The organism is Stenotrophomonas sp. YAU14A_MKIMI4_1 (assembly GCF_003086855.1).
GTDB lineage: Bacteria > Pseudomonadota > Gammaproteobacteria > Xanthomonadales > Xanthomonadaceae > Stenotrophomonas.
In genome coordinates this window covers 856,814-1,760,332 of record NZ_CP025998.1, presented here as the reverse complement: position 1 = coordinate 1,760,332, position 903,519 = coordinate 856,814, and the positions used below count along the sequence as shown (strand labels likewise).

The 903,519-nt window shown below is 67.4% G+C and carries 844 protein-coding genes, 38 tRNA genes, 2 other RNA genes, 3 pseudogenes and 1 riboswitch (2 of these 888 only partly in view); of the genes and pseudogenes, 390 read left to right on the top strand and 497 right to left on the bottom strand.

Annotation, left to right across the window (positions count from 1 at the left end):
* Positions 1-93, bottom strand: the beginning of a protein-coding gene (locus C1931_RS08175; RefSeq protein WP_108755959.1) for an EAL domain-containing protein. The gene continues 2,754 nt to the left of window position 1, outside the view; the window shows 93 of its 2,847 coding nt (coding positions 1-93); the start codon lies at positions 91-93; its stop codon lies off the left edge, out of view.
* A gap of 254 nt (positions 94-347) precedes the next feature.
* Between C1931_RS08175 and C1931_RS08170 the strand changes: the two genes are divergently transcribed.
* The 5 genes from C1931_RS08170 (at position 348) to C1931_RS08150 (ending at position 4,480) form a co-directional block, all read left to right on the top strand.
* Positions 348-866: an RNA polymerase sigma factor gene (locus C1931_RS08170; RefSeq protein WP_234412775.1), complete on the top strand. Its 519-nt coding sequence runs from the start codon at positions 348-350 to the stop codon at positions 864-866.
* A complete protein-coding gene (locus C1931_RS08165; RefSeq protein ID WP_108755958.1) occupies positions 863-1,819 on the top strand; it encodes a hypothetical protein in 957 nt (318 codons plus the stop codon). Before C1931_RS08170 ends, C1931_RS08165 begins: the two co-directional genes overlap by 4 nt.
* Before the next feature lie 34 nt (positions 1,820-1,853).
* Positions 1,854-2,450 (top strand): YigZ family protein, encoded by a 597-nt coding sequence (locus C1931_RS08160; protein ID WP_108752829.1) that lies wholly within the window; start codon positions 1,854-1,856, stop codon positions 2,448-2,450.
* Entirely contained in the window at positions 2,443-4,215 is a 1,773-nt protein-coding gene (locus tag C1931_RS08155) for an ABC transporter transmembrane domain-containing protein (RefSeq protein WP_108755957.1), read from the top strand. Before C1931_RS08160 ends, C1931_RS08155 begins: the two co-directional genes overlap by 8 nt.
* A 70-nt stretch (positions 4,216-4,285) precedes the next feature.
* A complete protein-coding gene (locus C1931_RS08150) occupies positions 4,286-4,480 on the top strand; it encodes a hypothetical protein (protein WP_108755956.1) in 195 nt (64 codons plus the stop codon).
* Positions 4,481-4,687: 207 nt separating this feature from the next.
* Here the strand turns inward: C1931_RS08150 and C1931_RS08145 are convergent, their stop codons facing one another.
* The 3 genes from C1931_RS08145 to C1931_RS08135 all read right to left on the bottom strand — a co-directional run bounded on the left by C1931_RS08145 (position 4,688) and on the right by C1931_RS08135 (position 8,583).
* On the bottom strand, positions 4,688-5,812 hold the full coding sequence (locus C1931_RS08145; protein WP_108755955.1) for a prephenate dehydrogenase: 1,125 nt from the start codon (positions 5,810-5,812) through the stop codon (positions 4,688-4,690).
* Complete coding sequence (gene pdxY, locus C1931_RS08140) at positions 5,809-6,717, bottom strand: pyridoxal kinase (protein ID WP_108755954.1); 909 nt, start codon at positions 6,715-6,717, stop codon at positions 5,809-5,811. The genes C1931_RS08145 and pdxY overlap by 4 nt, the downstream gene beginning before the upstream one ends.
* A 666-nt stretch (positions 6,718-7,383) precedes the next feature.
* Positions 7,384-8,583 carry an MFS transporter gene (locus tag C1931_RS08135; RefSeq protein WP_108755953.1) on the bottom strand — a complete coding sequence of 400 codons (1,200 nt, stop codon included), beginning with the start codon at positions 8,581-8,583 and terminating at the stop codon, positions 7,384-7,386.
* 72 nt (positions 8,584-8,655) lie between these two features.
* Between C1931_RS08135 and C1931_RS08130 the strand changes: the two genes are divergently transcribed.
* Positions 8,656-9,453 (top strand): helix-turn-helix transcriptional regulator, encoded by a 798-nt coding sequence (locus tag C1931_RS08130; protein ID WP_108752823.1) that lies wholly within the window; start codon positions 8,656-8,658, stop codon positions 9,451-9,453.
* A gap of 150 nt (positions 9,454-9,603) precedes the next feature.
* On the opposite strand, the gene dnaJ is transcribed toward C1931_RS08130, so the two are convergent.
* The 4 genes from dnaJ to hrcA form a co-directional block, all read right to left on the bottom strand.
* Entirely contained in the window at positions 9,604-10,731 is a 1,128-nt protein-coding gene (dnaJ, locus tag C1931_RS08125) for a molecular chaperone DnaJ (RefSeq protein ID WP_108749336.1), read from the bottom strand.
* A gap of 154 nt (positions 10,732-10,885) precedes the next feature.
* The gene (dnaK, locus tag C1931_RS08120; RefSeq protein WP_108749335.1) at positions 10,886-12,808 is read right to left on the bottom strand and encodes a molecular chaperone DnaK; all 1,923 of its coding nucleotides are present in this window, start codon (positions 12,806-12,808) and stop codon (positions 10,886-10,888) included.
* 187 nt (positions 12,809-12,995) lie between these two features.
* Complete coding sequence (gene grpE / locus C1931_RS08115) at positions 12,996-13,511, bottom strand: nucleotide exchange factor GrpE (RefSeq protein WP_108749334.1); 516 nt, start codon at positions 13,509-13,511, stop codon at positions 12,996-12,998.
* Positions 13,512-13,574: 63 nt separating this feature from the next.
* Positions 13,575-14,639: a heat-inducible transcriptional repressor HrcA gene (gene hrcA, locus C1931_RS08110; protein WP_108752821.1), complete on the bottom strand. Its 1,065-nt coding sequence runs from the start codon at positions 14,637-14,639 to the stop codon at positions 13,575-13,577.
* 115 nt (positions 14,640-14,754) lie between these two features.
* Between hrcA and recN the strand changes: the two genes are divergently transcribed.
* Entirely contained in the window at positions 14,755-16,431 is a 1,677-nt protein-coding gene (gene recN, locus C1931_RS08105) for a DNA repair protein RecN (RefSeq protein ID WP_108755952.1), read from the top strand.
* A 222-nt stretch (positions 16,432-16,653) separates the two neighbouring features.
* Here the strand turns inward: recN and C1931_RS08100 are convergent, their stop codons facing one another.
* Entirely contained in the window at positions 16,654-17,571 is a 918-nt protein-coding gene (locus tag C1931_RS08100; RefSeq protein ID WP_108755951.1) for a LysR family transcriptional regulator, read from the bottom strand.
* 93 nt (positions 17,572-17,664) lie between these two features.
* Between C1931_RS08100 and C1931_RS08095 the strand changes: the two genes are divergently transcribed.
* On the top strand, positions 17,665-18,930 hold the full coding sequence (locus C1931_RS08095) for an SGNH/GDSL hydrolase family protein (protein WP_108755950.1): 1,266 nt from the start codon (positions 17,665-17,667) through the stop codon (positions 18,928-18,930).
* Between the two features lie 107 nt (positions 18,931-19,037).
* Here the strand turns inward: C1931_RS08095 and fur are convergent, their stop codons facing one another.
* Positions 19,038-19,445 (bottom strand): ferric iron uptake transcriptional regulator, encoded by a 408-nt coding sequence (gene fur / locus C1931_RS08090; RefSeq protein WP_108749330.1) that lies wholly within the window; start codon positions 19,443-19,445, stop codon positions 19,038-19,040.
* A gap of 103 nt (positions 19,446-19,548) precedes the next feature.
* On the opposite strand from fur, the gene bamE reads away from it, so the two are divergent.
* A complete protein-coding gene (gene bamE, locus C1931_RS08085; RefSeq protein ID WP_108749329.1) occupies positions 19,549-19,938 on the top strand; it encodes an outer membrane protein assembly factor BamE in 390 nt (129 codons plus the stop codon).
* 36 nt (positions 19,939-19,974) lie between these two features.
* On the opposite strand, the gene C1931_RS08080 is transcribed toward bamE, so the two are convergent.
* Together C1931_RS08080 and C1931_RS08075 are read right to left on the bottom strand one after the other, a co-directional pair.
* The gene (locus C1931_RS08080) at positions 19,975-20,232 is read right to left on the bottom strand and encodes an RnfH family protein (RefSeq protein WP_108752817.1); all 258 of its coding nucleotides are present in this window, start codon (positions 20,230-20,232) and stop codon (positions 19,975-19,977) included.
* 3 nt (positions 20,233-20,235) lie between these two features.
* The gene (locus C1931_RS08075; protein ID WP_108749327.1) at positions 20,236-20,661 is read right to left on the bottom strand and encodes a type II toxin-antitoxin system RatA family toxin; all 426 of its coding nucleotides are present in this window, start codon (positions 20,659-20,661) and stop codon (positions 20,236-20,238) included.
* Positions 20,662-20,718: 57 nt separating this feature from the next.
* Here C1931_RS08075 and smpB point away from each other — a divergent pair, with 57 nt between their 5' ends.
* Complete coding sequence (gene smpB, locus C1931_RS08070; protein ID WP_065722998.1) at positions 20,719-21,222, top strand: SsrA-binding protein SmpB; 504 nt, start codon at positions 20,719-20,721, stop codon at positions 21,220-21,222.
* Positions 21,223-21,454: 232 nt separating this feature from the next.
* Here smpB and C1931_RS08065 read toward each other — a convergent pair whose 3' ends face one another.
* Positions 21,455-22,027 carry a hypothetical protein gene (locus tag C1931_RS08065; RefSeq protein ID WP_108755949.1) on the bottom strand — a complete coding sequence of 191 codons (573 nt, stop codon included), beginning with the start codon at positions 22,025-22,027 and terminating at the stop codon, positions 21,455-21,457.
* A 228-nt stretch (positions 22,028-22,255) separates the two neighbouring features.
* On the opposite strand from C1931_RS08065, the gene ssrA reads away from it, so the two are divergent.
* Positions 22,256-22,609, top strand: a transfer-messenger RNA (tmRNA) gene (gene ssrA / locus C1931_RS08060).
* Positions 22,610-22,772: 163 nt separating this feature from the next.
* On the top strand, positions 22,773-23,252 hold the full coding sequence (locus C1931_RS08055; RefSeq protein ID WP_234412750.1) for a hypothetical protein: 480 nt from the start codon (positions 22,773-22,775) through the stop codon (positions 23,250-23,252).
* Positions 23,253-23,270: 18 nt separating this feature from the next.
* On the opposite strand, the gene C1931_RS08050 is transcribed toward C1931_RS08055, so the two are convergent.
* Positions 23,271-23,726: a methyltransferase gene (locus C1931_RS08050; protein WP_108755948.1), complete on the bottom strand. Its 456-nt coding sequence runs from the start codon at positions 23,724-23,726 to the stop codon at positions 23,271-23,273.
* A gap of 108 nt (positions 23,727-23,834) precedes the next feature.
* Here C1931_RS08050 and C1931_RS08045 point away from each other — a divergent pair, with 108 nt between their 5' ends.
* The gene (locus tag C1931_RS08045; protein WP_108755947.1) at positions 23,835-25,865 is read left to right on the top strand and encodes an alpha/beta fold hydrolase; all 2,031 of its coding nucleotides are present in this window, start codon (positions 23,835-23,837) and stop codon (positions 25,863-25,865) included.
* Positions 25,866-25,963: 98 nt separating this feature from the next.
* On the top strand, positions 25,964-26,818 hold the full coding sequence (locus C1931_RS08040) for an endonuclease/exonuclease/phosphatase family protein (protein WP_108755946.1): 855 nt from the start codon (positions 25,964-25,966) through the stop codon (positions 26,816-26,818).
* A gap of 16 nt (positions 26,819-26,834) precedes the next feature.
* On the opposite strand, the gene C1931_RS08035 is transcribed toward C1931_RS08040, so the two are convergent.
* The 7 genes from C1931_RS08035 to C1931_RS08005 form a co-directional block, all read right to left on the bottom strand.
* A complete protein-coding gene (locus tag C1931_RS08035) occupies positions 26,835-27,098 on the bottom strand; it encodes a hypothetical protein (protein ID WP_108749314.1) in 264 nt (87 codons plus the stop codon).
* A gap of 163 nt (positions 27,099-27,261) precedes the next feature.
* Entirely contained in the window at positions 27,262-28,677 is a 1,416-nt protein-coding gene (locus C1931_RS08030; protein ID WP_108755945.1) for an efflux transporter outer membrane subunit, read from the bottom strand.
* Entirely contained in the window at positions 28,671-29,408 is a 738-nt protein-coding gene (locus C1931_RS08025; RefSeq protein ID WP_108755944.1) for an SDR family oxidoreductase, read from the bottom strand. The genes C1931_RS08030 and C1931_RS08025 overlap by 7 nt, the downstream gene beginning before the upstream one ends.
* Before the next feature lie 66 nt (positions 29,409-29,474).
* Positions 29,475-32,645, bottom strand: a complete 3,171-nt coding sequence (locus C1931_RS08020; protein ID WP_108752810.1) for a multidrug efflux RND transporter permease subunit — start codon at positions 32,643-32,645, stop codon at positions 29,475-29,477.
* A 112-nt stretch (positions 32,646-32,757) separates the two neighbouring features.
* A complete protein-coding gene (locus C1931_RS08015; protein ID WP_199913916.1) occupies positions 32,758-33,981 on the bottom strand; it encodes an efflux RND transporter periplasmic adaptor subunit in 1,224 nt (407 codons plus the stop codon).
* 87 nt (positions 33,982-34,068) lie between these two features.
* On the bottom strand, positions 34,069-34,839 hold the full coding sequence (locus C1931_RS08010; protein WP_108749309.1) for an SDR family NAD(P)-dependent oxidoreductase: 771 nt from the start codon (positions 34,837-34,839) through the stop codon (positions 34,069-34,071).
* The gene (locus tag C1931_RS08005; protein ID WP_108755942.1) at positions 34,836-35,063 is read right to left on the bottom strand and encodes a hypothetical protein; all 228 of its coding nucleotides are present in this window, start codon (positions 35,061-35,063) and stop codon (positions 34,836-34,838) included. The genes C1931_RS08010 and C1931_RS08005 overlap by 4 nt, the downstream gene beginning before the upstream one ends.
* A gap of 146 nt (positions 35,064-35,209) precedes the next feature.
* Here C1931_RS08005 and C1931_RS08000 point away from each other — a divergent pair, with 146 nt between their 5' ends.
* Positions 35,210-36,238 (top strand): LysR family transcriptional regulator, encoded by a 1,029-nt coding sequence (locus C1931_RS08000; protein WP_108749308.1) that lies wholly within the window; start codon positions 35,210-35,212, stop codon positions 36,236-36,238.
* A gap of 180 nt (positions 36,239-36,418) precedes the next feature.
* Here C1931_RS08000 and C1931_RS07995 read toward each other — a convergent pair whose 3' ends face one another.
* A complete protein-coding gene (locus C1931_RS07995) occupies positions 36,419-37,114 on the bottom strand; it encodes an OmpA family protein (RefSeq protein ID WP_108749307.1) in 696 nt (231 codons plus the stop codon).
* 139 nt (positions 37,115-37,253) lie between these two features.
* Positions 37,254-38,669, bottom strand: a complete 1,416-nt coding sequence (locus C1931_RS07990; RefSeq protein ID WP_199913915.1) for a deoxyribodipyrimidine photo-lyase — start codon at positions 38,667-38,669, stop codon at positions 37,254-37,256.
* A gap of 105 nt (positions 38,670-38,774) precedes the next feature.
* On the opposite strand from C1931_RS07990, the gene C1931_RS07985 reads away from it, so the two are divergent.
* Positions 38,775-39,359 (top strand): hypothetical protein, encoded by a 585-nt coding sequence (locus C1931_RS07985; protein ID WP_108755940.1) that lies wholly within the window; start codon positions 38,775-38,777, stop codon positions 39,357-39,359.
* A 19-nt stretch (positions 39,360-39,378) separates the two neighbouring features.
* On the opposite strand, the gene C1931_RS07980 is transcribed toward C1931_RS07985, so the two are convergent.
* Genes C1931_RS07980 through C1931_RS07965 form a run of 4 tightly spaced genes read right to left on the bottom strand, consistent with a single transcriptional unit; the run spans position 39,379 to position 45,059 of the window.
* Positions 39,379-39,993, bottom strand: coding sequence for an inorganic diphosphatase (locus C1931_RS07980; RefSeq protein WP_108755939.1), 615 nt, complete (start codon positions 39,991-39,993; stop codon positions 39,379-39,381).
* 10 nt (positions 39,994-40,003) lie between these two features.
* Entirely contained in the window at positions 40,004-41,353 is a 1,350-nt protein-coding gene (locus tag C1931_RS07975; RefSeq protein ID WP_234412883.1) for a metallophosphoesterase family protein, read from the bottom strand.
* An 11-nt stretch (positions 41,354-41,364) separates the two neighbouring features.
* Positions 41,365-42,498, bottom strand: coding sequence for a phytase (locus C1931_RS07970; RefSeq protein WP_108755937.1), 1,134 nt, complete (start codon positions 42,496-42,498; stop codon positions 41,365-41,367).
* Positions 42,498-45,059, bottom strand: coding sequence for a TonB-dependent receptor (locus C1931_RS07965; protein WP_108755936.1), 2,562 nt, complete (start codon positions 45,057-45,059; stop codon positions 42,498-42,500). Before C1931_RS07965 ends, C1931_RS07970 begins: the two co-directional genes overlap by 1 nt.
* Positions 45,060-45,213: 154 nt before the next feature.
* On the opposite strand from C1931_RS07965, the gene upp reads away from it, so the two are divergent.
* Positions 45,214-45,846, top strand: a complete 633-nt coding sequence (gene upp, locus C1931_RS07960; protein WP_108749301.1) for a uracil phosphoribosyltransferase — start codon at positions 45,214-45,216, stop codon at positions 45,844-45,846.
* A 172-nt stretch (positions 45,847-46,018) separates the two neighbouring features.
* Here the strand turns inward: upp and C1931_RS07955 are convergent, their stop codons facing one another.
* The 6 genes from C1931_RS07955 to rsmD all read right to left on the bottom strand — a co-directional run bounded on the left by C1931_RS07955 (position 46,019) and on the right by rsmD (position 50,861).
* Positions 46,019-46,906, bottom strand: a complete 888-nt coding sequence (locus tag C1931_RS07955; RefSeq protein ID WP_108749300.1) for an MBL fold metallo-hydrolase — start codon at positions 46,904-46,906, stop codon at positions 46,019-46,021.
* A gap of 119 nt (positions 46,907-47,025) precedes the next feature.
* Complete coding sequence (gene ggt / locus C1931_RS07950; RefSeq protein ID WP_108755935.1) at positions 47,026-48,765, bottom strand: gamma-glutamyltransferase; 1,740 nt, start codon at positions 48,763-48,765, stop codon at positions 47,026-47,028.
* Positions 48,762-49,043, bottom strand: coding sequence for a YfhL family 4Fe-4S dicluster ferredoxin (locus tag C1931_RS07945; protein ID WP_108749298.1), 282 nt, complete (start codon positions 49,041-49,043; stop codon positions 48,762-48,764). Before C1931_RS07945 ends, ggt begins: the two co-directional genes overlap by 4 nt.
* A gap of 132 nt (positions 49,044-49,175) precedes the next feature.
* Positions 49,176-49,667: a hypothetical protein gene (locus tag C1931_RS07940; protein ID WP_108755934.1), complete on the bottom strand. Its 492-nt coding sequence runs from the start codon at positions 49,665-49,667 to the stop codon at positions 49,176-49,178.
* A 79-nt stretch (positions 49,668-49,746) separates the two neighbouring features.
* Positions 49,747-50,256, bottom strand: a complete 510-nt coding sequence (gene coaD / locus C1931_RS07935; protein ID WP_005409091.1) for a pantetheine-phosphate adenylyltransferase — start codon at positions 50,254-50,256, stop codon at positions 49,747-49,749.
* A gap of 26 nt (positions 50,257-50,282) precedes the next feature.
* Entirely contained in the window at positions 50,283-50,861 is a 579-nt protein-coding gene (gene rsmD / locus C1931_RS07930; protein WP_108755933.1) for a 16S rRNA (guanine(966)-N(2))-methyltransferase RsmD, read from the bottom strand.
* A gap of 603 nt (positions 50,862-51,464) precedes the next feature.
* Here rsmD and htpG point away from each other — a divergent pair.
* Positions 51,465-53,354, top strand: coding sequence for a molecular chaperone HtpG (gene htpG / locus C1931_RS07920; protein ID WP_108755931.1), 1,890 nt, complete (start codon positions 51,465-51,467; stop codon positions 53,352-53,354).
* A gap of 196 nt (positions 53,355-53,550) precedes the next feature.
* On the opposite strand, the gene C1931_RS07915 is transcribed toward htpG, so the two are convergent.
* Complete coding sequence (locus tag C1931_RS07915) at positions 53,551-53,850, bottom strand: flagellar basal body protein (RefSeq protein WP_108757694.1); 300 nt, start codon at positions 53,848-53,850, stop codon at positions 53,551-53,553.
* A gap of 129 nt (positions 53,851-53,979) precedes the next feature.
* Here C1931_RS07915 and ftsY point away from each other — a divergent pair, with 129 nt between their 5' ends.
* The 3 genes from ftsY to C1931_RS07900 all read left to right on the top strand — a co-directional run bounded on the left by ftsY (position 53,980) and on the right by C1931_RS07900 (position 56,791).
* The gene (gene ftsY / locus C1931_RS07910; RefSeq protein ID WP_108755930.1) at positions 53,980-55,296 is read left to right on the top strand and encodes a signal recognition particle-docking protein FtsY; all 1,317 of its coding nucleotides are present in this window, start codon (positions 53,980-53,982) and stop codon (positions 55,294-55,296) included.
* Positions 55,297-55,391: 95 nt separating this feature from the next.
* Positions 55,392-56,516 carry an A/G-specific adenine glycosylase gene (gene mutY, locus C1931_RS07905; protein ID WP_108755929.1) on the top strand — a complete coding sequence of 375 codons (1,125 nt, stop codon included), beginning with the start codon at positions 55,392-55,394 and terminating at the stop codon, positions 56,514-56,516.
* A gap of 5 nt (positions 56,517-56,521) precedes the next feature.
* Positions 56,522-56,791, top strand: coding sequence for an oxidative damage protection protein (locus tag C1931_RS07900; RefSeq protein ID WP_108755928.1), 270 nt, complete (start codon positions 56,522-56,524; stop codon positions 56,789-56,791).
* Positions 56,792-56,826: 35 nt separating this feature from the next.
* Here the strand turns inward: C1931_RS07900 and C1931_RS07895 are convergent, their stop codons facing one another.
* The 10 genes from C1931_RS07895 to C1931_RS07850 all read right to left on the bottom strand — a co-directional run bounded on the left by C1931_RS07895 (position 56,827) and on the right by C1931_RS07850 (position 63,831).
* Positions 56,827-57,276, bottom strand: coding sequence for a DUF6491 family protein (locus C1931_RS07895; RefSeq protein ID WP_108757693.1), 450 nt, complete (start codon positions 57,274-57,276; stop codon positions 56,827-56,829).
* Positions 57,277-57,426: 150 nt separating this feature from the next.
* Positions 57,427-58,140: a lipoprotein-releasing ABC transporter ATP-binding protein LolD gene (gene lolD / locus C1931_RS07890; protein WP_108755927.1), complete on the bottom strand. Its 714-nt coding sequence runs from the start codon at positions 58,138-58,140 to the stop codon at positions 57,427-57,429.
* Positions 58,133-59,374: a lipoprotein-releasing ABC transporter permease subunit gene (locus C1931_RS07885; RefSeq protein WP_108752791.1), complete on the bottom strand. Its 1,242-nt coding sequence runs from the start codon at positions 59,372-59,374 to the stop codon at positions 58,133-58,135. The genes lolD and C1931_RS07885 overlap by 8 nt, the downstream gene beginning before the upstream one ends.
* Positions 59,375-59,397: 23 nt before the next feature.
* Entirely contained in the window at positions 59,398-59,847 is a 450-nt protein-coding gene (locus tag C1931_RS07880) for a hypothetical protein (RefSeq protein ID WP_108755926.1), read from the bottom strand.
* Complete coding sequence (locus tag C1931_RS07875) at positions 59,798-60,046, bottom strand: succinate dehydrogenase assembly factor 2 (RefSeq protein WP_108752789.1); 249 nt, start codon at positions 60,044-60,046, stop codon at positions 59,798-59,800. The genes C1931_RS07880 and C1931_RS07875 overlap by 50 nt, the downstream gene beginning before the upstream one ends.
* Before the next feature lie 97 nt (positions 60,047-60,143).
* The gene (locus C1931_RS07870; protein WP_108752788.1) at positions 60,144-60,929 is read right to left on the bottom strand and encodes a succinate dehydrogenase iron-sulfur subunit; all 786 of its coding nucleotides are present in this window, start codon (positions 60,927-60,929) and stop codon (positions 60,144-60,146) included.
* A 66-nt stretch (positions 60,930-60,995) separates the two neighbouring features.
* Positions 60,996-62,786 carry a succinate dehydrogenase flavoprotein subunit gene (gene sdhA / locus C1931_RS07865; RefSeq protein ID WP_108752787.1) on the bottom strand — a complete coding sequence of 597 codons (1,791 nt, stop codon included), beginning with the start codon at positions 62,784-62,786 and terminating at the stop codon, positions 60,996-60,998.
* A gap of 30 nt (positions 62,787-62,816) precedes the next feature.
* Complete coding sequence (sdhD, locus tag C1931_RS07860; RefSeq protein WP_108752786.1) at positions 62,817-63,212, bottom strand: succinate dehydrogenase, hydrophobic membrane anchor protein; 396 nt, start codon at positions 63,210-63,212, stop codon at positions 62,817-62,819.
* On the bottom strand, positions 63,209-63,601 hold the full coding sequence (gene sdhC / locus C1931_RS07855) for a succinate dehydrogenase, cytochrome b556 subunit (RefSeq protein WP_108755925.1): 393 nt from the start codon (positions 63,599-63,601) through the stop codon (positions 63,209-63,211). Before sdhC ends, sdhD begins: the two co-directional genes overlap by 4 nt.
* 56 nt (positions 63,602-63,657) lie before the next feature.
* Positions 63,658-63,831: a DUF1674 domain-containing protein gene (locus C1931_RS07850; RefSeq protein WP_108752784.1), complete on the bottom strand. Its 174-nt coding sequence runs from the start codon at positions 63,829-63,831 to the stop codon at positions 63,658-63,660.
* A 39-nt stretch (positions 63,832-63,870) separates the two neighbouring features.
* On the opposite strand from C1931_RS07850, the gene C1931_RS07845 reads away from it, so the two are divergent.
* A complete protein-coding gene (locus C1931_RS07845) occupies positions 63,871-64,746 on the top strand; it encodes a folate-binding protein YgfZ (protein ID WP_108755924.1) in 876 nt (291 codons plus the stop codon).
* A gap of 553 nt (positions 64,747-65,299) precedes the next feature.
* Here C1931_RS07845 and ugpC read toward each other — a convergent pair.
* A complete protein-coding gene (gene ugpC / locus C1931_RS07840) occupies positions 65,300-66,382 on the bottom strand; it encodes a sn-glycerol-3-phosphate ABC transporter ATP-binding protein UgpC (RefSeq protein WP_108755923.1) in 1,083 nt (360 codons plus the stop codon).
* A gap of 354 nt (positions 66,383-66,736) precedes the next feature.
* Here ugpC and zwf point away from each other — a divergent pair, with 354 nt between their 5' ends.
* From zwf to C1931_RS07815, 5 genes are all read left to right on the top strand, one after another.
* On the top strand, positions 66,737-68,173 hold the full coding sequence (gene zwf / locus C1931_RS07835) for a glucose-6-phosphate dehydrogenase (RefSeq protein ID WP_108749281.1): 1,437 nt from the start codon (positions 66,737-66,739) through the stop codon (positions 68,171-68,173).
* Complete coding sequence (glk, locus tag C1931_RS07830; protein ID WP_108752780.1) at positions 68,170-69,177, top strand: glucokinase; 1,008 nt, start codon at positions 68,170-68,172, stop codon at positions 69,175-69,177. The genes zwf and glk overlap by 4 nt, the downstream gene beginning before the upstream one ends.
* Positions 69,174-69,896: a 6-phosphogluconolactonase gene (gene pgl, locus C1931_RS07825; protein ID WP_108755922.1), complete on the top strand. Its 723-nt coding sequence runs from the start codon at positions 69,174-69,176 to the stop codon at positions 69,894-69,896. The genes glk and pgl overlap by 4 nt, the downstream gene beginning before the upstream one ends.
* A 58-nt stretch (positions 69,897-69,954) precedes the next feature.
* Complete coding sequence (gene edd, locus C1931_RS07820) at positions 69,955-71,871, top strand: phosphogluconate dehydratase (protein ID WP_108755921.1); 1,917 nt, start codon at positions 69,955-69,957, stop codon at positions 71,869-71,871.
* A 237-nt stretch (positions 71,872-72,108) separates the two neighbouring features.
* On the top strand, positions 72,109-72,768 hold the full coding sequence (locus C1931_RS07815; RefSeq protein WP_108749277.1) for a bifunctional 4-hydroxy-2-oxoglutarate aldolase/2-dehydro-3-deoxy-phosphogluconate aldolase: 660 nt from the start codon (positions 72,109-72,111) through the stop codon (positions 72,766-72,768).
* A 309-nt stretch (positions 72,769-73,077) separates the two neighbouring features.
* On the opposite strand, the gene C1931_RS07810 is transcribed toward C1931_RS07815, so the two are convergent.
* The 3 genes from C1931_RS07810 to ispG all read right to left on the bottom strand — a co-directional run bounded on the left by C1931_RS07810 (position 73,078) and on the right by ispG (position 75,922).
* Positions 73,078-73,725: a response regulator gene (locus C1931_RS07810; protein ID WP_108749276.1), complete on the bottom strand. Its 648-nt coding sequence runs from the start codon at positions 73,723-73,725 to the stop codon at positions 73,078-73,080.
* Between the two features lie 201 nt (positions 73,726-73,926).
* Positions 73,927-74,676, bottom strand: a complete 750-nt coding sequence (locus C1931_RS07805) for a phosphatase PAP2 family protein (protein WP_108749275.1) — start codon at positions 74,674-74,676, stop codon at positions 73,927-73,929.
* Positions 74,657-75,922 (bottom strand): flavodoxin-dependent (E)-4-hydroxy-3-methylbut-2-enyl-diphosphate synthase, encoded by a 1,266-nt coding sequence (gene ispG, locus C1931_RS07800; protein ID WP_108755920.1) that lies wholly within the window; start codon positions 75,920-75,922, stop codon positions 74,657-74,659. Before ispG ends, C1931_RS07805 begins: the two co-directional genes overlap by 20 nt.
* A 114-nt stretch (positions 75,923-76,036) precedes the next feature.
* On the opposite strand from ispG, the gene C1931_RS07795 reads away from it, so the two are divergent.
* Complete coding sequence (locus tag C1931_RS07795; protein ID WP_108755919.1) at positions 76,037-77,263, top strand: ATP-binding protein; 1,227 nt, start codon at positions 76,037-76,039, stop codon at positions 77,261-77,263.
* On the top strand, positions 77,260-77,823 hold the full coding sequence (locus C1931_RS07790) for a response regulator transcription factor (RefSeq protein ID WP_108755918.1): 564 nt from the start codon (positions 77,260-77,262) through the stop codon (positions 77,821-77,823). The genes C1931_RS07795 and C1931_RS07790 overlap by 4 nt, the downstream gene beginning before the upstream one ends.
* A gap of 73 nt (positions 77,824-77,896) precedes the next feature.
* Here C1931_RS07790 and pgi read toward each other — a convergent pair whose 3' ends face one another.
* The 6 genes from pgi to pcnB form a co-directional block, all read right to left on the bottom strand.
* Positions 77,897-79,408 carry a glucose-6-phosphate isomerase gene (gene pgi, locus C1931_RS07785; protein ID WP_108755917.1) on the bottom strand — a complete coding sequence of 504 codons (1,512 nt, stop codon included), beginning with the start codon at positions 79,406-79,408 and terminating at the stop codon, positions 77,897-77,899.
* Positions 79,405-79,785, bottom strand: coding sequence for an aspartate 1-decarboxylase (gene panD, locus C1931_RS07780; RefSeq protein WP_004153087.1), 381 nt, complete (start codon positions 79,783-79,785; stop codon positions 79,405-79,407). Before panD ends, pgi begins: the two co-directional genes overlap by 4 nt.
* 142 nt (positions 79,786-79,927) lie before the next feature.
* On the bottom strand, positions 79,928-80,767 hold the full coding sequence (gene panC, locus C1931_RS07775; protein WP_108755916.1) for a pantoate--beta-alanine ligase: 840 nt from the start codon (positions 80,765-80,767) through the stop codon (positions 79,928-79,930).
* A complete protein-coding gene (panB, locus tag C1931_RS07770; protein WP_079221487.1) occupies positions 80,764-81,579 on the bottom strand; it encodes a 3-methyl-2-oxobutanoate hydroxymethyltransferase in 816 nt (271 codons plus the stop codon). The genes panC and panB overlap by 4 nt, the downstream gene beginning before the upstream one ends.
* A gap of 34 nt (positions 81,580-81,613) precedes the next feature.
* Positions 81,614-82,099 (bottom strand): 2-amino-4-hydroxy-6-hydroxymethyldihydropteridine diphosphokinase, encoded by a 486-nt coding sequence (gene folK / locus C1931_RS07765; protein ID WP_108755915.1) that lies wholly within the window; start codon positions 82,097-82,099, stop codon positions 81,614-81,616.
* A 3-nt stretch (positions 82,100-82,102) separates the two neighbouring features.
* Positions 82,103-83,479, bottom strand: coding sequence for a polynucleotide adenylyltransferase PcnB (gene pcnB, locus C1931_RS07760; protein WP_108749267.1), 1,377 nt, complete (start codon positions 83,477-83,479; stop codon positions 82,103-82,105).
* 50 nt (positions 83,480-83,529) lie between these two features.
* Here pcnB and C1931_RS07755 point away from each other — a divergent pair.
* Positions 83,530-83,604: transfer RNA gene (locus tag C1931_RS07755), tRNA-Glu, on the top strand.
* Positions 83,605-83,870: 266 nt separating this feature from the next.
* Here C1931_RS07755 and C1931_RS07750 read toward each other — a convergent pair.
* From C1931_RS07750 to xylB, 3 genes are read right to left on the bottom strand one after another with little or no spacing between them, the layout of a single operon-like run.
* Complete coding sequence (locus C1931_RS07750; protein ID WP_108752769.1) at positions 83,871-85,295, bottom strand: sugar porter family MFS transporter; 1,425 nt, start codon at positions 85,293-85,295, stop codon at positions 83,871-83,873.
* Between the two features lie 32 nt (positions 85,296-85,327).
* Positions 85,328-86,668 carry a xylose isomerase gene (gene xylA / locus C1931_RS07745; RefSeq protein WP_108755914.1) on the bottom strand — a complete coding sequence of 447 codons (1,341 nt, stop codon included), beginning with the start codon at positions 86,666-86,668 and terminating at the stop codon, positions 85,328-85,330.
* A gap of 23 nt (positions 86,669-86,691) precedes the next feature.
* Positions 86,692-88,185, bottom strand: coding sequence for a xylulokinase (gene xylB, locus C1931_RS07740; protein WP_108757692.1), 1,494 nt, complete (start codon positions 88,183-88,185; stop codon positions 86,692-86,694).
* A gap of 245 nt (positions 88,186-88,430) precedes the next feature.
* Here xylB and fdxA point away from each other — a divergent pair, with 245 nt between their 5' ends.
* A complete protein-coding gene (gene fdxA, locus C1931_RS07735; protein ID WP_108749264.1) occupies positions 88,431-88,754 on the top strand; it encodes a ferredoxin FdxA in 324 nt (107 codons plus the stop codon).
* Between the two features lie 148 nt (positions 88,755-88,902).
* On the opposite strand, the gene C1931_RS07730 is transcribed toward fdxA, so the two are convergent.
* Positions 88,903-89,448: a hypothetical protein gene (locus C1931_RS07730; protein ID WP_108755913.1), complete on the bottom strand. Its 546-nt coding sequence runs from the start codon at positions 89,446-89,448 to the stop codon at positions 88,903-88,905.
* Positions 89,449-89,480: 32 nt separating this feature from the next.
* Positions 89,481-90,374 carry a 4-hydroxy-tetrahydrodipicolinate synthase gene (dapA, locus tag C1931_RS07725; protein WP_108752765.1) on the bottom strand — a complete coding sequence of 298 codons (894 nt, stop codon included), beginning with the start codon at positions 90,372-90,374 and terminating at the stop codon, positions 89,481-89,483.
* A 165-nt stretch (positions 90,375-90,539) separates the two neighbouring features.
* Here dapA and C1931_RS07720 point away from each other — a divergent pair, with 165 nt between their 5' ends.
* From C1931_RS07720 to C1931_RS07675, 10 genes are all read left to right on the top strand, one after another.
* Positions 90,540-91,100, top strand: coding sequence for a glycine cleavage system protein R (locus C1931_RS07720; RefSeq protein WP_005409051.1), 561 nt, complete (start codon positions 90,540-90,542; stop codon positions 91,098-91,100).
* A gap of 79 nt (positions 91,101-91,179) precedes the next feature.
* Positions 91,180-91,659, top strand: a complete 480-nt coding sequence (locus C1931_RS07715) for a peroxiredoxin (RefSeq protein ID WP_108755912.1) — start codon at positions 91,180-91,182, stop codon at positions 91,657-91,659.
* Between the two features lie 81 nt (positions 91,660-91,740).
* A complete protein-coding gene (locus C1931_RS07710; RefSeq protein WP_108749260.1) occupies positions 91,741-93,141 on the top strand; it encodes a PhoH family protein in 1,401 nt (466 codons plus the stop codon).
* On the top strand, positions 93,138-93,635 hold the full coding sequence (locus tag C1931_RS07705) for a hypothetical protein (protein ID WP_108755911.1): 498 nt from the start codon (positions 93,138-93,140) through the stop codon (positions 93,633-93,635). The genes C1931_RS07710 and C1931_RS07705 overlap by 4 nt, the downstream gene beginning before the upstream one ends.
* Positions 93,636-93,653: 18 nt before the next feature.
* Positions 93,654-94,322, top strand: a complete 669-nt coding sequence (locus C1931_RS07700; RefSeq protein WP_108752762.1) for a YoaK family protein — start codon at positions 93,654-93,656, stop codon at positions 94,320-94,322.
* Positions 94,323-94,433: 111 nt separating this feature from the next.
* Positions 94,434-95,243 (top strand): bifunctional hydroxymethylpyrimidine kinase/phosphomethylpyrimidine kinase, encoded by an 810-nt coding sequence (thiD, locus tag C1931_RS07695; RefSeq protein ID WP_108755910.1) that lies wholly within the window; start codon positions 94,434-94,436, stop codon positions 95,241-95,243.
* Positions 95,240-96,166 carry an alpha/beta fold hydrolase gene (locus tag C1931_RS07690; protein ID WP_108755909.1) on the top strand — a complete coding sequence of 309 codons (927 nt, stop codon included), beginning with the start codon at positions 95,240-95,242 and terminating at the stop codon, positions 96,164-96,166. Before thiD ends, C1931_RS07690 begins: the two co-directional genes overlap by 4 nt.
* Positions 96,157-96,233: transfer RNA gene (locus C1931_RS07685), tRNA-Arg, on the top strand. Before C1931_RS07690 ends, C1931_RS07685 begins: the two co-directional genes overlap by 10 nt.
* Before the next feature lie 70 nt (positions 96,234-96,303).
* Positions 96,304-96,380: transfer RNA gene (locus tag C1931_RS07680), tRNA-Arg, on the top strand.
* A 32-nt stretch (positions 96,381-96,412) separates the two neighbouring features.
* Positions 96,413-96,489: transfer RNA gene (locus C1931_RS07675), tRNA-Arg, on the top strand.
* Positions 96,490-97,042: 553 nt separating this feature from the next.
* Here C1931_RS07675 and C1931_RS07670 read toward each other — a convergent pair.
* Complete coding sequence (locus tag C1931_RS07670) at positions 97,043-97,957, bottom strand: LysR family transcriptional regulator (protein WP_108755908.1); 915 nt, start codon at positions 97,955-97,957, stop codon at positions 97,043-97,045.
* Positions 97,958-98,096: 139 nt separating this feature from the next.
* On the opposite strand from C1931_RS07670, the gene C1931_RS07665 reads away from it, so the two are divergent.
* The gene (locus C1931_RS07665) at positions 98,097-98,798 is read left to right on the top strand and encodes a pirin family protein (protein ID WP_108752758.1); all 702 of its coding nucleotides are present in this window, start codon (positions 98,097-98,099) and stop codon (positions 98,796-98,798) included.
* A gap of 45 nt (positions 98,799-98,843) precedes the next feature.
* Here the strand turns inward: C1931_RS07665 and C1931_RS07660 are convergent, their stop codons facing one another.
* Complete coding sequence (locus C1931_RS07660) at positions 98,844-99,956, bottom strand: alpha/beta fold hydrolase (RefSeq protein ID WP_108755907.1); 1,113 nt, start codon at positions 99,954-99,956, stop codon at positions 98,844-98,846.
* Between the two features lie 232 nt (positions 99,957-100,188).
* On the opposite strand from C1931_RS07660, the gene C1931_RS07655 reads away from it, so the two are divergent.
* A complete protein-coding gene (locus tag C1931_RS07655; protein WP_108755906.1) occupies positions 100,189-102,567 on the top strand; it encodes a TonB-dependent receptor in 2,379 nt (792 codons plus the stop codon).
* Between the two features lie 8 nt (positions 102,568-102,575).
* The gene (locus C1931_RS07650; protein ID WP_108757691.1) at positions 102,576-104,684 is read left to right on the top strand and encodes a phospholipase C, phosphocholine-specific; all 2,109 of its coding nucleotides are present in this window, start codon (positions 102,576-102,578) and stop codon (positions 104,682-104,684) included.
* Between the two features lie 44 nt (positions 104,685-104,728).
* Here the strand turns inward: C1931_RS07650 and C1931_RS07645 are convergent, their stop codons facing one another.
* The 18 genes from C1931_RS07645 to rlmE form a co-directional block, all read right to left on the bottom strand.
* Positions 104,729-105,211: a LuxR family transcriptional regulator gene (locus tag C1931_RS07645; RefSeq protein ID WP_108752755.1), complete on the bottom strand. Its 483-nt coding sequence runs from the start codon at positions 105,209-105,211 to the stop codon at positions 104,729-104,731.
* Positions 105,212-105,312: 101 nt separating this feature from the next.
* A complete protein-coding gene (locus C1931_RS07640) occupies positions 105,313-109,980 on the bottom strand; it encodes an ATP-dependent helicase (protein ID WP_234412882.1) in 4,668 nt (1,555 codons plus the stop codon).
* A gap of 187 nt (positions 109,981-110,167) precedes the next feature.
* A tRNA-Ser gene (locus C1931_RS07635) sits at positions 110,168-110,260 on the bottom strand.
* Between the two features lie 78 nt (positions 110,261-110,338).
* Entirely contained in the window at positions 110,339-110,542 is a 204-nt protein-coding gene (gene csrA / locus C1931_RS07630; protein ID WP_108749250.1) for a carbon storage regulator CsrA, read from the bottom strand.
* Between the two features lie 150 nt (positions 110,543-110,692).
* Positions 110,693-113,341, bottom strand: coding sequence for an alanine--tRNA ligase (alaS, locus tag C1931_RS07625; RefSeq protein WP_108755904.1), 2,649 nt, complete (start codon positions 113,339-113,341; stop codon positions 110,693-110,695).
* Positions 113,342-113,450: 109 nt separating this feature from the next.
* Positions 113,451-113,942: a recombination regulator RecX gene (recX, locus tag C1931_RS07620; protein ID WP_108755903.1), complete on the bottom strand. Its 492-nt coding sequence runs from the start codon at positions 113,940-113,942 to the stop codon at positions 113,451-113,453.
* A gap of 111 nt (positions 113,943-114,053) precedes the next feature.
* Complete coding sequence (recA, locus tag C1931_RS07615) at positions 114,054-115,091, bottom strand: recombinase RecA (protein WP_108749247.1); 1,038 nt, start codon at positions 115,089-115,091, stop codon at positions 114,054-114,056.
* A 204-nt stretch (positions 115,092-115,295) separates the two neighbouring features.
* Complete coding sequence (gene lexA, locus C1931_RS07610) at positions 115,296-115,931, bottom strand: transcriptional repressor LexA (protein WP_108755902.1); 636 nt, start codon at positions 115,929-115,931, stop codon at positions 115,296-115,298.
* Positions 115,932-116,071: 140 nt separating this feature from the next.
* Positions 116,072-117,754, bottom strand: a complete 1,683-nt coding sequence (gene ubiB / locus C1931_RS07605; protein WP_108755901.1) for a 2-polyprenylphenol 6-hydroxylase — start codon at positions 117,752-117,754, stop codon at positions 116,072-116,074.
* Between the two features lie 35 nt (positions 117,755-117,789).
* Positions 117,790-118,284 carry a nicotinamide-nucleotide amidohydrolase family protein gene (locus tag C1931_RS07600; protein WP_108757690.1) on the bottom strand — a complete coding sequence of 165 codons (495 nt, stop codon included), beginning with the start codon at positions 118,282-118,284 and terminating at the stop codon, positions 117,790-117,792.
* A 62-nt stretch (positions 118,285-118,346) separates the two neighbouring features.
* A complete protein-coding gene (locus C1931_RS07595) occupies positions 118,347-119,654 on the bottom strand; it encodes an MFS family transporter (RefSeq protein ID WP_108755900.1) in 1,308 nt (435 codons plus the stop codon).
* A 163-nt stretch (positions 119,655-119,817) separates the two neighbouring features.
* Positions 119,818-121,128, bottom strand: a complete 1,311-nt coding sequence (gene hflX, locus C1931_RS07590; RefSeq protein WP_108752750.1) for a ribosome rescue GTPase HflX — start codon at positions 121,126-121,128, stop codon at positions 119,818-119,820.
* Between the two features lie 14 nt (positions 121,129-121,142).
* Positions 121,143-121,418: an RNA chaperone Hfq gene (hfq, locus tag C1931_RS07585; RefSeq protein WP_079221450.1), complete on the bottom strand. Its 276-nt coding sequence runs from the start codon at positions 121,416-121,418 to the stop codon at positions 121,143-121,145.
* A gap of 96 nt (positions 121,419-121,514) precedes the next feature.
* Positions 121,515-122,468, bottom strand: coding sequence for a tRNA (adenosine(37)-N6)-dimethylallyltransferase MiaA (gene miaA, locus C1931_RS07580; RefSeq protein ID WP_108755899.1), 954 nt, complete (start codon positions 122,466-122,468; stop codon positions 121,515-121,517).
* Positions 122,468-123,364: a dihydropteroate synthase gene (gene folP / locus C1931_RS07575; protein WP_108755898.1), complete on the bottom strand. Its 897-nt coding sequence runs from the start codon at positions 123,362-123,364 to the stop codon at positions 122,468-122,470. The genes miaA and folP overlap by 1 nt, the downstream gene beginning before the upstream one ends.
* Positions 123,365-123,930: 566 nt before the next feature.
* Entirely contained in the window at positions 123,931-124,119 is a 189-nt protein-coding gene (locus C1931_RS07570; RefSeq protein WP_108749239.1) for a hypothetical protein, read from the bottom strand.
* A gap of 94 nt (positions 124,120-124,213) precedes the next feature.
* On the bottom strand, positions 124,214-126,151 hold the full coding sequence (ftsH, locus tag C1931_RS07565) for an ATP-dependent zinc metalloprotease FtsH (RefSeq protein ID WP_164271596.1): 1,938 nt from the start codon (positions 126,149-126,151) through the stop codon (positions 124,214-124,216).
* 67 nt (positions 126,152-126,218) lie between these two features.
* Entirely contained in the window at positions 126,219-126,851 is a 633-nt protein-coding gene (gene rlmE / locus C1931_RS07560) for a 23S rRNA (uridine(2552)-2'-O)-methyltransferase RlmE (RefSeq protein ID WP_008265654.1), read from the bottom strand.
* A gap of 64 nt (positions 126,852-126,915) precedes the next feature.
* Between rlmE and yhbY the strand changes: the two genes are divergently transcribed.
* Positions 126,916-127,221, top strand: a complete 306-nt coding sequence (gene yhbY, locus C1931_RS07555; protein WP_108752746.1) for a ribosome assembly RNA-binding protein YhbY — start codon at positions 126,916-126,918, stop codon at positions 127,219-127,221.
* A gap of 12 nt (positions 127,222-127,233) precedes the next feature.
* On the top strand, positions 127,234-127,608 hold the full coding sequence (locus C1931_RS07550; RefSeq protein ID WP_108755897.1) for an Mth938-like domain-containing protein: 375 nt from the start codon (positions 127,234-127,236) through the stop codon (positions 127,606-127,608).
* 189 nt (positions 127,609-127,797) lie between these two features.
* Here the strand turns inward: C1931_RS07550 and C1931_RS07545 are convergent, their stop codons facing one another.
* The 4 genes from C1931_RS07545 to surE are packed head-to-tail and all read right to left on the bottom strand — an operon-like array spanning position 127,798 to position 130,667.
* Positions 127,798-128,583, bottom strand: a complete 786-nt coding sequence (locus C1931_RS07545) for a peptidoglycan DD-metalloendopeptidase family protein (protein ID WP_108752744.1) — start codon at positions 128,581-128,583, stop codon at positions 127,798-127,800.
* Positions 128,580-129,194 carry a YqaA family protein gene (locus tag C1931_RS07540; RefSeq protein ID WP_108752743.1) on the bottom strand — a complete coding sequence of 205 codons (615 nt, stop codon included), beginning with the start codon at positions 129,192-129,194 and terminating at the stop codon, positions 128,580-128,582. Before C1931_RS07540 ends, C1931_RS07545 begins: the two co-directional genes overlap by 4 nt.
* Positions 129,195-129,213: 19 nt before the next feature.
* On the bottom strand, positions 129,214-129,891 hold the full coding sequence (locus C1931_RS07535) for a protein-L-isoaspartate(D-aspartate) O-methyltransferase (RefSeq protein ID WP_108752742.1): 678 nt from the start codon (positions 129,889-129,891) through the stop codon (positions 129,214-129,216).
* Complete coding sequence (gene surE, locus C1931_RS07530; protein WP_108752741.1) at positions 129,888-130,667, bottom strand: 5'/3'-nucleotidase SurE; 780 nt, start codon at positions 130,665-130,667, stop codon at positions 129,888-129,890. Before surE ends, C1931_RS07535 begins: the two co-directional genes overlap by 4 nt.
* Positions 130,668-130,876: 209 nt before the next feature.
* Here surE and C1931_RS07525 point away from each other — a divergent pair, with 209 nt between their 5' ends.
* Entirely contained in the window at positions 130,877-131,416 is a 540-nt protein-coding gene (locus tag C1931_RS07525) for a Smr/MutS family protein (RefSeq protein ID WP_108755896.1), read from the top strand.
* Positions 131,417-131,680: 264 nt separating this feature from the next.
* On the opposite strand, the gene truD is transcribed toward C1931_RS07525, so the two are convergent.
* The 10 genes from truD to C1931_RS07475 form a co-directional block, all read right to left on the bottom strand.
* A complete protein-coding gene (gene truD / locus C1931_RS07520) occupies positions 131,681-132,712 on the bottom strand; it encodes a tRNA pseudouridine(13) synthase TruD (protein WP_108755895.1) in 1,032 nt (343 codons plus the stop codon).
* Positions 132,709-133,206, bottom strand: coding sequence for a 2-C-methyl-D-erythritol 2,4-cyclodiphosphate synthase (gene ispF, locus C1931_RS07515; protein ID WP_005409005.1), 498 nt, complete (start codon positions 133,204-133,206; stop codon positions 132,709-132,711). Before ispF ends, truD begins: the two co-directional genes overlap by 4 nt.
* Before the next feature lie 34 nt (positions 133,207-133,240).
* Complete coding sequence (gene ispD, locus C1931_RS07510) at positions 133,241-133,939, bottom strand: 2-C-methyl-D-erythritol 4-phosphate cytidylyltransferase (RefSeq protein WP_108755894.1); 699 nt, start codon at positions 133,937-133,939, stop codon at positions 133,241-133,243.
* Positions 133,936-134,286 (bottom strand): cell division protein FtsB, encoded by a 351-nt coding sequence (gene ftsB, locus C1931_RS07505; RefSeq protein WP_108755893.1) that lies wholly within the window; start codon positions 134,284-134,286, stop codon positions 133,936-133,938. The genes ispD and ftsB overlap by 4 nt, the downstream gene beginning before the upstream one ends.
* Before the next feature lie 4 nt (positions 134,287-134,290).
* Positions 134,291-135,583, bottom strand: coding sequence for a phosphopyruvate hydratase (eno, locus tag C1931_RS07500; RefSeq protein WP_108752736.1), 1,293 nt, complete (start codon positions 135,581-135,583; stop codon positions 134,291-134,293).
* A 53-nt stretch (positions 135,584-135,636) separates the two neighbouring features.
* Positions 135,637-136,029, bottom strand: coding sequence for a hypothetical protein (locus C1931_RS07495; RefSeq protein WP_234412881.1), 393 nt, complete (start codon positions 136,027-136,029; stop codon positions 135,637-135,639).
* Between the two features lie 31 nt (positions 136,030-136,060).
* Positions 136,061-136,417: a hypothetical protein gene (locus C1931_RS07490; protein ID WP_108755892.1), complete on the bottom strand. Its 357-nt coding sequence runs from the start codon at positions 136,415-136,417 to the stop codon at positions 136,061-136,063.
* Entirely contained in the window at positions 136,414-137,244 is an 831-nt protein-coding gene (gene kdsA, locus C1931_RS07485) for a 3-deoxy-8-phosphooctulonate synthase (RefSeq protein ID WP_108749223.1), read from the bottom strand. Before kdsA ends, C1931_RS07490 begins: the two co-directional genes overlap by 4 nt.
* An 88-nt stretch (positions 137,245-137,332) precedes the next feature.
* On the bottom strand, positions 137,333-138,997 hold the full coding sequence (locus C1931_RS07480) for a CTP synthase (RefSeq protein ID WP_108752734.1): 1,665 nt from the start codon (positions 138,995-138,997) through the stop codon (positions 137,333-137,335).
* Between the two features lie 399 nt (positions 138,998-139,396).
* Positions 139,397-139,633, bottom strand: a complete 237-nt coding sequence (locus tag C1931_RS07475; RefSeq protein ID WP_108751520.1) for a hypothetical protein — start codon at positions 139,631-139,633, stop codon at positions 139,397-139,399.
* A 160-nt stretch (positions 139,634-139,793) separates the two neighbouring features.
* Here C1931_RS07475 and parE point away from each other — a divergent pair, with 160 nt between their 5' ends.
* From parE to C1931_RS07460, 3 genes are all read left to right on the top strand, one after another.
* Entirely contained in the window at positions 139,794-141,683 is a 1,890-nt protein-coding gene (gene parE, locus C1931_RS07470) for a DNA topoisomerase IV subunit B (RefSeq protein WP_108749221.1), read from the top strand.
* A 168-nt stretch (positions 141,684-141,851) separates the two neighbouring features.
* Positions 141,852-142,427, top strand: coding sequence for a GNAT family protein (locus tag C1931_RS07465; RefSeq protein WP_108752732.1), 576 nt, complete (start codon positions 141,852-141,854; stop codon positions 142,425-142,427).
* Positions 142,428-142,548: 121 nt separating this feature from the next.
* Positions 142,549-144,042 (top strand): S10 family peptidase, encoded by a 1,494-nt coding sequence (locus C1931_RS07460; RefSeq protein ID WP_108755891.1) that lies wholly within the window; start codon positions 142,549-142,551, stop codon positions 144,040-144,042.
* A gap of 445 nt (positions 144,043-144,487) precedes the next feature.
* Here the strand turns inward: C1931_RS07460 and C1931_RS07455 are convergent, their stop codons facing one another.
* Both C1931_RS07455 and C1931_RS07450 read right to left on the bottom strand, forming a co-directional pair.
* The gene (locus tag C1931_RS07455) at positions 144,488-145,609 is read right to left on the bottom strand and encodes an inorganic phosphate transporter (RefSeq protein ID WP_108752730.1); all 1,122 of its coding nucleotides are present in this window, start codon (positions 145,607-145,609) and stop codon (positions 144,488-144,490) included.
* Positions 145,610-145,622: 13 nt separating this feature from the next.
* The gene (locus C1931_RS07450; RefSeq protein WP_079221423.1) at positions 145,623-146,249 is read right to left on the bottom strand and encodes a DUF47 family protein; all 627 of its coding nucleotides are present in this window, start codon (positions 146,247-146,249) and stop codon (positions 145,623-145,625) included.
* Between the two features lie 292 nt (positions 146,250-146,541).
* Between C1931_RS07450 and C1931_RS07445 the strand changes: the two genes are divergently transcribed.
* Both C1931_RS07445 and C1931_RS07440 read left to right on the top strand, forming a co-directional pair.
* Positions 146,542-147,846: a hemolysin family protein gene (locus tag C1931_RS07445; RefSeq protein WP_108755890.1), complete on the top strand. Its 1,305-nt coding sequence runs from the start codon at positions 146,542-146,544 to the stop codon at positions 147,844-147,846.
* On the top strand, positions 147,830-148,489 hold the full coding sequence (locus C1931_RS07440) for an exopolysaccharide biosynthesis protein (RefSeq protein WP_108752728.1): 660 nt from the start codon (positions 147,830-147,832) through the stop codon (positions 148,487-148,489). Before C1931_RS07445 ends, C1931_RS07440 begins: the two co-directional genes overlap by 17 nt.
* 88 nt (positions 148,490-148,577) lie before the next feature.
* On the opposite strand, the gene C1931_RS07435 is transcribed toward C1931_RS07440, so the two are convergent.
* From C1931_RS07435 to C1931_RS07420, 4 genes are all read right to left on the bottom strand, one after another.
* Positions 148,578-149,075: a pyridoxamine 5'-phosphate oxidase family protein gene (locus tag C1931_RS07435; RefSeq protein WP_108755889.1), complete on the bottom strand. Its 498-nt coding sequence runs from the start codon at positions 149,073-149,075 to the stop codon at positions 148,578-148,580.
* A gap of 69 nt (positions 149,076-149,144) precedes the next feature.
* The gene (locus tag C1931_RS07430) at positions 149,145-150,140 is read right to left on the bottom strand and encodes an LLM class flavin-dependent oxidoreductase (RefSeq protein ID WP_108755888.1); all 996 of its coding nucleotides are present in this window, start codon (positions 150,138-150,140) and stop codon (positions 149,145-149,147) included.
* A gap of 136 nt (positions 150,141-150,276) precedes the next feature.
* Positions 150,277-151,044 carry a sulfurtransferase gene (locus tag C1931_RS07425; protein ID WP_108755887.1) on the bottom strand — a complete coding sequence of 256 codons (768 nt, stop codon included), beginning with the start codon at positions 151,042-151,044 and terminating at the stop codon, positions 150,277-150,279.
* A 384-nt stretch (positions 151,045-151,428) separates the two neighbouring features.
* On the bottom strand, positions 151,429-151,794 hold the full coding sequence (locus tag C1931_RS07420; RefSeq protein ID WP_108755886.1) for a DUF6164 family protein: 366 nt from the start codon (positions 151,792-151,794) through the stop codon (positions 151,429-151,431).
* Between the two features lie 66 nt (positions 151,795-151,860).
* On the opposite strand from C1931_RS07420, the gene C1931_RS07415 reads away from it, so the two are divergent.
* Both C1931_RS07415 and C1931_RS07410 read left to right on the top strand, forming a co-directional pair.
* The gene (locus tag C1931_RS07415) at positions 151,861-152,295 is read left to right on the top strand and encodes an FKBP-type peptidyl-prolyl cis-trans isomerase (protein ID WP_108755885.1); all 435 of its coding nucleotides are present in this window, start codon (positions 151,861-151,863) and stop codon (positions 152,293-152,295) included.
* Entirely contained in the window at positions 152,282-153,529 is a 1,248-nt protein-coding gene (locus tag C1931_RS07410) for a TIGR03862 family flavoprotein (RefSeq protein WP_108755884.1), read from the top strand. Before C1931_RS07415 ends, C1931_RS07410 begins: the two co-directional genes overlap by 14 nt.
* A gap of 125 nt (positions 153,530-153,654) precedes the next feature.
* On the opposite strand, the gene C1931_RS07405 is transcribed toward C1931_RS07410, so the two are convergent.
* The 5 genes from C1931_RS07405 to C1931_RS07385 all read right to left on the bottom strand — a co-directional run bounded on the left by C1931_RS07405 (position 153,655) and on the right by C1931_RS07385 (position 158,801).
* Entirely contained in the window at positions 153,655-154,116 is a 462-nt protein-coding gene (locus tag C1931_RS07405; protein WP_108755883.1) for a GNAT family N-acetyltransferase, read from the bottom strand.
* An 84-nt stretch (positions 154,117-154,200) separates the two neighbouring features.
* Positions 154,201-155,823, bottom strand: coding sequence for an FMN-binding glutamate synthase family protein (locus C1931_RS07400; RefSeq protein WP_108755882.1), 1,623 nt, complete (start codon positions 155,821-155,823; stop codon positions 154,201-154,203).
* A gap of 55 nt (positions 155,824-155,878) precedes the next feature.
* Positions 155,879-157,165, bottom strand: a complete 1,287-nt coding sequence (locus C1931_RS07395) for a nucleotide sugar dehydrogenase (RefSeq protein WP_108755881.1) — start codon at positions 157,163-157,165, stop codon at positions 155,879-155,881.
* 123 nt (positions 157,166-157,288) lie between these two features.
* Positions 157,289-157,732, bottom strand: coding sequence for a BLUF domain-containing protein (locus C1931_RS07390; RefSeq protein ID WP_108755880.1), 444 nt, complete (start codon positions 157,730-157,732; stop codon positions 157,289-157,291).
* Positions 157,733-157,796: 64 nt separating this feature from the next.
* Complete coding sequence (locus C1931_RS07385) at positions 157,797-158,801, bottom strand: TraB/GumN family protein (protein WP_159095455.1); 1,005 nt, start codon at positions 158,799-158,801, stop codon at positions 157,797-157,799.
* 130 nt (positions 158,802-158,931) lie between these two features.
* Between C1931_RS07385 and C1931_RS07380 the strand changes: the two genes are divergently transcribed.
* Both C1931_RS07380 and C1931_RS07375 read left to right on the top strand, forming a co-directional pair.
* Positions 158,932-159,018 (top strand) — tRNA-Leu (locus C1931_RS07380).
* 22 nt (positions 159,019-159,040) lie between these two features.
* Positions 159,041-160,129, top strand: a complete 1,089-nt coding sequence (locus tag C1931_RS07375) for a DUF1176 domain-containing protein (RefSeq protein ID WP_108755878.1) — start codon at positions 159,041-159,043, stop codon at positions 160,127-160,129.
* A gap of 9 nt (positions 160,130-160,138) precedes the next feature.
* On the opposite strand, the gene hemN is transcribed toward C1931_RS07375, so the two are convergent.
* Both hemN and C1931_RS07365 read right to left on the bottom strand, forming a co-directional pair.
* Entirely contained in the window at positions 160,139-161,545 is a 1,407-nt protein-coding gene (gene hemN / locus C1931_RS07370) for an oxygen-independent coproporphyrinogen III oxidase (protein WP_108755877.1), read from the bottom strand.
* 44 nt (positions 161,546-161,589) lie between these two features.
* A complete protein-coding gene (locus C1931_RS07365) occupies positions 161,590-162,030 on the bottom strand; it encodes a group III truncated hemoglobin (protein ID WP_108757689.1) in 441 nt (146 codons plus the stop codon).
* A gap of 183 nt (positions 162,031-162,213) precedes the next feature.
* Between C1931_RS07365 and C1931_RS07360 the strand changes: the two genes are divergently transcribed.
* Positions 162,214-162,498, top strand: a complete 285-nt coding sequence (locus C1931_RS07360) for a hypothetical protein (protein WP_108749202.1) — start codon at positions 162,214-162,216, stop codon at positions 162,496-162,498.
* A complete protein-coding gene (locus C1931_RS07355; protein ID WP_108755876.1) occupies positions 162,495-163,538 on the top strand; it encodes a 4Fe-4S dicluster domain-containing protein in 1,044 nt (347 codons plus the stop codon). The genes C1931_RS07360 and C1931_RS07355 overlap by 4 nt, the downstream gene beginning before the upstream one ends.
* Before the next feature lies 1 nt (position 163,539).
* On the opposite strand, the gene C1931_RS07350 is transcribed toward C1931_RS07355, so the two are convergent.
* Both C1931_RS07350 and C1931_RS07345 read right to left on the bottom strand, forming a co-directional pair.
* Complete coding sequence (locus C1931_RS07350; RefSeq protein WP_108755875.1) at positions 163,540-163,776, bottom strand: hypothetical protein; 237 nt, start codon at positions 163,774-163,776, stop codon at positions 163,540-163,542.
* A gap of 326 nt (positions 163,777-164,102) precedes the next feature.
* A complete protein-coding gene (locus C1931_RS07345; protein ID WP_108757688.1) occupies positions 164,103-164,312 on the bottom strand; it encodes a hypothetical protein in 210 nt (69 codons plus the stop codon).
* Positions 164,313-164,390: 78 nt separating this feature from the next.
* On the opposite strand from C1931_RS07345, the gene C1931_RS07340 reads away from it, so the two are divergent.
* A complete protein-coding gene (locus tag C1931_RS07340; protein WP_233614986.1) occupies positions 164,391-164,831 on the top strand; it encodes a helix-turn-helix domain-containing protein in 441 nt (146 codons plus the stop codon).
* A 22-nt stretch (positions 164,832-164,853) separates the two neighbouring features.
* Positions 164,854-164,914, top strand: a riboswitch (Fluoride riboswitch).
* 82 nt (positions 164,915-164,996) lie between these two features.
* Positions 164,997-165,389 (top strand): fluoride efflux transporter CrcB, encoded by a 393-nt coding sequence (crcB, locus tag C1931_RS07335; RefSeq protein ID WP_108752712.1) that lies wholly within the window; start codon positions 164,997-164,999, stop codon positions 165,387-165,389.
* Positions 165,390-165,392: 3 nt separating this feature from the next.
* Here the strand turns inward: crcB and C1931_RS07330 are convergent, their stop codons facing one another.
* Positions 165,393-166,220, bottom strand: a complete 828-nt coding sequence (locus C1931_RS07330) for an AraC family transcriptional regulator (RefSeq protein ID WP_108755874.1) — start codon at positions 166,218-166,220, stop codon at positions 165,393-165,395.
* Between C1931_RS07330 and C1931_RS20615 the strand changes: the two are divergent.
* The 3 genes and pseudogenes from C1931_RS20615 to C1931_RS07315 form a co-directional block, all read left to right on the top strand.
* Positions 166,101-166,757 (top strand): annotated as a pseudogene (locus tag C1931_RS20615) (DUF6265 family protein); the annotation flags it as partial. The gene C1931_RS07330 and the pseudogene C1931_RS20615 sit on opposite strands and share 120 nt — an antisense overlap.
* Positions 166,758-166,808: 51 nt before the next feature.
* Positions 166,809-167,891, top strand: coding sequence for a lysophospholipase (locus C1931_RS07320; protein ID WP_234412907.1), 1,083 nt, complete (start codon positions 166,809-166,811; stop codon positions 167,889-167,891).
* A gap of 25 nt (positions 167,892-167,916) precedes the next feature.
* A complete protein-coding gene (locus tag C1931_RS07315; RefSeq protein ID WP_108755873.1) occupies positions 167,917-168,681 on the top strand; it encodes a thioesterase family protein in 765 nt (254 codons plus the stop codon).
* A gap of 12 nt (positions 168,682-168,693) precedes the next feature.
* Here C1931_RS07315 and C1931_RS07310 read toward each other — a convergent pair whose 3' ends face one another.
* The 6 genes from C1931_RS07310 to C1931_RS07285 all read right to left on the bottom strand — a co-directional run bounded on the left by C1931_RS07310 (position 168,694) and on the right by C1931_RS07285 (position 171,216).
* Entirely contained in the window at positions 168,694-168,963 is a 270-nt protein-coding gene (locus tag C1931_RS07310; RefSeq protein WP_108749195.1) for a hypothetical protein, read from the bottom strand.
* Between the two features lie 131 nt (positions 168,964-169,094).
* Entirely contained in the window at positions 169,095-169,646 is a 552-nt protein-coding gene (locus C1931_RS07305) for a DUF4124 domain-containing protein (RefSeq protein ID WP_234412746.1), read from the bottom strand.
* A gap of 90 nt (positions 169,647-169,736) precedes the next feature.
* Positions 169,737-170,654, bottom strand: a complete 918-nt coding sequence (locus C1931_RS07300; protein ID WP_108755871.1) for an ADP-ribosylglycohydrolase family protein — start codon at positions 170,652-170,654, stop codon at positions 169,737-169,739.
* 116 nt (positions 170,655-170,770) lie between these two features.
* Positions 170,771-170,844: transfer RNA gene (locus C1931_RS07295), tRNA-Cys, on the bottom strand.
* Between the two features lie 65 nt (positions 170,845-170,909).
* Positions 170,910-170,985, bottom strand: a tRNA-Gly gene (locus C1931_RS07290).
* Positions 170,986-171,140: 155 nt separating this feature from the next.
* Positions 171,141-171,216: transfer RNA gene (locus C1931_RS07285), tRNA-Gly, on the bottom strand.
* A gap of 35 nt (positions 171,217-171,251) precedes the next feature.
* Between C1931_RS07285 and C1931_RS07280 the strand changes: the two genes are divergently transcribed.
* Positions 171,252-171,758: a hypothetical protein gene (locus tag C1931_RS07280; RefSeq protein ID WP_159093570.1), complete on the top strand. Its 507-nt coding sequence runs from the start codon at positions 171,252-171,254 to the stop codon at positions 171,756-171,758.
* A 3-nt stretch (positions 171,759-171,761) separates the two neighbouring features.
* On the opposite strand, the gene C1931_RS07275 is transcribed toward C1931_RS07280, so the two are convergent.
* From C1931_RS07275 to C1931_RS07210, 14 genes are all read right to left on the bottom strand, one after another.
* Positions 171,762-171,837, bottom strand: a tRNA-Gly gene (locus C1931_RS07275).
* A 125-nt stretch (positions 171,838-171,962) separates the two neighbouring features.
* A tRNA-Gly gene (locus C1931_RS07270) sits at positions 171,963-172,038 on the bottom strand.
* A 375-nt stretch (positions 172,039-172,413) separates the two neighbouring features.
* Positions 172,414-173,040: a CDP-diacylglycerol--glycerol-3-phosphate 3-phosphatidyltransferase gene (pgsA, locus tag C1931_RS07265; RefSeq protein ID WP_108755869.1), complete on the bottom strand. Its 627-nt coding sequence runs from the start codon at positions 173,038-173,040 to the stop codon at positions 172,414-172,416.
* A 17-nt stretch (positions 173,041-173,057) separates the two neighbouring features.
* Positions 173,058-174,902, bottom strand: coding sequence for an excinuclease ABC subunit UvrC (uvrC, locus tag C1931_RS07260; RefSeq protein WP_108752706.1), 1,845 nt, complete (start codon positions 174,900-174,902; stop codon positions 173,058-173,060).
* On the bottom strand, positions 174,899-176,311 hold the full coding sequence (locus tag C1931_RS07255; protein ID WP_108755868.1) for a hypothetical protein: 1,413 nt from the start codon (positions 176,309-176,311) through the stop codon (positions 174,899-174,901). Before C1931_RS07255 ends, uvrC begins: the two co-directional genes overlap by 4 nt.
* The gene (locus tag C1931_RS07250; RefSeq protein WP_108755867.1) at positions 176,308-176,793 is read right to left on the bottom strand and encodes a low molecular weight protein-tyrosine-phosphatase; all 486 of its coding nucleotides are present in this window, start codon (positions 176,791-176,793) and stop codon (positions 176,308-176,310) included. Before C1931_RS07250 ends, C1931_RS07255 begins: the two co-directional genes overlap by 4 nt.
* On the bottom strand, positions 176,790-177,563 hold the full coding sequence (gene kdsB / locus C1931_RS07245) for a 3-deoxy-manno-octulosonate cytidylyltransferase (protein WP_108755866.1): 774 nt from the start codon (positions 177,561-177,563) through the stop codon (positions 176,790-176,792). Before kdsB ends, C1931_RS07250 begins: the two co-directional genes overlap by 4 nt.
* Positions 177,564-177,638: 75 nt before the next feature.
* The gene (gene lpxK, locus C1931_RS07240; RefSeq protein ID WP_108755865.1) at positions 177,639-178,658 is read right to left on the bottom strand and encodes a tetraacyldisaccharide 4'-kinase; all 1,020 of its coding nucleotides are present in this window, start codon (positions 178,656-178,658) and stop codon (positions 177,639-177,641) included.
* Positions 178,658-180,406, bottom strand: coding sequence for a lipid A export permease/ATP-binding protein MsbA (msbA, locus tag C1931_RS07235; protein WP_108755864.1), 1,749 nt, complete (start codon positions 180,404-180,406; stop codon positions 178,658-178,660). The genes lpxK and msbA overlap by 1 nt, the downstream gene beginning before the upstream one ends.
* Entirely contained in the window at positions 180,403-180,825 is a 423-nt protein-coding gene (locus tag C1931_RS07230; protein ID WP_108749183.1) for a biopolymer transporter ExbD, read from the bottom strand. Before C1931_RS07230 ends, msbA begins: the two co-directional genes overlap by 4 nt.
* 3 nt (positions 180,826-180,828) lie before the next feature.
* Positions 180,829-181,491, bottom strand: coding sequence for a MotA/TolQ/ExbB proton channel family protein (locus C1931_RS07225; protein ID WP_108749182.1), 663 nt, complete (start codon positions 181,489-181,491; stop codon positions 180,829-180,831).
* Positions 181,492-181,494: 3 nt separating this feature from the next.
* The gene (locus tag C1931_RS07220) at positions 181,495-183,903 is read right to left on the bottom strand and encodes a DNA internalization-related competence protein ComEC/Rec2 (protein WP_108755863.1); all 2,409 of its coding nucleotides are present in this window, start codon (positions 183,901-183,903) and stop codon (positions 181,495-181,497) included.
* A 59-nt stretch (positions 183,904-183,962) separates the two neighbouring features.
* Positions 183,963-185,315, bottom strand: a complete 1,353-nt coding sequence (locus tag C1931_RS07215; protein ID WP_108752699.1) for a HAMP domain-containing sensor histidine kinase — start codon at positions 185,313-185,315, stop codon at positions 183,963-183,965.
* A 1-nt stretch (position 185,316) separates the two neighbouring features.
* A complete protein-coding gene (locus C1931_RS07210; protein ID WP_108755862.1) occupies positions 185,317-185,988 on the bottom strand; it encodes a response regulator transcription factor in 672 nt (223 codons plus the stop codon).
* Between the two features lie 144 nt (positions 185,989-186,132).
* On the opposite strand from C1931_RS07210, the gene C1931_RS07205 reads away from it, so the two are divergent.
* From C1931_RS07205 to C1931_RS07190, 4 genes are all read left to right on the top strand, one after another.
* The gene (locus C1931_RS07205) at positions 186,133-186,906 is read left to right on the top strand and encodes a MipA/OmpV family protein (RefSeq protein ID WP_108755861.1); all 774 of its coding nucleotides are present in this window, start codon (positions 186,133-186,135) and stop codon (positions 186,904-186,906) included.
* 32 nt (positions 186,907-186,938) lie between these two features.
* A complete protein-coding gene (locus tag C1931_RS07200) occupies positions 186,939-187,229 on the top strand; it encodes a hypothetical protein (RefSeq protein ID WP_108755860.1) in 291 nt (96 codons plus the stop codon).
* Positions 187,230-187,379: 150 nt separating this feature from the next.
* Positions 187,380-187,610 carry a hypothetical protein gene (locus tag C1931_RS07195; protein ID WP_108755859.1) on the top strand — a complete coding sequence of 77 codons (231 nt, stop codon included), beginning with the start codon at positions 187,380-187,382 and terminating at the stop codon, positions 187,608-187,610.
* Between the two features lie 65 nt (positions 187,611-187,675).
* Positions 187,676-188,155 (top strand): hypothetical protein, encoded by a 480-nt coding sequence (locus tag C1931_RS07190; RefSeq protein ID WP_108755858.1) that lies wholly within the window; start codon positions 187,676-187,678, stop codon positions 188,153-188,155.
* 81 nt (positions 188,156-188,236) lie between these two features.
* On the opposite strand, the gene C1931_RS07185 is transcribed toward C1931_RS07190, so the two are convergent.
* From C1931_RS07185 to uvrB, 3 genes are all read right to left on the bottom strand, one after another.
* A tRNA-Val gene (locus C1931_RS07185) sits at positions 188,237-188,311 on the bottom strand.
* A gap of 84 nt (positions 188,312-188,395) precedes the next feature.
* Positions 188,396-188,470, bottom strand: a tRNA-Val gene (locus tag C1931_RS07180).
* Positions 188,471-188,573: 103 nt separating this feature from the next.
* Complete coding sequence (gene uvrB, locus C1931_RS07175) at positions 188,574-190,598, bottom strand: excinuclease ABC subunit UvrB (RefSeq protein ID WP_108755857.1); 2,025 nt, start codon at positions 190,596-190,598, stop codon at positions 188,574-188,576.
* Positions 190,599-190,750: 152 nt separating this feature from the next.
* Here uvrB and C1931_RS07170 point away from each other — a divergent pair, with 152 nt between their 5' ends.
* Complete coding sequence (locus tag C1931_RS07170; protein WP_159095454.1) at positions 190,751-191,263, top strand: GspH/FimT family pseudopilin; 513 nt, start codon at positions 190,751-190,753, stop codon at positions 191,261-191,263.
* 62 nt (positions 191,264-191,325) lie between these two features.
* Here C1931_RS07170 and C1931_RS07165 read toward each other — a convergent pair.
* From C1931_RS07165 to grxD, 11 genes are all read right to left on the bottom strand, one after another.
* Positions 191,326-191,402 (bottom strand) — tRNA-Asn (locus C1931_RS07165).
* A gap of 54 nt (positions 191,403-191,456) precedes the next feature.
* Positions 191,457-191,885 carry a type IV pilin protein gene (locus tag C1931_RS07160; protein WP_108752691.1) on the bottom strand — a complete coding sequence of 143 codons (429 nt, stop codon included), beginning with the start codon at positions 191,883-191,885 and terminating at the stop codon, positions 191,457-191,459.
* A 14-nt stretch (positions 191,886-191,899) separates the two neighbouring features.
* A complete protein-coding gene (locus C1931_RS07155) occupies positions 191,900-195,769 on the bottom strand; it encodes a PilC/PilY family type IV pilus protein (protein WP_108755855.1) in 3,870 nt (1,289 codons plus the stop codon).
* Between the two features lie 10 nt (positions 195,770-195,779).
* A complete protein-coding gene (locus tag C1931_RS07150) occupies positions 195,780-196,289 on the bottom strand; it encodes a PilX N-terminal domain-containing pilus assembly protein (RefSeq protein ID WP_108755854.1) in 510 nt (169 codons plus the stop codon).
* 4 nt (positions 196,290-196,293) lie between these two features.
* Entirely contained in the window at positions 196,294-197,460 is a 1,167-nt protein-coding gene (locus C1931_RS07145) for a PilW family protein (RefSeq protein WP_108755853.1), read from the bottom strand.
* Positions 197,457-197,933 (bottom strand): type IV pilus modification protein PilV, encoded by a 477-nt coding sequence (gene pilV, locus C1931_RS07140; protein ID WP_108755852.1) that lies wholly within the window; start codon positions 197,931-197,933, stop codon positions 197,457-197,459. Before pilV ends, C1931_RS07145 begins: the two co-directional genes overlap by 4 nt.
* Entirely contained in the window at positions 197,930-198,445 is a 516-nt protein-coding gene (locus C1931_RS07135) for a GspH/FimT family pseudopilin (protein WP_108755851.1), read from the bottom strand. The genes pilV and C1931_RS07135 overlap by 4 nt, the downstream gene beginning before the upstream one ends.
* 163 nt (positions 198,446-198,608) lie before the next feature.
* Complete coding sequence (gene ppnN / locus C1931_RS07130; RefSeq protein ID WP_108752685.1) at positions 198,609-199,997, bottom strand: nucleotide 5'-monophosphate nucleosidase PpnN; 1,389 nt, start codon at positions 199,995-199,997, stop codon at positions 198,609-198,611.
* Positions 199,998-200,249: 252 nt separating this feature from the next.
* Positions 200,250-203,444 (bottom strand): carboxypeptidase regulatory-like domain-containing protein, encoded by a 3,195-nt coding sequence (locus C1931_RS07125; protein ID WP_108755850.1) that lies wholly within the window; start codon positions 203,442-203,444, stop codon positions 200,250-200,252.
* A gap of 247 nt (positions 203,445-203,691) precedes the next feature.
* On the bottom strand, positions 203,692-204,465 hold the full coding sequence (locus tag C1931_RS07120; protein WP_108755849.1) for an SDR family NAD(P)-dependent oxidoreductase: 774 nt from the start codon (positions 204,463-204,465) through the stop codon (positions 203,692-203,694).
* On the bottom strand, positions 204,462-204,782 hold the full coding sequence (gene grxD, locus C1931_RS07115; RefSeq protein ID WP_108749163.1) for a Grx4 family monothiol glutaredoxin: 321 nt from the start codon (positions 204,780-204,782) through the stop codon (positions 204,462-204,464). Before grxD ends, C1931_RS07120 begins: the two co-directional genes overlap by 4 nt.
* 119 nt (positions 204,783-204,901) lie before the next feature.
* Between grxD and C1931_RS07110 the strand changes: the two genes are divergently transcribed.
* On the top strand, positions 204,902-205,480 hold the full coding sequence (locus C1931_RS07110) for a superoxide dismutase (protein ID WP_108757686.1): 579 nt from the start codon (positions 204,902-204,904) through the stop codon (positions 205,478-205,480).
* Positions 205,481-205,532: 52 nt separating this feature from the next.
* Here the strand turns inward: C1931_RS07110 and C1931_RS07105 are convergent, their stop codons facing one another.
* The 3 genes from C1931_RS07105 to purE all read right to left on the bottom strand — a co-directional run bounded on the left by C1931_RS07105 (position 205,533) and on the right by purE (position 207,620).
* The gene (locus C1931_RS07105) at positions 205,533-205,874 is read right to left on the bottom strand and encodes a carboxymuconolactone decarboxylase family protein (protein WP_108752682.1); all 342 of its coding nucleotides are present in this window, start codon (positions 205,872-205,874) and stop codon (positions 205,533-205,535) included.
* A 97-nt stretch (positions 205,875-205,971) separates the two neighbouring features.
* Complete coding sequence (locus C1931_RS07100; RefSeq protein ID WP_108755848.1) at positions 205,972-207,120, bottom strand: 5-(carboxyamino)imidazole ribonucleotide synthase; 1,149 nt, start codon at positions 207,118-207,120, stop codon at positions 205,972-205,974.
* A complete protein-coding gene (gene purE, locus C1931_RS07095; protein ID WP_079221357.1) occupies positions 207,117-207,620 on the bottom strand; it encodes a 5-(carboxyamino)imidazole ribonucleotide mutase in 504 nt (167 codons plus the stop codon). The genes C1931_RS07100 and purE overlap by 4 nt, the downstream gene beginning before the upstream one ends.
* A 58-nt stretch (positions 207,621-207,678) precedes the next feature.
* Between purE and C1931_RS07090 the strand changes: the two genes are divergently transcribed.
* The 3 genes from C1931_RS07090 (at position 207,679) to C1931_RS07080 (ending at position 209,861) form a co-directional block, all read left to right on the top strand.
* Positions 207,679-207,948, top strand: coding sequence for a Trm112 family protein (locus C1931_RS07090; protein WP_005408847.1), 270 nt, complete (start codon positions 207,679-207,681; stop codon positions 207,946-207,948).
* Positions 207,945-208,796 carry a carboxylating nicotinate-nucleotide diphosphorylase gene (gene nadC / locus C1931_RS07085; protein WP_108755847.1) on the top strand — a complete coding sequence of 284 codons (852 nt, stop codon included), beginning with the start codon at positions 207,945-207,947 and terminating at the stop codon, positions 208,794-208,796. Before C1931_RS07090 ends, nadC begins: the two co-directional genes overlap by 4 nt.
* A gap of 114 nt (positions 208,797-208,910) precedes the next feature.
* Positions 208,911-209,861, top strand: a complete 951-nt coding sequence (locus C1931_RS07080) for a DUF2272 domain-containing protein (protein WP_108755846.1) — start codon at positions 208,911-208,913, stop codon at positions 209,859-209,861.
* Here the strand turns inward: C1931_RS07080 and C1931_RS07075 are convergent.
* Positions 209,755-211,221 (bottom strand): PhoPQ-activated protein PqaA family protein, encoded by a 1,467-nt coding sequence (locus tag C1931_RS07075; RefSeq protein ID WP_159095453.1) that lies wholly within the window; start codon positions 211,219-211,221, stop codon positions 209,755-209,757. The genes C1931_RS07080 and C1931_RS07075 overlap by 107 nt on opposite strands.
* Before the next feature lie 261 nt (positions 211,222-211,482).
* Between C1931_RS07075 and C1931_RS07070 the strand changes: the two genes are divergently transcribed.
* The gene (locus C1931_RS07070) at positions 211,483-211,833 is read left to right on the top strand and encodes a DUF3301 domain-containing protein (RefSeq protein WP_108755844.1); all 351 of its coding nucleotides are present in this window, start codon (positions 211,483-211,485) and stop codon (positions 211,831-211,833) included.
* Positions 211,834-211,903: 70 nt separating this feature from the next.
* Here the strand turns inward: C1931_RS07070 and C1931_RS07065 are convergent, their stop codons facing one another.
* From C1931_RS07065 to C1931_RS07035, 7 genes are all read right to left on the bottom strand, one after another.
* Positions 211,904-212,356 carry a ClpXP protease specificity-enhancing factor gene (locus tag C1931_RS07065; RefSeq protein WP_108755843.1) on the bottom strand — a complete coding sequence of 151 codons (453 nt, stop codon included), beginning with the start codon at positions 212,354-212,356 and terminating at the stop codon, positions 211,904-211,906.
* Between the two features lie 84 nt (positions 212,357-212,440).
* Positions 212,441-213,076: a glutathione S-transferase N-terminal domain-containing protein gene (locus tag C1931_RS07060; protein WP_108755842.1), complete on the bottom strand. Its 636-nt coding sequence runs from the start codon at positions 213,074-213,076 to the stop codon at positions 212,441-212,443.
* 133 nt (positions 213,077-213,209) lie between these two features.
* Positions 213,210-213,959, bottom strand: coding sequence for a cytochrome c1 (locus C1931_RS07055; RefSeq protein ID WP_108755841.1), 750 nt, complete (start codon positions 213,957-213,959; stop codon positions 213,210-213,212).
* Complete coding sequence (locus tag C1931_RS07050) at positions 213,952-215,211, bottom strand: cytochrome bc complex cytochrome b subunit (RefSeq protein ID WP_108752673.1); 1,260 nt, start codon at positions 215,209-215,211, stop codon at positions 213,952-213,954. Before C1931_RS07050 ends, C1931_RS07055 begins: the two co-directional genes overlap by 8 nt.
* Entirely contained in the window at positions 215,211-215,831 is a 621-nt protein-coding gene (gene petA, locus C1931_RS07045; RefSeq protein WP_108749154.1) for a ubiquinol-cytochrome c reductase iron-sulfur subunit, read from the bottom strand. The genes C1931_RS07050 and petA overlap by 1 nt, the downstream gene beginning before the upstream one ends.
* Positions 215,832-216,066: 235 nt before the next feature.
* Positions 216,067-216,978, bottom strand: coding sequence for a lytic transglycosylase domain-containing protein (locus C1931_RS07040; protein ID WP_108755840.1), 912 nt, complete (start codon positions 216,976-216,978; stop codon positions 216,067-216,069).
* Between the two features lie 46 nt (positions 216,979-217,024).
* Positions 217,025-217,993: a WYL domain-containing protein gene (locus C1931_RS07035; protein ID WP_108755839.1), complete on the bottom strand. Its 969-nt coding sequence runs from the start codon at positions 217,991-217,993 to the stop codon at positions 217,025-217,027.
* Positions 217,994-218,076: 83 nt separating this feature from the next.
* Here C1931_RS07035 and C1931_RS07030 point away from each other — a divergent pair, with 83 nt between their 5' ends.
* The 9 genes from C1931_RS07030 to C1931_RS06990 all read left to right on the top strand — a co-directional run bounded on the left by C1931_RS07030 (position 218,077) and on the right by C1931_RS06990 (position 226,905).
* The gene (locus C1931_RS07030) at positions 218,077-218,697 is read left to right on the top strand and encodes a glutathione S-transferase family protein (protein WP_108755838.1); all 621 of its coding nucleotides are present in this window, start codon (positions 218,077-218,079) and stop codon (positions 218,695-218,697) included.
* A gap of 598 nt (positions 218,698-219,295) precedes the next feature.
* Positions 219,296-220,714 carry a tRNA (N6-isopentenyl adenosine(37)-C2)-methylthiotransferase MiaB gene (miaB, locus tag C1931_RS07025; RefSeq protein WP_108755837.1) on the top strand — a complete coding sequence of 473 codons (1,419 nt, stop codon included), beginning with the start codon at positions 219,296-219,298 and terminating at the stop codon, positions 220,712-220,714.
* A gap of 230 nt (positions 220,715-220,944) precedes the next feature.
* The gene (locus tag C1931_RS07020; RefSeq protein WP_108752669.1) at positions 220,945-221,931 is read left to right on the top strand and encodes a PhoH family protein; all 987 of its coding nucleotides are present in this window, start codon (positions 220,945-220,947) and stop codon (positions 221,929-221,931) included.
* On the top strand, positions 221,928-222,413 hold the full coding sequence (gene ybeY / locus C1931_RS07015; protein WP_108755836.1) for an rRNA maturation RNase YbeY: 486 nt from the start codon (positions 221,928-221,930) through the stop codon (positions 222,411-222,413). The genes C1931_RS07020 and ybeY overlap by 4 nt, the downstream gene beginning before the upstream one ends.
* A gap of 47 nt (positions 222,414-222,460) precedes the next feature.
* A complete protein-coding gene (locus tag C1931_RS07010; RefSeq protein ID WP_159095452.1) occupies positions 222,461-223,072 on the top strand; it encodes a hypothetical protein in 612 nt (203 codons plus the stop codon).
* A 71-nt stretch (positions 223,073-223,143) separates the two neighbouring features.
* Entirely contained in the window at positions 223,144-223,689 is a 546-nt protein-coding gene (locus tag C1931_RS07005; RefSeq protein ID WP_108757685.1) for a hypothetical protein, read from the top strand.
* A gap of 64 nt (positions 223,690-223,753) precedes the next feature.
* Entirely contained in the window at positions 223,754-224,635 is an 882-nt protein-coding gene (locus C1931_RS07000) for a transporter associated domain-containing protein (protein ID WP_108749147.1), read from the top strand.
* Entirely contained in the window at positions 224,632-225,876 is a 1,245-nt protein-coding gene (locus C1931_RS06995) for a DUF4105 domain-containing protein (RefSeq protein ID WP_108755834.1), read from the top strand. The genes C1931_RS07000 and C1931_RS06995 overlap by 4 nt, the downstream gene beginning before the upstream one ends.
* Positions 225,877-225,882: 6 nt before the next feature.
* Complete coding sequence (locus C1931_RS06990; RefSeq protein WP_108752665.1) at positions 225,883-226,905, top strand: magnesium and cobalt transport protein CorA; 1,023 nt, start codon at positions 225,883-225,885, stop codon at positions 226,903-226,905.
* 111 nt (positions 226,906-227,016) lie between these two features.
* Here the strand turns inward: C1931_RS06990 and C1931_RS06985 are convergent, their stop codons facing one another.
* From C1931_RS06985 to C1931_RS06940, 10 genes and pseudogenes are all read right to left on the bottom strand, one after another.
* The gene (locus C1931_RS06985; protein WP_108755833.1) at positions 227,017-228,381 is read right to left on the bottom strand and encodes an NAD-dependent succinate-semialdehyde dehydrogenase; all 1,365 of its coding nucleotides are present in this window, start codon (positions 228,379-228,381) and stop codon (positions 227,017-227,019) included.
* Positions 228,382-228,447: 66 nt separating this feature from the next.
* Complete coding sequence (locus C1931_RS06980; RefSeq protein ID WP_108752663.1) at positions 228,448-229,290, bottom strand: ABC transporter permease subunit; 843 nt, start codon at positions 229,288-229,290, stop codon at positions 228,448-228,450.
* The gene (locus C1931_RS06975; RefSeq protein WP_108755832.1) at positions 229,287-230,219 is read right to left on the bottom strand and encodes an ABC transporter permease subunit; all 933 of its coding nucleotides are present in this window, start codon (positions 230,217-230,219) and stop codon (positions 229,287-229,289) included. Before C1931_RS06975 ends, C1931_RS06980 begins: the two co-directional genes overlap by 4 nt.
* On the bottom strand, positions 230,216-231,352 hold the full coding sequence (gene potA / locus C1931_RS06970; protein WP_108755831.1) for a polyamine ABC transporter ATP-binding protein: 1,137 nt from the start codon (positions 231,350-231,352) through the stop codon (positions 230,216-230,218). The genes C1931_RS06975 and potA overlap by 4 nt, the downstream gene beginning before the upstream one ends.
* Positions 231,353-231,490: 138 nt before the next feature.
* Positions 231,491-233,032 carry an efflux transporter outer membrane subunit gene (locus C1931_RS06965; RefSeq protein ID WP_108755830.1) on the bottom strand — a complete coding sequence of 514 codons (1,542 nt, stop codon included), beginning with the start codon at positions 233,030-233,032 and terminating at the stop codon, positions 231,491-231,493.
* Positions 233,032-234,588, bottom strand: a complete 1,557-nt coding sequence (locus C1931_RS06960; protein WP_108749138.1) for a DHA2 family efflux MFS transporter permease subunit — start codon at positions 234,586-234,588, stop codon at positions 233,032-233,034. Before C1931_RS06960 ends, C1931_RS06965 begins: the two co-directional genes overlap by 1 nt.
* A pseudogene (locus C1931_RS06955) lies at positions 234,585-235,685 on the bottom strand (HlyD family secretion protein); the annotation flags it as partial. The pseudogene C1931_RS06955 and the gene C1931_RS06960, both read right to left, overlap by 4 nt.
* Positions 235,686-236,190: 505 nt before the next feature.
* Entirely contained in the window at positions 236,191-237,303 is a 1,113-nt protein-coding gene (locus tag C1931_RS06950) for a polyamine ABC transporter substrate-binding protein (protein ID WP_108755828.1), read from the bottom strand.
* Between the two features lie 90 nt (positions 237,304-237,393).
* Complete coding sequence (locus C1931_RS06945; RefSeq protein WP_108752656.1) at positions 237,394-238,791, bottom strand: glutamine synthetase family protein; 1,398 nt, start codon at positions 238,789-238,791, stop codon at positions 237,394-237,396.
* Positions 238,788-239,549 carry a gamma-glutamyl-gamma-aminobutyrate hydrolase family protein gene (locus tag C1931_RS06940; RefSeq protein ID WP_108755827.1) on the bottom strand — a complete coding sequence of 254 codons (762 nt, stop codon included), beginning with the start codon at positions 239,547-239,549 and terminating at the stop codon, positions 238,788-238,790. The genes C1931_RS06945 and C1931_RS06940 overlap by 4 nt, the downstream gene beginning before the upstream one ends.
* A gap of 199 nt (positions 239,550-239,748) precedes the next feature.
* Here C1931_RS06940 and C1931_RS06935 point away from each other — a divergent pair, with 199 nt between their 5' ends.
* Positions 239,749-240,987: an FAD-binding oxidoreductase gene (locus C1931_RS06935; RefSeq protein ID WP_234412906.1), complete on the top strand. Its 1,239-nt coding sequence runs from the start codon at positions 239,749-239,751 to the stop codon at positions 240,985-240,987.
* 178 nt (positions 240,988-241,165) lie between these two features.
* The gene (locus C1931_RS06930) at positions 241,166-242,746 is read left to right on the top strand and encodes an MASE1 domain-containing protein (RefSeq protein ID WP_234412880.1); all 1,581 of its coding nucleotides are present in this window, start codon (positions 241,166-241,168) and stop codon (positions 242,744-242,746) included.
* Positions 242,747-242,796: 50 nt separating this feature from the next.
* On the opposite strand, the gene C1931_RS06925 is transcribed toward C1931_RS06930, so the two are convergent.
* A complete protein-coding gene (locus C1931_RS06925) occupies positions 242,797-243,228 on the bottom strand; it encodes a hypothetical protein (protein WP_108755824.1) in 432 nt (143 codons plus the stop codon).
* A 285-nt stretch (positions 243,229-243,513) separates the two neighbouring features.
* On the opposite strand from C1931_RS06925, the gene C1931_RS06920 reads away from it, so the two are divergent.
* A complete protein-coding gene (locus C1931_RS06920) occupies positions 243,514-244,857 on the top strand; it encodes a diguanylate cyclase (RefSeq protein ID WP_108757684.1) in 1,344 nt (447 codons plus the stop codon).
* An 85-nt stretch (positions 244,858-244,942) separates the two neighbouring features.
* Positions 244,943-245,404, top strand: a complete 462-nt coding sequence (locus C1931_RS06915; RefSeq protein WP_108755823.1) for a bacteriohemerythrin — start codon at positions 244,943-244,945, stop codon at positions 245,402-245,404.
* A 6-nt stretch (positions 245,405-245,410) separates the two neighbouring features.
* On the opposite strand, the gene C1931_RS06910 is transcribed toward C1931_RS06915, so the two are convergent.
* Positions 245,411-246,691: an MFS transporter gene (locus C1931_RS06910; RefSeq protein ID WP_108755822.1), complete on the bottom strand. Its 1,281-nt coding sequence runs from the start codon at positions 246,689-246,691 to the stop codon at positions 245,411-245,413.
* A gap of 130 nt (positions 246,692-246,821) precedes the next feature.
* On the opposite strand from C1931_RS06910, the gene C1931_RS06905 reads away from it, so the two are divergent.
* Positions 246,822-247,478, top strand: a complete 657-nt coding sequence (locus C1931_RS06905; protein ID WP_108755821.1) for a hypothetical protein — start codon at positions 246,822-246,824, stop codon at positions 247,476-247,478.
* A gap of 220 nt (positions 247,479-247,698) precedes the next feature.
* Here C1931_RS06905 and C1931_RS06900 read toward each other — a convergent pair whose 3' ends face one another.
* On the bottom strand, positions 247,699-249,195 hold the full coding sequence (locus C1931_RS06900) for an aldehyde dehydrogenase (RefSeq protein ID WP_108755820.1): 1,497 nt from the start codon (positions 249,193-249,195) through the stop codon (positions 247,699-247,701).
* A gap of 119 nt (positions 249,196-249,314) precedes the next feature.
* Here C1931_RS06900 and C1931_RS06895 point away from each other — a divergent pair, with 119 nt between their 5' ends.
* The 8 genes from C1931_RS06895 to C1931_RS06860 all read left to right on the top strand — a co-directional run bounded on the left by C1931_RS06895 (position 249,315) and on the right by C1931_RS06860 (position 258,558).
* Positions 249,315-250,667 carry an aspartate aminotransferase family protein gene (locus C1931_RS06895; protein ID WP_108755819.1) on the top strand — a complete coding sequence of 451 codons (1,353 nt, stop codon included), beginning with the start codon at positions 249,315-249,317 and terminating at the stop codon, positions 250,665-250,667.
* Between the two features lie 63 nt (positions 250,668-250,730).
* Complete coding sequence (locus C1931_RS06890) at positions 250,731-251,609, top strand: plasmid replication/partition related protein (RefSeq protein WP_108755818.1); 879 nt, start codon at positions 250,731-250,733, stop codon at positions 251,607-251,609.
* Positions 251,610-251,680: 71 nt separating this feature from the next.
* Positions 251,681-252,967: a DUF445 family protein gene (locus C1931_RS06885; protein ID WP_108755817.1), complete on the top strand. Its 1,287-nt coding sequence runs from the start codon at positions 251,681-251,683 to the stop codon at positions 252,965-252,967.
* 347 nt (positions 252,968-253,314) lie between these two features.
* On the top strand, positions 253,315-253,707 hold the full coding sequence (locus C1931_RS06880; RefSeq protein ID WP_159091884.1) for a DUF4124 domain-containing protein: 393 nt from the start codon (positions 253,315-253,317) through the stop codon (positions 253,705-253,707).
* A gap of 263 nt (positions 253,708-253,970) precedes the next feature.
* Positions 253,971-256,181 (top strand): TonB-dependent siderophore receptor, encoded by a 2,211-nt coding sequence (locus C1931_RS06875; protein WP_108757683.1) that lies wholly within the window; start codon positions 253,971-253,973, stop codon positions 256,179-256,181.
* 105 nt (positions 256,182-256,286) lie between these two features.
* On the top strand, positions 256,287-256,607 hold the full coding sequence (locus tag C1931_RS06870) for a DUF3649 domain-containing protein (RefSeq protein ID WP_108755815.1): 321 nt from the start codon (positions 256,287-256,289) through the stop codon (positions 256,605-256,607).
* The gene (locus C1931_RS06865; RefSeq protein ID WP_108755814.1) at positions 256,604-258,232 is read left to right on the top strand and encodes a PepSY-associated TM helix domain-containing protein; all 1,629 of its coding nucleotides are present in this window, start codon (positions 256,604-256,606) and stop codon (positions 258,230-258,232) included. The genes C1931_RS06870 and C1931_RS06865 overlap by 4 nt, the downstream gene beginning before the upstream one ends.
* Positions 258,229-258,558, top strand: coding sequence for a DUF3325 domain-containing protein (locus C1931_RS06860; RefSeq protein WP_108755813.1), 330 nt, complete (start codon positions 258,229-258,231; stop codon positions 258,556-258,558). The genes C1931_RS06865 and C1931_RS06860 overlap by 4 nt, the downstream gene beginning before the upstream one ends.
* 284 nt (positions 258,559-258,842) lie before the next feature.
* On the opposite strand, the gene rlmKL is transcribed toward C1931_RS06860, so the two are convergent.
* A complete protein-coding gene (gene rlmKL, locus C1931_RS06855; RefSeq protein WP_108755812.1) occupies positions 258,843-260,981 on the bottom strand; it encodes a bifunctional 23S rRNA (guanine(2069)-N(7))-methyltransferase RlmK/23S rRNA (guanine(2445)-N(2))-methyltransferase RlmL in 2,139 nt (712 codons plus the stop codon).
* A gap of 145 nt (positions 260,982-261,126) precedes the next feature.
* Positions 261,127-261,654 carry a hypothetical protein gene (locus C1931_RS06850; protein WP_108755811.1) on the bottom strand — a complete coding sequence of 176 codons (528 nt, stop codon included), beginning with the start codon at positions 261,652-261,654 and terminating at the stop codon, positions 261,127-261,129.
* A gap of 72 nt (positions 261,655-261,726) precedes the next feature.
* Between C1931_RS06850 and C1931_RS06845 the strand changes: the two genes are divergently transcribed.
* Complete coding sequence (locus C1931_RS06845; RefSeq protein WP_108755810.1) at positions 261,727-262,293, top strand: N-acetylmuramoyl-L-alanine amidase; 567 nt, start codon at positions 261,727-261,729, stop codon at positions 262,291-262,293.
* Between the two features lie 296 nt (positions 262,294-262,589).
* Here C1931_RS06845 and C1931_RS06840 read toward each other — a convergent pair whose 3' ends face one another.
* From C1931_RS06840 to C1931_RS06830, 3 genes are all read right to left on the bottom strand, one after another.
* Entirely contained in the window at positions 262,590-263,492 is a 903-nt protein-coding gene (locus C1931_RS06840; protein ID WP_108755809.1) for a sulfurtransferase, read from the bottom strand.
* On the bottom strand, positions 263,489-264,292 hold the full coding sequence (locus C1931_RS06835; RefSeq protein ID WP_108755808.1) for a CoA pyrophosphatase: 804 nt from the start codon (positions 264,290-264,292) through the stop codon (positions 263,489-263,491). The genes C1931_RS06840 and C1931_RS06835 overlap by 4 nt, the downstream gene beginning before the upstream one ends.
* Before the next feature lie 122 nt (positions 264,293-264,414).
* Complete coding sequence (locus C1931_RS06830) at positions 264,415-265,116, bottom strand: FKBP-type peptidyl-prolyl cis-trans isomerase N-terminal domain-containing protein (RefSeq protein WP_108752639.1); 702 nt, start codon at positions 265,114-265,116, stop codon at positions 264,415-264,417.
* 166 nt (positions 265,117-265,282) lie between these two features.
* Here C1931_RS06830 and C1931_RS06825 point away from each other — a divergent pair, with 166 nt between their 5' ends.
* The 16 genes from C1931_RS06825 to rnt all read left to right on the top strand — a co-directional run bounded on the left by C1931_RS06825 (position 265,283) and on the right by rnt (position 279,551).
* Complete coding sequence (locus tag C1931_RS06825) at positions 265,283-266,077, top strand: enoyl-CoA hydratase-related protein (protein ID WP_199913914.1); 795 nt, start codon at positions 265,283-265,285, stop codon at positions 266,075-266,077.
* Positions 266,078-266,081: 4 nt separating this feature from the next.
* Entirely contained in the window at positions 266,082-266,435 is a 354-nt protein-coding gene (locus C1931_RS06820) for a hypothetical protein (RefSeq protein WP_108755806.1), read from the top strand.
* Positions 266,435-267,121, top strand: a complete 687-nt coding sequence (nth, locus tag C1931_RS06815) for an endonuclease III (RefSeq protein WP_108755805.1) — start codon at positions 266,435-266,437, stop codon at positions 267,119-267,121. Before C1931_RS06820 ends, nth begins: the two co-directional genes overlap by 1 nt.
* 779 nt (positions 267,122-267,900) lie before the next feature.
* On the top strand, positions 267,901-269,112 hold the full coding sequence (locus C1931_RS06810; RefSeq protein ID WP_108755804.1) for an OprO/OprP family phosphate-selective porin: 1,212 nt from the start codon (positions 267,901-267,903) through the stop codon (positions 269,110-269,112).
* Positions 269,113-269,307: 195 nt separating this feature from the next.
* Complete coding sequence (pstS, locus tag C1931_RS06805; protein ID WP_108749108.1) at positions 269,308-270,327, top strand: phosphate ABC transporter substrate-binding protein PstS; 1,020 nt, start codon at positions 269,308-269,310, stop codon at positions 270,325-270,327.
* Between the two features lie 397 nt (positions 270,328-270,724).
* A complete protein-coding gene (gene pstS, locus C1931_RS06800) occupies positions 270,725-271,813 on the top strand; it encodes a phosphate ABC transporter substrate-binding protein PstS (protein WP_108755803.1) in 1,089 nt (362 codons plus the stop codon).
* Positions 271,814-271,895: 82 nt separating this feature from the next.
* Positions 271,896-272,864 carry a phosphate ABC transporter permease subunit PstC gene (gene pstC, locus C1931_RS06795; protein ID WP_108749106.1) on the top strand — a complete coding sequence of 323 codons (969 nt, stop codon included), beginning with the start codon at positions 271,896-271,898 and terminating at the stop codon, positions 272,862-272,864.
* Positions 272,864-273,727 (top strand): phosphate ABC transporter permease PstA, encoded by an 864-nt coding sequence (pstA, locus tag C1931_RS06790; RefSeq protein ID WP_108755802.1) that lies wholly within the window; start codon positions 272,864-272,866, stop codon positions 273,725-273,727. The genes pstC and pstA overlap by 1 nt, the downstream gene beginning before the upstream one ends.
* Before the next feature lie 19 nt (positions 273,728-273,746).
* Entirely contained in the window at positions 273,747-274,577 is an 831-nt protein-coding gene (gene pstB / locus C1931_RS06785; RefSeq protein WP_108757682.1) for a phosphate ABC transporter ATP-binding protein PstB, read from the top strand.
* Positions 274,578-274,642: 65 nt separating this feature from the next.
* A complete protein-coding gene (gene phoU, locus C1931_RS06780) occupies positions 274,643-275,350 on the top strand; it encodes a phosphate signaling complex protein PhoU (RefSeq protein ID WP_108752631.1) in 708 nt (235 codons plus the stop codon).
* A 478-nt stretch (positions 275,351-275,828) separates the two neighbouring features.
* Positions 275,829-276,185, top strand: a complete 357-nt coding sequence (locus C1931_RS06775) for a hypothetical protein (protein WP_108755801.1) — start codon at positions 275,829-275,831, stop codon at positions 276,183-276,185.
* The gene (locus C1931_RS06770) at positions 276,172-277,047 is read left to right on the top strand and encodes a DUF692 domain-containing protein (protein WP_108755800.1); all 876 of its coding nucleotides are present in this window, start codon (positions 276,172-276,174) and stop codon (positions 277,045-277,047) included. Before C1931_RS06775 ends, C1931_RS06770 begins: the two co-directional genes overlap by 14 nt.
* The gene (locus C1931_RS06765) at positions 277,040-277,795 is read left to right on the top strand and encodes a putative DNA-binding domain-containing protein (RefSeq protein WP_108757681.1); all 756 of its coding nucleotides are present in this window, start codon (positions 277,040-277,042) and stop codon (positions 277,793-277,795) included. Before C1931_RS06770 ends, C1931_RS06765 begins: the two co-directional genes overlap by 8 nt.
* A 21-nt stretch (positions 277,796-277,816) precedes the next feature.
* The gene (locus C1931_RS06760; protein WP_108755799.1) at positions 277,817-278,317 is read left to right on the top strand and encodes a DoxX family protein; all 501 of its coding nucleotides are present in this window, start codon (positions 277,817-277,819) and stop codon (positions 278,315-278,317) included.
* 196 nt (positions 278,318-278,513) lie between these two features.
* On the top strand, positions 278,514-278,831 hold the full coding sequence (locus tag C1931_RS06755; protein ID WP_108755798.1) for an RcnB family protein: 318 nt from the start codon (positions 278,514-278,516) through the stop codon (positions 278,829-278,831).
* 135 nt (positions 278,832-278,966) lie between these two features.
* Positions 278,967-279,551, top strand: a complete 585-nt coding sequence (rnt, locus tag C1931_RS06750) for a ribonuclease T (protein ID WP_012510544.1) — start codon at positions 278,967-278,969, stop codon at positions 279,549-279,551.
* A gap of 288 nt (positions 279,552-279,839) precedes the next feature.
* On the opposite strand, the gene C1931_RS06745 is transcribed toward rnt, so the two are convergent.
* The 3 genes from C1931_RS06745 to C1931_RS06735 form a co-directional block, all read right to left on the bottom strand.
* Positions 279,840-282,866, bottom strand: coding sequence for a ligand-binding sensor domain-containing diguanylate cyclase (locus C1931_RS06745; protein WP_108755797.1), 3,027 nt, complete (start codon positions 282,864-282,866; stop codon positions 279,840-279,842).
* A gap of 267 nt (positions 282,867-283,133) precedes the next feature.
* Positions 283,134-284,534 carry an ATP-binding protein gene (locus tag C1931_RS06740; RefSeq protein ID WP_108755796.1) on the bottom strand — a complete coding sequence of 467 codons (1,401 nt, stop codon included), beginning with the start codon at positions 284,532-284,534 and terminating at the stop codon, positions 283,134-283,136.
* A 5-nt stretch (positions 284,535-284,539) separates the two neighbouring features.
* Positions 284,540-285,268: a response regulator gene (locus tag C1931_RS06735; RefSeq protein WP_108752624.1), complete on the bottom strand. Its 729-nt coding sequence runs from the start codon at positions 285,266-285,268 to the stop codon at positions 284,540-284,542.
* Positions 285,269-285,472: 204 nt separating this feature from the next.
* Between C1931_RS06735 and C1931_RS06730 the strand changes: the two genes are divergently transcribed.
* From C1931_RS06730 to C1931_RS06720, 3 genes are read left to right on the top strand one after another with little or no spacing between them, the layout of a single operon-like run.
* Positions 285,473-286,717: an efflux RND transporter periplasmic adaptor subunit gene (locus tag C1931_RS06730; protein ID WP_108755795.1), complete on the top strand. Its 1,245-nt coding sequence runs from the start codon at positions 285,473-285,475 to the stop codon at positions 286,715-286,717.
* Positions 286,714-288,672 (top strand): MacB family efflux pump subunit, encoded by a 1,959-nt coding sequence (locus C1931_RS06725; protein ID WP_108755794.1) that lies wholly within the window; start codon positions 286,714-286,716, stop codon positions 288,670-288,672. Before C1931_RS06730 ends, C1931_RS06725 begins: the two co-directional genes overlap by 4 nt.
* On the top strand, positions 288,669-290,111 hold the full coding sequence (locus tag C1931_RS06720) for a TolC family protein (RefSeq protein WP_108755793.1): 1,443 nt from the start codon (positions 288,669-288,671) through the stop codon (positions 290,109-290,111). The genes C1931_RS06725 and C1931_RS06720 overlap by 4 nt, the downstream gene beginning before the upstream one ends.
* A gap of 92 nt (positions 290,112-290,203) precedes the next feature.
* On the opposite strand, the gene rlmB is transcribed toward C1931_RS06720, so the two are convergent.
* The 3 genes from rlmB to rnr all read right to left on the bottom strand — a co-directional run bounded on the left by rlmB (position 290,204) and on the right by rnr (position 294,124).
* The gene (rlmB, locus tag C1931_RS06715) at positions 290,204-290,947 is read right to left on the bottom strand and encodes a 23S rRNA (guanosine(2251)-2'-O)-methyltransferase RlmB (RefSeq protein WP_107230358.1); all 744 of its coding nucleotides are present in this window, start codon (positions 290,945-290,947) and stop codon (positions 290,204-290,206) included.
* A gap of 93 nt (positions 290,948-291,040) precedes the next feature.
* A complete protein-coding gene (locus C1931_RS06710; protein WP_108755792.1) occupies positions 291,041-291,535 on the bottom strand; it encodes a GFA family protein in 495 nt (164 codons plus the stop codon).
* A gap of 123 nt (positions 291,536-291,658) precedes the next feature.
* On the bottom strand, positions 291,659-294,124 hold the full coding sequence (gene rnr / locus C1931_RS06705; protein ID WP_108755791.1) for a ribonuclease R: 2,466 nt from the start codon (positions 294,122-294,124) through the stop codon (positions 291,659-291,661).
* A gap of 128 nt (positions 294,125-294,252) precedes the next feature.
* Here rnr and C1931_RS06700 point away from each other — a divergent pair.
* A tRNA-Leu gene (locus C1931_RS06700) sits at positions 294,253-294,337 on the top strand.
* Positions 294,338-294,500: 163 nt separating this feature from the next.
* A tRNA-Leu gene (locus C1931_RS06695) sits at positions 294,501-294,585 on the top strand.
* 103 nt (positions 294,586-294,688) lie between these two features.
* Here the strand turns inward: C1931_RS06695 and C1931_RS06690 are convergent.
* On the bottom strand, positions 294,689-295,435 hold the full coding sequence (locus tag C1931_RS06690) for a sulfite exporter TauE/SafE family protein (protein WP_108755790.1): 747 nt from the start codon (positions 295,433-295,435) through the stop codon (positions 294,689-294,691).
* A gap of 98 nt (positions 295,436-295,533) precedes the next feature.
* Between C1931_RS06690 and C1931_RS06685 the strand changes: the two genes are divergently transcribed.
* Together C1931_RS06685 and C1931_RS06680 are read left to right on the top strand one after the other, a co-directional pair.
* On the top strand, positions 295,534-296,427 hold the full coding sequence (locus tag C1931_RS06685; RefSeq protein ID WP_108755789.1) for a LysR substrate-binding domain-containing protein: 894 nt from the start codon (positions 295,534-295,536) through the stop codon (positions 296,425-296,427).
* Positions 296,428-296,483: 56 nt separating this feature from the next.
* A tRNA-Leu gene (locus tag C1931_RS06680) sits at positions 296,484-296,568 on the top strand.
* Positions 296,569-296,754: 186 nt separating this feature from the next.
* Here the strand turns inward: C1931_RS06680 and C1931_RS20240 are convergent.
* The 5 genes from C1931_RS20240 to C1931_RS06660 all read right to left on the bottom strand — a co-directional run bounded on the left by C1931_RS20240 (position 296,755) and on the right by C1931_RS06660 (position 301,875).
* Complete coding sequence (locus C1931_RS20240) at positions 296,755-297,072, bottom strand: hypothetical protein (RefSeq protein WP_159095451.1); 318 nt, start codon at positions 297,070-297,072, stop codon at positions 296,755-296,757.
* Positions 297,073-297,141: 69 nt separating this feature from the next.
* A complete protein-coding gene (emrB, locus tag C1931_RS06675) occupies positions 297,142-298,728 on the bottom strand; it encodes a multidrug efflux MFS transporter permease subunit EmrB (RefSeq protein ID WP_108755788.1) in 1,587 nt (528 codons plus the stop codon).
* An 8-nt stretch (positions 298,729-298,736) separates the two neighbouring features.
* On the bottom strand, positions 298,737-299,915 hold the full coding sequence (gene emrA / locus C1931_RS06670; protein WP_108755787.1) for a multidrug efflux MFS transporter periplasmic adaptor subunit EmrA: 1,179 nt from the start codon (positions 299,913-299,915) through the stop codon (positions 298,737-298,739).
* 11 nt (positions 299,916-299,926) lie between these two features.
* Positions 299,927-301,420, bottom strand: coding sequence for a multidrug efflux transporter outer membrane subunit EmrC (gene emrC / locus C1931_RS06665; RefSeq protein WP_108755786.1), 1,494 nt, complete (start codon positions 301,418-301,420; stop codon positions 299,927-299,929).
* Entirely contained in the window at positions 301,417-301,875 is a 459-nt protein-coding gene (locus tag C1931_RS06660) for a MarR family transcriptional regulator (RefSeq protein ID WP_108752608.1), read from the bottom strand. The genes emrC and C1931_RS06660 overlap by 4 nt, the downstream gene beginning before the upstream one ends.
* Positions 301,876-302,021: 146 nt before the next feature.
* Between C1931_RS06660 and C1931_RS06655 the strand changes: the two genes are divergently transcribed.
* Together C1931_RS06655 and parC are read left to right on the top strand one after the other, a co-directional pair.
* On the top strand, positions 302,022-302,930 hold the full coding sequence (locus C1931_RS06655; protein WP_108749083.1) for a helix-turn-helix transcriptional regulator: 909 nt from the start codon (positions 302,022-302,024) through the stop codon (positions 302,928-302,930).
* A gap of 59 nt (positions 302,931-302,989) precedes the next feature.
* Positions 302,990-305,233: a DNA topoisomerase IV subunit A gene (parC, locus tag C1931_RS06650; protein ID WP_108755785.1), complete on the top strand. Its 2,244-nt coding sequence runs from the start codon at positions 302,990-302,992 to the stop codon at positions 305,231-305,233.
* A 342-nt stretch (positions 305,234-305,575) separates the two neighbouring features.
* On the opposite strand, the gene bfr is transcribed toward parC, so the two are convergent.
* Positions 305,576-306,064, bottom strand: a complete 489-nt coding sequence (bfr, locus tag C1931_RS06645; RefSeq protein ID WP_108749081.1) for a bacterioferritin — start codon at positions 306,062-306,064, stop codon at positions 305,576-305,578.
* Between the two features lie 148 nt (positions 306,065-306,212).
* On the opposite strand from bfr, the gene C1931_RS06640 reads away from it, so the two are divergent.
* Positions 306,213-308,543, top strand: a complete 2,331-nt coding sequence (locus C1931_RS06640; RefSeq protein ID WP_108755784.1) for a penicillin acylase family protein — start codon at positions 306,213-306,215, stop codon at positions 308,541-308,543.
* Between the two features lie 115 nt (positions 308,544-308,658).
* Here C1931_RS06640 and C1931_RS06635 read toward each other — a convergent pair whose 3' ends face one another.
* Together C1931_RS06635 and asnB are read right to left on the bottom strand one after the other, a co-directional pair.
* The gene (locus tag C1931_RS06635; protein WP_108755783.1) at positions 308,659-310,053 is read right to left on the bottom strand and encodes a cation:proton antiporter; all 1,395 of its coding nucleotides are present in this window, start codon (positions 310,051-310,053) and stop codon (positions 308,659-308,661) included.
* A 105-nt stretch (positions 310,054-310,158) separates the two neighbouring features.
* Positions 310,159-311,850, bottom strand: coding sequence for an asparagine synthase B (asnB, locus tag C1931_RS06630; protein ID WP_108755782.1), 1,692 nt, complete (start codon positions 311,848-311,850; stop codon positions 310,159-310,161).
* A gap of 354 nt (positions 311,851-312,204) precedes the next feature.
* Between asnB and C1931_RS06625 the strand changes: the two genes are divergently transcribed.
* Both C1931_RS06625 and C1931_RS06620 read left to right on the top strand, forming a co-directional pair.
* Complete coding sequence (locus tag C1931_RS06625; protein WP_108755781.1) at positions 312,205-313,083, top strand: tetratricopeptide repeat protein; 879 nt, start codon at positions 312,205-312,207, stop codon at positions 313,081-313,083.
* 97 nt (positions 313,084-313,180) lie between these two features.
* Positions 313,181-313,864 (top strand): pentapeptide repeat-containing protein, encoded by a 684-nt coding sequence (locus C1931_RS06620; protein WP_108755780.1) that lies wholly within the window; start codon positions 313,181-313,183, stop codon positions 313,862-313,864.
* A 64-nt stretch (positions 313,865-313,928) separates the two neighbouring features.
* Here C1931_RS06620 and dapE read toward each other — a convergent pair whose 3' ends face one another.
* Genes dapE through map (C1931_RS06595) form a run of 5 tightly spaced genes read right to left on the bottom strand, consistent with a single transcriptional unit; the run spans position 313,929 to position 319,911 of the window.
* A complete protein-coding gene (dapE, locus tag C1931_RS06615) occupies positions 313,929-315,056 on the bottom strand; it encodes a succinyl-diaminopimelate desuccinylase (RefSeq protein ID WP_108755779.1) in 1,128 nt (375 codons plus the stop codon).
* The gene (locus tag C1931_RS06610; RefSeq protein ID WP_108752600.1) at positions 315,053-315,418 is read right to left on the bottom strand and encodes an arsenate reductase; all 366 of its coding nucleotides are present in this window, start codon (positions 315,416-315,418) and stop codon (positions 315,053-315,055) included. Before C1931_RS06610 ends, dapE begins: the two co-directional genes overlap by 4 nt.
* 13 nt (positions 315,419-315,431) lie before the next feature.
* Positions 315,432-316,496 (bottom strand): 2,3,4,5-tetrahydropyridine-2,6-dicarboxylate N-succinyltransferase, encoded by a 1,065-nt coding sequence (gene dapD / locus C1931_RS06605; RefSeq protein WP_108755778.1) that lies wholly within the window; start codon positions 316,494-316,496, stop codon positions 315,432-315,434.
* The gene (locus tag C1931_RS06600; RefSeq protein WP_108755777.1) at positions 316,496-319,123 is read right to left on the bottom strand and encodes a [protein-PII] uridylyltransferase; all 2,628 of its coding nucleotides are present in this window, start codon (positions 319,121-319,123) and stop codon (positions 316,496-316,498) included. The genes dapD and C1931_RS06600 overlap by 1 nt, the downstream gene beginning before the upstream one ends.
* 2 nt (positions 319,124-319,125) lie before the next feature.
* Positions 319,126-319,911: a type I methionyl aminopeptidase gene (map, locus tag C1931_RS06595; protein WP_199912412.1), complete on the bottom strand. Its 786-nt coding sequence runs from the start codon at positions 319,909-319,911 to the stop codon at positions 319,126-319,128.
* Between the two features lie 229 nt (positions 319,912-320,140).
* Here map (C1931_RS06595) and C1931_RS06590 point away from each other — a divergent pair, with 229 nt between their 5' ends.
* From C1931_RS06590 to C1931_RS06485, 22 genes are all read left to right on the top strand, one after another.
* The gene (locus tag C1931_RS06590; protein WP_108752597.1) at positions 320,141-320,668 is read left to right on the top strand and encodes a spore coat U domain-containing protein; all 528 of its coding nucleotides are present in this window, start codon (positions 320,141-320,143) and stop codon (positions 320,666-320,668) included.
* Between the two features lie 13 nt (positions 320,669-320,681).
* Positions 320,682-321,419: a molecular chaperone gene (locus C1931_RS06585; RefSeq protein WP_108755776.1), complete on the top strand. Its 738-nt coding sequence runs from the start codon at positions 320,682-320,684 to the stop codon at positions 321,417-321,419.
* Positions 321,420-321,444: 25 nt separating this feature from the next.
* Positions 321,445-323,775: a fimbria/pilus outer membrane usher protein gene (locus C1931_RS06580; protein WP_108757679.1), complete on the top strand. Its 2,331-nt coding sequence runs from the start codon at positions 321,445-321,447 to the stop codon at positions 323,773-323,775.
* Positions 323,772-324,809: a spore coat U domain-containing protein gene (locus C1931_RS06575; RefSeq protein WP_108755775.1), complete on the top strand. Its 1,038-nt coding sequence runs from the start codon at positions 323,772-323,774 to the stop codon at positions 324,807-324,809. The genes C1931_RS06580 and C1931_RS06575 overlap by 4 nt, the downstream gene beginning before the upstream one ends.
* A gap of 283 nt (positions 324,810-325,092) precedes the next feature.
* Positions 325,093-325,902 carry a 30S ribosomal protein S2 gene (rpsB, locus tag C1931_RS06570; RefSeq protein ID WP_108749069.1) on the top strand — a complete coding sequence of 270 codons (810 nt, stop codon included), beginning with the start codon at positions 325,093-325,095 and terminating at the stop codon, positions 325,900-325,902.
* A gap of 126 nt (positions 325,903-326,028) precedes the next feature.
* The gene (gene tsf, locus C1931_RS06565; RefSeq protein WP_108752595.1) at positions 326,029-326,904 is read left to right on the top strand and encodes a translation elongation factor Ts; all 876 of its coding nucleotides are present in this window, start codon (positions 326,029-326,031) and stop codon (positions 326,902-326,904) included.
* A 292-nt stretch (positions 326,905-327,196) separates the two neighbouring features.
* A complete protein-coding gene (locus C1931_RS06560; protein ID WP_108752594.1) occupies positions 327,197-328,735 on the top strand; it encodes a GGDEF domain-containing protein in 1,539 nt (512 codons plus the stop codon).
* A gap of 120 nt (positions 328,736-328,855) precedes the next feature.
* Positions 328,856-329,584 carry a UMP kinase gene (gene pyrH / locus C1931_RS06555; RefSeq protein ID WP_108749066.1) on the top strand — a complete coding sequence of 243 codons (729 nt, stop codon included), beginning with the start codon at positions 328,856-328,858 and terminating at the stop codon, positions 329,582-329,584.
* Positions 329,585-329,681: 97 nt separating this feature from the next.
* Positions 329,682-330,236 (top strand): ribosome recycling factor, encoded by a 555-nt coding sequence (frr, locus tag C1931_RS06550; protein ID WP_108749065.1) that lies wholly within the window; start codon positions 329,682-329,684, stop codon positions 330,234-330,236.
* 5 nt (positions 330,237-330,241) lie between these two features.
* Positions 330,242-331,009, top strand: coding sequence for a polyprenyl diphosphate synthase (gene uppS / locus C1931_RS06545; RefSeq protein ID WP_108749064.1), 768 nt, complete (start codon positions 330,242-330,244; stop codon positions 331,007-331,009).
* Positions 331,006-331,851: a phosphatidate cytidylyltransferase gene (locus C1931_RS06540; RefSeq protein WP_108755774.1), complete on the top strand. Its 846-nt coding sequence runs from the start codon at positions 331,006-331,008 to the stop codon at positions 331,849-331,851. Before uppS ends, C1931_RS06540 begins: the two co-directional genes overlap by 4 nt.
* A gap of 2 nt (positions 331,852-331,853) precedes the next feature.
* Positions 331,854-333,044 carry a 1-deoxy-D-xylulose-5-phosphate reductoisomerase gene (dxr, locus tag C1931_RS06535; RefSeq protein WP_108752591.1) on the top strand — a complete coding sequence of 397 codons (1,191 nt, stop codon included), beginning with the start codon at positions 331,854-331,856 and terminating at the stop codon, positions 333,042-333,044.
* Between the two features lie 54 nt (positions 333,045-333,098).
* The gene (rseP, locus tag C1931_RS06530; protein ID WP_108752590.1) at positions 333,099-334,457 is read left to right on the top strand and encodes an RIP metalloprotease RseP; all 1,359 of its coding nucleotides are present in this window, start codon (positions 333,099-333,101) and stop codon (positions 334,455-334,457) included.
* 74 nt (positions 334,458-334,531) lie between these two features.
* Positions 334,532-336,895, top strand: coding sequence for an outer membrane protein assembly factor BamA (bamA, locus tag C1931_RS06525; protein ID WP_108752589.1), 2,364 nt, complete (start codon positions 334,532-334,534; stop codon positions 336,893-336,895).
* 424 nt (positions 336,896-337,319) lie between these two features.
* On the top strand, positions 337,320-338,342 hold the full coding sequence (lpxD, locus tag C1931_RS06520) for a UDP-3-O-(3-hydroxymyristoyl)glucosamine N-acyltransferase (RefSeq protein ID WP_108755773.1): 1,023 nt from the start codon (positions 337,320-337,322) through the stop codon (positions 338,340-338,342).
* Positions 338,339-338,794: a 3-hydroxyacyl-ACP dehydratase FabZ gene (gene fabZ, locus C1931_RS06515; RefSeq protein WP_108749058.1), complete on the top strand. Its 456-nt coding sequence runs from the start codon at positions 338,339-338,341 to the stop codon at positions 338,792-338,794. Before lpxD ends, fabZ begins: the two co-directional genes overlap by 4 nt.
* Before the next feature lie 19 nt (positions 338,795-338,813).
* Positions 338,814-339,605 (top strand): acyl-ACP--UDP-N-acetylglucosamine O-acyltransferase, encoded by a 792-nt coding sequence (lpxA, locus tag C1931_RS06510; protein WP_108749057.1) that lies wholly within the window; start codon positions 338,814-338,816, stop codon positions 339,603-339,605.
* Complete coding sequence (gene lpxB / locus C1931_RS06505; RefSeq protein WP_108755772.1) at positions 339,602-340,861, top strand: lipid-A-disaccharide synthase; 1,260 nt, start codon at positions 339,602-339,604, stop codon at positions 340,859-340,861. Before lpxA ends, lpxB begins: the two co-directional genes overlap by 4 nt.
* Positions 340,858-341,523, top strand: coding sequence for a ribonuclease HII (locus tag C1931_RS06500; RefSeq protein WP_108755771.1), 666 nt, complete (start codon positions 340,858-340,860; stop codon positions 341,521-341,523). Before lpxB ends, C1931_RS06500 begins: the two co-directional genes overlap by 4 nt.
* 267 nt (positions 341,524-341,790) lie before the next feature.
* A complete protein-coding gene (dnaE, locus tag C1931_RS06495; RefSeq protein WP_108755770.1) occupies positions 341,791-345,384 on the top strand; it encodes a DNA polymerase III subunit alpha in 3,594 nt (1,197 codons plus the stop codon).
* Between the two features lie 52 nt (positions 345,385-345,436).
* On the top strand, positions 345,437-346,303 hold the full coding sequence (locus tag C1931_RS06490; protein WP_108755769.1) for an ABC transporter substrate-binding protein: 867 nt from the start codon (positions 345,437-345,439) through the stop codon (positions 346,301-346,303).
* A 134-nt stretch (positions 346,304-346,437) separates the two neighbouring features.
* Positions 346,438-347,397 (top strand): acetyl-CoA carboxylase carboxyltransferase subunit alpha, encoded by a 960-nt coding sequence (locus C1931_RS06485; protein WP_108752582.1) that lies wholly within the window; start codon positions 346,438-346,440, stop codon positions 347,395-347,397.
* Between the two features lie 154 nt (positions 347,398-347,551).
* On the opposite strand, the gene C1931_RS06480 is transcribed toward C1931_RS06485, so the two are convergent.
* Complete coding sequence (locus tag C1931_RS06480; protein ID WP_108755768.1) at positions 347,552-348,007, bottom strand: CopD family protein; 456 nt, start codon at positions 348,005-348,007, stop codon at positions 347,552-347,554.
* Positions 348,008-348,159: 152 nt separating this feature from the next.
* Here C1931_RS06480 and C1931_RS06475 point away from each other — a divergent pair, with 152 nt between their 5' ends.
* Together C1931_RS06475 and phaZ are read left to right on the top strand one after the other, a co-directional pair.
* The gene (locus C1931_RS06475; RefSeq protein ID WP_108749050.1) at positions 348,160-348,750 is read left to right on the top strand and encodes a class I SAM-dependent methyltransferase; all 591 of its coding nucleotides are present in this window, start codon (positions 348,160-348,162) and stop codon (positions 348,748-348,750) included.
* Positions 348,751-348,843: 93 nt separating this feature from the next.
* A complete protein-coding gene (gene phaZ, locus C1931_RS06470; protein ID WP_108755767.1) occupies positions 348,844-350,151 on the top strand; it encodes a polyhydroxyalkanoate depolymerase in 1,308 nt (435 codons plus the stop codon).
* A gap of 546 nt (positions 350,152-350,697) precedes the next feature.
* On the opposite strand, the gene C1931_RS06465 is transcribed toward phaZ, so the two are convergent.
* Positions 350,698-351,675 carry a sensor domain-containing protein gene (locus C1931_RS06465; protein WP_108755766.1) on the bottom strand — a complete coding sequence of 326 codons (978 nt, stop codon included), beginning with the start codon at positions 351,673-351,675 and terminating at the stop codon, positions 350,698-350,700.
* On the bottom strand, positions 351,672-352,037 hold the full coding sequence (locus C1931_RS06460) for a PadR family transcriptional regulator (protein ID WP_108749047.1): 366 nt from the start codon (positions 352,035-352,037) through the stop codon (positions 351,672-351,674). The genes C1931_RS06465 and C1931_RS06460 overlap by 4 nt, the downstream gene beginning before the upstream one ends.
* A gap of 138 nt (positions 352,038-352,175) precedes the next feature.
* On the opposite strand from C1931_RS06460, the gene C1931_RS06455 reads away from it, so the two are divergent.
* Positions 352,176-353,078: a peptidylprolyl isomerase gene (locus C1931_RS06455; protein WP_108755765.1), complete on the top strand. Its 903-nt coding sequence runs from the start codon at positions 352,176-352,178 to the stop codon at positions 353,076-353,078.
* Positions 353,079-353,177: 99 nt separating this feature from the next.
* On the opposite strand, the gene C1931_RS06450 is transcribed toward C1931_RS06455, so the two are convergent.
* On the bottom strand, positions 353,178-354,050 hold the full coding sequence (locus tag C1931_RS06450; protein WP_108755764.1) for a DMT family transporter: 873 nt from the start codon (positions 354,048-354,050) through the stop codon (positions 353,178-353,180).
* A 115-nt stretch (positions 354,051-354,165) separates the two neighbouring features.
* On the opposite strand from C1931_RS06450, the gene C1931_RS06445 reads away from it, so the two are divergent.
* Positions 354,166-355,110, top strand: a complete 945-nt coding sequence (locus tag C1931_RS06445) for a LysR substrate-binding domain-containing protein (protein ID WP_108755763.1) — start codon at positions 354,166-354,168, stop codon at positions 355,108-355,110.
* A 69-nt stretch (positions 355,111-355,179) separates the two neighbouring features.
* The gene (locus tag C1931_RS06440; RefSeq protein WP_108749042.1) at positions 355,180-355,473 is read left to right on the top strand and encodes a hypothetical protein; all 294 of its coding nucleotides are present in this window, start codon (positions 355,180-355,182) and stop codon (positions 355,471-355,473) included.
* Positions 355,474-355,518: 45 nt separating this feature from the next.
* On the opposite strand, the gene C1931_RS06435 is transcribed toward C1931_RS06440, so the two are convergent.
* Positions 355,519-356,292: a DUF4349 domain-containing protein gene (locus C1931_RS06435; RefSeq protein WP_108757678.1), complete on the bottom strand. Its 774-nt coding sequence runs from the start codon at positions 356,290-356,292 to the stop codon at positions 355,519-355,521.
* Positions 356,293-356,446: 154 nt separating this feature from the next.
* On the opposite strand from C1931_RS06435, the gene C1931_RS06430 reads away from it, so the two are divergent.
* Complete coding sequence (locus C1931_RS06430; protein WP_108755762.1) at positions 356,447-358,255, top strand: DUF885 domain-containing protein; 1,809 nt, start codon at positions 356,447-356,449, stop codon at positions 358,253-358,255.
* 73 nt (positions 358,256-358,328) lie between these two features.
* Here C1931_RS06430 and C1931_RS06425 read toward each other — a convergent pair whose 3' ends face one another.
* The 3 genes from C1931_RS06425 to C1931_RS06415 form a co-directional block, all read right to left on the bottom strand.
* The gene (locus tag C1931_RS06425; RefSeq protein WP_159093565.1) at positions 358,329-358,958 is read right to left on the bottom strand and encodes a hypothetical protein; all 630 of its coding nucleotides are present in this window, start codon (positions 358,956-358,958) and stop codon (positions 358,329-358,331) included.
* 124 nt (positions 358,959-359,082) lie between these two features.
* Positions 359,083-360,915 carry a multidrug efflux ABC transporter SmrA gene (gene smrA, locus C1931_RS06420; protein WP_108757677.1) on the bottom strand — a complete coding sequence of 611 codons (1,833 nt, stop codon included), beginning with the start codon at positions 360,913-360,915 and terminating at the stop codon, positions 359,083-359,085.
* An 88-nt stretch (positions 360,916-361,003) separates the two neighbouring features.
* Positions 361,004-362,566, bottom strand: coding sequence for a serine hydrolase (locus tag C1931_RS06415; RefSeq protein ID WP_108755760.1), 1,563 nt, complete (start codon positions 362,564-362,566; stop codon positions 361,004-361,006).
* Positions 362,567-362,676: 110 nt separating this feature from the next.
* On the opposite strand from C1931_RS06415, the gene C1931_RS06410 reads away from it, so the two are divergent.
* Entirely contained in the window at positions 362,677-363,120 is a 444-nt protein-coding gene (locus tag C1931_RS06410; protein WP_108755759.1) for a VOC family protein, read from the top strand.
* Between the two features lie 12 nt (positions 363,121-363,132).
* Here C1931_RS06410 and C1931_RS06405 read toward each other — a convergent pair whose 3' ends face one another.
* Positions 363,133-363,747: a Pr6Pr family membrane protein gene (locus C1931_RS06405; protein ID WP_108755758.1), complete on the bottom strand. Its 615-nt coding sequence runs from the start codon at positions 363,745-363,747 to the stop codon at positions 363,133-363,135.
* Between the two features lie 78 nt (positions 363,748-363,825).
* On the opposite strand from C1931_RS06405, the gene C1931_RS06400 reads away from it, so the two are divergent.
* Positions 363,826-364,773, top strand: coding sequence for a DMT family transporter (locus C1931_RS06400; protein ID WP_108757676.1), 948 nt, complete (start codon positions 363,826-363,828; stop codon positions 364,771-364,773).
* A 239-nt stretch (positions 364,774-365,012) separates the two neighbouring features.
* Here the strand turns inward: C1931_RS06400 and C1931_RS06395 are convergent, their stop codons facing one another.
* The 5 genes from C1931_RS06395 to C1931_RS06375 form a co-directional block, all read right to left on the bottom strand.
* A complete protein-coding gene (locus C1931_RS06395; protein ID WP_108755757.1) occupies positions 365,013-366,083 on the bottom strand; it encodes a sensor domain-containing diguanylate cyclase in 1,071 nt (356 codons plus the stop codon).
* A gap of 86 nt (positions 366,084-366,169) precedes the next feature.
* Entirely contained in the window at positions 366,170-366,892 is a 723-nt protein-coding gene (locus tag C1931_RS06390; protein WP_108749033.1) for a pseudouridine synthase, read from the bottom strand.
* Positions 366,893-366,926: 34 nt separating this feature from the next.
* Complete coding sequence (locus C1931_RS06385; RefSeq protein WP_108755756.1) at positions 366,927-368,591, bottom strand: diguanylate cyclase; 1,665 nt, start codon at positions 368,589-368,591, stop codon at positions 366,927-366,929.
* A 117-nt stretch (positions 368,592-368,708) separates the two neighbouring features.
* Positions 368,709-371,126: an EAL domain-containing protein gene (locus C1931_RS06380; RefSeq protein ID WP_108755755.1), complete on the bottom strand. Its 2,418-nt coding sequence runs from the start codon at positions 371,124-371,126 to the stop codon at positions 368,709-368,711.
* A gap of 165 nt (positions 371,127-371,291) precedes the next feature.
* Positions 371,292-373,217: a DEAD/DEAH box helicase gene (locus C1931_RS06375; RefSeq protein WP_108757675.1), complete on the bottom strand. Its 1,926-nt coding sequence runs from the start codon at positions 373,215-373,217 to the stop codon at positions 371,292-371,294.
* A 258-nt stretch (positions 373,218-373,475) separates the two neighbouring features.
* Between C1931_RS06375 and C1931_RS06370 the strand changes: the two genes are divergently transcribed.
* Entirely contained in the window at positions 373,476-373,697 is a 222-nt protein-coding gene (locus C1931_RS06370; protein WP_108752563.1) for an RNA-binding S4 domain-containing protein, read from the top strand.
* A gap of 20 nt (positions 373,698-373,717) precedes the next feature.
* Here C1931_RS06370 and ubiM read toward each other — a convergent pair whose 3' ends face one another.
* The 4 genes from ubiM to C1931_RS06350 form a co-directional block, all read right to left on the bottom strand.
* A complete protein-coding gene (gene ubiM / locus C1931_RS06365) occupies positions 373,718-374,896 on the bottom strand; it encodes a 5-demethoxyubiquinol-8 5-hydroxylase UbiM (RefSeq protein ID WP_108755754.1) in 1,179 nt (392 codons plus the stop codon).
* 104 nt (positions 374,897-375,000) lie between these two features.
* On the bottom strand, positions 375,001-375,390 hold the full coding sequence (locus C1931_RS06360; protein ID WP_108749028.1) for an MAPEG family protein: 390 nt from the start codon (positions 375,388-375,390) through the stop codon (positions 375,001-375,003).
* A gap of 12 nt (positions 375,391-375,402) precedes the next feature.
* Positions 375,403-375,948 (bottom strand): DUF4019 domain-containing protein, encoded by a 546-nt coding sequence (locus C1931_RS06355; protein WP_108755753.1) that lies wholly within the window; start codon positions 375,946-375,948, stop codon positions 375,403-375,405.
* Between the two features lie 58 nt (positions 375,949-376,006).
* Positions 376,007-377,170, bottom strand: a complete 1,164-nt coding sequence (locus tag C1931_RS06350) for a hypothetical protein (RefSeq protein WP_108755752.1) — start codon at positions 377,168-377,170, stop codon at positions 376,007-376,009.
* A 547-nt stretch (positions 377,171-377,717) separates the two neighbouring features.
* Here C1931_RS06350 and C1931_RS06345 point away from each other — a divergent pair.
* The 3 genes from C1931_RS06345 to C1931_RS06335 all read left to right on the top strand — a co-directional run bounded on the left by C1931_RS06345 (position 377,718) and on the right by C1931_RS06335 (position 381,148).
* Positions 377,718-379,196 (top strand): AlkA N-terminal domain-containing protein, encoded by a 1,479-nt coding sequence (locus C1931_RS06345; RefSeq protein ID WP_108755751.1) that lies wholly within the window; start codon positions 377,718-377,720, stop codon positions 379,194-379,196.
* Positions 379,193-379,684 (top strand): methylated-DNA--[protein]-cysteine S-methyltransferase, encoded by a 492-nt coding sequence (locus C1931_RS06340; protein WP_108755750.1) that lies wholly within the window; start codon positions 379,193-379,195, stop codon positions 379,682-379,684. The genes C1931_RS06345 and C1931_RS06340 overlap by 4 nt, the downstream gene beginning before the upstream one ends.
* Positions 379,685-379,903: 219 nt before the next feature.
* Positions 379,904-381,148 carry an ectonucleotide pyrophosphatase/phosphodiesterase gene (locus tag C1931_RS06335; RefSeq protein WP_108755749.1) on the top strand — a complete coding sequence of 415 codons (1,245 nt, stop codon included), beginning with the start codon at positions 379,904-379,906 and terminating at the stop codon, positions 381,146-381,148.
* 151 nt (positions 381,149-381,299) lie between these two features.
* Here the strand turns inward: C1931_RS06335 and C1931_RS06330 are convergent, their stop codons facing one another.
* Both C1931_RS06330 and C1931_RS06325 read right to left on the bottom strand, forming a co-directional pair.
* Complete coding sequence (locus C1931_RS06330; RefSeq protein ID WP_108749022.1) at positions 381,300-381,479, bottom strand: 30S ribosomal protein THX; 180 nt, start codon at positions 381,477-381,479, stop codon at positions 381,300-381,302.
* A gap of 110 nt (positions 381,480-381,589) precedes the next feature.
* The gene (locus C1931_RS06325; RefSeq protein WP_108749021.1) at positions 381,590-382,003 is read right to left on the bottom strand and encodes a MerC domain-containing protein; all 414 of its coding nucleotides are present in this window, start codon (positions 382,001-382,003) and stop codon (positions 381,590-381,592) included.
* A gap of 133 nt (positions 382,004-382,136) precedes the next feature.
* Here C1931_RS06325 and C1931_RS06320 point away from each other — a divergent pair, with 133 nt between their 5' ends.
* The 5 genes from C1931_RS06320 to C1931_RS06300 all read left to right on the top strand — a co-directional run bounded on the left by C1931_RS06320 (position 382,137) and on the right by C1931_RS06300 (position 388,796).
* Positions 382,137-384,341 carry a TonB-dependent receptor gene (locus C1931_RS06320; RefSeq protein ID WP_108755748.1) on the top strand — a complete coding sequence of 735 codons (2,205 nt, stop codon included), beginning with the start codon at positions 382,137-382,139 and terminating at the stop codon, positions 384,339-384,341.
* Between the two features lie 226 nt (positions 384,342-384,567).
* Complete coding sequence (locus C1931_RS06315) at positions 384,568-385,134, top strand: TetR/AcrR family transcriptional regulator (protein ID WP_108752554.1); 567 nt, start codon at positions 384,568-384,570, stop codon at positions 385,132-385,134.
* Positions 385,134-386,804, top strand: coding sequence for an MFS transporter (locus C1931_RS06310; RefSeq protein WP_108755747.1), 1,671 nt, complete (start codon positions 385,134-385,136; stop codon positions 386,802-386,804). Before C1931_RS06315 ends, C1931_RS06310 begins: the two co-directional genes overlap by 1 nt.
* A gap of 10 nt (positions 386,805-386,814) precedes the next feature.
* Positions 386,815-388,011, top strand: coding sequence for an HlyD family secretion protein (locus C1931_RS06305; RefSeq protein ID WP_108757674.1), 1,197 nt, complete (start codon positions 386,815-386,817; stop codon positions 388,009-388,011).
* 119 nt (positions 388,012-388,130) lie between these two features.
* Entirely contained in the window at positions 388,131-388,796 is a 666-nt protein-coding gene (locus tag C1931_RS06300; RefSeq protein WP_108755746.1) for a hypothetical protein, read from the top strand.
* A 111-nt stretch (positions 388,797-388,907) separates the two neighbouring features.
* Here the strand turns inward: C1931_RS06300 and C1931_RS06295 are convergent, their stop codons facing one another.
* The 8 genes from C1931_RS06295 to creB form a co-directional block, all read right to left on the bottom strand.
* Positions 388,908-389,399 carry a Fur family transcriptional regulator gene (locus C1931_RS06295; protein WP_108749015.1) on the bottom strand — a complete coding sequence of 164 codons (492 nt, stop codon included), beginning with the start codon at positions 389,397-389,399 and terminating at the stop codon, positions 388,908-388,910.
* 34 nt (positions 389,400-389,433) lie between these two features.
* A complete protein-coding gene (gltX, locus tag C1931_RS06290; protein WP_108755745.1) occupies positions 389,434-390,837 on the bottom strand; it encodes a glutamate--tRNA ligase in 1,404 nt (467 codons plus the stop codon).
* 93 nt (positions 390,838-390,930) lie between these two features.
* Positions 390,931-392,487 carry a M20/M25/M40 family metallo-hydrolase gene (locus C1931_RS06285; protein ID WP_108757673.1) on the bottom strand — a complete coding sequence of 519 codons (1,557 nt, stop codon included), beginning with the start codon at positions 392,485-392,487 and terminating at the stop codon, positions 390,931-390,933.
* A 129-nt stretch (positions 392,488-392,616) separates the two neighbouring features.
* Positions 392,617-393,096 carry a hypothetical protein gene (locus C1931_RS06280; RefSeq protein ID WP_108755744.1) on the bottom strand — a complete coding sequence of 160 codons (480 nt, stop codon included), beginning with the start codon at positions 393,094-393,096 and terminating at the stop codon, positions 392,617-392,619.
* Between the two features lie 39 nt (positions 393,097-393,135).
* The gene (locus tag C1931_RS06275; protein ID WP_108755743.1) at positions 393,136-393,546 is read right to left on the bottom strand and encodes a hypothetical protein; all 411 of its coding nucleotides are present in this window, start codon (positions 393,544-393,546) and stop codon (positions 393,136-393,138) included.
* Positions 393,547-393,556: 10 nt separating this feature from the next.
* Positions 393,557-394,876 carry a cell envelope integrity protein CreD gene (gene creD / locus C1931_RS06270; protein WP_108755742.1) on the bottom strand — a complete coding sequence of 440 codons (1,320 nt, stop codon included), beginning with the start codon at positions 394,874-394,876 and terminating at the stop codon, positions 393,557-393,559.
* 81 nt (positions 394,877-394,957) lie between these two features.
* A complete protein-coding gene (creC, locus tag C1931_RS06265; protein WP_108755741.1) occupies positions 394,958-396,418 on the bottom strand; it encodes a two-component system sensor histidine kinase CreC in 1,461 nt (486 codons plus the stop codon).
* 2 nt (positions 396,419-396,420) lie between these two features.
* Positions 396,421-397,155: a two-component system response regulator CreB gene (gene creB / locus C1931_RS06260; RefSeq protein ID WP_108752544.1), complete on the bottom strand. Its 735-nt coding sequence runs from the start codon at positions 397,153-397,155 to the stop codon at positions 396,421-396,423.
* Positions 397,156-397,190: 35 nt separating this feature from the next.
* Between creB and rlmJ the strand changes: the two genes are divergently transcribed.
* From rlmJ to C1931_RS06235, 5 genes are all read left to right on the top strand, one after another.
* Positions 397,191-398,048 (top strand): 23S rRNA (adenine(2030)-N(6))-methyltransferase RlmJ, encoded by an 858-nt coding sequence (rlmJ, locus tag C1931_RS06255; RefSeq protein WP_108749009.1) that lies wholly within the window; start codon positions 397,191-397,193, stop codon positions 398,046-398,048.
* A gap of 106 nt (positions 398,049-398,154) precedes the next feature.
* Positions 398,155-398,700, top strand: a complete 546-nt coding sequence (locus tag C1931_RS06250) for a GNAT family N-acetyltransferase (protein WP_019659177.1) — start codon at positions 398,155-398,157, stop codon at positions 398,698-398,700.
* A 168-nt stretch (positions 398,701-398,868) separates the two neighbouring features.
* Positions 398,869-402,333, top strand: a complete 3,465-nt coding sequence (gene mfd, locus C1931_RS06245) for a transcription-repair coupling factor (RefSeq protein ID WP_108755740.1) — start codon at positions 398,869-398,871, stop codon at positions 402,331-402,333.
* Positions 402,334-402,415: 82 nt separating this feature from the next.
* Complete coding sequence (locus C1931_RS06240; protein ID WP_108755739.1) at positions 402,416-402,931, top strand: hypothetical protein; 516 nt, start codon at positions 402,416-402,418, stop codon at positions 402,929-402,931.
* 125 nt (positions 402,932-403,056) lie between these two features.
* Entirely contained in the window at positions 403,057-403,662 is a 606-nt protein-coding gene (locus C1931_RS06235) for an HD domain-containing phosphohydrolase (protein ID WP_108755738.1), read from the top strand.
* A 293-nt stretch (positions 403,663-403,955) separates the two neighbouring features.
* Here the strand turns inward: C1931_RS06235 and C1931_RS06230 are convergent, their stop codons facing one another.
* On the bottom strand, positions 403,956-406,049 hold the full coding sequence (locus C1931_RS06230) for a M13 family metallopeptidase (protein ID WP_108755737.1): 2,094 nt from the start codon (positions 406,047-406,049) through the stop codon (positions 403,956-403,958).
* A gap of 103 nt (positions 406,050-406,152) precedes the next feature.
* Here C1931_RS06230 and C1931_RS06225 point away from each other — a divergent pair, with 103 nt between their 5' ends.
* A complete protein-coding gene (locus C1931_RS06225) occupies positions 406,153-406,575 on the top strand; it encodes a hypothetical protein (protein ID WP_159095450.1) in 423 nt (140 codons plus the stop codon).
* Positions 406,576-406,701: 126 nt separating this feature from the next.
* Here C1931_RS06225 and gpmA read toward each other — a convergent pair whose 3' ends face one another.
* Both gpmA and C1931_RS06215 read right to left on the bottom strand, forming a co-directional pair.
* Positions 406,702-407,451: a 2,3-diphosphoglycerate-dependent phosphoglycerate mutase gene (gene gpmA, locus C1931_RS06220; protein WP_108755735.1), complete on the bottom strand. Its 750-nt coding sequence runs from the start codon at positions 407,449-407,451 to the stop codon at positions 406,702-406,704.
* A 207-nt stretch (positions 407,452-407,658) separates the two neighbouring features.
* On the bottom strand, positions 407,659-408,624 hold the full coding sequence (locus C1931_RS06215) for a cation diffusion facilitator family transporter (RefSeq protein WP_108755734.1): 966 nt from the start codon (positions 408,622-408,624) through the stop codon (positions 407,659-407,661).
* A gap of 201 nt (positions 408,625-408,825) precedes the next feature.
* Between C1931_RS06215 and C1931_RS06210 the strand changes: the two genes are divergently transcribed.
* On the top strand, positions 408,826-410,241 hold the full coding sequence (locus C1931_RS06210; RefSeq protein ID WP_108755733.1) for a diguanylate cyclase: 1,416 nt from the start codon (positions 408,826-408,828) through the stop codon (positions 410,239-410,241).
* 24 nt (positions 410,242-410,265) lie between these two features.
* On the opposite strand, the gene C1931_RS06205 is transcribed toward C1931_RS06210, so the two are convergent.
* On the bottom strand, positions 410,266-411,453 hold the full coding sequence (locus C1931_RS06205; RefSeq protein WP_108755732.1) for an MFS transporter: 1,188 nt from the start codon (positions 411,451-411,453) through the stop codon (positions 410,266-410,268).
* A 77-nt stretch (positions 411,454-411,530) separates the two neighbouring features.
* Here C1931_RS06205 and C1931_RS06200 point away from each other — a divergent pair, with 77 nt between their 5' ends.
* The 8 genes from C1931_RS06200 to map (C1931_RS06165) all read left to right on the top strand — a co-directional run bounded on the left by C1931_RS06200 (position 411,531) and on the right by map (C1931_RS06165) (position 418,861).
* Positions 411,531-411,959 (top strand): helix-turn-helix domain-containing protein, encoded by a 429-nt coding sequence (locus C1931_RS06200; RefSeq protein ID WP_108755731.1) that lies wholly within the window; start codon positions 411,531-411,533, stop codon positions 411,957-411,959.
* Positions 411,960-412,052: 93 nt separating this feature from the next.
* Entirely contained in the window at positions 412,053-412,388 is a 336-nt protein-coding gene (locus tag C1931_RS06195; RefSeq protein WP_199913913.1) for a DUF3649 domain-containing protein, read from the top strand.
* Entirely contained in the window at positions 412,385-413,974 is a 1,590-nt protein-coding gene (locus tag C1931_RS06190) for a PepSY-associated TM helix domain-containing protein (protein ID WP_108755730.1), read from the top strand. The genes C1931_RS06195 and C1931_RS06190 overlap by 4 nt, the downstream gene beginning before the upstream one ends.
* Positions 413,971-414,270, top strand: a complete 300-nt coding sequence (locus C1931_RS06185) for a DUF3325 domain-containing protein (RefSeq protein WP_108755729.1) — start codon at positions 413,971-413,973, stop codon at positions 414,268-414,270. Before C1931_RS06190 ends, C1931_RS06185 begins: the two co-directional genes overlap by 4 nt.
* A gap of 17 nt (positions 414,271-414,287) precedes the next feature.
* The gene (locus C1931_RS06180) at positions 414,288-416,495 is read left to right on the top strand and encodes a TonB-dependent siderophore receptor (protein WP_108755728.1); all 2,208 of its coding nucleotides are present in this window, start codon (positions 414,288-414,290) and stop codon (positions 416,493-416,495) included.
* Between the two features lie 67 nt (positions 416,496-416,562).
* On the top strand, positions 416,563-417,693 hold the full coding sequence (locus C1931_RS06175) for a metallophosphoesterase (RefSeq protein WP_108755727.1): 1,131 nt from the start codon (positions 416,563-416,565) through the stop codon (positions 417,691-417,693).
* A 163-nt stretch (positions 417,694-417,856) separates the two neighbouring features.
* Complete coding sequence (locus C1931_RS06170) at positions 417,857-418,069, top strand: ParD-like family protein (RefSeq protein ID WP_108748994.1); 213 nt, start codon at positions 417,857-417,859, stop codon at positions 418,067-418,069.
* A 9-nt stretch (positions 418,070-418,078) separates the two neighbouring features.
* On the top strand, positions 418,079-418,861 hold the full coding sequence (map, locus tag C1931_RS06165; RefSeq protein ID WP_199913924.1) for a type I methionyl aminopeptidase: 783 nt from the start codon (positions 418,079-418,081) through the stop codon (positions 418,859-418,861).
* On the opposite strand, the gene C1931_RS06160 is transcribed toward map (C1931_RS06165), so the two are convergent.
* Together C1931_RS06160 and C1931_RS20235 are read right to left on the bottom strand one after the other, a co-directional pair.
* Positions 418,858-419,526, bottom strand: a complete 669-nt coding sequence (locus tag C1931_RS06160; RefSeq protein WP_108755725.1) for a hypothetical protein — start codon at positions 419,524-419,526, stop codon at positions 418,858-418,860. The two genes, map (C1931_RS06165) and C1931_RS06160, sit on opposite strands and share 4 nt — an antisense overlap.
* Positions 419,527-419,703: 177 nt before the next feature.
* On the bottom strand, positions 419,704-419,880 hold the full coding sequence (locus tag C1931_RS20235; RefSeq protein ID WP_159093560.1) for a hypothetical protein: 177 nt from the start codon (positions 419,878-419,880) through the stop codon (positions 419,704-419,706).
* 126 nt (positions 419,881-420,006) lie between these two features.
* Between C1931_RS20235 and C1931_RS06155 the strand changes: the two genes are divergently transcribed.
* The 4 genes from C1931_RS06155 to C1931_RS06140 are packed head-to-tail and all read left to right on the top strand — an operon-like array spanning position 420,007 to position 424,652.
* Positions 420,007-421,356 (top strand): TolC family protein, encoded by a 1,350-nt coding sequence (locus tag C1931_RS06155; RefSeq protein WP_234412905.1) that lies wholly within the window; start codon positions 420,007-420,009, stop codon positions 421,354-421,356.
* The gene (locus tag C1931_RS06150) at positions 421,349-422,362 is read left to right on the top strand and encodes an efflux RND transporter periplasmic adaptor subunit (RefSeq protein WP_108755724.1); all 1,014 of its coding nucleotides are present in this window, start codon (positions 421,349-421,351) and stop codon (positions 422,360-422,362) included. Before C1931_RS06155 ends, C1931_RS06150 begins: the two co-directional genes overlap by 8 nt.
* Positions 422,347-423,534: an ABC transporter permease gene (locus tag C1931_RS06145; protein WP_108755723.1), complete on the top strand. Its 1,188-nt coding sequence runs from the start codon at positions 422,347-422,349 to the stop codon at positions 423,532-423,534. Before C1931_RS06150 ends, C1931_RS06145 begins: the two co-directional genes overlap by 16 nt.
* Positions 423,531-424,652: an ABC transporter permease gene (locus C1931_RS06140; RefSeq protein WP_108755722.1), complete on the top strand. Its 1,122-nt coding sequence runs from the start codon at positions 423,531-423,533 to the stop codon at positions 424,650-424,652. Before C1931_RS06145 ends, C1931_RS06140 begins: the two co-directional genes overlap by 4 nt.
* On the opposite strand, the gene C1931_RS06135 is transcribed toward C1931_RS06140, so the two are convergent.
* Both C1931_RS06135 and C1931_RS06130 read right to left on the bottom strand, forming a co-directional pair.
* Complete coding sequence (locus C1931_RS06135; RefSeq protein WP_108755721.1) at positions 424,649-426,034, bottom strand: hypothetical protein; 1,386 nt, start codon at positions 426,032-426,034, stop codon at positions 424,649-424,651. The genes C1931_RS06140 and C1931_RS06135 overlap by 4 nt on opposite strands.
* A gap of 129 nt (positions 426,035-426,163) precedes the next feature.
* Complete coding sequence (locus tag C1931_RS06130; protein ID WP_108755720.1) at positions 426,164-426,526, bottom strand: glycine zipper 2TM domain-containing protein; 363 nt, start codon at positions 426,524-426,526, stop codon at positions 426,164-426,166.
* A 154-nt stretch (positions 426,527-426,680) separates the two neighbouring features.
* On the opposite strand from C1931_RS06130, the gene C1931_RS06125 reads away from it, so the two are divergent.
* The 4 genes from C1931_RS06125 to katG all read left to right on the top strand — a co-directional run bounded on the left by C1931_RS06125 (position 426,681) and on the right by katG (position 432,939).
* Positions 426,681-427,085 (top strand): barstar family protein, encoded by a 405-nt coding sequence (locus C1931_RS06125; RefSeq protein WP_108757670.1) that lies wholly within the window; start codon positions 426,681-426,683, stop codon positions 427,083-427,085.
* Positions 427,086-427,195: 110 nt separating this feature from the next.
* A complete protein-coding gene (gene mutS / locus C1931_RS06120) occupies positions 427,196-429,787 on the top strand; it encodes a DNA mismatch repair protein MutS (protein WP_108755719.1) in 2,592 nt (863 codons plus the stop codon).
* A 168-nt stretch (positions 429,788-429,955) separates the two neighbouring features.
* Positions 429,956-430,555, top strand: coding sequence for a DUF937 domain-containing protein (locus tag C1931_RS06115; RefSeq protein ID WP_108755718.1), 600 nt, complete (start codon positions 429,956-429,958; stop codon positions 430,553-430,555).
* A 143-nt stretch (positions 430,556-430,698) separates the two neighbouring features.
* Complete coding sequence (katG, locus tag C1931_RS06110) at positions 430,699-432,939, top strand: catalase/peroxidase HPI (protein ID WP_108755717.1); 2,241 nt, start codon at positions 430,699-430,701, stop codon at positions 432,937-432,939.
* Between the two features lie 88 nt (positions 432,940-433,027).
* Here katG and C1931_RS06105 read toward each other — a convergent pair whose 3' ends face one another.
* Together C1931_RS06105 and C1931_RS06100 are read right to left on the bottom strand one after the other, a co-directional pair.
* Positions 433,028-433,435, bottom strand: a complete 408-nt coding sequence (locus C1931_RS06105; RefSeq protein ID WP_108752517.1) for an RNA-binding S4 domain-containing protein — start codon at positions 433,433-433,435, stop codon at positions 433,028-433,030.
* A gap of 9 nt (positions 433,436-433,444) precedes the next feature.
* Positions 433,445-433,684, bottom strand: coding sequence for a hypothetical protein (locus tag C1931_RS06100; protein WP_108755716.1), 240 nt, complete (start codon positions 433,682-433,684; stop codon positions 433,445-433,447).
* Between the two features lie 62 nt (positions 433,685-433,746).
* Between C1931_RS06100 and C1931_RS06095 the strand changes: the two genes are divergently transcribed.
* On the top strand, positions 433,747-435,204 hold the full coding sequence (locus tag C1931_RS06095) for an MATE family efflux transporter (protein ID WP_108755715.1): 1,458 nt from the start codon (positions 433,747-433,749) through the stop codon (positions 435,202-435,204).
* A gap of 80 nt (positions 435,205-435,284) precedes the next feature.
* Here the strand turns inward: C1931_RS06095 and C1931_RS06090 are convergent, their stop codons facing one another.
* The 10 genes from C1931_RS06090 to ffh all read right to left on the bottom strand — a co-directional run bounded on the left by C1931_RS06090 (position 435,285) and on the right by ffh (position 442,390).
* A complete protein-coding gene (locus C1931_RS06090) occupies positions 435,285-435,683 on the bottom strand; it encodes a DUF1801 domain-containing protein (RefSeq protein ID WP_108755714.1) in 399 nt (132 codons plus the stop codon).
* Between the two features lie 34 nt (positions 435,684-435,717).
* On the bottom strand, positions 435,718-436,149 hold the full coding sequence (locus C1931_RS06085) for a DUF1801 domain-containing protein (protein WP_108755713.1): 432 nt from the start codon (positions 436,147-436,149) through the stop codon (positions 435,718-435,720).
* A 24-nt stretch (positions 436,150-436,173) separates the two neighbouring features.
* Positions 436,174-436,545: a DUF6404 family protein gene (locus tag C1931_RS06080; RefSeq protein WP_108755712.1), complete on the bottom strand. Its 372-nt coding sequence runs from the start codon at positions 436,543-436,545 to the stop codon at positions 436,174-436,176.
* Positions 436,546-436,627: 82 nt separating this feature from the next.
* On the bottom strand, positions 436,628-437,029 hold the full coding sequence (gene rplS, locus C1931_RS06075; RefSeq protein ID WP_005408597.1) for a 50S ribosomal protein L19: 402 nt from the start codon (positions 437,027-437,029) through the stop codon (positions 436,628-436,630).
* A 154-nt stretch (positions 437,030-437,183) separates the two neighbouring features.
* Positions 437,184-437,942 carry a tRNA (guanosine(37)-N1)-methyltransferase TrmD gene (trmD, locus tag C1931_RS06070; RefSeq protein WP_108757669.1) on the bottom strand — a complete coding sequence of 253 codons (759 nt, stop codon included), beginning with the start codon at positions 437,940-437,942 and terminating at the stop codon, positions 437,184-437,186.
* Between the two features lie 8 nt (positions 437,943-437,950).
* Positions 437,951-438,463 (bottom strand): ribosome maturation factor RimM, encoded by a 513-nt coding sequence (rimM, locus tag C1931_RS06065; RefSeq protein ID WP_108748976.1) that lies wholly within the window; start codon positions 438,461-438,463, stop codon positions 437,951-437,953.
* A gap of 45 nt (positions 438,464-438,508) precedes the next feature.
* Entirely contained in the window at positions 438,509-438,769 is a 261-nt protein-coding gene (gene rpsP / locus C1931_RS06060; RefSeq protein ID WP_108748975.1) for a 30S ribosomal protein S16, read from the bottom strand.
* A gap of 165 nt (positions 438,770-438,934) precedes the next feature.
* Entirely contained in the window at positions 438,935-439,747 is an 813-nt protein-coding gene (locus tag C1931_RS06055; RefSeq protein ID WP_108757668.1) for an aminotransferase class IV family protein, read from the bottom strand.
* Positions 439,744-440,814 carry a nitronate monooxygenase gene (locus C1931_RS06050; protein WP_108755711.1) on the bottom strand — a complete coding sequence of 357 codons (1,071 nt, stop codon included), beginning with the start codon at positions 440,812-440,814 and terminating at the stop codon, positions 439,744-439,746. The genes C1931_RS06055 and C1931_RS06050 overlap by 4 nt, the downstream gene beginning before the upstream one ends.
* 199 nt (positions 440,815-441,013) lie before the next feature.
* Entirely contained in the window at positions 441,014-442,390 is a 1,377-nt protein-coding gene (gene ffh, locus C1931_RS06045; RefSeq protein WP_108752509.1) for a signal recognition particle protein, read from the bottom strand.
* 122 nt (positions 442,391-442,512) lie between these two features.
* On the opposite strand from ffh, the gene ccsA reads away from it, so the two are divergent.
* Positions 442,513-443,307: a cytochrome c biogenesis protein CcsA gene (ccsA, locus tag C1931_RS06040; RefSeq protein ID WP_108755710.1), complete on the top strand. Its 795-nt coding sequence runs from the start codon at positions 442,513-442,515 to the stop codon at positions 443,305-443,307.
* Between the two features lie 121 nt (positions 443,308-443,428).
* On the opposite strand, the gene C1931_RS06035 is transcribed toward ccsA, so the two are convergent.
* The 4 genes from C1931_RS06035 to radA all read right to left on the bottom strand — a co-directional run bounded on the left by C1931_RS06035 (position 443,429) and on the right by radA (position 450,021).
* On the bottom strand, positions 443,429-443,896 hold the full coding sequence (locus tag C1931_RS06035; protein ID WP_108755709.1) for a hypothetical protein: 468 nt from the start codon (positions 443,894-443,896) through the stop codon (positions 443,429-443,431).
* A 128-nt stretch (positions 443,897-444,024) separates the two neighbouring features.
* Complete coding sequence (locus C1931_RS06030; protein ID WP_108757667.1) at positions 444,025-446,331, bottom strand: tetratricopeptide repeat protein; 2,307 nt, start codon at positions 446,329-446,331, stop codon at positions 444,025-444,027.
* Positions 446,332-446,382: 51 nt separating this feature from the next.
* Positions 446,383-448,239, bottom strand: coding sequence for an ATP-binding protein (locus C1931_RS06025; RefSeq protein ID WP_108755708.1), 1,857 nt, complete (start codon positions 448,237-448,239; stop codon positions 446,383-446,385).
* 405 nt (positions 448,240-448,644) lie between these two features.
* Entirely contained in the window at positions 448,645-450,021 is a 1,377-nt protein-coding gene (gene radA / locus C1931_RS06020) for a DNA repair protein RadA (protein ID WP_108748968.1), read from the bottom strand.
* Between the two features lie 204 nt (positions 450,022-450,225).
* Here radA and C1931_RS06015 point away from each other — a divergent pair, with 204 nt between their 5' ends.
* Positions 450,226-452,283, top strand: coding sequence for an EAL domain-containing protein (locus tag C1931_RS06015; RefSeq protein ID WP_108755707.1), 2,058 nt, complete (start codon positions 450,226-450,228; stop codon positions 452,281-452,283).
* A gap of 629 nt (positions 452,284-452,912) precedes the next feature.
* Here the strand turns inward: C1931_RS06015 and cyoD are convergent.
* Genes cyoD through cyoA form a run of 4 tightly spaced genes read right to left on the bottom strand, consistent with a single transcriptional unit; the run spans position 452,913 to position 456,929 of the window.
* A complete protein-coding gene (cyoD, locus tag C1931_RS06010) occupies positions 452,913-453,254 on the bottom strand; it encodes a cytochrome o ubiquinol oxidase subunit IV (RefSeq protein WP_108748966.1) in 342 nt (113 codons plus the stop codon).
* Complete coding sequence (cyoC, locus tag C1931_RS06005) at positions 453,254-453,892, bottom strand: cytochrome o ubiquinol oxidase subunit III (protein ID WP_108748965.1); 639 nt, start codon at positions 453,890-453,892, stop codon at positions 453,254-453,256. Before cyoC ends, cyoD begins: the two co-directional genes overlap by 1 nt.
* Positions 453,889-455,886, bottom strand: coding sequence for a cytochrome o ubiquinol oxidase subunit I (gene cyoB / locus C1931_RS06000; RefSeq protein ID WP_108757666.1), 1,998 nt, complete (start codon positions 455,884-455,886; stop codon positions 453,889-453,891). Before cyoB ends, cyoC begins: the two co-directional genes overlap by 4 nt.
* A gap of 2 nt (positions 455,887-455,888) precedes the next feature.
* Positions 455,889-456,929: a ubiquinol oxidase subunit II gene (gene cyoA / locus C1931_RS05995; protein WP_108752504.1), complete on the bottom strand. Its 1,041-nt coding sequence runs from the start codon at positions 456,927-456,929 to the stop codon at positions 455,889-455,891.
* Positions 456,930-457,246: 317 nt separating this feature from the next.
* Here cyoA and C1931_RS05990 point away from each other — a divergent pair, with 317 nt between their 5' ends.
* The 3 genes from C1931_RS05990 (at position 457,247) to C1931_RS05980 (ending at position 458,754) form a co-directional block, all read left to right on the top strand.
* Positions 457,247-457,585, top strand: a complete 339-nt coding sequence (locus C1931_RS05990; RefSeq protein WP_108755706.1) for a hypothetical protein — start codon at positions 457,247-457,249, stop codon at positions 457,583-457,585.
* 414 nt (positions 457,586-457,999) lie between these two features.
* Positions 458,000-458,356, top strand: coding sequence for a hypothetical protein (locus C1931_RS05985; RefSeq protein WP_108755705.1), 357 nt, complete (start codon positions 458,000-458,002; stop codon positions 458,354-458,356).
* A gap of 38 nt (positions 458,357-458,394) precedes the next feature.
* Positions 458,395-458,754: a hypothetical protein gene (locus C1931_RS05980; protein ID WP_108755704.1), complete on the top strand. Its 360-nt coding sequence runs from the start codon at positions 458,395-458,397 to the stop codon at positions 458,752-458,754.
* On the opposite strand, the gene C1931_RS05975 is transcribed toward C1931_RS05980, so the two are convergent.
* The 7 genes from C1931_RS05975 to C1931_RS05945 all read right to left on the bottom strand — a co-directional run bounded on the left by C1931_RS05975 (position 458,724) and on the right by C1931_RS05945 (position 464,838).
* Complete coding sequence (locus C1931_RS05975) at positions 458,724-459,191, bottom strand: hypothetical protein (protein WP_108755703.1); 468 nt, start codon at positions 459,189-459,191, stop codon at positions 458,724-458,726. The genes C1931_RS05980 and C1931_RS05975 overlap by 31 nt on opposite strands.
* Positions 459,192-459,239: 48 nt before the next feature.
* Positions 459,240-460,511 (bottom strand): hypothetical protein, encoded by a 1,272-nt coding sequence (locus C1931_RS05970; protein ID WP_108755702.1) that lies wholly within the window; start codon positions 460,509-460,511, stop codon positions 459,240-459,242.
* 671 nt (positions 460,512-461,182) lie between these two features.
* On the bottom strand, positions 461,183-461,611 hold the full coding sequence (locus C1931_RS05965; RefSeq protein ID WP_108755701.1) for a hypothetical protein: 429 nt from the start codon (positions 461,609-461,611) through the stop codon (positions 461,183-461,185).
* Between the two features lie 79 nt (positions 461,612-461,690).
* Positions 461,691-462,230, bottom strand: a complete 540-nt coding sequence (locus tag C1931_RS05960) for a hypothetical protein (RefSeq protein WP_108755700.1) — start codon at positions 462,228-462,230, stop codon at positions 461,691-461,693.
* Positions 462,231-462,973: 743 nt separating this feature from the next.
* Positions 462,974-463,339, bottom strand: a complete 366-nt coding sequence (locus C1931_RS05955; RefSeq protein WP_108755699.1) for an Imm8 family immunity protein — start codon at positions 463,337-463,339, stop codon at positions 462,974-462,976.
* 382 nt (positions 463,340-463,721) lie between these two features.
* A tRNA-Thr gene (locus tag C1931_RS05950) sits at positions 463,722-463,797 on the bottom strand.
* A gap of 36 nt (positions 463,798-463,833) precedes the next feature.
* Positions 463,834-464,838, bottom strand: coding sequence for a 2-hydroxyacid dehydrogenase (locus C1931_RS05945; RefSeq protein WP_108755698.1), 1,005 nt, complete (start codon positions 464,836-464,838; stop codon positions 463,834-463,836).
* A gap of 194 nt (positions 464,839-465,032) precedes the next feature.
* On the opposite strand from C1931_RS05945, the gene C1931_RS05940 reads away from it, so the two are divergent.
* Positions 465,033-465,854: a FecR domain-containing protein gene (locus C1931_RS05940; RefSeq protein WP_234412878.1), complete on the top strand. Its 822-nt coding sequence runs from the start codon at positions 465,033-465,035 to the stop codon at positions 465,852-465,854.
* 11 nt (positions 465,855-465,865) lie between these two features.
* Positions 465,866-468,652, top strand: coding sequence for a TonB-dependent receptor (locus C1931_RS05935; RefSeq protein WP_108755696.1), 2,787 nt, complete (start codon positions 465,866-465,868; stop codon positions 468,650-468,652).
* Positions 468,653-468,778: 126 nt separating this feature from the next.
* Here the strand turns inward: C1931_RS05935 and C1931_RS05930 are convergent, their stop codons facing one another.
* The 7 genes from C1931_RS05930 to murJ form a co-directional block, all read right to left on the bottom strand.
* Positions 468,779-469,450, bottom strand: a complete 672-nt coding sequence (locus C1931_RS05930) for a lysoplasmalogenase (RefSeq protein WP_108755695.1) — start codon at positions 469,448-469,450, stop codon at positions 468,779-468,781.
* Positions 469,447-471,330 (bottom strand): M61 family metallopeptidase, encoded by a 1,884-nt coding sequence (locus C1931_RS05925; RefSeq protein WP_108755694.1) that lies wholly within the window; start codon positions 471,328-471,330, stop codon positions 469,447-469,449. Before C1931_RS05925 ends, C1931_RS05930 begins: the two co-directional genes overlap by 4 nt.
* 448 nt (positions 471,331-471,778) lie before the next feature.
* Positions 471,779-472,729 carry a 4-hydroxy-3-methylbut-2-enyl diphosphate reductase gene (gene ispH, locus C1931_RS05920; RefSeq protein ID WP_108755693.1) on the bottom strand — a complete coding sequence of 317 codons (951 nt, stop codon included), beginning with the start codon at positions 472,727-472,729 and terminating at the stop codon, positions 471,779-471,781.
* 27 nt (positions 472,730-472,756) lie between these two features.
* Positions 472,757-473,281 (bottom strand): signal peptidase II, encoded by a 525-nt coding sequence (gene lspA, locus C1931_RS05915; RefSeq protein WP_108755692.1) that lies wholly within the window; start codon positions 473,279-473,281, stop codon positions 472,757-472,759.
* Positions 473,281-476,112, bottom strand: a complete 2,832-nt coding sequence (gene ileS / locus C1931_RS05910) for an isoleucine--tRNA ligase (RefSeq protein ID WP_108755691.1) — start codon at positions 476,110-476,112, stop codon at positions 473,281-473,283. The genes lspA and ileS overlap by 1 nt, the downstream gene beginning before the upstream one ends.
* The gene (locus C1931_RS05905; protein ID WP_108755690.1) at positions 476,109-477,056 is read right to left on the bottom strand and encodes a bifunctional riboflavin kinase/FAD synthetase; all 948 of its coding nucleotides are present in this window, start codon (positions 477,054-477,056) and stop codon (positions 476,109-476,111) included. Before C1931_RS05905 ends, ileS begins: the two co-directional genes overlap by 4 nt.
* A 75-nt stretch (positions 477,057-477,131) precedes the next feature.
* A complete protein-coding gene (gene murJ, locus C1931_RS05900) occupies positions 477,132-478,736 on the bottom strand; it encodes a murein biosynthesis integral membrane protein MurJ (protein WP_108755689.1) in 1,605 nt (534 codons plus the stop codon).
* A 117-nt stretch (positions 478,737-478,853) separates the two neighbouring features.
* On the opposite strand from murJ, the gene rpsT reads away from it, so the two are divergent.
* A complete protein-coding gene (rpsT, locus tag C1931_RS05895) occupies positions 478,854-479,123 on the top strand; it encodes a 30S ribosomal protein S20 (RefSeq protein ID WP_005408560.1) in 270 nt (89 codons plus the stop codon).
* Between the two features lie 203 nt (positions 479,124-479,326).
* Here rpsT and cgtA read toward each other — a convergent pair whose 3' ends face one another.
* The 3 genes from cgtA to rplU all read right to left on the bottom strand — a co-directional run bounded on the left by cgtA (position 479,327) and on the right by rplU (position 481,164).
* On the bottom strand, positions 479,327-480,379 hold the full coding sequence (gene cgtA, locus C1931_RS05890) for an Obg family GTPase CgtA (RefSeq protein ID WP_108751495.1): 1,053 nt from the start codon (positions 480,377-480,379) through the stop codon (positions 479,327-479,329).
* Positions 480,380-480,573: 194 nt separating this feature from the next.
* A complete protein-coding gene (gene rpmA, locus C1931_RS05885) occupies positions 480,574-480,837 on the bottom strand; it encodes a 50S ribosomal protein L27 (protein ID WP_049467623.1) in 264 nt (87 codons plus the stop codon).
* A gap of 18 nt (positions 480,838-480,855) precedes the next feature.
* Positions 480,856-481,164 (bottom strand): 50S ribosomal protein L21, encoded by a 309-nt coding sequence (rplU, locus tag C1931_RS05880; protein ID WP_108748943.1) that lies wholly within the window; start codon positions 481,162-481,164, stop codon positions 480,856-480,858.
* Positions 481,165-481,467: 303 nt separating this feature from the next.
* Between rplU and uvrA the strand changes: the two genes are divergently transcribed.
* From uvrA to C1931_RS05860, 4 genes are all read left to right on the top strand, one after another.
* Entirely contained in the window at positions 481,468-484,461 is a 2,994-nt protein-coding gene (gene uvrA, locus C1931_RS05875) for an excinuclease ABC subunit UvrA (RefSeq protein WP_108755688.1), read from the top strand.
* Positions 484,461-484,868, top strand: coding sequence for a thioesterase family protein (locus C1931_RS05870; protein WP_108748941.1), 408 nt, complete (start codon positions 484,461-484,463; stop codon positions 484,866-484,868). The genes uvrA and C1931_RS05870 overlap by 1 nt, the downstream gene beginning before the upstream one ends.
* A 156-nt stretch (positions 484,869-485,024) precedes the next feature.
* On the top strand, positions 485,025-485,750 hold the full coding sequence (locus tag C1931_RS05865; protein WP_108755687.1) for an enolase: 726 nt from the start codon (positions 485,025-485,027) through the stop codon (positions 485,748-485,750).
* Between the two features lie 188 nt (positions 485,751-485,938).
* Positions 485,939-486,688 carry an enolase gene (locus C1931_RS05860; RefSeq protein ID WP_108755686.1) on the top strand — a complete coding sequence of 250 codons (750 nt, stop codon included), beginning with the start codon at positions 485,939-485,941 and terminating at the stop codon, positions 486,686-486,688.
* Between the two features lie 97 nt (positions 486,689-486,785).
* On the opposite strand, the gene C1931_RS05855 is transcribed toward C1931_RS05860, so the two are convergent.
* The gene (locus C1931_RS05855; RefSeq protein ID WP_108755685.1) at positions 486,786-487,220 is read right to left on the bottom strand and encodes a copper chaperone PCu(A)C; all 435 of its coding nucleotides are present in this window, start codon (positions 487,218-487,220) and stop codon (positions 486,786-486,788) included.
* Between the two features lie 34 nt (positions 487,221-487,254).
* Between C1931_RS05855 and C1931_RS05850 the strand changes: the two genes are divergently transcribed.
* The 4 genes from C1931_RS05850 to C1931_RS05835 all read left to right on the top strand — a co-directional run bounded on the left by C1931_RS05850 (position 487,255) and on the right by C1931_RS05835 (position 490,987).
* Entirely contained in the window at positions 487,255-488,031 is a 777-nt protein-coding gene (locus tag C1931_RS05850) for an enoyl-CoA hydratase/isomerase family protein (RefSeq protein WP_108755684.1), read from the top strand.
* A 172-nt stretch (positions 488,032-488,203) separates the two neighbouring features.
* Entirely contained in the window at positions 488,204-489,112 is a 909-nt protein-coding gene (tesB, locus tag C1931_RS05845) for an acyl-CoA thioesterase II (RefSeq protein ID WP_108755683.1), read from the top strand.
* A gap of 4 nt (positions 489,113-489,116) precedes the next feature.
* Positions 489,117-489,623, top strand: a complete 507-nt coding sequence (locus tag C1931_RS05840) for a pathogenicity-like protein (RefSeq protein ID WP_108755682.1) — start codon at positions 489,117-489,119, stop codon at positions 489,621-489,623.
* 146 nt (positions 489,624-489,769) lie between these two features.
* A complete protein-coding gene (locus C1931_RS05835) occupies positions 489,770-490,987 on the top strand; it encodes a sigma-70 family RNA polymerase sigma factor (RefSeq protein WP_108752480.1) in 1,218 nt (405 codons plus the stop codon).
* Positions 490,988-491,046: 59 nt separating this feature from the next.
* On the opposite strand, the gene C1931_RS05830 is transcribed toward C1931_RS05835, so the two are convergent.
* Entirely contained in the window at positions 491,047-491,616 is a 570-nt protein-coding gene (locus tag C1931_RS05830) for an EF-hand domain-containing protein (RefSeq protein WP_108755681.1), read from the bottom strand.
* 153 nt (positions 491,617-491,769) lie between these two features.
* On the opposite strand from C1931_RS05830, the gene C1931_RS05825 reads away from it, so the two are divergent.
* The gene (locus C1931_RS05825; RefSeq protein WP_108752478.1) at positions 491,770-492,525 is read left to right on the top strand and encodes an arginyltransferase; all 756 of its coding nucleotides are present in this window, start codon (positions 491,770-491,772) and stop codon (positions 492,523-492,525) included.
* Between the two features lie 38 nt (positions 492,526-492,563).
* Positions 492,564-493,778, top strand: a complete 1,215-nt coding sequence (locus C1931_RS05820; RefSeq protein WP_108755680.1) for an endonuclease/exonuclease/phosphatase family protein — start codon at positions 492,564-492,566, stop codon at positions 493,776-493,778.
* A gap of 71 nt (positions 493,779-493,849) precedes the next feature.
* Here C1931_RS05820 and purT read toward each other — a convergent pair whose 3' ends face one another.
* Entirely contained in the window at positions 493,850-495,037 is a 1,188-nt protein-coding gene (purT, locus tag C1931_RS05815; protein ID WP_108755679.1) for a formate-dependent phosphoribosylglycinamide formyltransferase, read from the bottom strand.
* 129 nt (positions 495,038-495,166) lie between these two features.
* Here purT and C1931_RS05810 point away from each other — a divergent pair, with 129 nt between their 5' ends.
* From C1931_RS05810 to C1931_RS05795, 5 genes are read left to right on the top strand one after another with little or no spacing between them, the layout of a single operon-like run.
* Entirely contained in the window at positions 495,167-496,048 is an 882-nt protein-coding gene (locus tag C1931_RS05810; RefSeq protein ID WP_108748929.1) for an SPFH domain-containing protein, read from the top strand.
* A 45-nt stretch (positions 496,049-496,093) separates the two neighbouring features.
* Complete coding sequence (locus C1931_RS05805) at positions 496,094-496,273, top strand: Arc family DNA binding domain-containing protein (RefSeq protein WP_100439285.1); 180 nt, start codon at positions 496,094-496,096, stop codon at positions 496,271-496,273.
* A complete protein-coding gene (locus tag C1931_RS05800) occupies positions 496,270-496,449 on the top strand; it encodes a DUF4177 domain-containing protein (protein WP_108748928.1) in 180 nt (59 codons plus the stop codon). Before C1931_RS05805 ends, C1931_RS05800 begins: the two co-directional genes overlap by 4 nt.
* Positions 496,450-496,478: 29 nt before the next feature.
* On the top strand, positions 496,479-497,072 hold the full coding sequence (locus C1931_RS20410) for a PH domain-containing protein (protein WP_199913912.1): 594 nt from the start codon (positions 496,479-496,481) through the stop codon (positions 497,070-497,072).
* A gap of 9 nt (positions 497,073-497,081) precedes the next feature.
* Positions 497,082-497,891: a M15 family metallopeptidase gene (locus tag C1931_RS05795; protein ID WP_199913911.1), complete on the top strand. Its 810-nt coding sequence runs from the start codon at positions 497,082-497,084 to the stop codon at positions 497,889-497,891.
* 405 nt (positions 497,892-498,296) lie between these two features.
* Here the strand turns inward: C1931_RS05795 and C1931_RS05790 are convergent, their stop codons facing one another.
* The 4 genes from C1931_RS05790 to C1931_RS05775 all read right to left on the bottom strand — a co-directional run bounded on the left by C1931_RS05790 (position 498,297) and on the right by C1931_RS05775 (position 501,926).
* Entirely contained in the window at positions 498,297-498,668 is a 372-nt protein-coding gene (locus C1931_RS05790) for a DUF423 domain-containing protein (RefSeq protein ID WP_108755678.1), read from the bottom strand.
* Positions 498,669-498,772: 104 nt separating this feature from the next.
* Complete coding sequence (locus C1931_RS05785) at positions 498,773-499,846, bottom strand: SRPBCC family protein (protein WP_108755677.1); 1,074 nt, start codon at positions 499,844-499,846, stop codon at positions 498,773-498,775.
* A gap of 233 nt (positions 499,847-500,079) precedes the next feature.
* The gene (locus C1931_RS05780) at positions 500,080-500,721 is read right to left on the bottom strand and encodes a response regulator transcription factor (RefSeq protein WP_108748925.1); all 642 of its coding nucleotides are present in this window, start codon (positions 500,719-500,721) and stop codon (positions 500,080-500,082) included.
* Positions 500,721-501,926 (bottom strand): sensor histidine kinase, encoded by a 1,206-nt coding sequence (locus C1931_RS05775; RefSeq protein ID WP_108752472.1) that lies wholly within the window; start codon positions 501,924-501,926, stop codon positions 500,721-500,723. Before C1931_RS05775 ends, C1931_RS05780 begins: the two co-directional genes overlap by 1 nt.
* A 150-nt stretch (positions 501,927-502,076) precedes the next feature.
* Between C1931_RS05775 and C1931_RS05770 the strand changes: the two genes are divergently transcribed.
* Genes C1931_RS05770 through C1931_RS05750 form a run of 5 tightly spaced genes read left to right on the top strand, consistent with a single transcriptional unit; the run spans position 502,077 to position 505,105 of the window.
* Positions 502,077-502,673 carry a GNAT family N-acetyltransferase gene (locus C1931_RS05770; protein ID WP_108748923.1) on the top strand — a complete coding sequence of 199 codons (597 nt, stop codon included), beginning with the start codon at positions 502,077-502,079 and terminating at the stop codon, positions 502,671-502,673.
* Between the two features lie 2 nt (positions 502,674-502,675).
* The gene (gene minC, locus C1931_RS05765; protein WP_108755676.1) at positions 502,676-503,470 is read left to right on the top strand and encodes a septum site-determining protein MinC; all 795 of its coding nucleotides are present in this window, start codon (positions 502,676-502,678) and stop codon (positions 503,468-503,470) included.
* A 35-nt stretch (positions 503,471-503,505) separates the two neighbouring features.
* Positions 503,506-504,315 carry a septum site-determining protein MinD gene (gene minD / locus C1931_RS05760; protein WP_108755675.1) on the top strand — a complete coding sequence of 270 codons (810 nt, stop codon included), beginning with the start codon at positions 503,506-503,508 and terminating at the stop codon, positions 504,313-504,315.
* A gap of 2 nt (positions 504,316-504,317) precedes the next feature.
* Positions 504,318-504,578 carry a cell division topological specificity factor MinE gene (gene minE, locus C1931_RS05755; protein WP_005408532.1) on the top strand — a complete coding sequence of 87 codons (261 nt, stop codon included), beginning with the start codon at positions 504,318-504,320 and terminating at the stop codon, positions 504,576-504,578.
* Positions 504,579-504,625: 47 nt separating this feature from the next.
* Positions 504,626-505,105: a hypothetical protein gene (locus C1931_RS05750; RefSeq protein ID WP_108755674.1), complete on the top strand. Its 480-nt coding sequence runs from the start codon at positions 504,626-504,628 to the stop codon at positions 505,103-505,105.
* 75 nt (positions 505,106-505,180) lie between these two features.
* On the opposite strand, the gene C1931_RS05745 is transcribed toward C1931_RS05750, so the two are convergent.
* The 3 genes from C1931_RS05745 to C1931_RS05735 all read right to left on the bottom strand — a co-directional run bounded on the left by C1931_RS05745 (position 505,181) and on the right by C1931_RS05735 (position 510,900).
* Positions 505,181-506,404 (bottom strand): DUF819 family protein, encoded by a 1,224-nt coding sequence (locus C1931_RS05745; RefSeq protein WP_108755673.1) that lies wholly within the window; start codon positions 506,402-506,404, stop codon positions 505,181-505,183.
* 132 nt (positions 506,405-506,536) lie between these two features.
* Entirely contained in the window at positions 506,537-508,615 is a 2,079-nt protein-coding gene (locus tag C1931_RS05740) for a S9 family peptidase (RefSeq protein ID WP_108755672.1), read from the bottom strand.
* A gap of 320 nt (positions 508,616-508,935) precedes the next feature.
* Positions 508,936-510,900, bottom strand: a complete 1,965-nt coding sequence (locus tag C1931_RS05735) for an oligopeptide transporter, OPT family (RefSeq protein WP_108752468.1) — start codon at positions 510,898-510,900, stop codon at positions 508,936-508,938.
* Positions 510,901-511,101: 201 nt separating this feature from the next.
* On the opposite strand from C1931_RS05735, the gene C1931_RS05730 reads away from it, so the two are divergent.
* Entirely contained in the window at positions 511,102-512,274 is a 1,173-nt protein-coding gene (locus tag C1931_RS05730) for a heparan-alpha-glucosaminide N-acetyltransferase domain-containing protein (protein WP_108755671.1), read from the top strand.
* 7 nt (positions 512,275-512,281) lie between these two features.
* Positions 512,282-514,036, top strand: a complete 1,755-nt coding sequence (locus tag C1931_RS05725) for an oligopeptide:H+ symporter (protein ID WP_108752466.1) — start codon at positions 512,282-512,284, stop codon at positions 514,034-514,036.
* A 24-nt stretch (positions 514,037-514,060) separates the two neighbouring features.
* Here C1931_RS05725 and C1931_RS05720 read toward each other — a convergent pair whose 3' ends face one another.
* Positions 514,061-516,046, bottom strand: a complete 1,986-nt coding sequence (locus C1931_RS05720; RefSeq protein ID WP_108755670.1) for a prolyl oligopeptidase family serine peptidase — start codon at positions 516,044-516,046, stop codon at positions 514,061-514,063.
* A gap of 172 nt (positions 516,047-516,218) precedes the next feature.
* On the bottom strand, positions 516,219-516,854 hold the full coding sequence (locus tag C1931_RS05715; protein ID WP_108748912.1) for a LysE family transporter: 636 nt from the start codon (positions 516,852-516,854) through the stop codon (positions 516,219-516,221).
* A 137-nt stretch (positions 516,855-516,991) separates the two neighbouring features.
* On the opposite strand from C1931_RS05715, the gene C1931_RS05710 reads away from it, so the two are divergent.
* The 15 genes from C1931_RS05710 to C1931_RS05645 all read left to right on the top strand — a co-directional run bounded on the left by C1931_RS05710 (position 516,992) and on the right by C1931_RS05645 (position 532,441).
* Entirely contained in the window at positions 516,992-517,897 is a 906-nt protein-coding gene (locus C1931_RS05710; protein ID WP_108755669.1) for a LysR family transcriptional regulator ArgP, read from the top strand.
* Positions 517,898-518,068: 171 nt separating this feature from the next.
* Positions 518,069-518,653: a hypothetical protein gene (locus C1931_RS05705; protein ID WP_108755668.1), complete on the top strand. Its 585-nt coding sequence runs from the start codon at positions 518,069-518,071 to the stop codon at positions 518,651-518,653.
* Between the two features lie 85 nt (positions 518,654-518,738).
* Complete coding sequence (locus tag C1931_RS05700) at positions 518,739-519,185, top strand: GNAT family N-acetyltransferase (RefSeq protein WP_108755667.1); 447 nt, start codon at positions 518,739-518,741, stop codon at positions 519,183-519,185.
* A gap of 172 nt (positions 519,186-519,357) precedes the next feature.
* Positions 519,358-521,055 carry a malate dehydrogenase (quinone) gene (gene mqo / locus C1931_RS05695; protein WP_108755666.1) on the top strand — a complete coding sequence of 566 codons (1,698 nt, stop codon included), beginning with the start codon at positions 519,358-519,360 and terminating at the stop codon, positions 521,053-521,055.
* A gap of 326 nt (positions 521,056-521,381) precedes the next feature.
* Positions 521,382-523,571 carry a TonB-dependent siderophore receptor gene (locus C1931_RS05690; protein ID WP_108755665.1) on the top strand — a complete coding sequence of 730 codons (2,190 nt, stop codon included), beginning with the start codon at positions 521,382-521,384 and terminating at the stop codon, positions 523,569-523,571.
* A 69-nt stretch (positions 523,572-523,640) separates the two neighbouring features.
* The gene (locus C1931_RS20230) at positions 523,641-523,793 is read left to right on the top strand and encodes a hypothetical protein (protein ID WP_159093556.1); all 153 of its coding nucleotides are present in this window, start codon (positions 523,641-523,643) and stop codon (positions 523,791-523,793) included.
* Between the two features lie 223 nt (positions 523,794-524,016).
* Positions 524,017-525,660, top strand: coding sequence for a malonate decarboxylase subunit alpha (gene mdcA / locus C1931_RS05685; protein WP_108755664.1), 1,644 nt, complete (start codon positions 524,017-524,019; stop codon positions 525,658-525,660).
* A gap of 10 nt (positions 525,661-525,670) precedes the next feature.
* Positions 525,671-525,991, top strand: a complete 321-nt coding sequence (gene mdcC / locus C1931_RS05680) for a malonate decarboxylase acyl carrier protein (protein WP_108755663.1) — start codon at positions 525,671-525,673, stop codon at positions 525,989-525,991.
* Entirely contained in the window at positions 525,988-526,896 is a 909-nt protein-coding gene (locus C1931_RS05675; protein WP_108755662.1) for a biotin-independent malonate decarboxylase subunit beta, read from the top strand. Before mdcC ends, C1931_RS05675 begins: the two co-directional genes overlap by 4 nt.
* Positions 526,893-527,603: a biotin-independent malonate decarboxylase subunit gamma gene (mdcE, locus tag C1931_RS05670; RefSeq protein WP_108755661.1), complete on the top strand. Its 711-nt coding sequence runs from the start codon at positions 526,893-526,895 to the stop codon at positions 527,601-527,603. Before C1931_RS05675 ends, mdcE begins: the two co-directional genes overlap by 4 nt.
* Positions 527,596-528,237 (top strand): malonate decarboxylase holo-[acyl-carrier-protein] synthase, encoded by a 642-nt coding sequence (mdcG, locus tag C1931_RS05665; RefSeq protein ID WP_108755660.1) that lies wholly within the window; start codon positions 527,596-527,598, stop codon positions 528,235-528,237. Before mdcE ends, mdcG begins: the two co-directional genes overlap by 8 nt.
* On the top strand, positions 528,234-529,091 hold the full coding sequence (mdcB, locus tag C1931_RS05660; protein ID WP_108755659.1) for a triphosphoribosyl-dephospho-CoA synthase MdcB: 858 nt from the start codon (positions 528,234-528,236) through the stop codon (positions 529,089-529,091). The genes mdcG and mdcB overlap by 4 nt, the downstream gene beginning before the upstream one ends.
* On the top strand, positions 529,088-530,008 hold the full coding sequence (gene mdcH / locus C1931_RS05655) for a malonate decarboxylase subunit epsilon (RefSeq protein WP_108755658.1): 921 nt from the start codon (positions 529,088-529,090) through the stop codon (positions 530,006-530,008). The genes mdcB and mdcH overlap by 4 nt, the downstream gene beginning before the upstream one ends.
* A 105-nt stretch (positions 530,009-530,113) precedes the next feature.
* Positions 530,114-531,481 carry an SLC13 family permease gene (locus C1931_RS05650; RefSeq protein ID WP_108752453.1) on the top strand — a complete coding sequence of 456 codons (1,368 nt, stop codon included), beginning with the start codon at positions 530,114-530,116 and terminating at the stop codon, positions 531,479-531,481.
* Between the two features lie 240 nt (positions 531,482-531,721).
* Complete coding sequence (locus tag C1931_RS05645) at positions 531,722-532,441, top strand: GntR family transcriptional regulator (protein WP_108755657.1); 720 nt, start codon at positions 531,722-531,724, stop codon at positions 532,439-532,441.
* A 246-nt stretch (positions 532,442-532,687) separates the two neighbouring features.
* Here the strand turns inward: C1931_RS05645 and C1931_RS05640 are convergent, their stop codons facing one another.
* Both C1931_RS05640 and C1931_RS05635 read right to left on the bottom strand, forming a co-directional pair.
* A complete protein-coding gene (locus tag C1931_RS05640; protein WP_108755656.1) occupies positions 532,688-533,002 on the bottom strand; it encodes a hypothetical protein in 315 nt (104 codons plus the stop codon).
* A 31-nt stretch (positions 533,003-533,033) separates the two neighbouring features.
* Positions 533,034-533,492, bottom strand: coding sequence for a hypothetical protein (locus C1931_RS05635; RefSeq protein ID WP_108755655.1), 459 nt, complete (start codon positions 533,490-533,492; stop codon positions 533,034-533,036).
* 153 nt (positions 533,493-533,645) lie between these two features.
* Between C1931_RS05635 and C1931_RS05630 the strand changes: the two genes are divergently transcribed.
* On the top strand, positions 533,646-534,593 hold the full coding sequence (locus tag C1931_RS05630; protein ID WP_108752449.1) for a nucleoside hydrolase: 948 nt from the start codon (positions 533,646-533,648) through the stop codon (positions 534,591-534,593).
* A gap of 4 nt (positions 534,594-534,597) precedes the next feature.
* Here the strand turns inward: C1931_RS05630 and C1931_RS05625 are convergent, their stop codons facing one another.
* The 5 genes from C1931_RS05625 to C1931_RS05605 all read right to left on the bottom strand — a co-directional run bounded on the left by C1931_RS05625 (position 534,598) and on the right by C1931_RS05605 (position 539,458).
* Entirely contained in the window at positions 534,598-535,857 is a 1,260-nt protein-coding gene (locus C1931_RS05625) for an MFS transporter (protein WP_108755654.1), read from the bottom strand.
* 151 nt (positions 535,858-536,008) lie between these two features.
* A complete protein-coding gene (locus tag C1931_RS05620) occupies positions 536,009-537,322 on the bottom strand; it encodes a HAMP domain-containing sensor histidine kinase (protein ID WP_108755653.1) in 1,314 nt (437 codons plus the stop codon).
* On the bottom strand, positions 537,319-538,059 hold the full coding sequence (locus tag C1931_RS05615; protein ID WP_108748893.1) for a response regulator: 741 nt from the start codon (positions 538,057-538,059) through the stop codon (positions 537,319-537,321). Before C1931_RS05615 ends, C1931_RS05620 begins: the two co-directional genes overlap by 4 nt.
* Positions 538,060-538,114: 55 nt before the next feature.
* Complete coding sequence (locus C1931_RS05610; protein ID WP_108755652.1) at positions 538,115-538,660, bottom strand: redoxin family protein; 546 nt, start codon at positions 538,658-538,660, stop codon at positions 538,115-538,117.
* Between the two features lie 3 nt (positions 538,661-538,663).
* On the bottom strand, positions 538,664-539,458 hold the full coding sequence (locus C1931_RS05605) for an alpha/beta hydrolase (protein ID WP_108755651.1): 795 nt from the start codon (positions 539,456-539,458) through the stop codon (positions 538,664-538,666).
* A 342-nt stretch (positions 539,459-539,800) separates the two neighbouring features.
* Here C1931_RS05605 and C1931_RS05600 point away from each other — a divergent pair, with 342 nt between their 5' ends.
* The 5 genes from C1931_RS05600 (at position 539,801) to C1931_RS05580 (ending at position 543,331) form a co-directional block, all read left to right on the top strand.
* Positions 539,801-540,445 (top strand): DoxX family protein, encoded by a 645-nt coding sequence (locus C1931_RS05600; RefSeq protein WP_108748890.1) that lies wholly within the window; start codon positions 539,801-539,803, stop codon positions 540,443-540,445.
* A 94-nt stretch (positions 540,446-540,539) separates the two neighbouring features.
* On the top strand, positions 540,540-541,016 hold the full coding sequence (locus tag C1931_RS05595; protein ID WP_108755650.1) for an EF-hand domain-containing protein: 477 nt from the start codon (positions 540,540-540,542) through the stop codon (positions 541,014-541,016).
* 55 nt (positions 541,017-541,071) lie between these two features.
* Positions 541,072-541,917 carry a DUF692 domain-containing protein gene (locus C1931_RS05590; RefSeq protein WP_108755649.1) on the top strand — a complete coding sequence of 282 codons (846 nt, stop codon included), beginning with the start codon at positions 541,072-541,074 and terminating at the stop codon, positions 541,915-541,917.
* Positions 541,910-542,644 (top strand): putative DNA-binding domain-containing protein, encoded by a 735-nt coding sequence (locus C1931_RS05585; protein ID WP_108755648.1) that lies wholly within the window; start codon positions 541,910-541,912, stop codon positions 542,642-542,644. Before C1931_RS05590 ends, C1931_RS05585 begins: the two co-directional genes overlap by 8 nt.
* Positions 542,645-542,695: 51 nt before the next feature.
* Positions 542,696-543,331: a ferric reductase-like transmembrane domain-containing protein gene (locus tag C1931_RS05580; protein ID WP_108755647.1), complete on the top strand. Its 636-nt coding sequence runs from the start codon at positions 542,696-542,698 to the stop codon at positions 543,329-543,331.
* Positions 543,332-543,342: 11 nt separating this feature from the next.
* Here C1931_RS05580 and C1931_RS05575 read toward each other — a convergent pair whose 3' ends face one another.
* From C1931_RS05575 to C1931_RS05550, 6 genes are all read right to left on the bottom strand, one after another.
* Complete coding sequence (locus C1931_RS05575; RefSeq protein WP_108755646.1) at positions 543,343-543,768, bottom strand: hypothetical protein; 426 nt, start codon at positions 543,766-543,768, stop codon at positions 543,343-543,345.
* 81 nt (positions 543,769-543,849) lie between these two features.
* Complete coding sequence (locus tag C1931_RS05570; RefSeq protein WP_108757665.1) at positions 543,850-545,013, bottom strand: metallophosphoesterase; 1,164 nt, start codon at positions 545,011-545,013, stop codon at positions 543,850-543,852.
* Between the two features lie 64 nt (positions 545,014-545,077).
* Positions 545,078-546,613 (bottom strand): TerC family protein, encoded by a 1,536-nt coding sequence (locus tag C1931_RS05565; RefSeq protein WP_108755645.1) that lies wholly within the window; start codon positions 546,611-546,613, stop codon positions 545,078-545,080.
* A gap of 43 nt (positions 546,614-546,656) precedes the next feature.
* Entirely contained in the window at positions 546,657-546,881 is a 225-nt protein-coding gene (locus C1931_RS05560; RefSeq protein ID WP_108748883.1) for a helix-turn-helix transcriptional regulator, read from the bottom strand.
* 13 nt (positions 546,882-546,894) lie between these two features.
* Positions 546,895-547,362 (bottom strand): DUF2975 domain-containing protein, encoded by a 468-nt coding sequence (locus C1931_RS05555; protein WP_108757664.1) that lies wholly within the window; start codon positions 547,360-547,362, stop codon positions 546,895-546,897.
* Between the two features lie 166 nt (positions 547,363-547,528).
* Positions 547,529-548,122 carry a hypothetical protein gene (locus tag C1931_RS05550; RefSeq protein WP_108755644.1) on the bottom strand — a complete coding sequence of 198 codons (594 nt, stop codon included), beginning with the start codon at positions 548,120-548,122 and terminating at the stop codon, positions 547,529-547,531.
* 130 nt (positions 548,123-548,252) lie between these two features.
* Here C1931_RS05550 and C1931_RS05545 point away from each other — a divergent pair, with 130 nt between their 5' ends.
* Together C1931_RS05545 and C1931_RS05540 are read left to right on the top strand one after the other, a co-directional pair.
* Positions 548,253-548,564: a metalloregulator ArsR/SmtB family transcription factor gene (locus C1931_RS05545; protein ID WP_108755643.1), complete on the top strand. Its 312-nt coding sequence runs from the start codon at positions 548,253-548,255 to the stop codon at positions 548,562-548,564.
* Between the two features lie 13 nt (positions 548,565-548,577).
* Positions 548,578-549,969, top strand: coding sequence for a DUF2867 domain-containing protein (locus tag C1931_RS05540; protein ID WP_108755642.1), 1,392 nt, complete (start codon positions 548,578-548,580; stop codon positions 549,967-549,969).
* Positions 549,970-550,004: 35 nt separating this feature from the next.
* Here the strand turns inward: C1931_RS05540 and C1931_RS05535 are convergent, their stop codons facing one another.
* Both C1931_RS05535 and C1931_RS05530 read right to left on the bottom strand, forming a co-directional pair.
* Positions 550,005-550,436: a pyridoxamine 5'-phosphate oxidase family protein gene (locus C1931_RS05535; RefSeq protein ID WP_108755641.1), complete on the bottom strand. Its 432-nt coding sequence runs from the start codon at positions 550,434-550,436 to the stop codon at positions 550,005-550,007.
* Between the two features lie 99 nt (positions 550,437-550,535).
* A complete protein-coding gene (locus C1931_RS05530) occupies positions 550,536-551,561 on the bottom strand; it encodes an AI-2E family transporter (RefSeq protein WP_108752436.1) in 1,026 nt (341 codons plus the stop codon).
* A gap of 91 nt (positions 551,562-551,652) precedes the next feature.
* Here C1931_RS05530 and C1931_RS05525 point away from each other — a divergent pair, with 91 nt between their 5' ends.
* Complete coding sequence (locus tag C1931_RS05525) at positions 551,653-552,054, top strand: hypothetical protein (protein WP_108755640.1); 402 nt, start codon at positions 551,653-551,655, stop codon at positions 552,052-552,054.
* Positions 552,055-552,096: 42 nt separating this feature from the next.
* On the opposite strand, the gene C1931_RS05520 is transcribed toward C1931_RS05525, so the two are convergent.
* On the bottom strand, positions 552,097-553,104 hold the full coding sequence (locus C1931_RS05520; RefSeq protein WP_108755639.1) for a LacI family DNA-binding transcriptional regulator: 1,008 nt from the start codon (positions 553,102-553,104) through the stop codon (positions 552,097-552,099).
* A 95-nt stretch (positions 553,105-553,199) separates the two neighbouring features.
* Between C1931_RS05520 and C1931_RS05515 the strand changes: the two genes are divergently transcribed.
* The 5 genes from C1931_RS05515 to C1931_RS05495 are packed head-to-tail and all read left to right on the top strand — an operon-like array spanning position 553,200 to position 557,835.
* Positions 553,200-554,252 carry a sugar phosphate isomerase/epimerase family protein gene (locus C1931_RS05515; RefSeq protein WP_108755638.1) on the top strand — a complete coding sequence of 351 codons (1,053 nt, stop codon included), beginning with the start codon at positions 553,200-553,202 and terminating at the stop codon, positions 554,250-554,252.
* A 27-nt stretch (positions 554,253-554,279) separates the two neighbouring features.
* Positions 554,280-555,497 (top strand): nucleoside permease, encoded by a 1,218-nt coding sequence (locus C1931_RS05510; RefSeq protein WP_108755637.1) that lies wholly within the window; start codon positions 554,280-554,282, stop codon positions 555,495-555,497.
* 12 nt (positions 555,498-555,509) lie between these two features.
* Positions 555,510-556,634, top strand: a complete 1,125-nt coding sequence (locus C1931_RS05505) for a Gfo/Idh/MocA family oxidoreductase (RefSeq protein ID WP_108755636.1) — start codon at positions 555,510-555,512, stop codon at positions 556,632-556,634.
* Between the two features lie 19 nt (positions 556,635-556,653).
* Positions 556,654-557,520 (top strand): sugar phosphate isomerase/epimerase, encoded by an 867-nt coding sequence (locus tag C1931_RS05500; RefSeq protein WP_108755635.1) that lies wholly within the window; start codon positions 556,654-556,656, stop codon positions 557,518-557,520.
* An 18-nt stretch (positions 557,521-557,538) separates the two neighbouring features.
* Entirely contained in the window at positions 557,539-557,835 is a 297-nt protein-coding gene (locus C1931_RS05495) for a cytochrome c (RefSeq protein WP_108755634.1), read from the top strand.
* A 9-nt stretch (positions 557,836-557,844) separates the two neighbouring features.
* Here C1931_RS05495 and C1931_RS05490 read toward each other — a convergent pair whose 3' ends face one another.
* The 5 genes from C1931_RS05490 to ssb form a co-directional block, all read right to left on the bottom strand.
* On the bottom strand, positions 557,845-558,594 hold the full coding sequence (locus C1931_RS05490; protein WP_199913910.1) for a DUF1080 domain-containing protein: 750 nt from the start codon (positions 558,592-558,594) through the stop codon (positions 557,845-557,847).
* The gene (locus tag C1931_RS05485) at positions 558,594-559,169 is read right to left on the bottom strand and encodes a gluconate 2-dehydrogenase subunit 3 family protein (protein WP_108755632.1); all 576 of its coding nucleotides are present in this window, start codon (positions 559,167-559,169) and stop codon (positions 558,594-558,596) included. The genes C1931_RS05490 and C1931_RS05485 overlap by 1 nt, the downstream gene beginning before the upstream one ends.
* The gene (locus C1931_RS05480) at positions 559,169-560,854 is read right to left on the bottom strand and encodes a GMC family oxidoreductase (protein WP_108755631.1); all 1,686 of its coding nucleotides are present in this window, start codon (positions 560,852-560,854) and stop codon (positions 559,169-559,171) included. Before C1931_RS05480 ends, C1931_RS05485 begins: the two co-directional genes overlap by 1 nt.
* Before the next feature lie 27 nt (positions 560,855-560,881).
* Positions 560,882-561,784, bottom strand: a complete 903-nt coding sequence (locus tag C1931_RS05475; RefSeq protein WP_108755630.1) for a TIM barrel protein — start codon at positions 561,782-561,784, stop codon at positions 560,882-560,884.
* A 202-nt stretch (positions 561,785-561,986) separates the two neighbouring features.
* The gene (gene ssb, locus C1931_RS05470; protein ID WP_108755629.1) at positions 561,987-562,589 is read right to left on the bottom strand and encodes a single-stranded DNA-binding protein; all 603 of its coding nucleotides are present in this window, start codon (positions 562,587-562,589) and stop codon (positions 561,987-561,989) included.
* 408 nt (positions 562,590-562,997) lie between these two features.
* Between ssb and C1931_RS05465 the strand changes: the two genes are divergently transcribed.
* Positions 562,998-564,029: a LacI family DNA-binding transcriptional regulator gene (locus C1931_RS05465; protein ID WP_108755628.1), complete on the top strand. Its 1,032-nt coding sequence runs from the start codon at positions 562,998-563,000 to the stop codon at positions 564,027-564,029.
* A gap of 226 nt (positions 564,030-564,255) precedes the next feature.
* Here C1931_RS05465 and C1931_RS05455 read toward each other — a convergent pair.
* Positions 564,256-565,607 (bottom strand): IS3 family transposase gene (locus tag C1931_RS05455; protein WP_108755627.1). Its coding sequence is split into 2 segments (ribosomal slippage): positions 564,256-565,160 and positions 565,160-565,607, totalling 1,353 coding nucleotides; the frame shifts between segments, so codons are not numbered across the junction.
* Positions 565,608-565,981: 374 nt separating this feature from the next.
* Between C1931_RS05455 and C1931_RS05450 the strand changes: the two genes are divergently transcribed.
* Together C1931_RS05450 and C1931_RS05445 are read left to right on the top strand one after the other, a co-directional pair.
* Positions 565,982-566,881: an ABC transporter ATP-binding protein gene (locus C1931_RS05450; RefSeq protein WP_108755626.1), complete on the top strand. Its 900-nt coding sequence runs from the start codon at positions 565,982-565,984 to the stop codon at positions 566,879-566,881.
* Positions 566,882-566,893: 12 nt separating this feature from the next.
* Entirely contained in the window at positions 566,894-570,469 is a 3,576-nt protein-coding gene (locus C1931_RS05445; RefSeq protein ID WP_108755625.1) for a M1 family aminopeptidase, read from the top strand.
* 222 nt (positions 570,470-570,691) lie between these two features.
* On the opposite strand, the gene C1931_RS05440 is transcribed toward C1931_RS05445, so the two are convergent.
* The 4 genes from C1931_RS05440 to C1931_RS05425 form a co-directional block, all read right to left on the bottom strand.
* Positions 570,692-571,072, bottom strand: a complete 381-nt coding sequence (locus C1931_RS05440; RefSeq protein WP_108752423.1) for an SseB family protein — start codon at positions 571,070-571,072, stop codon at positions 570,692-570,694.
* A 263-nt stretch (positions 571,073-571,335) separates the two neighbouring features.
* Positions 571,336-573,051: an alpha-amylase family glycosyl hydrolase gene (locus C1931_RS05435; protein WP_108755624.1), complete on the bottom strand. Its 1,716-nt coding sequence runs from the start codon at positions 573,049-573,051 to the stop codon at positions 571,336-571,338.
* Positions 573,051-574,538: an MFS transporter gene (locus C1931_RS05430; protein ID WP_108755623.1), complete on the bottom strand. Its 1,488-nt coding sequence runs from the start codon at positions 574,536-574,538 to the stop codon at positions 573,051-573,053. The genes C1931_RS05435 and C1931_RS05430 overlap by 1 nt, the downstream gene beginning before the upstream one ends.
* The gene (locus C1931_RS05425) at positions 574,535-576,727 is read right to left on the bottom strand and encodes a Six-hairpin glycosidase-like protein (RefSeq protein WP_108755622.1); all 2,193 of its coding nucleotides are present in this window, start codon (positions 576,725-576,727) and stop codon (positions 574,535-574,537) included. The genes C1931_RS05430 and C1931_RS05425 overlap by 4 nt, the downstream gene beginning before the upstream one ends.
* 235 nt (positions 576,728-576,962) lie before the next feature.
* On the opposite strand from C1931_RS05425, the gene C1931_RS05420 reads away from it, so the two are divergent.
* Complete coding sequence (locus C1931_RS05420; protein ID WP_108755621.1) at positions 576,963-579,017, top strand: glycoside hydrolase family 97 protein; 2,055 nt, start codon at positions 576,963-576,965, stop codon at positions 579,015-579,017.
* A gap of 222 nt (positions 579,018-579,239) precedes the next feature.
* On the top strand, positions 579,240-581,990 hold the full coding sequence (locus C1931_RS05415; protein WP_199912008.1) for a TonB-dependent receptor: 2,751 nt from the start codon (positions 579,240-579,242) through the stop codon (positions 581,988-581,990).
* A 624-nt stretch (positions 581,991-582,614) separates the two neighbouring features.
* On the opposite strand, the gene C1931_RS05410 is transcribed toward C1931_RS05415, so the two are convergent.
* Positions 582,615-584,228, bottom strand: coding sequence for an alpha-glucosidase (locus tag C1931_RS05410; RefSeq protein WP_108755620.1), 1,614 nt, complete (start codon positions 584,226-584,228; stop codon positions 582,615-582,617).
* A gap of 214 nt (positions 584,229-584,442) precedes the next feature.
* Here C1931_RS05410 and C1931_RS05405 point away from each other — a divergent pair, with 214 nt between their 5' ends.
* On the top strand, positions 584,443-585,441 hold the full coding sequence (locus tag C1931_RS05405) for a polyprenyl synthetase family protein (RefSeq protein ID WP_108755619.1): 999 nt from the start codon (positions 584,443-584,445) through the stop codon (positions 585,439-585,441).
* Positions 585,442-585,525: 84 nt separating this feature from the next.
* Here C1931_RS05405 and C1931_RS05400 read toward each other — a convergent pair whose 3' ends face one another.
* Complete coding sequence (locus C1931_RS05400) at positions 585,526-586,311, bottom strand: dienelactone hydrolase family protein (RefSeq protein ID WP_108755618.1); 786 nt, start codon at positions 586,309-586,311, stop codon at positions 585,526-585,528.
* 125 nt (positions 586,312-586,436) lie between these two features.
* On the opposite strand from C1931_RS05400, the gene C1931_RS05395 reads away from it, so the two are divergent.
* A complete protein-coding gene (locus tag C1931_RS05395; RefSeq protein WP_108755617.1) occupies positions 586,437-587,015 on the top strand; it encodes an SMI1/KNR4 family protein in 579 nt (192 codons plus the stop codon).
* Positions 587,016-587,049: 34 nt separating this feature from the next.
* Here C1931_RS05395 and C1931_RS05390 read toward each other — a convergent pair whose 3' ends face one another.
* The 4 genes from C1931_RS05390 to C1931_RS05375 all read right to left on the bottom strand — a co-directional run bounded on the left by C1931_RS05390 (position 587,050) and on the right by C1931_RS05375 (position 593,135).
* Positions 587,050-587,583: a hypothetical protein gene (locus C1931_RS05390; RefSeq protein ID WP_108755616.1), complete on the bottom strand. Its 534-nt coding sequence runs from the start codon at positions 587,581-587,583 to the stop codon at positions 587,050-587,052.
* 124 nt (positions 587,584-587,707) lie between these two features.
* On the bottom strand, positions 587,708-589,117 hold the full coding sequence (murD, locus tag C1931_RS05385; RefSeq protein WP_108755615.1) for a UDP-N-acetylmuramoyl-L-alanine--D-glutamate ligase: 1,410 nt from the start codon (positions 589,115-589,117) through the stop codon (positions 587,708-587,710).
* A complete protein-coding gene (gene murL, locus C1931_RS05380; RefSeq protein WP_108755614.1) occupies positions 589,098-590,450 on the bottom strand; it encodes a UDP-N-acetyl-alpha-D-muramoyl-L-alanyl-L-glutamate epimerase in 1,353 nt (450 codons plus the stop codon). The genes murD and murL overlap by 20 nt, the downstream gene beginning before the upstream one ends.
* Positions 590,451-590,540: 90 nt before the next feature.
* On the bottom strand, positions 590,541-593,135 hold the full coding sequence (locus C1931_RS05375; RefSeq protein ID WP_108752411.1) for a bifunctional aspartate kinase/diaminopimelate decarboxylase: 2,595 nt from the start codon (positions 593,133-593,135) through the stop codon (positions 590,541-590,543).
* A gap of 75 nt (positions 593,136-593,210) precedes the next feature.
* Here C1931_RS05375 and C1931_RS05370 point away from each other — a divergent pair, with 75 nt between their 5' ends.
* Both C1931_RS05370 and C1931_RS05365 read left to right on the top strand, forming a co-directional pair.
* Positions 593,211-594,083, top strand: a complete 873-nt coding sequence (locus tag C1931_RS05370; protein WP_108757662.1) for a PhzF family phenazine biosynthesis protein — start codon at positions 593,211-593,213, stop codon at positions 594,081-594,083.
* 97 nt (positions 594,084-594,180) lie between these two features.
* The gene (locus C1931_RS05365) at positions 594,181-595,059 is read left to right on the top strand and encodes a PhzF family phenazine biosynthesis protein (protein ID WP_108755613.1); all 879 of its coding nucleotides are present in this window, start codon (positions 594,181-594,183) and stop codon (positions 595,057-595,059) included.
* A gap of 40 nt (positions 595,060-595,099) precedes the next feature.
* Here C1931_RS05365 and C1931_RS05360 read toward each other — a convergent pair whose 3' ends face one another.
* Complete coding sequence (locus tag C1931_RS05360) at positions 595,100-595,531, bottom strand: OsmC family protein (RefSeq protein WP_108755612.1); 432 nt, start codon at positions 595,529-595,531, stop codon at positions 595,100-595,102.
* Positions 595,532-595,890: 359 nt separating this feature from the next.
* On the opposite strand from C1931_RS05360, the gene C1931_RS05355 reads away from it, so the two are divergent.
* From C1931_RS05355 to C1931_RS05340, 4 genes are all read left to right on the top strand, one after another.
* The gene (locus tag C1931_RS05355) at positions 595,891-596,289 is read left to right on the top strand and encodes an HU family DNA-binding protein (RefSeq protein WP_108748848.1); all 399 of its coding nucleotides are present in this window, start codon (positions 595,891-595,893) and stop codon (positions 596,287-596,289) included.
* A gap of 386 nt (positions 596,290-596,675) precedes the next feature.
* Positions 596,676-596,984 carry a DUF3861 family protein gene (locus C1931_RS05350; RefSeq protein WP_108748847.1) on the top strand — a complete coding sequence of 103 codons (309 nt, stop codon included), beginning with the start codon at positions 596,676-596,678 and terminating at the stop codon, positions 596,982-596,984.
* 55 nt (positions 596,985-597,039) lie between these two features.
* The gene (locus tag C1931_RS05345; RefSeq protein ID WP_108755611.1) at positions 597,040-597,582 is read left to right on the top strand and encodes a hypothetical protein; all 543 of its coding nucleotides are present in this window, start codon (positions 597,040-597,042) and stop codon (positions 597,580-597,582) included.
* A 79-nt stretch (positions 597,583-597,661) separates the two neighbouring features.
* A complete protein-coding gene (locus C1931_RS05340; protein WP_108755610.1) occupies positions 597,662-598,258 on the top strand; it encodes a DUF1439 domain-containing protein in 597 nt (198 codons plus the stop codon).
* A 226-nt stretch (positions 598,259-598,484) separates the two neighbouring features.
* Here the strand turns inward: C1931_RS05340 and C1931_RS05335 are convergent, their stop codons facing one another.
* Positions 598,485-598,952: an SET domain-containing protein-lysine N-methyltransferase gene (locus tag C1931_RS05335; protein WP_108755609.1), complete on the bottom strand. Its 468-nt coding sequence runs from the start codon at positions 598,950-598,952 to the stop codon at positions 598,485-598,487.
* 204 nt (positions 598,953-599,156) lie between these two features.
* On the opposite strand from C1931_RS05335, the gene C1931_RS05330 reads away from it, so the two are divergent.
* The 5 genes from C1931_RS05330 to C1931_RS05310 all read left to right on the top strand — a co-directional run bounded on the left by C1931_RS05330 (position 599,157) and on the right by C1931_RS05310 (position 604,450).
* On the top strand, positions 599,157-599,612 hold the full coding sequence (locus C1931_RS05330; protein WP_108748843.1) for an SUF system Fe-S cluster assembly regulator: 456 nt from the start codon (positions 599,157-599,159) through the stop codon (positions 599,610-599,612).
* Between the two features lie 18 nt (positions 599,613-599,630).
* On the top strand, positions 599,631-601,106 hold the full coding sequence (gene sufB / locus C1931_RS05325; protein WP_108755608.1) for a Fe-S cluster assembly protein SufB: 1,476 nt from the start codon (positions 599,631-599,633) through the stop codon (positions 601,104-601,106).
* 64 nt (positions 601,107-601,170) lie between these two features.
* Positions 601,171-601,935, top strand: a complete 765-nt coding sequence (gene sufC, locus C1931_RS05320) for a Fe-S cluster assembly ATPase SufC (RefSeq protein WP_108748841.1) — start codon at positions 601,171-601,173, stop codon at positions 601,933-601,935.
* On the top strand, positions 601,935-603,197 hold the full coding sequence (sufD, locus tag C1931_RS05315) for a Fe-S cluster assembly protein SufD (RefSeq protein WP_108755607.1): 1,263 nt from the start codon (positions 601,935-601,937) through the stop codon (positions 603,195-603,197). The genes sufC and sufD overlap by 1 nt, the downstream gene beginning before the upstream one ends.
* Entirely contained in the window at positions 603,194-604,450 is a 1,257-nt protein-coding gene (locus C1931_RS05310) for a cysteine desulfurase (RefSeq protein ID WP_108755606.1), read from the top strand. Before sufD ends, C1931_RS05310 begins: the two co-directional genes overlap by 4 nt.
* A 138-nt stretch (positions 604,451-604,588) precedes the next feature.
* Here C1931_RS05310 and C1931_RS05305 read toward each other — a convergent pair whose 3' ends face one another.
* Positions 604,589-605,239 carry a transposase gene (locus C1931_RS05305; RefSeq protein ID WP_108755605.1) on the bottom strand — a complete coding sequence of 217 codons (651 nt, stop codon included), beginning with the start codon at positions 605,237-605,239 and terminating at the stop codon, positions 604,589-604,591.
* Positions 605,240-605,464: 225 nt separating this feature from the next.
* On the opposite strand from C1931_RS05305, the gene C1931_RS05300 reads away from it, so the two are divergent.
* The 12 genes from C1931_RS05300 (at position 605,465) to C1931_RS05245 (ending at position 618,493) form a co-directional block, all read left to right on the top strand.
* Complete coding sequence (locus tag C1931_RS05300) at positions 605,465-606,004, top strand: GNAT family N-acetyltransferase (RefSeq protein WP_108755604.1); 540 nt, start codon at positions 605,465-605,467, stop codon at positions 606,002-606,004.
* Positions 606,001-606,333 carry a non-heme iron oxygenase ferredoxin subunit gene (locus C1931_RS05295; RefSeq protein WP_108748836.1) on the top strand — a complete coding sequence of 111 codons (333 nt, stop codon included), beginning with the start codon at positions 606,001-606,003 and terminating at the stop codon, positions 606,331-606,333. The genes C1931_RS05300 and C1931_RS05295 overlap by 4 nt, the downstream gene beginning before the upstream one ends.
* 196 nt (positions 606,334-606,529) lie before the next feature.
* A complete protein-coding gene (locus tag C1931_RS05290; protein WP_108755603.1) occupies positions 606,530-606,931 on the top strand; it encodes a hypothetical protein in 402 nt (133 codons plus the stop codon).
* A 140-nt stretch (positions 606,932-607,071) separates the two neighbouring features.
* Complete coding sequence (locus C1931_RS05285; protein ID WP_108755602.1) at positions 607,072-609,390, top strand: catecholate siderophore receptor Fiu; 2,319 nt, start codon at positions 607,072-607,074, stop codon at positions 609,388-609,390.
* Between the two features lie 49 nt (positions 609,391-609,439).
* A complete protein-coding gene (locus tag C1931_RS05280; RefSeq protein WP_108755601.1) occupies positions 609,440-610,117 on the top strand; it encodes a Fe2+-dependent dioxygenase in 678 nt (225 codons plus the stop codon).
* A 175-nt stretch (positions 610,118-610,292) separates the two neighbouring features.
* On the top strand, positions 610,293-610,685 hold the full coding sequence (locus C1931_RS05275; RefSeq protein WP_108757661.1) for a hypothetical protein: 393 nt from the start codon (positions 610,293-610,295) through the stop codon (positions 610,683-610,685).
* 144 nt (positions 610,686-610,829) lie between these two features.
* The gene (locus C1931_RS05270) at positions 610,830-613,256 is read left to right on the top strand and encodes a TonB-dependent receptor (RefSeq protein ID WP_108755600.1); all 2,427 of its coding nucleotides are present in this window, start codon (positions 610,830-610,832) and stop codon (positions 613,254-613,256) included.
* A 503-nt stretch (positions 613,257-613,759) separates the two neighbouring features.
* The gene (locus C1931_RS05265) at positions 613,760-614,398 is read left to right on the top strand and encodes a PepSY-associated TM helix domain-containing protein (RefSeq protein ID WP_108755599.1); all 639 of its coding nucleotides are present in this window, start codon (positions 613,760-613,762) and stop codon (positions 614,396-614,398) included.
* A gap of 29 nt (positions 614,399-614,427) precedes the next feature.
* The gene (locus C1931_RS05260; protein WP_108748830.1) at positions 614,428-614,946 is read left to right on the top strand and encodes a DUF2271 domain-containing protein; all 519 of its coding nucleotides are present in this window, start codon (positions 614,428-614,430) and stop codon (positions 614,944-614,946) included.
* Positions 614,947-615,062: 116 nt separating this feature from the next.
* On the top strand, positions 615,063-615,866 hold the full coding sequence (locus C1931_RS05255) for a DUF4198 domain-containing protein (RefSeq protein ID WP_108755598.1): 804 nt from the start codon (positions 615,063-615,065) through the stop codon (positions 615,864-615,866).
* 54 nt (positions 615,867-615,920) lie between these two features.
* On the top strand, positions 615,921-616,892 hold the full coding sequence (locus C1931_RS05250) for an FAD:protein FMN transferase (protein WP_108755597.1): 972 nt from the start codon (positions 615,921-615,923) through the stop codon (positions 616,890-616,892).
* Positions 616,889-618,493 carry a sulfite reductase subunit alpha gene (locus C1931_RS05245; RefSeq protein ID WP_108755596.1) on the top strand — a complete coding sequence of 535 codons (1,605 nt, stop codon included), beginning with the start codon at positions 616,889-616,891 and terminating at the stop codon, positions 618,491-618,493. The genes C1931_RS05250 and C1931_RS05245 overlap by 4 nt, the downstream gene beginning before the upstream one ends.
* Positions 618,494-618,764: 271 nt before the next feature.
* Here the strand turns inward: C1931_RS05245 and C1931_RS05240 are convergent, their stop codons facing one another.
* From C1931_RS05240 to C1931_RS05225, 4 genes are all read right to left on the bottom strand, one after another.
* On the bottom strand, positions 618,765-619,370 hold the full coding sequence (locus C1931_RS05240; RefSeq protein ID WP_108757660.1) for a HutD family protein: 606 nt from the start codon (positions 619,368-619,370) through the stop codon (positions 618,765-618,767).
* 22 nt (positions 619,371-619,392) lie between these two features.
* On the bottom strand, positions 619,393-620,106 hold the full coding sequence (locus tag C1931_RS05235; protein WP_108755595.1) for a murein L,D-transpeptidase catalytic domain family protein: 714 nt from the start codon (positions 620,104-620,106) through the stop codon (positions 619,393-619,395).
* 17 nt (positions 620,107-620,123) lie between these two features.
* The gene (locus C1931_RS05230; protein ID WP_108755594.1) at positions 620,124-621,206 is read right to left on the bottom strand and encodes a L,D-transpeptidase; all 1,083 of its coding nucleotides are present in this window, start codon (positions 621,204-621,206) and stop codon (positions 620,124-620,126) included.
* 335 nt (positions 621,207-621,541) lie between these two features.
* Positions 621,542-621,937, bottom strand: coding sequence for a helix-hairpin-helix domain-containing protein (locus tag C1931_RS05225; protein WP_234412307.1), 396 nt, complete (start codon positions 621,935-621,937; stop codon positions 621,542-621,544).
* A 129-nt stretch (positions 621,938-622,066) separates the two neighbouring features.
* Between C1931_RS05225 and C1931_RS05220 the strand changes: the two genes are divergently transcribed.
* From C1931_RS05220 to murU, 4 genes are all read left to right on the top strand, one after another.
* Complete coding sequence (locus C1931_RS05220; RefSeq protein ID WP_108748823.1) at positions 622,067-623,560, top strand: M20 family metallopeptidase; 1,494 nt, start codon at positions 622,067-622,069, stop codon at positions 623,558-623,560.
* A 70-nt stretch (positions 623,561-623,630) separates the two neighbouring features.
* On the top strand, positions 623,631-623,900 hold the full coding sequence (locus tag C1931_RS05215) for a GlsB/YeaQ/YmgE family stress response membrane protein (protein WP_108748822.1): 270 nt from the start codon (positions 623,631-623,633) through the stop codon (positions 623,898-623,900).
* A 57-nt stretch (positions 623,901-623,957) separates the two neighbouring features.
* On the top strand, positions 623,958-624,983 hold the full coding sequence (locus C1931_RS05210) for a phosphotransferase (RefSeq protein WP_108755593.1): 1,026 nt from the start codon (positions 623,958-623,960) through the stop codon (positions 624,981-624,983).
* Positions 624,980-625,684, top strand: a complete 705-nt coding sequence (gene murU, locus C1931_RS05205; RefSeq protein WP_108755592.1) for an N-acetylmuramate alpha-1-phosphate uridylyltransferase MurU — start codon at positions 624,980-624,982, stop codon at positions 625,682-625,684. The genes C1931_RS05210 and murU overlap by 4 nt, the downstream gene beginning before the upstream one ends.
* 239 nt (positions 625,685-625,923) lie before the next feature.
* Here the strand turns inward: murU and C1931_RS05200 are convergent, their stop codons facing one another.
* The 4 genes from C1931_RS05200 to C1931_RS05185 form a co-directional block, all read right to left on the bottom strand.
* Complete coding sequence (locus C1931_RS05200) at positions 625,924-626,403, bottom strand: hypothetical protein (RefSeq protein WP_199913909.1); 480 nt, start codon at positions 626,401-626,403, stop codon at positions 625,924-625,926.
* 358 nt (positions 626,404-626,761) lie between these two features.
* Entirely contained in the window at positions 626,762-627,469 is a 708-nt protein-coding gene (gene hda / locus C1931_RS05195) for a DnaA regulatory inactivator Hda (protein ID WP_108751488.1), read from the bottom strand.
* Entirely contained in the window at positions 627,469-628,641 is a 1,173-nt protein-coding gene (locus C1931_RS05190; RefSeq protein WP_108748819.1) for an AI-2E family transporter, read from the bottom strand. Before C1931_RS05190 ends, hda begins: the two co-directional genes overlap by 1 nt.
* Entirely contained in the window at positions 628,638-629,765 is a 1,128-nt protein-coding gene (locus C1931_RS05185) for a DUF2066 domain-containing protein (RefSeq protein ID WP_234412305.1), read from the bottom strand. Before C1931_RS05185 ends, C1931_RS05190 begins: the two co-directional genes overlap by 4 nt.
* A gap of 112 nt (positions 629,766-629,877) precedes the next feature.
* Between C1931_RS05185 and purM the strand changes: the two genes are divergently transcribed.
* The 6 genes from purM (at position 629,878) to C1931_RS05155 (ending at position 634,102) form a co-directional block, all read left to right on the top strand.
* Positions 629,878-630,936, top strand: coding sequence for a phosphoribosylformylglycinamidine cyclo-ligase (purM, locus tag C1931_RS05180; protein ID WP_108748817.1), 1,059 nt, complete (start codon positions 629,878-629,880; stop codon positions 630,934-630,936).
* A 20-nt stretch (positions 630,937-630,956) separates the two neighbouring features.
* A complete protein-coding gene (locus C1931_RS05175; protein WP_108755591.1) occupies positions 630,957-631,451 on the top strand; it encodes a hypothetical protein in 495 nt (164 codons plus the stop codon).
* Between the two features lie 7 nt (positions 631,452-631,458).
* Positions 631,459-631,896: a hypothetical protein gene (locus tag C1931_RS05170; protein WP_108755590.1), complete on the top strand. Its 438-nt coding sequence runs from the start codon at positions 631,459-631,461 to the stop codon at positions 631,894-631,896.
* Positions 631,893-632,546, top strand: coding sequence for a phosphoribosylglycinamide formyltransferase (purN, locus tag C1931_RS05165; RefSeq protein ID WP_108755589.1), 654 nt, complete (start codon positions 631,893-631,895; stop codon positions 632,544-632,546). The genes C1931_RS05170 and purN overlap by 4 nt, the downstream gene beginning before the upstream one ends.
* 66 nt (positions 632,547-632,612) lie before the next feature.
* A complete protein-coding gene (locus C1931_RS05160) occupies positions 632,613-633,416 on the top strand; it encodes a DUF3108 domain-containing protein (RefSeq protein WP_108748813.1) in 804 nt (267 codons plus the stop codon).
* A gap of 2 nt (positions 633,417-633,418) precedes the next feature.
* Entirely contained in the window at positions 633,419-634,102 is a 684-nt protein-coding gene (locus C1931_RS05155; RefSeq protein ID WP_108748812.1) for a DUF3108 domain-containing protein, read from the top strand.
* Between the two features lie 149 nt (positions 634,103-634,251).
* Here the strand turns inward: C1931_RS05155 and C1931_RS05150 are convergent, their stop codons facing one another.
* From C1931_RS05150 to C1931_RS05140, 3 genes are read right to left on the bottom strand one after another with little or no spacing between them, the layout of a single operon-like run.
* A complete protein-coding gene (locus tag C1931_RS05150; RefSeq protein WP_108748811.1) occupies positions 634,252-634,569 on the bottom strand; it encodes a hypothetical protein in 318 nt (105 codons plus the stop codon).
* Entirely contained in the window at positions 634,566-635,840 is a 1,275-nt protein-coding gene (gene murA / locus C1931_RS05145; protein WP_108755588.1) for a UDP-N-acetylglucosamine 1-carboxyvinyltransferase, read from the bottom strand. The genes C1931_RS05150 and murA overlap by 4 nt, the downstream gene beginning before the upstream one ends.
* Before the next feature lie 21 nt (positions 635,841-635,861).
* The gene (locus C1931_RS05140; RefSeq protein ID WP_108748809.1) at positions 635,862-636,092 is read right to left on the bottom strand and encodes a BolA family protein; all 231 of its coding nucleotides are present in this window, start codon (positions 636,090-636,092) and stop codon (positions 635,862-635,864) included.
* Between the two features lie 54 nt (positions 636,093-636,146).
* On the opposite strand from C1931_RS05140, the gene C1931_RS05135 reads away from it, so the two are divergent.
* The 17 genes from C1931_RS05135 to C1931_RS05055 all read left to right on the top strand — a co-directional run bounded on the left by C1931_RS05135 (position 636,147) and on the right by C1931_RS05055 (position 650,041).
* Positions 636,147-637,148 carry a KpsF/GutQ family sugar-phosphate isomerase gene (locus C1931_RS05135; protein WP_108755587.1) on the top strand — a complete coding sequence of 334 codons (1,002 nt, stop codon included), beginning with the start codon at positions 636,147-636,149 and terminating at the stop codon, positions 637,146-637,148.
* Positions 637,149-637,199: 51 nt separating this feature from the next.
* On the top strand, positions 637,200-637,748 hold the full coding sequence (locus C1931_RS05130) for an HAD hydrolase family protein (protein WP_108752380.1): 549 nt from the start codon (positions 637,200-637,202) through the stop codon (positions 637,746-637,748).
* Positions 637,745-638,320, top strand: coding sequence for an LPS export ABC transporter periplasmic protein LptC (gene lptC, locus C1931_RS05125; protein ID WP_108755586.1), 576 nt, complete (start codon positions 637,745-637,747; stop codon positions 638,318-638,320). The genes C1931_RS05130 and lptC overlap by 4 nt, the downstream gene beginning before the upstream one ends.
* A gap of 105 nt (positions 638,321-638,425) precedes the next feature.
* Entirely contained in the window at positions 638,426-638,941 is a 516-nt protein-coding gene (gene lptA, locus C1931_RS05120; protein ID WP_108748805.1) for a lipopolysaccharide transport periplasmic protein LptA, read from the top strand.
* The gene (lptB, locus tag C1931_RS05115) at positions 638,941-639,660 is read left to right on the top strand and encodes an LPS export ABC transporter ATP-binding protein (protein ID WP_108748804.1); all 720 of its coding nucleotides are present in this window, start codon (positions 638,941-638,943) and stop codon (positions 639,658-639,660) included. The genes lptA and lptB overlap by 1 nt, the downstream gene beginning before the upstream one ends.
* Positions 639,661-639,699: 39 nt before the next feature.
* Positions 639,700-641,130: an RNA polymerase factor sigma-54 gene (locus tag C1931_RS05110; protein WP_108755585.1), complete on the top strand. Its 1,431-nt coding sequence runs from the start codon at positions 639,700-639,702 to the stop codon at positions 641,128-641,130.
* Positions 641,131-641,188: 58 nt separating this feature from the next.
* The gene (gene raiA / locus C1931_RS05105) at positions 641,189-641,506 is read left to right on the top strand and encodes a ribosome-associated translation inhibitor RaiA (RefSeq protein WP_108748802.1); all 318 of its coding nucleotides are present in this window, start codon (positions 641,189-641,191) and stop codon (positions 641,504-641,506) included.
* 21 nt (positions 641,507-641,527) lie between these two features.
* Positions 641,528-641,980 (top strand): PTS sugar transporter subunit IIA, encoded by a 453-nt coding sequence (locus C1931_RS05100; protein ID WP_108755584.1) that lies wholly within the window; start codon positions 641,528-641,530, stop codon positions 641,978-641,980.
* Entirely contained in the window at positions 641,977-642,927 is a 951-nt protein-coding gene (gene hprK, locus C1931_RS05095) for an HPr(Ser) kinase/phosphatase (RefSeq protein WP_108748800.1), read from the top strand. Before C1931_RS05100 ends, hprK begins: the two co-directional genes overlap by 4 nt.
* 22 nt (positions 642,928-642,949) lie before the next feature.
* Positions 642,950-643,834 (top strand): RNase adapter RapZ, encoded by an 885-nt coding sequence (rapZ, locus tag C1931_RS05090; protein WP_164274231.1) that lies wholly within the window; start codon positions 642,950-642,952, stop codon positions 643,832-643,834.
* Between the two features lie 285 nt (positions 643,835-644,119).
* The gene (locus C1931_RS05085) at positions 644,120-644,512 is read left to right on the top strand and encodes a PTS fructose IIA subunit family protein (protein ID WP_108748799.1); all 393 of its coding nucleotides are present in this window, start codon (positions 644,120-644,122) and stop codon (positions 644,510-644,512) included.
* A complete protein-coding gene (locus C1931_RS05080; protein ID WP_108748798.1) occupies positions 644,505-644,774 on the top strand; it encodes an HPr family phosphocarrier protein in 270 nt (89 codons plus the stop codon). The genes C1931_RS05085 and C1931_RS05080 overlap by 8 nt, the downstream gene beginning before the upstream one ends.
* A 2-nt stretch (positions 644,775-644,776) precedes the next feature.
* On the top strand, positions 644,777-646,546 hold the full coding sequence (gene ptsP / locus C1931_RS05075; RefSeq protein ID WP_108755583.1) for a phosphoenolpyruvate--protein phosphotransferase: 1,770 nt from the start codon (positions 644,777-644,779) through the stop codon (positions 646,544-646,546).
* A 182-nt stretch (positions 646,547-646,728) separates the two neighbouring features.
* The gene (gene mgtE / locus C1931_RS05070) at positions 646,729-648,090 is read left to right on the top strand and encodes a magnesium transporter (protein WP_108748796.1); all 1,362 of its coding nucleotides are present in this window, start codon (positions 646,729-646,731) and stop codon (positions 648,088-648,090) included.
* 79 nt (positions 648,091-648,169) lie between these two features.
* Positions 648,170-648,436 (top strand): hypothetical protein, encoded by a 267-nt coding sequence (locus tag C1931_RS05065; RefSeq protein ID WP_108748795.1) that lies wholly within the window; start codon positions 648,170-648,172, stop codon positions 648,434-648,436.
* A gap of 70 nt (positions 648,437-648,506) precedes the next feature.
* Positions 648,507-649,304 (top strand): prolyl oligopeptidase family serine peptidase, encoded by a 798-nt coding sequence (locus C1931_RS05060; RefSeq protein ID WP_108755582.1) that lies wholly within the window; start codon positions 648,507-648,509, stop codon positions 649,302-649,304.
* Between the two features lie 245 nt (positions 649,305-649,549).
* Entirely contained in the window at positions 649,550-650,041 is a 492-nt protein-coding gene (locus tag C1931_RS05055) for a transposase (RefSeq protein ID WP_108757658.1), read from the top strand.
* Between the two features lie 129 nt (positions 650,042-650,170).
* Here C1931_RS05055 and C1931_RS05050 read toward each other — a convergent pair whose 3' ends face one another.
* Genes C1931_RS05050 through C1931_RS05040 form a run of 3 tightly spaced genes read right to left on the bottom strand, consistent with a single transcriptional unit; the run spans position 650,171 to position 652,164 of the window.
* Positions 650,171-651,121: an aspartate carbamoyltransferase catalytic subunit gene (locus C1931_RS05050; protein WP_108755581.1), complete on the bottom strand. Its 951-nt coding sequence runs from the start codon at positions 651,119-651,121 to the stop codon at positions 650,171-650,173.
* A 16-nt stretch (positions 651,122-651,137) separates the two neighbouring features.
* Positions 651,138-651,605 (bottom strand): Holliday junction resolvase RuvX, encoded by a 468-nt coding sequence (gene ruvX / locus C1931_RS05045; protein WP_108748791.1) that lies wholly within the window; start codon positions 651,603-651,605, stop codon positions 651,138-651,140.
* The gene (locus tag C1931_RS05040) at positions 651,598-652,164 is read right to left on the bottom strand and encodes a YqgE/AlgH family protein (RefSeq protein WP_108757657.1); all 567 of its coding nucleotides are present in this window, start codon (positions 652,162-652,164) and stop codon (positions 651,598-651,600) included. Before C1931_RS05040 ends, ruvX begins: the two co-directional genes overlap by 8 nt.
* Before the next feature lie 118 nt (positions 652,165-652,282).
* Between C1931_RS05040 and C1931_RS05035 the strand changes: the two genes are divergently transcribed.
* Positions 652,283-654,019 (top strand): DUF4153 domain-containing protein, encoded by a 1,737-nt coding sequence (locus tag C1931_RS05035; RefSeq protein WP_234412904.1) that lies wholly within the window; start codon positions 652,283-652,285, stop codon positions 654,017-654,019.
* Positions 654,016-654,561, top strand: coding sequence for a DNA-3-methyladenine glycosylase I (locus C1931_RS05030; protein ID WP_108755579.1), 546 nt, complete (start codon positions 654,016-654,018; stop codon positions 654,559-654,561). Before C1931_RS05035 ends, C1931_RS05030 begins: the two co-directional genes overlap by 4 nt.
* Positions 654,562-654,846: 285 nt before the next feature.
* Here the strand turns inward: C1931_RS05030 and C1931_RS05025 are convergent, their stop codons facing one another.
* Both C1931_RS05025 and C1931_RS05020 read right to left on the bottom strand, forming a co-directional pair.
* Positions 654,847-655,554 (bottom strand): YitT family protein, encoded by a 708-nt coding sequence (locus tag C1931_RS05025; protein WP_108748787.1) that lies wholly within the window; start codon positions 655,552-655,554, stop codon positions 654,847-654,849.
* A gap of 405 nt (positions 655,555-655,959) precedes the next feature.
* The gene (locus tag C1931_RS05020; RefSeq protein WP_108755578.1) at positions 655,960-656,172 is read right to left on the bottom strand and encodes a DUF4287 domain-containing protein; all 213 of its coding nucleotides are present in this window, start codon (positions 656,170-656,172) and stop codon (positions 655,960-655,962) included.
* Between the two features lie 340 nt (positions 656,173-656,512).
* Between C1931_RS05020 and C1931_RS05015 the strand changes: the two genes are divergently transcribed.
* Positions 656,513-657,409, top strand: coding sequence for a LysR family transcriptional regulator (locus tag C1931_RS05015; RefSeq protein WP_108748785.1), 897 nt, complete (start codon positions 656,513-656,515; stop codon positions 657,407-657,409).
* A gap of 107 nt (positions 657,410-657,516) precedes the next feature.
* On the opposite strand, the gene C1931_RS05010 is transcribed toward C1931_RS05015, so the two are convergent.
* The 4 genes from C1931_RS05010 to C1931_RS04995 all read right to left on the bottom strand — a co-directional run bounded on the left by C1931_RS05010 (position 657,517) and on the right by C1931_RS04995 (position 661,673).
* Complete coding sequence (locus C1931_RS05010) at positions 657,517-658,500, bottom strand: aldo/keto reductase (RefSeq protein WP_108755577.1); 984 nt, start codon at positions 658,498-658,500, stop codon at positions 657,517-657,519.
* A 103-nt stretch (positions 658,501-658,603) separates the two neighbouring features.
* Positions 658,604-659,209, bottom strand: coding sequence for a hypothetical protein (locus C1931_RS05005; RefSeq protein WP_108755576.1), 606 nt, complete (start codon positions 659,207-659,209; stop codon positions 658,604-658,606).
* A gap of 188 nt (positions 659,210-659,397) precedes the next feature.
* Positions 659,398-660,540, bottom strand: coding sequence for a PilT/PilU family type 4a pilus ATPase (locus tag C1931_RS05000; RefSeq protein ID WP_108748781.1), 1,143 nt, complete (start codon positions 660,538-660,540; stop codon positions 659,398-659,400).
* A 95-nt stretch (positions 660,541-660,635) separates the two neighbouring features.
* Positions 660,636-661,673, bottom strand: coding sequence for a type IV pilus twitching motility protein PilT (locus tag C1931_RS04995; RefSeq protein WP_108755575.1), 1,038 nt, complete (start codon positions 661,671-661,673; stop codon positions 660,636-660,638).
* 87 nt (positions 661,674-661,760) lie between these two features.
* Here C1931_RS04995 and C1931_RS04990 point away from each other — a divergent pair, with 87 nt between their 5' ends.
* On the top strand, positions 661,761-662,438 hold the full coding sequence (locus C1931_RS04990; protein WP_108755574.1) for a YggS family pyridoxal phosphate-dependent enzyme: 678 nt from the start codon (positions 661,761-661,763) through the stop codon (positions 662,436-662,438).
* A gap of 20 nt (positions 662,439-662,458) precedes the next feature.
* Positions 662,459-663,280 carry a pyrroline-5-carboxylate reductase gene (gene proC, locus C1931_RS04985; RefSeq protein WP_108755573.1) on the top strand — a complete coding sequence of 274 codons (822 nt, stop codon included), beginning with the start codon at positions 662,459-662,461 and terminating at the stop codon, positions 663,278-663,280.
* Between the two features lie 69 nt (positions 663,281-663,349).
* Here proC and C1931_RS04980 read toward each other — a convergent pair whose 3' ends face one another.
* Positions 663,350-664,222 (bottom strand): LysR family transcriptional regulator, encoded by an 873-nt coding sequence (locus C1931_RS04980; RefSeq protein WP_108748777.1) that lies wholly within the window; start codon positions 664,220-664,222, stop codon positions 663,350-663,352.
* A gap of 100 nt (positions 664,223-664,322) precedes the next feature.
* Between C1931_RS04980 and C1931_RS04975 the strand changes: the two are divergent.
* Positions 664,323-664,925 (top strand): annotated as a pseudogene (locus C1931_RS04975) (short chain dehydrogenase).
* Between the two features lie 17 nt (positions 664,926-664,942).
* Here the strand turns inward: C1931_RS04975 and soxR are convergent.
* Positions 664,943-665,377, bottom strand: coding sequence for a redox-sensitive transcriptional activator SoxR (gene soxR, locus C1931_RS04970; RefSeq protein WP_108748775.1), 435 nt, complete (start codon positions 665,375-665,377; stop codon positions 664,943-664,945).
* An 82-nt stretch (positions 665,378-665,459) separates the two neighbouring features.
* On the opposite strand from soxR, the gene C1931_RS04965 reads away from it, so the two are divergent.
* Positions 665,460-666,830 (top strand): MFS transporter, encoded by a 1,371-nt coding sequence (locus tag C1931_RS04965; protein ID WP_108755572.1) that lies wholly within the window; start codon positions 665,460-665,462, stop codon positions 666,828-666,830.
* A 91-nt stretch (positions 666,831-666,921) separates the two neighbouring features.
* Here the strand turns inward: C1931_RS04965 and C1931_RS04960 are convergent, their stop codons facing one another.
* Positions 666,922-668,940: a hypothetical protein gene (locus C1931_RS04960; protein ID WP_108755571.1), complete on the bottom strand. Its 2,019-nt coding sequence runs from the start codon at positions 668,938-668,940 to the stop codon at positions 666,922-666,924.
* Positions 668,937-669,914 (bottom strand): DUF4105 domain-containing protein, encoded by a 978-nt coding sequence (locus tag C1931_RS04955; RefSeq protein ID WP_108755570.1) that lies wholly within the window; start codon positions 669,912-669,914, stop codon positions 668,937-668,939. The genes C1931_RS04960 and C1931_RS04955 overlap by 4 nt, the downstream gene beginning before the upstream one ends.
* A 152-nt stretch (positions 669,915-670,066) precedes the next feature.
* Here C1931_RS04955 and C1931_RS04950 point away from each other — a divergent pair, with 152 nt between their 5' ends.
* Positions 670,067-670,486: a GFA family protein gene (locus C1931_RS04950; protein WP_108755569.1), complete on the top strand. Its 420-nt coding sequence runs from the start codon at positions 670,067-670,069 to the stop codon at positions 670,484-670,486.
* 265 nt (positions 670,487-670,751) lie between these two features.
* On the opposite strand, the gene C1931_RS04945 is transcribed toward C1931_RS04950, so the two are convergent.
* Positions 670,752-672,272, bottom strand: a complete 1,521-nt coding sequence (locus tag C1931_RS04945; protein WP_108755568.1) for an MFS transporter — start codon at positions 672,270-672,272, stop codon at positions 670,752-670,754.
* Positions 672,273-672,378: 106 nt separating this feature from the next.
* On the opposite strand from C1931_RS04945, the gene C1931_RS04940 reads away from it, so the two are divergent.
* Positions 672,379-673,272, top strand: coding sequence for a LysR family transcriptional regulator (locus C1931_RS04940; protein WP_108755567.1), 894 nt, complete (start codon positions 672,379-672,381; stop codon positions 673,270-673,272).
* A gap of 32 nt (positions 673,273-673,304) precedes the next feature.
* Positions 673,305-674,099 (top strand): hypothetical protein, encoded by a 795-nt coding sequence (locus C1931_RS04935; protein ID WP_108755566.1) that lies wholly within the window; start codon positions 673,305-673,307, stop codon positions 674,097-674,099.
* A 481-nt stretch (positions 674,100-674,580) separates the two neighbouring features.
* Here the strand turns inward: C1931_RS04935 and C1931_RS04930 are convergent, their stop codons facing one another.
* The 3 genes from C1931_RS04930 to C1931_RS04920 all read right to left on the bottom strand — a co-directional run bounded on the left by C1931_RS04930 (position 674,581) and on the right by C1931_RS04920 (position 677,714).
* Complete coding sequence (locus tag C1931_RS04930) at positions 674,581-675,468, bottom strand: LysR family transcriptional regulator (RefSeq protein ID WP_108755565.1); 888 nt, start codon at positions 675,466-675,468, stop codon at positions 674,581-674,583.
* Between the two features lie 38 nt (positions 675,469-675,506).
* On the bottom strand, positions 675,507-676,388 hold the full coding sequence (locus C1931_RS04925; protein WP_108755564.1) for an SDR family oxidoreductase: 882 nt from the start codon (positions 676,386-676,388) through the stop codon (positions 675,507-675,509).
* A 153-nt stretch (positions 676,389-676,541) separates the two neighbouring features.
* Positions 676,542-677,714, bottom strand: coding sequence for a ricin-type beta-trefoil lectin domain protein (locus C1931_RS04920; RefSeq protein ID WP_234412877.1), 1,173 nt, complete (start codon positions 677,712-677,714; stop codon positions 676,542-676,544).
* A gap of 369 nt (positions 677,715-678,083) precedes the next feature.
* On the opposite strand from C1931_RS04920, the gene C1931_RS04915 reads away from it, so the two are divergent.
* Both C1931_RS04915 and C1931_RS04910 read left to right on the top strand, forming a co-directional pair.
* A complete protein-coding gene (locus C1931_RS04915) occupies positions 678,084-678,857 on the top strand; it encodes a DeoR/GlpR family DNA-binding transcription regulator (RefSeq protein WP_108755562.1) in 774 nt (257 codons plus the stop codon).
* Between the two features lie 19 nt (positions 678,858-678,876).
* Entirely contained in the window at positions 678,877-680,007 is a 1,131-nt protein-coding gene (locus C1931_RS04910; RefSeq protein WP_108755561.1) for an MFS transporter, read from the top strand.
* A 3-nt stretch (positions 680,008-680,010) separates the two neighbouring features.
* Here C1931_RS04910 and C1931_RS04905 read toward each other — a convergent pair whose 3' ends face one another.
* The 7 genes from C1931_RS04905 to C1931_RS04875 form a co-directional block, all read right to left on the bottom strand.
* Positions 680,011-681,201 carry a VWA domain-containing protein gene (locus C1931_RS04905; RefSeq protein WP_108755560.1) on the bottom strand — a complete coding sequence of 397 codons (1,191 nt, stop codon included), beginning with the start codon at positions 681,199-681,201 and terminating at the stop codon, positions 680,011-680,013.
* Positions 681,198-683,498, bottom strand: a complete 2,301-nt coding sequence (locus C1931_RS04900) for a DUF5682 family protein (RefSeq protein ID WP_108755559.1) — start codon at positions 683,496-683,498, stop codon at positions 681,198-681,200. The genes C1931_RS04905 and C1931_RS04900 overlap by 4 nt, the downstream gene beginning before the upstream one ends.
* 14 nt (positions 683,499-683,512) lie before the next feature.
* Positions 683,513-684,595, bottom strand: coding sequence for an AAA family ATPase (locus C1931_RS04895; protein ID WP_108748761.1), 1,083 nt, complete (start codon positions 684,593-684,595; stop codon positions 683,513-683,515).
* Positions 684,596-684,630: 35 nt separating this feature from the next.
* Positions 684,631-686,160: a DUF5691 domain-containing protein gene (locus C1931_RS04890; RefSeq protein ID WP_108755558.1), complete on the bottom strand. Its 1,530-nt coding sequence runs from the start codon at positions 686,158-686,160 to the stop codon at positions 684,631-684,633.
* Positions 686,157-687,494, bottom strand: a complete 1,338-nt coding sequence (locus tag C1931_RS04885) for an SWIM zinc finger family protein (RefSeq protein WP_108755557.1) — start codon at positions 687,492-687,494, stop codon at positions 686,157-686,159. Before C1931_RS04885 ends, C1931_RS04890 begins: the two co-directional genes overlap by 4 nt.
* Before the next feature lie 134 nt (positions 687,495-687,628).
* Positions 687,629-688,069: a hypothetical protein gene (locus C1931_RS04880; protein WP_108755556.1), complete on the bottom strand. Its 441-nt coding sequence runs from the start codon at positions 688,067-688,069 to the stop codon at positions 687,629-687,631.
* 121 nt (positions 688,070-688,190) lie between these two features.
* A complete protein-coding gene (locus C1931_RS04875; protein WP_108755555.1) occupies positions 688,191-688,922 on the bottom strand; it encodes a class I SAM-dependent methyltransferase in 732 nt (243 codons plus the stop codon).
* Between the two features lie 550 nt (positions 688,923-689,472).
* On the opposite strand from C1931_RS04875, the gene C1931_RS04870 reads away from it, so the two are divergent.
* Positions 689,473-689,892 (top strand): hypothetical protein, encoded by a 420-nt coding sequence (locus tag C1931_RS04870; RefSeq protein ID WP_108757656.1) that lies wholly within the window; start codon positions 689,473-689,475, stop codon positions 689,890-689,892.
* Positions 689,893-690,213: 321 nt separating this feature from the next.
* Here the strand turns inward: C1931_RS04870 and C1931_RS04865 are convergent, their stop codons facing one another.
* From C1931_RS04865 to C1931_RS04790, 16 genes are all read right to left on the bottom strand, one after another.
* Positions 690,214-692,691 carry an SIR2 family protein gene (locus tag C1931_RS04865; protein WP_108755554.1) on the bottom strand — a complete coding sequence of 826 codons (2,478 nt, stop codon included), beginning with the start codon at positions 692,689-692,691 and terminating at the stop codon, positions 690,214-690,216.
* A gap of 302 nt (positions 692,692-692,993) precedes the next feature.
* The gene (locus tag C1931_RS20405) at positions 692,994-693,299 is read right to left on the bottom strand and encodes a DUF2158 domain-containing protein (protein WP_199913908.1); all 306 of its coding nucleotides are present in this window, start codon (positions 693,297-693,299) and stop codon (positions 692,994-692,996) included.
* A gap of 26 nt (positions 693,300-693,325) precedes the next feature.
* A tRNA-Val gene (locus tag C1931_RS04855) sits at positions 693,326-693,400 on the bottom strand.
* Positions 693,401-693,578: 178 nt separating this feature from the next.
* Positions 693,579-693,932: a PilZ domain-containing protein gene (locus C1931_RS04850; RefSeq protein WP_108748755.1), complete on the bottom strand. Its 354-nt coding sequence runs from the start codon at positions 693,930-693,932 to the stop codon at positions 693,579-693,581.
* Positions 693,929-694,885, bottom strand: coding sequence for a DNA polymerase III subunit delta' (locus C1931_RS04845; RefSeq protein WP_108755553.1), 957 nt, complete (start codon positions 694,883-694,885; stop codon positions 693,929-693,931). Before C1931_RS04845 ends, C1931_RS04850 begins: the two co-directional genes overlap by 4 nt.
* A complete protein-coding gene (gene tmk / locus C1931_RS04840) occupies positions 694,882-695,547 on the bottom strand; it encodes a dTMP kinase (protein ID WP_108755552.1) in 666 nt (221 codons plus the stop codon). The genes C1931_RS04845 and tmk overlap by 4 nt, the downstream gene beginning before the upstream one ends.
* Entirely contained in the window at positions 695,544-696,605 is a 1,062-nt protein-coding gene (gene mltG / locus C1931_RS04835) for an endolytic transglycosylase MltG (RefSeq protein ID WP_108755551.1), read from the bottom strand. Before mltG ends, tmk begins: the two co-directional genes overlap by 4 nt.
* Positions 696,606-696,773: 168 nt before the next feature.
* Positions 696,774-698,138, bottom strand: a complete 1,365-nt coding sequence (locus C1931_RS04830) for an aminodeoxychorismate synthase component I (protein WP_108755550.1) — start codon at positions 698,136-698,138, stop codon at positions 696,774-696,776.
* Between the two features lie 112 nt (positions 698,139-698,250).
* Positions 698,251-699,513, bottom strand: a complete 1,263-nt coding sequence (fabF, locus tag C1931_RS04825; RefSeq protein WP_108755549.1) for a beta-ketoacyl-ACP synthase II — start codon at positions 699,511-699,513, stop codon at positions 698,251-698,253.
* Positions 699,514-699,656: 143 nt separating this feature from the next.
* Entirely contained in the window at positions 699,657-699,896 is a 240-nt protein-coding gene (acpP, locus tag C1931_RS04820) for an acyl carrier protein (protein WP_108748749.1), read from the bottom strand.
* Positions 699,897-700,048: 152 nt separating this feature from the next.
* Entirely contained in the window at positions 700,049-700,792 is a 744-nt protein-coding gene (gene fabG, locus C1931_RS04815) for a 3-oxoacyl-ACP reductase FabG (RefSeq protein WP_107230029.1), read from the bottom strand.
* An 81-nt stretch (positions 700,793-700,873) separates the two neighbouring features.
* The gene (gene fabD, locus C1931_RS04810; RefSeq protein ID WP_108754738.1) at positions 700,874-701,818 is read right to left on the bottom strand and encodes an ACP S-malonyltransferase; all 945 of its coding nucleotides are present in this window, start codon (positions 701,816-701,818) and stop codon (positions 700,874-700,876) included.
* Between the two features lie 166 nt (positions 701,819-701,984).
* Positions 701,985-702,767 (bottom strand): serine/threonine protein phosphatase, encoded by a 783-nt coding sequence (locus tag C1931_RS04805; protein WP_108755548.1) that lies wholly within the window; start codon positions 702,765-702,767, stop codon positions 701,985-701,987.
* A 73-nt stretch (positions 702,768-702,840) separates the two neighbouring features.
* Positions 702,841-703,818 carry a beta-ketoacyl-ACP synthase III gene (locus C1931_RS04800; RefSeq protein WP_108748746.1) on the bottom strand — a complete coding sequence of 326 codons (978 nt, stop codon included), beginning with the start codon at positions 703,816-703,818 and terminating at the stop codon, positions 702,841-702,843.
* A gap of 91 nt (positions 703,819-703,909) precedes the next feature.
* Entirely contained in the window at positions 703,910-704,104 is a 195-nt protein-coding gene (rpmF, locus tag C1931_RS04795) for a 50S ribosomal protein L32 (RefSeq protein WP_004154640.1), read from the bottom strand.
* 117 nt (positions 704,105-704,221) lie between these two features.
* Entirely contained in the window at positions 704,222-704,731 is a 510-nt protein-coding gene (locus C1931_RS04790) for a YceD family protein (protein ID WP_108755547.1), read from the bottom strand.
* Positions 704,732-704,845: 114 nt separating this feature from the next.
* Between C1931_RS04790 and C1931_RS04785 the strand changes: the two genes are divergently transcribed.
* The gene (locus C1931_RS04785) at positions 704,846-705,418 is read left to right on the top strand and encodes a Maf family nucleotide pyrophosphatase (protein ID WP_108755546.1); all 573 of its coding nucleotides are present in this window, start codon (positions 704,846-704,848) and stop codon (positions 705,416-705,418) included.
* A gap of 132 nt (positions 705,419-705,550) precedes the next feature.
* Here C1931_RS04785 and C1931_RS04780 read toward each other — a convergent pair whose 3' ends face one another.
* On the bottom strand, positions 705,551-707,389 hold the full coding sequence (locus tag C1931_RS04780) for a glycosyltransferase family 39 protein (RefSeq protein WP_108755545.1): 1,839 nt from the start codon (positions 707,387-707,389) through the stop codon (positions 705,551-705,553).
* A 44-nt stretch (positions 707,390-707,433) separates the two neighbouring features.
* On the opposite strand from C1931_RS04780, the gene C1931_RS04775 reads away from it, so the two are divergent.
* The 4 genes from C1931_RS04775 to C1931_RS04760 are packed head-to-tail and all read left to right on the top strand — an operon-like array spanning position 707,434 to position 711,797.
* Complete coding sequence (locus C1931_RS04775) at positions 707,434-708,387, top strand: MoxR family ATPase (RefSeq protein ID WP_108755544.1); 954 nt, start codon at positions 707,434-707,436, stop codon at positions 708,385-708,387.
* Positions 708,384-709,334: a DUF58 domain-containing protein gene (locus tag C1931_RS04770; RefSeq protein WP_199912404.1), complete on the top strand. Its 951-nt coding sequence runs from the start codon at positions 708,384-708,386 to the stop codon at positions 709,332-709,334. The genes C1931_RS04775 and C1931_RS04770 overlap by 4 nt, the downstream gene beginning before the upstream one ends.
* Entirely contained in the window at positions 709,327-711,276 is a 1,950-nt protein-coding gene (locus C1931_RS04765) for a DUF3488 and transglutaminase-like domain-containing protein (RefSeq protein ID WP_108755543.1), read from the top strand. Before C1931_RS04770 ends, C1931_RS04765 begins: the two co-directional genes overlap by 8 nt.
* Positions 711,273-711,797 (top strand): Slp family lipoprotein, encoded by a 525-nt coding sequence (locus C1931_RS04760; RefSeq protein ID WP_108748740.1) that lies wholly within the window; start codon positions 711,273-711,275, stop codon positions 711,795-711,797. The genes C1931_RS04765 and C1931_RS04760 overlap by 4 nt, the downstream gene beginning before the upstream one ends.
* A 74-nt stretch (positions 711,798-711,871) precedes the next feature.
* On the opposite strand, the gene C1931_RS04755 is transcribed toward C1931_RS04760, so the two are convergent.
* The 4 genes from C1931_RS04755 to dnaX form a co-directional block, all read right to left on the bottom strand.
* Positions 711,872-712,231 (bottom strand): histidine triad nucleotide-binding protein, encoded by a 360-nt coding sequence (locus tag C1931_RS04755; RefSeq protein WP_108748739.1) that lies wholly within the window; start codon positions 712,229-712,231, stop codon positions 711,872-711,874.
* A gap of 66 nt (positions 712,232-712,297) precedes the next feature.
* Positions 712,298-712,897 carry a recombination mediator RecR gene (gene recR, locus C1931_RS04750; RefSeq protein WP_108755542.1) on the bottom strand — a complete coding sequence of 200 codons (600 nt, stop codon included), beginning with the start codon at positions 712,895-712,897 and terminating at the stop codon, positions 712,298-712,300.
* A gap of 139 nt (positions 712,898-713,036) precedes the next feature.
* Positions 713,037-713,357 (bottom strand): YbaB/EbfC family nucleoid-associated protein, encoded by a 321-nt coding sequence (locus C1931_RS04745; RefSeq protein WP_019659509.1) that lies wholly within the window; start codon positions 713,355-713,357, stop codon positions 713,037-713,039.
* A 6-nt stretch (positions 713,358-713,363) separates the two neighbouring features.
* On the bottom strand, positions 713,364-715,400 hold the full coding sequence (gene dnaX / locus C1931_RS04740) for a DNA polymerase III subunit gamma/tau (RefSeq protein WP_199913907.1): 2,037 nt from the start codon (positions 715,398-715,400) through the stop codon (positions 713,364-713,366).
* 141 nt (positions 715,401-715,541) lie between these two features.
* On the opposite strand from dnaX, the gene C1931_RS04735 reads away from it, so the two are divergent.
* From C1931_RS04735 to C1931_RS04725, 3 genes are all read left to right on the top strand, one after another.
* Positions 715,542-715,634, top strand: a tRNA-Ser gene (locus C1931_RS04735).
* A gap of 605 nt (positions 715,635-716,239) precedes the next feature.
* Entirely contained in the window at positions 716,240-716,581 is a 342-nt protein-coding gene (locus tag C1931_RS04730; RefSeq protein ID WP_159093555.1) for a hypothetical protein, read from the top strand.
* Positions 716,578-717,645, top strand: a complete 1,068-nt coding sequence (locus C1931_RS04725) for an OmpA family protein (RefSeq protein ID WP_108755540.1) — start codon at positions 716,578-716,580, stop codon at positions 717,643-717,645. The genes C1931_RS04730 and C1931_RS04725 overlap by 4 nt, the downstream gene beginning before the upstream one ends.
* 38 nt (positions 717,646-717,683) lie before the next feature.
* Here the strand turns inward: C1931_RS04725 and C1931_RS04720 are convergent, their stop codons facing one another.
* The gene (locus C1931_RS04720; protein WP_108755539.1) at positions 717,684-718,490 is read right to left on the bottom strand and encodes an isocitrate lyase/phosphoenolpyruvate mutase family protein; all 807 of its coding nucleotides are present in this window, start codon (positions 718,488-718,490) and stop codon (positions 717,684-717,686) included.
* Between the two features lie 144 nt (positions 718,491-718,634).
* On the opposite strand from C1931_RS04720, the gene C1931_RS04715 reads away from it, so the two are divergent.
* The gene (locus C1931_RS04715; protein WP_108755538.1) at positions 718,635-719,081 is read left to right on the top strand and encodes a hypothetical protein; all 447 of its coding nucleotides are present in this window, start codon (positions 718,635-718,637) and stop codon (positions 719,079-719,081) included.
* A 27-nt stretch (positions 719,082-719,108) separates the two neighbouring features.
* On the opposite strand, the gene C1931_RS04710 is transcribed toward C1931_RS04715, so the two are convergent.
* Both C1931_RS04710 and C1931_RS04705 read right to left on the bottom strand, forming a co-directional pair.
* Positions 719,109-719,519 carry a DUF3592 domain-containing protein gene (locus C1931_RS04710; protein ID WP_108755537.1) on the bottom strand — a complete coding sequence of 137 codons (411 nt, stop codon included), beginning with the start codon at positions 719,517-719,519 and terminating at the stop codon, positions 719,109-719,111.
* Positions 719,520-719,586: 67 nt separating this feature from the next.
* On the bottom strand, positions 719,587-719,904 hold the full coding sequence (locus tag C1931_RS04705) for a multidrug efflux SMR transporter (RefSeq protein ID WP_108752329.1): 318 nt from the start codon (positions 719,902-719,904) through the stop codon (positions 719,587-719,589).
* A gap of 300 nt (positions 719,905-720,204) precedes the next feature.
* Between C1931_RS04705 and ffs the strand changes: the two genes are divergently transcribed.
* Positions 720,205-720,301, top strand: an RNA gene (gene ffs, locus C1931_RS04700) — signal recognition particle sRNA small type.
* 120 nt (positions 720,302-720,421) lie between these two features.
* Here ffs and C1931_RS04695 read toward each other — a convergent pair.
* From C1931_RS04695 to C1931_RS04685, 3 genes are read right to left on the bottom strand one after another with little or no spacing between them, the layout of a single operon-like run.
* A complete protein-coding gene (locus C1931_RS04695; protein ID WP_108755536.1) occupies positions 720,422-720,811 on the bottom strand; it encodes a nuclear transport factor 2 family protein in 390 nt (129 codons plus the stop codon).
* On the bottom strand, positions 720,808-721,575 hold the full coding sequence (locus C1931_RS04690) for an MBL fold metallo-hydrolase (protein WP_108755535.1): 768 nt from the start codon (positions 721,573-721,575) through the stop codon (positions 720,808-720,810). The genes C1931_RS04695 and C1931_RS04690 overlap by 4 nt, the downstream gene beginning before the upstream one ends.
* On the bottom strand, positions 721,575-722,324 hold the full coding sequence (locus tag C1931_RS04685) for a 3-deoxy-D-manno-octulosonic acid kinase (RefSeq protein WP_108748728.1): 750 nt from the start codon (positions 722,322-722,324) through the stop codon (positions 721,575-721,577). The genes C1931_RS04690 and C1931_RS04685 overlap by 1 nt, the downstream gene beginning before the upstream one ends.
* 20 nt (positions 722,325-722,344) lie before the next feature.
* On the opposite strand from C1931_RS04685, the gene C1931_RS04680 reads away from it, so the two are divergent.
* Entirely contained in the window at positions 722,345-723,391 is a 1,047-nt protein-coding gene (locus C1931_RS04680) for a glycosyltransferase family 9 protein (protein WP_108755534.1), read from the top strand.
* A gap of 46 nt (positions 723,392-723,437) precedes the next feature.
* On the opposite strand, the gene C1931_RS04675 is transcribed toward C1931_RS04680, so the two are convergent.
* Together C1931_RS04675 and C1931_RS04670 are read right to left on the bottom strand one after the other, a co-directional pair.
* On the bottom strand, positions 723,438-723,842 hold the full coding sequence (locus C1931_RS04675) for a DUF6165 family protein (protein ID WP_108755533.1): 405 nt from the start codon (positions 723,840-723,842) through the stop codon (positions 723,438-723,440).
* A gap of 207 nt (positions 723,843-724,049) precedes the next feature.
* A tRNA-Ser gene (locus C1931_RS04670) sits at positions 724,050-724,140 on the bottom strand.
* A 167-nt stretch (positions 724,141-724,307) separates the two neighbouring features.
* Here C1931_RS04670 and C1931_RS04665 point away from each other — a divergent pair.
* On the top strand, positions 724,308-725,012 hold the full coding sequence (locus tag C1931_RS04665) for a protein phosphatase 2C domain-containing protein (protein ID WP_108752324.1): 705 nt from the start codon (positions 724,308-724,310) through the stop codon (positions 725,010-725,012).
* Between the two features lie 129 nt (positions 725,013-725,141).
* Here C1931_RS04665 and dnaQ read toward each other — a convergent pair whose 3' ends face one another.
* Genes dnaQ through C1931_RS04650 form a run of 3 tightly spaced genes read right to left on the bottom strand, consistent with a single transcriptional unit; the run spans position 725,142 to position 726,984 of the window.
* Positions 725,142-725,870 (bottom strand): DNA polymerase III subunit epsilon, encoded by a 729-nt coding sequence (gene dnaQ, locus C1931_RS04660; RefSeq protein WP_108748724.1) that lies wholly within the window; start codon positions 725,868-725,870, stop codon positions 725,142-725,144.
* A 4-nt stretch (positions 725,871-725,874) separates the two neighbouring features.
* A complete protein-coding gene (rnhA, locus tag C1931_RS04655) occupies positions 725,875-726,327 on the bottom strand; it encodes a ribonuclease HI (RefSeq protein WP_108748723.1) in 453 nt (150 codons plus the stop codon).
* 12 nt (positions 726,328-726,339) lie between these two features.
* Entirely contained in the window at positions 726,340-726,984 is a 645-nt protein-coding gene (locus C1931_RS04650; protein WP_108752322.1) for a methyltransferase domain-containing protein, read from the bottom strand.
* Between the two features lie 11 nt (positions 726,985-726,995).
* On the opposite strand from C1931_RS04650, the gene gloB reads away from it, so the two are divergent.
* Positions 726,996-727,760 carry a hydroxyacylglutathione hydrolase gene (gene gloB, locus C1931_RS04645; protein WP_108752321.1) on the top strand — a complete coding sequence of 255 codons (765 nt, stop codon included), beginning with the start codon at positions 726,996-726,998 and terminating at the stop codon, positions 727,758-727,760.
* Positions 727,757-728,959: a lytic transglycosylase domain-containing protein gene (locus C1931_RS04640; protein ID WP_108755532.1), complete on the top strand. Its 1,203-nt coding sequence runs from the start codon at positions 727,757-727,759 to the stop codon at positions 728,957-728,959. The genes gloB and C1931_RS04640 overlap by 4 nt, the downstream gene beginning before the upstream one ends.
* A 170-nt stretch (positions 728,960-729,129) precedes the next feature.
* On the opposite strand, the gene C1931_RS04635 is transcribed toward C1931_RS04640, so the two are convergent.
* Positions 729,130-731,082, bottom strand: a complete 1,953-nt coding sequence (locus tag C1931_RS04635) for a peptidyl-prolyl cis-trans isomerase (RefSeq protein WP_108755531.1) — start codon at positions 731,080-731,082, stop codon at positions 729,130-729,132.
* A 213-nt stretch (positions 731,083-731,295) separates the two neighbouring features.
* Between C1931_RS04635 and C1931_RS04630 the strand changes: the two genes are divergently transcribed.
* The 4 genes from C1931_RS04630 to C1931_RS04615 are packed head-to-tail and all read left to right on the top strand — an operon-like array spanning position 731,296 to position 735,212.
* A complete protein-coding gene (locus tag C1931_RS04630; protein WP_108755530.1) occupies positions 731,296-732,243 on the top strand; it encodes an NAD(P)-dependent oxidoreductase in 948 nt (315 codons plus the stop codon).
* Positions 732,240-733,397, top strand: a complete 1,158-nt coding sequence (locus C1931_RS04625) for a glycosyltransferase (protein ID WP_108755529.1) — start codon at positions 732,240-732,242, stop codon at positions 733,395-733,397. Before C1931_RS04630 ends, C1931_RS04625 begins: the two co-directional genes overlap by 4 nt.
* Complete coding sequence (locus C1931_RS04620) at positions 733,390-733,977, top strand: hypothetical protein (protein WP_108755528.1); 588 nt, start codon at positions 733,390-733,392, stop codon at positions 733,975-733,977. The genes C1931_RS04625 and C1931_RS04620 overlap by 8 nt, the downstream gene beginning before the upstream one ends.
* A complete protein-coding gene (locus C1931_RS04615; RefSeq protein WP_108755527.1) occupies positions 733,974-735,212 on the top strand; it encodes a nucleotide disphospho-sugar-binding domain-containing protein in 1,239 nt (412 codons plus the stop codon). The genes C1931_RS04620 and C1931_RS04615 overlap by 4 nt, the downstream gene beginning before the upstream one ends.
* A 105-nt stretch (positions 735,213-735,317) precedes the next feature.
* Here the strand turns inward: C1931_RS04615 and C1931_RS04610 are convergent.
* The 19 genes from C1931_RS04610 to C1931_RS04520 form a co-directional block, all read right to left on the bottom strand.
* Positions 735,318-735,394, bottom strand: a tRNA-Asp gene (locus C1931_RS04610).
* A 29-nt stretch (positions 735,395-735,423) separates the two neighbouring features.
* A tRNA-Asp gene (locus C1931_RS04605) sits at positions 735,424-735,500 on the bottom strand.
* 40 nt (positions 735,501-735,540) lie between these two features.
* Positions 735,541-735,617 (bottom strand) — tRNA-Asp (locus C1931_RS04600).
* 82 nt (positions 735,618-735,699) lie between these two features.
* Positions 735,700-735,776, bottom strand: a tRNA-Asp gene (locus C1931_RS04595).
* A gap of 79 nt (positions 735,777-735,855) precedes the next feature.
* Positions 735,856-735,932: transfer RNA gene (locus C1931_RS04590), tRNA-Asp, on the bottom strand.
* Positions 735,933-735,958: 26 nt separating this feature from the next.
* A tRNA-Val gene (locus C1931_RS04585) sits at positions 735,959-736,033 on the bottom strand.
* A gap of 11 nt (positions 736,034-736,044) precedes the next feature.
* Positions 736,045-736,317, bottom strand: coding sequence for an HU family DNA-binding protein (locus C1931_RS04580; RefSeq protein ID WP_004146343.1), 273 nt, complete (start codon positions 736,315-736,317; stop codon positions 736,045-736,047).
* A 218-nt stretch (positions 736,318-736,535) separates the two neighbouring features.
* On the bottom strand, positions 736,536-738,986 hold the full coding sequence (gene lon, locus C1931_RS04575) for an endopeptidase La (protein WP_108748714.1): 2,451 nt from the start codon (positions 738,984-738,986) through the stop codon (positions 736,536-736,538).
* A gap of 142 nt (positions 738,987-739,128) precedes the next feature.
* Positions 739,129-740,418 (bottom strand): ATP-dependent Clp protease ATP-binding subunit ClpX, encoded by a 1,290-nt coding sequence (clpX, locus tag C1931_RS04570; protein ID WP_108748713.1) that lies wholly within the window; start codon positions 740,416-740,418, stop codon positions 739,129-739,131.
* Positions 740,419-740,545: 127 nt separating this feature from the next.
* Positions 740,546-741,172 carry an ATP-dependent Clp endopeptidase proteolytic subunit ClpP gene (gene clpP, locus C1931_RS04565; protein ID WP_079220811.1) on the bottom strand — a complete coding sequence of 209 codons (627 nt, stop codon included), beginning with the start codon at positions 741,170-741,172 and terminating at the stop codon, positions 740,546-740,548.
* A gap of 76 nt (positions 741,173-741,248) precedes the next feature.
* On the bottom strand, positions 741,249-742,544 hold the full coding sequence (gene tig, locus C1931_RS04560; RefSeq protein ID WP_108748712.1) for a trigger factor: 1,296 nt from the start codon (positions 742,542-742,544) through the stop codon (positions 741,249-741,251).
* A gap of 189 nt (positions 742,545-742,733) precedes the next feature.
* Positions 742,734-742,818 (bottom strand) — tRNA-Leu (locus tag C1931_RS04555).
* A 75-nt stretch (positions 742,819-742,893) separates the two neighbouring features.
* Positions 742,894-744,228: a chloride channel protein gene (locus C1931_RS04550; protein WP_108755526.1), complete on the bottom strand. Its 1,335-nt coding sequence runs from the start codon at positions 744,226-744,228 to the stop codon at positions 742,894-742,896.
* Positions 744,229-744,293: 65 nt separating this feature from the next.
* Positions 744,294-744,623 (bottom strand): hypothetical protein, encoded by a 330-nt coding sequence (locus C1931_RS04545; RefSeq protein WP_159095449.1) that lies wholly within the window; start codon positions 744,621-744,623, stop codon positions 744,294-744,296.
* Positions 744,624-744,824: 201 nt separating this feature from the next.
* A tRNA-Lys gene (locus tag C1931_RS04540) sits at positions 744,825-744,900 on the bottom strand.
* Positions 744,901-745,050: 150 nt separating this feature from the next.
* Positions 745,051-745,126 (bottom strand) — tRNA-Lys (locus C1931_RS04535).
* A gap of 79 nt (positions 745,127-745,205) precedes the next feature.
* Positions 745,206-745,282 (bottom strand) — tRNA-His (locus C1931_RS04530).
* Positions 745,283-745,457: 175 nt separating this feature from the next.
* Positions 745,458-745,534 (bottom strand) — tRNA-Arg (locus tag C1931_RS04525).
* 39 nt (positions 745,535-745,573) lie between these two features.
* Positions 745,574-745,650: transfer RNA gene (locus tag C1931_RS04520), tRNA-Pro, on the bottom strand.
* 193 nt (positions 745,651-745,843) lie between these two features.
* On the opposite strand from C1931_RS04520, the gene C1931_RS04515 reads away from it, so the two are divergent.
* Together C1931_RS04515 and C1931_RS04510 are read left to right on the top strand one after the other, a co-directional pair.
* Positions 745,844-746,602 carry a Bax inhibitor-1/YccA family protein gene (locus tag C1931_RS04515; RefSeq protein WP_108755524.1) on the top strand — a complete coding sequence of 253 codons (759 nt, stop codon included), beginning with the start codon at positions 745,844-745,846 and terminating at the stop codon, positions 746,600-746,602.
* 73 nt (positions 746,603-746,675) lie between these two features.
* Entirely contained in the window at positions 746,676-747,308 is a 633-nt protein-coding gene (locus tag C1931_RS04510) for a flavin reductase family protein (RefSeq protein WP_108755523.1), read from the top strand.
* 3 nt (positions 747,309-747,311) lie between these two features.
* Here the strand turns inward: C1931_RS04510 and C1931_RS04505 are convergent, their stop codons facing one another.
* The 5 genes from C1931_RS04505 to grxC form a co-directional block, all read right to left on the bottom strand.
* A complete protein-coding gene (locus C1931_RS04505; RefSeq protein ID WP_108755522.1) occupies positions 747,312-748,214 on the bottom strand; it encodes a LysR family transcriptional regulator in 903 nt (300 codons plus the stop codon).
* A 52-nt stretch (positions 748,215-748,266) separates the two neighbouring features.
* A complete protein-coding gene (locus C1931_RS04500) occupies positions 748,267-749,010 on the bottom strand; it encodes a cysteine hydrolase (protein WP_108755521.1) in 744 nt (247 codons plus the stop codon).
* Between the two features lie 200 nt (positions 749,011-749,210).
* Positions 749,211-750,215 carry an isocitrate dehydrogenase gene (locus C1931_RS04495; protein WP_108748704.1) on the bottom strand — a complete coding sequence of 335 codons (1,005 nt, stop codon included), beginning with the start codon at positions 750,213-750,215 and terminating at the stop codon, positions 749,211-749,213.
* Between the two features lie 438 nt (positions 750,216-750,653).
* Positions 750,654-751,046 (bottom strand): carboxymuconolactone decarboxylase family protein, encoded by a 393-nt coding sequence (locus tag C1931_RS04490; RefSeq protein ID WP_108752308.1) that lies wholly within the window; start codon positions 751,044-751,046, stop codon positions 750,654-750,656.
* The gene (grxC, locus tag C1931_RS04485) at positions 751,043-751,333 is read right to left on the bottom strand and encodes a glutaredoxin 3 (RefSeq protein WP_108755520.1); all 291 of its coding nucleotides are present in this window, start codon (positions 751,331-751,333) and stop codon (positions 751,043-751,045) included. Before grxC ends, C1931_RS04490 begins: the two co-directional genes overlap by 4 nt.
* 133 nt (positions 751,334-751,466) lie before the next feature.
* On the opposite strand from grxC, the gene C1931_RS04480 reads away from it, so the two are divergent.
* The 9 genes from C1931_RS04480 (at position 751,467) to lpxH (ending at position 766,086) form a co-directional block, all read left to right on the top strand.
* The gene (locus C1931_RS04480; RefSeq protein ID WP_199912006.1) at positions 751,467-753,122 is read left to right on the top strand and encodes a M48 family metalloprotease; all 1,656 of its coding nucleotides are present in this window, start codon (positions 751,467-751,469) and stop codon (positions 753,120-753,122) included.
* A 116-nt stretch (positions 753,123-753,238) separates the two neighbouring features.
* A complete protein-coding gene (gene phoB, locus C1931_RS04475) occupies positions 753,239-753,928 on the top strand; it encodes a phosphate regulon transcriptional regulator PhoB (protein WP_108748700.1) in 690 nt (229 codons plus the stop codon).
* Between the two features lie 104 nt (positions 753,929-754,032).
* Positions 754,033-755,364, top strand: a complete 1,332-nt coding sequence (phoR, locus tag C1931_RS04470; protein ID WP_108755519.1) for a phosphate regulon sensor histidine kinase PhoR — start codon at positions 754,033-754,035, stop codon at positions 755,362-755,364.
* Positions 755,365-755,368: 4 nt separating this feature from the next.
* A complete protein-coding gene (gene ppk1 / locus C1931_RS04465) occupies positions 755,369-757,456 on the top strand; it encodes a polyphosphate kinase 1 (protein ID WP_108755518.1) in 2,088 nt (695 codons plus the stop codon).
* A gap of 1,179 nt (positions 757,457-758,635) precedes the next feature.
* The gene (ppx, locus tag C1931_RS04460) at positions 758,636-760,162 is read left to right on the top strand and encodes an exopolyphosphatase (protein ID WP_108755517.1); all 1,527 of its coding nucleotides are present in this window, start codon (positions 758,636-758,638) and stop codon (positions 760,160-760,162) included.
* Between the two features lie 343 nt (positions 760,163-760,505).
* Positions 760,506-763,433, top strand: a complete 2,928-nt coding sequence (locus C1931_RS04455) for a TonB-dependent receptor (RefSeq protein ID WP_108755516.1) — start codon at positions 760,506-760,508, stop codon at positions 763,431-763,433.
* Between the two features lie 160 nt (positions 763,434-763,593).
* Complete coding sequence (locus C1931_RS04450) at positions 763,594-764,739, top strand: glycosyltransferase family 1 protein (RefSeq protein WP_108755515.1); 1,146 nt, start codon at positions 763,594-763,596, stop codon at positions 764,737-764,739.
* Positions 764,720-765,259 carry a phosphatase PAP2 family protein gene (locus C1931_RS04445; protein WP_108752303.1) on the top strand — a complete coding sequence of 180 codons (540 nt, stop codon included), beginning with the start codon at positions 764,720-764,722 and terminating at the stop codon, positions 765,257-765,259. Before C1931_RS04450 ends, C1931_RS04445 begins: the two co-directional genes overlap by 20 nt.
* 80 nt (positions 765,260-765,339) lie before the next feature.
* Positions 765,340-766,086, top strand: coding sequence for a UDP-2,3-diacylglucosamine diphosphatase (lpxH, locus tag C1931_RS04440; RefSeq protein ID WP_108755514.1), 747 nt, complete (start codon positions 765,340-765,342; stop codon positions 766,084-766,086).
* Positions 766,087-766,180: 94 nt separating this feature from the next.
* On the opposite strand, the gene C1931_RS04435 is transcribed toward lpxH, so the two are convergent.
* Positions 766,181-767,434 carry a M12 family metallo-peptidase gene (locus tag C1931_RS04435; protein ID WP_108755513.1) on the bottom strand — a complete coding sequence of 418 codons (1,254 nt, stop codon included), beginning with the start codon at positions 767,432-767,434 and terminating at the stop codon, positions 766,181-766,183.
* A 225-nt stretch (positions 767,435-767,659) separates the two neighbouring features.
* Here C1931_RS04435 and C1931_RS04430 point away from each other — a divergent pair, with 225 nt between their 5' ends.
* Positions 767,660-769,126, top strand: coding sequence for a DUF2235 domain-containing protein (locus C1931_RS04430; protein WP_108757651.1), 1,467 nt, complete (start codon positions 767,660-767,662; stop codon positions 769,124-769,126).
* 181 nt (positions 769,127-769,307) lie between these two features.
* On the opposite strand, the gene C1931_RS04425 is transcribed toward C1931_RS04430, so the two are convergent.
* From C1931_RS04425 to C1931_RS04395, 7 genes are all read right to left on the bottom strand, one after another.
* Entirely contained in the window at positions 769,308-770,132 is an 825-nt protein-coding gene (locus tag C1931_RS04425; RefSeq protein WP_108757650.1) for a ferritin-like domain-containing protein, read from the bottom strand.
* Positions 770,133-770,142: 10 nt separating this feature from the next.
* Complete coding sequence (gene purF, locus C1931_RS04420; protein ID WP_108748690.1) at positions 770,143-771,609, bottom strand: amidophosphoribosyltransferase; 1,467 nt, start codon at positions 771,607-771,609, stop codon at positions 770,143-770,145.
* A 58-nt stretch (positions 771,610-771,667) separates the two neighbouring features.
* A complete protein-coding gene (locus tag C1931_RS04415; RefSeq protein WP_233614963.1) occupies positions 771,668-772,420 on the bottom strand; it encodes a CvpA family protein in 753 nt (250 codons plus the stop codon).
* A 46-nt stretch (positions 772,421-772,466) separates the two neighbouring features.
* Complete coding sequence (locus tag C1931_RS04410; protein WP_108755512.1) at positions 772,467-773,507, bottom strand: SPOR domain-containing protein; 1,041 nt, start codon at positions 773,505-773,507, stop codon at positions 772,467-772,469.
* A 79-nt stretch (positions 773,508-773,586) separates the two neighbouring features.
* Positions 773,587-774,858: a bifunctional tetrahydrofolate synthase/dihydrofolate synthase gene (gene folC / locus C1931_RS04405; protein WP_108755511.1), complete on the bottom strand. Its 1,272-nt coding sequence runs from the start codon at positions 774,856-774,858 to the stop codon at positions 773,587-773,589.
* 41 nt (positions 774,859-774,899) lie between these two features.
* Positions 774,900-775,544 carry a histidine phosphatase family protein gene (locus tag C1931_RS04400; RefSeq protein ID WP_079220782.1) on the bottom strand — a complete coding sequence of 215 codons (645 nt, stop codon included), beginning with the start codon at positions 775,542-775,544 and terminating at the stop codon, positions 774,900-774,902.
* A 193-nt stretch (positions 775,545-775,737) separates the two neighbouring features.
* Positions 775,738-777,900, bottom strand: coding sequence for a S46 family peptidase (locus C1931_RS04395; protein WP_108755510.1), 2,163 nt, complete (start codon positions 777,898-777,900; stop codon positions 775,738-775,740).
* A gap of 227 nt (positions 777,901-778,127) precedes the next feature.
* Here C1931_RS04395 and tdh point away from each other — a divergent pair, with 227 nt between their 5' ends.
* Both tdh and C1931_RS04385 read left to right on the top strand, forming a co-directional pair.
* Complete coding sequence (gene tdh / locus C1931_RS04390; protein WP_108757649.1) at positions 778,128-779,150, top strand: L-threonine 3-dehydrogenase; 1,023 nt, start codon at positions 778,128-778,130, stop codon at positions 779,148-779,150.
* A gap of 181 nt (positions 779,151-779,331) precedes the next feature.
* Complete coding sequence (locus C1931_RS04385) at positions 779,332-780,303, top strand: hypothetical protein (protein WP_159095448.1); 972 nt, start codon at positions 779,332-779,334, stop codon at positions 780,301-780,303.
* Positions 780,304-780,377: 74 nt separating this feature from the next.
* Here the strand turns inward: C1931_RS04385 and C1931_RS04380 are convergent, their stop codons facing one another.
* Entirely contained in the window at positions 780,378-781,070 is a 693-nt protein-coding gene (locus C1931_RS04380) for a TorF family putative porin (protein WP_108752294.1), read from the bottom strand.
* A gap of 198 nt (positions 781,071-781,268) precedes the next feature.
* On the opposite strand from C1931_RS04380, the gene kbl reads away from it, so the two are divergent.
* Positions 781,269-782,477: a glycine C-acetyltransferase gene (gene kbl / locus C1931_RS04375; protein WP_108748684.1), complete on the top strand. Its 1,209-nt coding sequence runs from the start codon at positions 781,269-781,271 to the stop codon at positions 782,475-782,477.
* A 191-nt stretch (positions 782,478-782,668) separates the two neighbouring features.
* Here kbl and C1931_RS04370 read toward each other — a convergent pair whose 3' ends face one another.
* The 4 genes from C1931_RS04370 to C1931_RS04355 form a co-directional block, all read right to left on the bottom strand.
* Positions 782,669-783,004, bottom strand: a complete 336-nt coding sequence (locus C1931_RS04370; protein WP_108752292.1) for a hypothetical protein — start codon at positions 783,002-783,004, stop codon at positions 782,669-782,671.
* Between the two features lie 86 nt (positions 783,005-783,090).
* Positions 783,091-783,900, bottom strand: coding sequence for a pseudouridine synthase (locus C1931_RS04365; RefSeq protein ID WP_108755508.1), 810 nt, complete (start codon positions 783,898-783,900; stop codon positions 783,091-783,093).
* 20 nt (positions 783,901-783,920) lie between these two features.
* On the bottom strand, positions 783,921-784,430 hold the full coding sequence (locus tag C1931_RS04360) for a hypothetical protein (RefSeq protein WP_108748682.1): 510 nt from the start codon (positions 784,428-784,430) through the stop codon (positions 783,921-783,923).
* A gap of 219 nt (positions 784,431-784,649) precedes the next feature.
* Complete coding sequence (locus C1931_RS04355) at positions 784,650-785,741, bottom strand: OmpA family protein (protein ID WP_108748681.1); 1,092 nt, start codon at positions 785,739-785,741, stop codon at positions 784,650-784,652.
* 358 nt (positions 785,742-786,099) lie between these two features.
* Here C1931_RS04355 and C1931_RS04350 point away from each other — a divergent pair, with 358 nt between their 5' ends.
* The 5 genes from C1931_RS04350 to C1931_RS04330 all read left to right on the top strand — a co-directional run bounded on the left by C1931_RS04350 (position 786,100) and on the right by C1931_RS04330 (position 791,522).
* Positions 786,100-787,116, top strand: coding sequence for a zinc-binding alcohol dehydrogenase family protein (locus C1931_RS04350; protein WP_108757648.1), 1,017 nt, complete (start codon positions 786,100-786,102; stop codon positions 787,114-787,116).
* Positions 787,117-787,312: 196 nt separating this feature from the next.
* On the top strand, positions 787,313-787,954 hold the full coding sequence (locus C1931_RS04345; protein ID WP_108755507.1) for a hypothetical protein: 642 nt from the start codon (positions 787,313-787,315) through the stop codon (positions 787,952-787,954).
* A 79-nt stretch (positions 787,955-788,033) separates the two neighbouring features.
* Entirely contained in the window at positions 788,034-790,064 is a 2,031-nt protein-coding gene (locus tag C1931_RS04340) for an NADPH-dependent 2,4-dienoyl-CoA reductase (RefSeq protein WP_108755506.1), read from the top strand.
* A 301-nt stretch (positions 790,065-790,365) separates the two neighbouring features.
* A complete protein-coding gene (locus C1931_RS04335; protein ID WP_108748678.1) occupies positions 790,366-790,824 on the top strand; it encodes a cell wall hydrolase in 459 nt (152 codons plus the stop codon).
* An 86-nt stretch (positions 790,825-790,910) separates the two neighbouring features.
* Entirely contained in the window at positions 790,911-791,522 is a 612-nt protein-coding gene (locus tag C1931_RS04330) for a glutathione S-transferase N-terminal domain-containing protein (protein WP_108752286.1), read from the top strand.
* A 106-nt stretch (positions 791,523-791,628) separates the two neighbouring features.
* Here the strand turns inward: C1931_RS04330 and C1931_RS04325 are convergent, their stop codons facing one another.
* From C1931_RS04325 to C1931_RS04290, 6 genes are all read right to left on the bottom strand, one after another.
* Positions 791,629-792,684 carry a suppressor of fused domain protein gene (locus tag C1931_RS04325; RefSeq protein ID WP_108755505.1) on the bottom strand — a complete coding sequence of 352 codons (1,056 nt, stop codon included), beginning with the start codon at positions 792,682-792,684 and terminating at the stop codon, positions 791,629-791,631.
* A 43-nt stretch (positions 792,685-792,727) separates the two neighbouring features.
* Positions 792,728-793,231, bottom strand: a complete 504-nt coding sequence (locus C1931_RS04320) for a hypothetical protein (protein ID WP_108755504.1) — start codon at positions 793,229-793,231, stop codon at positions 792,728-792,730.
* 164 nt (positions 793,232-793,395) lie between these two features.
* The gene (gene prpE / locus C1931_RS04315; protein ID WP_108755503.1) at positions 793,396-795,276 is read right to left on the bottom strand and encodes a propionate--CoA ligase; all 1,881 of its coding nucleotides are present in this window, start codon (positions 795,274-795,276) and stop codon (positions 793,396-793,398) included.
* A gap of 628 nt (positions 795,277-795,904) precedes the next feature.
* Positions 795,905-796,519, bottom strand: a complete 615-nt coding sequence (locus C1931_RS04300) for an RluA family pseudouridine synthase (protein WP_108755502.1) — start codon at positions 796,517-796,519, stop codon at positions 795,905-795,907.
* 76 nt (positions 796,520-796,595) lie between these two features.
* Entirely contained in the window at positions 796,596-797,582 is a 987-nt protein-coding gene (locus C1931_RS04295; RefSeq protein WP_108748672.1) for a malate dehydrogenase, read from the bottom strand.
* Positions 797,583-797,700: 118 nt separating this feature from the next.
* A complete protein-coding gene (locus C1931_RS04290; RefSeq protein ID WP_108748671.1) occupies positions 797,701-798,195 on the bottom strand; it encodes a peptidylprolyl isomerase in 495 nt (164 codons plus the stop codon).
* A 221-nt stretch (positions 798,196-798,416) separates the two neighbouring features.
* Between C1931_RS04290 and typA the strand changes: the two genes are divergently transcribed.
* From typA to C1931_RS04275, 3 genes are read left to right on the top strand one after another with little or no spacing between them, the layout of a single operon-like run.
* Positions 798,417-800,264 carry a translational GTPase TypA gene (gene typA, locus C1931_RS04285; protein ID WP_108748670.1) on the top strand — a complete coding sequence of 616 codons (1,848 nt, stop codon included), beginning with the start codon at positions 798,417-798,419 and terminating at the stop codon, positions 800,262-800,264.
* Positions 800,265-800,275: 11 nt separating this feature from the next.
* A complete protein-coding gene (locus C1931_RS04280; RefSeq protein ID WP_108752281.1) occupies positions 800,276-800,743 on the top strand; it encodes a DUF2127 domain-containing protein in 468 nt (155 codons plus the stop codon).
* A gap of 41 nt (positions 800,744-800,784) precedes the next feature.
* Entirely contained in the window at positions 800,785-802,407 is a 1,623-nt protein-coding gene (locus tag C1931_RS04275) for an amidase (protein ID WP_108755501.1), read from the top strand.
* 39 nt (positions 802,408-802,446) lie between these two features.
* On the opposite strand, the gene C1931_RS04270 is transcribed toward C1931_RS04275, so the two are convergent.
* Positions 802,447-803,589 carry a mechanosensitive ion channel family protein gene (locus tag C1931_RS04270; protein WP_108755500.1) on the bottom strand — a complete coding sequence of 381 codons (1,143 nt, stop codon included), beginning with the start codon at positions 803,587-803,589 and terminating at the stop codon, positions 802,447-802,449.
* 694 nt (positions 803,590-804,283) lie between these two features.
* Positions 804,284-805,681 carry a 3-deoxy-7-phosphoheptulonate synthase class II gene (locus tag C1931_RS04260; RefSeq protein ID WP_108755499.1) on the bottom strand — a complete coding sequence of 466 codons (1,398 nt, stop codon included), beginning with the start codon at positions 805,679-805,681 and terminating at the stop codon, positions 804,284-804,286.
* A 232-nt stretch (positions 805,682-805,913) separates the two neighbouring features.
* Between C1931_RS04260 and C1931_RS04255 the strand changes: the two genes are divergently transcribed.
* Positions 805,914-808,040 (top strand): TonB-dependent receptor, encoded by a 2,127-nt coding sequence (locus C1931_RS04255; RefSeq protein ID WP_108755498.1) that lies wholly within the window; start codon positions 805,914-805,916, stop codon positions 808,038-808,040.
* Positions 808,041-808,106: 66 nt separating this feature from the next.
* Here C1931_RS04255 and C1931_RS04250 read toward each other — a convergent pair whose 3' ends face one another.
* The 47 genes from C1931_RS04250 to C1931_RS04010 form a co-directional block, all read right to left on the bottom strand.
* The gene (locus C1931_RS04250; RefSeq protein ID WP_108755497.1) at positions 808,107-808,613 is read right to left on the bottom strand and encodes a disulfide bond formation protein B; all 507 of its coding nucleotides are present in this window, start codon (positions 808,611-808,613) and stop codon (positions 808,107-808,109) included.
* A 239-nt stretch (positions 808,614-808,852) separates the two neighbouring features.
* On the bottom strand, positions 808,853-809,236 hold the full coding sequence (rplQ, locus tag C1931_RS04245) for a 50S ribosomal protein L17 (RefSeq protein WP_108748664.1): 384 nt from the start codon (positions 809,234-809,236) through the stop codon (positions 808,853-808,855).
* A 199-nt stretch (positions 809,237-809,435) separates the two neighbouring features.
* The gene (rpoA, locus tag C1931_RS04240) at positions 809,436-810,434 is read right to left on the bottom strand and encodes a DNA-directed RNA polymerase subunit alpha (protein WP_108755496.1); all 999 of its coding nucleotides are present in this window, start codon (positions 810,432-810,434) and stop codon (positions 809,436-809,438) included.
* Between the two features lie 55 nt (positions 810,435-810,489).
* A complete protein-coding gene (gene rpsD / locus C1931_RS04235; RefSeq protein WP_004145446.1) occupies positions 810,490-811,119 on the bottom strand; it encodes a 30S ribosomal protein S4 in 630 nt (209 codons plus the stop codon).
* 15 nt (positions 811,120-811,134) lie between these two features.
* Entirely contained in the window at positions 811,135-811,524 is a 390-nt protein-coding gene (gene rpsK / locus C1931_RS04230) for a 30S ribosomal protein S11 (RefSeq protein WP_042614211.1), read from the bottom strand.
* Positions 811,525-811,535: 11 nt separating this feature from the next.
* Entirely contained in the window at positions 811,536-811,892 is a 357-nt protein-coding gene (gene rpsM, locus C1931_RS04225; RefSeq protein ID WP_004145437.1) for a 30S ribosomal protein S13, read from the bottom strand.
* Between the two features lie 347 nt (positions 811,893-812,239).
* Positions 812,240-813,607 (bottom strand): preprotein translocase subunit SecY, encoded by a 1,368-nt coding sequence (gene secY, locus C1931_RS04220; protein WP_108752276.1) that lies wholly within the window; start codon positions 813,605-813,607, stop codon positions 812,240-812,242.
* Positions 813,608-813,614: 7 nt separating this feature from the next.
* Complete coding sequence (gene rplO, locus C1931_RS04215) at positions 813,615-814,058, bottom strand: 50S ribosomal protein L15 (protein ID WP_004154498.1); 444 nt, start codon at positions 814,056-814,058, stop codon at positions 813,615-813,617.
* Between the two features lie 6 nt (positions 814,059-814,064).
* The gene (gene rpmD, locus C1931_RS04210; RefSeq protein WP_004145412.1) at positions 814,065-814,256 is read right to left on the bottom strand and encodes a 50S ribosomal protein L30; all 192 of its coding nucleotides are present in this window, start codon (positions 814,254-814,256) and stop codon (positions 814,065-814,067) included.
* A complete protein-coding gene (gene rpsE, locus C1931_RS04205; protein ID WP_053448882.1) occupies positions 814,249-814,791 on the bottom strand; it encodes a 30S ribosomal protein S5 in 543 nt (180 codons plus the stop codon). Before rpsE ends, rpmD begins: the two co-directional genes overlap by 8 nt.
* Positions 814,792-814,951: 160 nt before the next feature.
* On the bottom strand, positions 814,952-815,305 hold the full coding sequence (gene rplR, locus C1931_RS04200; protein ID WP_093817438.1) for a 50S ribosomal protein L18: 354 nt from the start codon (positions 815,303-815,305) through the stop codon (positions 814,952-814,954).
* Positions 815,306-815,361: 56 nt separating this feature from the next.
* Positions 815,362-815,886 carry a 50S ribosomal protein L6 gene (gene rplF / locus C1931_RS04195; protein ID WP_108752275.1) on the bottom strand — a complete coding sequence of 175 codons (525 nt, stop codon included), beginning with the start codon at positions 815,884-815,886 and terminating at the stop codon, positions 815,362-815,364.
* 18 nt (positions 815,887-815,904) lie between these two features.
* Positions 815,905-816,303, bottom strand: a complete 399-nt coding sequence (gene rpsH, locus C1931_RS04190; RefSeq protein ID WP_005408210.1) for a 30S ribosomal protein S8 — start codon at positions 816,301-816,303, stop codon at positions 815,905-815,907.
* A gap of 259 nt (positions 816,304-816,562) precedes the next feature.
* Positions 816,563-816,868 (bottom strand): 30S ribosomal protein S14, encoded by a 306-nt coding sequence (gene rpsN / locus C1931_RS04180; protein ID WP_108748659.1) that lies wholly within the window; start codon positions 816,866-816,868, stop codon positions 816,563-816,565.
* 18 nt (positions 816,869-816,886) lie between these two features.
* On the bottom strand, positions 816,887-817,429 hold the full coding sequence (gene rplE, locus C1931_RS04175; RefSeq protein WP_004145361.1) for a 50S ribosomal protein L5: 543 nt from the start codon (positions 817,427-817,429) through the stop codon (positions 816,887-816,889).
* 11 nt (positions 817,430-817,440) lie between these two features.
* Entirely contained in the window at positions 817,441-817,758 is a 318-nt protein-coding gene (gene rplX, locus C1931_RS04170; RefSeq protein ID WP_108748658.1) for a 50S ribosomal protein L24, read from the bottom strand.
* Positions 817,759-817,774: 16 nt separating this feature from the next.
* Complete coding sequence (gene rplN / locus C1931_RS04165) at positions 817,775-818,143, bottom strand: 50S ribosomal protein L14 (RefSeq protein ID WP_010483978.1); 369 nt, start codon at positions 818,141-818,143, stop codon at positions 817,775-817,777.
* Between the two features lie 12 nt (positions 818,144-818,155).
* Positions 818,156-818,425, bottom strand: a complete 270-nt coding sequence (gene rpsQ, locus C1931_RS04160; RefSeq protein WP_004145355.1) for a 30S ribosomal protein S17 — start codon at positions 818,423-818,425, stop codon at positions 818,156-818,158.
* An 11-nt stretch (positions 818,426-818,436) separates the two neighbouring features.
* A complete protein-coding gene (gene rpmC / locus C1931_RS04155) occupies positions 818,437-818,622 on the bottom strand; it encodes a 50S ribosomal protein L29 (protein ID WP_004154487.1) in 186 nt (61 codons plus the stop codon).
* Positions 818,622-819,035, bottom strand: a complete 414-nt coding sequence (gene rplP / locus C1931_RS04150; RefSeq protein ID WP_025879305.1) for a 50S ribosomal protein L16 — start codon at positions 819,033-819,035, stop codon at positions 818,622-818,624. Before rplP ends, rpmC begins: the two co-directional genes overlap by 1 nt.
* A gap of 5 nt (positions 819,036-819,040) precedes the next feature.
* A complete protein-coding gene (gene rpsC / locus C1931_RS04145; protein WP_005415414.1) occupies positions 819,041-819,775 on the bottom strand; it encodes a 30S ribosomal protein S3 in 735 nt (244 codons plus the stop codon).
* 18 nt (positions 819,776-819,793) lie between these two features.
* The gene (gene rplV / locus C1931_RS04140) at positions 819,794-820,129 is read right to left on the bottom strand and encodes a 50S ribosomal protein L22 (protein WP_080375339.1); all 336 of its coding nucleotides are present in this window, start codon (positions 820,127-820,129) and stop codon (positions 819,794-819,796) included.
* A 12-nt stretch (positions 820,130-820,141) separates the two neighbouring features.
* Positions 820,142-820,411 (bottom strand): 30S ribosomal protein S19, encoded by a 270-nt coding sequence (gene rpsS, locus C1931_RS04135; RefSeq protein ID WP_005415413.1) that lies wholly within the window; start codon positions 820,409-820,411, stop codon positions 820,142-820,144.
* A gap of 6 nt (positions 820,412-820,417) precedes the next feature.
* Positions 820,418-821,245, bottom strand: a complete 828-nt coding sequence (gene rplB / locus C1931_RS04130; RefSeq protein WP_108748657.1) for a 50S ribosomal protein L2 — start codon at positions 821,243-821,245, stop codon at positions 820,418-820,420.
* Between the two features lie 10 nt (positions 821,246-821,255).
* Positions 821,256-821,555, bottom strand: a complete 300-nt coding sequence (gene rplW, locus C1931_RS04125; RefSeq protein WP_049470489.1) for a 50S ribosomal protein L23 — start codon at positions 821,553-821,555, stop codon at positions 821,256-821,258.
* Positions 821,552-822,157, bottom strand: a complete 606-nt coding sequence (gene rplD / locus C1931_RS04120; protein WP_102944279.1) for a 50S ribosomal protein L4 — start codon at positions 822,155-822,157, stop codon at positions 821,552-821,554. Before rplD ends, rplW begins: the two co-directional genes overlap by 4 nt.
* 12 nt (positions 822,158-822,169) lie before the next feature.
* Positions 822,170-822,820, bottom strand: coding sequence for a 50S ribosomal protein L3 (gene rplC / locus C1931_RS04115; protein ID WP_004145336.1), 651 nt, complete (start codon positions 822,818-822,820; stop codon positions 822,170-822,172).
* Positions 822,821-822,831: 11 nt separating this feature from the next.
* Positions 822,832-823,143: a 30S ribosomal protein S10 gene (gene rpsJ / locus C1931_RS04110; protein ID WP_005408208.1), complete on the bottom strand. Its 312-nt coding sequence runs from the start codon at positions 823,141-823,143 to the stop codon at positions 822,832-822,834.
* A 332-nt stretch (positions 823,144-823,475) separates the two neighbouring features.
* Positions 823,476-824,666, bottom strand: coding sequence for an elongation factor Tu (gene tuf, locus C1931_RS04105; RefSeq protein ID WP_108752270.1), 1,191 nt, complete (start codon positions 824,664-824,666; stop codon positions 823,476-823,478).
* 51 nt (positions 824,667-824,717) lie between these two features.
* Complete coding sequence (gene fusA, locus C1931_RS04100; protein WP_108752272.1) at positions 824,718-826,859, bottom strand: elongation factor G; 2,142 nt, start codon at positions 826,857-826,859, stop codon at positions 824,718-824,720.
* 138 nt (positions 826,860-826,997) lie between these two features.
* Entirely contained in the window at positions 826,998-827,465 is a 468-nt protein-coding gene (rpsG, locus tag C1931_RS04095) for a 30S ribosomal protein S7 (RefSeq protein WP_108748654.1), read from the bottom strand.
* 12 nt (positions 827,466-827,477) lie between these two features.
* Complete coding sequence (rpsL, locus tag C1931_RS04090; protein WP_004145320.1) at positions 827,478-827,852, bottom strand: 30S ribosomal protein S12; 375 nt, start codon at positions 827,850-827,852, stop codon at positions 827,478-827,480.
* A gap of 282 nt (positions 827,853-828,134) precedes the next feature.
* Complete coding sequence (rpoC, locus tag C1931_RS04085; RefSeq protein ID WP_108748653.1) at positions 828,135-832,355, bottom strand: DNA-directed RNA polymerase subunit beta'; 4,221 nt, start codon at positions 832,353-832,355, stop codon at positions 828,135-828,137.
* Between the two features lie 89 nt (positions 832,356-832,444).
* Positions 832,445-836,599 carry a DNA-directed RNA polymerase subunit beta gene (gene rpoB, locus C1931_RS04080; RefSeq protein WP_108751480.1) on the bottom strand — a complete coding sequence of 1,385 codons (4,155 nt, stop codon included), beginning with the start codon at positions 836,597-836,599 and terminating at the stop codon, positions 832,445-832,447.
* Between the two features lie 356 nt (positions 836,600-836,955).
* Positions 836,956-837,324 carry a 50S ribosomal protein L7/L12 gene (rplL, locus tag C1931_RS04075; protein WP_108752271.1) on the bottom strand — a complete coding sequence of 123 codons (369 nt, stop codon included), beginning with the start codon at positions 837,322-837,324 and terminating at the stop codon, positions 836,956-836,958.
* A gap of 63 nt (positions 837,325-837,387) precedes the next feature.
* Positions 837,388-837,924: a 50S ribosomal protein L10 gene (rplJ, locus tag C1931_RS04070; protein ID WP_108748651.1), complete on the bottom strand. Its 537-nt coding sequence runs from the start codon at positions 837,922-837,924 to the stop codon at positions 837,388-837,390.
* A gap of 386 nt (positions 837,925-838,310) precedes the next feature.
* Positions 838,311-839,009, bottom strand: coding sequence for a 50S ribosomal protein L1 (gene rplA, locus C1931_RS04060; RefSeq protein ID WP_108748650.1), 699 nt, complete (start codon positions 839,007-839,009; stop codon positions 838,311-838,313).
* A 4-nt stretch (positions 839,010-839,013) separates the two neighbouring features.
* Entirely contained in the window at positions 839,014-839,442 is a 429-nt protein-coding gene (rplK, locus tag C1931_RS04055) for a 50S ribosomal protein L11 (protein ID WP_004145248.1), read from the bottom strand.
* Between the two features lie 280 nt (positions 839,443-839,722).
* Positions 839,723-840,283 (bottom strand): transcription termination/antitermination protein NusG, encoded by a 561-nt coding sequence (gene nusG, locus C1931_RS04050; protein WP_108748649.1) that lies wholly within the window; start codon positions 840,281-840,283, stop codon positions 839,723-839,725.
* A gap of 10 nt (positions 840,284-840,293) precedes the next feature.
* Positions 840,294-840,707 carry a preprotein translocase subunit SecE gene (secE, locus tag C1931_RS04045; protein ID WP_108748648.1) on the bottom strand — a complete coding sequence of 138 codons (414 nt, stop codon included), beginning with the start codon at positions 840,705-840,707 and terminating at the stop codon, positions 840,294-840,296.
* A 50-nt stretch (positions 840,708-840,757) separates the two neighbouring features.
* A tRNA-Trp gene (locus C1931_RS04040) sits at positions 840,758-840,833 on the bottom strand.
* 103 nt (positions 840,834-840,936) lie between these two features.
* Complete coding sequence (tuf, locus tag C1931_RS04035; protein WP_108752270.1) at positions 840,937-842,127, bottom strand: elongation factor Tu; 1,191 nt, start codon at positions 842,125-842,127, stop codon at positions 840,937-840,939.
* A 41-nt stretch (positions 842,128-842,168) separates the two neighbouring features.
* Positions 842,169-842,244: transfer RNA gene (locus C1931_RS04030), tRNA-Thr, on the bottom strand.
* A 49-nt stretch (positions 842,245-842,293) separates the two neighbouring features.
* Positions 842,294-842,367: transfer RNA gene (locus C1931_RS04025), tRNA-Gly, on the bottom strand.
* A 24-nt stretch (positions 842,368-842,391) separates the two neighbouring features.
* Positions 842,392-842,477: transfer RNA gene (locus tag C1931_RS04020), tRNA-Tyr, on the bottom strand.
* Between the two features lie 136 nt (positions 842,478-842,613).
* Positions 842,614-843,627 carry an isoaspartyl peptidase/L-asparaginase gene (locus tag C1931_RS04015; protein WP_108755495.1) on the bottom strand — a complete coding sequence of 338 codons (1,014 nt, stop codon included), beginning with the start codon at positions 843,625-843,627 and terminating at the stop codon, positions 842,614-842,616.
* A gap of 52 nt (positions 843,628-843,679) precedes the next feature.
* Entirely contained in the window at positions 843,680-844,699 is a 1,020-nt protein-coding gene (locus tag C1931_RS04010; RefSeq protein ID WP_108755494.1) for a cyanophycinase, read from the bottom strand.
* 170 nt (positions 844,700-844,869) lie between these two features.
* On the opposite strand from C1931_RS04010, the gene C1931_RS04005 reads away from it, so the two are divergent.
* Positions 844,870-847,608 (top strand): TonB-dependent receptor, encoded by a 2,739-nt coding sequence (locus C1931_RS04005; RefSeq protein WP_108755493.1) that lies wholly within the window; start codon positions 844,870-844,872, stop codon positions 847,606-847,608.
* Positions 847,609-848,473: 865 nt separating this feature from the next.
* Here the strand turns inward: C1931_RS04005 and ychF are convergent.
* The 8 genes from ychF to C1931_RS03965 all read right to left on the bottom strand — a co-directional run bounded on the left by ychF (position 848,474) and on the right by C1931_RS03965 (position 855,423).
* Positions 848,474-849,565, bottom strand: coding sequence for a redox-regulated ATPase YchF (gene ychF / locus C1931_RS04000; RefSeq protein WP_108752266.1), 1,092 nt, complete (start codon positions 849,563-849,565; stop codon positions 848,474-848,476).
* 115 nt (positions 849,566-849,680) lie between these two features.
* Positions 849,681-850,259 (bottom strand): aminoacyl-tRNA hydrolase, encoded by a 579-nt coding sequence (gene pth, locus C1931_RS03995; RefSeq protein ID WP_079220740.1) that lies wholly within the window; start codon positions 850,257-850,259, stop codon positions 849,681-849,683.
* Between the two features lie 48 nt (positions 850,260-850,307).
* Positions 850,308-850,922: a 50S ribosomal protein L25/general stress protein Ctc gene (locus C1931_RS03990; protein ID WP_107229949.1), complete on the bottom strand. Its 615-nt coding sequence runs from the start codon at positions 850,920-850,922 to the stop codon at positions 850,308-850,310.
* Between the two features lie 110 nt (positions 850,923-851,032).
* The gene (locus tag C1931_RS03985) at positions 851,033-851,992 is read right to left on the bottom strand and encodes a ribose-phosphate diphosphokinase (RefSeq protein ID WP_108751479.1); all 960 of its coding nucleotides are present in this window, start codon (positions 851,990-851,992) and stop codon (positions 851,033-851,035) included.
* Between the two features lie 138 nt (positions 851,993-852,130).
* Positions 852,131-852,207 (bottom strand) — tRNA-Gln (locus C1931_RS03980).
* 11 nt (positions 852,208-852,218) lie between these two features.
* On the bottom strand, positions 852,219-853,088 hold the full coding sequence (ispE, locus tag C1931_RS03975) for a 4-(cytidine 5'-diphospho)-2-C-methyl-D-erythritol kinase (protein WP_108755492.1): 870 nt from the start codon (positions 853,086-853,088) through the stop codon (positions 852,219-852,221).
* Entirely contained in the window at positions 853,085-853,741 is a 657-nt protein-coding gene (gene lolB / locus C1931_RS03970; protein ID WP_108755491.1) for a lipoprotein insertase outer membrane protein LolB, read from the bottom strand. Before lolB ends, ispE begins: the two co-directional genes overlap by 4 nt.
* A complete protein-coding gene (locus C1931_RS03965; RefSeq protein WP_199913906.1) occupies positions 853,738-855,423 on the bottom strand; it encodes a tetratricopeptide repeat protein in 1,686 nt (561 codons plus the stop codon). Before C1931_RS03965 ends, lolB begins: the two co-directional genes overlap by 4 nt.
* A gap of 63 nt (positions 855,424-855,486) precedes the next feature.
* On the opposite strand from C1931_RS03965, the gene hemA reads away from it, so the two are divergent.
* From hemA to ppk2, 4 genes are all read left to right on the top strand, one after another.
* Positions 855,487-856,770, top strand: a complete 1,284-nt coding sequence (gene hemA / locus C1931_RS03960; RefSeq protein ID WP_108755489.1) for a glutamyl-tRNA reductase — start codon at positions 855,487-855,489, stop codon at positions 856,768-856,770.
* Positions 856,748-857,830, top strand: coding sequence for a peptide chain release factor 1 (gene prfA, locus C1931_RS03955; RefSeq protein WP_108752261.1), 1,083 nt, complete (start codon positions 856,748-856,750; stop codon positions 857,828-857,830). Before hemA ends, prfA begins: the two co-directional genes overlap by 23 nt.
* A gap of 5 nt (positions 857,831-857,835) precedes the next feature.
* Positions 857,836-859,539 (top strand): tetratricopeptide repeat protein, encoded by a 1,704-nt coding sequence (locus C1931_RS03950; RefSeq protein WP_108755488.1) that lies wholly within the window; start codon positions 857,836-857,838, stop codon positions 859,537-859,539.
* Positions 859,540-859,690: 151 nt separating this feature from the next.
* Positions 859,691-860,476 carry a polyphosphate kinase 2 gene (ppk2, locus tag C1931_RS03945; protein WP_108755487.1) on the top strand — a complete coding sequence of 262 codons (786 nt, stop codon included), beginning with the start codon at positions 859,691-859,693 and terminating at the stop codon, positions 860,474-860,476.
* 505 nt (positions 860,477-860,981) lie between these two features.
* Here the strand turns inward: ppk2 and C1931_RS03940 are convergent.
* Complete coding sequence (locus C1931_RS03940; RefSeq protein ID WP_108755486.1) at positions 860,982-861,545, bottom strand: TlpA disulfide reductase family protein; 564 nt, start codon at positions 861,543-861,545, stop codon at positions 860,982-860,984.
* Entirely contained in the window at positions 861,542-862,816 is a 1,275-nt protein-coding gene (locus C1931_RS03935; protein ID WP_108752257.1) for a YihY family inner membrane protein, read from the bottom strand. Before C1931_RS03935 ends, C1931_RS03940 begins: the two co-directional genes overlap by 4 nt.
* Before the next feature lie 77 nt (positions 862,817-862,893).
* Between C1931_RS03935 and wrbA the strand changes: the two genes are divergently transcribed.
* The 3 genes from wrbA to C1931_RS03920 all read left to right on the top strand — a co-directional run bounded on the left by wrbA (position 862,894) and on the right by C1931_RS03920 (position 864,384).
* On the top strand, positions 862,894-863,487 hold the full coding sequence (wrbA, locus tag C1931_RS03930) for an NAD(P)H:quinone oxidoreductase (protein ID WP_108752256.1): 594 nt from the start codon (positions 862,894-862,896) through the stop codon (positions 863,485-863,487).
* The gene (locus C1931_RS03925) at positions 863,484-863,819 is read left to right on the top strand and encodes a DUF2069 domain-containing protein (protein ID WP_108755485.1); all 336 of its coding nucleotides are present in this window, start codon (positions 863,484-863,486) and stop codon (positions 863,817-863,819) included. The genes wrbA and C1931_RS03925 overlap by 4 nt, the downstream gene beginning before the upstream one ends.
* A 79-nt stretch (positions 863,820-863,898) precedes the next feature.
* Positions 863,899-864,384, top strand: coding sequence for an asparaginase domain-containing protein (locus C1931_RS03920; RefSeq protein ID WP_108748623.1), 486 nt, complete (start codon positions 863,899-863,901; stop codon positions 864,382-864,384).
* Positions 864,385-864,482: 98 nt separating this feature from the next.
* On the opposite strand, the gene C1931_RS03915 is transcribed toward C1931_RS03920, so the two are convergent.
* The 3 genes from C1931_RS03915 to sufT all read right to left on the bottom strand — a co-directional run bounded on the left by C1931_RS03915 (position 864,483) and on the right by sufT (position 868,364).
* Positions 864,483-866,231 carry a S8 family peptidase gene (locus tag C1931_RS03915; protein WP_108755484.1) on the bottom strand — a complete coding sequence of 583 codons (1,749 nt, stop codon included), beginning with the start codon at positions 866,229-866,231 and terminating at the stop codon, positions 864,483-864,485.
* 427 nt (positions 866,232-866,658) lie between these two features.
* Positions 866,659-867,753: a branched-chain amino acid aminotransferase gene (locus C1931_RS03910; protein WP_108755483.1), complete on the bottom strand. Its 1,095-nt coding sequence runs from the start codon at positions 867,751-867,753 to the stop codon at positions 866,659-866,661.
* A 59-nt stretch (positions 867,754-867,812) separates the two neighbouring features.
* Positions 867,813-868,364, bottom strand: coding sequence for a putative Fe-S cluster assembly protein SufT (gene sufT, locus C1931_RS03905; RefSeq protein ID WP_108748620.1), 552 nt, complete (start codon positions 868,362-868,364; stop codon positions 867,813-867,815).
* Positions 868,365-868,486: 122 nt separating this feature from the next.
* On the opposite strand from sufT, the gene C1931_RS03900 reads away from it, so the two are divergent.
* A complete protein-coding gene (locus C1931_RS03900) occupies positions 868,487-868,906 on the top strand; it encodes a hypothetical protein (protein WP_108752252.1) in 420 nt (139 codons plus the stop codon).
* A gap of 105 nt (positions 868,907-869,011) precedes the next feature.
* Here C1931_RS03900 and C1931_RS03895 read toward each other — a convergent pair whose 3' ends face one another.
* Both C1931_RS03895 and C1931_RS03890 read right to left on the bottom strand, forming a co-directional pair.
* On the bottom strand, positions 869,012-870,472 hold the full coding sequence (locus C1931_RS03895; protein ID WP_108755482.1) for an NAD(P)(+) transhydrogenase (Re/Si-specific) subunit beta: 1,461 nt from the start codon (positions 870,470-870,472) through the stop codon (positions 869,012-869,014).
* Positions 870,469-870,789 carry an NAD(P) transhydrogenase subunit alpha gene (locus tag C1931_RS03890; RefSeq protein ID WP_108755481.1) on the bottom strand — a complete coding sequence of 107 codons (321 nt, stop codon included), beginning with the start codon at positions 870,787-870,789 and terminating at the stop codon, positions 870,469-870,471. The genes C1931_RS03895 and C1931_RS03890 overlap by 4 nt, the downstream gene beginning before the upstream one ends.
* Positions 870,790-870,887: 98 nt before the next feature.
* On the opposite strand from C1931_RS03890, the gene C1931_RS03885 reads away from it, so the two are divergent.
* The 3 genes from C1931_RS03885 to C1931_RS03875 are packed head-to-tail and all read left to right on the top strand — an operon-like array spanning position 870,888 to position 872,260.
* A complete protein-coding gene (locus C1931_RS03885; protein WP_108755480.1) occupies positions 870,888-871,472 on the top strand; it encodes an RNA polymerase sigma factor in 585 nt (194 codons plus the stop codon).
* Complete coding sequence (locus tag C1931_RS03880) at positions 871,469-871,795, top strand: hypothetical protein (RefSeq protein ID WP_108748615.1); 327 nt, start codon at positions 871,469-871,471, stop codon at positions 871,793-871,795. The genes C1931_RS03885 and C1931_RS03880 overlap by 4 nt, the downstream gene beginning before the upstream one ends.
* Positions 871,796-871,798: 3 nt before the next feature.
* Positions 871,799-872,260 carry a DUF3106 domain-containing protein gene (locus C1931_RS03875; protein WP_108752248.1) on the top strand — a complete coding sequence of 154 codons (462 nt, stop codon included), beginning with the start codon at positions 871,799-871,801 and terminating at the stop codon, positions 872,258-872,260.
* A 78-nt stretch (positions 872,261-872,338) separates the two neighbouring features.
* Here the strand turns inward: C1931_RS03875 and C1931_RS03870 are convergent, their stop codons facing one another.
* Together C1931_RS03870 and C1931_RS03865 are read right to left on the bottom strand one after the other, a co-directional pair.
* On the bottom strand, positions 872,339-873,418 hold the full coding sequence (locus C1931_RS03870) for an NAD(P) transhydrogenase subunit alpha (protein WP_108752247.1): 1,080 nt from the start codon (positions 873,416-873,418) through the stop codon (positions 872,339-872,341).
* Between the two features lie 52 nt (positions 873,419-873,470).
* Positions 873,471-875,789, bottom strand: a complete 2,319-nt coding sequence (locus C1931_RS03865) for a DUF1631 domain-containing protein (RefSeq protein ID WP_108755479.1) — start codon at positions 875,787-875,789, stop codon at positions 873,471-873,473.
* 331 nt (positions 875,790-876,120) lie between these two features.
* On the opposite strand from C1931_RS03865, the gene C1931_RS03860 reads away from it, so the two are divergent.
* The 4 genes from C1931_RS03860 to C1931_RS03845 are packed head-to-tail and all read left to right on the top strand — an operon-like array spanning position 876,121 to position 878,978.
* Positions 876,121-876,699: a nitroreductase gene (locus C1931_RS03860; RefSeq protein ID WP_108755478.1), complete on the top strand. Its 579-nt coding sequence runs from the start codon at positions 876,121-876,123 to the stop codon at positions 876,697-876,699.
* 5 nt (positions 876,700-876,704) lie between these two features.
* On the top strand, positions 876,705-877,637 hold the full coding sequence (locus C1931_RS03855; RefSeq protein WP_108757647.1) for a 5'-3' exonuclease H3TH domain-containing protein: 933 nt from the start codon (positions 876,705-876,707) through the stop codon (positions 877,635-877,637).
* Positions 877,634-878,188, top strand: a complete 555-nt coding sequence (locus C1931_RS03850; protein WP_108755477.1) for an NUDIX hydrolase — start codon at positions 877,634-877,636, stop codon at positions 878,186-878,188. The genes C1931_RS03855 and C1931_RS03850 overlap by 4 nt, the downstream gene beginning before the upstream one ends.
* Positions 878,181-878,978, top strand: a complete 798-nt coding sequence (locus C1931_RS03845; protein ID WP_108757646.1) for an N-formylglutamate amidohydrolase — start codon at positions 878,181-878,183, stop codon at positions 878,976-878,978. Before C1931_RS03850 ends, C1931_RS03845 begins: the two co-directional genes overlap by 8 nt.
* A gap of 96 nt (positions 878,979-879,074) precedes the next feature.
* On the opposite strand, the gene C1931_RS03840 is transcribed toward C1931_RS03845, so the two are convergent.
* Both C1931_RS03840 and C1931_RS03835 read right to left on the bottom strand, forming a co-directional pair.
* Complete coding sequence (locus C1931_RS03840; protein WP_108755476.1) at positions 879,075-879,746, bottom strand: hypothetical protein; 672 nt, start codon at positions 879,744-879,746, stop codon at positions 879,075-879,077.
* The gene (locus tag C1931_RS03835) at positions 879,743-881,155 is read right to left on the bottom strand and encodes an MFS transporter (RefSeq protein ID WP_108755475.1); all 1,413 of its coding nucleotides are present in this window, start codon (positions 881,153-881,155) and stop codon (positions 879,743-879,745) included. Before C1931_RS03835 ends, C1931_RS03840 begins: the two co-directional genes overlap by 4 nt.
* A 90-nt stretch (positions 881,156-881,245) precedes the next feature.
* Here C1931_RS03835 and C1931_RS03830 point away from each other — a divergent pair, with 90 nt between their 5' ends.
* Positions 881,246-882,145, top strand: a complete 900-nt coding sequence (locus C1931_RS03830; RefSeq protein ID WP_108757645.1) for a LysR family transcriptional regulator — start codon at positions 881,246-881,248, stop codon at positions 882,143-882,145.
* Between the two features lie 176 nt (positions 882,146-882,321).
* Here C1931_RS03830 and pip read toward each other — a convergent pair whose 3' ends face one another.
* On the bottom strand, positions 882,322-883,263 hold the full coding sequence (gene pip / locus C1931_RS03825) for a prolyl aminopeptidase (RefSeq protein WP_108748607.1): 942 nt from the start codon (positions 883,261-883,263) through the stop codon (positions 882,322-882,324).
* A gap of 49 nt (positions 883,264-883,312) precedes the next feature.
* Positions 883,313-884,170 carry a peptide chain release factor N(5)-glutamine methyltransferase gene (prmC, locus tag C1931_RS03820; RefSeq protein ID WP_108755474.1) on the bottom strand — a complete coding sequence of 286 codons (858 nt, stop codon included), beginning with the start codon at positions 884,168-884,170 and terminating at the stop codon, positions 883,313-883,315.
* Positions 884,171-884,504: 334 nt separating this feature from the next.
* Here prmC and ahpC point away from each other — a divergent pair, with 334 nt between their 5' ends.
* The 5 genes from ahpC to C1931_RS03795 all read left to right on the top strand — a co-directional run bounded on the left by ahpC (position 884,505) and on the right by C1931_RS03795 (position 889,470).
* Positions 884,505-885,068 (top strand): alkyl hydroperoxide reductase subunit C, encoded by a 564-nt coding sequence (ahpC, locus tag C1931_RS03815; RefSeq protein WP_107229920.1) that lies wholly within the window; start codon positions 884,505-884,507, stop codon positions 885,066-885,068.
* 222 nt (positions 885,069-885,290) lie between these two features.
* Positions 885,291-886,883, top strand: coding sequence for an alkyl hydroperoxide reductase subunit F (gene ahpF, locus C1931_RS03810; RefSeq protein WP_108752240.1), 1,593 nt, complete (start codon positions 885,291-885,293; stop codon positions 886,881-886,883).
* Between the two features lie 87 nt (positions 886,884-886,970).
* Positions 886,971-887,936 carry a LysR substrate-binding domain-containing protein gene (locus tag C1931_RS03805; protein WP_108755473.1) on the top strand — a complete coding sequence of 322 codons (966 nt, stop codon included), beginning with the start codon at positions 886,971-886,973 and terminating at the stop codon, positions 887,934-887,936.
* Between the two features lie 122 nt (positions 887,937-888,058).
* A complete protein-coding gene (gene rnk / locus C1931_RS03800) occupies positions 888,059-888,463 on the top strand; it encodes a nucleoside diphosphate kinase regulator (protein WP_108755472.1) in 405 nt (134 codons plus the stop codon).
* A gap of 50 nt (positions 888,464-888,513) precedes the next feature.
* Positions 888,514-889,470, top strand: a complete 957-nt coding sequence (locus C1931_RS03795; RefSeq protein WP_108755471.1) for a transaldolase — start codon at positions 888,514-888,516, stop codon at positions 889,468-889,470.
* Between the two features lie 593 nt (positions 889,471-890,063).
* Here C1931_RS03795 and msrA read toward each other — a convergent pair.
* Both msrA and C1931_RS03785 read right to left on the bottom strand, forming a co-directional pair.
* Positions 890,064-890,729 carry a peptide-methionine (S)-S-oxide reductase MsrA gene (gene msrA, locus C1931_RS03790; RefSeq protein WP_199912430.1) on the bottom strand — a complete coding sequence of 222 codons (666 nt, stop codon included), beginning with the start codon at positions 890,727-890,729 and terminating at the stop codon, positions 890,064-890,066.
* 30 nt (positions 890,730-890,759) lie between these two features.
* Positions 890,760-891,023, bottom strand: coding sequence for a DUF2007 domain-containing protein (locus C1931_RS03785; RefSeq protein WP_108755469.1), 264 nt, complete (start codon positions 891,021-891,023; stop codon positions 890,760-890,762).
* A 147-nt stretch (positions 891,024-891,170) separates the two neighbouring features.
* Here C1931_RS03785 and C1931_RS03780 point away from each other — a divergent pair, with 147 nt between their 5' ends.
* The 5 genes from C1931_RS03780 (at position 891,171) to rlmM (ending at position 896,087) form a co-directional block, all read left to right on the top strand.
* Entirely contained in the window at positions 891,171-892,919 is a 1,749-nt protein-coding gene (locus tag C1931_RS03780; RefSeq protein WP_108752234.1) for a glutamine--tRNA ligase/YqeY domain fusion protein, read from the top strand.
* Between the two features lie 43 nt (positions 892,920-892,962).
* Entirely contained in the window at positions 892,963-893,610 is a 648-nt protein-coding gene (locus tag C1931_RS03775; RefSeq protein ID WP_108755468.1) for a hypothetical protein, read from the top strand.
* A gap of 31 nt (positions 893,611-893,641) precedes the next feature.
* Positions 893,642-894,379, top strand: coding sequence for a DUF6348 family protein (locus C1931_RS03770; RefSeq protein WP_108755467.1), 738 nt, complete (start codon positions 893,642-893,644; stop codon positions 894,377-894,379).
* Between the two features lie 96 nt (positions 894,380-894,475).
* Positions 894,476-895,036, top strand: a complete 561-nt coding sequence (locus C1931_RS03765) for a nucleoside deaminase (protein ID WP_108755466.1) — start codon at positions 894,476-894,478, stop codon at positions 895,034-895,036.
* On the top strand, positions 895,020-896,087 hold the full coding sequence (rlmM, locus tag C1931_RS03760) for a 23S rRNA (cytidine(2498)-2'-O)-methyltransferase RlmM (RefSeq protein WP_108755465.1): 1,068 nt from the start codon (positions 895,020-895,022) through the stop codon (positions 896,085-896,087). The genes C1931_RS03765 and rlmM overlap by 17 nt, the downstream gene beginning before the upstream one ends.
* Positions 896,088-896,914: 827 nt before the next feature.
* Here the strand turns inward: rlmM and C1931_RS03755 are convergent.
* The gene (locus C1931_RS03755; RefSeq protein WP_108755464.1) at positions 896,915-898,096 is read right to left on the bottom strand and encodes a UbiH/UbiF family hydroxylase; all 1,182 of its coding nucleotides are present in this window, start codon (positions 898,094-898,096) and stop codon (positions 896,915-896,917) included.
* Entirely contained in the window at positions 898,093-899,301 is a 1,209-nt protein-coding gene (gene ubiH, locus C1931_RS03750; RefSeq protein WP_108755463.1) for a 2-octaprenyl-6-methoxyphenyl hydroxylase, read from the bottom strand. Before ubiH ends, C1931_RS03755 begins: the two co-directional genes overlap by 4 nt.
* 109 nt (positions 899,302-899,410) lie before the next feature.
* Between ubiH and C1931_RS03745 the strand changes: the two genes are divergently transcribed.
* The 4 genes from C1931_RS03745 to lptD form a co-directional block, all read left to right on the top strand.
* Positions 899,411-899,995, top strand: coding sequence for a hypothetical protein (locus tag C1931_RS03745; RefSeq protein ID WP_108755462.1), 585 nt, complete (start codon positions 899,411-899,413; stop codon positions 899,993-899,995).
* Between the two features lie 8 nt (positions 899,996-900,003).
* Complete coding sequence (locus C1931_RS03740; protein WP_108755461.1) at positions 900,004-900,558, top strand: cob(I)yrinic acid a,c-diamide adenosyltransferase; 555 nt, start codon at positions 900,004-900,006, stop codon at positions 900,556-900,558.
* Between the two features lie 4 nt (positions 900,559-900,562).
* Positions 900,563-901,501 (top strand): histone deacetylase family protein, encoded by a 939-nt coding sequence (locus C1931_RS03735; RefSeq protein WP_108757644.1) that lies wholly within the window; start codon positions 900,563-900,565, stop codon positions 901,499-901,501.
* An 89-nt stretch (positions 901,502-901,590) separates the two neighbouring features.
* Positions 901,591-903,519: the 5' portion of an LPS-assembly protein LptD gene (gene lptD / locus C1931_RS03730; protein WP_234412875.1), read on the top strand. 519 nt of this gene lie beyond the right edge of the window; only the first 1,929 of its 2,448 coding nucleotides appear in the window; the start codon lies at positions 901,591-901,593; its stop codon lies off the right edge, out of view.

Sequence of the window (903,519 nt, the reverse complement as noted above, 5' to 3'; positions counted from 1 at the left end):
TTCCGCGGGCAGCAGCGCATGCAGCGCGCGCACCAGCGCCGTGCTCAGCACGGCCTCGTGTGGTGATTGCGGCTGCACGCGTTCGGCTTGCATGGACAAAATCACGTTCTCTTGGCACTGCAACGCAGCGCCTCCCCTGAGTCAGCGAGCATAGCGCGCCACCGGGGGGGCAATGGAAGCCCAACAACCCCGATTCGCATGGCGGGCCGTTATTGCGTGCACCTTCGAACGCAACGCGCCCTTTGAACGCTGCCCTGCCCCTGCCTGCCACCGGCTATGCGCCACCGCCCGCAGCGCTTACTCTGTGCAGCGTGGACGCCGCCGCCCTGCCAACCGACGAAGCCTTGATGCTGGCCTGGGCCGGTGGCGACCTGCATGCGTTCGAAAGCCTGTATGCGCGGCATCGCAAGCGCCTGTTCGGTTTCCTGCTGCGGCAACTGCGCGACAACGCGCTGGCCGAGGAGATCTTCCAGGACGTCTGGCAGCGCGTGATCAGCGCGCGCGCCGGCTGGCAGCCTGATGCCGCATTCAGCACGTGGCTGTTCCGCATCGCCCACAACCGGCTGAACGATCACTGGCGCGCGGCGCGCCACCGGCCCGCCGCACCGGCCGATGCCGACCTGCGCCTGGCAGCACTGGAAGACGGGCACACGCCGGAAGCTGAACTGTCTGAATTCGAGCAGCGCCGGCGTATCCAGCGCGCGATGGAAGACCTGCCGCCCGAACAGCGCGAAGTGCTGCAACTGCGGCTGGAACAGGAACTGAGCCTGGAGGAGATCGGCCAGATCACCGGCGTTGGCCGGGAGACCGTGAAATCGCGGCTGCGCTATGCGATGGACAAGCTGCGTGCGGGACTGAACGCATGAACCGAGACGATCCACTGACCCCGGAAGAACGCGCACTGGCGGGCCTGCTGGGGCGCCGCAGCGAACAGGCGCCGCCGGCATCGCTGGATGCGACCATCCTGGCCGCGGCACGCGCCGCGGTGCAGGACACGGCGCCCCCGGCACAGGGTGCCGTCGCAACGCCGCAGCCGGCTGATCGGGCCCGGCGTGCGCGCAAGGGCGGGCGCTGGCCGGCGGTGTTCGGCATTGCCGCCTCGACCGTGCTGGCCGTGGGCATCGCCTGGCAGATGCGGCCGGAACCCCCTGCGCCGCCCCCGATGGAAGCGACTGCACCGGCACAGGCCGAACACGCAGCCGCCGACGCTTCTGCGGCTGCGCCCGCGGCCGAGCCTGCGGTGGTCGGCCGCGCCGCCGCACCGGCGACCCTGCCGCCCCCGCCACCGGCCCAGGCCGCGCCTGCACCGCAGATGGCGCCGCGCGGGCCCGCGCCGGCAGCACCCGAACCGCAACCGGCGGCCGCACCGGTCGCCAAGAATGTTGTTGCGCCACCGGCACCTCCCGCACCGCCCGCGCCCGTGGCGTACGCCGCGCCCGCGCCCGCGCCTGCAGCGGAAGCCGTCGCAGCCGACAGCGCCGACATGGCCGCAGAAGCAGCACCGGCAGCCGCCGCACGCCAACAGCAGCGCGAAGCACCGGCCGCCTTCAAGGCCAGCCCGGCGCCGGCCAGTGCGCCCGCCGCGCGCGCGCCCGGGGTGATGCTGCGCCGCTCCAGCGATGCCGGGCTGAGCGCACAGGACGTACACGCCGAAGTACTGGCCGATGCGAAACTGCCGCGCCGGCAGTGGCTGCAGAAGATCCGCGAGCGCCGCGATGCCGGCCAGCGCGACTTGGCCCGCATCAGCCTGGAGCGCTACCTGCAGCAATACCCGGAATCGCGCCTGCCCAAGGATCTGCGCCCGCTGCTGGACGACTGAGGCAAGCCGGTGGCAACGCCGTAGAATGCGTGCAATGCCCGATACCCTCGCCCAGCCCGTCAGCCATACGCTGGAGATCAAGCACAGCCGCTTCACTGCCCATGCCGCGCCCATCGACGGTGCCGCGGCGGCGTTGGCGTTCCTGCAGCAGGTCGCCGTGGCCGACGCCACCCACAACTGCTGGGCCTACCGGCACGGCCAGGATTACCGGTCCAGCGATGATGGCGAGCCCGCCGGCACGGCCGGGCGGCCGATCCTGGCCGCCATTGATGGCCAGGGCTTTGATCGGGTGGTGGTGGTGGTCACGCGCTGGTACGGCGGCATCAAACTGGGCGCCGGCGGCCTGGTGCGCGCCTATGGCGGTACTGCCGCAGAATGCCTGCGCACCGCGCCACGCCAGCCCCTGGTGGAACTGGCACGGCTGCAACTGGCCGCCGCTTTCGAGGATCTGGGCGCCCTGCACGCTGCCCTGCCCGCGCACGGGGCCGAAAAACGCGATGAACAGTTCGACAGCCACGGTGTGCGGCTGCGGGTGGAATTGCCCGCAGAGCAGGTGGAAGCATTGAAAACGCGCCTGCGCGACGCCACCCGTGATCGTATCCGCATCTACAACGACGACCTGCATGACTGACAAGGACGACGCCACCGCCTCGACCCCGCCGCTGCGCCGCCTGGGCAGCCTGCGCACGCTGTGGCCCTTCGTGCGTCGCCACCGCGGCCTGTTCAGTGCCTGGCTGGTGGCGCTGGCGATCTCCTCGGCGGCCACGCTCAGCCTGCCGCCGGCGGTCAAGCAGATGATCGACCATGGTTTCAGCAGCGGCGGCCAGATCAACCGCGCCTTCGCCCTGTTGATGCTGGTGGCCGTGGTGATGGCCCTGGCCACCGCCGCACGCTTCTACTTCGTATCGCTGCTGGGCGAAAAAGTGGTGGCCGACCTGCGCAGCAAGCTGTACGCACACCTGATCCAGCTGGGCGCCGGTTTCCACGACCGCAGCCGCAGCGGCGAACTGGTCTCGCGGCTGACCGCCGACAGCGAGCTGCTGCGCAGCGTGGTCGGCTCCACCATGTCCGTCGCCCTGCGCAGCAGCGTGACCGTGGTCGGCAGCCTGGGCATGCTGTTCGTCACCAGCCCACGGCTGGCCGCATGGTCACTGCTGGGCATTCCGCTGGCGGTGCTGCCGATCATCATCGGCGCACGCAAGCTGCGCACGGTGGCGCGCAACAGCCAGGACCGCATTGCCGATGCCAACAGCCTGGCCAGCGAAACCCTGGGCGCGGTGCGCACGGTGCAGGCGCATGCACGCGAGCCATACGAACGCGGCCGCTTCGACCACGCACTGGCCGATGCCATCGGTGCCGCGCGCCGGCGCATCGGTGCGCAGTCGCTGGTCACCGCCAGCGCCATCCTGCTGATCTTCGGCGCCATCGTGGGTGTGCTGTGGCTCGGCGCCCACGATGTCATCGCCGGCCGCCTCAGCGCCGGCACCCTCGGCCAGTTCGTGCTGTATGCCCTGATCGGTGGCGGTTCGGTGGGCGCACTGGCCGAAGTGTGGAATGAACTGCAGCGCGCCGCCGGTGGCATGGGCCGCATTGGCGAGCTGCTGCAGGAAGACATCGAAATCCGTGCGCCCGCGCAGCCGCGTGCACTGCCGCAGCCGCTGCGCGGCGAGATCCAGTTCAACGATGTGGTGTTCCACTACCCGCAGCGGCCTGACCAGGCCGCCTTGGACCACTTCAGCCTGCACGTTCGCCCCGGCGAAACCGTGGCCCTGGTCGGTCCCTCCGGCGCCGGCAAGAGTACGGTGCTGTCGATGCTGCTGCGCTTCCACGATCCCGAACAGGGCCGCGTCTGCGTGGACGGCATCGACGTGCGTGAGACCGACCCGGCCGCGCTGCGCGCGCAGTTGGCACTGGTGCCGCAGCAGCCCACGCTGTTCGCCGCCAGCGCGCGCGACAACATCCGTTACGGCCGCCTGCAGGCCAGCGATGCCGAGGTGGAAGACGCCGCCCGCGCCGCCGAGGCCGATGCCTTCCTGCGCGCCCTGCCGCAGGGTTACGACAGCGAACTGGGCGAGCGCGGTGCCCGCCTGTCCGGCGGCCAGCAGCAGCGCGTAGCCATTGCCCGTGCGTTGTTGAAGGACGCACCGATCCTGCTGCTGGACGAAGCCACCAGCGCGCTGGATGCGCAGAGCGAACATGGCGTGCAGCAGGCACTGGAACGCCTGATGGCCGGGCGGACCACGCTGGTGATCGCACATCGCCTGGCCACCGTGCTCAAGGCCGATCGCATCGTGGTGATGGACCACGGCCGCATCGTGGCCGAAGGCACCCATGCGCAGCTGCTGGCCGAAGGTGGCCTGTACGCTGAACTGGCGCGCCTGCAGTTCATCGATTGATGACGCCCCGCTAACGCGGGGCAGCCCACGCTGGAATCGCAGCGAACCGGCTGCATGCAGGAGCTGGGCGATGTCGTTCCGTCAGTTTCCCGCCGTGGACAGCCACGGCGAAACCCATGTCATCATTGAATTCAAGCCCGATGCCGATGGCAGCGGGCATGCGTCCGAGGCCACCCCGCGCTACGAACTGGACGATGGCCGGCACCTGGTACGCAACGGCCGCGAGTTCACCACCACCGGTGGCGAACTGCACCTGACGATCTGATCGGCCCCGCCCGGCATGGCCCGGCCCGGTGACCGGTAGATGTCGACCTTGGTCGACACGGGGGATGCGTCGAGCATGGCTCGACGCTACAAAAATGTGTGGCCAATTTTTCGCCAATCGTCTTGACAGCATTGCCTGCCAAGGGCTGCGCGCGGTTATCCACACCTTTACGCAGAAACCATCCACATCCCCTGTGGATGAATACGACTAGGCCAGCACCCGGCCGATGCCACTGGCATCCACGTCCACCGCCGCCAGGGCGATGGCAGCGACGTCACTGCCGGCCACGAAGCCGATGCGGAAGTGCACTTCGCCCGCCGGCGTGCGCGAGGAATGGATCGACGCCAGGCTGATGCCATGCTGCTCGAAGACGTTCAGCAGCTCGCGCAGTGAACCGGGGCGGTCTTCCGGCAGGTGTACCGACAGCGCGTTGCGCTCGGTCAGGTCGGCCAGCAGGTAACCCACCCGTTCGAAGGTGTAGTTGCCCGCCGCCAGCGCGGGCTCGCCGAACGCCGCGTGGTTGGCCGCCAACGACTGCTCACGGAACGCACCGCGCGCCGCATCGTCGCCCTGCCCCACCTGCTCCTGCAGGCGCTGCAGATGACCGACCAGCTTTTCCAGCATCGGCGCCACATACGGGTTGCCGAACTGGATGTCCTCGTAGATGGACGGGTTCAACGACAGGATGCGCGAAATGATCGCCGTATCCAGCTCGAAGGACGCCGAGCGATACGGCATCATCGCCGCCAGGTCACCCAACTGCGGCTGGTATTCGCGCAGCACGCCGGCCTGGGCCAGATGGGTGGCATGCACCATCGCCTGCACCAGCGCCATCATCTGGTCGTGGTGCTGCGGCGTGGCGCGCACGCACTCGGCCTGAAGGGCGCTGCACAGCGCATTCACCCACGGCTGCCACTGCTGCAGCCGCGCCTCGCAGACCACCATCACCCGGCCTTTCAGCGTGGGCGCCTTCGGCGGCGCGGTCATCGGGTGCAGCCCGACCACCTCGGCCTGCGAGGCCAGCATCGCCTGTACCGGTGCTTCCTTCACCGAGGTCACGTCCAGCCACAGCCGCCCGGCCTCGCGCCCGCCCGACTGCTCCACGTAGCGGGCGATCAGCGCCGGCGTATGCCGGATCGGTGCGGAGAACACCAGCACGTCGGCCTGTGCCAGCAGCTGCTCCGGCGAATGTGAGGTGGAATCGGCCGGGTCATGGCCGATCACCTGCAGCTGCATGTGCTGCTGGAAGAAACGGGTCAGCCAGCGCCCGTAGGCGCCGGCGCTGCCAACGATGCCGACCGTGCGCGGCGTGCGTGCCTGCGAAGCGGTCATGCCAGCCGTTCGGCCTGGAAGCGGGCGCCGTCGGCCAGCGCCGCCGGGGCCGCGGCAATCACATCGAACTCCTCGAAGCCCTGCGCCAGCGTCGCCTCCAGCGCCGCATGGGTGCCGGCCACGGCACGCGAGATCGCCTGCTGGATCGATTCCCCACGCAGCAGGAACGACACGACCAGGGCCATCAGCACATCGCCGGTGCCGGCCACATCCACCGGCAGCAGCGGCGAGGTCCAACGCCAGGTTTCCTCGCGGCCCACGGCCAGGGTGACCAGTTCGCCCGGGTTGCCGCCAACGCTGTGCGCGATCACCCAGTGCGGGCCGCGATCAAGCAGCGTGCGCGCGGCGGCAATGGCATCGGCCTCGGCCAGCGCGGGCATGCCGGTCAAGCGATTCAGCTCGAAGGCATTGGGCGTGACCAGCCAGGCGTGCGGCAGCAGCCGTTCGGCGAAGATGGCTTCCAGCCCCGGCTCCACGTAGGGACCGGTATGGGTATCGCCGATCACCGGGTCCAGGCAGTAGCGCAGTTGCGGGCAGGCGGGCAGCAGGGTGTCCAGCCAGTCGGCGAACGCCGCGCCATTGGCGGCGCTGCCGAAGTAGCCCGAGACCAGCATCTTCGCCCGTTGCGGCAGGCCACGTTCGGCGGCACCTTGCAGCAGGTCGGCGAACCAGTCAGCGGGCAGCACGCGGCCGCGGGTGGTGTCGTAGAACGGCGCGTTGCTGAGCAGGACGGTCGGCACTTCGGCCACGCGAAGGCCCAGCGCACGCATCGGCGGCACCGCGGCGCTGTTGCCGGCGTGGCCGTAGACCAGTTGCGACTGGACTGAAATGACGTCGATCGGCGAGGGCCCGTCGGGCCGCTGGCGACGACCGTGGAGCAAGTGGTTTTCGAGGGATTCGCTCATCCCCGCATTCTACGCCCAAGGGAGTTTTCGGCAGGGCTTGCAGCCCTGCACCTGCTTCAAAGCAACGGCAACAGCCAAAGCAACAGCCAAAGCAACAGCAATAGCAATAGCAACAGCAGCATTCCGGGGGATGGCGGGGCGGTGTGGGTGGGCAGGACACGCCGTGAATCCATCCATGGAGGCTCGTAGGCGCCATCCATGGCGCCTGCGGTCCTGCCCACCCACACCGCCCCACCTCTCACACATTCCGCGTGCTGTTGGTCGGCGCATCTATCGGATATCGAAGGAATTCATCCACGCATGGCGTGGATCTACTAAGACGCGCGGCTGTTGGTAGGTGTCGACCTTGGTCGACACAGTAGATCCACGCCATGCGTGGATGAAACCTGTCAAATATCGACATTCAAAATGGGGTCGGAGCCCGTTGCGCAGCAACGGGATCCGACCCCGTGTGGTTCCGACAGATCGCAGGAAACTGTCGAAGGCGGGGTGGGTCCGGTTGAGGGGGCGTGAGCCGCATGGATGCGGCGACCGAGCTTACAGGGACGTACTTGCAGCGTCCCCCTCAACCGGACCCACCCCGCCATCCCACGGAATGCCCGCTTTTGACGTTGACGTTGCTCCAAGCAGGTGCAGGGCTGCAAGCCCTGCAAACAACCCTCCCCCTCAGTGTGCAGCCGGCCGCGACGGTGGCAGCCAGGCGGCAACAATGCCCAGCAGCGGCAGGAACGCGGTCAACTGGTAGACGAACTCAATGCTGGTCTTGTCCGCCAGCAGGCCCAGCACCGCCGCACCCAGCCCGCCCATGCCGAAGGCAAAACCGAAGAACAACCCCGACACCATGCCGATCCGGTGCGGCATCATTTCCTGCGCATAGACCACGATGGCCGAGAACGCCGACGACAGCACGAAACCGATCAGCACCGCCAGCACCGTGGTCCACAACAGATCGGCATGCGGCAACGCCAGCGCGAACGGCGCCACGCCCAGGATCGAGGCCCAGATGATCGGCTTGCGGCCAATGCGGTCACCCAGCGGCCCGCCCAGGAAGCCACCCGCCGCCGATGCCACCAGGAACGCGAACAGATGCAGCTGCGCCTGCGCCACCGGAATTCCGAAATGGTGGATCAGATAGAAGGTGAAGTAGCTGCCGATGCTGGCCATGTAGAAGTACTTGCTGAAGATCAGCACCAGCAGGATGGCCATCACCCGCGCCACCGTGCGCCGGGGATGACGCGGGGCGACCGGGCCCTGCCCGGCCGGCCGCGGCGTACCCAGGTGCAGCGCGTACCAGCGGCTGACATAGGTCAGCAGGGCAATGCCGATCAGCGCCGCGCCGGCAAACCACGAGGCGGCGTGCTGGCCGTACGGCACGATCACCGCCGCGGCGATCAGCGGGCCCAGCGCGGTGCCGAAATTGCCGCCGACCTGGAACACCGATTGCGCGAAGCCATGGCGGCCGCCCGAAGCCAGGCGCGCGATGCGTGAGGCTTCCGGGTGGAAGATGGCCGAGCCGACGCCCACCAGCGCCGCGGCCAGCAGCACCATGGCGTAGTTCGGTGCGAAACCCAGCAGCAGCATGCCGCACAGGGTCGAGGCCATGCCGATCGGCAGCGAATACGGCGCCGGCTTGCGGTCGGTGGCCAGGCCCACCAGCGGCTGGAAGATCGACGCAGTCAGCTGATAGGTGAGCGTGATCAGGCCGATCTGGGTGAAGCTGAGGTTGAAACCGCCCTTGATGACCGGATAGATGGCCAGGATCAGCGACTGCATCATGTCGTTGACCACGTGGGAGGTGGAAATCGCCGCCAGCACGCCCGGGGACGTGCTGCGGGTGCGTGGAACCGGGGAAGCCAGGCTGGACATGGTGCGCAGTCAGGATGGGGCGAGCCACGCATGCTACGGTGCCCGTCCCTTCCCTTCCGCCGCGTTCTGGTCATGCCATATCGCAAAAAGGACACCCCCTGCGCGATCCGGGAGTCCGCGCCCTGGAACGAGGTGCCCGGCCACCGGCCGGTGACCTGCCGGGTGAAGGACTATCCCGCCGGCACCCGGGTGTCGCCGCACCGGCATCGCCGCCACCAGCTGGTCTATGCCATGTCGGGCCTGATGGTGGTGCGCTCGGAAGTGGGCCGCTGGGTGGTACCGTCCACCCGCGCGATCTGGATGCCGGCCGGCATGGCGCACGGGGTGGACTGCATTGCCGATGTGCACATGCGCAGCCTGTATATCGATCCTGCCTTCGCCCCGCAGCTGGCCACCGAACCGTTCGCGGTGCAGGTGGCGCCACTGCTGCGCGAACTGCTGCACGCGGCCAGCCAGATCCAGGGCGAGCACGAAGACGACAGCCGCGACGGCCGCGTGGTGCGCCTGCTGCTGGACGAACTGCATCGCATGGATGTGCTGCCGCTGCACCTGCCAACGCCGGCCGACCCGCGCCTGCAGCGCATCTGCCAACACATCCAGAAGCACCCCGGCGACGAGGCCACGCTGCAGGACTGGGCGCAGGCGCTGGCGGTGGACGTGAAAACCATCCAGCGCCATTTCGCCAGCGAGCTGGGCATGACCTTCGGCCAATGGCGGCAGCAGGCCCGCCTGCTGGCGGCGATGGAGCGCCTGGCGGTGGGCGAAAAGGTGATCGATGTGGCGCTGGCGATGGGCTATGACAGCCCCAGCGCGTTCACCAGCATGTTCAAGCGGCAGCTGGGGCAGACGCCGGCGGCGTTTTTCCGTTGATTCCTCGAACCACATCCACGCATGGCGTGGATCTACCTGAGAACAGTCCCCTGGTAGCGCCGGGCCATGCCCGGCGGAATGCGTGCGATGTCCACAAACAGAAACGCCGGGCATGGCCCGGCGCTACCGTTCACCGTCTGCGGTGAAATCTCAGGACGTCATCCGGTCCCAGAAGCCCTTGACGCCGTCCATGAAGGTGGCCGACTTCGGCGAGTGCTTGCGCGCGTCTTCGCCGTTGAAGGTTGCCTCGAACTGCTCCAGCAGCTTGCGCTGGTCGGCGGTCAGGTTCACCGGGGTTTCCACCACCACGCGGCAGTACAGGTCGCCTTCGCTGCGGCTGCGCACCGAACGCACGCCCTTGCCGCGCAGGCGGAACAGCTTGCCGGTCTGGGTTTCGGCCGGAATGCGGATTTCCGCTTCGCCGCCCAGGGTGGCCACGCGCACGGTATCGCCCAGCGCGGCCTGCGAAATGCGGATCGGCACTTCGCAGTGCAGGTCGTCGCCGTCGCGCTGGAAGATCGCATGCTCGCGCACGCGCACTTCCACGTACAGGTCGCCCGGCGGCGTACCGGCCGGACCGGCTTCGCCTTCGCCGGACAGACGGATACGGTCACCGGTATCGACGCCGGCCGGCACCTTCACCGACAGCACCTTGTCTTCTTCCACCCGGCCGTTGCCGTGGCAGGTCTTGCACGGCTTGGCGATGATCTGGCCGCGGCCGTTGCAGTTGTGGCAGGCCTGCTGCATGGCGAAGATGCCGCGCTGGATGCGCACCTGGCCACGGCCATGGCAGACGTTGCAGGTCTCGACCTTGCCGTCTTCCGAGCCACTGCCATCGCAGTCGCCGCACTCGGCCAGGGTCGGAATCTCGATGCGGCGCTCGACGCCACGCACCGCTTCTTCCAGGTCCAGCTCCATCACGTAGCCGATGTCGGCACCGCGACGGGCCTGGCGCGGGCCCGCACCGCCGCCACCGAAAATATTGCCGAAGATATCGCCGAAGATATCGTTCATGTCCGGGCCGCCCGGACCACCGCCACCGCCCATGCCGTGCTCGAACGCGGCGTGGCCGTGGGCATCGTACATGCGGCGCTTGTTGCCGTCGGACAGCGTTTCGTAGGCTTCCTTGCACTCCTTGAAGGAGGCTTCGGCCGCCGCATCACCCGGGTTGCGGTCCGGATGGAATTTCATCGCGCAACGACGGTAGGCCTTCTTCAGCTCTTCGTCGGTGGCGGTGCGGGCAACGCCCAGCACTTCGTAGTAATCGCGCTTGCTCATAGGGTGAATCAGCTTCCGGAAAGTCGGGATTCGTCAAAGCGGAAGAGCGGAACCAGGTCCGCTCTTGCGTCGGGCGCCCCGACACGCCGGGTGGCGGTCAGGACCCTGATGCGACAACGGGACGCTGCCAGGCAGCGCCCCGTGTCGGTCCGGATCAGGACTTCTTGTCGTCCTTGACTTCGGTGAACTCGGCGTCCACCACGTCATCCTGCGCCTTGCCTGCATTGCCGGCGTCGGCACCCGGGGCACCGCCCTGGTCAGCCGAAGCAGCAGCGAACAGCGCCTGGCCGGCTTCTTCCAGCACCTTCGACTTGGCTTCGATCTGTGCCTTGTCGTCGCCCTTCATCGCGGTTTCCAGATCGGCCAGGGCCGCTTCCACCTTGCCGATGACATCGCCGCCCACCTTGCTGCCGTGTTCGGTGATGGCGCTGCGTGTGCCGTGGATCAGGGCATCGGCCTGGTTACGGGCCTGCACCAGTTCCTGGAACTTCTTGTCTTCTTCGCGGTTGGCTTCGGCATCGGCCACCATGCGCGCGATTTCTTCCTCGGACAGACCCGAACCGGCCTTGATCTCGACCTTCTGTTCCTTGTTGGTCTTCTTGTCCTTGGCCGACACGTGCAGGATGCCGTTGGCGTCGATGTCGAAGGACACTTCCACCTGCGGCAGGCCGCGCGGGGCCGGCTCGATGCCGGACAGGTCGAACTTGGCCAGCGACTTGTTGAAGCGGGCCTGTTCGCGCTCACCCTGCAGCACGTGCACGGTCACGGCCGACTGATTGTCCTCGGCGGTGGAGAACACCTGCGAAGCCTTGGTCGGGATGGTGGTGTTCTTTTCGATGATCTTGGTGAACACGCCGCCCATGGTTTCGATGCCCAGCGACAGCGGGGTCACGTCCAGCAGCAGCACGTCCTTCACGTCGCCGCCCAGCACGCCGCCCTGGATCGCCGCACCCAGTGCCACGGCTTCGTCCGGGTTGACGTCCTTGCGCGGTTCCTTGCCGAAGAACTCGGTCACCGCCTGCTGCACCTTCGGCATGCGGGTCTGGCCACCGACCAGGATCACTTCACTGATGTCGCTCGAACGCAGGCCGGCATCGTTCAGGGCCACGCGGCACGGCTCGATCGACTTCTTGATCAGGTCTTCCACCAGCGCTTCCAGCTTGGCGCGGGTCAGCTTGATGTTCAGGTGCTTCGGACCGGAGGCGTCGGCCGTGACGTACGGCAGGTTCACTTCGGTCTGCTGGGCGCTGGACAGCTCGATCTTGGCGCGCTCGGCGGCGTCCTTCAGGCGCTGCAGGGCCAGCGGATCCTTGCGCAGGTCGATGCCCTGGTCCTTGTTGAACTCTTCAACCAGGTACTCGATGACGCGGTTGTCGAAGTCTTCGCCGCCCAGGAAGGTGTCGCCGTTGGTGGCCAGCACTTCGAACTGCTTTTCACCATCGACGTTGGCGATTTCGATCACCGAGACGTCGAAGGTGCCGCCGCCCAGGTCGTACACCACGATCTTGCGATCCTTGTTGTCACCCTTGTCCAGGCCATAGGCCAGCGCGGCCGCGGTCGGCTCGTTGATGATGCGCTTGACGTCCAGACCGGCGATGCGGCCGGCGTCCTTGGTCGCCTGGCGCTGGCTGTCGTTGAAGTAGGCCGGCACGGTGATGACCGCTTCGGTGACCTTCTCACCGAGGAAGTCCTCGGCGGTCTTCTTCATCTTTTCCAGCACCTTGGCCGAGATTTCCTGCGGGGCCATCTTCTTGCCGTCGCTGGTGGCCACCCAGGCATCGCCATTGTCATGGGCCAGGATGCTGTACGGGACGTGGGCGATGTCCTTCTGCACTTCGGCGTCGGTGAACTTGCGGCCGATCAGGCGCTTCACCGCGTAGAAGGTGTTCTTGGGGTTGGTCACGGCCTGGCGCTTGGCCGAGGCACCGACCAGCACTTCGCCGTCCTTGGTGTAGGCGACGATCGACGGGGTGGTGCGATCGCCTTCCGAATTCTCGATGACGCGGGCCTTGCCGCCGTCCATGATCGCCACGCACGAGTTGGTGGTGCCGAGGTCGATACCAATGATCTTGCCCATGGGGGAGACTCCTGAAGAATGCTTGTTGGGTTCAGTCCGGCCGTTGTGCCGGTGGATGAATGGGATGTGGGGGAGGCTCGTGGAACATTCAAGCCATCCCCCGAACGCTGTGTTCAGCGCCTGGAAAACATTGCGGGGGCGGGCAGCGCCGGGCCATGCCCGGCGGCCGTTCGCCCGGGACGCCGGGTCAGTCGGCGGCCACCACCACCAGCGCCGGCCGCAGCAGGCGCTCGTTCAGCAGGTAGCCCTTCTGGAACACGGTGACCACGCTGCCGGGGGCGGCGCCGGGGGTCGGCACCTGGCTGATGGCCTGGTGGTGTTCCGGGTTGAACGGCTGGCCGGTCGGGTCCAGCAGGACCAGGCCATTGTCGGCGGCGACCTTCAGCAGCTGCTTGTAGGTCAGCTCCAGGCCCTCGCGCAGCGGATGGGCGTCATCGCCAGCGGCCTTCAGGCCGGCATCCAGGCTGTCGAACACCGGCAGCAGCTCGCCCAGCAGCTTTTCGTTGGCGAACTTGCGGGCCTGCTCGATGTCGCGGGCCACACGCTTGCGCTGGTTGTCCAGATCGGCGCGTTCACGCAGGGCGTCGGCCTTGATCTGCTCGATCTCGGCGCGCAGGCGCTCGGTTTCGTCACTCACGCCGGCCGCAGCCGCTGCATCGGCCGCGCTCTGCTGGGATTCGATATCGGGGTTTTCGTGGTTCATGTCTGGGTCCCTGGCGGTCACAGCCCGCCTCCACCCACCCTAGTGTGGGCGGGATGCTGCGTTTCAAGCGTCGGATGTGCCCGGGGTGCGCCCGGACGGCGAAAAGGCCGCGCCCAGCACGTCGGCGGTGGCCTGCACCAGCGGAATCATGCGGTCGTAGGCCATGCGCTTGGGCCCGATCACCCCCAGCACGCCCAGTACCTGGCCGTTGGCGGTATAGGGCGCGGTGACCAGCGACACGCCCTGCAGCGGCATCATGCCGGTCTCTTCGCCAATGAAGATGCGCACGCCCGGGGCCTGGATGGTCCGTTCCAGCAACTGCAGGATCTCGCGCTTGCTGGAAAACAGCTCGAACAGCTCGCGCAGCCGCTCCAGGTCGGACAGGTCCTGCACCCCCATCAGCCGGGTCTGCCCGGCCACCAGCATGTCGTCGGCCGGCGGCTGCAGGGCCTGCTCGGCCAGCTCGATGCTGTGCGCCAGCAGCTGTTCCAGCTCGGAACGGGCATCGCGCAGCTCCAGCAGCAGGCGGGTGCGGATCTCGGCCAGCGGCAGGCCGGCGAAGTGCGCGTTCAGGTAATTGGCGACCTGCTCCAGCTGGCCCGGGGCGAAGTCCTGGCGGGTCTCGATCACCCGGTTCTGCACTTCATTGTCGGCAAACACCAGGATGGCCAGCACCCGGCGCCCGTCCAGGGCCACGAAATCGATCTGCCGGAAGGCGAACTGCTCGCGCCGCGGGGCACTGACCACGCCGACGAAATGGCTCATGGCCGACAGCAGCTCCGAAGCGCTGCCCAGCAGGGCCTGGGTGCTGCCGCCGCCGGCCAGTTCCAGGCGCAGGCGGGCCAGCTCGCCCTCGCCCGGCGGCTGCATCTGCAGCAGGCTGTCGACGAACACCCGGTAGCCATGGGCGGTTGGAATGCGCCCGGCCGAGGTATGCGGCGAGGCCAGCAGGCCCAGGTCTTCCAGGTCGCCCAGGATGTTGCGGATGGTGGCCGGACTGACTTCCAGCCCGGCCACGCGCGCCAGTGTCTGCGAGCCCACCGGCTCACCGTCCTGGATGTAACGCGCGATGAGCGTGCGCAGCAGATGGCGCGCACGCGGGGCAAGCTGGTCAGCGGAACCGTGCATGGAATCAACCTGTGAGACACGGACACTAGATAATGGCGGTGCGTCGCCTTGGCAAGTCATTGGACCACCCCGCCGCGCGTGCTAGCGTTGCGCGGCTGCAGACACCCCATTACCCATGCTCAGACATCTTTCGATCAAGGATTTCGCCGTCGTCCGCGCCACCGAACTGGAATTCGGGCCCGGCATGACCGTCGTTTCAGGCGAGACCGGCGCCGGCAAGTCGCTGATGGTCGACGCACTGGGCTTCCTGTCCGGCCTGCGCGCCGACAGCGGCGTGGTCCGCCACGGCGCCGCCCGCGCCGAGCTGTCGGCCGAATTCGCCCTGGACCAGCTGCAGGCCGCGCGCCAATGGCTGGCCGACAACGAGCTGGACGATGACGAGCAATGCCAGCTGCGCCGGGTCATCCGCGCCGATGGCGGCTCGCGGGCCTGGATCAACGGCCGCCCGGTCACCCTGGCGCAGCTGGGCGATCTGGCCGCGCACCTGGTGGAAATCCATGGCCAGCACGAGCAGCAGGCGCTGCTGGCGCGGCCGTCGCAGCTGGCCCTGCTGGACGCCTTCGCCAACAACGAAGAGGCCCGCCGCCAGGTGCGCCGTACCGCCGCTGCCTGGCAGGCGCTGGTGGACGAATCGCTGGCGCTGTCGCAACAGGGCGACGTGAGTGACCGCATCGGCTTCCTGGAACACCAGCTGCGCGAGCTGGACCGCGAGGATCTGGAACCGGAATCGATTGCCGCCCTGGGCGCCAGCCACCGGCGCCAGGCCCATGCCAGCGCCCTGCTGACCGCCTGCCAGGCCGCCAGCAACCAGCTCAACGGCGACGACGGCAGTTCCGCGCTGGACCTGCTGCAGCAGGTGCGCCACGACCTGTCGCGCCTGATCGAACACGACGCGCGCCTGGGCGAGGTGGACGGTCTGATCGAGAACGCCTCGATCCAGCTGCACGAAGCCTTGTCGCTGCTGGACCGGGTACACGACGACCTGGACGCCGATCCGGAACAGTTCGAAGAGAACGAGCGCCGCCTGGGCCGCCTGCACGACCTGGCGCGCAAGCACCGCGTGCCGATGGACGAGCTGGGCGCGCAGCGCGAGCGCATGCATGCCGAAGTGGAACAGCTGCGTGGCGCCGATGAGCGCCTGCAGCGCCTGGCCGGCGAGATCGACAAGGCCGTGGCCGCCTGGCGGGTGCAGGCCGAGGTACTGACCGCCAGCCGGCGCAAGGCCGCTGCGGAACTGTCGGCCACCACCACCGGCATCATTGCCGAGCTGGGCATGGGCGGCGGCCAGTTCCTGATCGAACTGGAACCGCAGGACGCCGGCAAGCCCGACCCGCAGGGCGCCGAGCGCGTCGAATTCCTGGTTGCCGCCAACGCCGGCCAGCCGCCGCGCGCCCTGCGCAAGGTGGCCTCCGGTGGTGAACTGTCGCGCATCTCGCTGGCCATCGAAGTGGCCGCGCTGGATCTGGACGCCGTGCCGACCATGGTGTTCGACGAAGTGGATTCGGGCATTGGCGGCGCCGTGGCCGACATCGTCGGCCAGAAGCTGCGCGCACTGGGCGAGAAGCGCCAGGTGCTGTGCGTTACCCATCTGCCCCAGGTCGCTTCCAAGGGCCACGCCCATTACCGGGTCAGCAAGGCGCCGGTGGAAGGCATGACCCAGAGCGCGGTGGAGAAGCTGGACAACAAGGCCCGCGAGGAAGAACTGGCGCGCATGCTGGGCGGGGTGGAAGTGAGCAAGGAAGCACGCGCGGCGGCGCGCAAGCTGTTGGTCGCGTCGAGCTTGCTCGGCTGAGCGCACACATCCACGCATGGCGTGGATCTACTGGGATCATCCACGCATGGCGTGGATCTACTGGGATCATCCACGCATGGCGTAGATCTACCGGGATCATCCACGCATGGCGTGGATCTACCGGGATCATCCACGCATGGCGTGGATCTACTGGGATCATCCACACATGGCGTGGATCTACCGGGATCATCCACGCATGGCGTGGATCTACCGAGCGTCGGGTCAGGCCAAGGGTTTGGCCAGATCCACGTGTTCCACCAGGAAATCCAGCAGCGCGCGCACCCGCAGCGGCAGGTAGCCGCCCTGCCCCACGAACACGGCGTGCACTTCTTCCAGATCGCCGGGGTTGGCCTCTTCCAGCACCGGCAGCAGACGCCCGGCAGCCAGGTCGTCGCGTACCTGGAAGGCCGCCAGCCGCGCCATGCCCAGACCGCCCAGCACCAGCTGGCGCAGCGCGTCGCCATTGCTGGCGCGCAGGTTGCCCTGGGTCGGCACCCGCACCTGCTGGCCGTCGTGCAGCAGCGGCCAGCCCTGCAGCGTCCGCGCATGGCCGATGTCCAGCCGGTTGTGTGACAGCAACGCATCGGCGTCGGCAGGCAGGCCGTGGCGGGCCGCATAGGACGGCGCCGCCACGATCATCATCCGCGTCGCGCCCAGCTGCCGCGCCACCAGGCTGGAGCTCTTCAGCGGGCCGGCGCGCACGGCCACATCGGTGCGCTGTTCCAGCAGATCGATCACCTCGTCATTCAGGCTCAGGTCCACCCCCACCTGCGGGTGTGCCTGCAGGAACGCCGGCAGCAGCGGCAGCAGGAAATGGCGCCCGAACGGCACGTTGGAATTCAGCCGCAGCCGCCCGCGCGGTTCGGCGTGTGCACTGGCGCAGCGTTCGGCCTCTTCCAGGTCGGCCAGCACGCGCAGGCCGCGCTCGTAGAAGCTGCAGCCCTCCGGGGTCAACTGCAGTTGCCGGGTGGAGCGCTGCAGCAGGCGCGTGCCCAGCCGTTGTTCCAGCCGCGCCACCAGCTTGCTGACCGCCGAAGGCGTCATGTCCAGGCTGCGCGCGGCGGCGGAAAAGCCCCCGGTCTCGATCACCCGCACGAACACTTCCAGTTCGCCGGATCGGTTGATGTCGGGGCGCGCCATGGTGAATCCTGTTCACAGATGATTGTCCGTACGCAGTCTAGTTCACAGGTGGCGCAACGGCCACGCTGGCTGCCCCTTCCGAGGACGCCCGCCATGCACCGCTACCTGCTTGCCGCCGCCGCCCTGCTGTCGCTTTCCGCCCACGCGGGCCCCGCCCAGCCCCATTGGGTGGCCAGTTGGCAGGCCAGCCCGCAGCCGGTCTGGGGCGAGGACTTCCTGTTCCCCACCCTCATTCCGGCCAGCCTGCACGACCAGACCTTCCGCCAGACACTGCGCCTGAGCCTGGGCGGCAGCGCACTGCGGGTGCGCCTGAGCAATGCCCACGGCCGCCAGCCGCTGCGGATCGACCGGGCCAGCGTGGCCAGCCAGCCCGGTGCGACGCCGTTGCCGCTGGCCTTCGATGGGCAACCCGACGTCGTGATCGGCCCCGGCCAGGACCGGTTGAGCGACCCGCTGCCACTGACCACCGCCGATCAGCAGGCACTGCAGGTGAGCGTGTACGTAGCTGGACCGACGCCGCTGCAGACCTTCCACTGGGACGGCCGGCAGACCAGCTGGATCACCCCCGGTGACCAGAGTCTGGCCAGCGCCCTGCACGGCGCCAGCACCACCACCGCGCGCCTGTTCGTCAGCGGCATCGAGGTCGCGGCCCCGTCCGCGGCACGCAGCGTGGTGGTGATCGGCGATTCGATCACCGACGGGGCCACCGCCAGCCTGGACGCCGACCAGCGCTGGACCGACCATCTGGCCGCGCGCCTGGCGCCGCACGGGGTGGCCGTGGTCAATGCGGGAATCTCCGGGGGGCGCCTGCTGCGTGATGGCATGGGTCTGTCCGCCCTCGCCCGCTTCCAGCGCGATGTGCTGGACCTGCCCGGCACCGCCAGCGTGATCGTGCTGATCGGCATCAACGACATCAGTTGGCCGGGCACCGCGTTCGCCCGTGACCAGCCCCGGCCGACGCTGGCCGAGCTGCAGGCCGGCTACCGCGCCCTGGCGCGACGGGCCCATGCGCGCGGCGTGCGCATCGTCGGCGCCACCCTGCCGCCATTTGCCGGCGCGCTGCCGGGCACCCCGCTGCAGGACTACTACCAGCCGGAAAAGGACGCCCTGCGCCAGCAGCTGAACGCCTGGCTGCGCACCGACAGCCCGTTCGATGTGGTGATCGACCTGGATGCCGCCCTGCGCGACCCGGCGCAACCGTCACGGATGGCCGCAGCCTACGATTCGGGCGACCACCTGCACCCCGGCGATGCCGGCAACCGGGCCATGGCCGAGGCGGTGGATCTGGGCGTTCTGACAGGTCCATCCACGCATGGGGGGACGGGGGTCAGAGCCCTTTCCTGGCGGAAAGGGATCTGACCCCGGGGTCGACAGGTCCATCCACGCATGGCGTGGATCTACTGTAAGCAACGAAAAACCCCGGGCCAGGCCCGGGGTCTTCGCACATCTCAGCAGGCGGGAAACCGTTACTTGCGCTTCTTGCGCACGTACAGCACCAGCGAATGCTCTTCCAGCTCGTAGCCATGCTCGGCCGCGATCTTGCGCTGCAGCTCTTCGATTTCGTGGCTTTCGAACTCGATGATCTTGCCGCTGTCCACATCGACCATGTGGTCGTGGTGGCCGCCGCGATCCAGCTCGTAGACGGCCTGGCCGCCTTCGAAGTTGTGCTTCAGTACCAGGCCGGCGGCCTCGAACTGGGTCAGCACCCGGTACACCGTGGCCAGGCCGATCTCGTCGCCGTGCTCCAGCAGCTGGCGGTAGATGTCTTCGGCGGTCATGTGGTGCTGGGCATTGCGCTGCTCGAGCAGCGCCAGGATCCGCATCCGCGGATGGGTCACCTTCAGGCCGACTTTGCGCAGGTCGTGGGTTTCCATAGGTCTCCGTTCATTGGCGATTTAGCGCCAGCTGCCTCGGATTGGGTCGCGGTGGCACGCCGGGAGTGTATCATCGGTTCGATTTCCCCAAACGCCCTTTCCGATGCGCAATCTCCTGCTGGTCGCCACCATCGCTCTGTCCACCACCGGGTGCGGCATCATCTACAAGCAACCGATCTACCAGGGCAACCTGATCCGCGAGGACGCCGTTGCCAAGCTGCAGGTCGGCCAGAGCAAGCAGCAGGTGAATGCGCTGCTGGGCACGCCCTCGGTGCCCGATCCCTTCCATGCCCAGCGCTGGGACTACACCTCCAGCGAGCGCGTGAACCGCCTCGGCCGTACCGAAGTGAAGAACTTCACCGTGTACTTCGAAAACGACGTGGTCACCCGTTGGGAAGGCGATTACTTCCCGGCCAACGACAAGGCCCTGGCCCAGCAGACCGTGCGCCAGTTCGGCCGCAACCTGCCGAAGGACAAGAAGAAGGGCCGCTGAGCCCCGCTTGGCCGCGCCGCCTGGCGGTGGCGCGGTTCAGTCGCCGCGTGCGCGCTTGCGCCGGTTGTCCTTGGGGTCGGCCAGCAGCGGGCGCAGCAGTTCCACCCGGTCGCCGTCGTGCAGCACCTGCTGCGGACGGGCCAGCACGCCATGCACGGCCAGCGCCGGGCAGTCGGCACTGCCTTCCAGCGCGGCGGCAGCGACCGCATCGGCCACGGTGGCGCCCTCTTCCAGCTGCAGCCGGCGCGCCAGCACGCGCTGCGGCCAGGCCAGCACCACCTCGACCTCGATCATCGCTCAGCCCTCGTCGGCCACGCGCACGAAATCGTTGACCATGCGATCGGCCAGCCCCTGGAAGCCGATGGCCAGCGCCGGCCCCAGCAGGCGTGAGCTGGGCTCGAATTCCAGGGTCAGGGTCACCTTGCAGGCATCCTCGGCCAGGGCATGGAACTCCCAGCGGCCGTGCAGCTGCTTGAACGGGCCGTCGCGCAGCTGCATATCAATGCTGTGCGGGCGCTGCAGGGTGTTTTCGGTCTGGAACCAGGTGCTGAACGAGCCCAGGCCCAGGTCCAGGCGGGCCACCAGCCGGTCCTCGCCCTGTTCCAGGATGCGGGCATCGGAACACCAGCGGAAGCGGCGCGGATAGGCCTGCACGTCGTTGACGAGATCGAACATGCGGGCGGAGGAATGTTCGACCAGGGCGCTGCGGCGGATAGTAGGCATAAAGAAGGAACGTCTCGGCAATCGACCGGGCGGGCCCGAATCGGAGACAATACGGAAATGAGCAAGAACAGCGGCAAGGATAAAGCAAAGAACGCGACGGCCAACAAGACCATCGCGTTGAACAAGCGTGCCCGCCACGAGTACCACATCGAAGAGCGCTTCGAGGCGGGCCTGGCCCTGCAGGGCTGGGAGGTGAAGTCGATCCGCGCCGGGCGCGGCAACATCATCGACGCCTACGCGTACGTGAAGCAGGGCGAGATCTTCCTGATCGGCGCGCAGATCACCCCGTTGATCCAGGCCTCCACCCACGTGGTGGCCAACGACCGCCGCGAGCGCAAGCTGCTGCTGCACCGGAGCGAGATCGACAAGCTGGTCGGCAAGGTCGAGCGCGATGGCTACACGATCGTGCCCACCGCCATGTACTGGAGCAAGAACAAGATCAAGCTGGAAGTGGCGCTGGCCAAGGGCAAGCAGACCCACGACAAGCGCGATGCCGCCAAGGACCGCGACTGGGCCATCGAAAAGCAGCGCGTGATGCGCCGCGGCAACCGCGACGCGTAAAGCACCACCCCGCACCGGTAGAGCCGAGCCATGCTCGGCTGCCCTGCTTGGTAGAGTCGAGCTTGCTCGACTGCTGTTGCCTCGCGTCGTAGAGTCGAGCTTGCTCGACTGCTGTTGCCTGGCTTCGTAGAGTCGAGCTTGCTCGACTGTGGCGGACCGATCAGTCGAGCAAGCTCGACTCTACCCAGGGCGTGGAGCAGTCGAGCAAGCTCGACTCTACCCCCCGCCCCGGTCAACCGGCCAGCATGCCCCGCCCGCCCAGGCGCGGCGCCAGCGCCGCATGCATCACCGCCAGGTGCATCACCACCGCCAGTTCCGGCGCATGGCGGTCATCGCCGGCGCGCCACTGCTGGGCCAGGCGCGCCGCGTCGGCCGGCAGCAGCGACATCAGCTGCGCATCGTCCAGGGCATCGGCCGCACCCTGCAGCTGCCGCGCGGTCTGCCGCGACTGCCACACATGCACGCCCATGCTCAGGCTGGCCAGCGACATCAGGGTCAGCGCCAGCCCGTGTTCGAACCATTGCGCCAGCACGTCCGGCCCCCACAGCAGGGCCGCCAGCACGGCCAGCGCCGGCAACCGCCAGCCCAGCCAGTGCGTGCGCCCGCGCTGCGGCCAATGCACCACCACCGCACTGGCCACCAGCGCCGCCGCGGCCGTGGCCGGCAACTCACTCAGCCAGGTGGCCGCCAGCAGCATCGCCATGACCGCCCACACCCAGGCCGGCGGCACCGCCCGGCGCTGATAGTCGGCGCCTACCGGCCCGACCAGTTGTCGCAGGCTGCGCTGTTGCTTGGCTTCGGTCACCCACTGTCTCCGTGTCGATCCTGGCTCGGATGGTCGCTGCCAGTGTGTCGCAATTTCGTGCCCGGGAAGTTAGCAATCCGCTATGACAAAGGCTCTACAACCTGTTGCGGATTGAAAAACCGGCAAAGGTGACGGTTCAGCAATTTTGCCGTAGCATTACGGGCGTTGGGCAGGCCTGTGCCGTGGCAACACGGAATCGGCCTTGTACCTTGCAGCACTGTAGAAACCGGGGGTGCATTGGTTTCGACGGGGGTTGTGAAGTCGCCTGGCGCATGCCGAGGGGGTAGCTTTCCTCGTAAATCCAGCTGCAAAACTCTAGTTGCCAACGACGACAACTACGCTCTGGCCGCTTAAGGCCTAAGCCTCGAAACCGCTTGTGTCCATGCTCGCGGTGTAGAGTCACTATCATGGAATCGCGCTGGGCGGCTGCCTGTCAGTCCGGCACTAGAACACAACAGGCTGGTCCCCGGGTGCGCTTTGCACACCGTGCTGCTCGGGGGCGAGATCCAACGGTGAGCTAAGCATGTAGTGCTGGGGATGGAGTGCCTTCGGACGGCGGTTCAATTCCGCCCACCTCCACCATCTGTATGGCCTGTCGAGGCCGCAAGAAGCCGGATCTCCTAGCAAGGGGTTCCGGCTTTTTTGTTTCCGCGTCCCTCCCCGCGGTGACAGCCCACCCGCACCTGCCGCACACTGCAGAACCAACGGCCACACGCCCTGCCCGGCCACCCCAGAAGGATCTGCAATGAACCTCCACCTGCCCGCCCTGCTGCTCGCCCTGGCCACTGTCGCCACCACCACCACAGCCACCGCCGCGCCCGCCGCCAAGCCCACCGCCGCCCTGGAAACCCTGCTGGCCTGCCGGCCCGGTTCCGATTTCACCCACGCCCAGGCCGAACAGGCGCTGCGCGCAGCGGGGCTGACCCCGGTGCCGGGCGGCGTGTTCCAGCCCAAGGGCGGCAAGGTGGCGCTGCTGGGCGGCAGCGTGACCAGTGCCGATGTCAGCGTGATTGCCGGCGGGCAGAAGAGCATCCACGTGTACCTGCAGGGCATCACCGCCGCGCAGGTTGGCCGCAGCCTGTCGGTCACCACGGTGAACGATGATGCCGACACCGAAGCGCCGTCCTACATCCGCAAGGTCGATGCACGCCACACCCAGCACGTGGGCGCGGCCGACGATTACGAGGGCTATTCGGCCGCGGTCAGCTGCCAGATCTCCCCGTAACCCTGCGCGGCACGGCGCCTACATCCAGCGCCGCACCTGGCTGCGGAATGCCGCGTAGCGGGCACCAAAGCGCGCGGCCAGCGCGCGCTCTTCCGGCACGATCTGCAGGCGGGTGATCCACGCCACGAACAACGGCACCACCAGCAGCGCCAGCGCGTTGCGCAGCAGCAGCATCGCGCCCAGCAGCACCAGCGCCTGGCCCAGGTACATGGGGTTGCGGCTGTAGCGATAGATGCCGCTGGTCACCAGCACCGTGGTCGACGCCGGCCGCAGGGGATTCACCGTGGTGCGCACGCGGCCGAAGGTCCACTTCGGCAGCAGGTTCAACAGCAGGCCCAGCACGCCGATGGAAACCGCTGCCCAGGCCGGCACAGGCAGTGGCCACCCGGGCAGCAGGCCGTCCAGCGCCCACCCCGCCAGGCCGCACAGCAGCATGACCAGCGGGGGCGGAATGCGGGTTTCCAGCAGGTGCATCGGCTTCCCCAGGCGTCAGCGCAAGGCCCGCAGTGTCACACACGCCGCCACTTTCTTCCGCGTTGACGCCGCTCCGGCTAGAGTGGCGCCACTGCGCAGGAGGACCGCATGGCATTACCGGGTTTCACCGTCGTTCGCCACATGGCGCTGGCCGCCACCGCCCTGCTGCTGCTGAGCGGCTGCGCCACGCTGCGCCAGTTCGGCCCGTCGGTGCAGGTGGGCACGGTCACCCCGGGCCAGTACATCGCGCTGAAGCGCGGTGACATCCTGACCAGCGGCAAGCTGAGTGCGGCCACGTGGGAAACCCTGCGCGTGGCCGGGCTGGATGAAACCGCGTGTGCCAAGCCGGGATCGGCCTGCATCGAGGCGATGGAAGCCAGCATCGTGGTGCGCGAGGAGGACAAGCGTTCCAGCCTGGCCGAGCTGTGGCTGCAGTATGCGATGAGCCTGCCCGCGCCCAAGCGCGAATCCCCGGCCGCGGCACGTGCGGCGACGCCGACGCAGCCGCTGGCCCCGCTCGATGCCGGCTTCCAGCCACGCCTGGATGCATGGATGCAGGTGGCCCGCCAGGCCTACGCGTATCTGTTCTTCACCGAGCGCACCGCCAACCAGCGCGGCTTCGAAGACCGCCAGACCCAGGTGCGCGATTACTACAACCTGGCCGTGCAGGAAGCCTCGGTGATGCTGTTCGAGGTGTATTCGCGCGGCGACGCCGGCAGCGACCGTTCGCGCCTGCAGGTGGGGCCGTGGACCTTCGTGCTGGCCCCCGATGCCGACGGTGCTACCCAGGACGGCCGGCAACTGGTCGAGCTGGTGCCGGCCGCGTCGATGTCCTTCACTGGCACCCTGCGCAGCGTGCACCGCCGCGATGGCTTCGGTGCGGAGCTGGTGGCGGTGATGGCCGACCCCAGCGAGCAGCCTGCTGCGGCGCCGGCGCCAGCGCCGGGCAGCCCGCAGGCTGCTGCCGCCACCGTGCGCGACTGGAGCGAGATGCCCTCGCCGTCGATGACGGTGCTGCTACGCTTTGCCGGCGCCAACCTGTGGGAAGTGCTGCACGACAACGCGCCTACGCTGGAAATCCACGACCCCTACCAGGTGTCCGAAGTACAGCTGCACGGCGAACAGGTGCCGCTGGCGGCCAACTTCACCGCCGGCTATGCGCTGTGGCTGGCGCGGTCCAATTTCAGCCGGCAGTCGTTGCGCTCGCTGTTCGGTGGCAAGGGCGGCATCGAGCGCCCGCATCTGTTCATGATGCAGCCGTTCGACCCGGACCGGCGCGTGCTGCTGATGATCCACGGCCTGGCCAGCAGCCCGGAAGCGTGGGTGAACGTGGCCAACGAACTGATGCGCGACGAAGAGATCCGTCGCGACTTCCAGATCTGGCAGTTCTATTACCCCACCAACATGCCGATCGCGCTCAGCCATGATGCGATCCGCCACACGCTGGACGATGTGCTGGCGCACTTCGATCCGGCCGGCAAGGATGTGGCTTCGCACGACATGGTGGTGGTCGCGCACAGCATGGGCGGGGTGATCTCGCGGCTGTTGGTTTCCTCGTCTGGCGACCATCTGGTGCAGACCCTGCTGGACACTGCGCAGATGTCGCCGGTGCAGCGCGAGCTGCTGCGCACGCGCGGCGCACCGCTGCTGAACTTCCAGCCGGAACCGGAAATCTCGCGGGTGGTGTTCATCGCCACCCCGCACCGTGGCACCGATGTGGCCGGCACGCGCCTGGGCCGATGGATCGGCAAGTTCGTGCGCCTGCCGTTGACCGTGCTGGAAGACGTGGCCAGCCTGGCCAACGACGGCCAGATCGAACGCAACGATGACAAGCACGGTTACCGCATGAACAGCATCCAGAACCTGGACAAGGACGATGCGTTCATCAAGGCGGTGGCCGACCTGCCGATGGCGCCGAAGGTGCGCTACCACTCCATCATTGCCCGCTCCAGCGCGCAGGGCCCGCTGCAGGACAGCAGCGATGGCCTGGTGCCCTACTGGAGCTCGCACCTGCCGCATGCGCAGTCTGAAAAGGTGATCGTGTCCGGCCACAGCGTGCAGGAAGCGACACCGGCCATCGTCGAGCTGCGGCGCATCCTGCACGAGGACATGCAGGCGCACGACGCCCCACGCGACTGAGGCCCCTGCCGGCCGCCAGCGGCCACACCCGGCATATCCGCGGGGTGCCATCCGTGCGATCCTCTGGAATCGTTTTCATGGAATGGAGGGATTCCACGATGTTGCAGCACGTCCGCCGCACCGCGCTCTGCGCGCTGTTGGCCCTGGCCCTGCCGGCCGCCGCCTGGGCTGCCAGCCCGGCCCCCCTGAAAGTGATGTCGTTCAATGTGCGCACGCCGGCCGATACCGAGCCGGGCAAGCGCTGGCCGGACCGCCGCGATGCAATGGTCAAGGTCATCCTGGAGGCCCACCCGGCGGTGATCGGCACCCAGGAACTGGTGCCGGAACAGGCCAGCTACCTGGCCGAGCATCTGCCGGGCTACCGCTGGTTCGGCAAGGGCCGCCGCGGCGGCGACGGCGACGAGCACATGGGCGTGTTCTACGACAGCAAGGTGCTGGCGATCGAGCAGTCCGGCGACTTCTGGCTGTCGGACACCCCGGACGTGGCGGGCAGCATCACCTGGGGCAACCTGTACCCGCGCATGGTCACCTGGGCGCTGTTCCGCCGCCTGGACGACGGCCGCCGCTTCTACTTCATGGACACCCACCTGCCCTACCGCGACGAGGATGAGCCGCGCCGGCAGAAGGGCGCCGAGCTGATCGCCCAGCGCGTGGCCGGCCTGCCGGCGGATCTGCCGGTGGTGCTGACCGGCGACTTCAACAGCGAACCGGGCAGCGGCACCTACCAGACCTTCACCCGCGTGCTGCAGGACACCCGCACCCAGGTGGCCGCACCGAAGGGGCCGCGCAAGACCTTCCATGATTTCACCGGCACGGCCACCACGCAGCTGGACTGGGTGCTGGTGCGCGGCTTCCACGCCCGCAGCTTCACCACCGACGACCGCCGCATCGGCGGCGTGCTGCCGTCGGACCACTTCCCGCTGGTGGTGGAACTGGACTGGCCGACACCCTGACCGATACGCCCCCTGCTCACGGCGGGGGGCGCTTGTCCAGCAGACGGAACAGGGCCTGGTGCTGGTCGCGCGCCTGGAAGATGCGTGCGGCCACCGCCAGGAACAGGGCCACGCAGATCAGGCCGACGCCGAGCATGGAATCGGGCAGGCGCATGAAACCCACGGCGCCGGTCAGCGCGGCCAGCACCATCAGCACCACCACCGCCACCGACAGCCCTGCCCCAGGCAGGCCGGGATCGCCAAACAGCATCCGCTGGGTGGATCGCTTCTCGTCACGCATCGCCGGTCCTTGCTGGGGGGTGTCCCACTAGGTACACCGCGCAGGCAGATTCCGGCAGAGTCAGAAACGACATGGCACCGACAGGCGTTGCCGCCAGCCCGTGCAGTGCGCGGGCATCACGCCGCCAGCCACGCTGGATACGACGTGATGCCCTCGCCTGCTGTCAGCGGCTGGCCACCGCCGGCTGCGGCGCCTGGCCCCAACCGCCAAGTGCCTTGTAGACACCGACCACACTGACATTCACTTCCGCCTCGGCCGCAGCCAGGGCATCGTCGGCGGCCAACTGGGTGCGCTGCGCATCCAGCAGGGTCAGGAAGTCTTCCGAACCTTCGCGGAAGCGGATCTGCGCCAGCGATTCGGCACGTCGTGCCGCCTTCGCCTGCTCGACCACGATGGCCAGACGCGCCTGCTGCTTGGAATAGCGGGTCAGCGCGTTTTCGGTGTCTTCCAGGGCCAGCAGCACGGCCTGTTCGTACTGCGCCGCCACGCCTTCGGCTTCGGCCTTGCTGGCACGCAGGCGCGCCTTTACCGTGCCGAAGTCGAACGCGGCCCAGCTGATCGACGGGGTGAGCGACCACGCCTTGTTGTTGCCGTTGACCAGGCCGCTGGCATCGCCGCCGAGGAAACCAACGAAGCCGGACAGCGACAGGCGCGGGAACAGATCGGCGGTGGCCACGCCTACCCGCGCGGTGGCAGCGGCCAGACGGCGTTCGGCCATGCGCACGTCGGCACGCTGGCGCAGCAGCTCGCGGGTATCGCCCAGCGGCAGCGCCTTGGCGAATGCCGGCACGTCATGCGGGGCCAGCATCGCGGTCAGCACTTCCGGGCGCTGGCCCAGCAGCACGGCCAGACGGTTGCGCGACTGTGCTTCGGCTACTTCCAGCAGCGGAATGTCAGCCTCGATCGCCTTCAGGCGCGCGCGGCTGCTCTGCACGTCCAGTTCACTGCCAGCGCCCAGTTCCCAGCGCGCTTCGGTCAGCTTCTGCGTATCGCGCAGGTTTTCCAGCGTGTGCTGGGCCACCGCGATGCGCTTCTGGGTGCCACGCAGTTCGAAGTAGTTGCGCGCCACTTCGGCCGCCACCAGCACCTGCGCGTCGGCCAGGTTGGCCTGCTCGGCACCCAGGTCGGCACGTGCGGCTTCGGCGGCGCGGCGCTTGCGGCCGAACAGATCCAGTTCCCAGCCGGCATCGAAGCCGAGCTGGTAGCTTTCGCTGAACACCCGCTCGCCACCCTGTTGTGCATCGGGCTGCTTGCGGCGGTCGTAGCTGCCACCGGCGGTGACATGCGGGGCCTGGTCGAAGCGGCTTTCCACGAACACTGCGCGAGCCTGGCTGACGCGGGCCACGGCCACGCGCAGGTCCAGGTTGTCCGACAGGGCGCCGTGCACCAGCTCTTCCAGCACCGGATCGTCGAACTGCGCCCACCAGCTGGCCACTGGCGCGGCCGTGCTGAACACCGTCTGCTGCGCGCTCTGCAGGGCTACCGGTTCCTGCACCGGTGCCTTGTAGTTGGGGCCGACGGTCACGCAGCCGGCCAGCACCAGGCTGGACACGGCGGCGGCCAAGGTACGGATCACCACGGCAGCACCTCGCCCAGGTAGGTGAAGCTGCCGCTGGCGCCGGCTTCGCCGATCAGCGCCATTTCCACGCTGGAACGGGCGCCTTCGCTGATTTCGATTTCGCCGTTGCCACCGTTCATGTCGGTCTTCACGTAACCGGGGTGCACGGTGTTGACCTTGATCGGCGTGTTGCGCAGCTCGTAGGCCAGGGCCAGGGTCCAGCTGTTCACCGCCGCCTTGGAGGCGTTGTAGGCGGGAATCTTGAAATCGTAGATGCCCGAGTTCGGGTCGGCATGCAGGGTCTGCGAGCCGAGCATGCTGGACACGTTGACGATGCGGCCCGACTTGGCCTGCTTGACCAGCGGCAGGAAGGCCTGGGTAACGGCCACCAGCGCATATACGTTGGTGTCGAAGGTGCGGCGCCAGGTATCGAGCGACTGCTCGGACGGTGCCTGCGCCGGGTTTTCGATCATGATGCCGGCGTTGTTCACCAGGATGTCCAGGCGACCGTGGCGCTGGCGCACCTGTTCGGCGGCTTCGGCAATGCTGGCCGCATCGGTCACGTCCAACTGGATGGCTTCCACCGGCAGGCCTTCGGACTGCAGCTGCAACGCCTGTTCCACCGCCGTTTCGCGCTTGCGACCGGCCAGCAGCGTGTGCACGCCGGCCTGCGCCAGCTGGCGCACGGTTTCCAGGCCGATGCCGCGGGTGGCACCGGTAACCAGGGCAATCTTGTTCTGATGGGTGTTCATGGGGTCATGCCTCGATAGGGGAAAGCGGGCGCCGGCACCGGGCCGGCGCAACCGCTGTTTTCCAGGTCAGTGATGGATGGTCGGTTCGCCGTGCTGCACCAGCTGGCCACCGCCGTTGCGGGTGACGAACTTGCGCAGGGCGACGTAGAACACGGGGGTCAGGAACAGGCCGAACAGGGTCACGCCCAGCATGCCGGCGAACACGGTGATGCCGGTAACCGAGCGTACCTCGGCACCTGCGCCATGCGACAGCACCAGCGGCACGGTGCCGGCGATGAAGGCGATGGAGGTCATCACGATCGGGCGCAGGCGCAGGCGGCAGGCTTCCAGGGCGGCCTCGACGATGCCCTTGCCGCCCATTTCCAGCTCGCGGGCGAACTCGACGATCAGGATCGCGTTCTTGCACGCCAGGCCCATCAGCACCACCAGGCCCACCTGCACGAACACGTTGTTGTCACCGCCGGTCAGCCACACGCCGAACAGGGCCGACAGCAGGGTCATCGGTACGATCAGGATCACCGCCAGCGGTAGCGACCAGCTTTCGTACAGCGCAGCCAGCACCAGGAAGGCCAGCATGATCGCCACCGGGAAGACGATGAAGGCCGCCTTGCCCTGGGTCGCCTGCTGGTAGCTCAGGTCGGTCCATTCGGTGGTCATGCCCACCGGCAGCACCTTGCCGGCGATCTCGGTCAGCTTGTTCATGGCTTCGGCCGAGGACAGCACGCGCGGGTCGGCTTCACCGGCCAGGTCGGCGGCCGGGTAGCCGTTGAAGCGCAGCACCGGGTCCGGGCCGTAGGTCTGCTTCACAGTAACCATCGAACCGATCGGCACCATCTCGCCACGGTCGTTGCGGGTACGCAGCTTGCCGATGTCTTCCACGCTTTCACGGAACGGACCATCGGCCTGGGCGATCACCTGCCAGGTACGGCCGAACTGGTTGAAGTCGTTCACGTAGGCCGAGCCCAGGTAGGTCTGCAGGGTGTCGAACAGCTCGGTGAGCTGCACGCCCTGCGCCTTGGCCTTCACCCGGTCCACTTCCGCATCCAGCTGCGGCACGTTGGCCTGGTAGCTGGTGATCGGGAACGCCATGCCCGGGGTCTGTGCCACTGCACCCTGCATCGACTGCACCGCATTCTGCAGGGCGCCATAGCCCAGGTTGCCGCGGTCTTCGATGAACATCTGGTAGCCGTTGCCGTTGCCCAGGCCGAGGATCGGCGGCGGCATCATCGAGAACGCGAAGCCTTCCTGCAGGCCGGCGATTTTCTGGTTGATCTCGGCATTGATCTGCGCGGCGGTACGGCCGTGGCGCTCGTTGAACGGCTTGAGCGGGATGAAGGCCACGCCGGTGTTGGGCGTGTTGGTGAACTGCAGCGCGTTCAGACCCGGGAACGAGATGGTGTGGGCCACGCCATCGGTTTCCTGGGCGATCTTGGCGACCTTGCGCAGCATTTCATCGGTACGCGCGATCGACGAGCCTTCCGGCAGCTTCACACCGGCAATCAGGTACAGCTTGTCCTGGGTGGGAATGAAGCCGGGCGGGACCAGCTTGAAGATCACGCCGGTACCCACCAGCAGGATCGCGTAGACCACGAACACCGCACCGCGACGGCCGAGGATCTTCGAAACGCCACGCTCGTACTTTTCCGAGCTGGACTTGAAGAAGCGGTTGAACGGACGGAACACCCAGCCGAACAGACGGTCGATCAGGCGGCTCGGCGCATCCTTGGGCGCACCGTGCGGCTTCAGCAGGCGCGCGGCCAGCGCCGGCGACAGGGTGAGCGAGTTGATGGCCGAGATGACCGTGGAGATGGCGATGGTGACGGCGAACTGCTTGTAGAACTGGCCGGTGACACCGGACAGGAAGGCCATCGGCACGAACACCGCGCACAGCACCAGGGCGATGGCGATGATCGGCCCGGACACTTCGCGCATGGCCTGGTGCGCCGCCGCGGTGGGCGACAGGCCTTCTTCGATGTTGCGTTCAACGTTTTCCACGACCACGATCGCATCGTCCACCACGATGCCGATCGCCAGCACCAGGCCGAACAGGCTGAGCGTGTTGATCGAGAAGCCCAGCAGGTACAGCGCAGCGAACGTGCCCACCACCGACACTGGCACGGCGATCAGCGGAATGATCGACGCGCGCCAGGTCTGCAGGAACAGGATCACCACCAGCACCACCAGGGCGATGGCTTCCAGCAGCGTGGACACCACGGCCTTGATCGAATCGCGCACGAAGATGGTGGTGTCATACACCGCTTCGTACTTCACGTCGGCCGGGAACGTCTTCTGCATCTCGTCCATGGTGCCGATCACAGCATCACGGATTTCCAGCGCGTTGGCGCCGGGCGACTGGAAGATGCCGATGCCCACCGCGTTCTTGCCATCCAGCTGCGAACGCAGGGTGTAATCGCCGGCGCCCAGTTCCAGGCGGGCCACATCGGACAGGCGCACGATTTCGCCATCGGTGCCGCTCTTGAGCACGATGTCGCCGAATTCCTGCTCGCTCTTCAGTCGGCCCTGCGCGTTGATCAGGGTCAGGAACTGGCTGTTGGGCAGCGGTTCGGCACCGAGCTGGCCGGCCGAGACCTGCACGTTCTGTTCGCGCATGGCGGCCACCACGTCGCTGGCGGTCAGGCCGCGCGCGGCCACTTTGTCAGGGTCCAGCCAGGCGCGCATGGCGTAGTCACCGCCACCGAAGATCTGCGCATCACCCACGCCCTGGATGCGCGCCAGCGCGTCCTTCACGTGCAGGCGTGCGTAGTTGCGCAGGTACAGCGTGTCGTACTTGCCATTGGGCGAGGTCAGGTGCACCACCATCAGGAAGGTGGGCGACTGCTTCTGCGTGGTCACGCCCTGCCGGCGCACGTCTTCGGGCAGGCGCGCCTGCGCCTGGGCCACGCGGTTCTGCACCTTCACCGCCGCTTCGTCCGGATCGGTGCCCGGGCGGAAGGTGATGGTCATCTGCAGCACGCCGTCCGAACCGGCCACCGACTTGAGGTACATCATGCCCTCGACGCCGTTGATCGCTTCTTCCAGCGGGGTGGCCACGGTTTCAGCAATGACCTTGGGGTTGGCGCCCGGGTAGACCGTGCGCACGACCACCGAGGGCGGCACCACTTCGGGGTACTCGCCGATCGGCAGGATGGGGATCGAGATCAGGCCAGCGGCGAAGATCACGATCGACAGCACCGCCGCGAAGATCGGCCTGTCGATGAAGAAACGGGAAAAGTCCATGGAGGAATTCCTGGGAAATGCCACCGACGGGCAACAGCCACCCTGCCCCTCGTCGAAATGACGAAGGCAGGGAAGGCTGCCGCAGGCGCCGGCAGCTAGAGGGAAACGCGGATCAGTGCTTCAGTGCGGCGGTCGCATCGCGGCCCGGTGCGGGGGCCGGCTGCGGCTGCATCGCCACCGCCTTGGCCTGCACCGGCATGCCCGGCATGAAGACCTTCTGCACGCCGTCGATGATCACCTTGTCACCGGCAGCCAGACCGTCTTCGACGATGCGCAGGCCTTCGGCGGTACGGCCCAGGCGGACATCGCGACGCTGCGCCTTGCCCTCCTTGTCGACCACGTACACGTACTTGCGGTCCTGGTCGGTCAGCACCGCCTTGTCATCGATCAGGCGGGCTTCGAACTGGCCGCTGCCCAGCAGCTGCACGCGAGCGAACAGGCCGGGGGTGAACTGGCGGTCGGCATTGTCCAGCAGCGCACGCACGCGGATGGTGCCGGTGCTGCGGGTGACCTGGTTGTCGAGGAAGTCGACCTTGCCGGTGTGCGGGTAGCCGTCTTCGCCGGACAGGCCGACCTTCACCGGCAGTTCGCTGTCACGCTCGCTCGGGCGCTGGCCGTTGCGGGCCATCTGGGTGTAACGCAGGAAGGTGCTTTCGTCGGCATCGAAGTAGACGAACACCGTGTCCAGCGACACCAGCGTGGTCAGTACGCTGGCGCTGTCGCCGGCGGTCACCAGGTTGCCGGCAGTGACCATCGCGCGGCCGGCACGGCCATCGATGGGCGCACGGACCTTGGTGAACTCCAGGTTCAGGCGCGCCGCATCCAGCGCGGCCTGCGCGGCCTGCACGGCAGCGCCGGACTGGTCCGCAGCAGCACGACGCTGTTCAGCAGTTTCGGTGGAAATGGCCTGCTGTTCGGACAGACGCTTGGCGCGCTCGGATTCGCTGCGTGCCAGGCTGGCCTGGGTGCGGGCACGGGCCAGTTCAGCGGCGGCGCGATCGTACTCCGCCTGGTAGCTGCGCGCGTCGATGGTGAACAGGACGGCGCCCTTCTTCACTTCTTCGCCTTCGACATAGTTGACCTTGTCGATGTAGCCGGACACGCGCGGACGCAGCTCGACGCTCTGCACGGCTTCAACGCGGCCGCTGAATTCGTCCCACTGGCTGACCTGCTTGACCAGTACCGGCGCGGCGCTGACCTGCGGCGGCGGCGGTGCACCGGCCTCTTCGGCATGACCGCCACTGCAGGCGGCCAGCACCGCCGCAGCAAGGATGGAGACACCGGCCATCGCCAGGCGATGACCGATACGGTGTGGAGGGGTGTTGGGGGAAGTCATGGCATGCATCCGTACGGAAGGGGTGGTGGTTCGGTGACGTGTTCGTTTTTCTGGCGGCGTAGCCTGCGACCTCAACGATGGTTGAGGTCAAGCAACGCCTGCGGTGTCGCGCCACAGCGGTGGCAGGTCAAGGTTCAACAGCCCGCGCGGCAGTTCGGCATCACTGCTGTCGCAGCGGACGATGGCGCGGTTGTCGCGGCAGCCATCGAGCAGGGACACCACGCGGCGGCCGACCAGCAGCGAGCTGGGCCATTCGATGCAGGCGTTGGCCGCATTGCTGGGGGTACAGACCGGATTGCCGACCTCCAGCATCTGCGCGCGCACGCCCATCGCCTGCGCTTCCTGGTGCACCACCTGCGCGTACATGCGCAGCGCTGCGGTGGTGATCGAGGTTTCGCCGTAGCCGGCCCATGGCTTGGCACCGGCCGGACTGCCGATAAGCACATAGCGGCGCGCGTGCGGGTTGTCCTGCAGCAACGGCAGCAGATGGCGCGCGGCGTGCACGTGCGGCATCAGGTCAGCCTGCAGCGCGCCCAGCAGCGCGTCGCCGCTGCGCGCGGTGACCCGGCCACGGTTGTACGGGCCGCCCATGGCCGCCACCACGGCGGCCAGCGGCCGCGGGCGCTGCGCCACGCGCTCGGCCACGGTGCGCGCCGACGCATCGTCGCTGAGCGAGCCGAGCATCGTCTGCAGGCCTGGCTCATCGGCGAACTGTTCGCGCAATGCTGCCAGGCGGCCGGGATCGCGGCCGACCACCAGCACCGGGCTGCCGGCCTCCAGCAGCGCACCGACCACGCCCTGGCCGACCGCGCCGGTGCCGCCGAGGACCAGGACCTCGGGGGTCAGAATCCCATTCACGGGACATTTCCTCCCAAATCCGGGATAGTCCCAATTCGACGCAGGCGATCACCCTGGCGCGGGGCCAGGCGGATGGCACCGCCACGCTGCTGACGCAGGGGCGCGGTAAACTCCCGGAAATCCTTGTGCACCAAGGAACTCGGGCGGACTTCCACGGTCATTGCCTGGTCCAGGGTGTCCTGGCCGGCAAGCCGGAAGCGGGCAAGAATGTTGCGCAGGCTCATGGCGGACGGGCTCCAATCAACGAATGGCGCCACGATAGACCTCAAACCTTTACTTGATTAGTCCGGATTAAGGGGAATAATCATCCCGTCTCCGGTCCAATCGTTCTGTCACGATATCCCCGTCCCCGGCGTCCAGGATCCCGATCATGTCCCACGATCTCAATGAAACCCTGATCTTCGTCAAGGTGGTCGAGCAAGGCAGCTTCATCGCTGCCGCCAAGTCGCTCGGCCTGCCCAAGACCACCGTCAGCCGCAAGGTGCAGGAACTGGAAACGCGCCTGGGCGCGCGCCTGCTGCACCGGACCACGCGCCGGCTCGGCCTGACCGAAGCCGGTTCGATCTACCACGAGCATTGCCAGCGCATCGCGCGTGAACTGGAAGAAGCCGAGAGCGCGGTCAGCCAGTTGCAGTCGGGCCCGCGCGGCTGGCTGCGCTTCACCGTGCCCTACTCGATCGGCATCACCTGGATCGCACCGCTGCTGGGCCAGTTCCATGCGCAGTACCCGGAAATCCGCCTGGACATGCACATGGGCAACGAGAAGCTGGACCTGATTGCAGGCGAAGCCGACCTGGCCCTGCGCGTGGGTGCCCTGCCCGATTCCAACCTGGTGGCACGCAAGCTGGGCAGCCTGCGCACCCAGGTGTTCGCCAGCCCGGCCTACATTGAACGCTACGGCGAGCCGCTGCACCCGGAAGAGCTGCAGTTCCACCGCATCCTGGCGATGCGCAAGCCGCACCACACCGGCAATTCGCCGCGCTTCACCTGGCAGCTGGGCGAGAACGGCGGCGAGCTGCGTGACTTCCCGGTCACCCCGCTGATGACCGCCAACGACATGTCGGCGCTCAATGGTGCGCTGGTGTGCGGCGAAGGCCTGCTGCTGACCGGCGATGTGATGGCCAAGCCCTTCGTTGAATCGGGCATGGTGCGCCGCGTGCTGGCCGGCTGGACCGGCCCGGAAGTGGACTTCAACGCGGTGTTCGCCGGCGGCCGCCTGGTGTCGCCGAAGGTACGCGCCTTCGTCGATTTCCTGGTGGAAAAGCTCAACTTCGATGCCAACTACATGCTGGCCCAGTGCCCGGCCGCGAAGCTGGCACAACGGCAGCAGGAGAAGGAAGACGCCGCGCTGGAAAGCAGCGGCAAGCGGATTCTGGAGAAGGTGACGGCTGCGGCGTGACCGGTGGTCGTCATCCACGCATGGCGTGGATCTACTCCGGCTCCTGGTAGGTGCCGACCTTGGTCGGCACGCTTTCAAGCAGTCGAGCGTGCCGAGCAACGCTCGGCACCTACAAAGAATGCCGCCTGCTAGGGCGGCATTTTTGTTCCGGCTTCGCCGGAACAGCAGTAACGCTGCGCGTTACTGCTTCAACGGAATCACGCGGATTTCCACGCGGCGGTTCTGCGCGCGGCCGGCGTCGGTGCTGTTGTCGGCAATCGGGTAGGCCTTGCCGGCACCCAGAGTTTCGATACGCACCTGCTGCACGCCCTGGCCCACCAGGTACTGCGCCACCGAATCGGCACGCTCCTTCGACAGGCGGTTGTTCACCGCATCGCTGCCGATGCTGTCAGTGTGGCCGACCACTTCGATCATGGTCTGGTTGTACTCGTTCAGCGTGCTGGCAACACCGTTGAGCGAGCTGTAGAACTGCGGCTTCAGCGCCGACTTGCCGAAATCGAAGGTGATGCCATCGGGCAGGTTCAGGGTGATGTTGTCGCCCTGGCGCTGCACGTCGATGCCGGTGTTGGCGGTGCGCTCACGCAGCGCGCGTTCCTGGCGGTCCTGGTAGTTGCCGATGGCCGCGCCGCTGAGCGCGCCGATGCCTGCGCCGATCAAGGCATGCTGGCGGCGTTCGGTGGCGCTGTTGCCGGTCAGCAGGCCGGCCGCCACACCCACGGCGGTGCCGATCAGCGCGCCACGACCGGTGCGGTTCTGCTGCTCGGTCGGATTGCCGTACTGATCGCTCTGCACGTAGGAGCCGCCGGTGGCGCACGCACTCAGCGCGGCGGCAGTCATCAGGGCCAGTGCGACGTTGCGGGTGGTGTTGCGGATCATGGGTGGTCTCCTTGGATGCCGGCCGATGCGGCGTGCGAACGCTCAGGAGGATATACACGCCGGCGCGATGCCGGGATGATGAATGTGAAGGCCGGACGTGCTGCATTCAGCTTTCTGACCCGGCCTTCATCCAGCCTCTTTACGCCCCGCCCGTGCTTCGGTAGGCGGCCAGCGCGGCATCGCGGCCGGCCGCCAGGTCGACCAGCGGCGTGCGCGGGTAGCCGGGCGCTTTCTCGGCCAGCAGCTGTGGGTGCTGCCACGGGGCGAAGCGCGCCTTCACCGGCAGCGCCGCCAGTTCCGGTACCCAGCGGCTGATGTAGCGCGCCTGCGGATCGAATTTCTCGGCCTGGGTCACCGGGTTGAATACGCGGAAGTACGGCGCCGCATCGGCACCGGTGCCGGCCACCCATTGCCAGCCCATCGTGTTGTTGGCCAGGTCCGCATCGACCAGGGTGTCCCAGAACCAGCGTGCGCCGTGCAGCCAATGCGCGCGCAGGTGCTTGCACAGATAGCTGGCCACGATCATGCGCACGCGGTTGTGCATGTAGCCGGTGTGCCAGAGTTCGCGCAGACCGGCATCGACGATCGGCACACCGGTGTTGCCACGCTGCCAGTCGTGCAGCTGCGCGGCGCTGGGATTGGCCCACGGAAAGCGATCGAAACGCGGATTGAGATTGTCGGTGGGCGTTTTCGGGAAGTGGTGCAGCAGGTGGTAGGCGAAGTCGCGCCAGCCCAGCTGGCGCAGGTAGCCGTCGATATCGGCGTCGGTGCCGGCGCTGCGCAGGGCTTCCAGCGCGTGGGCGATGCGCCACGGTGCGATCTCACCGAAATGCAGGTGCGGCGACATGCGCGAGGTGCCTACGCGATCAGGCTGGTCACGCTGCTCGCGGTAGCCACGCAACGCACCGTCTTCGAACACCGACAGCGCTTCCAGCGCACCGGCTTCGCCCGGCTGCCAGTGCTCCCAGAAGCCGCTGTCCCAGTCCAGCGTGGGCGCCAGCTGCAGCGCGTCCAGCGCAAGGCCGTGTACCGCGTGCGCCGGCAGTCGCTGCGGCGCGGCCTGCAGTGCCGGCAGGCGCCAGTGGCTGAGCACGTTGCGCCAGTATGGGGTGAACACCTTGTACGGCTGCCCCTGCTGGGTGGCGATATCCCACGGTTCGAACAACAGGCTGCCATTGCAGCTCTGCGCATCGATGCCCTGCTCGCGCAGCGTTCGCTTGATGGTGGCATCGCGCGGCTGGGTGGCCGGCTCGTACTTGCGGTTCCAGTACACCGCTTCGGCGCCGGTCTGCTCGATCAGCGCCTGCAGTTCGGCCAGGCTGTCGCCAGCGCGCAACACCAGCGCGGAGCCACGTGCACGCAGATCGGCATCCAGCGCCGCCAGCGAACGGTGGCGCCAGGCATCGGATGCGGCACCCGGCATCCACTCGCCCTCTTCCTGCGGCGCATGGATGTAGACCGGCACCACGTCATGCCCGGCATCGCGTGCGGCCTGCAGGGCCGGATTGTCCTGCAGCCGCAGATCGCGGCGGAACCATACCAACGCTACCGACACGTGCATCGCCTTCGTTCTGAGTGCCGCACATGATAGCCAGCGACAGTGAAGGCCGTGCGCGCGGCGCGGTCTGCTAGGCTGGCCCGCCCGCCAGTGGAACGTTGCATGCAGGATCTACGTGACCGGTTCGCCGCGTTCGGCCCGTTGCAGGCGCAGGATGAAAACGATTGGCAGGGACCGTTCCCGCTGCCGCCGGTCGTGGCCCGCTTCTACGCGCAGGTGGGGCCCCTGGGCCGCGAGATCAATGCCAAGGTCGGCCATGCCGGCATCACCATTCCCGGGCTTGAGGTCTGGATTCCGCCCTTGCAGCGCCTGTGGAGCCACCAGGCCGGTTATCGCTGGCATGGCATCAGCGGCGAGCCGTTCGAGGACTGGCCTTCGAACTGGCTGGTGATTGCCGACCTTGGCGCCGACCCCTTCATCCTGGACATGGACGATGGCCGCATTCTGTTTGCCCAGCATGGGCGCGGGCACTGGGACGCCGGTGTGTTCCTGGATGACCTGCAGACCCTGATGGCCGCGCTGGCCGCCGTCGGTGCGGTGTATCTGCAAGCCGGCGATGATCTCTACAACGATGACGACGAGGGCGGCATCCGCGCCGAGCACCAGGAGACAGCCGTGCAGGCGGTGGCCCAGGTGCTGGGCGACCGCCTGCAGGCCGAGTCGTTCATCGAGACGCTGCAGGGGTGAATCCACGCATGGCGTGGATCTATTTTTCGAAACGCTGCATCGCCTCGCTGATCACCGCCCGGGCCTCGGCCGCGTTGCCCCAGCCATTGAGCTGCACCGGATTGCGCCCGGCTGGCAGGTCCTTGTAGACACGGAAAAAGGCTTCGATGCGCTGCCGCTCGATCTCGGGCAGATCGGCCAGGTCGCGGATATTGGCGTAGCTGGGGTCCACCTTGTCGGTGGGCACGCCGATCACCTTCTCGTCGTGCTCACCGTTGTCGATCATCTTCAGGTAGCCGATCGGACGGAAGCGCACGATCACGCCAGGATGCAGCGGCTCGCGGGTCAGCACCAGGGCGTCCAGCGGGTCGTTGTCACCGGCCAGGGTGCGCGGCATCGAGCCATAGTTGGCCGGATAGGCCACCGGCATCGACTGGAACCGGTCCACATGGACCAGCCCGTCTTCCTTGATCTCGTACTTGGTGAAGCTGCCGGCGGGGATCTCCACCGCCAGGTTCACTTCCTGCGGGGCCTGCTTGGGCTGCGCGGCCAGGAACGGGTGCAGTACGGCTTCGGCAGCGGTGGCAGCCCCTGCCACCAGCAGCACGGCCGCGGCGAGGGCGGCCACCGGCACGAAACGTCGGGAGGTGATCATCGTTGGTTCCTCATTCCCAGCAGCGGTCGGCGCGACCCTTGGCAGTCTGCGCACGCGGGCATGCACGCGGGGTGATGCGCCCCTGCTGCAGCTCCACCTTCTGCGTGCTGCCATCGGCAGCGCGGCGCAGTTCGAAGGCGTCGTACAGACGGCCGGTAACCGTGCGGGCTTCGTAACGCAGCTTCTGCGGATCGATGCGCAGCACCTGGAACAGCTGGGTGTCTTCGGCCACCGGGTCCATGGTCTGTTTCGCCTCGTCCGACAGCCGGTACTGCTTCGGCCCGGCCACGGTCACCACGTACTGCGGCGTAGCCGCCTGGCCTTCGCCACGACGGCCGTAGGTGTGGTCGTGGCCCTGCAGCACCAGATCCACCTTGTGGCGACGGATCACCGGCTGCAGTACCTGCTGCAGCGCGGCGTTCTGGCGGCCTTCGCGCGGCGAATAGAACGGCTGGTGCAGCAGCACGATCGTCCAGGCACGCGGGTTGCTGCTCAGCACGGTGTCCAGCCACTGCGCCTGCGCCTGCGCGGTGCCCAGGTCGAGCGCCGAGGTGCCATCGAGCACCACCACGCGCACGTCCTGCACGTCGAACCAGTAGGTACTGGTATCGGCCGCTGCCACACCGTTGCCCGGCAGCGCGAAGGTGACCGGCCAGTGGCGGCCGAGCACGCGGCGTTCCTGCGGCGTGTCTTCGAATTCCTCGAAGTATTCGTGGTTGCCGATGGCCGGCGCCACCAGCGTTTCCTGCGCCAGCCAGCCGGTGGCGGCGAACCATTCGCCCCACTCGCTATCGTCGGCGCCGTCGCCACCGCTGACCAGGTCGCCGGCGAACAGGCTGACCCGCGCATCGGGCGCGGCCTTCTGCGCGGCCCGTACCGCGCGGCTGACATGGCTCAGGTTCTTGTTCTGGGTATCACCGAAGTACAGCAGGGTCAGCGGCTGTCCCGCTGCACCTGCGGTGCGCAGCTGGTTCCAGGCACTCCAGCCGCCATTGCCCTGCACGCGATAGACATACAGCGTATCCGGCTGCAGCCCTTCCACCTGCACGCGGTGGTGGTGGGACAGGCCGTTTTCGGTCTGCAGCGTCTGCGTGCTCGCACGCAGCTGGCGCACGCCCTCGATGGCCGGCGAATCGCCAGCCACGGCCACTTCCAGCAGCGGCGCCTGCACGCTGCCGTCGGTACGCCAGGCCACCGCGAACGCGTGCGCCGGATCGGCCGAGGGCGAGGCCACGATGCGGTCCGGCAGCGGCGTGGCCGCGTAATGGCGGCTGCCCTGCGGAACCTGGGTATTGGGCTCAGCTGCCGCGCCCGCCAGCAGCGGTGCGGCCAGCAACAGGGCGACAGTCAGTGCGCGCATGCAACGACCGCTCATGCGCCACACTCCAGCGGCAGCGAAAGCTGTTTGGCGATGGCCTGCCAATCGAAGGCGACGACGCCCTGGTCGTCATGCACCGCATACAACGCGCCATGCGGGAAGCGCGGCGTGGGCTGCTGCATCATCCAGATGCCGTCGGTGTTGGCCACGGTGTTGCCCTGGAACGCGCCGACCGGTTTCAAGGTGTGGCGGTCGAACAGGTGGAACACGCTGCGCTGCTTGCCCTGTTCGGTGGTGATCCACCAGCCATCCTTGCCGCAGGTGCGCAGCATCACGCCTTCGGCCTGCGCCTTGAACACATCGCGGCCGAAGGTGGTGCCGGTGAAGCGGCCGGCCAGGGTGTAGACCTTGAACTCGCTGGCGTAGCTTTCGTCTTCTTCGGCAATCAACAGGCGGTCGTTGGCCGGGTCGCCCCAGATCGATTCGACCACGCGCAGCGCACCGGCCTCGCTGGTATCGCCGATGCTGGCGGCCAGGGTGGCGTCAAGCTTCATGCCATCACGACTCACGTGGTACTGGCGCACGCGCTTGTCCAGCTCGGCCAGCGGCGGCAGGATGTCCCTGCCCTGCGCGTCCTCGCCGTTGTCCCACGAATCGGTGACGTACACGCTGTAGCCGTCGGCCCGCTTATCCACCCACAGGCCGTACGGCTTGCGCAGATCCTGCGCACCAAACACGGCCAGCGGGGTGAAATCGGGCAGCGAGAACACCTGCACGCGGTGGTTGTCACGCTCCACGATCCACAGCAGGTCATCGGTCACCGAGATGCCATTGGGGCGATCGAACTGACCCAGTGCGGTGCCGCTGCTGCCGATATCGCGCAGGTGTTTGCCGCTGCTGCCATCGTAGACCACCAGCTTGTCGGTGGCCTTGGCGGTGGCGATCAGCCAGGTCGCGCCATCGGGCGCGTGCCAGCTGGCGGGCGAATCGATGTTGTCGGCCGGGGTCATCGGGGTCAGGAAGGCCTCGGCGATGGTCGCCACGGCCCGCGGTGCATCGGCGCCAGGCGTGGCCTGGGGGGCAGCTGCCTGGGACGAGCTGCCCGCATCCGGCGACGGTGCCGGGGTGCAGCCGGCCGCCAGGCAGGCGACCAGCGCGGCCGCCAGCAGGTTCATGCCGCGCGCCATCACAGGGCCACCTTCAGGCCGACGGCATAGGTGCGGCCATACTCTTCCAGCTGCAGGGTGCGCGAACGCGTGCCCTGGTACAGCTCCAGCGGCTTGTCCAGCAGGTTCTGTGCTTCGAAGTACATGCTGATGCGCGGGGTGAACTTGTAGTCCAGCGAGAAGTCCAGCTGGGTGTTGGGTGCCACGTAGATGTCGAACGCGCGGCCCTTGCCGATGCTGTCCAGGTATTCGCTGCGGTACACCGCGGCCAGGCGCGTGCTCAGACCATACTTTTCATAGCCGATATGGGCGCTGTACACGTGCTTGGATGCGCGCGGCAGCATGAAGTCCTCATCGGCACGGTCTGCAATGCCGGCGTCGAATTCGGTGTCCAGCCAGGTGCCGCTGGCACCGACCAGCAGGCCATCCAGCGCGCCCGGCAGGAACGACAGCTGCTGCTGCCAGTTCAGTTCGGCGCCACGCACGGTGGCCTTGCGGCCGTTGATCGGCTGGGTCACGTCGAAGCCACCGTAGGCCGGATCATTGGTGCGCACGGTTTCCACGATGTAGCCGTCGATGGACTTGTGGAACAGGCCCAGCGAGACGATGCCGGTGGTGCCCAGGTACTTCTCCACCGACAGGTCGATGTTCTTCGACTCGTACGGATCCAGTTCCGGGTTGCCCAGGCGCACTTCTTCATCGCCACGGCTGTAACCCACGCGCGGCGAAACATCGCCGAACGACGGACGCGAGACGGTCTTGTTGGCCGAGGCACGCAGCACCCAGTCGTCGGCCGCGTCGTAGCGCAGGTGCAGGCCCGGCAGCACGTTGGTGTAACTGCTGTTGGCCACCCGCGGGGTAACCGTGAAGCTGCGCCCGTTGGCGGCCACGTCCACCTGGTTGCCGGTGGCCTGGAAGCGCGTGCTTTCCACGCGCACGCCACCGATCACGCGCAGCGCGCCGATGTCCCAGGTGCCCATGGCGTAGCTGGCGAAGATGTCTTCGCTGGCCACGTAGTCTTCTTCCAGCGAGGTCATCGCATTGCCGCCGACATCCTGCGGACGGGCGCTGTACTGACCGCCATTGGCCGCCCAGTAGGCGCGCATCGCGTCCGAGCTCATGCCATCCCCCAGGTTGCCGTGGCGGTGCTCGGGCGAGCCGGTGGTCCAGCTCGACAGCGCCACCTTCGGGCCGACGCGCAGTTCGCGCTCGTCCACGTTCACGTCGCGGTCGCGCCAGCGGCCCAGCAGGCCGAACTTGATGCTGCTGTTGTCTCCGTCGAAGCGCACGTTCACCTGCGCGCTGTGTTCCTTGTCGTTCACCTGCTTGGGCGAGAGCACGAAGCGATCGAAGGCGTAGTTGCCGTTGTCCAGCCACTGCGGGTTGTCGAAGGTGTAGGTCGGCAGACGGCTGCGCTGGTCGAGCGTGCCGTTGAAATCGTCGCCGTCCAGGCTGAAACGCGCTTCCATTTCATCGTTCACCCGCTCTTCGGTGCGGGTGTAGCCGACCTTGTAATCGACCACGGCGTTGGTGAAGGTGTTCTCGCCGCCGAGGCTGGCGGCGAAGGTGTTTTCTTCCTTGGTGCGGTAGCGCATGCGCTTGTCGATCGCATCGCCGGGCATGTCGTCCAGGCGGTACTGGTCGGTGCCGGTGCGGACCATGTCGGCATCGTCGAAGTTGAAGATCACCCGCTGGCGGGTCTCGGCATCATCGAACTGGCTGTACAGCGTGCGCAGGTAGTACTTGCTGTACTCGCTGGGGCGCCAGTCCAGGTTGAGGTTGGCGCCGATGCGCTTGCGCTCGATCTCGTACTTGCGGTGCTGCAGGTTGATCGCGGTGACGTCACCGGGTGCGGCATCGTCCTCGCCGTCGTACTCCACTTCGCTGTTGTCCGATTCGAACGTGCGCTTCTGGTAGTTCACGCCCAGCGCCACGCCGAAGGTATCGGCGAACACTTCGCTGTAGTTGAAGGCCGCCTTGGGGCTGGTTTCACCCGACAACTGCTGGTGACTGGCTTCAATCTTGCCGCGCAGGCTGCGGCCATCGCGGTCGAAGGCCGAGGCTGATTCGACCAGCACCGCGCCACCGATGGCATCACCGGGCATGTCCGGGGTAGGCGACTTGACCACGCGCAGGCGCTCGGTCGAATCGGACGGAATCACGTCCAGCGGTGCGGCGCGGCTGGAATCTTCCGGCGTGCCCACGGCAATGCCATCCACGCTGACGCTGTTGAGGTTGGCATCCAGGCCGCGGATGACCACGAAGCGGCCTTCACCCTGGTCGCGGGTCACGCTGACGCCCGGCAGGCGCTGCAGCGATTCGGCCACGTTCTTGTCCGGGTACTGGCCCAGCGCATCGGACGAGACCGCGTCTTCGATCGCATTGCTGCTGCGCTTCAGATCCACAGCGCGCACCTGCGATTCCAGCTGGGCGCGCACTTCGATGCGGTCCAGGTCGACCGCATCGGCGGCAACCGCGCCGGCACCGGCCACGACCTGCTGCCCGGCAGCGTGCAGCGGCGCTGCAGCCCCCATCGCCAAGGTCAGGGTGATGGCCATGGCCAGCGGAGTCTTGATATGCACGTTGAAGCCCCGTTCCTGTTAAGAATGGGTCTGCACGGTATGTCCGCAAGGTTGCACGGTCGTGACATGCCGGTGCAGCCGGCGGCAGCCGGCGTTTGGGTTCGGACCGGCGTTCCGGCAAAATGGAGCCCTCTCCCAGACCCCCTTTCCGACCATGAAGATCGTCGAAGTGCGCCACCCGCTGGTGCAGCACAAGATCGGCCTGATGCGCAACGCTGCGCTCAGCACCAAGGATTTCCGCGAACTGGCCAACGAGCTGGGCACCCTGCTGGCCTATGAGGCCACCGCCGACCTGGACACCGAACCGCACACCCTGCCCGGCTGGGCCGGCCCGGTCACCGTGCAGCGCATCGCCGGTGCCAAGATCACCGTGGTGCCGATCCTGCGCGCCGGCCTGGGCATGCTCAGCGGCGTGCTGTCGCTCATTCCGGCCGCGCGCGTGAGCGTGGTCGGCCTGCAGCGCGACGAAGAAACCCTGCAGCCGGTGCCCTATTTCGAGCGCCTGACCGGCCGCCTGGAAGAGCGCGACGCGCTGATCCTGGACCCGATGCTGGCCACCGGCGGCACCCTGATCGCCACCATCGACATGCTCAAGCGTGCCGGTGCGCGCCGCATCAAGGGCATTTTCCTGGTGGCCGCACCGGAAGGCATCGAGGCAGTGAAGGCGGTGCATCCGGACGTGGAGATCTACACCGCCGCGATCGATGCCCATCTGAATGAGAAGGGCTACATCCTGCCCGGCCTGGGCGATGCCGGCGACCGCATTTTCGGTACCCGCGTGGCATGACCCACCCCAGGGGTCGGATCCCTTTCGCAGAAAGGGCTCTGACCCCGATGCGTGGATGCATCCCGCGCCAGTCGAGCAAGCTCGACTCTACGACCGCGCAGGCGCGCGACCGCACAGGGCCAGATTCAGGGGTCAGAGCCCGTTGCCACGCAACGGGATCCGACCCCGCTACTCAGCCCAGCGCGCGGGCCTTCAGTTCGCCCTGCTCGTGCAGGGTCACGAAACGGCCCTTCTCATCGCGCCCCAGCTGGGCCAGCGCCACCTGCGGGTCGTGGGTGAAGAACAGATGGACGTTGCGCGCCAGCTTGTCTTCCAGGAACTGGCGCTTCTCGTCGATCAGCAGTTCGGCATTGCGGTCGTAACCCATGGTGATCGGCACGTGCACCCAGGAGCGCCCGGGAATCAGATCAGCACAGAACACCACGCCGCCCTGCGGCGCCTGGTCGGCATGCGCATGGCCGACGATCTCGGCCAGCATCAGCCCCGGCGTGTGGCCGTCGCTGTAGCTGAAACGCACGCTGCGGCCCAGCACCTGCGAATATTCGCCCTCCACCACTTCCAGCCGACCGCTGGCCTGCAGCAGCGCGGGCAGTTCGGGGATGAAGCTGGCCCGATCGCGCGGATGCGGCTGCAAGGCCCGTTGCCAGTGCTGCGCACCGACCACGAAGGTGGCATTGGGGAACAGCAGTTCCGGGCCACGGCCTTCGGTCCACGGTGCCAGCAGGCCGCCGGCATGATCGAAATGCAGGTGGCTGAGCACCACCACGTCGATATCTTCGTGTTCGAAACCGGCTTCGCGCAGCGAATCAATCAGCACATGCCGACTTTCCTGCACGCCATAGCGTTCGCGCATGCGCGGATCGAAGAAGGCGCCGATGCCGGTTTCAAACAGCACCGTCTTGCCTTCCAGCGGACTGGCCAGCAGCGCACGGCAGGCCAGCTCGATGCGATTGAGCTCGTCCGGAGCCGCCCATTTTTCCCACAACGCGCGCGGCGCGTTGCCGAACATCGCCCCGCCATCCAGGCGCTGCGAGTTTCCACGAATTGACCAGAGTTTCATGCAGCGATTATCAGTCGGCTGCCGTTAAATAATCGCTAGCCGGAAAATGGAAAACCCCGCCGGGTGGCGGGGTTCGCGGCATTGGGCTTCGCCGGGCGTGGCCCGGCGCTGCCTGCATTTCAATGCGCCGGCACGACCTGGGCGCTGCCCACCGGGTTGCGCGGATCGCTGCCACCGAACAGCTTGTTGGCCTTGCGGTCCCATTCCACGGTCTGCAGGTTGCCCCAGACGTGGCTGGAACCGCGGCCACCGGCGGCGACGTCGCCCGGCAGGTCGATCTTGTGGCCCATCGCCTGCAGCTGCTTCACCGTCTCGGCGTCGAAGGCATCACTTTCGGCCTCGATCAGGTCGGGCAGCCACTGGTGGTGGTAGCGCGGCAGCGCGGCGACCTGCTGTGCGTCCAGGCCGGCGTCATAGCCGAGGATGCCCAGCAGCACCATGGTGATGATGCGGCTGCCACCGGGCGTACCGAGCACGACCACTTTGTCGCTGTTTTCCATGAAGGTGGGCGTCATCGAGCTGAGCATGCGCTTGCCCGGCTTCGGTGCATTGGCCGCGTAACCCATCACGCCGAAGGCATTGGGGGTGCCCGGCTTCAGCGCGAAGTCGTCCATTTCATTGTTCAGCAGCACACCGGTGCCCTTGGGAATCAGGCCCGAACCGTACAGCAGGTTCACCGTCTGGGTGGCGCCCACGCGGTTGCCATCGCGATCGATGATCGAGAAATGGGTGGTCTCGTCATCTTCCAGCGGGGTCGGATTGCCCGACAGCAGGTCGCTGGGGGTGGCCTTTTCCGGGTGGATGGTGGCGCGCAGGCCCTGGGCGTAATCCTTGCTGGTCAGCACCTTCTGCGGAATCTGCACGAAATCCGGGTCGCCCAGGAAGAACGTGCGGTCGCGGTAGGCGCGGCGCATGGCTTCCACCACCAGGTGGGTGCGGTGCGCGGCGTCCATCTGCTTGATGTCCCAGCCTTCCAGGATCTGCAGCATGCTGGCCAGGGCGATGCCGCCGGACGACGGCGGCGGCGCGGTGGTGATCTTCCAGTCGTTGTAATCGAACACGATCGGCTCGCGCAGCTTGACCTGGTAGCCGGCCAGCTCATCGGCGGTCCACTTGCCACCGGCCTGCTTCACCCCTTCCAGCAGCAGCTTGCCGGTCTGCCCCTTGTAGAAGCCATCACGACCGCCGGCCGCCAGGCGTTCCAGGGTCTGCGCCAGTTCGGGCTGCTTGAACAGATCGCCGGTGGCGATCGGCTTGCCATTGCGGAGGTAGACCTCGCGCGTGCCGGGGAAACGCTCCATCACTTCACGGCGCGAGGCGTAGCCCTTGGCCATGCGCTCGTACACCGGGAAGCCGTCGCGGGCAATGCGGATGGCCGGCTGCAGCGAGGTGGCCAGCGGCAGCTTGCCGTGCTTGGACGACAGTTCCACCAGCGCGGCCGGCAGGCCCGGAATGCCCGCCGACCAGGGCCCGTTCACAGAGCGGTCGCGGTCCAGGTTGCCCTGCTTGTCCAGGAATGCCTGCGGCGTGGCGGCGGCCGGCGCGGTTTCGCGCGCGTCCAGCATCACGTCCTTGCCGGTGGCCGCATCGTGCAGCAGGAAGAAGCCGCCACCACCGAGGCCGGAGCTGATCGGTTCAACCACCGCCAGCGTGGACGACACCGCCACGGCCGCGTCGAAGGCGTTGCCGCCCTGGGCCAGGATGTCGATGCCGGCCTGGGTGGCCAGCGCATGGCCACTGGCCACGGCCACCCCATCGGGGCGCTCGGCGCGGGCGGGGGTCTGGGCAGGACTTTCAGCCCAGGCCTGGGGGGCCAACAGCAGGCCGAGCAGCAACAAGGGGCGGACGATCAGCTTCATTCGGATGGGGGCTCCGCATAGAGTTCGGGATGATCGTTCTGCAGCTGGCGCAGCTTGGCCAGCAGCTGGACTTCCGTTTCCACGATATCCGGGTCCGGGTCGATGCATTCGACCGGGCAGACGACCACGCACTGGGGTTCGTCGAAATGACCCACGCATTCGGTACAGCGTGCGGGATCGATCACGTAGATGGTTTCACCCATCGAAATGGCCTGGTTCGGGCAGGCCGGCTCGCATACGTCGCAGTTGACGCAGAGCTCATTGATTTTCAGCGACATGGCGATACTCCTCGCCCGCGCCTTGGGACAAGGACCGGCACGCGCGGGCGCGCGCACCGGTCAGGTCATCGGCGGCATCCCTTGCAGGATGCCGCCCGGGCCACGCCGCAGCGTGGCCGCCACGGCTCGGTCTTACTTGGCTTCGACGAAAATGTACTCGGCGCCGGTCGGCTGCACGGCAGCCTGCACGCGGGCGTTGTCGGCCGACAGGCCGATGAAGACGACGCGCACGCCCTTCATCGAATCCGGCGACACGTCCTTGAACACGGCCTGGATCATGTCAGCCATCTTGCCCGAGGCCGACGAACCGAAGGCCAGCATGTTGCCCGGCTGCACGCCACGGGCCACGGCCTGGGTCGCGCTTTCGGTCTGGCGCTCGTACTTGGCCTGGAAGTCCGGGTCCGATTCCGGCGAGAGGTAGTACAGGAACGGGCTGTTGCTGATGTTGCCCATGTTCTGGATGGCCACTTCCTGCAGGTACTTCTTCCAGCCTGCATCGTCGTCCTTGGCCGGAGCGACCAGGGCCTGCTTGGCCTCTTCGACCGGAGCAGCCTCTTCCTTCTTGCAAGCGGTGAAGGCCAGGGCAAACGAGGCGATCAGCATCGCGCGCATGGTGGTGTTCATGGGTTTCCTCCCGAGATGGTGCGTGTTGGTGTACGTAATGGGGGTGCGTGGTACTACAGGAACGGCCGCTTGGCAGCGGTTACGACTGTGCCGCCTTCGCTTCGCGGACCTTGCGCAGCGCTTCGAGCACGGCGGCCGGCACGAAGCCGGACACGTCGCCACCCAGGCGCGCGATCTCGCGGACAAGCGAGGACGAAATGAAACTGTGCTGTTCGGCCGGGGTCAGGAACAGGGTCTCGACCTCGGGAATCAGGTGGCGGTTCATGCTGGCCATCTGGAATTCGTACTCGAAATCGGACACCGCGCGCAGGCCGCGCAGCAGCACCCCGCCCTGCACCGAGCGTACGAAATGGGCCAGCAGGGTATCGAAGCCGATGACCTCGACATTGCCATGGTGGCCCAGGGCGCCCCGGGCCAGCTGCACGCGCTGCTCCAGCGGCAGCGCCGGCCCCTTGGACGGGCTCTGCGCCACGCCCACCACGACCTTTTCAAACAGCGGCGCGGCCCGGCTCACCAGATCGATGTGACCATTGGTGATGGGGTCGAACGTGCCGGGGTAGACGGCAATGCGGCGGTTGGCCACGGTCATGGGCGGTTGCAGATGTTCAGATGAAGTCAAAGTGTAGCAGCGGCGCGGCGGTACAGGGCAAAGCGGACCTCGCGGGTGGCGCCCTCGCGGTGCAGCAGCCATTCCGGCGGCAGCAGCGGCGCGTGCCCGGCCGGCGATTCCAGGTACAGCCAGGCATCGGCAGCCAGGTGTCGCGGCAGCTGGGCCAGCACGTCCTGCCACAGCCCATCGGCGAACGGCGGGTCGATGAACACCAGGTCGGCCTGCTGGGCCGGCGCGCCCTGCAGCCAGCGCAGGGCATCGGCCTGGACCACGGTGATCTGGACGGTGGCCTGCAGCTTGGCCACTGCGGCGGAAAGGTTGCGCCCCAGCTGGGCATCGCGCTCGACCAGGGTGGCGTGGGCGGCGCCGCGCGAGACGGCCTCCAGGCCCAGCGCACCGCTGCCGGCAAACAGATCCAGCACACGGGCACCGGCCAGCCTGGGCATCAGCCAGTTGAACAGGGTTTCACGCACGCGGTCGCTGCTGGGCCGCAGGCCCGGCAGGGTCGGCACCGGCAGGCGGGTATTGCGCCAGCGCCCACCGATGATGCGGACCTGGCCATCATTGCCCCCACGGCCGCTCACCGGCGCCCCCGCAGGGGGTAGTTCAAGAAACTCAGCATGGTCGTGATTGTAGTCGGCCGGGCGGCGCCCGGGTACGCGCCAACGCATACGCGCTGTCGCTCCCACGCTTCGCTGCGCGAAACGTGGGCCCCCCTTACCATCTCCCACACCCCCGCCGCTTCGCGGCCGCCCCCTGACTCAGGGGGCTCTGCCCCAGACGCGATCCCGTGGGTCGGATCCCGTTGCTCCGCAACGGGCTCTGACCCCAGATTCATATCGGTATCTGACAGATTTCATCCACGCATGGCGTGGATCTACCGTGTCGACCAAGGTCGACACCTACCAACAGCCGCGGGGAGCTGTCAGAGGTGGGGCGGTCTGGGTGGGCAGGACCGCAGGCGCCATGGATGGCGCCTACGAGCCTACAGGGACGTACTTGCGGCGTGTCCTGCCCACCCACACCGCCCCGCCATCCCACGGATACACAGCTTTTGCCGTTGCCGTTGCATTGAGCAGGTGCAGGGCGCAGCCCTGCCCGACCAACCCCTTGATTTCGGGACAATCAGCCATACCCCTTGGCGAGGCCGCACGCGCTGGCGCGGCATTGCACACGGAGCCCTATCGATGACCGAGACCCCCCAGACCGAAACCCTTGGCTTCCAGACCGAGGTCAAGCAGCTGCTGCAGCTGATGATCCACTCGCTGTACTCGAACAAGGAGATCTTCCTGCGCGAGCTGGTCTCCAACGCCGCCGACGCCGCCGACAAGCTGCGCTTCGAGGCCCTGACCCAGCCGGCCCTGCTGGAAGGTGACAGCGAGCTGCGCGTGCGCGTCAGCTTCGACGCCGCCGCCCACACCATCACCATCGAAGACAACGGCATCGGCATGAGCCGCGCCGAAGCCATTGCCCACCTGGGCACGATTGCAAAATCCGGCACCGGCGACTTCCTGCGCCAGCTGTCCGGCGACCAGAAGAAGGATTCGCAGCTGATCGGCCAGTTCGGCGTCGGCTTCTACAGCGCCTTCATCGTCGCCGGCGAAGTGGAAGTGACCTCGCGCCGCGCCGGCCTGGCCGCCGGCGAAGGCGTGCGCTGGACCTCGCGCGGCGAAGGCGATTTCGAAGTCGCCACCGTCGACAAGGCCGAGCGCGGCACCCGCATCGTGCTGCACCTGAAGGACGGCGAGCATGACTTCGCCGAGGGCTGGCGCCTGCGCAGCATCCTGAAGAAGTATTCGGACCACATCGGCCTGCCGATCCAGATGCCGAAGGAAGGCGAAGAAGGCGCCGCGCTTGAATGGGAAACCGTCAACCGCGCCAGCGCGCTGTGGACCCGCCCGCGCACCGAGATCAGCGACGCCGAGTACACCGAGTTCTACAAGCACGTGGCGCACGACCACAGCGATCCGCTGGCCTGGAGCCACAACAAGGTCGAAGGCAAGCTGGAATACACCTCGCTGCTGTACGTGCCCGGCCGCGCGCCGTTCGACCTGTACCACCGCGATGCGCCCAAGGGCCTGAAGCTGTACGTGCAGCGCGTGTTCGTGATGGACCAGGCCGAGCAGTTCCTGCCGCTGTACCTGCGCTTCATCAAGGGCGTGGTCGATTCCAACGATCTTTCGCTGAACGTGTCGCGCGAAATCCTGCAGTCCGGCCCGGTCATCGATTCGATGAAGGCCGCCCTGACCAAGCGCTCGCTGGACATGCTGGACAAGCTGGCCACCGACAAGCCCGAACAGTACGCCAGCTTCTGGAAGGAATTCGGCCAGGTGCTGAAGGAAGGCCCGGCCGAGGACTACAACAACCGCGAGAAGGTGGCCGGCCTGCTGCGCTTCGCCTCCACCCGTGGCGAGGCCGACGCGCAGAGCGTGTCGCTGGCCGATTACATCGCGCGCATGGCCGAAGGCCAGGACAAGATCTACTACCTGACCGGCGAGAGCTACAGCCAGGTGCGCAACAGCCCGCACCTGGAAGTGTTCCGCAAGAAGGGCGTGGAAGTGCTGCTGCTGACCGATCGCATCGACGAGTGGCTGATGGGCTACCTGACCGATTTCGACGGCAAGGGCTTCGTCGATATCGCCCGTGGCGACCTGGACCTGGGCGCGCTGGAAAGCGAGGCCGACAAGCAGGAACAGGAAGCGGCCGCCAAGGACAAGCAGGCCCTGGTGGAGCGGCTGAAGACGGTGCTGGGCGATGACGTGGCCGAAGTGCGCGTGTCGCACCGCCTGACCGATTCACCGGCGGTGCTGGCCATCGGCGAACAGGACCTGGGCCTGCAGATGCGCCAGATCCTGGAAGCCAGCGGGCAGAAGGTGCCCGACAGCAAGCCGGTGCTGGAGATCAATCCGGGCCACCCGCTGATCGCCAAGCTGGATGCCGAAGCCGATGGTGCACGCTTTGACGATCTGGGCCGGGTGCTGTTCGACCAGGCCGCGCTGGCCGCCGGTGACAGCCTGAAGGACCCGGGTGCCTATGTGGCCCGCCTGAACAAGCTGTTGCTGGAGCTGTCGGCCTGACCGACGCGGTTGCCGCCGGGCACAGCCCGGCGCAACCGCGCCCTGGTAGGTGCCAACCTTGGTTGGCACATCTGCTTTGGTAGGTGCCGACCTTGGTTGGCATGGCTGCCGTGGTAGGTGCCAACCTAGGTTGGCACACCAAGAGCGTGTCAACCAAGGTTGACACCTACCAAGGCGGGGGGGGGGGGCGGTCCGCTCAGACATTGCGATCCAGCAGGGTGCCAAGCATCTGGTCCTGGCGGCGCACCAGCGCGGCGTTCGCAGCGAAGGCCACCACCTCGGTTTTCGCCGCCAGCAGGTCGCCCAGCGGCGCGCTGGGATCGGGCTCGGTGGTGGCCACCACGGTCTCCACCCCACCCTGCTCCATCGCGCTGCGCTGCACCTGCAGCCGTTGCGCATCCGGGGTCGCCAGGTTGGCCACGTTGTGTGCGGCCACCTGCACGCCCTGCTGGGCCGCACGCATGCCGGAAAGGGCCGTTCCCATCACGCTGTTCATGTTGGCCTCCGGGCCGCCCAACGCAGCCCTCCGTACCCGTTAGCGGCCGGTCGGCCGCAACCTTCAGTCCACATCGGCCCGACAGGCCCGAGTGGTAGCATATCCCCCTGATTTCAGCGCCTTTTGCCAATGCTCAGTTTTTTCCGCCGCAAGAAGCCCCAGGACGCCGCCGCACCGGACGCGCCCAAGACCCAGCACTACTCGGCTGAAGAGCTGGCGGCGGCGTTCCCGTCTGCCGCCCCGGCCGAAGACGCGCCCGCCGCTGCGGTGGCCGAAGCCGTAGCACCTGCACCGGCACCGCAACCGGCCGCAGAACCGGCCCCGGTGCCGGCGCCCGTCGCCGAAACGCCCGCCGTGCCGGCTGCACAGCCCGCTGCGCAGCCAGTCATCGCCGCCGAGGACGTGCAGGCCGAAGCGCTGGCCGCCGCCGCTGTGCTGGCGCCGCTGGCCCCGGTCGTTCCGGCCGAAGAGCCGGTCGCCCCGGCCGCCGATCTGCCGGCCCTGGTGGATGCCCCGCCGGCCCCGGCCGGCAAACCGGGCTGGCGCGAGCGCCTGCGCAACAGCGTCATCGCCCGCAGCTTCGGCGGCCTGTTCTCGCGCAACCCCAAGCTCGACGACGATCTGCTGGACGAGCTGGAAACCGCCCTGATCACCGCCGACGTCGGCGTGGGTGCCACCACCGATCTGGTGGAAGGCCTGCGCAAGCGCATGAAGTCGCGCGAATTCGCCGATGCCAACGCCCTGCTGGCCGCCCTGCGCAGCGAATTGATCGCGATCCTGCAGCCGGTGGCGCAGCCGCTGGTGATCGACCGCAATGCCAAACCGTTCGTCGTGCTCACCGTCGGCGTCAACGGCGTTGGCAAGACCACCACCATCGGCAAGCTGGCCAAGCGCTTCAAGGACGACGGCCACAGCCTGATGCTGGCCGCCGGCGATACCTTCCGTGCCGCCGCCGTGGCCCAGCTGCAGGCCTGGGGCGAGCGCAACGGCGTGGCCGTGGTCGCCCAGGGGCAGAATGCCGATGCCGCCTCGGTGGCTTACGACGCGCTGCAGGCCGGCAAGGCTCGTGGCACCTCGGTGCTGATTGCCGACACCGCCGGCCGCCTGCATACCCAGTCCGGCCTGATGAACGAGCTGGGCAAGATCCGCCGCGTGCTCGGCAAGATCGATGAAACCGCCCCGCACGAAGTGCTGATGGTGATCGACGGCACCACCGGCCAGAACGCGCTCTCGCAGCTGCGCCAGTTCAATGCAGCGGTGAAGGTGACCGGCCTGGTGGTGACCAAGCTGGACGGCACCGCCAAGGGCGGCGTGGTGTTCGCGCTGGCCCGCGAGTTCGGCATTCCGATCCGCTTCGCCGGCATTGGCGAGCGCCCGGAAGACCTGCGCGTGTTCGATCCGGAAGCGTTCGTCGACGCCCTGCTGCCTGAAGCGCTGGGCGGCTGATACACCGTGCAGCCACGCATGGCGTGGCTCTACTGCCCCGCGCGCGACGCCCTGGTAGAGCCACGCCATGCGTGGCTGCCCTCCCCGGAACACACATGCCCCGCCAGCCGCACGCCAGCGCCGACACCGCCCAGCACGACCGCTTCGTCGACCGCCTGCTGCACTGGTTCGACGCCCACGGTCGCCACGACCTGCCCTGGCAGCATCCGCGCAGCCCGTACCGGGTCTGGCTGTCGGAAATCATGCTGCAGCAGACCCAGGTGGCCACGGTCATCCCGTACTTCCATCGCTTCCTGCAGCACTTCCCGACCCTGCCCGACCTGGCCGCCGCCAGCAACGATGCGGTGATGGCGCAGTGGGCCGGGCTGGGCTACTACGCCCGCGCGCGCAACCTGCATGCCGCGGCCAAGCGCTGCGTGGAACTGCACGACGGCGACCTGCCGCGCGATTTCGATGCGCTGCATGCCCTGCCCGGCATCGGCCGCAGCACCGCCGGCGCGATCCTCAGCCAGGCCTGGAACGACCCGTTCGCCATCCTCGACGGCAACGTCAAGCGCGTCCTCAGCCGTTACCACGGCATTGAAGGCTTCCCCGGCCTGCCGGCCATCGAGAAGCAGTTGTGGACGCTGGCCGAGGATCATGTCCGCCACGTACCCGAAGGCCGCATGGCCGATTACACCCAGGCGCAGATGGATCTGGGCGCGACGGTCTGCAGCCGGGCCAAACCTGCCTGCGTGATCTGCCCACTGCACGACGACTGCGTGGCCCGACGCGAGGGTCGCACCGCCGAACTGCCCACCGCCAAGCCCAGCAAAACCCTGCCCGAGCGCGAAGCGGTGGCCCTGCTGCTGCGCGATGCGCGCCAGCGCGTGCTGCTGCAGAAGCGGCCGGACACCGGCATCTGGGCCCAGCTGTGGACCCTTCCGCAGGCCGACGCCGGCAGCGCGCTGCAGGACTGGTTCGACGCCCACGTCGACGGCTCACTGGAAGACGCCGAAGAACTGCCGCTGCTGCAGCACACTTTCAGCCACTACAGGCTGCACCTGCAGGTATTGTCACGTCAGGTGCGCGGCCTGCGCGTGGAAGAACCCACGCTGCGCTGGGTCGCCGCCGATGAACTGCCCGCGCTGGGCCTGCCGGCACCGATCCGCAAGCTGCTGGATGGCGCCAGCCCCAAGGCGCCGAAACGAAAGACCCCGAAACCCCGCAACCACGAGTAACCACCATGCCCCGAACCATCTTCTGCCAGTACGAACAACGCGATGCCGAGGGCCTGGACTTCGTGCCCTACCCCGGTGAGCTGGGCCAGCGCGTGTTCAACCACATCGGCAAGCCGGCGTGGACGGCATGGCTGGCGCACCAGACCATGCTGATCAATGAAAACCGGCTATCGCCGCGCAACCCGGAACACCGCGCGATGCTGGAGGCGGAACTGGTGAAGTTCCTGTTCGAAAAGGACGCCGAAAAGCCGGCCGGGTTCACCCCCGAAGCCTGAGCCGGGTTCCGCCGGGCATGGCCCGGCGCTACCGGTTATTTCGCGGGTTCTTCGCGCTCCTGCACCTGCGCCTGGCGCATTTCCTTTTCCTCCGCACGCAGTGCCTTCACGTCCAGCTTGCGGATGGTCTTGATGAAGCAGGGCATGCGCGGGCCACCGGTGGGATCGCGCACCAGCACCTTGTCGAACGGCGCGCTGACCCGGCCCATGTGGCTGGTCAGGCCGATGGCCGGGACAAAGGACAGATCCGGGCAGGGCCCGGTCAGCTCCAGCAGGTAGGCCTCGCTGGGCTTGGTCCAGACCGCCAGCGCACTGTCACCCAGTTCGGTCCAGCCATTGAGCGTGCCGAAGAACTGCATGTCCTTCTGCGGCGCGCCCGCGTGGGCGCGATAGAGATCCAGGCGCTCGGCACTGCTCAGCCGACCGGTAGTGGCACAGGCAGCCAGGGCCAGGCACAGCCCAGCCAGCAACAACGGGGTCTTCATCGGCATCTCCACGGGGAAGTGCGCACATCATGCGCCCCGCCGGGCAACACCGGCGCGACGATCGACCGCCAGATTCAGCCGCTGGTCGGCGAGCCCCTCCCGCGCGATGCCCGGTAGGTGCCCACCTTGGTGGGCACACCCAGACACCGCTCAAACCTCGGCGTGCGCCAGCGCGTGCAGCCGCCCTTCGCGCAGCTCCAGCACCCGGTCCAGGCGCCGGGCCAGGCTGCGGTCGTGGGTCACCAGCACCAGGCTGGTATGGCGCGCACGGTTCAGTTCCAGCATCAGCTCGAACACCGTCGCCGCCGTGCGGTCATCCAGATTGCCGGTCGGTTCGTCACCCAGCACACACGCCGGGTGGTTCACCAGCGCGCGGGCCACGGCCGCACGCTGGCGCTCGCCACCGGACAGCTCGCCCGGTTTGTGGTCCAGGCGATGGCCCAGGCCAACGGCCTCCAGCAGCGTGGTGGCGCGCGAGCTTGCTTCGGCCACGGCGGAACCGGCCAGCATCACCGGCATCATCACGTTTTCCAGCGCAGTGAATTCGGGAAGCAGGTGGTGGAACTGGTAGACGAAGCCCAGCGCCTGGTTGCGCAGCAGGCCACGGGCGGTGTCCGACAGCGCCGACATGCGCTGGCCGGTCACGTACACCTCGCCGGCACTGGGCACGTCCAGCCCGCCCAGCAGGTGCAGCAGGGTGCTCTTGCCGGCGCCGGAAGCACCGATGATCGCCACGGTCTCGCCGGCGTTCACCCGCAGGTCCAGGCCATCGAACACCGGGGTCTGCATGCGGCCTTCGGCGTAGGTCTTGCCCAGGGCCTCGGCACGGATCACTTCATCGCCGCGGTTGACGATCTTATTCATAGCGCAGGGCCTCGGCCGGCTGGGTGCGTGCGGCCCGCCAGGCGGGGTACAGGGTGGCCAGGAAACTCATCAGCAGCGCGATCAGGGTGATCGCCACGATGTCGCCGGTCTGCATGTCGGTGGGCAGGCCGGTGATGTAGTACACGTCTTCCGGCAGCAGCTTCACGTTGAACACCGATTCGATCGCGCCCAGGATGCGCTCCAGGTTCAGGGTCAGGGTGATGCCGCCGATCAGGCCGGCCAGGGTGCCGAAGATGCCGATCAGCGAGCCCTGCACCATGAACACCTGCATCACCCCGCCCGGGGTCAGGCCGAGCGTGCGCAGGATGGCGATGTCGGCCTGCTTGTCGGTCACCAGCATCACCTGCGAGGACACCAGGTTGAACGCGCCCATGGCGATGATCAGCGAGAGCAGGATGCCCATCACCACTTTTTCCATGCGCAGCGAGTGGTACAGATTCGCGTTCTGCTGGGTCCAGTCGCTGACCCGGTACGCCCCGCCCAGGTTCTGCGCCAGGTCCACGCCCACTTCCAGCGAACGGTCCATGTCGTGCAGCTTCAGGCGCACGCCGGTGGCGCCGTCACTGCGCAACACGCGCTGCAGATCCTGCATGTTGGCAAAGCCGACGCCGCGGTCCACTTCGTTGTAGCCGGCCTCGAAGATGCCGCTGACCGTGAAGCGTTTCATGCGCGGCACCGCACCGGCGGGCGTGCCCTGCACTTCGGCGAAGGTGACCAGCACCTGGTCGCCCACGTCCACGCCCAGCCAGATCGCCAGCTCCTTGCCCAGCAGCAGGTTGAAGCTGCCCGGCTTGAGGCTGTCGTAGCTGCCCTTGACCACCTTCTGGTCGATCACCGACACCTTCGGTTCCAGCGCCGGGTCGATGCCCTGCACGATGGCACCCTGCACGCGCGGGCCGCTGATCATCGACTGGATCTCGATGTACGGCGCGGCGCCGGCCACGCGCGGGTCCTTGCTGGCCACGTCCACCACCCGCATCCAGTCCGGCATCGGTTCGCCGTCACGGCTGATGGTGGTGTGGGCGGTCATCTGCAGCAGGCGGCTGCGGATTTCCTTCTGGAAACCGCTCATGACCGCCAGGGTGGTGATCAGCACCGTAACGCCGAGCGCAATGCCCAGGATCGATGCCATCGAGATGAAGGAGATGAAGCCGTTGCGGCGCTTGGCGCGCAGGTAGCGCAGGCCGATTGCCACGGGGATGGGTTTGAACATGCAGGCACGCCGGTCAATTCAGCTTATGGTGCCACCGACCGGGGCCGACGGGAAACCGCTCGTGCTGCCACGGCCAGTCGCAGTTCACGTCGCTGTGCGCGATCCAGCACATCCGGCCAGAACAGCAGGTGCCGGCGCCGGCCCTGCTGCCGCCAGCGCAGCAGCAACCAGGGGCCGCGGGACAGCAGCCGCGGGCTGTCGATATCCTGCCCGGCCACCTGCAACGGCGCCGGCAGCGAAGGCAGCAGCAGCACGCGCCGCGGCCGGTACAGGCGCCAGAACAGTTCAGCCAGGCCCACCGTCCATACCGATGCCAGCACCGGCCAGTACAGCACCGGCGGCAGCGCCGACGCCTGCAGCAGCCAAGGGGCGGCGATCAGCACCGCCAGCTGCGCTGCGGCCTGCAGGCGCGAGGGGCGCCACTCAAGCCTTGAGGGCGAGGATCTTCTGCATGAGCGGAATGGCGTGGGCATGCGGGCAGGCCTCGTAGCCCATGAACCAGCGCCACAACTTATCGTCCTCGCACTCGAGCAGGAACAGGAAAACCTCGCGCTCTTCGGTCGGCGCAGTGCCCCATTCGCGGTCCAGGTAGCGCTCGAACAGCTGGTCCAGTTCGCGCATGCCGCGGCGGCAGCGCCAGCGCAGCTTCTTCAGCAGGACGTCTTCTTCCATCGTGTTTCTCCAGATACAGCAAAGCCACGCATGGCGTGGCTCTACTGGGGGGTACAGCCACGCATGGCGTGGCTCTACCGGGTACCGCCAGCCTGTATCAGGCGCGGCGTTCCATCATCAGCTTCTTGATCTCGGCAATCGCCAGCGCCGGGTTCAGGCCCTTCGGGCAGGTGCGGGCGCAGTTCATGATGGTGTGGCAGCGGTACAGCTTGAACGGATCTTCCAGATCGTCCAGGCGCGCACCGGTGTCTTCATCGCGCGAGTCGATGATCCAGCGGTAGGCCTGCAGCAGGATCGCCGGGCCCAGGTAACGCTCACCGTTCCACCAGTAGCTGGGGCAGCTGGTCGAGCAGCAGGCGCACAGGATGCACTCGTACAGGCCGTCCAGCTTCTTGCGGTCTTCCGGCGACTGCAGGCGCTCACGGTCCGGCGGTGCCGGGGTCTGGGTACGGATCCACGGCTTGATCGAGGCGTACTGCGCGTAGAAGTGGGTCAGATCCGGAACCAGATCCTTGACCACGTTCATGTGCGGCAGCGGGTAGATCGGCACTTCCTTCTTGCCGCAGTCCGCGATGGCGCGGGTGCAGGCCAGAGTATTGGTGCCGTCGATGTTCATCGCGCACGAACCGCAGATACCTTCGCGGCACGAACGGCGGAAGGTCAGGGTCGGGTCGATCTCGTTCTTGATCTTGATCAGCGCGTCCAGGACCATCGGGCCGCAGGCGTCCAGATCGATCTCATAGGTGTCGGTGCGCGGATTGCTGTCGTCGTCCGGACTCCAGCGGTAGATCTTGAAGGTGCGCACGTTCTTGCCACCGGTCTTGGCGGGGAAGTGCTGGCCCTTCGTGATCTTGGAATTCTTGGGGAGTGAAAACTCGGCCATGGCTGCTCTCGTTGGCTCAGGCGGCCCGCGCCCGTGGGCGCGGATTGCATGGTAGGCGGGGTCGGATCAGTACACGCGCGGCTTCGGCGGCACCACGGACACGTCGTCGGTCAACGTGTACATGTGCACCGGGCGGTAATCGAAGCTGCACTTGCCCTTCTCGTCCACGCTGACCAGGGTGTGCTTCTGCCAATTGACGTCGTCGCGATCGGGATAGTCCTCGTGCGCATGCGCGCCGCGGCTTTCCTTGCGCTGTTCGGCCGAATTGATAGTCGCCACCGCGTTCAGCAGCAGGTTGTTCAGTTCGTACGTCTCGATCAGGTCCGAGTTCCAGACCAGCGAACGGTCGGAAACCTTCACGTCCTGGAACGAATCGAACACCTTGGCCATCTTCTCGCAGCCTTCCTTCAGGCTTTCGCTGGTGCGGAACACCGCAGCGTCGGCCTGCATGGTGCGCTGCATGCGGTCACGGATGACCGAGGTCGGCGTATCACCATTGGCGTGGCGCAGCTTGTCCAGCAGGCCCAGTGCCTTGTCGCAGGCATCGGCCGGCAGCGGCTTGTGCGCAGCGCCCGGCTTGATGGTCTCGGCGCAGCGGTTGGCCACGGCGCGACCGAACACCACCAGATCCAGCAGCGAGTTCGAGCCCAGGCGGTTGGCACCGTGCACCGACACGCAGGCGGCTTCGCCGATCGCGTACAGGCCCGGCACCACCGAATCGGGGTTGTCGCCGACCTTGCGCACCACTTCACCGTGGAAGTTGGTCGGAATGCCGCCCATGTTGTAGTGCACGGTCGGAATGACCGGGATCGGCTGCTTGTGCACGTCCACGCCGGCGAAGATGCGGGCGCTTTCGGCGATACCCGGCAGCTTCTCGTCGATCACGCCCGGGCCCAGGTGGGTCAGGTCGAGCAGGATGTGATCCTTGTGCTCGCCGACGCCGCGGCCTTCGCGGATTTCGATGGTCATCGAACGGCTGACCACGTCGCGCGAGGCCAGATCCTTGTAGTGCGGTGCGTAGCGTTCCATGAAGCGCTCGCCCGAGCTGTTGCGCAGGATGCCGCCTTCACCGCGGACACCCTCGGTGATCAGGCAGCCGGCGCCGTAGATGCCGGTCGGGTGGAACTGCACGAACTCCATGTCCTGCATGGCGATGCCGGCGCGCATGGCCAGGCCGCCACCGTCGCCGGTGCAGGTGTGCGCCGAGGTGGCGCTGAAGTACGCACGGCCGTAGCCGCCGGTGGCCAGTACCACGCCCTGGGCGCGGAACAGGTGCAGCGTGCCGTCGGACATGTCCAGGGCCAGCACGCCACGGCACACGCCTTCGTCATCGAAGATCAGGTCGAGTGCGAAGTACTCGATCATGAAGCGTGCATCGTGCTTCAGCGACTGCTGGTACAGGGTGTGCAGCATGGCGTGGCCGGTACGGTCGGCCGCCGCGCAGGTACGCTGCGCCGCCGGGCCTTCACCGTACTTGGTGGTCATGCCACCGAACGGACGCTGGTAGATCTTGCCTTCGGCGGTACGGCTGAACGGCACGCCGTAGTGTTCCAGCTCGATGATGGCCGGAATGGCCTCGCGGCACATGTACTCGATGGCGTCCTGGTCGCCCAGCCAGTCCGACCCCTTGATGGTGTCGAAGAAGTGGTAGCGCCAATCGTCTTCGCCCATGTTGGCCAGCGCGGCGGAAATACCACCCTGCGCGGCGACGGTGTGCGAACGGGTCGGGAACACCTTGGTCAGACACACGGTCTGCAGGCCCTTGGCAGCCAGGCCGAACGTGGCGCGCAGGCCGGCGCCGCCGGCGCCCACCACGACCATGTCGTACTTGTGTTCAGTAATCTTGTAAGCGGACATCTAATCTGGATTCCTGTCTTGTGCCTGGGCTCAGGCGACGCCGAGGGCGATGCGGCCCACCGCAAACACGCTGACGATCATGCCGAGCACGGCCACGAACTTCACGAAGGTCTGCAGCACCAGGGCCAGCAGCGATTCGTGGATGTAATCTTCCAGCACCACCTGCAGGCCCAGCTGGGCGTGCCAGAACATGGCGATGAGCAGGCCGATCAGCGGCACCGCGTTCCACGGCTTGGCGATGGCGGCAGTGGCGGTCACGTAATCGGCACCGGCCAGGCGCACCACGAACACCAGGAACCACACGCCCAGCACCACCAGGGCGGCGGCGGTCAGGCGCTGGTGCACGAAGTGTTCGGTACCGGTCTTGGCCGAGCCGAGGCCGCGCACGGTCTTCAGCGGGGTACGGAACTTGTTCGGCTTGTTCATGCGGCACCTCCCAGAAGCACGTAGGCCCACACCAGCGCGGTGATCACCAGGCTGCCGAAGACCGAGATCCAGCTGCTGCGCACGAAGGCGGGAATGCTGAAACCGATGGCGAAGTCCTGCACGATGTGGCGGATGCCATTGCACAGGTGGTAGGCGAACGACCATGTCCACGCGAACAGGAACACGCGGCCATACCAGGCCCCGGCATGGCCGGTGTAGCAGTTCCAGGATTCGGGCCCCATCATCAGGGCCAGCAGGCCCGCGGCGATGATGAGGGCACCAACAGACAGAAAGACGCCAGTGGCTCGATGCAGGATCGAGGTGGCCATCTGAATCTGCCAGCGATACACCTGAAGGTGCGGGGAAAGTGGGCGTTGTCTGGTCGCCATTCGCTGGGCTCGTTGTCTCGGCTGGGCGGCACGCGGCCGCGTTGGCTCAATGCTGATCAGAAATCGATGCAGCGTCCGTTTTTCTCCCAATCGCCGTACCGCACCGGATCAAGTCCGCCGCGGCCACCGAATTCCTCTTCCACCTTTTCCGGTTCCACAGGCACAGGTGCCGCGGGGACCAGCGGGGCTTCAGTTTCGGCGTCGGGAGTGGGGGTTGTTTGGCCTATCATGTTCGGTCTCGCAACGCACAAATTTTAGACCTCGTTCACGTGCCTGACAACCTGCCCCCTGCTTTCGTCGCATATCCGCACCTTCCGGGCCACCAGCTGGTGAGCCTGCAGGGTGCCGATGCGGCCGCGTTCGCCCACGCCCAGTTCAGCAGCGACGTGACCGCCCTGCCCCTGCTGCACTGGCAATGGAGCGCCTGGCTGAGCGCCAAAGGCCGCACCCTGGCGGTGTTCCAGCTACTGCGGCTGGCCGAAGATCACATAATGCTGGTGCTGGCCGACGGCGACGCCGATGCGATTGCGTCGCAACTGCAACGCTTCGTGTTCCGGCGCAAGGTGAAGGTGCAGGTGCGCGCGGATCTGGCGGTGACCGGCGCCTTCACTGCGCCCGAGGCCGCCAGCGGCGCGGCGATTGCCCTGGCTGAAGGCGCGGACTGGGAACTTGACCTGGGCAGTGATGCGCTGCCGCGCACCCTGCGCATCGGCGCGCCCGACGCAGCGGCCACGGAAGCCGACGCCGCCGCGGACACCTTCGCCCTGGCCTGGCGCCAGGCCGATCTGCGCTTCGGCCTGCCGCGCCTGGATGCCAGCCAGCGCGAGGTGTGGACGCCGCAGCAACTGGGGCTGGACCGCCTGAACGGGTACAGCGTGAAGAAGGGCTGCTACCCGGGCCAGGAAATCGTGGCCCGCACCCATTTCCTGGGCAAGGCCAAGCGTGCGGTGCAGCTGCTGCACACCGCCGCAGCGGCGCAGGCCGGTGACACGGTGCAGCAGGACGGCGCGGCGCTGGGCACCCTGGCCAGCGTGGCCGCGGACCTGGCGCTGGCGGTGCTGCCACTGGAAGCCAGCGACGGTGAACTGCAGGTCGGCGGCGTGGCCGCGCAGCGCGTGCCGCTGCTGGACGGCCTGGCGCGCTGAGCCCAGTCGCGGGTGCGGACCTGAACTGGTGGGTGCGGACCTGAACTGGTGGGTGCGGACCTGAACTGGTGGGTGCGGACCTGAACTGGTGGGTGCGGACCTGAACTGGTGGGTGCGGACCTTGGTCCGCACTGCTTCTGCTGGCATCCCATCCACGCATGGCGTGGATCTACGGGGCCCGCTTCATCCACGCATGGCGTGGATCTACGGCGGCCCGCTTCATCCACGCATGGCGTGGATCTATTGGGGCCCTGCTTCATCCACGCATGGCGTGGATCTACTGGGGCCCTGCTTCATCCACGCATGGCGTGGATCTACTGGGGCCCTGCTTCATCCACGCATGGCGTGGATCTACGGCGGCCCGCTTCATCCACGCATGGCGTGGATCTACGGCGCCCCGCTTCATCCACGCATGGCGTGGATCTACGGCGCCCCGCTTCATCCACGCATGGCGTGGATCTACGGGGGCCTCGCTTCATCCACGCATGGCGTGGATCTACCGGGCCCTGCTCTGGTAGGTGCGGACCTTGGTCCGCACGCCGACCAAACATCCTTACAGGCGTTCGCCGGTTTCTGCGCTGAAGAAGTGCAGCCCCTGCGGGTGGATCGCCACGCGGATCTCCTCGCCCACCGCCGGCAGTGCCTGCGGCGCCACGCGCATGGTCAGCGCATGCTGGCCACTGCTCAGGTTCACGAAGATCTCGTTGCCAACCGGCTCGATGCCCTCGATGCGCGCGGTGAAGGCATGCGCATCATCGGCGGCTGCCGGCTGCAGATGCTCCGGACGCACGCCCACGGCGATCGACTTCTGCAGCCACGCCGGGTCGATGGTGGCCTGGCCCAGCGGGGCGCGCCACGCACCGTCCACCACGCTTACGCCACCGGCATCGCCCTGCAGCGTGCCGCGCAGTACGTTCATCGCCGGGCTGCCCAGGAAGCCGGCCACGAACAGGTTGGCCGGGCGGTCGTACAGCGCCATCGGCGTGTCGATCTGCTGGATGATGCCGTCCTTGAGCACCACGATGCGCTGGCCCAGGGTCATCGCTTCCACCTGGTCGTGGGTCACGTAGATCATGGTGGTGCCCAGCTTGCGATGCAGCTGCGCGATTTCGGTACGTACGCTGTGGCGCAGCTTGGCGTCCAGGTTGGACAGCGGTTCGTCCAGCAGGAACACCGCCGGCTCGCGCACCAGTGCACGGCCCAGGGCCACTCGCTGGCGCTGGCCACCGGACATCGCCTTGGGCAGCTTGTCCATCATCTCGGTCAGGCCCAGCGTCTGCGCCGCCTCGGCGATGCGCTTGTCGATGGTCGCCTTGTCGTGGCCGCGCAGCTTCAGGCCAAAGGCCAAGTTCTCGGCCACGGTCATGTGCGGGTACAGCGCGTAGCTCTGGAACACCATCGCGATGTCGCGATCCTTCGGCGCCACGTCATTGACCACCCGGTCACCAATGGTGAGCGTGCCGCCGCTGATTTCCTCCAGGCCCGCCACCATCCGCAGCAGCGTCGACTTGCCGCAGCCGGACGGCCCGACCAGCACCATCAGCTCGCCGTCGGCCACCTCGAACGTGGCGTCCTTCACTGCGACCTGGCCGTTGTCGTAGACCTTGCGCACACCCTGCAACTGCACTTTTGCCATATCACTCTATCCAGTCCGCCCGGTGCCGGGCTGTCATTGGGGACTGCCTTCGGCCCTCCCGATGGCAGTGATGATTGCGCGGTCGCCGCATGACGGCGAGCACTGCAATCGAATACAGTTGCCCATTCTGCCATGTAAACGTTTTCACGTGGCACTATCCGATGGTCGGCGCGCACCGACCTGCAACAGCGGCCAACCGAAAGCGGGCCGTTGCGGTGGTTTCGAATGGAACGGTTGCCCGGACGCCCGGAACACCGCCGCCAGCGAACCTCGGACAGACAGTAGCGCGGATGTCCCCTGAACCCAGCCATGAAGCGATTGACAACGATGTCACCCGGATCTGAAACTCGAGCGATGCACGACACCCTCTTCCTGTTTGGTGCCACAGGTGATCTGGCCCAGCGCTACCTGTTCCCTTCGCTGCTGCGCCTGCTCGGCGACGGCCTGCTGCCGGAGGATTTCCGCATCCGTGCGCTGGCCCTGTCCGGCCACGACACCGAAGCCTTCCATGACATCCTGCGCCCGCGCCTGCAGCAGGCCATGCCGATGGCCAGCCAGGACGACATCGCCGGCCTGCTGCGCCGCATCGACTACCGCTCGGTGGACCTGCGCGACGTGGACTCGGTGGCTGCCGCCGTGTCCGACCTGGTGCACCGCCGCTGCGTGAGCTACCTGGCCATTCCGCCGGGCCTGTACATCTCCACCTGCGAAGGCCTGGCCAAGGGCGGCGCACTGGCATCGCCGGCACGCCTGATGCTGGAAAAGCCGATCGGCAGCGACAGTGAAAGCGCCGAGGAGATCATCAGCACCATCGGCCAGTGGATCGACGAAGACCGCGTGTTCCGCCTGGACCACTACCTGGGCAAGGCCGCGGTGCAGAACCTGATCGCCCTGCGCTTCGGCAACACGCTGCTGGAAGCCGTGTGGAACCGCAACTACATCGAATCGGTGCACATCCTGGTGGCCGAAAGCGAAGGCGTGGACGGCCGCGACGCCTACTACGCCCGCTCCGGCGCGCTGCGTGACATGGTGCAGAGCCACATCCTGCAGCTGCTGTGCATGGTGGCGATGGAACCGCCGGCTTCGCTGGAAGCCGACCGCATCCGCGACGAAAAGGTGAAGGTGCTGCGCGCCCTGCGCCCGCTGGATGCCAAGCACGCCGCGCGTGACAGCATCCGCGGCCGCTACACCGCCGGCAGCATCAACGGCCAGCCGGCCCAGGCCTACCAGCCACCGGAAGGCAGCGACGTGGAAACCTTCGCCGGTGTCACCGCGCACATCGACAACTGGCGCTGGAGCGGCGTGCCCTTCCACTTGGTTACCGGCAAGCGCCTGCCCGAGCGCACCACCCGCGTGGTGGTCACGCTGAAGCCGGTCACCCATTGGCTGTTCGAGCGCCCGCAGCGTGCGCAGGCCGCGCCGAACCGCCTGGTGTTCCAGCTGCAGCCGCAGGAAAACATCGAACTGGGCCTGATGAGCAGCCTGGCCGGCCCGGAATGGGGCGCGCTGGAACTGCATCCGCTGGAACTGGAACTGTCGGTGCCGACCGGCCTGCACCGTCGCATCGCCTACGAACGCCTGTTCCTGGATGCCTTCAATGGCAACCACACCCTGTTCGTGCGCGATGACGAAGTACGCGCCGCCTGGGCCTGGATCGACAGCGTGGCCGACGCCTGGAAGGACGCCAAGCTGCCGCTGGAACCCTACCCGGCCGGCCAGTGGGGCCCGAGCAGCGCAACCGGGTTCCTGCCGCAGGGCGTGGATGCTCCCGACAGCGGAGCGTCGGCATGAGTGCCCCCAGCCAGCCGGTGCTGGTGGCCGATATCGGCGGCACCAACGCCCGCTTCGCCCTGGCCGACACCTCGCAGGACGCGCCGCTGCTGAAGGACAGCATCCGCGAATACGCGGTGGCCGAGTTCCCGTCGCTGGGCGATGCCGCGCGCCATTACCTGGAACAGGCCGGCGCCAGCGCCCGCCGCGGCGTGTTCGCCGTGGCCGGCCGCGTGGACGGCGACGAAGCCCGCATCACCAACCACCCGTGGGTGATCTCGCGCAGCCGCACCGCGGCCATGCTCGGCTTCGACGAACTGCACCTGATCAACGATTTCGCCGCGCAGGCCATGGCCGTAGCGCTGCTGCAGCCGCATGACGTGGTGCAGATCGGCGGCGCGCAATGGACCCCGGCCGCACCGGGCCAGCCGCGCAACTACGGTGTCATCGGCCCGGGCACGGGGCTGGGCGTGGGCGGCCTGCTGGTGCGCCACGGCCGCAGCTACCCGCTGGAAACCGAAGGCGGCCATGTCAGCTTCCCGCCGGGCACGCCGGAAGAAATCCGCATCCTGGAGATCCTGTCCGAACAGTTCGGCCGCGTTTCCAACGAGCGCCTGATCTGCGGCCCGGGCCTGGTCAACATCCATCGCGCCGTGTGCGAAATGGCCGGCTTCGATCCGGGCCAGCTGCAACCGGCCGATGTGACCGCGCGCGCCGCCCTGGGCGACCCGCAGGCGATGCGCACCGTGGATGTGTTCTGCGCGGTGTTCGGCGCCATCGCCGGCGACCTGGTGCTGGTGCAGGGCGCCTGGGACGGCGTGTTCCTGACCGGCGGCCTGGTGCCGAAGATGCTCGATTCGCTGCAGCATTCCGGTTTCCGCCAGCGCTTCGAACACAAGGGCCGGTTCTCTTCCATCATGGGCCGGGTGCCGTCGCTGGCGATCATGCACCCCTGCCCCGGCCTGCTGGGCGCTGCCGCCTACGCCGCCGACGCCGAACGCGATGCCCCTGGAGTTGCTGCATGAGCCCGATCTTCCACGACGACCGCATCGATTTCGTACAGCACGGCGACGCCGATGCCTGGATCGAAGCGGTGGCCGCCGAGATGGCCCAGGCCATCAACCATGACATCAACGACGTGGGCCGTGCCCGCATCCTGCTGTCCGGCGGCACCACCCCGGCGCCGGTGTACCAGGCGCTGGCCGAACTGGACGTGCATTGGGACCGGGTGGAAGTGAGCCTGGCCGACGAGCGCTGGCTGTCGCCGCAGGATCGCGACAGCAATGCCTGGCTGGTGCGCGAGCACCTGCTCAAGCGTGCCGAAGGCGCGCACTTCGACCCGCTGGTGCGGGTGGGCAAGCCGCTGCCCGAATGCGTGTACACCGCCAACCTGCAGGCCCAGCACAGCCAGGCGCCGAGCGTGGTGGCCCTGGGCATGGGCAACGACGGCCATACCGCGTCGCTGTTCCCGGGTTCGAAGGACCTGACCCGCGCGCTGGAAAGCACCCTGCCCTACGCGGCACTGGACGCGACCGGCTGCCCGGGCTCGAACCAGTGGCCGCTGCGCATCACCCTGACCCCGCGCGGGCTGGGCCAGTGCCGCCAGCGCCTGCTGCTGCTGCGCGGCAAGCAGAAGCTGCAGGTACTGCGTCAGGCCCTGGACAGCAACGACCCGCAGCTGTACCCGATCCTTTCTGCGATCAACCTGGACGGCGCGCGCCTGCGCGTCCACTGGGCTGATTGATGTCGGCGGCGGCACCGCGGTGCCGCCTGTCACTCGCCACCTTGAATGCCGGTAGCCAATGAGCCTCCATCCGCAACTGCAAGCCATCACCGAGCGCGTCATCCGCCGCAGCGCCGCGTCCCGCGCCGCCTATCTGGCCGCGATCGACGCCTCGCTGCGTGACGGCCCGTTCCGCAGCCGCCTGAGCTGCGGCAACCTCGCCCACGGCTTCGCCGCCTGTGGCGGCACGGACAAGAGCCGCCTGCGCGGCGGCGTCACCGCCAACCTGGGCATCATCACCGCCTACAACGACATGTTGTCGGCGCACCAGCCGTTCGAGACCTACCCCGAGCAGATCCGCCAGATCGCCCGCGAACTGGGCGCGACCGCGCAGGTGGCCGGTGCCGTGCCGGCCATGTGTGACGGCGTCACCCAGGGCCGTGGTGGCATGGAACTGTCGCTGTTCTCGCGCGATGTGATCGCCCAGGCGACCGCGATCGGCCTGAGCCACGACATGTTCGACACCACCGTCTACCTTGGCGTGTGCGACAAGATCGTGCCCGGCCTGCTGATCGGCGCGCTGGCCTTCGGCCACCTGCCGGCGGTGTTCGTGCCGGCCGGCCCGATGACCCCGGGCATTCCGAACAAGCAGAAGGCCGAAGTGCGCGAGCGCTACGCCGCCGGCGAAGCCACCCGCGAGGAGCTGCTGGAAGCCGAATCGGCGTCGTACCACGGCGCTGGCACCTGCACGTTCTACGGCACCGCCAATTCCAACCAGGTGCTGCTGGAAGCGATGGGCGTGCAGCTGCCGGGCGCGTCGTTCGTGAACCCCGGCACGCCGCTGCGCGATGCGCTGACCCGCGAAGCCACCGAGCGCGCACTGGACATCACCGCGCTGGGCGACGATTTCCGTCCGCTGGGCCGCATCATCGACGAGCGCGCCATCATCAATGCGGTCATCGCACTGATGGCCACCGGCGGTTCGACCAACCACACCATCCACTGGATCGCCGTGGCCCGCGCGGCCGGCATCGTGCTGACCTGGGACGATTTCGACGAGCTGTCGCAGCTGATTCCGCTGCTGGCACGCGTCTATCCGAACGGCGAAGCCGACGTGAACCGCTTCGCCGCCGCCGGTGGCCCGGCCTTCGTGTTCGGTGAACTGATCAAGGCCGGGCTGATGCACGGCGATCTGGTCAGCGTGGCGCGCGGCGGCATGGCCGACTACGCGCGCGAACCGCAGCTGCGCGATGGCCAGCTGGTCTACCTGCCGGGGCTGGAACGCAGCGCCGACGACGATGTGGTGCGCGGCGTGGACAATCCGTTCGAGAGCCAGGGCGGCCTGCGCCTGCTGCGCGGCAACCTGGGCAAGTCGCTGATCAAGCTGTCGGCGGTGAAGCCACAGTACCGCACCATCGAGGCGCCGGCCGTGGTGGTCGATGCGCCGCAGGTGCTGAACAAGCTGCACGCTGCGGGCATGCTGCCGCAGGATTTCGTGGCGGTGGTGCGTTACCAGGGTCCGCGCGCGAACGGCATGCCGGAACTGCATTCGCTGGCGCCGTTGCTGGGCCTGCTGCAGAACCAGGGCCGGCGCGTGGCGCTGGTCACCGATGGTCGTCTGTCGGGTGCGTCGGGCAAGATTCCGGCGGCCATCCACGTGACGCCGGAAGCGGCACGCGGCGGTCCGCTGGGCAAGGTGCGCGAGGGCGACATGATCCGTCTGGACGGTGAGGCCGGCACGCTGGAAGTGCTGGTGGATGCGGCCGAATGGGCGGCGCGTACGCTGGCGCCCAATACGGCGCCGGCGGCCAACGACATGGGCCGCAATCTGTTTGCGATCAATCGTCGGGTGGTCGGGCCTGCGGACCAGGGCGCGATTTCGATTTCGTGCGGGCCGGCGGCGGCCGATGGTGGGCCGTGGGATTACGACGCGGAGTACGAGCTGGGGCACGATGCAGCTGCGGCGGCGGCGCCGCATGAGGCGAAGGACGCCTGAGTTTTTGAAAGAGCGCTGCGGGTTCGCGTTGGCGGTCAGTGTCCTGGTTGAGGCGGCGGGTAGCCCCCACCAGGACACGCCGTGAACCCATCCATGGGGGCTCGTAGGCGCCATCCATGGCGCCTGCGGTCCTGGTGGGGGCTACCCGCCGCCTCCGGACAGTTTGCTGGCGCCTCCGCGCCGCGAAGTGATCATTGAAAGCACAACAAGAGCGAAAGCAAAGGCGGAAGCAGAGCTATGGGTATCGAGCAACATCAGGTTAAGGCGGCGGAGATGCTGCGGGCGGCGGGTATTCTGCCGGTGGTGACGATTCATACGCTGGAGCAGGCGCGGGCGGTCAGTGCGGCGCTGCTGGAGGGCGGTCTGCCGGCCATCGAGTTGACCCTGCGTACGCCGGTGGCGATGGAAGCGCTGGCCATGCTCAAGCGCGAGCTGCCCGATGTGGTGGTGGGTGCCGGTACGGTGCTGACCGTTGAGCAAATGCAGCAGGCCATCGATGCCGGGGCTGATTTCCTGGTCACTCCGGGTACGCCGCCGGTGCTGGCCGATGCGCTGGCGGCGGCGCCGCTGCCGGTGGTGCCGGGTGCGGCCACGCCCACCGAGCTGCTGTCCCTCTACGCGCGCGGCTTCCGCGTCTGCAAGCTGTTCCCGGCCACGGCCGTGGGTGGGCTGGCGATGATCAAGGGCCTGGCTGGGCCGGTGGCTGACCTGAAGCTGTGCCCCACCGGTGGCATCACCGAAAACACCGCCGCCGAATACCTGGAGCAGAAGAACGTGGTCTGCATCGGTGGTTCGTGGATGGTGCCGGGCAACTGGATCGCCGATGGCCAGTGGGACAAGGTGCGCGAAAGCGCCGCCCAGGCGGCGAAGATCGTCAAGCGCGTCCGCGGCCACTGAAGAACTACGGGGTCAGAGCCCTTTCCCGCCGGGAAAGGGATCCGACCCCGGGGTCCGCTGGCCCCAGGCCACGAGCGCGCAACGCGCGCGACCCGCTCCCGCTCCTCCTTCTTCATTCCGCGGTGGCGGCGCACGGAAACTATCCGTGGCCCTGCGGAGGGATTGCGCAGGGGCGTGAGCGCCATGGATGGCGCGACCGAGCCTCCAGGGATGGATTCACGGCGTCCCCTGCGCAATCCCTCCGCAGGGCCACCCTCCAGAATCCAACCGCACCACCACCGCGAGGGGCTGCGCCGTTGGCTGGAATTCTTACAGCGGCCGCGCCGGATCCACCAGCCCGTACTGGCTGGCCATGCGCGCCAGCGCGATGTTGTCGTGGATACCCATCTTCTCGAACAGGCGCGCCTTGTGCGTATTGACCGTCTTCGCGCTCAGGCTCAGGCGCCGGGCGATGTCTTCCTGGCGCAGGCCCTGGGTCAGCAGCAGGGCCACTTCCAGTTCACGCGGTGACAGCGTATCGAACGGCGAGGCGTTGCCTTCCACCGTGGACAGCGCCAGGTTCTGCGCGATGCTGGTGCCCAGGTAGCGGCGACCGCCGGCCACGTCGCGCACCGCGCGCAGCAGTTCCTGCGCATCGCAGCCCTTGCCGATGTAACCGGCCGCGCCGGCCTCGAGCAGGCGCTTGGGCAGCGGCCCATCTTCCAGCACCGATACGATCACTACGCGCGTGGCGCGATGGCTGCGCACGATGCGCTCGGTCACCTCCATGCCGCTGACACCGGGCAGGTGCAGATCGCACAGCACCACGTCCGGCAGCAGCTGGCGGACCTCACGCAGGGCGTCCTCGCCGGTCTCGGCTTCGCCCACGACCTCGATGTCGGGTTCCCCCGACAGGATCATTTTCATCCCGGTGCGGACCAGCGCGTGGTCATCCACCAGGTAGACTCGAATCGTCATCCACGTCCCTCTTCGAATGCGGCCATCGGGGGCCAAGCTAGGCGTGCGCCATGGCACATCGCAAGCGCGGAAACTGCGCAAAAACGGCGTTCTGCCTTGCGCATCACATTCTTCACGCGCCGATTCCGTCCCTGGCCCCGTAAAACCCCCGACATCGAAACTACACATCCATTGCGCGGCGTCCCAAACGGGACAACCGCGTCAATCCCCTGTTGCGATCGCTTCGCTGGCCCTCGCTGGCGGCGAACCGTGACGCCGCCAAGGATGCCGGCGACGGAACATGACCAGATAGCACCCTACCACCCAAACGAGCGCGGCACACCATCCGGCCAGGATGTCCGAGGGATAGTGCACGCCCAGATAGACCCGGGACACGCTCACCAGCAGGCTGAACGCGGGGGCCAGCACCAGTACCGGCCAACGCCAGCGGGTGTTCCAGGCCAGCAGCACCAGGGTCATCGCCAGGGTCATCGAGCCCATGGCATGGCCGCTGGGGAAACTGAATGTCGATTCCGGCGCGATCGATTCCCACAGGCTGGGGCGGTCACGCTGGAAGAACTGCTTGCTGCCCATGTTCAGCAGCGCCGAACCGACGAAGCACACCGCCACGAAGGTCGCTTCGCGCCAGCGCCGCCGCCAGGCCAGTGCGCCCACGATCAGCACGTCGGCGGGAATCAGGAACCATTCGTAGCCCAGCCGCGACAGCAGTACGAAGAACGTGTCCAATGCCGGCGAATGCAGGCCGTGCATCTGCCACAGCAACGGCGCATCGAAATGGAACGATTCGAACTCGTGCACCTCGTCGGCCAGCGCCACGAAGCCGGCCAGCGGCAGCAGCACGCCGGCAAACAGCAGCAGCAGGCGCCAGGCGTTGCGCGCCATCCAGTGGCGGAAGCCGGACGCCGGCTCCGGCGCGGCCAGGATGACGGGCTTATCCTGCGCTTCGGACATAGGTACGTTCGACGTACTCGTCGATCAGGGCAACGAACTCCTGGGCAATGTTCTCGCCGCGCAGGGTCACCTTCTTCTCGCCATCGACGAACACCGGTGCGGCCGGCGTCTCACCGGTACCCGGCAGCGAAATGCCGATGTTGGCGTGGCGCGACTCGCCCGGGCCGTTGACGATGCAGCCCATCACCGCCAGGGTCATGTTCTCCGCACCCGGGTGGTGGATCTTCCACAGCGGCATCTTCTCGCGCACGTGGTTCTGCACCACCTTGGCCAGTTCCTGGAAGAATTCGGAGGTGGTACGGCCACAGCCCGGGCACGCGGTCACCAGCGGGGTGAAGGCGCGCTGGCCGGTGGTCTGCAGCAGTTCCTGGGCGACGATCACTTCCTGCGTACGCGACTGCCCCGGTTCGGGGGTCAGCGAAATGCGGATGGTGTCACCGATACCTTCCTGCAGCAGCACGCTCAGCGCCGCGGCCGAGGCCACGATGCCCTTGCTGCCGATGCCGGCTTCGGTCAGGCCCAGGTGCAGGGCGAAATCCGAGCGCTGGGCCAGGTCGCGGTACACCGCGATCAGTTCCTGCACGCCGCTCACCTTGGCCGACAGCACGATGCGATCGCGCGGCAGGCCCAGTTCCACCGCCTGTTCGGCCGAATCCAGCGCCGAGCGGATCAGTGCTTCGCGCAGCACGCGGCCGGCGTCCCAGGGCTGTTCGCGATGGTTGTTCTCGTCCATCAGCTTCGCCGCCAGCGCCTGGTCCAGCGAACCCCAGTTGGCACCGATGCGCACCGGCTTGTTGTAGCGCACGGCGAATTCGATCAACTGCGCGAACTGCAGGTCTTTCTTCTTGCCGAAGCCGACGTTGCCCGGGTTGATGCGGTACTTGGCCAGCGCTTCGGCGCAGGCCGGCTCGGCGGTCAACAGCTGGTGGCCGTTGTAGTGGAAATCGCCGATCAGCGGCACGTCGATGCCCATCATCGCCAGCTTGTCGACGATGCGCGGAATGGCCGCGGCCGCTTCAACCGTGTTGACGGTCAGGCGCACCATTTCCGACCCGGCACGCCACAGCTCGGCCACCTGCTTGGTGGTGGACGCCACGTCGGAGGTGTCGGTGTTGGTCATCGACTGCACCACCACCGGCTTGCCGCCGCCTACAGTGACCCCGCCGATCTGGACGGCATGGGTCTGGCGGCGCGGCCAGGCGGTGGCATCGGAGGGGGGCGTGGGGCGGGTGACGGCGTCGTGCATGCGGCCATTCTACCGCCCGCCCCTGCATTCGGGGTGGGTCGCATTCAGCGGTCAGCGCGTCTGCGGCCGATTGTCGCAGGCAGCCCGTGCGATGAACGCATACGATGGGCAGGCATGACCGGACCCGACGCCCCGTTCCTTCGTACCCTGTGCAGCCTGCGCTGGCTGGCCGTGGCCGGCCAGGCGGCCACCATCCTGGTCGCCACCTGGGTGCTGGGCCTGCCGTTGCCGCAGCAGCCCCTGTGGGCGGGCGTGGCCGTGCTGGCCGTGTTCAACCTGTATACCCAGCTGCGCCCGGAAGCGGGCGATACCGCCCCACTGACCGCCTTCGGGCACATCCTGGTGGACGTGATCATCCTGACCTGGATGGTCGGCTGGAGCGGCGGCATCGCCAACCCCTTCGGCTCGCTGTTCCTGATCCTGATCGCGCTGGCCGCCTTCGCCCTGCCCCGCCGCTGGGCGCTGGCGGTGGCCGGCGCCTGCCTGCTGGGCTACGCCGCCAGCGGTGTGTTCGGCCAACCCCTGCCCGCCGGCTACTTCCGCGCGCTGGACCTGAACCGCTGGGGCGTGGTGGCCAATTTCCTGCTATCTGCGGCGGTCGTGCTGACCTTTTCCACCCGCCTGGCGACGGCCCTGCGCCAGCGCGAACTGGAACTGTCGGCGCTGCGCGAACGCTTCGCCCGCAACGAAGGCATCGTCGCCCTGGCCACCCACGCCGCCTCGGTGGCACACGAACTGAACACCCCGCTGGCAACCATGACCCTGCTGGCCGATGACGTGGCCGAGCGCAGCGAAGAGCCGGAAGTGCGCGAGGACATGGAAACCCTGCGCGAACTGCTGGTGCAGTGCCGTGAACGCGTGCTGGCGCTGGCCGCGCCGGCATCCACCGAAGGCCCCGGCCGCGGTCATTCCAGCGCGCAGCAGGTGCTGGAACAGTGGCGGCTGGTGCGACCGACCATCGACCTGCACCGCAACGACGACGCGCCGCTACGGCTGCCGCTCGACCCCGGCGTGGGCCACCTGCTGATGGTGCTGCTGAACAACGCGGCCGATGCGGGCGAACAGGCCGGGCGCCCGCGCGTGGACCTGGACCTGCGCATCGAAGGCGACGACCTGATCGGCGAAGTGCGCGATTACGGGCACGGCTTCAACGCCCGTGCCGCCGTGCTGCCGGGCCGCCTGTTCGGCAGCAGTAAAAGTGAAGGCATGGGTGTGGGCCTGGCCCTGTCCCACGCCACCATCGAACGCCTGCAGGGCGAGATGTGGATGCGCCCGGCCCAGGGGGCCGGCAGCCGCGTCGGCTTCCGCCTGCCGCTGGCCCCACGCGAGGACACCCCATGAACGCCTCAACCCTTGGCCTGCTGGTCGACGACGACGAACTGTACCTGCGCACCCTGCAGCGCAGCCTGGCCCGCAAGGGCCTGGAAACACAGACCGCACAGGACGCGGCCAGCGCGCTGATGCTGGCACGCCAGCAGCCGCCTGCATTCGCCCTGATCGATCTGAAGCTGGGCAACGATTCGGGCCTGGCCCTGATCCAGCCGCTGCGCGCGCTGCGTGCGGACATGCGCATCCTGCTGGTGACTGGTTACGCCAGCATCGCCACCGCGGTGGAAGCGATCAAGCTGGGCGCCGACGATTACCTGCCCAAACCGGCCACGGTGCCGATGATCCTGCGCGCCCTTGGCGAAGAGGATGATGGCCCGGCCGATGACGGCGAAATGGAAGTGCCCGATGCGATGACACCGATCAGCCGCCTGCAGTGGGAACACATCCAGCAGGCCATGCACGAGACCGGCGGCAATGTGTCGGCCGCGGCGCGGCTGCTGGGCATGCACCGGCGTTCGCTGCAGCGCAAGCTGGCCAAGCGGCCAAGCCCGGAGCGCGACCCGAGCCGTTGATGCGGGGGCACGTCCGCCGGGCATGGCCCGGCGCTACCGGCATGATCTGACGCCCGCCGGGCATGGCCCGGCGCTACCGGAGCTGCGCCAGGATCTCGCGGGTCATCGGATCGGCAATCGCCACATCCTCGCCCTGCAGCGCCGGCAACAGGCCATTGGCCAGCTGCTTGCCCAGCTCGACACCGAACTGGTCGAAGGCGTTGATGTTCCAGACCACCGACTGCACGTACACCGCGTGTTCGTACATGGCGATCAACGCACCCAGCGCCTGCGGGGTCAGTGCATCGAGCAGGATCAGGGTGCTGGGGCGGCCACCGGGATAGTCGCGGTGCGGATCGTCGCTGGCCTGGCCGTTGGCCAGCGCTTCGGTCTGCGCCAGCAGGTTGGCCAGCAACGCCTGGTGGTTCACCGTGTAGGGATCGTCGTTGCGCACGCAGCCGATGAAATCGGCCGGAATGATGCTGGTGCCCTGGTGCAGCGCCTGGAAGAAGCTGTGCTGCACATCGGTGCCTGCCCCGCCCCACCACACCGGCACGGTGTCGGTGGTGACCGGCTGGCCGTCGCGCTGCACGCGCTTGCCCAGGCTTTCCATCACCAGCTGCTGCAGGTAGGCCGGCAGCAGCGCCAGGCGCTGGTCGTAGGTCATCACCGCGTGGGTGGCATACCCCAGCAGGTTGCGGTTCCAGATATCGGTCAGTGCATGCAGCACCGGCAGGTTGCGCTCCAGCGGCGCGTCCAGCGCATGCGCATCCATCTGCGCGGCACCGTCCAGCAGCTGCTCGAAACGCTCGAAACCAATGGCCAGCGCAATCGGGAAGCCGACCGCCGACCACAGCGAGTAACGCCCGCCCACCCAGTCCCACATCGGCAGCACGCGCTCGGCGGCGATGGCGAAGGCCTTGGCGGCACGCTCGGGGTTGGCGCTGACCGCGTACAGGCGATCGCTGCCGCCCAGCCAGTCATGCAGGATCTGCCCGTTGAGCAGCGTTTCCTGGGTACCGAAGGTCTTGGAAATCAGGATGCCGGCGGTGGTGGCCGGGTCCAGCGTGGCCAGCGTGCGCTGCATGGCGGCGCCGTCCACGTTCGACACGAAATGCACGCGCAGGCGCGCGCCAGTGACCGGACGCAGCGCGTCGGCCACCAGGCGCGGGCCCAGATCGGAACCGCCGATGCCGACGCTGACCACATCGGTCACGCCGCTGTCTTCCAGCGCGCGCACCAGCACGCCCATGCGCTGGCGGATGTCGCGCGCGGTGGCATAGGCCTCGGCCGCCACCGGCGCATCCACGCCATCACCGCGCAGCGCGGTATGCAGCGCCGCACGGCCTTCGGTCAGGTTCACCTGTTCGCCGCGGAACAGGCGGGCGATGGCCGCGCCGACATCGCGCTCGGCGGCCAGCGCCAGCAGCGCCTGCAACGCAGCGGCATCGTACTTCTGCCGCGCGAAATTGACATACAACGGACCGACCCGCAGCGCCAGATCCTGCACGCGGCCAGGTTCGGCGGCCAGCAGGCTGGGAATGCTTGCGCCCTTCAGGCGCTGGGCGTGGGAATGCAGCGAGTCGAATCCGTTGTTCGTTGTCATGCGGCCTGGGTCGGGATCGTGTCGTTGGTGTGGGAAATCTGGTTGTTGCCGTCCACGTACACCAGCTTCGGCTTGAAGCTGTCCGCTTCCTGCTCGGTCATGCTGGCGAAGGCAGCGATGATGATGATGTCGCCGACCTGCACGTGGCGCGCGGCGCCGCCATTGAGCGAGACCACGCCGCTGCCGGCTTCGGCACGGATGGCATAGGTCGAGAAGCGCGCACCGTTGGTCACGTCCCAGATGTGCACCTGCTCGAACTCGCGGATGCCGGTGGCAGCCAGCAGGTTGTCATCGATGGCGATGGAACCTTCGTAGTTCAGCTCGGAATGGGTGACGGTGGCGCGGTGGATCTTGGTCTTCAGCAGGGACAGGTGCATGGCACGGCACAACGCAAAGGAAAGTGCGGATTCTAGCACCCGCGTGGCGCCGGGCATCACGGCTGGCAACTTGTTCAGGTAGCAGGCTGTAAGTGGGGTCAGAGCCCTTTCCCAACGGGAAAGGGATCCGACCCCGCAGACATCAGAATTCCAGGTTGTCGATCAACCGGGTGCTGCCCAGGCGGGCGGCAATCAGCGCCACCCGGCCGCCGCCGTCGAAGGTCGGTTCGGCCAGCTCCGGGGTGCGCAGCACCGCGTAGTCGACCTGGAAACCGGCAGCCTGCAGTGCGGCGGTGGCATCGGCTTCGATCTGCGCCCGCGTGTGCCCGGCCACGTAGCCTTCGCGCATGCCCAGCAGGGTGCGGTGGATCGTGGTGGCCAGCGGTCGCTGCTGCGCATCCAGGTACTGGTTGCGCGAGCTCTTGGCCAGGCCATCGTCGTCACGCACGATCTCGGCACCGACGATCTGGATCGGGAAGGACAGCTCGGCCACCATCTGCTTGATCACCGCCAGCTGCTGGTAGTCCTTGCGACCGAACACGGCCACGTCCGGCTGCACCTGCAGGAACAGGCGCGCCACCACCGTGCAGACGCCATCGAAGTGGCCCGGGCGGCTGGCGCCCTCCAGCACTTCGCTCACGCCGGGGGCGTGCATCTGCGTGGTCTTGTCCACGCCCAGCGGGTACATCGCCTCGACGCTGGGCAGCCACACGGCATCGCAACCGACCTGCTCCAGCCCGGCCACGTCGGCCTCGGGCGTGCGCGGGTAGCGGCTGAAATCTTCGTTCGGCCCGAACTGGGTCGGGTTGACGAAGATGCTGGCCACCACTTTGTCGGCGTACTGCCGGGCCAGGGCCACCAGCGAATGGTGTCCGCCGTGCAGGTTGCCCATGGTCGGCACCAGCGCCACGCGCAGGCCCTGCTGCTTCCACTGGGCGATCTGTTCGCGCAGTGCGCCAAGTTCGTTGAAGGTCTGGATCATTGGGCGTAGGCGTGCTGTTCGTCGGGGAAGCTGCCGTCGCGCACGGCGTCAGCGTAGGCGCGGGTGGCACCGGCCACCGAACCGCCTTCGGCCAGGAAGTCCTTGACGAACTTCGGACGGCGGTGGCCACTGTCCAGGCCGATGAAATCGTGCAGCACCAGCACCTGGCCATCACAGTGCGGGCCGGCACCGATGCCGATGGTCGGCACGTCCACCGCGGCGGTCACTTCAGCCGCCACCGGGGTCGGCATGCATTCGAGCACGATCAGGGTGGCACCGGCGGCGGCCACGGCCTTGGCGTCTTCCACCAGCTGGCGCGCGGCATCGCCACGGCCCTGGATCTTGAAGCCGCCCAGGCGCAGCACCGACTGCGGGGTCAGGCCCAGGTGCGAACACACCGGAATCTCGCGCTCCACCAGGTAGCGCACGATGTCGACCTTGAAGCCGGCACCTTCGATCTTGACCATCTCGGCACCGGCCTGCAGCAGCTGCAGCGAAGCGTCCAGCGCACGTTCCGGGGTGGCATCGGCGCCGAACGGCAGGTCGGCCACCAGCAGCGCCCGCTGCAGCACGCGCGACACCGCACGGGTGTGGTAGACCATGTCCGCCACCGTCACCGGCAGGGTTGAATCGTGGCCCTGCACGACCATGCCCAGCGAATCGCCGATCAGGATCAGGTCCACGCCATTGGCGTCGAAAGTGCGGGCAAAGCCTGCGTCGTAGGCGGTCAACATGACCAGCTTCTGGCCATTGCGCTTGGCTTCGGCCAGCGCGGGTACGGTCCAGGGCTTGCTGTCTGCGTGGGTGCTCATGTGCTGATAACCGGGGGAGATAACCCGGGCATTATCACCCTATCGGCGCGATCCCGCAGGCGTCGACCCGCATCACTGCGTCCTGCACGCTGCCATGGCCGGGAATGGTCAGTTCCGGCGCGATTTCGGCCAGCGGCACCAGTACGAAGGCGCGCTGGTGCAGGTACGGATGCGGCACCTGCAGCGCAGGCGCGTCCACGGTCTGCTGACCGTAAAGGAGCAGGTCCAGATCCAGCGCGCGCGGGCCCCAGTGCACGGCCGGGTCGCGCACCCGGCCGAAACGCTGCTCCAGCGCCAACAGGGCCTGCAGCAGGTCCATCGGCGCCAACGTGGTATCCACGGCCGCCACCGCATTGACGAACGGCGGCTGGTCTTCGTTGCCCCAGGCCGGCGTGGCATACAGCCGCGATGCCCGCTGCAGGCGCGTGCCGGCCAGCGTGTCCAGCGCGGCAATCGCCGCGCGGACCGTGCCCGCGGCATCGCCCAGGTTGGCACCCAGGCCTATCCACGCAACGGTCACGACTTACTCGGCCGCGCCGCCCGGGCCACCGCTGCGACGGCGGCGACGGCGGCGCTTGCGCGGCGCCCCGCCCTCTTCGTCGCCCCCCTCGGCGTGCATGGCGTCGAGCGAGTGTTCCAGCTCGTTGCCCGACTGCGCCTGCGCCTCGCGCCAGAACTGCACATCGGCTTCGTGCTCGGCCGAGGCCACCTGGCGCAGCGACAGGAAATCGAAGGCGGCACGGAAGCGCGGATGGGTCAACGTGCGGAACACGCGCTTGCGCTGGCGCGAACTGAAGCGCGACTGCAGCAGCCAGATTTCCTGCATCGGCAGCGAGAACCGGCGCGGCAGGGCGATGGTGCTCAGCTGCTGCACCGTCACCCGGTCGGCGGCGCGCCGCTGTGCTTCTTCCGGGGCCACGCCCTGCTTGAGCAGGGTGGCCTGGGCACGGCAGTAGGCCGGCCACAGCAGCAGCGCGAACAGGAACGCCGGCGAGACCGGTTCGTCGTTGGCCACGCGGGCATCGGTGTTGGCCAGGCCTTCCACCAGCATGCGGCGCAATGCGCCGGTACGGTTCGACTTCAGCGCCTTGGCGCTTTCCGGGAACAGCACGTCCAGCAGGCCGTAGCGCTCCAGCCCTTCGAAACTGGCCACGCCGTGCCCGGACAGGAACAGCTTCAGCACCTCTTCGAACAGACGTGCCGGGGCCGCCTCATTGAGCAGGCCGGCCAGCTGCGGGATCGGCGCGGCGGTGCCCTGCTCGATCTGGAACCCGAGCTTGGCGGCCAGGCGCACCGCGCGCAGCATGCGCACGGGGTCTTCGCGGTAACGCTGTTCGGGATCGCCGATCAGCTTCATCAGGCGTGCCTGCACGTCCTCGAAGCCGCCGACGTAATCGCGCACCGAGAAATCCTCGATGGCGTAGTACAGGGCGTTGCAGGTGAAGTCGCGGCGCACGGCGTCGTCTTCGATGGTGCCGTAGACGTTGTCGCGCACCAGCATGCCGTTTTCCATTTCGCGGTCGCCGCTGCCGTCATCGCTGTTGGCACGGAAGGTGGCCACTTCGATGATCTCGCGGCCGAAGACCACGTGGGCAAGGCGGAAACGGCGGCCGATCAGGCGGCAGTTGCGGAACAACTGCTTGACCTGTTCGGGCGTGGCGTCGGTAGCCACGTCGAAATCCTTGGGTTGGCCGTTGACCAGCAGGTCGCGCACTGCGCCGCCCACGAGGTAGGCGCCGAAACCGGCATCGCGCAGGCGATAAAGCACGCGCAGGGCGTTCGGGCTGATCTCCTTGCGGGAGATCGTGTGCTGGTCGCGCGGAATGACGCGCAGGCTGAACGGAGATGGAGCAGGGGAAATGATGTTGGCGCTTCCGGTTGAAGTTTCGGGATTGCCCATTGGCATCGAGGTACCTATACTACCGCTCCTGCCTCGGCAGCGACATACATGCTCCCTTCGTCTAGTGGTTAGGACGTGGCCCTCTCAAGGCTAAAACAGGGGTTCGAGTCCCCTAGGGAGCACCAGTCGCCGCAGCAGGAACCGAAAAAGCCCGCCAATGTGCGGGCTTTTCTGTTTTCCGGAGTTCACTACTCCGGACGCTTGGTCGCTGTGGCGCCTCCCTGTTCCTGCGTTCGAGGGGGCGGCAAGAACAGCCCCGCTCCTCCGCAGCCCATTCAATCCCGACGCGCAGACCTGCGTCCGCCACCCGCAATGTGTCGAGAGGGGGCAGGCCGCCCCTCCCCCACGTAGCCGGGAGGCGCGAACGCAGCGCCTCCGAAGCCAAAGCGCGTCAGCCTTCCATCTGCTCCAGTTCCTTGCCCTTGGTTTCGCGGACGTAGCGGACCACGAAGAAGATGGAGAGGAAGGCGGCCACGGTGTAGATGCCGTATGCGCCAGCCAGGCCGATGCCGGCCAGCAGCATCGGGAAGGTGACGGTGATGGCGAAGTTCGATGTCCACTGCGCCGCACCGGCCACGGCCAGCGCCGAGCCGCGGATCTGGTTCGGGAACATTTCGCCCAGCATCACCCACATCACCGGGCCCCAGGACATGTTGAAGAACACCACGTAGACGTTGGCCGCCACCAGCGCGAGCCGGCCCATGCCGTCGGACAACTGCAGGCGCCCGTCCACCAGGCTGCCACTGGCAAACGCCACCACCATCAGCGCCAGCGACACCGCCATGCCCACCGAACCGATCCACAGCAGCGGCTTGCGGCCGATCCGGTCGATCAGCAGCACCGTTACCAGGCAGGCGCCGATACTGAGCGCGCCGGACAGCACGTTGATCAACAGCGCGTCGTTTTCCGAGAAGCCCACCGCCTGCCACAGCACGGCCCCGTAGTAGAACACCACGTTGATGCCCACCAGCTGCTGCAGCACCGCCAGGCCGATGCCCACCCAGACGATGCCACGCAGCTTGCCGCTGGCCTTGTCCTTCAGGTCGGCAAACGTCGGCCGGTGCTGGTCCTGGGCCAGGCTGCCCTCGATCTCGCCGCGCTTCACCCGTGCCTCGGCCGGCCCGTACAGGCGGGCCAGCACCGCTTCGGCCTGCGCGTGCCGGCCCTTGGCCACCAGGAAGCGCGGGCTCTCGGGAATGGTCAGCAGCAGCACCAGGAACAGCAGCGAGGGAATGGCCTGCATCCAGAACATCCAACGCCAGGCCTCCTGCCCCAGCCACAGCGGCTCGGTGGACGCACCGGCCGCGCGCGCCAGCAGGTAGTTGCTCAGGAAGGCGGCAAACAACCCGCTGATGATCGCCATCTGCTGCACCGTGGCCAGCTTGCCGCGATAGCGCGCCGAGGCCACTTCGGCAATGTAGGCCGGCGACATCACGCTGGCTGCGCCCACCGCGAAACCGCCGACCATGCGCGCGGCCACGAACAGCCACGATGCATGTGCTGCGCCCGCACCCAGCGCCGACAGCAGGAACAGCACCGCCGAAATGATCAGCACGCTGCGGCGGCCCAGCAGGTCACCCAGGCGCCCGGCCACGAAGGCACCGATGGCGCAGCCCAGCAGCATCGAGGCCACCTCGAAGCCCAGCGCGGCCTCGCTGGAATTGAATGCCTGGCGCAGGCCATCGACCGTACCGTTGATCACCCCGCTGTCGAAGCCGAACAGGAAACCACCGAGGGTGGCCACGCAGCTGATCAGGACGATGAAAGCGGTGTTTTCGCCGCGGCTGCCGGCGCTTGCAGGAATCGCTGTGGACATGGGTTCATCCGCGAAGGGAAAGGGCCTGCCGCTCAGCGCAGCAGGTACTGGTTCAGCAGGTTCTCATAGGCCTCCTGCCGTCCGCTACGCTGGCGCAGCTCGCCGCTCTGTTCGGCCAGCGCGCACAGCGCATCGAGGCCCAGCTGGCCGGCCGCGAACGCCTGGCCCGGGCCCTGGTCGAAGCTGGCGTAGCGCTCGCGCCGCCACTGTTCCAGCGGCGACTGCTGCAGCAGCGCATGGGCCACTTCCAGGCCGCGGGCGAAGGCATCCATGCCGCCGATATGGGCCAGGAACAGATCCTGCGGATCGGTCGATTCGCGCCGCACCTTGGCATCGAAGTTCAGCCCGCCGTGGCCCAGACCGCCCTGCCGCAGCACCACCAGCATCGCCCCGACCGTGTCGTACAGGTCGGTCGGGAACTGGTCGGTATCCCAGCCATTCTGCGGATTGCCCCGGTTCGCATCGATGCTGCCCAGCAGCCCGGCATCGGCCGCCACCTGCAGGTCGTGGGCGAAGGTGTGGCCGGACAGCGTGGCGTGGTTGGCTTCGATGTTCAGTTTGAAGTCTGCATCCAGGCCATGCTGACGCAGGAAGCCGACCACGGTGGCGCTGTCGAAATCGTACTGGTGGTGCATCGGTTCCATCGGCTTGGGCTCGATCAGGAACGTGCCTTCGAAGCCGATGCTGCGGCCGTGGTCGCGTGCCGCTGCCAGGAACCGCGCCAGGTGGGCCTGCTCACGCTTCATGTCGGTGTTCAGCAGGCAGGCATAGCCTTCGCGGCCGCCCCAGAACACGTAGTTGCTGCCGCCCAGGGCCACCGTGGCTTCCAGCGCGGCCTTGACCTGCACGGCGGCACGCGCCACCACGGCGAAGTCCGGGTTGGTCGCCGCACCATTCATGTAGCGCGGGTGCGAGAACAGGTTGGCCGTGCCCCACAGCAGCTTCATGCCGGTCTGCTGCTGGCGCTGGCCGGCCAGTTCAACCATGTGCGCCAGGTTGGCGCGGTACTCGCCGATGTCATCGGCGTCCGGCGCCAGGTCCACGTCGTGGAAGCACCAGTACGGCACGCCCAGCTTGGTGAAGAATTCGAAGGCGGCATCGCAGCGCGCTTCGGCGCGGGCCAGCGGCGTATCGCCCTGGTCCCAGGGGTAGGCACGGGTGCCCGGCCCGAACGGGTCCTGGCCGGCGCCACAGAAACTGTGCCAGTAGGCCACGGCGAAACGCAGGTGCTCGGCCATGCTGCGCCCGCCGATCTGCCGCTGCGCGTCATAGACCTTGAAGGCCAGGGGATTGTCGGAGTCGCGGCCCTCGAACGGGATGCGACCGATGCCGGGGAAGTACTCACGCTGACCAACATGGAACGGGGTTGCCATGGACGATGCTTCCTTCTTCGGGATCAGGGCAGGCGCTGCTGGAACAACGGAGTCAGTGCCTGCAGGTGGTGGACGAAACGCTGGTAGCCGGCCTGGTACAGGGCGCCGCGCGCGGCATCGGGCTGCGCGGCCTGGGCGGCATCGAACTGCAGGTGCTCATCGACCAGATCGGCCAGTGCCCCGCCCTGCCCCTCGCACAGCCACAGCGCCTGCAGCGCAGCGCCGAACGCGGCGCCTTCGGCCTGCACGGGCACGACCACGGGCAACTGGAACAGATCGGCGATCATCTGCCGCCAGCCGGGGCTGTTGGCGCCGCCGCCAGTCAGTACCAGGCGCTGGCCCTGCAGCCCGCCCTCGACCAGGGCGTCGTAGCCCAGGCGCAGGCTGTAGCTGGCCCCTTCCATCGCGGCGCGATACAGGTTGGCCGGGCCCAGGTTGTGCAGGTCCAGCCCGTGCAGGGCGCCGCGCGCCAGCGGCAGGTCCGGGCTGCGTTCGCCATTGAAGAACGGCAGCATCACCAGCCCGTCGGCGCCGGGCGCGCTCTGCGCCAGCAGGTCTTCGCACTGCGCGGGCGACTGCCCCAGCAGCGCGGCTACCTGGCCGGTAGCGACGGTGCAGTTCATCGTGCAGATCAAGGGCAGCCAGCCACCGTCGGAGGCGCAGAACGCGGCCCAGCGTCCCTGCGGATCGATGCGCGGCGTGGCGCTCCAGGCGAACAGCGTGCCCGACGTGCCCAGGCTCATGCTCAGCCGCCCTTCGCGCACCGCGCCGGTGCCGATGGCCGCCATCATGTTGTCGCCACCGCCGACCGCCACGCGGGTGTTCGCAGGCAGGCCCAGCAGCGCCGCCACTGCGGGCAACAGGGTGAACCCCTGGTCGGGCGCGACCAGAGGCGGCAGCAGTCCGGCCAGATCGCGCCGCTCATCGGTGGCCGCCAGCATCGGCGCCGACCAGGTGCGCCGGCGCACATCCAGCCAGCCGGTACCTGAGGCATCGCCGGCCTCCATGAAGCGCTGCCCGGTCAGCCACAGATTCAGGTAATCATGGGGCAGCGCGATGCCGTCCAGAGCCGCATCGACGTCCGGCCGGTGCTGACGGGTCCAGCGCAGCTTGGAGGCGGTGTAGCCCACGCGCAGGTCATTGCCGGCTTCGGCAATGCAGGCCGCCACCCCGCCCATCGCCGACACGATCTGCGCGCACTGCTCGCTGCTGCTGGTGTCGCACCACAGCTTCACCGGCCCCAGCGCGCGGTTGTCCGCGCCCAGCGGTACGAAGCCATGCTGCTGGCCGGAAACGGCAAGCCCGCGCACCCGCGCGCGCAGCGTGCCCGGCAACGCCTGAATGGCCTGCACCAGCGCCTGCACCCAATCGGCTGCGTTCTGCTCGCGCCCGCCGTCGTCGGTGGCGGTCAGCGACAACGGCCGCGCCTGCTGCGCCAGCACCTGCCGTGCCTGCGCGTCATAGGCCACCACCTTCACACTCTGGGTGCCGGCATCGATGCCCAGATACACGCTCATGCCCTGCCCTTCGCTGCGATCCGCACTGTCACCCGCCAGATGTCCACCGATGGACATCGAGTCTGCCGGGGCGGTCGGCGGCTTGGCAATGTGCACTGCGGCAAAGAGGGCTGGCATGCCTGCGGTCGCGGCAGGCAGCGACCGGGCAATCGCTGCGTTTGAGCGCACCGAAGCGTGCAACGGCAGCGCGCGCGGTCAACCTGTTCTAGAATTGTCCGCTTGAAGACGGATCTGCCTCCCCCCTTATGCCCTTTGTCGTCACCGAAAACTGCATCAAGTGCAAACACACCGATTGCGTGGAAGTGTGCCCCGTGGATTGTTTCCACGAAGGCCCGAACTTCCTGGTGATCGACCCGGACGAGTGCATCGACTGCACCCTCTGCGAGCCGGAGTGCCCGGTCAACGCGATCTTCCCTGAAGACGATGTGCCCGCCGGCCAGGAAGTGTTCGTGGGCCTGAATGCCGAACTGGCGCGCGAGTGGCCGGTGCTGACCGTGCGCAAGGACCCGCCCGCCGACGCCGGCGACTGGGACGGCAAGCCGGACAAGCTGAAGCTGCTGGAGCGCTGAGGCGCCAGCGGTTGCAAGGAAAAAGGGCGCCATTGGCGCCCTTTTTCATCGGTGGGTGCCCACCACCGCCCTGGTGGGTGCCAACCTTGGTTGGCACCGGAGCGTCAACCAAGGTTGACGCCTACCATCGCAAGGCATGGCCCGGCGCTTACGGCGCCAGCTTGGCCTTCAGTGCGGCAATCAGCTTCACCGGCGCTTCGGCGGTGGCCGGCAGGCCACGCGGGTCGACGGCCGAAATGTATGCGCCGGCATCGACGGCCACCACGCGCACCAGGAAGTTGCTGCCTTCATAGGCCACGTCGTACGAGCCCAGCAGCTGCGCACGGGTCGCGATGGTCACGCCTTCCAGGCCTTCCAGCGCCGTGCCGACCTTGGTGAAGGCCTCATCCTTGCTGCCCGGCACGATGAAGCCGGTGTTGTTGGCAGCCGGAGCCGCAGCGGCGGCCGGTGCAGCCGGCGCGGCCGGGGCCATCGGGGCGGCCTGCTGCGGGGCTGCGCCCAGCGCCGGCATCTGGTTGCTGCCCGCACCGGCCGGCAGGTTCAGGTCCGGCGGCACTTCCAGCGGACGCATTTCAGGGGCCAGGGCGTAATCGCCCTTGGCGCCGCGCTTGAAGCAACCGGTGGTACCGGCGGCAACGGCGACGGCAAGCAGGGCGCAGGACAGCACGCGGACAGTGGAAACGGATTGACGCATGTGGATCTCCTGGATCAGGCCACGACGACAGGTCAGTGGCTGGAAAGGGCTTCAAGGGCGGCAATGTCGCCGGCAAGATGGTCGGCGGCCGGCGCATGCTCGGCCGACAGCGGCAGCAGCGGCAGGCGCAGATCGTGGCCGATGCCGATCCGGCGCAGCAGCGCCTTCACCGGAATCGGGTTGGGCTCGACGCCACAGAAATCGTGGAACGGCTGCAGGCGGCCATCCCACGATTCGGTCGCTTCATGGTCGTGGGCGGCAGCCAGCGCGCACATGCGGCGGTAGGCACCCGGCAGCGCGTTGGAGCCGACCGAGACCAGGCCATCCATGCCGGCCTGGATCGAGCGGGCGGCGGTGCCGTCATCGCCGCTCAGCACGGCGAAATCCGGGGCCGACAGCGCCAGCAGCGCCTGCACCCGGCCGGTGTCGCCCACCGCTTCCTTGATGCCGACGATGTTCGGGTGGCGGGCCAGTTCGGCCACGGTCTCCGGCAGCATGTCGCAGCCGGTACGGCCGGGCACGTTGTACAGCACCACCGGCAGGCCACCGTGGTCGGCCACGGCACGGTAGTGCGCGATCAGGCCGGCCTGGGTCGGGCGCACGTACGGCGGCGTGACCACCAGCGCATGGCTGGCGCCCAGCGCAGCGGCGCGGCGGGTCTGTTCGATGGTCTTGGCGGTGCCGGACAGGCCGGTGCCGGCCAGGACCGGAATGCGCCCACCGATGCGCTCGACCGCGCTGGCCAGCAGCTGGTCGTACTCGGCATCGGACAGGGTGGCGGCTTCGCCGGTGGAGCCAGCGACGACAACGCCCTGGACGCCCGCCTCCAGCTGCAGGTGCAGCAGGCGCTGCCAACCGTCGGGATCGAGGGAGCCGTCGGCCCGGAACGGGGTCGCCAGCGCGGTGATGAGGCCGGAAAGGGACAAGGACGTGCTGCTCTTGGCTGGGAAGGGAAACGCCCGCCATTACTGGGCGGGGGCGACCTGAATGTTACTTGCGGCGCGAAACCACGGGCAAGTATGCTGGACACCGGTGGATTCCCGCCCCCCGGCGGGCATTCAGACTCACCCCAAGCATTACCCGGAATCGCCTTGACCGACACCACCCCGCGCCCCGCGCCGAGCGAAAACCACCTCCTGATCAACGCCTATACGACGCATCCGGAGTCCCCCCTGCTGTCTGTCACCCGCCGCATCGCCGACAGTGGCTGCAATCTGGTCGACGCCCGCCTGGCCACCGTTGGCCGCGATGTTTCGGTGACCGCGCTGGCCACCGGCTCCTGGGATTCGGTGGCCAAGCTGGAAGCCATGCTGACCCGGCTGGAGCGCGAGGAAGGCCTGAAGCTGGTCTGGTACCGCACCGCCGCCAAGCAGGCGCAGTCCAACCTGCTGCCCTACATCGTGGAAGTGATCGCCGCCGACAAGCCGGGCATCCTGTTCCAGCTGGCCGATTTCTTCGACCGCCAGGGCATCACCATCGAGAACCTGCAGAGCACCCGCTACCGCGCCATGCAGACCGGCGCTGAAATGTTCAGCGCGCAGGTGACCATCGGCGTGCCGGCCAACATGCACATCGCCGCGCTGCGCGATGACTTCCTTGAATTCTGCGACCACTTGAACCTGGACGCGATCATGGACCCGATGAAATTCTGATTCTTCGCGCGCCTCTCACGGGCGCGTGGCGTTTCATGCAATTGTCGTAGAAACAACCCAGGCTCGACAGAAGGACCTCATGAACAACGGCGATACCCTGGACAGCACCACCCTTTCCCTGCCGCTGGCCCTGTCCGGCGGCCACCACGCCACCCTCGGCGACTACGCCGGCCAGTGGCTGGTGCTGTACTTCTACCCCAAGGACAGCACCCCGGGCTGCACCACCGAAGGCATCGACTTCAACGCGCTGCTGCCGCAGTTCAAGAAGGCCGGCGCGGTCGTGCTCGGCGTCTCGCGCGATTCGGTGAAGTCGCACGACAACTTCTGCGCCAAGCAGGGTTTCAACTTCCCGCTGGTCAGCGATGGCGATGAAGCCCTGTGCAGCGCCTTCGACGTGATCAAGCTGAAGAACATGTACGGCAAGCAGGTACGTGGCATCGAGCGCAGCACCTTCCTGATTTCACCCGACAGTCGTATCGTGCAGGCATGGCGCAAGGTCAAGGTTGCTGGCCACGCCGATGCCGTCCTCGCCGAACTCAAGGCCGCCCAAACCAAGTGAGTCCCATCGCCCACTCTGTCCGCCACCACCCTGCCCTGCAGGCTGTGGTGGTTTTTCCCTGTCCGTAACCAGGAAACGACGATGACCCGAGGCAAGCGCATCTACGTGCTGGATACCAACGTGCTGATGCACGATCCCACCGCGCTGTTCAAGTTCGAGGAACACGACGTCTACCTGCCCATGCAGGTGATCGAAGAGCTGGACAACGGCAAGAAGGGAACCTCCGAAGCAAGCCGCAACGCCCGCCAGGTAAGCCGCTTCCTCAACGAGCTGGTGCAGGAATCGGGGCTGGACAACCTGGCCGACGGCATTCCGCTGCAGCGCCCGAACGGGCTGCAGCTGCGTGGCAAGCAGAGCGCCGGCAAGCTGCGCTTCCAGACCAGCCACTTCGACGCCGGCAAGAGCTTCGGCAAGGTCATTCCGGACAACGCCATCCTCGGCGCGATCCTGGCGCTGAAGGAAGAGACCCCGGACCTGCCGGTGGTGTTCGTTTCCAAGGACATCAACCTGCGCATCAAGGCCGCCATCGCCGGCATCGTGTCCGAGGACTACGAGAACGATCGCGCGCTGGACGATTTCAGCCTGCTGTACACCGGCGCCACCGAGCTGCCCGAAGACTTCTGGAAGCGCCACGGCGAAGACCTGCGCAGCTGGAGCGACAAGGGCCGCACCCATTACGAAATCCAGGCGCAGGACGGCGAGGAGTGGTATCCGAACCAGTACGTCTACCTGCCCGGCGAAGACGAAGTGGAACTGCGCGTCAGCCGCGTGGTGGGCGATGGCAAGGTGGTGCTGTCGCTGGTCGATGACTTCCGCCACGGCAGCCACGCCGTGTGGGGCATCAGCGCGCGCAACCGCGAGCAGAATTTCGCACTGAACGCGCTGATGGACCCGGAGATCGATTTCGTCACCCTGCTGGGCACCGCCGGCACCGGCAAGACCCTGCTGGCGCTGGCCGCTGGCCTGGCCCAGACCATGGACCAGCAGCGTTACCGCGAAATCATCATGACCCGCGCCACGGTGAGCGTGGGCGAGGACATCGGCTTCCTGCCCGGCACCGAAGAAGAAAAGATGACGCCGTGGATGGGCGCGCTGACCGACAACCTGGAAGTGCTCACGCACAACCAGGAAGGCGGCACCTGGGGCCGCCAGGCCACCAACGACCTGCTGGCCAGCCGCATCAAGATCCGCTCGATGAACTTCATGCGCGGCCGCACCTTCCTGTCACGTTATCTGATCCTGGACGAGGCGCAGAACCTCACCCCCAAGCAGATGAAGACCCTGATCACCCGCGCCGGCCCCGGCACCAAGATCGTCTGCCTGGGCAACGTCGAACAGATCGACACCCCGTACCTGACCGAGACCACCTCGGGCCTGACCTACGCGGTGGACCGCTTCAAGAACTGGCCACACAGCGCACACATCACCCTGCGCCGTGGCGAGCGTTCGCGCCTGGCCGATTACGCTTCGGAGGTGTTGTGAACCGTTGCACCCGTCTGTTGCTGCCCACGGTGGCGATCGCCCTCGCCACCGCCCTCGGCGCCTGCACCACCACGCGCGGGCCGGCCAGCGTGCCCACCGCCGAACGCACCGGCCAATCGTGGGTGGTCACCCGCCCGGTCATCGCCGCGCAGGTGCTGGATACCTGCTCGCGGCCCAGCCCCGGCCGCGAGGCCGGTCGGGTCACGGGTTACTGGGCGCCCAGCCGGCAGCAGGTGGACCAGCTGGAGGCGAAGCTGCCCTCGCTGGAAGTACAGGTGCCGCACGTACTGGACTTCGACCGCCAGTACGTGGGCATCGAGAGTGGCGGCAAGCGGCTGATCTACATCAACGCCTTCCCGCCTAGCGACAGCGACGTGAATCCCGCACGCGAAGCAATGAGCGTCTGTGATGGCGGCGCGCAGTTCTGGGGTGCAGTGTTCGACCCGGCCAGCAACACCTTCAGCGACCTGCAGTTCAACGGCGGCTTCGACTGACCCTGAGGGGCCTCGCCGATGGGAATCCGCCTGCCCACCTGGGTCTGGATCGGCGCGGTCGCGCTCTCCTGCGTGGCCGGCATGGTCAACGTGGTTGGCTTCCTGGGCTTCGAGCACCAGGCGGTCAGCCACATGACCGGCAGCACCAGCCAGCTGGGCATGGCATTGGCGCAGGGCGACTGGCGTGCGGTGGGTCACCTATGGGGCCTGCTGATCGCCTTCTCGTTGGGCGCCATGCTCAGCGGGCTGTTGATCCAGGACAGCACCCTGCAGCTGGGCCGCCGCTACGGCGTGGCGCTGGCAATTGAATCGATGTTGCTGCTGGTGGCCATTCCGCTGTTTGAGCAGCAGCAGATCTGGGGCGCACTGGCCGCGGCCATGGCCTGCGGCCTGCAGAACGCCATGGCCACCACCTTCAGTGGCGCGGTGGTGCGCACCACGCATCTGAGCGGCATGTTCACCGACCTGGGCATCGGCCTGGGCCACCTGCTGCGCGGCCTGCCGCTGCAACTGCGGCGGCTGACCCTGAGCGGCCTGATCATCAGCGGCTTCCTGGCCGGCGGGGTGATCGGCGCCTGGCTGTTCATGCGCTGGCAGTACGACGCGTTGCTGGCCCCAGCGCTGCTGACCGGCCTGACCGGCATCGTCTACGTGGTGTACCAGCAATGGGCGCGCTGGCGGCATTGAGGGTGCCCGGGGTCGGATCCCTCTCCGGCGGAGAGGGCTCTGACCCCGGCTTGCGGCAGTCGAGCAAGCTCGACTCTACCCGCACCCGCTGGACCACGGCACAATCGACGGATGAGCCCCTCTACGCCCGTTTCCGCCCTGACCATCGCCGGCTCCGATTCCGGCGGCGGCGCCGGCATCCAGGCCGATCTGAAAGCCTTTGCCGCCCACCGCGTGCACGGCCTGTCGGTAATCGCGGCATTGACCGCGCAGAACACCCGCGGCGTGACCGCAGTGCATGTTCCGCCGGTCGACTTCCTGCGCGCGCAGCTGGACGCCTGCTTCGATGATTTCGACATCCACGCGGTGAAACTCGGCATGCTGGCCAATGCCGAGGTGATCAACGCGGTGGCCGAGGCACTTGAACAGCGCCGCCCCGCCCATGTGGTGCTGGACCCGGTGATGGTCGCCACCAGCGGCGCGCGCCTGCTGGAAGACAGCGCGCTGCAGGCACTGCGCGAACGCCTGATTCCGCTGGCCACGCTGATCACCCCGAACACCCCCGAAGCCGAACTGCTGGTCGGCCACCGCATCGGCAATGCCGCGCAGGCAGAACAGGCGGCGGCGGCACTACTGGACCTGGGCGCCGGTGCAGTGCTGCTCAAGGGCGGCCATCTGCAGGAAGGCAACCGCGTGGTCGATCGCTATTTCGACGGCGTCAGCAGCGAGGAGTTCATCCATGCGCGACTGCCGCTGGACGCGCACGGCACCGGCTGCACGCTGGCCTCGGCCATCGCCGCGCAGCTGTGCAACGGCCTGAGCCTGGGCAACGCCTGCGAAGCGGGCATCGACTACGTGGCGCGCGGGCTGCAGCAGGGCTATGCGCCTGGCCGCAGTGAGGTGCTGGTACTGGACCACTTCGGCGCGGCGCCGCACGCATGAGCGCGACGCCACGCACGTTCGCCGTGCAGAGCGGCGATGGCCACCAGTACGAGATCATCGCCTGCGTGCCGCCGCAGCCGCTGGCCCGCCTGCTGTGGCTGCCGGCACTGGGCGTGGCCGCGCGCCATTACCTGCCGCTGGCGCAGGCGCTGGCCGCACGCGGCATTGCGGTGTACCTGCACGAGTGGCGTGGCAATGGCAGCAGCTCGCTGCGCCCCTCCAGGAAGGTGGACTGGGGCTACCGGGAGATTCTCGAACAGGATCTGCCGGCCAGCCAGGACGTGCTGGAGCGCGAAGACAACGAAGCAACGCTGGTGCCCTGGATCATCGGCGGGCACAGCCTGGGCGGGCAGCTGGCCTGCGTGCATGCGGGCCGCGTGCCGGATCGCTTCCAGCACCTGTGGCTGGCTGCCAGCGGCACACCCTTCTGGCGCGCCTTCCCGCCCCCGCGCGGATGGCTGCTGCCGCTGTTCTACCGTTTCCTGCCCTGGATCGCGCGCCGCCAGGGCGTACTGCACGGCCGCCGCCTCGGCTTTGGCGGCACCGAAGCACGCGGGCTCATCGCCGACTGGGCGCGGGTGGGCCTGAACAACCGCTACGCCGCCGTTGGCATGGTCGAAGATCTGGAGGCGCAGCTGGCGCGCATCCACGGCACCGCGCAGGCGGTGCTGATGGCCGATGACTGGTTCGCCCCGCTGGGTTCGATGCAGGCGCTGCTGGCCAAGCTGCCGAATGTGGCCTCACGCGTGCGCGTACTGTCCGCGCAGGAACTGGGTACGCGTGCCGATCACTTCGCCTGGATGAAGGCCCCGGACGCTGTGGCGGAAAGCTTTTTCATTCAGTTGAATGAAAATTTTCACAAAAGCGTTGACGTCGGGCGCCGACATCCGCATAATTCCGCTCCTGTCGCAGGGCGCCCGTAGCTCAGTTGGATAGAGTACCTGGCTACGAACCAGGCGGTCGGGAGTTCGAATCTCTCCGGGCGCACCACTCGACAGGCTTCCAGCATCCGCCGCTGGAAGATGCAGTAAAATGATGTAACAAATTGATTGTGTACCGCGCGCCCGTAGCTCAGTTGGATAGAGTACCTGGCTACGAACCAGGCGGTCGGGAGTTCGAATCTCTCCGGGCGCACCACACACGATCAACACAACAAGTTTATGTAATTGGCGCCCGTAGCTCAGTTGGATAGAGTACCTGGCTACGAACCAGGCGGTCGGGAGTTCGAATCTCTCCGGGCGCACCATTACACCGAAACAGCAGGCCTCGGCCTGCTGTTTTTTTATGTGTATTTTCTGCAGGGCTGCGCCCTGCACCTGCAGAAGCTTTACAAGCCAGAGCAAGATCAGAAGTGGCGCTGGCTTTCTGCTGGTTGGGCGGGGCGGTGTGGGCTTGCAGGACACGCCGTAAACCCCTCCATGGGGGCTCGTAGGCGCCATCCATGGCGCCTGCGGTCCTGCAAGCCCACACCGCCCCACCCCCGACAATTTCCTGCGGCGGTTGGTAACGGCTGTTGCTACTGCTCTTGGTAGGTGTCGACCTTGGTCGACACGATTTTTCTGTCAGATATCGAATTGAATATTGAATCTGGGGTCAGAGCCCGTTGCGTAGCAACGGGATCCGACCCCGTGCGGCGACCGAGCTTACATGGACGTACTTGCAGCGTCCCCCTCAGCCGGACCCACCCCGCCACCCCACGGATACCCAGCTCTTGACCTGGCTTTTGCAGTTGCCGTTGCCTTGAGCAGGTGCAGGGCGCAGCCCTGCAAACAACACCCCCATCCACGCAGGGCGTGGATCTACCCCATTGCCTGCCACCACTGCGCCAGCAGCTCCGGCCTGCGCAGCCGTTCGCGCCACCAGCGCAGGGCCGCGCCATCCTCGCCGGTGCGCCAGGCCAGCCAGAAGGTCTCTTCCGCCTTGGGCTCTTCCACCTCGCGGATCACCAGCTCGCCACGCGCTACCGCCGCGCGCGCGCACGGCTCGGGCAGGAAACCGAATCCCAACCCCTGGCATTGCAGCTTCAACTTGCTGGCCATGTCCGGCACCGTCAGGATCTCCTGCCCCATCAGCAGGCCCACGGTGCGCGGCAGCAGACGCCGCGCGGAATCGGACACCGCAATGGCGCAATGCTCGGCCAGATGCTCGCGGCCCAGTACACCCGGCACCTGCGCCAGCGGATGGTCCGGCGCCACCGCAAACACGAAATCCACGCTGCCCAGCGGCTCCACCACATAGCCACCGCCGCTGGGTCCCTCGCCCGCCGCCCCCACCAGCAGGTCGGCGCGCCGGTCCAGCAGCGCCTCCCACGTGCCGGACAGCGCCTCGCCGAACAGCCGCAGGCGCGTCGGTGCCTCGATACCGCGGAACGCGGCGATATCCGGGCCCAGCAGCCAGGTCGGGAACATCGAATCCACCGCCAAACTCAGCTCCGCCTCCCAGCCCGACGCCACCCGGCGCACCCGCAGCTCCAGCTCGCGGGCCGCACGCAACAGGTGCCGGCCCTCGTCCAGCAAGGCGCGCCCGGCCTCGGTCAGCTCGGCGCGCGGGCCCACCCGGTCGAACAACTGCACGCCCAGGTCTTCCTCCAGCTTGGCCACCGTGTAGGAAATGGTGGACGGCACCTTGTGCAGGGCCTTGCCGGCCCCGGCAAACGAGCCGCGGCGGTCGATGGCGTCCAGGATCTGCAGGGCATCGAGGCTGATCTTGAGCATTCGAAATTTTCGATGATGGCTGTCAAAACTATCCGTTTTTCAAACCCGCGGCGCAAGCAGATACTTCTCTCCAACGGGGAAACACAGCGGCCACCGGCCCACCCCGCCCCATCGAAACCATCGAACAAGGAGAATCATCATGCTGCAGATCCGCAAGAGCGCTACCCGTGGCCTGGCCGAGCATGGCTGGCTGTCGTCCCGCCACACCTTCTCCTTCGCCAGCTACTACGACCCGCGCTACGTCAGCTTCGGCCCGCTGCGGGTCATCAACGAAGACAAGGTGATCGGCGGCCAGGGCTTCGGCACCCACAGCCACAGCAACATGGAAATCATTTCCTACGTGCTGGGCGGCGCGCTGGAGCACAAGGACTCGATGGGTACCGGCTCAGTGCTGCGCTACGGCGACGTGCAGGTGATGAGCGCCGGCAGCGGCGTCAGCCACAGTGAGTTCAACCACTCGGCCACCGATCCGGTGCACTTCCTGCAGATCTGGGTGTTCCCGGACCGCGAGAACATCGAGCCGTCCTACCGCGAGACCCACTTCGCGCCGGAGAGCAAGCGCGGCCAGCTGCGCCTGATCGCCTCGCCCGACGGCGCCGACGGTTCGCTGCGCATCCAGCAGGATGCCCGCATCTTCGCCACCATCCTGGACGGCGAGCAGAAGCTGCACCATGCGCTGGCCAGCGGCCGTGGCGCTTACGTGCAGGTGGCCCGTGGCCAGCTGCAGGTGAACGGCATCACTCTGGAAGCCGGCGATGCCCTGCAGGTCAGCGACGAAGCGCAGCTGACCCTGGAAAACGGCAACGACGCTGAAGTGCTGGTATTCGACCTGCCGCTGTAAGGCACAAAGACCTGCGGTGCCGCGTGGCACCGCAGGTTCAGCGGTTCACGCCCGCCAATGCGCCTGTGCCGGCAGGCGCGGCGCCGGACAGGTCGCCGCCGGATGCTGAGCGTCGCGCGCCATCCAGTCGTCCACCACCCCGGCCAGCAGGTCCAGGCGCAGCGGCAGGGTGATGTGGTCCTCGCCGCGCATTTCGATGTAATGCGCACGCGGATTGGCCTGGGCCAGTTCGCGGCCCTGGCTGACCGGAATGTGCTGGTCGCCCTGGCCGTGCAGCAGCAACACACAGGCACGGGTATCGGCCAGGGCGCGGGCCACGTCCACCTGGTCCAGGTCCAGGTCCAGGCGCTGCCCGGCGGCGGCCACCACCTGATCGATATCCTGGCCGCCGTAACGCCAGCGGGCATAGCCGGCGATCATCTGCGCCTTCAGCCCTTCCGGCTGCAGCGCCATCAGGTGCGGAATCATCGTGCGGATGGCCACGCCCGCATTGGCGAATGACTCCATCGCCACCACACCCTCGACCTGGTCACCCAGCTTGTCCGCCGCGAACAGCGCGGTGGCCGCGCCGTAGGACACCCCGAACAGGTACAGCGGGCCGCGTATCTCCCCGCGCGCGCGCAGTTCGGCGATCACATCCACCACATCATCAGACTCGTAGGTGCCGTAGCCGGAGGGCCCTGCACCCGACTGGCCGTGGTTGCGCAGGTCCAGGGTCACCACCCGGTAGCCCTGCCCGGCCAGCTGCAGCGACCACGGCAGCATCGAATCACCGTTCATCATCCAGCCGTGCAGCAGCACTACGGTGCCGCGCGGCGCCTGTGCGCGGAATGGATGCGGCAGCGCAAGACTCAGGCCGGTGTCCAGCGGCAGACCGTTCTGGTGGTGCTGCGGCAGGTAGTGGTAGCGGGCGCCGTAATCGCCCGGATCGAACACCCGCCAGAAGATCGGTACGCCCTCGCGACCACGGGCGAAACCATGGCGGGTGGGCAATGCGGCGATGGCTGCCTGCAGGCGCGGCTGGTCCAGCAGGGTCGACACCCCGCCCGGCGCAACCAGACGGTCGCTGAGCGAGGTGGAACCGGCATTGATCGAGGAGGAGCATGCAGCCAGCCACAGGCCGGCGCACGCCAGCAGGAGCAGCAGCAGGCGCTTCATGGGCATCAAGGGAAAGGGACGACAGCGCGACAGGCTAGCTGCGTCACGGCGTGTCATCTATCGCACTGTCATGACGAGTTGATGACAACCCAGCCACGGTTCAGCCCCCGCTCTGCCCCACCGCCGCGCTGTGACCGCCGCCGCAGTGCCATCGAACCTGCGTCTTCACGTCACCCCCATGTCATTGGCGCTGCCGACACTCCCGGGCTTTCCCACCGAAGGTCCGCTTTCAATGCCCATGCGTGCATCGTTCCCCCGCCTGTCCCTGCTGGCCCTGCTGATCGCCCCCGCCCTGGATGCTATGGCCGCAGCGCCCACCGCCGACAGCGCCGACACCGCCAGCACCGATGCGCGCACCCTGGACCAGGTACAGGTGATCGGCCAGGCCACCAGCTACGCCAAGACCGCGGTCAGCGCTGAAACCCTGAACCGGCAGATGGCGATGAGCAGCGTGAACGATGCACTGAATGAAGTGCCGGGCGTGGTGGTCAGCGAAGCCGATGCCACCGGCTCGTCGGTCTGGGGCACGCAGATCAGCATGCGCGGCTTTGTCACCAACCGCGATACGCAGCAGATCGGCACCACCATCGACGGCCTGCCCAACGGCGGCTCCGGCTACGGCGGCGGTTCGCTGGCCAACCGCTACATCGACACGCTGGACCTGGAAACGGTGGAAGTCAGCCAGGGCACGGCCGATATTTCCTCGCGCTCCAACGAAGCACTCGGCGGCACGCTCAACTTCCTCACCAGCGACCCGCTGCACGACAGCCGCCTGCGTTTCGTGGTCGGCGCCGGTGACAACGACGCGCGCAAGTACTACGTGCGCTACGACACCGGTCTGCTGGGCGGCCACACCCGCGCCTGGATCAGCGCGTCCTCGGCCGAAGTAAACGACTGGATCGACGGCACCGGCCACGCCAGCAACGACCATATCGCCGGCAAATTCATCACCGAACTGGATCGCTGGACGCTGACCGGCTACCTGTCCTACAACGACGCCGACGAGCCGGAGTACACCAGCGTCACCCCGCAGGGCTTCGCCACCCAGCCCGACCGCGACAACCTGGTCGGCACCCTCACGGGCATTCCCTACCTGGACCAGAACTACCGTTCCGGTTCGCGCGCGCTGCGCGAGAACACCTTTGGCTACCTGCGCGCCGCATTCGACGGCGGCAATGGCTTCAAGGCCACGATGGCGGCCTACGGCCACCGCATGCAGGGCCGCGGTGACTGGCTGCCGCCCTACCTGGCCGATGTCAGTGCCGACGGCGCCGGCCGCCCGGAATCGGAATACCTGGGCGGCCGCACCGTATACGGCGGCGGCAACCTGGGCCAGATCTACTTCGTGAATCCCGATGGCAGCGCCGCCCAGCCGATTGCCGGCTGCACGCCGCGCGCCGGCTTCAGCGCCGAGTACGATCCCAACTGCTACGCCGGCAACGTGCTGGGTGCGCAGTCCTACCGCCACACCCACTACGACAACGACCGCATGGGCGTGACTGCAGACGTGGAATGGCGGCAGACCTTCGGCAGCGTGGACAACACGATCCGTGGCGGCCTGTGGGTGGAGAAGCTGGACCGCACGGCGCGCCGCGACTGGCACCGCCTGCTCAACGTCGGCCAGAACATCGGCTTCGACCATCAGCCGTACTGGGTGCAGTTCGATGATCGTTACAAGGTCGATGAGCAGATGTACTACATCGAGGATGTGGCGCGCTTCGGCCCGTTCAGCGCCCGCCTGGGCGTGAAGCAGTTCTTCGTCGACCAGTCGCGCCGGCGCACCATCGGTGCCAACGAACAGGTCAGCAGCGACTCGAAATCCGACCCGCTGCTGTCCACCGGCTTCACCTGGGCCCCCGGCCCGGAAGGCATGGAGCTGTTCGCCGGCTTCTCGCAGAACTTCGCGGCCATCCCGTCCGGGGTGCTGGGCGAGACCGACCCGCAGCGCTTCCGCAACGTGGAACCGGAAACCGCCGACAACATCGAACTGGGCCTGCGCATCAGCCGCTGGCCGCTGACCGCGTCGGTCACCCTGTACAACATCCGCTTCGACAACCGCATCGTCTACCTGCCGGCCGGCCTGGTCAGTGGCATCGACTACCTGGACGAGACCGATGGCGTGTACGAGAACTTCGGCGGCGTGGAAAGCAATGGTCTGGAAGCCGCATTCGGCTATGGCTGGGACAACGGCTGGCGGGTCAACGCGGCCTACACCTACAACCGCTCCACCTATCTGGGCAGCGGTGATGCCGCCCGCGATACCGAACTGGGCATCGTGGACGGCGCCAAGGTGATCGGCCAAGCGGAAAACACCCTGGTGCTGTCGGCCGACTGGCAGGGCACGAACTGGAACTTCGGCCTGTCCGGCCGCTACCTGGGCAGCCGCTACCTGGATGCGGCCAACGTCAACAAGCTGCCCTCGGCCACCGTCTTCAACGCCAACATCGGCTTCGACCTGCAGGGCCTGTCGCCGCGCCTGAAGGGCATGGGCGCCAACCTGGTGGTGAGCAACCTGACCGACAAGCGGTATCTTGCAGGGGTGGATGGTCGCGATTCCGCCTTCATCGGCGCGCCGCGTACCGTTGGCATCTCTTTCCGTGTGGATCTGTGAGCAAGCCCGTGACTGATATCGGCCGACGCCGGTTGTTGCAGGCCGGCGTGGCTGCCGGCCTTTCCCCGCTGCTGCCCAGCATTGCCCGCGCCGCGGCGATCGCCCCGGCCGCGCATACGCGCAGCCTGCAGGACCTGCAGCACATCGTGGTGTTCATGCAGGAAAACCGGTCGTTCGACCACTACTTCGGCACCCTGCCGGGCGTGCGCGGTTTCGGTGATCGGTTCGTAGCGCCGGCACCGCCACTGGCCGGGGCCGAGGGGCCGCGCACGCTGTGGCTGCAGCCCGATGCCGACGGCAACCGGGCGATCGCGCCCTTCGCGCTGGATACGGCCCGGCACTTCGGCTACATGCGCGTGGAAGGCACCCCGCATACCTGGCCCGATGCGCAGCGCGCCTGGGACCACGGGCGCATGGCGCACTGGCCCCAGGCCAAGCAGAACCACTCGATGGGCTACTTCCAGCGGGCCGACCTGCCGTTCCAGTTCGCCCTGGCCGAAGCGTTCACCGTCTGCGATGCCTACCACTGCGCCATGCAGGCGGGCACCAACCCGAACCGCGTGTTCCTGTGGACCGGCCACAACGATGCCTTTGCCCGGGCCGGTGGCCCGGTCATCGCCAATTCCCACGACAACTTCCCCGAGTACGGCGGCCACGCGCAGTCGTATCACTGGGCCAGCTACGTGGAACGCCTGCAGCAGGCCGGCGTGTCCTGGCAGATCTACCAGGACATGGACGACAACTTCACCGACAACCCGCTGGCCGGCTTCGAAGCGTTCCGCCAGGCCTACCGCGGCGCCGAAGGACATGACCCGCAGCTGCGCCGCCGTGCGGTCAGCAGCCGCGGGCTGGCGCAGCTGCGCCAGGATGTGATCGACGGGACGTTGCCGCAGGTCAGCTTCATCATTGCCGACGCCGCCGGCAGCGAGCATCCCGGACCGTCCAGCCCCGCCCAGGGCGCGGCCTACACCGCGCGCGTGCTCGATGCGCTGACCGCCGATCCTGAGGTGTGGAGCCGTACCGCGCTGCTGCTGATGTTCGACGAGAACGACGGCTTCTTCGACCACATGCCGCCGCCGGCACCGCCATCCGCGCAGGGCGATGGCTGGGCCGGCGCCTCTGCGGTCAGCACCGAAGGCGAATACCACCTGCACCCGGCACCGGGCGATGAGAAGTACGACGACGCCGACCTGCGCGGCCGCCCCTATGGCATGGGACCGCGCGTGCCCCTGTACGTGATCTCGCCGTGGAGCCGCGGCGGCTGGGTCGACTCGCAGGTGTACGACCACACCTCGGTGCTGCGCCTGATCGAGCGCCGCTTCGGCGTGGCCTGCCCGGACATCTCACCGTGGCGGCGTGCGGTCAGTGGCGATCTGGTCAACGCATTCGACTTCGCCCAGCGCGATACCCGGCCGTTCGTGCATGCCCTGCCCGATGTCAGCGCGGTGGCCGCCCGCGCCGCCACCCTGCCCGGACGTACCGTGCCGGCATTGCCGGACGATCTGCAGCCGGCGCGGCAGGAACGCGGCGTGCGTCCGGCACGCGCGCTGCCCTATCGACCGCAGGTGCAGGTGCAATCGCGCGATGCCGACAGCGTCACGCTGGCACTGTCGTGCGAAGGCGCCGCTGCGGTGCTGCACGTGTACGACCGCCTGCGGCTGGAACAGATTCCGCGGCGCTACACGCTGCTGCCAGGGCGCCCGCTGCAGGACCACTGGCCGCTGGATGCACAGGGGCGCTACGACCTGTGGGTGCTGGGCCCGAACGGTTTCCATCGCCACTTCCAGGGAAATGCGAGTGCGCCTGCGCTGCAGGCGTGGGTGCAGCACAGCGACGCCAAGCTGCGGCTGTCGTTGCGCAATCCGGGTACCACTGCGCAGACGGTACGCGTGAGCGCCGGTGCCTACGCCGGACACATGCCGGAACAGACGCTGTCGCTGGCCGCCGGTGCCGAACAGGTGCTGGACTGGAATGCCGCACCCACTGCAGGCTGGTATGACCTGCACCTGCAGGCCGGTGAACAGCAGCTGCGCCTGGCCGGTCGCGCCGAAGATGGTCGCCCCGGCAGCAGTGACCCGGCGATGGGCAGCCAGCCGCTGCGCTTCGAGCACGGCTGAATCCTTGCGCGGGCATGCGGCGCCTGCCCTGCGCGAGCGTTCGCTCAGGGCAGGCGCCGGAACAGGTTGGTCTGCAGGATCGGCGTGCCCTCGTGGGTGTAGAACGCCTTGGTCTCGGTCATCGTCGAAGGGTCGGCCGCGATCGTGTAGATGCGCGTGGACGCGGGGGCGCCATGGTCGACCAGCTGCATCACCAAGGTGGAGGGCGATGGCAGCTTGAGGTTGGCCTGGTCGGCGCCGTAGGTGCCCGACAGCGGGCCCGGAGTGCCATCCAGCGACAGCGTGCCATCGGACTTCATGGTCTTGCCATCGTGCAGCACGATGTCCACGTGCGAGCTCCAGCGGCCGCCACCGGCATCCTTGAATTCCAGCACCACCTGCTTCGGACGCTGCGCTTCCGGCAGGGCCGACGTGGAGATGTCCAGCGACCAGCGGCCCAGCAGTGGCGACGGGGAGGCATCGGCAGCGGAAGCAGCACCGGCCTGCAGTGACAGCGCGGACAGCAGCACAGCGGACAACAGCTTCATGCAAGGCTCCGTTCGAGTGAAGAGGGATCTGCGGCAACGCGTGCGCACACTGGAACACAGTTTCACCCAGCCGCCTGTTCACGCTCGCGCTGGGCGGGGCGTCAGCCGTTCCAGCCCAGCCCGCGCGGCTCACTGCTGAACCCCGCCGCGCGCAGGGCGTCCACGGCAAGGCCGCGGTGGACCGGCTCGGCATTGATCCGCTGCAGCGTGAAGGACAGCCGCCGGCCGCGCCGCAGGCCGACGGCCAGCGCCTGTGCCGCCGCCGTCCAGTGCGCTGCAGCGTCGGTGTCGGTGTCATCGATCCAACTGGACAGCTGGCGGCCCCCTTGCGGCAGGTACAGCTGCAGCCGACCTTCACCGATCACTACCATCGCCCCGGCGCGTCGCACCGGCCTCGACCCGGCCAGGGCCTGGGGCCAAGGCAACAGGCTGCCGAACGGGTTGGCCGGATCCAGCGCGGACAGCGCAACCCATCCGCCAGGTCCGCCCGCACGCTCGGCACAGGCACGCAGGTGGTCGATGTCTGCGCGCTGGGCGAACTGGGCACCGCCCATCCCCTGCACGAAGCGCCCGCGCAGCAGCTGGCCTGCGTCCTCCATGCTGCGCAGCACCGGCCGCAGTGCCGGAAAGCCGCCGGCCACGGCCTCGCTCATCGCCGCGCTACGGGTGAGCACCGTGTAGCGGTCCAGCAGCGCCTCGGTCTGCGCCAGCGCACGCACCGTGTCATTGGCCCGCTCCTGTGGCAGCAGCGACCAGCGCCCGGCCAGCGTCGACCCCGCGCTGCTGGCCAGCGCCAGTCCTGCGGTGCCCGTCGCCAGGGGCGCGAAGGCAAAGCCATGGCGGCGGCGCGACACGGACATCGGCCGCGCCCGCGCCGGGCGCACGCCGTCGAGCGCGCGCAGCGGCGCCCACAGGTCACTGCTGATCTGCCCGCGCCATGCCAGCTGCCACAGCGCCGCCTGGAAAGCCTCGCCTGCACTGCCGGCATCGGCGGGATGCGGTTGCACCTGCATCGCCAATTGCCGGGCGAAGAACGCACCGCCTGCGGCCAGCACCTGCAGGATGGCCTGCTGCATCGGCGATGGGATGGCATCGCCGTCCATCAGCGGCAGGGTTTCGGCCGCATGGTCCCGCAGGTGCAGCGACACCCGTCCATCATCATCGCCCAGCCGGCCGTGGCCGGCCCAGAGCACCGTACCGGTGGCCAGCAGTTCATCCAGCAGCGCAGGCGTGTAACCGGGCACCCGCGCAGGCAGCACCTGCTGCTCCCACAGCGATGCCGGCAGTGGCAGGCCCGCCAGTTGTCCAATCACCTGCAGCACGGCCTCGCTGTCGCTGCCAGGCGTGGCCTTCGGCAGCACGCCCTGCCCTTCCAGCAACACGCCCACGTAGGCTTCCACCGGTACCGGCCGCGTTGCCTCGCGGGCGGCCTGCAGCGAGCGCAGCCGCAACCGCTGCAGCACATCGGCGGCCACCCATTGATGGGCCGCGCGCCGCGAAGGCGGTGCGGCATTGTCGGCCGGCTGGCGAAGATCAAGGCCGAAGCGACCACGGATGATCCGGCCCTGCTCCTGCAACACCTGCAGCGCGTCATCCACCACCGCCACGCCCAATCCGAAACGGGCCGCCACGCTGCCGCTGCTGAAGGGCCCAGCGTGGCGCGCGTGTCGGCCGAGCAGGTCACCCAGTGGATCCACCACCGATGCCAGAAATACCCCGGCAATGTCCGCCGGCGGGTCGATCCCGAGGGCATCGCGCAACCGCGCAGCGTCCTCCACCGCTGCCCACTGTTCAACACCGGCAATGGTCACGCGGATGGCACGCCCAGCAGCCTGCAACGCCTGCAGCCAGGCCGCCACCTGCGTGGGTTCGGTGATGCGCTGGGCGATGTCGCTGGCCGGCAATGGGCCAAGCTCGCGCAGCAGGTCGGCCACGCCTTCGCTGCCACGCGCATGGCGGGGCGGGTCCAAGCGCTGCAGTTCACGGGCGACGGTGGCCACCACCTCATCGTCCAGCAGCTCACCAAGGTCGACCTGGCCAAGCAGCTCGGCGAGCAGGCCACTGTCCAGCGACAGCACCGATGCGCGTCGTTCAGCCAGGGGCACGTCGGCTTCATACATGAACTCGGCGACATAGCCGAACAACAGGTCCGCCGCGAAGGGAGACGGTACGGCGGTCTCCACCTCGACCACCTGCACCTGGCCGGCCTGCACGCGCAGCATCAGCGCATCCAGCGCGTCCAGGTCGTAGACATCCTGCAGGCATTCGCGCGCGGTCTCGACCAGGATGGGGAAGCCCTCGTGGCCACGCGCGATCTCCAGCAACTGCCCCGCACGCAGGCGCTGCTGCCACAACGGCGAGCGCTTGCCCGGCGTGCGGCGCGGCAGCAGCAGGGCGCGCGAGGCGCACTCACGGAAACGGGCGGCGAACAACGCCGAGCCGGTGACCGACAGCGTGATGGTGTGGCGCAGGCTGGCCGCGTCGAACAGAAAGACGTCCGCGCCCGGCGCCGCCCCGCTGCGGTCAGGCAGGCGCACGATGATGCCATCGTCACTGGCCACCACGGCCGGGTCGATGCCCGCCTGCTCGCGCAGCCGCGCGGCGACCGCCAAGGCCCAGGGGTCGTGCACGCGACGCCCGTAGGGCGAATGCAGCATGACCCGCCAATCGCCCAGTTCATCGCGGCAGCGCTCGACCACCAGGCGCAGGTCGGTCGGCAGCACGCCGGTCGCCTGCTGCTGCTCGGCCACAAGCGCCAGCATGTTGCCGATCGCACTGTCATCCAGGCCACGCCCGCGCAGCCGGGCCCGCAGCGCCGGCGACGGCTCGCCAGCGCCGCGCGGATCGGCTTCCAGTTCGGCCAGGAACGCGCCGGTGGCATGCCCCAGCTCGGCCGGGCGCCCCATGCCCTCGCCCCGCCAGAATGGCAGCCGCGCCGAGCGCCCGGGCGCGGGCGTCACCACGACCTGGTCGAGGGTGATCTGGTCGATGCGCCAGGACGTGGCGCCGAGGGTGATGACATCGTTCACCCGCGACTCGTGCACCATCTCCTCGTCCAGCTCGCCCACACGACGCGAGCCGGCCTGCTCCTCGCCCTCGGGCAGCACCACCGCGTACATGCCGCGGTCCGGGATGGTGCCGCCACTGGTGACCGCCAACTGCCGGGCACCGGGGCGCGCGGTCAACGTGCCTGTCTTCCGGTCCCACACCAGGCGGGGGCGGAAGCCCGCGAATTCCTCGGACGGATAGCGCCCGGCCAACATGTCCAGCACCGCGTCGAAGGCGCTGCGGGGCAGCGTGCGGTAAGGCGCGGCGCGGCAGACCCGTGCAAACCAGGCCTCTGCATCGAGTGGCTCCATCGCCACCGCGGCAACGGTCTGCTGGGCCAGCACATCAAGCGGGTTGCGCGGTGGATCGATGGCTTCGATGCGACCCTCCAGCATGCTGTCCACCACCACGGCGGCATCGACCAGGTCACGTCGCGTGCGCGGGTAGAGCAGGCCGCGCGACATACCCCCCACCTGGTGTCCCGCACGCCCCACCCGCTGCAGTGCACTGGACACCGACGGCGGCGCCGCAACCTGGATGACCAGATCCACCAGGCCCATGTCGATGCCCAGCTCGAGGCTGGACGTCGCTACGACGCAGCGCAGTTCACCCGTCTTCAACGCCTGCTCGATGGCGGCGCGCTGCTCCTTGGACACCGAGCCATGGTGCGAGCGCGCGATCACCGCGTCGGGTGCCGTGACGCGGTTCACCGTGCTGCCGGTAAATGATCCGTAGGCGGTTGCGGCCGCCACTTCGGTGTCGCCCGCGATTCCCACACTCGTGCGCTCGGCATGCAGCTCGTTGAGCCGCGCGGTGAGCCGTTCGGCCACGCCGCGCGAATTGGCAAAGACGATCGTTGAGCGATGCTGCATCACGTTGTCGAGGATGCTGGCCTCCACGTGCGGCCAGATCGACCCCACGCGTGTGCCGGCCCCGCGCCCTTGCGCCGGGCCGTGCATGGCCAGGTCGGTCATGTCCTCCACCGGCACCACGATCTTCAGCTGCAACTGCCGCTGCGAAGGCGGTTGCACCACCTGCACCGGGCGATCGCCGCCAAGGAAGGCGGCCACGCCCTGCACCGGGCGCACCGTAGCAGACAGGCCGATGCGCTGTGCGGGCACCTGCAGCAAGGCATCCAGCCGTTCCAGGCTGAGGGCAAGGTGCGAGCCTCGCTTGCCGCCGGCCACGGCATGGATCTCATCGAGGATGACCGTATGCACATCGCGCAGAATCTCCCGCGCCTGTGAGGTCAGCATCAGGTACAGCGACTCGGGCGTGGTGATCAGGATGTCCGGCGGACGCCGCAGCAGCCGCGCGCGGTCGCTGCTGCTGGTATCGCCGGTGCGCATGGCCACGGTAAGCGCAACGGCCGGGTCGCCGCGTTCACTGCGGCGCGCACTGATGCCCTGCAGCGGCACCTGCAGGTTGCGCTGCACATCGCTGCCCAGCGCCTTGATCGGCGACAGGTACAGCACGCGCGTGCGCGCCACGGGCATGGCCGCAGGATCGCGGCGAGCATCGCCATCGCGTTCGGCGAACACCTGGTCGATCGCATGCAGGAAAGCCGCCAGCGTCTTTCCCGACCCGGTGGGCGCGACCACCAGCGTGTGCTGGCCTGCGGCGATCGATGCCCATGCCTGGTCCTGCACCGGCGTCGATGCCGCGAAGGTGGAACGGAACCAGTCACGCGTGGCGGGATGGAAGTTCTGCAGGGAATCCAAGGCAGGGACGGTCGCCGTGTTCGACGGTTCGATGATACGGCGAAGCTGCACAACGCCGTGAAGATCGGTGTGGCCCCTGGCGGGCCGCAAAGGTCGAGACATGCATGCGACAGACAGCTGCACGCAGAGAAACGCGCACAACGAAAAACGCCCGCAGATCGGAAATCTGCGGGCGCTTTCTTGTATCTGGCGGAGCGAGAGGGATTCGAACCCTCGATAGAGCTTTTGACCCTATACTCCCTTAGCAGGGGAGCCCCTTCAGCCACTCGGGCATCGCTCCGGGGTTTTTACCGCGTCTGGTGCGTTGCACCTCAGCGGGGCGTGAATCATAACGTTAATCACGCGCGAAGGTAAAGCTTTATTCCGCAGAATTTTCGTTGCCGGTGCTGCCGGCTTCGTCACCGCGCTGGATGCGCTGGTAGATCTCTTCGCGATGCACGGCAACGTCCTTCGGCGCGGTGATGCCGATGCGCACCTGGTTGCCCTTGACGCCCAGCACAGTGACGCTGACCGAGTCACCGATCATCAGGGTTTCGCCAACGCGGCGAGTGAGGATCAACATTTTTGAAAGTCTCCATGGAACCGTGTGGAAGGGTATCCCCCACCGGCTTGACGCTCCGTCAAGAAGCGTCCCCACGACAAAGGGAAAAGATTCCGCAATGGTACCGTCAGCCGTCCCGCTCCTACAAGGAGGGGGACGGCCGGGCATTCATCACAGGCGGGGGCTGACCCATTCGACGACCGCAGACAGCGCGGTAGCAAGGGCGGGCCCGTCCTCGCCACCACCCTGGGCGAGGTCCGGGCGTCCGCCGCCCTTGCCCCCGATCTGACCGGCGATATGGGACAACAGTTCCCCGGCCTTGACCTTGCCCATTGCACTGCCGTTCACACCGGCAACCAGGGCGGCCTTGCCGTCCTGGGCGCCGGCCAGCACGATCACCGCGTCGCCCAGCTGCTGCTTCAGGCGGTCGATGGCATCACGCAGGGCCTTGGCATCGAAGCCTTCCAGGCGGGCGGCCAGGACCTTCACCCCGGCCACTTCCACGGCCTGGCTGGACAGGTCGGCGGTGGCGCCGGCGGCAACCTTGGCCTTCACTGCCTCCAGTTCGCGTTCCAGCTGCTTCTGGCGCTGGCCCAGCGCGCGGATCTTCTCGACCACGTCGGCAGCGCTGCCGCCCAGCAGTTCGGCCGCCTCGGCCAGGCGGGCCTCTTCGGCATCCACGTAGTCCAGCGCGCCCTGCCCGGTCACGGCCTCGATGCGGCGCACGCCGGCCGAGACACCGCCTTCCGAGGTGATCTTGAACAGACCGATATCGCCGGTGCGGCCGACGTGGGTACCGCCACACAGTTCGGTGGAGTAGTCACCCATCTTCAGCACGCGCACGTTCTCGCCGTACTTCTCGCCGAACAGGGCCATGGCGCCGAAATCCAGCGCTTCCTGCATGCCCATGTTGTGCACTTCGGCGGCGTTGTTGGCGCGCACCTGCTGGTTGACCTTGCGCTCGATGATCGCCAGTTCCTCGGCCGAAATCGGCTGGAAATGCGAGAAATCGAAGCGCAGGCGGTCCGGTGCCACCAGCGAGCCCTTCTGCTGCACGTGGGTGCCCAGCACTTCGCGCAGGGCGGCATGCAGCAGGTGGGTGGCCGAGTGGTTGAGGATGGTGGCGCCACGGCGCTCGCCATCGACCTGGCCAGCCAGCACGTCGCCCACCTTCAGGCCGCCCTCGGCCAGGGTGCCGACGTGGCCATGGAACTGGCCGGCGAACTTCTGCGTGTCGGTCACGTCCAGGCGCACGCCGGCGCCGCTCAGCACGCCGGTGTCGCCTACCTGGCCGCCGGATTCAGCATAGAACGGGGTCTTGTCGGTGATCACGATGACCGCATCGCCGGCTTCGGCCGCAGCCACCGGGCGGCCGTCCTTGAGCACGGCCAGCACGGTCAGGCCGTCGGCCTGCAGGCGGTCGTAGCCCAGGAACACGGTCGGGGTGAGCGTGGCCACCAGCTCGGCCGGCAGGGTCACGCCGACGCCGAACTTGCCGGCCGCGCGCGCCGTCTCGCGCTGCTGTTCCATGGCCGCATCGAAACCGGCGATGTCCACGGTCAGTTCGCGCTCGCGGGCGATGTCCTGGGTCAGGTCCAGCGGGAAGCCATAGGTGTCGTACAGGCGGAACGCGTCCACGCCGGGAATGACGCCGTTGCCGGCCTTGGCGGCCACGGCCTCGAAGATCTTCATGCCGGCGTCGAGGGTTTCGGCGAAACGCTCCTCTTCGGCCTGCAGGGCGCGAGTGACAGTGTCCAGCGCCGCCGGCAGTTCCGGGTAGGCCTCGCCCATCTGCTCGACCAGGGTCGGCACCAGCTTGCTGAAGAACGGCTGGCGCACACCCAGCATCCAGCCGTGGCGCAGGGCGCGGCGGATGATGCGGCGCAGGACATAGCCACGGCCTTCATTGGACGGCAGCACGCCATCGACGATCAGGAACGAACAGGCGCGGATGTGATCGGCGATCACCCGCAGCGACTTGTTTTCCAGATCGGCCGTGCCGGTCAGCTCGCTGGCCTTGCGGATCAGCGCCTGGAACAGGTCGATCTCGTAATTGGTGTGCACGTGCTGCAGGATCGCCGCCAGGCGCTCCAGGCCCATGCCGGTGTCCACGCACGGCGCCGGCAGCGGCACCAGGGTGCCGTCGGGCTGGCGGTCGAACTGCATGAAGACCAGGTTCCAGATCTCGATGAAGCGGTCGCCGTCTTCATCCGGCGAACCCGGGGGGCCACCGGCGATATGGTCGCCATGGTCGTAGAAGATCTCGGTGCACGGGCCGCAGGGGCCGGTGTCGGCCATCTGCCAGAAGTTGTCCGAGGCGAACGGGGCACCCTTGTTGTCGCCGATGCGCACGATGCGCTCTTCCGGAATGCCGACCATGTCGCGCCACAGCGCGTAGGCTTCGTCGTCGGTCTGGTAGACGGTGACCAGCAGGCGCTCGGCCGGCAGCTTCCAGACCTGGGTCAGCAGCTCCCAGGCCCAGGCAATGGCGTCCTTCTTGAAGTAGTCACCGAAGGACCAGTTCCCCAGCATTTCGAAGAAGGTGTGGTGGCGCGCGGTGTAGCCCACCTGGTCCAGGTCGTTGTGCTTGCCACCGGCACGCAGGCAGCGCTGCACGTCGGCCGCGCGCACGTAGCTGCGCTTGTCCGCGCCAAGGAACACGTCCTTGAACTGCACCATGCCGGAATTGGTGAACAGCAGGGTCGGATCGTTGCCCGGCACCAGCGGCGCGGACGGCACGATGGTGTGGCCTTTGCCCTTGAAGAATTCAAGGAAATCGCTGCGGATCTGGGAAGTCGTGAATTTGGCGGATGCGTTCATTGGGGGCTGGCAGTCTGCGGGCCGGCGACCCTGCACCGCCGGCCGCACTGGCCGGGGTCGCGACGGACCGCCGAAAACCTAAAGGGTAGCAGGCCCGGCGCCGCCAGTCTCAGTCATCCGGGTCGAAGCGGGTGGCGCGGCGGATGGTGTCGCCGTCGAAGCCCCGCCGGGCCAGCAGATCGGCGGCCTTGCGGCGATGGGCCAGGTCCTGCGGGCCGTCCTCGCCGAAGCGGCGGCGGACCAGATCGCGGGCGTTTTCCTGCCAATCGCCCTCGTAGCTGTCCATGGCGGCGCTGATGGCCGCACTGTCCAGGCCATGGGTTCCCAGTTCGGCGCGTACGTGGATCGGGCCATAACCGGTGTTGGCACGCATGCGCACCAGATTCTCGGCAAAGCGGGTGTCGTCCTGCCAGCCGGCCTCGGTCAGTTTGGCCACGGCGGCCTGCGCTGCCTCGTCTTCAATCCCGCGGGCGGTCAGCTTGCGGGTCAATTCCTTGCGCGAATGCTCACGCCGCACCAGCAGGCCCAGGGCACGCTGCACCGGCGTCTGCTCGCGGGGCCGGCGCTTGCGGCCGGTGGGGACGTCGTCAGCGTCGGACATCGGTTACTCCAAGGGTGGCGCCGTCCCTGGCACCCAGCCCATCCGTGGGCGATTCGAACCTGCGGGACAGGGCAACGTCACTGACGGCGCCGCCCTGCCCCACAGCAAGACTTACTCGTCGTCGCCGTCGTCGTCGCCTTCTTCGCGCGCCGCTTCGGCCGGCTGGAACTTCTCGCGCAGTTCCGCTTCCAGCTTGGCAGCCACGGACGGGTTGTCGCGCAGGTAGCCGCGGGCGTTGTCCTTGCCCTGGCCGATACGCTCTTCGCCGTAGCTGTACCAGGCGCCGGCCTTCTCGACCAGCTTGGCGTCCACGCCCATGTCGATCAGTTCGCCCTCGCGGCTGATGCCCTCGCCGTACAGGATTTCAGTGATGACCTGCTTGAACGGCGGTGCCAGCTTGTTCTTGACGACCTTGATCTTGGTCTGGTTGCCGATGATCTCGTCGCCCTTCTTGATCGCGCCGATGCGGCGGATATCCAGGCGGACCGAGGCGTAGAACTTCAGCGCATTGCCACCGGTGGTGGTTTCCGGGCTCTGGCCCGGCATCATCACGCCGATCTTCATGCGCAGCTGGTTGATGAAGATCACCAGCGTGTTGGAACGCTTGATGTTGCCGGTCAGCTTGCGCAGCGCCTGGCTCATCAGGCGGGCCTGCAGGCCCGGCAGCTGATCGCCCATTTCGCCTTCGATTTCGGCCTTCGGGGTCAGCGCGGCAACCGAGTCGATCACCAGGATGTCCACCGAACCCGAACGCACCAGCATGTCGGCGATTTCCAACGCCTGCTCACCGGTATCGGGCTGGGACAGCAGCAGGTCGTCCACGTTCACGCCCAGCTTGCCGGCGTAGATCGGGTCCAGCGCGTGCTCGGCGTCGATGAAGGCGGCGGTGCCGCCCATCTTCTGGCATTCGGCAATGGCCTGCAGGGTCAGGGTGGTCTTGCCCGACGATTCCGGACCATAGATTTCAACGACACGGCCCTTCGGCAGACCGCCGATGCCCAGAGCGATGTCGAGCATCAGCGAACCGGTCGGGATGGCTTCGACGGGCTCGACCACGCGGTCGCCCATGCGCATCACCGAGCCCTTGCCGAACTGCTTCTCGATCTGGCCCAGAGCAGCAGCCAAGGCGCGCTTCTTGTTCTCGTCCATCGTATTGGTCCTTGCAGAGGTCATGTCGTTGGGGGTGCTGTCTTTGGGGGTCTTCTTTGCCATGGGTTCACTTTAAGTCGGACGTATCGCACAGGCTGAGATTCTGCCCGGCGCTCTGAAAAGAATTATCGGACATCCGTACCAACCTCAGTGGAACCAGAGAATCGCCACAAAAGACCGCGGGGAATTGCGCTGTGGAACGGGTCAACGGTTGGGCCGCAGCAGGCCGCAGTACAGGCCCTCGATGGCGAAGTCCTGGTCGGGCAGCACCTCGATCGGCTTGTAGTCGGGGTTGCGCGGCAGCAGACGGATGCGGTCCTTGGCGATCTTCAGCAGCTTGACGGTGATCTCGTCATCGATGCGGGCCACCACGATCTGCCCGGAATGGGCATCGCGGGTACGGTGCACACCGATCAGGTCGCCGTCGAAGATGCCTTCGTCGATCATCGAATCGCCCTGCACCTTCAGCAGGTAGTCCGGCGCCGGCGAGAAGAACACCCGGTCCAGCACCACGAAATCGTCCGAGCCGATGTCGGCGCCGATCGGCAGACCGGCCGCGACCCGACCCAGCACCGGCAGCCGCAGGACGCTGTCGGGCAAGCCCGGCTCGGCCAGCTTCTGCAGCGGCGGCGCCTGTACCAGGCGGATGCCGCGGGCCTGACCCGGGATGCGGCGGATCGCCCCGGCCTGCTCCAGCGCTTCCAGGTGGTACTGGGCCGCGCGGACGCCCTTGAAGCCGAAGGCGCGTGCGATTTCAGTCTGCGACGGCGGTGCGCCCTCGCTCTCGATACGCTCGGCGATCAACTGCAGGATCGCCTGCTGGGTGTCGGTCAGGTCCATGGTTAGTAGTATTACTACTAATATCGGCCACCGCAAGTGCCGGGTGCGACACTGCGGCGGGGCATGGACCAGCAGGCCACGGCAAGGGCAGCCGACTGACAGTCGGCTCTACCGGATCGGCTCTCCCGGAATAGCGCAGGTTACGTGTGCTTGCCGCTGCGCCAGATCGAGAACAGGATCCATACCCCGCAGAACCCGGCGCCGACAAAGCCGCACACCCCCAGCGCCAGCAGCCAGCGACTGGAGATGCCGCCCACGCTGTGCATGACGATGGACGAGCCGATGATCAGCGCGGCGGTGACGATGCCCATTACCAGCCGGTTGGCGGCGCGGTTCACCTGGTCGCCGAAACCCTGCAGGGCGCTGGTCTCCACCTTCAACTGCAGCCGGCCGCGGCGTGCTGCCTGTACCAGCTTGCGCAGGTCACGCGGCAGTTCTCCGGCCAGGTCGATCATGCCCTGCAGGGAGCGCCGGCCACGCTTGATCAGCGCCCGCGGCGCGTAGCGCTGCAGCACCACGCGCTCCAGGAACGGGCGCGCGGCGCTGGCCATGTCGAAATCCGGATCGAGCTGCCGGCCCATGCCCTCCAGGGTCAGGAAGGCCTTGATCATCAGCGCCAGGTCGGCCGGCAGGGTCAGGCTGTAGCTGCGCAGCAGCTGGGTGATGTCACCGAGCATCAGGCCGATGCGCAGGTCCTTCAGCGGCACCCCGCGGTACTGGTCGACGAACTGGCTGATGTCGTGCTGCAGCCGGTTTTCATCCACCTCCACGCCACCGGCCCAGTCCAGCAGCACGTCGGCCACGCCCTGCGGGTCTTGTTCCACCAGGCCGTGCAGCAGCTGCGCGACCTGGAAGCGGCGCACCTCGGACAAGGCGCCGACCATGCCGAAGTCGATCACCCCGATACGGCCATCGCGCAGGTAGATGATGTTGCCCGGGTGCGGATCGGCATGGAAGCTGCCGTCCTCGAGCACCATCTTCAGGACGATATCGGCACCGCGCCGCGCCAAGGTGCGACGGTCCAGGCCGGCGGCATCCACGGCCGCCAGGTCACGGCCGGGAATGCCGTCCACGAAGTCCTGCACGTTCAGGCTTTCGCAGGTCCACTGCCAGTGCACCGCGGGAACCAGGATGTCGTCGCGCCCCTGGAAATTGCGGGCAATGCGCTCGGCGTTGCGGCACTCGGCGGCGAAGTCGAGTTCGCGGCGCAGCGATACGGTGAACTGCTGCACGACCTCGGCCGGCCGGTAGCGGCGCAGGTCTGGAAGGCGCGCTTCCACGATCTCGGCCAGGCGCGCCAGCAGCCGCAGGTCGGCTTCGACCACGTCACGGATGCCGGGCCGGCGCACTTTCAACACTACCTCGCTGCCGTCATGCAGGCGCGCCCGGTGTGCCTGGGCCAGCGAGGCGGCCGCCATCGGCGTTTCATCCAGAAAGGCGAATACCTGCGCCGGCGGCGCCCCCAGGTCGGCCTCCAGTTGTTCGCGGATGGCCGCGTACGGCAGCGCGGGCACGGCGTTCTGCAGTTCGGAAAGCTCGGCGATCCAGTCCGGCGGCAGCAGGTCCACGCGGGTGGCCAGCACCTGGCCCAGTTTCACGAAGGTCGGCCCCAGATCCTGCAGGGCGCTGCGCACGCGCACCGGCGCGGTCATGCGCAGCATCTGCTGGCCTTCCTCGTTCCAGTGCAGCAGGCGGCCGGCGCGCTCCAGCACGCTGGCCAGGCCAATGCGCCGCACCACATCACCGAATCCATAGCGGATCAGGACGGCCGCGATTTCCTGCAGCCGGCCCAGGTCACGGACTGTGCCCAGTGTTTCCCACATCGCTGACGCCTCCGGTCATGTACCGGGCCAGCATGTCACAGCTGGGCGTCGATACCGCGCAACGCGGCCGCAACGGTCTGCCGGCGGATGGCGTCGCGGTCGCCATCGAACTGGAACAGTTGCGCATGCGCATAGCCGCCGCGGCGCTTCCAGCCAATCCAGACACTGCCCACCGGCTTGTCCGCGCTTCCGCCGCCCGGGCCGGCAATGCCGGTGACCGCCACGGCGATGCCCGCCCCGGAATTGACCAGCGCGCCGGACACCATTTCCAGCACCGTTTCGCGGCTGACCGCACCGGACTGTTCCAGCGTCTGCGCGCGCACCCCCAGCAGCCGCTGCTTGGCCTCGTAGCTGTAGACCACCATGCCGCAGTCGAAGAACGCCGACGAACCGGCGATATCGGTCATGCACTTGGCGATCCAGCCGCCACTGCAGCTTTCGGCGGTGACCAGTTGCAGCGCGGCGTGCTGCAGGCGCTGCCCAAGCGCGGCGGCCTGGGCGTTCAGATCGGCATCGGTGGGGATGGACATCGGCAGGGTTCGCGGAAACGACGGCACGTTGTACCGCAGATCCGCGCCGCTGTCCCGCCGCATCAGTGGTCGTGGTGCAGGTAACGGGCCTGGGCCGGCAGGCGCAGGCTGACCAGGAAGGCCACCACCATCATCACCGTGACATACCAGAAGAACAGCTGCTCATGGCCCAGCTGCTTCAGCCCCAGCGCGGCGTACTCGGCACTGCCACCGAACACGGCGTTGCCGATGGCGTAGGCCAGGCCCACGCCCAGTGCGCGCACCTGCGGCGGGAACATTTCGGCTTTCACGATGCCCGAGATGGACGTGTAGAAACTGACGATGGCCAACGCCAGCACGATCAGGCCGAAGGCCGCCCACGGGCTGGTGACGTGCTGCAGGGTAATCAGGATCGGCACGGTGGTGAGCGCACCGAGCCCACCGAACAGCATCATGCTGGTGCGACGGCCGATGCGGTCGGAGAGCATGCCGAACAGCGGCTGCATGCACATGTACAGGAACAATGCCCCGGTCATCACGTAACTGGCGGTCTTGATCGGCAGGTGCACCGTGTTCACCAGGAACTTCTGCATGTAGGTGGTGAAGGTGTAGAAGATCAGCGAGCCGCCAGCGGTATAGCCAAGCACGGTGAAGAAAGCCGCCTTGTGGTCGCGGAACAGCGCGCCCAGCGTGCCGGCATCCTTGTCATCGCGGCTCGACTCGCTCTGGGTTTCGTGCAGGGTACGCCGCAGCAGCAGCGCCACCACCGCCGCGACGGCACCCAGCACGAACGGAATGCGCCAGCCCCAGGCGCGGATCTCGGCCTCGCTCAGCACCGATTCCATGATGACGATCACCAGCACGGCCAGCAGCTGGCCGCCGATCAGGGTGACGTACTGGAACGAAGAGAAGAATCCGCGCTGGCCGCGCAGCGCGACTTCGCTCATGTAGGTGGCCGTGGTCCCGTACTCGCCGCCCACCGACAGGCCCTGGATCAGCCGCGCCACCAGCAGCAGCACCGGCGCCAGCGCACCGATGGTCGCGTAGGTCGGCAGACAGGCCACCATCAGCGAACCACCGCACATCATGCTGACCGAGATCAGCAGTGACTTCTTGCGCCCCAGGCGGTCAGCAATGCGCCCGAACAGCCAGCCGCCGATCGGCCGCATCAGGAAGCCGGCGGCGAACACGCCGGCGGTGTTGAGCAGCTGCACCGTCGGGTTGGAGGCGGGGAAGAAGGCGCCCGCGAAGTAGATCGCACAGAACGCGTAGACGTAGAAGTCGAACCATTCCACCAGGTTGCCGGACGAGGCCGACATGATGGCGAAGACGCGATGGCGCTTCTCCGCAGCGGTGTACTGGGGCAGATCGACGGCCGGGGCCTGCGACATGGGGAACTCCGAAGGGGGCCGTGGGGGCCGACCTTCGGATCATCCTCCCGCCGTGTGCAAGACGGTGTGCAGCATCAGGCGGCTGGCGTGCGGTAATCGGCCGGTTGTGCGACGGGATCGGATCCCGTTGCAACGCAACGGGCTCCGACCCCACCCGCCGGCATCACCACTCCGGCAGTTTTTCCGGCAGCAACGCGCGGATCGGCGCGCCATCGGCGCTGGCCGCCAGTTTCTCGGCCTCGGCAATCGGAAGATCGACCTGCAGCAGCCAGCCGTCTTCATCGGCCTGCTCGCTGCGGATCACTTCCAGCTGATGCAGGCGTGCGCGCAGCCGCCCCGCACTGGGTGGCAGGCGCAGCTCGCCGGTCACGTGCTGCAGGCCCAGGCGGCGGCCCAGCACGGTCTGCAGCAGCTCCAGGCCCTGGCCATCACGCGCCGAGATCCAGACCCGCTCGCGACGGGCCTCGTCGGGCACGCCGTCCTGGCCGTCGTGGCGCACCTGCGCGCCGTCAATGCGGTCGATCTTGTTGAACACCAGCAACTGCGGCAGGTCGCCTGCACCCACCGCGGCCAGCACTTCGTCCACCTGGGCGATGCGCTCTTCGCGGTGCGGATCGGCGGCATCGACGATATGCAGCAGGAAATCCGCCTCGCGCGCTTCGGACAGGGTGGAGCGGAACGCCGCCACCAGGTCATGCGGCAGGTCGCGCACGAAGCCCACCGTGTCGGCCAGCACCACGTTGCCACCGGGCACCGCAATGCGCCGCACGGTGGGATCCAGAGTGGCGAACAGCTGGTCGGCCGCGTACGCCTCGGCACCGGTCAGCGCGTTGAACAGCGTGGACTTGCCAGCGTTGGTGTAGCCCACCAGGGCCACGCGCGGCAGTTCGCTGCGCACGCGCGCACGGCGCATCTGGGTGCGCTGCACTTCCACCTTCTCCAGCCGCTTCTGCAACTGTTCCACCCGCTTCTGCAGCAGGCGGCGGTCGGTTTCCAGCTGGGTTTCACCCGGGCCACGCAGGCCGATCGAACCGCCGCGCTGGCGCTCCAGGTGGGTCCAGCCGCGCACCAGCCGCGTGGCGATATGCCGCAGCTGGGCCAGCTCGACCTGCAGCTTGCCTTCGTGGCTGTGCGCACGCTGGGCGAAGATGTCCAGGATCAGACCGGTACGGTCGATCACCCGGCGTTCCAGGAAGCGTTCCAGGTTGCGTTCCTGGCCCGGGCTGAGCGCGTGGTTGACCAGGATCAGGTCGGCGCCGGTGGCCTCCACCGCCGCCTTGATCTCATCCAGCTTGCCGCTGCCGATCAGGGTGGACGGATTGGGGCGATCCAGGCGCGCGGTGATGGTGGCAGCGATGCTGGCCCCGGCCGAGCGGGCCAGATCGCCGAATTCTTCCAGCACATCCTCTTCCAGCTTGCCGAAGTGGGGCTGGATCAGCAGGGCGTGTTCGCCCCGTTTCGAGCGGTCAAACATTCACCGCTCCGTTGTTACTCGTCTGCTTCATCACCCGCCTGACCATTTTCACCCGACTGCACGTAGCCGCCACCCGGGCCGACCTTGACGTTGCGCGCCGGCACCACCGTGGAGATGGCGTGCTTGTAGACCATCTGGCTGACGGTGTTGCGCAGCAGGACCACGAACTGATCGAACGATTCGATCGTGCCCTGCAGCTTGATACCGTTGACCAGGTACACCGAAACCGGCACGCGTTCGCGCCGCAGTGCGTTCAGGAAAGGATCCTGCAGCGATTGCCCCTTGGACATTGCATACTCCTGATTATTGTTCTTATTGGATTGCCGGCGCTGGCTGCGGCCCCCGAGCCACACGCCGGCCCATGATGGTACACGGCCAGCGGCCGTTCAGCGTGCGACGAAGGTCGCGACTGCGTCGGCCAGCCGCTGTTGGTCGATATGGGGGTCGAACCAGCGGGCATCAAGCTCGCCGCGCAGCCAGGTCAGCTGCCGCTTGGCCAGCTGGCGGGTGGCGAAGATGCCCTTGTCACGGAACCCGGCGGCAGTGCCCTGCCCGTCCAGGAATTCCCAGGCCTGGCGGTAACCGACCGCCCTGACCGCCGGCAGGTCCAGCGGCGCAGCCACGGCAGCCATCTGCGGCAGGGCGCGCAGGGCGCGCACCTCGTCCAGGAACCCCTGCGCCAGCATGGTGTCGAAACGGGCCTCGATGCGCTGGTGCAGCACTGCGCGCTCGCGCGGGGCCAGGATCAGCTTCAGGGTCCGCACCGGCAGCGGCGCGACACCGCGCTGGCGCTGCAGTTCGGTGATCGGCGTGCCGGTCAGCCGGTACACCTCCAGCGCCCGCTGGATGCGCTGCGGGTCGGTGGCATGGATGCGCGCCGCCGCGGCCGGATCGACCGCCGCAAGCTCGTTGTGCAGGGCGGCCCAGCCACGCTCGGCCGCCTCTGCCGCCAGCGCTTCGCGCATGCCGGGATCGGCTTCCGGCATCGGCGAAAGGCCTTCCAGCAGCGCCCGGAAGTACAGCCCGGTGCCACCGGCCAGGATCGGCGTGCGGCCACGGGCCACGATATCGGCGACCACGCGGCCGGCGTCGGCGGCGAACTCGGCCGCCGAATACGTCTGCCAGGGATCACGCAGGTCCAGCAGATGGTGCGGCGCCTGCGCGCGCTCGGCTGCGTCCGGCTTGGCCGAGCCGATATCCAGGCCGCGGTAGACCAGCGCCGAATCGACGCTGACGATCTCGCCGTTCAACTGCTTGGCCAGGGCGATCGCGGTGGCGGTCTTGCCGCTGGCGGTCGGCCCCATCACGGCGATCGCCAGCGGCCGCCGGTCGGCGGCCATCAGTCTTCGTCCGGCCAGTGGATCGCCGGGGTGGCGGCCACGCGCGGGGCGGGCACGGCCTCGACCGCCTGCCAGATCTTCAATGCATCGACCGTGGCGGCCACGTCGTGCACGCGCACGATGCGCGCACCGCGCTGCACCGCGATCAGGTGCGCGGCCACCGACGCGGCGACCCGCTCGGTTGGCGCCTGCCGCCCGGTCAGCTCGCCCAGGCTGCGCTTGCGCGACAGGCCGGCCAGCATCGGCACGCCCAGTTCCAGGAAGCGCTCGGAACGGGCCAGCAGGGTCATGTTGTGCGCGGTGGTCTTGCCGAAGCCGAAGCCGAGGTCGATGACCAGGTGCTTCTTGGCGATGCCGGCCATTTCGGCGGCGAACAGGCGCTGCACCAGGAAGCCGTGCACCTCGGCCACCACGTCGTCGTAGTGCGGTTCGGCCTGCATGTTGCCGGGTTCGCCCTGCATGTGCATCAGCACCACCGGCACGCCCGCGGCGGCGGCGGCTTCCAGCGCGCCTTCCTGGCGCAGCCCGTAGATGTCGTTGATCATGCCCGCGCCAGCGGCCACGGCCGCGCGCATCACTTCCGGCTTGAAGGTGTCGATGCTGATCGGCACCTGGGTGCGGGCGGCGAGCTGTTCGATGACCGGCACGACGCGCTGCAGCTCTTCCTCGATCGACACCGGGGCGGCGCCCGGGCGGGTGGATTCACCGCCGATATCGAGCAGGTCGGCGCCCTGCTCCACCAGCTTCAGGCCATGGGCGACCGCCGCGTCGGTGCTGTCATGTGCGCCGCCGTCGGAGAACGAATCGGGGGTCACGTTGACGATGCCCATGACCTGGGCACGATCCAGGCGCAGGATGCGGCCGGCGCAGTCGAGCTGGGGCGAGATATCGAACATGGGCGATCCTGCAGGTAACGGCGTCTAGTTTAGTTCGGCAGGGCGGCGCCCTGCACCCGCAGAGGCAACGGCAACGGCCAAAGCAACAGCAACAGCGGGCATTCCGTGGGTTGGCGGGATGGGTCCGGTTGAGGGGGACGCTGCAAGTACGTCCATGTAAGCTCGGTCGCCGCATCCATGCGGCTCACGCCCCCTCAACCGGACCCATCCCGCCTTCGACAGATTCTCGCGAGCTGTCGGGGCACGGGGTCGGATCCCGTTGCTGCGCAACGGGCTCTGACCCCAGGTCAATTTCGATATCTGACAGATCCATCCACGCATGGCGTGGATCTACCGTGTCGACCAAGGTCGACACCTACCATCAGCTGCGGGAATCTGTCAGAAGTGGGGCGGTGTCGGATTGCGGGGTGTCAGCCGCATGGATGCGGCTGCCAAGCCTACAGGGACGTACTCGCGGCGTCCCCGCAATCCGACACCGCCCCGCCATCCCACGGGATGCACGCTTTTGACGTTGACGTTGACGTTGACGTTGAGCGGGTGCAGGGCGCAGCCCTGCCGGGAAACCCTCAGCGCGGGCGGCGGCGTTTGCGGTCGACGTACAGGGTCTTGATGATGCTCAGCACGATACCCACGCCAATGCCGACACCGCAGCCCAGCAACAGGTTGTCCAGGGTCAGCCCGACCACGACACCGACGATGGTGGCGATGACCATTTCAACGGTGTGGGAGATCGGCTGTGGCGGGGGAATGGACATGCGGGCTCCAGCGAAAGACAGGGGTGCGGGTATAGCGCGGAAACAACGAGGCCGGGTTGCCCCGGCCTCGTCTGCGATCAGCGTTGGCAGGCCGTCAGTGCGACTCGGCCGGGCCGGCGATCGGCGGCAGCGGACGGGCGTCGCCGCCCTTGTCGTTGCTGCCACCATCCTTGTTGGACTTGTTCCAGCCCATCGGCGGCGGCGGATCGCGGCCTTCCATGATCGCGTCGATCTGCGGCGCGTCGATGGTTTCGTACTGCAGCAGCAGCTGCGACATCGCGTGCAGCTTGTCCAGGTTGGCCGTCATCAGCTCGGTGGTACGCGCGTAGGCCTCGTCGAGGATGTTGCGCACTTCCTCGTCGATGCGGCGCGCGGTGTCGTTGGACACGCTCTTGTGCTGGGTGACCGAACGGCCCAGGAACACTTCGTCGTCCTCTTCGCCATAGGCGATCGGGCCGAGCTGGTCGGACAGGCCCCACTTGGTGACCATGTTGCGGGCCATCTTGGTGGCGCGCTCGATGTCGTTGGAGGCACCGGTGGTGACCTTGTCGGCACCGAAGATCAACTCCTCGGCCACGCGACCACCGTACAGCGAGCACAGCTGCGATTTGATCGCCACGCGGTTCATCGAATAGCGGTCGCCTTCCGGCAGATACATGGTCACACCCAGCGCACGGCCGCGCGGAATGATGGTGACCTTGTAGACCGGATCATGCTCGGGCACCAAGCGACCGACGATGGCGTGGCCGGCTTCGTGGTACGCGGTAAGGGTCTTCTCTTCCTCGCTCATGGCCATCGAGCGGCGCTCGGCACCCATCAGGATCTTGTCGCGGGCACGGTCGAAGTGGTCCATGCGGACTTCCTTCTCGTTGCCGCGCGCGGCGAACAGGGCCGCTTCGTTGCACAGGTTGGCCAGGTCGGCACCGGAGAAGCCCGGGGTACCGCGCGCGATCACCATCGGCTCGACGTCATCGGCCAGCGGCAGCTTGCGCATGTGCACCTTCAGGATGTGCTCGCGGCCCTTCACGTCCGGCAGGCCGACCACGACCTGGCGGTCGAAACGGCCCGGGCGCAGCAGCGCCGGGTCCAGCACGTCCGGACGGTTGGTCGCGGCGATCACGATCACGCCTTCGCCACCTTCGAAACCGTCCATCTCGACCAGCAGCTGGTTCAGGGTCTGCTCGCGCTCGTCATGACCGCCGCCCAGGCCGGCGCCACGGTGGCGACCGACGGCGTCGATTTCATCGATGAAGATGATGCAGGGGGCGTGCTTCTTGGCCTGCTCGAACATGTCCCGCACGCGGCTGGCGCCGACGCCGACGAACATTTCCACGAAATCCGAACCGGAGATCGAGAAGAACGGCACCTTGGCTTCGCCGGCGATGGCCTTGGCCAGCAGCGTCTTGCCGGTACCGGGCGGACCGACCATCAGCACGCCGCGCGGAATCTTGCCGCCCAGCTTGGTGAACTTGGACGGATCACGCAGGAAGTCGACCAATTCGCCCACTTCTTCCTTGGCTTCATCGCAGCCAGCAACGTCGGCGAAGGTGACCTTGATCTGGTCTTCGCCCTGCAGCTTGGCGCGCGACTTGCCGAAGGACATGGCGCCCTTGGCACCACCGCCACCGCCCTGCATCTGGCGCATGATGAACAGCCAGAAGCCGATGATCAGGATGACCGGCAGGAAGTTCATCAGGATGGCCGCGAAGGAAATGCCGCTGGACGGCTGTTCCTGCACGATGTCCACGTTCTTGGTACGCAGCACGTTGATCAGGTCGCGATCAGCCGGTGCCGACACCGTGCCGGTCTGGCCGCCACGGGTGGTGTAGGTGATTTCGTTGGTCAGGCCGCGCGAATCGCCACCGAAGGTGACCTTCTGCACGTTGCCGCTGTCCACCTGGTCCAGGAACTGCGAATACGATGTGGCCTGCGCCCCGGCCCCGGAGGACTTGGGCGAGAAGCTCTGGAAGACCACCATCAGCACGACGGCGACGACCACCCATAGCAGGAGGTTCTTGGTCAAGTCGTTCATCCTCATTGGCTCCAGCGTTCCTCTTTCAGTGCGGGCATTGCGTTGGGGTCGAGCTTACGGGTCGAGCTTACTTCATGTGGGCGCGTTTTCCCTGACCCAAGGCGTAGACCTCGGGGGAACGCTTGCGCGAGGCTTCCGGCTTGCGGATGGAGACCTTGTCGTACCGACGGCGCATTTCACGCACGTAGTCATCGAAGCCTTCGCCCTGGAACAGCTTGATCAGGAACGCCCCACCGGTCTTGAGGTGGTTGTCGGCGAAATCCAGGGCCAGCTCTGCCAGGTGCATCATCCGCGGCTGGTCGACCGCGCCTACACCACTCTTATTGGGGGCCATGTCCGACAGCACAAGGTCTACCGGCTGATCGCCCAGCATGGCCTCGAACTGCGATAGGACGGTTTCTTCCCTGAAGTCACCGTGAAGGAACTCCACCCCGGCCAGCGGCGGCATGTCCAGGATGTCCAGGGCCAGCACGCGGCCGGTGTCGCCAATCTGTCTCCGCACCTGCTGAGACCAGCCGCCCGGGGCGGCGCCGAGATCGACCACGACCATGTGCGGCTTCAGCAGCCGGTCACGTTCGAGCAGCTCTTCGAGCTTGTAGGCGGCACGCGAGCGCATGCCTTCGGCCTGCGCCTTCTTCACGAAGGGGTCGGAGAAGTGTTCCTTGAGCCAGCGCTGGCTGCTTTTGCTGCGGGTAGCCATTGGAAATAGGGGGTTACGGGGTCGTCATGATACCCTGATCACCCCATTCAACCGTGTTTTCTGCATGCCCATCGCCCTGACCGCTTCCCAGACCCGTTTCCTGCGCGGCCAAGCCCACGATCTGAAGGCACTGCTGCAGACCGGCGGCAAGGGCATCACGCCCGCGTTCATCGCCGAGCTGAACGAGGTGCTGGAGCGCCACGAACTGGTGAAAGTGAAGGTGGCCGCTGAAGATCGCGACGCCCGCGACGTGATGATCGGCGAGATCGTCGAAGCGACCGAAGCCGCGCTGGTGCAGCGTATCGGCCACGTGGCCGTGCTCTACCGCCCGAGCAAGGAACAGCGGCAGATCGTGCTTCCGCGCGGCTGACCGCCCTGCCCCATGCAGCTGAACCACGAACCGCCTGATTACGCATACAGCCTGCGCGCGGCCGATGGCCGCTCGGCGCGGGTGAACGACCAGTCGCTGTCCAGCAGCTTCTTCCTGACGCCTGAACAGTTGGCAACGAACTGGCCGGTAGTGCGCGCCGCCGATCTGCAGGTGGCCGACCTGGAACCGATCCTGGCCCTGAGCCCGGCGCTGATCGTGCTGGGTACCGGCGATCGCCAGGTATTCCCGCCGGCCGTGGTGATGGCCGCCTGCCTGTCGCGCGGCATCGGCCTGGAAGTGATGAACAATCCGGCCGCCGCGCGCACATTCAATATTCTTGCCGGCGAAGGCCGCAAGGTCGCCGCAGCCTTCATCCTGGAAGGTTGACGCGGCAGCCGCCGGGCGTAGCCCGGATCAGATCGCGATACCCACAGCGCCCGAGCCGATGCTCGGGCGTTTTCGTGTGGGCGCAATGAGCCGCCGGGCATGGCCCGGCGCTACCCGTATCTGCCTGCACTTTCGTGTGGGCGCGAAGAGCCGCCGGGCATGGCCCGGCGCTACCCGTATCTGCCTGCGCTAGCGCGCCGGCAGATACTGCTGCGGGTCGACCGGCTTGCCGTTGTAACGAATCTCGAAGTGCAGCATGTCGCGGTTCGCACCGGTGCGGCCCATTTCCGCGATCTGCTCGCCGGCCTTCACGTTCTGCCCTTCGTTCACCAGGCGCTTGCGGTTGTGGCCATACGCCGACAGCCACTGGTCGCTGTGCTTGATGATGATCAGCTCGCCGTAGCCCACCAGGCCTGCGCCGGAGTACACCACCACGCCGTTGGCCGATGCGCGTACCGGGGCGCCGCTGCTGCCTGCAATGTCGACGCCCTGCTTGGTGGCATCGCCCGCCACATAGCGCCCCACCACCGCACCGTCGGCCGGCCAGCGCCAGGCAATGCTGCTCTTCACCGGTGTAGCCGGCGCGGTGCTCGGCGCCGTCGAAGGCGTGCTGCCACTGCCGGTGGCCGGACGCGGCGCGGTGACCACCGTGGTGGGTGCACGGCCGCTGCCGGCACCCTGCGGATACAACCGGATGACCTGCCCCGGGTAGATCTGCGACGGGTTGTCCAGGCGGTTCCAGGCAATCAGGTCGGCCGGGGTGATGTCGTGGATGCGCGCGAGTGCGTAGATGGTGTCGCCCTTGCGCACGACCACGGTCTGCCCCGGCTTGGGCACCGAGGTCTTGGGCGTACTGGCCGCAGCGCCGCTGCCACCGGGGCGGACCACCGTGGCGGTGCCACAGGCAGCCAGCGAGGAAACCAGCAATGCCAGCGCGCCGATGCGCACGCCCTTGCCCAGACCATTTGCATTCATGCGAACTTCGACCTCCATACAAGCCAGGCAACCAGCACCACCACCAACGCGGTGGCGATCCAGCCCAGCGGTTCAATCCAGCGCCGCAGCGCGGCTTCCGCGCGCGGGCCGCCAATGCGGATCACGGCGGCCAGAACGTACACACGCTTGCCGCGACCGATCAGCATGCTCAACAGATACTGCGGCATGGGCACACCGACGATACCCGATGCCCACGTGAAGACCTTCATCGGGATGGGCATGAAGCCTCCCAGCACCAGGAAGGTGAACACCGCCCAGGGCGACTCGGCCATCTTGGCCTGCACCGTGGCGATGCCATCTTCAATGGCCGGCAGCATGCCCAGCATCTCGAACAGGGGCTTCACCGCCTCGAAGGCGTAGTGACCCAGGGCGTAACCGATCACTGCGCCCACCATCGAGCCGGCCAGGCTGAGGGTGGCGAACCACCAGCCGCGCTTGGGCTGGGCCACGCACATCGGCGCCAGCATCACTTCCGGCATGACCGGGAAGATGATGGCTTCGAAGAAACTCAAGACGGTCAGATAGGTCGGCGCGCGCTCGTGCGCCGCCCATTTCATCGCCCGCTCGTACAGCGGCCCGAAAATCTTCATGCAACCCTGCTCCCTGGATTCAGTCGAGCATGCCGGACAGCAGCGGCACGAAGGTGACCGGTGCCAGCACGCGTTGTTCAATGCTGCCGTCGGCCTTGCGATCCAGCTGTACCAGCGATTGCCCGCCGGGACCGCCGACCGGCGCCACCAGGCGGCCGCCCACGGCCAACTGCTCGACCAGCGCATCGACCAGCGCCGGTGCGGCCGCGGTGACCACCACGGCGTCGTACGGGCCGTGCTCGGCCCAGCCCACCCGGCCGTCGTCATGCTTGGTGCGGATGTTCATGCCCAGCGCGCGGAAGCGCTTGCGCGCCTGCCGCAGCAGATCGCCGATGCGTTCGACCGTGTAGACCTCAAGCCCCACCGCACCGAGTACGGCGGCCTGGTAGCCCGAGCCGGTGCCCACTTCCAGCACCGTCTTCGGTGCAACCTGCAGCACCGCTTCGGTCATCCGCGCCACCACCCAGGGCTGGGAAATGGTCTGGCCATGGCCGATCGGCAGCGCGGTGTCCTCGTAGGCACGCGAGGCCAGGGCTTCATCGATGAACAGATGGCGCGGCACGATGCGGATGGCATTGAGCGTGGCCTCGTCAGCAATGCCGGCCTCGCGCAGGCGATCGACCAGGCGGTCGCGCACGCGCTGCGAAGTCATGCCGATCCCCACGGCTTCCGGCTGCAGGCGCAGGCGCGGGCTCATGCCGGCTGGTCCAGCGCGGCGCTCAGGCCACCGACCCAGCTGGCCACCTTCTCCAGCGCCTGGTAGCGGGTCAGGTCGACCTGGATGGGGGTGATCGAAATATGGCCGGTGCGCACCGCGTGGAAATCGGTACCGGGACCGGAGTCCTGCTCGCGGCCGGCCGGACCGATCCAGTACACCTCGTTGCCGCGCGGATCTTTCTGCGCGATGCAGCCTTCGGCGCGGTGGCGGTTGCCCAGGCGGGTCACTTCGAAGCCCTTCACCTCGCCCCACGGCAGGTCAGGCACGTTCACGTTCAGAATGGTGTCGGCCGGCAGCGGGTCGGCCTTCAGCCGGGCCACGATCTCCACCGCCGCACGCGCGGCGGTTTCGAAATGCTTCGGGTCATGGTTGCGGCTGACCAGCGAGACCGCCACTGCCGGCAGGCCCAGGAACCGCCCTTCCATGGCCGCCGAGACCGTGCCGGAGTAGATGACATCGTCGCCGAGGTTGGCGGCGTTGTTGATGCCCGACACGACGATATCCGGTTCGAACTCGAGCAGGCCGGTCAGCGCCAGATGCACGCAGTCGGTGGGCGTACCCGCCACCGAGACGGTGTAGTGGTCGATGCGCTTGAGCCGGATCGGCAGATCCAGCGTCAATGAATTGCTGGCACCAGACCGGTCGCGGTCGGGGGCAACCACCGTGACTTCATGCCCGGCGTCGCGCAGCACCTGTGCCAGCATCCGGATGCCTGCAGCGTCTACGCCGTCGTCGTTGCTGACCAGGATGCGCATGTTCGATTCAACCGCTTGATTTTCCAAGAATTCGATTCCATCACCTTGCCGCGTGGGCGGGACCGGCAGCCGCCCCCTCGGGAACCGGCGATCTCGCAAGTGCGCCCACTATTGTGCCGCAAGCGGGGCGCGGGTCCTACCCTGCCGACGGTCACGAACGCGCTTGAAATGCCGTAGGCACCGCATCACCGGCGGTTTACCCTGTGCACATGTCGCACCCAGAAGATGAAGACCCCGCCGCGCTGTTCCGCGCGGCCATCGGCGAAGTCACCCCGCTGCGCAAGGATGCCGAACCGGCGCCGGCCGCGCCACGGCCGAAACCGCGTGCCCGCATGGCCGAACGCGACGAGCAGGAAGCGGCCGGGGAGTTCGCCCGGCTGCTGCGCGACAGCAGCCCGCTGGAGGCGGGCGATACCGCCAGCTACCGGCGTGACACGCTGCCGCCGCGCATGTTCCAGCGGCTCAAGCGCGGCCAGTATTCGGTGCAGGACGAACTGGACCTGCACGGCGCGACTGCCGCGCAGGCCGAAGTGCTGCTGCGCCAGTTCCTGCTGGAAGCGCATGCGCATGAGTTCGGCTGCGTGCGCATCATCCACGGCAAGGGGCTGCAGTCTGACGGCGGCGCGCCGGTATTGAAGAACCTGGTGGACCGCCTGTTGCGGCTGCGCAACGATGTGCTGGCGTTTCATTCGGCGCCGGCCGGCCAGGGCGGCACCGGCGCGGTGCTGGTGTTGTTGGCGCGGCGGTGAGGCATTCATCCACGCGTGGCGTGGATCTACTGGTGCATGCATCCACGCATGGCGTGGATCTACTGGTGCGTGCATCCACGCGTGGCGTGGATCTACTGGTGCATGCATCCACGCGTGGCGTGGATCTACTGGTGCGTGCATCCACGCGTGGCGTGGATCTACTGGTGCATGCATCCACGCATGGCGTGGATCTACCGGGATCATGAGGGGGGCGATGCGGCAGTAGATCCACGCCATGCGTGGATGGGCCGCACCGCCGGGCCTTCACTCCTGCGAGGCGTCCTCTACCGGACCCAGCTCATGCAGCACTGCAGTGGCATAGCAGCCCGGCGGCAGCGCGAAGGACAGCTCCAGCACGTCATCGGCCAGCCACTGGTGCTGCAGCAACGCCGGGCGCAGGCGCAACGCGCGCCGTTCCTGCTTCAGGCGCGCATCTTCCAGCCCTGCGCGCAGCGCCTTGGACTCCTCATCGTCCAGCGCACCCAGTTCCAGCGCGCGCGCGGCATCGGTACTGCGCAGCTCGCCCTCGCCCCACAACGGCGCGCTGGGATGGATGTCGAACCGTGCCAGGCGATCAGCCAACGCATCGGTGTACGGCTCCGGACCGAACACGCTGCGGCTGCCATCAAGCATCCACACCTCACCCTGCAGCGGCTGATCCCAGCTGCCCTGCTCCACCCGGGCAGCCAGCACCCGGTTGAACAGCGCCGAACGGGCAGCCGACAGCAGCAGCGAGCGCTGGTCCTTGCGCATGCGGCGGCCGCCGAACATGGCCAGGGCCGCCGGCACGTTGCCACCGTCGCGACCAAAGCGCTGTTCGCCGAACCAGTTGGGCAGGCCACGGCTGGCGATCTGCTGCAGGCGTTCGCTGATCGCGGCGGCATCGCCCTGCACATCGCGCAGGACCAGCTTGAAGCGATTGCCGGCCAGCGCGCCCCGCTGCAGTTTGCGGTTGTGCCAGGTGGCGTCGATCACTTCGATCTCGTCGCTGGCCAGTGTGGCCAGGTCAGGCGCCACCCGCTTGGGCAGGTGCACGCTGAAGCGCTGGGTGGTGACCGCGTGGCGGTCCTTCATGCCGGCATAGCTGACCGCCATTTCCGGCAGGCCGGCCCAGGCCGCCAGCAGCTTGGCCACATGCACCGTGTTGGCGCCGCGCTTGCGGATGTGCAGCAGCAGGTGCTCGCCCTCGCCGGTGGCCTCGAAGGCCGGCAGTTCGTCCACCTGGAAATCTTCCGGCGTGCTGCGGATGCGGGCGCGCAGCAACGGCGCACCGAACGCCAACGGCACCGGAATCATGCGGCCACCAGCAGCACCACCGCCTGCGCGGCGATGCCTTCGCCACGCCCGGTGAAGCCCAGCTTCTCCGAGGTGGTGGCCTTCACGCTGACCGCGTCCAGCGGCAGCTGCAACAGGCCGCCGATGCGCTCACGCATGGCCAGCGCATGCGGACCGACCTTGGGGCGCTCGCAGATGACGGTGATGTCGGTGTTGCCGACCCGCCAGCCGCGCTCGCGCAGCAGGCTGTCGCAGTGGCGCACGAAGTCGCTGCTGTCGGCGCCCTTCCAGCGGTCGTCACTGGGCGGGAAGTGCTGGCCGATATCGCCCAGCGCAAGCGCGCCCAGCATCGCATCGCACAGCGCGTGCAGGATCACGTCGCCATCGCTGTGGGCCAGCACGCCGCAGCTGTGCGGTACGTTCACGCCGCCAAGCATGATGTGGTCGCCTTCACCGAAGGCATGGACGTCATAGCCCTGGCCGATACGGACGGGCGGGAACGGAGCGGTGCTCATGGATGCAACCCTTGCAGCAGGGCCGCGCGGTCACTCAACCGGCGCGGCGGGAAAGTACGAATTCGAAACGGTCCAGGTCGGCCGGCGTGGTGATCTTGAAGTTGTCCTCGCTGCCTTCCACCAGCAGCGGGCGGTGGCCCTGGCGCTCCATGGCCATGGCCTCGTCGGTCACCTCGACATCGGCAGCGGCGGCATCGGCCAGCGCGCGGGCCAGCTGGTGGCGGCGGAACAGCTGCGGGGTCAGCGCGCGCCACAGGCGTGCGCGCGGCTCGGTGGCATCGATGCCACCATCGTCGCCGGCACGCTTCAAGGTGTCGCGCACCGGCGCGGCCAGGATGGCACCGACCGGGTCGGCGCGCCCCACTTCCAGCAGCCGGCCCAGATCGGCCGGTGACAGGTTCGGGCGCGCGGCATCGTGCACCAGCACGAATTCATCGGCGCGCACGCTGTCGGGCAACGCCTGCAGGCCGGCCAGCACCGACGCGGCACGGGTGGCGCCGCCGATGCAGGTCAGCACCGGCTTGCCGGCGAACTCGGTCCAGCCCGGCCAGTCGGCATCGTCCGGGCCCAGCACGACCATCACACCGGCCACCGCCGGGTGCGCCAGCAGCGCATCCAGGGTGTGGGCCAGCAGGATCCTGCCGCCTGCCTGCAGGTACTGCTTGGGCAGCGGCGCGCCGAAGCGGGTGCCGCGGCCCGCCGCTGGCACCACTACCCAGATGGCCGCGCTCATGGCACGTCCGCCGTGTGGTCGCCGGTCTGTGCAGCCACCGGTGCAGCCGCCGGTGGACGCGAGGCTGCGTCCTCCACCACGCGGTAGAACTTCTCGCCGGGCTTGATCATGCCCAGCTCGCTGCGAGCGCGTTCTTCGATGGCGGCCTGGCCTTCCTTCAGGTCCTTCACTTCGGCAGCCAGCGCATCGTTGCGCTGCTGCAGACCTTCGTTGTCCCGTTCCTGGTTGGCGACCTGGGCTTCGAGCATCATCACTTCACCCGAATTGCCCGGGCCGAACCAGAAACGGTACTGCAGCCATGCCAGCAGCAGGGCCAGCACCAGCAGCAGCCAGCGCCAATCGCGCATGGGCTCAGCGCTTCAGCGAAACGAACGCGTCACGACCGGCGTAACGCGCGCCGGCGCCGAGGGCTTCCTCGATGCGCAGCAGCTGGTTGTACTTGGCCACGCGATCGCTGCGGCACAGCGAACCGGTCTTGATCTGGGTCGCGGTGGTGGCAACCGAGATGTCGGCGATGGTGGTGTCTTCGGTTTCGCCCGAACGGTGCGAGACCACGGCGGCGTAGCCGGCACGGTCGGCCATGGCGATCGCTTCCAGGGTTTCGCTGAGCGTACCGATCTGGTTGACCTTGATCAGGATCGCATTGGCGGTGCCCGAATCGATGCCTTCCTGGAAGATGCGCGGATTGGTGACGAACAGATCGTCGCCGACCAGCTGCACCTGCTTGCCGATGCGGTCGGTCAGCAGCTTCCAGCCGGCCCAGTCGTTCTCGGCCAGGCCATCTTCAATCGTGATGATCGGGTACTGCGCGGCCCAGTCGGCCAGGAAGTCGACGAACTGCTCGGAGGTCAGGCGCTTGTTCTCGCCCACCAGGTTGTACTTGCCGTTTTCGAAGAATTCGCTGGAGGCCACGTCCAGGCCCAGCAGCACGTCTTCACCGGCGGTGTAGCCGGCCTTGCCGATGGCTTCCAGGATGGTGTCCAGCGCTTCGACGTTGCTGCGGAAGTCCGGCGCGAAGCCGCCTTCGTCGCCCACGGCGGTGCTCAGGCCGTGGCCCTTCAGCACCGACTTCAGCGAATGGAAGATTTCGGTGCCGGCGCGCAGCGCTTCGGAGAACGAGGTGAAGCCGACCGGCAGCACCATGAACTCCTGGAAGTCGACGTTGTTGTCGGCATGCGCACCGCCGTTGATGATGTTCATCATCGGCACCGGCAGCGACGGGGTGGCGCCGGTCTTGCCGGCCAGGTACTGCCACAGCGCCTGCTTGCTGGAAGCGGCGGCAGCGTGCGCGGCAGCCATGGAAACACCCAGCAGCGCGTTGGCGCCCAGGCGGCCCTTGTTCTCGGTGCCGTCCAGATCGATCAGGCGACGGTCCAGGCCGGCCTGGTCGGTGGCTTCAAAGCCCTTCAGCGCATTGGCGATGGCGCCATTGACGTTGTCGACGGCCTTGCGCACGCCCTTGCCCAGGTAACGGGTCTTGTCGCCGTCACGCAGCTCCACCGCTTCCTTGGTGCCGGTCGAGGCGCCGGAGGGGACTGCGGCGCGACCGAACGAACCGTCCTCCAGGATGACTTCGGCTTCCAGCGTGGGGTTGCCACGGCTGTCGAGGATTTCACGGGCGTGGATGCTGCGGATCGTACTCATGGTCGGGCCGGTTACCTGTAAGGAGAGGAGGCGACAAAACGAATGCCGCGTGATTATCCCCGGCTGCCCGCCGCTTGCCAAATGGTGTTGCCGATCACGACCGGATCCTGGCCCTGCACCAGCATCGGCACGGCCACGATCATGCCCAGCAGGGCCAGCAGCAACGCCGCCACCGCGGCCATGCCACGCCCACGCCGCAGGCGCCACGCCAGCACCGAAGCGGCGCCACTGCCCAGCGCGGACACTACCAGCACGCCCATGGCCGCAAACAGGGCCACCTGCACCGATTCCAGCGCATGGCTGCCATCGCCAGGTGAACCGAACGCCGACAGAAACACCAGCAGGCCTGCGCCCAGGGCCGCCCAGGCCAGCACGGCCAGGCCGAGCGCACACAGGCCCCAGGGCCACGGCCGGCGCGAAGCGGGCGCGGAAGATGTTGGATTCATCAGGTGAATGGGCTCCCCGCCCGGGTGAGGATCACAGCTGGGTCAGCACGACCCCGCCCAGCAGCAGCGCCACGGCAAGCAACAGCAGGCCTGCCAGCATGGCCGCGCCACGCGCACGGCGCAGGCGCCAGCCCAGCACGGTGGTGACCGCGCTCGCCACGCACGACACGGCCGCCGTGTTCAGGCAGGCCCAGGCCATCGTGTGCTGCCAGCGCGGCGCGGCACCGTCGCCGGGCATGCGCATGCTTCCCGCCGCCAGCAACACGGCATAGGCCAGCGCCGCCCACATCAACACGCCGAAGGCCACGGCCACCCAGCCCCACGGCCACTGCCGCCAGTGCCGCCGGCGACGCCGGGCTTCCAGCGCCGCCCACGGGTCCAGACTCACGCGAAGCGCGAGAAACCGTGCTTCTTGGTCACCGCGTCGAGCTCCATCAAAGTCTCCAGCAGCGCTTCCATCTGGTCCAGCGGCCACGCATTGGGGCCATCGGACAGCGCCTTGGACGGGTCCGGATGGGTTTCGGCGAACAGGCCGGAAATGCCCACGGCCACGGCAGCGCGCGCCAGCACCGGTACGTGTTCACGCTGGCCACCGGAACTGGTGCCCTGCCCGCCCGGCAGCTGCACCGAATGGGTGGCGTCGAACACCACCGGGCAGCCGGTGTCGCGCATCACCGCCAGCGAACGCATGTCGCTGACCAGGTTGTTGTAGCCGAAGCTGGCGCCACGCTCGCAGACCATGATCTGCTCGTTGCCGGTGGACTTGGCCTTCTCCACGACCGGCTTCATGTCCCACGGCGCCAGGAACTGGCCCTTCTTGATGTTGACCGGCTTGCCGGCGGCGCACACCTTGCGGATGAAATCGGTCTGGCGGACCAGGAACGCCGGGGTCTGCAGCACGTCCACCACCGAGGCCACTTCGTCCATCGGGGTGTATTCATGCACGTCGGTCAGCACCGGCACGCCGATCTGCTTCTTCACTTCGGCCAGCACCTTCAGGCCCTCTTCCATGCCCGGGCCGCGGAACGCGGTGCCCGAGGTACGGTTGGCCTTGTCGAAGCTCGACTTGAAGATGAAGTTGACGCCAAGCTTGTCGGTGATCTCCTTCAGCTTGCCGGCGGTATCGAGCTGCAGCTGCATCGACTCGATCACGCAGGGTCCAGCGATCAGGAACAGGGGCTGGTCCAGCCCAACCTCGAATCCACACAGTTTCATGGCGTTTCCTTGTTGGTCCGCGCGCCGTACAAGCCAGCGCGCTGGGGTTGAAGCATGCAGGATGGGGGCCGCAACCCCCATTCACAAGTCAGGCGCGGGCTTCGGCCAGCAGTGCGCCGCCGGCCTTGCGCTCACGCGCGGCACGGATGAAGCCGATGAACAGCGGGTGGCCGTCGCGCGGCGTGGACAGGAATTCCGGGTGTGCCTGGCAGGCCAGGAACCACGGGTGCGCATCGCGCGGCAGTTCCACCACTTCCACCAGGGTGTCGTCCATCGACTTGCCCGAGATCACCAGGCCGGCATCTTCCAGCTGGGTGCGGTAGCGGTTGTTGAACTCGTAGCGATGGCGATGGCGCTCGGCCACCACGTCCTTGCCGTACAGCTCGCGGGCCAGGGTGCCCGGCTTCAGGCGCTGTTCCTGCAGGCCCAGGCGCATGGTGCCGCCCAGGTCGCTCTTGTCGTCACGCTTTTCGACATCGCCGGTGGCGGTACGCCATTCGGTGATCAGGCCGATCACCGGGTCCGGCGACTGGCGGTCGTTCTCGGTGCTGTTGGCCTGCTCCAGGCCCAGCACGTGGCGTGCGTAGTCAACCACCGCGGCCTGCATGCCGTAGCAGATGCCGAAGTACGGCACGCTGTTCTGGCGCGCGAACTGCGAGGTCAGCACCTTGCCTTCGAAGCCACGGTCACCGAAGCCGCCCGGCACCAGGATGCCGTCGACGTCGGCCAGGGCGGCCATGTCGGTGCCTTCCAGGTCCTGCGCTTCCAGCCACTTCAGGTTGACCTTGGTGCGCTGGCGCAGGCCACCATGCTTGAGCGCTTCACCCACCGACTTGTAGGCGTCCTGGTGGTCGACGTACTTGCCGACCACGGCGATGGTCACTTCGTCCAGCGGGTGCAGGGTGGCATCGACGGCGTCTTCCCACATCGACAGGTCCACCGGGCCGGCCTTGTCGGCCAGCTTCAGCTGGTTCACCACGATCTCGTCCAGGCCCTGCGCGTGCAGGCCGGAGGGAATGCGGTAGAGCACGTCCACGTCCGGCACGCTGATGACGGCGCGTTCGGAGACGTTGGTGAACTGGGCGATCTTGCGGCGCTCCGAATCGGGCACGGCCTGCTCGGAACGGCACAGCAGCACGTCCGGCTGGATGCCGATCGAGCGCAGTTCCTTCACCGAATGCTGGGTCGGCTTGGTCTTCAGTTCACCGGCAGCGCCGATGTAGGGCACCAGGGTGAGGTGCATGAACAGCGCCTTCTCCGGGCCACGCTCGGTGCGCACCTGGCGGATGGCCTCCAGGAACGGCAGCGATTCGATGTCGCCGACCGTGCCGCCGATCTCGACCAGGGCCACGTCGTAGCCCTCGGTGGCTTCGTCGATGCAGCGGCGGATCTCGTCGGTGATGTGCGGAATGACCTGCACGGTCGCGCCCAGGTAGTCGCCGCGGCGCTCCTTGCGGATCACGTTCTCGTAGATGCGACCGGTGGTGACCGAGTTCTTGCGGCTCAGGCGGGTGCGCACGAAACGCTCGTAATGGCCCAGGTCGAGATCGGTCTCGGCGCCATCGTCGGTGACGTAGACCTCGCCGTGCTGGAACGGGCTCATCGTGCCCGGGTCCACGTTGATGTACGGGTCGAGCTTCATCATCGTGACCTTCAGGCCACGCGCTTCAAGAATGGCGGCCAGCGACGCAGCGGCAATGCCTTTGCCGAGCGAGGACACCACGCCGCCGGTTACGAAAATCAAGGGAGTCATGGCTGCAAGCATCCTGTCTGGAAATGGAAAACGGCAGCACCACGCCTGCCCGGGGGGCAGACAGGGTGCAGAAAGGGGGTTTTCCGGTTCGCTGGGACAGCGAGGGAGGTGCGGACCTGGCCGGCGGCAGGCGCCGGGCGGGAACCTTCGTGCGAGGTCGGGGCGGCCGTGCCGGCCATTTCGACCGTCACCTGCGACCCGCATTGCTGGAGGCCAGACCTGGCCCTTCCAGCCCATTCGCAAAGGGTGGACACGCACTTACTCCCGGAAAGCCATAGTTTACAGATAGAGGGCCGCCAACCCAAGGGGCAGATGGCGGCAAGGGCAAAAGAAAACGCCCCGCAATGCGGGGCGTTCAGGAACAGAACCCTTGTACCAAGGGCCTTGGGAGCGGAAGCCTTAACGCTTCTTCCGCGCTTCCTCTTCTTCTTCCTGCTGCGGGACCGGCTGGCCCTTGGCCTTCATTTCGGCATTGGCCTGGGCCCGTCGCTTGGCCTTGGCATCGGCTTCGGACTGCGCGGCCTTGTCGGCCTGGTCGTTCTGCTGCGGGGCCGGCTGGCCGGCGTTCTGCGCCATCACCAGGGGCACGGCAACGGCGGCGGCGGCCAGGATCGCAATGGTCAGCAACTTCTTCATGGAGTCCTCCTCGCGGTATCGCTTCGACATGGGGGTGCCGGCGTCTGGATTCCAGCGATGCCCATTTTACCCCCTTGTGGCGGCCGAGGCTGAACCGCAGGCGTGCAAAATCGCGTTCCAGACCGCACACTTGCGCGTCGCTCCAAGCTTCCGAACATAGATGAACGCCCGCTATAACGCCGCCGATATTGAAGTCCTGTCCGGCCTTGACCCGGTCAAGCGCCGTCCCGGCATGTATACCGACACCGCGCGCCCGAACCATCTGGCGCAGGAAGTGATCGACAACTCGGTGGACGAGGCGCTGGCCGGCCATGCCCGCTCCATCGAGATCACCCTGTACAAGGATGGCAGCGTGGAAGTCAGCGATGACGGCCGCGGCATGCCGGTGGACATCCACCCGGAAGAAAAGATTCCCGGCGTGGAGCTGATCCTGACCCGCCTGCATGCGGGCGGCAAATTCAGCAACAACAACTACACCTTCTCCGGCGGCCTGCACGGCGTGGGCGTGAGCGTGGTCAACGCGCTGTCCACCCTGGTGGAAGTGCACATCAAGCGCGAAGGCGCCGAGCACCGCATCACCTTCCGCAACGGCGACCGCGCTACCCCGCTGGAAGTGGTCGGCACGGTGGGCAAGAAGAACACCGGTACCCGCGTGCGCTTCTGGCCCGACCCGAAGTACTTCGATACGCCCAAGTTCGCCGTGCGCGCGCTCAAGCACCTGCTGCGCGCCAAGGCCGTGCTGTGCCCGGGCCTGACCGTGAAGCTGACCGACGAGGCCACCGGCGAAGTCGATACCTGGTACTACGAAGACGGCCTGCGCGATTACCTGAAACTGGAACTGGGCGAGCGCGAATCGCTGCCGGCCGACCTGTTCGTGGGCAACCTGAAGAAGGACACCGAAGTGGTGGACTGGGCCGTGGCCTGGCTACCGGAAGGTGAGCTGGTGCAGGAAAGCTACGTCAACCTGATTCCCACCGCCCAGCACGGCACCCACGTGAACGGCCTGCGCACCGGCCTGACCGAAGCGCTGCGCGAGTTCTGCGATTTCCGCAACCTGCTGCCGCGCGGCGTCAAGCTGGCCCCGGAAGACGTGTGGGACCGCGTGTCCTTCGTGCTGTCGCTGAAGATGACCGACCCGCAGTTCAGTGGCCAGACCAAGGAACGCCTGTCCTCGCGCCAGGCCGCCGGCTTCGTCGAAGGCGCCGCCCACGATGCCTTCAGCCTGCTGCTGAACCAGAACGTGGAGCTGGGCGAAAAGATCGCGCAGATCGCCATCGAACGCGCCAGTGCCCGCCTGAAAACCGAAAAGCTGGTGGTGCGCAAGAAGGTCACCCAGGGCCCTGCCCTGCCCGGCAAGCTGGCCGACTGCATCAGCCAGGACCTGTCGCGCACCGAACTGTTCCTGGTGGAAGGTGATTCGGCAGGCGGCAGCGCCAAGCAGGCACGCGACAAGGATTTCCAGGCGATCATGCCGCTGCGCGGCAAGATCCTGAACACCTGGGAAGTGTCGTCCAACAGCGTGCTGGCCTCGGAAGAAGTACACAACCTGGCCATCGCCATCGGCTGTGATCCGGGCAAGGATGACATCAGCGGCCTGCGCTACGGCAAGGTGGTGATCCTGGCCGACGCCGACTCCGACGGCCTGCACATCGCCACCCTGCTGACCGCACTGTTCCTGAAGCACTTCCCGGCGCTGGTCGACGCCGGCCACGTGTTCGTGGCGATGCCGCCCCTGTTCCGCATCGACGTGGGCAAGCAGGTGTTCTACGCGCTGGACGAGGAAGAGAAGCGTTCCATGCTGGACAAGATCGAGCGCGAGAAGATCAAGGGCGCGGTGAACGTGACCCGCTTCAAGGGCCTGGGTGAAATGAATCCGCCGCAGCTGCGTGAATCCACCATCCACCCCGATACGCGCCGGTTGGTGCAGTTGACCGTGGACGATGGCGAGCAGACCCGCTCGCTGATGGACATGCTGCTGGCCAAGAAGCGCGCGAGCGATCGCAAGGGCTGGCTGGAAAGCAAGGGCGACCTGGCTTCGCTGGAAGCCTGACCCTGGCGCGGGGTCGGATCCGGTTGCGCAGCAACGGGCTCTGACCCCAGCTTCCCGGCGATGGGGTCAGCGCCCTTTCCTTTGGACAGGGATCCGACCCCGCCCTTCCGCCGCCATCGGCAAAGCCGGCAGCGCGATAATGCGCGTCCACCTGCTTGGACCACCGTATTGCCCAGCCACTCGCTGCTGTTCCCGGGCCTGCCGCTGCACAGCGCACGCCTGGTCCTGAGCCCGATCCGCCGCGACGACGCCGCCGCGCTCTACGCCCTGCAGTCCGATGCGGAGGTGATGCGCTGGTGGAACCACCCGGCCTGGACCCGCCCGGCCGAAGCGCGTGCGCAGATAGACGATGACCTTGCCGCACAGGCCACCGGCACCCAGCTGAAGCTGGCCGTGCGCGAATCGATCGATGGCCCGCTGCTGGGCATCTGTGTGGTGTTCGCGCTGGACCGTGATGCGCAGCGGGCCGAGATTGGCTACCTGCTGGCACCGGCGCAGCAGGGCCAGGGCTACATGCATGAGGCCCTGCAGCGGCTGCTGGATTACCTGTTCCAGACACTGCGGCTGCATCGCGTGGAAGCCGAGCTCGATCCGCGCAATGCGCCCTCGGCGCACGTGCTGGAACGACTGGGCTTCGCCCGCGAAGGCCTGCTGCGGCAGCGCTGGCGCATCCAGGGCGAACTGGCCGATTCGGTGGTGTACGGCCTGCTGGCCGACGACGACCGCGCCCCGCGACCGGCTTGACCGAATCTGGCCGCAACGCTGGCCGCAACGGCGTGCGCGGGCAAGCCATGCCTTTGGACACATACCGCACGCGGCGTGGCGACCTAGCATCGCAGTCCCCTTCCGCTACCGCTCTGGTGCCATGAAGTTCCTGCTGCACACTGCCGCGCTCTGCGTCGGCCTGCTTGTTGCCCCTGCCAGCGCCCTGGCGGCGCCTGCTGCCGACGCCGCCGAAACCAAGGCCCCTGCCACCGAAGCTGCGGCCCTGCCGGCCGATGCGTCGGTGCGGCAGAGCATGCGCCTGGGCGGCCGCACGCTGGATTACACCGCCAGCGTCGGCACCCTGCCGGTACGCGATGACAAGGGCAAGGTGATTGCCGACGTGGTGTTCACCGCCTACACGATGCCCGGCAAGGACCGCCCGGTCACCTTCGCCCTCAACGGCGGTCCCGGCGCATCGTCGGTCTACCTCAATCTGGGTGCGATCGGCCCGAAGGTGGTCACCTTCGGTTCGGAAGGCGACAGTGCATCGGCACCGGCCACCCTGCACGACAATCCCGGCACCTGGCTGGACTTCACCGACCTGGTGTTCATCGATCCGGTCGGCACCGGCTTCAGCCGCGCGCGCATCGGCGACGACGAGGCGAAGAAGCAGCTGTACACCCCCAGCGCCGACGTCGAATACCTGTCACGCACCATCTACGACTGGCTGCTGCGCAACCAGCGCATGGCCTCGCGCAAGTACCTGACCGGTGAAAGCTACGGTGGCTACCGCGGCCCGCGCATCACCCACTATCTGCAGACCCGGCTGGGCGTGGCGATGAACGGCCTGGTGCTGGTGTCGCCCTACCTGAGCCCGACCCTGGAAGACAACGCCGATGTCTCGCCGATGGCGTGGATGCAGACCCTGCCCTCCATCGCCGCCGCGCACCTGGAGCGGCAGGGCAAGCTGACCGATGCGGCCATGCGCGAGGTGGTCGAATACACCCGCGGCGACTATGCCACCGCGCTGATGAAGGGCCGCAGCGATCCGCAGGCCACCGAAGCGATGCTGCGCCGGGTGAGTGAGCTGACCGGGCTGGACCCGCAGTTCGTGCGCCGCGCCGGCGGGCGGCTGGAAACGCAGGCGTACCTGCGCGAAGTGTTCCGTGACAAGGGCACGCTGGGCAGCCGCTACGATTCCAACGTGACTGCGTTCGATCCGTTCCCGAATGATCCCGAGCAGCGCGCCAACGACCCGCTGCTGGACAGCATCATCGCGCCGACCACCACAGCCATGGTCGACTTCGTGACCCGCGTGGTGGGCTGGAAGGTGGATGCGCGCTACCAGGCACTGAACTACGAGGTGAACCGGCTGTGGGACCGCAATGGCGACCTGCGCCAGGGGGCGGTGACCCAGCTGCGCCAGGCGGTGGCGATCGACCCGCACCTGCAGGTGCTGATCGTGCATGGCTGGAACGACCTGTCGTGCCCGTTCATGGGTTCGATCCTGACGGTGGACCAGATGCCGGCGATGGGCAGCAACCCGGACCGGGTGCAGGTGCGCAGCTATCCGGGCGGGCATATGTTCTACAGCCGGGCGGACAGCCAGGCCGCGTTCCGTCGCGATGTGCAGGCCCTGTTCCAGCGCAACTGAGGTGGGTGGCAGGCCGGGCCTGCGGCCCGGCACCCGCTGAAGGCAACGGCAACAGCAACAGCAACGGCAAAAGCCTGCATCTCGGGGGCGGCGGGATGGGGTGGGCAGGCGGGGGACGGCAAGAGCCGCTCCTGCGTGCCTCGTAGAGCGCCATCCATGGCGCTCTGCGCCCCCGCCTGCCCACCCCACCCCGCCGCTGACGGGTTCATGGCGCTGTTGGTGGATGGTCGACCGTCTGCTGGTGGTGGGGGTGCCGACCGTTGGTCGGCACGGGCTCTGATCCTGGTCCTGCTTTGGTAGGTGTCGACCTTGGTCGACACGATGGGTGTGGAGGAATGGTTTCTCCCATGAAAAAAGCCCGCCGGAATCCGGCGGGCTTTCTTTGTTTTCGGGGGTCAGATCCTTTTCCCGCAGGGAAAGGGCTCTGACCCCGGGGCTGCCGGCATCAGGTCCAGCCGGCCAGCTCGAACAGCTTCAGGATCAGGTACGCACAGCCGCCGGCCGCCGGGATGGTCAGGATCCAGGCCCAGACGATGCGTTCGATCACGCCGAACTTCAGCGAACGCGGGTTCTTGGCAAAGCCCACGCCCATGATCGCGGTGGAGATGCTGTGGGTGGTCGAGACCGGCATGCCGAAGTGGGCGGCCAGGGTCAGGATGGTGGCCGAGCTGGTCTCCGCGGCGAAGCCGTGGATCGGGTGCAGCTTCACCATCTTGTGGCCCAGGGTCTTGATGATCTTCCAGCCGCCCGAGGCGGTACCGGCAGCCATCACCACCGCACAGGTCAGCACGATCCACATGGCAATGCCGTCGCCGGCGCTGGCATCAGGGTGCATGAAGGCCAGCCACGACGGCAAGTTGTCCAGCGCGCCGGTGGCTTCAGCGCCGATCAGGGTCATGGCGATGATGCCCATGGTCTTCTGCGCGTCGTTGTGGCCGTGGGCGAAGCCCATGTAGGCCGCCGAGGCGATCTGCGCCTTGCCGAAGAACGCGTTGACGATGCGCGGACGGGCCAGGCGGCCGATGGCACCGCCGATCTTGGCCAGGCCGGCGATCAGGCCCCACAGCAGCACCATCACCACGATGCCCAGCAGGAAGCCGGCGATCGGCGAGGTGATCATCGGCACGAAGACCTTCCACAGCAGGCCCTTGTTCTGCGCCCAGCTGCCCAGGCGCTCGGACCAGATCAGCGCATCCCAGTTGTTGTGGGCGGCCGCCAGGCCGGCACCGCACAGGCCGCCGATCAGGGCGTGCGAGGACGAGGACGGCAGGCCCTTCCACCAGGTGATCAGGTTCCAGATGATGCCGCCCAGCAGCGCGCACAGGATCACCTGCGGGGTGACATCGACCACGTTGGTGTTGAGCAGGCCCGAGGCGATGGTCAGCGCCACCGCGGTACCGGTCAGCGCGCCGATGAGGTTCATGAAGGCGGCCAGCATCACCGCCCAGCCGGGCGAGAGCACCTTGGTCGCCACCACGGTGGCAATGGAATTGGCGGTGTCGTGGAAGCCGTTGATGAACTCGAAGACGAGCGCGGCCAGGATCACCACCAGGACAAGGGTCAACATGCGGCGGCGTCCGTCAGCTGTTCTTCAACACGATCTGGTACGCCACCACGCCGGCCTCGCGGCAACGGTCGATGGCCTTTTCCAGGATCTCGAAGAATTCCTTCAGCAGGAACATCTGCAGGTTGTCCAGGCGACCGGAGTAGATGTCGCGGTACAGCTCCAGCATCAGGCGGTCGGCTTCGTTTTCCAGCGAGCGCAGCTTCTCGTTCAGCGCGGTCATCCGGTCCAGGTTCATGTGGCGCAGGTCGGCCACCATTTCCACGACCACGCCAGCGGCCTGTTCCAGCATCGCCGCGCGCGGCGCGAAGTCGATGTGTTCCAGGTGGGTGGTGGCCAGCGAATAGCGATCGGCGAACTTCTCGATCTGCTTGGGAATCTTGTACAGGGCCGAGCCCAGCGCTTCGATGTCTTCGCGCTCGATGGGGGTCATGAAGCTGTCCACCAGCGCCTGGCTGATCTTGTCCGACGCCGCGCGCTCGCGCAGGCGGGCCAGCTTGAAGGCGTCCAGCGCCGGCTGGCGGTCGGCCTCGCGCAGCATGGAATGCAGCGCCTTGGCGGCATCGTTGGCCGCGACGGCAGCCTCATCAAGCAGGGTGTAGAACTGTTTGCCGGAACCGAAAATGGTCTGCAGAGAGAACATTGAGAAACCTGTCAGCCGTCGCGGGAAGGACGGCACCAGAGGGAATTATGACGGCTAGATGACCATCACGGGTATACCCGCCCGCTTCCGGGGGTGGAAAACCCTCAACCTGAACAGGCAGTTGCCATCCCGCCACGCCCCTTTGCTAAGATGCCAGCGCGCCCCCGGGCGCACCTTATGGACGACGACCCTTATCCCCCCGCGCCGCGCCGGACCCCGTTCCTGAGCGCCAGCCGCCACCGCAAGCACCCGCCCTCCCTGCCACCAACCGGGGACGACGCCCGTGTTTGAAATGATCCTGATTGTCTTCGCGCTTGTTCTGCTGAACGGCTTCTTCGCCATGTCCGAGATGTCGGTCATGACCTCGCGCAAGAGCCGCCTGAAGCAGATGGCCAGCACCTCCAAGCGCGCGGCCAAGGCGCTGGAACTGTCCGAAAAGCCGGAAAGCTTCCTGTCCACCGTGCAGATCGGCATCACCGTGATCGGCGTGCTGACCGGCTACCTGGGCGGTGAAGCGCTGGGCGAGGCGTTCGCCGGCTGGATCCAGGGCCTGATGCCCGGTTTTGCCTACGCCGGCAAGATCGGCACGGTGCTGGCGGTCAGCCTGATCACCTTCATCACGCTGATCTTCGGCGAACTGGTACCCAAGCGCCTGGCACTGACCCGTTCGGAGTCCATCGCCGGCCTGGTGGCCATGCCGATGAGCTGGCTGGCCAAGCTGGCGCTCCCCTTCGTCTGGCTGCTGTCCAAGACCACCCAGCTGGTGCTGAAGGTGCTGGGGCTGGGCAATGACGAAGCCGCTTCGGTCACCGAAGAAGAAATCCGCATGCTGGTGGCCGAAAGCCACGAAGCCGGCGTGATCGACGCCCATGAGCGCGACATGATGAACCGCGTGATGCGCCTGGGCGACCGCACCGCCGACAGCCTGATGACCCCGCGCAACCGCATTGCCTGGCTGGACACCCAGGCTGGCCTGGAGCGCAACCTGGAAATCATGGCCGAGCACGAGTTCTCGCGCTATCCGGTGTTCCGCGACAACGACCAGGACGTGGTGGGCGTACTGGAACTGAAATCGCTGGCCACCCGCATGGCACGCGGCGACAACGCCCTGTTCCAGACCCTGCGCGAAGCGCTGTATGTGTCCGAATCGACCCATGCGATGAAGCTGCTGGAAATCTTCCGCGAGGAACAGCAGTCGATGGCGCTGGTGGTGGACGAATACGGTGAAATCCAGGGCCTGGTGACCATCAGCGACCTGATGGGCGCGGTGGTCGGCCGCCTGCAGGCGGTGGAGAACGCCGACGAGGATGCGCTGGTGGTGACCCGCGAAGACGGCTCGCTGCTGGTGGATGGCTCGTTGCCGATCGAAGACCTGCGCGAACTGATCGGCAGCAACGAGCTGCCCGATGCCGAGGAAGGCGATTACTACACGCTGGCCGGCATGTGCATCCACTACTTCGGCCGCATCCCGCATGCGGGCGAGTATTTCGACTGGGCCGGCTGGCGCTTTGAAGTGGTGGACCTGGACGGTGCCCGCGTGGACAAGCTGCTGCTGCGCACCCTGTCGGACGAGCAGACCGATGAGCTCACCGCCTGATCCAGGCCACGGCGCGGGCGACGAGCGCCCGAGCTATCGCAACGAGGGCATCCGCACCCTGTTGGCGATGTTCGAATTCGGTGATCCGGCCCAGCACATGAAGCTGGGCCAGATCCTGCAGGACCTGCAGCAGAGCGCGTTCGGCGTATTCCTGTTCGTGGCCATCCTGCCGGCCTTCATTCCCATTCCGGGGCTGGGCGGCGCGGTCAGCGGGCCGCTGGTCATCCTGATCGGGCTGCAGATGCTGTTCTGCATGCGCAAGCCCTGGCTGCCGGGCTTCATCGCCCGCCGCGGGCCCCGCCGCGGCACCATGCACCGGTTCCTGGACCGCATCGACCGGCCGCTGCGGCGGCTGGACCGCATGCTGAAGCCGCGCATGCCGCAGTGTGTGGCGCCAGCGCCGGCACACGCCTTCACCGGTCTGCTGCTGGTCCTGCTGGGGCTGCTGCTGTCGCTGCCGATCCCGTTCACCAACTACCTGTTCGGGTTCCAGCTGCTGCTGTTTTCGCTGGCGTTGCTGGAACGCGATGGCGCGTTGATGCTGTTCAACTGGATTGGCGGCGTGGTGGCGGTGGCCTTCTTCGGTTTCAGTTCCGGCCAGCTGGTCGGTTACACCGCCGACCTGTTCCAGCGCTGGTTCTGAGCGTTGGCCGCAGGGCTCGCCGGGCATGGCCCGGCGCTACCCACCACGACCCGATCGGTAGCGCCGGGCCATGCCCGGCGGGGGTGCATCACCGCAGATCGATGAATCCGTTATCGCCCAACTGCGACGGATCATCCTGCACTGCCGACAAAACGAAGCTCAACGCCTTGCCCAGCAGCGTGCCTGGGCCTTCCCAGTACTCGGCGGTCTCCGCACGCACCTGGATCAGGCGCAGGTTCGGATCATCCTTGCCGCCGGGGAAGAACAGCTTCATCGCCGGCGACCACAGCGCCTCGATCTTTTCACGATCGTCCACGATGCGCGCCCGCCCAGACACCGACACGTAAGTATTCTTCGACGTGGAGGCATAGGCCACGTTGACGCGCGGATTCAAGGCAATCTCCGCCACCTTCGGGCTGTCGGCGGCGGTGGCAAACCACAGGTCGCCGTCGAAATCGACCTGCTGGGTGCCCAGCGGCCGGCTGTACAGCCGACCGTCCACGCCGGTGGTGGTGAACATGGCCACCTCCACGTCCTTGATCAGTTCGGACAACTGGGCGATGTGCTCGGCACGGGTATCGGTCATGGAAGGGGCTCCGGAATCAGGAGCCCCCATCAGAGCGCGTCGCCCTGCAATGCGCCGTGACGCAAACGTTCAGCCGGCGTGGCGGGCGTGCCAGGCCTGCATGGCCAGTTCGAACGAACGCAGGCGCGCGCGATGGTCATACAGGTTCGCGGTCAGCAGCAGTTCGTCCGGCGCGTGGCGATCGACGAAGGCGGCGATACCCTCGCCCACCTGCTGCGCATCGCCCAGTACGGTGCAGGCCAGGGCGCGTTCCACGCCCAGCTTTTCATGCGGTTCCCAGAACGCATCGATGTCATCGATCGGCGCGGGGATGCGACCCGGGCGGCCACGGCGCAGGTTGACGAAGCTCTGCTGCTGGCTGGTGAACAGCCGGCGCGATTCGGCCTCGCTGTCGCTGGCCACGACGTTCAGCGCCAGCATGGCGTGCGGCTGCTTCAGCGTGGCCGAGGGGCGGAACTCACGGCGGTAGACGGCCAGCGCTTCATCCATCGCATCGGGCGCGAAGTGCGAGGCGAACGCGTACGGCAGCCCCATCGAGGCGGCCAGGCGCGCACCGAACAGGCTGGAACCGAGGATCCAGGTCGGCACCCGCAGGCCGCCGCCGGGCACTGCCTGCACCGCCTGCCCGGCCTGCACCGGTTCGAAGTAATGCAGCACTTCGCGCACGTCCTGCGGGAACTGGTCGGCACTGTCGAAATAGCGGCGCAGCGCACGCGCCGTGGGCTGGTCGGTGCCCGGCGCACGGCCCAGGCCCAGATCGATGCGGTCCGGGTACAGCGACGCCAGCGTGCCGAACTGCTCGGCCACCTGCAGCGGCGCGTGGTTGGGCAGCATGATGCCGCCGGCGCCGACGCGGATGCGCCGCGTGCCCCCGGCCACGTGGCCGATCAGTACCGCGGTGGCGGCGCTGGCGATGCCGGGCATGTTGTGGTGTTCGGCCAGCCAGTAGCGGCGGTAGCCCAGCGCATCGGCATGCTGGGCCAGTTCCAGCATGTTGGCGAAGGCGGCGGTGGTATCGCTGCCCTCGCAGACCGGGGCCAGGTCGAGGATCGACAACGGGATCATCAGGGGGTTTTCCGTCACAGGATTCCCCCTGCATGGGGTCGCAACGGCGCCACGGCCAGTGACGGTGGCGGAATGCTGATTCCTGCCGGACCGGTTCAGCGCGCCGGGCAGGTCCCGGCGCGACCTCAAGGACAGTTCAGAACGCGCTGGGGCGCGGCTCGGGCAGCGGCTGGTCGACCAGCGGCTTCAGCTCGGCATCCAGCGCCACCCGCTCGTCGAACACGAAGCAGCGACCCTCGTACCCTTCGCCACCGACCTCCTCGAAATAGCCCAGGATGCCGCCATCGAGCTGCAGGACGTTGTCCATGCCATCGTTGACCATCCACAGCGCCGCCTTTTCGCAACGGATGCCGCCGGTGCAGAAGCTGACCACGGTGCTGTCCTGCAGCGCCTGCCGATGCGGCGCCAGCGCTTCAGGCAGATCGGTGAACTTCTCGATGGGCAGCACCAGCGCATCCTTGAAGGTGCCATGGGCCACCTCCTGCAGGTTGCGCGTATCGAGCATCACCACCGGCTTGCCGGCATCGTCGTGGCCCTGGCGCAGCCAGCGCTGCACCGTGGCCGGATCGACCGCCGGCGCACGCGGGTAGGCCAGCGGCTGGCCATCGTCGCGCCGGAAGCTGATGATCTCGTCCTTCACCTTGGCCTTCAGCCGCGCGAAGGGCTGGTGTTCGCTGACGCTGGTCTTGACCCGCATGTCGGCAAACCGCGCATCAGCGTGCAGCTGCGCGTAGAAGTCCTGCACCGCCTGCGGCGCCCCGGCCAGGAACAGGTTCAGCCCCTCGCCCGCCACCAGGATCGTGCCGCGCAGCGCCGCCGCCTCGGCGCGCGCCAGCAGCTGGTCGCACAGGGCCTGGGGGGCGTCGATGACGGCGAAATGATAGGCAGCAGTATTGGCGATCATTCCGCCATTTTACCGCCTTCAGACATCGGGGTCAGAGCCCTCTGCGCAGCAGAGGGCTCTGACCCCGTGCGGTTCCCTGTGTCGACCAAGGTCGACACCTACCGACAGCCGCGGGGATTGTCAGAGGCGGGGCGGTGGGGCAGGCGGGGGCGCAGAGCGCCATGGGCCCGAGGCATGCCTCGGGCGGGTTGGGCAGGACGCCCAACCCCGGTCTTGCCGGGCGCGCAGGATTGCGCGCACGAGCAAGGCGCTCTACGAGGCACGCAGGAGCAGCTCTTGCCGTCCCCCGCCTGCCCCCACCGCCCTGCCCGTTCACGGAAAACCCGCTTTTGACGTTGACGTTGCTTCGGCGGGTGCCGGGTGCAAGCCGTCCGCAACAGCCCCCTATCCCCGCAACAACATGAACGGCAGCAGCACCAGCGCCGCCGCACCCGCCATCCCCAGCAGCACCAGCGCCACGAACAGCGGCCGCCGCCGCAGCAGGCTGCCGAACGTTTCGGCCGTGCCATCGCGCAGCGCCTGCTCGCGCTCGGCACGGATGCGCGGCGCCCGCTCGGCCTGGTAATCGGCCATCAGGGCCTTGGCCCGCGGCTGGTCCGCATCATCGCGCAGCCACAGGCCGCCATTGGAAATGCCCCAGGGGCTGGGTTCGGTGCGATACCAGGCGATGCCGTGCTGGTCCAGCAGGGTGCACACATCGGCGTACTCGTCGTCGCCGACATTGCGCAGGTTGAGCAGAAGTTTGGCCATGCCACCATGATACCCGGCGCCGATGCGCTACCCTTGCCGCCCGCGAACACCCTACGGAGACGCCCGATGCGCCGCCTGCTGCTTCCCCTGCTACTGTCCCTTGTTGCCGCCGGTTGTTCGTCCGAACCCGCCGGCCCGCCGCCGGGCGGCACCCTGACCACCTTCGAACGCATCGATACCCAGGTGGGAACCGGCGCCGAAGCCGTGCCCGGGCAGAAAGTGACCGTGCACTACACCGGTTGGATCTACGACAACCGCACCGAGAACAAGCACGGCAAGACCTTCGACAGCTCGGTCGGCCGCGGCCAGCCCTTCGTCTTCGCGTTGGGCGCCGGCCAGGTCATCCGTGGCTGGGACGAAGGCGTGGCCGGCATGAAAGTGGGCGGCAAGCGCACCCTGATGATCCCGCCGGACTACGGCTATGGCGACCGTGGCGTCGGCCCGATCCCGGCCGGCTCCTCGCTGGTGTTCGACGTCGAGCTGCTCGATGTCCAACCCTGATCTGCAACCGCCGCGCCGCGTCGCCGTGGTCGGCGGCGGCCCGGCTGGCCTGTTCGCCGCCGAGCGCCTGCGCGCCGCCGGCCTGGAGGTCGATCTGTACGAGGCCAAGGGCTCGCCCGGCCGCAAGTTCCTGATTGCCGGCAAGGGCGGGCTGAACCTGACCCATTCCGACGAACGGCCGTTGTTCGATAGCCGTTACCGCGAACACAGCGCCGCCGTGGGTGACTGGCTGGACGGCTTCGATGCGCAGGCACTGCGTGAGTGGGCCTCAGGGTTCGGCGTGGAAACCTACGTCGGCAGTTCCGGCCGGGTGTTTCCGGTGGACCGCAAGGCGGCCCCGCTGCTGCGCGGCTGGGTACGGCGCCTGAAGGAACGGGACGTGCGCCTGCACGTCAATCATCGCTGGACCGGCTGGGCCGATGACGGTGCCCTGCAGTTCGCCAGCGAACACGGCGAGGTGCGCGTACACGCCGATGCCACGGTGCTGGCCCTGGGCGGCGGCAGTTGGCCGCAGCTGGGCAGCGATGGCGCCTGGGTGGCACCGCTGCAGGCACGCGGCGTGGATGTCGCGCCGCTGCAGCCGGCCAACTGCGGGTTCGACGTGGACTGGAGCCCGCATTTCGCCCAGCGCCATGCCGGCGCCCCACTCAAGCCGGTGGTGGCCTATTGGACCGATCTGCAGGGTCGGCCGCAGTCGCTGCAGGGTGAGTGCGTGGCCAGCAGCTATGGCATCGAAGGCAGCCTGGTCTACGCGCTGGCCGCTGATCTGCGCGACACCATCAACCGCGATGGCCATGCCGTGCTGGCCCTGGATCTTGTACCCGGCCGTGACGAGGCACGCCTGCTGGCCGACCTGTCCCGGCCGCGCAAGGGCCGGAGCTTTGGCGAACACCTGCGCCGCCAGGCCGGTCTGGATGCGGTGAAGGCCGCGCTGGTGTTCGAGCACCTGGGCAAGGACGCCGGCAACGATCTGCCGGCCGTGGCAGCAACGCTCAAGCGCCTGCCCCTGCGGCTGCTGCGACCGCGGCCGATGGCCGAGGTGATCAGCACCGCGGGCGGTGTGCGGCTGCAGGCCATGGACCGCCAGCTGATGCTCAACGCCATGCCGGGCGTGTTCTGCGCCGGCGAAATGCTGGACTGGGAAGCGCCGACCGGCGGCTACCTGCTGACCGCCTGCTATGCCAGCGGACTGCGCGCGGCTGAAGGCGTGGTGGCGTGGCTGGCAGCGCGCTGACCCGGCGATTGTAGAGTCGAGCTTGCTCGACTGCTTCGGTAGAGTCGAGCTTGCTCGACTGATGGAAAAACAGTCGAGCAAGCTCGACTCTACAAAAGCGGAAAAGCAGTCGAGCAAGCTCGACTCTACAAGGGGCGGTGCATGCGCACCGAGGCCAGGGCTACGCCGCTGGGGTGCGGGTACAGCTCCTCCCGGTCGGCCACGAAGCCCTGGCGCTGGTAGAACGCGACGGCGTTCAGCGAGGCCGACAGCACCACCTCGCGCTTGGGATCGGCCATCGCCAGCAACCGCTGCATCAACGCCTGACCAATACCCTGCCCGCCCCGATCCGGATCGACGAACAACGCGTCCACCTCGTTGGCGTCGCTGTCGAACACGCCAAACCCCAGCAGTGCGCCCTGCGCATCCTCAGCCACCACGCAGCCGCCCTGCCCCAGCAGCCGCGCGTACTGCGACGGTGGCGGCGAGGCCGACCACGGTGCGATCACCTCGGGCGGATAATGGCTGCTGCAGGTCTCGCGCACGCAGCGGGTGCGCAATGTCCACAGCGTGGCTACATCATCGGCGGTGCCGGTTCTGAACTGCATGGCATGTCCTTGTAGAGTCGAGCCATGCTCGACTGCATTGCGATTGATAAAAGCAGTCGAGCAAGCTCGACTCTACAACGGCGGCTAGCGCGATTTGCTGGCGCGCAGCGCCTGGATGCGCGCTGGCGGCTGGAACGAATCGCTGCGGGCATCGGCCCAGAACGCATGGAACACCGCGTGATCGGGCACTTTGTGCAGCAGCTCGCCCGGTTCCAGATAGCGGTACAGCGTGGCCAGCGAACGGATCTCGACCGGCGAAACGCGACGCAGGATATGCTCCGGCCCCAACTCTGCCGGGTCGTTCAACCCGGCGGCACACAGCAGTTCCTTCAACGCGTGCAGCGTGTGCTCGTGGTAGCTGTACACCCGCGTGGCCTTGTCCGGAGCATCCAGGTGCTTCCAGCGCGCCGGGTTCTGGGTGGCGATGCCGGTCGGGCATTTGTCGGTGTGGCAGCTCAGCGACTGGATGCAGCCCAGCGCGAACATGAAGCCGCGGCCGGCGTTGCACCAGTCCGCGCCAAGGGCGATGGTGCGCGCGATGTCGAACGCACTGGTGATCTTGCCGGCCGCACCAATGCGGATGTGTTCGCGCAGGTCCAGCCCGACCAACGTGTTGTGCACCAGCAGCAGCGCCTCATGCATGGGCACGCCCACGTGGTCGACGAACTCGGCCGGTGCCGCGCCGGTGCCGCCCTCGGCGCCGTCCACCACGATGAAATCAGGGCGCAGGCCGGTTTCGTGCATGGCCTTGGCGATGCCGAACCATTCCCAGGGGTGGCCGATGGCCAGCTTGAAGCCCACCGGCTTGCCACCGGACAGCTCGCGCAGGCGCGCAACGAACTGCAGCAGTTCCACCGGTGTGGAAAACGCCGAATGGCGCGACGGTGACACACAGTCCACGCCCATCGGCACGCCACGGGTGGCGGAAATCTCAGCGGTGACCTTCGGTGCCGGCAACACGCCGCCGTGGCCGGGCTTTGCACCTTGGGACAGTTTGATCTCGATCATCTTCACCTGATCGTGGGTGGCGTTGGCGATGAAACGCTCTTCGCTGAAGCCGCCCTTCTCGTCGCGGCAACCGAAATAGCCCGAGCCGATCTCCCAGACCAGGTCCCCGCCCATTTCGCGGTGGTAAGGCGAGATCGAGCCTTCGCCAGTGTCGTGGTAGAAGCCACCGCGGCGCGCACCGTCGTTCAGCGCGCGGATCGCGTTGGCCGACAGCGAACCGAAACTCATCGCGGAAATATTGAACACGCTGGCCGAATAGGGTTTCGCACAGGTCGGCCCGATCAGCACGCGGAAGTCGTGCTTGCCGATCGTGGTCGGCGCCAGCGAGTGGTTGATCCACTCGTAATCCACCGCGTAGGTGCTGCGCAGGGTGCCGAACGGCACCGTGTCCATTTCATTCTTGGCGCGTTGGTAGATCAGCGCGCGCTGCTGGCGCGAGAACGGCACGTCTTCCAGGTCGCTCTGCACGAAGTACTGGCGGATCTCCGGGCCGATCGATTCAAGCCCGTAACGGAAATGGGCCATGACCGGGTAATTGCGGCGCAGGGTGCTGCGCTTCTGCAGCAGGTCCCAGCAGCCCAGCGCCACCATCGCCGCGGACAGGCCGACGCCCCAATACCAGGCGGGCCAGAGCGTCGCCAGCCACAGACTGACCGGCAGCATCAGGATGGCGAGCACGAAGACAATGTAGCGGTGCATGGCGTTCCTCGGTTGCAACTGGCCCCGAGTCTACCCCGCCACGGGTGTACGCCCGCTAGAGGCGATCATCGACCACGCTGCGTGGCCAGGCAGACTTCACGTCGTAGACCAGCCCGCCGGGCACCAGCAGCGCGCGGATCTGCCCCTCGTCCAATGCGGTGAAGGCGGCGTGCGCCACCGCCAGCACCACGGCGTCATAGACGCCCTGCTGCGGTTGCTGCAACCACTGCACGCCGGTGTCGGCCAGCGCCGCCGGCCCCACCCAGGGGTCGCTCACATCCACCTGCGCGCCACTTTCCTGCAACCGCTGCGCCAGTTCCAGCGCACGACTGTTGCGCAGGTCCGGGCACTCTTCCTTGAAGGTGACGCCCAGCACCAGGATGCGCGACTGCGCCGGGCTGCGCCCCCGCTCGGCCAGCATTGCCAGCACCCGCGCGGCCACATGTTCGCCCACCCGGTTGTTGACCTGGCGGGCGGTGTGGATCAGATCGGGGTGGTAGCCCACGCTCTCGGATTTATGCAGCAGGTAGTACGGGTCCACGCCGATGCAATGGCCACCGACCAGGCCGGGCCGGAACGGCAGGAAATTCCACTTGCTGCCCGCCGCGTCGAGCACATCCTGGGTGTCGATGCCCAGGCGGTCGAAGATCAGTGCCAGCTCGTTCACCAGGGCGATGTTGACGTCGCGCTGGATGTTCTCCACCACTTTGGCCGCCTCGGCCACGCGCATCGAGGGCGCCGGGAAGGTGCCCGCGCGGATGATCTGCCGGTACAGCCCATCGATCACTGCCGCCACTTCCGGCGTCGAACCGGAGGTGATCTTGCGGATGTCGGCCAGTCGCCGCGCGCGATCGCCGGGGCTGACCCGTTCCGGGCTGTAGCCGCAGTAGAAGTCTTCATTGAAGCGCAGGCCCGAGCCCTGCTCCAGCAGGGGTACGCACACTTCCTCGGTGGTGCCGGGGTAGACGGTGGATTCGTAGACCACCACGTCGCCACGGCGCAGATGGCTGGCGATCAGGCGGGTGGCCGAGCGCAGCGGCTCCAGGTCCGGCTGCTCGTAGGCATCGATCGGGGTCGGCACGGTCACGATGTACACATTGCAGGCATCGAGTTGCGCCGGGTCACTGCTGTAACGCAGCTGGGCAGCCGTGGCCAGCTCGTCGGGCTCCATTTCCAGGGTGTGGTCCTGGCCGCCACGAAGCTCGGCGATGCGCGCTTCATCGATGTCATAGCCCAGCGTCGGCAGGTGCTGGCCGAAGGCCACCGCCAGTGGCAGGCCGACATAACCCAGGCCGATCACGGCCGGCGCAGGCGCCAGCGCCGCGCTGATCGGCGCGCTCAAGCGTGATGCCCCATGGGCATCAACAGGGTGCAAGGGCTCATCCGGGCATCCGCAGGCGTTCAAACATGCGTACAAGAGTAACGGCCATGGGCGCTGCAGGTCACGCCCGCGTGCGTCCCGGCCCTAGCCCAGGCTGACCGCAGCGGGCTCCAGCTCCCCATGTCCGCCCATCCACGAACGCAGCAGCAGCGCGAAGCCGTTGCCTGGCCAATGCGGATCGTTGTCGAAGCCATGCCAGGGCGCTGCCACGATGCTGGCAAGCGCACCCGGTTCGATCATGCGGTTGGCCATGGTCCAGCGCGGGAACCAGCGCGCCTGCAAGGGCCCTGCAGCCAGTTCGGTCAGGCAGGCGTGGCGGCGCGCATTGAAGATGCGCGCGTGTACCGACGCCAGGCCATCACGCGGGCCTTCGGCGTACTGCAGGAAACGGCTGCCGTCGTACATCAGCACACCGGTGACCCCGGCCATGCGGTTGAACGCGGTGGCATCGGCCAGCAAGGCGTCCAGCGCAGGCAGGTCCAGCCCTTCGCAGGCCGTACTGACGTAGGCGAACGCGTGCAACGACATGGCCCATCCCCCCCTGGTGGATGAATGGGACTATGCCACGAAGCGGGCGTACTGCCTACGACCGCTATTCCGGCGGCGCTTCCACCTGATAGCCACGCTGCTGCAGCGCCTGCAGGTAGCCCTCGCCCAGCAGCAGGCTGACCGGCACGGTGGCGAAGGTGGCCGCATGCTTCTGCAGCGCGTTGTCCACGCCCTGCAGCCAGCGCTGGCGTACCTGCTCGGGCAGATTGCTCCAGCCGCGACGGCGCACGAAGGCCGACTCCTGCAGCACTTCGCGGCAGGTCTGCGCCATGGCCGAGCCGGACAGCCGGCGCAACGCTGCCACATCGCCCAGCGCCCAGGCATTGGCACGCTCACGCAGCACCGGGGCCTGGAATTCGACCGTATCGAGCGTGCGCTCGAAACACGCGCGGTCATCCACTTCGGTCACCTGCAGTTCCTTCAGCGTGGCCCGCGCATCGTCGATCTTCAGGGTGACCTTCAGTGCCTCCGGCTGCAGGTCGCGCGCCTTGTAGAGCCGCTGCAGCGCCTTGTCCACCTGCCGGCCATCGCGCAACCCATTACGCTTCAGGAACGCCTGGTACAGACGACCGGACGCCACCAGCGGGCGCTCCTTCTCGACACCGCGATCGCTGCCCAGATAGGTCTGCTTGAGCTGCAACCAGCGCGCGTAGGTCGGTGCCGACAGGACCTGCTGCAGCGTGCGCCCCTGCGGATCGCGCGCGCTGCGGCGTGCCAGCGGCAGCAGGGTCAGGCCCTTCAGCAGCCCCACCTGCGCATCGACCTTGAAGCCCGGTTCGCCCAGCACGTGATCGACCCCGGCGATGGTGCGCTCGACTTCGTCCGGTCGCCATTCCACGCCCGCCGGCAAGGGCGAAACCGTGCCCAGTATCCACAGCACATGTCCCTGCGGCGCGGTCACTTTCCACAGGCCGGGGCCGGGCTGTTCGCCGGTCACCTGCACGGTGGCCATGTCCACCACGCCATCGGCCGGCACCGGGCGCTGCTGCGCGCCCAACGGGGCCGTCGCCAGCAGCAGCACCGACAGCCCCAGAACCATCCCTCGCATGCGCCGTCGTGCCATGTCGCTCTTCCTGTGTGCGTTGGCGGACTGTAGCGGGGCGCGGACGGCCCTGCGTAAAAGCCGCGTTAGCCGCTGTCGGCCGTGTCGATTCGGCTACAATCGGCGCGCGCTGCAGGCCCGGATGGCGAAACTGGTAGACGCATCGGACTTAAAATCCGCCGGGGGCAACCCCATGCCGGTTCGATTCCGGCTCCGGGCACCACCCAGGTCAACCAAGGATTCCCATGCACAGGATGTGCCTGCTGCTGTCGCTGGCGCTTGCTCCCAGCGCGCGCGCCGCCACGCCGGTCTACAGCGACCTGGGCGACTGGCAACTGACCTGCGACAACCGCAATGACTGCGTGGCCGTGGCCCGCGCGGTGGGCTATGCCGGGCACCTGCGCATCAGCCGCGCGGGCGGACTGCGCAGCGTGCCGCAGCTTGAACTGTTCGCGCCGGGCGTTTCCGCGCCGCACTGGCAGGTCGATGGTGAGACCCCCGCCTTCGACGATCCCGGCCGTGCCCTGGCGCCCGGGCACCAGCAGTGGACCGGCATGGCGGCTGTACGCGCTCGCCTGCAGAGCCTGCAGGGCGGCCGCGTATTGAATTACGGCGCACGGGACATCGAATCGATCTCCCTGAGTGGGGTGGACGCGCTGCTGCAGGCCTTCGACCGTGCGCAGGGGCGCAGCGGCACCGACGATGGGCTGCTGCCGGGAACCGCTGCGGCGCAGGCACACCCGCGCGACGCCCTGCCCACCCTGTCGACGCCGGCGCTTGCCCGGCGCGTGCTGTCGGCGACCGCACGCGCGAACCTCATCGCCGATCTGCGCAGGCTGCAGGCACCGGCATTGGCCCAGCTGCACTGCGATGCGGACGACGGCAGCCTGTCCCGCGCGCACGACGGCGCCTGGGCGATCGACGCCACGCACGATCTGGTGTTCATCGGCTGCCAGGCCGGCATGTACAACGCCAACGTGGTGGCCTTCGTGGTCGCCGATGGTCAGTTGCCGCACACACGGCCACTGCAGCTGGAGCTGGCCGACGCCCCGGCAGTCAGCGACGATGAAACCCGCTTCGTGCTGCCGCGGCTGGGCTGGCCACGCTTCGATGCCGCGCAGGGCCGCCTGGTCGAAACCACCCTGTTCCGCGGCGCCGCCGATTGCGGTCACGCAGCCAGCTGGCGCTGGGATGGCCGCCAGTTCCAGATCGAGACCCTGCAGCTGCAGCGCAACTGCATCGGCGGCGAGCCCGGTGACTGGCCGCTGCTGTGGCGCAGCGTGGGCGGCCCGACCAATGTGGCCCGCCAGTACGGCCCGCTGCGGGCCGAATGACGTAATCGCTCAGATCGCCCGCGAGTAACGCGGTTGCTGCTGCGCGCGCAGGTACGGGTCGAAACACATCGCCAGCAACCGCAGCAGTGGCCGGCCCGGCTCGGTGGCGCGCACCACGCCATCGCGGTACTCGGCCAGTCCGTCGCCCTGCAGCCGCTGCACAGCCTGCAGGTCTTCGGCGAAGTACTGCTCGAAATCCACAGCGTGGCGCTGCCCCAGCACAGCGCCATCCACTTCGCCCTGGCACATCAGCTGCTGGATCAGTTCGGCGCGCAGCTGGTCATCGGCGCTCAGGGCCACGCCGCGCCAGACCGGCAGCTGGCCCTGGTCGACGGCCGCTTCCCACGCCGGCAGTTCGCGCGGATTCTGGCTGTAGGTGGCGCCCACGTGGCTGATCGCACTCACGCCCAGGCCCAGCAGATCGGTATCGGCATGGGTGGTGTAGCCCATGAAGTTGCGGTGCAGCTGCCCGGCACGCTGGGCGCGCGACAGGTCTTCTTCGGGCAGGGCGAAGTGGTCCATGCCGATGTACTGGTAGCCGGCAGCGGACAGGCGTTCCACCGCCAGGCCCAGCAATGCCAGCTTGTCCTCCGGCGACGGCAACCGGGTTTCGTCGATCTGCCGCTGCGCGCGGAACAGATGCGGCAGGTGCGCGTAGCCATATACCGCCAGCCGATCCGGGCGCAGTGCCAGCACCAGTTCCAGCGTGCGCCCGAAGCCCTCCAGACTCTGCCCGGGCAGGCCGTAGATCAGGTCCACGTTCACCGAGCGCATGCCGTTGTCGCGGCAGGCGCGCAGGATGTCCAGGGTCTGCCGCACGCCCTGCACGCGGTTGATCGATTCCTGAACCTGCGGGTCGAAATCCTGCACGCCCAGGCTGGCGCGGTTGAAGCCCAGCCGGGCCAGCAGGGCCACGTCGCCCACATCGATGAAGCGCGGGTCCAGTTCGATGGAGAAATCGCGATGGGCCGATTCGCTGAAGTCGAAGCGTCTGCGCAGCCCTTCCACCAGCGTGGTCATGGCCTCGGCATCGAGGAAGTTCGGGGTGCCGCCGCCCAGATGCAGCTGGATCACCTCGCGACCGTCGGCGAACTGCGGCGCCAGCAGGTCCGCCTCGGCCAGCACGCGCGCCACGTAGCTGTGGCCGCGGCTGCGGTCACGCGTGATGATCCGGTTGCAGCCGCAGTAGAAGCAGGGGCTGCTGCAGTACGGCACGTGCACGTACAGCGACAGCGCGCGCGCCAGCGGGTTGCTGTCGGCGATGGCCTGGCGCAGCGCGGATGCATCGAAACCGTCGTGGAAGTGCGGCGCGGTGGGGTACGAGGTATAGCGCGGCCCGGGCCGGTCATGCCGGCGCAGCAGGTCGGGGTCGAAGGTCCAGGCCAGGCCGCCGGCGGCGGGAGAGAACGTGTCCATGGCTCCAGCATCGCCCTGCCCCGGGCGGCACGCCTTGACCCAGATCAATCGCGGCCGGGAACACCCAGGACCGGCAGGCCCACCTGCGGCCAGCGCAGCATCTGGTAGCGGCGCCAGAAGGTATCGGCGATGCGCGCAGCCACGTCGTCGGCCAGCGCCTGCATCGGCGGATTTCCACACTCGGCCGTGGTCTGCCGGAACAGCACCAGCCAGCGGTCGAACAGATCCTTGTCCAGGGCGATGGCCATGTGTTTGGACATCGGCGAGCCCTTGAAACGGCGCGTGCCGCGCAGCATGGCCGACCAGAAATCGACCAGCTGTTCCAGGTGTGCCGGCCAATCGTGCACATGCCCGCCGAACACCGGGCCCAGGCGATCTTCCTGGCGCACCCGCGCGTAGAAACCGTGCACGAGTCGGGTCACCTCGGCTTCGCTGCACAGCTCCAGCGACGCGGTGGGAATTTCAGGCGGGGACGTTGCGTTCATGCAGGGGCACCAGAAGCGTTGCAGCAGTGTGGTGCCAGCCTTCACCGCCACCGTTGATCCAGATCAATGTCGGCGCCGGGCACCGCGCATAGGCTGACGCGCTTGCAGGACCCACGCCCCGCGCATGCCGCGCCCGCCACGGCGAAGTATACGCGGCGCCCACCACCCCGAGCCCGCACGCACATGAACACACCGCATTCCAGCCGCCGCCAGCGGTTGATCCAGCACTGGGGCGCGATCCTGTGGCCCAGCTTCGTCGCCGCCGGCCTGGCCAGCGTGATCTTCTTCGCCTTCGTCGACCCGATCCGGCTGCAGGCGATCAGCTTCCCAGGCACGCCCATCAGCCGTGAGCTGGGCTACAGCGTGGGCTTTTTCATGTTCTGGTCGGTCACCGCGCTGGCCAGCGCTGTGACCGGATACCTGCTGCGTCCCATGGCTGAGGACGACGACGAGCTGCCGCTGGGATGAGTGCGCCCGTCCGCTCCCGCCACTGGCGCTGGCGCGGCCCCCTGCGGGTGGGCCTGCTGGCGCTGTTCTACGCCCTGCCGTGGCTGCAGTGGAATGGACGCCAGGCGCTGCTGCTGGATCTGGCCGCGCGCCGCTTCGACCTGTTCGGCTGGACCCTGTGGCCCGATGACGTGGGGGTGCTGCTGGGCCTGCTGGCGGTGGCGGCCGTCGCGTTGGCCCTGTTGACCCATCTGGCCGGGCGGGTCTGGTGCGGCCATGCCTGCCCGCAGACGCTGTGGTCGGCGGCCTTCGACGGGCTGGCACGGGCGGCGAGGCGCGCCCTGCCGGCGTCGCTTGCGGCCCCCGCCACACAGACGGCCTGGCTGCTGTTGTCACTGTGGACCGGGTTGACCTTCGTTGGCCTGTTCAGCCCGATCCGCGCGCTGCTGGCGGCCGCCCCACACGCCGGCTGGAGCGGCTGGGAGACCTTCTGGGTGCTGTTCTACGCGGCCGCCACCTGGGGCAACGCAGGTTTCCTGCGCGAACAGGTGTGTCGTTCGCTGTGCCCGTTCGCGCGGATGCAGCCGCTGCTGACCGATCCGCATACCCCGCGCATGCTGTACGACGCGCCGCGCGGCGAACCCCGCGGCCGGCGCCCGGCCGGGCTGGGCGGCGTGCTGGAGCGGGGGCGCGGCATGTTGGATCCGACCACCGCACAGGACTACGTATTCCGCGCCGCGCATCCGTTGTTGGCCGGGCCGCTGCCGTCCTTCCCGGATGATCGCCTGGGCGACTGCCTGGATTGCGCGGCCTGCGTGGCCGCCTGCCCGATGCAGCTGGACATCCGCCACGGCCCCCAGGCCGACTGCCTGGCCTGTGGCGCCTGCCTGGATGCCTGTGCCGAGCAGCAGCAGGACGCGGGTTTCGGTGCCGCGCTGATCCGCTACTGCAGCCCGCAGACCATGGCAGGCCAGCCACGACGGTGGTGGCGACCACGCACGCTGGGGCTGCTGGCCATGCTGCTGGCGCTGTTGGGATGTGGTGCCTGGCGGCTGCTGTGAATCAGCCCGTACGATCGGCGTCCGGCGGCACCAGCTGGGCGCGGCGCACGATGCCGAGCTGCTCGATGATCAGCGCCATTTCGTTGGTCACTTCGGTGCGGGCGGTGCCCTGCGGTACCAGCCGGTTGAGCACCTGCTGGTAGGTATCCCAGAACGCGGGGCCGCATCCGTGTCTGTGGTAGCTGGCTTCCAGTTCGCGGCGTACCCGTTCAGCCAAGCCATGCATGCCGTATTCCATACGACCTCCGTTGGACTTGTTCTGCATCAGTGACGGACGACCACTTGTGATCCTGCTGCTGCCACTCCCGGCCTTCACAACCGGTTGATGCCAATTAGTCACAATTTTCACGACAGGTCAATTACAGCCTGCACGTTTTTCGATTGAAATTATTAATGGTTCATGCTGCAAGGCGCCGACACCAATCGGTCCATAGGCGACAGATCGCCCGCGCGACGGGTCGGGCGGCCAATCAGAAGCCAAGGTTCGATTGAATTTCCCTATTTTGTTAAGCGTACTTAGCGTTTTCTACAAACCGAGTTGAACGCGTCACACCCTGTCGCGATTCACAGCGTTTCGCCCTCAGGGTTCCGATTGGCCGGGAAAAGATGCGGGTAGCGCTGCTGCAGGATGTAGCGCCGCAGCGGCGGTATGGGGAAGTCCCGCGGCCATTGGGACACCGCAGAACGGCTGACACCGAAGAATCGGGCCAGCTCGGCGTCGGTGCGGAACCCCAGCCGGTGGCGGACCTGTCGCTTGTTCCAGAAGTCGGGCATGCGCTGCTCCATTCATCAATCGACCCGATGGTGCGCCAAGGATTCTTCGGCATCCACGCGTTAAGCTGGCTTGCATAGATGAATACTCTTGGACAACGACTCGCCGCCGCCATGAAGGACGCCGGGCACCCCCGCCCGGCCGACCTGGCCCGCGCCGCCGATACCACCACGGCCACGATCAGCAACTGGCTCAACGACCACGTCAAACCCGGACACGTGAAGGCCGAGCAGCTGTTCCGCATCGCCGATGCGGTGAAGCTCGACCCGCGCGAACTGCTGCTGGGCCCGGAGGGCCGCGGCGTGGGCGAGCACGGCACGGCGTACATGTACATGCCCAGCGAGGCCTATCTGGATGTCTGGCAGACGGCCTGCGAAATCGTCGCGCGCCTGCTGGAGCAGCGCGGGCTGACCGTTGATTACCGCCGTCGCGCCGCGCTGGAGCTGATGGCACACGATCTGCTGATGGAAGGCCTGCACCGCACGAAGGTGGCGCGGGTGGTGATGACCTCGCTGCCCTGACGCCATCGGCACTGGTAGCATGCGGGTTGATGGGGATGGGGCTCCCCGACAACCGCCAGATGGCTGATGGCTCCTGCCGTACAACGAACCGGCGTTCGTTGATGGCAGGCCTGTGCCCGCCATCGCCCACGCCTCCGCACCGGTGCAGCACAGACGAGGCCTGCAATGCAGACGATGAACAATTATTTCCTGGTTTTCCTGGGCGGCGGCGCCGGCGCCTGCCTGCGCCATGCGTGCAACCTGCTGGGCGCGCGGGTGGCGGCCAGCAGCGGCTGGCCCTGGTCCACGTTCCTGGTGAACCTGAGCGGCGCCGTGCTGATGGGCGTTGTAGTAGAAGCCTTCGCACTGCGCCACGGGGCATCGCCGCAGCTGCGGCTGCTGCTGGCCACCGGGGTGCTGGGCGGGTACACGACGTTTTCGACCTATGCGCTGGAAATCGGCCTGCTGCTGCAGCGCGGACAGCATGGCCTGGCTGCCCTGTATGCGGGCGGTTCGGTAGCGCTGGGCGTGGCCGGCCTGTTTGCCGGCATGAAGCTGAGCCGGCTGCTGCTGGGCTGAGGCCTAGGCCGCGAGCGCCTGCCCACGCCACTGGCGGGGCGACTGCCCGGTGTGCGCCTTGAAGGCGCGCGACAGAGCCGCTTCGCTGCCGTAGCCCACTTCGTCGGCAATGATCTTCAACGGCCGCCCCTGGCGCAGCGCCTGCTGCGCAAGGCCCACCCGCCAGCCCTGCAGGTAGTGGCCCGGCGTGGTGCCCATCGCCTGGCGGAAACTGGCCGCGAACACGCTGCGCGACATGCCAGCCACGTCGGCCAGGGTTTCCAGCGTCCAGGCCTGGGCCGGCGCCTCGTGCATCGCCACCAGCGCCAGCCGCAGCCGCGGATGGCCCAGGCCGGCGAACAGACCGCCGCGCATCTCGCCGCCTTCCATCAGTTGGCGCAGCACCTGGATCATCACCACCTCGAACAAGCGGTTGACCATTGCCGTGCGGCCGCAGCGCTGCTCGAAGGCCTCTTCGAACAGCAGCTCCAGCGCGGTGCCACCGCCGTGCAGATCGGCCAGCGGCATGCACAGGAAATCCGGCAGCGCGGCGCTGATCGGGTTCAACCGCCCGCCCTCGAACGACAGGTTGGCGCAGGCCATGTCCGCCCCCTGCTGCGGGTCGGTGTGGAAGCGATGCGGCATGGGTCGCGGGTACAGCAGCAGGCTGGGCGCGTCGATCTGCAACGTCTGTTGGCCGTGGCTGACCTGCAGCGGCCCGCGCCGGACCAGATGCAGCTGGCCCAGCTCATCCTCGCCCTGCAGGCTGTTGATGCCGCACAGCGCACCGGCGTGGAAGACCGAGGCGGTGACCGCAAAGCGGTCGAGCAGGATGGCAAGACGATCGACCATGGACAGACTCCGGATCAAGCACTGCATTGCTATATACGACAAATCGTATCGGAAACGGCCCGTCTGCGCTGGGCACTGGTCCGCGCGCAGGGGCGACGCTATACAGGCACCATCCCATCACGCACGGAGGCACCGATGTCGATCCGGACCCTGCTGGCCAGCCTGCCGCTGGTGCTGGCCACGACGGCCAGCCAGGCCGCGAACCCGCCATCGATCAGCCAGCTGCAGTGGCTGAGTGGCTGCTGGCAACTGCAGGGTGCGCCCAGCGGATCGGGCGAGCAGTGGTCAAGCCTGGCCGGCGGCACCCTGCTGGGCAGCAGCCGCACGCTGCGCGACGGGCAGACGGTGGGGTTTGAATTCATGCAGCTGCGCCAGCACGACAACGGGCGCCTGATCTTCACCGCCCTGCCCAACGGCCGTGATGCAACCGACTTCACCGCCACACGGGTGGATGCGGACAACGCAGTGTTCGAGAACCGCGACAACGATTTCCCGCAGCGCATCCACTACCGCCGCGTGGACGCGCAGCACCTGCTGGCGCGCATCGACATCGCCCGTGACGACCCCGGCAGGGCCATCGACTTCCCGATGCAGCGCGTGGCCTGCGCCGACGGCGCGACCGCAGGCACCGCGCGCAGTCTGGACGGCGTACTGCAGGGCGCCCCCTGGCGGCTGGACGTTCCTGCCGCCTGGAACGGCGAGCTGGTGATGCTCGCCCACGGCTATGAGCCCAAGGGGGTGCCGCGGCCGACACCGATGCCCGCCAACGACGCCACCGCCGCCCTGACCGGTGCGGGGTTTGCCGTGGCGCAGAGTGCCTACGCCTCGCAGGGCTGGGCCGTTGCCGATGCGATTGCCGACACCGAACGCCTGCGTCGCCATGTGTTGGCGCAGTTGCCGGGCCTGCGGCACACGTGGCTGCTGGGCCTTTCCATGGGCGGCGCGGTGACCCTGGCCACCCTTGAACGCACGCCACAGGGCTACGACGGCGGCGTGGCGCTGTGCGGCGCCAACCTGCCCGGTGAGGTACTGGCCAACGACCTGCTGACCACCCTGGTCGCGTTCGACTATTTCTTCCGCCAGCCCGACGGCCTGCCGCGCGGCGGATTGCTGGCTGCCGAAACCGCCGCCCTGCCGCAGGCGACGCTGTATCAGGGCATCGCCACCGCGTTGCAGGGCGATGCGGACGCGGCCGCAGTGTTGGCCACACGCCTGCAGGTGCAGCCCGATGCGCTGGCGGGCACGGTCAGCCTGCATGCGCTGGTGCTGCACGAGCTGATCGAACGTGCTGGCGGCATGCCGGTGGGCAACATCGGCGTGCGCTACAGCGGCTTCGGCGATGACGCCGCGTTCAATGCCGGCGTCGCGCGCGTGCGTGCCGCGCCGGCCGCACAGCGCTACGTGCGCGGACCGCTGGCCTTGAGCGGTGCGCTGCAACGACCGGTGGCACTGCAGTTCAACGTGGGCGACCCGACGATCGTGCCGCACATGCAGGCGGTGTATCCGCAGCTGGCAACGCGCGCCGGGGCCGCTGCGCGACTGCGGCAGTTGCCGGCAGCAGGGGAAGGCCACTGCGGCTTCAGCGATGCGCAGGTGTTGCAGGCCCTGCAGACGGTGCGCGCCACAGTCGTACCCGTCGCCGTGCACAGCGAGGACGCCGCGCTACGATAGAGCGTTTCCGAATGTTGCTGCAGCGATGGCCTTCTTCGAACGACTGAGCGATACCCGCTACCTGCCCACCGCCCATACCAGCGGCGCGTGGAACATCCACGAACAGCACATCGCACCGGCGATCGGCCTGCTGGCGCACCACATCGAGCGCGATGCCGCCGCGCGCGGACATGGCTTCATGATCGGGCGTTTGTCCTACGACATCCTGGGCACGATTCCGATCGACGCGATGGACGCACGCATCGAAGTCCTGCGCGGCGGTCGCACCATCGAACTGGTGGAAGCCACGCTGCTGCACGACGATCGGGCCGCACTGCGCGCGCGCGCCTGGCTGCTGCGCCCGAACGCGACCGCCGCCATCGCTGGAACGCCGATTGCGCCCCTGCCCTCGGCCGAGACCATGCCGGCGTGGGATCCGGCCAGCGTGTGGCCGGGCGGTTTCATCCAGAACGTGCAGGTACGCCGCCTGGACCACGGGCCCGGCCGCGCGCAGTACTGGGCGCGTGCCCTGCAGCCGCTGTTGGCCGACGAGCCGGTGAGTGCGCTGGCGCGCGCGGCCACCCTGTTCGACCTGTCCAATGGCATGGCCGTGCGCGCCGACCCGAAGGACATTGCCTTCCCCAACCTGGACCTGACCGCGCATCTGTTCACCCTGCCGCAGGGCGAGTGGCTGGGCTTCGATACGTCGGTATCGTTCGGCCCACAGGGCATCGGTCTGACCAGTACCGTGCTGCACGACATGCACGGGCCGATCGGCAGCATCGGCCAGGTGCTGACCGTGCGGCCGTGATTCCCGCGCTACTCAGCCGCCCAGCGTCCCCATGGTGAAGATGTAGCCGGACCGCATCAGGAAATCGCGCATGCGCAGTTCAGCGGTGCGCGGCGATGCCAGGTCTGCCGGCGCGTACAGCGCATAGACGGTGCCGTGGCCTTCGTTGCGTTCGCGCCGCACCCCGCAGTGGCGGGTTCCCGCGGCTGTCACCCAGCCATCCTTCAACTGGTCGGGCCCGATCGACTGCCCGTTCTTCAGCCGGAACGTGAGCCAGCGGACGTCGGCAATCGGCTGCTTCATGCGCAGTCCCCCGCGCGGTGCCCTTCGGTGTTCATGTGCTTGCCTGCCATCGCCGCTCCTGACTACCTGGACCCCGACCATAGCGCCTTGGCATGTCTTGGCGGTTTGAGACTGGGCCGGCGCCCGCGGGCTCATCCGGCGGCGCTGGTGGGCTGGCTGTACTTGTCGTGGACTTCCCTTTCGCGGTCGCGGCGCGCGGCCGAACAGCGGTCACGTGCGGCCGACATCTGCCCATCGGCGGCACTGCGTTCGGCGCTGAGCGACTGCTGCAGGCTGGAAATCTGCGCGCGGATGCCGGCATCGGCGGTGGCGCCGGCCAGGCCGCCGCTGGTGGCCGCCAACTGGCGATTCAGATCGGCGACCTGGCGGCTGACCGCCTGCGAGCGTGCGTCCAACGGGCCGTAGATGCGTGACTGCTCGCTCTGCAGGCAGTTGCGCTCGGCAATGCCGGCATCACTGAGTTCCGTGGTGCGATAGACCGCCGAGCGATTGGCCGCTTCACCGGCGGTTTCGGTGGCCGCGCGGTTCGAACGCAGCTTCACCGGTTCGGCGCCCTTGCCGCAGGGGTCCTGCGAATAGACCGTTTCGCCGGACGCGCCCTTGCACTTGTACACCTGCGCCGACGCCCATGGTGCGGCCGCCAGCAGTGCAATACCCAGGACGACCTTCAACATCGCGTGCATGGCAGACCTCCTGTCCACGGGCCGCGTGGCCCAACGCCGCTACGCTACGCTGGCAGCGGGCCGGCGGCAAATGTGAACGATGCAGCCCGATCACACCGTTGCCGCGTGCGCCACGACGTTGCGCTGGAACAAACCATCGGCCAACGCCTGGATCTGCGCGCGCAGCGCCAGCCACTGCAGCCACTGCGGTGGAATGCCGGCCATGCCGTGGAAGGCACCGGCCAGCTGCCCCGCCACTGCAGCGGTGGTGTCGGCGTCGTCCCCCAGATTGGCGGCTTCCAGCACCACCGCAGCGAAATCATCGTGCTGCGCGAAGCACCACAACGCCGCTTCCAGACTGTCCACCACGTAACCGCTGCCACGGATCTGCCCGCGACTGCGCGGGCGGTAGCCACCGGCGGCGATGTCACGCAGGCGCTCGCTCTCCACGGCCACTTCGCGCAGATCCAGCACCTGCGCCTTGCTGGCACCGGCCAGTGCCCGCTGCAGCGCGACCGCGAACAGGCGGCACGCATCCAGGCATTCGCGCGCGGCGTGGGTGGTGCGCGAGCTCAGTTCGGCCATGGCCGGCAGTTCCGGCAGACCGGCGTAGCGCAGCACCACCGGTGCCAGGCGCATGATCGAACCATTGCCGGCACTGCGCGGATCGTCGTTGCCGGCCAGCGGCTGACCGGTCAGCAGGAACTGATCGAGCGCCGAACGCGTGGCCATGCCGATATCGAAGCATTCGCCGGTGGCGCTCCAGTAGCCGTGCCGATACCAGTTCGCATAGCGGTTCATCTGGTCGCGTGCATCGAAGTCATCACAGCGCAGCAGGCTTTCGGCCAGGCACATGGCCATCGAGGTGTCGTCGGTCCATTGCCCGCGCTGCAGGTTGAACGGACCGCCGCCCACCATGTCGGTGAGGGGCGTGAAGCTGCCGCGCGGCTTGAATTCCACGGTGGTGCCAACGGCATCACCGCAGGCGAGGCCCAGCAGCGCGCCGCGGAAGTTGTCGATCGGGTTCATCGCTTCAGTGTACGCCGCGGTGGTTCGGCGGCACTGAGCGCTGCGACACACTGCTGCGAGCGGTGAACACGCGCGACGCAAAAAAAAAGCCCGGACCGGAGTCAGGGCTTTTTATCTGGAGGCCTCAAGCGGAATCGAACCGCTGTAAACGGATTTGCAATCCGGTGCATAGCCACTCTGCCATGAGGCCAACGTACCGCTACCAGGGGGTGGCCCTGATATGACAAAACCCCGTGATGGGGCTCTGTCGGAACATGGAGCGGGAAACGAGACTCGAACTCGCGACCTCAACCTTGGCAAGGTTGCGCTCTACCAACTGAGCTATTCCCGCGTAAGCCGTGATGATACCGGAAGACCGGGAACCACACCAGCGATTTGACGCTTGTTTTCACTTTTCTGACTGCGCGAAAAGCCTTGCGGCCCAACGTGCCCCGCCCTGCCAGGGTGGGAGAAAAACAAGGCCCCTTGTGGGGGCCTCATCGAATCTGGAGCGGGAAACGAGACTCGAACTCGCGACCTCAACCTTGGCAAGGTTGCGCTCTACCAACTGAGCTATTCCCGCAGATTCCGTTCGACCTGTGTCGAAGGAGCGCTATTGTGTCCAAATTCCTTCACGCCGTCAACAGTCTTCACGCGCACATGTTCACTCGCCCCGTCCTGCTCACCACACTGCTGGCCAGCCTGCTCTGGCTGGTCCTGCTGGCCCTGCTGATCTCGGCCGGCTACACGCCCGACTACTGGCAGCTGCGACACCTGGAAGACGGTGCCACCCTGCCCTATCCCGCCGCGTCGGTTGCCTGGCTCGCGCTGTCCGGCGCGGGCGTATTGGCGCTGCTTGTCGTGATCGCCCGACCTTGGGCGTTTCGTGGCCTGTGGTGGCGGTTGCCGATCGCGCTGCTGCCGGTGCTGGCGTGGTCGCTGTTGTGGGCGGCCGGCGCCATGCATCAACCACCGGTACAAGGCGCGCACCTGCTGTGGTTGCTGGTGCTGGATCTGGCGTTGCTGCTGGCGCTGCTGGGCATCTGCGTGGTCACGCTGTGCAGGGCCGTTGGCAGACGCCGGGCACAAACGAAAAACGCCCCCGTGCGGGAGCGTTCTTCTTGAATCTGGAGCGGGAAACGAGACTCGAACTCGCGACCTCAACCTTGGCAAGGTTGCGCTCTACCAACTGAGCTATTCCCGCTTGGGAGGCGAAATAATACTGGTTCTGCGCAGGACGTCAAGCGTTTTTCTGCATCTGGCACGCAAACATCGGCAGCGCTGTCGCATACGAAAAACGCCCCCTGTCGGGAGCGTCTTTCTTGAATCTGGAGCGGGAAACGAGACTCGAACTCGCGACCTCAACCTTGGCAAGGTTGCGCTCTACCAACTGAGCTATTCCCGCTTGGGAGGCGAAATTCTACCGGTTCTGTGAATGGCGTCAAGCGATTTTTTCGGGTGGATTTCAGCGGGATTCGGCATCGCGTATCCACGCACGGCGTGGATCTACTACGGTGCGCGATGCATTGGCCAGTAGATCCACGCCATGCGTGGATGGCGGCACGCCTGGGGTCAGTAGATCCACCCCATGCGTGGATGGCGGCACGCCTGGGGTCAGTAGATCCACGCCATGCGTGGATGGAGGCACGTTTGGGGTCAGTAGATGCACGCCATGCGTGGATGGAGGCACGTTTGGGGTCAGTAGATCCACGCCATGCGTGGATGGCTGCGACCGTGGGGTCAGAGCCCTTTCCTGCGGAAAGGGATCCGACCCCGGGGCTCAGTTGCCCAGCTTCTTCTGCCGGGAGCGCTCGCGTGCGGCGCGTTCGTCTTCGCGCAGGCTGGGCCATGCGGCGTGCAGGTACTGCAGGCCCGACCACAGGGTCAGCACGGCGGCGATGGCCAGGGTCCAGTCACCGATATGGAACACCGGCGGCCCCATCCAGATGTCGTCCACCGGCACGTTCGGCGCCACCGAATACAGCAGGCACAGCAGCGCAACCATCTGCGCGGTGGTCTTGACCTTGCCGATCATCGCCACCCGCACTTTGGCGCGCTGCCCCAGTTCGGCCATCCACTCGCGCAGTGCCGACACCGCGATCTCACGGCCGACGATCACCGCCGCCCAGAACGCCATCCACGGCGTGGGGTGGCCCTGCACGATCAGGAACAGCGCCACGGCCACCATCAGCTTGTCCGCCACCGGATCGAGGAAGGCGCCGAACGCCGATTCCAGGCCATAACGGCGCGCGATCCAGCCGTCCAGCCAGTCGGTGATCGCGGCCAGGCCGAAGATCGCCGCGGACGCGAAGTTGGTCCAGGTGTAGGGCAGGTAGAACACCAGCACCAGCACCGGGATCATCACGATCCGCAACAACGTCAGCCAGGTGGGCAGGGTCAACTTCATGCGGCTTGCTTCTCTCTCTATTCGGCCGCGTCCGGCGTGGCCAACCCGTGCAGGTTAGCGTAGATGCGCGCCGCGAGGGCGTCATTGATGCCTTCCACCTTGGCGATTTCCGCTTCACCGGCGGCTTTCAGCCCGACCAGCCCGCCGAAATGCTTGAGCAGGCTGGCGCGTCGGCGCGGACCGATGCCGGGAATGTCTTCCAGCTTGCTGGTCATGCGCGCCTTCTGCCGCCGCCCACGGTGGCCGGTGATGGCGAACCGGTGCGCCTCATCGCGCACCTGCTGGATGAACTGCAGGGCGGGATTGGCCGCACCGGGGCGCAGCTCGCGGCCATCGGGCATCACCAGCGCTTCGTGGCCGGCGCGGCGCTCCACGCCCTTGGCCACGCCCACCAGCAGCACCCCTTCCACGCCCAGGTCGGCCAGCGCGGCCTGCGCCTGCGCCAGCTGGCCGGCACCGCCGTCGATCAGCAGCACATCCGGCAGCACCCCCTGCTCTTCCACCGCGCGGCGGAAACGGCGGTCGATGGCCTGGTGCATGGCGGCGTAGTCATCGCCCGGTTCGATGCCGCTGATGTTGAAGCGACGGTACTGCGCGCGCACCGGGCCGGCCGCATCGAACACCACGCACGAGGCCACGGTCGCCTCGCCCATGGTGTGGCTGATATCGAAGCACTCAACCCGCTTGACCGGTTCGGCCAGGCCCAGCATTTCGCGCAGGGCATCGCTGCGCGCATGCTGCGCATTGCGGCTGTTGAGCTCGGTGGCCAGGGTCAGCTGCGCATTGCGGCTGGCCAGCTCCACATAGCCGGCGCGCTCGCCGCGCACGTTCCACTTCAACTGCACCTTGCGCTCGGCCGAGGCCGACAGCGCCGCCACCAGCAGATCGGCATCGGGAATCTCGCGGTCGAGCAGGATCTCGCGCGGCGGTTCGAACTCGATGTAGTACTGCGACACGAAGGCCGCCAGCACTTCTTCCGGGCTCTCTTCGCCGTTGGTGCGCGGGAAGAACGGGCGCGTGCCCAGGTTGCGGCCATCACGGAACGCCAGCAGCAGCACGCAGGCCTGAGAGCCCTGCATGGCCACGGCCAGCACGTCCAGGTCGGCAGCGCGGCCGTCCACGTACTGGCGCGTCTGCATGCTGCGCAGCGAGGCGATCAGATCGCGCAGGCGCGCGGCCTGCTCGAACTCCAGCGCCTCGCTGGCCTGCTGCATCTGCTCGCCCAGTTCGCGGGTCAGCTCGTCGCTTTTGCCTTCCAGGAACAGCGCGGCGCGACGCACGGATTCGGCGTATTCGTTGGCCGGCACCAGGTCCACGCACGGCGCGCTGCAGCGACCGATCTGGTACTGCAGGCAGGGCCGCGAGCGGTTACGGAACACGCTGTCTTCGCAGCTGCGCAGCTTGAACAGCTTGTGCATCAGGTTCAGCGTTTCGCGCACCGCGGTGACGCCCGGGTACGGACCGAAGTAGCGCCCGGGAATGGCGCGCGGGCCGCGATGCAGGGCGATGCGCGGCCAGTCTTCGCGGGTCAGCAGCACGTGCGGGTACGTCTTGTCGTCGCGCAGGGACACGTTGTAGCGCGGCGACAGCGATTTGATCAGCTGGTTTTCCAGCAGCAGCGCTTCGGCTTCCGACCGCGTGACCGTCACGTCCATGCGCGCGATCTGCGACAGCATCGACATGATGCGCGCATTCTTCGGGCTGCCGTTGAAGTAGCTGCCGACGCGGTTGCGCAGCGCGCGCGCCTTGCCCACGTACAGCAGCGTGTCGTCGGCGGCGTACATGCGGTAGACGCCGGGCGCAGTACTCAACTGGCCCGCGAAGGCCTTGCCGTCGAAGGCCGGGGCAGACGCGGAACTCATTCGCTGATCGGCACTTCGCTCAGCACGCCGCTGTCGGGATCGAAGCGCAGCACGGCGTGGCCGTCGGTTTCGGCAATCCACACTGCGCCAGCACCCACCGCAAGCCCGGCCGGGCCCTGCAGGCGACGTGGCAGCGGCTGGGTCACCAGTTCGCCGCCGCCCAGGCGCAGCGTGCGCAGGCGGCCGTTGCCGGTATCGGCGATCCACAGCAGGGGCGCATCGGGGCTGAGCGCAATCGCCTGCGGGAACTGCAGGCTGGCCTGCGCGCGCGGGCCATCGTCATCGCCGAAGCGCCAGGCGCCCTGCCCGATCAGGGTCTGCACCAGGTCGCCGCGCAGCTGCAGCGCACGGATCGACGAGCCCAGCGCGTCGGCCACGTACAGCACCTGCTGCACCACCGCCACCGCCGTGGGCTGGGCAAAGGCCGCCAGGTGGCCGCTGCCATCGCGCTCGTCGATGGCACCGCTGCCGGCGCGCCACTGCAGGCTGCGCAGGCCCAGATGGAAGCTCCACAGGCGGTTGTCGCCGGCCATGGCGATGTGCAGCTGGTTGTCGGCGATGGCCAGCCCGACCGGGTGGTCAAGTGACACCTGGCGGGCCTGCGCCACAGGGCCCTCCACCGGGGCACCGGGGCGACCGTTGCCACACACGGTGTCGACCTGGCCGGTCATCAGGTTGATGCGGCGCACGGCGTGGTTGCCGGTGTCGGCCACGTAGAGTGATTCGCGCTCCAGGGCCAGGCCCTGCGGGCGGTGGAAGGCCGCCTCAGCCAGGTTGCCGTCCATGAAATCGGCGGTGCCCAGGCCGAACTGGCGCAGCACGCGCCCACCATGGCTGCATTCGAGGATGCGGTGGTGGCCGCTGTCGGCGATGTACAGCCGTTCCTGGCTGACTGCCAACCCCAGCGGGAAGCGCAGCGGGTGCCGTGGCTCGGGCTGCAGTTCGCTGCCACCGCGCGGCGGCGCGGCCGGCGCGCCTTCGCACAGCGCATTGAGCGCCCGCTCCAGCTCGCCCGGTGCGCCCATGCCCACCAGCCGTTGCTGCTCGCGCCCCTGCGCGTCCAGCAACACCAGGGTCGGCCACGCCGTTACGCCGAAGCGGCGCCAGCCGTCCCAGTCGGCATCCAGCAGGGCCGGCATCACCAGCCCCTGCCGGCGCAGCAGCTTCAACGCGGCAGGCGCTTCACGCTCGAAATCGAAGCGCGGCACCTGCAGCACCAGCGGCTGCAGCTTGCCGGGATTGCGCGACAGCCACTGGCCGAACTCGGCCAGGCGCTGCGCGCTCCACGCCGAGGCGGCGTTGACGAACAGCAACGCGACCGGCCGGCCCCGCAGCTCAGTCAGGGTGCAGGGCGCGGCATTGAGCCACGTAGCGAATTCCGGCAGGTCCGGGACGGGCTGGACGTTCATGGCTCGATTATGCCGGAGTCGGCGTCATGCAACAGTCGTGCCACGACAGATTTCGCCGCGTCATCGACCATTGTCCAGACCTGCTCGAAGTGATCCTGGCCGCCGGTGTAGGGGTCGGGAATGGCGCCACCGCGCAGCCCCGCCCACGGCAGGTACAGCGCCAGCCGGTCCCTGCCCGGTGCATCCGTCAGGCGCCCGGCATCGCGCAGATTGGCCCCATCGGCGCACAACACCCAATCGAAGCGGTCGAAATCGGCGGCCTGCAGCTGGCGTGCGCGCAGGCCGCTGATGTCCACGCCATGGCGTGCCGCGCAGGCGATCGCACGCCGATCCGGCGGCTCGCCGACATGCCAGTCACCGGTGCCGGCCGAATCCACCTGCACCCTCCCCGCCAGGGGCGAGGCCTGCAGGCGCGCGCGCAGCGCCCCTTCGGCCATCGGAGAGCGGCAGATGTTGCCCAGGCAGACCAGCAGCAGCTTCATCGGCCGCCCATGGCCTGCAGGCGTGCCTCGGCGCGTTCCAGGTCTTCAGGCGTATCGATGCCCGGCGGGAACGCTTCGGGCGAGATCGCCACGCTGATCGCATGGCCGGCCTCCAGCACACGCAGCTGCTCCAGCGCTTCCACCTGCTCCAGCTGGCCCGGCGGCATCGCCGCGAACTGCTGCAGGAAGCCGGCGCGGTAGCCATAGATGCCGATGTGGCGCAGCCAGCGATGGCCGTCCGGCAGCACCTCGCGGCTGCGTGCGAAGCCGTCGCGGTGCCAGGCGATCGGCGCGCGGCTGAAGTACATCGCCTCGTTACGCACGTTGCGCACCAGCTTCACCACGTTCGGATCGAACAGGGTATGGGCGTCTTCCACGGCGGTGGCCAGGGTCGACATCGGCGCATCACCTTCGACCAGCGCCTGGGCCACCGCGCGGATGCCCGCGGCTGGCGCAAACGGTTCGTCGCCCTGCAGGTTGACCACGACCGTGTCATCGGCCCAGCCGGCAATGCGCGCGCACTCGGCCAGGCGGTCGGTACCGGAGGCATGGCTGCTGGCGGTCATCGCCACCTTCACCTCACCCAGCCCGGCAAGCGCGTCGGCGATGCGGGTGTCATCGGTGGCGACCCAGACCTCGCGCGCACCGGCCTGCAGCGCACGGTGCGCCACGTGCAGCACCAGCGGTTCGCCGCCGAGCAGCCGCAGCGGCTTGCCGGGCAGCCGCGAAGCGGCATAGCGGGCGGGAATGGCGACGACGAAATCATTCATGCAGGCGGTACTCGGCAGGCGCGATACAGCAGGAATGCGGCCGGCAACGCGCAGATGCAAGCGCCCGGCGGCCGCTCAGTTCGGGCGCAGCTTGTCCAGGCGGTCGGTCAGGGCCACCCAGAACGCGGCAGGCAGATCGGCACGCAGCGGCACCGCAAAGTGCCAGTCGTTGCCGAAGGCACGGCACTTCACCGCGTCTTTTTCGGTCATCAGCACCGGCAACTGGCTGCCGAAGGACAGGTCCTGCGGCTGGTACACCTGGTGGTCGGCGAACGCGTGCGGCACCACGCCGATGCCGCGCGCGCGCAGCATGTCGAAGAAGCGCTGCGGATGGGAGATGCCGGCCACTGCGTGCACGCGCTGCCCGGCAAACGAGGACAGCGGTCGACTGCGCCCGCCCGGCAGCGGCTGCGCGCTGTCGATCTGCAGGGCCATCGGCCACTGGCCGAACCCACAGGCCTGCGCGGCCGCGGCCGCATCGGCCTGGCCCAGGTTGACCACGCGGAAATCGCAATGCTCGGCGCGGCTGACCGGCTCGCGCAACGGCCCGGCCGGGATCATCCGGCCGTTGCCATAGCGGCGCTGTGCGTCCACGACTTCGATCTCGATGTCGCGTGCCAACCGGTAATGCTGCAGACCGTCGTCACAGACGATCACGTTGCAGCCGGCGTCCACCAGCGCCTTGCCCGCGGCCACGCGGTCGCTGTCCACGCGCACGGGAACGCCGGTTTTCCAGGCGATCAGCACCGGTTCGTCACCGCCCAGTGCGGTGGACGTATCGGCGTCCACCCAGCGCGCGGTGCCGGCGTCGTCGCGGCCATAGCCACGGCTGGCCACGCCCGGCTTCCAGCCGGCCTCGCGCAGGCGGTTGACCAGTTCGATCGTCAGCGGCGTCTTGCCGGTGCCGCCCGCGGTGATGTTGCCGACCACGATGACCGGCACCGGCAGCGCATGGCGCTTGCGCCAGCCACGGCGGTACAGCTGCCGGCGCAGGCCGGCAATGCCGGCGTAGACCGGTGCCAGCAGGCGCATCGGCCACGGTACCGGGCTGCCGTCGTACCAGTACGCGGGGGTCTGGGTGCCCTTTGCAGCCATCAGTCCTGCCTGTCGCGGAACTGCATGCTGTGCAGGTGCTGGTACAACCCGCCCATGGCCAGCAGTTCCTGGTGGGTGCCGCGTTCGACGATACGGCCGTGATCCATCACCAGCACCTGGTCGGCGTGTTCGATGGTGGACAGGCGGTGCGCGATCACCAGCGTGGTGCGCTCGGGCATCAGGCGCTGCAGCGCATCCTGCACCAGGCGTTCGGATTCGTTGTCCAGCGCCGCGGTCGCCTCATCCAGGATCAGGATGGGGGCATCACGCAGGATCGCGCGGGCAATCGCCAGGCGCTGGCGCTGGCCGCCGGACAGCAGCGCGCCGTTCTCGCCCACCGGCGTCTGCAGCTGTTGCGGCATGCGCGCGATGAACTCCCAGGCATTGGCCGCTTCGGCCGCGGCCCGGATCTGTTCGTCGGTCGCGTCCATGCCGTAGGCGATGTTGGCGGCGATGGTGTCATCGAACAGCATGACCTTCTGCCCGACCATGGCCACCTGCCGGCGCAGGTCGGACAGCGGGTACTCGTCCAGCGGCACCCCGTCGAGCGCGATGACGCCGCCGCTGGGCTCGTAGAAGCGCGGCACCAGCCGGATCAGGCTGGTCTTGCCGCTGCCGGACCGGCCGACGATGGCGGTGACCGTACCGGGCCTGGCCACGAAGCTGATGTCGTCCAGCGCGATGCCGCTGTCTTCGCGGTAGCGCAGCATCACGTGGTCGAACGACAGTTCGCCACGCACGCGCTGCACGCGGGTGGTGCCGGTATCACGTTCGACCGGCATGTCGATGATGCCGAACAGGCGCTCGGCGGCGGCCACGCCGCGCGAGATCGACGTCTGCACGCTGGTCAAGCGGCGCAGCGAAGGAATGATGGCCATCATCGAGGTCATCAGGCCCATGAACTGACCCGCGTTGAGCTTGCCGGCCAGGGCTTCGCGGGTGGACACCCAGACGATCACCGCCAGCGCCAGCGCGGCCAGGAACTGGACCACGCTGGAGGCGGCCGCACGGGTCACTTCCACCTTCATGTTCAGCGCCAGCATGCGGTTGGCCAGGCGCGAATAGCGGGTCATCTCGTGCTGCTGGGTGCCGTGCACCTTCACTTCCTGCTGCGCGGCCAGCGACTGCTCGGCGGTCTGCGCCATGGTGCCCATGCCGTCCTGGATGCCACGGCTGATGCGCCGGTAGCGCTTGCCGACATAGGACACGATGGCACCGATCAGCGGCACCACCAGCAGCATCGCCAGGGTCACCTTCACGCTCATCTGCAGCATCACCACCAGCATGGCGATGATGGTCAGGGTATCGGCCACCACGGTCTTCAGCGCATCGGCACTGGCCTGGGTGACCTGCTCGGTATCGAAGTTCAGGCGGCTGACCATCACCGGCGTGGCTTCGTTGTCGAAGTGCGACGACGGCAGGTGCAGGTACTTGTGCAGCACCTGCTCACGCAGGTCGCGCACCACGCTGCGGCCGGTCTTGGCCAGCGTGTAATCGCTCACCCAGGTGGCCAGGCTGCGCATCATGAACAGGCCAAGGATGGTCAGCGGCAGGATCACCGCCATGCGCGGCTCGGGGTTGACGAAGCCACGGTTGACCAGCGGCTCCATCAGCTTGGTGAAGTGGTACCCGGCCAGGGCCTCGACCACCATGGCGATGACGGCGGCCACCATGAACACCCAGTAAGCCCGGGTATAGCCGAGCAGGCGTTTGTAGATCGGCCACACTGGCGCGTGTTTGGAACTCATGGACGCACCTCTGGCGCTGTTGCGATTGCGATACGGCGGAAGCCGAGCTGGCCCAGCGCATCCTGCGCGGTGACCACGGCCTGGTAGGGAGTGCGTGCGTCGGCGCGCAGCAGCACGGTCTGCTGGCGGTCGCTGCCGGCAACGGCGGCGATGGTCTGCTTGACCGATTCAACGTCGCTGCGCAGCACTTCCTGGTCGTTGATGAAGTAACGGCCTTCGGCGTTGATCAGCACGCTAAGCGAACGCGGCGGTTCGGGGTTCTGCTGGTCGCTGGCCGTCGGCAGCTGCACCTGCAGGGTCGAGCGCGCATCGAAGGTGGTGGTGACCACGAAGAAGATGATCAGCACCAGGATGACGTCGATCAGCGGCACCAGGTCGATGTGCGGCTCATCCTGGGATCGGTCGTTGCCGATGCGCATCGATCAGGCCTTGGCCGTGGCAGGCGCTGCGGCGCGCGCGACCGGGGCCGGGTTCATCACCCCCGGGCGACCATCGAGCGTGTCCAGCAGGGCACTGGCCTCCTGCTCCATCTCCACCACGTAGCCGTGGATGCGGCCCTTGAAGTAGCGATGGAACATCAGCGCCGGAATGGCCACGATCATGCCGGTGGCGGTGCAGACCAGCGCCTTGCCGATACCGCCGGCGAGCTGGTTCACATCGCCCACGCCGTGGTCGAGGATGCCCAGGAACATCTGGATCATGCCGATGACGGTGCCCAGCAGGCCCAGCAGCGGGCCGGCCGAGGCGATGGTGCCCAGCGCATTGAGGAAACGTTCCATGCGATGCACCAGGTGGCGGCCGGTGTCTTCGATGCGCTCGCGGATCTGGTCGCGCGGGCGGTTGCGGGCTTCCAGCGCGGCCGCCAGCAGGGCGCCCAGCGGCGAGTTGGCGCGCAGGGTCTGCAGGTGGGCCGGGTCGAGCTTGCCGCGTGCGGCCCAGTTGCGCACTTCCTGGCCCAGGCCAGGCGGCAGCACCTCGTTACGCCGCAGGGACCAGAAACGCTCCAGGACGATTGCCAAAGCCAGTACGCCCAACAGCAGCAGCGGCACCATCGGCCAGCCACCGGCCTTGACCAGTTCCCACACGTTTCAACCCTCCGGCCCATCGGCCGCTTGTTCGATCGACGATAGGATAGCAGCCGACCGTGCCCGCCCAGCGGCATCCCACCACCGGGCTGCGTGGACCCGCTGTTCGCGCACCTGCAGGCCTTGTGCGCCAAGCCATACGCGGATCGCGCCGGTGTCGGCGGTGACCAGCACTTCGGCGCCCGCTGCGCGCCAGCGCTGCACTACGTCACGTTTCGGGTGCCCAAAGCGGTTCTGGTGGCCGGCCGAGACCAGCGCCAGCCGGGGCTGCACCGCCGCCACCCAGGCCGGGCTGGAGCTGCCGCCGCTGCCGTGGTGCGGCACCAGCACCACGTCGGCGCGCAGGTGGTGCGGGCGCTCCTGCAGCAGCCGCTGTTCGGCGCTGCGGCCGATATCGCCCGGCAACAGCACGGCCCCGTGGGCGCCGGCAATGCGCAGCACGCAGCTGGCTTCATTGCCATCCGCGACCGCGGTGCGGCCGGGGTGAAGCACCTGGAAATCGACCCCGTCCCACTGCCAGCGCAGGCCCTGTCGGCAGAAGGCCTGGGCGCCGGGCGGCGCCTGCCCGGGCGGGGCCAGCACCTGCAGCCCCGGCAGCTGCCGGCGCAGTGCCGGCAGCCCGCCGGCGTGATCCAGGTGATCGTGGCTGAGCAGCAGAAGCCGTGGCGGTGCCTGCCCCAGCGCGCGTACGGCCGGCATCAGCACCCGCTCCGCTGCCTCGGCGCCGCCGGGCGGCCCGGCGTCGTACCACAGCGCATGGGTGGCCGTTCTCACCAGGACTGCGGCGCCCTGCCCCACATCGTGCACCAGCAGCTCAACCTCGCCGTGGCGCGGCGCCGGCGCCGCTGGCCAGAGCAGCGGCAGGCACAACAGCCCACCGACCAGCAGGCCGCCACTGCCGCGCGGCAGCAGCCACCAGAACACCCCCACGACCGCCGCCGGCAGTGCCCAGCGTGGCGCTTCGGCCAGCCACCACATGGCCTGTGGCTGCGCCGCCAGCGGCTGCAACGCCTGCCAGCTGAGTTCGAACAGCCAGGCCGCCGCCCGCCACGGCCAGCGCCCCGCGCCGTCATGCACGGCGTGCAGCGCGGTACCGGCCAGCGCGACCGGCACCACCACCAGGCTCCACCAGGGAATGATCGGCAGGTTCAGCAGGGGCCCCCAGCGCGCGGTTCCGCCGAACAGCGCGACCGCCAGCGGCAGCAGCGCGACGCTGGCCACGCCCTGCCCCGCCAGCGCGGTGCGCACGTGCTGCCACAGCCCATGCGGGCGTTGCTGCGGCAGGCACCACAACAGCCACAGGACGCCACCGAAACTGAGCCAGAAGCCGGCCGACAGGATCGACAACGGTGCCGGCAGCACCATCAGCAGCGCGGCCAGGGCCAGGCATTGCGGCACCGATACGGGCCGCCGCGCCACCCGGGCCAGTGCCACCACCGCGATCATCAGGGCCGTGCGCACCGTCGGCAGCTCGGCACCGGCCAGCAAGGTGTAGCCGCCCGCCGCCAGCGCCGCCGCGAGGGCGGCCGCCTGCGGGCGCGGCACGTGGACCGCCAGCGGCGCCCACAGCCGCCACGACATTGCACACAGCAACGCACCGAAGCCGGCCACCAGCCCCACGTGGAAGCCGGATATCGCAATGAGGTGGGTCAGGCCCAATGCACGCAGGTGCTCCCAGTCGGTATCGGTCAGCCCGCGGGTATCGCCCAGCGCCAGCGCCTGCACGAAGCGCGCCGAGGGGCGCCCGACCTGGGTGGCGATGGCATCGCTGCAGGATTCGCGCCATGCCAGCAGGCCGTGGGCCGGGCGCAGCAGCCGGGGGGGCCGCTGCTGCTGCACGCTGGCGTTGCCTGCCAGCCCCTGCAGCAGTGCATGGCGTTCACCGTCGAAGCCGCCGGGATTGATGCGCGAACGCGGCGCTCGTATCCGCAACGCCAGCTGCCACTGCGCGCCGGCACGCACGGCATGGCGCTGCTCCGCGGCAACGCCGCCGTTGCGCGCCTCGGCCCCTTTCAGCGCAGACCAACGCACCTGCAGCCGACGGCCACGCAGGGCGGGCAGGCCATCGGCGTGCGCGACCTGCAGCGTGAAGCGGGTGTGGTCGCGGGCATGGGTCGGCAGATCGACCACCCGACCGCGCACCTGCACCACCTGCGCCGCAGCACCTGGCGGCCACTGCTGTTGCAGCGCTGCATGGCCGTGGCACGTCGCCCAGCCGAGACCGAATACGGCGGCCGCCACCACCCGGCCGCGCCAGCGCAGCAGCCAGCCCGGCAACGCCACCACCACCAGCAGCACGCCCAGCCACATCGGCAGCAGGGCCGACGCAGCACTACAGGCCAGCACCCCCAGCACCAGCGCAGCGGCGCAACCGGGGCCAAGGCAGGCAGACAGGGGCACGGTCGCGGCCATGCCCCCAGCCTGCAGGCATGCCGCCCGCAACGGCCATCAGCCAACGCCGTGCTGCGCCGTCAGCGTTCGCTTCGGCGTGACGCCCCGCGGTGGAAGTTCACCCGGAACCGCGCACCGCCGCCCGGCGCTTCCCCCACGCTCACGCTGCCGCCATGGTGCTGCACGATTTCCTTCACCAGGTGCAGGCCCAGGCCACTGCCGTTGCCGGCCGCACGCAGCCGGTGGAATGGCTCGAAGATCGCTTCGCGATCGCCCACCGGCACACCGGCGCCCTGGTCGCTGACGTCCAGCAGGCCCTGCGGGTCCACCCGCACGCAGATGGTGCCGCGACCACCGCCGTGCACGATGGCGTTGTGCACCAGGTTGGCGATCACCCGGCCCAGCGCCAGCCCGTCGCCCTGGATCCACACCGGGGTGTCGGGCGCATCCACTTCGAAGCCATAGCCGGCCCCCACCACCAGCGGTGCCAGTTCGGCCGCCGCTTCCCGCACCAGGTGCGCCAGGTCCAGCCGCTGCAGTGCGGTGGTGTTGCGATCCAGCCGCTGCAGGTCCAGCAGATGTTCGGCGACATTGCCCAGCCGCGCCACATCGGTCAGCAGCTGCGATTTCAGTTCGCCCTGCGGCAGCTGCGAAAGACGCGCCTGCACCACCGCGATCGGCACGCGCAGTTCGTGGGCGGCATCGGCCAGGAATTTGTCACGCGCGGCGTAACCCTGCTGCACCTTGTCGATGGCATCGTTGAAGGCTTCGACCAGGGGCGCGATTTCGGTGGACACCAGCTGCGCATCCAGCCGCGCGCCGGGCTGGCCCACATCCAGCTCCTTGGCCTGCTGCGCGGAACGGCGCACGCCGCGCATGGCGCGGTGGATCACGGTAGGCATCACCAGCAGGGTGACCACGATCAGCGGCAGGAAGAACCACAAGCCGATCAGCCGCAGCACCATCAGCGCGCCGTCGACCAGGCCGCCCTTGGGCGCGCCGCCAACCATCACCGTGATGCGCCGGCCTTCGTCGTAGCGGATCATCACCCGCGCCACATCCAGGTAGGGCGGCACCAGCGAACCCAGCTCGGTCGCGCCCAGCGTCGGCAGGCGCGCCAGCAACGGCGCATGCACGCTGGGCACCTTGCCACGTTCCAGCCACGCGCCGCGGTCGTCCACTGCGGCGAACCACAGGTTGCCGCCGGCGCGCGCATCGACCTTCTGCCAACGGGCTTCGTCCAGCTGCAGGCGGCCATCCACGCTGCGCAGCGCGTCGGCCACGTCCTCGGCCATGAACATGTCCATGCCCCAGGTGTCCTTGTCACCCCAAGTGATGATCAGCGCGGCCACGGCGAACAGCACGGTGAAGGCCTGTGCCAGGAACAGCCGCCAGGCCAGGCCCAGGGTGATCGAACGGATCTGCCGGGCCATCTCAGACCTCCGCCAGCAGATAACCGACGCCGCGGATCACGTGGATTTCCACGCCCGCCCCGGCCTGGTGCAGCGCCTTGCGCAGCTTGGAAATATGCGCGTCCAGCGCATTGGACTGGATCTCGTCATCGAAACCGTACACCGCCGCTTCCAGCGCGCTGCGGGTGACGGTGCGCCCCTGGCGCATGGCCAGTGCCTGCAGCACCAGCACCTGGCGCCGCGGCAGCGCCAGCAGCTGACCATCGACCTCGGCCTGCAGCGATTCGAAGTCGAATGCCAGCCGGCCCAGCACCAGGCGCGGGGTCACCATGGCCGTCGGCCGCCGCGATACCGCGCGGATGCGCGCCATCAGTTCTTCGATGGCGACCGGTTTGACCAGGTAATCATCGGCACCCACGTCCAGCCCTTCCACCTTGTCCGACAGCGCGCCCTTGGCGGTCAGCATGATCACCGGCAGATTGGGGCGCAGTGCGCGGGCGGTGGCGACGAAGGCCACGCCATCGCCATCGGGCAGCTGCCGGTCCAGCAGCAGCAGCTGGTGTACCGGTTCGCGCAGGGCCAGTGCCGCCTCGGCCAGGCTGCCGACCACGTCGGCGACCACGCCCTGCCGCTCCAGCCCACTCTGCAGGGCACGGGACAGATCGGGATCATCTTCGACCAGAAGGATGCGCATCGGAAGCTCGGTGGCGGAAATCGCTGCCGATGATAGTGCCTGTGGCGGCACGTCGACGTGCTCGTCGCGTCCACCGACCGCGCAATGTTCCGACAATGTTGGCGGCGCAGCATGGGGGCTTGTTCCCTGCCAAGTCGTCCCTCGATGTCCCTGCGCTCCTCTGCCCTGCTGCGCCCCCTGCTGTGCACCGTCGCTCTCTCCACGCCGCTGCTGGCAACCGCCCAGGACCAGGAGGCCGCACCGGGCGTGCAGGCCGGCATCACCATTGGTGCGACCACCGGTGCGTACGCGCACTACGATGACAAGCCGCTGGTGGTGCCGGCGCTGGCATGGCAGGGCAAGCGCTTCTTCGCCAGCCCCGGCTCGCTGGGCATGCACCTGTACAAGGCCGATGGCCTGCGGGTATCGGCGGTGGTCACGCCTTACACGCTGCGCTTCAAGACCGACGATGTGAACGATGCGCAGCTGCGCCGCCTGCACAGCCGGCAGATGTCGGCCATGGCCGGCGTCAATGCCGAGTACAAGGCGGATTGGGGCATCGTGGGTGCCAGCGTGCAGCGTGAAGTCAGCGGCCACGGCGGCGGCATGGAATCGAGCCTGCACTACAGCTACCCGATCCAGGCCGGCCGTTTCACCTGGGTGCCGCGGGTGGGCGTGGTGCATTCCAGTGCGCGCCTGCTGGACTACTACTACGGCATTTCCAACGAAGAAGCCCTGCGTTCGGGCCTGGCGGCCTACCGCCCAGGCAGCGCCACCTCGCCCAGCCTGCAGATCGCGGTCAGCACGCCGCTGGGCAGCAAGTGGCGTGCCACCGGCGTGGTCGCCAACGAGTGGTTCGGCGATGCGGTGAAAGACAGCCCGATGACCCGCGATGGCAGCCAGACCTCCGCGTTCATTTCATTGATGCGCGCCTTCTAGCGCCGCGCATTCATTGCCCAGAAGGACCTAGCATGGCTGCCGCCAGCCCCCTCCCCGACGCACACGCGATCCTGCGCGCCCCCGACCTGGACAGCGCCGAGCGCGTGTACCTGGGCCTGCTGCCGGACCTGGCCCACGTGGACGCGCTCACCCGCCATGCGCTGGGTGCGTCGCGGGCGGCCGATGCCGCCGCGCGCGGCTATGTGCTGTCGATGACGCTGGTGGGGCTGCGCCTGCAGGAACTGGAAATGGACGAGCCGTGCGCCAGCGCACACCGCCAGGCCTCGCTGCACAGCCTGCGCCAAGCGTTTGCCGCCGCCTGAGCGCGCGACGCAGCGGGTCCGGGTGTCCCTGGCCCCGGATTCATCCTCGACCCATGCGCTTGGCACGCGGTTTTCCACGCTTCGTCGCATGCCGCTACCGGCCGCCGCGCGCCGGTGACAGGCTGGGCTCCCTTTCCGGAGCACCGTGCCATGCCGATGCTTGCCCTGCTTCTGCTGTATGCCGCCGTGCTCGGTGGTGACGAAACGCTGCCGGTGGCGCACGTACAGGTGCGCCTTGGCCAGGACAGCGTGCTGTGCTGGGAACGCGATACCACCCAGCGCACGCGCACGCTGGGCCTGTGGCGGCAGACCGACGGCGGCTGGCAGCTGCAGCATCGCCTGCGCGTCAGCAGCGCACGCATGCTGTCTTCATCGCAATGAGGGTCGCGGTTCATCCGCGGCAGCGCCGATGATGCAAGCATGGGCGCCTGTCGAAAGGATGCGCCATGACCCTGTCTTCTTTCATCCGCGCGGGCCTGATGCTGGCGTGCGTGCTGCTTGCGGGCTGCTGCCCGTTCGGTAGCGAGATTCGCTCCCGCCCCACGTTCGTCAATCCACACGTGTCGCCGGCAACATCGCGCGCCCAGGGGGCCGCCTGTGATCGCCTGGGCGCACGCCTGCGCAGCGAGCTGGAACGTCGCTTCGTCGACACCACGCGCGCGCAGTGTGCGCTGCCGCAGCCCTTCGCCGACTACACGATCGTGAACGCCGCCGGCCAGGCCCTGCCGCCTGACGAGGCCGCCGAGCGGCGTGCCAGCCATGTGCAGCGCCTGTGCGCGGACCCGGTGCGTACCGACAAGGAACTGGCCGCGCTGTGCCCGGACTGCCGGGCCCGGGCTGACGATCAGGTAGCGCAGTGCCGCACGGAAAAGGGCATCGTGCGCAGCTCGAAGCCGGTGCGGATGTGCAGCATGATCCGTTTCTAGCCGGGCGGCAGAAACGAAAACGCCGGCCCAGGGCCGGCGTTCGGGATTTCCACCGCTGCACCGGCAATGCCGGGAGCCAGGTGGTGGGCGGTACAGGGTTCGAACCTGTGACCCCTACCATGTCAAGGTAGTGCTCTACCGCTGAGCTAACCGCCCAATGAATCTGCATGTCTGGACTGAAAAACCCGGCTTGCCGGCCGGGTTTGTCTTTCTCACGACAGCCCCTTGCCAGGGACTTCGTGGTGGGCGGTACAGGGTTCGAACCTGTGACCCCTACCATGTCAAGGTAGTGCTCTACCGCTGAGCTAACCGCCCGTTTTTCCTGCATTTCCGCGATTGCGTCGGTGCAGGCCGCGTATATTACGGATGCCGGCGCGCCAGCGCAATAGTTTTGTGAAGGCAGCCGACGTTGGCCCGTTCAGCCAAGGCTGGCTTCCTTCAGCTGCCGGATCTGGTCACGCACACGCGCGGCATCCTCGAACTCGAGGTCCTTGGCGTGCTGGTACATCTGTTGTTCCAGCGCCTTCAGGCGTGAAGCAAGCTGGGCCGGGCTGAGCGAGCGGTAGTCCGTCGCCGGCTCGGCCACGCCGCCACGGGCCTTGCCCTTGCCCTTGCGCGCTTCCTTCTCGGCGGCTTCCGAGCGCGCACCTTCCAGTACGTCGGTGATCGGCCGGGCCACCGAACGCGGCACGATGCCGTGTTCTTCGTTGTACTCGACCTGCTTGGCCCGGCGGCGGTCGGTCTCGTCGATCGCTGCCTGCATGGAACGGGTGATCTTGTCGGCGTACAGGATCGCCTTGCCGCGCACGTTGCGCGCGGCGCGGCCGATGGTCTGGATCAGCGAGCCGGTGGAGCGCAGGAAGCCTTCCTTGTCCGCGTCCAGGATCGCCACCAGTGACACCTCGGGCATGTCCAGGCCTTCGCGCAGCAGGTTGATGCCCACCAGCACGTCGAACTTGCCCAGGCGCAGGTCACGGATGATCTCCACGCGTTCGACGGTGTCCACGTCCGAATGCAGGTAGCGCACGCGGATGCCATGCTCGGTCAGGTACTCGGTCAGGTTTTCGGCCATGCGCTTGGTCAGCGTGGTGACCAGCACGCGATCGCCCGCCTTGATGCGCTCGTTGGCCTCGCTCATCAGGTCGTCGACCTGGGTGCCGACCGGGCGGATTTCCACCACCGGATCGATCAGGCCGGTCGGGCGTACCACCAGTTCGGTGATCTCATCGGCCGACTCGCGCAGCTCGTACGGGCCCGGCGTGGCCGAGACGTAGATGCTGCGCGGGCAGCGCGCTTCCCATTCCTCGAAGCGCAGCGGCCGGTTGTCCAGCGCCGAAGGCAGGCGGAAACCGAACTCGACCAGGGTCTCCTTGCGTGACCGGTCGCCCTTGAACATGGCACCGATCTGCGGAATGGTCACGTGCGATTCGTCGATCACCAGCAGCGCATCCGGCGGCAGGTAATCGAACAGGGTCGGTGGCGGCTCGCCGGCATTCTTGCCGGTCAGGTGCCGCGAGTAGTTTTCGATGCCGTTGCAGAAGCCCACCTCGGCCATCATCTCGATGTCGAACTGGGTGCGCTGGGCCAGGCGCTGGGCCTCGACCAGCTTGTTCTGCGCGTACAGCTGCTCCAGCCGCTCCTTCAACTCCACCTTGATGGTTTCAACCGCCGCCAGCACGCGCTCGCGGGTGGTGGCGTAGTGGGTCTTCGGGTACACGGTGAAGCGCTGCAGGTTGCGCATCGTCTCGCCGGTGAGCGGATCGAACATCGTGATCTTCTCGACCTCGCCATCGAACAGCTCGATGCGCAGGGCCTCGCTGTCCGACTCGGCCGGAAACACATCGATCACTTCGCCGCGCACGCGGAAGGTGCCGCGCTGCAGTTCGTACTCGTTGCGCGTGTACTGCAGCTGGGTCAGATGGTTGATCAGGTCGCGCTGGTCGATGCGCTCACCCTTGGACAGGATCAGGCGCAGCGACAGATAGTCCTCCGGCGCGCCCAGGCCGTAGATGGCCGACACCGTGGCGACCACGATCGCATCCGGGCGCGACAGCAGGGTCTTGGTGGCGGCAAGGCGCATCTGCTCGATGTGCTCGTTGATCGAACTGTCCTTCTCGATGAAGGTGTCCGACGAAGGCACGTACGCTTCGGGCTGGTAGTAATCGTAATAGCTGACGAAGTACTCCACCGCGTTGTGCGGGAAGAACGCCTTGAACTCACCATACAGCTGCGCCGCCAGCGTCTTGTTCGGCGCCATGATCAGCGTCGGCTTCTGCACGTTCTGGATGACGTTGGCGATGGTGTAGGTCTTGCCAGAACCGGTGACGCCCAGCAGGGTCTGCTTGGCGATGCCGGCCTGGAAATTGTCGGTCAGCTTCGCAATGGCATCGGGCTGGTCGCCAGCCGGCGAATAGGGCGAAACGAGTTGAAAGCTGTCGCTCATGGTGCTGCCAGATCCCAGGAACCCGCAGTATACCGGCCACTCCAGTGACGACCGGTTGAACCATAACCCGATTCAGGCAGCGGCAAAACCCGATGGTGTCGCGCCGCCCGCGGGCGGAGGCTGGTGCCCTGCCCGCTGCTGGAGTCCGCCTGATGCTCTCCCCTGCCCCCGGCCACACCCTGGCCGAACTGCTGCTGGCCATTGCGGTGCTGGCGATCCTGGCCTGCCTGGCGGCGCCGCCGTTCGCGGGCCTGCTGGATCGCCTGCGCGCCGACCAGCTGCGCATGCAGCTGCACACGGCGCTGAACCAGGCCCGCAGCACGGCGCTTACCCACCGCCGCTCCGTGCTGGCCTGCCCTAGCAGCGACGGCCTGCAGTGCGGGCAGGACTGGAGCCAGGGCTGGCTGCTGCGCGCCGAACAACCACGGCCGGATGAGGCCGATCCGGCACCACCACTGGCCGCGCGCCAGCTTCAGAGCCATTCCTCATTGCAGGCCTTCAGCACGCACGGTCGCCCGCACATCGTGTTTCGTGCCAGCGGGCGCAGCGCGGGCAGCAATGCGCGCATCCGCGTCTGCCAGCGCGGCCTGACGCAGGCCGAAGTGGTGGTGAGCAATACCGGGCGTGTGCGCTCGCTGCGCAGCGCGTCGCCGGAACCCTGCTGAAGCACGCGGATGCCGGACGCAGAAAAGCAGAAGCCGCGATTTCTCGCGGCTTCTGCAGGATCTGGCGCCCGAAGTTGGACTCGAACCAACGACCCCCTGATTAACAGTCAAGTGCTCTAACCGGCTGAGCTATTCGGGCGGGGAGGCGCATTCTAGTAGCTGCTGCGCGCCGATGCAACACCCCTGCGCGAAATCACCAGCAACCGGCCACCGCACTGGCGCTCGGTGTCTTCACATTGGCCTGGTTGACCGTCATCGTGCCGCACTTGTCCTTGGCCTGCGCGCCCTGCGGCGCCGCCGTCAGGGTGAAGGTGCCCTGCGCGGCCTGGATGCTGATCGTGTACTGCGCCGTACCACCTTCGCGCGGCGACTGGATGCTGGTGGTGCCGTTGCTGAAACGGAAGTTGGCGTAGGTGTTGTTGGTGGTGTGCGAACGCTCGGCCATCTGCGCGTACTCCACCATGTCCGCCTTGGCCTGCGCACGCCGCGACTTGCGGATCTGGTCGGTGTACGACGGATAGGCCACCGCCGCCAGGATCGCCACCACGGCCACCGTGATCATCAGCTCGATCAGGGTGAAGCCGCGGACCTGGCCCATTGCGCGGATTGCTTTGAGTGACATCGCAGGAATCTCCGTTACTGGATCTGGCGCCAGGACTGGCGGCCACAGGGATACGGCACGTACAGCGGCTGCGCGCCGGACACATTGACCACCATCCAGCAGCCCGCACCGGCCGGCACCGTCGGCACACCCGTGCCGTCGTTGGGATTGGTCGGCGGCTGCAGGCGCGGCACCACTGATACGCCCACGTCCTTGATCGGCGCGGTGCCCGGCGAGTTCAACGACATGGCAGCCGTGCCGGCGGCGGCGGAGGTACCAGTGGGCGAGCCCACCCGCACGCCGGACAGCGCACCGGCACCGCTGCGTGGACTCAGCCCGAACAGCCAGTTCGCACCCGACGTGCTGCAGCCACTGGTGATGGTGACCGGCGCATAGGTGGGAATGAACAGGATGCCCGAGGCCAGCTCCGGGTAACCCACCGCACGTTCACCGGCCGGCAGGTCAACGTACCAGCCCAGCGACGAAGCCGGTGCATTGCCGGCCTGCAGCGTACGCGAACCGCTGGTGGTGACCACCGCGTTCGGGGTCAGGTTGGCACGCGTGAGCGTGGTGAGGACCGCACCGTTCACCACATCGTTGAAGCCATACAGGCTCTGGATCTGGGTGGACGAGATCGGCAGGGTATCGTCGTTGAACGAGAAGCTGCCGGTACCGAACATCACCAGCACACCGCCGCGCTCTCCCGATGCCACCTGCAGGCCGCCGGTAATCGGCTGGCGGTAGGTCTGCCCGTCCTGCACGAAGGTGCCCGTGGTGAACACCGGCACGGTGACTGACGTCGCGGTGGAAGTCAGGTCGAACTTCCACACCGCGCCCTTCAGGTCAGCTGCATACACGGTATCGGCGTAACCGTCGCGCACGCGGGTCGGCTTGTTGGTGACCGGGTCGATGGTGAGATTGTTCACCCGATCGACCACCACGATGTTGCCCAGGCCATTACTCCCGGCGATGGTGGAATTGGGCTCACCCGCTTCGATCATGCGGATGGTCGGCGTACCGGTGCCGATATCGACCACGAACAGCACGGCCTTGCCGCTGGCGCTGGAATAGCCGTTGCCGAAGATCGCCTTCCAGCTGACCGTGCCATCGGCCGCGCGCACCGGAACGATGACCGGCTTGCCCAGCACGTGGCCGATGTTGGCCCGCACCGTGGCATCACCGGCCAGATCGTTGATTTCCCACAGACGGTTGCCCGCCGCGAAGCTGCCCGGTGTGGTCACGTCCAGCGCGAACACGCCGCGCCCGCCGGCGCCGGTGGTGCCGACCAGGGTGGTGTGCCAGCCGCCACCGTAGAAGGTATCGCCCACGGTCAGCGGACCGTCGACGAAGTACTTGTGCACGAACGGCTGGGCGTTCTTCTTGGTCGGGTCGTAAGGCAGCAGCAGGTTGCCCATGTGCCCGTACGAGGTGGCCGGAATGTAACCGAACAGCTCACGACCACCATTGCCGCCGACCGTGCCGGCTGCGTCCATGCCGCCGTCGAACGCATGCAGCATGCCGTCGTTGGCACCGGCATAGACCACGTAGCGGTTGTTGGTGCGCTTGCTGGTCAGGTAGTTGGTATAGCTCGTGCCAAGGGTGCCACCCAGCGCGCGGTAGCCGAAGTCGTCCACCGGCGCACTGATCACCGGCGTGGAGTTGACGATGTCACCCAGCACCGTGGTGCGGTCACGCAGCTTGCCGCCGTTGCGCACCTCACCGGAAGTTTCGCCCAGCAGGTAGTTGGCCGCGCTGTTGGCATCGGCGCCCAGCGCGGTCAGGTTGGCAACGGTGCAGATCGACTGCGCCGGGTACAGCGCGCTGGACAGGTTGCAGAGCCCGGCCAGGGTGGCCGTGGTACCGCTGAACTTGCGCACGCTGCTGCCGTCGTTGAAGAACACATTGCGCGCGGCCGCGGCAGGCATCTGCGCACTGGCTTCCCAGCGCGTGGTGTACTGCGCCTCGCGGGTGGTGGGGTTCACCGACACGCTGCTGGCGGTCAGCTTGCTGTACCAGTCGGTGCCGTTGTTCTGGACGTCGTACATCGGGGTGACGGTCAGCGAACCGGTACCGATGCGCGCGCCACTGAGTGCGAACGTACCCGACGGCGTCTGCCCCGACCCCACCGCCGACAGCACCCGGCGCATGGCCTCGGTCACGTCCGACGGGGTCTTGGCATTGATGAACTCACCGCGGCTGTTGATGGCGGCGTGCCACAGTTCGTCGATCACGCGACCATCGTCATCGGTCAGCGGGTCGCCATTGGCGTTCCAGTTCGGCGGGTTGGCATACGGGTCATCGGTGGCGGCCTGGTTGACCTCGTAGATCAGGCCCTGCGCGCCCAGGGTGACGCCGTAGAAGTTCATGTGCAGGTTGGTCTGGCAGTCCAGTCGCTTCCAGTCAGGCGAGGACTGGCTGAGCGTGCTGCACTGATCCGGCACCGGGACCAGGCCGGTGGGGAAACTGGCACCCGTGCGCAGCGGGGTGGAGCCACCTGCGTAGTACGACGCGGCGATATCGGCGATGGTGTTGCTGTAGCCATCGGCGAACGGCTGGGCGGGGAAGAACGTGCCGCCGGCGCTGTCGGCATTGCCATAGCCGCTGGCCGAGTTGCCCACATTGGTATAGCCGTCGGTGAACAACATGCCGCCGTTCTTCTGGCAGGCACGGATGACCGGCGCACCTGCGTCGGTGCGTCGGAACTGCTCGCCGAGGTAGGCCACGGCCTGGCGGTTCGGGGTACCGCCATTGGGCTTGAGCCGGTAGATCTGCCCAAACAGGTCCGGACGCTGCGAGGTCACGTCGTACATGGTCACGTTGTTGCGGGCATTGATGGTGAAATAGCCCACGCGCATGTTGTCCACGCCCACCATGGCGTGCGAGGACGAGCCGACCATCGACAGGATGCGGTTGCGGTGATACTGGAACCAGTTGGCGAAGTTGCGCTGCGCGTTGGCCAGGTCGGCCGTATTGGCGCCGTAGTTCTCCGGCAGGATCTGGTAGCGACGCATGTTGCAGCCCGGGCCGCAGGCATTGCTGATCAGCGGGCGGTTGGCGTCGCCGGTGAGGTAGCCGGCCGGCGCGGCCTGGTCGGCCGGCAGGTAGAAGGTGGCCGGTACATAGGCGATCTGCACCGTGCAGTCCGCACGCACCAGCACGTCACTGCCCAGGTTGGTCCAGACGTTGCCCGAACTGGCCAGGCCGTTGCCATTGTTGTTGTTGCTGTTGCAGGTGCGCCCGTTCGACCGGTAGCGGGTACCGGCCGGAATGGTCATGCCGGTGACGAACTGGAACGCCTCGCCGTTGACCTGGCGCGAGGACAGGTCATACACGGTGTTGTAACCGGTAGTGAAGTCAGTGCCGTAGACCGTCGGGTCACGCGGATCAACGCGTGCCGCAGAGAACGTGGCGTTCGGCCAGAGCATGTTGCCGCCGCTGTCACGCACCGGCAGGCTCCACGGCTCGTAGGTCACGGCCGGGTTGTAATAGCTGGCGTTGTAGGTGGGCGAGCGGGCAAAGCCGAATGCATCGATCGGCGGGATCGCGCGGCCCGGCGAATACGAAGTGTTGAAGTTCGCATGCGGGAACAGGTACAGATAGCAGTCTGTGGAGTTGTTGCTGCAGCCCTCACCCACGTTGTAGAACACGCCGGCCGAACTGAAGAAGCTGCTGCCGTTCCACTGCATGCGGCCATCGCCACCGCGGAAGATCCGCTCGAAGGTCATCGAGTTGGAATCGTCCACTGCCATGATGAAGGCCGGCGGGATCGATGTGGTGTTGTTCAGCGGCGCCTGGGCAAGGGCGCCCTGCCCCTGCGCGGCGAACAGGTTGTAAGCGAAGTAGCCGCCCACGCCGAGCACGGCGAAGGCAGACGCGGCGATGATCCGGGAAGTGCGACGGGACATGCCGGCGGCCTCAGAGCTTGAAGATGGAATCGACCGACGCCGTGGACGAGGAGTCCGTCGCGGTATCGGTGGCGAACGTGGTGATCTGGTAGATCGGCGTGACCGGATCCAGCGGCTTGCCCATCGACAGCGAGCCGCCGCCGATCACGCAGGTGTCGATGCGGCGCACGTTCACCGCCTGCACGGTGGTCAGCGCACGGGCACGGCCCCAGCCGACCGGATCGAAGGCGATATCGCAGTTGTCCTGGATATCGCTGGCCACCAGCGGTGCATCGGCAGCGGCGGCGGTGCGGTTGGCAATGGCTTCCACCGCGCGTTCGCTGCGGCGGGTCACGCCTTCAGCATTCTGGAACGCCACATTGGTGGCCAGGTAGTTGGACGCCATCTTTTCCTGCATGCCTGCCACCTGCATGCCGGCAATGCCGATCAGGGCCAGCAGGATCAGCATGATCAGGGCGACGTACAACACGGCCCCGCGCTGCTGGCGGGGCATCGGACGGATGCGGGCTCGAGCGTTCATGGCATCAGTTCCCGAAGAGACGATTACGCAGGGCAATGGTGGATTCGTAGGCGGCGCGGTAGCGCGCGTCGTTCGGCGTGGACGGCGCGAAGCCGACGCCTAGCATGCGCGGGTAGCGCAGCGCATCGGTGGCCGCCTCGGCCTGCGAGGGCTGCGGACTGCGTGCCAGGACACCGACCTGCACCTGACCCACGCGGCGCCACTGCGCGGCTGCCGCTGCGTTGGTGCCGGTGGACACGCCGCTGGCAATGGCCACGGTGGTGATGTTGCCGGTGGGCGGGGTGGTGCTGGTGATGGCCGCAGTGCTGTCCAGGCCGAACAGCAGCTGCAGGTTCTCGATGCCTTCCACCAGTTCTTCCGGGGCGGCATAGCCGTCGGCACCGTCCGAGCGCGCACGCATCAGCGCCGGTTCGCCGGTGGTACCGGAGGTACCCACGAAATACACCACCGATTCGGCACGGTAGATCATGGTCTGGCCGGTGGGCTGCACGGTGTAGCGGTCCAGGTTGGCGCCGCTGGCAGTGACCTGGCCTTCAACGTAGGTCCCCCTGAACACGTTCACATGGCTGCAGTCGGCCACGCCGAACAGCGTGGGGGCGGTCACGCCGCCTTCCAGCAGGCGCTTGCCGAGGGTGCCGTCGAAGCCGACCACGCTGTTGGCGCTGGGCGCCAGCGCGGTGACCGGCACGCCTTCGGCGGCCAGATAGCGCAGCACCAGCACATCGCTGCCAGCGCGCGGATTGAGCGCACTGATGGACGACGGCAGGCCCGTCACCGCCGGCCAGCTGCCACCGACGGTCAGGCTGGTGCCCGGCCCGGTGCCCGGGGCCTCATAGCCCTGGATGCTGACACTGAAATCCAACGGATGGCCCGAACCGGTGGCGGCGCCGGTGTTGATGGTCGGGTCGCCCTCGCCCTTCACGAAATGCGCCTGGTCGTTCACGCAACCGAAGTGGCCGGCCATGCGGATGTCGCGCTGCAGGAACTCCAGCGCGAAGCGACCGTTTTCCTGCGCGCGTGCATTGCCTTCGGCCAGCCGCGAGGCGGTGCGCGAGGCGATGAACACCTGCACCACGCCCAGCATCAGCACCAGGCCGATGACCATGGCCACCATCATTTCGATCAGCGACAGACCGGCGGCGTGGCGGCGGGAGGACAGGTGCGCGCTCACAGCTGCGATACCAGGGTGAAGGTGGTGCGGGCGTTGGGATTCTGCGGATCCCAGCGCTGGTCGCCCCAGGCGATGCCCACGGTGACCCGGCCGTTGGCGTTGAGCACGGTGGCGCTGGCGCCCTCGCCCAGCGACTGCACCACCTGGCACTGCCAGCGGGTGATGTTGCTGGCCACGCCCTGGTCGGCGCCGAGCACGCGGGTGCAGGAACTGGCGCTGACCGAGTTGGCCGCGAAGCTGGCGCCGGTGTACCAGCCCGCCTGGTAGCGGTTGCTGCGCATCTGGTCCAGCAGGTCGTAGGCCAGGTTGGTGGCCTGGGTGCGGTAGTTGGCGCTCTGCACGAAGCGCACGTTCATGGTCTGCAGCAGGGCGAAGCCCAGCAGGCCGAAGCCGAGGATCAGGATGGCGATCAGCACCTCCAGCAGGCTGAAGCCGGCCTGGCGCCGCGAGAACGAGGGAAGACGACGGCTCATTGGCAGGCGGCCTTGGTGGAGGTGATCTGGCCTGCCGCGTTGACGGACAGGGTACGGCGCTGGGGATCGCTGCCGCATTTCACCGGCTGCAGGATGATCTGCTGCGTGGCGGCCGCGCGGCGGCGACCGCGGGCATCGAAGGCGACTTCGGCCGCCGGACCAGTGACGGTAACCGTACTTGGGGTGACTGCAACGAAGCGCAGCACGACCTCGTTGGCGCCCTTGCTGCCGTTGCCGTCCACGTCGGCCCAGGCCAGCATGCCCGAGCGCCAGGCGCCATCGCAGCTGCTGCCGTCGGAGCTGCCGCAGACGCCGCCGCCGCGCTTGTTGCGCACGGCCTCGCTGCGGGCCAACGACAACAGGCCGGTCATTTCATTGCCGGCCGAGGCGATGCGGTTGGAACGGATGGTGCTCTGGAAACTCGGAAACGCAATGGTGCCGAGAATGGCGACCACTGCGATGGTGACCATCAACTCGACCAGTGTGAAGCCGTTGGACCGGCGCAGTTTCATTGGACGCTCCCCAGCGTGTTGGTGGCCACGATGGCGCAGCCACCGGCCGCCGGCAAGCGGCGGCAGGATGAACGGTCAGTTCCGGGCGATGGGCGTCAAAGGGTTGACACGCCAGCGTGCCGGACGGGGGTCAGAGCCCCTGCGGGGATCCGACCCTGGCCGGTCAGGCCAGCACCTGGTAGCAGGGCTGGTATTCGCCGGAAATCTTCATCCGGCGCTGGTCGACGAACGCGCGCAGCAGCGCGTCCAGGGCCTGCATCATGTCGGCATCGCCATGGATCTGGAACGGACCGAATTCCTCGATGCGGCGCATGCCGTCTTCCTTCACGTTGCCGGCCACGATGCCCGAGAAGGCCCGGCGCAGGTCGGCCGCCAGCGCGTGCGGGGCACGGCCGTGGTGCAGGTCCAGCGCGGCCATCGCTTCGTGGGTCGGCACGAACGGCTGCTGGTACTCCCACGGAATCTCGATGGACCAGTTGAAGAAGAACGAATCCTTCTGCGCCAGGCGGTACTCGCGCACCTGCTTGATGCCGCTGGCCATCTTCTTGGCCACGGCCACCGGGTCGCCGATGATGATCTCGTAACGGTCGGCAGCGGCATCGCCCAGGGTCAGGCGGATGAAGCGGTCGATCTGCTCGAAGTACGGCGCGGCCACGGTCGGGCCGGTCAGGATCAGCGGGAACGGCAGGTCCTTGTTTTCCTCGCGCAGCAGGATGCCCAGCAGGTACAGGATCTCTTCGGCGGTACCGACGCCACCGGCAAACACGATGATGCCGTGGCCGATGCGGACGAAGGCCTCCAGGCGCTTCTCGATGTCCGGCATGATGACCAGGTGGTTGACGATCGGGTTCGGCGACTCGGCCGCGATGATGCCCGGCTCGGTCAGGCCGATGTAGCGGGTGACCGTCTTGCGCTGCTTGGCATGGGCGATGGTGGCGCCCTTCATCGGGCCCTTCATGGCGCCCGGGCCGCAGCCGGTGCAGATGTCCAGGCCGCGCAGGCCCAGCTCGTAACCCACCTGCTTGGTGTACAGGTACTCGTCGCGGCCGATCGAATGGCCGCCCCAGCAGACCACCAGGTTCGGGTCGCCCGGGTTGAGGATGCGCGCGTTGCGCAGCAGGCCGAACACCGCGTTGGTGATGCCTTCGGACGATTCCAGCTCGGCCGCGTAGGCCGGGCCCATCTCGATGGCCATGTAGGCCAGGTCACGCACCACCGCGAACAGCAGCTCGGCCACGCCGCGGATGATCTCGCCGTCGACGAAGGCCATCGCCGGGGCGTTCACCAGGTCGATGCGCACGCCGCGATCCTGCTGCGCCACCTGGATGTCGAAATCGGGGTAGAGATCACGCGCGGCGCGCGGATCGTCCGAGGCACTGCCACTGGTCAGCACGGCCAGTGCGCAGCGGCGCAACAGTTCGTGCATGCCGCCGCCGGAGGCATCGCGCAGGCGCGCCACTTCGGCGCGCGACAACACATCCAGCCCACCACGCGGGTAGATCCGCGCATCCTGCACCGGCAGCGCACGGGCTGCCTTTTCGTTCGTGGTCATATCCAACTTTTCGCTTCCTTCAAGGTTTCCGACTGTACTGCCGCCCCCTTAAAAAGCAAAACGGCCGGGAAACCCGACCGTTGGATGCGTGCTGACCGCGTTCGCCGTTGCTGGGACCGCCGTTGCGGCGATGGCGCCGCGCACGTGTCTGGATGCTACGCCGAAGCCAAACGCCCCGCAAGCACTTTCGCCTGAACGGAAAACGGCCGGGTTTCCCCGGCCGTTTCCGCGTGCAGCAACTACGTCAGTTCATCAGAACTGGTAGCGGAAGCCCAGCTGCAGCGACCACTGCGAGACACCGACGTCGAAGCCGTCTGCGTCTGCGTTGGCCACGGTCGGGGTGTCCGCGCCGCGGTAGTTGTACACGTACTTGCCCTGGTACATGCCCTGCAGGGTGGCCACACGGCTGTCGGCGAAGAAGCCGTAGTCGTAGATGTTGCCCCACTTCTTGTTCAGCATGTTGCCGATGTTCTGCACGTCCAGCCAGATCTCGGACTTGTGGCCCTTCATGAAGCCCGGCAGCTGCTGGCTGATGCGCAGGTCGAAGGTGTTGATCCAGCCGGTACGGAACTGGTTGGCACCCGGCGTGGTGCCGGCGTACTTGGCCAGATCCGGGTTGGCGGCCAGCCATGCGAAGAAGTTCTTTTCCATGGCCGCATCGGCGGTGAACTGGCCATTGGCTGCCAGCGTACCGAACAGCACGTCGCCCGGGCCCTTCGGCACGTAGAACAGGTCGTTGGCGCTGCGGCCGTCGCCGTTGGCATCGTTGACGAAGACGTAGCTGTACGGACGACCGCTACGGCCTTCGTACACCAGGCCGACCTTGGTTTCGTAATCGCCGAAGAACTTGTGCTTCCAGTTCAGCGAACCCGACAGGCGGTCACGGATCTGGTAGCGCGAGGTGTTCTCGATTTCGGTGTTGGCGTCGAAGGCGTACTGGTAGTTCCAACCCGAGCTGGCGGTGGAGCTGGTCAGCGAGCCGACTTCGGTCGCATCGGTGTAGGTGTAGCCGATGTTCCAGGACCAGTCACTGGTTTCCGACCACGGCTTGCTCAGCGACGCGGTGAACTGCGACGTGCGGCCCTTGTCGGTGTTGGTGATCAGGTAGACGTTGTTGTAGTTGGCACGGTTGCGGCCAAAACGGGCGTCGCCCGAGGTCCAGGCGCCGTTCTTGCTGGCGCTGTAGAACATGTCACGACCATCCGGACCCTGGTACTGCACCGGACCCAGGTTCAGGTTCTGGTAGTACAGGCCGTCCTTGACCTTGGTGACCAGCAGTTCGGCCGAAGCCACGATGCCGTACCACGGGGTTTCGTGGTCGAAGGCCAGGTTGGCCTTGTAGGTCGACGGCATGCGGAAGTCATTGCCGACGAAGTTGACGTTCTGCACGGCCGAACCTGCGCCTGCCGGAACCGGCTGGCTGTCCTTGTCCGGGCTGAAGACCAGGGTCGGATCGTAAACGGTGCGGTTGTAGACGCTGGTGTTGAAACCGGTCGCCGAGTAGCTGTTGCTCAACCACACCTGCGGGGAATCACCCTGGAACAGGCCCACGCCGCCGCGCAGCTGGGTCGGGCGCTCGGTGTCGAAGGTGTAGTTGAAACCGAAGCGCGGCTGGACCAGGAACTTGTTGTTCAGGACCTTGCTGTTGTTGTAACCGAAGAAGGTCGAGGCCGGTGCGTTGTAGGCCGGGGCCGGGCTGGTGTCCGGACGGTCAGCGCGCAGACCCAGGGTCAGGGTCAGGTTGCTGTTGACGTACCAGGTGTCCTGCACGAACAGGGCCAGGTTGCTGTACTTGTAGTCAGCGGCGATCGAACCGGCGCTGCGCTCCGGAGCGTAGTCGTAGGTGCTCCAGATACCGTTGGCGAAGTTGTTCAGGCCATAGAAGGTATAGGTGCCCCACGAGTTGGCGCCGTAGTAGTTGTAGATGTCGTTGGTGTCGTAGGAGGCACCGAACTTGACGTCGTGGTCACCCAGGGTCAGGGTGCCGGCGGCGTAGTAGTTCCACGCCTTGGTCTCGAGGATGTTGTCCTGCGAGTTGACTTCGGTACCCAGGTACAGCGAGTCACCCGACGGCGCAGCCTGGGTGCCGCCGAAGTAGATGCGGATGCTGGGCGCGTTGGTGTTGACGGCACGGATGGCCGAGTACTCGCGGTACGAAGCCTTCAGTTCGGTCGAGAAGTTGTCGGTCCAGTCGCTGAAGACCTGGGCAACGTAGCTCTCGTTGGTCTTGTTGTGCTGGTACCAGTACGAGTTCAGCGAAGCCGAGCTGGTGGTCATGCCGTTGATGCGCAGCTTGCTCTGGTCGATCTTGCTGTAGCGCACGCTGGCACGGTGGTTGTCGCTGATGTTCCAGTCCAGCTTCAGCGCGTACTCTTCCATGTTCGTGTCGCCATTGCTTTCCAGGCCACCGGCGTCGATGCCGTAGCCCTGGGCAATTTCCTGCGCACGGGTCACGTCAGCCAGGGTGAACTGGCCATTGGCCTTGCCCAGCGGCGTGGTCGACAGGTCAGCACCCGGTGCGGCCTGTTCGAACTTTTCGTAGTTGGCGAAGAAGAACAGCTTGTCCTTGACGATCGGGCCGCCCAGGGTCATGCCGTAGGTCTTTTCCTTGGTGAAACCGTTGAAGGGCTGGCCTTCCGGGTTGTCACCGAACCAGTCGCCGTCACGGTAGGTGCCGTAGACCGAACCGTGGAATTCATTGGTACCGGACTTAGTGACCGCGTTGACGGTGGCACCGGCGGCGGCAGCGATGCTGACGTCGTAGTTGGACAGGTTGATGTCCAGCGCTTCGATGGCTTCCATGGCGACCGGCTGGCGGCGGGTCGGCATGTTGTTGCCTTCCAGGCCGAAGGTGTCGCTGGCCGACACGCCGTCGATGTTCACCGAGTTGTAGCGCGGGTTCTGGCCACCGGCCGAGATCGAGCCCGAGGCGCGATCAATGAAGGTGACGCGCGGATCCAGACGCATCAGATCCTGGATGTTGCCGCCGATGGACGGCGCAACTTCGATCTGCTGCTGGCTGAGGTTGGTGCCCGAGCCCATCTTGGTGGCGCTGAACACTTCCGAGCCGCCGCCGACAGCGGTGACCTGCACGGTGTCCAGGTTGGTCGCGCCGGCCAGGTCACCGGCCAGGGTGGCGTTGATGGTGCCGGTCTGGTTCACGCCCAGGTAGACGCCATCTTCGGTCTTGGTGCCTTCACCCGGCTTGGTGATGGTGATGGTGTACGGACCGCCCACGCGCAGGCCGCGCGCGTTGTAGCGACCGGCCGCGTCGGTGGTCGCACGCGAGACGGTGCCCGACTCACTGTGGGTGATGGTGACTTCAGCGCCGGCAACGGGCTGGCCGCTGCGGGACACGACCTGGCCGCCGACACCGGCAGAGGTGCTCTGGGCGAAGGCGGGGGCGGCGGCAAGTGCAGCCACGAGACCAAGGGTGAGCTTGGACATCCGGAGTGGGTGGGTCATTTTTCGGTAGCCTCGATGCGAGTTGGCGATGGCGGAAAAAAAGCGCATCCAAACAGCCTTGCGGGTGGCTGCTCGGAGATTTATCTGGGGTTCCCTACCGTGAACGGCAGCTGCCGCAACGGTTAACACTAGATTAACACGCTATCCCATCAATGTGACGGTTGTGCGACAAACGGCACCGGATCGCAACGCTATCGTGACGGAATCTTCATTCCGGGCTATCGAGCGCTTAACAGGACACTGTGTCCGCGCGGGCGTCAAGCACCTGGCCCCGCCAAGGGTGGCCGGCGGCGGACAGCAGCGCAACAGCGGCCTCGGCCGCCGTTTCCGGGCCCACCGCGGTCGCGTCCTCGTCGATCGAGTAGGCGCGGGCGCGCAGCGCCGTGCGCAGCGGGCCGGGGTACAGCCCCGACACCCGCACCGGGCCGCTGGCCAGTTCATCGTGCAGGCTGGCGATCAGGCCGCGCAGCCCATGCTGGGCAACGCCATAACCACCCCAGTAGGCCTGCCCCACCCGCTCGGGCGCGTCCACGGCGAACACCAGGGCGGCATCCTCGCGCTGGCGCAGCAGGGGCAGGCAGGCCTGGGCCAGCCAAGCCGGCGCGGTCAGGGTGACATGCACGGCGCGTGCGAAGCTGGCCGGATCGGCCAGTTCAAACGGGGTCAGGCCGGGGAAATGCGCGGCGCAGACCAGCAGCCCGTCCAGGCGGCCCAGCTCGCGGCCGATGGCCTGGGCCAGATCGGCGTAGTCGTCGGGACTGGCGCCTTCCAGATCCAGCGGATACAGCAGCGGCTCGGGGCCCACGGCCTGCACCTGGGCATAGACCCGGTCCAGTCGGCGCGGCTTGCGCCCCAGCAGCACCACCGTTGCACCGGCCCGGGCGGCAGCGACTGCGGCGGCACTGCCCAGCCCTCCGCCGGCGCCGGCCACCAGCACCACGCGGTCCCGCAGGGGACGGCCATCGAGCGCCGTATCGGTCGACGTCGACGGCCAGGCACTCATCCCTGGGTGGCCTCTTCGACGATGCGCTTGAGCTCGCCGGCCTCGAACAGTTCCATGATGATGTCGCAGCCGCCGATCAGCTCGCCGTTGATGAACAACTGCGGGAAGGTGGGCAGGTTGGAGAAGCGCGGCAGGTTGGCGCGGATCTCCGGCTCTTCGAGCACGTTGACCGTGCGCAGCGACACCGCGCCTGCGGCCATCAACGCCTGCACGGCGCGGCTGGAGAAGCCGCACATCGGGTATTGCGGGGTGCCTTTCATGAACAGCACGAGCGGGTAACGATCCACCTCGGCCTGGATTTGCTGCATTACCGCCACACCTCACTCCTTGCTTCGCCGGACAAACCGACCGCGGTGGTCGGCTAGACTGCCCACGGTAGCCGCCATTGTATGCCGATGGTACCGGCTGCCACCGCTCCCTGGCCACGAACCTGTCCATGTCTGTCGAACTGCCTGCCCTGCCCTACCTTCCCGGCTCCCTGCAGCCGCACCTGTCGGCCACCACCGTGGAGCTGCACCACGGCCGCCACCATCGCGCCTACGTGGACGCGGTGAACACCGCCATTGCCGGCACCGAATGGGAAGAGGCCACGCTGGAAGACATCGTGCGCCAGACCCAGGGCGCGCTGTTCGATGCCGCCGCCCAGGCCTGGAACCACGGCTTCTACTGGCAATGCCTGCGCCCGCGCGGCGGCGGCGAACCGCAGGGGCGCCTGGGCGAACTGGTGAAGCGCCAGTTTGGCGATGCGCAGCGCCTGCGCGAGGAATTCAACCGCGCTGCGCTGGGCCTGTTCGGCTCGGGCTGGGCCTGGCTGGTGCAGCACCCTGGCGGGCAACTGGGCATCCAGGTCACCCGCAATGGCGGCACGCCCCTGACCGGCGACAGCACGCCACTGCTGTGCTGCGACCTGTGGGAACACGCCTACTACACCGACTACCAGAACGAGCGCGCGCGCTATCTGGACGGGTTCTGGCAGCTGGTGAACTGGGAATTCGCCGAAAGCCAGCTGCGCTGAGACGGACCGCCGGGCATGGCCCGGCGCTACTTCACCCCGGCGCTGCCGTGCCTCACGCGTTCTCGTGCGCGGCCACTGCATCCATCACCCGCGCCGAATAGACCAGCGCGGCGCCGGCATTGAGCGACACCGCCACACCCAGCGCCTCGGCAATCTCTTCGCGGCTGGCGCCCTGCTTCAGCGCCGCATCCACGTGCACGGTGATGCAGCCGTCGCAGCGGGTGGTGACCGCCACTGCCAGCGCGATCAGTTCGCGGGTCTTCGCATCCAGGTGGTTGGTCTGCGCGCCGGCATTGGCCAGCGTCGCGTAGCCCTTCAGGGTGTCGGGCGAGAGCTTGCCGATCTCGCCGATGCGGCCCTTCAGTTCCTTGCGGTAAGCGTTCCAGTCGAGCATGGCGGTGACTCCGGGGAAAGGAGCCCCACGCTACCACCGCAGGGGCTGCGCCGATGCGTACACCGGCGCGCCACAATGTTGCAGCGTTGCGCCCGCCTCAGCGGTTGCGCAGCGCGTGTACCGCCGGGGCGACCTGCGCCTGGCGGTCCAGTTCCAGCCCGACCTGCTCCAGGGCATCGGCCAGGGCATCGGCCTGGTCGTCGCGCAGCGTGGCATGGCCCACCTTGCGGCCATCACGCGGCTGCTTGCCGTAATCGTGCCAATGGCCGCTGGCCTGGCCCAGCACCGGTGCCGGATCGGGCATGGCGCCCAGCCAGTTCAGCATGCAGGCATGGCCGAGCATGCGGGTGCTGCCCAGCGGCAGGCCCAGCACGGCGCGCAGGTGGTTCTCGAACTGCGAGGTCTCGCTGCCTTCGATGGTCCAGTGCCCGGAATTGTGCACGCGCGGCGCCATCTCGTTGGCCAGCAGTTCGCCATCGCGGCAGAACAGTTCCAGCGCGAACACGCCCACATACTGCAGGTGGTCGGCCACGCGGCGCGCGTAGCCAATGGCAGCTTCGTGCTCGGCTGCGGACAGCACGGCCGGGGCCACGCTGGCCGACAGCACGCCATCGACATGCCAGTTGCCGGTGACCGGCCAGGCCTGGAAGCTGCCATCGCGGCCACGCACGGCCACCACGCTCACTTCGCGCTGGAAGGCAACGAAGCCTTCCAGGATCAGTCCGGTGCGCTCGACCTGCGCGCCCAGCGCGTCCCAAGCGGCGTCGATGTCGGCCGCGCTGCGCAGGCGGAACTGACCCTTGCCGTCGTAGCCCAGGCGGCGGGTCTTGAGGATGCACGGCAGACCGAACTCGGCGGCCTTCGCGGCCAGCTCGTCACGGCTGCGGATATCGGCAAAAGCCGGCAGCGGAATGCCCAGCTGCTGGAACAGGGTCTTCTCGCTCAGCCGGTCCTGGGCCACCGCCAGCGCGGCCGGCGGCGGGTAGACCGGCACGCGGTCGGCGAGGAACTCCGCGCTGTCGGCCGGCACGTTCTCGAAGTCGAAGGTGACCACGTCCACCTTGGCGGCGAAATCCGCCAGCGCCTGGCGGTCGTCGAAGGCGGCGACGGTGAGCGGCGCCAACGGCCCACTGCAGGCGTCGGCCGCCGGATCGAACAGTTCAAAGCGCAGGCCCAGCGGCGCACCGGCCAGGACCATCATGCGGGCGAGCTGGCCGCCGCCCAGGATGCCGACGGTCAGGTTCATTGGCGCGGGTCGTCGTGGGCCATCACGTCTTCGGTCTGGCGGGTGCGGAACGCCTCCAGCGCCTGGCCGATGGCCGGCTGGTCGCTGGCCAGCATGGCCGCGGCGAACAGCGCGGCATTGGAGGCGCCCGCATTGCCGATGGCGAAGGTGGCCACCGGAATGCCGGCCGGCATCTGCACGATCGACAGCAGCGAATCCATGCCGTTCAAGGCCTTGGACTGCACCGGCACGCCCAGCACCGGCACTGCGGTCTTGGCCGCGATCATGCCCGGCAGGTGGGCGGCACCGCCGGCACCGGCGATGATGGCGCGCAGGCCGCGCGGGCCGGCTTCTTCGGCATAGCTGAACAACACGTCCGGCGTGCGGTGGGCCGAAACCACCTTCACTTCGAACGGAACACCCAGGGCTTCAAGCTTCTGGGCCGCGTGCTGCATGGTTTCCCAATCGGAGCGGGAACCCATGACGATGCCGACGAGCGGCGCGATCGGGTTGGGGGTCATTGGCCGTCACCTACCTTAAAGACGTATTCTAGCCGTCTTCCACGCAAGACGAAGAACCATGGATCGCAAGCTGCTTGACCTGCTGGTGTCGCCCGATACCCGCCAGCCCCTGTCCCTGCTGGATGGCAAGGGCCTGGAAGCCCTCAACAAGGCCATTTCCGCCGGTGCGGTGAACAAGGCCGATGGCAATCCGCTGGCCCAGCCGCTGCGCGAGGCCCTGGTGACCCGCGACCGCAAGCAGGTGTTCCGGGTAGACGACGGCATTCCGGTACTGCTGGCCGAAGAGGCCATCCCGACCGCGCAGATCGCCGACTTCCCCGCCGCATGAGTACCCTGCCGGCGCCGGATGCGGCCCAGGTCGCGGCCGATGTCGCCCGCGCATTGGCCGAGGACCTGGGCAGCGGTGACGTCACCGCCGCCCTGCTGCCTGACCAACCGGACAGCGCCTACCTGCTGTGCAAGCAGGATGCGGTGATCTGCGGCCGGCCGTGGTTCGACGCCACCCATCGCGCGCTCGATCCGCAGGTCCGCATCGACTGGCAGGTGGACGAAGGCGCGGTGGTCAAGGCCGGCACGGTCCTGGCCCTGCTGCAGGGCCGCAGCCGCAGCCTGGTCAGCGCCGAGCGCACCTCGCTGAATTTCCTGCAGACCCTGTCCGGCACCGCCACCACCACCGCGCGCCATGTGGCGGCCGTGGCCGGAACCGGCACGCGCATCCTGGACACCCGCAAGACCCTGCCCGGCCTGCGCCTGGCGCAGAAATACGCAGTGCGCTGCGGTGGCGGCGACAACCACCGCTTCGGCCTGTACGACACAGTGATGCTGAAGGAAAACCACATCCGCGCCGCCGGCTCGCTGCCGGCTGCGGTGGCTGCTGCACGCCAGCAGTGGCCGCAGTTGCCGCTGGTGGTGGAAGTGGAAGACCTGGAGCAGCTGCAACAGGCGCTGGACGCCGGCTGCGAGCGCATCCTGCTGGATGATTTCAGCGCCGACCTGCGGCGCGAGGCGGTGCGCATCACCGCCGGCCGCATTCCACTGGAAGTATCCGGCAGCGTGGGCCTGGACGGCCTGCGCGCCATTGCAGAAGACGGCGTCGACTGCATTTCCATTGGCGGCCTGACCAAGCATGTGCAGGCGATCGATCTGTCGCTGAAGCTGGGCCCGCCGCCGCGCTGAGGCCTGGCATGGGGTCAGATCCCTTTCCCATGGGAAAGGGATCTGACCCCGTTCTCACACCCTGCGTTCACGACGGCACTGCGACGCTGCGGCCATCCCCCACAGGAGCCGCGCATGCGCCGGATGCTGTTGCCTGCCTGCCTGCTGCTGGCCGCCGCGCCGCTGTCGGCCGCCGCCGCCGAAGCCTGCGACGTGCCACCCCGCTATGGCCTGAGCCCACTGGCGATCTCCATCCGCAACGCGGCCTGCAACGAACACCGGCTGTGGTACCGCGCCTTCATCGACCGCGAAGGCCGTGCGGCCAGCCTCACCGTCACCGAGGCCGAGAGCGGCCATCTGGCTGACAACGGCCTGGTGGCCTGGCGGCGCGTGGCCGCCTACTGGCGTGACAGCGGCACCTTGAACGCGATGGGCAGCATCGACGGCGCCAGCAGCTGCCTGGCGCCCCTGGGAGTGCGCTACACCGACAGCGACTGCCGCGCCTTCCTGGTCGACAACCCGTGGTCGGCCGCGTTCATTTCCTGGGTGATGGTGCGCGCCGGGGTGCCCGGCTTCACCACCTCGCCGCGCCACATCGACTACATCCGCGCTGCCTACCAGGCCGGCCCGGCCGGCAGCCCGTACCGGCTGCTGGACCCGGCCACCGCCAAGCCCGCCCCCGGCGACATGGTGTGCTACCTGCGCGACCGCAGCAGCACCCTCAGCTACAGCGGGCTGGTGCAGGCACTGGGCAACGGCTCGGTGGGCCATTGGAAATCGCATTGCGAAGTCGTGGTGGCCGCCAACCTGGGCGGCGACCAGACCCTGTATCTGGTGGGCGGCAACGTGATGAACACCGTGGCCATGCGCCTGCTGCAACTGGATCGCAGCGGGCGCATCCAGCTGCCGCCGGCACGCACGCGCGACAGCACCGGCATCGATACCAGCTGCACGCCGGGGCGCGAAGACGAGTGCAGCTTCAATCGACAGGACTGGGCGGCGCTGCTGCAGCTGAATGTTGCAGCGCCGTTGCCGGCACAGCCGGCGTTGTCGCCACTGCCCGTGCAGGCGGCGCCGAGCCGCTGAGCGGCACCAGCCTGCAGCGCCCCTCGCCCTGCGACGGGGGCTGCGCAGGAAATCGATCCTGCGGCAGCACCTGCACCGGCGTGGTCACCACCATGCCGTCGTCGTAGTGCAGTTCGACGAACGAAGCGCTCCAGCCGCGTGCTGGCACAGCCAATGGTGGTGACACCCCGCCCTGGTCGTTGAGTTCAAGCTCGGCCGATTGATACGTGATGCCGCAGGCGTGGCGGAAATCGCGCGCGTGCGGGTTGTGGGCCTGCCACAGCAGCGCGCGGCGTGGCCGTTCGCCCTGCGCCCGCACCTGCAACCGGCCTTCTTCGGCGTTCCACTGCGAATCGATCTGCGGCAACCCCCTGCCGGTGCGCCAGCGGCGCAGCGTCGGCAGCAGCGCATCGGCGGTGAAGCGGCGGATGCCGCCGTGATCGCTGTTCGGTGCCATGCGCAGGGCCGTGGGCCCCTGCAGCGCAGGCAGATAGTGCGACGCCGCATCCGGCGGAAAGAAGTCGTCGCCGCTGGCGTTGACCAGCAGCTTGGGCAGGGCCAGCCGTGCCGCCCGTGGCCCGTCCAGGTGCGTGTAAGGGTCCACGATGCGCATGAGATCGGCAAAGCCTGCCGTGCCGATCTCGGCGGTGATGCCGTGGTCGACATACGGTTGCAACGCGATCGGCCAGCGCCCGGCGTGCACGCTGCGGATGTGCGGCGCCAGCGCCTGCCAGTGCATGTCGATCACGAACGGCGCCAGATGGCTGACCCGCTCATCCACCAGCGGCAGCAACCAGGTGATCCAGCCGCGCTTGGATGCGCCGGTGACGATATAGGACGGGCGTTGTACCGCTGGCAGCTCGCGGTCGGCCAGGTCCAGCGCGCGCACCGCCGCTTCCGTCATCGGTACATGCAGGGGCCAATGCGCGGGGCGCGCAGGGTCGTCCAGATAGCGACGCCAGGTGGCAGCCACCAGATCATCTTCGGTGCGCAGCGCGGTGTCCCCCGGCAACGCCATGGCCTGCGGCGGCACGTCGGCAAGCGACACCACCGCCATGCCCAGCGTGCGCACCAGCGTTTCCAGCACCTCGGCCGGCAGGTCCGTGGCCGTTCCGGCCGGGCGCCCGCCGCCTTCATGGGCCACGCCATTGTTGATGACCAACAGGGCCGGACCGGGTTGCGGCGCATCGGGCTGAAGCACCTCCACCCGATGGCGCCAGGCCGGCCCCTGCTGCCGGTCAGGCCAGCGCTGCGACTGCAGCGTGAACTGGCGCCGCTGGCCACCCGGGAAAGACGAGGTTGCGCCCCGTTCGTACGGCAGGGACTGCTCTGGCTGCGGCCCTGCACCGACGGCACCTTCTGCGGACGATGCGCATGCCATGCCTGCCGCCCCCATCAGGACCATCATCGCCACCGTCTTCGCTCCCTGCATCTGCCGCCTCGCCGCCTGTAGGAAAGCACCGACCCTGCCGGTGTGGCGGCGGCGCTTCGAGAGGCAATGGCGACAGCGTTGTCGGCGCGGGGGCCCGCGGTGCCGTCACGGACAGGCCCGCGGCAGTTTTCAGCCCGGAAACGTCACGGCGCTTGATCCCGGCCCGCTTCGCCGCCATCTTGACTGCATCGACTCCAGATATTCCACGCCATGCCCACCCTGCTGTTGTTGCTGATCGTTGGCGGTATCGTCTACTTCTTCTGGAATGCCGCACGTTCGGCCGCCGAGCGCGCGGTGGAACTGGGTCGCAATGCCTGCCGTGCCGCCGACGTGCAGTGGCTGGACCAGGCGGTGCACGCCACCGGCCTGCGCCTGTCGCGCGGCGAGGATGGCCGGCTCGGTTTCGAGCGCACCTTCAAGTTCGAGTATTCCTACGATGGCATCGATCGCCATGTCGGGCGGATGGTGCTGCGCGGCGACCAGCTCGTTTCGTTCACGGGGCCGGGCGCGGCGCGGATCAGCAGGATCCGCGCGGATGTGGATGAGGCCGAGGATATCTAGCCGGTAGCGCCGGGCCATGCCCGGCGAGCGCAGCGGCAGAGGTGTGCCGACCACCGGTCGGCACCCACATTTATTTGACCACGCGCAGGGTCGGCCGGCCCTTCGGCGGCGGGTTGGACGGCGGCGTGTCGTCCGGCGGGGTGTCGCCCTCGTGCAGCGGCTCGTCACTGGCGGCGGTCGTTTCGGCACCGGGAATATCGTCCGGCAGTGCCATGCCCTGCCCGGTTTCGCGCGCGTACACGGCCAGCACCGCGCTGATCGGCACCTGCACCGGGTAGCTGGTGCCGGAGAAGCGCGCCGAGAAGCTCACCATCTCGTTGTCGATCATCAGCCGCACCACCGCACGCTCGGCGATGTTCAGCACCACGCGCCCGTCCTTCACGGCCGAAGGCGGTACCTGCACGCCGGGCACGCCGGCGTCGACCAGGATATGCGGGGTCAGCTGGTTGTCGTTGATCCATTCCACCAGGGCCCGCAGCAGGTACGGGCGGTGGCTGGTCATGTGGAAGAAGTCGTCGGTCATGCGTGAAGTGTACGCGCACGGCGCCCCTGTCGGGGCGCATCGCGGCACGCCGGTGGGCGTGCAGACGGGAACTGCGGCAATCGCCTAGACCGGCAGGTCGCGCAGCTTCTTTTCCTGATCGGTCAGGCTGCGCACGAACCCGGGGTGGCGGAAGATGCGGTTGCCATAGTCTTCGATGGCCTTGCCATCCTTGGGCAGCGGCACGTCCAGCGACTGCAGCCGCCAGATGATGGGCGCCATCGCGCAGTCGGCCAGGCTCATTTCCGAGTTCAGGAAGAACTTGCTGGCCTTGAACAGCGGCAGCGATGCGGTCAGCAGTTCCTTCAGGCGCTTGCGGCCGGCTTCGGCCTGGGTCTTGTTGCCCAGCTGGATGGCCTGCACCTGCGGCACCCAGTCGTGCTCGATGCGCAGCATGGCCAGGCGGATGCGTGCACGCGACAGCGGATCGACCGGCATCAGCGGCGGATGCGGGTAGCGCTCATCCAGGTATTCACTGACCACCGAGGCGGCGTACAGCACCAGCTCGCGCTCTACCAGGGTGGGCACCGAGTGGTACGGGTTGAGATCGATCAGGTCTTCCGGCGGGTTCTGCGGATCGACCGGCACGAAATCATAGGTCACGCCCTTGGCCGCCAGGACCAGGCGCACCCGATGGCACAGGACATCGTCGTTCGAGGAAAACAGCGTCAGTGTATTGCGCATGCGTACGCTCGCCGCCATCAAAGGCTCTCCCACGACAGGAGACCGCCTGCCGTACCGGCGCCACCAGCCCCTTGCCGGTGGTCGACTCCTGCCCGAGTGTGCAACCGGGCATCACAAAAGCCAATAGGCCTGAGGCAATGCCCCGCCCGGCTCAATGCACGTCCTTCCAGTATTCCTTCTTCAACAGATACAGCAGGAAGGTCAGCAGGGCCAGGAACAGGATCACCCATACGCCCAGCTGCTGGCGCTTCAGTGCGGCCGGTTCGCCTGCGTATTCCAGGAAGTTGGTGATGTCGCGCACGGCCTGGTCGTACTGCCCGGCATCCACGCTGCCGGGACTGTCGATGCGCAGGCCGGTGACCGGCGGGTCCATGCCCGGCGCTTCGGCCTTGCCATGCACCGCGTGCTGCAGCCCCTGCATTTCCCACAGCGGGTTGGGCATGGAGGCATTGGGGAACACGGTGTTGTTCCAGCCCAGCGGACGGCTGCTGTCCAGGTAGAAGGACTTCAGGTAGGTGTAGATCCAGTCGCTGCCACGCACGCGGGCGATCAGGCTGAGATCGGGCGGCATCTTGCCGAACCATTTCTCGGCCTGTTCCTTGGGCATCGACACCGGCACCGGATCGCCGATGGCCGAACCGGTGAAGTTGAGGTTGTTCATCACCTCTTCCTCACTCAGGCCCAGGTCCTGGCCCATCCGCGAATAGCGCAGGTACTTCAGCGCGTGGCAGCCGGAACAGTAGTTCATGTACAACTGCGCGCCGCGCTGCAGCGACGCGCGGTCACCCAGATCGTTGCCGGCCTGCAGCAGTTTGGCGCCACCTTCGGCGGCGTGGGCCAGGCTGCTGCCCAGCACCAGGGCGGCCACCAGGGCCAACCGGACCATCCAGCGCTCAGTCATGCGTGGTCACCCTTTCCGGTACCGGCTTGGTCTTGTCCAGCCTTGTCCATAGCGGCATGGTGATGAAGAACGCGAAGTACAGGAAGGTCAGCACCCGCCCGACATAGGTCTCGTGCGCGTCGGTGCCTGGGCCCGAGCCGATCACCCCCAGCCACACGAAGCACACGGCGAACACCCCCAGCAGCACCTTCGACAGCAGGCCGCGGTAGCGGTAGGACTTGACCCGCGCACGGTCCAGCCACGGCACCAGGAACAGGATCGCAATGGCCGAGAACATCACCAGCACGCCGCCCAGTTTGTTGGGCACCACGCGCAACATTGCGTAGTACGGGGTGTAGTACCAGACCGGCTTGATGTGTTCGGGCGTGACCAGCCGGTTGGCTTCGGTGAAGTTGTCGTGTTCCAGGAACAGACCACCGAAGGCCGGGGCGAAGAAGATGATGAAGGCGGCGATGACCAGCAGGAACCCGACGCCGACGCCATCCTTCAACGTGTAGTACGGGTGGAACGGAATGCCATCGGCCGGCGCATTCGGCGACCAGCGGTTGCCCTTGGGCCCCTTCTTGATCTCCACGCCGTCGGGGTTGTTCGAGCCCACTTCGTGCAGCGCGCCCAGGTGCAGCACCACCAGCAGCAGCAGCACCAGCGGCAGGGCGATCACGTGCAGGGCGAAGAAGCGGTTCAGCGTGGCATCGCTGGGCAGGTAGTCGCCCATGATCCATTCGGTCAGGCCGTTGCCGATGACCGGGATGGCGCCGAACAGCGAAATGATGACCTTGGCACCCCAGAACGACATCTGGCCCCAGGGCAGCACGTAGCCCATGAAGGCTTCGGCCATCAGCACCAGGTAGATCAGCATGCCCAGGATCCACACCAGTTCGCGCGGCTTCTGGTAGCTGCCGTACAGCAGGCCGCGGAACATGTGCAGGTAGACCACGATGAAGAACAGCGAGGCCCCGGTGGAATGCATGTAGCGGATCAGCCAGCCCCATTCCACATCACGCATGATGTATTCGATGGAGGCGAACGCTTCGGCGGCGTTCGTCTTGTAGTGCATGGTCAGGAAGATGCCGGTGACGATCTGGTTGACCAGGATCAGCAGCGCCAGCGAGCCGAAGTAGTACCAGATGTTGAAGTTCTTCGGCGCGTAGTACTCGCTGACATGCTTGCGGTAGACCGGCATCAGGCCGGGCGCGCGCGCGTTGACCCAGTCGGCCACACCGCTGGCGGTACGGCTGAGGATGTTGCTCATCAGGCAGCCCCCTGCGGATCGACACCGATGATGACGGTGTTGTCGTCCTGGTAGTGGTGCGGTGGCACCAGCAGGTTGATCGGCGCCGGCACGTCCTTGAACACGCGGCCGGACATGTCGAAGCGCGACTTGTGGCAGGGGCAGAAATAGCCCCCCTTCCACTGCGGATCGTAGGGTTCAGGGCGGATCTCGGCGACCATTTCCGGCGAACAGCCCAAGTGCGTGCACAGCCCGACCAGGACCGAGATTTCCGGTTTGATCGAACGCAGCTCGGGGTTCTGCTTCAGCACGTACTCGGGCTGCTGGTCCTTCTCGCCCGATTCGGGATCCTTCAGGCGGCCATCGAGCCCATGCAGCGCATCAAGGATGGCCTTGGAGCGCTTGACGATCCAGATCGGCTGGCCGCGCCATTCCACGATCAGGCGTTGGCCTTCCTGCAGCGCGCTGATGTCGGCCACCACCGGTGCGCCGGCAAGCTTGGCACGGGCACTGGGGTTCCAGGACTTGATGAAAGGAACAGCGGTGAAGCCGACGCCGACGGCACCCACCACGGCAGTGGTGGCAGTAAGAAAACGCCGACGTCCGGTGTTGACTGGATCGTATACCCCATCGTTGGCCATCCGGCACTCCGATATTGATTAGGTAGCTTTAAGGCTGCCAGCGGATCCGGTGGGGGCCAGAGCCGCATTGAATCGTGGTCGAGTGTAGCGGAACCGTCGCGCGCCACACAACGCGGTGCAACAAAATTTTGAACGTGTGCCGACTAACAGTCGGCACCTACCAGTCGGCGCCTGCCAAAGGCGTGCCGACCAACAGTCGGCGCCTGCCAAAGGCGTGCCGACCAACTGTCGGCACCTACTGCTTTGTCAATGCGGTGCGGTAGCGCTCGGCCAGCTGGCCGACCCGGCGCACGTAGTACTGGGTTTCACTGTACGGGGGGACGCCGCCATGGCGGTCGACCGCACCCTCGCCGGCGTTGTAGCCGGCGGCGGCCAGGGTCAGGTCGCCATTGAAGCGCTTCAGCAGCCACGCCAGGTACTGCACGCCACCGCGGATGTTCTGGCTGGCATCGTAGGAATCGGCGACACCGAAGCGTGCCGCGGTGGGCGGCATCAGCTGCATCAGCCCCTGTGCCCCGGCGCGGCTGAGCGCGGTAGGGTTGTAGGCCGATTCGGCATGGATGATCGCGCGCACCACGGCTTCTTCCACACCGAACTCGCGCGCGGCCGAGGCGATCTCGGTCTGGAACGAGGTCGTGTTGAGCCGCACGCTGCCGAAATCGACGCGCGGATTGACCCCGCAGGCGTAGCAGCGTTCGATGAAGCTGTAGCGGATGGTCCGCACCGGCCCCAGGTTGGCCACCTGCGCTGGCCGCGCACTGGTGTAGTGGCGAACCCCGTCCTTCATGTACGAATAGACCTGGCCACTGACCGTGCGGCCCGCCCGCGGTGTGGCAGCAGGCGCTGTGCTGGGGGCGGCTGCCGTGCTGGCCGCGCTGGCGGCCACGGCGACCGGATTGCGCTCGGCGCTGGCCACCGCCACCGGTGCGGCGGCAGGCGTGGGCGTAGGCACTGGCGTGACCGGGCGTGTTGGACGATTGGGCTGGCGGGTGTAGCTGATGGTGGTGCAGCGCGCACCGGCCACCCGCTTGCTGACATAGCTGGTGACCCCGTCAGCGCCTTCGCACTTGTACAGGGTGCCGGCGCTGGCCGGCGCAGCGGTCAGCGCAGCGATGATGATCGCCGTTGTCCCCAGTCTCCCCTTCATGGGCGCGAGTGTCCCAGCTTCGCCGGGCCTTGCCAAGCGCCGCGGCTCAGTCCGTGACCGCCGGCACAGCCAGCAGCTGGCTCAAGCCGCCCAGCCGCTCGGCCAGCTCCTGCCGCAGCGTTTCCGGGGTGGTCCACAGCGCCAGCGGCAGGCGGTCAAGGCTGAGGATCTGCGCCAGCATCATGCCCAGGCTCTCGGCGCCCATGCGCAGCAGGCAATGCTGCGGCCCATCGGCCTCCAGCACCCCACACCAGGGCGGAATGCGACTTTCCAGCTCGGCCTGGCTGCCGGCCAGGCGCAGGGTGGCCTGCAGGGCAAACGGCGCTTGGCTGACGGCCTGGCGCACCATCACGTCCGGCGGCGCTGGCGTGCGCCGATGCAGGCCGGGTTCGGCCAGCGCCTGCACCGCCCCCATCCGGTCCACGCGCAGGGTGCGCCAGTCCTGCCGCCCCAGGTCCCAGGCCAGCAGGTACCAGCGCCGGCCGTAGTTCACCAGGTGCTGGGCCTCGACCTGGCGCTGGGTGACCACGTCCTGTGCGCTGCGGTACTCGAAGGCCAGCCGCGAGGCCTGCCGGCAGTGCTGGGCCAGCCGCCCCAGCAGGCGCGCGTCGGTGGCCGGCAGCTCGTTCAGCGTGGCCGTGGCGGCGTGTACTTCACCGGCCTGCTGGCGGCGCCGGGTCGGCACCAGCGGGTCGAGCTTGGACAGCAGGCCGCGCGCGGTGTCGTCAATACCGGACACCGTGGCCGAGGCCGCGCGCAGGGCAATGGCCAGGGTGGTCGCTTCCTCTTCATCCAGCAGCATGGGCAGCACCGGGGCGCCTGACCCCAGCCGATAGCCGCCACCGACCCCGGCCGAGGCCTGCACCGGGTAGCCCAGCTCGCGCAGCCGCTCGATGTCGCGGCGGATGCTGCGCCGGTCCACGCCCATGCGCTCGGCCAGCTCGGCACCCGACCAGTGGCGGCGGGCCTGCAGCAGGGCGATCAGGCGCAGCAGTCGGTGGGCGGTATGGCGCATGAAGGATCAAGGACAGAAGTCGTCCGCGATTGTGCCCCAGCATGGCCCCACGGTTCACCCATCTCACTGCAAGGAGCACCACCATGTCCTCACGCCTGATCACCCTCTACCACGCCGCCCGGTCGCGCTCGAGCGGTGCGGTGGCCCTGCTGGAAGCGCTGGGGGCGGACTATCGCCTGCACGTGCTGGACCTGAAGGCCGGCGCCAACCTGGCCCCGGCCTACCTGGCCATCAACCCGATGGGCAAGGTGCCGGCCATCGTCCATGACGGTGCGCTGGTGACCGAACAGGTGGCCATCTATCTGTACCTGGCCGACCTGTACCCCGAGGCCGGCCTGGCGCCGCCGATAGGCGATGCCCTGCGTGGCCCCTACCTGCGCTGGATGGCCTTCTACGGGGCCTGCTTCGAACCGGCGATGATCGACCGTGCGATGCACCGCGACCCGCCGCCGCACGCGTTCTCGCCCTACAACGACGCCGACACCGTGCTGCAGGTGATCGAGGCCCAGCTGGCGCAGGGGCCGTACCTGCTGGGTGACACCATGAGCGCCGCCGATGTGCTGTGGGGCAACGCCCTGCAGTGGACCACCGCGTTCGGCCTGGTGAAACCGGCACCGGCCACCGCCGCGTTCATCGCGCGCATGGCGGAACTGACCGCGTTTGATCGCTCGCGGCAGATCGACGCGGAGCTGGTGGCGGCCTGACGGGGGTAGATCCACGCCATGCGTGGATGAATTCCGCCAGGCATGGCCCGGCGCTACCGGCGGGCGGTGCGGAACGCAGGTCGCGGCGCACCCGGCATTGCGCCGGCCGGCGCACCCGGGGGCGGTAGATCCACGCCATGCGTGGATGAGTTCCGCCGGGCATGGCCCGGCGCTACCGGCGGGCGGTGCGGAACGCAGGTCGCGGCGCACCCGGCATTCCGCCGGCCGGCGCACCGGGGGGCGGTAGATCCACGCCATGCGTGGATGAATTCCGCCGGGCATGGCCCGGCGCTACCGGCGGGAGGTGCGGAACGTAGGTCGCGGCGCACCCGGCATTGCGCCGGCCGGCGCACCGGGGGGCGGTAGATCCACGCCATGCGTGGATGAATTCCGCCGGGCATGGCCCGGTGCTACCGGCGGGAGGTGCGGAACGTAGGTCGCGGCGCACCCGGCATTGCGCCGGCCGGCGCACCGGGGGGCGGTAGATCCACGCCATGCGTGGATGAATTCCGCCAGGCATGGCCCGGCGCTACCGGCGGGCGGTGCGGGATGCGGGTAGAATTGCCGCCTTTCCCGCCACCCGAATGGATTAAGCGCCATGACCGGGACGCCAGACGTCTTTCCGCCCGCCGCCCCGGGCGGTACCCCGCTCGTTGCCCTGCCCACTGGTCCGCGCAAGCCCGACCAGGTGAAAGGCAAGCTCTACATCAAGACCCACGGTTGCCAGATGAATGAGTACGACTCGGCCAAGATGGCCGACGTGCTTGCCGCCAGCGATGGCCTGGAACTGACCGACCGCCCGGAAGACGCCGACGTCATCCTGGTCAACACCTGCTCCATCCGCGAAAAGGCGCAGGAGAAGGTGTTCAGCCAGCTGGGCGTATGGAAGGGCCTGAAGAACAAGGGCCGCGAGGTCATCATCGGCGTGGGAGGCTGCGTGGCATCGCAGGAAGGCGAAGCGATCATCAAGCGCGCGCCGTTCGTCGATCTGGTGTTCGGCCCGCAGACCCTGCACCGCCTGCCCGAACTGATCCGCGCCCGCCGCGAACAGCAGCGCCCGCAGGTGGACATCAGCTTCCCCGAGATCGAGAAGTTCGACCGCATGCCCGAACCGCGCGCCGAAGGTGCGTCTGCGTTCGTATCGATCATGGAAGGCTGTTCCAAGTACTGCTCGTTCTGCGTGGTGCCCTACACCCGCGGCACCGAGGTCAGCCGCCCTTTCGAGGACGTGGTGGTGGAAGTGGCCCAGCTGGCCGCGCAGGGCGTGCGCGAGATCAACCTGCTCGGCCAGAACGTCAACGCCTACCGTGGCCCCTATGGCGATGGTGAGTTCGCCGACCTGGGCCTGCTGATCCGCACCATCGCCGAGATCGATGGCGTTGGCCGCATCCGCTTCACCACCTCGCATCCGCTGGAGTTCAGCGATTCGCTGGTCGATGCGTTCCGCGACGTGCCGCAGCTGGCCAACTTCCTGCACCTGCCGGTGCAGGCCGGCAGCGACCGCGTGTTGTCGGCGATGAAGCGCGGCTATACCGCGCTGGAATTCAAGTCGAAGATCCGCAAGCTGCGCGCGGTGCGCCCGGACATCTCGATCAGCTCGGACTTCATCGTCGGCTTCCCCGGCGAGACCGATGCCGATTTCGAGAAGACCATGAAGCTGATCGAAGACATCGGCTTCGACCACAGCTTCTCCTTCATCTATTCGCGCCGCCCGGGCACGCCGGCGGCCGACCTGGAGGACACGATCAGCGATGCGGAGAAGCACGCGCGCCTGTCGCGCCTGCAGGAACGCATCAATGCGCACGCGGCCAGCATCTCCGAAAAGATGGTCGGCACGGTGCAGACCGTGCTGGTGGACGGTCCGTCGCGCAAGAACCCGAACGAGTTGACCGGCAAGACCGAGAACATGCGCTCGGTGAACTTCCCGGCGCCGGCGCGCCTGATCGGCCAGTTCGTGGATGTGGTGATTACCGAAGCGCTGACCAATTCGCTGCGCGCGCGGGTGGTGGCGGAGTAAGGGAGGTGTGCCGACCAACGGTCGGCACCTACCAAGGGCCGGCCCTCCTGGCACATTTTTCACCAGCGCTTCACAAGCGTTGCGGGGTGGGCACCGCCCCCACTTGTCCACAGCTTTCTTGGGCGCCGATCCACACCCGGTGTGGAGAACTGTCGCCCCGCCCGTCCGCGCGCTACCCTTGTCTTCCCTGACCCACCGCGGTGGACGGCGAACCCGCCCCACCCTCTGCAATGAAAAGCATCGAGCATCGAGATTTCACCCTGTCGCCGGAAGACACCGAGCGACTGGCCAACCTGTCCGGCCCCTTCGATGGGCACCTGCGCCAGATCGAGCTGAAGCTCGGCGTGGAGATCGCCAACCGCGGCTTCGTGTTCCGCATCAGCGGCCGCGACGAAGCCACCGCCGAAGCGCAGAAGCTGATTGAAGCGCTGTACGCCGAGACGGCCGAGACCACCTTCGACAACCACGCCATCCATCTGCGCCTGGCCAAGGCCAACCTGGACCAGATCGCCGAGCGCGCGTACGAAGCGCAGGAGGTGGCGATCAAGGTCAAGCGTGGCACCGTGCGTGGCCGCGGCGCCAACCAGGCCCGCTACCTGCACCAGATCACCACCCACGACATCAACTTCGGCATCGGCCCGGCCGGCACCGGCAAGACCTTCCTGGCCGTGGCCAGTGCGGTGGAAGCGCTGAACGAATCGCGCGTGCAGCGGCTGATCCTGGTGCGCCCGGCGGTGGAAGCCGGCGAGAAGCTCGGCTTCCTGCCCGGTGACCTGTCACAGAAGGTCGATCCCTACCTGCGCCCGCTGTACGACGCCCTGTACGAAATGCTGGGCGTGGAAAAAGTGGTCAAGCTGCTGGAAAAGAACGTGATCGAGATCGCGCCGCTGGCCTACATGCGCGGGCGCACGCTGAACGATGCGTTCGTGATCCTGGACGAGGCGCAGAACACCACCATCGAACAGATGAAGATGTTCCTGACCCGCCTGGGCTTTGGCTCCACTGCGGTGGTGACCGGCGACCTGACCCAGACCGACCTGCCCAAGCACGTGAAGTCGGGCCTGCGCGATGCCATCGACGTGCTGCGTGACGTTGACGGCGTCAGCTTCACCTTCTTCGAAGCGCGCGACGTGGTGCGCCACCCGCTGGTGGCCCGCATCGTCAGTGCCTACGACCGCCGCGACCTGCACCAGATTCAACCCGGAGCCACCCCATGACCAAAGGTCCCGTGCGACTGGATGTCGCCATCAGCTATGCGCTGCCCCGCACCGGCCTGCCGGCCGCCGTCAGTTTCCGCAGATGGGTGGCGGCGGCATTGAAGGGCCGCATCCGCGAAGCCGACCTGGCCATCCGCGTGGTCGACGCCAAGGAAGGGCAGTCGCTGAACCGCCATTACCGTGGCAAGGACTACGCCACCAACGTGCTCAGCTTCCCCGCCGAGCTGCCCGAAGGCCTGCCCAAGGGGGTGAAGTTCCCGCTGCTGGGTGACCTGGTGATCTGCGCACCGGTGGTGGCGCGCGAGGCCGACGAACAGGGCAAGGCGCTGAACGCGCACTACGCGCACCTGACCGTGCACGGCGTGCTGCACCTGCTGGGCTGGGACCACGAAGACGACAAGGAAGCCGAGGCGATGGAACAGCTGGAGCGCGAGATTCTGGCCGAGCTGGGCATCGAGGATCCCTACGCCGGCGAGCGCTGAGCCGCCGATCGCGCTACCCTGCAGCGGCAACCACCCCGGAGACAAGGATGATGATGGGCGACATGGGGCCGTTCCTGGCCGGAAGTGCGATCTTTGCCCTGCTGCTGGTCGTGGCCGCCAACGTGCTGCGCCGGGTCAGTGCCCGCCACCCGGATGGACAGCACTGGTTGCTGCGTACGCTGGCCCTGGTCTGCCCGGCCAGCCTGCTGGCCGCTGTGGTGCTGGGCAATGTGGGGCCGCATCTGCTGGGCGGTCCAGGATCGGCCAGCAGTACGCCCACGTTGTGGGCCACGACGATGGTGCTGGTCCTGATCGGCGCGTTCTCCGCGCCGGTGTGCTGGCGCGTGGTGATGCAGCATCGCCTGGGGCGGGCCAGCAGCAGCCTGTCGTTCTTCCACGCCACGCGTACCCAGCTGTGCGCGCTGTTCGTGCTTGCCGCGGTCTACGTAACCGCGGTCAAGCGGATCGACGCCGCGGACGTGCCGGCCTGGCTGCTGCAGCCGGGTGTACTGCAGATCGCACTGAGCCAGACGATGCAATTGGTCCATCTGGCCATGGTCGCGGTCATGCTGACCCTGCCCCTGATGGCACTGCGCGCGTTGGCGCGGCGTACGCTGCGGCGTGCGCAGACCCTGCTCGGCCGCGCGCCGCAGGGCTGAGCCCTGCGGACATGACGGGGTCCGGCCGCTACCATGGCCGGGCATCCTCCATCGCGGACCCTCTGCCTGTGCTGCTGCGTACTGCCCTGCCCCTGCTGCTTGCCTCTGTTGCCGCCACCGCCTCGGCGGCACCGCTGGACCTGCCCGCACTGATCGAATGCCGCCAGGGAGTGGCCGACCATGCCGCCCTGGCGCCGCTGCTGGCCGACCCGTTGAAGGCCGTGGCCAACGGCCTGCAGCCGCTGCCGCAGGCCAACCAGTTCATGACCGAGTTCCGCCTGGCCAACCCGATCACCGTGTTCGGGCAGCAGACCGACCATATCGCGGTGGCCGGGGCCAGCGTGATGGCCGTGCTGGACCAGGCCGACCCGCACCCGCTGGCCACCCGCCTGTCGCTGGAAACCGGTTTCGACCAGGGCGGCAAGTTCATGGCCGGCCGCGAAGTGGTCAGCCGCGATGTCACCGACCCGAAGACCGGCGAGGCGCAGATCGAATCGATCATCCTGAGCGTGTCCACGGTGGCCAGCCACCCCGGTAGGACCCTGGCCGGCTGCACCTACAGCCTGGACCTGCCGGCCGAAGACGAGGCCCCCGGCGACGCGGCCAGCGGTCACTGAAAGGCCCCCACATCCTGCTAGACTGGGGCCAACGCCCGGGTTTCCGGGTGCCCTTTTTCCAGAGATGTCTGAAGACGACAGTAGTAGCTCCCCGCAGGAGCCCAATGAAAAGAAGCGCGGCTGGCTGGAACGCCTGACGGCCGCCTTCTCCGGCGAACCCCACACCCGCGACGAGCTGGTGGCCGTGCTGCACACCGCACAGGACGAAGGGCTGATCGCCGCCGATACCCTGAAGATGATGGAAGGCGCCATTTCGGTGGCCGAGCTGACCGTGGGCGACGTGATGATCTCGCGTTCGCAGATGGTCTCGCTGCCGGTCGAGGCGCCCTTCCTGGAACTGATGAAGCAGGTGGTCGAATCCGGCCATTCGCGCTTCCCGGTGCATGGCGAGAACAAAGACGACATCCTTGGCATCCTGCTGGCCAAGGACCTGCTGCGCGGCGTGGTGGCCGACAACGGCCCGGCCAACGTGCGCGAACTGCTGCGGCCGGCGGTGCTGATTCCCGAGGCCAAGAAGCTCAACGTGCTGTTGAAGGAATTCCGCCTGTCGCGCAACCACATGGCGATGGTGGTGGACGAATACGGTGGCGTGGCCGGTCTGGTCACCATCGAAGACGTGCTGGAACAGATCGTCGGCGAGATCGACGACGAGCACGATGAAGCCGAAGACCCCTCGGCGCAGATCGCCATCCAGGCCGATGGCCAGTACGTGGTGGACGCGCTGACCCCGATCGGCGATTTCAACGAGCGCTTTGGTGCCACGTTCTCCGATGAGGACTACGACACCATCGGCGGCCTGGTGACCGAGGCCGTGGGCCACCTGCCGGAAGTGGGCGACGAACTGGCGCTGGACCGCTTCATGTTCCGCGTGGCGCGGGCCGACGCGCGCCGGGTGCAGGCTTTCCATGTGACCGTGCTGCCGCCGGACGCGCAGGACGACGCTTGAAGCGCCGCGGCCTGTTGATGCTGGCATGGCTGGCGCTGTGCACGCTGGCCCTGGCCCTGGCATTGCCAAGGTCGGCCTTCGCGCAGGCCGCCGCGGATTCCGCGGTGGCTGCGGACGCACCGCCGCCGCGTATCGGCGTGGTGACCATGCAGCCGGGCACGGTGTTCTTCGAACGCTTCGGCCACGACGCCATCGTGGTGCTGGACCCGGTCAGTGGTGCGGCCACGTCCTACAACTTCGGCTATTTCGATCCGTCCGAACAGGATTTCATCAGCCGCTTCGTGCGCGGCGAGATGATGTACTACCTGGTGGCGCTGCCGCTGCAGCAGGACCTGTCCTACTACGACGAGACCGGACGCGGGGCCAGCGTGCAGTGGCTGGACCTGCGCCCGGACCAGGCGCGGGCCCTGGCCGATGGACTGGCCGAGCGGGCCAAGCCGGAAAACGCGCGCTACCACTACGATTACTACACCGCCAACTGCGCCACCATGGTGCGCGACACCCTGGACAAGACCCTGGGTGGCGGCCTGCATGCGCAGCTGTCGGGGCGCTCGCGCGGCAACACTTACCGCAGTGAATCGGTGCGCCTGGCCTCGCCGGCACCGTGGATGTGGCTGGGCTTCGACATCGGCCTGGGTCCGTTTGCCGACCAGCCGCTGTCGCGCTGGCAGGAAGCGTTCGTGCCGATGCGCCTGGCCGATGCCCTGCGCCAGGTACGCAATAGTGATGGCCGCCCGCTGGTGCAGAGCGAGCAGGAACTGCTGCCGCACCGCATTGCCGCCGAACCGAAGGAATCGCCGCGACGCTGGTGGCCGTGGCTGCTGTGTGGCCTGCTGGCCGCCGCGGGCATCGTGGCCCTGCGCCAGCGCCCGCGCCTGCTGGCCGGCCTGGCCCTGCCGCTGTGGCTGCTGTGCACGATTGCCGGCGGCCTGCTGGTGTTCCTGTGGGGCTTCAGCATCCACTACGCCGCCTGGGCCAACCGCAACCTGCTGCTGCTGTCGCCGCTGGCGGTGCTGCTGCTGCCCGGCGCCATCGCCCTGCTGCGCAGGCGCGTGCCGGGTCGCGTGTTCAGCGTGGTGCTGTGGCTGCTCGCCGTACAGTCGGTGGCCGCACTGGTACTGCACTGGCTGAGCCTGCAGGCGCAGTACAACGTGCAGTGGATTGTCCTGCTGCTGCCGGTGCATGTGGCCCTGGCCTGGGTGCTGGGGCGTCGTCCTCACTTGTCCCACACGGCGCAGTGACGCACGATGGCGGGCATGTCATTGCCCGCCCCTGCTTCCACGGCCGCTTCGGCCAACCCCGCCTGTGTCATCAACTGCGTTCACTACGATGACCAGGGCATCCGCCACGACATCAGCTTGGATGCGATCAGCGATGTGATCGCCAGTGGCAACGGCTTCGTCTGGGTGGGTTTGTACGATCCGGCCGACGCCGTGCTGCTGAAACTGCAGGAAGAATTCTGCCTGCATGACCTGGCCATCGAAGACGCACGCAACGCGCACCAGCGGCCCAAGGTCGAGGCCTACGGCAATTCCCTGTTCGTGGTGGTGACCACCGCGCAGATGGTGGACGAGCGCATCCAGTACGGCGAAACCCATGCCTTCCTGGGCCCGCGCTTCCTGGTGACCGTGCGCCACGGTGCGTCGCTGTCCTACGCCCCGGTGCGCGCCCGCGTGGAGCGCGAGCCGCAGCTGCTGAAGATGGGCCCCTCGTACTGCCTGTATGCGGTGACCGACTTCGTGGTGGACAACTACCTGCCCATCACCAATCGCTTCCGCGACACACTGGAGCTGCTGGAGAAGGACATCTTCGCCGAGAGCTACAAGCGCAGCACGGTGGTGCGGCTGTACGAGCTCAAGCGCGAACTGAACAAGATGCGCATGGCGGTGGCGCCGCTGCAGGATGTGCTGGCCCAGCTGCGCCGTTACCAGGGCGATCTGATTCCCGACGAAGTGAAGCTGTATGTGCGCGACGTGCACGACCACGCCGTGCGCATCAGCGATGTGATCGACACCCTGCGCGAGATGCTGGGCACCGCGCTGAGCGTGAACCTGTCGCTGGTGACGCTGGCGCAGGGCGAAACGGTGAAGCGGCTGGGTGCATGGGCAGCGCTGCTGGCCGCGCCGACCCTGATCACCAGCTGGTATGGCATGAACTTCAGCCACATGCCTGAGTTGAACCAGCCGTGGGCCTACCCGTTGATGATCGTCGGCGTGGGCGCGGTGTGCGTGGGGTTGTACCGGTTGTTCAAGCGCGCCAAATGGTTGTGACCCGTATCGACCAACGGTCGATACCCACCAAAATGGTAGGCCACGACCGTTGGTCGTGGCTCTTGTCGCTCCAGTAGAGTCGAGCTTGCTCGACTCTACAGAAGCGGGGTATCAGGCCACGTAGACGGTCTTGATGTTCATGAACTCATGGATGCCGTGGTCGGCCAGTTCGCGGCCGAAGCCGGACTGCTTGCTGCCGCCGAACGGCAGCCGCGCATCGCTCTTGACGATGGCATTGACGAAGGCGGCGCCGCATTCCATGCGCTGGGCGAAGGATTCGCCGCGCACCGGATCGCGCGTCCACACGCTGCCGCCCAGGCCGAAACGGGTGTCGTTGGCCACGCGCAGTGCCTCGTCCTCATCGGCCACGCGGATCACCGCCGCCACCGGCCCGAACAGTTCCTCGTCGTAGGCCGGCATGCCCGGACCCACCTGGTCCAGCACGGTGGCCGGGTAACCCGCGTGCGTGCCGGCAATCGGTTCGCCACCCAACAGAACGCGCGCGCCCTTGGCCACGCTGGCCTGCACCTGCTTGTGCAGCTCATCGCGCAGGTCGGCACGCGCCATCGGCGCCAGCGTCGTGCCACGCGCATCGGGATCGCCGTACTGCCGCTCCCCCGCTGCTTCCACGAAGCGGCGGGTGAATTCGTCGGCCACGGCATCCACCACGATGAAGCGCTTGGCCGCGATGCAGGTCTGGCCGCTGTTGTCGAAGCGCGACTTCACTGCCGCCGCCACCGCCTTGTCCAGGTCGGCATCGTCGAGCACCACGAAGGCATCGCTGCCGCCCAGTTCCATCACCGATTTCTTCAGCTGGCTGCCGGCATTGGAGGCGATGGAGCGCCCTGCCCGCTCGCTGCCGGTCAGGGTAACGGCCTTGACCCGCGCATCGCGCAGTACCTCGGCGGCCTGGTCGTTGTCGATGTGCAGCACGTCGAACACACCGTCCGGCAGGCCGCCGTCACGGCACACCGCCAGGATCAGGTCGGCACACTGCGGCACGTTGCTGGCGTGCTTGAGCAGGGCCACGTTGCCGGCCATGAACGCCGGCGCCAGGAAACGGAACACCTGCCAGATCGGGAAGTTCCACGGCATCACCGCGAACACGCAGCCGATCGGCTCGTAGCGCACGTAGCTGCGCTGCGCTTCGGTGTCGATCAGCTGCGGCTTCAGGTAATCCGCTGCGTGGTCGGCGTAGTACTCGCAGGCCGCAGCGCACTTGTCCACTTCGGCCAGCGCCTCGGCCTTGAGCTTGCCCATCTCGTGGGTCATCGCCTGCTGCAGGTCGTCGCGACGGCTGCGCAGCTGCGCGGCGATCTGGCGCAGGATGGCGCCGCGCTCCTGCAGCGACCGCTGGGCCCAGCCGCGGAAGGCATCGGCGGCGGCCTGCAGGCGCTGCTCGATATCGGCAGCGCCCATCAGTTCATGGCGGTAGGTCACCTGGCCGGTGGCCGGATCGACGATCTCGACGGTCATGGGGGGTCTCCATCAGGGTGACCCCCATTGTGCGCCGCCGCCCGTGAGCCGGGCGTGGCTGCGGCCTCAGCCGTTGTCCTGGCGGGCCAGCTGCAGGTCGCGCTGGCGGCGCTTTTCCGCACGCGCATTGATGTACCAGCCAATCACTGCAGCAATCGACACTGCCGATACCAGCAGGGTGGCCAGGGCATTGATCTTCGGGCTGATGCCCATGCGCACCGAGGCAAACACCTTCATCGGCAGCGTGGTCGAACCGGGCGTGGCGACGAAGCTGGCCACCACCACGTCATCCAGCGACAGGGTGAAGGCCAGCAGCCAGCCGGCCACCAGCGCCGGGGCGATGATCGGCAGGGTGATGCGGGTGAACACGGTCAGCCGGCTGGCGCCCAGGTCCATCGCCGCTTCTTCCAGCGACAGATCCATTTCCTGCAGGCGCGAGGACACCACCACGGTGACGAAGCACAGGGTGAAGGTGACGTGCGCGATCCAGATGGTGGCCAGGCCACGGGCCGGGAAGCCGGGAATGGCGCCCATCGAAGCCAGCAGGGCCATCAGCGAGAACCCCAGGATGACATCGGGCATGACCAACGGCGCGGTGACCAGCGCACCGAACACCGGCTTGCCACGGAAGCGCTTGAAGCGGGTCATCACCATCGCTGCCAGCGTGCCCAGCACGGTGGCGGTACAGGCGGTCCAGAACGCCACCACCAGGCTGGTCCACATCGCCTCCATCAGCGCGCGGTCGGCGAACAGATCGCCGTAGGCACGGGTGGAAAACCCGGCCCAGACCATTGCCAGCCGCGAGCTGTTGAACGAATAGAACATCAACAACAGGATCGGCAGGTACAGGAAGGCGAAGCCGAGCAGCAGCACGCCCAGCCCCAGGCCCTTGGCGGTACGCGGGCTCATGCCTGCTTCCCTTCCAGCAGGCGCTGCTGGGAACGGTTGAACCACAGGATCGGCACCAGCAGCAGCACGATCATCGCCACCGCCATGGCCGAGGCACCGGGCCAGTTGCGGTTGTTGAAGAACTCGTTCCACAGCTGGCGGCCGACCATCAACGTTTCCGAGCCGCCCAGCATTTCCGGAATCACGAATTCACCCACCGCCGGAATCATCACCAGCATGCAGCCGGCGATGATGCCCGCCTTCGACAACGGCAGGGTGATGCGCAGGAACGCCTGCCAGGGCTTGGCGCCCAGGTCGTACGCCGCTTCCAGCAGGCGGTGGTCATGCTTGACCAGGTTGGCGTACAACGGCAGCACCATGAACGGCAGGTAGCAGTAGACGATGCCGATGTAGGCCGCGGTCGGCGTATCGATCAGCTGCAGCTTGGGCAGGCCCATGTGGGTCATCAGCGATTGCAGGCCGGTGAACTGCAGGAACTGGTCGAGCAGGCCGTTGCGGTCCAGGATCGCCTTCCAGGCATACACGCGGATCAGGAACGAGGTCCACGACGGCAGCACCACCAGCATCATCGCCACGTTGCGCGCGGCCGGTGACAGGCGGGCGATGGCATAGGCCATCGGATAGCCGATCAGCAGGGTGAGGAAGGTGGAGATCGCCGCGATCTTGATCGAACTGAGGAAGGCCTGGGCGTAGATCGAATCGCGGAACAGCGCCAGGTAGTTTTCCAGGTTCAGCTTCAGCGAGAACGCGCCATCGACGTACTGCAGCAGCCAGGTATACGGCGGCGAGCCGACCCGGCTGTGCGAGAAACTGATCATCAGCACGATCAGGAACGGCACCGCGAAGAACAGCAGCAGCCACAGGTAGGGAATGCCGATGACCGTGGCACGCGTGCCCGGCAGCCAGCGCTTCAAGCCTGCCGTGCTCATGAGGTCAGCACCACGCCGTCGTTGTCGCGCCAGTGCACCCAGACCTGATCGCCCCAGGTCAGGCCATCGCTGGCCCAGCGCTGCGAGTTGGCGAAGTTGGCCAGCACCTTGGCACCACTGGGCAGACGCACGTGGTACACCGAGTGACTGCCAAAGTAGGCGATGTCCTCGATCACGCCCTGCGCCTTGTTGGTGTGCCCTTCCGGCTCGTCCTTGCCGATCATCACCTTTTCCGGGCGCAGCGCGAACGCGACCGGCTGCCCTTCGTAACAGGTGATGCCATGGGCGATGTAGACCGGCGCCGGGAACAGCGGCGAGCGCACGGTCACGTACTCGGGCAGATCCTCGTCGATCACCCCGTCAAACAGGTTCACCGAGCCGATGAAGCCGGCCACGAAGCGGTTGGCCGGCTGTTCGTAGACCTCGTCGGGCTTGCCGACCTGCTGGATCCAGCCGGCATCCATCACCGCGATGCGGGTGGCCATGGTCATGGCCTCTTCCTGGTCGTGGGTGACCATCACGCAGGTCACGCCCGACGATTCGATGATGCTGACCAGTTCCAGCTGCATCTGCGAGCGCAGCTTCTTGTCCAGCGCGCCCATCGGTTCGTCCAGCAGCAACAGCTTGGGCCCCTTGGCCAGCGACCGCGCCAGCGCCACGCGCTGCTGCTGGCCGCCGGACAGTTGGTGCGGCTTGCGCTTGCCCAGGTGGCCCATCTGCACCAGTTCCAGCATCTCGCCCACGCGCCTGGCGATGGCAGCCTTGTCCAGGCCGTCCTGCTTCAGGCCGAAGGCGATGTTCTGTTCCACCGTCATGTGCGGGAACAGCGCGTAGGACTGGAACATCATGTTGACCGGCCGCTGGTACGGCGGCAGCGCGTCCAGGCGCTGGCCATCCAGGGTGATGCTGCCCTTGGTGGGCGTTTCGAAACCGCCCAGGCAGCGCAGCAGGGTCGATTTGCCACTGCCCGATCCGCCGAGCAGGGCGAAGATCTCGCCCTTGCGCACGTCCAGGTTGACGTCGTCGACGGCGATGAAGCCATCAAATTCCTTGCGCAGATCACGAATGGACAGATAGCCGGACGCGCTGGCCGTATCAACGGCGGCGGCTTCCGGCTGGGCTTCAACGGGCATGGGGGCTCCGGGAGCGGGCGGTGGACAGCGGCGGCCATTCTACCGGCCGGGGGGCGATGGCGGTATGACGGGGTGTGGCGGGCGGCGGGAGGCCCGCCGGGCAGCACGGTAGCGCCGGGCCATGCCCGGCGGAAAACATCAACGCGCGGCCACCGGCGGCGCTTCCTGCCAGCCCAGGCCCAGGCTCTTCTGCAGCGCCACGTAGCGCACCAGCAGCTGCAGACGCGCCTGCGCGGCGCCGTCCTGGGCCTGCAGGCGCTGGCGCTGCACGTCCAGCAGGTCGATCTGCGAGGTCGCCCCGGCCTGGCGCCGCTGGGTCATCAGGGCCAGCGAGCGCTCGGCCGAGGCCTGCGCCCGTTCGCTGGCCTGCAGCTGCTCGCGCGCCGCGCCGAAACGGGCCAGCGCGGTGTTGGCGTCCTGCAGGGCCGCCAGCACGCTGCTTTCGTAGGCCGCCAGACGCGCCTGGTTGCCGGCGCGGGCCTGCGCCACCCGTGCCTTGTTCACCCCGAAATCGAACAGCGACCAGCGCAGGAACGGGGCGACGATGGTGGCCGCCGAATCCCGTCCCAGGTCCGATGCCGAGGTCGCGCCGGCACCGATGGTGCCCAGCAGGGTCACCTGCGGGAAGTAGGCGGACAGGGCCTGGCCGATCTGCGCGGACGAGGCGGCCAACTCGCGCTCGGCCTTGCGCACGTCAGGCCGGCGCTGGATCAGCGCCCCCGCGTCATCCACTGGCACGCTGACGGGCAGGCGTGGCAGCGGCTGGTCGACGGCCAGACGCGCATCCAGCGCGCCCGGTTCGCGCCCCACCATCAGCGCCAGTACATCGCGTGCTTCATCGGCCTGGGCGCGCAGCGGCGGCAGCGTGGCCTGCTGCTGTTGCAGCTGCGCCTGCGCGCGCTCGACCTGCAGGTCCGAATCGGCGCCGCGCTGGCGACGTTGCCGGGTCAGCTGCAGGCTCTGCTCGGCCGCACGCAGGTTGTCTTCGGCCAGGGCAATGCGTTCGCGGCTGCTGCGGAAGCTTAGATAGACCTGGGCCAGCTCGGCAGCCAGCTGCACCTGCGCGTCGGCCAGCGCGGCGGCATTGGCCTCGGCCTCGGCGGCGGCCTGTTCGGCCGCACGGCGGCGGCGCCCGAACAGGTCCAGTTCCCAGCTGGCATCGAAGCCGGCCACGTACAGTTCGGTGTCCAGATCGAGATCGGCAAACTGCTGGCGCAGCTGCGCGGCTTCCTGTGGGCGGCCGTTGGCTTCTGCCACGCCGGCGATGTTCTCGCCCAGCCCGCGCACGCTGTTTTCCAGCGAATCGGGCGCCTTGATGTTGGCGTAGCCGGCGGCGGCGCCGACCGATGGCAGCTGTTCGGCACGGCGCTGGCGCTGCAGCGCGCGCGAGGCCAGCAGCTTGGCCTGCGCGGCACGCAGGTCGGGGCTGTTGCGCAGCGCCTCGTTCACCAGCTGGTCCAGCAGCGGATCATTCAGCGCGCGCCACCATTGGCTGGGGGGCGTAGCCGGCTGCACGCCGGCCTGTGCGGCGCGGTGCAGCTGTGCCTGCGCGGTGGCGTTGCCGGCCAGCTCCGGTTTCACGTAATCGGGCCCCAGCATGCAGCCGGCCAGCAGCAGCGGCAGCAGGGCCGGGCACAGGTGTCGCAGGCGGAACGGAACGGGCAAGGAAGTCGAAGTCATCAGTGCATGGCCAGGGGAACGCCCTTGGGCAGGGGTTTGAGCAGGAACACCAGGGGAAAGGTGAGCACCACGATCAGGCCGAAGATCCAGAACAGATCGTTGTAGGCCATCACCATCGCCTGCATCTGCACGGTCTGCGCCAGCACGGCCACGGCCTGTCCGGCATCGCCCAGCTGCTGACCGTAGGCGTGCAGCGCGTCCTGCGCCACGGTGGAATTGGCGGTGACGCTGCTGCCGATGGCATCAACATGCAGGGTGGTCCGGCGCTCCTGGAAGGTGGAAATGATCGCCAGGCCGATCGAGCCGCCCAGATTGCGCGCGGCGTTGAACAGGCCCGAGGCATCGCTGGTGTACTCGCGCGGCACCGAGGTGATGGCGGCCTGGTTCAGCGCCATCATCGCCAGCGCCAGCCCGCAGCCCTGCAGCAGCTGGCCGACCACGAAGTGCGGGCCGATGCTGTCAGGGCTCAGGCCCAGGTTGACGAAACAGGCCGCTGCAAAGCACAGCATGCCGCCGAACACCATGATGCGCACATCCACCGTTTCCAGCATCTTCGGCATCAACGGCATCAGCAGGATGGTCGGCAGGCCGGCCAGCAGCAGCACGTAGCCGGCCTGTTCGGTGTTGTAGCCGGCGATGATCGCCAGGAACTGCGGGATCATGTACATCACCCCGAACAGGATCATGCCGACCGCCATCACCATCACGAACACGGCGCCGAAGCTGCGCTGGAACAGGATGTTGAGGCGGATGACCGGAGCCTTGCTGGTGAACTGCGAGACCGCCAGCAGGGCAAAGCCGAGCAGCGAGACGATGCTGAGCACCACGATCAGGGTGGATTCGAACCAGCGCTCGCGCTGGCCATCTTCCAGCACCACGGTCAGCGCGGACAGGCCAGCGGTCATGCCCAGGATGCCCAGCCAATCGGCGCGCAGCAGGCCACCCCAGTCCGATTTTTCGTGCGGCAGGCCGAGCAGCAGCAGCGCGACCAGTCCGGCACAGATCGGCACGTTGATGAAGAACGCGTAGTGCCAGCTGACGTTCTCGGTCAGCCAGCCGCCCAGCAGCGGCCCGATCACCGGGCCGAGGATGACGGTCATGCCGAACAGCGCGGTGCCCAGCGGCTGCTGCTTCGGCGGCAGGCGGGTGCCGACGATGGTCAGCGCGGTGGGAATCAGGGCGCCACCGGCGAAGCCCTGCCCTACGCGTCCGGCAATCATCATCGGCAGTGAATCGGCCAGACCGCACATCACCGAAAACGCGGTGAACAGCGTGGCGCAGATCAGCAGGAAGGTGCGCAGGCCGAGCGTGCGCACGAACCAGCCGGTGAGCGGAATCATCACGATTTCCGAGACCAGGAAGGCGGTGGAGATCCAGGTGCCTTCGGTGCCGCTGGCGCCGACCTCGCCCTGGATGGTGGGCAGTGCGGCGTTGACGATGGAGATATCCAGCGTGGCCATGAACGAGCCGATCGTGCCGGCAGCCACGGCCAGCCACGCTGCGGCATCGGCCTTGCCTTCCGCAGCGGGTGCGGCGGGTGCGGTTGCAGCGTTCATCGGGCGCCGCGGGCCTCGGCTTCGTCGCGGCTGCGCTCGGCATCGTCCTTCGCGCTGCGGGTGTCCACGGTCACCTCCACCGACATGCCCGGCACCAGCACCTTGCGCGCCTCGGCACCGGCATCCACGCGGATGCGCACCGGCACGCGCTGCACGACCTTGGTGAAGTTGCCCGTGGCGTTCTGCGGCGGCAGCAGCGCGAACTGCGAACCGGTGCCCGGCGAGATGCTTTCCACCGTGCCCTTCAGGGTGGTGCCCGGCAGCGCATCGACCTTGATCTCGGCGGGTTGCCCGGCACGCATCAGGCCCACCTGGGTTTCCTTGAAGTTGGCGCTGAGGTACAGCGCGGCCACCGGCACTACGGTCATGGTGCGGGTACCGGCGGCCACGAACTGGCCCACCTGCACGGTCTTGTTGCCAACGCGACCGTCGATGCGCGCGCGCAGTTCGGTGTCTTCGAAGGCCACGCGGGCCTGGGCGGCGTCGGCCTGGGCCTGCTTCAGCGCGGCCTCGGCCTGTTCGCGCTGGGCCTGACTGGCTTCGATCTGGCTCTGCGCGCCGGCAATCTGCGCCTTGGCCGCATCGTGCTGCGCCTGTGCGCGTTCCAGGTCGTGGCGCAGGCTTTCCACGTGTTCATGGGTGTCGGCACCGCTGGCGGCCAGCGGTGTGAAGCGGGCCAGTTCGGCGCGGGCGAAGCGCAGTGAGGCGCTGGCGGCCACCAGTTGCGTGCGCGCCTGCAGCAGGCTGGACTGCTGGCCCTGCACGCCGGCGGTGGCGGCGGCGATATCGGCTTGGCGCACGGCGATCACCGCTTCGGCCTGGTCCAGGGTGGCGCGGTAGGTGCGCGGGTCGATGCGCAGCAGCGGTTGCCCGGCCTTCACCCATTGGTTGTCCTGCACTAGGACGTCGGTGACGTAGCCGTTGATGCGCGGGGCGACGGCGACGGCGTCGGCCTGCAGGTAGGCGTTGTTGGTGTCCTGCAGGTAGCGGCCTACGCGCAGGTGGTAGACCAGCCAGATGATCAGTGCGATGGCGACCACGATGCCGATGATCGCCAGGGTCCAGCGGACCTTGGGATTCTTCAGGGGCGAGGGTTTGTCCTCGCTGGCTGAGGGGGGCGGGTCGGTGGGAGCGTCGTCGCGCGGGGGCTGGTCGGTCATCGTCTCGTCATGGCGGTGGTCAGTGCCATACGGGACGGTAGGGGAAGGAGTGCGGAGGTGAGGTGAAAGCGTTTGTCGCTTGCCGGTGTGGGTTTCCTGTGTGGCAGGGGCCAAAGCCGGGGGCTTGGCCAGGACACGCGGTGAACCCATCCATGGGGCTCGTAGGCGCCTTGCTCGCGTGCGCTGTCCTGCGCACGCGGCAAGACCGGGGTTGGGCGTCCTGCCCAACCCGCCGGGCGCATGCGCCCGGCCCATGGCGCCTGCGGTCCTGCCGCCCCACCCGGCCTCCCTGCCCTCCAGTTCCCGCCGGCGGACAGGAGGTCAACGGCAGAGCAGAATCAAGAGCAAAAAAAGGGAGGCCCTTGGCCTCCCTTTTTCTTTTCTGGTGGGGGCCGACCGTTGGTCGGCCCTCCTGGAAAGCGTGCCGACCAACGGTCGGTATTTACTTGCCGGTCTTCACTTCGGTCCACAGGCGGGTGTAGAGCTTGTCGGTTTCCGGGGTGTTGATCGAGTAGGTGAACATCTTCGCGGCGACGTCGGCCGGGGGGTAGATGGTCGGGTCGGTGCGGATCGCTTCGTCCACCAGCGGGGTGGCGGCGGTCACCGGGTTGGCGTAGTGGATGAAGTTGGTGTTGGCTGCGGCGACCTTCGGTTCCAGCAGGTAGTTGATGAAGGCGTAGGCGGCTTCCGGGTGCTTGGCGTCCTTGGGGATGGCCAGCATGTCGAACCACTGCGGGGCGCCTTCCTTGGGGATCGAATAGGCCACGTGCACGCCGTTGCTGGCTTCTTCGGCGCGGTCGCGGGCCTGGATGATGTCACCCGACCAGCCCACCACCAGGCAGGTGCCGCCGTTGGCCAGCGAGCCGACGTACTGCGAGGAGTGGAAATTCTGCACGTACGGGCGGATCGACTTCAGCAGGTCGGCGGCCTTCTGCAGTTCGGCCGGGTCGCCGCTGTGCGGGTCCAGGCCCAGGTAATGCAGGGCGATCGGGATCATGTCGGCCGGCGTGTCCAGGATGGTCACGCCGCAGTCCTTCATCTTCGCGATGTTTCCCGGCTTGAAGATGAGGTCCCAGCTGTTGGCGATGTCGGCGCTGCCGCCGAAGCGCTCCTTCAGCATGTCCACGTTGTAGCCGATGCCGGTGGTGCCGATCATGTACGGCACGCCGTACTTGTTGTCCGGGTCCTGGGTGGCGATGCGCTGCATCACCGACGGGTCCAGGTTGGCCAGGTTCGGGATCTTGCTCTTGTCCAGCGGCAGGAACACGCCGGCCTGGATCTGGCGGCCGAAGAAGTTCAGCGTGGGCACCACCACGTCGTAGCCGCTGTTGCCGGCCAGCAGCTTGGTTTCGACCATCTCGTCGCTGTCGAACACATCGTAGGTGACCTTGGTCCCGCTCTCCTTCTCGAAGTTCGGGATGGTGTCTTCGGCGATGTAGTCGCTGTAGTTGTAGACGTTCAGGACCTTGCTGTCCTGCGCGCCACCGTTGCCACCGCCGCCACAGGCGGCGAGCAAGGCGGAGGCCAGGCCGAGCGTGAGGATACGCAGCTTCATCGGGTGCTCCAGAATGCGGGTGGGGGGCCGGCCGGGCCGGCGACGGGTGCCAGCCTACCCCCCGGCGGCTCATTCATCAATTGCGGGTCTTCACACGTTCAACAGCAGGAACTCACGCTCCCAGGAGCTGATCACCCGGAAAAAGGTCTCGTATTCCTTGCGCTTGACCGAGATGTAGGCGCGGCAGAAGCGCTCGCCCAGCAGGGCCTGCAGCTCGCTGCACTGTTCCAGCCCATCCAGCGCTTCGCCCAGCGAGCGCGGCAGGTTGTAGCCCAGCTCCTTGGCGCTGCCGGTCACCGGCGCGTCCGGGGCCAGCCGCTCGCGGATACCGAGCAGGCCACAAGCCAGGGTCGCGGCCATCGCCAGGTAGGGGTTGGCATCGGAGCCGGCGAAGCGGCTTTCCACCCGCATGTTCTCCGGCGTGTCCAGCGGCACGCGCAGGCCGCAGGTGCGGTTGTCGTAGCCCCAGTGCACGTTGCTGGGCGAGACTTCGCCGAACACCAGGCGACGGTAGGAATTGACGTTGGGGGCGAAGAAGGCCATCGCCTGCGGTACGTATTTCTGCAGGCCGCCAAGGTAGTGGCCGAATACCGGGCTGAACTCCCCTTCGGCGTGGGTTTCGCCGGCGAACACGTTGCTGCCGTCGCTCACCCGCACCAGGCTCTGGTGGATGTGCATGGCACTGCCCGGCTCGTTCTCCATCGGCTTGGCCAGGAAGGTGGCGTACACGCCGTGGCGCATGGCCGCCTCGCGCATGGTGCGCTTGAACAGGAACACCTGGTCGGCCAGGTCCATCGCATCGGCATGGGTGAAGTTGACCTCCAGCTGCGCTGCGCCGGATTCGTGGATCAAGGTATCCACGTCCAGCTTCATTGCATCGGCGTAGTCGTACATCAGGTCGAGGATGGGATCGAATTCGTTCACCGCATCGATCGAGTACGACTGCCGCGCCGTTTCCGGGCGCCCGGAGCGGCCGGCCGGCGGCAGCAGCGGGAAATCCGGGTCGGTGTTCTTCTGCACCAGGAAGAATTCCAGTTCCGGTGCCACCACCGGGCGCAGGCCCAATTCGGCATAGGCGGCCAGCACGCGGCGCAGTACGTTGCGCGGGGCCAGCTCGTGCGGCTCGCCGCTCTTGGTGTAACAGTCATGGATGACCTGCGCGGTGGCATCGGCCGCCCACGGCACCATGCGCACCGTGTCCGGGTCCGGGCGCAGCATCATGTCCGAGTCCGAAGGCGAGGTCAGGTCGTAGTAGTCATCGGGAAATTCGCCGGTGACGGTGGTGGCGAAGATGCCCTCGGGCAGGCGCGTGCCGTAGTCGTGCGAGAACTTGTCGGCGGGAATGATCTTGCCGCGCGCGTTGCCGGTGATGTCCGGCACCAGGCATTCCACTTCGGTGATGCGCCGTTCCTTCAGCCAGCGCAGCAGGCTGCTTTCCTGCGGCTCGGGGGGCGTGGCCGTCTTGCGCGGGCGCGGTCGGGAACTCATCGGGCATCCAGTCGTTTCTGTTGGTACTGACGGCAAGCTTGGCCGAAAGCACGGAAAATAGCGTGATAGAACGGCGTCTGCGTGACACGCCACTCCGGGTGCCACTGTACGCCCAGCACGAAGCGGTGGTGGCCACTGCGTGCGGCTTCTACCAGACCATCGCTGGCGGTGGCCTCGACCTGCAGCGCCGGTGCCAGCCGCGCAATGCCCTGCCCGTGCACCGAATTGACCTGCGCCGTGTCGCCGCCGTACCACTGTGAAAGCCAGCCGCCGGCGACCAGTTGCACGCTGTGCGCCGGCCCGTACTGCACCTCGACCGCGGCCTGCGGATCTTCACGATGGTCGGCTAGGCCCGGCACGGCATGTACCTGCGGGTGCAGGCTGCCGCCCAGGCTGACATTCAGTTCCTGGAAGCCACGGCAGACCGCCAGCACCGGCAGGTCCAGCGCAAGGGCGGCCTGCAGCAGCGCGAACGCGTTGGCATCGCGCGCCGGGTCATGCGGGTTTCCCGGCCAGGTGCGCCCGCCTTCGTAATGCTGCGGCTCGATGTTGCTGACCGCGCCGGTCAGCAGCAGCCCGTCCAGATCCTGCAGCCAGTCTGCGGCAGGCAACGGCGGTTGCAGGCTGGGCAGCAGCCACGGCGTCACCTCGGCGGCGTCCACCAGCGCGCGGACGTATTTTTCGCCGGCCACCGCGAAACGATGGTGGCCCATGACGGTGCTGTCGGTGGGCAGGCCCACCGCGGGCAGGCGGCGCATGCAGGACTCCTTGGCGTGCCTGCACGGTACCTGCGCCGTGGCCAGGGCGGCAAGCCGTCGCCATCACGTCCACGGGCACGCCGCTGGGCGAAACTACGCGGGTGAACAGCGCCTCCCCTGCCCCGTCCGAACCGCCCACCGCACGCCTGCGAGGGCCGCTGTGAGCGCGGCCTTCCCGCCCAGCTGGTACGCGGCCAGCCTGCCCGAGCCGTCGCCACTGCCGCCCCTGCAGGGTCAGGTGCAGGCCGACGTGGCGGTGCTGGGCGCCGGCTACACCGGCCTGACCGCCGCGCTGGAACTGGCCGCGCGCGGCTACCGGGTGGTGGTGCTGGAAGCGCAGCGGATCGGCTGGGGAGCGTCGGGCCGCAACGGCGGCCAGGCGCTGGTGGGCTACGGCTGCGAAGTGGACACGCTGGAGCGCGAGGTTGGCCGCGCCGACGCCCGCCTGCTGTTCGACTGGTCGCGCGAGGCCGTGCAGGCGATGCGCCGGCGCATCGATCGCCATGCCATCGATTGCCACTGGGTGGAAGGCCACGCCAGCGTGGCCATCCGCGCCCGCCACGAGCGCGAGCTGCGGGGGCATTGCGAACACCTGCAGCGCCACTACGACTACCCCATGCAATGGTGGGACCGCCCTACCCTTACCGCCCAGCTGGACAGCCCGCGCTACCGCGCGGCCATGTTCGACCCGCTCAGCGCCCACCTGCACCCGCTGGCCTATGCACGCGGCCTGGCCGACGCGGCGCGTGCGGCCGGGGTGGTCATCCACGAACGCTCACCGGTGGTGCGGTTGCAGCGCGGTTCGGCGCCGGCCCTGCACACGGCCGCCGGCAGCGTGCACGCCCGCCATCTGGTGGTGGCGGGAAACGCGCTGCTGCAGGGCCTGCTGCCCGACCTGGAGCGCCGCATCATGCCGGTCGGCACCTACGTGGGCGCCAGCGCACCGCTGGGCGCCGAACGCGCGCGCGCATTGATCGCCAACAACATGGCGGTGGCAGACACCGCCTGGGCGCTGGACTACTTCCGCCTCAGCCACGACCACCGCCTGCTGTTCGGCGGCCGCGCCAGCTATTCGGCGCTGCCGCCGCCGGGCCTGCGCCGGGTGATGCAGCGGCGCATGCACCAGGTCTTCCCACAGCTGGCCGATGTAGGCCTGGAACAGGTCTGGGGCGGCTTGGTGGACATCACCCGCAACCGCGCCCCGCACTGGGGCCGGCTGGACCCGAACCTGTACTTCGCGCAGGGCTTTTCCGGCCACGGCGTGGCCGCGGCTGGGCTGGCCGGCGAGGTGATCGCCGCGGCGATCGCCGGCCAAAGCGAACGCCTGGACGTGTACCAGCGCCTGCACCACGCCCCCTTCCCCGGCGGGCGCCTGCTTCGGACCCCGCTGCTGGTGGCGGCCATGTCCTGGTACAAGCTGCGCGATGCCCTGTGGTAACCGCCTGATGTGAAAGTGTGAACCCGGTCAGCACCGGCGGCCCGCAGTGGCCACCGGCCGCCCCGGCACGCCGGTTGCAGGCAATTGCAAGCGTCCGCGTCAGCCGATACTGTCGCGGACTGGGGCCAGGTGCGATGCCTGGGTGGCGCTTACGCGCAGCAGCAAGGGAGGCTTGCGATTGAACTGGTGGACGAATGGAATTCGCCTGGATGTGCGTATCCGGCCGGCGGGGCTTGCTCTGGCGGCGCTGTATGCGCTTGCCTGCTGGGCCACCCGGCAGATTTCGCTGGACCAGTTCTACCTGCCGGCCGGCATCCGCGTGGCCGCGCTGCTGCTGTGCCCGCCCCGGCTGTGGGGCTATCTGATCCTGGGCGAATACGCCTACTTCGCGCAGATGCGCTACCCCATGGTCGACCGCTATGGCCTGCCGTGGGTGGTGCTGGCATCGGCCTGCCTGATACCGGCGGTCGCCCTGGTGGTGGGCCTGCACCGTCGTCGCCTGGCCACGGCCGGTGAAGGCTGGGTACTGTCCATCGCCGCGTGGGCCGCGCTGGCCACCGCGGTACTGAAGCTGGGCCTGGCCCATCTGCTGTGGCCCACCCCGCCGTCCGATCCGGTGCTGGGCACCGCCGTGCGCTACGTGCTGGGCGACTACATCGCCATCATCACCGTGGTACCGCTGGCCCTGCTGTGGTCGCAGCGCAGTGCGGGCCATGACTGGTCCAGCTGGCGGCAGTGGCCGACGCTGGCGTCGCTGGCGGCCCTGCTGCTGCTGGGTGGCGCGGCGATCTGGGCCGGCGCCAGTTCCGACCCGGCCAAGACCAGCCTGCAGCTGCTGATGGCCCTGCCTGCGGTGGCCCTGACCTGCATGCACGGCTGGCGTGGCGCAGCGGTGGCCGTGCCGCTGCTGAACATGCTGATCAGCGTGGGCACGCCCAGCAGTGGCCTGCCCGGCTCGTTCGACGAGCGCACCTTCATGACCGTGCAGATCGTGGCGGTGGCCGGTACCGCGCTGCTGGCACTGGGCTCGCGCATCAGCCAGCACTACCACCAGTACGCGCACCACGACCAGGCCGGCCGCCAGGCCGCCGACTTTTCCCGCAACGCGCACATCGCCAACGAAATGGACCTGCGCCAGCGTGCGTTGGCGCTGCGCCGGATTGCCGATGACATCGAAACGTCGCTGGGCGAGACCGCCGAACTGCTGAAGCTGCATGGCCACCACGAGCCCGCGCGGCAGCTGCTGGGCACCGCGACAAGCCATTCACGACAGTTCCGCGAGCTGACCAGCATGGTCTACCCCGCCGAGCTGGAGCAGCTGGGGCTGTACCTGGCCCTGCAGGCCAGCGGCATCCACCAGGCCTGGGACGCTACAGATCGGCTGGGCCGTCACCAGCTGCAGGGCGACCCCTGCCAGTTGAACCTGGGCCTGCAGCTGGCGACCTACCGCACCCTGGCCGAGGCCGTGTCGCTGCTGCTGAACGGCGAGCGTGGGCAGATCCAGGTGCGCGCACGCTGCGGCCGACGCGGCGCGCAGCGCGGCATCGTGGTGACGGTGGGCCTGCTGGACCGCCATCGCACGCTGTCGGAGGAAACCATGGCGCTGGCGCGGCGCCGCTTGAGCGCGCGGGCCATCGCCTACGGCGGTCGCGTGGACTGCCGTGGCAACCGCATCCGCATGCTGCTGCTGGATTCACCGGCGCAGGTGGAACAGGACGCTCCGCTGCAGGCGCGGCTGGCGCCGCACGGCCTGGGCTGAGCGCTGCAACGACCGGCCCCGCATGCAGCAGGGCCGGTCATCCACGCTGCTTACTGGCCTTCGCCCGGCAGTTCCACCGACCAGATCGCATCGGCGCCCTTGCCGTAGACCACCAGCGAGAACTCGGCGCGACGGTACACCACCTGGCGCGATGCGTTGGCCGGAATCACCAGGCGCTGCGAGGGCAGCGAGGTCTTCGCCGGCGACTTGCCGGCCGGCAGGGTCCAGAACACGTTGTCGAGCGTGCCGACGATCAGCTTCACCTGACCGGTCAGGTCATTCACCTGGAAATAGGTGATGCCATCGCGCTGGAACCCATAGACCTGCCAGGCCGGATCCTGGCTCAGGTTCAGTGCGGCGGGCAGCGCTTCGCCCAGACCACTCTTGGCCAGCTGGATACCGTTGCCGTCGCTGGGGCAGCAGGCGGCTGCAGCAATCATCGGCATGGACAGCAGCGCAGCCGCTGCAATTGCGATACGCATACGGGAAAAACGCACGGGCAACCCCCTTGTGGATTGAATGTTGATGGGCGGCCAGGCACTGCCGCGTTCGCCTGGCACAACCGGTGTGCATCGGCGCGGGCACCGGCGGTGCCCAGAAACTCCGAGGGCCCCCGGCCAGGACGGTCGGGTAGCGGCACCGAGCATACCGGTCCCGGGCCAGCGCAGCCATGTGCCGCCCCGACCTGCCCCTGGCCGTCCCAGGCTAAAGTTTCGCCTGCAACGGCCGCTACCCCGGCCAAGCCCTCCCACGTGAGCCACCGCACCATGCCCGTCCTGCCGCAGGTCGTTGTCGATGGCGACCTGGCCGATCCCCTGCCGCAGCGGATCCTGCTGGTGGAAAATTCACGTGCGTTCACCGGCATGCTGCGCGAGGCGATCGAACAGCGCCTGGAGCTGCCTGTGGTGGTGGCGTCCACCCTGGCCGAAGCCGGCCGCCTGCTGAGCGAGGAAGACGGCTGGTTCCTGGTGCTGACCGGACTGGTGCTGGCCGATGGTGACCGCGATGCGGTGGTCGAGTTCTTCCTGAAACGCGATCTGCCCACCGTGGTGGTCAGCGGCGTGTATGACGAAGACCTGCGCAAGCGCGTGCTGCAGCAGCAGATCATCGACTATGTGCTGAAGAACACGCCGGGCAGCATCGATTATCTGGTCTGGCTGGTACAGCGCCTGGAGCGCAACCGGCGCATCGCCGCGCTGGTGGTGGACGATTCGCCATCCGCACGGGGTTATGCGGCCGCGCTGCTGCGCATGTACGGCCATGAAGTGTACGAAGCAGCCGATGGCAACGAGGGCCTGGCCGCCATCGAGGCCCATCCGGCCATCCGCCTGGCGGTGGTGGACCAGGAAATGCCGGGCATGCAGGGCGTGGAATTCACCCGCCGCCTGCGCACCCTGCGCTCGCGCGACAAGGTGGCGGTGATCGGCATTTCCGGCAACACCGACGCCTCGTTGATTCCGCGCTTCCTGAAGAACGGCGCCAACGATTTCCTGCGCAAGCCATTCTCGCGCGAAGAATTCTTCTGCCGCGTCTCGCAGAACGTGGACCAGCTGGAACTGATCGGCACCCTGCAGGATCTGGCCACCCGCGATTTCCTCACCGGCCTGCCCAACCGCCGCTGTTTCCTGGAACAGAGCCAGCGCCAGCTGCCGCAGCTGCAATTGCATGGCCAGAGCGTGGCGGTGGCGATGATCGACATCGACCACTTCAAGCACATCAACGATACCTACGGCCACGAAGCCGGCGACGATGCCCTGCGCGCCGTCGCCCGCGCGGTGGGCGACCATGCGCGCAGTCAGGACCTGATCGCACGCTTTGGTGGCGAAGAGTTCTGCCTGCTGGTGCCGGACATGGAACAGGACGAAGCGCTGCAGTACTTCGAGGAACTGCGCCAGCGCATCGCCGCGCTGGAAGTGGATATCGGTACCGCCACCCTGCGCATGACCGTCAGTATTGGCCTGTGCTGCCTGCAGCCGCAGCGCGATTCGCTGCACCGGCTGATTTCCGAAGCCGACCGCCAGCTGTACCTGGCCAAGGCCGGCGGCCGCAACCGGGTCAGCAGCACCACGGTGGCACCGCCGCAGCGCGCGCGTGAGCCTGCTTTATCCTGACAGGCTTGCTTTGATCCAGATCAACGCCGCCTGCTGGGCGCGCGCCTACAGTCGCTCCCGACATCAGCATGAAGGGGGCGCACGGATGGCACTACTGCTCTGGCAGGACGATCTGAACACGGGCATCGATGTGATCGACCAGCAGCATCGTCGCATCGTGGAAATGCTCAACCACCTGCACGTGGCGCAGTCCAGCCTGCAGCGCGTGGCGGTAGCCGAGGTGATCGACGAGGTGGTGGACTACACCATGTCCCACTTCGCGTTCGAAGAGGAGTTGATGGAGGAAGCGGGTTATCCGTTCTGCGCGGCGCACAAGCGCGTGCATGAAATCTTCATCAAGCGCGTTGCCGAGTACCGGTTGCGTTTCCAGGCTGGCGAGGATGTCAGCGACGAGCTGCGCACCATGCTCTCGCGCTGGTTGTTCAACCACATCCGTGGCGACGACCAGGCCTATGCCGAGCAGGTGAAGGCGCACTTGAACCAGTTCGCCCGCGAGCACCAGAGCGGCGGTTGGCTGGGCCGCACGCTCAAGCGCATCTTCGGCTGACGGCCGTCAACGACCGCGCCGGTGCAGCGCCACCAGCGCGCACAGGGTGGCCACCGCGGTCAGGCACAGGTAGTAGCCCACTGCGACCAGGCCGAAACGTTCGGCCAGCCAGGTGGCCAGGTACGGTGCCGGCGCCGCGCCCAGGATGCCGGCCAGGTTGAACGACAGCGAGGCGCCGGTGTAGCGCACCTCCACCGGGTAGATCTCGGCCAGGAAGGTACCGCAGGGACCGTAGGTCAGGCCCATCAGGAACAGCCCCAGGCACAGGAAGGTGAGCACCAGCCACGGGCTGTGCGCCTGGAACAGCGGCGCGAACAACACACCGAAGCCCAGGATCAGCACGCTGGCGATGATCATCGTGCGGCGCGTGCCCCAGCGGTCGCCATAGCGCGCCGACAACGGGATGCCAATGGCGAAGAACAGCATGGCCACCATCTGCATCAGCAGGAACTGCTCGCGGCTGTAGCCCAGCACCGCGGTGCCGTGGCCCAGGCTGAACACCGTCATCAGGTAGAACAGCACGAAGGTGGCGAAGGCGCCCAGCGTGCCCAGCAGCATGGGCACGGCATGGTGGCGCAGCACGGTCCACATCGGCAGGCGCACCGGCGCCTTGCGATCCAGCGCCTTCTGGAAATCCGGCGTCTCGTGGATGTTCAACCGCACCCACAGCCCCAGGGTGACCAGCAGCGCGCTGGCCACGAACGGAATGCGCCAGCCCCACTGCAGGAAATCCTGCTGGCTGAGCCAGCGCCCGAGCAGCAGGAAGATGCCGGCCGACAACAGGAACCCCAGCGGCGCGCCCAGCTGCGGGAACATGCCGTACCAGGCGCGCTTGCCCGGCGGTGCGTTCTCGGTGGCCAGCAGCACCGCCCCGCCCCATTCGCCGCCCAGCCCCAGACCCTGGCCGAAACGGCACAGGGCCAGCAGTGCCGGCGCCCACAGCCCGATCTGCGCATGGGTCGGCAGCAGGCCGATTGCGACAGTGGACAGCCCCATGGTCAGCAGCGCCGCCACCAGCGTGGCCTTGCGACCGATGCGGTCGCCGAAGTGGCCGAACACCGCCGAGCCCACCGGCCGCGCGATGAAGGCCACCGCGAAGGTCGCCAGCGACTGCAGCAGGGCCGCCTGGTCGCTGCTTTCCGGGAAGAACAGGTGCGGGAACACCAGCACTGCCGCGGTGGCATAGATGTAGAAATCGAAGAATTCGATGGTGGTGCCGATCAGGCTGGCCAGCAGCACACGGCGGGGCGAATTCACGGGGGCTGCAGCAGTGGAGAGCGTGGACATCGGCGAGGCGTGGAAGGTGGATCGACCGATTCTGCCACGCGCGGACGGCCTGACGGGACGATGGTTTCAGCCGACACCAAGACAACGGAATTTTTCTGACCGGGCGTTACGCTGCGCCACCGGTTACTGCATGGATGCGCTGCCGATGGCCCCTGTTGTGGTGTTGCGCTGGTCCGATTCGCCACTGCTGCCGCGCGGCGTGGCCTGCCTGCTGGTGGTGCTGCTGCATGCGCTGCTCGGTGCCTGGCTGTGGCGCAGCGGCCGCATCGACCCGCCACCTGCCGATGAAGCACGCATCAGCCTGCGCTGGCTGCCAGCGGCGCCGGCATTGCCACCGCCCGTGCCGCTGCGCGCTGAACCTGCTGCCGCATCCACGGCGCGGCCAGCCAGGCCGCAGCGTTTGCCCTCCGCAGCGCCGCGCCCTGTCGACAGGGAGACTGATGGGGCGCCGACAATGGCACCGCTGTCGCTGGGCCTGCCAGCCGGCAGCATCGAGGGAGGTGATGGCATCACTGCGGCGGGCGTAGCGCCCAGGCTGCTGGGTCGCCGCGAAGTGCACGCGGCATTCGCCCCGCGCCGGAACTACTTCCACATGCGCCCACAGATGTCACCCGAGCAGATCGTGCAGGGCGTCGCGCAACTGCTGGGCTTGTGGCCGCCGGGCTACATGATCGATCCGTGCGAACTGGGGAAGCAGGACATGGCCTATTTCCAGGGCGCGGTGAAGGACGTGGACCGGCAGGCACTGCGTGACGCCGTGGCCGTGGTCAGCGCACGTTGCCGGTAGCGTCGAGCCTGCTCGACTGCCGTGCCGTCGTAGAGTCGAGCTTGCTCGACTGCTTTGCCGTTGTAGAGTCGAGCTTGCTCGACTGCTTTGCCGTTGTAGAGTCGAGCTTGCTCGACTGCTTTGCCGTTGTAGAGTCGAGCTTGCTCGACTGCCGTTCGCGAAGAGCAGTCGAGCAAGCTCGACTCTACAGAAAGCGAAGAGCAGTCGAGCAAGCTCGACGCTACAACTGGATCCAGGTGGCCTTGATCTCGCTGTACTTGTCGAAGGCGTGCAGCGATTTGTCGCGGCCATTTCCCGATTGCTTGTAGCCGCCAAACGGCGCGGTCATGTCACCGCCATCCCAGCCGTTCACCCACACGCTGCCCGCGCGCAGCTGGCGGGCCACGCGGTGGGCGCGGCCCAGATCGCGCGTCCACAGTCCCGCGGCCAGTCCATAACGGCTGTCATTGGCCAGGCGAACGGCCTCGGCTTCACTGTCGAAACCCAGCACCGCCAGCACCGGTCCGAACACTTCTTCGCGGGCCAGCGCCTGTTCCGGCCGCACCTGGTCGAACACGGTGGGCTGCACGTAGCATCCGCCCGCCTCGACCGGCGCGCGTTGCCCGCCCAACAGCAGGCGCGCGCCGTCGGCCTCGGCGCGGGCGATATCGGCCAGCACCTTGTCCACGTGCGCCGCATCCACCAGCGCGCCCATCGGCGCGTCAGAGTCGAGCGGGTGCCGCGGTTGCATGTGCCGCGCGTACGCCAGCACCTGGTGCACGAAATCGTCACGGATCGAGCGCTCCACCAACAGGCGCGATCCGGCCGTGCAGACCTCACCCTGGTTGAAGAAGATGCCCTGCGCCACACCCTTGGCTGCGGCATCCAGATCCGGTGCATCGGCGAACACCAGGTGCGGGCTCTTGCCCCCGCACTCCAGCCAGACCCGCTTCAGGTTGGAACGCCCGGCGTACTGCAGCAGCCGGGCGCCGGTGGCGGTGGAGCCGGTGAACGCCAGCACGTCCACGTGCATGTGCAGGGCCAGCGGTTCGCCCACGCGTTCGCCATGGCCCGGCAGCACGTTCAGCACACCGTCCGGCAGCCCCGCTTCGGCGGCCAGCGCGGCCAGCCGCAGCGCGCTCAACGGTGAGCGCTCGGACGGCTTCAGCACCACCGAATTGCCCATCGCCAGTGCCGGCGCGATCTTCCAGCAGGCCATCAGCAGCGGAAAATTCCACGGCACGATGGCGCCCACCACACCGGCAGGCTCGCGACTGACCAGGCCCAGCTCGTGCGGCCCGGTGGGCGCTATCCCGCCGTACAGCTTGTCCACCGCCTCCGCGGTCCAGGCCAGGCAGCGCACCACGCCAGGCAGGTCGATGCGCCGCGCATCGCGCACCGGCTTGCCCATGTCCAGGGTTTCCAGCAGGGCCAGTTCGTCGGCATGGTGTTCCACCAGCGCGGCAAGCGCCTGCAGCACGCGCTTGCGATGGGAGGGACTGGCCTGCGACCAGTGGCCCGCATCGAACGCGCGGCGCGCGGCCAGTACCGCACGGTCCACGTCGTGTGCATCGCAGTCGGCCACCTGGCCCAGCACGCGCCCATCGATGGGACTGATGCAGTCGAAGCGGGCGCCGCTGGCCGCGTCCACGTAGCGGCCATCGATGAAGGCCTGCGATGGCAGGGTCAGCTGGCCGGCCAGTGCCTGCCAATGGCTGCGGTCGGGGAAGTCGGCCATGTCCGGTTCCGGGTGAAGATCTGCCACGGTTATACCGCCACGCCCGCATTCCGCCCGTGAGCGGGCATCGCGCCCATCGGCTGCGCTACAGTCAGCGCAACGGACCCGACGGAGGCGGCATGAAGAATCCCGCGATCGACCCGCACGCGCTGGCGACCCAGCGCCCCGAATCGCTCGATGCGTACTGGATGCCGTTCACCGCCAACCGCCAATACAAGGGTGCGCCACGCATGCTGGTGCGCGCCGCCGGCATGCACTACGAAGATGTGGACGGCCGCAGCATCCTGGATGGCACCGCCGGCCTGTGGTGCTGCAACGCCGGCCACGCCCGTCCCGGCATCGTCAAGGCCATCGCCGACCAGGCCGCCACGCTGGACTACGCGCCCGGCTTCCAGATGGGGTCGCCACCGGCCTTCGCCCTGGCCCAGCGCCTGGCCGCACTGGCCCCGGCCAGCCTGAACCATGTGTTCCTGACCAGTTCCGGCTCGGAAGCGGTGGATACCGCGATGAAGATCGTGCTGGCCCACCATCGCCTGCGCGGCGAAGGCCAGCGCACCCGCTTCATCAGCCGCGAAAAGGGCTACCACGGGGTGGGTTTTGGCGGCATGGCGCTGGGCGGACTGCCCAACAATCGCAAGCAGTTCGGCCTGCAACTGGGCGGCGTGGACTACCTGCGGCACACCCTGGACCTGGAGCGCAACGCCTTCAGCAAGGGCCTGCCGCGGCAGGGGGCCGAACTGGCCGATGACCTGGAACGGCTGGTCGCCCTGCACGACCCGTCCACCATTGCCGCGGTGTTCGTCGAGCCGGTGGCCGGCTCGGCCGGGGTGATCCTGCCCGCCCCCGGCTACCTGCAACGGCTGCGCGAGATCTGCGACCAGCACGGCATCCTGCTGGTGTTCGACGAAGTGATCACCGGCTTCGGGCGGGTCGGCATGCCCTTCGCGGCGCAGCGCTTCGGGGTCACCCCGGACCTGCTGACCTTCGCCAAGGGCGCCAGCAACGGCGCCGTGCCGCTGGGCGGGGTGCTGGTCAGCGATACGGTGCATGCCAGCTTCATGCAGGGACCTGCGCAGGCCATCGAACTGTTCCACGGCTATACGTATTCGGGCCACCCGCTGGCCTGTGCAGCGGCCCTGGCTACGCTGGACATCTACGCCGAAGAACGGCTGTTCGAACGCGCCATCGAGCTGGGCGAGTACTGGCAGGAACGCCTGCACGCGCTGCAGGGCCTGCCCAACGTGATCGACATCCGCAACTTCGGCCTGGTCGGTGCGGTGGAGCTGGCGCCGCGCCGCGATGCCCCCGGCAGCCGTGGCTACGAGGTGTTCCGGCGCTGCTTCCACGATGGCCGGCTGCTGGTGCGCTGCACCGGCAACATCATCGCGCTGTCGCCGCCGCTGATCGTGGACAAGCCGCAGATCGACCAGATCACCGCCATCCTGGGCGAGATGATCCGGGCCACCGCCTGAGCCGGGGCCGGCCCGGGCGAGCGGGTACAATGGTCGGTTCCGCTCCTGCCTGTTGCCGTGCCCATGGACATCGTCGTCAAAGAAGAACTGAAGGCCTACATCGACCCGCTTACCGCCGATGAACACGACGCGCTGGAGCGCAGCATCCTGGCCGAAGGCTGCCGCGATGCGCTGGTGCTGTGGGGCGATGTGCTGGTGGATGGCCACAACCGTTTCGGCATCTGCCAGAAGCACGGCCTGCCGTTCAACACCGTGCAGAACACCCGCTTCCAGAGCATGGAAGACGTACACCTGTGGATGATCGAGCAGCACCTGGGCCGCCGCAGCGTGTCCGACTTCCAGCGCGGCGTGCTGGCCCTGCGCAAGCGTGACATCCTGTCCGCACGCAAGCAGGTGGAACAGGCGCAGCTGCAGCGCGAAAGCGATGGCACCGCCGAGCCGGCCGATGACACGGGCGATGACAGCCCGCCGTGGGAACCGGCACCGAAGGTCAGCCGCGCCGAGCTGGCCCGCGAAGCCAAGCTGAGCACCAGCCAGGTGGGCATGATCGAGCGCATCCACGCCCAGGCCGCGGCTGAAGTGGTGGAGGCGGTGAAGGCCGGGGTGATTTCGATCAGCGCGGCCGCCGCCGTGGCCGACCTGCCGGAAGAAGAGCAGCGCGCGGCTGCGGCCGGTGGCAAGGACGAGCTGAAGCAGGCCGCCAAGCGCGTGCGCGAATCCAAGCGCAAGCCGCGCGCGCCGAAGCCCGAACCGGCCGAGATGGATTTTGAAGAGCCCAGCGACGACGAGGTTGCCAGCCGCGATGCCGAGGTGCTGTCGGCGCTGGAGCAGCTGGGCGAAGACGCGCCGGCCCTGCGCCGCCGGGTGGTGGCGCTGACCCGCGAGAACGACACCCTGCGCGCGCAGCTGGCCGCGCTGCGAAAGCAGCTGGAAGCCCTGTAACCGGCTGGCGCCGGGGCCTGCCCGGCGCCACCGTTGCGTTGGCGTCATCCGGTGCCGGTTAGACTGCGGCCATGACGTCTGCCATCGATCCGCGCCGCGCCCAGCTGCGGCGCCTGAAAGCCCTGGCCCTGGGCCTGCTGCTGCTGATGCTGGCCGGTTTCGCGGTCAGCCACTGGCAGGGTGAACGGGGCATCTGGGCCTGGGTGTCGGCCTTCTGCGAAGCGGCCGCGGTGGGCGCGCTGGCCGACTGGTTCGCGGTGGTCGCGCTGTTCCGGCGGCCGATGGGGCTGCCCATTCCGCATACCGCCATCATTCCGCGCAGCAAGGAACGCATCGGTGACAGCCTGGCGCTGTTCGTGCGCGACCAGTTCCTGGAACCGGGCGTGCTGCTGGCCCGCCTGCAGGTGTTCGACCCGGCCAGCCGCCTGGGCAGTTGGCTGGCCGAACCCGAACGCGCGCGCATGCTGGCCGACATGGCCCGCGGCTGGGCCCTGCAGGCGCTGGATTTCTTCGATGAAGGCGCGGTGCGCCGGCAGCTGCATGGATTCGTGGTGCAGCAGCTGCGGCAGTGGAACGCGGCGGCCACCGCCGGCGAACTGCTGGCCCTGCTGACTGCCGATGGCCGCCACCAGCGCGTGCTGGACGAAGGGCTGCAGCGGTTAGGCCGCTGGCTGGAACAGCCAGAGGTGAAAGAACGCGCCTCGCAGCTGATCGTGCGCTACATCCAGCGCGAGTGGCCCACGCTGTCCAGCACGGTGAACTGGGTGAAGCCGATCGACGAGATCGGCGACAGCCTGGCCGAGCGCTTGGCGCGGGCGGTGCTGGAGGAACTGCAGCAGGTACTCGCCGAGCCGCAGCATCCGCTGCGCCAGGATTACGAGACCTGGCTGCAGAACTACGTGCAGCGCCTGCGCGATGATCCGGCGCTGGCCGAGCGCATCGAACAGCTGAAGCAGGAAATGATCGACCACCCTGCCCTGCAGGAGTACGTGCAGGGCCTGTGGTCGCGCATCCACGCCACGCTGCGCGCCGATCTGCAGCGCGAGGATTCGGCGCTGGTGGGGCATCTGCAGCGCAGCCTGGCGTCGCTGGGGCAGACCCTGCAGGCCGACCCGGCCCTGCGCGATGCGCTGAACCAGCATCTGCTGGAAGGTGCGCAGCGCCTGACCGGGCGCCTGCGCGAAGGGGTGACCAGCCACATCGCGCAGACGGTGAAGGGCTGGGACGAGCGCCACCTGGTGGAACAGCTGGAACTGAGCGTGGGCCGCGACCTGCAGTTCATCCGGTTCAACGGCACCCTGGTGGGCGGGCTGATCGGGTTGTTGCTGCATGCCGCGACGGTGGTATTCCGGTTCTGAGGGGGGCGACAGGGCGGCGCCCTGTACCCGCTCAATGCAACGGCAACATCAACGTCCAACGCAGGCTCTCCCGGGGATGCGGGGCGGTGTGGGTGGGCAGGACACGCCGTAAACCCGTCCATGGGGGCTCGTAGGCGCCATCCATGGCGCCTGCGGTCCTGCCCACCCACACCGCCCCGCCTTTGACCGTTTCCTGGGGCCTGCCGGGGTCGGATCCCGTTGCGCAGCAACGGGCTCTGCCCCCATTTCTGGCAAAAGGCGCAGGCGTATTGCGCGACGGGGGTCACACTCCGTATGCTCCCGCGCCATGTGGGCCAGGGTGGCCCACGGGGGGATCCATGCAAAGGATGTTGGTTCTGCTGCCGCTGCTGCTGGCGGCCGGTGAGGCGTGCGCGCAGCGCGTGTACAAGTGCAACGACGGTGGCCGCACCATCTACCAGAGCACGCCCTGCCCGGCTGGGCAGGATACCGGGGTGACCCGCCCGATCGTGCGTGATCCGAAACTGAGCTGGCAGGAGGCCGAGCGCGTGGACCGCGAGCTGCGCGTTGCCCGGCGTGAACTGCAGGCCAATGCCGGCCGTGGTGCCGCACCGGTGACCGGCACGGTGATCGAGGCGGCCAGCAATGCCGAAGCCTGCGACAAGGCCCGCACGCGCCGCGAGCTGGCCGAGTGGTTCGGCTCGCGCACGCCCGCGCGCCAGCTCAACGACGACGTCACCCGCAGCTGCGCTTCACGCTGAAGCGCGGCCACGCCACAGCGCGCGCGTACACACTTGATTAACGAAATGCGAATGCCTATCATTTACTGATCGGTTGTACGCTCAGCCACCTGGCGCCCCCCACTGCGCTTCCGCCCGTGTACATCCCCGGCTCCTCGTGCGCCGACGGCCCTGGCCGTCAGCGCGTGGCGATGGGAGATGCCTCGGGTCGCGCGATTCCGCGCGGGCGCCCGCACGCATGGATTCCATCGCTGATGTTTTTCTCCTGCATGGAATCGCACTGCATGTCCAAACCGAACGTTCCCGTTGTTTCCCCATTGGCGCTGGCGCTGGCCATGCTGCTCTGCGCGCCGCTGGCCCATGCCGATGTGCCGGCCGACGCCGATGCGCGCACGCTGGACACGGTGAAGGTGACCGCCGATGGCGAAATCCAGAACAGCTACACGGTGAAGAACACGCGCAGTGCGACCAAGCTGGACCTGTCGCTGCGCGAGACGCCGCAGTCGGTCACGGTCATCACCCGCCAGCGCCTGGACGACATGGGCCTGTTCTCGCTGTCCGATGTGATGGGCCAGGTGACCGGCGTCACTGTGTCGGTCACTGACAGCGAGCGCATCAACTATGTCTCGCGCGGTTACACCATCGAGAACTTCCAGATCGATGGCATGCTCAACACCTTCGGTGGCTCGATCAAGACCAACACCGACAACGTGATCTACGAGCGCATCGAAGTGATCCGTGGCGCCACCGGCCTGACCACCGGCGCCGGCGATCCGTCGGGCACCATCAGCATGGTGCGCAAGCGCCCGACCGATACCGTGCAGATGGGCGCCAACCTGATCCTGGGCCGCTGGGGCAACCAGCGCATGGAAGTCGACCTGGGCGGCCCGATCGCCTGGGACGGCCGCATCCGTGCACGCGTGGTCGCCGCCAAGCAGCAGAGCGATTCGTTCCGCGATGTCTACAAGCTCGACAAGGACGTGTTCTACGGCATCGTGCAGGCCGACCTGACCGACAGCACCCTGTTTGAACTGGGCTACGAATACCAGTCGCCGCGCACCACCGGTGTGACCTGGGGCGTGGTGCCGTACTGGGGCGCCGATGGCAACCCGGCCAACCTGCCGCGCTCGACCAATCTGTCGGCGTCGTGGAGCAGCTGGCCGATGGTGGAAAAGACCACCTTCGCCCGCCTGGAACAGCAGCTGGGCAATGGCTGGTCGCTGAAGGGCAACGTGACCCATGCCGTGCGCGATACCGACGGCAGCGTCTGGTACGGCGCGGCCGGCAATCCGCGCCCGGACGGCACCGGCGTGACCGCCTATGTCTCGCACTTCAACGAACACAGCACCATGGACGTGTTCGACGTGAACGTCGGCGGCCCGTTCCAGCTGTTCGGGCGCGAGCATGAACTGGTGTTCGGCCTGGGCCAGGCGGTGCGCAAGGGCGAATCGGAGGCGACCTCGTTCGATACCAGCGCACCGGGCTACATGCAGGTCGCCGACTGGCGCCACTGGACCGGCGACGTGCCGGTGCTGCCGGTCACCCGCTACGGCCGCCTGGCCTCGGAAAACGAACTGCGCCAGCGCGCCGCCTACGTGGCCGCGCGCCTGCGCCTGGCCGACCCGCTGCTGGCCGTGGTCGGCGCCCGCTACGGCAGCTGGGAAACGCGCCAGTGGGCCTACGGCTACGATGCCAACGGCAACCGCAACCGCACCACCCGCACCGGCTACAAGCCCGATGACACCCTGACCCCGTACGCCGGCCTGGTCTACGACTTCAACGACATCTTCAGCGGCTATGTCAGCTACACCGACATCTTCAAGCCGCAGAACTACCGCGACCGCAACGGCAACTACCTGGAGCCGGTGGTCGGCGACATGTACGAAGCCGGCGTGAAGGCCGAGTTCTTCGGCGGCCTGCTCAATGCCTCGGCCGCAGTGTTTGAAGGCAAGCAGGACAACGTGGCCGAGATCGATGATTCGGTGCCGCTGAACTCGCTGCCCGATGGCGGCCAGGCCTACCGCTCCACTGGCCAGGGCAACAAGGTGAAGGGCTGGGAAATCGAAACCCAGGGCAGCATCGGCGAGCAGTGGAACGTATCGGCGGGCTTCGCCCATACCAAGATCCGCAACGCCGCCGGCGTGCTGCAGCGGACCACCACCCCGCAGGACACCTTCCGCCTCAACGCCAGCTGGCGCCCCGGCGGTGCCGACAGCCGCTACTGGCTGGGCGGTGGCGTGACCTGGCAGAGCAGCATCTGGAACAACAGCGCCCGGCCGGTCGCCACCGGTGGCACCCAGAGCGCACGCATCACCCAGGACGCGTTCTACCTGCTGAACCTGGGCGGTGGCTACCGCTTCAACGAGAACTTCAGTGCGCAGGTGAACGTCAACAACCTGCTGGACAAGAAGTATTACAACAACGTCGGTTTCTACAACGGCGTGTACTGGGGCGAACCGCGCAATGTCACCATGACCCTGCGCTGGAAGCTCTGATGACCTGATGGATGGTGCCGGTTCTGCGACCGGCACCCGGCCAGGGATGGCCCCCCGGCGCACTTCGGTGCGCCGGCCTTCTTTCAACCAACCTGCAGGATTGCCGTGGATCGCTCGCCCGCTATTGCCAGCTCCCGCCTCAGCACCTTCTTCGCCAGCCCACGCTGGGGCGTGCTGTCCCGTTCGCTGGCCGCCATCTTCGGCGGCTACGCGCTGGGGTCGGTCACCAGTGTGTTCTGCGTGGTCGCCCTGCCCGGCGCGCGCGGGCAGACCGTGCTGACCGGCATGATGCTGGGCATCCTGATGGCCGCCTGCGCCGCGCTGTGGGCATTTGCCACGCGCAGTGCGCTGCGCGCCTGGGTCGGCATCCTCCTGCCCACCCTGCTGATGGCCGCGATCGCGCGCCTGCTGGGGGCCTGGGCATGAAGAACGGATTCCGCCAATCGATGGCCTGGCTGCACACCTGGACCGGCCTGCTGGTGGGCTGGCTGCTGCTGCTGATCTTCATGGCCGGCACCGCCAGCTATTACCGCGAAGAAATCAGCCGCTGGATGCGCCCGGAACTGCCCAGCGCGCGGGTCAGCACCGACGTGGCCGCGCAGCGCGCGGTCGACTACCTGCAGGCCAACGCCGGCAATGCCGAGATGTGGTACGTAACGCTGCCGCAGCCGCGCAACCCGGCCATGAGCACCTTCTGGCGCGTGCCTGCCGACCAGGCCGACCCGACCAAGGGCCGTCGCGGCGCGTTCGGCGATGCCACCCTGGACCCCAACACCGGCAACGAACTGAAGGCGCGCGAAACCCGCGGCGGTGACTTCTTCTACCGCCTGCATTTCGACCTGCACTACATCCCGGTGTACTGGGCGCGCTACCTGGTCGGCTTCTGCGCCATGTTCATGCTGGTGGCGATCATCACCGGGGTGATCACCCACAAGAAAATCTTCAAGGACTTCTTCACCTTCCGCAAGGACAAGGGCCTGCGCTCGTGGCTGGATTTCCACAACGTGAGCGCGGTGATGGCGCTGCCGTACCACGCCATGATCACCTACACCGGCATCGTCACGTTGATGATCATGTACCTGCCGTGGGGGGTGAAGGTGGCCTACCCGCAGGATGAGGACAAGTTCTTCGCCGAAGCCTTCGGCGGCATGGCCGACGTGAGCGAGCCGGCCCAGGGCAAGGCCGCGCCGGTGGCCATCGCGCGCCTGCTCGACAGCGCCCGCGCGCACTGGCATGGCGTGGAAGTGGCCGGCTTCACCATTTCCAACCCCGGTGCGGGCAATGCGGTGATCGACATCCGCCAGCGTGATGGCAAGCGCCTGTCCATCGACACCCCGTCGCTGCGCTACGACATGGTCAACGGCACGCTGCTGCAGGAAAGCCCGCCCTCCGGCGGTGCCACCGCCACCCGCGGCGTGCTGTACGGCCTGCACCTGGCGCGCTTTGCAGATTGGGGCCTGCGTGCCCTGTTCTTCCTGTCCGGTCTGACCGGCTGCCTGATGGTGGCCAGCGGCGTGGTGCTGTGGGCGGTGAAGGAACGGCCCAAGCATGCCAAGAGTGGCCGCATCGGCTTCGGCCTGCGCCTGGTCGATGCGCTGAACATCGGCGCGGTGGCCGGCCTGCCGATTGCCTTCGCTGCGTACTTCTGGGGCAACCGCTTGCTGCCGCTGGACCTGGCCGAACGCTCCAGCGCCGAAGCCAACGTGTTCTTCTACGCCTGGGGCGCGGCACTGCTGGCGGCCTTCATCTGGCCCAAGCGGATGATGTGGGCCTGGCAGCTGTACCTGGGTGCAGCGTTGTTCGCGCTGCTGCCGGTGGTCAATGCCCTGACCACCCACGCGCACCTGGGCGTGACCCTGCGCAGCGGTGACTGGGTGCTGGCCGGCTTCGATCTGTCGATGCTTGCCTTCGGCGCGATGCTGGCCCTGTGCGGCTGGCGCATGCAGCGCTGGACGCCGCCGTTGAGCGCGGCCGAGAAGAAGAAGCGCGCGGCGGCGGCAGCGGCCAAGGCGTCGGTTGCGGCGCCCGCAGAAGCGGAGGCTGGCGCATGATGCTGCTGGCCCTGACGCTGTCGTTCGCTGCGTTCACCGCGCTGTCGCTGGCGATGGAAAAACACCAGCAGGACCTGCATGGCAAGGCCGCGGCGGCCCCGGCACGGCGCACGCAATGGCGCGTGCTGGGCTGGGCGCTGCTGGGGGTGGCCTTCGCCCTGTGCGTGGTCGACCACGGCTGGGCGATGGGCCCGGTGCTGTGGCTGGGTGCGCTGACCCTGGCCGGCGTACCGCTGGCCTTCGGCCTGTACCCGTACCGCCCGCAGTGGATCGCACCGCTGGCCATCGCCCTGCCGCTGCTGGGCCTGCTGGTGGCGCTGCTGTAACCGCGCCCGGGGTCGGATCCCCTGCGCGCAGCGCAGGGGCTCTGACCCCAGAGACAGCGTCATCCACGCATGGCGTGGATCTACCAGGGTCGGATCCCCTGCGCGCAGCGCGGGGGCTCTGACCCCGCAGACGGCGCCATCCACGCATGGCGTGGATCTACCGGGGTCGGATCCCGTGCGCGCAGCGCAGGGGCTCTGACCCCAGAGTCCCCCAGAGACGGCGCCATCCACGCATGGCGTGGATCTACCAGGATCCCGCACGCCGGGCGTGGCCCGGCGGGGCTTCACCCCACCCGCTTCAATTCCCACGCACGGTGGATGCGTGCGTTGCGCTCGAAGTCCGGACCAATCGTGCGCGCGGTGATCTCGCGGCACCGGGCGAATTCGGCGATGGCGTTCTCTTCCAGCTTGAAGCGGCGGAAGTTGTTGGAGAAGTACAGCACGCCGCCCGGCGCCAGCCGCGCCACGGCCGCGCGCAGCAGCTTCAACTGCTCGCGCTGCACGTCGAAGTCATCGGCGCGGGCCGAGTTGGAGAACGTCGGCGGGTCACAGAAGATCACGTCGTACTGGCCGCGATCGCCTTCCAGCCAGGCCATGGCATCGGCCTGAACCAGCAGGTGCTGGTTGCCGCCCTGCCCGTTCAGCGCCAGGTTGTCGTAGCACCACTGCAGATAGGTGGCCGACAGGTCGACGCTGGTGGTGCTGGCCGCACCGGCCACCGCCGCCTGCACGCTGGCCACGCCGGTGTAGCAGAACAGGTTGAGGAAGCGCTTGCCACGCACCTGCTCGGCCATCATGCGGCGCAGCGGGCGGTGGTCCAGGAACAGGCCGGTATCGAGGTAATCGAACAGGTTCACCTGCAGCAGCGCGTTGTTTTCGCGCACCACGATGAACTCATCGCGCTGCTCGAAACGGCCGTACTTGCTGCCGCCCTTGCCGCGCTCGCGCGACTTCATCGACACCTGTTCCGGCGGCACGCCGAACACCTCGCGCGCGGCGGCCAGCAGTTCGTTGCGGCGGCGGCGCACGTCGTTTTCCGGAATGGCCGCCGGTGCCGCATATTCCTGCACATGCAGGAAGGTGCGGCGCTGGCCACCGTCTTCTTCATAGACGTCGATGGCGGCCGCGTATTCGGGCAGGTCGGCATCGTAGGCGCGGAAGCAGGTGATGTCCTCGCGCGCGCGCCAGCTCTTGAATTTCTTCAGGTTCTTGCGCAGGCGGTTGGCCACCATCTGCGCGCCTTCGCTCAGCTCGCGCGGGTGCGCCGGGTCACGGCCCGGTACGGCAACCGGGTCGCAGACGATCAGCGCGCATTCCAGCGCACCGTTGAACATCTGGTACTTCTTGGACGCACGCAGGCCGGTGGCGAAGGCCAGTTCATCGTTGCCACACAACAGGCTGGCACGCCACTGCGGCACCGCCTTCTGCAGGGCGTTGCCCAGCGCGCGGTACAGGGCCGGGTCGGCGGCCAGGCGCTCGTCGTACGGCGGGTTGCAGACCACCGCGCCGATCTCCTGTTCCGGCGCGGCAAGATCGGCCACGTCGGCACGGGTGAAGCGGATGGCATGGGCCACGCCGGCCACTTCGGCGTTCTCGCGCGCGGCCTGGATCGCTACCGGGTCGATGTCACTGCCGTGGATGACCGGCTTCAAGGCGGCCAGGCCGGCCGCTTCGCGGTCGCGTGCTTCGGTCTGGATCGCCTTCCAGGCGGCCTTGTCGAAGCCCAGCCAACGGCTGGGCGGCAGGCTGCCGTGGCGCATCAGGCCGGGGGCGACGTCGGCGGCCATCAGCGCGCCTTCGATCAGCAGGGTGCCGCTGCCGCACATCGGGTCCAGCAGGCCACCGCCGGCGGCGTGCAGGCGCGGCCACTGCGCGCGCAGCAGCAGCGCGGCAGCCAGGTTTTCCTTCAGCGGTGCCTCGTGGGCGGCACCGCGCCAGCCACGGCGGTGCAGCGGGCCACCGCCCAGATCGATCGACAGCGACGCACGGCCCTTGCGCAGCGACAGGTTCACGCGCACATCGGGCAGATCGGTGTTCACCGACGGCCGTTCCAGGCCTTCATCGCGCATTCGGTCGACGATGGCGTCCTTGATCCGCTGCGCGGCAAAGCGCGCATGGGTGATCTTGTCGCCGGACACGTGCGCGTCCACCGCCAGGGTCATCTCCGGCTTGATGTGCTCGTGCCACGGCAGGGCGCGCACGCCGTCATACAGCGCCTGCTCGTCCGGGCAGTCGAACTCGTCGATCGGCCACAGCACGCGGCTGGCCAGGCGCGACCACATCACGATACGCAGGGCCTGCGCCAGCTCGCCTTCGGCGTTGACGCCGGCGATGGTGGCGGTGGCCTTGCCAAGGCCCAGGGCCGACAGTTCGTCGGCAAGCAGGTATTCCAGGCCCTTGGCGCAGGAGACGAAGAATTTCACGGGATCGGTTCGCAGGTGGACGGGCGCGGCGCGAGCGCCAGGCCTTTCGGAAGGGAGGGCCGCGGAAACGGCCAGCAGGCCCGCGCCGGGGGCGGCGGGGCTGTCATTGTAGTCAATGCGGGCGGGCGCGCCGTGCGCCCGGGCTTCACAGCTGCCGCAGCAGGCGCTCGAAGGCCTGTGCGGAGGCCTCCACGTGCTGTTCCAGGCGGTGGCCATCGTCCACCAGCAGCAGCTGCGCCGAGCGCGCCTGCGCCCAAGCGATCACCCCGGCGGCCGGCACCACGTCATCGTGCCAGGCCTGGACCACACTGGTCGGCACGGCGGCGGCGTCCAGCGCCGGCATCGGGCCCATGGTGGTGGGCGGCACCATCAGGAACAGGCCGGCCACCGGCACCTGCAGCGAGGCGATGGCGGAGATGTAGGCGCCCAGGCTGGAGCCGGCCAGTACCACCGGCCCCTGCCCGGCGGCCGCGGCGGCCCGTTCCACCAGGCGCTGCAGGCGGGTACGTACGTCGCCCACGCGGCTGACCTCGCTCATGGCGTCCAGGTCGGTGTAGTCGGGGCGCTCGTGGGACCAGCCCAGGCGCTGGGCGACTTCGGCCAGCGCGGTGACCTTGGTCGCCTCCGGGCCGCTCTCGAAGCCGTGGGACAGGATGCAGTGGCCGCGGCTCATGCGCACACGCCCGCGAAGCGGTTCGAGGTCGATCGGGAAGGCAGGTTCATCGTGCAATGCTAGCATCGCCGCATGCCCAACCCGCTCCTGCCCGGCCTGCAGCTGCAGCCGCTGCCCTACCACGACCGCCTGCCCCTGCGTGACCCGGCCAGCCTGCGCATGGTGGTCATCCACTGCACCGAACTGCCGGACCTGGCCATGGCCCGCGAGTATGGTGAGCGCGTGCTGTATGACAGTGGCGCCGGCAACAGCGGCCATTTCTACATTGATCGCGACGGCAGCGTGGTGCAGTACGTGGCGCCCGAACGCATCGCCCACCACGTGCGCGGCATGAACGCGGAGACCGTGGGGATCGAACTGGTCAATACCGGGCGTTACCCGGACTGGTTCGACAGCCGTCACCAGGCGATGGACGAGCCGTATACCGAGGCGCAGCTGCAGGCGCTGGAGGCCCTGCTGCAGGCGCTGGTGGCGCGCTATCCGTCGCTGCGGCAGATTGCCGGGCATGACCAGCTGGACCTGGAACAGGTACCGGCCAGCGATGATCCAACGCTGACGGTGGCGCGCAAGCGCGATCCCGGCCCGTTGTTCCCCTGGGCACGGGTGCTGGCGAAGGTGCCGCTGCAACCGGTGGGGTGATCGGCAGGGCTGCGCCCTGCACCTGCCGAGGCAACGGCAACGGCAACGGCAAAAGCGGGCTTTCCGTGGAATGGCGAGGTGGGTCCACCTCGCCTTCGACAGTTTCCCGCGTGCTGTCGGAACGGCACGGGGTCAGATCCCGTTGCTACGCAACGGGCTCTGACCCCTTATTGGGGGTCGAATCGTTTGAAGAATGCGGTTGTAGAGTCGAGCGTTGCTCGACTGCGCTTCACACGGATTCCAACCAATGGGGTCAGAGCCGTTTCCCGCCGGGAAACGGATCCGACCCCGTGCCGTTACGCGCCGGTGGCGACCGGGCGGCTGCTGTCGCTTACCCAGCCGCTCCAGGAATCGGCGTAAAGGCGCGCGCCGCTCAGACCGGCGCTTTCCATCGCCAGCAGCAGGTGGCAGGCGGTCACGCCCGAGCCGCACATCAGCACCACCCGCTGCGGGTCCTGGTTGCCGATCACGCTCTGCAGTTCGGCGCGCAGTTCCTGCGCATCGCGCAGGCGACCGTCGGCCACGTTCAGGGCGAAGGGGCGGTTGACCGCTCCGGGCACATGCCCGGCCACCGGATCCAAGGGCTCCACTTCACCGCGGAAGCGCTCGCCGGCACGGGCGTCCACCAGCCAGCCGGGGGCGTGCTTCAGGCGTGCGGCGATCTCATCAGCGCTGGCCACCTGGGTGCTGTCGAAGCGGCCCGGATAGGGCGGCTGGGCGACGACCTCGCTGCGGCCGGTCACCACCGGCTGGCCGGCTGCAAGCCAGGCCGCCATGCCGCCGTCGAGCACGGCCACGCGGCTGTGCCCGATCAAGCGAAGCAGCCACCACAGGCGCGCGGCGGCCATGCTGCCATCGCTGCCGTCGTAGACCACCACCTGGGTTTCGGGGGTGATGCCCCACTGCCCCAGCGTTGCGGCAAAGGCATCGCTGTCGGGCAGGGGGTGGCGGCCGTGGCCGCTGCGGCCCAGGTCGGACAGATCGTGGTTCAGATCGGCGTACACCGCACCGGGAATATGGCCGGCGGCGTACTGCCCTGCCCCGGCCTGCGGGTCGGCCAACGATGCGCGTGCATCGACCACGCGCACGGCGGTGCTGGCAGTGGCGCGGGCATCGACCACCCGGATGGATTCGCCCAGTGCAGCGGCCAGGCGGGGCACATCGACCAGGGTGGTCCACGTCGTGTCGTTCGGCGTCATGTCACTTGCTCCAGGCGGCGGCGCAGGTTGTAGAGGATGGCGGCCGTGGCGCCCCAGATCCGTTGCCCGGGCCAGCCGTATTCCAGCACGTGGCGCACGCGCCCACGATGGTTGATCTCGACCTGGTGCAGGTTGTCCGGCGCCATCAGGTAATCCAGCGGTACTTCGAATACTTCGGCCACTTCGCTGGGCTGTGCCACCGGCACGAAGTCCGGATCGATCACCGCCACCACCGGGGTGACCCGATAACCGGTAATGGTCACGAACGGGTCCAGGTAGCCCAGCGCCTGCACCTGGGTGGGCGCCAGCGCGATCTCTTCCTGGCTTTCGCGCAGCGCAGCTGCCAGTGCGTCGCGGTCATCCGGTTCGGTGCGCCCACCGGGAAAACCGACCTGGCCGCCATGCTGGCGCAGGGTTTCGGTGCGGCGGGTCAGGATCACCTGCGCGCCATTGGCACGCGGCACGATGCCGGCCAGCACGGCCGCCTCCACCGCCGGGCCCGGCGGCAGCAGGTCGATCAGTTCGCTGCGGTTCCAGCCATCGCCCTGCGGCGGCTCGGCCAGCGGGTGCAGCGCACGCAGCAGGCGTTCGTGGTCGGCCAGCGAACCCCGCAGGGAGTGCTGCAGTTGTTCGCGCAGCGGCAGCAGCCGATGCAGCACGTGGTCGCGTTCGGTGTCGCTCATCGACGACCACCGCGCGATTTCATCGAGGGTGCGCCCGCAGCCGGTACAGTGCCGGGCCAGGTCCAGCTTGCACACGCCGATGCAGGGGCTTGCGACAACACGCGACGTTTCTTCCATAGATTGCACCCCTGCAACAGTAGCGCGAATGGCCATGTTTGGGGCGGCGTCGGCCACCGTGTGGCGCACAAATGAAAACGCGCCGGTGGAAGCCACCGGCGCGTTCGGTTCACTACTTCGATTTACTTGACGCTGACCAGCTTCACTTCGAACTGCACCGCCACGTTCGGCGGGAAGCCGGTACGCGGGTCGGCGCCGTACGCCTGGTCCGGCGGCAGGGTGATTTCCCACTTCGAGCCTGCCGGCATCTGCAGCAGGGTCTCGCGCATGGCCTTCATTTCGACTTCGCTGACCTTGATCGACGGAATCTGCTGAGCCGGACGCGCTTCGGTCGGACGCTGGCCGAACGGGTACGGACCGGCCACTTCCAGCTGCACGGTGCTGGCCTGGGTCGGCTTGGCGCCCTTGCCGGCTTCGATCACGCGGTACTGCACACCGCTCGGCAGCGACTGCACGCCCGCCTTGGCCTTGTTGGCCGCAACGAACTGGTCGCTCTTGGTCTTGTTTTCGGCAGCAGCCTTTTCGTACTCGGCCTTGGCAGCCTGGGCACGGCCCTGCTCGCGCTTCTGGAACGCTTCAACGGCCGGCTTCAGCTGGTCGGCGGTGATCGCCGGCTGCTTCTTGGCGTAGGCGTCCTGCAGACCCTTCACCACCGAGTTGATGTCCAGCTGCTCACCGCGGGCGGTCAGCTCTGCCAGGTTGTTGCCGTAGTCGTAACCGAAGTAGTAGCTCAGCTTGCCCTTTTCGGACGAAACGTCCTGGGCGAAGGCATTGCCCGTCAGGGCCAGGGCCGCGACGGCGACCGCGATAGAACGCAACTTCATCAAACAGTTCTCCAGGGGTGGTAACTCAGGGACGTTCTGCGCCGCCCTGAGGCGACGGGTTAGGATAGCGGCCATAAGGTGGAACCGCCACTGACCACGCAGGCTATGACCTGTCTGCGTTTCAAGAGTTCAATCTCACTTTTTTTTAACGTTTCAGGAGTCTTCCGTGGCCCCAGCCCCCGCCGAGCACCCCGTTACCGTGGCCGACGACGGTGCCGTCCGCACCCTCACCGTGCAGCGCCCGGAGAAGCTCAATGCACTGAACGCGGCCACCCTGCAGGCTTTGGCGCAGGCGTTCAGCGCCGCGGCGGCCGAGCCTTCGGTGCGGGTGGTGGTGCTGACCGGGGCCGGCCCCAAGGCCTTCGTGGCCGGGGCGGATATCGCGGAAATGAACACGCTCAGCGCGGTTCAGGGACGTGACTTCTCGCTGTTGGGCCAGCAGCTGATGCGGCAGATCGAGCGCATGCCCAAGCCGGTGGTCGCCCGGGTGAACGGGTTCGCGCTGGGCGGCGGGCTGGAACTGGCCATGGCCTGCCACCTGCGCATCGCGGCCGATACCGCCAAGGTCGGCCAGCCGGAGATCAATCTGGGGCTGATTCCCGGTTTCGGCGGCAGCCAGCGCCTGCTGCGTCTGTGCGGCCGCGCCGCCACCCTGGAACTGTGCCTGCTGGGCGCCCCGATCGACGCCGCCCGTGCGCTGGCGCTGGGCATCGTCAACGAAGTGGTGCCCGCCGATGCGCTGGACGCGCGCGTGCAGGCCGTGGCGCGGCAACTGGCGCAGTCGGCGCCGCTGGCCCTGCGTGGCCTGCTGGACGCGGTACACGTGGGGGGTGAATGCAGCCTGGAATCGGGCCTGGAGTACGAGAGCGCGCAGTTCGGCCTGCTGTTCGCCACCGAGGACATGCGCGAAGGCACCAGCGCGTTCCTGCAGCGGCGCCCGCCGGCCTTCCAGAACCGCTGACGCCATGGAATCCCGACCCAACCCCGTGCAGCTGTTTGCCCGGGTCCAGGCAGACGATCTCGATGGTGCGCTGCAGGCAGGCCTGATGGACTACGTGGCCAGCGCAGACGATGCGCGCCTGTTGCCCGACCACCCCGAACTTGCGCAGCGCCTGCTGCACGCCCAGCAGCAGCTGCAGCGCGCCTGGGCCGCACGCGAGCGCTATCGCGACCGTGCCGTGCGCCTGGCCCGCCGCGAAGCCGAGCGCGATGCACGGCGCATGCCGGCACCGGCGCCGGACGTGAAACCCGCCCTGCCCTCCGCCGCGGCTGCCATCCTGGCCCGGGCCAAGGCACGCGCGGCAGGCAAGGAACAGTAATGGCCACGGCGAAGAAGACCCCGCGCGCACCGGCGCGCCGCGGCAGCGTGATGCCGCGCGCCGACGTGGTGGAGATGTTCACCCGTCTGCGCGAACTCAATCCGCACCCGAAGACCGAACTGGAATACAGCACGCCCTTCGAGCTGCTGGTGGCGGTAGCGCTGTCCGCGCAGGCCACCGACGTGGGCGTGAACAAGGCTACCCGCCGCCTGTTCCCGGTCGCCAATACGCCAGCGGCGATCCTGGCACTGGGCGAGGAAGGCCTGAAGAAGTACATCGCCACGATTGGTCTGTTCAACGCCAAGGCGAAGAACGTGATCGCCACCTGCGCGATCCTGCTGGAAAAGCATGGCGGCGAAGTGCCGCGCGATCGCGACGCACTGGAAGCCCTGCCCGGCGTGGGCCGCAAGACCGCCAACGTAGTGCTCAACACCGCGTTCGGCGAGCCGGTGATGGCGGTGGACACGCACATCTTCCGCGTGGCCAACCGCACCGGGCTGGCCCCGGGCAAGAACGTGCGCGAAGTCGAGGACCGGCTGGTGAAGGCCATTCCGGCCGAGTTCCTGCTGGATGCGCACCACTGGCTGATCCTGCACGGGCGCTATGTGTGCAAGGCACGCAAGCCGGATTGCCCGGGCTGCGTGATTGCCGATCTGTGCCGGTTCAAGGAAAAAACCCCCGCGTAGGCGGGCGTGCCAGGGTCGGATCCCTTTCGCAGAAAGGGCTCTGACCCGCCGCGCAGAAGCATCCACGCGTGGCGTGGATCTACGGCAATCGGGGCACACCCTGGGTCGGATCCCTTTCGCAGAAAGGGCTCTGACCCGCCGCCGAAAAGCATCCACGCGTGGCGTGGATCTACTGCAATCGGGGCGCGCCCCGGGTCGGATCCCTTTCGCAGAAAGGGCTCTGACCCGCCGCGCAGAAGCATCCACGCGTGGCGTGGATCTACGGCAATCGGGGCACACCCTGGGTCGGATCCCTTTCGCAGAAAGGGCGCTGACCCGCCGCCGAAAAGCATCCACGCGTGGCGTGGATCTACGGCAATCGGGGCACACCCCGGGTCGGATCCCTTTCGCAGAAAGGGCTCTGACCCGCCGCCGAAAAGCATCCACGCATGGCGCGGATCTACTGCAATCGGGGCACACCCTGGGTCGGATCCCTTTCGCAGAAAGGGCGCTGACCCGCCGACGAAAAGCATCCACGCGTGGCGTGGATCTACGGCAATCGGGGCACACCCTGGGTCGGATCCCTTTCGCAGAAAGGGCTCTGACCCGCCACCGAAAAGCATCCACGCGTGGCGTGGATCTACTGCAATCGGGGCGCAACCGCAGCGTCACACGCAAGCGTTTACATCGGCAGGCCCTGCCGTGGCGGGGCGTGTACTTGTGCGTGAACTGTCACATTTACGCAATCTTCACCTTCTAGCCTGCGCGCATCTTCCCACCTGCCTGCAAGGCTCCTTCCCATGAAACTGCATCACCAACTCCTGACGGTGGCCGTGGCTGCTGCGCTGTATGTGCCGGCTGCCCACGCTGAAGTCGCCATCGATGTGATCGGCGGTTCGGAAATCACCTTCGAAGGCCTGGTCCAGGCCGACGGCAACTGGTTCGACAATGACGTCGTGGACCTCAACGGCGGTGACGCCGGCAACGGCAAGGACAGCGAATTCGAACTGCGCCGCGCCGAGCTGGTGCTGAAGGGCAAGGGCCCGGGCAACGTGGAATGGGTAGTCGGCTACGACGCCAAGGCCGACAAGTTCCTGGACACCAACGTGAAGTACAAGCTGGCCGGCAACAGCAGCCACTTCCTGCAGCTGGGCCAGTTCAAGCAGCCCAACAGCCTGGAAGAACTGTCCAGCACCAAGAACAACGACTTCATTTCCAAGGCCGCAGTGACCAACACCTACGCCGTCGCCCGTCGCCTGGGTGGCGCGTACAGCTACGGCCAGGACAACTGGTCGGTCACCGCCAGCGCCTTCGGCCGCGAACTGACCCGCAACCTGGCCCACGGCAGCGGCTACGGCGCACGCGGTACCTGGGCGCCGATCAACGACAAGGGCCAGGTGCTGCACTTCGGCCTGAGCTATGTGGACTACGACGCCGACGCCGACACCCTGCGCGTGCGTGCCCGTCCCAACGCCGACCTGGCCACCGCGCGCCTGGTCGACAGCGGCAACATGACCGACACCGACCGCGTCAGCACCGTCGGCGCCGAAGCCATGTACTTCCAGGGCCCGTTCAAGGCCCAGGCCGAGTACTACAGCAGCAAGGCCAAGCGCTATGACCACGACAACTACACCAGCGACGGCTACTACGTCAGCGGCGTGTGGAACGTGACCGGCGAAACCTGGAGCTACAAGGGCGGCACCCCGGGCACCGGCCTGCCGGACAACCCGGCCAGCGGCCAGTGGCAGCTGGGCGTGCGCTACGACCACATGGATCTGAACGACGGCAACCTGAGTGCCAACCCGGTGGCCGGCCGTCCGCCGATCGTCGATGGCGTGCTGGGCGGCAAGATGGACATCTGGACCGTGGGCGCCAACTGGTACTGGCGTTCGAACTTCAAGCTGATGTTGAACTACGTGATGGTGGACAGCAAGAAGTACAGCTCCAGCGCCCGCGGCTTCGTCAATGACGATCCGAACATCCTGGAAGCCCGCGCCCAGTTCTTCTGGTAAGCGGCGAGCGCTGCGGCGCCCGCGCTGCGCGCACCCAAGGCACGGCTTCGGCCGTGCCTTTTTTTGTTGCGGCCACCGCCACCCACGCTGTCATGGATGCGTCATGTGACAGACGCCGGGGTGTCACGCAACCGTTATGGAATGTGCACCGAAACGTTGGGCAGCCGCCCTTCGACCACCCCAGGAGTCTCTCCCGTGATCCACGCCTTCAAGTCGCGCGCCGCTGTCGCCATCCTGGCCGCATCGTCCGTGTTTGCCGCCAATGCCGCCGATGTGACCGGCGCGGGCGCATCGTTCATCTACCCGGTCATGTCCAAGTGGTCGGCCGACTACAGCGGCGCCACCGGCAAGAAGGTGAACTACCAGTCGATCGGTTCGGGCGGCGGCATTGCCCAGATCAAGGCGGCCACCGTGGACTTCGGCTCGTCCGATGCCCCGCTGAAGCCGGAAGAACTGGCGGCCGCTGGCCTGGCCCAGTTCCCGTCGGTGATCGGCGGCGTGGTGCCGGTGATCAACGTGGCTGGTGTTGCCCCGGGCGCGCTGAAGCTGGACGGCCCGACCCTGGCCAACATCTTCCTGGGCAAGATCAAGACCTGGAACGACCCGGCCATCGCCGCCCTGAACAGCGGCCTGACCCTGCCCAACGCCAAGATCACCATCGTCCACCGTTCGGACGGCTCGGGCACCACCTTCAACTTCGTCAACTACCTGTCCAAGGTCAGCCCGGAGTGGAAGAGCAAGGTTGGTGAAGGCACCTCGGTGCAGTGGCCGGCCGGCATCGGCGGCAAGGGCAACGAAGGCGTGGCCGCCTACGTGAAGCAGATCAAGGGCGGCATCGGCTACGTCGAACTGTCCTACGCGCTGCAGAACAAGATGTCCTACGCGGCGATGAAGAACGCCGCCGGCAAGATCGTGCAGCCGTCCGACGCCTCGTTCTCGGCCGCTGCCGCCAGCGCCGACTGGGCCAGCGCCAAGGACTTCTACCTGGTCATGACCAACGCCCCGGGCGCCGAAGCGTGGCCGATCACCGCCACCAACTTCATCCTGGTGCGCAAGCAGCCCAAGAACGTGGCCGGCGCCAAGGCCACCCAGGAATTCTTCCGCTGGGTCTACAAGAACGGTGATGCACAGGCCAAGCAGCTGGACTACGTGCCGCTGCCGGACACCCTGGTCAAGCAGATCGAAACCTACTGGACCCAGAACCTGAAGTACTGAGTGGCGTAGCAAGGCGTTCCCCCGCAGGAACGGGGGCCGGCGGGTCCTCTCTCCCCCGCCGGCCCCAACGGGCGCTGGACCTTCGGGTCCGGCGCCTTTCTGTTTGTGGGCCCGGGTGTGGGTAGAGTCGAGCTTGCTCGACTGGCATGGATGTTCAGTCGAGCAAGCTCGACTCTACGAAGGCGAAAGGCAGTCGAGCAAGCTCGACTCTACGAAGGCTGCGCCCGCGCAATATGCGGGCCGCGGGCCCTCCCGCGGCGGTCGCGCACCCCGTGTAAGCCCCGTCAGAACGTGATGTCCGACACCTCTGTCATGGACGTCATACGGCTGTAACAAAAACATCATTTCATAGCCGCATCCGCCGACGGTGTCGGCTCTACCCCGCTATGGAGTGACCATGAAACTGCACTCGGCCGGCCTCGCCGCCCTTTCCCTGGCCATCGCCCTGGGCCTGTCGGCCTGCGGTGGCGACAAGCAGGCCGCGCAGCAGCCGGCCGCCGACAGCGCCGCCGCCCCGGCCGCTGCCGGCGACAAGGTGACCGCTGAAGTATCCGGTGCCGGCGCCTCGTTCATCTTCCCGCTGGTGTCCAAGTGGTCGGCTGACTACAACACCGCCACCGGCGCCAAGATCAACTACCAGTCCATCGGTTCGGGTGGCGGCATCGCCCAGATCAAGGCCGGTACCGTCGACTTCGGTTCGTCGGACAAGCCGCTGGCCAGCGACGAACTGGCCCAGGCCGGCCTGGCCCAGTTCCCGTCGGCCATCGGCGGCGTGGTGCCGGTGGTGAACATCGAAGGCCTGGAAGCCGGCAAGCTGCGCCTGACCGGCGCCCTGCTGGCCGACATCTTCCTGGGCAAGGTGAAGACCTGGAACGACCCGGCCATCGCCGCCGCCAACCCGGGCGTGACCCTGCCGGACGGCAAGATCACCCTGGTCCACCGTTCGGATGGTTCGGGCACCACCTTCAACTTCTCCAACTACCTGTCCAAGGTCAGCCCGGAATGGAAGACCAAGGTCGGCGAAGGCACCTCGGTGCAGTGGCCGGACGGCGTGGGTGGCAAGGGCAACGAAGGCGTGGCCTCGTACGTGAAGCAGATCAAGGGTTCGATCGGCTACGTCGAACTGGCCTACGCGCTGCAGAACGCCATGCCCTACACCGCCCTGCAGAACGCAGCCGGCACCTGGGTGCAGCCGAACGCTGAAACCTTCGCCGCGGCTGCCGCCAGCGCCGACTGGGCCAGCGCGAAGGACTTCAACCTGGTCATCACCAATGCGCCGGGTGAGCAGGCGTGGCCGATCACCGCCACCAACTTCATGCTGATGCAGAAGCAGCCCAAGGATGCCAAGCGCAACCAGGACGCCCTGGCGTTCTTCAAGTGGGCCTTCGAGAACGGCCAGGCCCAGGCCAACGAGCTGCACTACGTGCCGCTGCCGGCCGAGCTGGTCAAGCAGATCGAGGCCTACTGGGGCACCGAGCTGAAGTGATGGACCCGACGGTGCCCGCCGCGTGCGGGCACCGTCTCTACCACGCCGTGCCGCCCCGCCCTTTCCTGGCCCTGCCGTCCCCATGAATGCCATCGCCCAGCCTGTAGCCGCCCCGTCCACGCGTGACACGCGTGATGCCCGCAACGACAAACTGTTCCGATGGGTGCTGGTCGGCACCGTCATCTTCGTCCTGATCGCCCTGGCCTGCGCCGCGCTGTCGATGCTGTGGGGTGGTCGCCACGCCCTGCAGATGCAGGGCCTGAGCTTCTTCTTCTCTTCCGACTGGAACCCGGTCGAAAACAAGTTCGGTGCGCTGGCCCCGATCTACGGCACCCTGGTCACCGCGCTCATCGCGATGGTCATCGCCGTACCGGTCAGCTTCGGCATCGCCTTCTTCCTCACCGAGGTCGCCCCGCGCTGGCTTCGCGGCCCGGTCGGCACCGCCATCGAACTGCTGGCGGGCATTCCCTCGATCATCTACGGCATGTGGGGCCTGTTCGTGCTGGTGCCGGTGATGACCGAGTACGTGACCCCGTTCCTCAATGAAACCCTGGGCGAGTGGCCGATCATCGGCCCGGTGTTCCAGGGCCCGCCGCTGGGCATCGGCATGCTCACCGCCGGGTTCGTGCTGGCGATCATGGTCATTCCCTTCATCTCGTCGGTGATGCGCGAAGTGTTCCTGACCGTGCCCACCCGCCTGAAGGAGTCGGCCTATGCGCTGGGTTCCACCAAGTGGGAAGTGAGCTGGGACATCGTGCTGCCCTACACCCGCTCGGCGGTGATCGGTGGCATCTTCCTGGGCCTGGGCCGTGCGCTGGGCGAAACCATGGCCGTGGCCTTCGTGATCGGCAACAGCGTGCGCCTGTCGCCGTCGCTGCTGGAACCGGGCACCACCATCGCCGCGCTGATCGCCAATGATTTCGGCGAAGCCACTGAAACCTACCGCTCGGCGCTGCTGCTGCTCGGCTTCGTCCTGTTCATCGTCACCTTCGTGGTGCTGGCCATCGCCCGCCTGATGCTGATGCGCCTGTCCCGCAAGGAGGGCAACTGATGTCCACCACCGCTGATTCGCTGTACCTGCGCCGCCGCGTCGGCAACGTCGTTGCCATCGCGCTGTCCTGCGCCACTGCGCTGTTCGGCCTGTTCTTCCTGGGCTGGATCCTGTTCACCCTGGCCGCCAAGGGCCTGGCCGGCATCAACTGGGATCTGTTCACCAAGATGACCCCGCCGCCCATGCAGGAAGGCGGCCTGGCCAATGCCTTCTTCGGCAGCGCGGTGATGTGTGCGCTGGCGATCGGCATCGGCACCCCGCTGGGCGTGCTGGCCGGCACCTGGCTGGCCGAGTACGGCAACGCCCGCAAGGCCGGCACCGTGGTCCGCTTCGTCAACGACATCCTGCTGTCGGCACCGTCCATCGTGCTGGGCCTGTTCGTCTACACCCTGTACGTGATGCAGACCGGCGGCAGCTTCTCCGCCTTCGCAGGTGCGCTGTCGCTGGCCTTCATCGTACTGCCGGTGGTGGTGCGCACCACTGACGAAATGCTGCGCCTGGTGCCTTCGCAGATGCGTGAAGCGGCGCTGTCGCTGGGCATCCCGCAGTGGAAGGTGATCGTGCAGGTGCTGTACCGCAGTGCATCGGCCGGCATCATCACCGGCATCCTGCTGGCCCTGGCCCGCATTTCCGGCGAAACCGCGCCGCTGCTGTTCACCGCCTTCGGCAACCAGTACTGGAACAGCAACGTATTCCAGCCGATGGCCTCGGTGCCGGTGGTGATGAACCAGTTCGCCGGCAGCCCGTATGAATCCTGGCAGGTGCTGGCCTGGGCCGGCGCCCTGGTGCTGACTGTCTTCGTGTTGCTGGTCAGCCTTGCCGCCCGCGGCATCCTGCTGCGCAACCGTATCTCCCATGACTGACCTTTCCGTGGATACCGCCATGAACGACCTTTCCAACGCCGTGCCGATGCAGCGCATCGCCGTGCCGTCCTCGCACGAGAGCCTGCACACGCCGGCTCCGGTCAAGCTTGCCGCGCGCGGACTGGACTTCTACTACGACAAGTTCCATGCCCTGAAGGGCATCAACTTGGAAATTCCGGAAAAGCGCGTGACCGCGCTGATCGGTCCTTCCGGCTGCGGCAAGTCGACCCTGCTGCGCATCTTCAACCGCATCTACGCGCTGTACCCGAAGCTGGAAGCGCGCGGTGAAGTGCTGCTGGACGGCGAGAACATCCTGTCGCCGAAGTACCCGATGAACCGCCTGCGCAGCAAGGTCGGCATGGTGTTTCAGAAGCCGGTGCCGTTCCCGATGACCATTTTCGAGAACGTGGCCTACGGCATCCGCCACCACGAAAAGCTGAGCAAGGCCGACATGGCCGACCGCGTGGAACAGGCCCTGCGCCAGGGCGCGCTGTGGGACGAAGTGAAGGACAAGCTGAACCAGAGCGCGTTGGGCCTGTCCGGCGGCCAGCAGCAGCGTCTGTGCATCGCCCGTGCCGTGGCCCTGCGCCCGTCGGTGCTGCTGCTGGACGAACCGACCTCGGCGCTGGACCCGATCTCCACCAGCCGCATCGAACAGCTGGTGGAAGAACTCAAGCACGAGTACACCATCGTCATCGTCACCCACAACATGCAGCAGGCCGCGCGTGTGTCCGACTACACCGCCTTCATGTACCTGGGCGACCTGATCGAACACGACCGCACCGAAGTGATCTTCTCGCAGCCGTCGCAGCGGCAGACCGAGGACTACATCACCGGTCGTTTTGGCTGATCGACGCCGCTCCTTCGCCATATGTCCCAGCCAGGCATGGCCTGGCTCTACCCGGATTGCAGACCATGAATCTTCCCAACGACCATATCGTCAAGAGCTACGACGAAGAGCAGCAGCGCCTGGTGGCCGAAATCGTGCGCATGGGCGAGATGGCCGTCGCCCAGCTCGAAGCGTCGATGGACGTGATCGAGAAGCGCGATGAGAACGCCGCCCATCGCATCATCGCCAACGATGAAGCCATCGATGCACTGGAACAGCAGATCAGCCACGACGTGATGCGCCTGGCCCTGCGTGGCCCGATGGCCCGCGACCTGCGCGAGATCCTGGCCGGCCTGCGCATTCCGGCCGACATCGAGCGCATTGGCGACTACGCCGCCAACGTGGCCAAGCGTTCCATCGCGCTGGGCAAGGTGCCGCCGCTGCCGCAGATCCAGGGCCTGCGTGCGCTGGGCCGCCTGGCCGCGCAGCAGGTGCGCCGCGCCATCGCCGCCTACCGCGACAACGATGCCGACGCTGCGCTGGAACTGCGCCAGGACGACGCCCGCCTGGACGCGCAGTACACCGCGCTGTTCCGCGAGCTGCTGACCTACATGATGGAAGACCCGCGCAACATCACCCCGTGCACCCACCTGCTGTTCATGGCCAAGAATCTGGAGCGCGTGGGCGACCACGCCACCAACATCGCCGAGAACGTGTGGTTCCTGGTGCATGGCGAACAGCCGCTGCCGCCGCGTGAAAAGCGCGACGAGACTTCCAGCACCGACGCAATCTGATCCCGCAGTGCAACACTGAAGTGGGGTCCAAGGCGCCGCTGTCGATGTGACAGCGGCTTTTTTTTGCGGGTTTCCCGGCGGCCCATCCACGCATGGCGTGGATCTACTGCCGCACGCGCCATGCGTGGATGCCCCGTGCCCCACCCCGCCATGCGTGGATGCCCCGCGCCTCACCGCCCGGTAGATCCACGCCATGCGTGGATGCCCCGCGCCCCAGCCGCCCGGTAGATCCACGCCATGCGTGGATGCCCCGCGCCCCACCACGCCTTGCGTGGATGGCCCGTGCCCCACCCCGCCATGCGTGGATGAGGGGTCAGCACCCTTTCCTGCGGAAAGGGATCCGACCCCGACCTCGCGCGCGGGTGGATCCACGCCACTCCTCACGAAAATTTTAGCTTTCGGCGAAGATTCCTTGAGTAGGATCGCTGCACCATCGTTTCACCCCGGGCAGCCGCCCACCACCCAAGGAGTACGACCGATGAGCAGTTCCAACAAGACCCTGTCCCTGCTGACCGCCACTGCCCTGGCCGCAGGCCTGGGCGTGACTGCCAGTGCTTCGGCCCTGAGCATGACCGACCTTGCCCAGGGCTATCTGGTGGCCGTCCAGGCGGCCAAATCCGGCGATGCCAAGGCCACCGACGCCAAGGCCGCCGATGCCGCCAAGCACGCCGAGGGCAAGTGCGGCGCGGACGGCAAGAGCGCCGAAGGCAAGTGCGGCGGTGACAAGGGCAAGGCCGCTGCCGGTACCGCCGCCGACAGCAAGGCCAAGACCGAGGCCGGCAAGAAGGCCGCCGAAGGCAAGTGCGGCGAAGGCAAGTGCGGTGGCAAGCACTGACGCTGCGGCCAGCGTCGTCCACCCACGGTTGCCGCTGCCCGCGGCAGCCGTCGGGTTGGGCCTGCGGCGGGCGCTGCTGCAGGACCTGCGCAATGCCCCGGCCGGCGATTTCGATTTCCTGGAGTGCGCGCCGGAAAACTGGATCAACGTGGGTGGTCCTGCCGGCGAGGCGTTGGATGAACTGGCCCGGCGCCATCCACTGAGCTGCCACGGCCTGTCGTTGTCGCTGGGTGGCAGTGCTGCGCTGGACAGCCAGCTGCTGCTGCAGGTCGGCCGTTTTCTCGAGCGCCACCGCGTGCCGCTGTACAGCGAGCACCTGAGCTACTGCAGCGACGAAGGCCAGTTGTACGACCTGCTGCCGATTCCCTTCACCGATGAAGCCGTGCGCCATACCGCCGCCCGCATTGCCCGCGTGCAGGACATCCTGGGCCGCCGCATCGCGGTGGAAAACGTGTCCTATTACCTGGCCCCGCAGCCGGCGATGGATGAGCTGGCCTTCACCAACGCCGTGCTGGCCGAGGTCGACTGCGACCTTCTGCTGGACGTCAACAACGTGTACGTCAATGCCTGCAACCATGGCTACGATGCCGACGCGTTCATCGCAGGCCTGCCGGCGCAGCGCATCGTCTGCCTGCACGTGGCCGGCCACCTGGACGAGGCCCCGGACCTGAAGATCGATACCCACGGCAGCGCGGTGATCGACCCGGTGTGGGCGCTGCTGGAACGCAGCTATGCCCGCTTCGGCCCGCGCCCCACCCTGCTCGAGCGCGACTTCAACTTCCCGCCCTATGCCGAACTGCAGGGCGAACTGCACACCATCCGCCGCCTGCAGGCCAGCCATGCGGGAGCTGCCCGTGGCTGACGCTCCAACCACCCTGCGCGGGCAGCAGCACGCGTTCACCGCGCACCTGCGCGACCCGCAGCACGTGCCCGCGCCCGCCGACCTGGATCCGCGACGGGTGGCGGTGTACCAGCGGCTGCTGTTCAACAACCTGCTGGGCCTGCTCGGCAATGGCTTCCCGGTCTGCGTGCGCCTGCTCGGCGAACCGGCCTGGGCCGACCTGGTCCGGCACTACTTCGCCCACCATCACGCGCGCACGCCGCTGTTCACCGCGGTGGCGGCCGAGTTCGTGCAATGGCTGCAGGCACAGCCGCAGCTGCCCCATCCCGCGCTGGCCGAGCTGGCGCACTACGAATGGGTGGAAACCGAGCTTTACCAGCGCGCAGCCGACCCGCTGCCTCCGGCCAGCGGCATTGACCCGATGCAGGTGCCGCTGCGCTGTTCGGCGCTGGCCTGGCCGCTGCTGTACGCCTGGCCGGTGCACCGGCTGGGTAGCGATGATGCCCCTGCCGAAGTGCCCGCCGAACCTACCGGGCTGCTGGTCCGCCGCGATGCCGACGGCGTGGTGCGCTTTGCCCAGCTCAGTCCGTTGGCCGCGCACCTGCTGATGCGGATCGCCGAGGCGCCAGGCGCGACCGGCCAGCAGCACCTGCAGCAGCTGGCCGGCCTGCACCAGCTCGACGCCGGTGCATTGATCGAACCTGGCACCCACCTGCTGCAGCAGTTCCTGCAGGCCGGCGTGATCGGCCCGTTGCCCACCGTGGCCTGACCCGCCCAAGGAGATTCCCCGATGAAAACCTCGCCCCTGGCTGCCCTGCGCGGCCAGCTGGACCGCTGCGGCCCGTGGTTGGCCCCGCTGGGCCTGCGCCTGCTGCTGGCCTGGGAGTATTTCGAATCCGGCCGCGAGAAGCTGCAGGGCCAGAACTGGTTCGCCGAGCTGCAGCAGGCCTTCCCGTTTCCGTTCGACCAGCTGCCGGCCAGCGTGAACTGGCAGCTGGCGACCTGGTTTGAACTGGTCGGCGCGGCCTGCCTGCTTTTCGGCCTTGGCACCCGCTTCGCCGCGGCCAGCCTGCTGGTGCTGACCGCGGTTGCCACCTACGCCGTGCACTGGCCAATGCACTGGAATTCCCTGGCAGACCTGGCCATGGGCTATGCGATCAGCGACCAGGGCTTTGGCAACTTCAAACTGCCGGTGCTGTTCATGGCCATGCTGCTGCCGCTGCTGTTCAGCGGTGCGGGACGGTTGAGCCTGGATGCGTGGATGGCACGCTGGAGCGCTGCAGATCGGTAGGTGCCAACCTTGGTTGGCACGCGGTGTGCCAACCAAGGTTGGCACCTACCGGAATCCGGGTCGGCCAGGTCGCACACGTTACACGCCGATACGCACCGAAACCGCAGAAACGGCCGATTTAATCGCCTATTCATGAAAAAAATCCGATGCTGGATCCGTGGCCTCGACCACCACGTCCTTCCCCCGGAGTTGCCCCATGAAGCGCCTGATTGCCGCCACCCTTTCGCTGACCCTGCTGGCCACCGCCATCTCGCCCGCCATGGCCGCCCCCTACGGCGCCGGTGGCCGCGACGACCACCATGGCCACAAGGATCACCACGACGACCGTCGCGATCCGCCGCGTCGCGGCCACAAGCTCGCCCACGACCATCGCGGTGAATACGTGCGCGATTACCGCCACCATGGCCTGCGTGCCCCGGCCCGCGGCCAGGAATGGCGCAAGGTGGACGGCCGCTACGTGCTGATTGCCGTGGCCACCGGCGTCATCGCCGACGTCGTGCTGGCACGTCGCTGACCTGTCTGCAGCGCGCCGGTCACGCACTGCGTGGCCGGGCGCTCAGGGTCGCTCTGCTAGAATCCGCGCATGAATGACCCCACCCCCGCACCTGACGCCGCCCCCGTTTCCGTAGCACCGCCGGCGCAGCGCGCGATGTCGCAACGCTTCCGCGGCTTCCTGCCGGTGGTGGTGGACGTGGAAACCGGCGGCTTCGACAGCCAGCGCAATGCGCTGCTGGAAATCGCCGCGGTGCCGATCGAGATGGACGAGAACGGCCTGCTCTACCCCGGCCAGACCGCCAGCGCGCACGTGGTTCCCGCCGAAGGCCTGGAGATCGATCCGAAGTCGCTGGAAGTGACCGGCATCATCCTGGACCACCCGTTCCGCCTGGCCAAGGAAGAAAAGGCCGCGCTGGACCACATCTTCACCCCGGTGCGCGCAGCGATGAAGAAGTACGGTTGCCAGCGCGCGATCCTGGTGGGCCACAACGCGCATTTCGACCTCGGCTTCGTCAACGCCGCGGTGGCCCGCACCGGCCACAAGCGCAACCCGTTCCATCCCTTCAGCGTGTTCGACACCGTTACCCTGGCCGGCATCGCCTACGGTCAGACCGTGCTGGCACGCGCGGCCAATGCCGCCGGGCTGGGCTGGGATGCCAACGAAGCGCACAGCGCGGTGTACGACACCGAACAGACCGCACGGCTGTTCTGCACCATCGCCAACGCCTGGCCGCGATAAACAGCCAACGGCGGCGCCCCTCGCGGCGCGCGCGGCAGCGCTTGGGCTGGGCCGGGCGGGTGGACTGCGCAGGGGACGCTGCAAGTACGTCCCTGTAAGCTCGGTCGCCGCATCCATGCGGCTCACGCCCCTGCGCAGCCCACCCGCCCGGCCACGGACAGTTTCCTGTGCCCGCCACGGAAACATCAGAAAAACAAAGTGCAGTAGATCCACGCCATGCGTGGATGAATGCATCGGTCGTGCGGACCAACGGTCCGCACCCACCGCCCACCGGGCTGTGGATGGGCATCAACCGATGCTGGTGCGGTCGCGGCCGTCGCTCTTGGCGCGGTACAGCGCGCGGTCGGCGCGCTGGTACAGCAGGGCCGGCGTGCGGTCGTCCGCCGCCAGTTCCACCAGGCCGGCACTGAAGGTCACCCGCAGCGCGGGCACGCCTGCCCAGTCGGCATGGTCGTGGAACAGGCCGCGCAGGCGCGCGCACAGCTGCGCGGCTTCTTCCAGCCGGGTGTCGTTGAGCAGCAGCGCGAACTCTTCGCCACCGGTACGCGCCGGCAGGTCGGAATCGCGGCTGGCCGCGGCGATCAACTGCGCCACTTCCACCAGCACGGCATCACCGATGCTGTGGCTGTAGGTGTCGTTCACGTCCTTGAAGTGGTCGATGTCCAGCACCACCAGGCACATCGGGTGGCCGCTGCGCTGGGCACGGGCGAAGTCACGCGCGAGCGTTTCATCGAAACCACGGCGGTTGGCCAGGCCGGTCAGCGCATCTTCGCGCGCCTGCCGTTCGAATGCTTCGGCCTGCCGCGCCAGGCGCTCGGCCAGCTCGGTCTTTTCCTGGTTCAGCGCCTGCAGGTGCACGGTCTGCGCCTGCAGGTCGAAGGTAGCCTCATCCACGCGCTGGGCCAGGCGCAGGTTGCTGGTGCGGTAACGCTGCAGCAGGAACCGGTACAGGGCCACCAGCCCGGCGATCAGCAGCAGCGCGATCAGTGCCTGCACGCTGTGCCGCTGCCACCAGAACGGCTGCACGCTGAAGCTCCAGACCGCTTCCTGCTGGCCCCAGGCGCCGCCGGGATGCGCGGCCGATACATGCAGGGTGTAATCGCCCGGCGGCAGGCCGATGAATTCCACGCTGCGCTGGGCACCGCGTTCCACCCAGCCATGGTCCAGCCCTTCCAGCCGCGTGCGGTAGCGGATGCGGTCGGACATCAGGTAGCTCAGGCCAACGAAGCTGACCGCCAGCCGGCGCCCGCCCGGAATGGAATTGTGGTCGGTGCCTTCCCAGTGCACCGGCACGCCATCCACCTGCACGCTTTCGATGGCGGCAGGCGGCGCCGGGCGCTCGCGGAAGCGCTGCAGGCGTTGCGGGTCGACCGTGCTCAGGCCGCCGGCGGTCACCACCCAGAAGGTGCCGTCCTGGCGCAGGATCGCCGACGGACCGGAACTACCATTGGCCTGCGCGTTGGCCATGCCATCGATCTCGTTGTAACGCTCCACCGACACCCGCGGTGCGCGCCCATCGGCCACCGCGTTGAGGGTGGCCATGTCGGTCCGCAGCACGCCGCGGTTGCTGCTTACCCAGACATTGCCCAGGCGGTCGGGCACCAGCTGGAACACCGTATCCACCGGCATGCCCTGTTCCAGCCCCACGCGCGACAGGCGCCCGCCCTGCCAGCGGTACAGGCCGCGGTCGCTGCTGATCCACATGGCCTCGCCGATCTGGCGGAAGCCGAACACACTGCGGCCGCCGCCCAGCGCGGTCAGGTCGATGCGCTGCACCTTGCCGCCGCGCAGTACATGGATGCCTTCGATCGTGCCGATCCACAGGTTGCCCTGGTGGTCGTGCTCCAGCGCCGTGATCAGGCCGCTGGGCATGCCCGGCACGCGTGACACCTGCACCTGGCTGCCGTCGATGGAGACCACGCCCTTCTGCGTGCCGGCCCACACCACGCCGTCGGCGCCCACGCTGATCGCGCGGATGTTGCCGCCGGGCATGCCGTCGGCCGCATCGTAGTTGTGCCGCAGCTGGCCCTGCGCATCCAGCCGGTACACGCCGTCGCCAAAGGTTCCCACCCACAGGTCGCCGTCGGGCCCCTGCGCCAGACTCAGCACCGACGGCGCCTTGCCGCCGCGGTTGTGCAGCGGCATGGCACGGAAGTGCCCATCATCGGTCTGCACGTCCAGGCCACTGGCACTGCCCACCCACAGGCGGCGGTCGCGGTCCTCGAACACCGTGCGCACGTAATCGCCGCTCAGGCCATCGCGCTCGGTGTAGCTGCTGAACAAGGTTTCGCGCAGCCGGTACAGGCCGCCATTGGCGCCCACCCAGATGCTGCCTTCGGCATCCTCGCGCAGGCTGACCACGCGCCCGCCCGGCAGGTTCAGGCCGGCCGGCAGGCGCTCCATGCCGTGCGCGGAAATGCGCAGCAGCCCCTGGTTCTCGGTGCCCAGCCAGATATCGCCGTGGCGGTCCTGCAGCATGGCGGTCATGTGCAGCTGTCCGGGCAGGCGGTGCACCAGCACCAGGCGGTCATCTTCCACCCGGTACAGGCGCTCACCGGCCACGATCCACAGCGCGCCATCGGGCGCCCGGTACGGCCAGGACAGGCCACTGCCCACGCCCCAGCCCGGCGGCGCGCGCTTCATGTCGCCGTCTGTGTCGCGCAGCAGCAGGCCGTCCAGCGTGCCGATCCACACCCGGTCCTGGGCGTCCACCACCAGCTTGGTGAAGCTCATCGCCACCGGCAGGCCCGGCGGCGGGGTCTCGAACACCATGCCGCCGTCGGGGGTCAGGTAGCCCAGGCCCTTGCCTTCGTACAGCAGCCACAGGCGGCCCTGGCTGTCCATCTGCATGGCCTGGATCAGCACCTGCGGGCTGTTCGGCCCGTGTTCCCAGACCCGCCAGCGGCCATCGCTGGAGCGGTAGCTGACGTTGCCGCGCGAATCGCTGATCCACAGGCCGCCCTGCCGATCGACGTAGAGCGCGCCGATGCCATTGTCCGGCAGCCCCGGTCGGGTGCTGCGGTCGAAGACGGTGAAATCCAGCCCGTTGTAGCGCACCAGCCCTTCCCAGGTGGCGAACCACAGGTGCCCTTCCGGGGTCTGCGCGATGTCGCGCAGCGAGTTGTGCGGCAGCCCGTTGCGCGAGGTCCACACGTCGATGGCGTAATCGCGCAGCGGCGGCGCGCCCTCCTGGGCCGCGGCCAGTGGCGGCGCCAGGGCCAGCAACAGGCACAGCAGCGCCCACCGCAGCAGCGGTGCGATCCAGGTTCCCGGGTGGCGCCCCGCCAGGCGCCTGCCAGCCCCCTTTCCGCCCATTACCGCAGGGGCAAGGGCCAGGTGCGGTTACCCGGGCGGGCAACGGGCAGCAACGGGGTCAGCTGGGCGGCACGGGGCCGCACGCCGGCACGAACGGGCTGGGTCATCGGTCAAGCGCTGGGAAGTTGACGCGAATGATAGGGCAAACACCCCCTTCGGCGTCACCGCAGCCCCGGCGCCTGGGATGGGAGCATGGGGTCAGATCCGTTTTTCCTGCGGAAAACGGCTCTGACCCCGGGCGCAATGTCATCCACGCATGGCGTGGATCTACGGGCGCGCCTGGGTGCTGGCCGGCCAGTGCACCACGGCCTCCAGGCCGCCGGCCGGCCGGTTGCGCAGCCACAGGCGGCCGCCATCCTTTTCGGCCAGGGCACGGGCGATGGTCAGGCCCAGCCCGGCGCCGCCGGTTTCGCGCGAACGCGACGTCTCCACCCGCACGAACGGGTCGAACACCGCTTCCAGCTGCTCGTCGGCCAGGCCGGGGCCATCGTCGGCCACCACCACGGTGATGCCCTCATGATCGCGTTCCACCCTTACCCGCACCCGCTGCGCGTACATCACCGCGTTGTCCACCAGGTTGGAGAACAACCGGTGCATGGCCAGCGGGCGCAGCATCAGCACCGCCCCGCTGCGGCCCTGGAAGGCCACGTCGGCACCGCCCTCGGCGGTGTCTTCAACAATGCTTTCCAGCAGCGAATCCAGGTCCAGGGCGGCGCGCTGCTCGGAACTCTCGGCACTGCGCGCCAGTTCCAGGCCTTCGCGCACCAGCGCCTGCATGGCGGCCAGGTCGCCGATCAGGCGTTCGCGCAGGGCTTCGTCGCCCACGTTTTCCAGGCGCAGGCGCAGCCGGGTCAGCGGCGTCTGCAGGTCGTGGGTGATCGCCGCCAGCATCTGCGTGCGCTCGGCCAGGTGCCGCTGCAGGCGTTGCTGCATGGCGTTGAAGGCCTCAGCGGCGCGCTGCACCTCGCGCGGGCCGCGCAGCGGCAGCGGTGCACGCTGCAGATCGTCGCCCAGTTCTTCGGCAGCCGACGCCAGTTCCTGCAGCGGCTTGCTGGACATGCGCGCCACGATATAGGCCAGCACGCCGATGGCCAGCACCAGCAGGGTCAGGAACAACGGATCGACCGCCAGGATGCCGTTGTGCGCCACGGCCGGCGAATCCAGCGCCAGCTTCAGCAGGGTGCCGTCGCTCAGCGTCACATCCACCGCCCGGCACTTGGGCGGAATGAAGGACGGATCGCGCTCGCGCGGCGGACGCCGATGGCCATTCGGCGGCGGCGGTGGCGGCAGGAATTCCTGCAGGCGGGGAATGCAGGAACGGAACGAGGTGAAGTGCACATGCGCGCGCGCCACCGGTCCGGCGCGGTCATCGAGCACCTGCATCAACGCGGTGTCCTGCCGCCCCAGGCGCGCATCCGGCGGCAACGAACGCACGCTCGGCCCGCCGGTCTCCAGCAGGCGCTCGCGCAGCTCCGGGTTGCCGTCGAGCATGTTTACGTAGCCCTGCAGGCGATCGGCCACGCGGTTCAGGTTCTGCCGCTCGAATTCCTGCTGGCGCTTCGAAGAGGCCAGCATGGTCGCACCGATCGCGGCCACCGCCATGCCCAGCAGCAGGATCACGAACAGCCGTCCCACCATTGAGGACAGGAAATGGCGCAGGCGCTGCATCGGGGTTATTCCATCTGCACCGACGAGGCCAGCACGTAGCCTTCGTTGCGCACGGTCTTGATCAGACCATCGGGGCCGCCATCATCGGCCAGCTTGTTGCGCAGGCGGCTGACCTGCAGGTCGATCGCACGGTCCTGCGCTTCATAGTTGCGGCCACTGCTCAGCGCCACCAGCTGTTCGCGCGACAGCACCTTGTTGGCATGGGCGATGAACACACGCAGCAGGCGGAATTCGGCGCCGGACAGCACCACCACGCGGCCGTCGGGGTCCACCAGGTGGCGGTGTTCCAGGTCGAACACCCAGCGCGAGAATCGCGCGCGGCGCACCGCCAGCGGCTCCAGGTTGGCCGGCAACGCTTCGGTCCGGCGCAGCACGTTGCGGATGCGGGCCAGCAGCTCGCGCGGTTCAAACGGCTTGGCCAGATAATCGTCGGCGCCCATTTCCAGGCCCAGCACGCGGTCGATCGGCTCGGCACGCGCGGTCAGCATGATCACCGGCGTGTTCGACCGTGCGCGCAGGTCGCGGCACAGGGTCAGCCCGTCTTCGCGCGGCAGGTTCAGGTCCAGCACGATCAGGTCCACGTGCTCGCGGTCCAGCAGCTGGCGCATGCTGGTGCCGTCGGCGGCGGTGCTGACCAGATAGCCGGCCTTGCCCAGCTGTTCGGCCAGCAGGGTGCGGATGTCGTTGTCGTCGTCGACGATCAGCAGTCGATGCATCGGGGTTTCGGTCTCCATGTGGCGATTTTCCCGTGTCGGGAGCTGAACCGCATCCTGGCCATTGCGTAGCACTGTATCCACGGCGGGGCCGGATACCTGTGGTTACGCACTCTGCCCGACAGTGTTACATACAGACACACCCCGAGGATTGAGCGCGGCCTCGTCGGCTCTTCACAATGCCTGCCAACGCCGCCCCGCGGCCCCCAGAGTGAAGCCCCCGACGTGATCTCCCGCCTGTTGCCCGCGACCCGCAAAGGTCGCCTGATGCTGATCGCCGTGCTTGTCCTGGTCGTTGCCGTGGCCGCCTGGTGGCTGCTGCGCAAGCCGGCCGCACCGGCCCTGGCCACCACTGCGGTCAGCCGTGGCGATATCGAACAGACCGTGGAAGCCACCGGGGTGATCGATGCCTACAAGCTGGTCAGCGTGGGTGCCCAGGCCTCGGGCCAGATCAAATCGCTGAAGGTGCAGCTGGGCGACACGGTGAAGGAAGGTGACCTGATTGCCGAGATCGATGCCACCACCCAGCAGAACCAGGTGCTCAATGCCCAGGCATCGCTGGACCAGGTGATCGCCCAGCGCGCCGTGCAGCAGGCCACCCTGCGCCAGGCCGAACTGGATTTCGCCCGGCAGAAGCAGATGCTGGCCGCCGAAGCGACCTCCCGCCAGGAATACGATGCCGCCGAAGCCACGCTGAAGACCGCCCGCGCGCAGCTGCAATCCTACGAGGCGCAGATCAAGGGGCGCGAAACCGAACTGGGTACCGCCCGCGCCAACCTGGCCTACACCCGCATCACCGCGCCGATGGATGGCACCGTGGTGGCCGTGGTGGCCGAAGAAGGCCGCACCGTGAACGCCAACCAGACCGCGCCGACCATCGTGATGCTGGCGCGGCTGGACGTGGTGACCGTGAACGCCGAAGTGTCCGAGGCCGATGTGGTGAAGATCAAGGCCGGCATGCCGGTGTACTTCACCACCCTGGGCGATCCGGACCGCAAGTACCACGCCACGCTGCGGCAGATCAATCCGGCGCCGTCGTCCATCGCCAATGAAAGCTCGTCCAGCTCCAGCAGTTCGTCCAGTTCCAGCTCCAGCAGCGCGGTGTACTACAACGCCCTGTTCGACGTGGAAAACCCCGACGGCACCCTGCGCATCGACATGACCGCGCAGGTCTCGGTGCTGTTGAACCAGGCCAAGGGCGCGCTGCTGGTTCCGGCCGTGGCGCTGGGCCCGAAGACCCGCGATGGCCAGCGCATGGTGCGGGTGGTGGGCGAAAACGGCCAGCCGCAACCGCGCAAGGTGAAGGTGGGCATCAGCAACGGTGCCAGCGCGCAGATCCTGTCCGGGCTGGAAGAAGGCGAACGCGTGGTGGTGGGTGAAGCCAGCGCCGCAGCGGCCAGCAGTGGCAGCAGCAACCGCAGCGGCGGCATGCGCATGGGCCCGCCCGGTGGCATGGGGCCGCGCCGATGAACCACGGCGCCCCCCTGCTGCGCCTGCGTGACCTGCGCCGCGAGTTTCCCGCCGGCGACGAGATGATCGCCGTGCTGCGCGATGTCAACGTGGATATCCATGCCGGTGAAATGGTGGCCATCGTCGGCCAGTCCGGTTCGGGCAAGTCCACCCTGATGAACATCCTGGGCTGCCTGGACCGTCCCACCCGCGGCAGCTACCAGGTGGCCGGCCGCGAGACCGGCAACATGGAACCGGATGCGCTGGCCGAACTGCGCCGCGAACATTTCGGCTTCATCTTCCAGCGCTACCACCTGCTGGGCGACCTGGACGCGCGCGGCAACGTGGAAGTGCCGGCCGTCTACGCCGGCAGCCCCGGCCCGGTGCGCAACGCCCGTGCAGAACAACTGCTGCAGCGCCTGGGCCTGGGCGACCGCATGCACCACAAGCCCGGCCAGCTGTCCGGTGGCCAGCAGCAGCGCGTGTCGATCGCCCGCGCCCTGATGAACGGTGGCGAGGTGATCCTGGCCGACGAACCGACCGGCGCACTGGACACGAAATCCGGCGAAGAAGTGATGGCGATCCTGGGCGAGCTGCATGCCGAAGGCCACACCATCATCATCGTCACCCACGACATGAGCGTGGCCGAGCACGCCCAGCGCATCATCGAGATCCGCGACGGTGAAATCATCGCCGACCGCGCCAACCCGAAGGCGCCCAGCCATCGGGCACAGCGCGAAGCGAGCATCGGCGTGGCCCGCGGCAGCAACTGGCGCGCCGCACGCGACCGCTTCACCGAAGCGTTCCGCATGGCCCTGCTGGCCATGAACGCGCACCGCCTGCGTACCTTCCTGACCATGCTCGGCATCATCATCGGCATCGCCTCGGTGGTTTCGGTGGTGGCCCTGGGCAACGGTTCGCAGCAGCAGATCCTGCAGAACATCAGCGCGCTGGGCACCAACACCATCGACGTCTACCCCGGTCGCGGCTTTGGTGACATGCGCTCGGCGCGGGTGCAGACCCTGAAGGCCACCGACGCCGATGCACTGGCAACGCAGAGCTACGTGGACAGCGCCACCCCCAGCGTGTCGACCTCGGTTACCGCGCGCTATCGCAACCAGTCGGCCACCGCGCAGATCAGTGGCGTGGGCGACCAGTACTTCCGGGTGAAGGGCATCACCCTGCTCAGCGGCAGCTTCTTCGACACCGATGCGGTGAAGGGCCTGGCGCAGGAAGCGGTGATCGACGAGAACACCAGGACCCAGTTCTTCCCCGACAGCGACCCGGTCGGCCAGGTGATCCTGCTCGGCAACGTGCCGGTTCGCGTAGTGGGCGTGGCCAAGAAGCAGAGTTTCGGCTTCGGCGGCAGCACCAGCCTGGGCGTGTTCGTGCCCTACACCACGGTGATGTCGCGCATGCTGGGGCAGAGCCACGTGTCCAGCATCACCGTGCGGGTGAATGACGAAACGCCGATGGATGCCGCGCAGGAGGCCATCACCCGCCTGCTGACGCTGCGCCATGGCACCGAGGATTTCTTCCTGAGCAACAGCGCGGAAATCCGCGAGACCATCGAGCAGACCACCCGCACCATGACCCTGCTGATCGGCGCCATCGCCGCTATTGCACTGCTGGTGGGCGGCATCGGGGTGATGAACATCATGCTGGTGTCGGTGACCGAGCGCACCCGCGAGATCGGCGTGCGCATGGCCGTGGGCGCGCGGCAGAGCGACATCCGCCAGCAGTTCCTGATCGAAGCAGTGCTGGTCTGCCTGCTCGGTGGCCTGCTCGGCGTGGGCCTGGCACTGCTGCTGGGCGCGCTGATCGGACGCTTCTCCAGTGATTTCCAGGTGCTGTTCTCCACCGCCTCGATCGTGGCCGCGTTCGCCTGCTCCACCCTGATCGGCGTGGCCTTTGGATTCCTGCCGGCACGCAGTGCCGCCCAGCTCGACCCGGTGGAGGCACTGGCCCGCGAATGAAGATGATGATGACCCGACTGCCCTTCCCTGCCCCCACCCGCCTGCTGCTGGCTGGCGCCGTGCTGCTGGCCCTGTCCGGCTGCGCATCGGTGGGCCGCTACCCCACCCAGGATCCCGAAGTGGCTGCCACCTGGGGCCGCGGCGATGCCACCCTCAACGCGCCCGCCGACGACCCGCGCAGCAGCCTGGATACGCCCAGCCGCGATATCCGCCAGGACACCTGGTGGCAGGGGTTCGGCGATGGACGCCTGGACCGGCTGGTGGCACGCGCACTGCAGGCCAACAGTGACCTGGGCGCTGCCGGGTTGGCCGTGCAGCGCGCGCGCCTTCAGGCCGGGCTGGCCAGCAATGCGCTGTGGCCGCAGCCGTCCTCGTCGGGCGTGAGTGGCAGCGGCAGCCGCGCCACCAACCAGGCCGACGACTGGAGCCGCAGCTATTCCACCGGCGTGTCGCTGGGCTGGGAAATCGACCTGTGGGGACGCCTGCGCACGCAGCGCGACATCGCCCGCTGGGAAGCCCAGGCCAGCGAGGAGGACCGGCAGAACACCGCGCTGCTGGTGATCGGCGACACCATCACCCAGTACTGGACCCTGGCCTATCTGAACCAGTCCATCGGCAGCGGCCAGGCCAACCTGGAGCGCCTGCAGCGCACCCGCGACCTGGTGCAGGCGCGCTTCGACGCCGGTGCGGTATCGCGGCTGGAAGTACGCCAGGCAGAGCAGAACCTGCAGTCGCAGCGCTCGGCGCAGAGCGCGCTGGAACAGCAGCGGGTGGAAGTACGCAATGCGCTGACCGTGCTGCTGGACGGCACGCCGTGGCCGCAGCAGGACGAGCCGCAGAACCTGGACGATGCACGCAGCCCTACCATTGCCGAAGGCCTGCCAGCCGATCTGCTGGGCCGCCGCCCCGACCTGCGCGCAGCCGAGCTGCGCCTGCGCAACAGCCTGAAGACGATCAAGGTGACGGCCACCCAGTACTACCCGGCGCTCAGCCTGACCGGCAGCGTGGGTTCCAGCGCCACGTCACTGGGTGATGTGCTGCGCAACCCGGTAGCCACCCTGGGCGCGGGCCTGTCACTGCCGTTCCTGAACCTGCAGCGGGCACAGCTGGATACCGACATTGCCGGCACCGCCTACCAGATCGACGCCACCAACTTCCGCAAGACGCTGTACACCGCGCTGTCTGAAGTGGACAACGCGCTGTCGGCGCGCGAACAGCTGGCACGCCAGGTCGAAGCCTCGCAGGCCTCGTACGACCAGGCGGTGGAAGTGGAACGCGCGCAGGAAGTGCGCTACCGGGTGGGTGCCACCGATCTGCGCACCTGGCTGGAAGCACAGCAGACCCGGCGCGATGCCGAACTGTCGCTGGCGCGCGTGCGGCAGAGCCAGTTGAACAACGACGTCACCCTGTTCAAGGCATTGGGCGGCAGCGCGGGGTAAGGGGGTCGGACCCCTCTCGCAGAGAGGGCTCTGACCCCACTGTGCCGAGGGGTCAGAGCCCTTTTCCATGGAAAAGGGATCCGACCCCGCGCTCAACCGCGCTGGCGCACGGCCTCGAACAGGCTCACGCCGGCGGCCACCGACACGTTCAGGCTCTCGATCTCGCCCGGCATCGGAATCTTCACCAGGCCATCGCAGTTCTCGCGGGTCAGGCGGCGCAGGCCGTCGGCCTCACCGCCCAGCACCAGCGCGATGTTGCCCTTCAGGTCCAGGTCGTACAGCGAAGCGGTGGCTTCACCGGCCAGGCCGTAGATCCACACGCCCTGCTTCTGCAGGTCCTTCAGGCAGCGCGACAGGTTGGTCACCGCCACCACCGGAATGCGGTCGGCGGCGCCGGCCGAGGTCTTGCGCACGGTGGCGTTCACCGTGGCCGACTTGTCCTTGGGGATGATGACCGCCGTGGCACCGGACGCTGCCGCCGAGCGCAGGCAGGCGCCCAGGTTGTGCGGGTCCTGCACCTCGTCCAGCACCAGCAGCAGGGCCTTGCCCTCGGCGGCGGTCACCAGGCCTTCCAGCTCGTTCTCGCTGTAGGTGCGGGCAGCGGCGTAACGCGCGGCCACGCCCTGGTGGCGCACCGAACCGCCCACGCCGTCCAGCGCCTGGCTGTTGACCTTGCGCACGTCGATGCCCTTGCGGCGGGCGTTCTCTTCGATTTCGGTCAGGCGCGGGTTCTTCGCACCGGCCTCGACCAGCACTTCGCGGACGTTGTCGGCGTCGTTCTCGATGGAGGAGGCGACGGCGTTGACGCCGACAATCCACTGGCTGTTCTTGCTCATGCGGGCGGGGACCGGAAAGGGGGTGGCTATGGTAGAGCATCGGCGGCGGCCGCGCTGCGTGCCCGCCGGGCATGGCCCGGCGCTACCCGCCGTTCATCCTTCGGCTGAACGGCTGCGCGCGGGCCAGTGCGGGGTGTCGTGGTCGGGGTGCTGGTGGGACACGATCGTGGCAAGGAACTCCAGCGCGGCCACGTCCTCCTCGGTGCGCCGCGCCGGCAACCGGGCCAGATCATCCACGAAGGGCAGCTTGCGCTCGGCCCCGTACTGGATGGTCGGTGGCAACCGCTCGGGCTGATCGAACGCCCCGGCCGCCACCGCCATGCCATCGGGCGCTTCGTAGGTGAGCGGCGTGCCGCAGTCGGCGCAGAACCCGCGCTGCACCACGTTGGAGGACTGGAAATGCCGCGGCTGCCCACGGGTCCAGGCGAACTGCACGCCACGCACCGAGACCAGCGGCGCGTAGTAGGCACCGAAGGCTTTCTGGCACATGCGGCAATGGCAGATCGAGCTGTCGGTCAGTTCGCCGCGAACCTGGAAGCGGATCGCGCCGCATTGGCAGCCGCCGCTGTATTCGGGATGGCCCTGCATGGTGGGTTCCTCGGAAACATCGTGCCAACCAAGGTTGGCACCTACCGGGTGAGGGATGTGCCAACCAAGGTTGGCACCTACCGGGTGAAGTGGGTGCCGACCGTTGGTCGGCACACCTTACCTTCAATATTTCTCTTTCTTGCGCTTGGCCGGCTTGCCGCGCTCGGGCAACGGCGGCAGGCCGTCACCTTCGTCCTCGCCCTTGTGCTCGACCAGGCGGAAGTCGATCTTGCGTTCTTCCATGCTGGCCTTCAGCACCAGGATGCGCACGCGGTCACCCAGCCGGTAGCTGGCGCCACGGCGCTCGCCGCTCAGCGTTTTCCGGGTCGCGTCGAACTTGTAGTAGTCCTGCGGCAGCTGGGTCACGTGGACCAGGCCCTGCACCTTGGAATCGTCCAGTTCCACGAACAGGCCGAAGCTGGTCACGCCGCTGATCACGCCGTCGAACTGGCCGCCCACGTGCTTTTCCATCCACGCCGCGCGATAACGCTCGTCCACTTCGCGCTCGGCCTCGTCGGCACGGCGCTCTCGCTCGGAGCACTGCAGGGCCAGCGCAGCCATCTCGCGGGCGTTGTAGGTGAAGGTGTCCAGCGGCTTGCCGGACAGCGCGTGCTTGATCGCACGGTGCACCAGCAGATCGGGGTAGCGGCGGATCGGCGAGGTGAAGTGCGCGTACGCCTCCAGCGCCAGGCCGAAGTGACCCTGGTTGTCCGGGCTGTAGATGGCCAGGCTCTGGCTGCGCAACAGCACCGATTCCAGCAGCGTGGCATCGGGACGATCGCGGATCTTCTTCAGCAGCTTGGTGTAGTCGCCCGGGCGCACCTTCGACCACGGCGGCAGGCTCAGCTTGAACTCCTTGAGGAATTCCAGCAGGTCGGCGTACTTGGTTTCCGGCGGCTTTTCGTGAATGCGGTACGGCGCCGGCACGTGGCGCGACAACAGGTATTTGGCCGCCTCCACGTTGGCGGCGATCATGCATTCCTCGATCAGCTTGTGCGCATCGTTGCGCACCAGCATGCCGGCCTGGGTCACTTCGCCGCGGTTGTCCAGCACGAAGCGCACTTCGCTGCTTTCGAACTCGATGGCACCGCGCTTGGCACGCGCCTTGGCCAGCACCTTGTACAGCTGGTGCAGGCGCTGCACCTGCGGCAGCAGTTCGCCCATCCAGGCCTTGGTATCGGCATCGTCCTCGCCCACCGCCTTCCACACCTGGGTGTAGGTCAGGCGCGCGTGCGAGTTCATCACTGCTTCGTAGAAGCGCGAGTGGGTGACCCCGCCGTCACGGTCGATCTGCATGTCGCAGACGAAGCACATGCGGTCGACCTTGGGCATCAGCGAGCAGATGCCGTTGGACAACGTCTCCGGCAGCATCGGCACCACGAAGCCCGGGAAATACACCGACGTGGCGCGCTTCTGCGCTTCCTCGTCCAGCGGCGTGCCGGGGCGCACGTAGTTGGACACATCGGCGATGGCCACCACCAGGCGGAAGCCGTCGGCATTCGGTTCGCAGTACACCGCGTCATCGAAGTCCTTGGCGTCCTCGCCGTCGATGGTGACCAGCGGCGTGCTGCGCAGATCGACGCGGTTGCCGATCATCGCCGGCTCGACCACCAGCGGCACCGAGGCGGCTTCGTCCAGCACTTCCTGCGGGAACTCGAACGGCAGTTCATGGCCGTGGATGGCCGTTTCCACCACCAGCGAGGCAGTCAGCTTGTCGCCCAGCACGGCGATGATGCGGCCGATCGGCGGGCGGCGGCTGTCCGGTGCCTGGGTCAGTTCGCAGACCACCAGTTGGCCATCGCGCGCACCACCGGTCTGGTCCGGCGGCACCTGCACGTTGCGCTGGATCCGCTTGTCATCGGGCACCACGTAGTTGATGCCCATTTCAATGCTGAAGCGACCGATCAGGCGGGTCATGCCGCGCTCAAGCACGCGGGCGATGCTGCCTTCGCGGCGGCCGCGGTGGTCGATGCCGGTCACCCGCGCCAGCACCTTGTCACCGTGCATGACCTTGCGCATCTCATAAGGCGGCAGGAACAGATCGTCGCCGCCCTCGACCGGGCGCAGGAAGCCGAACCCTTCCGGGTTGGCGATCACCACGCCGGTGACCAGGTTCAGCGTCTGGATCGGCGCGAAGCCGCCGCGGCGGTTCTGCACCAGCTGACCATCGCGCACCATCGCGCCCAGCCGGCGCGACAGCGCCTCGGCACGGTCGGCGGCGGTCAGCCCGAGGCGCGCGCCCAGTTCTTCAGCGGTCTGCGGCCCTTCGCAACGTTCCAGCAGCGCCAGGATTGCCTCGCGGCTGGCAATGGGTTGTTCGTATTTTTCTGCTTCGCGGGCCGCATAGGGATCGTCGATCACCTTGCCGGCCGGCGGCAGCTTGCGGCCCGGGGCCGGGCCCGGGGCGGCGCCATCGGCGCTGCGGCCCTTGCGGCCGCGCGGCGGTGCACCGCCTTCATTCAATTCCGGGAACCAGCCCGGCAACGGCTTGCCCGGCTTGGTGGTGCGGGCTGCGCCCGCCTTGGCACCCTTGGTCGGGGCCTGGCTGCGGGACTTGCTCCCGCCCTTGCTTGGTTTTTTGGTAGTCATCGCCCTACATGGTAGCCGTTGCAGGCGTGCACAGCGGGTCAGCGGCCACCTTTGCAGGCGGGCGTGAAATTTTTGCGCGAAAGCGTTGACAGCCTGCCGATTCATCTTCACAATTGCGCCTCTGGAACGCCCAGGTGGCGGAATTGGTAGACGCACTAGTTTCAGGTACTAGCGGGTAAAACCGTGGAGGTTCGAGTCCTCTCCTGGGCACCAACGAAAAAACTCCTCGCTTCGGCGGGGATTTTTTTTGCCCGTAATCCGGCAATGGGGTCGGATCCCTTTCCAAAGGAAAGGGCTCTGACCCCGACGTCCGACCCCGGCGCTGCAAAAGGTGTTGACACCCCCGTAACAACACCCCATAATCTCGCTCCTCGGCGCCCAGGTGGCGGAATTGGTAGACGCACTAGTTTCAGGTACTAGCGGGTAAAACCGTGGAGGTTCGAGTCCTCTCCTGGGCACCACGTCGAGAATGAAAAAGACCCGCGAAAGCGGGTTTTTTCATGCCCGCGATCCGGGCAACAGACACGCACCACGGTAGCGCCGGGCCATGCCCGGCGAACGTCATCAAAGCAACGGCCGCAGCACCAGCTCCAGCCCCAGCAGCAACAGGAACCCCAGGAAGCACGCACGGAACACCCGTGCACTGATGCGCTGCCGGATCACCTGCCCCAGCCACATGCCCGCCAGCGCCGGCAGCACCGCCAACGCACTCATGCCCAGCTGCTGCACGCCAAAGGCGCCATGCAGCACCAGGCCCGTGGTCAGCGAAATCGTCGATACGGTGAACGCCAGGCCCAGCGCCTGCACCAGTTCATCGCGCTGCAGGCCCAGCGACTGCAGGTAAGGCACGGCCGGCATCACGAATACGCCGGTGGCGCCGGTCACCACGCCGGAAATCGCGCCGACCAGCGGCCCCAGCCAGCGCTCGCGCCGCTGCGGTACATGGAATACCGGCGCAACCAGTGCGTACAGCGCGTAGACCACCAACGCCACGCCCAGCGCCATGCGCGAAAGATCGCGGTCCACCCGCACCAGCAGCGCCGCCGAACCCAGCGTCACCACCACCACCGCCAGCATCATCGGCCACAGCCGCCGCACGGTATGGCCCAGCGATGGGCCGGACAACAACTGCCAGGCATTGGTCACGAAGGTGGGAATGAACAGCATCGACGCGGCCGCCACCGGCGACAGCGCGCCGCCCAACAAGCCCATCGCCACCGTCGGCAGCCCCATGCCGGTCACGCCCTTGACCACGCCGGCCAGCACGAACACCACCACCAGCAACCCATAGAAGTACATCGTCTCGTTCATGCCGCCATTGGAGCGGCCGCGGCAACGGCGCACAATGCGGCTTTGCGGCCCCACCCTTCGGACCAGCCGAAGGCAGCCGCCCTGCCGAGGTCATTCCCATGCGACTGGACATTGCCGATCTGCGCCTGTTCCTGGCCGTCGCCGACGCGGGCAGCATCACCGCCGGTGCGGCACAGGCCAACCTGGCCCTGGCATCGGCCAGTGAACGCCTGCGCGCCATCGAAGCCGATGCCGGCAGCACGCTGCTGGACCGGCATCCACGCGGGGTAAGCCTGACCGAAGCCGGTGCCGCCCTCGCCCACCATGCGCGACTGATCGTGCAGCAGCAGACGCAGCTGCGCGGCGAGCTGCAGGCATTCGCACAGGGCGCGCGCGGCACCCTGCACCTGTATGCCAATACCGCTGCGCTGACCAACTACCTGCCCGCGCGCCTGGCACCGTGGCTGGCCCAGCGGCCGCGGCTGCGGGTGGAACTGCACGAGCGCACCAGCAACGAGGTCGTTCGCGCACTCCGCGCCGGACAGGCCGAGGCCGGCATCATCAGCGACGCCGTGCCGGCCGAGGGACTGCAGCGCCATGTGGTGGCCGAAGATCCGCTGGTGATGCTGCTGCCCGGCCACCACCGCTTCGCCCAGCGCCGCAGCGTGTCCTTCGCCGATGTGCTGGGTGAAACCTTCGTCGCGCTGGCCGACGGCAATGCCCTGCAGACCTACATCGAAGAGCTGGCCGCTGCGGCCGGTCGCGTGCTGGATGTGCGCATCCGCATGAAAACCTTCGAGGGCCTGTGCACGATGGTCGGCCACGGCATCGGCGTGGGCATCATGCCGCGCACGCTGGCCCGGCAGCACCGGCGCAGCACCGGCACCGTTGCCGTTCCACTGGAAGATGGCTGGGCGCAGCGCCGTCTCTGCGTGTGCATTGCCGACGCGCAGGCACTGTCGGCACCGATGCGCAGCCTGCTGCAGCACCTGGGCGTTCGCACTGAAAAATAAGTGTGAAATTGTGTTGACACATCGGCGGGCTTACCGCACAATTTCTCTCCTGAGTCGCCCAGGTGGCGGAATTGGTAGACGCACTAGTTTCAGGTACTAGCGGGTAAAACCGTGGAGGTTCGAGTCCTCTCCTGGGCACCATGACTCAAGATGATCAAACCCGCGAAAGCGGGTTTTTTCTTTTCCGGGGTTTGACGATTGCACGGCGTGGGATCCATCCACGCATGGCGTGGATCTACCGGATGATCAATCCCGCGAAAGCGGGTTTTTTCGTTTCCGGGGTTCGACGATTGCACGGCGCGGGATCCATCCACGCATGGCGTGGATCTACCGGATGATCAATCCCGCGAAAGCGGGTTTTTTCGTTTCCGGGGTTTGACGATTGCACGGCGCGGGATCCATCCACGCATGGCGTGGATCTACCGGATGATCAAACCCGCGAAGGCGGGTTTTTTCGTTTCCGGGGTTTGACGATTGCACGGCCCCGGCATCCATCCACGCATGGCGTGGATCTACCGGATGATCAAACCCGCGAAGGCGGGTTTTTTCGTTTCCGGGGTTTGACGATTGCACGGCCCCGGCATCCATCCACGCATGGCGTGGATCTACCGACACGCCGACGTACCCGCAGTAGATCCACGCCATGCGTGGATGCGGTGCAAACAAGAACCCCGCCTTGCGGCGGGGTTCTTGCATTTCAACGGCAATGATCGATCAATGCCCGCCGGCCGATGCGGCACCGGCACCGGCGCCAAACGGCGGCTTGGCCAGCCACAGGAACGCGATGATCGCCAGGAACGTCCAGCCCAGCAGGTAGAAGATGTCGTTGAACGCCATCTGCGAGGCCTGGTGGTTGATCATGTTGTTGAGCACCGCGGCGCCATGCTGCAGGTCGCCCTGCCCCATCGCGGTCACCTGGTCCTGCATGCCCGGCTGGTAGGCCGAGATGTGTTCGGTCAGGTCGGCGTGGTGCACCTGGGTACGCCGCGCCCACAGCCAGGTGGTCAACGATGCGGCGAAACTGCCGCCCAGCGTACGCAGGAAGGTGGCCAGGCCAGAGCCCGCCGCGATCTCGCGACCGTCCAGGTCCGACAACAGGATCTGCAGCACCGGCATGAAGAACAGCGCCACGCCAATACCCATGATCAACTGCACGCCGGCCACATGCGTGTAGTCCACCTGCAGGTTGAAGTCCGAGCGCATGAAGCTGGTGAAGGACAGGAACACGAACGCAAACGACGCGATCATCCGCATGTCGAAGCGCGAGGCGTACTTGCCAACGAACGGGGTCATGATCACCGGCAGGATGCCGATCGGCGCCGTGGCCAGGCCGGCCCAGATGGCGGTATAGCCCATGTCACGCTGCAGCCATTGCGGGATCAGCAGCGACACGCTGAAGAACGCCGCGTAGGCCACCACCATCGCCAGCGTACCGGCGCGGAAGTTGCGGTGGCGGAACAGCTTCAGGTCGACGATCGGGTCCTTGTCGGTCAGTTCCCAGATCAGGAACACCGCCAACGCCACCACCGCCACGCAGGCCAGCACCACGATCTTGGTCGACGCGAACCAGTCTTCGTCGTTGCCCAGATCCAGCACCAGCTGCAGTGCGCCCACGCCGATCACCAGGGTGACCAGGCCGACGTAGTCCATCTTCGGCTTTTCAATCTGCTCCGGGCGGCCCTTCAACTGGTTGCCCACCACCAGCGCGGCGAAGATGCCCAGCGGCACGTTGATCAGGAAGATCCATTCCCAACTGTAGTTGTCGGTGATCCAGCCGCCCAGGATCGGGCCGCAGATCGGCGCCACCACGGTGATCATCGCCAGCAGGGCAAGCGCCTGCCCACGTTTCTCGCGTGGATAGATCGACACCAGCAGCGACTGGGTGATCGGGTACATCGGGCCGGCCACGAAGCCCTGCAGGGCACGCGATACCACCAGCATGCCCATGCTCTGCGCCAGGCCACACAGCAGCGAGGTGATGACGAAGGCCAGCGTGGCCCAGATGAACAGCTTGCGCTCGCCGAAGCGGCGGCTGAGCCAGCCTGTCAGCGGCAGCGCGATGGCCGTGCTGACCGCGAACGAGGTGATGACCCAGGTAGCCTGCTGCGAACTGGCGCCCAGGTTACCGGCGATGGTGGGCAGCGAAACGTTGGCGATCGTGGTGTCGAGCACCTGCATGAACGAGGCCATCGCCAGGCCCACGGTGCACAGGGCCACGCTGGGCGGCAGGAATCCGGCGGCCGCACCCGGCGCCGCCGGTGCGCCCGGCGTTCCGGGCGCGGCTGGAGCTTGTGCGGACATGGCCGACCTCAGCTCGCCTTGGCCTGCTGCGGCAGGTTGCCCTGGATGATCGTGTGGATCACCTCGTCGGCATCGTGCAACTGCTTGGCATACACATCGGTGTCGAACACGGTGCCCTTGGCGGCAGCGGTCGGCAGCACTTCACCCTTCTGGTCGCGCAGGCTCACTTCGGCCTTCATCGACAGGCCAATGCGCAGCGGGTGTTCGGCCAGCTGCTTGGCATCGATGGCAATGCGTACCGGCACGCGCTGCACGATCTTGATCCAGTTGCCGCTGGCATTCTGCGCCGGCAGCAGCGAGAACGCCGAACCGGTGCCCAGGCCCAGGCTCTGGATGCGGCCGGTGTACTTCACATCACCGGCATACAGGTCCGACTTCAGCTCCACTTCCTGGCCCAGGCGCATGTGGCGCAGCTGGGTTTCCTTGAAGTTCGCTTCCACCCACATCTGCTCGGTCGGCACCACGGCCATCAGGGCATTGCCCGGCTGCACGCGCTGGCCCACCTGCACCGAACGACGGGCAACGTAGCCGGTCACCGGCGCAATGATGCCGGCGCGGGCGTTGTTGAGGAAGGCCTGGCGCAGCTGTGCGGCGGCGGCCTGCACGTCCGGCTGGGTGGCGATCACGGTGTCATCGACCAGCGCGCGGTTGCGCTCGACGGTCTCGCGCGAACCGGCCACGGCCGCTTCGGCGGCGGCCAGCTCGTCGCGGGCGTGGGCCAGTTCTTCGTTGGAAATGGCGCCGGTGGCAGCCAGGTCCTTGCGGCGGGCGAAGTCTTCGCGCACGCGCTTCAGGGTCACCTGGCGGGCGTTCAAGTCCGCCTGGGCACCTTCCACGCTGCGGTACAGGCCACGGGTCTGGCGCACGGTCTTGGCCAGGTTGGCTTCGGCCTGCTGCAGCGCCACCGAGGTGTCGGCCGGGTCCAGCTGCACCAGCAGCTGGCCGCGCTCCACGCGCATGCCGTCATCGGCATTGATGGCGACCACGGTGCCGGGCACCAGCGGGGTGATCTGCACCAGGTTGCCCTGCACGTAGGCGTCGTCGGTTTCTTCGAACCAGCGACCGAACATGAAATACCACAGCGCCAGTGCCGCAAGCAGCAGCACGACGATCACGAACAGGCCGCGCAGCAGGTTGCCGCGGCGGTTGGGGGCGGCGGGTGCCGCAGGAGTCTGGGTCTGGCTCATGGCAGGAATCTTCAGGAATGCGAGGAATCGGAATGGGAGGCGACCGGTGCGCGGTCGGCGTCGCTGGGCTGGAAACCACCACCCAGCGCCTTGCTCAGGCGCACCGAGGTCTGCACCTGCTGCGACTGCAGGCCGGCCAGCTGCTGCTGCGACTGCAGCAGGGTGGACTGCGCGCTCAGCACGTCCAGGTAGCTGCCGATGCCGGCGCGGTAGCGCTGCTGGGCGATATCGAAGGCGGCACGGGCGGTATCGACCGCCTGCTGCTGCGACTGTGCCTGCTGGCCCAGCGAGCGCACCGCGTTGACCTGGTCGGCCACGTCGCGCAGCGCATCCAGCACGGCCTGGTTGTAGTTGGCCACGGCCAGGTCGTACTGCGCATCGGTGTTGGCCAGGTTCGCGCGCAGCTTGCCGCCTTCGAAGATCGGCAGGCTCAGCGCCGGGCCGATGTAGGCGAAGGTGGAGCTGCTCTGCAGCAGGTCACCCACGTTCGGCGCCACCACGCCGGCCAGCGCAGTCAGGTTGAAGCTCGGGTAGAACTTGGTCTTGGCCACCTTGATCTGCTTGTCGGCCGCTTCCACGCGCCAGCGCGCGGCGACGATGTCCGGGCGACGGCCCAGCAGCTCGCTGGGCAGCACGCCCGGCAACTGCAGGGCGAGCGGGTTCAGCGGCTGCGGGCGTTCAATCGACAGGCCACGGTCCGGGCCCTTGCCGACCAGCGCGGCCAGTGCAGTGCGGCCGGCGTCGATGCGCTGCTGGGCGGCCTGCAGCTGCTGCTGCGCGGCCGGCACGCGGGCCTCGGCCTGGCGCACCTGCAGGTCGCTGTCGATGCCGGCGCGGCGGCGCTGGCGGGTCAGCTCCAGCGACTTCTGCGAACGCGCCAGTTCTTCCTCGGCCACATCGTTGAGCTGCCACGCATAGGCCAGTTCGGCATAGGCCTGGGCAATGCCGGTGGACAGGTTCAGGCGCGCAGCCTGCGCGTCGACGGTGGCCGCGTGTGCGCCATCCACGGCCGCTTCCCAGGCGGCGCGCTTGCCGCCCCACAGGTCGATGCCGTAGCTGAAATCGAAGGCGACCTGGCCGCTGCCGCCGTAATGGCCGCCCACTTCATCGCCCACCATCGATTCGGGCAGGCGCACGCCGGTGTAGCCACCGGACACCGACAGGCTGGGCAGGCGATCAGCACGTGCGGTGCCGACCTGCGACTGGGCCTGGCGCAGGCGCGCGTCGGCCGCGTCCAGGCTGGGGTGGCTGGCCAGCCCTTCGGCAATCAGCGCGTCCAGCTGCGCGTCACCGAAGGCCTTCCACCAGTCCTGGGCGGGGAAGCCGGCCGCGCTCAGGTCGCTGTCGGCCAGGGTGCGTTCGCTGTGCAGTCTGTCCACGTCCAGGACGTGGCCCTGCGGGGTCAGGCCGCGGCTGCTGGCGCAGGCGGCCAGGGCCAGGGCCAGCGCGGATACCAGCAGCGCACGCCCGGACCGGCGGAGAGTAAGGGACGGGATCGGGTTCATGGGGTCGTCAGGGAATCGCGGATACGGGTCAGGAGGGACAACAACAGCGCGCGTTCGTCGGCGGACAGATCGCGCAGGGCGAAATCCATCACCGCGTCGCCGCGCTTCTGCAGCCGTGCCCACAGGGCGCGGCCTTCATCGGTCAGCACGATCTGCAGCGCCCGGCGGTCCTGCGCATGCGGCTCGCGGCGCACGCAGCCCAGCGCTTCCAGCTTGTCCAGCAGGCGGGTCACCGCGCTGGGCACCTGGTCGATGGCCTGGGCCAGTTCGTTGGCCGTGCACGGGGCCATGCGCGCCAGCAGCTTCAGGCCGATGTAATGGGTGAAGCCGATGCCGAGGTCTTCTTCGGCCATGGACGCATCGAGCTGGCGGACCAGGCCGTCGCGCACCTGGCGCAGCAGCAGGCCAAAGCTGGGGGGGCCGAAGCCGGCCGGGGTCGTGGGAGGACAGATCATGGGAGAGCATTTTCTTCCAAAAAAAATATTTCTCAATGGAAATATTCGATCTGGCATCAAATGCTGTGTTGCAGCAATGGGCTGGATTCGATGAAGGCGCACACCTTAATGGGCCTCTGCGCTGGCCCGGTAGTACAATCCAGCCAATGAATGTCACATTCCAGCCACCCCCGGCGCGCGTGAACGCCGGTGAACCGGGCCCGCCCACCCTGCTGCGCGAGGTAGCGCTGGACTGGTTCGAGCGCAACGATGGCCCGCCGATCATCGCCTTCCGCTTCGACAGCCCACAGGGCCTGGCCCGTGAAGTGGACTGGCACCACCATGCGCGGGCGCAGCTGATCTGCGTGGAACGCGGCCTGCTGACCACCCGCACCTCGCACGGCACCTGGTCGCTGGCGCCGGGTTCGGCCGGCTGGATGCCGCCGCTGGAAGCCCACACGGTCAGCCTGGACGGGCCGATGCGCGGCTGGGGCATGGCCCTGGCCGCGCCCCTGTGCAGCGACCTGCCCGCCGACCCCTGCGTGCTGGGCTTGTCACGGCTGGCCCAGGCCGTGGCCGAGCGCATCTGTGAGTGGCCGCTGGAATACGAAGGCAGCGAGGACCGCCGCCACATCATCCAGGTCATGCTGGACGAGATCCGCAACGCGCCCCGCCAGCGCATGCACCTGCCCATGCCGCGCGACCGGCGCCTGCTGAAGATCGCCTCGCAGCTGCTGGCCGAACCGTCCGACGAGCGCAGCCTGGCCGACTGGGCGCACTGGGCCGGGCTGTCGCCGCGCAGCCTGACCCGGCACTTCCGCGACGAAACCACCCTCAGCTTCGCCCAGTGGCGGCAGCAGGCACGCCTGGCCGAGGCCCTGCGCCGGCTGAGCGAGGGCCACAGCGTGGCCGACATCGCCCACGCACTGGGCTTCAGCAGCGCCAGCGCCTTCGTCACCGTGTTCCGCCGCCACTTCGGCCTGCCCCCCGGGCGCTACCTGGCGCGGGTCGGCAACGGCCTGGAATCGACCCTGGACCCCGCGCGCGGCTTGGCATCCCCCGCCGCATCCGGATAATCAGCGTATTGAGAGCGCCGACCGCCGTCTTCGCCTCCCGACATAGGTAACAACGCCGCATGACCGAACTTGCCCGCCCCGTGTTCCACGGTTTCGAACAACTGCCGCTGCGCGAGTACGCCGAACGCGCTTACCTCGACTACTCCATGTACGTGGTCCTGGACCGCGCCCTGCCGTTCATCGGCGACGGCCTGAAGCCGGTGCAGCGCCGCATCATCTATTCGATGAGCGAGCTGGGCCTGAACGCCGCGTCCAAGCCGAAGAAGTCCGCGCGTACCGTCGGTGACGTCATCGGTAAGTATCACCCGCACGGCGACAGCGCCTGCTACGAAGCACTGGTGCTGATGGCCCAGCCGTTCTCGTACCGCTACCCGCTGATCGAAGGCCAGGGCAACTTCGGTTCCAGCGACGACCCGAAGTCGTTCGCGGCCATGCGCTACACCGAATCCAAGCTGACCCCGATCGCCGAAGTGCTGCTGGGCGAGCTGGGCCAGGGCACCACCGACTGGGCGCCGAACTTCGACGGCACCCTGCAGGAACCGACCTGGATGCCGGCGCGGCTGCCGCACCTGCTGCTGAACGGCACCACCGGCATTGCCGTGGGCATGGCCACCGACGTGCCGCCGCACAACCTCAACGAGATCGTCAGCGCCCTGCTGCACCTGCTGGATGACCCCGACGCCAGCGTGCGCGACCTGTGCGAACACGTGAAGGGCCCGGACTATCCGTCCAACGCCGAGATCATCACCGCGGCCAACGACCTGCGGAACATGTACGAAACCGGCAACGGCAGCGTGCGTGCGCGTGCGACCTTCACCAAGGAAGCCAACAACATCGTGGTGACCGCGCTGCCGTTCCAGGTGTCGCCGTCGAAGGTGATCGAACAGATCGCCGCGCAGATGCGCGCCAAGAAGCTGCCGTGGCTGGAAGACATCCGCGATGAGTCCGACCACGCCAACCCGGTGCGCGTGGTGCTGGTGCCGCGTTCCAACCGCGTGGACGCCGACCAGCTGATGGGCCACCTGTTCGCCACCACCGACATGGAGCGCAGCTACCGCGTCAATCTGAACGTGATCGGCCTGGACGGGCGTCCGCAGGTGAAGAACCTGAAGACCCTGCTGAGCGAGTGGCTGGCATTCCGCAGCAGCACCGTCACCCGCCGCCTGCAGCACCGCCTGCAGAAGGTCGAGCGCCGCCTGCACCTGTTGGAAGGCCTGCTGGTGGCGTTCCTGAACCTGGACGAGGTGATCCACATCATCCGTACCGAGGACGAACCGAAGGCGGCGCTGATCGCGCGCTTCGGGCTGTCCGAAGACCAGGCCGAGTACATCCTGGAAACCAAGCTGAAGCAGCTGGCCCGCCTGGAAGAAATGAAGATCCGCGGCGAGCAGGACGAGCTGGCCAAGGAACGCGAGAAGATCCTCGGCATCCTGGACAGCAAGGCCAAGCTGAAGAAGCTGATCCGCGACGAGCTGCAGGCCGACGCCAAGAAGTTCGGCGATGCACGCCGTTCGCCGCTGGTGCAGCGCCAGGCCGCGCAGGCCATCGACGAAACCGAACTGGTGCCCAGCGAGCCGATGACCGTGGTGCTGTCGGAGAAGGGCTGGATCCGTGCCGCCAAGGGCCACGACGTCGATGCGTCCGCTCTGTCCTACCGCGATGGCGACGCCCTGCAGGGCGCGGTACGCGCGCGCAGCACCCAGCAGGTCGCGTTCCTGGACAGCGAAGGCCGCGCCTATTCCACGCCGGTGCATACCCTGCCCTCGGCGCGCGGCAATGGTGAACCGCTCACCGGCCGCTTCTCGCCGGCGCCGGGCACCAGCTTCGTCACGTTGGCCAGCGCCGAACCGGACACCCGCTTCGTGCTGGCGTCCACCCACGGCTATGGCTTCGTCACCCGCTTCGAGAACCTGATCGGCCGCAACAAGGCCGGCAAGGCCATGCTGAACCTGTCGGCCGGCTCGTCGGTGCTGACCCCGGCGGTGGTGGCCAACGTGGCCACCGACCGCATCGTGGCGGTCACCAGCTCGGGCAACCTGCTGGCGATCACCGCCAGCGACCTGCCGGAACTGGACAAGGGCAAGGGCAACAAGATCATCGAGATCCCCAAGGCCAAGCTCGCCACCGAGCGCGTGGTGGCCGTGGTGGCCATCAGCCCGGGGCAGACCCTGCAGGTGCGCAGTGGCCAGCGCACGATGGGCCTGAAGTTCAACGAACTGGAAGCCTACCTGGGCGCCCGCGCCACCCGCGGCCACCTGCTGCCGCGCGGCTGGCAGAAGGTCGAAGGCCTGTCGGTGGAGTGACGCAGCGGGGTCGGATCCCTTTCCACGGGAAAGGGCTCTGACCCCGGCCCCCGCGCTTCAGCCCATGGGGTCAACCCATGGGGTCAGAGCCGTTTTCGTTGAAAACGGATCCGACCCCGGCCCCGCGACCCCGGCCCACCGCTTCGGTAGGTGTCAACCTTGGTTGACACGCCCCGGCGGCCAGCAGACACGAAAAAGCCGGGGCATTCCCCGGCTTTTTCGTTTGTCGGCTGGCGGGCGGCGGAGCGGCAGGCTGGCGAAAGCGGGCGCGCGATGCTCCAGTGCTGGCGGGCGACGTTGCGTGGTCGGCGGTGCCGGGCATGGCCCGGCGCCACCTGCGGATCAATGCGCCGGGGCGCCGCCGCTTTCGATCTTGCTCAGCTGGTACAGCTCCAGGCCGATGCGCTTGATCAGGCCCAGCTGCTGTTCCAGCCACCAGGCGTGGTCTTCTTCGGTGTCCTTCAGCTGTGCCAGCAGGATGTCGCGGCTGACGTAATCGCCGTTCTCCTCGCACAGCTTCATGCCGGCCGCCAGGTTGTTGCGCACGGCGTACTCGGTGTCCAGGTCCTTCTGCAGCATCTCTTCCACGGTCTTGCCCGGCTCGCTGGCGTGCGGGCGCATGTCCGGGTCGCCGCCCAGGAACAGGATGCGGCGCAGCAGGGCATCGGCGTGCTGGGTTTCCTCTTCCATCTCGTGGTTCAGGCGTTCGTACAGCGCGAACAGGCCCTGGTCCTCGTAGCGGCGGGAATGGATGAAGTACTGGTCGCGGGCAGCAAGTTCGCCGCGCAGCAGTTCCTTCAGGCAGGCGATGACGTCCGGATTGCCTTTCATGGGGGGAGCTCCTGTGAATCGATGGCGCCCATGGTGCCCCATCTGAAATCACGGTGATCTAATCAGAATCAGTCGCAGTTGCGCTCGCGATGCGGCCGGTCATCGGCTGTGGCTAGAATCGGGGTTCACCTGCTCACGGGCCCTGTCCATGCGTCGTTGGCTGCTGCGGTTGTTGTGGTGTGTGCTGGCCCTGGTGGTACTGGCCAGCCTGGCGATCTGGCTGCTGCTGCGCGGCAGCCTGGCCGAGCTGGACGGCGAACGCGCCCTGCCCGGCCTGTCTGCGGCCGTCACTGTGGAGCGTGACGCGCTGGGCGTGGTCACCATCACCGCGGCCAACCAGGCCGACGCCATGCGCGCTCTGGGCCGCGTGCACGCGCAGGAGCGTTACTTCGAAATGGACCTGATGCGGCGCAGTGCCGCCGGCGAGCTGTCTGCCCTGTTCGGGCCGGCGGCCATCGAGGCCGACAAGCGCATGCGCGTGCATCGCCTGCGCGCGCGCACCGACGCCCATCTTGCGCAGGCGCTGGGCAGCCAGCCGGCCGTGGTGCAGGCCTACGTGGCCGGCGTGAACGAAGGGCTGGCCGCGCTGCCGGTGCGGCCGTGGGCCTACCTGCTGCTGCGCCAGGCGCCACAGCCCTGGCAGGCCAGCGACAGCGTGCTGGCCGGGCTGGCCATGTATGCGGACCTGCAGGACCCGGCCAACCAGAACGAACTGGCGCTGGCGCGCATCCGCGCGGTGGTGCCGCCGGCGCTGTACGCGCTGCTGGCCCACGATGGCAGCCAGTGGGACGCCCCGCTGCTGGGCGAACCGCGCGGCAACGCGACACTGCCTGACGCCACCCAGCTGGACCTGCGCGCCCTGGCCGCCGTGCCCGCCAGCGGTGCGGCGGACGCCGATGCGGTAGGCAGCAACAACTTCGCCGTGGACGGCACACTGACCCGCGACGGCCGTGCCATCGTGGCCGACGACATGCACCTGGGCCTGCGCGCGCCGGCGCTCTGGTTCCGCGTGCGGCTGCGCTATCCCGATCCCGATGCACCGGGCGGCCGGGTCGACATCAGCGGCTTCTCGCTGCCGGGCGTGCCGGCGGTGATCGTGGGCAGCAACGGCCACGTGGCCTGGGGCTTCACCAACAGCTACATCGACACGGCCGACTTCCGCCGCGAACCGGCCGATGCGGCCGTGACCGTGCACGAAGAACGCATCGACGTGGCTGGGCAGGCGCCGGTCCGCTTCCCGGTGCGCGAAAGCGCCTGGGGGCCGATCGTGCACACCCATGCAGACGGTAGCGGCGACGCGCTGCGCTGGGTCGCCCAGCTGCCGGGTGCGGTGCGCATGGATTTCGCCGACATGGCCCGCGCCGGCACGCTGCAGCAGGCGCTGCAGGTGGCCGACCATGCAGGCATTCCGGCGCAGAACCTGGTCATTGCCGATCGCAGCGGGCGTATCGCCTGGCGCTTGGTGGGCGCGCGGCCCGACCGCGGCCTGGGCTGCCTGCCACAGGGATTCAACGACAACCTGGACACGCCCGACTGCGCGCCCTGGGGCATCCGCAGCGATGCCGCTCCGGCGCTGATCGACCCGCCTGCGCATCGGCTGTGGACCGCCAACAGCCGGGTAGTGGATGAGCAGCGACTGGCCACCGTCGGCAATGGCGGCTACGACCTGGGCGCACGGGGCCAGCAGATCCGCGACCTGCTGGTCGCGCGCGATCGCTTCGACGAACACGCGCTGCTGGCCATCCAGCTGGATGATCGCGCGGTGTTCCTGCAGCGCTGGTGGGCGCTGCTGCAGGAGGTGACCGCCGCCAGCAACGATCCTGCGCTGCAGCGGCTGCATGCGGCCAACGCGCACTGGGACGGCCGCGCATCGGTGGATTCGGTCAGCTACCGCATCACCCGCAGCTTCCGCGGCAAGGTGCTCGATGCCGTGGAAGGCGCCCTGCTGGCACCGGCCAAGGCGCCGCTGGGCGATGACTTCCTGCCGCCACGGCTGGCGCAGCTGGAAGGCGTGGTCTGGCCGATGCTGGAACAGCGCCCGGCGAATCTGCTGCCGCCGGGCGTGGCAAGCTGGGATGACCTGCTGGCCACGGCCGCACGCGAACTGGAGGCTGACCTGTCGCAGCAAGGGCCGCTGCAGCAGCGCACCTGGGGCGAACGCAACACCGCTGCGATCTGCCAGCCGGTGGCGCGTGCCCTGCCCGCCTTCGCTCAGCGCTGGCTGTGCATGCCGGCCGATCCGCTGCCCGGCGACCGTGACATGCCGCGCGTGCAGGGGCCGAACTTCGGCGCATCGCAGCGCATGGTGGTGTCGCCCGGCCACGAAGCCGACGGCATCGTGCACATGCCCGGCGGGCAGAGCGGACACCCGCTGTCACCGTACTGGGGCGCCGGCCACGAAGACTGGGTACACGGCCGCCCGACCCCGTTCCTGCCCGGCCCGGCGCAGCGCACCATGACCCTGGTGCCGGCCAGATAACCGTAGAGTCGAGCTTGCTCGACTGCATTGCTGTAGAGCCGAGCCATGCTCGGCTGGTTCTGGTTCAGTCGAGCAAGCTCGACTCTACAAAAGCGGAAATCGAGCAAGCTCGACGCTACCGCGCGGTGCGGCGGCGCTCGATCAGGTTCAGCAGCGGCCCGGTCATCGCGGTGGTCACCAGCGCCATGATCACCAGCACCGCGAACAAGCGATCGCCCAGCAGGCCCAGTTCGTAGCCCAGGTTCAGCACGATCAGCTCCATCAAGCCGCGGGTGTTCATCAGCGCGCCCAGGCGCCAGGCCTCGCGGCTGGGCATGCCGGTGCTGCGCGCGGCACTGAAAGTGCCCAGCAGCTTGCCCGCCGTGGCCACCGCAATCACCACCAGGCACAGCAGGATGTCCTGGGTCTGCAGCGCATCGGCACGCATGCGCAGGCCGGTCATGGCGAAGAACAGCGGCAGCAGCAGGGTCACCGCGAACGGTTCCACCCGCGCCATCAGCAGGTGCCGCAGCTGCTCGTTGGACGACACCGCCACGCCGGCGGCGAACGCACCGAACAAAGCATGGATACCCAGCACTTCGGTCACCAGCGCGCTGGCCAGGGCCAGCAGCAGGATGCCCAGCAACCAGCGCCCCTCGCGCCCGGCAACAATCTGCTGGCGCGCGAACCAGGGCTTCACCACGCCCAGCATGATCGCCACGAACAGCACCACGCAGACCAGGTTCAGGCTGGCCGTCAGCCAGCCGGTGGCCTGCGCGGCGGCCACGATCAATGCCAGCAGGCACCACGCCGTGGCATCGCCCAGTGCAGCGCAGGCAATGGCGGTCTGCCCCAGCGGGCTGTGGGTGATGCCGCGGTCGGCCAGGATGCGCAGCAGCACCGGAAAGGCGGTGATGCTCATCGACACGCCCACGAACAGCGCGAACGCGGTGAAGCCCACGCCCTGCGGCCCATGCTGCGGGTACAGCCACACCGCCAGCAGCACGCCCAGCACGAACGGCACGGCAATGCCGGCGTGGCTGACGGTGAACGCAAAACGGCGGCGCCCGCGCAGTGCGCCCAGGTCCAGTTCGGCACCGGCCACCAGCAGGAACATCAACACGCCCAACTGGCTGAGCATGCCCAGCGGCCCCAGCGACGCGGCCGGGAACAGCAGGCCATGGACCTGCGGCAGCAGACTGCCCAGCAGCAGCGGCCCCATCATCAGGCCGGCCGCCATTTCACCGATCACCGCCGGTTGCCCCAGGCGCTTGAGCAGCGCGCCGGCGCCCTTGGCCACCAGCAGCAGCACCAGCAGCTGCAGCAGGAACAGCCCCAGCGGCGAGGTCAGGTGATGGGCCCAGTCGGCACCGACCACGGCTTCGGCCTTGGCCGCCGCCACAGGCACGCCCGGGCCGGCATAGCGGGCCAGCAACAGGCCGGCCAGCAGCGGAAGACCGGCCCAGGCCAGGTAGCGCCACCCCCATTTCATCGGCGGCGCGTGGCCTCCGTTCTGTACGTCCATGAACATTCCCCAATGCGCAGGGGGCCGATGATACTTGCTTGCGCCGGGCATGGCCCGGCGTTACCCATCCGCTGCGCTCGCCGGGCATGGCCCGGCGCTACCGGTCATCGCTCAGGCCAGGGCCTGTTCGTGCACGCCGGCGATGGCGCGGCCGGACGGATCGGCGGCCGCGGCGAAGCTGGCATCCCAGGCGATGGCCGCCGGCGACGAACAGGCAATGGACTTGCCGCCCGGCACGGTTTCCGCGGCCGCGTGGCTGGGGAAGAACTGCTCGAACAGGTGGCGGTAGTAGTACGCCTCCTTGGTCTGCGGCGGGTTGTGCGGGAAGCGCTTGTCGGCAGCCGCCAGCACGCGGTCGCTCACCTGCGCTTCGGCATGCGCCTTCAGCCCGTCGATCCAGCCGTAACCCACGCCATCGCTGAACTGCTCCTTCTGCCGCCACAGGATGCTGTCGGGCAGGTAGCCATCGAAGGCCTCGCGCAGTACCGCCTTCTCGATGCGGCGGCCACCGAAACCGGCGCCGACCATCTTGTGGGCGGCATCGAAGCGCATCGCCACGTCCAGGAACTGGCGGTCCAGGAATGGCACGCGCGGCTCCACGCCCCAGGCCATCATCGACTTGTTGGCACGCAGGCAGTCGTAGTTGTGCAGGGCATCGAGCTTGCGCACCAGTTCCTGGTGGAATTCGCGCGCATCGGGTGCCTTGTGGAAGTACAGGTAGCCGCCGAAGATCTCGTCGCTGCCTTCGCCGGACAGCACCATCTTCACCCCCATCGCCTTGATCCTCCGTGCCAGCAGGAACATCGGGGTGGACGCGCGGATGGTGGTCACATCGTAGGTTTCGATGTGGCGGATCACTTCCGGCAGTACGTCCAGGCCTTCTTCGAAGGTGTATTCGAAACCGTGGTGCACGGTGCCCAGCGCTTCGGCGGCCACCGCAGCGGCGGCCAGGTCCGGCGATCCCTGCAGGCCTATGGCGAAGGAGTGCAGGCGCGGCCACCAGGCTTCGCTCTGGCCGCCATCTTCGATACGGCGGCGGGCAAAGCGGGCGGCCACCGCCGCCACCAGCGACGAATCCAGGCCACCGGACAACAGCACGCCGTAGGGCACATCGCTCATCAGCTGGCGTTCCACCGCCTGTTCGAAGGCCTGGCGCAGCTCGGCCAGGTCGGCCTGGCGCCCTTCCACATCGGCGTAGTCGCGCCACGGCTGCTGGTAATAGCGGACCAGTTCGCCGCTGGCGCTGTCGTAGTAATGGCCCGGCGGGAACTGCGCCACGTCGGCGCAGGTGTCCACCAGCGCCTTCATTTCCGAGGCCACGCGCAAGCGGCCCTGGGCATCGTGGCCCCAGTACAGCGGCACCACGCCGATCGGATCGCGGGCGACCAGCACGCGACCCGCATCGCGGTCCCACAGGGCAAAGGCGAAGATGCCGTTGATCTGTTCCAGCCACTGCGCCGGCGCACCGCCCTGGCGATACAGGGCGTTGATCACCTCGCAGTCCGAACCGGTCTGGAAGTCGTAGGGCTGGGTCAGGCCCGCCTTCAGCGCCTGGTGGTTGTAGATTTCGCCGTTCACTGCCAGCGCCAGCTGGCCGTCCGCCGACAGCAGCGGCTGCGAACCGCCGGCCGGATCGACGATGGCCAGGCGCTCGTGCACCAGCAGTGCGCCTTCGTCCAGGTACACCCCGCTCCAGTCCGGGCCGCGGTGGCGCTGCCGCTGCGACAGTTCCAGCGCGTGGCGGCGCAGGGCGGGAAGATCGTCACCGGCCTGCAGGCCGAAGATGCCGAAGATCGAACACATGGGAGGGCTCCTGTTGTGGGGGATTACACGGGGGGAAGGTGTTCGACCGGCCAACCAGGCCCGGGCAGGCTGCGCCCGGGCACAAAAAAACCCGCATCGACCGATGCGGGTTCTCTGGTGTCCGGGCGTATGAAGCTGTCTATCTACCCAGGGCGCAGTCCCGCATCGGCCGCGCACGATTATTCGTGCGCAGATTATTGCGGTTGGTATTGACGGCGGTGGCCAGGCGGATCGACATGGGATTGAAGCTACCCCGCTTTCCGCGGCCGTGCAACAGTTGCGTCGGCAACCAGTGCAGGCCGCAGACAGCGCCGCAACGGCATACTGCGGCCCCGCCATTGATCGACCACTGGAATGCCACACCGCATTGGACGCCCCCTGCCTCACCTGTTCGCCCTGGCCTGCGCACTGGCCCTGGGCGCCTGCAGCAGCCCAGCGCCGCGCACGCCGCCCGCACTGGCCGCGACCTGGGAACGCGGGGCCGCCGATGGCCGCTTCGAGAGCGCTTTCAGCGCCGCCGAGTACTTCGAGGTACGCAATGATCCACGTGCGCTGGACCTGTATGCCCGGGCGGCCGCCGCGCAGCCGTGGACGTTCAACAACACCCGGGCCGAAGCAGCGCTGGGGCGGATCTGGAGCGAGGGCACGCTGCGCCACGGCACGGCGCCCGACGTGGTCACCGCGCCGCCCATCCGCGCGTCGTGGCGACGTGGCGAGCGCTGGTATCTGGCCGCCGCCCAGCATGGCAATCCCTATGCATTCGCCGACCTGGCCCAGGCTTACCGGCAGCATGGCGACGCCGCGCAGGCACTGCGCTGGGACCTGCGCCAGATGGTCTACAAGCGCCTGCCGTCCCGCGCGTCCGGACTTCCGGCCGCACTGGCAACGCAGGACGGCACGCCGCACCCGCAGGTCGTGAAGCTGCAGCGGCGCGCCGCCCGTGGCGATGCCGACGCCCAGGTGGACCTGGGTGCGGTGCTGGAACGCGGCGTGGGACTGCCGCGTGATCCCGCACGCGCGCTGCAGCTGTACCAGCAGGCCGGCGGGCACGGCCATGTCTTTGGCCAGTACTTCGCCGGGCTGCTGCTGGGCCGCGGCGCACCGGGCGTGCCGCGCGACCGCGATGCCGCCGCAGCCTGGTTCGCGCGTGCCGAAGCACAGCGCTTCTACATGGCCGCACCGTCGTACTGGCAGCGCGCGGTAGAGCCGCCGATGTTCAACTTTTCGGAATAACGACGGCGCTGTACACAGCCACGCCGGCATCACAAGACTGCCCCTGCGCCGCAGAGTTGGCGAGAATGGACTTTGGCTTGAAACAACGGCAGTACACATGGCCCAGGCTCGTTTCCATGGCGAAACCATCGACCGCGCGCGCATGCAGGCGATTGTCGCCGCCCATCCGCGCGCGGCACGCTTCGAGGAATGTTCGTTCGAGCACGGCGATTTTTCCCGCTTGGACATGGACGGGTTCCAGTTCGACCAGTGTGCAGTGGCCGGTTCGCAGTGGCTGGCGGCATCGCTGGAGGAAACGCAGTGGAGCCGCTGCCGTGGCGCAGGTGCGGATTTCACCTCGGCCCAGCTGAGCGATTCGCGCTTTGAGCACTGCGATCTGAACAACAGTCACTGGCGGCGCTCGACGCTGTCGTCGGTGCAGTTCCTGGGCTGCAAGCTGACCGGCGCGCAGCTGCAGGAAGCCGGTGGCTGGCTGCTGTCGTTCCGCGATTGCCTGCTGGTCAGCGCCGATCTGCGCGGGCTGTCATTCCGCAAGTCGACGTTGTGCGGCAATGATTTTTCCGAAGCCGATGTCTCCGGCTGCGACTTCCGCGATGCAGTGTTCGAGGGCGGCAGCCTGCGCAACGTGCAGGCGCGCTTGGCGCGCTTCGATGGCGCCGACCTGCGCGATACCGATATCAGCGGCCTGAACGTGATGGACGCCAAGCACTTCCGCAAGGCGCGCATCTCGCATGCGCAGGCGGCTGCAGCGATGGCCGCGTTCGGCTTGATCGTGGGGTGACTTGACCCGGGTGTGACATCGGGCCGGCGCCCGCCAACGGGCACCGGCCAGTGCAGGCGCTGGATCAGGCCAGCAATCGTTCCAGCAGGCGCTGGTACAGCCCGGGCAACGCGTCCAGCTCGTCCACGCGCACGTTCTCGTCCACCTGGTGGATGCTGGCATTCACCGGCCCCACTTCGATGCACTGCGCGCCCAGCGGTGCGATGAAACGTGCATCCGACGTACCGCCGCCGGTGCTTTCTTCCGGCGACCGGCCGATGTGCTCGGCCAGCACCGCGCGCGCGGTGGCGCGCAGGGTACCTTCGGGGGTGTAGAACGGCTCGCCGCTGCGGTGCCACTTCAGGCTGTACTGCAGGCCGTGGCGGTCCAGCAGCGCGCTGATCTCCGCTTCCAGCTTCGGTGCGTCCCAGTGCGGGTTGTAGCGGATGTTGAAATCCACCTCCAGCACGCCGGGAATCACGTTGTTGGCACCGGTACCGGCGTGGATGTTGGAGATCTGCAGGCTGGTTGGCGGGAAGCTCTCATAGCCCTCGTCCCAGCGCCGCGCACTCAGTTCGGCCAGCGCCGGTGCGGCCTGGTGGATCGGGTTGCGCGCCTTGTCCGGGTAGGCCACGTGCCCTTGCACGCCCTGCACCTGCAGCTTCGCCGACAGACTGCCGCGTCGGCCGACACGCAGCAGGTCGCCCAGGGTGGCAGTGGACGACGGCTCGCCGGTGATGCACCAGTCGATGCGCTGCCCGCGTTCGGCGAACAGACGCGCAACGTGGCGCACGCCATCGATGGCGTCGCCTTCCTCATCGCTGGTCAGCAGCACGGCCAGCGTGCCGGGATGATCCGGGTGGGCGGCAACGAACTGCTCGGCGGCCACCACGAACGCGGCCACGCTGCCCTTCATGTCGGCCGCGCCGCGACCGTACAGCACACCGTCGCGGATCTGCGGCACGAACGGATCGCTCTGCCAGGCCTCGCGCGGGCCCGACGGCACCACGTCGGTGTGGCCCAGCAGCACCAGCACTGGCGCGCCGCTGCCGTGGGTGGCCCACAGGTTGTCGACCTCGCCCAGCCGCAGGTGCTCGCAGTGGAAGCCAGCGGCGGCCAGGCGATCGCCCAGCAGCGCCTGGCAACCGGCATCGTCGGGGGTGACCGACGGCCGCGCGATCAGCTCGCAGGCCAGGTCCAGGACGGCGCTCACGCGCCGCCCACGCCGAAGCGCGCCTTGAAGCCGTTGTCACTGAAGCCCTGGCTGACCGTGCCGTCGGCGGTGACCACCAGCGGACGTTTGATCAGCTGCGGGTACTCGCGCAGCAGCAGCTTCCACTCGGCGTCGGATTCGGCGGCCTTGCGGTTGTCCGGCAACTGCCGCCAGGTGGTGGACGACTTGTTGACCATCGCGGCCAGGCCGCCCAGCTGCGCGGCCCATTCCAGCAGCGTTTCCGGGCTGGGCTTGTTGTCGCGGTAGTCAACGAAGGTGTACGCCACGCCGAAGCGGTCCAGCCACTTGGTGGCCTTCTTGCAGGTGTCGCAGTTCTTCAGGCCGTAGACGGTGGTGGTCATGCAGGCGCCCCGCTCAGTCGGCCAGGCCGCGCAGCAGATCGTTCACGCTGGTCTTGCTGCGGGTCTTGGCATCGACCTGCTTGACGATCACCGCGCAGTACAGCGAGTGGGTGCCGTCCTTGCTGGGCAGCGAACCGGACACCACCACGCTGTACGGCGGAATGTAGCCGTAGGTGATCTCGCCGGTGGCGCGGTTGTAGATGCGGGTGCTCTGGCTGAGGAACACGCCCATGCCGATCACGCTGTGGTGGCCGACCACCACGCCTTCCACCACTTCCGAACGCGCACCGATGAAGCAGTGGTCTTCGATGATGGTCGGGCTGGCCTGCAGCGGCTCCAGCACGCCGCCGATGCCGGCGCCGCCGGACAGGTGGCAGTGCTGGCCGATCTGCGCGCAGGAGCCTACGGTGGCCCAGGTATCGACCATGGTGCCTTCGCCCACGTAGGCGCCGATGTTGGTGAAGCTCGGCATCAGCACCACGTCCTTGCCGAAGTAGGTGCCGCGGCGGGCAATCGCACCGGGCACCACGCGCACGCCGGCGCGGCGGAACTTCGCTTCGTCATAGCCGGCAAAGCGCGATTCCACCTTGTCCCAGAACGGCGCCGGGCGCGCATCGACCACGGCCATGTCGTTCACGCGGAAGTACAGCAGCACGGCCTTCTTCAGCCATTCGTTGACCTTCCAGCCGCCCTGCCCGTCGGGCTCGGCCACGCGGAATTCGCCCGTTTCCAGGCCATCGATCACCCGGTTCACCAGCGGCCGGGTCGAGCCTTCCAGCTCGTGCAGGGTCAGCGTGGCGCGGCGCTCGAAGGCGCTCTCGATGCCGAACTTCAGTTCTTCCACGCCCGGCACCTGCGGCTTGCGCAGCGACTTGCGGGCGATGGTTTCGGCGCGTGCAACTTCGGCGCTCTTGGCCGGGGCCTTCTTCACCGCCGGCTTCTTTGCCGCCGGCGTTTTCACCGCCGCCTTCTTCGCCGGTGCAGCAGTTTTCCTGGCGGCCGTCGTGGCGGCAGCGGTTTTCTTCGGCGCTGCGGCCTTGGTGGTGGCGGCGGTCTTCTTGGCGGGCTTGGTGGCCATCAGGCGGTGTCTCCGGCGTTTCGATCAGGGTCCAGGCAGGCCAGCATCGCGTCATGCAGCTGCTGCCGGGCAGGTTCAGTCAGGGGGAGGTCGTGTTCGTCACTGATCACGAAGGTGTCTTCGGCGCGTTCGCCGAACGTGGCAATGCGTGCGTCATGCACACGCAGACCCTGGTTGCGCAGCACGAACGCCACGTCGGCCAGCAGGCCGGGGCGGTCGGGGGCAACCAGGGCGAAACGGGTGGCACCGGGTTCGTCGCGGAACTCGATGCGCGGGGCGAAACGGAAGTGGCGCAGCTGCCGCGGCACGGCCCGGCGCGAGGGGCGCAGGCGGGTCAGATCGCCGCCCAGCGCCTCGCGCAGTGCCACTTCCAGATTGGCGCTGCTGCCATCGGCAAAGCTGTCGGCCGGGCTGACTTCGAAGGTATCGAAGATGGTGTCGGACGGGCCGTCCAGCACGCGCGCGCGGTGGATGCCGTAGCCCTTGCGGTCCAGGGTCATCACGATGGCGGCGAACAGACCGTCGCGGTCGGGCGAGTGCACGAACACTTCCAGCGCGGGGTCATCGACGCTGATCCGGCGCACCTTCACCAGGGTGTGGCCCTGCTTGATCGGCACCAGCGCCGCCGCCTGCCAGGCCAGCTGTTCCGGACGCAGGCGCATGAAGCCTTCATCGGGCATCACCGCGAACTGGCGGTCGATGGTGGCATCGTCGTAGCCGCGCTCGCGCACCAGCGCGCGCACGCTGTCGCGCGCTTCGGCCACGCGCTCGGCGGCCGGCATCGGGTGTTCCAGGCCATCACGCAGCGCGCGCCGGGTGGCGAAGTAAAGATCGGCCAGCAGCCGGTCCTTCCACGCATTCCACAGCTTGGGACTGGTGCCGGCGATGTCGGCGCAGGTCAGCAGGTACAGGTAATCCAGACGGTCGCGGCTGCCCACCAGAGTGGCGAAGCGATGGATCACCACCGGATCGGCGATGTCCTGCTTCTGCGCGGTCACCGACATGCGCAGGTGCTGTTCCACCAGCCAGGCCACCAGTTCGGTATCGCTGCCGCTCAGCGCGTGGGCATGGCAGAACGCGCGCGCATCGACCGCACCCAGTTCGGAATGGTCGCCGCCGCGGCCCTTGGCAATGTCGTGGAACAGGCCCGCCAGCAGCAGCAGTTCCGGCTTGCGCAGGCGCGGCCAGACTTCGTGGGCGATGGAAAAACGCTCGTCGGCGCGGCTGCTGGCAAACAGGCCGATGTTGCGCAGGACCATCAGCGTGTGCTGGTCGACGGTGTAGACATGGAACAGGTCGAACTGCATGCGCCCGCTGACCTGGGCGAAGGCCGGAATCCACTGCCCCAGCACGCCCAGCCGGGCCATGCGCGAAAGGGTTTCGACCGGCCGCTGGCCGCGCAGCAGGGCCATGAACTGTTCGCGTGCGTCGGCATCGGCCTGGTCGTAGGCCGGCAGCTGCGGCAGTGATTCGGCCAGCGCACGCGCGGTCAGCGAATGCAGGCCACGCACCTGCGGGTTGTTGGCCCACCCGGCAAACAGGGCGAACACCTGGCCGACATCGCCGCACGGCCAGTCGGCGTCGTTGGCGGCCAGATAGCCGCGGCGCAGGGAAAAACCAACGGTCAGCGGTTCCGGCTGCGCTTCGCCATCGAACTGTTCCTCGAAGCGCTGCAGCAGGCGGTCGCTGATACGCCGCACCACCGATGCGGCGCGGTAGAAGCCCTGCATCATCTTCTCGACGCCCAGGTTCTCGGCGTCGTCTTCGAAGCCCAGGCGCGCGGCGAGGGTCTTCTGGTAATCGAAGCGCAGGCGCTCTTCGGGGCGCCGCGCCACCAGGTGCAGGCCGAAGCGCAGGCGCGCCAGCACCGCGCGTTCGCGCTTCAGCGCAGCGGCTTCGTCGGCGCCCAGGTGGCCCAGGCCCACCAGCGCTTCCAGATCGCGCACGCCGAACGCGCGCAGCGCCATCCAACCCAGCGTGTTCAGATCGCGCAGGCCGCCGGGGCCGTCTTTCAGGTCCGGCTCCAGGTTGTCGGCGGTATCGCCGAAGCGCTCGTGGCGGCCGCGCAGTTCGTCCAGCTTGGCCAGGAAGAAGGCCCGCGCCGGCCACAGCTCGCGATCGTCAACGGCTGCACGCAGCGCGCGGCGCGCACCGTCGTCGGCCAGAATCGGGCGGGCCTCGATCAAGGCGGTCAGCACGGTCTGATCGGCGGCCGCTTCGCGGCACTGGGCGGCCGAACGCACGGCGTGGCTGACCGCCAGGCCGCAATCCCACAACAGGGCGAACAGCCGCGACAGCGCTGCTTCGTGCGCCATCTGCGCCGACGATTCACCGAACACCAGCAGATCGATATCCGAGCGCGGGAACAGTTCGCCGCGCCCGTAGCCGCCCACTGCAAAGAGGGACAGGCCGCTGTCGGCCGGCAGGCAGCGCTGCCAGGCCAGGCGGATCAGGTGATCGGCCGCGCGCGCGCGCAGCGCGATCAGGCGCTCGATGTTGTCGCCCTGGTCGAAGCGCCGGTACAGCCGCGCATCGGCCTGCTGCAGCGCCTGCCGTGCGGCAGACGCCCATTCGGGATCGTCAAGCGAATCGGCCGGCGCGTCCAGCAGTGAACCCGCCGGCAGCATGGTCAGGAGACCTGCGATTCGCCGGGCGACAGGGTCAGCACGTCCACGCCGGTCTCGGTGACCGCGATCATGTGCTCCCACTGCGCCGACAGCTTGCGGTCCTTGGTCACCACGGTCCAGCCATCGGGCAGCACCTTGTTGTAGCGGGTGCCCTCGTTGATCATCGGCTCGATGGTGAAGGTCATGCCCGGCTGCAGCACCAGGCCCTGGCCCGGGCGGCCGTAATGCACCACCTGCGGTTCATCGTGGTAGACCTTGCCGATGCCATGGCCGCAGTACTCGCGCACCACGCTGAAACGCTCGCCTTCGGCATAGCTCTGGATGGCATGGCCAACATCGCCCAGGGTGGCCCCCGGACGCACGGCGCGGATGCCGCGCCACATGGCTTCGTAGGTGGCTTCCACCAGGCGGCGGGCCATCACCGACGGCGTACCGACGAAATACATGCGGCTGGTATCGCCGTGCCAGCCATCCTTGATGACGGTCACGTCGATGTTGATGATGTCGCCGTCCTTCAGCACCTTCCCTTCGCTGGGAATGCCGTGGCAGATAACATTGTTGACCGAGGTGCACACGGTCTTGGGGAAGCCGCGGTAGCCGACGTTGGCCGGAGTGGCGCCCTGCACGTTCACGATGTGGTCGTGGCAGATGCGGTCCAGTTCCTCGGTGGTGACACCGGGCTTGACGTGGGGGGTGACGATGTCGAGCACTTCGCTGGCCAGGCGGCCGGCGATGCGCATCATCTCGATTTCCTGCGGGGTTTTCAGATTCACGCTCATGGCACCCATTATCGCCGATCCAGCCGCAATCTGAACGAACGCCACCCAACTGAGGGTCTGGCCAATGCACGGTTCCGGCAAGGAATGTGAAAGCGTGATGCGCTTGGCCTTTTGCCACGCATTTTTCTCACGAAATACAGACACTTAGTGATTTAACTCTGGGGACACTGACGTCAGCGCGGTGCCCCCGCACCGCCCTCGCCCTGTTCAACAGACCTTCGGGTCAGGGAGGTTGTCCATGCGATCCGCAGCCCGTTCCACCCTGCCATGGGCCTTGGCCCTGCTGCTGGCCGGCCCCGCCGCCGCGGCCGATACCACCACTTTCAACGTAACCCTCATCGTCACCAAGGCCTGCACCATCACCGCCGCTGCCGCCACCAACGTGGATTTCGGCACCGCCGCCTCCACCACGGCCACGCCGACCAACGGCCAGGGCACGGTCACCGCCCAGTGCTCGGCCCTGACCCCGTACACCATCTCGCTCAATGCCGGTGCCAACGCGGGCACCGCCAACGACGTCACCACCCGGCGGATGAAGAACACCGACGCCACGGTGACGGCCAACAACTACGTGGGCTACCAGCTCTACCGCGATGCAGCGCACACCCTGGTCTGGGGTGCCACGTCGGGCACCAACACCCAGGCCGGCATCGGCACCGGCCTGGCCCAGCCGTATACGGTCTACGGCCAGATCGGCAACCTGAGCACCAACAACGCCTCTGCCGGTAACTACCTGGATACCGTCACCGCCACGATCACCTACTGACGGGGTGGTGCCGATGAACCCGATCCGCCCGTGGTGCGCCACCGGCGCGGCGCTGCTGCTCGCCCTTGCGCTGCTGGCGCCGGCCCGCGCCGCCACCAGCCTGCAGGTCGCCCCGACCACCCTGCAGCTGGATGCACGCCAACGCGCCGGCGAACTGTGGCTGACCAACAGTGGCACCGCGCCGGTGAAACTACAGGTGCGTGTCTTCCGCTGGGTGCAGCAGGACGGCCAGGAACAACTGCTGCCCACCGAGGACCTGCTGGCCACCCCGCCCATGCAGGAACTGGCCGCCGGCCAACAGCAGCTGGTGCGGGTGATGCGCCCGGACAACCTGGCGCCGGACGCGCCGCAGTACTTCCGCCTGATCGTGGACGAAGTGCCGGACCTGGCCCGTCGGGCCAGCGGCATGCAGTTCGTGCTGCGCTACTCCATTCCGGTGTTCATCCAGCCGCCTTCGCCCGGCCGCTTGAAGCCGCAGCTGCAGGCAAGGCTGATACGCCTGGACGACGGCCGCGACGGGGTGGAAGTGCGCAACAGCGGCACGGCCCATGCGCAGATCGCCGATCTTGCGCTGGGCAGCGCCGACCGTCCGCGCATCGTCCACCCGGGCCTGCTGGGCTATGTGCTGCCCGGCCAGGTGATGCGCTGGCCGCTGGAACGCACGGCGATCGACCGCGACAACGACCAGATTTCGGCCAAGCTCAATGGCGCGCCCAAGCAGACGCCCCTGCCCCCCACACCGGCTCGCTGAGGCGCTGGTGAGCGCGCTGCTGGGCATGGCACTGGTTCCCACGGCCGCCTCGGCGGCCGACGTCTCCGGTGTTGCCGCCGATGCCCTGCTGCCGCCGCCCACGCCGCTCACCGCGCAGCAGACCTTGTACCTGGCGGTGGTGCTGAACAGCACGCCGCGCGGCCTGCTGCCCTTCACCGAAACCGCCGGGCGCCTGCAGGCCAGCCCCGAGGTGTTGCGCCAGCTCGGCTTCAGCGCGCCCGGGCAGGCACCGGTCTTCCTGGACCAGATCAGCGGCGTGGTGGTGCGCTATGACGCCCAGCAGCAGACCCTGGCCCTGGACGTGCCGCTGGAACAGCTGACCCTGCCCACCACCGTGCTCAGCCGGCCGCAGGCGCGCCCCGAAGTCAGCGCCGCCGCGCCGGGCGTGCTGTTGAACTACGACCTCTACGGCAGCCACGTGGATGGCCGCGGCAACCTGACCTTGACCTCGGAAACCCGGGTCTTCGGCATCGGCCGCGGCACGTTCGAAAACACCGCGGTGACCCGCCGCTACCAGCGCAGCGAAGACCGCCGCTGGCACAGCGAAAGCGTGCGCCTGGACACCCGCTGGACCCTGGATTTCCCCGACCAGGCGCTGAGCCTGGAGGTAGGCGACTTCTACAGTGGCTTCGTCGACTGGTCCCGCCAGGTCCGCCTGGGCGGCCTGCAGATCGGCCGCAACTACGGCCTGCAGCCCTACCGCGTGCTCACCCCCACGCCGTCGTTCCTGGGCCAGGCCGTGGTGCCGTCGAGCGTTGAGCTGTACGTGGATGGCCTGCGCCAGTACAGCGGGCAGGTGCCGGTAGGGCCGTTCCAGCTGGCGGCACAGCCGGGCATCAGCGGCAACGGCAGCGCCCAGGTGGTGCTGACCGATGCCTTCGGCCGCATGCAGACCCTGGACTTCAGCTTCTATGGCACCCAGCAGCTGCTGGCCAAGGGGCTGTCGGACTGGTCGCTGGGCGTGGGCCGGCTGCGCGAGAGCTTCGGCGAGGAATCCTTCGCCTATGACGACCGCACCGTGGCCAGTGCCAGCTGGCGCGGCGGCCTGAGCGACCGTTTCACCGGCGAGGCGCATGCCGAAGGCGGCGGCGGCCTGGCCCAGGCCGGCCTGGGCGGCTGGTGGCAGATCGGCCGCCTGGGCGTGGTCAACACCGCCTATGCGCGCAGCCGCTACCAGGGCCTGCGCGGTGGCCAATGGGCGGTGGGCTACAGCTGGAACAACCGGCGCTTCAACCTGAACCTGCGCAGCGTGCGCAGCCACGGCGATTACCGCGACCTGGGCGCGCTGCAGGGCAGCCTGCCGCCCAGCATCAGCGAACAGGCCACCGCCGGCATCGACCTGGTCCGGCTGGGCACCCTGAGCGCCAGCTACCTGCGGCTGCGCTACCCCGACGGCGACGACAACCGCTACGCCAGCCTGTTCTGGTCGCGCAGCTGGAGCCCGCGCTGGTCGGCCTACCTGTCGCTGAACCAGAACCTGGACCGCAGCAACGACCGCAGCGTGTATCTGTCCCTGACCGCCACCCTGGGCAACAACCGCCAGGCCAGCCTGTCCACCCAGCGCAACGGCGGCGCACAGGCCTGGGTGGCCGACATCACCCAACCGGTGCCGGGCGACGGCAGCGCTGGCGGCATGGGCTGGCGCGCACAGCTGCGGCAGGGCGATGACGGCCTGGGCGGCCTGGCCGAAGTGGGCGTGCTCAACAACGTCGGCCGCTACGCGCTGGGCGCCTCGCGCCAGAGCGGGCTGAATTTCGCCTATGGCAGCGCCAGCGGCAGCGTGGTCTGGATGGATGGCCACAGCTTCGCCACCCGCGAGGTGGCCGACGCGTTTACGGTGGTCAGCACCAATGGCGTGGGCGGGGTGCCGGTGCGGCTGGAAAACCGTCTGATCGGGGTGACCGACGACCGTGGCCTGCTGCTGGTCAGCCCGCTGCTGTCGTGGCAGCGCAACCGGGTGTCGATCGATACGCTGGATCTGCCGCAGGACATGCGCGCCGACCACATTGAAGACTGGGTGACGCCGCCACAGGGTGCCGGCACCGGGGTCACCTTCAACCTGCGCGCGCGCCCCTCCCTGCGGCTGACCCTGCAGGATGCAGCCGGGCAGCCGCTGGACGTGGGCAGCGAAGTGCAGCTGCCGGACGGGCGCCAGGCCACGGTCGGCTACGACGGCCTGCTGTACCTGGAAGACGTGGCCGCCGGCAGCGTGCTGCAGGTCATCACCAACAAGGGCGCGTGCAGCGTGCGGATACCCGATCGGCCCAACGTGCAGGCCGCCGGCGCCACGCCGCGCCCCACCCCGTTGCGCTGCCTGCCGGGCGGGGCGCCATGAAGGGGCTGCTGGCGCTGTTGCTGATCGCCGCCAGCCTGTGCCTGGCCGGGCCGGCGTGGGCCACCGCCACCTGTACCGCCACGGCCAACCCCACCCTGCCCTTCAACAACGTCAACAGCGGCGCTGCCGCGCCCAGCACCGGCACGCTCAACATCACCGTGAACTGCACCACCGCCGCACTGAGCCTGTTGGCCACGACGGGCGTGCGGGTCTGCGTGGGCATCGGCGCCGGCAGTGGCGGCGGCACCCCGGCCAGCGGGCGCACCATGACCACCAGCAGCGGCGACAGCCTGAACTTCCAGATCTACAACAACGCCAGCTACAGCCAGGCCACCGGCCTGCTGCCCCGTGGCACCCCGCCGGCGCAGGAACTGACCATGACCTACAACGTGCCCCTGCTGACCGGCGGCAGCGGAGCGCAGAGCACCCAGCTGTTCGCGCAGATACCGGCCAACCAGACCCTGGCCTCGGGCAACTACAGCAGCAGTTTCAATGGTGCCAACGTGGTGCTGACCTGGGCCTGGAACGAAGTGCTGCTGGGCAATGCCACCGTGCCGGCCACCTGCAATGGCGGCGCCACCGGCACCAACAGTGCCAGCGCTGCGTTCAGCTTCACCGCCACGGCCACGGTGCTGCCGCAGTGCGGCAGCTATGTCACCACGGCCATGAACTTCGGCAACGTCACCGGCAGCATCGCCGCCAATATCGACCAGACCGCCCGGCTGACCCTGACCTGCCTGAAGAACACCGCCTACCAGGTCAGCCTGGACAACGGCCAGAACAACCCCACCGGCACCAGTACCCGGCGCATGCGCACCACCGTGGCCGGCAGCAACTACTATCTGGGCTACGAGCTGTACCGCGATGCCGGCCGCAGCCAGCGCTGGGGCAACACCCTCACCGTGGATACCGTGGGCGGTGTCGGCACCGGCGCGGCCCAGCAGCTCACCATCTACGGGCGGGTGCCGCCGGTGGCGGGCCAGCCGCCGGCCGGCACCTACAGCGATGTGATCAACGTGACCATCACCTACTGATCCCCGCCCGATCCCCGCCCGCCCGGCCGGGCCATTTGCCCCGCCCGCCTGGATCTGGCTATAATCCTCCGGATGCCCTGCCGCCCCGTGCGCGGGACACCGTCCACACCGGACGTCACCGGTGAATCCACACCTGCTGCCCCCATCCGTGCCGGGGTGCTCCGCAAGGAGTTCGGCCACGGAGGCAACAGGGAAGCCCAACCCCGGAACTGATCGCGTTTCCACGCGTCCCGCACACTATTACCGCGGGCGGAAATGCAGGTTCCCCATCAGGAGTATTGCAATGCCCCAGGTCACCATGCGTCAGATGCTGGAAGCCGGCGTCCACTTCGGCCACCAGACCCGCTACTGGAACCCCAAGATGGCTCCGTACATCTTCGGCGCCCGCGGCAAGATCCACATCATCAACCTGGAAAAGACCGTCCCGCTGTTCAACGACGCGATGAACTTCATCTCGTCGGTGGCCCAGAAGCGCGGCACCGTCCTGTTCCTGGGCACCAAGCGCAGCGCCCGCGAAACCATCCGTGAAGAAGCCGAGCGTTGCGGCATGCCGTTCATGAACCAGCGTTGGCTGGGCGGCACCCTGACCAACTTCCGTACCGTCAAGCAGTCGGTTGCCCGCCTGAAGGAACTGGAAGCCGGTGAAACCGACGGCACCTTCGAGAAGCTGGTCAAGCACGAAGTGCTGGGCCTGCGTCGCGAGCGCGACAAGCTGGAAGCCTCGCTGGGCGGCATCAAGGACATGAACCGTCTGCCGGACGCCATCTTCGTGATCGACATCGGCCACGAAGACATCGCGATCAAGGAAGCCAAGAAGCTGGGCATTCCGGTCATCGCCGTGGTCGACACCAACTACAACCCGGAACTGGTGGACTACGCCATCCCGGGCAACGACGACGCCATCCGCGCTGTGCAGCTGTACGCCCGCGCCGCTGCCGACGCCGTGCTGGAAGGCAAGGCTGCTGCTCCGCACGCTGCTTCGGTGCGTGAAGAAGAGTTCGCCGACGCCGCTGCTGCTGAAGGCGAAGACAAGGCCGCCCGCCGCGCTCCGGCGAAGAAGGCTGCCAAGAAGGGCGACGACGCCCAGGCCTGATCCAGGCCCCGGGGTGGACGCCCGGCGTCCACCCTCCCTGCGCGCAGCCCTTGGCGCGTGACAGGACCGTGTCACACGGGCCGGCCACCATGCCGGCCCAACCCCTTTCTTTCGTGAGGAAATCCCGTGGAAATCACTGCTTCCCTGGTCAAGGAACTGCGCGAGCGCACCGGCGCCGGCATGATGGAATGCAAGAAGGCGCTGACCGAAGCCGGCGGCGACATCGACGCCGCTGCTGAAGCCCTGCGCAAGTCCGGCGCTGCCAAGGCCGACAAGAAGGCTGACCGCGTGGCTGCCGAAGGTCGTCTGGGCCTGGCCCAGGACGGCGGCAAGGCCGTGCTGGTCGAAGTCAACTCGGAAACCGACTTCGTCGCCAACGACATCAACTTCAAGAACTTCGTCGACGCCGTCGCTGCTGCCGCCCTGGCCGCTGGCGCCACCGACGTCGAAGCCGTGAAGGCTGCCAAGCTGGCCGACGGCCGCACCGTGGAAGAAGCCCGCGCCACCGCCGTGCAGACCCTGGGTGAAAACATCCAGATCCGCCGCCTGGTGAAGGTCGACACCACCGGCAACATCGGTGCCTACGTGCACACCAACGGCAAGGTCGGCGTGCTGGTCGACCTGATCGGCGGCGACGTCGAGCTGGCCCGTGGCCTGGCCATGCACGTGGCTGCGCTGAAGCCGCCGCACAACAAGGCTGCCGATGTTCCGGCCGACTTCGTTGAGAAGGAAAAGGAAATCGAACTGGCGAAGATGTCCGAAAAGGACAAGTCCAAGCCGGCCGACATCCTGGAAAAGATCATCAGCGGCAAGATCAACAAGATCGTCAGCGAAGTGACCCTGTACGGCCAGACCTACGTGCTGGGCGAAACCACCGTCGAGCAGGTGGTCAAGGCCGCCGGCGCCGACGTGGCGGGCTTCCAGCTGCTGATCGTGGGCGAAGGCATCGAGAAGGTGGTGGAAGACTACGCCGCCGAAGTTGCCAAGGCCATGCAGGTCTGATTCCAGCCCACCGGCTGTAGGCTGACCAGAAGGAGCCGCGGGAAACCGCGGCTCTTTTTTTGTGCCTGCGGCAGCTATGGCACGGTGGGTGCGCACCGTTGGTGCGCACTTCAATCAGCCCCCTCCCGGTGGGTGCGCACCGTTGGTGCGCACATCAGCCAGACTTTGCGTTATCACGCATTCAAGCCGATACTCGGCACAGGGGAATTCGCAGTCACATAGCAGGAACGAAAAACGCAAACTGTGATGCATTCCTAAGTATTCTTGTCCTAATGGAATTTGACGATCCGACATGCCTCCTGAGCTGACTGCTGCCCTGGCGCTGTGCCGCAACCTGCCTTCGCCCCCCGGTATTGCCCTGCGCATCATCGAACTGGCGCAGGACCCGGAAGCGGACATCGCCACCGCCGCCGACATCATCGCCATCGACATGGCGCTGAGTGCTCGCATGCTGCGCATTGCCAACTCGCCCCTGTACGCCAGCCGCCGCCGCATCGAGAACCTCGGCCAGGCGCTGACCATGCTGGGGTTGAACGCCACCATCAGCCTGGCGCTGGGCTTCACCGTCACCCAGGGCCTGACCGCTGGCGGCGGCGCCGACCACGACCTGCGCCAGCGCGCCTGGAAGCGCAGCATCCTCAGCGCCCTGGCCGCCAGCCAGCTGGGCCAGGCCCGCGGCCTGCGCCGGCTGGAAGAGCTGATGCTGGCCGGCCTGCTGCAGGACATGGGCGTGCTGTGCCTGGCCCAGGCCGAATCCGAACGCTACCTGCCCCTGCTGCGCGAAGCGCAGGACAACCCCGACCTGGTCGCACGCGAGCGCCAGGCACTGGGCTGCAGCCACGCCGACGTGGGCGCGTGGGTGGCCGAGGAATGGGGTCTGCCGCGCTACCTGGTGGACAGCATCCGCCACAGTGAAGATGCCGAAGCGGCGAGCACCCCGTTCCAGGCCTGCGTGCAGCTGTCCGGCGCGGTGGCCGATATCTGGCTGGACAGCGATGCCGACGCCGCGCGCGAACGCGCCCTGCACCAGGTGCACGACCAGCTGCAGCTGGACAGCGCACGCTTCGACCAGGTGCTGGCGCGCATGAGCGACGCCCTGCCCGACATCGCCAGCCTGTTTGAAACCGGCCTGAGCTCGCCGCAGCGCGTGCGCGAACTGATCGACCACGCACAGGAACTGACCACCCTGCGCAACCTGCGCGAGATGCAGGATGCCGAGCAGGCACGCCGCCGCGCCGACGAATTCGAGGCCCGGGCCAAGCGCCTGGCCGACCAGGCCCACCGCGACGCGCTGACCGGCGTGCTCAACCGCCGCCAGCTGGAAGCCGTGCTCGAGCAGGAATTCCTGCGCGCCGGCCGCCACGGCTGGCCACTGTCGGTGGCCTTCATCGACCTGGACGACTTCAAGAAGATCAACGACGCCCACGGCCACCTGACCGGCGACGAAGTGCTGCGTGCCTTCGCCGCCAAGCTGCAGGGCCAGCTGCGCAACAGCGACACGGTCGCCCGCTTCGGCGGCGAGGAGTTCGTGGCCCTGCTGCCCAACACCAGCGAAGCGATGGCCCTGGACGTGATCCGCCGCGTGCTGGCGAACATCGTGGCCACCCCGATGACCGAAGCCGAGAGCGGGCCCCTGTTCGTGACCTTCTCCGCCGGCGTGGCCACCCAGGGCGGCTACGAGCGCTTTGCCACCGTGCAGGACCTGCTGCGCGCGGCCGATGACGTGCTGTACCGCTCCAAGAACCTGGGCCGCAACCGGGTCATCGCCCGCTCGCCTGGCGAACTGGGGCATGATGAGCTGTCGGCGACTGCAGGCCTCGAGCTTGGCTGAATGGATCCCCTGGCCCGGGCCGGGGGATCACGCCAAATCGCGCCGCAGCGCACAAAACGCTTTGGCCGCGCGCTGCATGCGCGTAGAATCGCCCGCGATTTCCACGCACCCGAGGTCCTCATGTCCAAGCTCGCCTATCGCCGCATCCTTCTGAAACTGTCCGGGGAGGCGCTGATGGGAGATGAGGACTACGGCATCGACCCGAAGATCATCAACCGCCTGGCCCGTGAAGTCATCGAGGCCCAGCAGGCCGGTGCCGAAGTGGCCCTGGTGATCGGCGGCGGCAACATCTTCCGTGGCGCCGGCCTGGCCGCAGGCGGCATGGACCGCGTCACCGGTGACCAGATGGGCATGCTGGCCACGGTCATCAACGCCCTGGCCATGCAGGACGCGCTGGAAAAGCTGGGCGCCAAGGCCCGCGTGATGAGCGCCATCAAGATCAACGACGTGTGCGAGGACTACATCCGTCGCCGCGCCATCCGCCACCTGGAAAAGGGCCGTCTGGTGATCTTCGCCGCCGGCGTCGGCAGCCCGTTCTTCACCACCGATTCGGGTGCTGCCCTGCGCGCCATCGAGATCGGCGCCGACCTGCTGCTGAAGGCAACCAAGGTCGATGGCGTGTACGACAAGGACCCGAACAAGTACAGCGACGCGGTGCGCTTTGACAGCCTGAGCTACGACGAAGTGATCCGTCGCGGCCTGGAAGTGATGGATACCGCCGCCTTCGCCCTGGCCCGCGACAGCGACCTGCCGATGCGCGTGTTCGACATGGGCCAGCCGGGCGAACTGCTGAAGATCCTCAACGGCGCCAACATCGGCACCCTGGTGCAGGGCCGCGACCCGGCCTGAGCCTGAGCGGCAACCGGGCCCCGGGCCGATCCAGGCCCGGCAGCGTCCCGTATTCGCCTATAATCGCCCGATTCCAGTTACATCCAGGACCCGGGCGATGCTCAACGACATCAAGAACAACGCGCAGACGCGCATGGCCAAGAGCATCGACGCTCTGAAGCACACCCTCACCTCCATCCGCACCGGCCGCGCCACGCCGGCCCTGCTGGACCGCGTGACGGTCAATGCCTACGGCAATGCCAGCACCCCGCTGAACCAGGTCGCGTCCATTTCCAATGCCGACGCCCACTCCCTGCTGGTCACGCCCTTCGACAAGAGCATGATCAAGGAGATCGAGAAGGGCCTGTACAACGCCGAGTTCACCCCGAACACCCTGGGCACCGCGATCCGCATCAACATGCCGCCGCCGACCGAAGAGCGTCGCAAGGAACTGGCCAAGCAGGTGCAGAAGGAAGGCGAAGGCGCCAAGATCGCCATCCGCAACATCCGCCAGGATGCGAACAAGGAAATCGCCAAGCTGGTCAAGGACAAGGCGATCAGCGAAGACGAAAAGAAGCGCGGCGAAGACGACATCCAGAAGCTGACCGACAGCAACATCAAGGATGTCGACAAAGTCGTGGCCGACAAGGAAAAGGAACTGCTGTCGGTCTGAAGTCGATGCCTTCAGTCCCGCCACCTCTGCCGGCCGCCCTGCCCCGCCACGTTGCCATCATCATGGATGGCAACGGGCGCTGGGCACAGCAACGCCGTCGTCCGCGCGTCATCGGCCACCGCGCCGGCGCCCGCGCGGTCAACCGCACCATCGAGCGCTGCCTTGAACTGGGCATTCCCGCGCTGACCCTGTTCGCGTTTTCCAGCGAGAACTGGGGCCGGCCGCAGGACGAAGTCGATGCCCTGATGAAGCTCTTCCTTGGCGCGCTCGATCGCGAAGTGGACGAGCTGCATCGGCGCGGCGTGCGCGTGCGCTTCATCGGCGAACGCGAACGTTTCGGCGCCGGGCTGGTCAGCCGCATGCAGCTGGCCGAACAGCGCACCGCCGACAACACCACCCTGACCCTGTCCATCGCCGCCAGCTACGGCGGGCGCCAGGACATCGCCCGTGCCGCCCGCGCGCTGGCGGTGGAAGTGGCCGCCGGCCGCCTGTTGCCCGAGCAGATCGACGAAGCGCTGCTGGGCCGCCAGGTCGCCCTGGCCGACCTGCCGCCGCCGGATCTGTTCATCCGTACCGGTGGCGATACCCGGATCAGCAATTTCCTGCTGTGGCAGCTGGCGTATACCGAGCTGTGGTTCACCGAAGCGCTGTGGCCGGATTTCGACGCCGCCCTGCTGCAACAGGCGCTGGACGCCTATGCCAGCCGTGAGCGCCGCTTCGGCCTGACCAGCGCCCAGATCGCCGCCATGGCCACCGAGACGTCCAACCCATGACCAAGACCCGAGTCCTCGCCGCGCTGATCATGGCGCCGGTCGCCATCGCCGCGATCCTGCTGCTGCCCACGCAGTGGCTGGCCGCCGCCGCGGCCGCCGTGTTCCTTGTCGGCCTGTGGGAATGGCTGAAGCTGGCCGACGTGGAAGACACCCTGGCCCGTACCGTGCTGCTGGTGCTGAACCTGCTGCTGATGGTGCTGCTGGTCTGGGCCGATGCCGGCAGCCTGGTGCTGTACCAGATCGCTACCCTGGTGGGCGTGGGCTGGTGGCTGTGCGCCCTGCTGTGGCTGCGCTTCTACCAGTTCGGCACGCAGCCGGGCAGCCCGGCGCGCATCCTGAAGCTGCTGGCCGGCACTCTGGCCATCGTGCCGTCGTGGGCGGCGCTGGTGCTCATCCACGCCGGTGGCGATGTCGATACCACCCGCAGCGGCAACGGCCACCTGTGGCTGTTCGCCGCGCTGGCCCTGGTCTGGGCCGCCGATTCCGGCGCGTACTTCGCCGGCCGCCGCTTCGGCAAGCACAAGCTGGCCCCGCGCATCAGCCCCAACAAGACGTGGGAAGGCCTGCTGGGCGGACTGGTGGCCGGCGTGGCCGTGGCCGTCGGCCTGGGCCTGCTGGCCGGGGTCGACACTGCGCACCTGCCGGGCCTGCTGGTCACCGCCGTGGTGGCCGTGTTCGCCTCGGTGCTGGGCGATCTGTACGAAAGCCTGATCAAGCGCCACGCCGGTGCCAAGGATTCGGGCCACCTCATTCCGGGCCACGGCGGCGTGCTGGACCGCATCGACGGCGTGCTGGCCGCCCTGCCGGTGTTCGCGCTGGGCAAGGAAATCTTCGGGTTCTGACCATGGACGTTGCTGCACACCCCCGCCGGGTCGCCGTGTTCGGCGCCACCGGTTCCATCGGCGCCTCCACGCTGGACGTGATCGCCCGCCATCCGCAGCAGTACCAGGCCACCGTGCTGGCCGCCGGCCGCCAGGTAGAGGCGCTGCTGGCGCTGTGCCGGGTGCATCGCCCGGCGCACGCGGTCATTGCCGATGAGACCCTGTTCGCGCCGCTGCGCGACGGCCTGCGCGAGGCCGGCCTGGCCACCGAAGCGCACGCTGGTGCGGCTGCTCTGGACCAGCTGGCCGCCAGCGACGCCTGCGACACCGTGGTGGCCGCCATCGTCGGCGCCGCCGGGCTGTCCTCGACCCTGGCCGCCGCCGCCGCCGGCAAGCGCATCCTGCTGGCCAACAAGGAATCGCTGGTGCTGGCCGGCGAACTGCTGACCCGCACCGCCGATCAGGCCGGCGCCGAAATCATCCCCATCGACAGCGAACACAGCGCCATCTTCCAGTGCCTGCGCTCGCGCGATGCCAGCCTGGACGGCGCCGGTGTGCGCCGCATCCTGTTGACCGCCTCGGGCGGCCCGTTCCGCGGCCGCAGCCGCGCCGAGCTGGCCCAGGTCACCCCGGCCCAGGCCGTGGCGCACCCGAAGTGGTCGATGGGACCGAAGATCTCGGTCGATTCGGCCACCTTGATGAACAAGGGCCTGGAAGTGATCGAGGCCCACCACCTGTTCGCCGTACCGGGCGAGCGCATTGAGGTGCTGGTGCACCCGCAGAGCCTGGTGCATTCGCTGGTCGAGTTCGTCGACGGCTCCACCCTGGCCCAGCTGGGCCTGCCGGACATGCGCACCACCCTGGCCGTGGGCCTGGGCTGGCCGCAGCGCATCGAATCGGGCGTGGGCGGGCTGGATCTGCTGGCCCAGGGCCGGCTGGATTTCGAGGCCCCCGATACCGAGGCCTTCCCCTGCCTGGCCCTGGCCTGGCAGGCCATGCAGGCCGGCGGCACCGCCCCGGCAGTGCTGAACGCCGCCAACGAAGAGGCGGTTTCAGCGTTTCTTCAGGGCCGGATCGGTTTCCTGACCATTCCGGCGCTGGTTGCTAACGCTCTTTCAACACTGCCCAGCGAGCCAGCCGATACACTGGAGGGCCTCTTGTCCGCCGACCAGCGGGCGCGCCACCTGACCCTGAACGCCATCGCCGCCGCCTGAACGCCTCGACGAACCGAATGACGCTTCCGAACCTGTCCGCCACTGTGAGCCTGCATGACTGACTTCATCGGATCGGTCTGGTGGATGATTGTCAGCCTCGGGCTGCTGGTCACCTTCCACGAGTTCGGCCACTACTGGGTGGGCCGGATGTGCGGGGTGAAGGTGCTGCGCTTCTCGGTCGGCTTCGGGCGGCCGCTGTGGTCGCGCCGCGACAAGCACGGCACCGAATTCGCCATCGCCGCCCTGCCGCTGGGCGGCTATGTGAAGTTCCTGGACGAGCGCGAGGTGGAAGTACATCCGCACGAGCGCGGCCAGGCCTTCAACCACAAGACCGTGTGGCAGCGCATCGCCATCGTCGCCGCCGGCCCCGCCGCCAACCTGCTGCTGTGCATCCTGCTGCTGTGGGCGATGTTCGTGATCGGCAAGCAGGACTATTCGGCCACCCTAGGCCGCGCCACCGGCATGGCCGCCACCGCCGGGCTGGTCAGCGGCGACCGCCTGCTGCGCGTGGATGACCGAAGCGTGGTCACCCTGGGCGAGGCCAGCATGGCGCTGACCGCCGCCGCGATGGACCGCCGCGACGTGACGCTGGAGGTGGTCGACCTGGCCGACCAGGTGCAGACCCGCACCCTGCCGCTGTCGCAGCTGCCGGCCGGTTTCGACGAACGCCGCGTGCCGCTGCTGGCCGGCCTGCACTGGCAGGCGTGGATGCAGCCGGCGCTGGTGGACAGCCTGACCGCCGATTCGGCCGTGGCCGGGCAGCTGCAGGCTGGCGACCTGATCGTGGCCATCGACGGCCAGCGCATCGACAGCGCCGAACAGGTCAGTCCCGAAATCCAGGCACTGGGCCGCCATGGCGGGCCGGGCATGATTGAAGTCCTGCGCGGTGGCGAGCGCCTGGCGCTGGAAGTCACCCCGCGCCAGGGCAAGGACGGCAAGGGCCAGCCGCAGTGGCAGATCGGCGTGGGCTTCGCCAGCACCTACAGCCCGCCCTACGACACCCTGATGCGCTACGGCCCGCTGGATGCAGTGACCGCGGCGGTGCGCGAGACCGGCCGCCTGGGCGCCGATTCGCTGGCCATGATGGCCCGCATCGTCACCGGCAAGGCCTCGCTGCAGAACGTTTCCGGGCCGGTCACCATCGCCCGCGTGGCCAACATCTCGGCCAAGCGTGGCTTCGACTGGTTCCTGCAGTTCCTGGCGCTGCTGTCGCTCAGCCTGTGCATCATCAACCTGCTGCCCATTCCCATCTTGGACGGCGGGCACCTGCTGTATTACCTTATTGAGTTGGTCAAGGGCAGCCCGCTGAGCGAGCGTGCCATCGCCGCCGGACAGTACATCGGTCTGGCGCTGCTGGCCGGGCTGATGGGACTGGCGTTCTACAACGACATCCTCGGCCTGGTCCCGCGATGAACTTTTCCACGTTGTTGCCGTCTACAGCGTCGGCATCCCGCACCAATGAAATCGACCTTCCTACCGGACGTGACATGACGCGACTCCCCAATCGCCGCCTGCTGGCCCTCGCCCTCGCCGCCGTCACCGGCGCCCCCGTGCTGGCCCAGGCTGCCGAGCCCTTCACTGTCAGCGACATCCGCGTCGACGGCCTGCAGCGCATCAGCTCGGGCACGGTGTTCACCTACCTGCCGGTGGAACGCGGCGAGACGGTGACCGACAGCAAGATCGGCGACACCATCCGCGCCCTGTACAAGACCGGCTTCTTCGAAGACGTGCAGCTGGACCGCCAGGGCAGCATCCTGGTGGTGACCGTGAAGGAACGCCCGGCGATCAACAAGCTGACCGTCACCGGCAACAAGGACATCAAGAGCGACCAGCTGTTGAAGGGCCTGTCCGACATCGGCCTGACCGAAGGCGGCACCTTCGACCGCCTGAGCCTGGACCGCGTGACCCAGGAACTTCGTCGCCAGTACAACGACCGCGGCAAGTACAACGTGGAAATCACCCCGACGGTGAGCCCGCTGGACCGCAACCGCGTGGACATCGCCATCGCCATCAAGGAAGGCAAGGCGGCCAAGATCCGCCACGTCAACCTGGTCGGCACCGAAAAGTACGATGCCCGCGACATCCTGGAAATCTGGGAGTCGAAGGAGCACAACTGGGCTTCGTGGTACCGCCGCGATGACCAGTACTCCAAGGAAAAGCTGTCCGGTGACCTGGAAAAGCTCAATTCCTGGTACCTGGACCGTGGCTACGTCGATTTCAGCATCGACTCCACCCAGGTCTCGATCAGCCCGGACAAGCGCGACATGTTCGTGACGGCCGGCGTGACCGAGGGCAACCAGTACAAGATCTCCGACATCAAGGTCAGCGGCGACACCATCCTGCCGCAGGAAGATGTCGAGCGCATGGTCGTGCAGAAGGCCGGCGATACGTTCTCGCGCGCCCTGCTGGAGTTCAGCTCCGACTCGATCACCAACTCGCTGTCCAACATCGGTTACGCGTTCGCCAAGGTGAACCCGATCCCGACCACCAACCGCGCCGAGCAGACCGTGGCGGTGAACATGCAGGTCGTGCCGGGCCCGCGCGTTTCGGTGCGCCGCATCATCTTCAAGGGCAACACCCGCACGTCCGACGAAGTGATGCGTCGCGAAATGCGCCAGTTCGAGAACACCTGGTATTCGCAGGCCGCCATCGACCGTTCCAAGATCCGCCTGCAGCGCCTGGGCTACTTTGAATCGGTAGACGTGGAAACCCCGGCGGTCAGCGGCAGCAACGACCAGGTGGACGTGGTCTACAACGTGAAGGAAACCACGTCGGGCAGCTTCGTGTTCGGCCTGGGCTATTCGCAGTCCTACGGCATGACCACCTCGGTGCAGCTGTCGCAGAACAACTTCCTGGGCGGCGGCAACCGCGTGTCGGTGGAAGCCTCGCGCAGCAGCTACCTGCAGCGTTACGGCTTCAGCTACACCAACCCGTACTTCACCGATGACGGCGTGTCGCTGGGCTACAACCTGTCCTGGCGCGAACTGGACTACTCCGACTTCAACACCGCGCAGTACAACAGCACCAACGGTGCCGCGCAGGTGGTGTTCGGCGTGCCGCTCACCGAGACCGACACCGTCTCGCTGATGTTCGGCATCGACAGCAACCAGATCACCACCTACACCGGCACCACCCCGCAGTCGATCGTTGACTACATCAACGTGATGGGCAGCAAGACCTTCCATGCCTGGCGCACGGAACTGGGCTGGGCCCGTGACTCGCGCAACGACTACTTCATGCCGACCCGCGGTACCTACCAGCGCGTGGGCCTGGAAACCACCCTGCCCGGCTCGACCGTCGAGTACTTCAAGCTGAACTACCAGATCAGCAAGTACTGGCCGATCATTCCGTCGCTGGTCATCAACACCCGCGCCGAAATCGGTTATGGCGACAGCTATGGCAAGGACAAGACCGCCATCGTGCCGGATGCCGAAGGCAACCTGCGCGAAGTGACCGCCTCGGGCCTGCCGTTCTACGAGAACTTCTACGCCGGCGGTACCAACTCGGTGCGCGGCTTCGAAGACAACACCCTGGGCCCGCGTGAAGCGACCTTGAGCTACCCCAACGGCCAGCCGCTGGGTGGTTCGTTGAAGACCGTCGGTTCGGTCGAAGCCTACTTCCCGCGCCTGTTCGACAGCCCGTCGGCACGCGTGTCGGCCTTCGTCGACTTCGGCAACGTCTACAACGGCGTGGACAACTTCAAGGCCAACGAGCTGCGCGTGTCCACCGGTGTGGCCCTGCTGTGGCGCGCCCCGGTCGGCCCGATCTCGATCAGCTACGCGTTCCCGCTGAAGAAGGAAGACGGCGACGAGATCGAGCGTCTGCAGTTCACCTTCGGCGGGCAGTTCTGACGAACCGCTGGGCGGTTCGCCAGAACTGCCCCCGCATTCCACCTATCCCCCGCGCCGTGGGCGCGCCGCCCTTAACAAAGGGGGGGCTCTCCACCAGACGGGTTACGAAGCGCCGGGCTCTGCCCGGCGTTTTCGCTTGTGGAGACAGCGCGCACGCGGCGGGCGAGCTGCTTTTGATTTTTTCTGTCTTTCCGTGGCTGGCACTCGCACCAGACTGTCGGGGGTCGGACGGGTGGGGCCGGCGGGGGTGTGAGCCGCATGGATGCGGCGACCAAGGCTACATGGACGTACTTGCGCCGTCCCCCGCTGGCCCACCCGTCCGACCCTGCCACGGAGCCTTGTGCGACAGCCCACGAGGGGCCCTGCCGTTGGCCGCAGAACCGCCCCGCATGACCGGATTGGCGTCACACGGTAAACTCCCGCCGTGAATACTCCTACCTACACCGCCCAGCAACTCGCCGATCAGTTCGGCCTGCAGGTCCATGGCGACCCCGCCACCGCCATCCATGGCGTGGCCACCCTCGCCCATGCCGGTGCCGGCCAGCTGACCTTCCTTGCCAACCCGCGCTACCGCGCCCAGCTGGCCGACAGCCAGGCCTCGCTGGTCGTGCTGCGTGCCGACGATGCCGAGGCCGCCCCCGGCGCGGCACTGATCGCCAAGGATCCCTACACCACCTTCGCCAAGATCGCCGCGCTGTTCGACAGCGCGCCGCTGCGCGAGCCCGGCATCCACCCCAGCGCGGTCATCGACCCGCAGGCGCAGGTGGCCGCCAGCGCCCACATCGGCCCGTTCGTCACCATCGGCGCGCGCAGCGTGGTGGGCGAGAACTGCATCGTCGGCGCCGGCAGCATCATCGGCGAAGACTGCAGCCTGGACAGCGGCTGTGAACTGATCGCCCGGGTCACCCTGGTCACCCGGGTGAAGCTGGGCAAGCGCGTGCGCATCCACCCCGGCGCCGTGCTGGGCGCCGATGGCTTCGGCCTGGCCATGGATGCCGGCAAGTGGATCAAGGTGCCGCAGCTGGGCGGCGTGCGTATCGGCGATGACTGCGAGATCGGCGCCAATACCTGCGTCGACCGTGGCGCGCTGGAAGACACCGTGCTGGCCGAAGACGTGCGCCTGGACAACCTGGTGCAGATCGCCCACAACGTGCAGATCGGCGCGCACTCGGCCATCGCCGGCTGCACCGGCATTGCCGGCAGCGCCAAGATCGGCCGCTACTGCCTGCTCGGCGGCGCCGTCGGCGTGGTCGGCCACCTGGAAATCTGCGACAAGGTCGTGATCACCGGCAAATCGGTGGTCCGCAATTCCATTACCGAACCGGGCGAGTACTCGTCCGGCACCCCCCTCACCGACAACCGCACGTGGCGCAAGAACGCCGCGCGCTTCAAGCAGCTTGATGCACTGGCCCGCCGCATCCTGTCTGTAAGCAAGGAGAAAGAATGAGCCAGACCCAGACCCTGCCGGACATGACGCAGATCCAGGCCCTGCTGCCGCACCGCTACCCGTTCCTGCTGGTGGACAAGGTGCTGTCGATCGACTACGAAAAGCGCACCATCGTGGCGACCAAGAACGTCAGCATCAACGAGCCGTTCTTCCAGGGCCACTTCCCCAACCAGCCGATCATGCCGGGCGTGCTGATCATCGAAGCCATGGCCCAGGCCGGCGGCGTGCTGACCCAGCTCACTCTGGGCCGCGATTCGCAGTCCAAGCTGTTCTACATGGTGAAGGTGGACAAGGCCCGCTTCACCAAGCAGGTGGTGCCGGGCGACGTGCTGGAAATGCACGTGGAGATCAAGCGCGTGATCCGCAACATGGCCGTGTACGACTGCGTGGCCAAGGTCGATGGCGAAGTGGTCGCCTGCGCCGAGGTGCTGTGCGCCGGCACCCGCGAATAACCCTGGCCGGAGGAGCTAGATGAGCGACAACGCCCCCCTGATCCATCCCACCGCCGTGATCGATCCCTCGGCGCGCTTGGCCGACGATGTGCGCGTGGGTGCGTTCACCCTCATCGGCGCCGATGTCGAAATCGGCGCCGGCACCGAGATCGGTCCGCACTGCAGCGTGCACGGCCCGACCCGGATCGGCCGCGACAACCGTTTCATCGGCCACGTGGCCGTGGGCGGCGAACCGCAGGACAAGAAGTTCAGCGGCGAACGCACCGAACTGGTGATCGGCGACCGCAACGTGTTCCGCGAGTTCGTGACCCTGAACCGCGGCACCGGCGGCGGCGGTGGCATCACCACCATCGGCAACGACAACTGGATGCTGGCCTACACGCACGTGGCACATGACTGCCATGTCGGCAATTTCTGCGTGTTCTCCAACAACACCACCCTGGCCGGCCACGTGACCGTGGGCGACTACGTGATCATCAGCGGCTTCGCCGGTGCGCACCAGTTCTGCCGTATCGGCGCGCATGCCTTCCTGGGCATGGGTGCGCTGACCAATGGCGATGTGCCGCCGTTCACCATGGTCGGCACCGATTCGCTGGGCCGCCCGCGTGGCATCAACAGCGAAGGCCTGAAGCGCCGCGGCTTCGATGCCGGCCGCATCACCGCCATCAAGCGTGCCTACCGTACGTTGTACGTGGCAGGCCTGCCGCTGGCGGAAGCCAAGCAGCAGCTGGCCGAACAGGCACAGGGCAGCGACGACGTGAAGGCCATGCTGGACTTCATCGAGCATGCCGAGAGGCCCCTGCTGCGATGAGCAGCACGACCGGCCAGGCGCCGGCCGGCGCCGACGTGATCCCGCTGGCCTCGATGGCCGGCAGCGTGCCTGCACAGCGGGTGCTCAGCGAGCGCCCGTTGCGCATCGCGCTGGTGGCCGGTGAGGCCTCCGGCGACCTGCTCGGTGCCGGTCTGGTACGCGAGCTGAAGGCACGCTTCCCGCATGCCGAATTCGCCGGCATCGGCGGCGATGCCATGCGCAACGCCGGCTGCCAGACCTGGCACGACGCCAGCGAACTGGCGGTGATGGGCCTGACCGAAGTGCTGCGCCACCTGCCGCGCCTGCTGAAGCTGCGTTCGGCCTTCCGCCAGCGTGCGCTGGAATGGCAGCCGGACGTGTTCATCGGCATCGACGCGCCCGACTTCAACCTGGGCATCGAGCGCTGGCTGAAGCAGCGCGGCGTGCCGACCGTGCATTACGTCAGCCCCTCGGTCTGGGCCTGGCGCGAGAAGCGTGCCGAGAAGATCGGCAGCAGCGCCGACCTGGTGCTGTGCCTGTTCCCGATGGAACCGCCCATCTATGCGCGGCATGGCATCGACGCGCGCTTCGTCGGCCACCCGATGGCCGACGATATTCCGCTGCACGGTGATCGCGATGCGGCACGTGCAGAGCTGGGCCTGCCGGCCTCGGCCAAAGTGCTGGCGGTATTGCCGGGCAGCCGTCTGGGCGAGATCTCGCGCCTGGGCGAACCGTTCTTCGAGGCCGCCTGGCAGGTGTCCGAACGCATTCCGGGCCTGCACGTGGTGGTACCCGCCGCCAATGCCGCCTGCCGCCGCCTGATCGAAGAGCAGTTGTCCCGCTCGGCGCTGCCGGTGGCCTATTCGCATGTGCTGGATGGCCAGGCGCGTGCGGCGATGATCGCCGCCGACGTGGTGGTGCTGGCCTCGGGCACGGCCACCCTGGAAGCGATGCTGGTGAAGCGGCCGATGGTGGTCGGTTACCGGGTGAACGAACTGACCTATCGCCTGGTGAAGGCGCTGGGCCTGATCAAGGTGGATCGTTTCGCCCTGCCCAACATCCTGGCCGGGCAGGACCTGGCACCGGAGCTGATGCAGCACGATTGCACGCCCGACGCGCTGGCGGCGGCCGTGCAGCAGTGGTTCGACCACCCGCAGCGGGTAGCCGATCTGCAGGGCACCTATGCGCGCCTGCATGAACGCCTGCGCCGCAATGCCTCGGCCCGTGCGGCCGACGCGGTGGGCGAACTGCTGCTGCGCAAGCTGGAAACCGCATGAGCCGCCGTGCGGCCGCTGCGGCCAGCCTGGCGCTGTTCGACGGCGCGGCGGTGGTCGAGCCCGAACGCCTGATCGCCGGCGTGGACGAGGCCGGCCGCGGCCCCCTGGCCGGCCCGGTGGCGGTGGCGGCGGTGGTGTTCGATCCGTCGCGCCCGCGCATCAACGGCCTGGACGATTCCAAGCAGTTGACCGCCGCCCGCCGCGACCAGCTGTACGACCGCATCATGGAACGGGCACTGGCCTGGCACGTAGTGCTGGTGGATGTGCAGGCCATCGACCGGCTGAACATCTACCAGGCCACCCTGCAGGGCATGCGCGACGTGGTGGCCGCGGTGGCCCACGTGGCCGGCTTCGCCCGCATCGATGGCAACGTGGTGCCCAAGGGCCTGGTGCTGCCGGCGCAGGCGCTGGTCGGCGGTGATGGCATCGACCGCGCCATCATGGCCGCTTCGATCCTGGCCAAGGTCTCGCGCGACCGCTACATGCAGGATCTGCATGCGCGCCATCCTGAATATGGCTTCGACCAGCACAAGGGCTACGGCACCCCGGCGCACCTGGCCGCGCTGCGTGCGCACGGCCCCTGCGCCGAGCACCGGCGCAGCTTCGCCCCGGTGCGTGACTGCCTGCAATCCGCATCGCCGGCCAGCGCCGCGATTGCCTGAACATCGCACGCAACCCGTCTGGAGCAGAGTCCCCCTGAGTCAGGGGGACGCGCCAACGGCGCGGGGGTCTGGGAGCGTGGTAAGACGGGGCCCGCGGTTCGCTTGCGAACCGTGGGGGGCGATAGCGCGAATGCGATATCGCCCACCGTCAAGTCCTTGTCGCCACCCCCTGCCCTCGGTACCCTGACCGGGCATTCCAGCGCTTTCCGACCCCGGCGACGATTCCCCGTCAGCTCCCGGGGCCCGCGCGCTCCAACCTGGTCCGGCATGTCCAACTCTCGCTTCGTACATCTCCACGTCCACACCGAGTTCTCGCTGGCGGACTCGACCATCCGCGTGCCGGCCAAGCCCGACCAGGCGGACCCGAAGAAAGCCAAGCAGGCCAACCTGCTGTCGCGCTCGGTGGAACTCGGCCTGCCCGCCCTGGCGGTCACCGACCTGAACAACCTGTTCGCCCTGGTGAAGTTCTACAAGGCCGCCGAAGGCGTGGGCATCAAGCCCATCGCCGGCGCCGACGTGATGATTGCCGAGGAAGGCCAGGACCCGTGGCGGATGACCCTGCTGTGCCGCGACCGCGAGGGCTACCTGAGCCTGTCGCGATTGCTGACCCGCGCCTGGATGGAAGGCCACCGCGCCGAAGGTGGCGTGGCCGTGCACCCGGACTGGCTGAAGGCCGGCAACGCCAGCCTGTTCGCCCTGGCCGGGCGCGAGAGCCTGGCCGGACGCCTGGCGCTGGACGGCAAGCACGACCTGGCCGAGCAGCAGCTGGCCGACTGGCAGCGCGTGTTCGGCGATGGCCTGCACCTGGAACTGACCCGCACCGGCCGCGAAGGCGAGGAAACCTTCAACCGCTTCGCGCTGATGGCCGCCGGCCAGCGCGGCCTGCCGGTGATCGCCAGCAATGACGTGCGCTTCCTGGCGCCGACCGATTTCAGCGCGCACGAAGCGCGCGTGTGCATTTCCACCGGCCGCGTGCTGGACGACCCCAAGCGCCCGCGCGAGTACAGCGACCAGCAGTACCTGAAGTCGGCCGAGGAAATGTGCGCGCTGTTCGCCGACATCCCCGATGCGATCGACAACACGCTGGCGCTGGCCGAGCGCTGCAACATCGAAATGCGCCTGGGCACCTACTTCCTGCCCAACTACCCGGTGCCCGACGACGAAACGCTGGACACCTGGATCCAGAAGATGTCGCGCGACGGCCTGACCGAGCGCCTGGAAAAGAATCCGCTGGCGCCGGGCAAGACCCGCGAGGACTACTTCGAACGCCTGGAGTTCGAGCTCAACACCATCATCAAGATGGGCTTCCCCGGCTACTTCCTCATCGTGGCCGACTTCATCCAGTGGGGCAAGAACCAGGGCATCCCGATCGGCCCGGGCCGTGGTTCCGGTGCCGGTTCGCTGGTGGCGTGGGCGCTGAAGATCACCGATCTGGACCCGCTGCCGTACAACCTGCTGTTCGAGCGCTTCCTGAACCCCGAACGCGTGTCGATGCCCGACTTCGACATCGACTTCTGCATGGACCGCCGCGACGAGGTGATCGACTACGTGGCGCGCAAGTACGGGCGCGAACGTGTCAGCCAGATCATCACCTACGGCACCATGGCGGCCAAGGCGGTGGTGCGCGACTCCGGTCGCGTGCTGGGCTTCCCGTATGGCCTGGTCGACGGCGTTTCCAAGCTGATTCCGAACATCCTGGGCATCCATCTGAAGGATGCGCTGGGCAAGGGCAAGGAAGGCCCCAGCTCGGAAATGGCCTCGCCCGAACTGATCCAGCGCTACGACACCGAGGACGATGTCCGCGACCTGATCGACTTGGCGCTGCAGCTGGAAGACCTGACCCGCAACGCCGGCAAGCACGCCGGTGGCGTGGTGATCGGGCCCGAGCCGCTGAGCGAGTTCTGCCCGCTGTACGCCGAACACGACGAGAACGGCCTGGGCAAGAACCCGGTCACCCAGTTCGACAAGAACGACGTGGAAGAAGTGGGCCTGGTGAAGTTCGACTTCCTGGGCCTGCGCACGTTGACCATCATCGACTGGGCAGTGAAGGCGATCAACAAGCGCCACGAGCGCGCCGGCATTCCGCCGGTGGATATCGCCGCGATCCCGCTGGACGATGCGCCCACCTACAAGGACATCTTCGCCAACGGCAACACCGGCGCGGTGTTCCAGTTCGAATCCTCGGGCATGCGTCGCCTGCTGAAGGACGCGCGCCCCGACCGTTTCGAAGACCTGATCGCCCTGGTGTCGCTGTACCGCCCGGGCCCGATGGACCTGATTCCATCGTTCAACGCACGTAAGCACGGCCAGGAAGAAATCATCTATCCCGATCCGCGCACCGAAGCGATCCTGAAGGACACCTACGGCATCATGGTGTACCAGGAGCAGGTGATGCAGATGGCGCAGATCGTCGGCGGCTACTCGCTGGGCGGCGCCGACCTGCTGCGCCGCGCGATGGGCAAGAAGGTGCCGGCGGAAATGGCCAAGCACCGCGAGATCTTCCGCGAGGGTGCGGCCAAGGATGGCGTGGACGAAGCCAAGGCCGATGCGATCTTCGACCTGATGGAAAAGTTCGCCGGCTACGGTTTCAACAAATCGCACGCCGCCGCGTACGCGCTGGTCAGCTACCAGACCGCGTGGCTGAAGCGCCACTACCCGGCCGAGTTCATGGCCGCCACGCTGTCCTCGGACCTGGACAACACCGAGAAGGTGGTCGGCTTCCTGGACGAAGTGCGCAACCTGGGCCTGACCGTGCTGCCGCCGAAGGTGAACCACTCGGCCTTCATGTTCGAAGCAGTCACCCCGGACACCATCCAGTACGGCCTGGGCGCGATCAAGGGCGTGGGCCAGGGCGCCTGCGAAGCGGTGGTGGACGAACGCCTGAAGGGCGGCGACTACAAGGACCTGCTGGACTTCTGCACGCGCGTGGGTTCGGCCAAGCTCAACCGGCGCACGCTGGAAGCGATGATCAACTGCGGCGCGCTGGACGAACTGGGCCACAACCGCGCCTCGCTGATGCTGCAGCTGCCGGAAGTGATCAAGGCCACCGACCAGATGGCGCGCGAGCGCGCCTCGGGCCAGAACTCGCTGTTCGGCGGCCCCGACCCGAGCACGGTCAGCATCCAGCTGGACCTGCCCGAGGCCGAGGAATGGCCGCTGCTGCAGCGCCTGAACGGCGAGCGCGACACCCTGGGCTTCTACCTGAGCGGGCACCCGTTCGACCCGTGGCGCGACGACGTGCGCGACCTGGTCGGCAACGATCTTGGCGCGGTGGAAAAGATCTGGAGCGCCAACAGCGGTGGCGGCGGTGGTGGCGGCGAAAAGCGCTGGCGCCCGGAAGTGCAGACCGTGCTGGCCGGCCAGGTGGTGGGCGTGCGCCGCAAGGGCGAAAGCCAGATCTTCATCCAGCTGGAAGACGGCCGCGGCCGGGTCGAATGCAGCGCGTTTTCCGATGCGATGGCCGAGTTCGGGCATCTGATGACCAAGGACCGCATCCTGGTGGTCAAGGGCGGCCTGCGCGAAGACGAATTCAACGGCGGTTTCGCCCTGCGCATCCGCCAGTGCTGGGACTTCGATGAAGTCTGCGCCAACTACGCCACGCGCCTGTCGCTGCGCCTGGACCTGCGCCAGCAGCGCCCGGTCTGGGAACGCGTGAATGCCGTACTGGACCGCCATCGCCCGGGGCGCACACCGCTGCGCCTGGACCTGCTGCTGAAGAGCCCGCAGGGCGGCGTGGCCGGCATGCTCGACGTGTCCGGGCAGAGCGCGGTGCGCATCGATTCCAAGCTGATGGAGGCGCTGCGCGCCGACCCGGCGGTGCGCACGCTGAAGGTGCGCTACAGCCCGCCATGGGCCAACTGAGCGCACGCCTGATTTTCTTTTCCGTTGTCTGTATCAAGGACGATCTTCCGTCATGAAAACGCTGTTGTTCCCCCTCGTCGCTGCGCTGGCGCTGTCCGCATGCTCGTCCAAGGTCGATTTCGAGATCGACAACCCCACTGCCACGCCGCTGGCCATCAGCATCGACGGCAAGGACCTGCCGGTGGCCGCCAACGCATCGCGTGCGATCAGCCTGGCCCCGGGTGAGCACCACCTGCACACCGAACGCCTGGGCGATGTGCGGTTCATCGTGTATGCCGACGGCCGTGGCGGCCTGATCAACCCGACCCTGAGCGAGTACGTGACCGCGCGCGAGATCTACGTAACCGGCGAGGACAAGCTGAAGAACTTCGGCAGCAGCGGCCTGGGCATGGAACTGGGCGGGGTGCAGTTCAAGGGTCCTTACGAGAAGCACCACGGCCTGTTCATCGACAAGAACTGGAACTTCGGCGTGCGCCAGCCGTTCCCGGAAGAACAGATCGTGGCCCACGTGGATGCCAGCGGCGGCAAGATCAGCACCAAGGTGTTCACCGCCCCGGACTTCATCGACTACGTGGAACAGAGCATGGGCGAGCCAGGTGCCTTCAAGCGTGAGCAGCCGGCCGGCTACGTGGCCCCGGTCTACACGCTGGAACCGGCCCCGGCCACCCTGCCCGCGCTGGACCCCGCCTTCGAGGCGCATGCCGGCCCGATGCGCGATCTGTATGCGCGCTGGCTGAAGGCCAGCACCGCTTCGGAGCAGAAGGCCCTGCGCAAGGAAGATTTCAAGGCCAGCATGGCCTTCACCCAGGCCACCATGACCCTGGGCTCGACCCTGCCGGTGGCCGCCAACGAGGCCTACAACGACTTCGTGACGATTCGCAGCACCGAGATGGCGCGCAGCGCGCTGGTCCTGCCCTGACGCCCCCTGATTGCCTGCCGCGCTGACTGGCGCGCCCTGCCCGGCTGGGTTACCGTCGCCTTCCAGACGAAGGCGTACGGGGCGTTCCGGCGCATTCGGCTAGAATTCCCCTCTTCTTTACACGACGGCTTCCGATGAATCCGAACTACCTCGACTTCGAGCAACCCATCGCCGACCTGGAAGCCAAGATCCAGGAACTGCGCAACGCCAGTGCCGGTCCGGCGGTCAATGTCGAGGCCGAAGTGCACGCGCTGCAGGACAAGCTGCGCATGCGCACCGCGCAGATCTTCCGCAACCTGACCTCGTGGCAGGTGCTGCAGCTGGCCCGCCACCCGTCGCGCCCGTACACCGCCGACTACATCCGCATCATCTGCGATGAGTTCCAGGAACTGGCCGGCGACCGCGCGTTTGCCGACGACAAGGCCATCATGGGCGGCCTGGCCCGCATCAATGGCCGTTCGGTGATGGTGATCGGCCACCAGAAGGGCCGCGACACCAAGGAAAAGATCAAGCGCAACTTCGGCATGCCCAAGCCGGAGGGCTACCGCAAGGCCCTGCGCCTGATGAAGATGGCCGAGCGCTTCGGCCTGCCGGTGCTGACCCTGATCGACACCGCCGGCGCCTGGCCGGGCATCGATGCCGAATCGCGCGGCCAGTCCGAAGCCATTGCCCGCAACCTGATGGAGATGGCCGAGCTGAAGGTGCCGGTGATCTGCACGGTGATCGGCGAAGGCGGTTCCGGCGGCGCGCTGGCGCTGGGCGTGGGCGACCGCACCGTCATGCTGGAATACGCGGTGTATTCGACCATCACCCCGGAAGGCTGCGCCTCGATCCTGTGGAAGGACGCCGGCAAGGCCAAGGATGCCGCTGAACAGCTGGGCCTGACCGCGCCGCGCCTGAAGAGCCTGGGCCTGGTGGACAAGGTGGTGCGCGAGCCGACCGGCGGCGCCCACCGCAACCCGACCCAGATGGCCAAGCGCCTGAAGGCCGTGCTGCTGAACGAGCTGGACGCGCTGGACAAGCTGTCCACCGAACAGCTGATCGAGCAGCGCTACACGCGCCTGCGCAGCTACGGCACGTACGAAGCGGCCTGATCGGGCCGCGTTGCCTGTTCGGGATACTCACGACGCGGCCTGATCGGCCGCGTTGTCTTTTGTAGAGTCGAGCTTGCTCGACTGCTTTTGATCCAGGCAGTCGAGCAAGCTCGACTCTACAAGAGCCCATCCACGCGTGGCGTGGATCTACCGGTCAGAACGGCTTGGCCAGCACCAGCCAGACGATCGGGATGAAGGCCAGCAGCGGGATCTCGTTGATCCAGCGCAGCGCGCGCGAGGACGGCAACGCTCGGCCCTTGGCCACGCCCTTCAGCAGGCGGCCGGTCCAGATGAAGTACGCGAGCAGCAGCACCACCAGGCCCAGCTTGGCGTGCAGCCAGCCGGCACCGCCCGGCGCGACCATGGTCGGGAAGTCCGGAATGACCTTGTAGCCCAGCCACAGCACCAGGCCCAGCACGAAGGCCAGGCCGAACATGGAATGGCCGAAGCGGTACAGGCGCATGCCCATCAGCTGCAGGCGCGCCACCACCGCCGGTTGCCCGGCCGTCTCTGCCAGGTTCACCAGGATGCGCGGCAGGTAGAAAACCGTGGCCATCCAGGCCACCACGAACACGATGTGGAAGGTCTTGACCCAGTAGTAGCTCTGCATGCGCTCGCTCCGGCGGCTGGCGGGAAGGGACCATTGTCGCAGTAGAGCCACCCCATGGGTGGCTGCCGCGGCCAATTGCCGCACCACACACCCCAGCCACGCATGGCGTGGCTCTACTATTACGCTCCGCTTTCATCACCGTGCCCTGCCCCATGGACAAGACCTACGACGCCGCCTACTTCCAACGCTGGTACCGCCGCGCCGATATCGGCGGCAGTGCCCGCCTGGCCCGCAAGGTGGCCCTGGCCGTGGCCAGCGCCGAGTACTACCTGGAACGGCCGATCCGCAGCGTGCTGGATATCGGCTGCGGCGAAGGCGCCTGGCGCGCACCGCTGCTGAAACTGCGTCCGAAGGTCCAATACCTTGGCTTCGACAGCAGCGAGTACGCTGTGCGCCGTTACGGTCGTACCCGCAACCTGCACCTGGCCGCATTCGGCGATTTCGCCTGGCTGCGGCCGTGCGCTCCGGTCGACCTGCTGGTGTGCTCGGACGTGATGCATTACGTGCCCGACCGCGAGCTGCGCGCCGGCCTGGCTGGCCTGGCCGAGCTGACCGCTGGCGTGGCCTTCCTGGAAACCTTCGCCGCCGAGGATGAATTCGACGGCGACCACGAGGGCTTCCAGGCCCGCCCGGCGCGCTGGTACCGGCGCGAGCTGGCCCGCCAGGGCCTGCAGGCCGTGGGTTCGCACCTTTGGCTGGGCCCCGGATTGGCCGGCGAGGCGGCGGCGCTGGAACGGATGTGAATCCGGATTCACTTTTTTCAGCCAACTTAACCCGCGGGACACCGGGATGGGATATGCTGCGCGGCAACATATGACCATACATATTCGGTCGGCATGCTCTATCAACTGCACGAACTGACCCGCAACCTGCTCGCCCCCTGGGTGCACCAGGCCCAGGCCAACGCCCGCTTCTTCACCAACCAGGGTCACTGGTGGTCGCAGATGCCCGGCGCTGATCGCCTGGCGGCCGTCAATGAACTGTTCCATCGCATCGGCAAGGATTACGAGAAGCCCGAATGGGGCATCAACGAAATCGAAGTCGAAGGCGAACGCGTGCCGATCGTGGTGCACGAAGAGGTCAGCAAGCCGTTCTGCAAGCTGCTGCGCTTCAAGCGCCACAGCAACGAAGCCGAGCAGCTGCACACCATGCTCAACCAGCCGTTCGTACTGGTGGTGGCGCCGCTGTCGGGGCACCACGCCACGCTGCTGCGCGACACCGTGCGCACCCTGCTGCGCGACCACCGCGTGTACGTCACCGACTGGGTGGATGCACGCATGGTGCCGGCCAGCGAAGGCGAGTTCGGGCTGGACGATTACATCGCCTACATCCAGGAATTCATCCGCCACCTGGGCGTTGAACGCCTGCACGTGGTGAGCGTGTGCCAGCCGACGGTGCCGGTGCTGGCCGCGGTTTCGCTGATGGCCAGCCGTGGCGAGCCGACCCCGCGCACGCTGGTGATGATGGGCGGGCCGATCGATGCGCGCTGCAGCCCCACCGCAGTGAACAACCTGGCCACGCAGAACCCGCTGTCGTGGTTCGAGAACAACGTGATCCACACCGTGCCGGCCAGCTACCCCGGCGCCGGCCGCCGCGTGTACCCGGGCTTCCTGCAGCACGCCGGCTTCCTGTCGATGAACCCCAGCCGCCACTTCAGTTCGCACTGGGATTTCTACGCCGATCTGGTCAAGGGCGATCTGGAAGACGCCGACGCGCATCGCCGTTTCTACGACGAGTACAACGCGGTGCTGGACATGCCGGCCAAGTACTACCTGGACACCATTTCGGTGGTGTTCCAGGACTTCCTGCTGCCGCGCGGCGAATGGGTGGTGAACGGCGAGAAGGTCGACCCGTCTGCGATCCGCGATACCGCGCTGCTGAGCATCGAAGGCGAGCTGGACGATATCGCCGGCCTGGGCCAGACCGAAGCGGCGCAGGCGCTGTGCACCGGCATCGCCGCCGATCGCCGCGAGCACTTCATCGTGGAAGGTGCCGGCCATTACGGCATCTTCAGCGGCCGCCGCTGGCGTGAAGTGGTGTACCCGAAGGTGCGCGATTTCTTCGCCGCCCATGCCGAAGCCCCGGCTGCGAAGGCAACGAAGAAGAAGAGCAACGTCACCCCGCTGCGGCGCAAGGCCGGGTAAGCCTTGGCCTCGGGGTCGGATCCCTTCCAACGGAAAGGGCTCTGACCCCTGCACCTTGCACCCTGCACATGACGGGGTCAGAGCCCTGTTCTGCGAGCAGGGATCCGACCCCTTCGCCTTGCACCTACCGTGAATACCGACGTCTGATGGTGCGTGCCAACCAAGGTTGGCACCTACCACAGCGCGGCGCGCCTGCGCTTCGCCGCCCATGCCGAAGCCCCGGTCGGGGTCGGATCCCTTTCCAACGGAAAGGGCTCTGACCCCTGCACCCTGCACATGACGGGGTCAGAGCCCTGTTCTGCGAACAGGGATCCGACCCCTTCGTCTTGCACCTACCATGAATCCCGACGTCTGATGGTGTGTGCCAACCAAGGTTGGCACCTACCACAGCGCGGCGCGCCTGCGCTTCGCCGCCCATGCCGAAGCCCCGGTCGGGGTCGGATCCCTTTCCAACGGAAAGGGCTCTGACCCCTGCACCCTGCACGTGACGGGGTCAGAGCCCTGTTCTGTGAACAGGGATCCGACCCCGGCGCTGGGCCTGCACCGTTACAGCCGCACCAGCAGGTGCTTGGCCAGCATGCCGTGCAGTGTGCCGATGCCGCGTGCCAGATGCATCGTCAGCAGCAGCAGCAACACGCCCACCACGGCCAGCACCGGCGTTGCGGCCAGCGGCAGCACGTTGGTGCCATCGATGTAGATGCTCGGCGCGGTGGCATCGAACAGCGCCGCCACCGGCGACCAGATGAAGGCCAGCGACACCGACAACAGGGTGACCGCGATGGTGAAGTACACGATGCCCAGCGGCAGCATCAGCAGGAAGTACAGCAGGGTCAGCCAGGTACGGCCGTCGGTGAACATGTCGCCGATGCGCTGCAGCCAGCTGCGGCTGCGATCGGTGTACTGCGGCCGGCGCGGCATGCGCTCACCCAGCAGCGCTTCCACCAGCCGTCCTTCCAGCAGCGCCAGACCGCGCACCGAACCGAAGAACAGCACCGTCAGCGGCACGCCGATGATCAGGATCATCAGGCCCAGCGACAGCGACAGCCCGGTCACCACCCAGGTGAAGAAGAACGTGCCGGTGGCCAGCGACAGCAGCATGTAGAACAGCGCGCCGTAGGTGTGCGGGTCCAGCACGACGCCGAAGAAGCGCGCCCACCAGGTACGCGGCTTCGCCGCTGGCAGCGCGGCCGCAGGTGCCGCCCCGCTGGCTTCGGCGGCCGCGCGCAGCACCGGCGCGGTGTCGGCGCGCGGCGTACGCAGCGCGCGGTTCACGGTCACCTCGGTTTCGCGGTAGATCTCGGCCACTTCCTGCGGCGCGCCATAGCTGCCGGCCACATCGGCAATCACCTCGGCTTCGCTGCGACCGGACTGCGCGGCCAGCTCCGAGCGCAGGTATTCCTCGGCGTCGTACAGGGCATCCTGCACCATGGCAGGGTCGGCCCCTTCCAGCGCCGCGCGCAGCTGCGCCAGATACTGGGCAATGGTGGTGGGCAGGGCCGTGCCTGCCAGGTTCAGGTCGTTCATTGCGGTACCCCCTCCAACACGGAATCGACGGAATCGCGGGTGGCCTGCCAGGCCTGGCGCCACTGCGCCAGCACCTCGTGGCCACGTTCATTGATGCGGTAGTAGCGGCGCGGTGGGCCACTGCTGGACGGCTCGACATGGCTTTCCAGCAGGCCGGCGCCTTCCAGGTTGCGCAGCACCGGGTACAGCGCGCTCTGCTTGCCACTCAGCACGCCCTCGCCCACGCGCTCCAGCTCCTTGGCGATCAGGTAGCCGTACAGCGGCTCCCCGGCCCGGGCCAGTACCGCCAGCAGGGCCAGCGACACCGTGCCGGCGCTGAGCTCCTTCTGGAACTTCTTCAGGTGGACATCGTCGTCGGACATGGCCGGCCCTCCACTATGTTGGAGTCAACAGTAGTGTGAAGTCCGGTATAGCGAATGTGTCGTTAGTCACCCTGCCGGCTGGCGCGTCCATGGTCTGCTCGCGCAGAATCAAACCCTCGTTCATGTTCCGGGGATCCCATGCCGCACCGCCTTCGCACTGCCATGACCGCCCTCGCCCTCGCCTGCCTGCTGCCCGCCCTGGCCAGCGCCGCCACGCCCTATCGCAGCCCGCAGCAGATCCTCGATGCTTCCGCGGCCAGCGACTGGCGCACCCCGGACCCGGCCAACCTGCTGTACATGGATCTGCCGGCCGGCCGGGTGATCATCGAACTGGCGCCGCAGTTTGCACCGCGCCATGTGGCCAACATCCAGACCTTCGCCCACGAGCATTTCTGGGATGGCACCAGCATCTACCGTTCGCAGGACAACTTCGTGGTGCAGTTCGGCGATGCCGACGCCGACGACGCAGCCAAGGCCAAGCCGTTCGGAAGCGCCGCGCGCAAGCTGCCGGCCGAATTCGAACGCGCCAGCACTGGCCTGAAGGTGAGCGTATTGCCCGACCGCGACGGCTGGGCCGCGCAGACCGGCTTCGTTGATGGCTTCCCGGTGGGCCAGGACCCGCAGTCCGGCAAGGCCTGGCTGGCGCATTGCTACGGCATGCTCGGCGCGGGCCGCAGCAATGAGGAAGACAGCAGCATCGGCGCCGAGCTGTACGTGGTGACCGGCCAGTCACCGCGCCAGCTCGACCGCAACATCACCTTGGTTGGCCGCGTGCTGAAAGGCATGGAACTGCTGAGCGCGATTCCGCGCGGACCGGCGCCGATGGGCTTCTATGCAGACCCGAAGCTGCGCACGCCGATCATATCGATCCGCCGCGCCAGCGACGTGCCAGCAGCCGAGCGCACCCCGATCCAGGTGCTGCGTACCGATTCAAAGACCTTCGCCGACACGGTGGAAGCACGGCGCAACCGCGTGGATGATTTCTACAAGCGCCCGGCCGGGCATATCGACCTGTGCAACATCCCGGTGCCGGTGCGGTAGCGCCGGGCCATGCCCGGCGGGTGCGCACGAAGGTCAACATCGGCCGCTGCGCTCGCCGGGCACGGCCCGGCGCTACCGGCGGGTGCACGCCGATGAACCTCAGCTCTTCTGGCTGACCGCCACGCTGCCCAGGATCAATCCACCGGCAACCAGCATCTGCAACGTCACCGGTTCGCCCAGGAACAACCACGCGAAGGCGGCGCCGAACAGCGGAATCAAATAGGTCACCGTGGAGGCACGTGACGGGCCGATGCGGCCGATCAGGCGATAGAACATCAGGAACGCCAGGCCGGTGCAGGCCACGCCCAGCGTGATGGCGGCGCCCCAGGCCTTCAGCGGAATGGCGCCTTGCGGCCAATGCGTTACCGCCATCGGCAGCATCCACAACGAAGCACAGCCCAGGGTCGCGGCAGCGGCGGCCGCCGATGGCAGGCCGGTCATGTGCCGCTTCACCAGGTTCACCCCCAGCCCGTACAGCAGCGACGCCGCGGCACCGGCCAGCACGGCCATGCCGATGCTCAGGCCCGACACCTTGGCCGTAGCCAGCACCACCACGCCAGCAAAGCCGACCAGCAGCGCGCCGGCGCGACGCATGCCGATCTTTTCGCCGAAGAACAGGAACGCGATCAGCGCGGCGAACAGCACCGTCATCGCATTGCAGATCGCGCCAATAGCTGCGGGCGCCTGCTCGGCCGAATAGGCAAACAGCACGAACGGCAGTGCCGAGTTGATCAGCCCGATCGGCGCCAGCCACAGCCAGCGGCGCGGCGGGAACTGCGCACGGGCGCGCCACAGGAACGGCATCAGCACCAGTGCGCCCAGCACCAGGCGCACTTCCACCAGCGCGAACGGCCCGAACGAAGGCACGGCCACGCGCATGAACAGGAACGAGCAGCCCCAGATGGCGCCCAGCAGGGTGAGTTCCAGCGGCGTGCGCCAATCGCGCTCGGCCACCTGTGGTACCGCATTCATGTGCTGCCTCCGTCCATCGTCTGTCAAACCACCGGGCACACAGCATCGGCCGCAGACGCCTGCCGCACAAGCGCGTAGTATCACTGCCAGCCACAAATATGGTTTGAGGCTGGACATGCTGCTACGCCCTTCCCTGCTGCCTGCACTGGCCGTCTTCGCGGTGGCCGCACGCCACCAGAACTTCGCCCAGGCCGCGCAGGAACTGCACCTGACCGCCAGCGCGGTCAGCCACCATGTGCGCCGCCTGGAAGAGGTGCTGGAAACCCGCCTGTTCCTGCGCCATGCGCGCGGGGTGCGCCTGACCGCCGAGGGGCGCCAGCTGGCCGACGCCGCCAGCGCCGCGTTTACCGATGTGGCCGCGGTGGCCCACCATCTGCAACCCGACGCCGACAGCGTGACCCTGCGGGTGACCACGCTGCGGTCGCTGTCGTACTGCTGGCTGCTGCCGCGCCTGCCGCGCTTCACCCAGGCCCATCCGCAGATCCGCATCGAACTGCACACCGGCAGCGGCCTGGACCGCTACGACGACAGCGGCCCGGAAGTCGGTATCCGCTACGGTCTGGGCCAATGGCCGGGACTGCACGCGCAGCACCTGATGGACGACCAGCTGTTCCCGGTGGCCTCACCGGCGCTGGCCGGGGTGGAAACGCTGGACGAGCCGGCACGCATCGCCGATCTGCCGCTGCTGAGCGATCTGTCACCACAGGGCTGGCGCGACTGGTTCCGTCACGCCGGGGTGCGACCGCCCTCGCCGCTGCCGCCCATGCACACCTTCGCCGACAGCACCGATGCGATGCGCGCGGCGGTGTATGGCATGGGCGCGGTGCTGGCACGCACCCACATCGCGCAACCGTACCTGCAGCGCTACGAAGTGGTGCGCCTGCCCGGCCCCGCAATGAAGGCGCGCTACAGCTACTACGTGGTACATGCCGAAGGGCAACCGCCCAGCCCGGCGGCGCGCGTGTTCATCGACTGGCTGCTGGCGCAGGCACACGACGAGCGCACGCCCATTCCCGCCCTGCCCGACAGCCTGCTGGGCCGCACACCGACCGTCGGCTGACAGCGCCCTCACCCGGTCTTTGCCTGCCGCTGGCTACGCTGCGCTGAACTCCCACCACGTGCCACTGCCATGTCCATGCTGCGACTGCGAATCACCGGAACCGAAGACGATGCCCGCGCCATCAGCGATCTGCTGCTGGGGCTGGAAGGCATCGAGCACGTTGAAGAAACCGACGACCTGATGCCGCACATGGATGACGACGATTCCAGTTCGGCCGGTCTGTCGGACGATATCGGTCCGGGCATCCATGAACTGGAAGTGGAAGTGGGCAACGAAAGCACCGCGCAGAAGGTGCGCGATGCGGTGCAGGAACTGGCGCTGGAACTGGATGTGTTCGTCGAATACGAGACCGACGAGGGTTGAGGCGTCGCCGGGCATGGCCCGGCGCTACCTGCACTGCGGCGCCGGTCAGGCCTTGCGACGGCGCCGGCGCCACCAGGTACGGATGCCCCAGCCACACAGCAGCGCGATGATCGCCACCGGCAGCAATGCGGCGGCCGCGCGGATCAGGAAGGCCACGCTGGTGCTGAGGATGCTGCCCGATTCACTCAGCGCTTCACCGATCTCGCTGCGGCTGCGCTGGCCCGAGGTCGTGCCGAAGTGCACCGTCACCAGCTGCGTGTCGACGCGTCGGCGCTGCTGTGCACTGTCCTTGTTGGCCTGCTCCACGCCCGCCTCGATTTCAGACAGCCGCGCGGTGACCGCCAGCAGTTCTTCCACCTTCAGGTCCTTGCGGTCCTGGTAGCTCAGCAGGCGCGCGTGTTCCTTTTCCAGCCGCGCCTTGGTCAGCGCGGTATCGGCCACCTGCTGGGCCAGGTCTTCGGCACGGGTGTTGCGCGACTGCACGGTGCCACCTTCGCCGGCCAGCGCGATCAGCGGTTCGGTGCCCTTGGGCGCAATGCGCACGCGCACCTCGCCATCGGGGCGCTCGCCGCTGCGCTGGTTGACCTGCAGGACTGCGCAATCGCCGAACTTCGCGCTCTGGCAAGCCTGCGCGATCTGCTGGATGCGCGGCGCGATCTGCTCGGCCGGCAGCTGCACCTGCACGTCGTGCTCGTAGGCCAGGAACGCGCCTTCCGGTGAAGCGACCGCGGCAGCGGCGACACCGCCGGCATCGGCGGCCATTTCACCGTTTTTTGCACAGCCGGCCAGGGCCAGCGCCAGCAGCGCCCCCTTGGCCATCACCGCCATCGTGCCGTAGCGGCCGCGTCCCTGTTCCTGCATGTCCTGCGCTCCAATGAAGATTCCCTGTGGCGCACATGGTAATCCTATGGCAGGGGGACAAAGCAGCCCCGGCGGCCTATGCTCGGGGTTTGACCCCGTACAGGAACGCCTGATGCGCCCGCATCTTCTTGCCCTTGCTCTGGTTGCCGCCCTGGCCGGTTGCCAGCCGGCCGACGCCCCGACCAACGCCTCCACCCCGGCCGCCGGCCAGCAGGCCGCTGACCAGGCCGCCGATGCAGCCTTCGCCGATCTGTCCAAGCGCGCCCTGGATACCTGGATGCAGCTGTCGCCGGTCAGCGCCACCCAGATCGGCGACCACCGCTATGACAGCGATATCGACGACCTGAGCGCCGCCGGCCAGCAGAAGACAGTGGCCGCCTACAAGGCGCTGCTGGGCGAGCTGGACAAGATCGAAGTGGCCAAGCTGGGCCGCGAAAACCAGGTGGACGCGGCGATCCTGCGCAACCAGCTGCAGTCGGAAATCTGGAACGCCGAAGTGCTGCAGTCGGGCAAGTGGGACCCGCAGATGTACAACGGCCTGGCCGGCAGTGCGATCTACGGCCTGATGGCCCGCGAATTCGCCCCGCTGCCCGAGCGACTGAAGTCGGCCACCGCACGCATGGAAAAGCTGCCGGCGATCTTCGCCCAGGCGCGCGAGAACCTGGACCCGGCACGCGTGCCGAAGATCCACGCCGAGACGGTGGCCAAGCAGAACAAGGGCATCCTCAGCATCGTCGATACCTTCATCACCCCGCATATCGGTGAACTGCCGCAGGCCGACCAGCAGCGCCTGCAGGCGGCCATCGATGGCCTGAAGAAGGCCGTGGACGAGCAGCAGACCTGGCTGGACAAGACCCTGGTGCCCAATGCCAAGGGCGACTTCCGCATCGGTGCGGAAAAGTACGACCAGAAGCTGAAGTTCGCGCTGAATTCCTCGCTGTCGCGGCAGGAGATCGGCGAGCGCGCGCGTGCCGAACTCAAGCGCGTGCGTGAGGATATGTACGGCATCGCGCAGACCGTGCTGAAGGACAAGCCGGGCGCACCGGAGATGCCGGCCCAGCCGACCGACGAGCAGCAGCAGAAGGCGATCGAAGCGGCGCTGGAGCTGGCCTACGCCGACAAGCCGGCACGCGACAAGGTGGTGGACGATGCCAAGGCCGCGCTGGAGCAGTCCACCGCGTTCGTGCGCGAACACGATCTGATGACCCTGCCCGATGCACCGGTGGACATCATCCTGATGCCCGAATTCCAGCGCGGCGTGGCCGTGGCCTACTGCGATTCGCCGGGCCCGCTGGACAAGAACCTGAAGACCTTCTACGCGGTCTCGCCCATTCCCGACGACTGGAATGACAAGCAGGTCGATTCGTTCCTGCGCGAATACAACTCGCGCATGATCCACCTGCTGAGCATCCACGAAGGCACGCCGGGCCATTACCTGGAAGGCTGGCACTCGGCCAAGTTCCCCTCCACCCTGCGCGCCGTGCTGCGTTCGGGCCTGTTCGCCGAAGGCTGGGCGGTCTACACCGAGCGCATGATGCAGGAGCAGGGTTACCTCAACAACGACCCGCTGTTCCACCTGGTGCAGCTGAAGTTCTACCTGCGCACCATCTCCAACGCGATCCTGGACCAGGGCGTGCACGTGGACAACTGGGATCGCGAGAAGGCGATGCACCTGATGACCCACGACGCGTTCCAGCAGGAAAGCGAAGCCTCGGGCAAGTGGGTGCGCGCACAGCTGACCTCGGCGCAGCTGCCGACCTACTTTGTCGGTGCGCAGGAACACTTCGACACCCGCAAGGCGATGCAGGACAAGCTGGGCGACAAGTTCAACCTGAAGGCCTACCACGACCAGATGCTGTCCTACGGCGCACCGCCGGTGCGTTTCGCCCGCCAGCTGATGCTGGACCAGCCGATCGAGTGATCGAGCGGGTATGAGGTGAACGAAAACGGCCCGGGGAAACCCGGGCCGTTTTTCATCCACGCATGGCGTGGATCTACTCTTGCGCGTCAGTAGATCCACGCCATGCGTGGATGGCATTCCGCACGGACAGTGGCTTCACAGGCGCTGCAGCCTTCTTCAGCTCGATCGGAACAGAGAACATACGCCTGACATCAAGCCCTTCGCTTTCGTAGATACTCTCAACGTCCTTTTCAGGCAACTCGACCACGATGACGCCGCGCTCGCCGTCGACCATTATCCCCTGGTACTCCGGGAACAGCGCCTGGATCTTTCCAGATTCCACTACGTTTCGAAGCTCAGCCAGCGAATGGGCCGCACCCACCACGAAGTGGTAGGTGACCCGCCCGTATCGCGTGTCAACAATCCTGGACGGCACTGGGTCGGCTCCGGTCAGCCTGACCGTCACGACCATCGGGTTCTCGGTGAACGTCTTGCCTGCAAACCTGTCCGGCATGACCTCCATGATCTTCTGGAGTTCTTCTCCGGCCGCCATTCGAAGGCGCAGGCGCCTGTCAGCTTCGTCCGCCGTCAGCCCTTCCTTCTCTGCAAGAATCTGGACGACAGGGTCGCTGGCGGGCGTTACGTTCTGGCAGAACGCGGGAGACATTGCCGAAGCGCCAACAAACAGGACGACTACGATCATGCGTCCGGGAGTGAGTTTCATGAGACCTCTATGGTCTGGCTCAGACTGGGGTCAGAGCCCTTTCCTGCGGAAAGGGATCTGACCCCAAGGGCTGCATGGCTGGGGTCGGATCCCTCTCGCAGAGAGGGCTCCGACCCCGAAGCAGTTATTGATCGGCCGCAACAAACCCACCGGTCTGCCGCGCCCATAGCCGCGCGTACAGGCCACCGGCGGCAATCAGCTCGCCATGCGTACCGGTTTCGACGATGCGGCCCTGGTCCATCACCACCAGCCGGTCCATGCGCGCGATGGTGGATAGGCGGTGCGCGATGGCGATCACCGTCTTGCCACCCATCAGTTCGTCCAGGCTGTCTTGGATGGCCGCTTCCACTTCCGAATCCAGTGCCGAGGTGGCTTCGTCCAGCACCAGGATCGGTGCGTCCTTCAGCAGCACGCGGGCGATGGCGATGCGCTGGCGCTGGCCACCGGACAGCTTCACCCCGCGCTCGCCGACATGCGCGTCATAGCCACGGCGCCCCTGCCCGTCCACCAGCGTGTCGATGAACGCCTCGGCACGGGCCTTGGCCACGGCGGCGCGCAGCTGCTCGTCGCTGGCATCGGGACGGCCGTACAACAGGTTGTCGCGGATCGAACGGTGCAGCAGCGAGGTGTCCTGGGTAACCACACCGATCTGCTGGCGCAGGCTTTCCTGGGTAACGTGGGCGATGTCCTGCCCGTCGATCAGGATGCGGCCGCTTTCCAGGTCGTACAGGCGCAGCAGGATGTTGACCAGGGTCGACTTGCCGGCGCCGGACGGACCGACCAGGCCGATCTTCTCGCCCGGCTTCACCACCAGGTCCAGGCCGGCGATCACCCCGCCCTTCTTGCCGTAATGGAAGTGGATGTCCTGGAAATGCACGCCACCATGGGCCACCTGCAGCGGCACCGCATCGTCACGGTCCTGCACGGTCAGCGGCTGGGCGATGGTGGTGATGCCATCCTGCACGGTGCCGATGTCTTCGAAGATGCCGTTGATGGTCCACATGATCCAGCCGGACATGTTGTGGATGCGGATGACCAGGCCGGTGGCCAGGGTGATCGCGCCCACGGTGATGTGCCCGCCGTTCCACAGCCACAGCGCCAGGCCGCAGGTGCCGGCAATCAGGAAGCCGTTGACGATGGCGATGGTCAGGTCCATGCCGGTGGTGATGCGCGTCTGTGCGCGATGCTTCACCGCCAGTTCCTGGATCGATTCGGCCACGTAGGCCTGCTCGCGGCCGCCGTGGGCGAACAGCTTCAGGGTGGGAATATTGGTATAGCCATCGACGATGCGGCCCATCGCCTTGGAACGCGCTTCCGAGGCGATCCACGCACGCTCCTTCGCGCGTGGCACGAAGTACGCCAGGATCACCGCATAGGCCAGCAGCCACAGGATCAGCGGCACCATCAGCCGCCAGTCCGCCTGCGCGAACAGATACAGCGCGGTGCCGGTGTAGACCACGATGTACCAGAGCGAATCGACCATCTGCACCGCCGATTCGCGCAGCGACGTACCGGTCTGCATCACCCGGTTGGCCACGCTGCCGGCGAAATCGTTCTGGAAGAAACTCAGGCTCTGCCGCACCACGTAGTTGTGCATCAGCCAGCGCGAGCGGTTGCTCAGGCCGGGCACGATGGCCTGGTTGACCAGCAGGTTGTGCAGGCCCACCAGGATCGGCCGGGCGATGACCGTGATGAACAGCATCCAGCCCAGTTCATTGGCGTGGCGCTGGAAGAAGCCGGCACCGGGCTGTTCGGCGACCATGTCGACGATGCGGCCCAGGTAATCGAACATCGCCACTTCCACCAGCGCCAGCAGCAGGCCGGCGATGAGGGTGGCCAGCAGCACCGGCCACACCGGGCGCAGGTAGTGCAGGTAGAACGGCAGCACCTTCTGCGGCGGCATGCGGCCATCGACCGGCGGGAACACCGGAATCAGAGATTCAAACCAACGAAAAATCACAGTCCCTCGCCATCAATCAGCGCGGGGATTATCCCATGCCGGGTGTTTATGCCGCGCGCTCGCCGGGCATGGCCCGGCGCTACCGTCACGGGCTGACCGGGGTGAACTGCAGGTCCTGGAAGTCGAAGCTGAAATCGGTCAGGTCCGAGATGGACTGCATGCGCACTTCGCGCACCTTGCCGTCCGGGTCCAGGCTGAAGTTCACGAACGCATCGGCGTTGAGCGAGCGGTCGTCCCAGCGCACGATGAAGGTGTCGTGCTGCCAGTGCTCCAGGCGGCCGGTCAGCTGCGCGGTCTTGGCAAAGCTCAGGCGCAGGCCCTTGCCCTCGGCCACGATGGCCATGTCGCCGTACCAGCGATCGCGGTACTGGCCGGCATAGCCACGCAGCGGCAGCGACGGCGTGCTGCCCTTGGCACGCTCGGCCTGGTGCTTGGCCCAGGCTTCGTCGGCCTTGTCCTGGCCCTTGGCCACGCCCTTGGCGTAGGCGTCGACCCAGTCATGCTTTTCGCCGCCCAGGTAAGCGTCGAGCACGCTCAGGGTGATCGCGTTGAAGGCCGCGCCCGATTCCTGGTTGGTCAGCACCACCACGCCCAGCTTCTGGCCCGGCACCAGGGTCAGCCGCGAAACCATGCCCGGCCAGCCGCCGGTGTGCCAGACCAGCTTCTGCCCGCGGTAGTCGCTCAGGTTCCAGCCTTCGCCATAGCCGGCGAAGTTGGCCCGTGCCGGCTCCAGTTCTGGCACGCTCGGCGTGGCGATGGCCTGCGGCGTGATCATCTGCCACATGTCTTTCTGCGTCTTGGCACTGAACAGCGGCGTGCCGTCGGCCAGCGCGCCCTCGGCCAGCTGCACCTGCATCCAGCGCGCCATGTCGTGGGCGCTGGAATAGATGCCACCGGCACCGGCGTTGTTCGACCAGGTGAGCGGCGCAACGGTGCGCAGGTCCTTGAAATCGTACTTGGCGTGGCCCACCGCCGCGTTGTCACCGGGCTGCAGGTGGTCGGCGTTGTAGCGGGTACCGGCCATGCCCACCTTGTCGAAGATGCGCGTCTGCAGGAACTGCTGGTAGCTCATGCCCGACACTTTCTCGATCACCTGCTGGGCGACCGCATAGAGGATGTTGTCGTAGGCATAGCGCTCGCGGAAACCGCCCTTCAGCGGCACCCGGCCCAGCCGCTGCACCACCTCGGCATTGCTGTAGGTAGTGGTGGGCCAGAACAGCAGGTCGCCGGCGCCCAGGCTCAGGCCGCTGCGGTGCGACAGCAGATCGCGCAGGGTCATCTGCCCGGTCACGAAGGGATCGGACATGCGGAACGATGGCAGGTGGTCGATCACCTTGTCGTCCATCTTCAGCTTGCCGTCCTCGGCCAGCAGGTTCAGCGAGGTAGCCGTGAACGCCTTGGTGTTGGAGGCGATGGCGAACAGCGTATCGGCCTGCACCGGTGCCGGCTTGCCCAGTTCGCGCACGCCCCAGCCGCGTTCCATCACGATCTGGCCATCCTTGACCACGGCCACGGCTACGCCGGGCACGTCGAACTGCGCGCGCACGCGCTCGACCGTTGCGTCCAGGTCCTGCAGTTGCGGCGGGGTGGCCGCACTCGCCATGGTGGTGCACGCCAGCAGCACGGCTCCTCCGATCCAGGTTTTCATCCAGCACCATCTCCGAACAGGGGTCGCGGCCATGTGCAGGCCGTCACCGGGGTTTCGCACGATGGTAACGGGCGGCGATCCACCCTGCCCTGTGCCATAGGAGGGGTGCCATGGTTGACGATCATGCAGTGGGCAGCGGCTCCACCATCATTCCCTGCCTGCGCTACCGCGATGCGCTGGCAGCAATCGACTGGCTGCAACGCGCCTTCGGGTTCCACGCGCAGGCGGTGTATGCCGAGGGCGAAACGGTCTTCCATGCCCAGCTGGTGTTCGGCCAGGGCATGATCATGCTGGGCTCGGCCAGCAACGGCGGCGAGTGGTCGAAACTGGCGGTGATGCCCGACGAGGTGGATGGGCGGCAGACCCAGAGCGCCTGCGTGATCGTGGCCGATGTGGATGCCCACTACGCCCGCGCCAAGGCCGCCGGTGCGCGCATCGTCATCGATATTGCCGACCAGGACTACGGCGGCCGCGGCTATGCCTGCGCCGATCCGGAGGGCTATCTGTGGTGGTTCGGCAGCTACGACCCGTGGCGCGCCGGGTCAGGCGACTAGGTTCGGGCACGCTCAGCGGCCGCGCCAGCGGTCCAGTGCCCACAATCCGGTCCAGCCCAACACGAACACGCCGGCCACGCGCAGCACGTTGCCGCTGAAGGCGGCCGCCCCGATGCGCTGCAGGTCCAGGAACGGGTACGGCACCTGCCCGGTCAACGCGCCGCACAGCAGCGCCCAGCCCAGGTAGGCCACCGGCACCAGCAGCACCGGGCCCAGCGCGCGCCAGCGCAGTGCACCGTGTGGCAGCAGCCAGACCCAGCCCAGCAGGTACAGCACGGGGGTTGCGTAGTGCAGCCCGGTATCGGCCCACCACTGCAGCCCCGTGGGGTGCCACAACCGCTGCAGCACCAGCCCGTAGACCAGCCCGGTCACGCCGATGCACAGCGCCAGGGTCGCCGCCAGCGGCGCTGGCAGGTGGCGGCCACGCGCGATCCACACACAGCCCAGGCAGACCGCCAGGTTGCTGAGCACGGTGAAGTAACTGAAAAAACGCAGGGTGGCCATGGCCACGCCCGCCGCCGCGCCGGGGCCGGTGAGCAGCAACGCGTACTGCAGCAGGAGCGCGGCCGCCGCCACCAGTGCAGTCAGCAGGGCCCAGCCTTTCAACAGGTTCCTATGTGCGGCCATGGCGGTACCCGCAAGTACGGTGCGGCGAGCATGCCACAGCCATCGCCGGCCGCCACACGCATGCCGCACAATACGCACATGACCACCCCCGATACCCGCAAAGCGCTCTGGCAGATCCACTTCTGTGTCCTGCTGTGGGGCGTCACCGCCATCCTCGGCAAGCTGATCACCCTGCCGGCGCTGCCGCTGGTGTGGTGGCGCATGTTGCTGGTGGTGGCCATGCTGGCGCTGCTGCCGCGGGTCTGGCGTGGCCTGCGTACCCTGCCGCTGCGGCTGGTGGCCGGTTATGCCGGCATCGGTGCGTTGGTGGCGCTGCACTGGCTCACGTTCTACGGCGCGGTGAAGCTGGCCAACGCCTCGGTGGCCGCCACCTGCATCGCGCTGGCACCGGTGTTCACCTCCATCATCGAGCCCTGGGTGGCCAAGCGGCCGTTCCAGCTGCGCGAACTGGCCTTCGGCCTGGCCGTGCTGCCGGGCGTGGCGCTGGTGGTGGGCGGCGTGCCCGATGGCATGCGTCTGGGGGTGCTGGTGGGCGCGCTTTCGGCGCTGCTGGTGGCCGTGTTCGGCTCACTCAACAAGCGCATGGTCAGCCATGCCGATCCGCTGACGGTGACCGCGCTGGAGCTGGGTGCCGGCACCCTCACCCTGACCCTGCTGGCGCCGCTGATGCCGTACCTGCTGCCGGCCCTGGCCAGCCCGCTGTGGGTGGTGCCGGACCTGCATGACGGGATCCTGCTGCTGGTGCTGGCCGGCGCCTGCACCCTGTTGCCGTTTGCCCTGGCCCTGGTGGCGCTGCGCCACCTGAGCGCCTATACGATGCAGCTGGTGACCAACCTGGAACCGGTGTACGCGGTGGTGCTGGCGGTGGTGCTGCTGAACGAACAGCACGAAGTGACCCCGTGGTTCTACCTGGGCGTGGCGATCATCGTCGGCGCCGTGTTCCTGCACCCGCTGCTGAACCGCCGCAAGCCGGTGCAGCACCCGGAAATCCTGGGCACCGCCGAGGCCCGCAACATCGCCGAATGAAGCGCCGACGGTAGAGTCGAGCTTGCTCGACTGCTTTTCGCGCGATGCCAGCCGTAGAGTCGAGCTTGCTCGACTGTTTTTCGCCGGACGCCAACAGCAGTCGAGCAAGCTCGACTCTACCTGGACACAGGTCAACAGCAGTCGAGCAAGCTCGACTCTACCTGGACACATGCCAACCGCAGTCGAGCAAGCTCGACTCTACCTGGACACAGGCCAACCGCAGTCGAGCAAGCTCGACTCTACGGGGCCAGCTCCACGCGGTTGCGGCCGCCGGCCTTGGCGCGGTACAGCGCGGCGTCGGCGCGGGCCAGGGTCTGGTCGGTGTTTTCGCCCGGCTGGTACTGGGCCACGCCGATGCTGATGGTGACCGGGAAGCCCAGCGGCAGGTCGGCCACCGCCATGCGGAGGAACTCGCACTGCAGTTCGGCCGTGCGCAGGTCGATGTCGGGCATCAGCGCCACGAACTCCTCGCCGCCATAGCGCGCCGCCATGCCGCGCCCGCCGAAATGCGAGCGCAGCAGCACCCCCAGTTCGGCCAGCACCCGATCGCCGGTGGCGTGGCCCTGGAAATCGTTGATCTGCTTGAAATGGTCGATGTCCACCAGAGCCACGCAGGTCTGCCGCAGCTGACCATCGGCGGTGGCCACCGCTTCGGCCAGAGCGACGGCCAGCGCGCGTCGGTTCGGCAATCCCGTCAGTGCGTCGGTGCGGCTCTGTTCGGTCAGGTCGGCGTTCTGCGCCAGCAGCACCTCGTGGTACTGGGCCAGCAGGCGCTCGTAATCATCGCGCTCCAGCATGTGGTTCTGGATATCCAGCGCGAAGCGGCGCAGTTCCATCACCAGCATCACCTGGCGTGACAGCGCGGCCAGCGCCTCGGCCTTGTCCGGGGCCAGCTGCTGCGGGCGCGCATCAAACACGCACAGCGTGCCCAGCGGCAGGCCATCGCTGCTGACCAGCGGCGCGCCGGCATAGAAACGCACGTGCGGATCGCCGGTCACCACCGGGTTGTCGTGGAAGCGGATGTCCTGCAGCGCATCCTCCACCACCATGATTTCCTGCGGCTGCAGGATGGCGTGCCCGCACATCGATTCGCTGCGCAGGTTTTCCGCGGCATCAATGCCCTGGATGGATTTGAACCACTGCCGCTCGACATCGATCAGGGTGACCGCGGCCATGCTGGTACCGCACACCGCCTTGGCGATCACCACCAGGTCATCGAAGGATTTTTCACGGTCCGAATCGAGAATGCGGTAGCGATACAACGCCTGCAGGCGCTCGGCTTCGTTGGCAGGCTTGTCGGGCTTGATCATGCAGCGTCATGTTCCGGCAGGTCGCCGCCGAGTCTAGTCGATGTTGGCGCCGGGTCATGCCCGGCGGCCATTCGCCCCAGCGGGGCTTACCAGTCCTGCTGCTGCGGCAGCAGCCCGTGCAGCTCCTGGTCGGTCAGGTTGCGCCATTGGCCCGGCTTCAGCGCGCCGATCTTGACGTTGTCGATGCGCACGCGGCGCAGCTGGGTCACGCGGAAGCCGAACTCCGCGGCCATCAGGCGGATCTGCCGGTTCAGGCCCTGCTGCAGGGTGATGCGGAAACCGAACTTGGCAATGCGCGAGGTGCGGCACGGCAGCGTCATCTGGTTGTGGATGCGCACGCCGCGCGCCATGCCACGCAGGAATTCGTCGGTGACCGGCTTGTTCACTGCCACCAGGTACTCCTTCTGGTGGCCGTTCTCGGCACGCAGGATCTGGTTGACGATGTCGCCATTGCTGGTCATCAGGATCAGGCCTTCGGACTCCTTGTCCAGGCGGCCGATCGGGAAGATGCGCTGCTCGTGGCCGACGAACTCGACGATGTTGCCCTTCACCGAGGTCTCGGTGGTGCAGGTCACCCCGACCGGCTTGTTCAGCACGATGTAGACGTGGCGGCGCGCGCCCGGCTTGCGCGCGGTGCGGGCGCGCAGCGGCTGGCCGTCCACCAGCACGGTGTCGTCCTCGCCGACCACCGCCCCGGTGCCGGCCGGGTGGCCGTTCACGGTCACGCGCCGTTCGGCGATCAGACGGTCGGCCTCGCGGCGGGAGCAGAAGCCGGTTTCGGCAATATGTTTGTTGAGTCGGGTGGTCATGCGCCCATTATCCGGCATTGCCACCCTCCCCGCCTCATGCAACGGCAACGGAATCTGCGGTTTCGCCGTCGAAGACCCGGTTGCGGCCGCCGCGCTTGGCCACGTACATGGCATGGTCGGCACGCCGCAGCAGGGCTGCCAGATCGTCCTGGCCCGGCCGCCACTGGGCAAGGCCGATGCTGGCGGTCACCTGCAGGCCGGGCACCTGCAGGCTCTGGCAGGCTTCGGTGATGCGCTGGCGCAACACGTCCAGGCGCCGCCGCGCATCCTCGCGCGACACCCCCGGCAGCACCACCAGGAACTCCTCGCCGCCCATCCGCGCAACCTCGTCCTGGCCGCGCACGCTGGCGCGCAGGGCGCGGGCCACCGCCACCAGCACCTGGTCGCCGACCTCATGCCCGTGGCGATCATTGATGTCCTTGAACAGGTCCACGTCGAGGAAACCGATGACCAGGCCACCGTCGTCGCGCGCACCGCGCTGCAGGTGTTCGCCCAGCTGCTGCAGGCCGGCGCGGCGGTTGGGCAGGCCGGTCAGCGAATCGGTCTCGGCCAGGTGGCGCATCTCGTCGCGCTGCTGGCGCAGGCGGCCCAGGCGCAGGTTCAGCGCGTAGGCGGCCATCATCAGCAGCCACGTCACCGCCAGCTGCAGCGCTTCCACGCGGTATTCCAGCAACCACCCCGCACTGACGGCGTCGGCGCCGATCAGCACCAGCATCGGGGTCAGCGCGGCCAGCCCGGCCTGCGACCACACATCGCCGCGCAGCCGCGCCCACAGGCCCACGGCCAGCGACAGCGCACAGCCCAGGATGAAGCTGACCTGCAGGCCCACCGCCACCACCTGCAGACCGTCGCGGCCGAGCCACGGCACCAGCGCGGCCACCGCCAGCAGGCCCCACAGCACGATCTGCTGCGGCAGGCGCGAGCGCGGCAACTGCCGGTCACCCCCGTTCAGGCGCCACAGCGCCGGCAGTGCCATGGCCTGGGTGGCCGCGGTCAGCGCGATCAACCACCAGGCGGCGCGCTCGCCCACTGGCAGCCAAGGTTCGGGGTAACCAGACAGGCCGCCCAGCACCGCCTGCCACAGCACCAGGATCAGCGTGGCGCCGATGTAGAACAGGAAGCTGCGGTCACGGGTGGTCAGGTAGCCCATCAGTGCCGACAGCGCCAGCGCGATGGCCACCGCGATGCAGGCCGCGCGTACCAGCAGGCGGGCGGTGTCGTTCTGCTGCACCGGGCTGGGCGCGCCCAGCCGCAGGGTCGGCACCCAGCGCGCCTTCAGCGGGGTCTGCCAGGAAACGAAGAAGGGTTCATGGCTGCCGGCGCGGGGCACGGCCACCATGCCAATGCCGGCGCGGAAGCGCGAATCGCGGGTGCGCGCATCGTCCATGTTGCCGCAGATCTCGCGCTCGCCATGCTGCAGGCGGACTTCGCCGGCGAACACGTTGAACACATCCAGCGCCTGCGGTTCGCCCGACCAGCCGCCCGGCGGGGCATCCACCCGCACTTCCTGGCGCGGCCCGGCCAGCATCTGCGGCGTACACGCGCGGTGCGGTGTGGGCACATCGGTAGCGGCGCCCACCAGCAGATAGTCGCGCCCGGCTTCGGCCGCGCGCGCGTGGCCCAGCCAGGGCAATGCCAGCCAGGCCAGCAGCACCACCAGCACTGCCCCTACTTCAAACCGCACGTGCCTGCCGACCACGCTGTGTCCCGCTGTTGCTTACGTCCGCGCCCAGTGCACGTCGCCCCTGCGGCCATTATCGCAGCCTGCGGCGGCGCCGGTGTGTAGACCAAAGGTGGGGCCGCGCAGCGCGCCGGATCAGTGGTCCGCTCCGGGCTGGCCCACCAGGCGCAGCGGTCGCTGGTCGGCCAGGGTCAGCCGTTCCAGCGGCTGCGGGCGCTCGATGGCGAACCCCTGCAGGCCCTGCACGCCCAGTGCCGCCAGCGCGTTGGCCACTTCCTCGGTCTCCACCCATTCGGCCACCACTTCCATCTGCAGTTCGCGGCCCAGTTCGCTGATCGCGCGCACCGTGGCATGGCTGACCGGGTCGCTGCCCATGTCGCGCACGAACGCTCCGTCGATCTTCAGGATGTCGGCCGGCAACTGCCGCAGGTAGCCGAACGAGGACAGTCCCGAGCCGAAGTCGTCCAGCGCCATGCGGCAGCCGCGCGCCTTCACCGCATCGATGAACGCCCGCGCCTGGGTCAGGTTGCTGATCGCCGCTGTTTCGGTGATCTCGAAGCACAGCTTGGCCGCCAGGGCGCGGTTGCGTTCCAGCAGGTCGCAGACGAAGGCCAGGAACCCCGGCTCGGCGATCGACTGCGCCGACACATTCACGTTGCACAGGCCGAGCTGGCGCACGTGCGCCGGGCAGACCTGCAGGTGGCGGAACAACAGGCCCAGCACATGCCGGTCCAGCGCCACGGCCATGCCGTAGCGTTCCACCGCCGGCATGAACTGGCCCGGCAGGTGCAGTGCGCCGGCCGCATCGCGCATGCGCACCAGCACCTCGTAATGCAGGTAGCCCGGATCGCCCACCTTGGCGATGCGCTGGGCGTAGAGCAGCATGCGGTTCTCGGCCATGGCCCGGCTGACCCGCTGCAGGCGCTCGGCCTCCTGCCGCCGCTCTTCCAGCGCCAGGCGGTCTTCGTTGAAACAGTGGATGCGGTTGCGCCCGGCCTGCTTGGCCGCATAGCAGGCGCTGTCGGCCGCGCTCATCAGCCAGTTCACGTCCTGCGCGTCGGCGGTCACTTCCACCACGCCGATGCTGCAGCTCAACTGCGGGCTGCCTTCGCTGATCGGGAAGGTGGCCTGGCCCAGGTTGCGCAGCAGCCGCTGCAGCACGCGCTTGGCCTCGTCCTGGCTGGCACGGGCCAGGAACACCGCGAACTCATCGGCGCCCAGCCGGCCGACCCAGTCGCCATCGCGCACCGCGCCGATCAGGTACTCGGCGAAGCCGCGCAGCATCTGGTCGCCGGCGGCGTGACCGAAGCTGTCGTTGACCAGTTTGAAGTGGTCCAGGTTGATGTAGCACAGCGAATGCACTCCCCCTTCGGAGCGCACCTGCAGCAGGGCGTTCTCCAGCAACCGCTCGATCTCGCGGCGGTTGATCAGGCCGGTCAGCGGATCATGGCTGGCGTGGTGCTCGATCTCGCGGGCCAGGGCATGGTGCTGGCTGACATCTTCGATGATCGCAAACACCGACAGGCCGCGGCCGGGGGTACGCACGCCGGTGCCACTCCAGCGGCCCCACACCAGGCTGCCGTCACGCCGGCGGAAGCGCAGCTCGCCCGGCCGCAACTGCCGCTCCCAGTCGATCTGGCCGTGCTCGTCCAGCACCAGCTCGCCTTCCATCAACAGCTCGGCAAAGGTGGTCTGCAGCAGCTGGTCGCGGCGGTAGTCCAGGATATCGGCGATGGCCTGGTTGGCCTCGATGACCCGGCCCTGCGCGTCCAGCTTCAGCATGCCCACGTTGGCCTGGTAGAACGCGGCGCGGAAGCGGCTTTCATGTTCGCCCATGTCCTTGCCCACGCGTCGGGCCAGGGCAATGGCCATCAGGGTGATGCCCAGCACCGACACGCCGCCGACCACCAGGGTGGCGATGCGTACCGCCCGTGACATGTCCAGCAGGGCCTGGGAAAACGCCTTCGCCTGCGCCTGCAGGGTCTGGTCGATGTCGCGCAGGCGCTGCAGGTAGGAATCGCGCGCCTGCACCGACAAGGGGCCTTCATGGTGGCGCTGGCGCAGTTCGCTGATCAGCGCCTGCATGGCCAGCACGCCCGGGTCGGTCTGCCGCCACAGCGTGGTGGCATCACGGAACGCGCCGAAATCGCGGGCATGGCGGAACGAGAACACCAACCGCGCCACATCGCCCTTGGCGTTGCCGCCGCGCAGGAAGCCGGCGCGGGCGGTCGCCTCGTCCGGCTCGGGCTGTTCCAGCGCCAGGCGCGCGTGCAGGTCACCCAGCGGCAGCTGCAGCGCGCGCTCGGCATCATTCAGATCGATCAACTGGCCGCGCACCAGATATCGGCTCAGCGCCGAGGTGGCCTCCTGCTGGCCGCGCGACCAGTGCCCCTGGCCGGCAATCCAGGCGGTGGACGCCGCCTGCAGCTCCTGGATGACAGCCGACAGCCCGACCAGGCCGATCGCCATCCCGGTCAGCAATGCAAACCGCAGCCCCAACCCCCGGGTCATCGGCACCCGTCGGTCCTGCTGCTCGCTACCCCTCCTACCCATCCTGGATCCCCCCGGACGCGATTACGGTGGCAACCTCCTGCGGAACCCGTTCAGCCTAGAACCGTGGATGTGTGGACGGTGCGAAGCCCACGAAAAAGGGCGGCGGTCGCCCGGGCCATCCGAAGATGAATGCCCGATCGACCACCGCCCCTTCAGGCGTGGTGCTTAGAAGCTGCGCGGACCGCGCGGCTTGAAGCCATCACGGCGCGGCGGGCGACCTTCACGGTCACCGCCGGGGCCACCCGGGCCACCGCGGCGCGGGCCACCCGGACCGCCCGGACCGCGCTTGTCGAAGCGCGGCTTGAACGGACGCGGAGCCGGGTTGATCTCTTCACCGGCCGCCAGCGGACGCATCTGCAGCTGCTGGCCCGACACCCACACCTTCTGCAGGTGGCTGAGCACGTCCTGCGGCATCTGCGCCGGCAGGTCCAGCAGCGAGAAATCGTCGTGGATGTCGATACGGCCGATGTAACGGCTTTCCAGGCCCGCTTCGTTGGCGATGGCGCCGACGATGTTGGCCGGCTTCACGCCGTGCTGGTGGCCCACCGAAATGCGGTAGGTCTCCATGCCCTGGTCCGGTGCACCACGCGGCGGCACTTCACGGCGCGGGCGCTGTTCGAAACCACCCTCGCCCTCTTCGCGGCGCGGGCCACGTTCGAAGCGCGGGCCGCGTTCGTTGCGGTCGAAGCGGTCACCGCGTTCCGGGCGGTCGCCACGGTCGAAACGCTCGCGCGGCGCGCGTTCTTCACGCGGCGCACGCACCGGCGGCTGCAGCAGGAACGGGGTATCGCCCTGCAGCATCTTGGCCAGGGCGGCAGCCACTTCGATGGCCGGCACGTTCTGCTCGGTCTCGAAACGCTCCAGCAGCTGGCGGTAGAAATCCAGACCGCCGGCGCTCAGGGTTTCGCTGATGCGCGAGGTGAACTTGTTGATGCGGGTATCGTTGACAGCTTCCACGCTCGGCAGCTGCATTTCTTCGATCGGCTGGCGGGTGGCGCGCTCGATCTGGCGCAGCATGCCCTTCTCGCGCGGGGTGGCGAACAGGATCGCCTCGCCGCTGCGGCCGGCACGGCCGGTACGGCCGATGCGGTGCACGTAGCTTTCGGTGTCGTACGGGATGTCGTAGTTCAGCACGTGGCTGATGCGCTCCACGTCCAGGCCGCGGGCCGCCACGTCGGTGGCCACCAGGATGTCCAGCTTGCCTTCCTTCAGCATGGCAATGGTGCGCTCACGCTGGGCCTGCTGCATGTCACCGTTGATGGCGGCAGCGGCCAGGCCACGGGCCTGCAGCTTGCTGGCCAGTTCTTCGGTGCCGGCCTTGGTGCGCGCGAAGATGATCATCGCGTCGAACGGCTCGACTTCCAGGATGCGGGTCAGCGCGTCCAGCTTGTGCATGCCGCTTACCCACCAGTAACGCTGGCGGATGTTGGCCGAGGTGGTGGTCTTGGCCGCGATGGTCACTTCCACCGGGTCCTGCAGGTAGGTCTGCGCGATGCGGCGGATCTGCGGCGGCATGGTGGCCGAGAACAGGGCCACCTGGCGCTGCTCCGGCAGCTTCTTCAGCACCGCTTCGACGTCGTCGATGAAGCCCATGCGCAGCATTTCATCGGCTTCGTCCAGCACCAGGGTCTTCAGCTCGGACAGGTCCAGGGTGCTGCGGTCCAGGTGGTCGATCACGCGGCCGGGGGTACCGACCACGATGTGCACGCCGCGGCGCAGGGCCGACAGCTGCTGGCCGTAGGGCTGGCCGCCGTACACCGGCAGCACGCGGAAACCGGGGATCTTCGAGGAATACGACTGGAACGCTTCGGCCACCTGGATGGCCAGCTCGCGGGTCGGCGCCAGGATCAGGGCCTGCGGCTTGGTCTGCTGCAGATCGATGTTGGACAGCACCGGCAGCGCGAAGGCCGCGGTCTTGCCGGTACCGGTCTGGGCCTGGCCCAGCACGTCGCGGCCTTCCAGCATGGCCGGAATGGTGGCGGCCTGGATCGGCGAGGGGGTTTCGTAGCCGATGGCGCTGACCGCCTGCATGACAGGCTCGGACAGGCCGAGCTGCGAGAACTGCAGCGGCGCTTGGGAATCTTGGGACATGGAAAACTCCAAAGGCACGGCCATCTGCATGGCAGTGCGATAAAAAAGGGATGGTCCGCGCTTTGGGCGCCCTTCTTATCGCGTGCCCTGGCGCTGCTCGTTCGGAGGGAGATTCACTCGCTCAGAGCGGAATGATACCGCACCGTGCCTGAACGGCGCGTACAGGAAACCATTCGCATCCATGGCCGCCCGCACTGGCGCACAATACGCGACCCGCGCGGCCGGCCCCGGCCCGCCCCCACCAGGAAACCGCGTTCCATGCAGATTCTCGAATTCGATCTCGACGGCGAGTACGTCGAACTGAAGCAGTTGCTGAAGCTGGCCGACCTGGTCACCAGCGGCGGCGAGGCCAAGATGGTGATCGGCGACGGCCAGGTGCTGGTGGACGGCCAGGTCGAGCTGCGCAAGGCCTGCAAGATCCGCGCAGGCCAGGTGGTGGAATTCAACGACAGCCAGATCCGCGTGCTGGCGGCCGGCTGACCCGACCGGGCAAGGCAGGGTCAGGCCACGCGCTGGGTCAGGTGCGAGGCAATCACCTTGCGGAACGGTGCCACGCCCTGCGCCAGCCGCAACCCGGCCGCGCGCAGCAGGCGGGCCGGCGCACGGTCGTCGGTATACAGGCTGGCGATGGCGTTGGTGGCCTCGTACAGCGGCCGCGAGGCCAGCCGGTGGCCGCGCTCGTAGCGGGCCAGCATGCCGTCGGCGCCGATGTCCGCCCCGCGTCGCTGCTGTTTCAGGATGCCCTGCGCCAGGCGCTGCGCACTGGCCAGGCCCAGGTTGAAACCGTGGGCGGTGACCGGGTGCATGCCCACGGCGGCATCGCCGATCAGCGCACAGCGGCTGCCGACGAAACGGTGCGCGTAGACACCGACCAGCGGATAGGCCTGCGGCGTGGCCACCGGCTGCATCTGCCCCAGGCGGTGCTCGAAGAACCCGGTAATGGCCTGGCCGAAGGCCACCTCGTCCATCGCCAGCAGCTGCTCGATCTGCCGCGGCGGCAGGGTGACCACCGCTGATGCCTGCCCTTCGTTGAGCGGCAGCAGGGCCAGGGTACGGCCGTAGCCGAACCATTCCCAGGCGGTGTGGCGATGGTCGCGCTCGACCTGCATGCGGCACACCAGCATCGATTTACCGAAGTCGCGCATCTGCGCGCCGATGCCCAGCAGGCGGCGGGTGGCGGAAAAACGGCTGTCGGCGGCCACCAGCAGGCGCGCGTGCAGTTGGCTGCCGTCATCCAGGGTGACCACGTGGCCCTGTGCATCGGCACGCAGCGACTGCAGCTTGCGCCCGTCGAGCAGGTGCAGGCCCGCCTGGTCCTGCACGCCCTGCCAGGCCGCCCGCCGGATCAGGTGATTGGGCACCAGCCAGCCCAGCGGCTGGTCGGCCGTGCGTTCACTGGCGAAGGTAAGCGCGAACGGCGAGCCGCCATTGAGCACCTTGGCATCGCGCAGTTCGGCAATTTCGCTGGCCGGCAGCTGTTGCCACAGGCCCAGCTGTTCCAGCGTCTGGCGCGAGGCATGGGTGAGTGCGATCTCGCGACCGTCGAAGGCGGCCGCCGCCAGCGCCTGGCGTGGCTGCGCTTCCACCAGCCCGACCTGCAGGCCGCTGCCGGCCAGCGCGCGCGCAAAGCACAGGCCGGCCGGCCCGGCGCCCACCACCACCACGTCCATTCCACGCATGCCTGTCTCCTGACCCTTGTCCGTTCGCTACCAGCTTAGCGCTGGGCACGTTAAGGACCTTGATCTGGATCAGCGCAGCAGCCGGCGCCTGCCCTCTACCGGGCTTACAGCAGGGCCAGCACCAGCGACAGCACCGCCACGATCGACACCACCCAGACCAGGCTGCGCACATACGGCACACCGCTGGCGTACAGCGGCAGGTACACCACGCGGGCCCAGAAGTAGACCTGCGCGGCCAGCACCGTGTGCTCGCTGCTGCGCCCGGACAGCACCACCGCAATGGCGGCGGCGGCGAAGAACGGGAAGGTTTCGAAGAAATTGGCCTGGGCCCGCGCCAGCCGTGCCGCCAGCGCACCCAGCGGCGCGTTCTGGCCGTCGCGTGCCGAAGCATTCCACTTCAGGCCGCGCTCGCGGGTGGCCGCACCGGTGGCGGCAAAGATATGCACGAAGCCGAGCAGCATTGCCCAGGCCAGCATCGTCAGTTCGGTCGCCATGTTCGATCTCCGTCAGGGAGCGGAAGCGCGCAGGCTGTAGCCGGCCAGGCGCCAGGTCTGGTCCTCGCCGAAACGGAACGACACCAGTTCGCGCACCGGCTGGGCGCTGCTGGCAAAGCGGGTGGGGAAGCTGACGTTGATGTACAGCCCTTCCGGCACGGCCGCGCCGGGGCCGTACTTCACCCGGGTCACGCTGGGCTGGCCACGCCCGGCCAGGGCGCCCAGGCGGGTGCGGTCGGCGGTGAGCTGGCTGACGAAAGCAGCCTTGGGAACGGCGCGGCGCGCCACGACCGAAGCACCGTCCCACAGTTCACCGGCGCGATTGCCATCGACCAGCTGCGCGGCTTTCAGCGCAGCGGCGGTCATTTCTGCGTCCTGCTTCTGCACCTGGGCCTGCTGGGCCGGGGTCAGCGTCGGCGCGGCCGCGGTGGCGGGCTTGGCGGCGGCCGGCGTGGCCGGTGCCGGGCGCGCCGGTGCCGGTGCGGGCGTGGCCGGCGCAGGTGCCTGCGCCAGTGCGGCCAGGGGCAACAGGGACAGCAACAGGAACGCGCGCTTCATGGCCACCGCCGGTTCAATGAATGGAACCGCAGTCTACGCCAGCGCGGTGATCGGCTCGTCAGCGCGTCGTACTGCTGGCTTCCACTGCAGCGGCCTCGGCCTCGGCGGGTGCGCCGCCGCTACCCGCGGCCGGCGGCTGCTCGGCCACCGGCGGCTCGGGCGGCGCCGGCGGCAGGGTGGCCACGTCGATCTCGGACAACGGACTTTCTTCCGGGCACACCGGATCGGGGAAGCCGAAGCGCTCCTTCAGCGCCTGCCCGCAGCTGTTGATCGATTCCATGTCCACGCCCTCGCGCTTGCACTGCTGGTCGAAGGCGACCAGGAAGGCATCCTTGCGCTGCACGAAATCATCGCCGCAGGTGCGCATCTGCTTGATCCGCTCCAGATCGTCCTGCACCGCGTTGGTGCCATCCAGGCCGAACTGGCGCAGCTCCTCGGGAGTGAGCAGGCGCAGGCTGCGGTTGGGCACGGTCATCATCAGATCGGCCACGCCCACGGCAACGCCGTTGCGCTGCAGGTAATCCTTCACGTTGTCATAGACCTCGTGCAGTTCGCGGTTGAGTTCCGCGCGCGAGGTCGCCTTGGAACTGATGCGCATCATGCGGTGGATGCCGACCTTGCCCGACAGCAGGCGGTTGTCGCCCGCGGCAAGCACGAACACACAGGCGCTGTGGCAGATCGACCCTTCGCGCACCCAGATCGTCCAGCCCGATTCACCGATGCTGTCGCCGGCCACGATGGCCGATTCCACTTGGCCGCCACTGGAATCCAGATCGAGGATGCGCTTGTGGATCTTCAGCGCGTCGGCCACCACGGCCAGGCGCCAGACCAGTTCGGCGAAACCGGGATTGATCTTGCCGGCGTAACGCACGCGCAGCAGCCCACGCTCGGCGCACGGCGCCAGCGCCTGCTGGATCTGATCGCGCCCCAGCCCTTTCAGCGCCACGCCATCGCCACCCTCACCGGCGTAATCAGTGCTGCAGCTGATCCAGGCGTTGCCGTTTTCCAGTTGCGCCGCCGCCCACGGCCGGTCCGCCCGACTGCGCGGCGGTGCCGGCGGCAGCGGTGCATCGGCGGCATTGATCGACACCATGTTCTCGCCATCGCTGGCCGGCGCCCGCGCCGCCTTGTCGGCCGCGGTCACGTTGCCGGGATTTTCCAGTTGCTTGCAGCCGGCAAGGGCCAGGCACAACAGGGGCAACCAGCGGAATCGGAAAGACATCGGGCAACCGGTATTCGAGGGAAGCGAGAGCCACAGTCTACCCGCCAACGCCGCGCATTCAGCGTGCGCCACTGAACCCATGGTGACCCTGGGAACCGCATCCACGCATGGCGTGGATCTACCGACCGGGTAATGGGAACCGCATCCACGCGTGGCGTGGATCTACTGGCGCAACCGTGATCGGGTAGATCCACGCCATGCGTGGATGAATCTGTCCGACACGGAAATCCATCCGGGGTCAGAGCCCGTTGCTGCGCAACGGGATCCGACCCCGTGCCGTCCCTACAGATCGCAGCAATCTGTCAAAGGCGGGGTGGGTCCGGTTGCGGGGGTGTCCGCGGCATGGAAGCCGCGGCCAAGCCTCCATGGACGGATTTACGGCGTCCCCCGCAACCGGACCCACCCCGCCATCCCACGGATAGCCCGCTCTTGACGTTGACGTCGACGTTGGTTCAGCGGGTGCAGGGCGCAGCCCTGCCGTACCCCCTTCAGCATCCATGTCCGAAAATGGCGAGTATCGTCCCCCACCGCAGCCTAGACTGGTGCCATGGACAGCTCCCCCGCCCTCGACACCGCCGCCTGCGACCGCGCCCGCCTGGCCCGCGATGCGCGCTTCGACGGCGTGTTCTTTACCGCCGTGCGCAGCACCGGTATCTATTGCCGCCCAGTGTGTCCGGCGCCGCCGCCGAAGCCGCGCAACATCAGCTACTACCGCACGGCCGCCGCGGCTGCCGCTGCTGGCTACCGGCCCTGCCTGCGCTGCCGCCCCGAACTCGCGCCGCAGGCGCAGCAGGCCCTGGCCGGGCAGACCGTGCAGCGCGCCCTGGCCCTGATCCACAATGGTTTCCTGCAGGAACAGTCCATGGCCGAACTGGGCCACCGCCTGGGCCTGAGCGCACGCCAGCTGCAACGCCTGTTCGTCGAACACCTGGGCGCCACGCCCGCGCAGATCCACGCCACCCATCGCCTGCTGCTGGCCAAGCAACTGCTGACCGAAACCGCGCTGCCGGTGACCGACGTCGCCCTGGCCGCCGGCTACAACAGCCTGCGCCGCTTCAATACCGCTTTCCTGCAGGGCTGCGGCATGCCGCCCACCGCGCTGCGCCGCCAGCATGCCCCGCTGGTCGCAGCCGACGATGGTCTGGTACTGCGCCTGGGCTACCGGCCGCCGCTGGATTTCCCGCGCATGCTGGCCTTCCTGCGCAAGCGCAGCCTGCCCGGCATCGAACTGATCGACGATGACAGCTACCAGCGCGTGCTGGGCACGCCCGAACGCCCCACCCTGCTGCGGGTAACCGCCGATCCCAAGCGCCCCGAACTGCGCCTGCAGATGGGCGCGGTCGATCCCCGCCTGATCCCGGACATCGTGCGCCGGGTGCGCCGGGTGTTCGATCTGGACGCCGACCTGCAGCAGGTGCATGCCGCACTGGCCGAAGAACCGCTGTTCGCCCGCGGCATCGCCGAACGCCCCGGACTGCGCGTACCCGGCGGCTGGGATGGCTTCGAGGTGGCCGTGCGCGCGGTACTGGGCCAGCAGGTCAGCGTGGCCGCAGCGACCACCTTCGCGCGCCGGCTGGTCGATGCCTGGGGCGCCCACCTGCCGGGCATGCCGCCGGCATTCGACCGCCAGTTCCCGCTGCCACAGGTGCTGGCCGACGCGCCGCTGGAATCAATCGGCCTGCCACGCACGCGCGCAGCCACGGTGCGTGCGCTGGCCGCGGCCTGCGCCAGCGGTGCGTTGGATTTCGGGCCAGGCCAGGCCTTGGACGAATTCGTTGCACGCTGCGTTGCCCTGCCCGGCATCGGGCCATGGACGGCGCAGTACATCGCCCTGCGTGGGCTGGGCCAACCCGATGCGTTCCCCGCCGGCGACCTGGTGCTGCAGCAGGTGCTCGGCCATGCGCAGGGCCAGCGCCTGAGCGAACGCGCCACCGAGGCCCGCTCGCAGGCGTGGCGACCGTGGCGCGCCTATGCCGTGCTGCACCTGTGGCACCTGTCCGGCACCTTTGTTGGAGAACCGACATGACCCTGTTGTTCGATCGTTTCGACAGCCCGATCGGCGAGCTGACCATCGCCGGCAACGAACATGGCCTGTCCCATGTGCTGTTCCCGGAAAACCGGCACCCGGCACGCGGGCGCGGCGACTGGCAGTACGCGCCGGGTGCGTTGCCGCAGGCACGCGAACAGTTGCTGCAGTACCTGCACGGCGAACGCAGCCGCTTCGATCTGCTGCTGGAGCCGCGTGGCACGCCGTTCCAGCTGCGTGTGTGGCAGGCGCTGGCGGTCATTCCGTTCGGCCAGACCTGGAGCTACCTGCAGCTGGCCCAGCACCTGGGGCAGCCCACGGCCACCCGTGCGGTGGGCGCGGCCAACGGGCGCAATCCATTGCCGATCGTGCTGCCCTGCCACCGCGTAATCGGCAGCAATGGCACGCTGACCGGCTTCGGCGGCGGCCTGGAAACCAAGGCAGCCCTGCTGCGGCTGGAGCAGCGGCAGGCACCGTTGTTTGTGTAAGGGTTGGTTGGCTGTTGGTAGGTGTCGACCTTGGTCGACACGCTGTGGCCGCATCAAGCGTCCTCCGCTGGGGTCAGAGCCGTTTCCCCGTGGGAAACGGATCCGACCCCGCTGGCCGGTAGATCCACGCCGTGCGTGGATGACGTTCATGCCGCGGACACGGCGTGCGACAGCACGCCGTGTCTTGGGCACGTCATTGCCGCCGCTTATCATGTCGCGATGACTTCCGTACGCCTGACCTGTTCGCTGGCGCTGCTGCTGCCCCTGGCCGCCTGCACGACCACGCCCTCTTCGTCCGCGCCGGTTGCGCGCGCCGACGCGCCGCCACCGAAGCTGTTGCTGATTTCCATCGACGGCCTGCGCGCCGATGCGCTGGATCGTGGGCTTACGCCGAACCTGCAGCGCATCATCGATGGCGGCGTGCGCGCCCGCTGGATGACCCCCTCGTACCCGTCGCTGACCTTCCCCAACCACTACACCCTGGTCACCGGCCTGCGCCCGGACCACCACGGCATCGTCAACAACAGCATGGAAGACCCCGCGCTGGGGCGCTTCAGCCTGGGCGACCGCGAGGCGGTGACCAACAGCTACTGGTGGGGCGGCGAACCGATCTGGGTCGGCGCGGAAAAAGTGGGCGTGCGCACCGCCACCACTTCCTGGCCCGGCAGCGAGGCCGAGATCGACGGCACCCGGCCCAGCCGCTGGCAGGTGTACGACAGCAAAGAGCCGCTGCAGCAGCGCGCGCAGACCGTGCTGGACTGGCTGGCACAGACCGATGCCGATGCGCCGCGGCTGACCACGCTGTACATGGAAAACGTGGACAAGGCCGGGCACAACCATGGTCCGGATTCACAGCAGTATGCCGATGCGATCGTGCTGGCCGACCAGGTGATCGGCCAGGTGCTTGATGGCCTTGATGCACAGGGGCTGGCCGCATCGACCAACGTGGTGGTGGTCTCTGACCACGGCATGGCGTCGGTGCCGGAAGGCCAGGTGATCGCCACCGAAGCGATGGTCGATCCGTCGCTGGCGCGCAACGTCAGCCAGGGCCAGTCGGTGGGCTTCGAGCCGGTGGCCGGCCGCGAGACGCAGGCCGAGCAGGCCCTGCTGGGCCGCCACGCGCATTACGAATGCTGGAAGAAGGAGGCGCTGCCGCCGCGCTGGCATTACGGCAGCCACCCGCGCGTTCCGGCCATCGTCTGCCAGATGGATGAAGGCTGGGATGCGCTGCGCGCCGAGCGTATCGCCAAGCGCGACCACCAGGACCGCGGCTCGCATGGCTACGACAATGCCCTGCCCTCCATGCGCGCGGTGTTCGTGGCGCGCGGCCCGTCGTTCCAGCAGGGCCTGCTGATCGACGGGTTCGACAACGTGGATGTGTACCCGCTGCTGGCGCATCTGCTGCAGGTGCCGGCGGCGCCGAACGACGGCGATGCCGAGACGTTGAAGAAAGCGCTGCGCTGACGGCGCAGCATCCGCCGGGCATGGCCCGGCGCTACCGTTCCCACCCTGGGTAGCGCCGGGCCATGCCCGGCGAGCGCAGCGGCAGCAACACCGGGCACAAAAAAAACGCGGCGCCAGGCGCCGCGTTTTCTTCAAGCAACCGCCGGCCGGATCAGGCCTTGGCAGCTGCCTTCTTCGCCACAGCCTTCTTGGCCGGAGCCTTGGCCACGGTCTTCTTGGCAACCGGGGCGGCGGCGCCTACAGCGACCTTGCTCGCGGTGTGCGAACGGGCGTTGCCGTAGCTGGCGTTGTAGCGCTTGCCCTTGGCGGTCTTGCGGTCACCCTTACCCATGTCTTCAACTCCTCAAGTGTGAAATCTGGTTACCCCGTACTGACACGGGTTCGGCGGGGCCGCCTTGCTGGGCGCCCCCGCGCACGATCAGAAAGCCTATCACGACGCGCCTAGTGCGCGCAGCTGGCGTCGTGGACGTGGCCGTGGTTCAGGCGCAGGTTCACCAGGTGCGCCACGCCAACCAGCAGGCCGCCGACGGTCATCACCACTGCATGCGGCACCGCATTGTGGTGCAGCGGGTCGTACAGCACGCCCGCCCACAGCGCCACCAGGCCGGGAATCAGGAAGCCCAGCGCGCGCAGCGCGCCATGCCGGCGGTAGCCCATGACCAGGCTGAACAGCCCCAGCAGCGTCACGAACACCACCAGCGCCATCTCCACCCCGTCGCTCAGCCAGAACGACAGGCCCAGCGAAGGCGCGATCGCAAGCAGCACCGGAATGACCGCGCAGTGCACGGCGCACAGCATCGAACCGGTGGCACCGAAGCGATCGAGCAGGCGGCGGAACGAGGAGGACAGGGACATGACTTCCAGCAGGGTCGGCGAATCGTTATGGAATAATATAACATTCACTCCTGCCCCGCACGGTTTCCTCCCCCTGTCCTTCGACGGGATACGTGCGCCACCCGATTGATACAAAGTAACAAAGGACTTGCCGATGTCTGCCCATTTCCCGCGGTTGAAGCCGCATTCCCTGGCCCTGGCCCTCGCCGCCCTGCTGCCGTCGGCTGCGTTCGCCGCCGGCGACGATGCTGGCCAACGTGACCGCCACCTGACCGAGCTGTCATCGGTGCAGGTCACTGCCTCGCCGCTGCAGGGTGATGCCGAGTCGCTGGCGCGCCCGGTGGACGTGCTGACCGGCGAACGCCTGGACGAACAGAAGGCCGGCACCCTGGGCGACACCGTGGCCAAGCTGCCCGGCGTGCAGAGCACCTTCTTCGGGCCCGGCGTCGGCCGCCCGATCATCCGCGGCCAGGAAGGCCCGCGCGTGGCCGTGCTGTCCAACGGCATGGGCAACATGGATGCCTCCACCGTCAGCGCCGACCATGCCACCAGCATCGAACCGTTCCTGGCCGACCAGATCGAAGTGCTGAAGGGCCCGGCCACCCTGCTGTTCGGCAGCGGCGCGATCGGCGGCGCAGTGAACGTGGTCGATGGCCGCATCGCGCGTGACCTGCCGGACCGCCCGCTGAGCGGCCGCGCCGAACTGCGTGGCAACTCGGTCAACGACGAACGCAGCGGCATGTTCCGCCTGGACGGCGTGAGCGGCAACGTGGTGCTGCATGTCGACGGCCTGGTGCGCAACGGCGATGACTACCGCATTCCCGGCTATGCGGTGATCGACAGCCTGGAAGAGCACCACGACGACCATGACCATGACCACGCCGGCGAAGAAGGCGAAGAGCCGCGCCGCGGCCGTCTGGACAACAGCTCCATCCGTACCCGCGCCGGCGGCGTGGGCGCGACCTGGCTGGGCGAAGGCGGCTACTTCGGCGTGTCGGCCAGCACCTACCGCACCAACTACGGCATTCCCAACGGCGCCCACGTGCATGCCGAGGGCGATGACCACGACCATGATCACGACCACGACCATGGCGAAGAGGAAGAAGGTGACGAGCATGACGTGCGCATCGACATGGTGCAGAACCGCTTTGAAACCAAGGCGGGCATCTACAACCCGGTGTCGTTCCTGAAGAACGTCAACGCGCGCGTGGCCTACACCGATTACGAACACGTGGAGCTGGAAGCCGGCACGCCGTCCACCCGTTTCACCAACCGTGGCATTGAGACCCGCCTGGAAGCGGTGCAGCAGCAGATCGGTGGCTGGGACGGCGCCTTCGGCCTGCAGTTCGGCAACAGTGATTTCGGCGCCCGTGGCGAAGAGGCCTTCGTGCCGGACACCAACACGAAGAACGTCGGCCTGTTCGTGCTGCAGGAAAAGCAGTTCGGCCCGTTCAAGCTGGAAGTGGGTGGCCGCCACGACCAGGTGAAGCTGGACCCGACCGGTGACTACCGCCGCCGCTCGTTCGATGCCACCAACCTGTCCGCGGCCGGCATCTGGAAGCTCAACGATGCGGTGGACCTGCGCATCGGCGTGGACAGTTCCGAGCGTGCACCGACCAATGAAGAGCTGTATGCGGCCGGCGCGCACATCGCCACCCGTTCGCTGGAAATCGGCGATGCCAACCTGAAGACCGAGCGCGGCCAGCGCGTGGAGCTGGGCATCCACACCCACAGCGAGCGCCTGGACTTCTCTGCCGCCATCTACCAGACCAGGTTCAAGGACTTCATCTACCTGGCCGACACCGGCGTGACCGAAAGCCTGCCGGTGCGTGCCTGGACCCAGCAGGACGCGGTGTTCAAGGGCGCCGAAGCCGAAGCACTGGTGCATCTGTTCGAGGGCGGCGCCGGCGATTGGGACCTGCGCGTGTTCGGTGATTACGTGCAGGCCAAGCTGGACGGCAGCGGCAGCCGCAACCTGGCGCTGGCGGTGCCGCACGGCGACCACAACCACAACTACAGCGTGGAACTGGCCAACACCGGTTACCTGCCGCGCATCGCCCCGGCACGCGTAGGCGCGGACCTGCGCTGGGCCAAGGATGGGTGGCGTGCGTCGGTGGGCGCGGTGCGCTACAGCCGGCAGAAGGACGTGGCGCAGAACGAGGAACCGAGCGACGGCTACACCCTGGTCGATGCGCACTTCGCCTACCGCTGGGACCGCAACGACAGCAACAGCTACGAGGTGTTCCTGGACGGCAACAACCTGACCAACCGCGAAGTGCGCCCGCACACCTCGCTGCTGCGGGATTACTCGCCGCTGCCGGGCCGTGGTGTCGCGTTCGGTATTCGCGCGTACTTCTGACCGGCCATCCACGCATGGCGTGGATCTACTGGGGTCGGATCCCTTTCCGCAGGAAAGGGCTCTGACCCCGCTCCAACACAGCAAGCATCCAAGGGGCCTTCGGGCCCCTTTTCGATGGCGCGCACTCCTTCACGCCATCCTCACAAAGATGTGCGTAGAGCAACAAACGGACAATCCCGTCACTGAACGTCTCGCCAACCGGACACTATTGTCCGAAAATGAAGCCATGACCGCACAACGCGCTGATGCTGCCGCCCGCCGGGCCCTGATCCTCGATGCCGCCGACCATGTGTTCGGCCAACACGGCGTAACCGCGCCGCTGGACCTGGTGGTCGAGCGCGCCCAGGTGGGCCGCGCCACCCTGTACCGCAACTTCCCCGACCGCACCGCCCTGATCCAGGCCCTGCTGCAGCGCACGGTGGACCGCATCCGCCGCCAGGTGGAACAGCTGGGCGACCGCGACGACGCCCTGTTCGAAGTGTTCGAAGGCATGGCCCAGCGCATCATCGATTCTCCGGCGCTGGCCGACTACTGGCGCGCGGTGGATTCGGACGTGGCGGCCATGCGCATCGCGCGCGAGACCGTGCGCGATCTGCTGGAAGCACCGATCGCGCGCGCCAAGGCCGCCGGCCTGTGCCGCCCGGATCTGGAGAAGACGGATATTTCACTGATCTCGGGCATGCTGGGCGCAGCCCTGCGCGGCAAGACCCGCGAAGAGCGCGCGCAGTTGGCCGGGCGCGCCCTGCAGCTGCTGCGCGGGGGCCTTCAGGGAGCAGCCAGCGGAGACCGCTGATGGTGCAGCCGTATCTCAAACCGATTCCGGATTGGGAGGAGCACGAAAAGCCGACCATGCCCGGCTCGGCCTCGATGCCCTGGCACCCGCCGCAGCGGCGGGCGGCCTACGCGCTGGTGTCGCTGCTGGTGGCGATCACCGGTGGCCTGGGCAATGCGCTGGTGACCGCCAACCTGCCGTTCCTGCAGGGCCAGCTGGCGCTCACCCCCACCCAGGGCAGTTGGCTGGTGGCCGCCTACGCCATGGTGAACGTGACCGCCAACCTGCTGGCCTTCAAGTTCCGCCAGCAGTACGGCATCCGCCTGTTCGCCGAAATCGGCCTGGGCCTGTATGCGGCGCTGGCGGTGCTGCATCTGTTCGTGGGCAGCTTTGAGACCACCCTGCTCACCCGCGCCGCCAGTGGTTTCGCCGGCGCCGCCTGTTCCACCCTGGGCACGCTCTACATGCTGCAGGCCCTGCCCCGCCGCTTCACCGGCAACCTGCTGGTGGTCGGCGTGGGTCTGTCACAGCTGGCGGTGCCGATCGCCTGGATCGTTTCGCCCACCCTGGTCGATACCGGCCAGTGGCACCAGCTGTACTCGTTCGAAGCCGGCCTGGCGCTGTGCGCATTCGCAGCGGTGGTGCTGCTGAAGCTGCCGCCGGGCGTGCAGATCAAGGCCTTCGAACCGCTGGATTTCCTCACCTTCGCCCTGCTGGCGCCGGCCGTGGCGCTGCTGGTGGTGGTGCTGGCGCAGGGTTACACGCGCTGGTGGCTGGACACCGCGTGGCTGGGCTGGGCGCTGGTGGCGTCGATCGCGCTGACCACCACCGCACTGGTGATTGAGCACTATCGGCGCAACCCGCTGCTGCAGATCCGTTGGCTGTCCACCCTGCCGGTGCTGCACTTCATCGTCGGCGCGTTCCTGATCCGCTTCCTCACCACCGAACAGTCCTACGGTGTGGTGAGCCTGATGCGCACGCTGGGCATGGGCCCTGACCAGATGCGGCCGCTGTTCGGCGTGATCCTGGCCGGGGTGATCACCGGCATCGCCGGAGCCTCGCTGACCTTCGGGCCGAAGCGGCTGATTCCGCAGCTGCTGATGGCCATCCTGCTGCTGGGCACGGCCGCGGTGCTGGACCAGCACCGCACCAGCCTGGACCGCCCGCACGATTTCTACGTCAGCCAGTTCCTGGCCTCGGTGGGCGCGGGCATGTTCATGGGCCCGCTGATCATGCTCGGCATTTCCGCTGCGCTGAAGCAGGGTGTGGACCACATGATCACCTTCCTGGTCACCCTGTCGATCACCCAGACCCTGGGCGGCCTGGCCGGTTCGGCTGTGCTGGGCACTTTCCAGCTGCACCGCGAACAACTGTATTCCAGCGCGCTGACCAGTCAGCTCGATCCCGCCGATCCGGTGGTGGCGCAGCGCCTGCGCATCCAGCAGCAGGTGTATGCGGCGCAGATCACCGACCCGGTGCTGCGCAGCGCCCAGGGCAGCGCACAGCTGGCGCAGACCACGCGCCGCGAAGCCAATGTGCGCGGCTTCAACGATGTGTTCACCCTCAGTGGCTGGCTGGCCATCGGCTTCCTGGCCTGGCTGCTGCTGTTGTCGCTGCGCACCGCCGTGCTGAAGCAATGGCGCAAGCGCCACCCCGTTGCCACCGCTGCGGCTGCCGCAGCGCCGCCCTGAGTACCCTGCCATGTCTCCCGTTCCGCCCCGCCCCGACGACGCTGACAGCGCCGACAACGTGACCCCGCCGCCACCTACCGATGCCGCGTCGGCACCGGAAGCACCGGCGGCACCTGCCGCGCCCGCCGCGCCGAAGTACCTGCGGCCCAGCGCGCGCAGCGTGGTGGTGATGATCGTGGTGGCGCTGCTGGGCATCGCGCTGATCCTGCGTGCGTGGCACCTGTGGCCGTTCACCAGCAGCGTGATGGTGACCGACGACGCCTATGTGCGTGGGCAGATCACCGTGCTGGCGCCGCAGGTGAACGGCTATGTGACCGAGGTGCTGGTGAAGGACTTCCAGCACGTGAAACAGGGCGAGCCGCTGCTGCGCATCGATGATCGCATCTACGCGCAGAAGGTGGCGCAGGCCGAGGCGACGCTGGCCAGTGCGCGTGCCGCACTGGCCAATTCGGACCAGTCGCAGGCGCAGAACCGTGCGCAGATCGGCTCGGCGCGTGCCACCCTGGCCGCCGGGCAATCGGAACTGCAGCGCTCGCGCAATGAGCTGAAGCGCTACGAGGAGCTGGCCGCGCAGCAGCTGGTGTCGATCAACGACCGCGACAAATTCCGCACCACCCAGGCCTCGGCGCAGGCCAGCGTGCAGCAGTCGCAGGCACAGATCCGCATTGCCGAGGAAACCCTGGTATCCACCCAGGTGGCGCGCAAGGGTCTGGAAGCGCAGGTCGAGAGTGCGCAGGCGCAACTGGAACTGGCGCGCATCGACCTGGCCAACACAGTCATCCATGCCCCGCGCGATGGCCAGATCAGCGAGGCCAGCGTGCGCGTGGGCCAGTACGTGGCGGCCGGTTCGCAGCTGCTGTTCCTGGTGCCCGACACGCTGTGGGTGGTGGCCAACTACAAGGAAGGCCAGACCTGGCAGATGCGCATCGGCCAGCCGGTCACGTTCACCGTGGATGCCTTCCAGGGCCAGGTGCTGCACGGCCATGTGGAACAGATCGCGCCGGCCACCGGTTCGGAATTCAGCGTGCTGCGCCCGGACAACGCCAGCGGCAACTTCACCAAGGTGGTGCAGCGGTTGCCGATTCGCATTTCGATCGACCCCGACCAGGAACTGGCCGCGCGGCTGCGCCCGGGCATGTCGGTGATCGCGCGGGTGAATACCGCCGCCGAGCCTGATCCAGCACCGGCACCGGCACCGGCACGGTAGAGTCGACTGTCAGTCGACTGCTTTTGCTCCGGGATTGTCGCGCCAGTCGACTGACAGTCGACTCTACCTGATCGACTCCACCCTGCTCGCCTGCCTTACCCCTGGAACAATCGAAAGCAATGAAATTCAACGCACTGGCCCGGAAGGCAGCCAAGGGACCGGCGCCGCTGCAACATGGTGGCAGCGTGGAGGTGGAGGATCTGATCCGCTTCGTGCTCGAGCACGGTGCCGAGGGCGCGACCGAGATCGAGCGCCTGTGCGCGCTGCACGGCTGGCGCGAGGACGTGCAGTACAACCCCGACGGCACGCACTTCGCACCGATGGCGCCGTGGGCGCGGGCCTGTGCGGCGTTCGGCCATCGTGGCGTGGCGGGGCTGCAGCCACTGCTGGACAGCCCGCGCCTGGCCACCTATGCGATCGGGGTGCTGCAGGATGTGCGCAGCGAGGCGTCCGTGGCGGCGCTGCTGGCTTTCTGCGAACAGGCCGATTTCAGCCATGACGATCCACTGTCGGCGCCGTCGCGCGCGCTGGCCGCGCTGAATTTGCTGCTGTCCTTCGACAAGGCTGTTGTGATGCCAATCGCCACTCAACTGGCGCTGCTGCACCTGGTCCAGCGTGTATGGGAACAGGCGCCGACCACGCAGGGCCGCAGCCTGGCGCTGTGTGCCGTGCGCGGTGCGGCCGCGCATGAGGCGCTGCAGTGGGTGCAAACGCTGGTAGTGGAGGATGCGGAATTGATTGCTGCGCGCAAGGTGGCGCTCAAGCGGTTGCGGCAGCGTTTGTGAGAAGGGGTCAGAGCCCTTTGCCTGTGGCAAAGGGATCCGACCCCAAACCTCATGCGGGGTCAGAGCCCTTTTGCCTTGGCAAAAGGGCTCTGACCCCAGGATGCAGGCCTGTCAGCCCGCGCAGCGCGCGCAGAGGCCGTGCACTTCCAGGGTCTGCGCCTGCGGCTGGAAGCCCAGCTCCTTGGCGCGCTTTTCCAGCTGGGTGACGATTTCGCGGTCTTCCAGTTCCACCGCGCTGTGGCAGCTGTTGCAGATCAGGAAGGGCACCGAGTGCGCCGCGCTGCTGGGATGGTGGCAGGCCACGAAGGCGTTCACCGATTCCAGCTTGTGCACGAAGCCATTGGCCATCAGGAAATCCAGCGCTCGGTACACGGTGGGCGGGGCGTCGGCGCCCACGCCCTTGCCGCTGCGCACCCATTCCAGCAGCTCGTAGGCCTTCACCGGCTTGCCGGCCTCGGCAATCAGCTTCAGCACGTTGGCGCGGATCGGGGTCAGGCGCAGCCCGCGCTCGCGCGAGACACGCTCGACCACCGCCACGAAATCCGATGCGTCGTGGACGTGGTGGTGCGGGGCGGTACAGGCAGAAGCAGGTTTGGCGGGCATGCGCGTTCTCCGGTTCGGGGCTGGGCCGCAGGGCTCAGGCCGTTGCTACCTTGGTAATGGCCACATCGATGCGTTTCAAGGCCTGCTCGCGGCCGGCCAGGTACACGGTATGGGAAATGTCAGGGCTGACCTGGGTGCCGGTGATGGCCACGCGCAGCGGCTGGGCGACCTTGCCCATGCCGATTTCCAGCGCGGCGGCGGCATCGTGCAGGGCCACGCCCACGGCCTCGGCGGTCCATTCCGGCAGCGCGGCCAGCAGCTCGCGGGCCTTGCCCAGCGGCAGTTCGGCGCCGGCCTTGAAGTGCTTGGCCACGGCCGCCTCGTCGTACTCGGTCAGCGGCTGGTACCAGACCACGGCCTTCTCGGCCATTTCCTTCAGGGTCTGCACGCGCTCGCGCAGGGCAATCACCACGTCCACCGGGGCCGGGCCGGCGGCCACGTCCAGGCCCAGCTTTTCCAGCTGGTAGACCAGGTGCGGCACGATGCTGGCCGGTTCTTCGGTCTTCAGGAAGTGCTGGTTGACCCAGCCCAGCTTGGCCATGTCCAGGCGCGAGGCCTTGGAATTGCAGTTGGCCACGTCAAACAGGTCGATCAGCTCCTGGCGGCTGAACAGTTCCTGGTCGCCATGCGACCAGCCCAGGCGGGCCAGGTAGCTCAGCAGGGCGTCGGGCAGGTAGCCGGCGTCCTTGTACTGCATCACGTCGGCCGCACCGGTGCGCTTGGACAGCTTGGCGCCCTGCTCGTCCAGGATCATCGGCATGTGGCCGAACTTCGGCACCGGCGCGCCGATGCCTTCGTACAGATTGATCTGGCGCGGGGTGTTGTTGATGTGGTCGTCGCCGCGGATGACCTCGCTGATGCCCATGTCCCAGTCGTCCACCACCACCGCGAAGTTGTAGGTGGGGTAGCCGTCCGGGCGGAAGATGACCATGTCATCCAGCTCGCTGTTGGCGATCTCGATGCGGCCCTTGATCAGGTCGTCGAACACCACCGTGCCGTCGAGCGGGTTCTTGAAGCGGATGACGCGGTTCGGGTCGTCCTTGCGCGGCAGGCCCAGGTCACGCGCGGCGCCGTTGTAGCGCGGCTTTTCCTGCTTGGCCATGGCGGCCTCGCGCATCGCGTCCAGCTCTTCGCGGGTTTCGTAGGCGTAGTACGCCTTGCCGTCGGCCACCAGCTGTTCGGCCACTTCCAGGTAACGGGCCACGCGGTCGGTCTGGTAGATCGGGCCGACGTCGTAGTCCAGGCCCAGCCAGTCCATCGCCTCCAGGATCGCGTCGATCGCGCCCTGGGTGCTGCGTTCACGGTCGGTGTCTTCGATGCGCAGCACGAACTCGCCGCCGCGGTGGCGGGCCTCCAGCCAGCAGTACAGCGCGGTGCGGGCACCGCCGATGTGCAGGTAACCGGTGGGGCTGGGGGCGAAGCGGGTGCGGCAGATCATGGGGCGCTCGGGGAACGGGAATCCGCCGATTTTACCACCAGCCCCGCAAGGGCAAGGAGAGGCGGACGCGTCCGGCCCCTCCTGCCCGCCTTCTCAGGGCTGCGGTTCAGCCTTGCGCGGGAACGAGGCCTCGCGCATCGCCGCGTTGTAGGCGAACGAGGCCACGATGGCCGCCGCCTGCTTCAGATCGTCCGGTTCGGCGTGGTCCCAGGTGTCCAGGTGGCTGTGGTGGACGTTGGTGAAGTAGTCCAGCCGGTCCTGGATGAACTGGAAGCCCGGCAGGCCGATGCGGTCGAAGCTGATGTGGTCGGTGCTGCCGGTGTTGCGGGTGGCCACGGTGGTGGCGCCCACATCGTGGAACGGCGCCAGCCAGGCCTCGAAGATCGGCATGGCCGCCAGGTTTTCCTGGGCGTAGATGCCACGGAAGCGGCCCGAACCGTTGTCCATGTTGAAGTAGACCTGGAACTTGCTGTAATCGCGGGTCTTCTGCAGCGCGCCGGTGGGCTCGCGCAGCGAGGCCGGCAATGCCTTCTGGGCTGCGTCGGTGGGTTCGGGGAAGCGGCCGAAGTGCTTGGCCACATAGGCCTGCGAACCGATCAGGCCCTGTTCCTCGCCGCTCCACAGCGCCACCCGGATGGTGCGCTTGGGCTTGGCGCCGGTGGCCTTGAGGATGCGCATGGCCTCCATCATCACCGCCACGCCGGCGGCGTTGTCGGCCGCGCCGGTGCCGCTGTGCCACGAATCCAGATGCGCACCGATCATCACCACTTCATCGGGCTTGCTGCTGCCACGGATCTCGGCCAGCGTGTTGTAGCCGGGCTGGTCGGCTTCGTCGGTGAAGCGAGCGGCCACATCCACGCGCAGGCGTACGCTCTGCTTGGCCGCCAGCGCGCGTACCAGCGGATTGAAGTGCTCGGCGATCATCGCCAGCTCGGGAATGCCGACCGATTCGCCGGCCTTGCGCGAACCGCCGCCGGCCACGCGGATGATGCCGTTGTCCCAGCTGCTGATGCTGATCGCGGCCAGCGCGCCCTCTTCCACGAAGAACGCATTGACCTTGGCCGCCAGTTCCTGGCGTTCCTTGTATTCCTTCACCCGCTTGGCCCGCTCGGCGGCGGCATCCTTGGGCAGGGTGAATTCCTGCAGGCCTTCCAGCGAGGTGGCGTCGTGGCGGTGCGAATCGGCCTCGGTGCCGCGCTTGTACTCACGCGCTTCGCCCAGCAGCAGGATCTTGCCGCGCAGCTTGCCGCGGTACTTCTCGATGTCCTCCGGCTTCTTGATCTCCACCTGCAGCAGTTCGCCTTCCACCGGCCCGTTCGTGCCCGGCGTCCACGCCTTGGGCAGGGCATGCAGCGGCTGCACGCGGTCGCCCAGCATTTCCACGCTGGCCGAGGTGAACTCCCAGCCGCGGCCGAAGTCGTCGAAGGCTTCGTCGTGCACGTTGTCCAGCTTCCATTCGCTGAACTTGCCGCGGGTCCAGGCGTTGGCGCGGCCCATCGCCGGCGAATTGGTCAGGCGCGGGCCGATGCGTTCGGTGAGATAGCCGAAGGTATCCATTACCTGCGAGCGGTGGAACGCCTCCTGGCGGATACGGCTGACCATGTCCAGGTCGACCGTTTCGCGCTGCTGCGCCCCTGCATTGCCGCCCATCACCAGGGCTGCGGCCAGCACACCCCACTTCAGCCCACTCCACTTCACCACGCCGTACCCCTGCCCTTCGGCTCGATCATCAAGCCTTCGAGTCTAGCCAGCGGCGGCGGGCGCCCCCCGTCCCATCGGTCATGGGCCCGCCACTTCCGGCACGGGAACATCGATCTGGGTTTCGCTGAAATCGCTGAACTCCAGCAGCAGTGTCCCCTCGACGAACACCAGTTCGTGGCGGAAGCTGCCGGCGCCGACCGCCACCAGTTCCTCCAGCAGCAGATCGCCGAATCCCTCCGAGGGCCCGCCGTGCTTGTCCACCCGCAGCCGCGACACCTGCCCGTAGCGCAGTTCGATGCGCCCGCCCCAGGCGCCCTGCAGCACCAGCAGGACCTCATGCGGGCGACCGTTCTCGTCTTCCCCCTCGCTGAGCGCCAGCTGTTCAAGACGCGCGTCATGCAGGCAGCGGGGATCGCTGAAGTCGTAGCGCCACGGTGCCGCCACGAACGCTTTCACCGGCGCCGGAAGCCCCGCTTCGATCGACGCTACGTAGGCATCCCAGCCAGTCGTATCGATGTCATAGCCGTCGCGGGTCTCGCTCAGTCTTACGATGTCCATGGCATTGCTTCTCCTGATGACAGCGCATTGTGCCTGCCGCTAGCCGCGCCAGCCCAGCCACAGCTGCGCCCGTTCCGGCAGCAGCAGCAACCAGTGCTGCTGGTCGATGCTGCTGCAGCCGTACACCGCGGCGTGCGCCGGCCAGTCCGCCGGCAGACCGTCAATGCCGATGGCCTGCAGCGCGGCCGCGCCGGCCTGCCAGGGCCGGTAGCGCGGCACCCGGCCGGCCAGCGCACCGCGCCCCTGGCGGGCGTTGTTCAACCACGCCAATCCCTGCTGCCGCAGCCCTTCGCAGCTCACCGCGGCCAGCTGGAAGCGGACCAGGCCGGGGGCGATCCGTGCCCCCGGCAGGGCCGCCAGCACACCATGTGCCTGCAGCAGTGCATCCACTTCCAGCAGCGCAGGAATGCCCTGCTGTGCCCGTTGCCGCAATCCCTGGCGCCAGCCCATGGTGTGCTCCTTACTTCAGCTCGCTGCCCAGCGCGTACCAGTCCACGCGGCGGGTCACCCACATCGCCACGGCCAGGATCGCAAACAGCAGCAGCGAACCCATGAGCAGCGCGTTGTTTTCCGAAACCAGCAGCCCGTACAGCGCGCCGTACAGCAGCGTCAGCATCGCCGCAAAGCCCAGCCCGCGTTTCCAGTGCCCCAGCACATTGGCCAGGTACACCGCCTGCAGCCCGATGCAGGCCACGGCCGAGACCAGGTAGGCCTGCCAGAACGCGATGTGCTCGGACAGGCTGATCAGCAGCAGGAAGAAGATCGCCAGCGCCAGGCCCACCATCAGGTACTGCAGCGGATGGATGCGCAGCGCCTTGATCAGCTCGAACAGAATGAAACCGACGAAGGTGAGCACGATGAACAGCACGCCGTACTTGGACGCGCGATCGGCCTGGGTGTAGCTGTCCACCGGGTCCACCAGCGAAACCGCCACCGCCTGTGCGTCCAGATCGCCGCCCTTGCGCAACTGGTGCTGCGCATCGGAGGCCAGCGACGATACCGCCCAGCGTGCATCGAAGCCCTGCCCATCGACGCGGCGCTCGTTGGGCAGGAAGGCACCGGTGAACGAGGGGTGCGGCCAGCTCGAGCGCAGCGCGATCTGGTTGTCATCGCCCAGCGGCACCACCGACAGCGCACGGCTGCCGTCCAGGCGCAGTTCCAGTTCCACGCTGCTGGCAGCCAGGGTGCCGCCACTGGCATCGGCGAAGCCGGCCACCGGCGCATGCAGGCCACGACCCAGCGCGTCGGCCGCGCCTACACCCGGCAGCAGCCGCACCTGCTGGCCATCCACTCGCAGGTTCGGCGTGCCCACCAGGCCGCGGGCGTCGGACACGCCCAGTGCCACGTACGGCTGGCCGTAGCTGCGGCCGGCCTTCACCGGGTAATCGTCGGCGGCGAAGCTGGCCTTGACCTGGCCGTTCCAGCTGTACACCGGCACCTTGAACAGCCCCACCGAGCGCTGGCTGGGCAGTAGTTCGCCGTTCACTTCCAGCGTGGTCGGCACCTGCAGCCACTGCCCTTCGGTGGTCTGCATTTCGGTCTTCTTCACGCCCTGCGCGTCCACCACTTCCACCTGCTGGCGCTCCACCCACGGCACCACCCGCACCGGGCCGATCAGCCGCTGGGTGCCGGCGCGGCTTTCGGCCACGCGCGAATACGCTTCATCGCGGTATGCGCTGCGCTCGTTGATGACGCCGCGGATCATCATCAGGGGAATCAGCAGCAGCAGGATCAGGCCGCCAACAATGGCGAACCGCAGCAGCATCTTCAGGGATTTCATGGTCCATCCTCGTTGGAGAGGACTGCAGGATGGACGCCGCCGGTGAGCGGGGTTTGTGGCGAATTTGAAGTGAGCGTGAAGTCAGCGCCGGGCGCGCGTGGCGGGGCTGCCGGCGGGCAACCACAGTTCGGCCAGGGTGCCGCCACCGTCGCGTGCCGCCAGGGCAGCGCGGCCGTCGTGCAGGCGGGCCACTTCCTGCACGAAGGGCAGGCCCAACCCGGAACTGCGGCGACCACTGCCGGGCCGGGCCAGCGAATAGAAGCGTTCGAACACCCGTTCGCGCGCGTAATCGGGAATACCGGCGCCACGGTCGGCCACCTGCAGGCGCACGCCCTGCCCTTCGTTCTGTGCCGACAGTTCCACCACCGAACCGGGCGGCGAGAACGCCACCGCGTTGTCGATCAGGTTGTGCAGGGCCTGACGCACCAGGTAGCCGTCGCCGTGTACGCGCAGGCCTGCCGCAGCGTGGGCCACGACCTGTACCCCTGACGCCTGCGCGGCCACCTGTGCGGCGCCGGCGGCTTCCTCAAGCAGGGCAGACACCTCGATCGGCGCACGGGTCTGCAGCCAGCCGTGCTGTTCCACTTCGGCCAGCGCCAGCAGCTTGTCGATGGTTTCGGTCAACCGCTGCTGCTGGTCGACGATGCTGCGCGCGAAATGCGCGCGATCCGCATCGGGCATCGGTTCCTGCAGCAGCTCGGCCGCGCCACGGATCGCCGCCAGCGGGCTCTTCATTTCATGAGTGAGCGACTGCACGTACTGTTCAACATAGGCCTTGCCTTCCAGCTTGCGGCGCATGGTTTCCAGCGCCTGGCCCAGTTCGCCGATCTCGTCGCGGCGCCGCCGTGGCGGCGGCACCGGCTCGCCATTGGTCACCGCGCGTGCGTAGCGGCTGAGCTGGCCCAGGCCACGGGTCAGCCACACGGTCACCAGGATGCCCACCAGCGCCGACAGGCCGATCAGCCATGCCCCGCGCTCGATGATGGCGCGCTGGCTGGCGGCGATGAACGGGTCGATGCTGCGGTTGGGCTGGGCCAGGCTGAGCACGCCGATCAGGGTCTGGCCATCGGCCGGGTCGTACACCGGCGCGGCCACGTGCATCACGGTGTTGCCTTCTTCGCCCGGAATCTCCGGGCTGGACCGCGCGCCGTACTCGCCGCGCAGAGTGCGGTAGACATCGTTCCAGCGCGAATTGTCGCGCCCCACGTCGCGCCCCAGCGAATCGTAGATCACGATGCCTCGGGCATCGGTGATGGTGACCCGGTAATCCAGCGCGCGCTTGGGAAAGCGCCAGACCATGGCCTTCAGGTCGCGCTGCCGGGCCTTGGCCAGATTGCGGGTGAAGCTGCCGCTGCCGATGGTGCCGGCCTTGACGTCGGCGGCAGCCATCTCGGCCAGCACGTTGGCCGCATCCACCAGGGTCGATTCCATCGCCTGGCGCACGCCGGGCTTCACTTCGTTCACGAACACGCGCATCACGAAGAACGCGGCGATGCCCACGATCAGGAAGAAGCCCAGGAACAGTTTCAGCATCAGCCGCATGGCTACACCTGCAGTGCGTAACCCACGCCACGGTGGGTGCGGATCGGGTCATCGCTGGCACCGGCCGCGCGCAGCTTGGCGCGCAGGGTCTTCACGTGGGTGTCGACGGTGCGGTCGGCGCTGTCGGCGCTGCTGTCCCAGCCACGGTCCATCAGCTGGGCGCGGCTGAGGATGGCCCCGGGGCGCTGCAGCAAAGCGTCCAGCAGGGCGTACTCGTAGCGGGTCAGCTCCAGCGGCTGGCCCTGGAAACGGATGCGCCGGCCCTCGCGATCGATCGCGAAGGCACCGGTTTCGCGCCAGCCGCCGTCCTCGGCCGGGCCCGGGGTGGCGATGACAGGCGCCGGCACCCGGCGCAGGCGCGCCCGTACCCGCGCCACCAGCTCGCGCGGCGAGAACGGCTTGGTCATGTAATCGTCCGCGCCCAGCTCCAGGCCCAGTACCCGGTCCAGCTCGTCGTTGCGGGCGGTCAGGAAGATCACCGGCAGCTGCGCCACCGCGCCGGGCAGCGCACGCAGGCGCCGGCAGACCTCGAAGCCGCCCAGGTCGGGCAGGCCCACATCCAGCACCAGCAGGTCGATGCCCCCGTCCTGCAGGCGCTGCAGCGCTTCCCCGCCCAACAGGCAGTGGCTGGCCGCATAGCCTTCGCTGCGCAGGGCGTAGAGCACGGTTTCGGCGATGGCGGCTTCGTCTTCGACCACCAGCACATGGGCAACGGGCGCTGTCATGGCGCGCAGCATAGCCGCTGCGGCCGCCGCCCCGTACACTGCCGCCCATGAACTATCGCCACGCCTTCCATGCCGGCAACCATGCCGATGTCCTCAAGCACATCGTGCAGCTGGCCCTGATCGACAGCTTCAAGCGCAAGGACAGCCCGTTCTTCGTGCTGGACACCCACGGCGGCGCCGGCCGCTACCTGCTGGCCAGCGAAGAAAGCCGCAAGACCCTGGAAGCCGAATCCGGGGTCATGCGCCTGATGGCCCAGCCCAAGCTGCCCGAGGTGGTCGAGCGCTACCTGAAGGCGGTGCAGGCCGACAACCCGGTGGGGGCGATGATCACCTACCCCGGCTCGCCGCTGCTGACCGCCCAGGCCATGCGCGCGCAGGACCGCATGGCGGTGTGCGAACTGCAGGAGGACGAGGCCGCTTCGCTGAAGGCCCTGTTCGCCCATGACAGCCGGGTGGGCGTGCACCCCGGCGATGGCTACGGCCAGCTGCGTGCCCTGCTGCCGCCCAAGGTCAATGGCAGCAAGATCGGCCGTGGCCTGGTGCTGATCGACCCGCCTTACGAGGCGCAGGATGCCGAGTACCAGGCGATCCTGGCCGCGCTGGCCGAAACGCTGGCGCGATGGCCGCAGGCCACCTGCGCGGTCTGGTTCCCGATCAAGCAGCGCCGCACCATCCTGCATTTCCTGCGCAAGGCCACCGCCCTGCCGGTGAAGTCGGCCCTGACCATCGAATTCCTGGTGCGCCCGGACGATTCCCCGCTGCGCCTCAACGGCAGCGGCATGCTGGTGCTCAACGCCCCCTGGCAGTTCGACCGGGTGGTCGGCCCTGCCCTGCCGGCGCTGCGCCAGCACCTGGGCGAACCGGGTGCCACGACCCGCCTGGACTGGCTGAAGACCGCCGAATAAGCGACGATCTGCCATCTTCACGAGGCTGTACGTGCGTGAGCCTTTTGTTCACGGAACACAGCCTCGGTGATGCCACAATCGATGGACCACCAAGGAACCACCCGGTATGGCCACTCGCAACCGCATGCCGCCCTGGCATGAGATCTTCAAGGCTCCCAGCGGCCACGAGCTGCTGATCCGCCCCATCCGCCCGGAAGACGGCGCGCCGCTGCAGGCCGCCTTCAGCCTGTTCGGGCCGGAAGAAATCCGCGACCGTTTCCTGCAGGCGGTCACCGAGCTTTCGCCGGAAACCACCCAGCGCCTGACCCACCCCAACCCCAAGACCGAGATCACCCTGGTCGCGGCCGAATCGCTGCCGGCCGGCGAAGCCGTGGTGGGCGCGGTGGCGCGCGCCTCGATCATTCCCGGTACCCGTGAAGCCGAGTACGCGATCCTGATCAGCCGCTTCCTGATCGGCCAGGGCCTGGGCCGTCAGCTGATGCGCAAGCTGGTGAAGTGGGGCCGCGGCAAGTACCTGGACCGCCTGTACGGCGATGTGGCCGCCGAGAACGAGCCGATGAAGCAGCTGGCCGCCTCGCTGGGCTTCAAGCCGGTGCCGCACCCCAACGGCGCCGAAGGCCTGGTGCGCATGGTGCTGGAACTGGACAACTGAGGTGACGCCGGGCCATGCCCGGCGTGCCGCGTTGCGACAGACATTCCGGTAGCGCTGGGCCATGCCCGGCGTGCCGACCCCACCGCGACGTCCGCCGGGCATGGCCCGGCGCCACCGCGACGTTACGCACACGGTCACGACAAGAGCATCTGTTAAGATCGGCGGTCCATGTCGCGTACTCCATACCCCGCCCCGCCGCTGCCCCGTGCCGGCCAGCTTCGCGCCTGGTGGCGCGCCCCCGCCTCGCCCACTGCACTGGCCTGGTACCTGGTGCAGGCCGCACGCGCGCACACGGCGCCGCTGCTGGTCATCGCCCGTGACAACCACGGCGCCAGCCAGCTGGAAGCCGATCTGCACACCCTGCTGGGTGCCGATCCGTCGCTGCCGGTGGTCGCCTTCCCCGATTGGGAAACGCTGCCCTACGACCGCTTCAGCCCGCACCCGGACATCATTTCGCAGCGCCTGGCCGCCCTGCACCGCCTGCCTACGCTGAAGCGTGGTGTGGTGATCGTGCCGGTGCAGACGCTGCTGCAGCAGCTGGCACCGCAGAGCTATGTGATTGGCGGCAGCTTCGACCTGAAGGTCGGCCAGCGCCTGGACCTGGAGGCCGAGAAGCGCCGGCTGGAAAGCGCCGGCTACCGCAACGTGCCGCAGGTGATGGACCCGGGCGATTTCGCCGTGCGCGGTGGCCTGCTGGACGTGTTCCCGATGGGCGCCGACGAGCCGCTGCGGGTGGAACTGCTGGACGAGGACATCGATTCGATCCGCGCCTTCGACCCGGAAAGCCAGCGCTCGCTGGACAAGGTCGAGGCCGTGCACATGCTGCCCGGCCGCGAAGTGCCGATGGACGAGGCCAGCATTGCGCGCGTGCTGGCCACCCTGCGCGAACGCTTCGACGTGGATACCCGCCGCAGCGCGCTGTACCAGGATCTGAAATCCGGCCTGGCACCGGCCGGCATCGAGTACTACCTGCCGCTGTTCTTCGAACGCACCGCTACGCTGTTCGACTACCTGCCCGCAGGCAGCCTGCCGGTGCTGTGTGCCGGCGCCGGCGAGGCCGCCGAAACGTTCTGGAACCAGACCGCCGAGCGCTACGAGCAGCGCCGCCACGATGTGGAACGGCCGCTGCTGCCGCCGTCGGCGCTGTACCTGTCGCCGGATCTGCTGCGCGAACGTCTGAACGATACCGCGCGCATCGAAGTGTGGGCCGCCGGCCATGCGCGCATCGCCGATGCGCATGCGCTGGGTGACCAGCCGCTGCCGCCGCTGCCGGTGGCCGCGCGCGAGGCACCGGCCGGCGATGCATTGAAATCCTTCCTGGCCCATTACCCCGGCCGGGTGCTGATCGCGGCCGATTCCCCGGGCCGCCGCGAGGCCCTGCTGGAAGTGCTGCAGGCGGCCGAACTGAAGCCGCCGGTGGTGGCCGATCTGCCGGCCTTTCTGGACAGCGCCGAGCGCTTCGCCATTACCGTGGCGGCACTGGAAGACGGTTTCGCGCTGGACGAACCGCGCATCGCGGTGCTCACCGAGCGCCAGCTGTTCCCCGAGCGTGCGGGCAGCACCCGCCGCACGCGTCGCGCCGGCCGCGAGCCCGAAGCGATCATCCGCGACCTGGGCGAGCTGACCGAAGGCGCGCCCATCGTGCACGAAGACCATGGCGTGGGCCGCTACCGGGGCCTGATCGCGATGGACGTGGGCGGCATGCCCGGCGAATTCCTGGAAATCGAGTACGCCAAGGGCGATCGCCTGTACGTGCCGGTGGCCCAGCTGCACCTGATCAGCCGCTATTCCGGCGCATCGGCGGAAACCGCGCCGCTGCACTCGCTGGGTGGCGAGCAATGGAGCAAGGCCAAGCGCAAGGCCGCCGAAAAGGTGCGCGACGTGGCCGCCGAACTGCTGGAAATCCAGGCGCGCCGCCAGGCCCGCGCCGGTCTGGCGCTGCACGTGGACCGCGCCATGTACGAACCGTTCGCGGCCGGCTTCCCGTTCGAGGAAACCCCCGACCAGCTGGCCGCCATCGACGCCACCCTGCGCGACCTGGCCAGCAGCCAGCCGATGGACCGCGTGGTCTGCGGCGACGTGGGCTTCGGCAAGACCGAAGTGGCCGTGCGCGCCGCCTTTGCCGCCGCCAGTGCCGGCAAGCAGGTGGCGGTGCTGGTGCCGACCACGCTGCTGGCCGAACAGCACTTCCGCAATTTCCGCGACCGCTTCGCCGATTACCCGATGAAGGTCGAAGTGCTGTCGCGCTTCAAGACCAGCAAGGAAATCAAGGCCGAGCTGGAGAAGGTCGCCGCCGGCACCATCGATGTGATCGTCGGCACCCATCGCCTGCTGCAGCCGGACGTGAAGTTCAAGGACCTGGGCATGGTCATCGTCGACGAGGAGCAGCGTTTCGGCGTGCGCCAGAAGGAAGCACTGAAGGCGCTGCGCGCCAACGTGCACCTGCTGACCCTGACCGCAACCCCGATTCCGCGCACCTTGAACATGGCCATGGCCGGCCTGCGCGACCTGTCGATCATCGCCACCCCGCCGCCGAACCGGCTGGCGGTGCAGACCTTCATCACCCAGTGGGACAACGCGCTGCTGCGCGAGGCCTTCCAGCGCGAACTCTCGCGCGGCGGCCAGCTGTATTTCCTGCACAACGACGTGGAAAGCATCGGCCGCATGCAGCGCGAGCTGTCCGAGCTGGTGCCCGAAGCGCGCATCGGCATCGCCCACGGGCAGATGCCCGAACGCGAGCTGGAAAAGGTGATGCTGGACTTCCAGAAGCAGCGCTTCAACGTGCTGCTGTCGACCACGATCATCGAATCGGGCATCGACATTCCCAACGCCAACACCATCATCATCAACCGCGCCGACCGCTTCGGCCTGGCCCAGCTGCACCAGCTGCGCGGCCGCGTGGGCCGTTCGCACCACCGCGCCTATGCCTACCTGGTGGTGCCCGACCGCCGCTCGATCACCCCGGATGCGGAAAAGCGCCTGGAAGCGATCGCCTCGATGGACGAACTGGGCGCCGGATTCACCCTGGCCACGCACGATCTGGAGATCCGCGGCGCCGGCGAACTGCTGGGCGAAGACCAGAGCGGGCAGATGGCCGAGGTGGGCTTCAGCCTGTACACCGAACTGCTGGAACGCGCCGTGCGCAGCATCCGCCAGGGCAAGCTGCCCGACCTGGATGCCGGTGAAGAAGTGCGCGGTGCCGAAGTGGAACTGCATGTGCCGGCGCTGATTCCGGAAGACTACCTGCCGGACGTGCACACCCGCCTGACCCTGTACAAGCGCATTTCCAGCGCGCGCGACAGCGCAGAACTGCGCGAACTGCAGGTGGAGATGATCGATCGCTTCGGCCTGCTGCCCGATCCTGCCAAGAACCTGTTCGCCATTGCCGAGCTGAAGCTGCAGGCCAACACGCTGGGCATCCGCAAGCTGGATCTTGGCGAAAACGGCGGCCGCATCGTGTTCGAATCCAAGCCGAACATCGACCCGATGGCGGTGATCCAGCTGATCCAGAAGCAGCCCAACCTGTACGCAATGGAAGGGCCGGACAAGCTGCGCATCAAGCACCCGCTGCCGTTGCCGGAAGACCGTTTCAACGCCGCGCGCGCCCTGCTGCTGACCCTGGCCGTGCGCTGACTGCAATCCCCCGGTGCCTTTCCGCTGCGGGCGGTGGAAGGGCACGCTATTCGTTCCTGCGCCCGCGACAAGGAGTGTTGCTGTGAATCGATTCGCCCCCCTTCTGCTGGCCACCAGCCTGGGCCTGCTGGCCGCCTGCCACAGCGGCATGAGCAACCGCGATTACCTGTACGAGAACGTTGCCAGCTGGAACAGCATGGTGAACACGGTCCAGCTGTGGACCGAAGGCGCGCGTGGCGAAGCCTTCCATGCTGCGCTGCAGGACGGCAAGAGCCTGGAACAGTTCCGCTTCGGCCTGGGCAACGCCCACAAGGAAGCCACCGACCGGCTGACCCATATCGAGCTGCTGACCCACGGCAAGGATGCCGATGCCCTGCACCAGGACCTGCGCGATTCGGTGCAGAGCACCGCCGACATGTTCGCGGTGATGCAGAAGATCGCCGCCCTGCCCGATGGCTACACCGAAGAGCAGGTGACGCCGCTGCTGCAGGCACTGGATGAAGCCACCACGAAGATGGACACCGACATGCAGGCACTGAGCGATGCGCAGGACGCGTTCGCCAAGGCCAACCGCATCCAGCTGCAGACCACCGGCTGATCGCGAACGCGGCCAGCGCGCCACACGGTGCACAGGCCGCACGCGTTACCCTAGGTGCCACTCTTCCAGACCGGCCCGCTGCTGCGGGCCGGTCGCTTTCGCGCACTGCCTGCGCCTGCACACCGATGCCCCACTCCCAAGCCCCAGACCTGCTGCACGAACATGCCTGCCTGATCGATGCACTGTCGATGTCGCTGCAGATGCGCGATGCCTACACCCGCTACCACTGCGACCGCGTGGGCGTGCTGGCCCAGCGCCTGGCCGCGCACTGCGACCAGCAGGACGAAACCTGCGCGTTGATCGGCCTGGCCGCGCGTTTCCACGACATCGGCAAGATCGGCATTCCCGATGACGTGCTGCTCAGCCCGCGCCAGCACACCCTCGAAGAGCGCGACATCATGCGCGAACATCCGGTGCGCGGCGAACACATCTTTTTGGCCACCGGGCGCAGCGATGCCACCGCCGTGGCGCGGGTGATCCGCGCCCACCATGAAGCCTTCGATGGCAGCGGCTATCCCGATGGCCTGCACGGCGAATCGATTCCGCTGGGCGCACGCATCGTGGCCATCGCCGATGCCTACGACGCGATGACCAGCGCGCGCCCCTACCGCGGCGCGATGGAACACGACACCGTGCTGCGCATCCTGGAAGAACAGTCCGGCGGATTGATCGATCCGTATGTACTCAAGCGCTTCCACGGCATGCTGAAGCGCGAACCGGCGCTGGCCTGATCGCCCGCCGACGCGCGGTAGCGTCGACTGATCTTCCCACAGGCCGCGAAAAAACCCGCGCTGCGCGCGATAGTCGACTGGGTAGAGTCGACTGTCAGTCGACTGCTCTTCCCACAGGCCGCGAAAAAACCCGCGCTGCGCGCGATTGTCGACTGCTCTTCCCACAGGCCGCGGAAAACCCCGCGCTGCGCGCGATAGTCGACTGACAGTCGACTCTACCGGGTCTGCGCCCTGCCAAACGAAAGGCCCGGCTTTCGCCGGGCCTTTCTGCAACTACGCCACTGCGGAGGGAATTACCAGATCACCACGCGCTTGTCGTCGGCACGCACCATCGCATCGCCGGCCTTGCACTGGAATGCCGCGGCGAACGAAGGCATGTTCGACGGCGCGCCGTTGGCACGGAAGTTGGCCGGTGCGTGCGGATCGGTGTTCAGGCGCACGCGCAGCTCGCCGTCGGTGAAGTTGCGGCGCCACACCGTGGCCCAGTTCATGAAGAAGCGCTGGTCCTGGCTGTGGCCATCGACTTCGACGTTCGCCTTCGGGTCTTCCTTCAGCGCCATCTGCAGCGCGTCGTAAGCCACGGTCAGGCCGCCCAGGTCGCCGATGTTCTCGCCCAGGGTCAGCTTGCCCTTCACGAACACGCCCGGCACCGACTCGTAGCCGTCGAACTGCGCCACCAGCTGGTCGGTGCGTTCGGTGAAGGCCTTGCGGTCAGCGTCGGTCCACCAGTTGTCGAAGTTGCCGTTGGCGGCGAACTGGCTGCCCGAATCGTCGTAGCCGTGCATCATTTCGTGGCCGATGACCGCACCGATGCCGCCGTAGTTCAGCGCCGGATCGGCCTTGGCGTCGAAGAACGGCGCCTGCAGGATCGCCGCCGGGAACACGATCTCGTTCTTGGTGGCGTTGTAGTAGGCGTTCACCGTCTGCGGGGTCATGCCCCACTCGGTCTTGTCCACCGGCTTGCCGATCTTGTCCAGCATGTAGCGGTAGTTGAACGCGCGCGCCGCCTGCATGTTGCCCAGGTAGCTGTCGCCGTTGGTCTGCAGGCCCGCCCAGTCACGCCACTTGTCCGGGTAACCGATCTTCGGGGTGAAGCTGGCCCACTTTTCCAGCGCCTTCTTCTTGGTTTCCTCGCCCATCCACGGCAGCTGCTCCAGGCGCGCCTTCAGCGCCTGCGACAGGTTTTCCACCAGGTGCTGCATGGCCACCTTCGATTCGGCCGGGAACACCGCATCGACGTACAGCTGGCCCAGGGCTTCACCCATGCCACCGTTGACCGATTCCAGCACGCGCTTCCAGCGCGGCTGCATTTCCTTCTGGCCACGCAGGGTGGTGCCGTAGAAATCGAAGTTGGCCTTTTCGAAGGTGCTGCTCAGGTACGGCGAAGCATCGTCGATGGTGTGGAAGCGCAGGTAGGCCTGCCAGGTGCTTGCCGGCACGTCGGCCAGCATCTTGTCCATTTCACCGAAGAAGCCCGGCTGGGCCAGCGAGAACTTCTGCGCGGCCGGCACCTTCAGGGTGTCAAACAGCGCGGTCCAGCTGAAGTTCGGGGTCAGCTTGTCGGCGTCGGCGGCGCTGAGCGGGTTGTAGCGCTTGGCCGGGTCACGCATTTCGATGCGCGACATCGACGCCTTGGCCAGGCGGGTTTCGAAGGCCATCACGGCCTTGGCCTGCTCGGCAGCCTGCGCAGCGTCCACGCCGGACAGGGTCAGCACCTGGGCGATGTAGGCCACGTAGGCATCGCGGATCTTGGCCTGCGCCTCGTCGAAGTAATAGCCCTTTTCCGGCAGGCCCAGACCACCCTGGCCGACGTAGGCGATCACGTTGGCCGAATCCTTGTAATCGGCATTGGCGAACAGCGAGAACAGCACGCCCTTGCCCTCGGCCTGGCTGTCGCGCAGGTACTGGGTGATGGCCGTGGTGTCGTTCAGCGCGGCGATCTTGTCCAGCTGCGGCTGCAGCGGCGCCAGGCCGGCGGCTTCGATCTTGGCTTCATCGTTGCCGGTCTTCCAGATATCACCGATCTTGGCTTCCACCGAACCGGCCTTGGCCTGGCTGGCGGCGGCCTGCTGCACCAGCGCGTGCTGCACTTCCAGCGAACGCTCGCGCAGGATCTCGAAGCTGCCCCAGGTGGTCTGGTCGCCCGGCACCGGGTTGGCGGTCAGCCACTTGCTGTTGACGAAGCCGTTGAGGTCGGTACAGGCGGCGATGGACGGGTCCAGGTCGGCGCTGTTGAGCGAGATCAGCGGGGTCTTGATCTGCGACAGATCGAAGGCCGGCTTGGCATCGGCGGTGGCCGGCGGCGCGGTTTCATTCTTGCCACAGGCGGCCAGCGAAGCAGCGATGGCGATGGTCAGGCCCAGCGGGACCAGGTTGCGGACGTTCATGGAGTCTCTCTCCGACGGCGAATCCTCAAGCCTAGCGGGCATGGCGGTGCGGGGGACCGGCCAAAGGTCACAGGGCGAGGCCGGACCGTTACCATCGTTGGCCATGAAGATCCTCACGCTTGCCACAGGCGCGGACGCACCGCTCCGACTCCATGCCAGCAACCCGTATCTGGTGGGCGTTGAACACCTGCCAGGCGCCATTGCCGCGCAGATGACCGAAGCGCCACGCGCGCACCTGCTGGCATGGTCGGCGGTTGAGGTCGGGATCGCGGGGTTCAGCCAGCACGGTCGCCATCTACTGCTGCCGCTGCCGGTACTCGTTGCCGGCATTGGCAGCATGCGGCCGGCCAAGGGGGGTGGCTTCATCACCCTGTTCGTGCGCACCGACCACGCGCAGATGCTCGATGTGCTGGGTAGCGATACGTTCGATCAGGCGGCGCTGGATGGACTGCTTGGGCAGCGCGCGCCGTTGGGGGAGCTGCTGGGGTGTGCGCTGGATGTGGAAGACTGGGGGTATGACTGCTGAGGGCGCAGCCACCCAGGAGCAGTCGAGCAAGCTCGACTCTACGGTGCAATCTGTAGAGTCGAGCTTGCTCGACTGCTCTTTCCCAACCGCAAAAAGAAAGGCCGGCTTACGCCGGCCTTCTGTTTCTTATTTCGCCTTGCCCTGGTTGGCCACGGCTTCGGCGGCCTTGCGCGCCGCTTCCGGGTCGCCCAGGTAGCGGAACGACTGCACGGTCAGGTCGTCGTTCAGTTCGAACAGCAGCGGAATGCCGGTCGGGATGTTCAGCTCGAGGATTTCCTCGCGCGACACGTTGTTGAGGTACTTGTACAGCGCGCGCAGCGAGTTGCCGTGGGCGGTGACCAGCACGGTCTTGCCGTCCTTCAGCTGCGGCGCGATGGCGTCGTGCCAGTACGGCAGCACGCGGTCCAGGGTGGTGGCCAGCGATTCGGTGCCCGGCAGGGCGTTGCGGTCCAGGCCGGCGTAGCGACGGTCGTGGATCGGGTGGCCCGGGTCGTCCAGCTCCATCGGCGGCGGCGGGATGTCGTAGGAACGGCGCCACACCTTGACCTGGTCTTCGCCGTGCTTGGCGGCGGTCTCGGCCTTGTCCAGGCCCTGCAGGCCGCCGTAGTGGCGCTCGTTCAGGCGCCAGGACTTGTTCACCGGCAGCCAGTCCTGGCCCAGTTCGGCCAGCGCACCCTGCAGGGTGTGGATGGCGCGCTTCAGCACCGAGGTGTGGGCGACGTCGAACTGCAGGCCTTCCTCGCGCATCAGGCGGCCGGCGTTGGCGGCTTCGCTGCGGCCCTGGTCGGTCAGGTCGACATCGACCCAGCCGGTGAAGCGGTTGTCCAGGTTCCACTGGCTCTGGCCATGGCGCAACAGTACGAGTTTACGGGTCACTGCAGGGTCTCCAACGCGAGGAAAGGCAGGCGGGCATTGTAGCCCCGCCGGGCGCAACAGGGTCAGTTGGCCGGCTGGGTCGCGAGGAAGGCAACGCCGACCGGTAGGGTCGACTGTCAGTCGACTGCTCTTCCCTCGGCCATCGAAAACCCCGCGCTGCGCGCGATAGTCGACTGACAGTCGACTCTACCGCCGGTATCCCGGTCGCTACCGGTGTACGTGGCCATGATGGCCCTGCGCATCATGGTCGTGGTCATGATCATGGTCGTGCGGGTGTTTCGGCGGCTGCCCACAGGCCTCGCCACAATGGTCGGCCTCCACCTGCAGGGTTACGTGCTCGATGCCGAATTCATCATGCAGGCGGTCGCTCAGCGTGCGGCGCAGGGCGTCGGCGTCGCTGCCTTCGCGCATCACCACGTGTGCGGTGAGCGCCGGCGTGCTCGAGGCCAGCGCCCAGATGTGCAGGTCGTGCACATCCAGCACCGCCTCGTGGTCGCCCAACCGTTCGCGTACCCGCGCCACATCGGTGCCCTTGGGCACGCCTTCCAGCAGCACGTTGATCGCCTCGCGCATCAGCACCCAGGTGCGCGGCAGCACCCACAGGCCGATCAGCACGGCCAGGATCGGGTCGATCGGCTTCCAGCCGGTCCAGCGGATCAGCAGCGCGCCCACGATCACCGCCACCGAACCGAGCATGTCGGCCCACACTTCCAGGTAGGCGCCCTTCACGTTCAGGCTTTCGCCGCTGCCGGCCTGCAGCAGGCGCATGGAAATCAGGTTGATCACCAACCCGATCGAGGCGATCACCAGCATGCCGGTCGAGGCGATCTCCTGCGGCTGGCGGAAGCGCTCGATCGCTTCCCACAGAATGTAGGCGGCCACCACGAACAGCATGGCGCCGTTGATCATCGCGCCCAGCGCTTCCAGCCGCGCATAGCCATAGGTGCGCCGCGCATCCGGCGGCCGCCGGCTCAGCCGCACCGCCACCAGCGCGATCATCAGCGCCAGCGTATCGGTGGCCATGTGCGCCGCGTCGGACAGCAGAGCCAGGCTGTTGGTCCAGAACGCGCCCACCACTTCCACCAGCAGGAAGGTGGTGGTCAGCCCCAGCGCCCACCACAGCGGCTTTTCATGGCGGATTTCGGATGGCAGGTGATCGTGGTCGTGGCCCATGGCGAAGTTCCTGTGCAATGCGGTCAGGCTACGCCGCGCAGGCGCGGGAGACTATTACGCTGTTTATAACATTGCAGTGCAGGCCACCCCTCACGCGCGCCGCGCAGGCTGCACCGCACGTAAACTGGCTGCGCAACCGCGCTCAACCGCGCACGCCCGCAGCCGATACCGCTACGCCGCCTTACACCGCTCGAGAACACCGTGGACACACCCCATCTGGACGATGCCAGCCAACCGCTGGCCGAGGCCTGGCAGCACAGCCTGCAGCAGGCCGGCCCGGCTGCCACCGCACTGCTGCATCGCGTAGCCAGCGATGCCCCGCCGCTGCTGGCGCAGCGCTTCTATGAAGTCTTGCTGGACGATGCGCGCGCCCGTCGCTTCCTGTCCCACGAACAGGTGAAGCATCGCCTGCAGCCGGCCATGCAGCGCTGGCTGGTGCAGCTGCTCACCACGGACGCCGGCGCGGTCGCCAGCGCCGTTGCGGCGCAGCGGGTGATCGGCGATGTGCACGCGCGCGTGGGTATTCCGGTGGATCTGGTCACCCGCGGCGCACGGGTACTGAAACACGATCTGTTCGCACGGCTGCAGGCGCAGACCAGCGACAGCACCACCGCATTCGCTGCCATCACCTGCCTGAGCACGGTAATGGACATTGCCATGGAAGGCATGACCTTGGCCTACACCCATGCCCGCGAGCGTTCATCGCGTACCGATGCGGCCTATCGCCTGTTCTCGCTGGTGCAGAACGTGAGTACCGAACGCGAGCGCCAGCGCGCCCTGCTGCTGGATTGGGAAAACGCTCTGCTGTACACGCTGGCCGGCCACGCCAGCAGCAGCGACAGCGCCAGCCTGGCCACCTCCGAATTCGGCCTGTGGTTCACCCACAAGGGCATTCCCAGCTTTGGTGAAAGCAGCGAAACCCAGCAGGTGGGGCAGCTGATCGCCCGCATCGACAGCGGGCTGCAGCACGCCATCGCAGACAACCCTGCACAGCGCCTGGCGCAGCTGCCGGCCATCCGCGAGGACCTGGCCAGCATCCGCACGCTGATGACCCTGTTGTTCGAGCGCATCGGTGAACTGGACGCCGGCAGTGACACGCTGACCAACCTGCTCAACCGCCGCTTCCTGCCCACCGTGCTGCGCCGCGAGATCGAACTGGCCACCCGCCACCAGACCCCGTTCTCGCTGCTGCTGCTGGACCTGGACCACTTCAAGGCCATCAACGATGGCCACGGCCACGATGCCGGTGACCGCGCCCTGCAGCACGTGGCCACGCTGCTCAGCCAATCCACCCGTGGCAGCGACTACCTGTTCCGCTACGGCGGCGAGGAGTTCGTGGTGGTGCTGGTGGCCGCCAGCCAATCGCAGGCGGCGGTCATTGCCGAAGGCCTGCGCCGGCAGATTGCGCAATCGCCGGTCGCGCTGGCCGATGGCACGGTGCTGTCGTTGAGCGCCAGCATCGGCGTGGCCGGCCACGATGGGCACCCCGACTACGAACGCCTGATGGCACGTGCGGACGCGGCGATGTATGCGGCCAAACGGGGCGGCCGCAACCGCGTGGTGGTGGCCGATGCTGCATTGCCCGAACCGCCGGGACGGCGCGCACAGCCGCGCTGAAGCAGGCGCGGCGCCGAACGCACGTCACTGCGCCGCGCTTCGACCCTCGGCGCGGCGCCAGAACGCCCACCAGCCCAGCGCCAGCAGGGCAATGGCCGCGCCCGCCGCACACACGGCGGTCCAGCCCCAGCGCATCTGCAACCAGGGGCCCAGGGCCCCGCCCACGCCGCTGCCCAGCGCATAGAACAGCATGTACAGCGCCACCAGGCGCCCATGCTGCTGTGGCGGCGCGCGCAGCAGCAGGGCCTGGTTGGATACGTGCAGCGCCTGCCCGCCAAGATCCAGCACCACCACGCCCAGCAGCAGCAGCGCGATCGACTGCGGCAGGCCCAGCAGCGGCCACCAGGCCAGCAGCATCAGCAGCAACGCTGCCAGGCTCACGCGATGGGCGAACCCGCGGTCCATCCACTGCCCCACGCGCGCGGCCAGCGCGGCGCCGAACGCACCGGCCAGGCCCAGCGCACCGATGGCCGCCGTGGACCAGCCCAGCGCGGGCGCCGACAACAGCAGCGGCACCGCGGCCCAGAACACGTTCAGCCCCGCGAACAGCAGGAGCGCCAGCGGACCGCATTCGCGCAGCGCCGGGTTGCCACGCAGCATGGCGAGCATGCCGGCATACAACGCACGCACAGACGGCAGCACCGCCGGTGCGGGCATGGCCGGCAGCCGTCGCCACAGCAGCAGCCCCACCGTCGCCACCATCACGGCAGACAGCAGGTACACCGCGCGCCAGCCGGCCAGCGCGGCCACGCTGCCCGACACCACGCGCGCCAGCAACAGGCCGATGAACACCCCGCCCTGCACCACGCCCACCGCGCGCCCCCGTTCGTGCTCGGCGGCCAGGCCGGCGGTGCAGGCAATCAGCCCTTGGGTGAGCGCCGTACCCAGCAGCCCCACCAGCACCATGCCCAGCAGCAGGCCAGCAGGGCTGTTCGCCGCTGCCAGACCCAGCAGGGCCAGCACCAGCGCGCCCATCTGCAGTCGCAGCAATCGCCGGCGATCCAGCCGATCGGCCAGCGGCAGCAGCACCAGCAAGGCCAGCACGCTGCCGGCCTGGGTGGCCGCCACCACCCACCCAGCCAGCGCAGGCGCCAGCGCAAACGCGTGGGCCAGCTCGGCCAGCAGGGGCTGCGCGTAATAGACATTGGCCACGCTGGCGCCAGCGGCGATGGCCAACAAACCCCGCAGCGAAGAAGAAAGGGACGAAGGCATGATTGTGGTTTCATTTTGCAACCAGATGCACGGTAGCGATTCCGGTTTTAAACTGCAACCAGATTCCGGAGTCGCCCATGCACGCTGACAGCCCCTGCCCCGTTGCCCGCACCGTCGATCTGCTCGGCGACCGCTGGGCCCTGCTGATCCTGCGCGATGCCTTCGACGGCGTGGCCCGCTTCAGCGACTTCCAGCGCAGCCTGGGTGCGGCCCGCAACATCCTCAGCGACCGCCTGCGGCGCCTGCTCGACGCCGGCCTGCTGCAGCAGCAGCCTGCCGCCGATGGCAGCGCGTATCACGACTATGTGCTGACGGCCGCCGGCCAGGACCTGTTTCCGGTGCTGGTGGCGCTGCGCCAGTGGGGCGAACGCCACTGCTTCGCGGCCGGCGAAGCACATTCGCTGCTGACCGAGCGCAGCAGCGGCCACGCCCTGCCCTACATGCAGCCGCAGGATCACAACGGCCAGCCGCTGCCCGCGCACGCCACCGTGGTGCGCAAGCTGTAGGCGGTGGCATCCCCCGAATGGGGGACTCGACAGGGTCACCGGCGTCAAATAGCATTCAATTGCAATTGCACTCGGTTCTCATTGACATCGGCAATGGCCGCTCCTACCTCTCCTTCTGCTGCCGGCGCTGCGCCGGCCAAGCGCGTGGCGCGCGGTAACGGTCATGGCCTGCTGTGGGCACGCGGGCTGCTGGCGCTGCTGGGCGGTTACGCCGTGGCCGCCTGCTGGGCCGCCGCACTGGCGCGTCTGCTGCCCGGCGCGAAGGCCGATGCCACCCTGGTGGCCACCATGGCCGCGTTCGTGGTCTACGCACTGGCCGCCATCTGGGCCTACGCCGCGCGCAGTACCCTGCGTGCCGCCATGGGTCTGCTGGGCGCGGGCGTTCTGGCTGCGCTGATCGCCTGGCTGTTGCGCGGGAACATCGCATGAGCAGCGCCGACAACCTGGGCGGCATCCGCCAATCGCAATCGGTGCTGCACACCTGGTCGGGCCTGGTGGTCGGCTGGGTGCTGTTCCTGATCTTCATTGCCGGCACCGCCTCGTACTGGAAGGAAGAACTGACCCGCTGGATGCAGCCGGAAATCGGCCTGCCCGCCGATGCCAGCACCGCCGTGAACCAGGCCCAGCAGTTCCTGGCGCGCACCGCACCGGACGCGCAGCGCTGGAGCATCGAACTGCCCGATTCACGCAGCAGCGCCACCGCGGTCAGTTGGCAGCCCAAGGGCGAGAAGGAACGCCGGCGCGGCCAGCGCAATCCCAACCAGGCCACCCTGGATGCCAACGGCACGCCCGTGCATGTGCGCGAAACACGCGGCGGCAACTTCTTCTACCGCCTGCATTTCGATCTGCACTACGTGCCGGTGCTGTGGGCGCGGTGGTTCATCAGTGCCTGTTCCATGCTGATGCTGGTGGCGATCATCAGCGGTGTCATCACCCACAAGAAGATCTTCACCGACTTCTTCACCTTCCGCCGTGGAAAGGGCCAACGCACCTGGCTGGACGGCCACAACGCGCTGGCGGTGCTGTCGCTGCCGTTCCATCTGATGATCACCTACACCGGTCTGATCACCCTGATGACCCTGTACATGCCGTGGGCGGTGGATGCGAACTACCCCGGTGGCCGCGATGCATTCTTCGCCGAACTGTTCCCGCGCGCGGAAAAGGTCGAGCCCAGTGGCGTGGCCGCGGCGCCGCCCGCGCTGGCCCAGGTGCTGCGCCGTGCGGAACTGCAGTGGGGCGGTGGCCATGCCGCGTCGCTGCAGATCGACCAGCCCGGTGATGCGTCCATGCGCATTGCCGTGCGCCGCCAGCAGGCCGACCAGATTGCCGGGGCCAACGACACGCTCACCTTCGACGCGCGCGGCGAACTGCTCGATGCTGCCCCGCCGCGCTCGGCCGCTGTGGTCACCCGCGACGGCATGATCGGGCTGCACGCCGCACGTTTCGCGCCCACCACGATGCGCTGGCTGTTCTTCCTGTCCGGCGTGGCCGGCACGCTGATGGTCGCCACCGGGCTGGTGCTGTGGACGGTGAAGCGGCGCACCCAGTTGCCCGATCCTGCGCGTCCGCATCTGGGTTTCCGTATTGTTGAACGGCTGAACATCGGATTCGTCAGTGGCCTGCCGGTGGCCATGCTGGCCTTCCTGTGGGGCAACCGCCTGCTGCCGGTGGAACTGGCCAACCGCAGCGATGCCGAAGTGAAGATGTTCTTCTACGCATGGGCGGCCTGCCTGCTGCACGCGCTGCTGCGCCCGGCCCGCCGCGGCTGGGTGGAACAACTTGCCGTGGCCGGCGTCCTGGCGCTGGGCCTGCCGCTGTACAACCTGGTGGTCTGGCACGGTGGCGCGATCACTGCGCTGGCCAACGGTGATGGCGCCCGGGCCGGCATCGACATCGGCCTGCTGCTGATCGGCGCCAGCCTGTTGTGGGCCGCACGCAAGGTACATCGTTTCGTGCCGGCACAACGCAAGCCACGCGCCGCACGCGCGGCCCAGGCGGCCGAGGCCAGCGCATGAGCGCGCTCGCCCTGCTGCTGGCGGCCTTCGGCTTCGTCTGCCTGGCGCTGGCGATGGAACGCCACCATCGCGACGTCACCGGCCATGCACCGGCCGCGCCGCGCCGCCGCGTGCTGCGCCTGCTGGGCGCGGCCGCGCTGGCGGGCAGCCTGGCACCCAGCATCGCGGCCTGGGGCGTTGCCCAAGGGTTCGTGGGCTGGTGTGGCGTACTCGCTGCCGGCGCCGGCGCCATGGTGCTCTGGCTCAGTTTCCGCAGCCCGGCCAAGCCGGCGCCACGCCCGTCTTCCCGTTCCTGAACTAAAAAGGTCATTCCATGAAGTACACGCACTCTGGCGCCCTGCGCCGGAACGCCCTCGCCTTGTCACTCGCCTGTGCCGCCGCGCCGGCGTTCGCCCAGGACACCGCGCCGACCACCACCGAACTGGACCGGGTGATGGTGACCCAGCGCACCGAGGGCTACCAGGTCTATGGCACCAACACTGCCACCAAGCTGCCGCTGACCCTGCGCGAGACGCCGCAGTCGTTGACCGTGTTCACCCGCCAGCGCATCGAGGATTTCAACCTCATCACGATTTCCGAAGTGCTGCAGCAGGCGCCGGGCGTGACCATCCAGTCGTATGACAGCAACCGCACGCTGTTCAACGCGCGTGGCTTTGCCATCAACAACTTCATGTTCGATGGCATTCCCACCAACTACACCACCGGCGCCGGCGGCAACTCGATCCTCAGCGACACCTCCATCTACGAGCGCATTGAAGTGGTGCGCGGCGCCAGCGGCCTGGTCACCGGCTCGGGCAACCCGTCGGCCACGGTGAACATGGTGCGCAAGCGCCCGACCGAAACCTTCCAGGCCAGCACCAGCCTCAGCGCCGGATCGTGGGATTACAAGCGCGCCGAAGTGGATGTGTCCGGCCCGCTAAGCAAGAGTGGCCGCGTGCGCGGGCGCTTCGTCGGTGCCTACACCGACAAGGAAAGCTGGGTGCGTTTCCAGCATGACAAATCCCCCAGCCTGTACGGGGTGATCGAAGCGGACCTGACCGACAGCACCCGCCTGCGCGCGGGCATCGATTACCTGAAGACCGGTTCCGACGGTGGCGCCTGGAGCGCCTCGCCGCTGTACTTCCGCGACGGCAGCCGCGCGCACATGCCGCGATCCTACAGCGCCGCCGCGCGCTGGAACGAATGGAACCGCGAAAGCACCAACTACTTCGCCACCCTGGAACAGCAGTTCGGCGCCGGCTGGAGTGGCCGCCTGGCCTACAACCACCGCGCCACCGATACCGACTCGCTGCTGCTGGCCGGTTCCAACACCGGCAACTGGGCCGACCCGGTCACCGGCTTGGGCCTGCGCATTGCCGATACCTATTCGGTGTCGGAAACCCGCGAAGATGCCTTCGACCTGTACGCGTCCGGTCCGTTCCAGCTGTTCGGCCGCTCGCACGAACTGGTGGTGGGCATCAACCACTACGACCGTGACCTGGACACCATCCGCGCCGGCATCACTTCGCGCCCGTACAACGTAGCCGCCTTCCCCAGCATCTTCAGCTGGGACGGCAACATCGGCAAGCCGACCACCTACAACAACGGCATTCCGTCCAGCACGGTGAACACCACCGAGACCGGCTACTACGCCGCCGTGCGCCTGAACCCGATCGACCCGCTGAAGATCATCGCCGGCGCGCGCTATTCCGATTACCGCACCACCACCGACAACTACAACACCGACGGTGTGTTCACCAGCCGCAGCGCGCGCACCACCGCCCATGAGCTGACCCCGTACGTGGGCGTGCTGTACGACCTGAGCAGCAGCATCACCGCCTTTGCCAGCTATTCGGACGTGTTCCAGGCCACCGCCCGGCGCGACATCAACAACCAGCTGCTGGACCCCACCACCGGTGGCAACTACGAGTACGGCCTGAAGGCCGACTTCTTCGGCGGCCGCCTGTACGCGGCGTTGAACGGCTTCTACATGAAGCAGGACAACGTAGCCGAGCTGGACCCGAACGGCGGCGAGATCAAGCTGCCCGATGGCAGCTCGCCGTACATCGCCAGCCGCGGCATCACCACCCAGGGCGGTGAGTTCGAAGTCTCCGGTTCGATCAACGACCACTGGAGCATGACCGGCGGCTACACCTACAGCTACAGCAGCAACCCCGATGGCAGCCGCTTCGCCAGCACCAGCCCGATGCACCTGGCCCGCTTCAACACCACCTGGACCCATGGCCAGTGGACGCTGGGCGGCGGTGTCAGCGTGCAGAGCGAGATCTACCAGATGCAGCCCATCCCCACCGGGCGCTTCAATGCCAACGGCACCCCGGTTACCGCCACCGGCAAGATGAGCCAGGGCGGCTACGTGCTGTTCGACCTGATGGGCCGCTACCGCATCAACGACAACCTGAGCGTGGGCGTGACCGTCACCAACCTGTTCGACAAGGTCTACTACCGCAACGTCGGCTTCTTCAACTCCGGCTATTGGGGTGAACCGCGCCGCGTGCTGTTCAACCTGCGCGCGAAGTTCTGAGCAACGGCGTAGCATCAGGGGCGGGCCTTCGGGTCCGCCTTTTTTTTGACCGCCAAGGAAACACCCCATGCTGCACCGTGCCCTGTCCCGCCCTGCCCGCCTGCTGCTGCCACTGGCCCTGCTGCTGGGCACGCCGCTGCTGCAGGCCCGCGAGGTGGCCACACCGGCCGAGCACGTGGATGCCGATGGCCCGTATGTGTTCCGCGTGGGCGAGCAGCTGCGCGCGCAGTGGATCTGTGGTGACCAGGTGCAGATGCGCACCCTGCCCGCCACTGCCAGCGGCACCGATTTCAGCCCGCAGTGCGGCTACACCCACAGCGTGCACGTGGCGCCGCCGGCGGCACCCTCGGTTTCGGTACTGCCGGCCGCACCGCGCATCGTTGCCCTGTCCGATATCCATGGCCAGTACGGCCTGCTGGTGCGCCTGCTGCGTGCCAACAAGGTGATCGATGCGCAGGACCGCTGGGCGCTGGGCACCGACACCCTGGTCATTGCCGGCGATGTGTTCGACCGCGGCCCGCAGGTGACCGAGGCGTTCTGGCTGCTGTACGGCCTGCAGCAACAGGCCGCCGCCGCCGGTGGCGCGGTGCACTTCGTGCTGGGCAACCATGAAACCATGGTGCTGTACGACGACCTGCGCTACGTCAACGCCAAGTACCTGCGCAGCGCAAAACTGCTCGGCCGCAGCTACCCGCAGCTGTACGGCGCCGATTCGGTGATCGGGCAGTGGCTGCGCACGCGGCCGGTGCTGCTGAAGATCGGCGACACCCTGTTCCTGCACGGCGGCATTTCCCCGGACGCGGTGGCACTGGCGCTGGACCCGGCCGCCACCAACCGCGCCTACCAGGCCTCGCTGGGCACGCCGAAGGCAGAGGTAAAGGCCAACCCGGCCACCGCCCCGCTGTACGACGGCAAGACCAGCCCGATCTGGTACCGCGGCTATTTCGACGGGCGCCTGGATGCGCAGGGCGTGCAGGCCGTGTTGGACCGCCTGCAGCTCAAGCGCATCGTGGTCGGCCACACCTCCATGCCGCACGTGAGCACTTTCCACGGTGGCCGGGTGATCGCCATCGACAGCAGCATCAAGAACGGCGAGAACGGCGAACTGCTGTTCATTGAAAACGGCACGCTGAGCCGTGGCCTGCTGGATGGAAGTCGCGTACCGCTGGCCGAAGGCGTTCCCGGCGTGGATGGCTGACCGTTGGTAAAGTCGAGCTTGCTCGACTGCTTTGGTTCTGGCATTTCGTGCAGTCGAGCAAGCTCGACTCTACGGCTGGCACGTCATCGGCAAAGCGACGCGGCCCTTGAGTGGGGATATATGAATCATATATGCTTCATATATTCCCTTCCGAGAACCCGCCATGGGCATCGTCAACATCGATGACACCCTGCACGACCAGCTGCGCCGTGCCTGCTCCGTGTCCAGCCGCTCCATCAACGCCCAGGCCAACTTCTGGATCCGCGTGGGCATGCTGTGCGAACTGAACCCGACCCTGAGCTTCCAGGACATCGTGGCCAGCGAACTGCGCGCCGCCGGCGTGCAGCCGCCGCTGCTGGCACCCGGCCAGGCCTGAGCCATGGGCATCATCAAGCGCCCCGACGAGATCGCGCTGATGGCCGAATCCGGGCGCCTGCTGGCGCAGGTGTTCGCCGCACTCGACGCGTTGCCGCTGCTGGGCCGCAGCACGATGGAGATCAACGATTTCGTCGAACGCATGATCGTCGATGCGCTGCACGCGCGGCCGGCCAGCAAGGGCCAGTACGGTTTCCCGTTCGTGCTCAACACCTCCATCGACAATGTGATCTGCCACGGCGTGCCCAGTACCGATGACGTGCTGCGCAATGGGCAGATCGTCAACCTGGACATCACCCTGGAAAAGAACGGCTACATCGCCGATTCCAGCACCACCTACCTGGTGGGTGAGGTCGACTACGCTGCGCGCAGGCTGGTCAGCACGGCCTACCAGGCCATGTGGAAAGGCATCGCCGAAGTCCGCCCCGGCGCGCGACTGGGTGATATCGGCCATGCCATCGCCCGCCATGCGCGCAGCCACGGCTACAGCGTGGTGAAGGAATATTGCGGCCACGGCATCGGCCAGGAAATGCACGAAGAGCCGCAGATCCTGCACTACGGCCACGCCGGAGCCGGCATGGCGCTGGAAGAAGGCATGGTGTTCACCATCGAACCCATGCTCAACCAGGGCAAGCCGGCCATCCGCCAGCAGCCTGACGAATGGCCGGTGTATACACGCGACGGCAAACTGTCGGCGCAGTTCGAACACACCGTGGCGGTGACCGCCAGCGGCGTGCGCGTGCTGACACTGCGCCCGGGCGAACGCCCGCTGTGCCCGGTGGATGCGCCTTAAAGCGGGCGCTGTTGCATCGGCGCCGCGGTGCTTTCACTGCGCGCGCGAGTGGCCAGCGGCTCACGTACGCGCTGCGCCAGGTAGCCCAGGCTGGCGGCCAGGATGAAGGTGTAGCCCAGCAGCTCGGTGGTTTCTTCGATGGTGTTCTTGAACACGCGGATGTACTGGTCACCCAGCAGGCCCGTCCACAACGAGGTCATGCCGATCAGGCGCGAGTAGAACAGCAGCAGCACCAGGCCAATGGTCATGACCGTGCCGGCGCGCGAGGTGAGGAAGCGCACCAGACCGGCCACGGCACCGCGCCAGTCACGGCTGGCCCAGGCCAGCGAACCGACGATCAGCAGGGTCACCGGGTACTTCCAGAACCCGTGCGCGATCAGGTCCAGCGCCTCGTCCATCTCGCGCAGGAACATGCAGGCGAACAGGGCGGCGGCCAGCACCGCGAAACCCCGGTCCTCGGCGCGGCGCCACGCCAACCGCGCGAACGCCAGCACGCTGGCCGCCAGGAAGCCTTCCTGGGTGAGTTCCACCAGCGACCACTCGCCTACCGCGTCGCCCAGCCAATGGATGTCCAGCCAGGCCAGCAAGGGCGGCAGGGTCACCATGAAGCCGAAAAGGAAGGTGCGTCCCAGGTGGGACAGCAGGAGGCGGAGATCATTCTTCATTACGTACTACCTGCGCCGGAAGCGGCGAAACTGCGGAAAACAAAGGCGACAGGGGGCAGGTCCACGAACGGGCCCGCGCGGCGAGTCGCGGCGATTCGTTATTGTCTCGTTAAAGGCCGCGCCTGACGACCGCACCAATGGAATGGAGAGGTCCGCCTGCGCATGCAGCGCGCGATGTCAGCAGGCAATCCAGTAATCGACCTGGAACAACCGCCCCTGCGCATCGAAGCGCAGGTCATAGCGCTCCTCGAAGAGGCCGCGCGGATCGGCGGTCACATGCACGGTGCCATCGCTGGCGTGCGCGCGCGGCAATGGCACCCGCGCGCCATGCGCGAACTGGCCTACGCCCTCCACCTACAACGGCTTCACGGCATACCGACTAATTTTTGCCGGACACTTTACGGATGACGGACCCACGTGCATCGGCATCGCCCCACCCCGTGGCTGCAACGCGCAGGCGCGCCCCTGCTGATCTGTGCGCTGTGGCTGCCCACAGCCGGCGGCGCGCAGTCCCTGCCTGACAGCGCGGCACCACCGGCACTGGACTGGGAACAGGCGCGGCAACGGCTGGAACAGGTGTCCGACGCGCTGGCCGCCGCCGATGCCGGCGTGCGCAACAAACAGGAACTGCAGGAAGCCACCCGCCTGCTGCGTCTGCCCGAGATCACCGGCGAAGTGCGCCGCCTGCAGTTCCAGAAGACCCTTACCCTGCCCTTGGGCTCGCTGGCACCGGTGGCCGAGGCCTATGGCATCGACTCGCCGTTGACCTTCACCGAACGCGACTGGCGCACCCGCCCGGTGGTGACCGCGGTACTGCCGCTGTACACCGGCGGGGTGATTCCCGCGGCGCAGCGCGCGGCCAGCGCCGCCAGCGAACAGGCCAGCGCCGAGCGCGAAGCGCAGCGCCAGTCGATCACCGTGCAGCTGGCGCAGGCCTACTTCGGCCAGCGCCTGGCCGAACAGGCGGTGGACGTGCGCCGCGATGTGCGCGACGGGCTGGAACGCCATCTGTCCGATGCACAGAAACTGGAACGCGAAGGCTTCGCCACGCGGGCCCAGCGCCTGCAGGCCACCGTGGCCCGCGACAAGGCCGAACGCGAGTACCAGAAGAGCGTGAACGATCTGGCCACGCTGCAGGCCGCCCTGGCCACCCTGCTGCGCAGTGGCGGCCAGGTCCGCCCCACCTCGCCGCTGTTCGTGCAGCGCGCGCCGCTGGAGCCGGTGGCCAGCTTCGAACGCACCGCGCAGGCGCGGCAACCGCAGATTGCACGCCTGCGTGCGCTGGTGGCGCAGGCCGAGCAAGGCGTGCGCGTGCAGCAAGCCAAACTGAAACCGCAGATCTTTGCCTTCGGCCAGTACGACTTCCGCCGCCGCGATGAAATGCTGACCGACCCGGACTGGGCGTTCGGCATCGGGCTGAAGTACACCTTCCTGTCGCCCAACTCGCGGCCGGCGCAGATCGGCGCGGCGCGAGCGCAGCAGGACCAGGCCGAGGCCGGCCTGCGCGAAGCCGAAAACCAGGTCGCGCTGGGCGTGCGCAAGGCCTGGAACGAACTGGAAACCGCCCGCCAGCAGTTCGTGCTGCTGGACAGCAGCATTGCCCAGGCACAGGAAAACCTGCGCCTGCAGGAACTGGCGTTCCGCGAGGGCCAAGCCACATCGCTGGACGTGATCGATGCACGGCTGGGCCTGGGCGGCGCCCGCGTGGAGCGTTCGCAGGCGGCGTACCAGTACGACGTGGCGCTGGCGCAGTTGCTGGAGATCAGTGGCCAGATGGACCGTTTCGAAGACTACCGGCGGCGCGCGGACGAGGTGATCGACCATGAGTGATGTATTGCACGATGACGCAGCAACGCCACCGGGCAAGCGCCGTACCGGCCTGATCCTGGTGGTGGTGTTGCTGCTGGTGGTGGTGCTGGGCCTGTGGCTGGCGTGGCGCAGCCCGGCCGACCAGATCCAGGGCATGGCCGACGCGGACACACTGAACGTGGCCGCCAAGATCACCGCCCGCGTGGCCGAACTGAAGGTACGCGAAGGCGACCGCGTGCAGGCCGGGCAGATCGTGTTCCTGCTGGACAGCCCGGAAGTGGCGGCCAAGGAACAGCAGGCCCACGGTGCGCTGGCCGCCGCCCAGGCGGTGGCCGACAAGGCCGACGAAGGCGCGCGCCGCGAAGACATCCGTGCCGCCGAAGCCAACTGGAAGCGCGCCGAAGCCGGTGCAACCCTGGCCGAGGCCACCGCCGGCCGCGTGCAGAACCTGTTCAACGAAGGCGTGATGACCCGGCAGAAGCGCGACGAAGCCCACGCCCAGGCCACCAGCTCGCGCGAACTGGCCCGTGCCGCGCGCGCGCAGTACGACATGGCCCTGGCCGGCGCACGCGAACAGGACAAGCGTGCCGCACAGGGCCAGGTACAGCAGGCACAGGGCGCGGTGGCCGAAGTCAACGCCGCCCGTGCCGAAGTGGAAGGCCGCGCCCCGGTGGCCGGCGAGATCAACAAGCGCATGGCCGACCCGGGCGAACTGGTGCCGGCCGGCTTCCCGGTGTTCACCCTGGTCGACATCGATCGCATGTGGGTGTCGATGAACCTGCGCGAATCGCAGATGCAGGGCCTGAAGGTCGCCAGCCGCCTGCAAGGCCGGATTCCCGCGCTGGAAAAAGACGCGGCTTTCGAGGTGTACTTCATCAATCCGGCCGGTGACTACGCCACCTGGCGCAGCACGCGCCAGTCGTCGGGCTACGACGTGCGCAGCTTCGAAGTGCGGGTACGCCCGGTGCAGCGTGTCGAAGGCTTCCGGCCCGGCATGAGCGTGCTGTTCGCATGGCCGCAGGACTGAACCCGGACAGTACCGGCATCGGCGCTGCATGTCGGCGCGAACTGCGTGCGCTGCGCAGCAACCGTGCCGACCTGGCCCTGGTCACCTTGCTGCCACTGCTGATGCTGGCGGTGATGGCCTGGATGTTTTCCGCATCGGTCATGCGCGATGTGCCCATTGCCGTGGTCGATCTGGACCACAGCAGCGACAGCCGCCTGCTGCTGCGCATGCTCGATGCCAGCCCCGGCGTACGCGTGGCCACGCAACCGGTCAGCCTGGACGAAGCACAGGCGCAGCTGCGCAGCCTGCAGGTGTTCGCGGTGGTGCTGGTGCCACGCGATGTCACCCGCCAGGCGCTGCGCGGGCGCCAGGGCACGGTGTTCGCCTATTACAACGCCACCTACATGACCACCGGGCAGTCGGCCGCGCGCGATATCGGCGATGCGGTATCGGCCTGGGGCGCGCGCCTGTTGCGCGAACGCATCGGCCTGCAGGTCGGCCCCGGCAAGCTGCGCGCCGCGCCCATCGCCGTGCAGTCGGACATCCTGTACAACCCGGCGCGCAGCTACGAACTGTTCCTGCTGCCGCTGATCTTTCCGGCGGTGTTGTCGCTGGTGCTGGCCTTGGCCGTGGCCGGCAGCCTGGGCCGCGAGATCCGCGATGGCACGTTGCGCGCTTGGCTGGAGCGCACGCCATGGTCGGCGCTGCTGGGCAAGATCGCGCCCTACGTGCTGCTGTTTTCCATGTACGGCGCCGCAGGTGTCGCCTACCTGGCGTGGCTGCGCGGCGATGGCATTGCCGGCAGCGTGCTGTTGCTGCTGCTGGCACAGCCGCTGTTCTACCTGGCCACCGCCAGCTACGCGCTGTTCTTCGTCGGCGTCACCCGTGACATGGGCACCGCACTGTCGGCGGTGGGCCTGAGCATCGGCACCGCACTGGCCTTTTCCAGCGCCACGTTCCCGGTCATCGATGCGCCGCTGTTCACCCGCATCTGGCACCTGCTGCTGCCGCTGAGCGCCTACATCAAACTGCAGACCCAGCAGCAGTTCGTCGGTGCGCCGCTGGCGGTATCGCTGTGGCCACTGGCCACCCTGCTGCTGATGATCGTGGTGGCCGGCGGCATCGGCGGCGCACGGCTGATCGCCTTCGCCCGCAGCGCACCGGCCACGCAAGCGGCCAGGGCCAGCGCATGAACGCGGTGTGGCGCAGCCTGCGGCAGACCCTGATGGCCGTGCTGCTGGACCGCTACGCCATCGTGGTGATGGTCGGCGCGGTCATCCTGTACTCGTTCTTCTACCCGGCCGCGTATCGCCACCAGGTGGCCGGCGATCTGCCCGTGCTGGTGGTGGACGAAGACCACAGCGCCACCAGCCGCGAACTGCTGCGCACGCTGGATGCGCTGCGCGTGGCACGGGTGGTCGGGCAACCGGCCGATATCGAAAGCGCACGCCAGCAACTGGAAGCCGGCCACGCCGAAGGCATCGTGCTGATTCCGGCGAACCTGGAGCGCGACATTCTGCGCGGCCACCCCGCCAAGCTGGTACTGCTCGGCAACGGTGCCTATCTGGGCCGCGCCAGCTGGGTACTGGGCAGCGTGGCCGATGCGCTGGGCGCGTTCGGTCGCGATGCGGCCGTCATCCAGGCCGCCTTCATGGGCGCCCCGCAGGCACCACCGGTCACCCTGGTGCAGCGGCCGCTGTACAACACCCAGGAAGGCTACGGCAGCGCCATCGTGCCGGGCGTGGCCGAACTGATCGTGCACCAGACCCTGCTGATGGGCATCGGCGTGCTGCTGGGCGGCCGCCGCCTGGCGCTGGGCCGGCGCCTGCGCTTCGACCGCCCCACCCTGCTGGGCATGGCGCTGGGCTTTGGCCTCATCGGCCTGTTCGGGTTGTTCTACTACGCCGGTTTCACTGCCTGGGTGCAGGACTACCCGCGCGGCGGCAACCCGCTGGGGCAACTGCTGGGCGGCACGTTGTTCATCGCCGCCACAGTGGCCTTCGGCCTGTTCGTGGGCAGCTTCTTCCGCACCCGCGAACGCGCGTTCCAGTACGTCATCGCCACCTCCATCCCGCTGTTCTTCCTGGCCAATCTGTCATGGCCGGCGGTGATGACCCCAACGCCGCTGGTCTGGCTGTCGCAGCTGCTGCCCACCACCGCCGGCATCAACCTGATGGTGCGCCTGACCCAGATGGACGCCAGCCTGGCCGATGTCCGCCACGAACTGATCACCCTGGGTGGTTTGCTGATGCTCTATGGCACGCTGGCCTACCGGCGCCTGCACGGCGGCGCGCCACGCAGTTACGACTAATCCTTGCTGTCGTCTGGCGTGTACCAGAACGGAATGCGGTACTCACGGCGGCGGTCGGGCCCTGTGCTCTCGCCCTGCGCATGCCAGACCAGGTGCAGGTCATGCCGGCCCGGCGCCAGGCCCTGCAAAGGCAGATAGCCCACCAGCCCGCGCATTTCCAGATCGCGGCGCTCGAACGGCACGAAGTCGGCCAGCGCCACCGGCTTGCCGTCCAGGGTGATGGTCCAGATCAACGCCAGGCAGTCCACTGCCGCACGTGCCGCCGGCGCACCTTCGGCGCTGTTCTCGCCCCCGGGCAAGGCCGTGCAGTAGCGCCGTGCCAGCGGGTTGTCGCGCTGCGGGCGATGCGGAATGAACAGCCGCAGGCGCGAACTGCTGATCGTATCGGCCGGAATCATCGGGTAGGCCAGCAGCTGGTCGTGCGTCGAGCGCAGTGACTCGTAGTGCGCGCTCAGCATGCCGTTGTCCACCGCCTCCTCGGTCAGCACCTGGTAGCGGTTGAACAGCGAGAACTTCACCGAACCGGCCACCTGCACCGCCGCCAGCACCATCGCCACGCCGATGGCCAGCAGGTAGCCCACCATGAACGAGCGCGAGCGCAGGTTGCTCTGGATGGTCAGCTGCATGGTCTGCATCAAGCGCAGCAACGGCACCCGCTGCATGCCGGCCAGGAAGCGCTGCAGCGCGCGTTCCAGCCCCTCGCTCGGGCGGCCACGTGCGTGGCGCCGGGCAATGGCCTTTTCCAGCGCGAACGGCACGAACGCCAGCGCCAGCAGGCTCACCAGGCACGCACCCACCACCGCCATCGCCACCTGGTCCGAACCACCGGCCAGGAAGGCGATCAGCATCGCAATGGCCAAGGTCACCATTGCCAGCACCAGGGTGCCGGCCAAGGTCTGCACGCAGATCAGCGTGGTGGAAAACAGCAGCGTGGCCAGGCGGTCCGCACGCTGGATGCTGCTGTCCAGGCCGCCATCGCGCGCGCGCAGAAACGCACGCGACACCGGCCCCATCTTCTGCAGCGCGGCCCAGTCGATGCCCTCGGGGAAATGCGATTTCAGCCCGACCAGGCCGATCCAGTAGCCGCGCACGGTCAGGTGCGCGATCAGCGCGACCGCCAGCACGTAGCACATGCCCACCACCGTGCTGAAGGCAAACCACAGCAGCTGGAAGTACATGCCTTCGGTATGCAGGCTGCTGCGCGCCCAGGCATCGAACAGGTAACCGGGCACGGCCAGCAGGGCAAACGCCAGCAGGCCGGAAATGAACAGCTCCAGCTCGTCCGCACGCTCGCGCAACCGGCTGAAGCGGCTGTTCGCTTCCGGCACGGCGTGGGTGGGTGTGGGCACGGCTTGCGGCGCAGCAACGGGTGATTCGTTCACAGCGCGTTCATCCTTGGAAGTTGGCGCAGTATAGGGCGCCGCCCGGCCCCGTGGTACGCCCACGCAAACGAAGAACGCCGGCACGAGGCCGGCGTTCGGGTACTGCAGGTGGAAGGGACTACAAAGGGTTTATCGGTACACGCGTTCGCAGCGGCGCTCGACCACACGGTCGCCGGTCTTGCTCTGGTGGTTGCCCTGGATCTGGCGACCGGCAGCACCGCCGGCCACGGCACCGGCCACGGTGGCCAGCTTCTTGCCGTTGCCGCCGCCCACCTGGTTACCCAGCAGGCCACCCACCACCGCACCGGTGGCGGTACCGGTAATGCGGTTGGGGTCGCGCGAATTGCGCTGCACTTCTACGTTCTTGCACACCACGCGGCTGCCATCGTTGAACTTGCGGCCTTCATCGCGCGGGCCATAGGTCTGTGCACCGACCACCGACGACGCTGCCAGAAGGCTGCCCAGCAGCAGTACGCGGATAGAAGTATTCATGGCGGTCTCCTGTGTTGCGGTATGGCGCAAGTGTCTCGTGGGCGGTGGCAACCACAGGTGAAATCCAGATCACTGCGCGCTGAACGGCCATGTGCGGTTCATCTACGCCGCACCGCATTGCTACAGTGATGAAACCGTGGACCGAGACCCGTGCATGCACAACGATGCGCCGCTGGAACTGGTGCTGGAAGGCAGCGCCGTGCATGACATCGCCAGCTTCTACGCCGAGATCAACCGCGTCTTCATGGCGGGCGAAGACTGGCAGCTGGGGCCAAGCCTGGATGCGCTGGACGACCTGCTGTACGGCGGCTACGGGGTGCTGGCCGGGCACGCCACGGCAACACTGGTCTGGAAGGACATCGCCCACACGCGCCACGCGCTGGGTGAAGCCACCACCCGGGCGTGGCTGCAGGACAAGCTGGACAACGCCGCCGCGTTCAACACGGCGACCGTCGAGCGACAACTACGGGCGCTGCAGCGCGGCGAAGGCGAAACCTACTTCGAGATCGTGATGGAGATCTTTGCCGGGCACCCGAACATCAGCCTGCGGATGCAATGAGGGCGCCTGGCGGGGCGCGCCGAGCCGCCCCTAGCCGTTACCATGGGCAGCCCTGTACCCGTCTCCGCCCTGCGCCTTCCCGCGGCGGATACCCCTGATCCACGAGCCCCATGTCCAAAGACAAGTCCGCCGAACACACCCCGCTGATGAAGCAGTTCTTCGCAGCCAAGTCCGACTACCCGGACCTGCTGCTGTTCTTCCGCATGGGCGACTTCTACGAACTGTTCTACGACGACGCCCGCAAGGCGGCGCGGCTGCTGGACATCACCCTGACCCAGCGCGGCAGCTCCGGCGGCGCGCCCATTCCGATGGCCGGTGTGCCGGTGCACGCCTACGAAGGCTACCTGGCGCGGCTGGTGGCGCTGGGCGAATCGGTGGCCATCTGCGAACAGATTGGCGACCCGGCGCTGGCCAAGGGCCTGGTGGAACGCAAGGTGGTGCGCATCGTCACCCCCGGCACCGTCACCGACGAAGCGCTGCTGGACGAGCGCCGCGACACCCTGCTGATGGCGCTGTCGCGCAGCAAGCAGGGCTATGGCCTGGCCTGGGCCGATCTGGCCGGCGGCCGCTTCCTGGTCAACGAAGTGGAAACCGACGACGCGCTGGAAGCCGAACTGGCCCGCCTGGAGCCGGCCGAACTGCTGGTGCCCGACGAAGAAAACTGGCCCGAGTTCCTGCGCCAGCGCACCGGTGTGCGCCGCCGCGCGCCGTGGCTGTTCGATGCCGACAGTGGCCGCCGCCAGCTGCTGGCCTTCTTCAAGCTGCACGACCTCAGCGGCTTCGGTATCGACGACAAGCCGCGTGCCACCGCTGCCGCCGGCGCCCTGCTCGGGTACGTGGAAGAAACCCAGAAGCAGCGCCTGCCGCACCTGACCTCCATTGCGATGGAAACCGCCGGCGAGGCGATCGCGATGAACGCCGCCACCCGCCGCCATCTGGAACTGGACACGCGGGTGGACGGCGATACCCGCAACACCCTGCTGGGCGTGCTCGACAGCACGGTCACGCCGATGGGCGGCCGCCTGCTGCGGCGCTGGCTGCACCGCCCGCTGCGCCTGCGCGATGTGCTGGTACAGCGCCACCATGCGGTGGAAACGCTGATCGACCGCGGCAGCGATGCGGACATCCGCGAACAGTTCCGCCGCCTGGGCGATCTGGAACGCATCCTGACCCGCGTGGCGCTGCGTTCGGCGCGCCCGCGTGATTTTTCCACCCTGCGCGATGGCCTGGGCCTGCTGCCGGCCGTGCGCGAGGTGCTGGCACCGCTGGATTCGCCGCGCCTGCAGACCCTGCACGCCGCGCTGGGCGAGCACGACGAATGCGCGCACCTGCTGGCCAGCGCCATTGCCGAAATGCCGCCGCTGAAGCTGAGCGATGGCGGCGTGCTGGCCGATGGCTTCGATGCCGAGCTGGACGAGCTGCGCCGCCTGTCCACCCACGCCGACCAGTTCCTGGTTGACCTGGAACTGCGCGAGCGCGAGAGCAGCGGCATTCCCACCCTGAAGGTGGGCTACAACCGCGTGCACGGCTACTACATCGAAATCAGCAAGGGCCAGTCCGATCGCGCGCCGGTGCACTACACCCGCCGGCAGACGCTCACCAGTGCCGAGCGCTACATCACCGAAGAACTGAAGGCGTTCGAGGACAAGGTGCTGTCCGCGCGCGATCGTTCGCTGTCGCGCGAAAAGTACCTCTACGAACAACTGCTGGACACCCTGGGCAGCCAGCTGGAACCGCTGAAGCAGTGCGCCGCCGCACTGAGCGAGCTGGACGTACTGGCCGCCTTCGCCGAACGCGCACAGGCGCTGGACTGGGCGCGCCCGGAACTGCAGGCCGAGCCCTGCCTGAAGATCGAACGCGGCCGCCACCCGGTGGTGGAAGCGGTGCGCGAACAGCCCTTCGAACCCAACGATCTGGACCTGCACCCGGACCGTCGCATGCTGGTCATCACCGGCCCGAACATGGGTGGTAAATCCACCTACATGCGGCAGAACGCGCTGATCGTGCTGCTGGCCCATATCGGCAGCTTCGTGCCGGCCAGCCGTGCCCTGATCGGCCCGATCGACCGCATCCTCACCCGCATCGGCGCCGGCGACGACCTGGCCCGCGGGCAGTCCACCTTCATGGTGGAAATGGCCGAAACCAGTTACATCCTGCACCACGCCACCGCGCATTCGCTGGTGCTGATGGACGAGATCGGCCGTGGCACGTCCACCTACGACGGCCTGGCCCTGGCCGATGCGGTCGCGCGCCACCTTGCCTACCAGAACCGCTGCTACACGCTGTTTGCCACCCACTACTTCGAACTGACCGCGCTGGCCGACGAGCAGCACGAAGGCGGTGCCAGTGGCATTGCCAACGTGCACCTGGATGCGGTCGAGCATGGCGAGGCACTGGTGTTCATGCATGCAGTGAAGGACGGCCCGGCCAACCGCAGCTTCGGCCTGCAGGTGGCCGCGCTGGCCGGCCTGCCGCGCGCCACCGTGGCGCAGGCACGGCGCCGCCTGGCCGAGCTGGAACAGCGCGGTGGCGAAAGCCATGCGGCCGCCGTGGCCCCGCAGGCGCTGGATGCACCGCAGCAGTTCGGCCTGTTCGCCGCGCCCTCGAACAAGGCGCAGGAAGCGCTGGCGGCGATCGATCCGGACGAGCTGACCCCGAAGCAGGCGCTGGAAGCGCTGTACCGGTTGAAGGCGTTGTTGTAACGGCCCCCGCCGGGCATGGCCCGGCGCTACCAGGTCATGTGCCGCCGGGCATGGCCCGGCGCTACCGGTCGGCATGGCGCCCGTCCCGGCGCCATGAACCCTTCGCATTTCCGTCGTGTACCCGGCGTTATGCTCGAGCGGTCCTTCCTTCACTGAACGGAGACCGCCATGAATACCCAATCCCTCGCCGCATCCCTGTTCCAGCAACTGCAGCAGGGCCAAGGCCTGCAGCAGGTATCGCAGCAGCTTGGCCTGGACAGCGCGCAGACCCGCCAGGCCGTGGGCAGCGCCCTGCCCCTGCTGCTGGGCGCCATGGGCCAGAACGCCAGTGAACCGCAGGGCGCGCAGTCCCTGCTCAATGCCCTGCAGCGCGACCACAGCGGCGGCGGCGGCTTTGACCTGGGCGGCATCCTCGGCGCGGTGATGGGCGGCGGTGGCAGCGGTGCCACCGACGGCGCCGGCATCCTCGGCCACGTGTTCGGCGGCCAGCAGCCGCAGGCGGCCGCGGCCCTTGGCCAGAAGACCGGGCTGGACAGCGGCACCTCCGGCAAGCTGCTGGCGATCCTCGCCCCCATCGTCATGTCGTTTTTGGCGCAGCGGTTTGCCCAGCAGGGCAATGCCTCTGAACTCAGCAGTGCGCTGGGGCAGGAAGCGCAGAGCGGCGGCGGTCTGGGCAGCCTGCTGGGCGGCGTCCTGGACCAGGACGGCGATGGCCAGTTCGGCGCCAGCGACCTGATGAAACTGGGCGCCGGCCTGTTGAAGCGCTGATCGGCCACGATCGTCCTATGCAGACGGCACCATAGGTCACCACTATCGCATTGGTTGAATCAATCGAATTTACCGATCGTCAGGCCCTGCCTATCGTGGGCTTGAACCCGATTCCCATTTCGCCAGCCCACAGGTAGATACCCATGAAAAGCGAAGCCAAGTGCCCCTTCAACCATGCCGTGGTCGGTGACGCCACGACCAACCGCGACTGGTGGCCGAACCAGCTGCGCGTGGACCTGCTGAACCAGCACTCCGCGCGCTCCAACCCGCTCGATGCCGGCTTCGATTACGCCAAGGCGTTCCAGGGCCTGGACTACGCCGCCCTGAAGGCCGACCTGAAGGCACTGATGACCGATTCGCAGGACTGGTGGCCGGCCGACTTCGGCCACTACGGTGGCCTGTTCATCCGCATGGCCTGGCACAGCGCCGGCACCTACCGCATCGGCGATGGCCGCGGCGGCGGCGGTCGCGGCCAGCAGCGCTTCGCTCCGCTCAACAGCTGGCCGGACAACGTCAGCCTGGACAAGGCACGGCGCCTCCTGTGGCCGATCAAGCAGAAGTACGGCCAGGCCATTTCCTGGGCCGACCTGCTCATCCTCACCGGCAACGTCGCGCTGGAATCGATGGGCTTCAAGACGCTGGGCTTCGCCGGCGGCCGCCCCGATACCTGGGAACCGGACCAGGACGTGTACTGGGGCCGCGAGACCACCTGGCTGGGTGGCGACGTGCGATACAAGCACGGCTCCGAAGGCGTGCAGGAAGACCACGGCGTACTGGTGTCCGACGATGATGCCGACGGCGATGTGCATTCGCGCAAGCTGGAAAACCCGCTGGCCGCAGTGCAGATGGGCCTGATCTACGTGAACCCGGAAGGCCCGGACGGCAACCCCGACCCGGTGCTGGCCGCGCACGACATCCGCGATACCTTCGGCCGCATGGCCATGGACGATGAAGAAACCGTCGCCCTGATCGCCGGTGGCCACAGCTTCGGCAAGACCCACGGCGCCGGCCCGGCCGACAACGTGGGCAAGGAACCGGAAGCGGCCGATCTGGAAAACCAGGGCCTGGGCTGGGCCAGCAGTTTCCGCAGCGGCAAGGGCGGCGACACCATCACCAGCGGCCTGGAAGTCACCTGGACCCGCACCCCGGCGCAGTGGAGCCACGACTTCTTCGAAATCCTGTTCGGCAACGAATGGGAACTGACCAAGAGCCCGGCCGGTGCCCACCAGTGGGTGGCCAAGAACGCCGACGCGGTAATTCCCGACGCGCACGATCCGTCGAAGAAGCACCGCCCCACCATGCTCACCACCGATCTTTCGCTGCGCATGGACCCGGCCTACGAAAAGGTCTCGCGCCGTTTCCTGGAAAATCCGCAGGCCTTCGCCGATGCCTTCGCCCGCGCCTGGTTCAAGCTGACCCACCGTGACATGGGCCCGCGCGCGCGTTACCTCGGCCCGGAAATTCCGGCCGAACAGTTCATCTGGCAGGACCCGCTGCCGGAAGCGCAGCACCCGCTGATCGACGCCAAGGACATCGCCGCGCTGAAGCAGCAGATCGCCGCCAGCGGCCTGAGCGTGGCCGAGCTGGTGTCCACTGCGTGGGCGTCGGCCTCCACCTTCCGCGGCTCGGACAAGCGCGGTGGTGCCAACGGTGCACGCGTGCGTCTGGCCCCGCAGAAGGACTGGGCGGTGAACCAGCCGCAGCAGCTGGCCAAGGTGCTGGCCGCGCTGGAAAAGGTGCAGGCCGCGTTCAATGCCGGCAGCAGCAAGCAGGTGTCGCTGGCCGACCTGATCGTGCTGGCCGGTGGCGTGGGCGTCGAACAGGCGGCCAAGGCCGGTGGCCATGAGGTCAGCGTGCCGTTCACCCCGGGCCGCACCGATGCCAGCCAGGAACAGACCGATGTGGAATCGTTCGCGGTGCTGGAACCGGCCGCCGATGGCTTCCGCAATTACCTGAAGGGCGCCTACGCGGTGCCGGGCGAAGCGCTGCTGATCGACAAGGCACAGCTGCTGACCCTGACCGCGCCGGAGATGACCGCGCTGGTCGGCGGCCTGCGCGTGCTCGGTGCCAACGCCGATGGCGGCAAGCACGGCGTGTTCACCGCACGCCCGGGCACGCTCAGCAACGACTTCTTCGTGAACCTGCTGGACATGGGCACGCAGTGGAAGGCCACTGGCCGCGAAAGCTACGAAGGCCGTGGCCGCAACGACGGCGCCGCCCGCTGGACCGGCACCCGCGCCGACCTGGTGTTCGGTTCCAACGCCGTGCTGCGCGCGCTGGCCGAGGTGTACGCCAGTGCCGATGGCGAGAAGAAGTTCGTGCAGGATTTCATCGCCGCCTGGACCCGGGTGATGGAACTGGACCGCTACGACCTGCACGGCTGACCCGTTTGGTAGGTGCCCACCTTGGTGGGCACACAACAAATCGCCCACCAAGGTGGGCGACTACCGTGAACGCACCACGATCACGCCGTTACAACGCGTCCAGATCACCCAGCGCGCGGATCAACCGCCGCGCGCGCTTGTCCGGCTTGTGCTCCGGCGGCTGGAAACCATCTCGGGCGGCGATGCGCAACGCACGCTGCTCGGCCCGCCGCGCCTTCGACGCTTCGCTTTCCACATACAGCTGCTGCGCCACCGGCGCCGGGCCGCGCTGGTCGCTGATGCCCAGCACCTGGATCTCGAAATGTTCCTCGCCACGGTCCACCTGCACCTGCTCGCCCACGCGCACCGCGCGTGAGGATTTCGGGCGCTGGCCGGCCACGCTTACCTTGCCGGTTTCAATGGCCTGCTTGGCCAGGCTGCGGGTCTTGAAGAAACGGGCCGCCCACAGCCAGATATCCAGGCGGACACTGGGCGGCAGCGGGGAAAGCGCATGCATCGGCGGAAACTACTCCGGGGGTCGATTCAAGGGACGCGGGTTGTCCGGGTCGACCCGGCAGCCGGTGCCGCCGATCAACGGCTTCACACCAGAGGCCAGGTCCTGGCGTTGGCTGCCCACCAGGCATTCGGGTCGGTCGGTCGGCCGTATCTGGGTATCGCTCAGGCGGTCGTCCATGGAACATGCGGGCAGCACGGCCACGATCAAGGCCAGCGCAATCCCGCACACCCCCTGCTGTTGCTGCTGCATTGCCACACCCCGCAAACCGGCTTGGTGCTAGTGTGCGCCTCCCGGCATTCGATCTCCAGCCCATGGCCAAAGCGCCGCTTGACCTGACTTCCGGCCCGATCGGGCGCAACCTGCTGCTGTTCGCGCTGCCCATCCTGGCCGGCAACATCGCCCAGTCACTGAATGGTTCGGTGAACGCGGTGTGGGTCGGGCGCTTTTTGGGCGAGGCCGCGCTGACGGCCACCGCCAACGCCAACAACATCATGTTCTTCCTGATCGGCTCGGTGTTCGGCTTCGGCATGGCCGCCACCATCCTGATCGGCCAGGCCATCGGCGCGCGCGACATCGGCCAGGCGCGGCGTGTGGTCGGCACCAGTGCCACGTTCTTCATCGGCCTGTCGGTGGTCATCGCCATCGCCGGCTGGTTCCTGGCCCACCCGCTGCTGGAAGCGATGGGCACGCCGGCCGCGTCGCTGCCGCTGGCCGAGGCCTACCTGCGCGTGATCTTCCTGGCCATGCCCACGCTGTACGCGTTCGCCTTCCTCAGCGCCGCGCTGCGGGGTGCCGGCGATTCGCGCACGCCGTTCCGCTTCCTGCTGGTGTCGGTGGTGCTGGATATCGCGCTGAACCCGGTGCTGATCTTCGGCCTGGGCCCGTTCCCGGAACTGGGCATTGCCGGCTCGGCCTGGGCCACGCTGGTGTCGCAGACGCTGTCGCTGGCCGGCCTGCTGCTGTACATGCGGCACAAGCGGCACACGCTGTGGCTGGGACGCGCCGACATGCACCTGTTCAAGCTCGATTTCACCATCCTGCGCGCGCTGGTGGTCAAGGGCGTGCCGATGGGCCTGCAGATGGTGCTGATCTCGCTGTCGGTCATCATGCTGATGACCATGGTGAACCAGTACGGCACCGACACCGCGGCCGCCTACGGCGCATCGCTGCAGCTGTGGAACTACGTGCAGATGCCGGCCATGGCCATCGGTGCGGCGTGTTCGTCGATGGCCGCGCAGAACGTCGGCGCGCAGCGCTGGGACCGCGTGCGCGGCACCGCGCGGCAGGGCGTGCTGTTCAACTTCCTGCTGACCGGTGCGCTGATCCTGCCGCTGGTGGCGCTGGACCAGTATTCGCTGGCGCTGTTCCTGCCGCAGGGCAGCGAATCGCTGCAGATCGCCCGCCATTTGAACCACGTGGTGATCGGCTCGTTCCTGTTCTTCGGTGTCAGCTTCGTGATCTCCGGCGTGGTGCGCTCCACCGGTGCGGTCATTCCGCCGCTGCTGATCCTGGCCGCCTCGCTGTGGGGCGTGCGCGTGCCGTTCGCCGAATTCCTGCAACCGTACTGGGGTGCCGATGCGATCTGGTGGAGTTTCCCGGCCGGTTCGCTGGTGTCCATGCTGCTGTCGCTGGCGTATTACCGCTGGGGTGGCTGGCGCAAGGCGCGGATGATCACCGCGCCGGCGCCGGCCGAAGTTCTGGCCACGCCGTCGGAAGTACCAGCCTGCCCGCCCTCGCCGGTAGCCGACCCGGATGCCGTGACCCGGTAACCCCGCCGGTAGCGCCGGGCCATGCCCGGCGAATGTCTGACCACCGCTGCGCTCGCCGGGCATGGCCCGGCGCTACCGTTCTACTTCGCGGCGTTGTGCTTGGCGGCAGCGCGGATCAAGGCCTTGAACGCCGTGGCGTCAGGCATCGCGCCCTCGTGGATGTCGATCGCGCGCCGTGTATTGCCTTCCAGGCTGGCATTGAACAGACCCTTCGGGTCTGGCAGCGCGGCGCCATGGGCGAAGGTCAGTTTCACTGCCTGCTTGTAGGTTTCGCCCGTGCACAGGATGCCGTTGTGTTCCCACACCGGCGTGCCGCGCCATTTCCAGGTCTCTTCCACGTCGGGCAGCGCCTGGTGGATCAGTGCGCGAACGCGGGCCAGCGTCTGGCCGCGCCAGTCGCCCAGTTCGGCAATGCGCGCATCGATCAGTTCAGAGGCAGGGCGTGTTGCTTCGGCGGCTTCCGCAGCTTTCCTGGGCATGTCTGCACTCGCACGGTACGGTGGGAAAGGGAAACTACATGCGCGCGCCGGGCAGCGCACGTGCCTGCTGCAGCCAGTCCAGCAGTTGTGCGCGGTCCAGCACGCTGTCTTCATACAGGTGCAGATAGCGCGTGGTGGCCTGCTTCGAAGGCTCGGGTGGCTGCGGCTGCAGCAGCGCGCCGTGGAAGAACGCGACCTTGATGTAACGCGTGCAGCAGTGAAAGCTGAGGAACCAGCCCTGCCCTTCGCCCACGCCATACATCGGTGAATTCCAGCGCACGGCCTTGTGCACGCCGGGCACGGCCTGGGTGATGAGGGCATCGAGCTGCTCGCCAAATGCACGCTTCCAGCCGGGCATGGCGGCGATGTAGGCCTGCACCGGTGCATCACCATCGCCCTTGGCGATCTGCGGGTTGCCGCCGGACAACAGCTTCGGCGCAGCGGCGGCGGATGGCTTGGAAGGCATTGCGCAGCGCTCCGTGGTCGCAGGTCAGCGGCTGGGCAGGTCACGCCATAACGGCAGGCCACGGCGCAGGCGCATCACGCGCATCACGACCGCCATCAGCAGGCCGAACAATACGCCGGCGAGGAGCGCGCTGAACACCGCCACGGCCAACGGCAGACTGGTATTACGCCAGACCAGCAGCCACATCAGCACGCCCCAGCCCAGTGCGAACCAGGTACCCATCAGCAGTGCATTGGACGCCACGCTGGCGATGATCGGCGGGGGCGCGTTGACGCCCATGCGCCACAGCAGGCGATGCAGTGGCGGCGCCGAGTGCCGGCGCTGCACGCCCGCGGCGTCAAGATGGCGCAGGGCGGCCTGCACCTTGGGCGGGTAACGCTGTTCAACGGTCGTCATGCCGCGAACATAGCGCCGGCCGGCGCACAAACGCAAACGGCCACCCGAAGGTGGCCGTCGCGGCAACAACCGAAGTTGTTTATCAGGCCTTTTCGGCCAGACGGGCAGCCTTGGCGGCAGCAGCGGCAGCCAGGTCTTCCTTGATGCGGGCAGCCTTGCCTTCCAGGCCACGCAGGTAGTACAGCTTGCCGGCGCGGACCTTACCACGACGCTTCACTTCGACCGAGTCGATGATGGCGCTGTGGGTCTGGAAGACGCGCTCGACGCCGTAGCCGTGCGAGATCTTGCGCACGGTGAACGAGGAGTTCAGGCCGGCGTTCTTGGTGGCGATCACAACGCCTTCATAGGCCTGCACGCGCTCGCGGCTGCCTTCCTTCACCTTCACGTTGACGACAACGGTGTCGCCCTGGCTGAACTTCGGCAGTTCGCGGGTGATCTGGGCGGATTCGAATTCCGCGACGATGGACTTGTTCAGCTTGCTCATGGGTTACACCGATTCTTGTTCGGGTGGGCGTGTCGTTCTGACAACGTAGGCTCATGCAGTCACGGAACTGTGCTGCACGTTTGTTGTGGGTACTGCGCGCGCCGGCCGGGGCTGGCGGGAATTGGCCATGATAGCCGATAAAGCCAGCCCTGCGCTAGGGGCTGGCCTTGTGTTTCTGGGCCTGGCGGCCCTGTTCCAACAGTTTGCGGTCGGCCTTGCCCAGCGCCTGTTCATCCAGCAGGTCCGGGCGCCGTTCGGCGGTACGCAGCAGCGACTGCTGGCGGCGCCAGGCGGCGATGGCCGCGTGGTTTCCCGAACGCAGCACGTCCGGCACGTCGCCCAGCGGGTGCTGGGCCGGCTGGCTGTAATGCGGGCAGTCGAGCAGCCCCAGGTCGCCTTCGAAGCTGTCCTGGGCGGCCGATTCGGCGTCATTCAGGGCGCCGTCCTGCAGGCGGGCCACAGCATCGATGATGACTGCCGCACCCAGTTCGCCGCCGGACAGCACGTAGTCGCCCAGGGAAATCTCTTCATCGACGTTGGCTTCCAGGAAGCGTTCGTCGATGCCTTCATAGCGGCCACAGAGCAGGACCACGCGCGGCAGCGCCGCCAGTTCCCGCACCTTGGCCTGGGTGAGCGGCGCGCCCTGCGGGCTGAGGTAGATCACCCGCGGCGGGGTCGGGTCGGCGTCGCGGATCGCCTGCAGGCAGGCCTGCAGCGGCTCGATCAGCATCACCATGCCAGGGCCACCACCGAACGGACGGTCGTCCACCCGGCGATAGTTGCCTTCGGCGTAATCACGGGGGTTCCAGCCGTGCAGGCTGAACAGCCCCTTCTCCTGCGCCCGGCCGACCACGCCCAGCCCAGCGGACTGGGCCAGGAAGTCGGGGAACAGGGTGATGACGTCGAAGCGCATGCTCACACTCAGAACTCGGGGTCCCAATCGACCACGACCAGATTGGCCTCGAAGTCGACCGATTTGACGAAGTCCGGCAGCACGAACGGGATCATCCGCTCGCGGTCGCCACGGACCACGACCACATCGTTGGCGCCGGTGCTGAACAGGTGCGAGACCTGGCCCAGGGCAACGCCCTCGACGGTCTTCACATCCAGGCCTTCCAGATCCACCCAGTAATACTCATCGGGTTTCGGCGGCGGCAGCGCGCTGCGGGCCACGTAGATCTCGGTGCCGTGCATGGCCTCGACCGTGTCGCGATCTTCGATGCCGGGGAACCGGGCCACCAGATGCTTGCCGCTGTCGCGGCCACGAGCGCCTTCAAGCGTCGATTCCTGCCCGTTGGGGCTGCGCAGGATCCACGGCTGGTAACGGAAAATAGCGGAACGCGGCTCGGTCCAGGACTCGAGCTTTATTTCGCCGCGCACACCAAAAGCGCCGACAATCCTGCCCAGCAGGATGCGGCGCTCGTTATCTTTCATCTGCGTTCAATCAGATGGGCCGCGCCAGAGCGCGGCCCGTCAGGATCAGGCCGCAGCGGCCTGGGTCTTGGCCGCTTCCTTGATCAGGTTGCGGACCTTTTCGGTCGGCTGGGCGCCGTTCTTGACCCAATGGTCAACGCGGGCCAGGTCCAGCTCGATGCGCTTCTCGCCGCCCTGGGCGACCGGGTTGTAGAAACCAACGCGCTCGATGTTGCGGCCGTCGCGCGCGCTGCGCACGTCGGTCACGATGATGTGGTAGAACGGACGCTTCTTGGCGCCGCCGCGGGTCAGTCGAATCTTGACCATGGTGTTTTTCCTATTGCCCAGTCGCCGGAATGGCGAGGTAAGCGGGCGATTATAGCGGCAGATGGCGGCCGGGCCAACCCCATGGGTGGTCCGCCTTCACGGTAGCGCCGGGCCATGCCCGGCGGGACGGCACCCGACCGCTGCGCTCGCGGGGGGATTCTGGGGTCAGATCCCTTTTGCCGCGCAAAAGGGCTCTGACCCCAGCACGTCCCACGCCACACCGGCCAGCACCGCCCTGCCCTGTTCAGCCAGCGCCTGCGACCCCGGCAGGACCTGCCCATCGATGGCCTCCAGCGCCCACACCCCGCTGGCATTGCAGGCAAAGGCCGCCTTCACACCGGCCAGATCGGCCAGCCGCAAGGGCTGGATGGCCTGCGCCCCCGGCCAGTACCGCTGCAGCAGCGCCTCGGCGGTCCCGCGCAGCGCCGGCGCCTGCGGCCAGAGCAGCCGTTGGCCATCGTGCACGGCCAGGTTCCAGGTACTGCCCTCGCTGACCTGCCCATCGGCCGCCACCAACAGCGCATCGTCAAACCCCGCCGCGAGCGCCGCACGGCGCTGGGCAAACAGGCCGAACGTGCCCACATGTTTGATCTGCGGCCAATCGCGCTGCCAGACCACGCTGCGCACGCGCTTCGGTGCGGTCAGCGCCACCGGCGCCGACACCGCCACCAGCACGTCCACCGGCACGGCGGCCAGCGGATTGCGGAAATCGAAGCGGCGGGAGAACACCGTCACCCGCATGGAGGCATCGCCCTGCCCCGCCTGCTGCAGCGCCTGCGCCATCCAGGCCTGCAGCTGGCGCAGGTCCAGTTCACTGCCGAACAGCTCGCGCGTGGCCTGCGACAGCCGCGCCAGATGCAGCTCCAGCCCCTGCACGGCATGGCCACGCACCTGCAACGAGGTGAAGTGGCCGTAGTTCACCAGCGCCGGCAGCAGATCGTCGGCCTGCGCGGGCTGGCCATTGCAGGTCACCGTCACCACAGCAGGGCCTGCGCGTCGCGCCACATGTCGGCCAGCACCCCGGCGGCCGGCCGCGCCGGTGCCATCCACGCCGACTGCCCGGCCCAGGCCTGCATCGCCGCCAGATCATTGCGCTGCGCCGCCTGCTTGCGCATCGGCGCGGTCAGCCCGCGCTGCACCGGGTACGGGCGCGGTGGTGGCGCAGCATCGGCCGCCGCCGCACGCACATACGGGGTGGCCAGACCGCGGCCCAGACGCCCACTGAAGGCGCGGGTCGGCCAGGTGTCTTCGGGTTCGGTCACCGCCAGTGCGTCGGCCCAGGCCGGGGCGATCGCCGCTTCGGGCGTGCGCAGGAACGCAGTACCGATCTGCACCGCGCTGGCGCCCAGCGTGAGCGCCGCGGCGATGCCACGCCCATCGGCGATGCCGCCAGCGGCGATCACCGGAATCTGCAGATGGTCGGCCAGGCGCGGCAGCAGGGCGAACAGCCCCACCAGTTGCCGTTCGGCCAGTGCCGGATCGAAGGCGCCGCGATGGCCACCGGCCTCCACGCCCTGCGCCACCACCGCATCGGCACCGGCGTCCTGCGCAGCGCGTGCCTCGGCCAGCGTGGTCGCGCAGGCAATCCACGCAATGCCGGCATCCTTCAGTTGCTGCACATGGCGCGGCGACAGCACGCCCATGATGGTCGAGGCCACCGCAGGGCGCGCGGCCAGCAGCGCGGCGAACTGTTCCTCGAAATCGGCCGGAGTGGCATCGGCGGCGCTGGCCGGCACCTCGGGGCCCCATTGGGCCAGGAAGGCGCGGCTGGCGGCTTCGGCGGCCACGTCGCGGGCCGGCGCCGGGTCCGGCAGCCACAGATTCACCTGCGCGGGGCCGCTAGAGGCAGCGCGGAAGTCGTCCATCCACACGCCGATATCGGCCGCCGAAGACAGCACCGCGCCCATCGCGCCCATGCTGCCGGCATTGGCCAGCGCAGCCGACAGCGGCACCGGGCAGGCGCCGGCCATCGGCGCCAGCAGGATCGGAAGTGAAACCTGGAAGCGCCGGCAGAACGCCTCGACGCGGGAAGTGACAGCAGACATCAGCAGGGCGGCCCATCGTTGCAGACAGGCCCCCATGGTGCGCGCAGCAAGGGGGTAGAGTCGAGCTTGCTCGACTGAACCGCACGCTACGTAGAGTCGAGCTTGCTCGACTGCTGCTGGCCCCTCAGTCGAGCAAGCTCGACTCTACCAACGCACGGTGCCAGCCATGCATCGACCCATGCGTGGCCTCAGCAGCACATCAACGGAACGGCATGCCGCGGCCGCCCATGGCGCCCATCATGCCCTTCATGCTGCGCATCATGCCCTTCATGCCGCCGCCGGCCATCTTGCTCATCATCTTTTCCATCTGCATGTACTGCTTCATGAGCTTGTTGACGTCGGCCGGGGTCACACCCGAACCCTTGGCGATGCGCGCGCGGCGCGAGCCGTTCAGCAGGTTCGGGTTGCGCCGTTCCTTCTTGGTCATCGAATTGATGATGGCGATCATGCGCGGCACTTCCTTGCCCTGGCTGACCTGCTGCTTCAGGTGGTCGGGAATGTTGCCCAGGCCCGGCAGCTTGTCCATCAGGCCGCCGATGCCGCCCATGTTCTGCATCTGCTCCAGCTGGTCGCGCATGTCGTTCAGGTCGAACTTCTTGCCCTTGGCGACCTTCTCGGCCAGCTTGGCGGCCTTGTCCTTGTCCACCTGCTGCTCGACCTGCTCCACCAGCGACAGCACGTCGCCCATGTCCAGGATGCGGCTGGCGATACGGTCGGGATGGAACACATCCAGACCTTCGGGCTTTTCGCTGACACCGACGAACTTGATCGGCTTGCCGGTGATGTAGCGCACGCTCAGCGCCGCGCCGCCGCGGGCGTCACCGTCGGTCTTGGTCAGCACCACGCCGGTCAGCGGCAGCGCATCACCGAAGGCCTTGGCAGTGTTGGCCGCGTCCTGGCCGGTCATGGCATCGACCACGAACAGGGTTTCAGCCGGGTTCACCGCCGCGTGCAGGGCCTTGATCTCGGCCATCATCGCTTCGTCGATGGCCAGGCGGCCGGCGGTATCGACCAGCAGCACATCCACGAACGACTTGCGCGCATCGTCGATGGCCGCGCGCACGATGGCTTCCGGCTTCTGGTCGGCGCTGGACGGGAAGAACAGCACGCCCACCTGCTCGGCCAGGGTCTTCAGCTGCTCGATCGCGGCCGGACGGTAGACGTCGGCCGACACCACCATCACCTTCTTCTTGCGCTTTTCCTTCAGGTGCTTGGCCAGCTTGCCCACGGTGGTGGTCTTGCCGGCGCCCTGCAGGCCCGCCATCAGGATGATGGCCGGGGCGGGAACATTGAGGTTCAGGTCGCTGGCTTCGGCGCCCATCACCGCGGTCAGCTCGTCGCGCACCACCTTGATCAGGGCCTGGCCCGGGGTCAGCGACTTCAGCACTTCCTGGCCGACCGCGCGCACCTTGATGCGCTCGATCAGGGCCTGCACCACCGGCAGCGCCACGTCGGCTTCCAGCAGCGCGATGCGCACCTCGCGGGTCGCCTCGCGGATGTTCTCCTCGGTCAGGCGGCCACGGCCACGCAGGCGCTCGATGGTGCCGGAAAGGCGCTGGGTCAGGGACTCGAACATGCGGCGCAACCTGTCTAAAAGCGGGGGACAATAAGGCAGACAGTATAGCGGGTCCGCCCCGGTTCCCGAGCTGCGACGCTGCGGCCGTCGCCAGCTTCCCGGGGGTATGCGAAACTGCCACGATGACAATCGTTCTCATCGCGACCCTGCTGTACCTGGCCGCCAGCGTCCTGCTGGTGCGCGCGCTCGGCCGCGACGAGGCAATGGGCTCGCCCACCTGGCTGTGGCCGGCGCTGCCGGCCATGCTGCTGCACGGCGGCTACCACGTGCTGGTGGCGCTGCGCACCAGCGGCGGGCCGGACATGCATTTCTTCGCGGCGCTGTCGCTGGTCGGCCTGGGCATGGCCTGGCTGACGTCGCTGGTGGGCGCGCGCGGGCGCATGTCGGCGCTGGGCGTGGTGGTGTTCCCGCTGGCCGCGCTGCTGCTGGCGGTGTACCACGGCTACGGCCACGCCCCCAGCAAGGTGCTGGGTTGGCGCCTGGCCAGCCACGCCTGGTTGGCCCTGCTGGCCTACGCCACGCTGAGCATCGCCGCGCTGCTGGCCATCATGCTGTGGCTGCAGGAACGCGCCCTGCGCCGCCGCGAGTTCCGCCCGTGGCTGCGCGCCCTGCCGCCGCTGGCCGATCTGGAATCGCTGCTGTTCCGGGTCATCACCGTGGGGTTCGCGCTGCTGACCCTGACCCTGGTGACCGGCGTGCTGTTCGTGGACGACCTGCTGGCACAGAAGCTGGTGCACAAGACCGTGCTCAGCGTGCTGTCGTGGATCGTGTTCGGCGTGCTGCTGGTCGGCCGCCGCCGCTACGGCTGGCGCGGGGTGAAGGCCGTGCACTGGACGCTGAGCGCGATGCTGTTGCTGCTGCTGGCGTTTTTCGGCAGCCAGTTCGCCATTGAACTGGTGTTCGGGCATACCCGATAAAGGCGTGCCGACCAACGGTCGGCACCCACCGAGGATCCGAACCTGCCGACCAACGGTCGGCACCCACCGGAGATCCGAACCTGCAGTAGATCCACGCCATGCGTGGATGGCGCGTCAACCGTCAGGGCACAGGCTGGGCAAGGATGCGACGCACCGAGCGCCCGCCCTGCGTGATCACATCATCCACCTGCCAGCAGCCCTTGCCCTGGCGGACCATCGGCAGGCGGGTCACATACGGCTTTTTCCACACCGAATAGCGCAACTCGACCTGGCCGACCGTGGCTGACGTTTCGTTCCAGCCGTAGCGTACCGGGCCCTCGATGTCGCCATCCTGCGCATCCAGCCACGGGTCCGAATCGATCGTGCAGATGCCTTCTTCGCGCGCCTGGCAGGCACGTTCTTCGCGCAGCGCCTTGCCGAAGGCCGGGCTGACCAGCGCGCGCGGCGCATCCAGCACGTACCCCGCATCGCCGGAGGTGGCCTCGAAGAATGCCCGCGCCACGCCCACGGCATCCTCGCAGGCCGGGGCGGCCTGGGCGGCGGGGGCCAGCAGCAGGCCGGCGATCATGAACATGCCTGTCTTTCGCATGGGTTTCATTCCTTGTGCAGGGGCAACGCCGGGCATGGCCCGGCGCTACCGAGGGAGCGCCGGGCGCGGCGGGTATTTGTCCAGGGGTAGCGCCGGGCCATGCCCGGCGGCTACGCGGCGCGGCGGGCTTACAACCCGTACCGCTCGATCACATCCAGGTGCGGCTGGCGTTCCTGGTCGCAGGCTTCGGCCAGGCGCAGCCAGCACTGCGGGTGCTGCCACTGGGCGGTGTGCTGCTGCAGGAACCGATGCAGCGCCAGCGGCGCGTGGTCCTGCGGCTGGGCCACGGTGAACAGCAGCCCCGGCAGCGTGCCCTCTTCGGAGTCCGGGTCGGTCACGGTGTAGTCGGCACGGCTGTGCCCCCAGATCTGCCAGCCCTGCGCCTGCGCCGCTTCCACCAGCGCATCCCACGCGGCTTCGCCGGGGTGCGCGCCATCAATCAGCCAGCTGCGCGCGAAGCCGCCGCGCTCCAGCACGTGTACCTGCGCATAGGTGGGAATGAAGTGCTGGCGCGCTTCTTCCTCTTCCGGCGCGGGGTGCACCAGCGCGGCATCGAACACCACCCAGTCGCCCACCTGCTGGGCACGGTTGGCCGGCGCGTTTTCCACGATGCGCGCGGTTACCGGGCCGGTGCGGCGCGCGTAGTACTCCATCGGCTCACCCTGCTCTTCGCTGCGGATGATCACCCAGCCCCACGGCTCTTCCACCACGCCGTCCTGGCTGGACAGTTCCATGCCGATCGCCGCGGCCGAACGGCGCACGGCATCCCAGTCGCGCGCGGCGCTGGCGGCGCTCATGTGGTCCCAATGCGCGGCGTTGGGGTCCTCCTGCAGCTCCACCAGCTGCGCGTAGCAGGCCTGCGCCTCGCTGAAACGGCCGGTTTCCATGTACATGCGGGCCAACGTGCCACGCGCACCGTGCGAACCCGGCGACAGTGCCAGCAGCTGCGTGGCCGCCTGTTCCAGCGCCGGCCAGTCGGACACCCGGCGCGCCCGCTGCACGTCGCACCAGTGCGCGAACACCGGCACGCTGCTGCGGTATACATCGGCCAACTGGCGCAGGCCCTCGTCATCGCCCTGCTCGGCCAGCCAGCGCATCAGCGTGTAGGCGGCCGGGCCGTCTTCCTGCACATGCGCGCGCACGAACTGCCACAACAGCGCGCGCGCTTCGTCCTGCGCACCGCAGGCGTACAGCGCCGAGGCGGCCACTTCGGCCAGCCCTTCATCGTCGGGGCACTGCGCGTGGCCCTGCAGCAACCACTGCGCCTCGCGCTCGGGGTCGCGCGACTGGTTCTGCTGGCCCTGCGCTTCCAGCCACGGCAGCAGTTCGGCGGCGGGCACCGGCAGCGGCGCGGCCTCGGGCAGTGCATCGATGCGCGCGGCCAGCGCGGCCACCTGTTCGGCGGCACCGCGGTCCTGGCGCAGCTGTGCCAGGTGCGTGCGGGCCAGCCGCAGCTGCCGCTGCGCGACCCAGCGCGCGCCACGCTGCAGCGCCAGCTCCAGGCTCAGGGCGGCCATTTCAATCACCAGCCGGTGCGCGCCCACGCGCGCGAAGTGTTCGATGATGGTGTTGAAGCGCGTGCCCAGATCCCAGGTGTTGCGCGCCGGATCACGCTGGCACAGGATCGCCACCGTGTTGGCCCACATGCGCCAGGTATTGGGGGTCAGCTCGCTCCACGGCACCAGCTGCTGCAACGCTTCTTCGTCGCGGCCCAGCTGCGCCAGCGCCCAGGCACGCGACAGGCGGCGCGGCACGGTGCAGTTGGCCGGTTCGTACTCGCCAGCGGCGGCCACTTCGGCCTCGCGCTGCTCGATCAGCACCAGCGCTTCGTCGGCACGGCCGGTGGCCAGCAGCACCTTGATCTGCATTTCCGGGAAGCTGTCGAACACTTCCTTGCCGCGCGCCTTGATCGCATCGGCCTGCGCCTGCAGGTAATCCAGCGCGTCCTGGCCGCGGCCATCGTCCAGCAGCGCATCGGCTTTTTCGCAGCTCAGGCACTGGAAGCACGCCCAGCTGGGATCGATGCGGGCCAGGGTCTCATCGCACACTTCAATGCGCTCAGGCACCCAGCCCGGGCCATCGATGTTGCCATAGCAGGCGGCCAGATCCTGGGTCACGCAGATCGACTGCGGGCAGTCCAGGGTGTCGGCACGGTGGGCGCGCTCGAACAGCGCCACCGCTTCGCCCAGCGCACTCTCGCCTTCCACGCGGTTGCCCACGCGGTTGCGCAGCGCCCAGTGGCCCACGTAGACATCCACCCAGGGGTTGTCCAGCGCCTTGCCCAGCGCACGCGCCTCGGGCAGCAGCGCATCCACGCGGTCCACCTGCAGTTCGCTCACCTCGTCGGCCAGGCGGGTCAGCAGGTGCGCGTTCTGCGCCTGCCCGGCCTGGCGCAGGTCTTCCTGCAGTTTTTCAACCCAGTTCCAGATTTCCATGATGTGCAAGTCTCCTGTCTAGCGAAGGCTGGATGAGAAAGTGAGCGGTACTCAGCGCAGCATCTGCTGCAGGGCACCGGCAATATCGGCGAAGGCGGCGTTCAGATCGGGCGTGGCTGTGCTGGCATCGCGCGCCAGCGGGCGCCCCTGCGCGGACACGATGATCTTCAGCGAACGCAGCAGGCGTGCTGCGGCGGGCGCCTGCGCATGGCCGGCGCGTTGCGCCTGCAGCAGCGCCTGCACCGCCGGGTTGTCCAGGTTCACGTACAAGCGCGACGGCGCGCGCGCTTCGATGCGCGCGGTGAACTGCCGCGCCAGGCGCAGCGCGGCCATCGACACGCGCTTGTCGTTCTCATCGTCTTCCAGGCGCTGTTTCAGCTCCGCCTCGCGGTCGGGTACCACCACCACCGGCAGCGCCTCGGGGGTGAAGCGCGCCGGCAGCAGCTGCTCGCCATCGCTCAGGTGCTCGCGCAACCAGGCCAACTGTGTGTCATCCAGGCTGTCATCGCTGCGGAACAGCGCGCGGTTGCCCTGTTCGGTGCCCAGCTCCACCAGGCGCAGGCCCTTGGCCTGGGTCCAGCGGCGCAGGAACGGCACCACCGCGTAGCGATGGCCGTGTGCCACCGGCACGCCCATGGCACGGAACAGCATCTCTTCGAAGCCGCCGCCGTTGTCGAGGATCACGTGCACCGCGCCGCGCGCCGGCAGCGCGCTGGCCGGCAGATCGCCCTGCGAGGTCGGCACGCGCACGTGTTCCAGCAGCAGGTCGAACAGACGGTCGTCGCACAGCGCTGCGCCCAGCAGGGCCTCGTTGTGGCGGCTGAGCACGCGGCGCCAGGCTTCCGGCTGCTGCCGCGCCACATCGGCCAGACCGTCGATCAGCGCTTCCAGCAGCGCGTGCTGCACGGCGCGGTAATGGTCGTCGCGCTGCAGGTCCTCGCGGCTGGCGGTGGGGGTCAACCGCGACGATTCGATCACCCCGCCGATGAAGCCGGCCCACGGCGGCAGCAGGTCGCGCGCATCGTCGTCCAGCAGCATGCCGCGCACGAACACCGACAGGTTGCGGTTGTCGCTGGTGCCGTAGGTGGCGCCATCCTGCACCCACAGCAGGCCAGTGGCGTCACTTTCCGCATCGGCGCGCAGCGGCACGGTCACGATGGGTTCGAAGTCGTGTTCGAAGCGGGCGGCGAACTGCAGCGCCTGGCGCCGCGCCTGTACTGGGTGCAAGGCCACATCGCCCTGTGCGCGCCACGGCGGCGGCTCGGGGTTCAGCGCTTCGGTAGCGGCGCCAATGAAGATCGGTTCGGACAGCAGCGCGCAGTAGCGGCCCAGCACTTCGTACAGCCGCGCCTCGTTGGCCAGCGGCAGGAAGTCCGGGTGCAGCTCCAGCTCCACTTCGGTGCCGACCGCACGCGCCGGCACTTCGCTCACCGTGTACTGCTCGGCGTTGCTGGACACATACAGGTGGCCCAGTTCGGGCGTCTGGTACGAGGTGGTGCGCACGCTCACCCGCCGCGCCAGCACGAAGGCCGACAGGAAGCCCAGGCCGAACATGCCGATCAGGCCGTCCTGGTCATCGCCGCCCTGGCGCAGGCCGCGGGTGTAGCCCACGCCCACCGTGGCCAGGTAATCGTGGATTTCCTGGCGGGTCAGGCCGGCGCCGGTATCGATGATGCGCAGCACGCCGGCGGCGGCATCGACCTGCACATCGATGCGCGAGGGCAGATCGCCACCGGTCTGTTCAATGCGGCGGCGGATGATGGAATCGTGCGCGTTCTGCACCAGCTCGCGCAGCGCCACCATCGGGGTGGAATACAGGTGCTTGCCCAGCACCGTCATCAGTCCATTGAGATCGACCCCGGCCCGGCGGATTTCGGCGGCGGGGGTGGTCAGCGTCGGGTCCTGCATGTAATCGGTTACTCCTTGCCACACAAGGCGTCACGGGGCGCCATCGTCGAGCCGGGGAAACTAGCACAGGCACGCTGACCGTTGCTGTGCCGGGCGTTGGATTCCGCACCCCGGCGGGGGACCAGCCCCGGTAGAGTCGAGCTTGCTCGACTGCTCCCCAGCCCCGGTAGAGTCGAGCTTGCTCGACGCTCTTGCCTCGACGCGAAAGGCAGTCGAGCAAGCTCGACTCTACAAAGGCAAAACCCGGCGCATCGCGGCCCATCCATCCAGGCAAAGGCAAACCCACCGCATCGCGGCGCGTCCGTCCAGGCAAAGGCAAACCCGGCGCATCGTGGCCCGTCAATCCAGGCAAAGGCAAACCCGGCGCGGCCGCCGGTAGCGCCGGGCCATGCCCGGCGGCATGCCTCACGCCGCGTCGATCGCTTCGGACAGCCGCTCCACCGCGATCACTTCCATGCCCTTCACGCTGCCGCCCTTCGGCGCGTTGGCCTTGGGCACGATGGCGCGCTTGAAACCATGGGTGGCCGCTTCGCGCAGTCGGTCTTCGCCGTTGGGCACCGGGCGGATCTCGCCCGACAGCCCCACTTCGCCAAAGGCAATGGTCTTTTCCGCCAGCGGCCGGTCCTGCAGCGACGACAGCACCGCCAGCAGCACCGGCAGATCGGCGGCGGTTTCCTGCACGCGAATGCCACCGACGACATTCACGAACACGTCCTGGTCGCCCACCAGCACCCCGCCATGGCGGTGCAGCACCGCCAGCAGCATGGCCAGGCGGTTCTGCTCCAGGCCCACGGCCACGCGGCGCGGGTTGGACAGCGGCGAGGCATCCACCAGCGCCTGCACTTCCACCAGCAGCGGGCGGGTGCCCTCGCGGGTGACCATCACGCAGCTGCCCGGCTGGTGCGCGCTGCTGCCGGACAGGAAGATGGCCGACGGGTTGGACACTTCCTTCAGGCCCTTGTCGCCCATGGCGAACACGCCCAGCTCGTTCACCGCGCCGAAGCGATTCTTGAACGCACGCAGCAGGCGGAAGCGACTGCCGCTTTCGCCTTCGAAGTACAGCACCGCATCCACCATGTGTTCCAGCACGCGCGGGCCGGCAATACCGCCTTCCTTGGTCACGTGGCCGACCAGGAACACGGCGGTACCGGTTTCCTTGGCAAAGCGCACCAGCCGTGCCGCGCTTTCGCGCACCTGGCTGACCGACCCCGGTGCGGCGGTCAGGGTTTCGGTCCACAGGGTCTGCACCGAATCGGCCACGATCAGGCGCGGGCCGGCCTTGCTGGCGTGCTGCATGATCGACTCGACACCGGTCTCGGCCAAGGCATTCACGCCATCCAGCGGCAGCTCCAGCCGGTGCGCGCGGCCGGCCACCTGGGCCAGCGATTCCTCACCGGTCACGTACAGCACCGGCAGTTCGGCGGCCATCTTCGCCACCGCCTGCAGCAGCAGGGTCGACTTGCCGATGCCCGGGTCGCCGCCGACCAGCACCACCGCGCCCTCCACCAGGCCGCCGCCCAGCACGCGGTCGAACTCGCCAATGCCGGTGCTGACCCGGCGGTGCTCGGTCTGCTGCACGTCCTTCAGCGCGGTGATCTTCGGCGGATCGATCTTGCCCACCCAGCCATTGCGACGGGCTGCGGGGGCCTTCGCCGCTGCGGCGCTTTCCAGCACGATTTCCGACATCGAGTTCCACGCCCCGCATTCCGGGCACTGGCCTTGCCATTTGCTGGAATCGGCGCCGCATTCGTTGCAGACGTAAGCGGTGCGGGCCTTGGCCATCGGAAATCCTGCGTGGTGAACGGTGAAGGAGGATAGCCGAGCGCGGTCGCAGGCGCTGCGACAGACCGCCCGGCGCCCCCCGCCTACACATCTCCAAATACGAGATGAACATCACACTTTTTAACTGCTAAGGTTCAGCCCCCTGCCGCCGCTATAGTTCGCGGCTTCATGCCTGCCCTCCCCGCTTTCCCTGAAGGACCCGCAATGACTGGCACTTACAGCCAGAGCCTGGTTGCTTTCTCGCTGTTGGTGGCCATTCTCGCTTCGTACACCGCCCTGGACATGGCCGGCCGCCTGGCCACCGCGCAGGGCCGGGTGGCCCGCTGGTGGCTGATCGGCGGCGCATCGGCCATGGGGCTGGGCATCTGGTCCATGCACTTCATCGGCATGCTGGCCTTCAAGCTGCCGATCCCGATCGGCTTCGACCTGGGCATTACCCTGTACTCGCTGGCGGTGTCCATTGCCGCCTCGGCCTATGCGCTGTGGCTGGTCTCGCGCCCGGAACTGCCGCGCCGGCGCCTGCTGGCCGGTGGCACCCTGATGGGCCTGGGCGTGGCCACCATGCATTACCTGGGCATGGGCGCCATGCGCATGCAGCCGGGCATCGACTACGACCCGCTGTGGTTCGCGCTGTCCATCGCCGTGGCCATCGGCGCCTGCACCGCCGCGCTGTGGATCGCCTTCCGCCTGCGCCGCGAAGACCAGCGCACCCTGCCGCTGCGCATTGCCGCATCGGCGGTGATGGGCCTGGCCATCGTCGGCATGCACTACACCGGCATGGCCGCTGCCAGCTTCCCGGCCGGCAGCATCTGCGGCGCGGTGATCGACGGCGGCATTGAATCGCACTGGCTGGCGGTGCTGGTGATCGTCACCACGCTGGGCGTGATCGGCATTGCGCTGGTGGCCTCGCTGTTCGACCGGCAGATGCGCGTGCGCACCGGCCTGCTGGCCGAATCGCTGGAAAAGGCCAACGACAAGCTGCTGCAGGCCGCCCTGCATGACCCGCTTACCCAGCTGCCCAACCGCATGCTGCTGCAGGACCGCATCGAGCAGTCGATCGAAAAGGCGCGCCGCCGCGGCCATGCGCTGGCGGTCATGTTCTGCGATCTGGACGGCTTCAAGGCGGTGAACGATGCCTACGGGCACCAACTGGGCGACCGCCTGCTGGTGAAGATGAGCCAGCGCGTCAGCGCCCTGCTGCGCCCGCAGGACACTTTCGCCCGCCTGGGCGGCGATGAGTTCGTGATCGTGCTGGCCATCGACGAACCCGACGACGCGGTGGTGGTGGCCGAGCGCATCATTGCCGCCGTGGCCGAACCGTTCCTGATCGATGCGGCCGAACTGCAGGTCAGCGCCAGCCTGGGCATTGCGCTGTACCCGGACGATGCCACCAGCGAACGCGAACTGATGGCCCATGCCGACGCGGCCATGTACCACACCAAAGAAGGCGGCCGGAACGGCTACACCTTCTTTACCCCGTCCATGCAGGTGAGCGCGAACCGCCAGCTGCGCCTGCTACAGGACCTGCGCCGCGCCACCGAACGTGGCGAACTGCTGCTGCACTACCAGCCCAAGTTCGTGGCCGCCGGCACCCCGGCGGTGGGCGCAGAAGCGCTGCTGCGCTGGCAGCACCCGGAACTGGGCATGCTCAGCCCGGACGTGTTCATTCCCATTGCCGAGCGCAGCGGGTTGATCCTGCCCATTGGCGATTGGGTGCTGGACCAGGCCTGCGCGCAGCTGCGCGCCTGGCACGATGCCGGCCAGCACGACTGGACCATGGCGGTGAACCTGTCGCCGCTGCAGTTCTCCTCGCCGGCGTTGCTGGAGAGCGTGCGCGCTGCGCTGCAGCGGCATGGCATTGCGCCGGAGCGGCTGACGCTGGAGATCACCGAAACCACAGCGATGAAGGACGTGGAAGCCAGCCTGGTGATCCTGAACGACCTGACCGCGATGGGCGTGCATATCGCCATTGATGATTTCGGCACCGGCTATTCCAGCCTGTTGTACCTGAAGCGCATGCCGGCCACCGAACTGAAGATCGATCGTGCGTTCGTGCGCGAGCTGGAACAGAACGCCGAAGACGCGGCCATCGTGTCGTCGATCGTGGCGCTGGGCCGTTCGCTGCAGCTGCAGGTGGTGGCCGAGGGCGTGGAGACCAAGGAACAGCAGGATTACCTGAGCGGGCTGGGCTGCGACCAGCTGCAGGGGTACCACCTGGGCAGGCCGATGGCCGCCGACGAGTTCCTGCGCAAGGTGGGTTGAACCGCGCGGGGTCGGATCCCTTGCCACAGGCAAGGGCTCTGACCCCATCTGCATTGCGCGCGCCGCCATCCACGCATGGCATGGATCTACCCGCCGGGCATGGCCCGGCGCTACCCCATCCACGAGCGCACGAGCGGCGCGAACGGCGGGGTCGGATCCCTTGCCGCGGGCAAGGGCTCTGACCCCATCTGCATCGCGCGCGCCGCCATCCACGCATGGCATGGATCTACCCGCCGGGCATGGCCCGGCGCTACCCATCCACGAGCGCACGAGCGGCGCGAACGGCGGGGTCGGATCCCTTGCCGCAGGCAAGGGCTCTGACCCCATCTGCATCGCGCGCGCCGCCATCCACGCATGGCGTGGATCTACCCGCCGGGCATGGCCCGGCGCTACCCCATCCACGCGCGTACGAGCGGCGCGGCCGGCGGGGTCGGATCCCTTGCCGCAGGCAAGGGCTCTGACCCCATCTGCATCGCGCGCGCCGCCATCCACGCATGGCGTGGATCTACTCGCCGGGCATGGCCCGGCGCTACCCATCCACGAGCGCTCGAGCGCCCCCTTCCCCGCCGCCAACGAAAAAGGCCGCCCCGAAGGGCGGCCTTTTCGTCTGTGGCAACGTCGCGAAGACGTCAGTGCATCATGTGCACGTTCATGTTGTGCATGACCCACAGGGTACCGGCCACGATGATGCCGATCACCACCACGGTGAAGGCAGCAGCGTTGACGTTCCAGCGGCTTTCCGAAGAACGGTCCAGGTGCAGGAAGAACACCAGGTGCACCAGCATCTGCAGCACCGCGGAAACCGCGATCACCACACCGCTTACGGTACGCGAGAAGTCGCCCGACATCACCACCCAGAACGGGATGACGGTCAGCACCACCGCCAGCACGAAGCCGATCAGGTACGACTTCACGCTGCCGTGGCTTTCGCCGCCGGTGCCGTGGTCGTGTGCATGGTTGTCATGTGCCATTACAGCGCTCCATTGAGGTAGACGACGGAGAACACGCCGATCCAGATCAGGTCCAGGAAGTGCCAGAACAGGCTCAGGCACGCCATGCGGGTCTTGTTGGTCGGGGTCAGGCCGTACTTCTTCAGCTGCACGAACATCACCGCCAGCCACAGCAGGCCGGCGCTCACGTGCAGACCGTGGGTACCGACCAGGGCGAAGAACGCCGACAGGAAGGCACTGCGGTCAGGGCCGTAGCCCTGGTGGATCAGGTGGTTGAACTCCCACACTTCCATGCACATGAAGCCGAAGCCCAGCAGCCAGGTGATGGCCAGCCACAGGTACATCTGGCCCACCTGCTTGCGGTGCATGGCAATCATGCCCAGGCCGAAGGTCAGCGACGAGGTCAGCAGCAGCGCGGTTTCCCACGCCACGAACGGCAGCTCGAACAGATCCTTCGGGGTCGGGCCGCCGTCATTTCCGCCCACCAGCACCACGTAGGTGGCAAACAGCGAGGCGAAGATGAGGCAGTCGCTCATCAGGTACACCCAGAAACCGAAGACGGTGTTGCCGCCGGTGTCGTGGTGCTCGTGGTCGTCATGGCCATGGGCCGCCGCATGCGCGGCGTGCCCGTGGCTCAGGGTCGAGGTATTGGTGCTCATGCCTTCAGCTCCGACTTCACCAGGCCCTGGGCTTCCAGGTGCTTGCGGTGTTCGTTCTCGATGCGTTCCACCTCGGCGGCCGGGACCCAGTAGTCCACGTCCTGGTCGAAGGTGCGGTAGATGAACGTGGCGATCATGCCGACGAAGCCGACGATGGCCAGCCACCAGATGTGCCAGATCATCGCAAAGCCAAACACCAGGCTGAAGGCACCGATGACCACACCCGTGCCGGTGTTGCGCGGCATGTGGATGTCGGTGTACTTGGCCGGCTTCGGCCAGGCTTCACCACGCTGCTTGCGCTCCCAGAAATCGTCCAGCTCGGTGACTTCCGGCAGGCTGCCGAAGTTGTAGAAGGCCGGCGGCGAAGAGGTTTCCCACTCCAGCGTACGGGCATCCCACGGGTCGCCGGTCAGGTCGGCGGTCTTCTTGCGGTCGCGGATCGACACAGCCACCTGGATGATCTGGCACAGGATGCCGGCACCCACGATGAAGGCACCTGCGGCAGCCACCAGCAGCAGCGGCTCGTAGGCCGGGTTCACGGTGCTCTGCAGGCGACGGGTCATGCCCATGAAGCCCAGCACGTACATCGGCATGAAGGTCACATAGAAGCCGATGAACCAGCACCAGAAGGCACACTTGCCCCAGAACTCGTTCAGGCGGAAGCCGAACATCTTCGGCCACCAGTAGGTGATACCGGCGAACATGCCGAACACCACGCCGCCGATGATGACGTTGTGGAAGTGGGCGATCAGGAACAGGCTGTTGTGCAGCACGAAGTCGATGGCCGGGATCGCCAGCATCACGCCGGTCATGCCGCCGATGGTGAAGGTGACCATGAAGCCGATGGTCCACAGCACGGGCGTGGTGAACTGCACGCGACCGCGGAACATGGTGAACAACCAGTTGAAGATCTTCACGCCGGTGGGGATGGAGATGATCATCGTCGTGATGCCGAAGAAGGCATTGACGTTGGCACCCGAACCCATGGTGAAGAAGTGGTGCAGCCACACGATGAACGACAGCACGCCGATGCAGGCGGTGGCGTAGACCATGCCCTTGTAGCCGAACAGCGCCTTGCGCGAGAAGGTCGCGATCACTTCGGAGAACACGCCGAAGGCCGGCAGCACCAGGATATAGACTTCCGGGTGGCCCCAGATCCAGATCAGGTTGATGTACAGCATGGCGTTGCCGCCACCATCATTGGTGAAGAAGTGCGTACCCAGGTAACGGTCCAGGGTCAGCAGCACCAGGGTGATGGTCAGCACCGGGAAGGCGGCGACGATCAGCACGTTGGTGACCAGCGCCGTCCAGGTGAACACCGGCATCTGCATCAGCTTCATGCTGGGGGTACGCATCTTCAGGATGGTAATGAAGAAGTTGATACCGCTCAGCGTGGTACCCAGGCCTGCGACCTGTAGACCCCAGATGTAGTAGTCCATGCCGACGCTTGGACTGTATTCGATGCCCGACAATGGCGGGAACGCCAGCCAGCCGGTGGCGGCGAATTCACCGATCCACAGCGACAGCATGATCAGCACCGCACCGGCCACGAACAGCCAGAAGCTGAGCGAGTTCACGAACGGGAACGCGACGTCGCGCGCACCGATCTGCAGCGGCACGGCCAGGTTCATCAGGCCGGTGATCAGCGGCATGGCCACGAAGAAGATCATGATCACGCCGTGGGCGGTGAAGATCTGATCGTAGTGGTGCGGCGGCAGGTAGCCTTCCGAACCGCCCACTGCCAGCGCCTGCTGGGTACGCATCATGATGGCGTCGGAGAAGCCGCGCAGCAGCATGACGAAGGCGACGATCAGGTACATCACGCCGATCTTCTTGTGGTCCACCGAGGTGAACCACTCCTTCCACAGGTAACCCCACAGCTTGAACTTGGTGATCAGGGCCATCACGCCCAGACCACCCAGTACTGCACCGACCAACGTCGTCAGGACGATCGGATCGTGGGGGATCGACTCAATAGAGAGTTTTCCCAACATGTTCATTCTCCCGAACCCGCGTGGCCGGCATGGCCTGCGTGTTCGTGTTCGGTGGCATCCAGGTTTTCACCCGATTCCTTGGAATCATGCGCGTCACTGGGGGTGTGCCCCTCGTGCGCTTCATGGCTGGCAGCATCGGCGGCGGCCGCACCGGCATGCGAATGCTTCATGCCGTAGTGCTGGTTGTCGCCCATGTGCTTGGCAATGACCCAGTCGAACAGGCCTTCTTCGGTCTTGCCGAAGTAGGTGACCGGGTACCACTCGGAATTCTTCGCATCACCCAGGGCCTTGAAGCTGGTCTTGTCCAGGGTCTGCGTGCCGGCACGCACCTGGTCCAGCCACTGGCGGTACTCGGCATCGGTCACCGAATAGGCGGTGAAATGCATCTTGGCGAAGCCCGCGCCGCTGTAGTGCGAGGACATGCCCGGGAATTCACCGGTTTCGTTGGCGATCAGGTGCAGCTTGGTTTCCATCGCCGCCATCGAATAGATCATGCTGCCCAGGTGCGGAATGAAGAACGCATTCATCACCGTGTCCGACGTGATCTTGAAGTTCAGCGGGGTGTTCACCGGGAACTTGATCTCGTTGACGACCGCAACCTTCTCTTCCGGATAGATGAACAGCCACTTCCAGTCCAGCGAGATCGCCTCGATGGTGACCGGCTTGACGTCCGATTCCAGCGGCTTGTACGGGTCCAGTGCGTGCGACGAACGCCAGGTCAGGACCGCCAGCACCAGCACGATCATGCAGGGGATCGACCACACCACCACCTCGATCGCCGTGGAATGCGACCACTTCGGCTCGTAACGGGCCTTGGTGTTGGAAGCGCGGTACTTCCACGCGAAGGTCAGGGTCATGACGATGACCGGGACGACGACCAGCAGCATGAGCACGACAGCCGTGATCAGCAGGGTCTTCTCGTCCTGGCCAATCTGGCCCTTCGGACTGAGGATGGCCACGGCATCGCAGCCGGTGAGCATCACCAGCAGTGCGAGCAGCAGGCCCGGGCGCAACCAGCGCCCAAGGGTTTTCAACGGAATCATCGGTCGATCCAATTGCGAGGGAATGCCGTTCCCCGTCCTGCCCGCTCCGGCAAAAGCCGGTCCCGCCTGTGGTTGAGACAGGCAGTGAGGTGGGGTCGAGTCAGCCTTTCAATTTTAGGCCGTCACGCATCATTTAAGAAAGGCATTGACAATGATCCAGCGCAGGAATCGGCCGGATATCGCTGCGACACGTTGTCGCACCGCGCGCAGGGGGCCGGATTCGGCAAAGCAGGCTGAACACGTTCAGCGTACTTGAAGTGCGCCGCTGCCGCACCAAGACTGCGTGACAGACGCCCCCCTCTTCGCAAGGATGCCTGATGACTGCCCTGCTCCGCTGGCTCAGCACACCCGCCGTGCGCCGCACGCTTGCCCTGCTGGGCGCCGCCCTGGTGGTGCTGCTGGCCTGCAACCCGGAACTGGCGCCGCTGCTGGGGCTGATGGATGTGCTGGGGCTGGACGTGCTGGCGCTGCTGCTGGGGGCACAACTGCTGGCCACCCTGCCCTGGCTTCGCCTGCATGCCGGGCGCGGGCTGCGGGTCGCGGGGCGCCTGGCCTGCGGCGCACTGGCCGGGGCCGCGGGCGGCTATCTGCGGCAACTGGCACCGTTTTGTCGTGATCGACTTGGGTTGGGGCATTGGGTTCGCCGGGCGGGCTGACCTGTTTGACATTGGTTGCGCGGCCCTTTGAAACGGGCCTGATGCCGCCCCGGCCTTGCCGGGCAGGCGTTTCGGTCTGCGGGCCGGCGTGCCAAAATGCCGCCGAAGCGTAAAGCCCCCTGCGTTGACGCAATCTGCCCTTGGCAGCCGCTCGCGGGTTGTGCACACCATGGCATGCCACTGAAAACGAGTGGCCGGGTCGGCAAAACCCGATGTCTGACGAGTGTTTACGCTTGCCAGTCGGCGCCACCTCTGCGTGGCGCCGGCTGGCAATCCGTCCGCGTTCTATGGCGGGCGGTGCGTGGGGGTGCGTGTTCGCATGCACCCGCCGGATACGCCAGACCCGGTTTTTGCCGCCACGTACCGTCCGCCACCCCTGCGGTGGCGCTTTGTGTTTTGCACGGAGCATCTGCCATGAACGCATCGGAATTTCCTGATCTGAACGCCCGCCGCGCGGCGCCCGCTGGCGAACCCGGCACCGACCCCAGCACCTTCATCCCCACGCTGCGGCGCATCCAGGCCGGTGTGGCCGCCAATGGCCAGCCTTGGCCCGAACGCGCAATGCCGCCCGGCCGGCGCCTGCAACTGGCCGACGCCGACTGCGCCCTGGCCGGCCTGGCCACCGTGCAGCAGATGCTGCTGGCCGCCGAGCGCACCCGCCAGGCCGGCCAGCCCGAAGACACCCTGGGCGACCGCAGCATGGAAGGGTTGATGCTGGCCTGCATTGCCCTCACCGCGCATGCGGCCAGCTGCCTGCAGGTGCAACCGTAGCCAGGGGCGCGGCGGCGTCCATTCCGACAGCCGTCGTGATGCTGCTGGGCCTGCTTGTCGGCCATGTGTATCTGCCGGAACCGGCACTCAGCGTAAACAGCTACAGCAAGCAGACCGTGCCGAACTTCCTGCAGATGTGGCAGGAAGCCGCGCAGTTTGCGCAGGAACGCAGTGCCAACGGACTGCGCGTGAGCCCCGCCGCGCGCGGGGCGCGCCATTTCGAACTCTATGCCGGGGATAAACCCGTATTACTGGTCGATAACTCGCCGAAGCGCATGGTGATTATCGTGTTCGAGAATTCGCGCGAGCAGGTACCGGATCTGTGGGAGCTGGAACATCAATGGTGGCGGGCCATGCGCCAGCGTGGTCAGTTCGTGCGGCATGGCGCGGGCGGGTGAGGATAGGTGGCAAGTAGGGAAAGCAGCAGCTGTTGCTCTTCGGCTTCGCGTCCCTCTTCGACGGCGTGCAGCGCCAGCCAGGCAATCTCCTGCCCCCGCTCATCAAGCGTGTAATGTGCCGGCTGCAGTGCCAGCAAGGGAATCGCCTGCTGCGGTTGCAGCCGGCCTTCGTCGAGCAACCGCTTCACCCACGCCAGATGCAGCGACGGAAACGTATTGGCCAGTGCATACCCCTGCACCAGCCACTGTGCCGCGTGCAGCAACGCCGCGGGGTCGGCATGGCCCAGCCACGCGTCGATGTCGGCCTCGATGGGCTGCGGCACGGGCAGCTGGCCGCTGTAATACTGCTGCAGGTGCCCCGCGTGCTCGACAGGGGTGCTGCCGACTGCGCCGTTTGAAAGCAGATAGGCGAGGAAACGCTGGGTGTCTGAATCCATCGGAACATTCCTGATGCCTGTGGCCAGCCGCGCGCGTATCGCCTTGGCTCAGCGTGGCGGTGCGTACTCGAATCGCATTTCCCGCTGCCCCTCGCCCACCACCGGCAGGACCGGGTCGGTGCCGGTGCAGCCTAGGCGCAGTCGATCGCGTGCGGTCACGGGAACACTGCCGCAGCCACCGGAATTGCTGATATCCAATTGCGGCAGCAACGCCGCGGCAAAGGTTTCAACCTCGCCGCGCGCCGCGTTGCGGTTGCTCTTTGCAGTCGGCACGCTGTAGCGCAACTTGATGGCATACAAGCGGTCGATGGCGAGAAGCATTACCGAACTGTATTCCTTGCCATCGCGCACGAAGCCGAAATCCAGCACGCTGGCCTCGATGCTGGCCGCCGCGTCCGGCTGCGCCGGTGCGACCTTCAAGGTTACCGTCTGCACTGGCGACATATCATCGCGCCCTGCCAGCGCTGCGCTGCGCGCTTCCAGCAAACCCTTGCGCTCACCTTCCAGCAGACCGGCCCGGTGTTCCTGGTCCAGCACGCCCACCGGGTAGAAGTACACATCGATCCAGCCGTCCTCGTTGCCCGCCTGCTGGAAGCGCACCGACGCACCGCCCGCGACATCGTCGTAGCGGCGTTCGCCCAGCGCCTTCCACTGGCCCACCTGCAGCGGGTAAAGCACGCTGGTCGCGCGCAGGAAACCGCCCAGGAACGGCGACGGCGCAGCCGCACCCTGCCCTGCCGTTTCCGGGTTGAGCATGACCGTGTTGTCGCTGGCACCGCATTCGGCCTTCACCACAGGCGCCAGATGCGCGCGCAGCGTGCCGGCCTTCTGCTGCGCGGCCAACGTATCCATGGCCGCAATGCGCAGCGCAGGATCGGCTGCAGTGAAGGCCGCGTAGGCGCGCAGCGCGCTTTCCACACCGGCCACCTGTCGGCTGAGCTGATCGCTGCTGTCGCGCTGGTCTATCTGGAAGGCCAGATTGCCGAAGCTCTGCTGCATCAGCAGATCCAGGCCGATCTTCTTGGCCGCCTCATCCTGGTCAGGCAGGTTCATGACCTGGCAGAGGGTCACCATGTAATCCGGCGTTTCCGCCAGCCAACGCAGCATCGACACCCGAAGTTCCTGCGCGCCCGGCTGCTGTGGGGATGCTTCCAGCGACTGGGTGAGGCGCACGAAATTGGTGGCGTTTATGGGTTGCGGGGCGGTGGCCTGCGGCGCGGGCGCATCGGGTTGTGCGGCCGATGCGGGGACGGAAAGCGCCGTAGCGATGCCGATGATGGAAAAGGCGGTGAAACGGCGCAGTGTGCTTACTGATGCCATGGTTTACGGTCCCTGTACTCGCAACATATCGTTACCAGAAGCCTACCTACTCAGATAGAAGATTTCTTCCAAGATCGCAGCTGGATCGATTGACAAGATCAATGCGACTCACGGAATGCGTTGGCGCATCTATCATTCTCTGCTCCGCCCACGAAGAGATCATTTGGAGGGGCGCGCGCGACTTCGCCCAAAGCGGGAAAAACCTCAGGAAAGAGCTACCGACGCTTCTGCCTCATGTACTCAACCACAGAGAATATTCCAAATACGAGCGTGTATACAAACCACACCATGACATACCAACTCAACGGGTGGGATTTTTCCACCTTCACAGATATGTAGTAAAGCGCACCCAGTATTAGAGCCGCCCCAAGCTGTGCTCCGAGAAAACTTCGAATAGCTGGATTCACTTCTTTCCCTCAACTTTTGATTGAGCCACATCGACGGCAACACCCACCGCCCCTTGTCCTATTTGTCAGACTGTAGCTTGCGATAACGAGCTAATCCTAGTCAGGCAGGTTCATGACCTGGCAGAGGGTCACGCTGTAATCGGGTGTTTCCGCCAGCCACCGCAGCATCGACACCCATAGCTCCTGCGCGCCCGGCTGCGGGGCGGATGCCTCAAACGACTTGGTGAAGTGCACGAAATTGGCTTGTGACCTGACGCTTGACCCTCAACCGGCGATGTAACCAGGCACGACTTCGGCCAATGCCTCGGAGATCTCATCCAGCCCGATGCCAGCGTCGCAAGCTTCGAGGATCAAGTACTCCGCTGCATACCCGTCAAGTCCGCCCGGGCGGGCCAGCGCACACCAGACCAACCGATCAATTGGATCCAAAAGCCGCCGCTCGCCTCCGCTGGACCAGAATACATGGAGCCACTTGTTGTACTCGGCGGCCCGCCCCATGACCCAGAAGTCTCGCGCCGCGTTCACCGCAGCCAATCGCTCGCCATCAAGACGATCGCCAAGCCGACCGCACAGTGCGATGGCAAGCTTCGCGCGAGCGCTATCGCTGCTCTCCAATCCAGCGACTTCGAGCAGCGCATCAAGCCTATCGATTAATTGGCGCACAGCCTCATCAGAGGTTCGTTCACTGCTCATAGCATCATTCCGGAAGGACTGCGTTGAGACCCGATCAATTAGTGGTTACTGCAGTGCAGTGTCCCACACGCAGCTCCAGTCATGCCGCTTCATCAACTGCCACGCAGACGTACTGTTTCGCGGGGAATTGCCATAATTGCGGCTCTGTGTGCCCAGGCAGGGTCAAGCACATCGCCCCCGGGATATCCACCGCGACAGCCGAAAGCATACGACCATCCGAGAAGTGCAGACGGATTCCAGCATCAGCGATCAGTCCAGCGCCCAGCCAGCGAACGATCTCGGTGCGTGCAACATAGAGCTTGTCAGGAAGCTCCAACATTACATGTTCGCAACTTGGCTCAGCGACACGACCTTCTATCACTTCGACGTTGACAGTCCCAAACTCCTCCCACGACTCGATGGACGTACTGGAGCATGTCAGTTCGATCCGCACGTCATGGTCGAACTTCAAGATCACCAGCCAGGCCGCGTCAGCGGTCTGCGAAACAGGAATCCAGCACGCGAGGAGCTGACGCCCGTGCAGCAGTCCAGTGAGTTCCATCGGCTCCGCCCCCGCCAGTTGCATCGAAAGATAGCGCACACCTTCAGGAAGCACTTTGATCGTGGTGTAGGGTTTCATGGGGCCTGAGTTGATCCTCCGGAATGTTGACGCTCTCGATTGTCGGTCCGCGTGCAGGATTCGGGACACCGCGCCTTTCGTCAGCCGGCGAGCAAAGTCCTCAAGGGTCTTGGGCTGCCATGCGGCGGAAGCGTCCGTGGCGTAAGCACCTCTTTCGCTGAAACCTACCGCACTTGGGCCTGTAACGGGGAGTTAGGGTCTGTCGCCCATGTGTAACCTCGCGGACCGCCGGCAGTAGTACGGATACACGGTGAATGACAGGGAGCGCGCTGAATCTTCTGCTATGTCGTCGGCATTGCCAAACGCCGCGTAAGCAATGTTGCCGCGCAGCGTCTGGCCTGGCTCCAGACGGACTTCACCACATCCGTCCGGACAGAATGCTGTCAAGACAGCTTTCGGATGGATCGGGCCTGCGCTTGTGGTCAGAATGGCCCCATCGTACCCCGTCAGGAAGGTCCCATCCGGGCCAGGCCAGCCCTCCTTGGATAGGCACAACGGCACGGCCGCTGCAGAGGTCAGGACAACGCCGTATCGTCTCTCTGCGAGACTGTCAGTCACCGAGAGACTGAAGTCCAGAGGCTCCGCGCGCCGAAACGAACCAACACATGCCGTGATTGTCAGGCACAACACCGTGACATTAAGAATGTTCTTCATCGTCCTGATGCCATGATGCGGGGTGTGCAGGAACCGCTGGTTCATCCACCTTTCACTGCGTCATTTCGGTCCACTGTCGTTCGCCACACCTACTCCTCGCCGATCAAGGGCACATAGCCTTCAAACTCCCAATCCATCATTTCAGCCAGCTTGCTGGCCATTTCTGCCCACGTTCCATCAGGCACAGTCGCACACACGCGCAGGACCGCGCGCTCAACTGCTTCAAAGCTGACTTCATCTACGATGACAAGCTTTGGAATGGACTTACCCTCATCCTCCATGCGTTCGAGCCACTCCCGGTTGCATGCGGTGAAGCCAAAAAGGTCCGCCCCATGGCTATCATCCGGCCCAATGGAAGCTTGAAAGTAACAACCAAACAGGCCGGATTCTTGATGGGTCTTGAGCGCAGAATCCCAATCAGCCGTGTCCAGTCCCCGCAGTCTCGCTTTAGTCATTTTTCGGTCGATGCTGGCATGTGCAGTTTTTGTCCCGCTGCGTTCGCATTGAAAAATCGCCGGGTCAGATCAACTTGCCAGCCGCCATCTTGCCGCGCGGGAAAATGTTCGTCTGACGGGTTCTGGCTCAACCACCATAACCGCAGTTTGCGGTGGCGCCACTCTCCCGTCGAGATGACATGGCCTCCCCAAGTCTGCGCCTACCCGACGGTGGCGGGGACGACCTGATTGTGTGTCACGCCGGCCGCGGGCCGGTGGTGGGAATCCGGCGCTGCCAGCCGTGGGCTGGCACTACTGGGGAGCCAAGTGTTCCGCCGGGCATGGCCCGGCGCTACCTGCCCAAACGAAAAGCCCCGACCAAGGCCGGGGCTTTTCATCTAACTGGTGCCGGAAACAGGAGTCGAACCTGCGACCTACGCATTACGAATGCGCCGCTCTACCAACTGAGCTATTCCGGCTGAGCAGGCGATTTTACGGGCAGCCCAGCCCTGCGGTCAATCCGCCCGCAACTGGTTGGCGCAGCCCCGCCCCGCCGCGAAATCGGCCAGGTTGCCCATCGTGATCGCCGAAATCTCCTGCAGCGCCTCTACGGTGAAGAAGCCCTGGTGGCCGGTCACCAGCACGTTGGGGAAGGTCATCAGGCGCTGGAAGGCTTCGTCGTCGATGATCTCGCCGGACAGGTCCTGGAAGAACAGCGCGCTTTCCTGTTCGTACACGTCAATGGCCAGTTGCCCCAGCCGCCGCGACTTCAGCGCGCGGATCACCGCGTGGGTGTCCACCAGGGCACCGCGCGAGGTGTTCACCAGCATGGCGCCGGGCTTCATGCGCGCCAGCGAGGCATCGTTGATCAGGTGGTGGGTGTCCGGCGTCAGCGGGCAATGCAGCGACACGATATCGGCGCGCGCCAGCAGCTCATCCAGCGCCACGCTGTCGCCCACGTCGGCGAACGCAGCCGACGGGTACGGGTCGTGCCCCAGCACCGTGCAGCCCATGCCGCGGAAAATGCGGGCGGTGGCCAGGCCGATCTTGCCGGTACCGACGATGCCCACGGTGCGGCCATGCAGGGTGCGGCCCAGCAGGCCATCCAGCATGAAGTTGCCTTCGCGCACGCGGTTGTAAGCGCGGTGGGTATGGCGGTTCAGGGTCATGACCAGCGCCAGCGCGTGCTCGGCCACCGCTTCGGGCGAATAGGCCGGCACCCGCGCCACGAACAGGCCCAGCCGCTGCGCTTCGGCCACGTCCACGTTGTTGAAGCCGGCGCAGCGCAGCAGTACCGCGCGCACGCCGCCGGCGTGCAGGGCCTGCAGCACCGGCGCATCCAGCTGGTCGTTCACGAACACGCAGACCGCCACGCAGCCCTGCGCCAGGGGCGCGGTGTGAAGGTCCAGCGCGGCATCGAAGTAGACCAGTTCATGGCCCTGCCCCGCGCCCTGCTGCGCGCTGGCCTCGTCCAGGAACCGGCGATCGTACGGGCGGGCGCTGAATACGGCGATCTGCATGGGTGGGCCTGCGTGGGAATCCTGCCCCGACCATAGCGCGCCGGCGCTCCTGCCGCAGCACCCGGCGCGGCGACATGACCGCAGGCACTTCAACCGCCCGGCGAGCTCAGGCAGAATCCGCACTGTGCCCGTGCGTTGCGCGGGCTACGCAAGGAGCTGGGCCGCAATCCTCTCCACCACCATGGAGACTGCGAATGATTCGCAACGAGAACAAGGAAGGGACCGTGGTACTGCAACAGCCGCCACGCGCCGCACCGCGCGACAGCGCTCCGGCCGGGGTCCACCCCGTGCGCCGCCGCTGGCTGCCGATGGCGGTGGCCGCCGGCATCGGCCTGGCCGCAACGGCCGGCTGGTTGCTGTACACGGACGGCAATCCGTCCACCCGCGTATACGCCAATACCACTCATGCCGTGCAGCGGCAGATCCTGGCCGATGGCAGCGTGGCCACGCTCGATGCCGGCAGCGCGCTCAGCGCCCGCTTCGGCTGGCGCACGCGTGAACTGCAGTTGGACCAAGGCCGCGTGCAGCTGGAAGTGGCACCGTCGTCGCGGGCCCTGCGCCTGCAGGCTGGCAATAGCAGCATCCGCGATATCGGCACCACCTTCCAGGTGGAACGCCTGAACGATGGCCGCGTGGAAGTGGCCTTGCTGGAAGGCGCGGTGGAAGTGACCAGCGGCAGTGCGCAGCACACGCTGGCACCGGGCCAGCAGTTGCAGGTGCTGGCCTCTGGCCGCATCCAGCCGGGCCCGCAATTGTCCACCACCGCCGCCGCCGAAGGCTGGCCGCAGGGCGACCTGGTATTCGACGCGACGCCGCTGTCGGTGGTGGTGGAACGCATGAACCGCTACGGCAGCACGCCGCTGGTGATTGCCGACCCGGACATTGCCGATCTGGCCGTCAGCGGCAGCTTCCGCGCAGGGGATGCGCATGAACTGTTGTCCGCCCTGCAGTTGGGGTGGTCCATCGCTGGCCAGCCGCGCAAGGATGGCGCGCTGGAACTGCGCCGCGTGTACTGAGGCCGCGGCGCATGCCGGCCGCGCAGGCGCTGCGCGCGGGGCTGCTGCTGGTCCTGCTGTGCCTGGCCGTGGTGCCGGGCCAGGCAGGCATGGCGCATGCCGGCGAACCGGCCGCCAGCAGCGATTACCACATTGGCGCCGGGCCGCTGGTACCGGCGCTGCAGGCCTGGGCGCGGCACAGCGGCGTATCGCTGATATTCGATGCACGTGAACTGGCCGACCTGCGCACCACCGGCGTGCAGGGCTGGCAGAGCCCCGCCGCGGCGCTGAAGCAGCTGGTGGCCGGCATGCCGGTGAACATCCTGCAGACCCCGGCCGGTGGCTACGTACTGCGCCGGCATGCGGCAGCGCCACCACCGCCGCCGCTGAAGGCACCTACGCCTGCACCGCCCCCATCGCCCCCGCCTGCGCCGCAGGTGGAACTGGCGCCGGTGCAGGTGACCGGCAGCCGCCTGCCGCGAACCTCCGTGCAGACCACGCTGCCGGTGACCGTTGTCGACCGCGACGACATCCTGCGCAGCGGCTACGGCACGCTGTTCGACCTGCTGCGCCACCTGCCCGGCATGAACGGCCACACCCCGCTGAGCACCGCCCGCGGCGGTGATTCGCTGTACCTGCCGGTGGGCGCGGCGGCCACCACCAGCCTGGACGGCATGGGCCCGCGCGCCACCCTGTTCCTGGTGAACGGCCGGCGCCTGCCGCGCTACCCGATGGTGTCGCTGGCCGACGGCGCGCTGACCGATCTGGGCGGCCTGCCGCTCAGCTTCATCGAGCGCATCGAACTGGTGCGCGGTGGTGCGTCGGCCATCTACGGCGCCGATGCCATGTCCGGCGTGGTCAACATCATCCTGCGCGACCAGGCCGAGGGCAGCGAGGCCATGCTGCAGACCGGCGCCAGTGGCCACGGCGATGGCCAGCAGTACCGCGTGCAGGGCGCCACCGGCTCTGTGCGCAGCAATGGCGACCGCTGGTTCGCCGGCCTCGATCTGCACCGCATGCAGCACGTGGCCGGCGATCGCCGCGACTGGCATGCCGATACCTCGCTGTATCCGATCGGGCTGCTGATGGCCAATGGCGATTACTACCCGGCCACCGAGTGCCACCCACCGCTACAGGAGGACGACCAGGGCTGCTGGTTCGACAGCGTACGCCCACGTTCGTTGCAGCCGGCGTCGGACACCGTGGCCGGCTACCTGCGCTACCGCCACGAGCGCGGCGAAGGCCGCTACGCGTATGTGGAAGCGCGTGGCAGCTACAACCGCCAGCGCTTCGAACTGGGCCCCACCGCCGTGGCATTGAACTTCAACCGCACGGCCATTCTCAACGTGGTGTTGCAGGAGGGCGGCAACGTGCGCCCGCGCGTGCGCGCCAGCGAAGGTGATCTGACCGTGGGCGTGGGCCGCCAGCAGGCGGGCCGCAGCTGGGAAGCGGGCGTGAGCGCGCAGCGCAGCGAGGTGAGCCTGACCACCGATGGCGTGGTGCGCAGCGAGAAGCTGCTGGAAGCGGCGCGCGACTTCGATTTCCTGCCGGGCTTTTCCACGTTGCCACCGGGCCTGGCCGACGAACTGTTCCCGACCATCCACAGCCGTGGCCGTACCGAACAATGGCAGGGCTGGTGGGGCATACAGCGCAACCTGATGGCCCTGCCCGGCGGCGCGGCGCAGCTGGCCACCGGCATCGATCTGCGCCAGGAGCGCTGGACCTCGCAGCCGGACCCGCTGCTGGGCAAGGGCGAGCTGGCCCTGGGCCTGCCGATGGAACAACGCCGGCTGTCGCGCAACAGCAGTGCCGCCTATGCCGAACTGGGGCTGCCGCTGGCGCACAGCCTGCGCGTGGACCTGGCCGCGCGCGTGGACCGCGATGCCGGGCAGACCGCGTTTTCACCGCGCGCCGGCCTGCGCTGGAGCCCCAGCGAGCACTGGTCGTTCCTGCTGGCCAGCGGCCGCGGCTTCCGCGCGCCCAGCCTGTTCGAGCGGCGCCGGCCGCCGGGGTATTTCGGCCTGGTGGCCCTGCCCGCTTCGGACACGCTGCCCCCCTGCGCGCGGCCGCTGCGCGGCGGTGGCTGCGCGGTGCAGGTGGACGTGGTGGAAAACGATGGACTGAAGGCCGAGACCTCGCGCAGCCATTCGCTGGCCGCCAGCTGGACGCCCAGCGATGCGTTCGCGCTTACGCTGACCCACAACATCGTGGAGCTGCACAACGAGATCCTGGCGCTGCAGCCCGGTGATGCGCTGTGGAATCGCGATACCTGGGTACTGGACGACCAGGGCCGGCTGCGTGATCTGCGCCTGTCCTTCGACAACATTGGACGCACCACCTCGCGCAACTGGGTGCTGCGCGGCGAGTACCGCATCGACAGCGGTGCCAACGGGCAATGGCAGTTCGCGTTGGATGCGTTGAAGCAACAGGAACTGAAGCGCGAGCGCAGCCACGAAGCCGCGGTGGATCTACGCGGCCATGCCACCCCGGAACGCACCGCGATACTGACCGTGCAATGGCAGAACCCGAACTGGGACATCGCCCTGCGCGGCAACCGCGTAGGCCGCATGCGCGCCTGGCTGGCCGGCGAAACCTGCCCGGACGAACAGCGTGGCGAGGGGCATTGCACGAACCCCGCGCAGCTGCGCTGGAACCTGCACGTAGCGCGCAGGCTGAGCCCGCGCCTGGTGGCCGCGCTGGACGTGCACAACGTGCTGGATACCGAACCGGTGAACTACCTGCCGGGCAGTGGTGGCCAGGTGGCCGGGCTGGATGACCCGCTGGGACGGTACTTCCTGCTCACCCTGCAGTTCCGCTGACACGCCGTTTGTAGAGTCGAGCCATGCTCGACTGGCTCTTGTAGAGTCGAGCTTGCTCGACTGCTGTTGGCAGAAGCAGTCGAGCAAGCTCGACTCTACGGAAAGCGAAGTCGAGCAAGCTCGACGCTACGCGCGCGCTACCGATCGGGCGATGGCGTACTGCGCGCCGTAATACGTGCCCAGCACCAGCAAACCCGCTACCGGCAGCCCGCCGCCAAAACGATCCCATGCCAGCAGCGAATCGCTGGCCACGAACAGCACACCACCGACCGCCGCCCAGCGCGCGCTTCGCGCCTGCATCAGCGGCAGCCGCGGGCGCTGCCAATGCCGCGCCAACGCCAGCACCGCCATCGAAGCCAGCACCGCCACATACGCCAGCACCGGAATGCGCAGCGGCACCGGCAGGTGCGGCCACAGCGCCAGCACATTGCCGACGGCGAACGCTCCCAGCAGCACTGCGGCGGCCAGCAAGCCGCGCCCTGCGTGCAGGCCGTCGCGAAACGCGGCGATGTAGCACAGGTGCGCCAGCAGGAAGGCAACCAGCCCCGGCACGAACGCATCCACCGGCAGCATCAGCGCGATATCACCCAGGCACGACAAGCCCATGCCGGCCAGCACCGCACGCCGGTAGAACGGTGATGCCGCCGGGCGCGCCTGCCAGGCAATGCCGGCGATCAGCAGCGTGGTGGCCGGCTTGGCAAACCAGTGCAGCCACCGCCCCTCGCCCTGCAGGAACGCGCCGATGATGGCCAGCACGGCCACCACCAGGATCAGGCCATCGCGGCGGCCGAAGCTCATCGCGCCTTCCACAGATCCGCAAGGCGATCAGGCGTGCCGGCAACGCGTTCCAGCACCGGGTACTGCAGGCCACCGTGGTAATCGATGGTCATGCTGTCGATGCGGTCGAACTGCTTCACCAGCAGCACGATCGGCGCCTTGTCCTTGGCCGCGGCGGCCACCGCGTCCTTCAGGCGTTCGCTGCTGTATTCGCGCCCGCCCACGGCTATCACCCGCATGCCCGGTGCCAGCCCTGCATTGAACGCCGGGCTGTCCCAGATCACATCGCCCACCACGCCGGTGTCGAGCACGGTGGCGCCCAGCGAATAGGCCAGCAACGCGGCCTTGGCGCGCTTTTCCTGCGCCTTGTAGGCCTCGTTGGGGGTATCGCGGTAGACCAGCTTCCAGCCGGCCAATGCCAGGCCGCCGGTGAGCGAGCCCTGGCCATCCAGGCGCTGGCGCAGGAAGCTGGACCAGTCGTACGGCGCAATGCCGTTCAAGGTCGCCACCACGTCATCGAAGGTGTACGGGTTCACGTTCCAGTCGCCGTTGCCGACGCCGAAGAAGGCGCGCGCGAAATCGTCCAGGCTGCGGCGGTTGCCGCTGAGCGTGCGCAGCTTGCCGTCCACTTCCAGCCACAGCATCTGCCCGCCGGAGTAGTAGTCCTCGCTCATCTGGTAGTTGCGGTACGGCAACGTGCGACGCTGGGCGATGGTGGGATCGTTGGTGGTGTCCTGCAGCGGGCGCCAGGCCAGGCCGGGGCGGCCGCGATCATAGGTGGCGGCCACGTTGGCCAGCATGTCGCGGGCCTGCTCGACCGACCACAGGCCCGAGCGCGCGGCCAGCACCTGGCCCCAGAACTGGGTCTGGCCTTCGTACACCCACAACAGGCTGTCGCCCATGGGCGTGTTGAAGTTGGCGGTGGCCAGGTCTGCGCCGCGACGGTACTTGCCGTTCCAGGAATGGGTGTACTCGTGCGGCAGCAGATCGCGCATCCACGCATTGCTGTCCCATTCGGTGAAGTAGCCGGGGGCCGCGCTGTTTTCACTGGAACGGTGGTGTTCCAGGCCGATGCCGCCCAGGCGGTCGGTCAGCGCCAGCAGGAATTCGTAGTGATCGTAATGGCGCGCACCGTAGAGCTTGTCGGCCTGCTGCACCAGCGCGCGATGCAGCTTGATCTGCGCATCGGTGGGCTTGAGCGATTTGGCATCGTCGGCGAAGACATTGAGGTGCACCGGCACCTTGGCACCCGGGTCCAGGTCGATGCGCTGGTGGTGCTCGCCGGCGAACAGCGGCGAATCAACCAGGTGGTCGTAGGCAATGGGCTTGAACACCACGGTGTCGCCGTCGCGACGCGCAGTTTCCAGTGCGGTGGCATAGCCCCAGCCCTTGGGCAGGGTCACGCTGGCCTGCGCCTGCAGGTTGCGCGCATCCACGCCGGCCGGGTACAGCGAATTGGCGTTCCACTGCAGGTTCAGCATTTCCGGGGTCATCACCACCCGGCCCTGGCTGCCGCCCTGCGAAGACAGGAAATCGAAGTGGGCCACGATCTCGCTCACGCCTTCGGGCACGTCCACCTTGAACGCGTAGACGTTGTACTGGTCGCGCTGCCAGGCCAGCGGCTTGCCGTTGGCGGTCACCCGCAGGCCGGCCAGCTTGTCGATGGGGCCGGTGGGCGAATGGTTGCCGGGAATCCACTGCGGGTACAGCAGGGTCATCGGGCCGGGCTTGGCCGGCACGGTGGCGGTCACCTTGAAGATACGGCGGGCCAGGTCGCGCGCGTCCACATCGATGCGCAGCAGGCCGGGCGCGGCGGCATCGCCCGGCGGCGAGGTCTGCGCCAGCGCAGGCGTGGCGCCCAGCGCGAACAGCACGGACATCACCAGGGCACGGGTCTTCATCAGGCAGGTTCCAGCAACGGTAGAGGTACCGATGCTAGGCCTGTAAGGCGTGCGGCCCCATGGCCGAAGGTCATGGGTGGGTGGCGGTATCCACGCACGGCGTGGATGTACCGGGAAGCGCGGCCGGCAGTAGATCCACGCCATGCGTGGATGGAATTCATCGCAAAAGCGTGCGAACCAAGGTTCGCACCCACCAGATCAGATCAAGTCATGCCGAAGTAGATCCACGCCATGCGTGGATGGAGGCCATGGCAAAAGCGTGCGAACCAAGGTTCGCACCCACCAGATCAGATCAAGTCATGCCGAAGTAGATCCACGCCATGCGTGGATGGAATTCATGGCAAAAGCGTGCGAACCAAGGTTCGCACCCACCAAGTCGGTGTCGGTTCGCACCCACCAGATCGGTGCCGGTAGCGCCGGGCCATGCCCGGCGAACCCGCTGCCGCGGTCAGTCGACCAACCGCAGCCGCAGTTCCTTCGGCAGCGCGAACACCATCGATTCCGGTTCGCCATCCAGTTCGCCTACGCCAGTGGCGCCCAGCTCGGCCAGGCGGGCCAGCACGCCATCCACCAGCACCTGCGGTGCCGATGCGCCGGCGGTCACGCCGATGTGCTGCTTGCCTTCCACCCAGCGCGGGTCGATCTCGTGCGCACCATCGATCAGGTACGACTCCACGCCTTCACGGCGCGCCAGTTCACTCAGGCGGTTGGAATTGGAGCTGTTCGGCGAACCGACCACCAGCACCAGGTCGCAGCGCTTGGCCAGATCGCGTACGGCGTCCTGGCGGTTCTGCGTGGCGTAGCAGATGTCGTCGTTCTTCGGCCCCTGCATTTCCGGGAAACGCTCACGCAGGGCCTCGATGATGCCGCGCGTGTCATCCACCGACAGCGTGGTCTGGGTGGTGTAGGCGAAGTTCTGCGGCTGGCTGATCTGCAGCGTCGCCACCTGCTCCACGTCTTCCACCAGATAGATCTGGCCGGTGCCCGCTTCGCGGCTCCACTGGCCCATCGTGCCTTCCACTTCCGGGTGGCCGGCATGGCCGATCAGCACCACGTCACGGCCGGCGCGGCAGTGGCGGGCCACTTCGAAATGCACCTTGGTGACCAGCGGACAGGTGGCATCGAACACCTTCAGGCCACGGCGCTCGGCTTCCTGGCGCACGGCCTGGGATACGCCGTGCGCGCTGAAGATGACCGTGTTGTTGTCCGGCACTTCGTCCAGTTCCTCGACGAAGATCGCGCCGCGCTGCTTCAGGTCATCGACCACGAAGCGGTTGTGCACCACTTCATGGCGGACGTAGATGGGCGCGCCCAGCGTTTCGATCGCGCGCTTGACGATCTCGATCGCACGATCGACACCGGCACAGAAACCACGCGGGTTGGCGAGCAGCACATCCATCAGTTCAGTCTCCCGGCAGCGGCCGGCTTACGGTTTCGGGGTGGCATTATCCGCCTTTTTGGCGGACTTGCCGTCGAACAGGCCAAACAGGGCAATGCCGATGGCACCGACCACGATGGCCGAATCGGCGATGTTGAAGGCCGGCCAGGTGTAGCTGCCCACGTACCACTGGATGAAATCGACCACGTGGCCATGCACCTGGCGGTCGATCACGTTGCCGATGGCACCGCCGATGATCAGCGCGTACGGCACGGCGGCCTTCCAGTTGCCACGGGCGGTGCCGCGCAGCCACCAGGCCATCAGCGCGCTGATGGCAATGGCCAGCAGGGTGAAGAAGTGCTTCTGCCAACCGCCGGCGTCGCTCAGGAAGCTGAAGGCCGCACCGGTGTTGTAGGTGCGGTACCAGTTCCAGAAGCCGTCGATGACCACCACCGGCTGGAACTCGGGCAGGCTGGACAGCACCCAGGCCTTGGACCACTGGTCCAGGCCGATGATGGCCGCCGACAGCAGCAGCCAGACCAAGGCGTTGGGTTGTGGGCGTGCGGCGGCCATCAGAACCAGCTCCGCAGTTCACCGGCACCGGTGACGTTGCTCACGCAGCGGCCGCACAGTTCCGGGTGGTCGGCGTTGCTGCCCACGTCGGCACGGTGATGCCAGCAACGTACGCACTTGGCCTTTTCGGTCGGCTGGGCACTGACGAACACTTCGTCGGTGGTCGCCGGGCGCACCTGCACGTCGCCACTGATGAACAGGAAGCGCAGTTCATCGGCCAGCGGCTGCCACTTCGCCGCCTGTTCTTCATTGGCGGCAATGGTGATTTCCGCTTCCAGCGCGGCACCGATCGCACCGTTGGCACGCATCGGTTCCAGCACCTTGGCCACCTGCTCGCGCACGGCCAGCAGCTGGTCGAAATCGGCCGCGTTGAGCTGGGCATCGGCCGGCAGCGGCGCCAGGCCGTCGTACCAGGTGGTGAACAGCACGTGGCCGGCACGGTCGCCCGGCAGGTAGCCCCACAGCTCGTCGGCGGTGAAGGTGAGGATGGGCGCGATCCAGCGGGTGAACGCTTCGGCGATGTGGTACATGGCGCTCTGCGCCGAACGACGACCGTGCGAATCGGCCGGCATGGTGTACAGGCGGTCCTTGGTCACGTCCAGGTACAGCGAGCCCAGGTCCACGCTGCAGAAGTTCAGCAGCAGCTGGACGATCTCGGCCATGTTGTAGTTGTCGAACGCGGCCTTGATCTTTTCCTGCAGTTCCCAGGCGCGGTGCACGATCCAGCGGTCCAGCGCCACCATCTCGTTCAGCGGGCGCAGGTGCTGGGCCGGATCGAAACCGTCCAGGTTGCCCAGCAGGAAGCGCGCGGTGTTGCGCAGGCGGCGGTAGGCATCGGCGTTGCGCTTGAGGATCTCCTGCGACAGCGACATTTCATTGCTGTAGTCGGCCGAGGCGATCCACAGGCGCAGGATGTCCGCGCCCAGCTTGTTCATGATGTCCTGCGGCTCGATGCCGTTGCCCAGCGACTTGGACATCTTGCGGCCGTGCTCGTCCACGGTGAAACCGTGGGTGAGGCACTGCTTGTACGGGGCGCGCTGGTCGATGGCCACGCCGGTCAGCAGCGAGGACTGGAACCAGCCGCGGTGCTGGTCGGAACCTTCCAGGTACAGGTCGGCCGGCTTGCCGAAGCCGCGCGCTGCCAGCACGCCTTCATGGGTGACGCCCGAATCGAACCAGACATCGAGGATGTCGGTGACCTTCTCGTAGTCGGCCGCTTCGGCGCCCAGCAGTTCGCTGGCATCCAGCGAATACCACACGTCGATGCCTTCGGCTTCCACGCGGTCAGCCACCTGCTGCATCAGTTCCACCGTGCGCGGGTGGATCTCGCCGGTCTGGCGGTGGGTGAACAGCGCGATGGGCACGCCCCAGGTGCGCTGGCGCGAGATGGTCCAGTCGGGGCGACCGTCGACCATGCTCTGGATACGCGCTTTGCCCCAGCTCGGGAACCAGCCCACGGTGTCGATGGCAGCCAGCGCATCGTTGCGCAGGTTGGCCTTGTCCATCGAAATGAACCACTGCGGGGTGGCGCGGAACACCACCGGCGTCTTGTGGCGCCAGCAGTGCGGGTAGCTGTGGCGGATCGGGTGGAAGGCCAGCAGCGCGCCGTTGTCGCGCAGCACGCCGACGATGGCCTCCTGCGCCTTCCACAGATGCTGGCCGGCCAGCACCACGTCACCGGCCGGCGGGGTCGATTCCAGATACACGCCACGGCCATCGACCGGGGTGATCTGGCCGGCGTTGTACTTGTCCAGCAGGCCGTACTTCTGGCTGACCACGTAGTCTTCCTGGCCGTGGCCGGGGGCGGTGTGCACCGCACCGGTACCGTCTTCGTCGGACACGTGTTCGCCGTTCAGCACCAGGATCTCGCGCTGCGGGTAGAACGGGTGCACCAGCAGCTGGTTTTCCAGCGCGGCACCGGTGGTTTCACCGTGCAGCACCACGTTTTCCACGCCGTAGCGCTGCAGTGCGCGCTCGGCCAGCGCGGCGGCCAGCACCAGCCAACGGCGCTTGCCGTTGTGCGCCGGGCCTTCGGCCAGCACGTAGCGGATCTCCGCGCCCAGCGAAACGGCCAGCGATGCCGGCAGCGTCCACGGCGTGGTGGTCCAGATCGGCACCGCCACTTCCACGTCGGCCGGCACGCTCACGCCAAAGGCCTGGGCCACGGCCTGCGCATCGCGCGCGGCGTAGGCCACGTCGATCGCCGGCGATTCCTTTTCCTGGTATTCGATTTCCGCTTCGGCCAGCGCCGAACCGCAGTCGAAGCACCAGTAGACCGGCTTGGCGCCGCGCACCAGGTGGCCGTTGGCCACGACCTTGGCCAGCGCACGGATCTCGTTGGCTTCGAAATCGAAGCTGAGGGTCTTGTACGGGTTGTCCCAGTCGCCGGTCACGCCCAGGCGCTTGAAATCGGCGCGCTGGATGTTGATCTGCTCTTCGGCGAATTCACGGCACTTCTGCCGGAACTCGACCGCGTCGAGCTTCACCCCGACCTTGCCCCACTTCTTTTCCACCGCGATTTCGATCGGCAGGCCGTGGCAATCCCAGCCCGGCACGTAGGGCGCATCGAAGCCGGCCAGGTAGCGCGACTTGACGATGATGTCCTTCAGGATCTTGTTGACCGCGTGGCCCAGGTGGATGCGGCCGTTGGCGTACGGCGGGCCGTCATGCAGCACGAACAGCGGGCGGCCGGCGGCATTGTCGCGCAGCTGCTGGTAGAGCCCCTGCTCTTCCCACCGCGCCAGAATGCCCGGCTCGCGCTTGGGCAGGTCGCCGCGCATCGGGAATTCGGTGGCTGGCAGGTTCAGGGTGGTCTTGTAGTCCTGGCTCACGCAGTGGCTCGCAATCTATGTTCGGAAAGAAGGGCGCGCGCCTGTTCGGCGTCGCGGTGCATCTGGTCGGTCAGCGCCGCCAGATCGTTGAATTTCTCTTCGTCGCGCAGCTTGGCGACGAATTCGACGTCGATGTGACGACCGTACAGGTCGCCCTGGAAATCGAACAGATGGGCTTCCAGCAGCGGCTCCACGCCTTCCACGGTGGGCCGGGTGCCGAAGCTGGACACCGATGGCCACGGCTGGTCGAACACCCCGTGTACCCAGGTGGCGTAGATACCCGACAGCGCCGGGGTCTTCGGGAAGCGCAGGTTGGCCGTGGGGAAGCCCAGGGTGCGGCCGAGCTGGCGCCCACGCACCACCCGCCCGCTGATCGAATACGGGCGGCCCAGCAGATCGCCGGCACGGGTGAAATCGCCGGCCTGCAGCAACTGGCGGATGCGCGTGCTGGAAATGCGTTCGCCGTGCAGGTCCACCGCTTCGATCTCGCCGGCGCTGAAGCCCAGCTCGCGGCCCATGGCCTGCAGCAGGGCCAGGTCGCCACGACGGCGGTTGCCGAAACAGAACTCCGGGCCGATCCACACTTCGCGCGCGCCCAGCCGGTGGGCCAGCAGCTGGCGAACGAAGGTTTCGGCCGGCATGGCCGCCATGGCCGCGTCGAAGCGCAGCAGGCCCACGGCATCCACGCCCAGGTCCTGCAGCATCTCGACCTTGCTGCGGGCCAGGGTCAGCCGCGGCGGCGGCGTGCCCTGTGCGAAGAATTCACGCGGCAGCGGCTCGAAGGCCACGGCCACGGCGGGTACGCCCACGGCGCGCGCGCGGGCGACCGCGTGGCGGACCAGCGCACGATGGCCCAGATGGAGGCCGTCGAATGCGCCGATACAGACCACGCTTCCGTTGGGGAACAGCTCCCCGCCCTCGACGCTTCTGAACAGCCTGCTCATCAACTCTCGTTCCGGCCCACCCGGGGCCGTCGCTTCAATGGTGTAACCCTGAAGTATAGCCGCCATGGGCGGCGATCAATGGCCGCGCAGGTCGCGCGGGCGGAAGCCCATGGCCACCATGGCCACCGCATAGGTGGCGCCACCGCCGCCGACCAGCAGGCCCAGCGCGCCGATCCGCTGCCAGACACCCATGCTGCCGAAGGCCGGCAGCCAGTGCAGCAGGGCCAGCAGCACGGCCACCATGGCCACGCAGGCCAGCAGCAGGCGGGTCAGGTAGCCGCCCCAGCCCGGCCGGCGCTGGTAGACATCGGTCTTGCCCAGCCAGTACCAGAGCAGGCCCAGGTTCAGGTAGCTGGACAGCGCGCTGGCAATGCCCAGCGCCAGGTGCAGGCCCGGCTGCTTGCCGATGGCGGCCATCACCCCCTGCGCCTTCAGTTCGTCGGGCACCATCACCTGGTACAGCACGGCCAGCAGGGCGAAGTTGAACACCATGTTGGCCACCAGCGCGGCCACGCCGGCACGCACCGGGGTCTTGGTGTCCTGGCGGGCGTAGAAGGCCGGCAGCACCACCTTCAGCAGGGCGAACGCCGGCAGGCCGAAGCTCAGGCCGTACACCGACAGCGCGGTCATGCGGGTGTCGAAGGCGCTGAACTGGCCGTGCTGGAAAATGGTGGCGATCAGCGGTTCGGCCAGGAACAGCAGGCCCAGCATGGCCGGCACCGAGATCAGCAGGGTCATGCGCAGGCCCCAGTCCAGCGAGCGCGAGAAGCCTTCGCGGTCGGTGCTGACGTGGTGGCGGGCCAGGGCGGGCAGGATGACCGTGCCCAGGGCCACGCCGAACACGCCCAGCGGCAGTTCCAGGAAGCGATCGGCCAGCGACAGCCAGGACTGCGAGCCATCGGTCAGCTTGGCCGCGATCACCGTGTCCAGCAGCAGGTTGATCTGCGCCACCGACGAACCGAACAGGGTCGGCACCATCAGGGTCATCACCTTGCGCACGCCCGGGTGGCTCCAGCCCCAGCGCGGCAGGGTGAGCAGGTTGATGCCCTTCAGCGACGGCAACTGGAACAGCAGCTGCAGGATGCCGGCGGCCAGCACCGCCCAGCCCAGCGCCAGGATCTGCTTTTCCGGGGTGCCGCCCAGCCGCGGCGCCAGCCACAGCGCGCCGGCGATCATGCACAGGTTGAGGATGACCGGGGTCAGCGCCGGCATGGCGAAGCGCTGGAAGCTGTTCAGCGCGCCACCGGCCAGGGCGGTGAGCGAGACGAACAGCAGGAAGGGGAAGGTCAGGCGGAACAGGTCGACCAGCAGGCCCTGCTTGACCGGGTCGGTATCCACGCCGCTGGAGAAGACCGAGGCCAGCTGCGGCGCGAAGATCAGCGCCAGCGCGGTGACCAGCATCAGCACCCCACCCAGGGTGCCGGCAGTGCGGGCCATCAGTTCGCGCAGCTCAGCGTGGCTGCGGGTTTCCTTCACTTCCGTGAACACCGGCACGAAAGCGGTGGCGAAGGAGCCCTCGGCGAACAGCCGGCGCAGGAAATTGGGTATCCTGAAGGCGACCCAGAAAGCATCAGTGATGGCGTTGGTGCCGAACGTGGTGGTCACCACGAAGTCCCGGACAAGTCCGAGAACGCGCGAGACCATGGTCATGCTGCTGAACGACAGCAGGCCCCGCAACAACTTGGGTGAACTCACTCAGCGTCCCTCTTGACAATCGACTTGACGTGCATTTCTTACGCCATCATACTAGCTAGCTTGCTGTTCCCATAACACCGATTTTTTCAGGAAACCACCACCGTGGCCAATATCAAGTCCGCCAAGAAGCGCGCCAAGCAGACCGTCGTGCGCAACGCGCGCAACGTGGCTCAGCGCTCGATGCTGCGCACCGCTGTCAAGAAAGTGATCAAGGCGCTGGACGCCAACGATGCCGCCGGCGCCGAAGCCGCCTTCGCCGTTGCCCAGCCGATCCTGGATCGCTTCAGCGCGCGTGGCCTGATCCACAAGAACAAGGCTGCTCGTCATAAGAGCCGCCTGAACGACCGCATCAAGGCCCTCAAGGCCGCCTGATCCGGCGTTGCCGCCCTGCCCTTCGGGGTGGGGCAGCAGACAAAAGCCCGGCCCCGGCCGGGTTTTTTGTTGCCCGCGATTCTGGGATGACGTCCGGGGTCAGATCCCTTTTCCTGCGGAAAAGGGATCTGACCCCAGCGTCCGGCAGCCAACAAAAAACCCGGCCGAAGCCGGGTTTTTCGCGCGGAACCACCACAGCGCTGTTACGCGTTGCGGGCGGCCTCCAGCTCGTCTTCCTTCTGCCGATCGAAGAACGCCATGATGCGGCTCATGATCGGGAAGGTGCCTTCGCGGCCCAGCGCGGACACCAGGAACCACGGCTCCTTCCAGCCCAGCTCGGCCACGATCTGCTCGGCCGCGGCCTTCGCCTCGTCTTCGAACATCAGGTCGGCCTTGTTCAGCACCAGCCAGCGCGGCTTCTGCAGCAGTTCCGGGTCGTGCTTTTCCAGTTCGCGCTCGATGGCACGCACCTGCTCGACCGGGGAAATGCCTTCCACGCCGCCTTCCATCGGGGAAATATCCACCAGGTGCAGCAGCAGGCGGGTGCGCTGCAGGTGGCGCAGGAACTGCGCCCCCAGGCCGGCACCGTCGGCCGCGCCTTCGATCAGGCCGGGAATGTCGGCGATCACGAAGCTGCGGTAGTTTTCCACCTTCACCACACCCAGGTTCGGGTACAGCGTGGTGAACGGGTAATCGGCCACCTTAGGCGTCGCCGCCGAAACGGCACGGATCAGGGTGCTCTTGCCAGCGTTGGGGAAGCCCAGCAGGCCCACGTCGGCCAGCAGCTTCAGCTCCAGCTTCAGGGTGCGCTCTTCGCCCGGCTCGCCCGGCAGCGCCTGGCGCGGCGAGCGGTTGGTCGAGCTCTTGAAGTGCATGTTGCCCAGGCCGCCGCGGCCGCCCTTGGCCACCAGCAGGCGGTCACCGTGCTGGGTCAGGTCGCCGATGATTTCATCGGTGGCCACGTTGATGATCACGGTGCCGACCGGCACGGTGATGGTCAGGTCTTCGCCGCCCTTGCCGTAGGCCTGGCGGCCCATGCCGTTCTCGCCGCGCTGCGCCTTGAAGATGCGGTCATGGCGGAAGTCGACCAGGGTGTTCAGGTTTTCGTCGGCGCGGATGTACACGCTGCCGCCGGCACCGCCGTCGCCGCCGTCCGGGCCGCCGAGCGGAATGAACTTCTCGCGACGGAAGCCAATGCAGCCGTTGCCGCCGTTGCCGGCGAACACTTCGATTTCTGCTTCGTCTACCAGTTTCATTGTTTCGATGCCTGCGATGGGCGCGGCCTGCGTGCCGCCGCCTTGAATGTCGTGCCAGGTGCCACCTGGCAATCGGGCCGTGCCCGTTTTACCACTGATTCCAACGAAAAGCCCCGCCGAAGCGGGGCTCTTCATGCAGCGTGCTCTTCATCCGGCGCGGCCATGCCAGGGCATGGCCGGCGGATACAGCCTGATCAGGCTTCGACCGAGACGACGCTGACGGTGCGACGCTTCTTCGGGCCCTTCACCGAGAACTCCACCTTGCCGTCCGTCAGGGCGAACAGGGTGTGGTCACGGCCCAGGCCAACGCCGGTACCCGGGTGGAACTGGGTGCCGCGCTGACGCACGATGATGTTGCCGGCTTCGATGGCCTGGCCGCCAAAGATCTTGACGCCGAGGTACTTCGGGTTGGAGTCGCGACCGTTGCGCGAGGAGCCTACGCCCTTTTTATGTGCCATGACTGCTTCTCCTGATGCTTAGCCGGCGATGCCGGTGATCTCGATTTCGGTGTAGTACTGACGGTGACCCTGGCGCTTCATGTGGTGCTTGCGGCGACGGAACTTGATGATCCGGACCTTGTCAGCACGACCCTGGGACACGACCTTGGCGGTGACCGAAGCGCCGCTCAGGGCGTCGCCGATCTTGATACCGTCGCTGTCGCCCAGCAGCAGGATGTTGTCAAACTTGATCTCGCTGCCGACTTCGACTTCGAGCTTTTCGACGCGGAGCTTTTCGCCCTGCGCCACGCGGTATTGCTTACCGCCGGTGACCAGTACTGCGTACATGACCAGACTTCCTCTGTAGTTATTGTGGTCTATGGACTGCCGCCATCGAGGGCGGACAGGAGCGGGATTGTACGCAGATCAATGGGCGCCGGTCAAGTCAACCCCTGGGCGGGGCCTGCGGGGGGCCCGGAACGGGGTCAGATCCCTTTTCACATGGTGAAAAGGGATCTGACCCCTGCCTGTCAGGCGGTCTCACGGGGTGAGACGCAGGGGTGGCATTGTCGGCCATTGCCCCCATCTGGTCACCTCGGTAGGCTGATTGATTGCCGCCGCATTCGACCTGCCCCCACAACCGGATCCCCCATGGCGATGGATTTCATCCGCATCCGCGGTGCGCGGACGCACAACCTGAAGAACCTCGACCTCGACCTGCCCCGCGACAAGCTGATCGTGATCACCGGCCTGTCCGGCTCTGGCAAGTCCTCGCTGGCGTTCGATACGATCTATGCCGAAGGCCAGCGCCGCTACGTGGAATCGCTGTCGGCCTACGCCCGGCAGTTCCTGAGCGTGATGGAGAAGCCGGACCTGGACCATATCGAAGGTCTGTCCCCGGCCATTTCCATCGAGCAGAAGTCGACCTCACACAACCCGCGTTCGACGGTCGGCACGATCACCGAAATCTACGACTACCTGCGCCTGCTGTACGCGCGGGTGGGCACCCCGCGCTGCCCCGACCACGGCTATCCGCTGGAAGCGCAGACGGTCAGCCAGATGGTGGACCAGGTGCTTACCCTGGACCCGGAACAGCGCTACATGCTGCTGGCCCCGGTCATCCGCGACCGCAAGGGCGAGCATGCGCAGGTGTTCGACCAGCTGCGCGCGCAGGGCTTCGTGCGCGTGCGGGTGGACGGCGAACTGTATGAAATGGACGCGGTGCCGCCGCTGGCGCTGCGCCAGAAGCACACCATCGAAGCGGTGATCGACCGTTTCCGCCCGCGCGAGGACATCAAGCAGCGTCTGGCCGAAAGCTTCGAAACCGCGCTGAAGCTGGGCGACGGCATGGCCTCGGTGCAGTCGCTGGACGCCACCGACGCCACCCCTACCCTGTTCTCGTCCAAGTATTCCTGCCCGGTCTGCGACTACTCGCTGCCCGAGCTGGAACCGCGCCTGTTCTCGTTCAACGCACCGATGGGCGCCTGCCCCGGCTGCGATGGCCTGGGCATGGCCGAATTCTTCGACCCGGCGCGCGTGGTGGTGCACCCGGAACTGTCGCTGGCCGCCGGCGCCGTGCGCGGCTGGGACCGCCGCAACGCGTACTACTTCCAGCTGATCGCCTCGCTGGCCAAGCACTACAAGTTCGACGTGGATGCAGCCTGGAACTCGCTGCCGGCCAAGGTGCAGCAGGCCGTGCTGTTCGGCAGCGGCGATGAGGCCATCACCTTCACCTACTTCACCGAAGCCGGTGGCCGCACCCAGCGCAAGCACCGCTTCGAGGGCATCATTCCCAACCTGGAACGCCGCTACAAGGAAACCGAATCGGCGGCGGTGCAGGAAGAGCTGGGCAAGTACATCAGCGAACACGCCTGCCCCGAATGCAACGGTGCGCGCCTGAACAAGGCCGCGCGCAACGTGTTCGTGGCCGACCGCCCGCTGCCGGAACTGGTGGTGCTGCCGATCGACGAGGCGCTGAAATTCTTCAGCGAACTGAGCCTGCCGGGCTGGCGCGGCGAGATCGCGGCCAAGATCGTCAAGGAGATCGGCGAGCGCCTGGGCTTCCTGGTCGACGTGGGCCTGGATTACCTGACCCTGGAACGCAAGGCCGACACCCTGTCCGGCGGCGAAGCACAGCGCATCCGCCTGGCCAGCCAGATCGGCGCCGGGCTGGTGGGCGTGATGTACGTGCTGGATGAACCGTCCATCGGCCTGCACCAGCGCGACAACGAGCGCCTGCTGGGCACCCTCACCCGCCTGCGCGACCTGGGCAACACGGTGATCGTGGTCGAGCACGATGAAGATGCGATCCGCCTGGCCGACTACGTGCTGGATATCGGCCCCGGCGCGGGCGTGCATGGCGGCGAGATCGTCGGCCAGGGCACCCTGCAGGACATCCTGGACGCACCGCGTTCGCTGACCGGCCAGTACCTGTCGGGCAAGCGTGCAATCGAGATTCCGACACGCCGCCACGCGCCCAACCCGAAGACCACCCTGCACCTGCGCGGTGCCAGCGGCAACAACCTGAAGGGCGTGGACTTGGCCATTCCGGCCGGCCTGCTGACCTGCGTGACCGGTGTGTCCGGCTCGGGCAAGTCGACCCTGATCAACGACACCCTGTTCTCGCTGGCCGCCAACGAAATCAACGGCGCCTCGCATGCCGTGGCGCCGTACAAGGAAATCGAAGGCCTGGACCTGTTCGACAAGGTGGTGGACATCGACCAGTCGCCGATCGGCCGCACCCCGCGTTCGAACCCGGCCACCTACACCGGTCTGTTCACCCCCCTGCGCGAACTGTTCGCCCAGGTGCCCGAAGCACGTGCGCGCGGCTATTCGCCGGGCCGTTTCAGCTTCAACGTGCGCGGCGGCCGCTGCGAGGCCTGCCAGGGCGATGGCCTGATCAAGGTGGAAATGCACTTCCTGCCGGACGTGTACGTGCCCTGCGATGTCTGCCACGGCAAGCGCTACAACCGCGAAACGCTGGAGATCGTCTACAAGGGCTACAACATCAACGACGTGCTGGAAATGACCGTCGAAGATGCCTTGAAGCTGTTCGAGCCGGTGCCGTCGATCGCGCGCAAGCTGGAAACGCTGGTGGACGTGGGCCTGAGCTACATCAAGCTGGGCCAGAGCGCGACCACGCTGTCCGGCGGTGAAGCGCAGCGCGTGAAGCTGTCCAAGGAACTGTCGCGCCGCGATACCGGGCGCACCCTGTACATCCTGGACGAGCCGACCACCGGCCTGCACTTCCACGATATCGAAGCGCTGCTGGGCGTGCTGCACAAGCTGCGCGACGAGGGCAACACGGTGGTGGTGATCGAACACAACCTGGACGTGATCAAGACCGCCGACTGGATCGTGGACCTGGGTCCGGAAGGCGGCCACCGTGGCGGCACCATCCTGGTGACCGGCACGCCCGAAGACGTGGCGGCCTGCCCGCAGTCCTACACCGGCCACTTCCTGGAACGCATGCTGCCGTCCACCCGCGCACGGCCGCAGCAACCGGCCGCCGTGGCCAACAAGCCCGATGCGCGCCCGCCGCGCAAGGTGAAGCCCGAACCGCCGGCGAAGAAGGCCGCCGCCGCCAAGAGCAGCGGCAAGGCCAGCAAGACCGCCACTGCCAGCAAGAAGAAGAAGGACGCCTGATGAGCAGCGAACACAAGATTCTGGCCCGTATTCCGATCAGCGTGCGCTGGCGCGACATGGACAGCATGGGCCATGTGAACAACGCCAAGTACATTTCCTACCTGGAAGAAGCGCGCGTGCGCTGGATGCTGGGCGTGGACGGCGTGTCGATGACCGACCGCATCGCACCGGTGGTGGCCGCCACCAACGTGAACTACCGCCTGCCGATCGTGTGGCCCAACGACATCCTGGTGGAACTGTTCGTGGAGCGCCTGGGCAACAGCAGCGTGACCATCGGCCACCGCATCGTGGACCAGCAGGACGAATCGAAGCTGTATTCGGACGGCAACGTGGTGGTGGTGTGGATGGACACCCAGACCGGCAAGAGCGCCCCGCTGCCGGACGCGATCCGCAGCGCATCGAGCTGATCCGCTTCTGGTAGATGCCGACCTTGGTCGGCTTTTCGCCCGCCGGGCATGGCCCGGCGCTAGCGGATGCTGCTCGACTCTACGGTTCACCGACGTTGAACAATCTCGACGTTACGCGCCGCGCCACACCCGTTTTCTCCCACTCAAAGGACTGAAATGATCCACCACACGGAACTGAGCGACCTGCTGCCCGGCATGGTCGCCTTCCCCACCGACGTATTCCCGACCGGCCAGGCCTGGCTCGGCCAGCACCTGCTGCCGCTGCTGAACATCGACCTGGGCGTGCTGCGCCCGGAACTGGCCGGCCAGGTGGCCACCATGCTCTGCCCGATCGAGCCGTATGACGGCTGTATCGGCGAGAGCACCGAAGAACACCACAACGCGTTCACCGGCACCAACTGGATCGCCTTCGAACTGACCGCCGACAACCAGATGCGCTTCCTCGGCAACGAAGGCTATTTCATCGGTGACCAGGGGCAGGACAAGGCTGCGCAGGAACACATCGCGCAGATGCGCGAGAGCTACGCCAAGGCCCGCGATTACCATGCCGCCAACGGCCGCCTCGCCTGCTATTCGCGCTTTGGCAAGGGCGAAGCCAGCGAGCGGGACTATCTGGATTCGCTGGGCGGCCCGATCGGTTTCGGCAACTGGACCGAGACCGCAGAAATCCCCGCCGCCTTCGCGCTGGACTTCACTGAAGCAGCCGATGACCCGGATGCGCCGGAGGATGCGGAAACGGTGATCATCACCCGCGATGGCCACAAATTCTTCGCCGTGGCCGAGGTAGCCGGCTACAACTGGTGCGCCACCGGCGCCGATGCCATCGTGATGATGTACGAGCCGGTGAGCCGCACGGTGTTGTTCTCGTACGACTGGTCGTAAGCCGACCGCGCAGCGCGCGCCGGGCATGACCCGGCGCCGCACTTCGTAGAGTCGAGCTTGCTCGACTGCTGCCCTTCGTAGAGTCGAGCTTGCTCGACTGCTCTTGCGTGAAGCAGTCGAGGAAGCTCGACTCTACGGTTCACGGCGGTCGAGCAAGCTCGACTCTACCCCCTGTTCCAAAGGCTGACATGATCCACCACACCGACCTGCACGACCTGCTGCCCGGCCTGGTGCCGTTCCCCGCTGAGGTGTTCGCCAGCGAACAACCGTGGCTGGCCGAACACCTGCTGCCGCTGCTGCAGATCGACCTGGGCGTGCTGCGTCCGGAACTGGCCGGCCAGGCCGCCACCCTTCTGTGCCCGATCGAGCCATATGAAGGCTGCATCGGCGACGACACCATCGCGCACCACAACGCGTTCACTGGCATCAACTGGATCGCCTTCGAGCTGACGGAAGACAACCGCATGCGCTTCCTGGGCGCGCCGGGCTATTTCCTGGGCGAGGCGGTGGAGTCGGAAGAAGCCCGCGCGCATGGCGTTGAAATGCGTGAGAGCCATGCCAAGGCGCATGCGTATTTCCTGCAGCATGGGCGCCTGGCCAGCTGCTCGCGCTACGGCAACGGCGAGTTGGACGAACAGGCATGGCTGCAGCAGCTGGGCGGCCCGATCTGGTTCGGCAACTGGTCTGACTACGCGCCGCTGCCGGCGGCGTTCCAGCTGCAGGATCTGGCAGGCTACCGGCAACGCGGCAGCCTGCGTTTCCGCAATGACAGCAGCCACCTGGCCGACGACGGCCTGCGACTGACCCGCGACGGCCATGCGTTCTTCCACGTGGCCAGCGTGCCGGCAAGCAACTGGTGCGCCGCCGGCGCCGATGCGATCGTGATGTTCTACGAACCGGAAAGCCGCACGGTGTTGTTCACGTTCGATTGGTCGTAAGCCGCGCGCTCGCCGGGCATGGCCCGGCGCTACCGGTGATGATCCGGCGGTCATGGCGGGGTAGCGCCGGGCCATGCCCGGCGGAACGGGCGACGCGTTACGGCGCAAGCTTGCGCACGGTGAGCGTTGCACTCGCTTCGCGCCCGCCCTCCAGCTGCAGCTGCAGCGGCACCGCCTGCCCTTCTTTCAGCGCGCCCTTGCCCTGCATCAGCATCAGGTGCAGGCCACCGGGCTTGAGTTCGGCGCGCGCACCGGGGGCCAATGGCAGGCGCTCGATCGCGCGCATGCGGCTGACGCCCTCGACAAGGGTGGTTTCGTGCAGCGACACATCGGCAAACAGCGCGCTGCCAGCACCGGTGATCACCACCGGCGTGGCACAGCCATTGTGGATCACCCCATAGCCGGCGGTCATGGCCATGGCCGGCGTGGGCGGCAGCCGCGCCCAGCCTTGTTCGATCGTCACGCAGTCGGCCGCCCATGCTGCGCCCGCACACAGCCACAACAATACGCCAACGAATGGTTTGGTTATCATCGCCTCAGATTCCTGTCCGCAACGAGACCGCAGCATGACGACGCTCATCGAGGTGATCAACCATGGCCCCATCCGCGAACTGCGTCTGGCGCGGCCGCCGGTCAATGCGCTGGACACCGACCTGTGCCGGCAGTTGATCCACGCCATCGAACAGGCTATGGCCGAAGACGCGCACGGCATCGTGCTGTCGGGCAGCGAGCGCATCTTCACCGGCGGCATGGACGTGCCGCACCTGCTGTCCCATGGCGATGACAAGCACAAGCTGCTGGACAGCTGGAATGCCTTCTTCGGCGCGGTGCGCACGCTGGCCGAAAGCCGCATTCCGGTGGTGGCGGCCATTACCGGGCATGCCCCGGCCGGGGGCTGCGTGCTGGCCCTGTGCTGCGATTACCGGGTGATGGCGCGCAGTACCGATCCGGCCCGCCCCTACGCCATTGGCCTAAACGAGGTGCAGGTGGGCCTGGTGGCGCCGGAAGGCATCCAGCGACTGCTGCGCCGCGCCGTGGGCCTGCACCGTTCGGCCACGTTGTTGAGCACCGGCGCGCTGGTGCCCGCCGAACAGGCCCTGCAGATCGGCCTGGTGGATGAGCTGGCCGACGGCGATCTGGTGGTGGCCCGCGCCATCGCCTGGCTGCAGCACCTGCTGAAACAGCCGCGCCAGCCGATGCTGCTGACCCGCGCCATTGCCCGCGCCGAGCTGCACGAGGCCCTGCACCCGGATCTGATCCAGCTGGACCGTTTCGTGGAAGCCTGGTTCGCGGCGGATGCGCAGAACGCGCTGCAGGCGCTGGTGGCCCGGCTGGGTAAGTAGAGTCGAGCTTGCTCGACTGCGTGCCCTGGGGTCAGAGCCCTTTCGCAAGGCGAAAGGGATCTGCCCCCTGCTCGACTGCGTGCCCTTGGGGTCAGAGCCCTTTCGCAGGGCGAAAGGGATCTGACCCCTGACCGGTATAATCGGTCCCTTCTTCACTGCTGTGGCCGCCCCCTTGAACGACACGCCCGAACCCGTCGTCTCCGAGCTGATCGACCTGCTCACCCTGGAGCGGCTGGAGGACAACCTGTTCCGCGGCCAGAGCCGCGACATCGGCACCAAGTACGTGTTCGGTGGGCAGGTGCTGGGCCAGGCGCTGGCTGCGGCCCAGGCCACGGTGGACAACGGCCGCCACGTGCACTCGCTGCACGCTTACTTCCTGCGCGCCGGCAACATCGACCACCCCATCGTCTACGACGTGGACCGCACCCGCGATGGCGGCAGCTTCTCGGTGCGCCGGGTCACCGCCATCCAGCATGGCAAGGTGATCTTCTTCTGCGCGGCCTCGTTCCAGCAGGCCGAACAGGGCGCCGAACACCAGCACAAGATGCCCGAAGTGCCGCAGCCAGAAGACATCGAACCGAACCGCCCGCTGCCGCCGGACGTGCTGGCGCGGCTGCCGATCAAGGTGCAGCGCTGGCTCTCGCGCGGCGGCCCGTTCGAGTTCCGCCATGTGTACCCGCGCGATGAACTGAACCCGCCCAAGCGCCCGCCCTACCACCAGGTGTGGCTGCGCCTGAGCGAACCGGTGGGCGATGCGCCGGAACTGCACCAGGCCCTGCTGGCCTATGCATCCGATTTCCACCTGCTGGGCACGGCCACCTTCCCGCACGGCATCAGCTACTACCACCCACACGTGCAGATGGCTTCGCTGGACCATGCCATCTGGTTCCACCGCCCGTTCCGCGCCGACGACTGGCTGCTGTATTCGCTGGACAGCCCCAGCGCGCAGGATTCGCGCGGGCTGGCGCGCGGCCAGTTCTTCACCCGCGATGGCGTGCTGGTGGCCAGCACCGCACAGGAAGGCCTGATCCGCGTGGTGCCCGACCAGGCCGCCGTTGCTGCCGTGCCGGCCAAGGAGTAAGACGATGCGTCAGATTTTCAGCAGCCAGCGCGTGGAAACCGTGGAAGGCGTGGCCGAGCTGCTGCGCAGCCACGGCATTGAAGTGAAGGTGACCAACGGCCGGTCGTACAAGACCCGCCGCCGTGGCCAGTTCAGCTATACCGACCTGGGCAATGCCCAGGCCTACCCGGCGGTGTGGATCGTGCGCGCCGACGACCAGCCGCGTGCGCGCGACATCCTGCGCGAGGCACGCCTGCTCGACACCACCCGCCGCGACCACCCCACCGCCGAGTTCGCCTTCCGCGACGCACCGCAGGAAGGCGGCAGCGGCCGTGGCTGGGCCTGGCGCATCCGCATCGGCCTGCTGGTGGTGATTGCCGCCGTGGCCCTGGTGATCGGCCTGCGCCACCGTGGCGCGCCCGCCCCGGCCACCCCGGCACCGGCTGCGGCCCCGCAGGCCCAGCCGCAGCCGGCACCGCAGGCCGCGCCGGAAGAGGAAGAAGTGCGGGTCCGCATCCAGCCGTCAACGTAACGCGCAGGTAGCGCCGGGCCATGCCCGGCGAGCGCAGCGGCCTGACAGAAAAGCCGCCGGGCCATGCCCGGCGTGATCGGGCCCCGTCCGGTCACACTTCGCGCGCGGCGGCGTCTTGGGACACAATCCCTGCAGGAGCCGCCGCCATGACGACGTTCGCCGCATCGATCGACCAGACCCTGGAACGCGAGCTGCCCGCCGCTGCCGGCGGCTGCCAGCACGCCTATGGCCGCATCGTGCTGGCCTGCCAGAACACCATCACCGCCATCGCCCTGGCCATCACCCGCGACCGCCAGGCCAGTGAGGACATCGCCCAGGAAGCGTTCGTGAAGGGCTGGCAGCAGTTGCACCAGCTACGCAGCAGCACCAGTTTCCTGCCCTGGCTGCGGCAGATCACCCGCAACCTGGCCCGCGACTGGCTGCGCTCGCAGCGCGGTCGGCCGCTCACCGGCGAAGCCGCCGAAGTGGCGCTGGGCATGGCCGCCGACCCGACCCCGGGCGCGCCCGACCGGCTGCAGCGGCTGGAAGAAGAAATCGCCGCCGAAGACATCATTTCCGCTCTGCCCAGCGACAGCCGCGAAGTGCTGCTGCTGTACTACCGCGAAGGGCAACGCTCGCAGCAGGTGGCCGACCTGCTGGGGCTGAGCGATGCGGCCGTGCGCAAGCGCCTGTCGCGCGCACGCGGCCAGGTGCGCGACGGCCTGCTGCAGCGTTTCGGCGAATTCGCCCGCAGCAGCGCGCCCAGTGCGGCGTTCGCCACGGCCGTGGTGTCGATGGTGCTGGTGGCGGCCCCCGGTACCGCCAGCGCGGCGATCCTGCTGAGCGCCGGCGTCGGCATGGGTGGCAGCAAGCTGGGCCTGGGCGGGGCCAGCGTGGCCGGCGGCACCGCCATGGGCTCGGTCACCGCCGCGCTGGGCTACCTGCACATGATTCCGGCCAGCACCTGGGGCGCCTTCGCCGGTGGCGTGGCCGGCGGCGTGATCGGCAGCTACCTGGGCGGTCGTTTCCTGCTGTCCTACGCCAAGACCGATGCCGAACGCGCGCAGGTCTGGCGCTTCGTGCGCATGAACACCTGGACCGCCATGGCCTGCTGCCTGTCGGTGCTGGCAGTGGTGCTGCTGCAGACCCCGACCTGGGTGCATCTGCTGGTGCTGGTGCTCGGCCTGAGCCTGGTGAACTACCAGTGCCTGGGGCCGCTGCAGCGGATCATGGCGCCGCTGATCGCCCGCGATTCGGCGCGGCGTGGGCGCACCGGCACCAACTGGGTGTATGAATCGATGTATGGACGAACCGGCGTCATCGCCATGAACATCATGGTGCTGGGCGTGGTGCTGTATGCGGTGGCCCATACCGGCGGCCGCTAGGCCCGCAACGCACGACGCCGGCAGTGCGCCGGCGTCGTGGTCGATCAGAACGCGGTGACTCAGCGCTGCGGCTTCGGCGGCATTCCGTCACGCGGGCCACCCGGGCGCGGGCCACCGTGCATCGGGCCCTTGGCCGCATCGAATTCGGCCTTGCTCAGCTGGCCGTCCTTGTTGGTGTCGGCCGCGGCGAACCAGGCGTCACGATGGTGCTTCATGCGCAGCTCGCGGTCGGCCTTGTCCAGATAGCCATCCTTGTTGACGTCCATCTGGTCGAAGCGCGCGGCCAGGCGCGGATCGGCCTTGGCTTCCTCGCGGCTGATGCGGCCATCCTTGTTCACGTCCAGCTTGGCCATCCAGGCATCGGGACCGCCATGGCCACCGCGACGGCCATGCTTCCAGCGCGGCAGCTCATCACGCGACAGCTTGCCGTCCTTGTTCTTGTCCAGTTCGTCGAACTTCGCCGCCAGGCGCGGGTTGGCCGCCGCTTCGCTGCGGTCGATCACGCCGTCGCCGTTGGTGTCCAGCTTCACCGGGCGCGGTGCCGGCGGGGCCGGAGTGTCGGCGGCCAGCGCGATACCGGTGGCGGAGGTGCCCAGCAGCAGGGCCAGCAACAGGGGGGTACGGATCATCGGGTCACTCCTGGTAGGGGTTGCGTCGGGGTGATCAGTTCACCCTCGGGGGACAACAACGCCTGTACGCGGCATCGGTTGACGCGTCGGCCGGTTCCGTTCATCGGGCGGACAGTCGCGGCCGATGCGACACACTGGGGCTATGCTGTGCCCATGGCGATACACGGCGACAGAGACGACGAACTGCGGCTGTTCCAGACCGGCGAGCACCCGTGTGGGTACTGGCCGGACCGGGTGGCGCGCGATCTGGTGCTCGATCCGCAGGACCGCCGCCTGGGCGGGCTGTACCCGCTGGCGCTGAGCTGGGGCTTCCGCCGCAGCGGCGATCTGGTCTACCGCCCGCATTGCGCGCAGTGCCACGCCTGCGTGGCCGTGCGCATTCCCGTGGCCCGCTTCGCCGCCGACCGCAGCCAACGCCGCTGCGCGGCGCGCAATGCCGATCTGGAAGTGCGCATCACCGCGGCCATGCCGCGCCAGGACCTGTTCGATCTGTACCACCGCTACCTGGTACACCGGCATGCCAATGGCGGCATGGATGACCATGGCCCGCACGAGTTCGAGCAGTTCCTGATCGGCACCTGGTCGCATACCCGCTTCATGGAAATGCGCCTGCCCGGCCACGACGGCCAGCCCAGCCAGTTGCTGGGCGTGGCGGTGACCGATGTGACCGAGCACGGGCTGTCGGCGGTCTATACCTTCTTCGACCCAGCGCACGCCGCGCGCGGGCTGGGCACCTTCGCCATCCTGCAGCAGATTGAATGGGCCCGCCGCGAAGGCCTGCCGCATGTGTATCTGGGCTACTGGATACGCGAGCACCAGAAGATGGACTACAAGCGCCGGTTCCGCCCGCTGGAGGCCTACGACGGCCGCCGCTGGCACGATTTCGACAAGGAACTGGACGGCCGCTGACAAACCGCTGACACCGGGCCGGGTGCACAATACGGCCCATGAACATGACCCGCCGCCATCCCCTGATCCTCGCCCTGGCCCTGCTCTGCGGCGCCAGCGCCCCCGCCTTCGCCAAGCCCCCCGCGATGACCGAAACGCCGTCTGCAACGCTGCGCCTGGCCACCTACAACACCTCGCTGTATTCGGACGATGCCGGCGGCCTGATCAAGGAACTGGAAGGCGACAGTGAACATGCCCGCAAGATCGCCGCGGTGCTGCAGCAGGTGCGGCCGGACCTGGTGCTGCTGAACGAATTCGACTTCGACGATGCGCACCGCGCCGCTGATCTGTTCCAGCAGCGCTACCTGGACGTGGCCCAGCCCGGCGGCGGCAAGCCGCTGCACTTCGCCTACCGCTATCTGGCCCCGGTCAACACCGGCGTGCCCAGCGGCCTGGACCTGGACGGCAATGGCACGGTGGGCGGCGACGGCCGCAGCCGCGGCAACGATGCCTGGGGCTACGGCCTGCACCCGGGCCAGTACGGCATGCTGGTGCTGTCGCGCTACCCGATCGACGAGGCCAAGGTGCGCAGCTTCCAGCTGCTGAAGTGGAGCACGATGCCCGGCGCGATCCGTCCGGTCGACCCGCGCACCGGCAAGAGCTTCTACAGCGATGCGGTGTGGTCGCAGCTGCGCCTGTCCTCGAAGTCGCATTGGGATGTGCCGGTGCAGACCCCGGCCGGCGTGGTGCATGCGCTGGTTTCGCACCCGACCCCGCCGGTGTTCGACGGCCCGGAAAAGCGCAATGCCGCGCGCAACCACGACGAACTGCGGCTGTGGCAGGAATACCTGTCGGCCGGCGACAAGCCCTGGCTGTGCGATGACCAGGGCAAGTGCGGTGGCCTGGCCCAGGACGCGCGCTTTGTGATCTTCGGCGATCTGAACAACGATCCGGTCGATGGCGATGGCCGCCACGATGCCATCGTCAACCTGATCGAGAACCCGCGCGTGCTGCGCTACCCCACCCCGCGCAGCGTGGGTGCCGAACAGACCAGCCTGGCCTATGCGGCCAAGGGCATCGTGCGCAAGGGCGCACCGTTCCACGCCACCGGTGATTTCGGCCCGAAGTCGGGCACCATGCGCCTGGACTACGTGCTGCCCTCCACCGGTTTCGAATACGTGGGCAGCGGCGTGTTCTGGCCGGCCAATGAAAGCCCCGAAGCGAAGATTGCCGACGGCAGCGACCACCACCTGGTGTGGGTGGACGTGCGGTAACGAAAAACGTACCGACCAACGGTCGGTACCTACCGGGATGCGGGCGCCGGGCATGGCCCGGCGCTACCTTCTTACGGGCGCAGTTCCACGCCGATGGCTTCGGCGGCATCGCGCGCGATGGCACGTGCCTCGTCGATGCTTTCCGCACGCGCCAGGGTCACGCCCACGCGGCGGTGGCCATGCACGCTGGGCTTGCCGAACAGGCGCACGGCGGTGTCGGGCACCTGCAGCGCGGCGGCCACGTTGTTGAAGTACGGCACGCCTTCGCCATGGGCCAGCAGCGCGCACGAGGCCGACGGGCCGCTCTGGCGGATGACCGGAATCGGCAGGCCCAGGATCGCGCGCGCATGCAGCGCGAACTCACTCAGTTCCTGCGATACCAGGGTGACCAGACCGGTATCGTGCGGGCGCGGCGACACTTCGCTGAACCACACCTCGTCGCCCTTCACGAACAGCTCCACGCCGAACAGGCCCCAACCGCCCAGATCGTCGGTGATCGCGCGCGAGATCTCCTCCGCACGCGCCAGGGCCTTGTCCGTCATCGGCTGCGGCTGCCAGCTTTCGCGGTAGTCGCCGTCCTTCTGCAGGTGGCCGATCGGCGCGCAGAACGAGGTGCCGCCGGCGTGGCGCACGGTCAGCAGGGTGATCTCGTAATCGAAGTCGATGAAGCCTTCGACGATGCAGCGGCCGGCACCGGCACGGCCGCCGGTCTGCGCGTAGTCCCAGGCCGGGGCGATGTCGGCCTCGCTGCGCAGGGTGCTCTGGCCCTTGCCCGAGGAGGACATGACCGGCTTGACCACGCACGGCAGGCCGATGGCGGCCACCGCGGCGCGGTATTCGGCTTCGGTATCCACGAAGCGGTACGGCGAGGTCGGAAGGCCCAGGGTTTCGGCGGCCAAGCGGCGGATGCCTTCGCGGTCCATGGTCAGGCGCGCGGCGCGCGCGGTCGGAATCACCCGCAGGCCCTGTTCCTGTTCCAGCTGCACCAGGGTTTCGGTGTGGATCGCCTCGATTTCCGGCACCACCAGGTGCGGCTGCTCCTGGGCAATCAGCGCGCGCAGGGCCATGGCGTCGAGCATGTCGATCACGTGCGAACGGTGCGCCACCTGCATGGCCGGGGCATCGGCATAACGGTCGGCGGCAATCACTTCCACGCCCAGGCGCTGCAGTTCAATGGCCACTTCCTTGCCAAGTTCGCCCGAGCCCAGCAGCAGCACACGGGTGGCGGAGGGGGACAGCGGGGTTCCAAGCTTGGCCATGGGGGTTCCAGCAGCGATGTGAAGGCGGGTGGGCATTCTAGCCGGTCCGGCCGGGTCGGCCGACGAACGGCACTTGCGAGCTGATATCAATTTGATATCGTTCATTCGAACCCTCAAGGACGTACTGCCATGAAAGAGAAGTCGCTTTCCTCCCTCAACGGTCTGGGTACGCTGGCCGTCTCGCTGCTGGCCGCGCTGGCCGGTGGCGCGCTGTTCGTGCTGGGGGTGGCAGCCAAAGCCAGCACCGGCGCACCGAACCTGCTGATGATGCTGGGCGGCCTGCTGCTGGTCGTCGCCGCGGTGCTGGTGCTGGCCGGCCTGTACACGGTGCAGCCCAACCAGGCGGCGGTGCTGAGCCTGTTCGGCAAGTACGTGGGCACGGTGAAGGACAATGGCCTGCGCTGGAACAACCCCTTCTATTCCAAGCGCCGGGTCAGCCAGCGCGTGCGCAACTTCGAAAGCGGCAAGCTGAAGGTGAACGAGCTTGATGGCAGCCCGATCGAGATTGCCGCGGTGATCGTCTGGCAGGTGGTCGATGCCTCCGAAGCGGTCTACAACGTGGATGACTACGAAAGCTTCGTGCATATCCAGTCCGAATCGGCGCTGCGCGCGATGGCCACCAGCTATCCCTACGACCAGCACGAGGATGGCCAGCTGGCCCTGCGCAGCCACGCCAGCGAGATTTCCCAGCACCTGAAGAACGAACTGGCCGAACGCCTGGCCGACGCCGGCGTGCAGGTGCTGGATGCGCGCATCAGCCACCTGGCCTACGCCGCCGAAATCGCCCAGGCCATGCTGCAGCGCCAGCAGGCCAATGCGGTGATCGCCGCGCGCACGCGCATCGTGGCCGGTGCGGTGGGCATGGTGGAAATGGCCCTGGCCGAACTGCAGAAGAACGGCGTGGTGCAGCTGGACGAAGAACGCAAGGCGCACATGGTCAGCAACCTGCTGACCGTGCTGTGCTCGGACCGCGGCACCCAGCCGATCGTCAACGCCGGTTCGCTGTACTGAGCCACCCTCGCAACGGGGCGCCACCGCGCCCCGCCAGGAGTTCGCATGAGTGAGAAGAAAGCCTATCCGCTGCGCATCAACGCCGACGTGCTGGCTGCGGCGCAACGCTGGGCTGACGACGAGCTGCGCAGCTTGAATGCCCAGATCGAATACGTGCTGCGCGACGCCCTGCGCAAGGCAGGGCGCCTGCCAAAACCCACGCCATCACCCGAGGACAAGGAATGAGCAAGCGCTGGAGCTACCAGACCATTGAAGTGAAGACATCGCTGATGGGCGTGCTGAAGGCCGAGGACATCCAGAACGAACTGACCCGGCAGGGGCTGCTGGGCTGGGAACTGGTGAACGTGATCATTCCCGCGCCGATGCGCCCGGCCATGCTGGTCTTCAAGAAGGAAATCTGACCATGCGCGCCGCGCAAGGGAGCACCGCAATGAGTGGCAGCGACCCGCGTTCGTTCGATGTTGCCGAGAGTTCGCCACTGCGCGTGCTGTGGATCCTGCTGCCGCTGCTGATCGTGTTCGCGCTGTGCGTGTGGGCCGAACTGAAGCACGCGCCGGCCGCTGCGCCGTGGATGGAGATCACCCTGGCGCCGCCGTTCTTCCGCCTGTGGGGCAGCGCGGCATGGAGCCTGGTCGTGCTGGTGCTGATCGGCGTGGGCCTTGGCATGGCGTTCTTCCGCCGCCGGGTGGTGATCGATGGCAATGTGCTGGACGTGCGCTCCACGCTGTACCGGCGCCGCACCCCGGTGGCGCAGCTGCAGCTGGAGCAGGCCGAGGTGGTGGACCTGGCCCGCGACCGCCGCTACGGCCTGCGCTACAAGACCAATGGCTATTCAATGCCGGGCTTCTATTCGGGCCACTTCCGCCTGCAGGGCGGCAACAAGGGGTTTGCCCTGGTCACCGACCGCCAGCGCACGCTGGTGATTCCGGTGCGCGGCGGCAGCACCCTGCTGCTCAGCCTGGAGCGGCCGCAGGCGCTGCTGGACGCGCTGCAGAAGGTGGCCGCCACCGCGCCACGGCAGTAAGCTGCGGGCATGCACCGTCGCGCCCCCCTGCTGATCAACACCGAGGCCGTGGAACTGTGGCCGGCCGCCCTGCTGCGCGCGCGCAGCAACCTGGATGCACGCCTGCTGGCCCGCGCGCAGTGGGTGCTGCGGCGCAAGCAGGATGGCCGCTACCTGGCCGTGGTGCTGGACCACGGTGTGCACTCACTGGTCGCGCGGCTGCCGCGCGAGCCCGGCGTGGAAGCGGCCCTGGCGCTGCTGGAACAGGCCCGCGCCCGCCCCTTCGCCGCAACGCTGGAAGACCACTGGCTGCCGCTGGCGGGCCTGCAGCAGCGCCTGCAGCAGCTGGGCCTGGATGCGGATGCCTATGCACAGGACAGCGGCTTGCCACTGGAAGCCGAGCCCTGCCTGCTGCACTTCGCCGGGCGCGACCGTTTCGGCCGCCCGCTGTGGCTGCGCCGCGCCGCCGCGCAGGGCTGGCGCCGCATGCGCCTGCACGCCGCGCGCGACGGCGTGGCGCTGGATGCGATTTCCGGTTTCCGCAGCCACGCGTACCAACTGGGTATTTTCGAACGCAAGCGCGCGCGCGGGCTGAGCGTGGCCGAGATCCTGAAGGTCAACGCCGCGCCGGGCTTCAGCGAACACCACCGGGGTGATGCGCTGGATATCGGCACGCCGGGCGATGCGCCGGCGGAAGAAACGTTTGAAGCCACCGAGGCGTTTGCCTGGCTGCAGGCACACGCCGGCGGGCACGGGTTCCGGTTGAGCTACCCGCGCGACAACCCGCACGGCATCGTCTACGAGCCGTGGCACTGGTGCTGGGCACCGGCCAACGACTGAGGTAGAGCCGAGCCATGCTCGGCTGCGCATTTCCGGTAGAGCCGAGCCATGCTCGGCTGCACATTTCCGGTAGAGCCGAGCCATGCTCGGCTGCACATTTCCGGTAGAGCCGAGCCATGCTCGGCTGCACATTTCCGGTAGAGCCGAGCCATGCTCGGCTGCACATTTCCGGTAGAGCCGAGCCATGCTCGGCTGCACATTTCCGGTAGAGCCGAGCCATGCTCGGCTGGTTTTGCCGAAGTCGAGCATGGCTCGACTCTACAAATACGCGGGGCAACGATCCCCGCCGGGCATGGCCCGGCGCTACCTGTAGCGCGCGGGGCAACGATCCCTGCCGGGCATGGCCCGGCGCTACCTGTAGCGCGCGCGGGCAACGATCCTCGCCGGGCATGGCCCGGCGCTACCTCAGCGCCGCAGCGCGTTGATCGCCAGCAGCACCCAGGCGGCCATCAAGGTGGTGCCGCCCACTGGCGCCAGCCGGGTCGGCCACTGCCACAGCGCGCCGCCCACCAGGCTGCCTGAGAACAGCAGCACGCCCAGCAGCACCAGGTACAGGCCCAGGTGCGCGATCGCGCCCTGCGCACGCGGGCCCAGTGCCAGCAGTACCGCGCCGTGGGCGAAGGCGTACAGCGCCGCCATGTTCAGGTGCTGCTGCGCCAGCGGGTCGGCCACGCCGTGGGCGGCATAGGCCGACAGGCCGATTGATGCTGCCGCAAGCAATGCGCCCAGGCAGGCCAGCAGTGAAGGTTTACGCGCACGACGTTCGGCAGTGAACATGGTCTTTCCTTGCGCAGGCCCCGACCACGGGGCACAGATGAAAAAAAACGCGCCGCAGGAAGCGGCGCGTTTTCGTGTCCAACACTACATGGGTCAGCCGAGGCTTACTTGACGGCCCAGTAGATGTCGTAGGTACCTTCCGGGGTGAACGACTTGTCCACGCCGTCCTTCCAGGACTCGTACGGACGGTCGATCACTTCCGAACCGTTGGTCACGGCCCAGGCACGCAGTGCGTTGCGGGCGATGTCCAGGCCAGCCATGTGGCCGGTGTAGGCCGCGTGGGCCGAACGGTGCGGGGCAACGCGGACGTACTTCACCGGAGCGCCGCCGTCGATCTTGACGGACAGTTCTTCGGCAGCCGCGCCTTCAGCGCCCTTCTTCTTCACCGGCTGGGCGATGTCGAAGGCGTACTTCTCAGCACCGAAATCGGTGGTGATGACGCGGAACGGGCCGGCGGCTTCCAGGCCATTGGCCTCCATCACGCGCTTGATCCATTCCTGGTTGTCCTTGATGGACTTGGTGATGGTGTCCTGGCCGCGATCGACGTTACCGGCATTGACGACCAGCAGGTCTTCGGCCGGCACGTCCACGATGGCCAGATCGGTCAGCGGGGCTTCGGCGGTGCGGTAGTCAACGTTCGGCACGGTGGCCAGCATGTTGGCCATGCGCGACAGACCCATCTTGATGTCGTCGCCGATCTGGCGGCTGACATACAGGCCGGCGTAACGGCCGAACAGGTCGAAGCCGTACTTCACCGAGTAATCCTGGGTGATCTTGACGTTACGACCGCCCTTGCCGGTCGGCTCCAGGGTGAAGGTGGTGACCTTGTCGTGGCCCTTGGTCGGGTCTTCGACGGCGATCACAACGCGCTTGTTTTCTTCCGATTCGGTGATCTTCCAGGAACCGTTACCCAGGTCCTTGGAGGCGAAATCGAGGGTGGCACCCACGCCCGAGGCCGGGCCGGACAGCTTCAGGTCAACGGCGGGATCGCGCAGTACCAGCGGGTTCCAGTCCTTGAAGCGGCGCAGGCTGTTGACCGTGTCGTACACGATCGTCATCTTGCGGTTGGTCTCGATGCTTTCGGTGATGTGACGCTCGCCCGGCAGACATACGCCAATGATGACGAACAGGCCAGCCACGATCCCCAAGGCGATCAGGAACTCGATAATACGGGTCATTCAGAGAGTCTCCGGGGCCGATCCCACGGCCGGGTTGATTGAAGCGAAGCGCCAATCCTAGCAGGCTTCGCAGGCATTGTTTATCGGATTGGCGCACCGGTTTCCGTGCCGGCTGCGTATTTGTATGGACAAAGATTTTGAAGGGTAACGCATCTGGGGCCCCGGCAAGTAGGGGGGCACCCCGCCCCGGGCCTGAAAACACGACCCAAGCCCTTGTCCTGAAAGGATTTTAATCAAACCAACTGGAGTTCGAACGCCTTCAGCACCGCGCGGGTGCGGTCGCGCACGCCCAGCTTGGACAGAATGTTCGAGACGTGGTTCTTGATGGTGCCCTCGGCCACGCCCAGCGAATTGGCGATTTCCTTGTTGGAGAAACCGCTGGCCATCAGCCGCAGGATCTCCGTCTCACGGTCGGTGAGCGGGTCCGGCCGGTCCAGGCTGACGAAATCGTTGCGCATGTGCTCCAGCCCGGACAGCAGGCGCTGGGTCACGGCCGGCTGCACCAGCGAGCCGCCGTCGGCTACGGTACGGATGGCCCCCACCAGCTGTTCCAGCGTCACATCCTTCAGCAGATAGCCCTTGGCGCCGGCCTTCAGCCCGGCCAGCACCAGCTGGTCATCGTCGAAGGTGGTCAGGATGATGGTCGGCGGCAGCTGTTCCTGCCGCGACAGCACCTGCAGGGCCTCCAAGCCGGACATCACCGGCATGCGCATGTCCATCAGCACCACGTCCGGGCGCACCTGCGGCACCAGCTCGACCGCCTGCCGGCCGTCGGCCGCCTCGGCCACCACTTCAATGCCATCGTCGAGCGCCAGCAGGGAGCGGATTCCCTGCCGCACCAGGGTTTGGTCATCGACCAGGCAGACGCGAATCATCACCGTACTCCTTCAGGAACCTGGGTAAGTGCGGCCAGCACCGTGGCCGGTACCGTGGCGCGCAGCCGGAAGCCGTCGCCAGGGCGGGTCTCCACCTGCAGCTGGCCCCCACATTGTTGCAGGCGCTCGCGCATGCCGCGCAAGCCATTGCCTGCATTGACCATTTCCGCCCCGACACCGTCGTCGCGGGCCTCCACCACCACCTGCCCCGGCACTTCGCGGTAGACCCGGATCCACAGGTGGCGGGCATGGGCATGGCGCACCGTGTTGGTGATGATTTCCTGGGTGCAGCGCAGCAGCACGTGGGCCCGCTGCGGGTCCTCCACGTTCAGCGGCTCCTCCACCTCCAGCTGGATGTCCAGCGAGGGCACGTTCTCGGTCAGCGGGCGCAGGGCCGCGGCCAGGTCGATCGCACCGGTCTCGCGCAGCTGGCTGACCACTTCGCGCACGTTGCCCAGCAGCAGCTTGGCCAGGGTGTGCGAACGCTTCACGTGTTCCAGCGCCTTGCCCTCGGCCAGGTGGCCGGCCACTTCCAGGTTCAGGGTGAGCGCGGTCAGCTGGTGGCCCAGCACGTCGTGCAGCTCGCGGGAAATGCGCGTGCGTTCGTTCACCCGCGCGCTTTCGGCCAGCAGGGCGCGGGTGGCGCGCAGTTCGGCATTCAGGCGGCGCTGCTCGTCGCGCGCTTCGGCCTGGCGCCGCGCCACCAGCGCGATGACGAACACGAAGCTGGAAAAGCCCATGTAGCCCATCGCCTGCAGCACGGCGATGACCGGCGGGAAGCCCAGCGGCTTGATATAGACCGGCAGCACCGCCAGGTTGCTGGCCACCAGCCAGACCACGCCGATGCGCGGGCCCAGCAGCCAGGGCAGCAGCCCGGCCACCACCATCAGCAGGATGCTGCCCAGCGCGGTGCCGGAGAAATAGCTGACGCCGATGGCGCAGGCGGTGAGCAGGATCAGCGCGGCATGGTCGAAGAAGCCGGGCCCACTTTCGCCCAGGTCGCGGGTCAGGCCCCAGTACACCACGCCGAAGGCCAGGTAGGCCGAGGCCCACGGAATGACCCGGTAGCCGGCTTCGCCATCCAGGCTTTCCAGGGTGAGCGAGACCGGATCGATCAGGTAGATCGCCAGCCATAGGCCAACGGTGCCCCAGGTGAACAACCCGGAGTAGCGCAGCATCGCATTGTGGTTCAGTCGGGCCAGCATGGCCCATCGTAGCCTGTGCGCGGTCTGCCCCAAGGGCATAAAGTCATGCTTGCCCCTGCCCCCTGTTCATGCCGCAGCCCACCCCGGGCATGCAATAATCGTGCGCAGGGTCCGTTCGCAGGACCAACCGCGTTACCCCACGGAGTCACAATGTCGATTGTCATCCGCGACGTGCGCGAGCACGAGCTCGATTCCGTCCTGGCGTTGAACAACAATGCTGGCCTGGCCATCCTTCCGCTGGATGCGGCCCGGCTGCACCTGTTCTACGAAACCGCTGAATATTTCCGCGTCGCCGAGCGCGACGGCAACCTGGCCGGCTTCCTGATCGGCTTCGGCAGCGACAGCCAGCACGACAGCAGCAATTTCGCCTGGTTCAAGCAGCAGCTGGACACCCCCTTCTTCTATATCGACCGCATCGTGGTCGCCAGCCGCCGCCGCGGCGGTGGCGTCGGCCGTGCGTTCTATGCCGATGCGCAGAGCTTTGCCGAACTGCGCTACCCGCAGATGACCTGCGAAGTGTTCCTGGACCACGGCGCCGACGCTGCCCTGCTCTTCCACGGCAGCTTCGGCTTCCGCGAGTTGGGCCAGAACACCATGCCGCACGTGGATGTGCGCGCCAGCATGCTGGCCAAGGAACTGTGCAGCTACCCCTGGGTGCAGGACACCTACGGCGGCAAGCTGCCCGATGTAGCGTGGGCGCGCGACCGGCAGCTGCCGGCGCAGGCACAGCGGCCGACGGGGACCTGAGCGTGGCGGTGAATTTTGATTACGAACAGGCCGGTGAACTGAAGATCGGCCAGGTGGGCATTGCCAACCTGCGCATCCGTACCCTTGATGTCGAACGCCTCGTGCAGGAAATGCAGGAGCGGGTGACCCGTGCGCCGAAGCTGTTCGGCCGCGCCGCGGTCATCCTCGATTTCGGCGGCCTGAGCCAGGTGCCGGACGTGGCCACCGCGCAGGCGCTGGTGGATGGCCTGCGCAGCGCCGGCGTGCTGCCGGTGGCGCTGGCCTACGGCACCACGGCCATCGATCTGCTGTCGCAGCAGCTGGGCCTGCCGCTGCTGGCCAAGTTCCGCGCCCAGTACGAACGCGCCGAAGCCGAACCGGCCCCGCCGCCGCCGCCGCCGCCGGCCGAACCGCGCCGCGCCGCCAAGACCGAGCCCAAGCCCGCCCCGGCCACGCCGGTAGGCAAGGCCGCCGATGCCGCCGCGCCGCAGCCGGGCCGCATGCAGCTGGGCAACGTGCGTTCGGGCCAGCAGCTGTACGCGGAAAACTGCGACCTGACCGTCATGGCCACCGTTGGCGCAGGCGCCGAGGTGATCGCCGACGGCAGCATCCATATCTACGGCACCCTGCGCGGCCGCGCGCTGGCAGGGGCTCAGGGCAACACCGCGGCGCGCATCTTCTGCCGCGATTTCCATGCAGAACTGGTCGCCATTGCGGGCCATTACAAGGTACTGGACGATGTGCCGGACAACCTGCGCGGCAAGGCCGTGCAGGTGTGGCTGGAACAGGACCAGATCAAGATCGCTGCGCTGGACTGACGCAGCACCCAAACAGAATCATCAGGAGAAGTCCTTTGGCTGAAATCATCGTAGTCACCTCCGGCAAGGGCGGCGTCGGCAAGACCACTTCCAGCGCGAGCCTGGCCTGCGGCCTGGCACGGCGCGGCAAGAAGGTGGCCGTGATCGACTTCGACGTCGGCCTGCGCAACCTCGACCTGATCATGGGTTGCGAACGCCGCGTGGTGTACGACTTCGTGAACGTCGTGCACGGCGAAGCCACCCTGAAGCAGGCCCTGATCAAGGACAAGCGCTTTGACAACCTGTACGTGCTGGCCGCTTCGCAGACCCGCGACAAGGATGCGCTGACCCAGGAAGGCGTGGGCAAGGTGCTGAAGGACCTGGCCGCCGACGGCTTCGACTACATCATCTGCGATTCCCCGGCGGGCATCGAAAAGGGCGCGTTCCTGGCCATGTACTTCGCCGACCGCGCGGTGGTGGTGGTGAACCCGGAAGTGTCCTCGGTGCGCGACTCCGACCGCATCATCGGCCTGCTGGATTCGAAGACCCACAAGGCCGAATCGGGCCAGAACGTGCCGGCCTTCCTGCTGCTGACCCGCTACACCCCGGTGCGCGTGGAAAGCGGCGAAATGCTCAGCATTGCCGACGTGGAAGAAGTGCTGGGCCTGAAGGCCATTGGCGTGATCCCTGAATCGGGCGACGTGCTCAATGCATCCAACAAGGGCGAACCGGTGATCCTGGATGTCGAATCCGCTGCCGGCCAGGCCTACGACGACGCCGTCGCGCGCATCCTGGGCGAAGAACGCCCGATGCGCTTCACCAACGTCGAGAAGAAGGGCTTCTTCAGCAAGCTGTTCGGAGGGTAAGCATGGGCCTGTTTGATTTCCTCAAAGCGAAGAAGACCACCGCCGAAACCGCCAAGAACCGCCTGCAGATTATCATCGCGCAGGAACGCAGCCACCGCGGTGGCCCGGACTACCTGCCGCTGCTGCAGCGCGAGCTGCTGGAAGTGATCAAGAAGTACGTGAACATCGACGTCGATGCGGTGAAGGTCGACCTGGTGAAGGACGGCCAGCACGACGTGCTGGATATTTCCGTGGCGCTGCCCGAAGGCCCGGACAAGCCCTGACCCCCTGCCCCGCCCGTGCCTGCATGGGCGGGGCCGTGTGACTCCGCATGACCGACACCCCACCCGAACCGAACGTGACCCGCGTTGGCGACATCGCCTTCGCCGATGCGCAGCAGCTGCTGTCCGCGCATGGCCTGCGGCTGCACCACGTGGCCGCCGGCGAAGCCATTCCCGGCAGCTACTGGGGTGAGCCCGAGGCCGGCATCATCGCCAGCAACGTGTATGTGCGTGACGACACGCCGGTGCACTCGATGCTGCACGAAGCCTGCCACCTGATCGTGCTGCCGCCGGAACGGCGTGCGCAGGTGCACACCGACGCCACCGATTCGGTACCCGAGGAAGATGCCACCTGCTACCTGCAGATCGTGCTGGCCGGGCAGCTGCCCGGCGTGGGCAGCGCGCGGCTGATGGCCGACATGGATGCGTGGGGGTATACGTACCGGTTGGGGTCCACGCAAGCGTGGTTCGAGCAGGACGCCGAAGACGCGAAAGCGTGGTTGATCGAACGCGGGTTGCCGGTGGCGTAAAGCCGCGGCAGCGGCCGTGAACCGGGGTCAGATCCCTTTTGCGCAGCAAAAGGGATCTGACCCCGTCCCCATCGGTCAGGTGGCCAGCGCGCGCAGGGTGATGCCGACCACATAGGCCAGATACGTGCCAGTCGCATAACCCATCGTGCCCAACAGCACGCCCACCGGCGCCAGTGCCGGATGGAACGCGGCGGCCACCACCGGTGCCGAGGCCGGGCCGCCGATGTTCGACTGCGAACCGATGGCGAAGTAGAAGAACGGCACCTTCAGCAGCTTGCCCAGGCACCACAGCAGGCCGATGTGCACGGCGATCCAGATCAGCCCCAGCAGGAACAGCCACGGCCGGTCCAGCAACGCCAGCAGATCCATCTGCATGCCGATGCAGGCAATCAGGAAGTACAGCAGCAGCGAGCCCAGCCGCGAGGCGCCAGCGCCTTCCAGCGTGCGCGCACGGGTGAAGCTGAGCCCCAGGCCCAGCGTGGTGGACAGCACCACCACCCAGACGAACGGCGCGTCCAGGCTGAACTGCGCGGCCCAGCTGACGTTGGCCTTGAACCAGGCTGCCAACGGCGCGCCGATGGCATGGGCCAGGCCGACGCCACCGAAGGCCACCGCCACGATCAGCATCAGGTCGGTCAGGCTGGGAATGCGCTCGTGCTCGGCCTGGAAGCGTGCGATGCGCTCCTTCAGCTCATCGATGGCCGAGGTATCGGCACCGCTGCGCGCATCGATCTTCGCCGCGCGCCCGGCCAGGAAGATCAGCGCGGCCATCCACACATAGCCCACGCCCACATCGACCACGGCAAACTGGCCGAAGGTGGTGGCGTTGACGTCGAACACTTCGCGCATGGCCAGCATGTTGGCGCCGCCACCGATCCAGCTGCCCGCCAAGGCGGCCATGCCGGCCCAGGTATCGCCGGCCACCGTATCGGGGTGGATGGCGCGCATCACCAGGAAGGCCACCACCGCGCCGAGCATGATGCTGGCCGAGGCGCCCAGGTACATCAGCACCAGCTTCGGGCCCAGCCGCAGGATGCCCTTGATGTCCACCGCCAGGGTAAGCAGGATCAGCGCCGCCGGCAGCAGGATGTCGCGCGCCACCGGGTTGTAGAGTTTGGTGTTCTGCCCGTCGATCAGGCCGACGGTGTTGTAGATGCCCGGCAGCAGATAGCACAGCAGCAGCGCCGGCACGAAGGTATAGAAGCGCTTCCACAGGCCCTGCTCGCGCGAGGCGGTCCAGAACACGGCACCGAGGGTGGCGGCGATCAAACCGAAGACGACGATGTCGTTCTGGATCATGCAGGTGCTCTGGGTGCGGGGTCGGATCCCTTTCGCGATGCGAAAGGGCGCTGACCCCTGGAACAGTCGATGGATGGGGTCGGAGCCCATCCGCGATGCGGATGGGATCCGACCCCTTGGCGCTGCAGCGGCTTACTCGCCGATGTGCTGCTTCAGCCAGGCGTTGACGGTGTCATGCCACAGGATGCTGTTGTCCGGCTTCAGCACCCAGTGGTTTTCGTCCGGGAAGTACAGGAACTTCGATTCGATGCCCTGGCGCTGGGCGGCGGTGAACGCGGCCAGGCCCTGTTCGACCGGAATGCGGAAATCCTGCTGGCCGTGGATGACCAGGATCGGCTTCTTCCAGTCAGCCACGTGGTTGACCGGGTTGAACTTCTCGTAGTTGGCCGCCTTCTGGTACGGGGTACCGCCCTGCTCCCATTCGGTGAACCACAGTTCTTCGGTGGCATAGCCCATCATGCGCTGGTCGAACACACCATCGTGGTTCACCAGGCACTTGAACGGGCCGTTCCAGTTGCCGGCGATCCAGTTGACCATGAAGCCGCCGTAGCTGGCGCCCAGCGCACAGGCCTTGTCACCGTTGAGGAAGGAATACTTCTTCAGCGCCGCGTCCCAGCCCTTCTGCAGATCTTCCAGCGGGCGGTCGCCCCAGTGCTGGCTGATCGCATCGGTGAAGGCCTGGCCGTAACCGGTGGAACCGTGGAAGTCGATCATGACCACCGCGTAGCCCTGGCCGGTGTAGGTCTGCGGGTTCCAGCGGTAGCTCCAGCCGTTGCCGAAGCTGCCCTGCGGGCCGCCGTGGATCAGGAACGCGACCGGGTAGGACTTGCCTTCCTGGTAGTTGTGCGGCTTGACCACGTAGCCGTGCACGGTGTCGTTGTTCCAGCCCTTGAACTCGAACTGTTCGTAGTCGCCGAAGCTGACGTCCTTCAGCACTTCACCGGCAGCCGGGGTCAGCGCGCGCAGCGGGCCCATGGTTTCGCCGGCGGCCGGCAGCAGGCCAACCAGCACCTGGTCGTTGCTCTTCAGGCTGTTGCGGGTGATGGCCACGCTGTTGCCGGCCACGCTGACCGAAGACACGGTGCCATCGCCGATGACCTTGGTGGCCTTGCCGCTGGCCACGTCGATCTGGAACAGCGGGTGTTCGCCCAGGTCGTCGGTGGTGGTGTAGATGCTGGCGCCATCGGCGGACAGGTTGATCTCACCGGCCGAGCGGTCCCACTGCGGGGCGATTTCGCGGGTCTTGCCGCTGGCCAGGTCCATCGCCATCAGGCCGAAGCGGTCGGCTTCGAAGCCCGGGCGCTTCATGGCGCGGTAGAACAGGGTCTTGCCGTCGGCACTGAACACCGGGCCGGCATCCCAGGCCGGGTTCGACGCGGTCAGGTTCACCGGCGCCTGCTTGCCGGCCGCATCGAAGCGGTACAGGTCGAAGTTGGTCGACCACGGTTCCTGCTTGCCGGCCACGCGGATGCTGGCGACCACGCTGCTGCCATCGGGCGACCAGGTGAAATCGTCATTGCCGCCGAACGGCTTGGACGGCGCGTCGCCATCAATGGTGGCGCTCAGCGCCGATGCGCCCTTCACCGGGCCGCCCTTGGCGACCGGCAGCGGGGCCACGAACAGGGTGTTGCGGCGGCCGTCGTTCCAGGTGTCCCAATGGCGCACGAACAGCGAATCGAAGACCTTGCCGCTGGCCTTGGCGCCGGCCACGTCCTTCAGCTTCTTTTCGGTGCAGGCCAGGTCGGAGGCGCAGGCCTGGAACACGCCGGCGCTGAACAGCACGCGGTCGTCCTGCGGCGAGACGTGGTAGCTGTCCACGTCCACCGGGAAGTCGGTCAGCTGGCGCGGGGTGCCGCCGCTGATCGGCTGGGCGTACAGCTGCTGGCTGCCGTTCTTGGCGCTGAGGAAATAGACGGTCTGGCCATCAGCCGACAGCGAAGCCGAATTGACGTTCCAGCCAGCCGGGGTGATCTGCTTCGGCGGGGCCGCATCACGCGTGCGCAGGTTGCGCGCGAACAGGGCGGTGCTGGACTTCAGCGCGGCGTCGGTGCTGCGCTTGGCGAACACCACGGTGCTGCCATCGGCGGTCAGGACCGGGGCGGAGACGCGATCCATGGCCACCATGTCGCGGACTTCCAGGCCACGGGCAGCGGCAACGCTGGGCAGGGCGGCCAGCAGGCTCAGTGGCAGCAGGGCATGACGCAGTTTCATCGGGGTCTCCGCAGGACGGCAAAAAACCGATGGTAGGCCTGCGCGGGCGGGGCTGCCAAGGCCATCGGTCATGCCTGCCGGCCAGCGCGGTTCCCGCCGCCAGAAACAGCAAACCGCGCCGTAGCGCGGTTTGTGGGCAGCCCGGGGTCGGATCCGATTCCGCAGGAATCGGCTCTGACCCCAGAGACTGCCAGCCGGGGTCAGAGCCCTTCCCTGCGGGAAGGGATCCGACCCCTTGCACCGGAATCGGCTCTGACCCCAGACGCTGCCAGCCGGGGTCAGAGCCCTTCCCTGCGGGAAGGGATCCGACCCCTTGGGCATTACGCCTGCGCGCGCTTGCCGGTGCGGTAGATCAGCAGGCCCACCAGGAACAGCACGGCCAGGCCGAACCACTGCGCGGCCGGCAGGTGGAACGGCAGGGCCAGCACGTCGGCACGGCTGCTGACCACGATCGGCACGGCGATGGCGATACCCATCAGCGCCTCACCGGTGATCAGGCCGGCGGCGAACAGCACGCCCGGCTTGTGCACGCGGTCGCGGCCTTCTTCATCATCGCCACGCACCTTGTGGAAGCGCTCGACCAGATAGGCGATCAGGCCGCCCAGGAAGATCGGCACCATCAGTTCCAGCGGCAGGTAGATACCGATGGCGGCGGCCAGCACCGGCACGCGGAAGCGCGAATTGCGCGACTTCAGCCAGCTGTCGAAGGCGATGATGACCGCACCGACCACGGCACCGATGCCGATGAAGGTCCACGGCAGTTCGCCACCGAACAGGCCCTTGGCCACCGACGCCATCAGGTTCGCCTGCGGGGCGGCCAGCGCGTTCGGGTGCAGCTCGGACTTCACGCCGATGCCGTAGGCGGTGGCCAGCAGGTTCAGCACCGGGGCCATGATCAGCGCGCACGAGAACGCACCGATGCCCAGCATCAGCTGCTGCTTCCACGGGGTAGCACCGACGATGTAGCCGGCCTTCAGATCCTGCAGGTTGTCACCGCCCACCGCGGCGGCACAGCACACCACCGCGCCGATCATGATGGCGGCCACCGCACCCAGCGGCGCACCACCGGCGCCGACCGGCTTCAGGCCATCGGCGCCCAGCAGCACCACCAGCACCGCCGAGGCGAACAGGATGGTGGAGATGGTGATGCCCGAGACCGGGTTGTTGGACGAACCGATCAGGCCGGCCAGGTAGGCCGACACGGACACGAACAGGAAGCCGGCGACGATCATGATGATGGTCATCGGAATGGACACGTGCCACTGGCCGACGATGGCCTGGTACAGGGCCAGCAGCGGCAGCACGAAGGCCACCAGGGCGACCAGCATCCACTTCATCGGCAGGTCGCGTTCGGTATGGGCCAGCACCGGACCGCCACTCTTGCGCGCGGCGGCGAAGCCACTCTTGACGCCGTTCAGCAGCGACTTGCGCAGCGAGATCAGGGTCCAGATGCCGCCAATCAGCATTGCGCCTACACCCAGGTAACGCATCTTCGCGCCCCAGATGGCGAACGCGGCCTCGGTGGACGAGGCGGTGGCGACCGAGGCGGCCAGGGCCGGATCGGTGTTCATGAAGAACGCCTGGTAGATCGGAATGGCGATGTGCCAGGTCAGGATCGAGCCAGACACCACCACGATGCCCACATTCAGGCCGACGATGTAGCCCACGCCGAGCAGGGCCGGCGACAGGTTGGTGCCGATGAAGGCGGTGATCTTGGAGCTGCCGACGTAGGCCGAGGTCGACCAGGCATCGGGGATCAGGCGCAGGCCGCTTTCGGCGGCCAGCTTGACGAAGGCACCGATCACGGCCGACAGACCCAGGATCTTCAGGCCCGGGCCGGGGTTCTCACCGGCCTTGAGCACTTCGGCTGCGGCCTTGCCTTCCGGGAACGGCAGCGGGTCTTCGACGATCATCGAACGCCGCAGCGGCACCGAGAACAGCACGCCCAGCAGGCCACCCAGACCGGCGATGCCCAGCACCCACCAGTACTTGAAGTCGGGCCAGTAGCCCATGATGACCAGCGCCGGGATGGTGAAGATGACACCTGCGGCGATGGACGAACCGGCCGAGGCGCCGGTCTGCACGATGTTGTTTTCGAGGATGGAACCACCGCCCAGCAGGCGCAGCACGCCCATGGAAATGACCGCGGCGGGAATGGCGGTAGCAATGGTCAGGCCTGCGAACAGACCGAGGTAGGCGTTGGCCGCTGACAGCACCACCGCCAGCACGATGGCCAGGGCCACTGCGCGGAAGGTGAGCTGCTTGGGCGCAGCGTCGTGGTTCATGGAAGCCCCTGCTGGCAAAAAATCCCTTGCACGCTAGCGTTCAGGGGGCGGCAAGTCCAGCGTGCCAAAGGATGGGGGCGCCTGCTGCAGCGTCCGCCACGGTCGTCGGCACCGCCAACGGGCCGAACCGGCAAAACCCCGTTGGGACTGAGGCAAACGATATGTTATATCCTATCCAATTCGTTTGTTCCCTTTCCCCGCATGGCCTCTTCCCCCTCTCCCCGCCTGGCCTCCATCGACCAGCTGCGCGGCACCGTGATGCTGCTGATGCTGCTGGACCACGTGCGCGAGACCTTTTTCCTGCAGTACCAGGTGAGCGATCCGATGGATGCCGCCACGGTCTCGCCGGCCCTGTTCGCCTGCCGCCTGCTGGCCCACCTGTGTGCGCCGGTGTTCGTGCTGCTGACCGGCCTGTCGGCGTGGCTGTACGGCCAGCGCCAGGCCGACCCGCGCCGCCCCACGGCGGCCTTCCTGCTCAAGCGCGGCCTGTTCCTGGTGGTGCTGGAGCTGACCCTGGTGAGCTTCGCCTGGACCTTCCAGTTCCCGCCGGACACGCTGTACCTGCAGGTGATCTGGGCGATCGGGCTGAGCATGATCGCGCTGGCCGGCCTGCTGTGGCTGCCGCGCCCTGCCCTGCTGGTGCTGGGCGTGCTGCTGGTGGCCGGCCACAACCTGTTCGATGGGGTGCGGGTGGAAGGCAATGGCGTGCTGGCGGTGCTGTGGAAGGTGTTGCACCAGCGCGACTGGATCGACGCCGGGGTGATGCGCCTGCGCACCTCCTACCCGCTGCTGCCGTGGATCGGGGTGATCGCCCTGGGCTATCTGATGGGGCCGTGGTTCGCCCGCGACCGCGACCCGGCGCAGCGCCAGCGTTGGCTGCTGTGGGCCGGGCTGGGTGCGCTGGCGGCGTTCGCCCTGCTGCGCCTGGCCAACGGCTATGGCGAAGCGCCGTGGCAGTACCAGGACAGCGCGCTGCGCACCTGGATGAGTGTGTTCAACGTGACCAAGTACCCGCCGTCGCTGCAGTTCCTGCTGCTGACCCTGGGCGTCGGCCTGCTGTTGCTGCGCCTGTACGAATGGCCGCCGCTGGCGCGCGCGCTGCAGCCGCTGGCCGACATTGGCGCCGCACCGATGTTCTTCTACCTGCTGCACCTGTATGTGCTGAAGCTGATGTACCTGGCCGCGCTGGCGATCTGGGGGCCGACCCACGGCAGCCTGTACGCGCTGGATTCGGTGGCCGGCCTGCTGCTGGTGGCCTGTGCGCTGGCGGTGGCGCTGTACCCGGCCACACGCGCGTTCGGGCGGTTCAAGGCGCGCCGGCGCGATCTGGCGTGGTTGCGCTACCCGGCGCGCGCCTGCGGCACGCGCCTATAATCCGCCGATGAATTCCACCGCGATTGCTTCCGACGATTTCCTGGGCCACCCCAAGGGCGTCTACGTCTGCTTCTTCACCGAAATGTGGGAGCGCTTTTCCTTCTATGGCATGAAGGCGCTGCTGCTGCTGTACCTGACCAAGTACCACCTGTTCGGTGACAAGGCCGGGCTGGACCTGCTGGGCGCCTACGGTGGCCTGGTGTACTGCATTCCGGTATTCGGCGGCATGCTGGCCGACCGCTGGCTGGGCATGCGACGCGCGGTGCTGTTCGGCGGCATCCTGCTGGTGCTGGGCCACCTGGGCATGGCCTTCGAAGGCCACGCGGCGTACCGGGTGAACGGCGAAGTGGTGCGCGACACCTCGGCGCTGGCGGTGACCTATCTGTCGCTGGCGCTGATCATCATGGGCGTGGGCTTCCTGAAGCCGAACATTTCCACCATCGTCGGCAAGCTCTACCCCAAGGACGACCCGCGCCGCGATTCGGGCTTCTCGCTGTTCTACGCGGGCATCAACCTGGGCGCGCTGTTCTCGTCGCTGGTCTGCGGTTTCCTGGGCGAGGCCTATGGCTGGAAGTACGGCTTCGGTGCGGCCGGCATCGGCATGCTGGCCGGCCTGGCCATGTTCCTGTGGGGCCAGAAGTACCTGCACGGCCACGCCGAACCGCCGCAGCCGGCCGCGCTGAAGCAGAAGGTGCTCGGCCTGCCGCGCGAGTGGCTGATCTACCTGTGCGCGGTGATCGGTGTGCTGCCGGTGGCGTGGCTGATGTGGGCGGCCGGCAACGGCGCGTTCGCGCTGGGCGGTGAAATCAGCCTGGCGCTGATGCTGATGCTGGTGGTGCTGGGCGGCGTGCTGGTCTGGTTCGCCTGGTTCACCGGCAGCAAATGCACGCCGGTGCAGCGCCAGCAGATGATCGCGCTGATGGTGCTGATCTTCATGGCGCTGGTGTTCTTCACGATGTACGAGCAGTCGTACGGGTCGTGGGTCACCTTCACCGACCGGCTGCTGACCAAGGACATCGTGCCGGCGCTGGTGATCACCGATGGCACCCCGCTGCCGTGGTCGATCGTGTCGCTGCTGCTGGCGCCGCTGGGCTTCGTGGTCAGCGCGCGCCTGGCCGAACGCCGCCCGGGTTCCAACGCACCGCGTGCGTTCTTCATTGCCATCGTGGCGCTGATGCTGGTGCTGCTGGTGCGCGACTGCCTGGTGATTCCGCAGACCGCCGGTTCGCTCACCTACCTGGGTGGGTTGTTCCTGGTACTGCTGGCGCCGGCCTTCGCCGCGCTGTGGACCTGGATGGACCGCCGCGGCTGGGAGCCGGGCAAGCCGGTGAAATCGGCCTGGGGCCTGGTGATCGGTGCGCTGTCGTTCGTACCGCTGGCGCTGGCCGCACAGCAGGTGGGCGCCACCGGTGAGATGGCCAGTGTGTGGTGGCTGGTGCTGGCCTACTTCCTGCTGGCCAGCGGTGAGATGTGTCTGTCGCCGGTCGGCCTTTCGGCGGTGACCCAGCTGGCCGTGCCGCGGGTGATGAGCCTGATGATGGGCACCTGGTTCCTGGCCACCGCGTTTTCGGAAACGCTGGCCGCGCTGTTCGGCAAGCTGGCGGCGATCGAGGTGCCCGAAGGCGAAGCGCTGGACATGGTGGCCGCTGCCGGTGCCTATGCGCACCTGTTCTGGCTGCTGATGTGGATCGGCCTGGGCTGTGCGGTGGCGGCCTTCGTTGCCGCCCCGCTGCTGAAGCGGATGATGCACGGGGTCAAATGACCCCGTGCACCCGCGCCGCCAGGCTCAGGGCGCCTTGCCCTTGTCCGCCGGCACGCTGGCGCTGGCCGTGGCGCCGCCCAGGCTGCGCGACAGGAAGGCCAGCAGTTTTCCGTAGTACTCGCGCTTGTGTTCCAGCGTGTAGAAGCCGTGGCCTTCGGTCTTGTAGTACAGGCTTTCGACCGGCGTTCCGGCACGCTTGAGCGCCGCTTCCATGCGCTCGGTGTGCTGGATCGGTGCGCGCTTGTCCTCGCCACCGGCGGCCAGGAACACCGGCACCTTGATCTGCGCGGCCAGGTTGACCGGCGATACCGCGCCGAGCTTGGCCGGATCGCCCAGCCATTCGCGCAGGTAGGTCATGCCCGACTTGCGGTCCTGCACGTCGCCGCGGTTGAACATCATGGGCAGGTCGTACACCCCCACGTAGCCAGCCGCGCACTGGTACAGACCGGGTTCGCGGACGGCGCCCATCATGGCCGAATAGGCGCCGTAGCTGGCGCCGTAGATGCAGATGCGGTCCTTGTTGGCCACACCCTGGCTGATTGCCCAGCGGGTGGCGTCGGTCACGTCATCCTGCATGGCCTTGCCCCACTGCTCGGCGGCCGCCTGACCGTGGGCACGGCCGTAGTTGCCCGAGCCACGGAAATTGACCTGCAGCACCGCATAGCCGGCCGCGGCCAGCATCTGCGCTTCGCGGTCGTAGCTGCCATCGTCGTAGATGCCAAGCGGCCCGCCATGCGGCATGACCACCATCGGCAGGTTACGGCCGTCGCTGCCATGCGGCACGGTCAGGTAGCCATGCAGCGGCAGGCCGTCGCGGGCCTGCAGCTTGAACGGCTTGACCGTCGCAGTCTTTTCCACGTTGATCCAGTCGCTGCGGCTGATCAGGTAATCGGCCTTGCGCGCGGCAATATCGTAGACATAGAAGTCGCCGGGGTTGGAGCCGGACCAGACGCGTACCAGTACCTTGTTGCCGTCGCGGGTGCTGGAGGTGATGAAGACCGCCTGGCCGGGGAACGCCGCCTCCAGGCTGCGGTACAGCCGCGCATCGGCCGACGTCTCGTCGAAGAAACGGGTGCGCGGGGTGTCGCCCAGGTACAGCGCGCCCACCGGAATGCGGGTACCGGGGCGGACGATGATGCGGTACGGATCGACCACCTCGTCGCGCAGCACGGTCTTGCGCTCACGTGTCTGCGGGTTCCAGCTGACGATGGCATCGGGACCGCTGGACTGCTCGCTCTTCAGATAGGCCAGCTGCCCATCTTCGGAAAAGCCAATCGCGGTTTCGATGCGTGCGGACACACTCTCATCGTTCACCAGCGCCCAGTCGGTTCCGTTGGCCGCGCGGTAGTACAGCTTGTTGACGTTGTCCGTGCCCGCGCCGTGGGCAAAACGCACCTGGCCCTGCGCATCGGTGGTGAAATCGGCGCGGCGCACCGGCGAACGGGCCACCGTGGCGCGCTTGCCGCTCTGCACATCCAGGCGCTCGGCGCGGGTGTAGGGATCTTCGCTGAAGGGCCACACCGCGATCACCACGTTGCGGTCGTCGTCCGGCAGGTCGTCGGACAGGAAGGCGGCGATGGCCTCCACCTTCTTCGGCTGGATGCGCGTGCCCGGCCCGTTGCTGGTTACCCGGTAGCCCACCAGCAGTTCGGTACGGCCGCTTTCGGCGTTCATCGACAGCAGCTCGCCAGTGGGCGACGGCTCGTCCAGGCTGCCGAACTTTTCGGCCACGCCGATCAGCAGGCGGGAGTCGTTGACCCAGTGGAAATCGGTGGCGTGGTTCTTGCTCGGTGGCCGCATGCTGCTGACCACGGAATTGTCCGATGACCGCAGGATCGCCAGCGCGGTGAAATCCTCGCCCGGCACGGTGGTGGCGTAGTACTGGCCACTGGGTGAAATCTTCAGATCGCCGAACGCCTCCTGGCGCACGAACGCATCCACATCGACTGCCATTGCCTTCCCCGGCAACAGCACGGCCGCCACCAGGGCAGCCAGCAGGCACTTGCGCATCCTTCCCCCTTGAAGCGGACACCCTGTCCGCATCGCCGATTCTAGGCACGGCCGATTGCCGCCCGCCAGTGCTGGCGGCGACAAAAAAAAGACGGCACCGTTGCCGGTGCCGTCATGGCCACTACCTTGGAGAGAGAGTCAGGACGTGGGTTCGGGGGGCGTGCGCAGTGGGTCAGTGGACCCCGCGCACCGCCAGGGTCAGGGCCAGGATGCTGAGGATCACCGCGATGGTGCCGTCCAGCACGCGCCAGGTGCTGGGCTTGGTGAACAACGGCGCCAGCAGGCGCGCGCCCAGGCCCTGCGCGGTCAGCCACAGGCAGCTGGCGGTGACCACGCCGGCGGCGAAGGCCATGCGTGCATTGCCGAAGTTTTCGGCAATCGAACCGATCACCATCATGTCCAGCCAGAAGTGGGGATTGATCAGCGAAAAGCCGACCGCCGCCATCAGCACCGCACGGCGGCTGCCGTCGTCACTGTCGGCCTCGCCCATGCCACCGCCACCGGCAAAGGCACGGCGCGCGGACTTCATGGCATACCAGGCCAGGAAGGCCACGCCGGTCCACAGCACCGCGGTGGTCAGCCACGGCAGCGCCGTGGTGAGCGTGCGCAGGCCAGCCACGCTGGCGAAGATGAAGAACGCATCGATGGCCGCGCAGGTGGCGACCACCGGCACGATGTGCTTGCGCAGGATGCCCTGGCGCAGGATGAAGGCGCTCTGGGCACCGACCACGGCGAACAGGCCGATGCCGGTAGCTGCACCAGAGAACCAGGCACCGAGGCCGGTGCTGGCGGAGATGACCGAGAACATGGGATTCACTGCCTTGTCTTGCTGGGGGGACCGTGCCTCGCGAAGGCGGACAGCACCGGAATGGACGCTATTGTCGCGCCGCAACATTAAGAAGACGAGCTAAACTTACTAAACCAACATTAGCGGAGCTTAATCGCATGCGCATCGATCACGCCCAGCTGCGAGCCTTGGCCGCGGTGATCCGCGAAGGCAGCTTCGACCGCGCCGCGCAGGCGCTCAATGTCACCCCATCGGCCATCTCGCAGCGGGTCAAGGCACTGGAAGACCGCATCGGCCGCCTGCTGGTGAAGCGCGGCACCCCGGCCACCGCTACCGCCGAAGGCCAGTTGCTGGTACAGCTGGCCGAACAGACTGCCCTGCTGGAGCACGACGCGCTGCACCGCATGGGCCTGGCCGACGAGGACCTGCCGCAGGCCAGCATTCCGGTGGCGGTGAACCATGACAGCCTGGAAACCTGGTTTCCGCAGGCTGCGCACGCCTTTGCCCAAGGCACCGGCACCACCCTGGACCTGCGCGTGGAAGACCAGGACCACACCGTGGAGCTGCTGCGCCAGGGCACGGTGCTGGGCGCGGTGACCACCCTGGACGAACCGGTGCAGGGCTGCCAGATCCATGCGCTGGGCAGCATCCGCTACGCCGCCACCTGCACCCCGGAATTCCGCGACCAGCACTTCGCCAAGGGCGTGACCGCGCAGGCGCTGGCGCAGGCGCCGGTGCTGGTGTTCAACCGCAAGGACGACATGCAGGCCCGGTTCGCCCGGCGCATGGCCGGCGACGAGCTGCCCAGCACCGCGCCGACCTGGTGGATTCCCTCCACCCGCGCGTTCGTGCAGGCCAACCTGGGCGGTCTGGGCTGGACGATGAACCCACTGCCGCTGGTGAAGCGGCACCTGGATGCCGGCCGCCTGGTCTACGTGCGCCAGCGCGCCTGGGAAGACGTGCCGCTGTACTGGCAGCACTGGAAGGGCGATGTGCAGACCATGGCTCTGCTGACCCGCGCCGTGCTGGAGGCATCGACCGCACTGGTGCGGCGGAAGCGCTGAGGCGGCCCGGGGTCGTATCCACCCATGGGGTGGATCTACCACCGGGTTGAGCCACCCGATGTGCGGATGCGCGCGTACCCAGTAGATCCACCCCATGGGTGGATACGCGGCCACGGAAAACAGGACGAATCTGTGCCAGCATCGCCGCAACCGACCTTGAGAGGCTGGGCGATGGGGACCGATCCGCTGTTCCTGCATATCCGCGTGGTGATGGGCATCATCCTGGGCCTGTCGATCACCACCCTGCTGAAGGGGCTGGCGCAGATCATCGAGCACCCGCAGCGGCGCGGCTGTTCGGCCCTGCACCTGTGCTGGGTGGCGTGGACCCTGGTGTCGCTGGTCACGTTCTGGTGGTGGGAATTCCGCCTGATCGAAGTGCACCGCTGGACGTTTGAAACCTACCTGTTCGTGATCGCCTACAGCGCCACCTGGTTCCTGCTGTGCGCGCTGCTGTTTCCCGACGACCTGCGCGACTACGGCAGCTACGGCCACTACCTGCTGCAGCGCCGGCGCTGGATCTTCGGCGTGATCGCGGTGCTGACGCTGCTGGATCTGGTGGACACGGCGATCAAGGGGCGCAGCCGCTGGCAGTTGCTGGGCGAGGCCTATCCACTGCATTCGGCGCTGATGCTGGTGGTCTGCGTGCTGGGCTGGAACCTGCGCAGCGCGCGCTCGCACGTGCTGCTGGCTGCGGTGGCGTTGGTTTACCAGGTGGTCTATTTCGCGGCGGAATACTTCACCATTGGCAGCGATTGAAGGGGCCCGCCAGGCATGGCCTGGCGCTACCGTTCGTGGCTGATGCCTCCGCTGGGCATGGCCCGGCGCTACCAAAGGAACATGCATGACGATCCACTACCGCCCTGCCCGGCCCGATGATGCGGCCGCCTGCATCGATCTGCGCGGGCGTACCCGCGAGAACGCCTTCAGTGCGGCGCAACTGGCCGAGCTGGGCATCACCGCCGAGAGCTGGGCCGAGGGCATTGCACAGGGCGACTTCATCGGCCGCATCGCCGAGGACAACGGCACTATGGTCGGCTACAGCTTTGCCGACCGTGACAGCGGCGAAGTGCTGGTGCTGGCCCTGCTGCCGGAGTACGAAGGCCGCGGCATCGGCCAGCGATTGCTGCAGGACGTGGTCGAACTTGCCCGCGCTGCCGGGCACGGGCGGCTGTTCCTGGCCTGTTCGGCCGATCCCCGCTCGCGCTCCTACGGGTTCTACCGTCACCTGGGCTGGCGAGCCACCGGCGAGGTGGACGAGGCCGGGGACGAGATTCTGGAGCTGGTCTGAGGGGCATGGCCCGGCGCTACCGCGCCAGGGCGGCCGGATGCTGCGTTGCACCAAATCCGGACCCGAAAGGGTTAGAATCCGCCCCTTGGATGCTGCAAGGCGTTGTTTCTTCACGCCCTTTCCCTACCCGGCGCGCATCCTGAACCCCTTCCCCACGCCATAAGTCACCCCCATGAAGAAATTTGGCAAGGCCCTTCTCGCCCTGCTCGTGCTGCTGTTGCTGGTAGCCGCGCTGTTCCTGTACTGGCCGCTGACCCAGCGCTCGGTGCCGGCGGCGAGCAACGACAAACCCGTCGACGTCGTCCTGGTCGGCGGCGGCATCATGAGCATTACCCTGGCCACCTACCTGCAGGAACTGCAGCCGGACTGGAACATCCAGGTCTATGAACGCCTGGACGGCGTGGCCAACGAAAGCTCGGACGGCTGGAACAACGCCGGCACCGGCCATTCGGCCTTCGCCGAACTGAACTACACCCCGGAACTGCCCGATGGCAGCATCGAGACCAAGCGCGCGGTCGGCATTGCCGAAAGCTTCGAGGTCTCGCGCCAGTTCTGGTCGCACCAGGTGAAGGAAGGGCGGCTGAGCCAGCCCAGCGACTTCATCAACCCGACCCCGCACATGAGCTTCGTCTGGGGCGATGACAACATTGCCTACCTGCACAAGCGCCAGCAGGCCCTGGTGAAGAACCCGCTGTTCTACGGCATGCAGTACTCGGAAGATCCGGCACAGATCAAGCAGTGGGCGCCGCTGCTGATGGAAGGCCGTGACCCGAAGCAGAAGGTGGCCGCGACCTGGATGCCGCTCGGTACCGACGTCAACTTCGGCGTGATCACCCGCCAGCTGACCGCCGGCCTGCAGCGCAGCCCGAACTTCAAGCTGCACCTGAACCATGAAGTGAGCGCGCTGCGGCAGAACGCCGACAAGAGCTGGAACGTGACGGTGAAGGACCTGAAGGCCAACACCGAAACCACCACCCATGCCCGCTTCGTCTTCATCGGTGCCGGTGGCGCCGCGCTGAAGCTGCTGCAGATGTCCGGCATTCCCGAATCGAAGGATTACGCCGGCTTCCCGGTGGGCGGCCAGTTCCTGGCCTTCCAGGGCCAGGACGTGACCTCGCGCCATGGCGTGAAGGCCTACGGCATGGCCGAAACCGGTTCGCCGCCGATGTCGGTGCCGCACCTGGACGCGCGCAAACTGGATGGCAAGCCGGTGGTGCTGTTTGGACCGTTCGCGCTGTACAGCACCAAGTTCCTGAAGCACGGCTCGTGGTGGGACCTGTATTCGTCGGTGAACCACAACAACGTCGGCCCGATGCTGGAAGTGGGCAAGGACAACCTGGACCTGGTGCAGTACCTGATGGCCCAGGCACGCCTGAACGACGCCGATCGCCAGGCCGAGCTGGTGAAGTACTTCCCCAACGCCAAGCCGGGCGACTGGAAGCTGATCACCGCTGGCCAGCGCGTGCAGATCATCAAGCGCGACCCGTTGAAGGGCCCGGTGCTGCAGTTCGGTACCGAGATCGTGACCGACAAGGACCACACCATCGCCGCGCTGCTGGGTGCTTCGCCGGGCGCGTCGACCTCGCCGCCGATCATGCTGGACCTGATGGCCAAGGCCTTCCCGGAACAGATGAAGGCTGGCTGGGAAGCCCGCCTGCGCGAGATCGTGCCGTCGTACGGCCGCAAGTTGAATGAAAGCGCCGCGCTGACCAACGAGATCCGCACGCTGACCAGCCAGACCCTGCACCTTCCCTACCTGGAAGTGCCGGCCGATGCTGCGGCCGCCCCGGCAGCCGTGCCGGCGGCCACGCCGGCCCCGGCGGCGGCGAAGGAAAAGCGCAATGCCAACGAGGAACTGCAGGCGCTGTAAGCCTGGGGTTTCCCACGCAGTAGAAACGGACGGCCACCTTCGGGTGGCCGTTCGCGTTTGTGGGCCGGGAAGGGTCAGAGCCCTTTGCCGGGGCAAAGGGCTCTGACCCCGGGGTCGGATCCCGGCGGCGCAGGCGCAGGGCTCTGACCCCGCCGAGGGCCCGATCATTGTCACGAATTGTAATGTTGTTAAGAACGATTTACATTTGCACCCCGCGCAACTGACCTGCGCCCTCCCGCAGATGGACCTGACCCCGCCCGACGCCGCCGCTCGGGTGCCGGATGACTGTTGCCGCCCGCCCTCTCCTTACCCGCCCAGAGCCTTCCATGTCCCTCTACGCTTCCCGCCTGCCCCGCCGCGCGCCGCTGTCGGCCGCGCTGCTGTCCGCCATGCTGCTGTCGGCCCCTTCGGCGTTCGCCACCGATGCCGGCGCTGATGCATCCGACGCCAAGACCCTGGACAAGGTGAGCGTGCGCGCCGACAAGGCCGCCCCGGCCAGCACCACGCGCCTGCCGATCACCCTGCAGGAAACCCCGCAGTCGTCCACCGTGATCGGCCTGCAGCGCCTGCAGGACGAATCGCTGTTCAGCATCAACGACGTGATGCGCAACGTGACGGGCGTCAGCGTGTCCTTCTATGACACCCAGCGCCCGCTGTACTACGCGCGCGGTTTCGCCATCACCGACTTCCAGGTCGATGGCATTCCCACCTACAGCGGCTCGACCAACCAGGAATACGACACCGCCTTCTACGACCGCGTGGAAGTGATCCGCGGTGCCAACGGCCTGCTCAGCGGCGCCGGTGTGCCGTCGGCCACGGTGAACCTGCTGCGCAAGCGCCCGGGCAAGGAGTTCGATGCCTCGTTCGCGGTCAGTGCCGGCAGCTGGGACTACCGCCGCATGGAAGCGGACGTGAACGCGCCGCTGACCAGCGACGGCCGCTTCCGCAGCCGCGTGGTCGCCGCCTACACCGATCGTGATTTCTATTACGACCGCTACAAGGAAAACAAGATGGCCGGCATGGCCGTGTTGGAAGGCGATGTGACCGACAGCACCACGGTCACCCTGGGCTACCAGACCCAGGACAACAACCCGGTGGGTTCCACCTGGGGCACCGTGCCGTTCTTCGACAGCCAGGGCAACTTCGCCCACCTGCCGCGCTCGACCAACCTGTCGCCGAAGTGGAGCTACTGGCAGCGCGAGACCAGCACCGTGTTCGCCAACCTGGAACAGCGTTTCGGCGACGACTGGCTGCTGAAGATCAACACCGCCTACACCCGCGGCAACGTGCAGAACGTGCGTCTGTATGGCACCGGCAACCCGAACCCGACCACCGGTTCGGGCATCTTCCTGCGCGCCGCCGCCGGCGATGCCGAAGACACCCGCCGCAACATCGATGCCTACCTGACCGGCACGTTCGAGCTGTTCAACCAGCAGCACGACCTGACCTTCGGCGCGCAGTGGGCCGACCTGGAAGCGACCACCAACACCACCACGCTGAACTTCCCGACCGACTGGGCACGCTGCGGCAGCGAACGCTGCTACTACATTCCCAACGTGTACGACTGGAACGGTGATGTTTCCGAGGTGACCTACACCCGTACCGGTGCGCGCCGCGTGGCCAAGACCACGCAGAGCGGTGTGTACCTGGCCGCACGCCTGCACCTGGCCGAGCCGCTTTCGCTGATCGCCGGCGCACGCCTGAGCCGCTGGGAAACCCGTACCCGCGCGTTCAACGCGGCCGGCAACTACACCGGCACCAGCGGCGCTTACAAGGTGAGCGATGAAGTGACCCCGTACGTGGGCCTGGTCTTCGACATCACCCCGAATGTCTCTGCGTATGCCAGCTACACCGAAATCTTCAATCCGCAGAACTACAAGGACAAGAACGAGAACCTGCTGGCACCGGTGCAGGGTTCGAACCTGGAAGCGGGCCTGAAGACCCAGTGGTTCGACGGCCGCCTGACCGCCAATGCCGCGGTGTTCGAGGCCAAGCAGGACAACTACGCGGTGCGCGACATGAGCGTGCCGGACAACTCGCTCAGCGATGGCAGCTCGGCCTACATCGGCGTGAACGGCACCAAGGCGCGTGGCTGGGAAATGGACGTGAACGGCGAGATCCTGCCGGGCTGGACCGTCAACGCCGGCTTTACCCACGTGAAGGTGACCCGCGCGGCCACCGACCTGCTGTACGCCAACCCCGCCGAAGACCTGCTGCAGATCAACACCCAGCTGCGCCTGCGCGGCGCCTTGGAACGCCTGAGCGTGGGTGCCGGCGTGCAGTGGCAGAGCAAGGTGCAGGGCTACAACATTCCCTACCCGCTGGGTGGCACGGTCACGGTGAACCAGCCGGCCTACGCACTGGTGCAGTTCAACGCGAACTACCGCATCAGCGACAACTGGACGGCCACGCTGAGCGTGCGCAACGCGCTGGACAAGACCTACTGGGCCAACCTGGACTACAACAACTACGGCGAACCGCGCTTCGTGGCCGCCAGCCTGCGCTGGAAGTTCTAAGCCAGGCAGCGGGGTCGGATCCCTTTCCGCAGGAAAGGGCTCTGACCCCATCGCGGGGCCCATCCACGCATGGCGTGGATCTACTGTGGATGCCGACCGCTGGTCGGCACACGACCTGAATGGGCCCGCCTGCGTGCGGGCCCTTCTTTCTGGGCCAACCTGGACTACAACAACTACGGCGAACCGCGCTTCGTGGCCGCCAGCCTGCGCTGGAAGTTCTAAGCCAGGCAGCGGGGTCGGATCCCTTTCCGCAGGAAAGGGCTCTGACCCCATCGCGGGGCCCATCCACGCATGGCGTGGATCTAATGTGGGTGCCGACCGCTGGTCGGCACACGACCTGAATGGGCCCGCCTGCGTGCGGGCCCTTCTCTTTTGCTGCACTGCGAGTTGCGGGCCGCTCCGTAATTATGGCGTAATTATTCCAACACCAATCGGAAGCCGGTCGATGAACCCGAGCTGGGACACGTTGCAACGCAGCCGCCAGGCCCGCCTGGAACGGGCCGCGCCCTGGGCACGGGGCCGCCAGGTCGCCGCCGCCGATGTCGCCGACCTGCTGCATGCCCTGCTGGAGCCGGGCGACAAGGTCTGCCTGGAGGGCAACAACCAGAAGCAGGCCGATTTCCTGGCCCAGGCGCTGGCCGACCTGGACCCGGCGCGGGTGCACGACCTGCACATGGTGCAATCGGTGCTGTCCCTGCCCTCGCACCTGGATGTGTTCGAGCGCGGCATCGCCTCGAAACTGGACTTCTCGTTCTCCGGCCCGCAGTCGGTGCGGCTGGCCAACCTGGTGGCCGAAGGGCGCATCCAGATCGGTGCGATCCACACCTACCTGGAACTGTTCGGCCGCTACTTCATCGACCTGACCCCGCGCGTGGCCCTGGTGGCCGCGCAGGCCGCCGACCGCCACGGCAACCTGTACACCGGCCCGAACACCGAAGACACCCCGGTGATCGTGGAAGCCACCGCATTCGGCGGCGGCATCGTGATCGCCCAGGTCAACGAAATCGTCGACACCCTCCCCCGCGTCGATATCCCCGCTGACTGGGTCAACTTCGTGGTGCAGGCACCGCGGCCGAACCACATCGAGCCGCTGTTCACCCGCGATCCGGCGCAGATTTCCGAAATCCAGGTGCTGATGGCGATGATGGCCATCAAGGGCATCTACGCCGAGTACGGGGTGAACCGCCTCAACCACGGCATCGGCTTCGATACGGCCGCCATCGAGCTGCTGCTGCCCACCTATGCCGAATCACTGGGGCTGAAAGGAAAGATCTGCCAGCACTGGGCACTGAACCCCCATCCGGCACTGATTCCGGCCATTGAATCGGGCTTCGTCAAATCGGTGCATTCGTTCGGTTCGGAACTGGGCATGGAGAAGTACATCGCCGCCCGTGGCGATGTGTTCTTCACCGGTGCCGACGGCTCGATGCGCTCCAACCGCGCGTTCTCGCAGACCGCCGGCCTGTACGCGTGTGACATGTTCATCGGTTCGACCCTGCAGGTCGACCTGCAGGGCAACAGTTCCACCGCCACCCGCGACCGCATTGCCGGCTTCGGCGGTGCGCCGAACATGGGATCGGATGCACGTGGCCGCCGCCATGCCAGCGATGCCTGGATCAAGGCCGGCCAGCAGGCCGCACGGCCCGGCGAAATGCCGCGCGGTCGCAAGCTGGTGGTGCAGATGGTGGAAACCTTCCGCGAACACATGGCGCCGGCCTTCGTTGATCGCCTGGATGCCTGGGAACTGGCCGAGCGCGCGCAGATGCCGCTGCCGCCGGTGATGATCTACGGCGACGATGTCAGCCACGTGCTGACCGAAGAAGGCATTGCCAACCTGCTGCTGTGCCGCACGCCGGAGGAACGCGAACAGGCGATCCGCGGCGTGGCCGGGTACACCGCGGTGGGCCTGGGCCGCGACCGCGCAATGGTGGAAAACCTGCGCGACCGTGGCGTGATCCAGCGCCCGGATGACCTGGGCATCAACGTGCGCGATGCCAGCCGCGACCTGTTGGCGGCGCGTTCGGTGAAGGATCTGGTGCGCTGGTCCGGCGGCCTGTACGACCCGCCCAAGCGCTTCCGCAACTGGTAAGGGACAGAGCATGGAAACCCTCGACTATCGATTCGACGGCAGCCGGCCGGTGCAGTTCCCGCACGATGCGGTGCTGGTGGGCGTACTGGCCTCGGGCAATCTGGAAATCCTGCTGGAACCGGCAGCACAGGACGGCGCGCTGACCGTGCGCGTCATCACCGCAGCGCAGGGCTTCGGCACGATCTGGCAGGCGGTGATCGCCGATTTCGCCCAGCGCCATCCGCTGAGTGACGTGCGGGTGTCGATCAATGACGCCGGCGCGACCCCTGCGGTGGTCAGCCTGCGCCTGGACCAGGCGGTGGAAACCCTGCTGGGCGGAGGCGCGCCATGATCCCGTTGCAACGCCACAGCTATTACGAAGCCGACGCACGCGGGCGCATCGCCGGCCTGGTCGATGCCGGTTCCTTCCACGAATTCCTGGGCCCCACCCAACGGGTGATGAGCCCGCACCTGGCCCAGCTCGACCAGCCGGCCGCCTTCGACGATGGCATCGTGGTGGGCGAAGCCACGCTGCAGGGCAAGCGCGTGCTGCTGGCCGCGCAGCAGGGCGAATTCATGGGCGGCGGCGTGGGCGAGGTGCACGGCGCCAAGCTGGCCGGACTGCTGCGGCGCGCAGCGCAGACCCGCCCGGACGGCGTGCTGTTGCTGCTCGACACCGGCGGCGTGCGCCTGCACGAAGCCAACGCCGGGCTGATCGCCATTTCCGAAATCATGCGCGCCACCCTGGACGCGCGCGCCGCCGGGGTACCGGTGATCGCATTGATCGGCAGTGGCAACGGCGCGTTCGGCGGCATGGGCATCGTCGCCCGCTGCTGCACGACGGTGATCATGTCCGAAGAAGGCCGGTTGTCGCTGTCCGGACCGGAAGTGATTGAAACCGTACGCGGCGTGGAAGAGTTCGACGCACGCGACCGCGCCCTGGTGTGGCGGGTGACCGGCGGCAAGCACCGTTACCTGATCGACCAGGCCCAGGTGCTGGTAGCCGATTCATTGCAGGCCTTCGCGCAGGCCGCCGTGGATGCGCTGCAGGCCGACACCATCAGCGCCGACACCGACACCGCGCTGGGCGCGCTGCAGGCACGCCAAGCCGCATTGAAGGCACGCGTGCAGGCCTGGGGCGAGTGCAACGACGGCCTGCAGGTCTGGGCCCTGCAGGGCATTGCCTTACCCGAGCGTCTGCCGCTGCTGGACACCGCCGACTTCCTTGCCGCCACCGCCCAGCGGAGACTGCCATGACCCCGCCGCTGAACACCCTGCTGGATGCCCTGTTCCCGCGCGGCCATGCCGTTGCCGTGCACGATTCGGTGCTTGCCGGCAGCGCCACCACCGACGATGGCGAGGTGACCGTGATCGGCACCACCGACCGCATCGAAGTGGGCGTTGACCACGCGCTGGCGCTGGCCGACACGGTGCTGGCCAGTACCGCCGCCCACCCGCAGCGGCCGATCGTGATGCTGGCCGATACCGCTGGCCAGCGCCTGGCCCGTCGCGATGAAATGCTGGGCATCAACGGCTACTTCGCCCATCTGGCGCAGACGCTGGACCTGGCACGCCGGCGCGGTGCGCGCCTGGTGACCCTGGTCTATGGCGAATCGGTCAGTGGCGGCTTCCTGTCCTTCGGCCTGATGGCCGATCACATCCATGCCCTGCCCGACGCGCAGGTGCGGGTGATGGACCTGCGCGCGATGGCACGGGTGACCAAGCAGCCGCTGGAAAAACTGCAGGCGCTCAGCCAGAGCTCGCCGGTGTTCGCACCGGGCGTGGGCAACTATGTGGCGATGGGCGCCGTCGAATCGCTGTGGGACGGTGACCTGGCCCAGCACCTGCTGCAGGCCCTGCGTACCCCTGCCGACGGCGACCGTCGCGCAGCGCTGGGTGCGCAGCGTGGCGGCCGTGCACTGGCCGCCGATGTATCCATTGCGGTGGCCCGCGGCGATGCCTGACCGGCCCGCCCGCCACACGCTGGTCTGGCTGTCGGCGCACGCCGATTGGCGGGCCGACGTGGCCGCGTGCGAACCGCGCCTGGCGGCGTGGTTCGCGCAGGGGCTGCCGGCGATGGTGGCGCGGCGTGCGGTGGACGATCCCGACCCGCGGCTGCGGCTGGGCGTGCCGCTGCCGCCCAGCGAGGGCAAGCAGCGGCTGGCGCTGCGGGTACCGCTGCAGGACGTGCAGCGCATGCAGGCACCGCCGGCGCTGGATGAACTTCTGGCCGCTGGCGTGCCCGCCGAGTGGAAGGACGCCCTGCTGGCGCTGGCAGAGATCGCGCCGGCACGCGTGTTTGGCGCCTTCGCCTGGCAGCACCTGAGCGGCCTGCCCTACGTGCACGCCGGCTCGGACATCGATCTGCTGTGGCAGGTGGATGTGAGCGCGCAGGCCGAGACCCTGGTCGATCACCTGCAGGCGTGGGAGCGTGCGCAGGGCCGCCGGGTGGATGGCGAACTGTGCCTGGCCGACGGCGGCGCGGTGAACTGGCGCGAGTACGCCGGTGGCAGCCGCCAGGTGCTGGTCAAGCGCCTGCACGGCGCCGCACTGGAACCGCGCGAGCGCCTGTTCGTTGCCGCCGGAGTGGCCGCATGAGCGCCTTGGCTCACGTGCTGCCACTTGCTGGGCGCGATGTCGACAGCGCGCGCCTGGGCCGCCTGGCCATCGCCAGCCTGCACGCCGAACTTGCGTGCGCGCCCAAGCCGGGCCTGGTGACCCCCTTCAGCACCGGCAGCCACGACGACATGGATGCCGGCACGTTCCTGCGCAGCCTGTTCGCGCTGCGCCACTACTTCACCGACATTGCCCGCGCGGGCGCGGACGATGCGCCGTTTGCACGCTTGCGCACGCTCGGCATCGGCGCGGAAGCGGCCATGCTGCATGCCACCGGCGGCATCAACACCCATCGCGGTGCCATCTTCAGCCTGGGCCTGCTGGTGGCCGCTGCGGCACGCTGCCACCGCCAGCACGGACACGCCGTGCCCGCTGCGCAGGTCTGCCTGGCGGTACAGCACTGGGCCAGCGATCTTGCCGCTGCGCCGCTGGATGCCGGCAGCCCCGGCCAGCGCGCGCGCCTGCGCCATGGCGTGCCGGGCGTTCGCGAACAGGCCGCCGCCGGTTACCCGCTGCTGCGCGAGCTGGCCGTGCCCACCCTGCGCCACGCCCTGCACGCGGGGCTGCCGCGCGATGCAGCGCTGTGCCAGACCCTGATGCAGCTGGTTGCACGCGTGGATGACCTGAACCTGCTACACCGCGGCGGTGCTGACGGCCTGGCGTGGGCGCAGCAGCAGGCACGCGGTTTTGTTGATGGCGGCGGTGCGTTCGCCGCTGGTTGGCAGGCACGCCTGCACCGCATCGGCGAGGGTTTCGTGGCGCGTCGCCTGAGCCCCGGTGGCAGTGCCGATCTGCTGGCCTGCAGCTGGTTCCTGCTGCAGCAGGAGGGCGCATGAGCCTGGCCCTGCTCTGCCCCGGACAAGGCGCGCAGCACGCGGCGATGTTTGATCGCGTGCGCGACCTGCCTGCCGCGGGTGACGTGCTGGATGCCGCGCAGGCGGTGCTGGGCCGCGATGTCGTTGCGGCCGCCGTCGATGAGGCACGCTTCGACAACGCACTGGCGCAGCCGCTGCTGTGTGCGGCCACGCTGGCGCACTGGCAGGGCCTGCGCGATGCGCTGCCGGCACCGCTGCTGGTGGCCGGCTACAGCATCGGCGAGCTGGCCGCGCATGCGGTAGCTGACAGCCTGGATGCCCGCGCCTGCCTGCAGCTGGCGGCCCGCCGCGCGCAGCTGATGGACGCTGCCAGCCCGGCCGACAGCGGCCTGCTGGCGGTGCTGGGCTTGCAGCGGCAAACGCTGCAGGCACTGTGCGATGCACACGCCGTGCACATCGCCATCGCCAACGGCGCCGATCACTTCGTCGTGGGCGGCACGCAGGCGCCACTGCACACTCTGGCCGCTGTCGCGCGCGCGCAGGGTGCAGAGGTGCGCGTGCTGCCGGTGCATGTGGCCGCGCATACGCCGCTGCTTGCAGCCGCTGTCGCACCGTTCGCCACGGCGCTGGAGGCGGCGGCGGTGCGCGCGCCAACGCTACCGGTGCTGGCCGGCATCGATGCGCGCCCGGTGCGCGATCGCGCGGCGGTGATCCACACCTTGTCGGCACAGCTGGCACAGACCATCGAATGGGCACAGCTGATGCGCCAGGCCTTCGAGCGTGGCGCGCGGGTATTCCTGCAGCTGGGCCCGGGCACCGCGCTGGCGCGCATGGTGGCCGCGTCCTACCCGTGCTGCCAGGTGCGCGCGGTGGAAGAGTTCCAGGGCCTGGACGGCGCAGCGGCATGGGTCCGCAACGCGCTGGACCGGCAGCAGTAACGGGTTCGAGCAGTACGTAGCACGCAGCATGCAGTACGACGCCTTACCCCGGGATGGCGGGTCTCCATCCGAGCTGTACCGCGAGTCACGTGTCTGGGAGGGCGCATGAGTCCACAAATCGCAACGATCATCGGCCTGGTGATCATGTTCATCGTCGCCACCGCCATGCCGATCAACATGGGCGCCGTGGCCTTCGCGCTGGCTTTCATCATCGGCGGTCTCTGGGTCGACATGGGCGGCAAGGAAGTGCTTGCCGGCTTCCCCGGCGACCTGTTCCTGACCCTGGTCGGCATCACCTACCTGTTCGCGATCGCGCAGAAGAACGGCACCATCGATCTACTGGTGCATTGGGCAGTGAAAGCGGTGCGCGGCCATATCGTGGCCATTCCGTGGGTGATGTTCGTCATCACCGCCGTGCTGACCGCCTTCGGTGCGCTGGGCCCGGCTGCGGTGGCGATCATTGGCCCGGTCGCACTGCGCTTTGCCAAGCAGTACAACATCAACCCGTTGATGATGGGCCTGCTGGTGATCCATGGCGCGCAGGCCGGCGGCTTTTCGCCCATCAGCGTGTACGGCAGCATCACCAACGGCGTGGTGCAGAAGGCCGGCCTGGAAGTGACCGAAATGGCGGTGTTCCTGACCAGCCTGGGCTTCAACTTCATGATGGCCATCATCTGCTTCGTGGCATTCGGCGGCATCGCCCTGCTGCGCCGCGGCTCGATCACGGCCACCGGCGGCGTGGGTACGGCGGAACTGGCGATGGCCGGTGGACCGCAGGCCTCGTCGCGGCAGTTCGCCATTGAAGGCCATGGCGCACTGGTGGCCGCCGGCGGTGGCACGCTGTCCAACGATCCGGTGGCGCTGGAAGCCGTGGGCTTCACCCGCGAACGCCTGTTCACCCTGATCGGCCTGCTGGGCCTGGGCGTGGCCGCGCTGATCTACAACCTCAACGTCGGCCTGGTGTCGATCACCGTGGCCGTGGCGCTGGCGCTGCTGTCGCCGCAGAGCCAGAAGGGCGCGGTCGATGGCATCAGCTGGTCCACCGTGCTGCTGATCTGCGGCGTGGTGACCTACATCGGCGTGCTGGAACATGCCGGCGCGGTGGACTTCATCGGCCATGGGGTTTCCAGCATCGGCATTCCGCTGCTGGGCGCGCTGCTGGTCTGCTACGTGGGCGGCATCGTGTCGGCCTTCGCTTCGTCGGCCGCGGTGCTGGGCGCGACCATTCCGCTGGCGGTGCCATTCCTGATGCAGGGCCATCTGGGTGCGGCGGGCGTGATCTGCGCGCTGGCAGTGTCGTCCACCATCGTCGATGTCAGCCCGTTCTCGACCAACGGCGCACTGGTGGTGGCCTCGGCCGCGAAGGAAGAACGCGAAACCCTGTTCCGCCGCTTCCTGGTCTATAGCGGCCTGGTGGTGGTGTTTGGCCCACTGCTGGCCTGGCTGGTGTTCGTGGTGCCGGGCTGGATGTGAGTAAGTGCGTGGGGCGCCGGACCGTTCCGGCGCCCTCCTGCCGGATGGGTTCGGCGGGATGGGTTCGACGGGTAGAGTCGACCGTTGGTCGACTGCTCCTCGCATTGATGCCGGAGAACCCTGCGCTTCGCGCGATAGTCGACTGACAGTCGACTCTACCCCGTCGGTTTTGCCCGTCGGTTTCCGGGTCGGTCGTATCGCGTTACAGGTTCCACGCAGGGAGGCAGTACACTTTCCACCATGGCCATCGCTCCTGCTCCGCGTTCACCGAAGAAGCGCGCACCTCTGTATGAAGAGGTGGCCGAACATGTGCGCGAGCGCATCTACGATTACCGTCTGCCGCCCGGTGAGTGGATCGACGAGCCCGCGCTGTGCGAGGAACTGGGGATCAGCCGCACGCCGCTGCGCGAGGCGCTGAAGCTGCTGGCCGCCGAAGGTCTGGTGCAGATCGATGCCGGCCGTGGCGCGCGGGTCACCCGGCTGACCCTGGAAGACCTGAACCAGTTGTTCCCGGTGATGGCGATGCTGGAAGGCCGCTGCGCGCATGAGGCGGTGAAGCACATCGACGATGCCGGCGTGCAGCACCTGGAAGCGCTGCATGCGGCGATGGAAGCAGCAGCCGCCGAAGGCAACATTGCCGAGTACTACCGCAACAACTACCTGATCCACGAAACCGTGCAGCACTACGCCGGCAACCCGTGGCTGATCCGCATCACCCACGATCTGCACCGCATCCTGAAGATGCACCGCGGGCGCCAGTTGCTGGCCCCCGGCCGCACCGCGCAGTCGCTGGCCGAACACCGTGAGCTGATGGAATGCTTCCGCCGCCGCGATGCGGCCGCGGCCGAGCGCACCATGGAACGCCACCTGCTGAGCCAGGGCCAGGCACTGGCCGCCTACGTGGCCAGCGGCGGGCTGCTGAACGTGCCCGCCCCGTTGCCGACCGAAGGCGGCGGCTGAGCGGGGCGGTTGCGCCGCCGGGCATGGCCCGGCGCTACCACGGGCCGCTGAACCCGCCCCGCCCCGCCGATGGCGGCTGACGGCGGCTGACCGCTGTTCTGTGGCCGCCACGACAAACGACGGCTGACCGCAGCTTGGTAGAGTCGAGCTTGCTCGACTGCTGTTGCGTGAAGCAGTCGAGCAAGCTCGACTCTACGAACGGCAGAAGCAGTCGAGCATGGCTCGACTCTACAAAATGTCTGCACCTCAATCGCTGCAGCTGCCACCGCTGTCACTGCTGCAGTCCGATCCGCCATGGCTGTGGCTGCTGTGGCTGTCACTGGAATAGCTGCCCGAGGAATCGTAGCTGCCACCGCCACTGCCATCGGCCCGGCTGCTGGACCCGTCGGCCGTGGCCGCGGCCATGCACAGGATCGCCCCCACCAACGGCAGCAGCCAGACCAGCAGCAGCTGCACCGCCCGCCCACCCGCCGACACGTCGTCGCGCCGCACCACCACATACGTGGCGACCAGGTTCAGGCCCAGCACCAGGGCGATGAGGACCAGGGTCACCACCAGCATGGCGTGCCTCCGCAGCAGCGAACCGGCGCGGTCATGGCGCCACCATCAATGACTGGATCTGCGCGCGCTCATCCAGCGGCCGCTGGAAACCCATCGGATAGACCGGTGCATGGCGCTCGCCCTTGAGCAGAAACAGGCTTTCGCTACCCAGCGTGGCCTCGCGGATATGGCCCAAGGTGTAGTGCCACATCGTCCACAGCGGCACCCGGATCGTCGCCGGCACCTTGCCCTCCCGCGGGCGCAGCACTTCCTGCACCTGCAGGACCAGGCGGATCTCGTTGTCCGAGCCTGGCCCGGTGCGCGCTTCCGGATTGGTCAACGGCCGTCCCTTGCCATCGACCATCTCCACGGCGACCACCTTGGCGCGGACGATCTGGTCGGCTTCCGCCACCATTTCCGTCAGCGGCTTCGGCTCCACCGAGGTGGCCAGGGCCGGCGCGACGGCGCCCAGGCACAGCAGCCCAGCCAGCAGGATCGCGGGGGATTTCATGGCGGTACTCCGTCCCTGGATGCCCGCTGACGATAGCACCGCCGCGCCGGTTCGCCCTGCCTGTCATGAAGATGGGACAATGTGGGGCGCGCCGGCCCGGCCCCGTGGGTCCGCCGGCCCCCTTGCACCACACGGAAGAAGAAGAACAACAACATGCTGAAAGTCATTTTCGATACCGACCCGGGCGTGGATGACGCCCTGGCCCTGCTGTACCTGCACAAGCACCCCCAGATCGACCTGGTGGGCGTGACCACCACCTTCGGCAACGCCTCGGTGGAATCGACCACCCACAACGCGCTGTACCTGAAGCAGGCCTGGGGCTTTGCCGCCCCGGTCGCGCGTGGCGCGGGCGGCCCGCTGCAGCCCGAGGCCACCCCCGAGGCCTGGCCGGTGCACATCCACGGCCACAACGGGCTGGGCAACCACCCGGTGCCCGCCACGCTGGACGTGGCCGCCGATGCGCGCCCGGCGCACCAGCTGATCATCGACCTGGTGCGCGCGCACCCGGGCGAAGTGACCCTGGTGGCCGTGGGCCGCATGACCAACCTGGCCCTGGCCCTGCAGCAGGCACCGGATATCGCCGGCCTGGTGCGCGGCGTGGTGCTGATGGGCGGCGCCTTCCACGTGAACGGCAACATCACCCCGGCAGCCGAAGCCAATATCTGGGGCGACGCCGAAGCGGCCGATATCGTGTTCACCGCCCAGTGGCCGGTGACCGCCATCGGCCTGGATGTCACCACCCGCGTGGAAATGGACCGCGATGGCCTGGACCAGCTGGCCGCCATCGGCGGTGCCGATGCCGAACTGGTGCGCGCGTTGTCGCAGGATTACGTGGACTTCTACCTGCAGGCCGGGCACAAGGGCATGGTGGTGCACGACTGTTGCGCCTGCATCGCGCTGACCCGCCCGGAGCTGTTCCAGTTCGAACGCGCAAGCGTGCGCGTGGCCACCGACGGCGTGGCGCGGGGCATGACCATTCCCAAGCCGGAAGGCCTGGCCTTCGGCCCCAGCGTGTGGGATGGCCACGTGCTGCAGTCGATCGCCATCGGCGTGGATGCGGCGGCCGTACTGGACGATATCGCGCAGACCCTGAAGGTCTGATCGCCTAGCGTCTGGCCCTGCCCGGGGTTGTCTCGGGCAGGGTCCACAGCACCGGCAGCACCAGCACGGCCACCAGCGCGATCATCGCGCCCGGCGCCGCCGCCCAGCCGCTGCGTTCCACCCACCACTGCGCCAACCACGGTGTCGCCCCGCCGAACACCGCCGTGGCCATGGTCACCCCCAACGCCAGCCCGCTCACCCGGCCCTCGCCGGGAAACTGCTCGGCCGTGGCCGGTGCGGCCACCGCGCTCACGCCGCCGGCCACGCAGGCCAGCACCACCGCCGCCAGCGCAATGCCCAGCGGCGAGGCCTGCGCCATCGCGCCGAACATCGACAGCGGCAGCAGCGCCGCCAGCGCGGTGAGTACCAGCAGCAGCGGACGCCGCCCGAAACGATCGGACAGCGCACCGCACAGCGGCGTGATCGCAATCACGGCCACCGCCGCAACCGTGGACAACCACAGCGCATCGCCCTCATCGTGGCCCTGCGCATGCAGGAACGCCGGCACATAGGTGATGCCCACGTAGTAGGTGATCGACCCGAGCGCGGAAATCGCGAACGTACGCGCCACTGCGCCAGGATGGTGGCGCAGCACGTGCCGCAGCGGCGTGGCCGGAATGCTGCCCTCGCGCCGCTGCCGCTCGAATTCGGGGGACTCGTGCATGCCCGAGCGTGCAATCAGGATCACCAGCGCCAGCGCGGCGCCGACGAAGAACGGAATGCGCCAGCCCCAGCCATCCAGCTGTGCCGGCGTGAGCAGCGCCACCGTCACCGCGGAAATCGCCACCGCCAGCAGCGCGCCGACCTCACTGGCGGCCGACGCCAACGAGGTGACCAGGCCGCGCCGGCGTGCCGGTGCGCTTTCCAGCAGATAGGCCACCACGCCGGTGTATTCGCCGCCCACCGAGAACGCCATCACGCAGCGCAGGAGCAGCAACAGCACGCCAGCCGTAGCGCCTGCGGTGGCGGCCGTGGGCAGCAATGCGGTGGCCAGCATCGCCGCGGCCATCAATGCCATCGAGGCCAGCAGCATCCAGCGCCGGCCAAGACGATCGCCCAGGTGGCCGAAGCACAAGGCGCCCAGCGGACGCATCAGATAGGAGACCGCGAAGCCGGCCAGGGTGACCAGCATGGCCTGATCACCGCCACCGAAAAACACCCGTGACAGCACGGTGGCGAAGTACAGGTACAGGGTGAAGTCGTACCACTCCACCACGGTGGACAGGCCCGCCCCCCACATCGAACGCTGCCGCGCCGCCGTCATCTCATTCATGGCGGCAGGGTGTCACGCGCGCAGTGACGGCGCGGTGCACCGGGGTCGGATCCCGTTTCCGCAGGAAACGGGCTCTGACCCCACGCGGGCGATTGTGGGGTCAGAGCCCTTTGCCATGGCAAAGGGATCTGACCCCTGCTCTTCACCCCGGCAGCTGCAGCAGCGCCTGCAGGCCGCCACCGTCGCGGTTGCGCAGCTGCAGCGAACCGCCCAGCGACTGCGCCAGCTGCACAGCGATGGCCAACCCCAGCCCGGTGCCGCCGGTATCGCGGTTGCGCGACTGTTCCAGGCGATGGAACGGCGCCAGTACCGCCTGCAGCTCGGCCTCGGGAATGCCGGGGCCGCGGTCGGACACGGCGATCCACACCTTGCCCGCCGCATCGCGCCCCGCCTCGATCTCGGCGCTGCCGGCATAGCGCACTGCGTTGTCGACCAGGTTGCCGACCACCCGCCGCAGCGGCTGCGGCCAGGTCTGCACGGTCAGGCCCGCGGGCGCGCCACCCGTAACCGGCTTGCCCATGTCTTCATAGTCGCCCACCACACTGGCCAGGAACGCGCCCAGATCCATCGCCACCGGCGCGCCGCTGGCCACATGGCTGCTGCGTGCATAGGCCACGCCTTCGCGCACCAGTTGCCCCAGGTGGTCCAGGTCATCCAGCAGGCGCTGCTGGGTGGCATCTTCCGGCAGTGTTTCCACGCGCAGCTTCATGCGCGTGATCGGCGTCTGCAGATCGTGCGAGATGGCCGCCAGAATCTGCAGGCGCTCGCTGACATGGCCACGGATGCGTGCCTGCAGGCCATTGAGCGCCGCGGCCGCGGCGCCGACTTCGGCCGGCCCATCCTCTGCCAGCGGCGCGGCATCACTGCCCGGCTGCAGTTGTTCAACCGCCTGCGACAGACGCGCCAGCGGCTTCATGGCCAGGCGCACCGCCAACCACGCGCACGCCAGCAACAGGGCCAGCTGCAGCAGCAGCACCGCCGGCAGCCAGCGCGCCAGCGGCAGCCCCGAAGGGGTTACTTCGATGGTCAACGGCGTGCCGTCGTGCAGCTTCAGCTCCACTTCGAAGCGCTCCGGCAGGCGCGCAACCTGGCGCGCCTGCAGCGGATAGCGATGTTCCAAGCTGTCATCGATGATCGCGGTGACCTGGCGCGCACGCTCGGTTTCCAGCGCCGGTCCCGCTGCCGCCGGGCGCAGCAGGTAGCGATACGTGCGCCGCTCCAACCGCGGTACCCAGGCCGCGCGCTCACGGGCCGGCAGGTGCTCCAGCAGGGCCACGCTCACCGCCACGTCTTCGTCCAGGTTGCGCAGCATCATGCTGCGGGTGGCCTGGTAGCGCTCGAAGAACAACAGGCCGAAGGACAGCGCGTGCGCCAGGGTCAGCCCGCCCAGCAACAACAGCAGCAGGCGCGCGGACAACGTGCGCGGCCACGGCAGGTGGCGCGCGACGGCCTTCATTCCTGCGGCCCCAGCAACTGCACCGGTACGCTGAACACATAGCCTTCGCTGCGCACCGTCTTGATGTAGGTCGGCTCGCGCGCATCATCGCCCAGGCGCTGGCGCACGCGGCTGACCAGCAGGTCGATGGAACGGTCGAACAGTTCGGCATCGCGGCCCTGGGTGAGGCTGAGCAGCTGGTCGCGGCTGAGCACGCGGTTGGCATGGTCCAGGAACACGCGCAGCAGGCGGAATTCGGCACCACTGAGCGGATAGGCGGTGTCCTGCGCATCGAGCAGGTGGCGCGCCGTGGTATCCAGCCGCCATTCGCCGAACGCCAACTGGCGCCCCGCTTCACTCACCTGCAGGTTCGGCGGCAGCATCTGCGTGCGGCGGATAACCGCATTGATGCGTGCCAGCAGTTCGCGCGAGGAGAACGGCTTGGTCACGTAATCATCGGCGCCCATTTCCAGGCCAATGATGCGATCGGTTTCATCATCGCGCGCGGTCAGCAGCACCACCGGCACCGCACGATGCTTGCCCGCACGCAGGTTGCGGCACAGGCTCAGGCCGTCCTCGCCGGGCATCATCACGTCCAGCACCACCAGGTCCACCGCGTGGGTATCCATCAGCGCACGCATGGCCCGGCCGCCGTCGGCCTGGCTGACGCGCAAGCCGTTGCGCTGCAGGTAGTCGGCCAGCATCTGGCGGATGTCGCTGTCATCGTCGACGACAAGAATGTGCGGTACGTGGTTCATGGCGTTCTCGATGAAGACAGGGAAAGGCCGCGCGGCGCGGCCATGGTAGCGCGGCTCAGGGGCTGGCCAGCAGGCGCTGGATCTCGCTTTCGGTACGTGCGTAGTCGCCTTCGCCGTAGTGCCGATAGACCACCCGGCCCTGCCGGTCGACCAGGTACAGCGCCGGCCAGAAGCGGTTGCTCCATGCATTCCAGATCCGGTACTGGTTGTCCTGCACCACCGGCCAGGTGATATCCAGGCGACGGATCGCGTGGCGCACGTTGCCCTGCAGTCCCTCATAGGCGAACTCGGGCGTGTGCACGCCCACCACGCGCAGGCCCTGCGGTGCGTAGCGTGCGTGCCACTGGTGCACGTAAGGCGCCACGTTCAGGCAGTTGCTGCAGGCATAGGTCCAGAACTCGACCAGCACCACCTGCCCGCGCAACTGCTCCAGGCGCAGCGGCGGACTGTTATGCCAGGGTCCGCCGCCGTCGAAACCGGCCGCGGCAACGGGCTCGGCCGGTTGCGCGTCCGCGGCGGGGCTGGGCCAGACCAGCAGCAGTGCCGCGCCACCGATCAGGGCCAGCAGCAACGGCAGGGCGTAGGTGCGCAGCGTGGCCATCGCTCAGCCCCCCTGCTCGGCCAGCGGCAGCTCGGCCGGCTTCACCCCGGCCGCTTCCAGGATGGTGTCGGCCACCTGGGCCGGGTGCGAGAGCAGCGACACGTGGCTGCTGCCGACCGACTGCAGCTGTGCACCGATGCGCTTTGCGGTGGCGGCCTGCAGCTGCGGCGACAGCATGCGGTCGTCACGACTGAGCACGTACCAGCTCGGCTTGCCACGCCAGGCGGCGGCGGTGACGGCTTCGCCAAGGGCGCTGGCCTTCAGCGGCACCTGGGTGCTGTACAGCAGCGCTGCGGTCTTCTTCATCACGTCCGGCGCGAAGTCCTGGGCGATGGCATCGGCCGGCAGGCTCAGGTAGCCATCGCGGTCCTGCAGACGGGTCAGGCCCGGGCCCACCGGGAACCCCTCGCCCTGCTGTGCCGACGATTGGCCGACATCGGGTGCGAAGGCGGCCACGTAGACCAGCGCCTGCACCTTGGGATCGTTGCCCGCTTCGGTGATGACCGTACCGCCCCAGCTGTGGCCGACCAGCACCACCTTGCCGGGCGCCGCGGCGATCGCACGACGGGTGGCCGCGACATCGTCGGACAGCGACGTGAGCGGGTTCTGCACCGCCACTGCCGGTACCTTCCAATCGTGCAGCGTGCTGATGACCTTGTTCCAGCTGGAGCCATCGGCGAAGGCGCCGTGCACCAGGATGACGGTGGGCGGCGCGCCAGCATCGGCCTGCGCGGCGAAGGCGGGGGTGGCGGCGCCGGCCAGGGCCAGGGCGGCGGCAAGCAGGGTGGTGCGGATCATGGGAGCACTCCAGGGTTGGGAGTGGCCATTTCCGCCTGCAGGTGTATCGGCGCTGTTTCGCTGCGGGGCCGAGTTGTACCGGACTGTAGGGCGGTGGCGGGTTCCTACAGTGGGATACATTCGGCCGCCGGGCATCCTCGCGCGTACGTGCGGGGAACCTTTACCACCCGGTAGCGCCGGGCCGCGCCCGGCGAACACGCGACCCGGCGTCTTTGTATCGGACTGTACGAAACCCCTGCCCCAGCCACAGTGGCTGACAAAACCCTGGGCAACGGCACACGTTGCCGATACCTGCGTGGCTCGAAATGGCCTCCATCGACCACTGGCCCGCAGGACACTTCCATGATCAGCACCGCCGCTTCGCGCTATACCCCCCGCCTGGATGCCGTTGGCCGCTGGCTCTCGCCGCTGGCCCTGCGTGCACTGCTGGCCTGGGAATTCTTCGAATCCGGCCGCGAGAAGCTGGGCGGGCAGAACTGGTTCGCCGATCTGGACGGGCGCTTCCCGTTCCCGTTCTCCACCCTGCCGGCATCGCTGAACTGGCAGTTGGCCACTTGGCTGGAGCTGGTCGGTGCGGTGCTGTTGCTGCTGGGCCTGGCCACGCGTTCGGTGGCCTACATCTTCTGGGTGCTGACCATCGTCGCCATTGCCGCCGTGCATTGGCCCGACCAGTGGAACGGCCTGGGCGAACTCTGGCAGGGCTATGCGATCACCGACCAGGGCTACGGCAACTTCAAGCTGCCGCTGCTGTTCCTGGCCATGTTGCTGCCGCTGATCCTCAACGGCGGCGGCGCACTCAGCCTGGATCAGCTGCTGGCCGGCCGACAGCGCGCCACGGTTGGCGATGACGGCCTGGGCTGGGGCGTCAGCCTGATCGCCCTGCTGCTGCCCGTCGCTGCGCTGCTGCCCGGCATCGGTTTCGGCGGCGCCGCGCTCGGCGGGGCCCTGCTGCTGGCCTACGCGCTGCGCCGTCGCCGCAGCGCCTGATCCAGCGCACTCACTGCGCATCCCTTTCGCTTTCCGTCGCGCCATGCGGCGTCCATCCCGCACGCCCTGCGTGCAATCCCAAGGAGTCACCACCATGTCCGTCTCGACCAAGAACACCTCTGCTTCCCGACTGCCGCGCATCGGCGCCATTGGCATCGCCCTGGCCGGTGGCCTGCTGCTGGCCGGCCAGGCCGCTGCGATCCAACCGTTGGCGATCAGCGCGGTATCCATGAGCGCCGCCGCCGAAGGCAAGTGCGGTGAGGGCAAGTGCGGCGCCAACAAGGCCAGTACCAGCAAGCCTGCCGGCAAGGCCAAGGTGGCCGAAGGCCAGTGCGGTGAAGGCAAGTGTGGCGATGCCTCGTTTGCCCGCACCGACCGTGACCACGACGGCCGCGTGTCGCGGGCCGAGTTCAACGCCGTGGCCGGTGAGCGCGCCGCCGAGTTCGATCGCATCGACACCAACCACGACGGCTACATCAGCGAACAGGAAGCGCACGACTACCTGCGCAGCGTCTACACCGCCCACGGCAAGCCGATGCCGAAGGGTCTGTTCTCGCGCGTCAACGACTGATTGCCCCCCACCCGGCGCCGCCGCAACGGCGGCGCCCTTGCCCTGGAGTAAGCGCATGCACACGCCCCTGCCCCCTGCCAGCGCTGGTCTTGGCCTGCGCCGCGGCCTGATCGATGAACTGCTGGCCATGCCGGCCGATGCCATCGATTTCCTGGAAGTTTCGCCGGACAACTGGATTGGCGTGGGCGGCGCCCACGGTGCTGCGCTACGCCAGTTGAGCGAGCGCCATCGCCTGACCTGCCATGGCCTGTCGTTGTCGCTGGGCGGGCCGGACCCGCTGGACCAGACACTGCTGGCGCAGACCCGCGCCTTCCTCGATCTGCACCAGGTGCAGCTGTACAGCGAACACCTGAGCTACTGCGCCGCCGGCGGCCATGTTTACGACCTGCTGCCGCTGCCCTTCACTGCCGAAGCGGTACACCACGTCGCCGGTCGCATCGCCCAGGTGCAGGACATGCTGGGGCGGCGCATCGCGGTGGAAAACATTTCCTACTACGCCGTGCCTGGCGCGGACATGAGCGAGATCGACTTCATCAATGCCGTGCTGGACGAAGCCGACTGTGACCTGCTGCTGGACGTGAACAACGTTTTCGTCAACGCCTGCAACAACGGCTACGACGCCTTCGATTTCCTCGCCCGTGTACCGGCCCACCGCGTGGCGTCGCTGCATGTAGCTGGGCACTTCGACGAAGACGACGGCTTCAAGATCGACACCCATGGCGCGCCGGTGAAAGGCGTGGTGTGGGCGCTGCTGCGCGAGGCGTATGCGCGTGTTGGCGTGCGCCCCACCCTGCTGGAACGCGATTTCAATTTTCCGCCGCTGGCCGAGCTGCTGGCCGAGGTGGAACAGATCCGCCAGGCCCAGGTCGATGTGCTGCAGCCCGAGGTGGCCCATGGCTGATGCACTGGCCACCCTGCAGCAGCGTTGGGCCGGGCATGTGCGTGACCCGTCGATGCCGGCACCGGCGGGCATCGACACGCGGCGGCTGGCGGTCTATCGCCGCCTGTGCATCGACAGCCTGGACAGCCTGCTGGCCGGCAGCCTGCCACGGCTGCAGCAGCACCTGGGCGCGCCACGCTGGCGCGGCATGGTCGAGCATTACTACGCCCGCCATGCCTGCCATACCCCGTTGTTCCCGCAGATTGCCGGCGAATTCGCCGCCTGGCTGGCGGTGCAGGACACGCTGGCACTGCCGGCATGGGCCGCAGAACTTGCGCACTACGAAAGCACGCAGCAGGCGCTGCATATCGAGGCACGCGATCCCGGGCAGGCGCTCGAGCGGAGCGCAACGGGTACGCACGTGCTTGCACTGTCCACACACGTGCGTGTGCTGGGCTACCAGTGGCCGGTGCACCAGGACGAGGTGCTGACCACGCAGCCCGAGGCGGCGCCGACTTTGCTGTTGCTGCATCGCCACGCCGGTTTCAGCCTGCACACGCAGGTGCTGGCACCGCTGGCCTACGCCCTGCTGACCGCATTGGGCAATGACGGTGCGCGCGTGGATGAGGCACTGCAGACGCTGGCCGATGCGCACGATGTCGACCCTGGCGAACTGCAGGCCGCCACCGCACCGCTGCTCGCCCACCTGTGCGCGGCCGGCGTGCTGGTCGCCGCGCGCAGCGCCTGAACCCTGCGGCCACCGGCCGCCCTTCCCTTCTTCCTTCATCGAGGTCTGACCATGGCTGCTTCAACCCCTTCCTTCCTGCACGGCTGGCGTCTGTTCGTGGCCATCGCCGTGGTGCTGATCGCCTTCGCAATGGCCGCATTCGCTCTGCAACCCGACGTGGTGGAGGGCAGCCGCGCGGCCATCCGGGTGACCGCACGCACCTCGTTCGTGCTGTTCCTGGCCGCGTTCACCGCGTCATCGTTCGCCAGTCTGCTGCCCGGGCCAACCACCCACTTCCTGCTGCGCGAACGCCGCATCATCGGCCTGTCGTTCGCGTTCTCGCACCTGCTGCATGCCGTGGCGATCACCACGTTCGGCATTCTGAACCCGGCGTTCTGGCCGGCACGCTCGGCCCTCGCCAACCTGCCCGGCACGGTGGGCTACGTGGCGATCCTGGCACTGGCGATCACCTCGCAGCGCGGCATCGCCCGGCGCATGGGGCCCACGGCATGGCGACGCCTGCACACCACCGGCATGTGGATCATCGCCGCGGTGTTCACCTATTCGTACTTCAAGCGCGTACCGGCCAACTTCTGGTACGCCGTGCCGTCGGCGCTGCTGTTCACTGCCTTCGTGGTGCGCGCCATCGCCAAGCGTGGGCAGTCACTGAAGCGCAGTGCGCGTACGCGCCCGTTGCGGGCGGCGTGACGGACTGGGGGTCAGAGCCCTTTGCCGGTGGCAAAGGGATCTGACCCCTCGCGATAGGCCTTGTACGCCGCGACGATCACCTGCAGGCGCGCCTGCTGGTTCACCCCCATCGGCACCCGCTGCACGCGCTTGTACAGGGTGTTCCACATGTAACCGGAGCGGAAGAAGTACGGACGCACTTCCAGGAACGTCAGCACACCATCGACGATGTTGGGATCGTGCGCGGCCAACTGCTGCAGGGCGTGTGCATAGCCACCGGGAAACGCCAGCTCCGCATACCGTTGGTGGAACTGCGCACAGGCCTCGGCATGGCGCTGCTTCTCTTCCGGCCCACGCCAGCGCAGCGCCGCCGTCTCGTGGATGAGTCGCTGCAGCCGGTTGATTTCATCGGCGTTGCCGCGGATCAGTCGTTCCAGCGGGGCGCGGGGGTGGGCCATGGTTGCGGTGGTGTGCGGGTCCTTGGGGTCAGAGCCCTTGGCGTTGCCAAGGGATCCGACCCCGGGTTGGCTGGCGGTGGGTCAGAGCCCTTGGCCTTTGGCCAAGGGGTCCGACCCCGGGCGCAGGGTGATCAGGGTGATCTCCGAGGGTACGCCGATGCGCGCGGGGAAGCCCGCCCACAGGCCGGCGCCGTTGCTGACGTACAGGGTCATGTCATTGACCGCGTAGCGGCCGGACACGTAACCACCATTGGCGCGCTTCACCAGCTGGTCCATGCCGATGATCTGGCCGCCATGGGTGTGCCCGGACAACTGCAATTGCACGCCGCGCTCGGCCGCTTCGCGCGCATTGCGCGGGCGGTGGTCCAGCAGGATCACCGGCGCGGCCGGGTCGGCACCGGCCAGGGCGGCGTCCAGATCGGGAAGCGGCAGGCCGTAGCGGGCCGCGACCGGATCGGTGACACCAGCGATGGTGATCGCCGCATCGCCACGACGCACCTGGGTATGGCTGTTTTCCAGCACCTGCATGTGCAGCGCGCGGAACGCCTGCATCCATTCGCGGTACTGCGCGTAGTACTCGTGGTTGCCGGTGATGGCGATCACCCCGTCGGGGGCCTGCAGTTCACCCAGCGGCTGGAAATCATGGCGACGCGCGGCCACGGTGCCATCGATCAGGTCGCCGGTGATCACGATCAGGTCCGGCTTCAGCGCATTGCTTTCAGCCACGACCCGGCGCACCCAGTCGCCGGTCAGCAGGCGGCTGGCGTGGATGTCGGTGAGTTGCAGTACGCGGTAGCCGTCGAACGCCGCCGGCAGCCCGGCGATGTTCACTTCGATCTGCCGTACCTGCGGTACCGCCATGCCCTGGCTGACACCGTAACCACTGAGCAGCAGGGCCAGGCCGGCCGCCAGCGGCCGCAGCATGCGGGCGCGCAGCGCTGTCACCACGCGCGGCCAGCGCAGCAGGCGCGACAGCAGCAGGCCCGCATCCATCACCAGCAGGGCCAACGCCAGCAGCAGCACGGCGGTGGAACCGGTGGCCAGCACGGCGATGGCCAGCTTGGGAATTTCCGGCGAGGCCATCGTGCCCCAGAAGGTGGCAACAATGCGCAGCTGCACCGCCAACGCCACCAGCAGCAGCGACAACAGCGCCTTGGCCCAGAGCGGCAGCCGCAGCGGCCAGAACAGGCGCCAGGCCACGTACAGGCCCATCAACAATCCAACAGTACTCAGCACAACGTGAATCCAGAACGTGGGGCGGCCATGGTGACCGACCAAGGTTGCAAAAGGTAGGAGAAATTTCCGCGCGTTACGACGCCAGACGCTGCACGCGCAGGCGGGCGATGCGGCGGGTTTCCATGGCCAGCACGGTGATGCGGAAACCGGCCACGTCCACGCTGTCGCCCACGTCGGGCAGGCGCCCCAGCTGGTCCAGCACCAGGCCGGAAATGGTCATGTAGTCGGCGCTGCGCGGCAGGGCCACGCCAGTCATCCGCTGCAGATCATCCAGGGTCAGCGCGCCATCGGCCTCCCATTCGTCATCGCCCTGTGCCACCACGCCGTAGCGCTCGTCCTGGGTGTCGGCAAGGTCACCGGCAATGGCCGCCAGCAGGTCATTGGCGGTCACCAGGCCTTCCACGCTGCCGTACTCGTCCACCGCCACCGCCAGCGGCACCGGGTGCTGGCGGATCAGTTCCAGCGCCTGCAAGGCACTGGCGCTGGACAGCACGTACTGCGGCGCGCGCAGGTTGGCCTCCAGCTGCAAGGGACGGCCCTGCAGCAGGTCGGCCAGCAGGTCGCGGCTCTGCACCACGCCCCGCAGGCTGTCCAGGTCGCCCTCGCCCACCAGCAGTCGTGTATGCGGCGATGCCACCAGGCGCGCCACCACATCCTCATGGCCACGGGCCAGGTCGATCCACTGCACATCGGCACGTACGGTCATCACGCTGGACACCGGCCGATCGGCCAGGCCCAGCACGCTGCGGATCATCTCGTGCTCGGCCGGCTGCAGGCGCTCCTCATCTGCATGTTCTTCCTCGCCGTGGCCATCGTCGTGGCCGTTGGCCGGGCGTGCCCCCAGCATGCGCAGCACGGCGTCGGCGGTACGCTGGCGGAACGGCTGGCGGCGCTCGTTGCGCTCACGGTTGAAGCGCACCCACTGGTTGAAGGCTTCCACCAGGATCGAGAACGCGATGGCTGCGTACAGATAGCCCTTCGGAATCTTGTAACCCAGGCCTTCGGCCACCAGGCTGAAGCCGATCATCAGCAGGAAGCCCAGGCACAGCACCACCACGGTCGGGTGCTTGTTGACGAAGCGGGTGAGCGGCTTGCTGGCCAGCAGCATCAGCGCCATGGCGATGGTCACCGCGGCGTACATCACACCCAGGTTGTCGACCATGCCGACGGCGGTGATCACCGAATCCAGCGAGAACACCGCATCGAGCACCACGATCTGCGCCACCACCATGGCGAAACTGGCGTAGACCTTCTTGCCATCGTCGTGGTGCTGGCGGCCTTCCAGCCGCTCGTGCAGTTCCATGGTGCCCTTGAACAGCAGGAACAGGCCACCGCCCAGCAGGATCAGGTCACGGCCGGAGAAGCTGTGCTCGAACAGCACCAGCAGTGGCTCGGTCAGCTTCATGATCCACGACAGTGCCGCCAGCAGCACCAGACGCATCAGCAGGGCCAGGGCCAGGCCGATCACCCGTGCGCGGTCGCGCTGGTGCGGGGGCAGCTTGTCGGCCAGGATCGCGATGAACACCAGGTTGTCGATGCCCAGCACGATTTCCAGCACGATCAGGGTTGCAAGGCCCATCCAGATCGAGGGGTCAGCCAACCATTCCATTTCAGTTCCGTTTGTTCAGTAGTAGGGGAAGAAACATCAGCGCTCAGTCGTCCTGCTGGGCCTGGCTGGGGTCGTGCCCCAGCAGGTCACCCGGCGTGCACTGCAGCTCGCGGCAGATCGCATCCAGGGTGGAAAAGCGGATGGCGCGGGCCTTGCCGGTCTTCAGGATGGACAGGTTGGCCAGGGTGATGTCGATGCGCCCGGCCAGCTCGGACAGGGTCATGCCGCGCGCCTGCAGCATGCGGTCCAGGGTGATGATGATCGCCATCAGTGCGCGCCCATCAGATCACGCTGTCCAGGTCATCGCGCATGGCCGCACCCACGGCGAACACGCGCGCCAGCACGAACAGCATCAGCACCGCCAGCAGGCCGGTGATGGACATGCCACCGCCCACTTCCATCCAGGCGAAATCCGGCCCCATCCAGCTGGCGTAGATGCCGATGATGATCGACAGGGTTTCCATGGCCAGCATCAACCAGGCCATGCGGTGCAGGCGCAGCGCGTTGGCGTGGTTGAACGGGCGCTCACGCGCGGCCGAACGCAGCAGCCGCGCCAGGTGCCGCAGGAACACCAGGCACAGCACCAGCAGCGCCACGATGGTGCCCAGGCCCAGGCAGAAATGCAGGAACAGGTCGTTGCCATGCAGCGCGGCCGCCGTGGCGTCGTGCACGGTATCCATCAGCCAGCGGAGGTCGTAGGCGACCAGCGGCACCGCCAGCAGCGCGGCCAGGATGCCCAGCCAGCACATCGCCCGCACCGCCTGCACGGCGGTCTGGGCCAGGGTGAACACACCGCGCGCAGGTCGGGCGCGGGCAGAACGAGCGGTCAAGCAGCCTCCGGCATGGGGCAGATCACCTGCCCGGTGGATTTATCGATAAACGATATACCACATCCGGGCCAGGGTGGCTGAACCGCTACTTGGCGACCGCTGGCGGCGTTGTGTCCTGGCGCATGGCCTCGCCCGGCGTGGCCGAGGCCATGGCCTGCACGCCGGCTTCGGCCGCCTGCCGGGTGACCAGGCGGAAGCGCACCCGCAATGCGCTTTCCCCGGGCGTGGCCCAGCCGTACTGGATCGCCACCTGGTCGGCCGACAGCGGCCCGCGGCCGGGCAGCGAGCGCACCTGCAGCGGCTTCGGCGCGGCCTGCATCAGCCGTGCGAAGCCCTTCTGCACCACCGCCGGTTCGGCCTTCTCCGCATACACCGTGCAGGTGCCATCGTCGGCCCAGCTGACCGCGTAGCGGCCACTGGCCAGCGGCACCATCCAGGCCACCCCGCCCTGCCCCTGCAGCAGCGTGGCGGCCTCGGCCGGCGGCAGCGGGCTCAGGCCGTTGGCATCCATCAGCGCCTGCAGCCGGGCCGGCGCACCGATGTGCTGCATGCAGGCCGTGTCGAACAGTTCGCTGAAGGGGTCCTGGGTGGCCGCCGCCTCCTTCGGCGCGCGCGCCGGCTGCGCCGCGGCCAGCGCGGGCAACAACAGACCCGCCATCAACCAGGGCACCGGGCGCATCGCAACTCCATCATGGGAAAACTGCGGGGAGGATGGCAAAAGCCGGGGGCGCAGTGCAATGCCGGCACCGGCTTGACACCGCCGCGGCCGCGCAGGATCATCAATTAACGAATTAGTTAATTAACGCCCTATGGACCGCATCTTCGAAGCCCTCGCCTCCGGCCCCCGCCGGCAGATCCTGGCCTACCTCAGTGCCGGCGAACTGAGCGCGGGCGAGCTGGCCGAGCGCTTCGATTTCAGCAAGCCGGCGCTGTCCAGCCACCTGCGCATCCTGGAAGACGCCGGCCTGATCGAACGCGAGAAGCGCGGGCAGTTCGTGTACTTCAGCCAGGTGCCCGAGCGCCTGGCCAACACCCTGTTTTCCTGGGCGGCCGAAGTGTGTCCGGTCGGTGGCCCGCTGAAGCGCGAAGCCCGCGCACGCCGCAAGTCCCCTGCCCGCTGATAGGAGCACGACGATGCCTGGTTCGACCCGCAACAGCCGCTCGTTTCCAGGTGTCCAATTGCCCGCCCAGGACGGCGCCGGCCCGGTCGAGGTGATGCTGATCGCCCAGCTCGGCATCGGTGCCGGCGATGCGCTGGTGAACGACGCCGGGCAACGCCAGCGCCACCATCCGGCCTTCATCGATGCGCTGGATGAACCGTCGGCGCGGCTGGGCGGCATGCACCTGCAGCATGGCGATGCGTCATCGCTGTACAGCTTCGTGGTGGGTGCCGGCGGCCACCCGTTCCACCGCCATGCCGGCCCGCGCATGTTCACCGCCATTGCCGGCAGCGCTGGCGCGGAGCTGCGCTTTGCCACCGCCAGCGATGCGCAGATCGCCGCCGATCCGGCCAGCTTCCAGCGCAGCCTGCGGCGCATCCGCATTCCACCCGATTGCCTGTTCACCGTGCGCTTCGGTGGCGGCACCTGGCACCAGTTCGCGTCCAGCCACCGGGCACACCCGGCACTGTTCGCGCTGTCGTGCCACAGCAATGAACTGGCCGGCGCGATGAGCGATGCCACCCGCGCCCAGGTGCAGGCCAACCAGGCCGACATCCCCAGCCTGACCGACGTATTGCCGCAGGCGTGCTGGCCCAGCGCCGCGACACTGGCCAGCGCGCCCCTGCTGCAGTTGTCCCTGCAGGCCGCGCCGCCCAGCGTGTGCGCGCGGCTGTGCGCGCAGACCCGTGCGCTGCTGGGGCCGATGCGCCGGGTCAACCTGCGCCCGCTGCGGGGGTTCGTCGAACGCAGCACACCGCGCTATCCGGTGCAGCATGCCGCGCCGGCAACGCAGGGCATGCTGTACCGCGCCCTGCCCCACAGCGATTACCACGACCTGACCGTGCTGCAGCTGCGCCCCGAACAATGTGCGGGACGCTCGGCATCGACCCTGCTGGCCGATGTACTGGACGGCTTCCTGCGCAATCCTCCGGGCGGCGTGGGCCGGTTGATGGCCCTGCGCAATCGGCTGGTGGCGCCGCTGCGCCTGCGTACCTCGCCGCTGGGTTGCCCGGTGTCGTCGCTGTTGTCCGCCGATCGCAGCCGACTCTTCGCCGGCCGCTTCCCGGTGCTGGATGCAACGGTGGATGCGCAGGACCGCAGCGCCGAAGTGCTGCTGGGTGCGGATGATCGCCACCTGCGTTTCCGCAGCAGCGTGCGCGTGCAGCTGGCCGACGATGGCAGCGTGCAGGTCAGCCTGGGCTCGCGCGTGCAGACCTGCAATCGGTTCGGCCGCCTGTACATGGCGCTGATCGACAGCGTGCACCGCCACTACATCGCGCCGGCCCTGCTGCGCCGTGCAGTGGAACATGCGCTGGCGCCGGAGCTGGCGGACTGGGTGGATGGGGGCGCGCCGGTGGCGGGCTGAGCCGCCGGGCATGGCCCGGCGCTACCCGCGGGCGTTCAGACCACCAGCTCGCCCTGGTCTTCGCCGTCCCAGTAGTGGATGCGCTGCGCATGCACGTGGATCAGCACCAGTCCCGGCGTGTCCACGCCCTGCTCGAACCAGCGCTCCAGATCTTTCACCCAGTGTTCGGCCAGCACCGCGCGTTCGCGGATGATGGAGGCACGGCCTTTCACGTGCACGAACAGCGGCGGCTTTCCCAGCAGTGACTTGCTGCCGGTGAAACCCAGCGCGACCTTCGGGTCGGTTTCGATCTGGCGCACCATTTCCGTGCTTTCCAGCGCGAAGAACCAGCTGTCGCCGTCGTAGTCCACGTCGCCGTTATTGCTCATCGGGCGGCCATCGATCTCGCCGGCGGCATGGGTCTGCAGCATCGCAAAATCGATGCCAGCCATTTTCTTCGCCAGTTCGGGCAGGGTCAGCGTGGTCATGGTTCGGTCTCCGGGGGCGTGCGGCCAGCGTCCACCCGCGCAGGTAAGGCGGGCGTGCAGGTCCGTCGCGGCGGATTTCACGCGCGCGCCAGGCCCGGATCAGATCCAGCGCTGGTCCAGCAGCTCCCGCTTCACGTAGGCGTAGAACACCGGTGCGGCCACCAGCCCAGCCAGGCCGAAGGCCGCTTCCATCACCAGCATCGCCAGCAGCAGTTCCCACGCACGTGCCTGGATCTCACCGCCGACGATGCGCGCGTTGAGGAAGTACTCCAGCTTGTGGATGACGATCAGGTACAGCAGCGCCGCCACCGCCACGTAGAACGACACCGACAGCGCCACAATGGTGATGACGGTGTTGGAAATGATGTTGCCCACCACCGGCAGCAGGCCGGCCAGGAAGGTGATCAGCACCAGCGTCTTGGACAGCGGCAGGTGCACGCCGAACAGCGGCAGCACGCCCAGCAGGAACACCGCGGTGAACACGGTGTTGAGCAGCGAAATCTTCACCTGGGCGAACACCACCTGGCGGAAGGCCACCGCCAGGCGCGTGGTGCGGCCGACCAGCTCCTGCGCCAGCGGGCCCATCTTGGGCAGCGGCAGTTCGTCGTACAGGGCGATCATCGCGCCCAGCACCATGCCGATCAGCACGCGCACGCCCACCTGCACCACCGACGTACCGGCCACGCCCAGCTGCCGCTGGTGTTCGGCGGCCCATTCGTTCAGCGCCTCGCGCAGCCGGGTCAGGTCTTCGGGAATGTAGGGCTGCAGCAGCGCAGGCACCTGGTGGCGCGAGGTGTTGAGGATGTCCATCAGCCGCGCCAGCAGCACGTCCGGGCCACCGGTCTCGTTGCGGAAGAACGAGGCCACGCCGATGCCGGCCAGCACCAGCGCACCGATGATGACCGCCGACAGCAGGATGACCGCGAAGGCGCGTGCGCGACCCGGCGGCAGCTTGCCTTCCACGGTATTGGCCAGCACGTGGGTCAGCTGGAACACCAGCAGGCCCGACAGCAGGGTGACCACCAGGCCCAGCTTCAGTGCCAGCCACATGCCCAGCAGCATCAGCAGCCAGGCGGCGATGCGCGCGGCGGGGGGCTTGGGCAGGGCAAGGACGGCGTCGTTCATGGCGGTGCATTCCGGCGGGGTGGCCCATGGTAGTGGATTGTGCGGGCACGGCCGGCGCACACTGGCGCCCCCCCTGCCGCAAGGACGCCCCATGTACCGCCTGCTGTGCATCCCCCTGCTTGCGCTCGCCGCCGGCAGCAGCTTCGCCGCCGACACCACGCCCGTGCCGCCGCAGGTGCAGGCCGACGTGGAAGCCATCGCCCGCGAACTGCTGAAGGTGCAGCGCAGCGACGTCGAGCTCTCCTGCCCGAAGGCGGTGGAGAACGCGCGCTACGGCCTGGAAACCATGCTGGAGGTGGGGGCGAAGAACGCCGCCGGCGGCTACATCGATGCGGCGAAGTACGAGGCCATGGCCGCGCCGATGCGCGAACTGCTGCCGCAGATCACCGAAGCCGACTGCGAAGGTGCAAGCGATGGCCAGCGCGATTTCTACCAGTGCATGTCCAGCGACTACAACCACGTGCTGGCCTGCGCACAGGCGCACCTGAAATAAGCGCACCTGAAGTAGTCGCACGCCCTGCTCTGCGGCCGCCGCTCAGCCGTTGGCCGGGGCGGCCGTCGACCCGCGCAGCATCAGGCTGAAATCCAGCGTCTGCTGCAGGGGAACATCGACGCGCTCGATGATGGCCAGCAGCAGGCTGACCGCACGCGCCCCAATGTCCCGCATCGGCTGGCGGATGGTGGTCAGCGGCGGCGTCAGGAAGCGCGACGAGGCCAGGTCGTCGAAGCCGACGATGGACACCTGGTCCGGCACGCGGATGCCCAGATCGCGGCATGCCGAGAGCGCACCCAGCGCCATCTGGTCGCTGAAGCAGAACACCGCGGTCGGCGCGAGCGGGCGCGCGAGCAGTGCCGTGGCCGCCGCATGGCCGGACTCCAGCGAAAAATCACCGGGGACAACACTCAGGCCGCGCAGCCGGCCGCGCGCCTTGCCGGCCGCGCGCACGCCTTCCAGCCGCTGCTGGTGCAACGGGTTGTCGGGCGGGCCGCCGACCACGGCAATGCGCTCATGGCCGAGGGCATACAGGTGTTCCATTACCGCGCGCGCAGCGGCGGCATTGTCGATATGCACGCTGGGAATGCCCAGCGCGGGATCGAATTCGCAGCCATTGACCACCGGCGCGGCCACGCCCAGCGCTTGCACGATCTCGCGCGCAGTGGGCGGCAGGCGATGGCCGAGCACGATCAGGCCGTCGGCCTCGTTGCGCCGGAGCATCTGCGCATAGCGCTCCTCGCGATCGGGCTGGTGCTGGGTATCACCCAGCAGCACGGCGTAGCCGGCGGCCTGTGCCGCATCTTCGGCACCCTGCAGGATCTGCGCGAAGAACGGATTGGCGATGTCCGGCACGGTGACCAGGATCTTGCCACTGCGCTGGGTCTTCAGCGTTCGAGCCACCGTGTTGGGCACGTAGCCCAGCTTGGCGGCGGCCTGTTCGATGCGCGCCCGGGTGGCGGGCAGCACTTTGTCCGGCCGCGACAAGGCCCGCGACACCGTGCCGGCCGACACGCCTACGTGTTTTGCGATGTCGTAGATGGTGGCCATGGTGTCAGCTCTGGTTGCGGCTGTGCACTGCACAACGGGTCTGCGGAAAGCCCATGCTAGGGTAATGCAATCGATTGCATGCGGGGTGAATCACCTTGAAGACGCTCAAGGGTCCGGCGCTTTTCCTGGCGCAGTTCATCGGCGACAACGCTCCTTTTGATCGGCTGGACACGCTGGCCGGATGGGCCGCGGGCCTGGGCTATTCTGGCGTACAAGTGCCCACCACTGCGCCCCACCTGTTCGATCTGGCCGAGGCGGCGCGCAGCCAGGCCTACTGCGACGATGTCGCGGCCATGCTGGCCGGGCACGGTCTGCAGATCACCGAACTGTCGACCCACCTGCAGGGCCAGCTGGTCGCCGTCCATCCCGCCTATGACACTCTGTTTGACGGGTTCGCACCGCCCGCGCAGCGCGGCGATCCTGCCGCCCGCCAGGCCTGGGCCGTCGATCAGCTGTTGCTGGCGGCGCAGGCCAGCCAGCGCCTGGGGCTGACCGCACACGCCACCTTCTCCGGCGCGCTGGCCTGGCCCTACCTGTATCCCTGGCCGCAGCGCCCCGCCGGTCTGGTGGATGAAGCCTTCGCCGAACTGGGCCGCCGCTGGCGCCCGATCCTGGATGCCTTCGATGCCTGCGGCGTGGACCTGTGTTTCGAGATCCATCCGGGCGAAGACCTGCACGACGGGGCAACTTTCGAGCGTTTCCTCGACGTGGTCGACCACCACCCCCGCGCGAAGATCCTCTACGACCCCAGCCACCTGCTGCTGCAGCAGATGGACTACCTGGGCTTCATCGACCGCTACCACGCGCGCATCGGCATCTTCCACGTGAAAGACGCCGAATACCACGCCAGTGCCCGCAGCGGCGTGTATGGCGGCTACCAGGACTGGATCGACCGTCCGGGCCGGTTCCGTTCGCTCGGCGATGGCCAGGTCGACTTCAAGGGCATCTTCTCGAAGTTCGCGCAGTACGACTTCCCCGGCTGGGCGGTACTGGAATGGGAGTGCTGCCTGAAGCACCCCGAGGACGGCGCACGGGAGGGCGCCGCCTTCATCCGCGACCACATCATCCGGGTGACCGAGCGCGCCTTCGATGACTTCGCTGACAGCGGCACCGACGCCGCATCACTGCGCCGCATGCTGGGAATCTGAGCCGACACCGCCCCGGGAGGGCAAGCCATGACGCACGCCATGTCGCGCTTGGGCGCGATGATGTTTCTGCAGTTCTTCATCTGGGGAGCGTGGTTCGTGACCCTCGGCACCTACCTGGTGCAGGGCCCGCTGCAGGCCAGCGCCAGCCAGGTGGCCACCGCATTTCTCAGCCAGTCGATCGGTGCGATCGTCGCCCCCTTCCTGGTCGGCCTGATCGCCGATCGCTACTTCGCCGCGCAGCGCATCCTGGCGGTGCTGCACCTGGCCGGCGCGGTGCTGATGTGGCTGGCCTCCACGGCCACCAGCTTCAGCCTGTTCTCCGCCTGCGTGATGGGCTACATGCTGCTGTTCATGCCGACGCTGGCGCTGGCCAACAGCGTGGCGATGCGGCACATGCAGTCGCCGGAAAAGCAGTTCCCGCTGGTGCGGGTGGCCGGCAGCATCGGCTGGATCATCGCCGGGGTGCTGATCGGCTGGCTGGGCTGGGAACAGGCGCACCGGCTTGAACTGACGTTCCGGATGGCGGCGGTGGCATCGCTGCTGCTGGGCCTGTACGCTTTCACCCTGCCGCACACGCCGCCGCTGGCGCAGCAACGCGATGCCGGGCTCGGGCAGATCCTCGGCCTGGATTCGCTGCGCCTGCTGAAATCGCGCGCCTACCTGGTGTTCTTCCTGGCCTCCATCGCCATCTGCATCCCGCTGTCGTTCTACTACAACTTCACCAACCCCTATCTCAACGATCTGGGCGTGCACGGCGCGGCTGGGCTGCAGTCGCTGGGCCAGGTGTCCGAAGTGCTGCTGATGCTGGCAATGCCGTTCCTGTTCGTGCGGCTGGGGGTGAAGACCATGCTGGCGGTGGGCATGGCCGCCTGGGTGCTGCGCTATGCGCTGTTTGCCTTCGGCGATGCCGGCAGCGGCTTCTCGCTGCTGGTCATCGGCATCGTGCTGCACGGCATCTGCTACGACTTCTTCTTCGTCACCGGGCAGATCTACACCGATGCACACGCTGGCCCGGCCGCGCGCAGCAGCGCCCAGGGCTTCATCACCCTGGCCACCTACGGCGTGGGCATGTTGATCGGCACCTTCCTGTCCGGCGCGGTGGTGGAGCACTACACCACCGCCGCAGGGCCCGACTGGCAGCAGATCTGGCTGTTCCCCGCCGGCGTTGCATTGGTCGTGCTGATTGCCTTCCTGCTGCTGTTCCGCGACCGCCCCGCCGTTGCGGCGGCGCCCACCACGCACTGAGGAGCGCCGTCGATGCCCAAGCTTGGAATCGCCATCGTCGGCACCGGCATGATCGCAGCGGTGCACCGCCGCGCCGCCCTGCTGGCCGGTGCCGACGTGCGCGGCGTAGCGGCATCCACGCCGCAGCGCGCGCGCGATGTGGCGCAGGCGTGGAATGTTGCGCGCGCCTACCGCGATATCGACGACGTGGTTGCCGATCCGCAGGTGCAGGTCGTGCATGTGTGCACGCCCAATCACCTGCACCGGCCCATGGCACAGGCCGCACTGGCCGCCGGCAAGCACGTGGTCTGCGAAAAGCCGCTGGCCACCACCCTGGCCGATGCGCAGGCGCTGGCCGCGCAGGCCGCATCCAGCGGGCTGCTGGCCACGGTGCCGTTCGTCTATCGCTATCACCCGGTGGTGCGGGAAGCACGCGCGCGCATCGCCGCCGGCGACATCGGCCCGCTGCATCTGATCCACGGTAGCTACCTGCAGGACTGGTTGCTGGACCCTGCCAGCAACAACTGGCGCGTCGACCCGGTGCTGGGCGGCACCTCGCGCGTATTCGCCGACATCGGCTCGCACTGGTGCGACCTGGTGGAGTGGGTCAGCGGCGAGCGCTTTGCCGAAGTCAGCGCGGCCTTCGCGACGGTGATCGCCGAGCGCAGCGCCGGCGGCGCACAGAGCTTCAGCACACCGGCGGCAGGCGGCGCAACGCAGGCGGTGTCCAGCGAGGACGTGGCCACGGCGATGTTCCGTACTGGTGCAGGCACGCTGGCGTCGCTGACCGTCAGCCAGGTGTCGGCGGGGCGCCACAACCGCCTCTGGTTCGAGATCGACGGCGCCAACGCCAGCGTGGCCTTCAACCAGGAAGATCCCGAGCGGCTGTGGATCGGCCGGCCCGACCAGCGCGAGGAGACCTTCGTGCGCGGCCCCGGCGCCGGCAGCGCCGAGCAGCGCCGGCTCTCGGCCTTGCCGCCCGGCCATGCGCAGGGCTACGCCCAGTGCTTCGAGGCGTTCGTCGCCGACACCTATCGCGCCATTGATGGCGAGCGGCCGCAGGGCCTGCCCACCTTCGAAGACGGCCTGCGCTCGGCGCTGATCGTCGAACGCGTCATCGCATCGGCCAGGTCGCGCGCCTGGGCCACCATTGAATGAACCCCGGGAGCATGCACCGATGAAGGCATCAACAGGAAGGATCGCGACCTTGGCACTGCTGCTGTTCACGGCCCTGCCCGCGTTCGCCGCGGAAACCCGCAGCCCTGAAAAGCCCATCGCGGTGCAGATGTACACGCTGCGCAACGCTGGCTCGCTCGACCAGCAATTGAAAATCGTCCACGACGCGGGCGTGCAGGCGGTGGAAACGGTCGGCACGCAGAATGTCAGCGCCGCCGAACTGAAGCAGCTGCTCGACAAGTACGGAATCAAGGCGATCTCCTCGCACACGGCACTGGCCGACCTGCGCAACGACCTTGATGGCGCGGTGGCCTTCAACCGCGCGATCGGCAACACCACGCTGGTGGTGCCCTACCTGGACAGCAAGGACCGCCCGCGCGATGCCGCAGGCTGGACCGCACTGGGCCAGGAACTGGGGCGCATCGCCAAACAGGTGCAGGCCCAGGGCATGCGCCTGGCCTACCACAACCATGATTTCGAGCTGGTCGACTTCGACGGCCGTACCGGTCTGGAACTGTTGTTCGACGCTGCCGGCCCCGACCTGCAGACCGAGCTGGACCTGGCCTGGGTGGCGCGTTCGGGCCATGACCCGGCGGTGATGCTGGGCAAGTTCCGCGGCCGCCTGTTCGCGGTACACGCCAAGGACAACGCCGCCAAAGGCCAGGCCGAAGACGAAGGCGGATTCGCCGCCGTCGGCCAGGGCGTGCTGGACTGGAACGCGATCCTGCCGGCCGCGGCCGACGCGGGCGTGAAGTGGTACATCGTCGAGCACGACCAGCCCCGCGATCCGGCCAAGGTGATCCAGACCGGCGCCGACTACCTGCGCAAACACCTCACTGTCAGCCTGCCCGCCCGCGCATCGCGCTAGCCCGCCAAGGAGCTTCGTTTGAAAACTGTCCTGACCCTGGCCCTGACCCTGTGCACGGCGGCCGCTGCGCTCCCCGCCTGGTGCAAGGAAGATCCCGCTGCCGGTGCCAAGCTGTACGCGACCAACTGCGTGGCCTGCCACGGCGCGGACCGTGCGGGCATGCCCGGCGCGTTCCCTGCGCTGACCGACATCGGCAAGCGGCTGCCGCCTGCACAGATCAAGGAAAAGATCAGCAAGGGCGGCGGGCTGATGCCGCCCTTCCCGCACCTGTCCGCGCAGGAGATCGATGACATCGCCAGCTTCCTGGCGAAGTAGGCGCGGCCGTTACAGCTCGCGCACCCAGATGTTGCGGTAGCTGACCTTGGATGCGTGTTCCTGCAGATACAGCGGCGCGCATCCATGTGGCGAGTACGACGGCGCACCGATGTATTCGGTCAGGCCTGCAAGCACCGTGTCGTTCTGCACCAGCACGCCGTTATGCAGCACGGTGATGCGCGCCGGCGAGGTCAGCCCACCACCGGCCGAGAAGCGCGGCGCCTTCCAGATGATGTCGTACACCTGCCACTGGCCGGGCGCGCGCGAGGCATTCACCAGCGGCATGGCCTGTTTGTAGATCGACCCGGCCTGGCCGTTGGCGTAGGTCGGATTGTCGTGGCTGTCGAGCACCTGCAGCTCGTAGCGCTCCTGCAGGAAGATGCCGCTGTTGCCGCGGTCCTGGCCATCGAAACCCTTGGTTTCGGTGGGGCTGCGCCACTCGACGTGCAGCTGCATGTCGCAGAAGCGCTGCCGGGTGCGGATGCCCTTGCTGCCCGGCACCACGGTCATCGCACCGTTGGCCACTGTCCACGGCACAAGGCCGCCCTGCTCGGCCTCCCAAGCGGACACATCCCTGCCATCGAACAGCACGATCGCATCGGACGGCGCAGCGCCGATTGGGGTTGCGACGGCAGGCACCGCTGCCCACACCTCGGTCTTCGCCGGGTCGCGCTCGGCGCCGGCCTGCGCGAACACCGGCACCGCCGCCAGCACGCCGGCGGCCATCAAGAAAGGTCTGATCATCCTGTCATGCTCCATCAGCTGGTGGCCCAGGCCGGCGTGCCTGGCGCGTAGGCCATGTCGCCATCGTAGCGTCCCGGCACGGCGACGTAGTGCAGTACTTCGGTCGCGCCCTGTTTTGAGGTGAAGAAGCCGAAGATGGCCAACTGCTTGATCATGGTGAACGGATGCGGCATCGCCTTCGCCGTCTCGGCGGTACCGGTCTCGCTCACGTCCACTGTGCGCCTGCGGGCTTCGGCATCCAGCGTGCGCAGCAGATCGGTGCGCGCCTCGGCTGCAAGGGCGACGAAGCTGCCGCCCGCACGCTTTTCGATGTCGGCCAGGCCGGCACGGAACGTGGCCTGCTGCCGTGCGGTGTAGCAGTCGGTCACGAACCGCGCCATGAAGGCGCCGGTTGCCGCGTCCTTCGCGCCGGGTGTCTGCGTGCGCGGCAGGATGGTCTCGGCGATCTCATCGAGCGTAGCGATCTCGGCGTCGGTAAAGGACACGCCCGCCGCGGCCGCTGGCAGCTTGCCGCTGGCCAGCGCAGGCAGGCCGACCATGGCCGCACCGGTGGCGGCAACGATCATCTTCAACAGTTCACGGCGGTCCATCACAGATTCCCCGCTTTCAGTTCACGCACCGCGTGATCGGCCGCCCGCGCGGTCAGCGCCATGTAGGTCAGCGACGGGTTCACGCAGGCACTGGAGGTCATGCACGCGCCGTCGGTGACATAGACGTTGGGCGCATCCCAGACCTGGTTGTGCGCGTTCAGCACCGACGTCCTGCGGTCACGCCCCATGCGCGCGGTGCCCATTTCGTGGATGCCCTTGCCCGGGGCGTAGTCGTTGTCGTGCATCTCCACGTCCTTGACCCCGGCCGCTTCCAGCATCTCGGCCGCGTCGGCCGCCATGTCCTTGCGCATCGCTTTTTCGTTCTCGCGCATCGCCACGTCCATCGCCAGCACCGGCAGCCCCCACTTGTCGTTGCGGTCGTGGTCCAGGCGGATCGTGTTGTCGTGGTGCGGCAGCATTTCGCCGAAGCCGGTCATGCCGATGCGCCAGTCACCCGGCAGGCTCAACGCCTCCTTCAGGTCGGCGCCGATGTTCAGCTCGGCAATCTCGCGCGACCAGCCGTTGCGGCTGGCGCCACCCTGGTAGCCGAACCCGCGCAGGTAGCCGCGCTTGTCCGCTGCAACATTGCGGAAGCGCGGGATGTAGAAGCCACAGGGGCGGCGGCCGAAGTAGTACTTGTCGTCGTAGCCTTCCACGCGCCCCGATGCGCCCGCGCCGAAGTGATGGTCCATCACGTTGTGCCCCAGCTCGCCGGACGAGGACCCCAGGCCCCCTTCCCAGACATCGGTTGCCGAGTTCATCAGCAGCCAGGTCGAATTGAACGACGAGGCATTGAGGAAGATGACCTTGGCCGTGTACTCGTAGGTCTGGCCGGTCTCGGCGTCGAGGACCTGCACGCCACGCGCGCGCTTGCGGTCCTTGTCGTAGAGCACTTCCTTGACGATCGAGAACGGACGCAGTGTCAGGTTGCCGGTCTTCATCGCCGCCGGCAGCGTCGCTGCCTGGGTGGAAAAGTAGGCGCCAAACGGGCAGCCGAGGATGCACTTGTTGCGGTACTGGCAGTTGACCCGGCCCTGCTCGGGCATGGGCTTTGTGATGTTGGCGGTGCGCGAATGAATCATGTGGCGCGTGCCACCGAAGGCTTTCTGGATGCGCGCGGCCACGTCCTTCTCGACGATGTTCAGCGGGATCGGCGGCAGGAACTCACCATCAGGCAGAACGTCCAACCCCTCGCGCGTGCCGGCGATGCCAGCGAACTTCTCCACGTGGTCGTACCACGGCGCGATGTCGGCATAGCGGATCGGCCAGTCGGTGGCGATGCCGTCCTTGAGGTTCGCTTCGAAATCCAGATCGGAGAAGCGATAGCTCTGCCGCCCCCACATCAGCGAACGGCCACCGACGTGGTAGCCGCGGAACCAGTCGAAGCGCTTCGTTTCAATGTAGGGCGAGTCCTGTTCGTCGGCCCACATGCCCTCCAGGTTCTCGGCCAGCGCATAGTCGCGCATCAGCACCGGGAAGGCCGCCTTCATCGCCTGGGTCGGCCGGTTGCGATGCGGGAAATCCCACGGCTCCTTCATCGCATTGACGTAGTCCTTCACGTGCTCGATGTTGCGCCCGCGTTCGAGCATCAGCACCTTCAGACCTTTCTCGGTCAGTTCCTTCGCTGCCCAACCGCCACTGATTCCCGAGCCAACAACGATGGCGTCGTAATGATTATCTGCCATGGGTCTATCACCTGGGTGGATATCGTTTCAGACGTCGCAGAGACGGATCGCCTCGCGCAATGAGCCAATGGGATCGGGCAACGCAGGCATGAATTCCTGTGCCAGATACCCATCAAAACCGGTGTCGCCGATCGCGCGACAAATGGCCGGATAGTTCAGTTCCTGCTGGTCGCCGATCTCGTGCCGGCCAGGCACGCCTGCGGTGTGGTAGTGCTTGAAGTACGCGTGGTCCCGACCGATGGTGGCGATGATGTCGCCTTCCATGATCTGCATGTGGTAGATGTCGTAGAGCAGGCCGAAATTGTCCGAGCCGAGCCGCTTGCACAGCTCCACGCCCCAGGCCGAGTGGTCGCACAGATAGTCTCGATGGTCCACGCGGGAGTTCAGCAGTTCCATCACCAGTACGACGCCGCGTTTCTCGGCGTGGCCGAGGATGCGCTTGAGGCCGGCTTCGGCGTTGGCCATGCCCTGCTGCGGGTCCATGCCATTGCGGTTGCCGGAAAAACAGATGAGGTTGCGATAGCCGGCATCGGCTACCAGGTCGATGTGCCGCGTGTAGCGCGCCACCAGTTCATCGTGGAATTCGCGGCCGGCGAAGCCCTTGGTCAGGCCCAGCTCCGCGCCGTTGCACATCGAGCTGTCCACGCCATGTGCCTTCAAGGTGGGCCAGTCCTCCGGGCCAACCAGGTCGATGGCGGCAAAGCCGAGGCCCTTCACGGTCTGGCAGAGCTGGGCGACCGACAACTGCGGGAAGGTCCAGCGAGCGACAGCGTGCTTCAGGCGGCCTTTGAGGGGTGCAGCATCGGCGGGGACGGGCAACGCGCCTGCAGCGGCAACACCCAGTCCCACCCCCCCGGCAAGTGCGACACGCAATGCGTCCCGGCGTGTGAAGCCCGGCGCCGGTGCCGGTCCGCTTGAATGAATGGCCATCCACTTACCGGCCTCCCAACCGGTAGCAAACGCAAACGATTCACTGCAATGCAATCGATTGCACCATACGGGAGGAAGTATTTTTTTTGCAAGACGCGGTGCACGAAAACGCATGCTGCGGGGCACCACTGCGATGACATCGCGGAAAAAGAAAAGCCCCGCATGAGCGGGGCTTTCTTTTCTGCTGCAGACGCGCGTTCGATCAGAACGGAATATCGTCGTCAGCGAAGTCGTCCATCGGCGGTGCCTGCTGCGGCTGCGGGCGCTGGTTGCCACCCTGGTTGCCATAGCCGCCGCCCTGGTTGCCGCCCTGGTTGCCGTAGCCGCCACCCTGGTTGCCACCGCCCTGGTTGCCGTAACCACCGCCCTGGCCGCCACGCTGGCCACCGCCACCGCCGCCGTACTCCTGGCGCGGTGCCTGCTGGCGCTGCGGACGGTCGCCGCCGTAGTTGCCGCCACCGCCGCCGTCACCGCGGCCGCCCAGCATCTGCATTTCATCGGCAATGATGTCGGTGGAGTACTTCTCCACGCCATCCTGGCCGGTGTACTTGTCATAGCGCAGGCTGCCTTCGACGTAGACCGAGCTGCCCTTGCGCAGGTACTCGCCAGCGATCTCGCCCAGCTTGCCGAAGAACACCACGCGGTGCCATTCGGTGCGTTCCTGCTGGTTGCCGTCCTTGTCCTTGCGGACGCTGGTGGTGGCCAGGCTGATGCGGGTGATCGCCATGCCGCCCTGGGTGTACTTCACGTCCGGGTCGTTGCCGAGATTGCCGACCAGGATGACTTTGTTGATGCCGCGCGCCATAGGTACCTTCGTCCGTTGTCCAAGGGCAGGCCGCCAGTGATAGCACGCCGTGACCGGGCATGCCGTGGCCGGGGCCACCCTTGGTGAAATTTGGGGGATGCAAGAACGGTACATCTTAACATCGCCACCGGCCAGCGCCTGCCCTGCGACGACCGGCGCAGCCGGGCGGAACCCGGGAAAATCGTTGCAGGGCAATGATTTGCGGCTGAAGAATCGGGGCTCTCCGGGCCGCCGTGACCCGCCCGGCGCGCAATCCGGCCGGTTCGATGCAGACAGTGGCGCAGCACGCGACCTGCGCCACGGCCATGGCAGATGCGGCACGGTCACGAGCGGGCCAACGCCTGTCTCGGCCGGGCCCACCGCATGGCATCATGCGTCCTGCACCGCCCGTTCTTCCCCACCCGGACAATGACGATCAAAGGCAAAGCCACTTCCCTGGACATCGCCCACCTGGCCGGGGTGTCCCAGCCCACGGTGTCGCGCGCCCTGCGTGGCAGCCCGATGGTGAATGCGGAAACCCGCGAGCGCATCCTGCGCATCGCCCGCGAGCTGAATTACAAGGTCGACAAGAACGCCTCCAGCCTGCGCCTGCGCAATGCCGGCACGCTGGCGTTGCTGTTCTTCGAAGACCCCACCAACGACGATTCGCTGATCAACCCGTTCTTCCATTCCATGCTGGGCTCGATCACCCGCGCCTGCGCCCTGCACGGGCAGGACCTGCTGGTGTCCTTCCAGCAGCTGTCCACCGACTGGCAGGCCGACTACGAAGACAGCAACAAGGCCGACGGCATCATCCTGCTGGGCTACGGCGATTACCACCAGTCGCGCGACCGCCTGCAGCGGCTGGTCGAACAAGGCACCCATTTCGTGCGCTGGGGCGCGGCCCTGCCCGGCCAGCCCGGGGTATCGATCGGCAGCGACAACTTCCAGGGCGGGCATGACATCACCGGCCATCTGCTCGACCAGGGCTGCCGCCGCATCGCCTTCCTCGGCCACGCGTCCAGCCATTACCCCGAATTCGAAGAGCGCTATCGCGGCCACGTGGCAGCGCTGCAGGCACGCGGCCTGACTGCCGAGCCGGCATTGCAGCACGATGCGATCACCACCGAAGCCTCCGGCTACGAGGCCTGCCTGCAGCTGCTGGGCAGCGGCGGCCCGATCGATGCCATCTGCGCGGCCAGCGACCTGATCGCCATTGGCGCGCTGCGTGCCCTGCGCGAACGCGGCCTGCGCGTGCCGCAGGACGTGGCGGTAACCGGCTTCGACGATATTCCGCTGGCAGCCTCGGTATCGCCGCCGCTGACCACCGTGCAGCAGGACACCAAGCAGGCCGGGCAGCTGCTGGTGGAAAAACTGCTGGCGCTGATCAACGGCCAGCCCGTGGACGGCCTGAGCATTCCGGTGAAACTGGTCGCGCGCGAATCCTCGCTGCACCGGTAACCGGTAGAGTCGAGCTTGGTCGACTGGCCCCTTGGTAGAGTCGAGCTTGCTCGACTGGCCCCTTGGTAGAGTCGAGATCCTATGTTCGTGGTCAAGTCTGCTGGAAGCAGGCTTCACCCACTTTCAGCATGCTCGGGTCGAAATCCCGGCCGCTCTTGAAGACGCCCCACGCGATTCTGGCCAGCTTTCTGGTGAAGTGACCCCCTGAAGTTGGACAGGTGGGGGATCAGGCGGCCAGCGCGGCCTGCTCCCGGTACTGTACGGGGCTCAAGCCCTTTAGTTTCAAGCGGATACGATTCTCGTTGTAGTACCGGATGTACTCCACCAGCCCAGCTTCCAGGCTATCGATGCTGTCAAAGGTGTTCAGGTAGAAAAATTCCGACTTCAGGGTCCCGAAGAAGCTTTCCATGGCCGCGTTGTCCAGGCAGTTGCCACGCCGGGACATGCTCTGTTTCAGCGAGTGCTTTTCGAGCTTGTGGCGGTAGTTTTCGTGTTGGTAGTGCCAGCCTTGGTCGGAGTGGATCATCGGACGATCTTCCGGTGAAAGCCTCCTGATCGCTTGGTCCAGCATTTCACCCACCAGGTCAAACACGGGCCGGCGCTTCATCTGGTATGCCACGATTTCGCCGTTGTAGAGGTCCATGATCGGCGAAAGATAGAGCTTCATGCCCTGCACCTTGAACTCGGTTACATCGGTCACCCACTTGCGATTGGGCATCTCAGCCTCAAACTGGCGGCCCAGGTCGTTGGGAACCACGACATTGGCCGCTCCCTTGAACGCGCGATAGCGCTTGATGCGTACCCGCGAGCGCAGGCCCAGTTCGGTCATCAGCCGCTGCACCCGCTTGTGGTTGATGGCTTCGCCCTGATTGGCCAGCTCCAGCGTTATGCGGCGGTAGCCGTAGCGCCCTTGGTGCTTGTCGTAGATCGAGCGGATGCGCTCACGCAGTTCCTCCTCACCCCCGTCGGGATGGGCCAAGGCATTGATCTGGTAATAGAACGTGCTGCGAGAGAGCTCAGCCGCCTCGAGCAACAGCGGCAGCGCGTAGGTCTGCCTCAATCCTTGGATGGCTTGCGCTTTGCGCGCTGCGCCGCCTGCTCTTCCCGGATCAAGGCATCGAGTTTTTTTAGGTAAGCGGTCTCCGCACGCAGGTAGGCCACTTCCTTGAGGAGCTCATCGCGGCTCATGTCCTCGGCGGGCTTGGACGAGCGGGTCTTTTTCATCGGCTTTTGAGGCGGTAATGGTGGCAGTGCCAACGCTTGGGCACCCCCGTCAGCATACAACCGCCGCCATTCACCCACCGCGCCGGCGCTGCCGATCTGGAAGAAAGTGGTGGCCTCACGCGCGGACATGCCGTCCTGACTCATCTTCTCCAAGACGGCCAGCTTGAACTGGAGATCGTAGGACCGGGGTTTGCGCTCAAACCCCGGTCGCCCATGCAGCCGGTAGGTCGCTGCCCAGCGCCTCACCGTGGAGAACTCCAGGCCATGGCGGCGGGCAACGGCCTTGACCGATGTGGAGGTGTTACAGGCCTCTTCGGCGACCTGCAATTTGAAACAAACCTCATATCTATTCATGCAAACCTCGGGGTCGGATTAGGTGTCCAACTCCCGGGGGTCACTTCAGTGCGGGATGGGGATCGCTCGACTCGTCTGTCGGCTCGACTCCGCAGATGCTTGCTTGACGGTCCCTCCACCCTGGCTCCTACATACCTCGTAGGAGCCGGCGGGAACATACAAGCTTGCTCGACTGGCCCCTTGGTAGAGTCGAGCTTGCTCGACTGTCGTGCGCAGCGCAGTCGAGCAAGCTCGACTCTACAAAGCCCAGGCCAGGGCAGTCGAGCAAGCTGGACGCCCCCGGCTACGGGCCACCCATGACCAACGGGGGATTCCCCCCGCACCCATTCAGCGCGATAAACGACGTTCATACACAAGGAATGGGTGTACGTCGCATGCTGAAGATCGATTCGCTGTCCAAGACGTACGCCAATGGCGTGCACGCCCTCAATGCCGTGTCGCTGGACATTCCGCGCGGTATGTTCGGGCTGCTGGGCCCCAATGGTGCGGGAAAGTCATCGCTGATGCGCACCCTGGCCACGCTGCAGGAAGCTGACAGCGGATCGGCCACCCTCAGCATTCCCGGCGAATCCCCCATTGATGTGCTGCGCGACAAGGACGCCGTGCGCCGCCGCCTGGGCTATCTGCCGCAGGATTTCGGCGTGTACCCGAAAGTAAGCGCGCTGGACCTGCTGGATCATTTCGCGGTTCTGAAGGGCCTGACCCAGCGCGCCCAGCGCCGCGAGGTGGTGGACGGCCTGCTGCAGCAGGTGAACCTGTGGGACGCACGCAAGCGCAAGCTCGGGACCTATTCGGGCGGCATGCGCCAGCGCTTCGGCATTGCCCAGGCACTGCTGGGTGATCCGCGCCTGGTCATCGTGGATGAGCCCACCGCTGGCCTGGACCCTGAAGAGCGCAACCGCTTCCTGAATCTGCTGGCGGCCATCGGCGAGAACGTAGCGGTGATCCTGTCCACCCACATCGTGGAAGATGTCACCGATCTGTGCCCGACCATGGCGATCATGAACAAAGGCCAGGTGCTGCTGACAGGGCGCCCTGCCGATGCCATCGATGCCCTGCAGCACCAAGTCTGGCGCAAGCAGGTGGATCCTTCCGAACTGGCCGACCACGAGGCGCGCCATGTGGTGCTGTCCTCGCGCCTGGTGGGCGGGCGCCCGGTGATCCATGTGCACAGCGCCAGCGACCCCGGCGACGGCTTCAGCGCAGTGGCCCCCGATCTTGAGGATGTCTACTTCCAGCGCCTGCGCCTGCAGGCGCGTGCCCGCGCGGCCTGAGCGGAGTAGACCATGATCCTGACCTTCTTCCGCTTCGAGCTGCGCGAGCAGCTGCGTTCGCCACTGCTGTGGCTGCTAGCACTGCTGTTTGCTGCCCTGGCCTTTGCCGCCGCCTCGTCCGAAGCCGTGCAGATCGGTGGCAGCCTGGGCAACGTGCACCGCAACGCCCCCATCGTCATTGCCCGCTTCATGGGCATCTTCACCATGTTGTGCATGCTCGTGTCCACGCTGTTCGTCAGCAACGCACTGCTGCGCGATTTCGACCTCGGCACCGCCGAGCTGATCTTTGCCAGCCCGATCAAGCGCCGCGACTATCTGGCCGGGCGCCTGCTGGCAGCGCTCTGTGCCAGCCTGCTGGTGTACGCCATCATTGCGCTTGGCATCTTCCTGGCACCGTTCATGCCGTGGGTGGACCAGGCCCGGGTCGGGCCAGTTTCCCTGGCAAGCTATGCCTGGGCATTCACCTGGATCGTGCTGCCCAACGTGGTGTTCACCACCGCCCTGCTGGCACTGCTGGCAGCGCTGACCCGCTCGATCCTGTGGGTCTACATCGGCCTGGTCTGCTACCTGGTGCTGTACGGCGTCAGCGCATCGCTGCTGCGCGACATCGACAATACGTGGATTGCCGTGCTGTCCGAGCCGCTGGGCATGCGTGCGCTCGGGCGCACGGTGCGCTACTGGGCAGCCGAGCAGAGCAACACGCAGCTGCCCGAGGTGGGCAGCTACCTGCTGGCCAACCGGGCGTTGTGGCTGGGCGTGGCCATCGCCCTGTTCGCCGCCACCTTCGCTCTGTTCCGCACCGAACGCAGCGGCAGCGGCCGCAAGCGCTGGGGTCGCAAGGCGGTCATTGCCAACAGCGACCACCGCCCGGCGCGGATCGTGGCACCGCGCGTCCGCCCCGGCTTCGGCGCGCTGACCGCCTGGCACCAGTACCTGCGCCAGGTGCGCTTTGACACATGGGGCGTGCTGCGCGGGGTTCCCTTCATCGTGTTGCTGGTGTTGGGCATGGCCAACTTCATCCCCGGCGCATTGAACCAGAGCACCATGTATGGCACGCCCATCTGGCCGGTCACCCCGGAAATGCTGGCGGCACTGCAGGGCGCCTACAGCTGGCTGCTGGTCATCATCGTGCTGTTCTACTCCGGTGAGCTGGTCTGGAAAGAACGCAGCGCACGCCTGAACGAGGTGACAGATGCCATGCCGGTACCGAACTGGGTGCCGCTGCTGGCCCGGTTCAGCACGCTGATCGTGGTCATCGCCTGCTTCCAGGCCATCGGCGCGCTCGTTTCCATGGTGCTGCAGCTGGCCCAGGGCTACACCCACCTGGAACCCCTGCTGTACCTGAAGACGCTGGCCCTCGGCTCGGTGTTCTACGTGCTGATGGGCGGCATGGCGCTGGTGCTGCAGGTGCTGACCAACAACAAGTTCTTCGGCTATGCCTTGCTGATCGTGGTGATGGTCGCGCAGGTCGCGCTGGCCATGCTGGATTACACGCAGAACCTGTACAACTTCGGCAGCTGGCCCAATGCGCCCTATTCGGCGATGAACGGCTTCGGCCACTTCCTGCCCGGGCAGCTCGCATTCCAGGCGTACTGGGCACTGCTGCTGGCGGCATTGCTGTGCCTGGCCTCTGCCTTCTGGGTGCGCGGTGTCGGCGCCAGCCTGCGTGATCGCCTGGCCCTGGCCGGGCGCCGTCTGCGCGGGCCCACCGGTGCGGGGCTGGCCGCCTCGCTGCTGGCGTTCGTTGCCTTGGGTGGCTGGCTGTACTGGAGCACCAACATCCGCAACGACTTCCGCTCGCCGGACCAGGAGCGCGACCTTCGTGCCCGTTACGAGCGTGAGCTGTCCAGGTACCGCAGCCTGCCACAACCGCGCATCGTGGCGGTGGACAATCGGGTTGACCTGCACCCTGAAACGCAGTCGGTCACTATCGATGCCGACTGGACCGTGCGCAACACCCACGCCACGCCGATCAGTGACGTGCACCTGTCGATGGGCGATGACCGCCATCTGCAGCGCGTGGACCTGGGCGGGCAGACGCTTGGCTTCCACGACAAGGACCTGGGCTACCGTATCTATCACCTGGCCACGCCCCTTCAGCCGGGCGAGGAACGGCGCTTCCACTTCCGCGTCGAGCAGCACCCCACAGGCATCACCTCAGGCCAGGCGCAGAGCCAGATCGTGGAAAACGGCACGTTCTTCAACAGCACCCTGTTGCCGTCGTTCGGCTACAACCAGGACAGCGAACTGCAGGATCGCAACGAACGGCGCAAGCGTGGGCTGGGCGAGCCAACCCGCATGCCCAAGCTGGAAGACGAAGCGGCACGGGCCAACACCTACGTCTCCAATGACGCTGACTGGCTCGACTTCCGCACTACCATCTGCACTGCACCCGACCAGGTCGCACTGGCACCGGGCTATCTGAAGCATGAAGCCGTGGTCGATGGCCGCCGCTGCTTCAGCTACGCGATGGATCGCCCGATGCTGAACTTCTATGCCTACCTGTCCGCACGCTGGCAGGTAAAGAAAGGCATGTACAAGGACATTCCGATCGAGGTGTATTTCGACCCGGCCCACGCCTACAACGTGGACCGCATGATCGAGGCCGTGCAGAAGTCGCTGGCGTGCTACGAGGCCAACTTCACCCCGTACCAGCACCGCCAGGTCCGCATCATCGAGTTCCCGGGGTATTCCAGCTTTGCCCAGTCCTTTGCCAACACCATCCCCTACTCCGAGTCGATCGGTTTCATCGCCGACCTGCGCAACCCGGACAAAGTGGACTACGTGTTCTATGTCACCGCTCACGAAGTTGCACACCAATGGTGGGCACACCAGGTGATCGGCGCCAACGTGCAGGGCGCTACGGTGCTGTCCGAATCACTTTCCCAGTATTCGGCGCTGATGGTGATGGAACAGGAATACGGTCGCGGGCACATGCGCCAGTTCCTGAAGGACGAGCTGGACAGCTATCTGTCCGGCCGTGGCGGTGAGCGTATCGAAGAGCTGCCGCTGGAACGGGTGGAGAACCAGCAGTACATCCACTACCGCAAGGGCTCGCTGGCGTTCTACCGGCTGCGCGAGGAGATTGGTGAGCAGGCCTTGAACCGTGCCTTGAAGCGCTTCCTGCAGGACAAGGGCTACCAGCAGCCGCCCTACACCACCTCGCGCGAACTGCTGGGCTACATCCGCCAGGAAACCCCTGCCGACCGCCAACAGGTGGTGACCGACCTGTTCGAGAAGATCACGCTGTACGACAACCGTCTGCTGGCGGCCACCGCGCGCCGGCGCGATGACGGCCGCTACGAGGTGACCCTGAAGCTGCACGCAGCCAAGTCCCATGCCGACGGCCAAGGCAAGGAGACCCCCGCGGCGATGGATGACTGGATGGAGATCGGCGTGTTCGCGCGGGGGACATCGGGCAAGGAGCGCGATGAAAAAGTGCTGTACCTGCAGCGCCACCACATTACCGCTGAAACGCCGACGATCACGGTGACCGTGGACGCCAGGCCGGATGAAGCCGGGTTCGACCCGTACAACAAGCTGATCGACCGGGTGAGCGAAGACAACCGGCGCAAGGTCACGATGTGATCACCACGGAGGTGCCGGCAGCGACCGGCACCTCCGTCACCCCGATACCCGTAGAGTCGAGCTTGCTCGACTGCCGTTCGCCTCCTGCCCGTAGAGTCGAGCTTGCTCGACTGCTGTGCGCCTCATACCCGTAGAGTCGAGCTTGCTCGACTGCTTTGCGCAGAGCAGTCGAGCAAGCTCGACTCTACGAAGCAAAGCCAGAGCAGTCGAGCAAGCTCGACGCTACGCGAAGTCCTTCAGGATCTCGCCCACGCCGCTCGGGGAAACCTCGAAGCCCAGCGGGGTGCCGGGGTTGATCACCACGCCGTAGCCGCCGGGTACGCGGCGCAGCACGTCCAGCATCCGCCAGCGGATCTGGTGCGGCGCCTGCTGGCTGTAGATGCCCACCCGCGCAGGATCGGTGAATACCGCCACGTGCAGGGTGCCCTGCTTGTCGAACAGCAGCGGATCGAAGCCGCTGCCGTCGGGGGTGACCAGGCTGCCAGTCAGCAGCACCACCTCGGAGGCGACGAAGGCTTCCATGAAGGCACGGATCGGCACGGCACCGTCCATGGCCGCCTTCAGCAGGGTTTCAATCGGGGTCTGCGGGGCAAGGTCGGTCATGGCGGTACGGCAGGCAATCAGGGGGGCCCCCATTGTAGAGTCGAGCTTGCTCGACTGCTCGAAGAGCGTGCCAACCAAAGTTGGCACCTACCAGAGCGGGCGTGCCAACCAAGGTTGGCACCTACCAGAGCCGGCGTGCCAACCAAGGTTGGCACCTACCAGAGCGGGCGTGCCAACCAAGGTTGGCACCTACCAGAGCGGGCATGCCAACCAGGGTTGGCACCTACCAAAACGGTAGCGCCGGGCCATGCCCGGCGGCGCCCTCAGCGCCCCAGCCGCTGGTCCCGCGCCTGCTGGTCGGCCATGGCCTTGTCCAGTTCGGCCTGCAGCGCCGGCTGCTTCACCGGCGCATCCAGCACGTAGACCTTCACCCCGTGTGCGGGTACTTCGGTCTGCAGCCGGCCCTTCACCTTCAGTTCGCCGCCGCCCAGCGCTTCGCGCCAGGTGCCGGCCTGCAGGTAGCGCTCCACGCTGAAGGTCTTCGCCGCATCGCCCTTGTTCAGCAGCACCAGCGCCGTCTGCGCCACATCGCCGTGCTGCAGCACGCGCAGGAACACCGCTTCATCGCCCTGCAGGCGCTCGTTCACCTGCAAGCCGCGCTGTAGGGCCGGGGTGGCTTCGCGCAGCTTGGCGATGCGCTGCAGCGGCGCGAAGATCGGGCTCTGCGGCGCGGCGTCCACGCGCGGCTGGCCGAAGTAGGCGCGGTTGCCGGCATGTTCGGCACGGCCGCGCATGAAGCCGGTTTCCGAACCGTAATAGACCACCGGAATGCCGCGTGCGGTGAACAGCCAGTTGTGCGCGTCGATGAAGCCGTTGTCGCTGGCCTGCAGGCGCGGCATGTCGTGGTTGTCGTAGAAGCTCATCAGCTCGTACGGGTTGGCATACGGCCCGCCACTCAGGTGCAGCGGTTCGGCCAGGGTCTCAAAGCCCTTGCCGGCGGTGCCGAAGGTCTGCTCCATCGCGCCGCGCAGTGGGAAATCCAGCACGCTGACGTTGGCATTGGCCGGCCAGGTGTGCTCGGCAATGCTGGCCGCGTTGTAATCGAAGGCTTCGCCGAACATGAACATGCCCAGGTGCTGCGCCCGGATGCGGCTGACGAATTCATGCCACCACGGGTGTGGCAGCCAGCCGATGGTGTCGATGCGCAGCGCATCCACGCCCTGCGCGGTCCACTGCAGGTACGCCCCCACCAGATAATCCATCACCGCCGGATTGTTCTGGTTGAAGTCGGACAGCTCGGCCAGGTTGCCGTCGAAGATCGAACCGTCCTTGCTGTCGACCGGGCCGATGTTGTTGTAGAAGGCGTGCAGCGGGTTGTGCTGCGGGTCCAGCTTCTGCGGCGGCAGGTTCTGGTGGTCGGCAACCAGCTTCCCATCCTTGTCGAAGATCTGGCCGAACTGCGGCTGCCGCTTGGGCATGGTCCAGGCCGGCGAACCATGGTTGCCGACGATGTCCAGCACCACCTTCAGGCCGGCATCGTGCAGGCCCTTGTTGAGGCCGGCGAAATCCAGATCCTTGCTGGGCAGGTGCTCGTCGAGCTTGTAGAAGTTGATGCCCCAGTAGCCGTGGTAGCCGGTCTTGCCGCGGTCGGTCAGCGTGCTGGTGCAGCTGATCGCCTTGCTGCCGGTGAAGGCTTCGTCGGGGTTGTCGACGATGGGAGTGATCCACACCGCACCGAAGCCCAGGTTGCGGATGTACTGCGCGTTGTCCAGCACGCCGCGGAAGTCACCGCCCAGGTAGCCGATGTTGCCATCCACCTTGTCCGGGCACGGCACCGGAATATCGAAGGTGCGGTGCTTGCCCCCCTGGTCGCGGTGGTCGTTGGATGGATCGCCATTGACGAAGCGATCGGTCACCACGAAGTACACCGCATCGCTGGCGAACGGCTCGGTGGTGCCGACATACGCCGGGCGCGGCGCGGCCACGGCCTGGCCAGCAAACAGGGCTACACAGACAGCAACAGGCAACACAGCACGCATCACACCACCTCCGAACGCGACGGAACCCGCAGCACGCACACACCTGCCAGCAGCAGGCTGCAGCCGCCCAGCACCAGCACGTGCATCGGCTGGCCGCCCAGCCATGCGCGCAGGGCAAAGCCCAGCGCACTGGCCGCGACCAACTGCGGGATCACAATGAAGAAATTGAAGATGCCCATGTACACACCCATCTTCCTGGCCGGCACGCTGTCAGACAGCAGGGCATACGGCAGCGACAGGATCGACGCCCAGGCAAAGCCCACGCCCACCATCGACAGCAGCAGCCAGTGCGGATCGCGGATGAACATCAGCGAGATCAGGCCGGCGCCGCCCAGCCACAGGTTCACCAGATGGCTCCAGCGCAGGCCCACGGCACGCACCATCAACGGGATGACCAGCGCGGCCAGCGCGGCAAAGCCGTTGTACGCGCCGAACAGCACGCCCACCCAGTTGGCACCTTCGTTGTAGGCGGCCGACTGCGGATCGGTGGAGCCGAAGTGGGTGCCGGCCACTGCGGCCGTGGTGTAGATCCACATGGCAAACAAGGCGAACCACGAGAAGAACTGCACCCAGGCCAGGCGCCGCATGGTGATGGGCATTGCGCGCAGATCGTCGACGATCGCCGCCAGCATGTGGGTGCCCGGCAGCGAGCGGGCCACCGCCAGCAGCAGGCCGTAGCCCGCGCACAGGCCGGCCAGCACGTACAGCATCTTGTCGCCCTGGCGCCAGGCGATCAGCACCGCCAGCAGCAGGCCCACGCCCAGCCACAGCGCCACCTGCGACCACGGCGCGGGGCCGTTCACTGCGGCCGCGGCGTGGTGTGCCGGTGGTTCGGCGTCATCGAAGCCGGCCAGCTCGGTGGGCGAATACTCACGCGTGCTGACCACGGTCAAGGTGATCGCTGCCAGCAGCACCACGGCACCGAAGTAGAACGCATAGCGCACCGTGTCCGGCACTTCGCCGGCGGCCGCCGTATTGGCCACGCCGAAGTGGGCCAGGATGAACGGCAGGAAGCTGGCCACGATCGCGCCCACGCCAATGAAGAAGCTCTGCATGGCGTAGCCGGTCGGCCGCTGGCGCGGTGCCAACTGGTCGCCCACGAACGCGCGGAACGGTTCCATCGACACGTTGATGGAGGCATCGAGCACCCACAGCGTGCCGGCGGCGATCCACAGCGTGGGCGAATTGGGCATCACCAGCAGCGCCACCGTGGTCAGCACCGCGCCGATCATGAAGAACGGCCGGCGTCGCCCCCAGCGCGTCCAGGTGCGGTCGGACAGGTAACCGATCACCGGCTGCACCAGCAGACCGGTCAGCGGCGCGGCGATCCACAGCCCCGGCACCGACTCCATGTCCGCGCCCAGCGTTTCGAAGATGCGGCTGGCGTTGGCATTCTGCAGGGCAAAACCAAACTGGATGCCGAGGAAGCCGAAGCACATGTTCCAGATCTGCCAGAACGACAACTGCGGTTTGGCAGGACGGCTCATCGGCTGCCCTCGACTGCGGCCACCGGCGCCACCTTCAGCGCCTGCACCTGGGCCTGGTTGAGCACGCCATCGCGCCCGCCCTTGCCGCCGGTGTAGTGCGCGAAGTGCTGCAGCGCGCTCATGTTGAAGCCCTCTTCCAGCTTTACCGTGCAACGTCCCTTGGGCACGCTGAAGGTTGCGGCGGTGGAATCCTGCGCGGCCACGCTGTGCGGCAGGGTCACGGTCAGGCGCTGCGCGGGCTGGCCGGCGCACTGCACCGCCAGCTGCTTCACCGCAGCCGTCACCCCGGTGTTGATCGGGCCATTGGGGTTGTTGTACTGCAGCCGCAGCTGCACCGGCCCGGCCTTGGCCGCAGTGAACTGCCACTGGCGCGCGCCGCGCAGCACCTGCTGCGGGCCCACGCACAGCATCGGGCTGTGCAACGATTCCAGCGCACCGTCGCGCCGGGTCAGGCTAAGACAGTGCTGCAGGCCGTCATCGCCGATGCGCGCCACACCCTTGCTGATCGCGGTCAGCGCGCGGCCGTCCTGCCACAGCACCTGGCCTTCGGCCACCGGTACGGTCCAGCCCTTGCCGCTGCGCCGCGCCTGCGGTGCGGCCGGGGTGGCCGGCGCGCGCGCATTGGCATCGGCGGTGCTGGCGGGCAACGCGCGCGACGGCGCGGCCACCAGCTGCACCGTGGTGGTGGTGCCGCGCGTCTTCACCTTGCCGGCCACCAGCAGGCCATCACCCACCTGCTTCGGGCGCTCCAGCACGTAGCGCTTGCCGTTGGCGTCCAGGGTGATGCGGCGCTGCTTGCCGAATAGTTCGGGCACCAGGCTGGCCGGCAGTTTGGGCTGCACGCTGCCATCATCCTGCACGCCAAACACCCCTTCGGTGACCATGGCCAGGTAGCCGGCCACCGACCACAGCTGGCGCTCGGAATTGACCACCGGCCCGCTCAGCGCGCCTTCGTCCACATGCACGGCCTGGCTGACCAGTTCGTAGTTTTCCATGTTGGAACCGGCCAGCGCCGCGCCCTGCATCAGCGAGCGGATCTCGGCGGCGATGCGCGGTGCATCGTCCAGCTTGCGCGCGGCGCGCAGCGAATAGGCGCTGACGAACGGCCAGATGGCGCGGTTGTGGTAGATCGGCTGCTGCGCTTCCTGCGGCCACACCACCGGGCTGCCGGCCGGCCCCATCGGGTAAGCGGCCAGCGCACGCTGTGCGCGCTCGGCGGGCAGCACGTCGGCCAGGATGCCCAGCGACAGGCCCAGCAGGTCCACCTTGGCGTACGGCACCGGGTGCGCCGCTTCGCCGATGTAGCTCATGTACTGGCCCATATCCTGGCGCCAGAAGCGTGCATCGATCTGCAGCGCCAGCGCATCGGCCCAGGCCTTGTACTGCTCGGCGCGCTCATCGCCCAGCTGCGCGGCCATCTGCTGGCCCAGGCGCAGGGCCTGGTAATGCAGCACGTTGGTGGACAGCGCGTAGGAATCGCCGATGAAGCGCACGTTCTCGCGCGTCCAGTCCGGGTAGGTCTGCTCGCGCCAATCCAGGAACGAAGTCTCGCCGCGGTACAGGCCCATCTGCGGGTCGAACACCATCGCCCGGTCCTGCGCCAACGTGCCCTGCAGCGCCTGCCAGACCTGATCGGCGAAGGCCGCATCATCCAGCAGATGGCGCGCGGCCAGGAACCACACCACCCGGTCGCTGCTGATCGGCCAGCTGCCGCCCGAGCCGGTGTCCTGGGCCACGAACAGGCCAGGGGTATGGCCATCGCGCGCCGCCGACAACTTGAACTGCAGCGACTGCCGGGTGCGCTGCGGGTCCAGTTTCGCCAGGGCCAGGTCGGCGGCGAAGCTGACATCGCGGGTCCACACGTACGGCCAGCGCGCGCCGGTCTGGAAGCAGTCGCAGGGCACCGGGCGGCCTTCATCGAAGGCCGGATCGCGGATCGCGTCCACGCGGTCCTGGTCCATTTCCTGCTGGGCCAGGGCGAACAGCGCATCGAACATCACGCTGCCGGTCTGGCTGCGCATGGGCGCGGCGGCAATGCGCACCTCGCCCTTGGGCGCGTGCAGCACGAAGCTGCCCTTGGCAGCGGTTTCGGCACGCGCGTGGCGGCCGTTGAATTCCAGGTCGGCCGCGTGCGCGGTCGTTCCCAGCGCTGCCCCCAGGGCAGCCGTCAGGCAAATGATCTTCAGCATCGAAGCGGCAGACCGGCTTGCGCCCGTCGACCTCCCTCCCTCTCTGCACCGTTGTGGGTCCGCGCCACCGGAACCGGTGCGCGGGCGCGGCCCCTCCCTCAAGGTGCCTTGCCCCATGGTAGACGCGGCGCCGTGGCCTGCGTCCAGTTGCATACGTATTCATGGCCATCGCGTGAAGACCGGGCGCCGTGCTGGCTTATGGTCCGGGTCTGCCAATGGCGCCCTGGGAGGGGAAATGCCGGCTTTTTCTGTTGCAGTCCGCGCGATGTTCGCGCCGGTGTTCGGCATGGCCCTGCTGGGTCTGGCGGTGGTGGCCCAGGCCGCGCCGCAGGTCACCCGGGTGGAATCGCCGGGCAAGGTGCTGGCGGTCAGCCTAGTGCTCGATGGCGGTACCGCGCGCTACCGGGTGGAACGCCTGGGCGCGCCCGTGGTGGACGATTCCAAGCTGGGCTTCGTGCTGCGCGACGGCCGCCTGGACCGTGATTTCGTCCAGCTGGGCGAACAGCGGCGCAGCGTGGACGAGACCTGGGAACAGCCCTGGGGCGAGCGCCGCGTCACCCGCAACCACTTCAATGAACTGACCGTGCAGCTGGCCGAGAGCACCGGCAGCAAGCGCCGCGTGGACGTGGTGTTCCGCGTCTACGACGACGGCCTGGGCTTCCGCTATGCGTTCCCCGAACAGCCCAACCTGCGCGAAGCGATCATCGATGACGAGGTGACCGAGTTCGCCATCGCGCCGGATTCCACTGCGTGGTGGATTCCGGCCGGCGAGCCGATCCACTACGAGTACCTGTACCAGCGCACGCCGCTGCGCGAGGTGCCGCTGGTGCACACGCCGATGACCCTGCGCAGCGTGGATGGCCTGCACGTGGCCATCCACGAGGCTGCGCTGGTGGACTACGCCGGCATGTGGCTGCGCCGTACCGAAGGCCAGCGCCTGCGCGCCGAGCTTTCGCCTTCGGCCGAAGGCTGGAAGGTGCGCCGCAGCCTGCCCTTCGCCACGCCGTGGCGCACGCTGCAGATTGCCGACCGCGCCGGCGGCCTGGTCGAATCGGACCTGATCCTCAACCTCAACGAACCCAACGCGCTGGGTGATGTGAGCTGGGTGAAGCCGGCCAAGTACCTGGGCGTGTGGTGGTCGATGCACCTGGACAACGAAAGCTGGGCCACCGGCCCGAAGCATGCGGCCACCACCGCAAAGACGAAGAAGGTGATCGACTTCGCCGCCGCGCACGGCTTCCGTGGCGTGCTGGTGGAAGGCTGGAACCCCGGCTGGGACGGCATGTGGGTGGGCAATGGCTATGACTTCGATTTCACCCGCGCCACCGCCGATTTCGATATCGAAGCGCTGTCGGCCTACGGTCTGAAGAAGGGCGTGCACCTGATCGGCCACCACGAGACCGGCTGCGCCATCGAGCACTACGAAGAGCAGCTGGACGCCGCGCTGGACCTGTATGCGCGCCTGGGCGTGGATCAGTTCAAGACCGGCTACGTCTGCGATGACGGCCAGGTGGACCGCCGCAACCCGGCCGGCGGCCCGCTGTGGCGCGAGTGGCACGACGGCCAGTTCATGGCCCGCCACCACCTGAAGGTGGTGCAGGAGGCCGCACAGCGGCACCTGTCGGTGAACCCGCACGAGCCGATCAAGGACACCGGCCTGCGCCGCACCTACCCCAACTGGATCTCGCGCGAAGGCGCCCGCGGCATGGAATACAACGCCTGGGGCCAGCCGCCGAACCCGCCCGAGCACGAGGTCAACCTGGTGTTTACCCGCATGCTGTCCGGGCCGATGGATTACACCCCCGGCATCCTCAGCCTGAAGGGCCGCCACGGCCAGGCCATTCCCAGCACCCTGGCCCGCCAGCTGGCGCTGTACGTGGTGCTGTACAGCCCGATCCAGATGGCCGCCGACCTGCCCGAGCATTACCTGCAGCATCGCGAGGCGTTCCGCTTCATCGAAGACGTGGCGGTGGACTGGGAACAGAGCCGCGTGCTGGATGGCGAGGTGGGCGACTACGTGACCCTGGTGCGCCGCGACCGCAACAGCCGCGACTGGTTCCTGGGCAGCATCACCGACGAACACGGCCGCGTGCTGCCGGTGTCGCTGGGCTTCCTGGAACCGGGCGTGCGCTACCGCGCCGAGATCTACCGCGACGGCGACGGTGCGGACTTCCGCAGCAACCCGTTCGCGTTCAAGCGCGAGACGCGTGAAGTCACCAGCGCCGATGCCCTGACCCTGGTGCTGGCACCGGGCGGTGGCCAGGCGATCCGCTTCACGCCGGTGCACTGAACACCCGCACTTCTGCATCGCCGGGCATGGCCCGGCGCTACCGGGAGCGGAGACTGGAATCGTTTACAACGCTGCAAACGCCATTGAATACGTATGCAGGGTGATTCCGCCGAACAACGCGCTGCCTACCATAGCGGCGACGACAGCGGCCACCGCGTCGCACGTTTCCGGCCCCGCCGGGACGACCACAAAATGCTCTACAACATTGCCTGGGAGGGGAAAATGTTGAACCACAAGCGCAGCGCGCTGAGTCTGGCGCTGGCCGTCGTACTGGTGCCGTCGCTGGCATCGGCGCAGTCCACCGAAGCCACCGCCACCGATCCGTCCGCCACCAACCTGGACACCGTGCAGGTAACCGGCATCCGCCGCGGCATCGAAAACGCCATTGCGGTGAAGCAGAGCGCCACTTCGGTGGTCGAAGCGATTTCCGCCGAAGACATCGGCAAGCTGCCCGATGTCAGCATCGCCGAATCGCTGGGCCGCCTGCCCGGCCTGGCCGCCCAGCGCGTGGCCGGCCGTGCCCAGGTCATCAGCGTGCGCGGCCTGTCGCCCGACTTCGCCACCACCCTGCTCAACGGCCGTGAAGTGGTCAGCACCGGCGACAACCGCAGCGTTGAATTCGACCAGTACCCGTCGGAACTGGTGAACGGCGTGACCGTGTACAAGACCCCGGACGCGGCCCTGGTCGGCCAGGGCCTGTCCGGCACCATCGACATGCAGACCGTGCGCCCGCTCAGCTTCCCCGAGCGCGTGATCGCCGTCAGCGGCCGCCTGCAGAAGAGCTCGCTGGGTGAAGCGGCCAACGTCGATGAATTCGGCAACCGCTTCAGCGCCAGCTACATCGACCAGTTCTTCGACAAGACCCTGGGCATCTCGATCGGTTACGCGCACAGCGACAACCCGATCCAGGAAAACCAGGTGGGTCTGTACGAACCGTGGACCACCGAGCAGACCACCAACGGCAACCGCCCGGGTCTGGCCGCAGGCACCTACTTCTCCGATGGCATCAAGGCCCTGCGCCGTACCGGCAACAACAAGCGCGACGGCGTGATGGCCACCATCCAGTTCCGGCCGAACAACGCCTGGACCAGCACCTTCGACGCGTTCCACACCGAAGCCGAACAGATCGACACCGCCAACCAGTTCGAGGTCAACCTCAGCAACTACAACGGCGGTTACACCCCGGGCCTGCTGATCAGCAACCCGCAGGTCAATGCCGATGGCACCTTCACCGGGGGCACCGCCAGCGGCGTGTACCCGCTGGTGCGCGGCATGTACAACAAGCGCAAGGACAAGATCGATGCGTTTGGCTGGAACAACGAGTTCACCTTCGGCAGCGTGAAGCTGGTGGCCGACCTGAACTACTCCAAGGCCACCCGTGACGAACTGAACCTGGAAAACAACCTGCAGCTGACCCCGATGCCGCAGCTGGACACCATCGGTCTGGTGGTGAACCCGAACGGCTTCTCGCAGATCTCGCCGGGCCTGGATTATTCCAACCCCGATGCGCTGTTCCTGACCAACACCATCTACGGTTCCGGCTACGGCAAGGTGCCGCAGGTGGAAGACCGCCTGAAGGGCGGCAAGCTGGCGGCCACCATCAGCCTGCCCGAAGCGATGGCGTCGTGGGCACCGGACCTGGATATCGGCGTGAACTACGCCGACCGCCGCAAGACCAAGACCCAGTCCGAAGGCAACATCCTGCTGGGCGCCCAGGGCGATGCCAACATCGCCTCGGACCTGCAGTATTCGCCGGTGAACCTGGGCTTTGCCGGCATCGGCAACATTCCGGCCTGGAACGTGCCGGCCGCCGTGGCCCGCTACATGACCTTCGATCCGGTCGACAACCTGGATTACCTGATTCCCAAGTCGTGGGTGGTGGAAGAGAAGATCACCACCGCGTGGGCGCGCCTGAACATCAACACCGACATCGGCGTGGTGGGCGTGCGCGGCAACATCGGCGTGCAGATGCAGCACACCGACCAGAGTTCGGATTCGCGCTACTGGGACAGCTCGCAGCCGGCCGGCAGCAACATCCAGCCGTATTCCAACGGCAAGACCTACAACGACTGGCTGCCCAGCTTGAACCTGGCCTTCATGTTCCCGCATGAGCAGACGCTGCGCTTCGCCGTGGCCAAGCAGGTCGCCCGCCCGCGCGTGGACCAGATGCGCGCCGGCCTGGAATTCGGCGTGGATACGGCCACCGGCAAGCCCGGCGGCAGCGGCGGCAACCCGCTGCTGGACCCGTGGCGCGCCACCGCCATCGATCTGTCCTACGAAAAGTACTTCGGTGAAAAGGCCTACGTGGCCGCCGCCGTCTTCTACAAGGACCTGAAGAGCTACGTGTACACCCAGTCGGTGGACAACTACGACTTCACCGACCTGCTGGGCAGCTACGTGCCGCCGCCGGGCATGACCGTGCCGGTGCTGACCACCGGTACGTTCTCCTCGCCGCAGAACGGCAAGGGCGGCACCCTGAAGGGCCTGGAACTGACCGCATCGTTCCCGCTGGACATGCTGACCGACAGCCTGCGCGGCTTCGGCGTGCAGGCCAGCGCCACCTTCAACAAGAGCGACATCGAGATCCTGGACCCGGAAAGCGCCTCCAGCGTGGGTACCGATCCGATCAGCCTGCCGGGCCTGTCCGACCGCGTGTACAACTTCACCGCCTACTTCGAGCGCAACGGTTTCGAAGCACGCGTGAGCCAGCGCCGCCGTTCGGATTTCATCGGTGAAATCGGCAACTTCAACGGCAACCGCACGCTGCGCTACGTGGTGGGCGAGAACGTAACCGATGCCCAGGTCAGCTACACCTTCAGCGACAGCAGCGCCCTGCGTGGCCTGACCCTGCTGCTGCAGGGAAGCAACCTGACCAACGAACCGTACCGCACCTACGCCGGCACCAAGGATCGCCCGCTGGAATACATCGAGTGGGGCCGCACCTACGTGCTGGGCGTGAACTACAAGTTCTGACCCACGCCGGGGAAGCCACCGAAAACCCGCTGCGCATGCAGCGGGTTTTCTTTTGCACCGGCGTTGGTAGAGGGTCGGTCGTGCCCATCCACGCGTGGCGTGGATCTACTGAAATGCCCATCCACGCATGGCGTGGATACGCCAACCCCGGCCACCACGCCCCGGTAGATCCACGCCATGCGTGGATACGCCACCCCCGGCAACCACGCCCCCGGTAGATCCACGCCATGCGTGGATACGCCACCCCAGGCAACCACGCCCCCCGGTAGATCCACGCCACGCGTGGATACGCCACCCCAGGCAACCACGCCGCCCGGTAGATCCACGCCATGCGTGGATACGCCAACCCCGGCAACCACGCCCCCGGTAGATCCACGCCATGCGTGGATACCCCCAACCCCGGCCACCACGCCCCCCCGATAGATCCACGCCATGCGTGGATACGCCACCCCCGGCCACCACGCCCCGGTAGATCCACGCCATGCGTGGATACGCCAACCCCGGCAACCACGCCCCCGGTAGATCCACGCCATGCGTGGATACGCCACCCCAGGCAACCAAGCACAAAAAAGGGACGGGGCGCTTCGGCCCCGTCCCCGCAAGTACCGCCACCGGAGAAATCGGTCAGCTGCGTCGGGCGCAATACACCGCGCGCGGCGGCAGCCGCAGTTCGTTGCCTTCCACCGTGCCCGCATCCGGGCCCGGCACCGCCACCTGTTCCCAACGGCCGGCCGGCAGCGGATGGCTGACCGGCGCTGCCGACAGGTTGAAGGCCAGCAGGAGAGTTTCATCTGCAAGCATACGCTGGAAAAGCAGCACCGGCTCGGCGCTGTCCAGGAATTGGATGTCGCCGTGCAGCAGGGCCGGCTGGGTGCGCCGCCAGGCCAGGAAATCGCCGAAGGCGCTCAGCACCGAGTGCGGGTCGGCCTGCTGCACCGCCACCGCGGCGGCACGGTGCTCGGCCGGAATCGGCAGCCACGGCTTGCCGGTGGTGAAGCCGGCCAGCGGGGCATCGGTCCACGGCAGCGGCGTGCGGCAGCCGTCACGGCCCTTGAAGTTGGGCCAGAAGGTGATGCCATACGGGTCCTGCAGGTCCTCGAACGGCACCTCGGCCTCGGCCAGGCCCAGTTCCTCGCCCTGGTACAGGCAGACCGAGCCGCGCAGCGAACACAGCATGGCCACCAGCATGCGGGCCAGGCGCGGGTCGGCCGGGTGGCCGCCCCAGCGGCTGACCGCCCGCTCCACATCGTGGTTGGACACCGCCCAGCACGGCCAGCCTTCGGTCATCACCGCTTCCAGGCGCGAGACCGTATCGCGGATATAGGCCACGCTGTAGTCGTCCACCAGCAGCTCGAAGCTGTAGCCCATGTGCAGGCGGCCGTCCTGCGTGTACTCGGCGGTGGTGGCCAGCGAATCTTCCGACGAGATCTCGCCCAGGCTCACCGCGCCCGGGTACTGGTCCAGCAGCTCGCGCAGCTGTTCCAGGAACGGCAGGTTTTCCGGCTGGGTATTGTTGTAATAGTGGTACTGGTAGGCGTACGGGTTGTCCGGGCTGAAGCCGCGGCCCACCCGCTTGTCGGCCGGCTTGGGCGGGTTGTCGCGCAGCTGCGCGTCGTGGAAGCAGAAGTTGATGGCATCCAGGCGGAACCCATCCACGCCGCGGTCCAGCCAGAACCGCACGTTGTCCAGCGTGGCCTGCTGCACCGCCGGGTTGTGGAAGTTCAGGTCCGGCTGGTCGACCAGGAAGTTGTGCAGGTAGTACTGCTCGCGGCGCGGTTCCCACTGCCAGGCGCCGCCGCCGAACAGCGACAGCCAGTTGTTGGGCGGGGTGCCATCCTCACGCGGGTCGGCCCAGACATACCAGTCCGCCTTCGGGTTGTTGCGGTCCTGGCGGCTTTCACGGAACCAGGCGTGCTCGATCGACGTATGGCTCAGCACCTGGTCGATCATCACCTTCAGGCCCAGACCGTGTGCCTTGGCCAGCAGGCGGTCGAAGTCGTCCAGGTTGCCGAACAACGGGTCCACATCGCGGTAATCGGCGATGTCATAGCCGAAATCGGCCATGGGCGATCTGAAGAACGGCGAGATCCAGATCGCATCCGCGCCCAGCGCGGCAATGTAGTCCAGACGCTCGATGATGCCCGGCAGGTCGCCTACCCCGTCGCCGTTGGCGTCGAGGAAACTGCGCGGGTAGATCTGGTAGATGACGGCTCCGCGCCACCATGGATTGTGCGACATCGACAGCCCCCCTCCGGGCATGCGGGACCCGCCGGAAGCGGGCCGAAAAGCAACTCCGGCAAGCTTAGCGGCGGCCTCCCGGCGATGGCGCTGGCTGCATACGTATTCACGCCGCGGGGCCGGCCAGCGGCCCGCGAAAAGACCGGTCGGTCGGGTTTCCGCCCGAATTCACGGCCAGCGCCTATAATCGGGGGGAGCCTGAAAGCCTGATCGCATGACCATCACTGAAGACACCCGTCCCGCCCTGGGCCTGCCCCAGATCCAGTCGCTTGCTGCGGCCGACATGGCCGCCGTCGATGCCCTGATCCGGCGCCGGCTGTCCTCGGACGTGGTGCTGATCAACCAGATCGCCGACCACATCATTTCCGCCGGCGGCAAGCGCCTGCGCCCGATGCTGGTCATGCTGGCCGGCCACGCGGTCGGTCAGGCCGGGCCGGAGCACCACCAGCTGGCGGCCATCATCGAGTTCATCCACACCTCCACCCTGCTGCACGACGATGTGGTGGATGAATCCAGCCTGCGCCGTGGCCGCAGCACCGCCAACGCCCTGTGGGGCAATGCGCCCAGCGTGCTGGTGGGCGATTTCCTGTACTCGCGCAGCTTCCAGCTGATGGTGGAACTGGACCGCATGCCGGTCATGCAGATCCTGGCCGACACCACCAACCGCATCGCCGAAGGCGAAGTGCTGCAGCTGCTGCACGTACACAACCCGGACACCGACGAAGCGGCCTACCTGCGCGTGATCGAGCGCAAGACCGCGGTGCTGTTCGCCGCCGGCACCCGCCTGGGCGCGCTGGCCAGCGGCCAGGACGAAGCCACCCAGCAGGCCCTGTACGACTACGGCATGCACCTGGGCTACGCCTTCCAGATTGCCGATGACGTGCTCGATTACTCGGCCAATGCCGAGGAACTGGGCAAGAACCTGGGCGACGACCTGGCCGAAGGCAAGGCAACCCTGCCGCTGATCCACGCCATGGCCCACTCCGACCTGGCTACCCGCGAGCGCCTGCGCAGCATCGTGCAGGACGGCGACGCCTCGGCCATGCCGGAAGTGCTGGCCGCGATCCGCGCCACCGGTGGCCTGGACTACAGCCGCCGCCGCGCCGAGGAATACGCCGAAGCCGCCGAGCGCGCGCTGGATGGCCTGGGTGACAACGATGCCGTAGCCGCCCTGCGCGGCCTGGCCCGCTACGCGGTGCAGCGCTCGCATTGATCGGCACAGAAGCATCGGTAGGTGCCGACCTTGGTCGGCACAGAAGCATCGGTGGGTGCCGACCGTTGGTCGGCACGCCTTTGATTACCGGAACCGTTCCTCGAAGAACTCATCCAGTGCCTTCCACGCGCGCTTGGCCGCGCGTTCGTTGTACTGGCACCCCGGCGGGCTGTTGGCATCACGCTCGGCAAAGCAGTGCACCGCGCCACTGTAGTTGGTGAATTCCCAGTCGACCTTGGCCGCGTCCATTTCCTTCTGGAAACTGCCGATATCCTCGGCCGTCACGCTGGTATCGTCGGCACCATTGAGCACCAGCACCGAGGGATGCGTGCCACCGGCCTGTGCCGGCAGCGGTGAGCCCAAACCGCCGTGCAGGCTGACCACAGCGGCCAACGGTGCACCGACACGGGCCAGTTCCAGCACCGTGGTGCCACCGAAACAGAAGCCGACCGCACCGATCCGGCTGGCATCCAGCGGTGCCTTGCCGGCCTGCGCCTTGAGCACGTTCACCGCTTCCAGCGCGCGTGCGCGCAGCAGCGGCCGGTCGTTGCGCAGCTTGGTCGCGACCGGGCCAGCCTCGGCATCGCTCTTCGGCCGCACGCCCTTGCCGTACACATCGGCCACCAGCACCACGTAGTCATCGCCGGCCAACTGCTTGGCCTTTTCAATCGCCGATGCGTTCACGCCCTTCCAGTTGGGCACCATCACCAGGCCGGGACGCTTGTCATTGTCGCCGTCGTCGTAGACCAGCACACCACTGAAGGTCGTGCCCTGGTGCGTCCATTCCACCGGCTGGGTCTTCATCGCCGCCCACGCCGGCATCGCCGCCAGCCCCAGCACCATCGCCACACCAAACCGCCAGCTGTTCATGCGCCTGCTCCAGAAAGAAGGGAAGCAGGCTGCACAGCGTCCACGCCTGCCAGTGCGCATTCTGCATTGGCGGCGTGACGCAGGTGTGGTTGGATACCCCCCTGTTCCTGCTTCCCTGCCATTGAATGAACCTGGTAGACCGTTTCCTGTCCGGCCTTGTTGCCCGCTTGCCAGAAGATGACGCCCCGCAATGGGCCCACGTGCAGGGCGCCAGCGGCGACGACCTGCAGCGCCTGCGCGCGCAGTGGCCGCAGGTGCCCGACAGCCTGCTGCAGCTGCTGTCGCGCGTGGATGGCACGCACTACCGTGAGTACCCCGGCGGCGAGGTCTGCGTGCTGGTGCTGGGCTCGGACGTGGGGGACTATCCGTACTTCCTGCGCTCGGTCGAACAGATCTTCGACGACCAGCGGCAGTGGCACGACAGCATCCGTTCCATCTACGAGGAATGGCTGGACGACGAGCCGGACATCCTCGGCGCCGGCATTGACGGCGATCTGCCGATGAACCGTCGCCTGTGCTTCTCGCACTGCATGAACAACGGTGGCACCTCGATGCTGTACCTGGATTTCGATCCCGCCCCGGGCGGCACCGTCGGCCAGGTGGTGCGCTACCTGCACGATCCGGACAGCTACGCGGTCATCGCCCCCAGCTTCGATGCCTACCTGCAGGACCTGATCGACCGCGATTACAGCTTCATCGAGTAGATCCACGCCATGCGTTGATGGGGGTCACGCGCTCTCACCCGCGTTCGATCCACTGCAACGTTCCCGGTTCGAACGCCAGCAGATCCGCCGCCGCCAGCTGCGCACGCGACCAGCGACGTTCCGGCGGCGCTGGCTGCCGGGCGCCCACCGAACCATCGTAGTCGCGCACCAGCAGGCCAATACGCGCCGCACCTGCGCCCAGCAGCGCATCAATGCGCTGCAACCACTGGCAGGCATCGCCCAGCGTTTCTTCTCGCCGCAGCTGCTGATCCTGTTCATGCCGGGCCAACTGCTCGGCCAGCGCGCGGGCGATCTTCGCCTCGCTCCAGCCCTTCTTCCGCCAGCGCTCGGCATCGCCCGCCCACGCCGGCTCGGCCCGCAGCGAGGCCAGCGCCGTCCCGCAATCGCAGTGCGCGGCACTCAGCCAGGGCTGCCAGCCGGGGCCGACCGCCGCCTGCAGGCTGGGCGAGGCCTGCGCGAACAGGCACCGCCCGCTGCGGCTGAAGACCGCGGCGGCCGTGTCGTGGGCCAGCGTGGTGGGCAGGAACACGGTAATGAAGGTACACATGCGGGCGTCCGGGTCCGTCCGGGAATGCACCGATGGTAACGCGCCCCTGGAGTAGATCCACGCCATGCGTGGATAGGGGTCAGAGCCCTTTCCTGCGGAAAGGGATCTGACCCATGGGCCTGCCCTACCCGATGCCCAACCCCGGAATCGCGCTGATGCTGTCCGGGTTGAATCCGGCCAGCTCGGCGAAGTGGCGGCCGCGCGCCACGTAATCGCGGTAGGCACCAAAACTTGGCGCGCCCGGTGACAGCAGCACCACCCCGCCCTGCGCGCCCAGCGCGGTACGCGCCAGCGCCATGGCGTGCGGCAGGTCTCCCGCCGCGTGCAGGCCGAAGCGACCGGCATCGGCCAGCGGCTGCAGCATGGCGTGGATGCGCGGGCCGTTGCTGCCCATGGTCACGATCTCCACCGGTGGCACGTCGTGCGCCATGTGCTGCATGAAATCGGTCCAGTCCAGGCCACGGTCGTGCCCGCCCACCAGCAGCGCGATGCGCTGCCCGGCGAAGCACTCCAGCGCCGCCAGGCTGGCGTGCGGCGTGGTGCTGATCGAATCGTTGATGTAGGTCAGGCCCTCGGCCACGCCAATGCGCTGCAGGCGGTTCGGCAACGGTCGGAAATCCTGCACCGCCGGTGCCAGCGCCACTGCATCCAGCCCCAGCGCTTCCAGCGCGGCCAGCACCGCGCACAGGTTGCCGCGGTTGTGGCGGCCGGGCAGCGGCGTGTTGCGGGTATCGAACACCGCCTGCTCGCCGCGGTGCACGATGTCGCCGCGCATGTGCCAGCCCTGCGGCTGGTTGAACCAGACCACCTCGCTGTCGGGCAGCGCCAGCGCGGCCAGATGCGGATCGGCGGCATTGAGCACGGCGATGCGCGGCGCCGCTTCGGTCACCAGACGCAGCTTGTCTTCAATGTAGCGCTGCTCGCTGCCGTGCCAGTCCAGGTGTTCGGGGAACAGGTTCAGCACCACCGCCACCTGCGGGCGGGCGCCACTGCGCGCCACTTCGCCGGTCTGGTAGCTGGACAGTTCCACCGCCCAGTACGCGGGCGCTGGCTGCGGGTCCAGCACTTCCAGCAGCGGCAGGCCGATGTTGCCGACCAGGCCGGTGCGATGGCCGGCGGCGCGCAGCAGGTGCGCGACCAGCGCGGTGGTGGTGCTCTTGCCCTTGGTGCCGGTCACGCACACGGTGTCGTGCACGATGCCATCGGCACCGGCATGTTCGGCGAACCACAGCGCGGTGCCGCCGATGAAGACCGTGCCCTGCGCGGCGGCCGCCAGCGCGATCGGCTGGTACGGGCTGATGCCGGGCGACTTGATCACCACATCGAACGCGGCCAGCGCCTCGGCGGTGGGTTCACCGCGCACGTCCAGCCGCCCCTGCGTTTCCGCACGCGCCGCCTCGGCTTCAGCAGCCGGGCAGAACAGGCTCAGGGCCAGCGCGGGCAGGCGCGCGCGCAGCACGGAAAATGCCGCACGGCCCTCACGCCCCCAGCCCCACAGCGCGACGCGCTTTCCTTCAAGCTGCGAAATCTTCACGCACCTGTTCCCACAACGCGGCCGGAATGCGGTGCTCGCCCTGCAACAGCAGCAGCGGTGCCAGTTCCAGTTCGGCGGCATCCAGCTGCGGCTGGATCTCGTTGCAGAAGCGCTTCACCAGCACGTCTTCCTTCCATTCCGGGCGCTGCGCCAGGGTCGCCATCGCCGCACGCGATTCGCGGCCTTCGCCCACGCACTCGAACGGCTTGTGGTCCTGGAATTCCAGCAGCGCATCGAAGCCAGCGGCCTGCTCGGCATCGTCCAGCAGGTTGCGGCCGAAGATGCGCACAAGACGCGTCTTGGGCATGAACGGGGCCAGCGCCAGGAATACGAAATGGCACTTCGGGCAGACGCCGCACCAGCGGTTCACCGGGCGCTCGCCCAGGATGTGGAAATTGCGGTTGCAGCTGGAGAAATGCGCGTCGTAGAAATCGGTCTTGGCGAACTGGCGGGCCACCGCCAGCTCGGACATCGGGCGCAGCAGCGAGTAGTAGTGCAGATCGGCGGCCACCTGCTGCTGCACGTGGTTGCCGAAGGCCTGCTCGAAGGCCCAGCCCTTGGACCACTGGTGGTTCACTTCACCGGTGCCGGGAATCTGGCTGCCGTAGCTGGCCGAACGTTCGTTGGAGAACACCACCTGGTCCACGCCCTGCAGCAGCGCGGCCAGCACCATGATCGCCGAGTTCACCGCGGTAACCGGAATATGGCCGTTCCAGGCACCTTGGCGGTTCAGCTCGAACAGTTCCGGGGCCAGCGCGCGGCCCAGGTTCAGCGTCGGCAGGCCGGTGCGCTCGGCACAGGCGCGGATCAGCTGCGAACCGCCGATCCAGGTCACCGTCTCGTCCACGCCGGCACGGCGCAGCGCTTCAATGCTGACCAGCGAATCCTTGCCGCCGCCGATGGCCACCAGCGCGTGCGGCTGCAGGCCCAGTGCCGGCGCCTGCAGCGCCTGGCCCTGCACCGGCAGGCGGAAGCGCCCGCGCAGGTTCAGGCCGTTGCGATAGGCGAATTCGCCCAGACCATTCAGGTAGATCGTTTCCACAAGCGCAGCGGTATCGGCATCGATCGCATAGCTGTCGATGCTGACCGTCTCCGGCACGCCCGCCTTGTAGTAGCTGACGCCGGCGATCAGGTGCAGCAGCTGCAGTGCGCGCTGCACGGCAGCGGCGCGCGCGTCGTCCAGTACGAACGGCGCACCGGGCACGCTGATGGTTTCCACCATCTCAGGGCCGTCATCGAAGGCGTAGACCAGCTTGGCCACGCCGGTGTCCGCGGCGAATTCGCAGCGGACGAAGCGGAAGCGGGAAACCTGGTGTTTATCGAAAGCAGTCATGGTGGATCCAGTTCAAGCGCGGTCAGGCACGGGCCCGCGCGCGTGCGCGGGTCGTGTCGGTGGGCGGGTGCAGGGTACGAAGGCTGGCGATCACTCGATCACATCTTCGCGCGGCATCGCCCGCTGGTTGTAAGTGTTGGACATCACATAGCCGTAGGCACCGGCATCGGCGATCAGCATCACATCGTCCGGCGCGGTGGACACCGGCAGCTTGCGGCGCTTGCCGAACACATCGCTGGATTCGCAGATCGGGCCGACCACATCGAATGCCGCCTCGGCATAGCCGCCCTGGCGGCTCAGGTTCTCGATGTCATGCCAGGCGTCGTACAGGGCCGGGCGCATCAGCGTGTTCATGCCGGCATCCAGACCGACGCGGCGCACGCCGTCCTTTTCCACCACCTGGGTGGCGTGGGTCAGCAGTACGCCCGATTCGGCCACCAGGTAGCGACCCGGCTCGATCGCCAGGCGGAACGCCGGGTGCAGCGCCTTCACTTCGGCCAAGCCTTCGGCCCAGGCGTCCAGGTCGAACGGCTCGTCTTCTTCGCTGTACGGAATCGGCAGGCCGCCACCGATATCGATGGTCTGCACGCTGCCGATGCGGCGGGCGAAACCGGCCAGTTCATCGCACATCAGGCGCCAGTGCTGCGCCGTTTCCACGCCGCTGCCCAGGTGCGCGTGCAGGCCGACCACGCGGGTGCCCAGCTCGGTGGCCGCGCGCACGAATTCGTCCACGCGGGCAATCGGCAGGCCGAACTTCGACTCCTTGCCGCCGGTGCGCACCTTGGCGTGGTGGCCTTCGCCACGGCCCAGGTCCACGCGCAGCCACAGTTCGCGGTTGCGGAACAGGTCCGGCCAGCGCTGCAGCGCCTCCACGTTGTCCACGGTCACGGTCACGCCCAGGGCGAACGCGGCTTCGTATTCGCTGCGCGGGCAGAAGCTGGGGGTGAACAGCACGCGCTTGGGCGACAGTTCCGGCAGGTGCTGGAACACGTGCTTCAGTTCACCGTGCGATACGCATTCCAGGCCGAAGCCTTCGGCTTCCAGCAGCTGCAGGATGGCCGGGTGGCTGTTGGCCTTGATCGCGTAGTAGCGCTGGTCGATCGGCTTGATCGCGGCCAGCGCGCGGGCGCGGGCGCGCACGGTGGGCAGGTGGTAGACGTAGCGCGGCGTGCCGGCGTCGGCCAGCTGCAGCAAGTGCGCACGCTGGCCACGCCACCACGGCGTGCCGCGCGGGCGCACGGTGCCGGCAATCTCGCGCCAGCGCGGGCCGAACACTTCAGTTTCTTCCACCGGCATGGCGCCGCTGTCGATCAGCTCGGCATGCAGGATCGGCAGCAGGCCATCGGCATCGGCCTCGTCGATCACGAAGGTCAGGTTCAGGTCGTTGGACGACTGCGAGATCATGTGCACGCGCTCGCGGCCGAACGTGGCCCACACGTCCGACAGCTTGTGCAGCAGCGAACGCATGCCACGGCCGACCAGGGTGATGGCCGCGCACGGCACGATCACCTTCACCTTGCAGATCTGCGACAGGTCCGCCGACAGCGCGGCCAGCACATCGGTGTTGACCAGGTTCTCGGACGGGTCCAGCGACACGGTGACGTTGGTTTCGGCCGAACCGATCAGGTCCACCGACAGCCCGTGCTTCTTGAACAGGCCGAACACATCGGCCAAGAAGCCGACCTGCTGCCACATGCCGATGCCTTCCATCGACACCAGCACGATGCCGTTGCGGCGGCTGATCGCCTTCACCCCCGGCACCGGCGCGGCATTGCCGTCGATGCTGGTGCCCGGCAGTTCCGGGCGCTCGGTATCGAGGATGGCCATCGGCACGCCGGCGTCACGGCACGGCTTGATCGAGCGCGGGTGCAGCACCTTGGCGCCGGTGGTGGCGATTTCCTGCGCCTCGTAGTAGTCCAGGCGGGTCAGCAGGCGCGCGTCGGGCACGTCCTTGGGGTTGGCGCTGAACATGCCCGGCACGTCGGTCCAGATTTCCACACGGCTGGCGCCCAGCAGCGCACCGAAGTACGCCGCCGAGGTATCCGAACCACCGCGGCCGAGGATGGCGGTACCGCCGTCGGCATGGCGGGAAATGAAGCCCTGGGTGATCAGCAGGCGGGTCGGCTGCGCGCGGAAGCGCTGCGCCCATTCGCCGTCGGCACGCCACTGGCAGTTCACCGACAGGCGCTGCGACCAGTCGCTCTGGTTCGGCTGCGGCGGCATCGCGTCCAGCCACTGGCGGGCATCCATCCAGCCCATGTCCAGGCCCGACGCGTGCAGGTAGGCCGCGCCCAGGGTGGAGGACAGCAGTTCGCCCTGGCCCAGCACTTCGGCCTGCCAGTCCAGCGTACGGGTGGCGGCACGCGCATCGTCCAGCAGGCCCTGCAGCACGGCCAGGCGCTCGGCCAGCACGTCGTGGCCCAGGCCCAGTTCATCCAAGAAGCCCAGGTGGCGTTCGACCAGCGCGGCCACGCGGTCGCGGCTGTCGGCGGCGCCATCGGCAATGGCGGTCAGTTCATTGGTCACCCCGGACAGCGCCGAGACCACCACCAGCACGCGCGAGCCGGTTTCTTCCGCGCGTTTTTTCGCCAGCTTCCCGATCGTGTCCCAACGGTGGCGACGCGACACCGAGGTGCCGCCGAACTTCAGTACGATCCAACGATCGACAAGGGGGGAAGCTGACATGGATAGGCTATGTGTAATGTGGGGAAGCCGCCCACGGGGGCGGAACCTTCGATTCTAAGCCCAATGGACCCGCCGATGCCCGCCTTCCGCTACCTGCAGCTCGATGTCTTTGCCGACCAGCCCGGCCGCGGCAACCCGCTGGGGGTGGTGCTGGGCGCCGAGGGCCTGTCCGCGGCCCGCATGCAGGCCCTGGCCGCCTGGCTGAACCTGTCCGAGACGGTGTTCTTCCTGCCCCCCAGCGCGCCCGGCGCCGACTACCACATCCGCATTTTCACCCCCGCCAGCGAACTACCGTTTGCCGGCCATCCCAGCGTGGGCGCGGCCTGGGCGGCGGTCACCCGTGGCCTGGCGCACCCGCGCGACGGCGCGCTGGTCCAGCAGTGCGCGGCCGGGCTGCTGCCAGTGCGGGTGAGCGGCGCGGCCGATGCCCCGCACATCGAACTGGCCAGCCCGCCGGCCCGCCGCCTGCAGACCGCCCCCGGCGCGGTGCCGGACGCGCTGCTGGCACGGGCCGCCGACGGTCAGGCGCCCGAGCTGTGGGACAACGGCCCGCGCTGGTGGCTGCTGCCGCTGCGCGACGCCGCCGCGGTACGCACGCTGGCGCCGGACATGGCCGCCCTGCGCGACTGGAGCAATGCCACCGACGCCACGGGCGTGGCGGTGTTCGCCGCCGAAGACGCCGCGCAGCACCAGTGGGTGGTGCGCGCGTTCTGCCCCGGTGATGCGGTGAACGTGCCCGAAGACCCGGTAACCGGCAGCGCCAACGCGCTGATCGGCGCCTGGCTGCGCGAGCGCGGCGTGCTGCCCGGCGGCAGCGGCAGCTACGTGGCCAGCCAGGGCCGCGAGGTCGGCCGCGACGGTCGCGTCCATGTGCGGGTGGATGCCCAGGGCACGGTGTGGATCGGCGGCCAGGTGCAGTGCGTGATCGACGGCCTCATCAGCTGGTAGCGCCGGGCCATGCCCGGCGGCATCACCGCACCGCGCTGCGCGCTCGCGGGGCATGGCCCCCGCGCTACCATCCCCCATTTCGTTGGAGCTCCCCCTGATGTCCGCACGCCGTTTCCTGCAACTGGATGTGTTTTCCCCGCGCGCCGGCGCCGGCAATCCATTGGCCGTGGTACTCGATGCCGAAGGCCTGGACGACACCACCATGCAGGCCATCGCGCGCTGGACCCGGCTGCCGGAAACCACTTTCGTGTTCCCGCCCGAAACCGCCGGCAGCAGCTACCGCCTGCGCATGTTCAGCCCGCAGAAGGAAGTCCCGTTCGCCGGCCACCCCAGCGTCGGCACCGCCCATGCGGTGCTGCTGGCCGGGCTGGCCACGCCGGTGGATGGCGTACTGGTGCAGGACGGCATTGCCGGCGCGCTGCCGCTGCAGGTGATGGGCGAAGGCGCGCAGCAGCGCATCGCCATCCGAACCCCGCGCGCGCAGCTGGCCGAGACTGCGCCGGCCGATGACCCGCGCCTGGCCGCTGCGCTGCAGGGCTGGCCGCTGGGCACCCTGCCCCCTGCACGCATGCAGGGCGGCCGCAGCTGGTGGGTGGTGCAGGTGGCCGATGAAGCGCAGCTGCGCGCACTGCAGCCGGACTGGGACGCGATCGCAACCCTGGCCGAATCCACCGACAGCATGGGCGTGTTCGCCTACGCCTTCAGCGATGGCAACGAGGGCTACGACCTGGCGGTGCGCGCCTTCGTGGGCAACGGGCGGCGCTTCGAAGATGCGGCTTCGGGCGCAGCGAATGCCGTGCTGGCGGCTTGGCTGGACCTGCGCGGGGTGCTGCCGCACGGCCGCGAACCGTATGAAGTCAGCCAGGGCCGTGAGGTCGGCCACGATGCGCGCCTGACCCTGCGGGTCGATGCGGACGGCGAAGTGTGGTCCGGCGGCCAGGTGCAGACGGTGATCGCCGGCACCCTCGACTGGTGATCGCTGTGGGGCGCCGGGCATGGCCCGGCGCTACCCGGCCTCAGCCCAGTTCGGCATCCAGGCTGATCGGCACCGCACTCAACGCTTTGGACACCGGGCAGTTCTGCTTGGCGTCATCGGCAATGGCGCGGAACTGGGTGGCATCGATGCCCGGCACCACGGCCTTCACCTTCAGGCGGATCTGCGAAAGCTGCGGGCCGCCTTCCATCGACAGATCCACCTTGGCTTCGGTGTCCAGCGAGGTCGGTGTAAACCCTGCCTCGCCCAGTTTGGCCGACAGCGCCATGGTGAAGCAGCCCGCGTGCGCGGCGGCGATCAGCTCTTCCGGATTGGTGCCCTTTTCATCGCCGAAGCGGCTGTTGAAGCCGTAGCGGGTCTTGTCCAGCAGCCCGCTCTGTGGGGTGCTCAACTGGCCCTTGCCCGACTTCAGATCCCCTTCCCAGTGCGCGGTGGCGTGTCGCGAGATTCCCATGTGCTGCTCCTGCGTGGCGTTGGTGAACGCTTACCCTGCCACGGCCAGCGTTAGCCCTGCGTCGCTCCGCCGCAGTGGCAGACGCTGTCCCGGGCCAGCGCCGTGGACACTTCTTCGCCAGGCGATGGCGCATTTTTCCCTTGTTTTCAGTACTTTCGCGCAGATCGCCCGCATCCCGCAGCGCACCAGAGCCGCGCAATCCCCTGCCGCGCGCCATGTACTGAATCGGTCTGGATATGAAAAAACCTGCACTTTCAGCACTGCGGGCTATTGGCGGCGCCCACGAGTTGCCCTACATTGCGCTTGCCGACGGGGTTCGGCGCCGACCAAACAACCAACCGTTCACGGAACAGGAAACCATGGCAAAGACCGCTAAGAAGGCTGCCCCGAAAAAGGCAGTGAAGAAAGTCGCGACGAAGGCAGCCGCCAAGCCGGCCGCTCCGAAGCCGATCAAGGAAGTGCTGACCAAGTCGGGCCTGGTTGCACACATCGCTGAAGCGTCCGGCGTTGTCGCCAAGGACGTGCGCGCGGTGCTGGCCTCGCTGGAAAGCGCTGTCGCTTCCTCGGTGCACAAGAAGGGCGCTGGCTCCTTCACCCTGCCGGGCCTGCTGAAGATCTCCACCGTCAATGTGCCGGCCAAGCCGAAGCGCAAGGGCATCAACCCGTTCACCAAGGAAGAACAGTGGTTCGCCGCCAAGCCGGCCACCACCAAGCTCAAGGTTCGCCCGCTGAAGAAGCTCAAGGACGCTGCGCTGTAAGCGCGCGCCCCACGGCGATCTTCTGACGGGACGGCCCAGGCCGTCCCGTTTTTTTTGCGCGCAATGTATCCACGCCCAGCGTGGATGCGGCCCCCAGGCCAACCCGCCAGTAGATCCACGCCATGCGTGGATACGCCCCCCAGGCCAACCCGCCAGTAGATCCACGCCATGCGTGGATGCGCGCCACCCCGCGGCAACCCGCAACACAGCGTTTCCCTGCCCATACCCTGCCCGCCCACAGCCGCGCCAGCATTGGCCGCAGCCGGCATTTTCCGCCGCGGGAACGCACCGGGTGGAACACTGCGTGCAGCGCGGGCCGTCGCCGCCGGTCACTGCCTTGCCTATGGTGGGCACATCCCCCCTCCTTACAGGCGAGCACACCTCTCATGGCCAGCCCCTCCACCCGCTACCGGATCTCGGTGACCCCCATCGAAAAGGACGGGCACCAGTGCACCGGGCGCTGCACCATCGAACTGGAACATCGCGCCAGCCGCGACCTGATGCGCCTGCTGGAAGCCGCCCCGCGCACGCCCGGCCTGAGCGGTGACGAGCGCGCCACCCTGGTGGTCGCCGCGCAGTTGCTGCGCGATATCGTCCAGCGCCATGCCGACAGCGAGGGCCACGCCCTGGCGGCGGTGGCGCCCGACCTGCTGGCCGCGCTGCAGGCATTGGACCAGCGCATCGCATCGCGCTGATTCCCACCCAGCCGATACACTGCCGCCTCCCATTGGCCTCGGGGAGGAGGCAGACATGCGCAGAATCGTGGGGGGCTGCCTTGCCCTCGCCCTGATGGGGTGTTCGCGCGCCCCGGTGGACGCACCCGCGTCGGCCGCCACTACCGCCGCAGCGGCCGACGCCGCTGTCGCGACTGCCGCCGTTGCCGACGCTGCGCCAGGCGCCCTCGCAGCGCAGACGGTCGACCCGCTGTTCGGCGCAGTCGCAGCCGGCAGCGAAGCACCCGCGCACATGCTCAACCGCTACATGCTGGACCTGCTCAACGGCAACCGCAGCAGCAGTGATGCGGCCTGGGTCTTCGCCCCGGCCGACCCACGCCACGCCGACGACGCACTGCTGCGGCAGCTGCCGGACCTGCGCAGCCTGCGCCTGGACAGCGAACCGCCCGTTCCCCGCGACAACGAACGCCCCAGCCGGCTGCTGGAAGTGCCGGTGCGGGTACGTGCCGCGACCGGCCAGGGCACCTTCCGCTTCCATGGCTGGTACCGCGTGCAGCCACGGGCCGACGGCCAGGGCTGGCAGATCCAGTCGGCGAAGCTGGAACCCACGCTGGACTGAATCCCTTTCGCAGCGTGCACCCGCGATTCAGCGGCCACCGCTACTCTGTGAGCCACCCATTACCTGCCCGGTCACCGCCATGCGCCTGCGTTCCCTGCTGACCCGTGTTGCTGCATCCACTGTCCTGATCGCCGCGGCGATCGGTGCACAGGCAGCCCCTTCGATTTCCGGCCGCGAACTGTCGGTCGGTGCCAGTGACGTCCAGCAGTACCTGGATGGCAGCTTCCCGCGCACCCAGGACGCGCTGGGCGGACTGATCGCCCTGACCATGAGCCACCCCCAGCTGAGCCTGCCGGCTGGCGAACGCTTGAACCTGGGCATGGACCTGGCGCTGGCCACCGCGGGCGGCAACCCGACCAACCTGGGCAAGGTGAAGCTGAGCAGCGGCCTGCGCTATGACGCACAGACCCAGGGCTTCCACCTGCAGGAACCGACCGTGGACGATTTCACCCCGGCCAGCCAGGGCGGGCGCCTGGATTCGCGCACCCGCGCCCTGCTCAACGCCGCCCTGAGCGACTACGCGCGCCGCGAACCCATCTACAAGCTGGACCCGACCGTGGCCGGCGTGCTGGGCGCCCTGCAGGTACAGTCAGCCCAGGTGAAGAACGGCAAGCTGGTGGTCACCTTCAACCAGAACCTGGGCAGCCTGGTGCCCGCCGGCCTGCTGGGCAAATAAGGTAGCGCTGGGCCATGCCCGGCGGCTTCTGCATTTCCCACGCGTCCCGTTCGCCGGGCATGGCCCGGCGCTACCGCTCACGTCGCCAACGGGATATCGTCGGGCACGCCAGGTGCAGGCGGCCCTTGTAGAGTCGAGCTTGCTCGACTGCCCTTACCCGTAGAGTCGAGCTTGCTCGACTGCCCTTCGCAAAGCAGTCGAGCATGGCTCGACTCTACGATTCCGCTCAGCGCTTGGGCTGCAGCATCGTGCCGGTGCACTTGGGCGAACCGCAGCGGCACTCCCAGATCTTCTTCAGCTTGGCCGTGTGGCGCTCGGCCAGCACGATGCCGTAGTTGTAGGTCAGCTCTTCGCCAGCCTTGATATCGCGCACCGCCTCGATGAACACCTTGTCGCCGCGGCTGTCACCGTCTTCGTCTTCCTCGATCACCGCTTCGCAGTTCGGGTCGCAGCTGTGGTTGATCCAGCGCGCATCGTTGCCCTTGTAGTTGGCATCGATCACCCAGTCATCGTTCAGGGTGAACAGGAAGGTATGGCCGCTTTCCACATCGCCGCTGTCATCGGCATCGACATCGCCATGGCTGCGCAGCAGGCCCTTGTACTGGATCACGCGCTCGCCCTGCTTGATCGGGGCCACGGCGAACACGCCGTTGCCATGGATGGCGGACTTGCGGGCTTGGATCTTCTTGGGCATCGGCAAGGGGGTTGGCAGCAATAGGAACCCCGATTCTCACCCATTCACAGTGATTGCGAAAATCACCCCCATGCCGCAGCATGTCGCCCCACCCCGCTGCCGGGGTGTCCCGCCGCCGGCCCAGCGCCGGCTGAATGGCCGGGTTGGATGCCGGCGAAGAAAAGCGTACAATTTCAGTCCGCTTTAAGAACCACTCGCATCCCCATGTTGCGCGTCACCAAGCTCACCGATTACGCCACCGTCGTGCTGACCGTGCTCGCCGCCCGCCCGGGCGAGGTGCTCAGTGCTACAGAGCTGGCTGAATTCACTGGTCTGGAACCGCCCACCGTCAGCAAGGTGCTCAAGCCGCTGGCCCAGGCCGGTCTGGTGGAAGGCCTGCGCGGCGTGCGCGGCGGCTACCGGCTGACCCGCGCGCCCGGGCAGATCACCCTGTTCGAGGTGGTCGAAGCGATGGAAGGGCCGCTTGCCCTGACCGAATGCAGCCACGACCACCACCAGTGCGGCATGGCGCCCAAGTGCGGCGCGCGCAGCAGCTGGCGGCTGATCAACGATGTGGTGTCCGAGGCCCTGCGCGCTGTCAGCCTGGCCCAGATCCTGCCCCCTCTTCCCCTTGTCGATGACGAACAGCGCCGCACCATCGCTGTCGACGTCGTCTCCTGATCCGTAGGCAGCCCCCCCATGGCCACCGAAACCATCGAATCCGTCGCCCACGACGACACCCCCAACCGCGAGATCCACGAGCAGCTCGGCCGCAAGTATTCGGCCGGCTTCATCACCGAGATCGAATCGGACTCGCTTCCTGCCGGCCTGGACGAGGACACCATCCGTGCCCTGTCGGCCAAGAAGGAAGAGCCGGAATGGATGACGCAGTGGCGCCTGGACGCCTACCGTCACTTCCTGACCATGCCGATGCCGAACTGGGCCAAGCTGCAGATCGCCCCGATCGACCTGCAGGCGCTCAGCTACTACTCCGCGCCGAAGGGCCCGAAGTACGCCTCGCTGGATGACGTGCCCAAGGAACTGCTCGATACCTACGACAAGCTGGGCGTGCCGCTGCACGAGCGCGCCAAGCTGGCCGGCGTGGCGGTGGACGCCGTGTTCGACTCGGTGTCCGTCGGTACCACCTTCCGCAAGGAACTGGCCGAGAAGGGCATCATCTTCTGTCCCATGTCCGAGGCCATCAAGGAACACCCGGAACTGGTGCGCCAGTACCTGGGCACCGTGGTGCCGGTGGGCGACAACTACTTCGCCGCGCTGAACTCGGCCGTGTTCTCCGATGGCAGCTTCGTGTTCATTCCCAAGGGCGTGCGCTGCCCGATGGAACTGAGCACCTACTTCCGCATCAACGCCGGCCACACCGGCCAGTTCGAGCGCACCCTGATCGTGTGCGAGGACAAGGCCTACGTGTCCTACCTGGAAGGCTGCACCGCGCCGATGCGCGATGAGAACCAGCTGCACGCCGCGGTGGTGGAACTGGTGGCGCTGGAAGACGCGGAGATCAAGTATTCCACGGTGCAGAACTGGTACCCGGGCGACGAGAACGGCGTGGGCGGCATCTACAACTTCGTCACCAAGCGTGCCGAATGCCGTGGCGCGCGCAGCAAGGTCACCTGGACCCAGGTCGAGACCGGTTCGGCCATCACCTGGAAGTACCCCTCCTGCGTGCTGCTGGGCGACGATTCGGTGGGCGAGTTCCACTCGGTGGCGCTCACCCACCACCGCCAGCAGGCCGACACCGGCACCAAGATGATCCACGTCGGCAAGCGCACCAAGAGCAAGATCGTCAGCAAGGGCATCAGCGCCGGCCGCGGCCAGAACACCTACCGCGGCCTGGTCAAGGTCGACCGCAACGCCGATGGCGCGCGCAACTACACCCAGTGCGATTCGCTGCTGATCGGCAAGCAGTGCGGTGCCCACACCTTCCCCTACATCGAGGTGAAGAACCCGGGCGCCACCGTCGAGCACGAGGCCACCACCTCGAAGATTTCCGACGACCAGCTTTTCTACTGCCGCGCCCGTGGCATCAGCCAGGAAGACGCGGTGTCGATGATCGTCGACGGCTTCTGCAAGCAGGTGTTCCGCGAACTGCCGATGGAATTCGCAGTGGAAGCCAAGAAGCTGCTGGAAGTCTCGCTGGAAGGGTCGGTGGGTTGACCCGCCTGCTGCCTTCGTTCTGATTATTCAGCCACGCACGGCGTGGCGCTACTGGATTCGTATCATGCTGAAGATCGACAACCTCCACGCCCGCATCGGCGACAAGGAAATCCTCAAGGGCCTGTCGCTGGACGTGAAGCCCGGCCAGGTGCACGCCATCATGGGCCCCAACGGCGCCGGCAAGTCCACCCTGGGCAATGTGCTGGCCGGCCGTGACGGCTACGAAGTCACCGAAGGCAGCGTGCAGTTCGACGGTGTGGACCTGCTCGACCAGGACCCGGAAGCGCGCGCCGCCGCCGGCCTGTTCCTGGCCTTCCAGTACCCGGTGGAAATCCCCGGCGTGAACAACACCTACTTCCTGCGCGCCGCACTGAATGCACAGCGCAAGGCGCGCGGCCAGGACGAGCTGGATTCCATGCAGTTCCTGAAGCTGGTGCGGCAGAAGCTGGCCGTGCTGCACCTGAAGGACGAGCTGCTGCACCGTGGCGTGAACGAAGGCTTCTCCGGTGGCGAGAAGAAGCGCAACGAGATCTTCCAGCTGGCCGTGCTGGAGCCGAAGCTGGCGATCCTGGACGAAACCGATTCGGGCCTGGACATCGACGCGCTGAAGAGCGTTGCCGACGGCGTGAACGCGCTGCGCGCGGCCGACCGTTCGTTCCTGGTCATCACCCACTACCAGCGCCTGCTGGACTACATCAAGCCGGACGTGGTGCACGTGCTGGCCGACGGCCGCATCGTCAAGACCGGTGGCCCGGAACTGGCGCTGGAACTGGAAGCCCACGGCTACGACTTCCTGAAGGACCGCGTGGTGCGCGAGGCGGCCGTCTGATGAGCGCCCTGCTCGACTCGATGGCCCAGGCCTTCTGCGGCAGCGACGCGCGCCGCGACGTGCTCGATGCTGCCCTGCGCGACGGCCTGCCGGCTGCACGCAGCGAAGCCTGGAAGTACACCTCGCTGCGCCAGCTGGAGCGCCGCGCCTTCGCCCCCGCACCGCAGGCCCCAGCCGCGCTGGATGCCGAGGCACTGGCCGACATTCCCGCGCCGCGCCTGGTGTTCGTCAACGGCCGTCTGCACGATGGCCTGAGCGACACCCACGGCCTGCCGGCCGGCGTGCAGCTGGAAGCGCTGTCCAGCGCCCTGGCCGCCGGCGAGGATGCCGCGCGCTTCCTTGGCCGCCGCTATGAGCGCAGCGACGAAGTGTTCGCCCGCCTCAACGCTGCCCTGGCTGATGAAGGCGTGGTGCTGCGCGTGGATGAAGGCGTGCAGGTTGAAGGGCCGCTGCAGCTGGTGTTCGCCAGCGTGGCCGGCGATACCGACCTGGCCTGGCACCACCGCCACCTGATCGAACTGCGTGCCGGCGCCAGCCTGGGCGTGGTCGAGCACCGCTTCAGCGTGGGCGATTCGGCGCACCTGGACAACACCGTGCTGCACGCCCACGTCGCCGGCGACGCCGTGCTCAAGCACGCCCGCGTGCAGGCCGGCAGCGCGCGCCAGACCAGCTTCCTGCGTACCGATGCGGTGCTGGCGCGCGATGCGCAGTACCACCGCGTGGACCTGGAACTGGGCGCCGCGCTCAGCCGCCACGAACTGAACGTGCGCCTGGAAGGCGACAACGCGCAGCTGACCGCCAACGGCGTGCTGCTGGGCAATGGCCGCCGCCACGTCGACACCCGCCTGGGCATCGACCACATTGCTCGCGATACCCGCAGCGAGCTGCTGTGGCGCGGCGTGGCCGCCAACCGCAGCCGCGTGGTGTTCCATGGCGGCATCCAGATCCGCGAAGGCGCCGATGGCACCGACGCGAACCTGTCCAACAAGAACCTCCTGCTGTCGGCCGATGCCGAGATCGACACCCAGCCGGTGCTGGTGATCGACGCCGACGAAGTGAAGGCCGCACACGGCGCCACCGTCGGCCAGCTCGATGCCAACGCGCTGTTCTACCTGCGCTCGCGCGGCCTGCCGCAGGCCCAGGCGCAGGCCCTGCTGAGCGCGGCGTTCTGCCACGAACCGCTGAAGGTGCTGCCCGACGCGCTGCGCGAGCAGCTGGCACGGCGCTTGGACAAGGCCCTGGCCGAGGCAGGCGTGGCATGAACCTGTCCACCCCGCGCCCGATCGAAGAACGCGCCGCTGCCCCCGACTGGGACCGCGTGCGCCTGGACTTCCCGCTGCTGATGCGCGAAGTGCACGGCAAGCCGCTGGTCTATTTCGACAACGCCAACACCGGCCAGAAGCCGGTGCAGGTGATCGGCGCGGTGGACGAGTTCTACCGCCGCTACAACGCCAATGTCAGCCGTGCGGTGCACGCGCTGGGCACCGAAGCCACCGACGCCTACGAAGGGGCGCGCAACAAGCTGGCGCGCTTTTTGAACGTCCGCGCCAGCGAGCTGGTGCTGTGCAGCGGCACCACCTTCGCGCTGAACCTGGTCGCCTATTCGTGGGCTCTGCCGCGACTGAAGGCCGGTGACGTGATCCTGGTCTCGCGCATGGAACACCATGCCAACATCGTGCCGTGGCAGCTGGTCGCCCAGCGCACCGGCGCCACCCTCCGCGTGGCCGAGATCACCCCCGACGGCGCACTGGACCTGGACGCGCTGCGCAAGGCGATGACCGCCGAGGTCAAGCTGCTGGCCGTGGCCCACGTGTCCAACGTGCTGGGCACGGTGAACCCGGTGCGCGAGATCTGCCGTGAGGCACGCAAGCGCGGCATCATCACCGTGGTCGATGGCTCGCAGGCCGTGCCGCACCGCAAGGTGGACGTGGCCGCGATCGGCTGCGACTTCTATGCCATCACCGGCCACAAGATGTGCGGCCCGACCGGCACCGGTGCCCTGTGGGCCCGCCGCGAACATCTGGATGCCATGCCGCCGTTCCTGGGTGGTGGCGAGATGATCAAGGAAGTCAGCTTCGACGGCACCGTGTTCAACGACGCCCCGCACAAGTTCGAAGCCGGCACCCCGAACATTTCCGGCTTCATTGGCCTGGGCGTGGCCGCCGACTATCTGGAAGCGCTCGGCCAGGACCACGTGGAAACACGCGAAGCCGAACTGCTGGCGCACTTCACCGAAGAGCTGCAGAAGATCGATGGCCTGCGCATCTTCGGCACCACGCCGGACAAGGCCGCGGTCGTCTCGTTCCTGATCGACGGCGCGCATTCCCACGATCTGGCCACCCTGCTCGATCTGGAAGGCGTGGCCGTGCGCTCGGGCCAGCACTGCGCCCACCCGCTGCTGCAGTATTACGGCGTCGCCGCCACCTGCCGCGCCTCGCTGGCGTTCTACAACACCCACGCCGAAATCGAGCGCTTCATCGTGGCGCTGAACAAGGTGCGCAAGCTGCTGGGCTGAGCCCGCAGAGCGGGGTCAGATCCCTTCGCGCAGCGAAAGGCTCTGACCCCATCAACGCACCGGCCACTCCCCGCAGCAACGCCTCAGGGTCAGAGCCCTTTGCCCAGCAAAGGGATCTGACCCCGAGCGCTCAAGGGGTCAGATCCCTTTCGCACCGCGAAAGGGCTCTGACCCCGTCAATGCACCAACCAACCGCCGCTGTGACTGCAATGCGCCGCGAATAGCTTGCAGATCCACCGCAGGAATGCCCTGTTCGATGAACGCGGCGTAGCGCCTGCGCCGCTCCTCCACATCGGCAGCCATCAGCTCGAACGCAGAATGGGGCACCAACAGCGCGTTCACCCTGCCCTGTGCATGGGCCCCGTAGCTCGACCAGCGATAGTCCCCTGGATGCGCCACCATCTCCGCCCGCACCGGATTCAGCTCGATGTAGCGCTGACAGGCGAGCAGGTACCGATCCGAATCCACCAGCGTGGAGTGAAAGCGCCCTTCCCAGAGGGTGCCGCTTCGGCCCTGCCGCTCGTTCACCCGGCGCACATAGGCACGGCTCACCGCCTGCATCATCTTCGAGAGCCCACCGGGCGAATCAGGTGTCACCAGCAGATGGACATGGTTGTGCATCAGGACGTAGGCATGGACCCGGCATCCCTGCTGATCCGCCTGGCTGCACAGCAGACGCAGGTAGGCAACGCGGTCGCCATCGCTGAAGAATACCGTCTGCCGATTGTTGCCGCGCTGGACGATGTGTTGCGGGAAACCTGGTGCATCAATGCGGCGCGGGCGGGGCATGGGCGTCTCCGATTGCCAAGGGGGTCAGAGCCCTTTGCCGGGCAAAGGGATCTGACCCCAAGCATCTGCTGCTGCCGCTCCGAAGGCAGTCGGTCGACTACCCGCCATGGCGTCGTCCGATTAGGGTCAGAGCCCTTTCGCGCTGCGAAAGGGATCTGACCCCGGGGGAACCCCGGGGGACCCCGGACCATTTGCGGGCGCCCCCACCCCACCTAGAATGGCGGCATGAGCACCCTGACTTTCCGCGCCGCCACGCCGGCCGACATCCCCGCCCTGATCACCCTGGTCACCTCCGCCTACCGTGGCGATGCCAGCCGCGTGGGCTGGACCACCGAAGCCGACCTGCTGGACGGTGCCCGCATCGACGCCGAGGGCATCCAGGCCGACCTGGACCGCCCGCGCTCGACCATCCTGCTGGCCGAACGCCAGGGCCGCCTGGTGGCCTGCGCCCACGTCGCCGATGTCGACGGCAAGGGCTACTTCGGCATGTTCTCGGTCGACCCAGCCCAGCAGGGCGGCGGCGTCGGCAAGCAGCTGATGGAAGCGGCCGAAGCCCATGCCGCGCGCGAGTGGCAGCTGCCGGTCATGCAGATGACCGTGATCGACGTGCGCGATGAACTGATCGCCTTCTACGAGCGCCGCGGCTACCAGCGCACCGGCATCAAGAAGCCCTTCCCCTATGGCGACGAACGCTTCGGCATTCCCAAGCGCGACGACCTGCGCTTTGAAATCCTGGAAAAGCCGCTGGCCGGGGCATCGGCATGAGCGAGGCCTGGACCTTCGTCTGCGCCGGCGCGGAACTGCTGCCGGGTGAAATGAAGAGCGTGTTCGACGAGGTGACCGGCACGCCCATCGTCGTGTTCAACCTGGACGGCGAGCTGTATGCGCTGGAAGACCAGTGCACCCACGAGGAATTCGAACTGTCCTCGGGCGAGTTCAACACCAGCGAGGGCAGCATCGAATGCGTGCTGCATGGCGCACGGTTCGACGTGCGCGATGGTCGCGCCCTGTGCGCCCCGGCCTATACCGCCGTGCCGAAGTTTCCAGTGAAACGCGAGCACGACGCGATCTGGACCCGCGACGACCGCGATTGACCCAGCAAGGGCGTTGCGCGCCCCGGCGCGCGCCCGTCCACCCCAGGTGGCGGATTGAACCCGCACTGGCCGCCACCGGCCCGCCAGGCCGCCCCCGGCCCGTTCACGAACGCCCGCCGACCGCGCAGATGCGAATCATTATCGTTGGTGTTATTCTGCGCGCCTCGTTCGTAACGGTTTGTAACGCGACCGCGCCATGGCTTCGCCTGCGGCCACCGCCACGCTGTGCCAGCTTGCCCGCCAGGGGTGGCCGCTGCTTGCCGCAGCGCTGCTGACCCTGTTGCTGGGCTGGTCGGCCCTGCATGAGGGCCGGGGCGAGGCGGCACCGTCGATGATGGCGGCCTCGCCAGCCACCCTGCTGGACAGCGCGCCGCACGCGCCCGACGGCGGCCTACCCCCTGACGAGCCCCTGCCGCGCAGCGAAGCGCCGGCCGAAGGTGGGCCCGAAGACGAACCCCTGCCGCCTGCGCAGCTCTGCCAGCGCACGCCGCCGGTCGCGCCGCCGCACACCACGGTCGCCCCGGCAGTCACCACGGCAGTCGCCACCCGCAATCGGCGCCAGCCGCCCTCGCACGCGCCTCCGGCCACCCTGGCCTGATCGCGGCGCGCCTGCGCGCGCTTCGCCGCATCCTCGTTTCCCGCCCGCCTCCGCGGTGCGCGCCTTCCTGTTTCCGCCCTCGTTCCCGCCCCTGTCGCGCACGCGCCGACGGCCCATTCCTGTCTTTCATTCCAACGCCCATGAGCCCCATCAAGAGCCGCAAGCACGCCACCCCGCTTCGTTCCCTGCCGCTGGCCACCCTGGCCGCCGGCCTCGGCCTGGCCACCCTGCCCGCGCTGGCCCACGCCGAAGCGGCCGACAACGCACGTACCCTGGACAAGATCGACGTGCACGCCACGCGCGGCTACAAGGCCGACAAGGTGGCCTCGCCGAAGTTCACCCAGCGCCTGCAGGACACCCCGCAGACCATCCAGGTCATCACCAGCGACCTGTTCAACCAGCAGGGCGCCACCACGCTGACCGAGGCGCTGCGCAACAGTCCCGGCGTGGGCACCTTCTACGCTGGTGAGAACGGCAACACCACCACCGGCGATGCGCTGTTCATGCGCGGCTTCGACACCTCCAACAGCCTGTACGTGGACGGTGTGCGCGACCTGGGCTCGATCTCCCGCGATGTGTTCAACATCGAACAGGTGGAAGTGACCAAGGGCCCGGCCGGCACCGACAACGGTCGTTCGGCACCGACCGGTGCGATCAACCTGGTCAGCAAGCAGGCCAACCTGCAGGACGCCACCTCGGCCAGCATTTCGCTGGGCAGCGACCAGCAGCGCCGCACCACCGCCGACTGGAACCAGTCGCTGGGCGCCACCAGCGCGCTGCGCATCAACGGCATGTGGCAGGACAGCGACCAGCCCGGCCGCGACCACGTGCAGAACAAGCGCTGGGGCATCGCACCCTCGCTGGCCTTCGGCCTGGGCACCGCGACCCGCTACTACCTCAACCTGCTGTACGTGAAGCAGGACAACGTGCCCGATGGCGGCGTGCCCACCCTGGGCCTGCCGGGCTGGACCCCGCAGCCGACCCTGGAAGCACTGGCCGGGCACCCGGTCGATCCGGAAAACTTCTACGGCACCCGCGCCGACCACGATGACGTGACCGCGCAGATGGCCACCTTCCGTTTCGAGCACGACTTCAACGACAGCGTGCGCCTGACCAACACCGCGCGCTGGGGCCGCACCGAACAGGACTACCTGCTCACCGCCTTCATGGGCACCGGCGTGCGCGGCGCGGGCGGCCGCCCGACCGGCAACATCACCTATACCAACCCGGCCGACCTCTCCAGCTACGCCATCGCGCGCAGCCTGCCGACCTTCAAGGATCAGCGTAATACGATCCTGACCGATCAGCTGAACCTGCGCGCGGACTTCGCCACCGGCGCGGTCGGCCACGCACTCAGTGCCGGTCTGGAATTCACCCGCGAAGAACTGGACAGCTACGGCCAGGCCGCCACCGCCGGCACCAGCTGGCCAGCCGCCAACCTGTACGACCCGGACTGGAACGTCAGCGGTCTGAACTGGGCGCACAACGGTGCCGACGCGCACGGCAAGACCACCACGTCCTCGGTCTACCTGTTCGACACCCTGTCCTTCGGTGAAAGCTTCCTGCTGACCGCCGGCGTGCGCGCCGACCACTACAAGACCGAGTACGCCAGCGCGTCGGTGTGTGGCGGTCGTGGCAGCCCGGTGTGCGGCAGCAACCCCACCGGCACCGTGCTGCGCAACCCCACCCTGGAAGCGAGCGACACCCTGCTGAACTGGAAGCTGGGCGCGCTGTACAAGGTGGGCGACACGGTCAGCCTGTACGCCAACTACGCCATTTCCCAGCAGCCGCCGGGCGGCGCCAACTTCCAGCTGAGCAGCTCGGCCAGCAGCGCCGACAACCCCAAGCTGGACCCGCAGAAGGCCAAGACCTTCGAAGTGGGCAGCAAGTGGGGCTTCATGGATGACGCACTGGCGGTGAACCTGGCGCTGTTCCAGACCGACGTGGACAACGAGATCAACACCACCGTGCTGGACGATGCCGGCAACCCCACACAGACCGGCAGCAAGCGGGTGAAGGGCGTGGAACTGTCGGCAGTCGGCCGGGTGACCGAGAACTGGTCGGTCAGCGCCGGCTTCAGCCACCTGGATACCGAAGTGAAGGAAGGCGCGAAGGTGGCCGCCGACGGCACCACCAACCTGACCTACACCCCGGACGATACGTTCACCGGCTGGACCAGCTACCTGCTGCCGCATGGCATCACCGTGGGCGGTGGCGTGCGCTACGCCGCCGGCATGCACCGCGGCACCGACGGCGCGGTGGGCACCCCGTCGTTCACCAAGTCCTACGCGGTGTACGACGCCATGGTGTCGTGGGACGTGAACGAGCACGTGTCGCTGCGCTTGAACGGCTACAACCTGTTCGACAAGCAGTACGTGGCCAGCATCAACAAGAGCGGCTACCGTTACACCCCGGGTGCACCGCGCACCTTCCTGCTCAGCGCGGACATCCGCTTCTGATGCAGCGCGTGGGGGAGCCCGTCTCCCCCGCGCCTTTCGAGGAATCGCCATGCTGCTGCATATTCCGCAGGTCCTGTCTTCCGACGATGTCGCCCAGCTGCGGCAGCGCCTGGATGCGGCCGACTGGGCCGATGGCCGCGAAACCGTGGGCGTGCAGGGCGCGCGGGTAAAGCACAACCAGCAGTTGCCCGATGCATCGCCGTTGAAGGCCGAACTGGGCAGCATCGTGCTGGCCGCGCTGCAGCGCCACCCGCTGTTCTTCGCTGCGGCCCTGCCGCTGAAGATCCTGCCGCCACGTTTCAACCGTTACACCGGTGGCGGCACCTACGGCTTCCATGTGGACGGCGCAGTGATGAACCTGGCCCACGGCGAACAGCTGCGCTCGGACATTTCCTGCACCCTGTTCCTGTCCGCCCCCGAGGAATACGACGGCGGCGAGCTGGTGATCAGCGATACCTATGGCGAACACGAAGTGAAGCTGCCCGCCGGTGACCTGATCGTCTACCCGTCCAGCAGCCTGCACCAGGTCACTCCGGTCACCCGCGGCGCGCGCGTGGCCTCGTTCTTCTGGGTGCAGAGCATGATCCGCGACGATGCCCAGCGCCGCCTGCTGTGGGAAATGGACACCTCCATCGAGCGCCTGCGGCAGACCAGCGCCGACCCCGGTGCCGTGCTGCAGTTGACCGGCGTCTACCACAACCTGTTGCGGCGCTGGAGCGAGGTCTGAGCGATCTACCCGGCACGCGACGCCACCTGACAATCGTTCTCATTTGCAACTGCTAACCGCTCTCATTACAATCACGCCCCGTTGACGCCGGCGTTTCCGGCCGTTCCCAGGGTTGCCCATCTTGCTTGGCCCGCTTCGCCCCCGCCCGCTTCGCCACGTGCAGCTTGGTACCGCCATGCGCGGCCGCCGGCCTGCGCTGGCCAGCCTGTTGGCGTGGATCGCGATGCTGGCGTTGCTGCTGGGCACCCTGCCGCTGTTGCCGGTTGCCCACGCGGGCCTGGCCCAGGCGCAGCAGCAGCCGCTGGAAGAGCGTGGCGGTGAGCGCGGCGCGCACGAAGAGGCCCCGGCCAAGCTGCGCCGCTGCGCTGCAGCCCCGCAGAAGACAACCGACACGGCGCCGCCCCTGCTGCTGGCACGCCAGTGGCTGCACAGCGAACTGCAGTTGATCCCGACCGCGCCGGCGCATGCCGTCGCGCAGCCGGACTGGCCGCTGGCCGCTCCGGACACGCCCTGGGCCGACGCGCCCGGGCGTCGCCAGCAACGCGGCCAGGCGCCGCCGCTGGCCTGATCCCCGGCCCTGGCTGACCGCATCGGCGGTACAGCCAGCGCGCCGCTGCGTGTTCGTTCCCTGCCGCCCCTGACCGGGCATTCCTGCCGCCACCGCGCCTGCCGCGCGGTTCCGCGCGCGCTCGCATCCTTCGAGGTTCCTGCCATGGCCCAGCGCCATCGTGTTCGTTCGTCCCTGTCCCGCCACCTGCTGACCAGCGCCGTGCTGGCGGCCTTCGCCGCCCCTGCCTACGCCAACGGTGCCGCCGCCGGCGCACCGCAGACCCTGGATACCGTGGTGGTCACCGCCTCGGGCTTCGAACAGAAGATCACCGACGCCCCGGCCAGCATTTCCGTCATCACCCAGGAAGAGCTGACCACCCGCCCCTACATGACCCTGCTGGACGCGGTGCGCGACCTGGAAGGCGTGGACGTGGGCGAAACCCGCGACAAGACCGGCCAGGGCACCATTTCCATGCGTGGCATGGGCTCGGATTACACGCTGATCCTGGTCAACGGCCGCCGCCAGAACAACCACGGCGACATCTACCCGAACAACTTCGGCGGCAACCAGTTCAACCACATCCCGCCGCTGGATGCGATCGAGCGCATCGAAGTGATCCGCGGCCCGGCCTCCACCCTGTACGGCGCCGATGCCATGGGCGGCGTCATCAACATCATCACCAAGCGTTCGCTGGACCGCTGGAGCGGTTCGGCCACGCTGGGCGGCACGTTCGAAACCGACGACCAGTTCGGCGACGACCGCACCGCCGATGTCTACGTGACCGGCCCGCTGGTGCCCAACGTGCTGAACCTGTCGGCGCGTGCCAGCTGGTACGACCGCGATGCCTCCAACCCGGTGTACAGCCCGGTGCTCGACCCCAGCGGCGTGGCCCACGACCGCTCGCTGGGCTTCGGTGGCGGCGGCAAGACCGTGGACAACACCAACAAGGCCGGCGGCATCAGCCTGGACTGGAACATCAGCGATGCCCAGCGCCTGACCCTGGATTACGACACCTCGCGCCAGGAGTACGACAACGCGATCAAGATCAACGATGCCGGCGAAGAGGAATACCCGGTCGGCACCGTGGACAGCATCAGCAGCATCTGGCGCAGCAGCAATTTCTGCCGCGGTGCCAGCGGCGCCAACGCCAACGCCTGCCGCAACAACGGCGGCACCTGGTCGCGCCGCGCCGATCCGCGCGTGGGCTACAGCCCCAGCCAGGAATTCACCCGCGATGCCTGGGCGGTCACCCACGAAGGCCGCTGGGGCTTTGGCAACAGCCTGGTTTCGCTTTCGCACGTGGCCACCAACAACGACGGGCGCACCATGCCCTTCACCGTGGCCGAGCGCGTGCAGCTGCTGCAGATGATCGATGCCACCGGCCCGTATGCCGGGCTGCCGCTGGCCGAACGCCGCGCGCTGGCCGAATCGACCTTCCTGCCGCGCCCGGCTCGCACCCTGGAAAGCGAGCAGTACACCCTGGATGCGAAGCTGGACATTCCGTTCCAGGCCGCCGGCCAGCACGTGGCCGTGGTCGGTGCGCAGGTCATCCGCGGTGAACTGACCGACGGCGTGTTCGGTACCGAGCGCGGCACGCCGGGCCTGAGCCAGGACCACAACATGTACTCGCTGTTCGCCGAGGACACCTGGACCGTGCTGGCCCCGCTGGCGATCACCTACGGCCTGCGCTACGACGACCATGAAGTGTTCGGCGACCAGCTCAGCCCGCGCCTGTACGGCGTGTACACCGTCAACGAGGCCTGGACGGTGAAGGGTGGCATCAGCACCGGCTTCAAGACACCCAAGACCACCCAGCTGTACGACGGCGTGATCGGTTTCGGTGGCCAGGGCACCTCGCCCATGTTCGGCAACCCCGACCTGAAGCCGGAAACCAGCACCAGCACCGAACTGGCCGTGTACTGGCAGCACCCGGCCGGGCACAGCTTCAACGCCACCGCCTTCCACAACCGCTTCGACGACAAGATCGCCTCGCAGCCCTGCGGTGCGGCGCTGACCCTGTCGTGCAGCTCCACTGGTGAATATGCCGACCTGGGCTATGCCAGCAGCACCCGCACGGTGAACATCGACGAGGTGGTGATCCAGGGTGCCGAAGTGGCCGGGCGCTGGAACATCAGCGATCAGTTCAGCCTGCGCGCCAACTACACCTTCACCGACAGCGAGCAGAAGAGCGGCGCCGAGAAGGGCCGACCGCTGGGCAACAGTGCCCGGCACATGGCCAACGCCACCTTCGACTGGCGCGCCAGCGACCGCTTCAACGTATTCCTGACCGCCGAAGCGCGCTCCAAGCGCTATGGCGGCATCAGCACGGTGACCGGCCAGGAACGCTACTACAAGGATTACACCGTGCTGCACCTGGGCGCCTCGTTCGAAGCCACCGAGTGGCTGACGGTGAACGCCCGCATCAACAACCTGCTGGACCGCGACTTCACCACCTACCAGACCTTCTTCACCGATCTGGACGGTGACGGCATCTACACCGATGACACCAATGAAGTGCTGTTCGAGGACGACTACAACAACAAGGACAAGGCCCGCAGCGTCTGGGTCAGCCTGAACTTCCGCTTCTGAGTGGTGGCACCCACCGCCCTGCGGTGGTGGGTGCCAACCGACCTGCTGTGGTGGGTGTCCACCTTGGTCGGCACCGCCCTGCGGTGGTGGGTGCCAACCGCCCTGTTCTGGTGGGTGCCAATCCACGCATGGCGTGGATCTACCCGTGGGTGCCCACCTTGGTTGGCACCGCTCCATCCACGCATGGCGTGGATCTACCCGTGGGTGCCAACCTTGGTCGGCACCGCTCCATCCACGCATGGCGTGGATCTACCCGTGGGTGCCAACCTTGGTCGGCACCGCTCCATCCACGCATGGCGTGGATCTACCCGTGGGTGCCCACCTTGGTCGGCACCGCGCCATCCACGCATGGCGTGGATCTACTCGTGGGTGCCAACCTTGGTTGGCACCGCTCCATCCACGCATGGCGTGGATCACCCGCGCGGGATACACAACGACACCTAATTGCGAGCCATTCTCATTAATGCTGTAATGGGTGGTCTTCACCTGCCCCGAAAAACACCGTGAGCCGTCCTGCCTCGTCCACCGTGCAGCAGCAACAGAGCCGTGGCTTCTGGCTGCGTACCCTGCACCAGTGGCACTGGATCAGCTCGGCGGTGTGCCTGATCGGCATGCTGCTGTTCGCGGCCACCGGCCTGACCCTGAACCATGCGGCGAAGATCGAGGCCAAGCCGCAGGTGCAGAACCATCAGCTGGAACTGCCGCAGGCACTGCTGGCCCAGCTGGGCACGCGCGAAGACGGCAATGCGCCGATTCCGCGCCCGGCGCGGCAGTGGCTGGACCAGCAGCTGGGCATCGCCATCGGCGGCCGCCCGGCCGAATGGTCGCCCGAAGAAATCTATCTGTCGCTGCCGCGCCCCGGCGGCGATGCCTGGTTGAGCATCGACCGCGAGACCGGCGCCGTGGAATACGAATCCACCTCGCGCGGAGTGGTGTCCTACCTCAACGACCTGCACAAGGGCCGCAACGCCGGCCCGGCCTGGGGCTGGTTCCTGGACCTGTTCGCGGTGGCCTGCCTGGTGTTCTGCATCACCGGCCTGTTCCTGCTGCACCTGCATGCGCGGCAGCGGCGCATGACCTGGCCGCTGGTCGGCCTGGGCTTGATGATTCCGCTGCTAATCGCCCTGCTGCTGATCCACTGACTTCCTACCGTTCCCTTCGGAGCCGCCCCATGCGCGTCACCCTCACCATCGCCCTCAGCGGCCTGCTGGCCACCAGCCCCGCCTACGCCACCACGCTGGACATCAACGTTGAAGTGCCCAAGCTCAACGTGGCCGAATACCACCGCCCGTACGTGGCGGTGTGGCTGGAAGGGGCCGACCAGAAGGTCGCCGCCAACCTGTCGGTCTGGTACCAGCAGACCAGCAACAGCGAAGGCCACGGCACCAAGTGGCTGCCCGACCTGCGCCAGTGGTGGCGCAAGAGCGGCCGCACCCTGCAGGTGCCGGTGGACGGCGTGACCGGTCCCACCCGCCCGGCCGGCAAGCACGCGCTGTCGTTCAGCGACAAGCAGCCGGCGCTGAAGCAGCTGGCCCCCGGCAACTACACCCTGGTGGTGGAAGCGGTGCGCGAAGTGGGCGGCCGCGAACTGCTGAAGATCCCCTTCACCTGGCCGGCCACCGCCGCACAGAACGGAAAGGCGCAGGGCGCCACCGAACTGGGCCTGGTCACCCTGGCTGTGAAGCCCTGATTCCCCTTTCCGGGGTCAGAGCCCTTTCTGCGGAAGGGATCCGACCCCGGGGTCGCATCCCTTTCCAGCGGAAAGGGCTCTGACCCCACCCACCCAACGTCCCTGGAGTCTTCCGCATGAAGCGCACGCTCGTCCTAGCCGCCGCCCTGGCCGCTGCTCTTCCGTTCTCCGCCCTGGCCCACAAGGCCTGGCTGCTGCCCTCGCAGACGGTGATTGCCGGCAACGCGCCGTGGATCACCGTCGATGGCGCCGTGTCCAACGACCTGTTCTATTTCAACCACGTGCCGCTGCGCCTGGAATCGCTGGTGATCACCGCGCCGGACGGCAGCACCGTGCAGCCGCAGAACGCGGCCACCGGCAAGTACCGCAGCGTGTTCGACATCGAACTGAAGCAGCAGGGCACCTACCGCATCGCCTCGGTGAACGATGGCCTGTTCGCCACCTACGAACTGAACGGCGAGCGCAAGCGCTGGCGCGGCACCGCCGCCACCTTCGGCGAACTGCCCAAGGATGCGAAGAAGCTGGAAGTGAGCCAGTCGGTGGGCCGGGTGGAAACCTTCGTCACCAACGGCGCGCCGAACGACACCGCGCTGAAGCCGACCAACCGCGGCATCGAGCTGGTGGCCGTCGGCCACCCCAACGATCTGTTCGCCGGAGAGGAATCGACCTTCCGCGTGCTGGTCGATGGCAAGCCGGCCGCCGGCCTGGACTTCGAGATCGTGCGCGGCGCCACCCGCTACCGCAATGCGCAGGACGAACTGAAGGTGACCAGCGACGCCAAGGGCGAGATCAAGGTGACCTGGCCGGAAGCCGGCATGTACTGGCTGGAAACCGGCACCGAGGACAACAAGACCTCGGTGAAGCAGGCCGCCAAGCGCCGCCTGAGCTACGTCGCAACGCTGGAAGTCCTGCCGCAGTAACCACACCGCGGCGGTGCCGGGATGCTTCCGGTACCGCCGCCTGCACCGCCTGACATGACCGATACCTCGCTCGACATCGCCCGCCTGGGTGGCACCACCATGGGCACCACCTGGAGCGTTTCGCTGGTGGCGCCGCGCCAGCGCGACCTGCATCCGTTGCATGCGGGCATCCAGGCCCGCCTGGACGCGGTGGTCGCGCAGATGAGCACGTGGGAACCCGGTTCCGACTTGAGCCGCTACAACAGCGCGCCGGCGGGCCAGCACTGCGTGCTGCCGGCCGAAACCCGCCACGTGCTGGCGTGTGCGCAGACCATCGCCGCCGCCAGCGACGGCGCCTTCGATCCCACGGTGGGCCCGCTGGTGGCGCTGTGGGGCTTCGGCGCGCATGCCGGTCCACGCGCCCTGCCCAGCACCGATGTGCTGCAGGCCACGCGCGAACGCTGTGGCTGGCAGCGCCTGCAGTGGCAGGGCGACGCGCTGCTGCAACCCGGCGGGCTGGAACTGGATCTGTCGGCGATCGCCAAGGGTTTCGGCGTGGATCATGTCGCGGCGTGGCTGCGCAGCCAGCAGATCGATGCGGCACTGATCGAAGTGGGCGGCGAACTGGCCGGCTATGGCCACAAGCCGGATGGGCAGCCATGGCGCGTGCTGGTGGAATCGGCGCCGGAAGAAGATGCCGCCAGCGAGCTTCCGCCGCGCGTGCTGGCGCTGCATGGCAAGGCGGTGGCCACCTCGGGCGACCGCTGGCACCAGTACAGCACTGATGGCCAGGCCTACAGCCACAGTCTGGACCCGCGCACCGGCATGCCGGTACGCCAGGTCGCCGCGGCCGTGACCGTGGTGGCCGACGATGCCATGCACGCCGATGCCTGGGCCACCGCGCTCACCGTGCTGGGCCAGGCCGCCGGTATGGCGCTGGCCGAGCGCGAGGGGCTGGCCGTGCGCTACCTGCAGCGCAGTACCGGTGGCCCGCAGGAACATCTGAGCAGCGCCTTCCAGCGCCTGCTGGACGAGCAGGCCGCATGAGCCGTCGTCCCTCGCGCGCACTGCTGGGAAATCTACTGGTGCTGGCGCTGCTGGCCGTGGCCGCCACCGCCCTGCTGCGCCTGCACCTGGGGGAAACCTGGTGGCAGGGCGCACCGACGCCGCGCCATTGGCATGCCGCGCTGATCGCCCTGGTGCTGTACGCGCTGGCCTGCACCGCGGTGTGGTGGCGTGGCCGCCGCCGCGACGACCACAGCGCCGATGGTGCCGCACCCTTGCTGCTGGTCTGGTCCAGCCAGACCGGCTTCGCCCGCGAGCTGGCCGAACGCAGCGCCGAGGCCCTGCGCGCGGCCGGGCTGCCAGTGCGCCTGCGCGGCCTGCATGAAGTGGATGGCACCCTGCTGGCCGACAGCACCCGCGTGCTGTTCATTGCCAGCACCACCGGTGAAGGCGATGCGCCCGACCATGCCCTGCCCTTCCTGCGCGGCACGATGAGCGCCTCGCCTGCATTGGGCCACCTGCACTACGGCGTGCTGGCGCTGGGCGACCGCAGCTATGGGCACTTCTGTGCCTTCGGCCACCAGCTCGATACGTGGTTGCGCCAGCACGGTGCCCATCCGATGTTCGATGTGGTCGAGGTCGACAATGCCGACCCGGCCGCACTGCGCCACTGGCAGCAGTTGCTGGGGCAGATCCGCGGCGGTGCCAGCGAACTGCCCGACTGGAGCCCGGCCGAATATCAGCCTTGGACGCTGCTGCAGCGCGAGCATCTCAATCCGGGCAGCCTGGGCGGGCCGGTGTACTGGCTGCGCCTGCAGCCGCCGGCGGGCAGCGATGCGCTGTGGCAGGCCGGCGACATCGCCGAAGTCGGCCCGCAGCACGCCGCGCACAGCACGCGCGACTGGCTGCAGTCGAGCGGCTTCGATCCGGCTTTGGAGCTGGACGACGGACAGACCCTGCTCGACCGCGTTGCGCGTTCGCACCTGCCGAACCTGGTGACACCCGGCGACCTGCCCGGCCTGCTGGCGGCACTGCAGCCGCTGCCGCATCGTGAGTATTCCATCGCATCGGTGATGGCCGACGGTGCGCTGGAACTGCTGCTGCGCCGCCAGCTGCGTGCCGACGGTACAGCGGGTATCGGCAGTGGCTGGCTGTGCGACCACGCCGCCATCGGCGAACCGGTGCAACTGCGCCTGCGCCGCAACGACAACTTCCATGGCGTGGCCGCCGACGTGCCCCTGCTGCTGATCGGCAATGGCACCGGCATCGCCGGCCTGCGCGCGCACCTGCACGAACGCGCCCGTACCGGCGCGCAGCGCACCTGGCTGCTGTTCGGCGAACGCTCGGCGGCCCACGATTTCCACTTCGGCCACGAACTGCAGGCGATGCAGGGCAACAGCACGCTGCAGCGGCTGGATGCGGTGTTCAGCCGCGATGGCGGCGCGCACCGCTACGTACAGGACCGGCTGCTGGCCGAAGCGGCAACGCTGCGGCAGTGGGTCGATGAAGGCGCCACGATCCTGGTCTGCGGCAGCCTGCAGGGCATGGCCCCGGCAGTAGATGCGGTGATCGAGCAGGTGCTGGGTGCCGAAGGCAAGGAAGCACTGCTGCTGGCCGGCCGCTACCGCCGCGACGTGTATTGAGGGGTCGGATCCCTTTCCGCAGGAAAGGGCTCTGACCCCATCCACGCATGGCGTGGATCTACCACTGCGGCGGGGTCGGATCCCTTTCCGCAGGAAAGGGCTCTGACCCCATCCACGCATGGCGTGGATCTACCACTGCTGCGGGGTCGGATCCCTTTCCGCAGGAAAGGGCTCTGACCCCATCCACGCATGGCGTGGATCTACCACTGCTGCGGGGTCGGATCCCTTTCCGCAGGAAAGGGCTCTGACCCCATCCACGCATGGCCCGGCGCTACCCTACGCTCGTTACCCGTATCGCCAACAACTCACCACCGCCCTGCAACGCGTGGCGCTGGCGCTCACCGGCGGCCAACCACGCGGTATCCCCGGCCTGCAGCGGCGGCAGCCCGCTGTCCGCACCGAAGTCGGCATGCCCGGCCAGCAGGTACAACGCCCAGGCCACGCCCGGTTCGCAGAAGAAGAACATCGATCCCACCAGCGGCCGGTGCAGCAGCTCGGCCTGCAGCACATCGCGCTGCCACATCAGGTTGAAATCGTGGGTGGGGCCATCCACCAGTTCCCCCTGCAGCGTCTGCTCACCCGCAAAGCGCACGCGCCCGTGCGGCGGCAGCACCTCGGCCACGTGGCCATCTTCGAAGCGCAATCGCACGCCGTTGCCGTGCAGCAGCACCAGTTCGCGCTCCACCCCGGGAAACGCCGAAAACGCGGCATCCTGCTCGATCTCGGCCACCGACAGGCGCAGCGCCCAATCATCGCCGTGTGCCGGCAGGCGCAGGATCTCGCGGGTCCAGCCCAGACCATTGCGCCAGCGTTCGCGGCGGTAGTCCAGGCTGGAAATCACCTGGCTCGGGGTGTGCAGCAGGGAATCGGTGTCCATGCCCGCATTGTAGGTGCGTGTGTCAGCCTGCGCCGCCACAACCGCCGTCCAGCAGCTTGGAATGTTTCAGCCAGTCCGGATCGGGATAGTAGGCAAAGACCAGGGCGCCACCGCGCAGCGAATCGATCAGCGGCCGCGACACCGACAGCCGCACCGCCGGGCAGCCCAGGCTGCGGCCCAGCCGCCCCTGCAGCCGGGCCACCGTCGGGTTCACGTAGGGCGCACCATGGATCACGATCGCGCGATCGCGCGCCAGATCGTTGTAGCCCGGCTCCAGCCCATCCAGGCGCAGCGAATAGCCGTTGCCGCCCATGTAGGTCTCCTTCGCAGTGAAGGCCCCGATGCTGGACATGAAGCTGCCATCGCGGTTGGAAAAATGCTCGGTGCGGTTGCCACCGCTGTTGCGCCCATGCGCCACCCACTCCTCGAACAGCAGGCGCTGGCGTGCCAGGTCGAACACCCACAGCCGCTGCTCGGTGGACGGCCGCGAGTAATCGATCACCGCCAGCCGTTCGCCGCTGACGCCCAGCTCGGGGCGCTGCAACGAACAACGCAACGCCGTAGCCGCCAGCTTCAGTACCTGGCGGTCGGCATTGGGCGCGGTGCGTGCCAGCAGCGCGGTCAGGTCTTCGGTGCTGGCGGTGGCCGCCGCCGGCGGTGCGGCGGCAGAGGCCGCACCGGCCAGGATCGCCAGCAGGCCGCCAGCGGCCCGCCAGCACGTGCGTGAAACGTTCATGGGTGACGGCAATCTGCTCAGGACTTCTTCGACGTGGGCGCGGCCGGCTCCGATTCCAACACCGGCTGCATGCCCGATTCAGCCGCGCTTGGGCGTACCGCCGGCAGCGAGGTCACCAGCAGGGTCGTACCGGGCACCAGCACCTGGTACAGCTGGTGGGCGAAATCGGCCGGCAGCGCCATCGGCAGCGAGGGCGTGGCCAGCAGGTCCGGCGTGGCCTGCGCGCTGTCCTGGCCCAGCAGCGGATACGCGGTCCACTGGTGCAACCGCTGCTGTGCATCCAGCGGGCTGGGCGTATCGCTGTAGCCCTGCCCCATCACGAACAGCGTGGTGCCCTGGAACGCCGGCAACGCATCGGCGCGCAGCGGCGATTCGCCGATCATCACCCCATCGCGCAGCACGTACAGCCGCTGGTCCTGCAGGCTGACCAGGATGCCGACCTGGCCGGCAGGCGCGGCGGCATCGTTCCACCACGCCGCGGCAGCGCTGCCTGCTTCGCCGTCCGGCAGCGCCTGGCCCTTGGCATTCACCGGCGCCAGCACGGCCGGGTAGGCCAACGTCATTGGCGCGCTCTTGGCATCGGCCACCACCACCGTGTCGCCGCGCTGGGTGGCACTGAACAGTTTCTGCGCGAAGGCCTGCGGCAGGCGCACGCAGCCGTGCGAGGCCGGGTGACCGGGCAGGCTGCCGCCGTGCAGGGCGATGCCGTCCCAGGTCAGCCGCTGCATGTAGGGCATGGGCGCGCTGTTGTAGAGGTTGGAGCGGTGGTCCTTGTCCTTCTGCAGGATGGTGAACACACCGGTGGGCGTTTCGTGCCCGGTCTTGCCCGAGCTGATCGTGCTCAGCCCGATCGCGATGCCGTTGCGGTACACATAGGCGCGCTGCTCATCCAGGCTGACCACCAGCACGATCGGTCCGGACGGCGAGATTTCCGGGTGCCACAGATATTCGCCGGGCTTCAGATCGGTCGGCCCGCGCACCTCTGCGCTGGCAGGAGCAGTGGCCGTTGCAGCTGCAGCTGCAGGCGTGGCCGCGCTGGCCGCACTGGTGGCACAGGCCAGGGCAAGCGCCAACGGCAATGCAAGACGATGAAGGGACATCCGGTGGCTCCATTCCATGGGGAGCCTCCACGCTACACCATCGCCACGTCGTGGCCGTGCGCAGAAAAAGAAATTGCCCGGCGACACCACCATGTGTCGTACCGGGCAATCGTCACGTCCCTGTCGGCCTGCTGCCATTCCCCGCGTCCTGCGGTATGGGAATGTTGCGTCCTGCACGCGGCCGCGTCTGTCCTGTTTGTATCTCAGCCCCTTCCACAGGTCTGTGATGCCACCATCCTGGTGATTGGTGTCGCCTCCGTGCGACGGTCGGTGGTCACGGCCTTCCTGTCCGCGACCAGTGAACCAGCCTCCTGCCGGTTCCGACGATCCTGTTGTCATCGCCTGGGTACGGTTCGCACCGGTACCGATCCGGGTACCGGATCCGCGGGCAACAGCCTGTTGCCGACGGTGATCCGCTGTCGATTCCGTTCAACGATTCCTGTCCCTATCCCCTTCACCTGCGCCAGATCCTCTACGCGGTGAAACGGGCCGTGTGTGCGCCGGTGCTCGACGATTGCCGCAGCCTTCCTGGCCCCGACCATCGACAGTCCCTGCTGCAGCGCCTGGGCATCGGCCCGGTTGATGTCGATGGGCTCGGCGGCTTGCGCCCCCAGCATCCACATTCCCAGCACCAGCGCCCTTAACACGACACTCCAAGGCACGACGTGTATCTCCTTGTGGTTCTGGCCGTCCCGACCGGCAATCCCGTCGGCCGAAACAGTGTCCGTCACCACATGTGCACAGCCTATCGGTTTCACAGATTTCTAAAAGCCAGCCAACTACCCGACGTCGTGTAGGAAAAACCCTACCCCCACCACAGGCGTAGAATGCGCGGATCAGCCATGCAACCGGAGTTTCAGATGGACAGCGCCAAGCTCGGCCAATTCGTCAATGAAAAGTGGGACAGCGAAATCGTCCCGCAGTTGGTCGACTACATCCGCATTCCCAACAAGTCGCCGATGTTCGACGCCAATTGGGTGCAGAACGGCTACATGGAGCAGGCGGTCACCCTGATGGAAAACTGGGCCAAGGCCCAGCAGCTGCCCGGCCTGAAGGTCGAAGTGGTCCGCCTGGAAGGCCGTACCCCGCTGATTTTCCTGGAAATTCCGGCCACCGGCGCGGAAACCGGCGACGACACCATCCTGCTCTACGGCCACCTGGACAAGCAGCCGGAAATGACCGGCTGGGACGACGACCTGGGCCCGTGGACCCCGGTGCTGCGCGGCGACAAGCTGTACGGCCGCGGTGGCGCCGATGACGGCTACGCCATCTTCGGCTCGCTGGCCGCCGTGCTGGCCCTGCAGGCCCAGGGCCTGCCGCACGCGCGCTGCGTGGTGCTGATCGAAGCCTGCGAAGAATCGGGCAGCTACGATCTGCCGGCCTACGTCGACCATCTGGCCGACCGCATCGGCAAGCCGTCGCTGGTGGTCTGCCTGGATTCGGGCTGCGCCAACTACGACCAGCTGTGGTGCACCACCTCGCTGCGCGGCCTGACCGGCGGCAACTTCACCGTGAAGGTGCTCAACGAAGGCGTGCATTCCGGCGATGCCTCCGGCGTGATCCCGTCCAGCTTCCGCCTGCTGCGCCAGATCCTGTCGCGCATCGAGGACCAGGACACCGGCCGCATCCTGATCGACGGCATGAACGTGGAGATCCCGGCCGAGCGCCAGGAACAGGCCAAGCGCGCCGCCGAAGTGGTCGATACCGAGATCTTCGAGAAATTCCCGATGGTCGACGGCCTGCGCCCTATGAACGACGACCTGGCCGAGCTGGTGCTCAACCGCACCTGGCGCCCGGCCCTGTCGGTCACCGGCATCGGCGGCATGCCGCCGCTGGAATCGGCCGGCAACGTGCTGCGTCCGCAGACCTCGGTGAAGCTGTCGCTGCGCCTGCCGCCCACCGCCGACGGCAAGACCTGCGGCGAACTGCTGAAGGAAGCGCTGCTGCGCGACCCGCCGAACGGCGCCCAGGTCACCCTGGACCTGGAAAAGGCCTCCACCGGCTGGAACGCCCCGGCGATGGCGCCGTGGCTGACCCAGGCCATCGACGATGCCAGCCAGGCCTTCTTCGGCAAGCCGGCCATGTACATGGGCGAAGGCGGCTCGATCCCGTTCATGGGCATGCTGGGCGAGAAGTTCCCGGGCGCCCAGTTCATGATCACCGGCGTGCTCGGCCCGCACTCCAACGCCCACGGCCCGAACGAGTTCCTGCACATTCCGATGGGCAAGAAGGTCACCGCCTGCGTGTCCAAGGTCATCAGCGAACACTACGCTGCCAGCCTGCGCGGCGAGACCAGCGGTTCGCCGGTGGCCGCCGACAGTGGCACCCGCCACGGCGACCACGGCTGCTGCTGATCGCGGCACACCGTGACGGACGCAGCCCGGCCTTGCTAGGCTGCGTCCACCCCCAGCGGAAACCACGCGCATGAATGGTCTTTTCGGCAGCAGCAGCTGGTTGTACATCCTGCTGGTCGGCTTCTTCGTCGGCCTGCTCGGGCGCTTCTTCATGCCCGGCAACAACCGCATGGGCTGCCTGCTGACCATCGTGCTGGGCATCGTCGGTGCGCTGGTGGCCGGGTGGTTCGGCCAGTACATGGGCTGGTACCGCCCCGGCGAACCGGCCGGCTTCCTCGGTGCTGTGGTCGGCGCGGTGGCCGTGCTGGCCCTGATGCGCCTGTTCAGCCCACGCCGCTGACATCCCCCTCTCCTCTTTCCTGAGCGTGGCGCGCCTGGCGCGCCCGGAACCGCCTGCATGACCGAACCTGCTTCCGATCCCCAGCGCAGCGCGCAGCGCCTGCAGTGGGCCCGCACCCAGCTGGACGACGCCCACGCGGTGGTCGAACGCGCTTCGGTCGATGCCGGCCTGCGCAGCTACTGGCGCACCACCAGCACCAGCGGCAGCCACATCATCATGGATGCCCCGCCCGGCCTGGAAGATTCACGCCCCTGGCTGCGCATGCGCGCGCTGCTGGCCGACCATGGCCTGCGCGTGCCCACCGTGCTGGCGCAGGAGCTGGACGCCGGTTTCCTGCTGCTGGAAGATCTCGGCGGGCCGACCCTGGCCAAGGTGCTGGATACGCACAACGCCGATGCCTGGTTCACCCGCGCCATCGACCAGCTGATCGTGCTGCAGTCGATTCCGGTACCGGAAGGTTTCGGCCACTTCGGCGAAGCGCTGCTGCAGCGTGATGCCGGCCTGTTCGAGGAGTGGTTCCTGCAGCGGCATCTGGGCCTGCAGCTGGACTGCGACGCCGCCGAGGGCCTGCAGCTGGCGCAGCGGCGGATGATGGACAACGCACTGGGCCAAGCCCAGCTGATGACCCACCGCGATTACATGCCGCGCAACCTGATGCCGGTGGCCGATGGCCCGGCCGTGCTGGATTTCCAGGACCTGGTGCGCGGGCCGATCGCCTACGATCCGGTCAGCCTGTTCAAGGATGCGTTCCTGAGCTGGCCGCTGGAGCGCGTCGACGGCTGGTTGGCGCAGTACCACGCCGCCGCCGGGGCGGCCGGCCTGCCGGTCCCGCCGCTGGCCACCTTCCTGCGCGACGCCGACTGGATGGGCATCCAGCGCCACGTCAAATGCCTGGGCCTGTTCTGCCGCCTGCGCTACCGCGACAACAAGGGCCACTACCTGGACGATGCACCGCGCTTCATTACCTACCTGGATGAAGTGCTGCCGCGCTACCCGCAGCTGGACGGCCTGCGCCGGCTGATGGACGAACAGGTCAAGCCGGCGCTGCTGGACCAGGCCGCGCCACTGCGGTTCGCCCGATGAAGGCACTGATCTTCGCCGCCGGCCTGGGCGAGCGCATGCGTCCGCTCACCCTGCACACGCCCAAGCCGCTGCTGGCAGTGGCCGGCAAACCGCTGATCGTCTGGCACCTGGAACGCCTGGCGGCGCTGGGCGTACGCGACGTGGTAGTCAACACCGCGTGGCTGGCCGAGCAGTTCCCGACCACGCTGGGCGATGGCAGCCAGTGGGGCCTGCGCCTGCACTTCGTGCACGAAGGCGCTACGCCGCTGGAAACCGGGGGCGGCATCCTCAATGCCCTGCCGCAGCTGGGTGATGCACCGTTCCTGGTGGTGAACGGGGATATCTGGACCGATTTCGATTTCGCCACGCTGCCGCGCGAGCCGCAGGGCCAGGCGCACCTGGTGCTGGTGGACAACCCCGCGCAGCACCCGCAGGGCGATTACCGGCTGGATGCGCAGGGCCTGCTGCACCACGACCGTGCCGGGCCGTGCCTGACCTATGCCGGCATCGGCGTGTACCGGCCATCGATCGTGGCCGACTGGCACGCGGTGATCGGCGATGCCGCGGGCAGTGAGCGGGTGCCGCCGAAGTTCTCGGTGGTTCCGCTGCAGAAGCATTTCATGGCGCAGGGATTGATGACGGGGCAGCACCATCGCGGGCGCTGGACCGACGTCGGCACGGTCGATCGCCTGCGCGCACTGGACGCAGAGTTGGCCGCCTGATCGGTAGAGTCGAGCTTGCTCGACTGCAAAGCCGTGCTTGGTCGGGCGGATGGGCTGCGCAGGGGACGCTGCAAGTACGTCCTTGTAAGCTCGTAGGCGCCATCCATGGCGCCTGCGCCCCTGCGCAACCCATCCGCGCGGCCACGGACAATTCCCGTGGGCGTCGAGCCACGGAAAAGAAAAAGAAAAGCAGAAGCGGGTCGCTTCGCTGCGCTCGCTCCAGCTTGCTGGCTTGGGCCTTACTGCTTGGTGCTGCAGTCGATCACGCTTGCTTCGGTGATTACATCCTTGCCATCGGTGTACAGGGTGATGCTGCAGAAGTAATCGATGATCGTTTCGTTCTCGTAGTGCCCGACCTTGCGGTACACCGCTTCGCTGCTGACCGGCATGATGCCGCTGACGCCCTGCCCGCCAATGGCGGCCCAGGTCTCTCGCTGGCCGACGTACTCGGTGCCGGTCTGGATGAAGACCTTGTCCGGCCCGGCATGCGTACGCATCCGGTTCCATGCATAGAAGCCCCCGCTGCCGTAGGACGACGGCCCGAGTCCATGGTCTGGCTTGCCGAACATTTCAATGGCCCGGGCAGCCGGCTGGCCCACCAGGCCCTGCACCGCAGCTGCGATCTGGTTGGCCTGCGCGTTGTTCCGGGGAGCGGACGCACAGCCGGACAACAGGGCCGTCGTCAGCGCCAGGCCGACCAGCATATTCAGCTTCATCATGACACTCACTCCTTGTGATGGGATGACAACCAGCGGTCTTGCTGGGCGAACACTGTACCGTGCCTGCCCCACCCGATCACCGCGCAGCCACCGTGTCGACCAAGGTCGACACCTACCAGACGCCGCGCATATCAGGTCCAAGATCCAATCCCAAGGCCACCGACCCACTGTCGAAGGCGGGGCGGTGTGGGCTTGCAGGACCGCAGGCGCCATGGATGGCGCCTACGAGCCCCCATGGACGGGTTTACGGCGTGTCCTGCAAGCCCACAGCGCCCCGCCTCCCCCAGGAAGCCAGCTGTTGCACTTGATCTTCAGCGGGTGCAGGGCAGCAGCCCTGCAATAAAAAAAAACCCCACCCTCAGTAACGCGGGCGGCCTTCTTCCAGCACCTGCCGCAGGAACGGCACCGTGATCCTGCGCTTGGCCGCCAGCGATTCTCGGTCCAGCCAGTCCAGCAGGGTAATCAACCCACCCAGCTCGCGCCCGGTGTGCGACAGCAGCCACTCGATGGCCGCCTCATCAATGGCCAGCCCGCGCCGCAGCGCGCGCTCGCGCAGCACCGCCGCGCGGCCTTCTTCGTCCAACGGCTGCAGCAGCACGCGCACGCACTGGCCCAGCCGCGAACGCAGGTCCGGCAGCAACAGGCCCAGCTCGCCCGGCGCCGCCTGCGCGGTGTACAGCACCGTCGCCCCGGCCGCGCGCGCACGGTTGTGGAAATCGAACAGCGCCACCTCGTCCTCACGGTCGCCGGCCACTGCATCCAGGCCATCCAGGGCGATCAACTCGCGCTGTTCCAGCCCTTCCAGCGCCACCCGCACCCGCCCCGCCACGCTGGCCAACGGCACGTAGGTCGGCAGCCGGCCCGCCTGTTCGGCGGTCGAACACATGGCCAGCGCCTGGTGGGTCTTGCCGGTGCCGGCCGCGCCTTCCAGGTACACCCAATCGTGGCTGGCGCCCAGCGCGATCGCACGCAGCTGCGCCAGCGCGCCATCCGGCGCGCCGATGAAGGTTTCCAGACGCTGGTCCCGCGGGTAATGCAGGGCCAGCGGAAGTTGCGGAACACCAATCACCTGGGGTCCGGGCCGTTCTCGTAAGGGGTGACGATGATATGGGGCGCATCGACCACGCCATCAAGCACGATGGACGGCTTCTCGCCCGCGTACAGCTCGCTCTGGCGGTAGCGCTGGTGGGCATAGCGCAGCAGCACATTGCTTACCGCCGCCACCGGCAGTGCCAGCAGCATGCCCAGGAAGCCGAACAGCTGGCCACCGGCCATCACCGCGAAGATCACCGCCACCGGGTGCAGGCCGATCTTGTCGCCCACGATGCGCGGGGTCAACACGTAGCTTTCCAGCAGCTGGCCCACGGTGAACACCACGCCCACCAGCAGCAGCAGCTTCAGGTCGATGCCCTGCGCCTGCACCAGCGCGGCCACTACCGCCATCACGATGCCGGTGGTCGCGCCCAGGTAGGGAATGAAGCTGATCAGGCCCGCCACCAGGCCGATCAGCAGGCCCAGCTTCAGCCCGACCAGCGACAGGCCGGCGGCGTAGATCACCCCCAGCGCCACCATCACCAGGAACTGGCCGCGGATGAACGCACCCAGCACATCGTTGGATTCGCGCGCCAGGTTGCTGATGGTGCCGATATGGTTGCGCGGAATGACCGAGGCAACACGCTCGACCAGCTTGTCCCAGTCACGCAGGAAGTAGAACGCCAGGATCGGCAGCAGTGCCAGGTTCACCACCCAGGTCACCACGGTGAAGCCCGAGCGCGAGACGTAGCCCATGAACGTGGTGGCGAAGCCGCCGGCCTGCTGCCAGTGGCTGCGCACCCATTCGATCAGGCGGTCCGGGTCCATCCACTGCATCACTTCCAGGCCGGTCTTCTGCTCGAACCAGGGAATGCCCTTCTGCATCAGCCACGCCTGCGCCTGCGGCACGGCCGCCACCAGGGTGGTGATCTGGCGCTCGATCATCGGCACCAGCACCAGCATCAGCCCGGTGATCAGCAGGACCATCGCCACGAACACCAGCACCACGCCGGTGTTGCGCGACAGGCCACGGGCCTCCAGCCGATCCACCAGCGGATCGCCCAGCCAGGCCAGCGCCAGGGCCAGCACGAACGGGGTCAGGATGGGGGCCAGCAGCCACACCACCCAGCCCACCATCAGGGCCACGGCCACGTACTTCAGCCGCCGCAGGAACTGCGCGATTTCCGCCTCCGGGCTCAGGATCATCGCAGGCGGTACTCGTTGCTGACCGGCGGTGCCACCGGCGCACCGGTGCTGTCATCCAGCGGGGTGGGCAGTGCCGGCAGCGTGGCCGAGGGCACCAACACGCCGTTGTCGCCCAGCATGCGGTTGAAGCCGGCCAGGCCGGTGGTCATTTCCAGGTTCAGTTCCAGATGGTCGGCCGTGGCGCGCAGCGGGGTGACATTGCGCACCACCGGCACCTCGCGCAGGCCCGCGGCCAGGCGCAGGTAATCATCGCTGCCGTTGATGCCGGTCACCACCACGCGGTAGCTGCCGGCCTGGCCGGTGGCCGCGCCCGCCTTGGCGTAGCGCTTCACCAGCGCATCGGCAGCGCCGTCGGCACCGGCGGCCATCGCGCGCATGGCGTTGGCGTCCTTGCTGGTCCACTTGTTCAGTTCACGGCCGTTGTCCACGAACACCCAGTCGGCCTGCCAGCCGCCGTTGGCGCGGTACAGCTTGCCGATCAGCTGCATGGGCGGGGCGTAGCGCGACGACGCGCGGGCCACCGCGGCACTGTCCTGGCGCCAGATGGCCCCCACCAGCGCCTGTTCGGCCGCGCCACCGCTGGGCAGGCCCAGCTTGTAGCCGCGCTCGATGGCCCGGTTCAGCAGCGGGCGGGCGGCGTTGGCCTGCTGCACGCTGACCAGGCGCGGGCCGCTGCCATCGTCCACGGCCATCCAGACCACCGGCTTGGGCCGCGGCTGCGGCCACAGCGGCAGGCCCAGGGCCGAGACCAGTGCGTCCACATCGTCTTCGCGGAAGCGCGCGACCAGCAGGGTGCGGTAGCTGGGGGCGCCGCTGGCACCCACGCTCTGGTCCTGCTTGTAGTCGTAGCTGGCCACGTAGTCCTTGGCGTTGCGCAGCGCCTGCGCCACGCCGGGGCGGCTCATCGCGCTGCGGTCGCCGGACAGCTTGCCCAGCACCACGCCCAGGGCACGGGCCAGACCGCCATTGCGGTCGCCCTCGGCCTGGCTGTTGACCGGGACTTCGGCTTCATAGGCACCGCTGGCGGTAGCAACATCGCCTTCGGTTCGCAGGCCGCTCTGGGCCATCGTGGCCACCGGCAGGCTCAGGGCCAGAAGCAGGGGGAGAAACAGGCTGCGGCGCATCAGGACATCCATTGGCTCGACGTATCCGGGGGGAATTGTTGCCCGAATACGGCCTGTGCGCCAATCCGGCCTGTTAAAATCGCCCGTTCAACCCCTGCCAGCGCCGACGCCCGTGACCAACACCCCGTCTTCCGCCCCTTCCCCCCTCACCTACCGTGATGCGGGTGTCGACATCGACGCCGGCAACGAGCTGGTCGAGCGGATCAAGCCCCTGGTCAAGCGCAGCTTCCGCCCGGAAGTGATGGGCGGCCTGGGTGGCTTCGGCGCCCTGTTCGACCTGTCCAACAAGTACCGCGAACCGGTGCTGGTGTCGGGCACCGACGGCGTGGGCACCAAGCTTAAGCTGGCCCACCAGCTGAACCGCCACGATACGATCGGCATCGACCTGGTGGCCATGTGCGTGAACGACGTGCTGGTGCAGGGCGCCGAACCGCTGTTCTTCCTGGACTATTTCGCCACCGGCAAGCTGGACATCGACACCGCTGCGGCGGTGGTGGGCGGCATTGCCAACGGCTGCACCGAGGCCGGCTGCGCGCTGATCGGCGGCGAAACCGCTGAAATGCCCGACATGTATGCCCCGGGCGAATACGATCTGGCCGGCTTCACCGTGGCCGCCGTGGAAAAGAGCGAACTGAAGGATGGCGCCAGCGTGGCCGCCGGCGACGTGTTGATCGGCATCGCCTCGTCCGGCCCGCACTCCAACGGCTATTCGCTGGTGCGCCGCATCTATGACCGCGCCGGCCAGCCGGCCGACCTGGTGCTGGAAGATGGCGTGAAGCTGGTCGATGCGCTGATGGCGCCGACCCGCCTGTACGTGAAGCCGATCCTGTCGCTGCTGAAATCGCATGGCGAGGCGATCCACGGCATGGCCCACATCACCGGTGGCGGCCTGACCGAGAACATCATCCGCGTGGTGCCCGAAGGCCTGGGCCTGGATATCCAGGCCTCGTCCTGGACCCTGCCGCCGGTGTTCCAGTGGCTGCAGAAGGAAGGCGCCGTGGTGGACAGCGAAATGTGGCGCACCTTCAACTGCGGCATCGGCTTCGTGCTGATCGTTGCCCCCGACCAGGTCGCCGCCGTGTCCGCCGCCGTGCAGGCACAGGGCCTGCAGCACTGGACCATCGGCCAGGTCACCCCCGCTGCCGGCGCAGAACGCGTCCGCATCGGCTGATCCGGCACAAAGGAGCCCGCATGGACGCACTGCCCCCTACCGCCAACGACCTGCCGCCGCCAGCGCCCGCCCCCGCGGCGCCGGTGCTCACCGCCGAGGACAGCAACCACCTGCGGCTGCTGTCGATCTTCCACTACGTGGTGGCGGGGCTGGCGGCAGTGTTCGCGCTGATCTTCGTGTTCCACATCGTGATGGGCGTGCTGATGCTCAACGGCACCCTGCCGATGAACTCCAACGGCCAGCCCAGCTCGCTGCAGGAACAGCGCTTCATGGGCTGGATGTTCATCGTCATGGGCGGCGGCATCGTGTCCTGCGGCCTGGCGCTGGCGGCGTGCATCGCCTGGGCCGGGCGCTGCCTGCAGCAGCGCCGCCGCTATCTGCTGTGCCTGGTGGTGGCCGGCGTGTCCTGCCTGTTCACCCCGTTCGGCACCGTGCTGGGCGTGTTCACCCTGATCGTGCTGCTGCGGCCGCAGGTGAAGGCCGCCTTCGAAGCCAACGCCCCCACCCGCCGCTGAGACCGCCATGGCCGCCGTACCGCCCCCGCTGAACGCTCCCCGTGGTTGGACCGACATCCAGATCAACGGCCACCTGCATACGCTGAAGATCCTGTTCTACGTCTATGGCGGCGTGCAGGTGCTGCTGTGCCTGCTGCTCCTGCTGGGCGCGGTGGGCGGCTACGTAAGCGAAAGCCGCAGCACCGACCCGAATGCCTCGCCGGCGCTGCTGGCGGTGGTGTTTTCCGGTTTCGCCGTGGTCATAGGCGCGTTCGCCGTGCTCAGCCTGGTGGCCGCGCGCGCACTGGGTGACCGGCAGCGGCGCACCCTCTGCCTGGTCGCATCCGGCGCCGCCTGCCTGGGCGGCGCGCTGGGCATCGGCCTGGGCGTGTACGCCCTGGTGGTGCTGCTGCGCCCGGACGTGTCTGCACGGTTCGCCGCCCCCGGTAGCGCCGTCGTCGCATGACCGCACGCATTGCCGTACTCGCCTCGGGCCGGGGCAGCAACCTGCAGGCCATCCTGGACGCCATCGCCGCGGGCCGGCTGGACGCGCAGGTGGTGGCGGTGCTGTCGGACAAGCCCGACGCGGCCGCGCTGCTGAACGTGGCGCCGGCGCAGCGCTGGGCGCGTTCGCCCAAGGACTTCACCGACCGCGCCGCGTTCGATGCCGCGCTGGGCGATGCCCTGGCCGCGTTCACGCCGGACTGGATCGTCTGCGCCGGCTACATGCGCATTCTCGGCGCCGATTTCGTACAGCGCTTCAGTGGTCGCCTGGTCAACATCCATCCCTCGCTGCTGCCGCTGTACAAGGGCCTGCACACCCATGCCCGCGCGCTGGAAGCGGGCGATGCCGAAGCCGGGGCCAGCGTGCACTTCGTGGTGCCCGAGTTGGACGCCGGCGCGGTGTTGGCCCAGGCACGGGTGCCGGTGCTGGCCGGCGATGACGCGCAGACCCTGGCCACGCGGGTGCTGGCGGTGGAGCACCCGCTGCTGATCGCCACCCTGTCGCTGCTGTGCCAGGGGCGCCTGGCTGAACGGCAGGGGCAGCCGCAGTTCGACGGTCACCCCCTGTTTAGCCCACTGGCCCTAGATTCCGCCGGGAACCTGAACCGGTAACCCCGTGCACACGCCCTGCTGACTGCGGGGCTGGCATCCTGCCCCCTCCTGCGGTTCCTGCCCGCCATGAAGACCACGCCGTTGTTGCGCAAATTCCTGCTGCTGCCGATTGCTGTGCTCGCCTGCGCGGCCTGGGGACAGGCCACGCCCCCGGATGCGCCTGTCGCCGTACCCGCCGCGCCGGCGGTGCCCATGCCGCCCGCACTGGCTTGGGAACCGCCGCCGCTGCAGCCGTTCAGCGCCACCTACCAAGCCTTCTACAAGGGCAAAGAGGCTGGCGATGCCACCATGCAGGTCACCCACACCGGCGGCAACCAGTGGCGGGTGGACATGCAGGTGGTCGGCCGACGCGGCTTTGCCAGCGTGCTGGGGCTGAACATCGAACAGAGCACCGTGTTCGAGGAACGCGCCGGCGCCTATGCACCGCTCAGCCAGAGTACGGTGCGCAAGGGCCTGTTCCTGGGCAAGAAGGCCGTCGGCACCTACAACTGGCAGGCCGGCACCGCGCAGTGGAGCGGCGATGTGAAGAAAGACCGCGCCCAGCCCATTCCGCTGCAGGCCGGTGACCAGAGTGCCCTGCTGATCAACCTGGCGATCATGCGCGACGCCCGCCCGGGCGCGACCATGCATTACCGCTATGTCGACATGGGCCGGGTGCGCCAGCACGACTACCAGGCCGCCGCCGAAACCGAGAACGTGGCCGTCGGCGATCTGTCCTACAACGCGCTGCGGGTGTTCCGCACCAACGGCGGCAGCAACGAAACCATTCTCTGGATCGCCAACGGTGTCCCCACGCCGGTGCGCATCCTGCAACGCGAAGATGGCGAGGACCGCGTGGACCTGCGCCTGATCGAATACCAAGGAGTGTGAGCATGAAGACCCTGACCCGCCCCCTGACCTGGATCGCCGCGGCCGCGCTGTCCGTCGCCAGCCTGCCGGCCATGGCGCTGCAGCCGTTCAAGGCCGACTACCTGGCCAGCTACATGGGCATGCAGGCCAACGGCACCATGACCCTGGCCAGCGAAGGCGCCAACAAGTGGCGTTACAGCCTGAACGTGAAGAACCAGCTGGCCGACCTGAGCCAGAGCACGGTGTTCGAGGAAGTGCGCGGGCAGCTGCGTCCGCTCAGCAGCCAGGACCGTTCGGCGCTGCTGGTGAAAAAGCGCAACGTGCAGGCCAACTACAACTGGAGCAGCAACCAGGCTACCTGGACCGGCGATATCAAGCCCGACCGCGCCGGCCCCATCGCGCTGAAGGCCGGCGACATGGACGCACTGCTGATCAACCTGGCCATCGCCCGTGACCTGGCCGCCGGCAAGCCGCTGACCTACCGCATGGTGGACGAAGGCCGCATCAAGAACATGACCTACAAGATCGTGGGCAAGGAAGCGGTGACCGTGGGCGGCAAGAGCTACCAGGCCACCAAGGTCTCGCGCGTGGACGGCAACAAGGAACTGATCGCCTGGATCGTGCCGGAATTCCCGGTGCCGGCGCGCATGCTGCAGAAGGAAAGCGGCCGCGACGCGCTGGACCTGACCATCAAGGCGATGAATTGACCGCCTGGGGTCGGATCCCTTCCCAACGGGAAGGGCTCCGACCCCGGTTGCGTGGATGGGGTCGGAGCCCTTTCCGATGGAAAGGGATCCGACCCCTGGCGCCCTGACCCCATCCACACAGAAAAACGCCCGCTTGCGCGGGCGTTTTCTTATTTCTTTTCCTCGGCCGCGGCCGGCTTGAACTCGGTGCGGCAGTCCACGCGGATCTGCTCACCGGTGCCGCGCCAGACGAACGTGCGGCAGTGCCGGTTGCCGTCCTGGCTGTCATTCACCGCCACCGCGTAGAACGACTGGATGATCTCGTCACGGGTCACCGTGCCGTCACCGTTCCAGTCCATGTCCTTCTGCTCGATGCCCTTGGTGATGGCCAGGTTGGCGTACCAGGCATAGCCCAGCCACGCCAGCGCCAGCAGCACCAGGGCCAGCAGCGCCTTGCGGCGGCGGGTGAACCTGCCGCGCAGGATCATGCGGTCACGCGCCGGATGGTGGCGCCCAGCGAAGACAGCTTCTCTTCGATGTTTTCGTAGCCGCGGTCCAGGTGGTAGATACGGTCGATGGTGGTATCGCCATCGGCCATCAGGCCGGCCAGGATCAGCGACGCCGACGCACGCAGGTCGGTGGCCATCACCGGTGCACCGCTCAGGCGCTCGGCGCCACGCACGATGGCGGTGTGGCCTTCGATCTGGATGTCCGCGCCCAGGCGCAGCAGTTCGTTGACGTGCATGAAACGGTTCTCGAAGATCGTTTCATTGATCACGCCCACGCCGTCGGCCACGCAGTTCAGGGCCATGAACTGGGCCTGCATGTCGGTCGGGAACGCCGGGTACGGCGCGGTGGTCAGGTTCACAGCCTTCGGCCGCTTGCCCTGCATGTCCAGGGTGATCGAATCCTCGGTGGTCTCGATCTTCGCACCGGCTTCCACCAGCTTGGACAGCACCGCATCCATGGTGTTGGGGCGCGCACGGTTCACCGTCACCTTGCCACCGGTCATCGCCGCGGCCACCAGGAAGGTGCCGGTCTCGATGCGGTCGGGCAGCACTTCATGGCGGCCACCGGTCAGACGCTCGACGCCTTCGATCACCAGGCGGGCGGTGCCGACGCCTTCGATCTTCGCGCCCAGCGCGATCAGGCAGTGCGCCAGGTCGGTCACTTCCGGTTCCATCGCGGCGTTGTCCAGGATGGTGGTGCCTTCCGCCAGCACGGCCGCCATCAGCACGTTCTCGGTGCCGGTCACGCTGACCATGTCGAAGGTGAAGTGGCCACCCTTCAGGCGCTTGGCGGTGGCCTTGATGAAGCCGTTCTCCACCACGATGTCCGCACCCAGCGCCTGCAGGCCCTTGATGTGCTGGTCCACCGGGCGCGAACCGATCGCGCAGCCACCCGGCAGCGACACTTCGGCGGCGCCGAAGCGGGCCAGCAGCGGGCCCAGCACCAGGATCGAGGCGCGCATGGTCTTGACCAGCTCATACGGTGCCACGTGCTGGTTCACCGAACGCGGGTCGACCACGATCGCGCTGCCGCGCGACAGCGTGCCCTGGTCGATGGTGACCTTGGCGCCCAGCTCGCCCAGCAGCTTCACCGTGGTGACCACATCGTGCAGGTGCGGCACGTTGGTGATCTCCACCGGCTCGTCGGCCAGCAGGGTTGCACAGAGGATGGGGAGGACGGCGTTCTTGGCGCCGGAGATGCTCACTTCACCGTGCAGCGCAGCGCCGCCGGTCACAACGATCTTGGCCATGTATAGGGAATCTTCTGCGGTTCAGCCGGCTTCGGCCGGGGTCACGGTTTTCAGCGCCAGCGCGTGGATCGCGCCGCCCATCAGGTCGCCCAGGGTGGCATAGACCATCCGGTGGCGGGCCAGCGGCATCTTGCCGGCAAAGGCCTCGCTGACCACGGTCGCTTCGAAGTGCACGCCGTCGTCGCCACGCACGTCGGCGCGGGCGCCGGGCAGGCCGGTTTCGATCAGGTTGCGGATGGTGTCGGCGTCCAACGGGCTTTCCTAATAAAATGAGCCCTCATTCTACTTCCGCTGCGTGGCGTCCGCATGGCCGAGTCCCCCCTGCCCTCCCGTTCCGTCGATCCCGCTGCCCTGGTGGCCAGTGGCCAGCGCGTGTTCGAGATCGAACAGCAGGCCCTGCAGGCCGTGGCCGGGCGCCTGGGCGAGGCCTTCCAGCAGGCCTGCCAGACCATCCTGGGCAGCCGCGGCCGCGTGGTCGCCACCGGCATGGGCAAGTCCGGGCATATCGCCCGCAAGATCGCCGCCACCCTGGCCTCCACCGGCACCCCGGCGTTCTACGTGCACCCGGGTGAAGCCGGCCACGGCGACCTGGGCATGATCACCGAGGACGATGTGGTGCTGGCCCTGTCCTATTCAGGCGAATCGGACGAGATCCTGATGCTGCTGCCGGTGCTCAAGCGCCAGGGCAACACCCTGATCGCCATGACCGGCCGCGCCCAGTCCAGCCTGGCCAGCGCCGCCGACATCCACCTGGACGTGAGCGTGCCGGCCGAAGCCTGTCCGCTGGCCCTGGCACCCACCTCCAGCACCACCGCCTCGCTGGTGATGGGCGATGCGCTGGCCGTGGCGCTGCTTGACGCGCGCGGCTTCACCGCCGACGACTTCGCCCGCTCGCACCCGGCCGGCAGCCTGGGCCGCCGCCTGCTGCTGCACATTACCGATGTGATGCACAGCGGCGAGGACCTGCCCAAGGTGGACGCTGGCGCCAGCCTGAGCGAAGCCCTGATGGAGATGAGTCGCAAGCGGCTGGGGATGACCGCCGTGGTCGATGCCCAGGGCGTGCTGATCGGCCTGTTCACCGACGGCGACCTGCGCCGCGCGCTGGACAGCGCGCTGGACGTGCGCACCGCCCGCATCGTCGACATCATGACCCGCAGCCCGCGCACCATCGGTGCCGACCAGCTGGCCGTGGAAGCGGCGCGCCTGATGGAAACCCACAAGATCAACGGCCTGATCGTGGTCGATGAGCAGGGCCGGGCCGTCGGCGCGCTGAACATTCATGACCTGTTGCGGGCCCGGGTGGTTTAACCAATAGTCCGTAGACCCCATTCAGATACCAACACCGAGTCCGACACCCTGATGCCCTGGTCCCCCCTGCCCGCCTTCCCCGCCCATCTGCTTGCCACCGCGGCCCGCATCCGCCTGGCCTGCTTCGACGTGGACGGTACCCTCACCGACGGTCGGCTGTACTACGACAAGGACGGCAACGAGAGCAAGGCGTACTTCGTGCAGGATGGTCTGGGCCTGAAACTGCTGCAGCAGCACGGTATCCACCCCGTGCTCATCACCGCGCGCAACAGCCAGTCCGCGCTCAAGCGCGGCGCCGACCTGGGCATTGACACCCAGATCGCCGTGGGCGACAAGCTGGCCAGCGTGCAGGCCTTGTGCGCCCAGCATGGCATCGGCCTGGACCAGGTGGCCTTCATGGGCGATGACCTGCCCGACCTGGCCCCGATCGGCGCGGTCGGCCTGGCCGTGGCCCCGGCCAATGCGCACCCGTGGATCGCCGAACGCGCCCACTGGCAGACCCGCAGCGAGGGCGGCCGTGGCGCCGCGCGCGAGCTGTGCGACGTGCTGCTGGCCGCGCAGGGCCATGTGGACGCCGTGCTTGCAAGGTTCGGCGCATGAATACCGCACGCGTGAACTGGCGTACCGTGCTCGGCGTCGGCCTGCTGCTGGCGGCGCTGCTGAGCAGCTGGGCCGCCCTGCGCAACCGCGACAAGGGCCCGGTGAGCGAAGGCCAGGACGCAGGCGTGGATTACATCCTGCACGATTTCCAGATCGTGGCCCTGGACGACCAGGGCAAGGAATCGACCACCCTGCGCGCGCCCCTGCTGGAACGCCAGCGTGGCGACCAGACCATCAACATCGCCACGCCGCTGTTTGAAATGCCCGATGCCGAGGGCCGGCACTGGACGCTGCGCGCCGAAACCGGCTGGCTCAGCGCCAAGGGCGATGAGATGAAGCTGCGCGGCAACGTGGCCGGCGACAGCCCGGTCGCCCCCGGCGTAGTGCCCACCACCTTCCGCACCGACCACCTGGACGTGTTCCCGAAAGAGAACCGTGCGCGCACCGACGCGCTGGTCACCATGACCCGCCCGGGCATGGAACAGTCCGGCGTGGGCTTTGAAGTGGATTCGAAGAACAACACGTATCATTTCCTCAGCCAGTCCAAGGGCCGCTACACGCCCAAGCGCTGATTCCGCCGCCGGCCCGCGACGTCTTCCCGACAGGCGCAGGGCCAGCAGCACCCACCCGGCCGCCCGGTTACCCCCGGGCGCCTCCCACCGGTAGAACGGACCCCGATGAAGATTCCCTTTGCAGCCGTGCTCGCGCTTGGTCTTCTTGTCCCCAGCGCCGCCTTCGCCAAATCCAGCGACCGCAACGAAGACATGCACATCGACGCCGGTGCGCAGTCCGGTTCGCTGACCGGCGACGGCAAGACCACCCTGTCGCAGGGCGTGGTGATCACCCAGGGCACCCTGGACCTGCGCTCGGCCCAGGCCGAGATCTACATGAAGGACGGCGAAGCGGTCCGCGCCGTGTTCACCGGCAAGCAGGCCAAGATGAAGCAGCAGCTGGATGACGGCACCTGGGTCGATGCGGTGGCCGACAACATCGACTACGACGTCAAGAGCGATACCGTCACCCTGACCGGCAACTACAAGGTCACCAGCGCGCGCGGCACCAACGCCGGCCAGCGCATGGTCTACAACATGAAGAGCGGCGAGATGAATTCCGGCGGCGACGGCAGCCGCGTGCGCACGGTCATTCCGCCCAAGAACAAGACGCCGGCCGCGCCGGCCGGGAGCAAGAAGTAATGCTCGTCGCCAAGGGCCTGCGCAAGCGCTACAAGCAGCGCGAAGTGGTCAAGGATTTCGGCCTGACCCTGGACGCCGGTGAAGTGGTGGGCCTGCTCGGCCCCAACGGCGCCGGCAAGACCACCTGCTTCTACATGATCGTGGGCCTGGTCGCGGCCGATGCCGGCAGCATCGTGCTGGACGGCCAGGACATCACCGACGACCCCATGTATACCCGTGCCAAGCAGGGCGTGGGCTACCTGCCGCAGGAACCGTCGGTGTTCCGCAAGCTGACCGTGGCCGACAACCTGCGCCTGGTGCTGGAACTGCGCGACGATCTGGATTCGGCCGGCCGCGAGCGCGAACTGAACAGCCTGCTGGACGAACTGCAGCTGGGCCATGTGTCCGAACAGCTGGGCGCCAGCCTGTCCGGCGGCGAGCGCCGCCGCTGCGAGATCGCCCGCGCGCTGGCCGCCAAGCCGCGCCTGATCCTGCTGGATGAACCGTTCGCCGGCGTCGACCCGATCTCGGTGGGCGAAATCCAGCGCATCGTCACCCACCTGAAGCAGCGGGGCATCGGCGTGCTCATCACCGACCACAATGTGCGCGAAACCTTGGGAATCTGCGACCGCGCGTATATCCTCGCAGAGGGCACCGTGCTGGCCCAGGGCTCGCCCGAGGCGATCCTGGACAACGCAGACGTGCGTCGCGTCTACCTTGGAGATTCCTTCAAGCTGTAAGGCGGCCGCCGGGCCCACTCCCCTCCGTTCGGCACAGGCATGAAGACTCGGCTGCAGACATCGTTGGGACAGCACCTGGTGCTGACACCGCAGCTGCAGCAGGCGATCAAGCTGCTGCAGATGTCCAGCACCGAGCTGGAGCTGGAAATCGCCCAGGCGGTGGAAAGCAACCCGTTGCTGGACTGGGCCGAAGGCGATGATGCGGCCGCGGGCAGCGAACAGGACGGCGGCGCCGACAACGAAGCGCCGCCCACCGCCGATGCCGGTGAGAACGGCGGCGACGACTGGGCGCCGGCGGAACTGGACTGGAGCAGTGCCGGCAGCAGCGGCAGCTTCGACGACGATGACGACACCGGCAGCGCTGCCGAGCGCGTGGCCGAGACTGAAACACTGGCCGACCACCTGCTGTGGCAGCTGCATCTTTCGCACCTGTCGCTGCGCGATCGCAGCATCGGCGCGGCCCTGATCGATGCGCTGGAAGACGATGGCTACCTGCGCGAACCGCTGGCCACCATCGCCGAAACCCTGTTGCCGGCCATCCATGCCGGCGAAGACGAAATCCTCACCGTGCTGCACCAGATCCAGCGCTTCGATCCGGTGGGCGTGGCCGCGCGTTCGCTGGGCGAATGCCTGCAGCTGCAGCTTGCGGTGCTGCCGGCCGACACGCCTGGCCAGGCGCTGGCCCGGCAGATTGCCGCCGGCCCGCTGGAACGGCTGCCGCGCAGCGGCGTGGCCGGCATCGCACAGGAACTGAAACAACCGCTGGCCGAGGTCGAGACCGCCGTAGCCCTGCTGCGCTCGCTCGACCCGCGCCCCGGCACGCAGATCGCCCCGCTTTCGCAGGACACCTACGTGGTGCCCGATGTGGTGGTGTGGCGGCAGGGCGGCGTCTGGCGCGCGGCGCTGGCTGCCCATGCCGGGCCCAAGGTGATGATCCACCGTGGCTACGAACAGATGATCCGCCGCTGCGGTGATGCCGATGCCGGCTACCTGCGCAGCCAACTGCAGGAAGCACGCTGGTTGTTGAAGGGCCTGCAGGCCCGCGGCGAAACCCTGCTGCGCGTGGTGCGCTGCCTGATCCAGCAGCAGGCCGGATTCCTTGAATTCGGCGAACAGGCCCTACGACCGCTGACCCTGCGCGAGATCGCCGGCGAACTCGGCCTGCACGAATCCACCGTCTCGCGTGCCATCGCCCGCAAGCACGTGCGCACGCCGCGCGGCACCCTGCCGCTGCGTGCCTTCTTTGCCTCCGGCATCGACACCGATGGCGGTGGCGAAGCCTCCAGCACCGCCATCCAAGCCATGATCCGGCGCCTGATCGATGACGAGAACCCGCGCAAGCCGCTTTCTGACGCCAAGCTGGCTGACCTGTTGAAAACGTCGGGAATCCCGGTAGCGCGCCGCACCGTAGCGAAGTATCGTGAGGCCATGAACATCTCCGCCTCGCACGAAAGGGTCAGAATGGCTTGACGCGCCGCCGCGCCCGGCGGAGAGGTTCATTGGCACATCCGAACACAGGAGAAACCCGATGCGCATCGAAACGTTTGGCAAAGATGTCGAAGTCACCCCGGCCCTGCAGTCCTATGTGGAGGACAAGCTGGCCCGGATCGGCAAGCACTTCGACCAGCACTGCGAAGCGCGGGTAACCCTCAAGCTGCAGAAGACCGAACACCACGTCGACGCCAGCCTCAATATTCCCGGCCAGACCCTGCATGCCGAGGCCAACGGCCAGACCATGTACGCCGCGATCGATCTGCTGGCGGACAAGCTTGACCGCCTGGTGATCAAGCACAAGGAGAAAAAACAGCAGCACGCACCGCTGCCGGTGGGCGACAATGGCGGCTGATCGCCACCGTTCCCCGCAGACATGCCCCTGACTGACCTTCTGGCGGCCGTGCAGACCCAGCTCTGCACGGCCACCGACCGCGACAGCGTCCTGCAGACCGCCGCCGGCCTGCTGGCCTGCCGCCAGGCCAATGCCGAGCAGATCTACCAGAACCTGTGCCAGCGCGAAGCGCTGGGCAGCACCTGCATCGGCGAGGGCATCGCCATTCCGCACGGGCGCGCGCCCGCGCTGGACCGGCCCCGCGGCGCCCTGCTGCGGCTGGCCACCCCCATCGATTTCGGCGGCGACGCCCCGGTGGACCTGGTGTTCGCCATGGCCGTGCCCGCCCACTACACCCACCAGCACCTGATGCTGCTGTCCGAGCTGGCCGAACTGTTCTCTTCGCCGGCCATCCGCCAGGCCCTGCGCGAGGCCGGCGACGCGCGCAGCCTGCGCATGGCCCTGGACCTTCCCCCTTCGGCGAGCGCCGCATGAATACCAGCATCACCGCACGTGAACTGTTCGAACAGCAGCGCGAGCGGCTGGCGCTGCGCTGGGTTGCCGGCCAGTCCGGCGAGAAGCGCGAACTGGAAGCCGGCAACACGGTGTCCCGGCGCCCCTCGCTGGCCGGTTACCTCAATGCGATCTACCCGAACAAGGTGCAGATCCTGGGCACCGAGGAACTGTCCTGGCTGGACGCGCTGGAACCGCGGCAGCGCTGGGAAACGATCGAAAAGATCATGCATTCGCACCCGCTGGCGCTGGTCATCACCCGCAACCAGCCCTGCCCGGAAGACCTGCGCGCGGCCGCCGATGAATCCGGCACCCCGCTGTGGGTGTCGCCCAAGCGCGGCCATGAACTGCTGAACCACCTGTCCTACCACCTGGCACGCACGCTGGCACCGCGGGTGATCCTGCACGGCGTGTTCATGGAAATCTATTCGATCGGCGTGCTGATCACCGGCGAGGCCGGTTCGGGCAAGAGTGAACTGGCGCTGGAACTGCTCAGCCGTGGCCACCGCCTGGTGGCCGACGATGCCCCCGAGTTCACCCAGATCGCCCCCGACGTGCTCGATGGCACCTGCCCCGAGCTGCTGCAGGACCTGCTGGAAGTGCGCGGCCTGGGCGTGCTGAACGTGCGCGAGATGTTCGGTGATACGGCGGTAAAGAAGAACAAGTACCTTCGCCTGATCGTGCACCTGACCAAGCCGATGACCGAGCCCACCCCGCATGGCTACGAACGCCTGACCGGCGATTCCGGTACCCGCCATGTGCTGGACCTGGACGTGCCACTGATCACCCTGCCGGTGATGCCCGGCCGCAATCTGTCGGTGCTGACCGAGGCGGCCACCCGGCTGCACATTCTACGTACCAAGGGTATCGACCCGGCGGCGATGTTCATCGCCCGCCACAGCAACCTGCTGGAACGGCGAACACCCTGAGCCCACTGCAAAGAGCCTGTCCATGAGCACCGCCTCCCCCACCGCCCCGACCCTGATCATCGTCAGCGGCCTGTCCGGCTCGGGTAAATCCGTCGCCCTGAAGACCTTCGAAGACCAGGACTACTACTGTTCGGACAACCTGCCGATCCGGCTGCTGCCGGATTTCGTACGCAGCGTGCTGGACAACCACGACGGCGCAGCGCCGCGGCGGCTGGCGGTCGGCATCGACGTGCGCGGGCAGAGCGACCTGAGCCAGCTGTCCGATTGGCGCCAGCAGGCCACCGATGCGGGCGTGCAGGTGAAGGTGCTGTTCTTCGAGGCCAGCGACGAAACCATGCTCAAGCGCTACGCCGACACGCGCCGGCGCCATCCGCTGAGCCAGCTGGGCCTGTCACTGCCGGAAGCGATCGCCCGCGAACGCGAACTGGTGGCGCCGCTGCGCCGCGAGGCCGATGCCGTGGTCGATACCAGCGCCCTGAACGTGCACCAGCTGCGCCGCCGCATCATCACCGAATTTGCGCTGGGCCATGCCACGCGCCTGTCGCTGCTGTTCGAATCGTTCGCCTACAAGCGCGGCGTGCCGGCCGAGGCCGACTTCGTGTTCGATGCGCGCGTGCTGCCCAACCCGCACTGGGACCCGGACCTGCGCGCCCTGAGCGGCCGCGAGCCGGGCGTACGCGATTACCTGGAGGCGCAGCCGGACGTGCAGCGCTACCTGACCCAGCTGATGGACTTCCTGGACACCTGGCTGCCGAAGCTGGGCGATGGCACGCGCAGCTACGTGACGGTGGCCTTCGGCTGCACCGGCGGCAAGCACCGCTCGGTGTTCCTGGCCGAGCGCATGGCCCGGCACGCCCGCGAAATGGGCTGGGACGACGTGGCCACCTACCACCGCGAACAGGATTGACGAGGCGGCCAGCCCCTGCGCTGTTGGTAGGTGTCGACCTTGGTCGACACGTCGTGCGCCGTTGGTAGGTGTCGACCTTGATCGACACGTCGTGCGCCGTTGGTAGGTGTCGACCTTGGTCGACACGTCGTGCGCCGTTGGTAGGTGTCGACCTTGGTCGACACGATGCGGTCACAGCCCTTTTCCCGTGGAAAAGGGATCCGACCCCGGCAACACTGAATACGGGACACAGTGCCCCTCTCCTGCTGCTATCGCCCGTTCACCCTGACCTGTTAACGTGCAGTAATGACCTGTGGCATTCTCCTCGTAACACACCCCGGGGTCGGGACCGCCCTGCTTGACGTGGCGACCCGGCTCCTGCGGCAATTGCCGCTGAAAACCGAAGCTTTCGAAGTACCGTTCGACGCAGACCTGGATGCCCTTCTCCCGCTTGCCTCGGCTGCCTTGCGCCGGGTCGATGGTGGTGAAGGCGTGCTGATCCTGACCGACCTGTACGGCGCCAGCCCTGCCAACCTTGCCGGGCAGCTGGCCCGGCTGGGAACCCCGGTCCGCCGGGTGTCGGCGCTGAGCCTGCCGATGTTGCTGCGGGTGATGAATTATCCGGAACAGGCACTGGATCAACTGCCCGCCACTGCGGCGGCGGGCACCCGCAATGGAGCGATAGTCGACGATGCTTGAACGAGAACTCACAGTCAGCAACCGCCTGGGCCTGCATGCCCGGGCCACCGCCAAGCTGGTGCAGACCCTGGCGCCCTTCCGCTGCAACGTGACCATGGCCGCCAAGGGCCGTGAGATCAACGCCAAGAGCATCATGGGCGTCATGCTGCTGGCCGCCGGCCAGGGCACGCCCGTCACCATCCGCATCACCGGCGAAGACGAGGCGGCTGCCATGGACGCGGTGGTTGACCTGTTCGAGCGCCGCTTCGACGAGGACAGCTGAGCGTGCCGCGCGCACGTGCCGGGCAACTGCCTTCCGGCCAACGGCCGGTGCAGCTGTTGTCCGGCCACGGCGCCGCACGCGGTACAGCGCTGGGCCGTGCGCGCGTGCGCCTGCCGCATGCGCTGGAAATCGCCGAACAGCGCGTGGCCCCGCAGCAGGTACCGGCCGAGCTGGCACGCCTGCACCGCGCCGTGGAAGCGGCGCGCACCGAGATGCACGACCTGCGCCAGCGCCTGCACGGCGCGCTGAACCAGGAAGTGGGCGAATTCCTGGACCTGCACGCCCTGCTGCTGGATGACCCGGAGCTGCTGTTCGGGCTGGACGAACTGATCCGCAGCGGCCCCTACAGCGCCGGCTACGCACTGCGCCTGCAGCGTGACCGCCTGGCCAAGGTCTTCGATGGCATGGACGATGCCTATCTGAAGAGCCGCATGGACGATCTGGACCATGTGATCGGCCGCATCCACGCCTTCCTGCAACCCGACCGCGCGCCGGTGGTGAAGGGCCTGGCCGGGGAAATCCTGGTCTGCGACAACATCGCACCGTCCGAACTGGCCCAGCTGCAGGCCCAGGGCGTGGTCGGCATTGTCACCGCCGCCGGCAGCGCGCTGTCGCACAGCGCGATCCTGGCCCGCAGCCTGCACCTGCCGCTGATCGTGAACGTGCCGCAGGTGCTGGGCCGGGTGGCCGACGGCGATGTGCTGATCATCGACGGCGCCGACGGCAGCATCACCGTGAACCCGCAGGCCGACAACCTGCGCGATTACCGCGTACGGCTGAAGGAACACGCGCGCGAACAGCGCGAACTCGGCCGCCTGCGCAGCAAGCCCAGCCGCACCCGTGACCAGGTCGACATCGCCCTGCTGGCCAATGCCGAATCGCTGGAAGACGTGACCCAGGCACACGCGCTCGGCGCGCAGGGCCTGGGCCTGTACCGCACCGAATTCCTGTTCCTGCAGCGCAACGAACTGCCCGACGAAGAAGAACAGTTCCAGACCTACCGCGATGCCGCCCTGGGCATGAGCGGGCGTCCGGTCACCATCCGCACCCTGGACCTGGGCGCGGACAAGGCCGACCGTACCGGCCTGACCCTCAGCAACGAAGAGAACCCAGCGCTGGGCCTGCGCGGCGTGCGCCTGTCGCTGGCCCGGCCGAAGGTGTCCGACACCCAGCTGCGCGCGATCCTGCGCGCCTCGGCCTACGGCAAGCTGCGCGTGCTGGTGCCCATGGTCAGCACCCGCGAGGAACTGCTGGCGGTGCGCCGGCGCCTGCTGAAGCTGGCCGAACAACTGCGCGCCGAAGGCCATGCGGTGGCCGATCATGTGCCGCTGGGGGCGATGATCGAAGTGCCCGCCGCCGCGCTGGCGCTGGAAAGCTTCATCGACCTGGTGGATTTCCTGTCGATCGGCACCAACGATCTGGTCCAGTACCTGCTGGCCGCCGACCGCAACAACGAAGCGCTGGGCGAGTTGTACTCGCCGCTGCATCCGGCCGTGGTACGCCTGCTGCAGCTGGTGATCGACACCGGCGCACGCCATCGCATTCCGGTGGCGGTGTGCGGCGAGATCGCCGGCGACGCACGCATGACGCCGCTGCTGCTGGCACTGGGCCTGACCGAGTTCAGCCTGCACCCCGGCACCCTGCTGGAAGTCCGCCGCGCGATCCGCGAAAGCGATCTGGCCACCCTGCGCGCACGCGCACCGAAGCTGCTGGCCGCACGCGATCGCCGCGGCATCGAACGCTGGCTGGCCCTGGTGGCCGAGACACCCTGACTGCCGCGCTACGCGCTCGCCGGGCGCGGCCCGGCGCTACCACCACAATGCGTCCCCGGTAGCGCCGGGCCATGCCCGGCGGCTATGCGTTGAAACATCGGCTTGCGATAATGACGCGCTGAACACCCCTGTTGCCGCATCCTTGCCGGGATCGCGGCTTTTCTCTTCCCGCGGGAGCTGCGATGGCCGAAGCTGTACGCCACGACAAGACTGCGCGCCAACTGCGCCTGTTGTCCGATGCGCTGGACAGCGGCCGGCTGGGGCCGGTGCGCCGCCTGGTCAACACCCTGGCGCCGGCCGAGATCGGCAACCTGCTGGAATCGCTGCCGCCGGGCAAGCGCGAAGTGGTGTGGGGTCTGGTCGACCCGGAAGACGACGGCGAGGTGCTGGTCCACGTCGGTGAGGAAGTGCGCGAGAGCCTGCTCGCGGACATGGACCCGGACGAAATCATCGCCGCGGTCGAAGACCTGGACATCGACGATCTGGCCGACCTGGTCGAGGATCTGCCCGATACGGTCATCGACGAAGTGCTCAAGTCGATGGACCGCGAGAACCGCGAGCGCCTGGAACAGGTGCTGTCCTACCCCGAAGACAGCGCCGGCCGCCTGATGAACCCGGACGTGGTGACCGTGCGCGCCGACGTCAACGTGGACGTGGTGCTGCGCTACCTGCGCCTGCGCGGTGAACTGCCCGACCACACCGACCATCTGTTCGTGGTCAGCCGCCGCCACCAGTATCTGGGCCGCGTTTCGCTGGCCGCGCTGGTCACCCACGAAGACACCACCCCCATCAACCGGCTGATCGATGACGAACAGCCGGCCATCGATGTTGGTGAAAGCGACCAGGAAGTGGCGCGGCAGTTCTCCGACCATGACTGGGTCTCCGCGCCCGTGGTGGACGACAACAACATCCTGCTCGGCCGCATCACCATCGATGACGTGGTGGACATCATCCGTTCGCAGGCCGAGCACCAGGCGCTGGGCGCCGCCGGTCTGGACGAGGAAGAGGATCTGTTCTCGCCCATCAAGCGTGCCGTGCGCGGCCGCGTGGTCTGGCTGGGCATCAACCTGTGCACGGCCTTCCTGGCCGCCAGCGTGATCGGCCAGTTCGAACTGACCCTGCAGAAGGTCGTGGCGCTGGCCGTGCTGATGCCGATCGTGGCCGGCGTGGGCGGCAATGCCGCCGTGCAGGTGCTGACCTTGATGGTGCGCGGCATCGCCCTGGGCCAGGTGGGCCAGAGCAACGCCCGCATCCTGCTGTGGAAGGAAGCGCGCGTCGCGTTGATCAACGGCACCCTGATCGGCCTGCTGGTCGGCGTCATCGCCTTCCTGTGGTTCCACAGTCTGCTGCTGTCGTTGGTGATCACCCTGGCGCTGATCATCAACTTCCTGGCCGCCGCACTGGCCGGGGTGCTGCTGCCGCTGCTGCTCAAGCGCATGAACGTCGACCCGGCCGTGGCCGGCACCGTGGTGGTGACCGCAGTGACTGACGTGATGGGTTTCTTCAGCTTCCTCGGCCTGGCCACCCTCATCCTGCTGCACTGACCCGCACGGGGTCAGATCCCTGCGCAGCAGGGCTCTGACCCCTTGCCGCGTCCTCCTACCTCTCTTTTCCCCAAAGCCCATGGCCACCACGATCGACAACTACTTCCAGCCCGGCTGGCGCGAACAGATGCACACCTGCGCGGCATGCGAGTGGAAAGGCAGCTCGCGCGCGATGGTGATGGAACTGGACGAAGACGCCACCGAGTACGACTGCCCGGTGTGCGAGAACCCGCTGCTGGTGGTGATGCACCCCGACCTGGCGCAAGTACAGGCCGCGGCTGCGGCCGGCAATGCCGAAGCACAGGAACAACTGGCCATCATCGCCAGCGCGCCGCGCCCGCAGTGATGCGCTGCACGATGCCCGGCGCTGGGCGGCCGATTACCATGAAAACGCTTCCAAACCTTGGGGAAACGTCATGGCTCGTCCGTTCCTGCGCTGGCTGCCGCTGCTGGCCGTACTGATGCTGGGTGCCTGCGCCAGCACGCCGGACAGCGCGCGCGGGCATTTCGAGTCGCGCGCGGTGAAGGTGGATGGGCAGACCGCCTACTACCAGGTATTCATTCCCGCCGACCGCGCACGCGCCGCCGGTCCGCTGCCGGTGGTGCTGTTCCTGCACGGCTCGGGCGAACGCGGCGGCGACGGGGTGAAGCCGACCCACGCAGGGCTGGGCCCGCATCTGCGCCGCCATGCGGCGGATTTCCCGGCGCTGGCCGTGTTCCCGCAGGTGCCCGGCGACCAGGAATGGAGCGGCCACAACAACCGCGTCGCCATCGCCGCACTGGATGCGACCGTAGCCGAGTTCGGCGCCGATCCCGCGCGCCAGTACCTCACCGGCATGTCGATGGGCGGCTACGGCGGCTGGAACATCGCCCTGGACGACCCGCAGCGCTTCGCCGCCATCGTGCCGGTGTGCGGCGCCGTGCTGGCCCCACGCGCGGTGCGCCCGACCCTGTTCGTCGAACAGGTCGCACACGAAGCCGATCCCTACGCGGCCATCGCCCAGCGCCTGCAGCGCACGCCGATCTGGATCTTCCACGGCGCGCTGGACGACGTCGTGCCCCCGGCCGACGACCGCAGACTGCACGCCGCCTTCCAGGCCGCCGGCGCGCGCGACGTACGCTACACCGAATACCCCGACGGCAACCACAACGCCTGGGACGCCACCTACGCCGACCCCGCCATGTGGGCCTGGCTGTTCGCGCAGAAGCGCTGACGCTCCGGTAGGTGCCAACCTTGGTTGGCACACGCACCGCCCTGGTAGGTGCCAACCTTGGTTGGCACACGCACCGCTCTGGTAGGTGCCAACCTTGGTTGGCACACGCACCGCTCTGGTAGGTGCCAACCTTGGTTGGCACACGCACCGCTCTGGTAGGTGCCAACCTTGGTTGGCACACGCTTACCCGAAGCCAAGTCATTCCCCGATATTCACCGCAGGCAGGCCCGCCCATGCTTGCCTCCATGAACAGCGCTCGACTTCTGCTCGGCCGTCATTCCAGCATCGGCCTCAGCTACATCCTCACCACCGTTGTGCATGGCCGCGCTCCATTGCTTGCCAGCGATGCTGCTGCGGAGCTGGCGGTCCGCGAATTCCAGCGCCTCGATCAGGAAGGCTTCACCCGTTCCATTGCCTACGTGGTCATGCCCGACCACATTCATTGGCTGGTCGAACTGCGCGCAGGAACACTTGAAACGGTGATGAAGCGATTCAAGTCGCGCACGGCACAACAGGTGAATCGATCCTTAGGACGAATCGGGCGCTTTTGGCAGGGCGGCTATCACGATCACGCGATTCGATCTGATGGATCGCTGTACCGGCATGCGATGTATCTGATGGGTAACCCGATCAGGGCTGGGTTGGCGGCACAGGTCGGGCAATATCGACACGCGTGGTGCGAATGGGAGCTGGAATCGCCAAGTGGTTGTCTGGGAACCACTGGCACTGACAAATAGTGCCAACCAAGGTTGGCACCTACCAAAACGCTGCGTGTGCCAACCAAGGTTGGCACCTACCAGAGCGGGGCGTGTGCCAACCAAGGTTGGCACCTACCAAAGCGGGGTGTGTGCCCACCAATACCGCTATCAACCCAGCAGGGTTTCCAGCACGGCCATGCGTACGGCCACGCCGTTGGCGACCTGGCGCAGCACCCACGACTGCGGGCCGTCGGCCACTTCGTCGGTCACTTCCACGCCGCGGTTGATCGGGCCCGGGTGCAGCACGGCGGCGTCCTTGCCGGCGCGGGCCAGGCGTGCGGCGGTCAGGCCGTACTGGGCGTGGTACTGCTCCAGCGACGGCACCAGGCCTTCTTCCATGCGCTCGCGCTGCAGGCGCAGCATCATCAGCGCATCGGCGCCTTCCAGCATGGTGTCGAAGTCGTCGCCGACCACGCAGCCCTTCAGGGTTTCATCGTCCGGCAGCAGCGACTGCGGGCCGCACACGCGGATCTCGCCCACGCCCAGCGTGCGCAGCGCGTGCAGGTCGGTGCGGGCCACGCGCGAGTGCTTCACGTCGCCGACGATCACGACCTTCAGCTTCGAGAAGTCCGGGCCCTTGGCCTGGCGCAGGGTCAGCATGTCCAGCAGGCCCTGGGTCGGGTGCGAGCTGCGGCCATCGCCGGCGTTCACCAGTGCGGTGCCCTCGCCGGCCGCGGCGGCCAGTGCGGCCACCGCGCCATCGTCGGGGTGGCGCACCACGAAGCCGCGCACGCCCATCGCTTCCAGGTTCTTCAATGTGTCGCAGGCGGTCTCGCCCTTGCGCGTGGAAGAGGTGGAGGCATCGAAATTCAGCACGTCGGCGCCCAGGCGCTGGGCCGCCAGCTGGAACGAACTGCGGGTGCGGGTGGACGGTTCGAAGAACAGCGTGCAGACCGCCGAACCGGCCAGCACCTGCCGCTTGTTGCCAACCCGGCCAACGGCCGCATCGCGGATCTGGCCCGCGCGGTCGAGCAGCTGCACCAGGGTTTCGCGGGGAAGGCCTTCAAGGGTCAACAGGTGGCGCAGGCGGCCGGAGGCATCGAGTTGCTGGGCGGTCATGGCAGGCGTCGTGCAGTCAGGGAATGGGGATGGCGTCGTCGGGGGACGACAGCCAGCGGTCGATGATCACCGCCGCAGCCACGGCATCCAGCGCGGCCGCATCACGGCGGCGCTTGCGCCCTTCGGCGCGCTCGACGGCGAAACGGCGGGCGGCTTCGACCGAGCTGGATCGCTCGTCGATCATCACCACCGGCAGCTTGAAACGTTCCCGCAGCTGGCGGGCGAAGCCCTGCGCGCGCTTGCGGTTGGGTTGGTCCTGGCCATCCAGGGTGAGCGGATCGCCCACCACCAGGCCGTCGGGCTTCCATTCCTTGATCAGGCGCTCCACGGCGGCCCAGTCCGGGCCGTTGCCGTGCACATCGACCACGGCCACCGCACGAGCATGCGCGGCGAACGCGCTGCCGATGGCCACGCCAATCCGTCGCGAGCCGACATCGAAGCCGAGCACGGTGCCATCTCGGCGGATCACGGCCGGCTCAGACATGGCCGCTGTAGTCGGTCAGGCGGAACAGGTCCACGCCGATACGCGCCGCCGCGCCCTGCCAGCGCTGTTCCAGCGGCAGCTGGAACACCACGTCGGCATCGGCCGGCACGGTCAGCCAGCTGTTCTCGGCCAGTTCGCTTTCCAGCTGCCCTGCCCCCCAGCCGGCGCAGCCCAGGGTGACCAGCGCATTGGCCGGGCCTTCGCCGCGGGCCATGGCTTCCAGGATGTCGCGCGAGGTGGTCAGGAACAGACCGTTGCCCACTGCCAGGCTGGAATCCCAGGCGCGGGCATCGTCGTGAATGACGAAACCGCGTTCAGGGTGTACCGGCCCACCGTTGAGCACCATGCGCGCCTGCAGCTCGCCATCGCCGGTGGCGATGTCCATCTGCGCCAGCACCTCGCCCAGCGTGTACTCCGACGGCTGGTTGACCAGCACGCCCATGGCGCCGTTCTCGTCGTGCTGGCAGATCAGGGCGACGGTACGGGCGAAGGTGGCGTCGGTCAGCGACGGCAGCGCGACGAGCAGGTGGTCGGCAAGGGAAGTAGGCGTTACAGGCATGGCGGCCATTCTACCCGCTGGGGCCGCACGCGGGCGCGAAGGCATGGTCTAGGATGGCCGCATCCAGGGAGGAAACCCCATGCAACAGGACGCACCACTGGCGTGGCCGACGCGCAGCATGATCGTATTGATCGCACTGCTTCAGGGTCTGGCGCTGTACGCCGCGCAGGAACTGAACGACACCACGCCCTTCCAGGATATTGCCTGCCGCTACGGCTGGAATGCCTGGGTGCTGACGGTGCCCACGGCGCTCGGCCTGACCCTGGTCGACCTGAAGGACCGCCGGCTGTGGCTGCATGCCGCCTTGGCATCGCTGCTGGTGATGGCGCTGGCCGGCTGGGTGGGTTGGAACCTGCGCGGCATGGAAGGCATCTGGATTTCCGAGCTGCGTGATCCGCTGGCATTGGGCCTGGCGGTGGCGACCTTCGTGGCCCTGCCCTGGTGGCAGTTCCGGCTGCAGCACGGGTCCTGGCGCGCCGACCACGCCGCCCTGTTCGAGCGTGCCTGGCAGAACGGGCTGGTGCTGCTGCAGGCGGCGGTGTTCACCGGCCTGGGCTGGATGCTGCTGTGGTTGTGGGCCGCCCTGTTCACGCTGGTAGGGGTGACCTTCTTCGAGCAACTGTTCGCCGAGCGCGCTTTCGTGGCACTGGCCACCGGCACCCTGGCCGGGTTCGGTGTCCTGATCGGACGCACCCAGCACCGCGCCATCCAGATCACCCGCCAGGTGCTGTTCGCGATCTGCCGCGCGTTGCTGCCATTGCTGGCCTTCATCGCCGTGCTGTTCGTGGTATCGCTGCCCTTCACCGGGCTGATGAGCAGCGCAGGGCACCGTTCGCCAGCCAAGGAGCTGCTGACCCTGGCGCTGCTGCTGATCTGCCTGGTCAATGCCGTGTACCAGCGCAGCGACAGTGAACTGCCCTACCCGCGCCTGCTGCGGCGTGCGGTGGAAGCCAGCCTGCTGACGTTGCCGATCTACGCCGGACTGGCGTTGTACGCACTGGCGCTGCGCATCGGCCAGTACGGCTGGACCATTGATCGTTTCTGGGCCACGGCCGCCGCGCTGATCACCGCCGGCTACGCGCTGGGCTACGCGCTGGCCGTGGTCCGGCCCGGGCAGCGCTGGCTGCAGGGCGTGGAACCGGTGAACCGGGTGATGAGCTGGGTGGTGATCGCTGTGGCGGTACTGGGCAATTCCCCGGTACTGGACCCGGCGCGCATCGCCGCGGCCAGTCTGGCCGAGCGGCTGCGCAGCAACCCCGCGCAACTAGTGGTGCGCGACGTCAACTACCTGCGCGAACACAGTGGACGTAGAGGCGTGGAAGCGCTGCGGAGGCTGCAGCAGGACCCCGCCATCCAGGCCGACCGCCGCGCCTCGAGCATCATTGCCCAGCAACTGAGCGGCAAGAAGGTGCACGGCTATCGCCTGGAGAGCCTGGCGGACGCAGGCGTCCACGATCTGGCCACGCTGAAGGCGCGCATCCACCTGGCCAAGGGCAGCACATCGCCGCCAGACAGCTGGTGGCAGGCGGTGCTGGATGACCTGGACAGCACCGAGTGCCTGTCCAGCAACGAGGGCTGCATTGCCCTGCAGCGCGATCTGGACGGCGACGGCCAGCCGGACGTGCTGCTGTGCCAGATCCGAAGGGCATGGGGTCCGCAGTGCGACCTGCACACCCTGGACGAGGGACAATGGACGGACGTGGGGCAGATCCGCTTCGGCGCAGAGGCCGCCAACCAGGCGCTGCGTGAAGGCCGTCTGCAGCTGCGGGACAGCCGCTGGCCGGAGTTCCTGCTGGATGACCAGACGACCACCCTGCAGTACAACAACGACTTCGGTAAAAGGCGCAGCAAATGAGCGGATACTGCCTCATCGCCCCGGGCCATCCGGTGCACGATTACTACCACGCCCATGAATACGGCTTCCCGCAGCGCGACGAACGCGAACTGTTCGAACGCCTGGTGCTGGAGATCAACCAGGCCGGGCTGAGCTGGGAAACCATCCTGAAGAAGCGCGAGGGCTTCCGTGCGGCCTACGATGGCTTCGACGTGGACCGCGTGGCGGCCTATGCCGAGCAGGACATCGAACGCCTGCTGTCGGACACCGGCATCATCCGCAACCGGCTGAAAGTGCTGGCCGCGATCCACAACGCGCAGGTGATCCAGCAGCTGCGCGCGCAGCATGGCAGCTTCGCCGCGTGGCTGGATGCGCACCACCCGCGCAGCAAGGCCGACTGGGTGAAGCTGTTCAAGAAGACGTTCCGCTTCACCGGCGGCGAGATCACCGGCGAATTCCTGATGAGCCTGGGCTACCTGCCCGGTGCGCATGCCGAGGATTGCCCGGTGCATGCGCGGCTGGTGAAGCTGGCCCCGCCGTGGCTGCAGGCGGCCGGCCGCTGATGCAGATCCGCCGGGCATGGCCCGGCGCTACCACGAGGCGGTCCCGGTAACGCCACGCCATGCCCGGCGAACGCGCGGCGGTTCCGGTAGCGCCGGGCCATGCCCGGCAAACGCGCGGCGGTCCCGGTAGCGCCGGGCCATGCCCGGCGAACGCGCGGCGGTTCCGGTAGCGCCGGGCCATGCCCGGCGAACGCGCGGCGGTTCCGGTAGCGCCACGCCATGCCCGGCGAACGCGCGGCGGTTCCGGTAGCGCCGGGCCATGCCCGGCGAACGTGGTATGTGCGGTCACACGCCCATGTACCGACCGGGGCGGTGGTTGAACATCAGCACCAGGCTGAGCACCACCGCACCAATGGCCGAGTACATCACCTTCGACGGCGACAGCACGAAGAACGCGGCCACCATCAGACAGGCATCGAAGGACATCTGCACCTTGCCGGCACTCCAGCCGCGGGTGCGCTGCAGGTATACCGCCAGGATGCCGATGCCGCCCAGGCTGGCCCGGTGGCGGATGAAGAACAGGATGCCCAGGCCGGACAGCGCGCCGCCCACCAGCGCCGAATACAGCGGTGCCATGTGCGAGAAATCGGCCCAGCGCGGCAGGATGTCGGTCAGCACGCCACAGGCAGTGACTGCGGCGAAGGTTTTCAGGGTGAATTCCCAGCCCATGCGGCGCACGGCCACCCAGTAGAACGGCAGGTTCACCAGCACGAACACCAGGCCGAAGTTCCAGCCCATGGCGTAGTGCAGCAGGAAGGCTGCCCCGGCCATGCCGCCGATCATCAGCCCGCCCTTGGCGAAGATGGCCAGGCCCAGCGAGGCCACCAGCATGGCCAGCACCATGCCCTGCACGTCTTCGGCGACGGAATGGCGAAGTGCTTTGTCGTCGGCCGGGGTGCCGGCGCTGTCGGGCGGCGGGGTCAGCGGACCGGCGGTGACCAGGTGGCCGTCAGCGTCGTCGCACGGCGCGGGGCCATGGGAATGCAGGGACATGGGTGTGGGGTGCAGCAGTGGGGACGCGTATTAGACACGATCCCGATGACAGTTGCAGATGAAATCGATTCAGTTGGGTGGCCGGCGAACGGCGCAGCCCCTCGTGGCTGGCCGCATTGGCAGCAACAGCCGCGTTTGGCCGGGCGGGGTGGGGCCGCGGGGGACGCCGTAAACCCCCCTCCGGGGTCCAGCCCAGCCGCTGGCGGCTGTGCGTTCGGGCGCTTGCGAAGCAGTGCTTCGCAAGCAAAGCGCCCTCACCCATGGGGGCTTGGCCGCGGCATCCATGCCGCGGACACCCCCGCGAACCCATCCCGCCCGGCCTCTGACAGGTTCCGTGTGCCGTCCAGCCACGTGAAAGAAAAAAGAAAAAGCAGAAGCGGGTCGCTTCGCTCGCTGAAGCGGGGGTCAGCGCGCGGCTTTGAGATGGTGGGCGACCAGGGCGTTGGCGTGGCCGTGGCCCATGCCGTGCTCGGCCTTCAGGTAGCTGACCAGTTCCATGTGCTTCAGGCCCGGCTGCTTGGCCAACAGTCCCAGCCAGTGCGCCACGGGCTGACCGTAGGTTTTTTCGATGGAAGGGAAATACGAGGCCGGGCCTTTCCGCGGGGTGTCAGTACTCATGTGCAGCTCCTGTTGAACGTCATTGATTCGACGAACCACACCGCCACAAATCGACAACCCCACTACCAAGGGATCGGAGCCCGTTGCGCAGCAACGGGATCCGACCCCGATGCCGTTCCGACAGACCGCGGGAAACTGTCGAAGGCGGGGTGGCTCAGGTTGCGGGGGCGTGAGCGCCATGGATGGCGCGACCGAGGCTACATGGACGTACTTGCGCCGTCCCCCGCAACCTGAGCCACCCCGCCCGCCCACGGATAGCCCGCTTTTGACGTTGACGTTGACGTTGACGTTGACGTTGCTTCGGCAGGTGCCGGGCGCAGCCCGGCCGTATCATCCCCTCATGCCCCGTGAAAACCTCAATGACCTGCAGGCCTTCGTCCACGTCGCCCGCGAGGGCAGCTTCACCCGCGCCGCCGCACAGCTGGGCGTGTCCCAGTCCGCACTGAGCCATGCCATGCGCGGGCTGGAAGAACGCCTGGGCGTGCGCCTGCTCACCCGCACCACCCGCAGCGTGTCCACCACCGAAGCCGGTGCGCGCCTGCTGCAGTCACTGGCCCCACGGCTGGCGGAAATCGAAGATGAACTGGCCGCCCTGGCCCAGTACCGCGAACGCCCGGCCGGCACCATCCGCATCAACGCCACCGGCCACGCCGCCGAATACCTGGCCTGGCCCCGGCTGGCGCCGCTGCTGCAGCAGCACCCGGACCTGAACGTCGAACTGACCACCGATTACGGCCTGGCCGACATCGTCGCCGAGCGCTACGACATCGGCATCCGGCTGGGTGAACGCCTGGCCCGCGACATGGTCGCCGTGCCGATCAGCCCACCGCTGCGCATGCGCGTGGTCGGCGCACCGGCGTACTTCCGCCAGCACGTGGCGCCGGTGCACCCCCACGATCTGGCCGCGCACAACTGCATCACCCTGCGCCTGCCCACCCATGGCGGTCTGATGCCCTGGGATTTCGGCCGCGACGGCGGCGAGCTCAGCGTGCGGGTGTCCGGGCAATGGACCTTCAACACCATGGGCATGACCCGCACCGCCGCGCTGGCCGGCAGCGGCCTGGCCTGGCTGCCCGAAGACCAGGTGCAGGCCATGCTGGACGACGGACGCCTGCAGTCGACGCTGGATGACTGGTGCCCCACGTTCGACGGCTATTACGCCTACTACCCGTCACGCCGCCATGTCAGCGTGGCCATGCGCACCGTGCTGGACGCGCTGCGCGGGCCGATGGGGTGAACGCTGAAGGAGTGCGGACCAACGGTCCGCACCCACCACCAACTGTCCGCACCCACCACCAACGGTCCGCACCGACGACCACCGGTCCGCATCCACCGCAGATCAGGTCAGCCCTTGGCCTGTGCCGCGCGCTGCGCGTTGTAGCGCTCGCCGACGATCGCCACTTCGTCCAGTATCTGGGCGATGTGCTGCAGTTCCTGCGGCGACAACTGCAGGTCCGCAGCGGCCAGGTTCTCTTCCAGGCGGTGCACCTTGGTGGTGCCGGGAATCGGCACGATCCACGGTGCCTGCGCCAGCAACCAGGCCAGCGCCACCTGCGCCGGAGTTGCCCCACGGGCCGCGGCCAGGGTGCTGATGCGGTCCACCAGGGCCTGGTTCGCACGGCGCGCTTCCACTTCGAAACGCGGCACGGTGTTACGGAAGTCGTTCTCGGCAAAGGTGGTGTCAGCGGTGATCGCACCGGTCAGGAAACCACGGCCGAGCGGGCTGAACGGCACGAAGCCGATGCCCAGTTCCTGCAGCGTGGGCAGCAGCTCATGCTCGGGTTCACGCCACCACAGCGAGTACTCGCTTTGCACCGCCGCCACCGGCTGCACCGCGTGCGCACGGCGCACGGTGGCCGCGCTGGCTTCGGACAGGCCGAAGTGCAGCACCTTGCCTTCGGCAATCAGCTCGCCCACGGTACCGGCCACGTCCTCGATCGGCACGTTCGGGTCCACGCGGTGCTGGTAGAACAGGTCGATGCGATCGGTGCGCAGGCGCTTCAGGCTGGCTTCGGCCACCGCACGGATGTTCTCCGGGCGGCTGTCCAGGCCGGTATCGGTGCGCGCCTGTTTGAAGCCGAACTTGGTGGCGATCACCAGCTGGTCGCGGTACGGCGCCAGCGCCTGCCCGACCAGCTCTTCGTTGGTGTACGGACCATACACTTCGGCGGTATCGAAGAAGGTCACGCCGCGTTCGACCGCCGCGTGCAGCAGGGCAATGCCCTGCTCCTGCGCAACAGGTGTGCCGTAGCTGTGGCTCAGGCCCATGCAGCCCAGGCCCAGCGTGGAAACCTTCAATCCACTGCGGCCGAGTTCACGTGTCTGCATCGTCGTGTCTCTGAAAGGGGGAACGACGACGATACGCCTGCCAGGCCGTCGGATTGAACGGCCTGGATGGCAGTCAGTCATGACTGGAATTCATCAATCGGTATCAGAACCGACGACCGGCCAGCATCACCCCGAACACCAGTGCCAGCAGCAGCACGCTGCCGCCAACGATCAGCAGCAGGATATGCCAGCCGCCGAAGCGGTCCATCTGCTGCATGTCCACCCGCTCATCCTGGTGGTAGCGGCGCAGCAGGCTGTTGATCGGCAGCAATGGCATGAACGCCAGCACCGAGAGCAGCCCTACCCCGCCGCGTACCTGGCCAACCAGGCACAGCAGGATGTAGAACACCGTCAGCATGCCCGGGGTGAACGCCAGGATGCGCCGCCGGTTCTCGGCCACGGCCTGCAGTTCGCGGAAGCAGAAGTACGCCCAGATGGGTGAGAACAGCGCGCGTGCCCAGGGCCATTGTTCGCCCCCGCTCTCGCGCTTGATCGCCCGCCAGTTCCGCCAGAACCAATACATCGGGTACACGCCCAGGGTGGACAGGGACAGTGCGACGATCTTCATGGTGGGCGGCGAATAGTAGACCGCCGCGGTGGACGCGGTCTGGCTGGCCAGCGGCGTCGGCGCGGGCGCCGCAGTGGCCGGCAGCACCGGCGGGCGCGCAGGCGCAGCCGCCGGCGCACGGTACGGGTCGTGCAATTCCATGTGCAAACCTGTTGTTGTCGCGCCGGCGCGGTGCCGGCTCCCCCTGTCCCGCGAACGCGGTGACCGCGCGACTATCGCAGAACCCCCCGGTAGAGTCGAGCTTGCTCGACTGCCCGCCCCGGTAGAGTCTAGCTTGCTCGACTGCGCCGAACATCAGTCGAGCAAGCTCGACTCTACGCGCTTGGCGCTCAACGAACCTCGGAAATCTCCACCCCGTCCAGACCCTGCGACAGCGTGCGTGCGTCGCCGCCCTGGCTCAGCTTGATGCGCAGGCGTACTTCGTTCTGCGAGTCGGCGTAGCGCAGTGCGTCCTCGTAGCTGATCTCGCCGGCCTGGTACAGCTCGAACAGACTCTGGTCGAAGGTCTTCATGCCCAGCTGGACCGATTCCTTCATCAGCTCCTTCAGCTTGTGGATCTCGCCATCGCGGATGTAGTCCTGCACCAGCGGCGTGCCCAGCAGGATTTCCATGGCGACCTTGCGCGAGCGACCGTCCGGCGATGGCACCAGCTGCTGCGCAACCACGCCCTTCAGGTTCAGCGACAGGTCCATCAGCAACTGGTTGCGGCGGTCTTCCGGGAAGAAGTTGATGATGCGGTCCATCGCCTGGTTGGCGTTGTTGGCGTGCAGCGTGCACAGCACCAGGTGGCCGGTTTCGGCGAAGGCAATGGCGTGGTCCATGCCTTCGCGGGTGCGCACTTCGCCGATCATGATCACGTCCGGCGCCTGGCGCAGGGTGTTCTTCAGCGCCGCTTCCCAGCTGTCGGTATCGATGCCCACTTCGCGCTGGGTGATGATGCAGCCTTCGTGCTTGTGCACGAATTCGATCGGGTCTTCGATGGTGATGATGTGGCCGGTGGAGTTCTGGTTGCGGTAGCCGATCATCGCTGCCAGCGAGGTGGATTTACCGGTACCGGTGGCGCCCACGAACAGGATGATGCCGCGCTTGGTCATCGCCAGCGTCTTGATGATCGGCGGCAGGCTCAGTTCTTCCACGGTGGGAATGCGCGTCTCGATGCGACGCAGCACCATGCCCACCTGGTTGCGCTGGTAGAAGCAGCTGACACGGAAGCGCCCCACCCCGGCCAGGCCGATGGCGAAGTTGCACTCGTGGGTCTTTTCGAACTCCTCGCGCTGCGCCGGCGTCATCACGTTCAGCACCAGGTCGCGGCTCTGCTGCGGGGTCAGCGGTGTCTGGGTGATGGGCGAGATCTTGCCGTTCACCTTGATCGCCGGCGGCATGCCGGCGGTGATGAACAGGTCGGAGGCGCGCTGGTGCGCCATCAGCTTGAGGAACGAAGTGAAATCGATGGTGCTGGCGGTGCTGTTCATGGCGGGCTCCCAATGGGCATGTGCCAGAGATCGGTCGATGGCGGAACATCAATGCGGCGACCACGCCTGTGCGGGCCGCCGCGCCGAAGCCGTCCTTACTCGAACAGACGCTTGTCCTTGGCGTACTCGCGCGCCTGGTTGCGGGTGATCAGGCTGCGCTTGACCAGGTCCTGCAGATGCTGGTCCAGGGTCATCATGCCGTACTGCTGGCCGGTCTGGATGGCCGAGTACATCTGCGCGACCTTGTCTTCGCGGATCAGGTTGCGGATGGCCGGGGTGCCGACCATGATTTCCCACGCCGCGGTACGGCCACCGCCCACCTTCTTCAGCAGCGCCTGCGAAATGACGGCGCGCAGCGATTCGGACAGCATCGAGCGCACCATCGGCTTTTCGCCGGCCGGGAACACGTCGATGATACGGTCGATGGTCTTGGCCGCCGAACTGGTATGCAGCGTGCCGAACACCAGGTGACCGGTTTCCGCAGCGGTCAGCGCCAGGCGGATGGTTTCCAGGTCGCGAAGTTCGCCCACCAGGATGATGTCCGGATCTTCACGCAGCGCCGAGCGCAGTGCTTCGTTGAAGCCATGCGTATCGCGGTGCACTTCGCGCTGGTTGATCAGGCACTTCTGCGAGGTGTGCACGAATTCGATCGGATCCTCGACGGTGAGGATATGGCCGTATTCGTTCTTGTTGATATGGTCGATCATCGCCGCCAGCGTGGTCGACTTGCCCGAACCGGTCGGGCCGGTCACCAGGATCAGGCCCTGCGGCTGCTGGATCACTTCGCGGAACAGCGCCGGGCAAGCCAGGTCTTCCAGGGTCAGCACTTCCGAGGGAATGGTACGGAACACCGCACCGGCACCACGGTTCTGGTTGAAGGCATTGACACGGAAGCGCGCCAGCGACGGAATCTCGAAGGAGAAGTCCACCTCGAGGAATTCCTCATAATCGCGGCGCTGCTTGTCGGACATGATGTCGTACACCAGCGCGTGGACCTGCTTGTGGTCCAGGGCTGGAATGTTGATCCGGCGAACATCGCCGTCCACGCGGATCATCGGCGGCAGGCCTGCGGACAGGTGCAGGTCGGACGCTTTGTTCTTTACGGAAAACGCCAACAGTTCGGCGATATCCATGAGCGGCTACTCCCCAATAACGGCTGCGACTGGAAGGATCTTTCCCCGGGCGGCAGTATAGCCTCCTGTCACACCGGAACGCGTTACGTGCCCACTCCCCTGCCCGAAATCCTGAGCAACCTGCACAACGCCGCCGAGGCCGCCGGGCGGCCACCGCCGCGCCTGCTGGCCGTTTCCAAGACTCAGCCGGCACAGGCCGTGGCCGCGCTGGCCGCGCAGGGCCAGCAGGCCTTCGGCGAGAACTACGTGCAGGAAGCCCTGGCCAAGATGCAGGCGCTGCAGGACCTGCGGCTGGAATGGCACCTGATCGGCCACCTGCAGTCGAACAAGGCCGAGGCCGTGGCGGCGCATTTCGACTGGGTACAGAGCGTGGACCGGGCCAAGCTGGTGACCGCGCTGGCCCGCCATCGCCCCGCCGGGCGCGAGCCGCTGAACGTGCTCATCCAGGTCAACATCGACGATGAAGGCAGCAAGCACGGCTGCGCGCCGCAACAGGTGGATGCGCTGGCCCAGGCCATCGCCGCCGAACCGTCGCTGCGCCTGCGCGGGCTGATGGCCATTCCCGCGCCGTGGCCCGACGCCGCGCGCCGCCGTGAAGCTTTCGTGCGCATGCGCACACTTTTCGAGACACTGGCCGCCGGCCACCCGCACGTGGACACCCTGTCGATGGGCATGAGCGGCGACTACGCCGAAGCCATCGCCGAAGGCGCCACCCTGGTGCGCATCGGCACCGCCCTGTTCGGCGCGCGCCCGCGCCCGGCCTGATTCGCAAGGAGAACTGTTCCATGGCAGCGGCATCCATCACCTTCATCGGCGGCGGCAACATGGCGCGCAGCCTGATCGCCGGGCTGATCCGCCAGGGCACGGCACCTGCGCTCATTCACGTGGTCGAACCGGTCGCTGAACTGCGGCAGGCACTGGCCGATGATTTCGGCGTGCAGACCCACGACAACGCCGCCGATGCGGCGGCACAGGGCAGCGTGTGGCTGCTGGCGGTGAAGCCGCAGGTACTGCGCGGGGTCTGCCAGAGCCTGCAGGCGCTGGCACAGCAGCAACAACCGTTGGTCGTATCGATCGCCGCCGGCATCACCAGCACGCAGCTGCAGCGCTGGCTGGGCGGCGCCCTGCCGGTGGTGCGTGCGATGCCCAACACCCCTGCCCTGCTCGGCGCCGGCGTGACCGGCCTGTTTGCCACCGCCGCGGTCAGCGCGCAGCAGCAGGCCCAGGCCGACCAGGTCCTGGCCAGCGCCGGGCGCACGGTGTGGATCGACGATGAAGCGCTGATGGATTCGGTCACCGCCGTCTCCGGCAGCGGCCCGGCCTATGTGTTCCTGCTTGCAGAAGCGATGGAAGCGGCCGGCATTGCCCAGGGCCTGCCAGCCGATGCCGCGCGCACGCTGGTGGTGCAGACCCTGCTGGGCGCCTCGCGCATGCTGGACGAAGCCGGCGAGAGCCCGGCCGAACTGCGGCGCCGGGTCACCTCGCCCAACGGCACCACCCAGGCGGCGATCGAAAGCTTCCAGGCCGATGGGTTTGAACAGCTGGTAGGCAAGGCACTGCGCGCCGCACAGCAACGTGGGCGGGAATTGTCTGCCGCCAACGATTGAGCCCAAGGTGCGTGGATGTGGGGTCAGATCCCTTTGCGCCAGCAAAGGGCTCTGACCCCTGACCCTGAACTACCCCAGCTGTTCCATCACGTACTCCACGAAGCACTGCAATCGCGGCCTGGGCCTGCGGTCGGGCAGATAGATCAGGTGCATCGGCCGTGGCTCGGGAAGATAGTCGCGCAGCACCGGCTTCAGCCGCCCCGCGGCGATCTCCGCAGCCAGCAGCGCCGTCGGCTGCAGGACCAGGCCCGCGCCGGCCACTGCGGCCTCGCGCAAGGCCAGGCCATCATTGCTGCTCAAGCGCGCTTCCCAGTCCACCTGTTCGCCGTTGGCCAGCTGCCAGCCATGGCCGCCGCGCCAGGCCAGGTGGCTCAGGCAGTCATGCCCGGCCAGATCGGCCGGCGTGCGCGGTGTGCCGCGACGGCGCAGATAGGCCGGTGCCGCGCACAGGCTCATCGCATACGGCGGCAACGGGCGCGCCACCAGTTCCTGTGACGGCAGCGGGCCGACCCGGATCGCCGCATCGAAGCCGTCTTCGATCAGGTCCACGCGGCGGTTGCTCAGGTCCAGCTCGATGTTCAGTTCCGGCTGTGCGCGCAGCAGACCAGCCAGCAGGGGCGCCAGCACGCAGCTGCCCCAGGTGGTGGGCGCGCTGATGCGCAGCAGGCCACGCGGCTGCCGCTGCAGGCCCGCCACGTCGGCCTCGGCCTGCAGCACCTGCTCCAGCACCTGGCGGCAGGCGGCCAGATAGGTAACGCCGGCGTCGGTCAGCCGCTGGCGGCGGGTGTTCCGCTGCAGCAGCGCACTGCCCAGGTGCGCCTCCAGCTGCTGGATGTATTTGCCCACCATCACCGCCGAGACCTGCAGGTGTTCGGCGGCGGCGGAAAAGCTGCCATGGTCGGCTACGGCCACGAACGCCTGCATGCAGCGCAACAGATCCATTACAAACTCCTGATTAGCAATCAGCGAACCTTTTCCACCTTACCAAACCCATGGATCCCGGCGCAGACTGGCCGCCTCACCTCTTCGCCTTGGAGTCGCCATGAAGATCCTGCTCGTCGGCGCCAGCGGTACGCTGGGCTAGGCCGTCGCCCGCCACCTGGGCCAGCAGCACCAGATCATCACCGCCGGCCGCAACAGCGGCAGCCTGCGCGTGGACCTGACCGATGACCGCAGCGTGGCCGAGCTGTTCGCGCAGAGCGGCCCCCTGGATGCGGTGATCTCCACCGCCGGCAAGCTGCACTTCGGCCCGCTGCAGAGCATGACCGCCGCCCAGTTCAACAGCGGCCTGCAGGACAAGCTGCTGGGCCAGGTGCGTCTGGCACTGGCCGCCCAGCATCACCTGCCCGCAGGCGGTTCCATCACGCTGACCAGCGGCATCGTCAGCGCGCAGCCGATCCGCGACGGCGCCAACGCGACCGCGGTGAACCAGGCGCTGGAAGGCTTCGTTCGCGCTGCTGCGCTGGAACTGCTGCCGCGCGGGCTGCGCATCAACGTGGTCAGCCCGAACGTGCTGGTGGAATCGATGGAGGCCTACGGGCCGTACTTCCCGGGCTTTGAAGCGGTGACCGCGCAGCGCGCCGCGCTGGCGTTCCAGCGCGCGGTGGAAGGCATCCAGAGCGGCCAGACGCTCACTGTCTGGTAGGCGCTGCCAGCAACGGATCAGCCCCAGCGCATGGGGCCATCGCCGCGCTGGCCCAACACATCGTCCGGGTTGGCCAGCCGGCAGCGCTTCAACGACAGGCAACCGCAGCCGATGCAGCCGGTCAGTTCATCGCGCAGCAGTTGCAGCATGTGGATGCGTTCTTCCAGCTCCTGCTGCCAGCGCGCCGACAGTCGTGCCCAATCGGCCTTGGTCGGCGCGCGCCCCTGGGGCAGGGTCTCGAACGCGCGCGCCACCGCTTCCAACGGCATGCCCACCCGCTGCGCCACGCGAATGACCGCCAGCCGGCGCAGCACATCACGCGCGTAGCGGCGCTGGTTGCCCGCGGTGCGCAGGCTGCTGATCAGCCCCTTGCGCTCGTAGAAGTGCAGCGCCGACACCGCCACGCCGCTGCGTCGCGCCACCTCGCCCACCGCCAGTTCCGATTCCGCCATCGCTTGACCTCAACCTTGGTTCAGGTGCGATGCTGGCGCTTCCGCAGCGTGAACACAAGCGCCGCACTGCTATCGTTTGCCGATGAACACCAACTCCCCTGCGGCCATGGCGCAAGCGCCCGTGGCCGATTCCATTCTGTCCCCTACCCACCGCGCCACCACCGTGGGCATGGTGGTACTGGTTGCATTGCTGGCCTTCGAGGCGCTGGCGGTGGCAGCGGCCATGCCCACCGTGGCCGAGGCGCTGGACGGCCTGCGCCTGTATGCACTGGCCTTTGGCGGAACGCTGGCCACCAGCGTGGTCGGCATGACCGTGGCCGGACGCTGGGCCGACCGCGACGGCCCCGCCCGCCCGCTGTGGTGGGGCTTGGCCAGCTTCCTGCTGGGCCTGCTGCTGGCCGGGCTGGCCACGCGCATGGGCATGCTGGTGGCTGGCCGCCTGCTGCAGGGGCTGGGCAGCGGCGCCATCTCGGTGGCGCTGTATGTGATGGTCGGCCGCCACTATTCCGAAACGCTGCGGCCGAAAGTGTTCGCCGCGTTTTCCGCCGGCTGGGTCGTGCCGTCGCTGGTGGGACCGGCGATCAGTGGCTTGATCGTGCAGCACCTGGGCTGGCGCTGGGTATTCCTGCTGGTGCCATTGCTGGCGGTGCCGGCGGCGCTGATGCTGCGGCCGGCCCTGGCCGGTCCGGCGCGCGTTTCAGCCCCTGCGGCCGCGGAGCAGCCGGACGACCGCGTGCGCTGGGCGGGCGGCGCGGCGTTGGCTGCCCTGTTGTTGTACGTGGGCGGCCAGCAGCACGGCGGCGTGGCCGCGGCCTGCATGATCGTGGCGGTGATCGCATTGCTGTGGTGTGCGCGCAGGCTGTTGCCCAACGGCACCCTGGCACTGCGCCGCGGCCTGCCCAGCGTGATCGCGCTGCGCGGCGTCGCCGCATCGGCCTTCTTCGCCTGCGAGGCGTACCTGCCGCTGCTGCTGCAACGCGAGCGCGGGCTCTCGCCCAGTTGGGCCGGTGCGGTGCTCAGCCTGGGTGCGCTGGGCTGGTTCGCCGGTTCGTGGCTGCAGGGCCACCAGCAGCGCGGCTGGTCGCGCCAGCGCCTGCTGCGGGTGGGCACGGTACTGATGAGCGTGGGCATCGCCGCCACCCTGGCGGTGCTGTTCAACGCGGTGCCGCTGCTGCTGGCGCTGGCAGGCTGGGCCCTGACCGGTTTCGGCATGGGCCTGATCTACGCCAGCCTGTCGGTGCTCACCCTGTCGCTGTCAGCGCCGCAGGAACAGGGCCGCAACAGTTCCGCGCTGCAGTTGAGCGAAGCACTGTGCGTGGCCACGGCGCTGGCCGTGTCCGGTGCCCTGTTCGCCCTGTTCGTGGAAAGCGCGCCGCACACCGGCTATGTGCTGTGCCTGGCGATCACCGTCGGCCTGGCCGTGTTCGCTACCGTGGTTGCGCGGCGGGTGTAGGCGCGCCTGGGGTCAGAGCCCTTTCCCATGGAAAGGGATCCGACCCCGGGGTCGGATCCGTTCTCGCAGAGAACGGCTCTGACCCCGACAATCAAGGTCGAACAACAGCCCCCACGTCATCGATGTCCTGGTGCAGGATGCGCCGCACTTCCAGCACCGCCTGCGGTGTTTCCTGCACGCTGTGGCCGGAAATGATCACCTTTTCCGACAGCGCGCCCGGCAGGTGCGCGCTCCAGTAGGGCACCAGCCCATCGTCGGACTGCTGCAACGGCAGTTCCGGTTTGCGCTGGGCAATGATCGAGTGGTACTTCAGGCCCGCCTCGATCGGCAGGTGCGCGGCGGCCTTCACGAACGGGTCGCTGGCCTTCAGGTTGTCGATGCTGTTGGGAATCTTCGGCTTGGCGGTGCCATCGACCTGCTGCTCGGCCTGCGCCAAGGCCAGGAACACGTCTTCGAACTTGCCCAGGATGGTCAGCGGCAACCGCACCAGCCGGCCAATCAGCCGGCCCAGCTTGTTGCCGGCAATATCGGTGCCCTGGTGGGGAGCGGCAATGAAGATCGCGCGCTCGACATTGGGCTGCGCCTTGAAGTGCAGCAGCGGGCCCAGCTTGGCCTGCACGCGCTTGAGGCGTTCGCCCTTCAGTTCATAGCTGGCCAGCAGATCGTCCCACAGCACTTCACCGGAATCGCTGACCAGCAGCCGCGCCAGCACGCCGCCCATGCTGTGGCCGATGTAGACCATGTCCTTCGACGCCGGCGCGCTGCCCTGCGGGTCGAAATGCTTCAACGTATCGTTGAATGCGGTGGCGATCTCGTAGCGGTTCAGTGCAATCGGCGCATTGGTCGGGTAGTAGACCTGCCACACCTGGAACTGGCTGCGCAGCTCGGGGTCGCCCATGATCTCGTTGGCCAGGTTCACCCAGGCTTCCGGGCTGCTGGCCAGGCCGTGCAGCATGAAGATGATGCGGCGGTTCGGGTCCCACGGCTGCATCAGGTAGATGTGCGGTTCGCCGATGCCTTCGCTCAGGCCGAACAGGGTACGCAGCGACTGCGTGGCAAAGCCGCTCTGCGCCAGCCACAGGCCATAGGCAGCGGTGAAGTTACCGGCCAGCGGCACGCTTTCGCCGTGCAGGGTGATGCGTTCGGTGGCTTCCGGCGAATAGGCATCCAGCTCCACCCGCCGCGTGCGCATCACATCGTCCAGCGTTTCACCCTGGAAGCGCAGCAGCGCGGTCACGTTGATCGCCGACATCTCGCTGAACACCGGCACGTCGGCATCGCGCCCGCGGCGGGGCGTCGATGCTCCAGCGCCGCTGTCGCTGCCCTGCACCTTCGGGCCGTCGCCGGCGATCACCGGCGCCACCAGCTTCGGCGGGTCCATCACCATCACCAGTTCGGCACCGAAGCCATCACGGCGGTAGGTGCTGCGCAGGCCGACGAAGCTGACCGAGCCGGCCGGCACCAGCTGCGCGGGAATGCTCTTCAGCTGCAGCTGGCCATAGTTCGAGGCCAGCGTCCAACTGCCGGCCGACAACGGCTGGGTGTAGTCCTCACCGGCCAGCGCCGCCGCGCGCGCACGGGTGAACAGCACCACTGCCGCTTTCTCGGCGGCGTAGTTGTAGTAATCGCGCACCTGGGTCTGGCGATCCTCGAACGCGCGATCCGAGGGCGAGCGACCGCTGTGGAACAGATAGGCATAGCCGTAGCGCGCCGCTTCCAACCAGGCATCCAGCGCGGCATCGCTCATCGGCGGTTCGCCCTGCACGTGCTTCTTCGGGGTCAGCGCCAGCGCGGCCTTCACCCACAGTTCGGACAACGTGGACAACCGCTGCTCGACGTTCAGGTCGTCGGTCATCAGCAAGGTGCTGCGGCAGACCAGGAAATCCTTTTCGCACTGCGCTTCGTCCAGACCGGCCGCACTCAGCGTTTCTCGCGAAGCCGGGCTGAGCTTGCCGGTGTTCAGCACATCCGAACGCTTGTTCACCAGCGAGTCGCTGGACGCGACCTGCTTCACCGTCACCATCGCGCAGCCACTGCTGCCCAGCAGCAGGACCGTGGCCAGCACGGCCGGCAGCAGGCGGCCCACGCCCATCATCGCGCGCAGGCTCATGGCTGTTCGTCCTGGCCGGTACCCGGCACGCCCTGGCGGATCACCCGGGAAAAGTCCTGCCCCGGCGCCATCTGCAGCGCACGCTGGGTGATGCGCCCCTTCGCGTGCAGTTCGCTGAAGGGCACGCCCGGGGTCAACGCGCCCACCTGCTGCGCGTACTCAGCCAGGTAGCCCGACAACAACAGGCGGTAGTCCAGCGGCAGACCCGGCGCGATATGTCGGGCCAGGTCGAACACGATGGTGGTGCAGTTGCTGGTCAGCGTGTTGTAGAAGGCCGGCTTCTCATCCAGTTTGCGCGCCTCGTCCAGATAGGCGGCGAACAGGGTTTTCAGCTGTACGCGGTCCATGCCGTGCAGCCGGTACAGGTACACATCCTCGCCGCGCGCATTGGTGCGGGTGCGCAGGATGTCGGTTTCCTCCGACGCCACCAGGGTCATTTCAAAGCGGCGGAAGAAACCGCCGATGGCCGAAAACGCCTCGCCGCGTTCCTTGCGGATTTCCAGCGAGAACACCAGGTAGCGCCCATCGTCGAAGCCGAACGACACCAGCGTGTGAGCGATGGCCGGGCCCATCCAGTACGACAGCACCAGATCGGCCGAGCGCAGCTGGTCCAGATCATAGCTGCGCTGCACCCAGCGCGCGTCGTAGTCGGTTTCGCTGCGCCAGGTGAAGTCGCGCACGTTGTCCAGCACCACATGGCGGCCGTCGAAGGAGGCCACGTGCAGGCGCTGGGCCACATCATCGGCCCAGTCGCGGTCCTGGCGCGGGGTCAGCAGCAGCCAGCCCAGCCCGGCCAGACCCAGGCAGGCGGTCACCGCGGCTGTCCAGCGGCGCGGGCTGCGGCCCCGTGCCACCCGCCAGGCAGTGAAGCCGGCCAGCGCCAGCCACAGCACGGCCACGGCCGCCGACAGCCAGCCCGGCCCGGGCAACTGGTAGGCCAGCAGGCCGGCCACCCACAGCGCCAGCAGCGCCATGGCACATCCTGTCATCCAACGTCCTGCGGCTCTCACGGGCATCCTGTCGCTTGCGGGGGCGGCCTAGTTAGCCACAAGCGACCTGACCCTGGCATCTACAACGCGTTCAGCAAGCGCATACTGGCGGCCTGACCACAGTGCAGGGAGCATGCATGGGCATCACATCGGTCGCCGGGGTTCCGGTGCAGGCGCAGCACCGCGCCACCTGCCATTGCGGCACGGTCGAGCTACAGCTGGAGCTGCCCGAGGGCATCGTCGATCCACGCCGCTGCGACTGCTCCATGTGCCGGCGCCGCGGCGCCATCGTGGCCAGCGTGACCCGGCAGGGCCTGCAGGTGCTGCGCGGGCACGCCCACCTTCGCCTGTACCAGTTCAACACCCACGTGGCCGAGCACTACTTCTGTGGCGTGTGTGGCATCTACACCCACCACCGGCGCCGTTCCAACCCGGACCAGTTCGGCTACAACGTGGCCTGTCTGGAAGGCATCGATCCCTTCGCGTTGGGGTTGATTCCGACAAACGATGGCGTGAACCATCCGGCCGACCGGACCTCCGGCACCGAGGCTCAGTGACGGCTTCGGCGCGCTGGCGGGCCGATCTTCTGCCACGGCGCCATGCCACTGCGCCCTGCCCGCGCGGGACGCTTGAGCCAAGGCCGACGGGGTGGCAACGGCGGATCAACCGCCATCGGCGTCGGCAGTGGTCGGCGGCTGGGCCAGAGATGATCGAGCAGCCACATGGCAGGTCTCCGTGGGGGACGGGGACGATCAACCCTAGACCCATTGCGGCATAGGCCGCGTGAGTCCCCGGCGACACCACGATGACAGCGGCGGGGGCTCACGCGTGGCCGGACATGCGGCCGCGCACGCCGTCACTGCGCCCCAGCAGTATCTGCAACAGCAGTGCGCACGCCAGCGTCAGCCCCGACAGCGTCCGCAGCAGCATCGCCAGTGCCTGGCCGCTGGCCTGCTGCAGCTCGGTCACGGTGGCGTGTGGAAACCACGCCTGCGCGGCTTCCAGGTCACCACTGGCCAGATACATCGCTGCCGACGCCGTGGCTTCCGGCCAGGCGCTGGGCAGGTGCCGGCCGATCAGTCCGGCCAGCAGCGCGGTGACCGCAGCCAACGCAATGCCCTCGCCGGCCACCCGCACGGTGCCGAACATGCCGGCCGCCATGCCGGCGCGCTGCACCGGTACCACGCTGACCGACAGACCGTCCATCAATCCCCAGGGCAGCGCCGCACCCGCACCGATCAACAGCAAGGGCGCAATCCACTGCATCGGCACCGGTGTTGCAGCGTGCCGCGACAGCCACCACAGGCCCTGCGCGCACAGCAGCAGCCCCAGCGTGCACAGCAGCGTGCTGCCGACATGCTGTGCCCAGCGGGCGGCCAGCATCGGCAGCACCAGCAGGGGTGCCGACAATGCCAGCATCTGCAGGCCGACGATGCCCGTGCCCTGCCCGTGCACGCCCAGCAGCTGCAGTGGCAACAACACCAGCAGCACCACGTAGCCGAAACAGGTAGCGACCGGCAGCAGCTGCACGCCTACGAAGGCGCGCTGCGAAAACAGCGACAGGTCCAGCAGCGGCGAACGCTGGCGCCGCTGCTGGCGCACGAACAGCACCGCCAGCAGCGCGCAGGCCGCCAACGCCACCCACACGCACGGCGCGCCGCTGCCGTATTCGCCGAGCCACAGCAGCGCCAGGGTCAGGCTGGCCAACATCAGGCTGAAGAGCAGCATGCCGACCCCATCCAGCCGCACGCGGTCGCCGTGGCTTTCGCGCAGCACGCGCGTACCCAGCAGGCAGGCCAGCAGGGCCAGCACACCGCTGGTGGCGAACACGCTGCGCCAGCCCAGCAGGTGCAGCAGCGCACCGGCCAGCAGCGGCCCCAGCGCCAGGCCGGCACCGAAGGTGGTGCCCAACAGGGCGAAGGCGCGTGCACGGCCGGGACCGCGCCACGCATCGGCCAGCGCGGCCGTGCCCGCCGCCAGCGCGGCCGCCGCCGCCACGCCCTGCAGACCACGCGCGATGTCCAGCCACAGCAGATCGGGCGCCATGCACACCGCGGCGGTGGTCACGGCAAAGCCCGCGGTTCCGGCCAGGAACAGGCGACGCCGCCCGAAGCGATCCGCCAGCGCACCGGCGGCCAGCAGCAGCCCGCCAAAGGTCAGCATGAAGGCATTGGTCACCCAGGCCAGTGCCAGCGGCGAATCGTCAGGACCAGACTGCAGCGATGGCACCACCACCGCGCCGGCGGAAAACGCCAGCGGCAACGCGAGCGCGGCCAGGCACACGGCCAGCAGCGCGCCACGACCTTCAGCAGCGGGAACATCCTGGGTGGAACATGAAGCCATGCGGTGCTCCTTCTTCGAAGGGCCGTGATGATGGGCATCCGCCGCCACGGGAAAAACACGCTGCAAGGACGTTGATTGCATCCAATCATTCCGTAATCATCATGAAATGGACTCTATTTCCGCCCTGCTCGCCTTTGTCCGCACCGCCGAAGCCGGCAGCATCGTTGGCGCCGCGCGCGCCCTGGGCTTGACGGCTTCGGCGGTGGGCAAGCGCATTGCCCGGCTGGAACAGGAACTGGGCACCCGCCTGTTCCATCGCACCACCCGGCGCCTGCATCTGACCGATGAAGGCGAGCTGCTGCTGCAGCGCTGCCGACGCGCGCTGGATGAACTGGCCGACGCGCAGGCCGATCTCGCCCAGCGCCAGCACGCGCCGCGCGGCCTGCTGCGCATCGGCCTGCCGACCATCGGCTATCGCTTCCTGCTGCCGGTACTGCCCGGCTTCCAGCAGCGCTACCCGCAGGTGCAGCTGGAACTGGATTTCAGCGACCGCCTGGTGGACGTGGTCGACGAAGGTCTGGATGCGGTGATCCGCAGCGGTGCGCTGGCCGATTCCAGCCTGATGGCACGCACGCTGGGCAGCTTCCACTTCATCGTCTGCGCATCGCCGCAGTTGCTGCAGGCACGCGCAGCTGCCCAGCAGCCGACCGACCTGCAGCACCTGCCTGCGGTGCGCTTCCGCGTGCCCAGCAGCGGCAAGCTGCAACCGTGGACGCTGCCCGGCCATGCCGGCGACGCTGCCGCCGCGATGGTCACTGGCATGACCTGCAACAACATGGAAGCGGTATTGGCGGCCACCATCGGCGGCATGGGCGCGGCCTGGATGCCGGACTTCCTGGCTGCCGACGCGCTGGCCGATGGCCGCCTGCTGGACGTGCTGCCGGCACTGCCGCACCAGCAGGGCCAGTTCTCACTGCTGTGGCCGGGCAACCGCCAACCCAGCGCGCGCCTGCGGGTGTTCATCGACTATCTGGTCGAGCATTTGTTCCGCGCTGGATAAACTGTGCGGCCGTAGCGAGCACGCGTAGGCGCATGGCGATCAAACACCCGGACGTACTGAAGCTTCTTGCCGCGGCCAATCTGGTCGAAGCGATCGACAGCGACGTAAAGCGCTGCGCGCACTGGGCACGGCTGGGGCCGCAGGCGGCTGAGCGCGCGCAGGCGCAGATCGGCGCCGAGGTGATCGACACCGTGCTGGTGCGCTGGAACTGCATCCTGCACGCCGCCCCAGCCGAGGTTGCGCCGCTGTACGTGCACAAGACTGCGCTGGCACTGGCCCTGTGCCTGCACCGGCAGGGCTTCGCCGATGCGCGGCTGACCGACGATGCGATCACGGCCATCGCGGCCCTGAATGCGGCGGTGGCATTGAACAATACCTTCCACCGGCGCAGCGCTGAGATTGAAGCGTTGCTGCGCAGCGCGCCGTTGCTGCCGGCGCGGCGCCCGTCGGTTCCGAAGGCGAATACCGCCTGGCGCGCTGGCGATGTCGTGGGCATGCAGGTGGCCGGACGCCACCACGCCTTCCATGTGCTGAAGATCAACGGCGATGCGCCCATCGTGGAGTTCTACGACATTGCGCAGGACACGCCGCTGGCATGGGAACAGCTGCAGGGCATCGTCGCCCGCGGTGAACGCCTGAACGACGGCCGCGACTACGTGGACCGCCACGCCTTGTACGGTCTGCAGCAGCAACCCGACCCGGCCCACCAGTTCCGCCTGCTGGCCAGCGGCATTGCGCACGGCCCGGACAATGCCCATCTGGCACGACACGATGGCCTGTATGCCGTCAGTGACATCTTCCGCATCGCGCGTCAGCTGCTGCCCTAGTGCCGTAGATGCACCGCCCGCCGCCACTCCCCAGGCGCGCTGCGCACTGCCCCCGAGCAGGCGCAACCGACACGTCCGCGACGAGGTGCGGACGGGCGGCGGGCGATGCGGGTTGGCGTACCGGACAACTCTGGACTGACCGGCGGACCGTCATGATCCCCACACATCGCCCACCACAGACAGTGGTTCGCAACAGCCAGGCACGCCGTCCGTGACGTGCGCCGGTGCTGCGCCAGAGTTGATTGTGGGACGCCAATCCCAACCGATCCCACGGAACCGGCACGCACAGACTTGCCTGCACGGCGCGGGTTGTATGTAGGAAATTGCCGCTGCAACAGCGGGGGTTTTTCCAGCGGCTGCTGAGGCGATGCCGTGCCCCTGCAGAATCAGCGCTTCGCGCGTGCCGGCCGCAGCGGCTGAAGGCCATCACACGCGCGGATTCGGGCTGCGCGCGACACCGTCCCCACGCGCATCGAGTCGATCACGCCAGATGTTCCGCAACCGCCATGTCCAGGAACTGCTGCAACACCGGCGCGGGCAGTTCCGGGCGCGTGCACAGCTGCAGTTCGAAACGCGCCGCGCTTCCTTCGATCACGCGATAGACGATTTCATCAGGACGGAAGCCGGCCATGCTGGCCGGCACGATGGCCACGCCCGCCTCCACCGCCACCAGCGACAACACCGCGTGCATGCCATGCGCCTCCTGTACCACCCGCGGAGTGAAGCCCGCGGCCGTGCACAGGCCCAGCACCTGCGCGTGGAAGCCGACGCCTTCGGCCGAGGGCCAGGACACGAACGCTTCGTCGGCCAACGCGGCCACGCTCAGTGCAGGCTGCGCGACCAGGCGATGCCCGCGCGGCAAGGCAATGGCCAGGCAGTCGACGTCGAACGGCTGCAGGCGCAGCTCAGCCGAGATGATCGGCGGAATCAGCACGCCGACATCCACGTTGCATTCGCGCAACCCATGCTGCTGCTGCCGCGAGGTCGCTTCCTGCAAGTGCAGGCGCACCTGCGGGAAGGCCTGGCGGAAGCGCCGGATCAAGCTGGGCAGGCGCCCATACAGGGCGCTGCCTACGTAGCCCACGCGCAGGCTGCCGATCTGCCCGGCCGCCGCTTCGCGCGTGCGTTGCACCGCCTGGTCGGCCTGCAGCAGGGTCGCCCGCGCTTCAACCAGCAGCGTCCTGCCGGCCGTGGTCAGCCCCAGCGTGCGATTGCCGCGCACGATCAGCTCGGCGCCGAGCTCTTCTTCCAGGCGTCGCACGGCGGCCGTCAGCGGTGGCTGCGACATGTGCAGGCGGGCAGCGGCGCGGTGGAAATGCAGTTCCTCGGCCACCGCCACGAACTGGCGGAGCAGACGCAGGTCGATCATGGCAGGGCCGGTTCAAGAGACCCGCCTAGGGTACGCGCTCAGCCGCGCGCGTCGACACTGGGCCTTGCGATCGCCGGCCACTGCAGGGCCACCGACTCGATGCTGTCGGCCTGCACCGCGCGCAGATCGCGCGGATACGCGACATGCTCGGCTTCCTGCAGCCGCAGCGCATGGAACTGGCCATTGCTGGCGCGCAGGATCCAGCCGCCCTGCCGGCAGCGCGTGGATGCCAGGAACGCGACACCGGTGGCGACCGCGGCAGGATGCAGTTCGTCGGGTTCGCCTTCGATGCCCCACATACGCGTCTTGGCCACCGGCGAAACCGCATTGACCACGATGCCATGCTCGGCCCCCTCCAGCGCGAGCACGTTCACCAGCCCCTGGGCTGCCAGCTTGGCCATGGCATAGGCCGACAGCCCGCGCTGCGCGTACTGCGGGTACAGCGCGCGGTCGGAAGTGGTGATCACGATGCGGCCACCACCGGCCTCGCGCATGGCAGGCCACGCGGCCTGCGCCAGCCACAGCGGTGTCTTGGCGGCCACGCACAGCATCTGCTCCAGCGCGGCATCGTCGATGCTTTCCACGCCCTGGTAGGCCACCCAGCCGGCGTTGTGGATCAGGAAGTCCAGGCGGCCATGCCGCTGCAGGATGTCGCGCACCAGCGCATGGCAGCTCTCGCGCTGGTCGATCGCACCACTGGCCGCTTCCACGGCCAGGCCTTGCGCCTGCAGCGCCTGCACGCACTGGCCGATGCGCTGCGGGTCGCTGCCGGTGCCATCCAGGCCCGCACCGATGTCGTGCATCACGACGTGGGCGCCGCGCTCGGCCAGCAGGCGGCTGTAGGCCAGGCCCAGGCCACCGGCCGCGCCGGTCACCAGTCCAACCTGGCCTGCAAAGGAAACAAGGGAAATCGGCTTCATCCGCCCAGCATCGCGCCGGCGGCTGTAGCGCCGCCAATACTGTTGACCGGCGTGCACGATATGCCTGGCGTATCGCTGCCGCCATGCCGCAGGCGACAGAAGCGGGCTGCACCCGGTTACCGCGCGCAGCCCGCTGCCTACCACTGCCCTACATCAGTACGAGGAGTACTCCCAGCGCTGATTCTGCCCGCCATGGCAGGTCCACATGTGCACCTTCGAACCGGGAACGTTGCCGAACTCCGGATCATCCAGGCACATGTTGGTCTGCGGATTGCGGATCTCACCCGACAGGCGCCAGGTCTGGTGCTGGCCACCATTGCAGGTCCACATGCGGATGGCATTGCCGTTGTGGGTACCGCCGTTCGCGGCCTCCAGGCACTTTCCACCCAGCCCGCGGATCGAACCGTTGGCGCCCAGTTCGAACTTCTGCTGGGGCACGCCCGAGCAATCCCACAGTTGTACCAGCGTGCCGTCAGCGGTGTTGGCGCCCTCGACATCCAGGCACTTGCCGCCTAAACCGGTGATCTGCCCGTTGGCGGGATCGAATTCCCACAACTGGTTATCGGTGCCCGCGTTGTCGTACAGCTGGATCTTGGTGCCATTGGCACTGGACGCACCCGTGGCATCCAGCACCTTGTTGCTGATGCCATAGATCGAGGTACGGGTGAACTTCCAGGACTGGTTCCAGTCGCCGTGGGCATCGTAAAGCTGCAGGCGGGTGCCCTCACCGGTGCCGTAGCCGACCATGTCCCAGACCCGGCCGCTCTGCACGCCGGTGATGGTGGACTTGCCGGGCTTGATCGTCCACAGCTGCTGCACGACGCCCACGCCGCAATCCCACATCTGGATGGCCGTTCCCGGCGCCACGCCCGCCGCTTCCGCGTCCAGGCAGCGGTTGTTCATGCCGCGGATTTCGCCAAACGTGGGAATGTTGCGGATCTCGACCGGTGCGGACGTGGAGGCCGTCGAGAAATTGCCGTCGCCGGTGAACGAGGCAGTGACCGATGCAGTGGTGAAGCCCGCAGGTACCTGATAGCTGATCGACACGTTGGCCTGCTGGCCATAAACGTAGCGATACGTGCAGAACAGCTGATCACGCGTGGCCGCCCAGCAGGCAGGATCCACATCGACCACCTGCCCCACCACGGGGGTATTGGCCGTACTGATCTGTGCGCGCCCCACGGCCTGCCCATTGACCTTGAAGTCGACGTGGCCGCCCAGCGCATCGTTGCCCGGTATGAAGTACAACCCCAGCGCCTGCGCCTGCACCTTTGCGGTCAGCGTGATGGTCTGCCCCGCGGTGGGAACCGTGTTGGAGGCAGACACCGTGGTCGTGCTGGGGAAGTTGTAAAGACGCCGACCTTTCGCTTCGGCTTCAGCGGAAACAGCAACCAGGCCCAATGCAATCAGACCTATCGAAACGTAATTCATCCATGCTCCATTTACGTTGATTGATTACAGCAATTGAAGCCGTTCCCGCGCTGCGGGTCAGGCTTGCCTTCGGACCATCCTGCCGAAGTGGACACCGCGATCGTCGAAGCCCCCTTCGCGTCCGAATTTCGATCATGGCACAGGACGGCACTGCAGTGGCTTGCGCAGGTGCCGCCCGGAAAGCGTCTGCGCGCAAAGCGTCTGCGCGCTCGGCATGAATGCCCGTTATTGCACATTCATGCACGATCATTCACGATTCACCCCATGACAGCCGAGCCCACTCTCCCCGCCCAGCGCACCCAGCTGATCCTGGACGAACTGCGCCAGCAGGGCCGCGTAGTGGCCGCCGACCTGGCGCGCCGCTATGCCGTGTCCGAAGATTCGATCCGCCGCGACCTGCGCGAACTGGCGGGCCAAGGACTGTGCCAGCGTGTGTACGGCGGCGCCGTGCTGCCGGCCCCGAAGCCGGCGCCGCTGCGCGAACGGCTGACCCAGGACCGCGGCGACAAGGCCGAACTGGCCGCACGCGTGGTGGCCCTGCTGCAGCCCGGCCAGGTGCTGCTGATCGATGCCGGTTCGACCAACCAGGCCATCGCCCAGCAGCTGCCGGGTGCGCTGGCGCTGACGGTCATCACCAATGCGCCGCAGATCGCCACGGCGGCGGCGTGGCAGGCCGGCACCCGCGTGCACCTGATCGGCGGCCGCCTGGCCGACGGCGGCGGTGCGGTGGGCGCCGAGGCGCTGGCCCAGGTGCAGCGGCTGCGCGCCGATGTGTACCTGCCCGGCGCCTGTGCGGTCGATGCCGATACCGGCGTGTGGGCGATGGATGGCGAGGAAGCCACGTTGAAGCGCGCGATGCTGGCCTGCGCCAGCCGGGTGATCGTGGCTGCGACCACCGAAAAGCTGGGCGCGCGTGGCGTGTGGCAGGTGGCTGCGCTGGATGAGATCGACGATCTGGTGTTGACCACCTCCGCCCCGGCCGCGCTGGCCGAACGCTTCCGTGCCGCCGGCATCGCCGTGCATCCCACGCATTCCTGATCCCTTGTCCGGTTCTTCCATGACGCCAGTTTCCTCGCCCCGCGCGCAGCAGCACGCCACCCGTGCTGCGTTCTTCATTCCTGGTTTCGCCACCGCCATCTGGGCCACCCTGGTGCCCTTTGCCAAGGCCCGCAGCGGAGTGGACGACGCCACTCTCGGCCTGATCCTGCTCGGCCTGGGCGCCGGTTCGCTGCTGGCCATGCCGCTGGCCGGCGTGCTGGCGGCACGGCTGGGCTGCCGCACGGTGATGATCGCCACCAGCGCGCTGATCTGCCTGTCCCTGCCGTGGCTGGCGGTGGCCTCCTCGCCTTGGGCGCTGGGCGCGATCCTGTTCGTGTTCGGTGCCGGCGTGGGTGCCATGGACTGCACCATGAACGTGCAGGCGGTTGTGGTGGAACGCGAATCGCGGCGCGCGATGATGTCCGGCTTCCACGCCTTCTACAGCATCGGCGGCTTCGTCGGTGCGGCCAGCACGCTGCTGCTGGGGGCCTGGCTGCCGCTGCTGCCGGCGGTGCTGGTGGGCTGCGCGGTGATGGTGCTGATCGCCCTGCCCGCCCTGCGCCACTGGCGCAACGAACGGGTCGCGCATGAGGGCCCCTTCCTGGCCTGGCCGCGCGGCATCGTGCTGTTCATCAGCGTGCTGGCGTTCGTGGCATTCCTGGCCGAAGGCACCATGCTGGACTGGAGCGCGCTGCTGCTGACCGATGTGCGCGGCGTGGCACCGACGCTGGCTGGCCTGGGCTATGCGGCCTTCGCCCTGAGTATGACCGTGGCGCGCCTGTTCGGTGACCGCGTGGTGGACCACCTGGGGCGGCACCGCGCCATCGTGCTGGGCGGCCTGCTGGGCGCGGCGGGCGTGCTGGTGCTGACCCTGGTCACGCCGTGGCAGGCCTCGCTGGTCGGTTACGTGATGCTGGGCCTGGGCTGCGCCAACGTGGTGCCGGCGCTGTTCTCGCTGGCCGGCAACCAGACCCGCATGCCCGAGGGCGTGGCGATCACCGCGGTCACCACGCTGGGCTACGCCGGCGTGCTGGCCGGGCCGGTGCTGATCGGCTTCGCCGCCCACCATGTGGGGCTGGTGGGCGCCTTCATCGGCGTGGCGGTGGCTTTCCTGGGCGTGGCGGTGGCGCCGCGCTGGCTGAAGGCCTGACCCTCATTCGGCGCGGGTGGCCAGCAGGCCATTGGCGCCGGCCCACTGGTTGATGTCGTCGCGGCGGATCGCCGCGGCCATCAGACCAGGGAACGCATCGGGCGTGCAGGCGAACGACGGCACGCCCAGCGCGGCCAGCTTGGCCGCCAGTTGCTGGTCGTAGGACGGGCGGCCTTCATCGCTCAGTGCCAGCAGCACGATGAACTGCACGCCCGATTCGACCAGCTCACGCGCGCGCGCCAGCAGTTTCTCCTCCACCCCGCCTTCGTACAGATCGGAAATCAGCACCAGGATGGCGCTGTGCGGTTCGCGGATCAGGCCCTGGCAGTAGCTCACCGCACGGTGGATGTCGGTCCCGCCGCCCAGCTGCACGCCGAACAGGATGTCCACCGGATCATCCAGCTGCTCGCTCATGTCCACCACTTCGGTGTCGAACACCACCAGCCGGGTGGACACCGACGGCAGCGATGCCATGACCGCACCGAAGATGCTGGAATACACCACCGAGGCGGCCATCGAGCCGCTCTGGTCGATGCACAGCAGCACTTCGCGCTGCGGCTTGCGCGCCTTGCGGCCATAGCCCACCAGTTCCTGCGGCACCACCGTGCGCAGTTCCGGCTGCCAGTGCCGCAGGTTGCTGCGGATGGTGCGGTGCCAGTCGATCTCGGCCAGGCGTGGGCGCCGGTTGCGGCGTGCACGGTCCAGCGCCCCACTGACCGCCGTGCGCATCGGCTCTTCCAGCCGCGCCAGCAGATCGTCCACCACCGCGCGCACCACCATGCGCGCCGTTTCCTTGGTCTGCGCCGGAATGACCCGGCTCAGGCCAATCAGGTTGGCCACCATGTGCACGTCCGGCTGCACCTGTTCCAGCATCTCCTTTTCCAGCAGCATCTGGGTCAGGTTCAGCCGCTGCAGCGCGTCGCGCTGCATGACCTGCACCACCGACGACGGGAAGTAGCGGCGGATATCGCCCAGCCAGCGCGCGACGTTGGGCGCCGAACCACCGCGGCCACCGCGCCGGGACAGGCCGCCCTGGCCATCGGGCTCGTACAGCGCGGCCAGTGCCTGGTCGATGCCCTGCAATGCCTTGGGCAGCTCGCCGCAGCTCGCGTCGGCCTGCTCGCCCAGGATCAACCGCCAGCGCTGTTCGCGCGAGGTGGTGGCCGGCAGCGTTTCGTCTCGTTCAAGGCTCATGCGGGCACTCCCAGCAGTTCACGCAGCATCGGCAGCGCGCGTTCGGCGCGTGCGCGGTTCCAGTCCGGTGCCGCAGCGGTGGTCGCCACCGGCGCGCCCGGCGCCTGCTTCACGCGCGACCCCAGGTCGCGACGATCGGCTGCTTCGAACGCCGAGAACGTGCGCCGCACCAGCGGCAGCACGCGCACCAGCGCGTCCTCGTCCAGCGCCACCACCCAGGCATCGATCATCTGCCACACCGCATCGTCGTGCAGCAGCACGGTGGCGTTGCGGTTGAGGAAACCATCGAGCCATTGCGCAGCCTCCAGCGGCGTGGCGCCTGCCGAAAGCTGCAGCTGCAGCTGCGCGTGCACGGCGCCCGCATCCAGCGTGCCGCTGTCGAACAACAGGCGCAGGCTGACGCCGCGCAGCAGCGCGCTGCTGGCCGGTGACAGGGCCACCCGCTGCAGCGCCTGCCGCCAGTGCCCGCTGCGCTCGGCATCGTTGCGCAGCGCCACGGCACGATCGGCCGCCAGCAGCACCTCGCGGGCGTGCTCGGCATGCGCTTCGTCCAGCGCGCTTACCGCTACCAGCAGACCGACGCCTGCGCGTTCCAGCATGCTGTCGAACAGGTGTGCCACCTGCACGCCTTCGGTCTGCCGCACGTTGCCGTAGCGATGGATGTTGGCCAGCGGCGGCAAGGCGGCCAGCAGCGCCAGCGGATCGGCCGCCGTGGCCGCGCGCGCCTCCAGTTCCGCAGCGATGGCCTGCACCGCGTGCGGCAGATCGGCCAGCAGCACGCGGTCCACCAGCGCGGATACCTCGGCCAGGCCATCGGCGCGGCGCGCCTGGCCGATGGCGTGGTTACCGGCCGCATCCACCAGCGTCTGTCCGTGGCGGCTGGCCTCCACCACCGCCACCGCGAAATGCGGCTGCCACGCCAGCTGCCAGATTTCATGGAAGGTGCCGCGCGCCGAATGGCCGGTACGCGCCAGCCGCCCCCACGCGATGCCCAGCAGGCCCAGCCGGTGCAGCAGATGGCTGCGGGCCAGATCGTTGTCCTTGCGCAGGTCCAGATCGAGAGTCTTTTCCAGCGCCTCCGGTTTCAGCCGCAGGCGCTTCTGCTGCGCTTCCAGATCGCGCTGCAGCGGCACCACCGGCACGCTGGCGGGCACCTGGCCCAGCGCGTCGCCCACCAGCAGATGCTCGGCGATCAGGCGCATGGGCGCGTCATCGCCGTTGCAGATGACGCTGCGGCTGGCATCGGCAATGTCTTCAAGCCCGGGCGCCGGGCGACCGCGCAGCGCGGCCAGGGTATCGGCCAGGCGGGTGGCTTCGATCAGGTGTGCAGAGGAACAATCCAGCCCGTGCTCGCGCAGCAGGCGGCCGACGCGCGCATACCAGCCCACCGCACGCTGGCCGTGCACGCCGGCGTTGCGCCACAGATGGTCGTACCAGCCCGGCGCGTCCACGCCGGCGCCGTAACCACTGCCGGTGCTCAGGTGGCGGTAGGTCCAGGGCACCCAGGTGCTCTGCGTGCGGCGCCGCGGCAGGCCCTTCAGCAGCCGGTTGTCGGCCGCGGCGGTGTTCGCGCGCAGCGCCTGCGGCTGCAGGGCCGGCACATGCCAGGCACCGCAGACCACGGCAACGCGCTGGAACTCCTTGCTGGCACTGCGCAGCGCGCTGCGCATGTGCGCCTCGCGCACGGCTTCCTGTTCCGCACGCTGGCCGGGATAGGCCGGCGTATGTTCGCGCACGGCGGTCATCGCCTCGGCAATGGCTTCAAACAGGCCCTGCCCGTCACCGCGCTCTTCCACCATGTAGTTCCACCAGGCCTCGCCGTCGGCGTGACCGGCCGCCTGCGCCAGCCAGTCCAGCGGATCGGCCGGGCGCTGCAGCGCTGTGGCGGCGTGGGCCGGGTCCGGTGCGGCCGTGCCGGCGTCGTCCAGGTCGTCGGGCTCTTCCGGCAACGGTTCGGCCGGCGGCTGCGCGCGCCATTCCAGCGACAGCGCCGCCGGCACATCCATGAAGCGCACGGCCACGCCGTTGCGCAGCGCCCACTGCAGGGCCTGCCATTCCGGCGAGTACAGCGCGTAGGGATGGAACACCGCCAGTTGCGGATCGTCCACGCTGTAGGACAGCAGCGCCACTGGCGGCTGCATGTCGGCGTCCAGCACGTGCGGCAGCAGGTCTTCGCAGCCGGCAGGGCCTTCAATCAGCACGCACTCCGGCTGCAATGCCTGCAGCGCGGCCAGCAGGCTGCGTGCGCAGCCCGGGCCGTGGTGGCGGATGCCGAACAGGGAAATCCCTTCACTCATCGGCGTGGGCCTGCTCAGGCGTGTTCGCGGAAGGCGCGGTACAGATCCTTCCAGTCGTCGCGTTCCTTCACCACCGTTTCCAGGTACTCCTTCCACACCAGGGCGTCCTGCACCGGATCCTTCACGATGGCGCCGATCATGCCGGCGGCCATGTCGGCCGGGCGCAGCACGCCATCACCGAAGTGCCCGGCCAGCGCCATGCCGTTGTTGATGACCGAGATTGCTTCGGCGGTGGACAAGGTGGCGGTGGGGCTCTTCAGCTTGGCCTTGCCATCTTCGGTGATGCCGTTGCGCAGCTCGCGGAAGATGCGCACCACGCGCGCCACTTCCTGCAGCGCCGGCGGCTCGGCGGGCAGGTCCAGCGCGCTGCCCATCTCCGCCACGCGCTTGAGCACGATCGCCACTTCGTCCTGCTCGCTGGACGGCACCGGCAGGATGACGGTGTTGAAGCGGCGCTTGAGCGCGCTGGACAGCTCGTTCACGCCCTTGTCGCGGTTGTTGGCGGTAGCGATCACGCTGAAGCCACGCACGGCCTGCACCTCGCTGCCCAGTTCGGGCACCGGCAGGGTCTTTTCCGAAAGCACGGTGATCAGTGCGTCCTGCACATCGGCGGGAATGCGGGTGAGTTCTTCGATGCGCGCGATCTTGCCCAGGCGCATGGCGTTCATCAGCGGGCTGGGCACCAGTGCCTTTTCGCTGGGGCCGTTGGCCAGCAGCTGCGCGTAGTTCCAGCCGTAGCGGATCTGCTCTTCGCTGGTACCGGCCGTGCCCTGCACCAGCAGGGTGGAATCGCCGCTGATGGCCGCGGTCATGTGTTCGGACACCCACGACTTGGCGGTGCCCGGCACGCCGAACAGCAGCAACGCGCGATCGGTGGCGATGGTGGCCACTGCGATTTCCATCAGGCGACGGTCGCCGATGTACTTGGGGCTGACCACGAACCCGTTGTCCAGCGTGCCGCCGACCAGATAGGTCACCACCGCCCACGGCGACAGCGTCCAGTTGGCCGGGCGCTGGCGGTTGTCCTGCCGGCGCAGTTCATCCAGTTCGTGGGCGTATTGGTGTTCGGCGTGCTGGCGCAGGACGGTCGTGCTCATGGTGGCTCCAGTGGCAATTCAAAAAGAGGAAAGGATCAGATCGGCGCGTACAGCGCGCGGCGGGTGAGCAGCACCGCGCGGGCCTGCTGCGTGCAGGCCAGCATCGCCTCGGTGGCGTTGGCCGGCGGCTCGGCCACCTGCACCTGCGCCAGTACCGATGGGTGCAGCACGGCCAGCAGTTCCAGCAACTGATCGCGCAGCAGGTAGTCGTAGCGCAGGCGCTCATCGCCCAGCAGCGCGCCCACCTGCGGGGCCAGCGCCTGCGAATAGGCCGGGCCCAGCACCTGTGCCGCTTCGGTGCTGTCCAAAACGGTGTGCAGCAGGCCCTGCGCCTGCAGTTCGGCCAGCGTGGCCGGCCAATGGCGCTCGCGCTGCTGCACCGGCAACAGCGCCAGCAACGCGGTCTTGTGGTGGTAGCTGGCTTTGTGCGCGATCAACGCTTCCACCCAGGCCGGTTCACCGGCATCCACCTGTTCGATCCAGGCGCGCAGCAGGGCGGCGAACCAATCGGTCTTCTGCGCCCAGGCCAGCACCTCCTCGGGGGTCTTTTCCAGGGTCTGGCACCACCACTGCAGCGGCCACTGGCGGGCCAACTGATACAGCCACCAGGCACGTTCGCCCAGCGATTCGCCGTTGGGCCGCTTGCTGTCGATGCCGGCCTCGGCCCACCCCGCTTCCGCGGCCGCCGGCGCCTGCAACTGCCAGGTGCTACGCCGCAGCAGTCCACTGCGCTGGGCCTGCAGCAGGCCCTGCATCTGCGCCTGCAGGAAGCGCGCGTGTGCGCTGTCGGGCAAGCGCGCCAGCAGCGGGCCCACCAGCGCGCGCACCTCGCGGCTGCGGTCCTTCAGCAGTGCCTGCAGCAGCGCTTCATCGTCGGTGTGCAGGCCATTGCCCAGCGCCGCCACGAACAGCGCGCGATCGCGCGCCGGCAATTCCTTCAGGCTCTGCTGCAGACGCGCACGCGCCGCGCCCGGATCAATCGCACGCTGCTGCTGGAACGCCTGCAGGCGGGCTTCGCTGCTGCCTTCGTTCCAGACCTGTTCCAGGTCCTGCGCCGTTGCCGCCGGGGCGACGCCGCCCAGTGCATAGCGCCACTCGTCGTTGCACGCCGCCAACCAGCGCCCGCGCTCGCCCAGCACCGAGCGCAGCACGTCACGCAGCGCCGCGAAGCGCGCGCCCGTGTCGAGCGCAGCCGGCAGCACCGCCACCGGCAGGTGCCTGCCCTGCGCAGCCAGGCGCACACAGGCCTGCTGGCGCAGGCGCTTCAGCCACGGCGCGGCATGGCCGGCGTTGAACAAGGTGGCCAGCAGCGACGCCCAACCATGATCGGCTGGCAAGGCCGCCGGATCGTGCGGGGCCAGTGCGGGCACCGCCACCGCCGCTGCCAACGGCGCGGCCGCGCGGCGGCAGGCGGCCAGCACGCCCATCTGCCGGCTGTACGCCAGCGCCGGGTCGTCGGCCCCTTCGATGATGGCCTGCAGCACATCGTCCATCGCGCCACCGGTGCAGATGGCCTGCGGTCGGTCCACGCCCAGCAATGCCGGTTTCAACCAGGCCTCGTTCATGCGGCACTCCTTTCCCAGCGCTCGCCCTGCGCATTCCACGCCGACAGCGGCCACAACGTCTGCCCATCCCATTCGCCCATCACGCACAGCGCCTGGCCACCGCCGAAGGCGAGCAACGACCAGGCCTGCAGGCCGGGCAACTGCAGCGGCAACGCGCCTTCGGGGTGCTGCAGCCAGCTGCGCGTACCGTCATGGGCCATGTGTACGTCGCTGATGCGCAGGGCGACCTGCGGCAACCAGGGGTTGTCGGCATAGGGCTGCGTTGCCGATTCCAGCGTATCGGACCGTGCGCTGGCCGGGCCCGGCGTGGCGGCCTGCACATCGCTGGCCAACGCGCGCAGCGGCACCGTACCGGGGTGGAAGTGCAGCGTTGCCGCGTGCACGCAGCCGGTCAGCCATTGCGCGTCCCAGCCGCGGCCACCGTGGCTGAATTCCTGCAGCAGTGCGGTGCGCCCGCTGTCCAGGCCCTGCAGCCAGACCCGGCGTTCAATCAGGTTGCCGGCCTGTTCGATCAGTCGTTGCCCCTGCACGTGCCAGCGGTCGGCAACGGCTTCGCCGTCGCGCTGCACGCTCTCGCGTTCCAGCGGCCAGCCCAGCGCGGCGCGCAGGTCGGCCACGCGTGCAGCGGTCAGGCTGTCGCGGCGCGGCACGGCCTGGGTGAGCAGTTGCAGCAGCCCCAGTTGCAGGCCCAGTTCACCCAGCTGTGCCAGCCCGCGCGTACCGCTGCCCAGTGCCGCATCGAGCTGGCTGGCCAGGCCCGGCGCCTGCGCATCGACCATGCGCGCGACCATGCGCTGCGCATCGGCATCGAAATCGGCAGGAAGATTGGCCAGCCCCTGGCGGAACTGGTCGGCGATCCAACGTTCAAGCTCAGCGGCGCCGGCTTCGATGCGCGCCCAGCGCCCCTGTTCGCGCTTGCCGGCGGCAGCGGCGGCGGCCTGCGGATCGGGCGGCGGCGCACTGGCCGCGGCTTCGGCGGCGGCTTCCTTGCGCGCGGAGCGATCGCGGCGACCCTGCAGCCATTCATCCACCCACGCCGGACGCGCCTGCGGTACGCAGCGCGGGTTGCCCGACGCGTACAACAGCAGCAACGCCAGGCCGTGCTTGCACGGAAATTTGCGGCTGGGGCACGAGCAGCGGCTGACCAGCGCGGCCAGGTCCACCTGGGTCTGGTAGGGCTTGGAACCGCTGCCCTGGCATTCACCCCACAGGGTTTCGGCATCGGCGCCCAGCAGGCCCCACTTGCCATCGATGGCCAGCGCAGCGCCGGCCTTGGCCGACGCCGCATCCGGCGCCAGCGCGAGCACCTGCTCGCGCGTGAGTCGTACTTCCATATGCGTACTCACTTCAGTTCGACGTCCATCATAGCCGAGCGCAGATGACATTCACGGGAGGGCCATCATGGCCGCACCGGGTATCACCCGGCGAGACGCCCGGCGCCGCGCGCACGGGGGCCGGGCGCCGCAGACTACGGCGCGACGGACGTTGCGAAGTCCAGATAGTCTTCGTGCAGGCCCTGGATCAAGCGGCCGCTGGGCGTGTCATCTGCGTCAGTTTCCATCAGTACCCACCCGGGCATGCCGTCTTCGCGCATCGACGGGCCTTCGTCCACCGCCATCACGAAGCTGTTGCCCAGCGCCTGGCCATAGGCGCGCAGGAACGCCTCCAGCGCGGCGGCCGGCACCACACTGCGCAGGGCCTGCAGGGTGTCGGCCAGATCGTCGCGATCGAACAGTGTTTCGGCCAGCGCCGAATCCACATCGTCGGCCAAGCGATGCACGTCGCGCAGCACCAGGAAGCGGGCGAACTGCGGAATGTCTTCGCGCAGTTCGCTGTCGGCCCAGCTGGCCGGGTCGCTGCAGCCGGCGCTGCGCAGGGCGGAAATGAGCGCGGTACGTCGTTCGTTCATGGCAGGCACACGCAGAAAGGGCGCCCCAGCATACCCAAGCCCACGCAAGGGGACGGAGGGAGGCAGGTCGCAACCACCCCCTGCGGCGCGCCCCGCCCCCGTCCGTCCTGAGCGGTGCCGCTCAGCGCTGGCAGAGCAGGTTCACCGACATGCAGTTGTGCACGTAGTCGTCCCAGTAGCCAAGGTGGTGGCGCGCCACATCTTCGGCATCCAGCTGCGGCTCGTGCCACTGCGGTCGCGCGAAACCGGCCAGCACCGCGGCCTCTTCGTAGTGCGTGCGCGGCCAGCGGTAATTGGTGACCTGCGCCGGCGGCGTGCCGGGAAACTGCAGGCGCAGCCGCGCACCGTCCTGCCAGGGCTGTTCTTCCAGCACTTTCACCCCGTACTGCGCGTAGTCGCCCAGCGCCAGCCGGTAATCGGGATTGAAGGTCTGCACCACCAGCCGCCCGCCGGGCTTCAGGTGGCGCTCCACCGCGGCGAACATCGCCTGCAGGGTGGCCGGGCAGTCTGCGTAGTTGAACAGCCAGGCCGCCACCACGATGTCGAACGTACCGATGTCGGCCATGTCCAGCACGTCACGGGTGTGGAACTGCATGTCGTCGTTGCTGTGCCGCGACAGCGCACGGGCGAAGTCGATCATGCCCTGTGACTGGTCCACGCCCACTGCACTGCGCGCGCCATGGCGCAGCAGCACGCGGCCGTAGTAGCCCGAGCCACAGGCCAGGTCCAGCACATCGCGACCCTGCAGCGGGCCGGCCAGTTGCAGCAGGGTGCGCACTTCGATGGGGCGCGTGGGCGAAGCGCCCGCGTAGGCTACGTACTGATCGACCATGCTGTCGTAGTGGGCAGACATCGGCACTCCCTCGCGTGTTGAAAACGTCTGGTGACAACGCTATCCGCGTGGGGTGTCCTGCCGAAGGGGCAATTGCGACAGGTCTGTCTTAAAACGGTTGTAAAGATTGGTTGGGGGCGCGGTGACGCTAACGGCTGGGTGGCGCTGGGTATTGGTGGGTTGCTTACGCGTGTTGGAGATCGTCAGCGCACGCTGTTGGTGATCGCTTGCGCAGGTGGTGTGTGGTGCTGCTCACAGAAGTGAAATCTCCCGTGGAATGGCAACTTTCCTCAGTGACGTTCGTGCTGGAACGCGCCGATGCTCGGCCTGCCGGGGCACGTTGCCTTGGTCGGGATTGGCGTCTCGAATAAACGAACAGGCTTGCAGGACGTTGCGACAGATGTCGCAGCGAAGAGAATGCACCGACTGCCTTCAATGGCGGGCGGTGCGTGGGGATCGTGAGATCCGCCAGGCCTTTTCTCCCTGCGAGCTTTTCTGCCTTGGTACGCCAACCCGCACCGTCCGCCACCTCGCTTTCGAAAGGTGGCCTTACGCCAGTGAGGGTTCCGCCATGACCAATCCAACCAACCTGCATCCCCGCCTGCACGCGCTCATCGGCGATATCGCCAGCGACGTGCCCGACGACATTGCCCGAGAAATCGAGTGCGCGTTGCGCGACGCTTCGCCCACCACGGATCAGTCCCTGTTCCTTGCCCACCTTCAGGCGATCCGCATCGGTGATGCGGAGGACGGCCAGGCTTGCGCCGCGCAGATGCTCAGTGCGCCTTGCGTGGCATCGATCAGCCGTTCAATGGCCGCACTGGCCACCGCACTGGAGCTGCTGCATGCCGACGAGCGTGCGCGCGTGCAGGGGCAGCCAAACGAGCATCTGGGCGATGGTCATCGCGACGGGTTGTTGTTTGCAGCGCGCCAACTAGCGGAGCGGGCGCGTGTGGAGCTGGCGGATGGGATGGCATCCGTAACGAGCTGATGAGAAATGATCAGCTAACAAAAAATCCCCTATAGATGTCAATTTATGGCAGGACGGGTCAGGGGCCAATGTACCAAATGAATCAAAGCCTCCAAGGGCATTGCTGATCGGGACGAGAATTTCACTCGATCAAAACCCCAAAAGGCCGCGAGGGTGGTTGCTACGCTCCAGTCGCTGGAAATAGCGAGGACTCGAGGAAATGCCCTCCAACGTCATCAAGAGGGCACATCTCATTTACTCGCTCAGCGCTCTGTTCTGACGAAAAGAGACATCCGCTTCAGAGAGAAAAATTCACGAGCCAGGCAGGCACGCCCGCCTAGATTAATCATCAGAATCCTCATCCTCATCCTCGTGCGAAGCGCTCTCGGTCACGCCAACATCCTCAGAAATTTCTTGGGCCGGCGCGCTTGAGAAGGTTCTTGATAGCCGAGCAATCATCGTAGAAATCTCGGGGTCAGCCATCCTTTCTTCCGCCGCCCTTAGACTATCGAGAGCCGAATCGAAGACTCCGGTATCTGCCGTGAACCGATACCAGGCAAGACCCGCATTAGCGTAGGCGTTCAACACGTACTTATTGTCACCAAACTTATTTAAAGCATGCTCTGCGAACTCCGTAGCATCCTGAAGGATCGCGACTCGATCCTCCCGCATGAGCCCTGGAGAACTTTCGGCGCGAGCCACCATAAGATCAATCTTGTACCTTGTGACAGGACCATCTTCCCGGAAGTCTGCTTCAAAGATGCGAATTTCAGTCGCAGCGCCCTCAAAGTCACCCATTCGAATGAGATTACGAATCAACTTATGCCGCGGCACTCGCTCCCCGGGGACGACCGACATGACCATACGGTACAAGACGTTCTGATCGTTCTTATCAGAAATTCTTGGTATTCCAAAATCCTGAGAACAGAGCTCACGTAGACTCCGAACTTCGATGTGGTAAGTCGGAGAAGATTCTTCAATCACCCGGCGGAGTAGGTCATATATCCCATCTTGATCCGCGAACTTATACTTGGCAATGATGTTAGAAATAACTTGATGGCGCCCCATCCAGCCGTATACACCCTCTCTAGCATCTACCGTCCGTTCAATCACGATCTCGGAAAGTGATTCTAGAAGGGCATTTACTCCGTTAGCGCTTACTCCGAGCAAGCGAAGAATTAGCTGCCGATGAACCTGAACACCTGCACTTTCCAGCGCTGCAACCGTCTTGTAAACACTTTGCGCATCTTCATTCAACGCCGCGTACTCACGCAGCACGATGTCATCGAATTTCTCGGACGCGAATATATTGCGCATGCAGACAAAGAAGTCTGATTCACAGCGCTCCACTAGGCGCCTACGCCTTTCGTAGCGCGAAAAGCCCTTAAACGAGGCTTCAACAAGCGCTTTAATTGAAGAATTTTGGTCGACCAAGTTCAGCAAGCGGTCCATTTCGGGAACATCAACTCTTCTAAGTACGTACTCTTGTCCAAACCGGTTGAGATAGATAGATTTTATTCTCGGCGTCCAACTGGCCTTTGATGAGGCCAGCAAGACTCGGAGACTATCGTTTCCATCACTGGAAAGATTGTCGATGAGTCGATTTATCTCTGTCAGATGGGAACTGGCTTCGTCTACAAATAGGACACCGCTCTGCTTCTCCGACGCTAGGCGGGCAGCCACGGCACGCCAAGCCTCCGGGATTAGTGCTTGAGCATGGTCATGCTCCCAGGCATGAAAGCGATTGGCTGATAGCTGGGACATTACTTGACGAGCAGCAGTAGTTTTACCAACCCCGCTCGCTCCGACGATCGTCGCATAACGAATGGAACCATCAGCAAGATCTGAAACAATTTGTTTCGAAACCGTTCGTTCGAAAGTCATACCAGCTCGAATATCGCCGTATGTTCCTGGCCAACCGTTAAACATGGAGGAGACGTTGCTCGCCTGAGAAGAAGCGTGCACAACATTCCGCACCATTCCATTGAGCAATGGAGCTGCGTCCAGAGGGTCGCCGGTGAATGTTCGGAGAGAGGCAGTCCCAGGCGACTGCCTTGCAAGCGCCGAAAAGAAGTCGTCAACACCAGCAAATACGACTTGAATTCCGCGAGCCTCCAATAACGTGGATCGTCTTTCGTCCTTCGTATAAACGAGCAGCGTGATCTGTCGATGGTTATGACTCTCAGCATTAAGCTTGACTGCCCTCTCAACAATCTCCTTTATATGCGCATCTGCCAGAGAGTGCCCAATTATGACAAGCTGAGCAGCAACCAGATCATTTTGTAGACGACTGAAGAGCGCATCTCTGTATTGCGCTGTGAGATCATAGTCGTCATCGGTGATTATGATACGGCTCTGGCTACCGTCAACCACATCCTTTTCAATTGTTCCATGCAGCTTAAATAGCTTCTGCGCACCCGGAAACTCTGACTGACTGAAGTCAAAGTTTGATGTATAGACATTTAGAGGAGCAGATTTTAAAGCAAACGCTTGCTCAATCAAATTATCATAATTTGTGGTGTATATCCCCTTCCACTGAAACAAGGGGATATTAAGCAACCCCCCAGCGGGCTTTAGATCCCGAAAAAGGGGGCGAATAGCGGATATTAAATCGCGCCGGTTTGCGTGCACACCCTCCGCGAGTTGCGATACTTCTCGCAGAGAAAGTCCTTCAGGGTCAATCCCGAATCGGCTCCCAATGGCGCGAATGAGCCTATCAACGGATGGCGCACCTGACGTTACAGCCGCGCCGGCTCCGAAGAAAAGTACGCATCGCTCAGGCTGAATATCCTTTACGGCACGCGCAAGTTCTACTGGCATGTTCCATTCCCTTGGTGCCTAGCACCACCCATATGCTGCGAACTCTACCCATAACGGATCAACAGGTCACGTCAATCTTTAGACGAAGGGGCATGTCCGACTCGAGGTAGACAAAGAGGGCCATGCCAGGACCACGGTGGCAGTGCATCAGAGCAATGCCCTGCTCGCGTAGGTAGTGGATTGGCTGGCCTGGAAAGAGGCAGCCAGTAGCAATACGGCTGCGACCAGCAGCAGCGCTCTGAGAGCTTCGCTAAACGCGCACTAGAATCATGCGCCCCCGAATCCGGGGGCGCAACGCACCCTTACGCCTTGGTGAGCGTAGCGAGCGCGAACTTCTTACCTTGGGGCTTGCTTTCGGTATCGAACCATTCGCAATAGGCGATGCCTTCGCGAACCCAAGCAACAGTCATCAGGAGCCCACCACTTTTCAGCTTGACAACATCACCGGCTTTGAAATCCATATCGAACCCCTGTTCTGATTTAGCCCTTATGGGCTTAACCGCTATGGAGTCGGCCAGACTGCTATTCAAGAGCAGCGGCGCTGAGGCAAGCGTCTCTGCTGTTACCCTGCAGTTACGAAAAAGCCGGCTCAAGGCCGGCTTCTTCATAACACCTGAAGAATCAGGGTTTTATTTGGTGGGCGGTACAGGGATCGAACCTGTGACCCTTGCCGTGTGAAGGCAATGCTCTACCGCTGAGCTAACCGCCCGGTGTGTTGCTGAGCCGCTCATTATAGGGGCTTTTTTGAGGCCGTCAACACTTTTTCACATTTGTGTTCACGGGGCTTTTTCAGGCCTGTCGGCGAGCTGCAGTCGAGCATGGCTCGACTCTACATTGGAGGAGCAGTCGAGCGAGCTCGACTCTACGAAAAGGCGGGATCTCGGGTGTTACATGGTGTGGGTGGGCTTGTCCGAGCTGGTCAGGCCGGCCAGCAGGGTTTCGATCTTGTGGCGCACGGTCTCGCCTTCCTGGCCGTCGGCCAGCTGCACGCCGATGCCGGCGGTGCGGTTGCCCTGTGCGCCGGCCGGGGTGACCCAGATCACTTTGCCGGCCACCGGCAGGCGTTCGCTGGAATCGGGCAGGGTCAGCAGCAGGAAGACTTCGTCGCCCAGGAAGTAGCGCTTGGGCGTGGGCACGAAGATGCCGCCATTCTTCACGAATGGCATGTACGCGCTGTACAGCGCCGCCTTGTCCTTCACGGCCAGGGACAGGATGCCCTGGCGGGCGTTGCTGGCACTCATCGGTTACCCCTTGCGGCAGGCCGCTCGTTGACTTTGTTCCAGGCCAGCAGCAGCTCGACCACCGCCAGATCCGCACGCACCGTGGTGCGCAGCAGGTCGCGGGTGCGATTGGCCGCATCGAACCAGGCTGCAAGCTTGTGCAATCGCTCCGGCGTGGTCAAGGCATCGGTGCTGGCCTGGGCCAGCGCCAGGTCGGCGGCGAAGCGCAGGCGCAGGGCCGCGTTGTCATCGCCACACCACTTCTGCGCCAGCTCCACCGCACCGGTCCTGCCGGCGGCCAGCTGTTCCAGCTCGCGCCCCACTTCGCGGCGCAGGCTCAGGCCGTCTTCGCGAAGCCAGTTATCGGCCTGGCCGGGATGGCCACGCGCGGCCTCCAGCGCTTCGCGCGCGGCCGCTTCACTGTGGCCCTGCTGCAGCAACCAGGCCAAGGCTTCGTCATGCGGTGGCAGCTTGAATTCCAGACGCTGGCAACGGCTGCGCACGGTCTGCGGCAGGCGTGCCGGGTCGCTGCTGATCAGCCACAGGTAACGACCAGGCTGCGGCTCTTCCAGGGTCTTCAGCAACGCGTTGGCGGCCGAACGGTTGATCGCATCGGCCGGATCGACGATCACCACCTGGGCCACGCCGTACTGCGGCGTCAGCGCCAGCTTGTTGGTGATCTCACGCACCTGCTCGATCACGATCTCGGTGCGCAGCTTGTCGCCGCTCTTGTTCGGAATGAAGCTGACCAGCTGCAGGTCCGGGTGGGTGCCGGCGGCAATCAACTGGCGCGTGCGTGCGGCGTGGGACGCATCGCCGCGGGCCAGCACATGGTCGGCCAGGGCCAGCGCCACTTCGCGCTTGCCCAGCCCGGCCGGGCCGCAGATCAACAGGCCATGGCCCAGGCGGTCGGCATCGAGCGCGGCCACGGTCTGGTCGAAGGCGCGCTGCTGCCAGGGCGAGGAGGTGCTCATGCGCCCTGCCCCGCCTGCAACCACTGCTCCACGCGCGCCACCACATCGGCGGCCACGCGTTCCTGCACCTGGCCGGCATCGACCAGGGCGAAGCGCTGCGGGTCCTGCTGGGCGCGGCTGCGGAACACTTCGCGCACGCGCTGGAAGAAATCGTCCTGCTCGCTTTCGATGCGGTCCGGCCACAGATCGCGGCCATTGGCGCGGGCGCGGCCCACGGCCACGTCCACATCCAGCAGCAGGGTCAGGCCCGGCAGCAGGCCCACCGCGCGGCGCTCCAGATCGGCAATCCACTGCGGGTCCAGGCCGCGGCCACCGCCCTGGTAGGCGTAGCTGGAATCGGTGAAGCGATCACTGAGCACGTAGGCACCGCGCTGCAGTGCCGGCTGGATCACCTGGCGCACATGCTGCGCACGCGCGGCGAACACCAGCAGCAGTTCGGCCTCGGCACTGAGCGGTTCGGCGGCAATCTCGGCGTCGGGCTTCAGCACCAGGCCGCGGATGCGCTCGGCCAGCGGCGTGCCGCCCGGTTCGCGGGTCAGCACCACCTCGTGGCCATGGCGGCGCAGGCAATCGCGGATGGCGTTGATGGCGGTGGTCTTGCCCGCGCCCTCGCCGCCTTCCAGGCTGACGAAACGCGGGTGGCGAAGCAGCGCGGAACTCATTGCGCCGGGGTCTCCTTGTTGCGTTGCTGGCGCAGCTGCTGCAGGTAGCGGGCTACGGCGGCGTTGTGCTGGTCCAGGCTGGGCGAAAACACGTGTGCGCCGCTGCCATCGCCCACGGCGACGAAGTACAGCGCATTGCCCGGTGCCGGCTGCGCGGCGGCCATCAGCGCATCGCGGCTGGGCATGGCGATCGGGGTGGGCGTCAGCCCGGCACGGGTGTAGGTGTTGTAGGGCGTGTCGGTGGTCAGGTCGCGGCGGCGGATGTTGCCGTCGTAGGCCGCGCCGATGCCGTAGATCACCGTGGGGTCGGTCTGCAGGCGCATGCCGATCTTCAGGCGGCGCATGAACACCCCGGCAATCTGCGGCCGCTCGCTGGCCAGCGCGGTTTCCTTTTCGATGATCGACGCTAGGGTCAGCAGCTCGTAGGGCGTGTTGATCGGCAGATCCGGCGCGCGGCTTTCCCAGGCTTCGTCCAGGGCTTTTTCCATTGCCGCGTGCGCGCGCTTGAGCACGTCCAGGTCGCTGTCACCGCGCTGGTAGACGTAGGTTTCCGGCAGGAAGCGGCCTTCCGGGTGCTGGCCGCCGAAGCCCAGGCGCTGCATCAGGGCAGCGTCATCCAGGGTATCGGTGGTGTGCAGCAGCGGTTCGGCGCGCTTGAGCGCGGCACGTACCTGGCGGATGTTCCAGCCTTCGACGATCGTGACGCGGTGCTGCAGCACCTTGCCCGCACGCATGCGCAGCAGCAGCTCGCGCGGGGTCAGGCGATTGTCCAGCGCGTACTCGCCCACCTTCAGCTTGCCGGCGGCATCGAGCTGGCGCGCCAGCAGCTGCCACTGGGTGTCCTGGCCTTCGTCCACGCCGGCGTCGCGCAGCTTGCGCAGTACGCTGTTCAGGCCGTCGCCGCTGGCGATGACCACGCTGTCGGTGGACGGGCTGATCGGCTGGTCGGCGAACTGGCTCTGCTGGTGGAAGAACCACGCGCCCGCACCGACCAGCACGGCGGCCAGCACCAGCAGCAGCGTTACCACGAACAGACACCCGCGCTTGGCTCCCGCCATGGACTACCTCTGAATGCGATTCCGCCGTGCAGGATACCGTGCCCGGTGGCGTGGGGTCATGATGGGGGTGTGTGCCAGTGCCGACCAACGGTCGGCACCCACCAGGATCGGTCATCGTAGGGGGTCAGAGCCCTCGCGCGCCGCGCGAGGGATCTGACCCCCGGCCGGTCAGCCCTGCTGGCCCAACGCGCGCAGCAGGCCGCGGGCCTTGGCGCGGGTCTCGTCCAGTTCCTTGTCCGGGTCCGAATCGACCACGATGCCGGCGCCGGTACGGAAACTGACTTCGCTGCCGTCCACTTCGGCGGTGCGGATCAGGATGTTCAGGTCCAGGTCGCCGTCGCGGTTCAGCCAGCCGAAGGCGCCGGTGTAGGCACCGCGCGGCACCTGTTCCAGCTCGCTGATGATCTGCATGCAGCGCACCTTCGGGCAGCCGGTGATGGTGCCGCCGGGGAAGGTGGCGGCGATCACTTCGCCGGGGGTGACGTCAGGGCGCAGATGGCCGCTGACGTTGCTGACGATGTGGTGCACATGGGCGTAGCTCTCCACCGTCATCAGTTCATCCACCACCACCGTGCCGGGCAGGCAGATGCGGCCCAGGTCGTTGCGCTCCAGGTCGATCAGCATCACGTGCTCGGCGCGCTCCTTGGGGTGGCCGACCAGTTCCTGGATGCGCGCGGCATCGTCGTCACCTTCGAAGCGCGGGCGGGTGCCGGCAATCGGCCGGGTCTGCGCGTGGCCGGCGTGCACCGATACCAGGCGCTCCGGCGATGAGCTGACCACATGGCGGCCGTGCGCACTGAACAGCCCGGCAAACGGTGCCGGGTTGGCACGACGCAGCTGCGCGTACAGCGCCTGCGGGCTGACCGGCGCGGCGAACTGCGCGCTCCAGCGGCGCGACAGGTTCACCTGGAACACATCGCCGGCGCGCAGGTAATCGATCACCCGGCGCACGCCGTCGGTGAAGCGCTGCGGCGCGTCTTCGCCCACCGACTGCGGCGGCTGCCAGCCCTGCCCGGCCTCGGGCAGCGCGGCCGCGGCCTGCGCCACCAGCGCGTCCAGCAGGACCTGCTGGTCAGCCTCGGCAATGACGAAACTGGCGTTCGCTTCGTGGTCGTGCAGCAGCGCAGCCGGGCAGCGCAGCGCCAGCGCGGTGGGGCGGCCATCGTCGCGCGCGCGCGTTGGCAGCACCGGTTCAATCTGGCTGGCCACTTCGTAGTCCAGCATCAATGCCCAGCCGCCGCGGAACGGCAGGCTGTGGCTGCCGTCGTGCGGCAAGCGCTCGGCCTGCCAGGCGCGGTCGAGCACCCGCAGGAAGGTGCCCGGCTGCACCGCATCGTGCTGGTCACGCACCTGGCCATCGGCATCCAGTCGCAGCTGGTCGCCCTGCGCGGCCAGCAGCAGGCTCCAGCGCCCCTGCGCGGTGCCCGAGGCAGTGGATTCCATCAGCAGCGGGAAGCGCGCGGGGTCGTGCTGCTGCACGGCCAGCAGGTCGATCGGGTGCGGCAGCGGTTGGATCAGCGGTGCGTGGGTCATGGCGGCCAGTTCAGGGGTTCAGATGCACGGAAGCCGCCTTGCGGCGGCTCCGTGTTGCACGGCGTTGATCCGTTTCGATCAATACCGATGGGTCGCGTCGCGACGACGCCGGTCAGACGCGCTTGAAGATCAGCGTGCCGTTGGTGCCGCCGAAGCCGAAGCCGTTGGACATCACCACGTCCACCTTGGCCTGGCGTGCTTCGTTGGGCACGTAGTCCAGGTCGCAGCCTTCGCCCGGCTGTTCCAGGTTGATGGTCGGCGGAATGATGTTGTCCTGCAGCGCCATCACCGAGAAGATCGCTTCCACGCCGCCGGCGGCGCCCAGCAGGTGGCCGGTCATCGACTTGGTGGAGCTGACCATCATCTTGTAGGCGTGGTCACCGAAGGCGGTCTTCATGGCCATGGTTTCGCCCAGGTCGCCCAGCGGCGTGGAGGTGCCGTGTGCGTTGAGGTAACCGACCTGGTCCGGGGTCACGCCGGCGTCCTTCAACGCCATGGTCATGCAGCGCGCCGCGCCTTCGCCGTTCTCGGCCGGGGCGGTCATGTGGTACGCGTCGGAGCTGGCGCCGAAGCCGGCCAGTTCGCAATAGATCTTCGCGCCACGCGCCTTGGCGTGCTCGTACTCTTCCAGGATCAGGATGCCGGCACCGTCGCCCAGCACGAAGCCGTCGCGGTCCTTGTCCCACGGGCGCGAGGCCTGCTGCGGGGCATCGTTGCGGGTGCTCATGGCCTTCATGGCGCAGAAGCCGCCCAGCGCGGTCGGCGAGGAGCCACGCTCTGCGCCACCGACCACCATCACGTCGGCATCGCCGTACTGGATCATGCGCATCGCGGTACCGATCGAATGATTCGAGGTCGCGCAGGCGGACACGGCCGAGAACGACGGGCCCTTCAGCCCGGCGATGATGCTCAGCTGGCCCGGCAGCATGTTGATGATGGTCTTGGGCACGTAGAAGGGCGAGATCTTCTTGCCCTCGTGGAATTCGATGGTCTGCTCTTCGATGCCCAGCAGGCCGCCGATGCCGGCGCCGACGATGGCGCCCACGCGCTCGGCGTTGGCTTCGGTGATTTCCAGGCCCGAATCGTGCAGGGCCATGAACGAAGCGCCCAGGCCGTAATGAATGAACGGGTCCATCTTCTTGGCATCCTTGCCACTGACCCGGTACTTGCCGAACAACGGGTTGTCGGCGGTGATGTCAAAGCCCTTGACCTCACCTGCAATCTTGGTGGTGAACCGTTCCAGGTAGGCATCAGAAACGTTGGTCAGCGGACCGATGCCCGAACGACCGTGGGTGATGCCTTCCCAGCTGCTGGCCAGATCATTGCCCAACGGCGAGACGATACCCAGGCCGGTTACGACGACGCGACGCTTCATTGCTGATTCTCCTGACCCGCACGTTCTCGACGGGTAACACGGTTTGCTTCGATGTGATGCTCAAACACACGGGGCCGCAACTGCGGCCCCATGGGGTGCGGTGCGCGGCGAGCAGGAGCCCGCACGCGCACAGCCGTCTGACATCAGGCCTTGACGTGGGCCTTGATGTAGTCGATGGCAGCCTGCACGGTGCTGATCTTCTCGGCTTCTTCGTCCGGGATTTCGCACTCGAACTCTTCTTCCAGGGCCATCACCAGCTCGACGGTGTCCAGCGAGTCAGCGCCCAGGTCATCGACGAACGATGCGCTGTTGGTGACTTCTTCTTCCTTGACGCCAAGCTGTTCGATGACGATTTTCTTGACGCGTTCTTCGATGGTGCTCATGGGATCTCGCTCCAGATGGAGTTGTGGTTCAAAAATGGTCGCCATCAAAGGCGATGGCCGTGGGATAGTGTAGTGGAAACCGGCGCGACCTTGCATTGCAGCAAAAATCCTCGCAGATCAACCACTTGCGGCGCAATCCCTGCGCCCCTTGCTTACGGCATGTACATGCCGCCGTTCACATGGAGGGTTTCGCCGGTGATGTAGCCGGCCGCCGGACTGGCCAGGAAGGCCACCGCATGGGCGATGTCTTCCGGCGAACCCAGGCGTTCGAGGGCGATGTCGTTGATCAGGGCGGTGCGTGCTTCTTCCGGCAGCGCCTTGGTCATGTCGGTGTCGATGAAGCCCGGCGCGACCACGTTCACGGTGACGCCGCGCGAGCCGATTTCCTTGGCCAGCGACTTGCTGAAACCGATGATGCCGGCCTTGGCGGCGGCATAGTTGGCCTGGCCGGCATTGCCGGTCACGCCCACCACCGACGCGATGTTGATGATGCGGCCCTTGCGCGCCTTCATCATGCCGCGCATGACGGCCTTGCTGGTGCGGAACACGCTGGTCAGGTTGGTGTCGATGATCGACGCCCAGTCCTCGTCCTTCATGCGCATCAGCAGGTTGTCGCGGGTGATGCCGGCGTTGTTGACCAGGATCGAGATCGCGCCGAATTCCTTGGCGATGCCGTCCAGCACGCTGTCCAGCGCGGCCGCATCGGTCACGTTCAGGGCGCGGCCGTGGCCACCGTGGGCGGCCAGGCGCTCACCGATCGCGGCGGCGCCGGATTCGGTGGTGGCGGTGCCGATGACGGTGGCGCCCTGGGCGGCCAGCAGATCGGCGATGGCGGCACCAATGCCACGGCTGGCGCCGGTGACCAGTGCGATTTCACCCTGCAGGGGCTTGCTCATGATGTTTTCCTCAGGCTGGGGCGGCCGCCGCACCCGTGCCGCTTGCAGCGGCCACCGGCACGGTCGGCAGGAACAGGGGGATCAGGCCGACCACGTCTCGCGGGCGGTTTCGAAATCGCCCGGGGTGGCCAGCGAGCGACCATCGAGGGTCTTGTCGATGCGCTTGACCAGGCCGGTCAGCACCTTGCCCGGGCCGCACTCGGCGATCTGGGTGATGCCACGGGCGGCCAGGGCCTGTACGCAGCCGGTCCACTGCACCGGCTGGTACAGCTGCTGCACCAGCGCGGTACGGATGGCATCGACGCCGTCATGCACCTTGGCATCGACGTTCTGCACCACCGGCAGCTGCGGCGCCTGCCAGGACAGACCGGCCATCACTTCGGCCAGGCGGTTGGCGGCTTCGCGCATCAGCGGGGTGTGCGAGGGCACGCTGACGGCCAGCTTGACCGCCTTGCGCACGCCCTTTTCGGCCAACAGCGCCAGCGCGCGGTCCACCGCATCGGCGTCGCCACCGATCACGATCTGGCCCGGCGAATTGAAGTTGGCCGGCACCACTACCTGGCTGCCCGCGGCTTCGGCGCAGACGTCCAGCACCAGCTGGTCTTCGGCGCCCAGCACGGCGGCCATGGCGCCCACGCCGGCCGGCGCGGCTTCCTGCATCAGCTGGCCACGCAGGCGCACCAGGTGGGCGCCATCGTGCAGGCTCAGCGCGCCGGCAGCGACCAGTGCGGTGTACTCGCCCAGGCTGTGGCCGGCCAGCACCGACGGACGCGGACCACCCACGGCATTCCAGGCGCGCCATGCGCCGATGCTCGCGGCCAGCAGCGCCGGCTGGGTGTATTCGGTACGGTTGAGCATTTCCTCCGGGCCGCCCTGGGACAGCGCCCACAGGTCGACACCGGCACCATCGGATGCTTCGGTGAAGGCTTCACGCACCTGCGGGTGCAGCTCGGCCAGTTCGGCCAGCATGCCCACGGACTGCGAGCCCTGACCGGGGAAGACAAAAGCGAGGGTGGATACGGTCACGCGGTCATCCGCTTGTTGCAATCGAAGCGGGCCATGATAAGGGTGAATTCCCCGTGTCGTCTGTACGTGCGCGTATGCACGGCGTATGGAGTGCGCCCCACCACGGGTCCGCCGGGCATGGCCCGGCGCTACCGGTAGCGCCGGACCATGCCCGGCGGGGAGCGGATCAGCAGAACAGCTGCAGGATGTCCAGCTCGCCGTCGGCGAAGAAGTCCATGCACAGCCCCACCACCATGATCAGGCCCAGCGTGGTGGCACCATGGGTGATGAAGATCGAATGCGCCAACGCGCGCGCCGAGCGCCCCATCTTCATGCAGACCCGGGCCAGGCCCTGCAGGCGCCCGCTGACCGAATGCACGTGGGCGCGCACCGGCCCCTGCACGCTGTTCATGGCCTCGGCCATCATCGCCTGCAGGCGTTCGGGGCGGTCGCCGTAGTACTTGGCCACGCCATAGCCGAACATCAGCCAGTCGCGGGCCTGCGCCTCGGCCAGGTCCATCACTTCCAGCGGGTCTTCTTCGAAATCGATGAAGCCCACCTTCTGCCCGTCCCAGGTGAGGTTGCGCGGCAGCGGCTGGCCGAAATAGGCCCCGCGCGCATGTGCTTCGGCCAGTGCCTGCATGGCGGCGGCCACCAGGCGGTCGCGACCGGCCGCCTCGGCCTCGCGCAGGCAGGTATTGAAGGAGCTGCCGTTGTCGCCGATCACCAGCGCGGCGTGGCCGCTGCCGATCACTTCGGGCACGTTGATGCCCTGCGCATGCAGTTCGCCCAGGCGGCGTGCTTCGGTTTCGCGGGCGGCATCACCACCACGGTGCGGCGGCGGACGCAGCGCGTCCAGCTGGAAACGATGGGCGACGAAGTTCAGCAGGCCCAGGGCCAGTGCGCGGCTTCCCTTGCCGTACTGCTTCAGCCAGGCACGCTGCCCTTCAATCACGATGGGCTCAACCATGACGGTTCTCCTAAACGCGTTACGGCCCCAGAGGGGCCGTAACGACAGATTCACGTTGTCGTAACTGACGCTATCAATAGCGCAGCAGAGCCGAACCCCACGTGAAGCCGCCACCGAAGGCTTCCAGCAGCAGCAGCTGGCCGCGCTCGACCTTGCCCGAACGCACGGCGGCGTCCAGCGCCAGCGGCACCGAGGCCGAGGAGGTGTTGCCGTGGCGATCGACGGTGACCACCACCTGGTCCATCGACATGTCCAGGCGCTTGGCCGTGGCTTCGATGATGCGCAGGTTGGCCTGGTGCGGAATCAGCCAATCCAGGTCGGACTTGTCCAGGCCATTGGCCTCCAGGGTTTCGTCCACGACCGAGTCCAGCGCCTTCACGGCGTACTTGAACACGTCGTTGCCCTTCATGTTGATGGTGCCGCCGCCGTTGGCGCCGCCCTTGAAACCGACCGACACGCCCACCGGGTTCCACAGCAGCTCTTTCTTGCTGCCGTCCGAATGCAGGTGGGTGCTGAGGATGCCGGTCTCTTCGTCGGCCTTGAGCACGACCGCGCCGGCCCCATCGCCGAACAGCACGCAGGTGGTGCGGTCTTCCCAGTCAACGATGCGGGTCAGGGTTTCGGTACCAATCACCAGCACGTGGCGGGCATCACCGGAACGGATGAATTTGTCGGCCACGCTGAGCGCGAACACGAAGCCCGAGCAGGCGGCGTTCACGTCGAAAGCGGGGCAACCCGATGCACCGAGCTTGGCCTGGATCAGGCACGCGGTGGACGGGAAAATAAGGTCAGGCGTGGTGGTACCCACCACGATCATGTCGAGCTGACTGGCATCGATGCCGGCCGCTTCGAGCGCACGCAGCGCGGCCTGGTAGCCGAGATCGCTGGTGGTTTCGCCTTCGGCAGCAATGTGCCGTTCGCGGATACCGGTGCGCGTCTGGATCCACTCGTCCGAGGTTTCGACCATTTTTTCCAGGTCGGCGTTGGTCAGGACTTTTTCCGGCAAATAGCTACCGGTGCCCGCGATCCTCGAGTAGATCCGCTTGCTCATCATGTTTCCTGTTGCGCGGGCCGCCGATCACCGGCACACCCGGGAAGAAAGGCGAAGGCCGCTGCCCGCAGGCAGCGGCCTTCCCGGCACATCAATCTTCTTCGACGGCCGAGGTCTTGGTCTGGATGACCTTCTTGCCGCGGTAGAAACCGTCAGCAGTGATGTGGTGACGCAGGTGCACTTCGCCGGTGGTCGGGTCGGTCGACAGCTGCTTGGCGCTCAGGGCGTCATGCGCACGGCGCATACCGCGGCGGGACGGGGTGACACGGGATTTCTGGACAGCCATGGGATTGCTCCAAACTCGGTTCGTTTTTGCTTCGTCGTATCGTCGCGCAGGACGCCAGCGCCCAGCACACTTTCGCTTTCGCCGCAGCCGCCGACGACAATCCGGCTGCTAATGCTTCTATTCTTTCTTCAGGGCCGCCAACGCCGCAAACGGGTTGGCTTTCTTCGTTTCTTCTTCGCTTGGTGCCCAGTCCTGGTCGACGGCTTCACCGTCGGGTGACAACGGCACCACCGGCACCGCCAGCACCAACTCGTCCTCGACCAGGTCCAGCGGCCGCAGCTGGCCATCTTCCGGCACCAGCAACGCTTCGTACTCTTCCGGCAGGGACGATTCCTCGTCCTCGTCGCGGATCAGGCCAAGCCTCTGGGTCATCTTCACCGGCAACAGGAATCGCTGCATGCTGCGCTGACAGGTCAGCGGCAACGCGGTATCGATGGTCAGTTCCACATAGGATACCCGCAAGACCTCGTCGCGACCGAATTCAAGCGAGTAACTGCACTCACCGTCGGTATCGGCGACCAAGCCCTGCAGGCGGGTCAATTCAGCCAAAGAAACCTGGCCGTCGAAGCGCCTGCGCGCTACAACCATCCGCCAAGCATCCAGCGTTTCGGGCACGTTCGCGGACATAAGCCGCTGAATACTAAGGATCAGCCCGCCCGCTGTCAAATACCCTGCCGGGCGGGGCTTGCTGCGGGCCTTCACGCCGGGCCAGACTGCCCCGCCCTGCCCCGGAATTATCGCATGTCCGCCCTGCTGCTGGCCTCCACCTCCCGCTACCGCCGCGACCTGCTGCAACGGCTGGGCCTGCCCTTCGACTGCGCACGCCCGGACGTGGACGAGACCCCGCGCGCCGGCGAGGCACCGGCGGCGCTGGCGGTGCGCCTGGCCGCCGCCAAGGCCGCCGAGGTGGCCGCGCGCCACCCCGGCGCCTGGGTGATCGGTTCGGACCAGGTGGCCGACCTGGACGGCCTGCCGCTGGGCAAGCCGGGCACGGTGGACGCCGCCTGCGCGCAGTTGGCCGCCATGTCCGGCAAGACCGTGCGCTTCCATACCGCCATCAGTCTCACTCGTGATGGAGACGAGCTGGCCGCCGTGGATGTGACCGCGGTCCGCTTCCGGGTTCTCAAGCAGGACGAGATCGCCCGCTACGTGGCAGCCGAACAGCCGCTGGACTGCGCCGGCAGCTTCAAGTGCGAAGGATTGGGCATCAGCCTGTTCGAGGCCATCGACAACCGCGACCCCACCGCGCTGGTCGGCCTGCCCCTGATCGCCCTGTGCGGGCTGCTGCGGAAGGCCGGCTTCGCCGTGCCGTGACCCCGCATTGGTAGAGTCGAGCTTGCTCGACTGAATGTACCGCGCAGTCGAGCAAGCTCGACTCTACGTACAAGGGAGTCGAGCAAGCTCGACTCTACGCACCCGACGGTCGAGCACGCTCGACATTGCGCGTTACGGGGCAACCTCGAACGGTTGCTCCTGCCACGGCTCCACGCTGCCGTCGCGGCCATGCAGGCGCAGGCCCAGCCAATGCCGGCCCGGCGCCAGCGCGCGCGTATCCACGCTGATATCGAAGCCTACGTGCGGGTGGCTGGGATCGGTGGTGCCCGGCCAGGCGGCGCGGATGTCGAATTCACGACCATAACGGGCATCGCCCAGCGATTGGCCATCCAGCAGCACTTCCACCCGCGACAGGCCGACACCGTCCTTGAAGGCCCAGCCCTTCACCGCAAGCGTGCCGGAAACGACATCACCATTGGACGGCGCATCCAGCCAGGCCATCGCCGGGGTCACGCACGGCGCGTCCACGCGCTGCGCCGGCAGGCGGAACAACAGGAAGCGCTGGAAGCCGTGATCGCTGCTGACCACCCGTGGCGGCGGCAACGGCCCCACCTGTTCGCACACCGCGTGGTAACGCTGCAGCAGGTCGCGGTAGCGCTGGTCGCTGGGCGACAGCACCAGCAGCATCGGCTGCTGCCGCGTGCCATCGTGCAGCAACTGCCACTGTGCCAGCTGCGCACTGCGCCCATGCTTGTCGTTGAGCGGATGCGGCAGCACCTCGATATCACCATCGCCAAGCTGGAACCCCAGCTCGGCGCCGACCTTGAAGTTGCCGGCCAGCACCCGGGTGCCTTCCGGCATCTGTGCCAGCTCTTCGCGCACGGCCGCTGCCAGCGGCTGCCAGCCCGCGAAATTGCGCGGGTAGTACTTGTTGCCCGCCAGCTGTTCGCGCAGGCCCGGCGAGGACGCCATCAGGTAATAGGAGAACGCCAGCACCAAGCCTGCGCCCGCCAGCCACCAGCCGGTGCGGCGCAGGCCGCGCGGCCAACCGTTGAGCACCACCGGCACCGCCACCAGCAGGGCCAGATAGCCCGGCAGCGGCCAGTGGAAACTGATGCGCTCCACATCGGTGAAGAAGCCGAGCACGAAGATGCCCAGCGTGGATACGCCGCCCACCAGGCCGAAGTAGCGCCACTGCACGCGCGCACCGCCACCGCTGCGGGTACCGGCCAGGGCCACCTTCCACATGGCAATGCACAGGATGGGCGTGACCAGCATCGGCTGGATCACCAGGAACCATAGCCCGCGCCACTCGAATGCCCACGGATGGCGCTCCACCACCTGGAACTTCAGCCCAGCATCGTGGTTGTCGGCATTCCAGGCCAGCAGCGGCAGCCAGGCCAGCACGCCCACCGCCAGCGCCACCCACACACGCGGGTCGGCCAGCATCCGCCGCCCTTGCGGCAGCGCCAGCAGGGCAATGAAGCCCACGCCGATGACACCGATGAAGCGGTAGTGGCTGAGTGCGCCGATCAGCAGGCCCAGGCCCAGCTTCACCGCCGAAGAGGCATCGACATTGCGCAGCAGGCGCGCACCGGCGTCCAGGCACAGCACCGCCGCCAGCGCCATCGGCACATCGGGCACGGCCAGCAGGCCCAGCGTGGCCGACAACGGCATCAACAAGGTCAGGCTGCCGGCCTGCCAACCGGCCACCGCGCCGAACCAGCGGGTGGCCACGCGCGAAACCAGCAACGGCAGCAACGCGCCGATGGCCAGGAACGGCAGGCGCAGCGCCAGCACATGATGGCCACCGATTTCCACGCCCAGCCGCGCCAGCCACGCGGTCAGGCCGGGCAGATCGGAATAGGCGGCCGCAAGGTGCTGGCCCTCCTGCCAATAGAACGCCTCATCGACGAACAGGGGCAGCCGTGCGGCCACGACCAGCTTGGCCGCTGTGACGAGCGTCCATAACCAGACAAATATCGTGCGTGCGCGCTGTTCGCCCTGCATTGCTCTATGGATAGAATCGATGGGTTCCCGAACGTGAGACGATCATGACAGCTTCGTCCCCCATGCCCAGCATGCTAACCGATCAACTGCGACAGTCCCTGCGCAATGCGCAGGACCAGGTCAACGCGCTGGTGCTGGGCAAGGTGCAGGAGGTGCGCCTGGCCTTCGTTGCCCTGCTTTCCGGCGGCCATCTGCTGATCGAGGATCTGCCCGGCCTGGGCAAGACCACGCTGGCGCACGCATTGGCCAGCAGCCTGGGGCTGGGCTTCCAGCGCGTACAGTTCACCTCCGACCTGCTGCCCGCCGATGTGCTGGGCGTGTCGGTTTACGACGCCGGCAGCCGCCAGTTCCAGTTCCATCCCGGCCCGGTGTTCACCCATGTGCTGCTGGCCGATGAGATCAACCGCGCGCCGCCGCGCACGCAGAGCGCCCTGCTGGAAGCCATGGCCGAACAGCAGGTCACGCTGGACGGGCAGACGCATATCCTGCCGGACCCGTTCTTCGTGATCGCTACGCAGAACCCGGTGGATCTGTCGGGCACGTTCCCGCTGCCCGATTCGCAGCTGGACCGCTTCCTGCTGCGCCTGGCCATGGGGTATCCCAGCCCGCAGGCCGAGCGCGAGCTGCTGCGCGGCACCGACCGCCGCGACCTGATTGCGCGCGCGGTGCCGCAGCTGGATGACAACCAGGTGCGGCAATTGCGCGAAGCGGTCGGCCAGATCCATGTGAGCGATGCGCTGGTGGATTACGTGCAGGCGCTGCTGACCCGCAGCCGCCAGCATGCAGGCGTGCGCGTGGGCCTGTCACCGCGCGCCGGCCTGGCCCTGCTGCGCGCGGCCAAGGCGCATGCCTTGCTGCTGGGCCGCGGCCATGTGGTGCCCGAAGACGTGCAGACCCTGTTCGTCGCGGTCGCCGGCCACCGCCTGGTGGGCGAAGCCGAATCCAGCGCCGGTCCGGCCCTGGCACGGGCGATCCTGCAGACGGTGGCGGTCGATTGAACGTCTCCTCGCGCTGGGCACGGCTGCAGTTGCTGGCGCGCCCACGCACGCCGGAGGCATTGCCGCAGCGGCTGGACCGCCGCCGCATCTACGTGCTGCCCACGCGTTTCGGCCTGTTCGTGGCTACCCTGCTGGCGGCCATGCTGCTGGGCGCACTGAACTACAACAACAACCCGGCCCTGCTGCTGGCCCTGCTGCTGGCAGCGGCCGCGGTAGCCAGCGCGATTGCCGCGCACCTGCAGCTGTCCGGCGTGCAGGTCGATGCGATCGCCGCCGAGCCGGTCGCAGCCGGGCAGCCACTGCGGCTGCGCATCGATCTTTCCGTGCGCGACCCGCGTGCGCGCCACGGGCTGCACCTGCAACTGGGCGACAGGCAGGCCTGGACCGACCTGCCAGCGCAGGGCCGCGGCGAAGTGGAACTGGATGTACCCACGCAGCGCCGCGGCTGGCTGGACCTGCCACGCGTGCGCCTGTCCAGCACCCAGCCGCTGGGCCTGGTGCGGGCCTGGTCGTGGGTCTGGCCCGAACAACCGCTGCTGGTCTACCCCCACGCCGAAGCACAGGGCCCGGCCCTGCCCGAGCGCGGCAGCGACCCGCTGCACACCCGTGCCCATGCCAGCGGCGAGGAGCTGCACCAGCTGCGCCCGTACCGCGCCGGCGACCCACCGCGCAGCATCGCCTGGAAACATTCAGCGCGACGCGACAGCCTGCTGGTACGCGAATACGAAAAGCCGGTCGGCATCGAGGTGATGCTGGACTGGCGCGCCCTGGCACCAATGGCCGGCGAAGCGCGCATTGCGCGGCTGGCGCGCTGGGTCGACCTGGCCGAACGCGAAGGCCGCCGCTATACCCTGCTGCTGCCCGGCCAGCCCGCGCTCGGCCCCGGCCAGGGCGCCAGCCACCACCATCTGTGCCTGCGCGCACTGGCCCTGTTGCCGCATGACTGACACCGCGCCCTTGATCGATCGCAACGCGCGCTACTGGACGCTGGCCAGTGCGGCGCTGGCCCTGCTGCCGCTGCTGCTGCAGTTGCCCACGCTGTTGGCCGCGCTGTTTGCCGGCGCCGCCGTGCTGACCGCCCTGCTGTCGCAGCGGCGCGTGCTGCCGATGCCGGTGCGCGTGCTGCTGGTGCTGGCCATGCTGGGCGCCATCGTCTGGCAGATGGGCGCCATGCGCCCCGGCCGCGACACCGGCTGCGCGCTGCTGGCGGCGATGCTGGCGATCAAGTCCAGCGAGCTGCGCAGCCTGCGTGATGCGCGCAGCCTGATCGGCTTCGCCCTGTTCGCACCGTTTGCCGCCTTCCTGCTCGACCAGGGGCCGCTGACCACCGCGCTGGCAGCACTGGCCGGCATCACCGGCCTGCTGGCGCTGCAGCGCCTGGCCCAGGGCGAAGGCCATAGCGCGCCGGTGCCGCTGCGCGGGCAGCTGCACGGCGTTGGCCGACTGCTGCTGATCGGCCTGCCGCTGGCGCTGGCCTGCTTCTGGCTGTTCCCCCGCCTGGCCACGCCGTTGTGGGGCATTCCCGATCGCGCCGTCGGCACGCCGGGGCTGTCCGACACGATGGAGCCGGACCAGTGGCTGGACCTGATGGCCGACGATACGCCCGCCCTGCGCGTGCAGTTCTTCGGTGCAGCGCCAGCGGCGGAACAGCGCTACTGGCGCGGCCCGGTGATGACCCGTTTTGATGGCCACGTGTGGCGGCGCGATCCCGCCGCACAGTTCCGCACCCCGGCGGTCGTGGAACAGACAGGATCTGGCTGGGATTACCAGATCGATTACGAGCCCACCGACCGCCGCCAACTGGTGGCGCTGGACCTGCCGCGCAGCGCACCGGCCGGCGCCCGCCTGGATGCGGACATGAGCCTGTCCAGCGACCGGCGCCTGAGCGCACTGACCCGCTGGCGCCTGCAATCGGCACCAGCACGCCGCTTCGATGCCACGCTGTCGGCCGAACAGCGCCGTGCGGCATTGCAGTTGCCGGCAGGCTTCAACCCGCGCACCGCTACGCTGGCCCGGCAGTGGCGCCAGGAAGCGGGCAATGACGATGCCGCCGTGGTGCGCCGGGCGCTGGCCTGGATCACCACTGACTTCTCCTACACGCTGGAAACCCCGGTGGCCGGGCGCGATCCGGTCGATGCTTTCCTGTTCGATTACAAGGCCGGCTTCTGCCAGCACTTCAGTTCTTCCTTCGTGGTGCTGATGCGCAACGCCGGCATTCCCGCGCGGGTGGTGACCGGCTTCGCTGGCGGTACCCGCAACCGCATCGGTAACTACTGGGTGGTGCGCCGCATGGACGCCCACGCCTGGGCCGAAGTGTGGCTGCCGCAGCAAGGCTGGGTGCGGGTGGACCCGACCGCCGCGGTGGCACCGGAACGGATCCTGGACACGCTGGATGACCGCCTGCAGGCCGGCGCCGATACCGGCCTGCAACAGCGCTGGCTGCAGATCGGCCAGGTGGGCGATTGGCTGCGCCGCGGCTGGAACGATCTGGTGCTGTCCTTCGACGCACGCCGCCAGCAGCAGATGCTGCAGCCGCTGGGGCTGGACGATCTGGGGCCAGGACAGCTGCTGGCTGGGTTCGTGACGGCCGCGTTGCTGGCACTGGCCTGGATGGCCTGGCTGCTGGCACGTGGCGAGCGCGAGCGCGATCCCCTGCTGCGCGCCTGGCACCACCTGGGCCGGCGCTACGCGCGGCGCGGCCTGGGCCGCGAACCGCACGAGCCCCCCATGGTGTGGGCAGGCCGCGTGCATGCCCAGCAACCTGACCCTGCCCTGCTGGCACTCAGCCAGCGTTTCGCTGACGCGCGTTACGCTGGCACTCGCACCGACCTCGCCGCATTATTGCGGGACCTGCGCAGGCATCGCCCGTCTTCCGGAGCTTCCCAATGAAAACCAAGTTCCTTCTTACTGCCGTGGCCACGCTGGCCCTGTCGGCCTGCGCAACGGCACCCAAGCCGCTGCAGGGACAGTTCAGCCTGGTGTCCCCGCGCGATTCGGTCGCCACCCAGCAGGTCGGCACGCCGGTCCGTTGGGGCGGGCGCATCATTGAAACCCTGCCCGGCCAGGGCGAGACCTGCTTCCAGATGATCTCACGCCCGCTCAATGGCAGTGGCCGCCCGAACACCACCTCGTCCGACGCCAGCGATGGCCGCTTCATTGCTTGCCGCGCCGGCTTCTACGACCCGGCCGTGTTCGAAGCCGGCCGCGATGTGACCTTCATCGGCAAGATCGACGGCTATTCCAATACGCGCATCGGTGATTACGACTACCGCCTGCCGAAGCTGGCCGCCGATGTGATCTACCTGTGGCCGGAACAGCGCCAGGTGGATGTGGTGCCCTACCCGTACGGTCCGTATGGCCCCTGGGGCCCGGGCCCATACTGGGGCTACGGCCGCTGGGGCTGGTGGTAAGTACAGAAAGGCCGCCCCAGGGCGGCCTTTTTTTACGCGCGCCATCACCCTGGCCACGCGTGGATGCGGTGGCCTCAACGCCCCGGCGTACCGAAATGCCCCAGCGGCGCGCCGGCCAGCAGATGCATGTGGATATGGAACACGGTCTGCCCGGCATGCTCGCGGCAGTTCATCACGATGCGGTAGCCGTCCTCGGCCAAACCCTCGCTGCGCGCGTAGGCCGCGGCTGCCAGCGCCAGCTTGCCGATCAGGTGCGCCTGCGACGGCTGCAGGTCATCCAGCGTGGGAATGATCTCGTTCTTCGGAATGAACAGCACGTGCACCGGCGCCTGCGGTGCGATGTCCTTGAAGCCCAGCACCTCGTCGTCTTCGTAGACGATGGTGGCCGGGATCTCGCGGCGGATGATCTTGCTGAAGAGGGTTTCGCTGCTCATGGTCGGCCTCGGCGGGATATGCCCCGCATTGTAGGCCGGCGACAGCAGGCGTTGCCCGGCCGCGCGTCAGTCGCGGAATTCGCTGCGGGTGCCGAAGGCGTGCGACAGCGTGCCGCGATCGACATATTCCAGTTCGCCCCCCAACGGCAGGCCCTGGGCCAGGCGGCTGGGCCGGACCTGGCGGGCGCGCGCCAACTGCGCCAGGTAGTGCGCGGTCGCTTCGCCTTCCACGGTGGCACTGGTGGCGATGATCAGTTCCTGCACCTCGCCCTGGGCCAGGCGCTGCTCCAGCTGTTCCAGGCCCAGCTCGCGCGGGCCCACGCCATCAAGCGGTGACAAGCGCCCCTGCAGCACGAAGTAGACGCCGCGGAAGCCGGTGGCGTTTTCAATGGCCAGGCGGTCGGCCGGCGATTCCACCACGCACAACTGGCTGCGCTCGCGGCTGCCGTTGGCGCAGGTGGGGCACACCTCGCTCTCGCTGAAATCACGGCACTGCGCGCAATGGCCGATGCGCTCCACCGCCAACGCCAGGGTTTCGGCCAGGCGCTGGCCGCCCTCGCGCTCGCGTTCCAGCAGGTGGTAGGCCATGCGCTGGGCCGTCTTCTGGCCCACGCCCGGCAGCACCCGCAGCGCATCGATCAATTGTTCAAGCAGAGGTGCGGGCACGGCGGCAGGCTTTGTAGAGTCGAGCTTGCTCGACTGAAGGGTTCAGTAGAGTCGAGCCATGCTCGACTGATTCACGCATGCCGTCGAGCAAGCTCGACGCTACGGAAGGACCAGTCGAGCACGCTCGACGCTACGGGTATCAGAACGGCAGCTTCATGCCCGGCGGCAGCTGCATGCCGGCCGTGGCCGAGCCCATCTTCGACTTCGATTCGGCGTCGATCTTGTTGGACGCGTCGTTGAAGGCAGCCGCGATCAGGTCTTCCAGCATTTCCGGATCGCTGGTCAGCGACGGGTCGATGCGCACCTTGCGGCATTCCTTCGCACCGGTAAGGGTGACGCTGACCATGCCGCCACCGGCGCTGCCGGTCACTTCGATCCTGGCGATTTCTTCCTGGGCCTTCTGCAGGTTTTCCTGCATCTTCTGGGCCTGCTGCATCAGTTGGGCGATGTTCCCGCGCATGTCGTCTTACTCGTCAAAAGTACGGATGGAATCGGAAACGACCCGGGCGCCGTGCTGCTGGATCAGCAGCTGGACTTCCGGATCGTCCATGAAGGTGGCCTCGGCGGCCTGCTGGCGCTCGCCACGCTGGCGGTCGGCACGCTGGTGCAGGGTCTCGGCCGGTACGTGTTCGGTTTCCACGGTCTCGACCACGATCCGCAGCGCCTGCCCCAGGGCCTTTTCCAGCACCTCGCCCAGCGCCGCCAGCGCGCGCTCGGAGCGCAGGTATTCAAATCCGGGCGAAAGCCCCAGTTTCAAGGTGCCCTGCTGGCAACTGATGAAGGCGGCGTTGGCGGCCAACTGGCGCGACGGGCCGTTCAGGCCGCTGCCGGCCACCAGATCCAGCCAGTCCTCGGCACTGGCCAGTTCGCTCACCGCTTCCTGCGGGCCACGGTCGGCGGCCGCCGGTGCGGGCGCAATGGCAATGCCTTCCGGCTGGAACGAGCGCTCTTCGGCAACCTCGGCGGGCTGTGCCGGTGCCGGCGGTTCGTGCCAGGGGGCGACCATGGCCGCCTCCGGGGTGGCATGCACGCCGGCCAGCGACGCATCACGGGCGTGGGCGGCCTCGGCCTCCTCGGTGGCCCACGGCGGCAGATCGTCGCTCGCTTCGGCCGGCGGCGCAGCAACCTCGGCCCTCACCGGTGTGGGGGTTTCAGGTTCTTCTACCGGCACCGGTTCAGGTTCCGGGGTGGGTTCCGGTTCCGGTTCCGGTTCAGGCTCCGGTTCGCGCGGCGGCGGCTCGGGCTGCGGCGACGGGGTATGCGCTGCGGCGCTCACCTGCTCTGACGCCGCCGGGGCCTGGGCCGAGGCAGCGGCAGCCGGAGCGGCCTCCTGGCTGCCACCGGCACCACCGCCGTTGGGCGCGTTGCCGCCCGGGGCAGCACCTGCGGCCGGGTCGACCGCACGCGGGACCGGCGGCACCGCGGCCGCCGGGCGGAAGGCCAGCATGCGCAGCACGGCCATTTCGAAGCCTGCGCGCGGGCTCGGCGCCAGCGGCAGGTCGCGGCGGCCATTGAGCGCCATCTGGTACCACAGCTGCACCACTTCCGGGCGCAGACGGGCAGCAAAGGCAGCCACGTCCAGACCTTCGGCGGCGGCAGCCGCACCCGGTACCAGCTGCTGCACCTGGATACGGTGCAGGCCCTCGGCCAGCGCTTCCAGCACGCCGCTCCAGTCGGGCGAGAACTCGGCCAGCGCCGCCACTACCTGCAGCAGGCGCGCGCCCTCGCCGTCGGCCAGGGCATCCAGCATGGCCGCCACCTGGGTGCGGTCCACGGTGCCCAGCATGGTGCGCACCACGTCGTCGCGCAGGGCACCACCGGCATAGGCAATGGCCTGGTCGAGCAGCGACAGGCCGTCACGCAGGCTGCCATCGGCGGCCTTGGACAGCTGCACGATTGCGCTGGGGTCGGACTCGATCTCCTCGGCGGCCAGGATGCGGGTCATCTGGCCCTGGATCTGGTCCTCGTCCAGCCGCTTCAGGTTGAACTGCAGGCAGCGGCTGAGCACGGTGACCGGCAGCTTCTGCGGGTCGGTGGTGGCCAGCAGGAACTTCACATGCTCCGGCGGCTCTTCCAGCGTTTTCAGCAGCGCGTTGAACGCCGCCTTGGACAGCATGTGCACTTCGTCGATCAGGTAGACCTTGTACTTGCCGCGCGAGGGCATGTACTGGGCGTTCTCGATCACCTCGCGCACGTCATCCACGCCGGTGTTGGACGCGGCGTCGATTTCCAGCAGGTCGATGTAGCGGCCGGCGTCGATGTCCAGGCAGGCTGCGCACTGGCCACAGGGGTCGGCGCTGGTGCCCTGCTCGCAGTTCAGCGACTTGGCGAAGATACGCGCGATGGTGGTCTTGCCCACGCCGCGGGTACCGGTGAACAGGAACGCATGGTGGACCCGGCCACTGTCCAGCGCATTGCTGAGCGCACGGACCACGTGTTCCTGGCCCACCAGCTCGGCAAAACGCTTCGGACGCCACTTGCGGGCAAGCACGAGATAGGACATCAGGCCACCGTCTTCCATCGGATGTTCCATTGTGCCATGCCTGTCCAGCCCCCTCCCCCTGAAACACGGTGCTTGTGTCCGGGCGCGGCGCCCGCTAGAATCTGCGCCCCTGCTGAGGCGTTTGCCGATGGCAGGGAATCCGGAGAGGTGTCCGAGTGGTTGAAGGAGCACGCCTGGAAAGTGTGTAAGCGTCTAAACCGCGCTTCGGGGGTTCGAATCCCCCTCTCTCCGCCAGACAAACGCAGAAGGGCCGCCCACAGGGTGGCCCTTCTGCGTTTGTCTGGCGGACGGGATGGCGGGTGAGAAGCCCCGCGGGGGTTCGACGGTTCTGCAGGAGCAGAACCGGACAGCCGCAGGCTGGTCCCGATGTGCAACGCGCATCGGGATCGGGTGCAGGGATGCACCCGACAATCCCCCTCTCTCCGCCAGATAAATGAAAAAGGCTGCCCAGAGGGCAGCCTTTTTCATTTATCTGGCGCGGGAAGCGAAGTGCGCTGCGCGCGCTTCGCCCCATGCGTTGCTACGCAACGAATGGGCCCCTCCCTTTGCCTGCCTCTCCCCGCCCCTGTCGGGGCAGCCCCTCAACAGAGGGGCTTGCTCGCCCAGACAGATCCGTAGGTCCACGCCATGCGTGGAGCAGACGTCCTTGGCACTACTCTCAAGGGCCGCCGGGTTGGCCAGGCGCAGCCCCTTGCGGCTGTTCGTCATCCTTACGCTGTTCACCTTGGGGCCGCCCACAGGGCCGCCCGATGCAGCGCCATCCTGCCTGGCATTGCCTGTTGCTATGCTCGCAGCACAGGGATTGATGCCCGCTACCGGGCCCGATGAGGACCATCAACATGCGCTATTCCATGACGAAGCTAGTGATCACCACTGCCTTGCTGATCGGCAGCGTTCCCGTACTCGCACAGGACGGCGCTGCGGCACGATACGGAGCGGTGGGAGGCACGCATACGGGCAATGCGCTGGCGTGCGGCGCAACAGCCGAACAGACCGCAACGCTGCGCGCACGGCACAAGGCCCAGGTGAAAACCATCTTTGGCACAGAGACAGACTTCGACCAGGCCTATGACGCTGCCGAAGCACGGGAGCGGGAAAAAATCACCGCTGCCTGGAAGAAAGGCCAGTACAAACCGACCGGCGACGTCTGCAACGAACTGATGAGGCAGGTGCGCTCATGAACCTGACGTTCGGATCGAACCTGTCCGCAGTACGTGTGAGCCTGTTGGCCGCAAGCCTGATACTGACATTGGGCGCCTGCAAGGGCTCCGCCGAAACGCCTGCAGAAGGCGTCGCCTCACCGGCCGCCCAGACCAGCACCAGCGCCAGCGCCAGCGCGGAATCCTCCGCGCAGTCTGCGGCGACTGCGGATGAAAATCAGAAGGCCCGCCCGTTCGCCGTCGCCGACCTGCCGGTATCCCAGGCGCCGCTGGGCAGCTTCCCCTACGTCGGGCTGCCGCAGGGCTACGCCCGTCAGGATGTGGTGGACAGTCCATTTGATCGCGTGCCGTTCTGGACCGGTGATCACGTGGAGTGGATCGAAGGCAAGGTCCATTCGTCGGTCCTGCAGAGCAACAGCGACCGCCCTTATTCGCAACTTGAGCTCAGTCGCAATGTGCAGAGCCTGGTAGAGACACTCGGTGGCAAACGCATTTTCTCCGGCACCCTTCCCGCCGATGCATCGGGTAACATCGGCAGCAGCAAGGCCGGGGTCCAGTATGTCGGCGGCATCGGCGATATCTACAATGAGCCGGCAGAAACCTACGTCATCCATCGTGATGATCGGGATATCTGGATTCACCTGGGCTCCAGCGGAAATTCCGGCGCACTGCTCGTCGCGGAAACGAAACCGGTACAGATAACGGCCAAGGTCATTGAAGCCGACACCCTGAAACAGGCGCTGGAAAGCAGTGGGAAAGTATCCATCCAGGTGAACTTCGCCACCGACGCCGCCGAGATCCTGCCGGACTCGGAGCCGCAGATCCAGCAGGTCACCCAGCTGCTGAAAGCCGATCAGGATCTCCAGCTTTCGGTGGAGGGACACACCGACGACAGCGGTAGTGCTGCGCACAACCAGACACTCTCGCAGGCGCGCGCAGAGTCGGTGCGCAATCGCCTTGTCGGCGCCGGAATCGCAGCCGATCGACTGGCGGCCAAGGGCCTGGGCCAGAGCCAACCGCTTGCGGAAAATTCAACCGAGGACGGACGTCGTACGAATCGACGCGTGGAGCTGGTCAAGCGCTGAGATCGCATGACATGGGTGGGGCGGAAGCCCCACCCTTGTCAGCCCACCCCACCAGCCACCGCAAAGCGCCGATCCACCTCGCCGTATGACGCTCCATCCGCATCCACCAGCACCCCACTCTGCAGCAGCGTGCGCGTTGCCGCTGCCGTAGCCGCCAAGGCCTGCAGGAACAGCGCCGGCCCGGCGCTCAAGCGGCGTACGCCGGCCTGGCGCAAGTGGTCGGCCGGCGCCATGCCGGGCAACGCCATCAGGTTCAGTGGCAGCGCCACCTGTGCAGCGACGTCCGCAACCTCGGCCAGCGCCTGCAATCCAGGAACAAATCCCCCATCCGCACCGGCCTGCGCACAGGCCTGCAGGCGCTGCACGCTCAGCGCCACGGCCTGTGCGCCCTCGGCGAAGCCGCGCAGATACACATCGGTCCGCGCGTTGATGAACAACGGACGTCCCGCCAGCGCGCAGCGCACCGCCGCGATCTTAGCCGCCAATAATTCGCCGCTGCCCTCGCCATCCTCGATGTTGATGCCCACCACGCCCAGATCAGCCAAGCGCAGCACGCGCGCGCTCACCTGCTGCGGATCGTCGCTGTAGCCGTTTTCGATATCCACGGTTAGCGGCAGCGTCGTCACCCGCAGGATCTGCCGCACGCGCTCAAGCAGCGCGTCCTCCGGCAGCACGCACGCATCGGCGTGGCCGCAGGACCACGCCATGGCCGCACTGGAAGTGCCCAGTGCCTGCGCACCGCAATCCTCGGCCAGACGCGCGCTGCTTGCGTCCCACACAGTGGGCAGCACCAACAGGTCAGCGCTGCGGTGCAGGCTTTCAAAACGATGATGGCGATCGATCATGGGAACTCCGTGTCTGCGAAGTGCGCAGTCTGCGGGCACGCGCGGCCGGCTGCTCGCCATGTTCGGACACCAATACCTGCGGCGATCACTTGAGTCGCCCCGGGCAGACGCGGTTCAATGCCGCTCCCCTGCAAGGACGCCACCATGAGCCAATGCCCCGAACGGATCGCCATCGACCCGGATGACCATTACGCCGACTGCATCGGCCGCACGGAAGATGGACGGCAGTTCATCCTGACCACACCGTTCGAACCGGCCACGCGCCGCCAGCCTGGCTGCGAATACATCGCGCTGTACCTGTTCGACGCCGACGGCGCCCTGCTGGATGCGCAGATCGATTCGCTGGGCCCGCGCGACCAGGTGGATGCACAACAGCACCGCGCGATCCGTCAGGCGCGCCTGCACGCCCTGGGTGCCATCGAGCATCGGCGCGTGCAGGTTGCACCGTTCGCGGTGGAGCAGTTCGGCACGACCTTCGGCTTGGTCGCACGCGCACCGGAGGACGAGGACGATCTGTGGGCAGTGGAAATGCAGCCCGGCAACTACATGGCGTTCTTCGAACCCTGGGACAGCGGCGTGTATGACACCTGAGCTGCGCGCCGCCACGCACAACCCACTCTAACGACGCGGCAGCACCCGCCCCAACCCGGCGAACACGAACACCGCACCGATCAGGCCAATCAGTACGGTCACGCCCCACAACGCAGCGGGCGTGTCCACCACCGGATCACGCGCCGGCGCCTCGGGCAGGTACAGCACGCGCACCGGCTGTCCCGGCGCATAGCCGAAGATCAGCCCGTTCTGGGCGTACGACACGCGCTGCCCTGCCGGCGTCTGGAACACCACCTGCGGGTGCGAGCCGCCGGCATTGAGATGGTCCACCCAGCCCTGGACCGGCTGTGCCCGGTCCAGGAACTGCAGGCGATCGGCCAGGGTCCAGCCGGCAATGGCCAGCATTGCCATGCCCATCAGGGTAAACAACAGCCCTTTGGCCACGCGGTCAGCGCGGGGTGTGCTTGCAGAGGTCATCGCGGCGTTGCGTCCTTGCGTCGGCCCGCGGCACAGGCACGGTTGGGCCGCAAAGTGTAGCGACCTGTCAGCTGCTGGACAGCTTCATCAGCACCAGCCCGCTGACGATCAGCACCGCCGCGCCGATGCGCATCGCACTGAGCTGCTCGCCCAGGAACACGATGCCCACCACGAACGCACCCACCGCGCCGATGCCGGTCCAGATGGTGTAAGCGGTGCCCAGCGGCAGGTTGCGCATGGCCAGGGCCAGCAGCCAGAAGCTGGCGATCATGCCGACCACGGTGATGATGGACGGAACGGGCTTGCTGAAGCCCTCGGATTGCTTCATCGCAACGGCCCAGACGATTTCCAGCAGGCCAGCGAACAACAATTGGATCCAGGCCATGACGGCCCTCCTTTTGGCAGGGCCAGGCCGTCCTGGTCATTCATTCCCGATGTGGGGGAGGCCGTTCCTCCTGTCGGGCATTCTAGCAACGCGGCTGCGCCGGGGCCGCTGCAGGTGGTGCCGGGTTACAGCCGATTCAGTGCGCGGCGCTGGCACAAGCGGCCGCGCCTGCGCTAGAATGCGCGCCTGCCATCGGCCCAGTCGATGTGCAGTCCGGCTGTGGTCTTCGGCGCGCTGCGCGCCGCTTCCCCTGTTCCGTGAACCGGCCGCCCTTGGGCGGCCAACGTCTCTATGGTGGCCCCGTCGGCCCCTCGCGACGCTAGGTCGAAAATCCCGCCAGGGCCGGAAGGCAGCAACGGTATCGATCGACGCGGGCGCCGAGGTCAGCCGGCGGGGCCACCGCCTTTTCAGGCCGCGCCTCGTTCCCCGTAGATACCAAGCTTGGCTTGCGCCCTTCGCCCCTCGCCTTGGTAGCTACCAACCTTGGTTGGCGCCCTTCGCCGGGCATGGCCCGGCGCTACCCCGCCTCCGGCGTGCCCTGATGGAACACCACCCTCCATCCCTGCGCATGCCGGCGCCACAGCGAACTGCGCAGCACCCAGCGCTGCGGCTGGCCATCCACGTGGTAGCGGCTGCGGTAACGCACCTGGGCCAGCTCGGGCGTCAGCAGCGCAACCGCGTACTGCTCCGATTCGATCTGCACCTGCGCCCGTTCCAGCGGAATCTCGGCCAGCGCTGCCGCACGGCCGTAGCTCTGGCCTGAACTGCCGATCTCGCTGAAATCCTCATCCAGCAGTTCCGCCAGCCGCGCGCGGTCACCGCGCACGTGCGGGGTGTGCAGCGCGCGTTCCAGTTGTTCCAGTTCGGCCGCCAGCGCCACGTCGGCAGGTTGGCCGCAGATGTTCACGGCGGGTCCTGCGCCAGCACGTTCGGCGCGGTGGGCGCTGCCAGTGCCACGCACTGCCCGGGCTGGGCCACGCGATGCCCGCGCGCCGCCAGGGCCTGACCATCGGCCGCGCTGGCGTAGTGATAGAGCATCATCCGCGCCTGCAGTTCGGCGCTGTACTCACGTTCCAGATCGTCCACGCCGGTGTGCGACGGGTTGCCGTGCAAGCCGCAGTCGTGGGCGATCAGTTCGTTGTCGTTGGCAAAGCGCGCCAGCATTTCCGGAATCGGCCGGGTATCGCCACTCCACACCAGCGCCCCCTGCAGGCGCAGGCCATAGGCGGTTTCCGGCCAGTGGTGGCGTACGGGGAAGACTTCCAGGCGCACGCCTTCATGCCAGAACGCATCGCCCACCACGATCAGCTGGAAGGCATCCCAGAAATTGGCGCCGCCTTCGGCCAGCACGTTCGGGTAATCACCGATGCGCTTGTGCAGCAGCGGCACCACCGTGGCCGGCACGTACAGGCGCACCTTGCCGCGCCGCTGCGCACTGAAGAAGGTATCCACGAACAGGCGCTCGAAGCCGGCCACGTGGTCCAGGTGTACATGGGTGACGAACAGCGCCTGCGGCAGGTGCCCGTAGTGCGCCTTGAACGCGGTCAGCCCTTCGCCGCCACAATCGATGGTCAGCCACGGACGGCCATCGCATTCGATCACCGACATGGGCGAACCCAGCTCGACCGCCGACGCATTGCCGACGCCGAGGAAACGCAACGACCAGTCCATCAGGTGCCCCGGTTCCAGGCCATGTCGTAGGCACGACGCAGCCGCGCGTAATCCTTCTGCACGTCTTCCACGCTGCGCTCGCCGCGCAGCTTCAGCAGCGAACGCAGCAGGCGCTTCAAGTTGCGCTCGCGCCAGGCGGTGGCAGGAATACGGATGACCCCACGGTCGAAATCGATCAGCCAGCCATGGCCGTTGCCATCGAACAGGATGTTGTGTGCGTTGAGGTCGGCATGGTCCAGCCCGGCGCGGTGGAAGCGCGCGATCAGACGGCCGGCCTCTTCCCAGGGGGCACCGCGGCCGGCCACCAGTGCGCGGTCGGCCAGCGAGCGCACGCCCTCGATGCGCTCCATCAGGATGGCCGCGCGGTAGCGCAGGCCCTCGCGCATGTAGAAGGCGGCGATCGGCCGGGGCACCGGCAGCTTCTGCGCTCGCAGCGCGCGCATCAGCCGGAATTCGGCAAAGCTGCGGGTCCGGTCCGAGCCGCGCCAGATGTACTGGTCGTGGCTGAGCTTGGCTGCCAGGCCGCCGCGCAGGTAGTGGCGCAGCACCCCGGGACCGAAGGAGGCATCGACGAACCAGGCGCTGCCGCGGCCGCCTTCGCCCACCGGCCGGGCCTTGTTTCCCCAGTACTGGGGCGAGAACAGACCCGCCTCGGCTTGCCGCAGCCGCTCGCGGTCGAACAGAATGGCCCCGATGCCGCGACCCTCGCGGCATGGCGTCAGCGCTTCATTGGCGTCAAATGCGACCATTCCTTTGAGTCTAACAACACATGGCATCAGCGTCCTCATCCTTGTGCCTCCTTCGCCTGTCTGCCCTGGGCGATGTCACCCATGTCGTGCCGCTGGTGCGTACCCTGCAGGCTGCGCGCCCGGATATGCCGATCCACTGGATCATCGACAAGGTCGGCCACAAGCTGCTGGACGGCCTGCCCGGCGTGGTCTTCCATGCCTATGACAAGAAGACCGGCATGGCCGGGGTGAAGGCACTGCGCCATCAGCTGCCCCCCGGGCGCTTCGAGGCACTGCTGCAGATGCAGGTAGCCTTCCGCGCGAACCTGCTGTCGGCCTTCATTCCGGCCGAGCGCCGCATCGGCTACGACCGCAGCCGCTCCAAGGATCTGCACGGGCTGTTCATCAACGAACGCATTCCCGACCGCCCCGGCATCCATGTGCTGGATGCCATCGGCAGCTTCTGCGAGCCGCTGGGCCTGCGCCAGGACACGGTCAGCTGGGACCTGGCCGTACCGCCGGCCGCCTTTGAGTGGGCCGCGGCGCAATGGGAGGACGATGGCCGCCCGGTGCTGATGATCTCGCCGTGTTCCAGCCACGTGCGCCGCAACTGGTACGCCGACCGCTACGCCGCCGTGGCCACGCATGCCCAGGCCCGTGGCTGGCGCGTGGTGCTGTGCGGCGGCCGCAGTGAACTGGAACGCAGCATGGCCGATGCCATCCAGGCCCAGCTGGAGACCCCGGCACTGGATCTGGTGGGCAGGGACACGCTGAAGCAGTTGCCGGCGCTGCTGGCCCGCGCCGACCTGGTGATGACCCCCGATTCGGGGCCGATGCACATCGCCAACGCCATGGGCAGCAAGGTGCTGGGCCTGCATGCGGCCAGCAACCCGCACCGCAGCGGCCCGTATTCGGACCGCCGCTATTGCGTGGACCGCTACGACGATGCCGCGCGCAAGTACCTGGGCAAGCAGGCGGTCGACCTGAAGTGGGGCACCAAGATCGAGTTCGACGATGTGATGGAACTGATCACGGTCGAGGACGGCATTGCCGCCTTCGAGCGCTACGTGGCCGACCATCGGGCTTGATCGACGGGCCGGGGGGACCATCCACGCATGGCGTGGATCTACGGGATTACGCGCGGGGCGCGTAATCCTGGTACGACTTCTCTTCCACGTACACCGAGCCCAGCGCCAGGTTGATCGCCTTCTTGATGCGCGCGCGCTCGTCATTGCGCAGGTAGACACTGCGCGCCAGGTCGATGAAGCCCTGGTCGAAGGACTGCGCCTTTTCCTTCAGGCGGATATCGTCCTCGATGTCCCACAGCTGCTCGTTCACCGCCTTCAGCTCGGCACGCAGCTTGGCGATGTCCTTCACCGCGGCCGGATGGCCCATCCAGGTGGCATCCAGCGCCGACAGCTCGCGGCGCACATTGGCCAGCTTGCCTTCGTCGCTGATCCGCTCGGACTTGATCTGCAGGATCGAGATCTTGTCCAGCAGCTCGCCGAAGGACACAGGCACAAGGATTTCAGCGGTCATGGCATCGCTCCAGCAGGTAATGGCACATGGTAACCCGCAACGATCACGCTGTTCCCGCGTGTCAGCAACCCGATGTCGCATCGGGTGGAATAAGCCCCTCTGTTGAGGGGCTGCCCCGGCAGGGGCGAAGCGCGTGCAGCGCACTTCGCATCCCGCGCCAGATCAAAAAAAACGGGCCGCCCTAAGGCAGCCCGTTTTTTCTTAATCTGGCGGAGAGGGGGGGATTCGAACCCCCGAGGCGCTATAAACGCCTGCCTGATTTCGAGTCAGGTACATTCAACCGCTCTGCCACCTCTCCAGATGGTCCCCGGCGAACCGGGGACGCGAATAATACGAGGAAGCGCGGCAGACCACAAGCCATTGCCGCACATCCGATGAAATATTTCTGACTGCATGCCTTGCCGGATGTCCGCTTGGCCGTGATGATGCCGTTCTCCCCGGCATCACCCTTCCCCAGCCCCCACCATGATCGAATTCGGACACCTCACCCACCCCGGCCTGCGCCGGGAGCTCAACGAAGACACCTATTACGGTGATGGCGAGCTGTCGCTGTGGCTGGTGGCCGACGGCATGGGCGGGCATGCCTGCGGCGAGGTGGCCAGCGCGCTGGCGCGCGAGACCATCGTGCGCGAAATCCGCCGCGGTGCGCCGCTGGCCCAGGCCATCCGCACCGCCGACGAGGAGATCATCCGCGCCTCGCGCCGCCGCAACGACACCCTGCCGATGGGTACCACGGTGGTTGCCGCGCGCGTGCAGGGCAACCGCTATGAGGTGGCCTGGGTGGGCGACAGCCGGGCCTACCTGTGGCGCGACGGGCAGCTGGCCCAGCTCAGCCAGGACCACAGCGTGGTGCAGGAACTGGTGGCGCAGGGCAACCTGACCGCCGAACAGGCCCGCGCCCACCCGCACCGCAACGTGGTGACCCAGGCGCTGGGCGTGACCGACCCGACCCACCTGAACGTGGCCACCACCAGTGGTGAACTGCGCCCGGGCATGCAGCTGCTGCTGTGCAGCGACGGCCTGACCGAGGAAGTGGACGACCGCGGAATTGCCCGCACCCTGGCCTACGACGACGCCAGCGCCCAGGAATGCGTGGACACCCTGGTCGCCGCCGCCCTCGACGGCGGCGGTTCGGACAACATCACCGTAATCCTGGTGCGCTGCCACTGATAGCCACGCATGGCGTGGCTCTACTGTAGATCCACGCCATGCGTGGATAAGACGAGAGTAGATCCACGCCATGCGTGGATACGGTGGTAGCGCCGGGCCATGCCCGGCGGCCACCACCACCCCCACCGCCTACGCGCTCGCCGCTTCTTCCACTTTCGGGCCATCCCACAACGCGTGGCCGGCCTTCTTGCGCAGGCGCTCCAGGCGGGCGGCATGGGCTTCCTGCTCGGACGGCGTGGCCACCACGCGCGGGCGCGGCAGCAGCGCACTGGTATCGAACGCCTGCAGCGCCGCCCCTGCCCCACCGCCCTCGTCGTCCAGACCGAAGCCGATCTCTTCCTGGCCCGAGGTCAGCGCGATGTACACATCACCCAGGATCTGCGCATCGAGCAGCGCGCCGTGCAGCGCGCGGTGCGAGTTGTCCACGCCCAGGCGCTTGCACAGGGCATCGAGCGAATTGCGCTGGCCCGGGAACCGCTCGCGCGCCAGTGCCAGGGTGTCGACCACGGTGCAGTGGTCGGTGATCCTGCCGTACTGCGGGCCCAGCAGCGACAGTTCGTTGTCCAGGAAGCCCAGATCGAACGCCGCGTTGTGGATGATCAGTTCGGCGCCCTTGATGAAGGCCAGGAACTCATCGGCCACCTCGGCGAAGGCGGGCTTGTCGTCCAGGAACTCCAGGGTCAGCCCGGTCACTTCCTGCGCGCCCTGCTCGAAATCGCAGTCGGGCTTCAGGTACTGGTGGTAGTTGTTGCCGGACGGGCGGCGCTTGAACAGCTCCACGCAGCCGATTTCGACAACGCGGTTGCCCTTCTTCCACTCCAGGCCGGTGGTTTCGGTATCGAGAATGATCTGACGCATGGGCTCAGTTTACCGGGCTGCCGTCGCGGATCTGGGTCGCGGCGTTACGCGCCAGGGTATCCACGCGCTCGTTGTCCGGGTCACCGGAATGGCCCTTCACCCAGCGCCAGTCGATCTGGTGGCGCAGCGTGGCCGCGTGCAGGCGCTCCCACAGCTCGCGGTTCTTCACCGGGTCGCCGCCGGCGGTCTTCCAGTTCTTGCGGATCCACCCCGCCATCCACTGGGTCAGGCCCTGGCGCACGTACTGCGAATCGGTGAACAGCACGATGTTGCATGGCTCGGTCAGCGTTTCCAGCGCACAGATGGCCGCCATCAGCTCCATCCGGTTGTTGGTGGTGTGCGCTTCGCCGCCACTGAGTTCACGTTCGTGCCCCTTGTAGCGCAGCAGCGCGGCCCAGCCGCCGGGACCGGGATTGCCCAGGCAGGAACCGTCGGTGTGGATTTCAATGGTTTTCAATACAACTCCAGATCAGGTGGCTACGGTGCCGTGCCAGCGCACCGGCAGCGGGGTCGGCCCTGGCAGGGCCAGCGTACGTTTTTGGGCATGGAACAGGCAGGCCGCCCGCAGCGGCGCCCAGCCGGGGCGCGCGCGGCTGCCCGGGCCCTGCCACAGCGGCCCCAGGTAGCGTGTCTGCCCACAGTCCAGCCCGTGCCGGTCCAGCAGCTGGCGCAGGCGCTGCGGGGTGCGCACCACCAGGCCGTGCTGGCGCCAGCGCGCCCGGTAGGGGCTGAACGGGTTGAGGCTGGTCAGCCACAGGTGTCCACCGGGCATCAGCACCCGCTCACATTCGTCCAGCAGGGCATCGGCGTCGGCGGCGGTCACGTGCTGCAGCACGATCGCGTTCACGCTCTCGTTGGCCAGCGGCAACGGCAGCGCGCAGCGGGTATCACCGGCGTAGCCCTGGCCTGTGCGGTACAGGCGCAGGCCACGCCCGGCGGCCTGCGCGTCCTGCAGCCAGGCCGGGCTGGGCGCGATCCACAACCAGGGTTGCACCGGCAGCGCGGCCAGCTGCGGCAGCAGCAGCTGCCGTTCCAGCACGCGCAGCGGCTGCGCCGGCTCGCTGTCGAACCAGGGCACCAGGCTCGCTTGACGGTGGCTCTGCAGCAGGGGCATGGTCCAATTCTATGCGACTGACTGCCCTGCCCGCATTTGCGGATAACTACATCTGGATGTTGACGGCCGACGACGGCGCCGCGGTCGTGATCGACCCTGGCGATGCCGCGCCGGTACTGGCGCTGGCCGACCAGGGCCTGCGCGTGGACACCATCCTGCTCACCCACCACCACGACGATCACATCGGCGGCGTGCCCGCGCTGCAAGCGCGTTTTCCCGGCGTGCGGGTGGTCGCCCCGGTGGAAGAACGCATTCCCACGGCCACCGAGCGGGTGGGCGAAGGTGAACGCGTTCAGGCACTGGGGCAGATGTTCCACGTACTATCCGTGCCCGGGCACACCCGCAGCCACATCGCGTTTCACACCGCTGAACAGCTTTTCAGCGGCGATTCGTTGTTCAGCCTGGGCTGTGGACGCCTGTTCGAAGGTACGCCGTCCCAGCTGCTGGCATCGATGCGCAGGCTGGGTGCCCTGCCCGCGCAACTGCTGTTGTGTTGCGCCCACGAGTACACCGTGTCAAATGCCGTCTTCGCGCGGCATGTCGACCCCGCCAACGCTGCGTTGCTGCAGCGCCAAGAGGAGGCTTTGGCCATGCGCCGCGATGACCGTTCCACCCTGCCGGTAACCCTGGCCAACGAGCTCGACTGCAATCCGTTCCTGCGTACGCATACCGCGCCGATCCGCGCGGCGGTGTCGGCGCACCTGGGGCGCGAGGTCGTGGACGACGTCGACGTCATGGCCGGTCTCCGGCACTGGAAAGACGGCTTCCGCGCATGATGCGCCGAAGTCTGACGCTGGCCCTGGGGCTTGCCCTGGGGTTGGCCGGGAACGCGGGCGCGCAGTCGCTGGGCGCCGGCATCAGCCAGAACCTGACCGCCGCCGCCGCGGTGCCACTGGACCCGACGGCCCTGCCGGCGGCCAGCGTGCGCAACGGCCAGGACATCTTCACCAGCTTCCGCGACGGCCTGGCCGAGCCCACCTGCGACGCCGAGGCCACCAGCCCGCGCTGGCAGAAGCAGTTCGCCCACGCCCCCTCGCGCCTGGCCAACCAGGACGATGACGCCCTGGTGCTGTTCGGCTATGTAGTCGAAGAACTGCGCAAGGCCAACCTGCCCACCGAATTCGCGCTGATCCCGTTCGTGGAAAGTGGGTACCGCCCCAATGCCCGCAACGGCAGCGGCCCCACCGGCCTGTGGCAGTTCATCGCCACCACCGCGCGCAACCATCGCGTGCCGATGTCCAACGGCTACGACGGCCGCCTGTCGGCGGTGGAATCGACCCAGGCGGCGGTGCGCTACCTGAAGACCCTGCACGGCATGTTCGGCGGCGACTGGCGCCTGGCCACCATGGCCTACAACGCCGGCGAGTACCGGGTGCTGCAGTCGATGCGCAAGGCCGGCATGAACGCACAGAACGCCAAGCCCGCCGCCCTGCCCGGCCTGTCGCCGGTCACCCATGCGTATGTGGAAAAGCTGCATGCGCTGGCCTGCGTGCTGGAGAACGTGGAAGACCAGCCGGGCGTGATGGCCTCGCTGGACCGTACCGTGCCGGTGCTGAAGGACCACACGCTGCCGGCCGGCACCACGGTGCAGCAGTGGGCCGCGCAGCGGTCGCTGGACCCGGCCCGCATCGCCCGCCTGAACCCCGGCCTGGCCGCAGGCAAGCGCCCGAGCGGCAACGCCCGGGTACTGGCGCCGGTTTCGGCCGCCAATGCCAGCGTGCTGGACGCCGCGGCCGCCGTGGCCGCTACGGCGGCTACTGAAGCGCCCATCGCCACGCCTGCGCCGCAGGTGGCCCGTACCGTGGCCAGCGCCGCCGACCGCCCGCGCAGCCGCCGCCACACCGTACGCAACGGCGAATCGGCCTGGACCATCGCCCGCCGCTACGGCATGCCGGTGAAGGCACTGCTGTCGTTGAACGGCCTGAGCGGCAGCAGCGTGCTGAAGCCCGGCGCCGTACTGCGCGTGGAAGACTGACAACGCCCCGGTAGAGTTGAGCGTTGCTCGACTGCGCGCCCCGGTAGAGTCGAGCGTTGCTCGACTGCTTCAGTCGAGCAAGCTCGACTCTACGAAGCCCGCCCCCCCGCGGCACACAACAAAAAAGGCCCGGCATTGCCGGGCCTTTTCGTTCTGCGCGCCGCCCTGGGTTACAGGTTGGCTTCGGTGGTCTGCACCACGAACTTCTTGCGCATGGCTTCCACGAAGGCCTTGGCCGCAGCGGCGCCATCGATCTGGGCCAACTGGTCCTTCAGCTGCTTCTGCTGCTCGGCGGTCACTTCCTTCACGTCACCCGGGGTGACCTTGTCCACCACGAACACCAGCGCGTGGCCATTCACGTCAATCTTGCCGTAGCTCGGCTTGCCCTCGGTCGGCACCGGCGCGCTGAAGATGGCGCGGTGGATGTCCGGAGTCGGCACCGGCTGGCTGCGCGGCAGGCCCGGCATCGGGCTGACCTGCAGCTTCTCGCTGGCAGCCAGCGACTGCAGGCTGGCGCCGCCCTTCAGCTTGGCCAGCAGAGCGTCGGCGGCCTTGTCGCTGACCTGGCGCTGGCGGTCGGCGCGGATGGCCGCAATCACCTGCTCACGGGCCTTGTCCAGCGGCAGCGCCTGTTCCGGGGTGTGCGCGGCCACACGGATCACCACGCTGTGGTTGCTGCTGCCACCCACGGCGATCGGATCGCTGGAGGTGCCATCCTGCACGCGCACGTCGGAGAACGCATCGCGCAGCACGGCCGGGTCGGCCACCACGCCACTGGCGGTAGCGCGGGTGATCACGCCGGTGGTCTGCAGCGGCAGGCCCACTTCCTTGGCGGCGGCGGCCAGATCGCTCGGGCTCTTGTTGATGGCATCGACCAGGCGGCTGGCCAGTTCGTTGAAGCCGCGCTCGCCATCGGCCTTCAGCTGCTCGGCGGCCAGGGTGTCACGCACTTCCTCGAACGACTTGCCTTCGCCACCACGCACCGCGGCGACCTTGATGACGTGGTAACCGAAATCGGTCTTCACCGGGCCGACGATCTCGCCGGCCTTGGCGGCGAACAGGGCATCTTCGAACGGCTTCACCATCGCGCCGCGTTCCACCCAGCCCAGGTCACCGCCCTGGTCCTTGGAACCGGGGTCCTGCGAATTGGCCTTGGCCAGCGCGGCGAAGTCAGCGCCACCCTTGGCTTCGGCGGCCAGCTTGGCGGCCTTGGCTTCGGCACCGTCGCCGGTCAGCAGGATGTGCGCGGCCTGGCGCTGTTCCGGCGCCACGAACTTGGCCTTCTCTTCTTCATAGCGCTTGCGCAGGGCAGCTTCGTCGGCGGCGGCCGGGGCCGGCAGGTTGGCGCCATTCACTTCGACGAATTCCAGCGAGACCGATTCGGCCTGGCGGAAATCCTTGCCGTGGCTGTCGTACCACTGCTTGATCTGCGCGTCGGTCACCGGCGCGGTATCGGCCGGCACTTCCGGCAGACCCACCAGCTGCACGTCGCGGGTTTCACCCAGCAGCTTCAGCAGGCGCTCGGTCTCGGCCTGGGTAACGAAGCCCGAGTTCTGCAGGCCCGACGGAATGACCGACTGCTGCAGGCTGTCACGCACCAGTTCCTGGAACTGGGTAGGCGTGCGCGGCGGGTTGCCGGTCTGCAGGGCCAGGCGGTAGTTGGCTTCGCTGAACTTGCCATCCTGGCCCAGGAAGGCCGGGATGGTCATGATGTACTCGCGCACCGCGCCGTCGCCAATGACGACACCGGCCTGTTCACCGACCAGGCGAACGACCTGCTCGTCCACCAGCTGATCGAGCACGGCCAGCTTGTTCTCGGTGCTTTCAAACGCACGCGGGTCGAAGTCTTCACCCTGCTGCTGGCGGGCGCGCATGCGCTCCTGCTCGAAGCGGGTGCGGAAATCCTGCGAACTGATCTCGTGGTGCTGCCACAGCATGCGCACCGGCCACCACGACGGCGCCGAGCGCCACCAGGTCGGCGGTGCCGAAACCTTGGCCACGTTCTGCGCGCCGACACCACCGAGGTAGCTGTTGTCGATCACGAACAGGAACGGAATCATCAGCAGCCCCAGGATCACAGTGACGATCCAGCCTGAGGTCTTGTCGCGGAGTTTCTGCAGCATGGTGAGGAATCACATGGCCTGATTGGCGAGCCCGGCAGTGTAACCCGCTTCGCCGCAGGCACCAAAAACGGCCGCAAGGCAGGCGGCACAAGCCTCTGCGGCAGGTCGCCGTGCCCCGGCATGGCTGCCGCAGCCGTCATTGCGCATACTGGCCGCCCCGGCAGGCACACGACCTGCGTTCGGCCCGCGGCAAGGGCGGAGGAAACCACGCCCATGCGCATCCTGGTCACCGGCGCGTCCGGCTTCATCGGCGGCGCCCTGCTGCGCCGCCTGGCCGCGCTGCCGCAGGTGCAGGCGCTGGGCGTCGGCCGCCGCCCGCTGGACCGGCCTGACTACGTGCAGGCGGACCTGCGGCAGCCGCTGCACCTGTCGTTCCGGCCCGACGTGGTGGTGCATGCGGCGGCCCTGGCAGCGCCCTGGGCCAGCGCGGCGCAGTATCGGCAGCACAACGTGGACGCCACCGCGCAGGTCATCGCCTTCTGCCAGGCCAACGGCCTGCCGCGCCTGCTGCACCTGTCCACTACGGCGGTGTTCTACCGCGCCGCACACCAGTACGACCTGGACGAGGCCAGCCCGATCGGCCCGGCCTTCCTGAACGACTACGCGCGCAGCAAGGCGGCAGCCGAGGCGCTGGTATCGGCCTATCCGGGGCCGCACTGCATCCTGCGCCCGCGCGCGGTGTTCGGCCCGGGCGACACCCTGCTGATGCCGCGCCTGCTGGACGCCGCCCGTCGCGGGGCGCTGCCACGGCTGGTCAGCGCCGGCGGGCCACCGCTGATCGACCTGATCCACATCGACACCCTGGTGGAGTACCTGCTGCGGGCCATCCAGGCGCCTCGGCTGGCCCCGGCCTACAACCTGACCAATGCGCAGCCGGTGGATCTGCAGGCCCTGCTGCAGCGCCTGCTGGCCGCGTTGGAGCTGCCACCGCTGGGCCGCCGCCTGCCCACCGGTGTGGCGCTGGCCGGCGCCGGCGCGCTGGAAGGCGCCTGGCGCCTGCTGCGTCTGCGCGGCGAGCCGCCCATCACCCGCTTCGGCGTGGCCGCATTTGCCTATTCCAAGACCTTCAACCCGCAGCGCATGCTGGCCGATCTGGGCCCGCCCCTGCTGGGCATGGAGACCGCCATCGAACGCCTCATCCACGAGCAGCGTGCGCAATGAACACCGTGACCCTCGCCAGCGCCGCGGTCGCACTGGCCTACCTGCTGCTGCTCGCCCTGAAGGCAACGGGGGCGATGCGCGTGCTGCGGCAACGACCGCCCGGCACCCACAGCCGCTTCGATGGCCACGGCGTGGCGATCCTGCAGCCGATCCTGGGCGGTGACCCACTGCTGGCCCAGGTGCTGGCGGCGAACCTGCAGGCGCTGCCCGGCGCGCATTTCCACTGGCTGCTGGATGAAGCCGATGCGCTGGGGCGGGCGGCGGCGGCGCAGCTGTGTGCGCAGTACCCCGACCACCTCATCACCTGCCTGCTGCACCCCGCGGCGCCGCAGGGCATCAATCCCAAGACCTTCAAACTCGATGGCGTATTGCCGCGCGTGCAGGAGCCGGTCGTGCTGGTGCTGGACGACGATGCGCGGCTGTCCGCAGCGGCGCTGGCACAGATGCTGGATGAGCTGCCGCACGCCGATCTGGTCACCGCCCTGCCCTGCTACCGCGACGACGCCCGTTTCGGCTCGCGATTGATGGCGCAGTTCGTCAACAACAACACCGCGCTGACCTACCTGGGCCTGCTGCCGTGGCTGGCGCCGCTGTCGATCAATGGCATGTGCTACGCACTGCAGACCGCGCGCCTGCGCGAACTGGGCGGCTTCGCGCCGCTGCGGCACATGCTGGCCGACGATCTGGCGCTGGCACGTGCCCTGCGCGACCAGGGCGCCCGCCTGCACCAGTCCACCGCCTGCGTGGAAGTGCAGACGCATGTGCCGACGCTGCAGCGCTACCGGCAGCAGATGCATCGCTGGATGTTGTTTGCGCTGCTGTTGCTGCGGGATGAATCGCGCCCGGTACGCGCCTTGATCGGGCTGCTGCACGGCCTGCCGCCGCTGCTGCTGTGGGCGGTGCTGCTGCTGGCGGCGTGGCCACCGCTGGGGGCACCAGCACTGATCGCGGCCGCCGTGCTGCTGCTGCGTGCGGCGGTACTGATGCGGCTGCAGCGGCGCGCCAGTGGGCGCGTGCGCCATCGCCCCGTGCTGTCGGTGCTGGCCGAACTGCTGCAACCCCTGCACCTGCTGCACGCGACCTGCGTGCGGCGCATCCGCTGGCGTACCCATCTCTATCATGTGCGCGCCAATGACCGCTTCCACGATGCCTGAACCTGCCGCGCCGCCCATCCACCTGCAGATCGCCTTCCTGTGCGGGCAGAGTGATCCGGCGCGCTGCGCGCTCAGTCCGGCGCAACTGCAGTTCGGCCAGGCGCTGCTGGCACCTGGCCGGCGCCTGCATCCCTGCAACTTCCCCTACGACGCGCAGACAGCGCCGTTCCGGCGCGTGCCCTTGTTATCGGCGAGCTGGCACAACAGCCGCCAGTACCTGCGCTCACGCCAGCCAGCCTTCGCCCGCCGCCATGCTGCCGCGGTGACTGATCTGCTGCTCGCGGCGCCACACACGCTGTTGCTGGCCGGCAGCTGCGGGCTGGAACTGCTGGCCAACCTGCAGTTGCCGGCCGCACTGTCACAGCGTTTCAGCGTATTGGCCTATGGCCCTGTGGCGCGACACGCCCCGGCGGCCGCACGCCTGCAGGTGCTGGTGGGGCGACAGGACTGGATCTCCCGAGCCGGCTGGCGCGGCGCGCGACACTGGGTGCGCAGCGGCCACATGGATTACCTGCAACAGGCGCCGGTGCTGGCGCAGGCGCACGCGATGATTGCCCGCATCGAGCAGGCGTTGCCGTGAAGATCGAGCTGCTGGCACCGCCCTACAGCGGCCACCTGCATCCACTGCTGGCCATCGCCCGGCAACTGCAGGCGCAACACCAGGTAACGGTGCTGAGTACGCCCGGCGCGCAACCGGCGATTGCCGCCAGTGGGCTGTGCGGCGATGTGCTGCTGTCGGCCGCGCACGAAGCGGCGCTGTGGCAGATCGCCAATCCCGGCGTGGCGGTGAAGGCCAACCCGCTGCGCATGCACGCGCAGCTGCGCCAGGCCCTGCAGTTGATGGCGCAGATGCGGCACGCGCTGCAGCAGCGCTGGGCCGAGCAGCGGCCGGATCTGGTCATCGTTGACTTCACCCTGCCGCCGGCCGGCCTGCTGGCCGCCGAACTCGGCATCCGCTGGTGGACCAGCCTGCCCTCGCCGTGCGTGCTGGACTGCGCCGATGGGCCACCGCCCTACCTGGGCGGCATGTCGCCGCCGCGCACGGCGTGGCAGCGCGTGCAGCAGGCGGCGGGGCGGCAGATGATCCGCCTGTTCAAGCGCGGCGTGCATGCCTGGCAGCGCCCGGCGATGCGCCGCCTGGGCGTGCCTGCCATCTACCGCCGCGATGGCAGTGAACAGGTTTACTCCGATGAATGCATCCTGGCCCTGGGCGTGCCGGAACTGGAATTTCCGCGGCGCTGGCCGGCGGCGCTGCAGTTCATCGGGCCGATGCTGCATACCCCGCACAGCGAGCACGCAGCGCCACCGTTCGTGGACGGCGCGCGACACCTGCTGGTGACCGCAGGCACGCATCAGGACTGGGTCAAACCACGACTGGCCGAGGCTGCCGCCGCATTGGCGCGGCAGTACCCGCACTGGCAGGTGCACGTCAGCCAGGGGCACCAGCACGATCTGTCCACGCGCGCGCAGCCGCTGCCGAACCTGCACCTGCTGCCCTTCGTCGATTACGCGCGCCATCTGCCGCGCTACGACCGGGTGCTGCACCATGGCGGCGCCGGGGTGATGTACCACGCGTTGCGCGCGGGCATTCCGGCGCTGGTGTATCCGCTGGATTACGACCAGTTCGACCACGCCGCACGCCTGCACGCTGCCGGTGCCGGGCTGTGGCTGCGGCGGCTGGAGGATCTGCCGGCGCTGTTCGCGCAGGCGTTGCAGGCCGATGCATTTCCGGGGCTGCCCGCGCTGCAGGCGTCGGTGCAGCGGCATATGGCCGCGCAGGCGGTGCTGGACCGCGTCGCATCGCTTGAACGCTAGCACCTGGCCACGCCCGGCGGACACGTGCATGCACACACCCCGAAAAAGCAAAATGCCCGCGGGTCCAGGACCGACGGGCATCTTCGATGACACTTCAAACTCTGCTGGCGGAGCGGACGGGACTCGAACCCGCGACCTCCGGCGTGACAGGCCAGCATTCTAACCAGCTGAACTACCGCTCCACATAGGCAGAACTTGTTGGGATCCGGGATGGCGGAGCGGACGGGACTCGAACCCGCGACCTCCGGCGTGACAGGCCAGCATTCTAACCAGCTGAACTACCGCTCCACGACAAACTTCGGATACCCCTTGAAACCAGTTCACAACTTGGCGGAGCGGACGGGACTCGAACCCGCGACCTCCGGCGTGACAGGCCAGCATTCTAACCAGCTGAACTACCGCTCCACGTTGTCGTAAACCTTTCTGCTTCCCCCGGCCGGGGCCGGGAAGGAAACAAGGCGCCCGGTTGCCCGGAAGCCTTTGCAACTGGCGGAGCGGACGGGACTCGAACCCGCGACCTCCGGCGTGACAGGCCAGCATTCTAACCAGCTGAACTACCGCTCCAGTTTCTACTGCAGTTCTCCCCGGGCCGAAGCCTGGAAGAAAACAAAGCCCCCAGTTGCCCGGGGGCCTCGCGTTGAAGTGGCGGAGCGGACGGGACTCGAACCCGCGACCTCCGGCGTGACAGGCCAGCATTCTAACCAGCTGAACTACCGCTCCACACTCAAACTTTTACTACGGTGCTGTGGTGGGTGCTGAGGGTTTCGAACCCCCGACCCTCTCCGTGTAAAGGAGACGCTCTACCGCTGAGCTAAGCACCCCAGCGAGCCGCTTAGTTTACAGCATCCTTCAGGGCCTTACCAGCCTTGAACGACGGATTCTTCGAAGCAGCGATCTTGATGGTGTCGCCGGTCTTCGGGTTGCGGCCGGTACGGGCGGCACGGTCGCGCACCTGGAAGGTACCGAAGCCAACCAAGGTGACCGCATCGCCGTCCTTCAGCGCCTTGGTGACGGCGGCAACGACAGCATCGACAGCGCGGCTGGACTCGGCCTTGGTCAGGTCGGCGGCTTCAGCAACGGCATCGATCAATTCGGTCTTGTTCATTCTTTACAGCTCCTTTGGCGGTGGGTTCCGCTTATTCGACAGGGAAGCAACCGCACGCCATCTGCGCACGGCCGCCATGTGGAAACGGTTCGCCGAATTCAGCGATCAGCGATTGCGATCACTCATTCGCGAGTGCTGCTTTTATACCAGCGGCCCTACCCCCACGCAAGCCGGAAAGCCAGCAACGACGCGGGTTTCGAGCATTTCGACAGCGCGCGTCAGTGCTTGACGCGCGCGTTCGAAGCCGGTTTGCCCTTGCCACGCACCGTGACGCGCTGCGCACTCTTGCGTGCCTTCTTCGGGGCCAGCGGACGCTCCAGGGCCAGGTCGAGCACTTCCTCGATGTACTTCACCGGCACGATCTGCAGATCGCGGGTGACGTTGGCCGGAATGTCCGCCAGATCCTTGCGGTTCTCCTCGGGAATGATGACCGTGCGGATACCGCCACGCAGTGCGGCCAGCAGCTTTTCCTTCAGGCCACCGATGGCGGTGACGCGACCACGCAGGGTGATCTCACCGGTCATCGCCACGTCCGCACGCACCGGCACCTTGGTCAGCATCGACACCAGCGAGGTGACCATGGCTGCACCGGCACTGGGGCCGTCCTTCGGGGTGGCACCGTCGGGCACGTGCACGTGCACGTCGTGCTTCTGCAGGAAGTCGCCATCGATGCCGAAGCCGTCGGCGCGCGAACGCACCACCGACAGCGCCGCCGAGGCCGATTCCTTCATCACGTTGCCCAGCTGGCCCGTCAGGATCAGCTGGCCCTTGCCCGGCACCAGGGTCGATTCGATCTGCAGCAGATCACCGCCCACTTCGGTCCAGGCCAGGCCGGTGACCAGGCCGATCTCGTTTTCTTCTTCGGCGCGACCGAAGTCGAAGCGACGCACGCCCAGGTACTTGTCCAGGTTCTTGCTGGTCACGCTGACCAGCGCCTTGGACTTCTTCGCACCCTTCTTCGGCTTGGCCGCCTGCGGGCCGGCAAGCGCGATTTCCTTCACCACCTTGCGGCAGATCTTGGCGATCTCGCGTTCCAGGTTGCGCACGCCCGATTCGCGCGTGTAGTAGCGCACGATGTCCTGGATCGCATCGCTGCCGATCTCCAGCTCTTCCGGCTTCAGGCCGTTGGCCTTGATCTGCTTCGGCGACAGGTAACGGGTAGCGATGTTGAGCTTCTCATCCTCGGTGTAGCCGGGGATGCGGATCACTTCCATGCGGTCCAGCAGCGGGCCGGGAATGTTCAGCGAATTGGACGTGGCCACGAACATCACTTCGGACAGGTCCAGGTCCACTTCCAGGTAGTGGTCGTTGAAGGCGTTGTTCTGCTCCGGATCGAGCACTTCCAGCAGCGCCGACGACGGATCGCCACGGAAGTCCATCGACATCTTGTCGATCTCATCGAGCACGAACAGCGGGTTCTTGCTGCCGACCTTGTTGAGGTTCTGCACGATGCGGCCCGGCATGGAACCGACATAGGTGCGACGGTGGCCGCGGATCTCGGCCTCGTCGCGCACGCCGCCCAGCGACATGCGCACGAACTTGCGGTTGGTGGCCTTGGCGATGGACTGCCCCAACGAGGTCTTGCCCACGCCCGGCGGGCCGACCAGGCACAGGATCGGGCCCTTCATCTGCTTCACCCGCGACTGCACCGCCAGGTATTCCAAAATGCGGTCCTTGACCTTCTCCAGACCGTAGTGGTCGGCGTCCAAGGTGTCCTGCGCGGCCTTCAGGTCCTTGCGCACCTTGGTGCGCTTCTTCCACGGCACGCCCAGCAGCCATTCCAGGTAGTTGCGCACGACGGCCGCTTCGGCCGACATCGGCGACATCTGCTTGAGCTTGTTCAGTTCGTTGCGCGCCTTGGCTTCCACCGCCTTGGGCATGCCGGCTTCGGCGATCTTGCGGGCCAGCTCTTCCAGCTCGCCCGGCGCATCGTCCAGGTCACCCAGTTCTTTCTGGATGGCCTTCATCTGTTCGTTGAGGTAGTACTCGCGCTGGCTCTTTTCCATCTGCGACTTCACGCGGCCGCGGATGCGCTTTTCCATCTGCTGCACGTCGATCTCGCCGTCGACCAGGCCGACCAGCATTTCCAGGCGCTCGCCCACGGCCAGCGTTTCCAGCAGGCGCTGCTTGTCGGCCAGGCGCACGCTGATGTGCGCGGCGATGGTGTCGGCCAGGCGCGCCGGCTCGTCAATGCCGGCCAGGGTCTGCAGCAGTTCCGGCGGCAGCTTGCGGTTGGTCTTCACGTACTGCTCGAACAGCGACATCAGCGAGCGGGCGATCGCCTCGATCTCGCGCGGTTCGCGTGCGTCTTCGGCCTCGATCTCCACGGCCTGGCCGTGCAGCGAACCGTCGCGCTCGTCGACGTGGGTGACCTGTACGCGCGACAGGCCTTCGACCAGCACCTTGATGGTGCCGTCGGGCAGCTTCAGCAGCTGCAGCACCTGCGCCAGGGTACCGACCTGGTACAGGTCGGCCGCGTGCGGGTCGTCGGTTTCGGCGGACTTCTGCGCCAGCAGCAGGATGCGCTTGTCTGCCTCCATTGCCTGTTCGAGCGCGTGCATGGACTTGTCACGGCCGACGAACAGCGGAATGACCATGTGCGGGAACACCACTACGTCGCGCAGCGGCAGGACCGGCAGGTCGAGGGTCTCACTTGGGGAACGGGCCATGGGGGCTCCAGGGAAGGGGAAAACCGTCTCCGGGAGGGCATCTTCCGGAGACAAAAAAAGCCGATGGCCCCGTTATGGGGCCATCGGCTTTCAGATGCAAGGCGTTCGTGAAAACTACTTTCAAATCAGCAGCTTGATAGCGTCACTCGGCGCCTGCGGCCTTCTGTTCAGGGGCCGCCGGGGTCTGGTAGATCAGGTACGGCTCGGACTTGTGTTCGATCACCGATTCGTCCACCACCACCTTGCTGACGTTTTCCTGCGACGGCAGGTCGTACATGGTGTCCAGCAGGACCGATTCGACGATGGTACGCAGGCCACGGGCACCGGTCTTGCGCTTCAGCGCCTTGCGGGCAATGGCCGACAGGGCATCCGGGCGGAACTCCAGCTCCACGTTCTCCATCTCGAACAGCTTCTTGAACTGCTTGGTGATGGCGTTCTTGGGCTCGGTCAGGATCTTGATCAGGGCCGGCTCGTCCAGCTCTTCCAGGGTCGCCACCACCGGCAGGCGGCCGACGAACTCGGGAATGAGACCGAACTTGATCAGGTCTTCCGGCTCGACTTCAGCCAGCACCTTGCCCACTTCCTGCTTGCGCTCGCTGCTCTTCACCTTGGCGCCGAAGCCGATGCCGCCAGCGTCGTTGGAGCGCTGCTGGATCACCTTGTCCAGGCCGGCGAACGCGCCGCCGCAGATGAACAGGATGTTCTTGGTGTCCACCTGCAGGAATTCCTGCTGCGGATGCTTGCGCCCGCCCTGCGGCGGCACGCTGGCCACGGTGCCTTCGATCAGCTTCAGCAGGGCCTGCTGCACGCCTTCGCCGGACACATCGCGGGTGATCGACGGGTTCTCGCTCTTGCGCGAGATCTTGTCGATTTCATCGATGTAGACGATGCCCTGCTGTGCCTTCTCGACGTCGTAGTCGCACTTCTGCAGCAGCTTCTGGATGATGTTTTCCACGTCCTCGCCCACGTAACCGGCTTCGGTCAGCGTGGTGGCGTCGGCCATGGTGAACGGCACGTTGAGCAGGCGGGCCAGGGTTTCGGCCAGCAGCGTCTTGCCCGAACCGGTCGGGCCGACCAGCAGGATGTTCGACTTCGCCAGTTCGACGTCGTCGTTCTTCTGCCGGCTCTCGATGCGCTTGTAGTGGTTGTACACGGCCACGGCCAGGGTGCGCTTGGCGCGGTTCTGGCCGATCACGTACTGATCGAGCACCTCGAGGATCTCGCGCGGCTTGGGCAGCGAACTGCGCGCCGACTGCGCCTTTTCCTCAAGTTCCTCGCGGATGATGTCGTTGCACAGCTCTACGCATTCATCACAGATGAACACGCTCGGACCCGCAATCAGCTTGCGCACTTCATGCTGGCTCTTGCCGCAGAAAGAGCAGTAGAGGATCTTGCCGGTGTCCGTGGAACGACCTTGGCGGTCTTCGCTCATGCTTCGCTTACCCAGTTACCCCACCCGCTGAACGGGGGTTCGATTCGAGAATAGCACAGGGCCGGAGGGACACCAGTCCCGGTCCGACCCTGCAGGAACGAGGCCTCCCTGGCCCCGTGAAGGCCGGTCAGCCGGCCTGGATCGACTCTTCCGGACGACGCTCCAGCACCTGGTCGACCAGGCCGTAGGCCACCGAGTCGACCGCGCTCTTGAAGTTGTCGCGCTCGGTGTCGCGGGCGATCGTTTCCAGCGACTGGCCGGTGTGCTTGGCCAGCACTTCGTTCAGGCGCGAACGCAGGGTCAGGATCTCGCGGGCGTGGATGTCGATATCGGTCGCCTGGCCCTGGAAGCCGCCCAGCGGCTGGTGGATCATCACGCGCGAGTTCGGCAGCGCATAACGCTTGCCGGCAGCGCCCGAGGCCAGCAGCAGCGCGCCCATCGAGGCGGCCTGGCCGACGCAGATGGTGCTGACGTCCGGCTTGATGTACTGCATGGTGTCGTAGATCGCCATACCGGCGGTGACCACGCCACCGGGCGAGTTGATGTAGATGCTGATGTCCTTTTCCGGGTTTTCCGCTTCCAGGAACAGCAGCTGCGCCACTACCACGTTGGCCATGTGATCGTCGATCGGGCCCACCAGGAAGATCAGGCGCTCCTTCAACAGGCGCGAATAGATGTCGTAGGCACGCTCGCCGCGGCTGGTCTGCTCGACCACCATGGGCACCATGTTCAGGGCTTTGGTCCGGTTGTCCATTTCGTGAGGTACCTATCTTGGGGGGAAACACCCCCGCGCCAGGGCTGGCGCGGGGATTGGGACGATCGGCCCGATCTTACTGGCGGATCGCGTCCTGGAACGACAGCTTTTCTTCGGTGTGCTGGGCGCGCTCGGCGATCCAGTCGATCACCTGCTCTTCCATCACACGGTTCTGCAGACCCGACATGAGCTGGGGGTCGTTGCGGTACATCTCAATGACCTGCTCCGGCTCTTCGTAGGTCGAGGCGATCAGGCGCATCGTTTCGTTCAGGCGCTTGGGGTCCAGGCGCAGGTCGTTGCCGCGGGCCACTTCGCCCACCACCAGGCCGACCAGCACGCGCTTGGCAGCGGCGTCCTTGAAGCCTTCATGGGCATCGGCCGGCACCTGGCCGACGTTCTGGCCGTTGCGGCGGGCCTGTTCGACCTGCTGGGCCAGCATGGCGCGGGCTTCGTTCTCGACCAGGCGCGGCGGCATTTCCACCGAGGCGTAGGCGGCGATCAGCTGCTCACCCACTTCGCGGCGCAGGCGGTTCATCAGCGCGCCCTTCAGCTCGCGCTCCAGGTTGGCGCGGATGTCGCTGCGGAACTGCTCGACGTCGCCGCCCTTCACGCCGAAGCTCTTGATGAAGGCTTCGTCCACCGCCGGCACGACCGGCTCGGACACTTCGGCCACCTTCACGGTGACCTGCACGGTCTTGCCGGCCAGCACCGGCACGCGCCAGTCAGCCGGGAAGTCCACGTCCAGGGTCTTTTCTTCACCCTTGGCCAAGCCGACCAGGCCCTTTTCGATGGTGTCGAACATCATCCCCTGGCCGAGCACGATCGAGCCCTTCTCGGTGCCCTCGGCCGGCAGGCGCTCTTCGCCGGCCTGCGACCACGTTTCCACCGCGACCAGGTCACCGTCCTGCGCGCCACGGCTGACCGGGGCCCAGGTACGACGCTGGTTCTGCAGGTTTTCGATCATCTGGTCGATGTCGGCGTCGGTGATCTCGGCCGAGTGGCGGACCACGGTCAGCTTGCTGACGTCCAGGTCGCCGAAGTCCGGCACCACTTCCACGGTGGCCACGAAGGAGAATTCGCCTTCCTCGCCCTTGTCGATACGCGGGCTGCCGACGATGCGCAGGTCGTGCTCACGCACGGCCGCGTCGAAGGTTTCGCGCAGCAGGCCGTCCAGCGCCTCGCCACGGACCTGCGCGCCGAAACGCTGCTCGATCACCTTGGCCGGCACCTTGCCCGGACGGAAGCCCTTGATGCGGGTGGTACGGGCGATTTCGCCCAGGCGGCCGTTGATGTGGCTCTGCAGACGGTCTTCCGGCAGCGAGAAGCTCAGGCGGCGTTCCAGGTTGCCGGTGGATTCGATAGAAGCTTGCATGTTGACTCCTGCCACCGGTGGCGCCCTGGCCCCCGGCTCGATGATGGATGAATCGGTTGTAAGGACACGGCGTCTGGGACGCGCCTGCATTGCCGCAGCCCTTTAGTTTCGCCCAATTCGGCGTGCACTGCCAGCGCGCGGCGGTCAAGCGGCCGCGCAGGCCCGATCAGGGCGGGGACAGGCCGGCACTGGTGCGAAAGGGGGGACTCGAACCCCCACGCCTTGCGACACTGGAACCTAAATCCAGGGCGTCTACCAATTCCGCCACTTTCGCGTGGCCGGCACAGGCGTTCATTGTCGCAGGCGGGGCTGCAAAGCGGAAGGCGTGACAAAGCTGAACACGCCTTTTTCAGGGGCCAGGCGCGGCCGCGGTGGGTGCCGGGGCCGGCATCGCCGCGGTCAGGCGTTCGGCCAGCGCACGGTAGATCGGCACGTGGCAGACCCACGACGAGGCCACCCGCGCCAGCAGCACCGCGGCCAGGATCGGCAGCAGCATGTCACTGGTATCGGTCAGTTCCAGCGAAATGACCGCCGAGGTGAGCGGCGCCTGGGTCACCCCGGTCAGGTAGGCGCACATGCCCAGCACCACCACCGCGGCCGGGTCCACGCCGGGCAGCAGCACGGCCAGGTTGTGGCCGATGCCGGCGCCCACGGCAAGCGCCGGCGAGAACAGCCCGCCGGGAATACCGGCCACATACGACACCAGGTTGGCGGCAAACTTCATCGCCCCGAAGCTGTGCCCCACCCCGCCACCGCCCTGTACCAGTTCGCGGGCCTGCTCGTAGCCGGTACCGAACGCGCCCAGCCCGAACACCAGGCCCAGCACGGCCAGGGCCAGCCCACAGGCGCCGGCGAACAGCACCGGGTGCGCACTGCGGCTGCGACCCAGCCAGCGCGGCCGGCCGTCCACGGCGGCCAGCACCAATCGGCTGAAGAACCCACCGGCCAGGCCACCCACCAGCCCACACAGCAGCACCGCCAGCCAGCCCATGCCCAACGGCAGCGTGGCGCTGACCCGGCCGAAATAGGTGTAGTTGCCGAGCAGGCCCAGCGACACCACGCCGGCCACGATGACTGCAGTCAGCAGGGTGCCGGAGAAGCGGTGTTCGAAGCGGCCGGACAGCTCTTCGATGGCGAACACCACGCCGGCCAGGGGCGTATTGAAGGCCGCGGCGATACCGGCGGCGCCACCGGCCAGCAGGAAATGGGTCGCCTGGCGTGGATCGCGGAAACCGAACGTGCGGCCGATCATGTACATCAGGCTGGCGCCGATGTGCACCGTAGGGCCTTCGCGCCCCACCGACGCACCGCCCAGCAGGGCCAGCACGGTCAGGCCCAGCTTGCCCAGTGACACCGGCAGGGACAGGTTCTGCTTGCGGAAGGCACGGTCTGGGGTATCCAGCGCGGCGATGACCTGCGGAATGCCACTGCCCCGGGTCGGCCGCAGAATGCCTTGGGTCAGCCAGGCCAGCAGGGCGAACAGCGCCGGGGTCAGCAGCAGCGGCCACCACGGCGAGGCGTCGTGCACGCGACGGAACACCGCGAACGCCCCGTCGCTAGCCTTGGCGAAGACAATCGCGGCCAGCGCCACGGCCACCGCGCCGCCCCACAGGGCCAGGCGTTCCAGCCACTGCTGGCGCGAACCCAGCCAGCGCGGGCGGGAGTGGGAGGTATCGGGATCCATGCCGGTATTTTCCCACCCCCACTGCGCAGGCACTGTGCAGGGCTTGGCCGTCCCCCTTGCCGGGGTCAGGGCGCGGGATCGACCGGCTGGGCGGGCTGGGCATCGTCGCCCGCCGCAGCCGCCTCGGCTTCGTCCAGCTGACGGATCTGCATCGCCTGCCCATCGGCCGAACGCTGCACGGCGATACCTGCGGGGGCGGACGGCTGCCCTTCGGCGGGATCCAGCGGCTGCGCGGGCTGGAATGCACTGCCCTCCGGGCGTTCGACAGTGTGCGCGGGATCGGGCGCTGCCACGGCGGCCTCCGCCTGCACCGGCGGGTCAACTGCGACACATCCCGCAGTGACGATCGCGACGATTAGTGCCACGGCGAGAGCAGGACGATTGATCGGGGCCATCAGAGCCTTCCTGGAAGATGCGCACGGCGGCGCGGAATCCTCATTGGGAAGCACTCACCAAGGGCGCGCTGGGATGCAGTGCACATCCTGCGAATCATCGCTGACGCATGTGGCACGGATGCGACCTTGAGGCGCTGCGCCCCTGTCGCGAATAGCGCAGAAAAGAAAAAAGCCACCTGGCGGACCAGGTGGCTTTCGTCTTGGTGGGCTGTCAAGGATTCGAACCTTGGACCTATTGATTAAGAGTCAACTGCTCTACCAACTGAGCTAACAGCCCGAAATCGGGGCGCGAATTATGACCCGATCCGCGAGGGCGTTGCAAGCACTTTCTTCAACAGCGTTGAAACAAGCGCTGCAACCTGCGATCCATCGCGAAGGGTTACATCTGAAGAAAAAAGCCACCTGGCGAACCAGGTGGCTTCCGTCTTGGTGGGCTGTCAAGGATTCGAACCTTGGACCTATTGATTAAGAGTCAACTGCTCTACCAACTGAGCTAACAGCCCGTGAAACTCAGACGCACATTGTAACGTGCATTCTGTTTATTGCAATACCGTGTCGGCGTTGCCGATGCGGTTGAATCAGTGGGGTGGCTGAGGGGATTCGAACCCCCGACCACCGGAATCACAATCCGGTACTCTAACCAACTGAGCTACAGCCACCACTGAAACTTTCGCTGCACCGCCGATGCTGCTGGCGTTGAAGCTTGATACGTTGCCCGGGGCCGTTACCGAAGTTCCGATCCGCCGAAGCGAGTCCGACATTCTGGTGCAGCCGCCGCGCTTTTGCAAGCACTTCTTCACATTGCACCGGCGATACCCTGGACTGTCGCGCCGATGGCGCGCCCGACAGGAATCGAACCTGTAACCGCCGGCTTAGAAGGCCGGTGCTCTATCCAGTTGAGCTACGGGCGCCCGAACCGGAACGGCGTCCAATCCGACATGGCGTGGGATTGGTCGGGGTAGAGGGATTCGAACCCCCGACATCCTGCTCCCAAAGCAGGCGCGCTACCAGACTGCGCTATACCCCGGTGATGCTTCCCCGCCAGGCACAGGCCCGGCGAGCTGGCCATTGTGGCCAAGCGTGGCGCAGCCTGTCAACGCGGCCGGCAGCCACCCGGGCGCCCCGGCGCGGCCACCACAGCAGCGTAAGCAGCCATCGGCTATGCTCGCAGCCAGCGGCCGGATGGCCGTATCGATCCCCTTTTCGCACGGAGACTTCGCATGCGCAGCGGCAACCCGGCTCTTTCCGAGTCGACCTTCCTGGACCTGGCCAGCGGCTCGGTGGTCACCCACCCCGACCAGGCCATGACCCTCAACGGCACCGTCAACAAGACCGGCATCCTGCTGCTGTTGACCGTGCTGACCGCTGCCTTTGCCTGGAACCAGACCGTGGACGACTACGGCCAGGTGATGGCCGGGGCGAAGCTGTACGCCATGGGCGGCGCGATCGGCGGCCTGTTGCTGGCACTGATCACCGTGTTCAAGAAGGAATGGTCGCCGGTGACCGCGCCGCTGTACGCATTGGTGGAAGGCCTGTTCCTGGGTGCCATTTCCGCGGTGTTCGAGCTGCGCTTCCCGGGCATCGTGTTCCAGGCCGTGCTGCTCACCTTCGGCACCCTGTTCGCCCTGCTGATGGCCTACCGCAGCGGCCTGATCAAGGCGACCGAGAACTTCAAGCTGGGCGTGGTCGCGGCCACCGGCGGCATCGCCCTGCTCTACCTGGCCTCGTTCGTGCTGGGCTTCTTCAACATCAACGTGCCGGTGATCCATGACGCCAGCTGGCTGGGCATTGCCTTCAGCCTGTTCGTGGTGGTGGTGGCCGCACTGAATCTGGTGCTGGATTTCGACTTCATCGAAAGCGGCGTGGCCCAGCGCGCGCCGAAGTACATGGAGTGGTATGGCGCATTCGGCCTGATGGTGACCCTGGTCTGGCTGTACGTCGAATTCCTGCGCCTGCTGTCGAAGATCCAGCAGCGCTGATCACAGACACGGCTGTAAACGACAAACCGCGATCCGCAAGGGTCGCGGTTTTTTTCATCTGGAACCCCACCCCATGCAGAACACCTCCCTCCCCCGCTTCCACAGCTACCGCCCGGCCGAAGGCCACGGCCTGCCGCACGATCCGTTCAACGCCATCATCGGCCCGCGCCCGATAGGCTGGATTTCCAGCTGCAACGCCGAGGGCGCGCTGAACCTGGCGCCTTACAGCTTCTTCAACGCGTTCAACTACATCCCGCCGATCATTGGCTTCTCCAGCCAGGGCCGCAAGGATTCGCTGCACAACATCGAGGCCACGGGCGAGTTCGTCTGGAACCTGGCCACGTTCGCGCTGGCCGAAGCGATGAACGAGAGCTGCCGCGCGGTGCCGCCGGAGGTGGACGAGTTCGCCCTGGCCGGGCTGACCCCACTGGCGTCCACCCAGGTGCGCCCGCCGCGCGTGGCGCAGAGCCCGGTCAGCATGGAGTGCCGTTGCACGCAGATCGTGCGCCTGCGCGATGCCGCCGGGCAGGACACCAACGGCTGGCTGGTGCTGGGCGAAGTGGTGGCCGTGCATATCGACCAGCGACTGCTGGTGGATGGCATCTATGACACCGCCGCCGGCGATCCCATCCTGCGCGGCGGCGGCCCGTCCGACTACTTCCGGGTCACTGCCGAACAACGCTTCCGCATGTTCCGCCCGGCCTGAGCATCAGCCACTGCGCCACGCCGCATAGTGCGTGGCCAGATGGTCGATCAGCGCCCGCACCTTGGGCGCCAGCGCACGTGCGTGCGGATACAGCGCGAAGTAGCAGCGCTGGCCACCATGCCAGGCCGGCAGCACGCGCACCAGGCGACCGGCACGCAGGTCCTCCTGCACGGTCAATGCGGTGAACAGGCTGATGCCCATGCCCGCCAGCACCGCCGCATACAGGGCCGGCGTGGCGTCCACGCGGAGGCGCTGGCCGGCGTCGATCGTGGCGGTGGCGGCACGCGGGCCGTGCAGGTGCCACGGCGCACTGGCAGCGGTGGGGCTGAAGCCCAGCAGCGCATGCTGCTGCAGATCCGCCACCTGCCGCGGCAAGCCATGCCGCGCCAGATACGCTGGCGCCGCCACCAGGATGCGCGGGCAACGGGCCAGCTCGCGCGCTACCAGCTGACTGTCCGGCAGCGATGGCGCAATGCGCAGGGCAAGATCGAAACCGCCGCCCACGATGTCGACCAGTTGATCGTCGGCCGACAGATCCAGCGAGACCTGCGGGTAGCGGGCGAGGAAAGCCGGCAGCCAATGCGGCAGTTCCTGGCTGGCCACCACCTGCGGCACGCTGATGCGCAGCCGCCCACTGGGCTGTGCCTGGCCGGCGCGGGCGCGATCATCGGCCGCGTCCAGGCGATCCAGCAGGCCGACCGCTTCGCCGTAGTACTCGCGGCCGGCCTCGGTGAGCGACAGGCGGCGGCTGTTACGGTCGAGCAGGCGCACCTGCAGGTGCTCTTCCAGTTGCCGCAGTTGCCGCGACATTGCCGAATGGGTGGTGCCCTGGCGCTCGGCGGCGGCGCTGAAACTGCCTGCTTCGACGATGGCGCGCAGCGCGCGCAGGGCGGCGAAGTGATCCATCGAAGACAGCTCCCGGAAGCGGAGCCCGCGATCTGCGGGCCCCGCCAGCTTATCAAGCGCCGTCGCCAGCCTTGCGCACGGGCAGTGCCAGGACCGCATCGGTGCTCAGCACCTGGCCGAAGGCATCTTCGATCTGCGCCAACGATGCCTCGTGCAGCGCGCGGTGACCGATACGCTGGCCGCCGGCCAGGTCCAGATCCCGGCTGGCAGTGGCATCGCCGGCCACGATCACGCGGTAGCCGCGCGGGGCGGCGGCGGCGTCGCGGGCAGCACCGACCACGCAGGCGTGGGTCTGCAGGCCGGTCACGATCAGGGTGTCGATGCCCGCGTCCTTCAACGTCTTGTCCAGCACGGCGGCCGAGGCACCGGCGAACACGCTCACGTTGTCCTTTTGCACCACAGTGTCGCCGGGGCGCGGCTGCAGGTCACGGTGGAAGGCGGCGTTGACGCTGCCCTGCGCGAACAGCGGTGCAGCGGCCGGCAACACGTGCTGCACATGGATGACGCGGATGCCATTGGCATCGGCGAAATCGACCACGCGCTTGGCCTGGCGCAGCGCCGCCTTGCCATCGGGAATGACCATGCGCCCGCCGCTGAAGCCCGGCGCGGCACTGGCATCGAAGTATTCGTTCTGGAAGTCGATGACCAGCAGCGCGGTCGTCGCTGCATTCAGTGCAGTGACCGAAGGCGCACCGGCCATGTGGCGGATGGTGGGATGGGAAGGCGCGGCCGCGGCGACGGGGGCGGTGACGGCGATGCCGATCAGGCTGGCCAGGCCAAACGCGGAAAGGTTCATGGGGCAGCTTCTGTGCAAGGGAAGGTCGGCACAGGATGCGCAGCCGACAGCGCACGGACCAGCCGTATTCCGGCACATGATCTGTGCGGGAAACGCACAGATTGGCGTTCCCTCATCCACGCGTGCGTGGATCCACCCGCAAACGCAACGGGGCGCCCGAAGGCGCCCCGCTGGGTATCCAACCGCGATCGACCGTCCGCTTACAGGCGGGTGGCGATGGCCTTGGCGAAGCCCATGGTGGTGCCGGTGCCGCCCAGGTCGCCGGTCAGCGAATCCTTGGCTTCCATCGTGGCGACGATGGCCTTGCGCAGGCGCTCGGCGTTTTCCGGCTGGCCGATATGGTCCAGCATCTGTGCGGCTGCCAGCAGCAGCGCGCACGGGTTGGCCTTGCCCTGGCCGGCGATGTCCGGCGCGGTGCCGTGCACGGCTTCGAAGATCGCCGCGTCCTTGCCGATGTTGGCACCCGGGGCCAGGCCCAGGCCGCCGACCAGACCGGCGCAGAGGTCGGAGATGATGTCGCCGAACAGGTTGGTGGTGACGATCACATCGAACTGTTCCGGACGCATCACCAGCTGCATGCAGCAGTTGTCGACGATCATTTCCTGGAACTCGATGTCCGGGTACTGCGCGGCCACTTCACGGGCGACGTTCAGGAACAGGCCCGAGGTCGACTTGATGATGTTGGCCTTGTGCACGGCGGTGACCTTCTTGCGGCCGACGCTGCGGGCCAGCTCGAAGGCGTAGCGCACGATGCGCTCGGAGCCCTTGCGGGTGATGCGGGTGCCCGAGAAGGCGGTCTCACCGTCAGCCGAGACTTCCTGACCTTCAGCCAGGTAGGCACCTTCGGTGTTCTCACGAACGGTGATCAGGTCGACGTTGTCGAAGCGCGACTTGGTGTTCGGGAAGGTGTGGGCCGGACGCACGTTGGCGTACAGGTCGAAATGGCGGCGCAGGCTGACGTTGATCGAGGTGAAGCCACCACCGACCGGGGTGGTCAGCGGGCTCTTCAGCGCCACCTTGTTGCGCGCGATCGATTCCAGGGTCACCGCCGGCATCAGGTCGCCGTGCTTTTCCAGGGCCACCAGGCCGGCGTCGGCGTCTTCGTACTCCAGGCCAGCGTTCAGCTGGTCCAGCACGTACAGGGTGGCGTCCATGATTTCCGGGCCGATGCCGTCGCCGCGGATGACCGTAATTTTCTGCGTCATTGATCGATGTTCCGAACAGGGGGAAGTACGCCGTCCGGACGTGCCCGGAAACGCCGGCGCAAAGGAAGTTTCACCCGCAATTATGCCTTAGCCGGGCCCGGCTACCCAAGTAGACCATGGTCCTGACCCCGGCAAAGGCACAATTGCCCGCGCATTCCTCCTCTACCCCCGCCTGTCGGCGCGCCCCTTCAACAAGAAGGGGCTCCTGGGCTGAGAGATAGCGGTAAAGGCCCCTGCGCGCGTCCGGTAGCGCCGGGCCGTGCCCGGCGGTCGGCACACCCGCTATTCGCCGGGCACGGCCCGGCGCTACCAGGAGCCGATCAGGGCTCCTGGGCGGGGGGATCTCGGGAAAGGCCCCGCGCAGCGGGGGCCAGTCGCGCCGGGCCGTGCCCGGCGGCTGTTCGTTCAGCTGCCCGCCGGGCATGGCCCGGGGAGGCTTCAGTGCTCGTGTGCTTCAGGGGCGGCGGCGCCGCCTTCCAGCTGGTCGAGGAAATCGACGGCGCGGCGCAAGTGCGGAATGACGATCGAACCGCCCACCACCAGGCCCACCGAGAAGGTCTCGAAGAACTCTTCGCGGGTGACCCCGGCGTCCTTGCACTGGGCCACGTGATAGCTGATGCAGTCATCGCAGCGCAGCACCATCGAGGCCACCAGGCCCAGCAGTTCCTTGGTCTTCACATCCAGCGCGCCGGCCTGGTAGGTCTGCGTATCCAGCGCGAAGAAGCGGCGCACGACCTGGTTGGGCTCACCCAGGATGCGCTCGTTCATGCGCTTGCGGAACGCGGTGAACTCGGCGATGCGGTCCTTGCTGCCCTCGTCGGCGGCGCTCATGCCTGGCCCTGCCCGGCCAGCAGCGGCTCAAGCTTGCCTTCACGGTGCAGGGCCATCATGTCGTCATAGCCTCCCACGTGGACGTCACCCACGAAGATCTGCGGCACGCTGGTACGGCGGGTCAGGGCCATCATCTTCTCGCGCTCGGCCGGGTCCAGATCAATGCGGACCTCGGTCCACTGCTGGCCCTTGCTCTTGAGGAAGTTCTTGGCGGCCACGCAGTACGGGCAGACGGCGGTGGAATAGATGGTGATGGCGGGGCTGGCGCCGGTGGGCTGGGCTGTCACGGGAAACTCCACGATGGATCGACGGTCTGTATATGGTACCGGTGCGCTGGAATTTCCACGCCACCACCGCAACACTGTGGATTAACGAAGGGTTGCCCCCTGCCCTGCCACGCTGTGCCCGCCCTGCCCGAGGATGTCCCGCTTGCGAGCCCTGCTGCTGACAACCGCCGTTACCCTGGCCCTGGCCATGCCGCTGGCGCGCGCCCAGGAAAAGCTGCCCGACATCGGCTCGTCGGCCGGCGAGCTGCTGACCCCGGCCCGCCAGGCCGAGTACGGCGCCATGATGCTGCGCGAGCTGCGCAACTACGGTTACCTGCTGGACGACCCGCTGGTGAACGACTGGCTGCAGACCATGGGCACCCGGCTGGGCTCCAACAGCGACCAGCCCCGCCAGTCCTACACCTTCTTCATGATGAAGGACCGGCAGATCAATGCCTTCGCCACCCTGGGCGGCTATATCGGGGTCAATGCAGGCCTGGTGCTGACCGCCGAGCGCGAAGATGAAGTGGCTGCGGTGCTGTCCCATGAAATCGCCCACGTGACCCAGCAGCACGTGCTGCGCGGGGTTGAACGGGCCCAGCGCGACCAGATTCCGATCCTGCTGGGCATGCTGGCGGCGGTGGTGGCCGCCCAGGCCAGCGGCGGCAATTCGTCCGGCGACGCCACCATGGCCGCGATCAGTTCCGGCATGGGGCTGATGCAGCAGCGGCAGATCAACTACACCCGCTCCAACGAATCCGAAGCCGACCGCCTGGGCATCCGCACCCTGTCGCGCAGCGGCTACGACGTGGACGCGATGGCCGGCTTCTTCGAACGCATGTCCGCGGCGATGCGCGGCAACGACGGCGGCTACAGCATTCCCGATTTCCTGCGCACCCACCCGGTCAACACCACGCGCATCAGCGAAGCCAAGGCGCGCGCCGAGCAGATGAAGAAGGACACGGTGGTGCTGACCACCACCACCCCGGGCGGTGAGCGCAAGGAGCGGGTGAATCCTGCCGACCCCAGCCTGTCCGAGCCGCTGTTGCGCGGCAACAACCCGCTGCTGCCCGGCAGCGTGCTGCGCCTGCCGATCGGCCAGCTCAACCGCGGCCCCAGCGGCGATTTCGACTGGGCCCGCGAGCGCCTGCGCGTGCTCAGTGGCGACAACAGTGGCGAGGTGGACCGTGAGTACGCCGATCTGGCCAAGCGGCAGAAGAACGGGCTGACCGATGCGCAGCGCTACGGCCAGGCCCTGGCCGGCATGCGCGGCAGCCGCAGCGGTGCGCTGCAGTCGCGCCAGGCGCTGGCCGCCCTGGCCCAGACCCACCCCGACAACCTGTGGCTGGCACTGGCCCTGGCCGAAGCCGAATCGCGCTCGGGCCAGCCCGCCCAGGCCAACGCGCGCTTCGAACAGCTGCTGCGCCAGCACCCCAACAGCCGGCCGGTGGCGCTGACCTATGCCGAGATCCTGAACGAACAGGGCGGGCGCGAGGCCGGCCAGCGCGCCCAGGCCATGCTGCGCCCGCTGCTGTCGCAAAGTGGTAACGATCCGGTCTTCCAGCAGCGTTACGCCCGTGCCAGCGAACTGGCCGGGGACAGCGTGCGCGCCAGCGAAGCCTATGCCGAAGCCGCCTTCCTGGGGGGCCGCCCGGAACAGGCGCTGATGCAGCTGCAGGCGCTGAAGCGCAATCCGGAGCTGGACTACGTGGGCCGCGCGCGCGTGGATGCGCGCATCGAGGCGATCACCCCCACCGTGCTGGAGCTGCGCCGCCAGGGCGTGCAGGACCCGGAGCTGGACCGCCGCTGAGGCGCGGATGACCGGAGTGTGGCAGCGGGAGATTTATCCGGCCGGGTCGTCACAAACATGTCATCAAACCGTAGTCTACTGGCACCACTCCAGTAACCGAGCCCTACGGTGTCCTCGTGCAGAAACGCATCCTGATCGTCGACGACGAGCCCGCGATCCGAGAAATGGTCGCCTTCGCCCTGCGCAAGGGCGATTACGAGCCGGTCCACGCGGGCGATGCCCGTGAAGCCCAGACCGCCATCGCCGACCGCGTGCCGGACCTGATCCTGCTGGACTGGATGCTGCCGGGCACCAGCGGCCTGGACCTGGCCCGTCGCTGGCGCAAGGAAACGCTGACCCGCGAAGTGCCGATCATCATGCTGACCGCACGCGGCGAAGAGAACGATCGCGTGGGTGGCCTGGAAGCCGGCGTGGACGACTACGTGGTCAAGCCGTTCTCCGCGCGCGAACTGCTGGCGCGCATCCGCGCGGTCATGCGCCGCGCCCGCGATGACGACGAGGACGGCAGCGTGTCGGTCGGTCCGATCCGCATCGACGGCGCCGCCCACCGCGTGTTCGCCAACGACCAGCCGGTGCCGATCGGCCCGACCGAATACCGACTGCTGCACTTCTTCATGACCCACCCCGAACGCGTGTATACCCGCGCGCAGCTGCTGGACCATGTGTGGGGCGGCAGCGTGTACGTGGAAGAGCGCACCATCGACGTGCACATCCGCCGCCTGCGCAAGACGCTGGAACCGTTCAATGCCGAGAACATGGTGCAGACCGTGCGCGGCGCCGGTTACCGCTTCTCCACCGCGACCTGAGCCTCGTCGTGCCGGCACCGCGCACCTGCCGGTGCCGGTGTCGGCAACTCTGCTATAACCCTCGGTTCACCGCGTGAACCGCCGCCTCCAACGACGAGACCGCAATGCCCCGCCACATCCGCTCCGCCTGGTTGAAGACGCTGGCCTCCGTGGCAGCGGTATTGGTGCTGGCCGGCGTGGTCGGGTGGTTCAGTGGGCAGCTGTGGCTGTGCATCGCGCTGGCCGCCCTGGCCACGCTGGCCTGGCACTACTGGCGCCTGCGCAGCGTGCTGCGCCGGCTGACCGCGCGCCAGCGCTGGGAAACCGCCGAGGAAGGTTCCGGCGTGTGGAACGAGCTGGACCGCCTGCTGTACCGCAACCAGGTGGAAATGCGCGTGCGCAAGCGCCGCCTGCTGGACATGCTGCGCAGCTACCGTGCCGCCGCTGCCGCCCTGCCCGATGCGGTGGTGGTGCTGGACCGCAACAGCCAGCGCGTGCAGTGGTTCAACGAAGCGGCCACTGCCCTGCTCGGCCTGCACCACCCCGGCGATCTGGGCGAAGCGCTGGTGGACCGCCTGCAACCGATGCCGCTGGCCCACTGGCTGGCCGGCGGGCGCAATGCCGAACCGATCCTGGACGTGCCCTCGCCGGTCGACCCGGCCATCCGCCTGAACCTGCGGCTGATCCCCTATTCGCAGGACTATTGGCTGCTGATCGCGCGTGATGTCAGCAAGCTGCTGCGACTGGAACAGGTGCGTCGCGATTTCGTGGCCAACGTGTCGCACGAACTGCGCACGCCGCTGACCGTGGTGCATGGCTACCTGGACATGATGGACCCGGAGGATTTCCCGGGCACCGGCCCGATGCTGGAAGAAATGCGCAAACAGAGCCAGCGCATGGCCCAGCTGGTGGAAGACCTGCTGACTCTGTCGCGGCTGGAATCGCAGGAACACAGCGAGGAAGAGACCGTGGCCATGCAGCCGATGCTGGCCACCCTGCGCCGCGAAGCGGAGGCACACAGCCAGGGCCGCCACCAGATCAACGTGGACGACCTGGCCGGGGTGGACCTGCAGGGCTCGACCAAGGAGCTGCACAGCGCCTTCTCCAACCTGGTGACCAACGCCGTGCGCTACACCCCGGCCGGCGGCCGCATCGACGTGCAGTTCCGCCGCGAAGGCGACGGCGTGGTGCTGGCCGTGCGCGATACCGGTTACGGCATTCCGGCCAGCCACCTGCCGCGCCTGACCGAACGGTTCTACCGGGTGTCCAGCAGCCGCTCGCGCGAGAGCGGCGGCACCGGCCTGGGCCTGTCCATCGTCAAGCACATCCTCGGCCTGCACCACGCCCGGCTGGAAATCGACAGCGAAGTCGGCAAGGGCTCGGTGTTTGCCTGCCATTTCGATGCCGACCACGTACGAACGCGCGACACCGCCCCCCTGACTTCCATCGAAGAATGACGCCATGAGCAGCCTCGGATCCCTCCCCCTCCCCGTGAGCCCGGACAGCGATCCGTTGCGTGACCCGGCGCTGTACATCAACCGCGAGCTGTCGCAGCTGGATTTCAACTTCCGCGTGCTGGCCCAGGCCATGGACGCGCAGGTGCCGCTGCTGGAGCGCCTGCGCTTCATGTGCATTTCCTGCACCAACCTGGATGAATTCTTCGAGATCCGTGCCGCGGCCGTGCGCCACGCGCAGGAATTCGGCCTGCCGCCGGCCCCCGATGGCATGAGCCCGCAGACCATCCTCAATGCCATCCACGACCGGGCCGCGGAACTGGTGGACCAGCAGTACCGCTGCTGGAACGAGACCCTGCGCCCGGCGCTGATGGAGGCCGGCATCGGCGTGCTCGGCCGACATTCGTGGACCCACCGCCAGAAGCGATGGCTGCGCGCGTACTTCCGCAACGAGATCATGCCGGTGCTGTCGCCGCTGGGCCTGGACCCGGTGCATCCGTTCCCGAAGATCCTCAACAAGTCGCTGAACATCGTGGTGGTGCTGAAGGGCACCGATGCGTTCGGCCGCGCCGGCCACCTGGCGATCGTGCGCGCGCCGCGCTCGCTGCCGCGCATCATCCAGCTGCCGGAAAAGCTGGGGGGCCCGCAGAACTTCGTGTTCCTGTCCTCGGTCCTGTCCACGTTCGTGGATGAACTGTTCCCGGGCATGGAAGTCCAGGGTGCCTACCAGTTCCGCGTCACCCGCAATTCGGAACTGGTGGTGGACGAGGAAGAAGTGGAGAACCTGGCGCTGGCCCTGCGCGACGAGCTGGTGGACCGCGGCTATCGGCCGGCGGTGCGGCTGGAGATCGCCCATGACATGCCGCGCGAGATCGTGCGCACCCTGTTGCAGAACTTCGGCCTGACCGAGAACGCGGTGTACCGCATCGACGGCCCGGTGAACCTCAACCGCATCATCCAGCTGTACGACCTGATCGCGCAGCCGGACCTGAAGTACCCGCCGATGACCCCGCGCACGCTGCGCGACAGCGACGGCATCTTCGACACCGTGGCCCGCCAGGACCTGCTGCTGCACCACCCGTTCGACGCGTTCAGCGCGGTACTGGACCTGATCAAGCAGGCCGCGACCGACCCGAACGTGCTGGCGATCAAGCAGACCCTGTACCGCACCGGCAAGGACTCGCAGATCGTGGAGGCGCTGATCCAGGCCGCCCGCAACGGCAAGGACGTGACCGTGGTGGTGGAACTGCGCGCGCGCTTCGACGAAGAGGCCAACCTGGGCCTGGCCGACCGCCTGCAGGAAGCCGGCGTGCAGGTGGTGTACGGCGTGGTGGGCTACAAGACCCACGCCAAGATGCTGCTGATTGTGCGCCGCGAGGGCCGCAAGCTGCGCCGCTACGTACACCTGGGCACCGGCAACTACCACAGCGGCACCGCCCGCGCGTACACCGACATCAGCCTGATCACCGCCGACGCGGATATCGGCAACGATGTGCACCTGCTGTTCCAGCAGCTGTCGGGGCTGGCGTCGAAGATGAAGCTCAAGCGCCTGCTGCAGTCGCCCTTCACCCTGCACACCGGCATCCTGGCCAGGATCGAGCGCGAAACCCGCGTCGCCGCCGCCGGTCGCCCGGCGCGCATCATCGCCAAGATGAACGCACTGAACGAACCGCAGGTGGTGCGCGCGCTGTACGCCGCCTCGCAGGCCGGGGTGCAGATCGACCTGATCATCCGCGGCGCCTGCACCCTGCGCCCGGGCGTGCCGGGGGTATCGGACAACATACGCGTGCGCTCCATCGTCGGACGTTTCCTGGAACACAGCCGGGTGTACTGGTTCGGCAATGACGGCGCGCCGGAAATGTACTGCGCCAGCGCCGACTGGCTGGAACGCAACCTGCTGCGCCGGGTCGAAACCGGCTTCCCGATACTGGACCCGGAACTGGCCAAGCGGGTCTACCGCGAAGTGCTGCAGAACTACCTGGACGACAACCTCAACGCGTGGGAGCTGGACGCCGAAGGCGTGTACCACAAGCGTGCCCCGGCCCACGACGAAGCGCCGCATTCGGCGCAGATGGCGTTGATGCAGGGGCTGTGATGCGGTAGGTGCCGACCTTGGTCGGCACGTTGGGATTCATCCACGCATGGCGTGGATCTACCGTGTCGACCCAGGTCGACACCTACCCACAGCAGCACAGGACGGCATTCCCCCAGAACACCGGGGTCAGAGCCCGTTGCGCAGCAACGGGATCCGACCCCGTGCCGTCCGGACAGCCGGTAGGTGCCGACCTTGGTTGGCACGTTGGGGCCCATCCACGCATGGCGTGGATCTACCGTGTCGACCCAGGTCGACACCTACCCACAGCAGCACAGAACGGCATCCCCCTAGAACACCGGGGTCAGAGCCCGTTGCGCAGCAACGGGATCCGACCCCGTGCCGTCCGGACAGCCGGTAGGTGCCGACCTTGGTCGGCACGTTGGGGCCCATCCACGCATGGCGTGGATCTACCGTGTCGACCAAGGTCGACACCTACCAACAGCAGCACAGGTCGGCGTCGCCATAACACCGGGGTCAGAGCCCGTTGCGCAGCAACGGGATCCGACCCCATCCCGTCCGGACAGCCGGTAGGTGCCGACCTTGGTCGGCACGTTGGGATTCATCCACGCGTGGCGTGGATCTACCGTGTCGACCAAGGTCGACACCTACCCACAGCAGCACAGGACGGCGTCGCCATAACACCGGGATCCGACCCCGTGCCGTCCGGACAGCCGGTAGGTGCCGACCTTGGTCGGCACGTTGGGGCTCATCCACGCATGGCGTGGATCTACCGTGTCGACCCAGGTCGACACCTACCCACAGCAGCACAGGACGGCGTCGCCATAACACCGGGGTCAGAGCCCGTTGCGCAGCAACGGGATCCGACCCCATCCCATCAGGTGGCAGCGAACTGTCGAAGGCGGGGTGGGTCCGGTTGCGGGGGTGTCCGCGGCATGGGCCCGAGGCGCGCCTCGGGCGGGTTGGGCAGGACGCCCAACCCCGGTCTTGCCGTGTGCGCAGGAAAGCGCACACGAGCAAGCCGCGGCCAAGCCTACAAGGACGTACTTGCGGCGTCCCCCGCAACCGGACCCACCCCGCCATCCCACAGACAGCCCGCCTTTGACGTTGACGTTGACGTTGCGTTGAGCAGGTGCAGGGCGCAGCCCTGCCACACGCCCCCTACAAAATGTGAAGGCCGCGCGGTGACGAGCACACCGCCCCTTCGGCTAACATTCGCCCATGCCGCATACCACCACGACTCCGCCCGCATTGCAGGATGGCGACCTGCTGGCCGCCATCGACCTTGGCTCCAACAGCTTCCACATGGTCATCGCGCGCTACACGCTCGGCCAGCTGCGGGTGATCGACCGCCTGCGTGAAACCGTGCGCATGGCCGATGGCCTGGATGGCAAGGGCGGCCTGTCCGCCGCCGCACGCCAGCGCGCGCTGGAATGCCTGGCCCGCTTCGGCCAGCGCATCCGTAACGTGCCCCCGCACCGGGTGCGCGCCCTGGCCACCAACACCGTGCGCCAGCTGCGCTCGCCGCAGGCCTTCCTGATGCCGGCCGAAACCGCGCTGGGGCATGCCATTGAAGTGGTGAGCGGGCGCGAAGAAGCGCGCCTGATCTACCTGGGCGTGGCCCACGCACAGCCGCCCAAGGCCGACCAGCGCCGCCTGGTGATCGACATCGGCGGCGGCTCCACCGAATTCATCATCGGCCAGGGCATGCAGACCTTGGAACGCGAGAGCCTGCAGGCCGGCTGCATCGCCAGCACCCGCCGCTTCTTCCCCGGCGGCAAGCTCAGCCGCAAGCGCTGGAAGGATGCGCTGGCCGAGATCGGCCGCGAGTTCCAGCCCTTCGCCAGCAAGTACCGCGTGCTGGGCTGGCACGAGGCGCTGGGCTCGTCGGGCACGCACAAGGCGATCAGCGAGATCTGCGCCAGCATGAAGCTGAGCAAGGGCGCGATCACCGCCGAAGCCCTGCCGCAGCTGCGCGACGAGCTGCTGAAGGCCAAGAAGATCGACGACATCGAATTGCCCGGCCTGTCCAGCGACCGCCGGCCGATCATCGCCGGCGGCATCCTGGTGCTGGAAGCGGCCTTCCAAGCGCTAGGCCTGCAGAAGCTGCTGGTCAGCAAGGCGGCCATGCGCGAGGGCATCCTGTACGACATCCTGGGCCGCGCCGGCGAGAACGATCCGCGCGACGAATCGGTGGCCGCGCTCACCCAGCGCTACGGCATCGATACCGCCCAGGCCGACCGCGTGCAGGAGACCGCGCTGGGCCTGCTGGAGCAGGTGCAGGAACGCTGGAAGCTGGATGCCGACGATGCGCGCATGCTGGGCTGGGCCGCGCGCCTGCACGAGCTGGGCCTGATGATCGCCCACAGCGGCTACCACGTGCATGGCAGCTACGTGCTGGAGAACTCCGACATTGCTGGCTTCTCGCGGCAGGAACAGCAGATGCTGGCCGCCCTGGTGCGCAGCCACCGGCGCAGCGTCGGCAAGTCCGCCTTCGATGCCCTGCCCGAGCGCCTGCTGCTGACCGCACGGCGCCTGACCGCGCTGCTGCGCCTGGCCGTGCTGCTGAACCGCGCCCACGAAGACGTGCCGCCGCCGGCGCTGGAACTGACCGCCGACGACAGCCGGCTGTCGCTGATCGTGCCGCAGGCGTTCATTGATGCACGCCCGCTGCTGCGCGCCGACTTGATCGGCGAGACCGAAGGCCTGGCTGGCCTGGGCCTGCAGTTCCGCCCGTTCGTGGTCTGAGCGCCGCCCCGACGGACAGCCCTGCCCCTGCCGCAGCACCCCGACAACGGCCCCTCAGCGGGCCGTTGTTCGTTGCGTTTTGCGCAGTTCACTAGCTGAATGCGGATTCAGGTTTCTGATTCGCGCCTGACCCGTGACTTTCGTCATGACGCTAAGCCCTTGCTTTTGTTCAAATTGCGTGAACTGAACGCGAAAAATTGCGACACAATTTGCAACACCCTCTTTACAGGTGGTTAACGAACGAGAATAAATCGAAGTCACCGGCTCAGTCCCAACAGGCGAATCCGGCTTTCGCAGGCCCTTTTGGCCTGCATCTGCAGACTCAACGAGAGAGAGAGACTCGATGACTTCACGCTCCACCGTGCTGGGCCAGGCGATCCGCCATGCCCTGATCGTCGGCACCGCGACCATCGCGCTGCCTGCCCTGGCCCAGGACGGCGCCCCCACCACCCTCGACCGCATCGAGATCACCGGTTCGCGCATCCGCCAGGTCGACGTGGAAAACGCCAACCCGGTGCTGGCGATCTCGCGCAAGGACATCGAACGCCAGGGCTTCAGCTCGGTGGCCGACATCCTGCAGAACGTCACCGCCATGGGCAGCCCGGCGATCAGCCGCGCCAACGTGCTCAGCGCCGGTGAAAACGCGGGCGGCACCTACATCGACATGCGCAACCTGGGCGCGCAGCGCACCCTGGTGCTGGTGAACGGCAAGCGCCTGGGCATCAGCACCTCCGGTTACCAGGACGTGTCGAGCCTGCCGGTGTCGGCGGTGGAGCGTATTGAAGTGCTGAAGGACGGCGCGTCGGCCATCTATGGTTCGGACGCCATGGCCGGCGTGGTCAACATCATCACCCGCCACAACGCCACCGGCGTGACCGCCAACGTCTACCACGGCCAGTACAGCCAGGGCGACGGCGCCCGCGACCGCTTCGACGTGGTGGCCGGCTGGGCCAACGACCGCGGCTCGATCACCCTGTCGGCCGAGCATTCGGAAGAAAAGGCGGTGTGGGCCAAGGACCGCGATTTCAGCGCCTTCGGCAATACCTCGCGCCACCCGACCGAAGCGTGGACCACGGTCAGCCAGTGGGGCCAGATCACCGGCCTGCGTGGCCCGGGCTGCACCGCGGCCAACAACGGCACCTGCAGCTACTCGCTGAACCGCGGCGCCGACCCGCTGAACCCGGCCAATTACCACCTGACCAATGCCAATGCACCGGATGGCGATGTCAGCAACACCAACGAACAGATGCACCTGAACTATCCGCTGAAGCGTGATTCGGTGTTCGTCGATGGTCGCCTGAACATCACCGACAACGTGCACTTCAGCACCCAGCTGGGCTACAACAAGCGCGAATCGAGCCGCCAGATCGCCGGCTACCCGCTGCAGTCGTCCACCGCCGGCATCGGTTCGATGTCGATCGACAGCTACTTCAACCCGTTCGGCCGCAAGAACGGCTACGCCACCCCGACCGCCGTGGCCTGGAACCACCGCACCTGGGAAGTGCCGCGCGTCAGCGACAGTGAGCTGAAGACCTACCGCGCCGTGGCCGCCTTCGATGGCACCTTCAACATCGGCGAGCGCTACTTCGATTGGGAAGTGGGCTACCAGTACAACAAGAACGAACTGCGCCAGCACGCCACCGGCAACCTGCACAAGGAACGGGTGAAGAACGCGGTCGGCCCGTCCTACTACAACCCCGCCACCGGCAAGGTGGAGTGCGGCAGCGCCGCCGCACCGATCGCCAACTGCATGGTCTGGAACCCGCTGGTCGCTGCCGGCGTGGTGAACCCGTACGGCCTGACCGGCAACCAGGCCCTGATCGACTACCTGATGCCGGCTGAAGATTCCTCCGGCAAGACCGTGGGCAAGAACTTCTTCGCCACCATCGCCGGCAGCATCCTGACCCTGCCGGGCGGCGACCTGGGCTTCGCCTTCGGTGTTGAAAACCGCAAGGAAACCGGTGAATTCATTCCCGATGCGCTGGCCCAGACCGGCGCCACCACCAATCTGGCCGCGGGCCCGACCGGTGGCGGCTACAAGGTGAAGGAAGCCTACCTGGAATTGAACGCGCCGATCCTGGCCGGTCTGCCGGGCGCGCAGGAGCTGACCCTGAACGCGGCCACCCGCTTCTCGGACTACGACACCTTCGGCAACACGCTCAACAGCAAGTTCGGCTTCAAGTGGCGCCCGATCGAACAGCTGATGGTGCGCGGCACCTGGGCTGAAGGCTTCCGCGCCCCGACCATCAACGACTTGTACGGCGGTGGTTCGGAAACCTTCACCACCGGCTATGCCGATCCCTGCGATACCGTCTACGGCCCGTCCAAGGACAGTGCCGCCGTGCGCGCACGCTGCGCCCGCGACATCGCCAACGCCGACACCTACCGTCAGCTGAAGCAGGGCAACGTGCCGATCACCAGCAGCACCGACCAGACCCCGGTGCCGTTCACCAACGGCTCCAATCCGCTGCTGCAGCCGGAAACCTCCAAGAGCAAGACCCTGGGTCTGGTCTGGAGCCCCAGCTTCATCCGCAACTTCAACGTGTCGCTGGACTGGTGGAAGATCCGCATCGACAACACCATCGTGGCCGACAGCCCGAACCAGATCCTGATCGACTGCTACGAGCAGGGCATCGATTCGCGCTGCACGCAGTTCACCCGTGATCCGGTGCTGGGCATCGTCAACAAGCTGACCTACGGCAACCGTAACGCCGGTTTCCTGGAAACCGAAGGTTACGACATGGAACTGACCCACCGTCTGGACACCGACACGCTGGGCACCTTCAGCACCCAGTGGTCGACCACCTATGTCAGCTCGAACATCTTCCGTTCGACCAACGACCCGACCGTGGTGCCGACCCCGGTCAACGGCATCTCCACCAACTCCACCAGCGGCTTCCGCGTGCGTTCGAACCTGACCGTTGGTTGGGACAAGGGCGACTTCGGTGTCAGCTGGACCGCCCGCTACTACTCCGGCGTGAAGGAAACCTGCCTGAATGCGGTCACGCATCCGGATGAGTGCTCCGATCCGGGCGTACGTGCCCCGTGGTTCTCGGGTTCGCGCAACTACAACGAGCGCGGTTCGGTCACCTTCCACGACGTGCAGTTCCGCTACAACCTGCCGTGGGATGCCACTGTTTCGGTCGGTGCCAACAACGTGTTCGAGAAGTACGGCCCGAACATGTACACCAAGCCGAACTCGGTGTTCTCCTACTACGGTGGCTACGACATCGGTCGCTTCGTCTACCTGAAGTACCAGCAGCGCTTCTGATCCACCGCGCTGCCGTCATGACCTGACACGACCACGGCCCTTCGGGGCCGTGGTTTTTTTCTGCGAGCGGCAGGCCCGGGCACCGTCATCGGGCGGTCGCATTACGGTCACAACGGCTACATCGCCAGGCCTGAGCATGCCGGAAAACCGGAGGCCCGCCATGCGCCATGCCATCGTCACCGAGACCTATCCGCCGGAGGTCAACGGCGTTGCACTCACCGTGCAGAGCCTGGAGCAGGGATTGCGCGCCGCCGGCCATGAGGTCGACCTGATCCGCCCACGCCAGGCCAGCGAAGCGCTGGAGTCGGCGCCGGGCACCCTGCTGGTGCCGGGCGCGGCCCTGCCCCGTTACCCCGGCCTGCGCTTCGGCCTGCCCGCCCCGATCCGCCTGGGCCGGCACTGGCAGCAGCAGCGCCCTGATGCCATCTATATCGCCACCGAAGGCCCGCTGGGCTGGTCGGCGCTGCGCACCGCGCGGCGGCTGGGCATTCCGGTGGCCACCGGCTTCCACACCCGCTTCGACGAATACCTGCCCGACTACGGCGTGGCGTGGCTGCAGTCGGCCGCCATGCGCTGGATGCGCCGCTTCCACAACCAGGCCGACGCCACCCTGGTGCCGACCCGCGAGCTGCAGCAGTTCCTGGGCGAACAGGGCTTCGAGCGCGTGCGCCTGCTGGCGCGCGCGGTGGACAGCCAGCAGTTCGACCCGGCCCGGCGCGATCCCGCGCTGCGCGAGGAATGGGGCGTGGATGGCAACGGACTGGTGGCCCTGTACGTGGGCCGCATCGCCGCCGAAAAGAACCTGGGGTTGGCGGTGAAGGCCTTCCGCCGCCTGCAGCAGGTACGGCCGAAGGCACGCTTCGTGTTCGTGGGCGATGGCCCGGCGCGCGAAAAACTGGCCCACGACAACCCCGATTTCATTTTCTGCGGCATCCAGCGCGGCGACGCGCTGGCCCGCCATTTCGCCAGCGGCGATCTGTTCCTGTTCCCCAGCCGCAGCGAGACGTTCGGCAACGTGACTCTGGAAAGCATGGCCAGCGGCCTGGCCACGGTGGCCTTCGATTACGGTGCCGCGCGCGAATACCTGCGCAACGGTGAAAACGGCGCGGCCGTGGACGACGATGCGCAGTTCGTGGAGGCCGCCGTGCAGCTGGCCAGCGATGATGCGCTGCGCCGCGAGCTGGGCAGCAATGCGGCCCGCGCGATGAAGCGCCTGCACCCGCAGCAGGTGGTGGCCGAGTTCGAATCGCTGCTGGCCGAACTGGCACAGGCGCGGAGGAACGGCCATGCGCACCACGCCGCTTGAATCGCTGGCCGGGCGCGAAGCACGGCTGTGCCGCCGCGCCAACCACTATTGCCGGCGGCGGCGGGTGCGCCGCCTGTTCGCGGTGATCAGCCGCCTGGGCGACGGCGTGTTCTGGTACCTGCTGATGGGCGCGCTGGTGCTGGTGGACGGCTTCGACGGCCTGCGTGCGTCGGTACACATGGCCGCCACCGGGCTGGCCGCGCTGCTGCTGTACAAGGGGCTGAAGCGCTGGACCCGGCGCCCGCGCCCGTATGCAGCCGACCTGCGCATCCGCGCCTGGGTGGCCCCGCTGGACGAGTTCAGCTTCCCGTCGGGGCACACCCTGCATGCGGTGTCGTTCACCATCGTGGCGCTGGCCTACTACCCGTGGCTGGCACCGCTGCTGGTGCCGTTCACCCTGGGCGTGGGGCTGTCGCGGGTGGTACTGGGCCTGCACTACCCCAGCGATGTACTGGCCGCGACGGGCATCGCCACGCTGCTGGCGTGGGCCAGCCTGGCCTGGCTGCCGCTGCCGGTGTAATTCCGGGGTCGGATCCCTTTCCTGCGGAAAGGGCTCTGACCCCGGCCCGACGCGGCGGGCCGATGCCCTAGAATGCCCACATGACCACGCTGTTCATTTCCGATCTGCACCTGGACCCCAGCCGTCCAGCCATCACCGACCTGTTCCTGCGCTTCCTGCGCGAGGATGTGCCTGGCGCCGATGCGCTGTACATCCTGGGCGATCTGTTCGAAGCCTGGATCGGCGATGACACGCCCTCGCCGGTGGCTGACGCCGTGGCCGACGCACTGAAGACGCTGTCCGACAGCGGCGTGCCGATCTACTTCATGCGCGGCAACCGCGATTTCCTGCTGGGCGAAGACTATGCGCGCCGCGCCGGCCTGCGCATCCTGCCCGACCCCTGCGTGATCGACCTGTACGGCCGCGCGGTGATGCTGCAGCACGGCGACCTGCTGTGCACCGATGACATTCCCTACCAGCAGTTCCGCGCGCAGACCCGCGATCCGGTGTTCCAGGCACAGTTCCTGGCGCAGCCGCTGGCAGCGCGCATTGCGTTCGCGCAGAAGGCACGCGATGCCAGCCAGGCCCGCCAGTCGGAAATGAAGCAGGGCGACCGGGCACAGTTTGAGACGGTGACCGACGTGGCCCCGGCCGAGGTCGAAGCCACCTTCGCACGGCATGGCGTGGATACGATGATCCACGGGCACACCCATCGCCCGGCCATCCACAGCCTGCAGGCCGGTGGCCGCAGCTGCACCCGCATCGTGCTGGGCGACTGGTACGAACAGGGCTCGGTGCTGCGCGTGGATGCCGACGGCTGGCAGCTGCAATCGCTGCAGCGCGAATGACGGATTGCCGGGCGCCAACCAAGGTTGGCATCTACCAGAGCGCTTAGGCCGGTAGACGCCGACCTTGGTCGGCGGGTGCCATCCGGTAACCGCGTCAGCGGAAGCCGGCGATGGTGGCCTTGGTGTTCACCAGCACGCGCTGGTTGTCGGCGCTGCTGGCAATGCCCATCGGCACACCGTTGTAACTGATGTTCGGGTTCGACCAGAAGTTCAGCCGCGGGCAGCCGGCCGAGCAGGCGTACGCCATGATGGTGCGCCAGCGCGAACCACTGGCCGGTTCATAGCGATAACCATGGCCATAGGCATACGGCGAGGTGCTGGGGTCGGTGGCGATGTCATGCCGCGCACTCTGCAGGTGGCCGATTTCATGGGCAAATGAGTAATAGCCGGTCGCGCAGTCCCAATACACCGCCGCAAACGCGGTGGACGCGGTGGAGCCGATGCCCGAGGCCAGCCCGCAGTAGCTGCTGTTGTTGATCAGCAGCACGCCGACATCGGCCGCGGTGGTGTTGCGGCTGGTGTGGATGCTGTCCATGTAGCCGTCGCTGGTGCTGCGGAAGCGCGCCAGGTCGGTGCTGAAATTGCCGGACTCGGTGTAGCTGGTGGTTTCGTACCCGGCCAGTTGCAGGGTGATGCCCACGTTGCTGTTGCTGTAACCCTGGTTGGATTCGGCCACCGCCAGCTGCACCAGCGATTGCATGTTGCCGCCATAGGCGGCCACCGCCGCATTGGTGGCTACCACCAGCACGCGGATCGTGGCCGGACTGCCCGATGACGCCTGCGCGGTGCCGACACGATCATTGGCCGGCATGCTGATCTTCGGCAGCTGGTTGTAGTCGGCCGGATGATCGGCAGGCATGCGCGATTCATCCACCTCCACCAGCACATGCCGATCGCCCAATGGGCGCAGCCGGTACAGCGTGCCGTCCTTGCGGATGGAACCGGTGAGCGTGTTGCCCGAACGCACCAGGATGACCGAGTTCGCCGGATCATCCTGCAGGCTGCCGCCCGCCTTCTGCAGCCGGTCGGAGGGGCTGCGGATCTGCCCGTACCAGACGCTGCCACCATCGGCCAACGCCTCGACCCGGCTGCGCGAGGCCTGCACCTTCTGCCCCAGCAGTTCGAATTCCAGCTGCGACTGCGCGGTGGCCGCCGCATCCACCCGCACTTCCTGCACCGTTGCGGTGGACGGTGCCGACAGCAGCCGCCCCAGCTGCGGTTCACTGCTGGCCGAAGCGCGGCTGAGCACGGTGACCGGTTCGAACAGCGGCGCCGCCTGTGCGGCGGCCACCACGCACAGCCCCAACAACACACCACCTGCCGCTTGACCGAAGTATCTGGACATCATCTTGTCGCTCCTTGGGGTGAAGTAGACAGCGTTGATGCAGCACGACCCGGGTGCCGGGTGTGGCCATATGGCCTGCGCAGCGCCCGTGAATACAAGCATTCGCGCCGGCCGGCATACGGATCTGTGACGGCCGGCGGCAGTGTTCAGGCAGGTCAAGAGCCGCTGTACACTGCGCCCATACACGGCCTTCGCGCCGCCGTGACATGACCACCACAGGGGATGCACATGGCTGCAGGTCAGACCCGCAACGGGGACAGTGCGCAGGGTGCCGTGCTGCACCTGGGCCTGTTCTTCGATGGCACCCGCAACAACGCGCACAACCTGGCGCGCGGGCGACCACAGCCACCGCAACCGCGCCCCGCCCTGCTGCGCGCCGACGACGATTCGACCTACCAGAGCCGGCTGACCAGCAGCTACGACAACGGCACCACCAACATCGCGCGCCTGCACCAGCTTTACCCGGACAGTCGTCGCGCGCCGCTGGCCGAACCGTCGCTGGCGATCTACGTGGAAGGGGTGGGAACGCGCGACGATGCCGAGGATGATCTGATCGGCCTGGCCTTCGGCATTGGCGCCAGCGGTGTGCGCGCCAAGGTGCAGCGCGCACTGCACGAGCTGCTGCCGGCCGCGCTTTCGGCGCTGGCGGCGCACTGGCAGCAGCCGCTGCACGGGGTGCAGGTCGATCTGTTCGGCTTTTCGCGCGGGGCTGCGGCCGCGCGCGACCTGGCCAACCAGCTGCACGGCTGGGATGCCGGCCAATGGCGCCTGCGCCTGCAGGGCGCCGGCTTGCCCTGCGCCGCCGACTTCGCCCTGCCGCGCCCTGCACTGCGTTTCGTCGGGTTGTTCGACACCGTGGTGGCGGTCAGCGGCCGGCGCGCCGACGAGCAGCCGCGCATCGCCCTGCCGGCGGGCATTGCCGAGCGCGTGGTGCAGCTGAGTGCGCGCGACGAGCATCGCCAGCACTACGCCTTGACCACGGTTGCACCGACCCATGAAGAGATTGCCCTGCCGGGCGTGCACGCCAACATCGGCGGCGGCTACGACCAGCTGGAAGAAGGCCCGAAACTGCTGGGTCGCCCGCGCCGGCAGCCGCTGCGGCGGGCGCCGGTGGACGATTACCAGACCCCCACACTGGCGATGCTGCAGGCCACCACGGTCTACGCCGAAGCGCAGGCCGATGCCGAGCGCTGGCGCCAGCAGCTGGGGGCGACGGAGAAGGAAGTGTGGGTGGATGTGTGGCACCAGTGGCAGCAGCAGCGCCACGCCGGCAGCCGCAGCGTGATGATGGCACCGGTGCTGCACGTGACCGCTGCGGTGGTGCTGCGTAGGCGCATCGACTGGCGCTACCAGCTGATCGCCCTGCAGGTGATGCAGCAGCGCGCCGCTGAAGCCGGCGTGCAATGGAGCGCAGATGCGGCGCAGGTGCCGGGCTGGGAGCTGCCAGCGCCGCTGCAGCCGATCGCGCGCCGGCTGCTGGCGGGGCAGGCGCTGACGCCGACCCAGGAAGCCCTGCTGCGACGCCGTTATCTGGTGCAGTCGGCGCACTGGAACTTCGATGCACTGGGCGATACCGCGCTGACCTTTGCCGCCGATGCGGGGGTGAGCGAGCTGCCGTACCGGCCGGGGCCGGGGTTGTTCTACATCAACCGGCCAACGGTGGATGGCCGGCGCGTGGTGCTGCCCAACGCGTGAGGCCCATCCACGCATGGCGTGGATCTACCGATGCATGCGCGGACGCGGATGTACGACGGCGCGGTTCCAGTAGATCCACGCCATGCGTGGATGCGGAGATGCACGACCGCGCGGCATTCATCCACCCGGCACGGTTCCAGTAGATCCACGCCATGCGTGGATGGACGCCCTGCCCTGCGGCTCAGCCGGCCTGTTCCACCAGGTTGGCCAGCTCGTCTTCGTCAAAACCGGCCAGCAGCCGCGCTTCCAGATTGAACGGCCCATGCAGGTAACCGCCGGCGAACTCCTGCAGCAATGCCTTGAAGCGCGCACGCGGCTCGACACCGGCGCGATCACAGTACCAGCGGTACCAGCGCGAACCGGCGGCCACATGGGCCACTTCCTCGCGCAGGATCACTTCCAGGACATCAGCGGTAGCAGCATCGCCGACGTTGCGCAGCTTCTCGATCATGCCCGGCGTCACGTCCAGGCCACGCGCTTCCAGCACGCGCGGCACCAGCGCCATGCGTGCCAGGCCGTCGTGGGCGGTCTTCTCGCACATTTCCCACAAGCCGTTATGGGCGGGGAAATCGGCGTAATCGTGGCCATGCGCCATCAGTCGTTCGCGCAGCAGCATGAAGTGGCGCGATTCGTCGTCAGCGCAGCTCACCCAGTCGGCGTGGAAGGCCGGCGGCAGGCCGCGGAAGCGGTAGACCGCATCCCAGGCCAGGTCGATGGCGTTCAGTTCGATATGGGCGATGGCGTGGATGAAGGCAGCCCGCCCTTCCACGCCGCCCAACCCACGCCGCGGCACTTCGCGCGGATGCACCAGCCGCAGCTGCGGCGGCCGCCCGGGCATGCGGATCGGCTCGGGCGGCGGCGCATCGGCCGGCACCTTCAGGCGTCCGCTGCGGAAGGCCGCTGCGTAGGCCTGGGTCAGTGCCACCTTGCGCAGCGGATCGGCTTCGGCCAGACACTGCTGCGCGGCGCGCAGCAGGTCACCGCCGGCATCGGGCAGGTCAACCACCGGCTGCGGCTCAGGCGCGGCGCTTGTGCTTGGCATCGTCCGAACGCAACTGCTGGATGCGCTCGAAATAGCCCGGCTCGATACCGGTGGGGTAATGCCCGTTGAAGCACGACGAATCGAAGTTCTGCAGTGCGGCGTTACCTTCTCGCACCGCCGCTTCCATGTCTTCGATGTCCTGGTAGACCAGCCAGTCGCAGCCCAGGTGCGCTTCGATCTCTTCCACGCTGCGGTTGTGCGCCACCAGCTCTTCGGCGGCCGGCATGTCGATGCCATAGATGTTGGGGAAGCGCACCGGCGGTGCGGCGCTGGCCAGATAGACCTTGCGGGCACCGGCGTCGCGCGCCATCTGCACGATCTGCTGGCTGGTGGTGCCGCGCACGATGGAATCATCCACCAGCAGCACCACGCGGTTGCGGAATTCCAGGTGGATCGGGTTCAGCTTGCGGCGCACCGATTTCACCCGCTCGCCCTGCCCCGGCATGATGAAGGTGCGGCCGACGTAACGGTTCTTGATGAAGCCTTCGCGGTACTTCACGCCCAGCACGTTGGAAATTTCCAGTGCGGCGTCACGCGAGGTATCGGGAATCGGAATGATGGTGTCGATGTCGTGGTCCGGGCGCAGGCGCAGGATCTTCTCGCCCAGCTTGATGCCCATGCGCATGCGCGCCTTGTGCACCGACACGTTGTCGATCATCGAATCGGGGCGTGCAAAGTACACGTACTCGAAGATGCACGGAGTGTGCTCGGCCGGCTCTGCACAGATTTCCGAGAACAGCTCGCCGCGCGCGGTGATCACCAGCGCTTCGCCCGGCTGCACATCGCGCACGCGCTGGAAACCGAGGATGTCCAGCGCCGCCGATTCGGAGGCCACGATGTACTCATCGCCTTCGGCGTGACTGCGCTTGCCCAGCACCAGCGGACGGATGCCGTGCGGATCGCGGAAGGCGACCAGGCCCAGGCCCAGCACCACGCTGACCACGGCGTAGCCGCCCTTGCAGCGGCGGTGCACGCCGGCCACTGCACGGATCGCCGCTTCCGGGCTGAGCTGGCGCTGCTGTTCCAGTTCGTAGGCGAACACGTTCAGCAGCACTTCGCTGTCCGAATCGGTGTTGACGTTGCGGCGGTCCTGCTCGAACACCTGCTGGCGCAGGGCTTCGGTATTGATCAGGTTGCCGTTGTGGGCCAGCGCGATGCCGTAGGGCGAGTTGACGTAGAACGGCTGCGCCTCGTCCATGCCTTCCGAACCAGCGGTCGGGTAGCGCACATGGGCAATGCCGACGCTGCCTTCCAGGGTGGACATGGTGCGCGCATCGAACACATCGCGGACCAGGCCGGTGGCCTTCTGCACCCGCAGGCGGCTGCCGCTGGCGGTGGCGATGCCTGCCGCGTCCTGGCCACGGTGCTGGAGGACGGTCAAGCCGTCATACAACTGCCCGGCGACGTTCTGGTTGCCGACGATTCCGACGATGCCACACATGGTGCGAGGTCTCCGCTGGGCAGTGCCCAGTTACAAGGAAGGTGGCCGTGCCTGGCCTTTAGTGGTCGCCGCGCCTGCGGTCGACGTTGGCCGGATCGTCCGGCTCGATGTTGCCCGGCAGTGCAGGGGCATCCGGGCGCACTTCGGCCGGATCGTATGCTTCGCCCTGTTCCGCTTTCGCAGGCCGCAGCCATCCGCTGCCCGCCACTACCTGGTTGAGGATGCCATTATCGCCTGTCGCGCCCGGCTTGCCCAAATCGGCGCCGGCGCTCTTGCCCAGTTCCATCAACGCAGATGGGGACAAAGCGTCCATCGGCAAGGCCTTGGGCAGCAGATCGGCACCGGGCACCTGCCAGTGCGGCAGTTTGCTGTTCATCCAGGCCACCGCCGGGTTCAGCACCGGGCGGATGGCCGAGGCCTGCCACGACCGTTCGGCGGCCAATGGGGTGAAGCTGCCCAGCAGCAGCAGGATGGCGGCGATCAGGCCGCCGCGCACGGCGCCCAGCACCCCGCCCAGCAGGCGGTCCAGGCTGCCCAGCATGTTGCGGTGGACGATGTGCTTGATGACCATGCCGATCACGGCCACCACGATCATCACGCCGATGCCGACGCCCAGATAGCCACCGACGAAGTGTTCGCCGCCGGGGGCGGCCGGGGCCGCCCACCAGCGGGCGGCATCATTGCCGAAGGCGAAGGCCGCCCAGGCCGCCACCAGCCACGACACCGTGCCGATGACGATGCTCACAAAGCCGCGCAGCAACCCCAGCAGGGTGGAGGCGGCGATCACGATCAGCAGCACCACGTCGATCATGGCGCCCCGCTCCTTCGGCGGCGCTGGCAACGAGGCGGCGTACAGGTCATGGGTGCGGGCGCACCATGCCGGCCACGCCGACCTTGGCGGCCACCTGGGCCTTCAACTGGTCGGCATCGGCGCGATTGGCCACGGGCCCCACGCGCACCCGGTGCAGGGTGCCCTTGTCGGTGCGCACCTGCTCGACGAAGGCGCTGAAACCAGCCGCACGCACCTTGTCGCGCAAGGCATTGGCGTCATTGGCCTGGCCGAAGGCCCCCAGCTGCACGGCGAAACCGACGCTGCTGGCCGCAGGCGCGGCCGGGGTGGCTGGTGCCGGCTTGGCTGCTGCCGTGGCCTCAGGCTTGGGCTGCGGCTTGGCCGCTTCGGGCTTGGGCGCTTCCGGCTTCGGTGCCGGCTTGGGCGCTTCGGGCTTCGGTGCTGCCGCCACCGGCGTGCTGGCCGGCAGGGCTTCGCTGCGCACCGGGTTGGCCGTGGCGGCCGACGACGGTGCGGCCACCGGGGTACTGGCGCTGGGTGCGGTCGTCGCCGGGCTGGCCGCAGCGGCGGCGGCCGGAGCCGCGTCCAGGGTGATCACTTCGGCCTTCACGTCGGCCCGCACCTTCACCGCCTGCAGCCGGGCCGCTTCGGCCTGGGCACGATCGGCATACGGCCCCACGCGCACCCGCCATGCCGCGCGGCCATTGATGGTGGTCGTATCCGAGAAGCCCGGCAGCTGCGAGCGCTTCAGGTAGGCGATCACCGCCTCGGCGTCGGCCTGGCTGGCGTAGGCGCCGAAGGTGACCGCGTAGTTGCCGGCGGCAACGGCCGGCGAGGTGTCCACGGTGGGCGGGGTGGCCGGTGCGGCCGCTTCGTCCAGCGGACGGGCCTGGCCACTCTGCAGGCCGGTGGTGCCGCCTGCCGGGGCCACCAGCGGCAGTTCACGGGTTTCGAACTGGCCATCGCCCGGCGCATCGGGCGCGGTGATCGGCACATTGGCCACACCGCTGTCCGGGGCCGGCCCCTTGACCAGCATCGGCAGGAAGATCACGGCCAAGGCCACCAGGACGATGGCGCCAATCAAACGCTGTTTCAGGGGTGTATCCACGTGAGGCAGGCGACAGGCGGAAGTTGGGTCGATTATACGGGTGCCGGGCGAAACGGCGTCGGCGTCGGCTGAACGCGGGTCAGGCCGAGGCCTGCAGCCACGCCAGCGCCTGTGCCGCGGTGTGGAACGAGCCGAACACCAGCACGCGATCGCCGCGCTGCGCCTGCGCCAGCACCTGCTGCAGGGCCTGCTCGACGCTGTCGGCCAGGGCGGCCACTGCCGCGCCGGTGTCGGCCAGGCGCGCCTGCAGTTGCTGCGCCGTCTGCCCACGGGCGCCGTCCAGGCCGGCCAAGGTCCATTGCGTCACCACGTCCTGCAGCGCGTTCACCACGCCCACCGCGTCCTTGTCCTGCAGCGCGGCGTACACCGCCAGGGTGCGGCCCGGCACGACTTCGGCCTTCAGCGCGCGCGCCAGCTGCCCGGCCGCCTGCGGGTTGTGGCCCACATCCACCCGGATCTGCACGCCATCACGCTCGAATGCCTGCAGGCGGCCGGCAATGCGCGCGGCGGCCACACCTTCGGCCCAGGCCGCGCGCGGCACCGGCTTGTCCAGCGCGCGCAGGGCGGCGATCGCCGCGCCGGCATTGGCCAGCTGGATCGGGCCGGCCAGCGCCGGGGTCGGCAGCTCCAGGCGGGTGCCAACATCGCGCCAGCGCCAGCGCTGCGCATCGATCGGTTCGTAGAAGTAGTCGCTGCCACCGCGGATGGCGTTGGCACCCAGCAGATAGGCCCGGGCCAGCACGCTGGACGGCGGATCGGTCTCGCCCAGGATCACCGGCTTCCAGCCACGGATGATGCCGGCCTTCTCGGCGCCGATGGCTTCGCGGTCCTCGCCCAGCCATTCGGCATGGTCGATATCCACGGTGGTGATCACCGACACATCGGCATCGACGATGTTCACCGCGTCCAGGCGACCGCCCAGCCCCACTTCCAGCACGGCCAGGTCCAGCCCGGCCGCCGCGAACAGGTGCAGCGCGGCCAGCGTGCCGTACTCGAAATAGGTCAAGGTGGTCTGCCCGCGCGCCGCTTCCACCGCGTTGAACGCCGCCACCAGCGCGGCATCGTCCACGTCCTGGCCATCGATGCGCACGCGCTCGTTGTAGCGCAGCAGGTGCGGCGAGGTGTAGGCGCCGACCTTCCAGCCGGCGGCGCGGGCGATGGCTTCGATGAAGGCGACGGTGGAACCCTTGCCGTTGGTGCCACCGACCACGATGGTGCGCCCGGCCGGTGCGCCCAGGCCCATCGCCGCGGCCACGCTGCGCACGCGCTCCAGGCCCATGTCGATGCTCGCCGGGTGCTGGCGTTCAATGTAGTCCAGCCAGTCGGCCAGGGTGGTCGGGGTGTTCGTCACGGCAAGGGTTCCAGCAGCAGCAGGTGGTTCGTTGGAAGGGTTTACAGCGCGCGGTGCTTGGCTTCGCCGAAGAACGGCGTGTGGTGGGCGCAGTCGTTCAGGCGCACCACTTCCAGGCTGTCCAGGTCGGCGCCTTCGAGCAGGTTCAGGGTGGTCGGCGCCTGGCGGAAGGTCCACAGGCGGGAAATCGGCAGGCCCAGCACCTTGCACAGGATCACCCGGTTCACTGCGTCGTGGGCGACCACCAGCAGGGTGTCGTGCTCGCCGAGGCCTTCAGCGGCACGGGCCAGGCCGCGCCAGCTGCGCTCCAGCACCAGGCGCAGCGATTCGCCGCCCGGCATCAGCACGGTATCGGGTTCCTCGCGCCAGGCCTTCAGGCGCGACGGGTCTTTTTCGTTGATCTCGCTGGCCAGCAGGCCTTCCCACTCACCGTGGGCGATTTCCTGCAGATCCGGTTCGGTCTGCAGCATGCCGGCGCGGTCGGCACCCAGCGCGAGCTGGGCAGTGAGCTGGGCGCGCGACAGTGGCGAGGCCACCGCACGGGTGATGTCCACCGAAGCAAGACGGGCGCCCAGAGCCTGGGCCTGGGCTTCGCCGATGGGCGAAAGCGGGATGTCGATCTGGCCCTGGTAGCGGCCTTCGGCGTTCCACGGCGTTTCGCCGTGACGGGCAAGCAGGATGCGCATGCGAACAAGGGGTCCTGGGGGGAGGAGGGTTCCGTTTCGTTCACATCCTGTGAAGTACGCGGAACAGGGATGATACCTGTTCGGCGCACCGGGCCGGACCGGGCATGAAAAAACCCCGCGACACCGGTCGCGGGGTTTCGGGCATTGCAGGCGGATTCCGCCGGGCGTGGCCCGGCGCTACCACCGTGAACCTTTATTTCGCCAGGTTCAGTTCCTTCAGCAGCTGCGGCGCCGGCGCCACTTCCTGCATGATCCACTGCATGTAGCGGCTGTCCACGGCAATCATGCGGGTCATCACCGGGTCGAACACCCAGTTGGAGCTGACCGATTCCCAGTTGCCATCGAAGGCCAGGCCGACCAGCTTGCCGTGCGCGTCCAGCACCGGCGAACCGGAGTTGCCGCCGGTGATGTCCAGGTTGGACAAGAAGTTCACCGGCACCGAACCGATGCGCTTGTCTTCCAGGCCACCGTAACGCTTGGCCTTGACCGCATCCAGCAGCGCCTTGGGCGAATCGAACGGGTCTTCGCCGGTTTCCTTGGCGGCCACGCCTTCCAGGGTGGTGAACGGGGTGTACTGCACGCCGTCCTTGCCGTAGCCCATCACGTTGCCGAAGGTGATGCGCAGCGACAGGTTGGCATCGGGGTAGACGAACTCGCCCTGGCTCTTCTTGTAGTCGGCCACGGCCTGCAGGTACAGCGGGCGGGCGGTAAGCGATTCGCCTTCGCGGATCTTCTTCTGCTCTTCCTGCTTCAGCAGCGCCGGCATCACCGCCACCGCGTACTGGATGGCCGGATCGGTGCTGGCTTCAAAGGCGGCGCGGTCGGCGTTGAACCACTTCAGGCGCGCGTCCAGGCTGCCCAGCTCGGTGCCCGACAGCTTGCCGACCAGCGACTTCACGGCGGCCTCGTTGCTGCCACCCAGCCACTTGTTCAGCACTTCGTTGTCGCGCTGCGCGGCCGGCAGGGCCACGTACTGGTCCAGCCAGTAGGTCTGCAGCTGCTGGTCCATCTTGGCCACGTAGCGGCGGTCCATCTGCTTCAGGCCACCTTCGATGGTGGTCAGGTCACGCTGCTGGAAGCCGGCTTCGCGCTCGGCATCCGGCTTGCTGCGTTCGATCGACAGGCGGTACAGGGTGATGGCCGCGCCCACCGCCGAGGTGTTGTTGAACTGGCCCACGAACAGATCGCGCTCACGGGTGGCCTTGCTGGTGGCCAAGTGCTGGACCAGCTGCGCGTGCGCGGCCAGTGCCGGCTTGCCGGCGGCGCCCTGCTTCTTCAGCCAGGCCAGCACGGCCGCTTCTTCGGCCTGCTTCTGGCCGGCGGCGTCGATGCGCTTGAAGCCTTCCAGCTGGCCCTGGTAGTTCTTGGCCACGTTGTTCATGCTGGCCGCGGTGGCGGCGTATTTCACCTTCACGTCCGGGTCGGCCTTGCCGGCCTCGTCGATCATCTTCAGCACCGCGTTGTAGTGGCGGGCGATGGTCGGGTAGGTGAAGCTGGCGGTTTCGTTGAACTCACCGGCCAGCGCGTAGCGGTTGGTGCGGCCCGGGTAGCCGGCCACCATCACGAAGTCGTCGGCGCCCAGCGGCTGGTCGGCGAACTTCAGGAAGTGCTTGGGCTGGTAGGGCACGTTGTCGGCCGAGAACGCCGCCGGCTTGCCGTCCTTGCCCACATAGGCGCGGTAGAACGAGAAATCGCCGGTGTGGCGCGGCCACATCCAGTTGTCGATGTCGCCACCGAACTTGCCGACGCTGCCCGGGGGCGCGTAGACCAGGCGCACGTCCTTGATTTCCATGTTGCGGAACAGGCGGTAGGTGTTGCCGCCGCTGAACGAGTACAGGCGGCAGCGGAAGCCGGCGTCGGCTTCACAGGCAGCTACCTGGGCCTTGTCGAATGCATCCAGCGCGCGGCTGCGGGCCAGCGGGTCCTTGCCGGCGGCGGCGATGGCGGCCTTGGCCTGGGCGGTGACGTCGGTGATCTGGTCAAGCACGAACACGCGCGCGTTCGGGCCGGCGCTCAGTTCGTCCTTCAGGGTCGGCGCGTTGAAGCCGTCCTTGATCAGGTTCTTCTGCGCGGTCGAATTGAGCTGGATGGCGCCATAGGCGCAGTGGTGGTTGGTCACCACCAGGCCCTGCGGGGAGACGAAGCTGGCGGTGCAGCCGCCCAGTGCCACCACCGCACCCATCGGGTCGCCGGTCAGGTCGGCCAGCTGTTCAGGCGACAGCTTCAGGCCGGCCTTCTGCAGCGGGCCGGCGATTTCCGGCAGCTGCTGCGGCACCCACATGCCTTCGGCGGCATGGGCGACCTGGACCAGCCCAAGGCTGGCAACGATGGAGAAAGCAAGCAGGTTCGAGCGCATCGAGCAGCCCCTGATGATGGAACCGCCGAGTGTAGCCCAGCCCCCTGCCCCGCCCGATGCCCGGAAGTCATGGGCTGCGCGGGCCGGTCCGGCGGGCAAGGCCGCCGGGCATGGCCCGGCGCTGCCGGGGGGTGCTGCGCACCCGCAGCGCAACATGGGAATTGCGCCCAGCGCTCTATAATCCGCGTTTTCCCCCTGACGAGTTCCACCCGATGGCGCAGCAAACGATGAAGGCCCTGGTCAAGCGCGAAGCCGCCAAGGGCATCTGGCTGGAAGAGGTTCCGGTTCCGACCCCGGGCCCGAACGAGGTGCTGATCAAGCTGGAAAAGACCGCCATCTGCGGTACCGACCTGCATATCTACCTGTGGGACGAGTGGAGCCAGCGCACCATCAAGCCGGGCCTGACCATCGGCCATGAGTTCGTTGGCCGCATCGCCGAGCTCGGCTCGGCCGTGACCGGTTACGAGATCGGCCAGCGCGTGTCGGCCGAAGGCCACATCGTCTGCGGCCACTGCCGCAACTGCCGCGGCGGCCGCCCGCACCTGTGCCCGAACACCGTCGGCATCGGCGTGAACGTCAACGGCGCCTTCGCCGAATACATGGTGATGCCGGCCAGCAATCTGTGGCCGATTCCCGACCAGATTCCGTCCGAGCTGGCCGCGTTCTTCGATCCCTACGGCAACGCCGCGCACTGCGCGCTGGAATTCGACGTGATTGGTGAAGACGTGCTGATCACCGGTGCCGGCCCGATCGGCATCATCGCCGCCGGCATCTGCAAGCACATCGGCGCGCGCAACGTGGTGGTGACCGACGTCAACGACTTCCGCCTGAAGCTGGCCGCCGACATGGGTGCCACCCGCGTGGTGAACGTCGCCAACCAGTCGCTGAAGGACGTGATGAAGGAACTGCACATGGAGGGCTTCGACGTGGGCCTGGAAATGAGCGGCAACCCGCGCGCGTTCAACGACATGCTCGACTGCATGTACCACGGCGGCAAGATCGCCATGCTCGGCATCATGCCCAAGGGCGCCGGCTGCGACTGGGACAAGATCATCTTCAAGGGCCTGACCGTGCAGGGCATCTACGGCCGCAAGATGTACGAGACCTGGTACAAGATGACCCAGCTGGTGCTATCCGGCTTCCCGCTCGGCAAGGTGATGACCCACCAGCTGCCGATCGACGATTTCCAGAAGGGCTTCGACCTGATGGAAGAAGGCAAGGCCGGCAAGGTCGTGCTCAGCTGGAACTGATCCTCGGTTCCGCGCGCGAATGGTAGGTGCCGAGCTTGCTCGGCACGCGCCGGAAATGAAAAAGGCGCCCATCGGGCGCCTTTTTCGTGCGCGGCAGGTTGCACGGGAACCAACCGCACTACCGGCGGGTCCATCGAGCACGACCCGACCGCGAGGCAAATGGATGTACCTGCCGGCTCTGATGTCTGTACTGCTGTCCGCCCCCGCAGCAGCGCTCCCCTGCCCCGCCCCACCCGGCGACGTAACGCTGGCCTGCGTGGCCACGGCCGAGGGCTGGTTCTACGCTGCCGATGAGGACAGCGCACGCCAGGCCGCCGGCCATACAGCCACGGCCGTCTCCGCGTTCCAGCGCCATTTCAGCGCCGAGGTTCCCTTCGGTGCAGTGATCCTGTCTGCCGCGCTGCCCCCGCAGGCGCGTGATGCGTTCCAGAATGGGCATGCGCTGCCCTGGGTTCGCGTGTGGGCCTCGCCAGCGGAAAAGAGCACCCTGCTGCGGGAAAACCTGCGCCGCACCCAGCCCGAGCTGTCGGCGGCGGCGGTCGAACAACTGGTGTCAAGGGCTTCCCTCAGCACGGGGGACGTGCTGCCGCACGAAATCGGCCATTCGCTGTACCAGGCGCGGTTCTGGCCGGGGCAGACCGCCGATGGCAGCCTCCACTACGCCACGCCAGCGCCGGACTGGCTGGACGAAGCCGCTGCCATCCTGATGGAACCGTCCCCGATGCTGGCCGAACGCCGCCAGCAGTACCGCGCCCTGCTCAGCGCCCCTTCGCCTCACGTCCAGGACCTGCCCGGCTTCCTGCAGGCCCCGCATCCGATGGACGCCGCACGCCGCGCGGCACTGTCCGGCAACGGCAGCAGCAGCGCCTCGGGGCTGACGGTCATGGTGGCCCGGGGCGATACGGGGGCGGCATTGGCAGCGTTCTACCAGCAGAGCCTGGCACTGGCCGACTTCCTCGTCGAGCGCAGTGGCCGCGCGGACGTGCTGGGCCAGATCAGCCTGGCCCTGGCCAACGGCCAGTCGTTCGACGACTGGCTGGCACAGTCAGGCCCCCCGCTGCAGTTGGGCGGCGATGTTGCCACGCTCACGCAGCACTGGCAGGCGTGGGTGAAGGCACTGACCCCACCTACGCAGCAAGCGCCTGCCCAATGAAAAAGGCGCCCATCGGGCGCCTTTTTCGTGGAGCGTGCCAGGCAAGCCAGGCACCTACCGTAACGCCTGCGGCGTCAGTTGCCGATGGCAACCGACAGCATCACGCGGCTGTGCGCCAGCTTGCCGGAGTTGTAGCGGCCGTCGCTGTCGGTGCCGTAGTAGCCCAGGCCCACGTTGAACATGCCGAACTGGCGGCTGACGCCAACGTTCCAGTCGGTGTAATCCTTGGCGATGCCCTTTTCGAAGGTGCTGCGGCCGACGTTGGCGCTCAGCGTGAAGTCCTGCGGCAGGCCCCACTCACCGCCCAGCGCGTAGTACCAGCCATCGGTGCTGCTGTTCCACACGTCGTTGCTGTAGGCCACCGTCAGCTTGTAGGTGTCATCCAGCGTGGTGGTGGTGATCAGCTCGTTGTAGTTCAGCTCGCTGGCACCGGGGTAGGTGTAGCGGTTCAGCAGCACATCGAAGTTCAGGCGTTCGGTGGCGTCAATGCCGTAGCCGATCTGGTAGTCCACTTCGACGCTCGGGTCGCCCGGGCCGAAATCCACGCCCGAACCCCACACGCCGGCATACAGGCCGACCGGGCTGGTGTAGGTGAAGCCGGCCTGCAGGGTCGGATCTTCGTCGGTCTGCGAGACGCCACGGAACAGGTAATCGGAAACAGCGGTGACATTCCAGCTGTAAGGCGACTCGGCCTCCTGGGCGCTGGCGGCAAACGGGGCCAGGGCAAGGGCGGCGGCAAGGGACAGGCAGGCACGGGCGTGCTTCATGGGCGTCTCCGGTGGGGGGCGGTGGCGTGGAAGGCGGAAGCGGCAACCGGGCCAGACAGGGCCGGTTCACGAATTTTTAACCCGTTTGCTATTGCGATGCAACATGTGCCGGCCATGGCGGTGGCGCGCCCTGCCCGGTCGACGGCCCGGGTTGCCCGGTAGAATCGGTGGTTTCCCGTGCTGAGCCGTGCCCACGCCATGACCGACGCCTCCTCCGCCCTGACCCGCCATTACGCCGACGAACTGGACGCCATCCGCGCCCAGGGCCTGTTCAAGTCCGAGCGGATCATCACCAGCCCGCAGTCGGCCGAGATCACCCTCGACGACGGCCGCACCGTGCTGAACTTCTGCGCCAACAACTACCTGGGCCTGGCCGACCACCCGGACCTGATCCAGGCGGCCAAGGACGCGCTGGACAGCCACGGCTTCGGCATGGCCTCGGTGCGCTTCATCTGCGGCACCCAGGACCTGCACAAGCAGCTGGAAAAGCAGATTGCCGACTTCTTCGGCAAGCAGGACACGATCCTCTACGCGGCCTGCTTCGACGCCAACGGCGGCCTGTTCGAGCCGCTGCTCGGTGAGAACGACGCGATCATTTCCGACGCACTGAACCATGCCTCGATCATCGACGGCGTGCGCCTGTGCAAGGCCAAGCGCTTCCGCTACGCCAACTGCGACATGGCCGACCTGGAAGCACAGCTGCAGGCCGCTGATGCGGCCGGCTGCAAGACCAAGCTGATCACCACCGACGGCGTGTTCTCGATGGACGGCTTCATCGCCCCGCTGGACGAGATCACCGCGCTGGCGAAGAAGTACAACGCACTGGTGCACATCGACGAATGCCACGCCACCGGCTTCCTCGGTGCCAGCGGTCGCGGCTCGGCCGAAGTGAAGGGCGTGCTGGAAAAGATCGACATCATCACCGGCACCCTGGGCAAGGCCATGGGCGGCGCGCTCGGCGGTTTCACCTGCGCCAGCGCCGAAGTGATCGAACTGCTGCGCCAGCGTTCGCGCCCGTACCTGTTCTCCAACTCGCTACCGCCGCACGTGGTGGCCGCCGGCATCAAGGCCTTCGAGATGCTGGCCGCCGCTGATGACCTGCGCAGCACGCTGGTGCAGAACACCGCCTACTTCCGCGAAAAGATGGTGGCCGCCGGCTTCGACGTGAAGCCGGGCGTGCACCCGATCAGCCCGGTGATGCTGTACGACGCACCGCTGGCGCAGAAGTTCGCCGAGCGCCTGCTGGAAGAAGGCATCTACGCGATCGGCTTCTTCTTCCCGGTGGTGCCCAAGGGCCAGGCGCGCATCCGCACCCAGATCAGTGCCGCCCACACCCGCGAGCACCTGGACCGCGCGATCGATGCGTTCACCCGCATCGGCGTGGAACTGGGCGTGATCAAGGGCTGATCAGGTCCGGGGTCGGATCCCTTTCCGCTGGAAAGGGCTCTGACCCCACCGCGCAGAGCGTGCCGACCAAGGTCGGCACCTACCGGGCTGATGGCGTGCTGACCCCGCGCGGGGTCGGATCCCTTTCCGCAGGAAAGGGCTCTGACCCCATCAGGCAGCGCGTGCCGACCAAGGTCGGCACCTACCGGTGCTTACTTCTTCTTTTTCTTCTTGTCCTTGGGCTCGTCCTTGCTGGCCACCACCACCGGCTTGGCGGCGGCGTCCTGCGCGTTGCCCTTGGCCACGCGGATGCCGTTGGCCTTCATCCAGGCATCGAACTGGTCGGCGGTCATCTTCTGGTCGCCGTTGCTCATCATGAAGCGGTAGCTGCCGCGGCCATCCAGTTCCGGGGTCTTTACCTCCACCACCGGCGCCTCGGCCGGGGTTTCGGCCTTGGCCACCTTCTTGTGGCCGCTGCAGGCGGTCAGCACGGCCAGCGGCAACAGCAGGCCGGCGCAGCGCAGGGTTCGGTTGAGGGTCGGGTACATGGGCACACTCCGTTCAAGTAAATCGAAAACCAGGCGCCCCCTACGCCTGGAACGGTGGCTGGCCGCGGCCAGCCGTGGGCCGGACTTCAGCCCGGTGCAGCAGCCACAAGCTGCTGCTGGTCGCTGACCTGCAGCTCCCGCCATTGCCCCTTGCCGAGATCGCCAAGCACCAGCCCGCCGATCGCGACCCGGACCAGGCGCAGCACCTGCAGGTCGAAGGCCGCCAACAGGCGACGGATATGGCGGTTGCGGCCCTCTTCGAGCACCACCTCCAGCCACGCGGTCTTGTCGCCGCTGCGCAGGACGCGCACGGCACGGGCCACCAGGAACTCGCCCTCGTCTTCAATACCGGCCTGCAGCGCCGCCAGGGTGGCGTCGTCGGGCAGGCGGTCGGTCTGCACGTGATAGGTCTTGTCCGGCCCGGTCTGCGGATCGGTCAGGCGCGCGGCCCACTGCGGATCGTTACTGAACAGCAGCAGCCCTTCGCTGGCCTTGTCCAGGCGCCCCACCGGGGCGATCCAGGGCAGGCCGGCGCCATCGAAACAGCGGTATACCGTGTCGCGCCCACGCTCGTCCTGGGCGGTGGTCACCACCCCGCGCGGTTTGTTCAGCATCAGGTACAGGCGCTGCGGCGGCGCCAGCGGCTGGCCATCCACCTCGATCGGTGGCGCCGGGCTGACAATCGGGAATTCGGGGTCACGCACGATGCGCCCGGACACGCGCACGCGGCCTTCGGCAATCCAGCGCGCGGCTTCGGTACGCGAGCAGACGCCCGCCTTGGACAACACGCGGGCCAGGCCATGGCGAACCCCGGTCGGTGCCGCAGTGGCAGTCGCACGCCCACGCGGTGCGTGGGCGCGGGCGGCGGGGGTGGCAGGCGGGCGGCGCGTGCGCAAGCCTCTGCTCCCCGCGCGGCTTACTTCTTCTCGCCCGGCTTGGTTTCAGCCGGTGCTTCGGTGGCGGGCGCCGGCGCCGCGGCCGGTGCCGGGCGTGCCTTGACCACGCGCACGCCGCGCGCCTTCATCCAGGCGTCGAACTCTTCGGCGGTCATGCGCTTGCCGTTCTGGCTCATGTCGAAGCGCCACGGCGTGTTGTCGAACTCGGTCTGCGGCTTGTACGCGGCCGGGTCGTTCGGCTTCACCGCCGGCGCACTCGGAATGGCCTTGGCGATGTTCTGGCAGCCATCGATGCGCAGACGCTGCAGCACCTGGTCCAGCGACTGCGACGGGTCGTAGCTGCTGCCCAGCACGCCGGCGGACATGCCCAGCTGGCTGCCGCGGATGTACAGCTCGTCAGCCACCGGCGCGATGGCGGTGGCCGGCAGGGGCAGCGGCGACGCGCTGGTGTTGACCGAGCAATCAACCGCGGCGTGGGCAGCGGGAACCAGGGCCAGCGCCAGAACGGCGGCCGATGCAGAGCGCAACATGAGGGGCATCCACGAAAGGAAGTGACGCGGCGAGTTTAGCAATGCCGGCACAGCTTTCAAGCGGAACCTTCAATGAATACGGCAACTTGTTGGTTTTCTGGAGAAAAAGCCGATGGACGGTCGTCTAGTACGCGGTACCCGCACATTCCCTGGCTCCACAAACAACAAGACCCGGCCGAAGCCGGGTCCTGCTGTGTCTTACTGGCAGAGCGTCAGAACTTAGTTCTGGACGTTCAGCTCGGTACGACGGTTCTTGGCGCGACCTTCCGGGTTGTCCGAACCATCCGGGTTGGTGTTCGGGGCAATCGGACGGCTCTCGCCGTAGCCGATCGGGCCCTGCAGACGCGAAGCGTCCACGCCGTTCTGGGTCAGGTAGTTGTACACCGCGGTGGCGCGACGCTCGGACAGCTTCTGGTTGTAAGCGTCGGTACCCTTCGAGTCGGTGTGACCGGCCACTTCAACGCGCAGATCCGGGTAACGCTTCAGGATTTCCGAAGCTTCCGACAGGATGGCCACAGCGTCCGGACGCAGGTTCGACTTGTCGAAGTCGAAGTTCACGCCCTTCAGGTCGATCGAGACCGGCACCGGGCAACCGTCCGGACCGATGGTCTGACCCGGCTGCGAGTTCGGGCACTTGTCGTCGCAGTTGTTGACGCCGTCACCGTCGTCGTCCAGATCGGCGCAGCTCGGGGCAACCGGAGCCGGAGCCGGGGCAGCAGCCACCGGGGCCGGGCCCAGCGGGATCACGACGCCGACCGAAGCCAGCACGTCGCCGAACCAGCTTTCGTCACGAGCGGCAACGCTCTGGTCGTCGAAATCAGCGCGGTAGGCCACTTCGGCGCGGACAGCAACGCGCTTTTCGAAGGTGGTCTGCAGGCCGACGCCCAGCTTGGCCGACAGGTTGCCGTCCTTGCGCTCACGCGGACCGTTGTTGTCCAGGGCAGCGTACTCTTCCTCGGACTTCTGGTAGCCCAGGCCACCGACGATGTACGGGTTCCAGCCGCGGCCTTCCTGGATGAAGTGGCGACGCAGGTCGAACGACACGCCGTACTGCGACCAGTTCAGATCCTGGTTGGCGTCGAAGTTCGGGTTCTGGTAGTTCAGCTCACCGTCCAGCGACCAGTTCGGGCTGATGAACTTGCCCAGACCCAGGGTGACGAACGGGGCGTCATTGGTCAGACGGTCGCTGTCCTGGAAGTTGAAGCCAGCCGAACCGGTCAGGTACCAGCGGTCATCGAACTCCTGCGCCGACGCAGCCTGGGCGAAAGCCAGACCGCCCAGCAGCGCGGCAGTAAGGATCTTCTTGTTCATTGAGTACAGCTCCTATTTCGGGGGTATGAAACCGGTAGAGGCATGGGCCAGCACTACTGCGTCGATGTTCAGACAGCCGATTCAGCACGCCACCGCCGCGAACATTATGCTCAGGCGGGTGAAGGTCATGTTAACAGTCCCGTAACATGTGAAGCGTCGTACCCGACCAGCCACCGGTCGGACGTTGAAACCCTATACAGGATCATGAAAATCCGCAATACCCCCGTGGCACAAGGGTTTGAGGGGCATTAAGGACACAATGTGACAACTGCGGAAAAGGGAAACTCGCGACGATTCAGCGCGCGCCCATCGAGGTGAGGAACCTTATGATGAACGCACGAACCGAGCCGGAGTCATGATGAAAGCCGTCGCCCTGTGTCGTGAATCTCTGCCTGCGCTGCAGGATGTGCAGTTGCCTCCGCCCCTGCCTCCGCGGGGGCGTGATCTGCTGGTGCGGGTGCAGGCGATCTCGGTCAACCCGGTCGATGCCAAGCAGCGCGCGGCCACCACCGACGCCATGCTCGACCGGCCCCGCGTACTCGGCTGGGATGCGGCCGGGGTGGTGGAGGCGATCGGTGAAGAGGCCAGTCTGTTCGCTTCCGGCGACGAGGTCTATTACGCCGGCGACGTGACCCGCCCGGGCTGCAACGCGCAATACCAATGGGTGGATGAACGGCTGGTGGCGCGCAAGCCCACCACCCTGGATTTCGCCGAAGCCGCCGCCCTGCCGTTGACCACGCTCACTGCGTGGGAGCTGCTGTTCCAGCGCATGCCGTTGCAGCTGGACGGGCGCCGCCATGCCGGGCAACGCCTGCTGGTGATCGGCGGCGCCGGCGGTGTGGGCTCGATGGCGATCCAGCTGGCCCTGCACGCCGGTTTCGAGGTTATTGCGACAGCGTCGCGCGAAGCGTCCGTGGACTGGTGCCGACGAATGGGCGCGGCCCATGTGATCGACCACCACCAGCCCCTGCTGCCGCAGTTGCAGGCCCTGGGCATCGACAGCGTGCAGGTGGCGCTGAACCTGGCCGACACCGACCACTACTGGGACGAACTGGGGCAGATCGTGGCGCCGCAGGGCCATGTCGGGCTGATTGTCGAGCCGCGCGGGCCGCTGCGCATCGGCGATCCCTACAAGGCCAAGTGCATCGGCATCCACTGGGAATTCATGTTCGCCCGCGCGCGTTTCCAGACCGCCGACCAGATTGAACAGCACCGCATCCTCAACCGTGCAGCCAGCATGATCGACGCCGGCCAACTGCGCGGCACCCTGAGCGAAGTGGTGGGCAGCATCAACGCCGCCAACCTGCAGGCAGCGCATGAGCGCCTGGCCAGCGGTCGCACGATCGGCAAGCTGGCGTTGTCCGGCTGGGAATGACGGATCGGTAGAGTCGAGCTTGCTCGACTGACAAGGCCGGTAGAGTCGAGCTTGCTCGACTTCGCGAGACGACAGTCGAGCAAGCTCGACTCTACCGCCACCTGTGTGCGCGGATTGCCCGGCATCTGTATCTATTGCAGCGCGGAATTCGGGATTACGGTGGCAACAGTTGCCCTCCCCCACCCCCGAGCCCGTCATGCCTACCGCCCTGCCCCTGCGCCTGCTGCAGTTGATCACCGGCCTGTTCCTGTACGGCTTCGGTGCCGCCCTGATGATCCGCGCCGGCATCGGCGTCGCCCCGTGGGATGTGCTGTCGCAGGGCATCGCCGCGCAGACGCCGCTGTCGTTCGGCCTAGCCACCAACGCCATCGGTGCGCTGGTGCTGCTGCTGTGGTGGCCGCTGCGGCAGAAGCCCGGCGCCGGCACCGTGCTGAACGTACTGCTGATCGGTCCCTCGGCGCAGATCGGCCTGTGGCTGCTGCCGCCGGCCACCGCGCTGGGCTGGCAGGTGGTGTTGTTCACCAGCGGTCTGCTGCTGGTCGCCCTGGCCACCGGCCTGTACATCGGCGCGCGCCTGGGCCCGGGCCCGCGCGACGGGCTGATGACCGGCCTGCACGCCCGTACCGGTTGGCCGATCTGGAAGGTGCGCAGTCTGATTGAAGGCAGCGTGCTGCTGCTGGGCTGGTGGCTGGGCGGCGATGTCGGCCTGGGCACGCTGGCCTTCGCCCTGTTGATCGGGCCGTTGTGCGGCATCACCCTGGGCTGGTTCGGCATCGGCCGCGCCCCGGCGGCGGGCGCCGCACCCCGCCCGGCGAGCGCGCAGCGCGGCGTGGGGTAATCGGCCGCGGCCGGGGCGCCCCTTGCCCCGGCCGCCGTTTCACGGCACGCTTCGCGCTTCCGTACGCAAGCGTATCGACATGTCGCCAGCCAACGAAACCGCCTACCCGAACCTGTTCGCCCCGCTGGACCTGGGCTTCACCCAGCTGCGCAACCGGGTCCTGATGGGCTCGATGCACACCGGCCTGGAAGACCGCGCCCGTGACTTCCCGCGCCTGGCCGCCTACTTCGCCGAGCGTGCCGAGGGCGGCGTGGGCCTGATCGTCACCGGCGGCTTCGCGCCCAACGTGGTCGGCTGGCTGAAGCCGTTCGGCGGCAAGCTGTCCTGGCCCTGGGAAGTACGCCCGCACCGCCAGCTCACCGCCGCCGCCCACCAGCACGGCGCGAAGATCTGCCTGCAGCTGCTGCACGCCGGGCGCTATGCCTACCACCCCCTGTCGGTGGCGCCGTCGAAGCTGAAGGCACCGATCAACCCGTTCACCCCGCGTGCGCTGTCGGCCAGCGGCGTGGAGCGCCACATCGCCGATTACGCGCGCAGCGCCCGGCTGGCCCGCGAGGCCGGCTACGACGGCGTGGAAGTGATGGGTTCGGAGGGCTACCTCATCAACGAATTCATCGCCCCACGCACCAACACCCGCAGCGACCGCTGGGGCGGTGATGCCAGCCAGCGCATGCGCTTTGCGGTGGAAATCGTGCGCCGCATCCGCGAGGTCTGCGGGCCGGATTTCATCATCATCTACCGCTTGTCGCTGGTGGACCTGGTGGACAACGGCAGCAACTGGGAAGAGATCGTGCAGCAGGCCCAGGCGATCGAGGCCGCCGGCGCCACCATCATCAATTCCGGCATCGGCTGGCATGAGGCGCGCATTCCCACCATCGCTACGTCGGTGCCGCGCGCGGCGTTCGCCGGGGTCACCGCCAAGCTGAAGCCGCACGTGAAGGTGCCGCTGGTGGCCACCAACCGCATCAACATGCCCGACGTTGCCGAGCGCATCCTGGCCAGTGGCGGCGCCGACATGGTGTCGCTGGCACGCCCTCTACTGGCCGACCCGCAGTGGACGAACAAGGCGCGTGCCGGCCGCGCCGAGGCCATCAACACGTGCATTGCCTGCAACCAGGCCTGCCTGGACCATGTGTTCGAAAACAAGCTGGCCAGTTGCCTGGTGAACCCGCGCGCCGCGCACGAAACCGAACTGGTCTACCGCCCCACCGCTGCGCCGAAGAAGATCGCCGTGGTCGGCGCCGGCCCGGCCGGGCTGGCCTGCGCCACCGTGGCCGCCGAGCGTGGCCACCAGGTCACCCTGTTCGATGCCGGCGATGAGATCGGCGGCCAGTTCAACGTGGCCAAGCGCATTCCCGGCAAGGAAGAATTCCACGAGACCCTGCGCTACTTCCGCCACAAGCTGGCTGAAACCAAGGTGGACGTACGCCTGGGCACCCGCGCCGACGCCAGCGCGCTGGCCGGCTTCGACCACGTGGTGCTGGCCACCGGCATCGTGCCGCGGCGGGTCGATTTCCCCGGTGCCGACCACCCCAAGGTGGTGAACTACCTGGACGTGCTGCTGGGCCGGGTGCAGGTGGGCGCCAGTGCGGCGATCATCGGCGCCGGCGGTATCGGCTTCGACGTGGGCGAATTCCTCAGCCATGACGGCCCCTCACCTGCGCTCGACCCGCAGCGCTGGATGGCCGAATGGGGCGTGGACGCCCGCTTCGAGGCGCGCGGCGCCCTGGCCACGCCCGCGGTGGAAGCCTCGCCGCGGCGGCTGTGGCTGCTGCAGCGCAGCCCCGGCAAGCCCGGTGCCCGCCTGGGCAAGACCACCGGCTGGATCCACCGCGCCACGCTGAAGGCCAAGGGCGTGCGCATGCTCGGTGGCGTGGAGTACCTGGGCGTGGACGATGCCGGCCTGCGCATCCGCGTGGACGGCAGCGAACAGCTGCTGCCGGTGGACCACGTGGTGATCTGCGCCGGGCAGGAACCGCAGCGCGCGCTGCAGGCCGAACTGGACGCTGCGGGCATCACCGCGCAGCTGATCGGCGGTGCCGACGTGGCGGCAGAACTTGATGCAAAGCGTGCGATCAATCAGGGCAGTCGCGTCGCCGCCGCGCTCTGATCGGCACATGAATGGGGGCGCGAATGTGATTTCCGTCACCGCCCCCGAAGCTGAATGTCAAGCCGAGCGATTCAGGAAGCGTTCGGTAACAGCCCCCTACCTTGCGCCAACTTTCCGCTCACCAGCCAGTTTCCGGTGAGCCGGTGCGGTCCTCCCTGATCGGTTCGTGATCAATGTTTTGGAGGCCGCCCACGGGGCGGCCCCGATGGCCGCCTCCCCATCACGCCAAGTCGTACCCAGCCCCCGGCCGCCCCCCGCAGCCGGAACCGCGCGGTGCGGCCCATACGGAGCAAGGAGTCATATGAAACTGGCCTGGATTCTCTGGCTGTCGCAGTTGTTGCCGCAGCCGGCGGCTGATTCGCTGTGTTTGAGCACCACCGTTTACCTGGAAGCCCGCGACCAGACCCTGCGCGGCCAGCAGGCCGTGGCCGAAGTGGCCCTGCGCCGCCTCGACAGCGGGCTGTGGGGTGATTCGATGTGCCAGGTGGTGACTGCGCGCAAGCAGTTCGCGCCCACCCTGGTATCGCCCGGCACCCAGCTGGGCAACGACGCCGCCTGGAGTGAAGCGATGAACGTGGCCTTCGACGCCGAGCGCAACTGGGCGCTGCCGGCCGGCGAACGCCGCGAGATCGTGCCCGGCGCCAGCCACTTCGCCGCACTGGCCATTGCCAGCCCGAACTGGCGCAACGCCTACCAGGTGGCCACCATCGGCGATCACACCTTCTATAAGGTGCAGAACCTCAAGCCTCGCCAGTCGTAACGATCTGTTGCCGGCGGCAGCGTTGCCGCCGCTGCCGGGGCTCTGGGATAGTGGGTGTTTCCGCCACGCCCTACCCTGGAGTTCCCATGAAGCTGTACAGCAAGCCCGGTGCCTGCTCCACCGCCGACCACATCGCCCTGCAGTGGACCGGCCAGCCGTTCGAAGTGGAACTGCTGAACAAGGACACCCTGAAGGGTCCGGAATTCCTGAAGATCAATCCGGCAGGCGCCGTCCCGGCGCTAGTCGATGGCGACTTCGTGCTGGTGCAGAACGCGGCCATCATGGGTTACATCGCCGACAGCTTCCCGCAGGCCGGCCTGGGCGGCGATGGCAGCCCGCGCCAGCGCGCCGAAGCGGCCCGTTGGCTGTCCTTCGTCAATTCCGACGTGCACCCGGCGTTCTCGCCGCTGTTCGCACCGGGCAAATTCATTGCCGACGAAGGCCAGTACGATGCGGTCCGTGCCGCCGCCCACAAGCGCCTGCGCGCGCTGTTCGAAACCGCCGACAAGCAGCTGGCCGACAAGCCCTGGCTGGCCGGTTTCCGCAGCTTCGCCGACCCGTACTTCTACATCACCCTGCGCTGGGCAGCCGGCACCAAGGTGGACCTGTCCGGTCTGGACAACCTGGCCGCCTACAAGGCGCGCATGGACGCCGACGCCGGCGTGCAGGCCGTGCTGAAGGCCGAAGGCCTGGCCTGATGCCAGTGTGGGGTCAGAGCCGTTCGCCGCGCGAACGGATCTGACCCCGGGGTCGGATCCGCCTGCGCAGCAGACGGCTCCGACCCCATCGGCTTAACCGTTACGGTCAACCGATCTCGCGGATGACGTTGCCCTTGCCGTCGCGCAGCTGGGTCGGCACCACCTCGATCTGCAGCGCCGCGTTCAGCGGGTAGACCCCGCGACGCGCGGGAAGCGCCGCAGCCGCCTGCAGGCCGGCCTCGTCCAGCACCCAGTACGCGTTGTCATCGTCGATCGCCGTGGCAGCCTCTGCCCCGCCCGGGGCGAACGTCCACTGCCGTTCACCGCTGACCAGTTCCAACGGCTTGCCGTGGCGCAGGCGAAGGCCCAGCAGTTCGGCAACGCTGTGCACCTGGCCCGCGCCGAGCACCAGCGTGGTCACGCCGTCCTGCTGGCGCCAGTGCAGCGTCTCGACGAACAGCATGCCGGTGGTCGACCCTTCGCGCTGGCTGCCTTCCTGCACCTGCGCGGCCAGCGCCGGATCATCCAGCAGGTTGCCGCGGTGCAGATCGCTGATCCACAGCGGCATCGCCGGCTGCAGCACCTGCAGCACGCCGCGGGTCGACCAGCGCTTGATCGCTTCCATTTCCTCGTCGGTCAAGCCGACCAGCTGCAGGAACTGCAGGTGACCGTTGGCGGTGTCGCGCGGCGGCAGCTGCGGGTCGGCCACGAAGGCCAGGTGGCACAGGCGGGTGTCAGTCTCCAGCGCGATCGGGCCGTTGGCATTCAGATGGTGGCCATCCTCGAACACGTTGCCGCTGCCGAACACATAGCGCGCCAGGTTCTGCAGCAGGTTCATCGGCCACACCGGCGGGGTGCTGCCGGCGCTTTCACCGGCACTGGCGGCCAGGCGGAAGGTCAGCTCGAACCCATAGCCACTGACCTGCGCATCGCTGCTTTCCTTCGCATACAGCTCGGAAAAGCCGTAGGTCACGTAGTGCCAATGCGGTTGCGGTGCATCGGCCCAGTACACGCTGATGCCATCCAGCGGATCCTGGCCGCCCAGCGTATAGGGCAGTGCCGTGCCGAAATGCTGCGGCGCCTGCCCGGCATACAGCGGCGCCAGGGCCGCGTTGATCGCATCCCAGCCGGGGGTATCGGTGTCGTCGATGTCGTCCTGCACGTAACGCTTCCAGTGGAAAGAACACGCCACTGTACGCCCTGCATCAGCCGGGCACGACCCCGGCGACGGTGGTGGCCAGGCGCGCCTGTGTTTCCTGCCACCAGCGCTGGGCCAGTGCCGGGCTACGCGCACTGCCTACTGCCGCAAGCAGTTCCGGGCACAGCCGCTCCAGTGCCAGCGCATCCTTGCAGCGCTCGATCTTCAGCTGCAGGAAGTAGCCCTTCAGGCCCAGATGGCGGCGCACCGCCTCGCTCATTGCGTCATACAGCTGCTGATAGAGCGCCGGGTCCTGCTCGCGCCCACTGCTGATGCCGCGCGCGGGCACCGCGTCGGCGGCGCCGCCGACCACCTCGATCAGGCCCATCGCGCTGAGCTGCTGCAGCGCATCCGGTGGCACACGCAGGCCTTCAAACAGCGCCTGCAGTTCCGTGTCGTTGCGTTGCCCGTCGACCATCAACAGCAGCGAGCGCAGCGCCGCCGGCAGGCGCCGGCCGCGGTCTTCGATTTCCTGGCGGCCAGCGGCCGTCTTGCCATGCAGCAATGCCATGCATCCCCCTTGCCTGGTGCGCCGTAACTGCGCGCCCTGCGGGGCGCGCTCCCCAGGGCCGAGCTTAGCGCATGTTCTGCCGGAGGTTTGGTAGCGCCAGGCCATGCCTGGCGGCTTTTCCGTCCGCTTCGCACGCCGGGCATGGCCCGGCGCTACCCAAGCGGTCAGCGCCCCAGCGCGCGGCGGATCTCTTCCAAGGCGCCCGGATCGTCCAGGGTGGACAGATCGCCCGGGTCGCGCTGTTCGGCCAGCGCCTGCAGCGAGCGCCGCAGCAGCTTGCCCGAGCGGGTCTTGGGCAGCGCGTTGACCACGTGGATGTGCGCCGGCCGCGCCACCGCACCCAGTGAAGCGGTAACGGCGGCCATCATCTCGGCCACCACCGGCGCCGGATCATCGCCCTGCAAGCCCTGCTTCAGGGTCACGAACACCAGCGGCACCTGCCCCTTCAGCTCGTCCTTCACCCCGATCACCGCCGCCTCGGCCACGCGCGGGTGACCGGAAATGGCTTCTTCGATCTCACGCGTACCCAGCCGGTGGCCGGCCACGTTGATCACATCGTCGGTGCGGCCGAGGATGAAGGTATAGCCATCGTCATCGCGGATCGCCCAGTCCAGCGAGCTGTACAGCAGTTCCTTGAAGTGGCTGAAGTAGCTCTGCATGAAGCGTGCATCGTCGTTCCACACGGTGCTCATGCAGCCCGGCGGCAACGGCGGGGTGACGACCAGCACGCCCTTCTGCCCAGCGGCGACTTCTTCACCCGTGTTCTCATCGATCACCTTCATGCGGTAACCGAGGTTGGGGAAGCCCGGCGAGCCGAAGCGCACCGGCTTCATGTCCAGCCCCGGCAGCAGGGTCAGCGCCGGCCAACCGGTTTCGGTCTGCCAGTAGTTGTCGATGATCGGCTTGCCCAGCGCATCGTTGATCCAGTGCGCGGTGGGCTCATCCAGCGGCTCGCCGGCCAGGAACAGGTACTTCAGTGCATCCAGGTCGTGGCGATGGATGAAGTCGGCATCGTGCTTCTTCAATACGCGGATCGCCGTAGGCGAGGAGAACATCGTGCGCACGCCGTACTGCTCGCACAGCGCCCACCAGATGCCCGGGTCCGGGTTGGTCGGCAGCCCTTCGTACAGCAGTGACGTGCAGCCGCCGATCAACGGGCCATACACGTTGTAGGAATGGCCGACGGCCCAGCCCACATCCGAGGTGGAGAACATCACCTGGCCCGGACGGCAGTCGAACACCGTTTCCATCGACTGCGCCATGGCCACCGCATAGCCGCCCACATCGCGCTGCACGCCCTTGGGCTTGCCGGTGGTGCCAGAGGTGTAGAGCAGATAGCTGGGCTCGCTCGATTCAAGCCAGGTGACCGGCACATCCACTTCGCCCACCTGCGCGCGCAGTTCGGCGTAGTCCACATCGCGCCCCGGCACGCGCGGTTCGGCAGCGTCCAGCCCGCGCGAGACGATCAGCACATGCGGCGGCGGATTGGCCGCCTCGGCACAGGCAGCATCGACCATGCCCTTGTACGGAATGACCTTGCCACCGCGCATGCCGGCGTCGGCGGCGATCAGCAGCTTGGGCCTGGCATCGTCGATGCGCAGCGCCAGGTTGTGCGCGGCGAAGCCACCAAACACCACCGAATGCACCGCACCGATGCGCGCGCAGGCCAGCATGGCGAACACGGCTTCGGCCATGTTGGGCATGTAGACCACCACCCGGTCGCCCTTGCCCACGCCCAGGTGCTGCAGCACCGCGGCGAAGTCATTCACTTCGCGATGTAGCTGGCGGTAGGTGATCTCGCGGGTGACGTTGGTTTCGGTAGACACCGCCACCAGCGCCAGCTGGTCGGGGCGATCGGCCAGGTGGCGATCGACGGCGTTGTAGCAGAGATTGGTTTCACCGCCGACGAACCAGCGGCGGAACGGCGGGTTGCTGTAATCGAGCACCTGCTTTGGCGGGGTATGCCAATGGATGCGCTTGGCTTCCTCGCCCCAGAATGCCTCCGGCTCGTCGATCGAGCGGCGGTAGGTTTCTTCGTAGTTCATGACGCAGCCCTCCCAGACAAAGTCATGGGTTCGAGCATAGTGCCGGGCTGGCGGCCGGGCCGCCCTACCTTGGTAGGGGGTGGGTGTGTTCTGCAGGGCTTGCAGCCCTGCACCTGCTTGGAGCAACGGCAAAGGCAACGGCAAAAGCAGGGTGTCCGTGGGATGGCGGGGTGGGTCCGGTTGCGGGGGACGCCGCAAGTACGTCCCTGTAGGCTTGGCCGCGGCATCCATGCCGCGGACACCCCCGCAACCGGACCCACCCCGCCTTCGACAGTTTCCTGCGATCTGTCGGTACCGCGTTCTGCTCTGGTAGGTGTCGACCTTGGTCGACACAGTAGATCCACGCCATGCGTGGATGCAATTCGAATTCAATTCGAGATTTTCGATTCCGATAGAGATTCATCCACGCATGGCGTGGATCTACTGGCAATCGGCCAACTGTCAGAGGCGGGGCGGTGTCGGATTGCGGGGTGTCAGCCGCATGGATGCGGCTGCCAAGCCTACAGGGACGTACTTGCGGCGTCCCCGCAATCCCACACCGCCCCGCCATCCCACGGAATGCCCGCTTTTGCTTTTGACGTTGCCGTTGATCCAAGCAGGTGCAGGGCTGCAAGCCCTGCCGAATCCCCTAGAACGGTGCCGCGGACTCGAATGCCAGTGCAGCACCCGTTACCGGGTGCGTGAACGCCAACGCGCACGCGTGCAGATGCACCCGCTGCGCCGGCGCGGCGCCATACAGCACGTCACCGACGATGGGATGGCCAAGACTGGCCATGTGCAGCCGCAACTGATGGCTGCGGCCGGTCACCGGCTCCAGCGCCACGCGCGTAGTGCCCGCCTCCACATCGCGCGCCAACACCTGCCAGCGCGTCAGCGCCGGCTTGCCGCGCGCGTGGTCGACCATCTGCTTCGGCCGGTTCGGCCAATCCACGATCAACGGCAGGTCCACGTCACCGGCATCGTCGGCCAGCAGGCCCTGCAGCACGGCCTCGTAACGCTTGCCCACCTGCCGTTGCTCGAACTGCATCGACAACGCCGCCTGCATCGCCTTGCCGCGCGCATGCAGCAGCAGGCCCGACGTTACCTGGTCCAGCCGGTGCACGGTCAACGCGTCCGGGTACAGCGCCTGCAGGCGTGTCACCACGCAGTCCTGGTTTTCCTCGCTGCGGCCCGGCACGGACAGCAGGCCGGCCGGCTTTTCGGCCAGCAGCAGCGCGTCATCGAAGTAATGCAGGTGGATCATCGGTGTCCATAGTCGTTCAAACGAAAACGGGGAAGCCGAAGCTTCCCCGCTTTCTGCGTACCGGCCGAGGCCCGTATCAGCCCAGCAGGTGGGCCACGCCGGAGCGCTCTTCTTCCAGCTCGGCCAGGGTCTTGTCGATGTACTTCTGGCTGAAGTCGTCGATCGGCAGATCCTTCACCAGGGTGTACTTGCCGTTTTCGGTGGTCACGGCGAAGCCGAAGATCACGCCTTCCGGAATGCCGTAGGAACCGTCGGACGGCACGCCCATGGTCACCCACTTGCCGTTGCTGCCCAGCACCCAGTCACGCACGTGGTCGATGGCGGCGTTGGCAGCCGAAGCGGCCGAGGACGAGCCACGGGCTTCGATGATGGCCGCGCCGCGCTTGCCCACGGTCGGGATGAAGGTGTTGGCGTTCCATTCCTGGTCGTTGATCGCATCGGCGATGGACGCGCCATCGGCGGTGGCGAAACGGTAGTCCGGGTACATGGTCGGGCTGTGGTTGCCCCACACCACCAGCTTTTCCATGCCGCCAACCGGCTTGCCCAGCTTGTTCGACAGCTGGCTCAGCGCGCGGTTGTGGTCCAGGCGCAGCATGGCGGTGAAGTTTTCCGGCTTCAGGTCCGGGGCCGACTTCATGGCGATGTAGGCATTGGTGTTGGCCGGGTTGCCGACCACCAGCACCTTCACGTCACGGCTGGCGACCTTGTTCAGCGCCGCGCCCTGGGCGGTGAAGATCTTGGCGTTTTCCAGCAGCAGGTCCTTGCGCTCCATGCCCGGGCCGCGCGGACGCGCGCCGACCAGCAGGGCGATGTCCGCGTCCTTGAACGCCACTTCGGCGTCGTCAGTGCCGACCATGCCGGCCAGCAGCGGGAAGGCGCAGTCTTCCAGTTCCATCATCACGCCCTTCAGGGCGGCCTGGGCCTTGTCCACCGGCAGTTCCAGCAGCTGCAGGATGACCGGCTGGTCCTTGCCCAGCATTTCGCCGGAGGCGATGCGGAACAGCAGGGCGTAGCCGATCTGGCCGGCAGCGCCGGTCACGGCAACACGAACGGGTGCTTTCATGGGGGTTTCCTCTTGCTTGCAAGCGTTGGATAGGACGCCGCGGGCGTGGCCACGCAGGCCTGGCAGGCGGCGGGGAACGTGGAAACGGCCACCCGTGGGTGGCCGTTTCAAAGGGGAATCAGGCGGCGAGGATCTTGTTCCACTCGGCCACGCGATCAGCCTTGGCGGCCAGCGCGGCGTCGACATCGCCTTCCAGGGTGATCGAATGGATCACGTCGCCCTGCTTGACCGAATCCACGATGGCCTGGCCTTCCAGCACCTTGCCGAACACGGTGTGGCGGCCGTCCAGCCAATCGGTCTTGATGTGGGTGATGAAGAACTGGCTGCCGTTGGTGTTCGGGCCGGCATTGGCCATCGACAGCGAGCCGACCTCGTGCTTCACGCCGTTGTTGGTTTCGTCTTCGAACTTGTAGCCCGGGCCGCCGGTGCCACGACCCTGCGGGCAGCCGCCCTGGATCATGAAGTCGGCGATCACGCGGTGGAAGATCAGGCCGTCATAGAAGCCCTGCTTGACCAGGTTCACGAAGTTGGCCACGGTCAGCGGCGCCTTGTCGGCGAACAGCTCGACCTTGATCGGGCCCTGGGTGGTGTCGAAAGTGGCGATGAGGGACATGAAGATCCTTGATGCAAAGGGGAACGCGTCTAGCCACCTAGTTTACACCCGCCCCGTGGCGCTGGCGGCTTCGACCATCGGCGCAGCCCCGGGCCCTCGTTCAGGCCCCAGCTGAATGGGGCTCAGGCGGTCCTGCAACATGGGTTTTCGCCAAGCGTCAAGTTAGACGTATAATGTTGGACTTCTTTTTCCAAATCCGGCGCCGACTGGCCCCCTTTCGCATGTCCATCGAAAATCTTCGCAACATCGCCATCGTCGCCCACGTCGACCATGGCAAGACCACCCTGGTCGACCAGCTGCTGAAGCAGTCCGGCACCCTGTCCGAGCGCACCGTCCTCGCCGAGCGCGTGATGGACAGCAACGACCAGGAAAAGGAACGCGGCATCACCATCCTGGCCAAGAACACGGCCATCACCTGGGAAGACAAGAAGACCGGTATCAAGAACCGGATCAACATCGTCGACACCCCGGGGCACGCCGACTTCGGCGGCGAGGTCGAGCGCGTGCTGTCGATGGTCGACACCGTGCTGATCCTGGTCGACGCGATGGACGGCCCGATGCCGCAGACCCGCTTCGTCACCCAGAAGGCCTTCGCGATGGGCTTCAAGCCGATCGTGGTGGTCAACAAGGTTGACCGCCCGGGCTCGCGTCCGGAGTGGGTGATCGACCAGGTCTTCGACCTGTTCGACAAGCTGGGTGCCACCAACGAGCAGCTGGACTTCCCGATCGTCTACGCCTCGGCCCTGAACGGCTATGCCGGCCTGGAAGACACCGTGCGCGACGGCGACATGACCCCGCTGTACGAAGCGATCATGCAGCACGCGCCGAAGCCGGAAGTCGATCCGGAAGGCGCCTTCCAGATGCGCATCAGCCAGCTGGACTACAACAACTTCGTGGGCGTCATCGGCATCGGCCGCATCCAGCGCGGCACCCTGAAGAAGAACATGCAGGTCGCGGTCATCGACCGTGAAGGCAAGAAGCGCAACGGCAAGGTCGCGCAGGTGCTGGGCTTCCTGGGCCTGGAGCGCATCGAGCAGGACACCGCCGAAGCCGGTGACATCGTCGCCATTTCCGGTATTCCGGAGCTGACCATCTCCGACACCCTGTGCCACCCGGACACCCCGGAAGCGCTGCCGGCCCTGACCGTCGACGAGCCGACCATCTCGATGACCTTCCAGGTGAACAACTCGCCGTTCGCCGGCAACAAGGACCTGTCCGGTGGCAAGTTCCTGACCAGCCGCCAGATCAAGGACCGCCTGGACCGTGAAAAGGTCCACAACGTGGCCCTGAAGGTCGAACAGCTGGAAGACGCCGACAAGTTCCTGGTCTCCGGCCGTGGCGAACTGCACCTGTCGGTGCTGATCGAGAACATGCGTCGCGAAGGCTACGAGCTGGCCGTGTCGCGCCCGGAAGTGATCATCAAGGAAATCGACGGCCAGATGATGGAGCCGATCGAGCAGCTGGTGGTGGACATCGAAGAAGTGCACCAGGGCGGCGTGATGGAAAAGCTGGGCACCCGCAAGGGCCAGCTGAAGAACATGGAGCCGGACGGCAAGGGCCGCGTGCGACTGGAATACTCGATCCCGGCCCGTGGCCTGATCGGCTTCCAGAACGAGTTCAAGACCCTCACCCAGGGTTCGGGCCTGCTGTTCCACGTGTTCGACCACTACGGTCCGAAGGAACAGGGCGCCATCGCCAAGCGCATCAACGGCGTGATGATCGCCAATGCGCCGGGCGTCACCCCCGCCTACTCGCTGGGCCCGCTGCAGGAACGCGGCAAGCTCTTCGCTGCTGAAGGCGACAACGTGTATGAAGGTCAGCTGGTCGGTATCCACTCCAAGGACAACGACCTGACCGTCAACGCCATCAAGACCAAGCCGCTGACCAACATGCGCGCTTCGGGCAAGGACGATGCGATCCAGCTGACCCCGGCGATCAAGTACTCGCTGGAACAGGCCCTGGACTTCATCGAAGACGACGAGCTGGTCGAGATCACCCCGAAGGAGATCCGTCTGCGCAAGAAGTTCCTGACCGAAAGCGACCGCAAGAAGGCTTCGCGCGGCGGCTGAGCCAGCAGACCGTGAGCCAGAATGGCTACAACCCGGATCCGCATCGGCATCCGGGTCTCCATGTCATCGCCCTGCTCGAAGCGAGCAAGGCGATGCTGGCGTTGTTGGCGGCGACCGGGCTGGAAATGCTCGGTCCGCAGCCGCTTCGCGACGGGGTCAATGCCCTGATCCGGCGTTTCAGTCTGGACCCGGATCACGGCACCCTGCCCTCGCTGTTGAACATGATCAGTCCCGACGCGGTGCATCTGGCCGCGGCGGCGATGATCGGCTACGGCCTGCTGCACCTGGTCGAAGCCTGGGGTCTGTGGAAGGCCAAGGCCTGGGCCTCGTGGCTGGGCTGCCTGACCGCCTCCATCTACCTGCCCTTCGATATCTACGCGATCATCCGCCACCCGGGCTGGGCCTCGGGCAGCGTACTGGCCATCAACCTGGTGGTCGTCTACGTGCTGGCGCGCGACCTGCGCAAGCGCAAGCGCTGAGCAGCGGCTAGACTGGCCGCCGGAGCCTCGCACGCCCAGTCATGCGCCTGTCCCTGCCGACCCTGCCCAGCTGTCTGATCCTCGTCCTGGCGGCCCTGTCCAGTGCAGGCTGCAGCGCGCCCGCGCCCAACGCCCATGCCGCCGAACCTGCGGCCAGCAGCGCTCCCTTTCCCTACGCCGAAACCGACGTGGCCGACCTGCAGGCGCGCATGGTGTCGGGCGAACTGGACAGCGTCACCCTCACCGGTGCCTACCTGCAGCGCATCGCCGCGCTGGACCGCGCCGGGCCGCGCCTGCGTGCGGTCATCGAGCTCAATCCCGATGCCTTGAAGGAAGCCGGCGAGCGCGACCGCGAACGCCGCAGCGGGCGCCTGCGCGGCCCCCTGCACGGCATCCCGGTGCTGCTGAAGGACAACATCAACGCCGCGCCCATGGCCACCAGCGCCGGCTCGCTGGCCCTGCAGGGCTTCCGCCCCGGCGATGCCTACCTGGTGCGGCGCCTGCGCGACGCCGGCGCCGTGGTGCTGGGCAAGACCAACCTGAGCGAGTGGGCGAACTTCCGCGATGCCAACTCGGTATCCGGCTGGAGCGCACGCGGCGGCCAGACCCGCAACCCTTACCGGCTCAGCCATTCCCCCTGCGGTTCCAGCAGCGGCAGTGCGGTGGCCGTGGCCGCCAACCTGGGCAGCGTTGCCATCGGCACCGAAACCGACGGCAGCATCGTCTGCCCGGCCGCGATCAATGGCGTGGTCGGGCTGAAGCCCACCGTCGGTCTGGTCAGCCGCGACGGCATCATCCCGATCAGCTTCAGCCAGGACACGGCCGGGCCGATGACCCGCAGCGTGGCCGATGCGGCCGCCGTGCTGACCGCCATTGCCGGTCGCGATGCGGCCGATCCGGCCACCGCCACCATGCCCGGCCGGGCGGTCTACGACTACACCGCCCGGCTGGACCCGGACGGCCTGCGCGGCAAGCGCATCGGGCTGCTGCAGACGCCGCTGTCGCAGTACCCCGGCATGGCCCCGCTTATGCAGCACGCGGCGGCGGAACTGCGCCGCGCCGGCGCCGTGGTGGTGCCGGTGCAACTGCCCAACGCCGGCGCCTGGGCCGACGCCGAGCGCCTGGTGCTGCTGTACGAGTTCAAGGCCGGGCTGGAGCGCTACTTCGCCACCTACCACGCCCCGCTGCGCAGCCTGTCCGAACTGATCGCCTTCAACCAGGCCAACCGCGGGCAGGAACTGGGCCGCTTCGGCCAGTCGCTGCTGGAGGAAGCCAACGCGACCCCGGGCCTGTCCGACCCCGCCTACATCCGCGCACGCAGCGATGCCCGGCGCCTGGCGGGCCCGGAAGGCATCGATGCCACACTGGCAGCACAGCGGCTGGACGCCCTGGTGGCGCCCACCACCGGCACCGCCTGGCCGCTGCGCAGCCGTGGCGACGATTTCCCGGGCGAGAGCTACAGCGTGGCCGCCGTGGCCGGCTACCCCAGCCTGACCGTGCCGATGGGGCAGATCGATGGCCTGCCGGCGGGCCTGCTGTTCATGGGCACCGCGTGGAGCGAACCGAAGCTGATCGAAATGGGCTATGCCTACGAACAGCGCACCCGCGCGCGCCGGCCGCCGCACTTCGATACCGATGCCCTGATCGACACCGGCGATCCCTGATCGCCCGACGCCGCTGCGCTCACCGGGCATGGCCTGGCGCTACCGCTCCGGCAGCGATTCCACCGGCGCGATGGCGGCCTCGCCATCCTCGGCACCGGGCGAACGCACATCGGCTGTACGCGCGCGTGGCCCACGCGGCATGTCCATCTCATCATCCTGGTGCAGCCGGGCGCGCACCTGCGGCAGCGCCTGCGGGTGTTCACGGGCCAAAAAATCCAGCATGCGCTCGCGCACCAGGCAGCGCAGATCGAACGCGTCGCCGGAATTGCGCGCACTGACCAGCAGACGTACCTGGATCGCCCGTTCGCTGGTTTCGGTCACCTGGGTCACACAGACACGGCCATCCCACAGCGCCTCGCCGCGACAGATGCGCTCCAGCTCGGTACGGATCGCCGCGATGGGCGCGCGATAGTCCAGCCACAGGAAGGCCGTGCCGAGCAGATCGGCGCTGCGCCGCGTCCAGTTCTGGAACGGGTGCTCGATGAACCAGGTCAACGGCACCACCATGCGCCGTTCGTCCCAGATGCGCACCACCACGTAGCTGCTGCCGATCTCTTCGATGCGGCCCCACTCACCTTCCACGATCACCACGTCGTCCAGCCGGATCGGCTGGGTGAGGGCGATCTGCAGGCCGGCAATCAGGTTGCCGAACACCGGCTTGGCCGCGATGCCCGCAACCAGGCCGATCAGCCCCGCCGACGCCAGCAGCGCGGTGCCGATCTTCTGCACCATCGGGAAAGTGAGCAGCACCAGCGATGCGCCGAGCACGATGATGCCGCCCATCAACACGCGACTGAGTACGCGCGTCTGGGTCTGGATGCGGCGCGCTTCCAGATTGTCGGACACATCGATGGGATGGCTGCGCAGGATCGCGCGCTCGCCTGCCGCCACGCCGCGTACCAGCAGCCAGATGAAGCAGGCCGTCAGGCCGATATGCACGCCACGCAATACCTGGTCCAGCATGCGCTCGGGCAGCGGCGTGGCCTGCAGCGCGGGCACCAGCAGCAACAGCGGCAATGCCATCGCCAGCGGCGGCCCGATCACCCGACCGATGCGCGCACGCCGCCGATCGCGCCCGCGCAGGCGGCGGTACAGGGCCAGCACGCCCCACGCGGCCAGGCCGCCGAGCAGCAGTGCCGCACCGATCGGCCACAGATAGTCCTGCACATGTTGCCAGCCCACCGCAGACCCTCGCGCATTGCATGAACCCACAGGGTCGCGCAGGCGGCATGAGCATCACGTCAGCGGGTGGGGTTTGATGCAGGGCCTGCGGCCCTGCACCTGCTGAATCAACGTCAACGTCAACAGCAACGGCAAAAGCTGGGTATCCGTGGGATGGCGGGGTGGGTCCGATTGCGGGGGACGCCGTAAACCCTTCCATGGGGGCTTAGCCGCGCCATCCATGGCGCGGATACCCCCGCAACCGGACCCACCCCGCCTTCGACAGTTGGCCGCGATCCGTCGGAACCGCACGGGGTCGGATCCCGTTGCTGCGCAACGGGCTCCGACCCCAGATGGATTTCGATATCTGACAGAAAAACCGTGTCGACCAAGGTCGACACCTACCAACAGCCGCGCACCCCAACAGTCGCCGTTACCAACAGCCGAGTGAATCTGTCAGAGGTGGGGCGGTGTCGCAGTGCGGGGTGTCCGCCGCATGGATGCGGCGGCCAAGCCTACAGGGGTGAGGGCGCTTTGCTTGCGAAGCACTGCTTCGCAAGCGCCCGAACGCACAGCCGCCAGCGGCTGGGCCGGGCCCCGGAGGGGGACTTGCGGCGTCCCCGCACTGCGACACCGCCCCGCCCGCTCGCGGAAAACCCGCTTTTGATGTTGCCCCGAAGCAGGTGCAGGGCTGCAAGCCCTGCCGAAACACCCCTTACCGTGCCTGTTCCTGCTTGCGCACGATCGCCATCGCAATTTCCAGCGACTGTTCGTAGTTCAGGCGCGGGTCCACCGTCGAGCGGTAGGCGCGCTCCAGATCGCGCTCGGTCAGTTCACGCGCACCGCCGGTGCATTCGGTCACATCCTCACCGGTCAGCTCCAGGTGCACACCCCCCAGCCGCGTGCCCGCCGCCGCATGCAGATCGAAGGACAGTTCCACTTCACTGCGCACATTGTCGAAACGACGCGTCTTGAAGCCATTGGCCGTGCTTTCGGTATTGCCGTGCATGGCATCGCACACCCACAGCACGCGGCGGCCATCGCGCTTCACCGCATCCAGCAGCGGCGGCAGCTTTTCCGCAATCTGCGCCGCGCCCATGCGGTGGATGAAGCTCAGGCGGCCCGGTTCGTCCTCGGGGTTGAGCACATCGATCAGGCGCAGCAACTGGTCCGGCTGCACCGACGGGCCCACCTTGATCGCGATCGGATTGCGCACCCCGCGCAGGTATTCCACGTGCGCGCCGTCCAGCGCCGCCGTGCGCATGCCGATCCACGGGTAGTGCGTGCTCAGGTTCAACCAGCCCTGCTGGCGCGGCACCTGCCGGGTCAGCGCCTGCTCGTAGGGCAGCAGCAGCGCTTCGTGCGAGGTGTAGAAATCAATGCGGTTGAGGTTGTGCACGCGGGCCCCGGCCAGGGTTTCCATGAAGTGCACGGCGTCGCCGATCGAGGCCACCATCTTCTGGTACTCGGCGGCCAGCGGCGAATGCCGCACCCAGTCCAGGTTCCAGTACTCGGGGTGGTGCAGATCGGCGAAGCCACCGTCGATCAGCGCACGCACGAAGTTCATCGTCATTGCCGAATGCGCGTGGGCCTGCAGCATCCGCTTCGGGTCCGGCAGCCGCGCCGCTTCAGTGAACGCCGGCGCGTTGATCACATCGCCGCGGTAGCTGGGAAGGGTTACGCCGTCGCGGGTCTCGGTGTCGGCCGAGCGCGGCTTGGCGTACTGGCCGGCAAAGCGCCCCACGCGGATCACCGGCTGGCGCAGGCCATGCACCAGCACCAGGCTCATCTGCAGCAGCACCTTCAGCCGGTTGGAAATCGTGCCCGATTCGCAGTCGCTGAAGTTCTCGGCGCAATCGCCACCCTGCAGCAGGAAGCGCTTGCCCTCCTGCGCGTCGGCCAGCTGCTGCTTCAACGCCAGGATCTCCCAGGACGTCACCAGCGGCGGCAAGCGCTTGAGTTCGTGCAGGGCGGCATCCAGCGCCACCGGGTCCGGGTAGGTCGGCATCTGCAGCGCGGTCTTGCCGCGCCAGCTTTCCGGCGACCAGGCAGCGCCCGCGGCGGCGGTGGCGGTGGCAGGGTCAGCGGCAGGCGGAACGGCGGACAGGCTCATTGCGGACATCCGGAGGAACAGGAGGGGGACGTTCATGGTCGCAGAGGGCGCGGCTGACGCAAAGCACCTGGCCCGGGCCGGCCAGCTGAACGGCGCAGAAAGCGCATGCCGATCCGCCACAACCGGCATGCCCACAGCGCCCCGGGCAGGCGCATGATCCGCTCTCAGTTGTTAGGAAGTAACACTTCCCGTCATGGACCGGCCCCTCCCTCCCATCGACCCCATCCCGACCATGAAGCCCTCCCCGCTCGCAACGGCCGTCACCCTCGTCCTGGCCCTGGCCAGCCTGCCCACCGTCGCCCTGGCCGCCGACAGCGCGTCTCCGGCGGTGAAAGACCTCGACGTGGTCACCGTCAGCGCCCAGCTCGACCAGGCGCGCAACGCGCTCTCCCCGGATATCGGCAGCAGCCAGTATCAGATCACCGCCGAGGACATCCAGAAACAGCCGCTGGGCGCCGCCGCGCCGCTCAGCCAGGTGCTGCTGCAGGCCCCGGGCGTGGTCCAGGACTCCTACGGTGGCGTGCACGTGCGCGGCGACCACGCCAACCTGCAGTACCGGATCAACGGCGTGCTGCTGCCCGAATCGATCTCCGGTTTCGGCCAGACCCTGGATGCGCGCACGATCAAGAGCATCCGCCTGATGGACGGCGCCTTGCCGGCCCAGTTCGGCGAGCGCACCGCCGCGGTGGTCGACATCAACACTCGCAGCGGCGCCGAGCTGGGCAATGGCGGCAGCGCCGGCATCACCACCGGCTCATACGGCAAGGTGAACCCCAACGCCTCGTGGTGGGGCAGCCAGGGGCGCTGGAGCTGGTTCCTGACCGGCAACTACGACCAGAACGAGGTCGGCCTGGAAAGCCCGACCAACGCCCGCCGGCCGCAGCATGACGACACCCACCAGGGCAAGGCCTTCGCCGACCTGACCTACCTGGTCAACGACAACACCCGCCTGAGCCTGTTCGCCGGCTTCGCCAACAACCGCTTCCAGATTCCGGTCAACCCCGGCCAGGAACCGCAGTTCGGCTATCTGGACACCACCACCTTCGACTCCAGCCAGCTGGACGAAACCCAGCGCGAAACCACCCGCTTCGGCATGCTGGTGCTGCAGGGCAACCTGGGCGACACCGCCTACCAGCTCTCGGCCGGCCAGCGCTACAGCGATGTGGGCTTCAATCCCGATATCGCCGGCGACCTGGTGTTCAGCGGCGTCGCCTCGCAGGTGCAGCGCAGCAACCGCGCCAGCACCGTGCAGGCCGATTTCTCCACTCCGCTGGGGATGAACCACACCCTGCGCTATGGCCTGTACGGCAACCACGAGGATGCACGCGCCAGCAACGCCAGCTGGGTGTTCCCGGTGGATGCGCAGGGCCAGCAGGCCAGCACCACGCCGCTGCAGATTGCCGATGCCAACGCATTCACCGCCCGTACCGCCGCCCTGTATGTGCAGGACGAATGGCGCATCGGTGACGACTGGACCGTGAACTACGGCCTGCGCGGCGACCGCTACACCGCCTTCGGCCATACCGAAGGCCAGTTGAGCCCGCGCCTGGGCGTGGTCTGGAATGCCGGCGACAGCACCACCTTCCACGCCGGCTACTCGCGCTACTTCACCCCGCCGGCCAGCGAACTGATCGGCAGCACCGACATCGCCCTGTACGACGGCACCACCAACGCACAGTCCGCCGTCGGCACGACCACGCCGCTGGCCGAGCGCAGCGATTACTACGACATCGGCGTTTCGCAGCAGGTCGGTGATCACCTCACCCTGGGCCTGGATGCCTACGACCGCCGGGTGGACCGCCTTCAGGACGAAGGCCAGTTCGGCGCGGCCTACATCTATTCCACCTTCAACTACCGCCGTGGCCATATCCGTGGGCTGGAATTCAGCGCCGACTACAGCAACGGGCCCTTCAGCGCCTACTTCAACGCGGCACTGAGCAAGGCGATCGGCACCGACGTCATCACCGGCCAGTACAACCTGGATCCGGACGCGCTGGCCTATGCGGCCCAGCACTGGATCCACCTGGACCACGACCAGCGGCTGACCTCGTCCGGCGGCCTGAGCTACGCCTTTGCCGGGCACAACCGGGTGGGTGCGAACTATGTGTTCGGCAGTGGCCTGCGTTCCGACACCGACACCGTGCCCAATGGCGGTGAACTGCCGTCCTACCTGCAGGTGAACCTGAGCGCCGGGCACGATTTCAACGCCGACAGCGGCCACCCGCTGCACGTGCAGCTGGCGGTGCTCAATGCACTGGATCGCAGCTACCAGCTGCGTGATGGCGGTGGCGTGGGCGTATTTGCCCCGCAGTGGGGCCCGCGCCGCGGCGCCTACCTCAGCCTGCAGCAGGACTTCTGAGCAGACAGGGGCCGGACAGGGGTCGGATCCCTTTGCTGCGCAAAGGGATCTGACCCCGCTTGGTTCTCAACGCGCTACCTTGCGCAACGACACCACCAGCGCCCACAGCGCCAGCAGCGCGAACCACACGCCCGACCACATCGGCATGGTCAGGCCCAGGAACGTCCAGTCGATGTTGCCGCAGTTGCCGGTGCCGGTCAGCACCGTGCGGAATACCTCCAACGGCCCCATCGTCTCGCTCAGGAAGCTCAGCGGCGGGCCGCAGGTCGCGCCCATCTCCGGCGGCAGCAGCTGCACATACACATGGCGCGCTGCTATGCCGAACCCGACCGCTGCGGCGATGAAGGCGAGAATGCCGTAGGTGGCCCGGCCCGGCCGGTTCGACGGCCCATGCAGCGCCCCGATCAGGAACAACAGCCCCAGGGCGGCGAAGGCCAGGCGCTGGAAGATGCACAGCGGACAGGGCTCCAGCCCCATCTTCAGCTGCAGGAAGATGGCATAGCCCAGCAGGCCTGCGCAGATCAGGAAGCCCAGGAGAAATTGGGCGCGGAAGGGCCAGCGCAGTGGATTCATCGTCAACGCTCAAGTGATCAGGCGCCAAGCGTAACCGAGAGCGCGCGCCATTCGAACCGCTGCAGGCCACGCTTGTCGGAACGGTGTGGGTCAGATCCCTTTGCGCAGGCAAAGGGCTCTGACCCGTTGCGCGGCGATCATGGGGTCAGAGCCCGTGCCTGCGGCACGGGATCCGACCCCGGAAACGCAAAAGCCCGGCAGTCGCCGGGCTTTCGCTGTGTCGCGTTGGAGCGGTCCGATTACTCGGCCACTGCCTCGGCCACGGCCGGACGGTCAACCAGCTCGACGTAGGCCATCGGTGCGTTGTCGCCGGCGCGGAAGCCGCACTTCAGCAGACGCAGGTAGCCGCCCGGACGGTTCGCGTAGCGCGGGCCCAGGATGGTGAACAGGTTGCCCACGGCTTCGTTGTCGCGCAGACGGGCGAAGGCCAGACGGCGGTTGGCGACGGAGTCGACCTTGGCCAGGGTGATCAGCGGCTCGGCAACGCGGCGCAGTTCCTTGGCCTTCGGCAGGGTGGTCTTGATCAGCTCGTGCTTGAACAGCGACGCAGCCATGTTCTTGAACATTGCTTCGCGGTGGGCGCTGGTGCGGCTGAACTTACGGCCAGACTTCTGGTGACGCATGGTGGAATTCCTTGGTTAATGATGAGGCGTTGTGGATCGATGTCGCCTTCCTGGCGTTGCTGCACGGACTGCGGATGGTCCTGGTCATCCGTCCTGGACGACCTGCCCGCGAACCTTCGGTTCGTCGTGGCGTGTTTCGTAAACCGGTTGAAGGCTCCACCGCGAACGGTGGAGCCTTCAGGTACAGCAGGGGGCCGTATCAGCCCAGCATGCCGTGGCTGGCGACACCGGCCGGCGGCCAGTTTTCCAGCTTCATGCCAAGCGACAGGCCACGCTGGGCCAGCACTTCCTTGATTTCGGTGAGCGACTTCTTGCCCAGGTTCGGGGTCTTCAGCAGCTCCACTTCGGTCTTCTGGATCAGATCGCCGATGTAGTAGATGCTTTCCGCCTTCAGGCAGTTGGCCGAACGCACGGTCAGTTCCAGATCGTCGATCGGGCGCAGCAGCACCGGATCCACGCCGTTGTTGGCCGGCTTGGCCGCACCGCGGTCGCGGTGGGTGAAGTCACCGAACACCGACAGCTGGTCGCTGAGGATGTCGGCGGCGGTGCGCACGGCTTCCTCGGCATCGATGGTGCCGTTGGTCTCGATATCGATGACCAGCTTGTCCAGGTCGGTACGCTGTTCGACACGCGCCGCTTCCACGGCGTAGGCGACACGGCGGACCGGCGAGAACGAGGCATCCAGGACCAGGCGGCCGATGGCACGGGTTTCTTCGTCCGGACGACGACGCGCAGCAGCCGGCTGGTAGCCGAAACCACGCTCGATCTTCAGACGCATGTTGATTGCCGTGTCCTTGGTCAGGTGGCAGATCACATGTTCGCCGTTCAGGATCTCCACATTGTGGTCGACCTTGATATCGGCAGCGGTGACAACGCCCGGGCCCTGCTTGGACAGGGACAGGGTGGCGGTGTCGCCGGAGTGCATACGGATGGCCACGTCCTTCAGGTTCAGCAGGACTTCGAGCACGTCCTCCTGCAGACCTTCGACCGTGGTGTACTCATGCAACACGCCGTCGATTTCGACTTCCGTGATGGCGAAGCCCGGGATGGACGACAGCAGCACGCGACGCAGGGCGTTGCCCAGCGTATGCCCGTAACCCCGCTCCAAAGGTTCGATAACGACCTTTGCACGGGTGTCGGTAAGGCGTTCGATCTGCGGACCGCGAGGACGCAGAACCTGGTTGGCGGTAACCGTCATGTTGCGGGTTCTCCTAGTGAACCCCCGGCCGTCGCCGGGGGCTCTCCAATGTGAATTACTTCGAATACAGCTCGACGATCAGCGCTTCGTTGATGTCCGCAGGCAGGTCCGAACGATCCGGAACAGCCTTGAAGATGCCGGTGAACTTACCGGAATCCACTTCGACCCACGACGGGCTCAGGTCATGCTGGGCGGCGACGGTCAGGGCTTCCTGGACGCGCAGCTGCTTGGCAGCCTTTTCCGACAGAGCGATGGCGTCGCCAGCCTTGACCTGGTACGAAGCCAGGTTGACCGACTTGCCGTTCACGGTGACGCCGCGGTGCGACACCAGCTGACGGGCAGCCGGACGGGTCACGGCGAAGCCCATGCGGTAGACGACGTTGTCCAGGCGGGTTTCCAGCAGCTGCAGCAGGTTCTCGCCGGTGTTGCCCTTCTTGGTCGAGGCCTTCTTGTAGTAGTTGCGGAACTGACGCTCCAGCAGGCCGTAGATACGCTTGACCTTCTGCTTTTCACGCAGCTGGGTGGCGTAGTCGGACAGCTTGCCCTTACGGGCAGTGGCGCCGTGCTGGCCGGGCTTCTGCTCCAGCTTGCACTTGGAGTCCAGCGCACGCGCCGGGCTCTTCAGGGACAGGTCGGCGCCTTCGCGACGGGCGAGCTTACAGGTAGGACCGATATAACGAGCCATTTCTTATCGCTCCCTTTAGACGCGACGCTTCTTCGGCGGACGGCACCCGTTGTGCGGGATAGGCGTCACGTCGATGATGTTGGTGATCTTGTAGCCGACGTTGTTCAACGAACGCACGGCCGACTCACGGCCCGGACCCGGGCCCTTGATGCGGACTTCCAGCGACTTCACGCCGTAGTCCAGCGCAGCACGACCGGCCTTTTCGGCAGCCACCTGGGCTGCGAACGGGGTCGACTTGCGCGAACCGCGGAAGCCAGCGCCACCGGAGGTCGCCCACGACAGAGCGTTGCCCTGGCGGTCGGTGATGGTCACGATGGTGTTGTTGAACGAAGCGTGGACGTGGGCAACGCCATCAGTGATGACGCGCTTGATCTTCTTCTTGGTCTTAGCAGCGGGCTTAGCCATTTGTCAGTCCCTTACTTCCTGATCGCCTTGCGCGGACCCTTGCGGGTGCGGGCGTTGGTACGGGTGCGCTGGCCACGCAGCGGGAGGCCACGACGGTGACGCAGGCCGCGGTAGCAGCCCAGGTCCATCAGGCGCTTGATCGCGATACCGATCTCACGGCGCAGATCGCCTTCCACGATGTACTTGCCGACTTCGGCGCGCAGGCGCTCGATTTCCGGCTCCGACAGATCGCGGATCTTGGTGGTCGAAGCAACGCCTGCGACTTCGCAGACCTTCTTCGAACGGGTACGGCCGATGCCGTAAATGCTTTGCAACCCGACCCAGACGTGCTTCTGGGCTGGCAGGTTGACGCCTGCAATACGCGCCATGACGCGGTTCTCCAGCTGAGTGATGGCCGACAGCGCACCGTAGGCGCGCCAATCCGGCAGGATGGATCAAAAAAGTGAACTAGCGATACTAACAAGGTTCCGGTTTACATGGAAGCCCGTGAAACCATTGGTTTCATGAACCCGGCCTGGGGAGTGTGCCCAGGCTCCGGCGCCGGATGGGGTTGGACCTGGAGTTTCCTCCGGGGCCGCCCGCGCTACTCCTGCGCGGGACCACCTCATCACACCCCCACCCGGAACCGCTGCGGGGGCCGCCCTTCGTTTGTGTGGCCGGAGTCCGCGAAGCGGAGGGACCATCACGTCAGGAAGACGAAAGTATAACAGGCTGATCAGCCGCGAGCAAAGCCGCCGCGGTTGCCGCCCTTCAGGTTGGCCTTCTTCAGCAGGCTCTCGTACTGGTGCGACATCAGGTGCGCCTGCACCTGGGCGATGAAGTCCATCACCACCACCACCACGATCAGCAGCGAAGTACCACCGAAGTAGAACGAGGCATTCAGCTGCGTGCGCATCAGTTCCGGCAGCAGGCAGACGATCACCAGGTAAGCCGAACCGGCTGCGGTCAGGCGGGTCAGCACGCCGTCGATGTAGTCGGCGGTGGCCTTGCCCGGACGGATGCCCGGAATCAGCGCGCCCGACTTCTTCAGGTTGTCGGCGGTTTCCTGCGAGTTGAACACCAGCGCGGTATAGAAGAACGCGAAACCGGTGATCAGCGCAGCGAACACGATCATGTGCAGCGGCTCGCCCGGGCCCAGGGCATTGGCGACCTTCTGCAGGATCTGGCCAAAGGTGCTCTGGTTGGCGGCCTGGCCGGCCCACATGGTCAGCGTAGCCGGGAAGGCCAGCAGGCTGGAGGCGAAGATGGCCGGGATCACGCCCGCCATGTTCAGCTTCAGCGGCAGGAACGAGGTCTGGTTCATGTACGCGTTGCGGCCGCCCTGGCGACGTGCGTAGTTCACCGTGATGCGGCGCTGGCCGCGTTCGACGAACACCACGAAGAAGGTGAAGGCCAGCACCACGATGGCGATCAGCAGCAGCTGGATGAACTGGATGTTGCCGTCGCGGTAGGCATCGAAGGTATGGATGACCGCGGTCGGCAGGCCGGCCACGATGCCGGCGAAGATGATCAGCGACACACCGTTGCCGATGCCGCGCTCGGTCACCTGCTCACCGACCCACATCAGGAACATGGTGCCGGCGGTCAGCGCGATCACGGCGGTGAGCACGAAGCCCATGCCCGGTGCGTAGACGACCGGAGCGCCCGACGGCGAGACCTGGCCCTGCAGGGCCAGGGCGATCGAACCGCCCTGCACCACTGCCAGCAGCACGGCGCCGATGCGCGAATACTGGGTGATCTTGCGGCGGCCGGACTCACCTTCCTTCTGCATCGCCTTCAGCGCGGGGAAGATGTGGACGGCCAGCTGCATCACGATCGATGCCGAAATGTACGGCATCACGTTCAGCGCGAAGATGCTGAAACGGTGCAGGGCGCCGCCCGAGAACATGTTGAACATGTCCACGATGCCGCCGCCCTGCTGCTGCATCATGGCAAGCATGGCATCGGGATTGACGCCCGGCACCGGCACGTAGCAGCCAATGCGATAGACGATCAAAGCCCCGACGACGAACAGCAAACGTTGGCGAAGTTCAGTGAACTTGCCCATTCCGCCCGCGAGGTTACCGATGCCAGCTTGCGCCATGATTTTCTTACTCCGTTACGCTGCCGCCGGCAGCTTCGATCGCGGCCTTGGCACCAGCCGTGGCAGCAATACCCTTCAGGGTGAACGCCTTGGTCACTTCGCCCTTGACGACGACCTTGGCCTTCTTGGCAGTGCTCGGGACCAGCTTGGCAGCACGCAGGGCGGCGAAGTCGATCTCACCGGCCGGCAGCTTGTCCAGCGCGTACAGCAGCACTTCAGCGGTGTCCTTGGCGATCGGCGAACGGAAGCCGATCTTCGGCAGACGACGCTGCATGGGGGTCTGGCCGCCTTCGAAGCCAGCCTTGATCTTGCCGCCACCCTTACGGGCGAACGAACCCTTGTGGCCGCGGCCGGCAGTCTTGCCCAGGCCCGAGCCGATACCGCGACCGACGCGGGTGCGCTCGGTGCGGGCGCCCGGTGCCGGGCTCAGTTCATTGAGACGCAGAGTCATGATCGATTACTCCTCAACCTTGACGAGGTAGTGAACGGTGTTGATCAGACCGCGAACCTGCGGGCTGTCCTTCAGTTCACGCACATCGTTGAGCTTGTTCAGACCCAGAGCACGCACCGACAGGCGGTGACGCGACTGAGCACCACGCAGGCCGCGCACCAGGCGCACCTTCACAGTCTTGTTGGACTCATTAGCCATGGTTGAGTTCCTCCACCTTCTTGCCGCGCTTGGCCGCGATGCGAGCCGGCGACTGCGCTGCAGTCAGGCCCTTCACGGTGGCACGCACCAGGTTGATCGGGTTGCGCGAACCGGTGGCCTTGGCCAGCACGTTCTTCACGCCCACCGCTTCCAGCACAGCGCGCATGGCACCGCCGGCGATGACGCCCGTACCTTCCGAAGCCGGCTGCATGAACACGCGTGCAGCGCCGTGGCCATCCTTGATGGTGTGCCACAGGGTGCCGTTGTTCAGGTCAACGCTGACCAGGTTCTTGCGAGCCTGTTCCATCGACTTCTGGATGGCGACCGGCACTTCGCGCGCCTTGCCATAGCCGAAACCGACCTTGCCTTCGCCGTCGCCGACCACGGTCAGGGCGGTGAAGGTGAACTGGCGACCGCCCTTGACGGTCTTGCTGACGCGGTTGACCGCGACCAGCTTTTCGATCATGCCGTCGTCGACTTTCTCTTCGCGGTTGCGGTCGCGATCGCGACCCCGCTGCTGACGTTCTTCTGCCATCTTGATTCCTTGGTTGTTTGGGTATGTACGGCTCGGGGCCGCTTATGGTTGTGGAGTACCGCGTTGTTCCGGTGGGCCGCTGCAGAAGAACGGCGCCGTCCAGCCTCGCTCAGGCTGGCGAGCAGGCGGGCAGGAGACGAACGCCCCCTGCCCTGACCTTTTAGAACTGCAGGCCGGCTTCGCGGGCGGCGTCAGCCAGGGCCTTGATGCGGCCGTGGTAACGGTAACCCGAACGATCGAAGGCAACCTTCTCGATGCCAGCGGCCTTGGCGCGCTCGGCAACGATGCGGCCAACCTTGGCAGCGGCGTCGGCGTTCTTGCCGTTCTTCAGGCCGTCCTTGACGTCGGCCTGGGTGGTGTTGGCAGCAGCCAGCACCTTGGAGCCGTCGGCGGTGAAGACCTGTGCGTACAGGTGCTGGCCGGTGCGCAGCACCGACAGACGGGCCACACCCAGCTCGCGGATGTGAGCACGGGTCGACTTGGCGCGACGCAGGCGGGCGATGTTCTTGTTCATGATGTGTTTTCCTTGAAAGCTGAAGGTCAGGCTTTTCCCTGGTGAGGGACTCGCGCTTAGGCCTTCTTGGCTTCCTTACGGATGATGACTTCGTCGGAGTACTTCACGCCCTTGCCCTTGTACGGTTCCGGCTTGCGGAACGCACGGATCTTGGCGGCAACTTCACCAACGACCTGCTTGTCGGCGCCCTGGACCAGGATCTCGGTCTGGGTCGGGGTGCTGATGGTGATGCCTTCCGGAGCAACGAACACCACCGGGTGCGAGAAGCCGAGCGACAGGCTCAGGTCCTTGCCCTGCATGGCAGCACGGTAACCCACGCCGACCAGCTCCAGCTTGCGCTCGAAGCCTTCGGAAACACCCTTGACCATGTTGGACAGGATGGCGCGGACGGTACCGGTCAGCGGGATCAGATCCGCATTCTCGGTGCTCAGGGTGGCAACGCCGTTCTCGACGTTGATGGCAATGCCGGCCGGCTTCGGCAGCGACAGGGTGCCCTTCGGGCCCTTGACGGTGACGGATTCGGACTGGACGTTCAGTTCAACCTTACCCAGGTCGACGGGCTTCTTGGCTACGCGGGACATATTCTTACTCCTCTCGCCTTAGGCCACGAAGCACAGGACTTCGCCGCCGACGCCCAGCTGGCGCGCCTGCGCATCAGTCATGATGCCCTTGGAGGTGGAAATGATGGAGATACCCAGGCCGTTCATGACCTTCGGCAGTTCGCTCTTGCCGCGGTACTGGCGCAGGCCCGAACGCGAGAAGCGCTTCAGGGTCGCGATGACCGGCTTGCCTTCGAAATACTTCAGCACGATTTCCAGCTCGGACTTGTTGTTTTCCAGCTGGGTCACGCGCAGGTCGGTGATGTAACCCTCGTCCTTCAGGACCTGGGCGATCGCAACCTTGATCTTGGACGACGGGGCTTTCACCGTCTGCTTGCCAACCGCGGCCGCATTCTTGATGCGGACCAGCAGGTCGGCGATGGGATCAGTCATGCTCATATGAGTACCTTTGAGTGCACCGATATCCGCTTTCGCGAAAATCTGTTGTCTCCTGGAAACGGGCCAGGTCCCTTCTTGCGGCAGGCCAATGGCCTACCCCTACAACCCCGCTCGCGCAGGGCAAGACGCGGGAGTATACGCCAAAAGAGCCCGACTTGCGCCGGGCTCTTCGGGTTTTTTTGCTTGGGCAAGCCTGAATGCCTGCCCTGACCTGTTCAGGAACCCCCGGAGGGGTTCCTGGTCGCAGGACCGGCTGGGATTACCAGCTGGCCTTGCGCAGGCCCGGCACGTCGCCGCGCATGGTGGCTTCACGCAGCTTGTTGCGGCCCAGGCCGAACTTGCTGTAGACGCCACGCGGACGGCCCGACAGCTCGCAACGGTTGCGCTGGCGGCTCGGCGACGAATCGCGCGGCAGCTTGGCCAGCTTGGTTGCGGCTTCGATCTTCTCTTCGTAGCTCGACTCCAGCGAGGAGACGATCTTCTTCAGAGCGGCACGCTTGTCGGCGTACTTCTTGGCCAGCTTTTCCCGCTTGATGTCGCGGTTGACCATGGAGGTCTTTGCCATTTCGGTATCCTCGACGAATCAGTTACGGAACGGGAACTTGAACGCTGCCAGCAGCGCCTTCGCTTCCGCGTCGGTCTTCGCAGTGGTGGTGATGGCGATATCCATGCCGCGGATCGCGTCGACAGCGTCGAAGTCGATTTCCGGGAAGATGATCTGTTCCTTCACACCCATGTTGAAGTTGCCGCGACCGTCGAAGGAACGACCGGAAACACCACGGAAGTCGCGCACGCGCGGCAGCGAGATGTTGATCAGGCGATCCAGGAACTCGTACATCTTGTGGCGACGCAGCGTGGTCTTGCAGCCAATCGGCCAACCATCACGGATCTTGAACGACGCAACCGAGATACGCGACTTGGTGACAACCGGCTTCTGGCCGGAAATCTTGGTCATGTCGCCGACGGCGTTTTCCAGGATCTTCTTGTTGGTGGCCGCTTCGCCGACACCCATGTTCAGGGTGACCTTGACCAGCTTCGGCACTTCCATCGGATTGGTGTAGCCGAACTGCTTCATCAGCGCCGGCACCACTTCTTCCTTGTAAAACTTTTCGAGACGGGAAGTCATCTTCACATTCCTCAGGCGTCGAGCGCCTCACCGCTGGAGCGGAACACACGCAGTTTGCGTCCATCCTCCAGCACCTTGAAGCCAACGCGTTCGCCCTTGCCCGAAGCCGGGTTCAGCACATTCACGTTGGAGATATGGATCGACGCTTCACGCTCGACCACGCCGCCGGCAACGCCTGCCTGCGGATTCGGCTTGGTGTGGCGCTTGACGATGTTCACGTTGGCAACGACCACGCGGTCGCCGTCGACGCGAAGCACTTCGCCACGCTCGCCCTTGTCCTTGCCGGCATTGACGACAACCTGGTCGCCCTTCTTGATACGGTTAGCCATGATTATCTCCTGTCGCTCACAGCACTTCGGGAGCGAGCGAGACGATCTTCATGAACTTCTCCGAACGAAGTTCACGGGTCACCGGCCCGAAGATACGGGTACCGATCGGCTCCTGCTTGTTGTTCAGCAGAACGGCAGCGTTGCCGTCGAAGCGGATCAGCGAGCCGTCGGCGCGACGCACACCCTTGCGGGTACGCACCACGACGGCGTCATACACTTCACCCTTCTTGACCTTGCCGCGCGGAATCGCATCCTTCACGGTGACCTTGATGATGTCGCCGATACCGGCGTAACGGCGCTTGGAACCACCCAGCACCTTGAAGCACATCACCTGCTTGGCACCCGAATTGTCCGCGACGTCAAGGTAGCTCTGCATCTGGATCATGATTCAGACTCCTTATTCAGCCGCACGCGTGATGACTTCCACCACGCGCCAGTTCTTGGTCTTGGACATCGGAGCAATCTCGGTCACGCGGACGACATCGCCTTCCTTGCAGGCGTTGTCGGCATCGTGGGCGTGCAGCTTCGTCGAGCGCTTGATGTACTTGCCGTACAGCGCGTGCTTGACCTGACGCTCAACCAGGACGGTAACCGTCTTGTCCATCTTGTTGCTGACGACACGGCCTTCGACCGTGCGCAGCGCCTTGTTTTCAGTATTGTCGCTCATAGCGGCCATCCTTACTTCGTGCTGCCGAGCAGGGTCTTGACGCGAGCAATCTCGCGACGGACCCGGCGGATGTCGTGGGTCTTCGGCAGCTGGCCGGTGACCTGCTGCATACGGACAGAGAACTGTTCCTTACGCAGGTCGATCAGGTGGGCCTTGAGTTCGTCAGCCGACTTTTCACGGAGAGTTTTGATATCCATCAGCGCACCGTCCGGGTCACGAAAGTGGTGGTGACCGAGAGCTTGGCGGCGGCCAGGCGGAATGCCTCGCGTGCCACTTCTTCGGTAACACCCTCGATTTCATAGATCATGCGGCCGGGCTGGATCTGGGCCACCCAGTATTCCACGTTGCCCTTACCCGAACCCATTCGAACTTCGATGGGCTTCTTGGTGATGGGCTTGTCGGGGAACACACGGATCCACATCTTGCCGCCGCGCTTGACGTAGCGGCTGATCGAGCGGCGGGCCGCTTCGATCTGGCGCGCGGTCAGCTGACCGTGGGCGGTTGCTTTCAGACCGTACTCGCCGAAGCTGACAGCGTTGGCGCTCCAGCTCAGGCCTTCGTTACGGCCCTTGTGTACCTTGCGGTACTTGGTTCGCTTGGGTTGCAACATTGTCGTTACCTCGCTTCACGAGCCGGGCGCTGACGGTCACCGCGGTCGCCGCGATCGTGACGATCGTTGCGCGACGGGGTGTCGTCCTGCTTTTCCTGGCCAACCTGGGAGAAATCGAAGACTTCGCCCTTGTAGATCCAGACCTTGATGCCGATGATGCCGTAGGTCGTCTTGGCTTCAGCGAAGCCATAGTCGATGTCGGCACGCAGGGTGTGCAGCGGCACGCGGCCTTCGCGGTACCACTCCGAACGGGCGATTTCTGCACCGTTGAGGCGGCCACCGACGTTGACCTTGATGCCCAGGGCACCCAGGCGCATCGCGTTGCCGACCGAGCGCTTCATTGCGCGGCGGAACATGATGCGACGCTCCAGCTGCTGGGCGATCGACTCGGCAACGAGCTGCGCGTCCAGTTCCGGCTTGCGCACTTCGGTGACGTTGATGTGCGCCGGGACGCCCATCATCTCGCTCACTTCCTTGCGCAGCTTCTCGATGTCCTCACCGCGCTTGCCGATCACCACGCCCGGACGGGCGGTGTGGATCGTCACGCGAGCGGTCTTGGCCGGACGCTCGATCAGGATCTTGCTGATGCCGGCCTGAGCCAGCTTCTTGCGCAGCATGTCGCGCACTTTCAGGTCGGCTGCCAGGTAACCAGCGAACTCGGCCTTGTTGGCGTACCACTTGGAGTTCCAGTCCTTGGAAATACCCAGGCGGATACCAATCGGATGAACTTTATGACCCATGGTCTTTTCCTTATCCGCTTACTTGCCGGCGCCCACAACCACAGTGATGTGGCTGGTGCGCTTGAGGATGCGGGTACCGCGGCCTTTCGCCCGCGCCATGAAACGCTTCAGGGTCGGACCTTCATCAACCATGATGGTCTGAACCTTCAGCTCGTCGACGTCGGCGCCCTGGTTGTTCTCGGCGTTTGCAATAGCCGACTCCACCACCTTCTTGATCAGGTGGGCAGCCTTCTTGTCCGAGAACTTCAGCAGGTTGACCGCACGCTCGGCCGGCAGACCGCGCACCTGGTCAGCGACCAGACGAGCCTTCTGCGGGGAGATGCGCGCAGTGCGCAGGATGGCTTTCGCTTCCATTGTCATCTCTCCTTACTTGCCCGACTTCTTGTCACCACCGTGACCCTTGAAGGTCCGGGTGATGGCAAATTCGCCGAGCTTGTGGCCGACCATGTTCTCGTTGACGAGAACCGGGATGTGGTTCTTGCCGTTATGCACGGCAATGGTGATGCCTACCATGTCAGGCAGGATCATCGAACGGCGCGACCAGGTCTTGATCGGCTTCTTGCTGCCCGCAGCGGCCTCCACCTTCTTGACGAGGTGGTGATCGACGAACGGGCCCTTCTTGAGTGAACGTGCCATGGTCGATTAGCCCCTACGATCGCGGACGATGAACTGCTGAGTGCGCTTGTTATGGCGCGTCTTGTAACCCTTGGTCGGAACACCCCACGGGGTGACCGGGTGCGGGTTACCCTGGCCGGCCTTCGCCTCACCACCACCGTGCGGGTGGTCAACCGGGTTCATGGCAGCACCACGAACGGTCGGGCGGACGCCGCGCCAACGCTTGGCACCGGCCTTGCCCAGCTTTTCCAGGCTGTGCTCGTCGTTGCCGACTTCACCGATGGTGGCGCAGCACTCGACCGGAACCTTACGCATTTCACCCGAGCGCAGGCGCAGGGTGGCGTAGATGCCTTCGCGGGCAACCAGCTGCACGGCCGCACCAGCGGCGCGGGCGATCTGAGCGCCCTTGCCGGGCTTCAGTTCGATGCAGTGGATGGTGGTACCGACCGGGATGTTGCGCAGCGGCAGGGTGTTGCCAGCCTTGATCGGGGCGTCCGAACCAGCGATCACCTGATCACCAGCCTTCAGGCCCTTCGGGGCGATGATGTAGCGGCGCTCACCGTCGACGTAGCACAGCAGGGCGATGTGGGCGGTGCGGTTCGGATCGTATTCGATGCGTTCCACGCGCGCCGGGATGCCCAGCTTGTTGCGCTTGAAGTCGATGATGCGGTAGTGCTGCTTGTGGCCACCACCGACGTGACGCACGGTGATGCGGCCGTGGTGGTTACGACCACCCGAGCGGCTCTGCGACTCGACCAGTGCGGCGTGCGGAGCACCCTTGTGCAGGTCGGGAGTAACCACGCGCACGGCCGAACGGCGGCCGGGAGAAGTGGGCTTGAATTTCATCAATGGCATGGGATGTACCTCAGGCCTTGGCCGTTACATCGATCGACTGGCCGTCGGCCAGGCGAACGTACGCCTTGCGCCAATCGCCGCGGCGGCCAGCACGGTTACGGAAGGACTTGTTCTTACCCTTGACGTTGACCACGTTGACGGCTTCGACCTTGACGTCGAACAGCTGCTCAACCGCGGCCTTTACATCGGCCTTGGTGGCTTCGTTCGAAATTTCGAAGACATACTGGTTGGAGAGTTCCTGCAGGCGCGCGGTCTTTTCGGAGACACGCGGGGCACGCAGCACGCTGAAGATTTTTTCGTTGCTGTTCATGCCAGCCACTCCTCGACCTTCTTGACCGCGTCAGCGGTGATGACGACCGTGTCGGCACCAACCAGGGACACCGGGTCCAGACCCTGCACGTCACGCACTTCCACGTAGGGAACGTTGCGGGCCGACAGGTACAGGTGCTCGGAGGCTTCCTCGGTGACGATCAGCGGGCGCTTGCCCACTTCCAGGCCGGCCAGCTTGGCGATCAGACCCTTCGTGCTGGTCGCTTCGACGTCGAAGGACTCCACGATGGTCAGACGGCCCTGACGGTTCAGCTCGGACAGGATCGCGCACATGGCGGCACGGTACTGCTTACGATTGACCTTCTGCTCGAAGCTGCGCGGCTTGGCCGCGAAGGTGACACCGCCGCCGACGAAGATCGGAGCCGTCAGTGCGCCATGACGCGCGCCGCCGCCCTTCTGCTTCTTCGACTTCTTGGTGGTACCAGCCACTTCGGAGCGAGTCTTCTGTGCCTTGGTGCCGGCGCGACCGGCGTTGCGGTAAGCAACGACGACCTGGTGGACCAGATCTTCGCTGAAATCGCGACCGAACACGGCGTCGGAGACCGAGACCTTGTTGTTGCTACCCGTGATAACGAGTTCCATCGTCATCTCTCCTTATGCCTTGCTCGCCGGACGGACGATCACGTCGCCACCCGCCGCGCCCGGAACGGCGCCGCGAACTGCGATCAGACCGCGCTCGACGTCGACCTTGACCACTTCCAGGTTCTGGGTGCTCTGCTGCACCGCGCCCATGTGGCCCGACATCTTCTTGCCCGGGAAAACGCGACCCGGGGTCTGGCGCTGACCCAGCGAACCCGGCGCGCGATGCGACAGCGAGTTACCGTGGGTTGCATCGCCCATACGGAAGTTGTGGCGCTTGATGGTGCCCTGGAAACCCTTACCCTTGGTGACACCCTGGACGTCGACGATCTGGCCGACTTCGAAGATGTCCGCCTTGACTTCGCCGCCAACGGCGAAATCGCCGAGCTGCGCGTCTTCAACGCGGAATTCCCACAGGCCACGACCCGCTTCCACCTTCGCCTTGGCGAAGTGGCCGGCTTCCGGCTTGTTGACCAGGGCAGCGCGACGCGCGCCGACGGTCACCTGCACGGCGCTGTAGCCGTCGGTTTCGACGGTCTTGATCTGCGCGATGCGGTTGGGGGTTGCTTCGATCAGGGTCACCGGGATGGAGCGGCCATCTTCAGTGAACACGCGGCTCATGCCAGCCTTGCGGCCCACGAAGCCCAACGAATACTTCTTCGTCATGGTCGTAGTCCTCAGGTCAGCTTGATCTGAACGTCGACGCCGGCAGCCAGTTCGAGCTTCATCAGCGCGTCCACGGTCTTGTCATTCGGGTCAACGATATCGAGCACGCGCTTGTGCGTGCGGGTCTCGTACTGGTCACGCGCGTCCTTGTCGACGTGCGGGGAAACGAGGACGGTGTAACGCTCGATCTTGGTCGGCAGCGGGATCGGGCCACGCACTTGCGCGCCGGTCCGCTTGGCCGTTTCAACGATCTCGCTGGCCGAACGGTCGATCAGACGATGATCGAACGCTTTCAGCCGGATCCGGATCTTTTGGTCCGCCATGGCGGTAGGTTCCTTCGTTAAAAGAGCGACAGACAAAGCCTCTGGGTTGCTTTGTCCCGTGAAATCCCTGAATACAGACGGCCCGCACTCCCGCAGGCCGACAAGGTCAATCCATAGACCCCAAAAACGTAGGCAGGCCAGTTTCCCGGTCTGCCCAGACGTGGAAGCATAATGGCACGCAAGGCAGCTGTCAACAGTTGCCTGTTGACGCCGCCTGAATGGCATTGACCGTTCCTGGTCCGGGGAACACAAGGCACATCCTGTGCCTGCTTTCCCATTTGATACGCCCCGATGCCCTACCCAGGCAACATCGGGGCGCAGATACTACCAGATTACGCGATGATCTTCGAGACCACGCCGGCGCCGACGGTACGGCCGCCTTCGCGGATGGCGAAGCGCAGGCCTTCGTCCATTGCCACCGGGTTGATCAGCTCGACAACCATCTTCACGTTGTCGCCCGGCATCACCATCTCGACGCCTTCCGGCAGGTTGGCCTTACCGGTGATGTCGGTGGTACGGAAGTAGAACTGCGGGCGGTAGCCGTTGAAGAACGGGGTGTGACGGCCGCCTTCGTCCTTCGACAGCACGTACACTTCGCCTTCGAAGGTGGTGTGCGGCTTGATGGTGCCCGGCTTGGCCAGAACCTGGCCGCGCTCGACGTCGTCACGCTTGGTGCCGCGCAGCAGCAGACCGGCGTTGTCGCCTGCCTGGCCCTGGTCCAGCAGCTTGCGGAACATTTCGACGCCGGTCACGGTGGTCTTCTGAACCGGACGGATACCGACGATTTCGATTTCTTCGCCGACCTTGATCACGCCGCGCTCGATACGACCGGTCACCACGGTGCCGCGGCCCGAGATCGAGAACACGTCTTCCACCGGCATCAGGAACGGCTTGTCGACTGCACGCTCCGGCTCCGGAATCCAGGTGTCCAGCGCGTCGACCAGCTTGATGATCGCCGGCACGCCGATGTCGCTCTGGTCGCCTTCCAGCGCCAGACGAGCCGAACCCGAGATGATCGGGGTATCGTCGCCCGGGAACTCGTACTTGCTCAGCAGTTCGCGGACTTCCATTTCGACCAGTTCCAGCAGCTCGGCATCGTCAACCATGTCGGCCTTGTTCAGGAACACGACGATGTACGGCACGCCGACCTGACGCGACAGCAGGATGTGCTCGCGGGTCTGCGGCATCGGGCCGTCAGCGGCCGAGCACACCAGGATCGCGCCGTCCATCTGGGCGGCACCGGTGATCATGTTCTTGACGTAGTCAGCGTGGCCCGGGCAATCGACGTGGGCGTAGTGACGGGTGGTGGATTCGTATTCGACGTGCGCGGTCGAGATCGTGATACCACGAGCCTTCTCTTCCGGAGCGGCGTCGATTGCCGAGTAATCCTTGAATTCGCCACCGAAGCGCTCGGCACCGATCTTGGTCAGTGCGGCGGTCAGCGTGGTCTTGCCATGGTCGACGTGACCGATGGTGCCGACGTTGACGTGCGGCTTGGTGCGCTCGAACTTACCCTTTGCCATTGTTGTTTACCTTGATTTTGAAAGTGGTTTTCAGGAGAGGCTGAGCGAGGCTCAGCCCTTCTTCATGACGGCTTCGGCGATGTTGTTCGGCGCCGGCTCGTAATGGTCGAATTCCATGGTGAAGGTGGCGCGGCCCTGGGTCTGCGAACGCAGCGCAGTGGCGTAGCCGAACATTTCACCCAGCGGGATCATCGCGTTGATGATCGAAGCGGAGCCGTCACCGGTGGTGTCGGAACCCTGCAGCACGCCGCGACGACGGCTGACGTCGCCCATCACGTCACCCTGGTAGTCTTCCGGGGTCACGATCTCGACCTTCATGATCGGCTCCAGCAGGACCGGCTTGGCCTTGGAGAAGCCCTGCTTGAAGGCCATCGACGAGGCCAGCTTGAACGCCATTTCCGACGAGTCGACGTCGTGGTACGAGCCGAACACCAGCTTCACCTTGACGTCCACGACCGGGAAGCCAGCCAGCGGACCGCTGGTGATGGTTTCGCGCAGGCCCTTTTCGATCGACGGGATGAATTCCTTCGGAATCACACCACCGGTGATGTCGTTGATGAACAGGAAGTCGTCCTTGATCAGCGGAGCGATCTTGGCATCGGCACGGTCTTCAGCGGTGATCGGCGACAGTTCGATCACGACGTGACCGTACTGACCCTTACCACCGGACTGCTTGGCGTGCTTGTAGTCCGACTTCACGTCAGCCAGGGTGATGGTTTCGCGGTAGGCCACCTGCGGCGCGCCGACGTTGGCTTCAACGTTGAACTCGCGCTTCAGGCGGTCGACGATGATGTCCAGGTGCAGCTCGCCCATGCCCGAGATGATGGTCTGGCCGGATTCTTCGTCGGTCTTGACGCGGAACGACGGATCTTCCTGCGCCAGACGGCCCAGGGCCAGACCCATCTTTTCCTGGTCCGACTTGGTCTTCGGTTCGACGGCCATCGAGATCACCGGCTCCGGGAACGTCATGCGCTCCAGGATGATCGGCTGGTCGATCGAGCACAGGGTGTCACCAGTGGTGGTGTCCTTCAGGCCCACGGCAGCGGCGATGTCACCGGCCAGAACTTCCTTGATTTCTTCGCGGTTGTTCGAGTGCATCTGCAGGATGCGGCCGATGCGCTCCTTCTTGCCCTTCACCGAGTTCAGCACGGTGTCGCCGCCATTCAGGGTGCCCGAGTAGACACGGAAGAAGGTCAGCGCGCCGACGAACGGGTCGGTGATGATCTTGAAGGCCAGCGACGAGAACGGAGCCTTGTCGTCGGACTTGCGGGTCATGGCGACGTTTTCGTCGTCCACGTCGGTACCGGTCACGTCCGGCACGTCAACCGGCGACGGCAGCAGCTGGATCACGCCGTCCAGCATGGCCTGCACGCCCTTGTTCTTGAACGCCGAACCGCAGTACATCGGGACGATTTCGGTGGCCAGGGTACGGGTACGCAGCGCGTTGATGATTTCCGACTCGGCCAGCTCTTCGCCGCCCAGGTACTTTTCCATCAGCTCTTCGCTGGCTTCAGCCGCGGTCTCGATCATGAAGGTACGGGCTTCTTCAGCCTTTTCCTGCAGCTCGGCCGGGATGTCGCCGTACTCGAACTTCATGCCCTGCGAAGCTTCATCCCAGTGGATGGCCTTCATCTTCAGCAGGTCGACAACGCCCTTGAAGCCTTCTTCAGCACCGATCGGCAGCTGCATCGGCACGGCGACGGCGCCGAGCTTGGCCTTCAGCTGGTCACGGACCTTGTAGAAGTTGGCGCCGGTGCGGTCCATCTTGTTGACGAACGCAATGCGCGGCACCTTGTAGCGGTTGGCCTGGCGCCACACGGTTTCCGACTGCGGCTGCACGCCACCGACAGCACACAGCACGAACACCGCACCGTCGAGCACGCGCAGCGAGCGCTCCACTTCGATGGTGAAGTCGACGTGCCCGGGGGTGTCGATGATGTTGAAGCGGTGCTCCGGCAGGGACTTGTCCATGCCCTTCCAGAACGCGGTGGTGGCAGCGGACTGGATCGTGATGCCACGTTCCTGTTCCTGCTCCATCCAGTCCATGGTGGCGGCGCCGTCGTGCACTTCACCGATCTTGTGGCTCTTGCCGGTGTAGAACAGGATGCGCTCGGACGTGGTGGTCTTGCCGGCATCGATGTGGGCCATGATGCCGAAGTTACGGTAACGCTCGATGGGAGTGGAACGGGCCACGGGGAGCCTCTCAGATTTCTTGGATTTCGGATGGCCGAACGCCGCCTTGCGGCGGCCTTCGGATTGGCGCAGCCCTTCTGGGGCCGCGAGGCAGCACCTTGATGGTGCTGCCCTGCCTGTTTTACAAGGCCGTCAAACTCACCAGCGGTAGTGGGCGAATGCCTTGTTGGCTTCGGCCATGCGGTGGGTTTCTTCGCGCTTCTTGATGGCGCCACCACGGTTTTCCGCGGCGTCGATCAGTTCAGCAGCCAGCTTCTTCGGCATGGTGTTCTCACCACGCTTGCGCGCGGAGTCGATCAGCCAACGCATGGCCAGGGCCATCTTGCGCGAGGCGCGCACTTCGACCGGCACCTGGTAGGTAGCGCCGCCGACGCGACGCGACTTCACTTCGACCGCCGGAGCGACGTTGTCCAGAGCCTTCTGCACCAGCTCGATCGAGTTGGCGTTCTTCTCGGAGATGACGTCCATGGCACCGTACACGATCTTTTCAGCGACGGACTTCTTGCCGCTCTGCATGACCATGTTGATGAAACGGGCGATGGTTTCGCTTCCGTGCTTCGGATCCGGCAGGACGGAACGCTGCGGAGTATTACCCTTACGCGACATAGTGCTCTCCCCTTAGGCCTTCGGACGCTTGGCGCCGTACTTGGAACGGGCCTGGCGACGCTTGGCAACGCCGGCGGCGTCGAGCGAGCCACGAACGGTGTGGTAACGCACACCCGGCAGATCCTTGACGCGACCGCCACGGATCAGGACCACGGAGTGCTCCTGCAGGTTGTGGCCTTCACCGCCGATGTAGGAAATGACTTCTTCCTGGTTGGTCAGGCGGACCTTGGCAACCTTGCGCAGAGCCGAGTTCGGCTTCTTCGGGGTGGTGGTGTAGACGCGCGTGCAGACGCCACGGCGCTGCGGGCACTTGTCGAGCGCCGGCGAGGCACTCTTGTACGTAGTAGCTTGCCGCGGCTTGCGGACCAGCTGGTTGATCGTCGCCATCAGTAGGTTCTTCTGATTGGTGGCCGGAAATCCGGCCAGAGATGCGGAAATGTTAAAGCAGGCCAAAATTCTGGCCTGCTGAGACAGACGATTGTAGCAACCTGTCAGGAACGCAGTCAAACGCGTTCTGTCAAGCCCGTTCCTGATCCTGGAACGTTACTGGGGGGCCTCCATGTACCCCGTTCAGGTTGGCGGGGTGAACCGCGAGCGGTCCACCCTGCCCTTTCCCAATCCCGTCGTTGCACCGACGGGGTGGTCCGGCGTTGCCGCCGGACCGGTGTTTCAGTCTTCCGAAGCCTGTTCAGCTTCCACTTCGGCGGCCGGTGCTTCAGCCGCGGCCGGGGTACCGGTCAGGGCCTGCATCTCCGAGTCGGTGAGACCCGAAGCGCCACGACGGCGGCTGCTGTGGTAGGACAGGCCGGTACCGGCCGGAATCAGACGGCCGACGATGACGTTTTCCTTCAGGCCGCGCAGGTTGTCCTTGGTGCCGCGGACGGCAGCTTCGGTCAGCACGCGGGTGGTTTCCTGGAACGACGCCGCCGAGATGAACGATTCGGTGGCCAGCGATGCCTTGGTGATACCCAGCAGCACCGGATCGAAGTGAGCCGGCAGTTCGCTGCGGGTGGCCAGGCGCGCATTCTCCTCGATCACGCGCTGACGCTCCACCTGTTCACCGTTCAGGAACTTGCTGCTTCCCTGGTCGGTGATCTCGACCTTGCGCAGCATCTGGCGGGTGATGACTTCGATGTGCTTGTCGTTGATCTTCACGCCCTGCAGGCGGTACACGTCCTGGATTTCCTTCACCAGGTAGGCGGCCAGCGGTTCGACGCCCAGCAGACGCAGGATGTCCTGCGGGCTCGGTTCGCCGTCCACGATGGTTTCGCCCTTGGTCACGTGCTCACCTTCGAACACGATCACCTGGCGGTACTTCGGAATCAGCTCTTCGTGTTCCGAACCATCGGTGTCCTTGATGATCAGGCGCTGCTTGCCCTTGGTGTCCTTGCCGAAGCTGATGATGCCCGAACGCTCGGCCAGCACCGCCGGATCCTTCGGCTTGCGCGCTTCGAACAGATCGGCCACGCGCGGCAGACCACCGGTGATGTCGCGGGTCTTGGAGGCTTCCTGCGGGATCTTGGCGACCACGTCGCCCACGCCCACCGGGGCGCCGTCCTGCAGGTTGACGATCGAGCGCGGCGGCAGCAGGTACTGCGCCGGCAGATCGGTGCCCGGGATGGACAGGTCGTTGCCCTTGGCGTCGACGATGCGCACGATCGGGCGCAGGTCCTTGGCCTGTGCACCACGACGCTTCGGATCGGTGATTTCGCGCGAAGCCAGACCGGTCAGTTCATCGGTCTTTTCGATGACGGTGATGCCGTCGACGAAGTCGATGAAGCGGATGAAACCGGCCACTTCCGACACGATCGGGTGGTTATGCGGATCCCAGTTGGCCACGGTCTGGCCAGCCTTGATCGCATCACCGTCCTTGGACGTGATGGTGGCACCGTACGGCAGCTTGTAACGCTCACGCTCACGGCCGTGGGCATCGAGCACCGAGATTTCGCCCGAGCGCGACACTGCCACCAGCGAGCCGTTGGCGTGCTCGACCGACTTGAGGTTGCTGAACTTGACCGAACCGGTGGTCTTGACGGTGATGTTGTCGACCGCAGCAGCTCGCGACGCCGCACCACCGATGTGGAACGTACGCATGGTCAGCTGGGTACCCGGCTCACCGATGGACTGGGCGGCGATGACGCCGACCGCTTCACCGATGTTGACCAGGTGGCCACGGGCCAGATCGCGGCCGTAGCAACGGGCGCAGACGCCGAAGGCCGATTCGCAGGAGATGGTCGAGCGGACCTTGATGGTCTGCACGCCGGCATCTTCCAGCTTGGCCACCCAGGCTTCGTCGAGCAGGGTGTTGCGGGTCACGATCGGATCTTCGTCGTTGCCCGGCAGGAACACGTCCTCGGCAACCACGCGACCCAGCACGCGGTCCTTCAACGGCTCGACCACGTCGCCGCCTTCCACGATCGGGGTCATGATCAGGCCTTCGGTGGTACCGCAATCCACCTCGGTGATCACCACATCCTGCGCCACGTCGACCAGACGACGGGTCAGGTAACCCGAGTTCGCGGTCTTCAGCGCGGTATCGGCCAGACCCTTACGGGCACCGTGGGTGGAGTTGAAGTACTCCTGCACGTTCAGGCCTTCGCGGAAGTTCGCCTTGATGGGCGTCTCGATGATCGAGCCATCGGGACGGGCCATCAGGCCGCGCATGCCGGCCAGCTGACGGATCTGCGCCTGGCTGCCTCGCGCACCGGAGTCGGCCATGATGTACAGCGAATTCATCGACTTCTGGTCGATGGTTTCGCCCTTGGCATTGACCACCTTCTCGGTACCAATGGTGTCCATCATCGCCTTGGCGATGCGTTCATTGGTACGCGACCAGATGTCGACCACCTTGTTGTAGCGCTCGCCGGCGGTGACCAGGCCCGACTGGTACTGCTCCTGGATTTCCAGCACTTCGGCTTCGGCCTCGGTGAGGATGCCCTTCTTCTCGTCGGGGATCAGCATGTCGTCGATGCCGATGGAGACGCCGGCGCGGGTCGCGTAGGCGAAGCCGGTGTACATCAGCTTGTCGGCGAACACGACCGTGTCCTTCAGACCCAGCTGGCGGTAGCTGGAGTTGATCAGGCGGCTGATGTTCTTCTTGGTCAGCTCGGTGTTGGCCAGCGCGAACGGCAGGCCTTCCGGCAGGATTTCAGCCAGCAGGGCGCGACCGATCGTGGTGTCCACGATCGAGGTCTTGTTCTGCTTGTTGCCTTCCTCGTCGGTCACCACTTCGGTGATGCGGACCTTGACGCGCGCGTGCAGTTCCACCACGCGGTTGTCGTAGGCGCGCTTGACTTCGGCGATGTTGGCGAAGGCCATGCCCTCGCCCTTCTTGTTTTCCAGCGAGCGGGTCATGTAGTACAGACCCAGCACGACGTCCTGCGACGGCACGATGATCGGCTCGCCGTTGGCCGGCGACAGGATGTTGTTGGTGGACATCATCAGCGCACGCGCTTCCAGCTGGGCTTCCAGCGAGAGCGGCACGTGGACGGCCATCTGGTCACCGTCGAAGTCGGCGTTGAACGCGGTGCAGACCAGCGGGTGCAGCTGGATGGCCTTGCCTTCGATCAGCACCGGCTCGAACGCCTGGATGCCCAGACGGTGCAGGGTCGGCGCACGGTTCAGCATCACCGGATGTTCGCGGATGACCTCTTCCAGGATGTCCCAGACTTCGGCTTCTTCGCGCTCGACCAGCTTCTTGGCGGCCTTGATGGTGGTGGCCAGGCCACGACGCTGCAGCTTGGCGAAGACGAACGGCTTGAACAGTTCCAGCGCCATCTTCTTCGGCAGGCCGCACTGGTGCAGGCGCAGGTACGGACCGACCACGATGACCGAACGGCCCGAGTAGTCCACGCGCTTGCCCAGCAGGTTCTGGCGGAAGCGACCCTGCTTGCCCTTGATCATGTCGGCCAGCGACTTCAGCGGGCGCTTGTTGGTGCCGGTGATGGCACGGCCGCGACGGCCGTTGTCCAGCAGCGCATCGACCGATTCCTGCAGCATGCGCTTTTCATTGCGCACGATGATGTCCGGCGCGCTCAGTTCGAGCAGGCGGCGCAGGCGGTTGTTACGGTTGATGACGCGGCGGTACAGGTCGTTCAGGTCGGAGGTCGCGAAGCGGCCGCCGTCCAGCGGGACCAGCGGACGCAGGTCCGGCGGCAGCACCGGCAGCACGGTCATGACCATCCATTCCGGACGGTTGCCCGATTCCAGGAAGGCTTCGATCAGCTTGATGCGCTTGGTCAGTCGCTTCAGCTTGGTTTCCGAACCGGTGCTGGCGATTTCTTCGCGCAGGCGGGTCATTTCCGACTGCAGGTCGATGGTGCGCAGCAGTTCGTACACGGCCTCGGCGCCCATGGCGGCGTCGAAGTCGTCACCGTGCTCCTGGCGGGCCTGCAGGTACTGTTCTTCGGTCAGCAGCTGGCGGCGCTCCAGGGCGGTCAGGCCCGGCTCGGTCACCACGTAGGCTTCGAAGTACAGCACGCGCTCGATGTCGCGCAGGGTCATGTCCAGCATCAGGCCGATGCGCGACGGCAGCGACTTCAGGAACCAGATGTGCGCGACCGGCGAGGCCAGGTCGATGTGGCCCATGCGCTCGCGGCGCACCTTGGCCAGGGTCACTTCGGTGCCGCACTTTTCGCAGACCACGCCGCGGTGCTTCATGCGCTTGTACTTGCCGCACAGGCACTCGTAGTCCTTCACCGGGCCGAAGATGGCGGCGCAGAACAGGCCGTCACGTTCCGGCTTGAAGGTACGGTAGTTGATGGTTTCCGGCTTCTTCACTTCGCCGAAGGACCACGAACGGATCAGGTCCGGCGAGGCCAGCGCGATCTTGATCGCGTCGAAGTCCAGCGTCTGGCGCTGCTGGTTGAAGAGGTTGAGCAGGTCTTTCATGGTGTTCTCCGAAAGGAGGAATGCTGTGTCGATGGGCTTTCAGTTCACTGCCAGCGGCGCGGCGGCGGTGACCGCCGCGCCGGCATGGATCAGTTGTCTTCCAGTTCCATGTTGATGGCCAGCGAGCGGATTTCCTTCACGAGCACGTTGAAGGATTCCGGCATGCCCGCGACCATCTCGTGCTCACCGTCGACGATGTTCTTGTACATCTGGTTGCGGCCCTGCACGTCATCGGACTTCACCGTCAGCATTTCCTGCAGGGTGTAGGCCGCGCCGTAGGCTTCCAGCGCCCAGACTTCCATTTCACCGAAGCGCTGGCCGCCGAACTGCGCCTTGCCGCCCAGCGGCTGCTGGGTGACGAGCGAGTACGGACCGGTCGAACGGGCGTGCATCTTGTCGTCGACCAGGTGGTTCAGCTTCAGGTAGTGCATGTAGCCAACGGTGGTGTGGCGATCGAAGGCTTCACCGGTGCGGCCGTCGTACAGCTGGGTCTGGCCACTGCTCGGCAGGTCGGCCAGTTCCAGCATGCGCTTGATTTCCGCTTCGGTGGCACCGTCGAACACCGGGGTGGCCATCGGCACGCCGTCGGTCAGGTTGCGGGCCAGGCGCAGCAGTTCCTCGTCGCTGAACTGCGACAGGTCGACACGGTTGGCCACGTTGGTGTCATCGTGGTTGTAGATGTCGTCCAGGAACTTGCGCAGGTCGGCCACGGCCGCCTGGGCTTCCATCATCGCCTGGATCTTGCGACCCAGACCCTTGGCTGCCCAGCCCAGGTGCACTTCCAGGATCTGCCCGATGTTCATACGCGACGGCACGCCCAGCGGGTTCAGCACGATGTCCACGGTTTCGCCCGAGGCCATGTACGGCATGTCCTCGACCGGCACCACGTTGGACACCACACCCTTGTTACCGTGGCGGCCTGCCATCTTGTCGCCCGGCTGGATGCGGCGCTTCACGGCCAGGAACACCTTGACCATCTTCAGCACGCCCGGGGCGAGGTCGTCGCCGGCGGTGATCTTGCCGCGCTTGTCGGCGAAGCGACGCTCGAATTCCTTCTCGTGCGCCTGGATCTGCTTCTGTGCGCGCTCGATGGCTTCCGAAGCGTCCTCGTCCTTCATGCGCAGGGCGAACCAGTCGGCCTTCTTCAGACCGTCCAGGAAGGCGTCGGAGATCACGTCGCCCTTCTTCAGGCCGGCGCCACCGTTGACCACCTTGCCCACGATCTGCGAACGCAGACGCATGTAGATGGCCGCTTCCAGGATGCGGAACTGGTCGTCGAAGTCCTTCTTGACGCGCTTGATTTCAGACTCTTCGATCTGACGGGCGCGCTTGTCCTTCTCGATGCCATCGCGGGTGAAGACCTGCACGTCGATGACGGTGCCGTCCATGCCCGGCGGAACGCGCAGCGAGCTGTCCTTCACGTCCGAAGCCTTCTCGCCGAAGATCGCGCGCAGCAGCTTCTCTTCCGGGGTCAGCTGGCTTTCGCCCTTCGGGGTGACCTTGCCGACCATGATGTCGCCGGCGCGGACTTCGGCACCGATGTACACCACGCCGCTTTCGTCCAGGCGGTTCAGCGCCTGCTCGGAAACGTTCGGGATGTCGGCGGAGATTTCTTCCGGCCCCAGCTTGGTGTCACGCGCGACGCAGGTCAGCTCTTCGATGTGGATCGTGGTGTAACGATCCTCTTCCACCACGCGCTCGGAGAGCAGGATGGAGTCTTCGAAGTTGTAGCCGTTCCACGGCATGAACGCGATCAGCATGTTCTGGCCCAGGGCCAGTTCGCCGATGTCGGTGGACGGACCGTCGGCCAGCACGTCGCCGCGGGCGATGATGTCGCCCACCTGGACCAGCGGACGCTGGTTGATGCAGGTGTTCTGGTTCGAACGGGTGTACTTGACCAGGTTGTAGATGTCCACGCCGGCATCGGTGGCGCCGACGATTTCTTCTTCAACCACCTTCACCACGATGCGCGCGGCGTCGATCTGCACGATCTCGCCACCACGACGGGCATTGACGGTCACACCCGAGTCACGGGCCACGGCGCGTTCGATGCCGGTACCCACCAGCGGCTTCTGCGCACGCAGGGTCGGCACGGCCTGGCGCTGCATGTTGGCGCCCATCAGCGCACGGTTGGCGTCATCGTGCTCCAGGAACGGAACCAGCGCGGCTGCGATCGACACGGTCTGCATCGGCGAGACGTCCATGAAGTGGACTTCTGCCGGCGGCTTCAGCAGCGATTCGCCCTGGAAGCGGCAGGGAACGAACTGCTCGGTCAGCACGCTGTTGGCGTCGGTCAGCGCGTTGGCCTGCGCAATGACGTACTCGTTTTCTTCGATGGCCGACAGGAATTCGACTTCGTCGTACACCTTGCCGTCCACGACCTTGCGGTACGGGGTCTCGAGGAAACCGTACTGGTTGGTGCGGGCGTACACGGCCAGCGAGTTGATCAGGCCGATGTTCGGGCCTTCCGGGGTTTCGATGGTGCAGACGCGGCCGTAATGGGTCGGGTGCACGTCGCGCACTTCGAAGCCGGCGCGCTCACGGGTCAGACCGCCCGGGCCCAGGGCCGAGACGCGACGCTTGTGGGTCACTTCCGACAGCGGGTTGTTCTGATCCATGAACTGCGACAGCTGCGAGGAGCCGAAGAACTCCTTGATGGCTGCGGCGACCGGCTTGGCGTTGATCAGCTCCTGCGGGGTCAGGCCTTCGGATTCGGCCATCGACAGGCGTTCCTTGACCGCGCGCTCGACGCGGACCAGGCCCACGCGGAACACGTTCTCGGCCATTTCACCGACCGAACGCACGCGACGGTTGCCCAGGTGATCGATGTCATCGACCACGCCGCGACCGTTGCGGATCTCGGTCAGGACCTTGATCACGTCCAGGATGTCGGAGCTGTCGCCGTGGGCGGCAACCAGGCGCTTGGATTCTTCGTCGTTACGCTCGCCGTAGTACTTGCGGTCGTACAGCACGGCTTCGCCGGTGGTTTCCTTGCGGCCCACGCGACGGTTGAACTTCATGCGGCCGACCGCGGACAGGTCGTAGCGCTCGAAGGTGAAGAACAGGTTGTGGAACAGGTTCTGCGCGGCATCCTTGGTCGGCGGCTCGCCCGGACGCATCATGCGGTAGATTTCGACCAGGGCTTCCAGCTGGGTCTTGGTCGGATCGATGCGCAGGGTGTTGGACAGGTACGGGCCACGATCCAGGTCGTTCACCCACAGGGTGCCCACCGCATCGACGCCGGCCTTGCGGAAGTTCTGCAGCTGTTCGTCGCTGATTTCGTCGTTGGCCTGGGCCAGCAGTTCACCGGTCGACGCATCGACCACGTCGTGCGACAGGATGCGGCCGACGATGTAGTCGTCCGGCACGGCCAGGGCGGCAATGCCCGAGGCTTCCAGCTGCTTGATGTGGCGCGCGGTGATGCGCTTGCCGGCTTCCACGATGACCTTGTCGCCGTCGGCGAGGTCGAAGCCCAGGGTTTCGCCACGCAGACGCTCGGGCACCAGCTCCAGCTGGACGCCTTCATCCGGGTTGATGTGGAAGGTGTTGATCTCGAAGAACTCGGCCAGCATCTCTTCGTTGCTGTAGCCAAGCGCGCGCAGCAGGATCGACACCGGCAGCTTGCGGCGGCGGTCGATACGGGTGAACAGCGCGTCCTTCGGGTCGAACTCGAAGTCCAGCCAGGAGCCGCGGTAAGGAATGATGCGGGCGCTGTACAGCAGCTTGCCCGAGCTGTGGGTCTTGCCACGGTCGTGGTCGAAGAACACACCCGGCGAGCGGTGCAGCTGCGAGACGATGACGCGCTCGGTGCCGTTGACGATGAAGGTGCCGTTTTCGGTCATCAGCGGGATTTCGCCCAGATAGACCTCCTGCTCCTTCACGTACTTGATGGCCTTGGTCGACGACTCACGGTCGTAGATGACCAGGCGCACGGTGACGCGCAGCGGCGCGCCGTAGCTCATGCCACGCTGGCGGCACTCACGCTCGTCGAAGACCGGGTCGCCCAGCTTGTAGCCGACGTATTCCAGGGCGGCATTGCCGCTGTAGCTGGCGATCGGGAAGACCGACTTCAGCGCAGCGTGCAGGCCGTAATCGGCGCGCTTGGCCGGATCGACGTTTTCCTGGAGGAAATCACGGTAGGAATCCACCTGGATGGCGAGCAGGAAGGGAACTTCCAGGATCGAGCGCTGCTTGCCGAAATCCTTGCGGATGCGCTTTTTTTCGGTGAACGAATAGGACGTCATGAGGTCTTCCACCTTGTTGTGCGGGTCGTGCGTCCACAACCCGAAGGGAACTTGAAATTGTCAGTTGGAAGTCGCTGGTATTGCCGGCACCAGCACGCCTTCTCCCGCTACTTCCAACTGCCAACTCGTCTGCTACCGCGCCCCTGCTGCCGCGCGCTGCGCTGGCCGGCCGGGGTTTGACTGCAGCCCGTGTTGGGCTTTTTTCCGCTTGTTGCATCCACGCATGGCGTGGATCTACCGATGGGTTCCACGCAGGGCGTGGATAGACACCACCGCAGGAACGACCAAAGGCCGGGGGCTTACGCCCCCAGCCTTGGCTGCATCGCCGTGAATCGATGACGATGCAAGGGAAGTGCTTACTTGACTTCGACAGTCGCGCCAGCAGCTTCCAGGTCCTTCTTCATCTTCTCGGCTTCGTCCTTCGAAGCGCCTTCCTTCAGGACGCCACCGGCTTCGGCCAGGTCCTTCGCTTCCTTCAGGCCCAGGCCGGTGATGGCGCGGACGGCCTTGATGACTTCGACCTTCTTGTCGCCGGCAGTCTTCAGGGTGACGGTGAATTCGGTCTGCTCTTCAACAGCGGCAGCCGGGCCAGCGGCAGCAGCCACGGCAACCGGAGCAGCGGCGGAGACGCCGAACTTTTCTTCGATGGCCTTGACCAGCTCCATCACTTCCATCAGGGACTTCTCGGCGATGGCGTCGACGATCTGTTCGTTGGTAAGGGACATGATAATTACCTTTGGATGTTTTTCTGGATTGAGGTTCCGTCAGGAACCACGATTAGTCGAAACTCAGGCGGTCTCGGCGGCCGGTTCAGCAGCGTCGGCGGCGACGTCGCCACCACCCTGCTTGTCGCCGATTGCCTTGATGGCGCGGGCAAACATCGTGACCGGCTCGGTCAGGACGCGGGCCAGCATGGCCAGGGCCTGGTCGCGGGTCGGCAGCGATGCCAGCACGTCGACGTGGCTTGCCGGGAACACTTCACCACCGATGGCGACGACCTTAGCCTTCAGCTTGTCGTTGCCCTTGGCGGCTTCCTTGATCAGGCGACCGGCTGCGCCGGGCTCCTCGAGCGAGAACGCGTACAGCAGCGGACCAACCATCTGGTCCTGTGCGACTGCGAACTCGGTGCCTTCAACAGCGCGCGACGCCAGGGTGTTCTTGACAACCTTCAAGAAAACACCGGTTTCACGAGCCTGCTTACGCATCGCGGTCATCTGAGCGACCGTGGTGCCAGCGTATTCAGCTGCGATCAAGGAGTGGGCCTTGGCGGCGACGTCTGCCAGCTCGGCGACTACTTCTTGCTTCTGGGACAGATTGAGAGCCATTGCACTCCTCCAATTGAACTCCGCTTACGGCTCCTGCCGTGTGCGGTCCTGTGCGGCATCCGTCCTGGACGCCGGGAACATCGGAATGATGTTCCGGGGGTGGGCCGTTCCAGACCTGGAGTGCAATCGGGGAAGATCCCAGACGTGCGTGAACCAGAAAAACTCCAGAAGGGCACCATCTACGCAGGTTGATTCCGGGGAATCGATTAAGCGGTCATTGCTGCGCCGGCGGCGACTCCCTGCCATATCGAGCTTCCGTGCCCGTCGCCGGTATTGCCACGACCGCGCCTGCGGTCTTTGACGGCTACCGCCGGCGGTGTACGGCCGGCGATGCCTTCAAATGTCACGGTCACGGTGCCCGAAGGTACCGTGACCGCTTGAAACAATTACTTCAGGGTCAGCGACGACTGGTCGACGGTGACGCCCGGGCCCATCGTCGAGCTGACCGAAACCTTCTGCAGGTAGGTGCCCTTCGAGGTGGCCGGCTTGGCCTTGATCAGGTCCAGCAGCAGCGCGGTCAGGTTCGACTTCAGCGCGTCTTCGGCGAAGTCGGCCTTGCCGATGGTGCAGTGGATGATACCGGCCTTGTCGGTGCGGTAACGGACCTGGCCCGACTTGGCGTTCTTCACGGCTTCGCCCGGGTTCGGGGAAACGGTGCCGACCTTCGGGTTCGGCATCAGGCCGCGCGGGCCCAGCACGGTGCCCAGCTTACCGACGACGCGCATGGCGTCCGGGGTGGCGATGACGACGTCGTAGTTCAGATCGCCGGCCTGCATCTTCTCGGCCAGGTCGTCCATACCGACGGCTTCGGCGCCAGCGGCCAGAGCTTCGTCAGCCTTGGCACCGGCCGGAGCGAACACGGCAACGCGGACCGACTTGCCGGTACCAGCCGGCAGCACGGTGGAGCCACGGACCTGCTGGTCGGACTTCTTCGCATCGACGCCCAGGCGCACGGCAACGTCGATCGACTCGACGAACTTGGCCTTGGTGGCGCTCTTCAGGATGTTGATCGCGTCCTCGAAGGCGTACGACTTGCCCGGGACAACGGCGGCCTTGATGGCCTTCTCACGCTTGGTCTGTGCCATCTTATTAACCCTCCACCACGAGGCCCATGGAACGGGCAGAGCCAGCGATGGTACGCACGGCGGCGTCCAGGTCGGCGGCAGTCAGATCCGGTTCCTTCGCCTTGGCGATCTCTTCCAGCTGCTTACGGGTGACCTTGCCGACCTTCTCGGTGTTCGGGCGCTTGGAGCCCGACGAGATGCCAGCGGCCTTCTTCAGCAGGGTGGTGGCCGGGGTGCTCTTGGTGATGAAGGTGAACGTACGGTCCGAGTAGGCCGTGATGATCACCGGAACCGGCAGACCCGGCTCGAGCTTCTGCGTGGCAGCGTTGAACGCCTTGCAGAATTCCATGATGTTCAGGCCGCGCTGACCCAGCGCAGGACCGACCGGCGGCGAGGGGTTGGCCTGACCGGCCTTCACCTGCAGCTTGATGTAACCGACAACTTTCTTTGCCATTTGAGTGCTCTCCGGGTGCTAGCGCCTTTCGACAACAGGCTCCCCATCGGACCGGGAATCACGCGTCCCGGCATCGCGTTTTGAAATCATGCCGAAGGCCACCTTGCGGCGGCCTGGCTCCGCTGGCATCCCAGCGGGAGCCGCGCACTATAGCAGGTTTTTTCTTCACGTGCCTGAAGCGGCACGTAAACGAAGGAAACCGGGCGATGCCCGGTTCCTCTTGTAGAGTCGAGCTTGCTCGACTGAACGGAAAGTCGAGCAAGCTCGACTCTACCGCTGGTCAGACGGCCTTTTCGACTTGGCCGAACTCGAGCTCGACCGGGGTGGCACGACCGAAGATCAGCACCGAGACGCGCAGACGGCTCTTCTCGTAGTTGACTTCTTCGACGACGCCATTGAAATCGTTGAACGGGCCATCGGTGACGCGGACCATCTGGCCCGGCTCGAACAGCACCTTCGGGCGCGGCTTTTCCACACCTTCCTGAACACGATTCAGGATGGCCTCGGCTTCGGAATCAGCGATCGGCAGCGGGCGATCGGCGGTACCGCCGATGAAGCCCATCACCCGCGGGGTTTCCTTCACCAGGTGCCAGCTTTCGTTGTCGATACGCGGAATACCGGCTTCTTCGTGGGTCTCGATCTGGACCAGCACGTAACCCGGGAAGAACTTGCGCTCGGAACGACGCTTCTGACCGGCACGCATCTCGACCACTTCTTCGGTCGGGACCAGGACGTCGCCGAAGCGCTCTTCCATGCCGTCACGGGCGATGCGATCACGCAGGGCCTGCGCAACCGACTTCTCGAAGCCCGAATAGGCGTGAACGACGTACCAACGCTTCATGCATTTCTCCTTAGCGGCTCAGGAACCACTGAGTCAGTTTCTGGATCAGGAAGTCGAAGCCACCCAGCAGCAGGCTGAGGATGACCACCACGACAATCACGACCCAGGTCATGCGAACGGCTTCCTGGCGCGTCGGCCAGACCACCTTGCGCAGTTCGAAGCGCGACTCGGAGAGGAATTCGCGGGTGTCGCGCCCCTTGCCGGTCAGCATGAACACGCCGACACCGCCAACCAGACCGACCACCACCGCCAACGCACGCAGCTGACCCGTCCACGCCCCCAACTGGGTGGCACGACCGGAATCAGCGGAGAACCAGAACCAGACGAACAGACCAGCCAGCACCAGCAGCGAGGCCAGGGCGTACTTGACGATATCCCCACCGGTGGCGGAAGTATCCTTGGAGTGTTCGATCTTGCTATTCATCGGGCTATATCTGCTTTAGCGACGGCTGGGCCGCTGGATAGGGTGGCAGATGGCACGCCAGGAGGGACTCGAACCCCCAACCTGCGGTTTTGGAGACCGCTGCTCTGCCAATTGAGCTACTGGCGTACAGATTGAAACTTGCCTTCCCTTAGACGGCGAAGGCGGACCGAGGTTCCCGGCCCGCCACTCGCGTAACCGGCGGTGCTATGCAACCGCCGGCACTGCAGGCTTACGCGATGATCTTCGAGACCACGCCGGCGCCGACGGTACGGCCGCCTTCGCGGATGGCGAAGCGCAGGCCTTCGTCCATTGCCACCGGGTTGATCAGCTCGACAACCATCTTCACGTTGTCGCCCGGCATCACCATCTCGACGCCTTCCGGCAGGTTGGCCTTACCGGTGATGTCGGTGGTACGGAAGTAGAACTGCGGGCGGTAGCCGTTGAAGAACGGGGTGTGACGGCCGCCTTCGTCCTTCGACAGCACGTACACTTCGCCTTCGAAGGTGGTGTGCGGCTTGATGGTGCCCGGCTTGGCCAGAACCTGGCCGCGCTCGACGTCGTCACGCTTGGTGCCGCGCAGCAGCAGACCGGCGTTGTCGCCTGCCTGGCCCTGGTCCAGCAGCTTGCGGAACATTTCGACGCCGGTCACGGTGGTCTTCTGCACCGGACGGATACCGACGATTTCGATTTCTTCGCCGACCTTGATCACGCCGCGCTCGATACGACCGGTCACCACGGTGCCGCGGCCCGAGATCGAGAACACGTCTTCCACCGGCATCAGGAACGGCTTGTCGACTGCACGCTCCGGCTCCGGAATCCAGGTGTCCAGCGCGTCGACCAGCTTGATGATCGCCGGCACGCCGATGTCGCTCTGGTCGCCTTCCAGCGCCAGACGCGCCGAACCCGAGATGATCGGGGTGTCGTCGCCCGGGAACTCGTACTTGCTCAGCAGTTCGCGGACTTCCATTTCGACCAGTTCCAGCAGCTCGGCATCGTCAACCATGTCAGCCTTGTTCAGGAACACGACGATGTACGGCACGCCGACCTGACGCGACAGCAGGATGTGCTCGCGGGTCTGCGGCATCGGGCCATCAGCGGCCGAGCACACCAGGATCGCGCCGTCCATCTGGGCGGCACCGGTGATCATGTTCTTGACGTAGTCAGCGTGGCCCGGGCAATCGACGTGGGCGTAGTGACGGGTGGTGGATTCGTATTCGACGTGCGCGGTCGAGATCGTGATGCCACGCGCCTTTTCTTCCGGCGCGGCGTCGATCGCCGAGTAGTCCTTGAATTCACCACCGAAGCGCTCGGCACCGATCTTGGTCAGTGCGGCGGTCAGCGTGGTCTTGCCGTGGTCGACGTGACCGATGGTGCCGACATTGACGTGCGGCTTGGTGCGCTCGAACTTACCCTTGGCCATGGCTGCTTATCTCGAATTCGTCTGAGAGGTGATGCTTAAGATGGTGCTCACGAAAGGAATCGAACCTTCGACCTCTTCCTTACCAAGGAAGTGCTCTACCGACTGAGCTACGTGAGCCGAGTTTTGCATTATGACACGAACTCGATAATATTCAAAGTTCATTCAATGGAGCGGGAGACGGGAATCGAACCCGCACCATCAGCTTGGAAGGCTGAGGTTCTACCATTGAACTACTCCCGCGCCGGGAATGTCACAACGTGAAACTGGTGGAGGGAGGTGGATTCGAACCACCGAAGGCGTAAGCCAGCAGATTTACAGTCTGCCCCCGTTGGCCGCTTGGGTATCCCTCCTTACCGCCCCATCCCGTGCCGCCGAAGCGGTGCGGTGTGTGGTGGTGAGCCGCTTATTCTGCTGATGAGGCGGGGGGCTGTCAACGCTTTTTTCCACTTTTTTCACACGTTGTTGCAAACCCCTTGATGCACAAGGTTATTGCCCGGGAAGCGGCAGGGGCTCGCTGGCGAAAATAGCGACATGTGGCACGCCGTCGGCGCCAATCCAGCCCCGATACATGCCCTGGGTGTTGAACGGCGTGGCCATTTTTCCGTCTGCGGCGAGCACGATCGCGCCACCGTCGCCGCCCATCTTCGGAATCATCTCGTTGATCACCGCCCTGCCCGCCTGTTCCGGCGACTGCGCCTGGTAGCGGATGCGCGCGCAGATCTCGTGCGCCGCCGCGGTACGGATGTAGTACTCGCCCCAGCCGGTACCCGACACGGCGCACTGTGCATCGGCCCAGGTGCCGGCGCCGATGATCGGCGAATCACCGACCCGGCCGTAGCGCTTGTTGGTCATGCCGCCGGTGGACGTGCCCGCCGCCATGTGGCCCTGCGCATCCAGCGCCACCGCACCGACCGTGCCGAAATGCCTGGCCGTTTCCAGATCGGCATGGGCCTGGCCACTGGCCTCTTCCTTCAGTGCCCGCTGCAGCTGCTGCCAGCGCTTGTCGGTACGGAAGTAGGAGGGGTCGACCAGGGTGATGCCCTGCTCGGCGGCAAACGCCTCGGCCCCCTGCCCCACCATCATCACGTGGCGGGACTTCTGCATGACCGCCTGCGCCAGCAGGATCGGGTTGCGCACCCGCTGCACGCCCGCCACCGCACCGGCGGCCTGGCTGGCGCCGTCCATCACCGCCGCATCCAGTTCGTTGCGCCCGTCATGGGTGAACACCGCGCCCTTGCCGGCGTTGAAGGTCGGATCGTCCTCCAGCACGGTGATCGCGGCCGTCACTGCGGCCAGCGCCGGGCGGCCCGCGGCCAGCTCGGCGTGGCCCTTCAACAGTGCCGCCTTCAAGGCATCGCGCGCCGCCTTTTCCTCGGCAGGCGACAGGTCCTTGCGCTCCACGCCGGCGCCGCCATGGATGACCAGCAGCGGTGAGGGCGCAGCCGCCTGCGCGAGCAGGGGCAGGGACAACAGGGCAGACAGCGCCAGGCGCAGTTTCATTGGGTACGTCTCCAGGGGAATGAGGTTCGGTAGCGCCGGGCCACGCCCGACGCTAGCGGCGGGTGAGCTCGATCAGGCCGTCATCGATGTCAGCCAGCATCTGATCGTCCACGTCGGCCTGGAAATCATCAAGCCGCAGGCGGCCACCCGAGGCGACCACCGTGACCGGCACGGCATGGAAGCGCAGCGGCTCGCCGTCGACCAGGTGGTCGGCGCCACGCCCGGGGCGCACCACCCACACCTTGCCCTGCCCGTCCGCGCTGTAGACACGCGCGTGGCCATCGGGCTCCACGCACAGGGCGGTATCTTCGTCCACGCCAATGCCGACCATGTCCGGATCGCCACTGTCCTGCGCGGCCCGGGCAACGAACACGATCAGGCGGCCCAGGCGGTCGCGCTTGTCGAAGTGGGTGTCGGTGACCACGCGCTGCAGGTAAGGCATCTGCAGGAAGCCATGGTCGAGGGTGACTGCCGCGCCACGCGGGTCGGCCAACGCACTGGCCGAATCGATGCTGCCGCCATCCAGCGCGCCATAGGCATAGCCGCCCAGGATCGCCAGCCCGGCACTGGTTCCGGCGATCGGCTTGCCGGCGCGGACGTGGGCATTGAGGGCCCGATTGAGCGCCGTGCCCTTCCAGAAGCGGATATAGCGGGCCTGGTCGCCACCGGCGATGAAGATCGCGTCGGCCGCCGCTACCACCCGCAGCACGGCGGGATCGTCGGCACCGCGGCGACTGTCGAAGACCAGGGTCTGGACCGCGGTGGTGCCGCCAATGTCGTGGTGCAGGCGTTGTTGCAGGTCGTCGCCGCCGGAGGCGCGCAGGATCAGCACACGGCCATTGCCCGCTTGCCGCAGCCACCACTGGAACGCTTCAGGCACCCATTCGCCGCCGCCCATCAGCATCATCGCCGGCGCGCGCGGGCCCGGTCGGGGCGCGTCGAGGTTGCCGGTCTCGTAATAGGCAAAGCCAGGTTCTTGCAGGGTCTGTGCAGCGGCCGGGAGCGCCCACGCCAGCACCATCCCCGCGCACAGGGCCAGGCGAAGCCAGAGACCGGAAAAGGCCTGTCGCATGCTGATCTCCCTGAACAGAATCGACTTGCAACCGTTTTCACTCTTTGCCAGATAGAAAGACAGTAGTCAAGGACATAAAAAAGGCGTTAAATGCGCGCGCCCATCCGGGAAAACTGAATGGGGGACAGGGCCCCTCCTCTGCGGGCCGGCATCACTTCCGGGAATTCTTCATGCGTAGACAGGCGATGGCGTGGTCGATCCAGCTGGCGTTGATGGGGGTGGCTGCTTCGGCCGCGGCCCAGGACCCGGCGACCGCTTCGGTTCAACAATTGGACGCGGTGCAGGTCACCGGCTCGCGCATTCCGCGTGCGCAGGTGGAAGGCCCGGCACCGATCACCGTGATCAGCGCCGAGCAGATCCAGTCGGCCGGCTTCACCAGCGTGCCGGACGTGCTGCGCGCGATGACCCAGAACGGCGGCGAGACGCAGAGCCAGCAGTCGTCCAGCGGTGCCGACTTCTCGCCCGGCGCACAACAGGTCGATCTGCGCGGGCTGGGCCCGAACCACACCCTGGTGCTGGTAAACGGCCGCCGCATTGCCGACTTCCCGATGCCGTTCCAGGGCCGCAGCAACTTCACCGATGTGTCCAACATTCCGCTGGGCATGATCGAGCGCATTGAAGTGCTGACCGGCAGCGCCTCGGCCATCTACGGCTCGGACGCGATCGCCGGCGTGGTCAACTTCATCCTGAAGAAGCAGGCCGATGGCACCACCGTGGACGTGCGCATGGGCACCACCACCGAAGGTGGCGGCGATTCGTTCGACATGAGCCTGGCCAGTGGCTTCAGCCGCGGCAACTTCAACGCGGTGTACAGCGTGGAGCTGCAGTCGCAGACCCCGCTGTGGGCGTACGAGCGCGAACAGCAGGATTCGACCCAGGACGGCCCCACCGAGGGCTCGCGCATCGCCCGCCGCGCTTACCTGCGCACCGACTACAACGATGACTACCTGGACCCGGGTGCGGCCACCTGCGATGCCCTGGCCGGGCAGAACAACGGCAGCACCTACCATGCCTTCCGCCCGCGCTACGGTTACTACTGCGGCAGCGATGCGTCGATCGGCTACGGCACCATCCTCAGCAAGCGCCGCGGCGCCAATGGCTACGCCTCGCTCAGCTACGACTTCGACAACGGCCAGCAGTGGTTCGCCGACGTGCAGCTGGGCTACCACAGCCTGGCGCTGATGCGCGATGTCACCTCGTGGGGCCGCATGGCGCCCGATGGTGACGAGTCGGGCTACTTCAACAATGCCGCCACCGGTGAAATCGAGTTCTGGCAGCGCCAGTTCTCGCCGGAGGAAATGGGTGGCCTGCGCAACGCCATGGTGCGCAGCACGCAGAAGACCTTCAGCGTGACCACCGGCTTCAAGGGCAACCTGACCGGCAACTGGGATTACGAAGCCGCACTGAGCCATTCGCAGTACCAGTCGCGGATCAGCTGGCCGCAGATCGTGGCGGCCAAGGCCAACGATCTGTTCCTGGGCCCGCAGCTGGGCGAGGATGACGACGGCTTCCCGATCTACAACGCCGATCCGGACCGCCTGTACCGTCCGCTGACCCGCGCCGAATACGATTCGATCGCCGCGCGTACCACCTATACGCCGAAGTCGCGCACGGAGACGGCCGCCTTTACCCTGACCAATGGCGCGCTGTTCGGCCTGCCCGGCGGCGATGCCGGCTTTGCCGCCACCGTGGAAGTGGGCCAGCAGGCCTACGCGCTGAATCCCGATCCGCTGGCCACGCAGTACTACTACTACAGCTGGAAGGATTCCAACGGCGAAGGCTCGCGCAACCGCTGGGCCAGCGCCGCCGAGCTGCGCATGCCGCTGCTTGACAGCGTGAACCTGAGCGTGGCCGGCCGTTACGACCAGTACCGCTATTCGGGCAATACGATCGGCAAGGCCACCTGGAGTGGTGGCCTGGAGTGGCGCCCGATCGACACCCTGCTGGTTCGCGGTTCCTACGGCACCGCGTTCCGCGCGCCGGACCTGCACTACGTGTACGCCGGCCCCGGCAATGACGAGACCGCCGGCAACGACTACTACGGCTGCCTGAGCGACGGCGCCGATGACTGCAGCGACTACGAAGAGAACCTGGTGCGCAGCCGCGAAGGCAACCGTCGCCTCGATCCGGAAACCAGCACTTCGTGGAGCGCCGGCTTCGTCTGGTCGCCCGGCGGCGGCTTCGACATCAGCGCGGACTGGTTCGACATCGACATGCGCAACCAGGTGCAGGACATGAACGTGGACGCGATCCTGCGCGACGAGGCGGCCTGCCGCCTGGGCGAGCTGGACGCCACCTCGGCCACCTGCGTGGACGCCCTGGCCCGGGTGACCCGCACCGACGACGGCCGCCTGTACGGCGTGCACGTGAACCCGGTGAACATTGCCCGCGAGCGCACCCAGGGCGTGGACGTGGGCCTGCGCTGGCGCGTGCAGACCGGCATTGGCGAGTTCTCCTTCAACGGCAACCACACCTGGGTGAAGAAGCACGACTTCCAGCAGTTCCCGGGCGACCCGGTGGAAGACCAGTTCGCGGTGAACAGTGGCTTCGACATTCCGCGCACCAAGACCAGCCTGAGCGTGACCTGGGAGAAGGCCGCCTGGTCGGCCACGGTGTACGGCTCGCGGCTGGGCAAGCTGCCGACCTCGGACAGCTACGACCAGGTGTTCGACTGGGACAGCGGTGACAGCCCGTACATCAAGGCGACCTACCGCTACAACGCGTCGGTGCAGTACCGCTTCGACGACCACGCGCGGCTGTCGCTTTCGGTGGTGAACGTGTTCAACAAGATGCCGCCGAAGGACGCCTCGTACACGGCGTACCCCTACTACGACGTTTCCTGGTTCGACACGGTGGGGCGCACGATCAACCTGCAGTACACCCACAAGTTTGGTGGCAGCGCGCTGTAAGGCGCACTGCAGCGCAGGCTGTGGAGGACAGGGCCCGCCATTGGTGGGCCCTGTTCGTTTGGGAACCGGGCTTTGGTAGATGCCCACCTTGGTGGGCATGGACCTGCCGCGCGCCCACCAAGGTGGGCGACTACCGGAGCACAGGATGCGAGGGGAACCGGGCTTTGGTAGATGCCCACCTTGGTGGGCATGGACCTGCCGCGCGCCCACCAAGGTGGGCGACTACCAGAGCACAGTGCGAGGGGAACCGGGCTTTGGTAGATGCCCACCTTGGTGGGGCATGGACCTGCCGCGCGCCCACCCAGGTGGGCGACCACCGGAGCACAGGATGCGAGGGGAACCGGGCTTTGGTAGATGCCCACCTTGGTGGGCATGGACGTGCCGCGCGCCCACCAAGGTGGGCGACTACCAGAGCGCGCCGCCAGGGTTTTCCACACCACGCGTGGAAAGCGATGGGAACTTGGTGTGGACAAGTGGGTGCGAGCATTGCCGTACAAGCGTTTGCAGGGGTGGTTATTTTTTGTCCATGCCCATGTTTGTTTTCCACACGGCACGTGGAAAGCGATGGGAACTTGGTGTGGACAAGTGGGTGCGAGCGTTGCGGCGCAGGCGTTCCGGGGCGTGGTGAAAATTTATCCACCTCGCGCTGTGCCAACCAAGGTCGGCACCTACCTGGCGGGCACCCCATGGTTTTCCACACCGCGCGTGGAAAGTGGTGGGGGTTTGGTGTGGACAAGTGTGCGCGAGTACTGCGGCGCAAGCGTTTCAGCGCATGGTCATTTTTTGTCCAACGCTCGGCCCGCCGCCAGAAACGCGAACGCCCCGCACAGGGCGGGGCGTTCGGGGTCGATCCGTTGCGGCAGGATCAGACGTTGAAGCGGAAGTGCAGCACGTCGCCTTCCTGCACGCGGTATTCCTTGCCTTCCAGGCGCAGGCGACCGGCTTCCTTGGCGCCGGCTTCGCCCTTGTATTTGATGAAGTCGTCATACGCGATGGTTTCGGCGCGGATGAAGCCCTTCTCGAAGTCGGTGTGGATGACGGCGGCGGCCTGCGGGGCGGTGGCGCCCTTGCGCACGGTCCATGCGCGGACTTCCTTCACGCCAGCGGTGAAGTAGGTCTGCAGGCCCAGCAGGCTGTAGGCCGCGTTGATCACGCGGTTCAGGCCCGGCTCGCTCAGGCCCAGGTCGGCCAGGAAGGTGTCGCGGTCTTCGTCGTCGAGCTGGGACAGCTCTTCTTCGATCGCGGCCGACACCGGCACCACCTGCGCGCCTTCGGCGGCGGCGTGGGCGCGCACGGCGTCCAGGTGCGGGTTGTTCTCGAAACCGTCTTCCAGCACGTTGGCGATGTACATCACCGGCTTGAGGGTCAGCAGGAACAGGTCACGGACCAGCGCCTTCTCTTCCTCGTCAAGGCCGACCGAACGGCCGGACTTGCCGTCGGACAGGGCGGCCTGCAGCTTGGCCAGCACCGGCTTGCGCGCGGCCGCTTCCTTGTCGCCACCCTTGGCGGCGCGCTCGGCGCGGTTCAGGGCCTTTTCCACGCTGTCCAGGTCGGCCAGCGCCAGCTCGGTATCGATGGTTTCGATGTCCGAGATCGGGTCGACCTTGTTGTTGACGTGGATGACGTCGGCATTCTCGAAGCAGCGCACCACGTGGGTGATCGCATCGACTTCGCGGATGTGGGCCAGGAACTTGTTGCCCAGGCCTTCACCGCTGGCGGCACCGGCGACCAGGCCGGCGATGTCGACGAATTCCACCGCGGTCGGGATGACCTTCTGCGGATTGATGATGCCGGCCAGTTCGCCCAGACGCGGGTCCGGCACCGGCACGATGCCGACGTTCGGTTCGATGGTGCAGAACGGGAAGTTCGCCGCGGCGATGCCCGCCTTGGTCAGCGCGTTGAACAGGGTCGACTTGCCGACGTTGGGCAGGCCGACGATGCCGCATTTGATACCCATGGGTGACAGCTCTCTGGGGTGAAAGTGATTGGGGAAGCAGCGCGCGCGCTGCTTGGCCAATCCATCTCGGTGTCGATCATTGTGTGCCAACCAAGGTTGGCACCTACCAAAAGCGCTATTTCGGGGTGTGCAGGCGCTTCATCGCTTCGTTGAAATCGCCTTGTACAGCCAGCGGCAGCACGTCGATGGCATCGTCGATGGCACGGGCAATCAGGACGTCGTCGTCCTTGCTCGGGCGACCGAGCACCCAGCCCACCACGCGGTCCTTGTGGCCGGGGTGGCCAATGCCCACGCGCAGGCGGTGGAACTTGCCGTGGCCGAGCAGGCGCATGGTGTCGCGCAGGCCGTTCTGGCCGCCGTGGCCGCCGTCGAACTTCAGCCGTACCGCACCCGGCGGCAGGTCCAGCTCGTCGTGGGCCAGCAGGGTTTCTTCCGGTTCGATCTTCCAGAACCGCTGTGCGGCGGTCACCGACTTGCCGCTGAGGTTCATGAAGGTGGCCGGCTTCAGCAGCCAGACCGTCTGCCCGGCGATTTCGACCTTGGCGGTCTCGCCGAACAGCTTGCTGTCCACGTTCCAGCGCGCACCGGCTTTTTCAGCCAGGGCCTCAACGAAATGAAACCCGGCATTGTGCCGGGTCCGGGCGTGTTCCGATCCGGGGTTGCCCAGACCGACGATCAGTCGCAATCCTGCCATGGTTCCTTCCAGCACGGTGCCTGCCCGAAGGCAGGCACCGCTTGGGTATTACTCGGCAGCCGCTTCTTCGTCGGCCGCGTCGGCCTTGCCGGCCTTGGCGGTGACGATGGCGTCGTCGTGGTCCTTGCCCAGCGCCAGCGCCGGGATTTCCACGCCCTTCGGCAGCTTGATGTTGGACAGGTACACCACGTCACCGGCCTTCAGCTCGCCCAGGTCGACTTCGATCGACTCCGGCAGGTCCTTCGGCAGGCAGGTGATGGTCACTTCCTTCAGTTCGTGGGTGACCACGACGTCGGCAGCCTTGCCAGCCGGCGAGGTGTCTTCGTTGACGAAGTGCAGCGGGACCGAAGCGGTCAGGGCTTCGTTCTCGTTCACGCGCTGGAAGTCCAGGTGCATGATCAGCTGCTTGTACGGGTGGCGCTGCATGTCACGCAGCAGCACCTTCTGCACCTGGCCGTCCAGGTTCAGGTCCAGGATGGAGGCATAGAACCACTCGTTCTGCTGGGCCAGCCAGATTTCGTTGTGGTCCAGGCTGATGGCGACCGGCTCGGCGTTGCCGCCGTACACGATGGCCGGGATCACACCAGCGTGACGCAGGCGGCGGCTCGCACCCTTACGCTGCAGTTCACGCTTGGTGACCTTGATTTCATGGGTCTTCGACATTTTCGACTACTCAGGTTGTTGCCTTGCCGTGCGGCGAGGCGGTTTGAAGATGCTTCCGCGACCAGAAGCATCCGGGGCATGCCCCCGCCGTTGCCGGCAGGGGCGGATTCTCAATCGACGTACAGCGAGCTGACCGACTCGCCGAAGGCGATGCGGCGCATCGTTTCGGCCAGCATTTCCGCCACGCTGAGCTGGCGGATCTTGCTGCACACGCGCGCGGCGTCCTTCAGCGGGATGGTGTCGGTCACCACCAGTTCGTCCAGCTGCGAGTTGGTGATGTTGTCCACCGCCGGGCCCGACAGCACCGCGTGGGTGCAGTACGCGGCGACCTTCAGCGCACCGCGCGCCTTCAGGGCAGCGGCAGCAGCGCACAGGGTGCCGGCGGTATCGACGATGTCATCGACCATCACGCAGGTCTTGCCTTCGACGTCACCGATGATGTTCATCACGGTGGAGACGTTGGCGCGCGGGCGGCGCTTGTCGATGATGGCCAGGTCGGCATCATCCAGGCGCTTGGCCACGGCGCGGGCGCGGACCACGCCACCCACGTCCGGCGAAACGACGATCAGGTTCTCGGTGCCGTAGGCGCGCCAGATGTCGGCCAGCAGCAGCGGGGACGCATACACGTTGTCCACCGGGATATCGAAGAAACCCTGGATCTGGTCGGCGTGCAGGTCGACGGTCAGCACGCGATCAGCGCCAGCGGTGCTGAACATCTTCGCCGCCAGCTTGGCGGTGATCGGCACGCGCGAGGAGCGCATGCGGCGATCCTGACGCGAGTAACCGAAGTACGGCACCACGGCGGTCACGCTGTTCACCGATGCGCGCTTGAGCGCGTCGATCAGCACCAGCAGTTCCATCAGGTTTTCCGCGCTCGGCGCGCTGGTCGGCTGGATCACGAAGACGTCCTGCTTGCGCACGTTCTCTTCGATTTCCACCTGCACTTCACCATCGGAGAAGTGCGAGACCAGTGCCTTGCCCGGGCGAACCCCCAGTTCCTTGCAGATGTTCTGCGCCAGACGTTTGTTGGCGTTGCCGGAAAATACCAGCAGGTTCGGGGACTCTTGCATCATGATTGTCTCGGGCGGGGACGAGTGGCGGGGATCCGGTAGCGGCAAGGACCGTTGGGCCCTTGCTGCTGACAACACCGCGGCTGTTTCCACGTCCCGCGCGGTCGATGCGCTGGAAGGCGCGGACACAGCCGCAATTGGCAGGGGCGGTAGGATTCGAACCTACGAATGCCAGGATCAAAACCTGGTGCCTTGGGCCTCTTGGCGACGCCCCTGCAGTGATGAATCAGTGTTGCTCGAGTGCTTCCAGCAGTGGCGAACGCATGACGCCCGCTGCCACCCTTGCCCGCAACTCCTTCGGCAATTTCGCTCGTCCCTGCTCTGCGGCAGCCTGCGAATCGAACTCGACGAAACAACCACTTCCGGACCCGGTCAAACGTGCCCGGCCTATGCGGCTCAACGAGGCAAGCACCGCCTCGACGGCAGGCTCGCGACGGCGCAGCACCGGCTCGAACACGTTTCCGACCAGAGCGCCGGAAGCGAAGTCCTCTATTTTCGCAACTGGGCTGTCGCGCGTCAAATCCGGGTCAGCAAACAGGGCCGGGGTCGGAACATGAACGCCCGGTTCGGCGATCACATACCAGGCCGCGGGCAGCGCGATCGGCTGCAGGCGCTCGCCCACCCCTTCGGCCCAGGCATTGCGGCCGCGCACGAACACCGGCACGTCGGCCCCCAGCTGCAGGCCCAGTTCGGCCAGCGCATCCTCGTCCAGGCCGGCCTGCCACAGCCGGTTCAGCACCACCAGCACGGTGGCTGCGTCGGACGAGCCACCGCCGAAGCCGCCACCCGCAGGCACATGCTTTTCGACGATGATGTCAGCACCCTGGGCGACATTGGCCACTTTTTTGAGCAAGCGCGCTGCGCGCACGGCCAGGTCCTGGTCTTCCGCCACGCCGGCCAGGCCGTCACCCTCGCGGCGCACCTGACCGTCTTCACGCAGGCGCAGGCCAATGCGGTCGCCCCAGTCCAGCAGACGGAACACCGTCTGCAGTTCGTGGTAGCCGTCGGCGCGGCGGCCGGTGATATGCAGGAACAGGTTCAGCTTGGCCGGGGCCGGCCACCAGGACCAGCCGTCGGCGTCAATCTGCGCAGTCATGGGGCGTCGGCGCCCCACTGGTCCACCAGCAGGCGTACCTTGGCGTCCTCGCGGCTGGCCTCGATCCGCCGCGGCAGGGCCGGGCGTCCGTCCTGCGCCGGGTACCAATCCAGGTACTGGATCAGCCAGCCGGCCTGCTGCATGCGCCGCGGGCGGCCCTCGGCATCACGCTCCACGGCACTTTCACCGCTGCCGCGCAGCACCAGGCCGCGGGTCCAGTCGGACAGTTCACTGACCGGGATGTCCCAGCCGGTGGCATCGAGCAGCAACAGGCGCGCGTCGTCGCCTGTGCGCGGGCCGTCGCCCAGCCCTTCCAGCCGCGCCCCACCCTGCAATGCGTCGCCCTGCAGGGTCCAGCTCTGGCGGGTGACCGGCGCGCTCAGCTGCACGCGGTACTCGCTGCCCTGCTGCACCCAGTCGATGCGGCCACTGCCGCCGTTCTTGCCCTTGCTGACCGCGACCCGGCCCTGGAAGGCGTAATCCGGCTGCGCACGCAGCGCCTGCACGCGCGCCTCTTCGGCGCGCTCAGCGGCCGGCGAAACGGTGTAGACGACTTCCGGCGCCGGGGTCTTCTGGGTGCCGACGCTGGTGCAGGCACTGACCGCCAGGGTCACCGCCGCCAGCAGCAGCGGGCGGATCGAGGAAACACTCATGGATTGAATTTCTCGCGGGCGCGCAGCAGCGCGCGGTTCTCGGGGTCCAGCTTGGCCGCTTCGTCGAAGAAGTGGCGGGCCTCGTCATGCTTGCCGAGCACCCACAGCACTTCGCCCACGTGGGCGGCGATTTCCGGGTCCTTGGCCAGGGTCCAGGCACGGCGCAGCTGCACCAGGGCCTCTTCGTTGCGCCCCAGGCGGTAGAGCACCCAGCCGTAGCTGTCGACGATGGCGGCGTTGTCCGGTTCGGCCACGCGCGCGCGGTCGATCAGTTCCAAGGCCTCCTGGTAACGCCCGGTACGGTCGGCCAGGGTGTAGCCCAGTGCATTCAGCGCCGGCACGTTTTCCGGCTCGGTGATCAGGATCTTGCGCAGGTCGGCCTCGGCACGGGCGATATCGTCGCGACGTTCCCAGGCCAGGGCGCGCGCGTACAACAGCGCGTTTTCATCCGGATAGGCGGCCAGGCCACGCGCCAGGGCATCCAGCTCACCGGGCAGATCGTCGGCGCGCTGGCGCAGTTCGGCTTCCAGCAGATAGGCATCGCGGCGCACGTCATCGTCCACCGTCGCGTCGGACTGGATGGCATGCACCTCCTGCAACGCCAGGTCCTGGCGACCGGCCAGGCCCTGCGCGTTGGCCGCACGCAGCCGCGCCTCGCTCAGTTCTTCACCGCCGGGCACGCTGTGGTACCAGTTCACCGCCTCCGGGTAGCGCTGCAGGTATTCGGCAATCTTGCCCAGCAGCAGGCGCTGCGCCGGATCCGGCTTGGCCGCCTGGCGCGACAGTTCGTTGTACAGATTGCCCAGCGCGGCCTTGTCGCCCTGCTTGGCCAGCAATGATGCGCGCATGCCCCAGGTCTGCACGTCCTGCGGGCCGAATGCCAGCACGCGTTCGGCCGCGGCCGGCTGGCCCAGGCTGTCATAGGCAATGGCCACCGCGTTGCGCAGTTCGGGGTCCTGGCGGGTCTGCGGCTCCACGCCCTGCAGCAGCGTCAGCGCCTGCCCGGTCTGCCCGGCCTGCTGCAACTGGCTGGCGCGCAGCAGCGCCACCCGCGGTTCCTGCGGGAAGCGGCGCACCACCTCGTCGATCATGCGCTGCGCCAGCTCCGGCTTTTCCATGCGCAGGGCCAGCCGCCCGAACTCCTGCCAGGCCTCGATCCTGGCCGGAATGGCATTGGCATCGACCAGCTCGCCCAGCACCTGCGCCGGCACTGCCGGATCGCGCCCGCCACCGATCAGGGCGGCCAGGGCGAACTTCCAGCCCTGCTCGTCGCGGTCCTGCAGCAGTGATTGCAGTTCGCTGCGGGCCGTCTTCACATTGCCCTGGCGCATGGCCAGGGCGGCCGCGGCGCTGCGCATCTGCAGGGACGCCGGGGCACGCTGCTGCCACAGGGCCAGCGCCTTTGCGGCATTGGCATCCTCGTTGGCCAGCATGGCAATACGGGTGGCACGCTCGGCCAGGCCAGCGTCGCCGTCGGTCTGCTGGGCCGCCTGCAGGTACCAGCGCGCGGCCTCGGCCAGCTTGCCGGCCTGCAGGGCGAATTCGCCGGCGATCACCGGTTCCAGGGCCAGTGCTCCGGCGGCCGGGGCCCGTGTGGGGGCCTTGGCCGGCGCTGCCGACACCGCCTGGGCACAGGCCAGGGACAGCAGCAGAACACTGGGGATGCGAATCAATGCGGGCATCGTCGGCATCGGGGCCTTAAAATGTCGTCCAATGGCCAGCAGCTTATCGCAAGCAACTGAACAATGACCCTGTGGGTGCTCGGACTGAATCACCAGACCGCACCGGTGGAACTGCGCGAACGCGCGGCCTTCGCCGGTGAGGCGCTGCCGCGCGCGCTCGGTTCGCTGCGCGACACCCCGCAGATCGCCGAGGCGGTGCTGCTGTCCACCTGCAACCGCACTGAACTGTATGCGGTCGCCGATTCGGCGCAGGCGCTGGACCAGTGGCTGCAGCAGCAGGCCGGCGATCTGCAGGGCTACCTGTACCAGCATGCCGACGCCGATGCCGTGCGCCATCTGTTCCGGGTCGCCACCGGGCTGGATTCCATGGTGCTGGGTGAACCGCAGATCCTGGGCCAGGTGAAGGACGCCTGGTCCACCGCCCGCGATCACGGCCTGCTGGGCCAGCGCCTGGACCAGTTGTTCCAGCAGACCTTCTCGGTGGCCAAGCGCGCCCGTACCGATACCCAGGTCGGCGCCAACCCGGTGTCGGTGGCCTCGGCGGCGGTACGCCTGGCGCAGAACGCGTTCGCGCGCCTGGATGAATCCACTGTGCTGCTGGTCGGCGCGGGCGAGACCATCGAACTGGCCGCCCGGCACCTGAGCGAAGGCAAGGTGCGGCGCCTGCTGATCGCCAACCGCACCCTGGCCCATGCCCAGGAACTGGCCAGCCGCCACGGCGGTGTGGCCCTGCCCCTGACCGAGCTGGAGCGCCACCTGGCCGAGGCCGACGTGGTGTTCTCGGCCACCGCCGCGCGTGAGCCGGTGATCCACCGCGCTGCCGTGGCCAATGCCCTGCGCGCGCGCCGGCACAAGCCGATGCTGCTGTTCGACCTGGCCGTGCCGCGCGACATCGAAGCCGATGTCGCCACGCTGAACGACGCCTTCCTGTACACGGTGGACGATCTTGAGCGCGCGGTGGAAGACAACCGCCGCGGGCGTCGCGAGGCCGCCGCCGAGGCCGAGGCGATCATCGACCTGCAGGTTTCCCGCTATGTGGAAACCCTGCAGGCCAGCGCCCACCAGGCGCCGCTGCGGCAGCTGCGCGCGTTCGGCGAAGCCACCCGCGCCGAACTGCTGGAGCGTGCGCGCCAGCAGCTGGCCAACGGCAAGTCGGCCGATGAAGTCCTGGAACTGCTGGCCCATGGCCTGACCAACCGCCTGCTGCACCCACCCACAGCGGCCCTGCGCGCGGCCGCACTCAGCGGCGATGCCGAGCTGACCCGCGCCGCGCAGCGCCTGTTCCCGGCAACGCCGGGCTACCACCATCCCCCCGTGAGACCCGATGACGCCGACCCTGCGCCGTAAGCTGGAAGCGCTGGCCGAGCGCCGCGAAGAACTGGAACGCCTGCTCGCCGAACCCGACGTGGTCGCCGACAATGCGCGTTTCCGCGATCTTTCGCGCGAATTCGCCCAACTGGAACCGATCGCCACCGCGCTGGCCGAAGAAGCCCGCGCCAAGGCCGACCTGACGGCCGCCGAGGGCATGCGCGCCGATCCGGACCTGCGCGAGCTGGCCGACGAAGAGATCGCCGCTGCCCAGGCCCGCCTGCAGGAACTGGAGCAGGAACTGGCGCTGCTGCTGGTGCCGCGCGACCCGCGCGACGACGGCAACCTGTTCCTGGAAGTGCGCGCTGGCACCGGCGGCGACGAAGCGGCGATCTTCGCCGGCGACCTGTTCCGCATGTATGCCCGCTATGCCGAGCGCCAGGGCTGGAAGGTCGAGATCGAATCGGACAGCCCCGGCGAACATGGCGGCTACAAGGAAGTGGTGGCCCGCGTGGTCGGCCGCGGTGCGTTCTCGCGCCTGAAATTCGAATCGGGCACGCACCGCGTGCAGCGCGTGCCGGCCACCGAATCGCAGGGCCGCATCCATACCTCCGCGGCCACGGTGGCGATCATTCCCGAAGCGGACGAGGTGGATGAGATCGTCATCAACCCGGCCGACCTGAAGGTCGATACGTTCCGTTCGTCCGGTGCCGGCGGCCAGCACGTGAACAAGACCGAATCAGCCATCCGCATCACCCACGTGCCGACCGGCGTGGTGGTGGAATGCCAGACCGAGCGCAGCCAGCACGCCAACCGGGACAAGGCGATGAAGCGCCTGAAGGCGCAGCTGCTGGATGCCGAACGCCAGCGCCAGGACGCCGCGCAGGCCGAATCACGCCGCCTGCAGGTGGGCAGCGGCGATCGCAGCCAGCGCATCCGCACCTACAACTTCCCGCAGGGCCGGATCACCGACCATCGCGTGGAAGGGCTGACCCTGTACGACCTGCCCAATGTGCTGGCGGGCGATCTGGACCCGCTGCTGCAGCGCCTAAGCCACGAGCACCAGGTGGACGCGTTGGCCCAGCTTTCGGCGGGCTGAGCACGGTGTCGGCCTGGCAGCAACGGCAGCAACTGCAGCAGGCGCTGGCCCGCCAGCCGGGCGATTTCGTTGCCTGGGTGATGCTGGCCGACGTGGAACTGGAAGCGGGCGACATCGCCGCCGGTGAACGCGCCGCGCGGCGCGCACTGCAGCTGCGCCCCGACCACCCCGAAGCGCTGGCACGGCTGGGCCGCGTGGCCTGGATGGCCGGCGCCCATGCCGATGCAGCTACCCTGCTGCGCCAGGCATCCACGCTGGCGCCGCAGCATCCGGGCATTGCCCTGTGGCTGGGCCATGCGCTGGAAGATGCCAACGATGCCGAAGGCGCCGCCGAGGCCTACCGGCGCGCGCACACCCTGATGCCGGGTGAGCCCTATATCGCCGCCCAGCGCCTGGCCTGGCAGCGCCGCCTGTGCGATTGGCGCGATCTGGATACGCTGGCCGCGCAGGTCCGCCGTGCGGTGGCTTCCGGCCAAGGTGTAGTTGAACCGTTTGCTTTCCTGAGCGAAGACGCCAGCGCGGCCGAACAGCTGGCCTGCGCGCGCAGCCGGGCAACGGCCGTGGCTGCCTCGGTGCGGCCGCTGCCGCCGGCGCAGGTGCGCGCGCGCGGGCCGTTGCGGGTGGGTTTTCTGTCCAACGGCTTCGGCGCCCATCCGACCGGTCTGCTGACGGTGGCGCTGTTCGAGCAGCTGCGGGCCGACCCGGCACTGCAGCTGCATCTGTTTGCCCTGAACCGCGACGATGGCAGCCGCATCCGCCAACGCCTGCAGGCAGCCACCACGCTGCATGCCGTGGCCGGGCTGCGCCACGCCGAGACCGCCGCACGCATCCGCGCGCAGGGCATCGACCTGCTGTTCGACCTGCGCGGCTGGGGCGGCGGCGGCACGCCGGAAGTGCTGGCCATGCGCCCGGCCCCGCTGCAGCTGAACTGGCTGGCGTATCCAGGCACGTCCGGCGCAGCGTGGCTGGATGCCGTGGTGGCCGATGGCTTCGCCCTGCCCGCCGCGCTGGAACCGCATTACAGCGAACGCGTGCTGCGCCTGCCGCGCGCGTTCCAGCCGTCGGACAACACCCGCATTGTGGAAGCGGCGCCCAGCCGCGCCGACTGCGGCCTGCCCGCCCAGGGCGTGGTGTTCTGCTGCTTCAACAACAGTTACAAGCTCAACCCGCGCAGCATGGCGCGCGCCTTCGCCGTGCTGCAGGCGGTACCGGGCAGCGTGCTGTGGCTGCTGTCCGGGCCGGGCAAGGCCGATGCACGCCTGCGCGATGCCGCACGTGCCGCGGGCGTGGACCCGGCGCGACTGGTGTTCATGGCCAAGCTTGCGCACCCCCAGTACCTGGCGCGCTACGCCCTGGCCGACCTGTTCCTGGACACCCATCCCTACAACGCACACACCACCGCGTCCGACGCGCTGTGGGCCGGCTGCCCGGTGCTGACCTGCCCGGGCGAGACCTTCGCCGCACGCGTGGCTGGCAGCCTCAACCATCACCTGGGCCTGCAGGCCATGAACGTGGCCGACGATGCCGCCTTCGTGGCGACCGCAAGCGCGCTGGGCAACGACCCGGCGGCCCTGTCGGCACTGCGCGCGCAGCTGGCGCAGGCGCGCGAGCGCAGCGGCGTGTTCGACATGGCCGGGTTTGCGTTGGATCTGTCCGCGTTGTTGCAGGCGCTGGCGCGTGAGCACGGCTGGACAGGCGTGGCTGGGTAGAGTCGACCGTTGGTCGACTGCCCTTCGCAGGAGCCCAGGAACAGCCCGCGCTGCGCGCGATAGTCGACCAACGGTCGACTCTACCCCGGCGTCGACATTGCGTGGGCAAGTGCTGCGCTAGGCTCGGGTTTCCTTCCCGCGTGGTGCACCCATGGGCAAGCTGAAACGCAAGGACTACGACGCACTGCTGCAGCCGCTGCAGCTGGAACTGACGGCGATGGCGCGCTGGGTACAGCACACGGGGCAGCGCCTGCTGGTGCTGTTCGAGGGCCGCGATACCGCCGGCAAGGGGGGCGCGATCCAGGCGATCAGCCAGCACCTGAACCCCCGCCAGTGCCGGGTGGTGGCCCTGCCCAAGCCGACCGACCGCGAAGCCACCCAGTGGTACTTCCAGCGTTACGCCAGCCATCTTCCTGCCGCCGGCGAAATCGTGCTGATGGACCGCAGCTGGTACAACCGTGCCGGCGTGGAACGGGTGATGGGCTACTGCAGCGAGGGCGAGTACCAGCGCTTCCTGCGCCAGGCACCGGTGTTCGAGCAATTGCTGGTGGATGAAGGCATCCTGCTGTTCAAGTACTGGCTGTGCGTGGACCAGGCCCAGCAGGAAAAACGCTTCGCCGAGCGGCACGTGGATCCGCTGAAGGGCTGGAAGCTGTCACCGGTGGATCTGAAATCGCGCAGCAAGTACAGCGCGTATACCGAGGCGCGCGAGGCGATGCTGCGGGCGACGCACCGCGAGCAGGCGCCGTGGACCCTGGTGGATTTCAACGACCAGCGGCTGGGGCGGCTGACCCTGGTGCGCAACCTGCTGGACCGGCTGCCGGACACGCGGGTGGATGCACCGCTGCCGGAACTGCCCGCGCTGAAGGGCAAGCTGCACCGCGAGCACTACGATGTGCTGAAGCCGATCGAAGAGTTCCCGGTCGAGGATCGGTAAATCCACGCCATGCGTGGATGATCCGACCCCGCCATGGCTTGGGCGCGGTAGATCCACGCCATGCGTGGATGGATCGGGAAGGGGTCAGAGCCCGTTGCGTGGCAACGGGATCCGACCCCGCCATGGCTTGGGCGCGGTAGATCCACGCCATGCGTGGATGGATCGGGAAGGGGTTAGAGCCCGTTGCGTGGCAACGGGATCCGACCCCGCCATGGCTTGGGCGCGGTAGATCCACGCCATGCGTGGATGATCCGGGAAGGGGTCAGAGCCCGTTGCGTGGCAACGGGATCCGACCCCGCCATGGCTTGGGCGCGGTAGATCCACGCCATGCGTGGATGATCCGGGAAGGGGTCAGAGCCCGTTGCGTGGCAACGGGATCCGACCCCGCCGTGGCTTGGACGCGGTAGATCCACGCCATGCGTGGATGGATCGGGAAGGGGTCAGAGCCCGTTGCGTGGCAACGGGATCCGACCCCGCCGTGTTTTCAGTCGACCAACGGTCGACTCTACCGGGCTGCGGCGATCTGCTGTTCGATGTCGGCGGCGGTGACCGGGCCCAGGAAGGTGTGCGCGAGCTTGCCATCGGGGGCGATCAGATGGGTGAGCGGCAGCCCGCGCGGAATGGCGAAATCGGCCGGCGGGTCGAAGGGATCGACCACCACGATCGGATAGGTCACCGGATGCTTGCCCAGGAACGCCTGCATCTCCGGCACTTCGATTTCTTCATAGGCCAGGCCCACCACTTCGATGTTGTTGCGCATGGCGTGCAGCGCCGACAGCTCCGGCATTTCCTTGCGGCACGGCGCACACCAGGTCGCCCAGAAGTTCACCACCACCCACTTGCCGCGATGGGCGGCCAGGTCGTAGTCGCTGCCGTCCACCGCCTTCATCTTCAGGGTGGGAAATTCGGCCGTGGTGCGCTCGGCCGGGGCCTCTTCAACCGGCGCCGGTGCGGCCGGGGTGGGCGCCTGCGCCGGCGGCGCGCTGCTGACGGGCGCTGGTTCCTGTGCCGGCTTGCAGGCCGCCAGGGCCAGCAGCAGGGCCAGCAGCAACGGGGTCTTGTGCATCATGGGGTGTCTCCGGGAGCGGAATAGATATCGCTGACGCGCCGCTTCAAGCGCTCGCGCAGCGGCAGGCGAAGTTCGTCCAGCGCCGCCAGCGCGGCCTGGCCCAGACTGTCGTCGCGGTAAGGCAGGTGCTGCTCGGCCACCGGAATGCGCAGCTGGGTGCATTCGTACAGATCGGCCAGGCTGACCTGTTCCAGGTCACGCGCCAGCAACCATTCGCCACGCTCATCGCGGCGCAGCAGGCCGATGTCCTGCAGGTTGCAGACCAGGTCCTGCAGCAGCGAGTCGGTCAGCATCGGCTCCATGCGCAGGATTTCATCGTCATCCAGCCCCTTGCCGGCGGCGCGCGCGTAGTGGAAGCGCCCGAGCAGGCGCAGCAGGCCATAGAACTCGTAGCCCTGCGGCAGGCGCAGCTCCACCGGCTGGTAGCGGAAGGCGGCCATCGACGAGGCCAGCGACGCGCCCAGCAGCACGGCCACCCAGCACAGGTAGATCCACAGCAGCAGGATCGGCACGAAGGCCACGGTGCCGTACAGCTTCTGGTACGACTGGAAACTGCCCAGGTAGGCACCGATGCCCCACTTCACCAGCTCCAGCATCACCGCGGCCAGCACGGCGCCGGGAATCGCGTGGCGCCACTTCACCGTGTGGTGCGGCACCACGCGGTAGACCAGCATGATGCAGATGAATTCGATCAGTACCGGCGCCAGCCGCAGGCCCAGGTCGGCCAGCCAGCGCCCTTCCTGGGTGCCGAACAGCGGCAGCGCCAGCACCCGCGCCGACACCGCCAGCGACGCTGCAGCGAGCATCGCGCCCAGGGTCAGCACAGTCCAGTACACCAGGAAGCGGGTGAGCTTGGGCCGGGTCGAACCGACCCGCCAGATCTGGTTGAAGGTTTCTTCCACGCTGTTGAGCGTGATCAGCAGCGACACCACCAGGGCGATGAAGCCGGCGGCGGTGAGCTGGCCGGCACTGGCCGAGAACTGCCGCAGGTAGCCTTCGGCCGCGCGCGCGGCGCTGGGCACGAAGTTGGAAAACACGTAGTCGCTGAGCTGGTCGCTCCAGCGGTCGAAGACCGGGAAGGCCGACAGCACGCCGAATACGACAATCGCCAGCGGCACCAGCGCGAACACGGTGGTGTAGGCCAGCGCGGCGGCGGCCTGGAACAGGCGGTCGTCGAGAAAGCGCCGCCACAGGAAGCGGCCGAAGCTGGCGGTCCGTGCGCGATCCCGCGCGCGCTCCATCCACAGGTTGAGCGTATCCAGAGGTTCCATCGGCGCAAGGGTACCCGATGCGGAATGCGTGCAGGATAGCCATACTGGCGTCCACACGATGAGGAGACCTGGGCACGATGGGCGAAATCCTGGTGCTGTACTACAGCCGCGGCGGTTCGGTGGCACGGCTGGCGCGCCAGATCGCGCGCGGTATCGGCGAAGTGCCGGGCATGAGCGCGCGCCTGCGCACGGTGCCGCCGGTGGCCGCCGTGACCCAGACCGCGCAGCCGCCCGTGCCCGATGAAGGCGCCCCGTATGTCAGCGTGCAGGACCTGGCCGAATGCCAGGGCGTGCTGCTGGGCAGCCCCACCCGCTTCGGCAACATGGCCGCGCCGGTCAAGCATTTCCTGGATGGGCTGGGTGCCGAATGGGTGAACGGCACGCTGGCCGGCAAACCGGCGGGGGTGTTCACCTCCACCGCGTCGATGCACGGCGGCCAGGAATCGACGCTGCTGTCGATGCAGCTGCCGCTGCTGCACCACGGCTGCCTGATCGTGGGCATCCCCTTCACCGAGCCGGCGCTGAGCCACACCACCAGTGGCGGTACGCCCTACGGTGCCAGCCACGTGGCCGGCGCCGCAGACGACCCGCAGCCCAGCGAGGATGAAGCCCTGCTGGCGCGTGCACTGGGCCGGCGCGTGGCCGATATCGCGCAGCGCCTGGCCCGATGAGCCGCGCGCCCCACACCGTGCTGCTGCTGGCGCTGCTGGGCCTGGCCGCGCTGTTCGTGGGCTGGTTCATCAATGACAAGCACTGGCTGGCCACCCAGCTGGTGTTCACCGCACCGCCGCTGGCGCTGGCGATCGCCCTGCGCCTGGGCTGGCGCAAGGCCGGCTTCTGGGCCTCGGTGCTGGCGCTGGGCTGGTTCAGCCACGGCGTGATGAGCGCCTGGAGCCACCCGCAGACCCGCGCGCTGGCCCTGATCGAAGTGGCGCTGGCGCTGCTGGTGATCTTCGCCGCCAGCCTGCCCGGCCTGCGGGCCCGCTTCAGCAAGCGGCGCTGACGCTGCGCCCGCCGGGCCGTATCATCTGTGTTCCCGGCCCCGCGCCGCTGTACCTGTCCTGGTTTCGCGCATGCACATGATGGAAGAACTCCTGGTCGTCACCACCGGTGGCACGATCGACAAGATCTACTTCGACGACAAGTCGGACTACCAGATCGGCGACCCGCAGATCGGCATGATCCTGCGCGAGCTGGGGGTGACCTTCCGTTTCAACGTGATTCCGATCCTGCGCAAGGATTCGCTGCACATCAACGATGAGGACCGTGAGCTGATCCGGGCCACCATCGCCGCACAGCCTACCCGCCACGTGCTGGTCACCCACGGCACCGATTCGATGGTGCAGACCGGCAAGGTGCTGTCGACCATCGCCGACAAGACCATCGTGATGACCGGTGCGCTCAGCCCGGCGCGCTTCCGCGGTTCGGATGCCGAATTCAACATCGGCTGTGCGATCGGCGCGGTGCAGTCGCTGCCGTCGGGCGTGTACATCGCCATGAACGGCCGCATCTTCGATCCGCAGCACGTGCGCAAGAACGTGGCCGCCAACCGCTTCGAATCGGTCTGAGCAACAGCGTGCCGCCCCAGGTCGGCACCCACCACCGCGCAGCCCCAAAAAAACACCCCGACCGAAGCCGGGGCGTGCCCTTGGAGAGGGACTTGGGCTCAGTACTGGGCGTTGAGGGTCAGGCCCGAGAAGGTGCTGTAGGCCTTCACCCGCACGTGCCAGGTGCCAGCGGCCGGGCTGTTGACGGTGCAGGTCTCGTTGTTGCCGCTCAGGTACGGGCGGCAGGTGTAGGTGGTATCGGTCGGGGCGCTGCCCTGGCGGATGTACAGATCGGCATCACCGCTGCCACCGCTGATGGCCACGCGCAGCTGGCTGCTGCCGGCCGGCACCTGCACGGTGTAGCTGAGCGAGGCGCCGCTGGACGCGCCCAGGCCGGTCACCGGCACGTTGTTCTGCAGCACGGTGCCACCCGGTTCCGGGGTGGTGCCACCGCCGCCGTTGATGGCGGCCGTGACCGCTGCATCGGCGTCGACGATGCCCGCGCCGCAACCGCCGGAGCAGGCGCCCGGAAGCGCACGCGCGGTGCTCTTCAGGATGCTTTCCACCTGCGCCGGGCTGAGCGGGCTCGGTGCCACCGACTGCATCAGCGCGACCACGCCGGCCACGTGCGGTGCCGCCATCGAAGTGCCGTTGTAGGAGGCATAGCTGGCGCTGGCCGGCACGGTGGTGCCGGTGTTGAGGGTGGACAGGATGTTGGCACCCGGTGCCGACACGTCGATGCCGGTGCCGTAGTTGGAGAAGCTGGCGCGGGCGCCGGCCGAGGTGGTGGCGGCCACCGCGATCACGTTCGGGCAGTTGGCCGGCACGGCCGAGGACACGTTGGTGTTGCTGTTGCCGGCGGCGACCACCACGGTGGTGCCACGGCCAACGGCGCCGTTGATCGCATTCTGGTAGGTGGTGGAGCAGCTGCCGCTGCCACCCAGCGACATGTTGATGACTTCGGCCGGATTGGCGTTGGCGGGCACGCCGCTGACGGTGCCACCGGAGGCCCAGACGATCGCGTCGGCGATGTCGGAGGTGTAGCCGCCGCACTTGCCCAGCACGCGCACCGGCACGACCTTGGCGTTGAAGGCGGTACCGGCCACGCCGGTGCTGTTGTTGGTCACCGCGGCGATGGTGCCGGCCACGTGGGTACCGTGCCAGCTGGAGTTTGAAGCCGGGTAGCCGGCGCCACATTCGTTGGCGGCGTACCAGTCGCCTTCGTCGTTCGGGTTGCTGTCACGGCCACCGCCATCGCGGGCCATCGCGGCATCGCTGATGAAGTCATAGCCGGGCAGGATGTTGGCGTTCAGATCCGGATGGCTGGTGATGCCGGTGTCGATCACCGCCACGACCACGCCGGTGCCGGTGGCCTTGTCCCAGGCCGGGCGGACATTGATCGAGGCGTTGGAGGTGCCGAAGCCCCACTGTTCGCTCAGGCGGGCGTCGTTGGGCACCAGGGTCGGCCGCATGATCTGGTCGACTTCCACGTATTCCACGTTCGGGTCGGCGGCGAGCTTGCGCATCAGCAGCTCGGATTCGGCCTGGTCCAGCGCGCGGTCGGTCTTGACCACGGTCGGGCCGATGGCCAGCTTGCGGACTTCCTGCAGGCCCAGGGCGCGGCCCTGGCTGCTGGACAGACCGGCCGCAGCGGTCTTCAGGGACGAGGCCAGTGCGGTGGTGTTGGCCACCGGGGCACTGCCTTCACGGTACTTCACGATGAAACGCTGGTGCGTCGGGGCGGACTGCAGGCCGCTGAGCTGGACGTCACCGGCGAAGGCCGGGGCGGCCAGCAGCAGGGAGGTGACAACAGACGCACTGAGAACCACCCACGACTTGCGCGCACGCAGATGCGAAACCTGGGACATCGGAATTTCCCTTTCTAGTGGTGTGAATGCCGGAATCGGCAGAAGCACCGGCGCGAGCGCTTGGCAAGGAACGAGGGCGCGGCTCGGCGTCCGGTGAGTGAGCGGATTCCCCTGTCGATCCGCTGTCAGATGACGCTAAAGGCTCGATCCGGACACCACAAGATTTTCAGTGTCTTTTCAGCAACATGAAATGTCTGTTCTGAGACTTTCCGTGTGGAGGGTTTGTGAAGGTGAAGGAACTTTCACGTCACGTGCACGGACATGACTGGGACTTGGGCTGTCCTGCGATGTCTTTGCTGACATCGGCGGTGGGGCCGCCGGGATGGGTCACCACAACGCAGAAAGCCCGTCGCGGGGACGGGCTTTCTGGGGAAACCAAGCGGAGAGCAGTCGAGCAAGCTCGACTCTACAGACGCGTGGAGGGCGATCAGCCCAGCTTGACCAGCCAGTTGTGGCGGTCCGGCAGGCGGCCGTACTGGATGTCGGTCAGTTCCTTGCGCAGCGACATGGTGACTTCGCCGGCCGGTGCGCTGATGTCGCCCACCGAGAAGCCCTCGCCCTTCAGCTGGCCGATCGGGGTGACCACGGCGGCGGTACCGCAGGCGAACACTTCGGCGATCTCGCCCGAGGCCACGCCCTGCTTCCACTCATCGATGGTGACCTTGCGCTCTTCGACCTTCATGCCACGGTCGCGTGCCAGCTGCAGGATGCTTTCGCGGGTGATGCCTTCCAGGATGCTGCCGGACAGTTCCGGGGTGACCAGGGTGCCGTCCTTGTAGACCAGGAAGACATTCATGCCGCCCAGTTCTTCCAGGTACTTGCCTTCCACCGGGTCCAGGAACAGCACCTGCGAGCAGCCCTGCGCCTGCGCCTTCTGCTGCGGCAGCAGGGAAGCGGCGTAGTTGCCGCCGCACTTGGCCGCACCGGTGCCGCCCTTGGCCGCACGCGCGTATTCGGTGGACAGCCAGATCGAGACCGGGGCAACGCCCTTGGCGAAGTACGGGCCGGCCGGGCTGGCGATGACGTAGTAGCCGGCCTTGTGCGCGCCGCGCACGCCGAGGAAGGCCTCGTCGCCGATCATGAACGGACGGAAGTACAGGCTGGATTCGTCGGCCGACGGCACCCAGTCCTTGTCCAGCGCGATCAGCTGCTTGAGCGATTCAACGAAGATCTCCACCGGCAGTTCCGGCAGCGCCAGACGCTGGGCCGAGCGCTGCAGGCGACGGCCGTTGGCGTCCGGGCGGAAGGTCCAGATGGAACCGTCGGCATGGCGGTAGGCCTTGATGCCTTCGAAGATTTCCTGGCCGTAGTGCAGCACGGCGGCGGCCGGGTCCAGCTGCAGCGGGCCGTAGGCACGCACGTTGGCGTTGTGCCAGCCGGCATCCTTGTCCCAGCGCACTTCCACCATGTGGTCGGTGAAGTGCAGGCCGAAGCCCGGCTTCTCCAGGATCTGGGCGCGCTCTTCAGCGCTGCGCGGGTGGTCCGAACGGGTGACGGCGAAGCTGGGGATGGACTGGGACACCGGAGGATTCCTGTTCTGGTTGCGGGTAGTGCCGACCCCGCCAGTTGCGGGGCCATGGGTCAAAGCATGCCGGTTTCGAGCCGCGCAGCCTCGGACATCATGTGCTGGTTCCACGGCGGGTCGAACACCAGCTCGACGTCGGCCTGGGCCACCGTCGGGATCATTTCGAGCTTGCTGCGCACATCGTCCACCAGGATGTCGCCCATGCCGCAGGCCGGCGCGGTCAGCGTCATCTTCACGTCGATCTCGCGCTGGCCTTCGTCCAGGTGCTTGATCTCCACTTCGTAGACCAGGCCCAGTTCGACGATGTTGACCGGAATTTCCGGGTCGAAGCAGGTGCGCAGCTGCTGCCACACCAGCTGTTCGACCTGCTCGTCGGTGGCGTCGTCGGGCAGTTCCAGCGGCGCCGGCGCCTCTTTGCCGATGGCGTCGCCGTCCTTGCCGGCGATACGGAACAGATTGCCTTCGACAAACACCGAATAGCTGCCGCCCAGGGCCTGGGTGATGTACCCATAGCTGCCGGCAGGCAGGGTGACGGTGTCGCCCTGCGGGACCATCACGGCCTCGCAGTCGCGTTCGAAGTGGACAGGTTCGCTGCTACGGGAATACATGGGGATCGTTATGGGGCCGCGGACCGGGCCGCGCAAGCCTGCATTCTACCCCGCCCGCCCCACCGACGCCGGTGCGCTGCGGCAAACCACAGTATCCTGTGGCTGACCTTCAGGAAGCTTCGATGTCCTCCAATGCCACACGTGCCAGGACCGTGACCTGGCTTTGGCCCTTCATGCTGCTGCTGGGCCTGCTTGTTGCTCCCATGGCCTGGGTGCTGCTGGCCCTGATGACCGGCCGCCAGGTCGGCTGGATGGCGGTGGTGACCGCGCTGGAACTGGTGTTCATGCTGCGCCTGGGCACGCTGGGTCCGGGCCGGCTGCGCATTGCCCTGGTGGTGCTGGGCACGCTGCTGGTGAGCGCGGTGGCGTACTGGAGCATTGCCAGTGCGTGGATGGGTGGCTCGATCGGGCTGAACCCGATGGATGCCTCGCTGCGCATGGGCCCGCACCTGGCCTGGACCCTGACCAACCTGGCCAACGGGGCGATGGAATGGATCTGGCTGGCGGTGGGCGTGGTGGTCGGCGCCTGGCTGGCGCGCTGATCACCTGCATGGGTCGGATCCCTTTCCGCACCAAAGGGCTCTGACCCACGTTCGGGATCTGGGGTCAGAGCCCTTTCCTGCGGAAAGGGATCCGACCCCGGCCTCTCAATGCCCGCCGTCCAGGGCCTTCAATTCGCTGACCAAGGCGGCGGCGGCTTCGGCGCCATCGCCGTACAGCATGCGCGTGTTGTCGGCATAGAACAGGGCGTTTTCAATGCCGGCAAAGCCGGTGCCCTTGCCGCGCTTGATCACCACCACGTTGCGCGCGTTCACCACGTCCAGCACCGGCATGCCGTAGATCGGGCTGGCCGGGTCAGTGCGGGCCACCGGGTTGACCACGTCGTTGGCGCCGATCACCAGCACCACGTCGGTGGTGGCGAATTCGGGGTTGATGTCGTCCATGTCGGCGATCAGGTCGTAGGGCACGCCGGCTTCGGCCAGCAGCACGTTCATGTGCCCGGGCATGCGCCCGGCCACCGGGTGGATGGCGAATTTCACCTTCACCCCGCGCTGGCCCAGCCGCTGCGCCAGTTCCCAGATCTTGTGCTGGGCTTGGGCCACGGCCATGCCGTAGCCGGGCACGATCACCACGCGTTCGGCGAAGGCCATCATCGCCGCCACGTCGGCCGCATCGATCGGCTTCTGCGACCCGCTGATCGCCTGCGCCTCGCCCGCCGCACCGCCGCCGAAGTTGGAGAACAGCACGTTGCGGATCGGCCGGTTCATCGCCCTGGCCATCAGCCGGGTCAGCAGGATGCCGGCCGCGCCGACCATCATGCCGGCGATGATCAGCGCCTCGTTGCCCAGCACGTAGCCTTCGAAAGACACCGCCAGGCCGGTGAAGGCGTTGTACAGCGAGATGACCACCGGCATGTCGGCGCCACCGATCGGCAGCGTCATCAGCACGCCCAGGGCCAGCGCCAGCACGAAGAAGCCGACGATGGCCCAGGTGCTGAGCGTGCTGGCGGCGATGATGCCCAGCACCACCACGGCCAGCGCCACCAGCAGGTTCAGCACCTGCTGGCCGGGCCAGGTCACCCGCTTGTCCAGGCGGCCATCCAGCTTGGCCCAGGCGATGACCGAACCGGACAGCGACACCGCACCGATGGCCGCGCCGACCACCGCCAGCAGCAGCACGGTGGCCGAAGGCTGGCGCGCAGCCAGGTCGGCCAGCGCCTGCGCGCTCCAGTGGCTGGTATCGCGGTGGGCCAGGAAGGCGTAGCGCAGCAGTTCCACCGCGCCGATGGCGGCCGCCGAACCACCGCCCATGCCGTTGTACAGCGCCACCATCTGCGGCATGTCGGTCACGGCGACCTTGCCGGCCGACCACCACGCCAGGCCCGCGCCCAGCAGCAGCGCCACCAGGATCAGCGGCACGTTGTGCAGTTCGGGCAGGAAGAAGGTGGCTGCGGTGGCCAGCAGCATGCCCAGCCCGGCCCAGCGGATGCCGCTGCGCGCGGTGAGCGGCGAGGCCATGCGCTGCAGGCCGAGCAGGAACAGGGTGGCGGCCACCAGGTAACTGGCCTTGACCAGCCAATCGAGCAGTTCAACCGTGCTGATGTTCACGCCTGCGGCTCCTTGGCTGCATCCTTGCCGCCCTTGGGCGCGCTGGGCTTGAACATTTCCAGCATGCGCGCGGTCACCACGTAGCCACCGGCAGCATTGCCCGCCCCCAGCACCACGGCCAGGAAGCCCAGTGCCTTTTCCAGCGGTGTCTGTGCGTGGCCCAGCACCACCATGGCACCGATCAGCACGATGCCGTGGATGAAGTTGGAACCCGACATCAGCGGGGTATGCAGGATGACCGGCACCCGCGAAATGATCACGTGGCCGGCAATGGCGGCCAGCATGAAGATGTACAGCGCCACGAACCCGTCACTCATCGGCAACGCCTCCCGCTCTGTCTTCGTCGCCCCATCATAACCACGGGCTGAACCCGGTGCGCGGCCTGGTCAACCACGGGCGCGCTCACGCGTTGTCGATGGTGACCGTGAGCGAGGAACCGTACCCTGTGCTGGTGAGCAGCCCTCTTCCCCCGACCGCTGACAGCGAGCCCTTGCCGGCGTCGCTGGAGGCGTTCCTGGCCGGCGTCGGCCCGCGCGCGTTCCGCTTCGCCGAAGCCGGACTGCGCCAGCGCGACGATGCGCTGGACGCCGTGCAGGATGCGCTGATGCGCATGCTGGACTACGCCGACAAGCCCGCCACCGAGTGGGCGCCGCTGTTCTGGAGCATCCTGCGCCGGCGGGTGATCGACATGCAGCGGCGACGGCGCTTCCGCCTGCCGTTCTGGCGCGACAACCAGGACGCCGACGGCGGCGAGATCGACTGGGCCGACCCCGGCCCGGACCCGGCGCAGGCGCACGAGCAGCGCCAGCAGTACCAGCAGCTGGTGCAGGCGCTGCGCACCCTGCCCGCGCGCCAGCGCGAAGCCTTCACCCTGCGCGTGCTGCAGGACCTGGACGGCGCCACCACCGCGCGCGCCATGGGCTGCAGCGAAGGTGCCGTCAAAACTCATCTGGCACGCGCCCGACAGGCGCTGCAGGACCATCTGGAGATCGACCCGTGAACCGCTCCCTGCCTTCCGACGACGCCCTGCGCAGCCTGCACGGGCACGCGTTGCAGTCGCTTTCCCCGGCCACGCTGGCGCGGCTGCGCCAGGCCCGCCACGGCGCTGCAGGGGCGCGCCGCGACCGTGGCCGCTGGTGGCTGGCTACGGCGTGTTCGCTGGTGGTGGCGCTGGGCATCGGCGTGCAGTTCACCGGTACTGCCCCGCATACTGCGCCGGTGGCGCCGCCTGCCGTGGCCGCGGTGGACGACAACGGCGCGCTGTACGACGAGAATCCCGATCTGTACCTGTGGCTGGGCGACACCGACCTGGCGATGGAGTGAACCATGCTGCGAGTTTCAACCCTGCCGATCCTGATCGCCCTGGCCGTGCTGCCGGCGGCGCCAGCGTTGGCCCAGTCCTCCGCACCGGCCGCGCCCGCGCGCGTGGCACCCGCTGCGCCGCTGCCGGCGTGGGAACAGCTGAGTCCGGCCCAGCGTGAGGCCCTGCTGGCGCCACTGCGCGACCGCTGGAACGGCGCCGACGCCGCGCAGCGCCAGCGCATGCTGTCGCACGGCCAGCGCTGGCAGTCGATGAGCCCGGAAGAACGTGACAAGGCGCGGCGCGGGTTGCGCCGCTTCGAGCACATGAGCCCGGAACAGCGCGAGCAGGCCCGCGCCTTGTTCGGGCAGATGCGCCAGCTGAGCCCGGCCCAGCGCGATGCGCTGCGCGAGCGCTGGTCGCAGATGACACCCGAGCAGCGCAGCGACTGGGTGCGCGACAACCCGCCGCCGGCCAGGCCGCGGTAAGACGCCGGGAACGGGGCCGGGAACGGGGTCAGAGCCCTTTGCTGGCGCAAAGGGATCCGACCCCTGGCCCCGCGCGGTTCACGGCTGCCAGCGCGTTTTCGCCAGCAGTTCGTCGTCCCAATCGAACGCGACCTGTCCTTCGCGCACGAACAGCGCCACGAAGTTCAGCAGGTTGCGCGCATACATCTCGCTGGCCTGGGTGGCGCCGCGACTGGCCAGGTGCAGCGGCCCGTCGATCACCACGCCGTGGTGTTCGATGCATTGGCCAGGCTGGGTCAGTGCACAGTTGCCGCCACTTTCGGCGGCCAGGTCGACAATCACGCTGCCCGGCGCCATGCCTTCGACCATGGCCGCAGTGACGATCGTCGGCGCCGGCCGCCCCGGCACCGCGGCGGTACAGATCACCACGTCCACGCTGCGCAGGTGCTCGCCCAGCCGCCGCTGCTGTTCGGCGCGTTCTTCGTCGGTCAGCGCGCGCGCATAGCCGCCCTCGCCCACCGCGCTCACGCCCAGGTCAAGGAAACGCGCGCCCAGCGACTGGATCTGCTCGCGGGTTTCCGGCCGCACATCGAAGCCTTCCACCTGTGCACCGAGACGGCGCACGGTGGCAATGGCCTGCAGCCCGGCCACGCCTGCGCCGATCACCAGCACCTTGGCCGGCCGCACCGTGCCGGCGGCGGTGGTCAGCATCGGGAAGAAGCGTGGCGCGCGATCGGCGGCGATCAACGCCGCCTTGTAGCCGGCCATGCCGGCCTGCGAACTGAGTACGTCCATGGCCTGCGCACGGGTGGTGCGCGGCAGTTGCTGCAGCGGGAACAACCGCAGGCGGTCGTCGGCCACCAGCGCAGCCAGGGCGGGATCGGCCGCCGGCGCGAGCAGGCCGACCACGCTGGCACCGGGCTTGAGCAGGTTCAACTGCGCCGCGGGCGGGTTCTGCACGCACAGCAGGATATCGATCTCGGGCCAGCGCGCCGCGTCGAACGCGCGTGCACCGGCATCGTCATAAGCGGCATCAGGGAAACCGGCAGCCAGGCCGGCGCCGGCTTCGTACCAGACGGTGATGCCCAGTGCGCCCAGCTTCTTCGCCGTTTCCGGCGTCAGCGCCACGCGCCGTTCGCCCGGCGCGGTCTCCTTCATCCCCAGCAACGCCACGGCCATGCAGGTCCCCGCTGATCGGTGAGTTTTCCCGATCCTAGCAGGGGTGCCCGGCTCAGTGCAGGGTGGCGCTGCCCGGGTCCAGGCGGTCGATCACGCCCTGCATGGCGCTGTCGAAGGCGCCATCGTCCACGTGGGCGCGCAGGCGGCCCAGGCGCACCATCACCGCCAGTTCTTCCGGCGAGGCCACGCAGAAGCGCACGCCGCGGCGGTTGACGAACAGCAGGCGCGAGGAGATCGGGCTGACCCAGGACAGCTTGCCGGCCTGCACCTTGCCGTCCTTGTCGACGAAGTCCAGCCAGTTGCCGATTTCCATGCGGCGGAAGCGATCGGCGTCGGCATTGTCGAAATCGTCGGTATCCACCTGCCCGCCCAGTTCGACGGCCGCCGTTTCCGGCGCCGGCGGCGTCGGCAGCGCCACCTGCGGCAGCTCCGGCAGCGCGCGCTGCAGTTCCGGGCGCGATTCGGCAATGCCCTGCAGCGTGTCGTGCAGTGCATCGATCGCCGCGCTGGCGGCATCGCCGTGCACGCCCACGCTGGCAAACACCTTGGCCAGCGCCGGCTGCCAGGCCTGCAGCCACGGCTTACCGACGATCTGGCGGCGCGCTTCGGCCACTTCTTCCAGCAGGCCATCGCCCAGGCTGAGGGCTTCGGCCACCGAACTGCCTTCTTCGCCCTCGCGCAGCAGCGCCAGGGTCAGGTGGTGCTGCCACGGCTGGCGCAGGAATTCGGCAATGGCCGAGGGCAGCGTGGCATCGCCGATGCGCCGGTCCAGTTCGGCACCGGCCCGGCTACGGGCCATTTCCAGCTTTTCCTGGCCGCGCTGGGTCTCGGCGGCACGACGCTCGGCGATTTCCACGCGGCGGCGGTGCTGCACCAGGAACTCGCGGAACTCTTCTTCCAGGGTCAGGAAGATGGCCAGGTTCTCGTTGAACTCGGCCACCAGGCGTTCGATGATTTCTTCCACCTTGGCCATCAGCATGCGCTCGGCCTGGCTTTCGCCGGTGTTGCCCTCGCAGGCCTCGGCCAGCGAATTGAGCAGCTTGCGCGCCGGGTGGGTCTTCTGCACGAACATGCGGCGGTCGAGCATGGCCACCTTCACGAACGGCACCACCAGGCGGCCGATCAGCTCGCGCGAACGGCCTTCCAGCTCGCGCTCGTCCAGCATCACGTCGAACAGCATGCCGACCAGATCGATCGCATCCTCGTCCTGCGGGTCCAGGCGGGTCTGGCCGGGATCGGCGCCGAGCCGGGTCGCGCTGGACAGCACTTCACTCTTCAGGCGCTGCGCCAGCGATTCGCCGTCTTCGCCGATGGCCGCCCGCAGCGTGGCGCTGGGCGTGGCCTGCAGCAGCGACAGCACCGACATCATCTCGCGCTGGCTGAGCGGGCGATGCTGGCCCACGGCCACCTGCGCGGCCGACGTTGCGTCTTCGCGCACGTGGCGGGTCTGCTGCAGCAGTTCATGCAGGGCTTCCAGCAGCATGCCCTGCTGGCCACCGTAGCCTTCACCGGCCGGGCCTTCTTCCACGCCCAGGTGCTGCTGCATGTGCCCGCGGCGCTCGGACCAGCGCGCGGCAAAGCGCTGCGCCCAGGCCGGCGCGGCCTGTTCCTCGTCGCTGAAATCGGTGTCGAAGCCAGGCGCGGCGCGCTGTTCGACCAGGTCATCCAGGCCCGGCGGCGGCCGCGACGGCGCGGCGGAGGGGACACGACGCGGCGCGCCCATCTGCGGCATCACCCCGGCGGCAGCCAGTTGTTCGTCCAGCTTTTCGTAGATGCGCCCCACCGGCACGCGCAGGTCGCGCTCGCACAGCTTGATCAGCACCAGGTGCACTTCCGGGGCCAGCTCGCAGTGCGCGAACGCCTCGTGGATGGCCACGCCCAGGTGCTCGGGGCTGACCGGATTGCGGTCGGCATCCAGTTCGCCGGCGCCGACCAGCCAGCCCAGCCGGCGGTCCAGGCGCGCCAGCACCGGCTTGAAATCGCGCAGCAGCACCGTGGCGAAGTTGCGCACGGCCAGCCGCGATTCCAGTACATGTTCGGGAATCAGGCTCAGGCCTTCTTCGGCCGGCCCGGACAGGGTGGCCTCAGCCGACAGCGGTTCGCCCGTGGCCAATGCGGCCCAGGCCCGCTGCAGGTGGCCGGCATAGGCGGCCTCGATCTCGGCGCGACGGCGGCGCAGTTCACGCATGGCATCCAGAAACAGCAGCTGCGACGCGCCGGCATTGCCGGCACGGTCGAACAGGGCATCGTCGAAGCGGGCCAGTGCCGCGGCAAATGCCTGGCACAGCGCCGGCAGGACCATGTCCCGGGCAAGCTGAAGCTGGGCCGGGTCACGACCCGGCGATCCCATCGGAGTGGGCGCGCTCATCATTCGGGAAGGCTCCCCACCTTCTCTATTGCGACTGACATCATGGACATCGCGACGGCCGGTGCACCCCATGCACCGGTACGCCGATGGTAGGCCGGCCAGCCTGTCACGGACAGTGAAACAGTCCTCACTTCAAACCTCACGACCGGCGGCCCGGCAAGACGGGTATCGTAAGCCGTGCGGGGCCTGCGAGGCGAGGGGAAGCGGCGTTCGGCGCCGCGCCAGTGGCATGACGTTCATCACAGTTTGTTATTTGAATGGCAGACGCGACACGACGGGCGTCATCAACCACCCCGACTATAATCATGTGCCCGTGATGACCGGTTCAGACTCCATGCCCGACCCCGCTGCCCTGCTCGCCCTGGATGCCCGCCGCTCGGTGCCCTCGCGGCAGCTGGGCGAACCCGGACCGGACCCGGCCACCCTGCTGCGCATGCTGACCTCGGCGGTGCGCGTGCCCGACCACGGCAAGCGGGTGCCGTTCCGCTTCCTGAAGATCGCCGGCGATGCGCGTCACACTCTGGGCGACTTCCTGGCCGAACGCAGCCGCGAACGCGATCCGCACGCCGGCGATGCCGTGTTCGAAAAGGACCGGCAGCGCTTCAGCCACGCCCCGCTGGTGATCGTGGTGGTGGCCAGCCCACGCCCGGACGCCAAGGTGCCCGAGCAGGAACAGCTGATGACCGCCGGCTGCGTCTGCTTCGCCCTGCTGCAGGCCGCGCAGGCGCTGGGCTTCGGCGCCCAGTGGCTGACCGCGTGGATGGCCTTCGACCCGGCCGTGCACGCGCACCTGGGCCTGGCCGACGGCGAGCGGATTGCCGGCTTCATCCATATCGGCACGCCGAAGGCGGCCGTGCCCGAGCGCGAACGCCCGGATGCGGCGGCCCTGCTGCAGGACTGGACCGCACCGTGAATGCCGTGAGCGCCCAGCCCGCGCCGCCGCTGTACCTGGTCGATGCCAGCATCTACGTGTTCCGCGCCTGGCACTCGCTGCCGGACGAGTTCCAGGACAGCCAGGGCTGGCCGACCAATGCCGTGCACGGCTTTGCCCGTTTCCTGCTGGACCTGCTGGAACGCGAGCGTCCGCGCCATATCGCCATCGCCTTCGACGAAGCCCTGGACAGCGGCTTCCGCCACCGCCTTTACCCGGCCTACAAGGCCAACCGCGACCCGGCACCGGAAGCGCTGAAGCGCCAGTTCGTGCACTGCAAGGCGCTGTGCGCCGCGCTGGGGCTGGCGGTGCTGGCCCATCATGATTTCGAGGCCGACGACCTGATCGGCAGCGCCCTGCACCGCCACCGCGGCAGCCACCGCGGGGTGATCATTTCCGCCGACAAGGACCTGTCGCAGCTGCTGCTGGACCACGACGAGCAGTGGGACTACGCGCGCAACCAGCGCTGGGACGTGGCCGGGGTGAAGGCCCGCCACGGCGTGCACGCGCACCAGATTGCCGACTACCTGGCGCTGTGCGGCGATGCCGTGGACAACATTCCCGGCGTCAGCGGCGTGGGCGCCAAGTCGGCGGCGGTGCTGCTGGCCCATTTCGGCAGCATGGATGCGCTGTTCGAACGTATCGATGAAGTGCCGTTCCTGCGCCTGCGCGGTGCGGCACAGATGGCCGTGCGCCTGCGCGAACAGCGCGAGCACGCCCTGCTGTGGCGGCAGCTGACCACCATTGCCCTGGACGCGCCGCTGGACGGCAGCGCACTGGGCCTGCTGCGCCAGCCCGCCGACCCGGAACTGCTGGATGGCCTGTGCCAGACCCTGCGTTTCGGGCCGCTGACCCGGCGCCGCCTGTTCGCCGCCACCGGCATGGCCGACCCTCTTCCCACACCCAGCGAGCCCGCATGAGCCAGCGCAACACTGAAGCACCGCGTGTCGTCTACGAAGGCAAGTACCAGCGCATGGTGGTGCGCGGCACCTGGGAATACAGCGAACGCACCCACGCCGGCGGCCTGGCCGCGATCATCATTGCGGTCACTCCCGAGGACAAGGTGCTGTTCGTCGAACAGTTCCGCGTGCCGTTGCAGGCCCCGACCATCGAAATGCCGGCTGGCCTGGTCGGCGACGTGGATGCGGGCGAATCGATTGAAGCATCGGCGGTGCGCGAGCTGGAGGAAGAAACCGGCTGGACCGCCGACCATGCCGAAGTGCTGATGATCGGCCCGACCTCGTCCGGCGCCAGCAGCGAAAAGATCGCCTTCGTGCGCGCCACCGGCCTGCGCCGGGTGGGCAGCGGCGGCGGCGATGACAGCGAGAACATCACCGTGCACGAGATCCCGCGCAGCGACGCGGCGGCCTGGCTGGTGCAGAAGATGGGCGAAGGCTACGCGCTGGACGCCAAGCTGTGGGCGGGGCTGTGGATGATCGAACACCACCTGGATGGGCGCCCGCGTGGCTGACGCCGACCTGCACGGGCTGCCGGCACTGCTGGGTGCCGACGACCCGGCCATCTACACCGTCCACCGCGCACAGGGGGCGTCGCCCTACCTGCTGCTGGCCGACCACGCCGGCCAGCAGGTACCGCGCGGCCTGGCACAGCTGGGCCTGCCGCAGCACGAACTGGATCGCCACATCGGCTGGGACATCGGCATTGCCGGTACCACCCGTGCACTGGCCGGGCTGCTTGATGCCTGGGCGATCGAACAGACCTATTCGCGCCTGCTGATCGACTGCAACCGCCCATTGGCGTCGCCCACGCTGATTCCGGAAGTGAGCGACCACACGGTGGTGCCGGGCAACGCCGGGCTGTCGGCAGCGCAGCGCCAGCAGCGCATCGACGCGATCCACGCGCCCTACCACGCGCGCATCGATGCCGAACTGGACGCGCGCCGCGATGCGGGCCGGCCGACCCTGCTGGTGATGATGCACAGCTTCACCCCGGTAATGAACGGCGTGCAGCGACCGTGGCACGCCGGGGTGCTGTACCACCAGGACACCCGCTTCGCACAGGCGCTGCTGCAGGCCCTGCGCAACGAAGGCGATCTGGTGGTGGGCGACAACGAACCGTATTCGGTGAACCGCAGCAGCGACTACGCAGTGCCGGTGCACGGCGAAGACCGTGGCTTGGTGCATGTGGAACTGGAGATCCGCCAGGACCTGATTGCCGATGCCGCCGGCCAGCAGGCATGGGCGCAGCGGTTGGCGCGGATGTTCAGCGCACTGCAGCCGGCGTTGTTGGCGGCGGCATGAGCGCCATCCACGTAATCAAAGGACGGTAGCGCCGGGCCATGCCCGGCGGCATCGGAATCCACCGTCGCGTTGCGCCTCGCCGGGCATGGCCCGGCGCTACCGCAGGCGGGGCGCGTCCATCCACGGGAACGGCTTGAACCCGCGCACCTGCACGGTCGCGCCGATCGCCTCGAAGTCCTGCTTGATCGCCTGCGCGCGGTTGCGGTCCAGCGCTTCGCCCACCAGCAGCGGCAGTGCACGGCAACGTGCCAGCGCCTCGGCCACCGGCACCTCGTGCAGACGGGCCACGCGCTGTGCAGCGGCCTTCAGCTGAGCGTCCGGACAGGCCACCATCTGCAGATCGAACGAGGCGAAGATGCCCGCGCCCACACCGGCCGCGCGCGCCGCCGCCTGCGCTTCGGCCGTGGCTTCGCCCAGCGCCTCGTCAATGCCCTCGACCTGCTGGAAGGCGTCGTACTCGTGGTAGTACGCCAGCGCCGCTGCGTAGTCGGCCAGGCCGGACAACGGATGCTGGCGCTTCTGCACGTCCAGCACGTCGGCAAACGTGGCCGGCTCCAGGTAGGTGGTCAGCCCCAGCGCACGCGCCTCGGCCGGCACGTCGCTGTCATCGTCGAAGGCGGTGTCTTCGTCGGGCGGCAGCCAGAAGCGCGCCTGCAGCAGATCGCCTTCGCTGGCATGCACCCAGCCGAAGGATGCGTACACGTCGTGGTCATCGTTGCAGGCCGCGAAGGCCTGCAGCGTCTGTTCCAGGTCCAGCAGTTCGATCATGCGTCATTGGCCAGGCAGGCAGGGGCGTTCGAGTCTACCGCTGCCGGGCGCAGGCCCAGCGCGATCAGCACACCGAACAGGGCGAACAACGCGGCACCATATTCGGCACGGACCAGGCCGTCGAGTGCGGTCGCCGACCCCGCCGCGCCGGCGCCGGCATTGGCCACCATCACCAGCACCGCCAGGCCCAGCGCGCCGCCGATCTGCTGCGCGGTGGCGGCCATGCCAGATGCGACGCCCTGCTGTGCAGCCGGCACGCCCTGCCCGGCCACGATCCACATCGAGGTCCAGGTCATGCCCTGGCCGATGCTCAACACCACCACGCCCGGCAGCAGCGGCCAGAAGTTCGATCCGTGCGGCAGGGTGGCCGCCACCCAGGCGATGCCCAGGGCACCGGCCAGTTGCCCCAGCACCAGCACCTTGCGTGCACTCCAGCGCTGCAACGCCCATTCGGCCAGCTGGATGCCCAGCGTGCACACCGCCGTGGCTGGCAGGAACGCCAGACCGGCCTGCAGCGGGCTCCAGCCGTAGCCATCCTGGAAGTACAGCGCCATGAAGTAGTACTGCACGCCATAGCTGCTCATGAAAGCGAAGGTGAGGCCGAGCGCTGCGCGCAGGCCCGGCAGGCGCAGCAGCGCGAACTGCATCAGCGGATCGCGGCTGCGCTGCTCGATCTGCACGAAGGCCACCAGCAGCAGCGCCGACAGCACCAGGCAGCCCAGCGTGGCCGGCGCGGTCCAGCCCCATTCCGGCCCCTGCACCAGGGTGGTCACCAGCAGGCTGCCGCCCAGGGTGACGGTGATGCAGCCAGCCAGGTCGAATGAACGGCCCTGCGCACGCGGGCCATCGGCCGGCAGCCACGCACCGGCGGCGATGGCACATGCGGTGGCCAGCGGCACGATCACCGCCAACACCGCCGGCCAGCCGAAGGCCTGGGTCAGCACCCCGCCCAGCAGGGTGCCCAGCGCCAGACCGACCGCGCTGGCCATGCTCCAGATCGCCAGCGCGCGGTTGCGCACCGGGCCTTCGGCATACAGCGTGTTGATCAGTGCCAGCGTGGCCGGGAACAACAGCGCGGCGCCGATGCCCTGGGCCGCCCGCGCGATGATCAGCAGCGTGGCATTGGGTGCCAGCGCGCCCAGCAGCGAGGCCAGCGCGAACAGCAGCATGCCCAGCCGGTAGAAGCGGCGGCGCCCGATCAGGTCGGCCGCGCGCCCGCCCAGCAGCAGGCTGCCGCCGAACGCCACGGTGTAGGCGCTGACCACCCACTGCAGCTGCTGCGCGTTGATCTGCAGCGCGCGGCCCATGTCATGCAGGGCGACGAAGATGATGGTGGCATCCAGGGCGATGATCAGCTGCGCGGTGGCAAGCAGGGTCAGCGCCCAGCGGGGGTACTTGAGGGGAGGCATCGGTGGTCTGGAACAAGGGGGGAGCGCAGTCTCATTGATGCAGCACGATCAATAAACCCCTCCACGTCGATATCTGCGATGATTTTTCGCATGAATGGACCGTCAACCGATCTCAACGCCGTGCGCATGCTGGTCCAAGTGGCCGAAGCGCGCAGTTTCACCGTGGCCGCCGGCCAGCTCGGGCTGAGTCAGTCGGGCCTGTCGCGCGCCATTGGGCGGCTGGAGGCCGCACTGGGGGTGAAGCTGCTGCAGCGGAACACCCGCAACGTGGCGTTGACCCCGGATGGCCGCCAGTTCGTGGAGCAGGTAACGCCCCTGCTGTGCGGGCTGGAAGACGCCGAACGGCAACTGGCCGATCGCCCGTGCATGCCCTCGGGCGTGCTGAAGATCAGCGCACCCTCGATGTTCGGGCGCAAGGTACTGGTGCCGATGCTGGGGCCACTGCTGGAACGGCATCCGCAGCTGCAGGTGGAAGCCGTGCTCAGCGACCGGCTGGTGGACCTGGTGGAAGAAGGCTTCGATGCGGCCCTGCGCACCGGCCCGATCGCCGACCAGCGCATGGTGGCGCGCGCGCTGCGACCGCTGCGCTGGGTCACGGTGGCCAGCCCGGCCTATCTGGCCCGTTGTGGCACGCCCCTGCAGGTGGCCGATCTGCAGGCCCACGCCTGCCTGGCAGTACGCAATCTGCGCAGTGGGCGCGTGGTGGACTGGCAGTTCATGCAGAACGGCCAGCTGTGCGAAATGGCGCCCGCCACCCGCATGGTGTTCGACAGCGGCGACCCGCTGGTGGAAGCCGCCATCGCCGGCATCGGCATCGTGCAGGTGATGGATTTCGCCGTGGCCCACGCCCTGGCCGACGGCCGCCTGCAGCGCGTGCTGCAGCCGTTCGAAGGCCGCAGCCGCGCCCTGTCGCTGATCTACCCGCCGTCGCGGCAGCACTCACCGAAGCTGCAGGTACTGGCCGAAGCCCTGCTGGCCGGGCACTGGTAGATCCACGCCATGCGTGGATGAATCCCTGATACGCGGTAGCGCCGGGCCATGCCCGGCGAGCCGCATCGCGGCGGCGGAACGGAATGCCGCCGGGCGTGGCCCGGCGCTACCGGTGCTACACGGTCGGAACGGGGTCAGCGCCCTTTCCGCGGGAAAGGGATCTGACCCCTTCGGCATTACGCGAAGCTGTCGGTGGCGCGCACCAACGCGTCCACGTTTTCGGCTTCGAACGCCGAATGACCCGACGCCGGGGTGATTTCCAGCTTCGCCTTCGGCCACACCTTGGTCAGGTCCCAGGCATTGGCCAGCGGGCAGACCACGTCGTAGCGGCCGTGCACGATCACGCCGGGAATATCGGCAATGCGGTGCGCGTCGCGCAGCAGCTGGTCTTCCACCTCGAAGAAGCCGCCGTTGACGAAGTAGTGGTTCTCGATGCGGGCGAACGCCAGGGCGAAGTGCGGATCTTCGTGGCTGTTGATGAAGTCGTCGTCCACGTGCAGGAAGCTGGTCGCGCCTTCCCACACCGCCCACGCCTTGGCCGCTTCCAGCCGGGTGGTTTCGTCTTCGCTGGTCAGGCGGCGATGGAACGCCGAGATCAGGTCATGGCGCTCGACCGCCGGAATCGGCTTCAGGTAGTGCTCCCAGGCATCGGGGAACAGGCGGTTGGCGCCTTCCTGGTAGAACCATTCCAGTTCCCAGCGGCGCAGCATGAAGATGCCGCGCAGCACCAGTTCGGTCACCCGCTGCGGGTGGGTTTCGGCATAGGCCAGCGCCAGGGTCGACCCCCAGCTGCCGCCGAACACCTGCCAGCGATCCACCTTCAGGTGCTCGCGCAGCTTTTCGATATCAGCCACCAGATCCCAGGTGGTGTTGTCGACCAGGTCCGCGTGCGGGGTGGAACGGCCAGCGCCGCGCTGGTCGAACAGGATGATGCGGTACTTGGCCGGGTCGTGGAACTGGCGCATCTTGTCGCTGCAGCCGCCACCCGGGCCACCGTGCAGCATAACCACCGGCTTGCCGTCCGGGTTGCCGCACTGTTCGAAGTACAGCGTGTGGCGGTCGTCGACCTTCAGGGTGCCGACGTCGTAGGGGGTGATGGCGGGGTACAGCGTACGCATGCTTGCAGCTCCGTGGTGGTGCCCTGCCGCTGGCAGGAGAACCCCCATTCTAGGCCGGTCGCCGCCCCAGGGTGACCCGGTCGCGCTGTTCAAGGTCCTGCGCGGTGCTTACCTCGGCCAGGCCCGCGGCGTCGAACAGCGCGCGGATCGCCGCGCCCTGGTCCCAGCCGTGTTCAACCAGCAGCCAGCCACCGGGCTGCAGGTGCGCGCAGGCCCCTTCGGCAATGGCGCGGATGTCGTCCAGGCCATCCACACCCGACGCCAGTGCCGTGGCCGGTTCGAAGCGCAGGTCGCCCTGCTGCAGGTGCGGATCGTCACTGGCGATATAGGGCGGATTGCTGGCGATCAGGTCGAAGCGCGCGCCCCGCAGCGGCGCATACCAGTCCTGCCCACCTTCGGCGAAGCGCACGTTGCGCAGTTCATGGCGCGTGGCATTGCGCGCGGCGACGGCCAGCGCAGCGGGGCTGGCATCGGTGGCCAGCACCTGCGCCTGCGGGCGCTCGCTGGCCAGGGCCAGGGCGATCGCACCGCTGCCGGTGCCGAGGTCGGCCACCTGCAGGGCGCGGTCCAGCGGCAGGCGCTCCAGCGCCAGCTCCACCAGCAGCTCGGTTTCCGGTCGCGGGATCAGGGTAGCGGCGTCGACGTCCAGATCCAGGGTCCAGAAGCCACGGCGGCCGGTCAGGTAGGCCACCGGCTCGCCAGCCATGCGGCGGGCCAGCAGCGCCTCGAAGGCGGCCTGTTCAGCTTCCGGCAGCGGATCGGTGGCGTGGGCGAACAGCCAGCTGCGCGGGCGCTCCAGCACGTGCAGCAGCAGCAGTTCGGCCTCGTGGCGGGCGTCGAGGCCGCCAAGGCGGGCGCTGGCCGCGGCCACGACCTGGCGCAGCGAGGATTCGGATTCAAAGGACATGCCGCAATTGTAGAGTCGAGCTTGCTCGACTGCTTCGGCAAAGCGGTCGAGCAAAAGCAGTCGAGCAAGCTCGACTCTACAAAAGCGGGGTTCGTTCAGGTTGGCGGGAATGGGATAAGGGCGGGCTATCAGCACTACGCCGCCGGTTCATTAAATTTTCCTTTCCATACAGATAGTTGCAGGAACGTCAGCGTCCAATCAGCAAGCTACCCATTGAATTGCAATAGATGGCATCTATTAAATAGATGAAATCAATGCATTGTTCTTATCGATTCGGAATCGGTAACCTAGCTCCTGTCGATTCACCCACTCCCCTTCACCCAGAGGAAAAACGATGTCCCTGATCAACACTCCGATCCAGTCGTTCGAAGCCAATGCCTACCACAACGGCGAGTTCATCAAGGTTTCCGACAACAGCCTGAAGGGCCAGTGGTCCGTCCTGATCTTCATGCCGGCCGCCTTCACCTTCAACTGCCCGACCGAGATCGAAGACGCAGCTGACCATTACGCCGAATTCAAGAAGGCCGGCGCCGAGGTCTACATCGTCACCACCGATACCCACTTCTCGCACAAGGTCTGGCACGAAACCTCGCCGGCCGTGGGCAAGGCCCAGTTCCCGCTGGTGGGCGACCCGACCCACAAGCTGACCCGCGCCTTCGGCGTGCACATTGAAGAAGAAGGCCTCGCGCTGCGTGGCACCTTCATCATCAACCCGGAAGGCGTGATCAAGACCCAGGAGATCCACTCCAACGAGATCGCCCGTGACGTGGCCGAGACCCTGCGCAAGCTGAAGGCCGCCCAGTTCACCGCCGCCAACCCGAACCAGGTCTGCCCGGCCAAGTGGAAGGAAGGCGAGAAGACCCTGACCCCGTCGCTGGACCTGGTCGGCAAGATCTAAAGCGCTACCGGCCTGCGCTGGCCCCACGCCAGCGCGCGCCCCTCATCCCCGTGCCGGCCCCACGCCGGCGTGGGGGTGAACCCAAGACAGCCAACGCACGCCAGCCTTGGCCAGCCAGCCCCTTCCACGGTCGCTGTCTTGGGTTCACCCCTACCCCCTGCTGGTCCGCTACCTTCTACAGCGGTGCCACGCCCACGCTTTGCCTGAAACCAGGAGAGAACCATGTTGGACGCCAACCTGCAGTCGCAGCTGAAGACCTATCTGGAACGCGTGACCCGCCCGATCCAGATCACCGCGCGCGCCGACGATGGCGCCAAGTCGCAGGAAATGCTGGAACTGCTGCAGACCCTGGAAAGCCTGTCGGACAAGATTTCGCTGCAGGTGCTGCGCGACGGCCAGGGCCGCGTGCCCTCGTTCGACCTGGGCACCCCGGGCCAGGACATCCACCTGACCTTCGCCGGCCTGCCGATGGGCCACGAGTTCACCTCGCTGGTGCTGGCCCTGCTGCAGGTGGGCGGCCATCCGTCCAAGGCCACCGCCGAGCTGATCGAGCAGGTGCAGAACCTGGAAGGCGAATACAAGTTCGAAACCTACTTCTCGCTGTCCTGCCAGAACTGCCCGGACGTGGTGCAGGCGCTGAACCTGGCTGCGGTGCTGAACCCGCGCATCCAGCACGTGGCCATCGACGGCGCGCTGTTCCAGGAAGAAGTGGAAAAGCGCGAGATCATGTCCGTGCCCACCGTCTACCTCAACGGTGAAGTGTTCGACCAGGGCCGCATGACCCTGGAGCAGATCGTGGCCAAGCTGGACACCAACGCCGGCAAGCGCGATGCCGAGAAAATCGCCGCCAAGGACGCCTTCGACGTACTGGTGGTGGGCGGTGGCCCGGCCGGTGCCGCAGCGGCCATCTATGCCGCGCGCAAGGGCATCCGTACCGGCATCGCCGCCGAGCGTTTCGGTGGTCAGGTGCTGGACACCATGGCCATCGAGAACTTCATTTCGGTGAAGGAAACCGAAGGCCCGAAGCTGGCCACGGCGCTGGAACAGCACGTGCGCGAGTACGAAGTGGACATCATGAACCTGCAGCGCGCCAGCGCGCTGGTGCCGGCCGGTGAAGACGGCCTGGTGCAGGTGCAGCTGGAAAATGGCGCGGTGCTGAAGTCGCGCTCGGTCATCCTGTCCACCGGCGCGCGCTGGCGGCAGATGAACGTGCCGGGCGAAGACCAGTACCGCAACAAGGGCGTGGCCTACTGCCCGCACTGCGATGGCCCGCTGTTCAAGGGCAAGCGCGTGGCGGTGATCGGCGGCGGCAATTCCGGCGTGGAAGCGGCCATCGATCTGGCCGGCATCGTGTCGCATGTAACGCTGCTGGAGTTCGATTCCAGCCTGCGTGCCGACGAAGTGCTGCAGAAGAAGCTGCGCAGCCTGGGCAACGTGACCGTGCTGACCAGCGCACAGACCACCGAAGTGCTGGGCGATGGCAGCAAGGTGACCGGCCTGGTCTACAAGGACCGCGTGGGCGGCGATTCCCACCGCGTCGAGCTGGAAGGCATCTTCGTGCAGATCGGCCTGCTGCCCAACACCGAATGGCTGAAGGACAGCGTGGCGCTGTCGCCGCGCGGCGAGATCGTGATCGACGACCGTGGCCAGACCAACGTGCCGGGCGTGTTCGCCGCCGGTGATTGCACCACGGTACCCTACAAGCAGATCATCATCGCCATGGGCGCCGGTTCCACCGCGGCACTCAGCGCCTTCGACCACCTGATCCGCTCGTCGGTGAGCACCGGCAGTGGTGCGGTGGCCGAAGCGGCCTGATCCACCGTTCCCAGCCCACCGGGAACATCGTTAGCCTGCTGGGTCGACCATGCCGACCGCCGGTCCGTTTTCCCTGGGGTCTGAAGGATGAACCTACGCGATCTGAAGTACCTGGTGGCCCTGGCCGATCACAAGCATTTCGGCCGGGCCGCCGCCTCCTGTTTCGTCAGCCAGCCCACGCTGTCCACCCAGATCCGCAAGCTGGAGGAAGAGCTGGGGCTGCCGCTGGTGGAACGTGCGCCGCGCAAGGTGATGCTGACCCCCGCCGGCCAGGAAGCGGCCGCGCGGGCGCGGGTGATCGTGTCCGAAGTGGAGCAGTTGAAGGAGGCGGCGCGGCGCAACCGCGACCCGGAAGCCGGCACCGTGCGCCTGGGCATCTTCCCCACCCTGGGGCCGTACCTGCTGCCGCACGTCATTCCGCGCATCCGCAACCGCTTCCCGGAACTGGAACTGCTGCTGGTGGAAGAAAAGAGCGACGTGCTGCTGGAGCGCCTGCGCGACGGCAGGCTGGACGCGGCGCTGCTGGCACTGCCGGTGGTGGACGACCAGCTGCATGCCGAATTCCTGTTTGAAGAGCCGTTCCTGCTGGCCGTTTCCGGGCGCCATCCGCTGGCCCGGCGCGAACACATGGATGTGCAGGAACTGGCCACGCAGAAGCTGCTGCTGCTGGAAGACGGCCATTGCCTGCGCGACCAGGCACTGGAAGTGTGCCGCCTGTTCGGCGCCAACGAGAAATCCGAATTCCGCGCCACCAGCCTGGAAACCCTGCGGCAGATGGTCGCCGCCGACGTGGGCATCACCCTGCTGCCCAGCCTGTCGGTGCAGCCGCCGGTACCGCGCTCGAGCAACATCCGCCTGATCGATTTCGTCGGCGAAGGCCGGCCCAGCCGCCGCATCGCCATGATCTGGCGGCGCAGCTCGGCCATGCATGGCTTCCTGATGGACCTGGCCGAACAGTTCAAACAGCTGCCGCAGGCGCTGTTCACCCTGGACGACCAGGGCGTGCCGGCCGGCGAAGCGCCGGTGGTGGCGCAGCCGCTGCTGAACGGCTGAACCCCGTCGAACCTGCCGCGGCACGGCCGGGAGTCGATTCCGGCCACATTTGTCCCCACAATAGTCCCAGGCGGCGCTCGAAGCGCCGCCTTTTGCATGGCTTTCAACCAAGGAGCACCACCATGAACACCGCCAGCGGCCTGCCGCCGTCGATCACCGTTTCCAGCTTCGACATGGACCGCCTGGAGGCCATGCTCGATTCCCCCGCGCTGAGCCAGACGCCTGCCGCGCTCGCGCTTTCCCAGGAACTCAACCGGGCCACCGTGCTGGCGCCGGATCAGATTCCCGAAGGCATCGTGATGATGCATTCGCGCGTGGAGTGCGAAGATGAGGTGTCCGGCGAGCAACACGTGCTGACCCTGGTCTTCCCCCGCGAAGCTAATGTCGACGAGGGCAAGGTGTCCGTGCTGGCCCCGGTGGGCAGCGCCCTGCTGGGCCTGGCCGTTGGCCAGAGCATCGACTGGAACGCCCCCGGCGGCCGCAAGCTGCGGCTGCGCGTGACCGCGGTCCACAACGACCGCCCCTGAAACCCGCTGCGCACCGCGCGCGATCCGATTTCCCTGCACCAGGAGCCGTAATGAGCAACACGTCCAAACTGTCCCAGCTGCGCGAACTGTCGGTGGTCGTTGCCGATACCGGTGACTACGACGCGATCAAGCGCCTGCAGCCGGTGGATTGCACCACCAACCCGACCCTGGTGAAGAAGGCACTGGACCTGCCGGTCTATGCCGAACTGATCGAGCGCGAACTGGCCTGGGGCCGCCAGCAGAGCGGCGACCGCGAAGCCGTGGTGCATGCCGTGGCCGACCGCCTGACCATCGGCGTGGGCGCCCTGCTGAGCACGCTGGTGCCGGGCCGCGTGTCCACCGAAGTGGACGCCGACCAGGCCCACGACACCGCTGCGACGGTGGCCAAGGCCCGCCAGTTCATCCAGATGTACGCCGACGCCGGCGTGCCGCGCGAAAAGATCCTGATCAAGATCGCCGCCACCTGGGAAGGCGTGGAAGCGGCGCGCATCCTGCAGACCGAAGGCATCGACTGCAACCTGACCCTGATCTTCAACCCGACCCAGGCGCTGGCCTGCAGCGAGGCCGGCGCGTTCCTGATCTCGCCGTTCGTGGGCCGCATCCTGGACTGGTACGTGGCCAACGGCCAGACCCCGGCCAACATCGACGAAGACCCGGGCGTGAAGTTCGTGCGCGGCGTGTACGCCGAGTTCAAGCGCCGTGGTTCGCCGACGGTGGTGATGGGCGCCTCGTTCCGTTCCACCGCACAGATCGAAGCGCTGGCCGGCTGCGACCGCCTGACCATTTCGCCGGACCTGCTGGAAAAGCTGGACGCCGACCACGGCGAGCTGCCGCGCAAGCTGGTGGCCGGTGCGGCCGACGGCGTGGCGGTGACCCCGATCGACGCGGCGAAGTTCGCGGCCGACCTGGCGGCTGATCCGATGGCTACCGAGAAGCTGGCCACCGGTATCGACGCCTTCGCCAAAGACCTGCAGGCGCTGCGCGAGCGCATCCGCTCGGAACTGTGATTCCAGCCAACGGCTGAGCACCTCGTGGCGGGCTGTTCGGCTCGGTAGAGTCGAGCTTGCTCGACTGACCTCTGGGACAACAGCCGCGCTGGGTCGGGCGGGTTGGGTTCGCGGGACACGCCGCAAGTACATCCGTTTAGGCTCGTAGGCGCCATCCATGGCGCCTGCGGTCCCGCGAACCCAACCCGCCCGCCCTTTGACAGTTTCCGGTGGCCGCCCGCCACGGAAGAAAGAGGGAAGAGCAACAGCGGGTCGCGCGCTTCGCTTGCTCGCAGCCGAGCATGGCTCGGCTTTACAAGAGCAATGCAGAACCAAAGAAAAAGGACGCGGCGAAGGCCGCGTCCTTTTTCTTTTCCATCAGCTCGTCACCAACCCACTGTTCTTACCCACCGTCACCGGTAAATGATCGAAGGCAGGGCGGGCGCAGATGGCGGGACCGTCCACGGCATGGATGCCGTGGCCGAGCCCCCATGGACGGGTTTACGGCGTGTCCCGCCATCTGTGCCCGCCCTGCCAAACCGATCAAAACCCAGAGCCGGTTTGGATGTTGATGTTGATGTTGATATTGCCCGCCGCAGGCGGACCTCCGCGCGTCAGCGCGGCGCCTCCACATCCAGCCCGATCGGGCAGCTCACGCCGGTGCCGCCAATGCCGCAGTAGCCGTTCGGGTTCTTCGCCAGGTACTGCTGGTGGTAATCCTCGGCGTAGTAGTACGCCGGTGCCGGGTACACGATCTCGGTGGTGATCGGCCCGTAACCGGCCGCATCCAGCTGTGCCTGGTAGGCCTCGCGGCTGGCCAGCGCGGCGGCGTACTGCGCCTCGCTCGTGGCGTGGATGGCCGAACGGTACTGGGTGCCGGTGTCGTTGCCCTGGCGCATGCCCTGGGTCGGGTCATGGCTTTCCCAGAACAGCTGCAGCAGCCGCTCCAGGCTGACCACCGCCGGATCGAACACCACCTGCACCACTTCGGTGTGGCCGGTCAGACCCGAACAGACCTCTTCGTAGGTCGGGTTCGGGGTGATGCCACCGGCATAGCCCACCGAGGTGCTGTACACGCCCGGCTCGCTCCAGAACTTGCGCTCGGCGCCCCAGAAACAGCCCAGCGCGAAACGGATCTGCTGCAGGCCGGCGAAGCGGTCCTTCAGCGGGTGGCTGTTCACGAAGTGCTGGTTGCTGTGCAGCGGCAACGGCTGGTCGCGCCCCGGCAGCGCCTCCTCCGCCCGCGGAAGACGCTGCTTGAAGGCCCCGATGCCGAGGATGCCCTGGCCAATTCCCAACATGATGCGCTCCTACGCCGGCTGTCCGGCCCAATCGTCTGCATCGGAAATGGGGTCGGCCGGGCCTTGGCCCAAGTCCAGCCCGGCCACGATGTCTTCGGCCTGCGGCCGCGCCGCATTGGGAATGCCGACCCGCAGCACGCCGAACAGCGGCAGCTCACCCATGCCGCCCAGCAGCGATTCGCCGAACACGAAGGCGGGAATGCCTGCGTCTTCCAGCGCGTGCTTCACCAGGTGGGCGTCGAACAGGTTGTCGGCCTTGTACACGATGTGCATGGGGCAGCTCCTCGGGGCAGGGTTCCAGCATACGCCCGGGGCCTGAATCGCGCCGCTGCGCCCGCCGGGCATGGCGGCAAACCCCGGCAGCCCTGGCCGGTACGCGCTAGACTGTTGGTCTTTCTGCCCTTTTTTCGCCCCAGACTCATGTCCGAGCACACCCCCGCCAGCCCCGAGACCCCCGCCGACAGCCACGAGAAGCGCGATTTCATCCGCCAGATCGTGCGCGAGGACCTGGCCAGCGGCAAGCACCAGGCGATCAAGACCCGCTTCCCGCCCGAGCCGAACGGCTACCTGCACATCGGCCACGCCAAGTCGATCTGCCTGAACTTCGGCCTGGCCGGTGAGTTCAGCGGCGTGTGCAACCTGCGCTTCGACGACACCAACCCGGCCAAGGAAGACCCCGAGTACGTGGCCGCCATCCAGGACGACGTGCGCTGGCTGGGCTTCGAGTGGAACGAGCTGCGCCATGCCTCGGACTACTTCCAGACCTATTACCTGGCCGCCGAGAAGCTGATCGAACAGGGCAAGGCCTATGTCTGCGATCTGTCGGCCGAGGAAGTGCGCGCCTACCGCGGCACCCTGACCGAGCCGGGCCGCCCGTCGCCGTGGCGCGACCGCAGCGTGGAGGAAAACCTCGACCTGTTCCGCCGCATGCGTGCCGGTGAATTCCCGGACGGCGCGCGCACCGTGCGCGCGAAGATCGACATGGCCAGCGGCAACATCAACCTGCGCGATCCGGCCCTGTACCGCATCAAGCACGTCGAGCACCAGAACACCGGCAACGCGTGGCCGATCTACCCGATGTACGACTTCGCCCATGCGCTGGGCGATTCCATCGAAGGCATCACCCATTCGCTGTGCACGCTGGAATTCGAAGACCACCGCCCGCTGTACGACTGGTGCGTGGACAACGTCGATTTCGCCCATGACGATGCGCTGACCCAGCCGCTGGTCGATGCCGGCCTGCCGCGCGAAGCAGCCAAGCCGCGCCAGATCGAATTCTCGCGCCTGAACATCAACTACACGGTGATGAGCAAGCGCAAGCTGATGGCGCTGGTGACCGAACAGCTGGTGGACGGCTGGGAAGACCCGCGCATGCCGACCCTGCAGGGCCTGCGCCGCCGCGGCTACACCCCGGCCGCGATGCGCCTGTTCGCCGAACGCGTGGGCATCAGCAAGCAGAATTCGATGATTGACTTCAGCGTGCTGGAAGGCGCGCTGCGCGAAGACCTGGACAGCGCCGCCGCGCGCCGCATGGCCGTGATCGACCCGGTGAAACTGGTGCTGACCAACCTGGCCGAGGGCCACGAAGAACAGCTGACCTTCAGCAACCACCCGAAGGACGAGAGCTTCGGCAGCCGCCAGGTGCCGTTCGCACGCGAAGTGTGGATCGACCGCGAGGACTTCGCCGAAGTGCCGCCCAAGGGCTGGAAGCGCCTGGTGCCGGGCGGCGAAGTGCGCCTGCGCGGCGCCGGCATCATCCGCTGCGATGAAGTGATCAAGGATGCCGACGGCACCATCACCGAGCTGCGCGGCTGGCTGGATCCGGAATCGCGCCCGGGCATGGAAGGCGCCAACCGCAAGGTGAAGGGCACCATCCACTGGGTCAGCGCCGTGCATGGCGTGCCGGCGGAAATCCGCCTGTACGACCGTCTGTTCTCGGTGCCGAACCCGGACGACGAATCGGAAGGCAAGACCTACCGCGATTACCTGAACCCGGAATCGCGCCGCACCGTCACCGGCTATGTCGAACCGGCCGCGGCCAGCGCCACCCCGGAACAGTCGTTCCAGTTCGAGCGCACCGGCTACTTCGTCGCCGACCGCCGCGACCATACCGAGGCCAAGCCGGTGTTCAACCGCAGCGTGACCCTGCGCGACACCTGGTCGGCCTGAGGAACCGCGCGGGCGCCAGGACGGCGCCCGCATGCCCGCGACAATGACCGCCGCCCCCTCCGCCCTGCTCTGGTTCCTGTCCCAGCACCCGTTGCTGGCATTGCCGGTGCTGATGGCGCTGGCCGGGCTGCTGTCGTGGTGGCGGCGCACCCCGCTCTACCTCATCGCCATGTTTCCGCTGGCGATGCTGAACGTGTTCCTGGGTTCGTTCGTCAACGCGGCCTGGGTGAACGGGATCGGCGAGCGTGGCGAGGCGGTGATCGTCAAGGCCGAGGAAACCAGTTCCACCCTCAACGACCGCTATATCTGGCGTTACGAGGCGGTGGTGCACACCGCCGATGGCCAGGATGTGGACGTGGTGTTCCATACCAACACGATCTCGCTGTGGCCGCTGGAAAACACGATCCGCATTCCCGCGCAGGGCCAGCCCTTCGTGGTGAAGTACGTGCCGGGCTTCCCGCGCAGCATCGTGATCCTCACCAACGAATCGCCGCATGGGATTGCCCAGTCACGCGCACGCGCACGCGAGCGGGTGGAGGTGGCTGCACGCAGGCTGCAGTTCAGCCCGGGCAACCCCGCCTTCCGCGCCGATTACCGTCGCGAGCTGGATACCTGGCTGCGCGACCATGGCGATGACCCGCAACAGCAGGCACAGGCGCAGCGCTATCGCGCCGAACGCGATGCGCTGTGACCGCTGCCCCCCTTTCACTGACAGGCCTGACATGACTGCTACCGCCAACCCGTTTCTTCCCCTGCTGATGCAGGTCCTGCAGGGCCGCGACATCGCCTGCACCGTCGACGGCACCGAGCTGGTGCTGGACAGCGGCCTGCGCCTGGTGGCGCATGGCGTTGCGTCGAACGCGCGCGACAATGGCGGCTGGCAGACCTCCACGGTGATCGAGGTACGCCATCCGGAACTGTTCGCCGACGGTCTGTTCGAGTACCAGCACGCCGCCGGCGACAGCGAGCAGGATGCAGTGCTGTCCGGCTTCGAGAACTGGGTGCGGGTCGACCTGGCCACCCTGCAGGCGGCCATCGGCGCCGACGATGCGCCGGAACTGCAGATGCTGACCCTGCGCTACCCGGCCGAAGAAACCGGCACGGCGCTGGCGCGCGCGGTGGTGCTGGGGCCGCTGGCCCACTACCGCAGTGAACCCCGCGATGAAGCAGCGGCCTGCAGCGAGGACGACCACGGCTCCTGCCCCTGCTGCCTGTTCACCCAGAGCCTGGAGGCGTTCAACGATCTGCTGAAGACCCGCCAGTTCCTCGGCATCCGCCTGTTCGCCTCGCGCGATGCCGACGGCCAGTGCGAGGCCGACTGCCGGGTGAACGGCCATGACTTCCCCGCCGCCCTGCCCCTGCTGCGCGCCTACGCGGCGCGCTGGCCGCAGGCCGGGCTGGAGTTCCGCAAGCAGTACGTGGTGATCCGCACCGACACCGACGCCGAAACCGACGCCTGATCCCGCGCCGACACCCCCGCTGCATGCCGCTGCGGCTACACTGCGCGCCGGCTGTTGTTCCTGCCCCACCTTTCCACCCTACGAGGCACCCCCGCGATGCTGTACGCGCAAGTCCACCTGACCCTTCCCGCCTGGATCCACGACCAGATCGACCTGGATCGTCGCTATCCGGGCGACGAGGCCAAGGTCGCACTGGCGATCGAGCTGTCGCGGCTGAATGTCGAACACGCCAGTGGCGGCCCGTTCGGCGCCGTCGTGTTCGGCCCCGATGACAAGGTGATCGCCGCCGGCGTGAACCGCGTCGTGCCGCACGCCACCTCGTTGGCCCACGCCGAAAACATGGCCTACATGCTGGCCCAGCAGCGCTTGCAGACCCCGCGCCTGAACGCGGTGCTGTCGCCGGTCACCCTGGCCACCAGCTCGCAGCCGTGCTGCCAGTGCTATGGCGCCACCGTGTGGGCCGGCATCGACCGCCTGCTGATCGGTGCCAGCTCGGCCGACGTGGAAGAACTGACCCCGTTCGACGAAGGCCCGCTGCCGGCCGACTGGGTGGGCGAACTGAACAAGCGCGGCATTGAAGTGGTGCAGGGCCTGAACCGCGATGCCGCGCGCAGCGTGCTGCGTGCCTATGGGGAAGCCGATGGCACCCGTTACTGAGACCGGTATCGGCCTGCTCTGCCTGTGCCGGCAGGGCTTCGAGCCCGAGCTGGCCGGCGAACTGCAGCACCGCGCCGGCCAGGCTGGTTTCGCCGGCTATGCACGCACCCAGCGCAATGACGGCTACGTGCTGTTCATGTGCGACGAAGCTGCCGCGCTGGCCCCGCGCCTGCCGTGGCGCGAACTGATCTTCGCGCGGCAGAAGCTGGTGGTACTGGCCGAGCTGCCGCAGCTGGACCCGAGCGACCGCATCACCCCGATGCTGGAGGTGCTGGCCGATGCGCCGCGCTTCGGCGATCTGTGGGTGGAACACCCCGATTCGGATGCCGGCAAGCCGCTGTCCGGCCTGGCCCGCGCGTTCGGCAATGCGTTGCGCCCGGCGCTGCGCAAGGCCGGCAAGCTGACCGACAAGCCGAACCCGCGCCTGCCGCGGCTGCATGTGGTCTTCGTCGATGGCACCCATGCGTTCGTCTGCGTGGCCGACCCGGCCGACAGCGCGCCGTGGGCGTTGGGCATTCCGCGCCTGAAGCTGCTGCCGGAAGCCCCGTCGCGTTCGGCGCTGAAGCTGGACGAGGCACTGCTGACCCTGCTGGCACCGGACGAGCGCGAGGCGCTGGTGAAACCGGGCATGCGCGCGGCTGACCTCGGTGCCGCCCCCGGCGGCTGGACCTGGGTGCTGACCCGCCAGCACGTGCATGTGCTCAGCATCGACAATGGCCCGCTGCGCCAGCACGTGCTGGACACCGGGCTGGTCGAACACCTGCGCGCCGACGGCTTCCACTGGCACCCGGACCAGGCGCTGGACTGGATGGTCTGCGACATGGTCGAACAGCCGCGCCGCGTGGCCGAACGCATGGCCACCTGGTTCCGCGAAGGCTGGTGCCGGCACGCGATCTTCAACCTGAAGCTGCCGATGAAGAAGCGCTGGGACGAGACGCGGTTGTGCCTGGACCTGTTCCAGGAACAGGCGGGCAAGCCGCTGGTGGTACGGGCCAAGCAGCTGTACCACGACCGTGAAGAGATCACGGTGCTGGCCTCGCCGCTGCGCTGAGGCGCACACCGCGCGGTAGGTAGGTGCCAACCTTGGTTGGCACAACCTCGCAAACACCTTCGCCCCATCTGGGCCGACGTTGCCTGACAGACGTGCCAACCAAGGTTGGCACCTACCAGAGCGGCGTACCGCGCGGTCGGTGGGTGCCAAGGCAACGCACCGCGCAGTTGGTAGGTGCCAACCTTGGTTGGCACAACCTCGGAAACACCTTCGCCGCATCTGGGCTGACGTTGCCTGACAGACGTGCCAACCGAGGTTGGCACCTACCAAAGCCGTGCCGCGCGGTCGGTGGGTGCCAGGGCAACGTACCGCGCAGTTGGTAGGTGCCAACCTTGGTTGGCACAACCTCTGAAACGCCTTCGCCCCATCTGGGCCGACATTGCCTGACAGACGTGCCAACCAAGGTTGGCACCTACCAGAGCGGCGTACCGCGCGGTGGGTGGGTGCCAGAGCAACGTACCGCGCAGTTGGTAGGTGCCAACCTTGGTTGGCACAACCTCTGAAACGCCTTCGCCCCATCTGGGCCGACGTTGCCTGACAGACGTGCCAACCAAGGTTGGCACCTACCAGAGCGGCGTACCGCGCGGTCGGTGGGTGCCAAGGCAACGCACCGCGCAGTTGGTAGGTGCCAACCTTGGTTGGCACAACCTCGGAAACACCTTCGCCCCATCTGGGCCGACGTTGCCTGACAGACGTGCCAACCAAGGTTGGCACCTACCAGAGCGGCGTACCGCGCGGTCGGTGGGTGCCAGGGCAACGTACCGCGCAGTTGGTAGGTGCCAAGGCAACGCACCGCGCGGTGGGTAGGTGCCAGAGCGACGTGCCGTTCAGACGCCGGCGGCGCGCTTCCAGAATGCCTGTACCACCGGCGGCCACTTGCCCACGCAGCCCAGCGCGCGGCCGCGGGCCAGGGTCAGGTGCATTTCGTCGTTGGAAAACAGCCGGTTGATCGCATCGAAACTGTAGGCGGCGATCTGGTTGTCACTGCGCCGTTCCCGCGCCCAGCGCTGCAACCGCTGCGGCGACAGGCGCGGCTGGCCACGGCGCTCGGCCGAGGGCGCCAGCCATTGCTGCAGGGCGGCCACGTCGCGCAGGCCCAGGTTCACCCCCTGCCCCGCCAGTGGGTGCACCACGTGCGCCGCATCGCCCAGCGCCAGCACGCGACCGGACACATAGTGGCGGGCCAGCTGCCGGCGCAGCGGGAACGCCGCGCGCGCCGAGGCCAGGCGCAGTTCGCCCAGGCGGCCGGCAAAGGCGCGGGTCAGCTCGCGATTGAACGCGGCGTCGTCCAGCGCCAGCACGCGTGCCGCCTCGTCTTCCGGCAGGGTCCACACGATCGAACTGCGGCGCTCGGCCACCGGCAGCAGGGCCAGCGGGCCGGTCGGCAAGAAACGTTGCCAGGCCGTGGCCTGGTTGGGCAGCGCGCTGTCCACGTAGGCCACCACCCCGCGCTGGTGATAATCGTGCGATTCCACCTCGATTCCGGCCAAGCGGCGCAGGGTGGAATCGGCGCCATCGGCGGCCACGGCCAGCGCAGCATCTACCCGGCGCCCATCGTCCAGCCGCAGGCGTACACCTTCGTCGTCCTGTTCCAGCGCCTCCACCCGCGCCGGGCAATGCAGCTGCACGCCCGCCGCCGGCAATGCCGCCCACAGGCGGTCCTGCAGCAGGCCGTTTTCAACGATGAACCCCAGCTCGCGCCGACCGAAGCGGTCTGCGTCGAACAGCAGGTCATCGCCGCCGGCCGCGTCCCACACCTGCATGCGCCGGTACGGCCAGGCACGCGCCTGTGCAATGGCCGGCCAGACGCCGAGACGCTGCAGCAGCTGCACGTTGTCGGCGGCGAAGGCGAACACCCGCAGATCCGGCTGCGCCGCCTGCCAGGCCGGCGGCTCACGGCCTTCGACCAGAGCGACCGACAGACCGGCATCGGCCAGCGCCAGTGCACACGCGGCGCCGACAACGCCGCCGCCCACCACGGCCACATCCGCGCGCATGCGCCGGCTCATGCAGCCTCCCCGCGACACAGGCGCGGCACGTCGCCACGGAAGCCCATGGCACCGCCTACCAGCATCGACTGCACCGAGGCGCGTTGTGCCGCCACCAGGCCCAGGCTGCGCAGCGGGCGCAGCAGCGGTGCCGGATTGCTGGTCAGCCGTGCCAGCCCACCGGAAAACGCCACCGTCTGCTGCCGGTCTTCCGCGCGCCGGGCCACGTAGGCCCGCAGCAGTGCATCACTGCCCGCATCCTGGTCGGCCGCTTCAAGCAGCTCGGCCAACGTGAGCGCGTCGCGCAGGCCCAGGTTGAAGCCCTGCGCACCCAACGGGTGGATGGTCTGCGCGGCGTTGCCCAGCAGCACCGCGCGTTCGCCCACCAGCGCGCGCGCCAGTACCTGCACCAGCGGGTAGGCGCTGCGCGGGCCCGATTCCAGCAAGCGCCCGGCGCGCCAACCCAGCGTGTGCTGCAGGCGTTGCAGCCAGGCTGCATCGTCCAGCGCCATCACCGCCTCGGCCTGGTCGCGGGCCACCCCGTGCACGCAGCCGAAGTGACGGTCGCCGCGCGGCAGCAGCGCCGTCGGGCCGGTATCGGTGAAACGTTCCCACGCGCTGCCATCGGGCGCGCGCTGGCTGCGCACGCGGGCCACGAACAGGGTCTGCTGGAAATCATGGCGGTCCACTGCAATGCCCAGCGCATCGCGCACGCCACTGGCGGTGCCATCGGCACCCACCACCAGCCGGGCCAGCAGCACGCGCTCGCCCGCATCGTCAGCCACATGGACCTGCCGGTAGCCGTCGACCACCGTGCCCAAGCCGATGAAACGCATCGGGCGGTAGCGCTGCAGCTGCGGCAGTTCCTGCAGCCGCGCCTCCAGGGCCTGGCCGAAATCGCGGGCCACCACCACCTGGCCGAACCAGGGCCGGTCGTAATCGGCCGCATCCATCTGCACGCGGCCAAAGTCGCCGGCGCGGCTGACGTGGATGCGACGGATCGGGCCGGGCGGCATCGCCAGCTTCTGCATCACCCCCAACGCAGTCAGTGCGTTCACGGTAGCCGCAGCGAAACTGAGATTGCGCTGGTCGAACACCGCCGGCAGTTCACCGGCCGGGCTGGCTTCCAGCAGCGCCACGTTGCGGCCCAGCCGCTCCAGGGCGATGGCCAGGCTGGCCCCGACCAGACCGCCACCGACGATCAGCACGTCATGTCGTTCACTCATGGGCCCATGATACGCGCTCGCCACGCCATCCAGACCCGGCACGCCGCGCCTGCGCAGGGCCGCGCGGCGGGCTAGAATGGAAGCTGAATCCGCCCCACGGGTCTTCGCCATGTCCGACACCGCCCATCGCGCCTTTGTCCTGTCCGTGCTTGTGCTGCTGCTGGCGGCAACCCGGGTGAACCACTTCGCGGCCATCCCCGATGCCTCCTGGGCCGTGTTCTTCATCGGCGGCTTCTATCTGGCCCGCTGGACCCGCTGGGCGTTCCCGCTGCTGATGGTGTTCGCCGTGCTGGTGGACTGGATCGTGATCCGCAGCGCGGGGCTGGACTTCTGGCAGCACTACTGCGTGTCGCCGGGTTACTGGCTGCTGTTGCCGGCGTATTTCTCGCTGTGGGCCGGCGGCCTGCTGCTGGGCCACAACTACCACGGCGCGCACTGGTCGGTGCTGGCCAAGGGCGTGCCGCTGCTGGTGGTGTCGGTGGCGCTGTGCCACCTGCTGGCCCAGGGCGGGTTCTACTGGACCAGCCGCAACGTGGCCGAACCGACCCTGGCCGGCTGGGCACAGAACTACGCCCAGTGGTTCGGGCCGTACCTGCGCACCACCGCCATCTACGTGGCCCTGGCTGCCGCGCTGCAATTGGCCGCGGAGCAGATGCTGAAGCTGCACCAGGCCCGCCGCGACATCCACCACTGAGCACCGGCATGGGTCATCGGCTTTCGCGCATCTACACCCGTACCGGCGACGACGGCAGCACCGGGCTGGGCGACGGCAGCCGGGTGGCCAAGGACGATCTGCGGGTCGCCGCCTATGGCACCGTGGACGAAGCCAATGCCGCCCTGGGGCTGCTGCTGGCCGTGCCACTGCCCGACGACGTGCGTGCGCTGGTGGTGCATCTGCAGCACCAGCTGTTCGATCTGGGCGCCGAGCTGTGCGTGCCTGGCCATGCAGCCATCCATGCCGCCGACGTTTCCGCGCTTGAACAGCAGCTGGACCATTACAACGCCGGCCTGCCCATGCTGAAGGAATTCATCCTGCCCGCGGGCGGCGAGGCGGCGGCGCGCTGCCACCTGGCCCGCACCATCGTGCGCCGCGCCGAGCGCGAAACGGTCAGTCTGGCCCGGGCGCAGGCCGTGCGCGGCGAAGCCCTGCACTACCTCAACCGCCTGTCGGACCTGCTGTTCGTGCTGGCACGGGTACTGGCCCGCGCCGATGGCCACGGCGAAGCGCTGTGGCAACCACAGCACCGGCAGGCCTGAGCCCGTGCAGGTCTTCACTCATCCGTCCTGCCTGCTGCACGACCCGGGCCCGGGCCATCCCGAATGCCCGCAACGGCTGCAGGTGGTGCTCGACGCCCTGCAGCAGGCCTTCCCCGGCCAACTGGACTGGCAGCAGGCCCCGCCGGCCAAGTTCGGCGAGCTGAGCCGGGTCCACGACAGCGCCCTGCTCGACTTCGTGCTGCAGCCGCAGACCCTGCCGCTGCGCCAGCTGGACATGGACACCTGGACCTCGCCCGGTTCGGCCAGCGCCGCCGTGCACGCCGCCGGTGCCGGCGTGGCCGCGGTGGACGCGGTGATGCTGGGCGATGACCCGCTGGCGTTCTGCGCGGTGCGGCCGCCGGGCCACCATGCCACCAGCAGTACGGCCATGGGCTTCTGCCTGCTCAACAACATCGCCATCGCCGCCGCCTACGCGCGCGACCGCCACGGGCTGGAACGGATTGCCGTGGTCGACTTCGACGTGCACCACGGCAACGGCACCCAGGACATCTTCCAGCACGACGCGCGGGTGTCGTACTACAGCACCCACCAGGCCGGCCTGTTCCCCAACTCGGGCCTGCGCCGCGACCGTGGCGCCGGCAACCTGATGAACATCCTGCTGCCGCCGGGCAGCGGTGGCTTCCGCTTCCGCAACGTCTGGGCCGACGAGATGCTGCCGGCCATCGACGACTTCCGCCCGCAGCTGCTGCTGATTTCGGCCGGTTTCGATGCCCACCTGCGCGACCCGCAGGCGGACCTGATGCTGGAAACCGAGGATTTCGCCTGGATCACCGGCGAACTGCATGCGCTGGCGCGGCGCCATGGGGCCGGCCGCGTGGTGTCCATGCTGGAAGGCGGCTACGACCTGCAGGCGCTGGCCGAATGCAGCGTGGCGCACGTGCAGACCCTGCTGCAGGGGGCCGCTGCGGCGCGCCCAGGATGAACCCGAACCGGCCTCGGCCGGACGCCTTCATTGCCCCTATGCAAGGGATGGGGCAATCTACGGTCCGTTTTCGCCCGAATCCGAACCGCGTGCGCCGAGCCCTCCGCCTGCTTCCCCTGCCCCTGAGCATCGCTGTCTGCCTGCCGGCGATGGCCGATGACAAGCCGCTCAACTGGGGCCTGTGCCCGGCCACCGAAGTCATTCCCGCCTTCACCGATGCCCCCACCCCGGTACCGGGGCAGGACGCGGCCGCCGCGAGCGCCCAGCGCGAGCAGCAGCCCACCGACATCGAAGGCGACCAGCTGCTGGGCACCACCACCGTGCCGCAGTACCAGGGCAACGTGGCCCTGCGCCGCGGCGACCAGTTCGTGGGTACCGACAAGCTCAGCTTCGATACCGACACCGGCAACTACATCGCCGACGGCAACGTGCGCTACCAGGATTCCTCGATCCGCATGGTGGCCAAGCGCGCCGAGGGCAACCAGGAAAGCGACACCCACAAGATCACCGACATCCAGTACCAGCTGGTGTCGCGCCGTGGCAACGGCGAGGCCGAATCGGTCGACCTGCAGGGCGCCGTGGGCCAGATGCACCGCTCCACCTACACCACCTGCGACCCCTCGCAGCCGGTGTGGAAGCTGACCGCACCGCAGATCGACGTGGACAACGACGAAGGCTTCGGTACCGCCCGCAACGCGGTGCTGCGCATCGGCAAGGTGCCGGTGCTGTGGGCGCCGTACTTCAAGTTCCCGATCGACGACCGCCGCAAGACCGGCCTGCTGTTCCCGCAGCTGGGCATGTCCGGCCGCAATGGTTTCGACTACACCCAGCCGATCTACCTGAACCTGGCGCCGAACTACGACGACACCCTGATGCCGCGCTACATGAGCGAGCGCGGGCTGATGCTGGACAACGAGTTCCGCTATCTCTACAACGGCGGCCGCGGCGAGCTGCTGACCGCCTACATCCCCAACGACAAGCTGCGCGACCGCGACCGCGGCCGGGTGATGTTCAGTGGCTACCACAACGTGGACAGCCACTGGCAGGCCCGCGCCAACCTGGCCTGGGTCAGCGACGAGCGCTATGTGGAGGATTTCGCCAACCGTCTGCAGGGCGTGACCGCGTCGAACCTGCAGAGCACCATCGGCCTGTACGGCACCGGCAAGAACTGGACCGCCGGCATCATGGCCGACCGCTGGCAGCTGACCGACTACACCCTGACCGAGCGGGCGCTGGCCTACAACCGCCAGCCGCGGGTGTACTTCACCTGGGACAAGCCGCTGCTGCCGTGGATGGAAGCCGGCGTCTATGCCGAAGCGGTGCGCTTCACCCACGATGACATCAACGAGAAGACCGTCGATGCCGAGGGCGAGTACGTGCGCAATGGCACGGTCACCCGCATGTATGGCGGCTCGCGCCTGGACGTGAAGCCCTACGTCTCGTTCCCGTTCAGCGGCGCGGCCTGGTATGTCACGCCCACCCTGGCCTACCGCTATACCGCTTACCAGCTGGACCGCGGCCTGGCCGACGACATCCGCAAGACCGTGCTGACCTCGCAGGGCGTGGACGTGACCACGGCCAGCGCCGACCAGCTGCGCGGCAATACCTCGCCCAGCCGTGCGCTGCCGATCGCCAGCCTGGACGCCGGCCTGTTCTTCGACCGCGAAACCACCATCGGTGGCAAGTCCTTCCTGCACACCCTGGAGCCGCGCCTGTTCTACCTGCGCACGCCGTACCGCAACCAGGACGACCTGCCGCTGTTCGACACCCGTGACTTCACCTTCAGCTGGGGCCAGCTGTTCCGCGATTCGCGCTACACCGGCGCCGACCGCCAGAACGATGCCAATCAGCTGACCATGGCCCTGGGCACCCGCTTCATCGACCAGACCACCGGCAAGGAACGGTTCTCGGCCAGCATCGGCCAGATCCAGTACTTCGACGAATCGCGGGTGACCACCACCCCGGGCGGCGCACCGGTTGAAAAGGGCAAGTCGGCCTGGATCGCCGACGCCAACTAC

Excerpts from the sequence above, each read along its gene's own strand:
- C1931_RS08170 (WP_234412775.1), top strand. The coding sequence starts at position 348 with ATGCTGGCCTGGGCCGGTGGCGACCTGCATGCGTTCGAAAGCCTGTAT.
- C1931_RS08165 (WP_108755958.1), top strand. The coding sequence starts at position 863 with ATGAACCGAGACGATCCACTGACCCCGGAAGAACGCGCACTGGCGGGC.
- C1931_RS08160 (WP_108752829.1), top strand. The coding sequence starts at position 1,854 with ATGCCCGATACCCTCGCCCAGCCCGTCAGCCATACGCTGGAGATCAAG.
- C1931_RS08155 (WP_108755957.1), top strand. The coding sequence starts at position 2,443 with ATGACTGACAAGGACGACGCCACCGCCTCGACCCCGCCGCTGCGCCGC.
- C1931_RS08150 (WP_108755956.1), top strand. The coding sequence starts at position 4,286 with ATGTCGTTCCGTCAGTTTCCCGCCGTGGACAGCCACGGCGAAACCCAT.
- C1931_RS08145 (WP_108755955.1), bottom strand. The coding sequence starts at position 5,812 with ATGACCGCTTCGCAGGCACGCACGCCGCGCACGGTCGGCATCGTTGGC.
- pdxY (WP_108755954.1), bottom strand. The coding sequence starts at position 6,717 with ATGAGCGAATCCCTCGAAAACCACTTGCTCCACGGTCGTCGCCAGCGG.
- C1931_RS08135 (WP_108755953.1), bottom strand. The coding sequence starts at position 8,583 with ATGTCCAGCCTGGCTTCCCCGGTTCCACGCACCCGCAGCACGTCCCCG.
- C1931_RS08130 (WP_108752823.1), top strand. The coding sequence starts at position 8,656 with ATGCCATATCGCAAAAAGGACACCCCCTGCGCGATCCGGGAGTCCGCG.
- dnaJ (WP_108749336.1), bottom strand. The coding sequence starts at position 10,731 with ATGAGCAAGCGCGATTACTACGAAGTGCTGGGCGTTGCCCGCACCGCC.
- dnaK (WP_108749335.1), bottom strand. The coding sequence starts at position 12,808 with ATGGGCAAGATCATTGGTATCGACCTCGGCACCACCAACTCGTGCGTG.
- grpE (WP_108749334.1), bottom strand. The coding sequence starts at position 13,511 with ATGAACCACGAAAACCCCGATATCGAATCCCAGCAGAGCGCGGCCGAT.
- hrcA (WP_108752821.1), bottom strand. The coding sequence starts at position 14,639 with ATGCACGGTTCCGCTGACCAGCTTGCCCCGCGTGCGCGCCATCTGCTG.
- recN (WP_108755952.1), top strand. The coding sequence starts at position 14,755 with ATGCTCAGACATCTTTCGATCAAGGATTTCGCCGTCGTCCGCGCCACC.
- C1931_RS08100 (WP_108755951.1), bottom strand. The coding sequence starts at position 17,571 with ATGGCGCGCCCCGACATCAACCGATCCGGCGAACTGGAAGTGTTCGTG.
- C1931_RS08095 (WP_108755950.1), top strand. The coding sequence starts at position 17,665 with ATGCACCGCTACCTGCTTGCCGCCGCCGCCCTGCTGTCGCTTTCCGCC.
- fur (WP_108749330.1), bottom strand. The coding sequence starts at position 19,445 with ATGGAAACCCACGACCTGCGCAAAGTCGGCCTGAAGGTGACCCATCCG.
- bamE (WP_108749329.1), top strand. The coding sequence starts at position 19,549 with ATGCGCAATCTCCTGCTGGTCGCCACCATCGCTCTGTCCACCACCGGG.
- C1931_RS08080 (WP_108752817.1), bottom strand. The coding sequence starts at position 20,232 with ATGATCGAGGTCGAGGTGGTGCTGGCCTGGCCGCAGCGCGTGCTGGCG.
- C1931_RS08075 (WP_108749327.1), bottom strand. The coding sequence starts at position 20,661 with ATGCCTACTATCCGCCGCAGCGCCCTGGTCGAACATTCCTCCGCCCGC.
- smpB (WP_065722998.1), top strand. The coding sequence starts at position 20,719 with ATGAGCAAGAACAGCGGCAAGGATAAAGCAAAGAACGCGACGGCCAAC.
- C1931_RS08055 (WP_234412750.1), top strand. The coding sequence starts at position 22,773 with ATGAACCTCCACCTGCCCGCCCTGCTGCTCGCCCTGGCCACTGTCGCC.
- C1931_RS08050 (WP_108755948.1), bottom strand. The coding sequence starts at position 23,726 with ATGCACCTGCTGGAAACCCGCATTCCGCCCCCGCTGGTCATGCTGCTG.
- C1931_RS08045 (WP_108755947.1), top strand. The coding sequence starts at position 23,835 with ATGGCATTACCGGGTTTCACCGTCGTTCGCCACATGGCGCTGGCCGCC.
- C1931_RS08040 (WP_108755946.1), top strand. The coding sequence starts at position 25,964 with ATGTTGCAGCACGTCCGCCGCACCGCGCTCTGCGCGCTGTTGGCCCTG.
- C1931_RS08035 (WP_108749314.1), bottom strand. The coding sequence starts at position 27,098 with ATGCGTGACGAGAAGCGATCCACCCAGCGGATGCTGTTTGGCGATCCC.
- C1931_RS08025 (WP_108755944.1), bottom strand. The coding sequence starts at position 29,408 with ATGAACACCCATCAGAACAAGATTGCCCTGGTTACCGGTGCCACCCGC.
- C1931_RS08020 (WP_108752810.1), bottom strand. The coding sequence starts at position 32,645 with ATGGACTTTTCCCGTTTCTTCATCGACAGGCCGATCTTCGCGGCGGTG.
- C1931_RS08015 (WP_199913916.1), bottom strand. The coding sequence starts at position 33,981 with ATGACTTCCCCCAACACCCCTCCACACCGTATCGGTCATCGCCTGGCG.
- C1931_RS08005 (WP_108755942.1), bottom strand. The coding sequence starts at position 35,063 with ATGAGCCTGCGCAACATTCTTGCCCGCTTCCGGCTTGCCGGCCAGGAC.
- C1931_RS08000 (WP_108749308.1), top strand. The coding sequence starts at position 35,210 with ATGTCCCACGATCTCAATGAAACCCTGATCTTCGTCAAGGTGGTCGAG.
- C1931_RS07995 (WP_108749307.1), bottom strand. The coding sequence starts at position 37,114 with ATGATCCGCAACACCACCCGCAACGTCGCACTGGCCCTGATGACTGCC.
- C1931_RS07985 (WP_108755940.1), top strand. The coding sequence starts at position 38,775 with ATGCAGGATCTACGTGACCGGTTCGCCGCGTTCGGCCCGTTGCAGGCG.
- C1931_RS07980 (WP_108755939.1), bottom strand. The coding sequence starts at position 39,993 with ATGATCACCTCCCGACGTTTCGTGCCGGTGGCCGCCCTCGCCGCGGCC.
- C1931_RS07975 (WP_234412883.1), bottom strand. The coding sequence starts at position 41,353 with ATGCGCGCACTGACTGTCGCCCTGTTGCTGGCCGCACCGCTGCTGGCG.
- C1931_RS07970 (WP_108755937.1), bottom strand. The coding sequence starts at position 42,498 with ATGGCGCGCGGCATGAACCTGCTGGCGGCCGCGCTGGTCGCCTGCCTG.
- upp (WP_108749301.1), top strand. The coding sequence starts at position 45,214 with ATGAAGATCGTCGAAGTGCGCCACCCGCTGGTGCAGCACAAGATCGGC.
- C1931_RS07955 (WP_108749300.1), bottom strand. The coding sequence starts at position 46,906 with ATGAAACTCTGGTCAATTCGTGGAAACTCGCAGCGCCTGGATGGCGGG.
- ggt (WP_108755935.1), bottom strand. The coding sequence starts at position 48,765 with ATGAAGCTGATCGTCCGCCCCTTGTTGCTGCTCGGCCTGCTGTTGGCC.
- C1931_RS07945 (WP_108749298.1), bottom strand. The coding sequence starts at position 49,043 with ATGTCGCTGAAAATCAATGAGCTCTGCGTCAACTGCGACGTATGCGAG.
- C1931_RS07940 (WP_108755934.1), bottom strand. The coding sequence starts at position 49,667 with ATGAACACCACCATGCGCGCGATGCTGATCGCCTCGTTTGCCCTGGCC.
- coaD (WP_005409091.1), bottom strand. The coding sequence starts at position 50,256 with ATGACCGTGGCCAACCGCCGCATTGCCGTCTACCCCGGCACGTTCGAC.
- htpG (WP_108755931.1), top strand. The coding sequence starts at position 51,465 with ATGACCGAGACCCCCCAGACCGAAACCCTTGGCTTCCAGACCGAGGTC.
- C1931_RS07915 (WP_108757694.1), bottom strand. The coding sequence starts at position 53,850 with ATGAACAGCGTGATGGGAACGGCCCTTTCCGGCATGCGTGCGGCCCAG.
- ftsY (WP_108755930.1), top strand. The coding sequence starts at position 53,980 with ATGCTCAGTTTTTTCCGCCGCAAGAAGCCCCAGGACGCCGCCGCACCG.
- mutY (WP_108755929.1), top strand. The coding sequence starts at position 55,392 with ATGCCCCGCCAGCCGCACGCCAGCGCCGACACCGCCCAGCACGACCGC.
- C1931_RS07900 (WP_108755928.1), top strand. The coding sequence starts at position 56,522 with ATGCCCCGAACCATCTTCTGCCAGTACGAACAACGCGATGCCGAGGGC.
- C1931_RS07895 (WP_108757693.1), bottom strand. The coding sequence starts at position 57,276 with ATGAAGACCCCGTTGTTGCTGGCTGGGCTGTGCCTGGCCCTGGCTGCC.
- lolD (WP_108755927.1), bottom strand. The coding sequence starts at position 58,140 with ATGAATAAGATCGTCAACCGCGGCGATGAAGTGATCCGTGCCGAGGCC.
- C1931_RS07885 (WP_108752791.1), bottom strand. The coding sequence starts at position 59,374 with ATGTTCAAACCCATCCCCGTGGCAATCGGCCTGCGCTACCTGCGCGCC.
- C1931_RS07880 (WP_108755926.1), bottom strand. The coding sequence starts at position 59,847 with ATGCCCACGCCATTCCGCTCATGCAGAAGATCCTCGCCCTCAAGGCTT.
- C1931_RS07875 (WP_108752789.1), bottom strand. The coding sequence starts at position 60,046 with ATGGAAGAAGACGTCCTGCTGAAGAAGCTGCGCTGGCGCTGCCGCCGC.
- C1931_RS07870 (WP_108752788.1), bottom strand. The coding sequence starts at position 60,929 with ATGGCCGAGTTTTCACTCCCCAAGAATTCCAAGATCACGAAGGGCCAG.
- sdhA (WP_108752787.1), bottom strand. The coding sequence starts at position 62,786 with ATGTCCGCTTACAAGATTACTGAACACAAGTACGACATGGTCGTGGTG.
- sdhD (WP_108752786.1), bottom strand. The coding sequence starts at position 63,212 with ATGAACAAGCCGAACAAGTTCCGTACCCCGCTGAAGACCGTGCGCGGC.
- sdhC (WP_108755925.1), bottom strand. The coding sequence starts at position 63,601 with ATGGCGACCAGACAACGCCCACTTTCCCCGCACCTTCAGGTGTATCGC.
- C1931_RS07850 (WP_108752784.1), bottom strand. The coding sequence starts at position 63,831 with ATGATAGGCCAAACAACCCCCACTCCCGACGCCGAAACTGAAGCCCCG.
- ugpC (WP_108755923.1), bottom strand. The coding sequence starts at position 66,382 with ATGGCAAAAGTGCAGTTGCAGGGTGTGCGCAAGGTCTACGACAACGGC.
- zwf (WP_108749281.1), top strand. The coding sequence starts at position 66,737 with ATGCACGACACCCTCTTCCTGTTTGGTGCCACAGGTGATCTGGCCCAG.
- glk (WP_108752780.1), top strand. The coding sequence starts at position 68,170 with ATGAGTGCCCCCAGCCAGCCGGTGCTGGTGGCCGATATCGGCGGCACC.
- pgl (WP_108755922.1), top strand. The coding sequence starts at position 69,174 with ATGAGCCCGATCTTCCACGACGACCGCATCGATTTCGTACAGCACGGC.
- edd (WP_108755921.1), top strand. The coding sequence starts at position 69,955 with ATGAGCCTCCATCCGCAACTGCAAGCCATCACCGAGCGCGTCATCCGC.
- C1931_RS07815 (WP_108749277.1), top strand. The coding sequence starts at position 72,109 with ATGGGTATCGAGCAACATCAGGTTAAGGCGGCGGAGATGCTGCGGGCG.
- C1931_RS07810 (WP_108749276.1), bottom strand. The coding sequence starts at position 73,725 with ATGACGATTCGAGTCTACCTGGTGGATGACCACGCGCTGGTCCGCACC.
- C1931_RS07805 (WP_108749275.1), bottom strand. The coding sequence starts at position 74,676 with ATGTCCGAAGCGCAGGATAAGCCCGTCATCCTGGCCGCGCCGGAGCCG.
- ispG (WP_108755920.1), bottom strand. The coding sequence starts at position 75,922 with ATGCACGACGCCGTCACCCGCCCCACGCCCCCCTCCGATGCCACCGCC.
- C1931_RS07795 (WP_108755919.1), top strand. The coding sequence starts at position 76,037 with ATGACCGGACCCGACGCCCCGTTCCTTCGTACCCTGTGCAGCCTGCGC.
- C1931_RS07790 (WP_108755918.1), top strand. The coding sequence starts at position 77,260 with ATGAACGCCTCAACCCTTGGCCTGCTGGTCGACGACGACGAACTGTAC.
- pgi (WP_108755917.1), bottom strand. The coding sequence starts at position 79,408 with ATGACAACGAACAACGGATTCGACTCGCTGCATTCCCACGCCCAGCGC.
- panD (WP_004153087.1), bottom strand. The coding sequence starts at position 79,785 with ATGCACCTGTCCCTGCTGAAGACCAAGATCCACCGCGCCACCGTCACC.
- panC (WP_108755916.1), bottom strand. The coding sequence starts at position 80,767 with ATGATCCAGACCTTCAACGAACTTGGCGCACTGCGCGAACAGATCGCC.
- panB (WP_079221487.1), bottom strand. The coding sequence starts at position 81,579 with ATGAGCACCCACGCAGACAGCAAGCCCTGGACCGTACCCGCGCTGGCC.
- pcnB (WP_108749267.1), bottom strand. The coding sequence starts at position 83,479 with ATGGGCAATCCCGAAACTTCAACCGGAAGCGCCAACATCATTTCCCCT.
- C1931_RS07750 (WP_108752769.1), bottom strand. The coding sequence starts at position 85,295 with ATGTCCACAGCGATTCCTGCAAGCGCCGGCAGCCGCGGCGAAAACACC.
- xylA (WP_108755914.1), bottom strand. The coding sequence starts at position 86,668 with ATGGCAACCCCGTTCCATGTTGGTCAGCGTGAGTACTTCCCCGGCATC.
- xylB (WP_108757692.1), bottom strand. The coding sequence starts at position 88,185 with ATGAGCGTGTATCTGGGCATCGATGCCGGCACCCAGAGTGTGAAGGTG.
- fdxA (WP_108749264.1), top strand. The coding sequence starts at position 88,431 with ATGCCCTTTGTCGTCACCGAAAACTGCATCAAGTGCAAACACACCGAT.
- C1931_RS07730 (WP_108755913.1), bottom strand. The coding sequence starts at position 89,448 with ATGCGTCAATCCGTTTCCACTGTCCGCGTGCTGTCCTGCGCCCTGCTT.
- C1931_RS07715 (WP_108755912.1), top strand. The coding sequence starts at position 91,180 with ATGAACAACGGCGATACCCTGGACAGCACCACCCTTTCCCTGCCGCTG.
- C1931_RS07710 (WP_108749260.1), top strand. The coding sequence starts at position 91,741 with ATGACCCGAGGCAAGCGCATCTACGTGCTGGATACCAACGTGCTGATG.
- C1931_RS07700 (WP_108752762.1), top strand. The coding sequence starts at position 93,654 with ATGGGAATCCGCCTGCCCACCTGGGTCTGGATCGGCGCGGTCGCGCTC.
- thiD (WP_108755910.1), top strand. The coding sequence starts at position 94,434 with ATGAGCCCCTCTACGCCCGTTTCCGCCCTGACCATCGCCGGCTCCGAT.
- C1931_RS07690 (WP_108755909.1), top strand. The coding sequence starts at position 95,240 with ATGAGCGCGACGCCACGCACGTTCGCCGTGCAGAGCGGCGATGGCCAC.
- C1931_RS07670 (WP_108755908.1), bottom strand. The coding sequence starts at position 97,957 with ATGCTCAAGATCAGCCTCGATGCCCTGCAGATCCTGGACGCCATCGAC.
- C1931_RS07665 (WP_108752758.1), top strand. The coding sequence starts at position 98,097 with ATGCTGCAGATCCGCAAGAGCGCTACCCGTGGCCTGGCCGAGCATGGC.
- C1931_RS07660 (WP_108755907.1), bottom strand. The coding sequence starts at position 99,956 with ATGAAGCGCCTGCTGCTGCTCCTGCTGGCGTGCGCCGGCCTGTGGCTG.
- C1931_RS07655 (WP_108755906.1), top strand. The coding sequence starts at position 100,189 with ATGCCCATGCGTGCATCGTTCCCCCGCCTGTCCCTGCTGGCCCTGCTG.
- C1931_RS07645 (WP_108752755.1), bottom strand. The coding sequence starts at position 105,211 with ATGAAGCTGTTGTCCGCTGTGCTGCTGTCCGCGCTGTCACTGCAGGCC.
- csrA (WP_108749250.1), bottom strand. The coding sequence starts at position 110,542 with ATGTTGATCCTCACTCGCCGCGTTGGCGAAACCCTGATGATCGGTGAC.
- alaS (WP_108755904.1), bottom strand. The coding sequence starts at position 113,341 with ATGAACGCATCCGCCAAATTCACGACTTCCCAGATCCGCAGCGATTTC.
- recX (WP_108755903.1), bottom strand. The coding sequence starts at position 113,942 with ATGTCCGACGCTGACGACGTCCCCACCGGCCGCAAGCGCCGGCCCCGC.
- recA (WP_108749247.1), bottom strand. The coding sequence starts at position 115,091 with ATGGACGAGAACAAGAAGCGCGCCTTGGCTGCTGCTCTGGGCCAGATC.
- lexA (WP_108755902.1), bottom strand. The coding sequence starts at position 115,931 with ATGGACCTGACCGACACCCAGCAGGCGATCCTGCAGTTGATCGCCGAG.
- ubiB (WP_108755901.1), bottom strand. The coding sequence starts at position 117,754 with ATGTGGGAAACACTGGGCACAGTCCGTGACCTGGGCCGGCTGCAGGAA.
- C1931_RS07600 (WP_108757690.1), bottom strand. The coding sequence starts at position 118,284 with ATGTCCATCCCCACCGATGCCGATCTGAACGCCCAGGCCGCCGCGCTT.
- C1931_RS07595 (WP_108755900.1), bottom strand. The coding sequence starts at position 119,654 with ATGTCGCAGGCCCCGGCCGTCGATCTGCCCCAGTACACCGCTGCGGAG.
- hflX (WP_108752750.1), bottom strand. The coding sequence starts at position 121,128 with ATGTTTGACCGCTCGAAACGGGGCGAACACGCCCTGCTGATCCAGCCC.
- hfq (WP_079221450.1), bottom strand. The coding sequence starts at position 121,418 with ATGTCCAAGGGGCAATCGCTGCAGGATCCTTTCCTGAACGCACTGCGG.
- miaA (WP_108755899.1), bottom strand. The coding sequence starts at position 122,468 with ATGGCCGCCGACCGGCGGCCGCTGGCGATCGCCGTGATGGGGCCGACC.
- folP (WP_108755898.1), bottom strand. The coding sequence starts at position 123,364 with ATGTTCGATATCTCGCCCCAGCTCGACTGCGCCGGCCGCATCCTGCGC.
- C1931_RS07570 (WP_108749239.1), bottom strand. The coding sequence starts at position 124,119 with ATGTCCATTCCCCCGCCACAGCCGATCTCCCACACCGTTGAAATGGTC.
- ftsH (WP_164271596.1), bottom strand. The coding sequence starts at position 126,151 with ATGAACGACTTGACCAAGAACCTCCTGCTATGGGTGGTCGTCGCCGTC.
- rlmE (WP_008265654.1), bottom strand. The coding sequence starts at position 126,851 with ATGGCTACCCGCAGCAAAAGCAGCCAGCGCTGGCTCAAGGAACACTTC.
- yhbY (WP_108752746.1), top strand. The coding sequence starts at position 126,916 with ATGCCCATCGCCCTGACCGCTTCCCAGACCCGTTTCCTGCGCGGCCAA.
- C1931_RS07550 (WP_108755897.1), top strand. The coding sequence starts at position 127,234 with ATGCAGCTGAACCACGAACCGCCTGATTACGCATACAGCCTGCGCGCG.
- C1931_RS07545 (WP_108752744.1), bottom strand. The coding sequence starts at position 128,583 with ATGAATGCAAATGGTCTGGGCAAGGGCGTGCGCATCGGCGCGCTGGCA.
- C1931_RS07540 (WP_108752743.1), bottom strand. The coding sequence starts at position 129,194 with ATGAAGATTTTCGGGCCGCTGTACGAGCGGGCGATGAAATGGGCGGCG.
- C1931_RS07535 (WP_108752742.1), bottom strand. The coding sequence starts at position 129,891 with ATGAGCCCGCGCCTGCGCCTGCAGCCGGAAGCCGTGGGGATCGGCATG.
- surE (WP_108752741.1), bottom strand. The coding sequence starts at position 130,667 with ATGCGCATCCTGGTCAGCAACGACGACGGCGTAGACGCTGCAGGCATC.
- C1931_RS07525 (WP_108755896.1), top strand. The coding sequence starts at position 130,877 with ATGTCGCACCCAGAAGATGAAGACCCCGCCGCGCTGTTCCGCGCGGCC.
- truD (WP_108755895.1), bottom strand. The coding sequence starts at position 132,712 with ATGATTCCGGTGCCGTTGGCGTTCGGTGCGCCGTTGCTGCGCGCCCGC.
- ispF (WP_005409005.1), bottom strand. The coding sequence starts at position 133,206 with ATGAGCACCGCTCCGTTCCCGCCCGTCCGTATCGGCCAGGGCTATGAC.
- ispD (WP_108755894.1), bottom strand. The coding sequence starts at position 133,939 with ATGAGCGCGGCCATCTGGGTAGTGGTGCCAGCGGCGGGCCGCGGCACC.
- ftsB (WP_108755893.1), bottom strand. The coding sequence starts at position 134,286 with ATGCGCGATTGGCGCTGGCTGCTGCTGGTGCTGGCCCTGCTGCTGGCA.
- eno (WP_108752736.1), bottom strand. The coding sequence starts at position 135,583 with ATGAGTACGATCCGCAGCATCCACGCCCGTGAAATCCTCGACAGCCGT.
- C1931_RS07495 (WP_234412881.1), bottom strand. The coding sequence starts at position 136,029 with ATGAATCCAACATCTTCCGCGCCCGCTTCGCGCCGGCCGTGGCCCTGG.
- kdsA (WP_108749223.1), bottom strand. The coding sequence starts at position 137,244 with ATGAAACTGTGTGGATTCGAGGTTGGGCTGGACCAGCCCCTGTTCCTG.
- C1931_RS07480 (WP_108752734.1), bottom strand. The coding sequence starts at position 138,997 with ATGACTCCCTTGATTTTCGTAACCGGCGGCGTGGTGTCCTCGCTCGGC.
- C1931_RS07475 (WP_108751520.1), bottom strand. The coding sequence starts at position 139,633 with ATGAAGAAGTTGCTGACCATTGCGATCCTGGCCGCCGCCGCCGTTGCC.
- parE (WP_108749221.1), top strand. The coding sequence starts at position 139,794 with ATGAACGCCCGCTATAACGCCGCCGATATTGAAGTCCTGTCCGGCCTT.
- C1931_RS07460 (WP_108755891.1), top strand. The coding sequence starts at position 142,549 with ATGAAGTTCCTGCTGCACACTGCCGCGCTCTGCGTCGGCCTGCTTGTT.
- C1931_RS07455 (WP_108752730.1), bottom strand. The coding sequence starts at position 145,609 with ATGTTGACCCTTGTCCTGGTGGTGATCCTGGCCGCGCTCGTCTTCGAG.
- C1931_RS07450 (WP_079221423.1), bottom strand. The coding sequence starts at position 146,249 with ATGTTCTCTCTGCAGACCATTTTCGGTTCCGGCAAACAGTTCTACACC.
- C1931_RS07445 (WP_108755890.1), top strand. The coding sequence starts at position 146,542 with ATGATCCTGATTGTCTTCGCGCTTGTTCTGCTGAACGGCTTCTTCGCC.
- C1931_RS07440 (WP_108752728.1), top strand. The coding sequence starts at position 147,830 with ATGAGCTCACCGCCTGATCCAGGCCACGGCGCGGGCGACGAGCGCCCG.
- C1931_RS07435 (WP_108755889.1), bottom strand. The coding sequence starts at position 149,075 with ATGACCGATACCCGTGCCGAGCACATCGCCCAGTTGTCCGAACTGATC.
- C1931_RS07430 (WP_108755888.1), bottom strand. The coding sequence starts at position 150,140 with ATGATCCCGTTGTCGATCCTCGACCTGGCCCCGGTCTGCGAGGGCAGC.
- C1931_RS07425 (WP_108755887.1), bottom strand. The coding sequence starts at position 151,044 with ATGATCGCCAATACTGCTGCCTATCATTTCGCCGTCATCGACGCCCCC.
- C1931_RS07420 (WP_108755886.1), bottom strand. The coding sequence starts at position 151,794 with ATGGCCAAACTTCTGCTCAACCTGCGCAATGTCGGCGACGACGAGTAC.
- C1931_RS07415 (WP_108755885.1), top strand. The coding sequence starts at position 151,861 with ATGCGCCGCCTGCTGCTTCCCCTGCTACTGTCCCTTGTTGCCGCCGGT.
- C1931_RS07410 (WP_108755884.1), top strand. The coding sequence starts at position 152,282 with ATGTCCAACCCTGATCTGCAACCGCCGCGCCGCGTCGCCGTGGTCGGC.
- C1931_RS07405 (WP_108755883.1), bottom strand. The coding sequence starts at position 154,116 with ATGCAGTTCAGAACCGGCACCGCCGATGATGTAGCCACGCTGTGGACA.
- C1931_RS07400 (WP_108755882.1), bottom strand. The coding sequence starts at position 155,823 with ATGCACCGCTACATTGTCTTCGTGCTCGCCATCCTGATGCTGCCGGTC.
- C1931_RS07390 (WP_108755880.1), bottom strand. The coding sequence starts at position 157,732 with ATGTCGTTGCACGCGTTCGCCTACGTCAGTACGGCCTGCGAAGGGCTG.
- C1931_RS07385 (WP_159095455.1), bottom strand. The coding sequence starts at position 158,801 with ATGCGAGGGATGGTTCTGGGGCTGTCGGTGCTGCTGCTGGCGACGGCC.
- C1931_RS07375 (WP_108755878.1), top strand. The coding sequence starts at position 159,041 with ATGCACAGGATGTGCCTGCTGCTGTCGCTGGCGCTTGCTCCCAGCGCG.
- hemN (WP_108755877.1), bottom strand. The coding sequence starts at position 161,545 with ATGGACACGTTCTCTCCCGCCGCCGGCGGCCTGGCCTGGACCTTCGAC.
- C1931_RS07365 (WP_108757689.1), bottom strand. The coding sequence starts at position 162,030 with ATGAACGCAACGTCCCCGCCTGAAATTCCCACCGCGTCGCTGGAGCTG.
- C1931_RS07360 (WP_108749202.1), top strand. The coding sequence starts at position 162,214 with ATGAACACACCGCATTCCAGCCGCCGCCAGCGGTTGATCCAGCACTGG.
- C1931_RS07355 (WP_108755876.1), top strand. The coding sequence starts at position 162,495 with ATGAGTGCGCCCGTCCGCTCCCGCCACTGGCGCTGGCGCGGCCCCCTG.
- C1931_RS07350 (WP_108755875.1), bottom strand. The coding sequence starts at position 163,776 with ATGGAATACGGCATGCATGGCTTGGCTGAACGGGTACGCCGCGAACTG.
- C1931_RS07345 (WP_108757688.1), bottom strand. The coding sequence starts at position 164,312 with ATGCCCGACTTCTGGAACAAGCGACAGGTCCGCCACCGGCTGGGGTTC.
- C1931_RS07340 (WP_233614986.1), top strand. The coding sequence starts at position 164,391 with ATGAATACTCTTGGACAACGACTCGCCGCCGCCATGAAGGACGCCGGG.
- crcB (WP_108752712.1), top strand. The coding sequence starts at position 164,997 with ATGCAGACGATGAACAATTATTTCCTGGTTTTCCTGGGCGGCGGCGCC.
- C1931_RS07330 (WP_108755874.1), bottom strand. The coding sequence starts at position 166,220 with ATGGTCGATCGTCTTGCCATCCTGCTCGACCGCTTTGCGGTCACCGCC.
- C1931_RS07320 (WP_234412907.1), top strand. The coding sequence starts at position 166,809 with ATGCAGCGCGTGGCCTGCGCCGACGGCGCGACCGCAGGCACCGCGCGC.
- C1931_RS07315 (WP_108755873.1), top strand. The coding sequence starts at position 167,917 with ATGGCCTTCTTCGAACGACTGAGCGATACCCGCTACCTGCCCACCGCC.
- C1931_RS07310 (WP_108749195.1), bottom strand. The coding sequence starts at position 168,963 with ATGAAGCAGCCGATTGCCGACGTCCGCTGGCTCACGTTCCGGCTGAAG.
- C1931_RS07305 (WP_234412746.1), bottom strand. The coding sequence starts at position 169,646 with ATGCACGCGATGTTGAAGGTCGTCCTGGGTATTGCACTGCTGGCGGCC.
- C1931_RS07300 (WP_108755871.1), bottom strand. The coding sequence starts at position 170,654 with ATGAACCCGATCGACAACTTCCGCGGCGCGCTGCTGGGCCTCGCCTGC.
- pgsA (WP_108755869.1), bottom strand. The coding sequence starts at position 173,040 with ATGAAGTTGACCCTGCCCACCTGGCTGACGTTGTTGCGGATCGTGATG.
- uvrC (WP_108752706.1), bottom strand. The coding sequence starts at position 174,902 with ATGAGTTCCGCGTCTGCCCCGGCCTTCGACGGCAAGGCCTTCGCGGGC.
- C1931_RS07255 (WP_108755868.1), bottom strand. The coding sequence starts at position 176,311 with ATGAACGTCCAGCCCGTCCCGGACCTGCCGGAATTCGCTACGTGGCTC.
- C1931_RS07250 (WP_108755867.1), bottom strand. The coding sequence starts at position 176,793 with ATGAAGCTGCTGCTGGTCTGCCTGGGCAACATCTGCCGCTCTCCGATG.
- kdsB (WP_108755866.1), bottom strand. The coding sequence starts at position 177,563 with ATGAATGATTTCGTCGTCGCCATTCCCGCCCGCTATGCCGCTTCGCGG.
- lpxK (WP_108755865.1), bottom strand. The coding sequence starts at position 178,658 with ATGGCTGCAAAGGGCACCCAGACCCCCGCGTACTGGTACGACGGCAGC.
- msbA (WP_108755864.1), bottom strand. The coding sequence starts at position 180,406 with ATGAGTTCCAAACACGCGCCAGTGTGGCCGATCTACAAACGCCTGCTC.
- C1931_RS07230 (WP_108749183.1), bottom strand. The coding sequence starts at position 180,825 with ATGCGCATCGGCAACGACCGATCCCAGGATGAGCCGCACATCGACCTG.
- C1931_RS07220 (WP_108755863.1), bottom strand. The coding sequence starts at position 183,903 with ATGGCCGCGACCGTGCCCCTGTCTGCCTGCCTTGGCCCCGGTTGCGCC.
- C1931_RS07215 (WP_108752699.1), bottom strand. The coding sequence starts at position 185,315 with ATGGCCCGGCAGATCCGTTCGATCACCCTGGGCCTGGCCTGGCGGCTG.
- C1931_RS07210 (WP_108755862.1), bottom strand. The coding sequence starts at position 185,988 with ATGCGCATCCTTCTGGTCGAAGATGATCCCGATCTGTCCCGTGCCCTG.
- C1931_RS07205 (WP_108755861.1), top strand. The coding sequence starts at position 186,133 with ATGTCCCTGCGCTCCTCTGCCCTGCTGCGCCCCCTGCTGTGCACCGTC.
- C1931_RS07200 (WP_108755860.1), top strand. The coding sequence starts at position 186,939 with ATGGCTGCCGCCAGCCCCCTCCCCGACGCACACGCGATCCTGCGCGCC.
- C1931_RS07195 (WP_108755859.1), top strand. The coding sequence starts at position 187,380 with ATGCCGATGCTTGCCCTGCTTCTGCTGTATGCCGCCGTGCTCGGTGGT.
- C1931_RS07190 (WP_108755858.1), top strand. The coding sequence starts at position 187,676 with ATGACCCTGTCTTCTTTCATCCGCGCGGGCCTGATGCTGGCGTGCGTG.
- uvrB (WP_108755857.1), bottom strand. The coding sequence starts at position 190,598 with ATGAGCGACAGCTTTCAACTCGTTTCGCCCTATTCGCCGGCTGGCGAC.
- C1931_RS07170 (WP_159095454.1), top strand. The coding sequence starts at position 190,751 with ATGCTCTCCCCTGCCCCCGGCCACACCCTGGCCGAACTGCTGCTGGCC.
- C1931_RS07160 (WP_108752691.1), bottom strand. The coding sequence starts at position 191,885 with ATGTCACTCAAAGCAATCCGCGCAATGGGCCAGGTCCGCGGCTTCACC.
- C1931_RS07155 (WP_108755855.1), bottom strand. The coding sequence starts at position 195,769 with ATGTCCCGTCGCACTTCCCGGATCATCGCCGCGTCTGCCTTCGCCGTG.
- C1931_RS07150 (WP_108755854.1), bottom strand. The coding sequence starts at position 196,289 with ATGAACGCTCGAGCCCGCATCCGTCCGATGCCCCGCCAGCAGCGCGGG.
- pilV (WP_108755852.1), bottom strand. The coding sequence starts at position 197,933 with ATGAGCCGTCGTCTTCCCTCGTTCTCGCGGCGCCAGGCCGGCTTCAGC.
- C1931_RS07135 (WP_108755851.1), bottom strand. The coding sequence starts at position 198,445 with ATGAAACTGCGCCGGTCCAACGGCTTCACACTGGTCGAGTTGATGGTC.
- ppnN (WP_108752685.1), bottom strand. The coding sequence starts at position 199,997 with ATGACCACGAACGAAAAGGCAGCCCGTGCGCTGCCGGTGCAGGATGCG.
- C1931_RS07125 (WP_108755850.1), bottom strand. The coding sequence starts at position 203,444 with ATGTCCAAGCTCACCCTTGGTCTCGTGGCTGCACTTGCCGCCGCCCCC.
- C1931_RS07120 (WP_108755849.1), bottom strand. The coding sequence starts at position 204,465 with ATGAGTGCCTGGCCGTCGACGTCGACCGATACGGCGCTCGATGGCCGT.
- C1931_RS07110 (WP_108757686.1), top strand. The coding sequence starts at position 204,902 with ATGTCTGTCGAACTGCCTGCCCTGCCCTACCTTCCCGGCTCCCTGCAG.
- C1931_RS07105 (WP_108752682.1), bottom strand. The coding sequence starts at position 205,874 with ATGCTCGACTGGAACGCTTACCGCAAGGAACTGAAGGGCCGCATCGGC.
- C1931_RS07100 (WP_108755848.1), bottom strand. The coding sequence starts at position 207,120 with ATGAACCTGACCGTCGGCATCCTGGGCGGCGGCCAGCTCGCCCGCATG.
- purE (WP_079221357.1), bottom strand. The coding sequence starts at position 207,620 with ATGACCCCCAACCCGATCGCGCCGCTCGTCGGCATCGTCATGGGTTCC.
- C1931_RS07090 (WP_005408847.1), top strand. The coding sequence starts at position 207,679 with ATGGATCGCAAGCTGCTTGACCTGCTGGTGTCGCCCGATACCCGCCAG.
- nadC (WP_108755847.1), top strand. The coding sequence starts at position 207,945 with ATGAGTACCCTGCCGGCGCCGGATGCGGCCCAGGTCGCGGCCGATGTC.
- C1931_RS07080 (WP_108755846.1), top strand. The coding sequence starts at position 208,911 with ATGCGCCGGATGCTGTTGCCTGCCTGCCTGCTGCTGGCCGCCGCGCCG.
- C1931_RS07075 (WP_159095453.1), bottom strand. The coding sequence starts at position 211,221 with ATGGCATGCGCATCGTCCGCAGAAGGTGCCGTCGGTGCAGGGCCGCAG.
- C1931_RS07070 (WP_108755844.1), top strand. The coding sequence starts at position 211,483 with ATGCCCACCCTGCTGTTGTTGCTGATCGTTGGCGGTATCGTCTACTTC.
- C1931_RS07065 (WP_108755843.1), bottom strand. The coding sequence starts at position 212,356 with ATGACCGACGACTTCTTCCACATGACCAGCCACCGCCCGTACCTGCTG.
- C1931_RS07060 (WP_108755842.1), bottom strand. The coding sequence starts at position 213,076 with ATGGCGGCGAGCGTACGCATGCGCAATACACTGACGCTGTTTTCCTCG.
- C1931_RS07055 (WP_108755841.1), bottom strand. The coding sequence starts at position 213,959 with ATGACTGAGCGCTGGATGGTCCGGTTGGCCCTGGTGGCCGCCCTGGTG.
- C1931_RS07050 (WP_108752673.1), bottom strand. The coding sequence starts at position 215,211 with ATGAGCAACATCCTCAGCCGTACCGCCAGCGGTGTGGCCGACTGGGTC.
- petA (WP_108749154.1), bottom strand. The coding sequence starts at position 215,831 with ATGGCCAACGATGGGGTATACGATCCAGTCAACACCGGACGTCGGCGT.
- C1931_RS07040 (WP_108755840.1), bottom strand. The coding sequence starts at position 216,978 with ATGAAGGGGAGACTGGGGACAACGGCGATCATCATCGCTGCGCTGACC.
- C1931_RS07035 (WP_108755839.1), bottom strand. The coding sequence starts at position 217,993 with ATGCGCCATACCGCCCACCGACTGCTGCGCCTGATCGCCCTGCTGCAG.
- C1931_RS07030 (WP_108755838.1), top strand. The coding sequence starts at position 218,077 with ATGTCCTCACGCCTGATCACCCTCTACCACGCCGCCCGGTCGCGCTCG.
- miaB (WP_108755837.1), top strand. The coding sequence starts at position 219,296 with ATGACCGGGACGCCAGACGTCTTTCCGCCCGCCGCCCCGGGCGGTACC.
- C1931_RS07020 (WP_108752669.1), top strand. The coding sequence starts at position 220,945 with ATGAAAAGCATCGAGCATCGAGATTTCACCCTGTCGCCGGAAGACACC.
- ybeY (WP_108755836.1), top strand. The coding sequence starts at position 221,928 with ATGACCAAAGGTCCCGTGCGACTGGATGTCGCCATCAGCTATGCGCTG.
- C1931_RS07010 (WP_159095452.1), top strand. The coding sequence starts at position 222,461 with ATGATGATGGGCGACATGGGGCCGTTCCTGGCCGGAAGTGCGATCTTT.
- C1931_RS07000 (WP_108749147.1), top strand. The coding sequence starts at position 223,754 with ATGTCTGAAGACGACAGTAGTAGCTCCCCGCAGGAGCCCAATGAAAAG.
- C1931_RS06990 (WP_108752665.1), top strand. The coding sequence starts at position 225,883 with ATGGCGGGCATGTCATTGCCCGCCCCTGCTTCCACGGCCGCTTCGGCC.
- C1931_RS06985 (WP_108755833.1), bottom strand. The coding sequence starts at position 228,381 with ATGACCGTCGAGATCGTCGATCCGGCCACCGGCCAGGTGACCTACCGC.
- C1931_RS06980 (WP_108752663.1), bottom strand. The coding sequence starts at position 229,290 with ATGAGCCCGCGTACCGCCAAGGGCCTGGGGCTGGGCGTGCTGCTGCTC.
- C1931_RS06975 (WP_108755832.1), bottom strand. The coding sequence starts at position 230,219 with ATGAGCACGGCAGGCTTGAAGCGCTGGCTGCCGGGCACGCGTGCCACG.
- potA (WP_108755831.1), bottom strand. The coding sequence starts at position 231,352 with ATGCCCGTTGAAGCCCAGCCGGAAGCCGCCGCCGTTGATACGGCCAGC.
- C1931_RS06965 (WP_108755830.1), bottom strand. The coding sequence starts at position 233,032 with ATGACTTCGACTTCCTTGCCCGTTCCGTTCCGCCTGCGACACCTGTGC.
- C1931_RS06960 (WP_108749138.1), bottom strand. The coding sequence starts at position 234,588 with ATGAACGCTGCAACCGCACCCGCCGCACCCGCTGCGGAAGGCAAGGCC.
- C1931_RS06950 (WP_108755828.1), bottom strand. The coding sequence starts at position 237,303 with ATGAAGCTGCGTATCCTCACGCTCGGCCTGGCCTCCGCCTTGCTCGCC.
- C1931_RS06945 (WP_108752656.1), bottom strand. The coding sequence starts at position 238,791 with ATGAGTTCCCGACCGCGCCCGCGCAAGACGGCCACGCCCCCCGAGCCG.
- C1931_RS06940 (WP_108755827.1), bottom strand. The coding sequence starts at position 239,549 with ATGCGCCGCCTGCCCGCGGTGGGCCTGCCCACCGACAGCACCGTCATG.
- C1931_RS06925 (WP_108755824.1), bottom strand. The coding sequence starts at position 243,228 with ATGCGTATCGCAATTGCAGCGGCTGCGCTGCTGTCCATGCCGATGATT.
- C1931_RS06920 (WP_108757684.1), top strand. The coding sequence starts at position 243,514 with ATGCCCGTCCTGCCGCAGGTCGTTGTCGATGGCGACCTGGCCGATCCC.
- C1931_RS06915 (WP_108755823.1), top strand. The coding sequence starts at position 244,943 with ATGGCACTACTGCTCTGGCAGGACGATCTGAACACGGGCATCGATGTG.
- C1931_RS06910 (WP_108755822.1), bottom strand. The coding sequence starts at position 246,691 with ATGTCCACGCTCTCCACTGCTGCAGCCCCCGTGAATTCGCCCCGCCGT.
- C1931_RS06905 (WP_108755821.1), top strand. The coding sequence starts at position 246,822 with ATGGATGCGCTGCCGATGGCCCCTGTTGTGGTGTTGCGCTGGTCCGAT.
- C1931_RS06900 (WP_108755820.1), bottom strand. The coding sequence starts at position 249,195 with ATGGCCGACTTCCCCGACCGCAGCCATTGGCAGGCACTGGCCGGCCAG.
- C1931_RS06895 (WP_108755819.1), top strand. The coding sequence starts at position 249,315 with ATGAAGAATCCCGCGATCGACCCGCACGCGCTGGCGACCCAGCGCCCC.
- C1931_RS06890 (WP_108755818.1), top strand. The coding sequence starts at position 250,731 with ATGGACATCGTCGTCAAAGAAGAACTGAAGGCCTACATCGACCCGCTT.
- C1931_RS06885 (WP_108755817.1), top strand. The coding sequence starts at position 251,681 with ATGACGTCTGCCATCGATCCGCGCCGCGCCCAGCTGCGGCGCCTGAAA.
- C1931_RS06880 (WP_159091884.1), top strand. The coding sequence starts at position 253,315 with ATGTTGGTTCTGCTGCCGCTGCTGCTGGCGGCCGGTGAGGCGTGCGCG.
- C1931_RS06875 (WP_108757683.1), top strand. The coding sequence starts at position 253,971 with ATGTCCAAACCGAACGTTCCCGTTGTTTCCCCATTGGCGCTGGCGCTG.
- C1931_RS06865 (WP_108755814.1), top strand. The coding sequence starts at position 256,604 with ATGAAGAACGGATTCCGCCAATCGATGGCCTGGCTGCACACCTGGACC.
- C1931_RS06860 (WP_108755813.1), top strand. The coding sequence starts at position 258,229 with ATGATGCTGCTGGCCCTGACGCTGTCGTTCGCTGCGTTCACCGCGCTG.
- C1931_RS06850 (WP_108755811.1), bottom strand. The coding sequence starts at position 261,654 with ATGAGCCGCGGCCACTGCATCCTGTCCCACGGCTTCGAGAGCGGCCCG.
- C1931_RS06845 (WP_108755810.1), top strand. The coding sequence starts at position 261,727 with ATGCCCAACCCGCTCCTGCCCGGCCTGCAGCTGCAGCCGCTGCCCTAC.
- C1931_RS06840 (WP_108755809.1), bottom strand. The coding sequence starts at position 263,492 with ATGACGCCGAACGACACGACGTGGACCACCCTGGTCGATGTGCCCCGC.
- C1931_RS06835 (WP_108755808.1), bottom strand. The coding sequence starts at position 264,292 with ATGGAAGAAACGTCGCGTGTTGTCGCAAGCCCCTGCATCGGCGTGTGC.
- C1931_RS06830 (WP_108752639.1), bottom strand. The coding sequence starts at position 265,116 with ATGAAGTTGCGTTCTATCGCGGTCGCCGTCGCGGCCCTGGCCCTGACG.
- C1931_RS06820 (WP_108755806.1), top strand. The coding sequence starts at position 266,082 with ATGGAATCCCGACCCAACCCCGTGCAGCTGTTTGCCCGGGTCCAGGCA.
- nth (WP_108755805.1), top strand. The coding sequence starts at position 266,435 with ATGGCCACGGCGAAGAAGACCCCGCGCGCACCGGCGCGCCGCGGCAGC.
- C1931_RS06810 (WP_108755804.1), top strand. The coding sequence starts at position 267,901 with ATGAAACTGCATCACCAACTCCTGACGGTGGCCGTGGCTGCTGCGCTG.
- pstS (WP_108755803.1), top strand. The coding sequence starts at position 270,725 with ATGAAACTGCACTCGGCCGGCCTCGCCGCCCTTTCCCTGGCCATCGCC.
- pstC (WP_108749106.1), top strand. The coding sequence starts at position 271,896 with ATGAATGCCATCGCCCAGCCTGTAGCCGCCCCGTCCACGCGTGACACG.
- pstA (WP_108755802.1), top strand. The coding sequence starts at position 272,864 with ATGTCCACCACCGCTGATTCGCTGTACCTGCGCCGCCGCGTCGGCAAC.
- pstB (WP_108757682.1), top strand. The coding sequence starts at position 273,747 with ATGAACGACCTTTCCAACGCCGTGCCGATGCAGCGCATCGCCGTGCCG.
- phoU (WP_108752631.1), top strand. The coding sequence starts at position 274,643 with ATGAATCTTCCCAACGACCATATCGTCAAGAGCTACGACGAAGAGCAG.
- C1931_RS06775 (WP_108755801.1), top strand. The coding sequence starts at position 275,829 with ATGAGCAGTTCCAACAAGACCCTGTCCCTGCTGACCGCCACTGCCCTG.
- C1931_RS06760 (WP_108755799.1), top strand. The coding sequence starts at position 277,817 with ATGAAAACCTCGCCCCTGGCTGCCCTGCGCGGCCAGCTGGACCGCTGC.
- C1931_RS06755 (WP_108755798.1), top strand. The coding sequence starts at position 278,514 with ATGAAGCGCCTGATTGCCGCCACCCTTTCGCTGACCCTGCTGGCCACC.
- rnt (WP_012510544.1), top strand. The coding sequence starts at position 278,967 with ATGTCGCAACGCTTCCGCGGCTTCCTGCCGGTGGTGGTGGACGTGGAA.
- C1931_RS06745 (WP_108755797.1), bottom strand. The coding sequence starts at position 282,866 with ATGGGCGGAAAGGGGGCTGGCAGGCGCCTGGCGGGGCGCCACCCGGGA.
- C1931_RS06740 (WP_108755796.1), bottom strand. The coding sequence starts at position 284,534 with ATGCAGCGCCTGCGCCATTTCCTGTCCTCAATGGTGGGACGGCTGTTC.
- C1931_RS06735 (WP_108752624.1), bottom strand. The coding sequence starts at position 285,268 with ATGGAGACCGAAACCCCGATGCATCGACTGCTGATCGTCGACGACGAC.
- C1931_RS06725 (WP_108755794.1), top strand. The coding sequence starts at position 286,714 with ATGAACCACGGCGCCCCCCTGCTGCGCCTGCGTGACCTGCGCCGCGAG.
- C1931_RS06720 (WP_108755793.1), top strand. The coding sequence starts at position 288,669 with ATGAAGATGATGATGACCCGACTGCCCTTCCCTGCCCCCACCCGCCTG.
- rlmB (WP_107230358.1), bottom strand. The coding sequence starts at position 290,947 with ATGAGCAAGAACAGCCAGTGGATTGTCGGCGTCAACGCCGTCGCCTCC.
- C1931_RS06710 (WP_108755792.1), bottom strand. The coding sequence starts at position 291,535 with ATGCAGGGCCATCCCGAATACAGCGGCGGCTGCCAATGCGGCGCGATC.
- rnr (WP_108755791.1), bottom strand. The coding sequence starts at position 294,124 with ATGACTACCAAAAAACCAAGCAAGGGCGGGAGCAAGTCCCGCAGCCAG.
- C1931_RS06690 (WP_108755790.1), bottom strand. The coding sequence starts at position 295,435 with ATGAACGAGACGATGTACTTCTATGGGTTGCTGGTGGTGGTGTTCGTG.
- C1931_RS06685 (WP_108755789.1), top strand. The coding sequence starts at position 295,534 with ATGCGACTGGACATTGCCGATCTGCGCCTGTTCCTGGCCGTCGCCGAC.
- C1931_RS20240 (WP_159095451.1), bottom strand. The coding sequence starts at position 297,072 with ATGGCGTGGATCTACTGCGGGTACGTCGGCGTGTCGGTAGATCCACGC.
- emrB (WP_108755788.1), bottom strand. The coding sequence starts at position 298,728 with ATGTCCGCACAAGCTCCAGCCGCGCCCGGAACGCCGGGCGCACCGGCG.
- emrA (WP_108755787.1), bottom strand. The coding sequence starts at position 299,915 with ATGAGCCAGACCCAGACTCCTGCGGCACCCGCCGCCCCCAACCGCCGC.
- emrC (WP_108755786.1), bottom strand. The coding sequence starts at position 301,420 with ATGAACCCGATCCCGTCCCTTACTCTCCGCCGGTCCGGGCGTGCGCTG.
- C1931_RS06660 (WP_108752608.1), bottom strand. The coding sequence starts at position 301,875 with ATGATCTGTCCTCCCACGACCCCGGCCGGCTTCGGCCCCCCCAGCTTT.
- C1931_RS06655 (WP_108749083.1), top strand. The coding sequence starts at position 302,022 with ATGAATGTCACATTCCAGCCACCCCCGGCGCGCGTGAACGCCGGTGAA.
- parC (WP_108755785.1), top strand. The coding sequence starts at position 302,990 with ATGACCGAACTTGCCCGCCCCGTGTTCCACGGTTTCGAACAACTGCCG.
- bfr (WP_108749081.1), bottom strand. The coding sequence starts at position 306,064 with ATGAAAGGCAATCCGGACGTCATCGCCTGCCTGAAGGAACTGCTGCGC.
- C1931_RS06640 (WP_108755784.1), top strand. The coding sequence starts at position 306,213 with ATGCGTCGTTGGCTGCTGCGGTTGTTGTGGTGTGTGCTGGCCCTGGTG.
- C1931_RS06635 (WP_108755783.1), bottom strand. The coding sequence starts at position 310,053 with ATGTTCATGGACGTACAGAACGGAGGCCACGCGCCGCCGATGAAATGG.
- asnB (WP_108755782.1), bottom strand. The coding sequence starts at position 311,850 with ATGTGTTCGATCTTCGGCATCTTCGGCCTGCAGGCCGGTGACGATCTT.
- C1931_RS06625 (WP_108755781.1), top strand. The coding sequence starts at position 312,205 with ATGCCACACCGCATTGGACGCCCCCTGCCTCACCTGTTCGCCCTGGCC.
- C1931_RS06620 (WP_108755780.1), top strand. The coding sequence starts at position 313,181 with ATGGCCCAGGCTCGTTTCCATGGCGAAACCATCGACCGCGCGCGCATG.
- C1931_RS06610 (WP_108752600.1), bottom strand. The coding sequence starts at position 315,418 with ATGACCACCACCGTCTACGGCCTGAAGAACTGCGACACCTGCAAGAAG.
- dapD (WP_108755778.1), bottom strand. The coding sequence starts at position 316,496 with ATGGCCACCAAGCCCGCCAAGAAGACCGCCGCCACCACCAAGGCCGCA.
- C1931_RS06600 (WP_108755777.1), bottom strand. The coding sequence starts at position 319,123 with ATGCTGCCGGCGGGTTCACTGCTGGACGCGCCGGCCGATTCGCTTGAC.
- map (WP_199912412.1), bottom strand. The coding sequence starts at position 319,911 with ATGGGTGCCATGAGCGTGAATCTGAAAACCCCGCAGGAAATCGAGATG.
- C1931_RS06590 (WP_108752597.1), top strand. The coding sequence starts at position 320,141 with ATGCGATCCGCAGCCCGTTCCACCCTGCCATGGGCCTTGGCCCTGCTG.
- C1931_RS06585 (WP_108755776.1), top strand. The coding sequence starts at position 320,682 with ATGAACCCGATCCGCCCGTGGTGCGCCACCGGCGCGGCGCTGCTGCTC.
- C1931_RS06580 (WP_108757679.1), top strand. The coding sequence starts at position 321,445 with ATGGCACTGGTTCCCACGGCCGCCTCGGCGGCCGACGTCTCCGGTGTT.
- C1931_RS06575 (WP_108755775.1), top strand. The coding sequence starts at position 323,772 with ATGAAGGGGCTGCTGGCGCTGTTGCTGATCGCCGCCAGCCTGTGCCTG.
- rpsB (WP_108749069.1), top strand. The coding sequence starts at position 325,093 with ATGCCCCAGGTCACCATGCGTCAGATGCTGGAAGCCGGCGTCCACTTC.
- C1931_RS06560 (WP_108752594.1), top strand. The coding sequence starts at position 327,197 with ATGCCTCCTGAGCTGACTGCTGCCCTGGCGCTGTGCCGCAACCTGCCT.
- pyrH (WP_108749066.1), top strand. The coding sequence starts at position 328,856 with ATGTCCAAGCTCGCCTATCGCCGCATCCTTCTGAAACTGTCCGGGGAG.
- frr (WP_108749065.1), top strand. The coding sequence starts at position 329,682 with ATGCTCAACGACATCAAGAACAACGCGCAGACGCGCATGGCCAAGAGC.
- uppS (WP_108749064.1), top strand. The coding sequence starts at position 330,242 with ATGCCTTCAGTCCCGCCACCTCTGCCGGCCGCCCTGCCCCGCCACGTT.
- C1931_RS06540 (WP_108755774.1), top strand. The coding sequence starts at position 331,006 with ATGACCAAGACCCGAGTCCTCGCCGCGCTGATCATGGCGCCGGTCGCC.
- dxr (WP_108752591.1), top strand. The coding sequence starts at position 331,854 with ATGGACGTTGCTGCACACCCCCGCCGGGTCGCCGTGTTCGGCGCCACC.
- rseP (WP_108752590.1), top strand. The coding sequence starts at position 333,099 with ATGACTGACTTCATCGGATCGGTCTGGTGGATGATTGTCAGCCTCGGG.
- bamA (WP_108752589.1), top strand. The coding sequence starts at position 334,532 with ATGACGCGACTCCCCAATCGCCGCCTGCTGGCCCTCGCCCTCGCCGCC.
- fabZ (WP_108749058.1), top strand. The coding sequence starts at position 338,339 with ATGAGCCAGACCCAGACCCTGCCGGACATGACGCAGATCCAGGCCCTG.
- lpxA (WP_108749057.1), top strand. The coding sequence starts at position 338,814 with ATGAGCGACAACGCCCCCCTGATCCATCCCACCGCCGTGATCGATCCC.
- lpxB (WP_108755772.1), top strand. The coding sequence starts at position 339,602 with ATGAGCAGCACGACCGGCCAGGCGCCGGCCGGCGCCGACGTGATCCCG.
- C1931_RS06500 (WP_108755771.1), top strand. The coding sequence starts at position 340,858 with ATGAGCCGCCGTGCGGCCGCTGCGGCCAGCCTGGCGCTGTTCGACGGC.
- dnaE (WP_108755770.1), top strand. The coding sequence starts at position 341,791 with ATGTCCAACTCTCGCTTCGTACATCTCCACGTCCACACCGAGTTCTCG.
- C1931_RS06490 (WP_108755769.1), top strand. The coding sequence starts at position 345,437 with ATGAAAACGCTGTTGTTCCCCCTCGTCGCTGCGCTGGCGCTGTCCGCA.
- C1931_RS06485 (WP_108752582.1), top strand. The coding sequence starts at position 346,438 with ATGAATCCGAACTACCTCGACTTCGAGCAACCCATCGCCGACCTGGAA.
- C1931_RS06480 (WP_108755768.1), bottom strand. The coding sequence starts at position 348,007 with ATGCAGAGCTACTACTGGGTCAAGACCTTCCACATCGTGTTCGTGGTG.
- C1931_RS06475 (WP_108749050.1), top strand. The coding sequence starts at position 348,160 with ATGGACAAGACCTACGACGCCGCCTACTTCCAACGCTGGTACCGCCGC.
- phaZ (WP_108755767.1), top strand. The coding sequence starts at position 348,844 with ATGCTCTATCAACTGCACGAACTGACCCGCAACCTGCTCGCCCCCTGG.
- C1931_RS06465 (WP_108755766.1), bottom strand. The coding sequence starts at position 351,675 with ATGAACGACCTGAACCTGGCAGGCACGGCCCTGCCCACCACCATTGCC.
- C1931_RS06460 (WP_108749047.1), bottom strand. The coding sequence starts at position 352,037 with ATGTCCGACGACGATGTCCACCTGAAGAAGTTCCAGAAGGAGCTCAGC.
- C1931_RS06455 (WP_108755765.1), top strand. The coding sequence starts at position 352,176 with ATGCCGCACCGCCTTCGCACTGCCATGACCGCCCTCGCCCTCGCCTGC.
- C1931_RS06450 (WP_108755764.1), bottom strand. The coding sequence starts at position 354,050 with ATGAATGCGGTACCACAGGTGGCCGAGCGCGATTGGCGCACGCCGCTG.
- C1931_RS06445 (WP_108755763.1), top strand. The coding sequence starts at position 354,166 with ATGCTGCTACGCCCTTCCCTGCTGCCTGCACTGGCCGTCTTCGCGGTG.
- C1931_RS06440 (WP_108749042.1), top strand. The coding sequence starts at position 355,180 with ATGTCCATGCTGCGACTGCGAATCACCGGAACCGAAGACGATGCCCGC.
- C1931_RS06435 (WP_108757678.1), bottom strand. The coding sequence starts at position 356,292 with ATGGCCAAGGGGGCGCTGCTGGCGCTGGCCCTGGCCGGCTGTGCAAAA.
- C1931_RS06430 (WP_108755762.1), top strand. The coding sequence starts at position 356,447 with ATGCGCCCGCATCTTCTTGCCCTTGCTCTGGTTGCCGCCCTGGCCGGT.
- C1931_RS06425 (WP_159093565.1), bottom strand. The coding sequence starts at position 358,958 with ATGAAACTCACTCCCGGACGCATGATCGTAGTCGTCCTGTTTGTTGGC.
- C1931_RS06415 (WP_108755760.1), bottom strand. The coding sequence starts at position 362,566 with ATGAAAACCTGGATCGGAGGAGCCGTGCTGCTGGCGTGCACCACCATG.
- C1931_RS06410 (WP_108755759.1), top strand. The coding sequence starts at position 362,677 with ATGGTTGACGATCATGCAGTGGGCAGCGGCTCCACCATCATTCCCTGC.
- C1931_RS06405 (WP_108755758.1), bottom strand. The coding sequence starts at position 363,747 with ATGGCCGCACATAGGAACCTGTTGAAAGGCTGGGCCCTGCTGACTGCA.
- C1931_RS06400 (WP_108757676.1), top strand. The coding sequence starts at position 363,826 with ATGACCACCCCCGATACCCGCAAAGCGCTCTGGCAGATCCACTTCTGT.
- C1931_RS06395 (WP_108755757.1), bottom strand. The coding sequence starts at position 366,083 with ATGATCAAGCCCGACAAGCCTGCCAACGAAGCCGAGCGCCTGCAGGCG.
- C1931_RS06390 (WP_108749033.1), bottom strand. The coding sequence starts at position 366,892 with ATGACCACCCGACTCAACAAACATATTGCCGAAACCGGCTTCTGCTCC.
- C1931_RS06380 (WP_108755755.1), bottom strand. The coding sequence starts at position 371,126 with ATGGGTAGGAGGGGTAGCGAGCAGCAGGACCGACGGGTGCCGATGACC.
- C1931_RS06375 (WP_108757675.1), bottom strand. The coding sequence starts at position 373,217 with ATGTCCCAAGATTCCCAAGCGCCGCTGCAGTTCTCGCAGCTCGGCCTG.
- C1931_RS06370 (WP_108752563.1), top strand. The coding sequence starts at position 373,476 with ATGCAGATTCTCGAATTCGATCTCGACGGCGAGTACGTCGAACTGAAG.
- ubiM (WP_108755754.1), bottom strand. The coding sequence starts at position 374,896 with ATGCGTGGAATGGACGTGGTGGTGGTGGGCGCCGGGCCGGCCGGCCTG.
- C1931_RS06360 (WP_108749028.1), bottom strand. The coding sequence starts at position 375,390 with ATGGCGACCGAACTGACGATGCTGGCCTGGGCAATGCTGCTCGGCTTC.
- C1931_RS06355 (WP_108755753.1), bottom strand. The coding sequence starts at position 375,948 with ATGAAGCGCGCGTTCCTGTTGCTGTCCCTGTTGCCCCTGGCCGCACTG.
- C1931_RS06350 (WP_108755752.1), bottom strand. The coding sequence starts at position 377,170 with ATGTCTTTCCGATTCCGCTGGTTGCCCCTGTTGTGCCTGGCCCTTGCC.
- C1931_RS06345 (WP_108755751.1), top strand. The coding sequence starts at position 377,718 with ATGGACAGCTCCCCCGCCCTCGACACCGCCGCCTGCGACCGCGCCCGC.
- C1931_RS06340 (WP_108755750.1), top strand. The coding sequence starts at position 379,193 with ATGACCCTGTTGTTCGATCGTTTCGACAGCCCGATCGGCGAGCTGACC.
- C1931_RS06335 (WP_108755749.1), top strand. The coding sequence starts at position 379,904 with ATGACTTCCGTACGCCTGACCTGTTCGCTGGCGCTGCTGCTGCCCCTG.
- C1931_RS06330 (WP_108749022.1), bottom strand. The coding sequence starts at position 381,479 with ATGGGTAAGGGTGACCGCAAGACCGCCAAGGGCAAGCGCTACAACGCC.
- C1931_RS06325 (WP_108749021.1), bottom strand. The coding sequence starts at position 382,003 with ATGTCCCTGTCCTCCTCGTTCCGCCGCCTGCTCGATCGCTTCGGTGCC.
- C1931_RS06320 (WP_108755748.1), top strand. The coding sequence starts at position 382,137 with ATGTCTGCCCATTTCCCGCGGTTGAAGCCGCATTCCCTGGCCCTGGCC.
- C1931_RS06315 (WP_108752554.1), top strand. The coding sequence starts at position 384,568 with ATGACCGCACAACGCGCTGATGCTGCCGCCCGCCGGGCCCTGATCCTC.
- C1931_RS06310 (WP_108755747.1), top strand. The coding sequence starts at position 385,134 with ATGGTGCAGCCGTATCTCAAACCGATTCCGGATTGGGAGGAGCACGAA.
- C1931_RS06305 (WP_108757674.1), top strand. The coding sequence starts at position 386,815 with ATGTCTCCCGTTCCGCCCCGCCCCGACGACGCTGACAGCGCCGACAAC.
- C1931_RS06300 (WP_108755746.1), top strand. The coding sequence starts at position 388,131 with ATGAAATTCAACGCACTGGCCCGGAAGGCAGCCAAGGGACCGGCGCCG.
- C1931_RS06295 (WP_108749015.1), bottom strand. The coding sequence starts at position 389,399 with ATGCCCGCCAAACCTGCTTCTGCCTGTACCGCCCCGCACCACCACGTC.
- gltX (WP_108755745.1), bottom strand. The coding sequence starts at position 390,837 with ATGATCTGCCGCACCCGCTTCGCCCCCAGCCCCACCGGTTACCTGCAC.
- C1931_RS06285 (WP_108757673.1), bottom strand. The coding sequence starts at position 392,487 with ATGGGCGGCAATGCAGGGGCGCAGCAGCGCGAAACGGTCGACCTGGAC.
- C1931_RS06280 (WP_108755744.1), bottom strand. The coding sequence starts at position 393,096 with ATGGACATCGTAAGACTGAGCGAGACCCGCGACGGCTATGACATCGAT.
- C1931_RS06275 (WP_108755743.1), bottom strand. The coding sequence starts at position 393,546 with ATGGGCTGGCGCCAGGGATTGCGGCAACGGGCACAGCAGGGCATTCCT.
- creD (WP_108755742.1), bottom strand. The coding sequence starts at position 394,876 with ATGAAATCCCTGAAGATGCTGCTGCGGTTCGCCATTGTTGGCGGCCTG.
- creC (WP_108755741.1), bottom strand. The coding sequence starts at position 396,418 with ATGCGGCTGATGCTGAAACTGTTCCTGGGCTTCTTCCTGATCGTGGGC.
- creB (WP_108752544.1), bottom strand. The coding sequence starts at position 397,155 with ATGCTGCGCGCCATGACAGCGCCCGTTGCCCATGTGCTGGTGGTCGAA.
- rlmJ (WP_108749009.1), top strand. The coding sequence starts at position 397,191 with ATGAACTATCGCCACGCCTTCCATGCCGGCAACCATGCCGATGTCCTC.
- C1931_RS06250 (WP_019659177.1), top strand. The coding sequence starts at position 398,155 with ATGGCCACTCGCAACCGCATGCCGCCCTGGCATGAGATCTTCAAGGCT.
- mfd (WP_108755740.1), top strand. The coding sequence starts at position 398,869 with ATGTCGCGTACTCCATACCCCGCCCCGCCGCTGCCCCGTGCCGGCCAG.
- C1931_RS06235 (WP_108755738.1), top strand. The coding sequence starts at position 403,057 with ATGCCCCACTCCCAAGCCCCAGACCTGCTGCACGAACATGCCTGCCTG.
- C1931_RS06230 (WP_108755737.1), bottom strand. The coding sequence starts at position 406,049 with ATGAACGTCCGCAACCTGGTCCCGCTGGGCCTGACCATCGCCATCGCT.
- C1931_RS06225 (WP_159095450.1), top strand. The coding sequence starts at position 406,153 with ATGAAGATCCTCACGCTTGCCACAGGCGCGGACGCACCGCTCCGACTC.
- C1931_RS06215 (WP_108755734.1), bottom strand. The coding sequence starts at position 408,624 with ATGGGCCACGACCACGATCACCTGCCATCCGAAATCCGCCATGAAAAG.
- C1931_RS06205 (WP_108755732.1), bottom strand. The coding sequence starts at position 411,453 with ATGCCTTCGTCCCTTTCTTCTTCGCTGCGGGGTTTGTTGGCCATCGCC.
- C1931_RS06200 (WP_108755731.1), top strand. The coding sequence starts at position 411,531 with ATGCACGCTGACAGCCCCTGCCCCGTTGCCCGCACCGTCGATCTGCTC.
- C1931_RS06195 (WP_199913913.1), top strand. The coding sequence starts at position 412,053 with ATGGCCGCTCCTACCTCTCCTTCTGCTGCCGGCGCTGCGCCGGCCAAG.
- C1931_RS06190 (WP_108755730.1), top strand. The coding sequence starts at position 412,385 with ATGAGCAGCGCCGACAACCTGGGCGGCATCCGCCAATCGCAATCGGTG.
- C1931_RS06185 (WP_108755729.1), top strand. The coding sequence starts at position 413,971 with ATGAGCGCGCTCGCCCTGCTGCTGGCGGCCTTCGGCTTCGTCTGCCTG.
- C1931_RS06180 (WP_108755728.1), top strand. The coding sequence starts at position 414,288 with ATGAAGTACACGCACTCTGGCGCCCTGCGCCGGAACGCCCTCGCCTTG.
- C1931_RS06175 (WP_108755727.1), top strand. The coding sequence starts at position 416,563 with ATGCTGCACCGTGCCCTGTCCCGCCCTGCCCGCCTGCTGCTGCCACTG.
- C1931_RS06170 (WP_108748994.1), top strand. The coding sequence starts at position 417,857 with ATGGGCATCGTCAACATCGATGACACCCTGCACGACCAGCTGCGCCGT.
- C1931_RS06160 (WP_108755725.1), bottom strand. The coding sequence starts at position 419,526 with ATGAAGAATGATCTCCGCCTCCTGCTGTCCCACCTGGGACGCACCTTC.
- C1931_RS06150 (WP_108755724.1), top strand. The coding sequence starts at position 421,349 with ATGAGTGATGTATTGCACGATGACGCAGCAACGCCACCGGGCAAGCGC.
- C1931_RS06145 (WP_108755723.1), top strand. The coding sequence starts at position 422,347 with ATGGCCGCAGGACTGAACCCGGACAGTACCGGCATCGGCGCTGCATGT.
- C1931_RS06140 (WP_108755722.1), top strand. The coding sequence starts at position 423,531 with ATGAACGCGGTGTGGCGCAGCCTGCGGCAGACCCTGATGGCCGTGCTG.
- C1931_RS06130 (WP_108755720.1), bottom strand. The coding sequence starts at position 426,526 with ATGAATACTTCTATCCGCGTACTGCTGCTGGGCAGCCTTCTGGCAGCG.
- C1931_RS06125 (WP_108757670.1), top strand. The coding sequence starts at position 426,681 with ATGCACAACGATGCGCCGCTGGAACTGGTGCTGGAAGGCAGCGCCGTG.
- mutS (WP_108755719.1), top strand. The coding sequence starts at position 427,196 with ATGTCCAAAGACAAGTCCGCCGAACACACCCCGCTGATGAAGCAGTTC.
- C1931_RS06115 (WP_108755718.1), top strand. The coding sequence starts at position 429,956 with ATGAATACCCAATCCCTCGCCGCATCCCTGTTCCAGCAACTGCAGCAG.
- katG (WP_108755717.1), top strand. The coding sequence starts at position 430,699 with ATGAAAAGCGAAGCCAAGTGCCCCTTCAACCATGCCGTGGTCGGTGAC.
- C1931_RS06105 (WP_108752517.1), bottom strand. The coding sequence starts at position 433,435 with ATGCATGCGCTTTCCCCGCTGCCGCCCAGTGTCCGCCTGGATATCTGG.
- C1931_RS06100 (WP_108755716.1), bottom strand. The coding sequence starts at position 433,684 with ATGCAGCAGCAACAGCAGGGGGTGTGCGGGATTGCGCTGGCCTTGATC.
- C1931_RS06095 (WP_108755715.1), top strand. The coding sequence starts at position 433,747 with ATGGCCAAAGCGCCGCTTGACCTGACTTCCGGCCCGATCGGGCGCAAC.
- C1931_RS06090 (WP_108755714.1), bottom strand. The coding sequence starts at position 435,683 with ATGCCCAGGAAAGCTGCGGAAGCCGCCGAAGCAACACGCCCTGCCTCT.
- C1931_RS06085 (WP_108755713.1), bottom strand. The coding sequence starts at position 436,149 with ATGCCTTCCAAGCCATCCGCCGCCGCTGCGCCGAAGCTGTTGTCCGGC.
- C1931_RS06080 (WP_108755712.1), bottom strand. The coding sequence starts at position 436,545 with ATGACGACCGTTGAACAGCGTTACCCGCCCAAGGTGCAGGCCGCCCTG.
- rplS (WP_005408597.1), bottom strand. The coding sequence starts at position 437,029 with ATGAGCAAGCTGAACAAGTCCATCGTCGCGGAATTCGAATCCGCCCAG.
- trmD (WP_108757669.1), bottom strand. The coding sequence starts at position 437,942 with ATGCGCTTCGACGTCATCACCCTGTTCCCCGACTTCCTGGCCCAGTCC.
- rimM (WP_108748976.1), bottom strand. The coding sequence starts at position 438,463 with ATGAAAGATAACGAGCGCCGCATCCTGCTGGGCAGGATTGTCGGCGCT.
- rpsP (WP_108748975.1), bottom strand. The coding sequence starts at position 438,769 with ATGGTCAAGATTCGACTGACCCGCGGCGGCGCCAAGAAGCGTCCGTTC.
- C1931_RS06050 (WP_108755711.1), bottom strand. The coding sequence starts at position 440,814 with ATGTCTGCTGTCACTTCCCGCGTCGAGGCGTTCTGCCGGCGCTTCCAG.
- ffh (WP_108752509.1), bottom strand. The coding sequence starts at position 442,390 with ATGTTCGAGTCCCTGACCCAGCGCCTTTCCGGCACCATCGAGCGCCTG.
- ccsA (WP_108755710.1), top strand. The coding sequence starts at position 442,513 with ATGACAATCGTTCTCATCGCGACCCTGCTGTACCTGGCCGCCAGCGTC.
- C1931_RS06035 (WP_108755709.1), bottom strand. The coding sequence starts at position 443,896 with ATGCGAAAGACAGGCATGTTCATGATCGCCGGCCTGCTGCTGGCCCCC.
- C1931_RS06030 (WP_108757667.1), bottom strand. The coding sequence starts at position 446,331 with ATGGAAATCTGGAACTGGGTTGAAAAACTGCAGGAAGACCTGCGCCAG.
- C1931_RS06025 (WP_108755708.1), bottom strand. The coding sequence starts at position 448,239 with ATGCAGGACCCGACGCTGACCACCCCCGCCGCCGAAATCCGCCGGGCC.
- radA (WP_108748968.1), bottom strand. The coding sequence starts at position 450,021 with ATGGCCAAGGCCCGCACCGCTTACGTCTGCAACGAATGCGGCGCCGAT.
- C1931_RS06015 (WP_108755707.1), top strand. The coding sequence starts at position 450,226 with ATGACTGGCACTTACAGCCAGAGCCTGGTTGCTTTCTCGCTGTTGGTG.
- cyoD (WP_108748966.1), bottom strand. The coding sequence starts at position 453,254 with ATGGCACATGACAACCATGCACACGACCACGGCACCGGCGGCGAAAGC.
- cyoC (WP_108748965.1), bottom strand. The coding sequence starts at position 453,892 with ATGAGCACCAATACCTCGACCCTGAGCCACGGGCACGCCGCGCATGCG.
- cyoB (WP_108757666.1), bottom strand. The coding sequence starts at position 455,886 with ATGTTGGGAAAACTCTCTATTGAGTCGATCCCCCACGATCCGATCGTC.
- cyoA (WP_108752504.1), bottom strand. The coding sequence starts at position 456,929 with ATGATTCCGTTGAAAACCCTTGGGCGCTGGTTGCGCCCGGGCCTGCTG.
- C1931_RS05990 (WP_108755706.1), top strand. The coding sequence starts at position 457,247 with ATGACTGCCCTGCTCCGCTGGCTCAGCACACCCGCCGTGCGCCGCACG.
- C1931_RS05985 (WP_108755705.1), top strand. The coding sequence starts at position 458,000 with ATGAACGCATCGGAATTTCCTGATCTGAACGCCCGCCGCGCGGCGCCC.
- C1931_RS05980 (WP_108755704.1), top strand. The coding sequence starts at position 458,395 with ATGCTGCTGGGCCTGCTTGTCGGCCATGTGTATCTGCCGGAACCGGCA.
- C1931_RS05975 (WP_108755703.1), bottom strand. The coding sequence starts at position 459,191 with ATGGATTCAGACACCCAGCGTTTCCTCGCCTATCTGCTTTCAAACGGC.
- C1931_RS05970 (WP_108755702.1), bottom strand. The coding sequence starts at position 460,511 with ATGGCATCAGTAAGCACACTGCGCCGTTTCACCGCCTTTTCCATCATC.
- C1931_RS05965 (WP_108755701.1), bottom strand. The coding sequence starts at position 461,611 with ATGAGCAGTGAACGAACCTCTGATGAGGCTGTGCGCCAATTAATCGAT.
- C1931_RS05960 (WP_108755700.1), bottom strand. The coding sequence starts at position 462,230 with ATGAAACCCTACACCACGATCAAAGTGCTTCCTGAAGGTGTGCGCTAT.
- C1931_RS05955 (WP_108755699.1), bottom strand. The coding sequence starts at position 463,339 with ATGACTAAAGCGAGACTGCGGGGACTGGACACGGCTGATTGGGATTCT.
- C1931_RS05945 (WP_108755698.1), bottom strand. The coding sequence starts at position 464,838 with ATGCAGATCGCCGTATTCAGCGCCCGCCCGTACGATCGCCGGTTCCTG.
- C1931_RS05940 (WP_234412878.1), top strand. The coding sequence starts at position 465,033 with ATGATTCGCAACGAGAACAAGGAAGGGACCGTGGTACTGCAACAGCCG.
- C1931_RS05935 (WP_108755696.1), top strand. The coding sequence starts at position 465,866 with ATGCCGGCCGCGCAGGCGCTGCGCGCGGGGCTGCTGCTGGTCCTGCTG.
- C1931_RS05930 (WP_108755695.1), bottom strand. The coding sequence starts at position 469,450 with ATGAGCTTCGGCCGCCGCGATGGCCTGATCCTGGTGGTGGCCGTGCTG.
- C1931_RS05925 (WP_108755694.1), bottom strand. The coding sequence starts at position 471,330 with ATGAAGACCCGTGCCCTGGTGATGTCCGTGCTGTTCGCGCTGGGCGCC.
- ispH (WP_108755693.1), bottom strand. The coding sequence starts at position 472,729 with ATGGATGTGCTGCTCGCCAACCCGCGTGGTTTCTGTGCCGGTGTCGAT.
- lspA (WP_108755692.1), bottom strand. The coding sequence starts at position 473,281 with ATGGCCGCCGCACGCCCACAACCCAACGCCTTGGTCTGGCTGCTGCTG.
- C1931_RS05905 (WP_108755690.1), bottom strand. The coding sequence starts at position 477,056 with ATGAGCAGGCTGTTCAGAAGCGTCGAGGGCGGGGAGCTGTTCCCCAAC.
- cgtA (WP_108751495.1), bottom strand. The coding sequence starts at position 480,379 with ATGAAACTGGTAGACGAAGCAGAAATCGAAGTGTTCGCCGGCAACGGC.
- rpmA (WP_049467623.1), bottom strand. The coding sequence starts at position 480,837 with ATGGCACATAAAAAGGGCGTAGGCTCCTCGCGCAACGGTCGCGACTCC.
- rplU (WP_108748943.1), bottom strand. The coding sequence starts at position 481,164 with ATGTACGCAGTACTGGTCACCGGCGGTAAGCAATACCGCGTGGCGCAG.
- uvrA (WP_108755688.1), top strand. The coding sequence starts at position 481,468 with ATGGCGATGGATTTCATCCGCATCCGCGGTGCGCGGACGCACAACCTG.
- C1931_RS05870 (WP_108748941.1), top strand. The coding sequence starts at position 484,461 with ATGAGCAGCGAACACAAGATTCTGGCCCGTATTCCGATCAGCGTGCGC.
- C1931_RS05865 (WP_108755687.1), top strand. The coding sequence starts at position 485,025 with ATGATCCACCACACGGAACTGAGCGACCTGCTGCCCGGCATGGTCGCC.
- C1931_RS05860 (WP_108755686.1), top strand. The coding sequence starts at position 485,939 with ATGATCCACCACACCGACCTGCACGACCTGCTGCCCGGCCTGGTGCCG.
- C1931_RS05855 (WP_108755685.1), bottom strand. The coding sequence starts at position 487,220 with ATGATAACCAAACCATTCGTTGGCGTATTGTTGTGGCTGTGTGCGGGC.
- C1931_RS05850 (WP_108755684.1), top strand. The coding sequence starts at position 487,255 with ATGACGACGCTCATCGAGGTGATCAACCATGGCCCCATCCGCGAACTG.
- C1931_RS05840 (WP_108755682.1), top strand. The coding sequence starts at position 489,117 with ATGCGTCAGATTTTCAGCAGCCAGCGCGTGGAAACCGTGGAAGGCGTG.
- C1931_RS05835 (WP_108752480.1), top strand. The coding sequence starts at position 489,770 with ATGACGACGTTCGCCGCATCGATCGACCAGACCCTGGAACGCGAGCTG.
- C1931_RS05830 (WP_108755681.1), bottom strand. The coding sequence starts at position 491,616 with ATGATCCGTACCCCCCTGTTGCTGGCCCTGCTGCTGGGCACCTCCGCC.
- C1931_RS05825 (WP_108752478.1), top strand. The coding sequence starts at position 491,770 with ATGGCGATACACGGCGACAGAGACGACGAACTGCGGCTGTTCCAGACC.
- C1931_RS05820 (WP_108755680.1), top strand. The coding sequence starts at position 492,564 with ATGAACATGACCCGCCGCCATCCCCTGATCCTCGCCCTGGCCCTGCTC.
- purT (WP_108755679.1), bottom strand. The coding sequence starts at position 495,037 with ATGGCCAAGCTTGGAACCCCGCTGTCCCCCTCCGCCACCCGTGTGCTG.
- C1931_RS05810 (WP_108748929.1), top strand. The coding sequence starts at position 495,167 with ATGAAAGAGAAGTCGCTTTCCTCCCTCAACGGTCTGGGTACGCTGGCC.
- C1931_RS05805 (WP_100439285.1), top strand. The coding sequence starts at position 496,094 with ATGAGTGAGAAGAAAGCCTATCCGCTGCGCATCAACGCCGACGTGCTG.
- C1931_RS05800 (WP_108748928.1), top strand. The coding sequence starts at position 496,270 with ATGAGCAAGCGCTGGAGCTACCAGACCATTGAAGTGAAGACATCGCTG.
- C1931_RS20410 (WP_199913912.1), top strand. The coding sequence starts at position 496,479 with ATGAGTGGCAGCGACCCGCGTTCGTTCGATGTTGCCGAGAGTTCGCCA.
- C1931_RS05795 (WP_199913911.1), top strand. The coding sequence starts at position 497,082 with ATGCACCGTCGCGCCCCCCTGCTGATCAACACCGAGGCCGTGGAACTG.
- C1931_RS05790 (WP_108755678.1), bottom strand. The coding sequence starts at position 498,668 with ATGTTCACTGCCGAACGTCGTGCGCGTAAACCTTCACTGCTGGCCTGC.
- C1931_RS05785 (WP_108755677.1), bottom strand. The coding sequence starts at position 499,846 with ATGACCCGTATTATCGAGTTCCTGATCGCCTTGGGGATCGTGGCTGGC.
- C1931_RS05780 (WP_108748925.1), bottom strand. The coding sequence starts at position 500,721 with ATGATTCGCGTCTGCCTGGTCGATGACCAAACCCTGGTGCGGCAGGGA.
- C1931_RS05775 (WP_108752472.1), bottom strand. The coding sequence starts at position 501,926 with ATGCTGGCCCGACTGAACCACAATGCGATGCTGCGCTACTCCGGGTTG.
- C1931_RS05770 (WP_108748923.1), top strand. The coding sequence starts at position 502,077 with ATGTCGATTGTCATCCGCGACGTGCGCGAGCACGAGCTCGATTCCGTC.
- minE (WP_005408532.1), top strand. The coding sequence starts at position 504,318 with ATGGGCCTGTTTGATTTCCTCAAAGCGAAGAAGACCACCGCCGAAACC.
- C1931_RS05750 (WP_108755674.1), top strand. The coding sequence starts at position 504,626 with ATGACCGACACCCCACCCGAACCGAACGTGACCCGCGTTGGCGACATC.
- C1931_RS05745 (WP_108755673.1), bottom strand. The coding sequence starts at position 506,404 with ATGATCCAGAACGACATCGTCGTCTTCGGTTTGATCGCCGCCACCCTC.
- C1931_RS05740 (WP_108755672.1), bottom strand. The coding sequence starts at position 508,615 with ATGAAACTGCGTCATGCCCTGCTGCCACTGAGCCTGCTGGCCGCCCTG.
- C1931_RS05735 (WP_108752468.1), bottom strand. The coding sequence starts at position 510,900 with ATGAACCACGACGCTGCGCCCAAGCAGCTCACCTTCCGCGCAGTGGCC.
- C1931_RS05730 (WP_108755671.1), top strand. The coding sequence starts at position 511,102 with ATGGCCTCTTCCCCCTCTCCCCGCCTGGCCTCCATCGACCAGCTGCGC.
- C1931_RS05725 (WP_108752466.1), top strand. The coding sequence starts at position 512,282 with ATGAATTCCACCGCGATTGCTTCCGACGATTTCCTGGGCCACCCCAAG.
- C1931_RS05720 (WP_108755670.1), bottom strand. The coding sequence starts at position 516,046 with ATGCGCAAGTGCCTGCTGGCTGCCCTGGTGGCGGCCGTGCTGTTGCCG.
- C1931_RS05715 (WP_108748912.1), bottom strand. The coding sequence starts at position 516,854 with ATGTTCTCGGTCATCTCCGCCAGCACCGGCCTCGGTGCCTGGTTCTCT.
- C1931_RS05710 (WP_108755669.1), top strand. The coding sequence starts at position 516,992 with ATGCGCATCGATCACGCCCAGCTGCGAGCCTTGGCCGCGGTGATCCGC.
- C1931_RS05705 (WP_108755668.1), top strand. The coding sequence starts at position 518,069 with ATGGGGACCGATCCGCTGTTCCTGCATATCCGCGTGGTGATGGGCATC.
- C1931_RS05700 (WP_108755667.1), top strand. The coding sequence starts at position 518,739 with ATGACGATCCACTACCGCCCTGCCCGGCCCGATGATGCGGCCGCCTGC.
- mqo (WP_108755666.1), top strand. The coding sequence starts at position 519,358 with ATGAAGAAATTTGGCAAGGCCCTTCTCGCCCTGCTCGTGCTGCTGTTG.
- C1931_RS05690 (WP_108755665.1), top strand. The coding sequence starts at position 521,382 with ATGTCCCTCTACGCTTCCCGCCTGCCCCGCCGCGCGCCGCTGTCGGCC.
- C1931_RS20230 (WP_159093556.1), top strand. The coding sequence starts at position 523,641 with ATGGCGTGGATCTACTGTGGATGCCGACCGCTGGTCGGCACACGACCT.
- mdcA (WP_108755664.1), top strand. The coding sequence starts at position 524,017 with ATGAACCCGAGCTGGGACACGTTGCAACGCAGCCGCCAGGCCCGCCTG.
- mdcC (WP_108755663.1), top strand. The coding sequence starts at position 525,671 with ATGGAAACCCTCGACTATCGATTCGACGGCAGCCGGCCGGTGCAGTTC.
- C1931_RS05675 (WP_108755662.1), top strand. The coding sequence starts at position 525,988 with ATGATCCCGTTGCAACGCCACAGCTATTACGAAGCCGACGCACGCGGG.
- mdcE (WP_108755661.1), top strand. The coding sequence starts at position 526,893 with ATGACCCCGCCGCTGAACACCCTGCTGGATGCCCTGTTCCCGCGCGGC.
- mdcG (WP_108755660.1), top strand. The coding sequence starts at position 527,596 with ATGCCTGACCGGCCCGCCCGCCACACGCTGGTCTGGCTGTCGGCGCAC.
- mdcB (WP_108755659.1), top strand. The coding sequence starts at position 528,234 with ATGAGCGCCTTGGCTCACGTGCTGCCACTTGCTGGGCGCGATGTCGAC.
- mdcH (WP_108755658.1), top strand. The coding sequence starts at position 529,088 with ATGAGCCTGGCCCTGCTCTGCCCCGGACAAGGCGCGCAGCACGCGGCG.
- C1931_RS05650 (WP_108752453.1), top strand. The coding sequence starts at position 530,114 with ATGAGTCCACAAATCGCAACGATCATCGGCCTGGTGATCATGTTCATC.
- C1931_RS05645 (WP_108755657.1), top strand. The coding sequence starts at position 531,722 with ATGGCCATCGCTCCTGCTCCGCGTTCACCGAAGAAGCGCGCACCTCTG.
- C1931_RS05640 (WP_108755656.1), bottom strand. The coding sequence starts at position 533,002 with ATGCTGGTGGTGACCCTGGTCCTCATCGCCCTGGTGCTGGGCCTGAAC.
- C1931_RS05635 (WP_108755655.1), bottom strand. The coding sequence starts at position 533,492 with ATGAAATCCCCCGCGATCCTGCTGGCTGGGCTGCTGTGCCTGGGCGCC.
- C1931_RS05630 (WP_108752449.1), top strand. The coding sequence starts at position 533,646 with ATGCTGAAAGTCATTTTCGATACCGACCCGGGCGTGGATGACGCCCTG.
- C1931_RS05625 (WP_108755654.1), bottom strand. The coding sequence starts at position 535,857 with ATGACGGCGGCGCGGCAGCGTTCGATGTGGGGGGCGGGCCTGTCCACC.
- C1931_RS05620 (WP_108755653.1), bottom strand. The coding sequence starts at position 537,322 with ATGAAGGCCGTCGCGCGCCACCTGCCGTGGCCGCGCACGTTGTCCGCG.
- C1931_RS05615 (WP_108748893.1), bottom strand. The coding sequence starts at position 538,059 with ATGAACCACGTACCGCACATTCTTGTCGTCGACGATGACAGCGACATC.
- C1931_RS05610 (WP_108755652.1), bottom strand. The coding sequence starts at position 538,660 with ATGGCCACGCTGCGCACCTACGCCCTGCCGTTGCTGCTGGCCCTGATC.
- C1931_RS05605 (WP_108755651.1), bottom strand. The coding sequence starts at position 539,458 with ATGATCCGCACCACCCTGCTTGCCGCCGCCCTGGCCCTGGCCGGCGCC.
- C1931_RS05600 (WP_108748890.1), top strand. The coding sequence starts at position 539,801 with ATGATCAGCACCGCCGCTTCGCGCTATACCCCCCGCCTGGATGCCGTT.
- C1931_RS05595 (WP_108755650.1), top strand. The coding sequence starts at position 540,540 with ATGTCCGTCTCGACCAAGAACACCTCTGCTTCCCGACTGCCGCGCATC.
- C1931_RS05590 (WP_108755649.1), top strand. The coding sequence starts at position 541,072 with ATGCACACGCCCCTGCCCCCTGCCAGCGCTGGTCTTGGCCTGCGCCGC.
- C1931_RS05585 (WP_108755648.1), top strand. The coding sequence starts at position 541,910 with ATGGCTGATGCACTGGCCACCCTGCAGCAGCGTTGGGCCGGGCATGTG.
- C1931_RS05580 (WP_108755647.1), top strand. The coding sequence starts at position 542,696 with ATGGCTGCTTCAACCCCTTCCTTCCTGCACGGCTGGCGTCTGTTCGTG.
- C1931_RS05575 (WP_108755646.1), bottom strand. The coding sequence starts at position 543,768 with ATGGCCCACCCCCGCGCCCCGCTGGAACGACTGATCCGCGGCAACGCC.
- C1931_RS05565 (WP_108755645.1), bottom strand. The coding sequence starts at position 546,613 with ATGGAATGGTTGGCTGACCCCTCGATCTGGATGGGCCTTGCAACCCTG.
- C1931_RS05560 (WP_108748883.1), bottom strand. The coding sequence starts at position 546,881 with ATGGCGATCATCATCACCCTGGACCGCATGCTGCAGGCGCGCGGCATG.
- C1931_RS05555 (WP_108757664.1), bottom strand. The coding sequence starts at position 547,362 with ATGTGCTGGCTGGGCATCCTGGCCGCGCTGCTGGCGGTGCCGCTGGTC.
- C1931_RS05550 (WP_108755644.1), bottom strand. The coding sequence starts at position 548,122 with ATGCGCCCGGTGCCCTGGTTGATGGCGGGTCTGTTGTTGCCCGCGCTG.
- C1931_RS05545 (WP_108755643.1), top strand. The coding sequence starts at position 548,253 with ATGGACCGCATCTTCGAAGCCCTCGCCTCCGGCCCCCGCCGGCAGATC.
- C1931_RS05540 (WP_108755642.1), top strand. The coding sequence starts at position 548,578 with ATGCCTGGTTCGACCCGCAACAGCCGCTCGTTTCCAGGTGTCCAATTG.
- C1931_RS05535 (WP_108755641.1), bottom strand. The coding sequence starts at position 550,436 with ATGACCACGCTGACCCTGCCCGAACTGGCGAAGAAAATGGCTGGCATC.
- C1931_RS05530 (WP_108752436.1), bottom strand. The coding sequence starts at position 551,561 with ATGAACGACGCCGTCCTTGCCCTGCCCAAGCCCCCCGCCGCGCGCATC.
- C1931_RS05525 (WP_108755640.1), top strand. The coding sequence starts at position 551,653 with ATGTACCGCCTGCTGTGCATCCCCCTGCTTGCGCTCGCCGCCGGCAGC.
- C1931_RS05520 (WP_108755639.1), bottom strand. The coding sequence starts at position 553,104 with ATGGCCACCATCTACGACATCGCAAAACACGTAGGCGTGTCGGCCGGC.
- C1931_RS05510 (WP_108755637.1), top strand. The coding sequence starts at position 554,280 with ATGACGCACGCCATGTCGCGCTTGGGCGCGATGATGTTTCTGCAGTTC.
- C1931_RS05505 (WP_108755636.1), top strand. The coding sequence starts at position 555,510 with ATGCCCAAGCTTGGAATCGCCATCGTCGGCACCGGCATGATCGCAGCG.
- C1931_RS05500 (WP_108755635.1), top strand. The coding sequence starts at position 556,654 with ATGAAGGCATCAACAGGAAGGATCGCGACCTTGGCACTGCTGCTGTTC.
- C1931_RS05490 (WP_199913910.1), bottom strand. The coding sequence starts at position 558,594 with ATGGAGCATGACAGGATGATCAGACCTTTCTTGATGGCCGCCGGCGTG.
- C1931_RS05485 (WP_108755632.1), bottom strand. The coding sequence starts at position 559,169 with ATGGACCGCCGTGAACTGTTGAAGATGATCGTTGCCGCCACCGGTGCG.
- C1931_RS05480 (WP_108755631.1), bottom strand. The coding sequence starts at position 560,854 with ATGGCAGATAATCATTACGACGCCATCGTTGTTGGCTCGGGAATCAGT.
- C1931_RS05475 (WP_108755630.1), bottom strand. The coding sequence starts at position 561,784 with ATGGCCATTCATTCAAGCGGACCGGCACCGGCGCCGGGCTTCACACGC.
- ssb (WP_108755629.1), bottom strand. The coding sequence starts at position 562,589 with ATGGCGCGCGGCATCAACAAAGTCATCCTGGTCGGCAATCTCGGCAAC.
- C1931_RS05465 (WP_108755628.1), top strand. The coding sequence starts at position 562,998 with ATGACGATCAAAGGCAAAGCCACTTCCCTGGACATCGCCCACCTGGCC.
- C1931_RS05450 (WP_108755626.1), top strand. The coding sequence starts at position 565,982 with ATGCTGAAGATCGATTCGCTGTCCAAGACGTACGCCAATGGCGTGCAC.
- C1931_RS05445 (WP_108755625.1), top strand. The coding sequence starts at position 566,894 with ATGATCCTGACCTTCTTCCGCTTCGAGCTGCGCGAGCAGCTGCGTTCG.
- C1931_RS05440 (WP_108752423.1), bottom strand. The coding sequence starts at position 571,072 with ATGACCGACCTTGCCCCGCAGACCCCGATTGAAACCCTGCTGAAGGCG.
- C1931_RS05435 (WP_108755624.1), bottom strand. The coding sequence starts at position 573,051 with ATGCGTGCTGTGTTGCCTGTTGCTGTCTGTGTAGCCCTGTTTGCTGGC.
- C1931_RS05430 (WP_108755623.1), bottom strand. The coding sequence starts at position 574,538 with ATGAGCCGTCCTGCCAAACCGCAGTTGTCGTTCTGGCAGATCTGGAAC.
- C1931_RS05425 (WP_108755622.1), bottom strand. The coding sequence starts at position 576,727 with ATGCTGAAGATCATTTGCCTGACGGCTGCCCTGGGGGCAGCGCTGGGA.
- C1931_RS05420 (WP_108755621.1), top strand. The coding sequence starts at position 576,963 with ATGCCGGCTTTTTCTGTTGCAGTCCGCGCGATGTTCGCGCCGGTGTTC.
- C1931_RS05415 (WP_199912008.1), top strand. The coding sequence starts at position 579,240 with ATGTTGAACCACAAGCGCAGCGCGCTGAGTCTGGCGCTGGCCGTCGTA.
- C1931_RS05410 (WP_108755620.1), bottom strand. The coding sequence starts at position 584,228 with ATGTCGCACAATCCATGGTGGCGCGGAGCCGTCATCTACCAGATCTAC.
- C1931_RS05405 (WP_108755619.1), top strand. The coding sequence starts at position 584,443 with ATGACCATCACTGAAGACACCCGTCCCGCCCTGGGCCTGCCCCAGATC.
- C1931_RS05400 (WP_108755618.1), bottom strand. The coding sequence starts at position 586,311 with ATGAACAGCTGGCGGTTTGGTGTGGCGATGGTGCTGGGGCTGGCGGCG.
- C1931_RS05395 (WP_108755617.1), top strand. The coding sequence starts at position 586,437 with ATGAACCTGGTAGACCGTTTCCTGTCCGGCCTTGTTGCCCGCTTGCCA.
- C1931_RS05390 (WP_108755616.1), bottom strand. The coding sequence starts at position 587,583 with ATGTGTACCTTCATTACCGTGTTCCTGCCCACCACGCTGGCCCACGAC.
- murL (WP_108755614.1), bottom strand. The coding sequence starts at position 590,450 with ATGACTGCTTTCGATAAACACCAGGTTTCCCGCTTCCGCTTCGTCCGC.
- C1931_RS05375 (WP_108752411.1), bottom strand. The coding sequence starts at position 593,135 with ATGTCAGCTTCCCCCCTTGTCGATCGTTGGATCGTACTGAAGTTCGGC.
- C1931_RS05370 (WP_108757662.1), top strand. The coding sequence starts at position 593,211 with ATGCCCGCCTTCCGCTACCTGCAGCTCGATGTCTTTGCCGACCAGCCC.
- C1931_RS05365 (WP_108755613.1), top strand. The coding sequence starts at position 594,181 with ATGTCCGCACGCCGTTTCCTGCAACTGGATGTGTTTTCCCCGCGCGCC.
- C1931_RS05360 (WP_108755612.1), bottom strand. The coding sequence starts at position 595,531 with ATGGGAATCTCGCGACACGCCACCGCGCACTGGGAAGGGGATCTGAAG.
- C1931_RS05355 (WP_108748848.1), top strand. The coding sequence starts at position 595,891 with ATGGCAAAGACCGCTAAGAAGGCTGCCCCGAAAAAGGCAGTGAAGAAA.
- C1931_RS05350 (WP_108748847.1), top strand. The coding sequence starts at position 596,676 with ATGGCCAGCCCCTCCACCCGCTACCGGATCTCGGTGACCCCCATCGAA.
- C1931_RS05345 (WP_108755611.1), top strand. The coding sequence starts at position 597,040 with ATGCGCAGAATCGTGGGGGGCTGCCTTGCCCTCGCCCTGATGGGGTGT.
- C1931_RS05340 (WP_108755610.1), top strand. The coding sequence starts at position 597,662 with ATGCGCCTGCGTTCCCTGCTGACCCGTGTTGCTGCATCCACTGTCCTG.
- C1931_RS05335 (WP_108755609.1), bottom strand. The coding sequence starts at position 598,952 with ATGCCCAAGAAGATCCAAGCCCGCAAGTCCGCCATCCATGGCAACGGC.
- C1931_RS05330 (WP_108748843.1), top strand. The coding sequence starts at position 599,157 with ATGTTGCGCGTCACCAAGCTCACCGATTACGCCACCGTCGTGCTGACC.
- sufB (WP_108755608.1), top strand. The coding sequence starts at position 599,631 with ATGGCCACCGAAACCATCGAATCCGTCGCCCACGACGACACCCCCAAC.
- sufC (WP_108748841.1), top strand. The coding sequence starts at position 601,171 with ATGCTGAAGATCGACAACCTCCACGCCCGCATCGGCGACAAGGAAATC.
- sufD (WP_108755607.1), top strand. The coding sequence starts at position 601,935 with ATGAGCGCCCTGCTCGACTCGATGGCCCAGGCCTTCTGCGGCAGCGAC.
- C1931_RS05310 (WP_108755606.1), top strand. The coding sequence starts at position 603,194 with ATGAACCTGTCCACCCCGCGCCCGATCGAAGAACGCGCCGCTGCCCCC.
- C1931_RS05305 (WP_108755605.1), bottom strand. The coding sequence starts at position 605,239 with ATGCCCCGCCCGCGCCGCATTGATGCACCAGGTTTCCCGCAACACATC.
- C1931_RS05300 (WP_108755604.1), top strand. The coding sequence starts at position 605,465 with ATGAGCACCCTGACTTTCCGCGCCGCCACGCCGGCCGACATCCCCGCC.
- C1931_RS05295 (WP_108748836.1), top strand. The coding sequence starts at position 606,001 with ATGAGCGAGGCCTGGACCTTCGTCTGCGCCGGCGCGGAACTGCTGCCG.
- C1931_RS05290 (WP_108755603.1), top strand. The coding sequence starts at position 606,530 with ATGGCTTCGCCTGCGGCCACCGCCACGCTGTGCCAGCTTGCCCGCCAG.
- C1931_RS05285 (WP_108755602.1), top strand. The coding sequence starts at position 607,072 with ATGAGCCCCATCAAGAGCCGCAAGCACGCCACCCCGCTTCGTTCCCTG.
- C1931_RS05280 (WP_108755601.1), top strand. The coding sequence starts at position 609,440 with ATGCTGCTGCATATTCCGCAGGTCCTGTCTTCCGACGATGTCGCCCAG.
- C1931_RS05275 (WP_108757661.1), top strand. The coding sequence starts at position 610,293 with ATGCGCGGCCGCCGGCCTGCGCTGGCCAGCCTGTTGGCGTGGATCGCG.
- C1931_RS05270 (WP_108755600.1), top strand. The coding sequence starts at position 610,830 with ATGGCCCAGCGCCATCGTGTTCGTTCGTCCCTGTCCCGCCACCTGCTG.
- C1931_RS05260 (WP_108748830.1), top strand. The coding sequence starts at position 614,428 with ATGCGCGTCACCCTCACCATCGCCCTCAGCGGCCTGCTGGCCACCAGC.
- C1931_RS05255 (WP_108755598.1), top strand. The coding sequence starts at position 615,063 with ATGAAGCGCACGCTCGTCCTAGCCGCCGCCCTGGCCGCTGCTCTTCCG.
- C1931_RS05250 (WP_108755597.1), top strand. The coding sequence starts at position 615,921 with ATGACCGATACCTCGCTCGACATCGCCCGCCTGGGTGGCACCACCATG.
- C1931_RS05245 (WP_108755596.1), top strand. The coding sequence starts at position 616,889 with ATGAGCCGTCGTCCCTCGCGCGCACTGCTGGGAAATCTACTGGTGCTG.
- C1931_RS05240 (WP_108757660.1), bottom strand. The coding sequence starts at position 619,370 with ATGGACACCGATTCCCTGCTGCACACCCCGAGCCAGGTGATTTCCAGC.
- C1931_RS05235 (WP_108755595.1), bottom strand. The coding sequence starts at position 620,106 with ATGAACGTTTCACGCACGTGCTGGCGGGCCGCTGGCGGCCTGCTGGCG.
- C1931_RS05230 (WP_108755594.1), bottom strand. The coding sequence starts at position 621,206 with ATGTCCCTTCATCGTCTTGCATTGCCGTTGGCGCTTGCCCTGGCCTGT.
- C1931_RS05220 (WP_108748823.1), top strand. The coding sequence starts at position 622,067 with ATGGACAGCGCCAAGCTCGGCCAATTCGTCAATGAAAAGTGGGACAGC.
- C1931_RS05215 (WP_108748822.1), top strand. The coding sequence starts at position 623,631 with ATGAATGGTCTTTTCGGCAGCAGCAGCTGGTTGTACATCCTGCTGGTC.
- C1931_RS05210 (WP_108755593.1), top strand. The coding sequence starts at position 623,958 with ATGACCGAACCTGCTTCCGATCCCCAGCGCAGCGCGCAGCGCCTGCAG.
- murU (WP_108755592.1), top strand. The coding sequence starts at position 624,980 with ATGAAGGCACTGATCTTCGCCGCCGGCCTGGGCGAGCGCATGCGTCCG.
- C1931_RS05200 (WP_199913909.1), bottom strand. The coding sequence starts at position 626,403 with ATGATGAAGCTGAATATGCTGGTCGGCCTGGCGCTGACGACGGCCCTG.
- C1931_RS05190 (WP_108748819.1), bottom strand. The coding sequence starts at position 628,641 with ATGATCCTGAGCCCGGAGGCGGAAATCGCGCAGTTCCTGCGGCGGCTG.
- C1931_RS05185 (WP_234412305.1), bottom strand. The coding sequence starts at position 629,765 with ATGCGCCGCAGCCTGTTTCTCCCCCTGCTTCTGGCCCTGAGCCTGCCG.
- C1931_RS05175 (WP_108755591.1), top strand. The coding sequence starts at position 630,957 with ATGGACGCACTGCCCCCTACCGCCAACGACCTGCCGCCGCCAGCGCCC.
- C1931_RS05170 (WP_108755590.1), top strand. The coding sequence starts at position 631,459 with ATGGCCGCCGTACCGCCCCCGCTGAACGCTCCCCGTGGTTGGACCGAC.
- purN (WP_108755589.1), top strand. The coding sequence starts at position 631,893 with ATGACCGCACGCATTGCCGTACTCGCCTCGGGCCGGGGCAGCAACCTG.
- C1931_RS05160 (WP_108748813.1), top strand. The coding sequence starts at position 632,613 with ATGAAGACCACGCCGTTGTTGCGCAAATTCCTGCTGCTGCCGATTGCT.
- C1931_RS05155 (WP_108748812.1), top strand. The coding sequence starts at position 633,419 with ATGAAGACCCTGACCCGCCCCCTGACCTGGATCGCCGCGGCCGCGCTG.
- C1931_RS05150 (WP_108748811.1), bottom strand. The coding sequence starts at position 634,569 with ATGATCCTGCGCGGCAGGTTCACCCGCCGCCGCAAGGCGCTGCTGGCC.
- murA (WP_108755588.1), bottom strand. The coding sequence starts at position 635,840 with ATGGCCAAGATCGTTGTGACCGGCGGCGCTGCGCTGCACGGTGAAGTG.
- C1931_RS05135 (WP_108755587.1), top strand. The coding sequence starts at position 636,147 with ATGGCCGAGTCCCCCCTGCCCTCCCGTTCCGTCGATCCCGCTGCCCTG.
- C1931_RS05130 (WP_108752380.1), top strand. The coding sequence starts at position 637,200 with ATGCCCTGGTCCCCCCTGCCCGCCTTCCCCGCCCATCTGCTTGCCACC.
- lptC (WP_108755586.1), top strand. The coding sequence starts at position 637,745 with ATGAATACCGCACGCGTGAACTGGCGTACCGTGCTCGGCGTCGGCCTG.
- lptA (WP_108748805.1), top strand. The coding sequence starts at position 638,426 with ATGAAGATTCCCTTTGCAGCCGTGCTCGCGCTTGGTCTTCTTGTCCCC.
- lptB (WP_108748804.1), top strand. The coding sequence starts at position 638,941 with ATGCTCGTCGCCAAGGGCCTGCGCAAGCGCTACAAGCAGCGCGAAGTG.
- C1931_RS05110 (WP_108755585.1), top strand. The coding sequence starts at position 639,700 with ATGAAGACTCGGCTGCAGACATCGTTGGGACAGCACCTGGTGCTGACA.
- raiA (WP_108748802.1), top strand. The coding sequence starts at position 641,189 with ATGCGCATCGAAACGTTTGGCAAAGATGTCGAAGTCACCCCGGCCCTG.
- C1931_RS05100 (WP_108755584.1), top strand. The coding sequence starts at position 641,528 with ATGCCCCTGACTGACCTTCTGGCGGCCGTGCAGACCCAGCTCTGCACG.
- hprK (WP_108748800.1), top strand. The coding sequence starts at position 641,977 with ATGAATACCAGCATCACCGCACGTGAACTGTTCGAACAGCAGCGCGAG.
- rapZ (WP_164274231.1), top strand. The coding sequence starts at position 642,950 with ATGAGCACCGCCTCCCCCACCGCCCCGACCCTGATCATCGTCAGCGGC.
- C1931_RS05085 (WP_108748799.1), top strand. The coding sequence starts at position 644,120 with ATGACCTGTGGCATTCTCCTCGTAACACACCCCGGGGTCGGGACCGCC.
- C1931_RS05080 (WP_108748798.1), top strand. The coding sequence starts at position 644,505 with ATGCTTGAACGAGAACTCACAGTCAGCAACCGCCTGGGCCTGCATGCC.
- mgtE (WP_108748796.1), top strand. The coding sequence starts at position 646,729 with ATGGCCGAAGCTGTACGCCACGACAAGACTGCGCGCCAACTGCGCCTG.
- C1931_RS05065 (WP_108748795.1), top strand. The coding sequence starts at position 648,170 with ATGGCCACCACGATCGACAACTACTTCCAGCCCGGCTGGCGCGAACAG.
- C1931_RS05060 (WP_108755582.1), top strand. The coding sequence starts at position 648,507 with ATGGCTCGTCCGTTCCTGCGCTGGCTGCCGCTGCTGGCCGTACTGATG.
- C1931_RS05055 (WP_108757658.1), top strand. The coding sequence starts at position 649,550 with ATGAACAGCGCTCGACTTCTGCTCGGCCGTCATTCCAGCATCGGCCTC.
- C1931_RS05050 (WP_108755581.1), bottom strand. The coding sequence starts at position 651,121 with ATGACCGCCCAGCAACTCGATGCCTCCGGCCGCCTGCGCCACCTGTTG.
- ruvX (WP_108748791.1), bottom strand. The coding sequence starts at position 651,605 with ATGTCTGAGCCGGCCGTGATCCGCCGAGATGGCACCGTGCTCGGCTTC.
- C1931_RS05040 (WP_108757657.1), bottom strand. The coding sequence starts at position 652,164 with ATGCCTGTAACGCCTACTTCCCTTGCCGACCACCTGCTCGTCGCGCTG.
- C1931_RS05035 (WP_234412904.1), top strand. The coding sequence starts at position 652,283 with ATGATCGTATTGATCGCACTGCTTCAGGGTCTGGCGCTGTACGCCGCG.
- C1931_RS05030 (WP_108755579.1), top strand. The coding sequence starts at position 654,016 with ATGAGCGGATACTGCCTCATCGCCCCGGGCCATCCGGTGCACGATTAC.
- C1931_RS05025 (WP_108748787.1), bottom strand. The coding sequence starts at position 655,554 with ATGTCCCTGCATTCCCATGGCCCCGCGCCGTGCGACGACGCTGACGGC.
- C1931_RS05020 (WP_108755578.1), bottom strand. The coding sequence starts at position 656,172 with ATGAGTACTGACACCCCGCGGAAAGGCCCGGCCTCGTATTTCCCTTCC.
- C1931_RS05015 (WP_108748785.1), top strand. The coding sequence starts at position 656,513 with ATGCCCCGTGAAAACCTCAATGACCTGCAGGCCTTCGTCCACGTCGCC.
- C1931_RS05010 (WP_108755577.1), bottom strand. The coding sequence starts at position 658,500 with ATGCAGACACGTGAACTCGGCCGCAGTGGATTGAAGGTTTCCACGCTG.
- C1931_RS05005 (WP_108755576.1), bottom strand. The coding sequence starts at position 659,209 with ATGGAATTGCACGACCCGTACCGTGCGCCGGCGGCTGCGCCTGCGCGC.
- C1931_RS05000 (WP_108748781.1), bottom strand. The coding sequence starts at position 660,540 with ATGAACAGCACCGCCAGCACCATCGATTTCACTTCGTTCCTCAAGCTG.
- C1931_RS04995 (WP_108755575.1), bottom strand. The coding sequence starts at position 661,673 with ATGGATATCGCCGAACTGTTGGCGTTTTCCGTAAAGAACAAAGCGTCC.
- proC (WP_108755573.1), top strand. The coding sequence starts at position 662,459 with ATGGCAGCGGCATCCATCACCTTCATCGGCGGCGGCAACATGGCGCGC.
- C1931_RS04980 (WP_108748777.1), bottom strand. The coding sequence starts at position 664,222 with ATGGATCTGTTGCGCTGCATGCAGGCGTTCGTGGCCGTAGCCGACCAT.
- soxR (WP_108748775.1), bottom strand. The coding sequence starts at position 665,377 with ATGGCGGAATCGGAACTGGCGGTGGGCGAGGTGGCGCGACGCAGCGGC.
- C1931_RS04965 (WP_108755572.1), top strand. The coding sequence starts at position 665,460 with ATGAACACCAACTCCCCTGCGGCCATGGCGCAAGCGCCCGTGGCCGAT.
- C1931_RS04960 (WP_108755571.1), bottom strand. The coding sequence starts at position 668,940 with ATGAGCCTGCGCGCGATGATGGGCGTGGGCCGCCTGCTGCCGGCCGTG.
- C1931_RS04955 (WP_108755570.1), bottom strand. The coding sequence starts at position 669,914 with ATGGCGCTGCTGGCGCTGTGGGTGGCCGGCCTGCTGGCCTACCAGTTG.
- C1931_RS04950 (WP_108755569.1), top strand. The coding sequence starts at position 670,067 with ATGGGCATCACATCGGTCGCCGGGGTTCCGGTGCAGGCGCAGCACCGC.
- C1931_RS04945 (WP_108755568.1), bottom strand. The coding sequence starts at position 672,272 with ATGGCTTCATGTTCCACCCAGGATGTTCCCGCTGCTGAAGGTCGTGGC.
- C1931_RS04940 (WP_108755567.1), top strand. The coding sequence starts at position 672,379 with ATGGACTCTATTTCCGCCCTGCTCGCCTTTGTCCGCACCGCCGAAGCC.
- C1931_RS04935 (WP_108755566.1), top strand. The coding sequence starts at position 673,305 with ATGGCGATCAAACACCCGGACGTACTGAAGCTTCTTGCCGCGGCCAAT.
- C1931_RS04930 (WP_108755565.1), bottom strand. The coding sequence starts at position 675,468 with ATGATCGACCTGCGTCTGCTCCGCCAGTTCGTGGCGGTGGCCGAGGAA.
- C1931_RS04925 (WP_108755564.1), bottom strand. The coding sequence starts at position 676,388 with ATGAAGCCGATTTCCCTTGTTTCCTTTGCAGGCCAGGTTGGACTGGTG.
- C1931_RS04915 (WP_108755562.1), top strand. The coding sequence starts at position 678,084 with ATGACAGCCGAGCCCACTCTCCCCGCCCAGCGCACCCAGCTGATCCTG.
- C1931_RS04910 (WP_108755561.1), top strand. The coding sequence starts at position 678,877 with ATGACGCCAGTTTCCTCGCCCCGCGCGCAGCAGCACGCCACCCGTGCT.
- C1931_RS04905 (WP_108755560.1), bottom strand. The coding sequence starts at position 681,201 with ATGAGCCTTGAACGAGACGAAACGCTGCCGGCCACCACCTCGCGCGAA.
- C1931_RS04900 (WP_108755559.1), bottom strand. The coding sequence starts at position 683,498 with ATGAGTGAAGGGATTTCCCTGTTCGGCATCCGCCACCACGGCCCGGGC.
- C1931_RS04895 (WP_108748761.1), bottom strand. The coding sequence starts at position 684,595 with ATGAGCACGACCGTCCTGCGCCAGCACGCCGAACACCAATACGCCCAC.
- C1931_RS04890 (WP_108755558.1), bottom strand. The coding sequence starts at position 686,160 with ATGAACGAGGCCTGGTTGAAACCGGCATTGCTGGGCGTGGACCGACCG.
- C1931_RS04885 (WP_108755557.1), bottom strand. The coding sequence starts at position 687,494 with ATGGAAGTACGACTCACGCGCGAGCAGGTGCTCGCGCTGGCGCCGGAT.
- C1931_RS04880 (WP_108755556.1), bottom strand. The coding sequence starts at position 688,069 with ATGAACGAACGACGTACCGCGCTCATTTCCGCCCTGCGCAGCGCCGGC.
- C1931_RS04875 (WP_108755555.1), bottom strand. The coding sequence starts at position 688,922 with ATGTCTGCCCACTACGACAGCATGGTCGATCAGTACGTAGCCTACGCG.
- C1931_RS04870 (WP_108757656.1), top strand. The coding sequence starts at position 689,473 with ATGACCAATCCAACCAACCTGCATCCCCGCCTGCACGCGCTCATCGGC.
- C1931_RS04865 (WP_108755554.1), bottom strand. The coding sequence starts at position 692,691 with ATGCCAGTAGAACTTGCGCGTGCCGTAAAGGATATTCAGCCTGAGCGA.
- C1931_RS20405 (WP_199913908.1), bottom strand. The coding sequence starts at position 693,299 with ATGAAGAAGCCGGCCTTGAGCCGGCTTTTTCGTAACTGCAGGGTAACA.
- C1931_RS04850 (WP_108748755.1), bottom strand. The coding sequence starts at position 693,932 with ATGAGTGCCAGCAACGCCCGCCAGGGCATCCTGTCCCTGGCCGTGAAG.
- C1931_RS04845 (WP_108755553.1), bottom strand. The coding sequence starts at position 694,885 with ATGAGCACCTCCTCGCCCTGGCAGCAGCGCGCCTTCGACCAGACCGTG.
- tmk (WP_108755552.1), bottom strand. The coding sequence starts at position 695,547 with ATGAGTTCCGCGCTGCTTCGCCACCCGCGTTTCGTCAGCCTGGAAGGC.
- mltG (WP_108755551.1), bottom strand. The coding sequence starts at position 696,605 with ATGGCGGGAGCCAAGCGCGGGTGTCTGTTCGTGGTAACGCTGCTGCTG.
- C1931_RS04830 (WP_108755550.1), bottom strand. The coding sequence starts at position 698,138 with ATGACCCACGCACCGCTGATCCAACCGCTGCCGCACCCGATCGACCTG.
- fabF (WP_108755549.1), bottom strand. The coding sequence starts at position 699,513 with ATGAAGCGTCGCGTCGTCGTAACCGGCCTGGGTATCGTCTCGCCGTTG.
- acpP (WP_108748749.1), bottom strand. The coding sequence starts at position 699,896 with ATGAGCACCATCGAAGAACGCGTCAAGAAAATCGTCATCGAACAGCTT.
- fabG (WP_107230029.1), bottom strand. The coding sequence starts at position 700,792 with ATGAGCAAGCCCCTGCAGGGTGAAATCGCACTGGTCACCGGCGCCAGC.
- C1931_RS04805 (WP_108755548.1), bottom strand. The coding sequence starts at position 702,767 with ATGGTTGAGCCCATCGTGATTGAAGGGCAGCGTGCCTGGCTGAAGCAG.
- C1931_RS04800 (WP_108748746.1), bottom strand. The coding sequence starts at position 703,818 with ATGAGCAAGCGGATCTACTCGAGGATCGCGGGCACCGGTAGCTATTTG.
- rpmF (WP_004154640.1), bottom strand. The coding sequence starts at position 704,104 with ATGGCTGTCCAGAAATCCCGTGTCACCCCGTCCCGCCGCGGTATGCGC.
- C1931_RS04790 (WP_108755547.1), bottom strand. The coding sequence starts at position 704,731 with ATGTCCGCGAACGTGCCCGAAACGCTGGATGCTTGGCGGATGGTTGTA.
- C1931_RS04785 (WP_108755546.1), top strand. The coding sequence starts at position 704,846 with ATGTCCGCCCTGCTGCTGGCCTCCACCTCCCGCTACCGCCGCGACCTG.
- C1931_RS04780 (WP_108755545.1), bottom strand. The coding sequence starts at position 707,389 with ATGCAGGGCGAACAGCGCGCACGCACGATATTTGTCTGGTTATGGACG.
- C1931_RS04775 (WP_108755544.1), top strand. The coding sequence starts at position 707,434 with ATGACAGCTTCGTCCCCCATGCCCAGCATGCTAACCGATCAACTGCGA.
- C1931_RS04765 (WP_108755543.1), top strand. The coding sequence starts at position 709,327 with ATGACTGACACCGCGCCCTTGATCGATCGCAACGCGCGCTACTGGACG.
- C1931_RS04760 (WP_108748740.1), top strand. The coding sequence starts at position 711,273 with ATGAAAACCAAGTTCCTTCTTACTGCCGTGGCCACGCTGGCCCTGTCG.
- C1931_RS04755 (WP_108748739.1), bottom strand. The coding sequence starts at position 712,231 with ATGAGCAGCGAAACCCTCTTCAGCAAGATCATCCGCCGCGAGATCCCG.
- C1931_RS04745 (WP_019659509.1), bottom strand. The coding sequence starts at position 713,357 with ATGCGCGGGAACATCGCCCAACTGATGCAGCAGGCCCAGAAGATGCAG.
- dnaX (WP_199913907.1), bottom strand. The coding sequence starts at position 715,400 with ATGTCCTATCTCGTGCTTGCCCGCAAGTGGCGTCCGAAGCGTTTTGCC.
- C1931_RS04730 (WP_159093555.1), top strand. The coding sequence starts at position 716,240 with ATGCGCTATTCCATGACGAAGCTAGTGATCACCACTGCCTTGCTGATC.
- C1931_RS04725 (WP_108755540.1), top strand. The coding sequence starts at position 716,578 with ATGAACCTGACGTTCGGATCGAACCTGTCCGCAGTACGTGTGAGCCTG.
- C1931_RS04720 (WP_108755539.1), bottom strand. The coding sequence starts at position 718,490 with ATGATCGATCGCCATCATCGTTTTGAAAGCCTGCACCGCAGCGCTGAC.
- C1931_RS04715 (WP_108755538.1), top strand. The coding sequence starts at position 718,635 with ATGAGCCAATGCCCCGAACGGATCGCCATCGACCCGGATGACCATTAC.
- C1931_RS04710 (WP_108755537.1), bottom strand. The coding sequence starts at position 719,519 with ATGACCTCTGCAAGCACACCCCGCGCTGACCGCGTGGCCAAAGGGCTG.
- C1931_RS04705 (WP_108752329.1), bottom strand. The coding sequence starts at position 719,904 with ATGGCCTGGATCCAATTGTTGTTCGCTGGCCTGCTGGAAATCGTCTGG.
- C1931_RS04690 (WP_108755535.1), bottom strand. The coding sequence starts at position 721,575 with ATGGACTGGTCGTTGCGTTTCCTCGGCGTCGGCAATGCGTCGGCGGTC.
- C1931_RS04685 (WP_108748728.1), bottom strand. The coding sequence starts at position 722,324 with ATGGTCGCATTTGACGCCAATGAAGCGCTGACGCCATGCCGCGAGGGT.
- C1931_RS04680 (WP_108755534.1), top strand. The coding sequence starts at position 722,345 with ATGGCATCAGCGTCCTCATCCTTGTGCCTCCTTCGCCTGTCTGCCCTG.
- C1931_RS04675 (WP_108755533.1), bottom strand. The coding sequence starts at position 723,842 with ATGACCGCTGAAATCCTTGTGCCTGTGTCCTTCGGCGAGCTGCTGGAC.
- C1931_RS04665 (WP_108752324.1), top strand. The coding sequence starts at position 724,308 with ATGATCGAATTCGGACACCTCACCCACCCCGGCCTGCGCCGGGAGCTC.
- dnaQ (WP_108748724.1), bottom strand. The coding sequence starts at position 725,870 with ATGCGTCAGATCATTCTCGATACCGAAACCACCGGCCTGGAGTGGAAG.
- C1931_RS04650 (WP_108752322.1), bottom strand. The coding sequence starts at position 726,984 with ATGCCCCTGCTGCAGAGCCACCGTCAAGCGAGCCTGGTGCCCTGGTTC.
- gloB (WP_108752321.1), top strand. The coding sequence starts at position 726,996 with ATGCGACTGACTGCCCTGCCCGCATTTGCGGATAACTACATCTGGATG.
- C1931_RS04640 (WP_108755532.1), top strand. The coding sequence starts at position 727,757 with ATGATGCGCCGAAGTCTGACGCTGGCCCTGGGGCTTGCCCTGGGGTTG.
- C1931_RS04635 (WP_108755531.1), bottom strand. The coding sequence starts at position 731,082 with ATGCTGCAGAAACTCCGCGACAAGACCTCAGGCTGGATCGTCACTGTG.
- C1931_RS04630 (WP_108755530.1), top strand. The coding sequence starts at position 731,296 with ATGCGCATCCTGGTCACCGGCGCGTCCGGCTTCATCGGCGGCGCCCTG.
- C1931_RS04625 (WP_108755529.1), top strand. The coding sequence starts at position 732,240 with ATGAACACCGTGACCCTCGCCAGCGCCGCGGTCGCACTGGCCTACCTG.
- C1931_RS04620 (WP_108755528.1), top strand. The coding sequence starts at position 733,390 with ATGCCTGAACCTGCCGCGCCGCCCATCCACCTGCAGATCGCCTTCCTG.
- C1931_RS04580 (WP_004146343.1), bottom strand. The coding sequence starts at position 736,317 with ATGAACAAGACCGAATTGATCGATGCCGTTGCTGAAGCCGCCGACCTG.
- lon (WP_108748714.1), bottom strand. The coding sequence starts at position 738,986 with ATGGCCCGTTCCCCAAGTGAGACCCTCGACCTGCCGGTCCTGCCGCTG.
- clpX (WP_108748713.1), bottom strand. The coding sequence starts at position 740,418 with ATGAGCGAAGACCGCCAAGGTCGTTCCACGGACACCGGCAAGATCCTC.
- clpP (WP_079220811.1), bottom strand. The coding sequence starts at position 741,172 with ATGGACAACCGGACCAAAGCCCTGAACATGGTGCCCATGGTGGTCGAG.
- tig (WP_108748712.1), bottom strand. The coding sequence starts at position 742,544 with ATGCAAGCTTCTATCGAATCCACCGGCAACCTGGAACGCCGCCTGAGC.
- C1931_RS04550 (WP_108755526.1), bottom strand. The coding sequence starts at position 744,228 with ATGGATCCCGATACCTCCCACTCCCGCCCGCGCTGGCTGGGTTCGCGC.
- C1931_RS04545 (WP_159095449.1), bottom strand. The coding sequence starts at position 744,623 with ATGGCCCCGATCAATCGTCCTGCTCTCGCCGTGGCACTAATCGTCGCG.
- C1931_RS04515 (WP_108755524.1), top strand. The coding sequence starts at position 745,844 with ATGCGCAGCGGCAACCCGGCTCTTTCCGAGTCGACCTTCCTGGACCTG.
- C1931_RS04510 (WP_108755523.1), top strand. The coding sequence starts at position 746,676 with ATGCAGAACACCTCCCTCCCCCGCTTCCACAGCTACCGCCCGGCCGAA.
- C1931_RS04505 (WP_108755522.1), bottom strand. The coding sequence starts at position 748,214 with ATGGATCACTTCGCCGCCCTGCGCGCGCTGCGCGCCATCGTCGAAGCA.
- C1931_RS04500 (WP_108755521.1), bottom strand. The coding sequence starts at position 749,010 with ATGAACCTTTCCGCGTTTGGCCTGGCCAGCCTGATCGGCATCGCCGTC.
- C1931_RS04495 (WP_108748704.1), bottom strand. The coding sequence starts at position 750,215 with ATGACGCAGAAAATTACGGTCATCCGCGGCGACGGCATCGGCCCGGAA.
- C1931_RS04490 (WP_108752308.1), bottom strand. The coding sequence starts at position 751,046 with ATGAGCGCCGCCGACGAGGGCAGCAAGGACCGCATCGCCGAGTTCACC.
- C1931_RS04480 (WP_199912006.1), top strand. The coding sequence starts at position 751,467 with ATGTCCCGCTTGCGAGCCCTGCTGCTGACAACCGCCGTTACCCTGGCC.
- phoR (WP_108755519.1), top strand. The coding sequence starts at position 754,033 with ATGCCCCGCCACATCCGCTCCGCCTGGTTGAAGACGCTGGCCTCCGTG.
- ppk1 (WP_108755518.1), top strand. The coding sequence starts at position 755,369 with ATGAGCAGCCTCGGATCCCTCCCCCTCCCCGTGAGCCCGGACAGCGAT.
- ppx (WP_108755517.1), top strand. The coding sequence starts at position 758,636 with ATGCCGCATACCACCACGACTCCGCCCGCATTGCAGGATGGCGACCTG.
- C1931_RS04455 (WP_108755516.1), top strand. The coding sequence starts at position 760,506 with ATGACTTCACGCTCCACCGTGCTGGGCCAGGCGATCCGCCATGCCCTG.
- C1931_RS04450 (WP_108755515.1), top strand. The coding sequence starts at position 763,594 with ATGCGCCATGCCATCGTCACCGAGACCTATCCGCCGGAGGTCAACGGC.
- C1931_RS04445 (WP_108752303.1), top strand. The coding sequence starts at position 764,720 with ATGCGCACCACGCCGCTTGAATCGCTGGCCGGGCGCGAAGCACGGCTG.
- lpxH (WP_108755514.1), top strand. The coding sequence starts at position 765,340 with ATGACCACGCTGTTCATTTCCGATCTGCACCTGGACCCCAGCCGTCCA.
- C1931_RS04435 (WP_108755513.1), bottom strand. The coding sequence starts at position 767,434 with ATGATGTCCAGATACTTCGGTCAAGCGGCAGGTGGTGTGTTGTTGGGG.
- C1931_RS04430 (WP_108757651.1), top strand. The coding sequence starts at position 767,660 with ATGGCTGCAGGTCAGACCCGCAACGGGGACAGTGCGCAGGGTGCCGTG.
- purF (WP_108748690.1), bottom strand. The coding sequence starts at position 771,609 with ATGTGTGGCATCGTCGGAATCGTCGGCAACCAGAACGTCGCCGGGCAG.
- C1931_RS04415 (WP_233614963.1), bottom strand. The coding sequence starts at position 772,420 with ATGATCGACGTGGTGCTGCTGATCGTGATCGCCGCCTCCACCCTGCTG.
- C1931_RS04400 (WP_079220782.1), bottom strand. The coding sequence starts at position 775,544 with ATGCGCATCCTGCTTGCCCGTCACGGCGAAACGCCGTGGAACGCCGAA.
- C1931_RS04395 (WP_108755510.1), bottom strand. The coding sequence starts at position 777,900 with ATGCGCTCGAACCTGCTTGCTTTCTCCATCGTTGCCAGCCTTGGGCTG.
- tdh (WP_108757649.1), top strand. The coding sequence starts at position 778,128 with ATGAAGGCCCTGGTCAAGCGCGAAGCCGCCAAGGGCATCTGGCTGGAA.
- C1931_RS04385 (WP_159095448.1), top strand. The coding sequence starts at position 779,332 with ATGTCTGTACTGCTGTCCGCCCCCGCAGCAGCGCTCCCCTGCCCCGCC.
- C1931_RS04380 (WP_108752294.1), bottom strand. The coding sequence starts at position 781,070 with ATGAAGCACGCCCGTGCCTGCCTGTCCCTTGCCGCCGCCCTTGCCCTG.
- kbl (WP_108748684.1), top strand. The coding sequence starts at position 781,269 with ATGACCGACGCCTCCTCCGCCCTGACCCGCCATTACGCCGACGAACTG.
- C1931_RS04370 (WP_108752292.1), bottom strand. The coding sequence starts at position 783,004 with ATGTACCCGACCCTCAACCGAACCCTGCGCTGCGCCGGCCTGCTGTTG.
- C1931_RS04360 (WP_108748682.1), bottom strand. The coding sequence starts at position 784,430 with ATGTTGCGCTCTGCATCGGCCGCCGTTCTGGCGCTGGCCCTGGTTCCC.
- C1931_RS04355 (WP_108748681.1), bottom strand. The coding sequence starts at position 785,741 with ATGAACAAGAAGATCCTTACTGCCGCGCTGCTGGGCGGTCTGGCTTTC.
- C1931_RS04350 (WP_108757648.1), top strand. The coding sequence starts at position 786,100 with ATGAAAGCCGTCGCCCTGTGTCGTGAATCTCTGCCTGCGCTGCAGGAT.
- C1931_RS04345 (WP_108755507.1), top strand. The coding sequence starts at position 787,313 with ATGCCTACCGCCCTGCCCCTGCGCCTGCTGCAGTTGATCACCGGCCTG.
- C1931_RS04340 (WP_108755506.1), top strand. The coding sequence starts at position 788,034 with ATGTCGCCAGCCAACGAAACCGCCTACCCGAACCTGTTCGCCCCGCTG.
- C1931_RS04335 (WP_108748678.1), top strand. The coding sequence starts at position 790,366 with ATGAAACTGGCCTGGATTCTCTGGCTGTCGCAGTTGTTGCCGCAGCCG.
- C1931_RS04330 (WP_108752286.1), top strand. The coding sequence starts at position 790,911 with ATGAAGCTGTACAGCAAGCCCGGTGCCTGCTCCACCGCCGACCACATC.
- C1931_RS04320 (WP_108755504.1), bottom strand. The coding sequence starts at position 793,231 with ATGGCATTGCTGCATGGCAAGACGGCCGCTGGCCGCCAGGAAATCGAA.
- prpE (WP_108755503.1), bottom strand. The coding sequence starts at position 795,276 with ATGAACTACGAAGAAACCTACCGCCGCTCGATCGACGAGCCGGAGGCA.
- C1931_RS04300 (WP_108755502.1), bottom strand. The coding sequence starts at position 796,519 with ATGATCCACCTGCATTACTTCGATGACGCGCTGCTGCTGGCCGAAAAG.
- C1931_RS04295 (WP_108748672.1), bottom strand. The coding sequence starts at position 797,582 with ATGAAAGCACCCGTTCGTGTTGCCGTGACCGGCGCTGCCGGCCAGATC.
- C1931_RS04290 (WP_108748671.1), bottom strand. The coding sequence starts at position 798,195 with ATGTCCCTCATCGCCACTTTCGACACCACCCAGGGCCCGATCAAGGTC.
- typA (WP_108748670.1), top strand. The coding sequence starts at position 798,417 with ATGTCCATCGAAAATCTTCGCAACATCGCCATCGTCGCCCACGTCGAC.
- C1931_RS04275 (WP_108755501.1), top strand. The coding sequence starts at position 800,785 with ATGCGCCTGTCCCTGCCGACCCTGCCCAGCTGTCTGATCCTCGTCCTG.
- C1931_RS04260 (WP_108755499.1), bottom strand. The coding sequence starts at position 805,681 with ATGAGCCTGTCCGCCGTTCCGCCTGCCGCTGACCCTGCCACCGCCACC.
- C1931_RS04255 (WP_108755498.1), top strand. The coding sequence starts at position 805,914 with ATGAAGCCCTCCCCGCTCGCAACGGCCGTCACCCTCGTCCTGGCCCTG.
- C1931_RS04250 (WP_108755497.1), bottom strand. The coding sequence starts at position 808,613 with ATGAATCCACTGCGCTGGCCCTTCCGCGCCCAATTTCTCCTGGGCTTC.
- rplQ (WP_108748664.1), bottom strand. The coding sequence starts at position 809,236 with ATGCGTCACCAGAAGTCTGGCCGTAAGTTCAGCCGCACCAGCGCCCAC.
- rpoA (WP_108755496.1), bottom strand. The coding sequence starts at position 810,434 with ATGACGGTTACCGCCAACCAGGTTCTGCGTCCTCGCGGTCCGCAGATC.
- rpsD (WP_004145446.1), bottom strand. The coding sequence starts at position 811,119 with ATGGCTCGTTATATCGGTCCTACCTGTAAGCTCGCCCGTCGCGAAGGC.
- rpsK (WP_042614211.1), bottom strand. The coding sequence starts at position 811,524 with ATGGCTAAGCCCGCTGCTAAGACCAAGAAGAAGATCAAGCGCGTCATC.
- rpsM (WP_004145437.1), bottom strand. The coding sequence starts at position 811,892 with ATGGCGCGTATTGCAGGCGTCAACCTGCCAGCCCAGAAGCACGTCTGG.
- secY (WP_108752276.1), bottom strand. The coding sequence starts at position 813,607 with ATGGCGCAAGCTGGCATCGGTAACCTCGCGGGCGGAATGGGCAAGTTC.
- rplO (WP_004154498.1), bottom strand. The coding sequence starts at position 814,058 with ATGACTCTGCGTCTCAATGAACTGAGCCCGGCACCGGGCGCCCGCACC.
- rpmD (WP_004145412.1), bottom strand. The coding sequence starts at position 814,256 with ATGGCTAATGAGTCCAACAAGACTGTGAAGGTGCGCCTGGTGCGCGGC.
- rpsE (WP_053448882.1), bottom strand. The coding sequence starts at position 814,791 with ATGGCAGAAGAACGTCAGCAGCGGGGTCGCGATCGCGACCGCAACCGC.
- rplR (WP_093817438.1), bottom strand. The coding sequence starts at position 815,305 with ATGAACAAGAACATCGCCCGCCTGCGTCGCGCCAAGTCGACCCGTGCT.
- rplF (WP_108752275.1), bottom strand. The coding sequence starts at position 815,886 with ATGTCCCGCGTAGCCAAGAAGCCCGTCGACCTGGGTAAGGTTGAACTG.
- rpsH (WP_005408210.1), bottom strand. The coding sequence starts at position 816,303 with ATGAGCATGACTGATCCCATCGCCGACCTGCTGGTCCGCATCAAGAAT.
- rpsN (WP_108748659.1), bottom strand. The coding sequence starts at position 816,868 with ATGGCAAAGACCTCCATGGTCAACCGCGACATCAAGCGGGAAAAGCTG.
- rplE (WP_004145361.1), bottom strand. The coding sequence starts at position 817,429 with ATGACTTCCCGTCTCGAAAAGTTTTACAAGGAAGAAGTGGTGCCGGCG.
- rplX (WP_108748658.1), bottom strand. The coding sequence starts at position 817,758 with ATGGCTAACCGTATCAAGAAGGGCGACCAGGTTGTCGTCAATGCCGGC.
- rplN (WP_010483978.1), bottom strand. The coding sequence starts at position 818,143 with ATGATCCAGATGCAGAGCTACCTTGACGTCGCGGACAATTCGGGTGCC.
- rpsQ (WP_004145355.1), bottom strand. The coding sequence starts at position 818,425 with ATGAGCGACAATACTGAAAACAAGGCGCTGCGCACGGTCGAAGGCCGT.
- rpmC (WP_004154487.1), bottom strand. The coding sequence starts at position 818,622 with ATGGATATCAAAACTCTCCGTGAAAAGTCGGCTGACGAACTCAAGGCC.
- rplP (WP_025879305.1), bottom strand. The coding sequence starts at position 819,035 with ATGTTGCAACCCAAGCGAACCAAGTACCGCAAGGTACACAAGGGCCGT.
- rpsC (WP_005415414.1), bottom strand. The coding sequence starts at position 819,775 with ATGGGTCATAAAGTTCATCCGATTGGTATCCGCCTGGGTATTTCCAAG.
- rplV (WP_080375339.1), bottom strand. The coding sequence starts at position 820,129 with ATGGAAGCGAAAGCCATCCTGCGCACTGCGCGCATCTCCCCGCAGAAG.
- rpsS (WP_005415413.1), bottom strand. The coding sequence starts at position 820,411 with ATGGCACGTTCACTCAAGAAGGGCCCGTTCGTCGATCACCACCTCGTC.
- rplB (WP_108748657.1), bottom strand. The coding sequence starts at position 821,245 with ATGCCATTGATGAAATTCAAGCCCACTTCTCCCGGCCGCCGTTCGGCC.
- rplW (WP_049470489.1), bottom strand. The coding sequence starts at position 821,555 with ATGAACAGCAACGAAAAAATCTTCAGCGTGCTGCGTGCCCCGCGTGTC.
- rplD (WP_102944279.1), bottom strand. The coding sequence starts at position 822,157 with ATGGAACTCGTTATCACGGGTAGCAACAACAAGGTCTCGGTCTCCGAC.
- rplC (WP_004145336.1), bottom strand. The coding sequence starts at position 822,820 with ATGACGAAGAAGTATTCGTTGGGCTTCGTGGGCCGCAAGGCTGGCATG.
- rpsJ (WP_005408208.1), bottom strand. The coding sequence starts at position 823,143 with ATGGCGGACCAAAAGATCCGGATCCGGCTGAAAGCGTTCGATCATCGT.
- tuf (WP_108752270.1), bottom strand. The coding sequence starts at position 824,666 with ATGGCAAAGGGTAAGTTCGAGCGCACCAAGCCGCACGTCAACGTCGGC.
- rpsG (WP_108748654.1), bottom strand. The coding sequence starts at position 827,465 with ATGTCGCGTAAGGGTAATACTCCGCAGCGTTCCGTCCTGCCGGATCCG.
- rpsL (WP_004145320.1), bottom strand. The coding sequence starts at position 827,852 with ATGGCGACGATCAACCAGCTGGTCCGCAAGCCGCGGCAAGCTACTACG.
- rpoC (WP_108748653.1), bottom strand. The coding sequence starts at position 832,355 with ATGAAAGACCTGCTCAACCTCTTCAACCAGCAGCGCCAGACGCTGGAC.
- rpoB (WP_108751480.1), bottom strand. The coding sequence starts at position 836,599 with ATGACGTCCTATTCGTTCACCGAAAAAAAGCGCATCCGCAAGGATTTC.
- rplL (WP_108752271.1), bottom strand. The coding sequence starts at position 837,324 with ATGTCCCTTACCAACGAACAGATCGTCGACGCCATCGCCGAGAAGTCC.
- rplJ (WP_108748651.1), bottom strand. The coding sequence starts at position 837,924 with ATGGCTCTCAATCTGTCCCAGAAGCAAGAAGTAGTCGCCGAGCTGGCA.
- rplA (WP_108748650.1), bottom strand. The coding sequence starts at position 839,009 with ATGGCACAGACCAAGCGTGAGAAGGCCATCAAGGCCGCCGTTGTCCCG.
- rplK (WP_004145248.1), bottom strand. The coding sequence starts at position 839,442 with ATGGCAAAGAAAGTTGTCGGTTACATCAAGCTGCAGGTGAAGGCCGGT.
- nusG (WP_108748649.1), bottom strand. The coding sequence starts at position 840,283 with ATGAAGCGTTGGTACGTCGTTCACGCCTATTCGGGCTTCGAGAAGTCG.
- secE (WP_108748648.1), bottom strand. The coding sequence starts at position 840,707 with ATGAATAGCAAGATCGAACACTCCAAGGATACTTCCGCCACCGGTGGG.
- tuf (WP_108752270.1), bottom strand. The coding sequence starts at position 842,127 with ATGGCCAAGGGTAAGTTCGAGCGCACCAAGCCGCACGTCAATGTCGGC.
- C1931_RS04015 (WP_108755495.1), bottom strand. The coding sequence starts at position 843,627 with ATGAAACTGCGCCTGGCGCTGTCTGCCCTGTTGTCCCTGCCCCTGCTC.
- C1931_RS04010 (WP_108755494.1), bottom strand. The coding sequence starts at position 844,699 with ATGCGACAGGCCTTTTCCGGTCTCTGGCTTCGCCTGGCCCTGTGCGCG.
- C1931_RS04005 (WP_108755493.1), top strand. The coding sequence starts at position 844,870 with ATGCGTAGACAGGCGATGGCGTGGTCGATCCAGCTGGCGTTGATGGGG.
- ychF (WP_108752266.1), bottom strand. The coding sequence starts at position 849,565 with ATGGGTATCAAATGCGGCATCGTCGGCCTGCCCAACGTCGGCAAGTCG.
- pth (WP_079220740.1), bottom strand. The coding sequence starts at position 850,259 with ATGGCAGGATTGCGACTGATCGTCGGTCTGGGCAACCCCGGATCGGAA.
- C1931_RS03990 (WP_107229949.1), bottom strand. The coding sequence starts at position 850,922 with ATGTCGAAGACCCATGAAATCAAGGTCACCAAGCGTGAACTGCAGCGT.
- C1931_RS03985 (WP_108751479.1), bottom strand. The coding sequence starts at position 851,992 with ATGCAAGAGTCCCCGAACCTGCTGGTATTTTCCGGCAACGCCAACAAA.
- ispE (WP_108755492.1), bottom strand. The coding sequence starts at position 853,088 with ATGACTGCGCAGATTGACGCCGACGGCTGGTCCTGGTGGCCGGCCCCG.
- lolB (WP_108755491.1), bottom strand. The coding sequence starts at position 853,741 with ATGAGTGTTTCCTCGATCCGCCCGCTGCTGCTGGCGGCGGTGACCCTG.
- C1931_RS03965 (WP_199913906.1), bottom strand. The coding sequence starts at position 855,423 with ATGCCCGCATTGATTCGCATCCCCAGTGTTCTGCTGCTGTCCCTGGCC.
- hemA (WP_108755489.1), top strand. The coding sequence starts at position 855,487 with ATGACCCTGTGGGTGCTCGGACTGAATCACCAGACCGCACCGGTGGAA.
- prfA (WP_108752261.1), top strand. The coding sequence starts at position 856,748 with ATGACGCCGACCCTGCGCCGTAAGCTGGAAGCGCTGGCCGAGCGCCGC.
- ppk2 (WP_108755487.1), top strand. The coding sequence starts at position 859,691 with ATGGGCAAGCTGAAACGCAAGGACTACGACGCACTGCTGCAGCCGCTG.
- C1931_RS03940 (WP_108755486.1), bottom strand. The coding sequence starts at position 861,545 with ATGATGCACAAGACCCCGTTGCTGCTGGCCCTGCTGCTGGCCCTGGCG.
- C1931_RS03935 (WP_108752257.1), bottom strand. The coding sequence starts at position 862,816 with ATGGAACCTCTGGATACGCTCAACCTGTGGATGGAGCGCGCGCGGGAT.
- wrbA (WP_108752256.1), top strand. The coding sequence starts at position 862,894 with ATGGGCGAAATCCTGGTGCTGTACTACAGCCGCGGCGGTTCGGTGGCA.
- C1931_RS03925 (WP_108755485.1), top strand. The coding sequence starts at position 863,484 with ATGAGCCGCGCGCCCCACACCGTGCTGCTGCTGGCGCTGCTGGGCCTG.
- C1931_RS03920 (WP_108748623.1), top strand. The coding sequence starts at position 863,899 with ATGGAAGAACTCCTGGTCGTCACCACCGGTGGCACGATCGACAAGATC.
- C1931_RS03915 (WP_108755484.1), bottom strand. The coding sequence starts at position 866,231 with ATGTCCCAGGTTTCGCATCTGCGTGCGCGCAAGTCGTGGGTGGTTCTC.
- sufT (WP_108748620.1), bottom strand. The coding sequence starts at position 868,364 with ATGTATTCCCGTAGCAGCGAACCTGTCCACTTCGAACGCGACTGCGAG.
- C1931_RS03900 (WP_108752252.1), top strand. The coding sequence starts at position 868,487 with ATGTCCTCCAATGCCACACGTGCCAGGACCGTGACCTGGCTTTGGCCC.
- C1931_RS03890 (WP_108755481.1), bottom strand. The coding sequence starts at position 870,789 with ATGAGTGACGGGTTCGTGGCGCTGTACATCTTCATGCTGGCCGCCATT.
- C1931_RS03885 (WP_108755480.1), top strand. The coding sequence starts at position 870,888 with ATGGTGACCGTGAGCGAGGAACCGTACCCTGTGCTGGTGAGCAGCCCT.
- C1931_RS03875 (WP_108752248.1), top strand. The coding sequence starts at position 871,799 with ATGCTGCGAGTTTCAACCCTGCCGATCCTGATCGCCCTGGCCGTGCTG.
- C1931_RS03870 (WP_108752247.1), bottom strand. The coding sequence starts at position 873,418 with ATGGCCGTGGCGTTGCTGGGGATGAAGGAGACCGCGCCGGGCGAACGG.
- C1931_RS03865 (WP_108755479.1), bottom strand. The coding sequence starts at position 875,789 with ATGATGAGCGCGCCCACTCCGATGGGATCGCCGGGTCGTGACCCGGCC.
- C1931_RS03860 (WP_108755478.1), top strand. The coding sequence starts at position 876,121 with ATGCCCGACCCCGCTGCCCTGCTCGCCCTGGATGCCCGCCGCTCGGTG.
- C1931_RS03850 (WP_108755477.1), top strand. The coding sequence starts at position 877,634 with ATGAGCCAGCGCAACACTGAAGCACCGCGTGTCGTCTACGAAGGCAAG.
- C1931_RS03840 (WP_108755476.1), bottom strand. The coding sequence starts at position 879,746 with ATGATCGAACTGCTGGACCTGGAACAGACGCTGCAGGCCTTCGCGGCC.
- C1931_RS03835 (WP_108755475.1), bottom strand. The coding sequence starts at position 881,155 with ATGCCTCCCCTCAAGTACCCCCGCTGGGCGCTGACCCTGCTTGCCACC.
- C1931_RS03830 (WP_108757645.1), top strand. The coding sequence starts at position 881,246 with ATGAATGGACCGTCAACCGATCTCAACGCCGTGCGCATGCTGGTCCAA.
- pip (WP_108748607.1), bottom strand. The coding sequence starts at position 883,263 with ATGCGTACGCTGTACCCCGCCATCACCCCCTACGACGTCGGCACCCTG.
- prmC (WP_108755474.1), bottom strand. The coding sequence starts at position 884,170 with ATGTCCTTTGAATCCGAATCCTCGCTGCGCCAGGTCGTGGCCGCGGCC.
- ahpC (WP_107229920.1), top strand. The coding sequence starts at position 884,505 with ATGTCCCTGATCAACACTCCGATCCAGTCGTTCGAAGCCAATGCCTAC.
- ahpF (WP_108752240.1), top strand. The coding sequence starts at position 885,291 with ATGTTGGACGCCAACCTGCAGTCGCAGCTGAAGACCTATCTGGAACGC.
- C1931_RS03805 (WP_108755473.1), top strand. The coding sequence starts at position 886,971 with ATGAACCTACGCGATCTGAAGTACCTGGTGGCCCTGGCCGATCACAAG.
- rnk (WP_108755472.1), top strand. The coding sequence starts at position 888,059 with ATGAACACCGCCAGCGGCCTGCCGCCGTCGATCACCGTTTCCAGCTTC.
- C1931_RS03795 (WP_108755471.1), top strand. The coding sequence starts at position 888,514 with ATGAGCAACACGTCCAAACTGTCCCAGCTGCGCGAACTGTCGGTGGTC.
- C1931_RS03785 (WP_108755469.1), bottom strand. The coding sequence starts at position 891,023 with ATGCACATCGTGTACAAGGCCGACAACCTGTTCGACGCCCACCTGGTG.
- C1931_RS03780 (WP_108752234.1), top strand. The coding sequence starts at position 891,171 with ATGTCCGAGCACACCCCCGCCAGCCCCGAGACCCCCGCCGACAGCCAC.
- C1931_RS03775 (WP_108755468.1), top strand. The coding sequence starts at position 892,963 with ATGACCGCCGCCCCCTCCGCCCTGCTCTGGTTCCTGTCCCAGCACCCG.
- C1931_RS03770 (WP_108755467.1), top strand. The coding sequence starts at position 893,642 with ATGACTGCTACCGCCAACCCGTTTCTTCCCCTGCTGATGCAGGTCCTG.
- C1931_RS03765 (WP_108755466.1), top strand. The coding sequence starts at position 894,476 with ATGCTGTACGCGCAAGTCCACCTGACCCTTCCCGCCTGGATCCACGAC.
- rlmM (WP_108755465.1), top strand. The coding sequence starts at position 895,020 with ATGGCACCCGTTACTGAGACCGGTATCGGCCTGCTCTGCCTGTGCCGG.
- C1931_RS03755 (WP_108755464.1), bottom strand. The coding sequence starts at position 898,096 with ATGAGCCGGCGCATGCGCGCGGATGTGGCCGTGGTGGGCGGCGGCGTT.
- ubiH (WP_108755463.1), bottom strand. The coding sequence starts at position 899,301 with ATGAGTGAACGACATGACGTGCTGATCGTCGGTGGCGGTCTGGTCGGG.
- C1931_RS03745 (WP_108755462.1), top strand. The coding sequence starts at position 899,411 with ATGTCCGACACCGCCCATCGCGCCTTTGTCCTGTCCGTGCTTGTGCTG.
- C1931_RS03740 (WP_108755461.1), top strand. The coding sequence starts at position 900,004 with ATGGGTCATCGGCTTTCGCGCATCTACACCCGTACCGGCGACGACGGC.